Annotated in this window: 757 protein-coding genes, 5 tRNA genes and 4 pseudogenes (2 of these 766 running past the window's edge); 368 read left to right on the top strand and 398 right to left on the bottom strand. The window is 40.2% G+C overall.

Translation table 11 applies throughout. The features are described 5' to 3' along the window. Positions 1 to 333: the start of an outer membrane beta-barrel protein gene (locus AL038_RS07225; protein WP_062151067.1), read on the bottom strand. The gene continues 822 nt to the left of window position 1, outside the view; only the first 333 of its 1155 coding nucleotides appear in the window; it begins with the start codon at positions 331 to 333; its stop codon lies off the left edge, out of view. A gap of 370 nt (positions 334 to 703) precedes the next feature. Between AL038_RS07225 and AL038_RS07220 the strand changes: the two genes are divergently transcribed. From AL038_RS07220 to AL038_RS07200, 5 genes are all read left to right on the top strand, one after another. Continuing rightward, on the top strand, positions 704 to 2113 hold the full coding sequence (locus tag AL038_RS07220) for an O-antigen ligase family protein (protein WP_161575448.1): 1410 nt from the start codon (positions 704 to 706) through the stop codon (positions 2111 to 2113). Beyond that, a complete protein-coding gene (locus AL038_RS07215) occupies positions 2094 to 2906 on the top strand; it encodes an ABC transporter permease (protein WP_062151059.1) in 813 nt (270 codons plus the stop codon). The genes AL038_RS07220 and AL038_RS07215 overlap by 20 nt, the downstream gene beginning before the upstream one ends. A 4-nt stretch (positions 2907 to 2910) precedes the next feature. Continuing rightward, positions 2911 to 4089, top strand: a complete 1179-nt coding sequence (locus AL038_RS07210) for a glycosyltransferase (protein ID WP_062151056.1) — start codon at positions 2911 to 2913, stop codon at positions 4087 to 4089. Continuing rightward, complete coding sequence (locus AL038_RS07205) at positions 4079 to 5200, top strand: nucleotidyltransferase domain-containing protein (RefSeq protein WP_161575447.1); 1122 nt, start codon at positions 4079 to 4081, stop codon at positions 5198 to 5200. Before AL038_RS07210 ends, AL038_RS07205 begins: the two co-directional genes overlap by 11 nt. A 268-nt stretch (positions 5201 to 5468) precedes the next feature. Beyond that, positions 5469 to 5654, top strand: coding sequence for a hypothetical protein (locus AL038_RS07200; RefSeq protein WP_062151051.1), 186 nt, complete (start codon positions 5469 to 5471; stop codon positions 5652 to 5654). A 58-nt stretch (positions 5655 to 5712) separates the two neighbouring features. Here AL038_RS07200 and AL038_RS07195 read toward each other — a convergent pair whose 3' ends face one another. Together AL038_RS07195 and thiS are read right to left on the bottom strand one after the other, a co-directional pair. Further along, positions 5713 to 6519: a thiazole synthase gene (locus tag AL038_RS07195; protein WP_062151048.1), complete on the bottom strand. Its 807-nt coding sequence runs from the start codon at positions 6517 to 6519 to the stop codon at positions 5713 to 5715. A 40-nt stretch (positions 6520 to 6559) separates the two neighbouring features. Then, positions 6560 to 6802 carry a sulfur carrier protein ThiS gene (gene thiS, locus AL038_RS07190; protein ID WP_236839489.1) on the bottom strand — a complete coding sequence of 81 codons (243 nt, stop codon included), beginning with the start codon at positions 6800 to 6802 and terminating at the stop codon, positions 6560 to 6562. 30 nt (positions 6803 to 6832) lie between these two features. Between thiS and thiE the strand changes: the two genes are divergently transcribed. Beyond that, positions 6833 to 7462, top strand: a complete 630-nt coding sequence (thiE, locus tag AL038_RS07185; protein WP_062151045.1) for a thiamine phosphate synthase — start codon at positions 6833 to 6835, stop codon at positions 7460 to 7462. Between the two features lie 94 nt (positions 7463 to 7556). On the opposite strand, the gene pdsS is transcribed toward thiE, so the two are convergent. After that, positions 7557 to 9677: a proteobacterial dedicated sortase system histidine kinase gene (gene pdsS / locus AL038_RS07180; RefSeq protein WP_062151043.1), complete on the bottom strand. Its 2121-nt coding sequence runs from the start codon at positions 9675 to 9677 to the stop codon at positions 7557 to 7559. 159 nt (positions 9678 to 9836) lie between these two features. After that, positions 9837 to 10559, bottom strand: coding sequence for a proteobacterial dedicated sortase system response regulator (gene pdsR, locus AL038_RS07175; RefSeq protein ID WP_062151040.1), 723 nt, complete (start codon positions 10557 to 10559; stop codon positions 9837 to 9839). 351 nt (positions 10560 to 10910) lie between these two features. Between pdsR and AL038_RS07170 the strand changes: the two genes are divergently transcribed. Further along, positions 10911 to 11051 carry a hypothetical protein gene (locus AL038_RS07170; protein ID WP_161575446.1) on the top strand — a complete coding sequence of 47 codons (141 nt, stop codon included), beginning with the start codon at positions 10911 to 10913 and terminating at the stop codon, positions 11049 to 11051. A gap of 82 nt (positions 11052 to 11133) precedes the next feature. Then, positions 11134 to 11724 (top strand): sortase domain-containing protein, encoded by a 591-nt coding sequence (locus AL038_RS07165; RefSeq protein ID WP_062151036.1) that lies wholly within the window; start codon positions 11134 to 11136, stop codon positions 11722 to 11724. A gap of 63 nt (positions 11725 to 11787) precedes the next feature. On the opposite strand, the gene AL038_RS07160 is transcribed toward AL038_RS07165, so the two are convergent. The 11 genes from AL038_RS07160 to AL038_RS07110 all read right to left on the bottom strand — a co-directional run bounded on the left by AL038_RS07160 (position 11788) and on the right by AL038_RS07110 (position 23851). Further along, on the bottom strand, positions 11788 to 13422 hold the full coding sequence (locus AL038_RS07160) for an electron transfer flavoprotein-ubiquinone oxidoreductase (protein WP_062151032.1): 1635 nt from the start codon (positions 13420 to 13422) through the stop codon (positions 11788 to 11790). Positions 13423 to 13620: 198 nt separating this feature from the next. Further along, positions 13621 to 14382, bottom strand: coding sequence for a metallophosphoesterase (locus AL038_RS07155; RefSeq protein ID WP_062151029.1), 762 nt, complete (start codon positions 14380 to 14382; stop codon positions 13621 to 13623). 13 nt (positions 14383 to 14395) lie between these two features. Further along, positions 14396 to 15094 (bottom strand): 2-C-methyl-D-erythritol 4-phosphate cytidylyltransferase, encoded by a 699-nt coding sequence (gene ispD / locus AL038_RS07150; protein WP_062151027.1) that lies wholly within the window; start codon positions 15092 to 15094, stop codon positions 14396 to 14398. Continuing rightward, a complete protein-coding gene (ftsB, locus tag AL038_RS07145) occupies positions 15084 to 15392 on the bottom strand; it encodes a cell division protein FtsB (protein WP_062151024.1) in 309 nt (102 codons plus the stop codon). The genes ispD and ftsB overlap by 11 nt, the downstream gene beginning before the upstream one ends. Positions 15393 to 15405: 13 nt before the next feature. Further along, positions 15406 to 15801, bottom strand: coding sequence for a MerR family transcriptional regulator (locus AL038_RS07140; RefSeq protein WP_062151021.1), 396 nt, complete (start codon positions 15799 to 15801; stop codon positions 15406 to 15408). A gap of 824 nt (positions 15802 to 16625) precedes the next feature. Beyond that, on the bottom strand, positions 16626 to 18113 hold the full coding sequence (gene malQ, locus AL038_RS07135) for a 4-alpha-glucanotransferase (RefSeq protein WP_062151018.1): 1488 nt from the start codon (positions 18111 to 18113) through the stop codon (positions 16626 to 16628). Then, positions 18113 to 19789 (bottom strand): glycoside hydrolase family 57 protein, encoded by a 1677-nt coding sequence (locus AL038_RS07130; RefSeq protein WP_062151015.1) that lies wholly within the window; start codon positions 19787 to 19789, stop codon positions 18113 to 18115. Before AL038_RS07130 ends, malQ begins: the two co-directional genes overlap by 1 nt. A 2-nt stretch (positions 19790 to 19791) precedes the next feature. Continuing rightward, positions 19792 to 20565: a (Fe-S)-binding protein gene (locus AL038_RS07125; RefSeq protein WP_062151012.1), complete on the bottom strand. Its 774-nt coding sequence runs from the start codon at positions 20563 to 20565 to the stop codon at positions 19792 to 19794. Between the two features lie 432 nt (positions 20566 to 20997). Then, complete coding sequence (locus tag AL038_RS07120) at positions 20998 to 21357, bottom strand: rhodanese-like domain-containing protein (RefSeq protein ID WP_062151009.1); 360 nt, start codon at positions 21355 to 21357, stop codon at positions 20998 to 21000. A gap of 47 nt (positions 21358 to 21404) precedes the next feature. Next, on the bottom strand, positions 21405 to 22040 hold the full coding sequence (gene lolB, locus AL038_RS07115) for a lipoprotein insertase outer membrane protein LolB (RefSeq protein ID WP_062151006.1): 636 nt from the start codon (positions 22038 to 22040) through the stop codon (positions 21405 to 21407). Continuing rightward, the gene (locus tag AL038_RS07110; RefSeq protein ID WP_062151003.1) at positions 22037 to 23851 is read right to left on the bottom strand and encodes a tetratricopeptide repeat protein; all 1815 of its coding nucleotides are present in this window, start codon (positions 23849 to 23851) and stop codon (positions 22037 to 22039) included. Before AL038_RS07110 ends, lolB begins: the two co-directional genes overlap by 4 nt. A gap of 323 nt (positions 23852 to 24174) precedes the next feature. On the opposite strand from AL038_RS07110, the gene AL038_RS07105 reads away from it, so the two are divergent. Together AL038_RS07105 and AL038_RS07100 are read left to right on the top strand one after the other, a co-directional pair. Next, a complete protein-coding gene (locus AL038_RS07105) occupies positions 24175 to 24654 on the top strand; it encodes a hypothetical protein (protein WP_062151000.1) in 480 nt (159 codons plus the stop codon). 24 nt (positions 24655 to 24678) lie between these two features. Further along, the gene (locus AL038_RS07100; RefSeq protein WP_062150996.1) at positions 24679 to 25392 is read left to right on the top strand and encodes a hypothetical protein; all 714 of its coding nucleotides are present in this window, start codon (positions 24679 to 24681) and stop codon (positions 25390 to 25392) included. 115 nt (positions 25393 to 25507) lie between these two features. Here AL038_RS07100 and AL038_RS07095 read toward each other — a convergent pair whose 3' ends face one another. Next, on the bottom strand, positions 25508 to 25636 hold the full coding sequence (locus AL038_RS07095; protein ID WP_062150993.1) for an entericidin A/B family lipoprotein: 129 nt from the start codon (positions 25634 to 25636) through the stop codon (positions 25508 to 25510). A gap of 794 nt (positions 25637 to 26430) precedes the next feature. On the opposite strand from AL038_RS07095, the gene AL038_RS07090 reads away from it, so the two are divergent. Continuing rightward, complete coding sequence (locus AL038_RS07090) at positions 26431 to 29085, top strand: methyl-accepting chemotaxis protein (protein WP_062150990.1); 2655 nt, start codon at positions 26431 to 26433, stop codon at positions 29083 to 29085. 247 nt (positions 29086 to 29332) lie between these two features. Continuing rightward, positions 29333 to 29896 carry a type III toxin-antitoxin system ToxN/AbiQ family toxin gene (locus tag AL038_RS07085; RefSeq protein ID WP_145917070.1) on the top strand — a complete coding sequence of 188 codons (564 nt, stop codon included), beginning with the start codon at positions 29333 to 29335 and terminating at the stop codon, positions 29894 to 29896. Here the strand turns inward: AL038_RS07085 and AL038_RS07080 are convergent. From AL038_RS07080 to rsmB, 6 genes are all read right to left on the bottom strand, one after another. Next, entirely contained in the window at positions 29893 to 32904 is a 3012-nt protein-coding gene (locus AL038_RS07080) for a type ISP restriction/modification enzyme (RefSeq protein WP_062150985.1), read from the bottom strand. The genes AL038_RS07085 and AL038_RS07080 overlap by 4 nt on opposite strands. Before the next feature lie 160 nt (positions 32905 to 33064). Further along, the gene (trkA, locus tag AL038_RS07075; protein ID WP_062150982.1) at positions 33065 to 34438 is read right to left on the bottom strand and encodes a Trk system potassium transporter TrkA; all 1374 of its coding nucleotides are present in this window, start codon (positions 34436 to 34438) and stop codon (positions 33065 to 33067) included. 77 nt (positions 34439 to 34515) lie between these two features. Then, positions 34516 to 35889 carry a sigma-54-dependent transcriptional regulator gene (locus AL038_RS07070; protein WP_062150979.1) on the bottom strand — a complete coding sequence of 458 codons (1374 nt, stop codon included), beginning with the start codon at positions 35887 to 35889 and terminating at the stop codon, positions 34516 to 34518. Then, positions 35886 to 38093 (bottom strand): sensor histidine kinase, encoded by a 2208-nt coding sequence (locus AL038_RS07065; protein WP_062150976.1) that lies wholly within the window; start codon positions 38091 to 38093, stop codon positions 35886 to 35888. Before AL038_RS07065 ends, AL038_RS07070 begins: the two co-directional genes overlap by 4 nt. Next, positions 38075 to 38710, bottom strand: a complete 636-nt coding sequence (locus tag AL038_RS07060; RefSeq protein WP_161575445.1) for a DUF4390 domain-containing protein — start codon at positions 38708 to 38710, stop codon at positions 38075 to 38077. Before AL038_RS07060 ends, AL038_RS07065 begins: the two co-directional genes overlap by 19 nt. Continuing rightward, complete coding sequence (gene rsmB, locus AL038_RS07055; protein ID WP_062150970.1) at positions 38667 to 40001, bottom strand: 16S rRNA (cytosine(967)-C(5))-methyltransferase RsmB; 1335 nt, start codon at positions 39999 to 40001, stop codon at positions 38667 to 38669. Before rsmB ends, AL038_RS07060 begins: the two co-directional genes overlap by 44 nt. A 311-nt stretch (positions 40002 to 40312) precedes the next feature. Between rsmB and AL038_RS07050 the strand changes: the two genes are divergently transcribed. Both AL038_RS07050 and mraY read left to right on the top strand, forming a co-directional pair. Then, entirely contained in the window at positions 40313 to 41728 is a 1416-nt protein-coding gene (locus tag AL038_RS07050) for a UDP-N-acetylmuramoyl-tripeptide--D-alanyl-D-alanine ligase (protein ID WP_201800138.1), read from the top strand. 6 nt (positions 41729 to 41734) lie between these two features. Continuing rightward, positions 41735 to 42820 (top strand): phospho-N-acetylmuramoyl-pentapeptide-transferase, encoded by a 1086-nt coding sequence (gene mraY / locus AL038_RS07045; RefSeq protein ID WP_062150965.1) that lies wholly within the window; start codon positions 41735 to 41737, stop codon positions 42818 to 42820. A 35-nt stretch (positions 42821 to 42855) separates the two neighbouring features. Here the strand turns inward: mraY and AL038_RS07040 are convergent, their stop codons facing one another. Next, the gene (locus AL038_RS07040) at positions 42856 to 44379 is read right to left on the bottom strand and encodes a CHAT domain-containing protein (protein ID WP_062150962.1); all 1524 of its coding nucleotides are present in this window, start codon (positions 44377 to 44379) and stop codon (positions 42856 to 42858) included. 198 nt (positions 44380 to 44577) lie between these two features. On the opposite strand from AL038_RS07040, the gene AL038_RS07035 reads away from it, so the two are divergent. Together AL038_RS07035 and AL038_RS07030 are read left to right on the top strand one after the other, a co-directional pair. Next, complete coding sequence (locus AL038_RS07035; protein ID WP_062150958.1) at positions 44578 to 45312, top strand: hypothetical protein; 735 nt, start codon at positions 44578 to 44580, stop codon at positions 45310 to 45312. Next, the gene (locus AL038_RS07030) at positions 45309 to 45881 is read left to right on the top strand and encodes a FlgO family outer membrane protein (RefSeq protein ID WP_066246107.1); all 573 of its coding nucleotides are present in this window, start codon (positions 45309 to 45311) and stop codon (positions 45879 to 45881) included. Before AL038_RS07035 ends, AL038_RS07030 begins: the two co-directional genes overlap by 4 nt. 141 nt (positions 45882 to 46022) lie before the next feature. Here AL038_RS07030 and AL038_RS07025 read toward each other — a convergent pair whose 3' ends face one another. Further along, positions 46023 to 47450 carry an AAA family ATPase gene (locus AL038_RS07025; RefSeq protein ID WP_062150954.1) on the bottom strand — a complete coding sequence of 476 codons (1428 nt, stop codon included), beginning with the start codon at positions 47448 to 47450 and terminating at the stop codon, positions 46023 to 46025. A gap of 123 nt (positions 47451 to 47573) precedes the next feature. On the opposite strand from AL038_RS07025, the gene AL038_RS07020 reads away from it, so the two are divergent. Together AL038_RS07020 and nhaA are read left to right on the top strand one after the other, a co-directional pair. After that, a complete protein-coding gene (locus AL038_RS07020) occupies positions 47574 to 47966 on the top strand; it encodes an HIT family protein (RefSeq protein WP_062150951.1) in 393 nt (130 codons plus the stop codon). 202 nt (positions 47967 to 48168) lie between these two features. Beyond that, a complete protein-coding gene (gene nhaA, locus AL038_RS07015; protein WP_062150948.1) occupies positions 48169 to 49374 on the top strand; it encodes a Na+/H+ antiporter NhaA in 1206 nt (401 codons plus the stop codon). Between the two features lie 72 nt (positions 49375 to 49446). Here nhaA and AL038_RS07010 read toward each other — a convergent pair whose 3' ends face one another. Both AL038_RS07010 and AL038_RS07005 read right to left on the bottom strand, forming a co-directional pair. Further along, positions 49447 to 50070: a response regulator transcription factor gene (locus AL038_RS07010; RefSeq protein ID WP_062150945.1), complete on the bottom strand. Its 624-nt coding sequence runs from the start codon at positions 50068 to 50070 to the stop codon at positions 49447 to 49449. Continuing rightward, the gene (locus AL038_RS07005) at positions 50067 to 51605 is read right to left on the bottom strand and encodes a response regulator (protein ID WP_062150942.1); all 1539 of its coding nucleotides are present in this window, start codon (positions 51603 to 51605) and stop codon (positions 50067 to 50069) included. The genes AL038_RS07010 and AL038_RS07005 overlap by 4 nt, the downstream gene beginning before the upstream one ends. Before the next feature lie 292 nt (positions 51606 to 51897). On the opposite strand from AL038_RS07005, the gene AL038_RS07000 reads away from it, so the two are divergent. Then, on the top strand, positions 51898 to 52278 hold the full coding sequence (locus AL038_RS07000) for a hypothetical protein (protein WP_145917069.1): 381 nt from the start codon (positions 51898 to 51900) through the stop codon (positions 52276 to 52278). A 219-nt stretch (positions 52279 to 52497) separates the two neighbouring features. Here AL038_RS07000 and AL038_RS06995 read toward each other — a convergent pair whose 3' ends face one another. Then, positions 52498 to 54594, bottom strand: a complete 2097-nt coding sequence (locus AL038_RS06995) for an ATP-binding protein (RefSeq protein ID WP_062150935.1) — start codon at positions 54592 to 54594, stop codon at positions 52498 to 52500. A gap of 352 nt (positions 54595 to 54946) precedes the next feature. Between AL038_RS06995 and AL038_RS06990 the strand changes: the two genes are divergently transcribed. From AL038_RS06990 to AL038_RS06975, 4 genes are all read left to right on the top strand, one after another. After that, positions 54947 to 55687 carry a YciK family oxidoreductase gene (locus AL038_RS06990; protein ID WP_062150932.1) on the top strand — a complete coding sequence of 247 codons (741 nt, stop codon included), beginning with the start codon at positions 54947 to 54949 and terminating at the stop codon, positions 55685 to 55687. Between the two features lie 199 nt (positions 55688 to 55886). Beyond that, positions 55887 to 56294 (top strand): roadblock/LC7 domain-containing protein, encoded by a 408-nt coding sequence (locus tag AL038_RS06985; protein ID WP_062150929.1) that lies wholly within the window; start codon positions 55887 to 55889, stop codon positions 56292 to 56294. 113 nt (positions 56295 to 56407) lie between these two features. After that, the gene (locus AL038_RS06980) at positions 56408 to 57304 is read left to right on the top strand and encodes a DMT family transporter (RefSeq protein WP_236839486.1); all 897 of its coding nucleotides are present in this window, start codon (positions 56408 to 56410) and stop codon (positions 57302 to 57304) included. A gap of 162 nt (positions 57305 to 57466) precedes the next feature. Beyond that, the gene (locus AL038_RS06975; RefSeq protein ID WP_062150926.1) at positions 57467 to 57898 is read left to right on the top strand and encodes a Fur family transcriptional regulator; all 432 of its coding nucleotides are present in this window, start codon (positions 57467 to 57469) and stop codon (positions 57896 to 57898) included. Positions 57899 to 58089: 191 nt separating this feature from the next. On the opposite strand, the gene AL038_RS06970 is transcribed toward AL038_RS06975, so the two are convergent. The 7 genes from AL038_RS06970 to AL038_RS06940 form a co-directional block, all read right to left on the bottom strand. Then, positions 58090 to 58905: a c-type cytochrome gene (locus AL038_RS06970; protein ID WP_062150923.1), complete on the bottom strand. Its 816-nt coding sequence runs from the start codon at positions 58903 to 58905 to the stop codon at positions 58090 to 58092. Between the two features lie 123 nt (positions 58906 to 59028). Continuing rightward, positions 59029 to 59889 (bottom strand): substrate-binding periplasmic protein, encoded by an 861-nt coding sequence (locus AL038_RS06965; RefSeq protein ID WP_062150920.1) that lies wholly within the window; start codon positions 59887 to 59889, stop codon positions 59029 to 59031. 7 nt (positions 59890 to 59896) lie between these two features. Then, a complete protein-coding gene (pedF, locus tag AL038_RS06960; protein ID WP_083991609.1) occupies positions 59897 to 60376 on the bottom strand; it encodes a cytochrome c-550 PedF in 480 nt (159 codons plus the stop codon). 102 nt (positions 60377 to 60478) lie between these two features. Further along, positions 60479 to 62281, bottom strand: a complete 1803-nt coding sequence (locus tag AL038_RS06955; RefSeq protein ID WP_201800137.1) for a methanol/ethanol family PQQ-dependent dehydrogenase — start codon at positions 62279 to 62281, stop codon at positions 60479 to 60481. Between the two features lie 341 nt (positions 62282 to 62622). Then, complete coding sequence (locus AL038_RS06950; protein ID WP_062150917.1) at positions 62623 to 65700, bottom strand: type I restriction endonuclease subunit R; 3078 nt, start codon at positions 65698 to 65700, stop codon at positions 62623 to 62625. 17 nt (positions 65701 to 65717) lie between these two features. After that, entirely contained in the window at positions 65718 to 66980 is a 1263-nt protein-coding gene (locus tag AL038_RS06945) for a restriction endonuclease subunit S (protein WP_062150914.1), read from the bottom strand. A gap of 74 nt (positions 66981 to 67054) precedes the next feature. After that, positions 67055 to 68593, bottom strand: coding sequence for a type I restriction-modification system subunit M (locus AL038_RS06940; protein ID WP_062150911.1), 1539 nt, complete (start codon positions 68591 to 68593; stop codon positions 67055 to 67057). 267 nt (positions 68594 to 68860) lie between these two features. Between AL038_RS06940 and AL038_RS06935 the strand changes: the two genes are divergently transcribed. After that, on the top strand, positions 68861 to 69286 hold the full coding sequence (locus AL038_RS06935; RefSeq protein WP_062150909.1) for a PaaI family thioesterase: 426 nt from the start codon (positions 68861 to 68863) through the stop codon (positions 69284 to 69286). Between the two features lie 37 nt (positions 69287 to 69323). Here AL038_RS06935 and AL038_RS06930 read toward each other — a convergent pair whose 3' ends face one another. The 3 genes from AL038_RS06930 to AL038_RS06920 all read right to left on the bottom strand — a co-directional run bounded on the left by AL038_RS06930 (position 69324) and on the right by AL038_RS06920 (position 72263). Next, positions 69324 to 70514: an acyl-CoA dehydrogenase gene (locus AL038_RS06930; RefSeq protein ID WP_062150906.1), complete on the bottom strand. Its 1191-nt coding sequence runs from the start codon at positions 70512 to 70514 to the stop codon at positions 69324 to 69326. A gap of 13 nt (positions 70515 to 70527) precedes the next feature. Beyond that, positions 70528 to 71157, bottom strand: coding sequence for a nucleotide-binding protein (locus tag AL038_RS06925; protein WP_062150903.1), 630 nt, complete (start codon positions 71155 to 71157; stop codon positions 70528 to 70530). Between the two features lie 65 nt (positions 71158 to 71222). Then, on the bottom strand, positions 71223 to 72263 hold the full coding sequence (locus AL038_RS06920; protein WP_083991456.1) for a DUF2333 family protein: 1041 nt from the start codon (positions 72261 to 72263) through the stop codon (positions 71223 to 71225). A gap of 315 nt (positions 72264 to 72578) precedes the next feature. On the opposite strand from AL038_RS06920, the gene icd reads away from it, so the two are divergent. From icd to AL038_RS06905, 3 genes are all read left to right on the top strand, one after another. Further along, positions 72579 to 74342 (top strand): isocitrate dehydrogenase (NADP(+)), encoded by a 1764-nt coding sequence (gene icd, locus AL038_RS06915; protein WP_062150900.1) that lies wholly within the window; start codon positions 72579 to 72581, stop codon positions 74340 to 74342. 675 nt (positions 74343 to 75017) lie between these two features. Beyond that, complete coding sequence (gene der / locus AL038_RS06910) at positions 75018 to 76412, top strand: ribosome biogenesis GTPase Der (RefSeq protein WP_062150897.1); 1395 nt, start codon at positions 75018 to 75020, stop codon at positions 76410 to 76412. A 392-nt stretch (positions 76413 to 76804) separates the two neighbouring features. Then, positions 76805 to 79057, top strand: coding sequence for a patatin-like phospholipase family protein (locus tag AL038_RS06905; RefSeq protein ID WP_062150894.1), 2253 nt, complete (start codon positions 76805 to 76807; stop codon positions 79055 to 79057). 71 nt (positions 79058 to 79128) lie between these two features. Here AL038_RS06905 and AL038_RS06900 read toward each other — a convergent pair whose 3' ends face one another. The 4 genes from AL038_RS06900 to AL038_RS06885 all read right to left on the bottom strand — a co-directional run bounded on the left by AL038_RS06900 (position 79129) and on the right by AL038_RS06885 (position 81848). Then, positions 79129 to 79890, bottom strand: a complete 762-nt coding sequence (locus tag AL038_RS06900; RefSeq protein ID WP_062150892.1) for a ferritin-like domain-containing protein — start codon at positions 79888 to 79890, stop codon at positions 79129 to 79131. Positions 79891 to 79901: 11 nt separating this feature from the next. Further along, entirely contained in the window at positions 79902 to 80684 is a 783-nt protein-coding gene (locus tag AL038_RS06895; protein WP_062150889.1) for an oxygenase MpaB family protein, read from the bottom strand. 179 nt (positions 80685 to 80863) lie between these two features. After that, the gene (locus tag AL038_RS06890) at positions 80864 to 81235 is read right to left on the bottom strand and encodes a transcriptional regulator (protein ID WP_062150886.1); all 372 of its coding nucleotides are present in this window, start codon (positions 81233 to 81235) and stop codon (positions 80864 to 80866) included. Positions 81236 to 81251: 16 nt separating this feature from the next. Continuing rightward, entirely contained in the window at positions 81252 to 81848 is a 597-nt protein-coding gene (locus AL038_RS06885; RefSeq protein ID WP_145917068.1) for a hypothetical protein, read from the bottom strand. Between the two features lie 208 nt (positions 81849 to 82056). On the opposite strand from AL038_RS06885, the gene AL038_RS06880 reads away from it, so the two are divergent. Genes AL038_RS06880 through AL038_RS06870 form a run of 3 tightly spaced genes read left to right on the top strand, consistent with a single transcriptional unit; the run spans position 82057 to position 86269 of the window. Beyond that, on the top strand, positions 82057 to 83364 hold the full coding sequence (locus AL038_RS06880) for a DUF3131 domain-containing protein (RefSeq protein ID WP_062150881.1): 1308 nt from the start codon (positions 82057 to 82059) through the stop codon (positions 83362 to 83364). Positions 83365 to 83401: 37 nt separating this feature from the next. Then, positions 83402 to 84829 carry a DUF3131 domain-containing protein gene (locus AL038_RS06875; protein ID WP_062150878.1) on the top strand — a complete coding sequence of 476 codons (1428 nt, stop codon included), beginning with the start codon at positions 83402 to 83404 and terminating at the stop codon, positions 84827 to 84829. 42 nt (positions 84830 to 84871) lie between these two features. Continuing rightward, the gene (locus AL038_RS06870; protein ID WP_062150875.1) at positions 84872 to 86269 is read left to right on the top strand and encodes a DUF3131 domain-containing protein; all 1398 of its coding nucleotides are present in this window, start codon (positions 84872 to 84874) and stop codon (positions 86267 to 86269) included. A gap of 85 nt (positions 86270 to 86354) precedes the next feature. On the opposite strand, the gene AL038_RS06865 is transcribed toward AL038_RS06870, so the two are convergent. The 3 genes from AL038_RS06865 to AL038_RS06855 form a co-directional block, all read right to left on the bottom strand. Further along, a complete protein-coding gene (locus AL038_RS06865; protein ID WP_201800136.1) occupies positions 86355 to 87047 on the bottom strand; it encodes an MBL fold metallo-hydrolase in 693 nt (230 codons plus the stop codon). Between the two features lie 46 nt (positions 87048 to 87093). Continuing rightward, positions 87094 to 87723 carry a carbonic anhydrase gene (locus AL038_RS06860; protein ID WP_062150872.1) on the bottom strand — a complete coding sequence of 210 codons (630 nt, stop codon included), beginning with the start codon at positions 87721 to 87723 and terminating at the stop codon, positions 87094 to 87096. A gap of 98 nt (positions 87724 to 87821) precedes the next feature. Beyond that, positions 87822 to 91289, bottom strand: a complete 3468-nt coding sequence (locus AL038_RS06855; RefSeq protein WP_062150869.1) for a YhaN family protein — start codon at positions 91287 to 91289, stop codon at positions 87822 to 87824. A gap of 134 nt (positions 91290 to 91423) precedes the next feature. On the opposite strand from AL038_RS06855, the gene AL038_RS06850 reads away from it, so the two are divergent. Then, the gene (locus AL038_RS06850; protein WP_062150867.1) at positions 91424 to 91936 is read left to right on the top strand and encodes an NUDIX hydrolase; all 513 of its coding nucleotides are present in this window, start codon (positions 91424 to 91426) and stop codon (positions 91934 to 91936) included. A 68-nt stretch (positions 91937 to 92004) separates the two neighbouring features. Here AL038_RS06850 and AL038_RS06845 read toward each other — a convergent pair whose 3' ends face one another. Then, entirely contained in the window at positions 92005 to 92325 is a 321-nt protein-coding gene (locus tag AL038_RS06845) for an MGMT family protein (RefSeq protein ID WP_062150864.1), read from the bottom strand. 99 nt (positions 92326 to 92424) lie between these two features. Beyond that, positions 92425 to 95424 carry a beta-propeller domain-containing protein gene (locus AL038_RS06840; protein WP_062150861.1) on the bottom strand — a complete coding sequence of 1000 codons (3000 nt, stop codon included), beginning with the start codon at positions 95422 to 95424 and terminating at the stop codon, positions 92425 to 92427. 288 nt (positions 95425 to 95712) lie between these two features. Here AL038_RS06840 and AL038_RS06835 point away from each other — a divergent pair, with 288 nt between their 5' ends. The 4 genes from AL038_RS06835 to AL038_RS06820 all read left to right on the top strand — a co-directional run bounded on the left by AL038_RS06835 (position 95713) and on the right by AL038_RS06820 (position 101530). Beyond that, entirely contained in the window at positions 95713 to 97347 is a 1635-nt protein-coding gene (locus AL038_RS06835) for a GGDEF domain-containing response regulator (protein ID WP_062150858.1), read from the top strand. Positions 97348 to 97639: 292 nt separating this feature from the next. After that, positions 97640 to 99070 carry a sigma-54-dependent transcriptional regulator gene (locus AL038_RS06830; RefSeq protein WP_062150855.1) on the top strand — a complete coding sequence of 477 codons (1431 nt, stop codon included), beginning with the start codon at positions 97640 to 97642 and terminating at the stop codon, positions 99068 to 99070. 99 nt (positions 99071 to 99169) lie between these two features. After that, the gene (locus AL038_RS06825; RefSeq protein ID WP_062150852.1) at positions 99170 to 100492 is read left to right on the top strand and encodes an AAA family ATPase; all 1323 of its coding nucleotides are present in this window, start codon (positions 99170 to 99172) and stop codon (positions 100490 to 100492) included. Next, positions 100493 to 101530 carry a ParB N-terminal domain-containing protein gene (locus tag AL038_RS06820; protein ID WP_062150849.1) on the top strand — a complete coding sequence of 346 codons (1038 nt, stop codon included), beginning with the start codon at positions 100493 to 100495 and terminating at the stop codon, positions 101528 to 101530. Between the two features lie 63 nt (positions 101531 to 101593). Here the strand turns inward: AL038_RS06820 and ftsH are convergent, their stop codons facing one another. Beyond that, complete coding sequence (gene ftsH / locus AL038_RS06815; RefSeq protein ID WP_062150846.1) at positions 101594 to 103537, bottom strand: ATP-dependent zinc metalloprotease FtsH; 1944 nt, start codon at positions 103535 to 103537, stop codon at positions 101594 to 101596. A gap of 42 nt (positions 103538 to 103579) precedes the next feature. Beyond that, complete coding sequence (gene rlmE / locus AL038_RS06810) at positions 103580 to 104200, bottom strand: 23S rRNA (uridine(2552)-2'-O)-methyltransferase RlmE (protein WP_062150843.1); 621 nt, start codon at positions 104198 to 104200, stop codon at positions 103580 to 103582. 297 nt (positions 104201 to 104497) lie between these two features. Here rlmE and dapA point away from each other — a divergent pair, with 297 nt between their 5' ends. The 6 genes from dapA to AL038_RS06780 all read left to right on the top strand — a co-directional run bounded on the left by dapA (position 104498) and on the right by AL038_RS06780 (position 109922). After that, complete coding sequence (dapA, locus tag AL038_RS06805) at positions 104498 to 105373, top strand: 4-hydroxy-tetrahydrodipicolinate synthase (protein ID WP_062150840.1); 876 nt, start codon at positions 104498 to 104500, stop codon at positions 105371 to 105373. Positions 105374 to 105473: 100 nt separating this feature from the next. Continuing rightward, positions 105474 to 105905, top strand: a complete 432-nt coding sequence (locus AL038_RS06800; protein WP_145917067.1) for a hypothetical protein — start codon at positions 105474 to 105476, stop codon at positions 105903 to 105905. Between the two features lie 71 nt (positions 105906 to 105976). After that, entirely contained in the window at positions 105977 to 107149 is a 1173-nt protein-coding gene (gene bamC, locus AL038_RS06795) for an outer membrane protein assembly factor BamC (protein WP_062150834.1), read from the top strand. Between the two features lie 123 nt (positions 107150 to 107272). Continuing rightward, positions 107273 to 108034, top strand: coding sequence for an NAD-dependent deacylase (locus AL038_RS06790; protein WP_062150830.1), 762 nt, complete (start codon positions 107273 to 107275; stop codon positions 108032 to 108034). Positions 108035 to 108431: 397 nt separating this feature from the next. Further along, positions 108432 to 108998: a hypothetical protein gene (locus AL038_RS06785; RefSeq protein WP_062150827.1), complete on the top strand. Its 567-nt coding sequence runs from the start codon at positions 108432 to 108434 to the stop codon at positions 108996 to 108998. 60 nt (positions 108999 to 109058) lie between these two features. Further along, positions 109059 to 109922 carry a hypothetical protein gene (locus AL038_RS06780; protein ID WP_062150824.1) on the top strand — a complete coding sequence of 288 codons (864 nt, stop codon included), beginning with the start codon at positions 109059 to 109061 and terminating at the stop codon, positions 109920 to 109922. A 106-nt stretch (positions 109923 to 110028) separates the two neighbouring features. Here the strand turns inward: AL038_RS06780 and rsxC (AL038_RS06775) are convergent, their stop codons facing one another. The 3 genes from rsxC (AL038_RS06775) to tsaC all read right to left on the bottom strand — a co-directional run bounded on the left by rsxC (AL038_RS06775) (position 110029) and on the right by tsaC (position 113187). Further along, positions 110029 to 111492 (bottom strand): electron transport complex subunit RsxC, encoded by a 1464-nt coding sequence (rsxC, locus tag AL038_RS06775; protein ID WP_062150820.1) that lies wholly within the window; start codon positions 111490 to 111492, stop codon positions 110029 to 110031. Positions 111493 to 111707: 215 nt separating this feature from the next. Next, the gene (gene hemF / locus AL038_RS06770) at positions 111708 to 112616 is read right to left on the bottom strand and encodes an oxygen-dependent coproporphyrinogen oxidase (protein ID WP_062150819.1); all 909 of its coding nucleotides are present in this window, start codon (positions 112614 to 112616) and stop codon (positions 111708 to 111710) included. A gap of 7 nt (positions 112617 to 112623) precedes the next feature. Continuing rightward, complete coding sequence (gene tsaC, locus AL038_RS06765) at positions 112624 to 113187, bottom strand: L-threonylcarbamoyladenylate synthase type 1 TsaC (protein ID WP_062150818.1); 564 nt, start codon at positions 113185 to 113187, stop codon at positions 112624 to 112626. Positions 113188 to 113419: 232 nt separating this feature from the next. Here tsaC and AL038_RS06760 point away from each other — a divergent pair, with 232 nt between their 5' ends. After that, positions 113420 to 114802: a PhoH family protein gene (locus AL038_RS06760; RefSeq protein WP_062150817.1), complete on the top strand. Its 1383-nt coding sequence runs from the start codon at positions 113420 to 113422 to the stop codon at positions 114800 to 114802. 341 nt (positions 114803 to 115143) lie between these two features. Here the strand turns inward: AL038_RS06760 and AL038_RS06755 are convergent, their stop codons facing one another. The 6 genes from AL038_RS06755 to ppdK form a co-directional block, all read right to left on the bottom strand. Then, positions 115144 to 116475, bottom strand: coding sequence for a type ISP restriction/modification enzyme (locus tag AL038_RS06755; RefSeq protein ID WP_062150816.1), 1332 nt, complete (start codon positions 116473 to 116475; stop codon positions 115144 to 115146). Next, the gene (locus AL038_RS06750; RefSeq protein WP_062150815.1) at positions 116472 to 116849 is read right to left on the bottom strand and encodes a type II toxin-antitoxin system VapC family toxin; all 378 of its coding nucleotides are present in this window, start codon (positions 116847 to 116849) and stop codon (positions 116472 to 116474) included. Before AL038_RS06750 ends, AL038_RS06755 begins: the two co-directional genes overlap by 4 nt. Next, complete coding sequence (locus AL038_RS06745; RefSeq protein WP_062150814.1) at positions 116849 to 117079, bottom strand: hypothetical protein; 231 nt, start codon at positions 117077 to 117079, stop codon at positions 116849 to 116851. The genes AL038_RS06750 and AL038_RS06745 overlap by 1 nt, the downstream gene beginning before the upstream one ends. Positions 117080 to 117081: 2 nt before the next feature. Further along, on the bottom strand, positions 117082 to 118830 hold the full coding sequence (locus AL038_RS06740; RefSeq protein WP_083991455.1) for an N-6 DNA methylase: 1749 nt from the start codon (positions 118828 to 118830) through the stop codon (positions 117082 to 117084). 118 nt (positions 118831 to 118948) lie between these two features. Further along, positions 118949 to 119311, bottom strand: coding sequence for a transposase (locus AL038_RS18505; protein ID WP_236839484.1), 363 nt, complete (start codon positions 119309 to 119311; stop codon positions 118949 to 118951). Positions 119312 to 119606: 295 nt separating this feature from the next. Beyond that, entirely contained in the window at positions 119607 to 122384 is a 2778-nt protein-coding gene (gene ppdK, locus AL038_RS06730) for a pyruvate, phosphate dikinase (RefSeq protein ID WP_062150813.1), read from the bottom strand. Positions 122385 to 122745: 361 nt separating this feature from the next. On the opposite strand from ppdK, the gene ampD reads away from it, so the two are divergent. Then, a complete protein-coding gene (gene ampD, locus AL038_RS06725; RefSeq protein WP_062150810.1) occupies positions 122746 to 123312 on the top strand; it encodes a 1,6-anhydro-N-acetylmuramyl-L-alanine amidase AmpD in 567 nt (188 codons plus the stop codon). Between the two features lie 18 nt (positions 123313 to 123330). On the opposite strand, the gene AL038_RS06720 is transcribed toward ampD, so the two are convergent. The 3 genes from AL038_RS06720 to AL038_RS06710 form a co-directional block, all read right to left on the bottom strand. Next, positions 123331 to 124332, bottom strand: coding sequence for an esterase-like activity of phytase family protein (locus AL038_RS06720; RefSeq protein ID WP_083991454.1), 1002 nt, complete (start codon positions 124330 to 124332; stop codon positions 123331 to 123333). Between the two features lie 205 nt (positions 124333 to 124537). Then, positions 124538 to 125437 (bottom strand): DMT family transporter, encoded by a 900-nt coding sequence (locus tag AL038_RS06715; protein WP_066246105.1) that lies wholly within the window; start codon positions 125435 to 125437, stop codon positions 124538 to 124540. 311 nt (positions 125438 to 125748) lie between these two features. Further along, positions 125749 to 126459 carry a class I SAM-dependent methyltransferase gene (locus tag AL038_RS06710; protein ID WP_201800135.1) on the bottom strand — a complete coding sequence of 237 codons (711 nt, stop codon included), beginning with the start codon at positions 126457 to 126459 and terminating at the stop codon, positions 125749 to 125751. Between the two features lie 334 nt (positions 126460 to 126793). On the opposite strand from AL038_RS06710, the gene AL038_RS06705 reads away from it, so the two are divergent. After that, complete coding sequence (locus AL038_RS06705; protein WP_062150802.1) at positions 126794 to 129793, top strand: mechanosensitive ion channel domain-containing protein; 3000 nt, start codon at positions 126794 to 126796, stop codon at positions 129791 to 129793. Positions 129794 to 129795: 2 nt separating this feature from the next. Here the strand turns inward: AL038_RS06705 and AL038_RS06700 are convergent, their stop codons facing one another. The 4 genes from AL038_RS06700 to AL038_RS06685 form a co-directional block, all read right to left on the bottom strand. Further along, positions 129796 to 130374, bottom strand: coding sequence for a DUF2889 domain-containing protein (locus tag AL038_RS06700; RefSeq protein WP_062150783.1), 579 nt, complete (start codon positions 130372 to 130374; stop codon positions 129796 to 129798). 66 nt (positions 130375 to 130440) lie between these two features. Continuing rightward, on the bottom strand, positions 130441 to 131850 hold the full coding sequence (locus tag AL038_RS06695) for a sigma-54-dependent transcriptional regulator (RefSeq protein ID WP_062150780.1): 1410 nt from the start codon (positions 131848 to 131850) through the stop codon (positions 130441 to 130443). Further along, positions 131843 to 132478, bottom strand: coding sequence for a HyaD/HybD family hydrogenase maturation endopeptidase (locus AL038_RS06690; protein WP_062150777.1), 636 nt, complete (start codon positions 132476 to 132478; stop codon positions 131843 to 131845). Before AL038_RS06690 ends, AL038_RS06695 begins: the two co-directional genes overlap by 8 nt. Positions 132479 to 132552: 74 nt before the next feature. Further along, positions 132553 to 133506 (bottom strand): Ig-like domain-containing protein, encoded by a 954-nt coding sequence (locus tag AL038_RS06685; protein ID WP_062150774.1) that lies wholly within the window; start codon positions 133504 to 133506, stop codon positions 132553 to 132555. Positions 133507 to 133776: 270 nt separating this feature from the next. On the opposite strand from AL038_RS06685, the gene AL038_RS06680 reads away from it, so the two are divergent. Beyond that, entirely contained in the window at positions 133777 to 134766 is a 990-nt protein-coding gene (locus AL038_RS06680) for a zinc ABC transporter substrate-binding protein (RefSeq protein ID WP_062150770.1), read from the top strand. 47 nt (positions 134767 to 134813) lie between these two features. Here AL038_RS06680 and AL038_RS06675 read toward each other — a convergent pair whose 3' ends face one another. Further along, the gene (locus tag AL038_RS06675; RefSeq protein ID WP_062150767.1) at positions 134814 to 136106 is read right to left on the bottom strand and encodes a DUF3422 family protein; all 1293 of its coding nucleotides are present in this window, start codon (positions 136104 to 136106) and stop codon (positions 134814 to 134816) included. A gap of 330 nt (positions 136107 to 136436) precedes the next feature. Here AL038_RS06675 and AL038_RS06670 point away from each other — a divergent pair, with 330 nt between their 5' ends. After that, positions 136437 to 137474 (top strand): NADP(H)-dependent aldo-keto reductase, encoded by a 1038-nt coding sequence (locus AL038_RS06670; protein ID WP_062150765.1) that lies wholly within the window; start codon positions 136437 to 136439, stop codon positions 137472 to 137474. 363 nt (positions 137475 to 137837) lie between these two features. Here AL038_RS06670 and AL038_RS06665 read toward each other — a convergent pair whose 3' ends face one another. The 3 genes from AL038_RS06665 to ppx all read right to left on the bottom strand — a co-directional run bounded on the left by AL038_RS06665 (position 137838) and on the right by ppx (position 141098). Continuing rightward, on the bottom strand, positions 137838 to 138008 hold the full coding sequence (locus tag AL038_RS06665; protein WP_161575444.1) for a hypothetical protein: 171 nt from the start codon (positions 138006 to 138008) through the stop codon (positions 137838 to 137840). 26 nt (positions 138009 to 138034) lie between these two features. Continuing rightward, the gene (locus tag AL038_RS06660; RefSeq protein WP_062150762.1) at positions 138035 to 139237 is read right to left on the bottom strand and encodes a porin; all 1203 of its coding nucleotides are present in this window, start codon (positions 139235 to 139237) and stop codon (positions 138035 to 138037) included. A gap of 340 nt (positions 139238 to 139577) precedes the next feature. Continuing rightward, a complete protein-coding gene (gene ppx, locus AL038_RS06655; protein WP_062150759.1) occupies positions 139578 to 141098 on the bottom strand; it encodes an exopolyphosphatase in 1521 nt (506 codons plus the stop codon). Positions 141099 to 141316: 218 nt separating this feature from the next. Between ppx and AL038_RS06650 the strand changes: the two genes are divergently transcribed. Next, a complete protein-coding gene (locus AL038_RS06650; RefSeq protein WP_062150756.1) occupies positions 141317 to 143383 on the top strand; it encodes a PAS domain-containing sensor histidine kinase in 2067 nt (688 codons plus the stop codon). Between the two features lie 295 nt (positions 143384 to 143678). Here AL038_RS06650 and AL038_RS06645 read toward each other — a convergent pair whose 3' ends face one another. Beyond that, the gene (locus AL038_RS06645) at positions 143679 to 144377 is read right to left on the bottom strand and encodes an OmpW/AlkL family protein (RefSeq protein ID WP_062150753.1); all 699 of its coding nucleotides are present in this window, start codon (positions 144375 to 144377) and stop codon (positions 143679 to 143681) included. 350 nt (positions 144378 to 144727) lie between these two features. On the opposite strand from AL038_RS06645, the gene AL038_RS06640 reads away from it, so the two are divergent. Then, positions 144728 to 145486, top strand: a complete 759-nt coding sequence (locus AL038_RS06640; protein WP_062150750.1) for a Crp/Fnr family transcriptional regulator — start codon at positions 144728 to 144730, stop codon at positions 145484 to 145486. Between the two features lie 216 nt (positions 145487 to 145702). Here AL038_RS06640 and AL038_RS06635 read toward each other — a convergent pair whose 3' ends face one another. The 5 genes from AL038_RS06635 to AL038_RS06615 all read right to left on the bottom strand — a co-directional run bounded on the left by AL038_RS06635 (position 145703) and on the right by AL038_RS06615 (position 150185). Next, on the bottom strand, positions 145703 to 146374 hold the full coding sequence (locus AL038_RS06635) for a hypothetical protein (protein WP_145917066.1): 672 nt from the start codon (positions 146372 to 146374) through the stop codon (positions 145703 to 145705). A gap of 47 nt (positions 146375 to 146421) precedes the next feature. Further along, positions 146422 to 146982 carry a hypothetical protein gene (locus AL038_RS06630; RefSeq protein WP_062150745.1) on the bottom strand — a complete coding sequence of 187 codons (561 nt, stop codon included), beginning with the start codon at positions 146980 to 146982 and terminating at the stop codon, positions 146422 to 146424. Between the two features lie 135 nt (positions 146983 to 147117). Continuing rightward, positions 147118 to 147936 (bottom strand): esterase/lipase family protein, encoded by an 819-nt coding sequence (locus AL038_RS06625; protein WP_062150741.1) that lies wholly within the window; start codon positions 147934 to 147936, stop codon positions 147118 to 147120. A gap of 82 nt (positions 147937 to 148018) precedes the next feature. Continuing rightward, a complete protein-coding gene (locus AL038_RS06620; RefSeq protein WP_062150738.1) occupies positions 148019 to 148951 on the bottom strand; it encodes a DHH family phosphoesterase in 933 nt (310 codons plus the stop codon). Between the two features lie 436 nt (positions 148952 to 149387). Then, positions 149388 to 150185: a ferritin-like domain-containing protein gene (locus AL038_RS06615; protein ID WP_062155392.1), complete on the bottom strand. Its 798-nt coding sequence runs from the start codon at positions 150183 to 150185 to the stop codon at positions 149388 to 149390. 275 nt (positions 150186 to 150460) lie between these two features. Between AL038_RS06615 and AL038_RS06610 the strand changes: the two genes are divergently transcribed. From AL038_RS06610 to tatC, 14 genes are all read left to right on the top strand, one after another. Further along, complete coding sequence (locus AL038_RS06610) at positions 150461 to 150949, top strand: GNAT family N-acetyltransferase (RefSeq protein WP_062150736.1); 489 nt, start codon at positions 150461 to 150463, stop codon at positions 150947 to 150949. Between the two features lie 2 nt (positions 150950 to 150951). Next, positions 150952 to 151950, top strand: a complete 999-nt coding sequence (locus tag AL038_RS06605) for a glycosyltransferase family 2 protein (RefSeq protein WP_062150733.1) — start codon at positions 150952 to 150954, stop codon at positions 151948 to 151950. Between the two features lie 18 nt (positions 151951 to 151968). Next, entirely contained in the window at positions 151969 to 152736 is a 768-nt protein-coding gene (locus AL038_RS06600) for a PstS family phosphate ABC transporter substrate-binding protein (RefSeq protein ID WP_062150730.1), read from the top strand. Between the two features lie 163 nt (positions 152737 to 152899). Next, the gene (locus AL038_RS06595) at positions 152900 to 155038 is read left to right on the top strand and encodes a methyl-accepting chemotaxis protein (protein WP_161575443.1); all 2139 of its coding nucleotides are present in this window, start codon (positions 152900 to 152902) and stop codon (positions 155036 to 155038) included. A 193-nt stretch (positions 155039 to 155231) separates the two neighbouring features. Continuing rightward, positions 155232 to 155972 carry a 1-(5-phosphoribosyl)-5-[(5-phosphoribosylamino)methylideneamino]imidazole-4-carboxamide isomerase gene (gene hisA / locus AL038_RS06590; protein ID WP_062150723.1) on the top strand — a complete coding sequence of 247 codons (741 nt, stop codon included), beginning with the start codon at positions 155232 to 155234 and terminating at the stop codon, positions 155970 to 155972. A gap of 39 nt (positions 155973 to 156011) precedes the next feature. Next, complete coding sequence (gene hisF, locus AL038_RS06585; protein WP_062150719.1) at positions 156012 to 156785, top strand: imidazole glycerol phosphate synthase subunit HisF; 774 nt, start codon at positions 156012 to 156014, stop codon at positions 156783 to 156785. Positions 156786 to 156809: 24 nt separating this feature from the next. Further along, positions 156810 to 157610, top strand: coding sequence for a hypothetical protein (locus AL038_RS06580; RefSeq protein WP_062150716.1), 801 nt, complete (start codon positions 156810 to 156812; stop codon positions 157608 to 157610). Further along, on the top strand, positions 157607 to 157999 hold the full coding sequence (gene hisI, locus AL038_RS06575; protein WP_062150713.1) for a phosphoribosyl-AMP cyclohydrolase: 393 nt from the start codon (positions 157607 to 157609) through the stop codon (positions 157997 to 157999). Before AL038_RS06580 ends, hisI begins: the two co-directional genes overlap by 4 nt. A 9-nt stretch (positions 158000 to 158008) precedes the next feature. Next, positions 158009 to 158725: a lipid-binding SYLF domain-containing protein gene (locus AL038_RS06570; RefSeq protein ID WP_083991453.1), complete on the top strand. Its 717-nt coding sequence runs from the start codon at positions 158009 to 158011 to the stop codon at positions 158723 to 158725. Between the two features lie 50 nt (positions 158726 to 158775). Further along, complete coding sequence (locus tag AL038_RS06565; RefSeq protein WP_201800134.1) at positions 158776 to 159099, top strand: phosphoribosyl-ATP diphosphatase; 324 nt, start codon at positions 158776 to 158778, stop codon at positions 159097 to 159099. A gap of 7 nt (positions 159100 to 159106) precedes the next feature. After that, on the top strand, positions 159107 to 159454 hold the full coding sequence (locus AL038_RS06560; RefSeq protein ID WP_062150703.1) for a histidine triad nucleotide-binding protein: 348 nt from the start codon (positions 159107 to 159109) through the stop codon (positions 159452 to 159454). A gap of 33 nt (positions 159455 to 159487) precedes the next feature. Next, a complete protein-coding gene (gene tatA, locus AL038_RS06555) occupies positions 159488 to 159730 on the top strand; it encodes a twin-arginine translocase TatA/TatE family subunit (RefSeq protein WP_062150700.1) in 243 nt (80 codons plus the stop codon). 6 nt (positions 159731 to 159736) lie between these two features. Then, a complete protein-coding gene (gene tatB, locus AL038_RS06550) occupies positions 159737 to 160123 on the top strand; it encodes a Sec-independent protein translocase protein TatB (RefSeq protein WP_062150697.1) in 387 nt (128 codons plus the stop codon). Continuing rightward, complete coding sequence (gene tatC / locus AL038_RS06545; protein WP_062150694.1) at positions 160120 to 160974, top strand: twin-arginine translocase subunit TatC; 855 nt, start codon at positions 160120 to 160122, stop codon at positions 160972 to 160974. Before tatB ends, tatC begins: the two co-directional genes overlap by 4 nt. A 118-nt stretch (positions 160975 to 161092) precedes the next feature. On the opposite strand, the gene AL038_RS06540 is transcribed toward tatC, so the two are convergent. The 4 genes from AL038_RS06540 to AL038_RS06525 are packed head-to-tail and all read right to left on the bottom strand — an operon-like array spanning position 161093 to position 163288. Continuing rightward, on the bottom strand, positions 161093 to 161485 hold the full coding sequence (locus AL038_RS06540) for a bacteriohemerythrin (protein WP_062150691.1): 393 nt from the start codon (positions 161483 to 161485) through the stop codon (positions 161093 to 161095). Further along, positions 161476 to 162702, bottom strand: a complete 1227-nt coding sequence (locus tag AL038_RS06535; protein WP_083991452.1) for an MFS transporter — start codon at positions 162700 to 162702, stop codon at positions 161476 to 161478. Before AL038_RS06535 ends, AL038_RS06540 begins: the two co-directional genes overlap by 10 nt. 59 nt (positions 162703 to 162761) lie before the next feature. After that, entirely contained in the window at positions 162762 to 163004 is a 243-nt protein-coding gene (locus AL038_RS06530) for a hypothetical protein (RefSeq protein ID WP_062150685.1), read from the bottom strand. A gap of 5 nt (positions 163005 to 163009) precedes the next feature. Next, on the bottom strand, positions 163010 to 163288 hold the full coding sequence (locus tag AL038_RS06525; RefSeq protein WP_062150682.1) for a nitrogen fixation protein NifZ: 279 nt from the start codon (positions 163286 to 163288) through the stop codon (positions 163010 to 163012). A gap of 265 nt (positions 163289 to 163553) precedes the next feature. Between AL038_RS06525 and AL038_RS06520 the strand changes: the two genes are divergently transcribed. The 4 genes from AL038_RS06520 (at position 163554) to AL038_RS06505 (ending at position 167472) form a co-directional block, all read left to right on the top strand. Then, a complete protein-coding gene (locus tag AL038_RS06520) occupies positions 163554 to 163886 on the top strand; it encodes a HesB/IscA family protein (protein ID WP_062150680.1) in 333 nt (110 codons plus the stop codon). 187 nt (positions 163887 to 164073) lie between these two features. Continuing rightward, positions 164074 to 164967, top strand: a complete 894-nt coding sequence (nifU, locus tag AL038_RS06515) for a Fe-S cluster assembly protein NifU (RefSeq protein WP_062150677.1) — start codon at positions 164074 to 164076, stop codon at positions 164965 to 164967. A 13-nt stretch (positions 164968 to 164980) separates the two neighbouring features. Further along, positions 164981 to 166192, top strand: a complete 1212-nt coding sequence (gene nifS, locus AL038_RS06510) for a cysteine desulfurase NifS (RefSeq protein WP_062150674.1) — start codon at positions 164981 to 164983, stop codon at positions 166190 to 166192. Positions 166193 to 166416: 224 nt separating this feature from the next. Continuing rightward, on the top strand, positions 166417 to 167472 hold the full coding sequence (locus tag AL038_RS06505; protein ID WP_062150671.1) for a hypothetical protein: 1056 nt from the start codon (positions 166417 to 166419) through the stop codon (positions 167470 to 167472). A gap of 108 nt (positions 167473 to 167580) precedes the next feature. Here AL038_RS06505 and AL038_RS06500 read toward each other — a convergent pair whose 3' ends face one another. The 4 genes from AL038_RS06500 to msrB form a co-directional block, all read right to left on the bottom strand. Further along, on the bottom strand, positions 167581 to 168051 hold the full coding sequence (locus AL038_RS06500; RefSeq protein WP_101539221.1) for a transposase: 471 nt from the start codon (positions 168049 to 168051) through the stop codon (positions 167581 to 167583). 448 nt (positions 168052 to 168499) lie between these two features. Continuing rightward, positions 168500 to 168577: transfer RNA gene (locus AL038_RS06495), tRNA-Arg, on the bottom strand. 72 nt (positions 168578 to 168649) lie between these two features. Beyond that, positions 168650 to 168744, bottom strand: a tRNA-Ser gene (locus AL038_RS06490). Between the two features lie 50 nt (positions 168745 to 168794). Further along, positions 168795 to 169214 (bottom strand): peptide-methionine (R)-S-oxide reductase MsrB, encoded by a 420-nt coding sequence (gene msrB / locus AL038_RS06485; RefSeq protein WP_062150668.1) that lies wholly within the window; start codon positions 169212 to 169214, stop codon positions 168795 to 168797. A gap of 137 nt (positions 169215 to 169351) precedes the next feature. Here msrB and AL038_RS06480 point away from each other — a divergent pair, with 137 nt between their 5' ends. Together AL038_RS06480 and AL038_RS06475 are read left to right on the top strand one after the other, a co-directional pair. After that, positions 169352 to 169792, top strand: coding sequence for a DUF4426 domain-containing protein (locus AL038_RS06480; RefSeq protein ID WP_062150666.1), 441 nt, complete (start codon positions 169352 to 169354; stop codon positions 169790 to 169792). 45 nt (positions 169793 to 169837) lie between these two features. Next, on the top strand, positions 169838 to 170269 hold the full coding sequence (locus AL038_RS06475) for a DsrE family protein (RefSeq protein ID WP_062150663.1): 432 nt from the start codon (positions 169838 to 169840) through the stop codon (positions 170267 to 170269). A 7-nt stretch (positions 170270 to 170276) separates the two neighbouring features. On the opposite strand, the gene AL038_RS18265 is transcribed toward AL038_RS06475, so the two are convergent. From AL038_RS18265 to uvrA, 14 genes are all read right to left on the bottom strand, one after another. Next, positions 170277 to 170993, bottom strand: coding sequence for a lytic transglycosylase domain-containing protein (locus AL038_RS18265; RefSeq protein ID WP_062150660.1), 717 nt, complete (start codon positions 170991 to 170993; stop codon positions 170277 to 170279). Between the two features lie 103 nt (positions 170994 to 171096). Then, positions 171097 to 171936 carry a carboxylating nicotinate-nucleotide diphosphorylase gene (gene nadC / locus AL038_RS06465; protein WP_062150657.1) on the bottom strand — a complete coding sequence of 280 codons (840 nt, stop codon included), beginning with the start codon at positions 171934 to 171936 and terminating at the stop codon, positions 171097 to 171099. Continuing rightward, entirely contained in the window at positions 171936 to 172463 is a 528-nt protein-coding gene (locus AL038_RS06460) for a retropepsin-like aspartic protease family protein (RefSeq protein WP_062150654.1), read from the bottom strand. Before AL038_RS06460 ends, nadC begins: the two co-directional genes overlap by 1 nt. 69 nt (positions 172464 to 172532) lie before the next feature. After that, positions 172533 to 172850, bottom strand: a complete 318-nt coding sequence (locus AL038_RS06455) for a hypothetical protein (RefSeq protein WP_062150652.1) — start codon at positions 172848 to 172850, stop codon at positions 172533 to 172535. Between the two features lie 24 nt (positions 172851 to 172874). After that, positions 172875 to 173561: a 7-cyano-7-deazaguanine synthase QueC gene (queC, locus tag AL038_RS06450; protein ID WP_062150649.1), complete on the bottom strand. Its 687-nt coding sequence runs from the start codon at positions 173559 to 173561 to the stop codon at positions 172875 to 172877. 3 nt (positions 173562 to 173564) lie between these two features. Beyond that, on the bottom strand, positions 173565 to 174362 hold the full coding sequence (gene ybgF, locus AL038_RS06445; protein WP_062150647.1) for a tol-pal system protein YbgF: 798 nt from the start codon (positions 174360 to 174362) through the stop codon (positions 173565 to 173567). Between the two features lie 83 nt (positions 174363 to 174445). Further along, positions 174446 to 174970 carry a peptidoglycan-associated lipoprotein Pal gene (pal, locus tag AL038_RS06440; RefSeq protein WP_062150646.1) on the bottom strand — a complete coding sequence of 175 codons (525 nt, stop codon included), beginning with the start codon at positions 174968 to 174970 and terminating at the stop codon, positions 174446 to 174448. Between the two features lie 139 nt (positions 174971 to 175109). Then, positions 175110 to 176387: a Tol-Pal system beta propeller repeat protein TolB gene (tolB, locus tag AL038_RS06435; RefSeq protein ID WP_062150643.1), complete on the bottom strand. Its 1278-nt coding sequence runs from the start codon at positions 176385 to 176387 to the stop codon at positions 175110 to 175112. Between the two features lie 11 nt (positions 176388 to 176398). Next, complete coding sequence (tolA, locus tag AL038_RS06430; RefSeq protein ID WP_062150641.1) at positions 176399 to 177547, bottom strand: cell envelope integrity protein TolA; 1149 nt, start codon at positions 177545 to 177547, stop codon at positions 176399 to 176401. Between the two features lie 6 nt (positions 177548 to 177553). Further along, positions 177554 to 177985 carry a protein TolR gene (gene tolR / locus AL038_RS06425; RefSeq protein WP_062150640.1) on the bottom strand — a complete coding sequence of 144 codons (432 nt, stop codon included), beginning with the start codon at positions 177983 to 177985 and terminating at the stop codon, positions 177554 to 177556. 3 nt (positions 177986 to 177988) lie between these two features. Beyond that, positions 177989 to 178759, bottom strand: a complete 771-nt coding sequence (gene tolQ / locus AL038_RS06420) for a protein TolQ (protein WP_062150637.1) — start codon at positions 178757 to 178759, stop codon at positions 177989 to 177991. Next, a complete protein-coding gene (ybgC, locus tag AL038_RS06415) occupies positions 178752 to 179159 on the bottom strand; it encodes a tol-pal system-associated acyl-CoA thioesterase (RefSeq protein WP_062150635.1) in 408 nt (135 codons plus the stop codon). Before ybgC ends, tolQ begins: the two co-directional genes overlap by 8 nt. A 14-nt stretch (positions 179160 to 179173) precedes the next feature. Next, entirely contained in the window at positions 179174 to 180244 is a 1071-nt protein-coding gene (gene ruvB, locus AL038_RS06410) for a Holliday junction branch migration DNA helicase RuvB (protein WP_062150632.1), read from the bottom strand. Positions 180245 to 180443: 199 nt separating this feature from the next. Further along, positions 180444 to 183314: an excinuclease ABC subunit UvrA gene (gene uvrA / locus AL038_RS06405; RefSeq protein ID WP_062150629.1), complete on the bottom strand. Its 2871-nt coding sequence runs from the start codon at positions 183312 to 183314 to the stop codon at positions 180444 to 180446. 347 nt (positions 183315 to 183661) lie between these two features. Here uvrA and AL038_RS06400 point away from each other — a divergent pair, with 347 nt between their 5' ends. The 5 genes from AL038_RS06400 to adk all read left to right on the top strand — a co-directional run bounded on the left by AL038_RS06400 (position 183662) and on the right by adk (position 187583). Next, the gene (locus AL038_RS06400) at positions 183662 to 184333 is read left to right on the top strand and encodes a TetR/AcrR family transcriptional regulator (protein WP_062150626.1); all 672 of its coding nucleotides are present in this window, start codon (positions 183662 to 183664) and stop codon (positions 184331 to 184333) included. A 26-nt stretch (positions 184334 to 184359) separates the two neighbouring features. Next, positions 184360 to 184893: a carboxymuconolactone decarboxylase family protein gene (locus tag AL038_RS06395; protein ID WP_062150622.1), complete on the top strand. Its 534-nt coding sequence runs from the start codon at positions 184360 to 184362 to the stop codon at positions 184891 to 184893. 241 nt (positions 184894 to 185134) lie between these two features. Further along, positions 185135 to 185914, top strand: coding sequence for an SAM hydrolase/SAM-dependent halogenase family protein (locus tag AL038_RS06390; RefSeq protein ID WP_062150619.1), 780 nt, complete (start codon positions 185135 to 185137; stop codon positions 185912 to 185914). A 17-nt stretch (positions 185915 to 185931) separates the two neighbouring features. Then, positions 185932 to 186627 carry a VC0807 family protein gene (locus AL038_RS06385; protein ID WP_062150617.1) on the top strand — a complete coding sequence of 232 codons (696 nt, stop codon included), beginning with the start codon at positions 185932 to 185934 and terminating at the stop codon, positions 186625 to 186627. 302 nt (positions 186628 to 186929) lie between these two features. Next, entirely contained in the window at positions 186930 to 187583 is a 654-nt protein-coding gene (gene adk / locus AL038_RS06380; protein WP_062150612.1) for an adenylate kinase, read from the top strand. Between the two features lie 73 nt (positions 187584 to 187656). Here the strand turns inward: adk and AL038_RS06375 are convergent, their stop codons facing one another. Beyond that, entirely contained in the window at positions 187657 to 188859 is a 1203-nt protein-coding gene (locus tag AL038_RS06375; RefSeq protein WP_062150610.1) for an ATP-binding response regulator, read from the bottom strand. 330 nt (positions 188860 to 189189) lie between these two features. Between AL038_RS06375 and AL038_RS06370 the strand changes: the two genes are divergently transcribed. Further along, on the top strand, positions 189190 to 189681 hold the full coding sequence (locus tag AL038_RS06370) for a GNAT family N-acetyltransferase (protein WP_062150608.1): 492 nt from the start codon (positions 189190 to 189192) through the stop codon (positions 189679 to 189681). 94 nt (positions 189682 to 189775) lie between these two features. On the opposite strand, the gene AL038_RS06365 is transcribed toward AL038_RS06370, so the two are convergent. Then, on the bottom strand, positions 189776 to 191275 hold the full coding sequence (locus AL038_RS06365; RefSeq protein WP_062150605.1) for an aldehyde dehydrogenase: 1500 nt from the start codon (positions 191273 to 191275) through the stop codon (positions 189776 to 189778). 23 nt (positions 191276 to 191298) lie between these two features. Then, positions 191299 to 192486: a class I SAM-dependent methyltransferase gene (locus AL038_RS06360; RefSeq protein WP_062150602.1), complete on the bottom strand. Its 1188-nt coding sequence runs from the start codon at positions 192484 to 192486 to the stop codon at positions 191299 to 191301. 308 nt (positions 192487 to 192794) lie between these two features. On the opposite strand from AL038_RS06360, the gene AL038_RS06355 reads away from it, so the two are divergent. After that, positions 192795 to 193268 (top strand): FxsA family protein, encoded by a 474-nt coding sequence (locus AL038_RS06355; protein WP_066246103.1) that lies wholly within the window; start codon positions 192795 to 192797, stop codon positions 193266 to 193268. A gap of 105 nt (positions 193269 to 193373) precedes the next feature. Here the strand turns inward: AL038_RS06355 and AL038_RS06350 are convergent, their stop codons facing one another. The 5 genes from AL038_RS06350 to AL038_RS06330 all read right to left on the bottom strand — a co-directional run bounded on the left by AL038_RS06350 (position 193374) and on the right by AL038_RS06330 (position 197998). Next, positions 193374 to 193904, bottom strand: coding sequence for a protein-tyrosine phosphatase family protein (locus tag AL038_RS06350; RefSeq protein ID WP_062150599.1), 531 nt, complete (start codon positions 193902 to 193904; stop codon positions 193374 to 193376). A gap of 175 nt (positions 193905 to 194079) precedes the next feature. Beyond that, positions 194080 to 195972 carry an ATP-binding cassette domain-containing protein gene (locus AL038_RS06345; protein WP_062150596.1) on the bottom strand — a complete coding sequence of 631 codons (1893 nt, stop codon included), beginning with the start codon at positions 195970 to 195972 and terminating at the stop codon, positions 194080 to 194082. A gap of 69 nt (positions 195973 to 196041) precedes the next feature. Beyond that, complete coding sequence (locus AL038_RS06340; RefSeq protein WP_062150594.1) at positions 196042 to 196386, bottom strand: hypothetical protein; 345 nt, start codon at positions 196384 to 196386, stop codon at positions 196042 to 196044. A gap of 173 nt (positions 196387 to 196559) precedes the next feature. After that, positions 196560 to 197375 (bottom strand): CbbQ/NirQ/NorQ/GpvN family protein, encoded by an 816-nt coding sequence (locus AL038_RS06335; RefSeq protein ID WP_062150592.1) that lies wholly within the window; start codon positions 197373 to 197375, stop codon positions 196560 to 196562. A gap of 2 nt (positions 197376 to 197377) precedes the next feature. Further along, entirely contained in the window at positions 197378 to 197998 is a 621-nt protein-coding gene (locus AL038_RS06330; RefSeq protein WP_062150588.1) for a DedA family protein, read from the bottom strand. A gap of 363 nt (positions 197999 to 198361) precedes the next feature. Between AL038_RS06330 and AL038_RS06325 the strand changes: the two genes are divergently transcribed. The 4 genes from AL038_RS06325 (at position 198362) to AL038_RS06310 (ending at position 201715) form a co-directional block, all read left to right on the top strand. After that, positions 198362 to 198553, top strand: coding sequence for a hypothetical protein (locus AL038_RS06325; protein ID WP_062150586.1), 192 nt, complete (start codon positions 198362 to 198364; stop codon positions 198551 to 198553). 233 nt (positions 198554 to 198786) lie between these two features. Next, the gene (locus AL038_RS06320) at positions 198787 to 200235 is read left to right on the top strand and encodes an FAD-linked oxidase C-terminal domain-containing protein (protein ID WP_062150583.1); all 1449 of its coding nucleotides are present in this window, start codon (positions 198787 to 198789) and stop codon (positions 200233 to 200235) included. A gap of 28 nt (positions 200236 to 200263) precedes the next feature. After that, positions 200264 to 200956: a retropepsin-like aspartic protease family protein gene (locus AL038_RS06315; protein WP_062150581.1), complete on the top strand. Its 693-nt coding sequence runs from the start codon at positions 200264 to 200266 to the stop codon at positions 200954 to 200956. A 165-nt stretch (positions 200957 to 201121) separates the two neighbouring features. After that, positions 201122 to 201715: a hypothetical protein gene (locus tag AL038_RS06310; RefSeq protein WP_062150578.1), complete on the top strand. Its 594-nt coding sequence runs from the start codon at positions 201122 to 201124 to the stop codon at positions 201713 to 201715. 116 nt (positions 201716 to 201831) lie between these two features. Here the strand turns inward: AL038_RS06310 and AL038_RS06305 are convergent, their stop codons facing one another. Further along, positions 201832 to 202845: an agmatine deiminase family protein gene (locus tag AL038_RS06305; RefSeq protein WP_062150575.1), complete on the bottom strand. Its 1014-nt coding sequence runs from the start codon at positions 202843 to 202845 to the stop codon at positions 201832 to 201834. A gap of 283 nt (positions 202846 to 203128) precedes the next feature. Here AL038_RS06305 and bioF point away from each other — a divergent pair, with 283 nt between their 5' ends. The 5 genes from bioF to AL038_RS18500 all read left to right on the top strand — a co-directional run bounded on the left by bioF (position 203129) and on the right by AL038_RS18500 (position 209981). Beyond that, positions 203129 to 204283 (top strand): 8-amino-7-oxononanoate synthase, encoded by a 1155-nt coding sequence (gene bioF / locus AL038_RS06300; protein WP_062150571.1) that lies wholly within the window; start codon positions 203129 to 203131, stop codon positions 204281 to 204283. Positions 204284 to 204533: 250 nt separating this feature from the next. After that, a complete protein-coding gene (locus AL038_RS06295) occupies positions 204534 to 205604 on the top strand; it encodes a HindVP family restriction endonuclease (protein ID WP_062155389.1) in 1071 nt (356 codons plus the stop codon). Position 205605: 1 nt separating this feature from the next. Further along, the gene (locus tag AL038_RS06290) at positions 205606 to 206562 is read left to right on the top strand and encodes a DNA cytosine methyltransferase (RefSeq protein ID WP_062150566.1); all 957 of its coding nucleotides are present in this window, start codon (positions 205606 to 205608) and stop codon (positions 206560 to 206562) included. A gap of 102 nt (positions 206563 to 206664) precedes the next feature. Then, positions 206665 to 207561 carry an isocitrate lyase/PEP mutase family protein gene (locus tag AL038_RS06285; protein ID WP_236839482.1) on the top strand — a complete coding sequence of 299 codons (897 nt, stop codon included), beginning with the start codon at positions 206665 to 206667 and terminating at the stop codon, positions 207559 to 207561. A 251-nt stretch (positions 207562 to 207812) separates the two neighbouring features. Further along, positions 207813 to 209981 (top strand): sensor histidine kinase, encoded by a 2169-nt coding sequence (locus AL038_RS18500; protein WP_062150563.1) that lies wholly within the window; start codon positions 207813 to 207815, stop codon positions 209979 to 209981. A gap of 219 nt (positions 209982 to 210200) precedes the next feature. On the opposite strand, the gene AL038_RS06275 is transcribed toward AL038_RS18500, so the two are convergent. The 4 genes from AL038_RS06275 to AL038_RS06260 all read right to left on the bottom strand — a co-directional run bounded on the left by AL038_RS06275 (position 210201) and on the right by AL038_RS06260 (position 215742). After that, positions 210201 to 213416 (bottom strand): ATP-binding protein, encoded by a 3216-nt coding sequence (locus tag AL038_RS06275; protein ID WP_161575442.1) that lies wholly within the window; start codon positions 213414 to 213416, stop codon positions 210201 to 210203. A 166-nt stretch (positions 213417 to 213582) separates the two neighbouring features. Next, complete coding sequence (locus tag AL038_RS06270; RefSeq protein WP_062150556.1) at positions 213583 to 214335, bottom strand: tRNA threonylcarbamoyladenosine dehydratase; 753 nt, start codon at positions 214333 to 214335, stop codon at positions 213583 to 213585. Continuing rightward, positions 214332 to 215114 carry a TatD family hydrolase gene (locus AL038_RS06265; RefSeq protein ID WP_062150553.1) on the bottom strand — a complete coding sequence of 261 codons (783 nt, stop codon included), beginning with the start codon at positions 215112 to 215114 and terminating at the stop codon, positions 214332 to 214334. Before AL038_RS06265 ends, AL038_RS06270 begins: the two co-directional genes overlap by 4 nt. Before the next feature lie 31 nt (positions 215115 to 215145). Further along, positions 215146 to 215742: a LemA family protein gene (locus tag AL038_RS06260; RefSeq protein WP_236839480.1), complete on the bottom strand. Its 597-nt coding sequence runs from the start codon at positions 215740 to 215742 to the stop codon at positions 215146 to 215148. A 200-nt stretch (positions 215743 to 215942) separates the two neighbouring features. On the opposite strand from AL038_RS06260, the gene AL038_RS06255 reads away from it, so the two are divergent. Both AL038_RS06255 and ybaK read left to right on the top strand, forming a co-directional pair. Continuing rightward, positions 215943 to 217772, top strand: coding sequence for an ABC transporter ATP-binding protein (locus AL038_RS06255; RefSeq protein ID WP_062150547.1), 1830 nt, complete (start codon positions 215943 to 215945; stop codon positions 217770 to 217772). A gap of 5 nt (positions 217773 to 217777) precedes the next feature. Then, on the top strand, positions 217778 to 218263 hold the full coding sequence (gene ybaK, locus AL038_RS06250) for a Cys-tRNA(Pro) deacylase (RefSeq protein ID WP_062150544.1): 486 nt from the start codon (positions 217778 to 217780) through the stop codon (positions 218261 to 218263). A 259-nt stretch (positions 218264 to 218522) separates the two neighbouring features. Here ybaK and AL038_RS06245 read toward each other — a convergent pair whose 3' ends face one another. Further along, positions 218523 to 220568, bottom strand: a complete 2046-nt coding sequence (locus AL038_RS06245; protein ID WP_062150540.1) for an ATP-binding protein — start codon at positions 220566 to 220568, stop codon at positions 218523 to 218525. A gap of 183 nt (positions 220569 to 220751) precedes the next feature. Between AL038_RS06245 and AL038_RS06240 the strand changes: the two genes are divergently transcribed. Together AL038_RS06240 and AL038_RS06235 are read left to right on the top strand one after the other, a co-directional pair. Continuing rightward, on the top strand, positions 220752 to 221933 hold the full coding sequence (locus AL038_RS06240; RefSeq protein WP_062150535.1) for an anaerobic sulfatase maturase: 1182 nt from the start codon (positions 220752 to 220754) through the stop codon (positions 221931 to 221933). Positions 221934 to 221964: 31 nt separating this feature from the next. Next, entirely contained in the window at positions 221965 to 222453 is a 489-nt protein-coding gene (locus tag AL038_RS06235; protein ID WP_062150532.1) for a GNAT family N-acetyltransferase, read from the top strand. Between the two features lie 3 nt (positions 222454 to 222456). Here AL038_RS06235 and AL038_RS06230 read toward each other — a convergent pair whose 3' ends face one another. The 3 genes from AL038_RS06230 to AL038_RS06220 all read right to left on the bottom strand — a co-directional run bounded on the left by AL038_RS06230 (position 222457) and on the right by AL038_RS06220 (position 226253). Further along, positions 222457 to 224652, bottom strand: coding sequence for a PAS domain-containing hybrid sensor histidine kinase/response regulator (locus tag AL038_RS06230; protein ID WP_062150530.1), 2196 nt, complete (start codon positions 224650 to 224652; stop codon positions 222457 to 222459). Positions 224653 to 224913: 261 nt separating this feature from the next. Beyond that, positions 224914 to 225492 carry a DNA-J related domain-containing protein gene (locus AL038_RS06225; protein ID WP_062150527.1) on the bottom strand — a complete coding sequence of 193 codons (579 nt, stop codon included), beginning with the start codon at positions 225490 to 225492 and terminating at the stop codon, positions 224914 to 224916. Positions 225493 to 225506: 14 nt separating this feature from the next. After that, complete coding sequence (locus tag AL038_RS06220; protein ID WP_062150524.1) at positions 225507 to 226253, bottom strand: SIR2 family NAD-dependent protein deacylase; 747 nt, start codon at positions 226251 to 226253, stop codon at positions 225507 to 225509. Between the two features lie 301 nt (positions 226254 to 226554). On the opposite strand from AL038_RS06220, the gene AL038_RS06215 reads away from it, so the two are divergent. Next, entirely contained in the window at positions 226555 to 227214 is a 660-nt protein-coding gene (locus tag AL038_RS06215; RefSeq protein WP_062150521.1) for a protein-L-isoaspartate(D-aspartate) O-methyltransferase, read from the top strand. 126 nt (positions 227215 to 227340) lie between these two features. On the opposite strand, the gene typA is transcribed toward AL038_RS06215, so the two are convergent. After that, a complete protein-coding gene (gene typA / locus AL038_RS06210; RefSeq protein WP_062150517.1) occupies positions 227341 to 229164 on the bottom strand; it encodes a translational GTPase TypA in 1824 nt (607 codons plus the stop codon). Between the two features lie 242 nt (positions 229165 to 229406). Here typA and purT point away from each other — a divergent pair, with 242 nt between their 5' ends. Together purT and AL038_RS06200 are read left to right on the top strand one after the other, a co-directional pair. After that, positions 229407 to 230606 (top strand): formate-dependent phosphoribosylglycinamide formyltransferase, encoded by a 1200-nt coding sequence (purT, locus tag AL038_RS06205; protein WP_062150514.1) that lies wholly within the window; start codon positions 229407 to 229409, stop codon positions 230604 to 230606. Positions 230607 to 230749: 143 nt separating this feature from the next. Beyond that, entirely contained in the window at positions 230750 to 230974 is a 225-nt protein-coding gene (locus AL038_RS06200; protein ID WP_062150511.1) for a hypothetical protein, read from the top strand. A gap of 218 nt (positions 230975 to 231192) precedes the next feature. Here AL038_RS06200 and AL038_RS06195 read toward each other — a convergent pair whose 3' ends face one another. After that, the gene (locus AL038_RS06195) at positions 231193 to 231444 is read right to left on the bottom strand and encodes a phage tail protein (RefSeq protein WP_201800133.1); all 252 of its coding nucleotides are present in this window, start codon (positions 231442 to 231444) and stop codon (positions 231193 to 231195) included. Between the two features lie 271 nt (positions 231445 to 231715). Between AL038_RS06195 and tyrS the strand changes: the two genes are divergently transcribed. From tyrS to truA, 6 genes are all read left to right on the top strand, one after another. Next, positions 231716 to 232921: a tyrosine--tRNA ligase gene (gene tyrS / locus AL038_RS06190; RefSeq protein WP_062150504.1), complete on the top strand. Its 1206-nt coding sequence runs from the start codon at positions 231716 to 231718 to the stop codon at positions 232919 to 232921. 83 nt (positions 232922 to 233004) lie between these two features. Then, complete coding sequence (gene leuD, locus AL038_RS06185) at positions 233005 to 233640, top strand: 3-isopropylmalate dehydratase small subunit (protein WP_062150501.1); 636 nt, start codon at positions 233005 to 233007, stop codon at positions 233638 to 233640. A 206-nt stretch (positions 233641 to 233846) separates the two neighbouring features. After that, the gene (gene leuB / locus AL038_RS06180) at positions 233847 to 234938 is read left to right on the top strand and encodes a 3-isopropylmalate dehydrogenase (protein ID WP_062150498.1); all 1092 of its coding nucleotides are present in this window, start codon (positions 233847 to 233849) and stop codon (positions 234936 to 234938) included. A 174-nt stretch (positions 234939 to 235112) separates the two neighbouring features. After that, positions 235113 to 236138: an aspartate-semialdehyde dehydrogenase gene (locus AL038_RS06175; protein ID WP_062150495.1), complete on the top strand. Its 1026-nt coding sequence runs from the start codon at positions 235113 to 235115 to the stop codon at positions 236136 to 236138. A gap of 308 nt (positions 236139 to 236446) precedes the next feature. Then, a complete protein-coding gene (locus AL038_RS06170) occupies positions 236447 to 240148 on the top strand; it encodes a FimV/HubP family polar landmark protein (RefSeq protein ID WP_062150492.1) in 3702 nt (1233 codons plus the stop codon). 133 nt (positions 240149 to 240281) lie between these two features. Continuing rightward, the gene (gene truA, locus AL038_RS06165) at positions 240282 to 241058 is read left to right on the top strand and encodes a tRNA pseudouridine(38-40) synthase TruA (RefSeq protein WP_062150489.1); all 777 of its coding nucleotides are present in this window, start codon (positions 240282 to 240284) and stop codon (positions 241056 to 241058) included. Between the two features lie 115 nt (positions 241059 to 241173). Here truA and AL038_RS06160 read toward each other — a convergent pair whose 3' ends face one another. Further along, entirely contained in the window at positions 241174 to 242355 is a 1182-nt protein-coding gene (locus AL038_RS06160; protein WP_062150484.1) for a tyrosine-type recombinase/integrase, read from the bottom strand. Positions 242356 to 242396: 41 nt separating this feature from the next. Continuing rightward, a complete protein-coding gene (sthA, locus tag AL038_RS06155; protein ID WP_062150481.1) occupies positions 242397 to 243791 on the bottom strand; it encodes a Si-specific NAD(P)(+) transhydrogenase in 1395 nt (464 codons plus the stop codon). Between the two features lie 255 nt (positions 243792 to 244046). Here sthA and AL038_RS06150 point away from each other — a divergent pair, with 255 nt between their 5' ends. The 9 genes from AL038_RS06150 to AL038_RS06110 all read left to right on the top strand — a co-directional run bounded on the left by AL038_RS06150 (position 244047) and on the right by AL038_RS06110 (position 251452). After that, positions 244047 to 245129: a hybrid sensor histidine kinase/response regulator gene (locus AL038_RS06150; RefSeq protein WP_062150478.1), complete on the top strand. Its 1083-nt coding sequence runs from the start codon at positions 244047 to 244049 to the stop codon at positions 245127 to 245129. A gap of 29 nt (positions 245130 to 245158) precedes the next feature. Continuing rightward, a complete protein-coding gene (prmB, locus tag AL038_RS06145; protein ID WP_201800132.1) occupies positions 245159 to 246076 on the top strand; it encodes a 50S ribosomal protein L3 N(5)-glutamine methyltransferase in 918 nt (305 codons plus the stop codon). Between the two features lie 80 nt (positions 246077 to 246156). Beyond that, a complete protein-coding gene (locus AL038_RS06140; RefSeq protein WP_062150475.1) occupies positions 246157 to 247095 on the top strand; it encodes a carbohydrate kinase family protein in 939 nt (312 codons plus the stop codon). 105 nt (positions 247096 to 247200) lie between these two features. After that, a complete protein-coding gene (locus AL038_RS06135) occupies positions 247201 to 248139 on the top strand; it encodes a carbohydrate kinase family protein (RefSeq protein WP_062150473.1) in 939 nt (312 codons plus the stop codon). A gap of 248 nt (positions 248140 to 248387) precedes the next feature. Continuing rightward, positions 248388 to 248753: an IS630 transposase-related protein gene (locus tag AL038_RS18495; protein WP_062150062.1), complete on the top strand. Its 366-nt coding sequence runs from the start codon at positions 248388 to 248390 to the stop codon at positions 248751 to 248753. Next, positions 248740 to 249210, top strand: coding sequence for an IS630 family transposase (locus tag AL038_RS18490; protein WP_106405021.1), 471 nt, complete (start codon positions 248740 to 248742; stop codon positions 249208 to 249210). The genes AL038_RS18495 and AL038_RS18490 overlap by 14 nt, the downstream gene beginning before the upstream one ends. Positions 249211 to 249639: 429 nt before the next feature. Continuing rightward, a protein-coding gene (locus AL038_RS06120) for an IS5 family transposase (protein ID WP_101539186.1) occupies positions 249640 to 250388 on the top strand; the annotation gives its coding sequence in 2 pieces (ribosomal slippage) (positions 249640 to 250054 and positions 250054 to 250388; 750 coding nt in all). Between the two features lie 373 nt (positions 250389 to 250761). Continuing rightward, the gene (locus tag AL038_RS06115; protein WP_062150467.1) at positions 250762 to 251310 is read left to right on the top strand and encodes a cold shock domain-containing protein; all 549 of its coding nucleotides are present in this window, start codon (positions 250762 to 250764) and stop codon (positions 251308 to 251310) included. Continuing rightward, the gene (locus tag AL038_RS06110) at positions 251285 to 251452 is read left to right on the top strand and encodes a hypothetical protein (RefSeq protein WP_161575441.1); all 168 of its coding nucleotides are present in this window, start codon (positions 251285 to 251287) and stop codon (positions 251450 to 251452) included. The genes AL038_RS06115 and AL038_RS06110 overlap by 26 nt, the downstream gene beginning before the upstream one ends. Positions 251453 to 251470: 18 nt before the next feature. Here AL038_RS06110 and AL038_RS06105 read toward each other — a convergent pair whose 3' ends face one another. The 7 genes from AL038_RS06105 to AL038_RS06075 form a co-directional block, all read right to left on the bottom strand. Next, positions 251471 to 252505 (bottom strand): CobW family GTP-binding protein, encoded by a 1035-nt coding sequence (locus AL038_RS06105; RefSeq protein WP_062150464.1) that lies wholly within the window; start codon positions 252503 to 252505, stop codon positions 251471 to 251473. 18 nt (positions 252506 to 252523) lie between these two features. Further along, complete coding sequence (gene urtE, locus AL038_RS06100) at positions 252524 to 253219, bottom strand: urea ABC transporter ATP-binding subunit UrtE (protein ID WP_062150461.1); 696 nt, start codon at positions 253217 to 253219, stop codon at positions 252524 to 252526. A gap of 251 nt (positions 253220 to 253470) precedes the next feature. Continuing rightward, positions 253471 to 253917 carry a DsrE family protein gene (locus AL038_RS06095; RefSeq protein WP_062150458.1) on the bottom strand — a complete coding sequence of 149 codons (447 nt, stop codon included), beginning with the start codon at positions 253915 to 253917 and terminating at the stop codon, positions 253471 to 253473. Positions 253918 to 254220: 303 nt separating this feature from the next. Continuing rightward, positions 254221 to 254442: a hypothetical protein gene (locus AL038_RS06090; protein WP_062150455.1), complete on the bottom strand. Its 222-nt coding sequence runs from the start codon at positions 254440 to 254442 to the stop codon at positions 254221 to 254223. A 56-nt stretch (positions 254443 to 254498) separates the two neighbouring features. Then, positions 254499 to 254822, bottom strand: a complete 324-nt coding sequence (locus tag AL038_RS06085; protein WP_236839478.1) for a tetratricopeptide repeat protein — start codon at positions 254820 to 254822, stop codon at positions 254499 to 254501. Then, complete coding sequence (locus AL038_RS06080; RefSeq protein ID WP_062150448.1) at positions 254819 to 255310, bottom strand: L,D-transpeptidase family protein; 492 nt, start codon at positions 255308 to 255310, stop codon at positions 254819 to 254821. Before AL038_RS06080 ends, AL038_RS06085 begins: the two co-directional genes overlap by 4 nt. A 3-nt stretch (positions 255311 to 255313) precedes the next feature. Continuing rightward, positions 255314 to 255952: a histidine phosphatase family protein gene (locus AL038_RS06075; protein WP_083991448.1), complete on the bottom strand. Its 639-nt coding sequence runs from the start codon at positions 255950 to 255952 to the stop codon at positions 255314 to 255316. A 204-nt stretch (positions 255953 to 256156) separates the two neighbouring features. Here AL038_RS06075 and rlmB point away from each other — a divergent pair, with 204 nt between their 5' ends. Next, complete coding sequence (gene rlmB, locus AL038_RS06070; RefSeq protein WP_062150442.1) at positions 256157 to 256909, top strand: 23S rRNA (guanosine(2251)-2'-O)-methyltransferase RlmB; 753 nt, start codon at positions 256157 to 256159, stop codon at positions 256907 to 256909. On the opposite strand, the gene AL038_RS06065 is transcribed toward rlmB, so the two are convergent. After that, entirely contained in the window at positions 256906 to 257292 is a 387-nt protein-coding gene (locus tag AL038_RS06065) for a hypothetical protein (RefSeq protein ID WP_062150439.1), read from the bottom strand. The two genes, rlmB and AL038_RS06065, sit on opposite strands and share 4 nt — an antisense overlap. A gap of 262 nt (positions 257293 to 257554) precedes the next feature. On the opposite strand from AL038_RS06065, the gene rimO reads away from it, so the two are divergent. After that, a complete protein-coding gene (gene rimO / locus AL038_RS06060; protein WP_062150436.1) occupies positions 257555 to 258898 on the top strand; it encodes a 30S ribosomal protein S12 methylthiotransferase RimO in 1344 nt (447 codons plus the stop codon). Between the two features lie 589 nt (positions 258899 to 259487). Here the strand turns inward: rimO and AL038_RS06055 are convergent. After that, positions 259488 to 261764 carry a heavy metal translocating P-type ATPase gene (locus tag AL038_RS06055; RefSeq protein WP_101539222.1) on the bottom strand — a complete coding sequence of 759 codons (2277 nt, stop codon included), beginning with the start codon at positions 261762 to 261764 and terminating at the stop codon, positions 259488 to 259490. Between the two features lie 289 nt (positions 261765 to 262053). After that, positions 262054 to 262194: a DUF3096 domain-containing protein gene (locus AL038_RS06050; RefSeq protein WP_083991447.1), complete on the bottom strand. Its 141-nt coding sequence runs from the start codon at positions 262192 to 262194 to the stop codon at positions 262054 to 262056. An 883-nt stretch (positions 262195 to 263077) separates the two neighbouring features. Between AL038_RS06050 and ccoN the strand changes: the two genes are divergently transcribed. From ccoN to ccoP, 4 genes are read left to right on the top strand one after another with little or no spacing between them, the layout of a single operon-like run. Continuing rightward, on the top strand, positions 263078 to 264550 hold the full coding sequence (gene ccoN, locus AL038_RS06045) for a cytochrome-c oxidase, cbb3-type subunit I (protein WP_062150429.1): 1473 nt from the start codon (positions 263078 to 263080) through the stop codon (positions 264548 to 264550). Between the two features lie 13 nt (positions 264551 to 264563). Continuing rightward, positions 264564 to 265181: a cytochrome-c oxidase, cbb3-type subunit II gene (gene ccoO, locus AL038_RS06040; RefSeq protein WP_062150426.1), complete on the top strand. Its 618-nt coding sequence runs from the start codon at positions 264564 to 264566 to the stop codon at positions 265179 to 265181. Between the two features lie 3 nt (positions 265182 to 265184). Further along, positions 265185 to 265364: a cbb3-type cytochrome oxidase subunit 3 gene (locus tag AL038_RS06035; RefSeq protein ID WP_062150423.1), complete on the top strand. Its 180-nt coding sequence runs from the start codon at positions 265185 to 265187 to the stop codon at positions 265362 to 265364. Continuing rightward, the gene (gene ccoP / locus AL038_RS06030; protein WP_062150420.1) at positions 265357 to 266286 is read left to right on the top strand and encodes a cytochrome-c oxidase, cbb3-type subunit III; all 930 of its coding nucleotides are present in this window, start codon (positions 265357 to 265359) and stop codon (positions 266284 to 266286) included. Before AL038_RS06035 ends, ccoP begins: the two co-directional genes overlap by 8 nt. 59 nt (positions 266287 to 266345) lie before the next feature. Here the strand turns inward: ccoP and AL038_RS06025 are convergent, their stop codons facing one another. Beyond that, complete coding sequence (locus tag AL038_RS06025) at positions 266346 to 266732, bottom strand: RidA family protein (RefSeq protein ID WP_062150417.1); 387 nt, start codon at positions 266730 to 266732, stop codon at positions 266346 to 266348. A gap of 45 nt (positions 266733 to 266777) precedes the next feature. Here AL038_RS06025 and AL038_RS06020 point away from each other — a divergent pair, with 45 nt between their 5' ends. The 10 genes from AL038_RS06020 (at position 266778) to AL038_RS05975 (ending at position 280837) form a co-directional block, all read left to right on the top strand. Then, positions 266778 to 268550: an ABC transporter substrate-binding protein gene (locus AL038_RS06020; protein WP_236839477.1), complete on the top strand. Its 1773-nt coding sequence runs from the start codon at positions 266778 to 266780 to the stop codon at positions 268548 to 268550. A 294-nt stretch (positions 268551 to 268844) separates the two neighbouring features. Further along, positions 268845 to 270509 carry an HD domain-containing phosphohydrolase gene (locus AL038_RS06015; protein ID WP_236839475.1) on the top strand — a complete coding sequence of 555 codons (1665 nt, stop codon included), beginning with the start codon at positions 268845 to 268847 and terminating at the stop codon, positions 270507 to 270509. After that, positions 270506 to 270958 (top strand): hypothetical protein, encoded by a 453-nt coding sequence (locus AL038_RS06010; RefSeq protein ID WP_062150414.1) that lies wholly within the window; start codon positions 270506 to 270508, stop codon positions 270956 to 270958. Before AL038_RS06015 ends, AL038_RS06010 begins: the two co-directional genes overlap by 4 nt. A 79-nt stretch (positions 270959 to 271037) precedes the next feature. Then, a complete protein-coding gene (locus tag AL038_RS06005; protein ID WP_062150411.1) occupies positions 271038 to 271577 on the top strand; it encodes a hypothetical protein in 540 nt (179 codons plus the stop codon). A 100-nt stretch (positions 271578 to 271677) separates the two neighbouring features. Continuing rightward, entirely contained in the window at positions 271678 to 275130 is a 3453-nt protein-coding gene (gene mfd, locus AL038_RS06000; RefSeq protein ID WP_062150409.1) for a transcription-repair coupling factor, read from the top strand. 94 nt (positions 275131 to 275224) lie between these two features. Beyond that, a complete protein-coding gene (locus AL038_RS05995) occupies positions 275225 to 275974 on the top strand; it encodes a HipA family kinase (RefSeq protein ID WP_062150407.1) in 750 nt (249 codons plus the stop codon). After that, positions 275974 to 276435 carry a DUF3037 domain-containing protein gene (locus AL038_RS05990; protein ID WP_062150404.1) on the top strand — a complete coding sequence of 154 codons (462 nt, stop codon included), beginning with the start codon at positions 275974 to 275976 and terminating at the stop codon, positions 276433 to 276435. The genes AL038_RS05995 and AL038_RS05990 overlap by 1 nt, the downstream gene beginning before the upstream one ends. 53 nt (positions 276436 to 276488) lie before the next feature. After that, positions 276489 to 277433: a hypothetical protein gene (locus AL038_RS05985; protein WP_062150401.1), complete on the top strand. Its 945-nt coding sequence runs from the start codon at positions 276489 to 276491 to the stop codon at positions 277431 to 277433. Positions 277434 to 277494: 61 nt separating this feature from the next. Continuing rightward, positions 277495 to 277845, top strand: a complete 351-nt coding sequence (locus AL038_RS05980) for a FliH/SctL family protein (protein ID WP_062150398.1) — start codon at positions 277495 to 277497, stop codon at positions 277843 to 277845. Between the two features lie 94 nt (positions 277846 to 277939). Further along, positions 277940 to 280837, top strand: a complete 2898-nt coding sequence (locus AL038_RS05975; protein WP_062150396.1) for a DEAD/DEAH box helicase — start codon at positions 277940 to 277942, stop codon at positions 280835 to 280837. A gap of 300 nt (positions 280838 to 281137) precedes the next feature. Here the strand turns inward: AL038_RS05975 and AL038_RS05970 are convergent, their stop codons facing one another. The 10 genes from AL038_RS05970 to AL038_RS05925 form a co-directional block, all read right to left on the bottom strand. After that, a complete protein-coding gene (locus tag AL038_RS05970) occupies positions 281138 to 282259 on the bottom strand; it encodes a DUF1513 domain-containing protein (protein WP_062150395.1) in 1122 nt (373 codons plus the stop codon). After that, positions 282260 to 283297 carry an imelysin family protein gene (locus AL038_RS05965; RefSeq protein WP_062150393.1) on the bottom strand — a complete coding sequence of 346 codons (1038 nt, stop codon included), beginning with the start codon at positions 283295 to 283297 and terminating at the stop codon, positions 282260 to 282262. A 71-nt stretch (positions 283298 to 283368) separates the two neighbouring features. Continuing rightward, positions 283369 to 284784, bottom strand: a complete 1416-nt coding sequence (locus AL038_RS05960) for a di-heme oxidoreductase family protein (protein WP_062150392.1) — start codon at positions 284782 to 284784, stop codon at positions 283369 to 283371. 135 nt (positions 284785 to 284919) lie between these two features. Then, positions 284920 to 286164 (bottom strand): imelysin family protein, encoded by a 1245-nt coding sequence (locus AL038_RS05955; protein WP_236839473.1) that lies wholly within the window; start codon positions 286162 to 286164, stop codon positions 284920 to 284922. A gap of 222 nt (positions 286165 to 286386) precedes the next feature. Then, positions 286387 to 286629 (bottom strand): DUF4351 domain-containing protein, encoded by a 243-nt coding sequence (locus AL038_RS05950; RefSeq protein ID WP_062150389.1) that lies wholly within the window; start codon positions 286627 to 286629, stop codon positions 286387 to 286389. 54 nt (positions 286630 to 286683) lie between these two features. Next, a complete protein-coding gene (locus AL038_RS05945) occupies positions 286684 to 286926 on the bottom strand; it encodes a DUF4351 domain-containing protein (protein ID WP_062150385.1) in 243 nt (80 codons plus the stop codon). Positions 286927 to 286980: 54 nt separating this feature from the next. Next, positions 286981 to 287967 (bottom strand): Rpn family recombination-promoting nuclease/putative transposase, encoded by a 987-nt coding sequence (locus AL038_RS05940; RefSeq protein WP_062150382.1) that lies wholly within the window; start codon positions 287965 to 287967, stop codon positions 286981 to 286983. A gap of 126 nt (positions 287968 to 288093) precedes the next feature. Continuing rightward, on the bottom strand, positions 288094 to 291501 hold the full coding sequence (locus tag AL038_RS05935; protein WP_062150379.1) for a transglutaminase family protein: 3408 nt from the start codon (positions 291499 to 291501) through the stop codon (positions 288094 to 288096). A 251-nt stretch (positions 291502 to 291752) separates the two neighbouring features. Next, positions 291753 to 293867: a SpoIIE family protein phosphatase gene (locus AL038_RS05930; RefSeq protein ID WP_062150376.1), complete on the bottom strand. Its 2115-nt coding sequence runs from the start codon at positions 293865 to 293867 to the stop codon at positions 291753 to 291755. A 206-nt stretch (positions 293868 to 294073) separates the two neighbouring features. After that, a complete protein-coding gene (locus tag AL038_RS05925; RefSeq protein WP_062150373.1) occupies positions 294074 to 296656 on the bottom strand; it encodes a response regulator in 2583 nt (860 codons plus the stop codon). Positions 296657 to 296881: 225 nt separating this feature from the next. Here AL038_RS05925 and purH point away from each other — a divergent pair, with 225 nt between their 5' ends. Both purH and purD read left to right on the top strand, forming a co-directional pair. Next, positions 296882 to 298441 (top strand): bifunctional phosphoribosylaminoimidazolecarboxamide formyltransferase/IMP cyclohydrolase, encoded by a 1560-nt coding sequence (purH, locus tag AL038_RS05920; protein ID WP_062150371.1) that lies wholly within the window; start codon positions 296882 to 296884, stop codon positions 298439 to 298441. Positions 298442 to 298483: 42 nt separating this feature from the next. Then, on the top strand, positions 298484 to 299767 hold the full coding sequence (gene purD, locus AL038_RS05915) for a phosphoribosylamine--glycine ligase (protein WP_062150367.1): 1284 nt from the start codon (positions 298484 to 298486) through the stop codon (positions 299765 to 299767). Between the two features lie 131 nt (positions 299768 to 299898). Here purD and AL038_RS05910 read toward each other — a convergent pair whose 3' ends face one another. From AL038_RS05910 to AL038_RS05870, 9 genes are all read right to left on the bottom strand, one after another. Then, positions 299899 to 300468: a DUF3782 domain-containing protein gene (locus AL038_RS05910; RefSeq protein ID WP_062150364.1), complete on the bottom strand. Its 570-nt coding sequence runs from the start codon at positions 300466 to 300468 to the stop codon at positions 299899 to 299901. Positions 300469 to 300591: 123 nt separating this feature from the next. Continuing rightward, positions 300592 to 301329 (bottom strand): SDR family oxidoreductase, encoded by a 738-nt coding sequence (locus AL038_RS05905; RefSeq protein WP_062150361.1) that lies wholly within the window; start codon positions 301327 to 301329, stop codon positions 300592 to 300594. Between the two features lie 4 nt (positions 301330 to 301333). Continuing rightward, positions 301334 to 302653 (bottom strand): FAD-binding oxidoreductase, encoded by a 1320-nt coding sequence (locus tag AL038_RS05900; protein ID WP_062150358.1) that lies wholly within the window; start codon positions 302651 to 302653, stop codon positions 301334 to 301336. A 4-nt stretch (positions 302654 to 302657) separates the two neighbouring features. Further along, a complete protein-coding gene (locus AL038_RS05895) occupies positions 302658 to 304088 on the bottom strand; it encodes a UbiA family prenyltransferase (RefSeq protein ID WP_066246101.1) in 1431 nt (476 codons plus the stop codon). A gap of 30 nt (positions 304089 to 304118) precedes the next feature. Next, positions 304119 to 304811, bottom strand: a complete 693-nt coding sequence (locus AL038_RS05890) for a sulfotransferase family 2 domain-containing protein (protein WP_161575440.1) — start codon at positions 304809 to 304811, stop codon at positions 304119 to 304121. Further along, positions 304805 to 306553 carry a sulfotransferase gene (locus AL038_RS05885; protein ID WP_062150354.1) on the bottom strand — a complete coding sequence of 583 codons (1749 nt, stop codon included), beginning with the start codon at positions 306551 to 306553 and terminating at the stop codon, positions 304805 to 304807. The genes AL038_RS05890 and AL038_RS05885 overlap by 7 nt, the downstream gene beginning before the upstream one ends. Before the next feature lie 220 nt (positions 306554 to 306773). Then, positions 306774 to 308231: a hypothetical protein gene (locus AL038_RS05880; RefSeq protein WP_062150351.1), complete on the bottom strand. Its 1458-nt coding sequence runs from the start codon at positions 308229 to 308231 to the stop codon at positions 306774 to 306776. A 266-nt stretch (positions 308232 to 308497) separates the two neighbouring features. Next, positions 308498 to 311338 carry an AAA family ATPase gene (locus AL038_RS05875; RefSeq protein ID WP_062150348.1) on the bottom strand — a complete coding sequence of 947 codons (2841 nt, stop codon included), beginning with the start codon at positions 311336 to 311338 and terminating at the stop codon, positions 308498 to 308500. 118 nt (positions 311339 to 311456) lie between these two features. Then, positions 311457 to 312629, bottom strand: a complete 1173-nt coding sequence (locus AL038_RS05870; protein ID WP_062150345.1) for a helix-turn-helix domain-containing protein — start codon at positions 312627 to 312629, stop codon at positions 311457 to 311459. 180 nt (positions 312630 to 312809) lie between these two features. On the opposite strand from AL038_RS05870, the gene AL038_RS05865 reads away from it, so the two are divergent. The 7 genes from AL038_RS05865 to AL038_RS05835 all read left to right on the top strand — a co-directional run bounded on the left by AL038_RS05865 (position 312810) and on the right by AL038_RS05835 (position 319173). Beyond that, positions 312810 to 313568, top strand: a complete 759-nt coding sequence (locus tag AL038_RS05865) for a hypothetical protein (protein ID WP_062150343.1) — start codon at positions 312810 to 312812, stop codon at positions 313566 to 313568. A gap of 219 nt (positions 313569 to 313787) precedes the next feature. Beyond that, entirely contained in the window at positions 313788 to 314315 is a 528-nt protein-coding gene (locus AL038_RS05860; protein ID WP_062150340.1) for a GTP-binding protein, read from the top strand. A 155-nt stretch (positions 314316 to 314470) separates the two neighbouring features. Next, a complete protein-coding gene (locus AL038_RS05855; RefSeq protein ID WP_145917064.1) occupies positions 314471 to 315526 on the top strand; it encodes a hypothetical protein in 1056 nt (351 codons plus the stop codon). Then, positions 315523 to 316053 (top strand): GTP-binding protein, encoded by a 531-nt coding sequence (locus AL038_RS05850; protein ID WP_062150334.1) that lies wholly within the window; start codon positions 315523 to 315525, stop codon positions 316051 to 316053. Before AL038_RS05855 ends, AL038_RS05850 begins: the two co-directional genes overlap by 4 nt. A gap of 52 nt (positions 316054 to 316105) precedes the next feature. Then, on the top strand, positions 316106 to 316498 hold the full coding sequence (locus AL038_RS05845; protein WP_062150331.1) for a roadblock/LC7 domain-containing protein: 393 nt from the start codon (positions 316106 to 316108) through the stop codon (positions 316496 to 316498). Beyond that, entirely contained in the window at positions 316473 to 317711 is a 1239-nt protein-coding gene (locus tag AL038_RS05840; RefSeq protein WP_083991446.1) for a murein hydrolase activator EnvC family protein, read from the top strand. Before AL038_RS05845 ends, AL038_RS05840 begins: the two co-directional genes overlap by 26 nt. Before the next feature lie 85 nt (positions 317712 to 317796). Then, a complete protein-coding gene (locus AL038_RS05835) occupies positions 317797 to 319173 on the top strand; it encodes a S41 family peptidase (protein WP_062150328.1) in 1377 nt (458 codons plus the stop codon). Between the two features lie 74 nt (positions 319174 to 319247). Here the strand turns inward: AL038_RS05835 and AL038_RS05830 are convergent, their stop codons facing one another. Continuing rightward, positions 319248 to 319403 carry a hypothetical protein gene (locus AL038_RS05830; protein WP_161575439.1) on the bottom strand — a complete coding sequence of 52 codons (156 nt, stop codon included), beginning with the start codon at positions 319401 to 319403 and terminating at the stop codon, positions 319248 to 319250. A gap of 201 nt (positions 319404 to 319604) precedes the next feature. On the opposite strand from AL038_RS05830, the gene AL038_RS05825 reads away from it, so the two are divergent. Continuing rightward, the gene (locus AL038_RS05825; protein ID WP_062150325.1) at positions 319605 to 320093 is read left to right on the top strand and encodes a hypothetical protein; all 489 of its coding nucleotides are present in this window, start codon (positions 319605 to 319607) and stop codon (positions 320091 to 320093) included. A 67-nt stretch (positions 320094 to 320160) separates the two neighbouring features. Here AL038_RS05825 and AL038_RS18765 read toward each other — a convergent pair whose 3' ends face one another. Then, a complete protein-coding gene (locus AL038_RS18765; RefSeq protein ID WP_272898041.1) occupies positions 320161 to 320292 on the bottom strand; it encodes a hypothetical protein in 132 nt (43 codons plus the stop codon). Positions 320293 to 320422: 130 nt separating this feature from the next. On the opposite strand from AL038_RS18765, the gene lgt reads away from it, so the two are divergent. The 6 genes from lgt to AL038_RS05795 all read left to right on the top strand — a co-directional run bounded on the left by lgt (position 320423) and on the right by AL038_RS05795 (position 329894). Then, positions 320423 to 321262 carry a prolipoprotein diacylglyceryl transferase gene (gene lgt, locus AL038_RS05820; protein WP_062150323.1) on the top strand — a complete coding sequence of 280 codons (840 nt, stop codon included), beginning with the start codon at positions 320423 to 320425 and terminating at the stop codon, positions 321260 to 321262. A 214-nt stretch (positions 321263 to 321476) separates the two neighbouring features. After that, positions 321477 to 323306: a putative nucleotidyltransferase substrate binding domain-containing protein gene (locus tag AL038_RS05815; protein WP_062150322.1), complete on the top strand. Its 1830-nt coding sequence runs from the start codon at positions 321477 to 321479 to the stop codon at positions 323304 to 323306. Then, positions 323306 to 323881, top strand: coding sequence for a 3'-5' exonuclease family protein (locus AL038_RS05810; protein WP_062150319.1), 576 nt, complete (start codon positions 323306 to 323308; stop codon positions 323879 to 323881). The genes AL038_RS05815 and AL038_RS05810 overlap by 1 nt, the downstream gene beginning before the upstream one ends. 273 nt (positions 323882 to 324154) lie before the next feature. Next, positions 324155 to 325279: an ImmA/IrrE family metallo-endopeptidase gene (locus tag AL038_RS05805; RefSeq protein WP_066246100.1), complete on the top strand. Its 1125-nt coding sequence runs from the start codon at positions 324155 to 324157 to the stop codon at positions 325277 to 325279. Further along, the gene (locus AL038_RS05800) at positions 325279 to 325809 is read left to right on the top strand and encodes a DUF4411 family protein (RefSeq protein WP_062150315.1); all 531 of its coding nucleotides are present in this window, start codon (positions 325279 to 325281) and stop codon (positions 325807 to 325809) included. Before AL038_RS05805 ends, AL038_RS05800 begins: the two co-directional genes overlap by 1 nt. A gap of 467 nt (positions 325810 to 326276) precedes the next feature. After that, positions 326277 to 329894, top strand: coding sequence for a hydantoinase B/oxoprolinase family protein (locus AL038_RS05795; protein WP_062150312.1), 3618 nt, complete (start codon positions 326277 to 326279; stop codon positions 329892 to 329894). A 76-nt stretch (positions 329895 to 329970) separates the two neighbouring features. Here AL038_RS05795 and AL038_RS05790 read toward each other — a convergent pair whose 3' ends face one another. Further along, positions 329971 to 331860 carry an ATP-binding cassette domain-containing protein gene (locus AL038_RS05790; RefSeq protein WP_062150310.1) on the bottom strand — a complete coding sequence of 630 codons (1890 nt, stop codon included), beginning with the start codon at positions 331858 to 331860 and terminating at the stop codon, positions 329971 to 329973. A 165-nt stretch (positions 331861 to 332025) separates the two neighbouring features. On the opposite strand from AL038_RS05790, the gene AL038_RS05785 reads away from it, so the two are divergent. Further along, complete coding sequence (locus tag AL038_RS05785; RefSeq protein WP_062150309.1) at positions 332026 to 333027, top strand: hypothetical protein; 1002 nt, start codon at positions 332026 to 332028, stop codon at positions 333025 to 333027. A gap of 67 nt (positions 333028 to 333094) precedes the next feature. Here the strand turns inward: AL038_RS05785 and AL038_RS05780 are convergent, their stop codons facing one another. The 8 genes from AL038_RS05780 to AL038_RS05745 form a co-directional block, all read right to left on the bottom strand. Beyond that, positions 333095 to 333373, bottom strand: coding sequence for an HPr-rel-A system PqqD family peptide chaperone (locus AL038_RS05780; RefSeq protein WP_062150306.1), 279 nt, complete (start codon positions 333371 to 333373; stop codon positions 333095 to 333097). Continuing rightward, positions 333321 to 334424 carry a hypothetical protein gene (locus AL038_RS05775; RefSeq protein ID WP_062150304.1) on the bottom strand — a complete coding sequence of 368 codons (1104 nt, stop codon included), beginning with the start codon at positions 334422 to 334424 and terminating at the stop codon, positions 333321 to 333323. Before AL038_RS05775 ends, AL038_RS05780 begins: the two co-directional genes overlap by 53 nt. Before the next feature lie 9 nt (positions 334425 to 334433). Next, a complete protein-coding gene (arsN2, locus tag AL038_RS05770) occupies positions 334434 to 334868 on the bottom strand; it encodes an arsenic resistance N-acetyltransferase ArsN2 (protein WP_062150303.1) in 435 nt (144 codons plus the stop codon). Between the two features lie 38 nt (positions 334869 to 334906). Further along, positions 334907 to 335881 carry an NAD-dependent epimerase/dehydratase family protein gene (locus tag AL038_RS05765; protein ID WP_062150300.1) on the bottom strand — a complete coding sequence of 325 codons (975 nt, stop codon included), beginning with the start codon at positions 335879 to 335881 and terminating at the stop codon, positions 334907 to 334909. A gap of 9 nt (positions 335882 to 335890) precedes the next feature. Next, entirely contained in the window at positions 335891 to 337072 is a 1182-nt protein-coding gene (locus tag AL038_RS05760) for a glycosyltransferase family 4 protein (protein WP_062150298.1), read from the bottom strand. A 222-nt stretch (positions 337073 to 337294) separates the two neighbouring features. Further along, positions 337295 to 337456, bottom strand: a complete 162-nt coding sequence (locus AL038_RS05755) for a hypothetical protein (protein WP_161575438.1) — start codon at positions 337454 to 337456, stop codon at positions 337295 to 337297. Between the two features lie 23 nt (positions 337457 to 337479). Beyond that, positions 337480 to 338151, bottom strand: a complete 672-nt coding sequence (locus AL038_RS05750) for a class I SAM-dependent methyltransferase (protein ID WP_062150296.1) — start codon at positions 338149 to 338151, stop codon at positions 337480 to 337482. 88 nt (positions 338152 to 338239) lie between these two features. Continuing rightward, entirely contained in the window at positions 338240 to 338992 is a 753-nt protein-coding gene (locus AL038_RS05745; RefSeq protein WP_062150293.1) for a carbamoyltransferase C-terminal domain-containing protein, read from the bottom strand. Between the two features lie 68 nt (positions 338993 to 339060). Between AL038_RS05745 and AL038_RS05740 the strand changes: the two genes are divergently transcribed. Beyond that, positions 339061 to 339764, top strand: a protein-coding gene (locus AL038_RS05740; protein ID WP_414635091.1) for an IS1 family transposase whose coding sequence is annotated in 2 segments (ribosomal slippage) — positions 339061 to 339340 and positions 339340 to 339764 — 705 coding nt in all. Because the reading frame shifts where the segments join, the coding sequence is not laid out codon by codon here. On the opposite strand, the gene AL038_RS05735 is transcribed toward AL038_RS05740, so the two are convergent. The 3 genes from AL038_RS05735 to AL038_RS05725 are packed head-to-tail and all read right to left on the bottom strand — an operon-like array spanning position 339733 to position 342103. Then, positions 339733 to 340773: a carbamoyltransferase N-terminal domain-containing protein gene (locus tag AL038_RS05735; protein WP_062150290.1), complete on the bottom strand. Its 1041-nt coding sequence runs from the start codon at positions 340771 to 340773 to the stop codon at positions 339733 to 339735. The two genes, AL038_RS05740 and AL038_RS05735, sit on opposite strands and share 32 nt — an antisense overlap. 4 nt (positions 340774 to 340777) lie before the next feature. Further along, complete coding sequence (locus AL038_RS05730) at positions 340778 to 341686, bottom strand: glycosyltransferase family 2 protein (RefSeq protein ID WP_062150287.1); 909 nt, start codon at positions 341684 to 341686, stop codon at positions 340778 to 340780. A 9-nt stretch (positions 341687 to 341695) separates the two neighbouring features. Further along, positions 341696 to 342103, bottom strand: a complete 408-nt coding sequence (locus tag AL038_RS05725; RefSeq protein ID WP_272898040.1) for a VanZ family protein — start codon at positions 342101 to 342103, stop codon at positions 341696 to 341698. 175 nt (positions 342104 to 342278) lie between these two features. Between AL038_RS05725 and AL038_RS05720 the strand changes: the two genes are divergently transcribed. The 3 genes from AL038_RS05720 to AL038_RS05710 all read left to right on the top strand — a co-directional run bounded on the left by AL038_RS05720 (position 342279) and on the right by AL038_RS05710 (position 348352). Then, the gene (locus AL038_RS05720) at positions 342279 to 343466 is read left to right on the top strand and encodes a FecR family protein (RefSeq protein WP_062150281.1); all 1188 of its coding nucleotides are present in this window, start codon (positions 342279 to 342281) and stop codon (positions 343464 to 343466) included. Positions 343467 to 343598: 132 nt separating this feature from the next. Then, the gene (locus AL038_RS05715; RefSeq protein ID WP_145917063.1) at positions 343599 to 344741 is read left to right on the top strand and encodes a hypothetical protein; all 1143 of its coding nucleotides are present in this window, start codon (positions 343599 to 343601) and stop codon (positions 344739 to 344741) included. A 77-nt stretch (positions 344742 to 344818) separates the two neighbouring features. After that, entirely contained in the window at positions 344819 to 348352 is a 3534-nt protein-coding gene (locus tag AL038_RS05710) for a choice-of-anchor D domain-containing protein (RefSeq protein WP_062150277.1), read from the top strand. 73 nt (positions 348353 to 348425) lie between these two features. On the opposite strand, the gene nagZ is transcribed toward AL038_RS05710, so the two are convergent. Continuing rightward, on the bottom strand, positions 348426 to 349487 hold the full coding sequence (nagZ, locus tag AL038_RS05705) for a beta-N-acetylhexosaminidase (RefSeq protein ID WP_062150273.1): 1062 nt from the start codon (positions 349485 to 349487) through the stop codon (positions 348426 to 348428). A 592-nt stretch (positions 349488 to 350079) separates the two neighbouring features. Between nagZ and AL038_RS05700 the strand changes: the two genes are divergently transcribed. Next, on the top strand, positions 350080 to 355344 hold the full coding sequence (locus AL038_RS05700) for an AAA family ATPase (RefSeq protein WP_062150271.1): 5265 nt from the start codon (positions 350080 to 350082) through the stop codon (positions 355342 to 355344). A 20-nt stretch (positions 355345 to 355364) separates the two neighbouring features. Further along, positions 355365 to 356291: a tetratricopeptide repeat protein gene (locus AL038_RS05695; protein ID WP_062150268.1), complete on the top strand. Its 927-nt coding sequence runs from the start codon at positions 355365 to 355367 to the stop codon at positions 356289 to 356291. A 33-nt stretch (positions 356292 to 356324) separates the two neighbouring features. Here AL038_RS05695 and AL038_RS05690 read toward each other — a convergent pair whose 3' ends face one another. Both AL038_RS05690 and AL038_RS05685 read right to left on the bottom strand, forming a co-directional pair. Continuing rightward, positions 356325 to 357092, bottom strand: a complete 768-nt coding sequence (locus AL038_RS05690; protein ID WP_062150265.1) for a MipA/OmpV family protein — start codon at positions 357090 to 357092, stop codon at positions 356325 to 356327. Between the two features lie 29 nt (positions 357093 to 357121). Continuing rightward, positions 357122 to 357361 (bottom strand): FAD assembly factor SdhE, encoded by a 240-nt coding sequence (locus AL038_RS05685; RefSeq protein ID WP_062150263.1) that lies wholly within the window; start codon positions 357359 to 357361, stop codon positions 357122 to 357124. Positions 357362 to 357497: 136 nt separating this feature from the next. On the opposite strand from AL038_RS05685, the gene AL038_RS05680 reads away from it, so the two are divergent. Further along, a complete protein-coding gene (locus AL038_RS05680) occupies positions 357498 to 358379 on the top strand; it encodes a class I SAM-dependent methyltransferase (protein WP_062150261.1) in 882 nt (293 codons plus the stop codon). Positions 358380 to 358492: 113 nt separating this feature from the next. Here AL038_RS05680 and AL038_RS05675 read toward each other — a convergent pair whose 3' ends face one another. The 4 genes from AL038_RS05675 to AL038_RS05660 all read right to left on the bottom strand — a co-directional run bounded on the left by AL038_RS05675 (position 358493) and on the right by AL038_RS05660 (position 361613). Continuing rightward, positions 358493 to 358705, bottom strand: a complete 213-nt coding sequence (locus tag AL038_RS05675; RefSeq protein WP_062150260.1) for a FeoC-like transcriptional regulator — start codon at positions 358703 to 358705, stop codon at positions 358493 to 358495. A gap of 74 nt (positions 358706 to 358779) precedes the next feature. Further along, entirely contained in the window at positions 358780 to 361095 is a 2316-nt protein-coding gene (gene feoB, locus AL038_RS05670) for a Fe(2+) transporter permease subunit FeoB (protein WP_062150258.1), read from the bottom strand. Then, complete coding sequence (locus AL038_RS05665; protein WP_062150256.1) at positions 361095 to 361328, bottom strand: FeoA family protein; 234 nt, start codon at positions 361326 to 361328, stop codon at positions 361095 to 361097. Before AL038_RS05665 ends, feoB begins: the two co-directional genes overlap by 1 nt. A gap of 15 nt (positions 361329 to 361343) precedes the next feature. Further along, entirely contained in the window at positions 361344 to 361613 is a 270-nt protein-coding gene (locus AL038_RS05660) for a FeoA family protein (protein ID WP_062150255.1), read from the bottom strand. Positions 361614 to 361763: 150 nt separating this feature from the next. On the opposite strand from AL038_RS05660, the gene AL038_RS05655 reads away from it, so the two are divergent. From AL038_RS05655 to AL038_RS05635, 5 genes are all read left to right on the top strand, one after another. After that, complete coding sequence (locus AL038_RS05655) at positions 361764 to 362129, top strand: HMA2 domain-containing protein (RefSeq protein ID WP_062150253.1); 366 nt, start codon at positions 361764 to 361766, stop codon at positions 362127 to 362129. A 10-nt stretch (positions 362130 to 362139) separates the two neighbouring features. After that, entirely contained in the window at positions 362140 to 362517 is a 378-nt protein-coding gene (locus AL038_RS05650) for a hypothetical protein (RefSeq protein ID WP_145917062.1), read from the top strand. Beyond that, a complete protein-coding gene (locus tag AL038_RS05645; protein WP_062150247.1) occupies positions 362517 to 362837 on the top strand; it encodes a hypothetical protein in 321 nt (106 codons plus the stop codon). Before AL038_RS05650 ends, AL038_RS05645 begins: the two co-directional genes overlap by 1 nt. A 2-nt stretch (positions 362838 to 362839) precedes the next feature. Beyond that, positions 362840 to 363442 (top strand): YtxH domain-containing protein, encoded by a 603-nt coding sequence (locus AL038_RS05640; RefSeq protein WP_062150245.1) that lies wholly within the window; start codon positions 362840 to 362842, stop codon positions 363440 to 363442. A gap of 256 nt (positions 363443 to 363698) precedes the next feature. Continuing rightward, positions 363699 to 365786, top strand: a complete 2088-nt coding sequence (locus tag AL038_RS05635; RefSeq protein WP_062150242.1) for a heavy metal translocating P-type ATPase — start codon at positions 363699 to 363701, stop codon at positions 365784 to 365786. Positions 365787 to 365994: 208 nt separating this feature from the next. Here AL038_RS05635 and AL038_RS05630 read toward each other — a convergent pair whose 3' ends face one another. From AL038_RS05630 to nikR, 4 genes are all read right to left on the bottom strand, one after another. Continuing rightward, positions 365995 to 366480: an asparaginase domain-containing protein gene (locus AL038_RS05630; RefSeq protein ID WP_062150239.1), complete on the bottom strand. Its 486-nt coding sequence runs from the start codon at positions 366478 to 366480 to the stop codon at positions 365995 to 365997. A gap of 35 nt (positions 366481 to 366515) precedes the next feature. Next, the gene (locus AL038_RS05625) at positions 366516 to 369002 is read right to left on the bottom strand and encodes a response regulator (protein WP_062150237.1); all 2487 of its coding nucleotides are present in this window, start codon (positions 369000 to 369002) and stop codon (positions 366516 to 366518) included. 383 nt (positions 369003 to 369385) lie between these two features. Beyond that, positions 369386 to 370543 (bottom strand): radical SAM protein, encoded by a 1158-nt coding sequence (locus tag AL038_RS05620; RefSeq protein WP_062150233.1) that lies wholly within the window; start codon positions 370541 to 370543, stop codon positions 369386 to 369388. 126 nt (positions 370544 to 370669) lie between these two features. Next, the gene (gene nikR / locus AL038_RS05615; protein WP_062150230.1) at positions 370670 to 371086 is read right to left on the bottom strand and encodes a nickel-responsive transcriptional regulator NikR; all 417 of its coding nucleotides are present in this window, start codon (positions 371084 to 371086) and stop codon (positions 370670 to 370672) included. A 91-nt stretch (positions 371087 to 371177) separates the two neighbouring features. On the opposite strand from nikR, the gene AL038_RS05610 reads away from it, so the two are divergent. Together AL038_RS05610 and hrpB are read left to right on the top strand one after the other, a co-directional pair. Further along, positions 371178 to 372611, top strand: a complete 1434-nt coding sequence (locus tag AL038_RS05610; protein WP_066246099.1) for a GAF domain-containing protein — start codon at positions 371178 to 371180, stop codon at positions 372609 to 372611. Between the two features lie 155 nt (positions 372612 to 372766). Beyond that, on the top strand, positions 372767 to 375274 hold the full coding sequence (gene hrpB / locus AL038_RS05605; RefSeq protein ID WP_062150224.1) for an ATP-dependent helicase HrpB: 2508 nt from the start codon (positions 372767 to 372769) through the stop codon (positions 375272 to 375274). Positions 375275 to 375965: 691 nt separating this feature from the next. On the opposite strand, the gene AL038_RS05600 is transcribed toward hrpB, so the two are convergent. From AL038_RS05600 to AL038_RS05585, 4 genes are read right to left on the bottom strand one after another with little or no spacing between them, the layout of a single operon-like run. After that, entirely contained in the window at positions 375966 to 377801 is a 1836-nt protein-coding gene (locus AL038_RS05600) for a peptidoglycan D,D-transpeptidase FtsI family protein (protein WP_236839470.1), read from the bottom strand. Positions 377802 to 377808: 7 nt separating this feature from the next. Next, a complete protein-coding gene (gene ftsL / locus AL038_RS05595; RefSeq protein WP_062150218.1) occupies positions 377809 to 378072 on the bottom strand; it encodes a cell division protein FtsL in 264 nt (87 codons plus the stop codon). Positions 378073 to 378112: 40 nt separating this feature from the next. Next, complete coding sequence (gene xth / locus AL038_RS05590) at positions 378113 to 378886, bottom strand: exodeoxyribonuclease III (RefSeq protein ID WP_062150215.1); 774 nt, start codon at positions 378884 to 378886, stop codon at positions 378113 to 378115. Between the two features lie 4 nt (positions 378887 to 378890). After that, positions 378891 to 379463, bottom strand: a complete 573-nt coding sequence (locus tag AL038_RS05585) for a DNA-3-methyladenine glycosylase I (protein ID WP_062150212.1) — start codon at positions 379461 to 379463, stop codon at positions 378891 to 378893. A 197-nt stretch (positions 379464 to 379660) separates the two neighbouring features. Between AL038_RS05585 and coaBC the strand changes: the two genes are divergently transcribed. After that, positions 379661 to 380878: a bifunctional phosphopantothenoylcysteine decarboxylase/phosphopantothenate--cysteine ligase CoaBC gene (gene coaBC / locus AL038_RS05580; RefSeq protein WP_062150200.1), complete on the top strand. Its 1218-nt coding sequence runs from the start codon at positions 379661 to 379663 to the stop codon at positions 380876 to 380878. Positions 380879 to 381057: 179 nt separating this feature from the next. Here the strand turns inward: coaBC and AL038_RS05575 are convergent, their stop codons facing one another. From AL038_RS05575 to AL038_RS05565, 3 genes are all read right to left on the bottom strand, one after another. Continuing rightward, a complete protein-coding gene (locus tag AL038_RS05575) occupies positions 381058 to 382776 on the bottom strand; it encodes a GspE/PulE family protein (protein WP_062150197.1) in 1719 nt (572 codons plus the stop codon). A gap of 48 nt (positions 382777 to 382824) precedes the next feature. Further along, a complete protein-coding gene (locus AL038_RS05570) occupies positions 382825 to 383781 on the bottom strand; it encodes a Nudix family hydrolase (protein ID WP_062150194.1) in 957 nt (318 codons plus the stop codon). A 400-nt stretch (positions 383782 to 384181) separates the two neighbouring features. Continuing rightward, the gene (locus AL038_RS05565; RefSeq protein WP_062150191.1) at positions 384182 to 385024 is read right to left on the bottom strand and encodes a DUF3011 domain-containing protein; all 843 of its coding nucleotides are present in this window, start codon (positions 385022 to 385024) and stop codon (positions 384182 to 384184) included. Between the two features lie 398 nt (positions 385025 to 385422). Between AL038_RS05565 and mdoH the strand changes: the two genes are divergently transcribed. From mdoH to AL038_RS05525, 8 genes are all read left to right on the top strand, one after another. Further along, the gene (mdoH, locus tag AL038_RS05560) at positions 385423 to 387507 is read left to right on the top strand and encodes a glucans biosynthesis glucosyltransferase MdoH (protein WP_062150188.1); all 2085 of its coding nucleotides are present in this window, start codon (positions 385423 to 385425) and stop codon (positions 387505 to 387507) included. Positions 387508 to 387626: 119 nt separating this feature from the next. Further along, positions 387627 to 389993: an exonuclease domain-containing protein gene (locus AL038_RS05555; protein ID WP_062150185.1), complete on the top strand. Its 2367-nt coding sequence runs from the start codon at positions 387627 to 387629 to the stop codon at positions 389991 to 389993. Between the two features lie 211 nt (positions 389994 to 390204). Further along, positions 390205 to 391914, top strand: coding sequence for an SEL1-like repeat protein (locus AL038_RS05550; protein WP_062150182.1), 1710 nt, complete (start codon positions 390205 to 390207; stop codon positions 391912 to 391914). Beyond that, positions 391911 to 393287, top strand: coding sequence for a hypothetical protein (locus tag AL038_RS05545; RefSeq protein WP_062150179.1), 1377 nt, complete (start codon positions 391911 to 391913; stop codon positions 393285 to 393287). Before AL038_RS05550 ends, AL038_RS05545 begins: the two co-directional genes overlap by 4 nt. A gap of 162 nt (positions 393288 to 393449) precedes the next feature. Then, positions 393450 to 393833, top strand: coding sequence for a succinate dehydrogenase, cytochrome b556 subunit (gene sdhC, locus AL038_RS05540; protein WP_062150176.1), 384 nt, complete (start codon positions 393450 to 393452; stop codon positions 393831 to 393833). A gap of 13 nt (positions 393834 to 393846) precedes the next feature. Next, positions 393847 to 394227, top strand: a complete 381-nt coding sequence (sdhD, locus tag AL038_RS05535; RefSeq protein WP_062150173.1) for a succinate dehydrogenase, hydrophobic membrane anchor protein — start codon at positions 393847 to 393849, stop codon at positions 394225 to 394227. Between the two features lies 1 nt (position 394228). Then, entirely contained in the window at positions 394229 to 396022 is a 1794-nt protein-coding gene (gene sdhA / locus AL038_RS05530; RefSeq protein ID WP_062150170.1) for a succinate dehydrogenase flavoprotein subunit, read from the top strand. A gap of 91 nt (positions 396023 to 396113) precedes the next feature. Then, a complete protein-coding gene (locus AL038_RS05525) occupies positions 396114 to 396923 on the top strand; it encodes a succinate dehydrogenase iron-sulfur subunit (RefSeq protein WP_062150167.1) in 810 nt (269 codons plus the stop codon). A 200-nt stretch (positions 396924 to 397123) separates the two neighbouring features. Here the strand turns inward: AL038_RS05525 and AL038_RS18935 are convergent. Beyond that, positions 397124 to 397204: pseudogene (locus tag AL038_RS18935) on the bottom strand (IS1/IS1595 family N-terminal zinc-binding domain-containing protein); the annotation flags it as partial. A gap of 95 nt (positions 397205 to 397299) precedes the next feature. On the opposite strand from AL038_RS18935, the gene AL038_RS18485 reads away from it, so the two are divergent. The 3 genes from AL038_RS18485 to AL038_RS05505 all read left to right on the top strand — a co-directional run bounded on the left by AL038_RS18485 (position 397300) and on the right by AL038_RS05505 (position 398931). After that, the gene (locus tag AL038_RS18485; RefSeq protein ID WP_062149567.1) at positions 397300 to 397665 is read left to right on the top strand and encodes an IS630 transposase-related protein; all 366 of its coding nucleotides are present in this window, start codon (positions 397300 to 397302) and stop codon (positions 397663 to 397665) included. Further along, on the top strand, positions 397652 to 398122 hold the full coding sequence (locus AL038_RS18480; protein ID WP_106405024.1) for an IS630 family transposase: 471 nt from the start codon (positions 397652 to 397654) through the stop codon (positions 398120 to 398122). The genes AL038_RS18485 and AL038_RS18480 overlap by 14 nt, the downstream gene beginning before the upstream one ends. Before the next feature lie 206 nt (positions 398123 to 398328). Next, the gene (locus AL038_RS05505; RefSeq protein WP_062150165.1) at positions 398329 to 398931 is read left to right on the top strand and encodes a hypothetical protein; all 603 of its coding nucleotides are present in this window, start codon (positions 398329 to 398331) and stop codon (positions 398929 to 398931) included. Here AL038_RS05505 and AL038_RS05500 read toward each other — a convergent pair. The 6 genes from AL038_RS05500 to AL038_RS05475 all read right to left on the bottom strand — a co-directional run bounded on the left by AL038_RS05500 (position 398900) and on the right by AL038_RS05475 (position 407706). After that, positions 398900 to 399603 (bottom strand): IS1 family transposase gene (locus AL038_RS05500; protein WP_414635095.1). Its coding sequence is split into 2 segments (ribosomal slippage): positions 398900 to 399324 and positions 399324 to 399603, totalling 705 coding nucleotides; the frame shifts between segments, so codons are not numbered across the junction. The two genes, AL038_RS05505 and AL038_RS05500, sit on opposite strands and share 32 nt — an antisense overlap. Positions 399604 to 399918: 315 nt before the next feature. Next, positions 399919 to 402339 (bottom strand): DNA topoisomerase (ATP-hydrolyzing) subunit B, encoded by a 2421-nt coding sequence (gyrB, locus tag AL038_RS05495; protein ID WP_062150162.1) that lies wholly within the window; start codon positions 402337 to 402339, stop codon positions 399919 to 399921. Positions 402340 to 402809: 470 nt separating this feature from the next. Next, positions 402810 to 403982, bottom strand: coding sequence for a DUF4340 domain-containing protein (locus tag AL038_RS05490; RefSeq protein WP_062150159.1), 1173 nt, complete (start codon positions 403980 to 403982; stop codon positions 402810 to 402812). 84 nt (positions 403983 to 404066) lie between these two features. Further along, entirely contained in the window at positions 404067 to 405989 is a 1923-nt protein-coding gene (locus AL038_RS05485) for a Gldg family protein (RefSeq protein WP_062150149.1), read from the bottom strand. Positions 405990 to 406002: 13 nt separating this feature from the next. Beyond that, a complete protein-coding gene (locus tag AL038_RS05480) occupies positions 406003 to 406740 on the bottom strand; it encodes an ABC transporter permease subunit (RefSeq protein WP_062150146.1) in 738 nt (245 codons plus the stop codon). 9 nt (positions 406741 to 406749) lie between these two features. Next, complete coding sequence (locus AL038_RS05475) at positions 406750 to 407706, bottom strand: ABC transporter ATP-binding protein (RefSeq protein WP_201800131.1); 957 nt, start codon at positions 407704 to 407706, stop codon at positions 406750 to 406752. Positions 407707 to 407999: 293 nt separating this feature from the next. Here AL038_RS05475 and AL038_RS05470 point away from each other — a divergent pair, with 293 nt between their 5' ends. Next, complete coding sequence (locus tag AL038_RS05470; protein ID WP_062150143.1) at positions 408000 to 408560, top strand: tellurite resistance TerB family protein; 561 nt, start codon at positions 408000 to 408002, stop codon at positions 408558 to 408560. Positions 408561 to 408756: 196 nt separating this feature from the next. Here AL038_RS05470 and prlC read toward each other — a convergent pair whose 3' ends face one another. Both prlC and AL038_RS05460 read right to left on the bottom strand, forming a co-directional pair. Further along, positions 408757 to 410796: an oligopeptidase A gene (gene prlC, locus AL038_RS05465; protein ID WP_062155367.1), complete on the bottom strand. Its 2040-nt coding sequence runs from the start codon at positions 410794 to 410796 to the stop codon at positions 408757 to 408759. A 277-nt stretch (positions 410797 to 411073) separates the two neighbouring features. Beyond that, complete coding sequence (locus AL038_RS05460) at positions 411074 to 412021, bottom strand: glycosyltransferase family 2 protein (protein WP_062150141.1); 948 nt, start codon at positions 412019 to 412021, stop codon at positions 411074 to 411076. A gap of 389 nt (positions 412022 to 412410) precedes the next feature. Between AL038_RS05460 and AL038_RS05455 the strand changes: the two genes are divergently transcribed. After that, positions 412411 to 413298, top strand: a complete 888-nt coding sequence (locus tag AL038_RS05455) for a DMT family transporter (protein ID WP_062150139.1) — start codon at positions 412411 to 412413, stop codon at positions 413296 to 413298. Positions 413299 to 413470: 172 nt separating this feature from the next. On the opposite strand, the gene AL038_RS05450 is transcribed toward AL038_RS05455, so the two are convergent. The 4 genes from AL038_RS05450 to AL038_RS05435 all read right to left on the bottom strand — a co-directional run bounded on the left by AL038_RS05450 (position 413471) and on the right by AL038_RS05435 (position 416859). Further along, positions 413471 to 413749 (bottom strand): hypothetical protein, encoded by a 279-nt coding sequence (locus tag AL038_RS05450; RefSeq protein ID WP_062150137.1) that lies wholly within the window; start codon positions 413747 to 413749, stop codon positions 413471 to 413473. Beyond that, positions 413749 to 415320, bottom strand: a complete 1572-nt coding sequence (gene rluB, locus AL038_RS05445) for a 23S rRNA pseudouridine(2605) synthase RluB (protein WP_066246098.1) — start codon at positions 415318 to 415320, stop codon at positions 413749 to 413751. The genes AL038_RS05450 and rluB overlap by 1 nt, the downstream gene beginning before the upstream one ends. 116 nt (positions 415321 to 415436) lie before the next feature. Then, the gene (gene cbbX / locus AL038_RS05440; RefSeq protein ID WP_062150135.1) at positions 415437 to 416345 is read right to left on the bottom strand and encodes a CbbX protein; all 909 of its coding nucleotides are present in this window, start codon (positions 416343 to 416345) and stop codon (positions 415437 to 415439) included. 124 nt (positions 416346 to 416469) lie between these two features. After that, positions 416470 to 416859, bottom strand: coding sequence for a tautomerase family protein (locus AL038_RS05435; protein ID WP_062150133.1), 390 nt, complete (start codon positions 416857 to 416859; stop codon positions 416470 to 416472). Between the two features lie 465 nt (positions 416860 to 417324). On the opposite strand from AL038_RS05435, the gene AL038_RS05430 reads away from it, so the two are divergent. After that, entirely contained in the window at positions 417325 to 421041 is a 3717-nt protein-coding gene (locus AL038_RS05430) for an ATP-binding protein (RefSeq protein ID WP_062150131.1), read from the top strand. 71 nt (positions 421042 to 421112) lie between these two features. Here AL038_RS05430 and AL038_RS05425 read toward each other — a convergent pair whose 3' ends face one another. Continuing rightward, positions 421113 to 421640: a hypothetical protein gene (locus AL038_RS05425; RefSeq protein ID WP_062150128.1), complete on the bottom strand. Its 528-nt coding sequence runs from the start codon at positions 421638 to 421640 to the stop codon at positions 421113 to 421115. Positions 421641 to 422138: 498 nt separating this feature from the next. Here AL038_RS05425 and AL038_RS05420 point away from each other — a divergent pair, with 498 nt between their 5' ends. Both AL038_RS05420 and AL038_RS05415 read left to right on the top strand, forming a co-directional pair. Then, complete coding sequence (locus tag AL038_RS05420; protein WP_062150125.1) at positions 422139 to 426941, top strand: AAA domain-containing protein; 4803 nt, start codon at positions 422139 to 422141, stop codon at positions 426939 to 426941. Further along, positions 426928 to 428364, top strand: coding sequence for a hypothetical protein (locus AL038_RS05415; protein WP_062150122.1), 1437 nt, complete (start codon positions 426928 to 426930; stop codon positions 428362 to 428364). Before AL038_RS05420 ends, AL038_RS05415 begins: the two co-directional genes overlap by 14 nt. Positions 428365 to 428562: 198 nt before the next feature. Here the strand turns inward: AL038_RS05415 and AL038_RS18930 are convergent, their stop codons facing one another. The 6 genes from AL038_RS18930 to AL038_RS05385 form a co-directional block, all read right to left on the bottom strand. Then, on the bottom strand, positions 428563 to 428718 hold the full coding sequence (locus tag AL038_RS18930) for a transposase (RefSeq protein WP_414635101.1): 156 nt from the start codon (positions 428716 to 428718) through the stop codon (positions 428563 to 428565). Between the two features lie 90 nt (positions 428719 to 428808). Further along, positions 428809 to 429090, bottom strand: a complete 282-nt coding sequence (locus tag AL038_RS18925) for an IS630 transposase-related protein (RefSeq protein ID WP_414635104.1) — start codon at positions 429088 to 429090, stop codon at positions 428809 to 428811. Next, entirely contained in the window at positions 429072 to 429239 is a 168-nt protein-coding gene (locus AL038_RS18475; RefSeq protein ID WP_161575437.1) for a hypothetical protein, read from the bottom strand. The genes AL038_RS18925 and AL038_RS18475 overlap by 19 nt, the downstream gene beginning before the upstream one ends. A gap of 198 nt (positions 429240 to 429437) precedes the next feature. Continuing rightward, the gene (locus tag AL038_RS05395) at positions 429438 to 433346 is read right to left on the bottom strand and encodes an efflux RND transporter permease subunit (protein WP_101539083.1); all 3909 of its coding nucleotides are present in this window, start codon (positions 433344 to 433346) and stop codon (positions 429438 to 429440) included. A 241-nt stretch (positions 433347 to 433587) separates the two neighbouring features. Continuing rightward, positions 433588 to 434730, bottom strand: a complete 1143-nt coding sequence (locus tag AL038_RS05390; RefSeq protein ID WP_236839468.1) for an efflux RND transporter periplasmic adaptor subunit — start codon at positions 434728 to 434730, stop codon at positions 433588 to 433590. Positions 434731 to 434867: 137 nt separating this feature from the next. Then, complete coding sequence (locus AL038_RS05385; RefSeq protein WP_062150117.1) at positions 434868 to 435269, bottom strand: hypothetical protein; 402 nt, start codon at positions 435267 to 435269, stop codon at positions 434868 to 434870. A gap of 730 nt (positions 435270 to 435999) precedes the next feature. On the opposite strand from AL038_RS05385, the gene AL038_RS05380 reads away from it, so the two are divergent. Together AL038_RS05380 and metF are read left to right on the top strand one after the other, a co-directional pair. After that, positions 436000 to 437793 (top strand): McrB family protein, encoded by a 1794-nt coding sequence (locus tag AL038_RS05380; protein ID WP_062150116.1) that lies wholly within the window; start codon positions 436000 to 436002, stop codon positions 437791 to 437793. A gap of 222 nt (positions 437794 to 438015) precedes the next feature. Beyond that, the gene (gene metF, locus AL038_RS05375) at positions 438016 to 438867 is read left to right on the top strand and encodes a methylenetetrahydrofolate reductase [NAD(P)H] (RefSeq protein WP_062150113.1); all 852 of its coding nucleotides are present in this window, start codon (positions 438016 to 438018) and stop codon (positions 438865 to 438867) included. Positions 438868 to 438925: 58 nt separating this feature from the next. Here the strand turns inward: metF and AL038_RS05370 are convergent, their stop codons facing one another. After that, positions 438926 to 439849 (bottom strand): quinoprotein relay system zinc metallohydrolase 2, encoded by a 924-nt coding sequence (locus AL038_RS05370; protein ID WP_066246097.1) that lies wholly within the window; start codon positions 439847 to 439849, stop codon positions 438926 to 438928. A gap of 164 nt (positions 439850 to 440013) precedes the next feature. On the opposite strand from AL038_RS05370, the gene AL038_RS05365 reads away from it, so the two are divergent. After that, positions 440014 to 441123, top strand: a complete 1110-nt coding sequence (locus AL038_RS05365; RefSeq protein WP_062150107.1) for an ATP-binding response regulator — start codon at positions 440014 to 440016, stop codon at positions 441121 to 441123. Positions 441124 to 441164: 41 nt separating this feature from the next. Next, entirely contained in the window at positions 441165 to 444365 is a 3201-nt protein-coding gene (locus AL038_RS05360) for an ATP-binding protein (protein WP_062150104.1), read from the top strand. Positions 444366 to 444397: 32 nt separating this feature from the next. On the opposite strand, the gene AL038_RS05355 is transcribed toward AL038_RS05360, so the two are convergent. Then, positions 444398 to 445642: a metallophosphoesterase family protein gene (locus tag AL038_RS05355; RefSeq protein WP_062150086.1), complete on the bottom strand. Its 1245-nt coding sequence runs from the start codon at positions 445640 to 445642 to the stop codon at positions 444398 to 444400. Between the two features lie 506 nt (positions 445643 to 446148). Between AL038_RS05355 and AL038_RS05350 the strand changes: the two genes are divergently transcribed. Continuing rightward, on the top strand, positions 446149 to 448953 hold the full coding sequence (locus AL038_RS05350) for a two-partner secretion domain-containing protein (RefSeq protein ID WP_062150083.1): 2805 nt from the start codon (positions 446149 to 446151) through the stop codon (positions 448951 to 448953). Between the two features lie 77 nt (positions 448954 to 449030). Here the strand turns inward: AL038_RS05350 and AL038_RS05345 are convergent. Then, positions 449031 to 449107: transfer RNA gene (locus tag AL038_RS05345), tRNA-Pro, on the bottom strand. Positions 449108 to 449233: 126 nt separating this feature from the next. Further along, on the bottom strand, positions 449234 to 449389 hold the full coding sequence (locus tag AL038_RS05340; protein ID WP_161575436.1) for a hypothetical protein: 156 nt from the start codon (positions 449387 to 449389) through the stop codon (positions 449234 to 449236). A 169-nt stretch (positions 449390 to 449558) separates the two neighbouring features. Here AL038_RS05340 and gspH point away from each other — a divergent pair, with 169 nt between their 5' ends. The 4 genes from gspH to AL038_RS05320 are packed head-to-tail and all read left to right on the top strand — an operon-like array spanning position 449559 to position 452561. Beyond that, on the top strand, positions 449559 to 450125 hold the full coding sequence (gspH, locus tag AL038_RS05335; RefSeq protein ID WP_062150071.1) for a type II secretion system minor pseudopilin GspH: 567 nt from the start codon (positions 449559 to 449561) through the stop codon (positions 450123 to 450125). Continuing rightward, the gene (gene gspI, locus AL038_RS05330) at positions 450115 to 450540 is read left to right on the top strand and encodes a type II secretion system minor pseudopilin GspI (protein ID WP_062150068.1); all 426 of its coding nucleotides are present in this window, start codon (positions 450115 to 450117) and stop codon (positions 450538 to 450540) included. The genes gspH and gspI overlap by 11 nt, the downstream gene beginning before the upstream one ends. After that, the gene (locus AL038_RS05325) at positions 450530 to 451144 is read left to right on the top strand and encodes a paraquat-inducible protein A (RefSeq protein WP_161575435.1); all 615 of its coding nucleotides are present in this window, start codon (positions 450530 to 450532) and stop codon (positions 451142 to 451144) included. Before gspI ends, AL038_RS05325 begins: the two co-directional genes overlap by 11 nt. Beyond that, positions 451137 to 452561 (top strand): MlaD family protein, encoded by a 1425-nt coding sequence (locus AL038_RS05320; protein WP_062150065.1) that lies wholly within the window; start codon positions 451137 to 451139, stop codon positions 452559 to 452561. The genes AL038_RS05325 and AL038_RS05320 overlap by 8 nt, the downstream gene beginning before the upstream one ends. Before the next feature lie 76 nt (positions 452562 to 452637). Here the strand turns inward: AL038_RS05320 and AL038_RS05315 are convergent. After that, positions 452638 to 453098 (bottom strand): annotated as a pseudogene (locus AL038_RS05315) (IS5 family transposase); the annotation flags it as partial. Positions 453099 to 453125: 27 nt separating this feature from the next. On the opposite strand from AL038_RS05315, the gene AL038_RS18470 reads away from it, so the two are divergent. Together AL038_RS18470 and AL038_RS18465 are read left to right on the top strand one after the other, a co-directional pair. Next, positions 453126 to 453491 (top strand): IS630 transposase-related protein, encoded by a 366-nt coding sequence (locus AL038_RS18470; protein WP_062150062.1) that lies wholly within the window; start codon positions 453126 to 453128, stop codon positions 453489 to 453491. After that, on the top strand, positions 453478 to 453948 hold the full coding sequence (locus AL038_RS18465) for an IS630 family transposase (protein ID WP_106405023.1): 471 nt from the start codon (positions 453478 to 453480) through the stop codon (positions 453946 to 453948). The genes AL038_RS18470 and AL038_RS18465 overlap by 14 nt, the downstream gene beginning before the upstream one ends. A 22-nt stretch (positions 453949 to 453970) precedes the next feature. On the opposite strand, the pseudogene AL038_RS05300 reads toward AL038_RS18465, so the two are convergent. The 3 genes and pseudogenes from AL038_RS05300 to glcE all read right to left on the bottom strand — a co-directional run. Continuing rightward, a pseudogene (locus tag AL038_RS05300) lies at positions 453971 to 454264 on the bottom strand (IS5 family transposase); the annotation flags it as partial. 743 nt (positions 454265 to 455007) lie between these two features. After that, positions 455008 to 456234 (bottom strand): glycolate oxidase subunit GlcF, encoded by a 1227-nt coding sequence (glcF, locus tag AL038_RS05295; RefSeq protein WP_062150058.1) that lies wholly within the window; start codon positions 456232 to 456234, stop codon positions 455008 to 455010. A gap of 47 nt (positions 456235 to 456281) precedes the next feature. After that, positions 456282 to 457334 carry a glycolate oxidase subunit GlcE gene (glcE, locus tag AL038_RS05290; RefSeq protein ID WP_062150056.1) on the bottom strand — a complete coding sequence of 351 codons (1053 nt, stop codon included), beginning with the start codon at positions 457332 to 457334 and terminating at the stop codon, positions 456282 to 456284. Between the two features lie 399 nt (positions 457335 to 457733). Between glcE and lolA the strand changes: the two genes are divergently transcribed. Beyond that, on the top strand, positions 457734 to 458345 hold the full coding sequence (lolA, locus tag AL038_RS05285; RefSeq protein WP_062150053.1) for an outer membrane lipoprotein periplasmic chaperone LolA: 612 nt from the start codon (positions 457734 to 457736) through the stop codon (positions 458343 to 458345). A 90-nt stretch (positions 458346 to 458435) separates the two neighbouring features. Next, the gene (locus AL038_RS05280) at positions 458436 to 459470 is read left to right on the top strand and encodes a hypothetical protein (protein ID WP_062150050.1); all 1035 of its coding nucleotides are present in this window, start codon (positions 458436 to 458438) and stop codon (positions 459468 to 459470) included. On the opposite strand, the gene AL038_RS18760 is transcribed toward AL038_RS05280, so the two are convergent. The 5 genes from AL038_RS18760 to AL038_RS05260 form a co-directional block, all read right to left on the bottom strand. Beyond that, positions 459462 to 459596: a hypothetical protein gene (locus AL038_RS18760; RefSeq protein WP_272898039.1), complete on the bottom strand. Its 135-nt coding sequence runs from the start codon at positions 459594 to 459596 to the stop codon at positions 459462 to 459464. The genes AL038_RS05280 and AL038_RS18760 overlap by 9 nt on opposite strands. An 83-nt stretch (positions 459597 to 459679) precedes the next feature. Next, entirely contained in the window at positions 459680 to 461662 is a 1983-nt protein-coding gene (locus AL038_RS05275; protein ID WP_062150047.1) for a transglutaminase TgpA family protein, read from the bottom strand. Next, entirely contained in the window at positions 461655 to 462656 is a 1002-nt protein-coding gene (locus AL038_RS05270) for a DUF58 domain-containing protein (RefSeq protein WP_062150044.1), read from the bottom strand. Before AL038_RS05270 ends, AL038_RS05275 begins: the two co-directional genes overlap by 8 nt. Positions 462657 to 462676: 20 nt before the next feature. Next, positions 462677 to 463657: a tetratricopeptide repeat protein gene (locus AL038_RS05265; protein ID WP_161575434.1), complete on the bottom strand. Its 981-nt coding sequence runs from the start codon at positions 463655 to 463657 to the stop codon at positions 462677 to 462679. A 364-nt stretch (positions 463658 to 464021) separates the two neighbouring features. Next, a complete protein-coding gene (locus tag AL038_RS05260; protein ID WP_062150038.1) occupies positions 464022 to 466784 on the bottom strand; it encodes an Hsp70 family protein in 2763 nt (920 codons plus the stop codon). Between the two features lie 164 nt (positions 466785 to 466948). Between AL038_RS05260 and AL038_RS05255 the strand changes: the two genes are divergently transcribed. Further along, on the top strand, positions 466949 to 467308 hold the full coding sequence (locus AL038_RS05255; RefSeq protein ID WP_062150035.1) for a hypothetical protein: 360 nt from the start codon (positions 466949 to 466951) through the stop codon (positions 467306 to 467308). After that, the gene (locus AL038_RS05250; RefSeq protein WP_145917061.1) at positions 467274 to 469295 is read left to right on the top strand and encodes a tetratricopeptide repeat protein; all 2022 of its coding nucleotides are present in this window, start codon (positions 467274 to 467276) and stop codon (positions 469293 to 469295) included. Before AL038_RS05255 ends, AL038_RS05250 begins: the two co-directional genes overlap by 35 nt. 72 nt (positions 469296 to 469367) lie before the next feature. On the opposite strand, the gene AL038_RS05245 is transcribed toward AL038_RS05250, so the two are convergent. From AL038_RS05245 to dmeF, 4 genes are all read right to left on the bottom strand, one after another. Further along, on the bottom strand, positions 469368 to 469589 hold the full coding sequence (locus tag AL038_RS05245) for a type II toxin-antitoxin system VapB family antitoxin (protein WP_062150029.1): 222 nt from the start codon (positions 469587 to 469589) through the stop codon (positions 469368 to 469370). Between the two features lie 71 nt (positions 469590 to 469660). Next, a complete protein-coding gene (gene soxB / locus AL038_RS05240) occupies positions 469661 to 471427 on the bottom strand; it encodes a thiosulfohydrolase SoxB (protein ID WP_062150026.1) in 1767 nt (588 codons plus the stop codon). Positions 471428 to 471894: 467 nt separating this feature from the next. After that, entirely contained in the window at positions 471895 to 472614 is a 720-nt protein-coding gene (locus AL038_RS05235) for a hypothetical protein (RefSeq protein WP_062150023.1), read from the bottom strand. Positions 472615 to 472814: 200 nt separating this feature from the next. Beyond that, positions 472815 to 473726 (bottom strand): CDF family Co(II)/Ni(II) efflux transporter DmeF, encoded by a 912-nt coding sequence (gene dmeF, locus AL038_RS05230; protein WP_062150019.1) that lies wholly within the window; start codon positions 473724 to 473726, stop codon positions 472815 to 472817. Positions 473727 to 473908: 182 nt separating this feature from the next. On the opposite strand from dmeF, the gene grxD reads away from it, so the two are divergent. From grxD to AL038_RS05215, 3 genes are all read left to right on the top strand, one after another. Further along, on the top strand, positions 473909 to 474238 hold the full coding sequence (grxD, locus tag AL038_RS05225; protein ID WP_062150016.1) for a Grx4 family monothiol glutaredoxin: 330 nt from the start codon (positions 473909 to 473911) through the stop codon (positions 474236 to 474238). A 101-nt stretch (positions 474239 to 474339) separates the two neighbouring features. Continuing rightward, positions 474340 to 474831 (top strand): hypothetical protein, encoded by a 492-nt coding sequence (locus tag AL038_RS05220; RefSeq protein ID WP_062150013.1) that lies wholly within the window; start codon positions 474340 to 474342, stop codon positions 474829 to 474831. Positions 474832 to 474922: 91 nt separating this feature from the next. After that, complete coding sequence (locus AL038_RS05215; RefSeq protein WP_062150010.1) at positions 474923 to 476362, top strand: GGDEF domain-containing protein; 1440 nt, start codon at positions 474923 to 474925, stop codon at positions 476360 to 476362. A 25-nt stretch (positions 476363 to 476387) separates the two neighbouring features. Here AL038_RS05215 and AL038_RS05210 read toward each other — a convergent pair whose 3' ends face one another. After that, the gene (locus AL038_RS05210; RefSeq protein WP_161575433.1) at positions 476388 to 479216 is read right to left on the bottom strand and encodes a response regulator; all 2829 of its coding nucleotides are present in this window, start codon (positions 479214 to 479216) and stop codon (positions 476388 to 476390) included. A gap of 214 nt (positions 479217 to 479430) precedes the next feature. On the opposite strand from AL038_RS05210, the gene AL038_RS05205 reads away from it, so the two are divergent. Next, the gene (locus AL038_RS05205; RefSeq protein ID WP_062150004.1) at positions 479431 to 479904 is read left to right on the top strand and encodes a thioesterase family protein; all 474 of its coding nucleotides are present in this window, start codon (positions 479431 to 479433) and stop codon (positions 479902 to 479904) included. Between the two features lie 390 nt (positions 479905 to 480294). On the opposite strand, the gene AL038_RS05200 is transcribed toward AL038_RS05205, so the two are convergent. Continuing rightward, a complete protein-coding gene (locus AL038_RS05200) occupies positions 480295 to 481350 on the bottom strand; it encodes a class 1 fructose-bisphosphatase (RefSeq protein ID WP_062150001.1) in 1056 nt (351 codons plus the stop codon). 233 nt (positions 481351 to 481583) lie between these two features. Here AL038_RS05200 and AL038_RS05195 point away from each other — a divergent pair, with 233 nt between their 5' ends. Continuing rightward, positions 481584 to 483365, top strand: coding sequence for a putative bifunctional diguanylate cyclase/phosphodiesterase (locus AL038_RS05195; protein ID WP_161575432.1), 1782 nt, complete (start codon positions 481584 to 481586; stop codon positions 483363 to 483365). Positions 483366 to 483505: 140 nt separating this feature from the next. Here AL038_RS05195 and AL038_RS05190 read toward each other — a convergent pair whose 3' ends face one another. Continuing rightward, positions 483506 to 484144: an arylesterase gene (locus tag AL038_RS05190; RefSeq protein ID WP_062149995.1), complete on the bottom strand. Its 639-nt coding sequence runs from the start codon at positions 484142 to 484144 to the stop codon at positions 483506 to 483508. A 29-nt stretch (positions 484145 to 484173) separates the two neighbouring features. After that, positions 484174 to 485415 (bottom strand): HD domain-containing phosphohydrolase, encoded by a 1242-nt coding sequence (locus AL038_RS05185; protein WP_062149992.1) that lies wholly within the window; start codon positions 485413 to 485415, stop codon positions 484174 to 484176. A gap of 371 nt (positions 485416 to 485786) precedes the next feature. Between AL038_RS05185 and AL038_RS05180 the strand changes: the two genes are divergently transcribed. The 5 genes from AL038_RS05180 to AL038_RS05160 all read left to right on the top strand — a co-directional run bounded on the left by AL038_RS05180 (position 485787) and on the right by AL038_RS05160 (position 490769). Beyond that, positions 485787 to 487373, top strand: coding sequence for a right-handed parallel beta-helix repeat-containing protein (locus AL038_RS05180; protein ID WP_062149989.1), 1587 nt, complete (start codon positions 485787 to 485789; stop codon positions 487371 to 487373). Positions 487374 to 487512: 139 nt separating this feature from the next. After that, positions 487513 to 488088 carry a slr1658 family protein gene (locus AL038_RS05175; protein ID WP_062149986.1) on the top strand — a complete coding sequence of 192 codons (576 nt, stop codon included), beginning with the start codon at positions 487513 to 487515 and terminating at the stop codon, positions 488086 to 488088. Positions 488089 to 488116: 28 nt separating this feature from the next. Next, a complete protein-coding gene (locus AL038_RS05170; protein ID WP_062149983.1) occupies positions 488117 to 488461 on the top strand; it encodes a slr1659 superfamily regulator in 345 nt (114 codons plus the stop codon). A gap of 78 nt (positions 488462 to 488539) precedes the next feature. Beyond that, on the top strand, positions 488540 to 490321 hold the full coding sequence (locus tag AL038_RS05165; protein WP_062149980.1) for a response regulator: 1782 nt from the start codon (positions 488540 to 488542) through the stop codon (positions 490319 to 490321). A 31-nt stretch (positions 490322 to 490352) separates the two neighbouring features. After that, a complete protein-coding gene (locus tag AL038_RS05160) occupies positions 490353 to 490769 on the top strand; it encodes a response regulator (RefSeq protein ID WP_062149977.1) in 417 nt (138 codons plus the stop codon). Here AL038_RS05160 and AL038_RS05155 read toward each other — a convergent pair. From AL038_RS05155 to AL038_RS18870, 6 genes and pseudogenes are all read right to left on the bottom strand, one after another. Then, positions 490766 to 491389 (bottom strand): type II secretion system protein, encoded by a 624-nt coding sequence (locus tag AL038_RS05155; RefSeq protein WP_062149974.1) that lies wholly within the window; start codon positions 491387 to 491389, stop codon positions 490766 to 490768. The genes AL038_RS05160 and AL038_RS05155 overlap by 4 nt on opposite strands. Then, entirely contained in the window at positions 491376 to 492083 is a 708-nt protein-coding gene (locus AL038_RS05150) for a type II secretion system protein (RefSeq protein WP_145917059.1), read from the bottom strand. The genes AL038_RS05155 and AL038_RS05150 overlap by 14 nt, the downstream gene beginning before the upstream one ends. Further along, positions 492071 to 493441, bottom strand: a complete 1371-nt coding sequence (locus AL038_RS05145) for a hypothetical protein (protein ID WP_062149968.1) — start codon at positions 493439 to 493441, stop codon at positions 492071 to 492073. The genes AL038_RS05150 and AL038_RS05145 overlap by 13 nt, the downstream gene beginning before the upstream one ends. Positions 493442 to 493449: 8 nt before the next feature. Then, positions 493450 to 494022, bottom strand: coding sequence for a hypothetical protein (locus AL038_RS05140; protein WP_145917058.1), 573 nt, complete (start codon positions 494020 to 494022; stop codon positions 493450 to 493452). Then, on the bottom strand, positions 494019 to 494711 hold the full coding sequence (locus AL038_RS05135) for a hypothetical protein (protein WP_062149961.1): 693 nt from the start codon (positions 494709 to 494711) through the stop codon (positions 494019 to 494021). Before AL038_RS05135 ends, AL038_RS05140 begins: the two co-directional genes overlap by 4 nt. 61 nt (positions 494712 to 494772) lie before the next feature. Then, positions 494773 to 496059 (bottom strand): annotated as a pseudogene (locus AL038_RS18870) (EAL domain-containing protein); the annotation flags it as partial. A gap of 78 nt (positions 496060 to 496137) precedes the next feature. On the opposite strand from AL038_RS18870, the gene AL038_RS05125 reads away from it, so the two are divergent. Further along, a protein-coding gene (locus AL038_RS05125; protein WP_201800099.1) for an IS5 family transposase occupies positions 496138 to 496886 on the top strand; the annotation gives its coding sequence in 2 pieces (ribosomal slippage) (positions 496138 to 496552 and positions 496552 to 496886; 750 coding nt in all). A gap of 14 nt (positions 496887 to 496900) precedes the next feature. Here the strand turns inward: AL038_RS05125 and AL038_RS05120 are convergent. Beyond that, positions 496901 to 498307 carry an MASE1 domain-containing protein gene (locus tag AL038_RS05120; protein WP_161575431.1) on the bottom strand — a complete coding sequence of 469 codons (1407 nt, stop codon included), beginning with the start codon at positions 498305 to 498307 and terminating at the stop codon, positions 496901 to 496903. Between the two features lie 332 nt (positions 498308 to 498639). Here AL038_RS05120 and AL038_RS05115 point away from each other — a divergent pair, with 332 nt between their 5' ends. The 4 genes from AL038_RS05115 (at position 498640) to nadD (ending at position 502145) form a co-directional block, all read left to right on the top strand. Continuing rightward, positions 498640 to 498894 carry a DUF6489 family protein gene (locus AL038_RS05115; RefSeq protein ID WP_062149952.1) on the top strand — a complete coding sequence of 85 codons (255 nt, stop codon included), beginning with the start codon at positions 498640 to 498642 and terminating at the stop codon, positions 498892 to 498894. 45 nt (positions 498895 to 498939) lie between these two features. After that, the gene (gene holA / locus AL038_RS05110) at positions 498940 to 499956 is read left to right on the top strand and encodes a DNA polymerase III subunit delta (protein WP_062149949.1); all 1017 of its coding nucleotides are present in this window, start codon (positions 498940 to 498942) and stop codon (positions 499954 to 499956) included. 272 nt (positions 499957 to 500228) lie between these two features. Next, positions 500229 to 501485 (top strand): glutamate-5-semialdehyde dehydrogenase, encoded by a 1257-nt coding sequence (locus tag AL038_RS05105; protein ID WP_062149946.1) that lies wholly within the window; start codon positions 500229 to 500231, stop codon positions 501483 to 501485. Between the two features lie 21 nt (positions 501486 to 501506). After that, positions 501507 to 502145, top strand: a complete 639-nt coding sequence (nadD, locus tag AL038_RS05100; protein WP_062149943.1) for a nicotinate-nucleotide adenylyltransferase — start codon at positions 501507 to 501509, stop codon at positions 502143 to 502145. A 320-nt stretch (positions 502146 to 502465) separates the two neighbouring features. On the opposite strand, the gene AL038_RS05095 is transcribed toward nadD, so the two are convergent. From AL038_RS05095 to AL038_RS05085, 3 genes are all read right to left on the bottom strand, one after another. Continuing rightward, positions 502466 to 502813, bottom strand: a complete 348-nt coding sequence (locus AL038_RS05095; protein ID WP_062149940.1) for a hypothetical protein — start codon at positions 502811 to 502813, stop codon at positions 502466 to 502468. A 265-nt stretch (positions 502814 to 503078) separates the two neighbouring features. Beyond that, entirely contained in the window at positions 503079 to 504374 is a 1296-nt protein-coding gene (locus AL038_RS05090; RefSeq protein WP_062149937.1) for a ribonucleotide-diphosphate reductase subunit beta, read from the bottom strand. Positions 504375 to 504774: 400 nt separating this feature from the next. Next, a complete protein-coding gene (locus AL038_RS05085) occupies positions 504775 to 505728 on the bottom strand; it encodes an AAA family ATPase (protein WP_062149934.1) in 954 nt (317 codons plus the stop codon). A 664-nt stretch (positions 505729 to 506392) separates the two neighbouring features. Here AL038_RS05085 and AL038_RS05080 point away from each other — a divergent pair. From AL038_RS05080 to pqqB, 4 genes are all read left to right on the top strand, one after another. Further along, a complete protein-coding gene (locus AL038_RS05080; RefSeq protein WP_062149931.1) occupies positions 506393 to 506926 on the top strand; it encodes a YfiR family protein in 534 nt (177 codons plus the stop codon). Positions 506927 to 507077: 151 nt separating this feature from the next. Continuing rightward, a tRNA-Ser gene (locus AL038_RS05075) sits at positions 507078 to 507169 on the top strand. A gap of 313 nt (positions 507170 to 507482) precedes the next feature. After that, positions 507483 to 507554 carry a pyrroloquinoline quinone precursor peptide PqqA gene (gene pqqA, locus AL038_RS18750; protein ID WP_083991600.1) on the top strand — a complete coding sequence of 24 codons (72 nt, stop codon included), beginning with the start codon at positions 507483 to 507485 and terminating at the stop codon, positions 507552 to 507554. A 104-nt stretch (positions 507555 to 507658) separates the two neighbouring features. Further along, positions 507659 to 508573, top strand: coding sequence for a pyrroloquinoline quinone biosynthesis protein PqqB (gene pqqB, locus AL038_RS05065; protein ID WP_062149928.1), 915 nt, complete (start codon positions 507659 to 507661; stop codon positions 508571 to 508573). A gap of 76 nt (positions 508574 to 508649) precedes the next feature. Here pqqB and AL038_RS05060 read toward each other — a convergent pair whose 3' ends face one another. From AL038_RS05060 to AL038_RS05025, 8 genes are all read right to left on the bottom strand, one after another. Continuing rightward, entirely contained in the window at positions 508650 to 509636 is a 987-nt protein-coding gene (locus AL038_RS05060; RefSeq protein WP_062149925.1) for a thioredoxin family protein, read from the bottom strand. A gap of 13 nt (positions 509637 to 509649) precedes the next feature. After that, entirely contained in the window at positions 509650 to 511740 is a 2091-nt protein-coding gene (locus AL038_RS05055; protein WP_062149922.1) for an exonuclease domain-containing protein, read from the bottom strand. Further along, positions 511737 to 512108 carry a response regulator transcription factor gene (locus AL038_RS05050; RefSeq protein ID WP_062149919.1) on the bottom strand — a complete coding sequence of 124 codons (372 nt, stop codon included), beginning with the start codon at positions 512106 to 512108 and terminating at the stop codon, positions 511737 to 511739. Before AL038_RS05050 ends, AL038_RS05055 begins: the two co-directional genes overlap by 4 nt. Positions 512109 to 512541: 433 nt before the next feature. Next, positions 512542 to 513192, bottom strand: a complete 651-nt coding sequence (locus AL038_RS05045; protein WP_062149916.1) for a LutC/YkgG family protein — start codon at positions 513190 to 513192, stop codon at positions 512542 to 512544. Further along, positions 513189 to 514616, bottom strand: a complete 1428-nt coding sequence (locus AL038_RS05040) for a LutB/LldF family L-lactate oxidation iron-sulfur protein (protein ID WP_062149914.1) — start codon at positions 514614 to 514616, stop codon at positions 513189 to 513191. The genes AL038_RS05045 and AL038_RS05040 overlap by 4 nt, the downstream gene beginning before the upstream one ends. A gap of 78 nt (positions 514617 to 514694) precedes the next feature. After that, positions 514695 to 517205, bottom strand: a complete 2511-nt coding sequence (locus AL038_RS05035; protein WP_062149911.1) for a PAS domain S-box protein — start codon at positions 517203 to 517205, stop codon at positions 514695 to 514697. 148 nt (positions 517206 to 517353) lie between these two features. After that, positions 517354 to 519381 carry an NAD-dependent DNA ligase LigA gene (gene ligA, locus AL038_RS05030; RefSeq protein WP_062149908.1) on the bottom strand — a complete coding sequence of 676 codons (2028 nt, stop codon included), beginning with the start codon at positions 519379 to 519381 and terminating at the stop codon, positions 517354 to 517356. 90 nt (positions 519382 to 519471) lie between these two features. Then, positions 519472 to 519693: a hypothetical protein gene (locus tag AL038_RS05025; RefSeq protein ID WP_062149905.1), complete on the bottom strand. Its 222-nt coding sequence runs from the start codon at positions 519691 to 519693 to the stop codon at positions 519472 to 519474. A gap of 130 nt (positions 519694 to 519823) precedes the next feature. On the opposite strand from AL038_RS05025, the gene AL038_RS05020 reads away from it, so the two are divergent. The 3 genes from AL038_RS05020 (at position 519824) to AL038_RS05015 (ending at position 522279) form a co-directional block, all read left to right on the top strand. Continuing rightward, the gene (locus AL038_RS05020; protein WP_101539090.1) at positions 519824 to 520936 is read left to right on the top strand and encodes a microcin C ABC transporter permease YejB; all 1113 of its coding nucleotides are present in this window, start codon (positions 519824 to 519826) and stop codon (positions 520934 to 520936) included. Positions 520937 to 521079: 143 nt separating this feature from the next. Continuing rightward, a complete protein-coding gene (locus AL038_RS18745) occupies positions 521080 to 521211 on the top strand; it encodes a hypothetical protein (protein WP_272898038.1) in 132 nt (43 codons plus the stop codon). A 48-nt stretch (positions 521212 to 521259) separates the two neighbouring features. Beyond that, the gene (locus AL038_RS05015; RefSeq protein WP_062149902.1) at positions 521260 to 522279 is read left to right on the top strand and encodes a catalase family peroxidase; all 1020 of its coding nucleotides are present in this window, start codon (positions 521260 to 521262) and stop codon (positions 522277 to 522279) included. 98 nt (positions 522280 to 522377) lie between these two features. On the opposite strand, the gene AL038_RS05010 is transcribed toward AL038_RS05015, so the two are convergent. From AL038_RS05010 to AL038_RS05000, 3 genes are all read right to left on the bottom strand, one after another. Beyond that, entirely contained in the window at positions 522378 to 523133 is a 756-nt protein-coding gene (locus AL038_RS05010; RefSeq protein WP_062149899.1) for a hypothetical protein, read from the bottom strand. A gap of 10 nt (positions 523134 to 523143) precedes the next feature. Then, the gene (locus AL038_RS05005) at positions 523144 to 523866 is read right to left on the bottom strand and encodes a sulfite exporter TauE/SafE family protein (RefSeq protein ID WP_062149896.1); all 723 of its coding nucleotides are present in this window, start codon (positions 523864 to 523866) and stop codon (positions 523144 to 523146) included. 153 nt (positions 523867 to 524019) lie between these two features. Continuing rightward, positions 524020 to 524643, bottom strand: a complete 624-nt coding sequence (locus AL038_RS05000; protein WP_062149893.1) for an arylesterase — start codon at positions 524641 to 524643, stop codon at positions 524020 to 524022. Between AL038_RS05000 and AL038_RS04995 the strand changes: the two genes are divergently transcribed. Both AL038_RS04995 and AL038_RS04990 read left to right on the top strand, forming a co-directional pair. Next, positions 524642 to 525343, top strand: a complete 702-nt coding sequence (locus AL038_RS04995) for an ABC transporter ATP-binding protein (protein WP_062149890.1) — start codon at positions 524642 to 524644, stop codon at positions 525341 to 525343. The two genes, AL038_RS05000 and AL038_RS04995, sit on opposite strands and share 2 nt — an antisense overlap. Positions 525344 to 525353: 10 nt before the next feature. After that, positions 525354 to 527843, top strand: coding sequence for an ABC transporter permease (locus tag AL038_RS04990; protein ID WP_062149887.1), 2490 nt, complete (start codon positions 525354 to 525356; stop codon positions 527841 to 527843). A gap of 581 nt (positions 527844 to 528424) precedes the next feature. Here AL038_RS04990 and AL038_RS04985 read toward each other — a convergent pair. The 4 genes from AL038_RS04985 to AL038_RS04970 all read right to left on the bottom strand — a co-directional run bounded on the left by AL038_RS04985 (position 528425) and on the right by AL038_RS04970 (position 532358). Continuing rightward, entirely contained in the window at positions 528425 to 529162 is a 738-nt protein-coding gene (locus tag AL038_RS04985) for an HAD-IA family hydrolase (RefSeq protein WP_236839466.1), read from the bottom strand. Between the two features lie 18 nt (positions 529163 to 529180). Further along, positions 529181 to 529894, bottom strand: a complete 714-nt coding sequence (locus AL038_RS04980) for a copper resistance protein B (RefSeq protein ID WP_066246096.1) — start codon at positions 529892 to 529894, stop codon at positions 529181 to 529183. Beyond that, positions 529884 to 531911, bottom strand: coding sequence for a copper resistance system multicopper oxidase (locus tag AL038_RS04975; protein WP_062149882.1), 2028 nt, complete (start codon positions 531909 to 531911; stop codon positions 529884 to 529886). Before AL038_RS04975 ends, AL038_RS04980 begins: the two co-directional genes overlap by 11 nt. A gap of 84 nt (positions 531912 to 531995) precedes the next feature. Next, positions 531996 to 532358, bottom strand: a complete 363-nt coding sequence (locus AL038_RS04970; protein WP_145917057.1) for a hypothetical protein — start codon at positions 532356 to 532358, stop codon at positions 531996 to 531998. Between the two features lie 379 nt (positions 532359 to 532737). On the opposite strand from AL038_RS04970, the gene acnB reads away from it, so the two are divergent. Continuing rightward, positions 532738 to 535317 carry a bifunctional aconitate hydratase 2/2-methylisocitrate dehydratase gene (gene acnB, locus AL038_RS04965; protein ID WP_062149874.1) on the top strand — a complete coding sequence of 860 codons (2580 nt, stop codon included), beginning with the start codon at positions 532738 to 532740 and terminating at the stop codon, positions 535315 to 535317. A gap of 336 nt (positions 535318 to 535653) precedes the next feature. On the opposite strand, the gene AL038_RS04960 is transcribed toward acnB, so the two are convergent. Both AL038_RS04960 and AL038_RS04955 read right to left on the bottom strand, forming a co-directional pair. Further along, complete coding sequence (locus tag AL038_RS04960; RefSeq protein WP_062149871.1) at positions 535654 to 536895, bottom strand: MFS transporter; 1242 nt, start codon at positions 536893 to 536895, stop codon at positions 535654 to 535656. Positions 536896 to 537195: 300 nt separating this feature from the next. After that, positions 537196 to 539544, bottom strand: coding sequence for a PAS domain S-box protein (locus AL038_RS04955; protein ID WP_161575430.1), 2349 nt, complete (start codon positions 539542 to 539544; stop codon positions 537196 to 537198). A 195-nt stretch (positions 539545 to 539739) separates the two neighbouring features. Between AL038_RS04955 and AL038_RS04950 the strand changes: the two genes are divergently transcribed. Continuing rightward, on the top strand, positions 539740 to 540090 hold the full coding sequence (locus AL038_RS04950) for a slr1659 superfamily regulator (protein WP_062149865.1): 351 nt from the start codon (positions 539740 to 539742) through the stop codon (positions 540088 to 540090). Positions 540091 to 540144: 54 nt separating this feature from the next. Here AL038_RS04950 and AL038_RS04945 read toward each other — a convergent pair whose 3' ends face one another. The 6 genes from AL038_RS04945 to AL038_RS04920 form a co-directional block, all read right to left on the bottom strand. Further along, positions 540145 to 541407 carry an SEL1-like repeat protein gene (locus tag AL038_RS04945; protein ID WP_062149863.1) on the bottom strand — a complete coding sequence of 421 codons (1263 nt, stop codon included), beginning with the start codon at positions 541405 to 541407 and terminating at the stop codon, positions 540145 to 540147. A 268-nt stretch (positions 541408 to 541675) separates the two neighbouring features. Further along, positions 541676 to 543046, bottom strand: coding sequence for a sigma-54-dependent transcriptional regulator (locus AL038_RS04940; RefSeq protein WP_062149860.1), 1371 nt, complete (start codon positions 543044 to 543046; stop codon positions 541676 to 541678). A 64-nt stretch (positions 543047 to 543110) separates the two neighbouring features. Further along, positions 543111 to 544736 (bottom strand): sensor histidine kinase, encoded by a 1626-nt coding sequence (locus tag AL038_RS04935; RefSeq protein ID WP_062149856.1) that lies wholly within the window; start codon positions 544734 to 544736, stop codon positions 543111 to 543113. 339 nt (positions 544737 to 545075) lie between these two features. Continuing rightward, complete coding sequence (locus tag AL038_RS04930; RefSeq protein ID WP_062149853.1) at positions 545076 to 545564, bottom strand: chemotaxis protein CheW; 489 nt, start codon at positions 545562 to 545564, stop codon at positions 545076 to 545078. Next, the gene (locus AL038_RS04925; protein WP_062149850.1) at positions 545561 to 547723 is read right to left on the bottom strand and encodes a chemotaxis protein CheA; all 2163 of its coding nucleotides are present in this window, start codon (positions 547721 to 547723) and stop codon (positions 545561 to 545563) included. Before AL038_RS04925 ends, AL038_RS04930 begins: the two co-directional genes overlap by 4 nt. A 4-nt stretch (positions 547724 to 547727) precedes the next feature. Then, a complete protein-coding gene (locus AL038_RS04920) occupies positions 547728 to 548096 on the bottom strand; it encodes a response regulator (RefSeq protein WP_062149846.1) in 369 nt (122 codons plus the stop codon). A gap of 192 nt (positions 548097 to 548288) precedes the next feature. On the opposite strand from AL038_RS04920, the gene AL038_RS04915 reads away from it, so the two are divergent. The 4 genes from AL038_RS04915 (at position 548289) to AL038_RS04900 (ending at position 555995) form a co-directional block, all read left to right on the top strand. After that, positions 548289 to 548849, top strand: a complete 561-nt coding sequence (locus AL038_RS04915; RefSeq protein ID WP_062149843.1) for a DUF805 domain-containing protein — start codon at positions 548289 to 548291, stop codon at positions 548847 to 548849. Between the two features lie 36 nt (positions 548850 to 548885). Next, entirely contained in the window at positions 548886 to 549734 is an 849-nt protein-coding gene (locus AL038_RS04910; RefSeq protein WP_062149840.1) for a 23S rRNA (adenine(2030)-N(6))-methyltransferase RlmJ, read from the top strand. 111 nt (positions 549735 to 549845) lie between these two features. Then, positions 549846 to 550941 (top strand): peptide chain release factor 2 gene (gene prfB / locus AL038_RS04905; RefSeq protein WP_101539091.1). Its coding sequence is split into 2 segments (ribosomal slippage): positions 549846 to 549917 and positions 549919 to 550941, totalling 1095 coding nucleotides; the frame shifts between segments, so codons are not numbered across the junction. Between the two features lie 680 nt (positions 550942 to 551621). After that, positions 551622 to 555995, top strand: coding sequence for a leucine-rich repeat domain-containing protein (locus AL038_RS04900; protein ID WP_161575429.1), 4374 nt, complete (start codon positions 551622 to 551624; stop codon positions 555993 to 555995). Positions 555996 to 556425: 430 nt separating this feature from the next. Here AL038_RS04900 and AL038_RS04895 read toward each other — a convergent pair whose 3' ends face one another. The 5 genes from AL038_RS04895 to AL038_RS04875 all read right to left on the bottom strand — a co-directional run bounded on the left by AL038_RS04895 (position 556426) and on the right by AL038_RS04875 (position 561999). Then, on the bottom strand, positions 556426 to 558141 hold the full coding sequence (locus AL038_RS04895; protein WP_062149829.1) for a proline--tRNA ligase: 1716 nt from the start codon (positions 558139 to 558141) through the stop codon (positions 556426 to 556428). A 283-nt stretch (positions 558142 to 558424) separates the two neighbouring features. After that, positions 558425 to 559411, bottom strand: coding sequence for a KpsF/GutQ family sugar-phosphate isomerase (locus AL038_RS04890; protein WP_062149826.1), 987 nt, complete (start codon positions 559409 to 559411; stop codon positions 558425 to 558427). A 124-nt stretch (positions 559412 to 559535) separates the two neighbouring features. Next, positions 559536 to 560009: a globin domain-containing protein gene (locus tag AL038_RS04885; protein WP_062149823.1), complete on the bottom strand. Its 474-nt coding sequence runs from the start codon at positions 560007 to 560009 to the stop codon at positions 559536 to 559538. Positions 560010 to 560243: 234 nt separating this feature from the next. Further along, positions 560244 to 560759 (bottom strand): HNH endonuclease, encoded by a 516-nt coding sequence (locus tag AL038_RS04880; RefSeq protein ID WP_062149820.1) that lies wholly within the window; start codon positions 560757 to 560759, stop codon positions 560244 to 560246. 478 nt (positions 560760 to 561237) lie between these two features. After that, entirely contained in the window at positions 561238 to 561999 is a 762-nt protein-coding gene (locus AL038_RS04875) for a uroporphyrinogen-III synthase (RefSeq protein ID WP_101539092.1), read from the bottom strand. Positions 562000 to 562478: 479 nt separating this feature from the next. On the opposite strand from AL038_RS04875, the gene AL038_RS04870 reads away from it, so the two are divergent. The 3 genes from AL038_RS04870 (at position 562479) to AL038_RS04860 (ending at position 565423) form a co-directional block, all read left to right on the top strand. Further along, a complete protein-coding gene (locus tag AL038_RS04870; protein ID WP_062149814.1) occupies positions 562479 to 563468 on the top strand; it encodes a TRAP transporter substrate-binding protein in 990 nt (329 codons plus the stop codon). 96 nt (positions 563469 to 563564) lie between these two features. After that, positions 563565 to 564137: a TRAP transporter small permease gene (locus tag AL038_RS04865; RefSeq protein WP_062149811.1), complete on the top strand. Its 573-nt coding sequence runs from the start codon at positions 563565 to 563567 to the stop codon at positions 564135 to 564137. A 2-nt stretch (positions 564138 to 564139) separates the two neighbouring features. Further along, positions 564140 to 565423 carry a TRAP transporter large permease gene (locus AL038_RS04860; protein WP_062149808.1) on the top strand — a complete coding sequence of 428 codons (1284 nt, stop codon included), beginning with the start codon at positions 564140 to 564142 and terminating at the stop codon, positions 565421 to 565423. Between the two features lie 173 nt (positions 565424 to 565596). Here AL038_RS04860 and eno read toward each other — a convergent pair whose 3' ends face one another. From eno to AL038_RS04815, 9 genes are all read right to left on the bottom strand, one after another. After that, positions 565597 to 566880: a phosphopyruvate hydratase gene (gene eno, locus AL038_RS04855; RefSeq protein ID WP_062149806.1), complete on the bottom strand. Its 1284-nt coding sequence runs from the start codon at positions 566878 to 566880 to the stop codon at positions 565597 to 565599. Between the two features lie 281 nt (positions 566881 to 567161). Next, positions 567162 to 568430: a bifunctional tetrahydrofolate synthase/dihydrofolate synthase gene (gene folC / locus AL038_RS04850; protein ID WP_062149803.1), complete on the bottom strand. Its 1269-nt coding sequence runs from the start codon at positions 568428 to 568430 to the stop codon at positions 567162 to 567164. A 27-nt stretch (positions 568431 to 568457) separates the two neighbouring features. Continuing rightward, positions 568458 to 569063, bottom strand: coding sequence for a dihydroneopterin aldolase (gene folB / locus AL038_RS18460; protein WP_236839464.1), 606 nt, complete (start codon positions 569061 to 569063; stop codon positions 568458 to 568460). Further along, a complete protein-coding gene (locus AL038_RS04840; protein WP_062149800.1) occupies positions 568978 to 570402 on the bottom strand; it encodes a glycosyltransferase family 2 protein in 1425 nt (474 codons plus the stop codon). The genes folB and AL038_RS04840 overlap by 86 nt, the downstream gene beginning before the upstream one ends. Then, positions 570399 to 571304, bottom strand: a complete 906-nt coding sequence (locus AL038_RS04835; protein ID WP_062149799.1) for a glycosyltransferase family 2 protein — start codon at positions 571302 to 571304, stop codon at positions 570399 to 570401. The genes AL038_RS04840 and AL038_RS04835 overlap by 4 nt, the downstream gene beginning before the upstream one ends. Before the next feature lie 398 nt (positions 571305 to 571702). Continuing rightward, positions 571703 to 573406 carry a PAS domain S-box protein gene (locus tag AL038_RS04830; RefSeq protein WP_062149796.1) on the bottom strand — a complete coding sequence of 568 codons (1704 nt, stop codon included), beginning with the start codon at positions 573404 to 573406 and terminating at the stop codon, positions 571703 to 571705. Positions 573407 to 573441: 35 nt separating this feature from the next. After that, positions 573442 to 574059: a Holliday junction branch migration protein RuvA gene (gene ruvA / locus AL038_RS04825; RefSeq protein WP_062149793.1), complete on the bottom strand. Its 618-nt coding sequence runs from the start codon at positions 574057 to 574059 to the stop codon at positions 573442 to 573444. Positions 574060 to 574097: 38 nt separating this feature from the next. After that, positions 574098 to 574601, bottom strand: coding sequence for a crossover junction endodeoxyribonuclease RuvC (ruvC, locus tag AL038_RS04820; RefSeq protein ID WP_062149790.1), 504 nt, complete (start codon positions 574599 to 574601; stop codon positions 574098 to 574100). 7 nt (positions 574602 to 574608) lie between these two features. After that, positions 574609 to 575355 carry a YebC/PmpR family DNA-binding transcriptional regulator gene (locus tag AL038_RS04815; RefSeq protein WP_062149787.1) on the bottom strand — a complete coding sequence of 249 codons (747 nt, stop codon included), beginning with the start codon at positions 575353 to 575355 and terminating at the stop codon, positions 574609 to 574611. Between the two features lie 520 nt (positions 575356 to 575875). Here AL038_RS04815 and AL038_RS04810 point away from each other — a divergent pair. Together AL038_RS04810 and AL038_RS04805 are read left to right on the top strand one after the other, a co-directional pair. Then, positions 575876 to 576913, top strand: coding sequence for a glycosyl transferase family protein (locus AL038_RS04810; RefSeq protein WP_062149784.1), 1038 nt, complete (start codon positions 575876 to 575878; stop codon positions 576911 to 576913). Positions 576914 to 577250: 337 nt separating this feature from the next. Beyond that, positions 577251 to 578324: a 3-deoxy-7-phosphoheptulonate synthase gene (locus AL038_RS04805; RefSeq protein ID WP_062149781.1), complete on the top strand. Its 1074-nt coding sequence runs from the start codon at positions 577251 to 577253 to the stop codon at positions 578322 to 578324. A gap of 52 nt (positions 578325 to 578376) precedes the next feature. On the opposite strand, the gene rph is transcribed toward AL038_RS04805, so the two are convergent. Further along, the gene (gene rph / locus AL038_RS04800) at positions 578377 to 579090 is read right to left on the bottom strand and encodes a ribonuclease PH (protein ID WP_062149778.1); all 714 of its coding nucleotides are present in this window, start codon (positions 579088 to 579090) and stop codon (positions 578377 to 578379) included. A gap of 369 nt (positions 579091 to 579459) precedes the next feature. Between rph and AL038_RS04795 the strand changes: the two genes are divergently transcribed. From AL038_RS04795 to hybE, 3 genes are read left to right on the top strand one after another with little or no spacing between them, the layout of a single operon-like run. Next, positions 579460 to 580536: an ABC transporter substrate-binding protein gene (locus AL038_RS04795; RefSeq protein ID WP_062149776.1), complete on the top strand. Its 1077-nt coding sequence runs from the start codon at positions 579460 to 579462 to the stop codon at positions 580534 to 580536. After that, on the top strand, positions 580512 to 582059 hold the full coding sequence (locus AL038_RS04790) for a PP2C family protein-serine/threonine phosphatase (RefSeq protein ID WP_236839462.1): 1548 nt from the start codon (positions 580512 to 580514) through the stop codon (positions 582057 to 582059). Before AL038_RS04795 ends, AL038_RS04790 begins: the two co-directional genes overlap by 25 nt. Positions 582060 to 582086: 27 nt before the next feature. Beyond that, positions 582087 to 582560, top strand: coding sequence for a [NiFe]-hydrogenase assembly chaperone HybE (gene hybE / locus AL038_RS04785; protein ID WP_062149769.1), 474 nt, complete (start codon positions 582087 to 582089; stop codon positions 582558 to 582560). A gap of 113 nt (positions 582561 to 582673) precedes the next feature. Here hybE and AL038_RS04780 read toward each other — a convergent pair whose 3' ends face one another. Both AL038_RS04780 and AL038_RS04775 read right to left on the bottom strand, forming a co-directional pair. After that, complete coding sequence (locus tag AL038_RS04780) at positions 582674 to 583435, bottom strand: TetR/AcrR family transcriptional regulator (RefSeq protein ID WP_062149766.1); 762 nt, start codon at positions 583433 to 583435, stop codon at positions 582674 to 582676. A gap of 417 nt (positions 583436 to 583852) precedes the next feature. Continuing rightward, the gene (locus AL038_RS04775) at positions 583853 to 584563 is read right to left on the bottom strand and encodes an SDR family oxidoreductase (protein WP_062149763.1); all 711 of its coding nucleotides are present in this window, start codon (positions 584561 to 584563) and stop codon (positions 583853 to 583855) included. Positions 584564 to 584883: 320 nt separating this feature from the next. On the opposite strand from AL038_RS04775, the gene AL038_RS04770 reads away from it, so the two are divergent. The 5 genes from AL038_RS04770 to AL038_RS04750 all read left to right on the top strand — a co-directional run bounded on the left by AL038_RS04770 (position 584884) and on the right by AL038_RS04750 (position 594749). Beyond that, positions 584884 to 586341 carry a homospermidine synthase gene (locus AL038_RS04770; RefSeq protein ID WP_062149760.1) on the top strand — a complete coding sequence of 486 codons (1458 nt, stop codon included), beginning with the start codon at positions 584884 to 584886 and terminating at the stop codon, positions 586339 to 586341. Between the two features lie 742 nt (positions 586342 to 587083). Further along, entirely contained in the window at positions 587084 to 589144 is a 2061-nt protein-coding gene (gene recG / locus AL038_RS04765; RefSeq protein WP_062149757.1) for an ATP-dependent DNA helicase RecG, read from the top strand. A 183-nt stretch (positions 589145 to 589327) separates the two neighbouring features. Beyond that, positions 589328 to 590473 (top strand): HipA domain-containing protein, encoded by a 1146-nt coding sequence (locus AL038_RS04760; protein ID WP_062149754.1) that lies wholly within the window; start codon positions 589328 to 589330, stop codon positions 590471 to 590473. A 157-nt stretch (positions 590474 to 590630) separates the two neighbouring features. Further along, entirely contained in the window at positions 590631 to 590816 is a 186-nt protein-coding gene (locus AL038_RS18455) for a helix-turn-helix domain-containing protein (RefSeq protein WP_272898048.1), read from the top strand. Positions 590817 to 590993: 177 nt separating this feature from the next. Then, positions 590994 to 594749: a hypothetical protein gene (locus AL038_RS04750; protein ID WP_062149751.1), complete on the top strand. Its 3756-nt coding sequence runs from the start codon at positions 590994 to 590996 to the stop codon at positions 594747 to 594749. A gap of 81 nt (positions 594750 to 594830) precedes the next feature. On the opposite strand, the gene AL038_RS04745 is transcribed toward AL038_RS04750, so the two are convergent. The 6 genes from AL038_RS04745 to AL038_RS04720 form a co-directional block, all read right to left on the bottom strand. Continuing rightward, a complete protein-coding gene (locus AL038_RS04745) occupies positions 594831 to 596552 on the bottom strand; it encodes a nickel-dependent hydrogenase large subunit (protein ID WP_062149748.1) in 1722 nt (573 codons plus the stop codon). Then, positions 596549 to 597826 carry a (Fe-S)-binding protein gene (locus tag AL038_RS04740; protein ID WP_062149745.1) on the bottom strand — a complete coding sequence of 426 codons (1278 nt, stop codon included), beginning with the start codon at positions 597824 to 597826 and terminating at the stop codon, positions 596549 to 596551. The genes AL038_RS04745 and AL038_RS04740 overlap by 4 nt, the downstream gene beginning before the upstream one ends. Then, positions 597823 to 598485 carry a hypothetical protein gene (locus AL038_RS04735; RefSeq protein ID WP_066246095.1) on the bottom strand — a complete coding sequence of 221 codons (663 nt, stop codon included), beginning with the start codon at positions 598483 to 598485 and terminating at the stop codon, positions 597823 to 597825. The genes AL038_RS04740 and AL038_RS04735 overlap by 4 nt, the downstream gene beginning before the upstream one ends. Before the next feature lie 12 nt (positions 598486 to 598497). Beyond that, positions 598498 to 599598, bottom strand: coding sequence for a hydrogenase small subunit (locus AL038_RS04730; RefSeq protein WP_062149738.1), 1101 nt, complete (start codon positions 599596 to 599598; stop codon positions 598498 to 598500). 254 nt (positions 599599 to 599852) lie between these two features. Then, positions 599853 to 600767 (bottom strand): Rpn family recombination-promoting nuclease/putative transposase, encoded by a 915-nt coding sequence (locus AL038_RS04725; protein ID WP_062149735.1) that lies wholly within the window; start codon positions 600765 to 600767, stop codon positions 599853 to 599855. Positions 600768 to 600901: 134 nt separating this feature from the next. After that, entirely contained in the window at positions 600902 to 601387 is a 486-nt protein-coding gene (locus AL038_RS04720; protein WP_236839460.1) for a HyaD/HybD family hydrogenase maturation endopeptidase, read from the bottom strand. A 113-nt stretch (positions 601388 to 601500) separates the two neighbouring features. On the opposite strand from AL038_RS04720, the gene AL038_RS04715 reads away from it, so the two are divergent. Both AL038_RS04715 and AL038_RS04710 read left to right on the top strand, forming a co-directional pair. Next, positions 601501 to 601884 carry a DUF6394 family protein gene (locus tag AL038_RS04715; RefSeq protein ID WP_062149727.1) on the top strand — a complete coding sequence of 128 codons (384 nt, stop codon included), beginning with the start codon at positions 601501 to 601503 and terminating at the stop codon, positions 601882 to 601884. Beyond that, on the top strand, positions 601884 to 603581 hold the full coding sequence (locus tag AL038_RS04710) for a potassium channel family protein (RefSeq protein WP_062149724.1): 1698 nt from the start codon (positions 601884 to 601886) through the stop codon (positions 603579 to 603581). The genes AL038_RS04715 and AL038_RS04710 overlap by 1 nt, the downstream gene beginning before the upstream one ends. A 124-nt stretch (positions 603582 to 603705) precedes the next feature. Here AL038_RS04710 and AL038_RS04705 read toward each other — a convergent pair whose 3' ends face one another. Then, a complete protein-coding gene (locus AL038_RS04705; RefSeq protein WP_062149721.1) occupies positions 603706 to 605502 on the bottom strand; it encodes an ABCB family ABC transporter ATP-binding protein/permease in 1797 nt (598 codons plus the stop codon). Between the two features lie 408 nt (positions 605503 to 605910). Between AL038_RS04705 and AL038_RS04700 the strand changes: the two genes are divergently transcribed. Further along, the gene (locus tag AL038_RS04700) at positions 605911 to 606345 is read left to right on the top strand and encodes a pilin (protein ID WP_062149718.1); all 435 of its coding nucleotides are present in this window, start codon (positions 605911 to 605913) and stop codon (positions 606343 to 606345) included. Positions 606346 to 606399: 54 nt separating this feature from the next. Here the strand turns inward: AL038_RS04700 and serC are convergent, their stop codons facing one another. Next, positions 606400 to 607482: a 3-phosphoserine/phosphohydroxythreonine transaminase gene (gene serC, locus AL038_RS04695; protein ID WP_062155353.1), complete on the bottom strand. Its 1083-nt coding sequence runs from the start codon at positions 607480 to 607482 to the stop codon at positions 606400 to 606402. Positions 607483 to 607589: 107 nt separating this feature from the next. Here serC and AL038_RS04690 point away from each other — a divergent pair, with 107 nt between their 5' ends. Next, the gene (locus tag AL038_RS04690) at positions 607590 to 608150 is read left to right on the top strand and encodes a glutathione peroxidase (protein WP_062149715.1); all 561 of its coding nucleotides are present in this window, start codon (positions 607590 to 607592) and stop codon (positions 608148 to 608150) included. Between the two features lie 148 nt (positions 608151 to 608298). Here AL038_RS04690 and AL038_RS04685 read toward each other — a convergent pair whose 3' ends face one another. Together AL038_RS04685 and dnaE are read right to left on the bottom strand one after the other, a co-directional pair. Next, complete coding sequence (locus tag AL038_RS04685) at positions 608299 to 609495, bottom strand: class I SAM-dependent rRNA methyltransferase (RefSeq protein ID WP_062149712.1); 1197 nt, start codon at positions 609493 to 609495, stop codon at positions 608299 to 608301. Between the two features lie 254 nt (positions 609496 to 609749). Further along, positions 609750 to 613961, bottom strand: a complete 4212-nt coding sequence (gene dnaE / locus AL038_RS04680) for a DNA polymerase III subunit alpha (protein ID WP_062149709.1) — start codon at positions 613959 to 613961, stop codon at positions 609750 to 609752. Positions 613962 to 614516: 555 nt separating this feature from the next. Between dnaE and AL038_RS04675 the strand changes: the two genes are divergently transcribed. Beyond that, positions 614517 to 614957, top strand: coding sequence for a type II toxin-antitoxin system RatA family toxin (locus AL038_RS04675; protein ID WP_066246094.1), 441 nt, complete (start codon positions 614517 to 614519; stop codon positions 614955 to 614957). 17 nt (positions 614958 to 614974) lie between these two features. After that, entirely contained in the window at positions 614975 to 615286 is a 312-nt protein-coding gene (locus AL038_RS04670) for an RnfH family protein (RefSeq protein ID WP_062149703.1), read from the top strand. Positions 615287 to 615343: 57 nt separating this feature from the next. Here the strand turns inward: AL038_RS04670 and AL038_RS04665 are convergent, their stop codons facing one another. Beyond that, positions 615344 to 616090, bottom strand: coding sequence for a thiol:disulfide interchange protein DsbA/DsbL (locus AL038_RS04665; RefSeq protein WP_062149700.1), 747 nt, complete (start codon positions 616088 to 616090; stop codon positions 615344 to 615346). A gap of 105 nt (positions 616091 to 616195) precedes the next feature. After that, a complete protein-coding gene (locus AL038_RS04660; RefSeq protein ID WP_062149697.1) occupies positions 616196 to 616435 on the bottom strand; it encodes a hypothetical protein in 240 nt (79 codons plus the stop codon). Between the two features lie 343 nt (positions 616436 to 616778). Between AL038_RS04660 and AL038_RS04655 the strand changes: the two genes are divergently transcribed. From AL038_RS04655 to AL038_RS04645, 3 genes are all read left to right on the top strand, one after another. Further along, entirely contained in the window at positions 616779 to 617213 is a 435-nt protein-coding gene (locus tag AL038_RS04655; protein ID WP_062149694.1) for a cyclic nucleotide-binding domain-containing protein, read from the top strand. A gap of 11 nt (positions 617214 to 617224) precedes the next feature. Then, positions 617225 to 620275, top strand: coding sequence for an MFS transporter (locus tag AL038_RS04650; protein WP_062149692.1), 3051 nt, complete (start codon positions 617225 to 617227; stop codon positions 620273 to 620275). Positions 620276 to 620407: 132 nt separating this feature from the next. Next, on the top strand, positions 620408 to 620836 hold the full coding sequence (locus AL038_RS04645) for a globin domain-containing protein (protein ID WP_062149688.1): 429 nt from the start codon (positions 620408 to 620410) through the stop codon (positions 620834 to 620836). Between the two features lie 57 nt (positions 620837 to 620893). On the opposite strand, the gene AL038_RS04640 is transcribed toward AL038_RS04645, so the two are convergent. After that, a complete protein-coding gene (locus AL038_RS04640; protein ID WP_062149685.1) occupies positions 620894 to 623086 on the bottom strand; it encodes a hybrid sensor histidine kinase/response regulator in 2193 nt (730 codons plus the stop codon). A gap of 288 nt (positions 623087 to 623374) precedes the next feature. Between AL038_RS04640 and AL038_RS04635 the strand changes: the two genes are divergently transcribed. Continuing rightward, complete coding sequence (locus AL038_RS04635; protein ID WP_062149682.1) at positions 623375 to 624439, top strand: class III poly(R)-hydroxyalkanoic acid synthase subunit PhaC; 1065 nt, start codon at positions 623375 to 623377, stop codon at positions 624437 to 624439. A 145-nt stretch (positions 624440 to 624584) separates the two neighbouring features. After that, positions 624585 to 625079 carry an RICIN domain-containing protein gene (locus AL038_RS04630; protein ID WP_062149680.1) on the top strand — a complete coding sequence of 165 codons (495 nt, stop codon included), beginning with the start codon at positions 624585 to 624587 and terminating at the stop codon, positions 625077 to 625079. Between the two features lie 186 nt (positions 625080 to 625265). On the opposite strand, the gene AL038_RS04625 is transcribed toward AL038_RS04630, so the two are convergent. The 4 genes from AL038_RS04625 to AL038_RS04610 all read right to left on the bottom strand — a co-directional run bounded on the left by AL038_RS04625 (position 625266) and on the right by AL038_RS04610 (position 630044). Beyond that, positions 625266 to 626957, bottom strand: a complete 1692-nt coding sequence (locus AL038_RS04625; protein WP_062149677.1) for a hypothetical protein — start codon at positions 626955 to 626957, stop codon at positions 625266 to 625268. A 189-nt stretch (positions 626958 to 627146) separates the two neighbouring features. After that, positions 627147 to 627850, bottom strand: a protein-coding gene (locus AL038_RS04620) for an IS1 family transposase (RefSeq protein WP_414635091.1) whose coding sequence is annotated in 2 segments (ribosomal slippage) — positions 627147 to 627571 and positions 627571 to 627850 — 705 coding nt in all. Because the reading frame shifts where the segments join, the coding sequence is not laid out codon by codon here. A 509-nt stretch (positions 627851 to 628359) separates the two neighbouring features. After that, positions 628360 to 628734 (bottom strand): hypothetical protein, encoded by a 375-nt coding sequence (locus tag AL038_RS04615; protein ID WP_062149671.1) that lies wholly within the window; start codon positions 628732 to 628734, stop codon positions 628360 to 628362. A 77-nt stretch (positions 628735 to 628811) separates the two neighbouring features. Continuing rightward, the gene (locus AL038_RS04610) at positions 628812 to 630044 is read right to left on the bottom strand and encodes a hypothetical protein (protein ID WP_062149669.1); all 1233 of its coding nucleotides are present in this window, start codon (positions 630042 to 630044) and stop codon (positions 628812 to 628814) included. A gap of 613 nt (positions 630045 to 630657) precedes the next feature. On the opposite strand from AL038_RS04610, the gene AL038_RS04605 reads away from it, so the two are divergent. Continuing rightward, the gene (locus AL038_RS04605) at positions 630658 to 633441 is read left to right on the top strand and encodes a ribonucleoside-diphosphate reductase subunit alpha (RefSeq protein ID WP_201800162.1); all 2784 of its coding nucleotides are present in this window, start codon (positions 630658 to 630660) and stop codon (positions 633439 to 633441) included. Between the two features lie 355 nt (positions 633442 to 633796). Here the strand turns inward: AL038_RS04605 and AL038_RS04600 are convergent, their stop codons facing one another. Continuing rightward, on the bottom strand, positions 633797 to 635539 hold the full coding sequence (locus tag AL038_RS04600; protein WP_083991429.1) for a glutamine--tRNA ligase/YqeY domain fusion protein: 1743 nt from the start codon (positions 635537 to 635539) through the stop codon (positions 633797 to 633799). 299 nt (positions 635540 to 635838) lie between these two features. Here AL038_RS04600 and AL038_RS04595 point away from each other — a divergent pair, with 299 nt between their 5' ends. From AL038_RS04595 to AL038_RS04585, 3 genes are all read left to right on the top strand, one after another. Then, positions 635839 to 636474: a YdbL family probable chaperone protein gene (locus AL038_RS04595; RefSeq protein WP_062149663.1), complete on the top strand. Its 636-nt coding sequence runs from the start codon at positions 635839 to 635841 to the stop codon at positions 636472 to 636474. Between the two features lie 150 nt (positions 636475 to 636624). Next, entirely contained in the window at positions 636625 to 637326 is a 702-nt protein-coding gene (locus tag AL038_RS04590; protein WP_201800130.1) for a Bax inhibitor-1/YccA family protein, read from the top strand. Positions 637327 to 637474: 148 nt separating this feature from the next. Next, positions 637475 to 639019 carry a hypothetical protein gene (locus tag AL038_RS04585; protein ID WP_145917056.1) on the top strand — a complete coding sequence of 515 codons (1545 nt, stop codon included), beginning with the start codon at positions 637475 to 637477 and terminating at the stop codon, positions 639017 to 639019. Here the strand turns inward: AL038_RS04585 and AL038_RS04580 are convergent. Together AL038_RS04580 and AL038_RS04575 are read right to left on the bottom strand one after the other, a co-directional pair. After that, positions 639011 to 639759, bottom strand: a protein-coding gene (locus tag AL038_RS04580) for an IS5 family transposase (RefSeq protein ID WP_101539186.1) whose coding sequence is annotated in 2 segments (ribosomal slippage) — positions 639011 to 639345 and positions 639345 to 639759 — 750 coding nt in all. Because the reading frame shifts where the segments join, the coding sequence is not laid out codon by codon here. The two genes, AL038_RS04585 and AL038_RS04580, sit on opposite strands and share 9 nt — an antisense overlap. 92 nt (positions 639760 to 639851) lie before the next feature. Beyond that, positions 639852 to 641150, bottom strand: a complete 1299-nt coding sequence (locus AL038_RS04575) for an AAA family ATPase (protein WP_062149658.1) — start codon at positions 641148 to 641150, stop codon at positions 639852 to 639854. Positions 641151 to 641466: 316 nt separating this feature from the next. Here AL038_RS04575 and AL038_RS04570 point away from each other — a divergent pair, with 316 nt between their 5' ends. After that, positions 641467 to 643422 (top strand): PLL family lectin, encoded by a 1956-nt coding sequence (locus AL038_RS04570; protein ID WP_145917055.1) that lies wholly within the window; start codon positions 641467 to 641469, stop codon positions 643420 to 643422. 63 nt (positions 643423 to 643485) lie between these two features. Here AL038_RS04570 and AL038_RS04565 read toward each other — a convergent pair whose 3' ends face one another. Both AL038_RS04565 and AL038_RS04560 read right to left on the bottom strand, forming a co-directional pair. Next, complete coding sequence (locus AL038_RS04565; protein ID WP_062149651.1) at positions 643486 to 644274, bottom strand: sulfite exporter TauE/SafE family protein; 789 nt, start codon at positions 644272 to 644274, stop codon at positions 643486 to 643488. An 87-nt stretch (positions 644275 to 644361) separates the two neighbouring features. Beyond that, positions 644362 to 645579 (bottom strand): UbiH/UbiF/VisC/COQ6 family ubiquinone biosynthesis hydroxylase, encoded by a 1218-nt coding sequence (locus tag AL038_RS04560; RefSeq protein WP_062149648.1) that lies wholly within the window; start codon positions 645577 to 645579, stop codon positions 644362 to 644364. 229 nt (positions 645580 to 645808) lie between these two features. On the opposite strand from AL038_RS04560, the gene AL038_RS04555 reads away from it, so the two are divergent. Together AL038_RS04555 and AL038_RS04550 are read left to right on the top strand one after the other, a co-directional pair. Next, positions 645809 to 647245 carry a sigma-54 interaction domain-containing protein gene (locus AL038_RS04555; RefSeq protein ID WP_062149645.1) on the top strand — a complete coding sequence of 479 codons (1437 nt, stop codon included), beginning with the start codon at positions 645809 to 645811 and terminating at the stop codon, positions 647243 to 647245. A gap of 240 nt (positions 647246 to 647485) precedes the next feature. Next, entirely contained in the window at positions 647486 to 648400 is a 915-nt protein-coding gene (locus AL038_RS04550; RefSeq protein ID WP_062149642.1) for a cation diffusion facilitator family transporter, read from the top strand. Positions 648401 to 648509: 109 nt separating this feature from the next. Here AL038_RS04550 and AL038_RS04545 read toward each other — a convergent pair whose 3' ends face one another. Beyond that, positions 648510 to 649133 (bottom strand): hypothetical protein, encoded by a 624-nt coding sequence (locus tag AL038_RS04545; RefSeq protein ID WP_145917054.1) that lies wholly within the window; start codon positions 649131 to 649133, stop codon positions 648510 to 648512. A 15-nt stretch (positions 649134 to 649148) separates the two neighbouring features. Further along, positions 649149 to 650477, bottom strand: a complete 1329-nt coding sequence (locus AL038_RS04540; RefSeq protein WP_083991428.1) for a sulfotransferase family protein — start codon at positions 650475 to 650477, stop codon at positions 649149 to 649151. A gap of 12 nt (positions 650478 to 650489) precedes the next feature. Between AL038_RS04540 and AL038_RS04535 the strand changes: the two genes are divergently transcribed. Beyond that, positions 650490 to 651686, top strand: coding sequence for an SDR family oxidoreductase (locus tag AL038_RS04535; RefSeq protein ID WP_062149634.1), 1197 nt, complete (start codon positions 650490 to 650492; stop codon positions 651684 to 651686). Positions 651687 to 651700: 14 nt separating this feature from the next. Here the strand turns inward: AL038_RS04535 and AL038_RS04530 are convergent, their stop codons facing one another. Next, positions 651701 to 652537, bottom strand: coding sequence for a queuosine precursor transporter (locus AL038_RS04530; protein WP_083991427.1), 837 nt, complete (start codon positions 652535 to 652537; stop codon positions 651701 to 651703). Between the two features lie 147 nt (positions 652538 to 652684). Here AL038_RS04530 and AL038_RS04525 point away from each other — a divergent pair, with 147 nt between their 5' ends. Next, entirely contained in the window at positions 652685 to 653605 is a 921-nt protein-coding gene (locus AL038_RS04525; protein ID WP_083991426.1) for an alpha/beta fold hydrolase, read from the top strand. 83 nt (positions 653606 to 653688) lie between these two features. Here AL038_RS04525 and AL038_RS04520 read toward each other — a convergent pair whose 3' ends face one another. After that, positions 653689 to 654162 carry a peptidylprolyl isomerase gene (locus AL038_RS04520; protein ID WP_062149628.1) on the bottom strand — a complete coding sequence of 158 codons (474 nt, stop codon included), beginning with the start codon at positions 654160 to 654162 and terminating at the stop codon, positions 653689 to 653691. 313 nt (positions 654163 to 654475) lie between these two features. Between AL038_RS04520 and AL038_RS04515 the strand changes: the two genes are divergently transcribed. Both AL038_RS04515 and hemL read left to right on the top strand, forming a co-directional pair. Further along, a complete protein-coding gene (locus AL038_RS04515; RefSeq protein ID WP_062149625.1) occupies positions 654476 to 656716 on the top strand; it encodes an ATP-binding protein in 2241 nt (746 codons plus the stop codon). 68 nt (positions 656717 to 656784) lie between these two features. Then, complete coding sequence (gene hemL, locus AL038_RS04510; protein ID WP_062149622.1) at positions 656785 to 658068, top strand: glutamate-1-semialdehyde 2,1-aminomutase; 1284 nt, start codon at positions 656785 to 656787, stop codon at positions 658066 to 658068. 67 nt (positions 658069 to 658135) lie between these two features. On the opposite strand, the gene fdxA is transcribed toward hemL, so the two are convergent. Next, positions 658136 to 658459, bottom strand: coding sequence for a ferredoxin FdxA (gene fdxA / locus AL038_RS04505; RefSeq protein WP_062149620.1), 324 nt, complete (start codon positions 658457 to 658459; stop codon positions 658136 to 658138). Positions 658460 to 658743: 284 nt separating this feature from the next. Between fdxA and AL038_RS04500 the strand changes: the two genes are divergently transcribed. The 5 genes from AL038_RS04500 to AL038_RS04480 all read left to right on the top strand — a co-directional run bounded on the left by AL038_RS04500 (position 658744) and on the right by AL038_RS04480 (position 662053). Then, complete coding sequence (locus AL038_RS04500; RefSeq protein ID WP_145917053.1) at positions 658744 to 659286, top strand: hypothetical protein; 543 nt, start codon at positions 658744 to 658746, stop codon at positions 659284 to 659286. A gap of 136 nt (positions 659287 to 659422) precedes the next feature. After that, positions 659423 to 660265 carry a D-amino-acid transaminase gene (gene dat, locus AL038_RS04495; RefSeq protein WP_062155347.1) on the top strand — a complete coding sequence of 281 codons (843 nt, stop codon included), beginning with the start codon at positions 659423 to 659425 and terminating at the stop codon, positions 660263 to 660265. A gap of 9 nt (positions 660266 to 660274) precedes the next feature. Continuing rightward, positions 660275 to 660565, top strand: coding sequence for an HP0495 family protein (locus AL038_RS04490; protein ID WP_062149614.1), 291 nt, complete (start codon positions 660275 to 660277; stop codon positions 660563 to 660565). A gap of 92 nt (positions 660566 to 660657) precedes the next feature. Beyond that, entirely contained in the window at positions 660658 to 661278 is a 621-nt protein-coding gene (gene rsmG, locus AL038_RS04485) for a 16S rRNA (guanine(527)-N(7))-methyltransferase RsmG (protein ID WP_062149610.1), read from the top strand. Beyond that, on the top strand, positions 661271 to 662053 hold the full coding sequence (locus AL038_RS04480; RefSeq protein WP_062149606.1) for a TIGR01458 family HAD-type hydrolase: 783 nt from the start codon (positions 661271 to 661273) through the stop codon (positions 662051 to 662053). The genes rsmG and AL038_RS04480 overlap by 8 nt, the downstream gene beginning before the upstream one ends. Positions 662054 to 662161: 108 nt before the next feature. Here the strand turns inward: AL038_RS04480 and AL038_RS04475 are convergent, their stop codons facing one another. The 3 genes from AL038_RS04475 to mutY all read right to left on the bottom strand — a co-directional run bounded on the left by AL038_RS04475 (position 662162) and on the right by mutY (position 664151). Further along, positions 662162 to 662641, bottom strand: coding sequence for a cyclic nucleotide-binding domain-containing protein (locus AL038_RS04475; protein WP_062149603.1), 480 nt, complete (start codon positions 662639 to 662641; stop codon positions 662162 to 662164). 155 nt (positions 662642 to 662796) lie between these two features. Next, a complete protein-coding gene (locus tag AL038_RS04470) occupies positions 662797 to 663081 on the bottom strand; it encodes an oxidative damage protection protein (RefSeq protein WP_062149600.1) in 285 nt (94 codons plus the stop codon). Beyond that, the gene (mutY, locus tag AL038_RS04465) at positions 663078 to 664151 is read right to left on the bottom strand and encodes an A/G-specific adenine glycosylase (protein WP_062149597.1); all 1074 of its coding nucleotides are present in this window, start codon (positions 664149 to 664151) and stop codon (positions 663078 to 663080) included. Before mutY ends, AL038_RS04470 begins: the two co-directional genes overlap by 4 nt. A 182-nt stretch (positions 664152 to 664333) precedes the next feature. Here mutY and AL038_RS04460 point away from each other — a divergent pair, with 182 nt between their 5' ends. Then, positions 664334 to 664480 (top strand): hypothetical protein, encoded by a 147-nt coding sequence (locus tag AL038_RS04460; RefSeq protein ID WP_161575428.1) that lies wholly within the window; start codon positions 664334 to 664336, stop codon positions 664478 to 664480. 188 nt (positions 664481 to 664668) lie between these two features. Here the strand turns inward: AL038_RS04460 and AL038_RS04455 are convergent, their stop codons facing one another. Continuing rightward, complete coding sequence (locus tag AL038_RS04455) at positions 664669 to 666528, bottom strand: hypothetical protein (protein ID WP_062149594.1); 1860 nt, start codon at positions 666526 to 666528, stop codon at positions 664669 to 664671. Between the two features lie 239 nt (positions 666529 to 666767). Here AL038_RS04455 and rpoH point away from each other — a divergent pair, with 239 nt between their 5' ends. Beyond that, positions 666768 to 667637, top strand: a complete 870-nt coding sequence (gene rpoH, locus AL038_RS04450) for an RNA polymerase sigma factor RpoH (RefSeq protein WP_062149593.1) — start codon at positions 666768 to 666770, stop codon at positions 667635 to 667637. Between the two features lie 48 nt (positions 667638 to 667685). Here rpoH and AL038_RS04445 read toward each other — a convergent pair whose 3' ends face one another. Beyond that, positions 667686 to 669260 carry a class I SAM-dependent methyltransferase gene (locus AL038_RS04445; RefSeq protein WP_062149590.1) on the bottom strand — a complete coding sequence of 525 codons (1575 nt, stop codon included), beginning with the start codon at positions 669258 to 669260 and terminating at the stop codon, positions 667686 to 667688. Positions 669261 to 669408: 148 nt separating this feature from the next. Next, the gene (pmbA, locus tag AL038_RS04440) at positions 669409 to 670731 is read right to left on the bottom strand and encodes a metalloprotease PmbA (protein ID WP_062149587.1); all 1323 of its coding nucleotides are present in this window, start codon (positions 670729 to 670731) and stop codon (positions 669409 to 669411) included. 271 nt (positions 670732 to 671002) lie between these two features. On the opposite strand from pmbA, the gene AL038_RS04435 reads away from it, so the two are divergent. The 5 genes from AL038_RS04435 (at position 671003) to AL038_RS04415 (ending at position 677015) form a co-directional block, all read left to right on the top strand. Then, complete coding sequence (locus tag AL038_RS04435) at positions 671003 to 672490, top strand: PP2C family protein-serine/threonine phosphatase (RefSeq protein WP_062149584.1); 1488 nt, start codon at positions 671003 to 671005, stop codon at positions 672488 to 672490. A 153-nt stretch (positions 672491 to 672643) separates the two neighbouring features. Next, positions 672644 to 673936: an OmpP1/FadL family transporter gene (locus AL038_RS04430; RefSeq protein WP_062149581.1), complete on the top strand. Its 1293-nt coding sequence runs from the start codon at positions 672644 to 672646 to the stop codon at positions 673934 to 673936. Positions 673937 to 674065: 129 nt separating this feature from the next. Beyond that, positions 674066 to 674965 (top strand): PD-(D/E)XK nuclease family transposase, encoded by a 900-nt coding sequence (locus AL038_RS04425; RefSeq protein ID WP_062149578.1) that lies wholly within the window; start codon positions 674066 to 674068, stop codon positions 674963 to 674965. Positions 674966 to 675048: 83 nt separating this feature from the next. Next, positions 675049 to 675924: a PD-(D/E)XK nuclease family transposase gene (locus tag AL038_RS04420; protein ID WP_062149576.1), complete on the top strand. Its 876-nt coding sequence runs from the start codon at positions 675049 to 675051 to the stop codon at positions 675922 to 675924. An 83-nt stretch (positions 675925 to 676007) separates the two neighbouring features. After that, positions 676008 to 677015, top strand: a complete 1008-nt coding sequence (locus AL038_RS04415; protein ID WP_062149573.1) for a PD-(D/E)XK nuclease family transposase — start codon at positions 676008 to 676010, stop codon at positions 677013 to 677015. A gap of 88 nt (positions 677016 to 677103) precedes the next feature. Here AL038_RS04415 and AL038_RS04410 read toward each other — a convergent pair whose 3' ends face one another. Continuing rightward, a complete protein-coding gene (locus AL038_RS04410) occupies positions 677104 to 677835 on the bottom strand; it encodes a hypothetical protein (protein ID WP_062149570.1) in 732 nt (243 codons plus the stop codon). Between the two features lie 65 nt (positions 677836 to 677900). On the opposite strand from AL038_RS04410, the gene AL038_RS18445 reads away from it, so the two are divergent. Then, on the top strand, positions 677901 to 678266 hold the full coding sequence (locus tag AL038_RS18445; protein WP_062149567.1) for an IS630 transposase-related protein: 366 nt from the start codon (positions 677901 to 677903) through the stop codon (positions 678264 to 678266). Beyond that, positions 678253 to 678723: an IS630 family transposase gene (locus tag AL038_RS18440; RefSeq protein WP_106405022.1), complete on the top strand. Its 471-nt coding sequence runs from the start codon at positions 678253 to 678255 to the stop codon at positions 678721 to 678723. Before AL038_RS18445 ends, AL038_RS18440 begins: the two co-directional genes overlap by 14 nt. Before the next feature lie 5 nt (positions 678724 to 678728). Here the strand turns inward: AL038_RS18440 and AL038_RS04395 are convergent, their stop codons facing one another. The 3 genes from AL038_RS04395 to AL038_RS04385 all read right to left on the bottom strand — a co-directional run bounded on the left by AL038_RS04395 (position 678729) and on the right by AL038_RS04385 (position 683263). Then, positions 678729 to 681341: an Eco57I restriction-modification methylase domain-containing protein gene (locus AL038_RS04395; protein WP_201800129.1), complete on the bottom strand. Its 2613-nt coding sequence runs from the start codon at positions 681339 to 681341 to the stop codon at positions 678729 to 678731. A 348-nt stretch (positions 681342 to 681689) separates the two neighbouring features. Next, entirely contained in the window at positions 681690 to 681827 is a 138-nt protein-coding gene (locus AL038_RS04390; protein ID WP_161575427.1) for a hypothetical protein, read from the bottom strand. A gap of 113 nt (positions 681828 to 681940) precedes the next feature. Continuing rightward, the gene (locus AL038_RS04385; RefSeq protein WP_062155344.1) at positions 681941 to 683263 is read right to left on the bottom strand and encodes an N-acetylmuramoyl-L-alanine amidase; all 1323 of its coding nucleotides are present in this window, start codon (positions 683261 to 683263) and stop codon (positions 681941 to 681943) included. Positions 683264 to 683395: 132 nt separating this feature from the next. On the opposite strand from AL038_RS04385, the gene AL038_RS04380 reads away from it, so the two are divergent. The 5 genes from AL038_RS04380 to AL038_RS04360 all read left to right on the top strand — a co-directional run bounded on the left by AL038_RS04380 (position 683396) and on the right by AL038_RS04360 (position 687173). After that, positions 683396 to 683773, top strand: a complete 378-nt coding sequence (locus AL038_RS04380; protein WP_062149564.1) for a lysozyme inhibitor LprI family protein — start codon at positions 683396 to 683398, stop codon at positions 683771 to 683773. A 46-nt stretch (positions 683774 to 683819) separates the two neighbouring features. After that, a complete protein-coding gene (locus tag AL038_RS04375; protein WP_062149561.1) occupies positions 683820 to 684386 on the top strand; it encodes a hypothetical protein in 567 nt (188 codons plus the stop codon). A gap of 289 nt (positions 684387 to 684675) precedes the next feature. Beyond that, positions 684676 to 685476, top strand: a complete 801-nt coding sequence (locus tag AL038_RS04370; protein WP_062149558.1) for an adenosylcobinamide-GDP ribazoletransferase — start codon at positions 684676 to 684678, stop codon at positions 685474 to 685476. Next, positions 685434 to 685997: an alpha-ribazole phosphatase gene (gene cobC, locus AL038_RS04365; RefSeq protein WP_062149555.1), complete on the top strand. Its 564-nt coding sequence runs from the start codon at positions 685434 to 685436 to the stop codon at positions 685995 to 685997. The genes AL038_RS04370 and cobC overlap by 43 nt, the downstream gene beginning before the upstream one ends. Positions 685998 to 686201: 204 nt before the next feature. Beyond that, the gene (locus AL038_RS04360; RefSeq protein WP_062149551.1) at positions 686202 to 687173 is read left to right on the top strand and encodes a diacylglycerol kinase catalytic domain-containing protein; all 972 of its coding nucleotides are present in this window, start codon (positions 686202 to 686204) and stop codon (positions 687171 to 687173) included. Positions 687174 to 687257: 84 nt separating this feature from the next. Here AL038_RS04360 and AL038_RS04355 read toward each other — a convergent pair whose 3' ends face one another. From AL038_RS04355 to AL038_RS04340, 4 genes are all read right to left on the bottom strand, one after another. Continuing rightward, positions 687258 to 687857 (bottom strand): pentapeptide repeat-containing protein, encoded by a 600-nt coding sequence (locus tag AL038_RS04355; RefSeq protein WP_062149549.1) that lies wholly within the window; start codon positions 687855 to 687857, stop codon positions 687258 to 687260. Positions 687858 to 688005: 148 nt separating this feature from the next. Further along, a complete protein-coding gene (locus tag AL038_RS04350; protein WP_062149546.1) occupies positions 688006 to 689883 on the bottom strand; it encodes a methanol/ethanol family PQQ-dependent dehydrogenase in 1878 nt (625 codons plus the stop codon). A gap of 296 nt (positions 689884 to 690179) precedes the next feature. Further along, positions 690180 to 691502: a LapD/MoxY N-terminal periplasmic domain-containing protein gene (locus tag AL038_RS04345; protein WP_062149543.1), complete on the bottom strand. Its 1323-nt coding sequence runs from the start codon at positions 691500 to 691502 to the stop codon at positions 690180 to 690182. 9 nt (positions 691503 to 691511) lie between these two features. Beyond that, complete coding sequence (locus AL038_RS04340) at positions 691512 to 692165, bottom strand: response regulator (RefSeq protein ID WP_062149539.1); 654 nt, start codon at positions 692163 to 692165, stop codon at positions 691512 to 691514. Positions 692166 to 692320: 155 nt separating this feature from the next. Here AL038_RS04340 and AL038_RS04335 point away from each other — a divergent pair, with 155 nt between their 5' ends. Both AL038_RS04335 and AL038_RS04330 read left to right on the top strand, forming a co-directional pair. Beyond that, positions 692321 to 693472: an ABC transporter substrate-binding protein gene (locus AL038_RS04335; RefSeq protein ID WP_062149537.1), complete on the top strand. Its 1152-nt coding sequence runs from the start codon at positions 692321 to 692323 to the stop codon at positions 693470 to 693472. 14 nt (positions 693473 to 693486) lie between these two features. Further along, positions 693487 to 695349 (top strand): sensor histidine kinase, encoded by a 1863-nt coding sequence (locus tag AL038_RS04330; protein WP_062149533.1) that lies wholly within the window; start codon positions 693487 to 693489, stop codon positions 695347 to 695349. Between the two features lie 356 nt (positions 695350 to 695705). On the opposite strand, the gene AL038_RS04325 is transcribed toward AL038_RS04330, so the two are convergent. Both AL038_RS04325 and AL038_RS04320 read right to left on the bottom strand, forming a co-directional pair. Next, on the bottom strand, positions 695706 to 697088 hold the full coding sequence (locus AL038_RS04325) for a hypothetical protein (RefSeq protein WP_062149530.1): 1383 nt from the start codon (positions 697086 to 697088) through the stop codon (positions 695706 to 695708). A 90-nt stretch (positions 697089 to 697178) separates the two neighbouring features. Continuing rightward, positions 697179 to 698084: a fructosamine kinase family protein gene (locus tag AL038_RS04320; protein ID WP_062149528.1), complete on the bottom strand. Its 906-nt coding sequence runs from the start codon at positions 698082 to 698084 to the stop codon at positions 697179 to 697181. Between the two features lie 767 nt (positions 698085 to 698851). Between AL038_RS04320 and AL038_RS04315 the strand changes: the two genes are divergently transcribed. After that, a complete protein-coding gene (locus AL038_RS04315) occupies positions 698852 to 700924 on the top strand; it encodes a TonB-dependent receptor plug domain-containing protein (protein ID WP_161575426.1) in 2073 nt (690 codons plus the stop codon). 310 nt (positions 700925 to 701234) lie between these two features. Beyond that, positions 701235 to 701495, top strand: a complete 261-nt coding sequence (locus tag AL038_RS04310; protein ID WP_062149524.1) for a hypothetical protein — start codon at positions 701235 to 701237, stop codon at positions 701493 to 701495. 76 nt (positions 701496 to 701571) lie between these two features. On the opposite strand, the gene prfA is transcribed toward AL038_RS04310, so the two are convergent. Further along, positions 701572 to 702648, bottom strand: coding sequence for a peptide chain release factor 1 (gene prfA / locus AL038_RS04305; RefSeq protein ID WP_062149522.1), 1077 nt, complete (start codon positions 702646 to 702648; stop codon positions 701572 to 701574). A gap of 97 nt (positions 702649 to 702745) precedes the next feature. Beyond that, the gene (locus AL038_RS04300) at positions 702746 to 704155 is read right to left on the bottom strand and encodes a mannose-1-phosphate guanylyltransferase/mannose-6-phosphate isomerase (RefSeq protein ID WP_062149521.1); all 1410 of its coding nucleotides are present in this window, start codon (positions 704153 to 704155) and stop codon (positions 702746 to 702748) included. Positions 704156 to 704500: 345 nt separating this feature from the next. Between AL038_RS04300 and AL038_RS04295 the strand changes: the two genes are divergently transcribed. From AL038_RS04295 to AL038_RS04280, 4 genes are all read left to right on the top strand, one after another. Continuing rightward, the gene (locus AL038_RS04295) at positions 704501 to 705154 is read left to right on the top strand and encodes a 3'-5' exonuclease (protein WP_145917052.1); all 654 of its coding nucleotides are present in this window, start codon (positions 704501 to 704503) and stop codon (positions 705152 to 705154) included. A gap of 579 nt (positions 705155 to 705733) precedes the next feature. Beyond that, on the top strand, positions 705734 to 706882 hold the full coding sequence (locus tag AL038_RS04290) for a PilT/PilU family type 4a pilus ATPase (RefSeq protein ID WP_062149516.1): 1149 nt from the start codon (positions 705734 to 705736) through the stop codon (positions 706880 to 706882). A 45-nt stretch (positions 706883 to 706927) separates the two neighbouring features. After that, the gene (locus AL038_RS04285) at positions 706928 to 708415 is read left to right on the top strand and encodes a PilT/PilU family type 4a pilus ATPase (protein WP_083991424.1); all 1488 of its coding nucleotides are present in this window, start codon (positions 706928 to 706930) and stop codon (positions 708413 to 708415) included. Positions 708416 to 708554: 139 nt separating this feature from the next. Beyond that, positions 708555 to 710024 (top strand): PP2C family protein-serine/threonine phosphatase, encoded by a 1470-nt coding sequence (locus AL038_RS04280; RefSeq protein ID WP_062149513.1) that lies wholly within the window; start codon positions 708555 to 708557, stop codon positions 710022 to 710024. A 1-nt stretch (position 710025) separates the two neighbouring features. Here AL038_RS04280 and gcvA read toward each other — a convergent pair whose 3' ends face one another. The 3 genes from gcvA to AL038_RS04265 form a co-directional block, all read right to left on the bottom strand. Further along, the gene (gcvA, locus tag AL038_RS04275; protein ID WP_062149510.1) at positions 710026 to 711012 is read right to left on the bottom strand and encodes a transcriptional regulator GcvA; all 987 of its coding nucleotides are present in this window, start codon (positions 711010 to 711012) and stop codon (positions 710026 to 710028) included. A 338-nt stretch (positions 711013 to 711350) separates the two neighbouring features. Next, a complete protein-coding gene (locus AL038_RS04270) occupies positions 711351 to 712052 on the bottom strand; it encodes a cytochrome b/b6 domain-containing protein (RefSeq protein WP_066246091.1) in 702 nt (233 codons plus the stop codon). Between the two features lie 101 nt (positions 712053 to 712153). Next, positions 712154 to 713668, bottom strand: coding sequence for a CYTH and CHAD domain-containing protein (locus AL038_RS04265; protein ID WP_062149504.1), 1515 nt, complete (start codon positions 713666 to 713668; stop codon positions 712154 to 712156). Positions 713669 to 713988: 320 nt separating this feature from the next. Between AL038_RS04265 and AL038_RS18740 the strand changes: the two genes are divergently transcribed. The 13 genes from AL038_RS18740 to scpB all read left to right on the top strand — a co-directional run bounded on the left by AL038_RS18740 (position 713989) and on the right by scpB (position 729496). Beyond that, on the top strand, positions 713989 to 714393 hold the full coding sequence (locus tag AL038_RS18740) for a pilin (RefSeq protein WP_062149501.1): 405 nt from the start codon (positions 713989 to 713991) through the stop codon (positions 714391 to 714393). A gap of 81 nt (positions 714394 to 714474) precedes the next feature. After that, the gene (locus AL038_RS04255; RefSeq protein ID WP_062149498.1) at positions 714475 to 716391 is read left to right on the top strand and encodes a hypothetical protein; all 1917 of its coding nucleotides are present in this window, start codon (positions 714475 to 714477) and stop codon (positions 716389 to 716391) included. A 37-nt stretch (positions 716392 to 716428) separates the two neighbouring features. After that, a complete protein-coding gene (locus AL038_RS04250) occupies positions 716429 to 718363 on the top strand; it encodes a hypothetical protein (protein ID WP_062149495.1) in 1935 nt (644 codons plus the stop codon). After that, positions 718350 to 719204, top strand: a complete 855-nt coding sequence (locus AL038_RS04245; RefSeq protein WP_062149493.1) for a glycosyltransferase family 2 protein — start codon at positions 718350 to 718352, stop codon at positions 719202 to 719204. The genes AL038_RS04250 and AL038_RS04245 overlap by 14 nt, the downstream gene beginning before the upstream one ends. A 239-nt stretch (positions 719205 to 719443) precedes the next feature. Then, positions 719444 to 721429, top strand: coding sequence for an NAD(+) synthase (gene nadE / locus AL038_RS04240; RefSeq protein WP_062149490.1), 1986 nt, complete (start codon positions 719444 to 719446; stop codon positions 721427 to 721429). Between the two features lie 35 nt (positions 721430 to 721464). Next, on the top strand, positions 721465 to 722508 hold the full coding sequence (locus AL038_RS04235; RefSeq protein ID WP_083991423.1) for an MlaD family protein: 1044 nt from the start codon (positions 721465 to 721467) through the stop codon (positions 722506 to 722508). Next, a complete protein-coding gene (locus AL038_RS04230; RefSeq protein WP_062149484.1) occupies positions 722505 to 723104 on the top strand; it encodes an ABC-type transport auxiliary lipoprotein family protein in 600 nt (199 codons plus the stop codon). The genes AL038_RS04235 and AL038_RS04230 overlap by 4 nt, the downstream gene beginning before the upstream one ends. A gap of 24 nt (positions 723105 to 723128) precedes the next feature. Further along, positions 723129 to 723935, top strand: a complete 807-nt coding sequence (locus AL038_RS04225; protein ID WP_062149481.1) for an inositol monophosphatase family protein — start codon at positions 723129 to 723131, stop codon at positions 723933 to 723935. Positions 723936 to 724045: 110 nt separating this feature from the next. Then, on the top strand, positions 724046 to 724966 hold the full coding sequence (locus tag AL038_RS04220; RefSeq protein WP_062149478.1) for a lysylphosphatidylglycerol synthase domain-containing protein: 921 nt from the start codon (positions 724046 to 724048) through the stop codon (positions 724964 to 724966). Continuing rightward, complete coding sequence (locus tag AL038_RS04215) at positions 724959 to 726038, top strand: glycosyltransferase (RefSeq protein WP_062149475.1); 1080 nt, start codon at positions 724959 to 724961, stop codon at positions 726036 to 726038. The genes AL038_RS04220 and AL038_RS04215 overlap by 8 nt, the downstream gene beginning before the upstream one ends. Then, positions 726032 to 726793, top strand: a complete 762-nt coding sequence (locus AL038_RS04210) for a class I SAM-dependent methyltransferase (protein ID WP_062149472.1) — start codon at positions 726032 to 726034, stop codon at positions 726791 to 726793. Before AL038_RS04215 ends, AL038_RS04210 begins: the two co-directional genes overlap by 7 nt. 21 nt (positions 726794 to 726814) lie before the next feature. Beyond that, complete coding sequence (locus AL038_RS04205) at positions 726815 to 728746, top strand: hypothetical protein (protein ID WP_062149469.1); 1932 nt, start codon at positions 726815 to 726817, stop codon at positions 728744 to 728746. Between the two features lie 81 nt (positions 728747 to 728827). Then, positions 728828 to 729496, top strand: a complete 669-nt coding sequence (gene scpB / locus AL038_RS04200; protein ID WP_083991422.1) for an SMC-Scp complex subunit ScpB — start codon at positions 728828 to 728830, stop codon at positions 729494 to 729496. A gap of 48 nt (positions 729497 to 729544) precedes the next feature. Here the strand turns inward: scpB and AL038_RS04195 are convergent, their stop codons facing one another. From AL038_RS04195 to ilvA, 4 genes are all read right to left on the bottom strand, one after another. Continuing rightward, on the bottom strand, positions 729545 to 730582 hold the full coding sequence (locus AL038_RS04195; protein ID WP_062149466.1) for a DUF475 domain-containing protein: 1038 nt from the start codon (positions 730580 to 730582) through the stop codon (positions 729545 to 729547). A gap of 106 nt (positions 730583 to 730688) precedes the next feature. Further along, on the bottom strand, positions 730689 to 731564 hold the full coding sequence (gene aguB, locus AL038_RS04190; protein WP_101539097.1) for an N-carbamoylputrescine amidase: 876 nt from the start codon (positions 731562 to 731564) through the stop codon (positions 730689 to 730691). Positions 731565 to 731648: 84 nt separating this feature from the next. Continuing rightward, on the bottom strand, positions 731649 to 732164 hold the full coding sequence (locus tag AL038_RS04185; protein ID WP_062149463.1) for a DUF2919 family protein: 516 nt from the start codon (positions 732162 to 732164) through the stop codon (positions 731649 to 731651). A gap of 11 nt (positions 732165 to 732175) precedes the next feature. Next, entirely contained in the window at positions 732176 to 733690 is a 1515-nt protein-coding gene (ilvA, locus tag AL038_RS04180) for a threonine ammonia-lyase, biosynthetic (protein ID WP_062149460.1), read from the bottom strand. Positions 733691 to 733930: 240 nt separating this feature from the next. Here ilvA and AL038_RS04175 point away from each other — a divergent pair, with 240 nt between their 5' ends. The 12 genes from AL038_RS04175 to AL038_RS04120 all read left to right on the top strand — a co-directional run bounded on the left by AL038_RS04175 (position 733931) and on the right by AL038_RS04120 (position 749232). Continuing rightward, on the top strand, positions 733931 to 734449 hold the full coding sequence (locus AL038_RS04175; RefSeq protein ID WP_062149457.1) for a methanogen output domain 1-containing protein: 519 nt from the start codon (positions 733931 to 733933) through the stop codon (positions 734447 to 734449). Continuing rightward, positions 734430 to 734777 carry a hypothetical protein gene (locus AL038_RS04170; RefSeq protein ID WP_062149454.1) on the top strand — a complete coding sequence of 116 codons (348 nt, stop codon included), beginning with the start codon at positions 734430 to 734432 and terminating at the stop codon, positions 734775 to 734777. Before AL038_RS04175 ends, AL038_RS04170 begins: the two co-directional genes overlap by 20 nt. Then, a complete protein-coding gene (locus AL038_RS04165; protein ID WP_336603613.1) occupies positions 734777 to 736372 on the top strand; it encodes an ATP-binding protein in 1596 nt (531 codons plus the stop codon). The genes AL038_RS04170 and AL038_RS04165 overlap by 1 nt, the downstream gene beginning before the upstream one ends. A 167-nt stretch (positions 736373 to 736539) precedes the next feature. Continuing rightward, positions 736540 to 740772, top strand: coding sequence for a response regulator (locus AL038_RS04160; RefSeq protein ID WP_062149449.1), 4233 nt, complete (start codon positions 736540 to 736542; stop codon positions 740770 to 740772). A gap of 401 nt (positions 740773 to 741173) precedes the next feature. After that, complete coding sequence (locus tag AL038_RS04155) at positions 741174 to 741809, top strand: class I SAM-dependent methyltransferase (RefSeq protein ID WP_161575425.1); 636 nt, start codon at positions 741174 to 741176, stop codon at positions 741807 to 741809. 28 nt (positions 741810 to 741837) lie between these two features. Next, positions 741838 to 742536 carry a bifunctional 2-polyprenyl-6-hydroxyphenol methylase/3-demethylubiquinol 3-O-methyltransferase UbiG gene (ubiG, locus tag AL038_RS04150; RefSeq protein WP_101539098.1) on the top strand — a complete coding sequence of 233 codons (699 nt, stop codon included), beginning with the start codon at positions 741838 to 741840 and terminating at the stop codon, positions 742534 to 742536. Continuing rightward, a complete protein-coding gene (gene gph / locus AL038_RS04145) occupies positions 742517 to 743221 on the top strand; it encodes a phosphoglycolate phosphatase (RefSeq protein WP_062149439.1) in 705 nt (234 codons plus the stop codon). Before ubiG ends, gph begins: the two co-directional genes overlap by 20 nt. Continuing rightward, positions 743218 to 744042: a squalene/phytoene synthase family protein gene (locus AL038_RS04140; protein ID WP_062149436.1), complete on the top strand. Its 825-nt coding sequence runs from the start codon at positions 743218 to 743220 to the stop codon at positions 744040 to 744042. The genes gph and AL038_RS04140 overlap by 4 nt, the downstream gene beginning before the upstream one ends. A gap of 300 nt (positions 744043 to 744342) precedes the next feature. Beyond that, positions 744343 to 745731 carry a cysteine--tRNA ligase gene (gene cysS / locus AL038_RS04135; protein WP_062149434.1) on the top strand — a complete coding sequence of 463 codons (1389 nt, stop codon included), beginning with the start codon at positions 744343 to 744345 and terminating at the stop codon, positions 745729 to 745731. A gap of 66 nt (positions 745732 to 745797) precedes the next feature. Continuing rightward, positions 745798 to 747726, top strand: coding sequence for an adenylate/guanylate cyclase domain-containing protein (locus AL038_RS04130; protein ID WP_062149431.1), 1929 nt, complete (start codon positions 745798 to 745800; stop codon positions 747724 to 747726). A gap of 140 nt (positions 747727 to 747866) precedes the next feature. Further along, positions 747867 to 748562, top strand: coding sequence for an isoprenoid biosynthesis glyoxalase ElbB (gene elbB / locus AL038_RS04125; protein ID WP_062149428.1), 696 nt, complete (start codon positions 747867 to 747869; stop codon positions 748560 to 748562). A gap of 43 nt (positions 748563 to 748605) precedes the next feature. Next, complete coding sequence (locus AL038_RS04120) at positions 748606 to 749232, top strand: hypothetical protein (RefSeq protein ID WP_062149425.1); 627 nt, start codon at positions 748606 to 748608, stop codon at positions 749230 to 749232. 500 nt (positions 749233 to 749732) lie between these two features. On the opposite strand, the gene AL038_RS04115 is transcribed toward AL038_RS04120, so the two are convergent. The 7 genes from AL038_RS04115 to AL038_RS04085 all read right to left on the bottom strand — a co-directional run bounded on the left by AL038_RS04115 (position 749733) and on the right by AL038_RS04085 (position 761249). Continuing rightward, positions 749733 to 753782, bottom strand: a complete 4050-nt coding sequence (locus AL038_RS04115; protein WP_083991421.1) for a response regulator — start codon at positions 753780 to 753782, stop codon at positions 749733 to 749735. A 61-nt stretch (positions 753783 to 753843) separates the two neighbouring features. Beyond that, a complete protein-coding gene (locus AL038_RS04110; protein ID WP_161575424.1) occupies positions 753844 to 754011 on the bottom strand; it encodes a hypothetical protein in 168 nt (55 codons plus the stop codon). A 220-nt stretch (positions 754012 to 754231) separates the two neighbouring features. After that, positions 754232 to 757900: a YhdP family phospholipid transporter gene (locus AL038_RS04105; RefSeq protein ID WP_062149419.1), complete on the bottom strand. Its 3669-nt coding sequence runs from the start codon at positions 757898 to 757900 to the stop codon at positions 754232 to 754234. A gap of 62 nt (positions 757901 to 757962) precedes the next feature. Further along, a complete protein-coding gene (locus tag AL038_RS04100; protein ID WP_062149416.1) occupies positions 757963 to 758724 on the bottom strand; it encodes an ABC transporter ATP-binding protein in 762 nt (253 codons plus the stop codon). A 13-nt stretch (positions 758725 to 758737) separates the two neighbouring features. Next, on the bottom strand, positions 758738 to 759487 hold the full coding sequence (locus AL038_RS04095) for an ABC transporter ATP-binding protein (RefSeq protein WP_062149413.1): 750 nt from the start codon (positions 759485 to 759487) through the stop codon (positions 758738 to 758740). Continuing rightward, positions 759487 to 760242 (bottom strand): ABC transporter permease, encoded by a 756-nt coding sequence (locus tag AL038_RS04090; RefSeq protein ID WP_062149410.1) that lies wholly within the window; start codon positions 760240 to 760242, stop codon positions 759487 to 759489. Before AL038_RS04090 ends, AL038_RS04095 begins: the two co-directional genes overlap by 1 nt. Before the next feature lie 2 nt (positions 760243 to 760244). Beyond that, positions 760245 to 761249 (bottom strand): ABC transporter substrate-binding protein, encoded by a 1005-nt coding sequence (locus tag AL038_RS04085; protein ID WP_062149407.1) that lies wholly within the window; start codon positions 761247 to 761249, stop codon positions 760245 to 760247. 305 nt (positions 761250 to 761554) lie between these two features. Between AL038_RS04085 and AL038_RS04080 the strand changes: the two genes are divergently transcribed. Then, the gene (locus tag AL038_RS04080) at positions 761555 to 762043 is read left to right on the top strand and encodes a YfiR family protein (RefSeq protein WP_161575423.1); all 489 of its coding nucleotides are present in this window, start codon (positions 761555 to 761557) and stop codon (positions 762041 to 762043) included. Between the two features lie 223 nt (positions 762044 to 762266). Further along, the gene (locus AL038_RS04075) at positions 762267 to 764591 is read left to right on the top strand and encodes a sensor histidine kinase, YfiR-like protein-associated (protein WP_062149400.1); all 2325 of its coding nucleotides are present in this window, start codon (positions 762267 to 762269) and stop codon (positions 764589 to 764591) included. A gap of 19 nt (positions 764592 to 764610) precedes the next feature. On the opposite strand, the gene AL038_RS04070 is transcribed toward AL038_RS04075, so the two are convergent. Then, complete coding sequence (locus tag AL038_RS04070) at positions 764611 to 765549, bottom strand: nucleoside recognition domain-containing protein (RefSeq protein WP_062149397.1); 939 nt, start codon at positions 765547 to 765549, stop codon at positions 764611 to 764613. Positions 765550 to 766014: 465 nt separating this feature from the next. On the opposite strand from AL038_RS04070, the gene AL038_RS04065 reads away from it, so the two are divergent. Both AL038_RS04065 and AL038_RS04060 read left to right on the top strand, forming a co-directional pair. After that, the gene (locus tag AL038_RS04065; protein ID WP_062149394.1) at positions 766015 to 766689 is read left to right on the top strand and encodes a PspA/IM30 family protein; all 675 of its coding nucleotides are present in this window, start codon (positions 766015 to 766017) and stop codon (positions 766687 to 766689) included. 209 nt (positions 766690 to 766898) lie between these two features. Next, positions 766899 to 771965: a hypothetical protein gene (locus AL038_RS04060; RefSeq protein WP_062149391.1), complete on the top strand. Its 5067-nt coding sequence runs from the start codon at positions 766899 to 766901 to the stop codon at positions 771963 to 771965. Positions 771966 to 772151: 186 nt separating this feature from the next. Here AL038_RS04060 and murD read toward each other — a convergent pair whose 3' ends face one another. From murD to AL038_RS04040, 4 genes are all read right to left on the bottom strand, one after another. Beyond that, complete coding sequence (gene murD, locus AL038_RS04055) at positions 772152 to 773519, bottom strand: UDP-N-acetylmuramoyl-L-alanine--D-glutamate ligase (protein WP_062155338.1); 1368 nt, start codon at positions 773517 to 773519, stop codon at positions 772152 to 772154. A gap of 213 nt (positions 773520 to 773732) precedes the next feature. Then, a complete protein-coding gene (locus tag AL038_RS04050; RefSeq protein ID WP_062149388.1) occupies positions 773733 to 774506 on the bottom strand; it encodes an ABC transporter substrate-binding protein in 774 nt (257 codons plus the stop codon). A 24-nt stretch (positions 774507 to 774530) separates the two neighbouring features. Continuing rightward, positions 774531 to 775619, bottom strand: coding sequence for an AI-2E family transporter (locus tag AL038_RS04045; protein WP_062149386.1), 1089 nt, complete (start codon positions 775617 to 775619; stop codon positions 774531 to 774533). A 4-nt stretch (positions 775620 to 775623) separates the two neighbouring features. Then, a complete protein-coding gene (locus AL038_RS04040; protein WP_062149384.1) occupies positions 775624 to 775989 on the bottom strand; it encodes a hypothetical protein in 366 nt (121 codons plus the stop codon). A gap of 291 nt (positions 775990 to 776280) precedes the next feature. Here AL038_RS04040 and AL038_RS04035 point away from each other — a divergent pair, with 291 nt between their 5' ends. Then, the gene (locus AL038_RS04035) at positions 776281 to 777663 is read left to right on the top strand and encodes a glutamine synthetase family protein (RefSeq protein WP_101539099.1); all 1383 of its coding nucleotides are present in this window, start codon (positions 776281 to 776283) and stop codon (positions 777661 to 777663) included. 135 nt (positions 777664 to 777798) lie between these two features. Here AL038_RS04035 and nadN read toward each other — a convergent pair whose 3' ends face one another. The 5 genes from nadN to AL038_RS04010 form a co-directional block, all read right to left on the bottom strand. Then, complete coding sequence (gene nadN, locus AL038_RS04030; RefSeq protein WP_062149378.1) at positions 777799 to 782793, bottom strand: NAD nucleotidase; 4995 nt, start codon at positions 782791 to 782793, stop codon at positions 777799 to 777801. A 306-nt stretch (positions 782794 to 783099) separates the two neighbouring features. Further along, positions 783100 to 784047 carry a 4-hydroxy-3-methylbut-2-enyl diphosphate reductase gene (ispH, locus tag AL038_RS04025; protein WP_062149375.1) on the bottom strand — a complete coding sequence of 316 codons (948 nt, stop codon included), beginning with the start codon at positions 784045 to 784047 and terminating at the stop codon, positions 783100 to 783102. A gap of 1 nt (position 784048) precedes the next feature. Beyond that, positions 784049 to 785176 (bottom strand): MORN repeat-containing protein, encoded by a 1128-nt coding sequence (locus AL038_RS04020; RefSeq protein WP_062149372.1) that lies wholly within the window; start codon positions 785174 to 785176, stop codon positions 784049 to 784051. A gap of 103 nt (positions 785177 to 785279) precedes the next feature. Then, positions 785280 to 785900 carry a phosphoserine phosphatase SerB gene (gene serB / locus AL038_RS04015; RefSeq protein WP_062149369.1) on the bottom strand — a complete coding sequence of 207 codons (621 nt, stop codon included), beginning with the start codon at positions 785898 to 785900 and terminating at the stop codon, positions 785280 to 785282. An 84-nt stretch (positions 785901 to 785984) separates the two neighbouring features. Beyond that, the gene (locus AL038_RS04010) at positions 785985 to 786746 is read right to left on the bottom strand and encodes a PP-loop family protein (RefSeq protein WP_062149366.1); all 762 of its coding nucleotides are present in this window, start codon (positions 786744 to 786746) and stop codon (positions 785985 to 785987) included. 307 nt (positions 786747 to 787053) lie between these two features. Here AL038_RS04010 and AL038_RS04005 point away from each other — a divergent pair, with 307 nt between their 5' ends. From AL038_RS04005 to AL038_RS03985, 5 genes are all read left to right on the top strand, one after another. Continuing rightward, positions 787054 to 787950 carry an SPFH domain-containing protein gene (locus AL038_RS04005; protein WP_062155336.1) on the top strand — a complete coding sequence of 299 codons (897 nt, stop codon included), beginning with the start codon at positions 787054 to 787056 and terminating at the stop codon, positions 787948 to 787950. 6 nt (positions 787951 to 787956) lie between these two features. Next, on the top strand, positions 787957 to 788409 hold the full coding sequence (locus AL038_RS04000) for an NfeD family protein (protein WP_066246090.1): 453 nt from the start codon (positions 787957 to 787959) through the stop codon (positions 788407 to 788409). A gap of 184 nt (positions 788410 to 788593) precedes the next feature. Beyond that, positions 788594 to 789034, top strand: a complete 441-nt coding sequence (locus AL038_RS03995; RefSeq protein WP_062149360.1) for a rhodanese-like domain-containing protein — start codon at positions 788594 to 788596, stop codon at positions 789032 to 789034. A 288-nt stretch (positions 789035 to 789322) separates the two neighbouring features. Beyond that, positions 789323 to 790330 (top strand): porphobilinogen synthase, encoded by a 1008-nt coding sequence (gene hemB / locus AL038_RS03990; protein WP_062149357.1) that lies wholly within the window; start codon positions 789323 to 789325, stop codon positions 790328 to 790330. 123 nt (positions 790331 to 790453) lie between these two features. After that, entirely contained in the window at positions 790454 to 791152 is a 699-nt protein-coding gene (locus tag AL038_RS03985; protein ID WP_062149354.1) for a Crp/Fnr family transcriptional regulator, read from the top strand. A gap of 75 nt (positions 791153 to 791227) precedes the next feature. Here the strand turns inward: AL038_RS03985 and AL038_RS03980 are convergent. Both AL038_RS03980 and AL038_RS03975 read right to left on the bottom strand, forming a co-directional pair. Further along, positions 791228 to 791303: transfer RNA gene (locus tag AL038_RS03980), tRNA-Phe, on the bottom strand. Between the two features lie 149 nt (positions 791304 to 791452). Beyond that, entirely contained in the window at positions 791453 to 792679 is a 1227-nt protein-coding gene (locus tag AL038_RS03975) for a sialidase family protein (RefSeq protein ID WP_062149351.1), read from the bottom strand. 268 nt (positions 792680 to 792947) lie between these two features. Between AL038_RS03975 and AL038_RS03970 the strand changes: the two genes are divergently transcribed. Together AL038_RS03970 and AL038_RS03965 are read left to right on the top strand one after the other, a co-directional pair. After that, a complete protein-coding gene (locus tag AL038_RS03970; protein WP_062149348.1) occupies positions 792948 to 793433 on the top strand; it encodes a DUF7004 family protein in 486 nt (161 codons plus the stop codon). A 1-nt stretch (position 793434) separates the two neighbouring features. Further along, positions 793435 to 794373 (top strand): hypothetical protein, encoded by a 939-nt coding sequence (locus AL038_RS03965; protein WP_062149345.1) that lies wholly within the window; start codon positions 793435 to 793437, stop codon positions 794371 to 794373. Between the two features lie 140 nt (positions 794374 to 794513). Here AL038_RS03965 and mnmC read toward each other — a convergent pair whose 3' ends face one another. Beyond that, positions 794514 to 796532, bottom strand: a complete 2019-nt coding sequence (mnmC, locus tag AL038_RS03960; protein ID WP_161575422.1) for a bifunctional tRNA (5-methylaminomethyl-2-thiouridine)(34)-methyltransferase MnmC2/FAD-dependent 5-carboxymethylaminomethyl-2-thiouridine(34) oxidoreductase MnmC1 — start codon at positions 796530 to 796532, stop codon at positions 794514 to 794516. A gap of 57 nt (positions 796533 to 796589) precedes the next feature. Between mnmC and AL038_RS03955 the strand changes: the two genes are divergently transcribed. Continuing rightward, positions 796590 to 797687 (top strand): hybrid sensor histidine kinase/response regulator, encoded by a 1098-nt coding sequence (locus AL038_RS03955; protein WP_062149339.1) that lies wholly within the window; start codon positions 796590 to 796592, stop codon positions 797685 to 797687. Positions 797688 to 797734: 47 nt separating this feature from the next. Here the strand turns inward: AL038_RS03955 and AL038_RS03950 are convergent, their stop codons facing one another. From AL038_RS03950 to AL038_RS03940, 3 genes are all read right to left on the bottom strand, one after another. Beyond that, complete coding sequence (locus AL038_RS03950) at positions 797735 to 797977, bottom strand: hypothetical protein (protein WP_062149336.1); 243 nt, start codon at positions 797975 to 797977, stop codon at positions 797735 to 797737. 21 nt (positions 797978 to 797998) lie between these two features. Beyond that, positions 797999 to 798094, bottom strand: a complete 96-nt coding sequence (locus tag AL038_RS18920) for a hypothetical protein (RefSeq protein WP_414635103.1) — start codon at positions 798092 to 798094, stop codon at positions 797999 to 798001. 133 nt (positions 798095 to 798227) lie between these two features. After that, complete coding sequence (locus AL038_RS03940) at positions 798228 to 801164, bottom strand: DUF349 domain-containing protein (protein WP_083991418.1); 2937 nt, start codon at positions 801162 to 801164, stop codon at positions 798228 to 798230. A gap of 416 nt (positions 801165 to 801580) precedes the next feature. Between AL038_RS03940 and AL038_RS03935 the strand changes: the two genes are divergently transcribed. From AL038_RS03935 to AL038_RS03915, 5 genes are all read left to right on the top strand, one after another. Next, positions 801581 to 801739, top strand: a complete 159-nt coding sequence (locus AL038_RS03935) for an Rpo12/RPC10 RNA polymerase subunit family protein (RefSeq protein WP_161575421.1) — start codon at positions 801581 to 801583, stop codon at positions 801737 to 801739. Positions 801740 to 802060: 321 nt separating this feature from the next. Continuing rightward, positions 802061 to 803980 (top strand): 1-deoxy-D-xylulose-5-phosphate synthase, encoded by a 1920-nt coding sequence (gene dxs, locus AL038_RS03930; RefSeq protein ID WP_101539100.1) that lies wholly within the window; start codon positions 802061 to 802063, stop codon positions 803978 to 803980. 112 nt (positions 803981 to 804092) lie between these two features. Continuing rightward, positions 804093 to 804905 carry a GTP cyclohydrolase FolE2 gene (gene folE2, locus AL038_RS03925; RefSeq protein ID WP_062149330.1) on the top strand — a complete coding sequence of 271 codons (813 nt, stop codon included), beginning with the start codon at positions 804093 to 804095 and terminating at the stop codon, positions 804903 to 804905. A gap of 241 nt (positions 804906 to 805146) precedes the next feature. Beyond that, positions 805147 to 807141 carry a DUF262 domain-containing protein gene (locus tag AL038_RS03920; RefSeq protein ID WP_062149327.1) on the top strand — a complete coding sequence of 665 codons (1995 nt, stop codon included), beginning with the start codon at positions 805147 to 805149 and terminating at the stop codon, positions 807139 to 807141. A 65-nt stretch (positions 807142 to 807206) separates the two neighbouring features. Next, complete coding sequence (locus AL038_RS03915) at positions 807207 to 807575, top strand: hypothetical protein (RefSeq protein WP_062149324.1); 369 nt, start codon at positions 807207 to 807209, stop codon at positions 807573 to 807575. A 155-nt stretch (positions 807576 to 807730) separates the two neighbouring features. Here the strand turns inward: AL038_RS03915 and AL038_RS03910 are convergent, their stop codons facing one another. Both AL038_RS03910 and AL038_RS03905 read right to left on the bottom strand, forming a co-directional pair. Next, on the bottom strand, positions 807731 to 809365 hold the full coding sequence (locus tag AL038_RS03910) for a DNA methyltransferase (RefSeq protein ID WP_062149321.1): 1635 nt from the start codon (positions 809363 to 809365) through the stop codon (positions 807731 to 807733). A 95-nt stretch (positions 809366 to 809460) separates the two neighbouring features. Beyond that, on the bottom strand, positions 809461 to 810612 hold the full coding sequence (locus AL038_RS03905; protein WP_062149318.1) for a peptidase associated/transthyretin-like domain-containing protein: 1152 nt from the start codon (positions 810610 to 810612) through the stop codon (positions 809461 to 809463). A gap of 159 nt (positions 810613 to 810771) precedes the next feature. Here AL038_RS03905 and AL038_RS03900 point away from each other — a divergent pair, with 159 nt between their 5' ends. From AL038_RS03900 to AL038_RS03885, 4 genes are all read left to right on the top strand, one after another. Continuing rightward, positions 810772 to 812205 (top strand): TldD/PmbA family protein, encoded by a 1434-nt coding sequence (locus AL038_RS03900; RefSeq protein ID WP_062149315.1) that lies wholly within the window; start codon positions 810772 to 810774, stop codon positions 812203 to 812205. Continuing rightward, entirely contained in the window at positions 812205 to 813533 is a 1329-nt protein-coding gene (locus tag AL038_RS03895; protein WP_062149312.1) for a TldD/PmbA family protein, read from the top strand. The genes AL038_RS03900 and AL038_RS03895 overlap by 1 nt, the downstream gene beginning before the upstream one ends. A gap of 240 nt (positions 813534 to 813773) precedes the next feature. Then, positions 813774 to 814862: an efflux RND transporter periplasmic adaptor subunit gene (locus AL038_RS03890; RefSeq protein ID WP_062149310.1), complete on the top strand. Its 1089-nt coding sequence runs from the start codon at positions 813774 to 813776 to the stop codon at positions 814860 to 814862. A 12-nt stretch (positions 814863 to 814874) separates the two neighbouring features. Next, positions 814875 to 818114 (top strand): efflux RND transporter permease subunit, encoded by a 3240-nt coding sequence (locus AL038_RS03885; protein ID WP_062149307.1) that lies wholly within the window; start codon positions 814875 to 814877, stop codon positions 818112 to 818114. A gap of 35 nt (positions 818115 to 818149) precedes the next feature. On the opposite strand, the gene AL038_RS03880 is transcribed toward AL038_RS03885, so the two are convergent. Together AL038_RS03880 and AL038_RS03875 are read right to left on the bottom strand one after the other, a co-directional pair. After that, the gene (locus tag AL038_RS03880) at positions 818150 to 819292 is read right to left on the bottom strand and encodes a sensor histidine kinase (RefSeq protein ID WP_062149304.1); all 1143 of its coding nucleotides are present in this window, start codon (positions 819290 to 819292) and stop codon (positions 818150 to 818152) included. 35 nt (positions 819293 to 819327) lie between these two features. Further along, a complete protein-coding gene (locus tag AL038_RS03875) occupies positions 819328 to 820317 on the bottom strand; it encodes a diguanylate cyclase domain-containing protein (protein WP_062149301.1) in 990 nt (329 codons plus the stop codon). A gap of 271 nt (positions 820318 to 820588) precedes the next feature. On the opposite strand from AL038_RS03875, the gene AL038_RS03870 reads away from it, so the two are divergent. The 3 genes from AL038_RS03870 to rnt all read left to right on the top strand — a co-directional run bounded on the left by AL038_RS03870 (position 820589) and on the right by rnt (position 823106). After that, positions 820589 to 821152: a thermonuclease family protein gene (locus AL038_RS03870; protein ID WP_101539101.1), complete on the top strand. Its 564-nt coding sequence runs from the start codon at positions 820589 to 820591 to the stop codon at positions 821150 to 821152. 280 nt (positions 821153 to 821432) lie between these two features. Then, a complete protein-coding gene (gene pyrC / locus AL038_RS03865) occupies positions 821433 to 822470 on the top strand; it encodes a dihydroorotase (RefSeq protein ID WP_062149298.1) in 1038 nt (345 codons plus the stop codon). A 6-nt stretch (positions 822471 to 822476) separates the two neighbouring features. Continuing rightward, on the top strand, positions 822477 to 823106 hold the full coding sequence (gene rnt, locus AL038_RS03860; protein ID WP_062149295.1) for a ribonuclease T: 630 nt from the start codon (positions 822477 to 822479) through the stop codon (positions 823104 to 823106). A 59-nt stretch (positions 823107 to 823165) separates the two neighbouring features. Here the strand turns inward: rnt and AL038_RS03855 are convergent, their stop codons facing one another. Then, a complete protein-coding gene (locus AL038_RS03855) occupies positions 823166 to 823561 on the bottom strand; it encodes a DUF7682 family zinc-binding protein (protein WP_062149292.1) in 396 nt (131 codons plus the stop codon). A 305-nt stretch (positions 823562 to 823866) separates the two neighbouring features. Between AL038_RS03855 and AL038_RS03850 the strand changes: the two genes are divergently transcribed. The 7 genes from AL038_RS03850 (at position 823867) to AL038_RS18735 (ending at position 831807) form a co-directional block, all read left to right on the top strand. Continuing rightward, complete coding sequence (locus AL038_RS03850; RefSeq protein WP_201800128.1) at positions 823867 to 824628, top strand: LytR/AlgR family response regulator transcription factor; 762 nt, start codon at positions 823867 to 823869, stop codon at positions 824626 to 824628. 60 nt (positions 824629 to 824688) lie between these two features. Further along, positions 824689 to 825912 (top strand): hypothetical protein, encoded by a 1224-nt coding sequence (locus tag AL038_RS03845; RefSeq protein ID WP_145917050.1) that lies wholly within the window; start codon positions 824689 to 824691, stop codon positions 825910 to 825912. Positions 825913 to 826013: 101 nt separating this feature from the next. Then, the gene (gene ubiD, locus AL038_RS03840; RefSeq protein WP_062149287.1) at positions 826014 to 827477 is read left to right on the top strand and encodes a 4-hydroxy-3-polyprenylbenzoate decarboxylase; all 1464 of its coding nucleotides are present in this window, start codon (positions 826014 to 826016) and stop codon (positions 827475 to 827477) included. A 465-nt stretch (positions 827478 to 827942) separates the two neighbouring features. After that, a complete protein-coding gene (gltX, locus tag AL038_RS03835) occupies positions 827943 to 829340 on the top strand; it encodes a glutamate--tRNA ligase (protein WP_062149284.1) in 1398 nt (465 codons plus the stop codon). A 57-nt stretch (positions 829341 to 829397) separates the two neighbouring features. Continuing rightward, complete coding sequence (locus AL038_RS03830; RefSeq protein ID WP_062149281.1) at positions 829398 to 829619, top strand: DUF6812 domain-containing protein; 222 nt, start codon at positions 829398 to 829400, stop codon at positions 829617 to 829619. Positions 829620 to 829886: 267 nt separating this feature from the next. Continuing rightward, a complete protein-coding gene (locus AL038_RS03825; protein WP_201800127.1) occupies positions 829887 to 831290 on the top strand; it encodes an AMP-dependent synthetase/ligase in 1404 nt (467 codons plus the stop codon). A gap of 40 nt (positions 831291 to 831330) precedes the next feature. Further along, positions 831331 to 831807 (top strand): hypothetical protein, encoded by a 477-nt coding sequence (locus AL038_RS18735; RefSeq protein ID WP_272898036.1) that lies wholly within the window; start codon positions 831331 to 831333, stop codon positions 831805 to 831807. A gap of 148 nt (positions 831808 to 831955) precedes the next feature. Here AL038_RS18735 and pepP read toward each other — a convergent pair whose 3' ends face one another. The 4 genes from pepP to rpoZ all read right to left on the bottom strand — a co-directional run bounded on the left by pepP (position 831956) and on the right by rpoZ (position 836536). Beyond that, complete coding sequence (gene pepP, locus AL038_RS03820; RefSeq protein ID WP_062149278.1) at positions 831956 to 833266, bottom strand: Xaa-Pro aminopeptidase; 1311 nt, start codon at positions 833264 to 833266, stop codon at positions 831956 to 831958. A gap of 234 nt (positions 833267 to 833500) precedes the next feature. Continuing rightward, the gene (locus AL038_RS03815; RefSeq protein WP_062149275.1) at positions 833501 to 834046 is read right to left on the bottom strand and encodes a UPF0149 family protein; all 546 of its coding nucleotides are present in this window, start codon (positions 834044 to 834046) and stop codon (positions 833501 to 833503) included. 6 nt (positions 834047 to 834052) lie between these two features. Continuing rightward, complete coding sequence (locus AL038_RS03810) at positions 834053 to 836272, bottom strand: RelA/SpoT family protein (RefSeq protein WP_062149272.1); 2220 nt, start codon at positions 836270 to 836272, stop codon at positions 834053 to 834055. A gap of 24 nt (positions 836273 to 836296) precedes the next feature. Beyond that, positions 836297 to 836536, bottom strand: coding sequence for a DNA-directed RNA polymerase subunit omega (gene rpoZ / locus AL038_RS03805; RefSeq protein ID WP_062149269.1), 240 nt, complete (start codon positions 836534 to 836536; stop codon positions 836297 to 836299). A gap of 309 nt (positions 836537 to 836845) precedes the next feature. On the opposite strand from rpoZ, the gene AL038_RS03800 reads away from it, so the two are divergent. From AL038_RS03800 to AL038_RS03790, 3 genes are all read left to right on the top strand, one after another. Further along, positions 836846 to 837814: an MBL fold metallo-hydrolase gene (locus AL038_RS03800; protein WP_066246181.1), complete on the top strand. Its 969-nt coding sequence runs from the start codon at positions 836846 to 836848 to the stop codon at positions 837812 to 837814. Between the two features lie 61 nt (positions 837815 to 837875). Beyond that, entirely contained in the window at positions 837876 to 838706 is an 831-nt protein-coding gene (locus tag AL038_RS03795; protein ID WP_062149263.1) for a DUF2259 domain-containing protein, read from the top strand. A 78-nt stretch (positions 838707 to 838784) separates the two neighbouring features. Continuing rightward, on the top strand, positions 838785 to 839252 hold the full coding sequence (locus AL038_RS03790) for a DUF4124 domain-containing protein (RefSeq protein WP_062149261.1): 468 nt from the start codon (positions 838785 to 838787) through the stop codon (positions 839250 to 839252). 81 nt (positions 839253 to 839333) lie between these two features. Here the strand turns inward: AL038_RS03790 and AL038_RS03785 are convergent, their stop codons facing one another. The 11 genes from AL038_RS03785 to AL038_RS03735 all read right to left on the bottom strand — a co-directional run bounded on the left by AL038_RS03785 (position 839334) and on the right by AL038_RS03735 (position 850990). Further along, positions 839334 to 839921 (bottom strand): YqeG family HAD IIIA-type phosphatase, encoded by a 588-nt coding sequence (locus tag AL038_RS03785; RefSeq protein ID WP_066246089.1) that lies wholly within the window; start codon positions 839919 to 839921, stop codon positions 839334 to 839336. Positions 839922 to 840127: 206 nt separating this feature from the next. Continuing rightward, positions 840128 to 840886: a 4Fe4S-binding leucine-rich repeat protein gene (locus AL038_RS03780; protein ID WP_062149255.1), complete on the bottom strand. Its 759-nt coding sequence runs from the start codon at positions 840884 to 840886 to the stop codon at positions 840128 to 840130. 62 nt (positions 840887 to 840948) lie between these two features. Next, complete coding sequence (locus AL038_RS03775) at positions 840949 to 841458, bottom strand: flavodoxin (protein WP_062149252.1); 510 nt, start codon at positions 841456 to 841458, stop codon at positions 840949 to 840951. Between the two features lie 119 nt (positions 841459 to 841577). Continuing rightward, positions 841578 to 841850 carry a DUF6129 family protein gene (locus AL038_RS03770; RefSeq protein ID WP_062149249.1) on the bottom strand — a complete coding sequence of 91 codons (273 nt, stop codon included), beginning with the start codon at positions 841848 to 841850 and terminating at the stop codon, positions 841578 to 841580. Between the two features lie 3 nt (positions 841851 to 841853). Beyond that, entirely contained in the window at positions 841854 to 842573 is a 720-nt protein-coding gene (locus tag AL038_RS03765; RefSeq protein ID WP_062149245.1) for a dinitrogenase iron-molybdenum cofactor biosynthesis protein, read from the bottom strand. 204 nt (positions 842574 to 842777) lie between these two features. Then, positions 842778 to 843002, bottom strand: coding sequence for a putative nitrogen fixation protein NifT (gene nifT, locus AL038_RS03760; RefSeq protein ID WP_062149242.1), 225 nt, complete (start codon positions 843000 to 843002; stop codon positions 842778 to 842780). A gap of 132 nt (positions 843003 to 843134) precedes the next feature. Continuing rightward, positions 843135 to 844700, bottom strand: coding sequence for a nitrogenase molybdenum-iron protein subunit beta (nifK, locus tag AL038_RS03755; protein ID WP_201800126.1), 1566 nt, complete (start codon positions 844698 to 844700; stop codon positions 843135 to 843137). 143 nt (positions 844701 to 844843) lie between these two features. Continuing rightward, complete coding sequence (gene nifD, locus AL038_RS03750; protein WP_062149237.1) at positions 844844 to 846325, bottom strand: nitrogenase molybdenum-iron protein alpha chain; 1482 nt, start codon at positions 846323 to 846325, stop codon at positions 844844 to 844846. A gap of 170 nt (positions 846326 to 846495) precedes the next feature. Then, positions 846496 to 847386: a nitrogenase iron protein gene (nifH, locus tag AL038_RS03745; protein ID WP_062149234.1), complete on the bottom strand. Its 891-nt coding sequence runs from the start codon at positions 847384 to 847386 to the stop codon at positions 846496 to 846498. Positions 847387 to 847677: 291 nt separating this feature from the next. Further along, on the bottom strand, positions 847678 to 848691 hold the full coding sequence (locus AL038_RS03740; protein WP_201800125.1) for a beta-ribofuranosylaminobenzene 5'-phosphate synthase family protein: 1014 nt from the start codon (positions 848689 to 848691) through the stop codon (positions 847678 to 847680). Between the two features lie 211 nt (positions 848692 to 848902). Beyond that, positions 848903 to 850990 carry a hypothetical protein gene (locus tag AL038_RS03735; RefSeq protein WP_062149231.1) on the bottom strand — a complete coding sequence of 696 codons (2088 nt, stop codon included), beginning with the start codon at positions 850988 to 850990 and terminating at the stop codon, positions 848903 to 848905. A gap of 207 nt (positions 850991 to 851197) precedes the next feature. Between AL038_RS03735 and AL038_RS03730 the strand changes: the two genes are divergently transcribed. Further along, positions 851198 to 852409 carry a type II secretion system F family protein gene (locus tag AL038_RS03730; RefSeq protein ID WP_062149228.1) on the top strand — a complete coding sequence of 404 codons (1212 nt, stop codon included), beginning with the start codon at positions 851198 to 851200 and terminating at the stop codon, positions 852407 to 852409. Between the two features lie 6 nt (positions 852410 to 852415). Then, positions 852416 to 854017, top strand: coding sequence for a hypothetical protein (locus tag AL038_RS03725; RefSeq protein WP_062149225.1), 1602 nt, complete (start codon positions 852416 to 852418; stop codon positions 854015 to 854017). Positions 854018 to 854167: 150 nt separating this feature from the next. On the opposite strand, the gene AL038_RS03720 is transcribed toward AL038_RS03725, so the two are convergent. After that, entirely contained in the window at positions 854168 to 854695 is a 528-nt protein-coding gene (locus tag AL038_RS03720; protein WP_062155331.1) for a TIGR00645 family protein, read from the bottom strand. A 210-nt stretch (positions 854696 to 854905) separates the two neighbouring features. Here AL038_RS03720 and AL038_RS03715 point away from each other — a divergent pair, with 210 nt between their 5' ends. Further along, positions 854906 to 855334, top strand: a complete 429-nt coding sequence (locus tag AL038_RS03715; protein WP_062149222.1) for a hypothetical protein — start codon at positions 854906 to 854908, stop codon at positions 855332 to 855334. On the opposite strand, the gene AL038_RS03710 is transcribed toward AL038_RS03715, so the two are convergent. Beyond that, positions 855324 to 856748 (bottom strand): EH signature domain-containing protein, encoded by a 1425-nt coding sequence (locus tag AL038_RS03710; RefSeq protein WP_062149219.1) that lies wholly within the window; start codon positions 856746 to 856748, stop codon positions 855324 to 855326. The genes AL038_RS03715 and AL038_RS03710 overlap by 11 nt on opposite strands. A 102-nt stretch (positions 856749 to 856850) precedes the next feature. On the opposite strand from AL038_RS03710, the gene AL038_RS03705 reads away from it, so the two are divergent. From AL038_RS03705 to gspG, 4 genes are all read left to right on the top strand, one after another. After that, on the top strand, positions 856851 to 857765 hold the full coding sequence (locus AL038_RS03705; protein WP_062149216.1) for a diacylglycerol/lipid kinase family protein: 915 nt from the start codon (positions 856851 to 856853) through the stop codon (positions 857763 to 857765). Continuing rightward, the gene (locus tag AL038_RS03700; RefSeq protein WP_083991417.1) at positions 857762 to 858241 is read left to right on the top strand and encodes a DUF4381 domain-containing protein; all 480 of its coding nucleotides are present in this window, start codon (positions 857762 to 857764) and stop codon (positions 858239 to 858241) included. The genes AL038_RS03705 and AL038_RS03700 overlap by 4 nt, the downstream gene beginning before the upstream one ends. A gap of 1 nt (position 858242) precedes the next feature. Beyond that, the gene (locus AL038_RS03695) at positions 858243 to 859214 is read left to right on the top strand and encodes a vWA domain-containing protein (RefSeq protein WP_062149210.1); all 972 of its coding nucleotides are present in this window, start codon (positions 858243 to 858245) and stop codon (positions 859212 to 859214) included. A gap of 86 nt (positions 859215 to 859300) precedes the next feature. Further along, positions 859301 to 859732: a type II secretion system major pseudopilin GspG gene (gene gspG / locus AL038_RS03690; RefSeq protein WP_062149207.1), complete on the top strand. Its 432-nt coding sequence runs from the start codon at positions 859301 to 859303 to the stop codon at positions 859730 to 859732. 182 nt (positions 859733 to 859914) lie between these two features. Here the strand turns inward: gspG and AL038_RS03685 are convergent, their stop codons facing one another. From AL038_RS03685 to AL038_RS03670, 4 genes are all read right to left on the bottom strand, one after another. Further along, positions 859915 to 860607, bottom strand: a complete 693-nt coding sequence (locus tag AL038_RS03685; protein WP_062149204.1) for an electron transport complex subunit E — start codon at positions 860605 to 860607, stop codon at positions 859915 to 859917. A gap of 107 nt (positions 860608 to 860714) precedes the next feature. Then, positions 860715 to 860969 (bottom strand): YfhL family 4Fe-4S dicluster ferredoxin, encoded by a 255-nt coding sequence (locus AL038_RS03680; RefSeq protein ID WP_062149202.1) that lies wholly within the window; start codon positions 860967 to 860969, stop codon positions 860715 to 860717. A gap of 40 nt (positions 860970 to 861009) precedes the next feature. Further along, complete coding sequence (coaD, locus tag AL038_RS03675; protein ID WP_062149199.1) at positions 861010 to 861489, bottom strand: pantetheine-phosphate adenylyltransferase; 480 nt, start codon at positions 861487 to 861489, stop codon at positions 861010 to 861012. A 295-nt stretch (positions 861490 to 861784) separates the two neighbouring features. Next, the gene (locus tag AL038_RS03670; RefSeq protein WP_062149196.1) at positions 861785 to 862177 is read right to left on the bottom strand and encodes an oxidoreductase; all 393 of its coding nucleotides are present in this window, start codon (positions 862175 to 862177) and stop codon (positions 861785 to 861787) included. Positions 862178 to 862558: 381 nt separating this feature from the next. Between AL038_RS03670 and rsxA the strand changes: the two genes are divergently transcribed. From rsxA to nifA, 9 genes are all read left to right on the top strand, one after another. Then, positions 862559 to 863140: an electron transport complex subunit RsxA gene (gene rsxA / locus AL038_RS03665; protein ID WP_062149194.1), complete on the top strand. Its 582-nt coding sequence runs from the start codon at positions 862559 to 862561 to the stop codon at positions 863138 to 863140. Positions 863141 to 863161: 21 nt separating this feature from the next. Further along, entirely contained in the window at positions 863162 to 863707 is a 546-nt protein-coding gene (gene rsxB / locus AL038_RS03660) for an electron transport complex subunit RsxB (protein WP_062149191.1), read from the top strand. A 116-nt stretch (positions 863708 to 863823) separates the two neighbouring features. After that, on the top strand, positions 863824 to 865293 hold the full coding sequence (rsxC, locus tag AL038_RS03655) for an electron transport complex subunit RsxC (protein WP_062149187.1): 1470 nt from the start codon (positions 863824 to 863826) through the stop codon (positions 865291 to 865293). 22 nt (positions 865294 to 865315) lie between these two features. Beyond that, positions 865316 to 866392 (top strand): RnfABCDGE type electron transport complex subunit D, encoded by a 1077-nt coding sequence (locus AL038_RS03650; RefSeq protein ID WP_062149184.1) that lies wholly within the window; start codon positions 865316 to 865318, stop codon positions 866390 to 866392. An 11-nt stretch (positions 866393 to 866403) separates the two neighbouring features. Then, positions 866404 to 867084, top strand: coding sequence for an electron transport complex subunit RsxG (rsxG, locus tag AL038_RS03645; RefSeq protein ID WP_062149181.1), 681 nt, complete (start codon positions 866404 to 866406; stop codon positions 867082 to 867084). Continuing rightward, entirely contained in the window at positions 867074 to 867757 is a 684-nt protein-coding gene (locus AL038_RS03640) for an electron transport complex subunit E (RefSeq protein ID WP_062149179.1), read from the top strand. Before rsxG ends, AL038_RS03640 begins: the two co-directional genes overlap by 11 nt. A 24-nt stretch (positions 867758 to 867781) precedes the next feature. After that, positions 867782 to 868066, top strand: coding sequence for an RnfH family protein (locus AL038_RS03635; RefSeq protein WP_062149176.1), 285 nt, complete (start codon positions 867782 to 867784; stop codon positions 868064 to 868066). A gap of 214 nt (positions 868067 to 868280) precedes the next feature. Continuing rightward, positions 868281 to 869951: a nitrogen fixation negative regulator NifL gene (nifL, locus tag AL038_RS03630; protein WP_062149173.1), complete on the top strand. Its 1671-nt coding sequence runs from the start codon at positions 868281 to 868283 to the stop codon at positions 869949 to 869951. Beyond that, complete coding sequence (gene nifA / locus AL038_RS03625; RefSeq protein ID WP_062149170.1) at positions 869952 to 871526, top strand: nif-specific transcriptional activator NifA; 1575 nt, start codon at positions 869952 to 869954, stop codon at positions 871524 to 871526. It abuts the gene before it with no gap. A gap of 65 nt (positions 871527 to 871591) precedes the next feature. On the opposite strand, the gene znuC is transcribed toward nifA, so the two are convergent. The 4 genes from znuC to AL038_RS03605 all read right to left on the bottom strand — a co-directional run bounded on the left by znuC (position 871592) and on the right by AL038_RS03605 (position 874971). After that, positions 871592 to 872419, bottom strand: a complete 828-nt coding sequence (gene znuC, locus AL038_RS03620; protein WP_062149167.1) for a zinc ABC transporter ATP-binding protein ZnuC — start codon at positions 872417 to 872419, stop codon at positions 871592 to 871594. Then, a complete protein-coding gene (locus AL038_RS03615) occupies positions 872416 to 872919 on the bottom strand; it encodes a Fur family transcriptional regulator (protein ID WP_201800124.1) in 504 nt (167 codons plus the stop codon). The genes znuC and AL038_RS03615 overlap by 4 nt, the downstream gene beginning before the upstream one ends. A 207-nt stretch (positions 872920 to 873126) precedes the next feature. Beyond that, entirely contained in the window at positions 873127 to 873978 is an 852-nt protein-coding gene (locus AL038_RS03610) for a LabA-like NYN domain-containing protein (protein WP_062149164.1), read from the bottom strand. Between the two features lie 441 nt (positions 873979 to 874419). Beyond that, on the bottom strand, positions 874420 to 874971 hold the full coding sequence (locus AL038_RS03605) for an AAA family ATPase (RefSeq protein ID WP_062149161.1): 552 nt from the start codon (positions 874969 to 874971) through the stop codon (positions 874420 to 874422). A gap of 32 nt (positions 874972 to 875003) precedes the next feature. On the opposite strand from AL038_RS03605, the gene AL038_RS03600 reads away from it, so the two are divergent. From AL038_RS03600 to AL038_RS03585, 4 genes are all read left to right on the top strand, one after another. Beyond that, complete coding sequence (locus AL038_RS03600) at positions 875004 to 875990, top strand: DNA polymerase III subunit delta' (RefSeq protein WP_062149158.1); 987 nt, start codon at positions 875004 to 875006, stop codon at positions 875988 to 875990. Positions 875991 to 876187: 197 nt separating this feature from the next. Next, positions 876188 to 877765, top strand: a complete 1578-nt coding sequence (gene gshA / locus AL038_RS03595; RefSeq protein WP_062155329.1) for a glutamate--cysteine ligase — start codon at positions 876188 to 876190, stop codon at positions 877763 to 877765. Between the two features lie 662 nt (positions 877766 to 878427). Beyond that, positions 878428 to 882891, top strand: a complete 4464-nt coding sequence (gene gltB / locus AL038_RS03590) for a glutamate synthase large subunit (protein WP_083991416.1) — start codon at positions 878428 to 878430, stop codon at positions 882889 to 882891. A 69-nt stretch (positions 882892 to 882960) separates the two neighbouring features. Then, positions 882961 to 884394 carry an FAD-dependent oxidoreductase gene (locus AL038_RS03585; protein ID WP_062149152.1) on the top strand — a complete coding sequence of 478 codons (1434 nt, stop codon included), beginning with the start codon at positions 882961 to 882963 and terminating at the stop codon, positions 884392 to 884394. Positions 884395 to 884528: 134 nt separating this feature from the next. Here the strand turns inward: AL038_RS03585 and AL038_RS03580 are convergent, their stop codons facing one another. Next, positions 884529 to 884774: a hypothetical protein gene (locus tag AL038_RS03580; protein ID WP_062149149.1), complete on the bottom strand. Its 246-nt coding sequence runs from the start codon at positions 884772 to 884774 to the stop codon at positions 884529 to 884531. A gap of 306 nt (positions 884775 to 885080) precedes the next feature. Here AL038_RS03580 and AL038_RS03575 point away from each other — a divergent pair, with 306 nt between their 5' ends. The 5 genes from AL038_RS03575 to AL038_RS03555 all read left to right on the top strand — a co-directional run bounded on the left by AL038_RS03575 (position 885081) and on the right by AL038_RS03555 (position 890722). Then, complete coding sequence (locus AL038_RS03575; RefSeq protein WP_062149145.1) at positions 885081 to 885323, top strand: HypC/HybG/HupF family hydrogenase formation chaperone; 243 nt, start codon at positions 885081 to 885083, stop codon at positions 885321 to 885323. 1 nt (position 885324) lies between these two features. After that, entirely contained in the window at positions 885325 to 885669 is a 345-nt protein-coding gene (gene hypA / locus AL038_RS03570; RefSeq protein WP_062149142.1) for a hydrogenase maturation nickel metallochaperone HypA, read from the top strand. Positions 885670 to 885743: 74 nt separating this feature from the next. Next, on the top strand, positions 885744 to 888656 hold the full coding sequence (locus AL038_RS03565; RefSeq protein WP_062149140.1) for an ATP-binding protein: 2913 nt from the start codon (positions 885744 to 885746) through the stop codon (positions 888654 to 888656). A gap of 151 nt (positions 888657 to 888807) precedes the next feature. Further along, a complete protein-coding gene (locus AL038_RS03560) occupies positions 888808 to 889887 on the top strand; it encodes a hypothetical protein (protein WP_062149137.1) in 1080 nt (359 codons plus the stop codon). Positions 889888 to 889945: 58 nt separating this feature from the next. Next, the gene (locus AL038_RS03555; protein WP_062149134.1) at positions 889946 to 890722 is read left to right on the top strand and encodes a ferredoxin--NADP reductase; all 777 of its coding nucleotides are present in this window, start codon (positions 889946 to 889948) and stop codon (positions 890720 to 890722) included. 222 nt (positions 890723 to 890944) lie between these two features. Here the strand turns inward: AL038_RS03555 and AL038_RS03550 are convergent, their stop codons facing one another. From AL038_RS03550 to gntF, 5 genes are all read right to left on the bottom strand, one after another. Then, positions 890945 to 891577 carry a response regulator transcription factor gene (locus AL038_RS03550; RefSeq protein WP_062149131.1) on the bottom strand — a complete coding sequence of 211 codons (633 nt, stop codon included), beginning with the start codon at positions 891575 to 891577 and terminating at the stop codon, positions 890945 to 890947. An 89-nt stretch (positions 891578 to 891666) separates the two neighbouring features. Further along, positions 891667 to 892317 (bottom strand): glutathione S-transferase family protein, encoded by a 651-nt coding sequence (locus AL038_RS03545; protein ID WP_062149128.1) that lies wholly within the window; start codon positions 892315 to 892317, stop codon positions 891667 to 891669. Further along, entirely contained in the window at positions 892317 to 893435 is a 1119-nt protein-coding gene (gene aroC / locus AL038_RS03540; RefSeq protein WP_062149126.1) for a chorismate synthase, read from the bottom strand. Before aroC ends, AL038_RS03545 begins: the two co-directional genes overlap by 1 nt. Beyond that, positions 893417 to 894094, bottom strand: a complete 678-nt coding sequence (gene lipB / locus AL038_RS03535; RefSeq protein WP_062149122.1) for a lipoyl(octanoyl) transferase LipB — start codon at positions 894092 to 894094, stop codon at positions 893417 to 893419. Before lipB ends, aroC begins: the two co-directional genes overlap by 19 nt. 736 nt (positions 894095 to 894830) lie before the next feature. Beyond that, positions 894831 to 895631, bottom strand: coding sequence for a guanitoxin biosynthesis pre-guanitoxin forming N-methyltransferase GntF (gene gntF, locus AL038_RS03530; protein WP_062149119.1), 801 nt, complete (start codon positions 895629 to 895631; stop codon positions 894831 to 894833). A gap of 141 nt (positions 895632 to 895772) precedes the next feature. Here gntF and gyrA point away from each other — a divergent pair, with 141 nt between their 5' ends. After that, entirely contained in the window at positions 895773 to 898412 is a 2640-nt protein-coding gene (gene gyrA / locus AL038_RS03525) for a DNA gyrase subunit A (protein WP_062149116.1), read from the top strand. 203 nt (positions 898413 to 898615) lie between these two features. On the opposite strand, the gene AL038_RS03520 is transcribed toward gyrA, so the two are convergent. The 7 genes from AL038_RS03520 to AL038_RS03490 all read right to left on the bottom strand — a co-directional run bounded on the left by AL038_RS03520 (position 898616) and on the right by AL038_RS03490 (position 906658). Further along, positions 898616 to 899977: a C1 family peptidase gene (locus tag AL038_RS03520; protein WP_062149113.1), complete on the bottom strand. Its 1362-nt coding sequence runs from the start codon at positions 899975 to 899977 to the stop codon at positions 898616 to 898618. A gap of 42 nt (positions 899978 to 900019) precedes the next feature. Next, entirely contained in the window at positions 900020 to 901309 is a 1290-nt protein-coding gene (locus AL038_RS03515; protein WP_062149110.1) for an HlyD family type I secretion periplasmic adaptor subunit, read from the bottom strand. Between the two features lie 333 nt (positions 901310 to 901642). After that, the gene (locus AL038_RS03510; RefSeq protein ID WP_161575420.1) at positions 901643 to 901813 is read right to left on the bottom strand and encodes a hypothetical protein; all 171 of its coding nucleotides are present in this window, start codon (positions 901811 to 901813) and stop codon (positions 901643 to 901645) included. A 152-nt stretch (positions 901814 to 901965) separates the two neighbouring features. Beyond that, positions 901966 to 902838, bottom strand: coding sequence for an urea ABC transporter ATP-binding protein UrtD (urtD, locus tag AL038_RS03505; protein ID WP_414635100.1), 873 nt, complete (start codon positions 902836 to 902838; stop codon positions 901966 to 901968). Beyond that, a complete protein-coding gene (gene urtC, locus AL038_RS03500; RefSeq protein ID WP_062149107.1) occupies positions 902835 to 903923 on the bottom strand; it encodes an urea ABC transporter permease subunit UrtC in 1089 nt (362 codons plus the stop codon). Before urtC ends, urtD begins: the two co-directional genes overlap by 4 nt. Before the next feature lie 21 nt (positions 903924 to 903944). Continuing rightward, positions 903945 to 905558 (bottom strand): urea ABC transporter permease subunit UrtB, encoded by a 1614-nt coding sequence (urtB, locus tag AL038_RS03495; protein WP_062149104.1) that lies wholly within the window; start codon positions 905556 to 905558, stop codon positions 903945 to 903947. Positions 905559 to 905623: 65 nt separating this feature from the next. After that, on the bottom strand, positions 905624 to 906658 hold the full coding sequence (locus AL038_RS03490) for a type IV pilus twitching motility protein PilT (RefSeq protein WP_062149101.1): 1035 nt from the start codon (positions 906656 to 906658) through the stop codon (positions 905624 to 905626). A gap of 153 nt (positions 906659 to 906811) precedes the next feature. Here AL038_RS03490 and ccmA point away from each other — a divergent pair, with 153 nt between their 5' ends. The 5 genes from ccmA to phoR all read left to right on the top strand — a co-directional run bounded on the left by ccmA (position 906812) and on the right by phoR (position 913250). Continuing rightward, positions 906812 to 907465: a cytochrome c biogenesis heme-transporting ATPase CcmA gene (gene ccmA, locus AL038_RS03485; protein ID WP_062149097.1), complete on the top strand. Its 654-nt coding sequence runs from the start codon at positions 906812 to 906814 to the stop codon at positions 907463 to 907465. Between the two features lie 151 nt (positions 907466 to 907616). Beyond that, complete coding sequence (locus AL038_RS03480; RefSeq protein WP_062149092.1) at positions 907617 to 909389, top strand: dynamin family protein; 1773 nt, start codon at positions 907617 to 907619, stop codon at positions 909387 to 909389. A gap of 108 nt (positions 909390 to 909497) precedes the next feature. Next, positions 909498 to 911246 carry a dihydrolipoyl dehydrogenase gene (lpdA, locus tag AL038_RS03475; protein WP_062149089.1) on the top strand — a complete coding sequence of 583 codons (1749 nt, stop codon included), beginning with the start codon at positions 909498 to 909500 and terminating at the stop codon, positions 911244 to 911246. Positions 911247 to 911428: 182 nt separating this feature from the next. Continuing rightward, positions 911429 to 911641, top strand: coding sequence for a KTSC domain-containing protein (locus AL038_RS03470; RefSeq protein ID WP_236839451.1), 213 nt, complete (start codon positions 911429 to 911431; stop codon positions 911639 to 911641). Between the two features lie 286 nt (positions 911642 to 911927). After that, positions 911928 to 913250: a phosphate regulon sensor histidine kinase PhoR gene (gene phoR / locus AL038_RS03465; protein ID WP_101539103.1), complete on the top strand. Its 1323-nt coding sequence runs from the start codon at positions 911928 to 911930 to the stop codon at positions 913248 to 913250. 94 nt (positions 913251 to 913344) lie between these two features. Here the strand turns inward: phoR and AL038_RS03460 are convergent, their stop codons facing one another. The 9 genes from AL038_RS03460 to AL038_RS03420 form a co-directional block, all read right to left on the bottom strand. Further along, on the bottom strand, positions 913345 to 914706 hold the full coding sequence (locus tag AL038_RS03460; protein WP_062149083.1) for a hypothetical protein: 1362 nt from the start codon (positions 914704 to 914706) through the stop codon (positions 913345 to 913347). Positions 914707 to 914719: 13 nt separating this feature from the next. Next, a complete protein-coding gene (locus tag AL038_RS03455) occupies positions 914720 to 915679 on the bottom strand; it encodes a hypothetical protein (RefSeq protein ID WP_062149080.1) in 960 nt (319 codons plus the stop codon). 162 nt (positions 915680 to 915841) lie between these two features. Beyond that, positions 915842 to 916639 (bottom strand): hypothetical protein, encoded by a 798-nt coding sequence (locus tag AL038_RS03450; protein ID WP_062149077.1) that lies wholly within the window; start codon positions 916637 to 916639, stop codon positions 915842 to 915844. Continuing rightward, entirely contained in the window at positions 916629 to 917528 is a 900-nt protein-coding gene (locus AL038_RS03445) for a hypothetical protein (RefSeq protein WP_145917049.1), read from the bottom strand. Before AL038_RS03445 ends, AL038_RS03450 begins: the two co-directional genes overlap by 11 nt. After that, complete coding sequence (locus AL038_RS03440) at positions 917519 to 918718, bottom strand: methanobactin export MATE transporter MbnM (RefSeq protein WP_062149071.1); 1200 nt, start codon at positions 918716 to 918718, stop codon at positions 917519 to 917521. The genes AL038_RS03445 and AL038_RS03440 overlap by 10 nt, the downstream gene beginning before the upstream one ends. 6 nt (positions 918719 to 918724) lie before the next feature. Next, positions 918725 to 919642, bottom strand: coding sequence for an MbnP family copper-binding protein (locus AL038_RS03435; RefSeq protein WP_062149068.1), 918 nt, complete (start codon positions 919640 to 919642; stop codon positions 918725 to 918727). A gap of 156 nt (positions 919643 to 919798) precedes the next feature. Next, entirely contained in the window at positions 919799 to 921997 is a 2199-nt protein-coding gene (recQ, locus tag AL038_RS03430) for a DNA helicase RecQ (RefSeq protein WP_062149065.1), read from the bottom strand. A 49-nt stretch (positions 921998 to 922046) separates the two neighbouring features. Then, a complete protein-coding gene (gene iscX / locus AL038_RS03425) occupies positions 922047 to 922247 on the bottom strand; it encodes a Fe-S cluster assembly protein IscX (RefSeq protein WP_062149062.1) in 201 nt (66 codons plus the stop codon). Positions 922248 to 922557: 310 nt separating this feature from the next. Continuing rightward, positions 922558 to 922746 carry the final stretch of a PHA/PHB synthase family protein gene (locus AL038_RS03420; RefSeq protein WP_083991413.1) on the bottom strand. It continues 1641 nt past the right edge of the window, so the window shows 189 of its 1830 coding nt (coding positions 1642–1830); the start codon falls outside the window, past its right edge; its stop codon occupies positions 922558 to 922560.

The raw sequence follows: 922746 nt of genomic DNA, 5'->3' as shown, positions 1-922746 counted from the left end.
ATCAGGTAAATCTAAATCGGTAGAACCCGTTATGCCATAATTTTCTGCATTGTCTGCGGAACTACCAAAATAGCGAATAACATTAGCATCAAAACCAATTATATATTTATCACTTAAGCGTTCTAACTCCCACTTGACGGAGGGTGTGAGACGCATATAACTTGAGCCAATTTCATCCGTGCTAGATTGTATGACATTATCGTTATAGCCTAAATCAATACCTAAAGAAGGATAAACTGTTGTAGGACCTACGGGAAAACCACCTTCAGCGAGAGTTAAAGGGGTGTAAAGACATAAAAGACAGCCTAGAAAAGTGTTTATTGATGGTTTCATAGAATTATCCATGTTAAGCGTTTGCTCAAATAGTAAAAACACCTACATGTAGTATTGTGTTTTTTATCGGCATTTATTGTACCAATTTAAAACGAGTTTACTACTTTGATAAAAAGAGTCGATTTAATGCGATATGTATCACGGCGGCATTTTATATTAAAAACTATTTGAATTTATTAATATAAACCGAGTGCTTTGTTAGCTGTATTTTTACTAATACATGGTGAACTTTTGGTAAAAGCAAGTAAAATAAACCGCTTGAATGCTAATACTTAAAACATCCTGATTTTGAGTATATTATGCCATGATCTCGCTACTTAAAAAAGTTTACAACAAAGCGTTGTATATTTACAACATTAAATCAACTCTTATGCTAACACCACCCTTATCTGACCGTTTTATTTTTATTGGATTACTTGTGCTGATTATTTGGCTTCCCATCCCTTTTGCGAGCAATCATGGATGGGCATGGGCATTGATGGAAATTGGTATTTTTTGTTCATGGATTGCGTGGCTTACTCTATTTTTGCGCCAAAAAATTAAGCTCCCCCCGTTGTTATCTCAAACCTTGCCCGTTTTATTATTGTGGGGGATTTGGCTTGTTTATATTACTTTACAGTGTTTTCCTCTACCCTATTATTGGGTTGATACCCTATCTCCAGCGACTGCTCAGCTATATCGCCTCGCAAATTTTGGCACTCCCCCCCCCGCTATTTCCTTATCGATAGACCCCTACATAACTCGAGTAGAACTTCTAAAGAGTATTAGTTATGCACTCCTTTTTACACTCACACTGGTTCTTGTTAATCGCCATTCACGGCTGCGTTGGGTTGCTTATTGCCTATTAATGAGTGGGGTAGTGCAAGCGGTTTATGGCAGTGTTATGACACTGACGGGTTGGGAATATGGTTTTTTTCGCTCGAAAACAGCTTATGAGGGTTTTGCGACAGGAACATTTGTTAATCGTAATCATTTTGCTAACTATCTGATTTTATCTTTTTCTATGGGATTAGGGTTGTTAATCAGTCAATTACGCGATACTCATTATGAAACATGGCGACAACGCTTACGTGCATGGTTAACCTTCATTTTCAGTCATAAAATGCGCTTACGTTTATACCTGATTGTGCTCGTGATTGCCTTAATTTTGACCCGTTCCCGTATGGGAAACATTGCTTTTTTCAGTAGCCTTCTTTTAACAGGCTTTATCGGCTTGCTCTTTGCCCGTCATACTGCTCGCTCGGTTATTATTCTGCTGCTGAGTCTAATCATTATTGACTTACTGATTATGGGAACTTTTTTTGGCATAGAACAACTGAGTCAACGTTTAAATACGACCCATATTCTTGGGGAAGAACGCGGTGATGTCTATCTCTACGCGCTCAACTACTGGCGTGATTATTTCTGGTTAGGCTCAGGTTTAGGCAGTTTCTACGTCGCTTTTCCACAGTATTGGGAAGCGGGTTTAGGCGGATATTATGACCATGCCCACAATGATTATTTAGAGTTTGCAACAGGAACAGGCTTGATAGGCTTAGGATTACTCGCCTGTATTGTTTTATCTTCATTGAGTATCGCGTTATTGACACTGTATCGTCGACGTGACCCCTTATGTCGTGGCATCGCGCTTGCGGTTATCATGGGGATTACGACTATGCTCATACACAGCCTTGCGGATTTTAATTTACAAATTCCTGCTAATGCTGCCACCTTTGTCATCTTCCTAGCCCTCGCTTGGGTCAGTTATTTTATGCCACGTCATGCCCCAAGAACTGCATAAAATCTGGGCGTTTATCGTCCGCGACTGGCAAAATGAACAAAGTTATAAACTGGTTTTTCTGCCTGCTTTTTTTAGCTTATTCACCTTACTATTCACTTTCTTTTTTCTCGCTCGCCTATTTAATCACGCACAACTCCCTGCATTACAACCCTATGGCGGGGATTATTTTGCTTTCGTCTTAATCGGCTTGGCTTTTTTTAACTACTTGGAAGTATTACTTAAAGGCTTGCCACAACATATCCGCGAAGGACAACTACTCGGTACATTAGAAGCGTTATTAGTCACCCCCACTGCCTTACCTACCTTAATCATCGCCAGCATTGTTTATGATTTACTCTGGGCAACCGTGCGTGTGGGGGTTTATCTAGGATTAGCCGTATGGGTTTTTCATCTGTCACTTCATGCCAATTTAATCGCCGTAAGCCTATTACTTTTCCTAACCCTAATCACTTTCAGTAGCTTGGGTATTTTTACGGCTAGCATCGTTATTTTGCTAAAAAAAGGTGAAGCGATTAGCAGTTTATTTGTAAGCCTATCGCGTTTACTCTGTGGTTTATACTATCCTATCAGCGTATTACCCGACAGCTTACAAACCCTTGCAGGCTTATTTCCTGTCACTTACGCGCTAGAAGGTTTACGTCTCGCCCTGCTACAAGGTTACTCACTGTCCATGCTAACCCCAATCCTGACACCCTTATTTCTATTTGCCCTCTGTTTACTACCGACTAGCCTATTCGCTTTTCACCATGCGATTCAACGGGCAAAACGCGACGGAACACTGACACAATACTAATAATATGAACATACTACATGTTATCGCTAATCTAGCCCCCCGCTATGGTGGCCCTGCTAAAGCCTGTTTTGAAATTGCCCGCGCTGTTGCACAACGTGGACACAACGTTACCATTTATACCACCAATCAAGACGGTGATACCGAACTCGATGAACCGCTCAATCAACTTTTACAACGTGATGGGGTTAATTTACGCTTTTTTCCCATTCAATCCCCGCGTTTTTGGGGAACATCGCTCCCTATGGCGACAGCCCTTGCTCATATCATCCCTAATATGGATATTGTGCATGTTCATTCCCTCTATTTATTTCACAACTTAGTCGCGCCTTGGCTGTGTCGTTGGTACAAAAAACCCTATTTAATGCTTCCACATGGCACGTTAGACCCTTTTTTATATCACCGTCACCGCCAGCGTAAACAACTCATGGAATGGGCATTTGAAAATCGTAATATTCGCCACACCACCGCAATGCACTTTATTACCCCAGAAGAACAAACATTAGCGAATCCCTATATTTTCAACGCGCCGAGCGTTGTCGTTCCGCTAGGATTAAACCTAGAAGAATACGACCAACCCAGCCCGCCGAATTGGTTAGCCCGTTACTATCCTGAAACCAAAGATAAAAAAATTATCCTGTTTTTTGGACGCATCCACTTTAAAAAAGGCTTAGATTTACTCATTCCTGCCTTTATCACCCTTGCCCAACAACAAGCTGATATTCATCTTGTTATTGCAGGCCCTGATGATGAAAACTATGCCGATAGCCTTAAATTATTACTGCAAACAAGCGACATGCTACATCGCGTCACTTTTACAGGCATGGTACAGGGTGAAGAAAAACTTGCCGTATTACGTGAATCTTACGTTTTCGCGTTGCCTTCATATTCAGAAAACTTTGGTATTGCCGTTTTAGAAGCAATGGCCTGTCGTTGTCCTGTCTTGATTTCTGATAAAGTTAATCTTCATCATGACATTCAAGCCGCACAAGCAGGCGTTATCGTACCGTGCGAACAACACGCGCTACAACAAGCCCTTGCAGAATTACTCGCGAATCCACAACAAGCGCAAGATTATGGTAAAAAAGGTAGGCAACTGGTAGAAAATCGTTTTCAATGGCAACGTATTGGCGAATTAATGGCGCAAACCTACCAACAACTAATTGATAAACACCGTGTCCGCTGAATTTCAGTTGCTTTGCCACGTAAAGCATCCTGATGTCCTATCTAACCTACTTACACAACCGATAGACTGGAAAACGGTTTTATCATTGGTTGACCGTCACCGCGTCGCGCCCTTACTTCATCAAGCACTAAAAAATCAGCCTTTAGTGCCTGATGAAATTCGCCAAGCCCTTCATCAACGGGTTGAAAAAAATACCCTGCGCGCTATGCGGAATTTAGCCGCATTACAAACCCTATTAAGTGAATTAAATCGATTAGCCATTAAAACCCTCGTCTTAAAAGGTGTAGGACTTGCCTTACAAACCTATGGGAATATAGGGTTACGTCATGCGGGGGATATAGATTTACTCATAGATGTAAAGGATTTACCTCACGCTGAGGCTCTATTGCAACAACTGGGCTATCAACGTATTCAACCTGCATTTCCCTTGAAAACGTGGCAATATGAAAAAATTCAACAGCTTTGGAATCAGTTTGAATATTACCATCCACAAGGACAACGCTACGTTGATTTGCACTGGCGACTCTCTTACAACCAAGCCTTATGTGATTTCTCTTTTGCGGAATTATATGAGCAACATCAAATAATTAATATTCAACCACAAGCAATTCCCATCCTTGCACCCTTGCATAATCTGCTTTATCTAACGGCGCACGGCAGTCAACACGTGTGGGGATGTCTATTTTGGTTATGGGATATTAACTTGTTATTACAGAAAAATACGTTTGACTGGACACACATCATCACCACTGCTCAACGGGTAGGTTGTTTGCGTCCCCTGTTGCAAGGCATAGTCTTAGCCCAGCATTTACTGAATAGTCCATTACCTACGGATATTCAAGTTTATTTATCTAAAGATTCCATGATTACTAAACTGGTTAATGCAGGCGAACAGTATTTGCAATTGCCCATTCCTTTGCCTTTACATCATGTGTTATGGCAGAAACTCTACTATGACGTACACCTAAATCCGCGCTGGACATATCGTCGCCAATTGTTGCGCCATGCGTTTCTACACCCGCATGATTGGCAAACCATGCCATTACCTAAACAGCTATTTTTACTATATTATCTGTTTGGTTCAGTTTTATGGCTAAAACGACAGTTATAAATCCCCATCAAGCAACAATAAACAAAGAAAAACAACGGATACTACCGCTTAACGCGATATTATCCGTACTATAGCTAACGCACTTTAAAATGATTATTGTAGGGTGGAATAGGCGCAAGCCGTATTCCACAACAGTGCAAGCTTTCTGCATAAACTCAGCTATTTTTGGCGTTTTATGGTGGAATACGCTACGCTATTCCACTCTACATTAAGCTGCTTTTTAAGTTGCGTTAGCTATAGTAACCGTATTTTAAAAAGAGAATAAGAAATGACCTATTCAACAGATTGCCGTAAAAAAGTATTGCTCGTTACCAAGTTTCACTTGGTAATGCCTATTCGCCAAGCGCTGCTTGGCGGGTACTTGAACGCCCCACGCTTAAGTCCGCTTGTACTCGGCAAGCGGAGCTTGCAAGGCAGGCATTACCAAGCAGAGCTTGGTAACGAGCAAATTTGATGCGCTCTTTTTACTGATATTCTGTTTAATCTTTTTATAGTACTGTTGCTATAGTCTATTAGAAAAATAAACCATCTAATGGGGAAGAGGCTGATGCAAAACGTTTAGACGGAATCCGCCCTGCTAAATAAGCCGCACGCCCTGCTTCAATCGCTTGACGCATGGCATAACCCATTAATACAGGGTTTTTTGCGCCCGCAATCGCCGTATTCATCAGTACACCATTACAACCTAACTCCATTGCTTGCGCCGCGTGTGAGGCTGTCCCTACGCCAGCATCCACTAAAATCGGCACTTGAGCATTTTCAACTATTGTTAATATATTTAATGGATTACGAATTCCTAAACCGCTCCCAATCGGTGCTGCTAAGGGCATAACGGCAACACAACCCATTAATTCCAACTGTTTAGCGACAATCGGGTCATCATTGGTATAAACCATGATTTTAAAACCATCTTTCACTAAAATTTCAACCGCTTTCAACGTATCAATGATATTAGGAAATAAGGTTTTTTCGTCGCCCAATACTTCCAATTTTACTAAATTATGCCCATCCAATAACTCCCGTGCTAAACGGCAAGTCCGCACCGCATCCTCTACGGTATAACAACCTGCGGTATTGGGTAAAATCGTGTATTTGTCCAGTGGCAATACATCTAATAAGTTGGGTTCATTAGGATTTTGTCCAATATTGGTACGTCGAATCGCAACGGTAATAATTTCTGCACCGCTGGCTTCAATCGCTTGGCGGGTTTGTTCTAAATCTCGATATTTGCCTGTACCGACTAATAAACGAGATTGATAGGTAACACCATCAATGACCAAAGGATCAGCAGGTGGTGTATAAGAAGAAGTAGAAAGCATTATTAATGATTTTCCTTACAGAATGTAAAAAAGCGGGCAATTAACCGCCACCAATTGCATGAACAATTTCAATTTTATCTTGTGCTTGTAAACGATACAGCCCAAACTGACTACGCGGAACAATTGCCTGATTAACCTCTATTGCTAAACGCCGACCCGTTAAAGCCAATTGTTCAATCAATTCTTGAACCGTTAACGTCTCATTCACGGTTTTTATTTCGCCATTGACAACGATTTGCATATCGGTTTCACTCAGTGAGTTATTAAAAACACCGTTTATCATAACATTCTCGTTACAGGACAAAAACAGAGCATGGCTTTCAAACTACGTGGGCTTTATGTCATTACGGATAGTCTCTTAATGCCAACAACAGCCGAATTAGTCGCAGGCGTTATTGCGGCCATTCAAGGCGGGGCGCGGGTTGTGCAATATCGGGATAAAAGTACCGATAATGAAAAACGTTTACAACAAGCATTAGCCTTAAAAAAGCTGTGTCAGCAACAAGCGGTTTTATTTATTATTAATGATGATGTGGGATTGGCAAAACAGATTAATGCGGATGGTGTACATATAGGAGAAACGGACAGCACTATTGCACAAGCCCGAGCAGTTTTAGGGCAATCCGCAATAATCGGTGCATCGTGTTATGCCAGCATAGAAATGGCGCAACAGGCAATAACAGCAGGGGCTGATTATGTGGCTTTTGGGAGTTTTTTCCCCTCCCCAACTAAACCCGATGCGCACCTTGTAAGCCTTGCCGTTTTGCAAGCAGCGCGTCGACAATTAGTTTGTCCCATCATTGCGATAGGTGGAATTACCCTTGAAAATGGGGGCGCGTTAATCACTGCTGGGGCGGATATGTTATCTGTCGTGAGCGGTGTGTTTGCAGCAAAAGATATTGCAGCCGCCGCCCGCAGTTATACACAGTTGTTTTTGGGGTAGTATTTAGCGTGTGTTATCAAACAGAAGAATATCAAGGTTTAAGCCAAAAGCATCAGCGTAGAAATTAAATAAATCCCACTGATTCAGATAGGTTTTAATTAACCAGTAGTTCTGTAACTTTAGTGGGTAAATGCACGGTAAAAATCACCCCTTTTTCATCGGCATTATTATCAGCTTTCACATTTCCGCCGTGATACCACACAATTAAACGAACCATGTATAAACCCAATCCTAAGTGGGGTTCTTTTTTATGCCCATGATTACGTAAGGAAACCATGGATTCAAAGATACGTTCTTGCATGTCGGTAGGAAGGGGAATGCCTTGATTTGTAACGCGCAGGCGTGCCATACCCCGTTCTTGCTGTAGTTCAATACGTATGGGGGCATCAGGTTCAGAAAAATCTACGGCGTTTGAAACTAGTTTATCGAGCATTTGTGCAATTAAATCAGGCGCGCCATCAATAAAAATTGGTAAGTTAGTTAGTTCTGCCCAAAAACGTTGTTGTGGATAGGCTAGGCGATAACCTGAGATACAGCTATTCACTAATTCGCTTAAGTCAAAAATTTCTCTGTCAACATTTTGTAAGGCTTGTTCTAAACGGGTCGCTTCACTAAGGCGTGTGATAAGCGTGCTAAGTCTGTCTATGCCTTGTTTTGCGCGTTCAATGTAAATGGAGGCTTCTGCGTCTAAGACTTCTTGTTCTAAATTTTCTAATGAGGAGCGAACTACTGCAATTGGTGTACGGAGTTCGTGGGATAAACGGCTGGACATGCCTTCTAAGTAGGTGTTGTATTGTTGGAGTTTTTCTAAAATGGCAGAGAAACTACGGGATAAATCGCCAATTTCATCTTTTGCAGTTGAGCCGATTTTAGTGGTGGTAACACGCCCATTATTGTCTATTGCAGCTTCTGCTTGGTTGCGTAAACGGCGGAGACGGAAGGATAAACGGGTGGCGAAAAACACGAGAAGTAGGGAAACAAAGAAGAACATTAATAAGGTTTTGGTGAATAAATTGGCAATGGCTTGGCGTTGTAATGTTTGAATTCGGTTGCTGGTTTCTTCAACCACCACTACACCCGCAACTTGTTTATTAACCCAAATAGGATGTGCAAAGGAAACAATCACGACTTGTTCGTCTTTTGTACCGCGCCAGCGTTTTTCGGGTTCGCCCTGTAGGGCTTTATTAACTTCCATCCCTTCTTCAATGCGTTCTGGGTCACCATGTGCATCGTTAAATTCTTCTAAATTAGGGGGTAATAACAGGCTGAAAAAAGCATTTAGGGGATTTTCTCCCAGTTCGCGTTGTAAATCGCCCCGTTTTGCAAGAACGCGCCGTTGTTGGTCCAGTACCCACACGCGCCGTCCTGCGGTTTCTCCTAATGCGGTCAGAATGTTTTCTGCTTCGGGTTCATAGACAAAAATGCTTTTGTTTTCATCTTGGTTACGAATGGCTGATGTGCCAATAAGGCTACGTAATGTCCGCTCTTCAGTGTCATCTACATCGGCAACAGCAAAACCCATGCGGTCGCTACCAATAATTTGTAAGGGAATACGGACTTCAACAACATAGCCTTTTTTGGTAATAGACCAGTGGGCTTGAATGCGGGAGTCTGTATCGGGTATGTAGTAGGTGTTGCGACTGGAGATTTTATAGCCTGTTACCCAGCCTTCATTCGTTGGCGGAATGAGGTGACGATATAAACGCCCGTCGGGTTCTTGAAGAATAATTTCAATGTGGTCACCTTGTTCTACGTTTAGACCACTGGAGGGACGATAGATAACTTTATCATCTTGTACAATGAATAAGGCAAAAAGATGGGTTTTGCTTTTACTCATGACAAATTGAAAACGGGAGGAGTTTGGGGTATAAGTGCCATTGTTATATAGTAAATGTTCCTCCCCATAATCTTTAACATTATCAATAATATCTCGCCAGTCTTCAATATTACCATCAAGTTGTATAGCGTTACGAAGTGGGTAGTCGGGTAGTTTGGTAAAAGGGTCTGCTTGAACGGTATCGAGTAGGCTACGGTTGAAGAGGTCGGATTTATTATTGAGTATGCTGGCAATGGCTTTCGCGCTGTCTTTTAGGGATGTTTCTAAGTTTTCGCGTAGATAAATTTCCATTTCACGGACATATTCGTAGCCAACATAGGGAACAGATAAAAGGGTGAGCGAGAGGAGTAAGACTTTACTACGGATGCTTAATATCATTATTCATACTCACGCTTAACGGTGTGTCCTTGTTGTGCGTGTTAAACACCATTGTCATTATTTAAACATTACGGATATTAAGTGCGATTATCTGTATTTTGTGGTGTGTAACACAGGGTCTAAACCTCTTTAGAAAGAGATGTGGTTGCGTTAAATTAATCAGTTTTGTTGGCGTTCTGCGGTCAGTTCTTTGTCAATATTCCAACGGTAGCCCATGCCATAAACTGTTTCTATCGCAACGAATTTGACATCAACGGCGGAAAATTTTTTGCGAATCCGTTTGATGTGTGAAGTAATGGTGCTGTCATCCACATTTACATTGGCTTCTTGCATGAGTTGTTCACGTTGGCGAACATAGCCAGGAAAACGGGCTAAAGCATGAACAATCCAGAATTCTGTTAGTGTTAAATCTACAGGTACATTGCGCCACATCACGGTTAAACGGTGCGGGTCTATGCGTAGTGAACCCCGTTCGATAACATTTTCTGAGGAGGGCGGGGTTGCTAAGGCTTCAACACGCCGAAACAGTGCCGCAATCCGTGCGAGTAGGTGTGGCATACTAATATCTTTGGTTAAATAATCATCAGCCCCTAATCGTAGTCCAGACACCATGTCGAATTCACTGTCTCGAGCAGTTAAAAAAATGATGGGTAAATAATGGGATAACGCACGGAGTTCTCGACATAAATCAAATCCCCCTTCTACCTCATCTTCTAACATAATATCTAACAAAACTAATTCTGGCAGACGCATCCGAAAGGCTTGCAGGGCTTCTCGTCGTGTGCAGTAAGTATTTACTTCATAACCTTGTCGCCGTAAAACCGCCGCATAATTCTCGCGAATTGCGGGTTCATCTTCGACAATAGAAATACGCCGACCCATTAGAAACCTCATGTATTGATAAAACAGCCAAGTTTATTACGTAAACAAACAATTTAACTGGATTGTGGTTTAACTTATCATAATAACAAGTTGTGTTAAACAGTTGGCTGGCAAGTCGTGAATTCCATTTTTTCGCCACATTTTGCCCGTATTTTGTCATAAGCTATCCTTAGCTTTGCCGTATTGATAGGGTTTAATACCTATGCGGTGTGAGATAAAAACTGACAGAAAAGGAATGCACCGTAGATGTTAATGTACAAGTATGACTGGCAGGACTGTTGCTTAATGATTATTGGACAATTTTTTATTATTACTACGTATTTCTCTTTAACTTAGGTCTTGGAGTGTTTCATGGAAAGTATCAAAGCACAAAATACACAAACGGCAGGATTGACCGATTTATTAAACTTTTTTGCAACCAGTTTATTGGCTGGTTTTGCATCTGCCATCGTGTTAGCAGGGATTGTCTTATTGATTTCATCAGCAGGTTAATCATACTGAAAATTAATACATAAGGTTTACAGAATTAAGGTATTTTAAATAAACAGCTTTTTTGTAAAAAACTAATGGTGCTATGAAAATCTATTTAGGGTGGGGCAGTACGCTCATGGGGTTGTTGATAGGATTTAGTGTATGGCAGGTAAGCCAGCAATACATTACTTATCCACAAGCATGGCTGACTCAAGGACTAATGCAAACAGCGTGGGCGCGTACCCAAGCTAGCGGACGTTATGTCAAGCCTTGGCCTTGGGCTGAAACATGGCCACTTGCACGGTTGTCCATTCCACATTTAAATTTTGAACAAATCGTTCTTGCTAAGGCTTCGGATGACACTTTAGCATTAGGACATTTGAGTAGCACAGTGTTGCCGGGTGAAGCAGGAAACAGTGTTATTAGTGTTTATCACCGTAATTATGCGCGTTATATGCAAGCATTAAAAAACAGTGATGAATTAATATTAGAAGCCCCACAAAATGGGCAATGGCGTTATCGGGTTTCTGCGATTTATGTGGTGGATAAAACAGATACCCGTTTTCTTGCACCGAGTATGCATCGCCGTTTAACCATTATCAGTTGTTATGCCTGTGGTAATGGACAAGATAATTTACGTCACGTCATTGTTGCTGACGAAATTGAAAAACGCATGACAGCCAGTGCATTTTAAACGACATTCCTTATCCTTCTAGGTTTTCAATAACCTAGAAGGTTTACGTGCTAAACTCCCCGCTTACATATTTGGATAATTAGGTCCACCGCCACCTTCTGGCACTGTCCAATTAATATTTTGACTAGGGTCTTTAATATCACAGGTTTTACAGTGTACGCAGTTTTGCGCATTGATTTGCAGGCGTGGAGAACTCTCATTTTCCTGCACAATTTCATAAACCCCCGCAGGACAATAGCGTTGCTCAGGCGCATCATACAAGGCTAAATTCGTTTCTATAGGAATACGCGGGTCTTTTAACTGTAAATGACAGGGCTGATTTTCTTCATGATTAGTATTAGAAATAAAGACGGATGACAGACGGTCAAAACTGATTTTACCATCAGGCTTAGGATAAATAATTTTTCGGCATTCACTGGCTTTACGTAGTGCAGCATAATCTTCATGGTGATGAAATGTCCACGGTGCGCGCCCACGTAATAAATAGGTGTCAACGGCTGAATAGCATAATCCACTCCATAAACCCCATTGGAACGAAGGACGAATATTTCGCACAGAATGCAACTCTTCCCACAACCAACTTTGTTCTAAACGGTTACGATAATCACTCGCTTCTTTGCCCGCTTTCGCTTGATGTAAATGCGCAAAGACTGCCTCGGCAGCAATCATGCCCGATTTCATCGCAGTATGTGTGCCTTTCACTTTTGGTACGTTTAAAAAGCCTGCTGTATCACCGATTAACAATCCTCCTTGAAAGGTTAATTTCGGAATCGATTGCAACCCACCCTCACTTAATGCCCGCGCACCATAAGCCAAACGTCTGCCCCCTTCAAATAACGGACGAATAGCAGGATGTGTTTTATACCGTTGAAATTCTTCATAAGGACTTAAATACGGGTTTTGATAATCCAAACCGACCACAAAACCAATCGCAACCTGATTATTCTCTAAATGATATAAAAAAGAACCGCCATAAGTCTGTGTATCTAAAGGCCAGCCGATGGTATGCATGATAGTGCCTGCTTTATGTTTCGCAGGTTCAACTTCCCATAACTCTTTAATCCCAATACCATAAGTTTGTGGGTCAACCCCTTGACGTAAATTAAATCGTTCAAATAAGGTTTTGGTTAAAGACCCACGACAGCCTTCGGCAAAAATGGTTTGTTGGGCGTGAATTTCTGTTCCTGCGGTAAAGTGGCTGGTTGGTTCACCCTCTTTATTTACCCCCATATCCCCTGTTACAACCCCTTTCACACTTCCATCATCATGGTATAAAACCTGTGCTGCCGCAAAACCGGGAATAATATCCACGCCTAAACTTTCCGCTTCCTGCGCTAACCAACGGCATAAATTCCCCAAACTAATAATATAATTACCTTTATTGTGCATTTGTGGCGGGGTAATAGGGAATTTAAAAGACTTATTTTCGGTTAAAAATAAAAAACTATCCTCTGTTGCAGGCGTATTTAAAGGGGCATTTTTTTCTCGCCAATCGGGGATTAACTCATTCAAACTACGTGGTTCTAACACTGCGCCAGACAAAATATGCGCGCCCACTTCAGACCCTTTTTCAATCACACACACACTTAAAGAACTATTATTCTCTTTATTCAATTGCATCAAACGAATAGCAGCAGACAAACCAGATGCACCAGCACCGACGATAACGACATCGTACTCCATCACATCGCGTTCCATCAGGGGGTCTCCTTTCATCGATTAAAATAATGGGATTAAATTTAAAGGCAGTGATAAAAAAATACAGGATAAAGAAGATTCCTTCTTTTCCAACAGGGGGACGGTATTCTTTTTATCCTCACTTACCACGCCCCATTTAAAATCTATCATGACGAATTTATCTAAATGATAAACATGCTAAATTACACTAATAAAACATTATAAAAATATAACTTGTGTCTTCACTTGTTCCCCATCCCATTCAATTTCTCGCCAACCTGCACGAGTATGGGCAATTTGAAAATCAGGATTATCACGGTCAATTTGCAACATTGCTGAAGGGGTTAAATAAATCTGTTTTCCTTCATAACTGAGCGTTTTATCTGTGTGGTAATGTCCACAAAAGATATGCTGAATCTGCGCTTGTTGCCGTAATATGTGCCATGTTTCGGGGATATTTTTGAGTGAGTAGCGATTGTCCATAAAAGAACAGCCACACAATACAGGCGGATGGTGCATAAATAACAAAGCTTGCTGCGATTTATCCATACGAGCCAATGTTGCGGCTAACCATGCCTGCTGTTGTTGTGGCAAGTGATACGAAGACGTATCCAAGAAAAACAAAGAATGTCCGTTAACAACACGCGAAAAATATAACTGCTGGTCATGAATATCTGCTTGAATTGCAAAATAATCATTCATTGTTGTTACAACATCATGATTACCCGCCATCACCACATAAGGAATCGGGAAATTGGCTAATGTATCCGCTAGCCATTGATAAGCCTCTGGTTCACCATGACTTAACGCTAAATCACCAGAAAGCACCAATAAATCCAACGGCTTTTTTTCTAAAACAGCCAAAACACTTAACACCTGTTGATACACATCCACCCCTTGTAACAGAGATTTATCTGTACCAATATGTAAATCAGTCAGTTGTGCAATACGCAATACAGAACGAGCGGTGGATATAGTCATGGAAAAACCATTTTTACAAGGCTAATGCCTGCAAATAGAGTGTTGCTAATGCTAAATCTTGCGGACGGGTAATTTTAATATTATCGGCATGACCTTCAATAAAAACAGGGGTATAACCCAATTTTTCCATCGCTTGAGCATCATCTGTAATCATCTCATGGGTTGCAATAATCACTGATAATGCCTTATATAATAAGTCATAACGAAACATTTGTGGTGTAAGCGCGTGCCATAACCCTTCACGATTGACCGTTTCCGTTACATGATTGTGCGCGTTGGTGCGTTTTAAGGTGTCACGCACAGGAATGCCCAACAGCCCCCCAACAGGATGAATAGATAATTGTTGCATTAAATTTTGCACATCACTTTGACGCACGCACGGACGCGCCGCATCATGCACCAAAACCCAATCATCAGGACGCGCCCGATTTTTTAATGCTAACAAACTATTAAAAACCGAGTGGTAGCGTTCTTTTCCCCCTTCGGCGATGAACAAAGGCACATTGATATTTAACGTCAATTTTTCCCAGTAAGTATCTTGTTTTGCCAATGAAACAACAATGCCTGCAATCATTGGAAAATCAAAGCGTTCTATCGTATGTTGTAAAATCGGTTTTGCGTGAATGGTTAGATACTGTTTAGGGCAATCCGCTTCCATTCGCGTACCAATACCCGCAGCCGGTATCACAACCCAATATTGATTATTTAACAATTTGAAAAAAAACCTCACCCGATTTAATCATACCTAATTCGGCTCGCGCCCGTTCTTCAATGGCTTCTGAACCATTTTTTAAATCTTCCACCTCAGCAGCCAAACTTTCATTACGGCTTTTTAGCTGAATATTTTCTTGTTTTTGTGCCGTAATTTTCTCTTGCAACTGCGCATATTCTCGATAACTGCCTTTACCAAACCACAAGTGAATTTGTATCCAACTCAATAACACCACCACAATAGCCAGTGCAATCATTAAACCATGTGTTTGTAATGCTTTAACTTGTTCTGTAAACATGATAACTTTATGATTAATCAGCGGTAATATGTGGATTATTGGCTAGTGCGGTTAAGCATTGCTTTTCAACTTTATCCAATTCGGATAATAAAATTTCAATATCATGGCGTTGTTGCTCTAAAATCGCCCGCCGATTACGGATTTTATCAACAAAAGCATGTAATTGCTTAACCTCATCTTTTTCTAAATCATAAATCTGTAACACTTCACGAATCTCACGCAAACTCAAGCCTAAGCGTTTGCCACGTAAGATTAATTTTAGTCGTACCCGTTCCCGCGTGGAATAAACCCGTGTTTGTCCCTGACGACGGGGTGCTAATAAGCCTTCTGCTTCATAAAAACGAATGGTGCGTGTTGTCACGTTAAATTCATTAGCAAGTTGGCTAATAGAAAAATGTTGTGTACTCATGAATGTGGGTATCTTAAAAAATAAGAAAGGTTGCCTTTACGTAAAGGTAATTTAAAAGTCAGTGACTCGCAAGCGAAAATAGTTTTATATAAATATATTGTATTTAATACAATATATTACATTTTTTCCTCGTTCCCACGCTCTAGCGTGGGAATGCCTACCGCGTCGCTCCAGCGGCGTGGATTGTTGAACTAGTCGATACAAATCGATTACTGACACAAATTATTGCTTTTCATGATTTATCACAACGCGCTGAGGAATAAAATTCATTTGAGAATTCTTTTGCTTGGTAACGAGCAAAACTCAGGTTATAGTACTGTTGCTATAGTTTGATATAAATATATTGTATTTAATACAATATATTACATTTTTTATTCTATAGCTAACGCACTTTAAAATGATTATTGTAGGGTGGAATAGGCGCAAGCCGTATTCCACAACAGTGCAAGCTTTCTGCATAAACTCAGCTATTTTTGGCGTTTTATGGTGGAATACGCTACGCTATTCCACCCTACATTAAGCTGCTTTTTAAGTTGCGTTAGTTTTATGGTGGAATACGCTACGCTATTCCACCCTACATTAAGCTGCTTTTTAAGTTGCGTTAGCTATACTATTTTCATAGATGATTAAATAACATTTTTCCCAAAATGTCCTCTATTGCATCAGACAATTAGTATTTTATTAGGAAAAGTGTTCTTTCGGAGATTAAAACGAGCCTGCGTTTTTCTATTGATGGTGGTCTTCTGCTATATTAAAGACCCACTATATTCAGAAAATCTGTAAGAGTAAATTACTTTTAAAACATAATAATAAGCAATTTTCTTCTATGTTGTAGAATCCCTACCTTCACGCGCATAAAAACTGACTAAATGGGCTAATTTTTCTATAATATCAGGGCTTAACCATTGCCATTCAAATCGCCATCGCCAATTTCCTTGTGTCACACTAGGCGTATTCATGCGGTGTTCTGTGTCTAAACTCAACATATCTTGTAGTGGAATAATCGCTGTTTTTGCCACAGAGGCAAAGGCAATAGTGATTAAATCCCATGGCATATCAGGCTGTTTATGCAGATAACGACTGAGAAAATCCCGTTGTGCGGGTAATAGTTTATTAAACCAGCCTAACGTTGTGTCGTTGTCGTGTGTACCTGTGTAAACAACGCTATTTACTTCATAGTTATGTGGTAAATAGGGATTATATGCGTCACTGTCAAATGCGAATTGTAGAATCTTCATTCCCGGAAACTGATATGTTTCTCGTAATGCAATAACATCTTCAGTAATAACGCCTAAATCTTCAGCAATGAGTGGTAATGAACAGGTTGGTAAAATAGTTCGAAAAAAGGTATCCCCCGGTACGGTGAGCCATTCACCATTAACCGCCGTTGTTTCGGTCGCAGGGATTGCCCAACACGCGGCAAATCCCCGAAAGTGGTCGATGCGGGCAACATCAAATAAGTCATGCAGGGTTTTTAAACGTGCTGACCACCAGCGAAAACCATCTTGTTGCATAAAATCCCAGTCGTACAAGGGATTTCCCCAGCGTTGCCCTGTTGCAGAAAAATAATCAGGTGGCACACCCGCGACAAGATGGGGTCTTCCTGTTTCGTCTAATAAAAAATTTTGGCGTTGCGCCCAAACGTCTGCACTGTCTTCAGCAACAAAAATCGGAATGTCGCCCAGTAAATACACGCCTTTGTGGTTAGCATAGTTTTTTAAACGATGCCATTGTTGGAAAAAAATAAATTGTTCAAAACAACAGCGTTTAATTGCTATTGCATGTTGTTGACGGGCGAGGGCTAGGGCTTGTGGGTCTCTGTCGCGGAGGGCGGGCGACCAATCCCACCACGCATGATTTTGATGAGCAAGCCGTAGCGCGCGAAAGAGGGCGAAATCGGCCAGCCATTCGTAGTGCATTGCGCAAAATTCGCTAAATGCGTTCTGCTCGAGAGGTGTCGCTTGTTGTTTAAATCCTTCATAAGCTAAGGCTAAACAGTGTTCACGATAAGCACGCGCGTGGGGGAAGTCCTCAACAGGGGGTAAAGTTGTTAACCAGCCTTGCTCTTGTAAATCTTGTAAATTAATTAGTAAATGATTTCCCGCATGAACAGATTGGCATTGATAAGGTGATAAATCATCATGTGTTATGCCTATGGGTAGCATCTGCCATAAGGTGATATGACAGTCGGCTAAAAAGTCAATAAAACGATACGCATCTGCACCAATATCTCCATTGCCAACCCCTGTTGGTAAGGCGGTGGGGTGTAACAAAACGCCTGCTCGCCGTTGGGTTAAAGGGGATATTTTCATTATGTATTTTCCTGTGCAGGGCGCATAGTGCCTCCCATTGCGGGGTCTCCTGTTCCTGTACTGAAAGCGTGTTGTAAATAACTGGGGGGCGTTATCCCTAAATAAACATATAAATTAGAGAGATGTGTTCTATAAAGCTGGTCAAAATCGCGTACAGCTTCGCTGGGGTTGTAATCGCCAAACCACCAAAACCAATCGGAACCTTCACAAATAGCCAGTTGTTTTTCAGCCAATGCCCGTTGTGTAAACGGTATTTGGTTAATTCGTTGGTCAAAAGCCATTTTTGCCTCGCCTAACATATCCCATGCGCGGTTTTTATCTTTATCGCCAATCCATGTAGAAAATGTGCCGTAAACCCAACTACCTGCAACAAGATGCGGTAACGCGACAGCTTTATCCATGAGACAGGTATTAAACGTGGTTAGGTTTAAACGGGGATGTTTTGCAAGTTCCCGATATAACGCTGACAAGAAATGATAGCCATTTTCTGGGTAATATTCCCATGCGTTTTCCCCATCTAAAATAATTGAGACAGTACGCGCTTCAGGCTGTGTATTAGCAATATTTTCCAATTGGTGGATTAAATGCGCAACAGCATCATCACTGTGCCAATTAGAAAATTGAAATCCAATTAAATCTGAAAGTTGGTCATCACGGAAAAAACATTGGGTTTGGCTATTAGGGAGTTGATAAGAACGATACATTGTTTGTTGCACCATTTCAGCCTGTCGTAGGCTATTATGCAAAACGACCCCACCGCTAGCAACCCATTGAATATTATGCTTTTCTAACATATATACCGTTTCATCACTAATGCCACCTTCAGCAACCCAACAACCCACTGGCAATGTTCCAAAATAATATTGTAAGGTTTTTAAACCCTCTTCAATATGCCAATGCGCACGCTTTGCGCCATCAGGATATTGTGAGAGTTGTGGTAATGCACTGTCGACAAGGGTTTCTCGCGCACTATTCAGGTCTAGCAAAAGGGGAATAATAGGGTGTGCATAAGGTGTAAACGATAATTCAATTTGTCCTTGCTCAGCTAACGCACGATAACGCGGAATAATACTGGCTAATAACTCCCCAATAATGGTTAATAAATCCCGACTATCTGCAACACTATAATTGCGTTCTTTTGCAATCAAGGCTTGAACAAGAGGATTTTGACGGCGTACCGTTTCCCCTAACCACGCAAGATGATACCAAATAATCAAATCTTGATAAAATTGTGCGTTTAGATAATCGACAGCAGGTGGATGCTCACGCACCCATTCAGCAATATCAACCAGTTGTTGATAAGGTGCAAACCGTTGAATTAAACGTTCCCGATTTGCACGCAAACACTGTTCAATAAGTTGCAATCGGGCTTCCGTATCTTTTGGCTGGATTTGACCAGCCAATGTTGCTAATAACGGGTCAATAAGCGGGGTATTTTCTTGTAAAAAAGCCTGTATTGTTTTTGCGTAGTCATCTAACTGCTCTAACAAAATAGGCGCGAAATTAATCACCGCTTTTGCGGCTGGATTTTCTTCTAAATGGGCGACCATATCCACATAATCTTTAATACCATGTAGATACGTCCAAGGGAGTTGATACGTTTGTTTTAACAAGTTGTAATAATACGGCTGATGCAAATGCCAACATAAAACAACATTGAGTGTCGGATGGGACATATTTACCCCTGTTTTTTGCCTATTGCGGGCGTTATTTGTGTCATATCAGCCAATACTTCAGCAACATGATAAGCCTTTACAGGCACATTTAGGCGACTTAACCGCCCCGCCATGTTTAACAAACAACCTAAATCACCCGCTAATAACGTTTGCGCGCCTGTGTTTTGAATATCAAGCACTTTATCCGATACCATGCGTGTAGAAATATCAGGATATTTAATGCAAAACGTTCCCCCAAAGCCGCAACAAACTTCGCAATCGGGCATTTCTAACAACTGTAAGCCGTTGACACTTTGCAGTAATTGACGTGGTTGTTGTTTTACATTCAGCTCGCGTAAACCCGAACAGGAATCATGATAAGTTACTGATTGTGCAAATTCTGCATGAACTGTCGTTAGTTTACACACATCGACTAAAAAGCTGATTAATTCGTGGCATTTAGCCGAAAATTGTCGGGCTTTTTCCTGCCAAACGGGGTCTGTTTGAAACAATTCGGTGTAATGGTGGCGTAACATGCCCGCACAAGAACCAGAAGGTGCAACAACATAATCGTAATCTTGAAAAGCCGTGATAACATTTTTTGCAATCGCTTCTGTATCGGCAACATCACCATTGTTGTACGCGGGTTGTCCGCAACAAGTTTGGGCAGTAGGGACATCAACGTGACAGCCTGCTTGGGTTAATAATTTTAGTGCGGCAAAACCAACAGAAGGACGGAACATGTCAACTAAACAGGTGACAAACAAGGCAACACGGGGAGAGTTTGTTGTATTCATGGTGGTGGATTCTTTAATTTATTATGAGAATTGGGTAATTTTTAAATGAAGAAATAACGGTTTTATGTTGACACAGAAAAATATCGTTTTCAAAAACCAATTTTACTGCTTTTGTTAATTCCGTTATGGGTAAAGTAATTTTAATTAATTTAATCTGTTACAGAGATTTATTTGTTAGTGGTTGGATTAAATTAAAGATGAAAAAGAATGATTAATTCACCATCAGCAAAATAGTTGGATGTATAGCCTTCTATAAGGGCTAAAATTTGTTTTTCATAGCTGGGTGGGAAATGTTTTTGCAAAGGGAATTATCATGCAATAACGTTGGATGAGCCATGCTAATTTGGAAAAAAGAAGGCAAGAAGATTTTTCAAGTCGTTATATCCTTTCTTTATACGTTAAGATAGCACATAACCACTTGAAAAATTCTGTTTATATTTGTTTTTGCAGAACATCTGCGGTTTCATTTAAATTCATGGGTTCAACGGGTAAGCCCATTTGCGCCCATGTGACAATGCCACCTTTTAAATTAAAAACACGCTGATAACCTTTCTGCATCATAAACATGCAGGCTTGCCATGAGCGATTACCCGTCCGACAATAAAAAACAACATCTTCATCTTGTGGAACATCATTTACACGTAAGGGTAAAACGGTTAGTGGCATTGGTTCTGCTTTATTAATAGCCGCTTGCATCATTTCTTGTGGTGTACGCACATCAATCAAACGCGGCGGGTTATCTGAGGCTAACCAGTCGGATAATTCACGAGAATCAATTTCTTTTACTAGCATATTGGTCAGTATTTCCTTGTTATCGTCCTACAACATCATTTAAAAAATTACAGAGAAAACGCAGTTGTCGTTTGTGCTTTCTGTAATACCCATTGAGAAATCACAATTTTTACAGTGAATTGATTATTGGTTAAGGTCATTTTACTGGGTAGTGTAACGCCTTCAAATACTTCATACCGTTCATATCGAATTGTCCAATCGGTTTGACGCAATTGATATAAACGACCGGCTTCATCTAGTTCATATTCATTGGCTACCAGTGCGGTGCTGGGTAAACCACGAATCCAATCATGCAAACTGGTGACGGGAATTGGTAAATGGGTAACTTCTTCCATCAATTCATCAGGGTTTTGGGCAGTATAGGTTTCATTTTCTGCCGTTCTTAAGGTAACTTGTTGCGCATCACCTTGTAATAACAGCGCACCTTGTCCTGTTGGCGTGTTGAAACGTAATTGATACTCCGCTTTGTTTTGATGCCAGTAGGTGTTAGCTGTCCAGTTATCATTGTCGGTTTGAATCGCAATACGCCCTGTAATCCGCCAGCTATTGATGGGGGTAAGCGTTGCTTGGTGTGTTTGCCATAAAGCCAACTGTGTTGCATTTGGCGGTTTTAGTGAGGGAGCAGCACAGTTTGCTAATAGGCTAAGACTCAGCAAAATAAATAGGTAACGAAATTGAATCATGGTAGGAAGCGTTTAATAACATCTTTGAGTAATTTGTCATCAGGAAACGTTTTAGTTGCCTGTTCCCAAACAATTTTCGCACCTTCTTTGTCACCGCTAACCCATAGAACTTCACCAAGATGAGCAGCAATTTCAGGGTCGTCTTTTGTTTGTTTGGCTTTGCGTAGCACAGTAATGGCTTCTTCATAGCGTCCTAAACGGTATAAAACCCAACCTTGACTGTCTAAAATGTAGTGGCTATCGGGGGATAGGCTTAAGGCTTTATTGACCAGTTCATAAGCCTCTGCATAGCGGGTTGTATGGTCGGCAAGTGTGTAGCCTAACGAGTTGTAAGCATGGGCATTATTAGGGTCAAGCTCGATAACACGGCGGAAATCCTTTTCCATTTGAACTAAATCATTCATTTTAATAGCGAGCATCCCGCGCATATAAAGGGTTTCGGTATTATTGGGTGCTAAGGTAACAGCTTGATTATAGACGGTCATTGCTTCTTTGTAGCGTTCTTTTTCAGCATATAGTTCAGCTTCAAAGCGCAATAATTGGAGTGAATCCTCTTCATGGTCTGTCGGGACGTTATGCAAGTGGGCAATGGCTGCATCAAAATTGCCTTGGTCGGCTAATATCAGGGCAATATGTGCTTGCGCGCTGAGAAAATTATCTTCTTTCTCAACCTTTTTATACCATTGCAAGGCAGCATCAAGATTTTTCGCTTTTTCTTCTAGTTGTCCTAAATAAAAGCGTGCAACATCTGCTTGTTCTTCACTTTTCAACAGGTCTGTAAAATATTGGCGAGCTTCATCGATTTTGTTCAGTTGTAACGCTAACACGCCAAGTGGAAACAGAATATCTTCTGAACGTGGGAATGTTGTTTGAATACGTTTAAATGCGTCGAACGCCTTTTCATATTGTTCTGCACTGGCTAACATGCGTGCGTAAACATAGCCAAAATCTGTTCGGTCAGGATAGGTAGTAACCGCTTTTTCCATCCAATCTAGTGCTTCTTTTTGGCGATTTTGTCGTTGTAATATATGCGCATAGAGAGGGATTGCTTGCTCATTGGTCGGGTCGGTTTGTAAGATTTGATTAAGCACTTGTAAGGCTTTATCAAATTTATCCCCTGTCATTAACAAGTTAGCATAACTTAGCAATATTTGGGTATTCGTAGGACGACGTTCAACCAGTTTTTCAATCAGTGCTAACGCACTTTCTCGCCCTTTGCGTTGCTCCACCATTGCTAAAATCATTTCTAAACGGTGTTGTTGATTGCCTTGCGCATTATCAAACATCGCTTCCAGATAACCTAAGGCTTCATCTGTCCGCTCTTGCTGTAATAAAATTGTGCCTAACGCTTGATAAGCATCAGGATTATTTGGCGAGAGTTTTAGCCATACGTTAGCCGCTTGCACAGCCATTTCATATTCGCGTGCGAGTAAGGCAATTTGGGTTGCACGGGCGGCATAGTCGGGGTCTTTATTTTTTTCTGCTACATCTAAATAGCTTTGTGCCGATAAGTTGTATTCTCCCCGCTGACGTGCTACTTCACCCACTAGAATGTCATACATTGTTTCTTCTTGTGTGGATGAAAAATTAGGCATAGGAGGAAGCACTAATGCCGTTGTTTCTGGCGCATCATTTTGTCGTGCAGCAACCCCTTGTAATGTTAGCTGGTTTGCACAGCCAACCATTAAAAACGCGAGTCCTAGCACTTTTACATTTTTATACATTTTCATCACAACCAATACTCCAAAACAGTAATCAATGCTGTTTAATTTGCGGATGCTTAATAGATTAATACTTTGTTTAATAAGCATAAAACAGAGGTGTAACCTGATTTAGCGCGCACTTTCACTTATCAGCAATATTACACAAGACCTCGCTAATATGCGATAAATAAACACTTCTATAAAAAAGCGTCGTATAGACAATATATTACTATTATCAGCTAGCTAATACTAAAAATCCAAGCATAGGTAAAGACTGAAACGATTCTTGCTTTTCATACGAGCATCAGGCATAACCATAATGCGTTATATATACGTTTTCCCCTTAATAAAAGTAATGGCTATAGACTGAGCGTTTAACGCTATTTGAATTTGAATATAACCACATCTTAAATTTTACAACGAGGTAATTTATGCGATTTTATATCTTCTGGTTTTTACTTTTAACAACGCAACCCATTTTCGCAGAACCAATGCCAGAAGATGCTGGTGTATTGTATATATATCAAGTTAAAGCAGAGATAGCCGACGTAAAGCAAGCCCTAGAAATGGCGATTACTAATCAGGGATTATTAATTAGTAATACCTTGCATATCAGCGAAATGCTTAATCGTACAGGGACAGAGCTAGGCTTTCCTACCCCTATTTATCAACAAGCAGAAGCGTTTGAATTTTGTAGCGCGTTACTCGCCCATAAAATGGCACAACTGCACCCCGCCAATATTGCAATTTGTCCACTGACCATCAGTTTTTATCGTCCAACAACCAACACAGATACGGTTTACATTGCGTTTCGTAAAATAAACCTGATTGGTACAACCGCTAAAGACCTCAGCAAAACCATAGAAACTTTGTTGCAAAACATCATTACAGAAGCAATTGACTCGTTATAACGCGGTTACTTAGGAATTATATAAATGACATCCCCCCAAACAACAGAAGCCCATGTTGAACCATTTGACCCAAACACTTGTTTAAAAACTTTATTGGAAAGTTTACAGCCTATTATAGAATCACTGCGTCATGATTTTAATTCACGTAATCAACGCTATATATTTTTTCAAGAGATTCTTTATATTGTTGCAACGATTACCGCTTTTCTCATTGCTTACCTGTTTTATCTGATTTATATGGTAACTATAGACATGCACAAGCTGACGGATTATATGGAAAAAGTATCAACACATTTTGTTGTTATGTCCGATAGCATTAATGAAATGCGGGCTGAAATTCGCACGATAAACCAAACGACCATGCAAATTGCGCAAGTGATGACGACGATGAATACGTCAATGGCGGAAATACAGCAAAATATGGGGGCAATGCAATCAACGATGCAGGCAATGTCAACGAATATCAACAATATAGACCAGAATATTAATAGCAATCTCAATAGTATGCGAACAGACTTGCATGATATTAATAAAAATATGGCAATCCTGACAACTAGCACGGGTCAAATTCGCCTAGAAATGCAAGAAATTCGCAATCACACTAATATGATTAGTTATAATTTTCAAAATGTTGCGCGTGACATGAGTACCCTAACAAGTAATCTCACGCCCTTACTACAACGTTTTAATAATCTGCCTTGGTCTATGATGCCAAATATGCCAATGCTACCGTTTTAATCGGATAAGTGTGGCAAGAGAGAGGAAAAGGACGGCGGGGATAATAATAGAAAAGAGAACAAAGAAACCAATCTTTGTTCTCTCAAAGCAAAACTACAAAACTGTTTAAAATAGCCTACTTTGCAGCTTTTTCTACAGCTTTACCACCTTCCTGCACATCTTTACCTGCACCCGCAATCGTGTTGCAAGCAGCTAAAGAACTGACCATCAATAACATAGCAATAGCGGCAATAATTTTTTTCATAGAATGCTCCTACAATTTAGTGATGATTAACAATAATTCACGGTCTAGCTAGAGATACTACCCAAATTTACATAAATTAACAACCTATGGGATAAAAAATCCATGTTATCTCATAAAACCCATATCACGTAATGATTGATATATAACATAAATCCATTCACCTCTCGCTTTACCCCCACAACAGACTTCTTACAAAAATAATATAGATAACATGCTTTCAAGTCCTGTTATTCACAATTACTTTTGTAAAGGGTCTATTTATGCGAAGAATTAAGTAAAATCTACAGACTGACTTGCTTACAATCATGCTTGTTCAGCGTAAAATGCAAAAACGTTACTTATTTAACCTGAGTTCGGGATAAGAAATTCTCGTTCCCACGCTCCAGCGTGGGAATGCCTACCGCGTCGCTCCAGCGGCGAGGACTTTAATCACTTATTTAAGATAAAAATCATTGAGTTAAATCCGCCTCAATGTTTAACCAGCCTAAGCAAACGCGCCGCTAGAGCGACGCAATCTGCATTCCCACGCTGGAGCGTGGGAACGAGATAAACCAATTAAATTATCCCGAACTCAGGTTATTTAACATGTCAATAAATTGAGGACTCACACCATAAAAAAACAAGCGTGAATAAAGAAGAAACACGAAGACAGCCTGAACCCGCATTAGCAACGCTTTAGTTAAGAATTTATAATAAAATTAATCAGTTATTAAAATAATGTCGGTGCGAGTTCCTTCATACAATATGCTGAATCGCGCCAAATCGTGTAAATAAACTTAGCGAGTACTTCTATTATGAAATGGTTTAAAAATCTTTCCATTAGTACAAAGTTAATTTTTTCCGTTATTTTATTGGTAATTGTTTGTATTATAACGCTCTCTCTTGTAATTGGTTATCAGATAAAAAAACTCTCAGAAGACAGTGTTGCGTCAATCGCACGCGAAACTGCTTATCATTATGCAGGCATGGTTGAGGCAGTGCTAGAACACGACTTAGATAACGTTAGATCTCTTGCACGTATAGTTGAACTCATGATGCAATCCAGTGAACTATCGTTAACCCGTGCGCAAACCAATATTTTATTAAAAAATTTACTAGAAAAAGAACCTAGTTTACTGGGTGTTTATGCGGCTTTTGAACCTAATGCGTTTGACGGCAAAGATGATGCCTTTATGAATGCTGTAGGACATGATGCAACAGGGCGTTTTATTCCGCATTGGCATCGCAATGCAGACGGGGACATATTCACAGAACCGCTTAAAAACTATACAGAAATTGGATTAGGTGATTATTATTTAATTCCTAAACAAACCCAACGTGAAGCGATTACAGAACCTTATCTTTATACCCAATCCGATAAAAAACAAGTTTTAATAACATCCCTATCAGTGCCTATTTTTAATGCAAAACAAGTTTTTATTGGGGTTATTGGAATACATTTTGCGGTGGAAAATCTGCAAAAAATGTCAGAAAAACTTACAGTTAATGAATTTAAAGATGCTTACACAACGGTTTATTCTTCGCGTGGACTATTAGTAGCCAGTAAAAATGCTGAAAACTTTGGGAAAAAGATTCGAGAAGTAACACAAAGCGATGAATATATTAATGCAGTTTTAAAAAATGAACCTTTTTTACTCAATCGATATTCCAAAATTTTGCAGACAATGGTGTTGAGTTACGGAGCGGAATTCGATATTGGCAATACAAACACTCGTTGGATAGTCAGCATCAATATTCCCTTGTTTGAACTAGAAAAATCTTTTGAACAAGCCGTGTTTCACATTCTACTGATTGGCATTGTCACGCTGATTGTCGCCATTCTAATGGTGTACTGGTTAGCGAAAAAAATCGCTACACCGCTACATGAAGCCGTTGCCATTTCCCAAGCTATCGCTACAGGACAATTAGACAACCATATCGTACCCGATAGTCAAGACGAAACGGGGCAATTATTACAAGCCTTTAGCCTAATGCAAGCCAAGCTACACCAACAAATCTTAAAAGATAAACAGATTGCTGATGAAGCATTACGTATCAATGAAGCCTTAAACAATGTATCAACGGGCGTTTTGATTGCGGATAACAACTATCGTGTTATCTACATTAATAAAGCGGCGCAACAATTTTTTACCAAACATGAATATTCTATTCGCCAACACATTCCCTCGTTTCAAGCAAACATTGTTTTAGGACAGTTCATTGACAGTTATCATGCTAATCCTGCTTATCAACGCCAAATTTTATCAGAGATGACAGCCAGTTATGCGCGAGATATACACATAGGACAACTAACAGCATCCCTCAATATTAATATGGTTATCAATGTCGCAGGGGAAAAATTGGGTTGGGTACTAGAATGGCGTGACCGTAGCTTAGAAGTCGTGATGGAAGAAGAATTAAAAAGTGTTGTGTTTGCCGCATCAGCAGGTCGTTTTGACCAACGGATGAGCTTAGAAAATAAAACGGGATTTTTCCGTAATATAGGCGAAACGCTAAACCAAACGCTACAGTACAACCAGCAAATGACCAGCGACCTAATGCGCGTATTTTCCGCTGTTTCTCAAGGGGATTTAACCCAATCCATTCGTAACGAATATGCGGGCGACTTACAAATACTTAAAACAGATGTTAATACTACTATAAATCAACTAATTAAAGTTATACATAATATTCAACAATCTGTTGAAACGGTCAGTGCTGCCAGCAATGACATTTCACAAGGCAACATAAATCTAAGCCAACGCACAGAAGAACAAGCCGCCGCACTAGAACAAACAGCAGCCAGTATTGAAGAAATTACCAGCACCATTCAACAAAATGCAGAAAATGCCCGCCGAGCCAAACAATTGGCATTAGATGCGCAAAATCGGGCGCAACAAGGGGGTGCGGTTATCAATTCAGCTATAGCAACCATGACCATGATAAATCAAAGCAGTAAACGAATTGCTGACATTATCAGCGTTATTGATGAAATTGCATTTCAAACCAATTTACTCGCGTTAAATGCGGCGGTTGAAGCTGCCAGAGCGGGCGAACAAGGACGAGGATTTGCTGTTGTTGCTAATGAAGTACGCAACTTAGCACAACGCAGTGCTATTGCGGCTAAAGAAATTAAAAATCTAATACAAAACAGTGTAGAACAGGTAGAAGAAGGCTCAACACGGGTTAATGAATCAGGAAAAACGCTAGAAAGCATTCTAGTTGCCGTACAAAACGTGAGCAACATTGTCGCAGAAATCACCACCGCCAGTATTGAACAAGCAGCGGGCATTCAACAAGTTAATAAAGCCATTAGCCAAATGGATGAAATGACTCAACAAAATGCTTCATTAGTAGAGGAAGCAGCAGCCGCAAGTACAGCGATGCGAGAGCAAGCCGTAGAACTAAAAACCGCGATTGCTTTTTTTAAAACAAACAGCGGTGCTAGTGGTTTCAACCCAAAGTTGTAGGGCTTTGCTTTCGTGTAACACCATGTTAAGCTTTTATTTTTTGCACTATTGAAACACAAAACACCTTGACGGTATAGCACCTTTGAACCATAATTAGACCGTAGATGGCGGTATTAAATCTCTATCAAAAGAGAAACAGATAGCGTTATCAGTTAAAAGTAGGTGATTCCATACCTTGAGTTGGAGCTTTAAAAGTAGGTGATTCCATACCTTGAGTTGGAGCTTTAAAAGTAGGTGATTCCATACCTTGAGTTGGAGCTTTAGAAGTTTTTTAAAAGCGGCTTTTATAATAAAGCCGCTTTTTTGTTTTTGTGGGGTTAGCTTTATGATGCGCTTATATCAAGTTGAAACGCTTTATGTAGAGTATTTAAAAAAATTCGATGGAAAAATTCTGAATAATGAGAAAAATAATAATACAAGACCTTATATTGGCGTGGTTTTTGAGATAAATAATTTTAAATATTATGTCCCTTTAAGTTCTCCTAAGAATAAGCATCATTCGTGGAAGGATCGGCTGGACTTTGTTCGCTTGGAAGATGGTAACATTTTAATAGCCGTATTAAATATTAATAATATGATTCCTGTTCCACCATCTGAAATAACTGAATTAGATATTAATAATGAATCTGAGCCTTATAGAAGTTTGCTTAATAAAGAGTATCTCCTTATAAAGAAGAAAGAAGCAAAAATAATTAAAAATTCGCAGAATATTTATGAAAAAGTAGTCGTTAAACAAGATTCACACTATGCAAAAATTTGCTGTAACTTTAGTCTATTAGAACAAAAATGTCTGGAGTTTTCAAAAAACTAAAGCATCTCTCCCACAATCCCCATCGTTTCCACGCTCACTGTGCAGACTTTTCCTAATAAATCAATAACCGTTTCTTTGTAATCGGCGAAATGGTAGTTGTTGAATTTTTCCCGAATTGTTGGGTCTTTTGGGGTTTTTTCTTTGTATTGGTCTAATACCCATTCTAATGCGGAACGATTCCCTAGTTGATATTGCCATGCTATTTCTGGAATGTTTTTTAATTGGGTTTCGCTGTCGATTTCTATTAGATGACTTGTTTTATCCGCTTTTAAGCGGACTTTGTTGGTTTTTGTTTCGGAATCAACGCGTGTGAAAGCATAAGGCGTGATGGTTTCAAAATTAACGTGTAGTTGTATTAAGCGCGCTCCCCAATTTTTCCATTTAAAAAAGTCGTTATAAAACGGAATGCGCGGGAATTCTTGTTTTAAGTTTAAGGCAAATTTTTCTCGATACGCGGGATTGTGCAACACCGCATAAACATAGTGAAATATATCAGTTTTTTCTATTTCAGTGGTTTGGTAATGTTCACGAAATTGTGTTAATGCCCAGTCGGTGATGTTGTCTTGGCGGGTGTTGTCTTTGGCGTAAGTGTATAACGCAATAGCAACTGTATCTCCTGTTAAGTGTAAATCAGGAATAACGTTGGTTGCTATCATGAAAAATTGTTTATTTGTCGTGACATTGGAAAAGCAAATCACCACATTTTCAAAATTTGAATTGGGATATACACCAAATATATCTCTTAATTTATACTGCATTTCATTAAGTTTTTGGTTAAAATAAAGTTTCTTAATGATAAATGGTCGATAAACTGAGTCAATTACGCATTTCTCATCGTAAGAATAAGCGACATTTTTAGCCAAATCATTTTTGACCGCTCTTGTCCATTTTATTTCTGTATCAATAAGCTCAGAATTAAGTCGTTTTTGCTCATAATTATCAATTAAAAAATTGACTTTTTGATTTACTTCTTTTTCTGAAAAGTCATAAACCCATTCATCACGATTGGTTACAACTCCCAAAGAATGCAATTTAAAAATTGCTTCCTGACTTCTCCCCGCTTTGGCTTCTTTACTGGCAATTGGCAAATAATCTGCCCAATCTTCGGTAGGTTGATTTAACCATAAACCTTGTGGATTCGGACGAATTAAATCAAATTGTCCTGTTTTGGCTAATTTTTGCAAAGAATGGCTTTTTAACCAGCGACGTTTTTCTATTGCAGGCAAAAAATCATCTAACGCTAAATGATGAATTTTACAGCCATTTAAAGCAGGATTTCGCACTAAGAAAACAATCGCAACGCCTGCTTGAATGCCAAAAATATTATGTTTTGTGCCAGAAATTTTAGGATTTTTCCGTACATCACTCATTAAATCAACAATCCAAACTTCTTGAAATTCTTTGGCTATGGTTTTGCGAAAACCATCAAAACTGCGTGAATCCAAATAAGACCGATTAGTAACAAATCCTAAAATGCCTTTTTCTCCCAATCTATCGGAAGCCCAACGAAAGAAACGCACATAAGGGTCATATAATTTAGTTTTTTGCGCGGTGCTTTCTGATAAGTAAGTGTCTTTAATACGCTTATCAATGGCAATGGCAACATCATTTTTATTGTTGTCATTCTCATTTTGCTGATTAGCGTTATAAGGTGGATTGCCTAAAATAATGGGAATTTTACGTTTATTCTGGGCTTGAATGCGCAAATGGTTTTCATCGGTCAAACTGCCGAATATATCACTGATTGCGCCTGAGTGGGTTTGTTCAAAACCGACATTGTCTAACGTATTAACAAGACATAAACCTTTAAATTCCTGCCATTCATGCGTAATTTCATAAAAAGTTTGTTCGATATTCAAACAAGCAATGTAATAAGACAAAATAGATACTTCATTAGCATGAACTTCCTGCATAAATTTACGCACTAATTCTTTATTTTGTCCGCGCCAAAAATCCAACAAATCAACAATAAATGTTCCCGTTCCCGTGCAAGGGTCTAAAATATCTAAATCTTTATCAATCAGTGATTTATTAAAATGCTCCTGTGCTAACCAATCGCAACCAGAAATAATAAAACGCACGGCTTCTTGTGGTGTATAAACAATGCCTAATTTATCGGCATCTTTTGGGTTGTAAGCGGTGTAAAAATCTTCATAAACTTGTTTCAAAAAAGTTTGTTTTTCATGCGATGTAACCGTGCTGGCGGCGGCCTGACGAATCGCAGCAAAATAGGGTTCTAAACGCTTTAACAAATTAATCCGTGTTTCACCAAGAAAAAAAGACCGTTCTAATTCACCAATGGCAACGGCTAAGTGATTTTCTCGATGAAAATTAGAATCGGGAAAGACGGCACGAAAAACTTGGTCAGTTAAAATATGTTGAATCAACATTTCATCTACATGATTCCGCGTCACATTTTGACCAATAGAACGTTGACACAAGGCCAAAAATTGTTGTGCTTGTTGATGAAACTTTAAATTATCTGTGTGGGCTTTTTCTAATAATTGAATTAAAGCTTTTGAAACATCAGGCAATTCGCTTAGAAATTTATCGCGTGCTAACCGAAAATTCTGTACTTGTGGCAATTCATAGTCAAAAAATCGGGTGAGTAATTTTTCAAACTGTTTTGCATTTTCAATGGGTGTGCGAAACGCTTCTTCATGATGTTGATATAAAACAGCGGTGCGCGTGTCTTCAAAAATAATATTATCTGATGGATAGCCTTTCGCTAATTTAAGGCTGATTTCGGTATCTAAATCATCTTTTTCATCTTTCGCTTCCCACCAGCCATGCACCAAACGTAAGCGGTCAATCACCGCGCCATCAACACGCAAATTGCCTGTTGTTTTTTTAATTGGGTATTCGGCTAACACAATTAATTGATGTTCTTCAGCAATTTCTTTTAATAAATTTTCAAAAGCACGGCGTAAATTACCTTCATTCACACCCCCACCAATGCGGCGTAAATCATCTAATTCGCGATAATAGGATTGGATGGAAGTAGTCATAAAAGAGTCGTCTGTGTTTTTAGGGGTTTAGTGTGAGAAGGGGCAGATTTCTCCTCCCTTTTGGGAAGGAGGAGAACAACTTATTGTATCAAATCAGGTTTAAAACGAAACAGAACAGCTTTGTCGGTATTGCCAAGTTGAACTTAAAAATAAAAAACGGTTATAAAAATGTAATTCCTACCTGAAACAACCGTTCTACTGCATCAATCCGTTTTTTATCCATCAGGAATAAAATCACGTGGTCTTCTGCCTCAATAACCGTATCATGATGCGCCATAATAACTTGTTCATCACGCACAATTGCGCCAATGGTTGTACCGGGTGGGAGTTTGATTTGGTCTATTCGTTTTCCCACCACTTTAGAGGCTTTTGCATCACCATGTGCAATCGCTTCTATTGCTTCAGCCGCACCACGTCGCAAAGAGTGAACCACTACGACATCCCCACGACGCACATGGGCGAGTAGTGTTCCAATCGTGGCTTGTTGTGGAGAAATCGCTATGTCTATCGTACTACTTTGTACAAGGTCAACATAAGCCGCACGATTTATCAATGCCATTACTTTACGCGCGCCCATACTTTTTGCGAGCATGGCGGACAGGATGTTAATTTGGTCGTCATTAGTGACAGCGCAGAATATATCTGTTTCGTTGATATTTTCTTGGCGCAATAAATCTTCGTCTGCCGCTTCTCCATGTAACACGATGGTGTTATTCAAAATCTCAGAAATCTCTTCTGTACGCGCGGCATTGCGTTCAATCAGTTTTACTTGATAACGGTTTTCTAGGGCGGACGCAAGGCGTGTTCCAATATTTCCACCGCCTGCAATCATAATGCGTTTACTGGGGCGATCGAGTTCTCGCAAACAGCCCATCACACTGCGTATATGTTTGGTCGCGGCAAGAAAAAATACTTCGTCATCTGCTTCGATAACCGTATCACCTTCAGGCAAAATTGCCCGTCCGCGTCGAAAAATGGCAGCAATGCGGGTTTCTACATCGGGCATGTAATCTTCTAGCGTGCGGATGGCTTGCCCAACCAAAGGGCCGCCATAAAAGGCTTTTACAGCAACAAGTTGCACTTTACCCGCAGAAAAGTCTAAAACTTGTAGTGCATCAGGATAGTCTATAAGCCTTTGAATATAGTGTGTTACTAGTTGTTCTGGACTGATACGAACATCAACAGCTAACGCACCCGGTGCGAATAAATCTTTGTGTTTTATATAGTCGGCTTCTCGAACTCGGGCAATTTTCGTGGGGGTGTGAAAAAGCGTATGTGCGATTTGACAGGCTATCATGTTGGTTTCATCGCTGTTGGTCACGGCGATTAGCATATCGGCATCTTCCGCACCTGCTTTGAGTAATACGCTAGGATGGGCAGCATGTCCGTGAATAGTGCGCAAGTCTAAATGGTCTTGTAAATTTTGTAATAGGCTGGCGTTTTGGTCGACAACCGTAATGTCATTGGCTTCTACGGATAAATTATTGGCAAGTGATGTACCGACTTGTCCTGCACCGAGAATGATGATTTTCATAATATTAATTCAGTTAGAAAACAAAGAGTAGCCATGTTTTAGATTAGTAAGGACAAACAGGATGAATAGCATCTGTTTTATTTTTTATTTTGTTTAGGGTCTATATCTAACGCTCTGAGTTTACGATATAAATGGGTTCTTTCTAACCCTACACGGCTTGCAACTTTACTGACATTACCGCCAACTTCTTGCAGTTGATGCTCTAAATAGGCACGTTCAAATTGTTCGCGGGCTTCACGCAGGGGTAAATCATACATCGTATGGTTACTTGTATTTGCAGTGTTACTTTGGCGTTGATGACTGCTGAGTATGGGTTCTACTTCAGTGAGTTCTATACTGAGGCCATTACCTAAAATCAGTAGGCGTTGCACTAAGTTTTTTAATTCACGAATATTCCCCGGCCAGTTGTAGTGGCGTAAACGGTTTTGGGCGGCAACGGTGAAACGACGGTAGGGTAGATTTTCTTGATTCACAAATAAATTTGTGTAAAATTCAAGTAGTTGTGGGACATCTTCGTAATGGTCGCGGAGGGGGGGAACGTGTAGCGGGACGATGTTTAGGTAGTAATATAAATCTTCTCGCAGATGTCCATTGTGAACAACTTCGTCTAGGTCGTAATCTGTTGCCGCAATCACACGTACATCAATAGGGACGGGTTCAGCCCCGCCATTACGGAAGAAAAATTGACTTTCTAAGCTGTTGAGTAAGCGCGCTTGTATGGCGACATCTAAATCGACGATGTCTTTAATAAATAATGTGCCACCATTTGCCTGTTCTAGGCGCGATGGGGTGCTACTGTTTTGATTTCCAAATAATTCTAGGGCTTGACTTTCAGGGTTCATGCCCGCAACCCGCACATTAACGAAGGGGGCGGGTTGACGGCGGCTATTTTGATGAATGTAACGGGCAAATAAGGTGCGTCCACATCCCGGCTCGCCGGTGATTAGGACGGCGGTATCGTGTTGATTAATCCGTTTTACTTGTTCGCGCAATGCGCCCATGACATCACTGTTTCCAACAGGTTCAGTTACTGTTAGGGCGTGTTTGCGTAAGCCGTAATTCTCACGCCGTAGAATGGCCATTTCTAACGCGCGTTTCATCGTAATGAGTAGTTTAGAGATGGAAACGGGTTTTTCTATGTAGTCATAAGCCCCTAAACGTGTTGCTTCGACAGCGGTTTCAACAGAGCCGTGTCCAGACATCATGATAACGGGGGCACTGTCCATTAATCCGCTATCGTGCCATTCTTTTAAGAGCGTCACGCCATCAGTGTCTGGCATCCAAATATCGAGTAAGATTAAATCGGGATGGGCTTCGCGACGGAGTCGGCGAGCCGTATCAGCATTTTCAGCAACACTGACGCGAAAGCCTTCATCCTCAAGGATTTCTTTCATCAGGTTACGAATGTCTGGTTCATCATCAACAACTAAGATATGCGCTGTAGTATTCATAGGGATTCTAGGTGATAAACGGATGTTTCAGAACGACTGATATTGACTAAAGGTAGGCGTATGATGACGCAAGCCCCTTGTGCATTTTCAATCCAAACCATGCCATTGTGTTCATCAATAATTTTTTTTACGATGGCTAAGCCTAAACCTGTTCCTTTGGGTTTAGTGCTGACATAAGGTTCAAAAATTTGGTCAAGCATTTGTGCAGGCACGCCGGGCCCTTCATCTTGAATGCGCAATTCTACACAATTCAACTGTGGTTCTGATAAATAATGTGTATTAATTAAGACCTGTGCATCTGTAGGACTGGCTTCAATGGCATTTTTTATGAGATTGTGTAATACCTGCCGTAATCGTCCTCTATCTGCTTCAATAATGGGTAGGTCTTCGTCTAATAAAAAGGTGAGATGAATTTTTTCACTTTGGTAAAGGTCTAATACTTCTTGAATAAGATTGTTAAGGTTGACTCTTTGCCATTTCATTTGTGGTGTGCGGGCGTATTCAGAAAACGCATTGACCATTTCTTTCATTGCTTCAACTTGTTGAATAATGGTATGTGTCATGCGGTCTAGGGTTTCTAATTGTTTATCGGGTTTCTCGTCACGCAGATATTTTTGGCGTAACCGTTCTGCGGATAATTGGATAGGGGTTAATGGGTTTTTAATTTCATGTGCAAGCCGTCGTGCAACCTCGCTCCATGCGGCTTCACGCTGGGCTTGTAATAGCGTGGTGATGTCATCAAAGAGTAAGACGTAACCCCCATCTAAGGGCATATCTTCGTTAGTTGGTTTTAGGCGTGTGCCACGACACATTAATATTTTGCGTCCCCCTGTGCCAAATAGGGTAATTTCTTCGCGCCAATCAGCTATTTCTTTGTCGTATAAGTATTTTTGAATCACTACGTATAAAGATTGTAGGGGGGGATTTGCTTCTTGTAATGTCCATAAAGATTGTCCTAATAGTTCACTTAATGGCACGCCTAAAATATGTTCGGCAGCGGCATTGGTTGTGCGTAGATGCAGTTGATTATCCAGAGAAATAACCCCTGAAGATAAACGCCCTAAAACGGTTTCTAAGTAAATCCGTTGTGCGTCGGTTGTTTCTTGGCTGCGTTTAACGGCTTCTTGTGCTAACGCAATGCGGCGTGTCATTTCATTAAATGATTGTACTAAGAAACCAAGTTCATTGAGTTGATTAACAGGGAGTTGTTTATCATAATTTCCGCGTGCAACCGCGCGAGTTCCTTCAGCGAGGTCACTTAAGGGCGCGACGAACCGCCGAGCGAGAAAGTAGGCTACCCAAATCGAGCCGAAAATGGTGATGAGTAGTAGGAGTGATAGAACCAGCGTAAAACTAATTTTTAATGGGTCGTGTAAATAGGCCCGTTCTTGATAATCTGCATAGGTGGCTTGGACAGTGCTGGCTAAGTCTTTAATATTTTGGGCAACAGGGAATAAGGCTTGGAGTAAGCGAACTTCATTGCCTTGCATGATTCTGACAATCACGCGAATGGTCCAACCTTGTGATGATGTTTGGTCAAGCCCGATGTAACTTTGTGATTGTTTTAGGTAAAGTAATAGACTATCGTTTAATTGGGTTGGCAGTAGTTGCCCTGTTTCGGCAATGTTAGAGGCAATTAGGCGACCGCTGGTCGTTAATAAAATAATTTCTGAAGCCCCACTACGCACGCGCAATTCATCTAGTTCTAGGGGAATAGTTTGCTGGTCATCAGACAGGCTTAGGGCTTCTGCAATCGCTTCTGTTTGGCGCAAGGCTTCGCGACGACGGGAATCTAGCGAGGCTTGGCTTAAACTTAAGGAATTTGAGAGGGCTTGTTCAATATTGACATCAAACCAACTGTCAAGCCGTTGATTAATAAATTGCAGCGCGAAGTAATAAACAATACAAACGGGTGTAACGGATAAAATAACCAGTAGGATAAATAACCGTACAGTTAGCCGTGCGCCCGTCCGTTGTTTACGCACTTGACGGGCTAGTTGTCCAACATTTAACACGGTTAAGGCTAATAATGCGACGACAGCAATAATATTGCCGACTAATAATAATGTGTAGAGGCGGTCAAAGCGGGTGGAGCTTTGTAAAGCATCAGAAGTCATTAACATCGAAAACAACAAGGCCAGTGTTAAAACAGTGGCTGTTCCAATGTTTAACCATTTTTTGACGGCTACGGCGTTAAATCGCATATAAACCACTCACTATCAAGTCGCCAACCAGAAGAAAAATAAGCGATTGGACGCAAAGGCGCGGGTAAGGCTTCTATATCTAAGCGCAATTGTAGATACACTTGATAATGGTTACTACTTTGCACTAACGTTTTATCTAATAAGGGAAATTCTTTTAAATTGCCCAGTGCATTTAAGGCGGCTGTTAGGGTTAGAAACGTTTCTTGAATGCCTGTATTTAAATATAACACGACATATTGTTGACTTAAGGGGTAATAACGCAGTTGATAACGCTGGCGTAAACTGGCAACCGTGTTATCCCACCAGAATGACCGCACCCGCTGTACATCGATGGCTAATTCTAGGGTAATCACTACCCCATTATTGAGGGCTTCTATCACTTCAGGTGTCAGTGCGTAGCTTAATTGTGCATTTAGCTGATAGACATCATTATTTAATTGTGTATCCGCATGTTTAATAGCAAATTCAGCATATACGTGTGGGCTAAATAGTAAGCATAGTAAACTGCTAAGTCGTAAAACATGTCGCAAATAAGCAATATGATGCGGTCTGTGGTGAGACGGGAAATCCCTATCACGCAGAAACAGGTGAAACATTTTGTTTAACAAGGCAGGCATAATAAAAACCATCAAAATTAAATTCGCCCGATAAAATCTGTCGACCCACAGGCGAGGCATGTCCCCATTCAACCATCAGCGGAACAGCCCGCGCATCTGGGTGAGATTGCAAAAATGATTGCAATTGTAAATGATTTTCCTGAGAAAAAACTGAACAAGTTGCATACAATAATTTCCCATTTGGTTTTAACAAAGACCAGATGGTCTCCAATAAACGGGCTTGCTGTTCAAGTAGAGATACAATATCACTTGCTTGGCGTAAATGTTTAATATCTGGATGACGGCGAATAACACCACTCGCAGAACAGGGGACATCTAATAAAATACGGTCAAACAGTTGTCCATCCCACCATGAAGCGGGTTCACTGGCATCTGCACAGATTAATGTTGCCGTTAAATTTAAGCGTTGTAATCCTTGTCGCATGGTTTCTACCCGCGCGGCTTGATTGTCTATAGCAACCAATTCACTCGGGTTTGAACTTTCTAATAAATGTGCAGTTTTTCCACCCGGTGCGGCACACGCATCTAATACGCGCATTCCCGCTTGTACTTCTAATAATGGAGCGGCTAACTGTGCAGCCCCATCTTGTACAGAAACCCAGCCACTCTGGAAATAAGGCAATTGCTGTACATCCATCGCTTGTTCTAAAAAAATACCGGTGTTGGTAAAGGGTACAATCGTCGCGTTAATCCCTTGTTCTTGTAGCAATGTAAGGTAGTTTTCACGGCTTGTTTGTCGTTGATTAACCCGTAAGGTCAAGGGGGGATGGAGATTATTTGCATTGGCAATGGTTTGCCAATCATCTGCCCAATCTTGTTGAAATTGGGCTAACCACCATGCTGGATGTGCAAAATGGCTAATGGGGTCTTGTTCTATCGCTGTTAATAAAGCAGTTTGTTTGCGTACACATTCGCGTAATATCGCATTTGCTAATCCTGTTGCCCATGTTTTGTTTACAAAACGGGTTAATTCTACGGTTGCGGTTGTCGCGGCATGTGCAGGAACACGCATAAACAGTAATTGGTATAACCCAATTAATAAAATAATTTGTATATCAATATCTTTTTCTTTTAATCCTTTGCTTAATAAAGTCTGCAAAATAAATTGTAAGCGTGGTAAATAGCGCATGACACCATAAGCAATTGCCTGTGCAAGTCCGCGCTCGCGTCCATCAGACAGTTGTGGTAATTGTTTATCTAAACAATCGGATAAAGAGTGACGTTGTTGAATAACGGCTAATAAAACAGTCAAGGCTATTTGACGGGCTTGTAACGGTTTGGGTTTGTACATGATGAAAGGCAATATAGTGAGTACAGCAATACGAAAAAGGGTTGTTATTTTATAGTAATTATTGAAGTAGGTGCGAATTCATTCACTCGAGACAATGCTAATGGATTTCTTGCAACAGTATGTTGGGAATGGTGAATAACGGATAACCGCATTAAAAGCCGTAGAACCCGTGCTATTTTTAAACAGCATTCTTTAATTACCGTTAAATCTTGAAAATGCTGTGTGTCTAAAAAAATGGATGCTGACAGTCTTTAAAAATAGGCAACATCGCTAAAAACAATGGTATCCATACTATTTTTACAAGGGGTCTATTGTTATCATGGCACGCGATAAAAATTGCCATCCATTTCTTAACTTACTATTTACTGGTTACTGCCATGATTCAGTTGTCATTAGGAGAAATTGCCCGCGTTCTACAAGGACGGCTTATTGGGTCAGATATTCCTTTTACGGGATGTTATACCGACACGCGCAAGCCATTAGCAGGGGGTTTGTATGTGGCCTTAAAAGGGCAACAGTTTGATGGACATGAATTTTTACCCCAAGTTCAGGCGCAGGGGGCTTGTGCTGCGTTGGTAGAGCAGGATAATGTAAAGATTGATTTACCAATGGTTTGTGTTGCTAACACATGGCAGGCAGTGGGACAACTGGCGCATTATTGGCGAGAACGTTTTAACCCGCCTGTTGTTGCTGTCACAGGGAGTAATGGTAAAACCACGGTTAAGGAAATGACACGCCAGATTTTAGCGCAAGCGGGACAAGTCTTGGCAACACAGGGGAATTTAAATAACGAAATTGGTTTACCCCTAACCTTATTTCAGCTAGAAGCAAATCATGATTTTGCCGTGTTAGAAATGGGGGCGAGTAAACGCGGGGATATTGCTTATTTAAGCCAGATTGCGCAACCAAGCATTGCGGTTGTTACACTTTGCGCGCCATCTCATTTAGATGGATTTAAAAGCGTGGAAGGGGTTGCACGAACAAAAGGGGAGATTTTTGAACACCTGCCCATGAGCGGCATTGCTGTCATTAACCAAGATGATTTTTACAGTGGTTTATGGCAAGAACTTGCGGGTCAGCGTAAAATAATTACTTTCGGTTTACATAAACTCGCGACCATTACCGCTTATGATATAAATCTAGCGGTTGACCATACCCAATTTATCCTTGTTACGCCACTCGGTGAAATTTCTATTTTTCTCCCCCTTGCAGGACAACATAATGTAATGAATGCCCTTGCTGCCAGTGCTTGTGCGTTGGCGAGCGGTTGCACGCTAAGCCATATTCAGCAAGGTCTAAACAGCTTTTCTGCGGTAAAGGGGCGATTACAGTGTTATCAAGGGGTAAAACACTGTACCGTTATTGATGACACCTATAATGCCAATCCACAGTCATTTCAGGCGGCTTTAGCGGTTTTGAGTCGCTATAATAGCCCGCGTTGGTTAGTGATGGGGGATATGAAAGAGTTAGGCGAACAAAGTGCAATGTTTCACCAACAACTGGGGGAATCTGCACGTCAATTAGGAATAGCACGTTTGTGGGCTGTTGGCGATATGAGTCGTTTTGCCGTTACTGCCTTTGGGCAGGGTGCTAGCCATTGGACAAATCAAGCAGCAATGATTAGCGCGTTATTAACTGAATTAAGCGAAAATACAACCTTATTAATTAAAGGGTCACGCAGTATGCAAATGGAAAAAGTTGTCCAAGCACTCACACAAGGAGAATAACAAACTATGTTGCTATGGATTAGCGAGATACTCGCCCACTATTATAGCCCGTTTAATGTGTTTCAGTATCTTACCTTACGTGCCATTCTCAGCGCATTAACTGCATTGTTAGTTGCGTTATTGGTAGGGCCAAATATGATTCAACATTTAACCCGTTATCAAATTGGGCAAAGTGTTCGAAATGATGGACCTAAATCCCATTTTAGCAAGTCGGGTACACCGACGATGGGAGGCGTGTTAATTTTAGTGGCTATCTCATCTAGTACGCTGTTGTGGGCGGATTTAACCAATCGTTTTACTTGGATAGTTTTAATAGTCACTTTACTGTTTGGTTGTATTGGTTGGATTGATGATTATCGGAAAGTGATACAAAAAAACTCAAAAGGATTGAGTGCAAAAGAAAAATATATGATGCAATCTATCGTCGGTTTTTGCGCAGCAATCGTTATTTTTCTAACCGCACACTCACCCGCAGAAACACAATTGCTTTTACCTTTTGTTAAAAATATCGTTATCCCTTTATCCCCGCTGATGTTTATTTTTCTAGCCTATTTGGTTATTGTGGGGACAAGCAATGCGGTTAATCTAACGGATGGTTTGGATGGATTAGCTATTATGCCAACGGTGTTAGTTGTTGGTGCATTAGGTATTTTCGCATACGTCACAGGACATTTTAAATTTGCCAGCTATTTGGGGATTCCATACATTGCAGGGGTTGGCGAAGTCGTGGTTTTTTGTGGGGCAATGGTTGGCGCAGGGCTTGGATTTTTATGGTTTAATACTTATCCCGCACAGGTTTTTATGGGGGATGTTGGTGCATTAGCGTTGGGTGCTGCATTAGGTGTCATTGCGGTTGTTGTCCGTCAAGAATTGGTGTTATTTGTCATGGGTGGCGTGTTTGTAATGGAAACTATCTCCGTTATTTTGCAAGTTGCTTCCTATAAATTAACAGGACGGCGTATTTTCCGCATGGCTCCTTTGCATCATCATTTTGAATTAAAAGGTTGGCCTGAACCACGGGTTATTGTCCGCTTTTGGATTATTACCGTTGTCCTTGTGTTAATCGGTTTAGCTAGCCTAAAAATTCGCTAACTGTTTTAGTAGAGAAGTGATTTTAAGAGGCTTCTCTACTCGCCCATTTTTCCCCGTAAAAATCGCTTTGCTATTGCGAGCTGTTGATGAAATAAGGCTTTATCTGTCGTAAAAGGCAGGTTCTGAAACAACTGTACGACTGTAAAATTACCTTTAAAAAGATGATATATCAATCGTAACTGCACCTGAGTATGGGGTAATTTTAAATAACGGCTATAACGTAAAAAATCGGTGAAATGGGGCGCGGGCAGGGCATATTTAACCATAGGTAATTCACTGTCAAAAAATTGACGACTGACGAATAAACAAGCACCGTTTAGGTTTACTAAACATTGTTGAATATTTGGCAATGTTTCCGTCGTAATGACCTCTAAATAAAGTAAATAAGGGCGTGTTGATGTCAGCGGTAAAGCATCAAAACTATAAAAAATATCATATCCCTGTTGTTGTAACTGCCAACAAATTCGCCGGGCTATCGTCGTTTTACCCGTGCCTGCCTCGCCTGTTAGCCACACCATCGCCTTTGTTTGCTGTAACAATGTCATTAATTGACGCAATACCAATCGTTGTCCAATTAAAAAAGGCGGCGGCGTTGCTTGCACTGGGGTTAAATCGGTAGCAGACACAGTGGCTGTTAGTGTGCGTAAGGGGTTTTGACTGTATAAAGTGGGTAAACTCCATTGTCCCTGACTGGGGTCAACAATGGTTTTTAATTGCGCATTGCTCCATGTTTCTTCTGGGGCTAATAATTGTGTCATGGCAATTCGTGCTTGTTGCACAGCAATATCAACACGTTGTTGTTGTAATAAATGTTGACAGAAATGTTGAATAAATACATGACTAGCGCGGTCTAACACTTTATCGCGCATTCCAACCACATGTGGAATATAGGGGTGTAAATCGGCTGCAAGTTGGGCAGAATGACAAACGGCTAACACTAAACATTCAATCCTTGCATTTTGTAAATAACGCATTAATTGCGTTGTAGGAATAACGGTGGTTTGCCCTTCTGTTGTTTCAAATAAAAAGTGAATGTCTGCTTGTTCAGATAATACCGCATGTCCACTAAGAATCACTAAATGCCATGCCTGTTCTAATAGCTGTGTAAACGTGCTAAACCGTCCATCGTCGGGCATTTGTAACGTGACTAATCCTTGCTGAATAAAAGGCTGCAACACGGTATAAAGAACTTGTTGTTCTGTTTCTATTTCTAACGTAGTTTGTAACTCTTTTTCTGACTGAATCGTAAAGAGTAAAATACGTAAAGGAAAAGGTTGTTTAGAGGATATTTGTGTATTAACCCATTGATGATAGAAAGTATAATCAGGGTGTTTTGCTAAAAAATGTAATACGGGATGCCAAAGAGATTCCCAATATAAATTAGGATAAGCCTGCGTATTTAGGCAAATTATCCGTTGCATTGGCGTATGACTTGCTAAAAGAAGTGGGCGGCAAATAGGCCAAAGCGATGTACCCACTTGTTGTAATTGTAATTCTGTAACGGTCTGTTGTTGAAATGCCTTGTGTAACAACGCGATTGCGGTAACAAGATTTGTCATTACAGTTATTTTTATATCCTGTTAGGCAGAAAAAATGCGGGCAAGGGCTACTTTGAGGGCTATTGAATAAGTGATAAATAACATTAAGAATGCGTTATTACCTATTGCTAATGTTAAAAAAATACTCGCTTCTTACGCGAAAATATGTTTGAATAAAACAGTCTATACAAGACTGTTTATCCACGTCTGGGGGACTATATGAAAGGATACTTAATTGTAGCGTTTCTCGCTACTGTAGTTGTGTTATCAGGCTGTAGCAGAAGACCCGTACCGTTAGCAACATCTTACCCCTTAACAACCCAACAAAAAATGCAAGCAGCGCATCATTGGGATGTTTTAGCGGATGATGTCGCGGCACGTTTAAAAGCAACATTGGAAGCAGGGTTTGGCGCGCCTGAACAATTCCCTGATATTTATATTCCAGAACCCGATAAAAAGCGTTCACAATTTAGCCAAACTTTTTATCATTTACTGACAACACAATTAGTAAGGCGTGGGGTGTCAGTCATTACGAATCGGGCAAGACCTTCGCAGGGTGGCTCGGGTTATGTAGATGCGATTGCATTTGACAATAACGTAATGGTTATTGATTATGATATACAAGTTATTCAGCATAATGACAGAAGGTTGAGCTATCCACCACCCGGCATTTATACCGCCTTAGCGGGTGGCGTTTGGTTAGTTGCACAAGCTGTGGATACATGGGAAAAAGCAGCACTGGCTGTTTTCCCCATTACGGTTGGAATGGATATTAATGCCGCTGCCGATATGTATTTACCCGGAGAAACCAATACAGAAGTTGTGATTACGTTAACAGCGACACGCGGTCAACAACACTTCTTTGCGGATACTGGCATTTACTACATTAATACAGGTGATTCTGACCAGTATGATGATACGATGGGTAAATCAATGCGGGTGGTAAATGAATGATGAATAAAACACTTCGTTCCTTTTGCATACTGGCATTATGTACTTATTTTCTAACAGCATGTTCTTCTCAATCGAAAAAAGAAGAAATTCCTGATGTTAATTTAGTTGAAGCCAGCTATGTTGTGGCAGATGCCTTGTTAGTGAATGCAGAAAAACTCAATCTCAATCGCACGAAACCCTTATTAGTAGCTAGTTTTGTTAATGTGGATGATGTGCAACAATCTTCCACTTTAGGACGGATGATTGCAGAACAAATCGGCTCGCGGATTTCACAAAGTGGTTTAAAAGTGGTAGAAGTTAAACTCCGTAGCGACAGCATTTTTGTGAAGGGCAATCAATATCCTAATGAAGGGGAATTTTTACTATCTCGTGAACTCAAAGATTTAAGCTCAGAACATGATGCCGTTGCAGTCGTTGTTGGAACGTATGCAGAAAGTAAAAGTCGGGTTTATGTCACTGCTAAAATGTTAAATACACATGATAATAGCATTATGGCTTCATTTGATTATAGTTTACCCATTGGTGCAGATATTAAACAAATGCTACGAAATGATAAACGTCGACGTTAAATAGGATTTTTTAACCCTGTTTGTAAAACCGCAACCTGTTTGTTGCGGTTTTTTTATGTCTGATAAAACTGATTGTAGGGTGATGACTGACTGAAATTTGATGCGTCAATAAAAAATGGAGGCTTTGCGTTTTACACTAATTTATTTAGCAAGACGTGTTTGAATACTTGCAAGGGTACGAATCCAAGGTTGTGTTTGTTCACGTAATTCGCTGGGTAAACTCGCAAGGGCTTGTTCTGCTGCTTTGCGTGAAGGATAAATACCTGTTGTTACAACATACCATTCTTTATCACGATAAAGCGTTTTAAAAACAGCCACTTCACTCAATTGATGTGTTTGCAAAAAAGGTTGTAACGTCGTGTAATCGTGCGCACCTAAAATTTGCAGGGTATAAGCATTTGGGTTTTGCACCCGTAACCAGCTTGCATCATTGATATTTTTTACGCCCAACAAGATAGTGTCAAAATCATTTGCTTGTTTTTGCGGTAATGGCTGTTCGGGGTTAGCGGGGTTTTCTGTGCTTTTTTCTGCTGTTGCAACAAGCAAGACGGTGGTTAAAGGAATAATAGTTTGTGCTTTTACTTGTAATTCAGCATCATAACCCAGTTGTTTGGCAATAGGGTCTGTAGGGGCAATTGTGGCGTTAGTTGGGGTGGGTTGTGTTGGCAGGCTTAGGGGCGTTGCGGGGTCAGTCATCCGCAAATGATTGTCGTTACCGATGAGTAATTCTGGATATTCTACCCATAAAAATGCACCTATGCCCAACAAGATTAATACAATAAATGTTCCCCAGAGGAATTTATGTTGATGGGCATTGACTAATCGTTCTCGTTCTAAAAGCGCATTATGCAACACTTGTTCAGCCAATAGATTAACTTCACCGGGAATGCCTTCTGATAAATGGTAAATTTTGCGAATGACTTCCGCAGAGAAAAGTTTTTGGGTTTGATAAGGTGTATCTACTAAGTAAGCATCAATGTAGTAAAACATTTGTTCTATGGATAAAGGGGGAATATCCAAGGTATGAATCAGTGTATTGTGTACCACTTCAAATTCAGGTGCGGCAAGAATACTGGTAATTTGGGGTTCACATAGCAATAGCACACGTAAATGTGTTTGTGGTTCGCCAAGAATGGCAAGTTCTATGATTAATTCTAAGGTTTTTAACGGTAATTTATGCGCGTCGTCCACCATTAAAATGGGAAGTTGTCCATTATAACGAGCGGTTGCGATTTGGACGCGCAATAATTCTTGTAATGTCGCAAGACTTTTTCCCTCCTGACGGATATTAAACGCTTGTAGTAATGCTGTTGCGAGAGTATCAGGTGCAAGTGCAGGGCTACTACTTGGGCTATAAATCCACCAGTTTTCTTGTGATTTCTCTTTAAGCTGTTGTAATAAAGTGGTCTTGCCACATCCTTCTTCAGCAAGAATCAGGAGTAATTGTTCACTGTTTTGGAGTAGATGCAAAATAAGATTTAACCGCTGTGTTAATTCAGGGGTTGTGAAATATTTCGCGGTTTTAAATGGGTTGACCATTAGGCTATCGGTTATTTCTAATGTCGCCATAACTTTGTAATACAATTGGTTAGGTATGTGATAACTGATTATGTGGGCTAAATCGTGCTTAAACGATAACACAGATAATGCAGATTAATTCATAATAAATGCTGGTTATGCGAGGAAATATATATGTCTTTTCAATGTCCCTTTTGTGCATTAATGCTTAATCCTACATCACAACGGGTTTATGATGATGAATTAGTCTTTGTTATTAGGGATAAATTCCCTGTTTCACAAGGACATACATTAATTATTCCGCGTCGACATTATGCCTCATGGTTTGAGGCAACTGAAACAGAGCAATTAGCCTTATTCAGTGCGTTAGCAATCGCAAAAGTAAATATTCAGACACAATATCAACCTGATGCGTACAATATTGGGATTAATGATGGTGCAGTTGCAGGACAAACTGTTCCGCATTTACATATTCATTTAATTCCACGTTATCAAAGTGATACTGTAGAACCCCGAGGCGGCATACGGTGGATATTGCCTGATAAGGCTGTTTACTGGGATAAATAAGCCCAATTAAAAAATATTGTTTTAGTTTATTGATAATTAATGGGAATTATATAAAAACTTGATAAGCCTCTTTAAAATACCACCTATTGCCAAGATTTTCTATCAGTAACTTTTTTAGTTTTTGGCGCATTAGGCGTGGATTTATCGCGTTTAAGGGCATATTGCATTGTTTAATCTTTCAATAAATCTCATGAGGTATCCGATGGCAAGAGTACAGTTCCAAAGTGCGTTACAGGACTTTTTCAAGTTAGAATCCGCAAGTAGTATTCTGTTACTTGGTGCGGCGGTGTTAGCATTATTAATGAATAACACGCCAATTTTAAGTGATATTTATCAAGGGTTTTTGCACCTACCATTAGGTATTCGCTTAGGGGAAATTAATCTTGATAAATATGTTTTATTATGGATTAACGATGGATTAATGGCGGTTTTCTTTTTTCTCATCGGCTTGGAATTAAAACGGGAATTATTAGAAGGGCAATTAGCTTCTTTGCAACAAGCCATTTTACCGTTACTGGCGGCAATTGGCGGGATGTTAGTACCTGCCATTATTTATACAGCAGTCAATTGGGGACAGGCAGATTCGTTGCAAGGTTGGGCAATTCCTGCGGCAACAGATATTGCTTTTTCTTTGGGCGTTTTAGTGTTACTCAAGGGAATTATTCCTGATTCCTTACGGATTTTTTTGTTAGCACTAGCCATTATTGATGATATGGGGGCGATTATTATTATCGCTGCCTTTTATTCTGCACATGGTTTAGAACTGACCCCCTTGTACTACGCGGGCGGGGCAATTATTGCCCTCGCAGTGCTTAATATGCTACGTGTAACCCGTATTACACCTTATATTATTCTTGGGGTTATTTTATGGGTTTGTGTTTTAAAATCAGGTATTCACGCAACCTTAGCAGGGGTCGCATTGGCGATATTTATCCCTTTACGTACCAAAGGTGATGATACAGGACACTCTCCCCTCCGTCATTTAGAACATGTTTTACATCCTTGGGTTGCCTTCGCTATTATGCCGATTTTTGCCTTTGCTAATGCAGGTGTTTCGTTTGTAGGCGTTTCATTAGCAACGTTAACAGGCGCGGTACCGTTAGGCATTATGCTGGGTTTGTTTTTAGGCAAACAGGTGGGTGTGCTTGGTTTTACATGGTTAGCCATTAAATTTAAAATTGCCAAATTACCCGAACACGCAACTTGGATGCAAGTTTATGGTGTTGCTGTTTTATGTGGAATAGGCTTTACCATGAGCTTATTTATTGGTGGGCTCGCATTTGGAAACGAAGGTGATTATGCCAATCAAGTCAAATTAGGCGTTATTGCAGGGTCTTTACTATCTGCCGTATTTGGTTATGTGATTTTGCGTTATATGGGTAACCAAGCGTTTATTAAGACAAGCTAATAACCTATTTACTGGTTGATAAAGAGAGGGACGAATTTATTTCGTTCCTTTTCTAATAAAAAATAGGGTTTATCACTCTTTGATTTTTTCCACCACCGCAACAACCCGCATTAATGCAGGAAAAGTATCTGCCATTAGTTTTTCCATCACCCTCGCACGGTGAATTTCTACTGTTCGCACACTAATATTTAAATCCATTCCAATGAGTTTGTTAGACTTACCCTCGACAACCAGCCACATCACTTCTTTTTCGCGTGCTGTTAATGTGTTGTAACGACCCGTGATTTCTGTCTCTTCTGCATAACGTTGATAGGCACTGACACCAGATTGTAAGGCTTCTTGTACACAATCTAGTAAATGTTGGTCACTAAAGGGTTTTTGAATAAAATCTATTGCGCCCGCCTTCACTGCTTTTACGGCCATTTCCACCTCACCATGTCCCGAAATGACTAACAGGGCTAAAGGTGAACGCATTTCATGCAACTTTGCTTGTAATTCTAAACCGCTCATACCGGGCATTCGGACATCAACAATTAAACAACCTGCCCATTCCATTTGATATTTTTGTAAAAACTCAATGGCTGACTCGAAGATTTCAACTTTCAAGCCGACGGTTTTCAATAATAAACGAATTGCTGCCCTGACATCGGGTTCATCATCGACAACAAAGACGCGTGGTTCAATAGTTTTTATCATTGTTCAGTCTCATTAATGGGCAGGGTAAAAAGAAAAATGCTTCCCCCTTGTGGATTATCCATAAATTGTAATTGTCCACCATGTTCTTCAATAATCGAGCGACAAATCGATAAACCGATACCAATCCCATGGGCTTTTGTGGTAATAAATGGTTCAAAAAGCGTCTGTTTAATCTGTGGGTCTATACCAATACCTGTATCAAAGACAGCAACTTCTAAATAGTTTTTAGCAACTATTTGCGTTTTAATAATGATTTCGCGTAATACCGTTGTTGCTGACAAAATAGCATCCATCGCATTACGAATTAAGTTTAATATAACCTGTTGAATTTGTATATTATCTACAATCGTCATGAATGGTATTGGTAAAAGATGCAGGCTTAAATTCACCTGATTACGACGTAATTCAGGACGCACTAAATATTCAACTTCTTTAATTAACTGGTTAATATCTAAAGGTTGTTTATGTAGTTGTTTATCTTTGCGGGCAAAAAAACGAATCCGTTTAATAATTTCACTGGATAATTTACCATTTCGTTCAATGCCTTCTAAAGCAAGCCGCAAATCTTCTAACTCAAGATGAGGGCTGTCTAATAAGCGTAATCCCGCCTGAGCAAAACTTAAAATTGCTGTTAATGGCTGATTTATTTCGTGGGCTAGCGCGGTCGTCATTTCTCCCATAGAGTTGAGGCGGGAAATGTGCGCCAGTTCATGCAAGGTTTGGCGGGCTTTTTCTTCCGCTTGACGGCGAGCCGTTACATCGCGTCCTACACTGATAATTTCTGTTAACTGTCCTTGTGGATTTAAAATTGCTTTGCATGACCATGCAATCCAATGAATAGCATCAGGTTGTAAAAGTTGTAGTTCTACGCTGTAAATATGCGGTGCTTGTTGTAAAACGGTACAAATATGATGAAATACTTCTTGTTCTTCAGTAAGTAAGTGTTGGCTAAAAAATGTGTTTAATAATTGTTCTTCCGTTTTTTGCAGTTTTTCGCAATAGGAGGGACTGGCGAATAAAAATCGCCCTTGTGCGTCTAGTTTTATAACAAAATCGGTTTGATTTTCTACAAGAAAGCGATATTTTTCTTGGCTAATTTGCAGGGCGGTTTTAATTTCTTGCTGTTGTTGTTCTAATTGTTGCGTTTTTTGGCGTAATGCTAAGTGCGTTGCAACCCGTGCGAGCAAAACGGATGAGTTAAATGGTTTAGTAACATAATCCGCAGCACCCAGTTGAAACCCTTTAATAATATCTTCTGCATCATCTTTTGCAGTTAGAAAAATAATCGGGACGCTATTAGTGTGTGGTTTTTTTTTGAGTTGTAAACAGGTTTCAAAACCATCTATACCGGGCATCATAATATCGAGCAGAATTAAATCGGGCGTAATTTTGTCGACAATCCGAATGGCTTGATAGCCGTCTTGCGCAACACTGATAAGATATTCTTGTTGTCGCAGCACCATACCCAAAAATTGGATATTTGCAGGTTTATCATCAACGATAAGAATGTGCGGGTGCGAGGGCTTGTCTGTCATGGTGGTGTAGTCGTTGTAAACTGCATAATAAATTGTTTTTATTTATAGTAATTGGTTTATGAATAAGTGCCTGTGTTATTCGTATAAGGGAATTAAGGGTATCAAATCTGCCACCGTTTAGGGCATTATATTTCCGTAAGTAAAAACCGATCAGCGATTAAGTGTTAATACGAATTTTTCCTTTTTTTATACCCTTGTACACTGTTGTTAGATGATTAGGGATAGTTTTGTAACATCTTAACAGTTAACTTGTTCAATTATTTTAATAAAAATGGATAAAAAAGGATAAACAGTGGGTAAGCTAGCTACAATGATGACAACCGAAAAAACTTATACGTTAGATTATAGTGTTTTAACCGAGCTGTATCGATTAATGGGTAAAGAAGCTTTAGCCTGTTTAATTGATGAGTTTTTAAGTAGCCATTGGCAACAGGTTAATACGTTAGAAGCAACGTTAAAGGCACAGAATATTAAACAAATTCATTTAACTGCTCATGAGTTTAAGCTGACCTGTGAGCAACTAGGGGCAAGTAAATTAAGTGTTTTATATGAGGAATTAGCGGGGTTTGATGAGAGTGCTGAACTTGGACAGGCAAATAAATGTTTACATCGTATTCAATGTGAGTTGGCGCAGTTAAATGTTGCTTTTCGTCAAATTGGATTTACTCAGTAAATCTATTGTAAAAGGCTTCTAAGTTGTTAAACACGCAGTATCTGCCGCTTTAAGCTGTGTTATCCGTTTCTTTGCGCGGTTGCAAAAAATTTAAGGCGTTTATATCGCATCAAAAATCTTCGCGTCTATCTAATCCGAATATTCAAAAAGAAAACCTAGCAAATGTTGATTTCTGCTAGGTTTATTATCCATATAGGCAAAAGTACGTTTATATCTTATTTAGGGTTCGGTGTCGTCTATTCTATCCGCTAATTGTGTTGGTAATTCAATGGTAAAGGTTGAACCTTTGCCAAATTCGCTTTCTACTAACACATCACCGCCCATCATTTGGCAGAATTGGCGCGTAATAACTAAACCTAAGCCTGTACCACCATATTTACGGGTAGTTGATGTGTCTGCTTGCATGAAAGCACGGAACAGTTTAGAGGTTTGTTCGGGTGTCATGCCGATACCTGTATCTGTGACACGGAAGCGTACCCAATTGATTGCATCTCGTTGGTGACAATCTACATTTAAGCGTATTTTGCCATTTTCGGTAAATTTACTGGCATTACTTAACAGATTAAATAGGCATTGACGAACTTTTGTTACATCAGAATGCATCATACCCAGTTCTTCAAATGCGCCAACATCTAGGCTATTTTGATTTTTTTCAATCAGCGGTTGTATGGTAAAGATAACATCTTGAACCATCATGTTGATGGAGAATGTCTCTAAATAAAGCTCCATTTTACCTGCTTCTACTTTGGAAAAGTCTAATACATCGTTAATCAAAGCAAGTAAGTGTCGTCCTGCGCTGTCAATTTTCTTGAGGTCGGGAATAAAATCTTCCATTTCCATATCGGCAGCTTCTTCTTGTAACATTTCGCTATACCCAATAATCGCATTTAAGGGGGTGCGTAATTCGTGCGTCATGTTAGCAACAAACATGCTTTTTACTTTGTTTGCTTCTTCTGCGGCTTCTCGCGCTTTTTGTGCTTCTTCACGTTTTGCATCCAAAATGGAGAAGGAGACGCGCAGTTGTTTTGCCATCTGGTTAAATGTGCTAGATAAAATACCAATTTCGTCGTTACTTTTTACATCAACACTTTGTTGCCAATCTCCATCAGCTAGTTTTGTAGCGGCTTTTGTCAGTCCTGTGATGGGTTTTAGTAAGCGATTGGCTAATAACCAAGTGAATGTGCAAACAATTAGCACGGCAATAATGGCAACAATCATGGACAACCGCCAGAAAAATTGTTCTCGCTCTAATACTTCTGCTTCTTGTTGTAAGGCAATCACGCTCCAACCGTTGGCTAAACGAATGCCATGTGATAACCAACTGACATTTTCTGCATCAGTAAAGGAATATAAACCACTATGTCCTTCTATAATGTGTTGTACCGCAGGATGTTGGCTAAAATCGGTTAGTTCATCCCCTGTGACATATTTTGCTTCAGGGTGGGCTAGAACGTGTCCTTTTTCATCCACCATAAAGGCATAGCCTGTTTTTCCCAAACGAACCGCACCAACAGCCTTGCCTAATTCGGTTAGAAAGGTAAGCACAACAGCAACACCAATAACAGGACGTGTAGGCGGGGTGGTATTTTTTTCGTCCCATTGTTTTACTAGCCCTAGTAGTTCTAGGGTAAGGGGGTCTGCAATGCCTGTTGCAATCAGTCCTGTGTAGTCCATTTGATAGGTGCGTACGGTATCTTCTGTCGCTTTGTCATAAACACCTGTGATATTTATTTGGTTTTTGTAAAAGCTGATTTCCTTTAATTTGGTTTGTAGCTGATTAACCAGTTCCCCAGTGTCTCCGCGTTTTAGGGTTGGAATAGCACGGACAGGGGAAGAAAAGGTAACGGCTGGTTGTTCATAGGTACGAGAAATTTGCGCGCTACGGGTGATGTTATTGCCTTCTAACGCGCCTTGAAACCATTCTCGATGACTTAAGTTAATGGGGTTACGGTGGACGATACCTGTTCCACTTGTAAAATTTAACCCATTACTTTTAACGACAGCAGTCCCATAAATTTCAGGATAGACTCGAAAGACCGCAGAAAGGCTGGAAATTTGTTTTTCTGCTTCCATCGTGGTAAACGCGGCATTTTGACTTAAAGTCATGAGTGATTTGACATTCATCTCATCCCAACGTGTAACGCTATCCGCTAAAGAGGTGGCGCGTAACATCAGGTTTTCTTTAGCTTCCTGCCGAATAATTTGTGCCGCTTGCGAACTGGCAAAGAGTATGGCTATCAGCATAGGAGGAACTACGCCGAGCAATATCATCGCTATCATACGGAAGCGTAAACTGATGAAAAATTTATTTTCCATATAGGTTTGTGTCAGACCGTGTTTGAGCTAAACAAGGTATTTGAGAAAGTGGCTAGCGTAGCGTAAATCGGGGGAAATTGACTAGCCAATTGTATTAAAGTTTCAGTAAGCAGTGGCATTATACTGAGTGCATTGTAACAGTAGGCAGGTATATTTTAACGAGTTTTCAGCAGGATTTTGTTTTTTTATTAGAAATGAACCCCAAAAAGATGATAATAAGTGATGCTATAGGCATTTAGCGAATGCAGAGAGACTGGTAAACTATCACACCATACGTGCTGAAAGCGAGTTGTTTATATAGCACATCAGTTATTTTGTATGCAAATGTCATCAATAATAAAGGACAGTTTATATGATGGATTACAAACCTGCTCCCGATTTACTTAAAAATCGCATTGTGTTGGTCACAGGTGCGGGGGATGGAATTGGGCGAGCGAGTGCGCGCACGTTTGCACAGTATGGCGCGACAGTGATTTTATTAGGGCGTACCACACGCAAGCTAGAAGCGGTTTATGATGAAATTGAACAAGCAGGTTATCCACAACCTGCTATTTATCCGATGAATTTAGAAGGTGCTAGCCCTAAAGATTATACCGATTTGGTCGCTACACTGAATAATGAGTTTGGACAGTTAGATGGGATTTTACACAATGCAGGTTTGTTAGGCGCATTAGCACCCATAGAACATTATGATATTAATCTATGGTATAACGTCATACAGGTTAATATAAACGCGCCCTTTTTATTAACACGTGCTTGTTTGGGCTTGTTAAGAAAATCATCTGATGCGTCTATTATTTTTACATCGTCTAGTGTTGGGCGTAAAGGGCGGGCTTATTGGGGGGCTTATGCGGTTTCTAAATTTGCGACTGAGGGATTAATGCAAATATTAGCTGATGAGTTGGTGGAAAATACGGCTATTCGAGTTAATAGTATTAATCCCGGTGCGACCCGTACAGGAATGCGGGCGGCGGCTTTTCCTGCTGAAGACCCCAATACGTTAAAAACGCCAGAAGAAATCATGCTGACTTATTTGTATTTGATGGGTGCTGATAGTCGTGGCATAACAGGGCAAGCCCTTAATGCACAGTAATTTTGTAATGAGATAAGTATTTTATTTTTACATGCAAACTGAGGTCATTACACACAAAAGATATGTAAGCATAGACACTTCTGTAGAAATTAATAAAATTGGTCAGTGTTTTGCTTGTGAGTTCTTTTGTATGAGAAGAGTTATCTGCAAATAATGCAGGTATGGATTAAAACAACATTGCTACTAGGAGAATTAAAAAATGGCAGATATCAATGATATTTGTAGTGAGATTGTCAGAAATGTGGATGGCGCATTAGGCTGTGCAGTGGTAGATTTGAATAGTGGTTTATTGTTGGGCGTATCTCATAATGTGCCTTATTTTACGCAATCCTACTTAGATGCTGTTGCGGCGGCTGCCGTTGATATGTTTCGGGGAAGAACAGTAACCGCCGTTGAAGACATGATTTCTAATATGCGTGGTAGCCCCAAAAAACACATGATTAAGGAAGTACAAATGACAACAGATAACACAATGCACTTTATGATTGTGATACCTGACAAACCTAATTCCCTAGTCGTTCTGGTAACCAGCAAGAAAGTAAACTTAGGGATGGGATGGTCATCATTGCGGATGGCAATTCCTAAATTAAATCCATTATGCCCATAAGTCTTTAATATAAAATGACTTGTGTATTTCTTTCAATGATATGAAATACGCAAGTTTTTCCCGTCATATTCGCCATATTTCTTTATTCCCTCTTTCCTAATTGAGTATCACTCGTGAATTTATCAAATAACAAAACCTTTTGGTTGATGCTGATGCCGAGTGTGTTTGTTCTACTCTGGAGTACAGGTTTTATTGGGGCAAAATATGGCTTGCCTTACGCAGAGCCTTTTACTTTTCTATTCTATCGGCTGATTACTGTTAGCTTTTTGCTTTATCTTATTTTGCAAATAATGGGGCAATCTTTTCCAACGGATAAACAACTAATTGGGCATGTTGCTGTTTCGGGGTTACTGGTTCATGCGGGTTATTTAGGCGGTGTTTTTGCGGCAATAAAAATAGGAATGCCTTCAGGTCTAGCAGCATTGATTGTTGGGTTACAGCCACTACTAACCGCTGTTGCTGCCTCTTTTTTCCTGCGAGAAATCATCACCCGCTTACAATGGATAGGATTATTTTTAGGTTTATTAGGGGTTGCGTTCGTACTCAGCGAGCGATTTACGCCGAATACAGCTCATTTTGATATAACCGCGATTTTTTGGGCAACACTGGCGTTATTCTCCATTTCACTGGGTACGGTATATCACAAACGCTTTTGTACAGGGATGGAACTGATTAGTGGAACACTTATCCAATATCTTGCCGCTACGGTTGTTTTAGGGGCTATTGCCTTTACGACAGAAACAATGGTCGTAACATGGAATTTATCATTTATTTTGGCATTGGCTTGGTTAGTCTTAGGGCTATCATTGGGTGCAATCAGTCTGTTGATGCTACTGATTAAACAAGGAGCAGCGGCGCGTGTTGCCAGTTTATTCTATCTTGTGCCACCTGTAACGGCATTAGAAGCCTTTATTCTCTTTGACGAAAAATTAGGTGTATTCGCATTATGTGGAATGGCATTAACCGTTATTGGTGTTGCTTTAGTTGTGGTTAAAAAACGTCCTTTATAAACCCATTTATAGTCGTTATAAAGATAGCTAAATGGTTACTTCAGCCATGAGATTTGAGGCTTCATCACATCAACACTTGCCATTATTGCATGTTGGCTATAATGTAAGCATAAAGCAAAATAAAATACTCCTTGAATAACTGTTTTAGCTAGATGAAAAGCCATGAAAACTTATGTTGGTCATACTGTTATAAATAAAGAACAAACCATTGAATTATTGCGTCAATACCATATCACACCGACACAACAACGGGTGGATATTGCGTTGCTGATTTTGGCGCGCCATCAACATTTTGCAGCCGATGACCTGTTGCAAACATTAAATAAAGATAATCCTGTCGTATCTAAAGCGACTATTTATAACACATTGAGTTTATTTGTAGAAAAAGGACTCATTCGTCAAGTTATTGTTGACCCAACGAAAGTGTTTTATGATTCTAACACACTGCCACATCAACATTTTTATAATATTGATTCAGGGGAACTAACCGATATAGAAAATGATGATTTAAGTCTGGCATATTTTCCAAATCTGCCTAAAGGCACTTGTTCAGCAGGATTAGATATTATTATCAAAGTACGTAATGCACTTTGAACTTGTAGAATACATCATTCATAAAAACCATTGTATTATTATGGGTTAATATAAAATGATATATTGGGATGACCGCTAAAAATCAGCGTTTTTTGAGAAATTGAACGTTAGAACAGTAACACAATATACTTTTTCAATACCAAGTTATTAAGATGCAGTGTTTATGCTCACTGCATCTTAAACTCAACGGCTTAAGGCTTTTCCTTTCCTGCTAATACCATTTCTGCATGGCTCGCCTTTTCATCATCTAATGATAAAATCCAAGTCAGCAAGCGTTTTGCATTTTCTTCTGTCACAGTTACCATGGGTGGCATTGCAATACCGCTCACTTTATCTTTCCAATGGCTCTTATACGGATTACTGCCATTTTTTACCGTATTTAACAGCATTTCAAAGGCTTTAGGGTCATCTTTATAGCGTTTAGCAACTTCTACATAAGGAGGGCCAAACGGCATAGGATTACTTTCTTTAGCAGCCGTTTGCCGTGTTAAATCATGACAATTTAAACAGCCACTGTGACTAATGAGCAGTAAAATTTCTTTCTCATCTTCTGTTTTATTGGTTATCGTGGGGATTTTCTGCCCTGCTAGTTGTGCTTCTGCTGCTGCCGCTGATTTCTCATCCAACGATAAAATCCAAGTTAGCAAGCGTTTTGCGTTTTCTTCAGTCACCGTAACCATTGGAGGCATGGCGATGCCACTGACTTTATCTTTCCAATGACTTTTATACGGATTGCTACCATTTTTAACCGTCGTTAATAACATGTCAAAGGCTTTAGGGTCATCTTTGTAGCGTTTGGCAACTTCTACATAGGGAGGACCAAACGGCATTGAACCTGTTGCTTTTGCTGCTTGTGGGGTTAAGTCGTGACAGTTTAGGCAACCACTACGGCTAATCAGTAATAAAATATCTGTTTGTTCATCCGTTTCAGCCGCCATACTCGTTCCTGTGAATAAACAGGTGCTTGCCGCGACTAAACCAATCAACAAAGAATGTGAAAGTTTCATGGTTTCTTTATCCTTAGAAATAAAAAGAAGGTGCGCGAGGTCACGCACCCTATAAGTTGAGTTGAGAAAATAATTCTCATCGGAGAACTCAAATGTAAATCAGATTGTAGGAGGCTTGATGCGTTAAGGTTTTAAAGAAACCTGTTTGTCATCGGGTTCTACATAAGCGACGTGATATTTCGCAGATAAGGTTTTTAATAAACCATCCTTGATTAACACTTGTAGTGTGTCAGTCACTACTTTAGCCAGTTCAGTATTGTCCGCTTTTACCGCAAATCCAACATCCCACGCGCTATTCATTCCACGCATTGGAATAGATTCTACTTTAAAATCAGTGATTTTATCGGCTAACCGATTCTCAATTTGGCTACGCATTCCCATCACCGCAGACAATTTTCCTGCTTTAAGGTCATCGACACTATCCATAAAATTCAGATAATGGGTAACACTTTTATTTAATACGCCACCCATAATGCCTGTGAGAAAAAAAGAAGCAACACTATCTGTTTCTACACCAACTTTATGATTAACTAGAATTTGCAAGTTAAACAATGCAGGGATTTTAACAGGGTCGTAGGCGACGACAATTTCTTCATGGGCATAAGGTGAAAAAATGGTTACTTTATCATTTTTTTCTGCATAGGCCTTATCATAAGGCACGCGCAGCATAACATCTGCTGTTCCACCGCCCAAATAATGCCCTTTCCAAATCGCGTTGCGTAAATCATCATCCATGTTTTCATCGGCAACAACGAGCATGTAATCAACACTTAACCCCAATTTATCCGCAATTGCACGCCCCAGTTCTACATCAAAACCCGTCAATTGTCCGCTGTCTGTATAGGAATAAGGGGGGAAATCTTTGTACACGGCAAGACGCAATGTACCTTTTTCTCTAATGCGTTCTAAGGTGTCTGCATGTAATGGCAAACTGCATAAGACTAGGTACATGACGCTCAAAAACAGCCAGAAACGCTTTAACATGATTAAGTTACTTCACACAATCAGCACGGTCGGGTTCTTGGCAAACGCTTTCAATGTATGTCCAAATCGCCCATAAACCTTCTTGGCTTAATTTTTCTGCCATTTTAGGCATGTACACGCGACCATCACGCACAGAACCCTCACGAACACGGTAAACAAACCATTCGTTACCTTCATCATCATGGCTTAAGCGACGTAAGTCAGGCGCAATCCCACCAGAAACAACTTCTAAACCATGACACATTGCGCAGTTTTGTCCATAAGCGAGCTTACCAATGTTCACTGCTCTTTCGGTAGAAGCGGTATCTTTGTAAGGATTACTGGTCAGCCACTCACCTTCTGGTAAATCAGGTTTGATTTCTTTGATAGTCGGTAAACCCGTAATATCAATCTTTTGTGGGGTAACATCGCCATGTGCAAAACTCAGGGTGGGTACAAATAAGCAAATAGACAAGGCTAATTTTAAGGGTTTAACAAACTTCTTCATGACAAATAATAACTCCATCAATAAACGATTTTAGCAAGGCGGAAACCCAAGGTTTCCGCCTATTTCTGCTACTGAAAAATAACCTACATTATTCGTAACAGATTATTTTTGTGCCGTCTTTGCACTTGCAGGTTTATGGATTTTAAACACCCATAAACTGCCTCCTTGGTTGAAATCTTTGATTTTCTTCGCTACTTCACCGCCCCATAAAGGCACAGCACCACCCCAACCAGAGTTCACAGCAATATATTGTTCGCCATTTGTTTCCCATGTAACAGGCATACCAATAACCCCTGAACCTGTTTGGAATGACCACAATTCTTGTCCATTATCGGCATCAAAGGCTTTTAAATACCCTTCAGGCGTGCCTGTAAAGACCAATCCACCAGCGGTTGTCAACACACCTCCCCACATAGGCGCGGTGTTCTTGTATTCCCACTTAATCTTACCCGTTTGTGGATCAATTGCGCGTAATGCACCGATATAATCGTCATGCAATAACTTAACCGTAAAACCCGCCCCTAAATACGCAGAACCTTTTTTATAGGTAATGGGTTCATTCCATAAATCCATGCTCCACTCGTTAGCAGGCACATAGAATAATTTGGTGATAGGGCTATATGCCATGGGCATCCAGTTTTTACCGCCTAAGAAAGAAGGTGCTGCAAAAACAGCTTCCCCTTTTTTACTATCGCCTTTGGCATCGGCTGGATTACCGGGACGATTGCCTGTTTCTACAGGTTTACCCGTTTCTAAATTAATACTTTTTGCCCAACCGATTTGTGTAACAAACGGGGTTGCATTAATCAACTTACCATTCGTGCGGTCTAACACATAGAAGAAGCCATTACGGTCGGCTTTTGCCCCTGCTTTGATGATTTTGCCATCTTTTTCAAGGTCAAAAGGAATAAACTCATTTACGCCATCATAATCCCAACCATCATGCGGTGTGGTTTGATAAAACCATTTAATAACCCCTGTGTCAGGGTCAATCGCAAGGGTAGAAGCACTGAATAAATTATCCCCCGGGCGGGTATGTGCATTCCAAGGAGAGGGATTGCCTGTGCCGTAAAATAACAAGTTGGTTTCAGGGTCGTATGTCCCACCTAACCAAGGTGCGCCGCCACCTGTTTTCCACATGTCGCCTTCCCAAGACATGGGCAAATCGCCGCCTGTTATCCCATTTTCCTTACCATTTAAATAACCCATGTGTCCTTGAATCGTAGGACGGGTCCAAATCAGCTTTCCTGTTTTCGCATCACGGGCTTCTACTTTACCCACAACACCAAATTCACCGCCCGAAATCCCTGTGATAATCATATTTTTCACAATGGTTGGTGCGGCTGTAAAAGAATAACCTGCTTTATAATCCCCTAAAACTTCTTTCCAAACACGCTTACCTGTATCTTTATCTAAAGCAACTAATTCAGCGTTTAACGTACCGAAAATAACCAAGTTATCATAAAGTGCCGCGCCACGATTAATCACATCGCAACAGGGCATAATTCCATCGGGTAAACGATGTTCATATTCCCATAGCTCTCTACCAGTTGCCTCATCAATAGCAAATAAACGTGAATAAGAAGCGGTCACAAAAATCTTACCGTCATGTATCAGCGGTTGCGCTTGTTGACCGCGTTGTTTTTCCCCACCATAGGAGAAAGACCATGCAGGAACTAAGTCGCCAACCGTTTCTTTATTTACGGTCGTTAAAGGGCTAAACCGTTGTCCTTGTGTCCCTAAACCATAAGTGACAACTTGATTGACTGTTTTTGCATCATTGGCAATATCTTCTTCCGTCACAGGCTTTGCAAAGACGGCGGACGTACCAACAGCCATCGTGCCTGTAAGCAATATTCCGTTGATACAATAGCGAAGGGTTTTATTAATGGCAGACTGTTTCACTCTATACTCCTTTTAACAACATAGTTGTAACTTTATATTGTCCAACGGCTTCAGACCTTAATGTTGAACAAGCCGTAGGGGGAAGAGCAATATGAATGCCAAACGATATAACTATAAGAAAAAATTTGGGTTTAAATTAAATTTTATAATCAATCAGTAAAAACCAATTAGGTAAACCTTGAAAGTCGTCACGCAGGTGTGACAATGAAAAGACAGTGTGTAACATTCCCGTTACAATGATTTACATCACAAACACATGTCTAAAAAACAGGAAAAAATAGGAAATTTTATGGAATTGTCCATTTTTAAAAGACGTACATAAAACCTAGAAAGTCTGGTTGCTACCAAACACTATAAACATGTTGATAAGTCTGTTCGCATTTTGTACGAAATAGAGCGCGGGTGTAAGTTGGTTCAGGTAGGTAGTTATCTAAAACTTCTTCAATCGTTACTTTTATTTCAGCGCGCACGCTTTGTTTTGTCTGCCAATCTAATATTAATTTTTCCCGTTTTAACCTTGCTAATAACGCTTTCGCGCCTTTTTTGATTTGTGCTTGTTCTTGTGGGGTTAGATTGGGTTCTTGCAGAATATCAAATAAAGCTAATTCCTCTTCGGTTAAGCCCTCGCGAATATGGCGTTTTTCTTCTTCTGATAACGTTTTTGCAAAGGTTAATAACAGCTCAAAAAATTGCGTTAAATTTTGACTGCCTGCGTTATAGTCATCAATCAAGCGTTCAAAATGCGTTTGATAGTCGCGTCTAGCGTGATTTTGATTTAATAAGGTGGTTAATTTTTGCTGTAATTGCGTCCGTAAGCTTTCTATGTTTGTGCGTTGATGCGGAGAAGATTTGAATTGCTGGGCAAGCGCATCGAAATCTAATTCGCTTAAATTTAAAAGATTTTTTTCAGGTTTTATTTGATATTCTTCAACACGCACCGATTTATCCAATAAATGATTAATTTCTTGTAAAACCCCATCAACCGAGATGCTAGGGGTTAAAGATTGGATTTTCTGCGCTAAAACCACTAATACGCTGGTATCTGGTTGTATGGCACTGGCGAGTTTATCGGGTAAAATGGCTTTAAAAATACGGCTAATTTCTTGTGTTTTTAAGATAAATAGCTTTTTCTCTTCCTCATTTTTTAATAAGCATTCGACCGCATCATCAATTAATCGCACTTTATCCAACCGTTGCGCTTGTTGAATGGCTTGAATATTTACGCCTCGCGTTTGGCAAAAGTTTTTTGCGTCAGTTAATAAGCTTTGTAATTCAGTAACTAAGGCTTGTTTATCTTCTATCGGATTATCGATAAAGCCGTTAATCATGTCCGCTGATGGCGCGGCATAAATGGCAAGGGCTTGTTGTAAGTTTTTAAATACGCCGACATAATCCACAATTAGGCCCGCGACTTTACCCTGCGTCACTCGATTAGCGCGGGCGATGGTTTGCATGAGCGTATGATTACGCATGGGTTTGTCTAAATAAATCGTTGAACAACTGGGCACATCAAAGCCCGTTATCCACATCGCGCAGACAAAGACAAAGCGCAGATTATCCGCTGGATTTTTAAAGCGTTCATCTAAATTTTCCGTTGTCATACGTTTGCGGTGTGGGATTATATCCACGCCTTTCTGTTTTAGCTCTTCAATTTCACTTTGCGATTGCGAAACAATCACCGCCATTTCTACCGTTTGCATCTCAGCAGTTTGTTGTTTATCCGCAGTTTTAAGGCGTTGTTGCCAATATTTTTGTACTTTATCGTACATTTTCACGGCGGTTGCTTTGTCGATGCAAATCATCATTGCTTTGCCTTGATAGCCACGTCCGCAGAAATGTTCGACCACGTCTTTTGCAATCACTTCTAGGCGTGCATCGCGGGTTATCAAGTGATAAGTTTGTGAAAGTTCTTTTTCTAAGCATTTTTCTTGATTTTCGTCTAATATCGCCGCTTCTAAAATATTCTCTATTTCTGCGTTAAAGTTTTCATTGCTCAGTTGTAGCTCTGGAATACGGTTTTCATAGTAAAGCGGGACGGTGGCTTTATCATGGATAGATTGGCGAAAATTATAAATAGAGACATAGTCGCCAAAGACTTCGCGGGTGCGTTGTTCTTCATCTTGAATTAACGGCGTGCCTGTAAAGCCAATAAATGCGGCGTTAGGCAATGCGTTTCGCATGTTTAACGCTAGCGTGTCGTATTGGCTACGGTGTGCTTCGTCGGTAATGACAATAATGTCGTGGCGGTCGGAGAGTTTGGGATAAGTCGCGCCTGTTTCGGTTCTAAATTTTTGAATTAATGAGAATATATAGCGGTGATCTTCTTGGAGTAATTGTTTTAAATGTTCGCCGCTGTTGGCTTGGGTTTTGGCTTCTTTGGTGATTGCGTTGGTGTGGACAAAGGTTTTATAAATTTGTTCGTCTAATTCTTGGCGGTCGGTGATGATTAAAAATGTCCAATTGCCTTTGAGTTTTCGTAAAACTTTTTGGGTAAAAAATACCATGGATAAACTTTTGCCACTGCCTTGTGTGTGCCAAAAAACGCCGAGTTTGCCTTGATTGTCTTCGCTGTTTGCCACTGCTTGCACGGCTTCATTAACGCCTAAATATTGGTGATTTTTGGCTATTTTTTTGATTAATCCGTTATGTCCTGTTTCAAAAACGGTAAAATTTTCAATAATATCTAATATATTTTCAGGGGTGCAGATGCCATGCAGGGCGGTTTCTAAAGAGGTTTTATAGGGGCTTGGGGCTTCGCTGATTTTTTCCCAGTTAAAAAATTGTTCCCATGACGCGCTGAGTGTGCCGATGCGGGTTTGGCTACCGTTGGATAGTAGAATGATGGCGTTGGGGATAAATAGTTGTGGAATTGCGGTTTTGTAATCGCGTAGGTTGTCTTTGTAAGCGTTTTCTAGGGGTTGGGTAACTGATTTGAGTTCGATAAATAATAGTGGGAGACCGTTGATAAAGCCGATAAGGTCAGGACGGCGGGTGTAGAGTTCGCCTTTTATCCAGAGTTGGGAGACGAGGAAGAAATCATTATTGCGGGGGTTGTTCCAATCGATGATTTTTAGGGTTTCGTGGGTGTCTTGTCCTTGTGGATTTTTGAAGCTGACTTTTACGCCGTTTTTTAGGCATTCATAAAAATTTTGGTTGGCGTTGATGGGTATCATCAAGGAACGGTCGCGGGTGAGTTCTTCGATGGCTTGGGTGTAGGCGATGTCGGGTAGATTGGGGTTAAGTTTTTGTAGGCTGGCGCGGAGGCGTGGGGTAAGGATGACTTCGCGCTGGTGTTTGCGTTCTTTGGGGTTGTTGGGGTCTTCTTTGAATAAATTGGCAGTTTTCCAGCCTAATTGCTGGAAAATTTGGATAGCAGGTTGTTCTATCAGGGTGTTTTCGGAATAGTCGTTGTTACGCATGGTGGTTTTACGCGGGGTTAAGGGTCGGGAAACTCGCTTACGTCGATTTCGCCTGATATGAGTTTAGGCAGGAGGAGGTCGCGGATTTTGCGGAGTATATTGTTTTTTTTCTGTAAAATACGCACTTGTTTTAAAATTGGGTTTGCAATTTCATTAAATAACGATAGTGTAGTTAAATTAGGTTTTAACATCCTAAAGTTTTTGACAGTAATCTGATTTATATTTTGTTGAGCTGCCCCAGCTCTTAACTCAATAAGTTCTGTTCTCCTTACCAGAAGAGTCAAAAATGCATACTCGAAACCGAAGAACTTTTTACTCGAAATAATCGCACAACATGCCTGATTAGTTGTGCTAGGAAAATCAAGGATTCCTAATGCTCCAATGGTTGCTCCATACATTGCAACGAGCACGGTTTCCTTTTGAAAAAGTTTTGCTGATGAACTTTTCAATCCTTCTTCAGTTATCTTTTCATTGGTTTCAAAAATGAATCCATCATTAAGCTCTTGTGTTTTTACCCAGTTTATATTGCCATCAAAAAAAGCAGGATTTTTTCTACTTGGAGTTCCACCTGATGCGGTTTCATACAAAGATTGAAGAGCAACAACCTCCCACCCTTCAGGAATCAACCCCAGCTCACTTTCAACCAATTTGATATTTTCATGATTAGGAAAGCGAAAGTGTACAAACCACTCTTCATAAATCCGCCGTGCCATCTCTTCTAAAATCTGAATCCGCCGTGTGTTGTTTTCGATAAGGTCATCATAAGCAGAGAGAATCGAGGCGATTTTTTGTTGTGTGGGAATACTAGGAGTTTTTATCGTAAAATTACGAATAGTTTTTGCGTTAAGATTTCGCTGAGAGCCACCTAATGCAAGACTAATTAATTTTTCTCGATTAAACATCAATGAATAAAACAAAAATAGGGGAATACATTTAGTTTCATCAAGTATCATGGCACAACATGCTTGGTTAGTAGCAGCAGAATGTTTAAGTATTCCTAAACTACCTATTGTTCTACCATCTCCATACATAGCTAATAAAACTGTTTTTGAAGGAAAAATTTTAGCTGATGATTTATCAATAGCTTCAAGGGTAATCTTCTCAGAGCTTGAGTTAATGTACCAATCTTTTAACTCCCCTGTTTTTATCCAATTAATCGTACCATTTTCATAAAAGCTTGGATTCTTTCTACTTGGTGTTCCTCCGCTCGTTATTTTCAGACAAAGTTCTTCGATCTTATTTGATTGCCATTCTTTTTGCATTTCTTGTTTATCTAACATAAGTTGCTTTTATTATCAGTTTTTAATTAAGTATAAAGCAGGTTAAGGCAATGCCCACCCTACGATTTTTTGAACTATCCCAACAACCCCGCAATATTCAACGCTATTTTCCCCTCTAACTCCCGCGCCTCCGCATTCAACACTTCCAACTCCTCGTTTAATTCCTCCAACCGCTCCTTAAAATCAAACTCATCCGCGACCCGTTCCGCAACGCCCACATACCGCCCTGCATTCAAACTCCAGCCCTGCGCCTCAATCTCCGCAACCGTCGCCACCTTACACAAACCCGCCACATCCTGATACTCACGCGTGGGGAATTGCTCCAACAATAACGCCTCACTGCCCGCCACGGTTTCCACCGCCTCGCCCCGATACAAACGGACAATATTCGCTAAATACTCAATTTGCGCATCCGTAAAATCCCGATGCGCGCGGTCAATCTGGCGGAAAATATGCCGAGCATCAATAAACAACACCGAATCCTTACGCGCCGTTTTCACTTTACCTTTATCAAAAAACCACAAAGTGCTTGGCAAGGTCACGGTATAAAACATATTTGAACTGGTCGCCACCATCACATCAACAACACCCGAATTAATCAAAGTCTTGCGAATCTCCAATTCAGAACCCCGCGCATCACTCGCCGAGTTTGCCATCACAAAACCCGCCCGCCCTGTTTCATTCAAAGTTGTTGCAAATAACTGAATCCATAAATAATTAGCATTATCTGTGGTTGGCACACCAAACCCAAACCGCGAATTTTTAACCCGTTCCCTATCAACCCCGCTTTGATTAAACGGTGGGTTTGCCATCACAAAATCAAACCGTCCCAATGAATCATGCGGGTCATCATAATAAGTGTTTGCTTCGCGAATATCGCCTGATAAGCCATGAATTGCCAGATTCAACTTCGCCATGCGCAAGGTTTCCGCGACTTTCTCCACTCCAAAAATGCTTAACTCATTCGTTGGATTTTTCTGATGATTACGCACAAAATTTGCGCTATGTACAAACATACCCCCAGAACCACACGCAGGGTCAAAAATCCGTCCATGATAAGGCTCTATAATTTCAACAATTAAGCGCACCAAACTTGCAGGCGTGTAGAACTCTCCGCCCTTCTGCATGGTTTTCATGGCAAAACTGCCCATGAAATATTCATAAATCCGCCCGAATGCGTCCCCATCAATATTTAAAGGCGACAAGAGCTTTAACATTTCTATTAAAACAGTGTTGGGAATCCGTTGATAATTATGCGGTAATGCGCCTGCTAACTCGTCGTTTTCCGCTTCAATCGACAACATTGCCTCATCAAGGGCTTTACCGATATTTTCCCCTTCTGGCAAATTTAAGAGATGAGAAAAGCGCGCGGTTTCTGTTAAATAAATAACGCCTAACCGCTGATAAGATTCTTTAGAAATCCCCCGCCGTGCGCTAACAATGGTTGTTTCTAATTGTTGATGTGCATCATTAAAGCGTTTTTCGGCATAGCGTAAAAAAATCATTCCTAAAACGGGCGCGGCGTATTCATTCGGTCTTAACCCCGTATTTGCCCACATTTGGTCAGCGGTTGCCCACAGTTTTTTTTCAATTTCGTTTAAATCGGTTGGCATAATATCGAGCTATGGTTATTTAAAATCTTGCTAGTGCTTAAGGAGGCCAATGATAAATCATTTTCCTGATGAAAGATTGTCTAAATCAGAATTTAAAAGCACGATTTAAAAATAGTATGGATACCCGCACTTCAAGCGAGGTTATCTGTTTTCATTGTGAAAGTGGTCTTTTCGCTATCTACGGGTTTGTCTTTTAAGTTGTTAAGATTCTGTTTGAACATTTCAATCGAGCTTGCGTCATCACGCATAAATAGAGAGGACTTAATCATGACACATACACCGCTTTCTGGATTAAATAAAGAAGAATTACAGCGGATTATCGACGAAAAACCATTTTTACATGTCTATGGATTTCAAGTTGATTCGGTTAGTGAAGGTGTTTGTGTTCTGCGCGTGCCTTTTAATCATGCGTTTGAAAGACCGGGCGGTGTTGTCAGTGGTCCTTTATACATGGCGGCGGCAGATGCCGCCATGTGGTTTGCAATTTTAACTAAACTGCGAGATGCCGAAATGTCGGTTACATCTGAGATGACGACCGCTTTTTTAAAAGGGGCGAAAGAAGAGGATTTTCTCTGTAAGGCCAAATTAATCAAGGTTGGCGGACGAATTATTTTTGGAACAGCAAAATGTATGAATTTGCACGGAGAATTATTAACGCATCATACATTAAGCTATATTCGTCGTGGTGGATAAAAGCCAAAAGAGGCAATTGCATTATTTTCAGCCTTGCTTAGGCAAAGGCTTGAATGCCCGTTTGAGCGCGTCCTAGTATAAGTGCATGTATATCATGCGTTCCTTCATAAGTATTCACGGCTTCTAAGTTCATAACATGGCGAATAACATGATATTCGTCCGAAACACCATTGCCGCCGTGCATGTCGCGTGCAACGCGGGCAATGTCTAAGGCTTTACCGCTGTTATTGCGCTTTAGTAATGAGACAATTTCGGGGGCGCATTGCCCCATTTCCATCAATTGTCCCATGCGTAAACAGGCTTGTAATCCAAGCGTAATTTCTGTTTGCATATCGACTAATTTTTTCTGAATAAGCTGATTAGCCGCCAGCGGACGATTGAATTGTTGACGGTCTAAAACGTATTGTCTAGCAGCGTGCCAGCAAAATTCTGCTGCCCCCATCGTTCCCCATGCAATCCCATAACGGGCTAGGTTAAGACAGGTAAACGGGGCTTTTAATCCTGTTGCGTCAACTAATACATTTTCTGTCGGAACAAATACATCATTCATGACGACTTCGCCCGTTGGTGAAGCACGTAGGGAGAATTTACCCGCAATCGTTGGTGTGGATAAGCCTTGCATATTGCGTTCTAAGATAAATCCGCGTAACACACCCGTTTCATCTTTTGCCCAGACAAGCAATATATCGGCAATGGGCGCGCTGGTAATCCATGTTTTTGCACCATTTAACAAGTAACCACCAGAAACTGCTCGCGCTCGACTGTTTATACTGGCAGGGTCTGAGCCACTATCGGGTTCGGTCAGGGCGAAACAACCAACCCATTCACCACTGGCTAACGCAGGTAAATAGCGGGTGCGTTGCGCTTCTGTGCCATAAGCATAAATGGGATACATGACTAAACTGGATTGCACGCTCATCACTGAACGATAGCCAGAATCAACCCGTTCAACTTCACGGGCTATCAAACCATAGCTAATATAATTCAGTCCAGCACAGCCATATTGTGGGGGTAATGTGCAACCTAACAGACCTAACGCGCCCATTTCGCGCAGAATTTCACGGTCAAATTGTTCATGACGGTTGGCAAGTAAGACGCGAGGCATTAAGGCACGTTGGCAATAATCCTGTGTCGTATCACGGATTAAACGCTCTTCAGTGCTGAGTTGTGCGTCTAATAATAACGGGTCTATCCATTGGAATTGCGCTTTGGTGGCGTTTGTGTTCATTATTGTTATTAAATCAATGTGTTTTAGTAATGGTTTGTGCGAAGGCTTCAAATTCTTGCGCACCTTTGGAATGGGGTTCTAATTCATAAACGGCTAAACCTTCGCTAAAAGAACGACGATAAACCGTGCGTTGACATAAGCGTTTTTTTAAAACACTAATCCCTTGCAAAGTACACAATGCACTTTCTGTTTCTTCTGTTTCACGAATAGCTGTATTTGTATCTGCCCGATTAATAAAGGCAATAACGGCAGGTGGGGGGCGGTTAGTATTGATAAGGCTTGCAATAATGAGGAGAAATCGTTGTGTTGACCATAAATCTGCTTGACTTGGACAAACAGGAATAATGATGCGATTAGCCATCGATAACGCTTTTTTCATGCCGACCATGTTGGCCGCGCTAACATCCACAAGAATTTCTGCGTTATGGTCTTCTTTTTCGAGTTTGGCATAACGTGTGCTGACAGTCAGTGCAGGTTCATGTGCTTCTTCTCTACGCACTTGTATCGCATCACTCAAAGTACATTGTGGGTCTAAATCGTAAGTAATCACCGAGTTACCCGCTTGTAATAACCACAATGCAAGATTAAACGTAATCGTGCTTTTTCCTGAACCACCTTTTAAGTTGCCGATGACGGTTATCATGGCATTTCCTCCGCTTTTTGACAGCAAAATACCCCATTTATTTGCATAAACAGGGTATTAAATATTTAACCTTGGGGCATTAATTCCCGCAGTTCGCTGATAATCGCTTGCGCTCTGGAAATATAAGAAGACATGACCAGAGAATGATTCGCAAACAAGCCAAACTCAGAACCATTTAAAATCATAGGACTCCAAACAGATTTTTGAGTGGCTTCTAGCTCTTTTATTGCTTGACGCAACAGAGGCGTTGCATTTTTTGATTCTAAAATATCTTTAAAATCAAATTCTATGGCTTTTAACAAATGAATCAATGCCCAACTTGTGCCACGTGCTTCAAAGAATACATCGTCAATTTCCACCCAAGGCGTTTTTTCTTTTGAACTAGCAAGTTGTGGTGCTGTGCTTTGTCCTTTTGGGTCGCCTGCGAGTTCAATATTTAAGCGGGACTCGCCCACACTAGAGCTTAGGCGTTGCGATAAATTACCCAAGCGTAATGTCACTGTATCTAACCATAGTCGCAAACTATCCGCCCGTGCAGAGAATTGCTCGGATTTTTTTGCATCGGTGAGTTTGTGCAGATATTTATCTAATGCGTTAATTCCTGAGCGATATTCACTCTCTGCTGCTGGAAACATCCACGACATATTATCGACGTTAAACTTTGGTTGTGCAGTGGCTAATTCTGCATTTTCTTGCCCACCTGTGCGTGAGCGACTAAAATTATTTCGCATAACTTGGCTAAAATCACGAACTTGTTGTAATACACCAAATTCCCAATTAGGGATATTATCCATGAACACGCTAGGCGGTAATTTGTCGTTACTTAAATAACCCCCTGCCTTGTCTAATAGCCCACGCCGTGCAATTTCCATTAGGGTATAAGTGCTAATATAGCCCGTTACAATCGTTTCCTTATGATTAGTTGCGTATTCTTTTGCAACGGCTTCTACATCAAAAGGCGCAGGTTCTGTACTCCAAAAAATACTCAGGATAAAAAGCAAAATGATAATAAAGCATAAAACCCCTATACCCCGCCCAATATATCCCCAGTTTAAAAACCACTGAAACCACCCTATTTTCTCTGTAGTAGGCACTGAATCCGTCATTTTTGTTCTCCAATTAGGTTATCTAACTACACTATTAATAAGTTCAATTAGTTGGTTTATCTAGTGTTTTATAAAAATAAATGCTAACTACTTTATTTTAAGTCTAATAATAATGAATATATTCATTACACATGGGGTAAAAATACCGCATAATAAATATAACCAATTAAAAAATAGAATATAGTTGTATAATCAATATGCCATTGCAAAATAAATATTATTTATGGATACGATTTTATAAGGTTATATATTAAACTATTAGGCTTCAAAAATGTTTTCTCACCCTGTCTATGCCTTAACCCTAACGGAGGAACTATGCCAGCTCCAACGCTGACCTTACCTGTAAACGGTCAAAAAATTACAATTAAAGACAATAAAATGGTAGTACCCGATAATCCAATTCTGGGTTACATTGAAGGGGATGGTATCGGTCCTGATATTACAAAGGCTTGCTTACGTGTTTGGGATGCTGCTGTAGAAAAAGCCTACGGTGGAAAACGTAAGATTCATTGGATGGAATTATTCATGGGGGAAAAAGCCGCCCAGATGTATGACGGCAATATTTTTCCAAATGCAACCCGTGATTTATTACAAGATTTAGTTGTTTCCATCAAAGGACCCTTGACTACCCCTGTTGGCGGTGGTTTCCGTTCTTTGAACGTTGCCTTACGTCAAGATTTAGACTTATATTCTTGCGTGCGCCCTGTTCGCTATTATGAAGGCGTTCCCTCTCCTTTACGTCATCCTGAATTGGTTGATGTCATCATTTTCCGCGAAAATACTGAAGACGTTTACGCAGGGATTGAATACCAATCAGGTTCACCTGAAATGCGTAAAGTGGAAAAATTCCTCAGAGAAGAAATGAAAGCAAAATTCTTCGATGATTGCGGTCTGGGAATTAAACCCATTAGTCCTTTTGCTAGCAAACGCTTAGTCCGTAAAGCCATTCAATATGCCATTGATAACCATCGTGAAAGTGTCACGCTGGTACACAAAGGCAATATTATGAAATACACCGAAGGTGCATTCCGTAACTGGGGTTATGAAGTCGCGCGTGAAGAGTTTAGCGATTACACCATTACTGAAGAAGAGTTATACAGCAAATTTGGTGGCAAACAGCCAGAAGGCAAAATCGTCATTAAAGACCGTATTGCCGACATTATTTTCCAATTAATGCTGTTACGTCCTGACGAGTTCGATGTGCTTGCCACCATGAACTTAAATGGTGACTACTTATCTGACGCAATCGCTGCTGAAGTGGGTGGTGTTGGTATCGCCCCCGGTGCGAATATCAGCGACCACGTTGCTGTTTTTGAAGCGACACATGGCACTGCGCCTAAATACGCTAATTTGGATAAAGTGAATCCCGGTTCATTATTATTCAGTGGCGTGATGATGTTGGAATACTTGGGCTGGAAAGAAGCGGCTGATTTAATCACCCTTGCCTACCCACAAGTTATTGAACAAAAAGTAGTAACTTATGACTTTGCCCGTCAGATGGATGGTGCGGTTGAAGTATCTACCAGCGGTTTTGGTGATGCCTTAATTGCGCAAATTCAAGGCACTGCCAACTTTGAAGAATTACGTCATCAACGTCGTCAAGCCGTTGAGCAAGAACGTAAAGAACGCGAAGACAAACGGGTTGCTGACCCGCAAGCGGCAATGGTTGCTTCTGGACGCACACCCCATACCGTTGGCGACATCATGATTGCTAACTTAGTGTCTATTGACGGTAGCACGGTTGTTGAAGAAGCGATGCACTTAATGCGTAAACATCACATCAGTAGCTTAATTGTTAAGCCTGATGCGAATGGCAACTGGGGCATTATGACGCAAAAAGACGTGTTGACAAAAATCATTCACGCCAATCGTTCCCCTGCCAGCGTTAAAGTGTCTGAAGTCACCACCAAGCCGTTGCAAATGGTGCCTGTAGATACGTCTTTACATGATTGTGTTAGCATCATGACTGACAATAATATTCGTCGCGTTGTGGTTGAAAAAGACGGCGCGCCGATTGGGATTGTTAGCGATACTGATGTATTCCGCACCGTTGAAGAATTCGGTTGGATTCCAGAATAAAGCCGTTGATTCTTCAGATTTAACACAAGCCTTTAAAAACGTGTGATTGAAAAATAAAGCCCTCATACCTGTTGTAAAGTATGAGGGCTTTTTTTATCTGCATCATCAGCATTTGCGGGATTAGCAAGACTTTTGTATCTTAATATAGCTAACGCAACTTAAAAAGCAGCTTAATGTAACCTGAGTTCGGGATAAGAAATTCTCGTTCCCACGCTGGAGCGTGGGAACGAGATAAACCAATTAAATTTATTAATTTTTCCCTATTTCTTATCCCGAACTCAGGTTAATGTAGGGTGGAATAGCGTAGCGTATTCCACCATAAAACGCCAAAAATAGCTGAGTTTATGCAGAAAGCTTGCACTGTTGTGGAATACGGCTTGCGCCTATTCCACCCTACAATAATCATTTTAAAGTGCGTTAGCTATATAGATTAATGTTTTTTCAGCAATATTTACACTCGTTTCTCAGCGAATAAATTATCCAGCAATTTGGTTCTACCTATAAATTGCTACCGTAGGAAGAATGCAGAGATTGATAGAAGAAAAATGTAAAATCGGGTATAATGCTCGGTTAAAGTATTATTTTTATACCACACCACGCTAATCAATTAGCTATCTAAAAATTTCCCCGTGCTTTCCCATTATTAAATTACCTTACGTTTTTTAGAGAGTTTTCATGCTACCAACCATTGCCATTGTGGGTCGTCCTAATGTCGGTAAATCCACGTTGTTCAACGTCTTAACCAAAAGCCGTGATGCGCTTGTGGCTGAACAAGCGGGCTTGACCCGTGACCGTAAAATAGGACGCGGTAAAATCGGTAGTATGCCGTATTTACTGGTTGATACGGGTGGTTTGACAGATGCCAGTGATGGCATTGCGACACGCATTACACAACAGGCGTTGCAAGCAATCCAAGAAGCAGACAGGGTATTATTTGTAGTGGATGGGCGAGAGGGTTTAACCGCTATTGATGAGATGATTGCACAAAAATTGCGCGGTTTTAATACGCCAATTCATCTCGTTATTAATAAAACTGAGGGGATGCAATCTGAACTTGTTAATGTCGATTTTCATCGCTTAGGGTTTAATCCTGTTCATAGCATTTCAGCCAGTCATCAGCGCGGCGTAGAGGCTCTGATGGAGTCAGTGTTGGAGGATTTTTCCCCAGATGAGGAAGCGGATGAGGATGCGGAAGCGGCGGGTATTAAAATTGCGATTGTTGGTCGTCCTAATGTAGGAAAATCAACACTGGTTAATCGGATTTTAGGGTATGAGCGCGTTATTGCTTATGACCAACCGGGAACAACTCGTGATAGCATTTTTATTCCATTTGAACGGGATGGGCAAAAATATACGTTGATTGACACAGCAGGTGTCAGAAGACGCGCAAAAATTGCAGATGTTATTGAAAAGTATAGCGTATTAAAAGCATTGCAAGCCGTAGAAGCCGCGCACGTTGTCATTATGATTATCGATGCACGTGAGGGAATGACCGACCAAGACGCGAACTTATTAGGAAACGTGTTAGACAGCGGGCGAGCATTGATTATTGCCGTGAATAAATGGGATGGTTTAACGCAATCTGAACGTGAGCAAGTGCGTTATAATCTGAGTCGCAAATTACATTTTATTGATTTTGCAGAAATTCATTTTATTTCCGCTTTGCATGGTACGGGTGTTGGGCATTTGTATAAATCGGTCGATATTGCATGGACGGCTGCTCATAAACATGTAAGTACGCCTTTGCTAAATGACGTTTTAAAAGATGCGCTTACACGTAATCCCCCGCCTTTATCTCACGGCAGACGGATTAAAATGCGTTATATTCATCAAGGGGGACAACATCCGCCTTTGTTCGTCATTCATGGTTCGCAAGTAGAATCCGTTCCTGATGCATATAGACGGTATTTAATTCATTTCTTTCGGGATACCTTTGATTTACAAGGAACACCTATTAAGATTGAATTTAAACAAGGTGAAAATCCGTATCAAGGACGCAAGAATCCATTAACGGCACATCAAGCGAAAAAAAGACAGCGATTAATGCGTTTTGTCCGTCGGAGTAAGTAGTCGTACAAATTTAGATTTAAGATGAATGCGAAACTTATCTGATTTAGGATTGACAGAAAGTCAGGGTTTTTTAATCCTGTTTATTCTCAATAGCCTGATTCAGATAATGATTTTTATATATCCTTTCTTATTGTAAGAATTTCTATTTAGAAATAAATAGTGCCTCTCTCGCCCTGAATATCTGTCGTGATATAGTAATCACTCTTTAGTAACTACTTCCTTTACTATCAATACCATTTATCAGTTGCCTCTCTTGAATTTATCAATCAGGTAGAATCATAAAGTTAATTTGTGTTATGTCATCACGCAATGGCATCTTTGGTGAATGAGAGAATTACCCCTTAATTTAAAATGTTGTCTTATTCACTCGTGAGTGTTTGAAGGATATTGAAATGACAGTAATTCGTGTCTGCAACCGTATTATTTACCTCTGTTTGTTGTGTGCGGGGTTAGGACAAACAACGCTTGCGGCAGAATCCTCTGCCTCTGTTGCATCGTCAACAGCACCACCCCACCCCAAAATAGGCATTGCTTTATCAGGTGGAGGAGCGCGTGGTATGGCACATATTGGTGTATTAAAGGCACTAGAAGAACTTCATGTTCCTATTGATTATATTGCAGGTACGAGCATGGGGAGTGTTGTCGGTGGTTTATATGCAAGCGGTTTAACCACAAATGATTTAGATAAGGCGGCTTATGAAATCAATTGGGCAGGCATGTTTCGCAGTGAACCAGACCGAGAGCAATTAACCTATAGAGAAAAACAAAATCAACGCCGTTTATTTAACTTAGAAGCAGGTGTTGGGGCGCATGGGCTTTCTGTACCCAGTGGTTTTATTGGTGCGCAAGATTTATTTTTAAACTTACGTTATATGACACAGGGTATTAACGTTGATCATTTTGACCAATTACCCATTCCTTTTAAGGCGGTTGCAACCGATTTAAACTCAGGTGAGGCCGTTTTATTAGAAAAAGGTGATTTAGCCCTTGCACTACGCGCTTCTATGGCCGTACCGTTTGCCTTTTCACCCGTTGAAATTGATGGCAGAGTGCTAGTAGATGGCGGAATTTTAGATAATATTCCAACGGATGTTGTTAGACAAATGGGGGCAAATATTGTTATTGCCGTTAATATTGAAACCCCATTGGAACAAATAGAAGCAAATAGTTCTTTTTTAACTGTTGCAAAACAATCGCTTTATGTTTCTTTAATTCAAAATAGTCGTAAAGCCATGAAAGATGCAGATATGGTTATTATTCCTGACATTGCTGAATATGGCGCGACTGATTTTGCTAAAGCCGCAGGGTTAATCGCAAAAGGCTATGAAGCAACGATGAAAAAGAAAACCATGTTATCCTCTCTTGCCTTAAGCCCTGAAGAATATGAAAAATATAAATCAGCACTGCGTGTGCGGGCAACAAAATTTATCCCTTTTAAAGATGTGATTAAACCTGTTGCTATTCATTTTACGGGCAATAAACGCACAGATAGCCATATTCTGATGGCAAAGGCGGAAGGCTTGGTAGGACAAGCGGTTACTAAAGAACAGATAGAACATGTTACCCGCCGCATCATGTCACTCAATGAATTTGAACAAGTTTTTTATAAAGTGGAAAAAAATGCGCAAGGGGAAGATGAAATTTCTTTTGAGGTAAAAGAAAAAAGTTGGGGGGCGGATTATGTACGTTTTGGAATTAATGCCTCCACAACCTTTGATGCAAAAACGGATTTTAATCTTTTAATTCGTCATGAACGCTTAAATATAAATGCGTTAGGTGGCGAATGGATTAATGAATTAGCAGTGGGTACGAGCTATAGTTTTTTAACCCAGTTCTATCAACCCCTAGATTATAAACAACGTTTCTTTGTTGAACCTTATGCCAGTTGGATTAGAACCTTTCCCTCTATCTTCAAACAACAACAAGGGATTGGTGAGTACGACATCAGTGGTTTAAGACTGGGTGGCAATGTTGGGATGAATTTTGGCAACGTCGCCGTTGCAAAACTTGGATTGCAACACGATGATTTATCTTATAAATTGCGTATAGGAAATTCTGAGGAACTGCCTGTTGGACATTTTCAACGGACAGGCATTGTGGTTGATGTGGGTTATGACAGTTTGGACGATCGTGTTTTTTCCCTAAAAGGTACGAAAATTCGCTTGATAGGATACGCCTTTGAGGAATCTTTAGGGTCAGATGAAGATTATCAAAAAGTATCCTTGTATTTCCGCCAACATTTACCGATTGGCGACCAAGCAACACTTATGACCGATATTAATTTTGATTCTACCCTACGTTCAGAAGCACCTTCTTATGATAGTTTTAGCGCGGGTGGGATTAACTTATTAGCAGGTTATCCTGAAGGTGATATTGGTGGACAGCACGCATTAGTGCTTAAAGTGGGTGGATTATTTAAAACAGCGGCTTTACAACAATATTTACCGGGTGATGTACGCTTATTAACCTCACTCCATGCGGGGAATGCGTGGGATAAACTTGAAGATGTCAAATTAAATGATTTACTCTTTGGCGGACTAGGCGCGGTTGTTTGGGATAGCCCATTAGGCATGGTGTTATTTGGGACGGGCTACACAGAGGGGGGAAGTGTACGCTTCTTAATTTCGCTGGGTAATTTGTTTTAAGTCTGATATAACGCGGATACCACTGTTGCAAACGGGTGGTATCCGTGCGCGTTTTGCGAGAGAGATATGCATTAAAAAGCCAATTTTTCTAATGGCTTATCTAATTGTGCATAATACGCATTCATATAATTTAAGCCTTGATACAAAACCCACTGGCAATGCGCGATATAACGTGAAAAATCATACCCACCCGCCCGAAAAGTATCTGCATAGCCAAGCCAAATGACTAATATCGTGGGATAAAACAATAGTTTTTGCAATAAATTTCCACTGAGCCGACCTAATACGCCTTTTTCCCAATCCATTATCACTAACTGCTCCGCATGAAACCGTAAATGCGCGCGTTCATCCTGCAAAATATCGGCACAAATTGTTTTTAATAAAACAGAAGAAGTGCTTCGAGATAATGCGGTGTAATACACTTCGGCAGTCATCTCTGCGGCTTGTAACACCCTAATAGAAAAACGTAAATTAAACCGACGACGTAACCCCCGAAATGCGTTGTCTAAAAAATGATGTTTAACCGTTGGGATGCCCCATTTTTTCATATAGGTTGCCAATAAGTGTGCATGGCGTTGCTCTTCACGAATAAATAAGACTATTGCAGAAACATAATCCTCATCTTGTTGTTCTGCTGCATATTGTTTTGCAAAGTGTAATAGATTTTTTCCTTCAGAATATTCTACTCGTTGAAAGGCTTGAAGCGATTGTTGAATCACTGCTTGCTGTTCTGCGGATAGATTATCAGGTAGATACCAATCAATTTGTTGTGGGGTTTTTTGGTTGCTGATGAAATATTTTAACCAAGTTTGTGAATGTATTTTATTGAACATAATAAATATCCTCAAAAACGATGCTTTGGTTGAGCCATGTGTTTAAACGCGGTTAAAGCGGTAACAACATCGGGTTTTACCAATAATCGCAAAATTAGCCCTAATAACCACGCACAGCGAAGATAGGGATAAGCCCAATAACCAAGGTAAAAAAGTGGATGACGATGTAATTCAAGCCGTTGACTAATTGCTGGGGCAACAAAATAGGCTTGAAATTGGCACAATATCCAATAACGCCATTTTCCTAAATCTTGTTGATAAATATTATAAAATTTAGTGGTATAGAGGTTTTTGGTTAGTTGTGTTTGTATGTGTTGTGCGCGATATTCACAAAATGTTGCATAAGTTGGCGGAAAATCTTTAATTTGCATTCCCTGAGCAATAACGTGTATATCTTGATAATACGCTTCTATTTCACTTGAATTTAAGGTAGTTCTATGTAAATACTGATAACCTTGAATACCATATTCAACTAACATGCTTAAGACTTCGATAAAAGCATGATTAGAAATACTGGTTTCTTGCCTAGCTTCTAAACGCTGATGAATAGCACGAATAGCAATCAGCATTTGGGGGACTTGTTGTTTAGGAGAAAAAAACAGGGTTTGGTTGTATAAAAAGGTATTTACAAAGCGTTGTTGGGGATTTTGGGTAAAGGTTAAATTTTTGAACAACCAGTGATTTTCATGAATCAATGGGAATTCAGCCGCTGTACCAACATAAATCAAGAGAATATTCTCTATATCTCCCCAAATCTTACGGGTTATATCACTGCCAAAATAGTCGTTTTGCATAGTAGATAACTTTATATTGCAAAGTAAATAATTAAAATAAAAGACGATAATAGGGAGACTTATTGCATATAGTCTGATTGACACATTTATTGCTTAATAAACTAAAATGTGCGCATTATTTAACCTTTGTATAACAAAGTTATTAAGGGTTAAAAAAACCGCGATAAGTACAAGCGGTTTTAGGCGACAATGCTATCCCCATTTTCATTTGTGAGCTGTTTTGCAGCTAATTCAGTATCTTTAATAACACGTTCTAATTCTTGAATATAGGCTAAAAACCGTTGTCGTCCTGTTGGTGTTAAATAACAGAGGGTTTGAGGTCGGTTGTTTTGAAAACTTTTATCAAGATTAACCAAGCCTTCTTCTTCTAGGGCTTTAAGATGGCGGCTTAAATTGCCATCCGTTAGCGTACATAATACTTTTAAATCATTAAATAAAATCCCCTCTTTTTGGGTTAAAAGTGAGGTTAAAATTCCCAAACGGGCTTTTTCGTGCATGATGCGGTCTAAGCCATCATAGGCATAACGACCTGTTTGTTTATCTGCTGTCATAACGGAATAACCTGTGTTAGCTGTGACGCTCTAAATCCCAATAGAGAATCCCTGCAATACATAATTGCCCAATACCAAATGCTAAACCCATGCTAAATGGCTGTAAACTATCGCCTGTTGTTGCTTGCATAAAAAGAAGCGTTGCTGCAAACAAGTAGTATGTACCCGCCCAAAAAATTTTAAACGGTAGGTAAGGACGACACGCAAATACACCGAGTCCAAAAATTAAACACCACAGGGCCGGTAAGTAGCGGATTAGCTCTTCCCCCACCTGCCCAGCAACTAAACTGACTAAGCCACCCGCAAAGAGAGTCGGGGCAAATTGTAAAAACATTGCATGGTCTTTTTCACGGGCTAATACGGTTTGATGATGGTAGTAACGGTGCGCAAGCAACCCCAGCGTGAGCAAGATATTGACAATCGCCACACTAACCCAAAGCATAAGAAAATAATAAGGATTTTTGTCTAACCAAATTGATTGTAATGCGGCTGCAAATAATGCGCTAAAGGCGGTGAGTGCAACAGGCAACGCCCGCAATCCACGATAAAATTCTGTGCGGGATAGATGGGCGTGAATTTCTGCCAATTGGTTTAGGGCTTTGTCAATTTCCATGAAAATAACGATAACGTAATTACTTTGCATTGTAAAGTTAAATTGAAAAATGATTATTTAAACACCGAGTTGATGCAATTAAGCATATTATATTGAATATGTTTTAGAAGTAGCGTTGAATATACGCTATATAAAAATACTGTTGATTTTCTTTATTATTTAAAAATGGCATAGTTCAATCTCGTTGTACTGATTTAGGGAAGCACAAATGACTTTTAAAGAAGGCTTAGTTCGAGCGCGTAGCCACATTGTTTTTATCATTGCTTTATTGGTTTCTTTTTTTATCGTGGAGCGTCTTAATATGTTAGATAGTACCCTGCATAATCCCTTGAATATTCCTAAAGAAGCTAATTATCCTTTACGTGTATCACAGGCATTAAGCACGGTTCAGATTGAGCAAGCACAAATTGCTTGGCAGTATTTTGAGAAAAACTATCAGGCACAGACAGGATTGGTTAATTCTGCGGATAAATACCCTTCAACCACAATGTGGGATACTGCTTCCTATCTAATGGCATTAATCAGTGCGCGTCAATTGGAAATTATTTCCCCCTTTAGTTTTGACCAGCGGGTTTCCCTTTTATTAACCAGTTTGGCAAGAATGCCCTTATTTGATAATAAACTACCTAATAAATCATATAATACGCTAACATTGGAAATGACGGATTACAATAATCATCCCATTGCTCGCGGCATCGGTTGGTCAGCAATTGATATCGCCCGTTTATTAGTCCCGTTTAATATCTTAGTATGGCAATATCCACAACATACTATTGCTATTCAATCTGTTATGCGACGCTTTGATTTTTCTGCACTGGTACACAATGGGCAAATGATGGGGGCTATCGTGAATAGCGCAGGCGATACTCATTATGTGCAAGAAGGACGATTAGGCTACGAACAATATGCAGCTAAATCATTATTATTATTAGGTTTAGATGTGGGTACTGCTGCGAATTATGTTAATTTTCTTAAGTTTTTATCAGTTTATCATATAGATATTCCAACCGATAATCGCACACCCGACCAATATGATGCGCATAATTATGTTGTTAGTGAATCCTATATCTTAGACGGGTTAGAGTTCGGTTGGGACCAAACATCGGCTGAATTCGCATATCGTGTTTATCAGGCACAGGCAGAACGCTTTAAAAATACTAATATTTTAACTGCCGTGAGCGAAGACCACATCGATGAACCCCCTTACTTTGTATATAACACAATTTTTAGTAGCGGAAAGTTTTGGAACACCTTGACAGATAAGGGAGAAGATGCAAGTCAATTTAAATCCCTCAGTGTTAAAGCCGTTTTTGGTTGGAATGCCTTATATGAAACAGATTACACCGCACGTTTAATGGCAACAGTGACCGGCTTATATGATAAAGAACGCGGCTGGTATGCAGGATTATACGAACACAGTCAACAACCGAATAAAGCCCTTACGGCTAATACAAATGCCATTATTTTAGAAAGTTTAAATTATCAACGTGCAGGAAAGTTGGTAAAACTTCGATAGTTTTTCATTTCTCTTTTCTCCGACTGAATAAATTACTATGCGTTATTTTCTTTTGATATTTAACAGTTTATTTTTAGTGGCTTGTAACAATATTTATTCTCCTAGCGAGCCTGTACCAAGTCCATTACCAACCCATAGCAGTAGCATTACGCAAGACGCACTACAACATGCAACTGAATTTCGTAAGCCCGCGCCCTTAACCGCAAAAGAACGGCAAATGGCACAAATTGCATGGCGATATTTTGAAAATAATTACCAAGCAAAAACAGGGTTTGTCAATGCTGTACAAGATTATCCTTCAGTGACGATGTGGGACGCAGGGTCTTATTTAGGCGGATTAATGGCAGCACAGATGCTGGATTTAATAGACGCGACAGAATTTGATGACCGTCTAACCACGTTATTAACAACCTTGAGTAAACTCGACTTATTTCGTGGCGAATTGCCTAACAAGGTATATCACACACAAACCACCGAAAAAGTAAATTATGCCAATCAACCGGGAGAAATTGGATTTTCTGCGTTAGATTTGGGTAGAATGCTAATTCTTTTTAAAATTATTAAATTACGCTATCCCGCTCCCAAATACGCCGACCTTATCGATAGTTTTGTCTTACGTTGGAATTTCTGCAATATGATAGACAAAAACGGCATGATGTTTGGTGCGCACTTAAATGACCAACAACAAACGGTGTATGTACAGGAAGGTCGCTTAGGCTACGAAGAATATGCCGCAAAGGGTTTTCAACTATGGGGATTTAAAACCCCACAAGCCAGCAAAGTAGAACCCTATAAAACGGTTAGTATATATGATATTGATATTCCTTATGATAGCCGAGACCCGCGCGAGTTAGTGGCTCATAATTATGTGGTGACAGAAAGTTATGTATTAGATGCACTAGAACTTAACTGGAATACCATTATTCCAAAATCACCCGTAAATGCCCAACATACGGATACTTTCATGCTTGATTTTGCTAAACGGGTTTATGCTGTACAAGAAGCCCGCTATCGGCAGACAGGCATTTTCACCGCACGCACAGAACACCAACTAGACAGCGACCCCTATTTTGTGTACGACACTATCTACACGGATGGATTCCCTTGGAACACGATTACAGAAACAGGAAAAAACGTTCCGCAATTTTCCGCCGTAGCATTAAAGGGCGCGCTGGGATTATGGGCTGTTTGGGATACCCCTTATACCAATAGTCTCTTTAATTTTATTGCAGAAAAACATGACCCAACCAAAGGTTTTTATGAAGGGGTTTATGAAGATGGCAGAGGCGTTATTCAAACATTTACCTCAAATAATAACGGCATCATGCTAGAAGGATTACTTTATAAAACAATGGGGCATTTATTAGCATTTGATGCACTGCAAAATCCGCCAGAAGGACTGTGGGAAAAAACCTTAAAAACGGATGCAGAAAAAGTTGGAAAACAATGTTTAACAGGACATTAACAACCCACTCCGCCACCAAGCATAATAGGATTGTGACCACCTATGAAACGGGTTTTTCTCTTTTTAAGTTGTTTTTGCCTGCTCAATAGTTGTGGTGTTCTTGTGCGTAGCTTACACCGTGGCGCGGAAAATCTATCAACCTCGCCTATTTTTTATCAAGGGCGACACGGCGATTTAACCGAAGAAGAACAACAATGGGCAAAAATTGCATGGTTATACTTTGAAAATAACTATAACCCTGCAACGGGCATGGTCAATACTAAAGATGGTTATCCCTCCGCAAGTTTATGGGATATTGCCGATACCATTGCCGCTACCCTTGCCGCAAAAGAATTAAAGCTTATCAATGACTACGTGTTTGACCAGCGCATTTCAACGCTACTCAATTTTCTCAATCGCCTAGACCTTGCTTTTGGAAAACTGCCCAACAAGTTATATCATGCCAGTCAAGGTAATATGACCAACTACGCCAATGAACCCGACAATATTGGCTGGTCAGCCGTAGATATTGGGCGTTTACTCATTTGGTTACACATCCTAAAAACCCGTTTACCCCAATATAGCGAATATGTTGACAAAGCCGTGCTGCGCTGGCATTTCTGCGAAATTGTTGATGATTGTGGAAATATCTCAGGCGCATACAAAGATGAACAACAAGCGGCAAAACTGTACGATGATACCCGCATTGGCTATACCGAATATGCACAAACGGGCTACCAAATTTGGGGATTTGAAACTTATAAAACCCAAGTTCCCTATGCAGTAAAAAATATTTTAGGCATTGATATTATTTATGATTCACGCGACCCAAGACGAGTTGGTAATTACTCGCCCGTTGTGAGTATGCCTTATTTACTTCATGGATTAGAGCTTAATTGGGACAAAACCGACGACACACAAAGCACACCAACGTATTACACCGATAGCTTTATGGCAGATAGCGCACGCAATATTTATGCAGTACAAGCAGAACGTTATGCAAAAGACAAAATTTTTACTGCACGTACTGACCATGCCATTGGTTTCGCACCCTATTTTGTACAAGACAGCATTTTTGCAGGTGGCTTTGCATGGAATACCTTGGATACAGAAGGCAATTACCTGCCACACCTCGCGCTCGTATCAACCCGTGCAACTTTTGGTCTATGGGCTTTGTGGAAAACACCTTATACCGATGCACTCATGAATCTTATTAAGACGATGTATCAAGGTGATAAAGGTTGGTACGAAGGACGCTATGAACAAACAGGCGGGCATGAACGAACATTTACCAGCGCAACCAACGCAACCGTTTTAGAATCGCTATTTTATAAAAAAGTAGGGAAATTATATAAACCCGTTGGAAAACAAACTTATATTGATGTATTGCTTGCCGATGAATTTAAACGTCCTCCCTACTGCTTTCCGCAAACCCGTGATGTCTGTACAAAAAAACCATAAAAATGTGTTGAATCAGAATTCATCAGCTTTTCAGAATATTAAATAATGCTGAAAATCCTGATTCAGCCCCTTTTTATAACAATACTTATCGACGCACGGCTTCATAAGGTATATCTCTGATTTTATCGTGAATATTCATTCTATAATCAACAAAATCATTAACACGGTCAAAGTGCATAAAAGGATTCCCCACTAATTGCTCGGCGATGGTTGAGGTTGGATTTTGTGCATAATTATGTCCCGGATGGATAATCGTATCAGCCGATAACGCAGTCCCTATATGCTTTAATGTATTAAACATTTCTTCAGGATTTCCGCCTTTTAAATCACATCGCCCACAGCCAAACACAAATAAGGTGTCACCCGTCAGCACATTACCCGCCAAATGAAAACAAGCAGAACCCGGTGTATGTCCCGGTGTGTGCCAAATATCAATCTCGGTTTTCCCCACCTTCACAACATCACCACCGTGATGCAATGTTGGTAAATCCAGATATTTTCCCCAAAACTGCGCTTCAGATTTCAATAAATGAATTTGTGCATCATAAACCTTTAATAACTCAGTCAATCCATTAATATGGTCAATATGACTATGGGTTAATAACACATCCGTAATTTGTACGTCTTGTGCTTCAGCCGCTGCAATAATGGCAGGCACATCCCATGCGGGGTCAACGACAGCAGCACGATTTGTTGCATGGTCATGGATTAAATAAATAAAATTTTCCATCGGTCCAAGTTCAAGTGCAGTAATTGAAAAAGGTTTTTCCGCTATCACAAAAAATACTCCTGTTAGTATTAGATAAAAGGTTGCATTGCAAACACTACATCCCTAAATCATAAATTTCCATAATATCTTTTAAAATTCTATCAAAATCAATTTTTAAATCAATGAGTTTACCCGTGTAAATATCAAAAACCCATCCATGCACTTTTAAGCCTCTTTCTTTATGGGCTTGTTGCACGGCAGCCGTTTTAATTAAATTAATACATTGTTCCTGCACATTTAATTCAATCAAACGGTTATAACGATTATCCTCATTTAAAATGGCATTTAATTCTTTTTTATGTAACCGATACACATCGCGAACATTGCGTAACCAAGGATTTAAAATGCCCAAATCTTTTGACTGCATTGCAGCCTTAACCCCACCACAACAATAATGTCCACAAACAACAACATGATTTACTTTTAGATGTTTAATCGCATAATTTAAAACCGACATGACATTAACATCGATACTAATCACCATATTAGCGATATTTCTATGAATAAAAACCTCACCCGGTTGCACGCCCATTAACTCTTCAGCCGTCACACGACTGTCAGAACAGCCAATATAAAGAATGTCAGGATTTTGACCTTGTGAGAGTTTATTAAAATAATCTGGGTCGGCTGCTAATTTATCAGCTATCCATTTTTCATTGTTTTTAAAAACATCTTTAAGTTCCATAAGATAAATAACCTAAGAAAAAAACAAAAAGCTTAAAATAGAACACACTAAACAAGTGTTGTCTAACTTGGTCTATTCAATACAGTTACTAACAAACACTACGCCACATCCTTCATTTCATGCACCATTACGCCTTCTACAGCCGTTTGTGCCAATTCTACCAAGCGTCGATGATGAGTGAAAAATAATACTTGGGTGTGTTTGGCAACTTCATTTAATACGCTTAAAGTTGCTAATGAGCGGTCATCATCAAAATTTAATAAAATATCGTCAACTATTAATGGCATGATGGATTGTTTAGTTAAATATCGTTCAATACTGGCTAAGCGCAAAGCTAAATAAAGTTGGTCACGTGTGCCATCGCTCATTCCTGTGGTGGCGATGCCTTCACGGTTTAACTGGCGCAAGCCTAATAAAATTGGTTGGTCAGTTTGCCCATGAAAACCAACTTGTAAGCCTTGAAAATTACCCAGCGTTAAACGCTCGAATAATTCGCTAGCCCGTTGTAATAAAGGGGCTTGATGTTGTTCACGATAGCGTTCTATTGATTTGCGTAACACACTGGCGGCTAAATAAATGTGTGTGTAACGCTCGCTTAATTCTTGCATTTCTGCTAGGGCTAATTGTGCCTCATCTGCCGCACGTGCTGCGTCGGCGTTGCCATCCATTTGTTTTAGTAATAAACGCAATTCACCAATTTTCTGGTCCCATTCTGAACGTTCTTTTTCTAAGGTTTGAATCTGAGCGGTGCAATTTTCCAGTTGTTCTGTCAGTTGTTCAACTTCCACTGCATCTGCGGCACGCGCTAAATCTAATAAAGATAAGCCTTCTCCTTGTTCTGTAAGCTGTTGTTCTACTTCGTGTAGTTGCCGTTGTAACATTTGTTTTTTCGCTGAGGCTTGTTCGGCAATTTCTAAGGATTTTAAATCGTGGCAATGGGCCTGCGTCAATAAGGCTTGCAATTGGGCTTGTGTGGTTTGGACAGAATCGACAATTTTGTGCAGTCGTTCATTTTCGCTGTGTAATCGCTGTTGTAGTTGTTCAAAACGAGTGAGTTCACGTTCTGCTTGGCTGACACGGTTGGATAACATCGGCACGCTTTGTTCTACAGGTTCATTAAATAATTCAGGGGTTAAGTTCTGTACCACGCGCTCGACATCATGACGGAAAACATCCGCATCTTCATCCATACGTTCTATACGTCTGCGTAAACTGCTGATTTTATCAATTTTATTTAATATTTGTTCTAAACTATCCAACACATTACGGGCTGTATCAGGTGCGGTGTCGAAAGGTAATTGCAAGGGCAAAAGGGCTTTTGTCCAATCGGCTTGCCATGTTTTTAGTGCGTCTGTCGCTTGATAATGGCTGGATTCTAAGCGTTGTTGTTCTGCGGTTTGATTACGAATTTGTCTTTCTAAATCATCACGATGGTGTTGTAAATCCGTTATTTCGGCAATGCAGGCTTGCGCTTGTTCGATTAAATCGGCTAAACGGCTTAGTGGTAAGCTATTTTGTGGTAATTTAACTAAGGCTTGGGTCAAGGATTGACATAAATTGGCAATTAGCTCTTGTTTTACTTCTAAATGTTGGCGACGTTCACGCAGTAACTCAGCTTGTTGGCGCAATTGCTGACAATCATTTAACCAGCTCCGCATTTCAGCGGGTAAATATGGTTTAATGCCTAACGCTTGCCACACGGTTTCCCATTCGGTTGTTAAAGCTGCAAGCTGGTCATTTAATCCGTGCCATTTTTTGGCTTGTTGTTCTTGTTCGCGCTGGGCATTTTGTTGTTCTGCCATGAGGGCGGCGAGTTCGGCAACGCGGTGCGCTTCGCGGCGTAAACGGTCAGCAATATCATCGGCTTGTTGTACTGTATCCTCAAAGGTGTGATACATCTCAGCAGTGGCTTGTGCGTGTTTTAATGATTGCCAACGTTGTTGGCGTACATCTCGAGCTTTGTGTAAATCGGCTTCGGTTGGAATTTCACCTGCCCATTGTAATGCGTTGATTTTTTGGGTTGCAGAGCTGACCCGTTGCCGAGTTTCTAGCAGTTTTTCTTTTACCCGTTGCCGGTCGTTTTCTACTTCTTTAAATCGGCGGTCAAATTGTTCGACCCGTTCTGTGGGGGGGAGTGCAACTTGTTCTAATAGGGCTAAATTGCCTGTCCATAATCCTAGTTGTTTCAAGCCAATATCGGCTTTAACCGTTAATAAACGTACTTCTTTATCTTCTTTCGCTAAACTTTCTTCTAAATCGCCTTGTTTTAACGCACGTCCTAACGCCGCTTTTAATTCACTTAAATCGGGGGGGAGGGCTAAACCGTCTAATACATTTTTTTGTTGAATTAACTGTTGTTGAATTTTTTCTAGTCGGTCTTGCAAACTGGCCTGTTTTTCACGCAAGGCGGGGTAAGCATCAGCGAGTTGTTTTAGGCGTTCCCGTTGTGGATTGCTGATAAATAGGGTTGGCACATCGCTTAATGTCAGTTGTGGGTAAATCCGCCGTAATAACATTTGTGCTTCTGCTTCTATTGTGCGCATTTCAGTGCGCACACCGGGTAAATCGCGGGCGGCTTTTTGATGACTTCCTAATCGTTCACGTAAGTTGTAAATCGTGTCTTTATGTGTGAGTAGCGCGTCGGGAATAATTAGGCTTTCCGCTTGTGCTTGTAATTCTGCAATGGTTTGACGCACTTGTTTTTCTTGGGCGAGTGCGGTATTGAGGGTTAAGTTGGCTTGAATCCGTCGCGTTGCTGCGTCATCTGCGAGGGTAATAACCGCTCGTAACGGGTCTAGTTGTTGAGTCACGTCTTGATGACGATGTAATAAGGGGCGAGTGCGTTGGATGCGGGTGAGGCGGTGTTGCTCGGCGCGTAGGGCGCGTAACTTTTCACTTAAAAGCTGATGTTGAATATAGGCTTCGTCTAGGGATTTGGCTTGTTCTGCCCAGCGGGTTGCGGATAATGAGCAGTCTTTCATGCGTGAGCAGGCTTCTTTGTAGGCTTTAATCGTTTGGTTCAAGCGGGGCTTGCTTGCACGGGCTTTGAATAATTCGTCAGCTTCACGGTCTAATTCGGTTAGTAATTCGCGTAGTTTTAAACTGCCTGTTCCTGCTTCAAATAAACTTTCGCCAACATCACCACCGCCCTGTAGTAAATCTTCTCCACCTTGACGTAAACATTCATGGTCAAAACAAAATAAGGCGGTAAAACGGGCTTCTGTCATGCCGTTTAAAAAAGGCAATAAACTGTCTTCGGCTAAGGGGTTCATCTGCCAGTCGAGCAGGGTATTTTTGCGTCCTTTGCGCCGATAAAATAATAATTCTTCTCCTGACATATTCCGCAACTTGCCGCCAATCCGCAATTGGTCGGGGGCGTGTAGATAGGCATCGCCCGTGCGTTCAGGAATGCCAAATAGCCAATGTGTCAAGGCGCGACGTGTGGTACTTTTACCCGCCTCATTCGTGCCATAGATGACATGAAAATTTGTATCTGTCGCAGAGAAATCTAAGGATTTATTGGTAAAACGTCCAAAAGCAGCAAGATTAAGATGCAAAAGTTTCATGATTATCGTGATATTTGGTAAGTGCAAATAGATTTTCGCACGGGTTCTATTGCAAAATACAGCATACTTTTTACAAATTAGCAATAATTTTGCAGGTTTTTCGCTTAGAAAAAGCAAAATGAGGTCAAAATATAATGATTTCTCCCTCGCTTCCCCCTGAGTATTTGGATGTTGTGGATGCACAAGACAAGGTTATCGATTGTCAGTTACGCACGGATGTGCATCGTTTAGGGTTATGTCATCGGGCAGTGCATATTTTAGTGTTTAATCTGCAAGGTGATATTTATTTACAGCAACGCAGTTCACAAAAAAGTAGTTTTCCCAATTGTTGGGATTCTTCAGCCGCTGGCCATGTGGATGCAGGGGAAGATTATTTGCAGGCGGCCCAACGGGAGTTAGGGGAGGAATTGCAGGTTGTAGAACCGTTAGAGGCTTTATTTAAGTTGGATGCAAGCCCTATAACAACTAATGAATTTTGTTTTGTTTATAAGTGTATTACAACACAAATACCTGTGCCAGACCGTGTAGAAATTGCTCAAGCGGGATGGTTTACACCTGCGTTTGTGGCGGAATGGATACAGCGGGAAAGTCTGGCATTTACGCCTATTTTTAGAATAATTTGGAGTAAGTTATCTAAATCATCATAAAGCTAAAGGGCGCGTTATATTAATCAGGATTGAACAGTAAAAAATACTTAATTCTCAGGGTGTCATGTCTATTCGGTTTGCCAAGTAAATTGTTGTAAATTGACTTTTTCTTGCCAAAAAATAATGCCTTCTGCCTCTAAACAGTGTTTCTGCCATAAATACAAATCGCTCTCGGGGGGAAAAGAGATTTTTCCTTGTGCATTTAAAACACGAAACCAAGGGATTTCACTGTGTGGCGGGAGATGGTGTAACGCATAGCCGACTAGGCGTGCTTGGCGTGGAAACCCTGCTAATCGGGCAATTTGTCCGTAGGTAGCTATTTTTCCTATGGGAATTTGTTGAACAACCGACCAAATGCGGGTATATGTGGGGGATTTAGTGGGGGGCATGGGGAACTCGATTTTATATTTTTTAAATCTATCTGCCTCTAAATCATAGAATTTAGAGGCAGGATTTTAATGCTGTTTTAGGGAAAGAATAATATTTTTTTAGTCTAATTTAACTTCAACCAAGCCTTCAAACCCTTTTGCAAACCAGAGGCTATTATTGGTCATGCTAACAGCATCACCACTAATGCACTCGGTTTCTTTTAGGGCTGTGGGTTTGTTGTTGGCGGTGAGTTGGTACACGGTGCAAACGGCGGATTGATAAAATGGCATCGAGCTGCTTGACATAATGTCTGTATAGGCATAGTTCCATATGTCGCCAATTAGCACTTTGTCAGCGTAAGCGGCTTGCAGTTTTTGATAGCCTTCAAATATCCATGAACCTTCGTCAGCAAAATTCGCTTGTAAGCTGACTTTTAAAATTTGTGTTTGGGGGGGCGATTCTTCTGTTACGGGCGTGCTACTACCTTCACTGCTGGCGGTGTCTGCCATTGTGGTAGTCATCGGATAATAAATTTCCGCATTGTATGGCGTTTCGCATTTGATATATAACGATTCTGTCGTTACAAGGATTTGTGAATAGGGGGCGCAAGCTAATTCTCGACTGCTGATGAGTTTCGCGCTGTCAGCCGATAAACGAACTTGGTTGAGTAATAGGCGATTGTTGGTTGTGGATTCTTGTGTAATGAGCAGTTGAGTACCTGCAAAAGTAATCGGGCGACCGGGAATGGAAAATGTTGTTGCTTCAGTCGGTTTTTCGCCGGTAAGTTGCCATGTGTGTAATTGCCATTGCATCGCTTCAGTTGTTGTATTGTCAGGCTTTATCGTTGTATCAGCAAGAGAAACAGGTGAATAGGTACGTTTTTCTGCAAGGTAGAAGCGACCGTCTTGGGTGAATGGTGTGCTGCGTTCTATCCAATACGGGGTATCGTCTTGAACAAGGTTTTGTTCTAGTGTCCATGCGGGGCTAATCACGTTGTTTTCTGTGTTGACCGTTTGCACCGTGAGTGGGCTGTAGTTAAAGAAAACGGCGGTTTTTCCATCTAGGCTTATGTTGTTATAGCCGTGTGGTAATGACCAGCGTTGTGTGGGTTTGTTCAGGTCAGTGGGGGAAAATTGGTAGAAACGGCTGTAGCCATTCTTGCCATATCCACCTGCAAAGAGCTGTCCTGTGCTTGCCTTTATCCATTGAATATTGGTTGCTAATTCTAACTCACCTAATACTTTGGGTTTATCTGTTCCCCATTGGATGGTTAGTAAGGCTTGGTCGCCTAAAGCAACTAATTTGTCGGTATCTATGGGTGTGCTGCGTAATAGTTGTACAGGGCTAGAAACAAGACCTTTATCAGTGAGTTGTTTATTAGCTAGGGAGGCGATTTGTAAGTAACTGCCTACAGCATTACCCCATGATTCAATTGGTAAGGCAGTCAGTGCGCCATCCCAGTTTAGCAATAATGCCTGTTCGTCTTGTAAGGCTTGGGAATAGCTCCATGCGGCTTGGTTAACCAGTGGAACAAGGCGATTAATCAGTTGTGGTTTTGTGGGGTTGCTGACATCAAATAGACTTAATGCAGCACGTCTAACAGCTTGACTTGTTTCCCCTATTTCAGGTACATCATGGATGCCAATACTTAGTAGTAAGTTGTCATGGAAAAAAAGTTTTTCTGACCAACCGGGAATTTCTAGTTTTCCTAAAATACTCGGATTACTTGGGTCACTTAAATCTATAACCCATAAAGGGTCTTGTTGTTTATAGGTGACAATGTAGGCGCGATCACTGGTGAAACGGGTTGCAAATAGTGATTCATTAGGTGCAATTTTATCAATTTTACCAAGCAGTTGTAGGCTGGGTAATGCGTAAATTGCCAATGTACTGCCTGCTTCGCTCAGGTTAAATGGACTACCAAAAACAACACGGAGCTGTTGATTAGTAACATCAACATGAAATTCTGAGGGAATTCTTCCTGCAATAGTGAGGGCTGGCAAGGCTTTTAATGGGTTGACAGCATCATCTAATTCATAGACTTGAATCAGTGATTCTTGCCAATTGTCGGAGTTGAAATTGGTTACAACTAAGTGATCGGCGAAAATAGCCACATTGGGAGAATTGCCCACTAATTCTGTGCGTTTGACGATTTCTAATGTGCCATTTGTAAAGCGCAAGGCCATCAGTTGTAAGCCCACAGGACTGCCACAATCCGCACACGTTGTTAGACTGGTTAAACTTTTGGGTATTTGTGTGATTGCGTAAATAGTGTCATTACGACGGCGCGATTTAAGAAAACTACCATCTAATTCCAAACGGGTGTTTATTTCTAATCCGCCACTGCTGTTTTGTTGGGCAACAAGAACTTGTGTTCTTCCTGTTTCAGTTGTTACCGTTTGTAAGAGGACAATTTTATCATCAAAGAGATAGATTTCACGCGGTGTTCCTGCCAGTTCTAATTCACCTGTTAAACGGGGTTGTGCTGGGTCGCTGATGTCTATCAGTTGCAGTTTGTGTGCTTGAGCATTGGCGTAAAGTACTTTTTTTCCAATAACTTTGAAAATATCAGGTTTTTCCGTGCTGCTTGTGCCTAATCCTTCACTGGCTGGCAGGCTGGTGGTTGTGCCAGCAGTATCCGTGTTAGCGATAGCGATATTGGGTGATAAAAAAAAGCGTTGCCCCGGTAAGCGGAGATAGCCTGCTTGTGTTGTAAGGGGGAGAATCGATGTTGCATCCCATTGGGTATTATCTAATGGATTTGCATTGGGTTTAGTTGCAACAAGGGCGACAAAACAGCGGTGATTGTCAGGACAAATTGCATCTAAATCAGTTAAGGCTTGGGTTGTAAAGGGTTCAATATCCATAGGCGTATCCGCAATAGGGAAGAGTCCTTTTTTCCAACCATCGCTCACTGTCCAAGATAAAAACATGTCTGTGGCTGTCGTATCTACATCCACCCATGTTAGATAAACCGTTTTATTTTTGAATTTTTCGGTATTGCTAACGGTAACTTGTGAATGGTCATCTTGTTTTTCAACGCTAACTTGCCATGCTAGGCTTGGCATACTCACCACAAGAGAGAGTGCGCCAAATAGTAAAGTACGAGTAAAACGCATAAAATTGCTCCTAAAAATAGGTCTTAAGGATTAATAGCGAAAGTGTAGCTTAAGATTAGTAAGCTATCCATAGGGATATAAGCCATTGTGTTTGTCCTGATTTGTTTGGCACAACGGGGGGCAACAATATGAGCGCAATTTATATAAATGCAGATAACTGTTTTGTGATAAATAAAGATAAATATTCTATATTTAAAACATTCTTTGCTTATTTACTACCATTATGACCAGAATAACAATATAAAGCGCGTCGTCAGTTTGACGGTGAAACATCACAAGGTAGAATTTATGTCTCATGTTCCAGTGCAACAAAGCCAATTGCAACAGTTATTCTTACTTTCAGTAACAGATAAACGAACTGATTTAATTAATAATATGCTATTAGCGGAGCAACAAGGTTGGCAAGGAGAGGCAGTAGAAAAGTTGCAACAGATTGTATTGCGTTTGATGGGGGCAAGTGTTTATGGTTTTGCCGACATTAGTGCAATTGCACATGCCGTTGAACAGCATTTACAAGCAGACATTATTGAGGATAAAGCAGATTTATATTCAAGTTTAAAACGGTTATGTGATTTATTAACAATTTATGCAGAACAACAGAATACAGATTCTTTGCCCTCATCAACATCACTTATTTCCCCGCCCGCGCTTAAGCATATTCTGTACATAGATAATAAAAGTATAGAGAATGAAACCTTTGTAAAACAAATAGAAAATATGGGATATCATATTATTTGGTGTCAAGATATGAACGGGTTAATTCAACATATCCACCTTATAAAACCAGATGTTATCTTAATGGACGAACTGACAACCGCATCGCTTGCGCAAATTGGCACGTTGCTTAAAACCCATTTTTTAACAAAAATACCCTGTTTTTTCATCTCTTATCAAGATAGTGTGAGCAGTCGCCTCCATGCGATTGCGGCGGGTGCAATACATTATTTGCCCAAACCCATTACACCCATTAATGTGCAAACAACCTTTGAGCAGTTATCAATAGCCCACTCCATCAACTATCGTGTTCTTTTACTTGAAGAACCCGAAGATACACAACAACCCTATCATCTTGCTCTGCGTGCGGCTTATTTACATCTGCAAATCACCAATACCGCAAGCGAAATGATAGATATGCTAATTACATTTAAGCCACATTTACTATTGATTAACCTGCATAATGACATAGAACAAGGGATACATCTTGCTACACTGATTCGCCAAGAAGAAGTTTATTTAACCATACCGATTGTGTTCCTAACGGATGAAGAAATGCCTGAAGCCGATTTGCATTCTCTGCTTATTAATGGCGATGGCTGTTTACGGCTTTCTATTGACCCTGATTATTTAGTCAACTATCTCTTGACCCGTATTCAACATGCTCACCGTCTGGAAACATTGTTAGCCTATGATGGGTTAACCCATTTGTTTAACGCGGATATGTTTCGCAATCGGTTACTCTCCAATATTGCCAATGCAGAACGTTCAGGCAGCCCTATTGCACTTGCTATGCTAGACATAGATAATTTTAAACAAATTATTCAAAAATATGGTCATTGGACGGGTAATAATATAATCAAGCAAGTTGCTAAACTCTTACGACAACGGTTTCGTCGTGGCGATTTATTAGGACACTATCAAGGCGACCGCTTTGTTATCGCCTTAAACGATGCGGATATGCTTTCTGCACAACAAGTGCTTGAACATTTAGTAGAAGAAATTGCCAATAGCAATGTTAAAATTAACGGTGTCTCACTACCGCTCACGCTCAGTGTTGGTATTGCCTATTATCCCGGACACTTACACTGCGAGGATGGAAATAGTGAACGAGATATATTGCAAGCGGCTGAAAAATCAGTACAAGAAGCGAAGCGACGCGGGCATAATCAAGTCGTTGCGACCTCATTAGAAGCGATTATTGATTGATTCAAATTTGACGTAATATCGATAGGCATGAATAGATTGGCTGATTATCCAAATAAACCGCTAAAATAAAGCATTTGGATGCTTACCAATTCTACGTATTCTATAACACCTTTGAATAAAGACTAAAGCAACACATCCATACAGTAAAAAGCTATCTTAAAATAGTATAAGACCATGATAATTTTTACTAAACAATTTGCTCAAACCTTTGAACTTTCTAAAAAGAAAGTTCACTATCTGCAAATCATAAGTCCGAATAATTATTGCACGAACGCTAAGGAATCCGTTAAGCATGTCAGATAACCCCACTCCACTTGCAGAAGAAGAAGCTCGTCCACTGCGTATTTTATTAGTTGATGACGACGCTTTCATTTTAACCCTCATGTCCGCTTGGCTAGAAGATGCAGGTTATGAAGTTGCCACCGTTGAAAGTGGTGAAAAAGCCGTGTTAGAACTCCCCCTTTTCCGTCCCCATTTAGTCGTCACCGATTTACGCATGGATGGCATGGACGGCATTGCTTTATTAAAACAAATTCAAGATTATAACACCATATTACCCGTTATCATGTTAAGTGGTAGCGCGCAAATTTCTGATGCTGTCCGTGCAACGCATCAAGGTGTTTTCGAGTTTTTAACTAAACCTGTGGACCCTGAAGACCTTTTCCGCTGTGTACAAGCTGCATTAACCCATGTAGGCACTGCAAACAGAGAAGAAGCGTCAGAATTTGCCCCAGAAATTATTCACCGCAGTGCCATTATGTCCAATATGCTTAAGCAAGCGCATCGAGTGGCAAAAACCCGAAGCAATGTTTTTATTGGTGGAGCAACTGGTACGGGTAAAGAACTGCTCGCCCGTGCAATTCACCGCGCAAGCCCTCGTAAAGACCAAGTATTTTTAGCGATTAATTGTGGTGCCTTGTCCGAACAGCTCTTAGAATCCGAACTCTTTGGACATGAAAAAGGTGCATTTACAGGCGCAGTACGTAAAAACTTAGGACTGTTTCAAGCGGCAAATGGCGGTACTTTATTTTTAGATGAAATCGGTGATATGCCTGCTAATTTACAAGTAAAGTTATTACGTACGCTACAAGATGGACAAGTTAAATCCGTGGGAGCTGTCAACAGTGTTACGGTTGATGTACGAATTATTTCCGCAACTCACCACGATTTAGAAGCCTCTGTAAGACGAGGCGAATTCCGTGAAGATTTATTTTACCGCTTAAATGTCATTCCGCTCTATTTACCGCCTTTATCGCAACGACGCGAAGATATTTCCCTGCTAATCGACTATTTCCTGACCAAACAAGCCCAGCGTGAAGCCGTTGAACAAGTGCCACGTTTTTCCCCTGAAGCAATGGAATATATTATCGACCTATCATGGCCGGGTAATGTTCGCCAACTACAGAACGTGGTTGAACAATGTAGTGTTCTCTGCGCATCCCCCATTATCCCCCTTTCGCTGGTAAAACAAGCCTTACGTGACAGTGAAACTAAATTTCAAACCCTTACTCAAGCCCGTAAAGAATTTGATAAAAACTATTTGCAACGCGTGATGAATATGGTGGCAGGAGACACACTTCATGCAGCACACATTGCAGGATGTGAACCTGATGATTTTAAAAACTTGCTACGTGAATATGCTATAGACCCATTACGCTATTTAAAAAATCAGGAAGAAGAAAAGGAAAACAGTAAAAGAGGCGAAAATATCCATTTACAATAAAAAAACCTTACTTTCAGCTAAATCAAACAAGGGCGTACTCGCCACGCCACGCCCTTTCTTTAATTATGACATTCCCCCTTTCAATAAGGTCAATAAAAATTGAATGACCGAGCCAACCTCATTTTTAACCCCCTCTATTGCCAAAATGAACGCGAAGTAGAAAGTAAACTGATTGTCAGCTATTTACTCCCCGCATTAGGTTATCAAATAGATATGTGGCGACAAGAAAAAACGGTTAATCGCTTTCGTTTAGACTTTCTCGCCATTGCAAATCAGCAAACAGATTTGACAAACAGCGTCATTATTGAGGCAAAACACCCCCAAAAAAACCTAAACGACCATATCGAACAACTAAAGCAATATATGCTTGAGATTAATACAAAATATGGCTTGCTAACTAACGGTAGAGAACTTAGAATCTATGAAAAAACAGCCACTACCATTAATCTCGTTTTTTGCTGTCTTGGACGCGATATTGAAAACCACATTGAACAAATAAAAGCCCTAATCGGGAAAGAAAATCTTACTCCGCAATTTAATCCACACAAGGACAAACAACCGATGAAAGTGATTGCCGTTTATCACAATAAAGGTGGGGTTGGTAAAACCACGACTGTTATTAACCTCGCTGCAACGCTAAGTAAACAAGGGAAAAGAGTGCTAGTTATTGATTTAGATAGCCAAGCCAATACTACCTTTGCAACAGGTTTAGTCAATTGGGGTGATGAAGAAAAAGACACGCTAAAAGACTGTAATATCTATCATGTTCTTCGTCATAGCGATTTATTTTCCATTCCCGAAGCAGTTAGACAATCGCGTTTTACCAGTCATCAGATCGGTGTGATTCCTTCCCACATTCATTTAATGAAATACGAAAACGAATTAAATCAACTGGATTACAGCAAAATAATCCTGATTAAAAAATTAGCAGCCGTTCAAAATGACTACGATGTCGTTATCATCGATACCCCGCCATCACTCAATTTATACGCTCGAGTTGCGTTGATTACGACAGATTATTTACTGATTCCCTCTGACTTAAAACCGTTTGCTAACGAAGGCTTAGAAAATGTAAAAACCTTTGTTAAAGAAATTAATGATTTTCGTGCATTCATGAACCGTCAACCCATTCAAATTCTTGGCGTATTGCCCAGTAAAATTTCTCCCCATGCCAAATTTGGACAAAGTACCCTGCAAAACCGCATGAAAACGGTAGAAAGTCGTTATAACATTAACGTATTGAAAGACCTTGTTATTTATGAACGGGATGACCTTGCCAAATGTGTAGAACAAGTCTTAGAAATTGGCAACATGGAAGTTGCTGACCCACGCTCAGTATTTGATTTCAATCCAAAATCCAAATCAGTGGAGGAATTTGAAAAACTCGCTGCTTTCGTTTGTCAACAAATAGGCTTAGCGTAAATGAGCAAATTATCACCCGCCATTGTGTTAGTAAAAAATATTCACTGCACCCTACCACGCGATACCTTTTCTGCGGCGGACATAGAAGCGGGCGCGCACTTAATTCTACACATTGAAGGAGTTATTAACCCTCTAATATTACGCAGAGAAGGGATGGAACATTACACTATCGTTGAAGGGCATTTAGAATATTATGCCGCCCTGAGAAGTCGAGAATTAGACTTAAGTCGTGGGGAAACGATTAATGCTTATATTATTGAAGCAGAAACAGAAGAAACTATTTTGCAACAAATAAGCCTGTTTAGAAAAAAATCTATGACCACGCCAGCCACATCTGTTAATGCAGAAAGATTTGCACAAGCAACGCAACACCTTGCACAGTTAGACAAACTGGCTCACCTGTTTACCGTTGAAATTCAACAATTACAAACAACATTAGCAATGTTAGCACCGCCCATAGCGACATTCCCAACACCTAACCCTGAAATAACACCCTTACAAGCAGAAATACCCGTTGTTAGCACCACACCCGAACCTATTCAGCCAACAACTGAACTAATTGCTACCACACCACCGCCAAAAAAACCAAAAACAACCAGAAAAACAGTACAAACATTGCCCGTAAAAACCGATTCTACACCCGTAACAGTAGAAAAAACGGGTAAAAAATCAGAACGCACGGTAAAAACAACCCCCGCAATCACACCAAAATCGGTAGAAATCCCCGTTGTTAGCGAAATTATTCCCACAATACCCGTTAAAGCAGAAAAAACACCCAAAAAACCTGCTAAATCCACAAAAGCAAGTATTGCATTAGACCCTGAAGAAGAAGCCTTTCTGAATAAGCTGAATGCACTGCCTGACAAAGACTTACAGATTTATTTAGCACGGTTAAAAATACAAGGGGATATGATAGACGCGCTATTAAAAGCACGTCCCTTTCAAACGGTTGCAGATATACAAACCATTAAAAGTGAAACAACACACAAAGGGATGGGAAAAGCGCAGTTGAACAAACTCAAGGCAGAATTAAAGTAGGCTTACAGCAAAACGGATAACACCGATGCGATGTTATCCGTTAAATCAATATATAACTAAGGTTTAATGCAAGCTAGCAGGGCCACCAATAGGACTATCAGGTTCTTTTGGGTGTAAAGAAACATTAGAGCCTGCTTCTCCATCAGATGAACCCGGTTTTTGTCTATTATTACGGCTACCACGGTCGTCCCAATCTTTGGGGGGATTAGGTTCTTGTCCTATCATCAACGCGTCGATTTGTTCTGCATCAATAGTTTCATACTTTATCAATGCCTCTGCCATCTTATGCAGAATCACGGTGTTATCCGTCAGAATTTTCTTTGCCCGTTCATAATTACGATCAATGAAAGAGCGAATTTCTTCATCAATAATATGTGCGGTTTCATCCGACATCATTTTATGTTGTGTCACTGTGTGACCTAAGAAAACCTCTCCACTTTCATCACCATAGGTTAAAGGCCCCATCCGTTCGGATAAACCCCATTTGGTAACCATCTTGCGTGATAATTCCGTTGCACGGTGAATATCATTAGATGCGCCTGTTGTTACATAATCAGACCCAAATACTAACTCTTCGGCAATCCGTCCACCAAATAAACTAGAAATTTGGCTTTCTAAACGTTGTTTACTCGCACTATAACGGTCAGCTTCGGGTAAAAAGAAAGTAACACCCAACGCACGACCACGCGGAATAATCGACACTTTGTACACAGGGTCATGTTCAGGCACTAGTCGCCCAACAATGGCGTGTCCTGCCTCATGATAAGCAGTTAAGCGTTTTTCATCTTCACTCATGACCATAGAGCGACGTTCTGCCCCCATCATGACTTTATCTTTCGCTTTTTCAAAGTCATCCATTTCAACTAATCGCTTATTAGCACGTGCAGCAAACAGTGCCGCTTCATTCACGAGATTAGCCAAATCCGCCCCCGAAAAACCGGGCGTGCCACGGGCGATTAAACTAGGCACAACATCTTCAGAAATAGGCACTTTGCGCATGTGAACTTTAAGAATTTGCTCACGTCCACGAATATCAGGTAAAGGAACAACCACTTGACGGTCAAAACGTCCCGGACGTAATAACGCGGGGTCTAATACATCAGGGCGGTTCGTTGCAGCAATCACGATAACGCCTTCAGTCCCTTCAAAACCATCCATTTCAACTAGCAATTGGTTTAAAGTTTGTTCCCGTTCATCATGCCCACCGCCTAAACCTGCACCACGATGTCGACCAACCGCATCAATTTCATCAATAAAGATGATACATGGCGCATGTTTTTTCGCTTGCTCGAACATGTCGCGTACCCGTGACGCACCAACCCCGACAAACATTTCTACGAAATCAGAACCCGAAATCGTGAAGAAAGGGACTTTTGCCTCGCCTGCAATAGCGCGGGCTAATAGTGTTTTTCCTGTACCGGGTGAGCCGACCATTAAAACACCGCGTGGAATTTTACCGCCTAAGTTTTGAAACTTGCCCGGATCACGGAGAAAATCGACCAGTTCAGAAACTTCTTCTTTCGCTTCTTCCACCCCTGCAACATCTGCAAAGGTTACTTTAATTTGGTCTTCTTCAATCAAACGTGCGCGACTTTTGCCAAAAGACAATGCCCCACGTCCACCACCACCTTGCATTTGACGCATGAAGAAAATAAGAATGCCAAATAACAACAACATGGGAAACCATGAGATGAATATTTGCATCAGCAGTGATTGTTGTTCGGGCGCACGAGAGTCGATTTGCACTTGGTGTTTAAGCAAGTCATTGATTAAACCATCATCACCGGGATTATAGGTCGTGAAACTTTGCCCATCAGCACTTGAGCCTTTAATCGTCCGTCCTTCTATAACGACTCTTGTTACTTGGTTTTGTTGGACTTTCCTAATAAACTCTGAATATTCCATTGCCTGTGCGCTGACGGTGCGTGGACCAAAATTATTAAACACCATCATCAACACTAGGGCTATAACAACCCAGAGTAGGAGGTTTTTTGCCATGTCGTTCATTGACTTGCCTCTTTTAGACTACAAACAAATAAAAAATAATAATTAAGCAGTATAACACTTTGCGAGTACGTAAATTTCTGGGGAACGGGCGCGTGATGCGTCAGGTTTACGAATGACTACTTGTTTAAAATGTTGGCGTAAATCTTTCACAAATGCATCAAAGCCTTCGCCTTGAAATATTTTAGCGAGAAAATGTCCGTTCTTGGCTAAGACTTGCAATGCTAAATCCCGCGCTAATTCGGCGAGCAACATAGTACTGGGTTGATCTACCGCCTTAATGCCTGTGATATTGGGTGACATATCAGACATTACAAGATCAGCCTTGTGATCGCCAAGTTGGACAAGTAGGGCATCCAGCACGGATTGTTCTCGAAAATCGCCTTGAATAAAGTTAACGCCAGATAAGGGTTCCATATCAAGAATATCGAGGGCAAAAACCCTAACTTGATCACCAAAACGTAATTTAAGCCATTGTGACCAGCCACCGGGGGCTGCACCTAAATCGATAACAGTCATCCCATGACGAAAGAGTTTATCTTTTTCATCTAACTGGGCAAGTTTATAAACCGCACGGGAACGATAGCCTTCCACTTGAGCGCGCTTTACATACATATCAGCATGGTGTTCTTGCAACCATGTACTACTACTTTTGCTTCTAGACATCGGGAATAAGGGTTGAAAACCAAATAAACTTGAATTGAAGCCTTATTGTAACAGTAGAAAAACCGCTAGGCTATGTTAAAGACATCCATGATTAAGATAAGTAAGTACCTCTTTTGATAAGCAGGCTTACCTGCTAATTTACCTATTATTTATTCATATCCCTTATGTACTACTATTTCTTACCCCATCTTGAAAGAATTGCCAGAAAATATTACCCCACTACTTGTGATCACTTTACAACATACGTACTATGAATCGTTTATTCCGTGATTGAATTTTGACTGAGGGAGTCATCTCATGTTTCAAGGCAGTATGGTGGCACTTGTCACCCCTATGCACACTGATGGCACGCTAGATATTGAAGCCTTACGCCGTTTAGTGGAATTCCACATTGAAAACCAAACTGATGCGATTGTTGCAGCAGGTACAACGGGTGAATCTGCCACTTTATCTCATGCAGAAAATTGTGAAGTAATCCGTCATGTTGTAGAAATGGCTAAAGGACGTATTCCCGTTATTGGGGGAACAGGGTCTAATTCTACGGCAGAAGCGATAGAACTAACGGAATGTGCGAAAAAAGCGGGCGCGGACGCTTGTTTGTTGGTGACACCCTACTACAACAAACCCACACAAGAAGGTTTATATCGTCACTACCGTAAAATTGCCGAGAGTGTCGATATTCCACAAATTCTTTACAATGTCCCCGGACGCACAGCATGTGACATGTTACCCGAGACGGTAAAACGCCTATCTGTGATTGATAACATCATCGGCATTAAAGAAGCCTTAGGCGATTTAAAGCGTGTTGATGAACTGATTGCGTTTGCGAGTGATCAATTTGTTATCTACAGTGGTGATGACAATACCGTCATGGAAGCGATTTTACGCGGCATGAAAGGCACAATTTCCGTAACCGCAAATGTCGCCCCTAAACTGATGCACGACATGTGCATGAAAGCCCTTAATGGCGATAGAGCAGGTGCTGATGCAATCAACCAACGCCTACAAAAATTACACACCGATTTATTTGTTGAAGCCAATCCAATCCCCGTAAAATGGGCAGTCCAACAAATGGGCTTGATTGGTGATGGTATTCGTTTACCCCTCACACCGCTTTCCGAAAAATACCACACCGTGCTAAAACAAGCGATGCAGGCGGCAGGCGTACAATAAACCCTGTTAAAATAAAAAGGGTGATTAATAACCGATTAACCACCCTTCTAAACACCATACACGCAACTCTTTACCACCTTAAATTAATGGGTCAAAACACATGAAGCGGTTGATAAACATTATCACGCTATCAGTAACGGTTGGATTCTCAGCAGGCTGTAGCATCGTCGTGCCTTTTCTTGATAAATCATGGGTTGATAATCCCAGTTTTGAAGGTGGCAAAACGATGCAACCGTTGACTGTTTCTAGCAACTTAGCCAACAACAACGCAAATACACAACAAGCAACACCCAAAAAATCCACGGCTGCAGTTACAACAGCACCTGTTACTGATTTACACCTATCCTCCCCCGCAAAGGCAATGCCTACGCCAAAGTCGACAACCTCGCCTGAGGCAGCAGTGGATGACAGCACAACAGAATCAACCGATGAAAATCTAACAGAAACTCCACTAGACAAACCGATTTCCCTAGAACCGTTAGGAACACCTAAAAAAGGAACTCTCGGCACAGGTGGATTTAAAACTCAATGACGATGATATATTACCGCCGTCCTTCAACACGCCATTGCATCACCCAAATCTCCATTGCTTAAGGTCTGACTATGTCATATCAGTTCACTAAAGTTAGCTGGCTATTACTCTGCGGTACGCTAACAGGATGCGGTATATTTGAAAAAATTGACCGCTCCTTGCCTGACAACCGCGACCAATACAAAGAAAGTGCAACCATTCCAGCGTTAGAATATCCCCCCACCATCACCGACCCCAGTATTACTGATGAGCTGTTGATTCCTAACGTCACCCCCAAAACCACCACCCGTTCTGACTATGACAGCGGCAAACCGCCCGTACCAACAGGACAACTCAACAGCAGTGCAGTAACACACACAACAGCAATGCCCGCACCACGCGACAAACCACCCGTTGTTGACCTAGATAAAACGGTTAAACAATCCAATGTGGTTGTATTGCCTGAACTGAATGAAATTGAAGTAAAACGCGATGGTAACAGCCAATGGCTGGCTATTCATGCCACACCCGAACAAATTTGGACAGTTGCACGACAATTCTGGCTAAAAAATAACTTTGAATTAGAACTAGATGCACCTGCATTAGGCGTGTTACAAACCAAATGGATAGAAGACAGCAGCACCTCCACCCGCAACCGCTACAGAATGCGCTTAGAACGCAATGCTGACATGACCGAACTCTATGTAAGCCATCAAGGCACAAAACGAGTACGCGTTGGTGATGACTATGTTTGGCAACCCTTAATTTGGCTATCCGAACCCTCCAACAAAGAGCTAGAAAATGAAATTCTTAAACGGATGCTCGTTTACTTTGGTGTGCAAGACAAATTCGCAACAACCTTTACAGCACAACAAACCACCTCGACAACGCCAACAACAAAAGCAGAACTGCAACAACAAGCAGACGGTTTAAACTTACTGGTTAAATCCGACTTTGACACCACATGGCGAGACACAGGCATCGCATTAGACCGCATTGGATTTAGTGTAGATAAACGCGACAAAACCAACCGTGTTTACCTCATTCGTTATGCTGATGCAACCCAAGTTGCGCAAGATAAGAGCTTATTAGATACCATCTTTGGTTGGGGCAGCAGCACCCAAACACCCACCCAAGAATACCTAATTTTCCTCATGTCTGACAAAGATAACACCCGTATAGCCGTGTTAAACAAAAAAGGCAGCTTAGAAAACAGCAAAACGGCAGAACAAATTCTGTCCCTATTGCGTGACCAACTGCGCTAATCTTTAAAATAAGGGGCGATTCTATGCGCCCCTTTACCCCTGATTTACAGATAAATACCCATTCCATCTACTGATAGAATAAAAACTCTATTCAATCAGCTAATCATCTAAAAATACTCAATTATGGATGCACTTTTAAAAGAAGTTACCCAACATCTCAAACAAGCACAACGCATTCTCTTCATTACAGGTGCGGGGATGTCGGCAGATTCTGGTTTACCGACCTATCGCGGGATTGGTGGCTTATACGATGGCAAATTAACCCACGATAACATGCCCATAGAAGTCGCCCTATCTGGTGATATGCTACTGCGTAAACCCGAAATTACATGGAAGTATCTACTAGAAATAGAAAAATCCTGTCGTGGTGCATCATTCAATCGCGGACACGCCGTTATTGCCGAAATAGAACGCGCTAAACCCGAAACATGGGTATTAACCCAAAATATTGATGGTTTTCACCGCCTAGCGGGTAATAAACAAGTTATTGAAATACACGGACGCGTATATGATTTACACTGCATAAAATGTATGCACAAACTTATCGTTACTGACTACACAGAATTAAGCGGGTTTCCACCCAGTTGTCCAAAATGCGGCGGTTTGATTCGTCCTGATGTCGTTCTTTTTGGTGAAATGCTTCCAGAATCCGCACTACACCGACTATACCAAATATTAGAAAATGGCATTGATTTAGTCTTTAGCATTGGCACAACCAGCGTTTTCCCCTACATTGCCCAACCCGTTTTAGCCGCTCGTTCTTTAGGCATTCCCACCGTAGAAATAAATCCCGGACGCACAGAAGTCTCTCATGCAGTCCGCTACAAAATCGCCCGTGGAGCAGCGGATACACTAGATGAAATTTGGCGGGCGATAAGCCCGTAAATACAAAATTTTTCCATCCATTTGTTTTAAAACTAAAAATAAAAACCTGTCTCAATCAGAATGCACAAAACCATCTATTGCTTAAAAATGATTACAACTCATGCAATTGTATCGATAGGCTCTGACTGAGACACCCCTCATTAAAAGACAATAGACCTCTTTTTTACAACCATCTTAATTATTACCACGTTTCCCCCGCTAAAAATTATCCAAACGGATTATATTCACTTTCCTTTCTTACTGAGCCTTACCCCTTACTACTCAGCCAAATACCTACACACGCATATTTTTCAACACATAAGAGACATTCTGTGCGGTATGATACGAAAAGATAAGCAAAAAAGGTATATTATTTGCTGTATGGTTCATTTAGAAAATATCTTAGGACGCACAAACAATGCTATTAAAAAAATTATTGATAATCAGCATTATATTTTGGTTGGCGGGATGTAGCGGATTACTTCCCGAAGTAAACACGACCATTCAAACGCCTTGGCAATCATTTGATGAAGTTAAAATCAGCTTTGATAATGTAGAACCCATGGTAACGACTGTCGATAAGCTAAAAAAACTAGGCATAGAGCCTTTTGTTACGCCAAACGTCAAGTTACTTAACTATTTGGATTTAGTTCAACGCTTTATTCCCAATTCCTCCATTACGCTTGCAGACTTACCCGACGCAATTCGGTCTTGCCTAGCAATGAAAGAAAAATGTCAAGGCTATGAAATGATTCCGATAGAACGCAATAGCAAACGTTATGGCAACGTGATATTAGACGTACTAAATTTTCGTCGTCAAACCAAAATTACAGGCTGGCGATTTCAAGCACTCCTTGTATTACAAGAAGATTTAGTCGTTTATAAACTCTGGAGTGGCGAACCACACATTTTAGAATACGAAGATCGCAAAAACCCATTAGGACCATTACAAGATGTTGGACGGGTACTTTCCGTATTTGATTAAACCGATGCATAAAGACACTTCAATGTCTTTATGCCTTTTTTAGAAAGGGAAAAATTATTTATGAAACAATTTTTTACACTCATTATTTTGTCTTTTTTCATTACGCCTATTGCAAATGCAGCTTATGTTAATAAAGACCACCAACAGTGTCGAGATACAAGCAGTGATGTATTTGAACCCATTTACACAGGAACACAACTTGTTAAAGAACAAACTTTTTCTTTAACCTTACCATTATTGGGTGATACCTGCTTTTTAACTGTTCGTGAACCGAAAAAAGAAAAAACCTACTTTTTACTAACAACCAGCGAAGGCAAGCTATTACATCGCTTTGATATTTCCAATACAGATGCGTTTAATGCAGGTTGTAATTTACTAGCCGTAGGATTTGAAGAGGTAAATAATGATGGGCAAACCGATATTATTATGGTGAGTCAATGCCGTACCAAAGTTGGAAATACCAACTATAACAACGTATTATTTACCAGTCAGGCAACAGGTTGGCAATTAGACAGCGTTAGCAGCAAAGCCATTAGCCGTTATAAAACCTTTGCGGATATTCGCAACTACCTACGCGACTACCCACCGAATAAAACTGCCAATTCCTCATCTGATGGCAACGAAAAACCGTCGAACAATTCTAAAAAAGAGACCGATACGAAAACATCCGCCGATAAATCTACAGAGAATAAAGGCTTAACCATTAGGGGCGAATTAGAATTCGATACCGACGGCTTTTCACTGATTCCAACAACCGAAGCAAACACCATTTACCTGTTTAAACAATACCCCAAACGCCTAGATGAACAAAAGGATGATTTTTTAGGAAAACCCCTAATCATAACGGGGAAGTTGTTAAACACCGAGCAACGTGGTGTATTGACATATAAAACCTTGAATGTTTCCGATGTTAAAGCAGAATAAATTCTAGGCAGTCCTAAAAAGTGTTTGCTGTTAATGCCAGAAATTCAGCTAGTTTTAATTCAGACAAACATCAATCGGGTGCGAATAAAATTCGCACCCGTAGCCGTTAGGCTTCTGTTACGACTTTCTTTTTCTTCTCTGCATCTGCTTTACGTTTAGCAGCCGCAGCGGCTTTTGCGGCAATTTCTCTGTCTAAACGCTCTTTACGCTGATCAACTAAACGACGATGTTCTTGCGCCTTGTGCTTTTGCAATTCGCGGGCTAATAATTCGCCTTTTGCATAATTAAAATAATGCACTAAGGGAATATGTGACGGGCAAACATAAGAGCAACTACCGCAACTAATACAATCAACTAAGCCCAACTCATCAACCTTATCAAAATTGCCTGCTTTAGAAAATGCAGCCATCTGTAAAGGCAGTAAACCACAAGGACATGCGGTTACACAACTACCACAACGGATACAAGGCATGGTTTGTTCTTGGGTAATTTCTTCAGCCGTTAATGCCACAATGCCATTAGTGCCTTTAACAACAGGCGTTGCGGTTGTTGGTAAAATCTGCCCCATCATCGGGCCACCTACCAATAAACGCGCAGGTGATTGTTTTAAACCACCACAAAATGCTAATACATCAGATACTAACGCACCGATAGGGACTTCTACATTGATAGGTTCTGTTACCGCGCCACCGCCAACGGTAATAACCCGCGAAATCAAGGGTTCTCCATGACGCAAGGCGCGATGAATGGCATAAACTGTACCGACGTTATGCACCAGTAAGCCAATGTCTGAACTGCGCCCATCTGCGGGAACTTCTTGTCCTGTAACGGTTTTAATTAAATGCTGTGCTGACCCCATTGGATACAATGACGGCACGGCAACGACTTTAATCGTTGTAATATGACGACATGCTTTTGTTAATGCCTCAATCGCGGCAGGCTTATTGTCTTCAACCGCTATATAGGCTTGTGCAACTTGTGCTGCATGTAGCACAATTCTTGTGCCATCAATCAGTTGTTCTGCTCGCTCCTGCATTAGACGGTCGTCACAAGTCAGATAAGGCTCACACTCGCTTCCATTCACAATAAAAGTATGTACTTTATTTTTCAGGCTTTGTTTGAGCTTAACTGATGCGGGGAAGGTCGCCCCTCCCATTCCAACAATGCCCGCCATTCCAACACGTGCGGCCACTTCATCAGGCGGCATTCGTAAAGGGTCTTCTGCTGGGTGTAAATCTGTCATCCAACGGTCTTCACCATCCGATTCGATAATGATAGTTCTAACAGGTAATCCTGATGGATGAGGTGCGGTAAAATCGCCAATTTCTACGATAATTCCAGAGGTTGGAGAATGTACAGGGGCTGAAATCATCCCTTGACTATGTGCCAGCAGTTGTCCTTTTAGGACATGTTCGCCGACTTTTACCTGTGGTTCTGCGGGTGCGCCAACATGTTGTTGTAAGGGGACATAAAGCCGATGAGGCATGGGCATTTTTTGAATTGGTTTATCCGTGGTGGCGTGTTTACGTCCCTCTGGATGAATACCACCACTAAAACGAAATAACTTCATGTTATAACCCCTTACAATTATTGTTGCTGCGAAATAACTTAATTAGATATTTCTAGTGCAGTGCATCAATAATACCAACCCTAAAATAGGTTATTTTTAATTAAATAATCAATTATTTAGTTTTTTACCTTTTAAGTGTGAAGACAGACAATTTGTATTAAAACACGCTATTTTGTTAATAAACTAACAGAATAAAGCAAATAACTTAACTTAGGTTAAATCCAATCGCGCGCAATGAGAAATTTTTCATATAATTCAGCCTCTGCCGACCCTGCTTCTGGTTGCCAGTTGTATCGCCATTTTACTAAAGGGGGAAGAGACATCAAAATTGATTCTGTTCGTCCGCCAGATTGCAGACCAAAAAGCGTTCCACGATCATAAACTAAATTAAACTCTACATACCTTCCACGTCTATAGAGTTGAAAATCCCGTTCTTTTTCAGAATAGGCTTGAAATTGATGTGCTTCAACAATAGGTAAATAAGCGGGTAAATAATGGTCGCCTATGGACTGCATAAACGCAAAACAGGTGGAAAAATCCCATTCGTTTAAATCGTCAAAAAATAATCCCCCCACACCGCGCGGTTCATGACGATGTTTAAGGAAAAAATAGCTATCACACCAACGTTTAAAGCGGGGATAAACGCTAGCCCCAAAAGGGTCACAAGCCGACTTTGCTGTTGTATGCCAATGAATAACATCTTGTAATACAGGATAATATGGCGTTAAATCAAATCCCCCCCCAAACCACCAAATCGGCGGATGGTCGGGTTTTTCTGCTATAAAAAAACGCACATTTGCATGAGACGTTGGAATATGTGGATTACGTGGATGAATTACCAACGACACACCCATTGCTTGAAAATGACAACCTGCTAATTCTGGACGGTGTGCTGTTGCTGAGGCAGGCAATTGCGCACCATAAACATGGGAAAAATTAATCCCTGCTTGTTCAAATAATCTGCCTTCCGTTAAAACCCGTGAACGTCCTCCCCCGCCCTCATCACGTTGCCACACTTCCTCACAGAATGTTTTTTCACCGTCTAATTGCGCCAATGTGTGGCTGATTTTTTCTTGTAAAGTGAGTAAATAACGTTTAACGCCTTCATGATTAATGGTTGACATAAGTTTATTAATATCGAATAGTTTGCAAAGTAGTTGCGTCGCGGATTTCGCTTGGGCGTGCCTGTCCACCCGTTGCACCAACGAGCAAATAATCAAGTTCGTACCCCAATAAATAACGAGTGCGGGATGCAGTTTTAGCGGCTGGGTGTTTGCTACGATTGGCACTGGTTGAGACTAATGCCCCGCCCCAATGCTGACAAAGTGCCGCCGCTACAGGATGTTTTGTTACACGCACAGCCAGTTTATCTGATGTACCCCGTAAATAAGTAGGCACATCTGGCAATGCAGGTAATAACCAAGTGACGGCATGAGATTGTTGCCATGCGGTGAAAACCACGTGTTGCATCTCGGCGGAAAGCGGGTGAAGAAACGGTTGCAACTGCGAAAAATCACTTGCGATAAGAATAAGCCCTTTACGCCAATCTCGCTGTTTTAATCGTAATAAACGCTCAACTGCCTGTGCATTTAGCGGGTCACAGCCCAAGCCATAAACCGCTTCTGTAGGATAAGCAACAATACCACCACGTGTAATATGGCGTACTGTTTGGGTTAAATGCCAACGTAAAGACACAATATTAACTCACCTAAATAAAAATAGACTAAATATCTGAATAAATTCAACCCATTAAAAACATAATATCCTGCTATTTATGACACATTACTATAACAAACTTGCACAAACTGAGGGATAACTTCTGGCGTATAATACCCCATGCTTTTCTCTCAGAACTATTTGAGACATAAATTCGCCCTTATCTAATGGGCATCACCCCCGCATTTAAGCGTCAAAAATTATAATTCCTATGAAAAAACGCCTTTTTATTTTAGATACAAATGTTTTAATGCACGACCCAACCGCCATTTTTCGCTTTGAAGAACACGCAGTTTACTTGCCGATGGTCGTTTTAGAAGAGCTAGATGCAGGAAAAAAGGGCATGTCCGAAGTTGCCCGCAACGTGCGCCAAGTAAGCCGTTTTTTAGATGAATTGATGCAAAATATTGACGGGAATATTGAAGAAGGCATTCCACTACCCACAACCAATAAAGCCACAAAAGCAGGACGTTTGTTTTTTCAAACCCAACTGCTACCTAACGAACCGCTCCCCTCAACACTACCGGGAAATACCCCTGATAACAGCATTTTAAGTCTTGCGATGGCATTACAAAAAGCAGATTTACAATGCGAAGTCACCTTAGTTTCTAAAGACATTAATTTACGCATTAAAGCCCATGTATTAGCCATTAAAACCGAAGACTACACCAACGATAAAGTGTTAGATGATGTAGATTTACTCTACACAGGAGAACTCGCCTTAGCGGATAATTTTTGGGAAACCCACAGCAAATCATTAGCTTCATGGCAAGAACAAGGACGCACCTATTACAAAGTCACGGGTGATGACGTTCCTGATTGGTATCCAAACCAATTTATTTATAACCCTGCGGAACATGATAAGTTTGAAGCGATTGTGCGTAAAGTGGATGATAACCAAGCGACTATTGAACTAGTCCGTGATTTTACTGAAGCCCGTCACAATGTATGGGGAATTAATGCCCGTAATCGCGAACAAAATTTTGCACTAAATTTACTAATGGATAGCGAAGTTGATTTTGTTTCCCTGCTAGGCACAGCAGGCACGGGCAAAACCCTACTTGCACTTGCAGCAGGACTTGCTCAAACCCTAGACCAACAACGCTACAGAGAAATAATCATCACCCGCGTTACTATTCCTGTCGGTGAAGACATAGGCTTTTTACCCGGTACGGAAGAGGAAAAAATGACCCCATGGATGGGCGCATTAATGGATAATTTAGAAGTGCTTAACCCAACACAAGGTGGCGAATGGGGACGGGCAGCAACAGAAGATCTACTTAACACACGGATTAAAATTCGCTCTTTAAATTTTATGCGCGGTCGTACCTTTTTAAACCGCTTTATCATTTTAGACGAGGCGCAAAATCTAACCTCAAAACAAATGAAAACCTTCATTACCCGTGCAGGGCCCGGTACAAAAATCGTTTGTTTAGGCAATATTGCCCAAATTGATACCCCTTACTTATCCGAAACGACATCAGGGCTAACTTATGTCGTTGACCGCTTTAAACCATGGCAACATGGCGGACACATCACCCTCCAACGCGGTGAACGCTCACGGCTCGCCGATTTTGCCTCACAAGTTTTGTAAAAGATTGTCTGACTTAGAAAATGTTGTGATAATTTACTGCCTAAATCGATGAATTGCTCGTTACCAAGCTCTGCTTGCCGAATACAAGCAGACTTAAGATTGATGCGTTCAAGTACAAGCCAAGCAGAACTTGGTGAGTAGGTATTACCAAGTGAAACTTGGTAACGAGCATACTAATCTCAGTGTTTTTTAACTTGTACCACGCGCCGCTGGAGCGACGCAATCTGCATTCCCACGCTGGAGCGTGGGAACGAGGAAAGTTTTGGAACTTTTGGCAAATTCTTAACCTCTAGCTTAAATCCCCCCAGCCTCCTTTTTCAAAGGGGGAGTAAGCGCGCAACCTATAACTCACACGCACTAATTTCCTTCACCATCCCAACCGTTTCCACACTCACCGTCACGATTCTGCGGATTAATTTCACGATATATTGCGGCTCGTCGAGGTTGTTCGGGTCGTTGCTGATGCCGCTGCGCTTGTCGGTGCTGATTTGATACTGGTCAATAATCCAATCTAAGGCAGAACGGTTGCCCAATTTATATTCCAATGCTTCGGGCGGAATGCCGCTTAATGTCAGGCTGTCGTTGTATTTAATCGCGGTTTTTTCTTTATTAAAACGCATTTTCTCAACCCGCCAATCCAGAACATCATGGGTTTCAATCTTGAGCGGGAATTCTTTTTGGGTTTCGTAGTTTAAATGCAGTTCTGCAAGCTGTTTGCCTGCGTGGCTGAGTTTCCAGAAGTCTTTGAGTTTGGGAATTCTGGGGAGTTCGCGCTTTAAGTTGGCGGCGTATTTGTCGCGATAGCCTTGATGATGCAGTACGCCATACACATAATAGAATATATCCCATTTACCAATATTTTCATCAGCATAGTGGGCTTGATAGTCTTTTAATGCCCAGTCGGTGATATTTTCTTGGCGATGGTTGCCTGCTTCGTCGTAAATGTAGAAGGGGAAACATTGTGTACCGCCTGCGCCGGGGCTAATCATATTTAAATCAGGAATTATTTTAAACATCAAAACAGAAAAAGGTTTTTCTAAACCTAATCCATTCATTCCAATCACTCGATTTTCTTGTTCAGTTTCAGAAGTTGGGAAAATGCTGGGGAATTGATAAACTTCTTCATTCATAATACGGTCGAAAAATAAGACTCTTTTTGTGAAAGGGCGATATAAAGAAGTTCTCATTTTTTCAGGTAAAAACTCAGCAAATTTACCGCGTTTCAAGTCTAATTTTAAATCTCGACTCCAACTCAGTTTTTGATCATCATAAGTCACAAAACTATCAATTTCAGGCTTTTCAACTAAGCGAGAATATCTAAAAACATGCTCATTATAGTTTTCTATCGTTAAACGCATATTTTTAGCAAGTTCGTCACGATTGAAATTATACGCCCACACATCACGACTGGTTGCAATGCCTCGCCCATACAGTTTAAAAATAACCCCTTCTGTTTGTTTACTGACTTTGCCTTCTTTTGAGCCGATGGGCGCAAAAGTATCAAAATCATTTTCTAAGCCCGCAGTAAGCCAATTGTTTTTAGCATCAGGAATAATCCGTTCTAAGCCCACATTAAAGATATGCTTCTTTTCTTCCAGAAACTGTAATTTTTGTGCTTTATTCAAGCCCATTGGAATACGGGAATAATAGATTTTAGCTTTTTTAGTATTCATGGGCGAAAAACTTCTAATTTCAAATCCGAAAGCACAGAATAATGTTTATCGTTAGCACTCAACAAGATAAGCCCATAATATACCGCCGTTGCTGCAATCAACGCATCGGCTAAACGCATAGCATGACTTAGACTATAATTTTCCACATAACGCACCGCAAGCTGACAAATGGCATCATCCACAGGCAAAATCTGCCATTGAAATAACTGCACTGTTTTTTGCAAAGCCTGTAATTCCTGTTTATTTCTCATACCTTGCACCAATTCCATATAACTAATCACCGATAATCTAAGTTTATGGATTTGATTTAAACGCGCTTCTGCAAGCTGATTGCCCCGCAAAAACCAAATAATCACATCAGTATCAACCAACATTAAAAACGCCCTGTTCGTAAATTATCTACAAAAGCCTGCACATCCTCACATTCAGGGCGGTCACGCCACAAACCAAATAATGGCGACTCGCTTAATTTAGCCGCATTTTGCGCTATTTTAGGTTGAATCGTTAATACAATTTCAACATCCTGATTTGCCAAATCCGCAGGCAGTTGAATCTGCAAAAGCCCTTCAGGACTGACATGTGAAGTTAATTGAAAAGCTTGCATAATTACCCCTTTTTCACCAAAATTGTGACTGCAACCCCGACACGAATGCCGAAGACATTCCCTAAATCATCATCGCTTTTTCTCGAGTTTCCACCCAAATCGAAAATATGAATATCATCAAAATGTTCTTCGAGATACTGACGCATTCCATCCGCCGCAATTCCATCCAAAAAGCCGCTATTCGTCACAAACGCAATAATGCCACTTTTCTGATTTTGCAAGCGTTCTGTCGCCCACATAAAAGCTTTCACATACGCATCCGATAAAGAGTTTTTATTAGTTGCTTTTGAAAACTTTGCATAATTATCAGTAATTAAACTATCAAGATGTGGATATTTCCGATTCTTATTATTATCATTTTCATCCGATTGCCCCACGTTATACGGCGGATTGCCCATAATCACGAAAATAGGCGCAGCCTTCTGAGCATTCACCCGCTCCGTGTTTTCAGGGACAAAGAAATTAAAACCCTGTTGTTTTGGCTCAGACAACTCAAAAGTATCCACCAAACAAATGCCAGAAAACGGCTCATATTGCTGACTGCGCTCATAATACGCATGTTCAATATTCATGCTCGCGATGTAATACGGCAACAGCATAATTTCATTGCAATGCAATTCTTTACGATATTTACGCTCTAAATTCAGCGCGTCCACTTCCTGCATTACCCGCAGAATAAAATTCCCCGTCCCCGTAAACGGGTCAAGCACATGCACACCTTCGCTAGACAAATCTTGATTAAACTCCTGTTTCAAGATTTCTTGCACCGAATTCACCATAAAATCCACAATCGGCTGCGGGGTGTACACAATGCCATGCGTGTCTGCCACTTTAACCGCAAAACCTTGGAAAAAGTTCTCATACACCGCATTCAAAAAGTCCTGTTTACGCCCATACGCATGAATCGTACTTGCAGTTTCTTCAATTGCGATGTAAAAACGGTCTAAACTCTTCAAAAAGTCATGCCGACTGAACGAGCGAGAAGTCAACGCTAAAATGACCTTTTCAATCTCTTTCGCAATCACATTTTTATTAACAAAGTCCGAATTATTAAAAATCGTTCTAAACAGCCGTTCAGTCAATAAATGCTGCACCAACATTTCAATCACCGCAGACTCAGCAAGATTAGGATTAATCGCCACCCTGCACAAATTGCTAAAATCTTCAAACGCCTGCTTAAAAGGCTTATTCAATTTTAATTCTTTCAGAATAATTTCGACCAAAGCCCCGCCCAACTCTCCGACTTTATCCTTAAACGCAACAATCGCCTCTTCCCATTGTGCATAAACAGGCGGTTTATAACTAAAAAAATCTTCTAAGCCCGTAATTAAGTTTTCAGGCTGGTCAATAATCGAAGCCTTAAAAACCTCTTCATTATGTTGATATAACACAATTTGTTCAGGACTTTGAAACAATATATTGTCTGAAGGATAGCCATCCTTAAATTTCTTTTTGATTTCTTGCTCAAGTTTATCTTTGGAATCTTTGGCTTCCCAAATCCCATACAGCAATACATTGGTTTGCTTATCAACCAGCGCACCATCCGCACGCAGCGGCTTACGCCCATCGCGTTTAATCGAATACTGTTCGACCAGCGTTAATTGTTCATATTGATTGGCACAATGCCGCAACACATTGGCAAAATACGGCGCAACCGCCCCTTCATGGGTTTGCTGGTTGCGGCTTAAGGCTTCAATCGCGTTGTAATATTCAGTAATAACTTTACTGGAAGATTTAAGTTGCAGTTGCATGGTGATGGTTCTTTGGGGTTAGTGGTTTTCTATTCTGTGCTAAATTAACTTTTATTACTGTATGATAAATCAGATAGTTTAGTGATTCACTAAATATAGCAACAGTACTATAAAAAGATTAAATAGAATTCAGTAAAAAGAGCTTATCAATAGAACAATGTTGTTGTTTACGGAGAGTCTTAGCCTGAGCCCATTCATGCTCAATAGGATTTAAATCAGGCGAATAAGGCGGTAAATATTCCAAGAGATGCCCAACGTCTAAAATAGCCTGCTGAATGTCGCTACGTTTATGAAAAGTGGCGTTATCCATCACAATGACAGAGTTCTGAGGGAGTTTAGGAAGTAAGTCTTGGGTTATCCAAGCGAAAAAGACATCGGAATTAATCGCCCCAGAAATTAAAGAGACGGTTAATAAACAAAAATTAAGCAAAGCCTCAATGATAGCCGATAGGCACATAACCAAAACGGCGTGGCATATCATGAGCAAAACCACTTTCATCGATGAAAACGATTTGCCTATCAGATTGTTTATAACAGTTCATTTTGTCTTGGAAGACTTGCCGTGCTTCGCTCTACCTGATGACGCTTGCGATGGCTATTTGAATTTGAAAGCGTTTCGCTACCGCTCTATGGTGAGATTTTCTTCTTGTTTCACTTTTAATACTTTTTTACGGAAATTTGTTGAATAGGTCATTTCTTATTCTCTTTTTAAAATACGGTTACTATATTAACCCCGCTTTTAAAAAAAAGTGGGGTTAATATTTTATTGCTGTTACTTATTCAACTTGATAGGTTTTTTCTAGTAGCTTTGCTTGGGCGGCGGCTAAACGGGCAATCGGGACGCGGGGCGCAGAGCAAGAGACGTAATCTAAACCAACGTAGTGACAAAAACGAATAGATTCAGGATGTCCGCCTTGTTCGCCACAAATGCCGATTTTCATATTTGGGCGGGTTTTACGTCCACGTTCTACAGTCATTTCCATGAGTTGTCCTACGCCTTTAACGTCTAGGACTTCAAAGGGGTTGTCTTTTAAAACGCCTAATGTGGTGTAGTCGGGTAAAAATTTATTTTCTGCATCTTCCCGCGAGAATGAGAAAGTTGCTTGGGTTAGGTCGTTTGTGCCAAATGAGAAAAACTCGGCTAATTCTGCCAAACTGCCCGCGCGCATACATGCCCGTACTACTTCTATCATCGTCCCGAATTTAAATTGTAGCGTAACATTTTGTTCTGCTTCTACTTGGGTGCGAATGTCATCAATGAGTTTTTTCACGTGACTTAATTCTTGTGCGGTGGCAACTTGTGGCACCATGATTTCGACGTTTATCGCAACGTTGTCTTTTTGGCAGGCGGCGATGGCTTCAAAAATCGCGCGAATTTGCATCGTATAAATTTCAGGGTAGGTAATGCCTAGGCGCACGCCACGATGTCCAAGCATGGGATTAACTTCGTGTAGTTCTCGTGCTTTACGGAGCATTTGTTCTTTTTTGCTGATGGCATCGCTGACGAGGTTGGCGTTGATGCTGTCGAAGGGTGAGGGTGTGGTTTTTAACGCGCCGCCTTCGCGGTCGCGCATAAAGCGGGATGCGCTAACGAGGTGTTCTACGCCTTTGGAGATTGCATAGAGTTCGCGTAGGTGTGCAATTTCGTCTAGTAATTCGCGTTCTGTGGGTAGAAATTCGTGCATGGGTGGGTCTAGTAAGCGCACGGTAACGGGACGCGGGGCAAGCACTTTGAAAATTTCGGTAAAGTCGGCGCGTTGTATGGGTAGCAGTTGGTCTAGCGCGGTTTTTCGTTCTTGCGGGGTTTGCGCGAGTATCATTTCTACTACGATGGGTAGGCGGTCAGCGGCATTAAACATTCGTTCAGTGCGACATAGGCCTATTCCCATCGCGCCGTATTCTACGGCTTTGTTCGCGGCTTCTGGGGTGTCTGCATTTGCCATGACTTTAAGGCGGGCGATGTCGTCTGCCCAACTGAGTAGGGTTTGTAATTCGTGGGAGAATTTGGGCGGAATGGTCGGCACTGCCCCTAGATAGACTTTGCCTGTTGAGCCGTCAATGGTGATGGTATCGCCTTCTTGTATGACGCTATCGCCGACAATCGCTTGGCGTAATTTGCTGTCAACATGGATATTTTCCGCGCCCGCAACGCAGGCTTTGCCCATACTGCGGGCAACAACGGCAGCGTGTGAGGTTTTTCCGCCACGACTGGTTAGAATGCCTTGTGCGGCAAAAAAGCCGTGTATGTCTTCGGGTTTGGTTTCTTCTCGGACGAGTATGATTTTTTCGCCCGTTTTGCCTAGTAGTTCAGCTTGGTCGGCATCAAAAACGCATTTGCCAACGGCGGCACCGGGGGAGGCGGAGATGCCTTGCGCAATGGCGTGTGTGGTGTTGTCGGGGTCTAAACGGGGATGTAGGAGTTGTTCTAGGTGTTCGGGATTGACGCGGAGTAGGGCTTGTTCTTTGGTTAGAAGACCTTCTTTTTCCATTTCTATGGAGGTTCGCACTAGTGCGGTGGCGTTCATTTTGCCATTGCGTGTTTGGAGGCAGTAAAGTACGCCTTTTTCAATGGTGTATTCGTAATCTTGTACTTCGTGGTAGTGGCTTTCAAGTTTGTGGCTGAGTGCAACCAGTTGTGTGTAGAGTTCGGGCATTTCGCTTGCCATGTCTTGCACGGGTTTGGGGGTGCGGATGCCTGCTACTACGTCTTCTCCTTGTGCGTTGACAAGGTATTCGCCATACATTTGGTTTTCACCAGTCCCGGGGTTGCGGGTAAAGCCAACACCTGTCGCGCTGTCGTTGCCCATATTGCCAAAAACCATAGCAACAACGTTGACGGCGGTACCGTTGGCTTGTTCGGGGGTGATGTTAAATTGTCGGCGATAATCAATCGCTCGTTTGCCTAGCCATGAGTTAAATACGGCTTTGATGGCGATTTCTAGTTGTTCAAAAACGTCTTCGGGAAAAGGTCTGCCGGTTTTTTCTTGGACGACTTGGAGGAAGAGGGTGCAAACTTCTTTGAGTTCTTTCGCGCCTAAGCTGACATCATCTTTAACCGCCGCACGACGTTTGACTGCATCTAGGTGTTTGTCAAAGTGTTCATCGGCAACACCTAACGCGACTTTACCAAAGAGTTGGATAAAACGGCGGTAAGCATCGTAGCTGAAACGTTCATTGTCGGTTTGTTTAATAAGTCCTTGTAGGGTTTTGAAGTTTAGTCCTAAGTTTAATATGGTGTCCATCATGCCGGGCATGGAGATGGCAGAGCCAGAGCGGACGGAGACGAGTAGCGGGCTGTCAGGATTGCCAAAGCCTTTACCGGTGGTTTTTTCTAGGGCTTGAATGTGTTGTTTGACTTCGGCAATGACATCGTCAGGTAGGGTGCGTTGTGGGTTGGTTAAATAGGTTAAGCAGGTTTCGGTGGTAATCACAAAACCGGGGGGAACATTTAGCCCAATTTGCGTCATTTCGCAGAGATTCGCGCCTTTACCACCGAGTAGTTTTTTATTTTTGCCATCACCTTCGGTAAACGCATAAACGTATTTTGTTGTCATACGAGAGAGCCTTTCGTTATTGTTGTTTAAGATGTCTGCATGAGCTTGTTAAGATTTAGTTGTGTTTAAAAAATCTTGTTAGTTCTGATGCAGATAGTGGATTAAATAGATTTTAATGCGATATGAGTTCCGTATAGGATAAGTTGTTTTACCTTTACAGTGTAACGCAACTCTAAATATTAGACTTCTTAACTAAAAGATAAAGAAAGAGGATAGTCGGTAATGTTGTTGCTTGTCTGGCTCGGTATTTTCAGGGTTATCCACGTTAACAGGATTGAAAGATAAGGTAGTTAGTGTTTTTTGTATCTGATATTCCTGAGAATTTTAATTTAGGTAGTTACGTTAATTGATGGTAAGTAATATGTTGCAACTAGATATAACGGGTGCGTGGCTTTTAAATACACGTTTGTGTTTGTCGCCTAATTTTAACGATCGTCCCGTTGATACGGCAATTGAATTGTTAGTTATTCATGGGATTAGTTTGCCACCGCGTCAATTTGGTGGTGGGTTTATTGATGATTTATTTATGAATAAGTTGGATATAAGCGCGGACCCTTATTTTGTGCCATTAGCCACGTTGCGGGTTTCTGCACATTTTTTGATTAATCGCGCTGGAGAGGTGACGCAGTATGTTTCGTTACAAAAACGGGCATGGCATGCGGGTATTTCTCAGTTTGCAGGGCGTGCGGGTTGTAATGATTTTTCTGTTGGAATTGAATTAGAGGGCTGTGAGGGGGTGTTGTATAGTGATGCTCAGTATGCCACGTTGATTATGCTAACCCATGTTTTACAGCAGGCTTTTCCTGCTTTGCAACGGTTGGATAATATTGTTGGTCATTGTGATATTGCGCCCGAGCGGAAAACAGACCCGTGGGATACGTTTGATTGGTATCGGTTTAAATCGGCATTAGACCCTTTGCAAAAGTAGTGCGACTGTTGTCGTTTTTTAGTGGCATGGCAGGGGTGGCTGGTTGATAATTTCTATGTAACTTAATAGGGTTGTTTGGAAGCTTCGATAGTTATCATCGCTAACCATGAGAAAAAATGCGCTGTGGTGATGGGTGAGTCCTTCAAAATTATCAATAGACCATCCTTTGCTGCTGTCAAAAACAGCCAGTTCTTGCACGTTTGTTGTGTTGCCCGTTTTTTGGGTGCATAGCTGTACACGGCGCAAACTGATAATGAGTGGCGAAAAAATCGAGGTGAAGGCGCGTTCTAGTAAAAGTAGTGTGCCATCGTCCATCACGGCTAAATCGGTTACTGCGCTGTTTGGCGCGGTGTGTGAGGGTAATGTCCATGATTGCCCTTGTAAATTAAAAATACGAATTTGTTGTGCTGTCTCGCTTTTTAATGGGTGTTCAGGCGCGGTTAGGATGCCATATTGTGGGTGTAGGGTAACGGATTCTAGGGAGTCGTTGATAGATAAGTAGTTGTCAATATTTTTTAATGGGTTAGGTAGAGAATATGCTCCTAGCCATTCTCCCGTGGGTTGGTAGCGTTCAATACGGGGGTTACGTTCAAATGCAATGATTAATTCACTGTCGCCCTGAATGCCGTTGTTTCCATTGCGAATGCTCAACCCTTCAGCATCGCGTTGTCGGCGAAGGGTATTTAATGCAATCCCTTGTTTATTTTTGAGTAAAACTGCTTTTATGGGGGTTGCTTCTCGTAGTTGTTGGTGTTCAAAAGTTAGTCGTAGGTGAAATAAACGCCCTGTATCAGAAACCGCGTAAAGCAGTTGTTCATCTTCATCCCATGCTAATCCTGATAATCCCCCAAGCGTTAAATTATCTACTTCTTGTGTGGGGATTTGTACTGTCCCGCGCAGGCGAATTTGCATGTAGTCTGTATTAACTGCGTATGTGCGTGAGAGAGGATAGGGCTGACTATGCACGCTAGTGCAGGCTGTGAGTAAAAACAGGAGTAAAAATATTAGGTTATATGGCATATACAGTGATGGGTAGCAATAAACATCGTAGGGTAGTGGTGATTGTTTACTTTAGAATTTTAGGCTTGAGCAGGATACAAAATAGCGGTATTGATACCGTTAGAAATCTTGATTCAGACAGTTTTTAATCAGAAGAGATAAACAACGGATAACACTGTTTGTAAGGGGTATCCGCGTTATTTTCACAATCTGTAAAATCGGAATGTTAGGCTTTACGCCAAAACAAAGCGAGATAAATCCCAATAACAACTAGAATAATGCCTATTAAATGATAGAAATGGAGCTTTTCGCCTAAAAATATCAGTGATAGGAGAGTGCCAAAAACGGGAATGAGGTGAATAAATTGTCCTGCTTTTTGCGCCCCCAGTTCATAAATAGCCTGATTCCAACAGATATAAGCAACAATTAAAGGGAAAATGCCAACGTAGATAATGCTACCCATTGTTGCGGGCGTGAGCGACCATGTTGGGGCATGATATATTTCCCATAGGTAAAAGGGCAACATTACTAAAACACCTAGTAAAACAATAGACCCCATAAAACCAAGCCAGTGTAATTCCATCGGTCGCCACTGTAGCAGTAATGAGTAAACTGCCCAAATTAACACTGCACCTAATACCCATACATCCCCTTGATTAAAACTAAAAGTAATAAACATTTGCCAGCTACCTTGGCAAATAATTACTAATACTCCAAGTGTAGAAATTAAAATACCTAGAAATTGGTAACGCGCCACCCGCTGACGAAACCAAAAATAACCTAATACGATAATAACAATCGGCATATTTGATTGCAAAATAGCGGCATTCGTTGCGGTTGTAGTTTGCAATCCAACATATAAAAAGCTGTTAAATCCCCCAACACTTAATGCGCCTAAAAAAAGCAAAATATGCCAAGATTGTCGGATTAACGCACGCTGTGCATACATAGTCCGCCATGCAAAAGGCAATAGTATTAATAAGCCAACAATTCCACGCCAGAAAGCCAATGCCATTGGTGGCATGTCCATCATAACAGCACGCCCAATAACCATGTTGCTACCCCAAAAAAAAGTGGATAGCGTGAGTAGCACATAAGGGGATATGTGAAAATGAGAAATACGCATGAGAATAAGAGTTAAGTGGTCGTTAGAAAGTCGTATAGTACGATAGATGAGGGTAGATTTTTAACCCTAAATAGACTGCTCGCAAAAATAGGTTAAGAGAAAAGCGGTGTTATCCATACTACTTTTGCGGAAGGTCTATGATTTTTGAAAGGCATTTTTTTGTCTTTAAGTTTTGGTAATGCGGAATATCCTGATTTAGATAATCTTTAGAAACTTTGTTATTTATGCTATTTTCGCAAGCCGTCTATGGTTTTTATAGGTAAGTGCTGATTAATTCGCACTTACCTTTAATGGATTTGATAGGTGTAAAGCTAGTTTTGTTTCGTATGCGCTGGTTGATACGCATCTACACGAGCGGGCGGTAAATTATTCCAAACGACTTTTGCATTAACCCGTTTAAAATGGTGGGGTAAATGGGTTGTACGTCCTGTTAAATCATAAGTGAATTGCACGAATACCCCATTGTTTTGCAAGCAAATATCAATTTGCTTTAAAATAACGTGTACGACATGTTGAGGTAAAGAACGTAATGGTAATCCTGAAACAATGGCATCAACCACTTGTTCTGTTCCTAACAACGCATGTAAGTGCATCGCATCGCCCTCAATAATCCGCAGCTCGGGAAAGCGATTGCGTAAATAATTGGCTAAAACGGGAGAACGTTCAACAACCACTAAACGGGAAGGATGAATACCACGCTTTAATAATGCTTCGGTTACTTTACCTGTTCCACCGCCTAATTCGACAATTAATCCTTGCCCTTGTAAGGGTGTCATACTGGCTAACGCACGGGATAAATGCCGCGAACTAGGACAAGCAGCACCCATTGCACGTGGATTGTGTAAAATCTCGCGGGCAAATAAAAAAAAGGGGGATTGCAATAAAGTAGTGGATTTTGAGGGAATCGTTTTAGAGGACTTAGTCATTTTTTTGCGCGCAAAGTTCGCCCGTCCCGCGTCAATCACTTTACTAACAGATTGATGAACGAGTGCTTGTGCTTGTGTTATTTTTCGTTGAATCACGGAGAATATTTCCTTTTGAATAAAAAGCCTGTTTACATACGATGCAAACGGAAGAGGGTATGTGATACAACAGGCGGGACAAACCACGACAAAAGAATTGTAGTCATGAAATCGTCATTTTTTCGATTCATACTAGATTCATCTGTAATTCGTAATATGATGCTGATAAACAGCTATCGAAATTGATCGTATAGCCTACTCCTCCCCCCCCTTATCTTCAATCCCTTCCTTGCTATCCTTGCTAAGTTGCCATATAGACTGTTTATGTCTATTCAATACGGATGGTCACCAGCGATAATGTGGCATCCACATAAATTCACAAGAACATTACAAAATGTTATTTTTTAAAAATATCTTTCTTATTCTCAGTCTTTGGATTATCTGCACACTTGGTTTTGCAGAATCCCCCCCACCCGCAAGTACCCTTCCACCGCATTCGATAGAACAGCTTTTAGAAGAGCGTAAAAGAGCGGTTCAACTTGAACAAGAAGCGTTGCAAGTAACAACCCAACAGTTTAATGAACAAGAAAGCCTCTGGGCGACTGTTAAAGTCACAATAGAAACCACCGTTATTACAGAAAAATATTTACAAGAAGCTGATTTAGCTCAACAAGAAGCTAAACTAGCATGGGAAAAGCGCAATATAGCAATACAAAATTTGAGTGATACTTTAAAAAAGAAAGAGTTAGAACAACAAACCCAACAAACAAAACTAGATTCATTGAATCAGCAAGTGGTGGATACAGAACTACGGGTTATTAAAAACCAACAAATCAGTGAATTAACAGATGACATCCAATTGCAAGCCCAGATAATTGACTTGATTAAACAGCAATTGGATATTGCACAAAAACATTTGGAAGTTGCCGAACAGTTTTCCAAATTAATGACGCAACGCTTTTCTGTTTTAATGGATGTTTATAACCAACAAAGTCGGCAACAACTTTCTGTACAAATTGAACAGCAACAACAATATTACGTCACTAAATCTGAAGAATTGCAAAAACAGCTAGATACATTACAAGATGAAGGTAAATCATGGCAACGTGAGCTGTTGAATGGACAATTACAAGATGTAGATGAGCAAACACAAAAGGTTGCTAGAACACTGCGTTTAGAACAGATTGCCGTTTTATTAAATCATTGGTCGGAATTAAATCAGCAGAAATCATTAAATATTAATGATTTATCGGATATAGAAACAGTTTATACAGAATTGAGTAACATGCAAACATTATTGAAGAATAAACATCTTGTTATTCAACAGCAACAAGCATTATTACAAAAACGGGGCGAAGCCTTAGCAGGAAAAGACCAACAGTTATATCAACAAACTTTAAGCACCTTACAAACCATAGAAACACGTTTACAGTCTGAAATTATGGCATTACCGCCACTTTTGACCCAAATAAAACAAGTTTATGAACATTCAGAAACCCTTTACAAACAAATTGTAAAAGAAACTTTATTAAAACGGCGCATCATACCGTCAACAATGACGGGCTGGGAAAAATTAGGCAATGATTTTGCGGATGTACCCATTATTTTTTGGAAACAATTAAAACTAACTTTATTAAATTTCAAACATACGGCGGAATCTATTCCTGAAAATCGTTGGAGTATGATAAGTATTGGAATTTTAGCTTGGTTATTATTTTTTATTGGCTTGCGTCGTTACTTAACGCACTTATTCCAACAATTAGAAAGCATGGCAGAACATAGTTTTGCCATTGATACCTTCTTAACCCTTTTACGGTTACTTAATAAAAATGCGTATAGTATTGCTTTTAGTGGATTATTTACTCTATTTATTTGGATTGCCCAGCCCAATTTAACCAGCACGCTTTTTGCGTTTATTCTGATTTTTCCATGGCTAGTCGTCAAAATACCGTTAAATTTAGCGTGGTTACTCCTCGCAGAAAAAGAGGTTATTCCCCCAGAAAATCAAAGACTTTACCGTAATTTACGTTGGGTTATTATGGTAACAGGTTTATTTGTAGTTATCACTGCATTAGCGCATCTCATTGATATTGATAGCGGTATTACGGCATGGATAGATACATTATTCATGTTGTTTTTATCGCTAACGGTTATTCCTATCATGATGATTCGTCGGCAAACACTTCATTTTTTGGAGGAAAAAGCAGCTTTAAAAAATCATTGGCTATTCGTAATCCGTTTTATTAGTTTGTTGATTCCTTTAACAATTATTACCGTTAGTTTATTAGGGCTTGTTGGTTATATTAATTTAGGCTGGTATGTTGCCGCGAGTTTAAGTGTATTGGGCTTAGTGTTGACGGGTTGGCTTATTTTACAAGGTGGACTTGAAGATATTATTTATCTGTGGAAAAACTATGCACTTAAATACAGCCAAAATGGTTTGTTGTGGACACAAGATATTATTCCACTGTTTCATCGCTTGTTAGGAATCGCTCTCGCAATTAGCACTGTCACCAGCTTTTTTTGGTTAAATGGATGGTTAAATGATGTTGCTATGGAGGATGGAATACAGCGATTAGCAAATTATACGCTGAACATTTTTGGCATTACTTTTACTTTAAAAAACTTATTACTCGCAGGTGTAACGCTTTGGTTTGTTTTCTGGTTTGGCGGGTGGATACGGCGCGTTACTTATCGCTGGATTTACGTCAATATTATCGATTTAGGGGTTCGCAATAGTCTGTCAGTTTTTACCCAATATGTTGTATTAATTGTTGGTTTATTATTGGGTTTGCAGGTCATGGGCATAGACTTAACTACTTTTGCCGTCTTTGCAGGGGCATTAGGGGTTGGGGTTGGGTTGGGTTTACAAAATATCGCCAACAATTTTTTTAGCGGTATTTTATTGTTGATAGAAAGACCTTTGCGTACAGGGGACATTGTCAACATTGGGGATAATTATGAGGGGACAGTCACTAAGTTAGGCATTCGGTCTATTACGATTAAAACTTGGAATAAACAAGATGTTATCGTACCTAATTCGCAGTTAATTTCCAGTGCATTTATTAATTGGACACATAGCGACCATCTACTACGGATTACGCTCTATATTGGTGTGAGTTATGACGATAATCCGCATCAGGCAAAAGAAATTATTCTGAGTACATTAAGTAATATTCCGAATATTTTAGCAGACCCCGCACCTATCGTTACATTATGGGAATTTTCGGATTATTTCGTAAACTTTCGGATTGATTATCATATTAATTTGCAAACAGGCTCATCGTTTACGACACGCGATTTGTTGTTATTTGCTTTATGGGATAACTTTAAAGCGGCAGGTATAACCTTTCCTTATCCGCAACAAGATATTCATGTTAAAGAACTTACTTGATATTAATCCTGATATTTATCTGTCGCACCTGTATAAAAGCGAGGAAAAAATGTTTTCACCACAACGCCGTTGCAGTCTAGTGCATGACAAGAATCTAATAATGCAGGCTTTTTATCAGGATGTTCTGCCATTTCTTGTTCTCGTTTTTCTTTTGTCGCGCCGTAAATGGTTTGATAGGCGGTTGTTGCTAATGGTGCGAGTAATTCGACTAGGTGCGTACAGCCTTTTATATCACCTAATAAATTTTTTACCTTTCTATTCCAGCCAGTTGCAATCTGTAAACCTTTTAGTAAGGCAAAACGGGGGGTTATTTCTGGACAAACGGCAAATGGTGAGGCATCAATGATAGCTGTTGCTTCATGAATCAATAAGTTATCATCTAATGTGAGCCGCAAACCCAATGCGTGTAAGGGTTCACCAGCTTGAATGCTATCACGAAATTTATTCGGAAAAGAATAGCTTTTTGTATCAATTAAATAGGCTTCAATATCCCATAGACCATCTTCACGATGATAACCACAACATTCAATTCTACGGGTGTGTAATAGTTGGCGAGTAACAGGCGGTTTAGGAAGTGACATGATAGTAATAGTAAAATTTCGTAGCGGTAAATAAAAAAAGGTCAAAAAATTAGTTTTTTGCCTATATCAATCGGTATCTGTGGGTAGTTCATCGTTATCTTGTGCTTTTAGTCCATGTTTTTGTAGTCGATAACGTAATGCCATACGGGTAATCCCCAGTAAACGTGCGGCTTGTGAGACATTACCAGCCGTTTTTGCTAAGGCTTGTTCTATTAATAGTCGTTCGGCTTGCTCTAAGGTTAGGGAATGACTGGTTATTGTTAGTGGTTCTGTAACGGTTGGCATCATAGCGTCTATGCGTGTTTGTAATCCATGTAGCGCAAGCGAACCATTTTCGCTGAGTAATACCGCACGTTCTATATAATGTCGTAATTCTCGCACATTGCCACGCCATTCTGCTTGTTGAATTTGCTCACATAGTTCAGGAGAGAACGACGGGGATGGTAAGCCGTAACGTTGTGCTGTCTGTTGGGCGAAATGTTGGGCGAGTACTAAACTGTCGTTATCACAAGTGCGTAAGGGCGGTAATTCTATGGTTAATGTGTTAAGACGGTAATATAAATCTGCCCGAAATTTGCCTTCTTCTACCCATTGCATTAGAGGGCGATGCGTTGCTGTGATGAACCATGCGCCTGTGTAGCGTTCTTGTGTACTGCCTAAACGACGTACCATTCGCCGCCCTAACACAGCGAGCAGTTTTGTTTGTAGTTCTAAGGGGAGTTCTCCTACTTCATCTAAAAATAAAGTTCCATCTTCTGCGGTTTCAATCAAGCCTTTGCGTGTTGTATGGGCGTGGGTGTACGCGCCTTTTTCGTGTCCGAATAATTCAGCTTCAATTAAATCAGCGGGTAATGTTGCACAATCAACATGCACAAAAGGACGGGTTGCCCGTTGGCTGGCATGATGAAGGAGATGGGCGCAAACGTCTTTTCCAGTGCCTGTTTCACCTAAAATTAGGATATTCGGTGGGTTATTTTCTGTTTGCGAGGTAAGGGTGCTAATACGGGCAATTTGTTGGCGTACTTTGTGTAGTGCGAGGCTGTTACCTAAGAGTTGCACTACTTCAGTAGAAGCCGTTGATGAATATTGTAGTTGTTTGGTCAGGACTGTTTTATCTAAAAACTTGTTGATTGTTGTAACTAATGTATCTAAATCAATAGGTTTTTTTAAATAGTCTAGGGCGTGTAATTTCATTGCAGTCACTGCATCTTCTAACTCCCCAAAGGCGGTTAGCACAATAACAGTGGTATCTAGGTGATACTCTTCGCGTAAATCACGTAAAAAATCTAAACCTGAACCATCAGGCAAACGCATATCTAGTAAAATTAAGTGGATAGGCTGAGATAAACAATAGGCAGTTGCCGCGCTAAGGGTATCAACCACATGACAGTGAAACCCTTCTCTTTCTAGGCGTTTACGGACAGCTTTAGCAAATAAGTGTTCATCTTCAATCAGTAAGATTTGTATATCAGTCATTGCTATCAGGCAAGTGTTGATTCAATATGCGTGCATCGCCAATGCGACAGGCGAAATGCGCGGCGGGGCGTTCAGCTTCATAACGTTCAATGGCTAATGCACCTTCACTAAGCCCTGCTTGGGCGGTAAGCGGTGGAATACGGGGGGCTGTAGCGATACCCCAGCGGTTTAAATGGTGCAAAGCTAGGTCAATAATCGTGGGCATTTGTGCCTTAATTAAGGGGGTTAAACTCCCGCCGTAATCATCTAGTTGTAAGGGTTGTACGCCTAATAATACAACTTCCTTTGGGTATTGATTGGTAAATTGGGCTGCTGCTAACACTTCTTGAAAGCCTGTTTGGTGCAAACTCATTTTCTTCGCGCCCATAAAGCGAGGCACATCATCGTTTAAAACTTCTTTAATTGTGCCTGCGGGTAACCCATAATCAATCGCATCAAAAATCAGCAATTTCTCTACTGCTTGAATATAGCTGAGTAAATATAAACCTTGTGTACCACCATCCATTAGCTGCACGTGGGGCGGAAATTGATAATGTCGGTATAAAAAATCAACGGTGCGTACACCAAAACCTTCATCTGCCCAAAGTAAATTACCAATCCCTAAGATTAAAATTGTTGGTGTTGTCATGATGTACTGTCGTTTGTGATAAAAAAACCCCAAGCATATTGTTTATGCTTAGGGTTGGAGAAACCGCTAAAAAACTAAGGATCGATAGTAATGTCTAACACTTGTTCTGCATTAAACACGACTTTACCATTGGGCAGACGATAGCCGTAGAACACTAGCAATTGTCCTGTTGCCACAAATTGACCATCATAAATGGTAACAATTTGTTTATCTTCTAATGTTTCATCTGATTTAAAGGCGGTTAATGTTGCCATGTCTAAATCCCATGCAACAACACCTTTTACTTCATCTAACACGAAAAACGCGCTGAAATTCAATTCAGGGATGACATAAGCAGCGACAACGATTAAATCGACTTGTTTACCAACATCAGCACTGTCAGTTGTGATGATACCTTGAACTAAGCAGCTATCACTAAGCTTTTGTTTGCCTTTTTTCACAAACTCGCCGTCATTGACAGAGAAACCACCACCAAACAAGCTGCCTGTCTGTTCAGATTTACCATCTCTGCCAACACCTGCACCATTCCCTAAGCTGGGTAAGGAGGCAGTAACTTTGAGTGTGGCACTTGCTGTTAAACTCAGGTTATCGGAGACAATCGCGGTAACTGTGTATGCTCCTGTCACTGTCGTGGGTTGCACACGGGTTGATACAACCCCACCTGCATTACTCACACCTGTTGTACTGCTTAAACCAGTGCTTGCAACAGGGCTACCATTACGTTGTAAAGCGAAATTAACATGAACACCTGAAACAGGATTTCCATGTTCATCAGTTACTTTAAAAATAACAGGTTGTGATTTCACACTAAGGGGAACAGATTGTTTTCCGCCTCTTAACACGACGATAGTTGTTGGTGTGCCAACGGTTGTGCCACTTGCCATTTCATCTTCTACTGTAGGAGATGTTCCTTCAGCAGTAGCAGTAATAACACCTTCTTCAGATGCAATGGTTGCAGCAAAAACACTGTTGAGACAGAAAGCGAGGAAAAAGCCTATAACTAGGCGAAAAATAGCGGTTTTGGACATGAATTTTCCTTGTCATTAAAAGCGGTAAAAAAACACGAGAGTTAAGTATTAAAGTAGCATGAGGGTACGTATTTGTCAGGCTAAATTTAGTCAGTCATATGTAAACCATGAATACACATTATTGACATACTTATTATTGTAATAGAAAACAATTTTTTTGGTAAATATGTACAGAAAGTGTTTTTTCAGAGAAAAACTATCAACTTTTTAGCGTGTTTATGGTAGAGTAAGCTACGTTATATTATAACGTTTATAATTAAAGAGGTTGATATGATTAGAAAAATTATTTTTTTAATAATTAGTTTAAGTTTGCCTTGCATAACACAGGCGAATGATGTGGTCGTGAGTATTAAACCAATTTACGCGCTAGTAACGCAGATTATGGCGGGTGTGGATAAACCAACATTGTTATTAACAGGAAAAGAATCGCCACATACTTACACGTTAAAACCTTCACAAGTACAAGAATTACATCAAGCGAAATTAGTGATTTGGGTAAGTCCTTTTGTTGAAGGCTTTTTAGCAAAAACCCTTAGCACTTTAGAAAATACACGGGTATTGCAATTATCAACGCTACCTGATTTAACCCTGTTACCCATACGGGTCGGGGGCGCGTGGGAAAAACATGTGCATCATCATGACGAAGATGAGCATGAACACAAGGATGATGTGGGGGAGGCGCAGGAAAAACATGTACATCATGATGAGGATGCGCATGAACACGAGAACGATTTTGAAATGCAAGTGGATGGACACATCTGGTTAGACCCTCACAATGCCATGTTGATAGTCCGAGCGATTACACAAGCACTCAGTGTAATGGATACAAGTCACGCGATGCTTTATCAGGCGAATGCAGAAAAAGTCTTACAGCGTTTGGATGAGCTGGATAAACAGTTAAAAACCACTCTTGCGCCCGTACAAGACGTTCCTTATGTGGTTTTTCATGATGCTTATCAATATTTTGAACGGCATTATAATTTAAATGCTGTGGGTTCAATTACCCTTTCACCTGAAAACCCACCCAGTGCAAAACGATTGAGCGAATTGCGCGAGCGGATGAGAACCTTACAAGTACATTGTGTGTTTAGCGAACCGCAATTTGAACCAAAGTTAGTCAATACGCTTATTGAAGGCACAAGCATAAAACAAGACGTACTTGACCCTGAAGGTGCAAATTTAAACGCTGATGAAAATGCTTATTCCATCTTACTCACGAATTTAGCCCAAACATTGCAGGGTTGTTTACAAGATAAATAATGTTGCGAAACAGGGGGAACGCATTCCCCCTCTTTAAATTACGTGACTTATTCTTCAGTAACACTTTTGCGAATGTGCCTAACGCCAGACGCAATTAGCAACGCAATAATGGGAATCGATATGCCCATCACAATTTCAGGATTAACATGTAATAACTCTGCGGATTTTAACGCTTTTGCAATATAACCGACCAAACTTACGGCATAATAAGTAATTGCTGCAACAGATAAGCCTTCTACCGTTTCTTGTAAGCGCAACTGTAAATGTGCGCGATTATCCATTGAGGCTAACAATGCTCGATTTTGTTCCTCATGCTTAATTTCTACGCGTGTACGTAACAACTGGCTGGCATTATTAATCCGTTTAGACAGAACATCTTGACGACTAGCTACCGATTCACAGGTTCTGATGGCAGGCGCAAGTCGTCTGTCCATAAATTCTTGAAAAGTTTGCACCCCTTGAATACGAACCTCACGCAATTCTATGATACGACGTGCAACCAATTCATAATAAGCCTCTGTCGCGCTAAACCGATAAGCTGTTGAGGAAACAATATTTTCTATCATTGTCGCTAACTGGCTCAATTCTTCTAATAATTCCTCATCCTTTTTGTCCTGCGCTTGCGTCATTGCCGTTGTGAGTGTTACCAATTTTTTATCCGCTTCTGCAAGTACGGGGATTAAATCCCGTGCTAATGGCAACGCCATAAATGCCATCATGCGATACGTTTCAATCTCTAATAAACGCAACATCATGCGTCCGCATTGGCGAGAATACATGCTCTTGTCGACAATTAAAAAACGACTAAATCCATCCGCATGGATGGTAAAATCGGTAAAGGCTAACCCTGCTCCGTCACTAATATGTGCGCCAACAATGTGATTCCCTTCAAAAAAAGAAACAATATCATCGACGGTTGTCGGCAAATGCTGCACCGAATCCGCTTTTAAAATAGCTAGATGTGCTGCAACCATTAATTGTCCGGGAATGGCTTTTACCCATTCATCAGGTAACAAATTAATGACAGGGTCGGCAAAAGGGTTGGTAAAATCAGCTTTGACAATAAATTGATAACGCGTAAATTCCGTATGCCTTTCTAAATGCAGACGGAAAGCACCAAAATTGCCACTAAAATGCTTCGTTTCCACGCTGGGTGGTGGATAACCAAATTGTTCACATAGCGCAATCAGATGTGACCATTCCCGCTGGCGTTCTTGCTCATTGACCAGCAGTGCAAGGTAAGAAGCGCGTTCTGGCGGATGTAGGGCTTCAAACGGACGCGCATGAACTTCATTATGCAATATCGACCGTTGTGGATATTCTGGGGGCAAACTAGGCATAAGATTTATCTCGACGATTAAACCATAAAATTACTAATGGTGTTAATAAAAATTTTATATATCAAGTTATTATCTATTTTAATTATAAAATGAGGGAACTCATTATAAAAGGTAAATATGCATCTGTAGAATTCCCTCTCTACGTGTAAAGTCGTCATAAAATCACTCGCGCATTAGCATGTATAATTAAATACATGTTTAAATTGCATTGTGGCAGATAATGAATGTTTTTATGTATGTAGTGGATTATTCATGCGATAAAATTTGTACTATGCTGAACTAGATACAAATTTACGCGCAAGCACTTCGTGTAAAATACAAAGGAATTATATGAAATATAACGCTTTAGGATATACCGACATACAAGTGAGTCGTCTTTGTTTAGGAACGATGACGTGGGGAGAACAAAACACAGAGGAAGAAGCGCATGAACAGTTAGACTACGCGCTTGCACAAGGAATTAACTTCATTGACACCGCCGAATTATACCCTGTTCCTCCACGCGCAGAAACACAAGGTTTAACCGAAACTTATTTAGGGACATGGCTACACAAACGACAAAATCGCGATAAAGTTATTCTCGCAACTAAAATCGCAGGTCCGGGTGATTGGGTGCAATATATTCGGCAAGGTCCGCGTTTAACCCGCACACATATCAATCAAGCGGTTGAGGACAGTCTTAAACGCTTACAAACTGATTACATTGATTTATATCAAGTCCATTGGCCTGACAGAAACACTAATTTTTTTGGCAAGTTAGGCTACACTCATCAAGAAAACGAACAATATACGGCGATAGAAGAAACCCTAAGCGCGCTTGCAGGATTAGTGCAAGCAGGCAAAATCCGTTACATAGGCATTTCTAACGAAACGCCTTGGGGTGTCATGACATACTTAAGACTTGCCGAACAGCAGGGCTATCCTCGTTTAGTCAGTATTCAAAACCCTTATAATTTACTCAACCGTTCGTTTGAAGTAGGACTTGCAGAAATTGCACACCGTGAACAAGTTGGCTTACTCGCTTATTCACCAATGGCATTTGGCATGTTATCAGGTAAGTATTTAAATAATGCTCACCCCATTGGCGCGCGCGTCACGTTGTTTGAACGTTTCAGCCGTTACAAAAATGATAATGGTGTTAAAGCGACTCAAGCCTATGTGCAACTTGCAAAAAAATTTGATATAGACCCCGCTCAAATGGCATTAGCTTATGTCAACAGTCGCCCTTTTCTAACAGCAACATTGATTGGTGCAACTTCGCTAGAGCAATTACGAAGCAATATTCAAAGCATTGATTTAATGCTTAGTGCAGAAGTATTAGAAGGCATCGAGACAATTCATAAAGAACACCCAAACCCTTGTCCTTAAATGATTAGTCTATTGGTTTGCTATACTTTTTATATAGTAACCGTATTTTAAAAAGAGAATAAGAAATGACCTATTCAACAGATTTCCGTAAAAAAGTATTGCTCGTTACCAAGTTTCACTTGGTAATGCCTATTCGCTAAGCGCTGCTTGGCGGGTACTTGAACGCCCCCCGCTTGTGGAGCCTGCAAGGCAGGCATTACCAAGTAGAGCTTGGTAACGAGCAAATTTGATGAGCTCTTTTTACTGATATTCTCTTTAATCTTTTTATAGTACTGTTGCTATATCTATGAGTCTAACAAAAGAAAAAACCCTATCAACATTGCTGTGATAGGGTTTTATAGAGATTGAATGGGCAGTTATTACTTAGTCGCAGTTACCAACACAAATCGCGCCTTTTTCACCTGTAAATAAACCAGGTCCTTCGGGCGGTGCACCTGCGGTATGATTACCATACAGCGGTTCGCCACCGATTGCACAGCCTGATAACACAGCAACAACAGCCAACAGGCTCAGGAAATAAATTCCTTTGCTCATATCATTAACCCCTTAAACTAATCAAATTAAAACTTGACGCGCGCGCCGCCCATGAGGACATAAATGTCTTCTAGGTTGGCATTTGTGCGATCTAAAGTAAAGCCTTGGTATTGGAAGTAAACTTCGGTCGCGGCTTTATCAATATTTTGGACTAAACCTAAGCCCCAGCTGTCTAACTCATCATCGACTTGTGCATAATCTTCGGTGACACCGTAAGATAATGCAATTGCGGTTTTGCCCACATCAGAGCCTTTGAATTGGTAACCTAATTTTGCATAGTAGGAGGTTGCTTCATCATCACGTGTGGATTTGCTTAAGTCATAGCTTTCTTGACCATACGCCAATGTCAAGCTAACACCAACGGGTTCGTATAAGAAAGAAGCAGAACCACCATAACGGCTTTCGTAGGTTTTTAAATCTTGAGGATCAGCATAAAAACCAGCGGCAGCAACTTTTACAGGACCGAAAGAACGTGCTAAATAAGCGGCTGCATCCCATGCACCACCCGTGGTTGCACTGGCAGACAACATTAAGCCACCAAGGCTAGGTGTGTCATAACGTACGCGGTCATCACGACTTAAACCATCAAAGTTAGTGGTGACTTTGTTAATGGTAACAACGGCAGGATTATTGACCGCATCAGAATCACGGAAGGATAATCCACCACCAACACCATTCAGCAAGGAATAACCGGCAACGGATGTGCCAGATAAATCTTGTTCGGTGGTGGTGTTAGAAGCCATGTCACCTTGACCTAACCATAAACGACCTAAGGTTTTGCTGTCAAAGTACAGTTCAATCTTACGTTCTTTGAAGAAGTCTTGTGAGCTATTGCTGGCAGTTTGCTTCATGGTAACGTTGTTGCTGGCATTAGATTGATATTCTAATTCCCAAGCAACACCAACGGTTACGTCATCGCTCACGGCGGCTTTGCCGTCGATGTTTAAACGGCTAGATGAGTTATCATTGTCAACAAAGAAGGTATCGCCATCAATGCCGTCATCTGCATACATAACTGCACGGTTGACATGACCCTTTAAGGTCAAACCATATTTTGGTTTTGGCGCAGTGATGATTGCACCTGAACCACCAGAGGATTCCAGTGTGTTGATGCGTTTTTGCAACTGATCAATCTGTACTTTCATGTCACTCATATCATCAGCTAACACGAAAGGAGAAACAGCTAAGAGAGCGGCTGTTACGCTAGATACTAAAGTCTTTTGCTTCATTAAATTTCTCCACTTGCTTAGTTTACTTTACAAAACTTAATCTCTATTTTATCGAGCCAAACAAAATAGAGGAGGTATATTCTTTTAATACGCGGTGTTACAAAAACAACAGAACATAATTCGGTTACAGATACTGAATTAAATCAGCAGACATGAGAACCTTAACGCAGATGACGAAAAAATGCAACAGATTTTTTGTAAAAAAACCACACTTAAACAATTGTTGTTAAAATACGACAAATGGTACTTTTATCTGTTTATCTTGTGTTTGTTATTTGGTTAGGAGGACAGCATTGAAATTTATTATTAATTATAATATTACGTATATTTTATGTGTGTTTTATTCAAAAACAAGTCGTATATTAATATCTCGTAAATACTCGTGTTCTTGTTCTAAATCGGTTTGTGTCAGCGGATGTTGTTCTAACCAGTTGTTAGGAAAGGTTAATGTTAGCATGTTATCAGCAGGACAAAGTATAATCGGCGGTAATACGCTTGTGCTACGCCCACGATGTAGCAGAATAGATAGGCGTAATAAAACACCTAATCGTGCTAATTTTATCCCTTCAATATGACTACAGCGTTGACTGATGTCACTGGGAAATTTGCGACGGTGTACACGCACTAATGTTGCTAATAATGCTTGTTCTTGTTTAGAAAAACCAGATAAATCGGAATGGCTGAGAATATAATCGCCATGTTTATGACCGTTTTCGTGTTCAATGCTTAAACCAATTTCATGCAACCGTGCTGCCCAACTGAGCATTTGCGCATATTCTTCGTGTGCTAAATCCCAAACACGAGCCACATCTGATAGGAATTGTAAGGTTGTCGCTTCCACCCGTTCGGCTTGTTGTAAATCTACGCCATAACGTCGACTCAGGGTACGAATGGTGCGTTCTCGCACATCTTCATGAACAATGCGTCCTAACAGATCATAGACTAAACCTTCACGCAACGCGCCATCAGAAATCTGCATCCGTTTTAGACCAAACCCTTCAAAAATCCCCAGTAAAATCGCCACACCACCAGGAAAAACAGCAGTGCGTTTGAGGTTTAGACCTTTTAACGCGCTTAGGCGTTCTGTATGACCAATATCTAACAAGGCTTGACGTAATTTTTGTAAACTGTCGGCCGTGATTTCTGTTCCCCAGCCCATTTCGATAATGACACGTTCAATATTGCGCAATGTCCCTGATGAGCCAATGACTTCTGCCCATCCTGTTGTTCTGAACATTGCTTCTATGGGTTGTAATTCTAGTAAGGCGGCAATTTCCGCACGGCGTAGATTCTTTTGGCGAATGTTACCATCTTCAAAATAGTGTTCACTCATGTCAACACAACCCATACGCAAACTTTCACGGCGCAAGGGTTCAAAACCTTCACCAATAATAAATTCGGTACTTCCCCCACCAATATCAATAACAAGACGTTTTTCTTTACTACTAGATAGGGTGTGTGCAACACCTAAATAAATGAGGCGAGCTTCTTCCCGACCTGCAATAATTTCTATCGGATGACCCACTGCCTTTTCTGCTTTTAGTAAAAACGTGTCCGCATTTTTGGCAACTCGCAAGGCATTTGTTCCAACAATACGTACATTATCAATGGGCATATCACGCAAACGTTGTCCGAACCGTGCAAGACAGTCTAATGCGCGTTGTTGTGCTTCAGGTGAGATAGTTTGCGTCGCATCCAATCCTGTTGCAAGACGTACCATTTCACGTAATCTATCTAGGACACGTACTTGTCCATCACTAATACGAGCAACTATCATGTGAAAACTGTTAGAGCCTAAGTCAACAGCAGCAACAACTTCAGGTGTGGGATGTTCTGTAAAGAAAGCAGGTAGCTTCAACATTCTTAAGTGCGTTAAGTGATGGCTGATTTAAGAGGTGTACATGGTAACAGAGGATAGTGAATGGCTGTAGTCATTTTTATAGCAATTTAGCTTAATATGCTGATTTAAATTAATTTAATTAAAACAAGAAAAGCAAGCTGTTATTTATACTAAAAAAATATAATTTATTGTTATTTAACATTATTTATTGCAATTTACTTTCAGGATACATTAGGCAAATGGTTTATAGTGCATTTCAGTTTTGGTTATCGACGCTACCGCTTGGGTTACTTTGGCTCTTAATGGCGGGCGGGATTTATTGGAGATTTGTCGATGACTCTTTCCTCACATGGGTATTTTTTATCACCAGTGGTATGGGAGGGCTTTGGTTATATTACATAAGACAAAAGTTTTTACAACCCTGTATATTACAACAGAAAAACCATCAGCTTATTAATCAATTATTGGACAATATGCCACATGTTTTTTTCCAATATCAAATTGATAGTAAAGGATTTGGTAAGATTCGGTATATTAATAAACAAGCGATTAATTTTTATGGATTGACTAGCGTTAAAATCCCACCCGCAGAAATACTTGCTTTGATTGCAGAAGAAGATAAAGAACGAATTCAACTTTTATTAGATGATATTCATAACTGTTCACAAAATTTAAACGAGGTGTTTAGGACAGGAAAAGAGGGTTCGTACAACTATTTAAGACTAAGTGCCACGACTTACCATGATATAGATAAAAATACGATAATCACAGGATATATAGAGGATATTTCTGAACAGAAAAAATTAGAAAATGCGTTGCGTAAAAGTAAAGAACGTTTTGAATTAGCCGTATTAGGGTCTAGTAGTGGTTTATGGGATTGGGGTAATACATTTGAAGATCGAGCATGGTGGTCATCACGTTTTTTTGCCTTATTGGGTTATGTTGAAAATGAAGTTGAACCCAGTTTGTCGCGATTGACGACGTTTCTTCACCCTGATGACCGTTTGCCCGTTATGAATGCGCTCAGTAAACACTTGCAAGAGCGAATTCCTTTTGATGTAGATTGTCGATTACAAAAGAAAAATGAGGAATACCATTGGTTTCGTTTATTAGGTCAAGCTGTTTGGGATGAGATGGGCAAGGCTACCCGCATGGCAGGCTCACTTAATGATATTACTGAACGAAAATTAGCTGAATTAGCCCTACGTAAAAGTGCTGAACAATTCCGTACATTAGTAGAAAACGGCAGTGATTGGGTATGGGAATGTGATAAACATCTTATTATTAAAGTGATTAGTGAAAATATTAAAACAGTTTTAGGGTACGATGCTACCGAACTAATTGGACATCACTTATTCACCCTTATCCCCCAAACAGAACTCAACGATATTCAAAATGCATTCAATACAGATCAAAATGATCGCTCTCCCATACAACATCAAGAAATACAACTGAAAAGAAAAGATGGTGTCCCCCTACTTGTGGATATTACAGCGATTCCTCTTTTTGACACAGATAAACGTTTTCTGGGTTATTTTGGGATGGGACGTGACATTACACTACAGCATCAAAATCATCAGCTTAGTATAGAAAATAAAGAATTAGCAAAAATGACCCGTCTAAAAGACGAATTTTTAGCCACCATGAGTCATGAACTGCGCACGCCTTTAAACGCTGTTTTAGGGATGGCAGAAGCCCTTCAAGAAGGCGTTTATGGACACTTGGATGTTCGTCAATTGCGTTCCGTACAAATTATAGAAAATAGTGGAAAACATTTATTAATGCTCATTAACGATATTTTAGATTTATCAAAAATTGAAGCAGGAAAAATGCACCTTACACTGGGTGATGTTGCCTTAGATAGCTTATCTCAACAATGTATTGAATTTATTCGCCCACAAGCCGCCAAGAAAAACTTAAAACTCACCATCCAAACAGATACTGCCATTACAACCATTCAAGCAGACAGGCAGCGTTTACGCCAAATACTCATCAATTTACTCAATAATGCAGTTAAATTTACGCCTGATAATGGTGAAATTGGATTAGAACTTAAAAACGACCCAGCGACAAAAAAAATACACATTACCGTATGGGATAAAGGCATTGGTATTGCTGAAGCGGATAAAGAAAAGCTCTTTAAACCGTTCAGTCAAATAGATGCTCGTTTATCACGACATTATGAAGGAACAGGCTTAGGGCTAGCACTTATTTATCGCCTAACCTTGCTTCATGGTGGACAAGTGAGTGTAGAAAGCGAAATAGGTAAAGGTAGCCGCTTTACCATCAGCCTAAATAACGAATAATTATGATTGTAATAGCTAACAAGATAATTTAAAAGAAAATATGCTTGCATGAGGAGGTCAATTCTGAAAATTCAGTGGCTAAATAAATCAGGATTTGTTGTAGAAAACATAATTAAGCAAGGCGATTGATAAAGCAGAGAAAGGATAAATCTGGCTCTAAATTTCAATTCAGATAAAAACCAAAAAAACCAAGCCCCGTTGCAGGACTTGGTTTTGAGGAACAAATATGTCAACTATTGTCTTTAGAAGAAAGGACAATCCATTGCGAGTATAAATCCTTAACTAAATTTAAAGCTTAAAACTTTGTACCAATACCAAAACCAATAACCCAAGGGTTAATATCCACATCAGTTGTCACATGTCCTAACGCGCCAGAATTGAACTCAGCGGTTGTGCCGATGTCCATGTATTTCACGTCAGCATTGAGGAATATTTTATCATTGATGTCATAATCAACACCCATTTGGGCGACCCAACCGAAAGAAGAATCTAACGACACATCGGAAACACCACCTAAACCTGCGTCTAAAGAATTCGTGGCTTTCTCATTAAAGAAGTAAGTGTAGTTAAATCCAAAACCTGCATAAGGACGGATAGGACCATCAGGCAACAAATGGTATTGTAAAATCAATGCGGGGGGTAAAACGCGGGTTTCGATAATATTACCGGGTGCGAGCGTATTTAATGTTTCACCTTTAGAAGAAACATCATGTTGAGAACTCAAATCTAACAACAACTCAACGCCAACAAACTTAGTCATCATATAGGTAAAATCGATGTCTAATGTCCAAGCATCTTCTACATCAACCGTTGTACCGGGGACATTTGTACCTGTTGCGCTGGAATAAACATCACCACTGTCAGAATCGGGATTGATGTTGATAATACGACCACGGACTAAAATATCACCTTGGTCAATAGCGAAAACGGGCGCGCTAACAATACCTAAACTGCTGACAATGAGTAAGGGTAAAACCTGTTTTTTAAGATTCATCTAACTTTATCTCCTAATGGTTTTTCGGGAAAAATACTTTGATAATTGCAACCTTAAACAGTACTACTATTTTATTTATTTAAAACAGTGCCACGGGATGTCTCATTAATTTTTATAAAAATCTTAAGGTTTAGTAAAATACTCTGAAATATAAAATAATAATTATTTCAACGCTTTTTTAAAACTAACGTCCAAAAAAGAAACAATTCTACCACAATTACAGCCAAATTTACATCACTTAACAGATTGTTTTAAAAAAATAAATTTAAATAGGTAAAAAACTTTTTTTCCATCAAAATAAATCATAAACTATGGATTGACATTAACCTAAGTTAATTTGTGTCTGTACCATGACAAACCGTTCCAAAAGAAGCGAACAAACTGTTCCTTGTCACGCCTGCCCTGTTCGTAAGCTCACCCGCTTTCAACCGCTGCCTGAGTCCCAACAAGCTGTTGTACAACAATATCGTGCGGGACAAACGCTCTTGCCTGCAAAACACCATTTATACCGTGAAGGGGAGCTACACGGCAATATTTACACCTTATTCAGTGGTTGGGTTATGTTATATAAGACATTGAGTAATGGTGGTCGACAAATTTTACGCTACGCACTGCCCGGTGATTTCATCAGCTTTCAAGCTGATTTACAAGCACCAATGAATCATTCTGCCCAAACATTGACCGAATGTACTTTATGCGTATTTCCGCGCCAAAATCTTATTCAGATGTTACAAACGCATCCAGAATTAGGGTTGCAAATCGCATGGATAACTGCTCGAGATATGACATTAGGACAAGAATATTTGGTGAATATTGGACGAAAAAATGCTAAAGAGCGTTTAGCATTTTTATTTACAGAGCTGTTTCAACGAATGGGAATGCATGATCCTAAAATTGGCAATAGTATTCCCTTTCCTATGACACAAGAAGATATTGCCGACACGCTTGGACTAACCCTTGTACATGTCAATCGTACTTTACGTAATCTACGGGAAGAAGGGTTGATTAATTTATCTCATCACACACTAACTATTTTAGATTACGCACAATTAGCTGAATTGGCAGGATTTAATAATGACACGTTAGCAACTGATCAGCCGCTGCTATAAGTATGTGTGAAGGGAGTTTGTACCATCAGGTTGCTTAATGGTGGTCTTAAATAAAGTTAAAAGAACGGACAAAACAAATAAAGCAAGTGTAAAGCACAGTTAAATATATGTTTTCGTACTGTAATGCACTTTGCGCTTGATATACTACAATTGGATAGCACTGTTCAAAACTGTGCTATCCGTGATTTATTTTCAAGCAGGATTAAACAACCTTCATCACTGTTTTAAGCGGTTTGATTGGTTGCTGCGGTCAATAATAAATTCATCAAGTTCTGAGGCTTGGGAATCAGCAAAATCCAATGAGTCCGATTTGACCGCTAAAGCTTGAAAAAACAGCTCGTTGCCTTGTAACTGAGGAAGCCGCAAATCTGAGAGGTTGACAGAAATGACGGTGGATTGTGTTGTTATTACTGCATTACCAAGCGGGGTTGTGCGTTCGTAGAAACGTATTGCTGGTTGCAATCTGACAACTGCAACAATCTCCAATGTCAGTGGGTCTAGTTCCATTCTACCCGCAACACTGCTTATCCATAAGTCAGTACTCCCCGGACGGGTGCTATAGGCAAGGTAAACGTCCATTGCCATATCGTTGCGAATACCGCTGATAAGAAAGTCAATACGCCCTGTTATGTCATTGTTGGCGTAAATAGTACCTACTTCTGTTAAATCCGCTTTACCCCATAACGCATTGTCAGTGGATATACGATAAGGGGGGCGTATTAGGTCGGCAGGAACACTCAATTGATTGAGCGATAAACTGGGAATAGGGCTGGTATCATCTCCACCAAAACCGCCATTTGCTAACACTGTGTGCGATAGCCATAGTAAAAGTAGGCTGGCGGTAAATCGCAATCCCCGCCAGTACCAAGTGCTTAACCGTTTCATCATTAGTCCTTAAAAATTTGAATAATGCTATTAACGGTAAGCATAGCAAATTACTGACCACTCTTCTCTTCGTCTTTAACCACAAACTCACCAAAAGGTGTTGCTACCTTATGATGTCCTTCAGGAACGGGTTCATTTGAACGTGGAACAGGTGGGACGGTATTTTGTGCTGGTTGCGAGGTGTCTTGTGGTTTTGGCAGTTTGTCTAAGGGTTCATCTTTAACTATCACATCGCCAAAAGGTGTTCTAATTTTGCGATGTCCTGCGGGTACTTTATCGTCGGGGATAACGGTTAAATTGGGATTTACGGGCGGATTTTGTGCGGGTGTTGGGGTGGCGGTTGGGGTCTCTATACTCATTTGTGTATGGAGTGGTAATTCTTTTACTTCCCCATTAGTTGCTGAAAGAGAAACTGCTCGACTATCAATTTTTGTGACTGTCCACGTACCCAGTGCATCACCTTCGTTAACGGTGACTTGTCCCCCATTGAAGGAGATATAGGCATTTTTTTTACTGCCTAAAATGCTTACACCTTCTAAATAAAGATTATCCGCTGCTAAAACAGGCAGGGTGATAAAGCAAGCAAGAATACTGTTATAAACCCATTTCATTATGAATCCTCAGTGAAGTTGTTATCTATCATTGACGCAGTATATTGCATTCTGATTGTAAATTGCGTGTGGATGCTTGGGTTGTAACAGGGAATTCTCTAGGCATCAGGTAATTATTCTTTAATTACATTTCAGTTATCTTGCAGGGTTAGCATTTGGCATGGGTAGGTTGAATAAAATAGCAACTAGCATAAGTCCATCACTGGGTTGTAATGCGTGCGTGCCAACACTTTGCAATGTGGTTGCTTGTCCTTGTAATGAAACGACATTATTCAAATCTTGGCTATATGCTGGAACAACAGTGTCTGTTATACCCTGTGGGTTGTCCGCACGAACGATGGAAATATAACGTGCAGGGGGGTGCGGATGGCGGTTGAGCCAGAATAAGAGGGTGTCAGGTGCTTCACGGACGAGGTCATAATACAAGGCTTGTGAGCGGTTAATCGTATCCATACCGAAAAAGGGTGCAAAAAATCCAAATGGACTGTCGCCTAACATTAACCCCCATTCAGCTTTATCTGTGCCTAGATGTGGACTTGCTATCGTGATGAGGGTATTTGCAGATAATCCCATTTGTACCATGCTAAAACGGGCGACCACACCACCTGCGGAGTGTCCAACTAAAATCAATTCATTTTGTGGGTGTCGTGTCTGTAGTGCTTGCATGTAGCGTGCGAGCCATTGTGCTTGTACAAGAATTGGTGCTTCTGATGGTAAGGTAAGCGTATAAACATAACGTGGATTTGCATTAACTGTTTGATGAGCAGGATAAAAACCTTGTGGAGCGAGATGCCCAAGATAATTAAAACCCGCCCGATTTAGAATTGGCACAACACCACTTTTAAACCACTCACTGCCATCTTCTAAATAACCATGAATAAGTACAACCGTTTGTCCTGCATGACATGACAAACTGATGAATAAACAACAACCGAGTAGTAGTGTGCGTAACATAATGTTTCGCCCATGAAAAATAACAGGAAGTTAAAGACAGGAAAGAGGGAGAAAAATACTCTCCCGCCCATGACATTATTAATTAACCATCAGCATTGATTTTACTTATAATTTCCTGCAATAGCCGTTCAGCATCATCATTAGGAACTTGGCATGTTCCTGCATTTTCATGTCCGCCACCACCGTATTGCAACATAAGCTCGCCAATGTTGGTTTTAGAAGAGCGGTCTAAAATGGATTTACCAACAGCGAACACTGTATTCTGTTTTTGTAAACCCCATAACACATGAATAGAAATATTACATTCAGGATACATCGCATAAATGATGAAACGATTCGCAGCGTAAATTTCCCCTTCATGACGTAAGTCAGCAACAACTAAGTTTTTATGTGTTCTGACACACTTTTCAATTTGGTGCATGGATTCTTTTTGATGTTCTTTATATAACTCAATCCGTTCTTGCACATCGGGTAATGCTAAAATGTCGGCGATGGTATGTGATTTACAATAATCAATCAAATTCATCATCAGTTCATAATTAGACACACGAAACTCTTTAAAACGGCCTAAACCTGTTCGCGGATCCATCAGATAATTCAACAATACCCAATCTTTAGGGAATAAAATTTCTTCCCGCGTAAACTGTGCCGAATCTGCTTTGTCCACAGCCATTAACATTTCTTCACTGATGTGTGGGAATGTTGCCTTTCCACCATAATAATTATAGACAACCCGAGCCGCAGACGGGGCATGAGGGTCAATAATATAATTAGCAGGGCGATTCTTATTCCGTAAGGTCTCACTCAGATGGTGGTCAAACACAAGATGTGCGCCAGTGACATAAGGCAGATTTGTCGTAATATCTTGGTCGGTAATCTCAATTTTACCGTCTTGCATATCTTTTGGATGAACAAACTTAATTTCACCAATTAACTCTTTTTCTTTCAGCAAAACAGCACAAATAAGCCCGTCAAAATCGCTACGGGTTACCAGACGATATTTTTGTTGTGACATTGTTTATTCTCCAGACTGGACAATGTGAAATAGTGATTCTAACCGACAATAAGAAGGGCTAACAGCCTATCGTAATTAGTCCCTATTGGTAAAGAATGGGTTTTTCTCTATTGTTATTTTGGTATTAAATAAATTGGCATCGATATAAGCATTATCCACAGCAATATTCTTAAGACTAACAAGGATTAGAGAAGGCTAAAATGAATTAAACTATCTACAAAAGTGGCAACTATAGAGTGCGCTAACATCGTGTAATGCACTATGACACAATCCTGTTTGAAGTAAAGCATATCACACTGTAAAAACATATAGTTAACGCACTTTATGCGGACTGTCAAAATTCCCGCAAATGTTGTCTAATCAACAGTAGATTACTTGCAATAGTAGTTTGGATGCTATCGCATTGAGCAATATTATCTATTATTCATTTTTTTATTCACAATTGTTCTAAAAGGGATAATTCTTCCGTACTAAAACCTGCGGCTAAACGCGCTACTGTATTAAAAGGGGCATGTATTTTTCCCGTGTAGTGTTTTTTTAGCAGTTGCAGAAAGGTTTCTGTTGGTAAAAGCCCACGTTCAGCACAAAAATGTTGAAACCAACGTGTACCAATTGCGACATGTCCAATTTCATCATGCAATATAATCTGCAAGATTGTCACCAAGTCAGCACTTCCCGCCTGTTGCAACCGCTGAATGATGTAAGGGCTTGCATCTAAACCTCTTGCTTCTAACACCCGTGGCACTAATGCCATACGAACCAAAACATCCTCTGCCGTTTCCACTGCCATGTCCCACAATCCCGAATGGGCAGGTAAATCGCCATAACAACAACCCCGTTTTGCAAGTTCTATACTGAGCAATTCGTAATGGTAGGCTTCTTCTACAGCAACTTTTATCCAATCAGCATAAAATGCACAGGGCAACTGGCGAAAACGATAAACCGCATCCCATGCTAAATTAATCGCATTAAATTCAATGTGAGCAATTGCATGAAGTAGCGCAATTTGTCCTTCTGGCGTTTGCATTTTTCGTTTAGGCACAGCCCGAGGATGAACTAATTTTAATTGTGGCGGATGTCCTGCCATTGTAATGGGGAGAACAGGTGTATCATCAAGCAAGGACAATTGCCCTGTGTGCCATTGTTCGGCTGTTACACGACTTAATTGAATTTTAACAGCTGGGTCAGTCGCTTGTAAGCAATTATAAGCAGCAGAAAATAATGTATGATTCATGCGTTTGAGAGTAAAAATAGACCGATTGTAAAAATTAAAATAAATTGGCGCAGACTGCGTTAATGTTGTGTAACGCATCACTCGTATTAATGAGCTATTTTAATGTGCGCGCCCAACAAAGATTATGTTATTTTTCCATCAAAAAGTGATGAATAACTTTTCTTAACATTATTGAACATCCCCTTATATGCTGGTATGAACTAGCAAAATAATCAGATTAACAGTTATTTTCTTACCTCTTCTATAGGTATCATCATGACAATTTTTTATAAATTATGATAATAATCCGAGAAATTATAGCGTGTGATTGGCAAGCAATTTTGCACATACAAGCCGAATCGTATTCAGAGATTGAACCAGAATCTGTGCATGTTCTACAAAGCAAATGGCTTGTATCTACAGAAACTTGCATCGTTGCTGAAGAAAACCAACAAATCATTGCTTATTGTCTAGCCCATCCTTGGGACAAAAATAGCGCACCGCCTCTGTTTACCGCATTAACGCACTGCCCAACAGCCACAGGACTTTTTATTCATGATTTAGCCATTAGCCCAATCGCAAGGGGGCGTGGTATTGGACGCATGATTTTTGACTACTTATCAGATTATGCAGTAAAAAATAACATGCATTTCTTCAGCTTAGTAGCCATTCAAAATGCAACCCACTTTTGGAAAAAATTAGGATTTCAACCTGCAACACTGAATAAATCATTACACAGTTACGGTAAAAACCCCGTTTATATGCAATTGATTCTTCAGGCATAAATATGCACGCTGATATTTCCCCGCCACATACCAGCATCATCATTTTAAATTGGAACAATTGGCGCGACACACTAGCCTGTTTAACATCACTACGTCATCTTTCTACAACCCATGTTTCCCTGATTATTTGTGATAATGCCTCAAATGATGATTCCATTACACAACTCACTACATGGCTTAAAACCAATTTTTCACCCGATGAATGGCTCGTTTTACAAGCACCCATCAGTATTTTTCCAACACATTTACCCCCTATAACACTACTGCAAACAGGTAAAAATTTAGGGTTTGCGGGCGGAAATAACGTTGGTATTCGTTATGTACTCACAGTAGGGCATAGCTCTTTTATCTGGTTGCTCAATAATGACACTCAAATAGAAGCACAAGCACTAAATGCCTTGCTAACTTGTGCAACAGCACGCCCAGACATTGCGTTATGGGGAAGTACAATTATTGATTACACCCAGAGGCAACAAGTGCAATGTGCAGGTGGATGTCAATATTATCCTTGGCTTAGCCATGTTGTTCCCTTCTATTCACGCATGGATGTGCAACAACTCATGCAACTTAATCCTGTCCTTAAACTCGATTATATTTTTGGAGCATCCCTATTTTTTCGGGCGGATATTCTACGAACAGTTGGTTTATTGAATGAAGATTATTTTTTATTTTATGAAGAATTAGACTATAGCCAACGCCTAAAAAAGGCAGGATATCAAATAGATTGGTGCAAAAATAGCTGGGTTTACCACAAAGGCAGTGCCACAATTGGCGCGGGACAAAAAATTGACCGTCAAAAATTACAACGTGCGAATTACTACGAGAATTTAAGCACTTTAAAATATACCGCTCGTTTTCATCCGTATCATCTACTTTTTGTCAGTCTTCTGCGTTTCACGCTAAAATCCATACTACTGTTAAAACGACGTGATTTCGATTTGTTCCCTTCATTATGGCGTGCTTATCGAGACTTTTGGCAGTGGTGGTGTAATAACATATAACAACCGAGGATAAATACGATGAATCAGCGTAACTTCGTTTTAGGTTTACTACTCACAGTTCCTTTAGTAACCCACGCAGGCGTGATTAACTATGAAGGCTCATCCACCATTGGCAAGTTTTTAGAAGATGCCAGCAAAGTTTATGCTATTAGTTCATTTAAAATCAATACGATACCAGAAAGTGCGGGCGGAGAACAATGCGCTGTACGGAACACTTGCGATTTAGGCGGTGTTGCCCGTGCGGTAGAACAACGTTTTTTAGACAATGGTGTTGTTGCGACACTGATTGCAAAAGATGCAATTGCCGCGTTAGTCAATGCAGATAATCCCGTTAAATCCCTCACAAAGGCACAGCTTAAAGGGATTTTTACAGGGCAAATCAAAAACTGGTCAGAAGTAGGCGGTGAAAACTTACCGATTAAACCCTATGTCGTTAAAGAAACCTCAGCTACTTACTCTGTTTTTGCTAAATCTATCTTAGATAATTCGAGTTATCAATCTGTTGAAGTCGTTACGCCTGATGGACGAATGGCTCCCGTTGTAGCACGAGAACGGGGTGCGATTGGACAAATTAGTTTTAGCTTTCTGCTAGATGCAAAAGGGGTTAAACCACTGGAGATTGATGGACAAATTGCAACCGTTGAAAATCCTAACTACCCCATCTCACGACCGTTATATTTCACCACAAAAGGCGAAGCGCAAGGGGAAGTAAAAGCCTTTTTAGAGTGGACCTTATCTGACGACGGGCAAAAAGTTATTAAACAACGGTTTGTTGGTATTCGTTAAATCAATATTATGCTATTTAACTGAAAATGGGGTGCGAATTTATTCGCCCCTATCCAAGGCCTTAGCATAAACAACTTACTCAGGAGCATTACAAACAATGCGTTTCATCTCTAACAGTATGCAAAACAAGTTCATTCTAGTTGTGAGCTGTTTCGTTTTGTTTATGCTAACAACCGTTGTTAGCACGCTTTATGTGGTTGATAGCCAATCAACCGATGCAGAACAACTCAATATTGCCAGTCGTCAGCTAGTGCTAATTGTTAAAATTCAAAATGAAACCAATGCGATGGTCTTAGCATTAGAAAGCTCCTCCTCTGTCACAGAACGTCGTCAACGATTAAATGACATGCGGACTTTATTTCAACAAAGCCTTTTCGCCTTACAAATGGGGGGCGGTGTACCAGACAATGATGGTAATACCATCTTTTTACCGCCTGCTGATACTTATAGCATGGGAAAACTCAATGAAGTTAAACAACTATGGGAACATGTACAACAAAATTTAACTATTTTGTTAGACCCTAAAGTTGATATTCTTGCTGATAGTTTTTACGATTCAATTTCAGTACTTAGCGGTAGTTGGCAAACTATTTTTAACGCGGCAGAACATGCTGGTGAAGCACTAGAAATAGCGTCAAAAGAAAAAATACACTATTTAAAAATCATCCTATTAAGCGCACTGGTTTTATGTCTTGTCGTTGCAATCATTGCCATTTGGTTTGGTAAAAAAACCATTGTTAATCCCACCCGTTTAATGCTCAAAGCACTGAATACGCTCCTCTCGCAAGCAGTCAACTTTACCGAACGATTGCCCGCATTTGGTGAAGATGAAATTGGAAAAATTGCTTTTTCTATTAATGCAATGCGCGATAACTTATACACAACTTATGAATCGATACGCCTCAGTAACGAAGCTGCACAACGGATTAACCAAGCCTTAGACAAAGCGGCTGTTAATATTCTCATTACCGATAATACACACCGTATCATCTACTTTAATGAATCTGCACAACATCTTTTTAACAATTTAGAAAATGTTTTGCGGGAACGCATCCCCAACTTCACCAGTAAAACCTTACTCAATAATACCAGTGATTTATTCCCTACCCATGAGCGGGAACGATTAGAAGCCCTAGAAAACACCCATCACACAACACTGATTATTGGACGAATTCACCTAGAAGTAATTATCAGCCCTGTTTTTACAACGGCAGGCGACAGACTTGGTTGGGTAACAGAATGGCGCGATAGAACGGCTGATATTGCCATAGAACAAGAAGTGAATCGTGTTATGCGTGCCGCAGAATCTGGCGATTTTAGCCAACGTGTAGATTTAACGAGCAAAGATGGCTTTTATAAAACACTGGGCATTGCTGTTAATCAAACGTTAAATTATATTCAACAAATAATTGAAGAATTACACAGTGTTTTTAACGCGTTAGCCGCTGGCGATTTAAATAAAACCATAGAAAAAGATTATCAAGGCTCACTTGCAAAACTCAAAACCGATTTAAACCGTACAGTTAACACGCTAACAAATATTATTCTGCTCATCCAACAAACGGCGGACACCGTTAATAATGCCGCAGGAGAAATTGGCGAATCCAACGAAATTTTAAGCCAGCGGACGGAACAACAAGCAGCAGCACTACAACAAACAGCCGCTAGCATGGGTCAAATGACCAGTTCTGTCCAAAAAAATGCACAAAATGCCAAAACCGCTAATCAGATGGTGATGGATACCCGTGAATTAGCAAATGAAAGTAAAACCGTGTTGAACACGGCAATTGATGCCATGCAGAACATTAGTCAAAGCAGTCAAAAGATTACAGAAATTATTACAGTGATTGATGATATTGCCTTTCAAACAAATTTATTGGCATTGAATGCGGCGATTGAAGCCGCACGCGCGGGGGAACAAGGACGTGGTTTTAGTGTGGTTGCAGCCGAAGTCCGTTATTTAGCCCAACGTAGTGCAACAGCCGCCAAAGAAATAAAAATACTTATAAAGGACAGTGTAGAACAAATTGAAGAAGGCAAAACAATCGTTAATGCGTCGGGGGTAACGTTGCAACATATTACAACAGCCGTGCAAACCGTGAGTGAATTAATCAACACTATTACGATTGCGAGCCAAGAACAAGCCGAAGGTATTCAACAAGTGAATAAAGCGGTTAATCAAATGGAAGAAATCACACAATACAATGCTAGTTTAGTAGAAGAAGCTAACAGCATAAGCCAAGCAATGCGTCAACAAGCCCAACATTTACAACAACAAGTTACTTTCTTTAACGTGCGATAACCAGAAACGCACTCGTTTACCACCGACTAGCGCGTCAAATAGACATTCTCGCCAACCATTGCTGAATTTTAAAATTACATCGTGCTTAAGGTATAATCACGCACTTTCTCGCAGGTTGAAACACAATATCGGCAATTGCGCCATCAACCATCATCTAAAACCAACAAGTTATCGCGTTGTTGAGGAATTTATTATGTTAATCATACCAGCCATTGACTTAAAAGATGGTCAATGTGTGCGTTTACGACAAGGACGCATGGAAGATGATACCGTATTTTCTAATGACCCCGTTGAAGTTGCGGGACGTTGGGTTGCCGCAGGCGCACGGCGACTACACATTGTCGACTTAAATGGCGCATTTGCAGGTCGTCCTGTTAATGCTGATGTTGTACATCAAATTGTTAAAGCCTATCCTGAAGTCCCTGTGCAAGTTGGCGGTGGCATTCGTGATGCGGAAACGATTCAAACCTATTTAGATGTTGGTGTGAAATACGTGATTATCGGCACAAAAGCCGTAACAACACCACATTTTGTTACTGAAATGTGTCTTGCATATCCTAATCATATAATTGTCGGCTTAGATGCAAAAGATGGTAAGGTAGCAACCGAAGGATGGTCAAAACTCTCCCATCACGATGTGATTGATTTAGCTAAACAGTTTGAACAAGATGGCGTGAGCGCGATTGTTTACACGGATATTAACCGCGATGGTATGTTACAAGGGGTTAATATCCCCGCAACAGTTGCTCTTGCGCGCGCAATGACCATTCCTGTTATTGCCTCTGGTGGCATTACCAGCCTTACCGATATTCACACGCTTTGTGCTGTGGAAAAAGAAGGCATTATGGGGGCGATTACAGGGCGAGCAATTTATGAAGGCACATTAGATTTTGCTGAAGGACAACGGGTTGCTGACAGTTATGCCCGCCTTTAATGTGTGTACCAACACACACTACTAACGAGTAATATTATCATGGGTTTAGCAAAACGCATTATCCCCTGTTTAGATGTGGACGCGGGGCGCGTTGTCAAAGGAGTTAATTTCGTCAACATTCGTGATGCAGGCGACCCTGTAGAAATTGCCCGCCGATATGATGAACAAGGCGCAGACGAAATCACTTTTTTAGATATTACCGCAAGTTCCGACGCACGCGATACGATAGAACATGTCGTTTCTGCCGTTGCTAGTCAAGTATTTATTCCGCTAACCGTTGGGGGCGGAATTCGCAAGCTAGAAGATATCCGCCGTATGCTTAACGCCGGTGCGGATAAAGTCAGCATTAACACCGCCGCTGTTACCCATCCAGAATTTGTACAAGAAGCCAGTGAACATTTTGGCTCACAATGTATCGTTGTTGCTATCGACGCTCGTCAAGTTAGTCAAATAGGCGAAAGCCCGCGCTGGGAAGTATTTACCCATGGTGGACGCAAAGCGACAGGTTTAGACGTATTGGCATGGGCAAAAAAAATGGCTGCTTTTGGGGCTGGCGAAATCCTACTGACCAGTATGGACAGAGATGGCACAAAAAACGGCTTTGATTTAGCACTCACTCGCGCACTCAGTGACGCAGTGAGTGTGCCTGTTATTGCCTCTGGTGGGGTTGGCAATTTGCAACATTTAGTTGAAGGTGTCACCTTAGGTAAAGCCGATGCTGTATTGGCAGCCAGTATTTTTCATTTTGGGGAATACAGCATTATCCAAGCTAAACAAGCCATGCAAGCAGAAGGAATTGAAGTTAGACTTTAAGCGATGTCACACAACGAGTGAATCATGAAACAAGTCGCCTCCTTACGCTATGGCGTAATATTCAAAAAAGCTTTTTGCGATATAGAAATCTTTAAAGCCTTTGTCAAGGATTTTCTTGATATAGACTTAGAAATTGACAAAGTCGAAACTGAAAAGTCGTTTACTCCACTGATAGGCAACGTCGATTCACGGTTTGATTTATATGCAGAAGATAAAAAAAATCGAGTGATTGTGGATATACAACACCGTTATTACAACGACCACTATGACCAATTTTTACACCATCACTGCGCAGCAATGCTAGAACAAATCAGCAATGCAAAAAGTTACACGCCAGAATTGCAGGTTTTCACAATTGTTGTCTTAACCAGCAATAATGCACACAAATCTGCATTTTCTACCATTTACTTTGACCCAATTGACTATGTAACAGGAAAAGGCTTGGGAGAAATAGCACATAAAATTGTATATTTATCGCCTAAACATATTTCTGAGAAAATACCTGCGCCTTATCAAGAATGGCTAATGGCAATCGAAGACAGTTTAGATGAAAAAGTCGATGAGCATATCTATCACAAGCCTGAGATTCTAAAGGTTTTAAAACTCATAGAAAAAGAGGGACTCACTCCACAAGATCGCGCACAAATTAAAGATGAATATGCGTTAGAAAGTGCCTTGCAGAAAGAAAAAGAGGCAGAATATCAAAAAGGAAGGCACGAAGAAAAGCTAGAAATTGCGCGTAATATGCAGGCTCAAGGACTTTCTTTAGAGCTAATCGCCCATGTCACTGGGCTAGATATAGAAACCCTACCCTATTTAAAATGAATGTATTAACAGATTGGTTAGAACAAATTGCATGGGATAAACAAGGTTTAGTCCCTGTTATTACTCAAGAAGCAAGCACAGGACAAGTGTTAATGTTTGCATGGATGAATCGTGAAGCCTTGCAATTAACGGTAACAGAAAAACGTGCAGTGTACTGGTCACGCTCACGGAACAAACTTTGGTTTAAGGGCGAAGAATCAGGACATGTACAACAATTAAAAGATATACGTCTGGATTGTGATAATGACGTAATTTTGTTGAAAGTTGAGCAGTTAGGGGGAATTGCATGTCACACAGGGCGGCATCATTGCTTCTTTCAGCAACTACAAGATAATCAGTGGGTAACAGTTGAACCTGTGAAAAAAGACCCACAAACGATTTATCGTTAAGGTCAACTTATGAACCTTTATTCTATTTTAGGTCTTTTCTTCAGCATAATTATGCTGATTAATCAAGCACAAGCTGATGATTTTAATCGTAACTTCTATGAGCGTTCTGTCAGTGCTATAGAAGCGAATAGCATTGTTTTAAAATCAGCGGTCATTATGGAAGAATCCTACAAACAAATAGAAATTAACCTACCATCTGCACTGTTACGCGAAGCCGAAGCGATTGTGATTATTCCGAATCTATTACGTGTTGCTTTTATTATAGGTGGTAGTGGTGGAACAGGGGTTATGCTAATACGGGATAAAAATGGCATCTGGACAAATCCTTCTTTTATCACGCTTGCCAGTGGCAGCATTGGCTTACAAATCGGGGCAAATGCGAGCGATATTGTTATCGTTTTTATGCAACGTGATAGCATTCGCCAAATTGAACAGGGCAAATTTAAACTAGGTGCAGATATTGGCATGTCGGTTGGCATTGTGGGTGCGGGTATTAATGCATCAACTGATTTTCGGGCGGCTAGTTATGCCTATTCTCGCAGTCAAGGCGTGTTTGCAGGTGTCTCTTTAGAAGGGGCTCTTTTAGACATAGACCCCGCAGGTAATCAAGGTTTATATGGTTTGCCTTATACCGCACAGGATATTTTTTCAGGAAAGGTAAAAACTAATTCAAAAACGGTTCAACGCTTGCAAAATATTTTATCGCATTATGAACGACATCCATAAGTATCTTTATTTACAAAATTTCACACTTCCATCACGTTGATTCTTGTATCATGACAGACAATTTATTAAACCGTTTAGCCATTATTTTAGACGAGCGCAAACAAGCAGACCCAAAAAGTTCTTATGTTGCTAGTTTATATGCTAAAGGGTTAGACAGCATATTAAAAAAAGTTGGTGAAGAAGCTACCGAAACGGTGATTGCAGCAAAAAATGGCGAGCCAACACAACTTATTTATGAAGTCGCCGATTTATGGTTTCATACACTGGTGTTGCTTTCACACCAAGAGCTACACCCACAAGCCGTATTAGACGAACTTGACCGCCGTTTTGGACTGTCAGGGATTGAAGAAAAAGCCAATCGTAACCAACATTGAGGACAATATGAATACTGAACCCACTTGTCTTTTTTGCAAAATCGTTGCAGGACAAATTCCTGCTGATTTAGTGCATACAGATGAACATGTTGTCGTTTTTAAAGATATAAACCCGAAAGCACCGATTCATTTGCTTGTTGTGCCACGTGAACATATAGAAAATTTGTTCACAATAGAAAACCAGCACGATCAATTGATGGCACACCTCATGAAGTTATTACCCATACTCGCAAAGAAAATGGGATTAGACGGCTTTCGTACAATTATCAACACAGGTAAATCGGGCGGACAGGAAGTATTTCACTTACATGTTCATTTACTGGGTGGTTGGAACACAAGCCCCCAACTTTTTTAACAAAATTATTTTACTAAACATTGAGGCATTACAATGGGTGTTAGCATTTGGCAATTATTAATTATCCTCGCCATTATCATTGTTTTATTTGGAACAAAAAAACTACGCAATATCGGTGGTGATTTAGGCGCGGCAATTAAAAACTTCCGTAGCTCCATGCAAGAAGGTGAAAAAGAAACCAACATTGCACCAACGATTGACGATAAGGGACGCGTAATTGAAGGACAAGTGACAGAAAAAGAAACCAGCAATACTAAAGAACAAAACAAGGTCTAACCCATTATGTTCGAAATCGGTTTTGGGGAACTGGTGCTTATTGGTGTCATCGCGCTTATCGTGATTGGTCCAGATAAACTACCGGGTGCAGCAAGAACGGCAGGGCTATGGATTGGAAAAATGCGCCGCTTTGTTAGTTCTATTAAAGATGAGGTAGATAAAGAACTAAAATTGCAGGAATTGCAACAAACGCTCAAAGAGGTAGAAAAGAACAGCATACAACAATTTGTTGAAGAAACAAGAAAAACAACGTCTGACTTACAAAATGCACTCAATGCCTCCGCGATGCCCGCCCCTGCTACACCTATCAAAACGGATACCGTTGCCGCTGTCTCTGACACACTTTCACCAACGGCTGATAAACCTGCTGAACAACGTACTAACACACCATGAGTCAAACGCCACCGCCTAGCGGAGAAATGCCATTTATCGAGCATTTGGTTGAATTACGCGACCGCTTGCTAAAAATAATCTTGGGTGTTGGGATTATTGTCGCAATACTTCTGCCCTTCTCCAATAATATTTACGCCTATTTTGCGAAACCGCTCATTAGCCTATTGCCAATGGGAACGCAAATGATAGCCATAGATGTCGCATCGCCCTTCTTTACACCCATGAAGCTGATATTGGTACTGGCTATTTTTCTCGCCATTCCTCTTATTCTCTATCATTTTTGGGCATTTGTGACACCCGGTTTATACAAACATGAGCAAGAACTCATTTTCCCCTTACTGGTTTCTAGCACACTGTTGTTTTATATTGGGGCTGTATTTGCGTATTATGTTGTCTTTCCAATGATTTTTAGCTTTATGGTATCAACAACACCTGATGGTGTTGCCATGATGACAGACATTGGACGTTATTTAGATTTTATTCTAACCGTCTTTTTTGCCTTCGGCATTGCTTTTCAAGTCCCTGTTATAACAGTTGTATTAGTTTGGTTAGAAGTTATTACCCCCGAACATTTAACCGAAAAACGTGCTTATATCATCGTTGGTGCATTTATTATTGGTGCTATTCTCACGCCGCCTGATGTTATCTCACAAACTTTACTCGCAGTGCCTATGTTGGTTTTGTTTGAAATTGGATTATTTATTTCTCGGTTAGTGTTAAAGAAAAAACGCCAACGGCAAGAAGCAGAAGAAATGTATGACAATGATTATCATCCATTAACAACCACAGAAATGGATGACGCGCTGAAAAAAGCAGAAGAAGAGGATAAACGCTTACGCGGAGAAAAATAGCAGGAACTTAACTATAACTAACTTTATAAACAGTAGGTTATAGAATTAAAGTAACACCCTTTTAAACCCTTATGAATAATGAGGGGATTAAAAGGGCTAAATACATCTCATTGTTTAATTAAACATTTCTCTTCTGTAAATACATTGCCAATGCGCTATCCATGGTTTTTGTATGCAATGCAAACCAATCTGGCAATCTATCCTTAATATAAGCCCGTCCAAAGCTAATCATGCCCTTATCAACCCGTTGTTGAAACTGCTTTAACTCATTTAACACCCGCTGATGTTCTGCATTATGTTCGCCCAGTTGTGAAAATTTACTTTCAATCATCAGCGCATTTTCTTTATCAAAATGAGCCTGCGTATGCTGCAATAGCTCAGCAAATAAAGCTTTAAATTCAGCATTACTGGCATCATGCACCTTATTCACAAGGGCAACAAATTCTTGATGTGTCTCATCTAATAAAGGCAAGTCGAGAAAATAACTGTCATTCCAATCCATTAAGGGCATATTCTTTCCTGTGAGGGTAAATAAGGCAAGGTAACAAGACGCTGTGCATCACGGTAGCAACTGAGCCAGATAAGAATTGGCAATGTGCTAGCGGTTAGCATGGCTATACTCGCAACGATAGGCATACCAACGAGTTCTCCCGTTGGTAACGGATGGAGTAAATAACCAGAAAATAAACTGCCGAGCGCGCTAGCAATATGCTGAATGGCTGCATTAAGTGCGATAAATCCGCTACAGCGTGTCGTTGCACTGTGTTGGGCTACCCAATTAGTTGTTGCAACATTACGCAGTGCAAGCGCAACCATAAAACCCACAAACAAGGGTAAAATATGACTGGAATGCGGACTATTTAAAAAGCCTTGATACAGCACAAATAGTAATAATAATGAACCACAGAACGCTAACAACGGAAAACCAACACGATTTACCAAATAACCACTGCTTTGTACTGCAAGAAAACTAGCAATACCACCACATAAATATAAGAAACCCAAAGACTCTCGGGGATAAGCAAGATTATATTGTAAGTAAATTGATAAATGTGGAATGAGCAAAAACCCTGTGAACATTGTTAAGGCAGTAGTGAGATATAGTAACCCTGACTTTTGGCGAAATTGAGTATATAACAAGGAAAATGTCATATTCACCCTAAAAATATCACATTGACGAGGTAGATAACGATAAGCAACTAAAAGTACAAATAACCCCATCGCAAATAAAATAAAAAATGGCAATCGCCAATATTCCAGTTGGGCAAGCTCTAAGCTCGCGGGAATACCTACAATCGTGACTAAAGAAAACGCTGTCATCACCACGCTTAACGCATATCCCCGTCGTTGCGCAGGAATATGATAGATAACTAGCGCGATAGCCAGTGCTGTTACGGGCGCGCTGAATAAGCCCGCAATTAATCGTCCCAATAACAGGCTATATAAATTCTCTGCACAAGCGGTTATTGCAATACCACTTAACAAACCCGCTAAAGAACAAAGCATTGCTTGTCGACGGGAAAACCTATCTAACACAAAAATACAAAACAACGCCGAAAAAGCCGCCGCACCTTTATGAACACTACCAATCAAGCCCATTTGTGCTGTCGCAATATTTAATCCTGTTACAATATCCGCACCTAATGGCATAATCATCATGAAATCCATGATGTTAATAAATTGGATAGCCGTAATCGTTAGTACAATGACAAACATTAGCCCAGACATACACAATTAGCATCAAGTTCGGTTAAATGGTGCGAAACAAATTCGCACCCATATATTTTTCAAGCTTTTTTCTGATTCACAATAAAATCAATTAACTCTTGCACTGTATCAATATCAATCCAACCCTGTGTTCTGATTTGATACTGCTGTAGTACCTGTCCTACAAACTCATCACCATTATCATGCTCTTCAAATAAATCCCCAACAATTTGAAGATGTAATTGGTTACTTGTGACAGACAAACCCTCAGAATGCAACAAAGTATTAATGGTTTCTAACACATCATCGGCGGTCAAAGACATGATTATTATTCCCTACTACCAAATACGGGTTTTTCTGTCGCAATTTCTTCGGGCAAACAGCCAGTTGGCGCGCCCAAACTACTATCAGGTAATTCAAAACGGACAAGCAGTAACTTTTGTTTTGGGTCTTCTTCGGCATGACCTATATTCACCACAACCCCACGAGTTCCCGCTGTAGCAATCAACTCACCTGCTTCTAATACAGGAATTCCGCCCTCATCATCGTTATGAATATCCACAGCCGCATACACAATATCGCCCATTTGCAAATAACTTAAACTCATAATTAAGGTTTCCTTTTCTGAGAGAGAGGGAGAATACAATACAAGGGATTAAATTAATTAAAAACCTTGTTTTTATTAAGGGTTTGTGGCATTTGCTACAAAATACCTGACAAGTACGCTTTGCTACATTCAATACACCCAAAAAACATCCTATAAAATATAATAAAAACAAGCAGTAAAATGATATTTTTTTGAGTGGCACAACGCTTGCTAATTCAAAGACAGCAATTTTAACGCAAGCTATATGCCAAACGGAGAAAAACACATGATTACATTGACAGACAGCGCAGTTCAAGCCATCGGGCGTTTCATCAAAGGTTCTGATACCAGTGTTGCAGGACTGCGGGTAATGATTACAGGGGGCGGTTGCTCTGGGTTTCAATACGGTTTGCGTTTAGAAGAAAATGCAGGTGCTGACGACACCGTTATTGATTGCGGTAACGACGTTAAAGTATTGATTGACCCCATCAGCGTTCCTTTATTAGCGGGCGTGAAGATTGATTTCGTCGACAGTATTGATGGTTCAGGCTTTAAATTTGAAAACCCGAATGCAACTTCATCTTGCGCCTGTGGTAGCTCTTTTTCAGCTGGACACTAATAGACTTACGAAAGGCAGGTTACCTGCCTATTTTAAAAAAACGAATAATAAAACTCTCGTCTTTTAAACGGTTGCAGGCGTAGAGAATATTTCAGAGATTGCCGTTTTTACTCCAAACCAATGACATATTAATAAAAATGTTGGTTTATTGATTAAGCACTTGAATTTTTAAGCAGGAGATTTATCCATGTGGGACTATTCTGAAACAGTCAAAGAACATTTTTTTAATCCGCGCAACGCTGGGGCAGTCCAAGACGCGAATGCTATTGGCGAGGTGGGTTCCATCTCCTGTGGCGATGCGTTACGTTTAAGTTTAAAAGTTGACCCCGCAACCGAAGTTATTTTAGATGCAGGTTTCCAAACCTTTGGTTGTGGCTCAGCCATTGCCTCTTCCTCCGCCTTAACTGAAATTATCAAAGGCAAAACCTTAGATGAAGCTGTTAAAGTCAGCAACCAAGATATTGCCGACTTTTTAGAAGGTTTACCCCCCGAAAAAATGCACTGCTCCGTCATGGGTCGTGAAGCCTTACAAGCCGCTGTTGCTAACTATCGTGGTATTGAATGGAAAGATGACCATGAAGAAGGCGCGTTAGTCTGCAAATGCTTTGCTATTGATGCGGTGTTGATTGAAGAAACCGTGCGTGCCAATGGCTTACGTACTGTGCCTGATGTCACCAACTACACCAAAGCGGGCGGCGGTTGCTCTGCTTGCCATGAAAAGATTGAAGAAATTATCGCTCAAGTTTGGGCAGAAAAAGGCGAGACCATCGACTTTAACGCACGTCCTCTTGTTGCTGAACCTGTTAGCGGTAAAAAATTGACCAATGTACAACGGATGCGTCGTATTGAAACCGTCTTAGAAGCCATACGCCCACAACTACAACGCGACCGTGGCGACATTGAATTAGTCGATGTTGAAGGCAATACTGTTTATGTCAACATGATTGGTGCTTGTTCAGGTTGCCAATTAGAAGCCCAAACCTTACAAGGCGTACAACAACGTTTAATGGAAGATTTAGGCGAATTTATCAAAGTCGTGCCAGCGAAAGTGCGCGAACAATTAGTTCAATTAGCGAAATAACGCGGGGTGGGTCATGACAACGGGTATTTATTTAGATAACAATGCTACAACAATGGTTGACCCCAAAGTTGTGGAAACGATGTTGCCCTTCTTTACCGAACAATTTGGCAACCCCTCATCGATGCACAACTTCGGCAACAAAGTTGGCTTGGCAATTAAAAAAGCCCGTCAACAAGTACAAGCCTTGTTAGGTGCAGAACATGATTCCGAAATCATCTTTACCTCTTGTGGCACAGAATCTGATTCCACAGCCATTTTGTCCGCGCTGAAAGTGCAACCTGAACGTAAAGAAATCATTACTACCGTTGTCGAACACCCTGCGATTTTAAGTCTGTGCGAACAACTGGCAAAAGAAGGCTACAAAGTTCATAAACTCCATGTTGACGAAAAAGGTCGCTTGGATATGGATGAGTATAAAGAATTACTGGATGAAAAAGTTGCAGTTGTCTCTGTAATGTGGGCAAACAACGAAACTGGTACATTCTTCCCCGTAGAAGAAATGGCAGCAATGGCACATGAAAAAGGTGTGTTATTTCATACGGATGCGGTGCAAGCAGTGGGTAAAATCCCCATGAGTTTGAAAGATACCAAAATTGATATGCTGTCTATCTCTGGTCACAAACTACACGCGCCTAAAGGCGTAGGCGTACTGTACTTACGTCGCGGTGTGCGTTTTCGTCCCTTACTTCGCGGTGGACATCAAGAACGGGGTCGTCGTGCAGGGACAGAAAACACCGCATCTATTGTTGCTTTAGGCAAAGCGGCTGAAATGGCAATGGAAGCGATGGCATTTGAAAACAAAGAAGTGAAAGCCATGCGTGACCGTTTAGAAGCGGGAATTTTAGCGGCTGTGCCTAACTGCTTCGTCACGGGTAATCCTGACGACCGTTTACCCAACACCGCTAATATTGCCTTCGAATACATTGAAGGCGAAGCCATTCTTATGCTTCTGAACAAATCAGGCATTGCCGCCTCTAGTGGTTCAGCATGTACCTCTGGTTCATTAGAACCCTCCCATGTTATGCGTGCAATGGGGATTCCCTACACAGCGGCTCATGGCACGGTTCGCTTTTCCTTCTCCCGCTATAACACTATGGAAGAAGTAGAAAAAGTTATTGCTGCTGTGCCTCCTATCGTTGCACAACTGCGCAAATTATCACCCTACTGGTCTGGCGATGCACCTGTTAAAGACCCTGACAAGGCATTTGCACCAGTCTATGCTTAATAATAACTACAATTGACTATGCTTTGTTCTTAAAACAGGTCAATAACCGATAATGTAGTATTATTGTAAGCAACTAAGGGGGAAGAGAAATAGCTTGTTAATTTCTCTTCCCCCTTAGTCATTGTAGGAAGTATGTAAGGTGTTAAGGACAACTGGAAAGAAAATTGCAAAGGGTCATTATGTGCATTTTGTTTTAACCCTTTAATGTTACAGGTTGAAAAATCATGAGTACAAAAACGGATTTAACAGTTACATCAGTTGGTTTGGATAACACTGGATTGTCAGTGTTGAACGTTGCAGTCAACCTGTTAAAAAAACATCAAATTCAAGCAACGTTATTACAACCAGAAGATACAAATGGACAAATCATTATTGTTGACCTAGATAATCCCGTTGGTAAAACATTCTATCAACAATTTCAATCTGCTGGAAAAAGACAACTTATTATTCTTTCTGATAAAATAGTGAACGACACACGGCATTTAGTCTTAAGAAAACCTGTGCTTGTCCAAACACTCAAAGACTTACTCATTGAAACGGTAAAACAACCTTCAAATAGGACATTTACCAGCCCGCCATTGACGGTTACATCAGCTACAAGTAGTCCGACAAACTGTGTTACAAGTATGGAAACATCCAATTTGTCGACACAACAACGTCCTGTTGCAGCGGTTGACAGTCTCTTTCATGTTTTGCGTAAAGCGCGTACTGAAGGGCAGATTATTCAGGTATTTTACTCACCACACCCGCCATTGTTTATCAATAGCAAACAGGGTGTCATTGCGACCTCCTGTAATCGGGAAGTCTTATATAAAATCATTTTTAATCAATATAATTCAGTACGATATCAAATATTGACAGATGCCGACTTTCAAATTTTATCCAGTGGTAAACAAATCTTGGCGTTAGAGCGGGTATTATGGTGTGCAACGTTATACGGTTCACAAGCCGAATTGATAGGCGATATTTCACCAACAACCCCTGTACGTTTAAAAGCTTGGCCGAATTTGTCACGTTTAGAATGTGAACCCGTTCATATTCAACTTTCTGCGCTACTAGCCAGTCAAACACTTAGTTTAAAACAGGTAGAAGAAAAAACGGGTTTAGAATGGGGGATTATCGTTGGCTTCTATAATGCGGTTGCATTAGCGGGCTTAATTGATGTTCATGCAACCACAGTAGGCAATACCAACGTTGCCTACAAAACGCAACCTAAAAAACGCTTGTTTAATCGTATTTTACAACGCTTGAAATTACAACCAACCATTCCCGCCATTTAATGGCTTACTTCCCTCATTGTCATATCAATTCAAGATAGGGCAAATATGCCCTATCTATTGTTTAAATAGAGTAAAACTAAAAAATATAGCAACAGTACTATAAAAAGATTAAATAGAATTCAGTAAAAAGAGCTCATCGATAGAACAATGTTGTTGTTTACGGAGAGTCTTAGCTTGAGCCCATTTATGCTCAATAGGATTTAAATCAGGCGAATAAGGTGGTAAATATTCCAAGAGATGCCCAGCGTCTAAAATAGCCTGCTGAATGTCGCTACGTTTATGAAAAGTGGCGTTATCCATCACAATGACAGAATTCTGAGGGAGTTTAGGAAGTAAGTCTTGGGTTATCCAAGCGAAAAAGACATCGGAATTAATCGCCCCAGAAACTAAAGAGACGGTTAATAAACAAAAATTGAGCAAAGCCCCGATGACATTAGTACGTCCCTTTGCATTCCAGTCTTGCGTGCCAGAGTAACGTTTGCCGATAGGGGCATAACCAAAACGGCGTGGCATATCATGAGCAAAACCACTTTCATCGATAAAAACAATTTGCCTATCAGATTGTTTATAACGGTTCATTTTGTTTTGAAAGACTTGCCGTGCTTCGGGGTTGGCTTTGGGATGTTTGAGGGTTTTTTTTACGGTTAATCCCTAGACGTTTTAACGCATGGCGAATCCCGCCTTCACTTTTAATACTTTTTTACGGAAATCTGTTGAATAGGTCATTTCTTATCCTCTTTTTAAAATACGGTTACTATAGCGGATGACGGTTTAATAAATTATTTGCAAATTGCAACCGTTGTTAAAGGGAAGAGCGTTTATGTTGTGATGAATGGTAGATTGAACTTCGAAATACAAAACAGGTCGCCAGTATAGATGCGCTAGTTTTCAATACTTAGTTTTTCTGTGGGGTAATTAAAGGATGTTTCTTTGTTTCTTAGATAAATCAGGATAAGTGTGTTGTGGTGTTGTAACTTTCTGATAAAGTTTACTAATTAAACGCACTAGATATGACAGGACTTTAAAATGGCGCGCCCGGAGAGATTCGAACTCCCGACCGCCTGGTTCGTAGCCAGGTACTCTAATCCAACTGAGCTACGGGCGCGTACTTTGTGAAGCCGACTATTATATTACAGTTTTTGTATTTGTCAAATACACTTTTACAGTCTTACTGTGATGGCGGAGAGGAAGGGATTCGAACCCTTGATAGAAGTTTTTGCCCCTATACTCCCTTAGCAGGGGAGCGCCTTCGACCAGCTCGGCCACCTCTCCATCTCTGTAAAGAATGCAAATTCTATTTGATGTTCCCTAAAAAAGCAAGTTTATTTTTGTGTTTTTTCCAATTTAAGGGCAACCGAATTCATACAATAACGTAATCCTGTGGGTTTTGGGCCATCATCAAAGACATGTCCTAAGTGGGCATTACATGTCGCACATAATACTTCTGTGCGGTGCATGAATAGACTGTGGTCTTGTTTTTCTGTTACAGCATCTGTTGTCATGGGTTGCCAAAAACTGGGCCATCCTGAGCCAGAATCGTATTTTGTATCTGAGGTAAATAAGGGTGTGCCACAACAAACACAGTGATAAATGCCTTCATCTTTGGTGGTGTAATATTCCCCTGTAAAAGCGTGTTCTGTGCCTTTCTGGCGACAAACAGCAAACTGTGTAGGGGTTAATTGTGATTGCCACTCTGCGTCGGTTTTATCTTTCCAATTGGAGGGGGATTTAGAATTTGTCATGATAATAATTCCCGTAAAGTATGGATGCGAGCATGAATCGTATTGTTCTATTCAAATAGAGGGTAAAAGCAGTATTATTTGGGGGTAATATCCGTTATTTGGTTGTCATCATAGTATAAACTGACTAGGGAATAATAATGCGTTTAATCACTTTTTTTGCAATGGGTCTTTTTCTTGTTGCTCCTTGGGTTTTTGCGGAGCAGGTCGTCTTTGGTGCTTATGTTGTGCATTATTCTGCGGTTAACACAACAGCTATTCCTGAAACAATGGCAAAGAAATATCAAATTATGCAGGATAAGCATTATGCAATGTTAAATGTATCTGTTTTTCAACAGGTAGAAGGTCAAGCAGATAAGTCGGTTGTTGCAAATATCAGTGCTAAAGTGCGTGACAGCAGTGGAAAAGAACAGGAAATTACATTACGGTTGTTAAAAGATGAGGGGGTGGAAGGTGCTTCTTATGTGGGTATCTTTGTTTTTCAAGATAAAATTCCTCTGGAATTTGTACTAGCGGTTGATCCTAATTTACAAGGGGCTATGCACCCAATTACATTCTCCCAGACTTTTTTCAGCGATTAGTCAATCACCTTTCCGTTAGTTTATTCTTTAGGAGGATAACTTGTAATGTTAAAACGTTATAGCTTGATAATACTTGGTTTAATCAGTTTATGTTGGGTGTTCACAGCACAGGCAGAATCCCCATCTGTACATAAGGTTGTTATACAAGTGAGTTCGCCAGACCCTCAGACTCAGCAATTGGCTTTGAATACGGTTGCTAATTTGTTAAGCGACGTAGGGATAGATAAAATTAAAATTGAAGTGGTTGCATTTGGACCGGGTTTGTCGTTATTAACGCCGATGAGTCCAGAATCTGTCCGTATTCCGAGTTTAGCCATGCAAAATGTTACTTTTTCTGCTTGTGGTAATACTATCAATGGGATTACTCGTGCGACAGGACAACCGCCTGTATTGGTGCAAGGCGTGCAGGTTGTTGCGGGTGGCGTAGAGCATATTATTAAGTTGCAGGAACAAGGATATAGTTATATTAGACCTTAGTACTTGTTTATAAGTTGGCTAGCAGATATTGACGGTATAAATTGGTTACTTTGGTTACATAATCTTGTGTTTCGGGATAAGGGGGAATCGTGTTGCCGTATTTCATGACAGCCCCTTCTCCCGCGTTGTAGGCAGCTAAGGCAAGATTTAAATCGTTATTAAATAAATCCAACAGGTAACGTAGATAACGCGAACCTGCTTGTATGTTTTCTTGCGGGTTTGTACTGTCAGCCACTCCAAAACGTGTTGCTGTGTCAGGCATTAATTGCATTAAACCTGTTGCTCCTTTTGGTGAAACCGCCAGCGCGTTGTAATTGGACTCTACTTTAATAACGGCATGAAGCAAGGCTTTTTCTAGTCGACTACTTTCTGCCGCGCTTTGAATCAGTGGGTCATAGTCCATTTTTCGGACAGTGCCAGCAGGTGAGGAAGCGGGTAAGCGAGCGGTTTTTGCAGGGATAAAGCGTTCAGGTAATAATAAAACTTGTGGAATGGGCAAATAAACCGAACTGGCTAATGGAGGCTCAACTTTATAGCTTCTTGAATATAAAACATTATCATCTGTCGTTGCAGGTGGTTTATTACTGAGATGTAACACGCCTTTTTCGTCAAGATACTTATAAATTGTAATGCTCTTGTTAGCTACCTCAGCCGATACATTTGTTAATGGCGTTAAACAGCTCAACAGTGCAAGCCAATAGTGCTTTTTATACCGACGCATCATGATTTAATCAAAGAACCTATTGAAAAATTTAGTTATTTATCTTTATTAACAATAACGCATTGTAACGAAATCATTAACGCTTCGCTATGTTTATAACTAAATCTTAATTTACCATCCGCATGGATAAATCAACGGCTTGAACATGCTTAGTTAATCCACCAATAGAAATAAAATCAACCCCTGTTTCTGCAATGGTTTTTAGGGTTTCTAAAGAAATACCACCAGAGGCTTCTAAACTGGCTAATCCTTGCGTTATCTGCACTGCTTCGCGGAACATCGGTAGGCTAAAGTTATCTAATAAAATCCGTGTTGCTCCTGCGTCTAATGCGATTCGTAGTTCTTGCAAACTTTCCACTTCAATTTCAATGGGTAAATGCTTGCCTAATTGTCGGGCATTTTCTAAGGCTTGCGGAATAGAACCTGCGGCTAATATATGGTTTTCTTTAATGAGAAACGCATCATACAACCCCATACGGTGATTTGTTCCCCCCCCACATCGCACTGCATATTTTTGTGCGGTTCGTAAACAAGGAATCGTTTTGCGCGTGTCTAAAATCTGGGCTTTTGTATGACGGATAGAGGCAACATATAATGCCGTTTGTGTGGCTGTGCCTGACAATAATTGTAAAAAATTTAAAGCAGTGCGTTCACCTGTCAATAATGCACGGGTTGTACCTGTTAAACGACATAAAACTTGGTCGGGTTCAACATGCTCCCCATCTTGGACTAGCCATTCAATCGCAACCTGAGCATCTATCTGATGAAAAACCTCGGTAAACCAAGCAACGCCACAGATAACAGCGGATTCTCGAGTAATGACTTGCGCGCGAGCTTGGGCATGTACATCGATTAGATGTGCAGTAACATCGCCACTGCCAACATCTTCAGCAAGTGCAATACGAACCGTTGAAACAATATCAGGGGGAAGCGTTAATTGGGTCATCACTTTTCTACCGTTTTATGTTGGCGTAAAATCAATTGGTTACCACGTTGTGTAAATTCTATTTGGCGTAAAAAACTCATTCCCAGCAAAACATCGCCTTCTAATTGTGGATTAATACTCGCGTTAATATTTTCTAACACAATGTCACCAATGGCAATTTGTTCTAAATGGCTTGCATAAGCGGTCGTATTGCCATTCGCAGTATTAACTTGTATTTGTACACCACGTTTTAGCTCCAATTCATTTGCTATATTCTCAGGAATAGCAACCATTGTTGCCCCTGTATCTAAAAGAAAAGTAACGGGTTTGTGATTGATTGAACCTGTTGTAACGTAATGTCCACTTTGATTGCGTGTCAACACAACTTCAGTTGTACCATCCTGATAATGATTAACTTGCGCGGACTGATTGGGATTATGCTGTTTTTCTAAAACGTGATTAAAAAAAAGAGTGAGTAACCCTAGACTAAGCAGGCATGCAACAGCAATCATGCCCGTGCCAATACGATTAGGTGTTTCATTTGACATAATAAACGCTTCGTGAATTTCTACTTGAGAGATAGGAACACGTTTTACCGCGCTATAACGGGCGGATTATTACACAGGAGTAGGTACTATTCGCAATGATTCAACACGATACAAATGTTCATTGGGTAACAACTTAATATATAAAGCTTCATCTAAGAAAACTTCTATAATCAGATTATCAAACAAATCTAATTTTTCTTGTTTAACTGTCGTAGCCTGCGCGAGTTTCTCCGCTACACTGGCATAGGCAAGAGACCCATCTTGATAGAAAAAGGGGATTTGATTGTTATATTTGAAATAGCCAAAATCATCCAAATTTTGCAACGCAGAAAACTCGATTAATTCGGCATGACTGCTAAATAAATAAGCAAATTTATAATTATCCATTCTTATCCTTGCACAATGGTTGCGCTATGTTTGATAAAGGGTTGGGTCAGAAACGCCCGCTTGTTTAAACCCTTCAGCCCGCAAACGACAAGCATCACAAACGCCACAAGCCTCACCAGCAGCAGCGGGTTGATAACAAGAAATTGTCCGCCCATAATCCACGCCTAATGCTAAACCTGTTTGAATAATTTGTGCTTTCGTTAAATCAATCAATGGTGTATGAATTGTCATTCGTTGCCCTTCTACACCTGCTTTCGTCGCTAGATTTGCTAAATTCTCAAATGCAGCAATAAATTCAGGACGACAATCAGGATACCCAGAATAATCAACGGCGTTTACGCCAATAAAAATATGGTGTGCTTGTAGAACTTCTGCCCAACCCAAGGCTAATGAAAGAAAAACTGTATTTCTAGCAGGAACATACGTGACGGGGATTTGTTCTGTCACACCCGTAATGGGGACAGCAATATGCACATCGGTTAACGCTGACCCGCCAATGCTATCCATGTTTAAACAAATGGTTTTATGCGCAGATGCTCCTAGACATTGTGCAATTTCTTGGGCTGCGGTTAATTCTACCCGATGCCGTTGTCCATAATCAAAACTCAGCGCGTAACATTGAAAACCTTGCGATTTTGCAATAGCGAGTGTGGTTGCAGAATCTAATCCGCCAGAGACCAACACCACTGCTTTTTCGGTAGCATATCCCATTCGTTATAACCCTTCCCGCCGTATTTTTTGCAACCGTTCTTGTGCCAGTTTTGCTGTTGATGTTCCGGGATAATTATCTAACACTTTTTCTAAAAAGGCTTTTGCCGCTTCTTTATCATGTAATTCATGATAAATATATCCAATTTTTAACAAGGCTTGAGGGCGTTTTGTGCTGTTTGGATAATTCTCAAGTAGTGCATTAAATGCTGTTAACGCAATATTAAAGTTTTTTTGTGCATAATAGGATTCTGCCATCCAATATTGACCATTATCGGCATTGCGGCTTTGTGGGTATTGTTTTAAAAAGTTTTCAAAGGCTTTTGCGGCTTGGTCGTAGTGTGCTTCTTGTATGAAATTAAATGCTTGTTGGTAGGCTTGACTTTCACTGGTAGTGCTAGCTGGGGTTTCGGCTGCACTATTATTACTGGTTGGTATTGATGATGTGCTGGCATCACTACTGATAGGAGGTGGGGGTGGTGTTTGTGCCAAGCTGATTTGTCGTTGCTGAATCTCTTTTAACCGTTTATCCGTATCAACATAAGCATCTTGTTGTTGTTTACGTAATTGCTCAATCTGATAAGTTAAAACTTCATTATCCCCACGTAATCGTTGTAAGTCTGTTTGTTGTTGGGAAATTTTTGTATCTTGTTCTAAAACTGTTTTACGCAACTGTTCAACTTGTTGCATGAGCTGATATTGTTGCTCATATAATGGATTGCCAATAGTCGTGCCTTCTTGTGCGATGAGCGGAAAAGCGCACGCGCTTAGACACAAAAACGCGGCGAGTTTATGTAATGACATGATGGACTCCAAGAAGGGATATAGGAAAAAAGGTTTGTACATGGAATATCCACATACAAACCTGTGATAATACTATTTAAAATTTAAGGATAAACTAATTCTACACGGCGGTTACGTTGCCAAGAGGATTCGCCATTACCTAAATCTAAAGGTCTTTCTTCACCATAACTTAATGTGGTTAAACGGTCGGCGGAAATGCCCAGAATGGTCATCATCCGTTTGACGGATTCTGCACGACGTTCACCTAATGCTAAGTTATATTCACGTGAACCACGTTCATCAGCATGACCTTCTAAACGAATGGTCATTGTAGGATTAGCGCTTAAGAAACGTGCATGTTCTTCTAACAGGTTACGACCTTCAGGACGGATATCGCTACGGTCATAGTCAAAAAATACAATACGGTCAGCGGGGGCTGCTACGCCAGACATATTGTTACCATCGACAGAACCTTGCTCAACACCTGTTGTCATGGGGTCACGAACTGGTGGTGGGGTTACGGTTTCTTCGGGTTTCATTTCAGCGGGTTTTTCGCCCCCTTTAGAACTACAACCTGCAAAAGCTAAAACAGCCATTAATACAGCTAAATAACGCAAATATTTTTTCATACTAAACTCCTCATAATAACAGGGCAATAATTGACAGGGATTTTAAAGCAAAAACACGAACAACACCTATTTGTAAAATGGGGTATTCATGGTAAATATTTATTACTACCAATAAATTGGCAGTAATATAAATCAAAAACTAATCTAAAAAGGGTGACCACGCAGGCTCTCGCACTTCATCTCCTGCTTGCACCGCTAACCGTTGATGAACCCGTCCGTCAATAGAGACGGCTGCCAGTTGTCGTCCTGTGCCATAAATCACCATACTCCCATTGGGTGCAAAACTGGGCGATTCATCTAATGAGCTATCACTTAAAACCGTCATTTGCCCACCCGTTAAATCCATCACAGCAATTTGATAGCCATGTCCCCCATTATGTAACGTGAGCAATTTTGTTCCATCTGGCGACACTCGCGGGCGTGCATTGTAATTGCCTGAAAAAGTTAAGCGTTGCGCACCACCACCACCCGCTGACATACGATAAATCTGCGGACCACCTGTTCTATCAGAGGTAAAAATTAATGCACTGCCATCTGGTGTCCATTCAGGTTCAGTATCAATGGCGGGGTCATTTGTCATCCGTGTGAAAGAACGACTAGACAAATTAAAAACATAAATTTCAGGATTACCATCTCGTGATAATGTCATGGCTAACCGCGTACCATCAGGCGACCATGATGGCGCGCTATTGATACCTTTAAACGCCGCTACACGGCTACGTCGTCCAGAGCTTACCTCTTGAATATAAACACCTGCTTGTTTACCTTCTAACGATACGTAGGCAATACGTTGTCCATCAGGCGACCATGCGGGTGAGAATACAGGCTCGTTAGAATCCAACATCATTTGTGGATTCGCACCGTCCGCATCAGCAACATATAATTTATATTGACTGGTATTAATCCCGCGTCGTACCGTCACATAGGCAATCCGCGTGCTAAAAATTCCACGTTCTCCAAGCAATGTTTGATAAATTACATCGCTGATTTTATGGGCAACTTGGCGCAAGGTGCTGCTGGTCGCGTTATAGCTTAAACCAACCATTTGCCCGCCTTTAAAAATATCCACCAGTTGAAACTCAATGGTATAACCACCCGTAGCACTGCCAGAGACACGTCCAATAACTAAATGGGGCGTACCTGTCGCTTGCCAACTGGGTAAATTTACTTGTGATAATTCTATGGGTTGTTGAGGCATCCCCGCAGCGGCTAAGGGGTCAAATTTACCCGTGCGTTGCAAATCGTTAGTAATAATACTAGCAATATCTATAGGAACAGAGCCTTGAACGCCAAAAGGGACAATTGCAATGGGTTGTCCACCTTGTCGTCCGCCAACAACATCAATCACTAAATCCGCCCGAACAACCTGCGTCCAAGCTAACATTCCTAAACAAAGGGTTAAGAGTAGGTTACGCATATTTGTTTGCTTCATTGTGGTTTGAATTTAAATGTAAAGGTTCTAAATTCATCAAATAAATCATCGGGTATTGGTAAAGGTGAGGCTCTACGGGTTGCAAGCTCAGCAGAGTTATCAAATGCAATATTACCGCTACTCCGTGTTACGGATGCATCAGCAACCGCACCACCGGGCATTAATGTAACGTACACATCACAAGATAAATCCCCCACGCTATCACCAGCGGGTCTTATCCATAAACTGCGGACTTTTTGTGCAAGAAGTGCAATAACTTGTTGTTTCCTATTATCTAATATCCTTTTCGCTTCAGCATCTTGTCCCGCACGCGCTTCTTCAGCCCGTTGTTGTGCTAATTCTTCCTGAATTTCTCGTCTGCGTTGTTCTTCTATCTCTTTAGCAATGCGTTTTTTCTCTGCGTCTTTCCGTTCAGCCAATTCTTTTTCTTTTCGTTTCTTTTCTTCTTTGGCTAACTTTTCCTGCTCTTCTTTTAAAAATTGTTCTTTGGCTTCTTTTGCCAAGCGTTCGCGCTCTTTTTTCTCTGCTAACTGCCGTTCTTCCGCTTCTGCTTTCAGGCGAGCCGCTTCTTTTATTTTTTCTGCTCTCAGCCGTTTTTCATCTTCGACCGCTTTGCGTAATTCTTGCAGGCGTTGCTGTTCTATGGCTTCTATTTTCTGCTTTTCTGTTAATGCTGCTTCTCGTGCTTGGCGGGCTTGTTCTTCAGCTTCTTGTTTCTTTTCTAATTCTTCTTGCGCGAGTTTTTGCTGTTCTAGCTCGGCTTGGACTTTAGCTTGTTCCGCTTTAGTCTGGGCTAATTTTTCCGCCTCAGCCTGTTGTGCCGCTTTAATAGCCTCTAAACGCTCTTGCTCTTTGGTTTGTGCTTGAGCAAGGGCTTCTGCCTCGGCTTGTTTAGCTCTTTCGGCTAATAGGGTTTGTTGTTGCTCTATTTTTTCTTGTATTTCTTTTTGTCTTTCAGCTTGTTTTATCTGTTTTAACGTTGTTTCAAAAACTGCTTCATCGACCATTGTTGCTTGTGGTAAAACAATTTCAAGTGTAGGTTGACTGAAGAAATTTGCTCCAAAAAATATCACATAAAATAATAAGATATGCGCCAGAATTGAGAAGAAAGATGCAATTGTAATGTCAGCCGTTTTATTTGCCATAATGGGTCATTGCTTTTGGGTTACTAAACTAACTTCTTCAATACCATTAGCTTTTAACATTGCCATGACATCAATAATCTTTCCGTATTGCGTATTTGCATCACCACGCACATAGACTTTTGCCTTTTCACCTTTTTGCCGAATCGAATCAACTAATGATTCTACACGACTTTCTAAGATTTCTTGGCTGATAACCGCGTCTTCTTGTTGTAAATGTAATTGTCCAAGCGGGTCAATTGACACGATAACCATACTACCTAACTGACTGGTCTCTAAAGTTTGTGTCCCTTTATTTACCTTGGGTAAATTAACATTGACTCCTTGCGTTAATAACGGCGAGGTAATCATAAAAATAATCAGCAAAACCAACATGACATCGATGTAGGGTACAACATTCATTTCTGCCATGCGATGTTTGCGACGACGTAAGCGTGACATAAATTAATCCTCTGCCATTAAAGGATTACTCGCCGCATAAGTTGCCATCGGCGCAGACACGACAGGGGCAGGTGCTACGATGGGATTGACAACTGAAACGGGGGCGGCATGAGCTTGGCGTTGTAGCAGGCTAGTGAACTCTTCTGAAAAAGTGTCATACCGATTATTTAAGCGGTCAACTTCATTTGCATAATGGTTATATGCCATAACGGCAGGAATAGCCGCAAATAAACCTGTGGCTGTTGCAATCAGAGCTTCAGAAATACCGGGAGCAACCATGGCAAGTGTCACTTGTTCCATACCGCCTAAAGCATGAAAAGAGTGCATAATGCCCCAAACTGTTCCAAATAAACCAATATAAGGGCTTACAGAACCAATGGTGGCTAGTGGGGTTAAATAGGCATCCAAGTTATCGGCTTCTTTATTTATCGCAACACGCATAGCACGCTCTGAACCTTCTACTAACGCACTTGGCGTAATCGCAGGTTGTTTACGTAAACGGAAAAATTCCCGATAGCCATACACAAAAATGCTCGCCATCCCTTCTGCGGGTGTTTGGCTACTGGTGACACGGTTGTATAAGCTGACATAGTCTTTTTCACGCCAAAAATTATCTTCAAATTCATTTGCTAATCGGCGGTATGTGCTTAATTGCCGTGCTTTACCCAGAATTAATGTCCAAGAATATAAAGAGGTTAGTAACAATAATGCCATAACCAGTTGAACCAATAAACTGGCTTGTAATACTAAATTTAAAATCGATAAGTCAGCCATGCTTTTGCAACTCTTCGAGTAAAGGAATAGGAAAGGGACAAGGACGTAAAGTAATACTATGTACACAGGCTAATTTTACGGTTGCAGTACAGAGTAACTCATTATTACGCATAATAGTTTGTGTCAGCACTAAGCTGGCTTTACCACATTTCGCTAATTGCACGCTTACGGTCAACCAATCATCAAAAACGGCGGGTTTTAAATAATCAATGGTTAATTGACGTACTGCAAAAACCATTTGCTGTTGTGTTTTTAATTCGCTTTGTTCAAACCCTGCGGTGCGTAACCATTCAGTACGGGCGCGCTCCATAAATTTCAAGTAATTAGCGTAATAGACGATACCTGCAAGGTCGGTATCCTCGTAATAAACCCGTAAGGAAAAGTGAAAGTCACTAGACATAAATATTCAGTGAATCAAGGCGTATTCGTCTTGAGTTGAGAGGAATCAGCACTGTTATCAATTAAATCCAGTGCGATAGGGTTTTGTGGTGTTAGCCCAAAATGTTGCCATGTTAAACGGGTTACAACGCGCCCACGTGGCGTGCGCATAATAAATCCTTGTTGCAATAAATAAGGTTCAATGACTTCTTCAACCGTTCCGCGTTCGTCACCAATTGCTGCTGCAAGGGTGTCAACGCCTACAGGACCGCCATCGAATTTTTGCATGATGGAAAGGAGCAATTTTCGATCCATCATGTCTAAACCATAAATATCTACATTGAGTAAATCGAGTGCTTTATAGGCGACAGCTTGGTTAATTTTGCCATCGGCTTTTACTTGCACGTAATCACGCACGCGACGTAATAAACGGTTGGCGATGCGGGGAGTTCCACGGGCGCGCTTAGCGATTTCCATCGCGCCAGCATCATCAATCGTAACGTTTAAAATATGTGCTGCACGGGTTACTATCGCAGCTAAATCAACGTTATTGTAAAACTCTAGGCGTTGGCTAATGCCAAAACGGTCGCGCAACGGTGAGGTTAGTAAACCTGCTCGTGTTGTCGCACCGATAAGGGTAAACGGGGGCAAGTCTAATTTAATCGAGCGGGCTGAAGGGCCTTCGCCAATAATAATATCTAGCTGAAAATCTTCCATCGCAGGATATAAAATTTCTTCCACAACAGGACTTAAACGATGAATTTCATCAATAAATAAGACATCGTTGGGTTCGAGATTAGTCAGTAATGCGGCTAAATCTCCCGCTTTTTCTAATACAGGTCCTGACGTTTGGCGCAGATTGACACCCATTTCATTGGCAATAATGTGTGACAAGGTGGTTTTGCCAAGTCCGGGCGGGCCAAAAATGAGGACGTGGTCTAAGGCTTCACCGCGTGCTTTTGCAGCAGGAATAAAGATTTCCATTTGCTCACGCACTCGAGGTTGACCTGTATAATCAGCAAGACGTTGCGGGCGAATGGCTTTGTCAACAGCGCGGTCGTCAGTGCTACTGAGGGGGCTAATAATACGGTCAGTTTCAATACTCACGGGGATGATTTAGATAGTCTTGGTGACGGGAAAATGCAACGGTTTATTATACAGATTTTCACTGTAATATAGAATCAGTTGTGCGGTTTAATAGGGGTAAAATAGCAAGATTCTCTTGTTTAATTATTTAATTTATTTAAAGTTAATTTTTTGTGCTATGCAAGAAATGGATTAGGGGCGAATAAATTCGCCCTGCTTGCTATTTTTTCCGCTGTCTCGTTTTTTTCTCGGGTGATTTTTTTATTTGTACGCCTAGCAACGAACGCAAAAATTGTCCTGTGTAAGAATGTGCTTGGCTGGCGATGTCTTCGGGTGTGCCTGTTGCAATGATTTCTCCGCCTTTATCTCCGCCTTCAGGGCCTAAATCAATAATCCAATCAGCGGTTTTTATCACGTCTAAATTGTGTTCAATAATAACAATCGTGTTGCCGTGTTCGCGCAAACGGTGAAGGACGGTTAAGAGTTGGGCGATGTCGTGAAAATGTAAGCCTGTGGTCGGTTCGTCCAGTAAATATAAAGTTTTGCCTGTATCGCGTTTGGATAATTCTTTTGCTAATTTCACTCGTTGCGCCTCACCACCCGATAAAGTGACCGCATTTTGTCCTAAACGAATATAGGATAAGCCAACATCCATCAAGGTTTGTAGTTTACGCGCTAACATTGGCACGGCAGAGAAAAAATCTAGCGCATCTTCTACTGTTATATTCAGTACATCGTCAATGGTTTTACCTTTGTAATGAATATCTAAGGTTTCACGATTGTAGCGTTTACTTTTGCATACATCACAGGTTACGTAAATATCAGGTAAAAAATGCATTTCTACTTTGATAACCCCATCACCTTGGCAGGCTTCGCACCGACCGCCTTTAACGTTAAAGCTAAAACGTCCTGCTTGATAACCGCGTGAGCGCGATTCTGGTGTAGCAGCGAATAATTCTCGAATAGTTGTGAAAATCCCTGTGTATGTTGCGGGGTTTGAACGAGGGGTGCGTCCAATAGGGCTTTGGTCTATGTCGATAACTTTATCGATGTGTTCTAAGCCTGTTATCGTTGCATACTCGGCGGGTTCTACATTGGCATTGTTTAACCGTTGCGCGGTCAATGGGTATAAGGTGTCGTTGATTAAGGTTGATTTGCCAGAGCCTGAGACACCTGTGATACAGGTCATTAAACCGATAGGCACTTCTATCGTGACGTTTTTTAGATTATTGCCTTTTGCACCCGTTAGTCGAATGATTTTTTGCTTGTCTATCGTTTGGCGTTGGCTGGGAATGGGAATATTGCGTTGTCCTGATAAGTATTGACCTGTTAAAGAATCAACGGCTTGAGTGATTTCTTGTGGCGTGCCTTGTGCAACAACATATCCGCCGTGTACCCCGGCCCCCGGCCCCATGTCAACAACATGGTCAGCGGCGCGTATCGCGTCTTCATCATGTTCTACTACAATGACGGTGTTGCCTAAGTCGCGCAAGCGTATCAGTGTATCAAGTAGGCGTTGATTATCACGTTGATGCAGTCCGATAGAAGGCTCATCTAAAATGTACATCACACCAACTAACCCCGCACCGATTTGACTGGCAAGGCGGATGCGTTGCGCTTCTCCACCAGAAAGGGTATCCGCGCTGCGGTCTAGGCTTAAGTAGTCTAAACCGACATTGATTAAAAATTGTAAGCGTTCCGCAACTTCTTTCAGAATTTTGTCAGCAATTTCGCCCTGTTGCCCACTTAGTTGTAAGTGTTGAAAAAAATCTTGTGCGCGATTAATGGGTAATGTGGTTAATTCAGGAAGTGTTTTATCTGCGACAAAGACATTTCGCGCCGCTTCGCACAAACGTGAACCGTGACAAACGGGACAATCCCGTTTACTGATATATTTATTCATCTCTTCACGAACAGCGTTTGAATCGGTTTCTCGATAACGACGTTCTAAATTATTTAAGATACCTTCAAAGGGTTTTTTACGGGCAAAGGTTGTTCCTTTATCACTTTGATAAACCAGATTAATCGCCGTTTCTCCTGTGCCATATAAAATTAAGTGGCGTTGTTTGTCAGTCAACAGGTTAAAAGGCGTATCCAGCTTGAATTGGTAATGTTGGGCAACCGCTGTGAGCATTTGAAAATAAAAAGCATTGCGATTATCCCAACCCGCAATTGCACCGTCTTTAAGGCTTAAATGTGCTTGGCTTACCACTTTTGCAGGGTCAAAATATTGTTTAATTCCTAAGCCATCGCATTCAGGACATGCACCAACAGGATTATTAAAGGAAAATAAACGCGGTTCTAGCTCACTAATGCTATAACCACAAATAGGACAGGCAAATTTATCGGAAAACAATAACGGTGCTTGTTCGGGTTTATCCATAAAATGAATTTCTACCCGTCCATTGCCTAATTTTAATGCTGTTTCTAGCGATTCCGCTAAGCGTAAACGCATATCTTCCCGAATTTTAAAGCGGTCAATAACGGCATCAATTGTATGTTTTTTATGTAATTCTAAAGTAGGCGGATTGTCTAACTCAATAATTTCACCATTGACACGGGCGCGGATATAACCTTGGGCTTGTAGTTCAGAAAAAATATGGACGTGTTCACCTTTGCGTTCTTTAACAATCGGCGCAAGTAGCATTAACGCGCTACCTTGTGGCAAGGCTAATAATTGGTCAACCATTTGGCTAATCGTTTGTGCGATTAGGCTTGTGTGGTGAGTAGGACAACGAGGATCACCCACACGCGCGAATAATAATCGTAAATAATCATAGATTTCCGTCACTGTACCGACGGTTGAGCGTGGATTGTGCGAAGTGGATTTTTGTTCAATAGAAATTGCAGGGGATAAACCTTCAATATGTTCTAGCTCAGGTTTTTCCATCATGGATAAAAACTGGCGAGCATAAGCAGACAAGGATTCAACATAACGTCGTTGTCCTTCCGCATAAATCGTGTCAAACGCCAGCGAAGATTTACCAGAACCAGAAAGCCCTGTAATGACGATAAGTTTATCGCGTGGTAATTCTAAAGAAATATTTTTTAAATTGTGGGTGCGTACACCCCGTAAACGAATGGTATCCATGATTTATTGAAAAGACAAAATAGAATGATGTAGCGATTATAAGCCAATTTATGGGTAATGTTTATTTTAACAATGGAAATATAAACAGCATGAATACATAGCCAGAATTAAATCGGGTTTGAAAATGCTGAGAGGTGAATTTTAAAAGTTTTAAATCAGCTAATTAATGTATAAATAAAGCATTTTATAAGAAACAATCCCTACGTAAAAACCGAAGTCATGTTACGTATCCACCCGAATTTTTTCGTTGCTATTCCCCGCTTACACTATTTAACAAGAGAAAAAAATAATTCCTCGCACAGTTGAATAACACATCATACTTAACATGATTAACGGGTGGTCACATTATGAAAACCAAGCAACCTGATATTACACGGACTAAAATCCTGACTGCGGCATTTCAAGAAATTCATCGTTGTGGATTTCAGGCGGCCAGTATTAATAATATCCTTGCGGACACAGGCCTAACAAAAGGGGCGTTGTACCACCATTTCCCAAATAAGCACGCATTAGGATTGGCTGTTATCGATGAGGTCATTCGTGAACAACTGGAAAATGATATTTGTCTGCCATTGGAAAATAGCAATAATGCCATAGATACATTACTGCAAGTTTTACAACAGCTCATTATAAAGTTTGATGAGGAACAGACAAAATTAGGCTGTCCTTTTAACAATTTAATGCAAGAAATGAGTCCGTTAGATGAAACTTTTCGCATTCATTTAACGTCGATTCTGATGCGTTTACAGCGCGTGATAGCAACCAGTTTGAGCAGTGCAAAACAATGTGGGCAATTAAAACACGATGTTAATCCTGATGCGATTGCAATGTTTGTCGTTGCCACCTATACAGGTTGTGTAGGAACAGCAAAAAGTTTACAGTCAGTAAAAACCTTTCAAACCTCCATTCAACAACTGATGGAGTATGTGCGCAGTTTAAAATGTTCTGTCCAAACTGAGCATTTATATGGGCAGATTTTTAATTATCCTTCACGAGTCCCTGTCCCTTTACATTTATGATAAAGGGCATTTAGCGAGGAGTTGTTATGCCACTTGTTAGCATCGTATCCCCAGAAGAAGCAACTGGTAAAACCGCCGAGATTTATGCGGATATTCAAAAAGTATTGGGACGTGTGCCGAATGCGTTGCAGATGTGGAGCGCAAGCCCTACGATGCTGGAGCTGGCTTGGGCAGAAACCGGTTATTTTATGCGTCATCCACGCTTAAGCCCGCAATTATTAACCGTCGTAAGAATGTTAGTTTCTCAAGAAAATGAATGTGCTTATTGCATTGGTTTTAATGCAGGTTTATTAATTGGCGTGTATGGCTTCACCCCTGAACAAGTGGCAATGACAAAAAAAGCCCCTTCTCAAGCACCACTGGATGAGAAAGATAAAGCCTTATTATTGTTTATTCTTAAGGCAGTCAAAACGCCTTTACAAGTTGTTGCTGATGATGTGCAAAAATTGCAGGAATTGGGCTGGTCAGAAATGGATATTTTTGAAGCCGTGACGCATGGCTCAAGAAATGTTGCTGCTGATTTGATATTTAACACATTTAAACTAGAAAACGACTTCTAAACCGATAGTTAAGGACTGACAGGTTTTTCAGACTGTCAGTCCTTCATTTTTTGGTAACGCCAACGTAACTATTGAGTTTCTCACAAAAAACAACGGATAACATCGTTTAAAGTGATAGTATCAGTTAAAACCTGTCTGACACTGATTCAACCAGACTTTGTTCATAAAAAGATGGATAACACCGCTTGAAACAGCAATATCCATTCTACTGCACTCAACACACGAGGATAATTATCACGCAATGCTTAACCCATTAATTACGCTAATTACTGATTTTGGTACGCAAGACGGTTATGTTGGCGCGATGAAGGGCTATTTATTACAAGCCTGTCCAACTGTCCGTTTAGTCGATATTAGCCATGATATTGAACCACAAAATATTTATCAGGCAGCATGGTGTTTGACACGTAGCGCGCCCCATTTCCCACCCGAAACAATCCATATTATTGTTGTTGACCCCAGTGTTGGTTCAAGTCGTCCACCACTGTTATTAAGAGCATTAAATCAATGGTTTGTTGCACCCGATAACGGCATTTTCACCGAATTAGTTAACCGTTACCCCCCTGAAACGATTTACCAACTACACCGTAAAACGGCATGGTGGCAAGCACACCGCAGTTTTGATGGACTGGCATTATTTGCACCAGCCGCTGCCTGTTTAGCGAATGGCGTTACCTTAGACAAATTAGGTATTAAAACACATGCGATTACAGAACTACTCAAAAGCCGACCACAACGTGTTGCCCATCAATTATTAGGCAAAATCATCTTATTTGACCGTTTTGGCAACGCGCTAACCAATATCAGCGCGGAAGATTTAGCAAGCTTGCCCGCAGGTACGCGCCAAGTCAGTTGTCAAGAACAACTATTTCCACTTCTAAACCACTACGCAGAAGGGGAAAATACACAGTTATTAGCCCTGATTAACAGTGATGGTATGTTAGAATTATCTGTTTATTGCCAATCAGCACAACAGCAGTGCCATTTGCACACAGGTGATTCCGTCACAGTTCAATATTAAGTAAGTGGTTAAAAAAAATGACAACACAAAATCCCGAAAGAGAAAATGTTTTTGTTAGTTTGCTCATTAATATCGTCATTCCATCCGTTATTTTAATGAAATTCACCAGTGACGCTTATTTAGGTACGGTCTATGGTTTATTGGTTGCTTTGACTTTTCCGTTAATTTACGGTTTATGGGACTTAGTAATCCATAAAAAGTTTAATATTGTCTCAATCTTAGGTTTAGTTAGTATCTTACTAACGGGTGGAATTGGTTTATTAGAACTAGACCCCGAATGGATTGCTATTAAAGAAGCCAGTATTCCATTGATGATTGGGCTTGCAGTGCTGATTTCTTTAAAAACGCCTTATCCACTTGTTAAAACCTTTATTTATAATGAAAAAATCATTAACGTAGAAAAAGTCGAACAAGCACTACAACAACAAGGAACACAAGCTATTTTTGAAAAACGGCTGGTTTACTCAACTTACTTTGTTGCAAGCTCCTTTTTATTGTCCGCCATTTTAAATTATGGCTTAGCAAAAATGGTAGTGACCAGTCCGTCTGGAACTGTTGCGTTTAATGAAGAGTTAGGCAAGATGATGGCATTAAGCTATCCTGTGATTGCCATCCCTTCTATGGTGGTTTTAATGTTCGCGCTATGGTTTTTAGTCAGTGGGATTAAAAAATTAACTCATCTTCCTTGGGAAGACATTTTTCAAATGAAATAATTATTTTAAGGTGATTTCTGATTTTTTAGCTAAACATTGCAAATAAAAATCGTTTTTTGCCTATCTGTATCATGTTACTATTACATTTTTTGTACCACCACCATTTAAATATTAGCAATCTGGCCTAGAACATGTCCTCAATTAAAACCCTACGTACCCAGATTTACCAAAGGGAATTTTAAAAACACTAAAAATAAGTGTTTAATGCCTCCCAAATGGGGTTAGGACTTATGTTTTTATACAATGGGTTCAATTAATTGATGACACGTCCTACGTATTAATCGAGAACCGAGGAGTTAAAAATGCGTTTAATCCTGTTGGGACCCCCTGGCGCAGGTAAAGGCACGCAAGCCAACTACATCAAAGAAAAATATGGCATCCCGCAAATTTCAACAGGCGATATGTTACGCGCTGCGGTTAAAGCAGGTACGCCATTAGGATTGGCAGCAAAGAAAATCATGGACGAAGGCGGATTAGTTTCTGACGATATTATCATCGGTCTCGTGCGTGACCGTTTAGCAGAAGCTGACTGTGCAAATGGGTTTCTGTTTGATGGTTTTCCACGCACGATTCCACAAGCAGACGCAATGAAAGCAGCGGGAATTAAATTAGATTACGTTGTAGAAATTGCCGTGGATGATGAAGAAATTGTAGGTCGCATGAGTGGTCGTCGGGTGCATGTTAATTCAGGACGCACTTATCATGTGATTTTTAATCCGCCTAAAGTTGCAGGTAAAGATGATGTAACAGGGGAAGAGTTGATTCAACGGGAAGATGACAAAGAAGAAACCGTCAGAAAACGGTTAGAAGTTTATCATTCTCAAACAAAGCCTTTAGTTAATTATTATTCAAGTTGGGCGAATGAAGGCGGTAGCAATGCGCCTAAATACGTATGTATTGCAGGGGTTGGTAAAGTAGAAGAAATCCGTGACGCAGTTTTTGCGGCAATGGTATAAATAAAAGAGGGGCGAAATAATTCGCCCCTTCTCCGCATAAAATCCTTTTTTACACAGTAATAAGATTCTAAAACTAATTACTTTTTCTTAATACCGCAGGCAACAACAGTGTAAATATCGTCCCCCTGCCCGCCTCACTTTCTAGCAAAATCGTTCCGCCCATCATTTCAGTAAACCGCTTGGTAATAGCCAGTCCTAAGCCTGTTCCACCATATTTACGTGTTGTAGAAGCATCTGCTTGTGTAAAAGGTTGAAAAAGCTTTTGTTGTTGTTCTGGGGTAATGCCAATGCCTGTATCTTCAACAGTGAATACAAACCATGCCTCGTTAATATCTTGTTTTCGCGTTATTTTAAGTGAAATTGTTCCTTTTTCAGTAAATTTTGCTGCATTACTTAACAAGTTTAAAAGCATTTGTTTTAGCTTGGTTTGATCAGATTTCATCTCGCCCAATTGTTCAACAAATTCATATCTAAAGGTATTTTTATTTTTTTCTACTAAGGGTTTTGCCGTACTGACAACATCTTCTAGTAACTTCTGCAAATCAAAGGTTTCCACATAAATTTCCATGTGTCCCGCTTCAATTTTTGACATATCCAAAATATCATTAATTAATCCAAGTAAATGTTTACCCGATGATTGAATACGGTCTAAATCCTGAGTACACGTATCGTATCCTGCATCAGCCGCTTCCTCTAACAATATTTCGCTATACCCAATAATGGCATTTAAAGGTGTACGCAGTTCGTGACTCATATTTGCGACAAAACGGCTTTTAGCAATATTGGCCGCCTCAGCCGCAGCTTGTGCTTCTTCTGCTAATTCTTTTGCCCTGATTAATTGTTGATTTGCAATGAATAACTCTGAAACATGTCGACGCTCTTGCAAAATGAAATGTCGATAAGACCTGATCCGACTGATTAACAAAGGTGCATCAATCGGTTTGGTTAAATAGTCAGCCGCGCCTAAATCAAAGCCTTTTTGCTTAAACGTTTCCGATTTGTAAGCCGCTGTTAAAAAAACAATGGGAATATGTCGTGTATGCTTACGCGCACGAATAAGTTCCGCTGTTTCAAAACCATCCATTTCTGGCATTTGTATATCTAAAATAATCAAATCGACTTTTTCTTTCAATAAAACACGCAGTGCCTCTACACCCGATTCTGCTTCCAGAATATGAACAGAGGGAATATATTCACCGATTAAATTACGCAGCGTGAACAAATTATTTTTGTTGTCATCAACAATCAGAATGTTGAGAGATTCAGGGGTTGACACAACCTCTCTCCTTGTTATTTGTGCTGCAAGTCCCATAATTCACCCGCTTTATCAATTTGGTTCTTATTTATAGTTATGTAATACATATTGATATATAAATAGTCCTAAAATATTGCAGTTGCACAATTGTTACATCACAACCATCTGTATTCATCAGATTTTTTACCATACTTGTACTTATAAAGTATAGTGTTTTATCCTCTAAACTTAAGCGAAATGTCAGCTAGAAATATAAAAAGAGCTGGTCAAGCTAATGTGTTTTTGTTTAAAACCACATTAAAAAAGCAATATTTATTCCGTATTTTTACACTTAGGGTATTTAATTATTACATGAGTACGATTTCTATTCGAAAAACAGTACAAAAGGACATTAATGCTATTTGGGAGATTATTCATGCTGTTATTCAAACAGCCGATACTTATAGTTTTCCACCCGACATGCCAAAAACAGCATTATTGGATTATTGGTTATCCACTAACGTCTGGACTTATACGGCATTAATAGCTGATGAAGTGGTTGGAACTTATATAATAAAAGCCAACCAGTTGGGGCAAGGGGCGCATGTCGCTAACGCATCTTTTATGGTGCATCCTACAAAACAAGGGCTACATATTGGTAGGACAATGGGGGAACATGCCTTACAAACAGCAAAGCAACTGGGATTTTTAGCAATGCAATTCAATCTTGTCGTTAGCACTAACAGCAGAGCCGTTGTTTTATGGCAAAAATTGGGGTTTAACATTGTAGGACAGTTACCCTGCGTTTTTAAACACCCGCAATTAGGACTCGTTGATGCGTTTGTCATGCACCGATTTTTATAATCCCTTATTGCAGTAGCACGGATACCACCACGTCAAGCGGTGTTATCCGTTGCACATCTTTCTGGTACTTTTTTCATGCCCTTCTATAAAAAATTTATGAATTTCCCAGTTTAATCCAAGTTGTTTTCAACTCTTCATATTTTTCTAGTGCATGTATGGATTTATCGCGTCCGTTGCCTGATTGTTTATAGCCACCAAAGGGAGATGTTAAATCGCCCTCATCATAACAATTTACCCACACAGTGCCTGCACGAATCGCCTTCGCTGTGTTATGCGCCTTGTTAATGTCGCGTGTCCACAAACCTGCGGCCAGTCCATAAATCGTATCGTTTGCAATGTTGATTGCTTCCTCAGCATTTTCAAACGTTAGCACCGATAAAACAGGACCAAAAATTTCTTCTTGGGCAATTTTCATACTTTGTTTAACGCTGTCAAAAATTGTTGGTTCAACAAAATATCCACCCGTTTCAGTTAAAACCTGCTTTCCTCCCATAAACACATTTGCCCCTGCTTCCTTGCCTGCCTCTATATAGCCTAAAACGGATTTTAATTGAATATCATCAACAATTGCACCCATTTTAGTTTCAGGGTCTAAGGGATTGCGTGGGAACATACTTTCCCCAATTTGCTGAATTTTTGCCAACAATTCTTCTTTAATCGAGGCTTCTACTAACAAGCGTGATCCTGCGGAACACATTTCCCCTTGATTATAAAAAATGGCAAATGCCGACGCAGCGGCGGCTTTATCCAAATCAGGACAATCGGCAAAGACGATATTTGGACTTTTACCCCCACATTCTAACCACACACGTTTTAAATTAGATTGTCCTGAATATTGCAGAATCTGTCGTCCTGTGCGGGTTGAACCTGTAAACGCTGCACAATCAACGTCCATGTGTAATGCCAAGGCTTTACCTACTGTATGTCCATAGCCAGATAAGACATTTAAAACCCCTTCAGGTATCCCCGCTTGTACGGCTAATTCAGCAATACGTAGCGCGGTTAACGGTGATTTTTCTGATGGTTTTAAAATCACACTGTTACCCGCTGCCAACGCGGGCGCGATTTTCCATGCCGTCATTAACAAGGGAAAGTTCCAAGGCACAATCGCAGCAACCACACCAACAGGCTCACGTGTCACCATTGCTAAAGAACCTCTTTCGGTTGGCAATAGTTCATCATGACGTTTATCAATCGCTTCCCCATACCACGCAATACAGCGCGCAGCCCCTCTAATATCCACCGCACAACTATCCGAAATTGGCTTGCCAACGTCTAAGGTTTCTAATAATGCCAATTCATCTAAATGTGCTTCAATCAATGCTGCAAATTTAATTAAGGCTTTTTTACGCTGAATAGGTGCAGCTTTTGACCATGTTCCTTTGTTAAATACTTGGCGCGCACTGGCAACCGCAAGGTCAGCATCTTCACTATCACACGCGGCAATTTGTGCTAATACCTGTCCTGTTGCAGGATTAACGGTTGCAAATGTTTTACCTGATAAGGCATTAACATAATTGCCATTAATAAATGACTGTGTAGGCAGTTGCACCTGAGAGGCGAGCTGTTGCCAATCGGCTAAAGTTTTTTGCATCGTTTTCTCCTGTCGTGGCGGATTTATTCGCCTTCATATTGCAATACATAAACATCTTGTGATTGTGCGATTTGAAATAACGTATTGTGTTGTCGGTCATTACCACAAGGAAAATAACCCACTATTTTAAAACCCGAAAATAATTTTTTTACAAATGCAGGGCTGTGATATGCACCATACTGGTTTGCCCCCTCTTCTGTTGGCTGTCCTGTTTTAACAAATCCCGTAGTTTCAAACTCATGAATTTTATCGGGTTGCTGATAAAAGGTATTACGGACATACATCTCACCATGCAAGGTAATCAAAATATGCCCGCCAATGCGTAAAATGCGTTTAAATTCATCAATCCATTGTTTTTGTGTTCCTAATGATAAATGGGTAAAAACGGAGATTAAATATAAACAATCAAATTGACGGTCATGATAGGGTAATGGCGGATGTAATCCATTTAATTGACAATGAATTTCAGTAGGCAAATTTGTCTGCGCCCATTGAATTAACTGTGTATTCAAATCACAACCGTATAATCGAATCGTCGGGGCGATAACATGCCATCCGACCAACAAACGCGCTGAACCACAGCCAAAATCGAGCAAGGTTTGAATTTTTTGAATGGCTACCCCTGATTTTTCCAAATACATCCGCATGTTTAATACGGCGGGAATAATTGTATTTTGATATTCCTCAACCTGAGTATGTCCTTGGGTTAAATAAACTAATTCTCCCGTTGGCATGGCAATTTGTTGGATTTTTTCCTGATAACGGACAAAGTTTGTTTTTTGCAGCACTAAATAGCTAATATCATAAGTAAAAAATGGCGCACTGGTTTTGTCAGTAAAAACGACATCTACTTGAATTTTTTTAGTATTTGTAGGTAAAACAGGTAAGGTAAATGCAAAACCACAAGTTTGGGCAGCGGGAATAGAAGGCACATACGTGGCGATGTCAGGGCGGGGTAAATTGACAGGAAAATGGTTAATTGGCGTATTGCCGATAGAAACAGCTAATTGTGCAATCACTTTTTCCCCAAAATAAAACACCCAGCCTGTAAATAGGTTTTCACCATCCATCGTAAATAACTGATATTTTGGCGATTCTAAACTATAAATCAGGGGTGCGTGTGGTGATGGTGTTGCTGTTTGAATGGGTGCAGAAATGGATTTTTTAGAAAAAATTTGTTTAAAAAACTGTTTGATAGACGCGGGCGACATAGTTTTTATTGAGGCATGATATAAGAAAAAGTTATCTACATTTTAACATAAGGAAAGGTATGATAGTTTTTTGTCAAGTAATGCGTTGCGTTGCTAATTTTATGCAACTATTTAGAAGCACTTAAGAAAAAAAACTTGAACCTGTGTTATTGCGTACCTAGATTAAGGCTTAAAGAAAAGACGGTTTGAATCAGGGTTCTCAGCGTTCATGCGGTTTTCCAGCCATGCTAATCAAATGATTTTCGCGTTTGGGCTGTCCTGTTTAGTATTACCCCCTCATTTATAGGTTACGATAAGAACATTCTAAGATGCTAAAACCACAACATTTATTATTGCTATTTATCATTATTCCCATCGTTGAGATTTATCTTTTGGTTACGGTTGGACAGGTGATTGGCATTCTACCCACTATTTTTTTAGTCATTTCTATGGCTGTGACGGGGGTTTATTTATTGCGTGTGCAAGGGTTGGTGACATTGCGAAAGTTACGCATGACGCTCGCGCAAGGACAAGAACCAACCGAGCCATTACTGGATGGTTTGTTTATTATGTTCGGTGGTATTTTATTGCTAACACCAGGTTTTTTTACTGATTTTATTGCGTTATTTTGTCTTATTCCGCTGACTCGTCGTCTGCTTATTCAGTATTTTGTTCGTCATTTACAAAATACCAGTTATGTCACTGCAAGCTACACCGTTCATACGCAACAAGCCGCAGAAAATCCGCATAAACCTACTGTTATAGAAGGAAATTTTAAGCGAGAAAAAGATAGCGAGATGTAGCAGTATTAATACAGGTAAGAATAAACGTAATAATTGTCTGAATCAGCGCGCGCGAAAAGTAATAACCAACTGATTCAGAAAGTTAAAGAGCGCATTTAAATTTACTCACGCGCCAATTTTCCAATCTAACACCATTTGTTTTTGTTGAACGGTGATTGGCGAGTCCATACGTGCAAAAATAGAGTTTTGTTTACGTTGTTTAATTTCAGCTAAGGCTTCTTCACCTGTCATTCCATGACGCACTAAATAACAGCCTGCAACGGTGCCTGTTCTGCCTAAACCGGCCATACAATGAATGTAAACTTTATGTTTTACCGCAATGGCTGCATCGATACAATCTAAAATATGTTTCATTCTATCCACAACGGGTATATCAAAATCGGTAATGGCAAACCGTTGATGTACCACTTGAATATTTTGCTTTTCTGCTTCTTCCTGCAATAAAAGATGATAGGGTTTTCTTCCATATTCCCCTTCATTTGTCATATTTGCGTAGTACGTCACGCCCATTTTTAATAAGTTACGAACCTTGAGTTTAAGCGGTTCAACATCATCAGCTAAGTAACTGCCTAATAAAACTTTATTAGGGCATAGCCAATAAGCATTATAAATCGGTGCGGGTAAATTTGTGTTCATGATTAATCCTGTCTGTGCAATGTTATTTGTGAGTAGATAAATTGGTAGTATGGGCAGTAAAAAACCTAAGTACTTCCTGAACGTTAGAATAAAGTTTCCCCCATTTGTGGGGGATTAAGGAGGCACTTTTTATTCATCAGCACAAAAAACCAGAATATAGATAATTAATGGCTATTTAATTGTCTAAACTATCTAAGGTTTCCGTAATGGTTAGCCATTCTTCTTCTACTTGTTGTAATTGCGTAATAAGGGTTGCTTGTTGGCGGATATAGTCTTGTACTTTTTGCTTATCGCCATAAATCGCGGGGTCGGCTAATAAGGTTTCTACGGTTGTTTTCTCTGTTGTTAATTTATCCAACTGTTTTTCTATCTGTTTTAACTTATTTTGTAGGGGGCGACGCTGTTCACGTTGTTGCGCTTCTAAGCGTTTTTTTTCTGCCCGTTGTTGTGCATTTTCGCTAGGACTTTTCACATCGCGTTGTTGGCTACGTTCATTTGCGCGGTGGTCTAATAACCATTGACGATAATCATCTAAATCCCCTTCAAAAGGTTTCACTTGCCCTTGTGCGACTAGAATCAAATCATCCGTTGTGCTTCGAATGAGGTGTCTATCATGCGAGACAATCACCAATGCACCGGTATAGTCTTGTAGTGCCATGGTTAATGCGTCTCGCATATCTAAATCAAGATGGTTAGTGGGTTCGTCTAATAATAGTAAATTTGGCTTTTGCCACACTAACAGCGCAAGGGCTAAACGGGCTTTTTCTCCCCCCGAAAATGGTTCGATGGCAGCGACTGCCATATCGCCTAAAAAGCCAAAACCACCGAGAAAATTTCGAATAACTTGTTCAGAAACCAAAGGGTCTAAACGCTGAATGTGTTGTAATGATGATTCTTGTGGGCGTAATTGTTCTAGTTGATGTTGGGCAAAATAACCAATGCGTAAGCCGTCGCCTGTCATGGTTTCCCCGGTTAACACGGATAATTCACCCGCTAGCAGTTTAATAAATGTCGATTTTCCCGCACCATTAGGACCTAATAAGCCTATCCGCGAACCGGGCGAAATGCGCAGAGTCACTTGATTTAGAATAGGTTGCTCGCCATAACCAATGCTGATTTTATCCAGATTTATTAAGGTATGTGGCATTTGTGGCGGGGGGAGGAATTCAAAATGAAAGGGGGAGTCAACATGCGCTGCACCTATCACTTCCATGCGTTCTAAGGCTTTTAAACGGCTTTGTGCTTGTTTGGCTTTACTGGCTTTATACCGAAAACGCTCTACAAAAGAGTGTATATGTGAAATTTCGCGCTGTTGTTTTTGATACGCGGCTTGTTGTAAGGCTAATTTTGCCGCTCGTTGCCGTTCAAATGATTCATAATTCCCTGTATAAAGGGTAATTTGTTGTTGATAAAAATGGGCGATGGTATTGACAACATTATCTAAAAAATCGCGGTCATGCGAAATTAATAGCAATGTTCCTTCATAACGTTTTAACCACTGTTCAAACCATAGCACCGCATCTAAATCTAAATGGTTTGTCGGTTCATCTAGTAACAATAAATCGGAACGACACATTAAGGCTTGGGCTAAATTCAAACGCATTCGCCAACCACCAGAAAAGGCTCTAACGGATTTTTCTTCGTCACTGGTTGCAAAACCTAATCCGCTGAGTAGTTGCGCGGCGCGGGCGCGGGCGGTGTATCCACCAATCGCATCAAACCGAGCATGTAATTCTGCTTCGTGCATACCGTCATGATTTTGCTGGGCAATTACTAAGGCTTGTTCAATAGTTTTTAATTCTGCATCCCCTTCTAATACATAATCAATAGCAGACATATCTAAAGCGGGAGTTTCTTGTGCGACATGGGCAATGCTGACCGTGGGGGGGAAATCTATGTCGCCTTGGTCTGCATGTAATTCTCCTAATAACAAGGCGAATAAACTGGATTTTCCACAGCCATTTGCGCCAACAATCCCGACTTTTTGCCCCCGAAATAGGGTGATATCGACATTGCTCAATAAGGGTTTTGTACCGCGCTGTAGGGATAAATTGCGTAACGTAATCATGTTTTATTATAAGCAGATGGGCAACAAAACGGTTGCCCAAAAAGAAGGGGAAAGTCTGTCAGAGATGGCTTAGGCTTGGCTGTCTTTAAGGTCTTTCGCGTGAATTTTCAAAAATTTTTGCGTTAACGTACTGTAACGTGGTGTTAAGCCTGCGTCCTCATAAATGGGGTCGCCACATTCGTCTTCGCCAATGATTTTAGTCCCTTGAATGTAGGGCATTGCTTCGCCTAACTCATCTAGGACAACGGTTAATAATTCGGTAATAATCTGTTGTTCTGTGCGACCGGGAAACATTTCGGCTAAAGCAGAAAGTCTAGCGGCATCATACAAAGGCAACCGTAATACATATTCCTTTAAGGTCATTGCATCAGCGGCTTGCGCTTCCCATTCTTTTAAAAGCTGAGTAATTTTCATGAAATTATCCTTTTCATTGCAACAGGGAACGGTCTTGTTTATCGAGGTTATTGTGGCTTATTGTCAGTGCAATAGTCAAAAACGTGGGGTTGTTAATTATGGAGAATGATGCCTACAAAAAACCCAGTGAAAAACAGACTATTTACCAGATTTAAGTAGGGTTTTTGATATATTTAAAATAACGCGCTACTTAATTCAACAATGGCTTTTAACATTTCTGTATCATCTGTTAATGCTTGTGCTATCGCGCTACGACAGGCAATCATTGGTTCTATGCCTGCAACAATCAAAATGGCGCAATGCACTAGTAAACGGGTGCTTGCGCCTTCATCCAATCCATTACCTTTTAAATTTCTAGTCATTTGCGCAAATTTTACTAATTTGTCCGCAATTGTTGCAGAAATACCTGTTTCAGCAAGCAGAATTTTCCGCTCTACGTCAGGATTAGGATAGTCAAATTCTAAGGCAACAAACCGTTGTCGAGTGCTTTGTTTTAATTCTTTTAAAACACTTTGATAACCGGGATTATAGGATAGGGCTAAACAAAATTCAGGCGGGCAGGTTAATAGTTCCCCTAATTTATCCATAGGTAACACCCGTCTATCATCGGCTAAGGGATGAATGACTACGGTTGTGTCTTTGCGAGCCTCGACAATTTCGTCTAAATAACAAATTGCACCATGTCTAACCGCACGGGCTAACGCACCATCTACCCATACGGTATTCCCCCCATGAATTAAAAAGCGTCCGACTAAATCCGACGCAGTTAAATCGTCATGACAGGAGACGGTAATTAATGGGCGTTTTAGTCGCCACGCCATATATTCAATAAAGCGGGTTTTACCACAACCTGTTGGCCCTTTTAATAACACTGGTAATTGATGCTGATAGGCAGCCTCGAACAATTCAATTTCTTTACCTATCGGTTCGTAATAGGGTTCTTGTTCGATATAGTATTCTTCAGGTTTAAAAGCGCGTGCTTGCGTCATAATTAGTGAGGTTTGTTGTCGTCTGTGTTATCGTGGTGGTCTGTATGATGATGTTCCATTTCAATTTTATGGATAATTTTCTTTTTAGTCTGTCGTTTAATGATGTATAAGATAAACGCCAAAACAAGAACGATAATCATAATGGCAGGTAATTGATATTTTTCTAAAAATACTTCAAATGCCTGACCAAATAAATAACCCAGTGAGCTTAAAATAATTGCCCAGATGATTGCGCCGATAAAGTTTAGCGTAAAGAATTGCTTAAACGATACAGTCATCGTGCCTAACGCAAATGGAATAATATTGCGTAAGCCATAATAAAAACGAAAGGTTAAAATCAACCATGAACGATAATGATGCAAAAGTTCATCAATATAATCAATTCGTTCTTGCCATACGGGGCGGGTTGCTAACAGATGTTTACCGCCAATACGACCAATTTGAAAAAATAATTGGTCTCCCATGAAAGACCCTAAAAAAGCGGTTAGTGCGACGAAAGGTAAATCTAATAACCCCATGTGAGCGGCAATTCCACCTAAAACAACTATTGTTTCTCCTTCCAAAAAAGTACCAATAAAAATGGCAAGATAGCCATACTCTATAATCAGATGTTCTAAATCCAAAATTATCCCCTTTCAGGACAGTGGTAATCGAAAGAACCTTATTGTAATCAACCAGACTTTAGGCTAAAAAATGGAAGTTGCATATTATGGGATGTGAATATGACTATTCTTCTATGAGAATTAGTTGTAACGAAAGGCAAGAAATAGTCCAAATGCGCTATTAGTACCATTACAAACTTTTTAATAGCCGCGCATTTTATCAAAAAAGAACTGCTAAAATGAGAGCATTCTCGTATGACTCGTCGGTAATATACGCTTTGTTACTCGGCATAAGTTAAATAACCTGACAGGTTTTTATACACTACAAGTATTGGTGAGTGTTTAAAGTGGTAGGAAACAAATTAAATTCAATGGTAAATTTTTATGAACCCACAATATACTTATCTGCGCTGGATTGATGAGATTTGTACGTATTTAGAGCGCGAAAATATCGCAATGAATGCACAACAAATAGAAACGCTCTTTCGTCCTCAATATGAAAATAAATTAACGCCTAAACAAGCTATTGTAACTTGCTGGTCGGCAATTAATCAGCGGCGATTGACCAAGTATTAATCGTAAAAATGGCCGCGTATAGCGCAATTGAATGGTGTTGAATACAAGCATTATCCAAATCAGGTTTTTTAGTGTTGCGTAAAATAAACCATGATAATTCTGGAAATTCTGATTCGGATGGTCATTTAATCAAACGATAGATATAGTTAATCTTCTATTTACCGCTACTTAATTCTATCAATAATAATAGCCTGTTAAAAAATCCCCTCTTTCCACCCTTAAAGAGCTTTCTCATGATAGCGTTACTCCAGCAATTAACCCAATTTCTCCCTAAAGATTCTGTATTGCTTACTGATGAAGCGGTGCGTCCTTATGAATGTGATGGTTTGAGCGCGTATCGAGAACGGCCCGCTGCTGTCGTGTTGCCTAACACGCTGGATGAGGTGCAACAAGTTTTAAAGTTTTGTTATCAACATAAAATTCCTGTTGTGGCGCGTGGTGCAGGCACGGGTTTATCGGGTGGCGCGTTGCCACATAAGGCGGGTGTGCTGTTGAGTTTGGCAAAATTTAAACGCATTTTGGCCATAGACCCAAAAAGCCGCACTGCACGGGTAGAAACAGGGGTGCGAAATTTAGCAATTTCGCAAGCCGTTGCGCCATTTGGTTTGTATTACGCCCCCGACCCATCTTCGCAGGTTGCCTGCACGATTGGTGGAAATGTCGCGGAAAACTCGGGCGGGGTGCATTGTTTAAAATATGGGCTTACGGTACATAATATTCTTGAAGTTAAAATGTTTACGATGGCAGGGGAGTTACTCACCATCGGCAGTGCCGCATATGATAGTGCAGGTTATGATTTACTTGCTTTAATCACGGGGTCTGAGGGATTGCTTGGCGTGGTGGTTGAAGTGACAGTGCGTTTATTGCCAAAACCTGAACAAGCACAGGTATTAATGGCGGCGTTTGATGATGTGATTAAAGCAGGTAGTGCTGTTGCGGAGATTATTGCACAGGGAATTATTCCTGCAGGTCTTGAGATGATGGATAACGCGGCAATTCGAGCGGCAGAGGATTTTGTGAAGGCAGGTTATCCCGTAGAAGCAGCAACGATTTTACTGTGTGAATTGGATGGGAATGCTGAAGAGGTAGAACACCAAATTGGACAGGTTAATCAGATTTTAAGGCAGGCAGGGGCCACAGAAATTCGTCAGGCAGTGGATGAGCAGCAACGGTTGCAATTTTGGGCAGGACGAAAAGCGGCATTTCCTGCGGTAGGACGGATTTCACCTGATTATTATTGTATGGACGGTACTATTCCCCGCAAGCATTTGGCAACCGTGTTGGGACGAATTGCTGAATTAAGTCAGCAGTATGGTTTGGTGGTTGCAAATGTCTTTCATGCGGGTGATGGCAATTTACATCCGTTGATTTTATTTGATGCTAATAAAGCAGGGCAGTTGGAGAAGGCGGAAGCGTTAGGCGGGGAAATTTTGGAGTTGTGTGTCGCTGTTGGTGGGACGATTACAGGGGAACATGGGGTAGGGATGGAGAAAATAAATCAGATGTGTGTGCAGTTTAATTCATTGGAATTAACACAATTTCATGCGTTAAAAAAAGCCTTTGACCCTGATGGATTGTTAAACCCTGATAAAGCAATTCCTACATTACATCGTTGTGCGGAGTTTGGTAAGTTGCATGTGCATCATGGGGAGTTGCCTTTCCCTGAACTAGAACGCTTTTAGAAAGCTTCAATTTTATGTGAGTAACACAATGAAATATAGTTATTATATTTTTTGCCTGTTTGTATTCAGTCATAGTATTCAACCGTGTGTTGCTGAATCAGCGGATACATTGGCTACATCTTCTGCACCACCACTGGCAATTAGTGTTATTGGTTTAATGCCGAATAAGGCTATTTTGTTTATTGCAGGACAACAGCGTTCATTAAAGGTAGGACAAACCAGTCCTGAAGGGGTGACGTTAATCAGTGCCGATAGTGAACAAGCAATATTGGAAGTGAACGGACAACAAGCCGCGTATGGCGTGGGTGGATATATGTTTGCGGTTGTTGAATCTGTCGCAGCGACTGAGCAAATTGTCCGTATTCCACCAGATTCACAGGGGATGTATAAAACCATTGGGCAAATCAACGGTATCACGGTCAATTTTTTAATTGATACGGGGGCAAATACGATAGCAATCAATTCTGTATTAGCACAACGTTTAGGATTGAAGTATCTTGATCCAGCCGTAGAACCCTCTTCTGCAACCACCGCGTCGGGAGTAGTTCGCTCTTATCCCATTGAGTTAAAAAGGGTACAATTAGGTGGTATTGTAGTAGAAAATCTACAAGCCAGTGTCATTGAAGGAAAATATCCTGTGGATGTTTTATTAGGAACTAATTTTCTTAATAAATTAAAGTTAGAACATGCAGGCAGTTTTTTAGAATTACGCCAGCAATAATAATTTGTTTTAAAAGCGTTATTTTCTAAGTATCTTAATTCTGAGTAGCTACTTATATATTTCATTATTCGTTAATATACTAATATAGTATGCTGTCTGTTCAAACAGAACAGTAATGCTGTATTTAGGTCTTAACATAACTATTTGTTAAATTAGGTGAGAATAATGGTAGATAATAACGAAACAATGCAGTTGGCCGAATATATGGAAAAAACATCGCATGAATTTCGGGCGGCGATGAAAGAGTTTAATGATGCAATGCAGATGCGTGAGCAGTTGAGTATTCGCATTGGCAGACGGACAACGCAAATTATCCGTTTTAGTATGATAGGAATGAGCTTGTTATCACTTGCATTGATTGCGTTGCTTTATACCTTAACAACTAATATGAATGATATTACCCAGCGCATGATTGTCATGGCGACGAGTATGAATGAGATGGTTAAAAGTATTAATACGATGCAAATAACAATGCAGGAAATGGATAAAAGCATCGCCTTAATGCCTGCAATGAGTGCGTCTATGGGTAATATGAATTTGGCAATGCAGGGGATGAGCGCGAATATTGACCAGATGAATACCAATATTGCAAATATGACGGTAAACATTGGTGAAATGAATCACAGTATGCAAACGATTAACACGAATATGAATAATATGAGTGAACAATTTTCGCTAGTGAATCGACAACTAAGTTTAATGGGATATAACATCCATCGCATGTCCAGCCCGATGCAATTTTTCCCCTTTTCGCAGTGACAAATTTCCGTCCATTTTAGTGTTCCTGCCACTCCATTTTTTGCATTAGGCAAAGAGTAACCACGGATAACACCGTTTAAGGCGGTAGTATCCGTGTGGTTTTCCACGATAATAAACTAGGGTTTTGGTTGTTGTTGTGTAATGCAGTGAATTCCACCGCCACCTTTAAAAATTTCTAAGGCGGGTACTTGTACAACTTGATGCATCGGAAAGGCTTTACTAATAACATCAAAGGCGAGCGCGTCATATTTTGCGTCATTAAATGCCGCCATCACAATACCGCCATTAGCAATATAAAAATTGATGTATGACAAGGTTAAGCGAATTCCCTTGTAATATTGAGGACTCGGTTGTTCAATCTCTATAACTTCTAAGGGACGACCCTGCGCATCTGTTTCACTGCGTAATTTACGCAAATTCGCCTGTAAAATGGCATAATTTTCATCATTGGGGTCATTAGTCGTAATCGCTAAAACAACACCGGGACGCACAAAGCAGGCGATTTCATCAATATGCCCATCTGTTTCATCATCTTTCAAGCCTTTTTCTAACCAAATAACTTTGGTTACACCCAAATAATCACACAATAACGACTCAATTTCTGCCTTGCTTAATTGAGGATTACGATTAGGATTTAATAAACATTCTTCCGTTGTTAAAACCGTCCCTTCACCATCCACATGAATAGAACCGCCTTCTAAAATAAACGGGGCTGCAAAACGACGAATATTTGATTGGGCTAATAATGTCTCTGCAACCAAAGCATCCCTATCACACGGCAGATGTTTTCCACCCCATGCGTTAAACTCCCAATCAACCCCTGCCACGCTACCATCAGGATGAATAACAAATGTGGGTGCCATGTCACGTGTCCATGAATCGTCTAATAGCATGGGTTCAACATCAACATTTGCACCACACACTTGACGCGCCTCAGCCAATAATTCTGGAGGAGTCAACATAGTAACAGGTTCAAAACGAGCAATTGCTTGGGCAATTTGAGCATAAGCTTGTCGTGCAATAGCAAAATCTTCCCACACACTAGCGCGATAAGGATATGCCATCCAACAACGGCTGTGCGGATGCCATTCTGCGGGCATGAAAAAACCTTCTTTTTTTGGGGTGGTCATGCTGACTCCTCTGAAATAAGCCTGAAAGGGAGAAATTATGACATACTTATGTGAATTTCAACTGACAAGGCGCATGTATCCAAACAGAAGAAATGTTTTCCCATAATCTTGATTCACATACTTGTATATCATTGTTGAAAATAAAAAAATTTCTCTTAATCTTTCTATTAAGTAGAAAAGCCAGCGTTTTTCACGTTTAAATTTAGCGAATTCTCAAGTAAACAAACAAGATAAAATTAGCCTATAACATTATCGTTTACACACCGTTATCAATGTTATTATCATGCAAAACTTTCTAAAACAACGTCTTGAACAAAGACAACAAGCTCATTTATATCGCCAACGTCTGATTCACGAAGGTGCGCAAACGCCTGTTTTACAAATGGCAGGACGAACGTATTTAGCATTCTGTAGCAATGATTATTTAGGATTAGCCAGCCACCCTATCTTGATTAATACCCTACAACATGCAGCAACAACGTATGCTGTTGGGGCGGGCGCATCACACCTTGTTAATGGACATGCACGCGCTCACCACGCACTAGAAGAAGAATTAGCAAGCTTTACAGGGCGAGAACGAGCCTTATTATTCTCCACAGGTTACATGGCAAATATTGGCGCAGTTACCGCATTAGTTGAACGTCAAGATGCTGTCTTTTCAGATAAACTTAACCATGCCTCTTTAGTTGATGCCGTACAATTATCTCGTGCGCACAGCCATCGCTATACCCATAACGACATGGAAATGCTTGCGCGACTACTCACACAATCAACGGCAAACCATAAACTTATCGTTACTGATGGCGTGTTTAGTATGGACGGAGATATTGCAAATTTACCCGATATTGTCACCCTCGCAAAACAACAACAAGCATGGGTAATGGTGGATGATGCACATGGCTTAGGGGTTTTAGGCGCGACAGGACGAGGAATTATCGAACATTATCACTTATCCGCTACAGACGTTCCCATTCTCATGGGAACCTTAGGGAAGGCTTTTGGTGTCACAGGGGCATTTGTTGCAGGAAGTACATTACTGATTGAAAATCTTATCCAATATGCTCGCAGCTATATTTATACCACCGCCTTACCTGCGGCGATTGCAGAAACCTTACGCGCTAGTTTACGCTTGGTACAAACTGAAACATGGCGACGGGAAAAACTGCAAATTCTCATCAAACACTTTCGCCAAGGTGCAACACAACTGGCATTGCCTTTGTTGGTTTCAGACACACCGATACAAGGCATCTTACTCGGTTCAGCAGAGAAAGCCTTAATGTTAAGTCAAGCCCTATTACAACAAGGTATTATTGTGACGGCTATTCGTCCCCCCACTGTGCCACAAAATACAGCGCGATTACGCATTACCTTCTCAGCCTTACATGAGATTGAACACGTTGACAGATTATTAGGTGCGCTAGAACATTATTCATTATAGACATCAAGTTAGCAGTGCTAAACAAAAAAATAAATATAATAATTGGTTAAATTAGACTTTTTAGATTTAGATGCGATAAAAATTAACCGACTTGATTATTCTGTCAATTCTAAAAACCCTAATTCAGACCATCAGGCATTAAGAAAAGGACTTATCCTTACTACGTCAGCACTACTACAAATTTAATTCGTTTATCAAAACAAGGCTGCAAAGCATTATTTAATAATGTTAAATGATTAAATCAAAATTTATGAAAAATACACCCGCATTATTTGGATTGAAAAATTCAAATCGAGATTTTTCTCAAAAAGATTCATGGGGAAAAAATCAATTTAATTCCTCATTTCCAGCAGCATTAGCCTGCTATATGCACAGCAAAAATGTAGAACCCGTTTATTTAAAACTTAATAGCCAGCTTCAAGTTGAACATTCAAAAATAAGTGTCTCTGAACTATTTGGACTGAATCCGCTCTCAGAAAAGCTATTCTTTGCTTTTGAAAGTGACTATTTACCCTATCGTCCATTTGTTGTGGGTAATTTACCGAGAATCGATTTAGTCACACAGGATTTACAACAGCATACTTGTTTGCGTGGCTTAGAAATTAAACTCACTGCATTGCCTGATAACACCACATGTGCGTTATCTGAGGATGAATTTGGCAGTGAATTGGTGATTCGACCAGACAGTATTGTTTATTTAGCTTTGAGTATTGTCACTAGCTACCACAACAATAGAGATGTTTTAAAAAATATTGTGGGTAATCAATTTAATAACATTCGAGATTGGAGTGAGGTTGAAAACGTATTTGCGTTGATTCCTGATATGGTCAAAACACTCAATACAATCTTATTGAATACAATGGAGCGACAAACGCCCTTGATTATTCAACCTGTGTGGAAAACACTGGGCAAATCACCTCAGTTAGCTCAACAGTGTTTAGATGTTTTTGTATGGAGCAATTTTGCATTCACCCGTTTATTTTTAGACCTCAGTCATCAAGAAATCACGACCACAAATAAAATTACTCGGCAATTACGTTCTATTATTTGGCTTTTTAAAATGGTTTTTGATTTTTGTCGTGACGGCAAAATCGATTATGCGAAAATCATCGATAGCCTTTCGTATAATACTAAAAACGATAAAGCATTTGCTGTAAGCGGTAAAACTACTAATGTTTATATGCGTAGTGCAGAACTGGCTTCTCCTAGAATAACTCAAAATGAGATTAAACAGATTATCTTAGGCGATGGGCATTTGCTGTTAAGCCCTGAAAGACGTTTCGATGCTATTATCTTCAATTCTCCTTACTTGTTTGAATAATATGTTAAGAACCCTTGATTTATTTTCAGGATGTGGTGGTTTGTCGTTAGGTTTTCAAAATGCAGGTTTTGAAATCTTGGCGGCTGTTGATAATTGGCTACCCGCTATAAAAACCTATCAAGCCAATTTTTCCCACGACATTATCCAACTAGATTTATCTGAAGAAAATAACATTGAAAAATTAAGTACCTATCATCCTGAGATGATTATTGGAGGGCCTCCTTGTCAAGATTTTTCCAGTGCAGGAAAACGCAATGAAGAAACCTCTCGTGCAGACTTAACCGTAAAATTTGCTGAGATTGTCGCCACGCTGAAACCAAAAATCTTTGTGATGGAAAATGTAGCGCGAATAAACGTGACCCATACCTTGCGGAAATCAAAAGCTATTTTTCAACACAGTGGTTATGGTCTTTCGGAAGTTATACTGAATGCAAGTTTATGTGGTGTTCCTCAAATACGGAAACGCTTTTTTTTAATAGGGCTGTTACATGAACAAGATCATGTGGTAATACCCTATTTAACCCAGCATTTAGCAGAAAAACCTTTGAGTGTTTTTGAATATCTGGGTCATGATTTAGAGATAGAGCATTATTATCGTCATCCTCGAAGTTATGCACGACGGGCTATTTTTAGTATTTATGAACCAAGTCCGACGGTTCGAGGTGTGAATCGACCGATTCCTAAAACCTATCAATTTCATGAAAACGATACCAGCACGGATTTAAGAAATATCAGGGTGTTGACTGCCATTGAAAGAAGTTACTTACAAACTTTTCCTAAAAACTTCATTTTTCCTCTAAAAAATAAATCAGAATTAGAGCAAATTATTGGAAATGCAGTTCCCGTAAAGTTGGCAGAGTATGTGGCTAATGCGATTAGTTCCTATTTACAACATGGTCAACGTATTAAAAAAAATACTTATCAGAATTTAATAACCCAGCAATTATCTATTTTTTAACATTATTTTAAAATTTACCTACACTATCTAACTAAAGATACTGCAATTGCTAACTAATTAGAGGCTAGGTATTAATAACAAGTTTTCAAACTGTCTATTTTATTGACATTACAACTCACCTGTTATTTTGCAACCATGTCAACAACACCCGCCCAACAGCTACGCGATTTACTGCAACGTACCCCTTTACTACTAATGCCCGCCTGTTTTGACGCGCTATCTGCAAAACTCATTGAACAAGCAGGATTTCCAGCCGTTTTTATGAGTGGTTTTGGCGTTTCCGCAAGTCGCCTAGGTCTGCCAGATACAGGATTGATTTCTTACGGAGAAATGCTTAATCAAGGGCAAAACATTTGTGCAGCCGTCAAAATACCCGTACTCGGTGATGGCGATACAGGCTATGGTAACGCAATTAATGTAAAACGGACTGTTAAAGGCTATGCTCAAGCAGGATTTGCTTGTGTCATGTTAGAAGACCAAGTTGCCCCTAAACGCTGTGGGCATACACAAGGAAAACAAGTTGTTGGACGAGAAGAAGCCTTTACCCGCATTCAAGCAGCGGTTGAAGCACGCAAAGAAGGACAAGATATTTTAATCATGGCACGAACTGACGCACGCGCAACCGAAGGCTTAGATGAAGCCATTTTTCGGGCGCAAACATTTGCAACACTCGGGGCAGACATTACTTTCTTAGAAGCCCCACAATCAATAGAAGAAATGCAGGCGTATTGCCAACAAGTACAGGGTTACAAAATGGCAAACATGGTAGAACAAGGTAAAACGCCTTATCTTACACCTGCTGAACTACAAGCCATAGGCTATCATCTAGTTGCCTATCCGCTAACCCTGCTAAATGTTTCTATTTTAGCAATGCAACAAGCCCTACAACACCTCAAAAATGGTCAACAACCTGAACAATTACTCAGTTTTACAACCCTAAAAGAGGTCGTTGGTTTTACAGCTTACTATCAAGAAGAAGAACGCTATCCGCAAAAATAGCGATGTAACGATATGGACTAACTCTTGCTATGATTGACTCAAACACACAAAATCACCGCTATAGTGATGGTTATCCCGTTTATGTATTGCGACCAACTGATACGCACAAACACATTTAGAATAAAATCCCAAGATAGTTTAGAATTTGGGACTCAGAATAAAGCATTAAACACTACTGTTGTTATGTACCTACCCACCCGCCCCTCTGGCTTATTGCATCACATAAAGCCATGCTATTGAGGAAACCGTGCATGACTTATAGTGCATTGAGTATTAGAACTATCATCATCGTTTTTTTAACGACTGTCGTGCTTATTTTAGCTTCAGCAATGAGCCTAGCAGTCTATCGACATCATCTATTACAGCAACAATTGGTGTATGTTGATTTAAAAACAGCCGTCACAACCGTTGCTAATCGATTAGACCAACACATCGAAACGGCTAAAAATAGCGTTGGTCGATTACGTGGTTATTTGTCTATTTTGACCAAAACTACCCCTGTAAATGCCGATAGTTTTGACATTTTGAAACAAATAATGATGGAAAATTTACAGTTTGAATCCAACCAGTACAGCAATTTTTTTGCGCTAGAACCTGATAAAGCGCAAGAACGGTTTCAACAAGCAGGACAACTACTGGTTATTCATAAAGACGCATCACAAACCAACACACCACGCTATAACCGCCCCCAAAACATGATTATCGAAGCATGGTCAGATACTAATTACGCCAATGACAGCCGTCGTACGTGGTATCACATTGCAAAACGGACACAAGATATACAAATTGTACCTGTTTTTACTGATAAAGACTATATGAACCAACAACTTATTGGAGTAGTTCAAGGTCTCTATACCCATCGAATTTTTGAAGGTATGGTCGGTGTAGGTTTACTGGTAGATACCTTCTTTCAAGAAGTTGAAAGTGAAATGTTGGGACGCACGGGTGGATTATTTCTAGTTGACTATCAATCAGGGACTTTACTAACGCTCATTGGTTCGCGCAATCGCGCCCAACTTGACTTTTTAAACATTATTGAGCGCAACAAATACAATTTTTATGGTAGCAATCCACAACAAGAATTCTGGCGCACCGCATTTAATCAAGATATTGCCTATCAAGAAATTGCAGTTGACGGCAAACCCCCTTATGTTATCTCCTCCAAACGCTTTAGCAATCTACCTTGGACACTTGTCGGCTACCAACAAACCAACGAATTCAAAAATGATGATATTTTTGAACTCAATGACAGCTTACTACTCATAGGGTTACTCATCTGTCTGCTAATACTTTTTGGTATTGCGGTTTATTTTTTCTTTTTACACCCACTAAACCGACTCACAAAATCCGCCCAACAACTACTTATCAGCACAGATACACAATTAGCAGTACCTACACAAGGTTTTCACCTACAAGAACTACTTAATTTACGCCAACTCTTTTCCCAATATAGCTTACGCTTACGTGAACTCATGCAAGCCAAAGCAGACAGCACTAAACGTCTGCAAGAATTGAATGCTGAACAAATTAAACAACGTGCTGAGACAGAAAAGTATCAAGCAGAAATTGATAAAGCCAATACCCAAACGCAGAGCGTCCGTAACGAAGCCCAAAAAGCTCGCCTACAAATTCAAAAAGCCCGTGTAGAAATTCAAAAATACAAACTCGCCTCACAACGTGCCAAAGTACAAGCAGAAGCCGCCAACCAAGCTAAAGCCCAATTCTTAGCCAATATGAGCCATGAATTACGCACGCCAATGAATGCCATTATCGGCTATACCGAAATTTTACAAGAAGATGCGCGTGACCATGGACAAGAAGACTTTATTCCCGACTTACAAAAAATTCATGGTGCAAGTTATCACCTGCTTGACCTTATCAACAACTTATTTGATATGTCAAAAATTGAATCCAGTCGGATGGATTTATATATAGAAACATTTGATTTAACGCCTGTTATTCAAGATGTCGCCACCACCATTGCCCCCCTACTGGAAAAACAACAAAACATCCTTAAAGTAGATTGTGATAGCGCACTAGGCACAATGTCGGCTGATTTAACAAAAATTCGTCAAAACCTAATGAATTTACTCAGCAATGCTAATAAATTCTCCAAACAAAGCACCATTACACTCAGCGTAAGTCGTGAGACACATGACGATGATATTGATTGGATAATCTTTAAAGTAATTGACCAAGGGATAGGCATGACCCCTGAACAAATACAACGGCTTTTCCAAGCCTTTATGCAAGGTGACAGCTCCCCAACCCGTCGCTATGGTGGCAGCGGATTAGGTTTAGCGATAACCAAGCAATTCTGTCAACTCATGGGAGGGGATGTAACGGCAGAAAGTGAATTTGGTAAAGGCAGCTTATTTGTGATGCGATTACCCGCAGAAGTTAATACTGGGGAAACCTAAACGATGTTACTCAACCGCTAGAACTATCTGAATCTGCAATATTTACGTTAGGCATTATAAAGTGAGCATTGCCTACTAACGCTTGATAAATCAACTGATACAGGCGGTTTTATTCGGGTCTCACCCTATCGGTCAACTAAAAACGCTTATAAAAATACGATGGATAACACCGCTTCAAGCCGTGTTATCCGTGTTTAAAGCGTGTCTAAATCAAGAAAATTACTTCTCCGTCAATGCCTCAACTCCTTGCCACTCAACAGGTGTACCCATTTCTGCATAATAAATACACCGATTCATATAAAAATCTGAGGCTTTATCCTCTGGAATTTCCTCTAAAACCTGCTGAAATGCTTTAATCGCTAAACGGAACTGCTTCGTGTAATAAAAGTCCATCGCTTGGCTAAAAACCTTTTCTAAAGCAATCTTTTTATTGCGTAAAACGACGGGTTCAGCATCCAATATCTCAAAAATATACACAGGAGCATTTTTACCTTTTACCCGCACTTTACCCAAAAAACGATAATAATAACGTGAAGGGTCTTCCAACTCGCCCAAAATCTCGCCACTGATAAGAATCGAAGCACCATATAATTTAGTCAATCCTTCCAAACGTGAAGCAAGATTCACCGCATCAGAAATTACCGTTCCTTCCATGCGTTTTTCCTCCCCAATCGTCCCCAACATTAACGAACCTATATGTAGTCCGATACCTACTTTAATGGGAATTAATTGTTGTGCCTCACGTTCTGCGTTAAATTTGGCTAATTCACGATGAATTCCAATAGCTGCCTGAATCGCATCATCCGCTTTTTCTGGAAACAATGCCATTAACGCATCACCAATGTATTTATCAATAAACCCATGATGAACCCGAATCACAGGACTAACACGCTGTAAGTAAGTATTAATAAAATCAAAGTTTTCTTTTGGAGTCATGCTCTCTGATAATGTTGTGAAAGAGCGAATATCTGCAAATAAAACAGCCATATATTTTTGCACGTGATCACCCAAACGGACATCTATAATGCTTTCTTTTTCCAAAAGTTTTAGAAACTCTAATGGCACAAAATTACTATATGCAATACTAACGCGGGAAAGTTGAATATGTATTTTTATACGGGTTAATAGCTCACTTTTAGAAAATGGCTTACTTAAATAATCATTAGCACCTGCTTGTAAACCCTCAACTAAATCAGCAACCTGATTTTTAGCCGTTAGCATAATAATAGGCAATTCATTAGCAGAATACGTTTGGCGAATAATTCGACAGACTTCAAACCCTGACATTTTTGGCATCATAATATCCAATAAAACCAAGGTGAAATGTGTCCCATTATTAATAGCATCTAATGCTGCCATTCCGTTGGTTGCGCGGGTAATCGCATAATTTTCTAGGTTTAATTGATTTTCTAATACTTGTAAATTAATAGGATCATCATCAACAACAAGAATGGCGGGGGTTTGTGCATCTATCGCAGATTTGGATTGATAATTATCCATTGTCGTATTGAGCAGTTCGGCGGGCAATTCTGATAAGTTTTGGGCGACAGAGGCTTGAATAAATTGGGTTAAATTGCCACCCATTGCATTTTCTGCGGGTTTATCTGAGAGTGGTAAGGTAAAACTAACCCGTGTGCCAATCTTTGGCGTGGATTCTAATTTTATTACACCGCCATGCAATTCAACCAGTTGTTTTGTAATTGATAACCCTAATCCCGTTCCACCAAAATCGCGCGAAATAGTACCATCTGCTTGTTCAAAAGGATTAAAAACATTTTGTAGTTTTTCTTTTGGAATACCAATGCCTGTATCAGACACAATGATTTTAAGAAATTTACCTTCTGGACGACAATTAATTTCAATAATGCCCATTTCTGTAAATTTAATCGCATTACCGATTAAATTATATAAAATTTGTTGCAAGCGATTTTCATCTGCTAAAACAGGGGGGTCATTTTGAATATGATTGATTAATTCAATTTTCTTTTGCCCAATCAATGGGCGTGAAATAGCAACAACAATATCAATCAGTACCTTTATTTCAATCGGTTTTATTTGTAATTCTAAATGTTGATGCTTGAGTTTAGAAAAATCTAAAATGTCATTGACCAAATTACCTAAGCGTCGTCCACTAAAAACAATCATGCCTAAATTATCTTTTACTTTAGTAGGTAATACTCCTGTTGCACCATCAATCATTGATTCTGCAATGCCAATAATGCCATTAATTGGTGTACGTAATTCGTGCGATGTATTGGATAAGAAATCATCTTTTAGTTTGTCTAATTTGAGTAATTCTGCGTTTTGCCACTTAATTTGTTTAATATAGGTCAACATACTATTAACCATGATTGTAATACTTTGTTTTAACAATTCTAATTCATTATTGGTTTTTACATTAATGGGGTGTTCTAAATCGCCTTGAGCAATCATATCAACACTGTGAACTAAATCTTGAATAGGGCGGCTTAACCGTGCGGAAATCATAAAAGTGAGTACAAAACAGAGTAATACGGCTATTGCATCTAACCATAAATGAAAAACGGTAATGCGGTTTAAGCCTTCGTCTATCATCCGTGTGTTATAAATTAACTCAATAACTTTACTGGGGTCAGAAGATGCGTCGCCTTTTTCATTTTTTAAATCAACGAATAAGTAGCGAATAATCCGCCCTTTGTTTCGTTCATCAATTTGATAGGTTTCTTTGCTGGTATAAACATGCCGAATTAACGCAATTTTTTCCTCGTTGACTTTGTAGGATGGGTCGCTGATTAAATGTCCATGTTGACTATATATATTGACTTCATTGAGTGAGGGATTCAGGCTTTTTAAGCGGTCGGCAATTTTTAGTAAATCCAGTCCGCCCATTAACTCTTCAAATTCATTAGATTGAATACCCATTTCTAAAATATAGCGGTGGTCTGGTGTAGGCATATAAGAGAATTTTCGTAATACCCCTGTTCGTGCTTCAACCGCAATGCGTCCGTGTTTAATTTTTCCATTACGGCGTATATTGGTTAAAAATTCAAAAAACTCAGGGAATTTTTTAAAATCAAGTCCTATATCTTTAATATATGTTGTATATTTTACTTCACCTTGATGATTTATAATGTATAAATCCATTTTTCCGCCCAATTGTTTCTTTAATTCGGACAGATTGATATTAAAAGGGTTGTGGTCGGCGGCTTCATACGCAGCTAAAAATTGTGGAAACTGGTGTTCAATTTCTTTTTCTAAAAAATTTTCTAGTACTTTATGTCCTGCATCTACTAGATTGATTGCATTTATAATATTATTTTCTGTTTGTTGTTGAAGTAGTGAATAGGCCTTTTCTAAATCGTGCTTTGCATTGAGATAATCAAAGACAGACAAGGCTATTAAAATAGGGATTATTAGCAGGAGAAAAGACCCCATTAATGTATATTTTAATGGCACATATCTTGGTTGCTTATCGGGTGGCATAGAAGTGGCAGGTATTTTGGGAAAGGTGCAGGGGAGTCGGTGGCAAGGGTAGAAGAGGTCAGCACGAATTTATTCGTGCCTATTATTTCTAATAGTTTGCTATGAATAAATGCACACTGACCGTTATATCGTATAAATTTTATGGTATGCGTTGTTTTTCTTCGATTTGTTTCAATAAGGCTTGTACCACAACACCTGATAACATCATGCCAAATAAAGCAGGCATGTAGGATATTGTTCCATTAACGGCGCGGGGTCTGCCTTCTGTGCCACTAACGGGTTGATGGGGTAATGGTTGACGTGGAATTTCTTGTGAGTAAATAACAGGATAATTAGTGCGTACCCCTTCTTTGCGCAATAATGCCCGCAATTCTCTAGCCAGTCCACATCCCTCAGTTTGATTGAGTTTAGCCACTTTAACCTTGCTCACATCTAAGCGATTGCCAGCCCCCATACTGGAGGCGACGGGTATGTTTAAACGCATACAAGCGGCAATTAATGCGGCTTTGGAGGCGATGGAGTCAATACAATCAATGACAAAATCATAGTGTCCTGTTTGCACGAATGTTTCTGCTTGTTCTTTGTATAAAAATTCGCCGTATTTAACCAGTTGTAAATCGGGATTAATATCTAATAAACGTTCTGCCATGATGTCCACTTTTGGACGACCAATTGTAGAGCGCAAGGCAACCAGTTGGCGATTGAGATTAGAGGGGGCAACAATATCATGGTCTAATATACTCAAGCGTTTAATGCCAAGTCGTCCTAACGATTCTGCAACAAAACTGCCCACCCCACCTAAGCCTGCAATCAGGATATGATGTTCTGTTAACGCGCTTAAGGTTGCTTCGCCCAATAAGATTTCTGTACGGGTATAAATAGATTCTGTCATTGTTTTAAACCAAATAATTCAAGGGTGTTACAGGTGGTGATGTGTGCAATTTCTGCGGGCGATTGTTGGCGCAATATTGCCATTGTTTGTAAAACTTCAGTTAAATAAGCGGGTTCATTCCGTTCTCCTCGATGTGTTGCTAGGGGTTGGTCTGGAGAATCGGTTTCTAACAAGATACCGTCTAGCGGTAAAACTTGCACTAATTTTCGTAATTTATGCGCGTTTGGATAGGTAATGGGCCCGCCAAAACTCAGGTAAAATCCTAAATCTAGCAATTGTCGCGCTTGTTGCTCACTGCCTGCAAAACTGTGTATAACGCCGCGACTACGCGGAAAGCGGCGCAAGTGTTGAATAACCGCTTCAACTGCACGACGGGCATGAATGATAACAGGTAATTGTAAATCGACTGCTATTTGTAATTGTGTTGTGAAAAAATAGGCTTGTTTTTCAGCGTCTAATCCTGCTACATAATAGTCTAAACCACATTCGCCCACCGCAACGGCAGATTCTTGGGTTAGCCATGTTGGCAGGGCAGTTAAATGACGGGGGTCATGCTCTGCCAGATACAGTGGATGTAAGCCATAAGCAGGATATAATCCCGTGTAAGTTTGGCAAACATTACGTAATTGTTCCCACCAACGAAAGCAGACAGCGGGTACAATTTGTAGCGTGACATTTGCCATTTGCGCACGTGTAAAGACGGCCATACGATCAGAGGCGAATTCGTCTGCGTCAAAGTGAGAATGACTATCAATAAGTTGGGGTAGTGTGGGATTCATCCGTATTGCCTATATGAGGCGTTTGACCCGTTTAATTAAACGCCACTCGTACCGTTTCGCGCTCTTTGGGGGATTCTATTTCGAACAATTGTGCTTCAGTAAATTGGGTTGCACTGGCGACAAATACATTGGGGAATTGTTCACGATAAGTGTTATAAAACATAACTGCATCGTTATATGCCTGCCGCGCAAACGCAACGCGATTTTCTGTACTGGTTAATTCTTCTGTCAGTTGCGCCATCGTCAAATCAGCTTTTAAATCAGGATAATTTTCTGATAAGGCGAATAAATGGCTTAATGACCCTGTCAACAAGGCTTCTGCTCCCATTAATCCTTTAATCGCTTGTGCATTTTCGGGATGTTCTGTGGCTATCTTTGCCGCACTCGCTGCCTGATTACGGGCTTTAATCACCGCTTCTAAGGTTTCGCGCTCGTGTTTCATATAGGCTTTTGCCGTTTCAACCAGATTCGGGATTAAGTCATAACGCCGTTTTAACTGCACATCAATTTGTGAAAACGCATTTTTAAATCGGTTACGTAGCGTAACTAATTTATTATAAATTACAATAATATATAAACAAATAATAGCCAGCACAACCAATGCAATTATTGCTTCTATGGACATCATTTCATCCTCCTGCTGTTAAATACCCTGTATAGAACCCATTTATAAGACACTATTGATAGTGATATAAAGCTCACGTTTCTTCAAGAATTATAACGATTCAACAACACCAATTTATAGTGTGAGAATAGAATCCTCATATCAATTTAAGGAATGTTTTATACTATTTCCCTTTAGCTCCATTCGTAGTTGAGAATTCAGGTATGGCACTTTTAAAACGACAACAGTATCCACATGCTGATTTACCTAAACGTCCTTTAGATAAATCAGGGGTAAGACATTTACTTGGTCTTTATCAATTTACCCGTCCTTATCGCGGCTATTTTCTCGCAGCGATGGTCAGTTTATTTTTTTCTAGTACCGTCTTACTAGCATTTCCCTTTTTAGCAGGTCGATTAATCGATACGGCAATGGGGAAAAGTTATGGATTTGTTAATGATATAAATGAACTGGCTTTATTATTAATTGCAGTACTTGCAATCCAAAGTATTTTTTCCTTTTTCCGTATTTTCTTCATGTCTAAAGTGACAGAATCCACCATTGCAGACATTCGTAAAAGTTTATACGAAAAATTTATGACACTACCCATGCACTTCTATGATAATCAACGGGCAGGTGAATTAATTAGTCGCCTTACCGCAGACGTAGGGTTATTACAAGATACTTTTTCCGTTACCCTCTCCGAACTGATACGCCAAACCCTCATTCTAGTCATTGGTGTCGGTATCCTTTTTATTATTACACCAGAATTAACTATTTTTATGCTGTTGGTGTTTCCTGTATTAGTTCTCGCGGCGATTATTTTCGGTAAATTTATTCGTCGTTTATCGCGTAAGACACAAGATGAATTAGCCAAAGCCAATATCGTTGTAGAAGAAACCTTACAATCGATTAGCATGGTAAAAGCCTTTACCAATGAAGCCTTTGAAGTCAATCGCTATGCGCAATCATTAAATCAAGTCGTACAAATTGCATTATCTAATGCTAAATATCGTGGTGCGTTTATCTCCTTCATTATTTTCGCGTTATTTGGCAGTATCGTTTTAGTTTTATGGTACGGCGCGAGTTTGGTAAAAGCGGGGACAATTTCTATAGGCGACCTGAGTTCCTTCATTATCTATACCATGTTTATTGGCGGTTCAATTGGCGGACTTGGCGATATTTACAGCACCTTGCAAAAAGCGGTCGGTGCAACTGAACGTATAGTAGAACTCCTTGATGAACCTAGTGAATTAAGCCTTTCTGCCATACCAACAACACCCTTAAAATTTCAAGGCGCAATTGAATATCAAAATGTTAGCTTTGCCTATCCAACACGCAAAGATACCCCTGTTTTAAAAGGGATAAATATTAAGATTCAATCGGGTGAAAAAGTTGCTTTGGTTGGATACAGTGGCGCGGGTAAATCTACCCTTATCCAACTGTTACTCCGTTTTTACAACGTAGATACAGGCAAAATCCTACTGGATGGAAAACCCATTGAAGACTACAACTTAACCTTATATCGCCATAATATCGGCATCGTGCCGCAAGAAGTGATTCTGTTTGGCGGAACGATTCGGGAAAATATTTTATATGGCAACCCTAACGCAAGCGAAGCAGAGATTACCAACGCTGCTAATCAAGCAAATGCCTTAGAATTTATCAATAATTTCCCTGAAGGACTTGATACCCTTGTTGGTGAACGGGGCGTAAAACTCTCGGGTGGACAGCGTCAACGCATCGCCATTGCGCGTGCGATACTCAAAGACCCAACCATTCTAATTTTAGACGAAGCAACCAGCTCGCTAGATGCAGAATCAGAACGGCTCGTGCAACAAGCCCTAGAAAAACTAATGGAAGGGCGAACCACCATTGTTATTGCCCATCGTTTAGCAACGATTCGTAAAGTTGACCGCATCTATGTTATTGATGAAGGAAATATTGCTGAGTCAGGTGCACATGAAGAACTGGCGAACTTAAGCACAGGTATCTACAATAATTTACTGAAACTGCAATTTGCAGAAGATAAAAAAATCCCAGTCGAGGCATAAAACGCATGTCCACTGCCAAATATCCTGTTACCCCCGCCATTCGCGCATTGCGAGAGGCGCATGTTGATATTGAACATCATCTCTATGAATATGTAGAAAAAGGGGGAACAACTGTTTCTGCACAAGCCCTAGGCGTGCCAGAAAACAGCGTTATAAAAACCTTGATAATGGAAGATGAACAGAAAAATCCGTTGATTGTGCTGATGCACGGTGATAAAGAAGTTTCTACGAAACAACTTGCGCGCCTGCTTAACGTCAAACAGATAAAACCCTGTACACCCGAGATTGCAAACAAACATTCAGGATATTTGGTGGGTGGCACATCACCTTTTGGCACACGTAAACCCATGCCTATTTATATGGAAGAAAGTATTTTACAACTGCCCACGATTTATCTAAATGGCGGTAAACGTGGCTATCTTATTAGCCTTTCTCCACAAGAAGCCCAGCGCGTGTTAAAACCAATATTAGTGACTGTCGCCGTTGAATAAATAGGACAAAAAAACCCTCGTCTGTAAATAGGCGAGGGTTTTTCTTTTAATACTCTCAATGTTAGCAATTCTGAGAATGCTGACTTGGATAAAAAAGCCAGTCATGATAAAACAGTATCAAAATAAATTAATTGTCTCAATAATGAGAAACCAAGAATATTATTCTCTCTCACCTTATTAACTCGGTTATTCAACGATTTTTCCCATAATAAATAACTATTTATCACTATAAAAAAGATAAAATCTACGTATGACGCTATTACTGGGTTTTCTGATAATTCTGCAATAGCTGACAAATAACATCTGTTTCAAAATCATGTGCTAACTCACGAATTTTTTGTGTAAACTCATGCTCTTCAGTTGTTGCCTCAATCGCATCTAACGCGAGAAAAATGCCATGAATATCACCCATCTTGGCTAATTCTATTAAACGGGTTACCTGTTCCATGCTCAATGTAATTTTTCCAACCCATCTATCTGAAAAAGAAAGCGATTCATCCAATGGCAATGCAGGTCTTTCACCTTTTTCATACAACCAAGACAGCCTTAAATGCAGTTCTAATTGCACCAATAACAACTCTACACGAATTGGTTTTGCAATAAATGAATCACAGCCTGCTAACATGCTTTCTTCTTGTGGATGTTCAAAAACACTGGCAGAAGTAGCGATAATGGGAATTAACCGCAAATCTGGATTTTTCCGCAATCGCCGTGCAAACTCAAAACCATCCATAACAGGCATAACTAAATCGGTAATGATTAAATCAGGTTTTTGCTGCATTGCCTTATCTAAACCCTCTTTACCATTAATTGCTTCTATGAGCATAAACCCCAGTGGTTTTAATAAATTAACCAATACGGAGCGATTTTCCCAACGGTCGTCAATGACTAAAATTGTTTTTTTCTCACCCTGATAACCACTAATAATTAACGGATTATTTGTATGTGTTTTAATAATTGTTGACCGCTCGGGCAAGGCTATTTCAACCCAAAAATGACTTCCCTTATGTAGCTGACTGCTAACCCCTATATTCCCTTGCATCAACGCAACTAACCTTTTCGTGATTGATAACCCTAAACCAGCCCCTTCTATTTTATTAGTAATACTACAAACTTGATGAAAAGGAAGGAAAATAGTATCAAGTTCCTCTTCAGAAATACCCATACCTGTATCTTCAATATCAAATCGTACTTTACCTGCTCGATAAGCAACTTTAAAATTTACCCCACCCTGCTCGGTAAACTTCACGGCATTCCCTAATAAATTAATTAAAATCTGCCGCAATCGCCTATCATCACCATAAATTCCTGCGGGTAGTGCGGTTACACGTTCAAAAATAAACATAATCCCTTTCTGCTCTGCTCGAATGCAGAAAAGTTCGACAATATCATCTAAAAACTCTGTAAAATTAATATCTAAACAATATAGCTCCATCCTATCCGCTTCAATTTTAGATAAATCCAAAATATCATTGATTAAAGTCAATAAATAATTTCCACATCGATGAATAATATTTACCCCTGTTTTTTGTTGTGCGGATAAAGACTCATCTCGTTGTAATATCTGTGTATAACCTAAAATGCCATTCAGCGGTGTACGCAATTCATGACTCATATTGGCAAGAAAAATACTTTTTGCTTGATTGGCAATTTCGGCTCGTGCGGCTGCTTCTTCTGCCTCAACAGCGGCAGCCTCAGCATTATATTGTGCGTCTTCAGCGGTTTGCTTTGCTACATGTAATGCCTGATTCATCTCACGCAATGCTTGTGTGCGCCGCTCGATTTCTTGTTCCATTGGAATCAAAGCGATTTTCTTCAATACAATCCATATTGCAATGCCTAACACCATGACAATTAGCAAGGCAATACTCAATAATTGCTTATTTAAGGTGAAAATAATCTGCTGGATATTATCTAAATCACTGACTATTTCTATGGTTAATGCGTTTGTCGCAGAAAAGCTAATATTTTTATAAACCATAAAGGTTTCTGTTGCTGTTGTTGCGCGTTGGTAATGAGCCAATGCAAAATTATTCTTTAACGTTGCGTTGATGCTAACAATATATTTTCGTTGTTGTCCCCAATCTGATAAAAACAAGCTAACCGCGTTATAATCCCGTTTTAAAAAAGATTCTTTAATAAAACCACTGATTAAATCCAATTCCAGCGCAATCCGATTTTTTTCGTTCTCCATTAGTAAACTTTTTTGATGTGATGTAATCAAAAAACCAGCAATACCTAAGAAAACAAATAAGATAAGTAAAAAACAAATCAGTAGGCGACTTTGACGAAAATAATGTGACAATGTCGTATCCTCCTAAAATATAATGTATTAGAGAAATTTATTTGCTATAGGTTAATCAACAGCTAAATAAGTGTTTACTTATTCATAGTAGCTTATTTGAATGCTATCGTAAAAATACCGCCTTTATGCTATCAAGCAACGTATTTAGACTATTTTTTTATTTTTCTAACAGGCTTTATCATAATGACAACACATACATTTCCTAATATTCCAATTAAAACAATTAGTACTGCAAAATCGTTACGTAGTATCTTAATTAAACCGATGGGTTCATTTTGTAATTTACGCTGTGAATACTGTTTTTACCTAGACAAGCATCATCTTTATGCAGGACATCCCTCAGCACACCGCATGAATGACGAGACCTTAGAAAAACTGATTATAGAAATGTTCTCCTGTGCAGATAATCCAAGCTTTATTTGGCAAGGGGGAGAACCAACCGTTTTGGGGGTGGATTTTTTCCGTAAAGTGGTTGCCCTACAAAAAAAATGGGCACAGGGACGACATTTTGCTAATGCCTTACAAACTAGCGGTTTTTTACTCGATGAAGAATGGGCAGACTTTCTACAGCAAGAACAATTTTTAGTCGGTATTTCCTTAGATGGTACAGAACATATACATGACCATTATCGTAAAGACCGTCAGGGACAAGGCACATTTAAACGGGTTTTTGCTAATGCCCAGCTATTATTACAAAAAGGGGTTGCTGTTAATGTATTAGCGACGGTTAATGATTATTCAGTACAATATGCTAAAGAAATCTATGATTTTTTTGTAAAAAATGGTTTTATTTTTATGCAGTTTAGTCCTATTGTTGAACGTCATCCCACTAACCCTAAAATTGCTGCTCCCTTTTCTGTGAGTGCGCGAAATTATGGACGTTTTTTAAACCAATTATTTGACGTATGGTTAAAAGATTTTGATTTTAATCGGTTGCAACAAAAAACCTCCATTCGCTTTTTTGATGGTATTTTACAAACGTATATAGGCATTGAGCCAGACCATTGTGTCTTACATGAACGATGCAATGACTATTTAGTCGTTGAGTATAATGGCGATTTATTTTCCTGTGATTTTCTTGTATCACAAAATACGCGCGTTGGTAATCTGCATGAAACCCCGCTAAAAATGGCTTTTGACTCTGCTGCACATACTGCTTTTGGTGAACGTAAGGCACAATTAGACGCAGAATGTCGTCAATGTGAATGGTTGACACATTGTTATGGTGGATGTGTAAAAGACCGTATTCGTGACCCTAACGATAAAGGACACAATCATTTTTGTGAGTCATATAAATTGTTTTTTAAGCATACAAATGAAAAACTGAAGCAATTAGCAAAATTATATCAACAACATTACTCATAGACTTTTAAGTTTAAGGGGTTAGAAAACCAATATGACCAATTATAGTGTACGAAAAGGCGTTGCTGATGATATTCCTGTCGTCTTTGCATTAGTAAAGACTTTAGCAATTTATGAAAATGCATTGAGTGAAGTTATTAATACACCTGAACAATTATTACAAGATGGGTTTGGTGAGCGGGCTTATTTTGAGTTTTTTGTCGCAGAAACGGCTAAAAAAGAAGTTGTCGGGATGATTTTGTATTATTACAGTTATTCAACATGGAAAGGGAAATCTTTATATGTTGATGATTTAGTTGTTAATGAAGCTCATCGTGGGCAAGGTGTAGGTTATTTGCTATTTGATGCCTTAATCAGGGAAGCAGTGACGCAAAATGTGGGGAAATTACATTGGCAAGTTTTAGATTGGAACGAGCCTGCGATTCGTTTTTATAAACGCTTAGGGGCGGTTTTTGACCCTGAATGGGTAAATTGTAAATTGAGTCGTGAGCAATTACAGGCGTATGTTAAACAGAAAGTGTAATGATTAAGTTGATGCTTGAATCATTAATTCTCGAATTTCATCAATTTGGAAATTACGCGCCATTTCTTGTAAATATTGTGTTATTTCATGTAGATGGGGGTGCTCTTGTTCTATTATTTGGAGTTTGCGTAAAATGCCATTAATATCACCTCGTGTGCTTAACTCACGCAATTCGTTAGTATCTATATTAGATAACCCGGCTAAAACAATTTTTGTTCGCCGATGTGGTGATTCTGCCATAACGATATTTTCTACTGGTTTTGGTTTTGCGTATTGCCATTGAATATTTAGAAAAACGCGCAGTTTATCGAGTAAATCCTCTACTTGAATAGGTTTGGGTAAAAAACTATTACAACCTGCTTCTATACTTGCTTCAAGTGGTAATTCAAAAATACTGGCAGATATTGCAATAATAGGCGTTTGTTTGAGGGCATCAATTTTACGCATACGCCTAACCGCTTCAAAACCATCCATGGTTGGCATTACTAAATCAATGAGAATTAAATCAGGTCTCAGCTTGTCAGCTTTTTCTATACATTCTAGTCCGTTACTGGCTTCAATGATAATAAACCCTAATGGTTTTAGTAATCCTTGTAAAACAGCTCTATTTTCCCAATAGTCGTCCACGACTAGAATAGATAGAGAATTACCTTGATAACCAGTAATAATTTGGGGAGATACGATGGTTGATGATTGTAAATAGGTAGCATTTTTTAAGGGGATGGAGAACCAAAAAAGACTACCTTTGCCTAGTGTGCTACGAACATGAATTTTACCGCCCATCAGTTCTATCAGTTGATGTGTGATTGATAAACCTAATCCCATTCCATCCGCGCGATAACGCTGGTCTCCTCCTTGTTGAAAGGGAAGGAAAATTTTTTCTAGCTCTTCAGGGGCAATACCGATTCCTGTGTCTTCTATTTGAAAACACATCATTTGTTGTTCATCATAGCCTACGGTAAAGGTAACGCCGCCTTGTTTGGTAAATTTAATCGCATTGTTCAGTAAGTTTACTAATATTTGTCTAAGCCGTTTTTCATCTGCTTTAATCCCTGTTGGTAAGTAAGTCAATGGGTTAAATGTAAAAGAAAGTCCTTTTTGTGTGGCATGTAGTTGGTATAGTTTTGTAATTTCTGTTAAAAAAAGCTGAAATTGAAAATCTGTTTCGTATAGCTGAACGTGTTCAGCCTCAATTTTTGCTAAATCAAGGACATCATTAATTAAATTGAGTAAGTATTCTCCACTACGATAAATAATATCAATCCCATCATGTTGTTGAGTCGAGAGGGTTTTATCCCGTTGTAAAATTTGGGCATAGCCTAAAATGCCATTGAGAGGTGTACGTAATTCATGACTCATATTGGCTAAAAAAGTTGTTTTTGCGCGATTTGCCGCTTCAGCAATCTCTTTTGCATGTTGTAGGTCTTTTTCTGCTCGTCGTCGTTCGGTAATATCATGAACAATTGAATAAAGTAGGTATTTACCATTTACTAAAATAGGCCCTGAATATACTTCTACATCACGAATGTCACCCGATGCAAGGCGGTGTTGAAAATTAAAATATAGACGTTGTTCTGTAATGGCTAAAGTCATTTCTTCTTTTATTTGTTCAGGCGTAAATACGTTTATATCACTGATTTTTTTAGTTAAAATCTGTTTTTTGCTGTAGCCATAAAAATCACAAGCAGCTTGATTCGCATCTTCAATAATGCCTGTTGCTGGGGAAATGATGAGTTTGATGGCGCGATTGGTTTCAAAAAATTGGTGATAACGTTCTTCTTTTTCTCGAAGTTGTCGTTCTGTGGTATAGCGTTCAGAAATATCTCGAATAATGCTGACGATGTACGGTTTTTCGCTATTTTGTTGTATATATTGTAGATATATTTCAACAGGAAATTGTTGTTGGTCTTTACATTGGGCGGTTGTTTCAAAGCGAATAAACGTTTTTTGTTTTTCTATGAGTAAAATGAGATTTTTTTCTAGTTGTGTGTTTGTTAATGACGGAATCAAAGAGAGTATATTCATTTGCATGAATTCAGTTTGACTATACCCAAACCGTTGCACACCTTCACGATTCACGTAAAAAAAACGATATGTATCAGGGGTAAACATGAAAACACTGTCCAAGATAGTGTCTAGTATCGTTTTAAATTGTTCTAGTTCTAGCAAGGCGTTTGCTAACTCCATTTTTGTGGACATAGATTAGGTTATGATAAGGCGAATAGGGATGTTTATAGATAGGGTACAGTTTATTTTTTCTTTGAATAGGAAATAAATTTTTTATTTGGTTTATACAATAAACTATCAAAAAAGTTAAAATTCCATGACGTTTTAAGTATCCCGTATGGTTTAGGCGGTTATCATCATATCTTGAACCTGTTATTGAGTTATAGTTTTATATACTCGCTATTTATATTGGTAATATTCCGTATCTTGGTAAAGGGTAATTTATTAGTTGAATTAAGTGGATTTTTCTAAAACGGCCATTGCTGCATTTAAGGTTTGTAAGGTGGTTGTGTTGCCACCACGGTCAGGATGGTGTTGCATAACTAGCTGACGATAACGATATTTTATTGTTTCATTGTCCACAGGGTCTTGTAGTCCTAAGGTATTTAGTGCGGATTGGCGTTTGTCTATTGCATGAAACCGTGTCCAAAACTTGGCGAGTAGTGTTGTTACATCTTCTGCTGTTGTTTTTTCTAACTGGCTTAAATCCATATAAAAATCACGTAGTGGGTCGTTTTCGGTTAGGGCATTTTGTCCTACTTGATAAGGCATTATTTGAATTTTTAATGGATTAATTTGAAGTTCACCTGTTTTCTCTTGATATAGCTGTTCTCGTAGATGATATAAAACATGGAATAACAGAAAGTGCATTTGAAATAGGGGTAAGGGTTCTGTTAGTGCAACGCTGGGGAAGCCTGTTTGATTTGTCCGTTGTAATTGTTTGAGCAGTTCATATTCTCCTATGCCTTGTGGATGTGTTTGTAGTTGGTGTAAAACAACTTGTGCTAATGGTTGTAGTTGTTCGGTAATCATAATTTTCTCGTTGTTTATGTTTGAGTATCGCCCCAAACTGATTTTAGGAGTTTGGGTAAAATATCGCCTGATTTGCCACGTAGTGAGAAGTGTACGCAAGGGGTTAATGGCGTGGTTTCTGGGTTGATTTCAATCACCGTTGCGCCCTGTTGGAGTGCTTTTAAGGGGAGTGTAGCCGCAGGTTGAACCAGTGCGGATGTCCCGATGGTGAGTAAAACATCGCTGCGTTCTATGGCTTGTAGGGCTTGTTCTAGTGCAAATACGGGTAAACTCTCACCAAACCAGACGACATCAGGACGTATTAAGCCGTTGCAATAGGGGCAATGGGGTGGGATAGCGGTTTGTTTTTCCCATTGTTCAAGAATGCGATTTTCCGTCGCGCATTTGAATCGATTAATATTTCCATGTAGTTCAATCACTCGGTTACTGCCTGCACGTTGGTGTAAACCGTCTATATTTTGTGTCACAATCGTTAAGCTGGGTTGATGATGTTCTAATTCAACTAGGGCTAAATGTCCCGCGTTGGGTTCTGCTTTAGCAACCAGTTGTTGTCGCCATGCGTACCATTCCCAAACGAGTTTGGGATTTTGTTGAAAGGCTTCTGGTGTGGCTAGTTCAGTGGGGTTATATTGCGCCCATAATCCTGTTTGCGCGTCACGAAAGGTGGGTACGCCACTTTCTGCCGAGATGCCTGCACCTGTTAAGATAGCTAATCGTTTGCTGTGTTTTAAACATTGTGTAAGTTCGGCAGGAATAATCATTTGTTATCTTTTTTCCATTATATGAGAGAAAGTTAGTACAATAATTGTTTATTGGTTATAAGTCTATTTAAAGAATTAACTTTTTCTTAGAAAAATAGAAATTATCCCATTTAGGATGAGTCATCAAATAGTCGGTAATGGGGAACGAGTAGGGGATAAAATTCCTCTCGTTTTATTTGATGATGTACCCAAGTCTATCGGGGCGGATAAATACGGTATGCTTTGAGTGTCAGTTCAAGTAATATCCGTGTTATGCCGTTTTTTCATCTTTATAAATCCCTGTTATTTTGCATAACGTTTTATGTCTTCTATTTCCGCACATCGTATTGAAACTTCTCCCCAACAACGACGAGAAGCAGATCGTTTAATCGAATTATTGCAACGACAGGGGATAAGTAATCCTGCTGTTTTGGAGGCAATTCGTCGTACACCGCGTCATTTTTTTATTGACGAGGCGTTAGCCAGTCATGCTTATGCTAATAATGCGTTGCCTATTGGACAGGGACAGACCATTTCTCAGCCGTATATTGTGGCACGAATGACAGAAATCTTGCTAAGTCGTGGCAAATTAGATGCGGTGTTGGAGGTTGGAACAGGTTGTGGTTATCAAACCGCAATTCTTGCACAGTTGGTTCGGCGGGTTTATAGCGTTGAATTATTGGCTAGTTTGTCGGAGCAAGCACAAACACGATTGGGTTTATTGGGTTTTACAAATGTTAAATTTAAACATAGTGATGGGAAATGGGGGTGGAGTGAGAACGCGCCATACGATGCGATTCTTGTGACTGCCGCGCCACAAACTGTGCCAGAACCGTTGTTGGAGCAGTTGGCGTTGAATGCGTCATTGATTATTCCTGTTGGTCCGCAACGTTCAGGACAAGTGCTTTATAAAATCACGCGGTTTCGAAATCGTTATGAGCAAGAGCCATTGGAAGCGGTAAGCTTTGTACCATTGCGTTGAATTAATTGTGTTTTTTAAATGCGGTTGATATTGCTTGAAGCGGTGGTATCTGCGTTGTTTGAGTAAAAAACCCGTCAATTTTTAGTAAGTTGACGGGTTTTTATTAGCAATTAGAACAATTATGTTTTAATCGTTATTTGAGGAACGGGATGCACGTTTGCGGTCGTTTTCTAGCAGGAAGATTTTGCGAATACGTACTGCTTTGGGTGTGACTTCAACGAGTTCGTCATCATCAATAAATTCTAAGGCTTGTTCTAAAGAGTAACGAATCGGTGGTGTCAGTAGGATATTTTCATCAGACCCCGCAGCGCGAATGTTCGTGAGTTGTTTTGCCTTTAAGGGGTTGACAACTAAGTCATTATTGCGGGAGTGTATGCCGATAACCATGCCTTCATAGACTGCGTCGCCGTGTCCTATAAATAAACGGCCCCGTTCTTGTAGGGTAAACAGTGCGTAAGCAACGGCTTTGCCTGCACCGTTGGCAATCAACACGCCGTTATTTCGTTGTCCGATGTTACCCGCTTTCATGGGGGCGTAATGGTCAAAAATGTGGTACATCATGCCTGTACCAGAGGTTGCAGTTAGAAATTCGGTGCGAAAGCCAATTAGGCCGCGCGAAGGAATTTCAAAGTCTAGGCGCACACGTCCTTTACCATCAGGTGTCATGTTTAGCAAATCCGCTTTACGGTTGCCAAGTAATTCCATGATAGTCCCTTGATGAATGTCTTCTACGTCAATGGTTAAACTTTCAAAGGGTTCGTTGCGCACGCCATCAATGATTTTGGTAATGACTTGTGGACGAGAAACACCCAGTTCGTACCCTTCACGACGCATATTTTCAATGAGAATTCCTAAATGCAGTTCTCCGCGACCAGAGACCATAAATTTATCAGGGTCGTCTGTCTCAGCAACACGTAACGCGACGTTATGCAGTAATTCCCGTTGCAGGCGTTCCCGAATTTGGCGGGATGTAACATATTTGCCGTCTTGTCCTGATAGGGGGGAGGTGTTGACTTGGAAGGTCATGCTGACAGTGGGTTCATCCACTGTTAATGGGGGCAGTGCAACGATATGCGCAGGGTCGCAAATGGTATCGGAAATATATAGGGGGTCTAAGCCTGTGAAGGCAATAATGTCACCCGCCATTGCTTCAGGTTTTTCTATGCGGTCTAAGCCGTGAAAGCCTAGGACTTGTAAAATACGCCCTTGCCGTTTTTCGCCTTTTACGTCAATTACGGAAACAGCCGTGTTGGTTTTAATCCGTCCGCTACTAATGCGTCCAATCCCGATAATACCGACATAGCTGGAGTAATCTAGCGCACTGACTTGTAATTGAAAAGGTTCATCTGGATCAACGTCAGGAATTGGCACATGTTCAATAATGGCTTCAAACAGAATTTGCATGTCACCACTACGAACATCCGGCGTTAAGCCCGCATATCCTTGTAGTCCTGAGGCATAAATCACGGGGAAATCAAGTTGTGATTCATCTGCGCCTAAGCGGTCAAATAAATCAAATGTTTGGTCTAAAACCCAACTTGGACGTGCGCCATCGCGGTCAACTTTGTTGATGACTACAATGGGACGTAAGCCACGTTGTAGGGCTTTTTGTGTCACAAAACGGGTTTGTGGCATAGGACCATCAACGGCATCAACCAGTAATAACACGGAATCAACCATAGACAATACCCGTTCTACTTCACCGCCGAAGTCGGCGTGTCCTGGGGTATCGACAATATTAATACGGTAGTCATTCCAACGAATGGCGGTATTTTTGGCGAGAATGGTAATCCCGCGCTCTTTTTCAATCGCGTTGGAATCCATAATCCGTTCGCCTAAATTTGCACGCTCATCAAGCGTTCCAGATTGGCGTAACAATTTGTCAACTAAGGTGGTTTTTCCATGGTCAACGTGGGCAATAATGGCAATATTACGTAATTTACTAATCACAAACGATTCTCACTGAGGGATGATAACTGGGCTAATTATACTGGAAATATGAAGTAGATAGGGAAATAACGCGGAGTGAATTTTTTATGACCGTTGGCATAAAGCGTTTTTTCTCATTTTTAATCTATGAATCTGTCGGAATAGGAGTGCTACTTTTGAGATTCTTTATTCACTATTCTACCGTATAGATGACCTGCCTTGTTAGAATGATGTTTATTTCATTTTAAGTATAGGTACTCAGTATGAAGCTAGGCACACCGCTCACCGCAACCGCGCTCAAAGTTATGTTATTAGGCAGTGGTGAATTGGGCAAAGAAGTTATTATTGCTTTACAACGGTTAGGCGTGGAAGTGATTGCGGTTGATCGTTATCCTAATGCACCGGGACATCAAGTTGCACACCGTTTTCATGTGATTGATATGACGAATCCACATGCGCTACATGCGTTAGTCGTGTTGGAAAAGCCTGATATTATTGTGCCTGAAATTGAAGCAATTGCTACGGATATGTTGCTAGAAATTGAACAGGCAGGACTTGCGCAAGTTGTCCCTACCGCCCGTGCTGCTCAAATAACGATGAATCGGGAGCGTATTCGTAGTTTAGCCGCTGACGTTTTAAAAATTCCAACATCTCGTTATGCTTATGCTAATTCTGAAGCGGAATTACGTAGCCATATTGAAACAATTGGTTTTCCTTGTTTTGTAAAACCTGTTATGTCTTCTTCAGGTAAAGGACAATCTATGTTACATAATGCCGAAGACATCCATTCTGCTTGGCAACATGCAATGAGTGCAGGACGGGTTAGCGGTGGTACGGTGATTGTTGAAGAGTTTATTGATTTTGATTTTGAAATTACTTTGTTGACAGTTCGTGCATTGAATAGCAAAGGTGAGATTGAAACCTATTTTTGTGAACCTATCGGACATATTCAAAAACAAGGGGATTATGTCGAAAGTTGGCAACCACAGGCAATGACCCCCACCGCCTTAAAAATAGCGCAGGAAATGGCAAGAAAAGTGACGGATAATCTTGGCGGACGCGGTATTTTTGGGGTGGAATTATTTGTTAAGGGTGATCAGGTGTGGTTTAGCGAGGTGAGTCCCCGCCCGCATGATACAGGCATGGTTACGATGGTGACACAAATGCAAAATGAATTTGAATTACATGCTCGTGCTTTATTAGGGTTACCCGTTTCTACCGCTTTACGTAATGAGGGGGCAAGTGCCGTTATTTATGGGGGTTATGACAGTGAAAACGGCTTAATTTATGAGGGGATTGATGAGGCATTACAAATTCCGCAAACAGACTTACGTTTATTTGGTAAGCCTGAAGCCTTTATAAAACGGCGTATGGGCGTTGCTTTAGCGATGGGGAAAACGGTAGAAGAGGCTCGGGAACACGCGAAATTGGCAGCAAGCAAAGTACGAACGGTAAAACCATAAACGCATCATGTGGGGTGAACAAATTCGCCCCGCTATTTCTTGCATCTATAGCCATAAATAAATCATCTTAAGTATCACCAGTCTATTTTGTTACACTCGTATCATCTTTTTATCTAACTCAAATAGTGGTGATAGGAGGGAACTTGATTAGTTTACGATTTAATACATTGTATGAAAGCACGGAAAATCAGGCGTATGTCTGGCGGGTTATTGTTGATGGACATGAACATCTTGCAACAGATATAGAATGCCTAGTTCCAACTTATGGAACTAAAGATGAAATTGCTGAAGGGGTTTACAAATGGCATTTATCTTGTAATGGCGTATTAACATGGGAAGGTACAAAAGCCATCATTCGGGCAGTCTGAAAGCAACATCAAACAATCACGAAACAAGATTATAATCTTTTTGATTAAACTGGCTAAAAATTAAGATGCTAATGACTCAGGCATAATTAACTTTTGCATATTTTCTAATGTCGTCAGACAGTATTGGAAACGTAGGGTGGATAATTAATCTACCCTACTTAGTCGATACCCCATTGTTGATTGATTCATTGTCAATTCAACTTATTAATCTATAAACTTCATTCCCGATAAGGATAGACACCTTGAGTCGCAATATAGTAGTCAACATCACCACCATTAGCTGTTTTAATCGCTGGGATACTAGGTAGCGCAAAAGTCTGCCCCGGTGTTCCACCGAACTCGTTGCCTAATAGAGAATAAAGTGCTGGGTTTTGAGAAATTTGTAACAAACGTCCGTTACATTTTGCCCAACCCGCTGTATCCCAATTCCAAGGGAACAAACAAACCATACCAAGAATAGGATCCATCATTAACATCCTTCATCATCACGTTGAATGGGAGAATTAGCCTACATCGACGCTAAATGACTGTCAATTTCTATCGTATGATCCATCTAATCTTAAAATAAAGCGGGTCTCTGTACGCCTATTCATGATAATAAAATTATACTTTACAAATTGTTATAAAGTAACTGAAATGAATACACATCAAAACGAGATTTTCGTTCTATTTAATCACAACAGTCCAACCAGTTTATGTTAAGCTAATCAAGATAATCTGTTCGTTGTTTTTGAGGTTTTCATGGCTACCGCAGCGGAAGCATTAGCACAAATTAAACAAGGCGTTCACGAATTACTGCTCGAACCTGAATTAATCACCAAGTTAGCGCGGGGTAAACCCTTGCGCGTTAAAGCAGGATTTGACCCAACCGCACCCGATTTACATTTAGGACATACCGTACTAATTAATAAATTACGTCATTTCCAAATGTTAGGTCATCAGGTTATTTTCTTAATTGGTGATTTTACAGGTATGATAGGCGACCCAACAGGAAAAAATGTTACTCGTCAGCCACTTACTCGTGAACAAGTTTTAGAAAATGCTAAAACCTATCAGGCACAAATTTTTAAGATTTTAGACCCTGAAAAAACCGAAACACGTTTTAATTCCGAATGGATGAATGAACTAGGCACAGTTGGCATGATTCAACTAGCCGCAAAATATAACGTTGCCCGTATGTTAGAACGGGATGATTTTCACAAACGTTATACAACAGGTCAATCCATTGCGATTCACGAATTTCTATACCCATTAGTTCAAGGCTATGATTCTGTTGCATTAAAATCCGATATAGAACTGGGTGGCACAGACCAAACATTTAATTTACTGGTAGGACGTGAATTACAAAAACAGTATGGACAAGAACCACAAGTCGTCTTAACCATGCCTATTTTAGAAGGCTTAGACGGTGTACAAAAAATGTCCAAATCGCTGGGTAATTACATTGGTATTCAAGAACCTGCTAGCGAAATTTTTGGCAAACTCATGTCCATTTCTGACAATTTGATGTGGCGATATATTGATCTGTTGAGTTTTAAAACACCTGCGGAAATTCAGCAATGGAAATCATGTGTTAAACAAGGGGGAAATCCCCGTGATGTGAAAGTAGCATTTTCGCAAGAAATTGTAACCCGTTTTCACAACGCACCTGCCGCAGAACAAGCCTATACTGATTTTGTAGCACGCTTTAAACAAAAAGAAATCCCTGATGATTTACCAGAAACAACCTTAACATTAGCAGGAAAGCCTTCATTGCCCATTGCTAATTTGTTAAAAGAAGCGGGATTAACCGCTAGTACTTCCGATGCCTTGCGAATGATTGCTGCGGGCGCGGTAAAAATTGATGGTGAAAAAATCAGTGATAAGGGCTTACAAATTGCGGCGAACACCCAACATGTTTATCAAGTTGGAAAACGTCACTTTGCGAAAGTAAGCGTAGTAGAATAAAGCGTTTGTTGGTATGGGGGACGCATTACTCTTGCAAACCCCGTTAGTTTTTTAGTCGTTATTCACTTGTTAGACACATAATTATGCAAGCATTTACAACACTTGATGGTTTAGTTGCCCCGTTAGATCGTGTTAATGTAGATACGGACGCGATTATTCCAAAACAATTTTTAAAATCCATCCATCGCACGGGTTTTGGTCCTTATTTATTCGACGAATGGCGGTATTTAGACCATGGCGAACCCGGTCAAGACTGCACAAACCGCCCACTGAATAAAGAGTTTGTGTTAAATCAACCTCGCTATGCGGGCGCGGAAGTCTTACTAACACGACAAAATTTTGGATGTGGTTCAAGTCGTGAACACGCGCCTTGGGCATTACTGGATTATGGTTTTCGTACCCTTATCGCTCCCAGTTACGCAGATATTTTTTATAATAACTGCTTCAAAAACGGTGTATTGCCTATTATTTTAGATGAGGCAACTATCGACAAACTGTTTAAAGAAGTGACCAGCTCAGAAGGCTATCGTTTGTTAATTGACCTTTCTGCGCAAACCATCACAACACCCAGTAAAACAACTATTCCATTTACAGTGGATGCCTTTAGAAAATACTGCTTGTTAAATGGTTTAGATGATATCGGTTTAACATTGCAACATGCGGCTGAAATCAGCACGTATGAAAACCAACGCAAGCAAAAAGCGGCGTGGCTGTTCTAAGCCAAGACGTTTTCCACTGAGGAGCGATTTTATTCGCTCCCTGTCTGAATCAGGATTGTTAGGATTCATAAAACGCTCAAACTGAGGGTTTAATATCTTGCCAGTCCTGCGTGTTTGTCAATTCTGATTCTGACAAAATAGCTAATAAACTTGCTCCACCTAGCAGTTAAAATACATAATTAAATTAATATATTGAGAGAGCTGGAATGACAAAGACCATAGCGATTTTAGCCGGTGATGGGATTGGACCTGAAATCATGGCGGAGGCTGTAAAAGTCCTTAACTTCTTAAAAACTTCTCATGGTTTAGATATTGCATTAGAAGAAGGATTGGTTGGCGGTATTGCTTATGATGTAAAAGGTCATCCGCTTCCCCCAGAAACCCTAGAACTGGCAAAACGGGCGGATGCCGTGATGTTAGGCGCGGTTGGGGGTGTAAAGTGGGAACCTTTAGATATTTCTTTGCGTCCTGAAAAGGGATTATTGGGTTTACGTTCTGCCCTGAATTTATTTGCAAACTTACGCCCAGCCTCTATTTATCCTGAATTAGCTGATGCGTCCCCCTTAAAGCCTGAAATTGTTTCAGGGTTAGATATTTTAATTGTGCGTGAATTAACAGGGGATATTTACTTTGGTCAACCACGTGGTATTCGCACCCTAGAAAATGGTGAGAGACAAGGTTTTAACACGATGGTGTATAGCGAAAGTGAAATCGAACGGATTGCTCACGTTGGTTTCCAAAGTGCGCAAAAACGCCAAAAGAAATTATGCTCTGTTGATAAAGCTAATGTTTTAGAATGTACTGAATTCTGGCGTGAAGTCGTTATTCGTGTTGGTAAACAATACCCTGACGTAGAACTGAGCCACTTATACGTGGACAATGCAGCCATGCAATTGGTTCGTTACCCAAAACAATTTGATGTGATTGTTACAACAAATATTTTCGGGGATATTCTATCTGACCTCGCCTCGCAATTAACGGGTTCTATCGGCATGTTACCATCTGCCTCATTAGACGCGAATAATAAAGGCATGTATGAACCTATTCATGGTTCTGCACCAGATATTGCGGGCAAAGGGATTGCAAACCCATTAGCCACTATTTTATCCGTTGCGATGATGTTGCGGTTTAGTTTAAACCGTGCAGATTTAGCGGATAAAATTGAAACCGCAGTGAAAAAAGTATTGAGTGATGGGTTACGCACGCGCGATATTTTAGGCAGTGCAACAACAACGCAATACAAACTGGTTAATACCCAAGAAATGGGCGCGGCCGTGTTAAACGCCTTACAAGCCTAATAAATAATAATGCAAATGCGGATTTATTCGCATAACACCTGCATAAAGACACGAGAAATCGTGTCTTTATCATGTTAAGTAAGATAACTATCAGACTTTGCAAAGCAGATAGACTTGACATAAAGTTAATGCAATTAACTATAAATCAAACTGTTTTTTGGAGAATAAAGCGAAATGAGTCGTCGTTTGTTTGATGTTGCCGTTGTTGGTGCAACGGGTGCGGTGGGCGAAACCATGATGTCCATTTTAGAAGAACGGAATTTTCCCATTGGGAATTTATATCCTGTTGCTAGCAATCGTTCAGCGGGGACTCGCTTGCAGTTTAAAGGTAAAAGTGTAGTCGTTGAAGATTTAGAGCAATTCGACTTCAGTAAAGTGCAAATTGGCTTATTCTCCCCCGGTGCCTCAGTTTCTAAGATTTACGCACCAAAAGCGGGTGCTGCGGGCTGTGTGGTGGTGGATAATACGTCACAATTTCGTCAAGATGCCGATATTCCTCTGATTGTGCCTGAGGTAAATGCCCATGCTATTGCGCAGTATAAGAAACACAATATTATTGCCAATCCAAACTGTTCTACCATTCAAATGCTGGTTGCCTTAAAACCCATTTATGATGCTGTTGGTATTGAACGTATTAACGTTGCAACCTATCAATCTGTATCGGGTACAGGCAAAGAAGCCATTGAAGAGCTTGCAAATCAAACCGCAGCACTACTCAATGGTAAGCCCATTACGGCTGACGTTTACCCCAAACAAATCGCCTTTAATGTTTTACCTCATATTGATGTGTTTATGGATAACGGCTACACCAAAGAAGAAATGAAAATGGTGTGGGAAACACATAAAATCATGGAAGATGACAAGATTCTTGTCAATCCAACCGCAGTACGAGTACCTGTTTTTTACGGACATTCTGAAGCTGTCCATATTGAAACCCGCGATAAAATCACGGCTGAACAAGCACGTGCCTTACTCAGCAAAGCACCCGGTATTGTTGTATTAGATGAGCGTGTTGCTGGTGGTTATCCTACCGCAGTGACCGAGGCCGCTGGTAAAGACCCTGTGTTTGTGGGACGTATTCGTGAAGACCTTTCCCACCCTCGAGGCTTGAATCTATGGGTTGTTTCAGACAATATCCGTAAAGGTGCTGCCTTAAATAGTATTCAAATTGCAGAAATTTTAATAAAAGACTATATATAATTTATAGTTAGTGGTAAATTATAAAGTATATTCGAGATATGGCTTGGAACTTGGTATATTGACATACAATTTTTAATCTGTAGTCTTTTAGCAGGTTTATTTTAAACTACATTTATTAATTTCACTGTTCATATACCAGTTCTAAATACCAAAGTTGAGAGAGGTATGTCGTGCTGATCTATCAAGGCTTACCGGGATTGCTACATAGCCCCAATTCCCATCGTGCATGCGGCGACCCAGTAACAAAGACTGCCTCCCGCTACCTGCACGGGCATACTCACCGGTATAGGTAAAAGAAGGAGATCGTGATGACGCGCAAACTACCGTTAGCCTTAGCTTTATCAAGCATACTATTCAGCACTAACGCAAACGCTTTGGGATTGAGCAATATAGAAGTAACTTCTCATCTCAATGAACCGTTTAAAGCAAAGATTAACGTATTGTCTATTCCAAAATTGGATAACAATAAAGATAGTCTTGTAGCTACTTTAGCCTCTGCGGAAGCCTTCCGTCGTGCAGGTATAGAACGCCCTTATGTGTTGAATGAGTTACGCTTTGAAATAGAATCAACTGATGCAACGCAAGCAGTGATTCATGTCAAGACAAATCAACCAATTAAAGAGCCATTTTTAAATTTTCTGGTTGAAGTAAAATGGCCAAGTGGACGTATTCTCCGCGAATATACTGCATTGCTTGACCCTCCATTATACGAACCTAAAATTGCGAGTGCACAACCGCCCGCAACAGTCAGTACGATGGGTGCAAACAAAACAACATTGTTGCGCCCTGCGGGTAAAGCGCGTGGTACGGGTGGCAATGTCAGCGGTGGAGAATATCGCACAGCAAGTGGTGATAGCTTATCACTGGTTGCAAGTCGTACGCTTCCTAGCGATACTTCCCTGCGTCAGCACATGAATAGTATTTTTGACGCGAATCCCGATGCTTTTATTGGTGGTAATATGAACCGTTTAAAAGCTGGGCAAGTGTTACGTGTGCCAGATTTTGACGGAACAATAAAACCTCAAGAAGTCAATCGTGCTGTTGCCTCAGCAGCAAGTACCCCTCGTCCAAAAAATACACAGAAAAAACCTGCAAAAGCACCAGAATCCGCGCTTAAAGCAGCATCGGCACAAACGGGACCCAAATTGGCGGATGAACCCGCCGTCCGTATTGCAGGTTTAGAGCAAGGAAACAATGCACAAGCGGGTGATGCAGGTAAAAGTGTCGAGCTAAACCAATTAAAATCATCACTCTCCCGTGTAGAAGAAGAAAACCTTCGTTTAAGCAATGAAAATAAAACGCTTAAAGAAGACTTACAGAAAAATAATGACCTAATTGTTACCATGAAAAAACAGTTGGATGAGTTGAACACACTCATTAAACTGCAAAATGAACAGTTGGCTACATTACAAGTACAATTGGGTAAACCTGCAACAACACCGCCAGCAGAGAAAACAACAACTGCAACCGTTGAACCCAGTGCTACGGTGAGTCCTGCTGAGGTAAAACCTGTTAATCCGACAGAAACACCTCCTGTTGTTACAACAACCACCAACACAGCAAAACCGACTGTTGCAACCCCTGTAGAAACAACAGCAACAAGCGCAACGCCTGCAACCAACACAACAACCCCCAGTAATCCAAATGTTGTCGATCTTAGTACAACACCATCTGTTGAACCAACAGCAATAACCCCTGTAGAAAATACAACTACAACCACTGCTACAACGGCTACCGAACCGACCGCAACGACTGAACCAACTGCTACGGCTGCTGAAAATGTAGAAAAACCAGCAGAAACAGAACAATCTATTGAACCAACTAGTTTATTAGATATTGTTGAAGACACAGTTCCCGGTGGCATTATGACATTGGGCGGGATTGGTGGTGGCTTGTTACTCTTAGGCGGGGGCGCATTCTTCCTTTCTCGTCGGCGTAAACGTCAAGAACAAGAAGAAGAGGATGTTCGAGCTGAATTAGAGCGATTAGAAGCTGAAGAAAAACTGCAATCAACAGATACTGATGATACAACTCTTGAAGAAGATACACCTGTTGATGATGATATTACCGCGCTGATGGAAAAAATCTCAGAAGAAGATAATTCAACTGGGGTTGTTAATGATGAATTGTTTGAAGAAGTTGAAGTTTACATGGCGTATGAACGCTATGACCAAGCTGAAGACTTGCTTCGTAATGCGCTTGCAGAAAATCCAAATCAACAAGAATACCGCATGAAATTGCTAGAAGTATTGGCTGCGGCAAAGAAAACTAATGAGTTTGAAGCAGAAGCAAAAATATTACATGATGCAACGGGTGGTGACGGGGCATTGTGGGACAGAACACAGGCATTATGGCAAGATTTGGACAGTGGTCGACAACTCGGTGAAACTTCTACAACCAAGGCAGGATTAGCCGCTGCGGCTGTTGGTGGTGCAGCAATAGGTGCTGGTTTATTAGCGGCTAGTAGCGACGCTGAAGCAGACGAACTAGATTTTAATTTAGATGAGGATACCACTGCTAGCTCTAGTTTAGACATGGGTGATGATGACCTCGGTTTAGATATGGATATGGGTAGTGACGATACTGCCAGCTCTAGTTTAGACATGGGTGATGATGACCTCGGTTTAGATATGGATATGGGCAGTGACGATACTGCCAATTCTAGTTTGGACATGGGTGATGATGACTTAAGTTTAGATATGGATATGGGTAGTGACGATACCGCCAGTTCTAGTTTAGACATGGGTGATGATGGTCTCGGTTTAGATATGGATATGGGTGGTGACGATACCGCTAGTTCTGGTTTAGACATGGGTGATGATGACCTTGGTTTAGATATGGATATGGGTGGTGACGATACTGCTAGTTCTAGTTTAGACATGGGTGATGATGACTTAAGTTTAGATATGGATATGGGTGGTGACGATACTGCCAGCTCTAGTTTAGACATGGGTGATGGTGACCTTGGTTTAGATATGGATATGGGTGGTGACGATACCGCCAGTTCTAGTTTAGACATGGGGGATGATGACTTAAGTTTAGATATGGATATGGGCAGTGACGATACCGCCAGTTCTAGTTTAGACATGGGTGATGATGACCTGAGTTTAGATATGGATATGGGCAGTGACGATACCGCCAGTTCTAGTTTAGACATGGGTGATGATGACCTCGGTTTAGATATGGATATGGGTAGTGACGATACTGCCAGTTCTAGTTTAGACATGGGTGATGATGACCTCGGTTTAGATATGGATATGGGTAGTGACGATACCGCCAGTTCTAGTTTAGACATGGGTGATGATGACCTCGGTTTAGATATGGATATGGGTGGTGACGATACTGCCAGTTCTAGTTTAGACATGGGTGATGGTGACCTTGGTTTAGATATGGATATGGGTGGTGACGATACTGCTAGCTCTGGTTTAGACATGGGGGATGGTGACCTCAGTTTAGATATGGATATGGGTGGTGACGATACTGCCAGTTCTAGTTTAGACATGGGTGATGATGACCTCAGTTTAGATATGGATATGGGTGGTGACGATACTGCTAGCTCTAGTTTAGACATGGGGGATGGTGACCTCGGTTTAGATATGGGTGATGACCTTGGTTTAGGGCTAGATGATGATAGCGGTCTTTCATTAACAGATGATAATGACTTAGAAACAGGCGATGAACTATCTCTAGGGTTAGACAATGACGACTTATCCAGTTTAGAAGACATGAATAGCCTAGACATGGATACAGGTGGTCTCAGCCTTGATGATGATTTATCAGGTGCTGACATGGGCTTAGGCTTAGACGATTCAGGCTTAACAAGTGGTTTACAAGAGAGTGATTTAGGGTTTGATACAGGCGATGACATCAGCGATAAATTTGATCTAGCCCAAATGTATCGTGATATGGAAGATAATGATACTGCACGTAATTTACTGGCGGAAATCATCAGTGAAGGAAATGCCGAACAAAAACAAAAAGCAGAAGCTATCATGTCAGAAATCAGCTAACACCTTATCCTGATACCCGCTACTGTTTAGGCGATTTTCTTCGTGCTAAATAATGTAAAATCAATAATTTATTAAAAACCTTCAGGATGCTTTATCTTGAAGGTTTTTTGTTTTTAATAGGTTAATGTGAAACATGAGAATTGCATTAGGCGTTGAATACAATGGGGCTGAATTTTGCGGCTGGCAAATTCAAGAAGCTGGCGTGCGTACCGTACAAGGTTGTGTCGAACATGCTTTGTCTATCGTTGCTAACCATCCCGTGACGGCAATCTGTGCAGGACGCACCGATAAAGGGGTACACGCATTATCCCAAGTCATTCATATTAATGTGACCGCTGAACGTACAATGCGTTCTTGGATACTAGGCACGAATGTGAATATGCCCAACGATATAGGTATATTATGGGCGCAACCTGTTGATGACCACTTTCACGCACGTTTTTCAGCACTCGGACGCTATTATCGCTATGTTATTCTTAACCGTACGGTACGCCCCGCACTCTTAATTAATAAAGTTGCATGGGATTATCGCCCTTTGGATATAGAACGCATGCAAGCGGGCGGTGATTACCTATTGGGAACACATGATTTTACTTCGTATCGAGCAGTAGGATGTCAGGCAAAAAATCCTGTGAGAACCATAAAATACTTAACCATCAAGCGACAACAAGATTATGTTATTATTGAAATATGCGCTAATGCATTTTTACATCACATGGTTAGAAATATTGCGGGTGTTTTAATCGCTATAGGCTGTAGTGAGCAATCCCCCGAATGGGCAAAACAAGTATTAGATGCCTGTGACCGCACCGCTGGTGGCGTAACAGCCCCTGCAAGTGGACTTTATTTTCAAGGCGTGATTTATCCAGAGGCGTATCAATTTCCGCAAGCAACCCTGCCTGTATTATAAAAATAAGGCATGGTCTGAAACTATCTGAACCAGAATTATTCATAAACGAATCGCACTAACAACAGATATTCAGACAACTCCCGTATCCATTGCTTTCATTTAGGAATATCACTAACTACTTCTCTCTCCCCGCCAAAACCGCCTGTAATATCACCGCCGTAATTTTTTCCATGGGTTCGCGCAGGCGTTCTACATCAACTACAATATATCCTGCTGTGACATCTTGATTTTGTTTGTGATTCAACAAGCGTTTTATCGCGTAGCTGGAAATATCCAAACCTTCCGCAAGGGTTGCAAACGTGCGACGCAAATCATGGCAGTTGAAAGTAATGCCTGAGTATTCAGTAATAATTTTAAGTTGTTGACGAAGTTCTACAAAAGGTTTTTGTGTGTTGGGATTGGGAAATACCCAAATATTTTTGGCCTGTTGTTGGCGTTGCTGAAGTAACGTGTATAAGTAGCTACTTAAAGGAAGCGTGTGCGGCTGAGAGTTCTTAGTGTCTAAAACAGTTAGGGTTTTTTCATTAAGGTCAACCGATGACCATTGCAATGTTGCGGCTTCTTGCTTTCGTAAACCTGTTAAAAGTAACAGTTGGAAATAGTCTCGTAATGTTGTGTTATTTAGTTGTTCAACGGCTTGCCACCAGTTGGATAATTGATGCGTTTTGATAAAGCGATTACGCCTACTAATGGTTTTCCATTGGTGTTTATCGCTTAGTACGTTGACGGGATTAATCGGGAGTAAATCATCATAGCTGGCATTGGCGAAATTAAGCACGGAACGCAGAAGACGGAAACAGAGGTTAGCATACGCATCTCCATGTTGTTGGCAGGTGTGCTGATAGTGTTCAGCAATCAGTGTTTTGCTGAGGTCAGTAATTTGTTTGTGATGCCATGATTTAAAAATGTGTTCAAAACACTGTCTATAGGTGTAACAGGTTTTTGGTTTAAGTGTGCGAACAGTAATAAATTCTTGAAAAACCGTGTTTAAGGTAATATTTTTTACCCGTTCCAGAACTTTTTGCGCATTGGGATTGATGCCAACCGCGATATCCGCCAGTAGTTTTTTGGCGATGATGCGCGCTTGTTCGGCAGTAAAAACCGTTTGTTTACCAATAGTCACGCGACAGGCTCTGCCCCTGATGCTGTTTTCGACAATATAGGTTTTTGAGCCTTTGGTAACGCGCAATCCAAAGCCCTTAAGTTCGGTATCGCGATAAAAAACTTGTCCTACATCAGGATAGGGCAGTTTTTCTACGCTGGTTTTAGTGAGTTTGAGAAGGTTTTGAGCGCGCATAAAGAAGGGGGGTGCGAATATAATTCGCACCAATTCACTGTTTATAAACGATTTAAGCCGTTTAAGGCAGCAACGCGATAGGCTTCTGCCATGGTGGGATAATTGAAGGTGGTATTGGCGAAATAGAGTACGGTATTGGCCTCACCTTTTTGTGCCATGATGGCTTGACCGATATGTATAATTTCTGAGGCTTCTGCACCAAAACAGTGTATGCCTAAAATGGCAAGTGTTTCTCGGTGAAAGAGTATTTTTAACATGCCTACGGTTTGCCCTGTGATTTGAGCGCGTGCAAGGCTACGGAAAAAAGAGTGTCCGACTTCGTAAGGTATTTTTTCTTCAGTCAATTCTTTTTCAGTTTTGCCTACAGAGCTAATTTCAGGTGCAGTGTAGATGCCAGTGGGAATGTTGGCAACGAGATGATATTCACAGAAACCATCAACCAGTTCTGTGCCTGCAAAACGGCCTTGATCATAGGCAGCACTGGCAAGACTTGGGTGTCCAACGATGTCGCCAACGGCATAAACATGGGGTAAGTTGGTTTGGTATTTTTCATTAACATCGAGTTGTCCGCGACGATTAAGTGTGATACCCACATCTTCCAATCCCATGTTTTGGGAGTTCCCTGTGCGTCCGTTTGCCCAAAGTAGCAACTCGCTTCTAATCGCTTTACCTGATTGTAAGTGTAGTGTGACTGACTCGTTAGTCGCTTCTACGGAGGAATATTCTTCATTGTGGCGAATGATAATGCCACGTTCCCGTAGGTGATAGGCTAAAGCATCAATAATTTCATCATCTAAGAAGGCGAGTAGTTTGTCGCGTGTATTGATTAAATTGACTTTTACACCTAATCCACGGAAGATAGAGGCATATTCACAACCGATAACACCAGCCCCATAAATAGTAATTGAATCAGGTGTTTGCTTTAGTTGTAAAATGGTATCGCTGTCGCAAACTCGTGGATGGGTAAAATCGACATCGCGCGGACGATAGGGGCGTGAACCTGTTGCAATAACAAAACCATCTCCTTCGTATTGTTTGCCAATACTACCGTCATCTTCAATAACTTCTATGGTATTAGAATTGATAAAGCGTGCATGTCCATAAATAACATCGACGTGATTACGGTCATAAAAGTCTTGACGCATCCGAACTTGGCGGTCAATAACACCTGCAGCACTTTTTAATAGGTCAGGATATTGAATATTTAGGCGGTGAGAAACGTGTTCGAATAAAGGATTAGACTTAAATTCAACCAAGCGTTGCATGGCATGGCGTAGGGACTTACTAGGGATTGTTCCCCAATGGGTACAGTTGCCACCGATTTTGTGTTTTTCAATCAGTGCAACAGATTTACCCGCTTTTGCGGCTTTAATAGCAGCTCCTTCGCCACCAGGACCGCTCCCGATTACAATGACATCATAATGTTTTAAGACCATAACCATCCTTATCAGAGCTATTCAATCAAAATTACAGTATAATTAACGCCCATTTATGTATTTACAATCACTTCAGACAGTTTCAAGCTATTTTTCTGGTGAAGGTGTATGAATAGGCTTATATAAAGTTATCAGATTTTTTTATTATTGAGTTGCCTATTTTACCACTTGCGTTGAGAAAAATATTTGTTAAATAAGCCTTGTGAACCAAACTTTTTCCTTAACATACTGCCCTAACAGAAGGATAGATTCCCAATGATCCAGTCCAGCAAAATCTTGATTGTTGACGATGAATCCGTCATCCGTGAGCAATTAGAAAGTACGCTTAACGGTGAAAAATATGAAATTCAACAATTAGTCACTGGAAAAGCCTTGTTGGATTGGTTGTCTGCGCATACTGCTGATTTAATTTTGTTGGATGTGATGTTACCCGATATTGATGGTTTTTCTGTTTGCCAACGGATTCGCGAGCAGGCGGAATTACAACACATTCCTATTATTTTAATTTCTTCTTTAGAACGAAAAGAGATTCTTGCGCAGGGCTTAGAAGCTGGTGCAGATGATTTTCTCTCCAAACCGATTAATCGGATGGAACTTCGCGCGCGTGTGCGTTCTATGTTACGGATTAAACATCAGTATGATGAGTTAGCAACGATGTTAAAACTCCGTCAAGAATTGTCAAATATGGTGATTCATGACATGTCGAGTTCTATAACGTCTATTTTGTTGCACGCAACCTTAATTGGTGAGACAGCCACCGATGAAACGACGCAAACACATGTAGAGCGTATTTTAATGGCGGCGGATAGGCTGGATTCTTTTGTAAATGATATGTTGATGATGGCAAAAATGGAGGAAAACAAGCTCCTTATTCATCCAACAAGTACGAATGTCAATGAACTCGCCTTAGAAACGCAGCAGCATTTTAGTATTATTGCTGAGTCGCGTAATGTCCAATTATCTTTAGCATTGCCTGATAAACCCATAAAGTTCTTTTTAGATAGCCATTTATTCCGTCGTGTTATGGATAACTTAATGGCAAATGCCATTCAATATTCGCCTGCACATTCAACGGTTACTTTGCGCATAACAACCTTTATGGATGAAAATACTTGTGACCATTTACGCATGGAAATCATAGATGAGGGAACGGGCATTCCTGAAGAATACCGAGAACGCGTATTTGAAAAATTTGAAGTAGTTGATTTAAAGAAAAAAGGTATCTCACAAATTGGCTTAGGGCTGGCTTTTTGTAAAATGGTGATTACTGCCCATCAAGGTAAAATTTTTGTTACCCCAAATCAGCCACAAGGCTCTATTTTCACAGTGGAAATTTAATTTCCCCCTGCATACGTATAAACTAAATCATGGAATACCCCATTGATGAACTGCACACCCCTGCTGATTTTATCCGCTGGAGTGCTAGCCGTTTTAATGAAGCACAGCTCTATTTTGGGCATGGCACAGACAACGCGATTGATGAAGCCGTTTGGCTGGTCATGCACACCCTCCATTTACCGAATAATGTTCCCGCCTTTTTATGGGAGTCGCGCCTGACTTACGCAGAGAAACAGGCGTTGTTTACCATCATAGAAAAACGCATAGGGCAACGTATTCCCGCTGCTTATCTAACGGGGATTGCATGGTTTGCAGGTTTACAATTTAAAGTAAATCCGCATGTTTTAATTCCGCGTTCTCCCATTGCGGAGTTGATACTAAAGCATTATGAACCATGGGTTAATCCCGAGAAGATTTATCGCGTATTAGATTTATGCACAGGCAGTGGTTGTATTGCCATTGCAACCGCATTACTAGCGTTCCCTGATGCAGAAGTTGATGCTGTAGATATTTCTCCTGAGGCGTTAGCTATTGCGCAAGCGAATATAGATGGTTATGACATACAAGACCGTGTTTATACGGTGCAATCAGATTTATTTAGCAGTTTAAAAGGTATTCGTTATAACCTCATCGTCTCTAATCCGCCCTATGTAGATAGGGATGAACTCGCTACTATGCCCGCCGAATATCACCATGAGCCACGTTTAGGCTTAGAAGCGGGTGCGGACGGGCTGCTATTTGCAAAACGTATTTTGCGGGAAGCCTTAGATTATCTAACGCCTGATGGTGTGTTGATTGTCGAAGTCGGTGTGAGCCAATATGCACTGATGGAAGCCTACCCCAGTGTGCCATTTATGTGGTTAGCTTTTGAAGCGGGAGAAGATGGCGTTTTTCTGCTTACCGCAGAGCAATTACATGAATATGCAAATATCTTTGCGCAAGGATAAACAACTGCTTACTGCTGGACTAAACAACTAAACTCGTGCAAACTTTGCGCTTTTTGCATGACTAAAAGGAAAAATAACGCATGTCAGCCTTAATTTGTGGTTCATTTGCTTTTGATACTATTATGGTTTTTAAAGACCAATTTAAAAATCACATCCTGCCTGAAAAAGTACACATTCTAAATGTTTCCTTTTTAGTGCCTGATATGCGCCGCGAGTTTGGCGGTTGTGCAGGAAATATTGCTTATAATTTAAAGCTATTAGGCGGTGACCCGTTACCAATGGCTACTGTTGGTACAGACTTTTCTACCTATAGCCAATGGATGGATACCTGCAAGATTGCGCGTACTCATGTTAAAACCATTGAAAACAGCTACACAGGACAAGCCTTTATTACAACTGATATGGATGATAACCAAATTACTGCGTTTCATCCCGGTGCAATGAGCTATTCCCATCAAAATAAAGTCAGTGATGCGCAAGGTGTAACCATTGGGATTATCTCCCCTGATGGACGTGATGGCATGATTGAACACGCAAAACAATTTGCTGAAGCGGATATCCCTTTTATTTTTGACCCCGGTCAAGGGATGCCGATGTTTAATGGTGATGACTTGAAAAACTTCATTGAACAAGCCACATGGGTCACTGTTAATGATTATGAATGGGAACTAATGCGTGACCGTACAGGGTTAAGCCCGCAACAAGTTGCAGAACGTACCAAAGGCTTAATTGTTACCAAAGGCGGGGAAGGCTCCACTATTTACACCCAAGAAAAAACTTATCAAATTCCATGTGTTAAAGCCTCATCACTTGTTGACCCAACAGGTTGCGGCGATGCATTTCGTGGTGGATTACTTTACGGCTTAATGAACGGTATGGATTGGGAAACCACAGGGCGGATTGCTTCTTTAATTGGCACGATTAAAATTGAAAGCAATGGTACACAAAATCATCGTTTCACCCTTGATGAATTTAAACAACGATTTGCTAGTAGTTTTGGATATGAATTAGCGTTATAACTCATTGAGTCCTTAACTGTTTAAAATCCACTTGCCTCTCTATTTTAGACAGTTAGGGCATTACCCCATTATTATTTCTGTTTTATACACTTAGGAAGAGTTTGCATGAATGCACTGATTTGCGGCTTTTTTGCTTACGACACAGTGATGGTGTTCAACGAAAAATTTAAACATCACATATTGCTTAATGACATGCAGACTCTTGACGCACATTTTACTCTCCCTGATTTGCGTCGTGAGTTTAGTGGTTGCGCGGGAAATATTGCCTACAACCTGAAATTATTGGGTGAAAACCCACTTCCAATGGCAACGGTTGGCACTGATTTCGCCCCTTATGCAGAACGCCTAGACCATTTTGGCATTCAACGTGACTACATTACCGCCGTTGAACACAGCTATACGGCTCAAAGTTTTATCAGTATTGATATGGATGACAACCGCATCACTGCCTTTCATCCGGGTTCTATGACGTTTTCCAATACCAATCGGGTTTCTAAAGCTAAAGATGTCAAATTAGGCACTATCTCTTTAGACAACACGGAAGCAATGCGCATTCACGCGCTGCAATATAGTGAGGCAAACATACCATTTATTTTTGACCCCAGCACTTATATATTTGAATTTGATGGGGATGAATTACTCAAATTTATTGAACAGGCGAAATGGATTTTATTAGACGAAAAAGAATGCAAGTACATGGAGCAACAAACAGGCTTAAACCCACAACAAGTTGCACAACGGGTTGATGCGCTAATTATTATGCAAGGTTCCAACGGTGCGACAATTTATGCAGAAGGCGCGCGTTATCAAATTCCTAATCCACCTGTTAGAGCAATTAATGATGCAAATACCTGTCGTGACGCATTTTGTGCAGGGGTTTTGTACGGATTACTAAAAGAAGCCGATTGGGAAACAACGGGCAGAATTGCAGCCTTATTGTGGGCAATCAAAGTAGAACATCATGGTGCGCAAAATCATACTTTTACACCCGAAATATTTAAAGCACGCTTTAAAAAGAGTTTTGGATATGCGTTAATTATTTAACGCCTGAATAGTGTAAACCCTCCTGCATCCCGCCATCCTATCCCCACATAAATGACCCAAATTAGGATTTTATTTGTGCTAAAAATCCTAATTTAGACAATCTATTACACTATTTAATATTTTTTATAAATCGTTTATCCTTCGAATAACCTCAATCCTCGTGATGAGGAGGACAGCCAAATTATCCCGCTTGACCAACAAGAGACGGTATTTTATATAGTAACCGTATTTTAAAAAGAGGATAAGAAATGACCTATTCAATAGATTTCCGTAGAAAAGTATTAAAAGTGAAACAAGAAGAAAATCTCACCCTAGCAGCGGTAGCGAAACGCTTTCAAATAGCCATCGCAAGCGTCGTCAGGTGGAGCAAAGTATTGGAAGCCAAAGGGACACGTAACAGACCAACTAAAATAGACATGGAGGCCCTAAAACAAGATGTGGCGTTATATCCCGATGCTTACCATTATGAACGCGCGGCCCGTTTTGGGATTACGGAAGGCGGGATTCGCCATGCGTTAAAACGTCTAGGGATTAGCCGTAAAAAAAACACTCAAACATCCCAAAGCCAACCCCGAAGCACGGCAAGTCTTTCAAAACAAAATGAACCGTTATAAACAATCCGATAGGCAAATTGTTTTCATCGATGAAAGTGGTTTTGCTCATGATATGCCACGCCGTTTTGGTTATGCACCTATCGGCAAACGTTGCTCTGGCACGCAAGACTGGAATGCAAAGGGACGCACTAATGTCATCGGGGCTTTGCTCAATTTTTGTTTATTAACCGTCTCTTTAGTTTCTGGGGCGATTAATTCCGATGTCTTTTTCGCTTGGATAACCCAAGACTTACTTCCTAAACTCCCTCAGAATTCTGTGATTGTGATGGATAACGCCACTTTTCATAAACGTAGCGACATTCAGCAGGCTATTTTAGACGCTGGGCATCTCTTGGAATATTTACCCCCTTATTCGCCTGATTTAAATCCTATTGAGCATAAATGGGCTCAGGCTAAGACTCTCCGTAAACAACAACATTGTTCTATTGATGAGCTCTTTTTACTGAATTCCATTTAATCTTTTTATAGTACTGTTGCTATAGTTTTGACCATTGTTCATCGGTTAAGGCATAGCGACGACTCATTGTTTTATCCTTGTCGATATCTGGGTATATACTTATAATGTAATATTTTTTACTATTTGATGACACGCCCTAATAATTGACAAAAACATCTATTTTTCCAGCGGCGAAAATTTGAAAGTTTTGTTGGGTGTTTTTGGGTTTATTTTGTCGCGCTGAACATTAAGCTGTGCCAAACTCTTAACACAAACCCGATTGCTAAACGGCAGTCGGGATTTTTATGCAAAAATATAATTCAATTAACCGCTTAAATACCCACTTTATTATTCTTTTAGCATCAGACAAGGAAACCATAGGGCGTGTCATCAAATAGTAAAAAGTGTTATATTATAGGTATATACCCAGATATCGCCAAGGATAAAACAATGAGTCGTCGCTATGCCTTAACCGATGAACAATGGTCAAAACTAGAACCGCTACTCCCTGGGCGTAAAGGACATGTCGGGATGACGGCTAAAGATAACCGCTTGTTTATTGATGCTGTTCTATTCCGTTATCGCAGTGGCATTCCTTGGCGCGACCTCCCCGAACGCTTTGGTGATTTCCGTGTCGTCCATACCCGCTTCAGTCGTTGGTCTAAGAAAGGTGTCTGGGAACGTGTTTTCAAGATACTAAGTGCCGATGCCGATAATGAATATGCCATGATAGACAGCACAATAGTTAGAGCGCATCAACATAGTAGTGGTGGTGGCGCAGATGAAGCCATTGGACGTAGCGCAGGGGGTTTAAGTACCAAGATTAACTCCGTTGTTGACGCACTGGGCAATCCGACCCTTTTTTTTTGACTGCGGGACAGGCAAGCGACCTTGAAGGGGCTGATGCTCTTATTCCTCAGATAAAGGCAAACGCTTTATTGGCTGATAAGGCTTATGATGCTGATGAACGGGTTAGAGATGTTTTAAAACAGAAAAGCATAGAACCTGTGATTCCGTTCAGGAAAAATCGTTTAAATCCACCTGATTATGATAAAGCTCTTTATAAGGCACGTTATTTAATCGAGCATTTCTTTGGTAAATTAAAGCAATATCGTGCAATAGCTACACGATATGATAAACGCGCTAGGAATTTCTTAAGTGGGGTTTATTTGGCTTCTACCTTGATTCTTTTAGCTTGAACCTTTAACCCTTCTTATTTGATGACAGGCTCTAAGTTTAATAGAACGAGGCATTGAAAAAGGCTTGATTCGTTTTGACGAAGAGCGCGTAAATATTTTTAAAATTGGTGTTCATGTGTCCACTAGATTAAATTGCCCCGATGTCGGCTAGTATCAAATCCGCAATGCCTTGAAAAAACGCAATGAAAGCGGCGATTTCATACCCGTCAGCTTTGCCGAATTTGAAACCGCATATAAAATCCTCACTGAAAAATTGCAGCCTTTGGTGTTTGAATTGGGATTTTTGCGCGAGTAGAATCGATAAAAATGGTTTAATCTCATAAACTTTAATGGCTACTTGTTTCCACACAGGTACTTGGAATAAGGAAAAAACATGGAAAATTTAGTTAAAGGAAAATTGCAACGTTGGGATGATGAAAAAGGTTTTGGTTTTATCTTGCCTGAAGTGGGTAGCAAATTGGTTTTTATGCATGTTTCCGCTATGAAAAATAGCAGTCGTCGCCCAAAGGTGGGGGATATTGTTTCCTATGAGTTGTTTACCACACGTGATGGCAAACTACGTGCAATTAATGCGCGTATTGAAGGTGTTACCCTAAAAAATCGTAGTAAATCGTCTTGGAAAAAAACCTTTTTAATGCTACTTAAAACTGCAATTTATATTGGCTTGGCGGTTATTTTCGTAAAAATGCTACTTAATAACTTCGATCACCGTAAACAAGAAGCGATAGCGATAGATGATATGGGGTTTCAAACAGGGGCTAAGCCTAAATCAAATAATACTTATAGTTGTGATGGGAGAATCCATTGTTCTCAAATGAAATCTTGTGAAGAAGCAGTATTTTTTCTGCGAAATTGCCCTAATACACAAATGGATGGCAATAATGATGGCGTTCCTTGTGAACGGCAATTATGTGGACGATAAACGGTATGGCATGTATGGATATCGCGTTTTTTGCGTTTTAAATAATCACAACTTTGTAGAAAAAGGCGGACAAAGAGATGCAGAAGCAGATGAATTTCCTAGTGTTTTTATTACAGAAGTAACAAGATTTCTCATTTTTTAAAATCGCTATAAAACCGTTTTATTTTTTTAACCCCCGCAAAATCTCCTCAATCACTAACCAGTCAGGTTTTTCTCCTTCTTGGGCGATTAATTCAATACGGCTGTCGTGTTGCATGGTTAATAAACGCATTTCTAGCCCTGTATTTGCACGATTGAATAATTGCCATTCTGCTTCAGTAATCCGAAAAATGCCTTTTGCACGTTCAATCATAGAAAAAGCAGGGTGTTTAGATAATTGGCTGAAGAGTTTTGTTAGTTTTTCTTCAGAAAAATAGTCGTTTATAGGAAATATCCAGCCACAGGCGACGCGGTTAAAGCCTTCGCTTTCATAACGGCGTAACGTATCGGTTGGCGGTAGTTCTTTGGGAAATAAAGTGATAATAGGCGTTGTTGTCTGAGGTGGTATGTGATTGTGTGTATCGTGAGGAGTGAGCGGAATATCGCGGTGATGGGGGCGTATGAGCCAATCTAGGGTTAATTGGGCTTGTTCGGTTTTAACGATGAGGCTTTTGGGGGGGTGTAGGGTTTGTGCAAATTGGTTGAATCGGTCTATGTCGGCAGGGCTGGCTAAGTCGCATTTATTGATGACTAGTACGTCGGCAAATTGGAGTTGGTCCCAGTAAACAGGGGAGCGGTCGAGTAGGGTTTCGTTGAATTGGCGCGGGTCAATTAGGCAGACGACGGCTTGTACTGCTAAATAGGGTTCTAACCATTCATTTTGTAAAATTTTTAGTATATTAACAGGGTTGCCAATGCCTGTGGGTTCAATGAATAGGCGTTGGGGACGAACTTCTCTTATGAGTTGTGTTAGGGCAACTTGCATGTTTACGCCAACCGTGCAGCAAACGCATCCGCCCGTCACTTCACGCACCGCAACGCCTCCATTTTGTAATATCGCGCCATCTATGCCGACTTCTCCAAATTCGTTGACTAAGACCGCCCATTTTTCTCCTGTTGTTTGGTTGGCAAGGAGGTTTAGGATGGCGGTGGTTTTGCCTGCGCCAAGAAAGCCTGTGATGAGGTGGGTAGGAATGCGAGCGGTGGTGGCGGTCATTTGTGTATGTGTGGCGGTTTAAACGGTTAAGTAGGTTTGTATGAGTTTGTCGTCTAGTTCGTCCATTTTGCCTGTGCTGACACTTTTGCCTTTGTCTAGCAGGGTGAAGTAGTGGGCGATACGACGGGCGAAAGGGAGTTTTTGTTCAACAAGGAGAACGGTGAGTTTTTCGGTTTGGTTGAGGTGTTGGATGATGTCGCCAATTTCACGAACAACGTTGGGTTGTATGCCTTCGGTTGGTTCGTCTAATACGAGTAGTTTGGGGTTTAAGGCAAGGGCACGACCAATGGCGAGTTGTTGTTGTTGTCCGCCTGATAGGTCTCCCCCTCGGCGTTTGAGCATTTGTTTAAGGACGGGAAAGAGTTCGAAAATGCGGTCGGGAATGATGCCTTGTGTTTCGGGGCGGGTGAGTAGGCCTATTTTAAGGTTTTCTTCGACGGTGAGTTGGGGGAATATTTCGCGTCCTTGTGGGACGTAGCCAATCCCTGAGAGGGCGCGCGTTTCGGGGGATTTTTTGCGTAATTCGTTGCCTTCAAAAAGTATTTCGCCTGATTTTGCGGGGAGGAGTCCCATCATGGTTTTGAGTAGGGTGGTTTTTCCCATGCCGTTGCGTCCCATTAAGCAGGTGCATGAGCCTGTTGGAACAGTTAGGGATACATCCCAAAGGGTGTGGCTTTCGCCATAAAATTGGTTTAGGTTGCGGATGTCGAGCATGAATGCGTTCCTATGATGTATTGCTTAAAGTAGGTACAAATGGATTTGCACCGTGAGCTTGCAACGACGCTAAATCAGGTGAGGAAATTCGCGTTTGTATAATTGGCTATATAGTGTTGATAATAAATAGTTTATGTTGTGAGAAAGAGTGGTTAGAGAGGATTTTATCTTTTATCAAGATGAATCTCTCTCTATCCCTCTTTAAGTGGGTAACATCAAGAAATTATTATGTTTGCCCACTTGTTGGTTATTTAGGGTCTCAGATAGACGTAACCCATTTGTTCTAAACGCGCAATTTCTGCGACTCCGCTAGGAACAATATCTTCTTTTTGTACGTCAAATAAGTCTCGTTGGTAATCTAATTTATGTCCTTCTAAGGTTTTTTGACAAATTTGGAATTTCACCTGATTGGCTTTCAAACCGAGTATGCGATTTTGTAAGTCAAGATTTTTTACCGCATCTTGTACAACTGCAATGCCATCACCATGTATTACAACAATAATGTCGGCATTTTCAACGCCTACGGCATCTAGGTGGTTTTGGATATTCCGCAATGCAGCAAGATATACTTTAGAATCAGCAACATTAAAGTGATATACTACTTTTTGTTTACCATAACGTTCTGTTTCCGCTGCGTGAGCAAAGGATGTGCCGAATAGTAAACAGGCGAGTGTCAACCAAGTAAGCATTGTTTGCATGTTTTTACCTCCAGTAGAGTGGGTTGTTGAAAAAACTTGTATAAATTTTATAGCGTAAAAATTAAATATGGTGTAATATATTGATACTAATAGATTATTAATGGTATAATACTTGCATAAAATCAGTCGTCAAAATGAGGGTTCAATTCAGGGTAACGGAAACCTTCACGTTCTCGCCAATAATAATATTGAGAACACATTTATAACTAAAAGTAACACAAAAATAAGGTTCAATTCAGGGTAACTATAACACCTTACGGCATTCCCACCCTTGTTGGATGGGAATTGCTCGTTTTTATTAGGTTATTCTTTTACGTATTGTCGCAAAATGGTTTCTGCTGTTTGTCGGTCTGGAACGAGTGTTTTTTGTCCCATAAAGCTCGCGAGAGTTTCTTTTGTATCGGTATTCTTTACGGTTAAAAACCAGTTTTCTAGTAAACTTTCCCGTTCCATCTGCACTTCAAACCGTTGTCCTTGTAAGTTGAAATGAAAAAAGAAAACCTCGTTCATGAATTTGAGCGTCATATTTCTACCTTAAAAAATGGTTTAGGGTTGTGGATGAAAAGCAAGACGGCAAAAGTTTATAGTTTTTGTAGGCGTTTTAGAAATACTTGCATTTCTTTCATGGTTTGTTTGTCGCCTTTTTGTTCTGCAACGGTAATACCTGTTGTGTAAGCTTGTATGGCTTCTTCAATTTGTTGGTTTTCCGCAAGTGCTTTGCCGTATCCTTTCCACGCTGCTGAATAGCTTGGGTCTAGCTGTGTTGCTTGGGCATAGTGTATTAATGCAATTTCTACTTGTTGTTTTTGTAGATAGGCATTACCCAAACTAAGACGTAATAAGGCGTTATCTTGCCCTTTTGCTAAGAGGGCTTCTAATCCTGCAATGGCTTTGTCGTCCATCATTCTGCTTCCACAAAAACACGTGTGCCAACATTCACTTGGTCAAATAGTGTGATAATGTCATGATTTCGCATTCGAATACAACCACAGGAATCGGCGATGCCCATTGGTTTATCATCGGGTGTGCCATGAATATAAATGAAGCGTCTTAGGGTATCTACTTGACCATAACGATTTTTATTGGGTTCTAACCCCCCTAACCAGAGTATGCGGCTTAAAATCCAATCGCGTTGTGGATATAACTGTGCTAATTCAGGGGTATAAATTTCTCCTGTAAAGCGTCGCCCGATAAAAACGCTGTTTATTGCACAGTTAGCCCCCACTTTTGCTTTAATCACCAGCCAACCACGCGGTGTACAGCCGCTGTTACGCACTTCACCCGCCCCATTGCGCGCACTGGAAATTGAGGTTGAAAAACAACTTTCTCCTGTGTCGGTGAGGTGGTGTAGTGATTGGGTTGGTAGGTGAATATGAAGATAGCGATTAGCCATTATTTAGATATTATCGTCTAAAGATTGCAAATGTTGCAGGTGCTGAATATCACCCCAACGTTCTAGCATCCAGTGATTCTCTTTATACATGAAAATGTTCATGCTGGTATTAACGACTTCAAAACGGCGTGGCACATTGAAAGGAATGCCCAAGGTGTAGCGTAATAAGTTACTGACAACACCACCATGTGTCACAATCAATACTTTTTGTCCCAAATGACGGAGTGCTATGTCATTAAAAATAGCAGCACAACGGTTGTAAAATTGTCGTGTACTCTCCCCTTCGGTGATTAAAAAATCGGGGTCGTTACGGTACTCCTGTAACTCACGAGGGTATTTTGCTTCTAATTCACGCCATGTAAGACCCTGAAAAATTCCGAAATTTCTTTCTTGTAATCCACTATCAATAACAACTTCTAAGCCTTTAGGGTCAGCAATGTACTTTGCTGTTTGATAAGCGCGACTTAAATCACTGCTATAAATTGTTTGGAAAGGATGCTTTAAAAGATGGGTTGCTAAAGCATTCGCTTGGGCAATACCTATATCCGTTAGCCCGCTTTCTAACGTGCCTTGAATTCTGCCTGCGATATTCCAAAATGTTTCACCGTGTCGGATGACATAGAGTTGAGTTGTTTGCATCATTAAATTCGTGTTCAATTTTTTTAAGGGAATGGAATATTACTAGAATGATTGCTTAATGTATCTATATTCGTGACGGAATGCATTCACTCAATAGGCTATCACTAGATAGTTGTGAATGCGTTCTTAGCATTTTACACAAAGCAACTTTGAATTTTACTTTTGATGCTTTATGCTTAAAATCCATTTTTCACACTGCCTCTTTTTATGCAAAAATCCCGACACGAAATTATTTTTGGTATTCATGCGGTACAAGCTGTTTTACAAACAGATGCAAGCCGTATTTTAGAAGTTTGGATACAAGAAGGCAGACATGATGCCCGCATGGAGGCTTTGTTGACGCAAGTACGGCAACAAGGATTAACCTTGCAAACGGTTTCTAAAAAGACATTAGATAAGCAAGTTGATGAAGGAAGTAATCATCAGGGCATCATTGCACGTTGCAAAGCACAAGCTATGCAAACCCAAGATAATTTAGAAGAATTACTCGCACAATTAGACACACCACCTTTTTTACTGATTTTAGATACAGTACAAGACCCACATAATTTAGGTGCGTGTTTACGCACGGCTGATGCGGCAGGTGTACATGCGGTTATTGTCCCTAAAGATAAAGCCTGCGGCTTATCGCCCGTTGTACGTAAAGTTGCATCGGGCGGGGCAGAAAATGTGCCGTTGATTCAAGTAACAAACCTTGCAACAACCGTGCGTTGGTTAAAAGAACAAGGCGTGTGGATTATTGGCACGGCTGGAGAAAGCAAACAATCTCTATTTGCGACAGAACTAACAGGTGCATTAGCCATTGTGCTGGGTGCAGAAGGGACAGGATTACGGCGTTTAACCCAAGAACTTTGCGACACACTAGTCAACATCCCCATGTTTGGGCATGTTGAAAGTTTGAATGTTTCCGTTGCGACGGGGGTCTGTCTCTATGAAGCCGTGCGCCAACGGACACGCTAAGTTTTCGCACCTGCTTTCGTATCTAGGGTTAAAATCTCAATCGAAACACCTGCATCTTTATCAGATAAAACTTTCGTTTTCTTTACATTCAGTGACATCACACAAGAATGTCCACCTGCAACCTCACTGAATACGGTACTATTCAACGAATCCATCACCCGTCCGATTAAACCTTCTAAATCAGGCCCATAAGGAAAGCGGGTTGGAAATTTATCAGCGGGCAAAAGAAAATTGAGTTTTAAAACACAGACACCCTTAATTTTTGGTAAGTTTTTGGTTTGTTCAATAATGGCATTTTGCCAGTTTCTCAACAGTAACTGTCCAATTTCGTCTTTTGTTTTACCGTAAGGAACACCAATCACTCTTTGTGAAATACGTTGCATTGTTGTTTATCTTTGTCGTTTAAACATGACATGATGTGACTAATAATTATGATTAAATACTAGCAGTATATGCAGCAATCTTGCCATACATAACGAATATTATGCTACCTATTCTCAATAAGCGAATATTTATTTAGTAACTTAATTAAGACGTTCTGGCAAGATTTAAAAAGCAGAATATCGTTATGTGTTTAAGCGGTATGCGCGAATATCACGCGCTATTTTGATTCTATAAAAAATGCACAACAGGTTATAGTCTTTTATGTCTAATAGCATTCCTAAAGTTGGTTTTATTTCCTTAGGCTGTCCTAAAGCTACCGTCGATTCAGAACGCATTCTGACGCAACTTCGCGCCGAAGGGTATTTAATCACACCTAGCTATGAAGATGCGGATGTTGTTGTTGTCAATACCTGTGGTTTTATTGACGAAGCGGTACAAGAATCGCTAGAGGTGATTGGTGAAGCACTGAGTGAAAATGGGCACGTGATAGTCACAGGGTGTTTAGGTGCAAAAGGAGACATTGTTAAACAAGTGCATCCCGCTGTGTTAGCCGTTACAGGACCAAATTCACTGCCTGAAGTTATCAGCTCGATTCACGCCATTTTACCGCCCCAACATGACCCATACATGGATTTAGTTCCCCCCGGTGGAATTAAATTAACCCCCCGTCACTACGCCTACATCAAAATTGCCGAAGGTTGCAATCAACACTGTAGCTTCTGCATCATCCCCAGTATGCGCGGTAAATTAGTCAGCCGTCCGATTGGCGATATTCTGGACGAAGCCGAAAAATTGGTCAGTGCAGGCGTACAAGAACTGCTAATCGTCTCACAAGACACAGCGGCTTATGGGGTAGATACCAAATATAAACTGGATTTTTGGCAAGGGAGACCCCTTAAAACCCAAATTCACGAACTGACCAAAGCACTCAGCACACTAGGTGTCTGGGTACGATTACATTATATTTATCCCTACCCTCATATTGACACCCTTGTAGAACAAATGGCAGAAGGGCTAGTGCTACCCTATTTAGACGTGCCACTGCAACACGGTAATCCACGAATTCTTAAAGCCATGCGCCGTCCAGCCGATGCCGAAAATATGTTACAACGGATTGAAAAATGGCGAAACATCTGTCCAGATATTACATTACGTAGCACTTTTATTGTCGGTTTTCCGGGGGAAACAGAAGCCGAATTTGAACAACTTTTAGACTTTATCCGTGAGGCTCGTTTAGACCGCGTAGGCGCATTTACCTATTCCCCTGTGGAAGGGGCAAGCGCAAACAACCTGCCCAATCCTGTACCTGATGAAGTTAAAGAAGAGCGTATCGCCCGTTTTATGGCAATGCAAAGTGAAATCAGCGCGGATAAACTGCAAGACAAAATCGGACAAACCCTTACCGTTATGATTGACGAAGTCACCTCAGAAGGCATTTATGCGCGCACCAGTGCAGATGCGCCCGAGATTGACGGAATGGTCATACTCTCACCCGATGAGGACGACGAATTAAGCATTATTCCGGGTGATTTATGGGAAGTGACCATCATAGATGCAGATGAGCATGATTTATATGCAGAATTTGTACTTAATGAAAATGATTAATAAATACTTTTCCTAATTGCAAATTATCTAAGTCAGAATGTCCAGACCTACAAAGATTAACCTTATGATAGTTTTGTATTTGTAAAAGTAACACGGATACCATCGCATAGAGCGGTGGTATCCACTATTCATCTTTATTTTTGAGCAAGTTATTAAAAACTATCTGAATCAGGATTTTCAGAATTAACCGAATTGAAAAGCATCATTTTTCTTGTCGTCTAAGAAGAGATATTCCAAATTATCCTAATTAACCTGAGTTCGGGATAAGAAATAGGGAAAAATTAATAAATTTAATTGGTTTATCTCGTTCCCACGCTCCAGCGTGGGAATGCAGATTGCGTAGCTCTAGCGGCGCGTTTGCTTAGGCTGGTTAAACATTGAGGCGGATTTAACTCAATGGTTTTTATCTTAAATAAGTGATTAAAGTCCTCGCCGCTGGAGCGACGCGGTAGGCATTCCCACGCTGGAGCGTGGGAACGAGAATTTCTTATCCCGAACTCAGGTTAATTAGACTTTTTACCCCAAAAAAAATACACAATCCACGCAATAACCGCACATCCTAACGCAATAACTAACCAGCGGTCGCCCGTCATACCGCACCTCCCGTAGGTTTAAAGTAGCGCAAGCGGTTTGCATTTGTTACCACCGTAACAGAACTCGCTGCCATGGCTGCTCCCGCTAGCATCGGTGACAGCAAAACACCAAACAGCGGATATAAAACCCCCATCGCAATAGGAATACCTAACACATTGTAAAAAAATGCACCCACAAGATTCTGTTTAATGTTTTGCAAAGTTGCGCGACTGATTTGCATCGCAGTTGCTACGCTCGTGAGTTTGCCTTGAATGAGCGTAATATCGCTAGATTCTATCGCCACATCAGTTCCTGTTCCTATCGCAATGCCAACATCTGCTTGTGCTAAAGCGGGCGCGTCGTTGATTCCATCACCAACCATCGCAACAATACGCCCTTGTGCTTGTAATTGCTTTACTTTATTTGCTTTATCCGCAGGTAAAACGTCAGCCAGTACTTCATGAATACCAATTTGTTCTGCAATCGTCTGTGCAGTGCGTTGATTATCACCCGTCATCATAACCACACTTAAACCCATTTGTTGTAAGGTTTGAATTGCGTGGGCAGAATCGGGTTTGAGTGGGTCGGCAATTGCAATAATTCCTAACAGTTGTCCCGCAACGGCAAGAAATACAGGAGTTTTACCTGCTTGAGCCAGTTGTGTCGCTTGTGTGCTGAGTGCAGTAATGTCAATTTGTTGGTCTTGTAGTAATTTTGCATTTCCTAACAACACGGCATTATTTGCAATTTTGCCTTGTACTCCATGCCCTGCCAACGCGAGAAAATCTGTTGCTTCTTCAAAGTTTATACCCTGTGCCGCTTGTACAATGGCTGTTCCTAAAGGATGTTCGGAATGGCGTTCTAAACTTGCCGCGTAAAATAATATTTTTTCTTTGTTTGTGGTGGGTAGGGGAATCACATCCGTGACGGTTGGCTTGCCTGCGGTAATCGTACCTGTTTTATCAAAGACGATGGTATTGATTTTCTGGACTTGTTGTAGGGCATCGCTGGCACGTATGAGAATGCCATATTCTGCTGCTTTGCCAATACCAACAGTGATAGAGGTTGGCGTAGCCAAGCCTAATGCGCAAGGGCAGGCAATAACAAGGGTTGTGATTAAGGCTATTGTGGCATACACCACTCGTGGTTCAGGCCCTATAACGTACCAAACCATAAATGCCAATACAGCTAAAATCATTACCGTTGGCACAAAATAGCTGGCAACTTTATCAACTAAACGTTGTATCGGTGCTTTAGAACTTTGTGCAGTTTGTACCATGCGAATAATATTTGCTAATACAGTATCTTGTCCTACTTTACGCGCTCGTAAGCGAAAGCTGCCGGTTTTATTTAAGGTCGCGCCAATCACTTCGTCCCCATTTTGTTTTTCAACAGGCATCGCTTCCCCTGTGAGCATGGATTCATCAATGGTGCTATTGCCTGAGATAATTACGCCATCTACAGGAATTTTTTCACCGGGGCGCACCAGAACGATGTCTCCTACTTGTACGGCTTCAATGGGAATATCTATTTCTTGTTCATCGCGCAACACTCGTGCTGTTTTTGCTTGTAGCCCTATGAGTTTGCGAATGGCTTCTGATGTTTTGCCTTTTGCCTTAATTTCTAGGGCATTTCCTAATAAAACCAGTGTGACAACAACCGCGATAACTTCCCAAAATACTTCTGCTGCATGGTGAGGAAACCATGTCGGAAATAATACGGCTATGCTGGAGTAGAGAAAAGCGGCTGTAATACCTAAAGAAACCAGTGTGTTCATGTTCGCCGTGCGGTGTTTAAAACTGGCCCATGCACTGGTGTAGAAATGCGCGCCCGACCAAAACATGACGGGTAAACAGAGTAAGCCTAGAAAGCCCCATAACCACCGCCGTTCTTCCGTTCCCATTGCGGGTATCCAATCTAGTTGTCCAAACAACATTTCGGGATAACTAAAAAACATGACAGGAATCGCAATAATTGCAGAAAACCAGAATTTCCGCATTAAGGCTTGGTATTCAAGTGTATGTTCTTGTAGCTGTTGTTCTGTACGTATGGCTTGCGATTCAGCTTTAATAATTTTTGCTTCATAGCCATGTGATTGTATAGCTAAGCGTAATTTTTCAAGGTCAAGTTGTGGGACATAGCTGATTTCTGCCTCTCCTGCTAGTAAATTAACATTTGTAGATACAATACCTTGCTGTTGTGAAATGATGCTTTCAACCGTTGCAACGCAAGAGGCGCACATCATACCCTTGATAGCAAGGCGGGAGGTGAGGGGGGGGCTATCTGTAGTCATAATAGTTATCTTTGTATGTTTTAGCGTAATTTTTGTTTTTAGCAGGGATAGTTGCTTGTCTTTGCTAAAAAATGGGGCGAGTCAATTATTTCAGGAATTATTGGGGTAGTTAGACTGATCAGATTAAACACGGATGAAGGATTTAAAATGCTGATACATAGAGTATTCGCGTTTTAAAAAAGGCAGCTTTTTGTATAAACTATTAATTAGTTGTGGAAAATCTTATTTTTAACAATGATGTTGAATAAAATGGTAAAGAGATAATTTTTTCTCTTTACCTACCTATTATTTATCTAAGTCCTACCAGTCCAATAACACCTACAATAATCAGGTAAATAGCCACTACATAATTGAGTAGCTTTGGTTGCAATAAAATTAAAATACCTGCAACCAATGAGACAATCGCATTAATATCAACATGAAGATTCATCAGATTATTCCTTCCAGTCATTGTTTATTTTATCTGCCATGTGATTTCTACTCACAGCAGAGCCTACCCGTACCAACATAATAAAACGATATTTGTAACGTTAGCAGTTATTGCATTAATAGATAAAAATATCAATATTTACCGAAAAATTAAAATATCCCTCATGGTAACGCAGATTAAACACTCTTTGATGAGATAAATTGGAGAGCTTGCTTTTTATTTCCTAGTAATTTTATCAGTTAATTAATTATTAACATGGATTAATTGTCACTGGATTTTTTTACCGATACCAAAAAAGTTTTATACTTAAAAACACGTAAAAAGTATAAAATACATTGTGAGAAACAAAGGGGGATAGGTCTTGTGGTATCGCAACAGATTTGTGGACGATTTGTTTATCCTCAATAATTGAGCAAACACCTGCAATAATCATTTGGTTAATATAATTAACGCTGTTTTCATGACCTGATAGAATTTATGAGTATGCTTGTGTATGCGTATGCCGTAAAATTATCATGTACTCACTTATTTGTTTTGATGGATATCCTAAACAATGGGTGAAGAAGTCTTGATTTTTTAATGTTGTACTTGTTAGCACGATTTTGCGGGGAGATGGATTTCGAGTCGAGTATCGCAGACTAATAAAACCTTTATTTCAAGTCTTTTGCCTATCTTTAAGAAATAAGCAGACAGCCAGTAATGGTTTTTTGTAGGTGACTTGTTCTAGTTGCTTAAATCAAAGTTTTTTCAGTTAAAAACCACAGATAATTCTAATCATTTATTTTTTAGTTGGTAGCGTTCTTCATCAAGTTGAGGACTAAATCAAATAAAAAAAGGTTTGGTATTATCATTATTTTTTATTTTGCTACATAGGGAGACATTTATGGCGGAAGCTACTCTTTCTGCTAATGTGGCTGTGGGTCAAGAAGAGACCTACAACTACAAAGTCATCAAGCAGTTCGCTATTATGACGGTGGTTTGGGGGATTGTGGGCTTTTCCGTGGGTGTGTTGATTGCAGCGCAATTAGCATGGCCTTGGTTAAACTTTGACATTCCTTATCTCACGTTCAGTCGTTTACGTCCATTACATACCAATGCAGTTATTTTTGCTTTTGGTGGATGTGCATTGTTTGCAACCTCTTACTATGTTGTTCAACGCACCTGTCATGCACGTTTATTCTCAGATAAGTTAGCCGCATTTACCTTCTGGGGTTGGCAAGCGGTTATCGTCTTAGCAGCCATTACTTTACCGCTTGGTATCACGCAAAGTAAGGAATATGCTGAATTAGAATGGCCTATTGATATTTTAATTGCCGTCGTGTGGGTTTCTTATGCAGTCGTGTTTTTTGGTACGATTATAAAACGGAAAGTCCCTCATATTTACGTTGCAAACTGGTTCTATGCCTCCTTTATTATTACCGTTGCAATGTTACATATTATCAACAGTGCTGCCGTCCCTGTTAATTTCTTGGGCTGGAAATCTTATTCAGCTTACGCGGGTGTACAAGATGCGATGGTGCAATGGTGGTATGGTCATAATGCTGTCGGCTTCTTCTTAACCGCTGGCTTTTTGGGCATGATGTATTATTTTGTGCCTAAGCAAGCAGGTCGTCCTGTTTATTCCTATCGTTTATCCATTGTCCACTTTTGGGCATTGATTTTCGTTTATATTTGGGCAGGTCCTCACCATTTACACTACACCGCTTTACCTGATTGGACACAGTCATTAGGAATGGTAATGTCCTTAATCTTATTAGCACCTTCTTGGGGCGGTATGATTAACGGTATCATGACCTTATCAGGTGCATGGCATAAATTACGAACGGACCCTATTTTACGTTTCCTCGTCGTTTCTCTGTCTTTCTATGGCATGTCCACTTTTGAAGGTCCTATGATGGCTATCAAGACAGTAAACGCACTGTCTCACTATACCGATTGGACAATTGGTCACGTGCATTCTGGTGCATTGGGCTGGGTTGCGTTTGTCAGTATGGGTAGCTTGTATTACATGATTCCTCGCTTATTTGGTCGTCCTTTATACAGCCTGAAACTGGTTGAAGTGCATTTCTGGATATCTACCATTGGTATCGTGTTATACATTTCTGCAATGTGGGTTGCGGGTATTATGCAAGGTCTGATGTGGCGTGCTACAAATGCTGATGGCACATTAACTTATAGCTTTGTTGAGTCTGTTGCTGCTATGCACCCCTTCTATATAACTCGTTTTGTTGGCGGTGTCTTCTTCCTGTTAGGTGCCTTAGTGATGGCATTCAACGTTTACAAAACCGTCACGAGTAAAAGCACTGAAAATGTGGAAGCCAATGATATGATTCCCGCCCCAGTGTTGGCTCATTAAGGAGAATGCCAAAATGTCAACAGCACATGGAAAAGTTGAGAAAAACATTGGCTTTATGATTATCCTCATCATCCTCTTTGTCAGTGTGGGTGGTTTAGTCCAGATCGTACCGTTGTTTTACATGCAATCAACAACACAACCTGTTGAAGGATTAAAGCCTTATGACGCTTTATCCTTAGCAGGACGAGATGTTTATGTTCGTGAAGGATGCTATTTGTGCCACTCACAAATGATTCGTCCTTTCCGTGCAGAAACAGAGCGTTATGGACATTACTCTGTAGCTGGCGAGTTTGTTTATGACCGTCCTTTCCAATGGGGTTCTAAACGCACAGGTCCTGATTTACACCGTGTGGGTGGACGTTACAGTGACGATTGGCATCGTTTACATCTGCTTAATCCTCGTATGGTTGTCCCTGAATCCATCATGCCCGGATATCCTTGGTTAGCAGAAAATACAGTGGACGGTGCAACGGTACAAGAACGGATGCAAATGCTAAAAAATACCTATGGTCATCCATATACAGACGAAGAAATTGCCAAAGCACCTGAAACGGTAGCAGGCAAAACTGAAATGGATGCCGTCATTTCCTATTTGCAAGGGTTGGGCAAAACAATCCAAACCCGGAGGTAGGTCGTGAACTTATTAGCATTAGTTCAATCTATTTGGACTGTTGTTGTCATGGTGGTTTTTTTAAGCATTGTGGCATGGGCGTACAGCAAGCGGCGTAAACAAGAATTTGACGAGATTGCACGCCAACTTATCGAGGATGATGATTCCGTAGCAGCGATGGTGAAGGAGAAACGGCATGTTTGATAATAAAATGTTTTTTAGTGATTTTTGGGAATGGTTTATTATTGTTCCCACCGTAGGGGGCATTTTAATGCTGTTTGCCCTCATTATTTGGATGTCGCTGGGTATCAAACGTCCTCAAAAAGGTGAAGATGTAAAAACCATGGGACACGTGTGGGATGGGGATTTAGAAGAATTTAATAATCCTTTGCCCATGTGGTGGTTAAACATGTTTTATATCACCCTATTCTTCGGCATTATTTACTTAATTCTCTTTCCCGGTTTAGGCTCTTTTAAAGGCTACTTAGGCTGGACAGAAGTTAAGCAATATGAACAAGAAGTTGATGCGGCAAATACCCGTTTTGGTCCGTTATATGAGCAGTTTAAAACACAACCTATTCCAGAATTAATCGCCAATAAAGATGCTTTACAAATTGGTCAACGCCTATTTATTACCTACTGCACAGCCTGTCATGGGTCTGATGCGGGCGGTGGTCCGGGCTTCCCCAACTTGCGCGATACGGATTGGTTATGGGGCGGTACACCCGAAGCCATTCAAGCGACTATTACCAATGGTCGCCAAGCAATGATGCCTGATGCTAAAACCAACGGATTAAATGAACAAGACATTAAAAACGTCGTGCAATACGTCCGTAGCTTAAGTGGTTTACCGCATAATGCAGACGTTGCGACTGAAGGCAAAAAGAAATTTGATACCATTTGCATGGCGTGTCATGGTATGGAAGGTAAAGGCACACAGGCAATGGGCGCACCTAACTTAACCGACAATGTTTGGTTGTACGGACGTGATGAACAAACGATTGAAGAAACCGTTCGTTATGGTCGTCGTGGTAAAATGCCCGCACAATTAGACTTCTTAGGTGAGGCAAAAGTTCATTTACTCGCAACTTACATTTATAGTTTGAGTAATACGCCCAGTAAATAAGTTATTGTGTTTGTAAAACAAATTAAGGGTATGAATCCTATCAGATTCATACCCTTTTTTTATTCCGTTAAAACCATAATAGCATCCATTTCAACGCCAACACCTTTCGGAAGTGCTGAAACGCCAACAACCGCACGGGCAGGATAAGGCGTTTGAAAATATTCCGCCATCACCTCGTTAACATGAGGAAAATTATTTAAATCGGTTAAAAAAACCGTTAATTTGACAAGATTAGATAAATCTCCCCCTGCCGCTTGGGCAACTGCGCGCAAGTTTTTAAAGACCTGATGAATATGTTCCCGAATATCACCGCCGTGTATCAACATCGTTTCTGGAACAAGTGGTATTTGTCCTGATAAATACACCATATTACCGACTTTAATTGCTTGAGAATAAGTGCCTATCGCTTGTGGCGCGTGAGTGGTACTAACAACGTTATAATGCATAAAAATTCACTTCCTTTAATTAAATAGGCGAGAAAATAATGAATAATGACAACCGTGTTATTCAGGCACTACCAACGAGAAAAATACACCTACATGGAGCGCAAAATCGTGTTTTATCATAAAACCCTCTACCTACTTTTTATCTTATTATTGAGTATCAACTGCCATGCTACTGATGAACCTGAGATAAACACAGAAAATAAAATACCGCATTACGCGCCCTTGTCCATGCGTACTGATGACAGCAGTCAACGTGTCGCGCCGCAACTTGCCAAAGGCTCACATCTACAAGTTTATCTACCTAGCCTGCCTTATCTATATGTATCCCATGCTATTAACAGTGCATTATTTCGTCCTGCAAACAATGATAAAGGTTGGGAACTTGATTTAGCAACGGCTTATCATCAATTAAGCGACACGGTTTACGAATTTACCCTACGTCAAGGTGTTGTTTTTCAAGATGGTACACCATTTAATGCAGATGCGGTCCTGTTAAACATGCAATATTTCAAACAAAAACCCTTTACCTACAGCAAAATTCATAAAGTATTTGATTATGCAGAGAAGATTGACGACTATACAGTCCGATTTCATCTAACAGAAAAATATGGCGTTTTTCTGAATGATGTTATCTGGATTCAATTTTACACCCGCACTTATTTAGAAAAGTTTGGTTGGAACGGTAAACCTACTTGTCCCAATTTAGCCGAAGCAGGTGCTTACGGTTTAGGCCCTTACGTTCTCACCAAAGGCTACATCGAAGGCGACAGAAAAACACCCGTTGCTGAACTGGTTGCCAATCCACTCTATTGGGATAAACGCTATCCAAAAATTGAGAAAGTAACCATTTATACCGAATTGAATAGCCAAGCAGCAAAAGACAATGTGTTATATAAAGAAAACGCCCTAGATATTACCCCCATTGATTTTGCTCAGAAAGTGGAAACAATCCTTTCACCCTATGGCAAACTGGTTATTTCACCCGCCACCGATAACTATGCCATTCATATCAACATGCGAACAGGCAATGCTAAATTACGTGAAACGGCTGTACGTCTAGCACTCAACCAAGCCCTACACCAATACAACCTGCTGTATTTTACCTATGAAGGTGAAGGTGAATTATCACCCGTTGGTATTTCCCCCTCCTTTCCCGGTGTGCGCGAAGCCATGCAAACCATAAAACCTTTTTCCAGCCTACAAGACCCCTATGACCCAGAAAAACAAGAACAACTCAAAAAGGTTCTCAATGGACTGACCTTAAAAGTGCTAACACAAGAACGTTTTATGTTTCTCTGGCGCGGTATTGAATATCAACTTAAAAAAGTGGGCGTTACCCTAGAATTTACCACCACAAAAACCGAAACAACGATTTTTGAACAACTCCTCACAACACATGACGAAAAAAATACACAAGCATGGGATTTACTTATTTGGGGAAATGACGACTGGTTTTTCTACCACCCATGGACAGCATTTTTCACCCTACGTACCAATGATATTTGGAGTACGGTGTATGATGACCCCACCATGAACGCCCTAATAGAAGACATGTTCAAACAAACAGTTGGCGAAGCAGGTTACAACGAAAATGTTTTAAAAATCATGCAACGCGCTTACGATAACGCCTACATGCTCTTTGTACCAACGCCCAACAAAGTATTTGCTGTCAATAAAGAAGTCATTTTTACACCTTACAAAATGGCATCACTACCCTTATGGGAAATACAACTAACTACCTTACATCCCTCTATTCGTCAAGGAGAATATCCAGAGGAATTAAAAAAACCCGTAGAAATTGTGCGAAAAAACTTCTAAGCCACGATATAACAGTTATCTACTTCTATCACAGGTTCAAGACTTCTACAAAACTAGCGTAGAGATACGATTAATCGCACCTCTACTGCTATTCTTAAAAAAGAACGTATATAAAGCATAATCTACATTCATCTTAAAAATCTTTAATAAAATTTATTATGTTATGTATTTTTACCGAATACAATTTGCTAATTATTGCACCTTCACTAATAATTGTTCTATGTTCGATGTTATAAACACGGATTCACCTTTCAGCGCAACAAATACTGAAAGCTATCAACCAAGGTATCCATCATGATGCAACCCTTATCCACCACACCAGTTGAAAATATTCTCGATCCATTAGCACGTTTAAAAGCCCTTAATGCGATTGGAATAGCCTTGTCTGCTGAGAAAAATGGAACACGCTTACTAGAACGCATTCTCAAAGAAGCGAAACGGATAACTTTTGCTGATGGTGGAACACTCTATACCCGTAATGAAAATAATGGATTAGATTTTGAAATCCTACTGAATAACAGCCTAAAAGTACAAAAAGGAGGAACGAGTGGCGACCCCATCACCTTTCCACCACTTCCCATGTACAACGAACACGGTGAACCCAACCTACACACCGTTGCTGTCTGTGCAGCATTGCGAGGGCAAACCATTAATATTGCTGACGCTTACAGCAATCCTGACTTTGATTTTTCAGGCACACGCGCTTTTGACCAAAAAACAGGTTATCGCTCAAAATCCTTTCTAACCGTCCCAATGAAAAATAATGAAGACGAAGTGATAGGCGTACTCCAACTAATCAACGCAATTAACCCCATCAGCAAAGATATTCAAGAATTTAGTCAATTTGACCAAGAACTCGTCGAATCGCTCGCCTCACAAGCCGCTGTTGCAATGGTTAATCAACAACTCATAGAAGAACAACGCAAACTATTTGAATCTTTTATTCAACTCATTGCATCCGCAATTGACAACAAATCCCCCTACACAGGCGGACACTGTCGCCGTGTGCCTGAATTGACCATGATGTTAGCGGATGCTGTTGCAAACACGGAGACAGGCACACTAAAACACTTTCAAATGACAGAAGAAGACCGTTATGAACTCTACGTTGCAGGCTGGTTGCACGACTGTGGCAAAGTCACAACACCTGAATATGTCGTAGATAAAGCAACAAAACTACAAACTATTTTTGACCGTATTCACCTTATTGATGCACGATTTGAAGTATTAAAACGCGACGCAGAAATTAAATTACTACGCGACCATATTGCCAATCAAACCACCGATATATCCCAACTAGATAAAAAATTAGACGAACAAAAACAGCAGCTTAATCAAGAAAAAACTTTTATACAACAATGCAATATTGGTGGCGAATTTATGGACGATGCCCATAAAAACCGTGTACGACAAATTGCGGAACACCACTGGATTAATCCTGATGGACAAACACAACCGCTATTAACGGAAGAAGAAATCTATAATTTAATGATTAGTCGGGGAACGTTGACAACCGAAGAAAGGCAAGTTATTAATAACCATATCGTTGCAACCATTAGCATGTTAGAACAACTCCCCTATCCCAAACATTTACGCCGTGTTCCCGAATTTGCAGGTGGACATCATGAACGGATGGACGGCAAAGGCTACCCAAAAGGGCTTACCCGCGAACAAATGTCAATACAAGCCCGTATTATGGGCATTGCGGATATTTTTGAAGCCCTAACAGCCGGTGATAGACCTTACAAAAAAGCCATGCCTTTATCTAAAGCCCTCACAATCTTAGGAAATATGAAACTAGATAACCATATAGACCCTGATTTATTTGACATATTCATGCACAACAAAATTTACATGCAATATGCCGAAAAATTTTTACCGCCCGAACAAATAGACACCATTGATTTAAATAAAATTCCGGGTTATGTCCCCCAACCAGAACACAGCCTAACCAAATGATACCCCTCCAAAACTGGCTATTTCCAAAACAACATCGACGTTTTAACGGTTTACGGTGGGCAAGAATTATCTTACGAACATTACATATTATTGGCGTGGTTGGACTGGGGGGCGGTATTTTATTTCACCTACCAGAAAATACATGGTATCCCTATTTACTGCTCACCAGTTTTACAGGTATCTGCCTTATTCTACTAGAACTTTGGACAAATGCTGTCTGGTTATTTCAATTAGGCGGCTTGGCTATTTTGAGTAAATTAGGTCTCTTTTTCCTACTGCTACACTTTCACTATTACGAACAATTTTTACTCATTAGCATATTAATAATATCTGGGATTATCTCCCACGCACCCGCTATTGTTCGCCACTATTCCCTCTGGCACGGTAAACCCATAGATTACTTACCCATCCATGATGAAAAATCACTCGTACCAGATAAGAAAGGATAAACCCGCATAAAGTGCCTATTTTCACACGGTTACACACGCCATACCTGCTCAAAAAATATAATGAATGAGATAAAATATTATGTTACGCACGCTACTTATAACCATGCTTCTCCTCGCACAACCCCTATTTGCAGAAACGAATTGTCACTGCCCACAAGGAGAAAATGTTGCACTAGACCAACAATGTCCAAATCCATTCACAACAGAACAAGCACTCACAGAACTCAACCACCTTTTACCCAGTCGCGGAACGGGCAGCATAGCTGACGAATTTTACCAAGCAGAACAACAGCGCGTACAAAACGGAGTATTACAACAACTCTCCTGTGGTGAACTAGAAATACGTCGCCAACTGCTGCCTGATATTGCCAATCAAAATCACAATCGAGCAAACGTAGCCATCAAATCCCTTGAATCTTTATATCAAAGCCATAACGCACTCAGTGAAAGCGCGCAAACCACTTACCGACGCAAACATACACCCGACGTAATGATGCTTGACCGATATAACCATTTTTACGACGATTACGAGCCAACTTACGCATCACCCTATTACAACCATCACCTTGTTCCCCACCTTTACTACCGACATAAAAATATTTACTGGTCTGACAGATAACTAACCCATCTAAAATCATCACATTAATATCGTCTGTGGGTCAGGGCTAATTCTCGTTATAATATGCGTTCACACACCGCTAACGAAATAACCTGCCCTTATGTCTCGTCTATCCCCTTTACATCCCGCGCTTACAGTTAAAACAGGTCAACGTCAAGATTGGAGTGGTTTACAAGGTAGCAGCATCGGTTTAGCCATTAGCCAAGTGGCCACCGCCCACGCTCAACCGTTCATTGTTATTACCCCCGATACCCTTACCATGCAACGGCTGGTGGAAGAAATCCAATTTTACGCCCCCGCCCACCTACATCTGTTAAGCTTTCCCGATTGGGAAACCTTACCCTATGACCTATTCTCTCCCCATCAAGATATTGTTTCAGAACGACTATTAACCCTCTATCAATTGCCTGACATAGAACAAGGTGTACTAGTGTTGCCAATGACAACCCTACTCCACCGTTTACCCCCAAAAACCTATGTCCGTGCAAACAGTTTCTTACTCAAACAAGGACAACACCTCAATCAAGAAAAACTCCGCCAACAACTAGAACAAAGTGGCTATCACTATGTTTCTCAAGTTGCTGAACATGGAGAATTTACCGTGCGCGGGGGACTATGCGATTTTTTCCCCATGGGTAGCGATGAACCCTACAGACTAGAATTCTTTGGTGATGAAATTGAAACCATTCGCACTTTTGACCCCGAGACCCAACGCACGCAAAACACATTAACTGAAGTTCGCCTATTGCCCGCCCGCGAATTTCCACTAGACGATGAAGCCATCACCCGCTTCCGCACCCAATGGCGCACCCAATTTGGTGGTGACCCCACCCGCTGCCCTGTTTATAAAGACATCAGCAACCACATTGCACCTGCGGGAATAGAATACTATTTACCCTTATTTTTTAATGAAGTACATACACTGTTTGATTACTTACCCACTAATAGCATAATAATGACATTAGAAGGTGTTTTAGACACCATTAACCAATTCTGGACAGATGCACAAGGACGCTATGAACAACTCCGTCATGACATAGAACGCCCACAGCTTGCGCCTTCCCACCTATTTCTACAACTGAATGAAGTTTTTGCACACATCAAAGATTACCCATCTATTCACCTCAGCGCGACCGAACAAAATAAAGGCCTACAATTCGCCACCCAAGCCCCCCCTGCCTTACCAATAGATGCCCGTGCGCATGACCCATTGACTCCCCTCAAAAATTTCCTGCAAACATTTCATGGTAAAACCCTCATTACCGCAGAAACCACAGGGCGACGGGAATCAATGCTAGAATTATTCCGTCGTTATGCCGTAAAACCACAATTAGTAGAAAATTGGCAAGATTTCCTAAATAGTCCACACCCCCTAAACCTAACCATTGCCCCCCTCACACAAGGGCTACTACTCGCTGAAGAATCACAACCGCTCACCGTCATCAGCGAAACCCAACTATTTGGCGAGCGTGTCGCACAACGACGATTACGCAAAAAAGCCGCAACCCAACGCGATACAGATGCGATTGTCCGCAACCTCACCGAACTCACCATCGGCGCACCTGTTGTACATGAACAATACGGCGTAGGACGTTATCAAGGCTTAGTTACTTTAGACATCAGTGACATGCCTGCGGAATTTCTACATTTAGAATACGACAAACAAGAAAAACTCTACGTTCCCGTTGCACAACTACATCTAATCAGTCGATTTACAGGCACAGACCCCGAACACGCCCCCCTACACCGACTAGGCTCAGGACAATGGGAAAAAGCCCGTCGTAAAGCCGCACAACAAGTGCGTGATGTTGCCGTAGAACTCCTCGATATTTACGCAAAACGCGCAATCCGTTCAGGTCATGCCTGTAAACAAGATTTAGTTGCCTATCAAGGTTTTGCAGAAGGCTTTCCCTTTGAAGAAACGCCCGACCAGCAAGAAGCCATTGATGCTGTTTTAGCCGATATGTACGCACCAAAAGCGATGGATAGACTTGTATGTGGCGATGTCGGTTTTGGTAAAACTGAAGTAGCGATGCGAGCCGCGTTTATTGCGGTACAAGATGGATTACAAGTGGCGGTACTAGTCCCAACAACCCTACTCGCCCAACAACATTATCAAAACTTTCAAGACCGTTTTGCCGATTGGGCAGTACAAGTTGAACAACTTTCTCGCTTTCGCAACAAAAAACAACAAGAAGAAACCTTGCTAGCAGTTGCAGATGGCAAAGTCGATATCGTCATTGGCACACATAAACTACTACAAGAAAATATTAAATTCAAACAGTTAGGATTGGTTATTATCGACGAAGAACACCGTTTTGGTGTACGTCAAAAGGAAAAATTTAAAGCCCTACGTGCAGAAGTTGACGTGCTGACCCTCACCGCCACGCCAATTCCACGTTCATTAAACATGGCATTATCCAATCTGCGCGACTTATCCATTATTGCTACCCCCCCCTCACGTCGACTAACGATTAAAACCTTTGTAAAAGAATGGCATATTCCGACTTTGATTGAAGCAATTCAACGCGAATTGCGTCGTGGTGGACAAGTCTATTTTTTACACAATGACATTGATAGCATTGAAAATATGGCAAATGATATCGTCAATCTCGTGCCAGAAGCACAAGTCCGTGTTGCACACGGCAAAATGCGCGAACGGGAATTAGAACGGGTAATGCAAGACTTTTATCATCGACGCTTCAATGTATTAGTCTGTACGACAATTATTGAAACAGGTATAGACGTACCGACAGCAAACACCATCATTATCAACCGTGCAGATAAATTAGGACTTGCTCAACTGTATCAACTGCGTGGACGCGTTGGACGCTCACACCATCGCGCTTATGCGTATCTAATCGCCCCGCCCAAAAAATCCATGACACCCGATGCAGTAAAACGCTTAGATGCTATTAGCGCGTTAGAAGAGCTGGGCATGGGTTTTACCTTAGCAACCCACGATTTAGAAATTCGTGGAGCAGGAGAATTACTTGGCGATGAACAAAGCGGGCATATTCAAGAAATTGGCTATAGTCTTTATACCGAATTATTGGAGCGCGCGATTGAAGCCCTCAAAGCAGGAAAACAACCAGAATTAGAACGTCCATTAAATACAGGGACAGAAATTAATTTACACGTTTCTGCCTTGATTCCCAATGATTATTTACCCGATGTACATAGTCGTTTAATTCTGTATAAACGCATTGCCAATGCACCCAGCGCAGAAGCATTAGACGAAATTCAAGTAGAAATGATAGACCGTTTCGGATTATTGCCCGACCCCGCAAAAGCACTGTTACAAATCACAGAATTAAAACTAAAAGCGACCCCATTGGGGATTCGTAAAATCGATATAGGAACAGAAGGCGGATATTTACAATTTATCGAAAATCCACCGATAGAACCTTTACAAGTTATTCAATTAGTGCAGAAAAACCCGAAGCAATACCGAATTGATGGACAAGATAAATTACGCCTACTATGGTCTAGCCCCGATTTTATCAGCCGTTGGACTTTACTAGATAAAGTATTAACTCAATTGATAGCGTAATGGATTAATAAAAGGGGCGTTTTTAAAGGTAATTAATCCTGAAAATTTAGTAAATTCTGATTCAGTCCATTCTTTGTAATGTCGTGAGGTGGTTATGTCAGTTGAAATTATCGAGATACTCGGACGTGCTAATGAAGGAACAACAGCCCCTTTTATTTGTCGTGGCAATGATAAGCAGATTTATTTCGTAAAAGGTATGCGTGCAGGAAGACGTAGCCAAATTTGCGAGTGGATTGCAGGATGTTTGGCGCAAAAACTACAACTACCCATTGCACCATTTAACGTGGTTCATGTGCCTAGCGCGTTCTTAGAAAAAAATACATATAGAGATGTTACACAGTTAGGTATTGGTTTAGCGTTTGGATCGTTACGGCAGGAATATACTATTGAAGTTGAACCTAATCATCTTCATGAAATACCTGACACCTTACAACAAGCGATATTTGCATACGATTGGTGGATTCAAAATATGGATCGCACCTTGACCGAACAAGGAGGAAACCCCAATCTTTTATGGCGGTTAAAAGCGATAGATCCGTCTTCCACTAGATTAGTTGTAATTGATCATAACTTGGCGTTTGATAAAAATTTCTGTAAACAGGATTTTATTGAATTACATATTTTCAGAAAACAATGGGTTATATTATCTACTGATAAAGCCATACAAAAACATTATAACAGATTGTTTTTAGAGGCATTAAAAGATTGGGATGCGATTTGTAATAGTGTTCCTAATGAATGGTGGTTTATTGATATTGAACAAACTATTCCTGTCGATTTTGATTTAAACGCAATTTATGACCAACTAATACATTGTAAAAATACAGCATTTTGGGATAAATAATGGAAAAAATTCTGTGTCAATACGCCATTGTGCGTTTTATGCCCACTATAGAAACAGAAGAGTTTATTAATGTTGGTATCGTGTTATTAGCAACACAACATCATTTTTTCGGTTTTAAACTCACTAATAAACGTTATGGACGAATTACGCATTTTTTTCACAAAGAAGCACGTGATGCCTATCTTTTTGCAAAAGAAAATATCTTAGAAAAAGAATTAATTAGGATTCAAAAACTACTAGACAAGTATCAATTAGAGAACCACTCTAAAAAAGAATATAGTGATTTTGCACGAACTATCTTTAATGAATTAATTCGCCCCCGAGAAACCGCAATTCGCTTTAGTGAACAAAAAGTATTACTTAGCAATAATGTAGAGAACACACTAGAAGACTTATTTGCCTCCTACGTAAATCGCTATTTTGTGTCAAAACCCATTGCGAAGCGCATTAGTGAAAAGTGACCGTTTTTATCATTACCCTGCTAAAGCAATCAATAAGGATATAAATAAACACCATGCACTACGACATCACCCTAAAAGACTTATTTCAACAATTGCCAAAACAACTTTTTCAAACTTTATGGGGTGCATTACCTGTAGAATTATTAAACCTAGAATTTTCTCAAACAAAACAACGTCGCCCTGATATTATTGCAAAATTAGCCAATGGACAAATCCACCATTTAGAATTACAAAGTGATAATGATGCAGACATGCAATGGCGTGAATTGGAATATTACAGCTTGATATATCAGGCTTATCAAATAGAACCGATACAACAAGTATTATATGTCGGCAACAAACCCAGCCGTTTTACCACCACTATCCAACATAAACAGCTAAACTTTTCTTATCAATTAATTGATATTCGCGAGTTAGATTGTCTTAGCTTATTAGAAAGTGAAGAAATCAGCGATAACATCTTAAGTTTACTAGGTCGTTTACCAGACCGTCGTGAAGCGGTTAGACGGGTTTTAAACAAAGTTGCGGGGCTAGCAGAAAATCATCGGAATGATGTCATAACACGTCTAGCCGTTTTATCAGGACTTAGACCATTAGAACTGCCCAGTTTATTAAAAGAAGAGGTTCGTACCATGAGTATTCGCGTTAATTTAATGGAAAATCCCTTATTTAAAGAAAGCTACGAAAAGCATTTTGGAGAAGGCGTACAGCAAGGCATGGAAAAGGGCATACAACTAGGCATGGAAAAAGGCGTACAGCTAGGTATGGAAAAAGGCGTACAGCAAGGCATGGAAAAGGGCGTACAGCTAGGCATGGAACAGGGCGTACAGCTAGGCATGGAACAGGGCGTACAGCTAGGCATGGAAAAAGGCGAGCAACAAGGTATCAATAAAACAACCCAACAGATTGCTCGGCAAATGCTAGCAGAAGGGCTACCCATCACGTTAATTACCAAATTAACCCAATTGACTGCGGAAGAGATTCAGCGGTTGCATTAATTTTTCGGCATGAACAAAGTAATACGGATACCACCGCATCAACGGTGTTATCCATCTGGGTATGTCATCAAACAATAAACTAGAACTATCCCGTTTACTAAAAAAAGAGGTTCGTACCATGGGTATTCGCGTTAATTTAATGGAAAATCCCTTATTTAAAGAAATCTACGAAAAGCATTTTGAAGAGAACGTACAGCAAGGCATGGAACAGGGCATACAGCAAGGCATGGAACAGGGCATACAGCAAGGCATGGAACAGGGCATACGGCAAGGCATGGAACGGGGCATACAGCAAGGTATCAATAAAGCAACTCAACAGATTGTTCGGCAAATGCTAGCAGAAGGGCTACCCATCGCGTTAATTACCAAAGTAACCCAGTTATCGGCGGAAGAGATTCAACGGTTACATTGATAATGCCTTTTAATCCTTTTCCTATCCCATCTTTACTGTAATTTTATACAGTATTATAATAAGCTCTTCTAACTTTTTCTGACGAGCAATCTCAATGTTTTTCCGTAAACCGAAAAAGAAAATTCTACCAACTAACTTTAAATGGGTTTTAGACGGCACAGAAATTTGCTTGCAACTCCTACAAGGAGAAACCCTAATTCCCTTAGATACATGGATGCAAAAGACAGGGCAACAAACCTTTGCAGGCGTGTCATTTTTATTGGGTGAATTAGAAATTCAAGCAGATTGGGAAGATTCACAACATACTTTATTTCCATTAGATATTAATACATTAAAAACCCAAGCGGCATGGGTTGCACGTCTATCATCCTATCAAGCCACTTGGTTACAACTGCCACCACCCGCGCCGTTTATTCTGGACATAGACCATGAAGGCACATTAGACCAAGAAAAATTCCGCTTTCAATACCAATGGTTACGCGACAACGGACAACCTTTGTTAATGCCACAACAAATTGGGGCATTATTACAAGTTGGTTCAAATGTTTATCGTTTAGCTGAACCGCATTTCTCGCTAATCAATGGTATGGAAACATTTAATGCAACCCCGCCACAAGCAATGGATGAACGGTTTTTAGCATGGGGAAAACTCAGCGAATTATTGCCCGAAGATAGTGTGCAAGCAATTCAAACACAAGGCTATTTACAAAAAACCAAAATTGCTCATGCGTGCAGTTTTACCCTTGATGTTCAAGAAGAAAATGGCGAGTTTATTTTCGACCCTATCTTTGTTAAAGCCAAACCTGTAAATGACCCCAACGCGATTGATTTCAGCATTGAACCTGAAATGCTGTTACCTGAAAATTATAAAGCCACTTTTAAACAACGCTTTAGAGAAGCAATACAAGCCCGCTCACGTTATGTACTACAAGAAGGTTGGTACGTGGTGGTCGATGAACCTTTGCGCCAAGCCTTAGACGTGGTGCATCGTTTCCAAAAAACTGACCCCGCTACCCGTCGAGAATTCGCTAAAAATCCGCGTGCTTATCTACGAGGTGTTTTAGGGGACAATGTAAATGAGGATATTTTAGAAAGTTTATTTGTCGAAACCCGCGAATATTCTCAACGAGTGACCGAAATAGGCTTATGGGAAGCTAAAGTATTGCCATTAGCACAACTCGCTTCAGAAACATGGCTTCCTCCGCAAGCACAGAATGCCCGCCGTGCGCGTCCATTGTCCGAAGCGGAAACCTTAGCCCTTGAGGAATTAGCCGAAACGGAAGAAACGGATAAAAACCGCCGTATTACTTTGAAAATTGATGATAATTTACAAACACTAAATTATATCAAACAACATTGGCAAGCCCGTGAACCCGCCTTACCCTTACAAACGCCTAGCGCGCTAAAATCAACCTTAAAAGCGCATCAAGAATCAGGTTTGCAATGGATGCAAGAACATTGGAATAGTGGTAGTCCCGGTTGTTTATTAGCTGATGACATGGGGCTTGGAAAAACCTTACAATCCCTAACCTTTATGGTATGGCTGAAAGAATCCATGCGGGCAGGCTTGGCAGAAAACTTGCCGATTTTAATCGTTGCCCCCACAGGCTTATTAAAAAACTGGGAACAGGAACACCAAATTCATTTTAATATGCCTGCTTTGGGGCAATTATTGCGGGCGTATGGGCAAGATTTACGCGATTTACGCACGACTCAAGGAAGTGAATTAACCCACGGATTGCCTTTATTAGATAAAGAACGCTTGCAACAAGCTGATTGGTTATTAACCACTTACGAGACGTTACGCGATTATCAACACAGTTTTGCAGGCTTGCATTTTAGTGCGATTATTTTCGACGAAGTGCAGAAAATTAAAACGCCCGGCACATTAATGACCGAGGCGGCAAAAGCAATGCACACCGAGTTTATTCTCGCAATGACAGGTACACCGATTGAAAACCGTCTATCTGATTTGTGGTGCATTATCGATACCGTTTGCCCCGGTTATTTGGGCGATTTAAAACAATTTAGCGCGTATTATGAAAAAGACCGCGATAATATGTTTGAATTAAAAGCCTTTTTAACCCAAGACTCCAGCGAAAATACGCCGCCAATTATGTTACGACGGATGAAAGAAGACCATTTAACAGGTTTTCCCGCCTTGGAAGTGCATTTACTCCCAGAACATCAAAGTATTGGCAGTATGCCCCCACTACAGGCGGAAAGTTATGCAGGGGTTATTCGCCAACAGGTTGAAGGTGAAGCAAAAGCGGGGGCTGTGTTAGAAGCCTTGCAACAACTGCGAGGGATTTCCTTGCATCCTTATTCACCTGCGGAATGGATAAGCCTGCATGAAACAGAAAGCGTACCCGCGCCCGAAACCATTCCCGTTGAAATACCCGTTGTGGACAGTGCGGAAGTTTTACTACAACAAGATAATATGTATATTCAACAATCTGCACGATTGACAACCACGTTTACATTGTTAGATGAGATTCAAGCGCAACAAGAAAAAGTCTTAATTTTCTTAGAATCACAATACATGCAACGCTATTTAATGGGCTTGATTTATCGCCGTTATGGGATTAATCCTATGTTAATCAATGGTTCAGTGAATGGACAAAAACGTCAAGAACGGGTCAATCAATTTCAAAAAGCGCAGGGGTTTGATGTCTTTATTATTTCCCCACTGGCGGGTGGGGTGGGGTTGACTCTGACAGCGGCAAATCATGTGATTCATTTGACCCGTTGGTGGAATCCTGCGGTAGAAGACCAATGTACTTGTCGGGCGTATCGAATTGGGCAAACTAAAACGGTACATGTGTATTATCCGCTGGCAATTCATCCTGAATTTAAAGAACATAGTTTTGACTGGCGATTGCATAATTTATTGGATAATAAACGGGCATTAAGTCGGGATATGCTCTTACCACCTATCGCACAAGAAGAAGATATTCAACAACTTTATGAAGATATTGTACATGTTGTGTAATTTGTGTGGGATTTTCACAAGATTATTCTTGGGGCAATGCCAAACAAGTAAAGATTTACTGTAGGGCGCATCATTAAATAACGCGATGGGCAAGAGAAGATAGCAATATAGCGTGGTGGGCGTTGCCCACCAAAACTTGAGCGTTTACTTGGTCAAGAGGAATTTATCTTGATAATGGGTTTACCTAGCTGCCTTTTTAAAAGACGGGAATTGCTTTATCACCGCCTCTTTTTTAACCTGCTTTAGCGGGTAACGCCAAACGCCACTTGTCGCGCTGATATTTGTGTAATGACGAAAATATCAAACCACCAACAGATGGTTATCCCAATGTATTCCCTCTAATTTAACTTGTTGCTGAGTGGTTAAATCTACGGCATTTATCCATATTATCTCCCCTGTGCCTGCGGTAATTACAAATTGCTGCGTGTTCGCGTCAAATGTAATGCCCGCCGTATCAATCAAGGGAATGGTTTTTAAAAAGGTTTTATCGACCAATGACCAAAACGCAACAAAATTACCGCGTGGGCAGGTAATACCTAATATTTGACTAGGCGTTGCAATCGCAGCACTTGCGGTATAAGCCTTCATTTGTAACAAAACTTCATCAGGAATTGGCAATAAATCTAACGGACTGGCTTGCATTTGTTGGTTAAAGCCTGTCGCTGTAACACGGCTTTGATGTAATGCAACCAGTGGTAATCCATCTTCACCTTCTTCCTGTAATGCAATCGCAACTTGATGACCATTAATGGCTAAATGACGAATACTTAAAGTGGAATGCGCAAGGATTTGTTTTTCTAATAACTCGCCTGTTTGACTGTTTATATACGTTAACGACGGTGACATTGTGGGCAAGTTGAGTTTTTGCCGTCCAGATTCAGGGCGGGTTTCTATACCACCATTCGCAATGACAAGGGTTTTACCATCAGACATTAAGCATAATTCATGGGAATCTATGCCGTAAGTTTGCATCTCACTCAAGCGGTTAAATGTGAGAGCATCATAAACACCGATAATCCCCACCCCTTTTTCAAAATCATTTTCTGTTGTAAAAAAGGTTTGTCCATCGTTAGAAAAACAACCATGTCCAAAAAAGTGTCGCCTAGCTGTGCTTTGTAATATTTGAATTTTTTCGCCAGTCCGATAATTAAAAATGGTTGCTTCTGTACCGGGTCGGCGAGCGAGTAAAACCGCGATATCCGCACGTGTAGGATGAACAGCCAAGCCATGACCGCGTTGATTAACCACTAAACTAAACGTTTTTTCACCCGCTGTATTAAAACCTGCAACGCAGTGTTGTCCTGCACTATCGTCATACGCAGACAAAAATAAACCCGATGGTTTCACGGCTGCATGAACAAGAAGCGTATAGCTGGCGATAAATCCCGCAGAAAACTGTAAAAAATGCCGACGTGATAACATTTAATCCCCATCTAAACTATTGAATCCTGTTGTAATATGCAGGGCTTCTGTTAAATTCGTTTTAAATAATCTGGTTAGAATATCCAGTTCAAAAAATAAGCGTTCTACTTTTGCGCGTTCTTCACCTTTCGCGCTGAGTGCTTCAGTTAATGGCACACTAAAGGCTTGAATAGCCTGTATGGTTGCTTGAATTTCTTGTTGAATCTCAGTATCTAATTCATCTTGTTTGACTGCTTTAAGATAATCATCTAACCCATAGCCTTGTCCTGCACTATAAACTTGTTGTAAGCCTTCTAAATTGGCTTGTAAATTGGTTAATGAGGCGTGACTGCGCCAGCTTTCAGCAAAAAAGGGTTTAATCATATTGCCATTTTTTCTCCCCAATGGCGCACCTAACTTGCTGTCTTTCATGATTTCTGTCAGTTCAATCAAACTAGCAACTATATGGGTTATTGTGGGTTTTTCTGCACTTTTTGCCTGCGTTAATAAATCGTTAGCATCTTGAGCAAGGGCTGTACTGGCAATGTTGATATAGGCACACCGTTTTCCATCAGCAAACGTATTAAGCGTTTGTTCTGCGGGTTCAAATAACAAAATTTCTAGTGCCGATAAACCTAAAGCAGTACTGCCTTGTTTTTCTACTTGTGCCAAAGTGAGCGGTGTATCCGCATTGAGTAGGGTGGTTACTTTGAGTTTAACGGTATCTTTACGGTCAGGAAAAAACAGAATTTTGCTATCCATATTGTGCAATTTAACCGCACCAAATCGAATCGCTTGCGTGCGCATCCAAGCAGTTAGGGTGGCATGAAAAGCTTGTTGTGTTGCGCTGAATTGTGCGGTGTCGTTAGGCGTTGCGCAAAAGGTGGCAACTTGTTTCTGTAATAATGTCGCTTGCTCCACAAACTGCTGATAAATGGGAATAACTGCATATTGCAGTGTATCATCAATGAGTTGTGTCGGTGGTGGTGGGATTTCTGCCGCAAACGTTACGCAAGAGGACAGGCAAAGACTGAGTAAAGCAACCGTTTTTTTTAACATGCAAGTGTCCTAAATAATTATCAATATTGGTGCGAACCCAATCGCACCAACCGTAATTCTGAAATGGTTATTTACAAGGATTCTAAGAATTTAATTAAGGCTTCCCGCTCTGGTTTTGCCAGTTTTAACACGGCTTGTTTTGCCTGTTCTGCTTCGCCACCATGCCATAGAACGGCTTCCATCAAATTGCGCGCTCTACCATCGTGTAAAAATTGTGTGTGTCCATTCACCGTTTCTGTTAAGCCAATGCCCCACAAAGGTTGTGTTCGCCATTCATTGCCTGTGGCTTCAAAATCAGGACGCGCATCAGCTAAACCATCGCCCATATCATGTAAGAGAAAATCACTATACGGACGAATTGCTTGCTTAGACACTTCAGGCAACCCTGCGAATTCACCCGTTTGGAAGGTAGGCGTATGACAGCCTGTACAATTTGCGGTGTAAAACACAGCTTTCCCTTTTAATACAATGGGGTCATCAACATTACGTCGTGCAGGAACGGCTAATGTACGGGCATAAAAAGTGACAAAATCGAGTAATTCGGTACTAATTTCAGGCTCACCACCATTAGGTGCGTTTTTGCAGGCGGTTTGGCTGTCTGTGCAACTGCTGGTCGGGAATAAAACCGACGTAATGCCAATATCGCCATTAAATGCGCCTGCGGTTTGTTGGCGAATGTGTGGCATGTTCGCCTTCCAGCCAATACGCCCCATAACCGTTTGTTTTTTTTCTACATCCCAAACATGATTTGGACGACCAGAAATACCATCGCCATTTTTATCTTCGGGGTCAGCATTTGCTAAGATGCTTGCTTCAGGAATCGCATCAACTAAACCGAGACCTATCATTGGTTGAGCAACACGGGGGGAAATTAAAACTTCTTTATGTAACTCACCATATTGTAGATTTTTAATTTCATACTTAGGTTGACGTAGTGTCAGCACTTCACCATCGGCAAAAGTAATTGGTATTTCTGTATAAGTCACAGTGGGTTTTCCCTCAGCAGGAACACCTTGCACACTAAAGTTTTGTAATTGGTCGCCATACGTAGGCTCTGCAATAACACCACTTTGTTTTATCTGCGCTTTTTGCGCATCCGTTATTGCAGGCAAACTTAAACGCAATAAAATAGAGACGAAATCATCATCCGCTTTAGCAGGCGGGCTGCCACGCCCATCTTTGATATGACAGTTTTGACAGGCATTGGTAATAAATAACGCGCCTAAACCATCGCGTGCCGTTGTTGTTGACGGTGCAGTGACCCAAGGTTGACGAAAAAAAGCGTTACCAATAGAAAAATTATCCCGACGACTAATCGGCATATTTGCTGCGGGTAAGGAAAAAGCATTCACTGTTGCATTAAAAACCGTTGTCGCCCCCCCAGAAAGTGCTTCATTAGGTTCAGATTTGCTAAAATCAATTGTTGTTGCCAACGTAAAAGCAGGATTGAGTAATAGGGTTAGAAAAATCAGTTTGTTTGGAGTCATGATAGAAAGAGTAGTGTTTAATTTAAAAAACCTGACGAATTTAGATAAACACGTCAGGTTTAGGAAAACTAATGCAAATGTGCAGTACAATGATTTTTACTAAAAAACACGGTACAAATATATTTGCATAAATAATTAGAAAGTATGGTCTGCTGTATCAGGATTTAAATCTTTAATTCCTAATGCTTCTGCGACTTTTTCTAGGCTATGTGTTTGGGCGACTAAACCGTCAATTGCTGCTTTTACCAATGCGTTACCTTGAGGGTTATCTGCGGCAATCAATTGGTCAAAAGCAATTCCTTTTTTCTCCGCAGAATCAACAAGTGCTTGTAATTTAGCCTGTGTTTCTTTGAATTTTGTACTCATTTCCTTATCAAGTTTGGCATCTTTTGCAGCAACTAAATCCGCCAAACTTGCACCTGTAAGGGTTTTTCCTGTAGTGGTTTTATAAGTACCAAAATAAACATTTTGAATACCTAATCCATTATAAAAATGGGAATTATGTGTATTGTCGCTAAAACAATCGTGTTCATCTTCTGTGGAGTTAGCAATAAGCGCAACTTTCATCCGTTCCCCTGCCAATTCACCCAAAGACAAACTACCCATGCCAAACAACATGGTGCGTAATCCTGTAGTAGGGTCCGCGCTCAGTAAGGCTTTACGCGCTGCGCCATCTTTTGCCCATTGGGCAGTCATATCAGTCAATTGGCTAACTAATAATTGAGAAAGTGCAGTTAAATACGCGGCACGTCGTTGACAAGTCAGTTTTGTACCTGCTTTTGCTTTACCATTAGTGCAGGCTTCATCGGTTTGTATGTAATCGGTAAAGGGACGTTCTCCCGCGCCTTTGTCCGTCCCGTGTAAATCTTGTCCCCACAACAAAAATTCAATTGCATGGTAGCCAGTTGCAACATTGGCTTCTGAGCCACCAATTTCATTTAAACTCATGAGTAATTCAGGTGTGATTTTGCTGGTATCTATAGTTTCCGTACCAATTGTGATGGATTGGGTTGCAATAATATTTGCATTTGCGCCGACATTGCCTTGTTCAAACTGGTAGTGGGAAGTATCGACATAGTCGATTAAGCCTTCGTCTAAAGGCCATGAGTTTAAACTACCTTCCCAATCATCAATTACTTTGTTACCAAAGCGGAAAGTTTCACTTTGTTGATAAGGAACACGTGCGGCTTTCCATGCTAATTTGGCTTCGTTTAAAGTTTTTTCTGAGGGGGCTTTTAAATAGGCTGCAATTTTTTCATCTAAGATTTTCGCTGTGGTCAGCGCATCATCATAAACGGCATGAATCATATCAGTATAATGCTCGACAACCGCTTGAGGTGTGGCTTTTGCGGCAAATACCGTAGATGTTGTGAACATCATTCCTACACATAAACCAATGAAATATCTATTATCGAACATAAGACTTATCCAATTAGAGTAATAGTGATAATACTAAATGATAAGCATTCTCATTAATAATGTAAAGAAATAATGCATATTCGCTCTTTATCGCGTGGAGATAAAAAAAGACCTATTTAGGTGTATAAATTTTGATAGGTCTTGGGAATTAGGAGATTAATGAGGTGAAATATTTTATGCAAATTAATGTACTTCCACTTCCTGCCAAAATTCCGTTAGAGAGGTTGTCTGAAACAATTTTAGTGATAAGTAGGTTAATCTTTCATCACTGAGCTGTAACAATCTGGCTCTTTGCATATCTGTTAATTGACCATAATGTGCTTCTAATAGAGTTATTAACAGTTCTGCTTTGCCTTCCATCTTGCCCTCTATTTTTCCCAACACAAAAGCCTGTTGTCGTTCTTTATCCATTGCGTGTTCTAACATGGTTTTTGCCTCTAACTTGTCATGATAGATGGTTTCTAACTAAATAATCAGTAATTAATGTACTTCCACTTCCTGCCAAAATTCCGCTAGAGAGGTTGTCTGAAACAATTTTAGTGATAAGTAGGTTAATCTTTCATCACTGAGCTGTAACAATCTGGCTCTTTGCATATCTGTTAATTGACCATAATGTGCTTCTAATAGAGTTATTAACAGTTCTGCTTTGCCTTCCATCTTGCCCTCTATTTTTCCCAACACAAAAGCCTGTTGTCGTTCTTTATCCATTGCGTGTTCTAACATGGTTTTTGCCTCTAACTTGTCATGATAGATGGTTTCTAACTAAATAATCAGTAATTAATGTACTTCCACTTCCTGCCAAAATTCCGCTAGAGAGGTTGTCTGAAACAATTTTAGTGATAAGTAGGTTAATCTTTCATCACTGAGCTGTAACAATCTGGCTCTTTGCATATCTGTTAATTGACCATAATGTGCTTCTAATAAAGTTATTAACAGTTCTGCTTTGCCTTCCATTTTACCTTCCATTTTACCTTCCATCTTGCCCTCTATTTTTCCCAACACAAAAGCCTGTTGTCGTTCTTTATCCATTGCGTGTTCTAACATGGTTTTTGCCTCTAACTTGTCATGATAGATAGTTTCTAATACTTGATAATCTTCTAAATTACGTCGGTTGTGTACAACTAATTGTACAAACCAGTTGAGAAATAATGAAGCCGCTTCTTTGTCTGTTTTCTCCTCAAATAAGTTTAGAACTTGTTCTTTGAGTAGTGCCATATCTGTCGGATAGGTTTCTGCGAGAAATAGGGTTGAAACTAAGTTGCGAATTTCTAACAGCCGTTGTTGCGAATATTCATTTTCAGCAATTTTAAAATAGCGGAATTCAGGGGTATAGGCTTTTAATAAGTGCGGATGTTCCAGAATATCATGCAGATTCTCGGCGGCAGTCCAGCGTTTATCGCCACTGTAAAGGACGATAGGAAAAATGGGCGGGAGTTTTTTCTGTTTAGGGCGAGTTTCTGCGAAATCTAACCAGAAGCTACAGACGTAGTGTAGAACACGGAGAGCCATAAACCAAACGACGGAGGATTGGAATTCTAACAGGACATAAATATAGGCTTCTTGTTGTTTGAATTTAACTTTATAAATTAAGTCACTTTCAGTTTCTTTATAGTGGTCAGTAATAAAGGATTTTTCAAGGCGTTCACAGGTGTCGAAATCAATGTGTTGTACCCAAGGTTCAGGGACGAAGGATTCTAGGAGTTGGCGAAAGAAGACTTTATTGGAGAAGAGTCTTTTATAACCTTTATCGTGTAGTGTTGGCATTTTAATATAGCCATGTTGAATTGTTGTCTTGTCGTAAAAAAACCTGTCAGGTTTAGTAAACTTGACAGGTTCTAATCAGTCTTAATTAGTTGGATTTATAGATAATATCTAATTAAATCTCATTATTTAACACCCTGCTTGTCGCCGTAGGTCTAGGGTGTAAGGATAATCACTGTTTACTTCTTCTAGGGGTGGACTCATCACTTGTGGAGGGTTGCCTTCAGGATAGAAGCCTGTTAGTCCTTTAAACCATTCAGGGGCTTTAACAGGTCCTGGTGTGTGTCCAAAATCGAAGAAGCGGGCAATGCGTCTGGATTCTGCTGCGTAAGCATTAACAGGGAAATCCGTGCTGTTATTGCCACCGGGATGGGAGACGTGATAGGTACATCCACCAATTGACCGTCCTGTCCATGTATCAATGAGGTCAAAAACTAAGGGTACATGTACGGGAATCGTGGGATGTAGTGCAGAAGGTGGTTGCCATGCGCGATAGCGCACACCCGCGACATATTCGCCATGTGTTCCCGTATTGCGCAGTGGCACGCGTCGCCCATTACATGCAATGACATAGCGGGTATCGGTTAGACCAGTGACTTTGATTTGTATCCGTTCAACAGAGGAATCAACATAGCGGGCAGTACCTGTGCTGGTGGTTTCTTCTCCCAATACATGCCAAGGTTCTATCCCCATGTGTAAATCTAAACGAATGCCCTCTAATTGTACCGTACCGTAATGTGGGAAACGGAATTCAAAGAAGGGGTCAAACCAGTCAAGTTGGAAAGGATAGCCTGCCCGTTGTAAGGTGCATATAACATCTTTGAAATCTTCACGGACAAAATGGGGGAGTAAGAAACGGTCATGTAGTTCTGTTCCCCAACGTACCAGCGGTTTTTTGTAGGGCGTTTTCCAGAAGTGAGCGATTAATCCACGTAGCAGGAGCATTTGCATTAAGCTCATGCGGGCATGAGGTGGCATTTCAAAAGCGCGTAGTTCAACTAAGCCTTGCCGTCCTGTGGAGCTGTCGGGTGAATAGAGTTTGTCAATGCAGAATTCAGCGCGATGGGTATTACCTGTTAAATCAACTAATAGGTGACGTAACAAGCGATCAACCAGCCAAGGGGCAGCAACTTCACCTTCGGGCATTCGTTGGAATGCAATTTCTAGTTCGTACAGGCTTTCATTACGGGCTTCATCCACGCGCGGGGCTTGGCTGGTAGGACCTATAAACATGCCTGAGAATAAATAAGAAAGGCTGGGATGGTGTTGCCAGAAGGTAATTAGGCTACGCAGTAAATCTGGACGGCGTAACATGGGGCTATCTGCGGGGGTTTCGCCACCTAAGGTGACGTGGTTGCCACCGCCTGTGCCTGTATGTCGCCCATCTTGCATGAATTTTTCTGTCCCTAAACGGGAGTAGTAGGCCTCTTCATATAAGATACTGGTATTATTGACTAACTCATCCCAGTTACGGGCGGGATGAATATTAACTTCTATAACACCGGGGTCGGGGGTGATGTGCATTCGTAATAAACGCGAATCACGTGGTGGTTCATAACCTTCCAATGCCACAGGCATGTTTAAGTCTGTCGCAACGGCTTCAATAGAGGCAAGTAAATCTAAGTAATGCTCTAAATGGGTTAGTGGCGGTAGGAAGATGCAGAGGAAGCCATTCCGTGCTTCTACGCATAAAGCAGTTCGTACGACATCTACGTATTCTTCTGCATAACGGGTGCGAGCTTCGGGTAATTCATCGGATTCTGCATGTTGTTCATGAATACTGTCGTGAATAGGTTTTGGCTCTACCCATTGGCTGTAACGCTTGGCAACTGCACCATGAATGTCTTCTAGTGGTGAGTGTGTTTCGAATTGGCTTTTCTCTTCTTGAATTTCACGTTTATCTAGTGCAAGCCAAGGGAGAGAATCCAATGGGAGTCGTAAACCAACGGGTGAATCACCGGGTGTTAAATACAGTTGTCCACGTCGTAATTCCCAAGGACAACTGCGCCATTCACCACCAACAAGATGATAGTGCCAACGAATGGGTAAAACATAACCTGCTGGTTTGTTTAAATCTTCGCTGAGTAACCGAGCAAGACGCTTGCGTTCTACGTCATCTTTTAAATTGGCTTTTTTGGGGTCAAGATTGGCGGGAACATTGCCTTCTTTCCATAAATAATAAAGTGCGTCTTCATACACAGGAACAATATAACGGTTTTCAAGCCCCAAACGTTTTGCCAGTTGTTGCATAAAACGGTCGGCATCAACATGGGTATAACCATATTGTTTAGACTCGTCAGCAATCAACGCATCGTTTTTCCACACAGGTAAGCCGTCTTTACGCCAGAAACAGCCAAAGGCCCAACGGGGAAATGGCTCTCCGGGATACCATTTACCTTGTCCGTAATGAATGGAAGCACCGGGGGAAAAGCGTTTCCGCAAGCGTTTTAAAAGGGTATCTGCCAATTTACGTTTTGCAGGGCCTAGTGCGGCAGTATTCCATTCTGCACTTTCCATGTCATCAACAGAAACGAATGTAGGTTCGCCCCCCATGGTCAAGCGCACATCATTATCGTCTAAGACTTTATCAATCTTATAACCTAATGCGTTAATGGATTGCCACTGTTCTTCGGTATAGGGTTTGGTGACGCGCGGGTCTTCATGCACGCGGGTAACTTGATTGTGATAGTAAAACTCGGTTTCACATTTATCAATCGCGCCTGTAATTGGGGCAGCGTTACCCGGTTCTGGCGTGCAAGCCAGCGGAATATGCCCTTCCCCTGCGAATAAACCAGAGGTTGCATCTAAACCGACCCAGCCTGCACCCGGTAAAAAGACTTCTGTCCATGCGTGTAAATCGGTGAAATCAGCCTCAGGACCCGAAGGACCATCAAGGGCTTTTACATCAGGGGCAAGTTGGACTAAATAACCAGAGACGAAACGGGCAGCGAGTCCTAAATGACGAAGAATTTGTACCAATAACCATGCGGTATCTCGACATGAACCACGTGCTAGCGTTAGCGTTTCTTCGCAACTTTGCACACCGGGTTCCATGCGGATATTGTAACCAATATCTTTTTGTAACCGTTGATTTAACGCCACTAAAAAATCAATCGTGCGTTGTTTAGTCAGGTCAACTTTACTAACCCATTCGGTTAATAATGTTCCACTTTCTGTTACTTCTAAGTAAGGCGTTAATTCTTTTGCTAATTTCTCTTCATAGACGAAAGGGGATTCTTCTGCATATTCTTCCATGAAAAAGTCAAAGGGATTAATCACGGTCATTTCCGCGACAACATCCACTTCAACAGAAAATTCCTTAACCTTATTCGGGAACACAATTCGTGCTAAATAATTGCCAAACGGGTCTTGTTGCCAATTTATATAATGTTCTTTTGGCTCAATGTTTAGCGAGTAAGCATGAATAGGTGTGCGAGAATGAGGGGCGGGGCGCAATCGGATAACGTGTGGTGACATCGACACTGACCGATCATAGCGGTAACGTGTGAAATGATTAAGAGCAACTCGAATAGCCATGCGTCCATCCTAAATTGTAACAAGGTGAGAAAACACTATTTCAACATGCCTGAGTAAAATTGTTAAGTATTAAATTATAATGTTGCTATATGGGGTGCAAACTGATTTGCACCCATTAAGTTAAACCGCTTACAACCATAACACGAACACTATTGCTTTAAGCAGTGCTATCCGTTTTTATACTTTTATAAGAAGTCCATTTATACATTAACTAGGCATATTTTTAGAGATAAACTAATTTGTACTTATCATTATGCCTCAATTTCCGCCATCAGGTTTTTTTTTAAGATAAGCAAAGTAATATCATCACAAACTTTCTGTTTACCCACATGTTGGCGTACGTCAGCAATCACTTCGATTTGAATCTCTAACGCAGATAAATGCCAATGTTCACCAACGATTCTACATAACCGTTCTACACTATAAACCCGACCTTGTGCATTGCGTGCTTCGGTTAAACCATCGGTATAAAGCACAACACCATCCCCTTCAGCTAAATTAATTTCTTTATGACCCAAAAAGGTTTCAATATCGCTTTCTAATCCCACCATAAAGCCTAAATCTATCGTATCAATCCGTTCCACCGTTCCATTACGACGCACAACCAACACTTCCTCATGCTGTCCGCTCAATCGCAGAACACCATGCTCATAATCTAACAAGGATAATGTCAGGTTTTTATCAGAATTCATGCGCTTAACATTATCGTATAATGTATGATTTAACACTTTTAAACAGGTTTCTACATCAGGAATATTGCTATTTAACAGGGTGCGAACCGCCATTTGTACCATTAGCATTAACACACCACTTTCTAAACCATGTCCTGTTACATCCCCAATGCCACAAATTACCCGCCCATCTTTTTGTAACACATCATAATAATCCCCGCCAACTTCCGTCGCAGGCTCCATATAACCCGCAATATCTAACTCTTTTATTTGTAACAACTCTTTTGCTTTAGGTAAAACCATTTGTTGTAAATGGCGCGTAATATCTAATTCTGCCCCCATACGCAAATTTTCACTTTGTAATTGCGCGTTTAAACAGGTGATTTCACTATTGGCTTGTGCCAGTTGCACCGTGCGTTCTTCTACTTTTGCCTCTAACAACAAAAAAGAATCTTGTAGTTGCGTTGCCATAAAGTGAAATGAACGTGCTAATTCACCAATTTCATCTTGGCGTTGCAAGGGGAGCTGATGATTCCATTCACCTTTTGCTATTTGCCACGATGCTGTCATCAATTCTGCAATAGGACGTGTTACCCGATTAGCTGACCATATCCCAATAATAATGGCAATTAACAAAGCACCTGCGCATAGTAACATGATAGTATAAGCATTTTTATCAATAGCACTCATAAAGTCGCTAGCAGGCACAACAATAACGACCAACCAATCTAGTCCTTTATTATCTTGATAAGGTGATACTTTCATGAAAAGCTTTTCGCCTACTAACGTGGGCGTTAAAAATTGTGAAGCATTTATTTGATGTAAATCATCAAAATTCTTTTGTAAATAGCTGGCAACACTCGCCGTCATACCATTATTACTATCGATGGCACTCAACCGTTGCTGTTTGTCAGCAATCTTGCGTAATGGCAATTCTCCTGAAGATGTTGCAACCAACATAGCAGAACGTTCTATGATGAAAACTTGCCCCGTTTTTCCTACTTGTAGCTGTTGTAAAAAATCGCCAATTTGTGACAAACGTAATGCACTATTAATCACGCCTAATAATTTTCTTTCTTTATCATAAGCAGGTTGATTTAAGCTAATCATCAACGTTGGTGCGCCAAAATGCGGGAAAATTTCGCTCCATACGGGTTTACCTGCACTAACAGCGGACTGATACCAAGGACGCAGACTTGGGTCATAATTTGGCATACTTGCGGTTGCTACTTGACGTTGTCCTTGTTCATTCAGCGGGTAAGTTGTGTAGTTATAACCTGTACTTTTACCTGACTCGCGGGCAACTAATTGGTTATTATCTAAACGCTCTACCCCAGTAAATTCACGTTCTGTATTACCAAAAGAAATATGATTAACCGTTGGATGTACCATAATTTGTCGCCACAAATACGTTTCCCACGTCATTAAATTATCTGTTTTTAACAATCCCAACTCTATCGAATTCTGGTTTGTAAAATTAACTTCTAACAACTCATCTAAATAACGGCGTAAATTCTCATGTACTCTTACATTTACTTCATTTAACAACTGCGTAGCCAAATCTTGAATCGCTAATTGCCCATGATGAAAGGATAAATAACCTGTAATAGTTACCGTTACAATCAATAAAATAATAAAAGGCGTAACCAGAACAAAACGTAATGGTAATCGTTGGATAGGTGTTAGAATGTGCATACTTGCTCTCTCTTAAAATGCAGCCTTTAATTTTTAAAAATGTATATTTTGACAAAAAAACTTAAAAAACGTTTCTTTGGCTTAAAAAACACTTTGCTGCTTTATGTATAGATATAAAAACGCAATAAACTACTGAAATGCCTTAATTTATGCAAAATAAGTACCAAAAAAATGTGGGAATTAATGATATATAAATCATTTGGTTGTTAGGTATAAAGCCACATTTTTAACAAGGCCAATAAGGTCATTGTGTTGATTGGTTTAGCAAGATATTCATTTGCACCAGAGAGCAAACACTGTTCTCTATCTGAGGGAAGGCTTTTAGCCGTTATGGCAATAATGGGTAATTTATGGTGGTTTTCTTGGGCGCGAATGCGGCGAATCGTTTCATAACCATCCATATCTGGCATCATAATATCCATCAAAACAACCGCAATATCCATATTTTTTGCCAATAGTTGCAGTGCTTCTGTGCCATTTTTAGCAAGAATAACCTGCATTTTTTTACTTTCTAACAATAACTGTAATGCAAAAAGATTACGCTCATCATCATCTACAACCAAGACTTTTTTATCGGCTAATGCGTATTCTTTATCATGATTAAACTGTAAGGGTAAATCTGTCTCATCAGGTGATAAAACCTGATCGGTTAGTGCGGTATTATTTGTTTGTACAAGCGGCAATGTTGCATCAGGCGTAGCTGATATCGTAGGAATGCTTTCATCAACTTGTTCGGGTAAATAAACGGTAAAACAACTGCCTTTGTCCACCTCACTGTGCAAGTGAATGACACCATTCAACAACTGAATTAACTGTTTTGAAATAGATAAACCTAACCCTGTTCCACCATATCGTCGATTAGTCGTGCCATCCGCTTGTTGAAACGGTTCAAAAATAATCTCTTGTTTATCTAAGGGAATACCGATTCCTGTATCTTGCACTCGCAACGCGATAATTCCTACTGTGGGTAACTGCATCCGCAATAACTCGTCCCTATCAGGGCGATAAATCGCTAAACATACCTGACCCTGATGCGTAAACTTTAATGCGTTAGACAGTAAATTATTCATCACCTGAATAATGCGTCGTTGGTCACTGAATACTATTTGTGGCAGGTCTTTTCCTTGTTCTAGTAATAATGCGAGCCCTTTTTTCTCCGCAATCGGTAAGAATTTTTGATAAGTTATCTTTGCTAAATCTTCTAATACAAAGGGTTCTGCTTGAATTTTTAACTTACCTGCCTCTATTCTTGCTAAATCAAGAATATCGTTAATTAAGACTAATAAATCATTTCCTGCGTTATAAATAGTTTTTGCCTGCTCAATTTGCTTTGTATTAAGGTTGCCATAAATATTTTCCTCAAAAATTTCCGCAAGCATTAATATACTATTCAATGGATTACGTAACTCATGTGACATATTCGCCAAAAATGCCGATTTATAATGACTCGCTAACTCAACTGCTTTTTTATCTGCTTCAATGGCTTGATTAACCTCTTGTAACTTAATATTTTGTGTGTTAATACGATTAATTTCAATATATTGCTTTTCCAAAGTAGAATATTGTTCTTCCAGCTCCTCATTCGCACTACTTAACTCTTCCTGTTGTGTATGTAATTCATTGGTTTGTGCTTGTGTTTCTTCTAACAATTTTTGAATATGTTGATGGGTTTCTGCGCCATGCAATGCAGCCCCAATGGTCAAAAGTGACTGCTGTAAAAAATCTATTTTTAAGGGAGTTGCTGCCCGAAAAAATGCGAATTCTATAATCCCTTTTAACTTATCTTGATAATAAATAGGAAAAAATAACAATTCGCGCGGTAATGCCTTACCTAATCCCGAATGAACAGACAAATAATTGCGTGGAACATCTGTTATACGTAATAATTGCGAACCAAGTGCCGCTTGCCCCAGTAAACCATCACCCAGCAACACTATTTTTGGTGACTTTTCCGCATGGCAAGCATAAGTTGCAATTAAAGACAGTTTTGTCGTATTTTTATCCAAAGTATGCAAAATTGGAACATACATAACCGCCTTTTGTGCATCCAAATATCGACTCAGAAACCACAATATTTTTTCGGCTAATGGTTGTGTTTGTTGCTCCCCTATCATCTGTTCTTGCAAGTGCGAACGTCCATCTGTAAGCCATGTATAACGGATAAGTGAAGAAATTAAAGGAAAACTACACAAAATAATAAAAATATTACCCAATAAAATAAGAATAATAGTTTGATTAACCAGTGTATTATTTTCTTGAATTCGTTGCTTTAAAAGTGTCTCCTCCATTTCTACAAATAGCTTAATATTAAAGAAAATATTATCTATTAATTCACGATAAGCATTAGATTGTATTAATTTGAATATTTCTAAAATATCGGGATTATTTTCTGCAACTAAACGTTGTTTATTTTCTATGATTTTGGTTGCAAATTCCTCCGCCCATGATACTGTAAATAAAGATATTTTTTCTAACTGCTGCACCTGCATTGAATTGTCTTGTACATGTTGTTTAATTTCACTAATTGTTTGTATAAATTGGATTTCTGTTTCTTTGTAGTTGTCAATAAATTGCGTATTTCCCGTTATCACAAAATTACGAATACTTTTTTCTAAATTAAGAACGGTTGTTTTTAACTGATTTCCATAATTAATAGAACGATAGCTATGCTCTATCCACTGAGAACTCCCTAATACCGTTGTAAAGCTGTAATAAACTAAAAATGTTACTGCAACAATTAAAAAGACAATAAACGCATATAAAGATTTTATCGTGAGATATTTAGACATAACATTATCTACCTTAAGTTAATCATCAGAACACAACAAGGACGCATTAAATTACCATTGTTTTATCTCGTTTTATTAGAAATCACTATTTTACATTCAAATAGTTACAACCATTAGATAAAGTCCATCATCCTTAAGTCGTAATTTTGGTGTAATAAGTTCATTGCAGGTTATAATTCAAACTTTACATCTTTCTCTAAAAACTTTTTCATTGTAAGGAATAAAATGTCAAAAATTCAACGCGCTCTTATCAGTGTTTCTGATAAAACGGGTATCATCGATTTTGCTCGCGCTCTGCACCAACGGGGAATTGAAATTCTCTCCACAGGAGGCACAGCAAAATTACTTGCTGAACAACAAATTCCAGTCATTGAAGTTGCTGACTATACAGGTTTTCCTGAAATGATGGATGGACGTGTTAAAACCCTGCATCCAAAAATTCATGGTGGATTATTAGGTCGACGGGGAATTGATGAAGCCGTCATGGAAGCGCATGGCATTAATCCGATTGATTTATTAGTTGTTAATTTATATCCCTTTGAAAAAACAATTGCAAATCCTGCTTGTGACCTAGCAACAGCGATTGAAAATATTGATATTGGTGGGCCTGCAATGTTACGTTCTGCGGCCAAAAACCATGTAGCCGTTACCGTTGTTGTAGATGCGCAAGATTACATAATTATCCTACATGAACTTGATGAAAATAAAGGAAATATTGGCGCAGTAACACGGCTAAAATTAGCCCGCAAAGTCTTTGCGCATACAGCACGTTATGACGGTGCAATTGCCAACTATTTAGGACAAATTGACAATCCAGAACCCGCATTCCCGCCAACCTTAACGTTGCAATATGAAAAAGTGCAAAACATGCGTTATGGTGAAAATCCACATCAAAAAGCAGCTTTTTATCGAGAAGCCAGTTCAACCGATGCGAGCGTTTCCACCGCAACTCAACTGCAAGGCAAGGAACTTTCCTATAATAATGTAGCAGATACTGATGCTGCATTAGAATGTGTGCGTACTTTTGTAGCCCCCGCTTGTGTGATTGTTAAACACGCAAATCCTTGCGGCGTTGCCGTGGGTGCAACCATTTTAGAAGCCTATGACCGTGCTTATCGTACCGACCCTACCTCTGCTTTTGGCGGTATTATTGCGTTCAATCGTCCTTTAGATGTCGTAACTGCAAAAGCAATTATTGAACGGCAATTTGTAGAAGTTATCATCGCACCTAGCGTGATTGAAGACGCTAAACCCATTTTAGCGACGAAAACCAATGTACGGGTTTTAGTTTGCGGTCAATGGTCAGATACAACAGCAACCCGTCTGGACTTTAAACGGGTCAATGGCGGTTTATTAGTCCAAGACTATGATTTAGGAACAGTCACACAAACCGATTTGCAACTGGTTACAGAACGTAAACCCAGTGATGCTGAATTGAATGATTTACTATTTGCGTGGAAAGTGGCTAAATTCGTTAAATCTAACGCGATTGTCTATTGTAAAGATAATATGACTATTGGTATTGGTGCAGGACAAATGAGCCGTGTGTATAGCGCGAAAATTGCGGCGATTAAAGCGAATGACGAACACTTACAAGTTGCAGGTTCTGTGATGGCATCTGATGCGTTTTTCCCCTTCCGCGATGGTATTGATGCAGCCGCTGCGGTGGGAATTACTGCTGTTATTCAACCGGGTGGCTCTATGCGGGATAAAGAAGTGATTCAGGCAGCAAATGAACACGGCATAGCAATGGTATTCACAGGAATGCGCCATTTTAGACACTAATCATCTGCTGTTTAAAGCGATAACAACATCTATTGAAAAACTATGAAAATACTGATTATTGGTAATGGCGGACGAGAACATGCTTTGGCATGGAAAGTTGCCCAAACGGCAGGTGTGGCTAAAGTATTTGTTGCACCGGGTAATGCAGGTACAGCACGCGAAGCAAAAGTAGAAAACGTTCCCATCAAAAGCGACGATATTCATACGCTAGTAACTTTTGCCTTACAACAACGAATTGACCTAACCATCGTAGGGCCCGAAGCCCCCTTAGTTGCGGGCGTGGTAGATAAATTTCGTGTTGCGGGTTTACGCTGTTTTGGTCCTACAAGTGGTTCAGCACAACTGGAAGGTTCAAAAGCCTTCACAAAAGATTTTTTGGCACGTCATGCCATTCCAACAGCCGATTACAGCCACTTTACTGAAGTGCAACCTGCCATCGACTACATTCGCGCAAAAGGTGCGCCTATCGTCGTTAAAGCGGATGGACTGGCTGCGGGAAAAGGCGTGATACTCGCACAAACAGAAGCTGAAGCCATTGCTGCTGTAGAAGACATGTTAGCAGGCAACGCATTTGGTGATGCTGGCAATCGTGTAGTCATTGAAGCGTTTTTAGTCGGTGAAGAAGCCAGCTTTATCTGCATGGTCGACGGCGAACACATTCTCCCAATGGCAACTTCACAAGACCATAAAGCCCGCGATGATGGCGATAAAGGACCCAATACAGGCGGCATGGGTGCATACTCCCCCGCGCCTGTTGTCACGCCAGATATACATGAAAAAATCATGCGCTTAGTCATAGAGCCAACCGTTAAAGGCATGGCAGCCGAAGGCTTGCCTTACACAGGTTTTCTCTACGCAGGGGTTATGATTGACCAACAAGGCAATCCCAAAGTATTAGAATACAACTGTCGTTTTGGTGACCCCGAAACCCAGCCAATCATGATGCGCTTACAATCAGACTTAGTTGCTTTATGCAATGCAGCATTAGATAAACGCTTGCACGAAGTGACTGCCCAATGGGACAACCGCGCTGCATTAGGTGTGGTACTAGCCGCTGGTGGTTATCCAAATGACTACGCAAAAGGCGATGTGATTCAAGGCTTAGAAATCGCAACTGCTGAAAACGTCAAAGTGTTCCACGCAGGCACAAGTGAACATAATGGACAAGTTATTACCAATGGCGGGCGCGTGCTTTGTGTCTGCGCACTAGGGGATAGCGTAAAAACGGCACAAACTGCAGCTTATGCGCATATTCAAAAAATTACTTGGCAAAAAATGTACTGTCGACATGACATAGGCTATCGAGCAATCGCACGAGAAAGCTAGTTTTTTAAGCCCTTTCGGAATTTTTAACTTTGAAAGGGCTATTTCATGAGCATTAATTTATTAGGGCGTGTCATTAAACAGAAGCGTTTGCAAGACTCTAAATAAGTTCTATCGTTTGCTCGCATCAAACTTTATGCAACATCAAAATTCTTAGGTTCAAAGCCTTTAGGTTTCATTAATTTAAATTGTTCATCGTGAATAATGCCCAAATACAAACCTGCTTCTGCCACTTTTTGTTTGATTTCTTTACTCGCCGCGACGGTAGCAATCATGCCATAACGCTTTTTATGCGCAAGCTCTGGAAAAAAGAAAGGAAATTCCTGAAGCATTTTTAACACCTGTTCAATCCCTTTTTCGTTTAAATGACTTTTCACTTCTACAATCACGACTTTATTACTATCTCCATTGCTATAACCCAATACATCCAATTCTAATTCACGGTTGCCCTTAAATGATTTGGTATTTGTTGAAATGGTTTCTAAACCAAATTGTTTGCGAAGGATTTTTTCCATTGAAGGAAAAGCCATGCCTTCGGTAAAACTGCCAAATTTATTACCAATTCCACCAATTTGAATACCCAATTCTTTTAACTGGCGGTCAGTCTGTTTTTGCTGACGGCTGGTTTCCTGAAATTGCCGAGCAGTTTCTTGTTGTGCAATCGCAAGACTTGCTACTAATTCTTTTAGTTCTTCATCAGTCATTTGTGTTGTCCTTTTGTCAAATATATTCGTTATTAATTATAGTTTGTTTGTTTGAATCAGAATTACCAGCGTTTTAAAAGCATTTTTAATTCTGTTAATCCTGATTCAGACCACCATCATTCCTTATAACTTCAATTTCACAAAAATTGCTTCAGGAATGGATTTAATAATTAACATAATCCATTGCCAAAACCATGGGGTATAAAGTACCTTTTTACCCTTACTAATTGCATTATCAATATCTTGTGCAACTTTATCAGGGCTTGCAAATAAGAAGTTCTTTTTAATTCCTGCTGTCATCGGTGTATCGACAAAACCGGGTTTTACGGTCAATACTTGCACACCCGATTTAAATAAACGATTGCGTAAGCCTTGGAGAAATAGGCTTAATGCGCCTTTGGCTGCACCATAGACATAATTGCTTTGTCGTCCTCTATCGCCTGCTACGGAGGAAATCACCACAATACTGCCTTGTTTGCGTTTTTCGAAATAATTGCCTAGTTCTGTGAGTAATGAGGCGACGCTTAAAAAGTTGGTGACTAACTCTTTTTCCGCAACTTTAAAATCTTGTTCGGCTGCTTGTTGGTCGCCTAGCGTGCCATAAGCAATTATAACAATATCAATTTCTTGTAGCGACTTTTCAGCCGTTGCGAATAGGCTTTTATGTTGAGCTATATCGGTTAAATCAACGGCTAAATACTCGCTAGATGACGCACCACGGGTTTTTAAATCTTGCTGAATAACTTGTAGTTTCTGTGCATCACGCCCGACTAAAAAAAGTCGTTCTCCGCGTTGAGCAAAGCGTTTAGCAAGGGATTGGGCAATCATGGCGGTCGCGCCAAGAATTAAAATTCGTTTCATCGTGTTATCCGTTCTTTGGATGTCGTTGGGTTACTCTGCGCCAAAAACTAGACGAAAAGTGAGGGTCAATAAATGGTTGAAATTTTTCCCATTCAGGGTAGAACTGTTTGAAATCTGTACCATTCATGCGAGCGTCTTTTGCTGGATATAGCCGTCCGCCATCTTCGCGCACAATGGCATCAAGTCGTGTCAGTAGTTGGTGTGTGACCTCGCCTTGATTCGCGAAATCTAGGGCTAGTGTGATACCTGCACGCGGGAATGATAAAAGTCCGGGAGAGGGAATCTTGCCAAAAATTTTAATGACGGAGAGGAATGAGCCTTGTCCACTTTTAGCAATTTCTGCCAAGATATTTTTAATGACGTGTGGGTCATTTTCTGAAACAACACATTGATATTGAAAAAATCCTCGTTTGCCGTAAATCCGATTCCATTGTTGAATACTGTCTAAGGGATAGAAAAAGGGGAGATAGTGGCTAACGCTGCGGGTGATTTCAGGCAGTTGTTTATTAAAATACAGGAAGTTAAAGGCTTTAATGCTGGCATGATTCAGCATAAAATTGGGCATATCTACTGGTACGGTGAGCCATTTAGCGCGTTTTTTTAGTGGCTTGTCTTCAAACAGCGGGGGGGCGTGATTGCCTTGCATAAATAGTCCGCGACTGCTTTGTTTTTGTAAGCAGTCTAGCCAAGCAACGGTATAGGTATAATTTTTTTCTGAGGCTTTGGATAGGGTAAGAAATTCTTCAATGCTATGGAATTTAATACTTTCCATTTGAATAAAGGGGTTATTCATTGGAATGAGTTGAATTTCTGCCCAGGTGATTAAACCCGTTAGTCCTAATCCGCCAATTGTCGCGCCGAACCAGTCAGCGTTGTTATTTGCCGAACATAATAAGCGTTGTCCGTCAGAGCGTAGCAGTTCAAATTGTCGTACATGACAGCCAAAAGTGCCTGCAACATGGTGGTTTTTGCCGTGTACGTCGTTAGCAATTGCCCCGCCAAGGGTGACAAATTGTGTGCCGGGTGTGACGGGTAAAAACCAACCCATTGGCACAATGAGCTGTAAGATTTCTTGTAAGGAAACCCCTGATTCACAAAGTAATATACCTGTCGTGCGGTCAAATTGAATAAAGTGATTGAGATAGCGTGTATCGAGTAAAATACCTTTATCATTCAAGCAGACATCGCCATAACTTCGCCCTTTGCCGTAAGCTAATACGGGTTTACGGGCTGAAATGGGAATTGCGTCGTTTGCCCATTGCACAGGGTAAACAGTTTGTTCTACAAGGGGATAGCGTCCCCATGATTGATAAGTGGTTGCCATAGTTTTAGAGAAATTTTGCTAGTAGAACAATGATAAGAATCATTAACGCGACAATGTGGCTCACGCGGTCACGGAGTGCGAACACTATCGGGTCGTCGTGCATCGTGCCACGATGGGAAATCAGCCAGACGCGACTAATCCAATAGAGCATGATGAGGCATACTAGCCATAAAATGTCGGGTGAGCTGTACATGTCGCGAATGTTGTGTATGTATAAAGCGAGGACTAATACTGAGATAAATCCGCTAGATACGCCGATAGACGCTAAGATTTCTAGGTCATCAGCTACGTAGCCCCGTCCTTTCGCACTGGATTGGTTATTGCGCCGTAAGGCGAGCATTTCGGAATGGCGTTTAACAACGGCTAAGCATAGGAAAATAAATAGGGAAAATGCGAGCAACCAGTGGGAAACGGTTGCATCTATCATGGCGGCAGAGCCTGCGATAACCCGTAGGGTGTAGAGCGTTGCTAAACAAAATACGTCAATGAGGACTACGCTTTTTAGGGCGAAAGAGTAGGCTAGGGTTAATGTGTAGTAAATACTTAATACTAGCCAGAAGTTTAGGGGTAATACAATGGTGAATAGCAGGCTAATCAATAGGCAAATGGGAAAAAGTAGTAAGCCAATTTGAATGGGAATTGCACCTGAGGCGAAAGGACGTTTACGCTTGCGGTGATGATGGCGGTCAGCTTCTAAATCCAGTAAATCGTTAAGAATATAAGCACTAGATGCGGCAAAACTAAACGCGAAAAATGCCAGAACAGCATCACTGAGCAATTCCATATTCATGATTTGCTGGGATGCCAGTAATGGGATGAAAATAAGGGTATTTTTTACCCATTGATGCACTCGTAAGGCAGCAGGTAATGATTTAAACCAGTTGGTTTTATTGGGGAATTCTTCTGTAATGATGGTTAGGGTTTTTGCTTGTTGGGTAACGCTTGCCGATGCATTAACGAGTATGCCTTCTTGTGCGTATTGCCAAACATTTAAATCAGCACGACTATCACCCGCATAAGCAAAGGGTTTTTCGCCAAAATAGTCGCGTAAAAATTGGGCTTTTGTCGCACCTTTTAAATTGCGCTCGGTATTGCTGGCTAAAACCGTGTTGAAAATGCCTAAGTGGTCAGCGATTTTTTGGGCGATGGATTCATGCGAGGCGGTAACGAGAAGTAGTTGTCTGCCTGCTTGTTGTTGCGCTTGTAAGAAGGTTAAAAATACTTGGTTATAAGGCAAGCAGGTAACATCAAAATCAACATGTTGGTTGAGCTTGGTCTTTAAATAGGCTTTCCCTTTTAATAGCCAAAAAGGGAGAAGTAATAGCAATAAAGGCTTTTTTTTCAGTAATTTAACAAAGCCTTCATATAGCATGTCGGTTTTGATTAATGTGTCGTCGAGGTCGACGCAAAGCGGGAGTAAAGTATTCACGGTCATTATTGTTAGTGTGGGGGAGAAATACCGTCGTTAGTATTCTTGACGGTTAAAGTGGGTGGTGCATAAGTGTTCAAAATGGCGGCACGCATCGGAATAATAACGTTGATTTTCTTGTTGAATTGTCTGAATGTCAATATAAGCCCCTCTGTCTTTGAGCCATTGTTGATAATCTTGCCCTTCCCCTTCATTTTCTACTAACACGGGCAATTGCAGATTAAATAGCTTATTAAATAATGCAATACTGTCTGTATAGGCCTCTGTCAAACCAACAAAATGAAAATGTTCTACAGGTATTGTGCCACAGAATAACCGATAGAAATGACGTTGTTTGGTGAGTTTGGCAAATGCTGTTATGGATAGTTGTTGCGTAATAAGTTGACGACACATGCTATTTTTTAAGTCGGGGTTGCGTTGCCAGTGTTGATAATGGGAAACCAAACGGGCTAATGGTTCGCGGAAAAATGTGCAAAATTGGGCTTTTTCGCCCAACACGGCGTATTTATCCGCAATAAAATGTCCGTGTACAGCGTGATAATTGTTTGTTATTACTTGCGGTTTATACTTCAGTTGCAGACGGTGTTGTAATCGGGTGTAGCGATGTATCAAGGTATCGGATAGGGGTTTATCTGCATAATCTAGCAGTAATTTATCACCAAAAACTTGCGTTAATGCAGTGCCTAAACTGGTTCCTGCGGTTTTGGGAATGTGAACGGAAATTAGCATGATATTTTCCATTCGTCATAGCCCAGTTGTACAGCGTATTCTCCGCATAAATCATTGATTAGCTGTCTATCACGTATATCGAGTATGTCGCGTTTTTGACGTATTTGGGAGGGTTGAATCGCAGGGTTTAATCGTAAAGGGGGGGCGTGAGGAATTTGTTGAAAAATATTTTTTAAACAATGAATTGGATTGGTAACGAGGTTTTCATAATGGACAATGTGCAACACAGTTTGTGCCGTTAGAACACATTCAGCAAGATAACACCATAGTAAAACTCGTTTGAGTGCTACTTCATCAGCTTCGGCAATCCGTTGTAAACGTTGCTGTTGCCAACCTGTTAAAGCGGTATCGTGTAGTTGTCCTACAGGAAAGGTTTCAACACGGGCATTTTTTAAATGGTCAAACGTACTTTTCCATGAAGCAATGGTATCAGCGGGATGGCGCACGCATGTAATCAGTGGGGCATGGGGCATAACGTAACGTAGTTGCTGGATTCGAGCCAAATAGGCCAGTGTGTTTTTGGTGAAGAGGACAAAATCAGGGCGGTAAACTGTAGGCAAATAGGATTCGCGCTTGTCAAGAATCGCTGTATCTTCAATTATTTCCCCATCTTTAATTTTATTTTCTATGGCTTGTCCATTGAGAACATCTCGGCGGATTTCTTGATAATAGATAGCGAGTTGATAAGGGGGAAAGGTTTGTTGTAGGGGGGGAAAGATTTGTGTGGGTTCGTTAATGACGACGCAATCGTCAATTTTATGCAGTAATCGGCATAGATAGCTTGTGCCACTGCGGGGAATACCTGTAATAAAGGCTTCTGGACGTGCTTGTTGCGCAGTGGGTTTTATAGTCGGTTTTGCCTGAAATAATCCTTTTTTCTTAGTTATTTTATAAGGTTGTGTCAATTCTTGCCAGTCGGCATAGGTCGCTATTACCTGTTGTAATTTAGGATATTGTGTTATTAGGTCAAGAATAAGTTGATTTAATGCGGGTTCGCGACGAATAACACTGGGTTTATGGTAATGACAGAGTATCGTTTGTGGATTTAAAGGCTTTAAGTGGGCGGGGTAGTTAACGTATTCATTTAGACAGTTAAAATCCATGCCTATTTTAGCCAGCGTGATGGGCAGTGCGAGTTGGTCTAACCAGCGGGGGCGTTGTGCAATGATGCCGCTGTGTAAAATTCGTTGGCAACTGTCCGCCCAAATTTGGGCAAAAGGGGTGTTGCTGGGAATGCCGAGCATGCCTGCATTGAAATAGGGTAGTAGTAGCTCGTGGCTAACGCTGCTAAATACGCGGCGTGTGGGTAAGGGGAGGTCAAATAGGGTGTAAACGGATTGCCAAAAATGGGGGTCGGCAGTGAATGCACCTAAGTCCACAGGTTTAGCATGAAAAATAGGTTGCAACCAGTCGTTTGGTGGGATAAAGGGTTGTAAACAAAGCATATCACTGTCTAAGAAAAAAATTTTCTCTGCAAGGGTTTCTATGCCTAAACAAGCTACTTTATTGCCGATGGGGTATTGTTTATCAACCCAGTTGGTAATGGGTACAATGCGCACTCCTAATTCAGCAAGCAGTGTGAGGGTTATTTCACGGGGATTGCCCCAATCTGTTGCAGGGCTAGGAATGGCTGCGACAAGTTCGTAGTCACAGTGGAGAAATTTTTTAAGTGAAGCGGCAAGGAATAATGCTTTGATTTCTAACTCGCCTTGTTGACAAACAAAGGTGAAACAGTAGTGCATAAGAAATGACAGCCAAGTAAATCAAGATTGTCGTTAATTATGACTGAAAGTCTGTTATCTCTGCACTTAATTTTCTGTCAGGGAAAGTGTTTTGTCTTTTTATTTCGTTGGTGTCTGGGCGTTTTATAAATTTTGATGCAGACAAAAAACAACTATGCACCGCCAAAAAAACCTAATCCATTTGTACAATGGACTAGGTTTTTAGAATGATATTTATTTCTTAATCGCTGGCTTCTGAACTGAGATTTGTTAAAACCCCGCTACGGCTGCGAATAGTTGCTTGTACGGAAAAGTCTTCTGCTTCAACGTCTATTACTAAACGGGCGCGACCTTCCCATAAACCGAATAAATTACGAAGTGTGTTGCCGTCAAGTACAACAACTTCTTTGGGGTTTAGTGTGCCAAGAATTTGTGTTTCTCCAACTTGCGTGCCTGTTGAGGCGTACATAACACCCCGAACAACGGTGACAAAAGTATTGGTGTTGTACAAGCGGACATAGGCTTTGTCTTGTGGCACATTGTCATCTGTAAATAAAATGGCAGGAATATTTAAAACCCTAAAACTAATGCCATTTTTCTTAACCTCGTGAATATTAAGCGCGGTGTCACCAAAAACGGGTGTCCAATCATTCGCTGCGACACCACTCATTGTAACCGTGAGTTGCCCCGGTTCAATGGCGGTTGTTCCATTCACTTGTAGGCAAATCCCTACACCTGCTGAGACCGCTGCTGGGGTTATTTTAAAAGTAACACTCCCTCCCGTAGGAACCGCTTCGGCAACGGTTGTACCAACGGAACACTTATTAACACTACCTGCTGTGACTAGACGGACTTTTTCTGCATTATTAAGGGGGTTACCTTGTATTGTTATTAGAGCGGTTTGTAACATATCGCTAACAACCAAGGGGCTTGCGGTATTTCTGCGCAGCGCAGCGGCTGTTGCACCTTCATTTTTATTGTTAAAAGAAACCTGACCAACGAAAGCATTTTGTTGGCTAACCAGTGTATTAGTAGTGAATTTTTTGGAACTTTCTTTAACATCAATGATTGCATTAGCTGCAACATTTGCGGTGTCCAGACGAGAGGCCGCAATGGCAGCAGCTTGTTGGAAAGTCAGATAAGTACCTGCATAGCTGGTTTTTTGCACATTAAAGGCATTTTTGAATTCGATGGACGCAGAAAAAATTTTATCTTCTTTAACAGAGCCGATATTGTAATAAGCCGTTTGAGAGGCAACCGTACCACTTAGCACCACTAGACGACAATATCCGCTGGTTGGGTGCATTCTATAGCCTGTTTTCATAGAAAAAGTGGCTCTTGCGGTGTTTGGTGTTCCTAAAGAAACTTTAGTCGCGGCAGTTATACCTGCTGTGGTGTTACATAACAGCGTTGGTGCTTTGGTGAAGCGTACGCCATTGCGCAGAGCAACTTTGATGAAGAGTGGTGTGCTAGCAGTAGCCGTATAGCCGGGTATGGTTAAAAATCGGACAACCAACGTGTTGCCTGTGACATTCCAATAATTATTTGCTGCTTCTACAGGTTGTTCAATCGCATAGATTGGAAAGCCTGTGGATTTTGGACTATCCGGTGTGCCGTAAATGAATGTCTCGGCTGTTGCGACGGTTGGGGTTAATTTTAAAAGTGTTGCAACAGCAAGAGAAAGTGTTAGTTTTTTCATGTTATGAAACCTTATGTTATAAGTTGTCTCTGTTTTAGACAGGGTAGATTATTTTTTAAAATTAGCAAATAATCCCTTTATGCAGCTAAAATTTTTAGTATCAAACACTTGAATCTAACCCATGCACACAAACAAATAAATTATTTTGAGAAAAAATCCTTTTTTAACAAAGAATTATATTTATTTACTCATGCTATCTCTTTATATTAATTGATAATTCTTTGTATTATAGATAGATAATGCATCATAGCATAGATAGGTTCTGGCTATCCACAAAACCACCGTCTGACCATTTCTACTTGGAAACGATAGCCTTTACCCAAAGGTTCAACTAATTCACGCTGTAATAAATTTTGTACTATGGACTCAATTTGTTGTGAATATTGTTGTATCAGTTCTTCATGACTAACTATCGCGCCTTCTCCATGATTAGCAAGGCTGTGCAATAAATGTGCACCTTCTGGTGTTACTTGATTATTTTCTATATCCGCAAAAAAGAATCGTCCGTGTTGTAAGGCAGCGGGAATGGCGGCATCTACATCGCTTATTGTTGCAAGCCGCCGTTCATGGACATGTTGCCGATTCTTTAATGTGACGATTTCCGCACATAAGAGTTGAATCAGGGCAGGATGACAACGAGTCACTTCCATCACGCGCTGACTGGCTGCATATTCGTAGCGTAATGCAAAGGCTTTAACGGGTTGTTCTATTAGTTTTAGGGCTTCGCCTGCTTGTAAATAACTCAGGTGTACAATGCGAACATTAATCAAATAGCTCGCCCAGCGTTCAAATTCGTCAATGGTATGCGAGCCTGAGAGTAGTAATTTAAATCGTGGGCGGTGTTGGATGATATGGCGAAACATGCCAAGTACGGAGGCTTCATCTAACAGTCCTTTTGCAAAAACGTGTTCTAATGCACTGAATTCATCTAGGGTTAGCAGTATAGTTTGTTGTGGTTCTAGGTGTTGTTCTATTGCATCTAACCATTCATCAAAGGCAGTAAAAGGGTCGTCGCGTAGAATTTCACGATTTAATATAGGTAGTTGTATCTCACGATGTCGTTTTGCGGAACTTAGCATGGCACGGCTGATATTGTATAAAAAACCTTCGTAGTTTTTCGCAAGCGAGGCAGGTCCTTGTAAGTCCACGAAGAGAGGAATAATTGTGCTGGGTAGCAATCGTCCTAAATTGTTTAATAGGGATGTTTTGCCTGTGCGCCGTTGTCCATAGAGCAGGAGTGGGGGACAACGATTGTCTAGGAGTAAACGTTCAATTTGTTCACTGACATCACTGCGTCCAACAAATATTTCTTGGTGTTCTGTTAGGGGAATACCAATGATATATGGATTGTTAATTTCTTGACGACTTTCAACCGCTTCACTCAATGCCTTACCATAATCAGCCAGTTGTTGTCGCCATTGTTCGGCAATTGGACGGAAACGCAGGGCATAGGGTTCTGTTGAGCGCGTCAGTTCACGGAGTAAACCATCTAGTCGTTCTTCTACCGCATCTAATGCAAGCCGTTGGTTATAATTACTTTCTTGTGAAAGTGCGGCTTCTACATCGCGGCTAATACGGCTTAAACTACGGAGTAACGCACTAATTGGGCTGGATAATTCGCCAGCAGCCAAGTGGCGGTGTGCTTTACTAATGGTGGCAACCGTTTGGCAATTTTCTAATCGACGGGCATCAAGTTCTATTTGTGCTTCTTGTGCTGCCCATTTTTGTCGGGTACGGCTTAGTGCATGAATGGCTTGCTCTGCTTCTGCTGGGCTTCGTTCAGCGAGCATAACGAGATAGCTTTCTAAGCCATAAAGCGGAAAGCGTTGATGTTCATCCCAAAATGCTGAGTGTAATGACAGAAGGCTGGGTGACTGTGGGCGCAATTCGTCTAGGCGGTACAAAATTAAATTCCATGCAGATACAAATGGATAAGTTATTAATGAAACCCACCATGAAAAACTAATCCCCATGAGAAATGCTATCAGGATGAAACGTAGGGTTAATTCTAAGGATTGGGTAGCGAGTATTATGACGAAGGCAATATACATGCCTGTACTACCAAATATGCCCGCGACCAGCCCAGCCCATGGGTTAGCGATACGTTTTGCCAGTGAATAGGGGAAAGCAAACAAGAGGGTATAAAGCAAGCCGTTTTCTATACCATCGTGAATGCCTTTAATCAAAATGGTAAGGTTGTTTTGATCTTGAAATTGATTGAGGGGGAGGGTGCTGAAAATCAGCAATATGCTGATAATCAACCCCAAGAACAAACCTTGCCAAATACGCAGGGTTTGTAAGACCCAAATAAGCATAATCGCAAGCCCAAACATTAGGCTAATTAAGCTGTCGTAAATAAAACTAAAGACAACGCCATTTTCTAATAGAGCTGCCGCACCTTGCGCTAAGGTGCTGATAAATTGAATAATAAAGTAAATTGCTAGGCTGCTGGTTGCAATACCAATAACGATACTACCAAGTTGACGATGTTGGGAGTGACGATAGGGCGTAATTGTTACGCTTTGCATAACATTGCTTGCAAGGCTTGCTGTAAAAACCGCAATAAGAATAGTTACCCATGCTTGGTCTGTTCCACTGGGGATGCTGATGCTTTCTTCTGTCACATTGAGCATGACAACAATGGCAATATTTTCTGCCATGCTGAAGACAACTTCATTGTATAAACCAACGGTAATGCTCAGAGCAATGCCACCAACAATGCTAATTGTTATCCCAAACGCGACGGAAACACTTAAACTGCCGACGATACCCCCCATTAAACTCAGCATGAGTGCATAGATACCACTGAGCAACAGAGCATCAGTAGGTGCATCTAAAAAGATAATGGTGCAAATGGTGATTAAGCTCACCCAGATTGCCCATAAACCATGTCCTGCAAGTAAGAGTTGCCAAAGAATGGGGGAACGCCATTGGGCGGGTTGAACATCAGTTAAGGCAAAATCGGGGGGAAGGGTAGGCGCAATTTCTGTGATATACCGTTGCCATCCTGATGGTTTAAAGAGTAACCAGCCCAATAGCTTAAAACTCAAAAGGCATAGTTGTAGAAATGTTTTATGGCGTGTAGGGATAGGAACAGAATCATTCATGAAAGTTAAAGGGCTGTTGCTTCATATAATTGAGAAGTTTCAACCCACGACATGCAGCTTTTTAACCCGTAGTATGTATTATATTTTCAGCCTGTTACATGCTACGGGTCTCACAACATTAACTGATGTCTTGGGTTAATAAGTAGCGGTAGGGTGTCATCCGTTTTAACCCTTCGGTTTGCCATGCAGAATTGGTTTGATTTTCTTGCAAAGCGGTTAGACGGGCATGACAGAGGATTTGTAGCAACGCAGGCCATAATCCACTTTGTGCCATAATCCATGCAACATCATCCTCAGGAAATGGCAGTGGAGAACTGTGAATCAATGCCAGTGCTTCCGTTTCTGTCAACGCACCTAAACTGAGGACATGCCCAAAAATATTAAAAAAAGGTGATGGTTTATTATTATCCATCGCCATTTCCTCAGGGGCTTGATGTGCTGTTAGTAAAAACCCCAATTTGCCATTGGTATGATTACTGCCTAAAGAACGTAATCCCCACCAAAATTGCTCATCTAAATCTGTCGCAGCCAATCCTGCACTGATTTCATCTAATAAAATCAAAGTTGGCGTGGTTAAGTATTGGTCAATAATCTCCATAAAGCTGACCAAATCACAAGGTTCTGGCACAGGCATATTCATTTCGACCAACAAATGCCGTAATAAACTCTCTTGATAGCACATGCGAGGGTCTTGAAAATCTACAAATATCCATTGATAACCGGGGACTAACCAATCATTGCGCTGCCCTGCTCGCAACTCCTCACTGGGTGTATCAATAATTTGTCGTAAATAGTGCAGAAGCGACGTTTTACCGCTCCTTTTTAATCCAACAATAGCAATATGCTGCAAAGGGGTGCATTTCCAAACATCAAAGATACGTTTTAGCACATAATCCCGCCCAAAAAACTGGCGTGGTTCAGTAATCGGTGGACCAATAATAAAGGGACTTCGTTGAATTGCCCCCAAGTTTAAAGAAAGTGATGGTGTTGCCATGCGATAGCTTGTCCCATGCTCAAGCGGAAAACCAGCCGCGGTTAAGAGGGTATTGCGTTCTTCAGCGTTTAAATTCAAATAAGTAGCACAACGCATAACATCTTCACGTTGACGCGGACGACTCACCTCACCGCTCAACCAACGTGCAAGGGTTTCTCGCCGAATATTAAGCGTCTCCGCGAACGCTATTTCACTCGTGCCATGCCGTTCCAAATAAGTCCTTAATAAGACAGAAAAGGCTTGCGAGTGCATGGTTTTTATCTTGGTTTTTTTGACCGCTGAAAGTAAATTTGTCATATAGATTTTCATTCCTTGCGACGGCTAGCCGTACAGTGAATGCGTAAAAAACACCTCTTTCAGGTAGATATTTTGCTAAACTTGAGGGTAAAACAAGGCGTTTCACTCTTGTTTAAACACCTGACATTAAATGAGAGTTAATTGAATCCTTCAAGTACTTTATTAAGGAGTTGAGATGTTATGAAAAAATTTATCTGGTTATTTTTTGGGCTTAGTATTTGGTTTCACAATGCTTTTGCTAATGAAGAGATGGTCGTCATACGTTCAAATACCGCCCTTTTCAGTGTAGGACAATTATTGTCCGTTGCGACACCACTAACACTACCTCAAGATACCGAAATAACATTAGTTTTTGCTGACGGTCAAGCACTAACATTGCATGGCGAATATCAAGGACAAGTGCAAAAACCACACCCTTTAGCTGTTGAAACGACAAGTTCATTTCAACCTGTTGCCGTAGAAAATGCAAAATCGGATAGTGTAGCCGTTGCATTGGCGGGAATTTTGCAAAGTAACGTGTTATCCACGCCATTAACACGCAGTCCGCAAGAATCACCAACAGACTTATGGTTAGTCGATATTAGCACGAAAAAACGTCATTATTGTGTTGCTGACCCCGAACAATTGACATTATGGCGACCAGAAAATGACAGCCGACTTGCAGGTGATTTATTGATAAAACATAAATCTACAGGACAACAATCGGAAGTTGTTTGGCCTGCAAACCGTTCAACCATCCAGTGGCCACACAATTTGCCTGTTGTGTATGGCGATACTTACACGGTGGAGTTAAATAGTCGACATGGCAGTTCGACATTTAAGATGTTGGTATTGTATCAACTTCCTGAAAATTTACCCACTGTCTCACATAAAGTGGTGTGGATGGTTGGTAAAGGATGTATTCTACAGGCAAATATGTTGATGGCAGGATTGCGCTAAAAGTAAAATAGATTGTAAGTCATTTTAATGACTCGTCATGCAATCCCCTAAGCGTCACTGCATCAACATTACTGCGGGTTGGGCGGTAATATTACCCAACAATACCATTCCAACCCCCAGTTTTTCACTTAATTTAACATCACTAGCCACTCATTATTAACAATACAATAATATTTATTTCTGACTCTTCTCTTAACGACATAGTGACTATAACGTTATATGGAAAAAATTATTTTTACTGGACCTATGGGCGCAGGCAAAACAACTGCCATCAGTTCGATTAGTGAAGTCCCCCCCATTTCGACCGATGTGCGCTGTTCTGATGACGAAGGACAAGCTCGTAAAGAAACAACAACCGTTGCGATGGATTATGGCTACTTTACACTTGACGACGGTCAGCGCGTGCATTTGTACGGTACACCGGGACAGCAACGCTTTGATTACATGTGGACAATCTTAGCTAAGGGAGGAATTGGTCTGGTACTGCTCTTAGATAATGCCCGTCCAGACCCACTGGCTGACATGGATTTTTACCTAGATTCATTCAAAGATTTCATTGAACAAACCGGTGCGGTCGTTGGGATTACCCGTATGGATGTTTCTAATCGTGTCAGCTTAGACGATTACAGAAACAAACTTATGAGTCGCAATCAAATTTTCCCCCTCTTTGAAATTGATGCTCGTCAAGCGAATGACGTAAAAATTCTAGTTCATGCTTTATTGGCTATATTACAAGCACAAATGTGATAAAAGCAGTATGATAAATGCACTTGACTACACAGGGATAAAAAATATAAGTGTGGATTCAATGGCATAAATTATGCTAGATTGGCAAAAAAGCATTTTAACGCACGTAGTTTTTACGTGGTTCGTCATTGGTGCGATTAGTCGTTTACTGTTATATGCCCTATAAAATTTCCATCAAAGCGTTGGAGAAAAACGACAGCGTCTTCTTCAAATCCATGTTGCATCTGGTGCAAAGACAGCTCAGTGCAGAATGGGAGTTTGCAGAAGTTGCTGATATTACTGTGGTTGATGTTGAACAAACCGATGGCAAACGCTTTTGGGAACAAGCAATCAACGACAAAAAATGCGTTATCGCCTACGCGAGACATAATATCTATGACGCTCAATGGTTTTTACCCAAACCCATTCGCGTCCAACCGCTCATTACATTGTTAAACACCTTGCTTGAATGTCAAAATCACGCAAGTCAAATCCCCTTAAATAACACCACAGCTTCTCAACAACCCCTTATTGTTAAAACTATTATTGAAAGTTTGCCACCACTTGTTCCACAAATACCTGAAACATCTCTTAATAATGCAAATAACAACTTTGACCCAACACAATACTTACTAGGGCTATTACAAAAAGCAATACAAACTAAAAAAATCCAAAGATTTAGCTGTGCAGGATTACCCCCTGTTTATATATCCCCCACAGACCGACGTTGCTTTACCAACAAATTAGGTATGAGTTTAAGCCAACTGAGTTCTGCCCAAAAAATGATGTATGGGGCTTATGCTGAACATATTGACAGTACAGAACTATCCATAGATATGCTACTAACCGAAGTGGATAAAAATAATCTAGTTCTCTATCCAATAGAAACCCTACTTTGGATAACAACACTATCAGCCTCACATGGGCGACTCATCGTCTCCTACCCCTCTCGATGTTCTGTCCGTTTGAAACAATGGCCTAATTTTGCGGTTCTGCCACACCAACCTAGTCATATGAACCTTGCTGCGTTTATGCTCAAAAATGGGGTTGACCTACCCACCGTTGCTGCAAAAACGCAAGTAGAACTGAATGTTGTCATCGATTTCTTCAATGCCTGTCAAGTATTAGGCTTGACACAGACAGAAGAAAAACATAATCCACAACAGGAAAAATCTGTGTCAGGCGCAAAACGGCACTTGTTCAGAGGTATCCTGAAACGCTTAATGTCATGAGTGAAATCAAAATTGTATTTACTGGCAGTATGGGAGCAGGAAAAAGCACTGCAATCGCCACCATTAGTGAAATTCCAGTGATTAATACAGACGTGCGAGCAACTGATATTGAAACCGCACAACGGAAAGAAACAACAACTATCGCCATGGATTATGGTGAACTTACCTTAGACGATGGACAAAAACTCCGACTGTATGGTACACCGGGACAACAACGGTTTGATTACATGTGGAAAATCCTTACAAAAGGCGCACTAGGTCTCATTATCCTCATAGACAATGCAGGCTCAGACCCAATTGGCGATTTAGCCCGTTACCTAGATAATTTTCACGAATTTATCACCGAAACAACCGCCGTTATCGGCATTACGCGCACAGACATCAGCAATGAACCCAGTATTGAGGCATACTATGCGTTTTTACAAAATCGCAGCATTCAACTCCCCCTCTTCCCTGTTGATGCACGTTCAAAAGAAAGTGTCGTAATGCTCATACAAGCATTAGTGGCAATGTTAGAGTTTGGTTAACGTGTTAGTACATGCCCAACATGACAACTAACATAGGATATGGATTTCAATTATGGCAATGTTCTCAACAATACAACTGAAACAAATTGAACAAAGACTTGGTAAACTACTAGAAGATTGTAACGCAATGGATGCATGTGTAGTTGCAACCCTAGACGGACACTTGATAGCCATGCGACAAAAAGCCAATCAATACTCCCTAGACCGACTTGCAACCATGGGTAGTACCCTCATGTCCCTAGGCGACACCATTACAGCCGAACTACGCATGGGCGGATGTGAAAATGTCATCTCTGAAAACAAAGGCGGCATTATTGCCTTTATGCACGTCAACCAAGACCTCGTCTTAGTATCCCTCACAACCCATAAAAACGCGCTTGGAATGCTACTGAGCCATTCCCGACGCTGTGCAGAAGAACTTGCCAAAATGGTTACAGGGGCATAATTGCATTAAACAACATATTCATGTCAAAACCGCACAAGGTGGATGCGCATCCACCTCACTAGCGGTCTTACCTAACCCTTTCTTCATGCTACGCTACCGCTTATTTACCTACTTACTCATTCTTCTTCCTGCAACAAGTCTCGCAGAATCCACGGCTGACCAACTTCACCAACTCACCACCCGCATTCAAACCCTGCAAGACAAAATGCAAGACACCCGTACCGAATACGGACGCTTACAAAGACAACTCCAACGAAGTGAAGAAGACATCGGCGAAACCGCAGAACGCCTAGACGGACTTAACGAAGAACTCACCGACAAACGCAACAGCCTTGCCAACCTAGAACAACAACAACAACAACAAACCCAAAAACTAGAAGAACAACGACTAGCCCTTGCCAAACAAGTTCGAGCCGCCTACCTGACAGGACAACAAGACTACCTCAAACTCTGGCTCAACCAACAAGACCCCTTCACCGTCGGACGAGTTCTAACCTACTACGACTACATTAACCGCGCACGGATTCAAAAAATTGAAACCATCAACGCAACCCTACAACACATCCAAACCCTAAGCCAACAAATAAAAGACGAAACAAACACCATTAACACCCTCATAGACGAACACCACAACAAAAAAGCACACCTAGAAACAGGCTACCAAGACCGCCAAGGAATCCTTGAAGAACTCGCACGCACCATAGAAAGCACAGACAAAGAAATAAAACGCCTACAAGACGACAAAAAACAACTGGAACAACTACTAGGCATCGTCGACAAAACCTTTGAAACCCTCCCCCCCCCTGTAGAACCCAACACCGCCTTTACTGCACTCAAAGGCAACCTTCCCCTACCCGTAACAGGCAACATCACAAAAAAATTTGGCGATGAACTCATAGGCTCATTAAAATACCAAGGACTACTCATCAATGCACCACAAGGTGAAAAAGTAAAAAGTGTTGCCGCAGGACGCATCGCCTTTGCTGACTGGTTTCGCAACATGGGACAACTCATCATCATAGACCACGGCAAAGGCTACATGAGCCTATACGGACACAACCAAAGCCTCTACGTAAAAACAGGCGACTGGGTAGAAACAGGCAACCCCATTGCCAGTGTTGGCAACAGTGGCGGACGCAACATAACAGGACTCTACTTCGAAATCCGCTACCAAGGTGCACCCATAGACCCTTTAACGTGGTTACATAATTAAATATACTTGTAACAAATGGGTAACGTACCCAAATACAGCCTTATAGTTTCAGCTAAGTACCATAAAAATATGGTCGGAGAATTTAATGAACATCTTTTCCCGTCAACTACCTACACTTGTTGCTGGCACAGTGCTAGGCTCTTTCGTTGCCTTCACCTTTCTAGGAACAAACGTATTTGCCGAACGCGACGCAAGCACCAAAAGCATCCCGTTTGAAGACCTACGCGCATTTACCGAAGTTTTTCACCGCATTAAAAGCAGCTATGTAGAATCCGTGGATGACAAAACCCTACTACAAAATGCCATACAAGGCATGTTATCAGGACTAGACCCCCACTCAAGCTACCTCACAGAAGATGCCTACCAAGAACTACAAGTGGGTACAACAGGCGAATTTGGCGGATTAGGCATAGAAGTCGGTATGGAAGACGGCTTTGTCAAAGTCATCTCCCCCATAGACGACACCCCCGCACAAAAAGCAGGTGTTCAAGCGGGAGACATGATTATTCGCCTAGATGAAACCCCCGTTAAAGGCCTAAGCCTAACCGAAGCTGTCAAACTCATGCGCGGCAAACCCGGTAGCAACATCAAACTAACCGTTGCCCGAGAAAACGAAGACAAACCCATAACTATCAACATAGTTCGCGACATCATTCAAGTTAAAAGCATCCGTAGCAACACCCTAGAACCCGGCTATGTTTACCTAAGAATCAGCCAATTCCAAGCCCATACGGGAGATGACCTAGAAAAAGCCATAGACACACTGAAACAAGAAAATAAAGACGGCATCAAAGGACTCATCCTAGACCTACGCAACAACCCTGGTGGCGTACTCAATGCAGCGGTTGCCATTTCCGACGCATTCATTACTGACGGACTCATCGTTTACACCGAAGGACGGACAAACGACGCACACCTACAATTCAAAGCCCGTCCTGACGACCTATTAAACGGCGCACCCATTGTTGTACTCGTCAATGGTGGCTCAGCCTCAGCCTCCGAAATTGTCGCAGGCGCATTACAAGACCACAAACGCGCCATCATCATGGGTGAAAAAACCTTTGGAAAAGGCTCAGTCCAAACCATCCTACCAATGGGCAACAACGCCGCCTTAAAACTCACGACCGCCCGTTACTACACCCCATCAGGTCGCTCGATTCAAGCAGAAGGCATTATTCCTGACATCCCACTAAAACGCCTAGAACTTGCTGAAACAAAAACCGACGACTTAAGTTTACGAGAAGCCGATTTAGCCCGTCACCTAAACAAAACGAATAAAGCAGAAGAAGTTACCAAAGCCTTAGAAGCGGAAGACCTCAAAAACGGCAAACAACCTGCCAAAACCACAGAAAAGTCAAAGGAAGAAGAAAAACCTTTAGCACAACGTGATTACGCTGTTCATGAAGCCTTAAACCTGCTCAAAGGACTGATAATTTTAGAAGCCCGTAAATCTGCCTCTTAACATCAACAAAGCACAAAATAAAAACGCCCTCCATGAAAATGAAGGGCGTTTTTTATTATCTGAAACTGAGATGGCTATGAATAATCTAAATCAATATTTTTACTCAATAACAACGCATCCCAATAACGCTTAAACCCAATTTTACGTGGTTGCTCAAATAAACCTGCTTGCTCCAGCATACAAGTAACCATTTGCCATTCAGTAATTTGTGGGTAATGAAGCGGAAGCAATAACTCCTTACGGTGTAGAATGGGAGGGTTCTCTACGTTATAATGCCTTGATTGACCTTTCCCTGTATTCAAATCAATTTTATAACTACTTGTTAGAGTTGGAAAAGGATTAACAAAAAATCTAGGTAGCAACTCCCATTGAAACTCTACTAACTGATTATGTCTGCTCATATTTATTAGAAAAGCCCGCTTTTAAAAATCATGTCTAATCCAGATTTAGCGTTTTATTTAAATAAATTTACAAAACTTAGAGTTGATAAAACTAAACAAGGAACAATGAGCGGCAATGCGCCACATAAGCCTGTTTTACTAATTTCAGTTATTGAATTAATAGAAAAAAGAGTTATCAAAGACAATCGAATTTATTTGACACCAGATTTACAACAATTGTTTGAAGAGAATTGGCGATTATTAGTTACTACAGAAAATATATGTCAACTGATTAATCCATTTTTTCATTTAAAAAATGAAGGTTTTTGGTACTTAGTTGCACAAGAAGACCACCAAGCTACCTTAAACACTTTAAAAACAATTTCTAGTTTTAAGAAACTAACAACTTTAGTTGCTTATGCAAAGTTAAAAGAAAATCTGTTCAATCTTTTATTACAAACATTTGCTTGCCAAGAATTAAAATATCTTCTATTACAACACTATTTTCCAGAAACAATGCAAAATTACTTATACAAATAAGTTATGATTTTTTACGCCATCTTTCCATCACGCCCCTCTTTACTATTTGTTCCCAGCCATTAGTGCATCAGCAAAGTCCTCGCCATGAACCAAATGCTTTTTTTAGCTGTTCTGCATTTTCAGTTTCTTTGATATCAAGAAAACGTACTAGGTCTAAAGATTGCGCCCAGAATGTTTGTAAGTAAGCAATGAAGGACAAAAGTATTTCTATTAAAATAGCCTTTATCTAAATTTATATCGATTTCTAAAATAAACAACAGTGACGAACTTAAACAGCAGATAGGATAAAATACCCCCTATTTTCACTACCGTTAAAAACACGCACTGTTATGTTGACTTATCCAACGATTGACCCTGTTTTAGTTCAAATTGGTCCTTTTCCCATTCATTGGTACGGGTTAATGTACCTCATCGGTTTACTCATTGCGTGGGGATTAGGACATAGTCGCGCAAAACGCCCCGATTCCCCCGTTACGCCAGAACAACTTAGTGATTTAGTTTTTTATTCTGCATTAGGCGTTGTACTTGGTGGACGCTTGGGCTACATCCTTTTTTATGGTTTTCCGACCTATTTACAACATCCATTAGCAATGTTTGAGGTTTGGCGAGGTGGAATGTCTTTTCATGGTGGTTTGATTGGCGTGTTGATTGCAATGGCTATTTTTGCCCATAAAAATAATCGCACTTTTTTTCAGATGACAGATTTTATCGCGCCACTGGTTCCGCCGGGACTGGCTGCAGGACGTTTGGGAAATTTTATTAATGGCGAACTTTGGGGGCATCCAACCCAATCTATTTGGGGAATGCAAATCACGCAAGAATCAGTGATTACACGCTTACCCCAAAATTTGCAAGAAGCTGTTTTAAATGGAATGGGGCTTTATCCTACGCAGTTGTTTCAAGCCGCTTTAGAAGGGGTCGCGCTTTTTGTTATTCTGTGGATTTTCTCTAAAAAACCCCGTCCAACGATGGCAGTTTCTGGCTTGTTTTTAATTGGTTATGGCGTATTCCGTTTTATTGTTGAGTTTGTTCGTATGCCTGATGCACATATTGGTTATCTTGCGTTTGATTGGCTCACGATGGGACAGTTATTATCTTTTCCTATGATAATTATTGGGATAGGCTTAATGTTGTTTGCTTATCGTCGCCATTCTGTTCAGCAAGTATGAGCGCATTATTTTTCTGATGGTAAAGCTGCTGAGTTTCTCTCTAACCCTCTCTGTTTGTGGAGAGGGCGTAGCGTCAAAAAAACTTTCCCATTTAGGGGGAGTTAAAAGGAGAATTCTGCAAATTTTGATGTAGATAATTTCTAAATTTACCTAAAATACAGATTAACCCTATAATAAACCTTTAATAATAATCCCACCAAAGACAGATAATAAGATGACAAATTATCAAGAACAAACGCCGTTGATTCATATTCCGCCGTTTAATCAACTCTCTGCCGAAGAGTTGGATGTAGTTATGCAAGCGGTTGATATTGCCTATTTTAAAAAAGATGACTTTTTGATTAAACAGGGAGAATCTCCTGAATATCTTTATATTTTGCTAAAGGGGTTAGTGCATGAAATTAATGAGAATGAGGAACTAATTTCTTTTTATACTGCTCAAGATTGTATCGATGCGGTTGGATTACTTGAAGGCGAGAGTAAAAATAGTTTTCTGGCTAATCAGGAAGTTGTTTGTTATTTACTGCCAAAATCGACCTTTTTAACCACAATAGGCAGTAATAGTGCTTTTAAAAATACGTTTCATCAAAATTTAACCACGCGCTTAAATAATTTGTTAGAACAACGCCAAAATAAAGAAATGGCCTCTTTTATGTTGGCGAAAATCAGTGATATTTATATGCAACCCCCTGTATTTGTAAATGCGGATGCGTCAATTTATGAAGCTGTACAGAAAATGCAAGCGCATAAAGTCAGTGCGGTATTAGTGCAACGCGGTGATGAAGTTGGCATTTTTACGGATACAGATATTCGTAAACATGTTGTATTAGGTCGTGTTTCTGTAGATGCTGAGTTAGGGCAATTTTCAACTTATAATCTTATTAGTTTACAGGTAGATGACTTTTTATTTAACGCACGTTTAACCATGACGAAACATTCAGTTAAACGGTTGTTGGTTTATGAGAATGACAACATTATTGGTTTGCTTGACCAATTGGATTTATTTAGTTATTTCTCTAATGATTCACGCTTGATTGCTGTGCAAATTGAGCGGGCAACGACTAAGGAGCAGTTGAAAAAAGCCTGCGATACGGTTTTAACGATGATTCAATCTTTGTACGATAAAGGGGTGAAGATTCGTTATGTTTCCCAATTAGTGACGGAATTAAATCGGCGTATTTTCCACAAACTCTATGAATTCATTGCACCACCCGATTTATTGTTGAATTCTTGCTTGTTGGTAATGGGAAGCGAAGGACGCGAAGAACAAATTTTACGCACCGACCAAGATAACGCGATTATTTTACGTGATGGCTATACTTGCGAGAATTTGGACGCAATCACTCAAGAATTTACGGAAACACTTGTACAATTTGGTTATCCACCCTGCAATGGTAAAATTATGGTGAATAATCCGTATTGGTGCAGACCGTTAAAAGGGTTTCAAGACCAAATTTATGGGTGGATAGACCATCCGAATGAAGAAGCGTTGATGAATTTGGCGATTTTTTACGATGCGCATTGTGTCGCAGGCGATGCAGAACTGCTCAAAACAGCAAAAAACTATCTGTTTAAATTATTAATAGACAACAAGATATTTTATGCGCATTTTGCCCGTCCAACCTTGGCTTTTGAAACACCGTTAAATTGGTTTGAAAACTTTATTGTCGAAAAAAATCACAATCGCAAGCAGTTGAATATCAAAAAAGGCGGGATTTTTCCAATTGTGCATGGTGTACGGAGTTTAGCCATAGAAAATCGGTTGACGACGACGAATACGATTGAGCGGATTAGACTGTTGCAGAAAAACGGCGTATTACAACCTAAATTTGCCATTGAGCTGATTGAAGCTTTTTCTTTTATGAGTTGGGTACGGCTTCATGCGGAGTTGTTAGAAATCAACAATGGTGAGGATTATAACAATTACGTTGACCCTGATACATTGAACAAATTGGAACGAGATTTGTTGAAAGACTCATTTAAAATTGTTAATGAGTTTAAGAAGTTAATTACACATCACTTTAAATTAAATTTGGTAAGCTAATGTTTAACAAGAAACCCAGCCGCGAAAGCCTATTAGACGCGCAATTTGCCTTTTTATTTGACCCTGCACCTGCGAATGAATATGTTTGTATTGAGTGTGAAACCTCTACCTTAGCTTTAGAAACGGCCGAAGTGCAGGCAATTCATCTGGTTTTGATTCGAGATAATCGTATTTTAAGCAGTCAGAAATTATCGTTATTCGTCAAATCTTCCGCTCATCCAATGGAAGACAACCCTGATTATCTTGAACCATTGGATGCAGTGCGCCAATTGCTTTATTACATTGGTTCTCGCCCCGTGCTGGGTTACTATTTGGATTTTGATTTAAATTTATTAAATCAACAGATTGAGCAGTTATTAGGTTTTGCATTGCCTAATGAACAGATTGAAGTCTCTGGCATTTATTACAATAAACGTCAAAGTAAATCGCAACCCATCAATGTCGATTTACGGTTTGATACAATTGTTCGCAAATTAGACTTACCCATATTAGGTAATGCTAACAATGCCTTAACACATGTTATCACAACGGCTTTAATGTATATAAAGTTGCAACATTTGGTGAAAGTGGATTGAAGAAATAGGCTTAAGGCGTGTTATCAAAAGCGTTTTCTTCTCAATCGGGAGGGATTTTATCTCTCCATTGAGGGGGAGAGGTTAAATCCTGCCTTTGTCTTTAATCATTTTCGGGGTGTTGCTTGTTTAACCCCAGTTCGATGAGGTAAAGCGGTTTTAAGTCTTTTCAAGGGGATTTGGATACGCAGTTCGAACAAAACTAAAAAATCATCCAGTACTAGACTTACACTTAATAGAGTAAACGTTTATAGCATTTAAAATGGTGTGAACCCAGTGAATACCCTACAAATTTCTCCAGATATACTCCAATGGGCTGCCGAACAAAACGCACTCAGTATGGACGCACTTATCGATTTGTTGGGGCGTGCTGAATCTAAACGTCAAGACTATCTAGCTGGAAAACTCACTCTTAAGCAAATAGAAACACTTGCTCAAAAAACCCATATTCCCTTTGGCTACTTTTTTCTTGATACGCCACCCAAAATAGTTCGCAATAATAGCCTGCCTGACCTGCGGCAATTGCCTGAGTTTGTCCCATTGAGTGCCGATTTTTTCGACACCCTAGACGATGTCCTACGCAAGCAACAATGGTTTATAGCGTATCTAAAAGCACAGACTTATAACAATCTGGATTTTGTCGCTCGCTTCAAAAACACTTCTGTTTCTGCTCAGAAAATTGCAGAAGACATTCGAAACACCTTAAATTTTACCCACCAAGAACAAGCAGAATGTGCCAATGCACAGGCTTTTTTCAACTTATTGAGTACCAAAGCAGAAGCAGCGGGTGTTTTAGTCTTTAAAAATGGCATTGTGAAAAATAACACACATCGAAGTTTATCGGTGGCGGAATTCCGAGGCTTTGCCATTGTCGATAAGCTCGCCCCTGTGATTTTCATCAACGGCAAGGACAGCGAAGCCGCATGGGTGTTTACCTTAGCTCATGAATTGGCGCATATTTGGCTGGGTGAAAGTGGTATATTCAATCTTCCCTACGAACAGCCTTACCATGCCCAGCAACTTGAAAAAGACTGCAATCAAATAGCTGCCGAATTATTAGTGCCTGAGACCCTGTTTTTGAATGCGTGGGAACAACAACCTGACATCGTCGCACTCAGCAAAGTATTCAACGTTAGCGTGTGGGTTATTGCAAGACGTGCTTATGACTTCAATAAGATAACGCGGGAACAGTATAAGGCTGTTTTGAATACTTCCAAGAAAACGGCTAAATCGGGAGGCGGAGATTTTTACAAAATACTGCCGACTAGAAATAGTAAACGTATTACACAAGCTATTGTGAGTTCTGCATTGAGTGGCAACATGATGCTGCGTGAGGCAGCAAGCCTATTAAATGTACAACCCCATACCATTATGGAACTGAGCAAAAGGCACTTAAGTTAATGGGTTCAACGTCTAAATTTTTACTGGATGCTAACGTCTTTATTCAAGCTAAAAACTTACACTATTGTTTTGATTTTTGCCAAGTCTTTTGGGATTGGATTATTCAAGCCCATCAAGCAGGCATTGTGTTCAGTATTGACAAAGTAAAACAGGAACTCGAAAACGGCAAAGAAGATGATCCTGTGCGCCAGTGGATAGATGATGAACGCTTGAGCAAATTTTTCTTAGCTGACCTGAACGATACCCAAGTTGTAAACGTTTATCGCGAAATCGTAAACTGGATTAGTCGTGATACGCACTATACTGAACTCGCTAAAGCAGAATTTCTTCGTGCTGATATTGCAGATGCTTCTCTCATTGCCGTTGCCATGACTCACAATTACACCATCGTGACCCATGAAAGAAGTGATCCAAACGCAAAACGCCGCGTGCTTATTCCAGATGCAGCAAAAGAATTTCGGGTTGAGTGTGTTTTAATTTATGACTTGTTAAGTAAATATGCAGCACATTCATTTCAGCTAAAACAATAAAATCTGTGCAGTATCCCTCATAAAAAAAGCGATTCGGTTTTCTCCGTTGTTTTTTTATGTCCCTTCCTTTAGCAAAAGCTTTTTAGAATTTGAATTGTCCCATTCTCCATTCATGTTTCAAATTTCATGGCATATATTAGGATTCTCCTTTAAATAACGCTTGTAATACTCACTAAGCCAAAAGTCATCAACCGAACAGAGTAAATAGGTTATTTTTATTATATTATACATTGCTGTACCTTTGGGAGTGGATATGATGCACCATCACCATTATTCCCTATTTTCCTCGAGGTACAACTTTTTTATGAGTTTCTTTTCTTTCTCTACATTTTCTCAGCTATTTTTAATTCTACTGCTTGTTTTATATATATAATATGTCTAGTTGAAGTTTCCTAGTAAGCAATCTACCCTCTCTGTCCTATCTATGCGAAAATGCTAATAATCTCCCTACAACAGTGCAGATAGTGATGAATACAACGCCCGCTTGGCATTTTTGGATAGACCGGGGTGGCACATTTACGGATATTGTCGCCCGCTCCCCCGATGGCCGTTTACATACACATAAATTGCTTTCAGAAAATCCTGAGCAATATCAAAATTCTGCCATTTATGGCATTCGTCATTTATTAAAACTACAAGCTGATGAAGCTATTCCGCCCGTGATTGCTGAAGTGCGTATGGGAACGACTATAGGCACGAATGCCCTGCTGGAACGCAAAGGGGATGCCATTGCATTGTTGACAACGCAAGGGTTTGCCGACGCGCTCCGCATTGGCTACCAAAATCGTCCGCATATTTTTGCGCGAGAAATCATTTTACCAACGCAACTCTATAAAACAGTTGTAGAAATAGAAGAGCGTTTAGACGCGAAGGGAACAGTTTTAACCCCTTTAAACGAGGCAAAAACCCAGCAAACGTTACAACAATTGTATGCTCAAGGTTATCGAGCAATTGCTATCGTTTTAATGCACGCTTATCGTTTTCCTCAGCATGAACAACGGATTATAGAATTAGCGCGGGCAGTCGGTTTTAGCCAAATATCTAGCTCACACGCAACTAGCCCACTGATTAAATTTGTCGCACGCGGGGATACAACGGTTGTTGATGCTTATTTATCGCCTGTTTTGCGCCGTTATGTGGATACTGTTGCACAAGAATTAGGCGAAACACGGGTTTTTTTAATGCAATCTAATGGTGGATTGGCAACAGCACAGGTTTTTCAGGGTAAAGATAGTATTCTGTCAGGGCCTGCGGGGGGCGTTGTTGGTGCCGTAGAAACCAGTCAACAGGCTGGGTTTGCGAAAATTATCGGCTTTGATATGGGTGGCACTTCCACTGATGTTTCTCACTTTGACGGCGTATATGAACGGGCATTTGATACCCATGTTGCGGGGGTACGTTTGCGGGTACCGATGTTATCCATTCATACCGTTGCAGCGGGGGGCGGGTCTTTATGCACGTTTGACGGAATGCGTTTTCGCGTAGGCCCTGAATCAGCGGGGGCAAATCCCGGTCCTGCGTGTTATCGGCGAGGGGGAGCGTTGACGGTAACGGATTGCAACGTGTTATTGGGTAAAATTCAACCCACATTGTTTCCTGCGGTGTTTGGCGAGCATCATAACCAACCGTTAGATGTTGATGCGGTTAGACAAAAATTTCAACAGCTTGCTGATGAAGTCACGCAGACAATGGGTCAACATACCAGCCCTGAAGCGATAGCAGAGGGTTTTTTACAGATTGCGGTGGATAATATGGCGAATGCTATCAAATATATCTCCACGCAACGCGGTTATAACGTCACGGAATATGCTTTGTGCTGTTTTGGGGGGGCGGGTGGGCAACATGCTTGCGCAGTTGCGGATGCGTTGGGAATGCAAACGATTGTAATTCATCCCTATGCAGGCGTGTTATCCGCGTATGGCATGGGCTTGGCGGATATTCGTGTGTTACGCGAACAAAGCGTCGAACAAAGTTTAAATGCAGCGATATTGCCAATAATAGCCGTTATTTTACAACAATTAAGCGATACCGCTCGCGCACAAGTGCAAAGCCAACAAACGGCACAAGGTGCAATTAGCGTTTTACAACAAGTCTATTTACGCTATCAAGGGACAGATACCGCTTTAATTGTGCCTTATAACAGCATAGAAAATATGTGCTTAGCTTTTCAACAAGCGCATCAACAACGTTATGGTTTTATCATGCCCGATTGTGCATTATTGGTGGAAGCAGTGGCGGTAGAAGCGATAGGACATACTGCATTTCCAAGCGTTGCGTTAGTAACAACAACGGATAAAACCCCCAGTACACCTGTCATGAGCCAGTTTTACAGTAATGGGCGATATTATCCCGCGCCTATTTATTACCGCGAACAATTAGCGGTTGGTACGGTGATTCAAGGAACGGCGATTATTGTTGAAAGTATAGGTACAAATATTATTGAAGAAGGATGGCAAGCAGAAATCCATGCGCAAGGACATTTAATCGTTAAACGGGTGCAACCCTTAGCGCGTAACAAAGCGATAGGCACACATGTTGACCCTGTGATGCTGGAAATTTTTAATAATCTATTTATGTCTATTGCTGAACAAATGGGGCTTACGCTGGCAAATACGGCGTATTCGGTAAATATTAAAGAACGCTTGGATTTTTCCTGCGCATTATTCACTGCGGAAGGCAATTTGATTGCAAACGCGCCACATATTCCCGTACATTTGGGTTCAATGGGCGAAAGTGTGCGCACAGTAATTCGCAATCAATCTATTCAATATGGTGATGTTTTTCTCATCAACTCGCCTTATCACGGTGGAACGCATTTACCCGATTTAACGGTGATTACCCCCGTTTTTCTGACGGAATCTGCGGAAAAACCACATTTTTATGTTGCCTCACGCGGACATCATGCCGATATTGGCGGTATTACTCCCGGTTCTGTACCGCCACACAGTCGCACAATAACCGAAGAAGGTGTTTTAATTGCCTGTTTTAAATTGGTTGCTCAAGGGATTTTTCAAGAGTCCGCGCTTCGGGCATTATTAGCTGATAGCCCTTATCCTGCCCGCAATCCCGCTCATAATATTGCCGACTTGCGCGCTCAAATTGCGGCAAATGCACAGGGTGTGCAAGCCTTACGGGCTAAAGTTGCCCAATTTGGTTTAGATATTGTTTTAGCCTATATGCAACATGTACAAGATAACGCTGAAGAATGTGTGCGACGCGTCATAGACCGTTTAGTCTTAGCAGATGGTGATACAGCAAGATTTACCTATCCAATGGATAGCGGGGCAGTTATTCAAGTTAGCCTGCATTTAGACCGTGTAAATCGTCAAGCAACGATTGATTTTACAGGCACATCGGCACAACAAGCGAATAATTGGAACGCGCCTAAAGCCGTTTGTATCGCTGCTGTTTTGTATGTCTTTCGCACGCTGGTTGACCAAGCAATTCCCTTGAATGAAGGTTGTTTAAAACCGCTGACTATTCATATTCCAGAAGGTTGTTTACTCAATCCGCATCCACCCGCAGCCGTTGTAGCGGGCAACGTGGAAACCTCGCAAGTTGTCACGGATGCACTTTATGGTGCGTTAGGCGTGATGGGTGCGGCGCAAGGAACAATGAATAATTTCACCTTTGGTAATGCACGTTATCAATATTATGAAACGATTTGTGGTGGTGCGGGAGCAGGTGATGGTTTTGCGGGGGCAAGTGCTGTGCAGACACACATGACTAATTCACGTTTAACTGACCCTGAAGTCTTAGAGTGGCGTTTTCCTGTATTATTAGAGGCTTTTACGATTCGTCAAGGCAGTGGTGGGGCGGGACGTTGGCGCGGTGGTGAGGGTGTAACACGCCGTTTGCGTTTTCTTGAACCCATGACAGCGGGGATTTTATCAGGACATCGACAAGTTCCACCCTATGGGATGCACGGGGGTGAGGCGGGACAAGTAGGGAAAAATTACATCGTGCGTGCAACAGGGGAACAAGAAGTGTTAGCAGGTATTGCAACGGCCGACATGCAGATAGGCGATGTTTTTGTGATTGAAACCCCCAGCGGTGGCGGATATGGGAAAGTAACAGCAGATTAATATTGCGAAATCTCTCAAGGTAACGCGGATAGCACCGCACCATGCTATCCGTTTATCCAAAGTCTATGGGGGTTAGCTATTGTTCTAATGCTTCCCAACGGGCATAAACTGTTTTTAACTCAGCTTCCACTTTTTGCAATTTTGCAGTAGTCGCACTTGTTTCAGCGGCAGGTTTACGATAGAACTCAGGGGCACTCATTAATAATTGTAAATCATGCAATTGTTTTTCTAACTGTTCAATTTTAAGAGGTAATTCTGTGAGTTCTTTTTGCTCTTTGTAGCTGAGTTTGCGTCCTTTGTTTGCGACAGGGGGCGGTGTGGTTTTTTCTGCTTTTTTAACAACCGTTGTGGGTTTTCCGCTATCTATGGTTGCAGGGCGTTGATAAAGCCAATCTTCATAACCACCAACGTATTCAGCAATGTTTCCTTCCCCTTCAAAAACAATGGTAGAAGTAACAACATTATCTAAAAAACGGCGGTCATGACTGACTAACAATAATGTACCTGTGTATTCTGAAAGCAATTCTTCTAATAATTCCAACGATTCTACATCTAAATCATTGGTAGGTTCGTCTAACACTAATACATTAGCGGGCTTTGTGAATAAACGTGCCAATAATAAGCGATTCCGTTCTCCCCCTGATAATGATTTGACGGGTGAACGCGCCCGCGCAGGCGGAAAGAGAAAATCAGCAAGATAAGACATAACGTGTTTTCGTTGTCCATTTAATTCAATAAAATCTTGCCCTTCACTAATCACATCGAACACACTTTGTTCTGGGTCAAGTTGCGCCCGTAATTGGTCAAAATAGACCACGTTCAATTTTGTCCCGTGTTTGATTGAGCCACTGTCTGGGGCTAATTCACCCAGTAAAATTTTTAATAAGGTGGTTTTACCCGCCCCATTTGTGCCGATTAGTCCGATGCGGTCGCCTCGAAAAATAACGGTAGAAAAATCACGAATAACGGCTTTATCACTGTAAAACTTATTAATTTTTTCTGCTTCAATAACAATCCGTCCTGATGTATCGCCTTGTTCCACTGTAAGGCGTATCGTCCCCATTTTTTCCCGCCGTTGTTTGCGTTCTTCGCGTAATTTTTTTAACGCACGCACTCGTCCTTCATTACGGGTACGACGGGCTTTAATTCCCTGACGAATCCACACTTCTTCTTGCGCTAATACTTTGTCAAACTTGGCGTTATGTGTGGCTTCTGCGGCTAAATTCGCTTCTTTTAGCTGTAAGTAAGTTTCGTAATCGGAGGGATAGCTGACTAATTTGCCACGGTCTAATTCGATAATCCGATTTGCTACGCGTTGCATAAAACGGCGGTCATGGCTAACAAATAGTAAACCACCTTTGAAGTTAATCAGTATTTCTTCAAGCCAGTCTATCGCTTCAATGTCCAAATGGTTAGTCGGTTCGTCTAACAGCAATAAATCGGGTTCTTGAATAAGGATTTGTGCCAATGCGACGCGACGCTTCCAACCACCTGATAACTCACTTATTTTTTTATCAGCAGGCAGTTCAAGACGTGATAAAACTGTTTCTACTTTTTGCTCTAACATCCAGCCATCTTGCGCTTCTAATTGGTGTTGAATTTTTTCTAATTGTGCAAGCAATTCATCGGTAACCGTGTGGGTTAATTCTTGTGTCAGTGCATGATAAGATTCCATCAGTGTGCCAACCGTCCCTAAGCCTTTGGCAACCGCATGAAAGATGGTATCAGTCGCTTCAAATTCAGGTTCTTGCGCAAGATAGGCGATGCGGGTACTGGCTTGACGTTCAACTCGCCCATGGTCGGGCTTAATCTCACTGCTGATGATTTTTAATAGTGTGGATTTTCCTTCACCATTGCGCCCAATCAAACAAATTCTTTCCCCACTTTCTACCCGTAATTCAACATTATCTAACAAGGCAACATGCCCATAAGCAATACCAACTTTATCCAAACTGATTAATAACATAAATAATTTGCCTGTAAAGAGTTATATGAATACTGAGTTTTTTAGTCTTGTACTAATGGAGAGTTTTTAATTGACTTCGTGCTATTCTATCACTTAGAATTTTATATTAAATTGAATTTATAGGTTTTTTAAGATTAACTGTTCACTTTTATAAGGATTTTTATTATGCGTGTTGTAAAAAGTCTATTGGCTTTTGCAGTCGTCATCATTGTTAGCGGTATCACGACTGTGACACATGCAGAGAACAGTCAAATTGAGGAGGCAATAACCGCTGTTGAGGGGCAATTAGTCGATAGTTGGCAAGATGAAAATTATCCTTCAGTCGTAGATTTTCGCAGTCCTAATTTGGTGAATCCAAGTCTTTTTGAATTGGTTAATCAGTGTGAAAGCCTTATTGATACAGCGGGACTTCCACAAAATATGAAGGATTTACTCGGTGAACCTGCCCTTTTTACGGTCAGTCAGTCTGAAGAGGGTATTAAACATCGTGTCTTAGCAAAATATGATTTATCACGCAGTGAGACTGAATATCTTTATATTTTACAAAGTACCCGTGAATTAGTTTATCTGCTTTTTTATGACTACTATATGATATTTGCGAATGAACAGATTAAGGCAACAAATGCGCAGGTTGCACAGGCAATAACGGCAATACTGCAAGATTCTGCAAAGCCTTCTATCAGCAATCTGCTTGAACTAAGTATTCTTGAGAGTCTTAGTGTGTCAATTTTTATGGCGATACGCAATCTTGCCATTATTCTTATGAAGGAACAGCTTCGCACTGCATCTGAACGGCTTGAAGCAGCAGCAATAGCCGCATCAGAAGAACAAAATTCTTTAAAACAATTATCTGTAGCAGACAACCACCTTTCAAAACGCACTGTTTGGTCTTCTTGCATAGATAATCATGACGTTCCACGCTTTACAGCCATTCAACTTACAGATAGGGATAAAGAATTTTCGGTTGTGCATATTATTCCTTCACAAACCACAGGGGTTGAGGTTTATTTGGGTTATAACACGGGTGACAAGCCTACATTTGCGACCATTAATAAACTAAGTCAATTGATGATAAATGGTCATAATCCCACATTAGAACAAGCGTTTAAATTTATATCTGTGTGGATAGATTATATGCCAGATTACGATTTGTCAGTCATCGAATAATCTGTATTCAGCGCGTAAAAAGACGGATAGCATCGCTTGTTGCTTGCAACAATGCTATTGGTTTTCTTTATTCTTTCGCAAGCAGTTTAATAAGCCCATATTCTTTCAATTCTGCCACTGTTTTTTCCACAGTTGTTAAAATTGTTTCAGGCGTTAAACGAAAACGGTTTTGAATTTCTTTGGCAATCTCTGCCGTGCTGTGCATTCCATCACATAGTGACCAAATCAACGAGGCGGTCGGATTAAGCATGTAAACCTTGCCCGTGCGTGGGTCATGCAGCACAATTTCTTGGTCAATTTGTTGGGAGAGGACGGCGAGTTGTTGCGGATAAGTTGGGTAAATCATGAATTATTTCCACCATATTATCGAGTTGCCCGACTTGTAATTGATAACAATGTGTATCAGTTAAAAATTGACTTAATGGCATGAGTAGTTGAATGGGATGGTTTTGTACTAATACGGAATGCTGTCCACCCAGAAAGGCACGGAGTAATGCCATTGCACCCGTGAGTTTAGACAGTTTTTGCAATACAGGTGATTGTTGGTAACAGGTTGGCGCAACGCCTTCTTGTTCTACATTTAATATTAACACATTATAATGGTCACAATAGTCATAAATCGTTTGTAAACAAGACTCTTCAACTTGTAAAACAGGTAATTGTGTGGTGTCTTTATAAGTAACGGCTATAAAACCTGTCACACACTGTAATGCCTTAAATAATAAGGGAGGTAGGTCTAGCAATGTGACATAACAACAACGGGGTTTATCCGCTATGTCTGCTTGTAAAACAATTAAATAGCTAGGAAAACAAGCATGTCCCAAGAGTTCAGCAGATAATTGCAATGCCTGACGTTTTCGGCTGTCGCTCACAATTCGATGGGGTGGATATTCCCATTGATATTGTTGAAAAATCGCTTTTGTTCCTGTACGCACCCATAAACAACGTGGATAAGGACTTAATTCGCCTGTGTGTAAAGATAATGCGGCCATTTCGTCTGATAATAGTTTAAATCCTTGTTTTACCAGTGCAAGGCTTAGTGTCGTTTTACCACAGCCAGAATCCGCAACTATAATATACCCTTGATTATTAAAAGATAAAGCCGCAGCATGACACAGTAAATGGCTACGAATTTGTGCAAGCGTCTGGCGCAAAATCACCCCATGAGCGATTGCAGGCAATAAATCAGTATGTTTAACCACATATCGGTGTGTAGGCGTAATTAAGCAGGGTTCAGGATAAGATTGAATTTGATAAATATGTAGTGGCTTATCAATGGGTATTGCCACTTGAAAATGTTGATACATCGCATCAAACAATTGCAAACTGGGCTGATGCGTCGTTTGTAGTTGAATAATCTGGTCAAAAAATTGATAAGTGGGAAAAACATTGGACATAAAAGTGGATTATAGCGTTTTCCACATGCAAATGGCGGTCGCAGGACATAAACTATGAAATTCAGGTGTTTGTCGTAAGATAGCAGGAAATTCTTCACGCTTTAATAATTGATAACCGCGTTTAGTAAAAAAAGCAACGGCAGTTGTGGTGAGCAAATAGAGTGCGGTTAATTTTTGCTCTTTAGCATATAACTCAGCCATATCAACTAGTTCACTGGCTAAATTGCTATCTCTATAAGGGGATAATACGGCTAATGAACGCAATAGCCCTATATTGCCCCATTCTTCCATACCAATGGAAGCAATACAGGTTAAGCGTTGTTTTACAAGCCAAAAGCGGGGTAAATGTGTAGGCGTTAAGTCTTCAAAGGGAAGGTGGCAATCAGTCAGCAGTTGTTGAATAGCCGATAAATCACTTGCTTCGGCAATAGTAATAAACGCCATGCAATCCCTCGTTTGTCTTATATCTTAGTGATAAAAAATTATTTTTTCTTAAAGGCTTCGACTTGCGCTTTAATCCACGGATAGGTTTTTGCTAATCCATCTTTTAGGGGTTCAGTCGGTTTCCAGCCTAGTTTCTGCATAATCAAGTGATTATCAGAGTTGCGCCCACGCACACCTAATGGACCGGGAATATGGTTTAAGTTTACCTGTTTTCCTGCAATTTCCATAATAATCTGTGCGAGTTGATTAATGGAAACCATTTCCTCAGAACCAATATTGACAGGGCCTGTCCAATCAGAGCGCATTAAACGTAAAGTACCTTCTAAACACTCGTCAACGTATAAAAACGAACGGGTTTGTTTTCCATCGCCCCAAACGTCAATTGTACCACCATCAGCGACTTCTGCGATTTTACGGCACAAGGCAGCGGGTGCTTTTTCGCGTCCATCACGCCATGAACCTTCAGGGCCAAAAATATTATGGTAGCGGGCAACCCGCACAGTTAGGCCATGATTACGTTGATAAGTTAAATATAGGCGTTCACTGAATAACTTTTCCCAACCATATTCACTATCAGGTGCGGCAGGATAGGCTGATTCTTCTGACGTTTTTGGGTCATCAGGATTTAACTGATTATATTCAGGATAAATACATGCTGAAGATGAATAAAAAATCCGTTTTATATTGCGTTTATAGCACACATCCAACATGTTTAAATTAATTAAGGCGGAGTTGTGCATAATATCGGCATCGTTTTCACCCGTAAAAACAAAGCCCGCCCCGCCCATATCCGCTGCCAATTGATAAACTTCATCAAAACAACGGTCAACAACCGCGCGACAATTAGCGGGGTCACGTAAATCAGCAACTAGAAAATCATCCGCTTGAGTGGGCGCGAATTGTGGAAATTTTAAATCGACACCACGTACCCAAAAACCCTCACGTTTTAAGCGATTAACTAAATGACTGCCAATAAATCCTCCTGCCCCACAAACTAAAGCTGTTTTTTGCATAACTATCTCCTAAGAATTGAAAATTTTTAAAAATTGTTCGCTGATTGTATCAATCGCAAAATGTTGTTGTGCATAGTAACGTGCATTGTCGCCCATACTTTGCCGTTCAGTTGGATTTTCTAATAGGGCTTGTGCATGGCGAATAAATCCTTGTTCATCAGATGGATGCACAGTTTTGCCACAATGTGATTGATTAACAATTTTTGCCCCTAAATTATTATCAGGTACAGCAACTAACAGCGGTTTACCGATACAAACATAACTCAGTATTTTTGACGGTACGGAATAAATGGCAGCATCAGGCTCTAAAATCGCCATTAATACATCCGCACTGGATAAAACGGCTGACATTTGTTCAAAAGGTTGAAATGGTAAGATTTTTAAATTTTGTAGGTCTGCCCCTTGTGTTTTTAGCCAGTCCGCACCGATGCCTTGCGAAATGACGACAATGACAACGTCGGGATGAGATTGAAAATGTCGTGCTAAAGCAAGCAATAATTGTGGATTGTGTTTAAAACCCAACATACCCGCATATAAAAACACGGTTTTATCGGCTAATCCTTGGGCGATTGACCATGTATTGCGTTTTGTGGTGGGAGTTAATTCATTGAGTGGTGCCCAGTTAGGAATGACATGAGCATTCGGGTGTTGTCCTGCGTAGTCAGCAAGGGCGGGCAGAAAATCTTCGCTGATAACTACAACTGCATCACTGCGTTGTAACAAGCGTTTTTCCAACCACATGTAATATTTGCCAATAAGACCACCAACAATCGGTAGTTTCTGCTTTAAAATCTTATACGTGGCAAAACCATTTAAATCTTGTACCCAAAACATAAAACGGCTGTTAATTTGTTTTGCGCAGCGTTGGGCGATGGCTTGGGCTTCTAGGGGCGTATTTGCGGATAAAACGATAGTGGGTCGTTCATCACGAATTAATTGCGCAAGGACGCGCCCATATTCCCGTTCTTGTTGCCAACGTTTCACAAAATTATATTTTTGAATTTCTTGTGAGGTTCGCAGGGGAATAATGCGCAGAGTTGCGGGGTCATCCGTTTGTTGTTGTAAATTGCCTTTTGCACCTTCAACGGTTGCACAATAAGCGTGGATAACGGTATAGCCACGTTGTGCTAAAGCGCGGCTGAGTTGTACTTGAAAAGGATGTCCTGCGTAGTCGTGGATGAGGATTTTCATTTAGCGCGAATAGCCTTAATAATTCTATTTAAACCATCTTTGGTTGTTGAGATAACGATATTTGGTTGCGTACCTTTATTCTGATGTGCAACCTAATTTCTATAGCTTTCGCAGAAACTTGATAAATCTTCCAAATATCTGGTATTGGATTTGTTAATGTAGTGTACATAGTGATTTAATCTTAACATTTAATAAGAGCAATCATGAAATATACCTATAAAATTAATAGCTTTTTTTGTTAGAAGCATTATTGCTGTCGTTTTGTTCTACAACAGACCAAAATTCATTCTCACCAAGCGGGGTGTTTAAAAGCTTTAATTTCTTTGATGAAATCCACGGTTCAATATCCCTATATGGTTCATTTTCCTTTTGATTTCTTGGCATATTTTTCTCAGTTTAATAAAAAATTACAACGGCTTCCGCGCTTCCATCGTCAATGTATGCGGTGTCACGAAATCCGATTCGAATTCTTTCGCAAAGACATTTTCGCCCACACCTAAGTCTTGCAAGCTTGTAGTGCGGGTAGGCATACAAATTTGAATATCAATAAATCCTGCCTGTCTCATCAGTTCACATAAATACGTTTCATCAAAAGCGGTTAAATGTTCACTGCGACAGAAAATAAAGTTGATAAAACGCCCGCCTAAACTGTCGCGTTTATCAGGGTAGTCAATAAACCACGCACTATCGCCTTCTACATATTTGCGGCAGGCATTGCCTAAATGAGGAACGCCGATGCGAATACCGCCGCCTGCCCGCACAACGCGAAATAAATCCGCAAAATGCGTGGGAATATGTGGGTCAGGTAGATGTTCTATTACATGGTTAGAAAACAAAACATCAACAGACTTATCTTTGAATGGTAAAGGGTCGCGCAAATCTGCCCATACGTCTAATTTGGCACTGATTAGATTTGCGTCTAAATTCAGCCAACCATCTAAATATTTGCCACGTCCCGGCCCTAGTTGGACTTTTAAGCCTTGTGTAGGACAGCGGAAATGTTTGTAAATTAGCCCATTTATCTTCATGGGATAGCGGGCTAGTGTGTAATAAAGTTGGCGTAGTGTGCGAGAAATCATTGTTTTTTATTGGATGTGGTTTATTGAGTATCAATATTATTATCTAAATCTATCAATAGGATATAGAGATAGATTTAGGTGGAAAATCTTATTCTTGTCGGGTAATCAAATAATCACCTAACACTAATACGTCCATTTTTGTCCTTAAGAAGCAATCAAGGGCTTCTTCTGGACGACAAACAACGGGTTCATTTTCATTAAACGAGGTGTTTAAAACGATGGGAACGCCAGTTTGTTGTTGGAACTGTTGAATAAGTTGGTAGTAAAGTGGGTTGGTTTGTTGTTCTACGGTTTGTAGCCGTCCTGAACCGTCAACATGGGTGACTGCGGGTATTTCTGCACGTTTTTGAGGATGAATGGTAAAAACTTTCATCATAAACGGTACATCATCATCTGTTTCAAACCAGTCGAGTACTGACTCGCGCAAAATAGCAGGTGCGAAAGGGCGGAAAGACTCACGGCGTTTAATCTTATGATTTAAAATATCTTTCATGTCAGGACGGCGAGGGTCTCCGAGAATGGAGCGGTTGCCTAACGCGCGTGGACCCCATTCCATCCGTCCTTGAAACCAGCCTATTACTTTACCTTCTGCAATGGCTTGTGCGGTTTTTTCGCATAATATTGTATGGTCTGTGAGGTGTTGAATGGTGCAGTCAGCCGTTTGTAATTCCGTCTGTTTGGTATCCAAAAGGGTTTTAAAGTCAGTATCGGTAAATTCAGGCCCCCAGTAGGCATGATTCATCACAAATTGAGGGGGCAGCGTACTGTTTTGTTGAAACCATGCGACGTAAGCCGCACCAATTGCACCACCTGCGTCTCCCGGTGCTGCTTGGGCATACATTTTTTGGTAGTGCTAAAGAGAAAGTGATATTAAAATAAGAAAACAGAAGAAAGAGAAGAGTCCCTAAAATGCTAACCTGCCCAAGCTGTAAAGCGACACACATCGTGAAATACGGAAAAACCCGCACAGGGACACAAAACTACAAATGTCGCGAATGCGGACGGAGATTTGTAGAACAACCCACCAAGAAATACATAAGCCAAGAGACGTGGGCACAGGTGGACAAGCTATTAAAAGAAAAACTCTCGTTAAGAGGAATAGCCCGTGTTACGGGAATCTCAGGCACATGGCTACAACATTATGTCAATGGTTTGTATGCGCAACAAAGACTAGAACAAGCGGTTAAAAAAAAGGACAGTTGCGCTTAGAATGCGATGAGATGTGGTCATTTGTTGGGCAGCGTCGCCAGAAAGTGTGGGTATGGTTAGCGTTAGATAGAGACTCACGAGAGGTTGTCGGGATTGCCTTTGGAAAGCGAGATGCGGAGGGAGCGCAAGCACTCTGGGACTCACTCCCAGCGGTATATCGGCAATGTGCAGTCTGTTACACCGACTTCTGGGAAGCGTACCAGAAAGTTCTACCGAGTAAACGGCATAAAGCGGTAGGGAAGGAGACGGGGCTGACCAATCATATAGAGCGATTTAATAATACGTTAAGACAGCGTGTCAGTCGTTTAGTGAGGAAAACCTTATCTTTCTCCAAGAAGATAGAAAATCACATCGGGGCTACTATTTTTTTCATTAATGATTATAACAAATCACTGCTTCTTTAGCACTACCCATTTTTTTAAACGGGGTTTGTTGGTAAATTTTGCCATTAGCGACGGAGTTCATTGCACATCCACCCGCTAAACACAGTTTGTCGCGTTGATAACGAGTATGTAGGTTGTTGAGGAGGTGAAATAATACTTCTTCGTAAATGGCTTGCGTTGAGCGGGCAAGGTCTTTGTGTTGCTGACTTAAAGGTTCTGAGGATTGGCGAGCTTTACCAAGTAATTCTTCTAGTGCTGGTGTGTAAAGTGTGCCAACTTTGGGTGAGCAGTTAAGCCATTCATATTCAACTTTTTCTGTCGCATGTCGAAAATATGTCAGATCTAATTTAAAACGCCCATCTGCTTGGCATTGAACCAGTTGGCGCAGTTCTTTTAGATAGCGTGGCTCACCATAGGGGGCAAGCCCCATTACTTTGTATTCATCACCATAGTTAGGGAAGCCTAAATATTGGGTCATGGCTTGGTAAAACATGCCCAATGAGTGGGGAAAATAAACTTTTCCATCAATGGCGATGTTTGTGCCTTCACCCAACCCCCATGCAGCACTGGCGAAATCGCCAAAGCCGTCAACAGACACTAAAACCGCATCGTTGTAGCCTGATACAAAAAAGGCGGAGGCGAGGTGCGAAAGATGATGTTCGATGTAGTGAATTTTTGCGTGAATATTTTGTTCAGGAAAGGTTTGTTGTAGTGCAGTTTCAATCCCTTGCCATTGTTTGGCGTTTTTTAAACGGTCAACCACAAGGCGTAGCTCTGGGCGTTTTTTCAGGGTGTATAGTACTTTACGCCAGAAGTTGGCTTTGGGGTCGCGGTTAATGGCGATGTGTTCTACTTGTTCTAGGGTGATACCCGCGACTTGTAGGCAGTAGCGTATGGATTCATTTGGAAAACCTGCCCAGTGTTTGATGCGTAAAAAACGTTCTTCTTCAGCAGCAGCGAGGAGTTGTCCATCATGAAGTAGGCACGCTGAGGCATCTCCGTGATAGGCATTAATCCCTAATACATACATGGTATTAACCTTTTTTTGTGGGTTGTTGGGTGGTCGGCTGTAAATAGGCTTGATATTTTTTGGCAATCGGTGAGTCTGGGTCTTGTAGTTCTTCTAGTTTTAAACTCACTTGATATTCATAAAACATTTGTAACACACTGTAGCGGAATCCAATTTTCCCATCTAAAAAACCTAGCTTTATAAAGTACATCCAAATAAATTTAATCAGTGGTCTAAAGGGGAGATAACGATAGGCGATATTTTTTAAAAAACGGTTTCGTTCAGGCCCTTTTGCAAACAGGGAGGGTTTAATTTGTTGGGCATTTACTGTGCCGTAAAGCATGTTAAAAACTTCGACGGCTTCCATACTGGAATAAGTATTTTGACGGTCAAAATAACGGTCTATCCCTTTGTAATCATAGTTAATTAAAGCGTGTTTTAAAAAGCCTGCTTTACCTTGTAATAGCATGTGTTCATGGACTATCCGTTGTTCATAGTGTCCATAGCCTACTTTGAGCAAACGTAATTGCCAATCAGGGAAACGTCCGCCACGTTTAACCCATGTATTCCAAAAATAATTTTTCCGTGCAATATAATAGCCATCACATTCAGGTTGTTGCTCAAATAGTGTTTGAATTTCAATGCGTAGTTCTTCGGTAATACGTTCATCAGCATCAACGATTAACAGCCATTTGTGTTTGAAATTAATATTTTCCATTGCCCAGTTTTTATGCGTGGAAAAATTGTCGAAACGACGTTGAACGATTTTTGCATCTAGTGATTCAGCAAGTGGAATAGTTTGGTCGTCACTGTAAGAGTCGAATACAACGATTTCGTCAGCCCATGCAACGCTGTTGATGCAAGCAACTATATTACGTTCTTCATTTTTGGTGGGAATTAAAACAGAAAGCGGTATGAGATTTGACTCAGCCATTAGGGAATCCTATAAAATCGATGATTCGTGTTGTCGCTGATAGAGTAGCCAAATCAGTCCATAACTAACACAGCCTAATGATGCACCAAATGCATTTGCTATTGCATCATCCCAAGAACCACTGCGATTAGTTGTTAAGGTACTTTGCGCAATTTCTAATAAGCCGCCAATACTAATCGTTGCAAACAAAACGGTAAATAAGACGGTGATGGAAAAACGAATGTTATATGATAGTAAGGTTAGGAAAAATAGCAGTGATAGTATTACATAAGCCATCGAGTGCTCCAGTTTGTCCCACGATAAACCGATAACTGCTTCAGTAGCCGCGGGTCTTATCCATGGATTTAAACTCAGGAAAATTAATAACAGTACGTAAAATATAATAAATGTTAGGTATAAGAAACGGTAGTTGTACATATAGTCGCTCACAAAAAACAAAGCAATGGGTGAAAAGACCGCTACTATTATGCTGTATTTATATTAAAATAGACAAATAAGTAACTCATATAACTTGTTTATCATATATTACTTTCGTTGTGTAGATTGTTGATGACAGGTATTGGGAAAAACGGTTTTCATAGAGGCTTCGTGTATGTTTACTATAAGAAATACCCTGTTTGTTTTATTGAGTTTATGCTGGTTGCACACCAGTGCTATGGCTAGTGTTGTTGGTAAAGTGGAAGCATTGCGCGGGCAAGCCTCTATCGTTGTACCTATTGATAAACAACAACCCTTGAAGATTGGTACTGCATTTGATGTAGGCGATACTATCCGTACTGGTAAAGATGGTGTCGCGCGTTTAATGATGATTGATAAAGGAAAATTTGCTATTTATGAGGAAAGTGAATTGCAGATTCGAGAGTATGATTATCAACAAACGCAAGTTAAATCTGATAAAAGTGCTGTGCATTTAACGGAAGGTAGTTTCCGTTTTTTAACGGGTTTAATGGGAAAACGCTCTCCTGAGAATATTGCGTATGAAACAGAAATAGCAACCTTGGGAATACGGGGGACAGAATGTTTAGTGCGTTATCATTCTGCAACACACCGTTTAGACATTATTGTTATCAAGGGGACTGTCATTGTCTGGTATAAGGGTTACCCTAAAGATAAAAACAAACCTAATTTAGTATTAAACGAGAAAACACACACTGTTATTACCGAAAAAAATGGCGTTTTTGAGGCAGGCTACGAAGTTTATGCAGAGCCAGCAATTGATAGGGGTTGGTATTCTTATGGCAGTGTGCCTAAGGATATTGCAAATGGTTTATCTGTTGCACAAGCAATAGAAAACGCCTTAGATAGGAACGAATCGCCTGCTTTTATTGCGCAACAATTGATTGATTCTGGCGTTGATGCGGTAACCGCCGCAGAAGTGCTGGTGAGCATGTTAATTCAACGGGGTTCAGACAGCGACCGCGAAACAATTAAACGTGATGTGATTAATGCAGTCATTGCTATTATTATCAACGACCCTCAATCAACACCTGAAGTTGCAGCGGCTGTCGCGCGAATAGTGCCTTCTTTTATGGCGTATGAATTAGCGTTAGCCATGGCGATTATTTCCCCGCAGTTTGCAGTACAAATTGTACGAGAAGTCACACTTGTATTTCCTCAAATCGCTTTTTCAATTGCATTATCTGTCATTTTAGCGTTAGAAAATGGGTTAAGTTTGGATGATGGTTTTAGTCTGATTGCATCAATTAAAGCGGCTGTTCTTCCCCTATTGACACCAATAACAACGGATAGAGTAGAAGAGGCTGTTAGTCCTAATCAATAGTTCTAATCATCAATGCTCATCGTTAGTTATTTACTAACGATGGGCTAATTATGCAAACTTGGAATAATGTTCAATACCACTTCTTTTCGTCAGAATCACTATACTTTTTTATTGTTTTTTTGTTTTGTTTTAATGGCTTATCGCAGCCCATTATTGCAGGGTGTATTTGTTTTATTGTTTGTGATGTATGGGATGTTATTGCTCTGGGCAAAAAAAGGATTGGTTATTTCCAGCCATTTTATTTATGCCTGTCTGTTTGTCAGTTTTACTTTTTTTATAACAGAAATATTCTCTGCATTTGAACGAAATTATTATTTTGTTTTGCAAGAATTGAAGTTTTTACCATTATTCCTACTCCCTAAGTTTTTTGAGTCCTTTTTAGATCGTTCAACACTGACTGTTTGGCAACGTAAAAAAATTATTACCGATGCGTGTAAGGGATTTATTATATTAGTTTTATTAATTAATATCGTATATGGTCCGATTCTTGGTGCGTTTCGAGGTACAGGTCCTTTTGAATACAGTATTTCTTTATCGTATGCGATGGTATTTATATTTATTATTTTATTTCATGAACTGTCGCTTAAATGGAAACTCCTACTAACGACCAATATTTTTATGTTAGGTAGTACGATGGGATTCGCGTTATTAGCACTCAGTTGGTTGATTAAGGTTCGCCGTTTATTGTTAGTCAAGGTTAGATTATCTATTTTTTCTAAAGTGGTTTTTGCGATTCCTGTTGTGTTGATTGCACTTTGGTATATCACTGTTTTTCGTGGAAGAGCTGTTTTTGGCGAAGATTTTTGGAGTCTTGACCGTGTGCAGGTTGTGCAAGCCTCATTAGATTATGCAGCCGCTTATTTCACGACAATAGACTATTTATTTGGATTTGGTATAGGTCGTTTGTTAGAAAATTTAGATTTAATTACTTCCACAGATTATCCTGTGGTGTATCACTGGATTATTAAAGATTTTACAGGGGATGGCGAGGTTTTATACTCATTTGTTTTTCATAATGAATATATTCGATTATTCTATAACTTTGGTATTTTTGCGCCCCTAATTTTATTTGCCTTACTCTATAAAGAAATTAATAATAAAACCTTATTTTTAATAATTATTTTAGCTAGCTTAACCAATTCTACGATTTATTCATACATAACCATGTTTGTGATTGCATTAGCCGCTTATGTGAGTAAGTTAGACAAAACGTTGAAAGTCACATCTCAACTATCTGCCCCAATAGTTCTATCAAGACGGTATTCGCTTGTTTAATGGCATTTACCCTTTTTAGTATCTATACTACGGATTAATCAACATAATTAGCTGTTTTATTTGCAGAGAGAATTATTATGCGTAAGCAATATCGATTACTATTTTATTGGTTGTTTATTGTTTGGTTTTGGAGTGGGCAAGTTTATGCTGCTTCTCCAACTTGTACGACAGGTTCAAAGATTTCGAGTGGTGATTTAGCCATTTCAGGTAACTTCACAATTCAAGATGATTTGGGTAAGTATATAAATTTAGGGACAAATAAGGTTACTACACCCTATGTATTTTACGCACCAAATACACATATTGCTATTTCTCGTAAATTTACAGTCAGTAATATTGGGGTTTATGATGCGAGTGTTAATCCGCTATCAGTATCGCTGAGCAATTTTACAACACCAACTTATTTTTCAGCCTCTCCTAATCCGCTAACTGTTCAATTTACAAAGCAGGGTGAATTGATAATTACATGGCTACCATTGGTGGTTGGCGGAATAACGGGAAATGTAGAGTTTTGTGTAGATGACCCGCTTTTTGGTGGACGCTTTGTTATCCCTGTTGAAGGGGTTGTCGAAGTACCTGATTCAACACCCGCTACGCCTATAATGAATGTGTTTAATGGCACGACCCAATTTACGGATGGTCAAACAACACCCTTTGATTTTGGCACAACTGTTGTCGGGACTCCGATTCAAAAAGTATTTAAAATTACCAACACAGGTCCTGGTATTTTACATGTTGGGGCACTCAACTTGCCACAAGGGTTTAGTCAAGTAGGCACATCACCTAGCAGTACGAATCCACTCACTATTCTCCCCGGACTTTCTGAAAACTTCACGGTTCGTTTTGATGCACTAAACGCAGGTACGGTCACAACCCAGTTGTTTTTAAGCAATGATGACCCTGTACGAGATCCTTTTAACTTTGCGATTCGTGCAACGGCTAATATTTATCCTGAAATTGTGGTTTTAATTGATGGGGTTGATACTGCTAATAACAGTCCAACGGCTATCAATTTCGGAACCGTTGCACTGAATAAAGTTGTTCAGAAAAATATTGTGATTAGGAATGCGGGTTCAGTACACATGACGCTGAGCAATCTAACCTTACCATCGGGATTTACTGCCAGTACACCATTACCCACCACCGTTTATGCAGGAACAGATAGCTACTTTACTATCCAAATGGATACGACAACGGGCGGGAGTTTTGGTGGTGCGGTCAGTTTTGTGAACAATGACCCTGACGAAAACCCGTTTAGTTTCACGATTGCAGGCACAGTTGACCCATCACTGCCTACTGATCCAGTCATACCACCACCAACGGGTGTTAGTCCTGAAATAAATGTATTGTTGGGTGCAACAAGTCTTGTGAGTGGTATGACAAGCCCTGTGGACTTAGGCACAGCAATGGTTGGCGATAGCTTTACAAAGAGTTTTATTGTTCAAAACCTTGGTAGTGTTGAAATGCACTTAAGTAATTTGACGCTACCTGCGGGCTTTAGTTTACAAGGAACTTTCCCTACAACCATTTACGCAGGTCTATCTAATACGTTTAGTATCAATGTGGATACTGCTGCAGTTGGTACATTAACGGGTACTATCAGTTTTGAAAACAATGATACGGATGAAAATCCCTTTAGCTTTCCTGTTACTGCAACGGTTAGTGCTGTTCCTGTACCTGTTGATGTTCCCGAAATAGCTGTGTCATATAACAACAACGACATTGTGAATGGAACAATGACCGCTACTAACTTAGGTTCTGCAACGGTAGGTACATCGTTAATCAAAAGTTTTACCATTCAAAATACAGGTACGCTTGCTATTAACCTGAGTAATCTCAGTTTACCAACGGGCTTTACACTTGAAGGCAGTTTTCCTAGTGTGGTTGGTGCGGGGCTTTCTGCAACATTTAGTATTAAAGTGGATACAACAAGTGTTGCCACTCTCATAGGAACACTCAGCTTTAATAACGATGATGCAGATGAAAATCCGTTCAACTTCCCCATTACTGCTACTGTAACGGCTGTTCCGACAACAGGGGGAGGCGGTACGGGTACACCCTCTATACCTGTGGTTTATCCTACAATAGCCTTGTTTGAAGGGGAAACCGCCTTACCCTCTGCACAAACAACCATCGTTGATTTTGGTGCTATCGAGATAGGAACAACGGTTACAAAAACCTTTACATTGAAAAATACAGGTAGCATACCTGTCAATTTGGGTAATTTGATATTACCAAATGCTTTCAGTCTGGTAGGTACATTCCCTAACCAAATTTTGGCGGGTTTTTCAAGCACGATTAATATTCAACTTAACTCGACAACCGCTGGTGGATTTACAGGTTCATTTAGCTTTACAACCAATGATCCTAATAATTCTACCTATCGGATTACATTGACAGCTCAAGTTGATGCGCCTTTTATTAGCGTAACCAGTGGTGACGTAACGATACAAAATGGCGCGACAACAGCACTACTGTTTGGTACAAATACTAAAAAAACTTTTGTTGTTCGTAATATAACGGATGCACCTGTCAGCGTCAGCGATTTAGTATTACCAACGGGTTTTAGTCTCAGTGGTCGTTTTTTAGCAACCACCACCAGCTTAGCCGCAGGTAGTGCAGATATTTTTATTATTCAAAAGGATAGTGAAACTGCTAGCGGTGTTATGCGCTTTAAATTCAATCGTAGTGGGGGGATTAACAAAACCTTTAGCTTTCCCATTGCGGTTACGAATACGGGTGGTGAAACACCTTCCACCTCGCCTGCTAAAATACAACTATTTGATGGTTCTGTAGAAATTACAGATGGTAGCAGTAATGCGACGGATTTTGGCATTGCCAGTGTTGGAACACCTGTGCGTAAAACATTTACCATTGTTAGTGCGGGTAATGCACAACTTAATCTAGGCACATTGAGTTTACCAACGGGTTTTAGTCTGATAGGTAATTTCCCCGCTGTTGTTTATGCAGGACTTTCTAGTAGTTTCACTGTTCAACTGGATGCTTTAACAACAGGAACTTATCAAGGAACGCTTTCGTTTAGCACCAACGATACAAGCAAAACAACCTTTAATTTTCCTATAACAGGTACGGCTGAGTTTTGTCGGGCATTTGCGACTATCCTCCTCAATAGTACTTGCTTTACTTTGCCCGTTATCCAATCCATTGGGATAGTTGAAAAAACAGCGAGTAACACGGTGGATTCGGTTAAGTTTGCAGGGGGGATTTCTGTTAATAGTGGCGCATTTACGCAAACAACCACAATGAATGGCTTTGTGGGTAATCCTGTTGTTGTCGCAGGCAGTGTGCAAGTAAATCCCAGTCATATTGGGCAACAAGCGGATATTATCACAGTGGGAATCTATCGTCCCTTACCCAATTTGGCCGATGCGTGGTATATGATGGATGCTAGCAACCCTGTGTTGTGGGATGCTGATTTTGCAACGCTTACAGCACGACAAACAGGGCTTACCTTGCAAGCAACACAATCTGTTGTGTTATATCAGGGTGAGTTTTTAGCACCCGGACAGCTCTTTATATTCTTTGGTTATCGTTTAAGCGATGGGCAAATTATTTATACGGCTGATAGTATCAATGTGACTATTCAATAATAGTTGTAAAGACGCAAACATCACTGCGTTTTTATAATGTTTGAGAGGGGCGATTATTATCGCCCTTTTTTTATTATGCCAATTGTTCCCCATTGTCTAAATCGATTTCAGGTTGTTTTTCTAGTGCGATACAAATTTCTTGAGCCTTTATCCACTGGGGTTGCTGAGCTAATTGTTGCCATTGCAAGGCTTTTTGTCCGTGCATTCGAATCAAACGGGCTTGTGAAACAGGTGAATGATATGTGCCTAAATGATCAATCACCTGTATAGCTGCCTCTCTGTCTTGACAAATTAATACCATATCGCAACCCGCGTGTAAGGCTTGCTGTGCGCGCGCCGTCACATCCCCCATCACCGCAGCCCCTGCCATACTGATATCATCACTAAAAATAACGCCTTGAAATCCTAGTTGCGTGCGTAAAATATTTTGTAACCAACGTGCAGAAAATCCCGCAGGAATACTATCCACTTTAGGGTAAATCACATGTGCAGGCATGATAGCAGCGAGGTCATTTTTAATCAGACGGGCAAAAGGTACAAGGTCGGTAAATTGAATATCGGTAAAATCGCGCTCATCAACAGGAACCGCATGATGCGAATCTGCAACGACAGAACCATGACCGGGAAAATGTTTGCCTACGGCTGCCATGCCAGCTTGGCGCATTCCTAATAATAATGCTTGCGCTAAATGTGTTATAACATCAGGGTTTTGGTGTAATGCCCTATCCCCAATAACACTGCTAATTCCTTTCCCTAAATCGATGACGGGTGCAAAACTAAAATCGACACCAACAGCTCGTAATTCTATCGCCATTAACCAACCCACTTGTTCAGCATAATGTATCGCTAAACGGGGTTGTTGGTCGTAAAGCTGACCCAGTCGCGCACTGGCAGGTAAACGGGTAAAACCTTGGCGAAAACGTTGCACCCGTCCACCTTCATGATCAACCGCAATTAATAAAGGCGGCGTTCGCAGTGCATGAATGTCGGCTGTTAATGCAGCAACTTGTTCAGGAGATTCATAATTACGGCTGAATAAAATAACGCCACCAACGAGAGGATGTTTTAATAACTCACGTTCTTCTATCGTTAAATACAGACCTTCTAGGTCTATCATTAAATGCCCAAGTGCCATAGTAGATTCCAATTTTTAAGAAATAAGAGAATAAATTATATTTTAAGTTTTGATATGAGATTTATCATATAAAGTTCTGTTTTAGAATGTATCAAAATAAGTCAGGATAAATTGTTTTTTAATTAAATCTTTTTAAATCAAAGTTATCTATGTGATGATTTTGTGTAGCCGTTCACACAAGATGTTTTATTAATCTCGATTTATTTAGTACGATGCTTTAATTATAAATAACTATTGAATTTTTGTGCTAAAACACAAATTGAATCAATATGTCCAAAATTATAACCAGCTAAAATTAAGTGCAAATAATCTAAAGCTGTCTAATCAGTATTAAACGTATAAATTGCCCGCTCTAACACATTTAAAGCTATTGTAAGGTTATACTTATAACTGTTGATTCGATATTGATAATGCTTTGCACGACTAATAATAATGGCTTATCGTTTGCATAAAACACGTATATTCCCTATAAAAAACAATTAACACTAAAATAATGTGGGAAAAATAATTTTGGCTTTTCATTATCTTATTTAGTAAAGATATTTCTCCTGAATCTCGAATACTAATAACAACATCAAAGGAGTTTGACCCCATGTTGAATTTACCGAATTATCAAGTACAAACACAAATCTATGAAAGTGCTAACTCTGTTATTTATCGTGGTGCAAGAAACAAGGATAATTTGAAGGTTATCCTCAAGGTGTTAAAAGAAGATTACCCTTCACCTGAAGAATTGATGCGCTATCGGCAAGAATATGAAATAACACGCTGTCTTGATCAAGTTGATGGTGTGGTTAAAGCCTATAGCTTGGAAAAACTCCAGAATACATTGGTGATTGTGTTAGAAGATTTTGGTGGAGAGTCGTTAAAACACCTCATTGTAAAACGCCGTTTAACCGTGCAAGAATTCTTACCGCTGGCAATTCAAATTGCAGATAGCCTAGACCATTTGTATGCCGACCACATTATTCATAAAGATATTAATCCTGCGAATATCGTTTGGAATCCAGAAACTAATCAGTTAAAAATTATAGATTTTGGAATTGCCAGCCGTCTGCCACGCGAAAACCCAACCCTTAAAAGCCCCGAGCAGCTAGAAGGGACATTGGCTTATTTGTCTCCTGAACAGACAGGGCGAATGAATCGTGTACTAGATTATCGGACAGATTTGTATTCTCTAGGGATTACCTTTTATGAATTATTAACAGGACAATTGCCTTTTACTTCAACGGATTTATTAGAAGTGATTCATGGACATATTGCTAAACGTCCTGAACCTGTTTGTCAGATAAATGCAGATGTTCCACCCATTTTATCTGATATTATCATAAAGTTAATGGCAAAAAATGCAGAAGACCGCTATCAATCTGCTTTTGGTGTGAAGCATGATTTACAAGTTTGTTTAGCCCACATTGAGCATTTAACCCATTTTTCTTTTGGATTAGCGCAACAAGATATTTCAGGCAGTTTTCATTTACCGCAAAAACTCTATGGACGTGAAGCAGAAATTCATACGCTGTGGCAGGCTTTTGAGCGCGTAAGTCAGGGAACGGCCGAGTTGTTGCTGATTGCGGGTTATTCAGGGATTGGTAAAACCGCGCTAGTACAGGAAATCTATAAACCCATCACGGCAAAACGGGGTTATTTTTGTGCAGGTAAATTTGACCAGCTACAACGTAATATTCCTTATTCCGCGTTAATTCAGTCTTTTAGACAACTTATTCAACAACTACTAACTGAGTCTAGCGTGCCACTAGAATGTTGGCAACAACGCTTATTAGCCGCTGTTGGTTGTAATGGACAAGTTATCAGTGATGTGATTCCTGAAATAGAACTATTGTTAGGAAAACTCCCCCCTGTGTCGCCGTTGCCACCTACAGAGGCACAGAATAGATTTAATTTTGTTTTTCAAAATTTTATTCGTGCTTGCTGTCAAGTAGAGCATCCCCTCGTTATATTCCTAGATGATTTACAGTGGGCTGATTCTGCAAGCCTTAAGTTAATGAGCTTGATGATGAGCGATATTCCCTATTTATTTTTAATCGGGGCTTATCGAGATAATGAAGTTAATGCAACACATCCCTTGCTGACCACTTTAAACGAATTACAAAAAACGTCAGTGACCATACAAACGGTAACGCTTACCCCATTGGGTTTACCACATATCGTACAGTTTCTTGCAGATACGCTAAATCTGAAAAAAGAGTTGTCCACATTGGCTAAATTGCAGGGATTGGCTGAATTACTGTTGGAAAAAACGGGCGGAAACCCTTTCTTTTTAGGCGAGTTTATCAAAACGTTATATACAGAAAGTCTATTACAATTTGATTGTCAAAAACGGGCTTGGGTATGGGATTTAACGCAAATTCAAGCACGGAATATCACCGATAACGTAGTAGAATTAATGGGGAATAAAGTTAAGCAATTACAGCCAACAACCCAACATATTTTGAAACTAGCCGCCTGTTTAGGTAATACCTTTGAGCTGGTGACATTGGCTAAAATTGCTAAAAAGTCTATTTCAGAAGTACAAATCCAACTGTGGCAAGCCTTAACAGAAGGTATGATTATAACCGTTGGCAATACCTATAAATTTATTCATGACCGTGTACAACAATCTATTTACGCACTGATTCCAGAGGCAGAAAAACCTGCCTTACATTGGACTATTGGGCAATTGTTATTGCAAGATTCAACCGCAACAGAAAATCGTCTATTTGAAGTAGTTGACCATCTTAATATCGGGTTACATCTGCTTACAGAGAAAGATAAATCTAAAATAGCGCAATTAAATTTGTTAGCAGGTAAACGGGCAAAGATGTCTGCCGCGTTTGATGCCGCATTAAAATATTGTGTCTTTGGATTGCAATTATTAGAGCAAGACACATGGAAGACGCACTATAACTTCACGTTAGAACTCCATTCATTAGCCGCAGAAATGGCCAGTTTAATAGGCGATTTTAAACAACTAGATGTATTATTTACGCTTATCACTAAACATGCTAAAACACCTGTGGACATGGCAAGTGCGTATGAAAGCAAAATTCATGGCTATATGTCCGAAGGGAAACTACAAGAAACCCTAGATACGGCACTAGAAATTTTAAACCGTTTAGGTTTGGCACTTCCTAGTTATCCAGACGATGAGGCATTTCAAACCGCATTAAGAGAATTGCAGGCTCGTTATACGACAACAACGATTGAGGACTTGGTCAATTTGCCCGAAATGCTAGATAAAACCAAATTAGCTATCATGCGTGTTGTCGCAAAATCTACAGCGGCTGCCTACATTGGCAGACCCAAATTATTCTTATTGCTTATCTTGCGTCAGGTTGATTTATCCATTACGCATGGTAACACCAGCGAATCCGCCTATGTGTATGCGTGTTACGCGCTGTTACTTTGTGGGGTTACTAACGATTTAGACACAGGTTATCGTTTTGGACAACTAGCGACCAAACTGCTAGAAAAATCAGGGGATACCAAATTTAAATCCAAAACCCTTGAAGTGGTTAATGGTCATGTTTGGCATTTTAAGCAAGCACTAAAAGACACACTGCCTAATCTAGAAATCGGCTATCAAAGTGGTTTAGAAACAGGGGATTTAGAATACGCAGGATATAACGCCTTTTTCTACTCCTGCAACGCTTATTTTGCAGGCACAGAACTGCAAGAATTAGCGCGACAAATGACCTGTTACAATGATGGTATGCAACGCATACGAGCAGAAACAGGGATTCGTTGGCAAAGTTCGTTTCGACAAGCCGTATTTAACCTGTTAGGGCAGGCAGAATCTTTGCCACAATACTTGGATGGACAAGCATTCAATCAATCACAGATGTTGCCCCTCCTGCAAAACACAAATAATCAATCCGCATTAGCAGCTTTCTATGTTAATACACTAATACTCTGCTATCTATTTGATGACTACGAGAAAGCCCTAGAAAATGCAACACTTGCAGAACAGCATAAAGGCGGCATGTTCGCCATGGTGTCTGTTCCCGTAGCAAATTTCTATGAATCACTCACTTGCCTACAAGTGTACACACTCCGTGATGCAAAACACCAAACAGTTCTTCTCAATAAAGTAATAGCGAATCAACAACAACTAAAACATTTCGCAGACCACGCACCCATGAACCATCTACACAAATTTTTGTTAGTAGAGGCTGAGTTAGCACGGGTATTGGGTAACCGTTGGAAAGCAATGCAAGATTATGAAAATGCGATTCAAAACGCGCGAGAAAATGATTATATTCAAGAACAAGCCCTTGCCTACGAACTTGCTGCACGTTTCTACCTCATGCAAGGCATGGATAAATTCGCCCAAACCTATTTACAAGAAGCACGATACCACTATCAACAATGGGGTGCATTAGCCAAAGTCAGCCAGCTAGAAGCCAAATATCCACAATGGCTTACTGCTAAAACAGCACCTGTCATTCCAACTATTGACAGCTTAACCAGCACGGCTACCGTGATGATGAGTACGCGAACACGCATCCGTACATCAAATTGGTTAGACCTAGAAAGCGTTATGAAAGCCACGCAAGCCCTGTCTGGTGAAATGGTACTCAGCCAATTACTAGAAAAAATGATGCACATTGTCATTGAAAATGCGGGTGCAGAGCGCGGACTGCTGATTTTAAAACAAGATGGACAATGGTTAATTGAGGCAGAAGGCGCGTTTAAAAGTGAAGAAGTAACCGTTTTACAATCGTTACCCATAGAAGGACGCACACCTACCGCGATTATCAACTACGTCATGCGGACGCGCGAAGCCGTTGTTCTAGCCAACGCACGCCAAGAAGGCATGTATGTACAAAACAGCTACGTTCAACAACAACAACTCAAATCTGTTTTATGTAACCCCATTATTCATCAGGGAAAAATGATGGGGATTTTATACTTAGAAAACAATGTAACAGAAGGCGCGTTTACCCCAGCCCGTTTAAAACTCTTAGAAATGCTTTCTTCGCAAGCCGCTATTTCACTAGAAAATGCACTGCTATACCGCACTTTAGAACAAAAAGTTGAAATCCGGACGGCACAGCTAGCAGCGGCCAACCAACAAATCACCGCCTTAAATGAACAACTAAAAGCTGAAAATTTACGCATGGGTGCTGAATTAAGCGTTGCGCGCCAACTACAACAAATGGTTTTACCCCGCGAAGAAGAACTACGACAGATTGAAGCACTAGATATTGCCTGCTTTATGGAACCTGCTGTAGAAGTTGGTGGTGATTACTACGAAATACTCAACCATGACGGACGAGTAAAAATCGGGATTGGCGATGTCACAGGACACGGGCTAGAAAGCGGCGTGTTAATGCTCATGGTACAAACCACCGTGCGGGCATTATTGCTAGCGGGTATCAATAATCCAAAAGAATTCCTAAATATTGTCAATCAAACGATTTACCAAAATGCCCAACGGATGCAAACCGACAAAAATCTTACTTTGTCACTGTTAGATTACCACGACGGCAAATTGCAACTGACAGGACAACATGAAGAAGTGCTACTGGTGCGGAAAAATGGGCATATTGAACGCATTGATACGCTAGGCTTAGGATTTATGGTGGGCATGGAGGCAGATATTTCCCCTTGGATTGCACAACGAGAAATTCAACTAGAATCAGGGGACGGCATCGTATTATATACGGATGGGATTACCGAAGCCCGCAATGTAACAAAGACCAACTATGACATTCAACGCCTATGCACAATTGTCAGCCGTTATTGGCATCAAAGTGCTGCCGAGATACAACAAGCTGTCATTGCTGATGTACGACAACACATTGGCAAACAAAATATTGCCGATGACATCACCCTGCTGGTATTAAAACAACGTTAAGATTAATCGGCTAAAACATAATGTTAAAAAAGCAAATACGCCTTATTTGCGTCATATCTGCCGTGGGTTTTGCACAAACCGCCTCGGCTTGGCAACTGCATTTTCACAATGCCGACCAACAAGCCTTGGATGCGTTTGCGCAAGGTCATTATGCGGTTGCCGCTTCGCTGTTTACTGACCCTTATAATCAAGGCATTGCCTTATATCGGGCGGGGAATTTTGAACAAGCCGTTAAAGCCTTTGCAACGGTAGAAACCCCGACCCGTTTAATCGATGCAGAATACAATTTAGGCAATACCTATTATCAACTGGGTGAATACGATAAAGCCCTACTATCCTATCAAAAAGTGTTAAGTGCAGACCCAACCCATACGGATGCACAACACAATCTCGCCCTCACCCAAAAACGCCTAGAAAAACCGCAACAGCCCAACAATGGCGGTGCCGATAAAAGTCAACAACCGCAACCAGAAACAGGCGATAAAAAAGGCGGCGAACTTGATAAAGGACAAAAAAGCCAAGACACACAAAAACAGGATAATGCAAAAGGGGGCAGCGATAACATCGGCGACAAGCAAGGCGGACAACAAGGCGAGCTAGAAGCCAAACAACAAGGACAAAAATCCGCAACACCGCCCGACGTAAACCGTGATAAACAACGTCAAGGTGGAGAGACACCGCTAACCCAACCCGTGACACCGCCAGACAATCCCCCCATTGATGACAGTAAAAACCAACAAGCGGAGCAGGGCGAAGAGACCAATAATCCCGCGCAAAAAGCAGCACTCTCTTCTTTTGCAACCCCCGCAAATCATGCCAACGAAGCAGAAATGCTGGCAGATATTTTGTTAAATCGCGTAACAGACAACCCTGCTAAATTGTTACAACAACAGTTTCAGTTAGACGCGGAAAAAACCTCATTGCCACCACCACACCAACCTTGGTAAAAAATATATTAATAAAATAATCAAGCGATTAGGCTAAAACCGCCAAGCATATCCTGCAAAAATGCTGACCGTATAATCTTTTTCTAACAAAGGACTATCCGCAATCTCACTGCCCAATAACTCGTAATTAATGCCCGCCGTAATTCCCGAATTTGCCATAAAAAAATAATTCGCGCTTAATCCTGCCGTTAAATTAAAGCTAGATTCTCCAACATAGGACGGACGGTCTAAACGCGCTTCTTCTGCACGAACACCATAATAATAATCAACCATATCTGCACTTAACCACATGACCCCAACCGTAGGCGTGAGCCGTAAAACAGACTGTCCTACACCGCCAAATACAAGGTTATATCCAATTTTCGCGCTCAACTCTTGCCCGTTGCTCTTCCCTAACACGTCAGACACAGCCGTTGTATTTAAAATAATCCGCCCAAACTGCATATTGACGGCTAACCCCATATCTAACGACTTATCACGGTCTTCCATACCCGCTAGATAATCACTATCACCTGCGTCATAGCCTTCTAACCGTGGTTTGGCAATCAAGTCGACACTCCCCTGTAAATCATCGATTAGCTTATAACCCGTTGTTAAACCCTGAATATAAAAACGCTCGTACTTTAAATTTATCAAGGGAATAGGTAAAACAGTATCATCCGTTTCTTTATAGGGTTCTGCTTTCCACAACACACCAAGCCCAATACTGCCTTTCCAGCCTGTTCCTGTTGGTGAGGCAGCATAAACGGGGTTTAGCAGCAGTAAAAATCCGCATAAACCCAGTATTTTGTGTCGTATCATATTTTTTACCTTATGAATAACGCAGCGCGTTATATACTGAATTGGCGTAATTTATTAAAAAAATTAACAACTTGATGGTCAGTCGGTGTAGCACGTTCCAACAAATAATTATAAATTTCCATGTCTTGCCAGTCTAATATAGCCTCAAATAAGGCTTTTTCCTCAGTAGAAGCTGAAGGATAGGCATTATCTAAATACCGAGTAAAAACAATGTCGAGTTCCTTCATCCCACGTCGACAATGCCATTTGAGTTTTGAGAGATTGCTCATAAAAAATCCTATTTGTAAATTGCAAATATCAATAATAAAATCAAATATAAACCCGTTATTCTTATCCTGAAGCAGGATATTGCTAATTTTATAGCAAAGTGATAGCTTTTAAAAAACTAATACAATGATAAATAATATGAAAAACTTATTTAAATTCTTAAAAAAGTCAATCTCCACAAAAAAGGAAAATTCTTTTTTTAAGGTAGAAACATTTCAGGCGTTTAATTTTCTGTCGACGATGGATTTAGAACAACAAATCGTTGCTAATAATATATCTTCTGTTAATGGATGGTGTAGTGTTTGTAACAAGATGACCGCAATGATTTTCTCCCATTCACTTCATCATGCAATAAAAAATGGCATGTTTATTAACTGGCGAGAAGATGCTATTTGCCAAGAATGCCATTTCAATGCTAGAACACGTGCAACGGTTGACTTAGTCGATAGGCTTATTTTAACAGGTATAAAATCGGCGTATGCCACAGAAGCGGTTACACCCTTGTATTTCGCTTTAAAAGAGAAGATTCCAGCCTTAATAGGCAGTGAATATTTGGGTGAAGATAAAATCGGTGGTCATCTTTATCCTTACCAAGAAAAAAGAGTATCTCATGAGGATATAACCAAATTATCTTTTTCAGACAATAGTTTGGGGTTAATTCTATCATTTGATGTACTTGAACACGTAAATGACTATAAACTTGCCCTTACAGAGATTTATAGAACGCTTAAACAAGGCGGACATACCCTTTTATCAACGCCGATTAATCCAAGATTAAAATCTACAGTAACAAGAGCTTATATTGATAATACAGAGGGTCAAGTCAAGCATTTATTAGAACCTGCTTATCACCATAATTTTATTGGTAATGAGGGAATTTTATGCTTCCATGATTTCGGAGCTGACCTTGTTGATTTACTTTATGCGATTGGTTTTAGCGGGGTTGATATTTTTATTGCACAATCTGCAACTCGTCATTATTACGGTGATTTTATTATATTTCTGTATGCTACAAAATAATGCTTTCATTATAAAGTAAACATCAAGGCGTTAGAGATGGTTTTTTTCAAATCGCGCGACTAACACCGCTAGGATAACATCGCTCAAGGCGATGTTATCCCTTTAATTACGTATTATCCCAACCATTCATAAATATCCATCCCATTATTTTTACAACAGCTTTTTTGGCAGGCTTCAGCAATATTGTGTTTGACTTTGCCTTTTTGTATCCAATGGCTTAATGCTGCTTTTACCGTTTCTGGGTCACGATTAAAATGATTGGCTAAATCAGTAAGTGTTACTTGGTTACGTTGAATTAAATAGAGTTTTAGTGTTGTTAGTGTCATAGTTTCTCCTAAACAACAATGTCGCACACTGTATCAGATACAAGATAAATCAGGGGTGCAGACATAAATGGTTTTTAGCCCGTTTGTTCCGAGTTGGCAAGTACGAGCGGTTGCCCCCGTTTTTGTCCTAGCAGGTATAAGATAAAAATGGTAAAAGCAAGAAAGCTGAACAATAAACCAACCCAAAATAGTGTTTGCAGAGGATGTGCTGCATAACTGGCTATTTGATAAAATAAAGTTGCGGAGAAATAAGCCACTCCTGTTGTCCAGCTAGCAACAAAAACCGCATAGCCCGCGCTGGTTTCTCGATAAATGGTTGCGGTTGCCGCTGTACAAGGAAAATACATCAGAATAAATAGTAAGAAAGCAAATGCACCAATTTGTCCATCAAAGTGTTGACGCATTTCTGCAAATGTTCCACTACTGGTTTCTTGGGAATCAGATTCTGCTGCTTGAAAACCTAATGGGTCAAGTAAATTACTGAAAACAGATATTAAATTATCTGGAATGGTAGCAAATGCGCTTTGAATACCCGCCAATAAATCAAAAGGTTTCACTTCTTTAATGGTCTCGCCTTGGGCTTCTTGGGAATAAATCGCATCTAATGTGCCAACAACAACTTCTTTTGCCAAAACACCTGTAAAAATGCCAACAACCGCTGGCCAGTTATCTTCACGAATGCCCATAGGTTCAAAAGCAGGGGTGAGAGTACGCCCGATTGTGCTTAAAACGGATTGGTCTGTGTTGTCTTTACCAAATGAGCCGTCTATACCCCATGAGTTGAGAAAGTTAATCACAATAACCATCGGTACAATCACTTTACCCGCCCGCACGACAAAGCCTTTTAGTCGTTCCCATGTGTGCAGGAGAATATTTTTTGCCGTTGGTAAATGATAAGCGGGTAATTCCATGACGAAGTAGCCCGCTTCTCCTTTGAATAAGGTATGTTTCATTAATAAACCCGTGAGTACCGCAACGAGAATACCGATTAGATATAAGCCGAAAACAATATTTTGTCCGCCAACGGGAAAAAATGCTGCTGCAAAGAGTGCATAAACGGGCAAGCGCGCACCGCATGACATGAAGGGATTCATTAGGATAGTTAAATAACGGTCACGACGGTGTTCTAGTGTGCGTGCAGACATGATGGCAGGGACATTGCAGCCAAAGCCAACAATCATGGGTACAAAGGATTTTCCTGGTAAGCCGATAAAGCGCATAAATCTATCCATAACAAACGCTGCCCGTGCCATATAGCCAGAGTCTTCAAGCATGGAGAGAAAGAGGAAGAGAAATGCAATGACAGGGATAAAAGTCGCAACCACTTGCACACCTCCCCCTATACCATTGGCAAATAAAGTGACTATCCAATCACTTACACCGTAATAGCTGAGTAAGTGACTAAAGCCTTCAACAAACAGCGTGCCAAAGAGAATATCGAAGAAATCAATAAACGCACCGCCAATATTCACCGTAAATAAAAACATTAAGTACATGACAGTTAAAAAAATCGGTATTCCCAAAAGACGATTGAGGACGATGTTATCGATTTTGTCAGACAGCGAGCGGTGTAATTGTCGGTTTTTCTTAACCGCGATGTCGTTAATTGTGTTGATAAAGCTATAACGTGCATCCGCGATGATAATATCAATATCTTCATCTAAATTGTCTTTGACAATGATTTGCTGTTGTTTAACCAGCTCATGCAAGCTAGAGGGTAAGGGTTGCTGAATGATATTGATGTCTTCTAAGAGTTTTAGACTAAACCAATGGTGATAAGGTTGATGTTCCGCAGGGAGAATGGTTTTAACATGGGGAATTAATGTTTGTAATGCATCTTCTAAAACAGCAGGATAGCTGGGTTTATGAAGGGGTAATTCTTTTCGCGCACAATGTTCATTAATTTTTTGTTTAAGGTATTCTAAACCTTCTGTTTTCGCGGCAACGATAGGAATAACAGGTGTGCCTAATTGTTCTGAAAGTTTGGCAATATCGATGGTTGTGCCACGTTCTGCCAGCATGTCCATCATGTTTAACACAACCAACAAGGGGACGTGCATTTCTAATAATTGCGTTGTGAGATATAAATTCCGTTCTAAATTAGAGGCATCAATAATATTAATGATTAAATCCGCTTCGCCAGAAAGCGTATATTCTTGAGCAACAGCTTCATCTAATGAAGTATGTCCGGGCGTGGTATCTATAGAGTAAATACCAGGTAAATCAACTAATTCAATATTTTGATCTGCATAACGGTAGTAACCCGTTTTGCGTTCTACGGTAACACCAGGCCAGTTACCAACCCGCTGTTTAGAGCCTGTTAAAGCATTAAAAAGTGTGGTCTTACCACAGTTTGGGTTACCAATCACCCCGACAGTCCATTTAGCCATTATGCCCTCTTTTCTACTAAAATTGCGTTTGCTTCATCTTTACGTAGGCTGAGTGCAAAATCGCGCACTCGAATTTCTATTGGGTCACCGATAGGGGCATAACGGGTAATGGTAAAAGCGGTTCCGGGTGTTAAGCCCATGGCTAATAATTTTTGACGATATCCCGGAACACTTTTATCAAACCCTTTCACCACGCCATCTTCACCAATCTTTAACTCATTTAAACGCATCATATTAAATGGTAACTCCTATGATTTAGCAGGGGCTGTGGTAACAAAAATCCGATAGGCGATACCTTTATCAATGGCCCAACGCGTTTCTCCACAACGCACGACAAAACCACCATTTGTTGCTTGTCGATTAAGCACTTGTAGCTCACAGCCTTCAACAATTCCCATCGCAGCTAAACGTGCATGAATTTGTTTATCCGCTTTAATCGCACTCACAATCAGCCATTCCCCTTCTGGTGCTAAGTTGAGCGGGTAACTGTGCAGCGATGTTTGTGTGTTCATCAGCATGACGATGTCCTGTATAGATTATATGGTTAGATAATTATCTTGTAATAATAATGATTCTCACTTGCGTTTGCAAATAATCCCCTTTAGAATCTATATTAAAGCCAGATGAATTGTTTTTACGTGATTATTTTTTGTAAGAGGAGAACAGTTATGAGTGCCTATATTCACCATATTCCCGGACGGTTGCGAGTGCGGACAGACAAATTGCGGTATGCAACGTGTCAATTTGCCGAATTAGAAGTATTGCTAATGCAATTAAACGGAATAGAAAGTTGTCAAATGAATCAAAAAACAGGAAGTTTATTAGTCCATTATGACCCTAGCTGTTTGACGGGGGACGATATTCTATATCAACTTCACAAAGTAGGTTGTTTAGAAAGCGGGTTGACGACCGCCTTGTCACAACGCAGTGCTGCTAACCACACGGGCGCATTATTGGGCAATGCATTATTTGGTGCTGTTGTTAAAAAGAGTTTAGAAACATCCATGCTTTCATTTGCAAAAGCCTTTTTATAAATAACGCACGATGTCCTTTTACACAAATATGTCCACGCCAATACAGCCCATAGACTGGCAATGGTTGCCAGAAGTGTTGCCCCATTTACAGGTAGTTCATCATATTCACGGACGATTGCGCTTACGCTTACTACCGGGCATATTGGCAATTTTGCCAAATTTATCCGACAACTTCCTAAAAACCAAGCTCGCAACTTTACCAGGCATTCTCGAATTACGTATCAATAAACCCGCCGCTTCACTGCTCATTGTTTATGACCCACAACGCATCCAAGCAACATGGTGGGAACGTTTGTTATCGGCTTCTTCCTCAGAAATTCCCCACATACTCACAGAAATAGACTTACTTTACGCACTACCACTTATGCCTCTAAAGGATAAAAAATAATGAGTTATCCAGAACACTACTATCCAACCTTCTACCCCCTTGCACCACAAACAACCTCATTACTTCACAATGTGTTTCTTGGCGCAATGATAGGCAGTACGGTAGCGACTGCAACACAACTGCGCAAATCCCCAGAAGACCGCAAAAATCCTGTTGGCGAAGTATTAAAAGCAGGGGTAGCAACTGGGCTTGCAACCGCCGTTGTAACCGCAATAGGACAAAATATTAGCCCGCATCATTCCAATCTTGCAACGGTTGCAACCATGTTTGTTGCAGGAACTGCATTAATTTATACGCTTAATCAAGAAAAAGGTGCTTAATTATGGATAATCAACAAATACCACAAAACCCTCAAACCAATATTCAAGCAGGCGCGCCTGTACCACCTGTTGCACAACAAACCGCACAAATGCCCCCTGCTTATCCGCCCCCACCAAACTATGGACAACAACAGACCGCCCCACAAGGTGGTTATGCACCACCCGTTGGCTATCCTCAACAATACAATCCATATCAAGGATGCGACCCTCATCACGCCCATCTACACGCTCAATATGCACAAGCCTACTATTCACCCGTTCCTCCACCCTACTATGCACAACAAGGCGTGATGCCTCAAGGACAAGTACCCGCACACTATTATGGCTATCCACCCGTTTATAATGCGCCACTTCCAGCCCCTGCACCTGTAACGGGCGCACATGACCAAAGTTTTGCGAGTTTTTTTAATTTCCGTGATGAACGGTTTTTAAAGGGTGCAATTACAGGTGCGGCACTAACCTTCTTACTCACCAACGAATCACTACAAAAAAATACAATAAAATCATTAGTTAAAGTTTGGAATACCTTACAAGGTGGCATTGAAGAAGTAAAAGAACGCTTCCAAGATGCAGAGGCAGAAATTAAATCAGAATCACAAAAATAGCCTCATCTTTGTCGGCAAAAATACAGATACTACTGCACAGAGCAGTGGTATCCAGATATATAACATCCGCTTTGAATCCTTATAGTTAGATACTTAAATAACGAGAAATAAAAATTGGGCGGAACTGAACAGAAAAAGATAAGCATATATAGTTTTCTAACTGACTTATTTAGCACGACCCTATTTTATTGTTTTATCCGATATCTTAAATGTAGAGTTTTAATAAAAAATATACAGCTAATTTTAGAGATTTCAAATGTCTATCGAACTTGTCCACGAACTACCACGACGCTTACGCTTTAAATCCATACGACTCGCCAACCGCAAGCTAGACCATCTCCATTTAGAAGCCAGTTTATCGAGTTTAAGTGGTGTGCGGAGCGTACGCCTAAATCCCATCGCGGGAAGTGTGGTCGTTAATTATGATGGACAAGCCTCACATCGCATGGCTATTTTCCGCTGGTTTAAAGAACGCTTTGCTGATGCAATTACCATTACCCTGCCTGATGGTGAATATAACGAGGTTACACCTAGTCCTGCGGGTATTTTTGTAGCAGGGCTTAGTTTACTTAGTTTGCCCCTGCTCAAACCCACCGCCCGTCGTTTACTGACTTATGCCGTTGTTGCCCCAACAATATGGCATGGCACGACTGTATTATTCACCCGTGGCATTAAAGTAGAAGTTTTAGACAGTTTAGCTATCGGGCTGGCTGCTAGCCGTGGAGAATACTTCACCGCCGTTGCAACGCAAGGTTTACTTAATCTAGGTGAATATTTAGAACACAAAACCGAACGACACAGCGATGCACTACTGCGCTATCTCCTCAAACCCCTGCCAACTCAAGCATGGGTAGAACGCGATGGCGCGCTACTACAAATCGACTGTAGTGAACTTATTGCAGGTGACTGCATAGAAGTTGGCACAGGCGATATGATAGCCATTGACGGCAAAGTCATTGGTGGAAATGCCGCTGTCAATCAAGCCTCTGTCACGGGCGAATCGCTTGCTGTGCGTAAGGAAATGGGTGATAAAGTCTTATCTGGAACGGTAATTGAAGAAGGACGGCTTAGAATTCACGTCACCCGTGTTGGCTCAGAAACCACGACCGCCCGCATTGCCCATTTCATTGAAAATTCACTCCAACAACAATCAAAAACCCAATGTTTAGCGGAAGACCTTGCCAATAAACGGGTTTACATCACATTAGGATTAGGAACAGCAGTTTACCTGCTGACCCGCGATATAGACCGTCTTGCCTCAGTTTTCCTTGTGGATTATGCCTGCGCTCTCAAACTGGGTACACCTGTTGCCATTAAATCCGCTATGTATCATGGCGCGAAACAAGGCCTACTATTTCGTGGTGGACAAGCCATTGAAAACCTAGCTGAAGCAGACACCTTTGTTTTTGACAAAACAGGCACACTAACCAGTGGTTTATTAGAAGTTACTGATATAAAGACTTTTTTCCCAAAAGATTGGCAACCTGACCGTTTACTTGCACTGGTTGCCTCCATTGAAGAACATGCAACCCATCCCATTGCAAATGCAATTGTTCAATTTGCCCGCCAAGAAAAAATAGGACATATAGAACACGAAGAAGTTGATTATTTAATTGCGCACGGACTCACAACCCATGTCAACGGACAACGGGTAGCAATTGGTAGCCGTCACTTTTTAGAAGAACACGAAAAAGTATCTTTCAAACGCTTTAACCGCACCATTAGTAACCTGCTCAAACAAGGTAAAACGCTGCTGTACATCGCAATGGATAACCATCCGCTAGGTGTGGTTGCCCTACGTGACCACCTCCGCCCTGAAGCAAAAACGGTTATCCACCACCTCCGCCAACTGGGCATACAACAAATTGTCATGCTAACAGGTGACCAACATGACAAAGCGATGGCGTTAGGAACAGAACTGGGTATCGACCATGTTTACGCAGATTGTCAACCCGAAGATAAAGCCAAGGTTGTCAAACAACTGACAGCACAAGGATATAAAGTTGCTTTTGTGGGGGATGGGGTAAATGATGCACCTGCACTGATTTCGGCAATGGTGGGTATTGCAATGCCCAAAGGCGCAGATTTAGCACGTGCAACGGCTGACGTGGTTTTACTCAATGATGACCTTGCAACAATAGTGGAAGCTAAAGCCCTGAGTAAAGCAACGATGCAACTGATTCATTGGCATTTTAACTTATCCACTGCGATTAATACGGGTTTAACCATCGGTGCGGTGTCGGGTGTAGTTTCGCCCATACTCTCTGCCCTTCTACATAATGGGACAACAATAGGAATACTCTTAAATGCAATGGCAGGCGCACGGTATAAACAGTTCCGCTAAGTCACCTGAATTCGGTAACATACTGTAATATAATCTTAAATTACCACTCCAGTTTTTTGGGTTTCCAGCCCTGATAATTATGATTCTGATTTAATATCAACTGGATAATTGAAAGACGCGATTACTTTATGCTCAACATACTAACAGCACAATCCAAGTCAGTATTATTTAGCAAAGTTACAAAAACTATTTGTAAACCTAAAATATTTTATCCCCGCTCAAATACGCCTTTTAGCTTATTTTTTACAACATTATCCCATGTAAAAACCTGTCCATTCATTGCGACATAAACGCCATGCGGTAAACATTGCACACTAGCGAGTGCGAATCCCAGATTAAACAAACTATCAGACTGTTTAAAACAATAAGGTATCATCGCCCCTAATAACACGATGGTTTTTTGTAAATGACGTTCACCTAAGTATCGGGCGGTTTCGCCCATGGTGTCCGTACCGTGTGTGATGAGAATCTTATCTTCTTGTGCAAGATTTGCTTGAATATACAAGGCTTGTCGGTCTTCAAGCGTCATATCCAAACTGTCTTTAAGAAACACTGTTTCTATGGTAACAGGCGCAGTACAACGCGCTTGGGTTAATAATTCGGGAATATGTGTTTGTGCAAAAATAACATTACCTGTTAATTCATCATATTGCTTATCTATCGTACCACCTGCTACGAGTAATTTAATGCTCACGTAGAAAATTCCTTTTTAATCAGTGAAAAATCAAGTTATCTATAAGCGGATAACAAGGGTAATAGGGGTTCTGTTGGAGGAACACGCAATTTATTTACGTCTTGAAGCAATCGTCGCACCTGTTGCATGAGTGCGTTTTCAGATAAATGATTTTTCTCATAAATAGTTTCTACATAACCATATAAACGCGCTAATTGTTCAGCGGTTAAATTTTCAGCGGTTAATACAATCACAGGGGTTGTACGCCATTTTTCTATAATTCGTAAACGGGTAACAAATTCAAAACCATTCATAATAGGCATATTTAAATCTAGTAAAATCAAGGATGGATTAACATCATCAATATGTTCTAATGCGATACGCCCGTTTTCTGCGCCAAAAACTTGCCAGCCATCGGTTTCTAATAAAATACTCACCCCTTCTCGCATGGATTCATCATCATCAATAACCATTACTGATTTGGTTTTGCCATGTTGACGACTATATTTTTCCAGCAATTCAGAAAGTTGTTTACGCTCTATGGGTTTTACTAAATACTCTGTTGCACCTAGCGCAAAACCCTTTTGTTTATCCTCCGTATTAGAGCTGATAATAATGGGAATATTGGCTAGTTCGACATCGGCTTTTAAGCGAGCGATAACGTCCCAACCGTTCACTTTAGGCATGAGAATATCCAAAATAATGGTGTCAGGACGAAGTTTTTTTGCCAGTTTAATACCCATTTCGCCATCAACCGCTGTTGCAACCGCGTAGCCTAATTCGCAAAGGTAGTGCCGTAACATTTCGCGACTGGTATTGTCGTCATCTATGACTAATACCACACCATCCCCCTCTGTCAGTAAAACGTTATCGGGCGCGGTTTCTGGGGTTGTCAACAGCATCTCAGCCGTTGCCATAACGGGTAATTGCACAGTAAATTCACTACCTTGCCCAAATTCGCTACTGATGCTGATATTTCCCCCCAACATTTCGGCAAATTGTTTAGTAATCGCTAACCCAAGTCCTGTACCGCCATATTTACGGGTGGTTGACGCATCTGCTTGGGTAAATGGTTGAAATAATTTAGTTTGTTGTTCTGTGGTTATGCCTATGCCATTATCGGCTATTTTAAAACTAATCCAATCGGTTGTTGCTTGATGATAACGGTGAACAGTAAGGCGAATTTTTCCATTTTCGGTGAATTTCGCTGCATTACTGAGTAAATTAAGCAGCATTTGCCGTAATTTAGTTGCATCTGTGTACATTGTTCCTAGCACATCATCGCACTCAAGAATTAGCACATTGTCTTTCTTTTCTACCAGCGGTTTTACGGTACTTTCTACTTCGGCAATCAGCGTGTTTATTTCTAAATCTTCTAGGGTAAATTGCATTTTTCCTGCTTCTATTTTGGATAAATCTAGGACATCATTGATTAATCCTAATAGATGTTTACCTGCCATTTGAATTTTATTTAAATCTTCTAAGTAATTCGTATGTCCTTCATCCGCCGCCTCTTCATATAAGATTTCGCTATAGCCGATAATGGCATTTAAAGGGGTGCGTAGTTCATGCGACATATTAGCCAGAAATTGGCTTTTTGTGAGATTTGCGGCTTCTGCGGCTAATTGTGCTTTTTCTGCGGTTTCTTTGGCTGTTTTTAATGTTTTTTCAGTTTGTTTACGCTCGGTAATATCCCGAAAAAGTACAACAACGCCAGTGATTTTTTGAGCTTCAATAATGGGCGTAACCGTGTATTCCACAGGAAAAAAAGTGGCATTTTTGCGCCAAAAAACATCATCAGTCACTTGATAGGTGTTTCCTGTTTGTAAGGCTGTATAAATAGGTGATTCTTCAAAGAGGTAGGGAGAGCCATCTGCACGCGCATAATGAATGACTTCGTGCTGATGTAAGCCATTTAATTCGTCTGCACTGTAGCCAAGCATTTGTGCAGCAGCGGGATTAATAAACGTGGTACGTCCTGTTAAATCTAAACCATAGATACCTTCTCCCGCCGCTTCTAAAATGAGCCGATTTTGCCGACTGAGTTGTTCGATCTCGGCAGTGCGTTCTTTAACCCGTTGTTCTAATTCATCGCGTGCAGCTTGTAGTTCTGTGGTGCGTTCGCGCACTCTATTTTCTAATTCGTAATTATGTTGGTGTTCTTGTTCAATAAAGCGTAGATAGGAGCGAATACGGCTGATAAGTTGTGGCGCGTCTATGGGTTTGGTGAGGTAGTCTGCGGCACCAACTTCAAATCCTTGGCGTTGAAAGTCTTCTGATTTATAAGCGGCGGTTAGAAAGACGATGGGGATATGCTGGGTTTTTTTCAGCGAGCGAATTAAACGGGCCGTTTCAAAACCGTCCATTTCAGGCATTTGCACATCCATAATAATCAAATCGATGTGTTGTTCTGTCAGAATTTCTAAGGCAAGCAGACCAGAATCAGCTTCTATAATCAGTGCTTCATTAATATGTTCGCTGATGAGTGTCCGTAGCGTAAACAAGTTATTTTTATTATCATCGACGATTAAAATATTCATCATATTGTTTAGCCTAACGTTTTTTCGCGTTTATTGTGCGTAACAGGCATTGTTACTGTGATTAGTCTCTGTTAAAGAAGGTTACACAGAAATAGATGAATTGGAAATATGGGATAATGGCTATAAGCACAATAGATTGATTTAAATAAAATTTGTAGCATTAAGATTATGGTGTGTCAAGTAAAATTTAGTGAGGGAACATCCTATAAAAAAAATAAATGCAAATCGTGTCTAAATGAGAATTTTTAGTATCGTTTAGGGGGATTATTTTTTGTACTTGCTCACGACTAACAGGGGAGAACTGAATGAGGAATAAACAGGCTTGCTCACTTAAGCGCAATACGTTATGACGCAAAAATACGCGCCTAACGTACCTTACCAACTACTTATTTTTCTAGCTGTTTTAATGCGTCGCCAATTAGCAGGTTATTGCCATTAACCCAGTCGGTTAAAATGAGTTCTTCAAGCGTTTCTCGGGCAGGATGTAGTGAAATGGGTTGTACCCCTTCTGTGCAAAGTTCAGTTTCTAGTTGTTCGTACAGTGCCATCCAAACGGCACAATCACGGCTACGGTTACGCCAATCGCCTTCTACGGCTGTTCCCGGACATTGTCCTTTGCAGGCGAGGAAAAAGCGGCAGTTTTGACAACCATTGTATTGTTGGGGGGTGTGATACAGTGCGAGATAGCGTTCAAAGCCCTCTATATTAGCTTTAACGAAATCAATGCCTTCTTTATTCGTGCGCCCACAGTTACGCCGTTGTCCGTAGCCTTCTACACTGCGAACCGCGCGGGTGGTGTAAGCGTCACAGGCTTTCCATACGCAGGTGACTTGTGCATCTTGCCCCTGTAGCATTAAACGCATGTCATGAAAAATATCAAACCGTAAGGTGTTTAAGGTTTTTTCTAACGCTCGAAAACTTTGTAATGCCACAAGGTTTTCCGCATCGGTTAGAGCGTATTGTTGCGCGATAATGGGGCTGTCAATTTCTAAGAGATGTAGGCGCACTGCATTGATGCCTAATTTTTCTTGTTGGCGCAGCCATTCATGCAATAAGGGGAGTTTATCCGCACTGGCATTGCCTTGGTGTAGCGTAATAATTAATCCCGGTGGAATGTCTGCAAGACAGAGTTTTTCTATGGCTTGTTGGGTTTTTGCGGTTGCTTCGCGGGTGCTGCGCTGTGTACCTGCCCAACGGGTATCGTTTAGCTCGCCACCGCCATCCATAGAAATGCCAACATGGACATTGTATTGTTTAAAAAGGCGAATATGTTCATCATTGATTAATGTGCCATTGGTTTGCACATTATTTTGTCCGTAGCGTTCAAATCCCCATGCCCATAAGGTTTCTAAATCTGCCAATGGAATAAGCAGGGCTTCTCCGCCAAATAAACTAAATGGCTCGCCTTCTTTTTCAAGGCTCGCCAGCATTTTATCAATATCATAGTGATGTAAAATATTATCAGCATCACGCTGTGGGTTTTGATAGCAATATTGACACTGAATATTGCATTTCACCCCAAGAGGACGGAGTTCGACAGACATAATTTGGCTACTTATATGGATGGCAAGACAGGCATTATAAACCGTCAATACGCAGTCTTGGCGTGGACAATCTATTGTGTAAGGTTCTATAAGTGTAGTTGTGAACCATCAGGGTAGTGGAAAGATTCATAATAATTGCTTGCCTGTAGAAGTCATGGACAGGGTGGCGTGTAATACCCCTTTGGGTTGTTGTAATAAATTGGCTAGTTGGCGAATATCGCTTGCATGTCCACGTACCATAATCATTTCAGCGCATAAATGGGCATCTAAATGCACATGGGTTGTTGCGAGAATCATTTGATGGTAGTCATGTTGCAAATCGGTTAATTTCTCGTTTAATAAACGGGAATGGTGATTATAAACAAGGGTAATCGTGCCTATAGCTTCTTCATCCGCTTCCCATGCGTGTTCTACTATTTTGGCACGAATCATGTCGCGAATAAATTCAGAACGGTTGTCGTAATCGCTACGCGCTACTAATTGTTCTAATTTATCGACTAATGGCTGTTCAATGGAAAAACTTAATCTTACAAGGTCGGACATATTTTTTTAATAGAATAATTGGGTTGTTAGTAATGTGTTAGCAAAATTGTGTTTTATAAAAATAGCTTTTTTACTCTAACGGATGAAAATAATGACTATCAAACTGTCCACCCTGAATTTAAGCACGCTTCTTTTGTTAGGAATGATGACGGTATTATTGACAGGTAGCGTGATTTATATGCAACAAACCCTGCAAGAAAAAGATGATATCTTAGAAGAACAAGCACGTATTAGACAGTTAGGTATAGACTTTATTAACGCAATGGAATATTTGACCGATGAAGCACGTAAATTTGTGATGACATACGATGAACGACATATACAACGTTATGCAGAAGAAGTCTATTTTATTCAAACGCGCGAAAAAGTATTGAATATAGTTAATACGCTACGCGCAACAAAGGAGGAAATAGATTTATTAGCAACAATAAAACAAACTTCTGATTTATTGAAAGAAAAAGACATTCACGCCATGCGTTTAGTTTTAACCAGTTTAAATATGCCCGTCATCGGTATTCCTGAAGAAATCAGCAATTATCCATTAACAGACATAGAAAGATTGGCAGAAGCAGGGGATAAATTAAATATTGCCCGAACACTCTTGTTTGACCGTCAATATGACACGCTTAAACAACAAATTATTCAACCGATTAAACGCTTTCAACTACTTGTTAATCAACGCATTACCCAAGAAATTAACTTGGCTCATGCTAAAGTTAAAAAAGCAATTATCATCCTCATCAGTATCGCTATTTTAATTCCGTTTAGCGTACTTATCTTATTGTTTATATTTTGGAAACAAGTTAGTTTACCTATTAGTAATTATATACACGCTTTAAAAAAACATACGGATAAAACCACAGAATTCACCTTACATCCACAAGGCATTCGTGAATTACATTTATTAGCCGATGCCTTTAACCAACAATTGCAAGATAACCATGAACAATTACAAAAAAATCGCCAACTAATGCAAGAATCGCAACAAAATAATCGTATGTTAATAAAACAAGATTGGTTAAAAACGGGACAAACACAGTTAAATAATCTATTGGTTGGTGAACAAGATGAAGTGAGATTAGCCCGACATATTTTACAATTTTTATTAAATTATTTAGATTTGCAATCAGGATTATTCTATCTCAGTGATATGCAAACCGTTCCCCAGTTTAAATTAATTGCCAGTGAAGGCGGTTTATTACGGCATCAATTGGATAATCTTATCCCACTCGGTCAAGGCTTGGTTGGACAAGCCGCGTTAGAGCAGAAAATCATTTTTTTAACCCACTCTTTTATAGATAATCCATTTATTACGAAAGAGTTACAAGAAATAACACCCGCACATTTTCTTGCTGTCCCTTTTATGTATGAAAATCAGTTAAAAGGCGTTGTCTCATTGGGGGCAATGGTAGAGTTTAATGAATTACAAGTAGAATTTTTAGAACAAATCATGCCAAATATGGGCATCATCTTTCACACCATACAAACCAATTTACGCTTAAAAGTAGCAATGCATAACCATTAACACGCTAAATCAATACGTTTAGATTTAAGCAAGATAAAAAACAATTGCATTGATAACCCTGAGAATTCTGATGCAGACAGTTTCACGTCAACAAAAGGGCTTATCCTGACTACTTTATTATTCACCCCCCTTTTAGCTTAGTACCTACGCCCTCTATGTTCACACCGTTACCAATTGACACCGTTCTCCCCAATTTACAAAGCGCGTTGCAACACCATCCTGCTGTCGTTTTACAAGCCCCACCGGGTGCAGGAAAAACCACCCGCGTGCCACTTGCTTTATTAAACGCAACATGGCTACAACAACAAACGATAATTTTATTAGAACCGCGTCGCCTTGCCACACGCGCCGCCGCGCAACGAATGGCGGATGAATTGGGGGAAGCTGTTGGAAAAACCGTTGGTTATAGAACCCGTTTTGAAAGCCAGTTATCTGCGCAAACACGAATAGAAGTCGTTACTGAAGGCATTTTAACCCGTCGTTTACAACGTGACCCCGAATTAACAGGCGTAGGGTTGGTTATTTTTGACGAATTTCACGAGCGCAGTTTACATGCCGATACAGGATTAGCTTTTTGTTTAGAAACGCAACAAGCCTTACGTGATGATTTAAAACTATTAGTCATGTCAGCAACTTTAGACGGGCAAGCTGTCGCCAAATTACTGGGTAACGCGCCTATTATTAGCAGTGCGGGGCGCAGTTATCCTGTGAGCTTGCAATATATCCCAACCGATAATAACGCCCCCATTGCAGAAAGCATGGCGAATGCGTTACGCAACCTTATCACGGAAACAACGGGTGACATTTTGGCATTTTTACCGGGAGGTGGGGAAATTCGACGTACACAACAATTATTAAACGCGACTTTTCCGCCACAGATACAAATTTATCCTTTATACGGTGATTTATCCCGCGAGGCACAAGACCAAGCCATTCGCCCTGCTGCGAATGGACAGCGAAAAATTGTGCTTGCGACTCCCATTGCAGAAACCAGTTTAACCATTGAAGGCATTACCACCGTTGTCGACAGCGGCTGGCGACGTGCGCCGCGATTTGACCCAAGCAGTGGTTTAAGTCATTTAGCATTGCAACGTGTATCTAAAGCCGCCGCAGAACAACGGGCAGGACGGGCAGGACGCTTGCAAGCAGGCACTTGTTACCGTTTATGGAGTAAAGAACAACAAGAACGGCTCATTGCTCAAACCCCCGCAGAAATCCTCGAGGCTGACTTAGCTCCTCTCGCCTTAGAATTGGCACAATGGGGCGTACAAGATGCCAATACCTTGCGTTGGTTAGACCCGCCACCCGTTGCAGCCCTTGCTCAAGCCCGTGAATTATTAGCCGATTTAGAAGCCTTAGACACACAAGGACGTTTAACCCATATTGGTAAAACCATGTTGACATGGTCAACACATCCGCGTTTAGCCCATTTACTTTGTCGCGCACAAGAATTGGGATGGGGAAATTTAGCATGTGATATTGCGGCATTATTAACAGAACGCGATATTCTCCGCGATAGTCGTAACCCCGAATTGTCCGCCCGATTACACGCATTACAAACCTATAGACAACAAGGAAAACAAGCCGCACGGACACAAGGCATAGACAGCAATGCTTGCCAACTTGTTGAACAACTTGCACAACAATGGCGTAAGCAATTACGTGAAACACCACAAAGCGTAGAAGCCGACAGTGCAGGCATTTTGCTTGCTTTTGCCTATCCTGACCGCATCGCCCAACGACGAGCAAACAGCCATCAACGTTATCGCTTAGCAAATGGACGGGGCGCATTACTCCCCGCAGGGGTGACTGCACCAGATTATTTAGCCGTTGCTCATTTAGATGGTGGGCAAGGAGCTGAAGCGAAAATTTTTCTTGCCGAACCCGTTAGCCAAACCGCTTTACTGCATTATCTTTCTGCGCGGGTGGTTACACAGGAACGCATAAACTGGGACTATACCCAAGCGTGTGTCGTTGCCCAACGGGAACAGCGTTTAGGTGAATTAATTTTTACTCGCACGCCTTTAACCAATCTAACGGACCATGCACGTATTCCCATTTTAATTCAAGGTATTCAACAAACAGGTATCAGTGCATTACCATTTACAGAGGCACTGCGTGAATGGCAAGCGCGTATTCTCGCTTTGCGTACATGGATGCCTGAGTTAGGATTACCTGACATCAGCGATGACTATTTGCTTGCTCAGTTAGATACGTGGTTAGCCGCTTATTTAACAGGGATGAGTCGTTTAAGTCATTTACAAAAATTGAATTTAACCGAAATTTTACACGCCTGTTTAACATGGACAATGCAACAACACATTGATAAACATGCACCAACTCACCTACTCGTTCCCAGTGGTTCACACATTCGCCTGCAATATTTTCCTGATGGACAGCCCCCCATTTTAGCGGTGCGTTTACAAGAGCTTTTCGGACTGCATACCACACCAACCATTGCTCAAGGGCGAATAAAAATCATGCTGCACTTGCTATCGCCTGCACGCCAACCGATACAAGTTACACAAGATTTAAGTAGTTTTTGGGAGAGAACCTACGCAGACGTGAAAAAAGAATTAAAAGGACGTTATCCGAAACATTATTGGCCTGATGACCCTTATCAAGCGGTAGCGACACGACGGGTAAAACCGAGAGGGGAATAAATAATGGGTGATGACGTACAAAAACCTTTTAGACGGTTGAAATCTAAAAGGTCTTTGATAAATATTAAGTAAATCCTAACGGATACACCTTTCTTTAATGATCATCATGTTTACGTCTTTCAACGTATGGATTATACCGAGGAGCATCATCTCTTCTGTAATCAGGTCTTTCTACCTGAGGACGATGAGGATTGTACCAACGTTTATCCTTTTTATACTCGTGTGAGCGATTGGGATACTCGTATCGCTTTGGGTTATAATGATGTTTTTTCTTATTATCCTTGTGATAATGACGATGTGATGAATCATCACGGCCATCATCCACATACCGATTATGCGCGTAACCATCAAATTGTGAGGAATCAACCGCCATCACATTGAATGCTAAACTATTCAACAATAGGATAAGTAAAAAACTGCTACATTTAGTGAAAGATATCATAAATACCATCCATTATTCGGTTTATATCAGCATTATTACGGAATAACATTGTTTAACTTCAACGTAATAAATCTACTGCTTGCTAAACAATGTACAGCTACTTTCCTTGCTGAGATAAATATTTCCATGTTATAACTATAAGACTAATAAATGCTATTTCAAGTAAAATAGCTATAAATTAAAATATAATTACCTTATTTTTAAAAATACTTTATAACCTTAATATCCTCAAAATAAGCCAGATTTTGCTTATAAACTCTCTACATCGTCAGGTGGAATATTTAATAAACGCAACGCGCCTGTCATAACTTTACTGAAAACAGGGGCAGCGACTTGTCCACCATAATATCCCCCTGTGCGTGGTTCTTCTATCAAGATGGCCATCACTAAACGCGGTGTACTAATCGGGGCGATGCCAACAAATAAGGCGTAATAATTACCTGCGGAATAGCCTTTTCCTGTTGATTTTAAAGCTGTTCCTGTTTTACCACCCACACGGTAACCGGGTACTTTGGCAAGCGTACCTGTTCCCCCCGGTTTTACAACCAGTTCTAGCATATCTAAGATTTCACGAGCAGTTTTAGGGCTAATAACCCGTGTCAAGGTATTAATCGGCTGAGTTGTTTGTGCCGTATCAACAGGGGTGAATGAAATTGCAGGCAGTATGCCACCATTACCTAAAACGGTATAAGCGCGGGCAAGTTGTAAGAGGGTTGTATTAATACTATAACCGTATGAAATACTGGCTTGTTGAATGGGTTTCCACGTTTTGTAGTTAGACAAACGCCCCGCGATTTCACCGGGAAAACCGCTGGCACTCATGCCACCAAATCCCAACTGGTCTAATAGTCTCCAATGCTGTTCTGCGGGAATAGAGAGTGCTATTTTACTCGCGCCGACATTACTGGATTTTTGAATAATTTTAGCAAGGCTCAATGTGCCGTAATTATGCGTATCATGAATAAGATATTTACCAAAGCGCATACTACCGGGAGAGGTATTTATCAGCGTGTCAGGGGTGAATTTACCACTTTGTAATGCGGCAGCAATGGTGAAGGGTTTCATCGTTGAACCCGGTTCAAATAGGTCAACAACAGCACGATTGCGATAGTCATCTGCTTTTAACCCACTGCGGTCATTAGGATTATAGGTTGGTTGATTGACCATGGCTAACACTTCACCTGTGCGCACGTCTAAAATAACCGCAGCACCCGCAACGGCATTGTGACGACGAACAGCGTTTCTAAGCTCACGATAAGCAAGGTATTGTAAGCGGCGGTCGATACTCAGACGAATATCTTTTCCGTGTTGCGGTAGGCTTATGTTTTCTACGTCTGCAATAATTTGTCCGCGATTATCTTGCATAACTTGTTTTGCACCCGCAACCCCGCGCAGAATGTTATTAAACGCAAGTTCCATCCCTTCTTGTCCACTGTCATCAACATTCGTAAATCCGAGTAAATGAGCTGTTACCTCGCCTGACGGATAGAAACGGCGATATTCTCTTTGTAAATAAACACCTGATAAATCTAGGCTCTTAACTTGTTGCGTCATTTCAGGTGAAATATGGCGTTTAAGATAGACAAAGCCACGACTCATGCGGGTAGTCAGAATATCATCTATTTCTTTACGGTTAATATTGAGCGTGGTGGCTAATTTATCCCAATTGGCTTGTTCCGTTTTAAATTGACTCGGATTTACCCATACAGAATCAACAGGACTACTAATCGCCAATGGCTCGCCATTTCTATCCATCAGCATTCCGCGATGTGCGGTCATTGTTACGGTACGAATATGGCGTGCATCGCCTTGGTCTTGTAAAAATTCGCTATCCATTACTTGTAGATAGATAGCACGACAAACGAGAACCCCTGCCAATATAGAAAAGAGTGAGAGCATCCATTGACGGCGTACCCAAAAAACTTCAATTTTGGCTTTACGACGGGCAAAACGCACGGCAGCACGTGGAGAGAATCGGTTAGACGTGCGTCGTGGATGACGGCGAGTAGATTTGGTCAGCAGTAACATGGTCGTGTTTAACAGCATGGGTGAGGTGAAGATAAACGTGGTGTGTTTTATCTTCATCTTTATATTAAGGTGTTACAAGAATAGTATCTTTAACGGTGGGTGCGAACATCCGTAACTTTTCGCGTGCAAGGGATTCTATCCGCTCATGTTGTTCATAAGTGGTTTGTTCAATTTGTAACCGTCCCCAATGAACATCAAGTTCATCGCGTTGTTTTTCCAATCGCTGTAATTCAGCAAACAGCATACGGGTTTGATAACGCATGACAATCAATTGAACGGAGGAGATGAATAACCAAGCAATCAGCGCAGTTAGCAAGACTTTAGTCATGAAGGAGGACATAAATACAAGGACTACCAATAATGCAATGTTATAGTGCAAAGGTGGCGACAACGGGCGTGTGGTCGGAAGGTCTTTCTAATCTGCGCGGTTCTTTGTCTATGTGGCACGCCTGACAGCATTGTGCGAGTGCGGCATTTGCCAAAATCAAGTCTATACGTACCCCGTGATTACGTCTAAAGCCAGCCGCGCGATAATCCCACCAGCTAAAGCTCTCAGGACTTTGTTCAAAAAGACGAAACGTATCCTGCAAACCTAGTGCCATAAGGTTTTGTAATGCCAGACGTTCTGCGGGACTGACTAATACACCACCTTCCCATGCCTGCGGGTCGTGAACGTCTGCATCTGTTGGGGCAATATTAAAATCGCCTAAAACACAAAAAGATGAATAACGTTGCAAACTGTCTGCAACGTATGCTTGCAACGCATTTAACCAAGCTAGTTTGTAGTGATATTTGTCTGAATCGACACTTGAACCGTTGGGAACATATAGATTTAATACCCGTAACCCGTTGGGATAAGTCACGGCAAGCACCCGCCGTTGCGAGTCGGGATAATTGGGCAATTCGGTAACAATTTCTGTGCCTGTCATGCGACTGAGTAGCGCGACACCATTGTATGTTTTTTGCCCTGCAAAAATAGCGTGATAACCTGCTTGTTGTATCTCAGTCAGTGGAAAGGTTGCATCGACGGTTTTGGTCTCTTGCAGCGCAACAATATCAGGTTGCACGCGGGCGAGCCAATCCAATAGCTGCGGCAAACGTACCCGTAACGAATTCACATTCCATGTTGCAATCGTAAACATTAACTTATCTCATTGACAGTACTTCAGCATGACGAAAACAGGTTACTAAATGGTCATTCACCAACCCCACTGCTTGCATATACGCATAGCAAATGGTTGAACCAACGAATTTAAAACCTCTTTTTTTCAAATCCTTACTAATTTTATCAGATAAAGCCGTTTGTGCGGGAATATCTGCCATCTGTTGCCAATTATTTTGAATGGTTTGTCCATTTACAAAACCCCACAGATAATCTGCGAATTGTCCATATTCCGCCTGAATTTGTAAAAAAGCGCGTGCATTAAGAGGAATTGCTGCAATTTTAGCACGATTGCGGATTAAGCCTGTATTGCTTAATAATAGTGCTTGTTGTGTTTCATCCAACACGGCTAATTTAACAGGGTCAAATTGTGCTAATGCCAAACGGTAGTTTTCTCGTTTTTGCAATACTGTTCGCCAACTCAAGCCTGCTTGCATCCCTTCTAATAGCAGAAACTCAAATAAAACAAGGTCATCATGTATAGGACAACCCCATTCTTGGTCATGATAAAGCATTTCTAGCGGGGTCGCTTCTGCCCACGCACAGCGTATTTGCATGATAAATCCTGAATAATGTTGTTTACTGTTCGTTTTTATTATAAGCAACTTCGTTATGAGATACGTTGTTATCAATAGGGTAAATAGATAATCTTTTAACGTTGCTAATGATACAGATTTAACGGAATCTTTAAATTACAAAAACATTTTATTCATTTAATTCGCATTAATAACCTCTACCACAAAGTGACCACACAATGAATTTTTTACAAAATAAACATGTTTTACTGGGTGTAACGGGTGGGATTGCTGTTTATAAATGTCCAGACCTTGTGCGACGTTTACGGGAACAAGGCGCGGTGGTAAAAGTGGTAATGACGGATGCTGCACAAGCCTTTGTGACACCGCTGACCTTTCAAGCGGTATCAGGGCAACGTGTTCATACACATCTACTAGATTCTGAAGCAGAATCAGCCATGGGACATATAGAATTAGCCCGTTGGGCGGATGTTATCCTCATTGCACCCGCAACAGCCGATTTTTTAGCGCGCCTAACCGTTGGTATGGCAAATGATTTATTAACAACGCTTTGTTTAGCCAGTACGGCACCGATTATTGTCGCACCCACAATGAATCAACAAATGTGGAATGCCAGCATTACACAAGAAAATTGTCAACGTCTGATACAGCGTGGCATTACCCTTTTAAAACCCGCTGAGGGTGCGCAAGCTTGCGGGGAAGTCGGTATGGGACGTATGCCCGAACCCTTAGCAATAGTGGCGCAACTACAGACTTTTCTCAGTCCTCACCGTTTAAAAGGCTATAAAGTTCTCATTACCGCAGGTGCAACCCGTGAAGATATAGACCCTGTCCGTTTTATCAGCAATCGGAGTTCGGGAAAAATGGGTTACGCACTGGCAAATGCGGTTTTAGCCGAAGGGGGGGAGGTTATTTTAATTAGTGGTAATAGTGTGTTACCGCCGCCAATAGGTGCGCAACTGATGCCTGTTTATAGTGCGCAAGATATGTATGAAGCCGTGATGTTTAATATAGAAAACGTTGATATTTTCATTTCAACGGCAGCGGTTGCCGATTATCGTCCTGCGCAAGTTGCAACGCAAAAAATGAAGAAAACGGTGCAAAGTGAATTAAGCCTGCCATTGGAAAGAACAACGGATATTCTCGGCGAAATAGCCAAATTACCACAACGCCCGTTTACCGTTGGTTTTGCAGCGGAAACACATGATGTTGCTAATTATGCGTGGGAAAAACTGCATCGGAAAAAATTAAATATGATTGCAGCAAACCCTGTGGGGAAAAATCAGGGGTTTGATAGTGATGAAAACACTTTATTAGTGCTATGGGATGGTGGAGAGCAAGATTTAGGGTATGGATTAAAACAAGATTTAGCTATAGATTTATTAGAGTTGGTTATTAAACGGTTTTTGTTAGAAAAAAATCCCGATAAAGCCTAGTTAAAAAAATAGACCATTTGTCCAAAGCAAAATGTAGCACGTTTTTATTTAATGGATATTATCGTTTGACGCGATACTATCCATTTGTATTACTTCAGAGTTTTGCGTTTAAAAGTAAGTCAATTAGTTTTTTGAATGCTGACCATTCTGAACAGCCTGATTTGAACCGTTTTTAATGATTAAACCATTCCTTCTTCAGTAACACGTAAGACTTCTTCAATACTGGTCATGCCTTGATAGGCTTTTAACCAGCCATCTTCGCGTAAATTGCGGAAACCTTGGCGCGAGGCTAAACGACGTAATTCACTGACGGGCGCGCGGTTTAAAACTAAGGTTTGTAATTCTGGCGTGATGTAAACCAGTTCATAAATCCCAACACGTCCTTGATAGCCTGTGCCTTGGCAATGGGTGCAACCAACGGCTTCTAACCAATTAGCGGATTGCGTGGCTAAATAAGGGGGTATAATCTCATTTAACCGTTCAAGAACAGCCATTAAGGGCTTAGTTGGTTTGGCACAGTGGCTACATAAACGACGAACAAGCCGTTGTGCTTGTACGGCACGTAATGAGGTAGCCACTAAAAAAGGTTCAACACCCATATCAACTAAACGGGTAAACGCGCTAACCGCATCATTTGTGTGGAGTGTAGAAAGTACCATGTGTCCTGTGAGGGAGGCTTGAATGGCAATTTCTGCTGTTTCACGGTCGCGGATTTCACCTATCATAATAATATCAGGGTCTTGACGCAGAATGGCGCGTAATGCGCTCGCAAAGGTGTAGCCTATATCGCTATGGGCTTGAACTTGTGTCACCCCTTTTAATTGATATTCTACAGGGTCTTCAACGGTGATAATTTTTTGTGAACGGTCATTAACTTCATCTAACGCAGCATATAACGTTGTTGATTTTCCTGAGCCTGTTGGACCTGTTACCAAAATAATACCGTGCGGTTCACCAATCCATTGTTTAAAAAGTTGTAGGTGGTCAGTTGCAAAACCTAAGCGGTCTAGTCGACTGGTTTGACGTTCTTTAGGCAATAAGCGCATGACTATTGATTCACCATGTACTCCCGGCAAACAAGACACACGAATATCTAACTCTTGTCCACTGACGCGCGTGTTAAGTCGCCCATCTTGTGGTAAACGCCGTTCCGCAATATCTAAGCCTGAAATCAATTTAATGCGTGAAGCAATGGCGTTAAAACGCTCTTTAGGTAAATTGAGATGCTCATATAACACCCCATCTACGCGATAACGAACAAAAAAAGTGTGTTCTTCTGGTTCTACGTGTACATCAGAGGCGCGGCGGTCTATCGCCTGAGAAAACATATTGCTAACAAATTCAACAACGGGCGCACCTTCGGCAAGCTCACGCAATAAATGAACATCGTCTGTATTCACATCGTCTGCATTTAGGCGCGCTTTTGCCAACATATCCAATAATCTATCTAAATCTTGGTTACGGGCTAAATACCATACTATCTGTGAAGTAAAACGATTATCCAGAACTTCGTGCAAGGTATCGTCTAAAGGGTCACGCGCAATACAATAAATTTTTTCCGATTCGACTTGCGTCCAGATAACTAATTCCTGATCTAAACACCATTCTTTTTCTAACCCTGTTTTTTCTAAGCCATTGAGTAATAAATTAACATCTGTTGGTAGTTGTGCGGTAGGAATCACTGCAATATTCAATTGTTGGGCTAGGGTGATTAATAACCCGTCCTCAGAAATTGCGCCCATACGAATTAACACCGCCCCAAGTCGCCCCCCAAAACGGTTTTGAAATTCGAGCGCACGTTGAATGTCGGTAGAGGTTGCAAGTGCCGTTGCTACTAACATTTCTCCTAAACGAGCGGGTGTTGGTGTGGTAATCGCTTCAACTAGAGCAGTGGACATAAAGATAAAAAATCGGTGATATTGAAAAGTAATAAAATGGTTTGGTTATTAATTAATAGGGTGCATCGTGCTATCCCATATTTTTTTTTGTCCTGCAATGCCCTGTCCGCCATGCGCCCACGCAAAGCCTATATCTTGATATTGCAATCCACCACTGGCAAAAACAGGTATTTTCGCTTGTTCTGTCTGGGTAAAAAAAGTGAGCCAACCTAATGCATTACTTGTTGCACGGATAGGGCTTAAGGTAACAAAATCTAAATCTATTGTTTGAGCTTGTTTAATATCATCCGGTGTATGACAAGAAGCGGCAACCCATAAGTCTTTTTTTAAAGGACGTTCAACCAGTTGTAATAAATCAGCTTGTTGTAAATGCACACCATGCACACCAACCGATAGCGCAATCGCTGGTGTTGTATAAGCTAAAACTTGGACTTTATAAGGCTCACAAATCGTAAGAATTTTTTCTGCACAATAACAATATTCATGCGCATCTAAAAAAGAAGAACGAAATTGTAATAATTGAATACCTTGCTCCAAATTACGTTCTAATTGATAAAAAAATTTAGGATCATTCCGTTTTAAAGGTTCAGCCGTAATCAGATAAACAGCGGGCAATAATGCTGCGGTAATAACGGGATAATTAGCAGCGGGAAATGTTTTCGTTCGCAACAAATGCGGCGCGCACCATTCGATAGGTTGCCCCTCACGTCCCCACGCTTTTCCGCTAAATTGTTCTACTGACCAAACATCAAGCAAAACTTCGCGGTGCGTATAAGTATGCCGAATACGGATTAATGGATGAGCGCGTTGAATCGTTATATCTACTTCTTCTTTAAATTCACGAACTAAAGTTTCTTCGGGCTGTTCACCAACTTCACGTTTCCCCCCCGGAAATTCCCACAAATCGCCATGTTCTTTTGTTGGATGACGGCGGGCTAATAAAATATCGCCTTGTGCATTACGCACCACCCCCGCAACCACATGTAACGGTGCTAAATTCGTCATTCTTAGACTACTCCACTTAAAATCATTTCATGATACATACGCCATTATTAAAAATAACGGTGCTGGTTATCGCTTCTTTCGCGCATAAATTTTAGTAAAAGAGATAAAAGAAAAATTTATACTGAAAGGCATATATAACAAGTTTACCTGTTTTTTTAAAAAACAAGGCATGATTTATGCCGTCCATCTATACATCAAATTAAAATCTGTCTGCATTAGAATGACCAAAACTAACAAAATTTTCAGGCATAAAAGTATTGTTTTTTAATCTTTAATCCCGCCTAATATTCTGATAATACCGTAAATTATGATTAGCTATAAACTAAAAAACCCAGCAGACTTTTAAAATCTACTGGGTTTTTTCAAAATCAACCAATAACTAACTTGCTACACGATAGGATTAATACACAACAAATTCAGCTCGACAACCCGCATCAACCCAAACACCGCGTTTATCATATCCCCACGTATCGCCAAGTTCGCAGGCGGAATCGCTCAGTTGACGATAAAGTTTAACCCCACGTCGGGTATTCACTTCACAATACGTGTAATTATGGTTTTCCGAATTACAAACAATAGTCTTGCCTGATGAGGTATCATCCCGATTGTTACGACCTTTATTTTCAATAGAAAACTCCGCTCGACAACCGTTAGTTACCCAAATCCCCCCATTATCATACCCCCATGAATCGTTATAACGACACTCAGCATTGCTGATTTGTTTGTATATCTGCACACGTCCACGAACATTCGTTTTACAGTAAACATACCCATTTTTGTAAGAATTGCAGGTAATCCGATTGTCTGAGGAAGAACCTGATGTGTTATCTTCTTCATAATTCGGATAATAACGCCGCATATTGCCGTCGGAATTACGGTTATCATCGTAACGCGGAGAATCCCGCTCATGCCACTCGCGCCGCTTAGTCCAGTCTTTATCATCCCGACTCCGATCATAATTTCGCCCCTGATCATAATTCCGACCCTGATCATAATTATCCCCGTTGAACTTATTCGCTGAACGAGAGGGGGTATCATAATCTTTCCATGTTGATTTATTTTCGGGAGTAACAACCGCTCCCTGTCCTCTTTTTGGGGGTGGGGCTTCAGGCGGTGGTGTTTGTTCGCTCCCTACACCAGAATCAAAACGATCCCATTTGCTGTCTGCCATAACAGGACTCATACCACAACCCACAGTTGCAAACAACGTGTATATCAAAAGGTTACGTGTTAAAGTAAGCATATTTTTTTCCTTATATCAATTATGTAAATAATTGGCTTGTTATGATTAATTAAGTCTATCGGAGTTTTTAATAGATGAGGCATAATTTATGCCATAATATTGAAAGTACATGACTTTATTTTTATTTTTGTAAAAATACCGACTATCAAACGACTCTTTTTTTAGACAATGAGTTACACCAAGACAAGTATAATGTTGTACACGAAAAATCCTATAAGGGTGAATCGGTAAACGTGTGGGTAATTTATATTGGTTATAGCGAGAAGCGAACGATACGGATATATCGTACTAAAAAATATGTTTTTCTGACTTTGTTCTTTCTTTCCTGAAACTCAGGTTAAAATAGCAACTTTTATTGTGGATATTCCTAAAAATAACTTTGTTATCGAGGTTACGTTATGAACACTTTTGAAGCGGTTACACAATCCGAAGGATTCCGCCGCTTTTTGCTCTTTTCGCTCGTAGGGATTACAACCCTATTTGCATTGGGCTTATTAACCATGGTTTTTCAAAAAGATGGTATTACCGTTTTAGAATTAACCATGCTAATCCTGTACGCGATTTTATTTACGTGGATATGCTTTTCTTTCTGGACAGCCATGTTCGGTTTTATCATCTGTCTATTTCGACGCGACCGCTTCGCCATTTCAGCCAGCTTACCTGCGGATGATAATATTGCGCCTAGTAGTAAAACCGCGATTATTATGCCTATTTACAATGAAGACCCGCGCCGTGTCTTTGCAGGGCTGACCTCCATTTGTGAATCTTTACTAACGACTAATAAATACGACTGTTTTGAAGTATTTATTATCAGTGACACCCGCGACCCTGACATTTGGATAGAAGAAGAAATGCGCTGGCAAATTCTGCAACAAGCCATGCAGGGAAAAATCAATGTTTATTACCGCAATCGAGAAAAAAATAGCGAGCGTAAAGTCGGTAATATTAAAGACTTTTGCCAACGTTGGGGCGCACACTATCCCTTTATGATTATTCTCGATGCTGACAGCATCATGTCGGGGGAAACACTGGTAAAAATGGTGCGCTTGATGGAGAAAAATCAACATGTTGCCCTGTTACAAGTTTCACCGTTACCGATTAATAAAGAATCTTTATTCGCGCGGATTCAACAATTTGCCAGCAATGTTTACAATCCTATATTCACCGCAGGGTTAAATTTTTGGCAACTCAATGAAGGTAACTACTGGGGACACAACTCAATTTTACGGGTTAAAGCCTTCATGGACCATTGCGGACTCCCCCGATTACCGGGGAAAGAACCCTTTGGAGGCGATATTTTTAGCCATGATTTTATTGAAGCAGCGATGCTACGACGTGCAGGTTGGGATGTATGGTTAGCCTATGATATTGGTGGAAGTTATGAAGAAATTCCGCCTACATTAATTGATTATGCCAAACGTGACCGCCGTTGGTGTCAGGGTAATTTACAACACACCCGCATTTTATTTGCCAAAGGCTTACACCCCATTAACCGCTTGCATTTACTGATGGGAATTATGTCCTATCTTGCTTCGCCACTGTGGTTACTCTTCCTAATTGTCACAGCGATTGATGCCTACTTCCGTGCGCAAACAGAGCCTATTTATTTTTTTGGTGATACCCTATTTCCTGTATGGCCCGTGTCTTACACCATAGAAATGGCAACAGTGTTAGCCTTTACGCTGACATTTCTCTTTTTACCTAAAATTCTCAGTTTACTAATCATTACTACAAGAAAAGGCTTGTTAAAACAATACGGAGGGCTGGCAAAATTAAGCCTAAGCGTGGTGATAGAAACCCTATTTTCCACCCTACTTGCGCCCATTATGATGCTCTTTCAATCACGTTTTGTGCTTGCCATCTTATTACGTAGTAATATCACATGGATGACACAAAAACGTGACGACCACCACACCAACTTTTTAGAAGCCCTCTCTGCCCATACCAGCCATACCATCATCGGTGTGGTCGCGGGCTGGCTGTCTTATAACTATATGGAAACTTTTTTCTGGTGGTTTACGCCCGTTTTAGCGGGGTTAGTTCTCTCTATTCCGCTTTCCATGCTCCTCAGCCACGTATCATTAGGACGATTAGCACGTCGCTACGGCTTATTTCTCACGCCAGAAGAAACCGACCCGACGTATGTTGTGCAACGCCTCAAAGTCAATGAAACACTGCCAGACCCGTTAGTAACAACTTACCCCAGCCGTTTTGTGCAAGTTTTGGTTGACCCTTATGTCAACGCGCTACATACCGCCTTATTGCCCGAAACACAAACTTATGAAACAGGTAAACGTTATCAACACGAGTTACAAGGCTTAATTTATAAACTGTTAGAAGATGGTATTCATAGCCTAACGCAAGACGAAAAGCGCAAGTTATTAACTAGCCGTAACACCTTGTTAAAATTACATACAATGGTGTGGAGTTTGCCAAATATTGCAGATAGTTTAGGCAACACACGGGTTGCGGATATGCCTTAGTTTTATCTGAATAAAGTTTTTGCTGAAAATTCTGCAAGATAAATAAATGAGGATGCGTTGCTACGGCTAACGCATCCCACATTTATAACGGCTCTAGTCCTTTAAAATCAATCACTACAATGACAATACCCGACAATTTTCTCGTTATCGACACCGAAGGCAAAAACACATTAAATGAAATTGCCGTGCTAGATGCACAGGGACAACTTGTTTATGAAGCCTTTACACAAGAATATCAAACAACTACACACTTTAATGCCAAGCCATTAGCAACCATTTTGCACGATTTTATAAAGCTGAGTGCCGATAAAACGCTGGTTTTTCACTATGCAGAACATGATATAAAACTCTTGAAAAAGAGCTTTAAATCCGTTAAGTTAGCCTTTCCAACGCGACAAATCGCTTGTACTTATTTACTTGCAAAACAATGCTTTCCAACTATCTGTTCTTTCTCTTTAGAATATTTAAGTAAACGGTTTGGCTTAAAAGTAGGTAAGCATTATTTTAATAATAATGCGGCTCATTCAGCGCGTTATGATGCAGCTTTTACCTATCAACTCTATTGTAAAATTTTAGATAATCAGGACGATTCTATTAAAATGCCGTTAATCAATCCTTTTAGTGATAGTCGTGTTGACAATCCATTTCAACAACATATTGACTTAAAAAGTGTTTATCAATATGAATTTGCAACATTAAAATCTATTCTCAGTGAAATAAAGCAAGACCCAAATCACCAAAGTAAGGGAGCGATTATTATTGGTGAGGCGGGCAGTGGAAAAACACATTTAATGATGCGTTTAGCGCAAGAACTATTAAAAAATAATCGGTTATTATTTATTCGTCAGCCGAATAATTCTAATGCTGTTTTGCATCATGTTTATAGTCGGATTTTAGAGTCTTTTATAGAAAAAGTGCCTAATACCGATTTTTCACAATTAGAATATTTATTGGCGCATAGCTTTTCTAAGATTGCGATTGATTTTTATCAGAAAAAAGCATCAAAAAGCGATGAATCTATTTTAAATGCGCTATCTGCTGACCACTTAAATATTTATGCTAAGTTAGGTGGGGAAGGAACTGATATAAAAAGAAAAAACTGGTCTCATTTAGAAAAAAATACGATTAGCTGGTGGGAAAGTCAATATAGTTTTGCGGGCATTGCAACCGCCATTATCAAAGGCTTGATTAAATATTGTTCTTATAAGGATACTAACCGTCGTGAGTTGGTAAAACGCTGGTTAGCGGGCGCGACCTTAGAAGAGGAAGAATTAAAATTAATTGGCTTACCTAATTGGGATAATGAATTAAATTTAGAAGATTTTTCCTTGCAAGCCATGATAGTTTTTGGACGGTTGTCCATTATTGATGAACCCTTGATTATCGTTTTTGACCAGTTAGAAGGCTTGCGCGAGAATGAAACACTACTCGCACAGTTTGGCAATGGATTAAAAGAAATTTTTACGGCAGTTCCTAATAGTTTAATTATCCTAAATTTATTTCCAGACCGTTGGGCAACTTTTCAAAACATTTTTGACAGTTCTATTATTGACCGTGTATCACAATATCGAATCACCCTGAATCGCCCAAATGCAGAAACGTTGCAAGAAATCCTTTTTTTAAAAGCACGGGCGCAGGATATTGATTTAAAAAAGTTACTTCACGATAGCGATTTTACTGAAATTTTAAGTTTTTATTCAATTCGCACGGTATTAAATCGAGCGGCGGAATATTTTCGTTATCGTGCTGAAGGGATTGCATTACCACCATTAGATAATGAAAAACTCACGTTTGAAGCGAGTATTCGGCAAGTTATCACTCAATTAAAAGCAGAAATTAGTTTATTAAAACAGAAGGTTGGTATTGTAGAGTTGCCCGTTAGCACTCCCCCGCCCACAGCATCGACAACGATGTCGGAGGCAGATTTATTGTCGTATCTCACAGCAACTAAACAACAGTTAGTTGCTGATTATGAGAAAAAACAAATTATTTCTGAATCTGATGATATGGGCAAGTTGCGAACTATTTTTGATGCTTTTCATGCAACTAAGTACAACACGCTTGGGATAGATTGTCTGTATTATGGTAAAAAGGTTATTCCCGAAAATATCACTATCACGACAGAAAAAAATGTTTTTGTTGTTGGGTTTTTATACGCAGTGGGAACGTCTTTTACCGCCCGTTTAAAAAATTTTAATGATTTAGTGCTACAACATAAAGAATACCGTTTTCGTATCTGTCGTGATAGTCGTGAACCAACGATTAAGGGAAAAGTAGGGCTAGATGAAATTGAAAAATTTACAAATGCAGCAAATGGTAATTATTACCTGATGGAACAGGCTGATAGAATTAATTATGAGTTGTTATATAAATTAATAACGGATATTCAAAATAAAGATTTAGACATTGATTTAAGCAATGCCTTAAATTTCGTAGAAACACAATATTTGCGCGATTTTTGGGTGTTAGCATTGTTACGACATTGAGATAAATTGTTTACATCAGAATTTATACAATTTTAAGGATTATCAGAATATTATAATTTATTTTCATGATTGAAATACAGCCTAAAATTGACTATTTAAGCTAGTGAGTGAGATTGTATTTAAAGTGATTAAAGCACAATAAAATCTACAGCCCTAACCATAAAAAACGCTGATAATTAATGTCTAATAATCCACCCTACAGGATAAATAAATGGAAACTCCTCCTAGTCGTAAAAAACCGAAAGAAGAACAAACACAGGAAATTAAAGTAACGCCAAAACTATTTAAACAATGGGAAAGAGAGGCTAAAAAGGGAAATGCTCAAGCACAATTTATGTTAGGCTTTTGTTATTTAAAGGGAAAAAGCGTAAGCCAAAATCATAAAAAAGCGGTTGAATGGTTTGAAAAAGCGGCTAATCAAGAGCACGCTCAAGCTCAATTTATTTTAAGTATTCATTATTTAGAAGGGAAAGGGGTTGCCAAAAGTTATGAAAAGGCTTTTGAATGGCTTCAAAAAGCGGCTAATCAAGGGGACGCTCAAGCTCAATATAATTTAGGCGTTTATTATGAAGAAGGAAAAGGCGTAGCACAAAGCTATGAAAAGGCTTTTGAATGGTTTCAAAAAGCGGCTAATCAAGGGGACGCTCAAGCTCAACGAGCTTTAGGCAGTTGTTATAACCAAGGAAAAGACGTAGCACAAAGCTATGAAAAGGCTTTTGAATGGTTTCAAAAAGCGGCTAATCAAGGGGACGCTCAAGCTCAATATAATTTAGGTATTCATTATTTAGAAGGGAAAGGGGTTGCCAAAAGTTATGAAAAGGCTTTTGAATGGTTTCAAAAAGCCGCTCAGCAAACAAATGATAAAAATATCGCTACCCTTGCACAATATCGTCTAGCACGGGCTTATAAACAAGGTGAATGGGGTTCTGTTGATTTCGCTAAAGCTAAAGAATATCTACGTGAGATTACAGATGATAAAGAAGTTAATTCAAATCTTTTAGAGGAAATACAAGGTATAAATGAGGAAAATCAAGAAGCAGTTATGCGTTTTATTCGCCAAACTGCAATGAATGAATTAATCGATATCGAAAGACAAGAAGCAAAAGAAAAAGCAGATAAAGAAATGTTGTCGTTTTTAACCCATACATTAAATAATAGTTTGGGGACGGTGAATGAAAGTATGCGTCTTATCATCAAAGATTTAGGGACAAACTATGAGCAAGACCCTCAAAAATTTGAGGCGGTATTGCGTATTTTGTCACTTTCTACAACTTTCTCGATTACTAGCAATTTAATTAATACATTTAAACAATATATTACTGACCCCAATGATTTTATAACGAGTTGGCAAGAAGATAATACGGGACAAGGAAACATCCAACAAGTCTTAGCATTTTCATTGCAACAAACATTAAACCGCCTTTTCTTTCAACATTCTAATGATTATTTAAATAAATTTTTTCCACACTTAACCGAATCAGAATGCGATACACTACGTCAATCTTTTATTAAAGAAATCGTGATTATGTCTGATAAATCCGCAGAAAAACGGTTTGAATGGATTAAGAAAAACTTTGATATTTTTGAAATAAGTCTTGAAACTGATACGTTGATTTTCAAAGAAAAGGGTAAACGGTTTACTTTTTTCTTTTCTATTTTCTCAGAGCTAATTTATAACGCAATCAGATATTCAGCAGATAAACCCATTAAAATTTATTGGACAAAAGAAAACGAGTTTTATTGTTTTTCTTGTCAAAATACTTTTGTGAGCGCAACACGTTACACTGAAGAACATAGTAAAAAAGGCTTATCTTTTATTGAGCAATTACTAACGTTATTAAAACAATCAACACTTATTAAAAAAGAAGAAAACGAAATTTTTACCGTCACAATGCAAATGCATCAGGATAACTTAATATGAAGATTTTATGGGTTGAAGATTTTGGCGGTGTTGACGATATTGAAGCAATGTGTACTAGCATTTTTCAAGAGTTAGTCCCTGATTTAAGAATAAGTTCACGCACAACAGACTTTAGAAAAAATCCCGAGAAACTATCAAAGTTAATTAAAAATACTCAATCTGCTCATGAAGTAATGTTATGTCGGCATTATCATGATTTTGAGAAAATTTCTGAGGCGGATATTTTAGCGTCTATTGATACGGTGTTACTTGATTTAAATTTAAGTGAACTAGTTGACCCTAATGCAGAAATCCCTAAAAACTACCAGCATAATAAAGGTGGATTATATCTATACAATTTTCTCATTTATGCAGGTTTTCCACGTGAAAACATTCGATTTCTCACAGGTGTAAACATTAAATTAAGTGAGCTTAAAGAAAAATATAGAAAAATACATATTCCCCATGCGCCAGAGTCTTTTGAAAAAAATGATGTTGGTTACGAAAAACTACGCGCTTGGTTAAAAGCACAAGAACAACGCCCTTATTTAACCTTAAGACGAGGTATTATTAACGCCTGCCAATTTATTAAAAAATTAATTGGGACTGATGCTAAAAAAATTCGATTTAAAGAATTTCTCAGAAATAAGCCTGAAATTAATGATTTAAAAACCAGCATGGTGGATTATTTAGACACTTTAGAAAAGTTTTTTTCTTTAGCAGAACCTGCTGATAAAGCTAAAGATTATAAGTTGTTTGTTCGTACATTGGCGCATGAGTGGGAGGATAATGCTAATGTGTCGAATTTAGGTGAAAAATCTAAAATTGCTCTGTATATAAAGGCTTGTGGTATTATCATGAAAGAAGCTAGAAATGCACTAGCTCATAATTCTATCAACGGTAATTTTGATGAGTCTAGCGTTGCATTTTTATTCATTATTGCAATGCGTTGTATGTTCGAGTTACCTGACAAGCCAACACCTTTTGAACGTCTTCTTTTTAGTTTGTTTCTCGAAGAAAAAGAAATAGCGACAATTTACAACGAGAAAAAAATAGACCTAACGAAGTTTTACACAACGGTTAAAAAGACTTTTTGGGATAGCGTTGTGCTAGATAAAGTGATAAAAAAACAAACAGATTCAGTAAGTTTTAAAAGAGATTGTAATATAAGTACAAAACTTACAAAGGAGGATTTTTATAAGTTTTTTTGGTTACATCTTTTAACAGTTAAAATTACCAACAAAGATTTAATGCCTACTAATACTATCGGGAATAATGAAGTTTCTTTAACCGTAGTACATGAGATAGATGTAAACGCATTTTACGACCAATTTAATAACTCCAATTCTTTCCTCTTCCACTTCTCCCGCCATATCTACCCTTATAGCTTTTAAAACCTGCAAAAAGTAATTTTTATCATGAAATAATTAAATCAATTGATGATGACTATTTATATTCCCTTATCTTTATCATAAAATGCTCGACTTTACTCGTAGTCTATTTTTTCCGTACTGCAACATTTTTTGTTTAACCCTGTCTAAGAGGTAAGTTTTGTTATGCCCGTGCATCAGCGTCCTCTGTCGCCTCACCTGCAAATTTATAAACCCCAATTCACGTCTTTTACTTCTATCGTGCATCGCGCAACGGGAGTATTTCTCTCTATTGGAACTATCGCTTTGGTCTATTGGTTGTCTGCTATTGCAGGCGGGCAAGAATCCTACGCAACTGCGCAGGGGTTAATCGGTTCATGGATCGGTTTGCTCTTGTTGTTCGCTTGGTCAGTCTCTCTGTTTTATCACTTAGCAAATGGCATTCGTCATCTGTTTTGGGATATGGGACACGGTTTAGACATTAAAACGGCTGAAGCAAATGGTAAGCTGGTTTTAGTGATGACTGTGGTTTTAACTGGCTTGGCTTGGCTGTTAGCTTTTATTCTGTAGGAGAATGTGAAGAATGCGTTTACAGACACCGTTAGGGCGAGTACGCGGCTTAGGGTCAGCAAAAGAAGGCACAGGACATTTTATCGCACAACGGGTTTCCGCTTTAGCGTTGATTCCTTTATTGTTGTGGTTTGTGGCTTCTATTATTTCATTGGCAGGCAAAGATTACGTTGCAGTCAGTACATGGGTTAAAACCCCTTTTGTCACTGTCACGTTAATTTTATTGATTCTGGCAACGGTTTATCATGCGGTATTGGGCTTACAAATTGTCATTGAGGATTATTTCCACATTGATTTCAGTAAGTTCGTTATGCTTATTTTTATTAAATTGCTTGCAGTCGTGATTGCGGTTGCGGGAATTGTTGCCGTTTTACGGATTGCGTTGGGAGGCTAACTTGACTACGACAGCTTATAAAATTATTGATCATACCTACGATGTCGTGGTGGTCGGTGCGGGTGGTGCAGGGTTACGTGCTACTTTTGGGATGGCAGAAAAAGGCTTAAAAACAGCCTGTTTAACCAAAGTTTTCCCAACCCGTAGCCATACCGTTGCCGCTCAAGGGGGCATCAGTGCTTCTTTAGGCAATATGGGTGCGGATGATTGGCGTTGGCACATGTACGACACCGTTAAAGGCTCTGACTGGTTAGGCGACCAAGATGCCATCGAGTATATGTGTCGTGAAGCCGTGCCTGCAATTATTGAATTAGAACATTATGGCGTACCGTTTTCGCGGACAGAAGAAGGTAAGATTTATCAACGTCCTTTCGGTGGAATGACGACAAATTTTGGTGAAGGCACTGCACAACGGACTTGCGCCGCCGCTGACCGTACAGGTCATGCCATGTTGCACACACTTTACCAACAATCCTTAAAGCATCAGGCTGAATTCTTTATTGAATTTTTCGCCCTTGATTTAATCATGGATGCCGATGGTGCATGTCGTGGCGTAATGGCATTAGACATGGCAGAAGGGGTTATTCATCGCTTTCGGGCGCAAATGACCGTACTCGCTACCGGTGGTTATGGTCGCGCTTACTTCTCCGCAACTTCTGCCCATACCTGTACAGGTGATGGCGGCGGTATGGCACTGCGTGCAGGTATTGCCCTACAAGATATGGAGTTCGTACAATTCCATCCAACAGGCATTTACGGTGCGGGTTGCCTGATTACTGAAGGCGTGCGTGGTGAAGGTGGTTTCTTAACCAATTCATCAGGTGAACGCTTTATGGAACGTTACGCCCCGAATGCAAAAGATTTAGCATCACGTGATGTGGTTAGCCGTTCTATGACCATTGAAATCCGTGAAGGTCGCGGTGTGGGTGCAGGTCATGACCATATCCATCTACATTTAGAGCATTTAGGTGCAGAAGTCATTCATGAACGGTTACCCGGTATTGCTGAAACCGCGCGGATTTTCGCAGGCGTAGATGTCAGCAAAGAACCCATTCCTGTATTGCCAACCGTGCATTACAACATGGGCGGTATTCCAACTAACTATCATGGTGAAGTAGTTACCCTTAAAGATGGTAATCCTGATAGCGTTGTTCCCGGTTTGATGGCCATTGGCGAGGCCGCTTGCGTATCCGTACATGGTGCAAACCGTTTAGGTTCTAACTCCTTGTTAGACTTGGTTGTCTTTGGTCGTGCTGCTTCATTACGTTGTGCAGAATTAAGCAAAGATTGGAAAACACAAAAAGCCTTAGCAAAAGATGCGGGTGAGAATGCGTTAGCCCACTTAGATAAATTGCGCCATGCAAAAGGCTCATCCTCAACGGCTGAAATCCGTTTAGCCATGCAAAAAGTCATGCAAAATGATGCAGCCGTGTTCCGTACAGGGGAATCTCTCAAAGAAGGTTCTCAAAAGATTACTGATGTTTACAAATCTTTTGACAATGTTGGCGTGTCTGACCGCTCTTTAGTGTGGAACTCTGATTTAATTGAAACCTTAGAGTTAGACAATTTACGGGGTCAAGCCGTCGTCACCATGAATGCCGCCTTAAATCGGAAAGAAAGTCGTGGCGCACATGCGCGTGAAGATTATCCTGATCGTAACGATGACGAATGGATGAAACACACATTGATTTGGTTAGATGAACAAGGCAATACAAAAATCGACTATCGCCCCGTTCATGCTTACACCTTAACTGACGAGATGCACTACGTTGCACCGAAGAAACGGGTGTATTAATCCAATCGCTTCACCCATGTTGTGTGATGTATTTTAGTATCTACCTGTTTTATAAATAGGTATTGATTGAAGAACCGAAACGAGGTATGCAATGGCTGAGTTTAAACTTCCAGCGAATTCTGTAGTGAAAAAAGGCAAAAAACCTTTTAATACGGTGACGGACGCAAAGCAGGTTAAACGTTTTGTAATTTACCGTTGGAATCCAGACACAGGCGAAAACCCACATCTGGAAACCTATGAAATTGATTTAGATAAATGCGGCCCGATGATTCTGGATGCATTGATTAAAATCAAAAACGAAATAGACCCTTCCGTAACTTTCCGCCGTTCTTGCCGTGAAGGAATTTGTGGTTCTTGTGCCATGAATATTGGCGATAGCGCGGAGTTTGGCGGTAAAGGTTCAAATACATTAGCGTGTACGAAAGCCATCAGTGAGATTAAAGGCGATGTCGTTATTCATCCTTTGCCTCACATGCCAGTGATTAAAGACTTAGTGCCAGACTTAACCCATTTCTACGCACAATACGCCTCTATCAAACCTTGGATGCAAACCCAAACGCCCCCACCGCCAGACCGTGAGCGTTTACAATCCAAAGAAGAACGTGCAAAGTTAGATGGTTTATACGAATGTATTTTATGCGCATGTTGTTCAACCAGTTGCCCCAGCTACTGGTGGAATGGCGAACAATATTTAGGTCCTGCAATTTTATTACAAGCCTATCGCTGGATTATTGACAGCCGTGATGAAGCCACTGGTGAGCGTTTAGACGATTTAGAAGACCCATTCCGTTTATACCGCTGCCACACCATCATGAACTGCGCAAAAACCTGTCCTAAAGGTCTAAATCCTGCTAAAGCAATTGCATCAATTAAACAAAAATTGGTGGAAAGAAAGGTTTAAGCAGTACCGCGTTTAGTATAAAAAAGCCACTCATGATGAGTGGCTTTTTTGTTAGTGCTAAAAAAGCAGTGATTTGTTGTAATTGTTGTTGTCATCATTAATGAAAAAAATGATAACCCCGATGTGATTTTCTATCTTCTTGGAGAAAGATGAAGAACTTTTAAGTCTCTTGGCTTATGTATTTCTGCGTGGGCTGCTAATCATCGTTCGCATTCCCGACATTTATAGTTTTGTGTCCCTGCACGGGTTTTTCCGTATTTCACGATGTGTGTGGTCTTACAGCTAGGACAATTTAGTACCTTAAAACGCTTCTATTTCTTCAGTCTTCTTATTTTAATATCACTATAGTAACCGTATTTTAAAAAGAGAATAAGAAATGACCTATTCAATAGATTTCCGTAAAAAAGTATTAAAAGTGAAACAAGAAGAAAATCTCACCCTAGCAGCGGTAGCGAAACGCTTTCAAATAGCCATCGCAAGCGTCGTCAGGTGGAGCAAAGTATTGGAAGCCAAAGGGACACGTAACAGACCAACTAAAATAGATATGGAAGCCTTAAGACAAGATGTGGCGTTATATCCCGATGCTTACCATTATGAACGCGCAGCCCGTTTTGGGATTACGGAAGGCGGGATTCGCCATGCGTTAAAACGTCTAGGGATTAGCCGTAAAAAAAACACTCAAACACCCCAAAGCCAACCCCGAAGCACGGCAAATCTTCCAAGACAATATGAACCGTTATAAACAATCTGATAGGCAAATTGTTTTCATCGATGAAAGTGGTTTTGCTCATGATATGCCACGCCGTTTTGGTTATGCACCTATCGGCGAACGTTGCTTTGGCACGCAAGATTGGAATGCAAAGGGACGTACTAATGTCATCGGGGCTTTGCTCAATTTTTGTTTATTAACCATCTCTTTAGTTTCTGGGGCGATTAATTCCGATGTCTTTTTCGCTTGGATAACCCAAGACTTACTTCCTAAACTCCCTCAGAATTCTGTGATTGTGATGGATAACGCCACTTTTCATAAACGTAGTGACATTCAGCAGGCTATTTTAGACGCTGGGCATCTCTTGGAATATTTACCCCCTTATTCGCCTGATTTAAATCCTATTGAGCATAAATGGGCTCAGGCTAAGACTCTCCGTAAACAACAACATTGTTCTATTGATGAGCTCTTTTTACTGAGTTCTATTTAATCTTTTTATAGTACTGTTCCTATACAATACATTCTGTAACATAAATATTAAATTTTAACACATTGTTACACAACAATATTTATGCATCATTTTATCGTAAAAACTGTCATGTAGGTAGAACTACGCTTTTGACAAATAACCTATAAGTAGTGTTAAATCCAAATCTTATTAAATAATTTATCTGATAAATCACTCAGGAGTATCTCATGCCCGTTGTTTACACTTTTGAAGCAAAATCAATTCAATCTTATATTCTTGACAGTAGCAAATTAAAAGACATGATTGGTGCGAGCGAACAAATTGAACAACTCTGTGGTTATTCAGAAGATGATTTAGTTCAATCGGTTTTAAAAGCATTGGAACTCGATAAAAAAGTTAAATTTTCTCGTCGTGCAGGAGGCGCATTTACAGCGATTTTTCAAGATAAAACAGACGCAAAACGGTTTCAGTCAGTTTGGACTTTTTGTGTACAACAAGCCTTACCCAATTTAGCTTTTGCACAGGGAATGGGTGAAAGTGAGAGTATTGTTAAAGAAGCCATTCAATTAGCTAAGGAAAATGCTGGGTACTATCGTACAGAGACTACGCTACCGTTGGCAGGTCCTTTAGTGACACGTAGCCCTAGAACGGGTGGTGCGGCTGTGGATACGAAAAATAACGAACGCTTGGATGCTGGCACTAAGCAGAAACGCGAATTTAAAGGTAGTAAATTGATTGATAAGCTAAAACTTGATGAGGCATTAAAACGTCCTAATAGAGATGAAAAATTAGGTAGTGCTAAAGAAGCAGTGATTTGTTATAATCATTAATGAAAAAAATAGTAGCCCCAATGTGATTTTCTATTTTCTTGGAGAAAGATAAGGTTTTCCTCACTAAACGACTGACACGCTGTCTTAACGTATTATTAAATCGCTCTATATGATTGGTCAGCCCCGTCTCCTTCCCTACTGCTTGATGCCGTTTACTCGGAAGAACTTTCTGGTACGCTTCCCAGAAGTCGGTGTAACAGACTGCACATTGCCGATATACCGCTGGGAGTGAATTCCAGAGTGCTTGCGCTCCCTCAACATCTCGCTTCCCAAAGGCAATCCCGACAACCTCTCGTGAGTCTCTATCCAACGCTAACCATACCCACACTTTCTGGCGACGCTGCCCAACAAATGACCACATCTCATCGCATTCTAAGCGCAACTGTCCTTTTTTTTAACGGCTTGTTCTAGTCTTTGTTGCGCATACAAACCATTGACATAATGTTGTAGCCATGTGCCTGAGATTCCTGTAACACGGGCTATTCCTCTCAGTGAAAGTTTTTCTTTTAATAGCTTGTCCACCTGTGCCCACGTCTCTTGGCTTATGTATTTCTTGGTGGGTTGTTCTACAAATCGTCGTCCGCATTCGCGACATTTGTAGTTTTGTGTCCCTGTGCGGGTTTTTCCGTATTTCACGATGTGTGTCGCTTTACAGCTTGGGCAGGTTAGCATTTTAGGGACTCTTCTTCTTTCTTCTGTTTTCTTATTTTAATATCACTTTCTCTTTAGCACTACCCACTATTCGTAATGCACTTGCGCATGGTAGTTTTTTCAAAGAATATGTTGGTAATAAAGAGGAAGAACGCATTCGTTCTGTAAAAGAACTACTGAAAAGTGAAGACGGACTCGCACGTCGCTTAAAAACATTAATGGATAACTTGCTAATAGATATGTAATATTACTCATTGTTTAATAAGTTATTTTTCTATCTTCCTTAAAATTAATCAGATTATCCCCCATTTAAGGGGGAAAGACCGACAGTAAAATCTATGCGTCCAAATTCATAACATACAACGCATTTTTCTCAATAAAGTCACGACGCGGTTCTACTTGCTCACCCATCAAAATACTAAAGATTTCATCACACTTTACAGCATCTTCAATACCAACTTGCAATAAATGACGAGTGTCAACGCTCATTGTCGTTTCGCTAAGTTGTTCTGGGTTCATCTCGCCTAAGCCTTTATAACGCTGGATGTGCAAGCCACGGCGGGCTTCATTCATTAACCATTCAATGACTTGTTTAAAATGGCTTACTTCCTGCTTTTTCTCGCCCCGTTGAATAAATGCGTCAGCTTGTAACAATCCATCCAATTTCGCCTGCAAACTGGCAATTGCCTGATACTCACTAGAGAGGAAAAAGTTTTTATTCAACAGATTAATCGTATCCACGCCATGTGCGGTCATAATGATTTGCACACTAAAACTCTGTTCATCAACAGGTGGTTGCACTAGAATTTGATAATGATGTTCTGCGGTATCCAGTAACGCATTTAACTGCTTAAACCAATCCGTAATATAAGCAATATCATTGAGTTTATCCGCTGTCATCACAGGTAAATCAAGCATTGCTGCGGATACATCAGGGGGGACACGACGGGCGATACGTTTAATCATGTCCATAACGCGCAAATAATGTTTACACAAATCTTCTAACGCATTGCCTGTTAGAGCCTCGGCTGTCGCATGTGTAAATAACTCCGCATTTTGCAAGGCTAAACGGATTAAATAATCGTTTAACACACTGTCATCTTTCACATATTGCTCTTGCTTACCTTTGCTGACTTTATACAAAGGTGGTTGCGCGATGTAAATATGTCCCCGTTCAATTAATTCGGGCATTTGCCGATAAAAAAACGTTAATAACAAGGTGCGAATATGCGCGCCGTCCACATCCGCATCACTCATGATAATAATACGGTGATAACGCAATTTTGCAGGGTCATATTCATCTTTACCAATGCCACACCCCAGCGCGGTGATTAATGTCCCCACTTCAACCGATGATAACATCTTGTCAAAACGTGCTTTTTCTACGTTTAAAATCTTACCTTTTAACGGTAAAATTGCCTGAAAACGTCTATCTCGTCCCTGCTTTGCTGAACCGCCTGCGGAATCCCCTTCGACGATGAACAATTCTGATTTTGCAGGGTCTTTTTCCTGACAATCGGCTAGTTTACCGGGTAAGCCTGCAATATCTAACACACTTTTGCGTCGTGTGATTTCGCGTGCTTTACGGGCAGCTTCGCGCGCACGGGCAGCTTCTATGGTTTTATTACAAATAGTTTTTGCTTCAGCAGGATTTTCCAGCAAAAACTCTGCAAGTTTTTCCGCAACAACGGATTCAACCACTGCTTTCACTTCGCTAGAAACCAATTTATCTTTGGTTTGTGAAGAGAATTTCGGGTCATGTATTTTAACGGATAAAACCGCCATCAAGCCTTCACGCACATCATCGCCAGTGGGTACTAACAATTTATCTTTCTTTAAAAAACCGCTCTGTTCCAGATAATTATTAAATGTGCGGGTTAATGCTGCTTTTAAGCCCGCTAAATGTGTGCCACCATCGCGTTGTGGAATATTATTTGTGAAGCAAAAAAGGTTTTCTTGGTACGATTCATTCCATTGTAACGCGATTTCTACGCCAACATTATCTCGCTCGGTATTGATATAGATAATCGTTGGATGCGAAGGGGTTTTTGTGTTGTTTAAATGCTCAACAAAAGACCGAATTCCCCCTGCGTATTCAAAGCAATCTTCGCGTCCTGTGGTTTCTTCAGATAAACGGATTTTTACGCCTGAATTTAAAAAAGACAATTCACGCAGACGTTTTGCCAAAATATCATAGTGAAACTCAATGTTTGTAAAGGTTTGCGCACTGGGTTTAAAATGAATTTTCGTCCCTGTTTTCTGCGTTTCACCCATTTCAACTAAATCTTTATCGGGAACACCATGCCGATAAATTTGAAAGTAAATCTTATGATTACGATAAATCGTCAATTCTAAGATTTCTGATAACGCATTGACCACAGACACACCAACACCGTGCAACCCGCCCGATACTTTGTAGGTGTTGTCGTCAAATTTACCGCCCGCATGTAACACGGTCATGATGACCTGAGCCGCAGAGCAACCTTCTTCTTCATGTAAATCAACGGGAATACCGCGCCCATTATCAATAACCGTAATTGATTGGTCGCTATGAATTTCAACGCTGATTTCTGAACAATATCCCGCTAAGGCTTCATCAATGGAATTGTCCACAACTTCAAAAACAAGATGATGCAAGCCTGTACCATCATCTGTATCCCCGATGTACATGCCCGGACGCTTTCTAACAGCATCTAAGCCTTTTAATACTTTAATATTATGTGCATCGTAAGTCGGTTCAGTAATAATGTCGTTCATGCTCTCATCCTAATACTTTATTAATGGTATTATTTTAGCATTTTTGTCGTATTTTGAATATTTATCATTTCCATTGTTTGTTTAATAGATAGATATCTTTAACTTTTTAAAAAAATTAACTTTTGCTTATTCTGTTAAGCAGTGCTTTATCGTGATAAAAAATCTTTTTTGGGGAGTCATTTTCATAGAACAGACACGAAAAATAAGGTTTATCGTTATATATCATGATAAATGATGAATAGGGATAAAAAATAAGCTAATTTGTTAAACAATTGAATATTTATTTTTGTAAAATTAATGGGTTGTTAAGTAAATGTACTGTAGTGGATAAAGCAGTTTTATCTTTCTGGATTGATAATACGCAACAACACAACCGACAAAAAAAAATCTCCCTCGTAAACGGGGGAGATTTTACTAAGCTCACGATGTTGTGGAGACCACCGTTTAAAAGGGTCGTCTTGGTTGTTTTGTTACTTTAACAGAGGCAATAACGGTGTAGTTACCGTGCTAGGTTCGCCGATTGCGTCTGTTGCGGCTGCTTGCGGGGGTTCTGTGGTAATAAAATCCGCTTGCGGTTTTAACAATGCTTCCATTTTGGAGGCTGGAATGACGTATGCCCATCCTGTGAGCGTTTGTTGCAGTTTTTCTGCTTCTGCCTGTGTCACTTTTATGGGGTCAGGTTTATCCGCCGCTTTTTCTGCATTCTCTCCTTTATCTTCTACTTTTTCAGCCACTTGTGGTGCAGTAAAAGCAATGGTGAATTGTCCGTATTGTTTGCTGTCTTTTTCTACCGTTTTTAGCGTAACGGTTAAACCATCAAACGTTTTAAAAACAGCGGTTACGCCTGCTTTTTCATCGCCTTTTAATTCGCTACTTGCGATAACATCTTCTAATGTTAAATTAGATAAAGTTGTGGCGATTTGATTAACGGCATCGGGTTGGCTAACTTTTGCATTTTCAGGTAAGTCAGCAACTTTATAGGTTTCGTCGGTTGCACTGGTTTTGCTAATTTGAATGGTTTTTCCACTGGGCTGAGTCACGTCAACTGCTTGAATTCGTTGCATAGCAATGTCGGTTAATTCGTTAGAAATCCATGCTAATGCCGTTTTTTCCACAGGTAATGAGCCTTGCACTAACCAACTTTGTTTATCTTCAGGTTTGCGGACAAAAATTTCTTGTTGGCTGCTATCCGCTTTCGCCCGTTGGTTATTGCCAATAATCAGGCTCGCAACGCCAGTACCGTCGGGTTTTTTTAAGGTAATCAAGGTTGATTTCGCTGATGGTGTACTAACATCTTCTACCCCAATTTTTTCGTACCATTCAGGATTACTGGTTTTAGCTTCCAACACTTTTAAGTTGCTAAATCCCATTAATATATTACGAACTTTTGTTAAATCAGCGGGATAATTACTTTTCTCTTTTAAGCCCCATAAGCCGTCAGTGGAGCGACTGAGGGTTGTGGTTTGGTCAGCCGCTTTTACATCAATTTCACTAACTTCGTTAATAACAGACATTAAGTTAGGAAAAATAGTGATGGGATTTGTCGCTGTTGTGGGCGATTGCGGTTTTTGTGTCAGTTGTACCGCGAAAAAAATTGCCAGAATGGTCAGTATTGCTAGAATACTTAAACTTTTTATATTCATTGAAAAAATCCTTAAAAAGAGGGTGAAGCGTTTCTCTTTAACAGTGATATGAATCAGGATTTTTGCAAATCCTGATACTATCCATTACCGTTTAAGCTGTTGCCGACGGCGTAAGCGATACGCGCCAAAGAAAATCCCTGCAAAACCAACAAAGAAAGGCACTAAGGCGATATTGATAAACTTGATACCTGCTTCTAAGCCTTCAATGTTTTTCTGCAATTCGTGTTGTACATCACGTAATTCTTTACGAATTTTTACTTTTTCCGCACGGAAACGTTCCACTTCTTGCTGTTGTTCCGTCGTCAAGACTAATTTATTCCCATCTTGGCGTTGGTTTTGTAACTTTCGCAATTGTCCTTCTGTATCCTCTAATTGCGCTTGTAATTCCTTCGCTTTTTGTGAGAATTGTGCTTCTGCTTCTTGTTTTAGGGCTTCTACACGGGTGAATGGGCGGGCAAAGCTGCCGCGATTGCGAACGCTGATTAAGTCGTTACTGCCAGATAAATTATCCAGTGCGTTTGTAACCAGTGAGCCATTTGCAGCAAGTGGCATAGCAACTTTTTGACCTAAAAAGCTTTGTATTTGTACCCACATTCTGTCGTCTAATAAATCGGTGTCTGCGACAACAATAACATTAATCGACTCTTTTGATTCGGTTAGCTGTTCTGTGGGTTTTTCTTCAGGTTTTGCGGTTTCTTCGTGCGTGTCCTCTGTAGGGTTTTTTTCTACTTTAGGCTTGCCATCGGGGAAAGCGGTTTTTACTTTGCCTGTAATGCGGGCTGCAAGGGTAAATTGTCCTTCAGGTTTAAAGTTTTGTACCAAGCTAGTCGGGTCGGACATAAACATTAATTGTGTCGCCTCAATTTGCATGGCTTTATCACTGGTTTCAATCAGGGGAATAAATTGGGTTTCTGCCCCTTCTTTTTTCTTTAAAATCCCTGCCGAGGCGAAGGTAATCATATCCGATTTTGCTGTAATGACATCGTCTTTATTGAAATTAGGGGTGTTTAAGTCAATCCACACAGGGTAGTCGATGACAATCGGACGACCGCCACGTGAGGCTTGTACTTTTTTCGCAAGATTTAAATCGCCCACGACTTTGCCGTCAACCAGTTCCACGCCCCATTTATCAAATAAGCGGGGTAAATTGGAGCTACGTGATTGTTGCATCGCAGCCATTGGGTTATTTGGGTCATTTTGGGGAGCTTCGACTTCTGAGTAGGGGTCGACAAACGCTAATAACCGCCCGCCACGTAAGACAAATTGGTCTAATGCGTATAAGGTTGCATCACTTAATGCTTTAGGATGCACGAGCATTAACACGTCAACATCCGCAGGAATGCTGTCGACATCCATTGCTAATGAACGGACTTCGAATAATTTACTTAATTGTTCATAAACTGCCCATGGTTCAGCCCCGCCGCGTTGTAAAAATGCGGGCATCCGACTGCCTTGCATGGGTAAACTGCTCATAAATCCGACTACTTTCTGTTTTGGATTGGCTAATCGATAAACCAATTGGGTTAAATCATATTCTAATAATTCCGCCCGATTGGGTTGGAAAAAGCTGATAAGCTCTTCTGTTCCAATGGAATTCGTTCCCACTAATCCGAAGTAAAATAAGGATTCTTCAGAAACAGGAACGCCTTGTAAACCATAGCCAACAGCGCGGTCTTCTTCTTCAGTAAACGGCTCTGGGTCTATGACTTGTAGGTTAATTTTGCCCAAGGATAAGCGTTGGTATTCTTCTAGCAACTCTTTTACCCGTATGGTGTAGCTGTTTAAACTGGGTAAATTTGTGGCTAACTTTTGCGAAATATAAAAACGTAATGTAATCGGTTCTTGCAAACTATTAATAATGTTTTTAGAGCCTTGTGACAGTGTATATAGCTGATTTGCGGTTAAATCTAAACGGGCAGATTTTAAAGCGGTATTGCTGGTGATATTTACCGCAATTAATAGGGCGACACCCAGCAATAAACCCGTCGTGGTTAAGAGTTTGTTCATTGTGTATAGACTCCTAGTCTGCTTTTTTCATTTCAATTAAGGTTGCGGTAGCAAACAACCAAAACACGATTAAAGAACTGAAATAAATCAAGCCTCTAATATCAACGATGCCTTTACTAATTGTGTCAAAATGGGTGAGAAAGCTAAACGCGCTAATGGTTTCAACAATAATCTGTGGTGCCCAACCATTAAAGAAATCTAATACCATTGGAAAACCACTGAGTATGAAGGCTAAGCAGACAACAGCGGTTAGAATAAACGCAACCACTTGATTTTTAGTTAAAGCAGACATACAAGAGCCAATGGCTAAAAATGCCCCTGCCATTAAAAAACTGCCGAAATAACTGGCGAGAATTACACCATTATCGGGGCTACCTAAGTAATTAACCGTCAGCCAAAATGGAAAAGTTAAGCACAGGGTAATTCCCGTAAATGCCCATGCTGCAAAGAATTTTCCTAACACTGCTTCGGTAATTGTGATTGGTAATGTTAGCAATAATTCAATATTGCCACTTTTGCGTTCTTCTGCCCATAAACGCATGGCAAGTGCTGGAATAAGAAATAAATACAACCAAGGATGAAACATGAAAAAGGGTTGTAAATCGGCTTGTCCACGTGCAAAAAAATTGCCCAGATAGAAGGTGAAAACACCACTTAAAAATAAGAATATGATGATAAAAATATACGCAATGGGTGTCGCAAAATAGCTGTTAAATTCGCGTTTAAAGACCACCTGCAAAGTAGATAACATGCAAGCCTCCTATTGATTCGTAACGGTGGTGATTTGGCGGAATACTTCGTCTAATCGCCCTTTTTCTGCGTGCATTTCTTCCACAATCCATTGTTGTTCACGGACTTTATGGCTTACATCGGCAAGAATAGTTTGATTGTCTTTAGGAAACAGTTGGTAGCTTAAAACGCTGTCGGTTTCCGCAAGGGGTTCTAGGGTTTTTACGGTGGCGATGCTCAATAATAGATTGCGCACAGTGTCCGCTTGTAATTGATTTTTTTGCAAAGTTAGGGTTATTGCATTGTGATAACGGGATTTCGCTTCTAATGCTTCAGGCACGCCATCAGCCAGAATTTTACCGCGTGCAATAATCACCGCTCGACTGCACACGGCATCCACTTCTTCTAAAATATGGGTGGAAAGAATAATGACTTTTTCTTGTGCCATCGCTTTAATTAGCCCCCGTACTTCATGTTTCTGATTGGGGTCTAATCCGTCAGTGGGTTCGTCTAAAATCAAGACTTCTGGGTCATGTAAAATCGCTTGGGCTAATCCAACACGACGTTTAAACCCTTTAGAAAGGGTATCGATGGTTTGATGTAACACGCCGTCTAAATTTACCCGTGCAATGGTTTCATCAATCCGATTGCGTTTCTTTTCGCCTTTAAGCCCGCGAATATCTGCAATAAAATTGAGAAAATCTAGGGGAGTCATATCGGGATAAGCGGGCGCACCTTCAGGTAGATAACCAATTCGCCGTTTAACTGCGAGGGGCTTTTTTAAAATATCGTCGCCCGCAACTAGCACTGTGCCTGCACTTGGGGTTAAAAAACCTGTAATCATTTTCATCGTGGTGGATTTACCCGCACCATTAGGACCTAAAAACCCTAATACCTCCCCACGCTTCACTTGAAACGAAATATCATCGACGGCGGTAAACGTGCCGAAATGTTTCGTTAGATGTTGAATATCTACGATTGTTTCCATTGTGTAGTTATCTCTTTGAATTTTTTATAAAACTAAAGGGAAAAAACGACCAAAACAACAACTAAGTCGCGTTGTTTAGTAGGGGTAGGCTATATGAATTCAAGCAACTAACGTATAGCGGGAAATTACATGGAAAAGAATAGAGGTTTAGTTTTAAGGTCTTAGATTCGCTATTAAATTTTCTTAATCTGTAAATTATGGTATTTCATACAACAACAAAAGATAAAAATCGTATATGATATTGCCTTTAATTAAGAAATCAGTGTTTTAATTGTGAATTAGGGGGTACGAGTATGTTTGGTTTTTTAGGATTTGGTAACCTTATATCAGGTCTTGGTGGTCTTGCTGTTGGGGCAGCGGTCATGGCATTGATATATAAATATACAACGGCTAGAACGTTAGATAAGTTAGAAGAACGTTTAGGCGGGGCAGACCTTGCGACACAAGACCGTATTATCAGAAAAATAGCCATTTTAAAAGTGTTGGCTTGTCGTGATGGTAATTTTTCGGATGTGGAACGGGTTTTTATTTATCGTTATATTATGAATTGTAAAGAGTTAGCGGCTGATGTAAAAGTTGCTCTTGCGTTAGATTTGGATGAACCGCCACCCGCTTCGTTTTCAGTGGTTTTAGAGCGATTACGTGCATTGGTTTCATTTTCTGATTTATTTATTTCTCAGGAAGAAGCCATTGGTTTTGCTTGGCTAATGAAAAATTTAGCAAATGCAGATGGTTCTTTTGATAAGGAAGAAGCGGAATACATTCAAAAAATTTGTAAAGATTGCAAAATCCCTTCAAATGTCATTCCTAATGAAAATGAGTTACTTTTATTAAGCCCTGAATTTGCTGGATAAAAATGGTGTTAATAATGCGAGGATAAGGTATTTTGTAACGTTTTAAAACGCAAAAGCGTTATTGTCGCCCTCACTTTTGTCTTCAAATTCTGTGAATTTTGCGTATTCTGACAGTTTTGATTCAAACTGGCTTGAAAACGGATATCATCATTCAACGTGATGGTATCCGTGTTGTTTTTGTTAGCTATCTAAGGGCTTAAGCAGCTAATAATCCACACTGTTTTAATAGTGGCTCAATTTTTGGCTGTCTGCCACGAAATTCGACAAATAATGTCATCGCGTCTTGAGAACCACCACGTTCTAACACACTGTGTAAAAAGGCTTCGCCTGTTTTACGGTCAAAAATGCCGTTTTCTTCAAATTTAGAAAATACATCGGCTGATAACACTTCTGCCCATTTATAACTGTAATAACCCGCTGCATAACCGCCCGCGAAAATATGTGAAAAACTATTTTGAAAGCGGTTAAAAGCAGGCGGAACTAAGACGGCAATTTGTTGACGTACTGCGTCTAAGGTTGCTTGTACATTCATTTCTGCGGTGTAATCCGTATGAATACGCAAGTCAAATAAAGAAAATTCTAGTTGACGTAGCATAAATAAACCCGCTTGAAAATTCTTCGCAGCGAGCATTTTATCCAACAAATCACTGGGCAATTTTTCTCCTGTTTGGTAATGCGACGCAAATAAATCCAATGCCTCACGTTCCCAACACCAGTTTTCTAATAATTGGCTGGGTAGTTCTACTGCATCCCATGACACCCCATTAATGCCTGACACGGGCGAGTAATCTACTTTGGTAAGCATGTGATGCAAACCATGTCCAAACTCGTGAAATAGCGTTAAAACATCGTTATGGGTTAATAAAGAAGGATTATCTCCAACAGGGGGTGGAAAGTTGCAAACTAAATGTGCAACGGGGGTTTGTACACCAGAAACTAGGCGTTTCCGCGCAATACATTCATCCATCCATGCACCACCGCGTTTACCTTGACGGGCGTAGGGGTCTAAATAGAATTGTCCACGCAGTTCATTGGCACTGTCAAAAATTTCAAAAAACTGTACGTTAGGATGCCATGTATCTACGTCCGCTTTTGTTTGAATATCTAATCCAAATAGCCGTTTTACGACTTGAAACAAGCCTTGTAACACGTTGGGTAGGGGAAAATAGGGGCGTAAGGTTTCTTGTGACAGTTCATAACGCAAATGACGCAATTTTTCTGAGTAATAGGGGATATCCCACATTTCTAGCGTAGGCATTTTGTATTGTGCGGCAGTAAACGCACGTAATTCAGCCAGTTCACCTTCGGCTAAAGGGCGTGAGCGGTAGGCTAAATCATAAATAAAGTCAATAACCTGCTTTGGCGTTTTAGCCATACGATTGTTAAATAAAGATTGTTCTGTATAGGTATGAAAGCCTAATAACTGCGCTAATTCGTGACGTAAGGCTAAAATTTCGTCGATTAATGTCGTATTATCAAATTGTGCGGAAAATTCACTGTTAGCAGAAGCTCGGGTTACGTAAGCAACATACATTTCATGGCGCAATTCACGGTTATCCGCATAATTCATTACGGGCATATAGCAGGGTAAATCTAGGGTTAATAGCCAACCGTCTAAATTTGCTTGTTCCGCATTTTGGCGCGCAAGGGATTTTAACGAATCGGGTAAACCAGCCAATACGTTTTCATCGGTAATCTGTTTTTTCCACGCATGGGTTGCATCAAGTAAATTTTGGGAAAACTTGGCGTTTAGTTGCGATAGTTGTTGACGTATGTCTTTACAACGGGCTTGTTGTTCTGGCGGTAAGTGAATACCAGATAAGCGAAAATCACGTAATTCGTTGGTGATGACTTTTTGTTGTGCGGGTTCTAGTTTGGCGAATTCGGCACTGTCTGCAATGGATTTATACGCTTCGTATAAGGTCTTATTTTGTCCAATTTCAGAGCTATACAATGAAAGTTTTGGTAGGCATTCATTATAAACTTTGCGCAAGGCTTCGGAATCTAACACGCTGTTTAAATGTCCTACGGGCGACCATGTTTTATTTAAGCGGTCGTTTAATTCATTCAAGGGGGCAATTAAACTGTCCCATGTGTAAGGCTTGGCGGTATCTAATAGGTGTTGAATGTCTGCCAGATTGCGGTTTAACACGTTGGTTAATGCGGGTTCAACATGTTCTGGTTTTATCTGGGAAAATTTTGGTAATGTTTCGTAGTTTAATAAAGGATTATCCATACAATCTCCGTGTAAATATGTTTGTTTTTGTCTTGTTGTCATTGTTTCATACATATTGCTTGTCACGCAAAATATCTATGCCTGTTTAGCTAAAGGCTAAAGATAAAATATTTGAATCAGAATGATACGGGTATTTAAAATGATAATAACGAGAATATTAATACTATTATGCCTAAAAATGTTGATTCAAATAGGATTTAGTTTTTAGTGGAGACAGACAATACCTTGCTGTGGCATCCGTGCAACGGTTGCAAGTGGTTTATTTAATTTTTATGTTTTACTCGTCTATTTTCTCTTTTATCGTGCTTTTTTGCCAATTGATAAAATAATTGGGACGACGTTTTACTTCATCGTAAATATTAGCGACGTAAATACCGATTAACCCTAATGCTATCATTAAGATACTGCTCATAAAAAATATGAGTAGAATGACGGTTGTAAATCCACCAATAGCACTGCCCATAAATTTTTTATACAGTGCGATACAACTAATAAGTAAACCGACACAAAAGGTTAATACACCTAAAAAAGTAACGATTTGTAATAGGGTGGAGGAAAACGCCATGATAGCGGTGAATGAATATTTTAATAATTTCAGATGTGACCACGTTGTTTCCCCGTGTTGACGTGGTGGGACATTAAAAGGAAGTTGAGCCGTAGAAAACCCCATCCATTGCACCATGCCACGAAAAAACCGATTGCGTTCAGGTAACTCACAATAGGCAGTAACAACCGTTTTATCGAGTAATTTAAAATCGCAGTGATTTTTTAAATCTAAGTCAGATAATAAACTGAAAATAAAATAAAAACTTTTTGCTAACCAGCGACTAGACCATGATTCTTTACCGCGCTCCGTTTTATACCCCTCAATCACTTGCAAGCCCTGTGTCCATAAACGCACCATTTCGGGAATCAGTGCAGGGGGATGTTGTAAATCACTGTCCATTACGATAACGGCATCGGCGGTTCGGCTTTGTTGTAACCCCGCATAAATAGCCGCTTCTTTTCCAAAATTGCGGTTTAAGCATAAAACAGAGAGTTGTGGGTAACTCTCGCGCAAGCTGTGCAGTTTAGCAACGGTTGTGTCGGTTGAACCATCATCAACGATTAGAATATGCCATGTGATGTTTGGTTGTGTAATGAGTACGTCGACAATCGCAGGGAGATGTTTATCAATGGCTTGTGCTTCATTAAAGACGGGAATAACAAGATTTATTGTTTTCATGAAAAATTGCGTTGTGGACGTGATTATATTGGGTGAGTGTCTATTTAATAGAATTTAGTGGTGTTGTCTAGCATCAAAGCGATAAAAGGAATGGCTGAATTTTCCGACTTTGTTTAGCACTGTCCTTATGTTAAGTCGTACAAAAAAATGATACGCACTCCTACTTGACAATCCCTCATATTTGCAGGCATTATCCCCTCTCATGAATACTTTTGCATTAAAACACAGCTCATGTCGTTGGCTTACTCTCCGAGTAGGACTGACGCTGCTTGTCTGTGTGCAAAACGAGAGTATCTCATTTTGATGTAAGCTCATAAAGTTAAAACATCTGCAAAAGCCACAGACTCACAAGGTCTGTGGCTTTTTTGCTTTTTGGGAGTTTAGAAATTATGTTATTTCCTTCTATACCACTTGCTTATCTTAGCATCATCATTATTTGGTCAACGACACCACTGGCGGTTAAGTGGAGCAATGAAGCAAGTGGCGTTTTATTTGGTGTTAGCAGTCGTATATTATTCGGCTTTCTTGTTTGTTGTGCATTGATTGTCGCATTACGCCAACCCTTCGCATGGGATAAAGCCGCTCGTCGTGTTTATCTAATGGTTAGTATGGGCTTGTATGGGTCTTTGATGGTAACTTATTGGGGCGCGCAATTTATCCCTTCGGGATTAATTTCGGTTTTATTTGGTTTATCACCGATTACAACCAGTTTGCTTGCCATGAAGCTATTGGGTGAGCGTCAGCTAAACGTCATGAAATGGTTTGGTATGTTATTGGGTGTGTTGGGTTTATGGATTATTTTTCGTACCGAGTTAGGGGCAAGCACTGAGGGATTAAAAGGGTTATTTGCCATTTTACTCGCCATGTTTTTGCACTGCCTTAGCGCGGTATCCATAAAACGTTTGCAGGTGACTTTATCACCGTTAATGATGACAACAGGCGGTTTATTATATGCCTTGCCTATGTATGGATTAACCTGTTTAATCATTGGGGTAGAGTTTCCAACAACTATCCATTTAAAAGCTTTCTTATCTATTTTGTATTTGGGTGTATTCGGCTCGGTCATTGGATTTATCTTGTATTACTACTTGTTAAAAAATATTGATGCAGGACGGGTTGCATTGATTACGCTGATAACACCGTTAAGCGCATTATTTTTGGGACAAGTCTTAAATAATGAAAAAATTCATTTAAGTATGTGGTTAGGTGCAGTTATCGTCTTGATTGGTTTAAGTGTTTACCAATGGGGCGATAAACAGCAACAGGTAAAACATTAAAAAAACAGGCGGCGAATGAATTCGCCGCTTTTACTTGGTTAATGCGGCAACGACCAAAAAATAGCCCGTCAATACAGACTAAACTTTGCGGATAGTACTGAAAAATCCCTGTAGCGTGCGTTGGCTGCGTGTTTTCGCACCATAATGCACCCTACATTTTTTATTATTTCTTCTACGCGATTTTCAACAGTTGTAAAACCTGTTCGGCTAAAACAGGCTGGGTGCGTAAGTGACGCGCTAAAAAATCGGCTAATGATTCACGTGCTAAAGAATACTGAAACTCATCCGTTGCACAACAATCGGTTAATAATAAAATTTCCGTATCTGCCTCATCTGCCTGACGTACACCTACCAACCACTGCAATATAATTGCCGTATCCAGCGGTGGCAAATACGCCGTTGCCCCTGTGCGCCGAAATGCCATCCCTGTTGCACACCAATCAGTAATCATTACCGTTTTTTCGTCGGCGCGCGTTTTTTAAAAGAACTGGCTGATTTTACAGTTTTATTTCCCATAGGTGCAGTTCTTCCACGACTCGCAGGCGACTGACTTGGTTGTTGGCTAAATTTTGTTGTGTGTGGTCTGCTGGTTTTAACGGCACCATCGCTTGCATCCGCACGACGTGGGCGAGCGGTTTGTGTGCTTGCAGAAGACTGACTCGGTTGTTGGCTAAATTTTGTTGTGTGTGGTTTGCTGGTTTTAACGGCACCATCGCTTGCATCCGCACGACGCGGGCGAGCGGTTTGTGTGCTTGCAGAAGACTGACTCGGTTGTTGGCTGAATTTTGTTGTGTGTGGTCTGCTGGTTTTAACTGCACCATCGCTTGCATCTGCACGACGCGGGCGGGCGGTTTGTGTGCTTGCAGAAGACTGACTCGGTTGTTGGCTGAATTTTGTCGTGTGTGGTCTGCTGGTTTTAACGGCACCATCGCTTGCATCTGCACGACGCGGGCGAGCGGTTTGTGTGCTTGCAGAAGACTGACTCGGTTGTTGGCTGAATTTTGCCGTGTGTGGTCTGCTGGTTTTAACGGCACCATCGCTTGCATCCGCACGACGCGGGCGCGCGGTTTGCACAAACTCGGTTTTGTCCCCCGCTTTTGCAAAACGACGCTTAGGTGTGGTGCTATCGCTATCTATGGGTTCATCCCACCAATCAGGTCTTGGTTTAGCACGTCTTACGGGGGATTTAGCGGGTGCATGTGGTTTTATCGTTAATGTGGGTAAGGCTCTATTCTTTTTCGTGTCGGGTATAACTTCATGTGCTTCTTCGGCGAGGTCGACTTGCTGTAATAGCAGTTGGCGAACTCTTCCTTCTAATTCCATGGATTGTCCCATGCGTAAGCTCGGCGGTAGGGTCACTACACCATAACGTATCCGCATTAAACGACTCACAACGACACCTTGCGCTTCCCATAAACGTCGAACTTCTCGTTTAATCCCTTCTTTTAAAATAACATGATACCAATGATTAGCCCCTTCACCACCCGCATCAACGACACTTTCAAAATGTGCCATGCCCTCTTCCAGTTGTACCCCTGTGGTTAGTCGTTGAATCATTGCATCGTCCACTTTCCCCAAGACACGCACCGCATATTCCCGCTCAATTTCTGTGGAGGGGTGCATTAAGCGGTTGGCCAGTTCACCATCGGTGGTTAAGAGGAGTAACCCTGTCGTATTAACATCTAAACGACCAACGCTAACCCATCGTCCTTGTTTGGGTTTGGGTAATTTATCAAAAATCAGGGGGCGATTTTCTTCATCGTCACGACTACAAACCTCGCCAATTGGCTTGTTATAAATCAAAATTTGTCGAGGCGGGGGCAGGAGCTGGCGAACACTTAATTTGCGTCCATCCAGTTGAATTTCATCTTGCGCGCTGACACGTGCGCCAACATGCGCAACTTGTTGATTGACTTTAATGCGCCCTTCTTGAATCCATGTTTCTATGGCACGTCGTGAACCTAGCCCAGCACGGGCGAGGACTTTTTGGAGTTTTTCGGTTGTTTCGGGGTTAAAACGCATGGTTGAGTAAACTATAAAATGAAAACAACATGGTAACGGTTCAGTCAGCATTGAACAACTGCCGTGTAGATGAGCCTGTCAATTTGCCCCAGTTATGAGGCAATTTTTTTGCGACATTATGGCTTTTGCGTCGCAAAAACGCGACTGCTTAAGAAATCGTCCGCTTGTAAAGTGATTAAATCTTTTTTCGTCAACGAAGCCCCTTGACGTGCAAAAAGTCGATTGGCTTGACGCAATCGAGCGCGGTCTAAGGCATTGCGGACACTTCGCGCATTAGCAAAATGGGGTTGTGACATGCGTAATTTTAGGTAATCTGCAAAGACTTTTTCTGCTTCTTCGCTAAATTCATATTGCTGTTGTTCGAGCATGAGTTTTGCGATTTTCACCAGTTCATCAATACTATAATCAGGAAAATCAATATGATGTGCAATGCGTGAGGACATACCGGGATTGCTATGAAAAAACTGCTCCATACGGTCTTTATAGCCCGCTAAGACGACAACTAAGTCATCCCGCTGATTTTCCATGATTTGTAACAATATTTCTATGGTTTCTTGTCCATAATCACGTTCATTTTCAGGACGGTAGAGATAATAAGCTTCATCGATAAACAGAACGCCCCCCATTGCTTTTTTTAGCACTTCTTTAGTTTTTGGGGCGGTATGTCCGATATATTGCCCAACTAAATCATCTCGTGTGACAGCGACAAGATGTCCTTTGCGCACATAACCCAAACGATGCAAAATTTCTGCAATCCGCATGGCAACCGTTGTTTTACCTGTTCCGGGATTGCCTGTAAATGACATGTGTAAACTGGGCGAGCTAGCTTGTAAATCCAGACTACGGCGAACTCTATCCACTAATAACAATGATGCTGTTTCACGAATACGGGTTTTTACGGGTTTTAAGCCGATTAATTCGCGATCCAATTTATCTAAAACTTCTTGAACATTGGAATCTCGGAAAGCCGCTTGTAAATCGACAGGGGTATCATTTGGAAAAATATTAGGTATCGACTCTGTCATGGTGTATCCTCTTGGTGGGTCTGGTTATTATTGTGTTTTTTGCTAGATTTATTTGAACCCGTACTTAGCAATATTTAAGTTAAAAATATGATTCATTCTGGTTCAAACAATGCGTATTTTTATCCTAAATGTTGACAGGATAATTCAGCATTAATTCATCGCCTGTTTTTCCACGAATTCCCCAATGGCTAGGTGGCGTTTCAAACAGGGTAATTTCTATGTCTTGTTTAGAAATACCAATTTCTGCCGATATTTTTTCCATGAGCTGATAGAGCAAGTATTTTTTCGTTTCATCCGTGCGTCCAGCAAACATTGAAATTTCAATCACCGTATAGAATTCTGTTCTATCAGCAGGATAAAAAAAATTGTCGGGCGCGAGGGGGATAAATCGATGAAACCGTTTATCAGCAGTGATTTTTAAGGCATCTATCATGCAGGCATGAATCGTGGCGGATAATTTTTCTCTGTATGTTGGTAACACACTATCACGTCCATAAATAGTCACTTGTGCCATATCTCTCTTAATTCCTTTTGTTTTATAACGGATATAATCATTTGTAAATACGGACTCATGCACACAATATATTCAACAGTATTGAATCAGATGAATGAGCGGGTTTTTATACGGTTTTTTAGTGCTAACGGGATAAGAATAAACACAAAAATTGTCAAAACCCTCGTGTTAGCATTATTAGACTTTTTGCAAAAATAAAAGTAAAAACAATGGACAATATCACTTAAGGCAAGAATATCTGCACTATTTTTGCAGGTGGTCTATGACTGTTATTTGATACATTTAGTTTGAGGTTGGTTAAAAACATTTATTGCTATAACGATAGTCGTAACAGTTTACCGTAAAATTATCTATTTTCCTGCCTATTGTATCAGCTTGTGAGAATTTAATTCATTCTGCAAAATAACAATTTATTGTATTTACTTTTATTTATTTAAACGATTAATGAAAGGATAGGTAAAAATCATGAATAATAGTTATATCAATAATAATAAAGAAATTTATACTATTTCTGGTCTTCAATCCTATGGTGTCTTATTTGTTTTAAACCACACAAATACAGCAGAATCTCTGAAAATTGTACAAATTAGTCAGAATATAGCCGAGCATTTGGCATTTACCCCAGATGAATTATTAAATCAACCCTTAAGTCGCTGTATTCCATTGACACAACTTATATTATTAGATGCTGTTTTATGTTTACCTGAGCAGTTAGTATTGAATAATCCTTGGACTTTTACCCTTCCTGTAAATGGGCAACAATCTATTTTTAATGGTATTTTTGAATATAAAACACAAAGTATTTTGCTATTAAGTTTAGAGCCTGTTTTACCGCGAATTTCTTCCGACTTTTGGTATTTAGGTAAAGCGCAAGCAATCATTACGCAATTATCACATCTTCATGATTTAAAAAATTATTATCAAACATTAGTAACCGTTTTCCGCGAATTTACAGGCTATGACCATGTGATGTTATATTACTGTTGTTCTGAAACAACAGATGCTGTTTTAGCTGAATCGACTGTTAGTCCACAAATCGCTTTTTCACGTTATCAATTAATTCCTTCCATAGAAGTTTTACACGCCCAGCCACGCTTATGGATGGTGGTGGATAAATCAAAAGCAGTCACAACTTTAACGCCTTATATTTGTCCAGTAACGGGCGAATTGTTAGATATTCAATGCCTCACATTAGCCTGTCACGAACCTTTTAGCGTTGCGTATGAAAATCCAATGATTAAGGCAAGATTAACATTAACCTTAATAATCAATGGAAAATTGTGGGGGATGTTGGTGTGTCAGCACACAACGCCTTATCGATTGTCATACGCACAGCGCACCGTGTGTGAAACATTAGGGCAGGCAGTGTCTTATCACATAACACATTTACAGCAGATGGTTCAGCATCAGGAGGCATTAGTTGCTTTGCAACGTAGTGAAGCACGATTGCTTGATTCTCAAGAGGTTGCACAAATCTGTAATTGGGATTACAACCCACTAACGCGAGAAATATCTTGGTCAACAGGCATTTTTCAATTACTCAATCGTCCACCTGAATTAGGTATTCCTTCGCTCAAACAGTTAATTGCTTATTATCTGCCTGAAGACAGAAAGCAGTTTAAAAAGGTCTTAAAAACAGTTTTTACAACGGGTAAACAGTTAGCACTTGATGTAAAAGTAAATCTACCATCAGGACAACATTATCATTCAGTGACTATTAAATCAGTCAAAGATGCATCAGGCACTACCACCCGCTTATTTGGAACGCTACAGAACATCACCACCCGTAAAAAAATTGAACAGGCATCCTATGAAAATCGTGATCACTATCAAGCGGTATTAGAATCTTTAGAAGAAGGCTTAGTTATTCATAATCAAGCGGGTAATGTTATTGAAGCAAATCGAAGCGCGTGCCAAATTTTAGAAATGTCTTTTGCGGAGATTAGAAATCATCATAACGCCTTTGCGCTAAATTTGTTTCATGAGGATGGCTCACCTTACACACAGGGTGAATATCCTATTTTATATTCGTTACATACAGAGAAAGCACAACGGGGTTTAGTGTTAGGAATTACTAAAACGACGGGAGCAACGATTAAATGGCTACGAGTGAACACACAACCGCTTTATTATGAAAATAATTCAAAGCCTTATGCTGTTTTTGCTTCATTTACTGATATTAGTGACCGTAAACGAACAGAAGAAGCCTTGCGCAAAAGTGAAGCCCGATTATTAAAAACGCAACAACTCGCCCGTTTAGGTTATTGGGAATGGGATATTAAGACACAACTCGTTGAAGCTTCGCATGATTTATTTAGTCTTTTTGATTTACCTGACACGTCACACGCGATTCCGTTTAAAACCTTATTGGCTGTCGTTCACCCAACCGACCGAGGCTACTTACAATCTTGTATTGAACGCCCGTTGTGGCATGAGGATACCTACACAATTGAATTTCGGATTTTTCATCGCAATGGTAAGTTACATTATTTACAAAGTTATCTGCATCTTATACGCGACAAACAAGGTGAAGTTATTGCCATACAAGGCGCGACGCAAGATATTACATCGCATAAAGAAGCCGAAGAACGCTTGAAAAAAGCGATTAGAGAAGCGGAACGCGCCAAATCAGAGGCAGAACAAGCCAATTATGCTAAGGGCGCATTTCTTGCCAATATGAGCCATGAAATTCGTACCCCCATGAATGGCGTGTTGGGCATGGTCGAATTACTCCTGTCAACCTCGCTTGATAGTCAACAACGCCATTATTTAGAACGACTCCGCACTTCAGGAGAAACCTTACTAACGGTTATTAATGACATCTTAGATTTTTCTAAAATTGAGGCGGGAATGCTTGTATTAGAAAATATCGATTTTGATTTATATCAACTGATAGATGAAACCATAGATTTATTTTTATTAGCTATCAAAAATAAAGGCTTGAAGTTTACAAAAATATTACCGCCCCCCTTTACTACCCAGCTTAAAGGCGACCCTGTGCGTTTGCGTCAAATATTAAATAATTTACTCAGTAATGCCGTTAAATTTACAGAACATGGTGAAATAACCCTCAATGTGATGCTACTAGAAGAAGATGAACATCATGTATTGTTACACATGGAAGTTAAAGACACAGGCGTTGGAATTAGTAATGAAGCAGGCACACGTTTATTTAAACCTTTCTCACAAGCCGACAGCACCACCACCCGAAAATATGGCGGAACAGGATTAGGTTTAGCCATCACCCGACGACTATTACAAATGATGAATGGCGAAATTAGTTTGACCAGCGAAGTGGGTAAAGGAAGTACCGTTTGGTTTAATCTACGTTTCAATAAATCGACTAAACCATTAACCGTTTCTAACGTTAGCCTACCGCTTGTACCGCCACAAGTTATTGTACCCAATGATAATCCTATCCACGTGCTGTTAGCAGAGGATAACAAAATTAATCAAGAAGTTGCTAGTAACTTTCTAATGAATTTAGGTTGTTATGTAACGGTTGTAGAAAATGGTGCAGAAGCACTTAGTTACTTAGAAAAACAACCCGCTGATATTGTTTTTATGGATTGTTACATGCCCGTTATGGATGGATTTACGGCAACACAGCGTCGGCGTGAATATGAAAAAGCCACACAACAAACACGTTTACCCATTATCGCGCTAACAGCAAATGCGATGTTGGGCGACAGAGAACATTGTTTAGCGGTGGGAATGGATGATTATTTGAGCAAACCATTTAATACAGCACAACTTAAAACCGTTTTACAACGGTGGTTACCCACACATTTCACCGTATCCCCCCCAGCAAACAAACTGACAACGGCTGACAACACCACTAATCTGCTCAATCAAACCACACTAGCAAACCTGCGCGAAGACATGCAGGAACGTGGTATTGACTGGTTAATTGATATTTACCTCAACGATGTTCCCGTTTCATTACAACAACTAGAACGGGCATTGAACACACAAGCGCATGAAGCCTTACGGAGTTATGCCCACAAACTCAAAGGGTCAAGCCAAACCATTGGCGCACAAAAGGCTGCAACACTCTGTCAAGCAATAGAGGCGGCTGTTAAACAAAATAATTTTACGGAGGTTCGCTACTTGCTAACAGAATTAACGGCGGTTGCACAACAAACTAAGCAAGCCCTAGAACAAGAAAAGCAGCAGATATAAAAATTGATGGGGGATTTATGATGGCGAATTTATTTATCATTTTAAATACATAAATATTAAAACACGTTCTTTTAATTACCATTAAAATTCTTAGGTTCAAAGCCTTTAGGTTTCATTAATTTAAATTGTTCATCGTGAATAATACCCAAATATAAACCTGCTTCTGCCACTTTCTGTTTGATTTCTTTGCTCGCCGCGACGGTAGCAATCATGCCATAACGCTTTTTATGCGCAAGCTCTGGAAAAAAGAAAGGAAACTCCTGAAGTATTTTTAACACCTGCTCAATCCCTTTTTCATTTAAATGACTTTTCACTTCCACAATCACGACTTTATTACTATCGCCATTGCTATAACCCAATACATCCAATTCTAATTCACGGTTGCCTTTAAACGATTTGGTATTTGTTGAAATGGTTTCTAAACCAAATTGTTTACGAAGGATTTTTTCCATTGAAGGAAAAGCCATGCCTTCGGTAAAACTGCCAAATTTATTACCAATTCCACCGATTTGAATACCCAATTCTTTTAATTGGCGGTCAGTTTTCCGTTGTGCAACCGCAAGACTTGCTACTAATTCTTTTAGTTCTTCATCGGTCATTTCTTTTGTCCTTTTGTCAAACGTATTTATTATTAATTATAGAACCCATTTGAAATCACTGAAGAGGCAAGCTGGATAACCATAGCCATCAGTCTGATAAAACACCGTTTACGTTTTGCATCGAAGTTTTTAAGATTATGCTCAAAATTCTTGACCAACAACTCGTATCACTCCGCTAGCTTGCTCTGAATAAATTTCGCCATTAGACTTCAAGCCTTACGACCATTAAAATTAGCTACGGTAATAAAAAAGAGACTAGCTTTCCTATAGCATTACTGGCTAAATGTACCCAAGCCTTGCAAAATTTATTTTTAATAACAATATATTACCTTAACAAAAATTAATAGTCTAAACCCTAAATAATCCTGTTAATTTTGTGAATTCTGAAAGTTCTGATATTATTTGCTTGAGAATTAAATTCTTGCCAAATTAAGGTTAGAATTATGACATGATACCTGTGGCTAGAGTATGTTGCTTAAACTGGAGCATGAGGAATAAATGAAAATAACCTGTTTAAATCCTGAAGGCATCAATAAATATGAAAAAGATGCTAATGCTAAAATGGAAAAAGAATTTAGTTCAAAATGGCGTGGATATTCAGCGTTAGAATTGATAAGCATAAACGATGGAACAAAGGAAATTGATTTTATTCTAGTGACTGACGATAGAGTTATATTATTAGAGTTAAAAAACTGGAATGGGACAATTAGATTTGAGAATAATAAATGGATTCAAAATGGTGAGGATAGAGGAAGTTCACCTGTCAAAATTACTGCAAATAAAGCGAGAATATTAAGAACTCATATTGAAAAATCTGGAATCAAACCGTCTCCATATATAGAACACAGAGTTATTTTGTGTGGCACTGCTAAATTAGAAAATTTTCCAAAAGAAGAGTCAGAGTATATTGTAAAGTTAGATGATTTCCTAAAAATAAATAATAAGTCTGATTATCAAAGAATATTCCCGAAACCAACTCATACAAAGCTACCTGAATTAACAAGATTTGATAGCTTTTTTAATTTAAAAAATAATTTTAGACCTAGAGAATTTAGCTATCAAAATTATAAAATTGAGGGTGATTTTACTTTTAAACATCCTCAAGATTATTATAAGGAATATCGCGCTGTAAAAAAGGATGATAAAAATTATCAAGCCTTATTACGGCGTTGGGATTTAACACGATTGGGTCAAGATGCCGCTACTCAAGAAGAAAGAGCCGATATTGTATTAAGAGAAAATAAAATACTGGGCTATATCAAATCACAGAAAGACGAATACAAGGATTATTACTTACAACCGCTTTCTAGTGCCACAAAAGAACAAGTCACTGCTGATTTTTGCGAGTTATATGATTTGCCGCATAAACAACTGCGGTTGAATGAATTTATTGCTAAATATCAGGATAAATTAACACAACAAGACCGAATAGATTTTATTAAAATTCTGTTATCGCATTTTGCTGATTTGCATGATATAGAAGTTGCTCATCGTGATATTAGCCAACATTGTTTATGGTTAGAACGTCCTGCAAAAATAACTATTTCTGGTTTTATTACGGCTTATTTTAGAGAAGTAAAAACTATTGCGGTATTAAGAGATGTTGTTAAAGCTGGATTAACCAAATTACCAGAAGATGAGTTAGGCGATGATTCAGACCCATTTCGCCGTGATGTATTTCTCTTAGGTGTGACTTCGTATTATATTGCTTATAATAAATATCCTCTGCAAGATACTGAATTGCATCAGTGGCAAGCAATTGATAATGATAGTTTTGAAGGTAAGCTAAATCATTGGTTTGAAACTTGTTTAAATTGGACGGCACAAGAGCGTTTTAAAAATGCAAGGGATATGCTAGATGCTTTTAATCAAGTTAAATTTAATGATAATAAAAATATTGATTTAAGGAATTTTGAAGTATTTAGAACTGACAATATACCTATGGTTATATATCCTTGTGTTGATAATATTAAGCAAGGTAGATGTCACATTTACCAATCAAAATACATTCAGGATAATGTTATAGTTAAAATTTGGTATGGAATAGAACCAAAAAATACTCAGGATAATATAAATTTCTCCCTTTTTAATTTTTTAAAATCATTACTAGGCTTGAGAAATAATTCAACTCTTGAGTTCATGCCAAAAATTATAGATTTTGGTATTTCTCCTGCGGGTACATTTTTTGTACAAAATTATATTGAAGGTCAAACATTTGATAATTATTTGCAAAATAGCACCTTATCATTAGATGAAAAAATAAGATTAGCTCTTCAATTAATTGATGCTATCTTTTATTTGCATTCGCTAGATTTATATCATGGAGATTTACATCCTAAAAATATTTTGATTTCTGTTGTTGAGGAGAAACCTAAAATATATTTAATTGATGTTGTTTCTTATTATGAAGGAAATAAAAAACCTTGTAATACAGCTTATGCACCACCTAACTATGAAACAGCACAGCCTTGTGAAATAGATTATTACGCAGTGGCTTTATTAATCTGTGATATTTTTCAGTTAGATAGAAATAATTTAATTAATGATGGTATCCCACAAATAATAAAGACTTTAAAACATTTTTTTGAAAATTCTCCTTTTTTGACCCTGCAAAATATTCAATTGTCTTTACAGGATTACTTTAATCCACCAAAACAACAAAATATATTTGAAGTATCTTCTCTAAAATCGATTAATAAGTCAGAAGAGCTTTTGTCTGATAATGGTTCGTATTATGTTGATGCTAAGTTATCTGATAGAAATGCTAATGAAGTTCGTATCTGGATAACTGGTGTCAGAAAAAAACTAACGTTATTTGTTAAAAAAGATGATTTAACATTAACCTATGCTAAATTAGATAAAATCGAACATCAAGAATTACAAAGGAATATTAGAAACGCATCTGTCATTGAAAACGCTGTAATTACTATAAGTAATAATGGTGCTAATGATGCCAGTGAGTTAATAGATTTCTTGCAAAAACAAGAGTTTATTAAGTCAATTATTGATACTGAAACTGATAAAGAGGCTTCAATAGATTCTGCTTATTCATCATCAGAAATACAGCAAACTGTTAGTACAGCAAGAATTTGGCAAACCATTTTAACAATGGAAGAAGAAATGCTTCCAGAAGTCGAAATATCAGGTAGTTCTGAAGTAGTAAAAAATCAGCTACATATTCCTCATAGTTCTAGCACTTTTGATTTTGATTCAGAGGATAAAATAGATGTATTTTACTTTTATGATGCAGATAAAAGAGGAAAAGTAGGTATTTTAAATACAAAAAACACAGACACTAATTATTTAGTGATTGATGAATTTAAAAACAAAGACAGATTAACAGTTGGTATGAAATTAAAACTAGAAAGCCAACAAACCAAATCCTCTTATCAACGCCGTAAAAGTGCATTGGAAAGGATTTTAAATGGAAAATCTGTTATTCATAACTTGGTTAATTATTTTGATAGTAATCAAACACAAAATCCTATTTTTATTGAAGATGAAATTAGCGATGGTGAATTAGATGATTACAATACCTATGATAACAATGGTCAACTTAAATTTACGCTAAATCCTCAGCAGCGTTCAGCCTTTCGCCAGTTATATCAAGCCTCGCCATTAAGTTTATTGCAAGGTCCACCAGGAACAGGCAAGACTGCTTTTATCGCTTCATTTATTCATTATCTGATTAAAAAAGGACAGGCAAGACACATTCTATTAGTCAGTCAATCGCACGAAGCGGTTAATAATGCGATTGAAGGAATTAATGATTTATCTGAAAGAACAAAGCTTGATTTAGATATTGTTCGTTTTGGCGCAGAAGGTATGTTATCTGATGCCATTAAGCATCTTCATGTGTCCGCTATTCAGCAAAAATATCGAGAAACTTTTAAGGCAAGTATTAAAGCTAGAGTCAGTTCTTTAAGTAGTCATTTAAGATTGTCGAAAGAATTTGTAGAAAGCTATTTTGATATAGTATTTCATTTAGACAGATTGAGCGATGAGCTTCAAAAATTAGAAAATAATCCTGATAAAAAGCAACAATATCAACAAAAATTAGAAACTTTTAATTCTCATGCCAGAAATAATTCTGGTTATGATTACGACACCAATAACTATATTAATGTTGTTGAAAAAATTAAAAGTGACTTGTGCCATAAACACAAAGTATTTTCTCAAGATTCAATTAAAAAGTTAGATGATATTATGGCTCTTTCATTTGAATGGATAGAGGTATTAGCCATTCAGAAAGGCGGGAATTTTGAAGAGTTTTTAGCTAAAACTAGAACTCTAGTTTGCGGTACTTGTGTTGGTATTGGTACATGGCATATAGGCGTTGCCAATAATCAATATGACTGGGTTATTATTGATGAAGCGGCTCGCGCAACTGCCAGTGAATTAGCAATTGCTATGCAAGCAGGAAAAAGAATTCTTTTAGTGGGTGACCATTTGCAATTACCTCCTCAATATAATCCCACAGATTTAATGAAGTATGTTGCTAAAAGACTTAATTTAAAAGAAGAATTATTAGAACGTACCAGTGATTTTGAACGCGCATTTCAATCAAATTATGGAAAACAAGTTGGCGCAACATTAACAACACAATATCGTATGGCTTCTGCAATTGGTAACTTAGTTTCAGAATGTTTTTATAAAGAAAAAGAAATTGAATTAAAAACAGGTCGAAATGCGCCGCAACCATTTTATGCTGATTTACCAAATCCGTTAAATAGCGCACAAGTTATTTGGTTAGATACAGGTAAACAAAGAGAAAAATCTTACGATAAAAAAGTTGGGGATAAAATCAGCAATGATTATGAAGCCAATGTTATTTTAAATTTATTGAAAGAAATAGCCAATTCTGAAAATTTTTTAAATTGTATAAAAGATGAATTGCATGAGGCAGAAAAAATGATTGGTATCATTTGTATGTATGCTGAACAGAGAAAATTAATTAACAAAAAATTGACCGAATTAGAAGGACTAAGTAGTGAATTTAAAAAACTAATTAAAGTTGATACGGTAGATAGTTATCAAGGTAAAGAAAATCATATTATTATTTTATCTTTAACCCGCCACAATTCGCATTATGAACAGGGATTTTTAAAAGATGCCCAACGCATTAATGTGGCTTTATCCAGAGCAAAGGATAGATTGATTATCATTGGTGCAACTAATATGTGGGAAGGCGAAACTAAAACATCACAACATGAAAAAAATAAAAATGCTGCACTAGGGCGCGTTTTAAAATTCATTCGAGAACAAGATTCAAAGGACTATTTAGTTTATGACACAAAATAATACAGTAGATTCGGAAGAAATTAAGATTTTATTGAATCAAATTAGTTTTGCATTGCCATGTAAAAGTTTTAATATTCAGTATTCTTATACTAAACAAGAAAGACTGCCTATAGTAACAGAGTTTATTGTTAGGCTTATTCATACTTGTCAAAGTATTGCTGTTTCTAATATTCAAGAGTATTTTGGATTTTCATCTAAAGAAACAGAAGTTATTGTTAATAGTTTAATTAATGAAAGGTTGGTTGTTTTTAATCAAGATGACGAACTTGAATTGACGGAATATGCTAAATCTAAATTTGAAGAAAGTTCTGATAACTTGCCTAGATTTTTTAAAATAGAAGAGGATAATAAATCTGTTAAGTTCAATTTAATTAGTTTCAAGCCTTTATTTAAAGATGACAACGAAAAGTGTCGGTTTTGTATTAATTTAAACGAAAGTGACGAACATATTTCTAAAAGCATACATCACGCAGAAATGTCATTTGAACATCATTTTCATGACATTGTACAAAATGATGATAAAAAACAGCTTTATAAAATAAAAGAAGTTACAGCTAAAAAACATTTTAGTGCCTCCATTCCTCTTGATTTTCATCTAAAAATAGATGCTGAGTCTGCCAGTATAATTAACTCTAAGGAAAATGAAGAACTTATTAAGCGAGATGAAGCCATTTATAAGGCTATTATCGACACATTTTCATCCAATGTTTTTAGAGAATACGATAAACAAGAAGGATATTTGCTAGATTTTATTAAAATTTTTAAAGATAACCTGATAGGGAATAAAATTGATAGTAGAGATAAATTAAATTTACTTAATTATGTTAAAGAAGTTCATTTGCAAAAAAATGTAAAGTATGAAGATGAAACAGATGCTTTATTAGGAAATGTATATGTAGATGGTGAGTTTCATAATTTTGACTCAGTAAAAAATGTTTTGAAAAAATATGAAGGCAAAAAATTTCATAAATCAGTATGCTGGCTTTTACCACAAAATAGTTTCTTTGGTAGAACTAGACTTTTTAATAACTTTATTAGTCATTTTTCAGAAAAAAAGATTGAGCTAAAAATACTGCTTCCAATAGAAGAAGAACAAAAAAATTATTTGATTGATACAAATGGGTTTGAAACTTATGGCTATGTTCAGCCAATTATGGGTGGGCATTTAGAAGTTTTTTTGTATGCCCCCTATTTTGTTTGTGTGCTTTTCCATTATTATCAAGTGTCAGGCTCTTTTTCTTCAGTTTCAATACCTATCGGTTTTATATCTGAAAATCCTGAAAAAGTAGAAAAAGCAAGAAAATTAATTTTTGAGTATTTGCAGAGCGATCAAAATTATCGGGGCAAAGAAAAAAATAAAAATGAACAACCTAATTTTAAAGAGGATTTTTATTTTTTAGACTTTCAACTAATACTAACTTAACCTGTTTAAGAAAATGCCTACCCGATTTGATGCGGCACATGTTACGTATAAAACTCCTTGAAACGATGCTTATTTGATTGATGAAACAACACTAGCAAGGTCACCTCCGACGGAGACATTGTTCCCGTTGGCTTTTCTTGGTATCCCCATCCCCTAACAGCTTTTGTTCCCATAAAGGCATAAAGCAGAACAGATTTGTTATGAAAAAAGCACATCGATAGAACAATGTTGTCGTTTACGAAGAGCTTTCACCTGAGCCCATTTATGTTCAATGGGATTTAAATCGGGCGAATAAGGGGGTAGCTCAGCCGTGTGAATGTCGCTTCGTTTATGAGAAGTCGCATTATCTATCACGATGACAGAATTCTGGGGGAGTTTAGGGAGTAACTCTTAGGTTATCCAAGCAAACATCGGAATTAATCACCCCAGAAACTAAAGAGACCGTTAATAAACAAAATTTGAGCAAAGCCCAGATGACATTAGTGCATCCTTTAGCATTCCAATGATGTGAACCCCAACAAGGTTTGCCGATAAAAAGTCATTTTGTCTTGGAAGACTTGCTTCGGGGTTAGCTTTGGGATGTTTGAGTGTTTTTTTACGGCTAATCCCTAAACGTTTTAACACATGGCGAATCCCGCCTTCCGTCATTCCAAAACGGGCTGCGCGTTCATAATGATAAACATCGGGATATAACTCAACATCTTGTCTTAAGGCTTCACTGTCAATTTTACAGGGTCTGTTACTTCCAATACCTTACTCCACCTGACGACGCTTGCTATGGCTATTTTAAAGCATTTGGTAACGGCGGTTAGGGTAAGATTTTCTTCTTCTTTAGTCGCTAACACTTTACGATGGAAGTCTGGTGAATAGGTCATTTCTTATTCTCTTTTTAGAGTACTGTTACTATAAAACACCGTTTACGTTTTGCATTCTTAAGATTCGTAACCAATGAGCTATATAAAACAACGGGTAACACCATTTTTAGTAGTGTTACCCGTGTTGCTTTTGCAAGATTTTTTGAGTAAGAACTGATAATTGCCCTGAAAAGGTATATCAATCCTTATTTCATCGCATTACGATTCCTCAGAATCTTTTGGTTTTTGCGGTAAATCTGTTTTTAAACGGATACCGCGTCTAGTCGCTTTTCTTGTCTTTGATAGTTTATTGGTAGGCGGTATTTCACCTGTTGATGGGGTTATTGGCGTTTCCGCTTTTGTGATATTTACTTGGTCATCTTGTGGGTTGTTGTTTGGTTCTATCGCAGATGGTGGTGTTTCTTTAGGCGTGGGTTGGGCGATTTCAACCACAGGCGTAGATATTTCTGCCGTAATAATGGGTTGATTATCGTCACTTGATTCTGTTGTGGCGGGTTTTGTTGCTACAGATGTGTTTGTTTCAACCACTGGTGCAATTGCTTCTCCAGCAGTTGGTAAAGGTGCGGGCGGAGTAGGCGGAGAAAATTTCGCCTTTAATGCTTGCACTGCCATCGTTAGCATAATCACGATAGCGCGTACTATATAAAACGCCATAATTAAGATATTCATCATCCACGCCCAAATAACCAGCCAGAGCGGTTGACGATAAGCAGTTGATAATTTATCAGTTTCAGGCGTTGAAGGAGGGAGCATTGCCGTTTGACAAACACCACCAGAGCCTGAACAAAGTCTTGTTGCGCCAATACTTAAACAACCCAAGGGGATAACGATAAGGCTTAGAATAGTAGAAACCATTACGCCAAAGAGTAATGAAATCGCCATGCCTTGAAAAATGGGGTCAAACAGAATAACAAATGAGCCTGCAACAAGGGCTAAGGCCGTTATCATAATAGGACGGGTTCGCGTTTTACATGCCAGTATTACAGCATCTTGGAGTGGCGTGCCTTTTTGTACTTCATGAATGGTGTAATCCACTAATAAAATAGAATTCCGCACGATAATACCCGCCAGCGCAATCCAACCTATCATGGACGTTGCTGTAAATTTCGCATCCAGTAGCCAATGTCCCGGAATAATGCCTAATAGGGTTAGAGGAATGGGAGCCATAATTATTGCAGGTACGATAAAATTGCCAAACTGCCAGACAACAAGGATATAAATCAATATCATGGCAACACAAAATGCCAGCCCCATGTCGCGGAAAGTTTCATAAGTCACTGTCCATTCGCCAGTCCATTCAAATGCAGAACGCCCATCTGCAGGCGGTGCGCCAAAATAATAGCCACCTGTCAGCGCGACTTTATCGGGTGTTTGATAGTCTTTGAGCAGAGATTCTATTTCAAACATGCCATAAATCGGCGCAGTTAGCTGATATTTATTATTTTTAGCATCGTATATTCCAACAGAATCGCCAACGACATATTCTATGCGACGTAAATCTTTTTGAAAAATGAGTGGCTCTTGTTCTTCTTTCACAAACCGCCCTAATTCTGCTAACGGTATTGTATTGCCTGTTTGGCTGGGAATTGGCAAATCGTACAAACGGGTTAGTTGAGAACGCATCGCTAGGGGGACTTGCAAGATGATATAGGTTGGTTCTAGCACCGTACCTACTTTAATATCACCCACTTTGTATTCACCTAATGCCATGGTTAGATTGCGATTAATCGTATCCACTGAAATACCACGCCTTACAGCTTTTTCTATATCCACGACAAACCGCCAAATACTATAAGGCGTTGCCATATAGTTATCGACATCGTCAACAATCTTGGTTTGCATAAAGGTGTCGGTTAGTTTTTGGGCGATGGCATGTCGGGTTGCATCATCAGGGGCATAAACTTCAGCAACGATTGTTTGTAATACAGGCGGCCCCGGAGGCATTTCAACAACTGTAAAATGTATCGCGCTATTTTTTACTAATTCTTTTAATAAACGTCGGGTTTCTGTCGCAATCTCGTGGCTACTACGATGACGGTCTTTTTTATCTTGTAATTGAATATGAATGTCTGCCTGCCATGGACGATTACGTAAGTAGTAATGGCGAACCATACCATTAAAATCAAATGGTTGAGATGTACCTGTGTACGTTACTAAAGAAACTACTTCGGGAATTTCGCGGATTTTTTCTGCCATGGCGTAACTCATATTTATCGTGTCAGGTAGTGCTGTCCCTTCAGGCATGTCGATAAATACTGAGAATTCGGGCTTATTATCTAAAGGTAACATTTTGACTTCTACCCATTGATAATAAAAGAGAGAGCAGGCTAATCCAAACAATAACAATAAACTGCCAAGAAATGTCCAGCCTTTCCAACGTTCTTGATATAACGGTGGAATAGTCGCTTTAAACAGGCGGTTCATGCGTTCGTTAAAGCGGTGTTCTACTTGTTCGGCTTTCTGTAATGCTTGCATAGAAGGCTTGAGCCAACGGGCGAGCCAAGGTGTGAACACGAAGGCGGCAAAAAGGGAAAATAACATTGCCACAGAGCCTAATGCGGGAATCGGTGCCATATAGGGTCCCATCATGCCAGAGACAAAACCCATTGGTAGTAATGCGGCAACAACGGTAAATGTGGCTAAAATAGTCGGATTACCAACTTCACGCACTGCATCAACCGCAATTTCATTGGAAGTGGATTCTTCTAATAACCAGCGTCGATAAATGTTTTCAACAACAACAATCGCATCATCAACCAAAATGCCAATAGAAAAAATTAGCGCGAATAAACTAACGCGGTCTATGGTAAAACCTAGTATCCATGCGGAAAAAACGGTGATTAATATGACAACAGGAATCACTAAAGTTACAACGATTGCAGGACGAAAACCTAACCAAACCAAGACTAAAATAGTGACTGCACCTGTTGCGATAAAAAGTTTAATAATCAAGCTATTTACTTTGTCATTTGCCGTTTTACCATAGTTGCGAGTCACTTCGACATGCACATTATCTGGGATTAATTGCCCTTTCAATCTGTCAATTTGTGCTAATACGGCATTCGCAACACTTACTCCATTGGTATTAATTTTTTTCGCAATGGCAATGGTAACTGCGGACGCGCCGTCAATATTTGGCACTGTACGCGGTGTATTTGCTGCACTGCTTGCTGTCATGTAGTTATAGGCTTTGCCCGAAAAAAAGTTGACCATTTGTTGTGGTTCAGCGGGTTCTTGCGTCACGGTTGCAATGTCACGGACATAAACAGGTACATCTAAATGTGTACCGACAACTAAACGGGCAACGTCTTCCGCATTACGTAAAAAACTACCGGTGTAAACCGTGAAAAATCCGTTTTCGGTTTCAATATGTCCCGCTTGTGTTTGGCTGTTAGCGGTTTGAATCGTATTTGCAACTTGTTCTAAACTGATGGAAAAACCAGAAAGTCGTTCAGGAATCACTTCTACCCGCACTTGCTCTGCTCTCCCGCCTACAACAAAACTTTGTCCTGTATTGGGGATTTCTTTCAAGTTTTGCATGACATCTAGGGCTAAAGTACGTAATACGCCATCATCCACTGCTTCTGACCACAGTGTTAATGCCACAACGGGAACATCATCAATGCCTTTGGGTTTAACCAATGGTGGCGAGACACCGGGCGGCATTTTTTCCATGTTGCTTTGGAGTTTGTCATGCACTTTAAAAACGGAGTTTTCCATTTTTTCGCCCACGTCAAATTCTATTGTGACCACACCTTGTCCATGGTCTGACATGGAATAAACATGTTTAACACCGGGTATTTCGCTCATAATCCGTTGTAAGGGGTCTATGGCAAGGCTTGCAACTTGTTCGGCAGATGCACCGTTATACTGGATAAAAATATCCACCATAGGGACAGATATTTGTGGGTCTTCTTGACGCGGTGTAAAAAATATTCCCAGTAAGCCCATAAAAAACATTGCGATAAAAAGCAGTGGTGATAGGGGCGATTCAATAAAAGCGTGTGCCATTTGTCCTGCAATCCCAAGGTGGGGTTTGGGCGCAGTTGCAGACAATTGGGGGCTGTCGGGGGAAGGTTGTTGGGAATTATGTTCAGTCATTGCCATGAATAATCTGTTATTAGTAGGTAGGTGAACAGAACTATCTGTAGGGTGTGGGTGGTCAGTTAAGATGATTCCGCACGGCTTTAACAGTCATTTAAATATCGGGTAGTGCCGAATAAACAAAGATGTTGAGTTAAAACATTCAGCTTTATCAAACTGATAACTTTTATAGTTGCTAACACAGGAAATCTTGATGCAGACAATTCTGGTGTTTAGCCTTGCTTAATTTATTCTTGAATGGGTGCTATTGGTGCGTTTCGGTTGGTGCAGAAACCCAGCCTGAAGTTGTCCCCGGAATAGGACTTAACTCAATCGTATCACCTGCTTTTAAACCACTTAAAATGCTCACATTTTGTGCATCCATTTCCCGTCCTATGCGCACAAGGCGCAATGCTCGACGTTCTCGTTCAAGAACATAGACACCGGGTAAACTACCTCGCCATACCAATGCTGTTTTAGGAATAATGGCTAGTGTTTGTGGGGGTATTGTCAGGTCTTGAATTTCTACTTGTGCATATTGTCCTGGACCTGTGCGGGTGCTAATGGGTAAGTCAAATTTAACGGTAACGGTGTGGCGTTGTGGGTCTGCGGTGGGAAAGATTTGGGCAACTCGTGCTTCAATCACTTGGTTAGCAACATCTAAACGGGCGGGAACACGCACACCAACGCTTAAACTGGCAACTAAGCGGGCAGGAACATCAACAACGATTTGTAGGTATTTGGTATCTGCAAATTGGAGTAAGGCTTGACCGGGTTGAACTGTATCGCCAACTTCAATAAATTTTTTGGTAATAACCCCTTCAAAGGGTGCTTTACTCACGGTATCACGCAGTTTTGCATCAATTTGTTCGATTTGTGACTGCGCTTGTAATAGGGCGTTACGTGCTTGTTCTGTTTGTGTGCCGTAACGATGTAAATCCGCTTGGCGATCTAAAAAACTACTACTTTGCCCGAAAAAATCGCTTGCGGGTTTGGTAAAAAATTGGTCAAACATATTGGGCATTCCCATGCCACCGGGTGCTTGTGTGGGGGAGTTAGGCGACCATAGTTCTCGATTGTATTGCACGTTGGCATTGCGTAACGTGGCATCTGCATTCATCATTTGTGCAATGGCTGAGCGGCGTTGTGCAAGCAATTCATTGTTATTTAATGCAACTAAAACCGTGTCTTTGGCAAAGCCTGCGCCTTCTTCTCCTGCAAGTCGTTCTACACGCCCCGATAATTGCGCGGAAAAAGTAACTTCTTTATAAGGAACAACTGTGCCGCCGAGTGTTACTGTGGTGGGAATAGAATATTCTCGCACGGTGTAAGGTTCAGCCGCGAGCGCGATACAAGCACCCATAGATAGACCAAGCAATGTTATTGTATTAAGGAATTGTTTAAACATGCTGAATGTATTGCCCCTTTTGCGGTAATGCTTGTTACAGCAATAGATACACATCTCCTGTTATGGACTTGAGGCGTGCAAATTATCGCTGTTTTTTGACGAATACGGGTGAAAATGGGTATAAATATACCGTTATATTAGATTTTTACCCGTCCCATCACGCTAAAGCTCTTAATAAAAGGACCTGCCATTCGAGGGTCTTTAATCATTGCGGTATAGTCACCGATTTTAAATTTTAATTTCCCCCCCAGATATGCCATGCTTAACCCCGTCATTCCAATGCCTTTATCCATCCATTTTTGCCAGCTTTCTTCAGTTGCCCGTAAATCCCAATTCAGTGATTCATCTTTATAAACATCAGCCGAGACAACTTTACCCTCTTTAACGACGATAACCCCGATGGGTTTTTCTTGTTCAGGAAAACCGTAGGCAATTGTTGAGCTAAAATTAATTTTTGCCAGTGCGTCGGATAAATCGGGTTCTTTATTCCATTCTGCCATATAAGCCTGCATCCACACACTTGTAAATAGTCCAGCCATTTTTATTCTCCCAGAATATGTTTATTGTTATTAAACCATTAAAATTGAGGTGAAGTATTATGTTATATAATGATATAGCGATAACCCAATTAAAAAATTTTCACCCTGTATTGTCCGATTTTTTGGTAAGCTAACAAAAGGCTTGTGAGTCTGTTATTTCACCCCAAAATCAGCTTACTTAGTCACTTTAGTCAAGATAAAAAGCTTTTAAATCCGTGAAAGACTATTAAATCTCTTAGGGTAGATAATATTAGCATTTTCTTATTAATACCCACAATAACACTTTTGCATAAGAAACTGCGTGATTATAGCCGTTGTGTTGATTTTCTTTAGCAAGCATTTCAATATATACACGACAGAAAAAGTCGGTTTTTTAGCTTTCCAACTTAGAATCATGACCTAACCGTATAACATTGATATTTGGTCTGCATCCCTTCATCTTTGTTCTCTTGTGAGCAACAGGCGCATAATTGGTACATTGAACCATATCTCTGCTATGTTGCTAACACACTGTTAATAAACAAATAGTTAAAATGTTTAACCCTGTTTAACTAAATATTTTAGAGGTGAAGGAGTACACTTAGCCTCATGATGGCATAAGCAGTAAAGACGTTACCATATATATGTAATAACCTATCTAAATTGATTCACGCGCCTCACAACAACGTAAAAATAGAGTCATTATTTAGATGTTTTAATAATTATTTTGTTCATAGGACAATTGTGCTTTATGAGTTATATCAGTCCCGGCAGTGCTTTAGGGTGTACTATCAACTCTCATCGTAAAGGGTGGGATGGTAGTATATGTAAAAATGCAGAAACATGGAATTGTTCTGCAAAACAACAATTTAGAACGGACTATTGTCAGCAAGGAGACCCGCGTTGTTACCATATTCATGTTTTCGAAGAAGCAACTCCCTATTGTTTGGTAGATGATTTAGGAATTGGCTGGCTACTAGAACCTCATCCTGAAGCATTAAACGATCAAATTTTGCTATTTTGGGGAAAACGCTTTCAAGAACCGCGTGGAATTAGTGAAATCAATACTCGCCCAAAAGATTATGTTTTTGGGGCTTATCGGGTGCGGACAGTTTCTCAGCAAAAAATCAACGAATTTAAAACAATATGGAAAATAGAACCCTATACCGATGGTTGGGTACGTTTTCAACAACCTTATGATTTAACAGTTTATTATAGAAGTATCATGGGGGGCGTATATTTAAAAGAAGTTAATCGAGTTGCTGTAGAAAACATGTTCGAAAAAGCCGCAGAAAAAGCCAACATGGCGAACCCAAATTGGCACGAGGCGGAAGATGCAACCCGTTTTGAACAGTTTCACTCTCAACTATCTGAATGGTTTGAAGTCGCACGTGAAACCGCAGAACGCCATAATATTACCTACAGCAGTAAAACCTTCTTACCAACCCCGCCTGTTGCTAGCCCACTTATTGTTAGTAGTAATCCTTCTAAAAACCCTTTTGAAGAGCAATTGAAAGGAATAGAAGTTAAAAAAGCAAGTAACATCATGCCAATCGCAAGAAAGGTTGATTTTGTTGCCTATCATTTAATTGAAAAAGACCTAGTCAAAGAAAAAGTTAAAACAGTTTATGGGAAAGAAGTGCTTGATGCGGTGATGGCGGTTTCTTTAACAAAGAATATTTTAATCTTGACAGGACACCCGGGGGTTGGGAAAAGTACCTTAGCAATGGAGCTTATCGATGATCCAGAACGTAAACTCATTGTTCCTGTGGGTTCAACGTGGCGTGGGCGCGAGGATTTATTAGGCTATGTAAACCCTGTTAGTAATGAATTTGAACCCACAGAATTCACCCGCTTTCTTTTTAAAGCAGAAGCCGCATGGCGAAAAAATTTACGTCATACCTATCTTATTATTTTTGAAGAATTCAATCTTAGCCAACCCGAATATTGGTTCTCGGATATTTTAGTTCGCTCGCAATACCCAGAAGACCAAGAAAAATTACGTACATTGGATTTAGGTGGAAAGAAAATTCGGGGTGTTGACAGTAACTCTAGTAAAGTTTTTATCAGCCCCGCCCTGCGTTTTGTCGCAACCATTAATAACGACCATACAACCCTGTCATTATCACCGCGCGTGTTAGACCGTGCCTCGATTATTGAACTCACGCTAGAACCACGTATTACCCTAGAACGTTCTAAATTGGAGCTAGAAGAAAAGCAAATCATGGCCATTGAGGAGTTGGATGCGTTACTAAAGTATAAAAATGCAATGTTCTCCATGCGTGCAGCAGAATCTTTAAAACGTTGTAGCGAAAGTTTACAGTTGCTAGACATGTATAGCGTGTGGGATGCCTTAGATATCGTCCTTTTACAACAAGTATTAACCAAAGTACGCCTCATGGTGGGCGACCCATCTAATGACAGCTTAATGCAAGGCTTAGAAGATTGGAGTGAAAACTATGGTAAACATTTACGTAAATGTGCGAGTTTAATCAATAACTGGACAGAAGCCTTAAAAGATGGGCGCGATGTCATTCAAGCCTAAAACAGGTCATCAATTCGCTAAACTTCAGCCGTTAAACTAGACCCTTTACAAAAGTAGCATGGATATCATCGCGCCAAACGGTGTTATCCGCTGTTGGTCTTTTTTATACTTTTGCAAAAAAACTGGTAAATTGACAACCTACGCTCAGGTTTTTACATTTTAACTATTCTGTGGTTTGATTTGACACTTTAATACATAGCATTCAAGGATTGGTTTCGCATAATGACTGCCATTAATACATTGACCGTAAGTTGTGAGTTTTTCCCCCCAAGAACTGAAGATGGGATTATTAAATTACGACAAGTACAAGAACGATTAAAAGCATTAAACCCTGCTTATTATTCAGTAACATTTGGTGCAGGCGGTTCAACCCAAGAAAAAACCTATGAGACGGTTGTAGATATTCAAATACAATCAAATATTCCTGCCGCTCCACATTTATCTTGCATTGGCAGTACCCGCGATAATATTCGCCAGCTTTTACAAGCGTATCAGGCAAAAAATATCAATCGGATTGTTGCGTTACGTGGTGACCAACCATCAGGTTGGGCAGGGCGTTTGGGAGATTTTAATTATGCAAATGAATTAGTTGAATTTATTCGTGCAGAAACAGGCGATTATTTTCACATTGAAGTCGCTGCTTATCCCGAAGTTCACCCCCAATCTAAAACCCCACAAGCGGATTTAAATTATTTTGCACAAAAAGTGCGGGCAGGGGCAAATAGTGCAATTACCCAATATTTTTACAATGTTGATGCCTATTTATACTTTGTTGACGCATGTCAAAAGCAAGGGATTGATATACCTATTATTCCAGGCATTATGCCTATTAGCAATTATGAGCAACTCTCACGTTTTTCTGATATTTGCGGGGCAGAAATCCCACGCTGGTTGCGTAAACGTTTAGAGCCTATGCACGAAGATAAAACGGCACTACAAGCCTTTGGCGTGGATGTTGTCACACATTTATGTCAGCAGTTGATAAATAACGGTGTCTCTGGATTACATTTTTATGCATTAAATCAATCCGATTTAACCTTACGCATTGCCAATAATTTGGGTTTAGTGACCTAATTCAAGCCGCAAAAATAGCACGGATACCACTACATCAAGCAGTGTTATCCGTTTTTTATCACTCCCATTCTAATTCTGCAAATGCTGCCGTTACATTGCGTTTATGATAATCATCAAACAGTAACCAACGCGCCTGTTCTGTATGTCCTACTTGCGCAACAGCATCTTCTATTGGCTTCATTTGTTTGATATATTCCCGCACTTCATCCCGTATTGTCGTTAAATAACGCAATTCTGTTGCCATCGCTGGATGCCAATCTATTTGTTTAATCTCACCATGTCCTGCAATCACATGTTTAAAGTTCTGCTGTTGCAATTTTTCTAACACGCTTACCCATCCAAGCAAACTACCGTCTATAACGGGAATACGCTCAACAAATAGTAAATCTGCAAGCCATAAGGTATCTGTATTAACATCGTACACGCTCAAATCATTATCTGTATGTGCGGTTGGATAGGTTTGTAAACGAATAATCCGCTCGCCTAAATCCAGTTCTAAAGCATCATCAACGGTTTTATCAGGGTAAACAAGGATGTTTTCTGCCAACGATTCAGCTAATAATAGTGAAAAAGCGGTTAGATAATTGGTTGCACGACTGGCTAGCGCACGCGGGAAATGAACATGAGCAAGATAGACGGGTTTATCTGCTAAGAATGCCCGATTACCAAAAATATGGTCAGGATGAATATGTGTATTAATAACATAGCAAATGGGTATAGTTGTTGTCTGTTGAATCGTGTGGCGCAATGCATTACCAACGGTCAATGAACCACCTGTATCAATAACAGCAACGCATTTCTTTCCCACGATAAAGCCAATATTAGCAATGTCGCCTTTGTTAGCAACGCTGGTTTCTGCTTGTAAGCCATAATGCACATAAAGACCTTTTGCAATTTCAGTCACGGTAAAATCGGCATATACTTCAGTCTGAAAAACTAGAATAAACAAACTTATAGAAAAATATTTTAATAAATAAAACATTATTTTTTCCTCCTTAAGGGATTTTTCATCAGGTTATTGTATATACATTATTTTATACCCATTAATAACCAGATCACTTTGAGCCAAGTAAGATTAGTTCCTGAACAACTCTAAGGACTAAACCCTATTATCTGTTCACGTCCTCTCATCGAGTGCCTTTATATATGAACACAACAAGCACAAAAAAGACGGTTTTAGTGATTGATGATACGCCAGACAATGTTCGGCTGTTATTAAAATTATTGACAGAAGCAAACTTGAAAGTTTTAGTTGCGAGAGATGGACGCGAAGGGCTTGCTCGCACGGAATATATCCAACCTGATTTAATTTTATTAGATATGATGATGCCAAACATGAATGGCTTTGAAACCTGCCAAGCATTAAAAGAAAAAGAAAAAACCCGACATATTCCCATTATTTTTATGACGGCAATTGCTGATGTCGCCAGTAAAGTAAAGGGGTTTGAATTAGGTGCGGTGGATTACATCACAAAACCATTTCAAAATGCGGAAGTGCTTGCCCGTGTCAATACGCAATTACAAATACATCACCTACAAAATATTTTACGAAAACAAGCCGCTGTTCTTGAAGAGCGCAATAGAGATTTAGAAGCCTTTTCAAGAATGGTTGCCCATAACCTAAAAGGCCCACTTTCTTCATTAATTAATGTGTTAGATATTGTTGCTGAAGAAATCCATGCAAATACAAATAGTTGTGAAAAAATCCGCTGGTCGATTCAGGTGGGTTGGGATATGAATCAATGTATTGAATCTTTATTATTACTTGCTCGAGCAGGAGGAAATGAAGTAAACCCTAATTTAGAACCGTTAGATATGGTTGGAATTATTAATACTATTATTAAACAAAGGCTTGAATACACAATTAAAAAGAAAAAAGCCGTTATTCATATTCCTCAAGAGCTACCAATTGCACAAGGTAATAGCCTATGGGTACTAGAAATATGGAGTAATTATTTGAGTAACGCTCTAAAATACGGTGGAATCCCACCCGAATTAACCATCGGTGCGGATGAGCAAACGGATAAAATGATTCGTTTTTGGGTTAAAGACAATGGACACGGTCTTAACACAGAACAACAAAGCAAACTATTTATCCCTTTTAGTCGTTTGCAAAACCATGCAGAAGGCTATGGTTTGGGCTTATCCATTGTGCGTCAAATTGTAGAAAAATTAGGCGGACAAGTTGGAATAGAAAGTCGAGCAGGGCAAGGTAGCTTATTTTATTTTACATTACCAGCTTATCCGCTTGATTAAAAACACTATATCCCCATTCTTAATTCTAAAAAGTAACTACTGTGAACTTTTTCGCCACGTTATCACGCTATCCCAACAACATTATCGGTATTGCACTTGTTTATTTCCTAACAGGAAAAATATCGCTACTGCTTGCTATTCCGCCCAGTTATGCAGTCGCCATCTGGTTACCTGCAGGAATTGCATTAGCCAGTGTTTTACTATTAGGAACACGATTATGGATGGGAATATTCTTAGGCTCGTTTAGTGTCAATATCGCTAACTTTTTAGATATTAGTAGTGTACAAACACTACTAACCTCATTAATAAGCACAGGATTTATTGCTGGTGGTGCAGCACTACAAGCTTTAGTTGGTGCGTGGTTAATTCAGCGTTTTGTCGGTTTTCCCTGTGCATTAAAACAAGAAAAAGAAATTATTATTTTTCTCCTGCTCGCCTCACCCATTAGCTGCTTAATCAGTGCCAACGTTAGCATAACAACACAATATTATTTTGGTATTTTATCGTTAGACAACGCACTGTTTAATTGGATGACTTGGTGGGTTGGCGATAGCATCGGCGTACTGATTGCCACCCCACTATTATTTAGTTTTTTTGCCAATCCCAAAGCAGTTTGGCAACGACGACGCATTTTTTTAGCACTACCACTGGGCATTACACTACTCATTGTATTAATTGCTTATATTTATATTAGCCATATAGAACAAGATAGAGTAATTAAAACCCATCAAGAACATGCGACATCGCTCGCTAAAACCTTACAAACTGAATTAAATACGCAAATTACTACATTACGTGCTATCAGCGTTTTTTTTGGTGATACACCAACGGCGGGGCGCGACGAATTTCATGCCATTACACAACCACTACTGGCAACAACGCCTTTTATTAAAAACATTATTTGGGGCATATACCTGCCTATAACAGAACGGGCGCGTTATGAAACAGATAACCAACGTTTTCTACCACTTGCCAAAATCAGCGAACAAATAACAACAGATTTTACCGTTGCAACTGAACGGACGCTTTATTTTCCCATTCACGCCATTGAACCGCAAAACGATGTTAATCGCCCATTATTAGGCTTTGATTTAGCCACAACCCTGCCACAACTTTTGCAAAATACACATGATATGCAAGGGGAAATACGTATTTATTATGGCGATTCGCTCCATAAAATCAGCTCATCAATCGACCCCATTATCGTTTTACCCGTCTATCGCAGTGCTACACATAACAATACCATACACAGTTTTATTATCGTTCAATATCAATTAGATAAATTATTAAGTGTTGCACTTAGACAACAAAAAGAAAATCCTTTTTTCATTCAAGTAAATAATATTACACCCTACAAAAAACTATCTGTTTTATATAACAATCAAGACGCAAACCAAGCCATAGATAAGACGACGGACAGTATTTTATTTAAAATCCCAATTTACATAGCTAAACAACAATGGCTACTCCAATTTACCTTACCTATAAAACAGTTACATAATAACCCTTCATTACAATCATGGGGCGTGTTACTGGTTGGCTTATTTTTTAGTAGCCTACTTGGCGCATTTTTACTGGTTGCGACAGGACGCACTTCATTGGTAGAGCAATTAGTAAACGATAGAACCGCCGAACTCGCTCAAGTCAATATGACGTTACTTGCCAATATTAACGAGCGTAAACAAATAGAATCCATTTTACAACAACGGGTTGTAGAACTAGCGGAAGCCCGTAAAAGCATGTTTAATTTACTGTCTGAAGCCATTGCTTCGCGTAAACGTGCAGAATTACTAACAACAGAATTACAAGATACACTCCGTTTTTCAGAAAAAATGCGCGCAGAAGTCAGTTTTGCAAAAGAAACCGCTGAAGCAGCAAACCGCTATAAAAGTATCTTCCTTGCCAACATGAGCCACGAATTACGCACACCGTTAAATGGCATTTTGGGATATACCCAAATTTTGCGTCGTGATAAAAGTTTAAACAAAAATCACCAAGAAAAACTGGCCAGTATTCAACGTAGTGGTGAACATTTATTAACACTAATCAATGATGTATTAGATTTATCTAAAATTGAAGCAGGAAAATTAGAGCTGCATCACACTAATTTTCGTTTTCCACCGTTTTTTAAAGATATCGCCGATTTATTTACCTTACGCAGTAGCCAAAAAGGCTTACAATTCATTACACAACCGTTATCCTCTCTACCTAAAATGGTTTATGGCGATGAAAAACGGCTACGTCAAGTGTTACTAAATTTACTCAGTAACGCCGTAAAATTTACCGCACAAGGACAAGTTAGCTTTCGTTTAATTTATAGCGATAATCGGGCGCGGTTTGAAGTAGAAGATACAGGCATTGGTATTGCGCCAGAGCAACATGAAACTGTATTTCAACCATTTAAACAGGTTGGCGAATTAAGCCATCAAATAGAAGGAACAGGTTTAGGCTTGAGTATCAGCAAAAAATTGGTGGAACTGATGGATGGGGAGCTTTACGTAGAAAGTGTTTTAGGAGAAGGATCAATTTTTTGGTTTGATATTGAATTAATTGAAATTACCGATGCAAGTAGTGAAAAAATCGTAGAGGAAATACCGCAACATCTGGTGCAAATACAAGGGAATAAACAGCGAATTTTAGTCGTAGATGATATTGCAGAAAATCGCCAAGTATTGAGCCATCTACTAAAAGAATTTGGTTTTGATGTGCAAACCGCAGACAATGGCGAAAATGGTTTAAAACAAGCAATCCAATTTTTACCTGAAGTAATTATTACCGATTTACGAATGCCAGTGATGGATGGCATCGCGTTAACCCACAAACTGCGTCAACAAGAAGTGTTTAAAGATACACTAATCATCATGTTATCTGCACATGTATTTGAAACAGATAAACAGGCCAGTTTAGAAGCGGGTTGTAACGAATTTTTGACCAAGCCATTAAATATTGAAAGCCTATTAAAAATGTTACAAACCTATTTCAAAATAGAATGGATTTACACAGAAGAATTACAAACCCCTATTTATCACACCACAACAAATCCTAACTGCCAACAAGCTGAAACATTAATGCGTTTTGTCAAAATGGGAAGTATTCGTAAAATTATCGAATACGCCAAGCAACTACACGCCATAAACCCAGAATTACAATGGTTTACTGACGATGTACAACAACTCGCTAAAGAGTTTGAGATAGATAAACTAACAACGCTGATTAATCCCTATATAGAAAAAAATCATTAGTTCGTTTTAATTCATCTTGTTATTCCTAAAGATTAAGCTTGTGCTAATAAGCGTCCCATTAAAAAACCTTCTACCCGATTTAACATTTGCCGAAGCGTATCAGGGTCTTCAGGGTCAAATCCATATTCACTAAAACGCGCTTCCATGGGTAAGGCTTGTTTTAAATGACGTAATTCCGAACCTAACGCTAATAAACTATCACCATCTTGTGGCAAAGTGCGTAGGGTTTGTAAAAGCTCATCAAAAGGGCTGTCATCCTGAAAACGGGTGCTATTAATGGGGTGTGTATGCAAATGGATTTTTTCTACCCACACATTGCCTAAACCGACATCGGTTGCAACTGCCCGAATATCATTACTCCAGCGTTCAGGATTGCTATGTAATTCAGCATGAGCAGGACATGCGCCGTCAATGACAACCCGCAATGCGAGTGGACGACCATCCGCCGTTTGCAAAGTGTCTAACACCGCTTCTCGCGCTTTATCCACGATTTCATCAGCCGTTGTAACATTACTCACATCTAAAGAACATACTGCCCAACGCAACACGTCAACCGCACAATGGCTTAAGGTTGTTTTATGGTCGGTGACTGTGACTAATGTGCAGCCTTTCGCGCCCGTTTCCCGTACATGTCGCCCTTGTAAATTGCCAGAAAAGACAACAAACGGTTCTTCATGTAATACTTCACGGTTATGCACATGCCCTAATGCCCAATAATCATAGCCATGCGCTAATAAGCCTTGCAGACTACATGGTGCATAATTCGCGTGACCTTCGCGTCCATTAACGGCGGTATGGAGTAACCCAATATTATAATAACCTGCGATTGCTGTAGGATAATCAGCACTTAAATCTTCTGTTACGGCTTTTGTCGCAAAACTTTGTCCATGAATCGCAACCCCTATCTTCTCTAATATCACTGTTTCAGGATGGGTAGTGCTAAATTCTTTCACATTATCAGGCAAGCGTAATTGTTTAGTGATGCTATTTCCCGCATCATGATTACCCAAAACAATAAATACAGGAATATTCGCCTCACGTAAGCGACTCATTTGCTGATTAAAAAATAATCCTGTGTTGTAATCTTTCCAATCTACATCATATAAATCTCCTGCAATCAGCAGAAAATCAACCGCCTCAGTACAAGCCAAATCGACCAGATTGATAAATGCTCGACGGGTCGCACTTTGCATCTGTTCTGCGGGTACACCTTCATACCGTGCTAACCCACATAAGGGACTGTCTAAATGAATATCCGCAGCATGGATAAATTTCATTGTATTTACTCCTATAAAACGATTCTCATGATTAAGACTATCTTAAATTTTAGTTTTAATCAATAACTCCATGTATGTATTTTATTATTTAAATGTCAAGTATGAGTTTGTAAGCATGATAAATGGATGTAGCCCTGAAAAATAATGATTGATTTAACAAAATATATCAAACGATAAAAGAAAAAACAGGGAAGGGTTTATTCCAAAACTTTCCGATAAAAAGAGGATGGAAAATCGCCACGCTTGAAAATGTCAAGTTACAAAATTCAATAAAATAAATATAATATACTGTAAATAAAGATATTTTATCTTTTGATTGACTATAAAAATAATAAACAACGGATATTACTGCGAGTGTTATCCATCTTACAAAACTATCTGCATCAAAATTCTCAGGATTAGTAAGCTTTTCAGAATTTAAAAACGGAAAAATAATCTACTCATGTCTGAAAATTCCGATTTAAACCGTCTATCAATCAAAAAAATGGCTTAATAATGGATGTCTTATGAAATCAATCATATTATCTAGTTTATTCACTTGTTTACCCTGTTTTGCTTGGGCCGATGTTGTTCTTGACGGTTCTTTGGGGAAACAGACGGCATTATCTGCCCCTGATTACCAAATCGAGGCGAGTTTAGGACAGCAGCAGGGAAACAATTTATTTCATAGTTTTAGCGAATTTAGCCTAAAACAAGGCGAAAGTGCGACCTTTACAGGGGTTGATACCCTTGAGCGGGTTATTAGTCGTGTAACAGGAAATCAAGTTTCTGTTTTAGATGGAACGCTACGGAGCACAATTCCCCATGCCGATTTTTATTTTATTAATCCAAATGGGGTTATTGTCGGACAACATGCAGAAATTGACGTGCGGGGCGGGTTTTATCTTTCTACTGCTGACAGCCTTATCTTTCAAGATGGAAAAGAATTTAACGCACACCAAACATCAGCCTTATTAAGTAGCGCGCCGATTCATGCTTTTGGCTTTTTACATGAAAATCCTGCCGCTATCAGCCTAAATAATAGTCATTTAAGTGTTGACGAAGGGCAATCATTCGCCTTAATCGGTGGAGAAATACATATTCAAGGGGAAAATTTTTATTTATCACCAGAGGAAGAAGGATTTATTCCTGCTGTTGATGCTGCCGCCGTTATTAGCGCGAAAAATGGGCGCATTGATTTAGTCGGCTTAAAAAGCGCGGCTACAGTTGAACTCAATGCACAAGGAATTATTACAAAAAATAATAGCTTATTTAATACCGTCCATTTACAAAATACCTATCTGGATGTGAGCGGTGATGGCGGCGGGAGTATTTTTATTCGAGCAGGTGATTTTATTTTACAACGTAGTCATTTACGTAGTTATAGCCAAGACCAAGCGGGTGGATTGATATATATCAAAGCAGAAAATATAGCCTTTCAAGACGGTAGTGAATTATTTACACATACATTTGGACGTGGCGATGCAACCGATATTATTTTAGAAGCGCAAGAAAATATTTGGTTGCATGGAAATAATTCAGCGGGAGAAGAACAACGTGCTAGCTCTATCGCCGCTTATACCTACAGTAAAGACCCCAATGGCGGACAATCTAGTGATGTCACGCTCAAGGCTAACAATATTTTTTTTGAAGAAGGCGGACATTTTATTGGCAGTGTTGAAGGAACAGGGAGTGGTGGATTTGTGACTTTTCACGCAGGTGAAACCATTCTTTTTCAAGGTGAATCACCAACACATTGGCGTGCGGGTATCACGGTTGATAATGTCAGCCGTACCGCTACAAGTGGCAATGCAAATAGTGTATTACTGGAGGCAAAAAATATTTTTATTGAAGCGGGTGCGGGTATAGAAGGCGGAACACGTGGACAGGGTGATTTAGGCGATTACACCATTAAAGCCAGTGATACCTTAGTGTTAAGGGGAGTACAAGCCAGTAATGGCACAGGTAGCCGTATTCTTGCACGGGTATTAGGCGGAAGTTTAGGTGGGGGCGGTGGAGAAATTCTGATTGAAGCGGGAGAACTCCAATTAAATGATGGTGCATTAATATTGGCAACCACAACGGGTAAGGGCAACGGTGGCAACATTACCATCAATGTACAAAATACCTTACAGCTACAGGGAACAAGTGCTAACGGCAGTAGTAGCGGTATTATTGCCAATTCAGAAGGGGCACGAACAATTCTTAATGTGGGTGAAGGGGGGAAAATTACTATAACGGCAGGGACATTACAGATGCAAGATGGTGCGAAAATATCCAGCAATTCACTCGCCTCGACAAATAGCATTGCGAACCATGCAGGCGAAATTCATATTACGGTTGCGGGTGACATGATACTGAGTGGCGTAAATCCTTATGGTGAAACTGACGAAGGCTTAGGAACAGGTATTTACGCACGTTCTAACGCTTCACAGGTGGAAACAGGACAAGCAGGTAATGCGGGTAAAATTAACATTAAAAGTCAGCGTTTAGTTTTAGAAAATGGTGCAATTTTGAGTAGCAGTACAAATAACAGCAGACAAGGCGGTGATATTGATGTGACAGCAACAGAAATCATCATTCGTGGTGATTCGCAACACATCGCGTTATTACCAGCGAATAAGGCACAAAAAAGTTTTGAAGAGGATATGAATAAAAGTGCTGCGAGTATTTCCCAAAGCGGGATTTATGCACGCACAGAAAGCCCCTATAGCAACGGTGGTGATGGTGGCACGATTCGCCTTTATGCCGATTCATTCACCCTCACGGATAATGCCAACATCTCCACAGCAAGCGCAGGTAGCGGACATGCAGGCTCAATTTATCTCTTTACGCAACGCGCAAATCTGCAAACACAGGGTAAAATCAGTACTGAAGCAGTTAATGCAGGGGGCGGGGAGATTACGCTAAAAATTGGGACTCTTTTACATTTACAAGATTGTAAAATAACAACCAGTGTACAAGATGGTGCTGGTAATGGTGGCAACGTTACCGTTGATTCTCCCATTTTTATTGTGTTAGAAAACAGCGACATTATCGCTCAAGCCAGTGGGGGAAATGGTGGAAATATTTATTTAAACACCAAAGAATTTATTGCATCAAATAGTATTGTAGATGCGTCTTCAGATTTAGGGATTGATGGCGACATTATCATCACATCACCCATTGCTGATTTAAACGGCTCACTGATAGTTTTACCGTCTGGTTTTGCGAGTGTCAGCGAAATGATTCAAAACGGCTGCAAAATTGATGACGTAAAAGAATTAAGTCGTTTTCATCACAAAACACAACGCGATGGTGTACCAAAAACCCCAGAACATTGGTTAGAATGATAGAAAAAACGTGCTAATAATTTGAAATTAATGGAGAAAAATAAAAGCGGAGATAAAAAACTGAGAAAGGAAAAACCTGGTCGGGGCGAGAGGATTCGAACCTCCGACCACTTGAACCCCATTCAAGTGCGCTACCAGGCTGCGCTACGCCCCGTTTAAAGAGCAAGCATTATATAGCCATTCTTCTTCCCTGTATAGCCTTTTTATGCTTTTTTTGTCGCGATAAATATCTATTTTAAGCATACCACAGGCGTGTTATATGGTTTTAAACCCTGTTTGATTAACTACCAGAATTTTTGACAGCGGGTATTTTATCCGCAGACTGAATGAGTTGAGTGGGCGGAACACGGGATGGAATTTGTTCCTCATACCAACTTAAAATAGCGAAAAAAACCAGTAATGTAATGACTGGTATCAATAATTTTTCGACTTTCATAGAATATTTCCTCTACACTGCGTTTGTGCCATAACCTACCTGATGAAAGGATGATGCGCGATGATTGCGCTTAGGGCATATCGTGAGCCACATCTGTAGGTCTAGGTTTTTTTTCATACAGAGGAAACAACGGCTTGTTAGTTTCATAGTTTTACTGAGAGCATTAACTATGCCATGTTATATTTTTCCTGCACCACGATTGCTGACGACTCAAACAGTTAGCTGTAAAACCTCAAGTAATATGCGTGGTTTTACACTGATTGAATTGTTAGTAACGGCGATTATTATCGGTATTATTCTTAGCGTGGCGAGTTTGGCTATCAATGACGGGGGATTAGACAGGCAGCTACAAAATGAAGCAGAACGGATTGTTGCATTATTGACCTTAACAAGTCAGGAAGCCATTTTACAGTCAGAAGAACAAGGGCTTTATATAGAAACAGAAGGGTATTATTTTTATCATTTAAACGAAGAAAATCAATGGAAATTACTAGAAAATGATGAATTACGTCGCCCCCGTCAATTTACTGCCAATATACAGGCAGAATTGCAAGTAGAGGGTAAAAAAGTATTATCTGAGGACACAACAACACATACACCACAAATTGTTATTTTTAGCAGTGGTGAATTTACCCCGTTTACGTTACGACTCCGTAGCGCAATCAACACCCGCTTAAGCTATGTTATCAAAAGTAATAATTTGGGTAATCTAACGGTGACACGCGATGATTGGTAAAGCGGCAAACCGTGGTTTTACACTATTAGAAGTTATGGTCGCCCTCGCTATTCTTGCAATTGCTTTAGCCGCGATTATTAAAGCAGCAGGGGAAAATGCTAGCAATGCTGGCTATTTACGCGACCAAACCCTTGCACATTGGGTTGCAATGAATGTTATTGCTGAAATACAACTGACAAATGAATTTCCATCCGTAGGCAAACGCGAAGGCAGTAGCCTAATGGGTGAGCATGAATGGTTTTGGACTGTTGCCATTTCTAACACCATAGATAACGATTTAAGACGTTTAGATGTAAAAGTGCGCCCAGATAAAACGGACACAGAAGCCATTGCCGTATTAACAGGTTTTATCGGCAAAAATGCAGGGGCTAGCCAATCCATCACATCTCAATCAGCGACATTGCATGATGACTGAAACAGACACCTTTTTACCACTAGCAAGTTGTCACTGTTGCGGATTAATTCAACATATTCCCGCACATACTGCCAAAGAAAAACCCGTATGCGCCCGTTGCGCCACCCCTTTGCCACGGCAACAAAACGCGCGGAATCAATGGACGATTATTTTTTCCCTCACAGCCTTAATTTTTTATTTACCCGCACTATTCCTACCACTTTTACGCATTGAACAACTAGGACATCGACATGAAGATAGCTTATTCATGGGGTTAATAACTTTATTAGGACAAGGCTATTGGTTCGTAGGGGGTATCGTTTTATTATTCTCGGTTCTTCTCCCACCGCTCAAATTACTCAGCTTATTAATTCTTTCCAGTACAAATGTGATTCACCATGCACATCATCGTGCATTAACCTATCGTGCTGTTGAACTCTTAGGACGCTGGGGCATGTTAGATGTCATGCTCGTTGCCATCCTAGTAGCATTCGTCAAATTAGGTGGCTTAGTCAGCATCAGCGCAGGGACAGGATTGCTTGCATTTACACTGCTGGTTTTATGCAGTTTATTCGCAAGTTTGAGTTTTAATCCACATGTTTTATGGGATATCCCTAATGAGTAAAATGACAAACGATTTCCCAACCGCAACCTTAAAACCTCACTATCGTTGGACAGGACCATTTTTAATCCCATTAATAGCGGTTTTGATTGTCGGTGGGTTACTTTATCAAACCAATCAGCAACAAGGTGTTCCATTAAACCTCGTATTTCAACAAGGTTATGGCATTAAAGTCGGTGATACACTCCGCTATCGCGGCATAGAAATCGGACAGGTTTATCACGTGCGCTTAAGTGATGATTTACAAAAAGTCCTTGTCGATATTCATCTAGCCCCCACTGCGGAATCCATCGCACGTGAAGGCAGTCGTTTTTGGATTGTACGCCCACAACTGGATATTACAGGCACAAGCGGTTTAGAAACCGTTATCGGGGCAAATTATATCAGTGTATTACCCAGCAACGCGGAGACAAAGCAAACCCACTTTGTCGGGCTAGATATGCCCTTATCCATCACAGAATTAGAAACGGGTGGTTTAGAAATTTTCTTACAAACCAAAGGCAAAGGGATATTAAAACGGGGTGCGCCGATTATGTATCGCCAAGTTGCCATAGGCACAATACTAGCCGTTGATTTAGCACAAGATGGTAGCACCGTTGTTGTACAAGCGTATATCAAACCAGAATACACACACTTAATTCGGGAAAATACCCGTTTTTGGAAAACTAGCGGTATGCGTTTAACGGCTGGTTGGACAGGAGTGGATTTTCAAATGGATTCTGTTTACAGCGTGATTGCTGGCGGTATTAGCCTTGCCGTTCCTAGCAACTATGGCATAGCGGCTAAAATGAATGAACGCTTTACCCTCTTTGATGAACCCGAAACAGAATGGCTACAATGGACAGCATATATAGCCCCTGATAAAACCCTACCCAATCATTTACCGAAACCACTATGGGCGCAGTTGACATGGGAGAATACAGGCATGACACGTTACACATTTTGGCACGAGACACAACAAGAAGGCTGGATACTCCCCATTACACAAGGTTTTTTAGCACCACGTAACCTACTAATTCCTCCTGAAAATAGCCAAGCGGTTCAATTGACAATTAACGATTTAAAGATTGATTTAAGCAAATCTACCGTGATTCCTTACGCGGATGGTTTAGCCATTTTACCCTATACCCATACGTATGAAGCCCTAACACTCCCGACAGAAAATACTCATAAAACACCTGAAGATAGCTTAGTCATTAGCAGCCCTACCACACCACCACACCCGTTAAATGCAGCACGTTACACAGCGCGTGAAACCACATGGATAATTCAAGATAAACAAGCCTTTTCTGCTAGTTGGCACGGCGCGCCCGTTGTTGCGATGAATAATGGCGAACTATTGGGTATTTTAATTGTGGAAGAAAAACAGGCACACGTGGTGTTATTGACAAACAACCCTACGATTGAAAAAGGGATTTAGGGAATTAAAACACGTTCTGAACCACAATTTACACAATTAGCTTAGAGCCTGTCATCAAATAAGAAGGGTTAAAGGTTCAAGCTAAAAGAATCAAGGTAGAAGCCAAATAAACCCCACTTAAGAAATTCCTAGCGCGTTTATCATATCGTGTAGCTATTGCACGATATTGCTTTAATTTACCAAAGAAATGCTCGATTAAATAACGTGCCTTATAAAGAGCTTTATCATAATCAGGTGGATTTAAACGATTTTTCCTGAACGGAATCACAGGTTCTATGCTTTTCTGTTTTAAAACATCTCTAACCCGTTCATCAGCATCATAAGCCTTATCAGCCAATAAAGCGTTTGCCTTTATCTGAGGAATAAGAGCATCAGCCCCTTCAAGGTCGCTTGCCTGTCCCGCAGTCAAAAAAAAAGGGTCGGATTGCCCAGTGCGTCAACAACGGAGTTAATCTTGGTACTTAAACCCCCTGCGCTACGTCCAATGGCTTCATCCGCGCCACCACCACTACTATGTTGATGCGCTCTAACTATAGTAACCGTATTTTAAAAAGAGGATAAGAAATGACCTATTCAATAGATTTCCGTAGAAAAGTATTAAAAGTGAAACAAGAAGAAAATCTCACCCTAGCAGCGGTAGCGAAACGCTTTCAAATAGCCATCGCAAGCGTCGTCAGGTGGAGCAAAGTATTGGAAGCCAAAGGGACACGTAACAGACCAACTAAAATAGACATGGAGGCCCTAAAACAAGATGTGGCGTTATATCCCGATGCTTACCATTATGAACGCGCGGCCCGTTTTGGGATTACGGAAGGCGGGATTCGCCATGCGTTAAAACGTCTAGGGATTAGCCGTAAAAAAAACACTCAAACATCCCAAAGCCAACCCCGAAGCACGGCAAGTCTTTCAAAACAAAATGAACCGTTATAAACAATCCGATAGGCAAATTGTTTTCATCGATGAAAGTGGTTTTGCTCATGATATGCCACGCCGTTTTGGTTATGCACCTATCGGCAAACGTTGCTTTGGCGCGCAAGACTGGAATGCAAAAGGACGTACTAATGTCATCGGGGCTTTGCTCAATTTTTGTTTATTAACGGTCTCTTTAGTTTCTGGCGCGATTAATTCCGATGTCTTTTTCGCTTGGATAACCCAAGACTTACTTCCTAAACTCCCTCAGAATTCTGTCATTGTGATGGATAACGCCACTTTTCATAAACGTAGCGACATTCAGCAGGCTATTTTAGACGCTGGGCATCTCTTGGAATATTTACCGCCTTATTCGCCTGATTTAAATCCTATTGAGCATAAATGGGCTCAGGCTAAGACTCTCCGTAAACAACAACATTGTTCTATTGATGAGCTCTTTTTACTGAATTCCATTTAATCTTTTTATAGTACTGTTGCTATATAGTGCTGTCTATCATGGCATATTCGTTATCAGCATCGGCACTTAGTATCTTGAAAACACGTTCCCAGACACCTTTCTGAGACCAACGACTGAAGCGGGTATGGACAACACGGAAATCACCAAAGCGTTCGGGAAGGTCGCGCCAAGGAATGCCACTGCGATAACGGAATAGAACAGCATCAATAAACAAGCGGTTATCTTTAGCCGTCATCCCGACATGTCCTTTACGCCCAGGGAGTAGCGGTTCTAGTTTTGACCATTGTTCATCGGTTAAGGCATAGCGACGACTCATTGTTTTATCCTTGGCGATATCTGGGTATATACCTATAATATAACACTTTTTACTATTTGATGACACGCTCTAATTATCATAATTAACACATTAAAAATTATGTGAATTGCGTAAATTAGGTTAATTGTGGTTCAAACATCTGTTAATCAGGAATACTTAACTTTCAAGGGAAGATACTTTATCAAATCACCCAATAAAATTTGGTCGCGTTCCGCCTCATCGCGTAAATACAAAGTTTGCACAGTAGTCTTACCGTTGAAAAAATCTATCCACACTGAGCTATCAACCAGCAGCATTACTATCATTCCGCATTACTTCTAAATCACCATCCCAACAGTATTGCCCAAAGGCTTGACTTAATTTATCCGTTTTTCTCCGTATTACCAGCTCTTTCAAAGCCATTTCAACGACTAAATTGTGGATTATGCAAACCTGTCAATTGCAAAGCCTGTTGCATCAGTTGCTCATCTATATTCAAAAGTGTATTCATTGCTATTCTGCCATTTATTTCCTAGTTCGACTCAATTTTAGCATAATGCCAAGTCTATGCTGGAAAAAGTAATTTTTTAAAATTGGCGAATTAACATGTTCCAAATCAGCGCAATCCGCCGCCATAAACACCATCACCCCAACAGGAAATTAATTATTTAACGCAATGTAAAAACAATATTTTTTGTAACTAATTGAATTAAATAGATTAACAGGATTAATACAACTAATCCTGCTAATCTTGATTTTAACAACTACAATCTTTCTGCAACTAATTCAATCCAATGCTTTACAGGTACTTGGCTTTTACTTTGTAAATGTGCCTGACAACCAATATTTGCCGTGACGATAACACTGGGTTGTCCAGACTGTAACGCATTAATTTTATTATCTAACAATTGATTAGCAACGGCTTTGTTAAATAAAGAATACGTGCCTGCTGAACCACAACATAAATGCCCATCAGGCACAATGGTTAGTTTAAACCCGAGTTTTTTCAGCAGATTTGGTAGTATGAACGGTTGCCGTTGGGCATGTTGCAAAGAACACGGAACATGCACAGCAACCATTTCGGGGCTAGGTGGTAAATCAGGTGCGGGTTTTAATTTATCCAAACCTTCTTGCAATATCACTTCGGTTAAATCCCGACAAATTGCAGAAATACGCGCAGCTTTGCTCGCGTATTGTGGGTCATCTTTAAGATAATAACCGTATTCTTTTACCATGTTGCCACAACCGCTTGCCGTCATTACGATGGCTTCTGCTCCCTGTTCAACAAATGTCCACCACGCATCAATATTTTGGCGCATCCGTGTTAAACCTTCTTCATGGGCAGCAAGGTGATAATCCACCGCACCACAACAGCCTGCTTGAGGTGCGCTAATTAACCGTATGCCCAATTTATCTAAGACTTTCATTGCATCTGCATTCGTTTTTGGGGCGAGTGCTGGTTGTACGCATCCATCCAAAACCAGCATGATGCGAGCGTGTGCTGTTGGCGTGTAAGGCGTAAATGCTATTTTTGGCGGAATATGGTTTTTTAGTGATTGTGGCAACAAAGGACGCAGGGTTTGCCCAATTTGCAGTAGGGGATTGAATAAAATGGAATTGGGTAAGACTTGACGAATTCCCCAGCGTTTTAAACGTTCGGAAAGGGGACGAGCAACCGCTTGTTCTAATAAATCACGACCAATATCGATTAAACGGCCATATTTAACCCCTGATGGACAAGCAGCTTCACAGGCGCGACAGGTTAGACATAAGTCTAAATGGTGTTGAGTTTCTTCAGTCACGGGGTTGCCTTCTAAAAAGGCTTTAATCAGATAAATGCGTCCGCGTGGACTGTCTAATTCATTACCCAGTAATTGATAGGTTGGACAGGTGGCAGTACAAAAACCACAATGGACACAAGTCCGTAAAATTGCGTCGGCTTCTTGTCCTTGGGGGGTTTGTTGAACAGATGGAGTTAAATTGGTTTGCATAATTTAGAAATAACAACGAGAAACAGATAAAAGAAAAAACGCGATAGTTACCACGCTTGTGCCATCCGCTGAGGATTTAAAATGCCTTTTGGGTCAAACTGTTGCTTTAGTCGTTGATGTAACGCATCTAGTGGGGTCGGTAAGGGATGAAAGATAGCACTGTGACGGTCGCCACCTTTAAATAGGGTCGCGTGTCCACCGACAGCCGCAACACTTGCTCGTATTTCTTTTGCGGTCGCATTGCTTTTAAGCCAGCGCAATCCTCCTCCCCATTCGATAAGACTTTCTCCCGCTAAAGATAGTGGTGGCGTTGTGGGGGGAACGGAAAGCCGCCACAGTGGGCTGGTGGTTTGGAAAAAAGCTAAACGTTGCTCGCGTAAGTCTGCCCAGAATGTGTCTGCGTCAGCCAGCGTTTCTCCGCCGATTTTTTGTTTTGCTGACTGAATACTCACCCCATTTAAGCGCAAATAGAGTTTACCATCAATATAACAACTGGCGGTGAGCGGAATTGTTTGATTTCCCCAGAATGTCATGTGTTCAAGGGCTTCAGTAAGGGAGCAGGATAAAATACGTGTGGTTTGTTCGGGTAAAATAGGCATGACTTTACAGGATATTTCTAGTAATACACCCAGCGTACCGAGTGCGCCCACCATTAAGCGGGATACGTCATAGCCCGCGACATTTTTCATAACCTGTCCGCCAAATTGTAAAATATCACCTTGACCGTTTAGGCATTTCACGCCCAAAACAAAATCACGCATCGCGCCGTGATAAGGGCGTGCTGCACCTGATAATCCACAGGCAATTGTTCCACCAAAGGTCGCACTCTCACCAAAAGCAGGGGGTTCAAAAGCAAGCCATTGTCCACGTTCTGCCAATATTTGTTGAATGGTTGCGAGGGGCGTTCCTGCCCGTGCAGTAATCACCAATTCGGTGGGTTCATAATCAATAATACCTTGATGTGCTGCTGTATTTAGCACTTGTCCTGTGCTGGCGCGTCCATAAAAAGTTTTACTCTGACCGCCAACAATTTGTAGTGGTGTGTGTTGTGCATAAGCTGTTTGTACGCTTGTTTGTAGAGAATGAGTGATATCAGTCATGCGTTGCTCTGCGAGTCAATGGGGGGAAAATGTCACAAGTGATGAGGGCATAACATAACAAACCTGAATATAGGTTGGCTATTTTGTGGAATATGAATTTATTCGTTCCCATTATGTTTAGTGTAAATTCGGTTTAAGTTTTGCGTTAAGCTGTACAGTTTAATCTGCTTGTTCAGATGATTATTTTCAGGTTGTAAAAAGTGTTATATTCCTATTTAATTGATTATAAATTATTAATTTCATATCCCCCAGTTTTCTATGGTGTGGATATTGCATAGACGAAATACAATAGTTAAATTATATAGTTTACTTTAGTGTCCTTATAAAAATTGTGCTTTTGTCTATCAAAGCAGTGTATAGTTTCAACCCCTTATCGTTTTAACAGGTCGCATTCAACACATGAGAACGAATTATTATTGGTTTGTAATTTTATTATTACTTTCCCAATCCTTAAAAGCAGACGACGCACTAGACGCATTTTTAAATAACTTTAAGACATTACACGCAGAATTTACCCAAGTCCTTTATGCTGAAAATGGTGAATTATTACAAAGTTCCAGCGGTGAAATGTATATTAAACGCCCTGGTAAATTTCGCTGGTTTTATAAATCCCCTTATGAACAACTTATTATTGCTGATGGGGAACGTGTTTGGATTCATGATGCTGATTTAGAGCAAGTCACGGTTAAAGCCTTAGATAAAGCCTTAGGTCAAACCCCTGCGCTGTTGTTGACCAGCGAAACCAATGTAAATGAAAATTTCACTGTAAAACGGTTATCTGCAACAAGTGGTATCATTGTGTTAGAAATCCGCCCAAAAGGGGAACAACCACAGTTTGAAAAATTGATACTAACCCTCGAAAATGACACGTTACAGAAATTGGAATTACAGGATAATTTAGGACAAAAAAGCCTAATTAGCTTTAGTAAAATGCAAAAAAACCTGACTGTTGATGAAGATTTATTTATTTTCACGCCACCCGCAGGGACTGATATTATTAAAGATATGTAAATCCTACAGGTCTAACTGGGATCGCAATGCTCGCCAATATCGCACAACCAAATAATGCCGCTAACAAAACCAATGACACAGGAAACGATAATGCCTGAAGCCAATTTGACAATTTCTTATGTTGATTTGGGAGCAACCGATCAGGCTGTGCTCAAGGTAGCGACGGGTCTATTAGCAAAACATAATGACCTCCACGCCAATATTTTAAATAAAGAAGATGTAAGCGGTCATATTGTGATTGTTGATGTGGATAATCCCGATGGGCAAACGTTTTATAATCAATTTAATGGACGCAGCGGACGTGGCATGTTGATTTTATCGAACAATGCATTGAATGAACATCGCTATCCCGTTTTAAGAAAACCTGTGCGCGTGCAAACCTTGCGTGATGTCATTTTTGATTTACATAACGAGTTGCAAAATTCAACTAAAGTACCTGCTCGTCAAGCACCCACATCAACGGCTGAGGCTGATGATGCTGATAAAAAAATCAAACCCTTCGTTATTCCTCCGCCTGTTAAACTGGCTGAGTTAGACAACAACTTGTTTTTTGTTTTATTAAAAGCGCAAACAGAAAAACAATGTATGCAAATTTTTTGTCCGCCCCATTCGCCTTTATTTGTTGACCCAGAGAAAGGCATTGTTGCAACGTCTGCCTCGCGTGAAACCTTGCGCAAAATGACACATGGAGAAGCCCCTGTCATCAGTAGCACAAGGTTATCTGACACTGATGTTGATATTTTAGCAAAAGGACAGTTGATTATTCCCTTTGCTAGTGTCTTATGGAGTGCGGCTGTTTATGGTTCAAAAGGACAATTAATTGCTACACATAAAAGTGATGTTCCTGTCCGTTTAAAAGCATGGCCTAATTTGTCTCGTTTAGACTTTCAGCCCATCCACATGAAATTAACAACCATTATGACAGGGCAAACATTAACCCTACAAGAAATTGCACAGCGTTTTCAAATAGAATGGGATGTTGTTGCAGGCTTTTATAATGCTTGTTTTGCAACAGGATTATTATTAATTAATCCCACAAAAGCTGCCGCTGTCGTCGCGCCAAAAGTGGTTACGGAAAAAAACAGTTTATTTAGCAAAATTGCAAAGCGGTTAAAATTAGGGTAGGACAAGATAGGGAACATGAAGACTGTCAACATCAGAATTCGCTAATAACCAGACATAAAAATATTGTTTTCTCCCGCCTTTAAATTCTAAACCTTCGGCTAATCCTAAAAATTCTGATTCAGACAATTTCTAAAACGGATAACACCACTTGAAACGGGTGATATCCGTATTATTTTTTAGCAATAACTCCTTGTATTAAATAAGATTATCTAAGAGTGAAATTGTCTAATGGCTTTTTGTAAAGCGGGTAATAGGTCTATTTGACTGCGATAACGTACTGCAATGTAGAGAGTGATGATTTTTTGAATGGGTTGTGCTAAATCAGGTCGTAATGTCGTTGCACGCTGGCTTAATTTTAAAGGTGGTTCACTGGCGTGATGTGTAATACCTGCACGAGCAAGTTGCTGACAAAAACGGTAGTATAATTGTTGTACAGGGTCACGATAACGTTGCGCACGTTTGAGTAGCCATAAACTAATACCCAATAATAGCGTTGCCACTAACACGACCAGTGCAATAGTCATGTTTTGCCATGTCGCATCTTTAATCCCTACATTGCTAAAAAACTCTTTTTGTCGACTGTTATCATAACCAAGTACCCATTGATTCCAGTCATTATTGAGTGCATCCCAATTTTCTTGCAGTTGTCGCCAGAATGTTCCTAACTGGGAATTATTATCCATTTCGAACCCTGCAAAAGTATCAAAATTACTTGCAAACGTTGCGGTTGCACCGCGTTCAATACGCTCTGGAGCGACTGCACCTGTTGGTTCTATTCGTACCCAGCCTGTTCCTGCTATCCAAATTTCACTCCATGCGTGTGCATCGCGTTGTCGTACAACCAAGTAATTACCAACCGAATTGAATTCTCCGCCTTGATAACCTGTCACAATACGTGCGGGTATGCCTGCTGCGCGCATTAAAACGGTAAAAGCCGCCGCATAATGTTCGCAAAATCCTTCGCGGGTCTCAAATAAAAACTCATCAACAGGGTCTTTATTAATAGTGAGAGGCGTTAGGGTGTAATGAAAGGGTTCTTGATTAAAGTATTGTAACGCCCGTTGTGCAATAGCGAGTGGGTCGGGGTTTTCTTGTTGCCACTGTTTTGCAAGTGCCTTCGCGCGCGGGTGCATATTGGCAGGTAATGTTAAATTGAGTTTAAGTAGCTGTTCATCCGCTAATTCAGCGCGATAGTGTGTATATGAAGTTACTTGATAACGCATCCGTTGGCGAACAGGGTAAAACGTTGTTATTTCATATTTTTGATTGCTGAATGTACTGTCAGGGGTTTTTGTGGGCATGTCTAGGGCAAATACCCAGCGTTGATTATGTGGCTCTAGTGTGACGGTATAAGTGTAAGGGGTATCTAAAAAGGTAAGTTGGCGATTTTGTACAATCATATTTTTTTCTACATCACTTTTCCATTCTTTCCCATCGGTATAAGAAAAGACGGGACCGCGCCAATATCGTTCTTGATGACTGGGAATCTTGTCATTTTCAAATTTAGCCCGAAATGCAATTTCATCAGAAACCGTTAATTCACTGATATTTCCCAGCAACATATTGTTTGTTAAGCCCGTGACACCACTAAAAGCATCTTTTGGTATTCCCCATAAAGGACCTGCAACACGTGGAAAGAAGATAAATAGCACAAGCATTAAGGGGATAGCTTGGAAGAGTAAAAGCCCACCTAAACGTAATCGTTTCCAAAGGGTTAACCGTTCATTGTAATCACTTAAACCGATGAGTGTTGCCGTCATCACCAACATCACAATAAACATGTATAACGCCGTTAGAATCGTTTGTGAATAGAGAAAGTTGGTAATAATCAGAAAGTAACCTAAAAAGCAGATAAGCAGTGCATCCCGTTGATTGTGCATTTCAATCATTTTTAGGCTGCACAAGGCAACCAATAAGGCAACCCCCGGATCTCGTCCAAATAGCGTGCGATAAGTATAAAGAATGCCCACGACCACAAGGCATGCAAAAAGCGTTTTAAGCAGTTGGCTAGGAAGCCCATACTGTTTAGCCGTGCCTAAAAATCGCCATAATAGAAAGAGGATAAAAAATAGGCTAGTCCATAATGGTAAACGGCTAACATGGGGTAGTATCACCATGATTAAGGATACTAATAACCAGTTAAGTGTTGCTATACGTGGAAAAATGGGGGCGGGGGTGAAAAAATTAATCATGCTGGGGCAGTCCAAAAAGTGCGAGGGCTTTTAAACAGTTATCTCGATGTTGCGCGCCATTATTAGGGGGAATTTTTACATGCGGAAGGTCTAAACCATAAACAGCCCCTTCACTGTCCGCAATGAGTACCCACAAGCATAATTGTGATAATTTTTTTTCTAACGCATTAATCTGGATGACATCTGTCCAACGTAGCCAATGATGAGTATAACCCGAGCCACCATATTGTTTTATCAGCCAACCCTTTTCACGGGCAACGGCTTTCCAATCTATATGTCGTGGAGAATCGCCCATTCTATAATCGCGATAACCCACAAAATCATCACCTTGACCAACCTCTAATCCTGCTTCCCCTTTTTGATTCGCCTCGCCACCAATCGGGAGCAAGCGTTGCCCTGTTGGTGCGGGATAAACAATCGTGGACATATCCACGTAAATATATGACCACGCATAAAATAAGCCTAGCGGAAAACAAGTTGAAATAGTGATTTTATCTAAGAATAAACGCCCGCGTTGTTGTGCTATAACAGGTGTAGTAATTGCGATGCGCTCATTTGCAGAAATATCAATAATCATGGGTTTACCAACTTCTTCACCAATCTGCTCAGGCGTGCGTTGCCAACATAAAGCATAACGTTCAGGACGTTGGCGATTATCTATCCATAATTGAAACTGTGCCGTTTCGCCAACAAATACAGGCTCGACCTTACCCAGTGTTATCGCCAAATTCAATAAATTATGTTGTGTGTAAAGGGTTGAAATTAAAGCCATACTAAACAATAGAAAGGTAAGAACATAGCCCATACTATTGCTATAGTTAATTGAGCCTACCAACATGACAAATAAAACCAAACCAAATAAAAACCCTGAGCGGTTTGGCACGATATAAATGCGCCGTCTTGTAAGCGAGACAGGCAGCGTTTGAAAAGTGCGTTTTGGTGTCAGTTTTAGTTTTAGTCTCAGTCGTTGTAGAAAACGGGTTTTATTTGTCATAAGCTATTGTCAACTATGAATTAAGGTTTATCGAGTGCTAAACTTTTGCGGCGTGCTTCGTTGGATTCTTCCGTTCTGCCTTGCGTTTCATACAAACTGCTTAAACGGCGATATTGCACAGCACTATTTGCTTTATCACCAATAGATTGGTATGACTCGATGCTTTTAAGCAACATAGACTCCGCCGTGAATAAATCGCCTAAGTGCATATAGGCCATGCCTAAATCGCCATATTGCTCCGCCACTTCTTGTTGATGATCATTATCCCGATAATAATCTAACAACTTATTATACAAAGGAATTGCTTTTTGCCATGCTTGTTGTTTTGCATACAAAGTGCTGAGATTTTTGTACTGTAACAATACGCCTTGTTGGCGATTTAACGCCTCATTAATTTGCAGACTGCGCGAAAACATCTCTTCTGCTTTGTCCAACTTATCTTGTTGCCAATACAAATGCCCTAAGTTACCCGTTGCAACGGCAAGCGCGTCTTGTTCAACCGTATTTTCTGGTAACGCTAACACTTGATTAAATGCCGTTTCCGCTTTATCAAATTGTGCTTGTGCTAGCCACAAACTCCCCAAATCATTCCACCAACGGGCATTATTGCCCAAATAAGCAGCTTGCTCATAGCGTTGTAACGCAGCAGTGATATCGGTTAGCAGTAATAAACTACTCAAATGTTTTGCCATCATCGCCGCTTCTTGACGGCTGTTTTCACCCTCATCACGGTGTTGTTCAAACAAATGTTGATAAATCGTAACTGCCGCGCTGGTATCACCTTGACGTAATTTTTCAATCGCCTCTACACGTTGGTTTTCCGCTGGAAAGGGTAAATTGCTCAACTCGTCAATTGCCATGACCAAGTTATTGAATTGCAAGGCATGAATAGCTGGGTTTTTTAACAATTCATCTGCATCTTGCGCTAATAAATTCTCAGTAATAGCTTGTACATCTTGACGGTCTAACGCATAGAGATTGGTTGCAGAAAAAATGGACAAATAACATATTAAAAAATAAAGTGAATATTTATTCACCATATTGACCTCTGATAAAAATGTTGGAAAAAGGAGCATTGATAACGATAACATCAGAAATAGAGGTGAATGGCTTCACAAACAATAGGGATAAGAATACTTAAAATGGATTTTTCTGTTACTTTATGTTGTAACAGGAAATAGATATATAGGAATTTGTGTTTACCGACCTGTCAATTTTGCCAAATCAGCATTCACTGGATTATCAGCCCCCAGAATTTAGAAATCCTATTTGTTACCTTCATAAGGCTGAAAGTTCCCATTCAGACAATTCAAATGCTTGCGTTTTAGCCAACAAGTGTTGGCATCGCCCATACCTTATTTAACGCTACAACAATCGTAATCCCAACGGTAAAGATTCCCCAAATACTTTCTGTGCATCACCTTCGTCTAATACACTCACGGTTTGAACCAAGGCTATCCATGTCGCAGGGGCTTTATTTGCCTGTAAAGTTGATATAACTGTTTGACGCAATGTCGGATTAATATCGCGTTCTCTATCACCGCTCATACGCGCCAATAAAGTTGTTGCAAAACCTGCCAAGGAATGTGTTTTCCAATTAAATTGCAATAAAATTTGTAACCAGTTTTCTATCACCGCAACAGGAACGACATAATGCACACTGCCATAACTCGGCACGCGCGCGCCGATGCGTCCAATTGCCCAAAACGCATGATTGGATTCTTCCCCCTGTTGTAAGCGGGTAAGCAAATAATTGCCAATATCGATTTTATCCGCACTGTCTAATTGCTCTAAACTCGCTACTAAACGGATAACTTCTTCATAACCTTTTTTCTTTAAATCGACAATATGTTGTTTATAAAATCGTTTTGGTACGGTGGCGAAATAAGGTTTAATCGATTGATAAATTGTCTGTTGTGCCTCGTGTGACAAGCCCCCCGCAACCCGTCGCCATATCGTCCACCACTCCGCCCAATTTTGCGCATTTTCTTTATATTGAATCCCTTGTGGATAGATTGCCCATAATTGTTGCACACGCCACTCATCCAACGGATAGCCCATTCCGGGACGTAAGCAAAAACCTGTTAAATTTAGCCATAACCGTTCATGGTCAGCGGAACGACGACGACGATTTAAAGCCTCAGCCAGCCAAACATCTGCTTGTTGCCGTAATAATACGGTATCCCAACTATCACGTTGACCCAACACTTTTTCTAATTCATTACGTAAATTTTTAACCGATTGTTGTGCAGTCGCTTTATCACGGGTGCCATAAAAATTTTCTATTCCTACAATGGCCTCTGCAAAGCGTGGATGTATCACATTGGATAATAAAGTATTTGCTTGTCCACGTAGTTGAAACTCTAATTGCCAATGTTGGGCGGGATTGTCTAACGCGCTACATTGCACAGCAACCGTGCCAACTTCGCTAAGTGCGGCAGAGAGTAACACAGGAATGCTCGCTTTTTGCTGTTGCGTATCTATCACGGCAATTAAAGGCGGTAACACACTAAAAATTTCGGGATTAATGTTTGCTAACTCACCTGCTTGATAAGGAATGTCATGTGTCGTAGCGTATAGATGAAACTGCACGGGCTGCCCAATATTCAACGCAAATGTATTATTTTCAAGACGAATTTCAGTGCTTTCTTCTGTGCCTTTCGGCAGTAAACAAATACCTTGCGGTGCTGTCGTTTCCGTTTCTAAAGCAAGAAAATAACTCCGTGCGGAACCACCGCCAATTTTTAGCTGTTGTCCGCGTCGCGCAAGGGAATACGCCACCGCCCCATAAGCAACGGCTAAATCAGGATGTGGATTATCTAACTGATGTAAGGCTTGCCCGTGCCATTCGCCCAATGTATTTAACAACTTTTTTTGTAGCAAGGGACTATTGAATACCCCCCCATTACATAAAACAGTGTCAGGCAACGCGGGCGTGTTATCGGTAATACCTAAAGCTTCTTGAGCAGTGAGTGCGTGTTGTGCAAGAAAGTGGGCAATGTGGCGGGTAATTGCAGGGTCTTGTGCGAAGGGTAAACCAAACTCGACCAATCCTGCACGGCGTTTTTGAGGCTGTACGTTATAACTAACGGAAGGAAAAAAGCCTTCTAGTAAAGCATTGCGCACTTCTTCACGACGCAACGTTGTTGTTTTAGCATTACCGATTAAACGTGAACCTGTTCCCAACAAGGTGATATTACATTGCTCAGGGGCAGCCTCTGCAAGCAACTGCTCTTTTGCCCAACGGGTTTGAAGCATCAATTGCGCTAAACTCGCACTATTTAAAGGATTTCCCGCTTGCATTAAACGACTTTCTGCCAAATGTGCAAGGGCTAAATCCATGTTATCCCCGCCGAGCATCAAATGCTCACCTACACCGATTCGGGTTAATTTTGGTAATTCATCTGCTTGTTGCTGAATTTTTATAAGGGTTAAATCGGTTGTGCCACCGCCTACGTCGCAAACCAATAATAAACGGCTATTTCGTAACGCATTATGTAAATCCGTTTGATGACGATGTAACCAATCATAGCAAGCGGCTTGTGGCTCTTCTAACAAGTGAACCGTCGGCAAACCTGCCAACTGTGCAGCAGTCACTGTTAAGCGTCGCGCGCCCTCATCAAACGAGGCGGGAACGGTTAAGACAATGTCTTGTTGTTCCAATAAATCGTGGGGAAATTGTTGATTCCACGCCGTGCGAATATAAGCCAAATAGCTAGCACTGGCATGAAGTGGGGAAATTTTCGCCACCCCCTCCGCTCCTCCCCACGGCAAAATTGGTGCGGTACGGTCAACTTGGGTATGTGACAACCAACTTTTTGCACTATGAATTAATCGCCCTTGCGATTTCGCGCCGAGTTGCTGAGCAAATTCGCCAAAAATCGCCACAGGATTCTCAACCGTAAAGGCAAGATTTCCACTGCCCTGTTGTAATGTTTCAGGTTGTAACTCACCGTCAGCAGGATGATAGCGCACGGAAGGCAACAAGGGACGCGATGCAACTTCCCCCACATTCACGAGTTGTTCAATAGGAAATAATTGAATTATTTTAGTATGTTGTTGTGTATCATGATAAGCGACAACGGTGTGAGTCGTGCCTAAATCAATACCGACGAGATAGCGGGACATAGTATTCTTTTGGATGACAAGGGTATGTCATTTATACCGATTAGGGGAGATTTTTCAAGGAAGAAATTAAATCGCTTGAGAATATATAGAGATTGTAGATAGTTTTCGTTAAAATAATAACTTACTTCAGGCGATTCATTTTTAATAGTTTATTTGGAGAAATTATGTTTCCTTTGTTAATACCACTCATTTTACCCTTCATCGAAGGGGGTTTAAGCGTGGCTGGTGAGTCTTTAGTAGGTAAAGTATTGGTTAATATAGGTTTCAACCCTGATGTGGAAGCAGGAACACAGCTATTACAAAAGGGTATCAATACATTGCAGGCTTCCGTTGATACAATCAGTAATGGCATTACAAACCAAACGGCGATGCTTTCTGTTATTCAATCTTCTATTGGTGCAATTGGTGCGGTTTCTGTGGTTGGATGTGCTTTATCTGCGGTTAATGTATATCAACTAGTCAAAGTGCAAAAATCCATTCGTGCGTTAGATGCAAAGGTTTCTGACGGTTTCATCGACTTATAAAGTACATTTTGATAGAAAACTGGATAATCTTTTAGAGTACCAACAAAGACAGCGACTGGCATTAGCTTACACGGCTTATCGTCAAGGCATAGAACAGATAAAAACTTCTTTGTTGATTAAAAACAAACAAAATCGTAATAATCACTTAACACATTGTATATCCACTTTTAATCAGTCTCTCGCCATTTATGACACACCAGATGAGTATCAGGCAAGCAATTTACCCGCTAAATTGAGACGGCTCGAGTGTTGTTGGTCTATTCAATCCACAGTTGCAGAAACTTATGCATTACAAGAAGAATATGCTGCGAGTTTACATAGTTATAAGTCGTTGCAGCATCGTATATTCCGTGAAATTGACAGCTTCAAACCCGAATTAAATGAGGATAATTGTCAGTTTATTACGGCTGATTTACATTGGTTATTTGAAAACGATTTAAAATTGATTGACACTAAAATCAAGCTACTAGATGACTATGAAAGGACACAAGTATTTTTACCTGTAACCATTGAAGTTAGAAAGACAGAAGAAGATTTGGCTATTGTAGAAAAAACATCGCTGATGTCTGCAAAAGAATATATGAGTTGTGTTGTTTCTGGTAAGCGACAAGAATACGTTAAAAACTTTTTGCAGAATAAAAACAGATGGCAAGCGATTTCCCCAGAATTTAATTCTTTAGAAACTAAAGATTTTTCTCTTATTCAATACTGTAATGTTTACAGTCAACTGTTATCTATTCTCGACGAGAAAACGCTTACAAAAGAAATCAATAGTGTTGTTGAGAAGTATTTGGTAATGCCATCTAAAGGCTCAATTTTTTTCAAATCGACCATTCCTGCGAAAAAATTAACCAGTGTCTTAGGAACGTATGCAAAGGATGCACAAAAAGAAGAGCAATCACTTGTTTTAATTGATAATACTTTATTTGGTAGTGCGACAGACGGCATTTTCTTAACTGATAAAGCTATTTATTCTGATGAGTTTGGTGGTATTCCTTTGGATACGATTCACTCGGTGGAGTTGCGTCATGATGGTTGTTTGTTACTCAATAATAATAAAGCAATTACTATCAATGGAATATCCAAGGAAATAGCCTTTCGCTTTGTTCAATTGCTTGAAGACTGTAGAGAAGCACTATACAACCTGTGGTTTAAACGCGGATTACTTTTAAGAGCTTTAAAGGATGGAAATCGAGCTGAATTTGCGTTTAGAAAAACGATTGCTTTAAAACCTGATGATATTAAAGGTTTTGAACATCTTGTTTATTTGGGGGTTGATGATCCCAGTATTGTGCAAAACTACTTACAAAAGTTATTAGCAACGAAGAATTTGGAGAAGCTAGAAAGGCTTGTTCAATTGAAACCAACCAATGAACAGGTGTTATTTGGTTATTGTAGGCATTTGTTCACGTTAGATGCTCACGTCAAAATTCACAATTTGATTCGTCAAACCAATAATCAGCAAATGTTATTGATTTATGCCGATTATTTAGCTAGCCAATTTAATGCTGAAGTATTCAAAATACTGGTTGATTCATTCCCCGATAATCCAGATTTATTATGGAAATATGCGGTATTTTTAAATAAAACACAGCAATATGAATCTGCTGTAGGCATTTTAAACAAACTACGTAAAATCGCACCAGATTATGAGTGTGAATCGGTATGTCGTGAACGGGCGATTGCCTTGGTTTACTTAGGATACTATCAAGAAGCATTGATGGCTTATCAACAGCTTGCTAAGTTAAAACCACAAGATGTAGAAATTAGTTGGAATCAAGTGCAACTGTTAATGCAGTTACAACGCTATATGGATGCATTGACGATTTTAAATCAGTTAGAATCTTCCGAAGAGGCGTTGCTCTGCCGTTTATTACTCGCCGTCAAGTTAAATCAGTATGCAGAAGTAAAAGCTGTCAGTGCATGTATGTTTAATACGCATGAACACAAGCATTTATTGCAGTTTTTAGACTCGTTAGAAATATAGAAAACGCAGGCTATGATGTTACACAACACGATTTAGCATAGCCTGCGTGTTATAACACATTAAATTATCAACTCACATTTGGTTTCTTACTAATTGAGTTTTTTCTAGCTTTGTCAAAAGGATAAAGTGTTCTTTAAGAAGTTTTTTACGTTTGAAATAACAGATGTCTTGTTGAGCATTATGTGTAATATTTTCAACGAGCAAACGCAAAGCAATGTCAACGGCTGATTCACCCGCTAAACCACTTTTTTCAATCACTTGTTGTATTAAATCGTCATCTACTTCAATTTGCATTCCCTGCTCCTAGAAAACAGATATCCATGTTGCTTAAGATACTTGATTTAGATGACAATTTAATAACAGTTTTAGCTAGGTTGTTCTGCAATCCCCAAATTATTATCGACATTACGCAGTATCGGTGTATTGAGCGTTTCGATTTTAATAACTTTCTGTTCACGTAAGTAGTCAGCCACAATTTCCCAAATAGGGCTACCTTCTGCTTGGCTGCCCACTGTTGCCCATCCTGCAACGGGGTAGCGTTTTTGCATGTCTATGGGTGTACCATCGTCTAGTGTCATGTTGCTAATCCGTTGATTCATATTAGCTGTTGGGTCACAAACGTAGTTTAAACCACCCACACGTACCATATCGCCGCCTTGTTGTAAGTAGGGGTCTGCGTTGAATAAATTATCACAGACATCTTCTAGGATGAGTTTAATTTCTGTTCCTGTCATGTCTCGTCGATAAGTTTCTGGGTAGGTGATGCAGGTTTGGTCTAGGACGTTTTCCATTGTAATGGCTTGTCCCGGTAAAATGCTGGTTCCCCAACGAAATCCGGGGGAGAGGGCGATTTGTGCATCGTGTTGTTGACGAAGTGCGTTGCAAATGAGTTGGTCAAACGTGCCGTTAAAATTACCGCGTCGATAAAGTAGGGTGTCGGTTGTGGCCAGTTTTTCAGTAAGTTTATTGAGGAATGGGGCGCGGACTTGGTCAATGTAGGCTTGCATGTCTTTGTCTGCGGGGAGGAGGTTGGCAAAAATGGGGAGTAGATGGTATTGGTAATCTTTGACTTTGCCATCGCTAACGGTGAAATCTAGTACACCTAGAAATTTGCCGTTTGAGCCTGCATTGCAAACAAGGGTCATGCCTTGGTTGTTTTTAACTTCAACGGGTTTGGGTACGCCATCGTGCGTATGTCCGCCAAGGATAACGTCAATACCTGTGAGTTGTGCCGCCATTTTTAAGTCAACATCCATGCCGTTGTGGGAGAGGACAACGACAACAGCGGGTTTTTCTTTGGCACGAATCTCGTTGATTAGCGTTTGCATCGCTTTATCTTGAATGCCAAATGTCCAATCGGGAATAAAGCGTGAGGGGTTGGCAATCGGGGTATAAGGAAAGGCTTGTCCTATGATGGCAACGCGCACGCCGTTAAGTTCGCGGATGGTATAGGGTTTGAAGGCATGTCCTGTTTTTTCGTCGTAAACAGGTTTATCTTCAAAGAGGTAGGCTTCTTCACGGACGGTGATATTTTGTGCAATGAATTCGCCTTTAAAGCGTTGGATGTTTTTGAGGATTTCATCTGCTAAGTAGGTAAATTCCCAGTGTCCTGTCATGATATCTACGCCGAGTAGGTTGCACGCGCCGACCATGTCTTGTCCACGTGTCCAGTAGGCTGTGCCTGAACCTTGCCATGTGTCACCGCCGTCTAGGAGTAGGGTTTTTTCTTTGCCGTAGCCGTCGCGTAGGCGTTTGATGAGGGTGGCTAGGTGGGCAAATCCGCCGATTTTGCCGTATTGTTCGGCCGCCGCGCTGAAGTTGAGATAGGTAAAGGCGTGTGCTTCAGGGGTATTGTCGGCAATACCTGCTTGTTGTAGAAGGGCTTTACCAACAATATGGGGTATTTTCCCTTGCATTGTGCCTATACCTAGATTGATATGGGGTTCACGGAAGTAGAGGGGTTGAAGCTGGGCATGGCTATCGGTGATGTGGAGTAGGCGAATTTGTCCAGCATTGGGTATGTCGTATAGGTCGGCGGATTGTTGGGCGCGGGCATGAATGGATTTGGGGAGTAATCCTGCCGCGCTGGCAATGGCCATAATTTGCATGAATTGGCGACGATTAATAGACATAGAACAAGCTCCTGCATTGGATTAGTTAGTATATAACTAAATACTAACATGCTTTTGGTGAGTTTTTTTGTTTTGGAATATCTATAAAAAGGGTGTTGGTTAGATTTTTGGGGTGTGATAAAGCCATTGAGGATAAAAAAGATTATTCTCTTTTGAAAAGAGTGGCGGGGATTTGATTCGTTATCAAGGTAGGTCTTTCGCAAGCTCTCTTTTTTAAAGGCGGAAGCCTCTGTCAAATATTCAAGAGTTGATGAGGAATTTCCTGTTTTCTCTCACTTTATTAATGGTCTTATTTTATGTTCCCTACAAAAAATCTTTACTTGTTCGGCATTGCCGATTTTTTAGTCTGTGATTGGTTTGTATCGATTATTTGTAGGGTTTTGTTGGGTGATGCAATAACGTTGGTGCAGACCTTCTGTATTTTAAAACAGGGAAGCTCTTAATTTATTGATTGTTAATTTGTAGTATTACCAGCCTTTAATATTTTTGAGGATGTGGTCTAGCATGGGGGTAACAAAGATGATGGTAATGGAGATAATCATCCCACTCAGTACGCCTAGGCCAATGCCAACTGCCATCAGTGATTTTACGCGCAAATATTTTGCGTTAAGGGTGATTTGTAACGAGGTTAGTTTTTCTTTTTCTAGGCGTTGTTGTTCTTCAATTTGGGCGCGTGCGGTATCGCGTTGTGAGCGTAGTAATTCAGTGTCCTTTTGGGCTTGATGACGTATAACTTCAATTTCTTGTTTTAAACGAAATTGTTCGGCTTCAGTCTTTTTCAATAATTCGGTTAGTTGCTTTTGTAAATTGTCGTCTTTGTGTTGTCGTTCGGAGGCGATTCTGTCAACTTCGCTTTTTAGACGAACCATTTCCATTTTGGCTTGTGATAGTTGGTCTATTTGATCGCGGGTTTTTTCTTGGCTTTGTTCAAGATAGGCGATTCTGGCTTCAAATTCTATTTTTTCTGCTTCAGCGCGTTTGAATGTTTCTGAAGTATCATCTGCGACCGCTTGTAATTTTGCAATGGCACTTTGTAAGGAGCGAATTTGTAACGCAAGTTTTTCCGCTTCGGCTGATTTGCGTGAGGAGGCTTCGGCTGAATCCGCTTCTTGCGCTTCGCTTTTTAATTGGTTGTAACGCCTAATAAGTTTTTGAACTTCTGCTTTAGCCTGTACGATAGAAGACATGTTTTCACTCTCAATAATATACTGAATACGGTGCTGTTGTAGTAAACGAGTTGGGATTTAGGTTTAAACAATAGGGCAAGGAGGTGCTATCGTTAATAAATCCTGTGATTAATGTGTGTAAAAAGTCGCACTTAATGTAGTGTTTAATATTACCTTTCCGTAGCGACTTGCTAAAAAACAGGCACCGTTGTTAAAAGCTGTTACGCCATATTAATTTCTATAGTAACATGCACAAACTCGCTTCTATGTGCTAGGAGTTTTTTGTAATACGCTGGTTCATGTGGGTTTTTAGCTACAATAGAAATGATGATAGCAGATTGATTAGCATTAATGCGCCATACATGCAAATCTTGTACACGATGTTGTTGTTCCGCTTCTATTGTTGTTCTAACATTGGCTAATATTTCAGGTTTTATGCCACTATCTAGCAATATATTGCTGGTATCGCAGAGGAGTCCATAAGACCATTTGAGTATTACCACAGTACCAATCAATCCCATGAATGCGTCAACCCAAACCCAACCAAAGAATTTGCCTAGTAACAGTGCTACAATCGCCAATACAGAGGTTAGCGCGTCAGCCAGTACATGCAAGTAGGCGGCTCTGAGGTTGTGGTCATGGTGTGTGTGTTCGTCATGCTCATGCGTATCATCATGGTGGTCATGACCTTCATCTAACCAAACAGCACTGATTAAGTTAATGATTAATCCGAGAATGGCGACGATAATTGCTTCATTAAATTGGATGGTTTGTGGGAAAAATAGACGGTTGACGGATTCTATCCCTATCATTAGCGCGACAATAGCGAGAATCAATGCGCTGGTAAATCCGCCCAGTACACCAACTTTTCCTGTGCCGAAGCTATATTGTGGGTCGTTGTGATGATGGCGCGCATAACGATATGCAAACATGGTAATGCCAATTGCGAGCGCGTGTGTTCCCATGTGCAGTCCATCGGCGAGTAATGCCATAGAACCATAAAGTAGGCCTGCGGTAATTTCTACTACCATCATAAGCAGTGTTAAGAGTGTAACACGTTGAGTATTGCGTTCATGTTCTTGATTGTGTATATCAAACTGATGTACGTACTGACAATAATGTTGAGCATTCATAATATTTTTACAGGAAGTAGAAGGATAATAACCTAGTTAATTTATCAGAGTTATAGGTAAAATAAACCGTTTGATTGATTTATCTCTGTCTTGCCACAATCAATAAAACGACGCATGGGTGACGGGGTTGCGCCGTCAAGTGGCAAACATTATGTTATCTTTAATTTTTGGAGACTGTTTGTATGGATGTTTTAGAGCGTATTAAACAACAAGTTGAGAGTAATGCTGTCGTTATTTATATGAAGGGCACACCTGAATTGCCACAGTGTGGTTTTTCTAGCCGTGCGTCTCAAGCCTTACATGCTTGTGGCGTTGATTTTGCCTATGTCAACGTATTAGCAGACCCTGAAGTTTTTCAAAATTTACCGCGTTTTGCAAATTGGCCCACATTTCCACAAATTTATGTTAGTGGGGAATTGATTGGTGGCTGTGATATTACCTTAGAATTGTATCAAAAAGGTGAATTGAAACCCATGTTAGAAGATGCAGTTGCTAAGAAAAAAACAGCATAACCTTCAGTTTGTTAGTACAGTTAAAAAGTAACGATGGACAATGTGTACAGGTGGCATGTTGTCCATTCTGTTTTTATTAACTTATCTTGTTTATAGCGAAAATGCCACTCATTAAGGATTTGCTTAAGAAAAAAACCGTTTTTTACTCTATTGTATTATTGGTAGTGAGCGTTTTAGTCCTACGCTTTCGTGCATCAGAACCCAATTTACCGACTATTTTTATTGTCATGCTGATTATCTTTAGCATTGGTTTTTTGGTGGCTCGCAGCATCGTCAGTAAGCGTTTAACCGTTATTACCACAACAACACGAACAGCAATACAAACAGCAATCAAGGGAACACTTGCAACAGGCTTGTGTGTTTCTCCCGACCAGAGTCGTTTAAGTAAGTTTGAATTAGAGGCATTAGATAAAGCCCTAGATGCAACTTTAAAAAAAGAAATTAATATGAATAAATATAATTTTCTTGCTATGCATTTATTTTATTTTTTCATATTTGGTATTGCGTTGTTTGTCTTTATGATGCTGTTTTTTTTCAGTAATCCCAATATTGTCGCCTTTTTTATATCATTAATACGTAATGAATGTACTTAAGGATGGAATTAACTATCTGTTTTTATAAATAAACGCAAGGATTTTTAATCCTTCACTTGTTTTTTTGTAACACCGCCGAAGTAACCATATTATGCCTGTTGTAATGCCTCATGATGATAAAAAAACGGTTTTAAGAGAAATAGAACAAGAACGCCTTGTTGAAATCTATCAGCATTCACAAGCATTGATTCGTCGTGTTGAAGCGATTATTACCCCAAGCGTTGAGCGTATTGCAGACCTTTTCTATACAGAAATGCTTACTATTGTGGGCGCACAACCTTTTTTGAATCATGCCTTGGTTGACACACGCTTGCGTTTATCTTTAGCAGAGTGGATTAAACAACTGTTTCTGCCACAAACGAAAGAAGAAGTTTATCTGCATATTCAAAGACAACGCGAAGTCGGTAATATTCACGCGCGGATTAATATTCCTATCTATCTTGTACATCATGGTATTCGTGTTCTCAAGCGCGAGTGTCGACAATTACTAATAGACTCAAACTTAGAACGTAATGAGATGGCAACCGCATTAAGTTTGGTTGAGGAATTACTGGATTACTCCTCATTTTTGATTAATGAAAGCTATTTTAACGACATTATTATTAATGAACGTAGTGCGCAAGCTTTACGAATGAATACTATTAATCAAGGTCTTGCAATGGATTGTGAGCGGTTGCGCTCTTTATTATTTGACTGGCTAAGACGCATTCTAACGAGTTTATATCAAACACCTGCGCCAACCTTGCAACAATTACCGACCATTTTTAGCTCGGACTTTGGTTTGTGGGTAACATATAAGGCAGAATTACTTTTTATTGATCATCAGCAAGAAGTTGATCATCTTAAAGCACAATTAATAAAAATCAATGAATTGGTAAAGCAGGCGATTACATTGCGAGATACAAACTCGATAATTGAATTAGGTGCAACCATTAATAATTTGAATGATGCTGTCACGCATTCATCATGGTTTCTTTCCTCTTTTATCAATCACGCATTAGAGATGGAAAGTGGGCGCGACCCGCTGACGCATTTATTCAATCGACGTTATATTCCAACCATTATGCAACGGGCTATCCGCATCAGTGCGACGCAAAATGCACCATTTTGTATTTTATTGTTGGATATAGATTTTTTTAAGAAAGTTAATGATGGATGGGGACATGACAATGGGGATGCAATTCTCATCCAAGTTGGCGAATTATTAGTAACGCATGTTCGCGCGGGTGATTTTGTGTTTCGTTATGGCGGAGAAGAGTTTTTAGTGTTGCTAAACGATATTAATTTGGATACAGCAACGCATATAGCAGAAAAATTACGCCTATTAATTGAAAAGCACACCTTTTACATTAATAAAACCATTCCTTTTACGATTACAACCAGTATAGGCATTGCGTTACATGAAGGGCATCCTGATTACTCGGTTGTTATTTCCCAAGCGGATGGGGCATTGTATCAAGCAAAAGAAAAAGGACGTAACAGAATTGAGGTTGCAAACAATCTGCTAAGCAACCCTCCAACAACGGCTTAATCTAAAAATTAAAGCAAAGAATAGGTTATTTTCCTTTCTTTTTTTCCTCTTCTAATGCCATCTCTAAAAGAGAGCATTCTATCGCCAGATATTTTTCTACCTGTTCAGCCGCTTCGTCCAAGTTATCACATTTACTCAACTCTTCTAATTGCTTACAAAAATTAACTAAACTGATTGAACCCACACTTGCAGCCCCGCCTTTTAATTTATGTACCGCTTGATAAAACATATCTTTATCAAGCAAGAGGATTGCCTCATGTACGACAGCTTGATAACGAGGAAATTCAGTTAAAAATAAATCAATTAACCAGTTAATACCCCGTTTTTGCATGTCTTGTCGCATGGTTTCTATCATACTCAGAGAAATAATTTCTTCTTGTGTATTGATAGAAAGTAAGTGTGGAGAATACGCCTCGTTACTACTTGCCATTAACTTATCATCAATAACATCATTGATTACTAAAGGCGATGTTTTCTCTGTAAAAAAATAACTCAGTCCACAATAGCGGGTTAACATGCGCTCTAAATCATGAGAATTAATTGGTTTACTCAAATAATCATCCATTCCTGAGATAAAACAACGTTCCCGTGCGCCATTAATCGCATTCGCGGTAACTGCAATAATTGGAATATGCGAATCGGTTTTGAGTTTTTTCTCCTGTTGCCGAATAGATTCCGTTGCTTGATAACCATCCATTTTTGGCATTTGGCAATCCATAAAAATCAAATCATAATTTTGTGCGTTCAATGCAACCAATACTTCCTCACCATTATTAACCACTGTTACTTGACAATGTAGTTGCAACAACATGTCCTTCATAACCTCTTGATTAATAATGTTATCTTCTGCCAATAAAACATGTTTTTCATGGGCTGAAAGAAATGCTGTGCCTGTATTCATAGTATCCGCCTTATTAAGAATTGACGTGAACAAATGCTGTAACAATTTTGAAGGCATAACAGGTTTTTGTAAGTTATATTCATTTGGAATAGATAGCTGTGGGTAATCCTGCTTGGCGGGATGAAGTATTATCAAGGGTATCTGATTAACTTGCGTATTTGCATGAATAATCTGTGACAAACTCATGCCTTGCAAGTAAGGTAAACAACTATCGATGATGACCACGTCATACGCTTGGCGTAAAGCCACAGCATCTAACAAACTATCCAAACACTCTGTTGCACTGCTTACACAGTCAACCTGCAAATGCCACAAACGCAATTGTTCAGTGATAAATTGACGATAAAGCGGATGAGGTTCTGCAACCAATACACGACGATTATGCAAATTTGCGCGTTGTTCTGCCGTCCCTAATGTCGTATTCGGACAATTCATTTTTTGTAACACAATATCAAACCATAAAGTGCTTTGGTCTTCTGTTTGATGATAAAAACTGAATGTCCCCCCCATCACATCAATTAAATGGCGCGCTACGATAATACTAATATTTTCAATGCTATATTGTGTTGCATCATCCGCAGTCGCAACCGATTTAAATAAATTATCCAAAACAGACGTATTAATAACACCGTGACTATTAAGTTCTATATGTAATTTAACCGCTTGTTCTGTCTCCTCTAACAAACCAACCTGTAAGAGAATACAGCCCTGCTCTGTTGATTTAATTGCATAATTCAATAAATTATTGACTACCTGTCGTAACCGATCAATATCCCCTTTTAATAAATAGGTTGCAAAAAAACTAAATTGACAGATAAAAATCAAATCTTTACGTTGTGTTGCAAGGGCTGCCTGCCCTAATAAATCCTCGATTAACGCATGAACATCTATAGCACTGAGTTCTAGGTTTAATTGTCCTGTTTCAATGCGGGAAAATGCTAAAATATCATTAAAAAAATTTAATAAATTTTCACTGGACTCTCGAATTGTTTCAATCGAATAACGCTGTTGACGTGGCTCAATGGGCGATTTTAACAATAACTCTGTTGTTCCAATAATATTATTTAATGGCGTGCGAATCCCTTGATTAATAGCATTTAAAAAAGTGCTTTTTGTTCGTTGTGTTGTTTCTAGCGTTTCACGTACCTGATGCAAATCTGCTTCAATTTGTTTATAAGCCGTTAAATCTTTTATAAAGTTTACTATTAAAGATTCTTGCGAAGAATCTTCATAATTTTTAAACAAAAAATGATTAATCAAAACGGATACTAAATGCCCTTGTTTATGGCGTATTTTTCCAACCCACTGACTAGGAAATTGCTCACTATTCATTTCTACATCTATAAATAAATGGATTGAATTTCCTTGTAATTCATCCTTTGTATATCCAATTAATTGGCAAAAAGTGGGATTAACACTATAAATTATCCCATTAGTTTTAATAATACAAAATCCCTCTGTCGCATGACGAAATAATGTCTCGTGATATTTCAACTGTTGAACATATACTTGTTCTTTTTTCAACGATTGCGTTACGTTATAAGCGATTACTAACAAATCGGTATCCGTTATAAACTGATAATAAACATCATAATATTCCTGATTTTTAGCAATAGTTAATGGCTTATGGTTTATCCGTCTTGCCAATGCTTCTTGAATATCTTGCAAAAAATCGGGTAAGGCTTGATAAAGTGTAAAAATAGATGAGCCTGTCAACGGATAAGCCGTATTACCAAAAGAATGTAACTGTCCAAACGCGATTTGAACAATCCCTTGTTGATTCAACTGCCAAACAGTAACGGGTAAATGATTTAAAACTGTTTGTAACGTCTGCAACTGCGTTTGTAATAACACGGTTTGATGTCGTTCTTTATGTCCTAAAAAAGTCGCCATTGCAGATAACAACAAACTCAAGGTTAGAAACACGCTAAAAATAAAGAAATTATTCGTCACATCTTGCGCGTTAGTTAGCCACAACAGCACTGCAAGACAACATGACAATAGGACAGAAAAAATAAATGGTTTCGTAATCAAATAGCTTTTCATAACTAACAATAAATTGTCCTTGAATAGTGAGATTGAACCCTTGAATATTTGTTGCTATGCAACAACACAACAAGATTCGCTCATCATAAGATGAAATGCGTTTTATGAATAGGACTGTAACATGCAAGAAACAGACGAAGAATTAGATGCCTTATTAAATAAAATGTTACCTACATTTGAAGAAAAAATGCCTTTTAATAAACTGTTAGGTATTCAAATTGTTTCACTGCATTTAGACGAGGTAAAAATTCGTTTTGACATGCGTGAAGCATTAATCGGGAATTTTGTACATGGTATTTTACATGGTGGCGTTATTGCCTCGGTTTTAGATGTCGCTGGTGGCATGATTGCGATTGCTAATTCATTTAAACAACGACGCGAAAACCTAACCGAAGCTGAACGGATGCAAGGTATTGATAAAACAGGAACGATAGATATGCGCATCGACTATTTACGTCCGGGGAGAGGCGTTTATTTTATTGCAACATCAACCATTTTACGTAGTGGTCGCAAAGTTACCGTTACCCGAATGGAATTACATAATGACGAAGATTTATTAATTGCTGTCGGTACAGGTTGTTATCTGGTTGGTTAAAGTTAAGTCATCGCTTGAATACACATTCTTAGACACAAATAATTCACATTGCAAGTATAGATAATATCTTGAGATAAAAGTAAAGATTGTGTGTCCGAATCAGAATTTACTGAATTTTCGGCGTTAGAAAACATCAATTTTTTTGTCTTTGCGTCTGAAAGTGCCGATATGTTGACTTATCAAATTTAGGTGGGCAATACTCAGCCTACCATCATTTTTAGTAACTATTTTGTAGAACAATAACATACAATGGATGCCATCGCTTCAAGTAGTATTGTCCGCACAGTTTTTACATAACTAAACTTATTTAAAAAAAAACCTGTCAATATTTTAAATGTTGACAGGTTTAGGTTCTAAAAATAAGTATTTCAAAACAGGTTTACAACTGCGCTAACATGCGTATAACGCATTTTTAATCGCGTCTGCATCCTCTTTTAAACTGTCTTGATGATACGCAATAATATGTGCAACCTCATTTTTCGAGCCTAAAATCACGGGAATCCGTTGATGCAATTGTGTGGGGGTAACTTCCATAATGCGTTCTCGTCCTGTTGAACTTAAACCGCCCGCTTGTTCAACGATAAACGACATGGGATTAGCCTCGTATAACAGCCTTAACCGTCCGCCTTTCTTGGCTAATTTACTATCCAATGGATACAAATACACGCCACCGCGCATCAAAATGCGATGTACATCAGCGACCATAGACGCTATCCAACGCATATTATAATCCTTGCCACGCACGCCTGATTTACCAGCCAAACACTCGTCAATATAACGTTTTACAGGGCTTTCCCAAAAACGCATATTTGACATGTTAATCGCAAACTCTTGTGTCTCTACAGGAATCATAATGTGCGGATGCGTTAAAACAAATTCACCGACATTTTTATCTAAGGTAAACCCGTTCACACCATTTCCTGTGGTTAGAACCAACATGGTTGCGGGTCCATAAATAGCGTAACCTGCGCAAACTTGGCGTGTTCCCGCTTGCAGAAAATCAGTCAGTGTTGGATTTGTAACACCATCAGGGCAACGCAAAATTGAAAAAATTGTTCCAATCGACACATTATTTTCAATATTCGAAGAACCATCCAACGGGTCAAAAACTAACAGATACTTACCGCGCGGATATTTAGATGGAATAGGATAAACTTCTTCCATTTCTTCCGACACCATCGCCGCTAAATGTCCTGCCCATTCGTTAGACTGAATAAAGATGTCATTAGAGATAACATCCAGTTTTTTCTGGACTTCACCTTGTATATTGACTGTATCCATCGCGCCCATAATATCCATCAATGCACCATGATTGACGGCATTGGAGATAAATTTGCAAGCGGTAACAATATCATTCAATAAAGCGGTAAATTCGCCTGTCGCACCTTTTGTGTGGCGTTGTTCTTCAATAATAAATTGGGTAATGGTCATGCGATTATTGTGCATGATGCTGCCGTCCTTTGTGTGGGGGTAATTGTCGTTATATAATTTTTCTTTCTTGATTCTACATAAACCATAAAGATTTTTTTAATTATAATTCTTTATCGTTTTTATAAAGCGTTATCGTGTTTAAAGGGAAGTGGTATATTGTGAAAGAAATATCTGTGAAAAGTAGATTTTATTGCGGCGATATTTTTTAATTGATTATGTTTGTATTTGCATGAAAAGGAATGTTTTTCTTGAAACAAGATGTAGGACTATTCGATCCAAGTGCGTTGCTAAGCTTGCTGGATACAAACAAGCAACAACACGTAGAGAGGCAGTTAAGAATTGCAACGACTATTTTTGATGCAGCCGCTGAAGCAATTGTTATTACTGATAAAAACAATTATATCTATGCGGTAAATCCTGCTTTTTCACAAATTACAGGTTATAGCAAAGCAGAAATTTTAGGTAAAAATCCGCAATTTTTAAGTTCAGGTCGTCACGATGCCAGTTTTTATAAAGCCATGTGGGTGGTGTTAAGCCAAAAAGGGCAGTGGCAAGGTGAGATTTGGAATCGGCGGAAAAGTGGCGAAATTTATCCTGAATGGTTGACGATTACAAAAATTGAGGATGAAAATGGTGAGATTTTCGCTTTTGTCGCTATTTTTACGGATATTAGCAAAATCAAGCATGATGAAGAACAGTTATGGCGACAAACAAACTATGATTTTTTAACAGGGTTGCCTAATAATACCTTGCTTATTGACCGGTTATCGAATGCGCTTATTGTCGCTAACCGCGAGAATTTATTAGTTGCATTGCTGTTTATTGATTTAGACCATTTTAAAGTTATTAATAATACCTTGGGTCATGCTGTTGGTGATTTGTTATTGCAAAAAGTTGCACAACGCCTTTTAACATGCGTTAGAGATACAGACACTGTGGCGCGGTTTAGCGGAGATAAATTTACCATTGTATTGGGTAATTTGCTTAAAGAAGATGAAATCGCAGTTATCGCTGAAAATATTATTAGTAAATTAACAGAGCCATTTGAATTAAATGGACAAACTGTTTTCGTAGGCACAAGTATTGGGGTAACCGTTTATCCTGCAGATGCTAACGATGCCGATATTTTATTACGCAATGCAGACATGGCAATGTATCGCGCAAAAGCGATAGGACCTAATGTTTATCAGTTTTTTACCTCTAAAATGAATGAACAAATTCATACACGGATGGGCTTAGAACACGATTTACGCCATGCGATTGAACGAGAAGAGCTAGAAATCTACTATCAGCCGATTGTCGATTTAGAAACAGGATTAGTCAGTAAAGCTGAAGCTTTATTGCGTTGGGAACATCCAACACGTGGAAAAGTACCGCCTTATGAATTTATCCCGCTGGCGGAAGAAACAGGGTTAATTGCGAAATTGGGCGAATGGGTGCTTTATACCGCAGCACAGCAAACCAGTATATGGCAAACGCGCACCAACTTACCGATAGGTGTGTCTGTCAACGTATCAACGCATCAACTCAAACGGGGTTTAAGTACGGCTACGATTGCCGATGTTTTGCAGACTACCCAGTTATCGCCTGAATTATTGAGTTTGGAAATCACTGAAAGCTTATTAATGGAAGATACGGTTGCAAATATTCAGTGGTTTCATAAAATCAAAGAGCTAGGCGTAAAATTGTCTATAGATGATTTTGGAACGGGTTATTCCTCACTGAGTTATTTAAAACGGTTTCCGCTGGATTTTTTAAAAATTGACCGTTCATTTATTCGTGATTCTATTGGCAAACAAGAGGATGCTTCGCTTGTAAAAGCCATTATTGCGATGGCAAACGGTTTAAAGCTTAAAGTGATTGCGGAAGGCGTAGAAACGCAAGAACAGTTGATTTTCTTGCATCAATTGCGTTGCCAATATGTACAAGGATTTTATTTTTTTAAGCCAATGTCAGTAAAGGATTTTGAAAGAAATATATTGGCAAAACACGGTGTGCCTTTATTAAAAAAAGGATTGTTAAGGGGTTAATTATCATCTTTTTTGAAAATGGTTGATGAGCCGTCAGAAATACTGTGCTAATTAAATTCTTAAGCCGCCATTATTTTTGTGACTGCATTTCAATCATCTGATTATTTGATGGCAAAGCTTAATTTATTTGCGCTTTATTATCATTTAGCATCAATGGCTTTTGCTTTTATAAGCAGGGTTTCAATGGCGTTAGCCATTTGTTGGTAGCCTTGCGCATTAGGATGTACGGTATCACTTTTTAAGGCGTTATCTGAGAGTACTTCACTGATAATATTACCTTCATAAGGAATGTTAAATTCTTTTGCCAACTCGCCGTAAAAGTCGGCAGCCGATAAGAAAATACCGGGCTGGGGGACACCCAGTAAAACTACATCTATCTGTTGGTCTTTTGCCATTTTTATCATCTGGCGCAGATTATCTTGTGCAATACGAGTACTCATGTTGCGAAGAAAATCATTCCCACCTAAGCATAAAATCAATAAATTGGGCTGGTATTCTTGTAATGCTTGCGGCAATCGTTCTAGTCCGCCTGCTGTTGTTTCTCCTGGTACGCCCGCATTAATCACTTGTCTTCTTATTTCTTCTGATAAAACAGATGGATAACTTTCTGTTTCACTATTTGCACCCGTTCCATAAGTTAGGCTATCGCCAAATGCGAGAATAACGGCATCTGTAGAAAGATGAGAAACAGGCGGAACGGTTTCGCTACAAGCACTTAATAGCAGAAATATAGCAAGCCATTGTATATTTTTATAAAAAAGCGTAATTAATTTATACATGGAACAACCATTGAATGAGAATTAGAGGATTAGGATGAGAGCTTGGTTCTATCATAGCAGAGAGCGGCTTGCCAACATTCTTCTAAATTATTTTCTACTAAGTGAATAAGATTGCCATCTAAGCGATTTTCTCTAGCAAACTCTTTCAGCATTCGCATAATTTGTGCGATTGGCATGGGGTCACGGTAAGGACGTTTTTGTGCGAGGGCTTGAAAAACATCAGCAACACCGATAATTCTGGCTTCTAAACGGAGTTCTTGGTCTTTCAGTTGAAAAGGATAACCGTGTCCGCCGGGGGTTTCATGATGAAAACCTGCCCATTCAGCAATGTCTTCTATACCTGAAATTTTTTTTAAAATTTGGTAAGTTTCAAAGCTATGACGACTAATAACGGTTCGCTCTTCGGCGGTTAATATGCCGGGTTTTTCTAAAATAGTATCGGGTACTTGTAATTTACCTAAATCGTGCAGTAATCCAGCAACTTCTAATTTTTCACAAGTTGCGAAACTAAGGTTGCATTTTTGGGCAAGTAAATGGGCTAAATTAGAGACACCAAGCGAATGTTCATGTGTGTAAGCACTTTTTGCATCGACAATATTGGCAAAAATACCCGCAATCTGTTTCAGTTCTTGAAAATCTATGATAATTGCGTCTTTAACCTCTTCTTTTTCACGTAGATAATGGCATAAATGGCGAGTTTCTAGGGTAATCCAAAAGGCTTCTTTAGCAGACACGCTTAAAAATAACTCGATTAATTCGGGTGAAAAGAGCGAGCCACCGTATTGTGTGATGGTTTTTTGAATAAATGCCCTTTTTGATAGAATATCTTTACCTTCTTGTGAAGCAGCCAGTGCATCAACTCTGTCCATGAGAAAAATAAGGTTACTCAGTTGGGCATTGTTTGCTGTAATATTAACATCCTGTAACATATCCCAATGCGTGTGGTGGTGACGAATAACAGGGGTGAGATGGGCAAAGGGTTCAACACTCAGCAACAATTCACTGCCTCGTCGGCAGTGTTCATCAACATTATTCCACTCCATTTCTTTAATGAGATGTTGTAACGAGTTACTGGATGATACGCCGCAATCATGCAGGAGTGCCGCATGAAATAGTATGTCTAACGTTTCTTGTTTTAAACCCAGTTGTTTACCACATTCAACGCTCATGTAGCCAACCCGTTTCCCATGCTCAACTTCATCAATGCCAACTAAATCTAAGGCATCCGCAAGTGCATAAATTACTTCTCTTAATTTTATTTTAATAGTCATTGGTTTCTCCAGCATCTATGGAGAGTATTACATAGTGTAATTTTAGGGTGTAGTGACGGGTTATTGTGGTTGCGGATGACTTAATTTATGTCATTAAATCAAAGTTATCTGATTTTAAAGCCTTATTTAAAACAAGAACTGCTTTTATGTTCACGCTTGCCTATTTTAAATATATAAATGTTGAAACGGATTAAGTATCACGTATTGCATCATAAATTGCGTTAAAATGCGCGCCTACAATTTATAAGTGCGTATATATTGGGTTATTTATTGATTTCGGTATTCTTTTGTTAATCGGCAGAGAAAATGAAATCGCGTAACATTCGGTTTCTGAAAAGCTTACCTTCCACTTTATTTTTAGTGCTATGACTATGCAACTGATTAAAATATTTTTACTGTTTCTATTGCTGGGTTTTTACACGGAAATGGTGACTGCGGAAAGTTTTTTAAAAACTTATCATCTTCCGCCCTTATCCCGTGTTCCATCCACTGATTCATTACAAAAACAGTTGAACAATTCAAAGGTATTGCAACGCGCTGAAGCAGTCTCTATTCCATTGACGATGATAGAAACACATACCATTTATGAGCAACGTTTACGCCAGTCTCTCACAGAAAATGTGCCGCAGTGGGCAGTGGATGTGCCTGTTATCGTTTTTTCTGATGCAGAAAGTAGTCGGCTGAATGCCGTTCTTGCTCAATTGCAAGGTAGTCATAAGATTATATTGACCGCACAAACTATCGTGATGGATGAGCCATTGCGATTGCCATCAGATACTTGGCTAGTTGGAAATCAAACCGTGTTTCTAGCTATGAATAATGATATTACCGATACAGTTATCATCAATGCGGCAAAAAATGTGCAATTGAGTAATATAAACATCAAAACACAGGGAACTGGTGTTAGAATTGTAAATTCACAACTAATTATTTTAAATAATCTATCTTTTACTGCACCTGCGCGCGGTGTTGTTATTCAAGACAGTGCAATGATTGAATTGGCACAATTAATAGTTACACATCCGCAACAAGGCGGAATTGTATTGCAAGGGGATACGCATCATGTTTGGCTACATAATAGTCAAATTTCTGACGGTCAAAATCCTGATAATAACGGTGCTGGGGTTTTACTGACTGATATGCAAGTGTTACCCACAACGATTAATTTCCCTACAAATGGGCTTGCACAAGCTATTTTCCCACTAATGCCCGCGCCACATGCGCTATTGATTGAAGAAAATCGTATTACAGGACACTTTGCACAAGGTATTTATAGCGATGGCGGTTATGGCAACCTCATTTTACGTAACTATATTGCTGATAATGATAAAGAAGGTCTATGTTTAGACTTTGGCAGTGTCAATAATGTTATTCAAGAAAATACTTTTATCCATAATGGTTTTCGGTCGCATCAAACTGACGAAAGTTTGAAACAAGATTTAGTTTTTAAGTTTGGTAAACTGGCAGATGGCTCTTCTGTTGCTAAATTACCAGCTATTTCTTTAGATAACGCCGCACAGAATTTGCTTATATGGAATACTGTACGTGATGGTGCGGGAGATGGTATAAAACTTGTCCGTTCTGGGTTACGTAACCTTATATTATTTAATACTTTAATGAATAATAATCAAGGTGAAAATAGTCGTTTCCATTTTTTTGGTATTTTATTGGGAAATGCGGGGTTAGAACCTGAATTAACACATAACACGCCAGATGAGCAGTCTTTAGATTTTTTGCCTGCAATTGAGAATATTGTTGCGGCTAATGTTATTTATAATAATCATTACTCAGGTATTTTATTAGACAAAGACAGTGCTTTTAATGACATATATGACAATATGGTGCGTCATTACCAAAATATGCCATTAGAAAGTGCGAGTTCTCGTTTTAATAGCATTGTGGGTAACAGTTGGCAAATCACCGAAGAAAAATCGGGGTGGTTTGATTGGTTTCACTAATTGATTTACTTAGTGATAGAGAATCAGGCAAAATGCCCTTTAAGTAATGTTGTTAATAAAATTCGGTCAATTTTAGAATACTTAGGTGATAACTATATTCAGGCAAGACCATCATCATCATGAAAGGGGATTCGTGGATATGAGGCAAGTATTTGGTAATTTTATAGAAAATCAAAGCAGTGAGGAGTATTTGATACTGGGTTTTTCACCCAGTTCAATACCTTTAAAACAACGTTGGCGGAACAATGGTTTATCTGCGGATTTTCTGGCGGACTATCTAACAACTTTTTTTCCAATTAGTGATGATGACCCAACGACATTTGACCGACAAACGGATATTCGTGGCGCAGTGGGTTATATTGCCAATGAGTTATTGGAAAATGCCATGAAATTCAATAATGATAGTACAAATCACCCAATTAGTATTAAATTACAACTGCATAGCGAGCGAATATTATTCTATGTAACTAATAGTATTCATCCAGAAACACAAACAGCCTTTCAACACCGTATTCAGGAAATGCTCAGTGCTGACCCGCAAGAATTGTATATTTACCGCTTAGAAAAAAACGCGGAAAGTGACACTGATGCATCAGGGCTAGGGCTACTGACCATGATGAATGATTATGGAGCAACGTTGGGATGGAAGTTTGAGACCGCCACAGAAAACCCGCGTGTCGTAACAGTTACCACAATGGCTGAATTAGCGGTTTGAATGACGTGTTTGAGGAGTTTATAGGTTCATGGATATTAAAACAGGTGATTATAGTGTTGAATATGACAGTGTTAATTCCACTGTTGTTTGTCAAGGGTCTTTCCGTTTAAGTGGAATGGAAGAGTATGCCCCTGTTGTACAATTACTAGATGCAGTTGCGGCACAAAATCCACCGAGTATTACGTTAAATCTTCGGCAGTTAGAATTTTTAAATAGCTCTGGTATTAACGTACTTTCTAAATTTATGATTAAAATGCGACAAAAACCAGATATTCAAGTTGTATTGCTCGGCTCTAAAAAGATTCCGTGGCAAGGTAAATCATTAAAAAATTTGCAACGCTTGATGCCTAGCCTCTTAATGGAGTGGGAATAAATACTTTATTTACTCCATGATTGCATCATCCATAATCAATGCTATTGATCAAATAACCTAACAGTACGAGTTGATAGAATGTCAACAACAGTGGAAGAGTGGACTAAAGAAGCCTTATTAGCAGAAGTACAGCGGCTACAAGATAGTATTGCCGACTTATTAATGCAAAAGGTGGATTTAGAAATTCTGCTTGAGACAACGACAGAACATGCTGATGCAATAGAAAACGAACTGCTTGCCGCCCGAGAAGTTGCCGAAGAAGCAACTCGAGCCAAGTCTGAGTTTCTTGCTAATATGAGTCATGAAATCCGCACGCCTTTAAATGCGGTGATAGGCATGTCTGCCATTCTGCAAGATACCGCTTTAAATGCAGAACAACTGGACTATCTCAATACCATTCGTACCAGTGGGGAAACGCTTTTAACGCTGATTAATGATATTTTAGACTTTTCTAAGATTGAAGCAGGACGCTTGGAATTAGAATGTCGTCCTTTAGATTTGCGGTTATGTGTAGAAAACGCGCTCGGGTTAGTCTCAAGCGTTGCGGTTACTAAAAATCTTAACCTTGTTTATCAAATTAGTGATGATGTCCCCGTTATTGTGGTTGGCGATGTGACACGTATTCGTCAAATCTTATTGAATATGCTTAGTAATTCTGTAAAGTTTACTGAAACAGGGGAAGTAAAAGTTATTGTTGATAAAGAGATTCCAGATTTTCCGCCTTATTTTCCAAATAATGAATTTCCCATAAAAACAACAGAAGAACACCTAACACCACCTGAAACAATTCATTTTGCTATTAAAGATACAGGCATTGGCATTCCTTCATCACGCTTGCATCGTTTGTTTCAACCCTTTACTCAAATTGACAGTTCCACAACCCGCAAACATGGCGGTACAGGATTGGGCTTAACCATTAGTAAAAGTTTAAGTTTATTGATGGGGGGGAATGTGTGGGTAGAAAGCGTAGAAAATAATGGCTCTACTTTTCATTTTACTATTCAAGTACAAACCAGCTTAGATAATCCTTATCCTTATTTATATACCACGCACCCCACGCTGATTAACAAACGATTGCTTGTTTGTAGCCAATATCCCAGTAATCGAGAAGTGTTAAGAAAGCAAGTGAAATACTGGGGGATGGAAACAGTTGAAATAGAAGAACTTTCAAAATTCCATGATTTATTGAGAAGTAATACAGAATGGCACGCGATTTTATTAGATGTACATCTGCCTAATGAAGAAGATATTTCTCGTCTTACAAAATTAAGTAGTATTTATCAACGTGCGACATGCCCCATTATTGTTTTAGCAACCGCTTATTTACCCAGTAGAGAGGGGCAGACTTATTCTACATTGACCAAACCATTAAAACCCGCTCGTTTATATTCTGTTTTGTTACAAGCACTTTTACCTAAAGTTGACATTGTAGCATCATCGGTTAATACCATTATTGAAATGCCACAGCCTACATCCACATCTATTAATGAGTTACGGATTTTATTGGCTGAAGATAATTTAACCAATCAGAAAGTCGCTAGTATCATGCTGAAAAAACTGGGTTACGATGTAGATATTGCCAATAATGGGATAGAAGTGCTGACTTTCTTAAAAAGACAACCTTATGATGTCGTTTTTATGGATGTGCAAATGCCAGAAATGGATGGTTTAACCGCAACCAAACACATTATGGGTACTTTCCCCCCAGAAGAACGCCCTTGGGTGATTGCAATGACGGCAAATGCTATGCAAGGTGACCGTGAAATGTGTTTGGCCGCAGGAATGAACGACTACATCAGCAAACCTATTCGCAGAGAAACCTTAGAAGCGGTTTTACAAAATATCCCAAGCAAAAAGTAATGCTCCGTTTATTAGAAACAGGCAAACGAGAATGAATGAGTCAACAGCAAAAAATGCTACTGCATTACGCATTTTATTAGTGGAAGATAACCCAACTAATCAAAAGGTAGCCTTGTTATTGTTGAAAAAATTGGGTTATGAAGCGGATGTTGTTAATAATGGTTTAGAAGCCCTAACGACATTGCGGCAGCATTTTTATAATATTGTTTTAATGGATATTCAAATGCCAGAAATGGATGGTTTGACGGCAACCCGCCAAATTCGCACAGAATTTTTACCGCCACAATCACCATGGATTATTGCTATGACCGCAAACGCTATGAAAGGCGATAGAGAAGCCTGTTTAGAAGCAGGGATGAATGATTATATTGCTAAACCTGTGCGCAAAGAATTGTTAATTCAAGCATTAGAGCTTGCAACAGCACGTTGTCATGATTTACATGCTTAATCTGTAATGGTGCGCCCACTCATCACCCAGCGACTGGCTAACATACTGTTAGAAATCCAAATAAGCATATCGTCAAAGTTTTGTGCAGAATTTTGAGTATCTTGCGTATAATTCGTGTTGCTACCCCCGATTAGATTCGTGTTGTCAGCCTTACCATTTTTTCCTGTTGAAAATAAAATGGCAACAATCACGTCACTGCTTGCAAGACTTGAATTATCTATTGTTTTAATAGTGAATCCGCTAGTGCCTTTCATTTGTTTATCTTTTATTTCAGCTTCATCAATCATAAACGTTTTATCTACACGATAACGTAACGTTTTACCCCACCCATCATAACGCCCCACACCCAATTCAACCCAAGGGATAAACCCTTCGCTATTACACAATGTACTATTGGCTTTTCCATCGGCTAATGCAGGACAAGGGAAACGTCCATTAATCACCGCATAACCTAATAAAGCCTCTTTTGCTTCTTCTAGGGATTTTTGGGTATTTTGAATATATTGCTGATTAATTCTTGTACTTAAGGGGATTAATAAACTGCCTGCTAACAGTGCGATAATAAATACAACCATTGCAAGTTCGAGAATGCTGAAGCCTCGTTCTTTATTTTGCACCATATTTTCCCGCCTGTGTAAGACGATAAATCATTGTTTCCTTTGAAATCCAGATAACAATATCATCAAATTCTGTGTTAAAACTATCTGCAATATAGTTTTCTTCATTATTGCCGTTATTTTTGCAGGTCATACTTGCTTCAGTGATACCATCAGCATCGTTGGTTTTTTCTAAATCACTTTCAGGTGTAGGATCGGGTCTGCCGTTTTTACCACATGAATAAATAATGGCTAATACGTTAGAATCCGTTGTGTTCGTTAGTTGTTCGTTATTTAATCGCCTAATCACTAAATCACTGGGCGAACTAAAATCAATACCGCTATTTTGTGCGTAACGATTACGGGTGCGAAAACGGATAGGATTATTCCATGCATCTTTTCCCTCAACACCCAGTTGTGCATAGGGAATATAACCCTCTATTTTTGTACAGGTTAAACCTGTTGAACTTCTATTCTCCATGCCGTTAAAATCGGTATCAGGACAAGGAAAATAGCCATTTATCAATACAAAACCGATTAAGGCTTCTTGAATGGTTTCTAACCGATTTTGTGTTTCACGGATACGTTGTTGTTGTATCTGTACCGTCAAGGGCATTAAAACACCTGATAATAAAAAAGATAATGCCACGATGAAAATAGCTAACTCCAACAGCGTAAATCCTCGTTGACACGGTGATGAATTTCTTAAGGAGAACATTTTTCAACAGTTAAATCTTCTTTTATACAAAAACTGACATCATTTGTTCCCTCTATGTAATTAGTCACATCTTTTTTTGTATCTATCGCGTCTAATAATGCGGTTGTACGTGTTTGTCCTGTTAAAGATTGACCTGCAAAAGTGATTTTCGCGGCATAAAGACTGTTAATACAATTTGTAGCATCACAGGGAGGAATAGGCAGCGTTGCGGTTGGTTTATAATTTTCGGCAACCATATAAAATATATGGTCTTTCCAATTTTGCCATAAAGTGATAAAAATAGTTTTTGCAGGGTCTTGGTTTAAAACCAAATTGCTGGGCTTTATCGCCGTATTATCACAACTATCCACCGTAGAAAGTGAAATTTGTTCTAATGGACAAGTTTTAATTAATTCCTGTATGCTGGTTGTATTGGGTAATCGTCCCTTTAATAATTCATTTTGAGCAAGATAGGCTGCATCATCAGCATATAAATTAGATAAATCAATAGGAGTAGCAAAGGGTAGGCGTTTATCATCAGGTGTAGCTGACATATTATTTCTGCCATAAATGGCGATACATTGCGTTACTATTTGTGTTAAACATTCCATTGTTTTACTAAAATCACGTCTTTTATGAATTAAATTAAATAATTCCTGTCGGGTAATATAGATAATCCTATCATTGCCTGCTTCATTAAATTTTTCTATTTTATTGGCTGTTTTTGCAAAGTTAGCCACATCCACGATGGATTCTATATATTTTGTAACCTCATAATTTCCACCACAAATAGCTGTACTAGCCACAGGTGTTCTTTGTTGTCCTGTCAATGCACGGTGTGGTGCAATAATGACGGCAACTGCACGGTCGGTCGCAATTGTTCCCGTTGTAGCATTTGGCGTTATGACTTCAAAAAAACCATTGCTATCTTCATTTAACATTGCCGTTCTAATACCCTCTTTTGCGTTTTTATAAGTACCAGACACGGCATACCAAAGACATTCCCCATCACCATCTCTTAGCGGAGAAATCCCTAACGTGCGCCAAGGAAACCTACCTATTTCTGAGCTATCTTTTTGTATGCCCGAATAATTACCACAGTCTGTTCCTTCACCACTAATTGCATTTGTATCAGGACAAGGCAAAAACCCAAACCGTCCTAATCCTTCGGGTTTATCTTTACTATCATAATAACTAAGTGCATACCCCAATAATGCTTCTTTTGCCTGTGCTAGGGCTTTAACCGTTTGTGCTTGTCGTGCAATTCGTACATCAACCGCATTAAATTTGGCGAGAAAAAAAGATGTTCCAATCACAATCATTAACAATAAGGTAAGCAATAACACAACACCAGTTTGGGTATGACGGGATTTATTCATAACACCTGCTATTTTTTGGCTTTTATGGAATGGCTATTTGAGGGGGGATTCGTGTTAGCTTGTATATTGTTCGTAGGCGGTGGTGTATTTGATGTATGGTTTTTAAGCGTAGCAGCCGCATCGCTTACAGATGCAGACGATTTATCTGTGAGCAAATAACGTTCTGTTGCCATGTTTTTCTGTGTATTTAATACTTGCCCAACTTTCAAGTTAAATATTTGTTTTTCATTATTTTCTTTTGGTAACGCAACCAATAAATCAGGCTGTTTTTGTGTTGTGGATAGTTGTGCAGTAAATCCTACCTGTGGCAAGACTTTTAGCGTCATACCATTCACCCATGTTGTGGTAATCACGCCATGCCGTTTAACAAAACCATTAAAAGTAATCTCAGGCGGGGGCAATTCGGTCTGCTCTTTATCATCAATAATCTTTTGTTGTAAAAAGGGTTCTGGATGTTCACGAACATGATTTAATGCCTGTCGTTCCTCAGCCGTAGTAAATAAACGCAATAGTTTTTCTGTGGCAAAAACAGGGGAAGTAAAAAAAATAGCCAAAATAGCTAATGAGAAATAACGCATCATAAATCCCCTTTTTCCCGTTCAATATACAGGGTGTACCAATACATAACACAAGTTGCGGTAAAATTTGCTTTTAAAGGGTAATCAATCTGTGGATTTGTAACCAGCCGATTTATTTGACAACCCGCTAAATTAAATAATCCTGTAGGAACATCTTGTTGTATCTGCTCTAATAAGTCTAGCAGATCAAGCTCATGGATTATGTTTATATTGAGGGTATAACGGGTTTTAAAGAGAAAAAAATCTTTTTTATCTTTTGGTGGTTTTAAAAAAAGAGGGGAATAAGGAACCGCTTCTGTATTTTTAATTGTTCCTTGAACATCTTGGATTTTACCGATTAAACCTTGAATATGTTCATTAAACTGGGAGTTTAATAACAATGATTGAATTTGAATCTCTTCACTATTGGCTTGTGCTTTTATCTCGTAAAATTTTGCAGTCGTGAGCTGATTAAAAAATTGATAATCTTCAGGTTGAAGCTGATTAAGGGTATTGGCTAGTGTGTCACGAGTTTCTTTTGTTACAGCAAGCCCATGCTTTTCCTTGTTAAGTTGTACTGTTACTGACTGTAAATACCAATAACAACTGAGTAACATGGCAACACTGATACATAAACCGATTCCAAATACAATCAAGGCAACATGTAATATTGACCAATCACGACGAGACGAAGCAGAAAAAGAGAAAGCCATATTATAAGTTGAATTGATTACGAATCATAAAATATAAAGCAAAAAATGCTTGCTTGCGTTTTTACATAATTTTACTGGTTATATTAGAAATCGCATATATTTTCAACGGCTCAGGTTTAGCGATGGCGAACCCTTGAAGATAGTCGACACTGGTCGCGCTAATCAGTTGTAATAAAACATCATTTTCTACATAAGGGGCGATAGTTTTAATCCCCATTGTTTGGGCAATTTGGGCAATGGCTTTAATAATATGCCGTGCCAACATATCAGACTCCATATTTTTGATTAATCTGCCATCTAATTTTAGATATTGTACAGGGAGTTGTCGCTTTAAATAGTCAAATGAGGCAATACCACTGCCAAAACGGTCTAGGGCAAAACTAAATCCCATTTCATGCAAGGTTTGAATAAAATAGCTGGATTTATCCAGTGTTGTCAAAATCTCCATTTCATTCAATTCGAAACAGATGGTTGCAGGTGCAACAGTTAAATGGGTTAATTGTTCCTGCATAAAATGTATAAAACTATTGTCATTCAATGTCATAATCGACAAGTTAATGCCTATATATTCATCATCTACTCTATCTAAAGGACGTTCTGCTAAATGGGCAAAAACTTGGCTAATCACCCAACGGTCAACATGTCCCATAAAACTATAGCGTTCTGCAACGGGTAAAAATTGTTGGGGTAATATCAATTCATTCTTGTCTGTGCGTAACCGTACTAATATTTCATAGCAAGAGCCGTTACTGATGGAATGGTCAATCGGTGTAATTTGTTGGCTATATAGTTGTAATTGATTTTCAGCAATCGCCCGTCGTACCTGATTTGACCATTGTGTTTCATGTTGGCGTAAGCTGCGCAATTTTTGGTCACTGCCAATATGTACATACACACGGTTTGAGCCTTCTTCTTTTGCCGCGTAGCAAGCAAGTTCTGCGCGCTCAATCAATGCAGTAGGATTTTTTTCCGTTTGCGCATTAATAGTAATCGCGCCAATGCTGGCCGTAAGACTTAATGGCTTATCATCTAAAATAAAACGACATTCACGAATTTCTTTTAAAAACGAATCGGCAACATTTTCAGCCCATTCAATCGGACAATTTTTCAATAAGATAGCAAATTGGTCACGGGTTATCCGTGCAAAAATATCACCGTTGCGAATTCGTTTTTGTAATGCCGTTGCAAATTGTTGCAGTAATATATCAGCCGCAGGTTGCCCATATATTTCAATTAATTGTGTGAACTGATCTATATCTAAGTATAAGAAAGTATGTGAAGTGCTTTCAGTTTTTGCTTGTGTAACAAGCGCACTCAAGCGATATTCAAATTCTTGACGGTTAAAAAGTCCTGTTAGGGCGTGTCATCAAATAGTAAAAAATGTTATATTATAATCATATACCCAGATATCGCCAAGGATAAAACAATGAGTCGTCGCTATGCCTTAACCGATGAACAATGGTCAAAACTAGAACCGCTACTCCCTGGGCGTAAAGGACATGTCGGGATGACGGCTAAAGATAACCGCTTGTTTATTGATGCTGTTCTATTCCGTTATCGCAGTGGCATTCCTTGGCGCGACCTCCCCGAACGCTTTGGTGATTTCCGTGTCGTCCATACCCGCTTCAGTCGTTGGTCTAAGAAAGGTGTCTGGGAACGTGTTTTCAAGATACTAAGTGCCGATGCCGATAATGAATATGCCATGATAGACAGCACAATAGTTAGAGCGCATCAACATAGTAGTGGTGGTGGCGCAGATGAAGCCATTGGACGTAGCGCAGGGGGTTTAAGTACCAAGATTAACTCCGTTGTTGACGCACTGGGCAATCCGACCCTTTTTTTTTGACTGCGGGACAGGCAAGCGACCTTGAGGGGGCTGATGCTCTTATTCCTCAGATAAAGGCAAACGCTTTATTGGCTGATAAGGCTTATGATGCAGATGAACGGGTTAGAGATGTTTTAAAACAGCAAGGCATAGAACCTGTGATTCCGTTCAGGAAAAATCGTTTAAATCCACCTTATTATGATAAAGTCCTTTATAAGGCACGTTATTTAATCGAGCATTTCTTTGGTAAATTAAAGCAATACCGCGCTATAGCTACACGATATGATAAACGCGCTAGGAATTTCTTAAGTGGGGTTTATTTGGCTTCTACCTTGATTCTTTTAGCTTGAACCTTTAACCCTTCTTATTTGATGACAGGCTCTAAGGTATCTTGATTACTTTGTACAGAAGACAATTCGCGTAAATGTCGCTCTTTAGAAACATCATGAAAAACAATGACAACACCTTCAACATGTCGTCCATATTGATCACGAATAGGGGAAACGGAATTTTCAATAATAATTTCTTCATTGAGCCGATTCGTTAAAAAACTCCGATGGGGGGGGGTATGCACACCGCGTAAACAGCGTTCTACAGGATTTTCTTGTTTTCCACCCAACTCGTCTAAGGCACGTACTTGAAATACTTCTGAAATATGCCGATTAATAATTTGTTTATGCGCCCAGCTTAACAGCTCTTCAGCTTGCGGATTAATAAATGTTACGCGTGCATGTTGGTCAGTTGTGATAACCGCATCCCCAATAGAATGTAGGGTTGTAATAGCCCAATCACGTTCTCGTTGTGCATTTTCAATGGCTAATCGTCGCTCACTAAATGCAACAGCCACAATAAATCCTGTAAATGCTGTGATTCCAATAAAGCTGATTTCTGAGAATAAATACACCATGTCGCGGTATCCAGGGGCTTTTTCTAACTCTAAGCTACCCACAAGTAACATAGATGCGACAAGTGATGCGGCAAGGGTTGCACCGTGTTGTTCAAAACGGGTTGCCGCCCAAATCACAAAGGGCAAAATCATGTATAAAAATAATTGACGTTGTTGTGCTTGTTCAACATCTAAACTTAACACACAGACGCTAACGAGAATGCTTAAAAGTAAAAGGGCTTCAAAACAACGTTGGGGAGTTAAATAACTAGATAAATTATCAGGTAATTGTCGCCATACCAGCAGCGTTGCTGTCATAACAAACATTCCAATACCATCGTTTAGAACGGTTGTTATGACGATTTGGTCACGATAACTTAAAAATTGGGAGGGGTTTTGAAATAACCCACCAATAAAGGGAAATTCTTGAATATAAAAGGCAATTGCATAAATAGCAGAGCCAATCAGCGGCGCGATAAAAAAAGTAACTGTGCCGAAACTGAACACATCACGGACACGATTAAACTTATCATGAAAATCAAAATATTTCAGTAGCCAAACACTTAAAACGGCTTGGATTGTTGCACCAATTGCTTGAAAAAAGAGGATAGAAAAAATCGACAGTTCGTATGCACGCAATCCATCAAATTTGGTTAGAAATAACCCTAAAATAATGCCAGGCCACAAACGAATTCCAAACAACCACAATGCTGCTAATGCAATACCTGCGGGTAAAAAGACAGGCATTACTCCTTTTAATATGCCAAGAAAAAAGCCTACATGTGCCGCTGCAAAATAAACCGCTGCGAGTAAAATAATTTGGAACAAGTAAGCAAGCCCACTATTCCATTTTTCATGTAAGGCAGTTGAGGAGTATTTATGCATCTTTTTAATTTTATTAAGTTAAATTAAGCGTATCGTCTGCACTTAAGCATAAAGCGATAGCTGTTAATAAGCAAGAAGCTAAGTATATTACTCGCATCTCCACCCGTTTTGATATGTTGTCACTATATTACGTTCAGATGTGTAGATTGATACAGTTCCGAATTTGTCCAAGAATAGCGCAATTTTTATACCAAAATGCACCACTTTTGAGCTTTTTTGGGTGATTGTTGCCCATCAACCCATTACATATTTTTCCTTAAAACGGTACACTGCTCATTAGTTTTTATGCCCATTACTAGCAAATAAAATACAACTAACCAGAGTCAATAATCATGAAAATTAAAGTAGATGTTGAAGCGACCCCTCAAGAATTAAGAAGTTTTTTTGGCTTGCCTGATCTTGAACCTTTGCAAAATGAAATGTTGGAAATTATTCGTAAAAATATGTCTGCAGGAATGGATGGTTTTGACCCCGCAACGTTAATGAAACCTTTTTTACCAGAACATTTACAATCATTAAGTACGCTACAAAAAACCTTTTGGCAAGCTATGATGGGTGTGTCTTCCAGTCATGATAAAAAAGACTAGATTAAGCAAGTGTTTAGCCATTATTTTCTATAGTCTGTAAACTGTATGCGTATTAAACCCTCCCAGCTTACCAATCATTTGCAAAAACAAGGTCTTTCTGCCGTTTATTTAATTACAGGGGATGAACCCTTGCAGTTAATGGAATGTAGCGATTTATTGCGTCAATTTGCCCGCCAGCAAGGATTTAGTGAACGGGTTGTGATGGTTGTAGATACAGGGTTTGATTGGAAAAATCTTGAACAAGAAGCCAGCAGTTTATCTTTATTTGCAACACGGCGATTGTTAGAAGTGCAAATGGGCAGTAAAACGCCAAATGATGCAGGCACAAAAGCCTTAAGCAGCTATTTAGCTAATCTTCCACCAGATACCGTTTTACTGATGACCGCGGACAAATTGGATAGTCAAAAGCAAAAAACGAAGTGGTTTACAGCCGTTGAGGAAAAAAGCGTTATTGTGCAAGTTTTCCCCTTAGAATTAGCAGAGTTACCCGCTTGGATAAATCAACGCTTAAGTGCTTGTGGATTGCAAGCAACAAGTGATGCCATTCAAATGATTGCGGAACGTTCAGAAGGACATTTATTAGCTTGTGCGCAAGAAATCGAAAAATTAAAGCTATTACATGGACAAGGGCAGATTATTGATGTTGAACAAGTAATGGATGCCGTTGCTGACAGTGCGCGGTTTGAAATCTTTGACTGGGTCGATACGGTACTGAATGGGGAAACAGCCCGTTGTGTGCGACAGTTACAAGGGTTGAAAGCAGAAGGTTATGACCCTGTGTTGATTTTATGGGCGTTGAATAAAGATATTCGTCTTTTATGTCAAGTTAGTTACGCGCTACAAAGTGGACAACGGGCAGACCAAGTTTTTCGCACCTTTCGTGTTTGGCAACAACGACAAGCAATAATACAAAAAGCAACAAAACGCTATTCAGTAAAGAAATGGCAACGTTTTTTGCAACAGAGTGTCATGATAGACCGTATGATTAAAGGGGCAGCCGTGGGTAATGTGTGGGATGAATTATTGCGTTTAAGCGTGCAAATATCAGGTGTTACGTTATAAAAAAGTTATCTGAAGCAGAATTTCCAGAATAAACGCAAGAGCAGAATGGATACCATCACTTTAAGCGGTGGTATCCGTCTTCTTGTTGTTCTGCGGGTTCTAATTTAACCTGAGTTCGGGATAAGAAATAGGGAAAAATTAATAAATTTAATTGGTTTATCTCGTTCCCACGCCAGAGCGTGGGAACGAGAATTTCTTATCCCGAACTCAGGTTAATTTAGGCAATCTTTTACATCATAGATTAGTTTTATAGGGTTGTTTGAGGAAATTGTATGAGCTTACAAGCGGATATGTTACGCATTGGTGAACAAGCACGCGATGCTTCAGTTTTTTTGGCAAAAGCCAGCACTGCGATGAAAAATCAAGCGTTAGCGATGATTGCAGAACAAATAGAAAAACGGCAAGACCAATTGCTTTCTGCTAATGAAAAAGACGTAGCGAATGGGCAAGAAAAAGGGTTAGACAGTGCATTATTAGAACGTTTAACCATTAATCCCGCTCGTATTGCGTCCATGATTGAAGGCGTACAACAAATCATTGCCCTGCCTGACCCCATTGGGGAAATCAGCAATATGCACTATCGTCCTACGGGCATACAAGTTGGCAAAATGCGTGTGCCATTGGGAGTCGTTGGGATGATTTATGAATCCCGTCCCAATGTGACGCTTGATGCTGCTTCTCTTTGTTTAAAATCGGGCAATGCAACCATTTTACGCGGTGGTTCTGAGGCGGCGCATTCTAATCAGGCTATTGCACAGTGTATTCATGCGGGGTTGGTCGTGGCGAATTTACCCCGCACGGCTGTGCAAGTCATAGAAACAACAGATCGTGCAGCCGTTGGCGAGTTGATTAAAATGACGCAATATGTGGATGTGATTATTCCACGTGGCGGAAAAAGCCTTATTGAACGGATTAGTCAAGAAGCCCGTGTGCCTGTTATCAAACATTTAGATGGTATTTGCCATGTGTATATTGATGATGAAGCGGATATAGATAAAGCTGTTGCTATTGCATATAACGCAAAAACGCATCGTTATGGAACTTGTAACACGATGGAAACCTTGCTGGTTGCAGAACGGATTGCACAACGGGTTTTGCCATTATTGGCAGAAAAATATTTGGCATCAGGTGTCGAATTGCGCGGTTGCCCTGCGACACAAGCCTTAATAACGGGTATCACTCCCGCAACGGAAGAAGATTGGCATACGGAATATCTCGCGCCTATTTTATCAATCCGTATTGTGCCTAATATTGATAGCGCGCTGGCGCATATTCGCCAATATAGTTCGCAACATACCGATGCCATCGTGACGGAAAACTGGACAAAAGCACAGCGTTTTCTCCGTGAGGTTGATTCTAGTTCCGTGATAATTAACGCATCTACCCGTTTTGCGGATGGCTTTGAATATGGATTAGGTGCAGAAATTGGTATCAGCACAGATAAATTTCATGCACGTGGTCCTGTTGGACTAGAGGGCTTAACCTCACAAAAATATATTGTTTTCGGCGATGGGCATATTCGTCTATAACAGATTAATGAGTTGATTTGTATGACAGCACGACCAGTTGGCATGTTAGGGGGAACATTTAACCCTATTCATCATGGACATTTGCGTTTAGCGTTAGAATTGTATGAACGATTGTCTTTTGCGCAAGTACATCTAGTACCTGCGGCGAATCCACCGCACCGAGAAAAACCAACGGTTGGTGCTGAATTACGTTTTGCGATGGTACAAGCAGCCGTTGCGGGTGTTAGCGGGTTAATTGCGGATGATAGAGAGTTAAAACGACAAGGCTTCTCTTATACAGTAGATACATTACGTAGCTTACGTAATGAATATCCGAATAATCCTTTGTGTTTGATTCTTGGGATGGATGCGTTTATTGGATTGCCGACTTGGCAGGCATGGGAATCAATAATTGAATTGGCTCACTTGGTTGTCGTGCGCCGTCCCGGTACGTTATTGCCCATGTCACACCGTATGCACGATTTTCTTGTAACCCATCAGGTTAATAATACGGTAGATATTCATACGCGTTTGGCGGGTAAAATTTTGGTAGAAGAAATTCCTGCATTAACCATTTCGGCAACACAAATACGCACCTTAGTTGCTCAAGGACGTGACCCTAGTTATTTAATCCCCTTACCAGTGTTAGAAATTATTCAGCAATATCAACTTTATCGTTAAGTAACTTACATTCAGTAGCGCATTATTTAACGGTTCACTAATGCGTTTCACCGTGTTGGAATTTGCTCGTTACCAAGCTCTGCTTGGTAATGCCTGCCTTGCAAGCTCCGCTTGGCGAATAGGCATTACCAAGTGAAACTTGGTAACGAGCAATACTTTTTTACGGAAATCTGTTGAATAGGTCATTTCTTATCCTCTTTTTAAAATATGGTTACTATATTTAACGGCTCACCGATGCGTTTCACCGTGTTAGCATCATCTGGACAATAAAAAACCTCGCCATTTGCATGACGAGGTTTTTTACTAGAACACGAACTAAATTACTCGTAACTAGCGACACCATCGGGTTTTAACGTCAACTTACTGTATTTACATAAATCAAAGTTGTACCACATAATTTGATTGCCAGCAGTATCTTTAATGGCTAAATCCCACATGCAACGATCATCATCGTGATCAAATAAAATTTCCACCGTTGCACCGTTATCCAATGTATCTTGTCCTAAAATATCATGCCCCCAATCTTTGGTTTCGCTGGCAGCAAGATACAATTCGTCAATAACCACACCTGAATCATTCGTGATTGTGTATTGTACGGCAAAGGCAAGTTGTGCAGATAATGCAAGCGGTAATAAACAAACAAGTGCAGCTAATTTTTTGATATTCATGTTAATTACTCAAAAAAGAAACGTAATAACTTAAGGGGGCGTTATTACTAAGCCTGTGCTAGAGAATCCTGCTCTTACACTGGTTCTAATAATAGAGTAATGATGATTTTTAAGATATGCGTGCAACACAGTATTGCTTTTTTATTTTTTAAAATAGCTGATGAACACGGGCTAGTGGAGTAGGTAAGTAAAAAGTACCTGTTAGATGGTAAACACTAACAGGTACTTTTATAGTGAAAAGGGATTATTTTAGGTTAATTACATATTATTCCCACTTTAAATCACTGCCAACTCTATAATCGCGTACCCGCCCCTCAAAAAAATTGACTTCCTGTTTCATTTCATACTCAGACAACCACGCCATAGGATGTTCTTTAATATCAAAGAGCAATTCTAATCCCAGTGCTTGGCAAATATTGTTTGCCATTAGGCGGGCGTAGTCGGTATAGGACTTTAAGGATAATCCGGGAATACCGCCATTTGGCATGGTTGCTTTGCCAAAGTTCGTTTCTAATATCACCGCTTCATTGATAATAGCACGGGCGCGCTCACGCATAGACTTATCCCATAATGCTGGGTTTTCTTTGATGATTTGTCGGATTAACCAGCGTCCGTTAATGGCATGTAGGTTTTCATCACGCCAAATATATTGGTATTGTTGCGCGGTGTTTCTGAGTTTACCTTGACGGGCTAAGGCGAATACTTGTGAGAAGCCTAACGGGAAAAATAAGTATTCAAAAATGTAGTAACTGATTAAATCTTCTAATAATGCGCGGTTCGCTTCAGGTGAACCAAAGGGTGCGCCACAACTAACCACGTTATTCGTAAAGGTTAAATTCCAATTCAACTTAGCTGTTAATTCAGGTACTTGTTGGTATAAATTGAATATTTGCCCTTGTCCTTCTACATCTAAACCGAATGACTCTAATATAAAGAAATAGGATTCAATGTGATTCGCTTCTTCTGCCATCTGCCAACGCAAGTATTGCCGCATTTCATTCGCTGTAATTTGCGCAAGAATCGCATTGTCTAAATTATCGGGTACTAGATTATCTGAGGCGGTCAAATAGGAGATGTTGCACTTGAACATCCACGTTTCTTCTTCCGTCAATTTTCCCGTATTCCATTGCATTTTATCGTCACCCATTGCAATGTCGTTAGGTGTCCAAAAATTATTACGGGCATTTAGAAAGTGCTGTCTGATATTGGGGTATTTTAACGGTACGGGTTGACGCACGTCATAACCTTGACCGCCTATGATTTTCACGCTGTCCGCATCAGGGCGGCGCGCTCCTATACTCACGGGTGCAAGGCTTGCAGACATAGGGAAAATAACCCGATGTTTTTCGGTAGTGGGTGTTATTTCTTCAATGGCAGATTCTTTGCCCATAGATTTACTCGCCGTCATCACGGGTTTAGTCGCTTTGTAATCCGCCGTCTGGCGGGATTCTGCTATGCCAGAAAAGCTATTATTTTTGTAGGCCGTTTTGCTGTGAGCAACACTTAATTTGCGTAACAGTGGGGATTCGTCACCGTTGCTGGGTTCGTCAAAATCTAACATTTGCTTAAAATTCTCCTGCTGAATGGTTTACACAATAGCGACATAGCAGAGGTTATGCCAATGCCTTTAATCCACTTTATATGTATAAATTATCAGTATTATAACGGTTTGATACATTTCTAAAACTTGTTTTTTTCAATGGTGGGGATACCTAGATAAACAGGCGAATTGTCACGATTCTGTCATTTTAGCGGTTCTGTAGAAGGGCTAAATTAGAGGGGAAATGAGACATGCTAAAAAAGCAATTAGGTTTGATAAATACAATGTTTACTAAATTGATAGATGGGCATTGCGCGGATAGCACCGCTTAAACTGGTGCTATCCATTGTCTTTCTTTATTTTTTGCACGCAGTTTATTGGCGGAAGGGATGGGGGAATTTGCCAAAAATAGTCATTTTATTTATGGAATGGGAACAGATTCAATAAGATGTTCAATTAACCCTTGCATCCCTTGTTCTTCCGATCCACTCATTAGGCGATGCCCAATAACGCCCCCTAAAACCGCTTGTACATCATCGGGTAATACATGATCACGCCCATGCATTAATGCCCATGCTTGCGCACTATGAACAAGGGTAAGTCCCGCACGGGGTGATAGTCCTAAACGATAACGGGCAGATTGGCGAGTGAATTCTAAAATAGCTTGTATGTAATCAATCAGTGCGTCAGAAATGTGTACCTGTGGCACGGCTTTTTGAAGGTCTAAAATATCTTGTATATCCAGTGCTGCGGGTAAATCGTCAATCATCTCACGGCGGTCACGCCCTTTTAATAATGCCCGTTCAGCCTCTTTATCAGGATAACCTAATTCTAAACGCATCATAAAACGGTCAAGCTGTGATTCAGGGAGGGGAAATGTACCGATTTGATGTAAGGGATTTTGAGTAGCGAGTACAAAAAAGGGAATCGGCAACGGATGTGTTTCCCCTTCTACGGTAACTTGTTGTTCTTCCATTGCTTCAAGTAAAGCACTTTGTGTTTTAGGGGTAGCACGGTTGACTTCATCTGCTAATAACATCTGGGTAAAAACAGGGCCAATATGAAATTGAAATTGTTCTGATTCTTTGTTGTAAATGGATACGCCAATAATATCGGCTGGTAATAAATCACTTGTAAATTGAATGCGTTGAAAATTTAATCCTAAACTTTTCGCCAAGACATGTGCCAGTGTGGTTTTACCAACACCCGGCACATCTTCTAATAAGACATGTCCTTTAGCCATTAAACAGGTTAGTACTAAGCGAATTTGTTGTTCTTTTCCTAAAATAATTTGGTTAATTTGTTGAATAACTTTGTCTAATAAAGATTGATAGTGTGCAACGGGTAAAGCAGTTTTCGGTGAGTTTGAAGTCATACAAGAAGCTCGTAGCAGTAATATGTGAAAAAACACGTTTTATGCAAAGATTTTTAAAGCATCATATAGAGTAAATAGGAATGAGAGGGGAAAATTAAAACACTTGTGTTGCGTTTTAGCCGATTATTTTTTGGGTTGTCTATACCGAACCCGTGTGGAATTTTCTAAAGCATTATCGTTTTAACTGGCACAAAATTTGTCTTCCCTTAGTTCATCAATAATACCGGTGAAAAATAGAAAGTCTTTTAGGAAGGTCAGCCCAGTTATCGCTATTTTTGAATTGATAACGCATGGCATCAAAGCAATATGACAATTGCTCACGCTGCATCGTTCAGACTATTTGAATAAGGACTCATTTTCTCTAATGCTGTTACTGTACCATTCATCTTTTATTTTTTACAAAATAATGACTTTGGTTATATTTCATTGCGTAACCTATACGGATACATTATTAAATGTCAATAATAAGGCTGCTCAACTAATGCGCCAAACAAATGGTTGCAATTTTTTATGTTCTATATCCAGTTATGAATAGAATTTAGAGAAAGAGTATTCCATCATTGTTTAGCACCACTAATAAAATATTGTTATTCTGCATAAAAATAGAATACCGTAATAAAACCACTTACTTTCCTATCCCCTGCTTTTAAAGAGGATGCTCTTAGTGTTACATAAGCATTATTTTTCTATCCTGCTATTGTGTTTGAGCTATACAAATATGCTTTACGCGGGTGACCTCAGTCTAAGTGAATCACAGCTAAAAGCCATGTACCTCTTCCGTTACAGTAGCTTTATAGAGTGGACAACTGAGGCACTGACGACAAACACCTTTAAAATCTGTGTTTTTGGTGAAAATCCATTTGGAAAATCGCTAGACTTAGCGGTTGCCAATGAAACAGTCAACGGATTACCCATTGAAGCCTTATATATCAATCAACAAAAAAATATACTCGGTTGTCATATTCTTTTTATTGCTAAATCAGAATCAGCCGAACTGGACAGTATTTTAACCCTTATTCAACATTCCCCCATTCTTACCGTTAGTGATATTAAAGATTTTATTCATTTAGGTGGTATGATTGAATTTTATATCCGCGATAACAAGGTCCGTTTTTTTATTAACCCCGACCTCTCAAAAGGGGTCGGTTTACGTATTGACGCAAATCTTTTACGCGTTGGGGATATAGTGACACCATAAGAAAAAACTAAATAATTCCCCTGTTTACAAATGCAATTGTAAAGATAAACCTATACTGAATACAGGGTTTTAGCGTATTTATCTGAAAATTTGGAGCGGGTCTTGAACTCTCGCTATAATTACGCGATAATGCGCGTTCAATATCGTTTTTGGAAAGGTGGCAGAGCGGTTGAATGCGACGGTCTTGAAAACCGTTGAAGGACTTAAAGCCTTCCGTGGGTTCGAATCCCACCCTTTCCGCCATTTGTTTCATCATTAAATCTCCTCACTTAGCACTTTTATCTATACCCCTCCTTTTTTAATACTTGGCTAATAACAACCTATCCCTTATACTTTTGACACAGTTTGTTTACGTCATTTGTTTCTTTACAGCCACATTTTGTGAATTCATCCGCAAAAAACGCTGAAAAAAGCATCATACTTAAAACTGTAGCAGATAAATCAATGTATTATAAGTCAGCAAAAGACTGGCATATATTCTGCTAATAATGACACACGGGAATAATGCTTATTTCCGAAAACGTTAATTTTGTAAACCCTACTGGAGGAATTTACTATGTGGACAAAACCTGCTTATACCGAAATGCGTTTTGGCTTTGAAGTAACCATGTATATTGCCAACCGTTAATAATCGTCTGTAACCGTGTATATCACCTGATATGCACGGATTCCCCGCTAGAAACACCCTTCTTTTTGCTGCAAGCAGCTCTCACAACATAGCAAACTCAACTTATGCGCATACACATTCTAGGCTCTGCTGCGGGTGGTGGTTTTCCACAATGGAATTGTAACTATAAGAATTCTAAAGGTGTACGAGAAGGAACACTACACGCAAAACCACGTACTCAATCCTCTATTGCGGTGAGTACCGATAATGAACACTGGGTATTATTCAATACCTCGCCTGATATTCGCGCACAACTCCTAAGCTTTCCTGACATTCAGCCAGCAAGAACATTAAGAGATACAGGGATTAGCGCGATTATTTTTGTTGACAGCCAAATAGACCACACAACGGGTTTATTAATGTTGCGCGAGGGAATGCCGTTAAACGTTTATTGTACCGATATGGTTTATCAGGATTTAACGACAGGATTTCCTATTTTTAATATGCTAACGCATTGGAATGGCGGCGTTAATCGCCATACTGTTCCGATTGATGAACAATCCTTTACTATTCCTGAGATTAACCATTTACGCTTTACCGCGATTGCCTTATCCAGTAAAGCTCCGCCTTACTCACCCCACCGTGACCAACCACATCTTGGTGATAATATTGGGGTTTATATTGAAGACTTGCAAACCCAGAAAAGCGTGTTTTATGCACCGGGACTGGGTGCGATTGAGGCGCATGTACTGCCTTATTTGCAAAAAACAGATTGTGTCTTGGTTGATGGAACATTTTGGCACGAAGACGAATTAATCCATACAGGGGTTGCTACAAAACGCGCGCGGGAAATTGGACATTTACCCCAATCGGGTGAAGATGGCATGATAGCCTTTTTAGATACCCTATCAAAACCCCGTAAGATTTTAATTCACATCAATAATACCAATCCAATTTTAATCGAAGACTCAGCAGAACGGGCGGAACTAACCGCACATCATATTGAAGTTGCTGAAGATGGGATGGATATTATTTTATAAGGCTAAGGCAAACTAACGGATACCACTGCTAATAAGGGGTGTTATCCGTACTGCTTTTATAATTGGTTTAACCCTATTATTCAGAAGACATTTTACGTCTAACTTGTTGATAAGCTTTAAAGGGTTGACGTTGATACTCACCCGACAATACATAATCGGCTAGCCATAAAAACGTTTGTGCATCTTCTGTTATGCCCATAAATCGATATAACGGCTCACCCTCTACGCTATAAAAAATGATAACAGGTGTACTGCGAACTCGATTTGTTGTTTGGCTAAACACCTTACTGCTGACAAGATTACCTTGAAAATCGGTTAGTTCTATATCGCCCAAAATATCAATCGGGAAAATTAAAAAGTGTTTTTTATAAAAAGCCTGTACGGTGGCTTGAGTAAAAATCGTTTCACGCATTCGCTTACAAAAAGGACAGCCATCCATCTCAAAAAACAGCATAATCCCTTGCTTTCCCTGTTTTTTAGCTGTTTCTAACTCTGCTTGCAAATCGCCAAAAGTCACATCAAAAAAGGCTTGGCTATCTACTTTTTTTGGTGGATTGCTCGCATAGCGGGCTTGTTTATAATCGGTGAAAGAATACTGTTGATACGCTTCCGTACTGATATATTCCCCTAACCAAAGAAATTCCTCAGGTTGTTGACTGATACCTTGAAAAGTATAAAGTAAATCCCCTTGTGGATTAAAAAATAGCGCAAGGGGTAACGGTTTATTTTCTATATTTAATTGTTTAGTAAGGATTTGTTGAGTGCTGGATTTTCCTGAAAAGTCAATTATTGCTGTTTGACTATCCGCATTCAGTAATACGCTCACGAAATGTTGCTGATAAAAATCAGTAACAGTTTTTTCTGGAAAAACAATAGCCTGCATATAGTTACACAGCGGACAATGGGCAGCAGATTCAATAAAGAGAAATACCCCTTTTTTCTGAGTGGTTTGTACCGTTTTTAAGGCATTTACCAATGAAGGCTCATCCTGAAAAAACAGGGATTCAGCCATACTTGCTGCACTACATAACCATAAAAACACACTCAGAAAAATGATTTTCACAATATGTTCCTTATTAAAATTTCGCCTGTTGTTTTTTTACCGCAACTAACTCTTCCGACGCACTAACGGCTTGCCCTAACGTGGTTATTCCACGCGCGATAAGTAAGTCTAACAGGCGCAAAAAAACTTCAGCGGTTGCCAACGCATCACCAATGGCAGTGTGCCGCCCGCTAATATCCACACCTAAGCGTTCCGCAATACTGTCTAAGTAATGATTTTCTGTATGTGGATGGAGATAGCCCGAAATTAATAAAGTATCCAACACGGGATTAGTAAACCGAATGCCTGTCGAGCTTTCTTTCATACTCAAAAATTTCATATCAAACGCGACATTATGTCCGACCAAAACGGCATCACCCGCAAACGTTTTAAACTTAGGTAACACACTTTGAATTGTGGGTTTATCTTTAACCATTTCATCGGTGATACCATGAAAACGAATGGAGGCTTTAGGAATGGATTTATTGGGATTGACTAGATATTGAAAGGCTTCTCCGCTCAAAATCCGTCCGTTAACCACACGCACGCCTGCAATTGAAATAATTTCGTCCCCTTCAGAAGGTCTTAAACCGGTTGTTTCTGTATCAAAAACAACAAATTCTAATGAAGATAATGGACGGTCTGCCATATCGCCCAGTAAATTTTCAGGCAATTGAAAGTCATAAAACTCAGGGCGAGGCGCAAGGGTTTCTCGCGGTTGTTCCCATTGACGACGAGAAGCTGGTAATGGCAACCGTAACAGTGCGGCTTGTTGAAGACGATGCGGTTGACTCCACAAATCGCTATCATGAATATTAAGAATTTCGCGTACCGTTTTCGCACCCATTGCATTCGGAAGGGTTTCTCGCGTCCATACATCCAATACGGTGTCAGAAACGGGTTGTCCTTGCCAAATAATATCCAGATACACGCGTCGATTACCCATTAGCGGTTCTATCGTGATTTCTTTAACATCCAGATAATCAACAATTTTATTCACTAAGTGTGTGAGTAATAGAATTAAGGCATAACCATCTACATGTAACCATAGTGGTGTGCCAATCGGTGTTAAGATAATCCGTTTACTTTTATCTAATTTATTGATAATACAGTTTATTATATCGTCAGAATAGACATCGGCCATAGACCATTGATTACTGGCAAGTACTTGAGATTCTTTAGCGATATTTTCTAAATAATGGCTAAGTCGAGTACTTTCTTGAACAATGATATTGTAAAACGCATGGCGGGTGATTTGCTCCATGTTGGTATGGTTCGTTAGTGTTTCCGCCGCTGCGCGTAAATTGGCGAGGGGACTACGGTAGTCATCAATCAGGTGTTGTAATTGGTGTTCGCGTTGTTGTAATGACTCTAAACGGTGCGTAACGTCGTTAAAAGCCAAGACAAAGCCTGTTTCTGTTCCTTGTTCAATAGAACGGGCTAGGCGACAATGATATAGGCTATTCGTATCTTGTGCGCTACAGACAAATTCACCTTCTTGTTTTGTGTGTTTATCACGACTGGTGCGTAACCGTAACATTTCTAAGGTATGTTCTACAGGCGCGCGGGCGAACAGTTCATAAATAGAACGCCCCAAACCAAGGGCTGCATGATTGCCTAAAATATGCAGTGCAGCAGGATTATAAAGCACGACACGTCCTTGATTATCACAGACAATGACACCGCTGTCTAAATCGCGCAAAATAGTTTCTAAACGCAATTTTTGCGTTTCCATTTTGATAGCACTGCTTGCAACCGTTTGTGCTAGTTCCATGCGGGTTTTGTGATGCCTATCTCCTAATGCTTGCACGACTTTAGCAAGGTCAGTCAGCAGGTGAAAACGATTTAATTCCAGTTTATGCGAAGGGTTACTATGTAGCATAATTTCTATGCCACGAATAATCCATTGCAAGGGAAAAAAAAGTTTATTATCCAAAGACATCCACACAATTGCCAACACTGAAAAACTGGCAAATCCACCAACGGCTAAAAAGCCTTCAAAGGCATTACGTTGGTCAGTATCAACAATTTTATCGAGCAATAAGAACCAGCCACCCACAAAAATTGCTAGATTAACGCTGATAGCGGCGAAAAAACCTAACCAAAATTGAGTTCTCGCGCTCATACTACCGCCAATAGTTCTTTAACTTTATCAACAACTTCTTGGGTGGCGAATGGTTTTGTAATATATTCGTCTGCCCCTAATGCAAGTCCTTTTTCTCGTTCAATATCACGCCCTTTTGCGGTCAACATGACGATACGAATTGTTTTCCAAGCAGGATTTGCGCGAATAATTTCACAGACTTGATAGCCACTTTTTTTTGGCATGTTGACATCAAGGAGGATTAAATCAGGTGGGGCGGTTTCTACCGCTTTTAAGGCTTCGTCACCATCTCTTGCAGTACGAACGCTGTAATTCGCCTGTTTCATGAGAAATTCTAGTGACAATAAAATATTAGGTTCATCATCAACAACTAACACGGTTTTGCTCATTGTTCCATTCTCCTTTGGATGGGGGGCATGAAGTGTGGTTTTTTAGAAATATCCATGCGATTTTCATTGCTATAATAGCGAATCGTCATGGCTCATGCTACCAATGTACAGTGTAATCCTCAGTCTAAAATCATGCGACTCAATTTGTAGGCAAGTAGGAATTTGGGTAATGACGTAGTAAGGATAAGTCTTTTTTAAACAAAGATAGTGCTAAATCAATCAGAATTTGTCGTAGGAAACATGCAATAAAGCGGTTGATAATGTGAGAAAAGATAGGACATTGCGCATTAATGTTTGGGCGTTTGCTATGTCATGAGCATAAAAAAGCAGAATTGAGGGAATTTGTCTTGATAATGGATTAAATCCTCCTCAACTCGCCTTTTTCAAACGGCTTTTTTCTATAGGTGTTATTCCACCCCAGAATTATTTATCGCTATTCGTGAACTAGGATGATATGTAATCGTCTTGGACCATGCGCCCCAAGCTGGATAGTTTGTTCAATATCGGCTGTACGAGAAGGGCCTGTAATAAAGTTGACCGTGCGCGGTATTGCTTTATTTGTGTGACGTAATTTTTCCCAAACAGATTCAATATGGGGAAGTAAATCGGCACGAGATAAAATAACAATATGGACATCGGGTAAGAAATTTAGGGTTGTTGGACTTTCAGGACTTGATAACATCACTATGCTGCCTGTTTCCGCAACACCTGCAAAAGCATGGGTTACACTGACTAAATCGTCAATTTGGGCTGAACGATACGCAACAGTCAACGCAGATGACCACGCTAATTCTTTTAAATGGCGGTCCATCACAACGCTTGTTGGTAGTTGTTGCGTGTGTAAATAGCGCATAAGACAAGCAGGTACATCGCTCAACTGTTCTACCTGTTCACACGTTCCCGCTACTTTTTCTACTTGGTAAATAAACTTATCTAACAAAGACAAATTTAATGCAGGTTGTTCATGTATCGTATGCTGTTGTAATCGCGCTTCTAAATGTTGACGGGTTAGCTCGTTAACGGATTCTTGCCGTCCTAGTGATTGGCGAATTTGATTAAAAATAGTCTGGCGTGTGTCTGTCATTTGTTTAACCCCTTATTTAAGCGTTTCCACTGTGCCATAAATGTTTCCCCTTGTGGGGCGGGCATATCGCGTGTCGCTGTCCATGCAGAGGCAAAAGGTAAATGGCTAAAATAACCGCGTTTTTTGCCTAACCATCCTAATAACCGTGCTTTTGTTGCCGTGCTTAGTTGATACAAAACGGGATGTTTGGCAAAAAATACCCACAGTTGCAATGCCCAGCGGGTGCGACCATGAACTAATCCTTGTTTAAACTGACGAATGCGGTGGTGGCGTAACATAGTGGGTAAAGGAATGCTCATTGGGCAGACTTGTTGACAGCGTCCATTCAGCGTGCAGGCATTGGGTAAATCCCCCGCTTCTTGCAAACCCAGCATAATGGGGGTTAAAACCGACCCCATAGGTCCGGGATAAACCCAACCATAAGCATGACCGCCAATAGAACCATAAACAGGACAATGGTTTAAACACGCACCACATCGAATACAGCGCAACATGTCATGAAATTCATTGCCCAACATGCGTGAGCGTCCGTTGTCTAATAACACTACATGAAATTCAGAAACACCACTTAAATCACCCGTTTGTTTTATACCCGTTGTCAAGGTGGTGTAGGCCGTCATTTCTTGCCCTGTAGCACTACGACCTAGCAAACGAATGATAGTTGTCATGTCTTCTAGGGTTGGGATAACCTTATCAATACTAGCAGTGACAATATGCACACGCGGTAAGCAATTGGTTAAATCCCCATTCCCCTCATTCGTTACAATGACCGTAGAGCCTGTTTCTGCGACAAGAAAATTTGCACCAGTAATACCCACATCTGCCGCAAGGTATTTTTTCCGCAAGACTTGACGGGCTTCATTTACTAACGCAGCACGCTCAGTTTGCTTTTCAGTTAAACCATACTGTTGGTGATGTTGATGAAATAACTCGGTAATTTGTTCACGGGTTTTATGCACGGCAGGCGCGATGATATGGCTAGGCGGTTCTTTGGCAAGTTGAATAATATATTCACCCAAATCCGTTTCTACGACTTCAAAATGATTCGCTTCTAGGGCTTCATTAATGGCGATTTCTTCACCAATCATGGATTTACCCTTAGTAATCACTTTGGCATTGGCTTGTTGACAGAGCTTAACAATGATAGTGCGTGCTGTTTCGGCGGTATCTGCCCAATGCACTTGTCCACCACTGGCAATAACTTGTTTTTCAAACTGTTCTAGGTAAAAATCTAAATGGCTTAAGGTATGCTCCTTAATCTCTTTTGCCCGTGTGCGCAAGGCTTCAAATTCTGGTAGGGCTTGCACGGCATTACGCCGTTTATCGATAAATCCTGTTTTGGCGTTTGCCATTGCCTTTTGCAATTGAACATCTTGTAAGGCAACGGTAGCTCGCTGTTTAAAATCATGAGATTGGGATTGCATTGTAGAAGGACTCCTCGATCCAATCTAGTTGCTTGTCTAAATCAATGACGGACACTAGAAGCGGTTATTCTAACTAGGTTAATTATCTGATGAACTGTACAAACGGACCAATGCGGCTAATTTATCCATATCGAACTGTTGGGCTAATAGCTTAACTTTATCCCTAAAATCGCTAAACTGCGTATCTTGTTTGGCTAACTCGTCCACATAAGTTAAAACCGCACGCACTTTGCCACATTTGACATAGTCCAACAAACGATTTATTTGCTCTGTTTGTAAGATGCACGTAATCGGGGCTTGTTGTCGGGGCTTTTCTGCATAAATCCACTGTACACCCAGATGTTCTTGTAACAACCTAAATAAGCTATCTAATTGAATTGGCTTGGCAAGAAAGGCAGAGCAACCAAGCGTGAGATAATCAGACTGCTGTTTAGCAATACTGGCAGACATGGCGATAATAACCATACTGTGTAATAATGGCTCTTGACGAATATTCTTTATTAATTCAACACCATTCATAATAGGCATACGTAAATCGGTTAATAATGCATCAGGTGTCTGTGTTGCTAACAAAGACAGTGCTGCTTGCCCATTATCTGCCTCCAAAACAGTAAAACCGATATCGCGTAATATCATGGTTAGAAACGACCGATTTTCAAGGACATTATCAACAACTAATAAGGTAGGTGGCTGTCCTACGATACCAATAATCGTTGTTGATTCGGTCGCTGTTTCCGTGCGTATGGTTTGTTGCTGCACAATAGGTAAGGGAATATCAAACCAAAAACGGCTACCACTCATTAACGTACTGATAACTTTTAATTGTCCGCCCATTTTTTCTACTAAGCGGTAGCTAATCGCGAGTCCTAACCCCGTTCCTTCTACCTCTACCAATAAATCACCAACTTGTTGAAATGGCTTGAATAGTGTTGCTAAATCCTTTTCTGCAATTCCACGTCCTGTATCCTGTACAGCAAATTGAACACCTATATCTGATTGAATAACGCTAAAAACAACCTCACCTCGTTGGGTAAACTTTACCGCGTTACTCAGTAAATTTAAGATGATTTGGCGGAGGCGTTTTTCATCGACGTAAACAACATCAGGCAAATTTGTTCCCAATTCAATCCGTAAAATAATATTTTTCTGTTGCGCCTGCATCTGTAATAATTCAACGGTTTCATACAAAAAAGGTAATAAAATTACATTTTTTGGTATTAACTCCAGCCTATCCGCTTCAATTTTTGATAAATCAAGAACATCATTGATAAGGTTTAATAAATGTTGACCACTTCGGTTAATAATACCTATGCTTTCTCTTTGCTTATCGGTTAGTGATTTATCCCGATTTAATAACTGTGTATAACCTAAAATGCCATTTAGGGGAGTACGTAATTCATGACTCATATTTGCTAAAAAGGCACTCTTTGCTAAATTTGCACGTTCTGCCTGCTCTTTGCTTTGTTTTAATTCTAGCTCAATATGCTTTGCTTCAGTAATATCTTGTACAATCCCAATAAATATTTTCTCACCATTAATTTCAACAACACTGAGACCCAAATGTAAAGGAAACGTTGAACCATCTTTGCGCCTACCAAAAACATCCCGTCCTATGCCAATGATACGGGCTTCATTTGTTTGTAAATATCGACGTAAATATCCATCATGTGCTTCTTTATAAGGTTCAGGCATAAGACAATTAATATTTTTCCCTAAAACATCTGCTTCAGAATAGGCAAAGATTTTTTCGGCAGATTTATTAAAGGAATCAATAATACCTGCTGTATTGATGGTAATAATGCCATTTAAAACGTTATCCATAATGGCTTTTTGTCGTACCGCTAATGCAGAAAAGTGTATTTCAGATTGTTCAAGCGATTCAGCAATTTCTTTATAACATTGTTCACTATATTGTAAAGCAATAAGTGTTTGTTCAACTTTGCGTAATGTTGGGTAAAATAAATACTTTGCTAACCAAATTAAAATACTCAAATTGATAAAAATTAATAAACTATTAATTAATTGTAATTGGTGTGATTGCTTGACTAAATTATCTGAATATGTTCTTGTAATTAAATCCATTTTATCTATAAACTTGGGTGTATTATCTAATATTGTCCACATTAATACATCTGCTCTTGGTGGAAATGCTCCCTCAACACTATTTTGCCTAAATAAAGCTAAAAAAGTTAAACTAGACTGATAAATTAATTGATAACTATCCTCTATTTCAATAAAGTATTGTTGAATTTCTGGACTATTTAAACTAGAAAACAACTCTTTAATATCATCGCCATATTTAAGCCTTTTATGTACTTCTGACCATTCTTTCAGCGAATAACGCAATTGAGCCAAATAATATTGACGTTTCTCATCAGTAGGAGAAACTTTCACCGCCAACATAGATTTATTAATTTTTTCTACTAACATGCGTTGTCGTCCAGCAATATTAATGAGTTGTAGACGGTTAAAGTGATAATCTACCCGATAAATAAGAAATTGTTCTAGCATGAATAATAAGGTAACAAAACTCAGTGCAATAAGATAAATCCTATATAAACGACGAGTATTGAAAGTTGTAATTGTCATGCAACAATCTCCAGTGAACATTTTTCCATACAGCTATCATAAAACAAATATATTCAATATATTATATTGCAAGTGGTCTGAATCAAGCATCACGAATTTTTCAAATATTTGTGAGTCCTAATTCAGACACTTTTGGTATTTATCCTGTTTATTTTAGCAGTTCCAAAAAAGCTGTTTCATCAATAACCATAACACCTAATGCTTGGGCTTTATCCAATTTACTGCCTGCATTATCACCTGCAACAACATAATCGGTTTTTTTCGATACGCTACCGCTCACTTTTGCACCCAATTTTAACAATGTTTCACTGGCTTCTTCCCGACTCATTTGAGTTAAAGTCCCTGTTAAAACAAATGTTTTTCCTGCTAACCCATGAGTAACTGTTGGCGGGCTAGTTGTTGCAAGGGGGGGCGTAACCGTCCAGTGAATACCTGCTTGTAATAATTGGGTAATAACTTGTTGATTATGTGGTTGACGAAAAAAATGGTAAATGTGTTGTGCGACTACTTCGCCAACATCTGGCACTTTTTGTAATTCGGCTTCGCTTGCTTGTTGAATAGGCAATAAATCCCCAAAAAAACTAGACAAAGTTCGTGCCGTATTTTCGCCTGCGTTGCGAATCCCTAATGCATACAGAAAACGGGCTAAGGTGGTCTGCTTACTCTCTGTTAAAGCATTGATAATATTATCCGCAGATTTTTTTCCCATCCGTTCTAATGTTGCCAGTTGTTCGCTGGTAAGACTGTATAAATCCGCAGGACTTTTTATTAAATTGGCATCAACAAGCTGTTCTACTAATTTTTCTCCCAATCCATCAATATTCATGGCTTTACGCGATGCAAAGTGTTGAATAGCTTGCTTACGTTGCGCAGGACAATTTAAGCTGCCTTCACAACGCGCAACAGCTTCATCCGCCAGTCGCACAACGGCTGACCCACACACAGGGCATTGTGTAGGTAATATAAATGCTTGTGTGTTAGCAGGTCGTTTTTCTAGCACGGTTGCAACAACTTCAGGAATCACATCCCCCGCACGGCGAACAATTACGGTGTCACCAACACGAATATCTTTACGGTCGATTTCATCTTGGTTGTGCAAGGTTGCATTTGTCACTGTAACACCGCCAACAGCAACGGGTGCAAGCCGTGCAACGGGCGTGAGTGAGCCTGTGCGCCCGACTTGTACATCGATGGCTAACACTTCGGTCATCACTTCTTGCGCAGGCATTTTATGTGCTAACGCCCAACGGGGTGCGCGGGATACAAAACCCATAATTTCCCGTAGTTTAGTGCTATTAACTTTATAAACCACGCCGTCAATATCAAAAGGCATTTTCGCGCGCTGTTTATGCAAGTTTTCGTAATAATTCCAACATCCTTTTGCTGTTTGTACCACTTGAAAATAGGCAGAGGTAGGCAAGCCCCAGCGTTTTAAGCAGTCAACTATATCGCTATAGTTATCAGGGAGTTCTCCCCCTTCCACAATACCCGTGCCATAACAGGTCATGCTTAGTGGACGGCTGGCAGTTATACGGGGGTCTAATTGGCGCAAACTTCCCGCAGCGGCATTACGCGGATTGGCAAATACCCGTTCACCTTTTTGTTGTTGCTGTTGGTTGTAAGCATGAAACTGGGCAAGCGGCATATAAACTTCGCCACGTACTTCTAAATAGTCGGGATAGTCATTACCTTGTAAGCGTAAGGGAATAATTTTAATGGTGCGTATGTTGTGGGTAACATCTTCTCCTTGTGTGCCATCGCCGCGAGTGGCAGCGGCAACTAATGAACCTTTTTCATAATGTAAACTGATAGCGAGCCCGTCTATTTTTGGCTCTGCGGTATATTCAATCTCATTGAGGTTTAATTTTTCCCGAATACGACGGTCAAAATCGTTTAATTCTTCTTCACTAAATGCGTTATTCAACGATAACATGGGTTGACGATGAATAAATTCAGCAAACTCACTTAAGGCTTGCCCGCCAACCCGTTGGGTGGGGGAATCGGGGGTGATTAATTCAGGATATTGGGTTTCTAAGCCTTCTAGTTCACGCATCAAGCGGTCATATTCGCTATCGGGAATGGTTGGTGCGTCTAAAACATAATAGTTATAACTATGTTTATCTAATTGTTGGCGTAAATCAGTGGCTTGCTTTTGAATCGTGGACGGAACGCTCATGATATTAGCGACCCTAGTTTGAGAGTAATTGGATAAAATGATGAAAAGTGGCAGTTTTATTGCCACTCTATGGGACATCCAAACGGTGTATTATTTGCTTGCTGGTGGGGTAGGGGCGCGTAAAATCATCGGTTGGAAAAAACTAGGATTACCGTCATCATCGGCAACGGCCACCAAATTACCATGTGGAATATAGCCTTCTGTAATTTTGGTATTGATTTGATTGACCATTAAATTAACCGATTTCGTAATCCCCACGCTACTGCTATCCATGATTACGATATATCTTTGTTTTGGCGTTTTTTCTGCCATCGTTGCAACCTCTTTTTTCATCAGGGGAAATAAAGCAAAACAAACTGTATTATAGATGATTTCACTTTGCAGACACTACTTTGGGGATACTCCCATTAGATTAAATAACTTATTCAGTGAGCATTGAATTATGACGGCTTATATTATTCGTCGTTTATTATTAATAATCCCGACGTTACTGGGAATTATGGTGATTAATTTTTTTATCATTCAAACCGCTCCGGGTGGGCCTGTTGAGCGAACGATTTCACAATTAGAAGGCACATTGCGCAGTTCTACCGCCCGATTTGGGGGGGGGGTACAAAGCGATACGATACAAAACAGTTCTATTACTGTGAGTACCTCAGAAACGACAAATAGTAAGTATCGAGGTGCACAAGGTTTACCGCCTTATATTATTAAAGAAATTGAACAGATGTATCATTTTGATCAGCCCATTTATACGCGCTTTTTTCAAATGTTGGGTAGTTATTTAGTGTTTGATTTCGGAAGTAGTTTTTATCGAGACCAGTCTGTCATTAGTTTAATTTTAGAAAAAATGCCCGTTTCAATTTCTTTGGGATTATGGACGACTTTATTGGTTTATTTGATTTCCATTCCTTTGGGGATTGCAAAAGCTGTGCGCGATGGAACTGCATTTGATGTGTGGACAAGTGGCGTAATCATCTTAGGTTATGCAATTCCGAGTTTTTTATTTGCGGTGTTATTAATTGTCTTGTTTGCTGGGGGTTCATTTTTTGACTGGTTTCCGTTAAAGGGCTTAACTTCAGAAAATTGGTCTGAATTGGGTGTTTTTGACAAAATAACGGATTATTTGTGGCATATTACTTTGCCTGTATTAGCCATGTTAATCGGTGGATTCGCAGGGTTGACGATGCTCACAAAAAATTCGTTTTTAGATGAAATTAACAAACAATATGTGATGACTGCACGGGCAAAAGGTTTAACGGAATGGCGCGTGTTATATGGGCATGTGTTTCGTAATGCGATGTTAATTGTCATCGCAGGCTTTCCGAGTGCTTTTATTGGAATTTTGTTTACAGGGTCTTTGTTGATTGAAATGGTTTTTTCATTGGATGGCTTGGGTTTATTGGGTTATGAAGCAACGATAAATCGTGATTATCCAATTATGTTTGGTTCATTGTATATGTTTACTTTATTGGGTTTATTGTTAAATTTAATCGGCGATTTGATGTATATCTTGATAGACCCGCGAATTGATTTTGAAAAGCGGGAAAATTAGCGTCTAGTATCATAATGATATTATTGTGAAATTAGTGATAATGCTTACAACATCGCTTGGCGTTTAATGCTAATAATGGTTAGGATGATTGGTTGTTTAAGGTAATATAGGGATTTATCTTTTAACCTTGTAGTGCTACGTACATGATTAACTTTGTAGTCAATGATTTAGCTAAGGCTAATATTACAGATGCCCGCTTTTTTAGCATTGGCGGTGGTGAGTCTCCAAGTTTAACCATCGCTACCCTAGCATTGCGATGCAATGTCCACCTTTAAACATGCTACAATTAACGCACATCACTACATTATATTAGGAAAAATAAGATGTTAATCAAACAATCTTTAATGCCTTCCCTATTCATTAGTGTTTTATTTGTTAGCCCTTTCTCTGTCTGTATTGCCGATGAGGCAAAAACCAGCACCGTTACACCTGAACAAGTTGTACAAGCGATAGAAAAAACATTCGGGGTTACTCAAGGGGAACGCCGTAATCATACAAAAGGGGTTTGTGCTGTGGGGGAGTTTGTGGGAATCCCTGCTGTTGCCGAGCCTTATTCGCGTTCTGCGCTGTTTTCAGGCGAGAAAATTCCTGTTGTTGCTCGCTTTTCTTTAGCAGGGGGTAATCCTCATGCACCCGATACTGCAAAAAGCCCTCGCGGAATGGCGTTGGAATTTAAATTGCCAGCGGGTGGCTTACAACACATGACCATGTTAAATACGCCCATTTTTGGCGCAGCACAACCGCAAACTTTTTTTGATGCTATTCAAGCGGCTCAACCTGACCCTACTACGGGCAAACCTGATCCTGAAAAAATCAAGGCGTTTAAAGCCAGTCATCCTGATAGTGCCGCTCAAGGGGCTTTTTTAGCCAGCCATAACCCGCCAAGCAGTTATGCAAATAGCTCTTTTTGGGGAATTCATACCTTTAAATTTATCAACAAAGCCGATAAAACAACGCTAGTCCGTTGGCAATTTGTTCCCAAAGCAGGGGAAAAACCTTTGTCGGATGATATGTTAAAGTCCGCACCGACAGATTTTTTAGAACAAACCTTAATTGAGCAGGTCAAACAAGCACCTGCACACTGGAATATGATTGTTACCATAGGTGTAGCGGGTGATGTTGAAGACAACCCGAGTATTGCATGGCCTGATGAACGGGAAAAAATCAATGTAGGGACATTGACCATTACCAACGCGATGCCACAAAAAGGCGCGGATTGTGAAAAAGTCAATTATGACCCCTTAGTTATGAGCGATGGTATTGCCGCCAGTAATGACCCCATTTTGCGCTTCCGCTCACCTGCCTATGCTATTTCTTTTGCTAAACGGCTCAGTAATCAGTAAATCTTTTCTTATATAAGTAACAAATCATAGAGATAAGGGTAAGGCTATCTCTATGATAAAAATAGGAGAACCCGTTTATCTTCAAGCTGAAAAACGCATCAAACATGCCTTTCTTGAATAAATGCACGCATTTTGTCATGCACGCTTAAACCCACTTGCAAGGCAATATCCAATAATTTGCCATATTCGCTGGTTTCCTTATTCACTTGTAACGCATGTAAAGTGCTTAAATCACAGTGAAACTGTTCTGGATTAAACGTAGGATTTTCACGGAGAATTTTTTCTGTCGTTAATGCACGGACTAATTCAACGCGAATAATAGTCAAGGCTTCTAAAATGGCATCACGTTCACTTAAATTAACAGGATTACCCGCTGCTTGTAATTGGTCTAATACGTAGATATTTTTGATAGTATTATTAAAGTTATCCACTTCTTGTAATAAAGCGAATAAATGTCTATACCGTTTTTGGCGATGTTGTTGTCGATAAAAAAATATCGCTCCAATCCCAATCAGTGTCAGAATTACCATTATAAAAGTGGCTAAAGCCACATTATTATCCAGCACTACAAAACAGCTACTGGTTAAAACGAGGCTTATCCCCGCGAAAACACCAAAAAATGTTAATTCTTTATTTTGCTGAAGGTAATGTAAGGATTTAACCCCTGTTAATTCTTGTAACATATTATCGTTTAACGATAAATTTTGTAAATTTCCTGATGATTCAATTTGGGGTGGTGGTGATGATGAGGTAGTAACACTAAAAAGATAACGAAAAAAACCAAGCGCGAAGAAAACCGCTAAACTCACCGCCCCAAAAAATAAAACGAATTCTAAAAAAACACGCCAAAACATAATATTTCTTCTATTCGTTGTAGTAGCACATATTCGTCCCATGAATACCATATCGTATAGGATGGGCGAAACCAGACAGCGTATAAACTCCAAATATTATAACCAATAAGCCTATCCCTCGTCTGACGGCAATGTGACGGGTTAGCCGATTTAACCATGCAGTTGTCGCGCCCATCGTGAGTAACATCGGCAATGTGCCAAGTCCAAAAGCGAGCATCAATAAACTGCCTTCCCACGCGCTACCAGAGGCTAAGGCTATCATTAACGCCGTGTAAACCAATCCACAGGGCAACCATCCCCAAATAATGCCTAATCCTAATGCTTGTAGCGGGTTTTTAACAGGTAGGAAATAGCGACTAAAGGGTTGTATTTTTCGCCACAGTTTCGCTCCTTGTTTTTCTAACAGGCTTAAAAATTGCCACCAACCCCCCAGATACAAACCTAAAATAATCATGAAAATACCAGAAATTGCCATACCTATTAAATGCGGTTGTGGCAAAATTTCGGTAAATTGTCCCCCTAAGAAACCAACCAACGCGCCCGATAACATGTAACTACTTAAACGACCTAAATTATAGGTGAGTAAATAGGGAAAAAGACGTAATGGAGATTGATGTGTTGTTGCGGGTAAACCCATGGTTAGCGCGCCAACAATACCGCCACACATGCCAACACAATGCACAGAGCCAAGTAAACCAGTTAAAAAAGCAGATAAACCATAAAGTTCTAACATAACATCGTAATCCGTTAGGCGGGATAAATTTATGACAGGATGTACAAAATAGGGGATTTTGTAAACGGGTGTTCTCAAGACAGTCTGAATCAGGATTAACAGAATTATTGGCGTTAAATTCGGTCAATTTTATACGGTTTAATTCAGTCCATTTTACTCTGTTGTTAATACGGGTTTAATCGTATCCCATACATTATCTAACAATTTTCCCTGCACGTCGGCAATAGGATGAATGCCATCCGCTTGTATCATCTCAGGATTACCCGCAACACCTTCTAAGAAAAAAGGCACAAATACTAATTTATAAGTTGTTGCTAAGGTTTGAAAAACCGCTTCAAAGCGTTGTGTATAAGCTTCGCCATAATTAGGCGGGATTTTCATGCCAAATAAGATAACGCTTGCACCTGCCGCTTGGCTTTTTTCTATCATTATGCGTAAATTTTCGCGCATTTCTTTTAAATTTAAGCCTCGTAATCCGTCATTTCCGCCTAACTCCAGAATGATCACACGGGGTTTATGCGTGTCTAACAAGGCGGATAATCGCGCCCGTCCACCGCTGGTTGTGTCACCGCTAATACTTGCATTAATAACTTGCCATTGTTGGTATTTATCACTGGTTTCTAGCCGATTTTTTAATAAATAAACCCAGCCCTGTTCAGGGTTAATGCCATAGCCCGCGCTTAAACTATCGCCGACAACCAATAATACGGGGGTTTTTGCCTGTACAAATCCCCCCCATAATAGGAGTACGAGACAAAACAATAGGTTTTTTAACATGATGATAGATTCCTCAAATATAGTTGTGAAAGCAGAACAAGTGAGTAAACAAGTCAATGCACCCGAGGGGATTTTGACCTTGTTAAGTGCGGTTGATTTACACATTCAACAAGGGGAAGCCGTTGCCATTGTGGGCGCGTCAGGGTCTGGTAAATCAACCCTGTTGGGATTATTGGCTGGTTTAGACAACCCCAGCACGGGGGAAGTGGTTTTATTAGGAACACCTTTAAATCAAATGGATGAAGACGGACGCGCCCAATTGCGTGCGGGTAAAGTGGGTTTTGTATTTCAGTCTTTCCATTTGTTGCAAGGATTAACGGCTTTAGAAAACGTAATGTTGCCTTTAGAGTTAGCAGGTGATACCCGCGCTAAAACCAGTGCGATAAATTTACTAGAACAAGTGGGGTTAACGCATCGTTTACACCATACCCCGCAACAGCTATCGGGGGGAGAGCAACAGCGCGTTGCTGTCGCGCGGGCATTTGCAGGACAACCGCAAATCTTATTTGCTGATGAACCCACGGGTAATCTTGACCAAGCAACAGGGCAACGCATTATTGAATTGTTGTTTAAATTGCGTGCAGAACAAGGCACTGCATTGGTATTAGTCACCCATGATACTGAACTCGCAAACCAATGTGACCGCCGTTATACCTTAGATAGCGGTAAAATTGTGCAAGATGCGCCCCGCCAACATTAGGAGTTTTTATATGCAAGCCTTGAAATTGGCACTCCGCAGCCTGCCCCGTGATTGGCGCACGACTGAATTACGCATTCTTGCCCTCGCGCTATTAGTTGCCGTGACTGCCGTTACTTCCGTTGGCTTTTTTACTGACCGTGTTTATCAAGTGATGGCAAACCAAGCAGCGGACATGTTAGGCGCGGATGTGCGCGTTAATTCTGAGTCTGCCTTACCTGATACTTATCAAGACGCTGCCCATCAGCAACAGTTAAAAACGGCAACTGTCCTTAGTTTTCCCACGGTTATTGTTCAAGAAGAAGATACTGTGCTGGTCTCACTGAAAGCGGTGAGTGCGGGCTACCCTTTGCGCGGAGAATTACGTATTGCAGATAACGCATTTGATACCGATAGAGTTGCTCAGGATATACCTGCACGTGGCAAAGTTTGGATTGATGCGCGTTTACTGGCGCAATTAAACCTAAAAATGGGCGACAGTCTGCCTTTAGGGCATTCAAGCTTTAGTATTGAAAAAGTGGTGACTTATGAACCCGACCGCTCAGGTTTATTTCTCCAACTTGCGCCACGTGTTTTACTGAATATTGCCGATGTTGCTGATACAGGGCTTATTGGTGTTGGCAGTCGGGTTAATTATCAATTATTGATAGCGGGTGAGGCGAATGCTGTTGCAAACTATCGCGCATGGCTTACACCACAATTAAAAGACAACCAGATGATAAAAGGGGTTGAAGATAATAACCCACAATTTAACATTGCCTTACGTCGTTCTGAACAGTTTTTAGGATTAGCTGCGTTGGTTGCCGTTATTTTAGCAGGGGCAGCAATAGCCGTTGCGGCGCGTCATTTTGCAGATAAACAAGCAGATACCAGTGCTATTATGCGTTGTTTGGGTGCGTCACAACGGTTGATTATGCATATTTATTTATGGCGAATGTTCAGTTTAGGCTTACTTGCCAGTGGTTTAGGCTGTTTAATGGGGTGGTTAGCTCAAACAGTACTAGCCACATTATTGGCAAGTTTTGTACCCAGTAGTGCAGGCTTACCCACTGCCAGCTTAAACCCGCTATTTATGGGGGTTGCCGTTGGATTTATTACCCTTTTTGGTTTCGCCCTTCCGCCGATTTTACGCATTCACGCCGTTCCGCCGTTGCGCGTGTTACGTCACGAACTTAACGCGACACCGCCACGTGTTCGCCAAGTATTAGGATTAGCCAGTGTCGCTATGATTAGTCTGTTACTTTGGCAAGCAGGGGATATAAAAATGGCAGGTTGGCTAATTGCAGGTGTCTTGCTGACCCTCGTGTTACTGAGTGGTGTTGCTTACGGTTTAGTCTATAGCTTGCGTGGATTGCGGGATAATGTTGGGATGACATGGCGATTTGGACTGAGCAATTTAACCCGCCGTTTGCAAGCCAGTAGTATTCAATTAACTGCTTTTGGCTTGGGAATTATGGCATTGCTCTTACTAGCCGTCGTTCGGGTAGATTTGCTTAATGCTTGGCAACAGAATTTACCTGAAGGTACGCCAAATTATTTCATCGTCAATATTCAACCTGACCAAGTTGAACCGCTAAAAGCCCATTTAGATGCACAACATCTTAGTACTAGCGGTATTTATCCAATGGCTGTTGGACGCTTTGTAGCGATTAATGGGAATCCTGTGGTTGCTGAAAATTATGAAAGTGACCGCGCCCGCCGTTTTGCAGAACGTACATTTAACTTATCCAGCGCGGCAACCTTGCCTAAAGATAATGAAATCATCGACGGGGTTTTCAAACACGATAGTGCGACTAAAGAATTATCTGTCGAGGAAGATTTTGCCAAAGATATGGGCGTAAAGTTGGGTGATGTTTTGCGTTTTAGTGTTGGGGGGCAAGAGATAGAGGCAACAGTTACCAGTTTACGACGGGTAAAATGGGATACCTTTAATGTTAATTTTTTTGTGTTGGGCAGTCCTGACACGACAGAAACGTTAGCACACACTTATGTGACCAGTTTTTATTTATCGTCTGAACGAAGCCACTTAATCCCTGAATTAGCAAAATTATTTAATGGCGTAACGGTATTTGATTTAAACGTCATTATGCAACAAGTACGTATCTTAATGGACAGGGCTGTATTGGGCATTCAATACGTATTTCTCTTTACGTTATTGTCAGGCATTATGGTTTTATATGCTGCTTTGTCAGCAACTTATGAAGAGCGTTTATATGAAAGTGCGATATTGCGAACATTGGGTGCAACGCGCCGTCAAATTTTAATGGGTTTACTCTCTGAATTCAGTATATTAGGGGGATTAGCAGGATTATTAGCGGCTAGTGTTGCAAGCCTTATCGGTTGGATTTTAGCGGTACAAATTTTTGAGCTACCTTACAGTTTTAATCCTATTTTATGGTTAATTGGGATTATTGGCGGGGCGTTAGGCGTGGGACTTGCGGGATTATTGGGAACACGAACTGTATTGCATAAACCACCATTGATGACGTTGCGACAAGTTTGATTGTCTGAACCGCAATTCGCATAATTAACATAATTATCTTAATTAATACAAAAAGATAAAAATAATTGTCTTTAAATTGTGTTAATTGCGGAAATTGAGTAAATTGCGGTTCAGACAGTCTGAACCGCAATTCGCATAATTAACACAGTTACCCAAATTAATACGAAAAGATAAAAATAATTATCTTTAAATTATGTTAATTGCGGAAATTGAGTGAATTGTGGTTCAGACAGTCTGAACCACAATTCGCATAATTAACATAATTATCTTAATTAATACAAAAAGATAAAAATAATTGTCTTTAAATTGTGTTAATTGCGGAAATTGAGTGAATTGTAGTTCAGACAGTCTGAACCGCAATTCGCATAATTAACATAATTACCTTAATTAATACAAAAAGATAAAAATAATTGTCTTTAAATTATGTTAATTGCGGAAATTGAGTGAATTGCGGTTCAGACAGTCTGAACCGCAATTCGCATAATTAACATAATTACCTTAATTAATACAAAAAGATAAAAATAATTATCTTTAAATTGTGTTAATTGCGGAAATTGAGTGAATTGCGGTTCAGATAATTATTAAAAAGCAGGTAATCCCCATAATTCAGGGCGAAATTCACCCATTTGATTTAAAACCGCATCAGCGGTGGCAAATAGGGTTTTGTCTAAAGCAAGCGCGGGAATGGCGACAACGTGCATACCTGCGGCTTTTGCGGCTTCTACACCGACTAAAGCATCTTCAAAAACCAGACAGTGGGCGGGGTCTGCTTGTAGCGCGTTGGCAGCGGCTAGAAAAATATCAGGTGCAGGTTTACCCTGTTTAACCGCAATATTATCGCCCGTAATAATCGTGTTAAAAACGGTAAACCATGTTTGATGTGCATGAGTTTTTAATAAAAATTTGGCGTGTGGTGTACTGGTTGCTACGGCTTGGGGAATTCCTTGTTGATGTAAATGGCGTGTTAAGGTTTGCGCACCTTGTAGCGGTTGCGCAGTCAGAAAGAGTGCATCAAGCAAGGGTTCACGCGAGATTAGGTATTCTTCAGCCGTAATGGGTAGTTCTAACGCATCTACTAAAATTTTTGCTGCATCAAGTGGTTTACGCCCCATCATTTGGGATTTTAACGCCCATGTGAAGGTTTTACCGTGTTGTTGCACTATTTGTTGGGTAACTTCGGTATAAAAGGGTTCGGTATCTAGCAGCACGCCATCCATATCATAGATAACATGGGTAATATGTCGTTGTTTAGCGGTCACTGTAATTTCTCTGCCATCAGCTTGGTGGGGAAAATAGGATAGGTGCGTATGAATTTGCACCTATCTTCAAATGAGGGTTTAAAACATCAAGCGCAACCCAAGCGTGCCAATAACCGCATCGGTTTGTTCACCGTGACGTTCAGCAAAGTTGGCAGTGTCGCCAAACTTGCGTTCATATTTTACCTCAATATAAGGGGCAAATTTGCGGGTGATTTCATAGCGCAGTTGTCCCCCTATTTCGGCTGTGGATAGTCCTGAACCTTTGTGTTGTGCGTGAACATCTTGGGCGAATAGATTTGCTTCCCAATAGGGTTGAGCGATAAGGCGTTGTGTGAGGAGAAAATCTGTTTCTTGCCCTAAACGCGCGCTTATATCCCCATCTTCACTCGCAAATAGATGTGCTGTCGTTTCCAGAAAATAAGGGGCTAAGCCTTTAAATCCGAGTGTTGCATAGGTGAGTGGGTTGGGTTGTGTGTCATAGCGCACGCCTGCTTGTATATCCCAGAATGTACTGAGGTTATAGCTATACAGGGCGTAAAACTCGGATTTTTCAGTTTTACTGTTGGTATATTCGCCTTCACTTTTTAGCCAGAGCTTGTGTTCGTCTGTACCTATCCAGCCGTCAAAATCCCAATTTGCCGTGCCATCATTACGACTTAAACCACCCCCAACATCTAGGTTAAACGCATGAAAAATCTGTGCGCCATGTTCCATGCTATGCGTTTCGTCAGCAATGCAGGGGGTGGAGAAGGCGAATGATAAGAGGAATAACATAGAAAGATTAGTGCGCATGTTTTTCCGCCTTGGTTGTAGGTTTGGTGGATTTATCTTGAGCATGTTCCATATTACTCATGTCATGTTGCATAGGTGCTGAGGTTGACTTCATTTCATGGTCGGCATGTTCCATGTTGCTCATGTCATGTTGCATGGGTGCTGAAGTTGACTTCATTTCATGGTCGGCATGTTCCATATTGCTCATGTCATGTTGCATGGGTGCTGAGGTTGACTTCATTTCATGGTCGGCATGTTCCATGTTGCTCATGTCATGTTGCATGGGTGCTGAGGTTGACTTCATTTCATGGTCAGCGTGTTCCATATTGCTCATGTTATGGTGCATGGGAGGAACGTTGGAAGGGTCTAATTTTGCGACCACGATTTCATTCATCATGCCTGTTGCCATGTGATAGAGTAAATGGCAGTGAAACGCCCATTCACCTGCTTCATCGGCTGTTAATAGGACAGAATAACTATCACCGGGAGCAACAATTACCGTATGTTTATTCGGCAATTTTTCCGCAGGTTGTCCATTTTCTAATTGCACAAACATGCCGTGCAAATGCATCGGATGCGCCATCATGGTGTCATTGATAAATTTTAGGCGGACACGTTCACCATAAGCTAATTGAATAGGTTCAGCTTTTTCATATTTCTTTCCATTCATTGTCCATATATAGCGTTCCATGTTCCCGCCTAAACGGACTTCAATTTCACGTTCTGGACTACGGGTATCTGTTTGTGTCCCTAAATAACGCAAATCTTTATAACTAAGTGCTTTATCACCTTCAGGTGTTCCCGCCTGCGCCCAACCACTGCCTTTAACGCCTGTTTCATAGTCCGTTGCTGAATCCATTGACATGCCATCCATTGGCATGGAATGCCCCATTGCAGCATGATCCATTGCCATACCTGCATGGTCTTCTGTGGATGTGGTGCTATTGGTTTGATGACCTTCATGTGCTGACGATTCGCCATGACTCATGCCCATATCAGCCATTGTCAATAAAGCCCGTGGGCGATGGGTTGGCGTTTCACCGCGCATTCCTTCACGCGGGGCAAGTGTTCCTAGTGCAAACCCTGTGCGGTCTAGGGCTTCTGCAACAATTGTGTAAGCAATATCTTCTGTGGGTGAGACAATGACATCGTATGTTTCTGCAATGCCAAAACGAAACTCATTAACAGTAACAGGCTCAACAGGTTGCCCATCAGCCGCTACGACTGTCATGGTTAAATGTGGAATACGCACATCATAAAACGACATAGCAGACGCATTAATAAACCGTAAGCGTACCCGCTCGCCCGCTTTAAATAACCCTGTCCAGTTTTGTTCGATATTTTTACCATTCACTAAAAACATATAGCCAGAAACATCTGATAAATCCGTCGGTAACATCCGCATTTCTGCCCACATTTTCGCTTCATTAAAGGCTTTACTTGCACCTTGCTTGCTCGCATCTGCCCAAAAATCGCCTACTGTCCGTCGGGCATATTGGTAGTAGTCTGATGACATTTTTAAATTTGCCAAAATACTGCTGGATTCTTCATCGCTATAATCAGAAAACATCACCACATAATCGCGGTCTGCTTGAATAGGTTCAGCTTCTTTAGGACTGATAACAATTGCACCATAATGTCCGTCTTGCTCTTGTCCCATACTGTGCGAGTGATACCAATATGTTCCGCTTTGGCGAATTTTAAACCGATAAGTAAAGGTTTCATTAGGCTTAATGCCCGAGAAACCATTTAAACCGGGAACACCATCCATTGCACCGGGTAATAGCAAACCATGCCAATGCACAGAGGTTTCTTCTTGCATTTTATTAGTGACATGAATAACGGCATCATCGCCCTCAGTAAAATGCAGAGTAGGCCCCGGAATTGAGCCATTAATCGTAATTTTATCAACGGTATTCCCTGTAAAATTAACAGGAAGGCGCGCAATACTTAGCGTATATTCGGTTGTGTTGGCAATAGCGAATGGCGTGAACAAGCAAAGACTTGTCAGCATCGCCATGAGAAGTAATTTTTTCATGCGTTTGAACCCTAATTACAAAATGGTTGGGAAAACACTTTATATAATAAAAGTATTTCACTAAATTTTATAAAAACTAATGGGTTAAACTTTAGGAGGGCGTTCTATTTGTGCAATCAGTTTAGCGGGGAATTTCGCTAATGCGAGATAATCATATTTCGCAGCAGAAAAAGCAGAAAATGAAGGAATTGTATGGAAATTCAAAAATTGTACGGTATGACAAAGACCCGCAGCACATTGACAGTTTTTTTCACAACAAGGGGGTTTTATGGAACACGTCGTTTTTTCTGCTACAGCCGCATGATGTGCGTGATGTGTACCGTGCATTACCTGCATTTCTACAGCAGAACAAGCATGAACATTATGTTTTATAGGCATAGCAAACGCGGGCATTGTCACAACGACTAACGCCAACATCAGCAAATAGCTAACCTGCTTTTTTAACATAATGAATAAAAGAAGTTTTTAGCAAAAAATAAAATAACATTGTTTTCAGTTTACTTGGCAGTTAAGAAAAAGTCAAAATCCATGCTTGGCGATTTTTGAAGCAAAGACTTTTTTAATTGTAGATTTATTCATCTTGATTTATCTAGCGTTTAACTTTCGACAAAATACCGTGTGGACAAATTTACACTGACAAACAGTTAACCGTATTTTTTAAATGGTTTAAAACGCTGTTAATACCCCCATTTCTATATACGTGTCCTTAATCTGGACGTACTCATATAAATATATCTTATACTCAATATAAAGCGTATAATATGTCAGTTTTAGCATTGTCGCTAAATCCGTATATTACTTGTTGATAGCAGTGAGGATAAATAACGTGTTAGAAGCCTATAGACAACATGTCGCAGAACGTGCCAGCCAAGGTTTACCGCCTTTACCCCTGAATGCCGAGCAAGTAGCGGCATTGGTGGAACTGTTAAAGAATCCCCCAAAAGGTGAAGAAAGTAACTTAGTTGACTTATTGACCAATCGTGTTCCCCCCGGTGTTGACCAAGCCGCTTATGTTAAAGCTGGTTTTTTAGCAGATATCGCCAAAGGAACGGCTAAAAGTCCCCTGATTTCCCGTGAACGCGCAACTGAATTGTTAGGCACGATGTTAGGTGGTTATAACGTCCAACCTTTAATCGGTTTATTAGATGATGCCACGTTAGCCCCGCTCGCTGTTCAAGCCTTATCTCATACTTTATTGATGTTTGATGCTTATCACGATGTCGTTGAGAAAGCCAAAACTAACGCCGCTGCAAAACAAGTCTTAGCCGCTTGGGCAGAAGGCGAATGGTTCAAAGTCAAGTCCGAATTACCCAAAAGCTGGACCGTTACCGTTCTCAAAGTCCCCGGTGAAACCAATACCGATGACTTATCCCCCGCTGGTGCTGCATGGAGTCGCCCTGACATCCCATTACATGCCACCGAAATGTTAAAAATTAAAATGCCTAATGCCTTCGAAATCATCACAGATTTGAAGAAAAAAGGTCATGACATTGCTTATGTAGGCGACGTGGTTGGTACAGGTTCATCCCGTAAATCCGCTATTAACTCCGTGTTATGGCACTTAGGCAAAGATATTCCCTTCGTTCCTAATAAACGTCAAGGTGGCGTGATTTTAGGCGGTAAAATTGCCCCTATTTTCTTTAACACCGCAGAAGATTCAGGCGCATTGCCTATTGAATGCGATGTTTCCAAATTAGAAAACGGCGACGTTATCACGATTTATCCTTATGAAGGCAAAATTACCAACGAAAAAGGCGAAGTGGTCAGCACTTTCGACTTACGTCCTAGCAGTATGCCAGACGAAGTCCGTGCAGGTGGTCGTATTCCCTTAATCATTGGTCGTGGTTTAACCGATAATGCCCGTAAAACTTTAGGCTTAAGTGCGTCTGATTTATTCATTCGCCCTGTTGCTCCTCAAGACACAGGTAAAGGCTACTCTTTAGCACAAAAAATGGTTGGTCAAGCCTGTGGTGTGACTGGTGTTCGCCCCGGTACATATTGCGAGCCTAAGACAACCACCGTTGGTTCACAAGATACCACTGGTGGGATGACCCGCGACGAGCTGAAAGAACTCGCCTGCTTAGGCTTTTCAGCCGATTTGGTCATGCAGAGCTTCTGCCACACGGCCGCCTATCCCAAGCCTGTTGATGTTAGATTACAACATGAATTACCTGACTTTATGCAAACCCGTGGTGGTGTTGCCTTACGTCCCGGTGATGGCATTATTCACTCATGGTTAAATCGCATGATTATGCCTGATACTGTTGGTACAGGGGGTGATTCTCACACCCGTTTCCCCATTGGTATCAGCTTCCCCGCAGGTTCTGGCTTGGTTGCCTTTGCCGCCGCCATTGGTGTAATGCCCTTAGAAATGCCTGAATCGGTTTTAGTGCGTTTCAAAGGTGAAATGCAACCCGGTATTACTTTGCGCGACTTAGTCAATGCGATTCCTTACGCAGCGATTCAAAAAGGCTTATTAACCGTCGCCAAACAAGGTAAGAAAAACATTTTCTCAGGTCGTATCTTAGAAATTGAAGGTTTGCCCAACCTGAAGGTTGAACAAGCATTTGAATTAGCAGATGCCTCTGCTGAACGTTCTGCCAGTGCATGTACTGTGCATTTAAACAAAGAACCCATTATCGAATATCTGACTTCTAACATCACCCTGTTACGTTGGATGATTGCTAATGGTTACGGCGACCCACGCACTTTAGAACGTCGTATTAAGAATATGGAAGGTTGGTTAGCTAACCCAAGCTTATTACAACCTGATGCCGATGCTGAATACGCAGCGGTCATTGAAATCGACTTAAACGAAGTTAAAGAACCTTTATTAGCCTGCCCCAATGACCCTGATGATGTAAAAACCTTATCCGCTGTCGCGGGTACAAAGATTGATGAAGTCTTTATCGGTTCTTGCATGACCAATATTGGACATTATCGCGCTGCGGGTAAAGTCTTTGAAGAAGCCAATGGACAAGTACCTGTTCGTTTGTGGATTTCTCCGCCTACTCGCATGGATCAACATCAATTAACCGAAGAAGGTTATTATTCCATTTTCGGTAAAGCGGGCGCGCGGATGGAAATGCCCGGTTGTTCATTGTGCATGGGTAATCAAGCACGGGTTGCGGACAACTCTACCGTCGTTTCTACCTCTACTCGTAACTTCCCTGACCGTTTAGGTAAAGGGGCAAATGTGTACTTAGCTTCTGCGGAATTAGCCGCTGTTGCGGCGCGTTTAGGGAAATTACCCAGCGTAGAAGAGTACATGACTTACACTAACAAGATTAAACCCTTAGCCGATAATATTTATCGCTACTTGAATTTCCATCAAATCGCGGAATATCAAGCAGCAGCAAATAATGTTATTGCTGCGGGTAAAGTCATTCCTATCGCTGCGGCGTAAGGATGGAAAGACACAATACATCGTGTCTGGCTGAATAAAAAAAGGACGGTTGCAAAACCGTCCTTTTTTATTTTGTCTGAACCAAAATTTCCAGTGGCAGAAAGAACTATAGCTAACGCACTTTAAAATGATTATTGCAGGGTGGAATAGGCGCAAGCCGTATTCCACAACAGTGCAAGCTTTCTGCATAAACTCAGCTATTTTTGGCGTTTTATGGTGGAATACGCTACGCTATTCCACCCTACATTAAGCTGCTTTTTAAGTTGCGTTAGCTATACTTGCAATAAAATCGGTCAATTTTGAAAGGTCTCATTCAAACCGTTTTTACATTTATTTTTAACGTTCATTTAACGCTAATTCTGTTGGAATAACAATAGATTGTCTATTTAGCCGACTTTCTAAAATCCAAAATAATATGGGTAATATTAAGGTCGTTATAATGGATAAAAGACCAACTTGCCACATACCTATTAACATACCATTCGCTTGTGATTGTAAGAGTACCGCAGAGAGCATTCCGCCTATTGCACTGGCTAAATGTTGTACAGCCGCATTGACCGCCATAAATCCCGCCCGTTCAGACCCATCTGGCACTTTCGCGATGATGACGGTAATAGCAACGCTACGTAAGGACATGGCAAGCATAAAACCTGCAAAAATAATGGTAACCGGTAAAAACACGGTTTCTACCGTAAATCCAAATAGTAAAACGAATGTCAACAGTAAACTTGCCCCCAAGATAACCATAAAACTGCCGTAACGGTCTGTCCAACGCCCAGCTAGTTGCATTGCAATAAAGCTAACAGTACCACCTGCTAAATATAAAAGACTTAATGCTTCTCGTGGATAATGCAAATTAAACTGTACGTATGCGGAAATATTGGGAATGATTAAAAATCCGCCCAACATAGAAAGTGCTGTTAATGAGTAAGCCAGCAGTGCATCAGGGCGGGTAAAAAAACGTAACATTCGGGTTTTTTGTGAGGTGTGTTGTACGGCTGAAAAATGGTCACGCATGGGTGGTAAAAACCATAATGTTGCGATGACAACAAGCAAACTCACCATTGCAATGGCTAAAAAAGGAGCTTGCCAGCCACCAATTCGCGCCAACTCTAAACCTAGTGGAACACCTAACACGGCTGAAATAGAAAAAGAACTAATCACTAAGCCCATTGCTTGCCCTCGCCGTTCTGCGGGAATGACATCAATGACCATTGCAATAACGAGAGAAGACAAAGGACCTGCAAAAATACCAGCAATAACACGCATCGTAACCAATTCAATTAAATTAGTTGCCAATGTACAAAAGGCTGTCGCCATGATTAACCCTATCATGGCGTAAAAAACAGCGGTACGTCGGTCAAAACGGTCAAGAAAAAATGCGCTGATAATGGCAGAAATTGCCGCACCAATCGTATAACTACCGCCAATAATCCCAATGTGTGCTGTATCAATGGCTAAATCTTTGGCAAAATCTGCCCCTAATGGCATAACCATCATAAAATCAACAATATTGACAAATTGAATTGCAAAAACAATTATTATCAATGCCCTTTCTGAAATGGAAGGCGTTTGCATTTGTAAATAACTCTATTTTAAGAAAAAATTAAGATGAAAACCGATTTGATAATTTGATAAATCGATTTATTGCACTAAGTCGTATAACAGTATAGTTGGTATTTTGTGGATAAAATTGTTTTTTCAATAGTAATGCTGTACGAATACCACCGCTTGAAGCGGTGTTATACGTTGTTCATCTTGCTTGCACACGGCTGCAAGAAGTCTAATGACATTAGCTTATTTTGACGTGGCGAGTTTTGAAAACACAGTGATTTTTTTATTTAACTCATCAGCATTTCCAGTCTAAAACTGCGGTTTTTAGGCTTTATGTAGTGCCTGTAAATCTAGGTTGTAAAATAGACATTGGTCACCACCAACCTGTCGCGCTTGTTGGGTAGCCAGTTCAACCATTGTCAATAATTCTTCAATCTCTCCTGTATCTTGTGGATAAACAACAATGCCAATACTGGCTTTGGTTTGTAGCGTGCAATCTTCAAAGACCATGGGTTGTGTTGCTTTAAATAGTAACATTTCACCCACCAAACCCGCATGTTGTGGTTCAGATATTTCTCCAAGTGCAACAATAAATTGCGCACCATCATAACGAGCAACCAAATCACTGTGGCGTAAGGTTTCTGCAAAGCTATTGCCTAAATATTGCAAAAATTTATCGCCTAATACATGACCATATTGTTGATTAATATCTGCCATCATATCGAGATTAATGAGTAATAAGGCAAAGTGTTTGTTGTTTCTTTTAGCTAAAGTCAGTATTTTTGTTAAGTTATGACAAAACAAACGGCGATTTGCCAGTTGTGTTAAAGGGTCATGTAGCGCGGCGTTTTGATTATGTAGTTGATTAAGTAACACCACATAACGGCGTTCTGGTAATGAAGACGGTTGATAGGGTTGAATTGTTAAACGACATTGATAAACACCGCCGTGCTTATGTCGTTGCCAGACCATCCCCTGCCAATATTTGGCTTGTTGTAACGCGCTGGTTATTTGTTCGTTAATTTGCGTATCTAACCATTCCACTTGTAAATCTTGTAGGAAAAGCTCTTGTAATTCGGCTTCAAAATAACCCGTAAAATAGCGGGTAGCAGGATTAGCCCGCAATATTCTAAATTCCGCATCTAGGAGTAAAAAGGCATCATCGCTATTTGCCCAAATAATTTCACTAACGGCTAAGGCTTCTTGGGTTTGTTGTTGCCGTGTCAGGTCTTCTATTAACCATAATACTTTTTGAGATTGAACAGGTTGCAGATGAATATGGCCATAAAATACGGAGTCATCTTTACGGCGTAGCCATTGGCGGGGCTGATATTCAAAGTTTTTTTCGGCAATCAGATGTTTTATGTATTCATAATCATGTTTATTTACAAAAAGTTGTGTAACAGGAAAGGTCAGTAGTTCAACTTGGCTATAACCAAACAGGTTTTCACAACGCGGATTCACCCGTGTAATTTGGTTTTCTTGCGTTGTTAATAACGCCAGTTCTGTGTGTGCAGTTAATAAATGGGTTTCTTGGCTAAGGGTTTTTACCCGGGTTGAAAGGCGATGTTGTTCTGTAACCTCTTGTAATAAAATTAATAAACCCACACAAAAATCTAAATCCATCAGCGGCAAAAAGTGCAGGGTAAAAACCCGATTATCTTGTTGAAAAGTTTCTTGTAGCTGCTCGCCTGATAAGGTTTGTTTAATTTGTGGTGCGAAGCGTGCGATTTGTTTGCTGGTTTTAAAAATCGGTTGTTCTACTTGTTCGGGACTAATGCCCAAAATATCTAAATGTTGACCTTGTGCAAAAGCTAAAATTCCCCGTTTATCTATGCTAAGTAGGGTTGTCGATAAAGACAGCAATAAATGCGGTAACCATATAGAATAATGAGATAAATCAGGTAAAATCAATGTATTGTGTTGATAATAATGTTGTAAATTGGTAATTGTAGTGACTTTAAATAAATGCCCTTTATCATCAACTAGTTGACTTTCTCCAATGTGATGACGTAAGAGGTGTTTATCCCGATGTTGTAAAGGCCAGTGTCCGCTATTACTAGCCGCATTTGTCAGAAATCTGACATGCCATTGCATGGCTTTGGTGTGTAATTCAGGCGTTAGCAATTGGGTAAACGGTTGGTGAATAAGTTCTTCAAAACGATAGCCAAATAACTCGCAAAAAGTCGTATTGAGATAGACAAAGTGTCCTTGGATATCAGTAACTGCAATACCAACATTAGTATTATCAAAGAGTAAAGAGAAAAAATGTAATTTCGTGGATAACATTTCTCCTTGTTGAATGTATGTTGTAATATCTGTAAATGTACAGATAACACCTTGTTCTGCAAATAACTGTGCATTAACCAATACCCAAACGAGTTGGTCATCAGGGCGATAAATGCCCATTACTTTGTGATGACACGCCTGTTGGGTTTGTAAAGCAATCATTGCAGGAAAATCCGCCATGCTAACTTCCGCGCCATTTTCCCAAATACACGTTAAGGGAAATATAGACTGGTCTAACAAATCTTCTGCTTTTACTGCTAATAATGTGGTTATTTGTGAATTGCAGGCGACAATCATACCTGTCTGGTCATAGACTAAAAGCCCTTCATATAGTGTGTTGATTATATTCTGTAAAGGCTGTTGATGGTCATGTAACGCGCTCATTAACCGTTCTACCATTATTTAGTAAGAAAAAAAGTTACCGTTATATAGCCTTAGTCATCAATTAAACATAATAAAGAGAAATAATTAATCAGCCGAAATAACGATAAACGTTGGGTTAGCCTTATCGTGGCACACTTCCTGCTATATTGGAAAACAATAATGTGTTTAATTCATTACATCACAGGAGAACACAACATGTTTAGAAAAATAAGAGCTGAAGATTACCGCGTTGAAAGTAATGTGTTTACAGGCACAATCACCTTTCAAGGCAAGTTACAGTTGCAAGATAGCAAAGCCTATATGCCCATTTTAGAGATGCTCAACGAACTTGCGGAAAAAGATTTACCAAAAATTACGATTGATTTACGCGCTTTAGAGTTATTAAATAGCTCTGGGATTAATACCTTATCTAAGTTTTTAATGCAGATGGAACGCAAAAATCAGACCCACGTTATTGTTCATGGCTTACGCGAAGTAACATGGCAAGACAGAATGCTGACCAATATCAAACGGGTATTGCCCGGTTTTCAGCTCTCTTTACAATAAGATGGTGCGGGTTACTGGAATATTAAGACTTATAAACTGTCATAAAAATGACAGCTATACATAAGGTAATAACCATTTTAACCACTGTATCCACCATAAGTTGATTTTTGCCTCACCGTGTCCCTGTGCGCTGGCTTTTTGATACCACTGTTTAGCTAATTTATAATCTTTTGCAACAGAGCTATTCCCATACTCATAAATTAAGCCCAATTTAAACTGGGCTTCTTTATGTCCTCGCTCTGCTGCCAAGGTATAATAATGTAAAGACTGCTCATAATCTTGTGCAACATTACCACTTCCCGTTGCATACAAATTAGCTAGGCACAACTGTGCTTCTACAATATCCTGCGCTGCCGCTTTCAGTAACCACTTTTCTGCTTCTTCAGGATGTTTTCGTAATCCCCCGCGTCCATTCAGATAAAACACGCCTAAATGATATTGTGCATCACGGTCTTCTGCATTAGCGGCTTTACGATACCACTCCATCGCATTTTTATCGTCAGCCTCTACACCACCTAAACCAAATTCATACACCGCCGCTAAATTATACTGTCCACGAATATGCCCTTGTTCAGCCGCCTTACGATACCACTCTACAGCACGTGCTTTATTAACGGCAACACCAATGCCGTAGCTATAACCCACACCAACTTGATTTTGGGCTTCTGCAATTCCTAATTCGCCTGCACGCAGAAAATTATTAAACGCATGTGCTTCATCTGCCGATGTAAAGCCAAAACCATTTTTATACATCATAGCCAAATTGAAACGCCCATATTTATGCCCTTGCTGTGCCGCTTTTTCAAAACACTCAACGGCTTGTCGGCTATCAACAGCAACACCACGTCCTAAGCAAGAAAAAATCCCTAATAAATTATGGGCTTCAGGAGTATCTTGAGCAGCTGATTTGCGCAACCAATATAAAGCTTGTTCATCATCTTTTGGCAAACCGCGACCCCGATAACAAAGCACCGCCAGATTATACTGTCCGCGATAATGTCCTCGTTGTGCGGCCTCCCGAAACCAATAAACTGCTTTTTTTTCATCTAAGTCAACCCCTTTTCCCAAGGCATACATCAAGGCTAACTGATGTTGTGCTTCTAACGTGCCTAACCCCGCATTTTTATAATAATAAGCAAATGAATCTGCTTGAATATCTATTAATAAGCCGATTAAATCTTCACCATATAATTCAAATTTTTCGGAAACTAAGCCTTTAATAAAATAAATATTTTTAACGGGAGATTCATAGACGGCGGCGGTAAACGCCTTAATGGCGGGAGGTGGGGCGGGGGGTGTTTCAGTCGGTGTTGTCATCGCATTACAAATCCTATTGGACTTGTGGTTTTAAAAGGAGACCACTTGCAAAAGTAATATGGATAGCATCATTTAAAGCCTTGTTATTCATTTTCTTACATACAAAATCAAAGCCCATCTGCATCAGCATAGTCCAAGAATACTAATTCGGACAAAAAAACGGTGTATGACATGATTACTCATACACCTTACGTTTATTTGCGTTTGACCATACGACTGTTATCTTAAAAAAGCTTTAAATTCAAAAGCTGGCTATTATTTACGGTATTTAGTCAGAATTGAACCGCAAATTGAATTTTGTTAAGCGATAACGCAACGCACCAAAACTAATTCCTAACAACTTTGCAGCATGGGTTTTATTCCCTCTGGTCTTTTCCAATGCCTTCATAATGCGTTCTTTTTCTACATCTTCTAATAAAGGGTCTAGTCCTTCGGCGTGGGCTTCTGTCGATGACACATTTACCCATGTGCCATAATCTTCTTCCGTCATTTCGATATCATCTTTTATCGTCGGTAATTGTAAATCATCAAGTTGAATGATATTACCTTCGCATAAGGTCATGGCACGCTCTAAAATATTTTCCAATTCACGGACATTTCCCGGAAAATGATAGCTTTGCAAAAAGGTCATTGCCTCAGATGATAGACGTAAATCCGTTTTTCCCCCATTATCCGTGAGCTTTTGCAAAATCCGCTCAACTAATAAGGGAATGTCTTCTATACGTTCCCGCAACGGTGGAACATTAATTTCAATTACATTAATCCGATAAAACAAATCTTGGCGAAATTTGCCTTGCTTAACTAAATCCGCTAAATCGCGATGGGTTGCGCTAAGAATTCGCACATCAACAGAAATTTCTTTCGCCGCACCCACAGGACGCATTTGTTTTTCTTGAATAACACGCAATAATTTGACCTGCATGTGCAGCGGTAAATCAGCAACCTCATCAAGAAACAATGTTCCGCCCTGTGCTGTTTGAAATAAACCGGGTTTATCGGTGTTCGCACCTGTAAAACTGCCCTTTTTATGCCCGAAAAACTCGCTTTCCATCAATTCGGTTGGAATTGCGCCGCAATTAACAGGGACAAAAGACTTACTTGCTCTTGCACCTTGCGTATGTATCAAACGGGCGACCACTTCTTTACCCACGCCAGATTCTCCACGAATATAAACAGGTGCTTGACTGCGGGCAAGTTTGGCAATTTTTACGCGCAAAGATTGAATCGCGCAAGATTCTCCAACGAGAGAAGAAAAACTATCTTCATGTTTTTCTGATAATTTAAGCGCGGTACTGACTAAAACCCGCAAGGCTTTAATATCCACAGGTTTGGTTACAAAATCAAACGCGCCTGCTTTTAATGCCTGTACCGCAGATTCTACACTACCAAAAGCAGTGATCATGGCGACAGGTGTATTACTATATTCTTGCTGAATCAGTGTTACCAAATCAATGCCATTACCATCAGGTAAGTGCATGTCTGTCAAACATAAATCAAACATCTGTGTTTTTAAATATTCACATGCTTCAGCAAATGAACCAGCACCGACACAATCAATATTCATAGAGCTTAGCGTCTGTGCTGAGAGTTCAAGAATAATTGGCTCATCGTCAACAACAAGACATTTCGGACATGACATAGTTTTTCTCAATGTTTAGTTATTACAGGGACTAGACAACTTTAAGGCATCTATGTTGAGGATTTCATGTGATAAGATGGGGATTGTCTGCGTGATTGGTCAATAAAATACGAAAACAACAGCCTGTTAGGCTGTTACTTACTACCTGTAAAGAAGCCTGATTCGCCTCACAAATTTCCCGTGCTAAATAAAGTCCTAATCCTGTCCCTTTAATTTCAGTGGTAAAAAAAGGTTCAAAAATCTGTGTGGCAATCTCTTCAGGCATTCCTTTACCTGTGTCGATGATTTCTAAATAGGGACGTTTGGAGTCTTCCGTAAATCCTAAATGTAAGGTTAATAAGGGGTCATGTTGGCTATAACGCAAGCCGTTGTCACATAAATTACTCACAACTTGATACAGTTGTGTGGGGTCAAAATAGACAAACAAGGGTTGTTTATCAATCAGCAATGCGAGTTTACTTTCTGTTAATCCATGCTGTCCGCGATATTCTTCTATGAATTCTAACACCCAGACATCCAGCGCGAATTGTTGCGTATTGGTTTCGCGTCGACTGAGTTGTAAGATATTTTCAATAATGGTATTTACCCGTTGGGCTTGTGAAACAACGATTTGTACTAAGCGGGTATCGCTGGCGTTTAAATGCACGGATTCTGCCAACAGTTGCCCCGCTTGGCTAATTGCCCCTAGTGGATTGCGAATTTCATGTGCAATACTGGCGGTAAGCCGTCCTAATGCAGCCAGTTTTAATTGTTGTGCCCGACGGGTGGTCAAGGTTGCATCATCTAATACGATTAAAACACTGTAGGATTCGCCGCGATTTAAATAGGTAAAGGTTGCGATGATTTCAGCCTCTCCCCGTAAGGGACGAAAAACCTGTGAGGTGTTTACTCTTTTGATTTGCCAGTGATTAAATTGTTTTGCCAATTCTGGTGCGACTGCTGCGAGTGTTCGCCCGAACGGGTCTTCTGACAATGATAATAAGCGCATGGTTGCTTCGTTAAATAAACGAATGCGTTCAACGACATCAACAACAAGAATGCCTGATTGTATGTGTTGGACAATTTCAGCGTTTAGCTGCGCCAAATATTGCACATGTAGCCCCCGTTGACGGGCTAGTGCTTCGCTAATTTTAACACGTTTAGCCAGTGTATAAGCTGAAAAAGCAGTGGCAAAAAAAGTTATCCCTAGCATACTTGCGTGTGTGTAGCTGGTGGTTTGAAACCAGTTAAATGTATCGGCATAAACCACGTGTCCTAATACGGACAGGCTTGCAATGGCGGCAAAGAAAAAAGCGGTGCGCCCTTCGGAGAGTAAACTCCCCCCTGCAACGGCAACGACTAATAACATTCCCATACCACTGCTAACCCCACCACTGGTATGCATAAGAAGGGTAATCAGTAAAATATCAAGTGGAATTTGTCCCAGCACTTGCAGGTTAAAGGAAGGATAGCGGTAGTCTGTCATGAACAGGCAAGCGAGGGAAAACCCTAAATATAGCCATGCGGCAATTAGAAACAGGGCTTCGTTATAACGACCTAAAAAGCTGGGTGCAACATCGGTTATGAAGGTAATGACAAATAGGGTTGCAAGTGTTAGGCGATAAAAATTAAAGAGATATAAAGCACTCCAATCAGGGGAACTTTCAGTCTCTAGGATGTCTGTGTTTACATCTAACGTGTTTGTCAACATGTTCTCAACGGGTATAAAAGCAGATTAATATATAATGTTGTTTTATATAAATATTGCTGGGTTAAAATAGATTCTTTTATTTTTAGAATTAGTTTGAAAAAATTGGCTTGTTAGACGCTTGCGATAAGCAGTAAAAATGATGGTGTCGTATTTAATAGTGGAAATCATTGGACTTTAAGAATTAAGATTGAGTTTAGCATTTATATCACTATGAATACTAAAAAGATTGCGTCTTGGGTGTTGCGTTGATATTAGGAAATGCTGACGCATGAGAGAGAACTGACACAACACGCGGCAGGGAGCAGTTTGCGCACCAACCGCGACAGACAGGCTTATGTGTTAAGCATGATTAATATTTTCAACAACCGCTAATTCTTGGGAATTTAAGAGCTTATCTATATCTAACATAATCACCATTTTTTCCCCAACGGTTGCAAGCCCTTTAATAAATTCAATGCTAATAACACTGCCAAAATCGGGTGGTGGCTTAATATCTTCGTCAGAAATATCATAGACATCAGACACGGCATCAACAACAATGCCCATGGTTCGTTCTCGTCCTGCAGAAAGCACTTTAAGCACAACAACTACCGTCATTAAGCCATATTCTAAACGCGCTAAACCAAAACGTAAGCGCAAGTCAATGATAGGAACAATCAACCCACGTAAATTAATGACTCCACAAATATAATCTGGTGTATTTGGAATGGTGGTGACTTTTGTCCAGCCTTTAATTTCTTGCACACGAAGAATGTCCACTGCATATTCTTCAGTGGCTAGAACGAAGGTAAGATATTTATTGACAAGTTGTTTTTTATCTTCATTCATGTTACAAGCTCCTGCACGATGCGCGGGCGAATACGGGGTAACGCTGTTTGTTGGTGGAAAAGGCGAATGAGTCCAGCAATATCAATAATAAGTGCAACACTCCCATTGCCTAAAATCGTCGCGCCTGAAATGCCTTCTATTTGTTTATAGTTACTTTCTAAACTTTTAATGACGATTTGTTGTTGTGAGAGTAATTCATCTACAAATAAGCCTATCTTTTGTCCTTCTCCTTCCACTATTACTAATAAACCTTTGTCCAGCTCTGTTATATCAGTTTGAATTTTAAAAAGATTATGCAATCTAACAACAGGAATATACTCATCACGCAGTTTATAAACATCGGCTTGTCCTGCCAAACTGCTGACTAGTTTTTTATTAATATGTAGTGATTCTACGATGGAGAGTAGGGATAGGATGTAAATTTCTTGTCCTACTTTAACCAGTTGTCCATCTAAAATAGCAAGGGTTAGCGGGAGGCGAATAGTAAAAATTGTTCCTTTGTTGTGTTCGGAACGAATATCAATAGTTCCCCCCAAGGTGCGTATATTACGCCTCACAACATCCATTCCTACGCCTCGCCCCGACACGTCATTAATTTGGTCGTTAGTGGATAAGCCGGGATGAAAAATATATTCGTAAAGTTCTTCCGCGTTAGGGATGTCTTGTGCGTCAAGTAAACCTAGTTTAACCGCTTTAAGACGAATTTTTTCTAAATTAAACCCCGCACCATCATCACTGATTTGGATAACAATATTACCGCTTTGATGATAGGCATGAAGATGGAGCAGACCTGTTTCAGGTTTGCCCGTCGCAAGGCGTTGCGCGGGGGATTCTATGCCGTGGTCTAGCGCGTTACGCACTAAATGCACTAGCGGGTCATTCATTTTTTCTAAAACGGTTTTATCTAGCTCGGTGTTTTCACCCGTCAGTTTTAATTCAACTTTTTTGTTGAGTTGTACGCTTAAATCATGGACTAAACGAGGAAAACGGTTAAATGAATAACTAATGGGTAACATGCGAATGCGCATGACACTTTCTTGTAATTCTCGGGTGTTGCGTTCTAACTGTGCAAGCCCATCACGGAGTTGTGCAAGTTTTGATATATCAAAGTTATCACCCACTTGGTCGAGCATGGATTGGGTAATCACTAACTCACCAACCATATTAATCAATGCGTCAACTTTATCGATGCTGACACGGATAGAATTATCATTGGTTTGCGCATTATTCCGTCCATTGTCTCCCCAGCGGTTTTTCTTGGCTTTTTCAGGTTCGGGCGAATCTTCATTTTCTTCCGATTCTAGGCTCGTAGGCAGTGTTGATGCTTGTGTATCAGCGGGGTAAGCTGACGCTGCAATAATTGGGGAACTTGCGATTATAGGGGGGGATTCCGTTGCTTGAATAGGAAAAGGGGTAATTTCTAAACTGCAATCACCTTCTACCCATTCAAATATTTCATCAATGGCTTGGCGCGGAATATCTCCATACAATGTTAATGTCCAACTGAGGTAACATAGTTGTGGTTCAATTTCTTTAAAGTCTGGGAGTTCTGTGGTATTGACTTTAATATCTAACTGCCCGAGCGTTGCTAATTCCCGAAATAAATTAATCGGGTCGTTGCCTGTTTTTAACAGTTCAGGACTTGGTTTAAACAGAATAAGCCATCCCTTATTTAAATCTGGGGGCGTAACTTCTGTAATTTCGGGGGGTTCAGTATTGGGCGTTTTAGCGGGGGAATTGGTTTTTTCTGAGGCAGGTAAAGGCACTTTTAACATGTTTTCTAAGCCAAGCTGTGCCTCTTGAATGGCTTGTAAATCTGTTTCGTTACAAGGTACATTTTCTTTCAAGCGCGTCAACATCATGCGCAATATATCAACGGCTTGTAATAATATATCTATTGTTTCTTGTGTTACCCAATGTTGATTATTTCGCATACTATCTAGCAAGGTTTCTGCGATATGGGCAAAATGGACAACCTGTTCAAACTTAAAAATACCCGCACCCCCTTTAATAGAATGGGCAACGCGGAAAATACTGTTAATGAGTTCGTGGTCAACAACACCAATATCTAAATCAAGTAAGTTCGCCTCCATTGTGTCGAGGCTTTCAAAACTCTCCTCGAAAAACAATTGACGCACTTCAGTCATGTCTATTGTCATGATATTACCCTAACACCCGACGGATAGCCGCGAGAAGTTTATCAGGGTCGAAGGGTTTATTAATCCAACCCGTAGCCCCACTTGTTTTTGCTAAAAGTTTTTTCTCGGGGTCAGTTTCTGTGGTTAATAATAAAATAGGTTTAAACTGATAAGTTGGTAAAAGACGCAATTCACGTACCAATGCCAAGCCGTCTAATTTAGGCATATTAATGTCAGTAATCACCAAATCAAAGGGATGCGTTTTCGCAAGACTTAACGCCTGCTCACCGTCATCTGCTTCGGTCACACTATAATTTGCTTGTGTTAAAGTGAATGCTAACATTTGTCGCATGGATGTAGAGTCATCACTGATTAATATATGCGTTATTTTCATGTAACTGAATAAGCTATGATTGACTGAAAATAATAAGCTGTCTGGTTAGGTTAAAGGCATATCATACAGACTATTTGTATGAAATGCCCTCCTTCTATAATAGGACATAAGAACTGAAGCTAAGTATTTATTAAAAAACTACTTTTATCTAAACCCCCAACAACTCACAGTATATTCAACATATTGGTTATCATGACACACATAGACCCTTATAAAGCCCCACAAGCCAGTTTAGAAACACCCTTTGCTGAAGAATACGGAAAACTGCAACTATTTAACTCTGCAACACGTTTAAATCGTCTGCGTTATATTGCATATACACACATGCTTATTCTTATCAGTTCTGTATTGATTTTTGTTTTTGCCGTCATTTTATCGCCTTATTTATCTGAGACAAAACCTATTTTTCTTCTCATCATATTGGTTGTAGGTGCGATGGGTATCAATTTTATTTGGGTAATACAACGCTTACATGATATGAACTTATCAGGGTGGTGGCTAGTTGGTCTTTTAGTCCTGAGTTTTCTCTTAACATACTTCAAGCTTGAAATATTCAATAGCTTACTATCCACCGTCTTCTGGGTTGTATTAACTCTTGTACCCGGTACAGCGACAAATAATCAATATGGCAATCCCCCACCCCCCAATACACTCAGTGTTTACCTTGCTTTTATCCTTCCCCTACTACTCCTTGTCGCTATAGCGGGTTTGCTCGTCTATACGGGATATTATCACAACAATTTGAATTACTAACGCCAAACAATTGCGTTTAACAGGATTACCATTTGCATGAATTACCGTCATAGCTACCACGCAGGCAATTTCGCCGACGTATTTAAACATATCACCCTAATTGCACTGCTCCAACACCTACAACAAAAAACCAACCCTTTTTGCTATTTAGAAACCCATGCAGGCATTGGCGGATATGATTTAAACGCAGAAGAAGCGCGAAAAACCCTAGAGTATCAAAATGGAATAGAAAAACTATTACAAAACCCCATTGACCACCCACTACTACAAGTCTATCAAGAGCTTATAAAAAGTTATAATGAAGAGACGGCAAGCATACGTTACTACCCCGGTTCGCCCCTCATCGCCTACCACTTTCTCCGCGAACAAGACAGAGCTGTCTATATAGAATTACACGAAGAAGCAGCAAACGCCCTAAAACAACTTTTTAAATCTTACAAACACGTCGCTGTGCATAATATGGATGGTTATCAAGCCTTAAAAGCCTTTTTACCGCCAAAAGAAAAACGTGGATTAGTGCTGATAGACCCCCCTTTTGAATCCCCTGATGAATTTACCCACCTCATCAAACACATCAAAATCGCTTATAAACGCTGGGCAACAGGGACTTATGCCATTTGGTATCCCATTAAACAATATACGGATATTCTCCCCTTTCACCGACAAATTCGTGAATTAGGGATTCCTAAAATATTATCCACAGAATTCTGCATCTATCCTGACGACACCAACCTACGTTTAAATGGCTGTGGTCTTATCATCATCAACCCGCCATGGCAACTAGACGATAAACTAAAAACCATCCTCCCACACCTTTGTAACGCACTCACCCAAGACCCGCATCGACGCTACCGTGTCGAATGGTTAAGCCCTGAAACACCCTAAAAGCGTTTAAACAAAAAATGGGCAAACTAACACGCCTATTGCAGACTATTAACCCACACTATTTTTTAGTAGAATCACGGCTTTTTTATAAAATATACCTAAAGGTAAAAAATGGAACTCAACGCAATTTACAACCAGTTAGCAGATATGCAAGCACGCTTAAATGCGTTAAGGGGGTATCTTTGACTATGAATACAAACATGAACGCCTAATCGAAGTTTGTCTTGAACTAGAACAGCCTGAAATTTGGAATAATCATGATAAATCCCAATCACTTGGACGTGAGCGTGTTGCCCTAGAAAATGTTGTCCACACCATAGACCACCTCACTGAAGCCATTGCTGACAACACAGAACTGCTAGAACTCGCCGATGCAGAAGATGACATCAACACCGCAAATGCCGTGCAAAAAGATGTAGAAAATATTGAAGCCCAAATTGCAAAACTAGAATTTAACCGCATGTTTGCAGGCGAGATGGATGCACATAACGCCTTTTTAGACATACAATCAGGCTCTGGTGGCACAGAAGCCCAAGACTGGGCAGAAATGCTATTACGTATGTACCTGCGTTGGGCAGAAAAACGCGGTTTTAAAGCAGAATTAATGGAATGTTCCGCAGGCGAAGTTGCAGGCATTAAGAGTGCGACGGTTGAAATTATTGGCGAATACGCCTACGGTTGGCTACGCACAGAAACAGGCGTACACCGCTTAGTTAGAAAATCTCCTTTTGACTCAGGTAATCGTCGCCATACCTCTTTTGCTGCTGTATTCGTTTCCCCCGAAATTGACGATGATATTGATATAGAAATCAATCCCGCCGATTTACGCATTGATGTCTATCGTGCCAGCGGCGCGGGGGGACAACACGTCAACCGTACCGAATCCGCCGTGCGCATTACCCACTTACCCACGAATTCCGTCGTACAGTGTCAAAATAACCGCTCACAACATCAAAACAAAGATTCTGCCATGAAACAGCTCAAAGCCAAATTATATGAGCTAGAAATGCAGAAAAAACGCTCGACACAACAAGCCCTAGAAGACAGCAAAGCCGATATAGGTTGGGGAAGTCAAATTCGGTCGTATGTACTAGACCAATCACGGATTAAAGACTTGCGCACCAATGTAGAAGTTGCCAATACACAAGCCGTGTTAGACGGGGACTTAGACAAGTTTATTGAAGCGAGCTTAAAAAGTGGTTTATAAACAAAAAATAGCACTGACAACGTATTGAGAAATTTGTTCAACCGAGCAAGCCTAAAATCCAAAAAAGGCTAAATAAAAAGCCTGTCTGCAACAGAATTTTTTAAATTCACCAAAAATTTAAATTTTAAAATAGAAAAATATTATTTTTCCTATTCTTAAATACTAAAAAAATTTGGTAATTCTAAAAATACTGCTGCAGACAGGCTTTAAAATGGACAACACCGCCAAACGCCCAAGACTGCTTTCCAAACGAGTCAGTGATGATACCGCTCAGTGCCTACTTGCACAGTCGGCGGGTAAACTCTCGCGGGGTTGCTTTCATTGACTCTACCCTGTTAAAGGTCTGCCACAATCGGTGAATTTCACGGCATAAAACCTTTGCTAACATTTTTAATTAGCTGGTATTTTGGCTTTAGTCCTTAACTCGACAAAACTTCACAAAGAAAATAAGGCATTACAGAAGCGTTAATATTTTTATCTAATTGTTTGTTTTTTATTGATCTTCTTTTTGCATAATGCTGCTGTGTATAATATAATTTAAAACAACAAGTTAATTACTATACACAGGTGTGTTTATGCAATTTATCTTTACTAAAAAGTTAAAGTGGCTTTTATTTATTTGTCAAATAATTGTCTTGCTTATCCCAATATCTACATGGGCAGCAACGGATTGTAGTACAGTGACTGAAATTCCACCCGCTGAGTGTGAGTCTTTACTACAGTTATACAACAGCACAAATGGCGATAATTGGGAAAATAATAACGGCTGGAATGAAACGAATACGCCTTGCAGTTGGGTGGGAGTAAGTTGTGATTCGGGACATGTAACAACAATTTATCTTAAGAAAAATCAACTAACAGGAAGCATCCCTGATCTTTCTCATTTGCCAAATTTGACGGTACTTTGGCTTTATGCCAATCAGCTAACGGGAAGCATCCCTGATTTTTCTCATTTGCCAAATTTGACAACCCTTAGTCTTGGGGCAAATCAGCTAACGGGAAGCATTCCTGATTTTTCTCATTTGCCAAATTTGACATACCTTAGTCTTTATTCCAATCAGCTAACGGGAGGCATCCCTGATTTTTCTCATTTGCCAAATTTGACAGACCTTTGGCTTGATTCCAATCAGCTAACGGGAAGCATCCCTGATTTTTCTCATTTGCCAAATTTGACGGTACTTTGGCTTAATACCAATCAGCTAACGGGAAGCATCCCTGATTTTTCTCATTTGCCAAATTTGACGGAACTTAATCTTGGGTTAAATCAGCTAACGGGAAGCATCCCTGATTTTTCTCATTTGCCAAATTTGACGGAACTTAATCTTGGGTTAAATCAGCTAACGGGAAGCATCCCTGATTTTTCTCATTTGCCAAATTTGACGGAACTTTGGCTTGATTCCAATCAGCTAACGGGAAGCATCCCTGATTTTTCTCATTTGCCAAATTTGACGGCACTTAGGCTTAATACCAATCGGCTAACGGGAAGCATCCCTGATTTTTCTCATTTGCCAAATTTGACGGAACTTTGGCTTGATTCCAATCAGCTAACGGGAAGCATCCCTGATTTTTCTCATTTGCCAAATTTGACGGCACTTTGGTTTGATTCCAATCAGCTAACAGGAAGCATCCCTGATTTTTCTCATTTGCCAAATTTGACGGAACTTAGGTTTTATTCCAATCAGCTAACAGGAAGCATCCCTGATTTTTCTCATTTGCCAAATTTGACGAAACTTTGGCTTTCTTTTAATCAGCTAACGGGAAGCATCCCTGATTTTTCTCATTTACCAAATTTGACAAGACTTTATCTTAATTCCAATCAGCTAACGGGAAGTATCCCTAATTTTTCTCACTTGCCAAATTTGATAGACCTTTGGCTTGATTCCAATCAGCTAACGGGAAGCATTCCTGATTTTTCTCATTTGCCAAATTTGATAGAACTTGGGCTTGGTGGCAATAAGCTAACGGGAAGCATCCCTGATTTTTCTCATTTGCCAAATTTGATGGAACTTGGGCTTTCTTTCAATCAGCTAACGGGAAGCATCCCTGATTTTTCTCATTTGCCAAAGTTGACATACCTTAATCTTGCTTACAATCAGCTAACGGGAACTATTCCAAACCTAGCCTTTTCAAGTTTTTATGTAATTTATTTACATTATAACTGCGGTTTAATCGCTTTTGATAGCAATCAACAAACCGTATTAACTGGTAGAAACGCAGAATGGCAACAACAAAACGATAATTGCCCTATTGTTACACCAACATCTATTGTTGTCGGCAATGTGTCGATTACAGCAACTTCTCCTATTCAATCTAATGTCCCTATTCAAGGCAATGTTATTCTGGCAAAAACAGGCGGAAATGACATCTTAAAAGTGGTGAATGGTCAAGTTACCGTTGACATAGCGACCAGTAAAATTACGGGACAAGGCAAAATTATCGCATTAGGTATTAAATCGAACCCTTATGACTTTCAAACCAAGGATATTCCTATTTATTCAGGGGCATTTACAATTGATGCTGTGGAAAATCCTCCCGTATTAATCCTAGACCCAAACGGTTTGCCGCTACTCAGAATGGTACAAGACGTGTTGCCTGCAACATTAGCACCCAATAGAATTATCATGGAAAATGATAAGGTTACTCTGAAGGATGCACTAACAAATCTGACAACGGGATATTTAAATCTTGGGCTTATACTAAATAATATTGTTCTATCACAAGATCAAGATTCATCTCAAGAGGCTAAGTTTTCTGCCACAGACTATTTAAAATTTAAACCAGTGAAGCTTGGTAACTTCTTTACATTAACCGATTTTGAAGCTTCTTATAACTTCCTAACAGGTGCGGCGGGCGGAAAAGCTGAAGTTACATTTTATGCGGATAGAAAAATCTCTGCTGAAGCAACTATTAATACTAAGCCATTACTTTGTATTGATAAGTTAGGTCTAGGCTTTGGCGTTGGAGAGTCACTCTTTACTCTGCCTCCTGCTCCTCCATATCCTTTTGGTGCTGCATTTGATGGCTTTTTCATGTCTGTAGATAAATTGTGTAGTTTTTCTTATTCACAATTGAAATATCAAGGAACTGGTAAATTTTATTTGACAGATGCGCTTGGTGTCATAAGCGGAGTTGAAAAGTCCCTCCTCAGAGGGTACTTCATATTAAACGGTGAAGTTTCTATTGTGATAGACATGTCAGGCAAAATTGAATTGGCTGGTAATCTAAAACTCCTTGAGCATGTTCCTTTGGGTAATGCCAAAATTGTCATCGGCAATCCAACGTCTATAGAAGGAAATACGAGCTTATTGGATGTAATGACAGGACGAGTTTATTTATCTGTAGGGCAAGACAGCAATACGGGCGTTATCGAAGGTACTGGTATGAATAGATTAAGTATTAATCTTCCTGAACTATGTTTTGACTACACTGGTTGTTTTGGTCCATATAGTGTTGATGCGTCTGCTGTTGACATAACAATACGGGTATCACCAGAAGGGGTTTATTATATTGCTCGTATTCCACTCAATAGATGGATATCAACCCGTATAGATTGTAATCCTACAGACCCCACTGGATGTCATTTGTTTGCCAAGGTTAGAGGGTTTGATGAAGTACAATTACGCAACTTACGAGCAGCAACAAGCACAAACGCAAACTTTACGTTTACAATAGATAAGCCAAGTGAATATGTGGCTATTCAATTGGCTGGTCAGAATGCGATGCCCTTGTTTAAGGTAACTTTACCTAATGGTGATGTATTAACACCTGAAACAACACCAACATTGATGCAATTGGTCAATGGAGAAAGCGAGCTGGCTTTTGGCAAAGACGTGGCGGCTAAAAAATCTACCTATACACTGATGACCCCATCTGTAGGCACTTATACGATTGAAGTCACTAATATCAATGATGTAGGGGAATATACCTTTAATTTAGCAATCCCTACTGCTCAACCAACCATTCAGCTTACCTCATTAACAACTGATGAAATTTGGGATAAAGCATCTCCTGTCAATATTACATGGCAAGCAGATAACCTTGATATTAAATCAAAAATCAGTTTGTATTATGCTGACAATAAAGAAGGCAAAAATGCAAACATCATTGCTTTAGACCTATCCTCAACAACAAACAGTTATTTATGGCAAGTACCTAACACTGTACAACCCAGTAAATACTATATTTACGCAAAAATAGATAATTTAGTAGATATGCCTATCTATGGTTACAGTGCTGGAATGCTTGAGATTGGTAATACTGAAGCTCCTGCAACGCCACAAGATGTGATTGCAACGGCTGTAGATGGTGGTATCAACATACAATGGACACCGTCAACAAATACTGACATAGCAGGCTATCGAATTTTCGTGTCTGATAAGTTAGACAGTCAAGCATTTGACCATGAATTCGGTATTGGTATGGCAAACAGCTATGAACTCAGAGGGCTAACTAATGGTAGAACCTATCAAGTTGCCATTGCTGCTGTTAACGCAACTAACTTACTGAAAAGTGCATCCAGCCAAGTTTTACAAGTGACACCAACAGGTCAAGCACAAGGAAATACAACAGCAACGAATGCAACAGGTCAAACAAACCCTAGTCTTTCGGTGTTTGGCGTAACCACTGTTACTGATGGCGAGTTTGTAGAAAGCGTGCAACAAGAAATATCAGATAAAATTAACTTACGAGCTGAAATGACTGTAGATTTCGCTGATGTAGGTAAAGTAGCTGATTTAGTTGTGTTTGCTGCTTATAAAGCAACACCTGATGCACAAGAGCAATATTATTCACTGTCTCAACCTAACGAGTTAGGTATTGCAAGCTGGAATACGTCACCCACCGTAATAAGTTGGAACGGCAATCCATCAACATTACCTGCATTGAGTAAAAGTATTATTTTACAACCTCAAACCTCTTTAGAGATGTACACAGGTCATTTTGTCGCTACAGGAGAGCTAAAAGTTTATGTTGGCTATCGTTTATCTGATGGTACGTTGGTAACTAACACAAAACCTGTTGATATCAGTGTAATAAGTATAACATTTGATAATTAACGGTAGCCTTGTTTAATAAGCATTAATGGATGTAAAGGTAGGGGCGTTGATGTAACGTAACGCCCCTCAAAAAGAGCAGGAAAAAAACTTAGTTTTTTAGGACTGCCAGTCCCTAGCGGGCTGGTAGTCCTTTTTTTTGTTCGTGTGCAAAGAAAAAGACCTGCTATAACCCCAATATTGCGAATCTGTTCTTTTCAGATTTCATCGCCAATAGTCTGTTTTATATCATTTATCTTACAGTAATCGGGCTAAATAAAAAGCCTGTCTGCAACAGAATTTTTTAAATTCACCAAAAATTTAAATTTTAAAATAGAAAAATGTTATTTTTCCTATTCTTAAATACTAAAAAATTGGTAATTCTAAAAATACTGATGCAGACAGGCTTTAAAATGGATAACACTGCTTCAAAGCGATACTTATTGAATACTATTTACGCGGCTTTGATTTTTTCACAAATAAAATTAATTGCATCACTGAGTGGGATAATCTGCACGTCATTGTCACGCCGTCCTTTATACTCCACCGTACCTTCATCTAAGCCTCTATCACTTAACACTAAACGATGAGGAATACCGATTAATTCCATTTCCGCAAACATCACGCCGGGGCGTTCTTTACGGTCATCAAGCAACACATCAACACCCGCATCTAATAACTGCTGATACATTTTTTCTACAACTTCTCGTAAACGCTCAGATTTTGCCATGTTCATCGGTAATAATGCGACACTAAACGGTGCAATCGCATTTGACCAAATAATTCCTTTTTCATCATGGTTTTGTTCAATAGCAGCGGCAATCACACGGGTCACACCTAAACCATAACAGCCCATTAACATGGTAATGGCTCTACCCGTTTCATCTAACACGGTTGCATTCATTGCACCGCTATATTTATCACCCAGTTGAAAAATATGCCCAACTTCAATGCCACGTGCAATGTCTAATACGCCATTTCCATCAGGGCTAGGGTCGCCAACTTCCACATTTCGAATATCCATCATCTCAGGTTCTGGTAAATCTCGTTTCCAATTTACCCCGACAAGGTGTTGTCCATCCTTATTCGCGCCACACACAAAATCACTTAGCTGTGCCGCACTGCGGTCGACAATAATTTTTACCGTTAAACCGACAGGGCCAATAGAGCCAATACTGCACCCAATCGTTTCTTTAATTTTTTCAGGGCTTGCAAAGGTTAGCGGACTTGCAACATCAGGATGTTTTGCTGCTTTAATCGCATTTAAGGTATGGTCGCCACGTAAGACAAACGCGACCAAGCCCCCATTTTCACCATTAACTAACAAGGTTTTAACGCACTGTGTTGGTTTAACATTTAAAAATTGGCTAACGGCTTCAATCGTATGTTGGTCGGGTGTATTAACAACGGCCAAACTATCCATTTTTGGTGCAGGACGCTCACCAGCAGGGGCTAGGGCTTCGGCTTTTTCCACATTTGCGGCATACGTTCCTGTCGTGCTATATGCAATAGCATCTTCTCCAGAATCGGCTAATACATGGAATTCATGAGAGGAATTACCGCCAATACTCCCTGTGTCGGCTAATACAGGACGATACTTTAAGCCTAAGCGGTCAAAAATGCGGCAATAGGTTGCGTGCATCACGTCATAGGTTTCTTGTAATGAGGGTTGCCCAACGTGAAAAGAATAAGCATCTTTCATAATGAATTCACGCGCACGCATCACGCCAAAACGTGGACGGATTTCATCACGGAATTTCGTTTGAATTTGATAAAAATTAGCAGGTAGTTGTTTATAACTGCGAATTTCACGGCGGATTAAATCGGTAATTACTTCTTCATGGGTAGGGCCAAAACAAAAACGGCGGTCATGACGGTCATTTAAACGTAATAACTCTGGTCCATACTGTTCCCAGCGTTTTGATTCTTCCCATAATTCAGCAGGTTGTACCGCAGGCATGAGAACTTCTAACGCGCCTGATTTATTCATTTCTGCGCGTACAATCTCTTCAACTTTGCGCAATACCCGCACGCCTAATGGTAACCATGTATATAAGCCCGCCGCCAATTTACGAATAAACCCCGCTCTAAGCATCAATTGATGGCTGATAACTTCTGCATCGGCTGGGGTTTCCTTGAGTGTTGCGAGTAAAAAACGCGATGTACGCATATCTGTAAAAGCCTTGTGTGAAATACGGATGATTTAAGGGCTTAATAGTATCTAAAAATGCTGGGGAATGTGCAATGTGTTGCGAGAATGTGCGGGTTGATTCGTACTAAAATAGGTTGGTAATAAATGACTAATAGGATTAGGCAAGCACTGACCTATAACTTTAGGATAATAAAAGGTGTTACGTTCTGGTGTTCATCACATATTCAATTAATGATAATGCCACTCAGTGCTTATTTAGTCATTTAATCCGTCAATTTATTAAAATTTAACTGTTTTTTTATTAAACAACCCCTGCCCGTAGTAAATCATGCAGATGCAACACACCGACCAACGCCCCTGTATCATTCAAAACTAAAAGTGTCGTAATTTTATGTTGTTGCATAAGGTTGAGCGCGTCCACTGCCAAACAGTCAGCATGAACCGTTTTTCCCCCTTGTGTCATGACATCACAGACGCAGGTGGTATGAACATTCATTTGTTTGTCTAGGGCGCGACGTAAATCGCCATCGGTAAAAATGCCTAAGATGTGTTCTGTTGCATCTAAAATAGCGGTCATACCTAGACCTTTACGGCTCATTTCCACTAAGGCATCACGGATGTTTGCATGATGTGCGGTGCGAGGAATTGCATCCCCTGTGTGCATTACATCGCTGACTAGTAATAATAAACGTCGCCCTAAACGTCCCGCAGGATGAGAGCGGGCAAAATCTTCAGCAGTAAACCCTTTCGCTTCTAATAAGGCGATAGCTAACGCATCGCCCATAACTAAGGCAGCGGTTGTGCTGGCGGTTGGTGCAAGTCCTAGCGGACAGGCTTCTTTTTCTACGCTTACGTCAAGATTAACCGTCGCATTTTTTGCAATGGTAGATTGAGAATTACCTGTTAGTGTAATTAATGGCACGCCTAACCGCTTAATTAATGGCAAAATAGTTAAAATTTCATCTGTTTCCCCAGAGTTTGATAGGGCTAAAACGACATCTTTAGCGGTAATCATGCCTAAATCGCCATGACTGGCTTCACCGGGATGTACAAAAAAAGCAGGACTGCCTGTGCTAGCGAGCGTTGCGGCAATCTTATTGCCGATATGTCCTGATTTACCCATACCAATAACAACAATACGTCCTTGACATAAAAGTAAATATTCGCAGGCTTGTACAAATAAGTGGTCAATACGTGCTGTTAATTTAGCAACGGCTTGCATTTCGGTTTGAATAACCGCTAAGCCTAATTGACGGAGTTTTTCAGTTTCTGAAAGGGAGAGAGACATGAGGGAATAATCAGTGTTAGAAGCGGGTCATTCGGATAAAGATATGTGGAAAACGACAGCCCTGTTTTCCACAACGTACGCGAATAATTAGTTAATTTAAATAAAATTAGAAAAAATACGTTGATTATGCAGTGGCAACATCGGTGCGTTCTTTAGCAGCACAATTTGTGGATAATTCCCGCTCACGCTCGATTAATATATCAGCAAAGAAAAAATAAGCATCTTTCCATGCGCAGATAATTTCTTCACTGGCTTGTTTACCTAAAATTTCTTGCACGGCTTGTAATAAGGATTGTCCAAACATGGTGTAATGCCCCGGATGCACATCAGCCGCAACATGTCGTTGGCTGATGATTTCTAAATCTTTCATAATAGAGTCTAAATTATCAACATTTTCACAAAATGCCATAATTGAACGTGCGAGTAGGTGGGGTTGGTTAGATGGGGCTTTAGCAAATAAGGGTTTAACTTGAGGATACTTCTCAAATAAGATGTCATACGTCCGTTTAGCAATTGACTCTCCATATTCGCGGAGTAAAGGCGTGCTGGTTTTGATAACCGCTTTGGCTTTTGTTGACAACGTATCTTGAATTATCATGGCGTTCTGACCTCTCTTTCATGATTTAACGCTAACTATTCGCGGAGGGTTAGGGTATGCGGATTTTTATCCCTCTGCAACCATTAAATCTGCTCTCAATGGGGGTGACATCCATGTTCTGTTGAGTTTAGTTGTAAAACGAAGGATTTGCTATGCAGCTTTTTGGTAACAAGTGGTGTTGGCGGGGAGTAAAGGGGCGAATAAATTCGCCCGTGTGTGTAAAGCGTGTATTCATTAATTCTCTAATTGGTGTTCACGCCAAAAATGGGCGGCAAAGCTGACTGAGGGGTGTGTTGGTGCTTGTGGAATGGTGTGTAATACCATATCCGCTTGTAAAGGGGTTCTGTCACCTTTGCGATTGTTACAACGTCCGCAAGCGGTAACGACATTATCCCATACATGTTTACCTCCCTTTGAACGGGGAATAACATGGTCAATCGTTAAGTTTTTGGTACTACCGCAATACTGACAAGTGTGTTTATCTCGCCTTAATATTTCCCTACGGTTCAATGTCGGCATACGCCATGCGCGTTCTGTCTGCAGCATGGTTAAACGGATTTGGTAAGGCACAACCAGCACAGTTGTAGGTGAATGCACGGCGATTCCCTTACCTTGATTAAAATCCAATGGCTCTGCTTTTCCTGTAATCAGCAACGCAATAGCGCGTTTAATATTAATTTGACTGATAGGCAGATAATTTTTAGAAAACACTACAATAGACTGGCTTAATATTTCAGTAGAACTTGTCACGGTTCACATTCGATTTATCACTAAACCGACTCCTTTAGGTTATTGAGGATAAATAACAAGTAAATGCCTTACCATCGCTAACTATAAAAAACAGGTAGTGCTAAACAGGTGTTTAAGGATAAACGCAAGAATTCTCTAAGTCAGGACTTTTAGAAATGATTTATCCTTATTCTATTTAGCACTACTAAAAAATTTATAGTGCGATTACATTACATAGCACGCTTATTAAATGTGGTCAAGCAAGAAGAAAGCCAATCAGCGATTGATATAAAAAGAATTATGGATAGAAAAATGAAAAACAGTCTTTTTTCAATCCATCATAAACTCGATAAATTTTCAAAAAGTTATGGTCAATGCTCGGTCGGGTAGGATGTATTAAGGGCTGCGGACACAAAAGCATTATTTTCCTGTCGTTAAACGCTAAAAATATTAATTGTTCAGTAAACGATGGTTTAAATAATGTTGACATTGCTCATATCTACCTATTTGCAAAACGTTCTTTTGTCTGCCAATAAACTAACATGGTTAATAAGCCTTCATCATTAGCGGCCGTCGCCACCAAAACAGGGGCTTGAAAACCCAAACTCAGAGCTTCTACGCGTGTGCGTTCACTCATGACAATCAAAGGTGTTTGTTTTACCCATGATTGATTAGCTAATAAACTCAATAAATTATGCAAGCCTTCGCTACTGGTAACTATCATAATATCAGGGCGTATCGTTGGCAGTGAGGATGTTAGAGGACGTTCACGGCGATAAACATTTAAATAATCCACTTGCGCCCCACGTGCATATAGTTGTTCAGCTAATACCTCGCGTCCGCCCTCGCCACGCACAATCACAATTCGCTGACCTGTGAGATGTTGCATCATTGGTAAGCTTAAAAGTGCTTCTGTGTTGTAAGGCGCAGGTGCGCAAAGGGCATCAATCCCCCATGCTTGTAATGCTTCAGCCGTTTTTTTTCCAATTGCTACAACAGATAGTTGTTTTGAAAATGTTTTTTCGTTATTCAATAAATTAGGCAAACCATATTCCACAGCGTTTACGCTAATAAATATCAGCATATTAATGTGGTCTAACTGCGCTTGGCACGCAAACAATGCTTCTCTATCAATTAGTGGCACAATTTCTAATACAGGCAAGCGAATGGCAACCCCCCCCATCGCTTCAATACGCTGACACAATGGCTCTGCTTGATGAGCAGGGCGTGTTACTAACACATGGATATTATTTAAATGCATTTTTGCCTTATCGATGATTTATCTAAAATGATGAAATAGCCTTATTTTATAACTGTAAGATAATCCATAATTAAATATCAATTTAATTACAAATTGTAGGTTTTTGATAAGAAAATTAAGATTTATATAAATATATTGTACTTTTTCATAAAACAGTATTAATAAATACTTATATACTTATTCATTTATGAGGACTAATAAAATTACATTACTGATTATTTAGTTTGTAATATAATGATTTTTAATAAAAATTAAAATAATTTACTTGCTATTTACAATAAATACAGTTAGCCTCTAAAAAGGACTTTATCGTGAGGAAACTCGCTACAAAAAGCCCGAATTCTTCTTCTACTGTCTTAATCCTTATTCAAAGTGGCATAACAACACACTATCGGATTAAGTCATAAGCCTTTTACGCAAAACTAAACAGTAGAAAAGACGTGTTACTTTATATCAACCATTAGGTTTAGGAGGAATACATGCGTGTTTTTATACACGGTCTTATGTTGTTGTGTTTAGCACTCAATATCAGCTACGTTCAAGCAGACCCCATTAAAATTAAATTTGCCCATGTTGTGGCTGAAAGTACCCCTAAGGGCATGGGGGCGAACTTGTTTAAAAAACTGGTAGAAGAACGTCTTGCGGGCAAAGTTGTTGTCGAAGTTTATCCTAACTCCCAACTCTACGGTGATGAAAAAGAGATGGAAGCCTTATTGTTAGGTGACGTACAAATGCTCGCGCCTTCATTGGCTAAGTTTGGTAAATATACTGATAAGATTCAATTATTTGACCTACCATTTTTATTTGATGATTTAGCCGCTGTCGACCGTTTTCAAGCCAGTGCGAAAGGGCAAGAGTTACTCCACTCTGTAGAGAAAAAAGGCTATTACGGGTTAGCTTTTTGGCACAATGGGATGAAACAATTCTCCGCAAACAAGGCACTCCGTGTGCCAGCCGATGCAAAAGGGCTAAAATTCCGTATTCAACAATCTAAAGTGCTAGAAGCACAATTTAAAGCACTGGGTGCAAGCCCTGAAAAATTAGCATTTTCAGAAGTTTATAATGCATTAGCCACAGGAATTGTAGATGGCGCAGAAAATCCTTGGGCAAATATTTATTCTAAAAAATTCCATGAAGTTCAGAAATTTTTCTCCGAAACCAATCATGGCGTTTTAGATTACATGGTGGTGACGAATACCGCTTTTTGGAAAAAATTGCCTGATGACATACGTGCTGAATTAGAAAAAATCTTGGCAGAAGTAACGGTTGAAGTGAACAAAGCCGCATTCGCTCAAGAAATGGCAGACCGTCAACTGGTGATTGATTCAGGTAAAACCCAAGTATTACAACTAACGCCCGAAGAATTACAACAATGGCGGACAACAATGATGCCCGTATGGAAACAATTTGAAGATTCCATCGGTAAAGATTTAATTGAAGCAGCACTCGCGGCAAATAAAAAACCCTAAGATTTTCCATCATTCTCAAACACAAGCTTTTAAGTGGTGAACCTGTCATCGTCGCTTAAAGGCTTGTTTGCTTTTGTATTTTATTAGGAGAGCATTATGTGGTTTTTATCTAATATTTATAACCGATTAGAAGAATGGTTTCTTGCGCTGTTATTGGCTTCAATGACGTTGGTTACATTTGCTAATGTTGTAGCACGCTATGTTTTTAGTAGTGGGTTTGTTTGGGCATTAGAATTAACAACGGCGTTATTTGCTTGGCTGGTTTTATTCGGTATGTCTTATGCCGTGCGGGTTAACGCACATATAGGCATTGATGCTGTGGTCAAATTATTTCCGCCATTAGGACAACGGATTATCGGTTTAATTGCTATTTTGTGTTGTCTGGTTTACTGCGTGATTTTAGGAATTGGCGCGTGGCGCTATTTAGACATTATGTACACCTTGGGAAACGAATCAGAAGATTTACCCATTCAACAATGGATTATTTATCTTATTCTGCCTGTGGGTTTTGCCTTATTGTTCGCCCGATTTTTACAAGTAGGTGTAAAACTGTTAATTGGGTCACAAATACAAATGCTTGCGGACGAAGCGGCTGATGCACTAAAACAATTTCAACAAGATGAACCGCAATCTACATCCAACAACTCACCTAAAGAGGATGGACGCTAAAAATGGCTACTGCCTCACTGTTTATTCTGCTATTTATCTTCATGATTATTGGGATGCCAATTGCTGTCGCGCTAGGCTTATCCAGTGTGTTAACGATTTTATTTTTCTCTACTGATTCATTAGCATCACTCGCGCTGAAAACCTTTGAAGCAACTCAACATTATTCATTATTAGCCATTCCGTTTTTTATCCTCTCCTCCGCTTTTCTCTCCACAGGTGGTGTTGCTAAAAGATTGATTCGTTTTGCAATTGCATGTGTGGGTTCTATTCAAGGCGGCTTAGGCATTGCCTCTATTCTAGCGTGTACCCTGTTTGCTGCCGTTTCAGGCTCATCCCCTGCAACTGTGGTTGCAATCGGTTCTATCGTCATTAGTGCAATGGTTTCTACAGGTTATCCACAACGATTGGCTTCTGGCATGGTATGCACAGCAGGGACATTAGGCATCTTAATTCCCCCCTCAATTGTTATGATTGTTTACGCTGCGGTAACAGAAGTATCAGTTGGACGCTTATTCATGGCAGGTGTGATACCCGGTATTTTATTAGCAAGCCTTTTAATCTTGGGGATGTATTTTATGGCGCGCAAACATAACTTGCCCAAGTTGCCGCGTGCATCCCTAAAAGAACTGATTACAGCAACAATTGATGCAGGTTGGGGATTATTATTGATTGTGATTGTTATCGGGGGGATTTATGGCGGGGTATTTACACCAACAGAAGCCGCTGCTGTTGCTGCGGTTTATGCCTTTGTTATCGCTTTATTTGTTTACTCTGATTTAAAAATGCGCGACATTCCGCATGTGCTGATAGATTCTGCCAAAGTCAGTATTATGCTTATGTTTATCATTGTTAATGCAATGTTATTTTCTCACGTATTAACAACAGAACGCATTCCGCAAATGATTACAGAATCAATTGTTGGTTGGGGATTATCTCCTTGGATGTTTTTGTTAGTTGTCAACATCTTATTGTTGATAGGCGGTAATTTTATGGAGCCAACAGGTTTATTATTAATCACTGCACCGATTCTCTACCCTATTTCTCAAACCTTAGGGATAGACCCCATTCACTTGGGTATCATTATGGTTGTGAATATGGAAATCGGCATGATTACGCCACCAGTGGGCTTAAATCTATTTGTAACAGCGGGCATTACGAAAATGAGTATTATCGAAGTTGTGCAAGCAACTTTACCTTGGTTAATGATTTTATTGGCTTTCTTAATGCTGATTACTTATGTCCCGATTATCTCTACTTTCTTACCCGATTTGTTATTCGGTGCTTAACTTCTGTCCCATAAACGGGGAATATTTTGGGGTTGTAAAAATCTATTTGGCTGAATTAAAAGTATTATCTTTAATTCTAAGCATTTAGTAAATTCTGATATGGACAGGCTTTAACTTTTAGTACGAAAAAACGGATAACACCGCTTAGAACGGTGCTATCCGTGTTAAAAATATTAGAATAAGTTATAAAATGCAGCTTTACCCGCATAAGTTGCTTGTGAGCCTAACTCTTCTTCAATCCGAATTAATTGGTTGTATTTTGCAACGCGGTCAGAGCGAGATAATGAACCCGTTTTGATTTGTCCTGATGAGGTTGCAACCGCTAAATCAGCAATCGTACTATCTTCTGTTTCACCAGACCGATGAGAAATAACGGCGGTATATCTTGCTCGCTTTGCCATTTCAATCGCCGCTAAGGTTTCGGTCACAGTTCCAATTTGATTAAGCTTGATGAGAATGGAATTCGCAATATTTTTTTGAATACCTTCTTGTAAAATAGCGGTATTAGTTACAAACAAATCATCGCCAACTAACTGCACTTTTTTGCCTAACCGTTCGGTCAGAATTTTCCAGCCCGCCCAGTCGCTTTCGTCCATGCCATCTTCAATGGTTAAAATCGGATATTGATCAACCCAGTTAGCTAAATAGTCCGTAAACTGTGCAGAATCCAATTGTTTCTTTTCTGAGGCGAGATCGTATTTACCATTTTTGTAAAATTCAGAGCTTGCGACATCTAAACCCAGCCAAATGTCTTCGCCTGCTTTAAATCCTGCGGTACTAATCGCTTCTAAAATCACTTCAATTGCGGATTCGTTAGATGGTAAATCAGGTGCAAAACCGCCTTCATCACCAACCGCTGTATTCAAACCACGTTTTTTTAATACGCTTTTTAACGCATGAAACACTTCTGCCCCATAACGCACCGCTTCCCGCAAAGAACTTGCACCCGTTGGCAGAATCATAAACTCCTGCATATCAACGTTATTATCTGCATGTGCGCCGCCATTGATAATATTCATCATAGGAACAGGCATTTGCATTGCGCCACTGCCCCCTAAATAACGATAAAGCGGGAGTTTGTAATCTAATGCGGCTGCTTTAGCAACGGCCATAGATACTCCTAGCAGGGCGTTTGCGCCTAAACGTCCTTTATTTGCAGTACCATCTAAAGCCAGCATTGTATGGTCTATCGCGGTTTGTTTATCCACCGCCATGCCAACCAGTGCATTATTTATTTCGGTATTAATGTGTGCAACGGCTTTTAAAACGCCCTTGCCTAAATAACGGCTTTTATCACCGTCGCGTAATTCCAGTGCTTCGCGCGAGCCTGTTGATGCGCCAGAAGGCACAGCCGCCCGCCCGATAACCCCTGATGTAGTCATCACATCACATTCAACGGTTGGATTCCCTCGTGAATCAAGAATTTCGCGTGCATGAATTTTTGTAATAAGTGACATTTATTTTCCTTAGGATAATGACTAAAAACTTTTAAAAACGAACGGTCTATTTTATGCGCTTAAGAATAATCACTCCAGTTTAAACAAGGTGAAATTCACACAAGCGATATAATTAATTGTTCTAATAAGTAAATTATCAATATTTTGTTTGCCTGAAACAGCGTTTGCAGACACACAAAATTTCTGGCGTTGAAAGACAAAAAAGCCTTCTGCATTCTTAATTAGTGGGTTTTACGCTATTTAAACTGTTTTTTTCAAAAAAGCGGATTTTTAGACAATTCTTATTGTAAACACTGTTCAACCATTAACGCATCGGCCACCGTATAAAAAGAGCCGAACACAATAATACGGTCGTTTATCGTTGCAAGGGCTAGCACATGACGATACGCATCGCTGATGCTGGTATGGCATTGAATACAATCGGCACCAACGGCTTGTAAGTGTTCTTGTAATTCTTCAATCGGTGTTGCGCGTGGGGCGATTAAGGGGGCAATGTGCCATTCTGTTATTTCAGGCAACATGCAACGCATAATTCCTTCAATATCTTTGTCTTTTAAGACGCTCATGACAGCGTAACTTTTCCCTTGTACGGGATAGCTTTGGAGTAATTGTTTTAGGGCTTGTGCGGCTTGTAGATTGTGGGCAACGTCTAAAATGCGTGTGCAGTTGTTCGTAAAAACTTGAAACCGCCCCGGATTTTTAACGGTTTGTAATCCTTGTTGATAGTGCAATAATTGTAGTGGTAAACGGGTTTGTAACAGGTTAAGAACCATTAATACCCCTGCTGCGTTTTGCAGTTGAAAATCCCCTTTTAAGGCAGGGAGTGGCAGTTGATAATCTTGTTGATTATTTTTCCACCGCCATGTTGTTACTGTATCTTTTTCGTAAAAATAATCACGTCCTAATAAATACAGGGGGGTATTTAGCGTTTGTGCATAATTTACTAAACGGGCAGGTGGGTGTGGGTCGCTACACACAGCAGGGCAATTTGCACGAAAAATGCCTGCTTTTTCAAAACCAATGCTTTCACGGTCTGAACCCAACCAATCAACATGGTCTATATCGATTGCGGTGACTAGGGCAACGGTCGGGTCTATGATATTAACTGCATCTAAGCGTCCGCCTAAACCAACTTCTAAAATAGCAACATCTAATTGTGCCTGTTGAAACACATAGAGGGCAGCAAGGGTGGAAAATTCAAAAAAAGTGAGGGAAATATCTCCTCGTACCGATTCTATCGCGTTAAAAGCGGCACATAAATCAGTGTCGCTAACCTCTTGTCCATGAATACAAATGCGTTCGTTATAGCGCAGTAAATGCGGTGACATATAACGCCCCGTGCGATAACCACCTGCTTGCAAAAGGGTATCTAAAAGCATAACGCTAGAGCCTTTGCCATTTGTTCCCCCCACGGTAATAACTGTAAATTCAGGGGTTAATAATTGCAGACGTTGAGCAACTTCACGACAGCGATGTAGCCCCAGTTCAATTTGGCGGGGGTGTAACGCTGTCTGCCAATCCAGCCATTCATCAAGGGTTGTAAAACGCATTTGGCTCATCTTCTGAAAAGATTGTTATTAATAGGAGTGTGGGAATCGTTCAAGACGAACATAAGGATATGTTGCTGCTGGCAGTGCATTGGGCTTCTTAATGTCTAACCTAAGCCGTTGTATATGTGGATAGGTTTTGAATAATAACTGTGCCGCGTGTTCTGCAAGGGTTTCAATCAGTTGATAGCGTCCTGTTACTGCAAGCTCGGTTAATTGTTCGGCTACTTTTGCATAATCAATTGTTTGTGTTATATCTTCTGACATAACAGCGGTGCTGAAAGGATAGTCTATTTCAATATCTAACAGTAGCGTTTGTGTTGTGGTTCTTTCAGCAGGATAAATGCCAATAATACAAGTAATTTTTAGGTCTTTAATGCCAATTGTGCCAATCATAACGGTTTTAGCGGTAGTTAGTGGTGCTATGCAACGATAGACAGCATTAATTTTAAATGTCTGTCTGTTTAATCGCATAGTGTCTGCGGCTGGATAGCCATGAAGAAAGAGAATAATAGGCGAATGGGGTGGACAACTTCCACCCATCATACCGTTAAAACAGCGATTTAAACCAGCGTAATCCTGCTTGCCAAACCGTTGAGAAATTAGGCGGCGGTGAAAGCGCGAAGCCTTCATCATTGATAAAAATAATCTTGGCTTTTAGCCACGACAAACCAATCACCCGCTGATAATCTGACTGAATGACTAAATCGTATTGTCCTCGTAATCGCCAATAAAATAACCAACGACGCAAGAAGAAGCGCGGAATGGGGGGCGTAAAGCGTGAACGTGGCAATTGATAAACGCTAATGCCATTAATTAATGGCATGAAAACAACTTGTAAATCGGAACGTTGCTTAAGAATGCTAGCAATAATTTCTTGTGTATCAGTTGCTTGTAAATTGACGGCAAAAGAAATAAGTACCCGTTTAATAGTGGGGTCAGTTAAAACACTAGCAATACTATGATTGGGTTTGTATTGGCTTACGGTGAGTTGAATGGCTTTCTTACCAAATTGATTTTGTTGAAAGTCGTCAACGGCATCGTAGTGTAATTGGGCTAAATCTGGCTTACCCAGCAGATGATAGTAAACTGCTTTTTTTAAACTATATTGTATCATCCGCCGCAGAGTCGCATCGTCCGCACCGTGTGTTTTAAGCATGTCTAGGACATTACGATTGTCGTAGTATAAAACCCATGTGGGTACTTTAGCCGCAGCAGATAGATGCCAAATCAATGACTTGGCAGATACAACGACGCGATGCCCCATTTGTCCAAGTCGTAAACACCATTCCACATCGTCAAAATGGATAAAGTAATCGCGCCATAATCCTGCTTGTTTGGCAATGGGGGCGCGAATCAGCAGTGAGGCTGCCGCGACATAATCCACATCCATATAAGGATGGCAGTGTAATAGGCGTTTGCTTAAATCATAATCTTGTTGTAAAAGGACTTTAATATCTTGTCCTTGCCATGCTTGGACTTCTTCTAAGTGGCGATTTAGCTTTAATTGTCCACTGCCAAAATCAACAAACGCGCCCATTTCGTTAATGCGCCAAGGATAATCTAATTGCATCATCGTTGAGCCAACAACGGCAATATCTGCATGACTTTCTAAGATATTTACCAGTTCAACCAGTGCGTTTTGATGGACTAAGACATCATTATCTAGTAACCATAAGTAGTCATAATGTCCATCAGGTTGTTCATACGCCCAACGCAATCCTGTGTTAAACCCGCCCGTGCCGCCCACATTTTCACTATTACAAATGAGATGTACTTGTGGATAAGTGGCTTTAATTTCGGCAACGGTGTTATCTTGGCTCGCATTGTCAACCACAACAATATCAATAAATACTGTTGGATAGTTTTGTTGAGTTAGCGAGGCCAGTAAATCTAATACGTATTGTTGTTTATTCCAAGTGACAATAATAACCAGAATACGCGGCGCGATGGCTGAATCCTTATTGATGCTCATAAACGTCCAAGTAATTGATGAAATACGCTATTTTGTCGCCGAAAAGTGGTTAGTTGTTTGTACAATGGCGCGGGTAAGCGTTGTAATTTGATGGGGGTGGCAAAAGCTTCTTTAACCGCTTGGTAATACGAGCGAATTTCCCATGATTGTAATGCACGAAAAAATCCCATAAATAAACGGGAAGCGATTAAATAGGCGGCAATTGGGAAGGGATAATAACGGCGAATGAGCCAAATGGTGTTACGGGTGGGGTAAAAAACTCGTCGCCAGTTAGTGCGCCCAATAGGGGCTTGACGGTGTACAACTCGACAATTAGGGTCGTAATGAATGCGATAACCAGCTCGCATAACTTGAATAGCAACTTCAATTTCGTTTTGATATAAAAAGAATTCGCTAGGATACCAGCCTATGGCTTCAAATAATTCACGGCGGATGGCAAAACCACAACCAACAAAGGCCATTGATGTTCCCGGCTCATCATTAGTGGGTAAATGCCAAGTGCGGGCGGGTTTACCTTCTATATCTTCAATTCTACAGGCAACGACACCGACTTCTTTACGGGTATCTAAACATTGAATTAAGCGGTCTAGGGTTTGATTATCACTTGGGTGTGAATCATCATCCAAAACAAGGATATATTCGCCACGTGCTATTTTAAATCCTTCATTGTAGCCTGCAATACCTGTGTTGCTGTCCATAAGTAACACAGTAACCCAATCTAGTTGCGTTTGTAAAAAGGCTTGTGTGCCATCGGTAGAGGCATTATCAACGGCAATTACCTCAATATCTTGGCGATTTTCTAGCAGGCGTTGGAGAATAGCGAGGGTATAGCGGGTTTCAGATAAGCGATTGTAATTTAAAAAAACAATACTTAACTTAGGGGTTTGTGTTTTAGTATTCATAGTTTTTACCAGGTCGCACTCATTCACGAGGTTATGTGAGGTTAAATTAAGGTATAACCACCCCAGCCTACAATTAACAATCGTAATGATCGGCGTATTGTAGCGTGAAAAACGAATAATGAAAAACATTCAAGAAATAAGCCAAGTTTTCAATAAAATGAGTGATTTTTATCGCATAACTTAATTAAAATCAATTAATAACTATATTAGTTTCTAGTAATAATGGTTTAATAACACGTGCCATGATACGTATAAATGCTTTGTTATTACTAATAATATTTAGGCATTCAGCGGCTTTGTTTTTAAAGCGAAGTGAACAGGGCGGGGCTTGGGTGGGTAAGTGCGAATTCATTCGCACTTATTTTTAACCGATTGTTTGTGCAAAATTTATTGCAAAATCATGCAACATGACTGTCAAAGGAATGCTCGTCAAAAATGTAATAGGTATTTTTACCCGCTTCTTTAGCCAAATACATTGCCATATCAGCTTGTTGAATCAATTTTTCAACCGTGCTGATGCTATCCTCATCCGCTTTATTATCGGTCGGCTGATAAAAGCTAATACCAATATTACAATCCACTTTAATTTCATTGCCATCTAGCATTAGCGGCTTTGTGACGGTTTCGAATAGTTTTTCTGCTAAAAGACGGACATCATAATCTTGATGAATAGGTGTCAGAATAAACGCGAATTCATCGCCTTCTAGCCGTGCAATCATGTCACCATCACGAATAGCTTTGCGCAAGCGTTTTGTGGTGATTTTCAAAAATTCATCACCAATTGCATAATTGAAATGCTCGTTAATCCGTTTGAAATTATCTAAATCTAAATATAACAAGGCGAGACGTTCTTCTTGACGACAGGCGCGGACTAATTGTTCATGAAACAATAAACGATTGGGGAGTTCGGTGAGTGAATCGTAATGGGTTAATAACCGCATCCGTTCAGCATTGGCTTTTAGTGCAACAATATCGGAATAAACAGCAACATAATGTGTAACTTCGTTATGCTCACCGCGAATAGCACTGATAGATAACCAGACGGCATGTATATCACCCGATTTTCTACGATTAATAATTTCGCCGCGCCACCGTCCTGTTTCACGTAAACTCGCCCATAAGGTTTCATAAAAAAATAAATCGTGTTTACCCGATTGAAGAAAACGTGGATTTTTATCTAAAACTTCATCATAGCCGTAACCTGTTGTGAGCAAAAATGCTTGGTTTACGTCAATAATCGCGCCATTAGCATCAGTAATTAATACACTATCCGTTGTTGTTTCAAATACTTTAGTTGCTAGGCGTTGTCTGGTTTGGGCGCGTTTGCGTTCAGTGATATTCTCCACCATTTGGATTAAATACTGTGGTTTATCATTGGCATCACGCACTAATGAGGTCGTTAAACGTCCCCAAAACATAAGGCTGTTATGATGATGAAAAAAATACTTTTCCATCTGATAAAACGGACGTTCTTCTGTTAATAATTGCTGATAAAACTCTTTTTCAACGGCAGTATCGGCGGGATAAAATAGCTTATTGAAATTTTTACCGTCAAGGGTTTCCTCGCTTTCTTCAACATGTCCTAGCATTTTTTGTAACGCTGGATTGTGATGAACAATTTTGCCATCCACATCTACCAACGCAATGCCCATTGCGGCTTGTTCAAAAACCCCCCGAAACCGATTTTCACTTTTACGCAGGGCAGCTTGAGCGCGTTTACCTTCCAAAATAACTTTTACACGATGCCGCAAAACCGCCCAATGCACAGGTTTAGTAATATATTCAACCGCACCCGCTGTAAACGCCTTATCTACAGAAGCTTCATCATCTAAAGAGGTGATCATAATGACGGGAACATCTGAACTAATATCCATTTGTTTTAATTGATGACAGGCCGTAAAGCCATCCATCACAGGCATTGCCGCGTCCATCAACACCAAATCGGGTAAGCATTGCTTAAAGGTATCAATGGCTTTTACACCATTATCCGCTTGTGTAACTGTATATCCCTGTTCCTCCAATAGATTTTGCAACATACCCCGCATAAAGAGGTCGTCGTCAACGACTAATACTAAGAATTTTTGTTCGTCCTCTTTAAACATTATTTGCCTCTCTTAGACGCGAGTTCTATCCTTCGCTACTGTTTTAATGCAGCCTGTAACGCCCGTTTAATCAACATTTCACTACTGATTTTTTCTGTCTCCTCTCCTTTGACAGTACGAACCCAGTGAGTAGCTTCTTGTGGCTTATATCCGAGTGCAATCAAAGCACTAATTGCATCATCAACAGGACTGATAACACCCTGTACTAGTGATGAGATGACATGAGGGTTATTTTGTGCATTAACCGTGAATCCTTCTAGTCTATCACGCATTTCAATGACTAATCTTTCAGCCGTTTTTTTACCAACACCCGGTATTTTGATGAGTCGCGTTGTGTCTGCCTGCTGAATACTGGTCGCAAATAATGTTAAATCCATTGCTGACAAGATACTTAATGCGAGTTTTGCACCAACTCCATTCACTCTTATCAATTCTCGAAACATACGCCGTTCAGCATCGCTGATAAAACCGACTAAATGGTGTGCATCTTCACGGATGAGCAAATGGGTAAATAAATTAACAGGTTGGTTTAATTCAGGTAGCTTATAAAAAGTGGACATTGGGGCTTCAACTTCATAGCCAACCCCTTGCACATCAATAACAAGCATAGGAGGAGATTTTTCGAGTAATAATCCGCATAAGCGCGAAATCATGAAATAACCTCATTATTTAAAATGTGATATCAGTGACATTAGCGAGTTATGCTGGATTTAGCAATTTGTTGCTGATGTTGGTAAGTGTGCAGATGACAAATCGCAACGGCTAACGCATCAGCAGCATCCGCTTGCGGTATTGCTGACAAGCATAATAATATCTTAACCATTTGTTGCACCTGCTCTTTTTGCGCATGTCCTTGTCCTACAACGGCTTGCTTAATTTGGGTGGGTGCGTATTCAAACACCGCCAACCCTTGCACAACCGCTGCAACAATCGCTACGCCGCGCGCTTGTCCTAATTTTAACGCAGAACTCACATTACGCGAGACAAACACTTGTTCAATTGCCAAAACGGTGGGTTGATACTCACCAATCAGTGTTTGTAAACCCGTATAAATTTCATGCAACCGCTCAGGCATTTCAGCCGTGTGAGTGCGTATGCACCCACAGGTAATAAAAACCGCTTTTTGTTGACGCGCTTCAATAATACCAAAGCCTGTCACCCGTGAACCGGGGTCAATTCCAAGGATTCGTGTCATGCAAGATTTATGCAAGTGCCGCCATAACTTCATCACTGAAATCGGCGTTAGAATAAACTTTCTGCACATCATCTAAATCTTCTAGCATGTCTAATAATTTAACTATTTTCTCAGCCGTGTCTAAATCAACGCTAGTACTTGTGCCTGCACGCATGGTAATTTCTGCGGATTCAGGCACTAATTTCGCCTTTTCCATTGCAACTTTTACGCTGTGCAAATCGCTTGGGTCGGTGATAACATCAATCGAGTTATCCTCGTTTTTCACCACATCCTGCGCGCCTGCTTCTAAAGCAGCTTCCATGATTTTATCTTCATTACTGCCCGTCGGATAGGTTAATAATCCAATTTTTTCAAACATATAGGCAACAGAGCCATCTGTTCCCAAATTGCCACCACATTTGCTAAACGCATGACGGACTTCAGAAACGGTACGGTTACGATTATCGGTCATGCAATCAACGATAACGGCAATTCCCCCTGCACCATATCCCTCATAACGCACTTCTTCATAATTCTCACCATCAGCCGCCCCCGCACCCCGTTTAATCGCCCGTTCAATCGTATCTTTTGGCATATTAGCGGTTAAGGCTTTATCAACGGCTAAACGCAAGCGTGGATTCGCATTTGCGTCCCCGCCGCCCATCCGCGCAGAAACCGTAATTTCACGAATAAATTTGGTGAAAACCTTTGCTTTTTTAGCATCTTGCGCACCTTTACGGTGCTGAATATTTGCCCACTTGCTATGTCCAGCCATGAATGAAAACCCTACATTTTGTTATTAATTAAGCGGTAGTAACGAATGCGTTCATTACTACGCGGTTTTTTAAATCATGCAAATTCTAAATACACTTTTTTAAACGCTAAATAACATCAGATATTTATACGATATGTTTGATAAATAGATGTAATAGTAGGCTATTGTATCACCAACTAGTCAATCTCAGATAGCAGGAGGAATGTCGTTTCTTATATCACTCAAGATGCAATTCATGATGCTTCTCTCCAGATTGAAATTATTTTAATCCTAAGAATTTTGAGTGAGACAGCCTCTTAATGAGAAATCGGGAAAATGATTTATTCTGACTCGTTTAATGCGCTCAATATATTGAGTGAGACATTTGCAATGAGAAATAAAAATTGATTGTTTTATATAATGTTAGCAATTTCAACCGTATCCTATAAACCAGTATTAGGAAAATCGCTTATGATATGAAAGGAACACGCCAACATTTTGTTTAATACGATGCCTATTATCTACATCAGGGAAATATCAGATGCGCGCAGAACATGATGATTTATTTAACCATTATACAGAACACCCTTTTGCACAATACATTCGTGCATTGGGTAAAGGCAAAAATGGTGCAAGACCGCTAACTCGAGAAGAATCCTATCATGCTATGCAAATGATCGTATCGGATGCCATAGAACCCGTACAACTTGGCGCATTTATGATGCTCATGCGTGTAAAAGAAGAAACCCGCGAAGAACTTGCAGGTTTTGTGCAAGCCGTGCGCGATTCTTTTCCATCCCCAACCAAAACAACAACCGTTGATTTAGATTGGTCATCCTATGCGGGCAAACGTCGCCATCTTCCTTGGTTTCTGCTGGCTACATTACTCTTAGCAAACAATGGTGTAAAAGTCTTCATGCACGGTGCAGGCGGACATACAAACGGACGGATTTATACCAAAGATGTTTTACAGTTTTTAGGCTTGCCTTATGCGACAACGTTTGCAGAAGCCGAGACACAATTGCAACAGTATAACTTTAGCTATTTTCCCCTAGAATACCTCTGTCCAACACTACAAAAAATAATGGATTTACGTCCACTCATGGGGTTACGCTCTCCCATTCATACCATTGTTCGCATGATAAATCCTTTTAATGCCCCTTATATGATGCAAGGGATTTTTCACCCAAGTTTCCGTGATGTTCACCAAGAGGCAGGGCAATTGCTCAATCAACCCCATTTAGCGGTTATTAAAGGGGAAGGGGGAGAAATTGAACGTAATCCAGATATTGAATGCTTAGTAAAAAGTTTACATAACGGTGAATTGTCTGAGGAACTCTGGCAACCACTCTTTAAACAACGGCATGTAAAAGAAGCAGAAATGAACCCTGAACGTCTTGTTGCATTATGGCGTGGTGATATTGAAGATGAATTTGCAGTTGCAAGTATTACAGGCACTGTTGCAATTAGTCTTAAATTAATGGGTAAAGCCAGTACACAAACCGATGCACAAGCCTTAGCAGAAGAATATTGGGCAACACGGCAAAAACAACAATATAATTTAAAATTAAATGGTTAGACAGATTCGGCAGATATAGCACAACACACAAATTAAATTAAGCGCGAAAAATATTATTTTATAACAGATAGTTCTTTGATTAACCTTAATTTAATAACAAAAGCCCGACACGAAAGAATCCCTCTTTAGGAAAGGAGGGAATTTTTCTCATCCTGAACACCTTACCCAAGTCGCACTCAAAATTCCAAACAAACTCTATAATTTTTACCAGAAATCCGTTAGCTAGAAACCGCAGACTCATAAAGATACCTAGTTAGAAAAGCCCAACTAAACAACTTATGTTACACTTAAGCGTTTCAGCAACATCAATCAGTCGAGCATACTGAGGATAGTCTAAGTGAGTGATGATATAAACAACGTCAATGTCGTTTCTGAGAAACTACTAATTACCCCTGACGCGCTCAAACAAAAATTACCTTGTACTGAGAAAAGCACAGAAACAGTACGCAATGGGCGCAAAACCTTACAAGCCATTTTAGACCGACAAGACCATCGGATAATGGTCGTTACAGGTCCTTGTTCAATTCATGATATGCAATCGGCAAAAGAATATGCCGAGCGGTTAAAAAAACTGCATGATGAATTACAAGACTCGTTGTTTATTGTCATGCGGGTCTATTTTGAAAAACCAAGAACAACTGTTGGTTGGAAAGGTTTTATTAACGACCCTCGTTTAGATGATTCTTTTCATATTGAAGAAGGGTTAGCGAAAGCCCGCGAATTGCTATTGTGGGTTGCCGAATTAGGATTGCCCGCAGGAACTGAGGCATTAGACCCAATAACCCCCCAATATTTAGCAGATTTATTCTCATGGTCGGCAATTGGTGCAAGAACAACCGAATCACAAACGCACAGAGAACTTGCCAGCGGTTTATCCATGCCTGTCGGTTTTAAAAACGGCACAGATGGCAATTTAGACGTTGCTATTAATGCCCTACACTCCGCTTCTGCCCCTCATCATTTTTTAGGGATAGACCAAAGAGGACAAGCCGCCGTCATAAAAACCTGCGGCAATAAATACGGACATGTGATTTTACGCGGTGGTAAACAAGTCAATTATGATTCAGTGAATATCGCCTTATGCGAAGCGAGCTTATTAAAAGCGAAATTGCCGCCCAATATCGTCGTTGATTGTAGTCATGGAAACTCCAATAAAAAACCTGAGTTACAACCACTGGTTGCAGATAACATTACCAACCAAATTATAGAAGGTAATACCTCTATTGTTGGTTTAATGCTAGAAAGTCATTTACAAGCGGGCAATCAACCCATTGCAAAAAACTTGGCTGATTTAAAATACGGCATGTCTGTGACAGATGCGTGTATTGATTGGGAAACAACCGAACAATTGCTCCGTCACATGCACCAAAAACTACAAACAGTTTTACCGGCACGGCTACAAAAAAAGTAACCAGTTAAGGCATTGCAGCAGGGGCGATGATGCTATTCGCCCCAACAACCGCTTACGCTAAAGCCGCTTGTTGTGCTGCTAATAACGTTTTAACCCCTTCGCCCGCCAAATTTAACAAACTTTGTAACTCATCCGCACGAAAAGCATGACCTTCAGCCGTCCCTTGAATTTCAATGTACGCGCCCGCGTCATTCATAACAATATTCATATCCGTTTCTGCTTCAGAATCTTCCAGATACTCCAAATCTAAAATCGGTGTACCCTGATAAATTCCCACAGACACCGCAGCCACTGCACCGTGAATAGGATTTTTCTTCAACGTACCCTTTTTAATCAGTGAATTCACTGCATCCACTAAAGCAACATAACTTCCCGTAATTGCCGCTGTTCTTGTACCACCATCCGCCTGAATGACATCACAATCTAACGTAATTGTGCGTTCACCTAATGCGTGTAAATCCACGACTGCCCGTAACGCCCGACCAATAAGCCGTTGAATTTCCTGAGTTCTACCACCTTGTCTGCCAGAGCTGGCTTCACGTTGCATCCGTTGATGTGTAGAACGGGGCAACATGCCATATTCTGCCGTAATCCAACCCTTTCCTTGGTCTTTTAAAAAACGGGGAGTACGTTCTTCAATACTGGCATTACAAATAACTTTTGTATGACCAAATTCAATTAAAACAGAGCCTTCAGGATGTCTAATATAATTGCGAGTGATTTTAATCGGGCGGAGTTGTTGCGGGGTTCTACCACTGGGGCGCATTGTTTTTCCTTAATTTAATAAAAAATAATTAGTCTATTCAAGCAATAAAATAAAAAAAATTCTAACTGAGAATAAAACATTCTAACGCGAAACCCCGTATTCACCAAAACCACTTCAAACCCTAATGGGTAAAAACAATGCCTAAAAATATATTATTTAACCATGCTTGCGCTGTAACTACATACAAATAATATAGTTTTTATTTTAAATTTGATTAATTCTGATTTGGACAATCTTTCTAACAAGAGTGAATTTTTTGCGCGAAAATTGCATCAATAAACATCATAAATTGGGTTGTTATAACTGTTATAATTAAGAAAACTTTTTGGGTTAAGATTGCTAAATCGCCTCTATCTGTTTCATTAAAAAATGAATATAAATCAATCATATAAAGCAGTATTGTTATTTATTTACTTTTATTGTCATCTAACAGCGGCTGCGGCGACACCGCTTACGCTAAAAGTACAGGCATGGGCAGGTTATGCTGAACCCTCTTATGTTCAGGCTTTTCAAGAACAGCTTAAAAAAAAATCTGGATTAGATGTTGAAGTAATTGTAACGCCTACAACGGGTTTAGCCTCTTTCGAGTCTGCCATTCAAACACAAGAAGCTGACTTAATCACGCCTTCTAATGACTTGCTTGAAATATTATGGCAAAAAAAATTAATTCGCCCCTTAGATACAAAAAAAATCCCTAATTTTCACCAAATTAATCCGCTCATTTTACAACGCCGATTTCATCTTTTAGCGGGTGAAGTTTATGCCGTACCTTTTACATTTGGTCCTTATGCATTGGTTTATAACAAGAGTAAAATGGAAAAACCAAACTCTTACAAAGTGTTATGGGATGAACGTTATCGCAAACGAGTATCCATTAGCCGTAATTTTGAGGTTGCCAATATTTATATGACCGCGTTGTTTTTAAAAATTCCTGTTCGTCATTTATTTAACCTCAGTGATACGGAACTCTCGCGTATTGAGGAACGGCTGCGTCAACTACATGATTTACAAATATATGATTATTGGAAAGAATATTTAAACCCTGATGACATTGATAATGTTGATGTTGGTACTGATTGGGGGTTTGGAGTACATGAGATTAATACAAAAAAAAATGGCGAGTGGGGAATTGTTATTCCTGATGAAGGCGCAACGGCATGGGTGGATAGTTGGTCAATTGCCGCGAATATTCCACCAGAAAAATTAGAACTTGCTTATGCATTCATTAACTTCATGCTCAGCGCACCAATTCAAGCACAAGTCGCTCGACAAACCACTTATGGCACCAGTAACTTTTATACAACCCGTTATATGACGGTGAAAGAGCGTATTAACTATCATGTTACCGACCCAGAATATTTGCGTAGATTTATTTTATGGCAACCACTTGCACCCAGTGTATTAGAAAAGTATCAAGCAACATGGAAAAAAGCAACTCAGGAATGAGTTTTTTAATCAATAATATGATAAATAAGAAATTACCTCATCTACATCAACGTATTTTTTGGTTAGTGATTAGCGCGGTTATTATTGCTGTTGTTGTTCTAAGTTCTTTTTATTTAGTCGCTGTCTATACGGCATTACGCGGACATATCAAAGATAACAATCAGTTGGTCTTGGCTTATTTAACCGCGAATGTTGCTTTGTATATAGAAGAAGAAAACTATCCGATGATAGTGGACTTATTTGATGGTGTTGCAAAAACCAGTGATTTAACCAATATTTGGTTACTGAATGCAGATAATCGTGTCATCGTTTCTGTGGATGAAACGATGACGGATTTGCCCTTGCCTGAAGAAATTGAAAAGGAATCCGCTTTTTCATCATTAGAATTAGATAGTGGGTACCGTATTGCTATTTTGGCACATGATAATGTGATTTATCAGGTTGGTAATGTATTGTTATTGGGAATTATTATTGCGTTTGCTTCTTTGTTTTTATTATTACCTATCTGGATTAACCGTTTAACACATAGTTTAACGGACCCGATTCATAAAGCGAGTCGGGCTGCAGTACAAATGGCTTATGGGAATTTTGATATTCATCTTAAACATTCTTCCATTCGTGAAATCGATATTTTTGTCGAATCTTTAATGAATATGTCCCTACAACTGCGTGAGTTGACAAATAATTTAGAAAACAAAGTTAATGAACGCACGACACAGTTGGCTCTCGCAAATCAAGAAATATTAACGTTAAATAATAAATTACAAACAGAAAATGTGCGGATGAGTGCTGAATTAGATGTAACTCGTCGCCTACAAATGATGCTCCTGCCAACGGAGGCAGAGTTACAACGCATCCCTAACCTTGATATTGCTGGTTTTATGGAACCTGCTTCAGAAGTCGGTGGTGACTACTATGACGTGTTGTATCATCACGGACGAGTTAAAATTGGCATTGGCGATGTGACAGGACATGGTTTAGAAAGCAGCGTGCTGATGTTGATGGTACAAACCGCCGTACATACTTTGCTGACAAACGAAGAAAAAGACCCTGTAAAGTTTTTAAATACCTTAAATCGTACAATTTATCACAACGTCCAGCGGATGAATTCGGATAAAAATTTAACGCTTTTATTATTGGATTATGAAGATGGCTGGTTATGGCTCAGTGGACAACATGAGGAAATATTAATTGTACGTCATGATGGACAGACTGAAGTAATTGATACAATGGACTTGGGATTTCCTATTGGTTTAGAAAAAGAAATCAGCCATTACATTGCTCAAGTTCGTTTCAAATTAGACGCGGGTGATGTGGTTGTGTTATATACCGACGGGATTACTGAAGCGGAAAATTTATCACACGAACATTATGGTTTAGAACGCTTAACCAGCGTTGTCCGTCAATATCACCACCGTACACCCAAAGAAATTCGGCAAGAGGTTATTACGGATGTACACGCATATATTGGACAACAAAAAGTCTTTGATGACATTACCTTATTAGTGATAAAACAACAATAACCCACTACCTTATCCGACGTAAATACGATGATGCAGTCCTTTTCCTGTGACAAACAGGTGCAAGCCTTAGAATCCACCTTTATCGCCATTCAACAAGAACGGATGCAAGGAATCCCTATTCTTAATCCCGCGCTACACGTTGAAGCGGTGGGGTTTCAAACATGGGAAAATGCTTGTCTAGGCATATTAATTACCCCTTGGTTTATGAATTTACTAATTTTACCCCTTGTCGCAGACAAGCCCGCACAACTGCCCAGCACGGACGAAAAAAAGAGTTATCAATTTCCATCTGGTATTTATGAGTTTTTAGTGAGTTACGAAGCAAACCTAGGGATTTATCAAAGCTGTTCCCTGTTTTCACCCATGTTTGATTTTGCCGACCAAGCGATGGCACGAGAAACAGCACAAGCTATTTTAACGCTACTGATGACAGCACCCGAGCCAAAAACCAATGTAAAAAAGGGAATTTCAAGACGTGAATTACTGCGCGGAAAAGCATGAAGATTAAGAGATTACGCTGTTAAATAATAGGTTGAATCAAAACAGATAGAACATCCAGAATTACCAATATTATTTTTCTTTATGTCGGCTAATTCTGGAATATTTAATACAGATTACGCGACTGTGAAAGCCATTAATCGCTCATACTGTTCTGTGGTTAATAATGCTAATTCAGGCGCAAATAATTTTTCTAAGATTTCGCGCTGACTTTTTGGATAATCCCATTCAGAAGATAAGGGCTTCCAGTTCATATTATCTAAGTACATTAAAAACGTATTCTGTAATACAAAATGCGGACGTATTCCCATGCTACTAAAAGGAAAATCGCCAGATAAAATCAATAATCCGCCATAAGACATCGCCCAAAAAGAAAAGGTTAATTCTTCAGGTGTCAAACGGCTATCAATAATTAAATCCCCTTTGGCAATGGCTTCGCGCGGAATGCTGGCAACCGCGCCTAAAGTGCGCAATTCGCTTTCCATTAGCAACTGTTTTTTCTCAGCCGATAATTTATCTTTAAACGATGTCGTTTTAATAACTTGAAAATTATGAAATTCTAATGGATGCAAATAAACATGTAAGGTATAAGCCAACATCAACCCGCTCATCCTAACGCGCGTTGGCGCAGTACAGTTTACAACCCGTTCAAACATATCCAACATACTGCTATGTGTGCGAATACAAAGCGTTGCTAACACCTCCTCTTTACAAGTAAAGTGCTGATAAACCGTTCCTTTAGAATACTCTATCGCTTCGGCTATTTTGTCCATCGTCAATCCTAAATAGCCATGCGTCTGCATTAAACGACTTGCCGTTTCCAAAATAAGCTCTTCACGTTGGAGTAATTCACGTTGCTTACGGGTAAGTTTTATCATCTCGCTTAAATTTTACCTTATGTCAAAAAAATACGTGCCGTCAATAAATTCTGATTATAGTCTATATTGGCATTAATTTAAACTTTCGTTCTCTCTAATGAACTGCTTACAAAAATAGTACGGATAGCACTCCTGTTAGCGGTGCTATCGATGGTTCATCTTTCCTAACATACTTTTGCAAAAAACCTTATTAATTTTAAAAATACGACTCGTCGGGCTAACGGTTTTTCAGGTAGTCGTCCACTATATTTTTTACAGCCTATCAAACTTAATGCTATACTTTTCGGCGAGATGACGCACCTTGCTTGCTATTGAGGCGTTTTATATCTATTTTCTCGCAAAATAACTGCTGAGTGCCGCTAACACTTAGCAGTTTTCTTATGAATTAAGTTAGCTTTACCTGCCTATAAAAAACATCTACCACTCAATTACCTGCTTATCGCGGAAAAATTTTCCTGTCTCGCTCCCATCAATTAAAGTCGCCAGCCAAACGATAGTTTCCACTCCTTGGCTAACATCTCGTTCAGCTTCTGCTCCCCCCATATCTGTTCGCACCCAGCCGGGGCAAACAGAATTAACAAGAATATTATGCTCTTGCGTTTCATTGGCAAAAATGCGCGTTACTGCATTTAAAGCTGTTTTCGACAACCGATAGCTGGGAAATCCACCACTCATTGCTGACAACTGCCCCATCCCGCTGGACACATTAACAACCCGTCCATACCCCTTTTTTTGCATTAGCGGGATAAAAGCCTGACATAAACGAAATGCGCCGTAGGTATTTGTTTCCATTCCCGTGCGTAGCGATTCTACGGTACTATCAAACGCATTAGCCGTGCGCGAATCAGGAAAAATGCCTGCATTATTCACTAAAATATCCAGCTTCCCGTATTGGTTTTCAACAAACTGCTTTAATGTTGCAACACTGTCATCGCTGGTTACATCCAATGGATGAAAAACAATATCTAAGCCTTGCAAACATAATTGTTTAACAACAGCTTCCCCTTTTACTGCATCCCGACACGTCAAAATAACCTGTATTCCTAATGCAGCTAGTTGCTTACATGTTTCTAATCCTAAACCACGATTAGCACCCGTGACTAACGCATTACGTTTAACGATTTGCATATACACCGCCTTATGTGTTAGAAAAGCATGAATTTCGTGTTATTACAATTAACCTTTTTTAAAAAATAGGAAAAACCGTTTATTTAAGATAAAAAAACACATTATATAAGTTTTTTACACAACTTTATACGAAGATAAAACAAGAATTATTCAATATAATTCATTACATTAATAATGATTATTTTTATTTTCAGCAAAACATAGAAAATGTCATATTTTAACGACTTTTTACTATTATAGATACACGACACGGATAACAGACCAGACTTAACTGACTGAAAGATAAAATAACATGAAAGCATAACAAAAGGGGTCACCTCATGCTGGATTTTAATAAGAAAATACTATTTATTGGCTTTGGCTCAGTTGCACAATGCACATTACCACTCATCATTTGTCATCTAAAAATACCACTCACACAAATCACGGTTTTAGACTTTGAAGACCAGCGCGATATATTACAGACATGGTTAGCACAAGGCGTGCGCTTTGTACAAGAAAGGATTAGCGCGGACAATTTAGGTACGGTCTTAACACAACAGGTAGGCTTAGGGGATGTGTTAATTGATTTAGGTTGGAATATCGACGCAATTGAGATTTTACAATGGTGTCATGAACATGGCGTGTTATACATTAATACTTCTGTAGAAGTCTGGGACCCTTACACGGATGCAGCCACCAAACATCCTACAGAAAATACACTTTATGCCAGACACTTAGCCATTCAGCGTTTACAATCAACATGGAAATCGACAGGCACAACAGCAGTTTTAGAACATGGGGCAAACCCCGGTTTAGTCTCACATTGGACAAAACAAGCCTTATTAGACATTGCAAAAGCCCAACTTGCCGATGGCACAGTAAGCGGTCAAGCGGCTGAAAAACTACAAGATTTAATTACAGCGCAAACGTTTAATTATCTGGCAAAAACGTTGGGTGTAAAAGTTATTCATTGCAGTGAACGAGATACACAAATCAGTGATAAACCCAGACAAGTGGATGAATTTGTTAATACATGGAGTATAGAAGGCTTTTTTGAAGAAGGCTCGACCACTGCCGAATTAGGCTGGGGAACACACGAAAAAGAACTGCCTGCATTGGCGTATCAACAGACCGAAGGGATTAAAAACCAGATTTGTTTAGCCCGCATGGGGATGAATGTCTGGGTGCGTTCATGGGTACCACACTATCCAATTCAAGGAATGGTGGTGCGACACGGCGAAGCATTTACCCTCTCAGACTACCTAAGCGTATGGGAAGGTGGAAAAGTAACGTATCGTCCTACCGTTCACTACGCCTATTGTCCTTGTGATAACGCCCTTGCTTCTCTCCAAGAACTACGTGGATATGATTATCAATTGCAAGCTCAAAAACGCATTATGAATGATGAAATCATTGCAGGGGGTGACATTCTTGGCGCGTTTCTCATGGGACATGCTTACAAAGGCTGGTGGACAGGTAGCCATTTGAGCATAGAACGCAGTCGGCAACTTGTCCCGCATCAAAACGCAACGACCATGCAAGTTGCCATCGCTGTCGTAGCGGCTGTTATCTGGATGATTGAAAATCCACAACAAGGTATTTGCACCGCAGAACAATTACCCCACGAATACATTTTAAACATCGCCCGCCCTTATTTAGGCGACAACCTATCTATGCCTGTAGATTGGACACCACGTCAACACTACAAAAGTGCTTTTCAAGGCTACAACCAGCCTAATATAGATACAGAAGATGTTTGGCAATTTAAAAATTTTTTGATTACCGATGGTGATTAATCAATAAACAGCGTTGCCATGCACCAAGAATAAAAATACTCACCTCTCTTTCAACACCTGCCAATGAAAAAATAAAAGCAAATGTAGAGTACATTACACTGCAAAAACAGGCTACTAATGCACTCTACATAGTCTTTTAGACTCGAATGAGATACAAAATATAGCTAACGCACTTTAAAATGATTATTGTAGGGTGGAATAGGCGCAAGCCGTATTTCACAACAGTGCAAGCTTTCTGCATAAACTCAGCTATTTTTGGCGTTTTATGGTGGAATACGCTACGCTATTCCACCCTACATTAAGCTGCTTTTTAAGTTGCGTTAGCTATAACGGCATTGAAACCGCTATCAATCCCCAAAACTTTGATTCAGACAGCCGCCCATCAGGAAAAAAACTTGCCCTAAGAGTCTCTCATGCCACATCCACATAACCACTATCGAACTCAAATAGCTCATTATGCCCTCATAAAGCACTATAATGGTGCATTGCAAAAAATCTATTATTTTATAAGGAAATTGATAAAACCAATATATTACAGCCTATTAAATAAATTTAAAAACTTGGCACAAGCCTTGTAATGTAACTAACCAATCATGCTTGTCTTTTAACCAAAAGTACCTGCATAACGAATTTTCCCTCCCTCGGTTAGAACGCAGTCGCACCCATTACGTGACGCGTTCTTTTTTTTACCCGTAAAAATGATTAAACTGAAAAAAATCACCTAAGTTAAATCATACCCACAATGTCCCAACCCGTTACCAATCTGCAAGGTGTCGGCAAACAAACCGCCGCACAACTGTCCGTGTTAGGGATTACCACCGATGAAGATGTTCTCTTTCATCTCCCCGCACGTTATGAAGACCGCACCCGCTTAACCGCCATTCACGACCTAAGCGTTGGCGAACACGCACTGGTTGAAGGCATTATTACCGCTGCTGAAATCAAAGTGAGTAAACGACGCACACTAGTTTGCATGTTAAATGACAACACAGGCTCGATACTCCTCCGTTTTTTTCACTTCAGCCATGCCCAACAACAACAGCTCCATGTCGGAACACGTGTTCGCTGCTTTGCCGAAGCACGCCAAGGCTATCACTGCTTAGAATTTATCCACCCTGAATGCCAATTTATCCACGACGACAAACCACCACCAGAGATTCACACCCATTTAACCCCCATTTACCCCAGCAGTGGCACACTCCACCAACACCTATTACGCGCCATTGCCCGTCAAGCCCTACAAAATACGGCACTAATTGACTACTTTCCCCCCGCGATTCAACAACAATTTCAACTCATTCCCCTTGCACAAGCCCTGCAAACCCTACATCAACCCCCCGTCACCATTTCAACTGCCGACCTACAAACAGGACAACATCCTGCACAACAACGCTTAATTATTGAAGAACTACTAGCCCACTACCTAAGCCTGCGCCGTTTACGTCAACACGCCCAAACCTACCAAGCCGTTACCTTACCACCAGAAAACCAACTCAAACAAACCTTCTTAGCCAACTTACCCTTTAAACTCACCCAAGCACAACAACGAGTTACCGCTGAAATTTTACACGACCTACACCAAGCCCACCCCATGCAACGACTAATACAAGGCGATGTCGGCTCAGGTAAAACCGTGGTTGCCGCCCTAAGCGTATTATCTGCGGTTGCTGCAGGCTATCAAATTGCGGTGATGTCACCAACCGAACTTCTTGCCGAACAACACTATCGCAACTTCAGCCACTGGCTTACCCCCCTAAACATCAATGTTGCATGGCTTACAGGCAGTTTAAGCAAAAAACAAAAAGAACAAACACTAGAAGCCCTCGCAACAGGACAAAGTGCCGTTGCCATTGGCACACATGCCCTATTTCAAGAAGCCGTTACTTTTAAACAACTCGCACTAATCATTATCGACGAACAACACCGCTTTGGTGTACACCAACGGATGGCATTGCGTGACAAAGGTGCGCAAGGAAATTTCCATCCACATCAGCTTATTATGACGGCAACCCCCATACCGCGCACACTCGCAATGACCCTCTATGCTGACTTAGACATATCCGTGATTGACGAACTCCCCGCAGGACGTTTACCCATAAAAACCGTTGTAATTCCCAACACCCGCCGTGCAGAAATTATTGAACGCATTCGCCAAGTTTGCCAAGCAGGACGACAAGCCTATTGGGTTTGCACCCTAATTGATGAATCCGACGTTTTACAATACCAAGCAGCCGAAGAAACAGCGCGCCAACTAACCGAAAACCTAGCCGAATTACGAATTGGCCTAGTACATGGACGCTTAAAAGCCAAAGCCAAAGAAAAAGTTATGAATGCCTTTAAGCAAGGCGAACTAGATTTACTCGTAGCAACCACCGTGATTGAAGTCGGTGTCGACGTACCCAATGCAAGCCTAATGATTATTGAAAACGCCGAACGCCTAGGATTAGCACAATTACACCAATTACGCGGACGAGTAGGACGAGGCGCAGTAGATAGCCACTGCGTTTTGTTATATCAAAGCCCACTATCTGACATTGCCCGCACTCGCTTAGGCATCTTGCGTGACACACACGACGGTTTTGTCATTGCACAACAAGACCTAAGTTTACGCGGATTTGGCGATGTATTAGGCACTCGTCAAACAGGCACAATGAACTTACGCATTGCTGATTTTCAACGCGACGAAGCACTATTACCAACCATTATTGCAATTGCCGATATTTTATTACGCGATTATCCCGACAACGTACAACCATTAATTGACCGCTGGGTAACAGTGCGCGGAGAAAACTTAGTGAGTTAAAAAGAGGAGTTAATTTAATAAATAGCTAGTATTTTCAGTGTAATATGAAATAGGCATAGCCTAATTTGAAGAACAAAAAGTTTTGATTTAGATAGTACCTTCTTTTGCCATTTGCCAAACGCTAGTCAAACAAACCATGTTCAAAATATCCCATGTATTTATACCAACTCAAAACGACATCAGATGAGTTACCTCCTCAAACACATCGATAAACCGCTCCTACGTTTTAAAATGACGATAGACCCTATACAAGGCTTATCAATCACGATTCAAGATAACTACCTAGAATATAAACAATTCCTACCACTTGATTTAGAAGTAAGCTCAACAGGAATATTACAATGGCTAAAACGGCGAGTGATTCCAAAAAATCGCGCTTTTGTACAACAATTTCTCAGTAAACAAGGGTTAAGTATTCAAGACACCAAAGGCATTATCGATACTTGCAAAGGCTTATCTCTTAACGACTGTTATTGGGTTATTGACGATAACTTTAAAAAGACTTTTGACGAATACAATCTATATGAGCATCACTTTAGTCAAATTCTTGCCCTCATTGCCTATACAGGCTATGGAGAAAGTATTCACCGTAGATTTGTTTCCAGCCCCGAACTAACAACAGACGGCATGTTAGCAAAATGCTGGCGACGCATTAACGGCAAAATTGTTTTATATAAAGCAGGTTCTACAGGTGCAGCGAATACAGGCAATGAACCCTACTCAGAATATTACGCCGCACAAATTGCACAAACAATGGGATTAGATGCCATTACTTACAATTTAAGCCATTGGAAAGGAAAGCTTTGTTCAACCTGTCAACTCTTCACCAATAAAGAACAAGGGTACATCCCTATAGGACGACTCATCACAACAGGCGGATGGGCTACCGTATTAAATTATTACCAACAATTAGGAACAGATTACTATCAATCTCTACTAGATATGCTGATATTTGATGCTGTTATTTGTAATGAAGACCGACATTTCGGCAATTTTGGTTTACTGATAAACAATCACACCAATCAAATTATCAAACCCGCGCCTATTTTTGATAATGGCTTATCACTCTTCAATTACGCAATGGATGACGACTTAGAAAACATAGACACTTACGCAAAAACCCGTTCAATGGCAACTGGACAAGACTTTATAACTTTTGCACAAGCCATTATAACGAAGCAACAAAAAGAGAAATTACGCGCACTGATTAACTTCAAATTTAAAAAACATACGCGCTATAATTTATCATCTAACAGATTGAAAATTTTGGAAAGCTTTATTCAGCAACGAGTAAAAATGCTTTTAGCATTACACATTAACAAGCTATAACTTGTATTTTATGAATACAGCCTATAATCTGTATTTAATGATTTTTGTAAAAAACCAAGGTTAGTGACTTATTATGGAGTTCTCTATCAAAATTTTGAATCAATTGCGTCCTATCTTACGAGGCTTTCGTAAAGCACAAAAACTAACGTAAACAGATATTGCGAAGCGGTTAGGCATCACTCAACAAAGTTATGCACAATTAGAAGCAAATCCTGCAACAGCAAGCTTAGAAAGACTCTTCAAAGTGCTGACAATTTTACAAGTAGAAGTGATTTTGAGAGAAAGAGAAATAGCACATCCAAAAGCAACCCCCGATGAAATAAATTCAACGCCAACGAATTAGATATATTTAAATAATTTAACTACTTTTTATAATATTATCAACGAATTAACCATTGCATTCTCAAGCCTAAAGAGAAAGTGATGAGACATGGGACGACATTTACAATTGCTGAATGTTTGGGCAAAATAAAAACTTATATAGTTATTTCCTCTGTATCTCCTTTATGGATAAAGTATTATGCCAAAAATAAACCAAATCCAAAATGCAATTTCAGAATTGGAAGGTGGCGCATTTCAGAAACTAATGGATGATTTTTTATTTAAAAAAGGTTATTCGCAAATTAATTCTATTGGTTCTGTTATTGGAAGTAATAAAACCCGCATAGGAACGCCAGATACACTAATTCCATTAGATAATGGGAAATATGTGTTTGTCGAATATACGACTAAAGAAAACGATATATTTAATAAGTTTAGTGACGATATAGATAAATGTCTTAATAAGTTAAAGACGGGCATAACCACTGATAAAATTGAAAAAATTATTTTATGTTATACATCCCAGTTATCACCAGAAGAAATAGAAAAGCTATCTCAAAAATGCCAAAAGGTTAATGTGAAGTTAAAGAGCTATGACATACATGAAATTGCTTTTAAACTTAGGCACTATTACCCAAGCCTTGTAAAAGACCATCTTAATATTGAAGTTGATACAGGGCAAATCATAGCACTTGATGATTTCATTTCTTTGTATGAAAAAGCTAGGTTAGCAACGACACTGAAGACATCTTTTCATTTTAGAGAATTTGAAAAAGATAGACTTTTAAAATCGTTACTTGAAAATAATCTGGTTGTTATTTCAGGACAAGCAGGTGTTGGTAAAACTCGCTTGGCTATTGAGGGTTTCAGAAACTTTATAGCCATAAATAGTTCTTATAAAGCGTATTGTATTTTTAATAGAGGTGTTGATTTTTTTGAAGATACTCGGTGTTATTTTGCTGAAGCGGGTGATTATCTTATCTTTGTTGATGATGCCAACCGTATCAGTGGATTTCAATATCTCACTCAATTATTTCAAACTAAGCGCACTGATCAAAACTTTAAAATTTTGGTGACTGTTCGAGATTACGCACTCGAAAAAGTGCAAAAGATTTGTGATAACTTTGAAGTTGCTGATGTCATCAAGTTAAGCTCACTAGAAAATAATGAAATCAAAGAGCTTATAAAGGCTGAATCTAATATAACTGATTACGTTCACTTAGAAAAAATCGTGAACATTTCTTATGGAAACCCACGTATGGCAATGATGGCTACTATAGTTGCCAAAAATAATCCTACCTTTGAATTCACAGATACTACTGAATTATATGATAAGTATTATTCCTCAATAAAAAATGATTTAGACAATTTGAAGAATGAAAATGTACTAAAAGTCATCGGAGTCATTTCGTTTTTTAGAAGCATCGATCAATCTGATACAGAATTAATGACATTGATTAAATCGTTGGTCAATATTTCGACTGAAGATTTTCGAGAAATTGCTAGGCAACTTCATAAGTTAGAACTTGTTGATTTGTTTGAAAACGATGTTGTAAAGATTTCAGATCAAATCCTTGCTACTTACATTCTTTATCTTGTTTTCTTTAAAGAGAAAGTACTTAATTTTTCAGTGCTTTTAAGTCGTCCATTTTTTCCAAGGTTTAAACAACGTTTAATTGAAACTATTAATCCAATATTGAATAACTTTGATTTTGAAAATAGCAAAAAAACAATGTCATCAGCGGTAGATTCAACTTATAAATCTTTACAACAAGATGCTCCAGATACACCTTTTCAACTTTTAGATGTTTTTTGGTTTCTTAAATTTACGGAAATATTATCTCTTTCCAAGAGGATCATTGATGAGATGCCAACAGATAATGAACAAGTTGATATTAATGAACTTGGGACTAAAACTTCCTATTTTGAGTTGAACTCCTATCTTTCACTATTGAATAAGTCGCAATATCTAGGCATAAATGAAATCCGTATGTCTGTAGAGTTACTCTTAAAATATATTGAGAAACAACCTAAACAGTTATTTCATATTGCTAATTTATTAGCTAATGATTACTCATTTAAATACAATAACGGAAAGCCTAACTATGTTGTGCAACAAACAGTTATCGATGAAGTGATAAAATATTGCAACTCTGGAAAAAATGATTGTTTTTTTAGACTATTTATAGTACTAGCAGAAAAATATCTTAATACCTATTGTAATATTGTTAAGCCTACTAGGGATGATGCAGTAAATTTTCTTACGATTATTTTACCAAAAACAAAAAAACTTATTGAGTTGAGAACCACGATATGGAGTCATTTATTTTTTTTCTATAAAAATGAAGAGTTACAGAAAGATATTTCTCTTTTACTATTTCGTTACTCACAATCTCGCATTGAAACCACTGCTAACAACATCATTGAAGAAGATCAAAATAGTGTATTGACTTTTTTTCAGAAAAACTTCTCCCCATCTAATCTTTGGCATTGTGTTGTTGTTCAAAACTATTTAAATTTTTTAAAAGAACTAAATATTTCACATTCCAATTTTGAGGGTTTATCACAATTTAATTCTAATGATTATAAATACTATGAAGTGATTAAACGGGAAGAATATAAGAGTAATAGAATAACTCAAAAGAAAAAAATAACTACGTTCTTTCAAGCTTTTACAATTGAAGATTACAAACGCTTTTTAAAGGCGTTTTCAGACACCGCTCTATATCAGGCAGGGGAACGCTATCCATATAAAATTAAGCAAGGATTTTCTATTGTTTTAGAAGAACTTTATGAACGTAATTTTTCCTTATATATTTGTGTACTAAAGGAACTTTCACAGACTGATTGGGGTATTCTTAATATTGATGCAAACTCATCAGTTAATCAATTGGTTAGCTCAGATTGCGCAATGACTACATTTGAAGTAATTCAAACTATAAAATCACCACAAAAAGACAACTGGCTTGCATGTTACTATATTCATCTTCCGCAAAAAGACATCAAACCTAATGATTTAAATAATTTGATAACACTTTATACAACAGCAGAATATAAATATCTAACTGTATTTAGCGATTATTTATTAAAATATGAATCTATTGAAAAAGGATTTATTATTAGAATTACTGAAGCTGTATCAAAGAAGTTAGAAGTAGAACCTATCGCAGGTTTATTACTATCTCTTCTATTTAATGAGCATACAGAGATAAATAAAACGTTAATCCCTTTATTTGTTGATCATATAGAATTTATTGAGGATATTTATATTAAAGTTGATATGATTGATCAAAACATGGATTATGGGGGTATTACATTTTCTAAATTCATTGATAATGATAAATTTTTTATAGATAAATACTTAAAGAATCAGTTGACAACAAATTCTTTTTCGAGAAATAACCGTGATTATTCATTTATCTGGAAACGTAATGATTACATTGATGTTATGAAAGAAATTACTATTAATCTTTTTGAACATTATCAACAGGGGAAACATCTATCTTATACCTCTGTTCAATGTTACAAATACTTTTTTACTTTAAAACAAGATGCTAACTCACAAACAAGCAAAGAAATAATAGATTATCAAAAAAAATTCTTAGAAGAAGAAATCAGGTCAGGAATTAATAATGATGACTACATGAATTTTCTGTTTTCAGTTATCCCTACTTTTGATTCTAAGCATCAACTATTATTCTATCAGCAAGTCTTACAACTTAACTGTAACGCTAGACTTTTCGAAGCTTTATTAACACCTCTCTTTCTAACTAAAAGTTGGTCTGGAAGTGAAGTACCACTACTGCAAGAGGAAAAGAGCTTTTATGAGTCCTTGCTACCATCTTGCAACTCTATAGCTTTGTTGGAGCACAAGCAATTTATTGAAAACAAAATAGAAAAAATCAATAAAGACATACAAATCGAGAAAAAGAGGGATTTTACAGAGGATTATTAATATCTATTACACTATGAGTTATTTACTTTGTAGTTTATAGGTGCGTTAGTATAATAACGCACCTTCACTTTAATTCCTCCCCTACCCCACCTTAATCTGTAACATCTCCTCCCCATCCTCACCGCTTAAATGCACTGCACAAGCAATACACGGGTCAAAGCTGTGAATCGTGCGTAGGATTTCTATTGGTTGTTGCGGGTTATGGAGTTTTTGCCCTTGTAAAGCCGCTTCGTATGCGCCTGTTTGTCCTTGCGCATCACGTGGGCCTGCGTTCCATGTAGTCGGGACAACAGCTTGATAATTAGCAATTTTACCGTCTTCTATCACTATCCAATGCGCTAATGCGCCACGTGGGGCTTCCATATAACCAACGCCTTGGGCTTTGTTTGCCCATGTGTTGGGATGCCATTGGGTGTCATTAAAGGTTTTCGTGTCGCCTTGACGGATATTGTTTAATAAGTTGTCGTACCATATTTGCATTTGGTCGGCGACGATTTTACTTTCTAAACTACGCGCGGCAGTGCGTCCAAGGGTGGAGTATAACGCGCTTATCGGGAGGTCTAATTGGCGCAAGCTACTGTCAACCAGTTCTTTGGTTTGGGCGTGTCCTGTGGCGTAGAGCATTAAAACACGGGCTAAAGGCCCAACTTCTACCGCTTTTCCGCGCCAACGGGGAGACTTTAACCATGAATAGCTTTTTTCGACATCTAGCTGTTTATACGGTGGGGTTGGGCCATCGTAGTGTAGTTTGGTTTCGCCGTGATAGGGGTGTAAGCCTTTGTCTTTGCCGCCTTGATAGTCGTACCATGCGTGACTGACAAACTCTTGAATCTGTTCAGGGTCATTTAAATCGACGGGTTGTATTTCTTGTAAATTGCGGTTGAGAATTACGCCCGCAGGAATGAGATTGTTAGCTGGATTTTGTAGCCCATTTTGAGGGAGATCGCCATAAGTCATGAAATTGCCTAAGCCTTCGCCTTGTTGCGCCCAGTCTTTGTAAAAGCTGGCGATGGCGAGTGTATCGGGTAAATAGACTTGTTCGACAAAAAGCCGCATTTGTTGAATGATGTCATTCACTTGAGCGAGGCGTTTGGCATTCAGTGCGGAATCTGAATTTAAGTCAATCGCACAGGGAACACCGCCAACAACAAAATTGGGATGGGGATTTTTTCCGCCGAAAATGGCGTGTAATTTAGCAACGTCGCGTTGCCATGCGAGGGCTTCTAAATAGTGTGAAACCGCCATTAAATTGGCTTCGGGTGGTAGTTTGTACGCAGGGTGTCCCCAGTAGCCGTTGGCAAAAATCCCCAGTTGTCCGCCTTCGACAAAACCTTTGAGCTTTTTCTGCATATCGCTGAAGTAGCCTGCTGAGGATTTAGGGTAGTGGCTGATAGATTGGGCAAGGTCGGCGGTGGCTTTGGGGTCGGCTTGTAGGGCTGAGACGACATCGACCCAGTCTAGGGCGTGTAGATGATAGAAGTGCATGACGTGGTCATGTATGTATTGTGCGCCTATCATTAGGTTACGGATTAATTGGGCGTTGGCAGGAATGGGGTAATTTAAGGCGTTTTCTACGGCGCGAATTGATGCCATGCCATGCACGAGGGTACAGACCCCGCAAATCCGTTGCGCAAATGCCCACGCATCACGCGGGTCGCGCCCTTGTAAAATAATTTCTATACCACGCACGGAAGTCCCTGATGAGTAAGCGGATTGAATCACTTGATTGTCATCGACTTGGGCTTCTATGCGTAAATGTCCCTCGATGCGCGTAATGGGGTCAACAACAAGGCGTTCGTTCATGCGGGTTCTCCTGCGCTCTCATCTAAATGCTCGGCTATCATTTCGGTTAAACCGACAATCGGCATGTTCATTTCATACTCTTCCATGCCTTCTTCCATCACGGTGCGACAGTTAGCGCAGGCAGTGACGAGTTTGTCGACGTGCGCATTTTTTAATTGGATTACTTTGCGATTAAAGACTTTGGTGCGTAATTCTGCTGCGTCTTCTATCGCGCCAACCCCGCCACCACCGCCACAACACCAGTTCATTTTCCCCGAATCTTCCATTTCGACGAAGTCTTTAACGACTAAGTGCATGAGTCGACGCGGTTGTTCTATCACGCCGCCACGGCGCACGAGTTGACAGGGGTCATGAAACGTCATGCGTTCAGTTTCCATACCTGTCAGTTTTAATTTGCCTTGCGCGTAGAGGTCGTCGAGGACTTCGAGGATGTGACGGACACGAAAATGGAACGGTCTGCCCATTAAATTCGCGCCTTCCCAACGAATGGCAGTATAGGCATGACCACATTCGGGACTGATGACCGTTTGCACTTGTAACTGTTCAGCAGCGTGAACGATACGGCTTACCAGTTGTTTTGCAATGTCAGATGAGCCAATTTGAATCCCGCTGTTAGTCGCTTCATAGGCTTCGGTGGCTAATGTCCACGTTTTGCCTGCATGTTTCATAATTTTGGCAATCGCTTCTAAGTATTCGGGGAAGTTGATAATTTCCATCGAAGAAAGCAATACCATGTATTCCGCACCGAGTTGGTCGAAGGGAATCGTTAAGCCTGTGGCTTTTTCGATATGTTTGACTTGGGCTTGTAACGCGGGGAGTTTTAAGCCCATGGGGCTACCTATCGTTACGGCTCGCTGTGAAGCCCCAATTAAGCCCTCGGGCGCGTGACCTGCGGCAACCATCCCCTCTCGCGTTTTGCGCACCATTGAGACAATATCATTGCCAACAGGACAGACCAGCGAACACCGTCCGCAAAGGGTGCAACTGTTGTAAACCAGAGCTTGCCAGTCGGCGAGTTCAGCATCAGTGAGCTTTTTTGTGATGCCTAATATAACTTTTAAGCGTCCGAGTAAGGTATATTCTTGCTCCCAGACTTTACGCAACGGTTCAACTTTATAAATTGGCGTATATTTTGGGTCTTGGGTTTCTGTATAAAATAAACAGGCTTCTGCACACATGCCACAATGGACACAGCTTTGTAAATAAGCCGCTGTCGCTGCATCAATTTGGTTTTTTAAGGCGTTATAACCGCGTTCAAAAGTAGCTGTGCTCATGCTTCAACTCCTTTACGGGCGGCATCCGCGCCGTTGTAAAAGCGGGCAATAAATAGGCTAAAAGCGTGCATTAATTTGGTAAATGGGAATAAAATCATTAACAATTGCACGCTAAGCAAGTGTAAAGCGAGTATTAATTGATAAGAGAAAAATAGATGATGGTAAGCCAAATATCCTGTTAAAACAGGTAAAAAGGTCACTAGCCATACAATATAATCCATGCGGGTAGAGAGAAACCGCAAGACCTTGTCTTGTAAGCGATGAATCAACACACCGAGCAACGCGAGCAAGGTTAAAACACTGATAAAATCAATGAGTGGGGAAGGCAAGCCTGCCCATGAAAAACCTAGAATTTCCGCAAAAAAGGCAATGTGTGGAATAAAGAGCAATAAAATAAAAAAAATCCCTAAATGAAAAACATAGCCTAATAAAATCGTGAGTTTCGAGCGGGCAAATGTGCCTTGATACACCCAAGAGCGAGAAACAATTGTGCGTAATCCACCTTCTACGGGATTGCCTCGCGCTTCCGCATAATTTGGCTTCCGCCCTAACAGTAAAATTTCAACCAGCCGTAGTACAATCCCCACACAGAAAATAAAAAAAGCAATCTGGAAACCTGTACCACGCGCCCAAAGTAATAACGCGCCTTCGTCCATCATTATCCCCCTTGTTTAGCTTTTACCGTTTTCGCGGGTTAAATCGTGAATGGTCACAACTTCCCGTTGCATATCGGCTTGTGATTTTTTATTAAGGTTTAAAACAGTTGCTGCCATCCCTGCCCCAACCCCGACAATGCTGGCATAAGCAACGGTTTTGCTTAAACAGGCTGTTGGAACAGAAACCGCTTTATAAAAACTGCCAGCATCCCAAAAATTTGGCTCAGAACAGCCTAAACAGCCGTGACCGCTTTCAATCGGAAAGCTAACGCCATCATTCCATTTTAAAGTGGCGCAAGCGTTATACGTCGTAGGCCCTTTACAGCCTAATTTATATAAACACCAACCCTGTTTAGCCCCTTCATCATCAAACGTATCGGCAAACAAGCCTTTGTCATAAAACGGGCGACGATAGCAACGGTCATGAATGGTTTGCCCGAAAAAGGCTTTCGGACGTTTTAAAGAGTCTAAAGCGGGTAAAGTGCCAAAAGTGACGAGATGAGCAATAACGCCTGTGATAACAACGGGAATCGGCGGACAACCTGAAATATTAATAATGGGTTTATCGGTAATGACTTTATCGACTGCGACTGCGCCTGTCGGGTTCGGATTGGCTTGCGGAATACCGCCAAAAGCGGCACAACTGCCGACAGCAATAATGGCTTTTGCATCTTTTGCGACCTGTTTCAAAATGTCCAGATTGCTTTCGCCTGCAATGGTGGAATAGCCCATATTGCCAAGTGGAACTGAACCATCAACGACCAATAAATATTCGCCTTTATGTGCATTCATTGCCTCGATACGTGCTTGTTCTGCTGCTTCGCCTGAGGCGGCTTGTAGGGTGTGGTGATAATCGAGTGAGATATAATCAAAAATCAGACTTTCCACACTGGGCGAATGGGCGCGCGTGAGTGATTCACTACAGCCCGTACATTCTTGAAAGGAAAGCCAAATAACCGATGGACGTTGCGCTTTTTCCAAAGCACGCGCAACTTGTGGAATCAGACTGGCGGATAAACCCATCATGCCTGTTGCAACGGTACAGAATTGTAAAAAACTGCGTCGACTCATGCCTTGCGCACGGAGGGATTCACCTATCGTTAGCTTGTTGTGCATTTTCTCCTCCTCATTTTTTGAACAGATTAACGTAGAAGCTAATTATTATTTAATAATATACTAATGAAAAATAGTATAGCTTTTGTTAAAAATTTATTATTTATGAAAGATACGAAATGTGTGAAAGAAATAATATTATTGTTCTTCAAGATATAAGCAGATTATTTTTGTAATACAAACGGGTAAAATAAAAAACCCGCTAGATTTTCGAAACCTAGCAGGTTTGATTTATACCGATTTTTGATTTTTAAAAATTACAACTGATGAAGTTCTTCAAGACTTAAGCCTGTTACTTTTGCAATGACCTCTAGGGGAATTCCTTCTTGTTTTAGTTGTCGCGCAGTTAGACGGATGCCTTCCATTAAGCCTTCTACTTTACCTTCAGCTTTGCCTTTTTCTATCCCCTCTGTTAAACCTTCCGCTTTGCCTTCAGCCTTACCCTCGTCGAATGCGGTATCGATGACATTTTTTAAATCGCGGTAAACTTTCAGGCTCTCTTCATATTCTGCATATTCTTGGTCTGTGTAACCTGCTATTTCCGCTTGTTCGAAGAGTTTGCTAAAAATTCGCTCTTGAAGTTTTGGTGGTCTGTTGGTGAGCTTTTCTAAATTGCGGATGATGTATAACCATTTGTCAAAATGTGTTTCTAGTTCTGCCTCCGTTTTGGTGAATTTTGGCATTTCTAGGTAAATATACGTTAATTTGTCATAAAAAACTTTTTGGGTGTTTTTGTCAAAAAGTTGTACTTCATGATGAAAGACTTCTTCGTCTTGTTTATCTTCGTCAAAAATGAAATCTAAAATACCGATGGTATAAATTGCTTTGAGTTTAAAACTCCATTCACCTTTTTCTGCTTGTTGTTGGATAGGAAAGGTCGAGTAGTAAATACTTCTGTCTTTGAAGTAGTTTTGTTTGGCTTTTTGTAATTCAACAATGAATTTTTCACCGTGTTCATTTTCGCAGTAGATATCAAATATCGCTTTGCGGTTGTTGATGTTTTGTCCGAGTTGTTCAAGTGGGAGATAGGTTAAATCGATAATTTGTCCTGTCTCTTTTTTGAGTAACTCGTTAAGAAAATCAATTAATAAGTCTTTATTTGGCTCGTTTCCAAAGAGTTTTTTAAATCCAAAATCGGTAAACAGGTTGATGTATTTTTCTTTCACGCGCATGGTGGTTTCCTGATGTTTTTTAAAAATTATGGCTGATGTAGCAAGCCTATCGTTGATATGTTTGCATCCCTCAGTTGCGTAATTTCTAAGGAAAAAAACTTAACCTAAGTGAATTTATAAATAGACGAGTTATGCTAGTCTGCGAGTGCAGTCTCTGAAATGCTCCACGCCTCAATGAGCTGAATGACTAGCGCGGCGATTTGAGGAATAGCTGAAGCAAGTTCTGGGCTGGGAATCATTCCCCAGTCCAGTTTTTTAGGCTGTACTGCCACTAATGCCCGCCGTTTTGGCAAGCGTTCTGTCAAACTTGCCACTGTTAATAAATCAATCAAACTCACTTCATGCGCACTGCTTTGGCGTTTATTTAAAAATCGTTCCATCTCTTCGTTGATAAAATAGTGAATAGTTCCAACGGGGGCGTGTAGTTGTGCGGCATCGATGACAATGAGTTGTTGCGCGTCTTCAATTAATGGGGCAAGGCTAAAGCTTAGTGTACCGCCATCAATGTATTCTACGGACGCGCTTGTTGCTTGGGTTTGTAAGTAATTTAGAACGTGAATACCTATCCCTTCATCAGATAATAAGCTGTTGCCAATACCTAACACTAGTGTTTGCATCATATTTTCTCCGTTGGTTATTTAAATTCTGATTTTTCGGTTTTACTATATCTATCATAAACATCATTCAGTAAAATTTTACCTTTCTTTTTTCCTTCAGCTCCAGCACGTTTGTTATGAATCCAGAAAAAGTTGTTTTTGCATTTTTTATTGTTCTTGCCCTCACGCTTAATTTTGGGTTTTTCATTGGCGACATTGATAATCCTGAGCATCATCACGTTTATGAATTAGCTTTTGCGATTGTGGTCAATTTTATTGCAACGGTTCTTAAGTTTGGTGACCGTTCACAAATGGGCGCGGTTTTATTAGCGACAAGCTTTGTCGCTGATTTACAATTAATTGCGGCTGCGATTGTTTGGACAATGGTCGTACATGTTCAACAGATAGCCATGACCCCTACGGATATGGCGAGCATTGTTTCTTTATCGGGCGGTGCGTTATTGGCAAATATTATTTCTGTTTTACTCTTGGTCATTGAAACAGTGATGTTGCCACGCTAATGAATAATGTGATTTTTCTCATTATGCGCCGTATGCGCGCGCCGTTACTTGTATTAATCAGTGTTTATGCTGTTTCTGTGATTGGCATGACTTTAATGCTGGGAATAGATAGCAATGGTAATGTATGGTATATGAATTTTTACCAAGCCTTTTATTTTGTTTCTTATACAGCAACAACGATAGGCTTTGGCGAAGTTCCCTATGCGTTTTCTGATGCACAACGCTTGTGGGCGATGATAGTAATTTATTTAACGGTTATCGGCTGGCTCTATGCTATTGGTGCATTGCTCTCGTTGTTACAAGATGAATCTTTGCGCCGTGTGTTAATAGAACACCGTTTTTCTAAAACTATTAGGCGTTTACGCGAACCGTTTTATTTAGTTTGTGGCTACGGTGATACAGGCAAGGCACTTGTTCATGCGTTAGAAACGCGCTCGATTCGTTCTGTCGTGATTGAATTGGAGCAAAGTCATTTAGATGAGTTATCTTTAGAAAATTTCGCCGTTTACGTGCCTCACCTCTGCGCAGATGCTAGTAAACCTTATTATCTGCAAGAAGCAGGGATTAAGCATCCTTATTGTGCGGGTGTGGTCGCAATTACGAATAATAATCTGGTTAATCTCCATATTGCGATTACTGCAAAGTTATTAAACCCAGCAATTACCGTGATTTGTCGCGTAGAAGACCAAAAAGTTGCAGCAAATATGACCTCATTTGGCACTGATTATGTGATTAATCCTTTTGAAGTTTTTGCCCGTCAATTGCAAACTACGCTCCACGCACCCACTTTACACATTTTACAACAATGGTTTACAGGTAAATGGCAAAAAAACTTAATGACCGATTTAAAACTTCCCCGTCAAGGACTTTGGGTTTTATGCGGTTATGGTCGCTTCGGTAAAGCGGTTTATCAAGAGTTGAAAGATGAGCCAATTCAACTGGTAACGGTAGAAGCGACCCCTTCTGAAATGGGCGCACCGAAAGGTGAGTATGTGATTGGACGCGGTACTGAAGCCGACACATTAAAAGAAGCGAATATTGAACAAGCCGTTGGACTGGTTGCAGGCACTAATGACGATGTTGATAACCTATCGATAGTGATGACAGCGCGGGAACTTAATCCAAATTTATTTATTGTGTTACGACAAAATCTTGCTGATAACGCGATTATTTTTGAAGCCGCTCATGCCGACATTGTTATGCAACCCAGTAAAATTATTGCGGATTATATCTGGATATTATTGACAACGCCGTTATTAGAACTGTTTATGACACTGGCTGAACAAGAGGACGAAACATGGTTAATCGCTCTGCTTGAACGCCTACAACAGACCGTTGCGACATCACAGCCCATTTTATGGGAAGTCACTATAAATGCGAAAGCGACTCCCGCAATCATCAATGCCATTCAGGCAGGACGCACACCAACCTTGCAACATCTTATCAGTCGTCCCCGCGAACGTAGCGAACGTCTTAAGACGGTCGCGCTCTTGTGCCAACGCGAGACAGAAACATTGCTGTTACCGACTGATAATTTACCTCTGCAACTCAATGACCGCTTACTATTTTGTGGAACACAATCCGCTGTTAAATGGATGAGTTGGAACTTAAAAGATGATTTTGTTCTGTATTATCTGCTAACAGGCAACATTCCATCGCGTAGTTATCTGGGACGCTGGTGGCAAAAAGGGGTATAAATGCCTTTCAAAATTAAATCTGCTGTGTTTCTATGGCCTGAATCAGGATTTTCAAACATCTAGCGTTTTTAGCATAACTAGCATAAAGAGACAAAACACAGAAATTTCTTGCTATTTAAACCGTTTATTCCCGCTGTTCTTCCTGTTGTAATCGCCATAAATTGGCATATACGCTGTTATTTTCTAATAAGATACTGTGTGTTCCACGTTCAATAATATGTCCTTGCTCCATCACTAGAATTTCATTGGCATCTATGATTGTTGATAAGCGATGAGCGATGACTAAAGTCGTGTGCTGACTGGCGACATTGATTAACGCGCTTTGAATAGTTTGTTCTGATTTTGAATCTAAAGAAGAGGTTGCTTCATCAAAAATAAGAATTTTTGGACGCTTTAACACGGCTCGCGCAATCGCAACCCGTTGTTTTTCGCCACCCGATAGCTTTAGTCCACGTTCGCCCACCAGCGTATTATAGCCTTGCGGAAGTTGCAGGATAAAATCATGAATATTAGCGATTTTAGCCGCGTTTTGTACGGTTATTTCATCTGCTTGTGGGTTAGCATAGGCAATGTTGTAATAGATGCTATCGTTAAATAAAACCGTGTCTTGTGGAACAATTCCCATCGCTGCTCGTAGGCTTGCCATACTAACTGTGCGGATGTCGTGTCCATTAATACGAATAGAACCGCCTGTTACATCGTAAAAACGAAAAAGTAAGCGTGCTAATGTGGATTTTCCCGCACCACTCGCACCGACAACAGCAACTTTATGTCCTTGCGGAATAGTAAAACTAATATTGTGCAAAATAGGTCGGTCGGGTTGATAGTGAAAACTAACATTGTCAAAGTGTATGCTTGCATCTTCAATCAGGAGTGTTTTTGCGTCGGGTGCATTTTGTATTTCTGGGGTTTGCTCAAGTAGGCGAAATAACATATCCATGTCAACCAACGCATATTTAATCGAGCGATATAAAATCCCTAAAAAATTGAGTGGAATAAATAGTTGTAATAAAAAGGTATTGACTAAAACTAAATCCCCCAAGCTCATTGTTCCGTCAACCACGCTTTGACTGGCTGAGAACATAATCAGTATCACACCAACGGCAATAATTGCGGATTGTCCAAAATTAAGTACAGACATAGACGTTTGACTTTTTACAGCGGCTTCTTCCCACGCATGAAGTGTTTCACCATAGCGTTTTACTTCAAATGCTTCATTACCAAAATATTTAACGGTTTCATAATTAACAAGACTATCAATCGCTTGATAATTTGCTTCTGATTCTTTCGCGTTCATCAAATGGCGAAATTCCATCCGCCATTCAGTAATTGCAAGCGTGAAAAAAATGTAAACGGTAACTGTTGCAAAAGTGATGAGTGTAAACTTGATTTCGTATTGTATTAACAAAATAAGCGCGATGAGAAAAAACTCGGCAAACGTGGGTATTATGTTAAATACCATATAGTTTAATATGTTACTGATACTCCGCGTACCACGTTCCATATCACGAGAAATAGCCCCTGTCTGGCGGTCTAAATGAAAGCGTAAGGAAAGTTTATGCAGGTGTTGCAAGGTTTTACAGGATAAATGGCGCATGGTGTGATAGCGCACCCGTGCAAAAATGGTATCTCGTAGTTCATTAAAAAACGCGCTAGATAAGCGTAACAGTCCATAAATACTGAGCAATAACACGGGTAAAACCAGTATTGTCTGTTGCGATTTATCCAAATTGTCAACGATATTTTTTAAAACCAGTGGCGCACCTACGTTAGTCATTTTGGCACACAATAAGGCAATCAGTGCAAACAACACACGTCCACGATAATCCCAAAGGTAAGGGAGCATATCTTGTAAATTTTGTTTATCACTGCGTTGGGTCGTAGAAAGGTGGGTACGGCGATAAGCATTAGGAACTTGCATAGGTTTTGCTTTGGTTCATGAGAGTAAAAAAAGAGGAAATAAACTGGTGGAGGTAAGTGGATATCTTATGGCGCGATACCCTATTATCTACAAACTATAAAAAATAAAAACTTCAATTAATTATCATTAAGCAGATGATATAGCCACCCATGGGTGGTCGTGTGCGCCTGTGTAACAGACTTGTTGTTTTTCAACAAAAACTGTTGATTTCCAGCATACACTCGTCTTGCAGTTAAGTGCTTAGTGGTTTTCCCTTATGTAACCTGTATAAAATTACATATAAAACAGAAGATAAGAAAAAAATAACAAGGAATATCCATTGGCACAATATGTGCGGTAAATGGGAAGCGGGATTGTAATTAAGTACATGAAAGTCAACCCGTTTAATGTAAGACTCAGGAGATAATTATGAAAACGCAACAAGGTTTTAGTATTATTGAGTTAATGATTGTTGTTGCCATTATTGGAGTATTAGCCTCTATTGCATATCCAATTTATCGAGATTATACAACACGGGCAAAAGTGGCCGATGCAATCCAACTGATGGCGGGGTTAAAAACGCCATTGGTGGAATATCATGGAACATGGAGTGTTTGGCCTGCTTTATCGATGTTACCAGGGGTTAAAACAATGGGGATTTATACCAGTTATGTGGAAACAGGTGTCATCGATGATACGCATTATTACATCCAAGCAACAATGAAGTCTGGCAGTGCAGAATTGGGTGGGAAAAAACTCAGGAATGTTTACAATGTCAGTCAGAGCGAGTGGGATTGTACTACTGATGGAATCCCTGCCGCTGAGGCGATTGATGGAAATTATTTACCCAGTAATTGTCGTTAAAACCTATTCTTAAAAAACCGCTCCCATGCGTTAATCAGCATGGGAAACGTGTTTCTAACCGTGACTTTTTTCAAAAGCCTGCATAAAGCTAATTAAGGCACATACCCCAGCCTCGGGCATTGCATTGTAAATACTCGCACGCAATCCGCCCACCGTTCTATGTCCCGCTAAGGCTAATAAGCCTGCCTGTTTTGCCGCTGCTAAAAAGGGTTTTTCTAAGGCTTCATCTGCTAAAGTAAACGGGATGTTCATCCATGAACGATAACGATGGTCTATCGCATTATTATAGAAATCAGAGCCATCAATTGCTTGATATAATAATTGGGATTTGTGCTGGTTCTGTTTTCCCATCGCTACCAATCCACCCTGTTCTTTCAACCATTTAAATACCAACCCTGCTAAATACCATGTATAAGTAGGCGGGGTGTTATACATAGAGTTCTCATCCGCCATCACTTTGTAATTAAACATTGTTGGCGTAAAGGGTAAGGCTTGCCCTAGTAAATCCTCTCGCACAATCACCACAGTTAAGCCCGCAGGACCAATATTTTTTTGTGCGCCCGCATAAATCGCCGCAAAACGGCTGACATCTATCGGACGTGACAAAATGGTCGATGACATATCTGTGATTAAAGGCACATTGCCAACATCGGGCGGCGTATGCATTTCTAAACCGTTAATGGTTTCATTAGCCGCATAATGCACATAAGCTGCATCAGGATTTAATAACCATGTCGTGGGGTCAGCAATAGTTGTAAATTTATTAGCTGTTGAATCTGTTACAATATTAACACTGCAATAACGTTTTGCTTCTGCAATGGCTTTTTGTGACCAAATGCCCGTATTAAAATAATCCGCTTGGGTTTTACCACACAATAAATTCAATGGAATCATAGAAAACTGGCTGGATGCACCGCCCTGTAAAAACATCACTCGATAATTTGTGGGAATGGCGAGCAACTCGCGTAAATCAGCATCCGCCTCTTCGGCAATTTGGGTAAATTCTTTTCCTCGATGGCTCATTTCCATCACTGACATGCCCGTACCGCGCCAATCTAACAACTCCGCTTGCGCTTGTTCTAATACCGCCATCGGTATCATCGCAGGACCTGCACTAAAATTATAAGGGCGTGACATCATGAAACTATCCTTAAAAAAACAAATGAATGAAATCCTATTGAAAAACCGCCTTACTTGGCTATATCAATGGTGAACAAAAACCAGTTACACAAACGAGGTTAGATATGAACAAGTTTTTATTCCCCACATTATTTATGCTTTATGCCCTGCCTTCAAGCACTCTAGCGGCATGCCCAAAAACTTTAGATTTTGATGTACGTCCCTTAACAGGTGATAAAACCATTAATCTGTGCGAAGCCTATCAAGGAAAAGTTGTGTTGATTGTCAATACTGCCAGCAAATGCGGTTTTACCCCACAATATGAGGGCTTAGAAGCACTCTATCGTCAATATCGAGAACAAGGGCTTGTTGTATTGGGCTTTCCTTCCAATGATTTTGGTGGACAAGAACCGGGCAGTGAACAAGAAATTCAGAGTTTTTGCCGTTTAACCTACGGTGTAGAATTTCCTATGTTTGAAAAAATGAGCGTTAGCGAAAAAAATCCACATCCATTTTACCAACTGTTAGCCAGTTTGGCAGAAGAATATCCACGCTGGAATTTCCATAAATATCTTTTAGATAGACAAGGAAAATTAGTTGGCAGCTATTCTAGCCGTGTTAAACCAGATGACCCACAATTGATTACAACGATTGATGCTTTGTTAAAACAGCAATTATCCGAATAACTTAATAGGTTTTAACCCTAAAATTTGTCGGATTTCGAATTTTGCGCTGTTTCAAAAAAACCCGTTACACAAACGGATAACGCCGCGTTAAACGGTGGTATCCGTATTAATTCCGTGCGTATTTTAGTCTAACTCAAACAATGCCGATTTACCCGCTCGGTAAAATCCGACAAAATAAGGCCTTTAAATAATCCGTTTCAGGAATCGCAGGATGAATGGGATGGTCAGCCGCTTGATGTCCTTGCCCTAAGATTTGTACGTGACGGTCTATGTGTCGCCCTGTTGACCGCACCACTTCCATTAACGTTTCCCGTGCAAGATGCAGTGAACAAGAAGCAGAAACTAAAATTCCTTCGCGACTTAATAATTGGGTCGCCATTTGATTAATGCGATGATAAGCCTGCTCTCCTGCTTTTTGGTCCTTACGCCGTTTGATAAACGCTGGAGGGTCTAAGACAATCACATCAAACTTTTCCCCTTCTTGCCGTAAATGGCGCAATAGCTCAAATGCGTCGCCTTGAGCCGTTTTGACACGGTCAGCGACACCATTCAATTCAGCATTATTTTTTAGCCACGTTAATGCTCTTTCCGAACTATCCACACACAACACATCACTTGCACCAGCAACAGCAGCCTGAATGCCCCACGCGCCGCAGTAGCTAAACACATCTAACACCCGCAAACCTTGCACATAACGTGTAAATTCCGCACGGTTTTGCCGATGGTCATAAAACCAACCTGTTTTCTGCCCTTCTAATACAGGCACGTGAAATTTAACGCCATTTTCTTCTATAAAAACATTTTTGGGCAATGTTCCCTTTACCACTTCTACGTAATTTTCCAACCCTTCTAACAAGCGTGAACCTGTATCATTGCGTAATACAATCGCACGTGGTTGTAAAACTTTATCTAATGCCTCGATAACCTCTTGTTTTACTAATTCCATGCCTGCCGTTGTAATTTGCACAACCAACACGTCATCAAAACGGTCAACAATTAAACCCGATAAATAATCCCCTTCTCCAAAAACGAGGCGGTAAAAAGGTTTTTTAAATAAACGTTCTCGTAGAGATAGCGCGATGTTCAACCGATGCACTAGTAAAGAACGGCTTAAGGTTATTTGTGGGTCACGACTGACAATACGGACGCAAATCAGCGAATGGGGATTGATATAACCTGTACCGATAGGTTTTTCATCTGCTGTATGAATAATAACAGCTTGTCCCGCGCTAAAACTGGTGAGTGGCGATTTAACGGTATCAACTTCGTTGCTATAAATCCATAAATGACCTGCTCGTAAGCGGCGGTCGGCATGTTTTCTTAAAAAAATAGGGGTTAATGACATAGTATAAATCAGGCGGGAAAAGTAGCAGAAAGGAATGGAATTATAACAGGTGACGTAAAATAGCTTTAGCTATTTTATTTTTATACATAATTTTTAAAAAGTTAAGTGATAATTACCCATTAAATATTAAAACCTGTCTAAAGCAGAATTTACCGAGTGATGAAAATCGTTAAATTATTTAATAATCAATAGATTATAATTATCAAAGTGTCATCCGTCCTGAGCATTCTGATTCAGACAATTTTTTATTAATCTCAATAAATTATTCGCACATTCTTTTCGCCAATCAACGCCTTTAGCTGCGTAACCAGCGCGTCACTCGGTTTGATTTTCCACGCTTGTCCCAGTTGAATATCAACTTTTGCATCGGTGCGCATGTATTCAATCCAAACAGGAACTTGTCCTTGTCTATGGGGGTTTAAAATATCTATCAGCGATTGGACTAACGCATTATTTTTAGCCTGTTCAGGATAAATACTCATCGTTAAATGGCGAGCATAGGTTTCACGGGCTTCTGCTAACGTTAAAACCGTTGTCGCCGTCATACTATAACCACCTGTAAAATCATCGTCGCGAATTTCACCCTCAGCAATCAGCAAACAATCTTTTGCCAATTTATCTTTAGCGGCGTTATAAATCTCTGAATAAACTAAAACATCTAAACGAGCCGTATTGTCATCTAAGGTTAAAGAGGCCATGCGCCCCCGTCGGCTATTTATCGTGCGGACACCAATGATTAAACCTGCAACTTTTGCCGTTTGATATTTATCTGTTGGGCGAACTGCGGATAAACGTGTTGGAACTAATTGACTAATTTCAGCAAGATATTGATTAATAGGATGTCCGCTTAAATACAAACCTAAACTGTCTTTTTCCCCTTCTAAGCGTTCAATCTCTGACCAATCAGCAACATCAATAAAGGGTGGATTATCAGGTTCATCCGTCGTTTTAGGCGCGCCACTCATACCAAAAATATCATTTTGTCCGATACTACTATTTGCAACATGGCGTTCTGCCAGTTTTATCGCTGTGTCCAATGACGCGCTCATAACAGCACGATTTGGTGCAAGTTTATCCAATGCACCTGCTTTGGTTAAGGCTTCTAAAACCCGCCGATTGGCTTTGCGTAAATCCACACGCCGACAAAACTCAAATAAATCCTTAAATTTTCCGTTTTTATTACGTTCATTAATAATGCCTTCTAACGCGCCCTCACCAACGCCTTTAATCGCGCCCAACCCATAACAAATAGCTCGATTTTGGTCATCAGTAACCGTAAATTTATATTCAGATTCATTAACATGCGGCGGTAAAACCTTTAACCCCATTTCACGGCACGCATCAATCAACATTACAACTTTATCAGTGTTATCCATGTCGGAGGATAACACCGCCGCCATAAAGGCCGCAGGATGATGGGCTTTTAGCCACGCAGTTTGATAGGAAATCAGTGCGTAAGCAGCAGAGTGGGAGTTGTGAACAATTAAATCATTGGCAATAAAATTATGCGTGTCGTCCACTTCTAAATCATAAGTCATTGCATTACCAACAGGTATGATGCTGATAATTTCTTCCCAAAAAATATCGGGCGTGAATGTATTATTTCGCGTTTGTGTGCTGTTAAGTTGTGCAAGCGACGGTTGCCCTAAACATTGCACGCGATAACTTTCTAAATCTGTTGTAATTTGGCTAACGATGGCAAAGCGCAGGAGTAAATGTTGTAGTTGATGGGCTAGTATTAACGATTTAACGATAAAAAAAGACTGATTATTACCAAATTTTATGCTGTATTTACCCAGTAAAAGGGCTAAACAGGGTTGATTTAGACGGAAAACGGTGGATGGAAATGCAGTTGTTTCATTGGCAAGGTCGTTTAACTGGGATTCGTCAGCGGTTTCTTGTCCTGCAAGGGGTAAGTAGCTGGGGGCGGCGATATGTTGCCCTGCCTGTAGCTGTTCTAGGGCTTGCCAGCCATTAGCGGTTAAAAAAGGATGATTAGCCGTTGCTGTAACCTGTTTGCCCGTGCTGGTCGTGAGGGTGAAAACAGGTTTTATACCGTTTTCCATTACTTGCACTACATGGCTTTTGCCAATTTTCTTATCGGTTTGTAGGCTTAGAACGTGGCTTAAACCGTGTTGATAAAGCTGTTCTATGCGGTGCAATTCACCGGTGTTGGGGTCAGCAATGAGGGTTTCACCCGTGAGACATTTATTAAATCCATAGCCTGCAAATTTTTCCACTAAGTCAAATACATAACCTGCTGTATCTGCTTTAATTTGATTAGTTACCGCACCATCGATGAAACCTGTGCGTTGTTTTGCCATTTCTTCAGGCTTTTTCTTCCCCATTGCGCGGCGTAATAAGTCCGCACCGCCTAGTGTGTAGCCTGACAAAACCTGTGCAATTTGCATTACTTGCTCTTGATAAACAATAACCCCATACGTTGGCTTAAGAATCCCGACAAGCCCTTGGTTATTATCTAAATCTGCATGTAAGTATTCTATTTTTTCCCGTCCATGCTTCCGATTAATAAAATCATCTACCATGCCTGATTGTAAAGGGCCTGGGCGAAATAGCGCGACTAACGCAACAATATCTTCAAAACAATCGGGTTGTAGGCGTTTGATTAATTCTTTCATACCGCGCGATTCCAATTGAAACACGGCGGTTGTATTGGCTTTTTTTAATAAATCATAAGTGGGGGCATCATCTAGCGGGATTTGTATGATGTCTAATGGGGTATCGATGTAGGAATTAATAATTTCTAATGCCCATTTAATAATCGTTAGCGTCCGCAAGCCTAAAAAGTCGAACTTGACCAAACCCGCTTCTTCCACATCACTTTTATCAAATTGGGTGACTAAACCGCCTTCTTTTTCTTCACAATATAGTGGGGAAAAATCGGTTAAAACGGAGGGAGAGATAACGACCCCCCCCGCATGTTTACCTACGTTACGGGTTAATCCTTCTAATTTCCTACCCATATCAATGAGTTCACGGACTTCTTCTTCTTGTTCATAGCGAGTGCGTAAGGTTTCTTCTACTTCTAAGGCTTTTTCTAGTGTAATTCCGATTTCAAAGGGAATTAGTTTGGCAATTTTATCCACAAATCCATAGGGATGGTCGAGTACACGTCCTACGTCGCGCACGACGGCTTTTGCTGCCATTGTGCCATAGGTAATAATTTGGGAAACTTTATCATGTCCATATTTATCTGCGACATAGCGAATAACGGTATCTCGTCCTTCCATGCAAAAATCAATATCAAAGTCGGGCATGGATACCCGTTCAGGATTTAAAAATCGTTCAAACAGTAAATCGTAGGGTAATGGGTCTAAATCTGTTATTTTTAAGGCGTATGCAACCAGTGAGCCTGCACCTGAACCGCGCCCCGGTCCAACGGGAATGTTGTTATCTTTTGCCCATTGAATAAAGTCAGCAACGATTAAAAAATAGCCGGGAAACCCCATGTTGATAATAACGTCTAGCTCGATTTGTAAGCGTTCATCGTAGGGTTTGCGCTGTTTGGCGAAATCAGCTGAATGGCTATCAAATTGTTTTAACATGCGTTCTTCTAATCCACGCGCGGCTTGCTCACGGAAAAATTCATCCATGTTTTTGCCTTCGGGAATAGGGAACAGGGGTAAAAAAGGTTTACCGAGAGAGAGTTCTATATTGCAGCGTTGTGCAAGTTGCCATGTATTTTCAATTGCTTCTGGAATATCTGAGAATAATTCCGCCATTTCTTCGGGCGTGCGTAAGTATTGTTCGGGGCTGTAATTTTTGGGACGGTTGGGGTCGGTAATGGTGCGCCCTTCATGTATGCACACGCGGATTTCATGCGCATCAAAATCGCTTTTGTCTAAAAAGCATACGTCATTGGTCGCAACAACGGGCGTTTGTGTTGCTAAGGCTAGTTCAACCGCAGCATGTAGATAAGTTTCTTCGTTAACGCGCCCTGTACGCATGAGTTCTATATAAAATCTGTCAGGAAACAGTGTTTTCCATGCGTTTAGATGTTGTTGGGCAACGTTGGTATTTCCATTGATTAAGGCTTGTCCAATATTGCCATATAGTCCACCCGATAGGGCGATTAATCCTTCTGTTGCACCGACTAACCAATCCCAATGAATATAGGGAACACCTTTTTGTTGTCCTTTGATGTAGGCATCGGAAACAAGGCGAGTGATATTTTTATAGCCTTGTTTATCTTGGCAAAGTAGTAAAATACGGGAGCTTTCACCGCTGGGATGTAGGATGAACGCATCAACGCCTGCAATGGGTTTTATGCCTGCGGATTGTGCGGTTTTAACGAATTTGACGAGTCCGAATAAATTATTCAGGTCGGTCATTGCAACGGCGGGCATTTCTGCCTTTTCTACCGCTTTAATCAAGCCCTTAAGACGAATAAGGCTATCGACAAGAGAGTATTCTGTGTGGCAACGAAGGTGAATAAAACGGGACATGGTAGCAAATGGGCGTGCAGGAAAAATGGGGCTTAGTGTAGCCTTTTTAGGTTGAAAAATGTAAGGGTGAATTTATTTATTCATTGATATTCTTATATTTCTAAAAATTTCCCCGTGCTTGCTTGCCAAGCTGCTATGGGTACTATCGCTGGAAATGGTGTTATCCATCTTTTTCATTCGCCATCCTACACGGGTTATCATTTCTTTCATTAACCATTGTAATCAATCCTTAAAAGTTATAAAGTGTTTTATAATGCTGAATTATATGATAAATAAATAGAAAGCTGTTCATAATCTATAAAAAACGCTATAAACTAGGGTAGAGAAAAAGTAGTGTTAAAGATAAAAAAGATAAATGTAATCATGTCCTCAATCAGGATTTTCAACATTGACAGCTATAAAAAACTGTTGCATTGATAATTCTGTTTCAGACCGTCTCTCATTAAGAAAATGACTTATGCTTACTAGGCACTACCCAGTTATCAAATAATCGGCTTATGTTAGCCAACGAATCGCCTTCGCTATTCTTGCCCTCATTTTAAATATATACGCATTATGACAACTCATATTCATAAAACCGCGCTAGTCCCTTATTTAGTTCATGATATGTACGCACTGGTTAGTCGGATAGAAGATTATCCCGATTTTTTGCCATGGTGTAAGTCAACCCGTGTGCTTTCTACTCAGGGGACAGAAGTTAATGCAAGTATTACGATGGGGCGCATAGGATTGGATAAGTCGTTTACTACACGTAACGTATTAATCCCTAATACATCTATTGAAATGCACTTGATGGAAGGCCCTTTTAGTCATTTATATGGTAAATGGCTGTTTGAGCCTTTGGGTAATGAGGGGTGTAAAATTACATTAGATATGCAATTTGAGATTTCTAATCCTTTGCTACGTATTAGTTTAAAACCTATTTTTACTAAAATAGTAGATACATTAATGGATTCGTTTATTCAACAAGCCTATGAACGGTTTAATACGGTCTAGCGTTATAGGAGTTTGCAATGGATACCCTCATTCACATTGAAGTGGCATACGCGAAACAGGCAGAACAGGCAATTATTCCATTGACCGTGCCAAATAATACAACTGCCGAACAAGCAATTGAATTATCTAATATTAAAACTCGTTTTCAGGAAATTGATTTAACACAACAAAAAATTGGTATTTTTAGTAAAATCTGTGCATTAGATACAGTATTACAAGAAGGTGATAGGGTAGAAATTTATCGTCCTCTGATTGCTGATCCTAAACTTGTTCGCAAACAGCGGGCAGATGAGGGGAAAAAAATGAAAAAAGGAGGCGGGGATATCTAACGCAGTAGGTGCGACAACTGTCGCACCATTACATATTCCAACGGTCACAAAATATATTTATTTCTGTTCTGCTGGTTTAGTGGGTTCAATAGCCGATGGTGTAGGCGTAGGTGTTGTTTCTGGAACAGTCTTAGGCGTGGTTTCTGTTGTTGGTTTTGCCGTTGCCTTCATTGCTTTGTATTCTTTTTCTGCTAAATAATCCACGACTTTTAGTAGATTGTCATATCCGCCCGCTTTATCGCTAGATAATAAATACTTACCATTCACCACGATAGCAGGAACACCAGTCGCGCCATAGCCGACACTTAACACATTTGCCCGTCGCATTTTGCTATCTACGCTAAAAGAACTGAACGTCTTTTTAAAGTCGTCCTCGCTCACTCCATTTTCCGTAAATACCGCCATAATAGAAGCTTCATCAGACAATTTACGCTTTTGCACGTGAATGGCGTTAAATAATGCTGTGTGTAATTTACTCACAACGCCTAATGTCTCGGCGGTATAAAAAGCCTTTGCGTGTAACGCCCAATTATTGTTAAAGACTGCAGGCACATGCACATAGTCGATATAATCTGCCTTCTTGGCTGACCATGCTTGTAAATACGGTTCAAACGCAAAACAATGTGGGCAACCGTACCAAAACAGCTCTGCAACTTCTACTTTGTCACTATTTGCAGTAGGTTGAGGGGGATTGATTAACGTGTAAGCATCCTTGTATAGCTCTTCTTCTGCATGAGCAACAGGTAACACGGCATTTATACCAATAAAACCAATGGTAAATAATTGTAATAACCAACGTTTCATAAATTTTTCCTATCCTAATGATGAACAATATCAGTTTATCGCTAAATCTCAGTTTACCATACTCATGTTTAAGAAAATGCGGGTTACAAAATTGTAATACAGTCATCAGTTTGCCTGTTTTACTGCGGTTACATAATGTGGATTTTCATCAGCGAGGACAATGCCTTTTTCTGAACTAACCATCGGGATAACATGATATTCCAATGCCTCATCATCCGTAGAGTAAATGTGCCAAATCAATGCAAAACAAACAATAGGCTCAAAACTATCCGCCCCATTTTGATCTCGAAAAACCGCCTGCCAACCGTCCGCAGGCATGATTTGCATAATTTTACGTTTACGCATGTTTTTTCCTCATAAATAATTTAGAAAAAATGAGTTCATTTCTAAAATAGATAAATAATCCTACGCGCATGACAAAAAATCGTTATTAAGAATGATTTGTTATAACAAACAGCGTAGATAGAGCCTGTTTAGAATCTTTCGTTACCTGCTTACAACAAGAAACAAAAAAGGTAAGATACTTAAGTGTTTTTCCGTATTGTTTAAAGTATAAATATATTGCCGTCAGAGATACATCACTATGCGTTCATTTTAAAAGTACGTAGAATAAGTTTTTTTCAAACCGTATAATCAAGCTAATCCTTATTTTTTAATCAGTAATCTTGCGAACCATTCAACATCCCTGATGATCCCTTTAGAGAAAATTATTGTTCTCAGTAAAGTACCTTTGTTTTCTACGCTAAAAACGGAAGATATTCATAGAATATCGACCATTGCGAGCGAAGAAGCATACGAAGATGGTCACACTTTATTTTATGAAGGGGACGTAGGCGATAGACTGTACATTGTGGTTACAGGACAGGTGACAATTTTAAAAAATAAAGGGGGAATGGAAATACCTATTGCAACCTTAAAAGAAAACGACTTTTTGGGTGAGCTCGCATTGTTTGATGCAGAAACACGCACAGCAACAGCTCGTTGTAGTGGGTCTAGTACATTTTTAGTGATAGACCGTAATGATATGGAGCAGTTAGCACACGAATATCCTGCCATTGCGTTTGGTTTTATTAAAGTATTGATTAGTCGTATGCGTGGTATGCTAAACAATACCAAAAATTAGAGTCTTAAGTCATGCCAGTTAAACTCACGCGTTTATTAAGTAGCTTATTCTCGATTAAACCCAACGAGTGGGATGGTGTTGTTTATTTTTTTCTCGTTTTTCTCGTCTTTTCTTTTGGAGCAAGTTTTGCCCGCAGTATTGGTATGGCATTGCTCATTCAAAACCTGCCCGGTCAACTGCCTTTAATGTTCATTTTAATCGACCTTTCTGTCATGGTCGGTTCTATTACTTATGCAAAATACACTAAAAAAATCAGTGGATTATATATTTTAAAGTTTTTCTTTGTCGCAATGGCAATCTTTGCGTTTATTATTCAATGCTTACTCATAATCGTTCTAAACTGGCTGCCCTCATTTACATGGATTTATGGACTCTTTTTTGTCGGATTTTTCTTTTTCTATGTATTGATTTTTATTCATATTGGTAGCGTTGTTGCCTCTTATTTTAATGCCGTGCAGGTTAAGCGCGTTACAACCGTGATTAATGCAGGTATTCCGATTGGCGGTACACTGGGCGGTTTAGTGCTAGTCACCTGTTTAAACATATTTCATCTCCCGCCAAACTATCTTATTTTAGTCTTAGGATTATCTTGTTTAGGCGTTATAGGCTTACTTAAAATTATTAGTACGCGTTTAAGCCCTGTCCGCTCTAGTGTTTCAGAAACACGAGGTAATAATAAAACCCCTTTCCGTGAGCTAGTCAGTGCTTTTAAATATATTATAAACTCGCGTCTTATGATTTTTATGTCATTAGGGCTTATATTCTTTGTTATTGCTAATAAATTACTAGAATATCAATATCAAGTTATTATATATCCATCTATTTATCCTGATACCACATCACGCGCTTCTTTTTTCGCCTTTTACGAAATTTTTGCCAATTTAACCTGGCTATTTATTCAACTCTTTGTAACATCACGCCTGATTGTTGGCTTGGGTGTTGGCGTTACCAATCTCATCTATCCCGTTCTTGCTGCAACAGTGAGTGTCGGCTTATTAATGTATTTCTATTGGAATCCCTACACCCCGAATGCTGTAGATAATAATTTGTTTTTAATGTTATTACTTGCTGTAACCACACAATTTGTTAATCAAGAAATGCGCGGGGCATTACGTACACCTGCAAATAATTTATTGTTTAATGCAATTCCCCCCAATCAATGGGGAGTTAATAAGGCCTTTTTAAATGGCATTATTTTTCCCTTTTCTACCACGATTGCGGGTGGCTTTTTAATCTTTATGACGGGAGATAGCCATTTTTTAAGCATAACGCAACTAAGTTACGTTTTACCCGCTATTGCCTTAATCGCTTCCGTACTGGGTATTTTCATTGCTTTCCCCCAATGGTCGGCTTATAACGATGGTGTGTTTGGTTTACTCAATCGTGAGTTATTTGACCGTAATATTGAAATCGGTTCTGGTAAAAATAGTGACTTACGTTCTGTTATTGATGAAAAACTCAATAGCCACGATTCACATCATGTTATTGCTGCATTAGAAATGATACGCCTTTTACAATTGAGTCAATTTAGTAACCAAGTTGGTAATTTAATGCTCAAAGTGCAGCGCATGGAAATTGAAGAAACAAAACCGTTAGAATTAGAAGCCAAACACTTTGAAATAGATTCAAAACGATTGAAAAATGAGGCAAAACATTTACCCGCAGGTTCAACAGAACGGATTGAAATAGAAGAACAAGTAACGATTAGTCGGAATAAATTAAATCAAACACGCAATTTATTAGCGTCGATAAAAAGTAGTCATTTTGATATTAAAAAACATTGCCTTGATACGCTTGCAGTTTTGCCACAATCGCATACGAATGCAAGCTATTTTGCCGAAATGTTACACGTTGAAACAGATCCCGTTATTTTGGCAATCGCTTTAAAGCATCTCTCTCTTTTTAATAATGTTAATTTAAACGCTCAAGTAGAAAAATTTTTATCCCACAGTACATCACAGGTATTTATAGAAGCGGCGTTATGTTTACATAAACATCCTGATTATCGAGGAAAAAAAGGGGTTGCCGATAAAATTTTACACCGCCTGCAAGAAAATCGAAATTCATCAGAATTACCCTTATATTTGTACGCATTAGGTGAACTAAAACAACAGCAATATATTTTCTATTTGTTGCCTTATTTAGATAGTAATCCGCGCCCTGATGTTCAGCTAGCGGCGTTGATGGCTTATATGCGTATGTTAGAAGGACAATTAGACCCTTATAAAGATCGATTAATCACTGCGTTATCCTCTGAAGATAATCGTATGCGAATCACGGCATTACAAGCCTTAAAAGAGTGTCAACCGCTGACTGATTGGACAACCGTTATTGAGTTGTTGGGTGCAAAAGACCATGCCGTTGTGAATGAGAGTAAAGAGTTATTACGCTTAAGTTTAGGGGTTTGTCGTAATGCTTTAGTAAAACAACTCTTTACAGAGGATATATCCGTTCAACAACGCTTTGAAATTTTGTCTTTGGTTTATTCCCGTCTGAATGAGTTACAAAAAGAACGGTTGCGACAAATGGCGGATAAAGCCTTACAGACATTTATTTGTTTAAATTGTTTGATTCGCTTACATCGCCAAGCAGAAAAAAACGGTAAAGCACATGATTTAATTACTAAATTGTTAGAAGAAATGGCGGAAAACCAGATTTTACATATCCTAACGGTTATTACTTACGAAACAGAAGGGAATTTAGAATTTTTTCAACGGGTAACGCGCGGTTTATTATCTGGCAGTCGGGCAAATCAAGGCAATGCATTAGAAGTTTTATTAAATGCAGGTGAAAAGTTTTTAACTGAGCGTATTGTAAAGTATTTTGATGAGCGATTTACCGATATTCAGGCTTATCATCGGGTGCATCTTTTATTGTATGGTGAACCGTTAGAAATTACTGTGGATAATTATGAAATACACATGTTTGCATTAAAAAATGATTTGCTTAAAGCATGTTTGTTTTATAACTATAAAGATCAGGCAAAAATGCCACGTTTGGTATTGACAAAAAAATCCCGCGAATTGTTGATTGATAAACCACGTAAAGCCGTTGCAGCTTAGTCATGTGGGTTAGTTTGTGTCTGTTTGTTTAATTTTACTATTTTGTGAGTTCTGATTCGGGTAACGCATATCCTCAACATTATTTTCATGCGTTATATTTGATTTAATAAACTATTTTGCAGGGAATTGTACATGTTATCAGAAAATGCTAAAGCGATTGTTAAGGCAACAACGCCCGTTTTAAGAGAGAAAGCGGTAGAAATCGCAACCAGAATGTATGACATACTCTTTACACAACATCCTGAACTCAAATTATTATTTGTGAATGCACCACAAGCCCAGCCAACGGTATTAGCACAGGCGATTATCGCTTATTGTAACAATATTGATAATTTGGGGGCTTTAACGGGTGCAATCGGAAAAATTACTGATAAACACGTGGTAACGCAGGTAAAAGCTGAGCATTATCCGCTCGTAGGGGCAGCATTACTGCAAGCGATTCGTGATGTATTGGGGAGTGCAGCAACCCCCGAGATTATTAACGGTTGGGCTGAGGCTTATCAGTTTTTAGCGGATGTGCTGATTAAAATAGAACAAGAAAAGTATGCAAAACTGGGATAGTTTGTATTGCTTATAGCTGTTAACTCAGTGGCGAATTTAATTCGCCCTTTGTTTTATTTATGTTTGGCATAGTCGTTCGATCATCGTTATTAGATGTTTTAAGGTAATGGGTTTGCTTAAGTAGTCGGTCGCGCCAATGGCAAGACATTTTTCACGGTCACCCGGCATTGCCATTGCGGTTAGAATAACAATGGGAATATGTGCAGTTTTCACATTTGCACGGATTTGTTGGGTAACAGACAAACCATCTAACTCAGGTAGTTGAATATCTAGTAAAATTAAATGTGGTGCTTGTGTTTGCGCCCACTGTAGAGCCTGTGTACCTGTTTCTGCTAGGGTTACGTTGTAGCCAATGTTTTCTAAATAGTCGCAAAGTCCTTGCGCAGTAATGATGTTATCTTCAACCAGTAAAATGTTTATTTGGGTTGCTGGGCGAATAACAGTATGTTTTTGTTCTATAAGTGCTGTATTAGTTTGTTGTTTTTCTAAGTCTGTTTGCCAAGGTAAGCCAACAATAAAATGGCTACCAAAGAGCGGTTCGCTAGCGACATTAATGCTACCACCGTGTAATTTCACCAGATGATAGACCAGATTTAACCCCAAGCCTGTCCCTTCATATTCTTTATTTTCCTTTTTATTCAGTTGGACAAACGCGGTAAATAGGCGTTTTTGATCCTCAAGGGAAATGCCAATTCCTGTATCCCAAACAGTAAAAAATATTTGTTTTTGTGCGGCATTAGTGTGTACTTTTAACCCAATTGTGCCTTTAACAGGGGTGAATTTAATGGCGTTATTTAAAAGATTGACGAGTATTTGCTTGAGTCGTCGTTCATCGCTGTAGAGCATTAAGCCAATTTCAGCAATGTCAAAATGTAGTTGTTGTTTTTTCTGATGCGCCATTTGTCGAACAAGACGTAAACTGGCTTGGCAAACGGGTTCAACAGCAAGAAGTTGTAAATTGAGTTCTACTTTATCGGCTTCAATTTTGGCGAGGTCTAAAATATCGTTGATGAGTGAAAGTAGATGTCGTCCACTTTCTTCAATGACATGTAGAAAATGTTGCTGTCGGCTATTGAGTTCGCCATACGTGCCTTCTTGCAACCCTTCAGCAAGAATGAGGAGTGAATTAAGTGGGGTACGGAGTTCATGGCTCATATTTGCAATAAATTCCGTTTTGGCACGACTGGCAATTTCCGCGCTTAATTTACGGCGGTTAGCATCTTCCGCGCTCAGATGCGCAATAACACCATGTATTTTATTGGCAATGGTTTCTATTGCATGGCGACTATTGGGGGAAATATGTTGGTAGATATGGGAGGCGAGTTGCATTGCACCAATAATTTTGCCTTCATTTTGTATAGGTAGAATAGCCGTTGCTTGCAACCCTTCGCTGGCTAAACAGGCGATACGTGCGAGGGGTAAATCCTTAAAGTGGGCATAGAGTGAATGTCCTGCCTGTGTTAGCTGTGCTTCTACGCTGTTTGCAGGGTAGTAGTGCGTTTTAGCAACAAAGGTGTCGGTTAGCCCTGTATGTGCAATAAGGGATAAATCACCTGATTCGGGGTGTGAAAGATAGACACCACCGCAGTCAATTTCGCGAATTTGACAGCAGGCTTCTAAAATTTGTTGGCTCGCGCTGCTTAAATCGGTTGCCGTGATAAGATTAAAACTAAGATCGCGTTGAATACGTAATAAATTTTCCGCGTGTTTACAGTCACTTATATCAGTAAAACTTGTAAAAATTTTATCTACCTGTGTGTTATCACCGCTTAAAATCGGTAAACTTTCCACTCGTACATAAAGTAATTCTTTATTGACGGCACAAATAATTTCTAGCTCACAGAGTTGGCGGTTTTTCTGCTGGCATAAGGTTTGTATGTGTTGATGAAAAACGGATTGTGATGGCTTGGTTAAATAAGAAAAAAGCGATTCATTTTTAGTAAAATATGGCTTTATCCCCAATAGTTGTGTAGCTCTTAAATTGGTTTCTAAAATATCACCCTGTATATTAAGAGTGAAATAGGCAACAGGGGTGAAATTATATAAGTCAAAATATCTGTTTTTCAGTGCTGCAAAAGCATCCTGTGTTTGACGTAATACTTCGTTTTGCGTTTCTAATTTAATTTTATTCGTACTAAGTGCTTGAAGTAGAGCGGTCATTTCATCTGCATGAATCATAACTTCTGTTTGTCCGTTAGTCCGCTGTTGAAGCGATAACTCAGCTCTTGCGTAAATATCATCTATGGACATAGTTTATTATCCCTCAGTTAAAGAGAAGTCGTAAAAACGCATAACCCATAGTTGTTAAAATCGCTTGATAGTTATATGCCCATCCACAAAACGAGGACACAATAAATCGGGCATTTGCATAATGAATAATAGCAATGACAGATGAATACCTGATTATTTTTCACAATGATAATACATTAACGCAATGATGTAGATTAAAAACGTGATTCATTAACCTAATTTTTATAAGGTAATCACACCTTCAGTTTAGTATGTTAAACCGTTTTCTGTTTTTTTAGGAAATTAACAATGTCACCACTCAATATTCGTATGGAACATGCTGTTCAAGAAATGTTGGAGTTTAATAAAAAACTGGGAGAAGGGTTAAAAACGCTTGCAGACATTACCGACATAGATATAGGCTCAACCCCTAAAGAAGCGGTTTATAAAGAAGATAACTTAGTGTTATACCGCTACAAACCGATTGTTGACAATCCAAACCCTATCCCTCTACTAATTATCTACGCGCTCGTAAATCGCCCTTATATGTTAGATTTACAAGCCAATCGCTCCACAATTCGTGGCTTACTAGAAACAGGACAAGATGTTTACCTAATTGATTGGGGCTATCCTGACGAGGCAGACCGCTATTTAACCTTAGAAGATTATATTCATGGTTACATACACCGTTGTGTTAAAACACTTTGTAAACGACATGGAATTAATAAAGTTAATGTCTTAGGCGTGTGTCAAGGCGGAACACTAAGCGTTTGTTACAGCGCGTTATATCCGCAAAAAGTTAAAAACTTGATTACGATGGTAACACCTATTGATTTTCATACCCCTGATAACCTACTCAGCCACTGGTTAGAAAAAATTGATGTTGATTTGTTAGTGGATACAATGGGAAATATTCCCGGCGAACTATTAAACTGGACGTTTTTGTCCATGAAACCCTTCCGTCTAACAGGACAAAAATATTTAGAAATGGTGGACAGCTTACATAACACCGAAGCCGCTAAAAACTTTTTACGCATGGAAAAATGGATTTTTGATAGCCCCGACCAAGCAGGTGAAGCATTTCGCCAATTTACCAAATGGTTCTTTCAACAAAACGCCTTGATAAATAACAAACTTATCATAGGTGAAAAACGCGTTGATTTACAAAATATTACAATGCCCATACTCAATATTTATGCAACAGAAGATCATATCGTTCCACCCAAAGCCGCCATTGCCTTAAAAAAACTGGTTAAAAGCACAGATTATCAAGAACTCGCACTCAAAGCAGGACACATTGGCATTTATGTCAGTGAACGCGTACAAAAAACCATGCCCAACACGATAGGAAGCTGGCTAGACACACATGATTAAATTCTCAATAAAATGAATAATAATGAAAACTCGGCTACATTTTCCACACAATTTACTATTATCATTAGTATCTGATTGCTAGCAATCCTGCCAGCTATATAAAGAGATTACTTCCATCCACTGGTTTACAAAAGGAGTTTATATCGTGTTTAAGCGTGTTTTAGGGCTACTACCTTTTATTCTTTTCAGTCTGCCAAGCTACGCGGATAACTTGGACAAAGTACAACAAGCCCTTGAAAAAAAATTACAAGCTGCACGTGAGGCAACCTCAAACAAGCGTTTTTATAACGAAGGGGGTAAATGTCTGGACATAGGCGGAAACCCAAATGAAGCAGGCACAAACGTGCAAATATGGGATTGTAATGATGCCCCCAATCAAAAATGGCGACTAGAAGGTGGAAAGCTCATTAACGAAGCGGGTAAATGCCTAGATGCGGGGGGTGATGTGAAAAAAGCAGGCACAAACGCCCAAATCTGGGGATGCAATGACGCACCCAATCAACAATGGCGATTAGAAGGCGGACGCTTGGTTAATGCGGGTGGAAAATGCCTAGATGTGGGTGGTGATATTAATAAAGTGGGTACAAATGTCCAAATTTGGGATTGCAATGACGCACCCAACCAGAAATGGCATTGGTAACAAATTATCGTAACGTATTTTAGAACAGGGATGAATTCATTCATTCCTGTTTGTTAAGATTAATGAAATTAAGAGCTTACTTATTGAAAAATGCTGACTTAATTAAACAGCACGTTGTGGCGTATAGCTTATTTAGGCAACTGCGCGAGTAGTTAAAACAAGTACGGTACTTATTTTAGAGAGGATTTAAGCGGAGAATTTTTTCTCTAGCAACTGTTTTATTTCTAATAATTGCTCTTTAACTAATGGGTAATCATTGGTAAGTTTAGCTACACTGTTTTGAAGCTGTTGTATATCTTCTTTTAATTTATTGTCTGAGGAGATGTTTTCCTCAACCATACGGGTAGTGATAGAAAAACACAACTTTCTTAGCCTCAACTCAAGGTTTTGACTAAGCGTTAAATTAGATACTCTTATTTTATTTAAGGAGTTTTTAGCTAATTTATAATAATATTTACTATCTTCTATACTCATTCCTAATCCATTGTTTATTTCGAGTTTACGCACAAAAAACTCGAACGCATGAATGTAAAAGCGTTCACTTGACTTCAATAATTTAAATGTATTGTTCCACCAAAACAAAGCTTCTGGATACTTTTTTTGTTTGCAAAAAACATCAATTACTCCAAAGGCTAATACATATTTATATTTTGAACAATTAGGTAATTGTTGAACTATATCGATAAGCGAGAAGTCAACTTGTTCTAATCCTTCTAATAATATTTTTTCTGCTTCGAAATAACTTTTTTGTAATATGTAACCATATACCAGCTTATAGAGCTTTTGTGTGAGAGAAACTAGAAGTTCTTTTGCATCTATGCTGATACTATTTGTTTTTTTGCATATTAGATTTAATTGTCCAAAAAAATACGTATCATTTAATAAGTAAGTCTCCATGCGTGAATAGTTTTTAACTTGAAAGTAAAACTCAGCAAGCTCGCAAGATACTGTGATTTTTTTCTCAATTATATGTATCTCAATGTTATCTGGGTCTTGATGTTCATATAATCTTAAAAGTTCTAAATAATTATCTTCTATTGAAATCTCATTGTTTTCTGTTTTACTGTTAATTCGTAAGTTTTTAGCAATTAAAAAGAATACTTTGTAATCTGGAGCATATTTAATTGCTTGTGCAAAATTAAAGCTCGCTCTTCTATTGTCTTTTTGCTTGTGGCAAACAATACCACGATGTAAATATAAATCTGCAAGTATTTTCTGTTGTTTATAAAGATTTTTCTGATATTCTCTTAACTTATCATTTTTTCTATTTTTTATAGACTGATAACCGTCATTTTCACTGATTTTTTGTATTTCTTCTGAGTTTTTTAAAATCTCTAATGCTGCATCTAAATCAAACCTTTCAAAATCAACCCCTGTAATTTCTCCCTCATATATTTCTTTTACTGGAATTGGTGGATATTCTTTAGTCTTTAACACTTCGTTAACAATGGAGATAGCTCTCCTTAAATCAATACATTTTAAGTTAAAGGGCTTTCTTACTTCTTTTTGAATACCAACTAAATAAATTGTATTTTTTTGTTGTGTAAAAACACCACTACCAGATAATCCCCTAATATTTTTTGATTCTTTACAACCATAAGATGATAGTGATTTATCAGATGAAATAACTTCATATTGCGGATTTATCTCATCTGCAACTTCATGAGTTATATCATAAGAACAGCGATAAGATTCCAATTCTCCTCTATGATTCAGACGGTTAGCAGGATAGCCAAGAATGAAACACTCTTGAAAATCACTGTCTAAAATATTGAGTAACTCAATACTCTGTGACTGTAAATATGCGTTAACGCTTTCTTGATCAAGAACAAATATAGCAATATCATATTCATCGATAAATATACAATCGGTAAACAATAAGTTAGTAGATTTGTTTTGGATGAAATATTCAAGAGAAACATTATCACTATTTGGTTCTATATTAAAATTTTCAGTTTTAAATATGTGTTTTACAGTTAAAACATAATAAGTTTGTTTTCCTGATAATTCTTCAAAAACTTTTACGATAAAACCACTACCTGATGACGACTGTGCATTAAGGTAGTGCTAAAGAAGCAGTGATTTGTTATAATCATTAATGAAAAAAATAGTAGCCCCGATGTGATTTTCTATCTTCTTGGAGAAAGATAAGGTTTTCCTCACTAAACGACTGACACGCTGTCTTAACGTATTATTAAATCGCTCTATATGATTGGTCAGCCCCGTCTCCTTCCCTACCGCTTTATGCCGTTTACTCGGTAGAACTTTCTGGTACGCTTCCCAGAAGTCGGTGTAACAGACTGCACATTGCCGATATACCGCTGGGAGTGAGTCCCAGAGTGCTTGCGCTCCCTCCGCATCTCGCTTTCCAAAGGCAATCCCGACAACCTCTCGTGAGTCTCTATCTAACGCTAACCATACCCACACTTTCTGGCGACGCTGCCCAACAAATGACCACATCTCATCGCATTCTAAGCGCAACTGTCCTTTTTTTTAACCGCTTGTTCTAGTCTTTGTTGCGCATACAAACCATTGACATAATGTTGTAGCCATGTGCCTGAGATTCCCGTAACACGGGCTATTCCTCTTAACGAGAGTTTTTCTTTTAATAGCTTGTCCACCTGTGCCCACGTCTCTTGGCTTATGTATTTCTTGGTGGGTTGTTCTACAAATCTCCGTCCGCATTCGCGACATTTGTAGTTTTGTGTCCCTGTGCGGGTTTTTCCGTATTTCACGATGTGTGTCGCTTTACAGCTTGGGCAGGTTAGCATTTTAGGGACTCTTCTCTTTCTTCTGTTTTCTTATTTTAATATCACTTTCTCTTTAGCACTACCTATTTTTATTTAAATCAAGACATCTAATATCTATACGCCTGCTAAATAACTTATAGCCACTCGTTTTTTATATCTCTCCCTCAAACGAGTTATCAAAAAAATGAAGTTTTAAAAGTCTTAAATTTAATTAAAACAGATGAATCGACTCCACAAGACCGCGCATGGATGAAAGACGAATTTGCAGAGGCTGAGCTTTTGAAACAAGAGAAGGTGGGGTAAAGGTTGGGTTAGAAATTAACAAGCGACGGATATTGAGCGTTAAGATTGATTAAATTCTAACTTGAATTTATTGAAAAATATCCCCCATTTTGGGGGACAAGGGAGTTTCTTTTATCCTACGTTATTTGCGCAACGCTAGATTTGCCTCATAGTCATCTGTTAAGACATGCGAGGGTTTCGCAAAATAATAGTTTTTAAAAACAATTTATTAACGTTTATTTTGGTTTTTATTGTCCGTTCATAACAAATTCTCGTTCTAAACGGCGAAATTCTAAGCGAGCGAGCGGTAAACTGCCTGTATCACGATGTAAAACGGCATACATGAATAAAGCAGGTTGATGTTGAAAAACTCGAATAACATGATACTGTTTATCTACTGTAATCAAAATATCTTCAACAGGATTAGCTAATTGTAATAACTCTTTCAATTGTAACTCTGCTTTAACTACTTCTGTCGTTCCCGCAGCGGCTAATTCCATATCAAATTCCGTTTGCGTCGTTGCCATTCCCAAACACATACCAGATTCAATATCAACGATGGCAACTCCGATAATGCCTTTTAATTGCATGGCTTGTTGAATAGATTCTGTAATATTTGCCATTGTATTTCCCTTTTTTTGTTAATGCGTTATATCTATATTTATGATATTCAAAAATGCTTAAAAAAATTATTTAATTATCACAAAATTAATAAGGTAAATGCTTTATCAGGCATGTAGTAGCCTTTTTTGTCCGCCGTAATAATTTTTAACCGTATTTGATGCTCGCCTTTAGAAAGTTTTTGTATATCAACAACGGCTGAGAAACCTGAATATTGATAGTCCACATTATTCCAATTGCGGACAACATCTGCACGTTCTTTGCCATATAAGGCTAAGGTGTCAACGTTATCAATGCAAACCAGCACCCCCGCTGCGGCTCTTTTCGCAACCTCATCTACTGCCCAACCTTGAATAGATAATTGCGGGTATTTCTCACGACTGACGCTTGCATGTTGCGACATTAACCGTTTTCCATTTAATATTTCTAGTGAATATAATGTGTTACTACCAACACATCTTAATTCGGTTATCCATAATAATATCCAATAACTCGCCCCAACAATGAACACTGCCCCAACGACACCGCCTAATAATGCGCTGCTTAATGTTCCTATCCATTGAATAGTTGCCATCGTCCCGACAGTTGTCCCGATAATAGCTAATGTCAGGTGTAAGGCAATGGTTTTTATTTCTGCGCGTTTTGTTTCTAATTGTTTGTGTTTTAGCCGTTTTTTGGCATCAAGATAATGTGTTTTTAATGTTTGGCTGTTTAAATATTGTTGATAGGCTTCAGCACTGTCATATTGTTGTGTCCATGTCCAAACTTGGTCATCTTCTTCTTGATGAATTAAGTAACTATTTGTTTCACATTGCACATTTAATTTAGTAATAACGACCAATCCTTCTTTAACTGTTAATTGTATATAAATGGCATGTTCCGAATTTTGTTCATATAACTGTTTTGCGGATAGTCTATCCACTTTAACATATAAGCCGCGACTAGCTGGGCTTAGCCATGATTGCCATTGCACGGTTAGTGGGAAAATTTCTTTTTGTGCATCATATTGTTCACGCAACAATGTTGCTGTACCCGCAAAATAGGGATTTTGTTTTTCAATGCGTTGTTTAAACTCTTCTTCACTTTCAAAAACATCTTGTGTTAAATCAGGCACTGCTATGGGTGTGGTAGGTGCGGGTTTTGCGGGATTTTGAATTGCTTGCCATTTTGCTTGTGCTTGAGTCAGTTGCGTTTTATAGGTAATTTCATCCTCTGGTGTGAGATTTAAATAATAAGTAAACGCCCAGCCACATTGTTGGCAAGCCGTGGCTTCTTCAGCGTTTTCAAATTGGCAAACAGGACATTGCAGCATTGTGACACGTAAACAGGAAAAAGAATAAAACTATGTTAATTAAACTATTAGCAGGACAAAAGCTGATAAATTTGCACTTATGACATAGGCGAATCATCAAACTCACCCTATTTTAACCTGAGTTAGCAGGAATACATACAATCATATATTTACAAACTTAATCGTGGGCAATCAGTGTATATATTTAACCGATAACTATATAATATTATGGTTTATTTTAAATTAAACCCTTTTCATAACCTCACAGCCTTCCGTAAAAACCATTTAAAGCAAAGTGGTTATTTTTCTCTATAGTTTTTTAAAGCGAGTTGTCCATTTTAAGGTAATATAGAAAGACAAACGTTGGATAACTTCCCTTTTTTTTTCTAACTATCATATTGTAAATAAAACAATAATTTTCACCTATTTTACAGGGGAAAAGTACTATAGAAAAAGAAAATCTAACCACAAGATTCATGCCAGTGGCTGTATTTTCTCGTTTGAATCCTTATTAACCGACAAGGTGTCTATGACACCTTTTTTTATCTAAACCGATTCAGCTTAAACAATATGTTAGCGCAAGATAACCATGACAATTGATACTCACATCGCACCTCAAACCGCAAACCTGTTGATGGATAGCATCCTCACTGAATGGGATAACGCGGAATTAAACCAATACCAAGTTATTCGCCGACAAGGACAGTTGACCAGTTTCGACGCGAACAAAATAGCCATTGCGATTACCAAAGCATTTTTAGAAGTGGAAGGACACTCCGCCTCTAGCTCTAATCGCATAAAAACCCTTGTACAACAACTTACTAAGCAAGTTCTTAAAGGTATTGAACGCCGATTAGAAGAAACAGGCAAAGTCCACATTGAAGAAATTCAAGACCAAGTAGAACTTGCATTAATGCGTGAAGGAGAACATAAAATTGCCCGTGAATATGTTTTATATCGCGAGCGACATGCAGCCCTTCGTGCGGAACGGAAAAAAACAGCTGTGTTACACGTCAAAGACTTAGATAATAATCTCATGCCATTAAATGAAGACCGCTTACACAGAATCGTTGCCGAAGCCTGTGAAAACTTAGACTATGTTAATCCTGAAAAGATTGTTGAAGAAAGCCTAAAAAACCTCTACGACGGCATTTCTGAAAAAGATGTCAGTCATGTATTAGTCATGAGTGCGCGCGCGTTGGTTGAAAAAGAGCCGAATTACACTTATGTCGCCTCACGGTTGCTGCTCGACAATTTACGCACGGAAGCCTTAACCCTGCTCAAGTTTGAACCGCATACAGTTACTGCGACAGAAATGAAACACTACTATGCGGAATACTTTAAACACTATATTCATAAAGGTATCGCATTAGAATTATTAAATCCCATTTTAGCGGAGTTCGATTTAGACAAACTCGGTGCGGCATTAAATGCCCATTGCGATTTACAATTTACCTATTTAGGCTTACAAACCCTTTACGACCGCTACTTTTTACACAGCCAAGATACCCGTTTTGAACTCCCACAAGCGTTTTTTATGCGCGTTGCAATGGGGCTTGCAATTAATGAAATTCAACGCGAAGAACGCGCCATTGAATTTTATAATCTCCTATCCCGTTTCGATTTTATGAGCAGTACCCCGACCCTCTTCAACTCGGGTACGCTACGCTCACAACTCTCAAGCTGTTTTGTTAGCACTGTTCCTGATGATTTAGACGGCATTTTCGGCGCGATAAAAGACAACGCCATGATGCAAAAATGGGCAGGTGGAATTGGCAACGACTGGACACCTGTGCGCGGAATGGGCGCGAGAATCAAAGGCACTAACGGCAAATCGCAAGGCGTTGTGCCTTTTCTCAAAGTGGCGAATGATACCCTAGTCAGCGTTAATCAGGGTGGCAAGCGCAAAGGCTCAGGATGTGCCTACTTAGAAACATGGCATATTGACATAGAAGAATTTCTCGAATTACGCAAAAACACGGGTGATGAACGCCGTCGCACGCATGACATGAATACCGCAAACTGGATTCCTGATTTATTCATGCAACGAGTGATGGAAAATGGGCATTGGTCGTTATTCTCACCCAATGAAACCCCAGATTTGCATGATTTATGTGGTGATACATTCAAAACAGCCTATGAAAGCTACGAAGCGATTGCCGAACAAGGCAAATTAAAGATTTACAAACGAGTGTCTGCCGTAGAACTCTGGCGCAAAATGCTCACCATGCTATTTGAAACAGGGCATCCATGGATTTGCTTTAAAGACCCCTGCAATGTGCGTTCACCACAACAACATGTTGGCGTTGTGCATTCATCTAATTTGTGCACAGAAATAGTTTTAAATACATCTCGTTATGAAATAGCGGTTTGCAATTTAGGGAGTATTAATCTCGCGCAACATATCACAAACGACCGTTTAGATGTTGCAAAACTACAACGTACCGTCAAAACCGCCATGCGGATGCTTGATAATGTTATCGACATCAATTATTACGCCGTTCCACAAGCACGTACCGCCAACTTAAGACACCGCCCCATCGGACTTGGCATCATGGGTTTTCAAGATGCACTCTATCAATTACGTATTCCCTACAGTACCGATAAAGCCGTTGCTTTTGCTGATGAATCAATGGAATATATAAGCTATTTTGCGATTGAAGGCTCTAATGAATTAGCCGTTGAACGCGGGAAATATTCCACTTTTGCGGGGTCATTGTGGAGTCAGGGCATTTTACCCATTGATAGTGTTAATTTACTGCATGAAACACGCGGGCAATATTTGGAAATGTCCAACAGTTTCACCCTAGATTGGGAAACACTACGCGAAAAAGTAAAACGTGATGGAATGCGAAATTCCAACTGCATGGCAATTGCACCAACTGCAACGATTTCCAATATTGTGGGTGTTACGCAATCCATTGAGCCGACTTATCAAAACTTATTTGTAAAATCAAATTTATCGGGTGAGTTTACCGTTGTTAATCCCTATTTAGTCCGTGACTTAAAAAGTCTGAATTTGTGGGATGAAGTCATGGTCAACGATTTAAAATATTTTGATGGTAGTGTGCAGAATATTGATAGAGTTCCCAATGAGTTAAAATCATTATATGCGACTGCATTTGAAGTTGACCCATCATGGCTAATTGAAGCGGGGTCACGTCGGCAAAAATGGATAGACCAATCGCAATCGCTCAATCTTTATCTCTTAGAACCATCGGGGCGTAAATTAGATTTGTTATACAAATTAGCGTGGTTACGGGGTTTAAAAACCACGTATTACTTACGTTCTATGGGGGCAACCCATGTTGAGAAAAACACGGTTCGCAGTAACAAAGCAGCCGTTATAGAAGATGAGGAAAACGAAATCCCTAAAGTCTGCTTGATTGACGACCCTGATTGTGAGGCTTGTCAATAGAAAGTAGCGTTTTTGTCTGAATCAGAATTGATGGTATTTTAAGGATAAAAATATGTGGATAAGCGTTATTTTATCTAAAAACGCTGTATATCTGCGAATTCTGGTTCAGACGGTTTTTAATTGAATAAAGGGCAGTGCAAATAAATAAGGTTAATAAAATAAATCACATTAAATAAATGTGTTACCTGCAATGCAAAAAGTGACTTTATAATGCTGGTTTACTGGTTTTTAATGGTGAACAACCCATTTTAGCACGGATTCGGCGGTAAATTTTTACTTGTAACGAACGATGCTACTTGTTTATTTCCATGTAGTTATGCGGCGAATAAATAAATTCGCCGCTGTTCTCTTTATCTTATTTGCCTTTCTTTTCTACCTTTGCCCATGTGTCGCGTAGTGTGACAGTGCGGTTAAAGACTAGATGTTCTGCGTTGTTATCAAATTCATCTGCACAAAAATATCCTAAACGTTCAAATTGATAGTGGTCTTCGGGTTTTGCGGTTGCTAAATCGGGTTCGACACGGCTGTCTTTTAAAACAATCATCGAATCGGCGTTTAAATGGTCTTTGTAATCTCCCCCCGCGCTGTCAGGATTGGCGACGGTGAATAATCGGTCGTATAAACGGACTTCCGCAGGGATGGAATGGTTGGCAGATAACCAGTGGATTGTGCCTTTTACTTTTCGGTTGCTTTGTGGCATTCCATGGCGGGTTTCTAGGTCGTATGTGCAGTGAACTGCAAGGATTTCATCCGTTATGGGGTCTTTTTCTACGCTTATGCATTTTATGATGTAGCCGTAGCGCAGGCGGACTTCTCCATTGGGTTGTAGGCGGAAGTAGCCTTTGGGCGGGGTTTCCATGAAGTCTTCTTGCTCAATGAATAATTCACGGGTAAATGGGATTTTCCGCACGCCTAATTCGGGCTTTTCTGTTAGCCATGGGGCTTCCATGTATTCCACTTGGTCGGCAGGATAGTTGTCGATGATGAGTTTTAAGGGGCGTTGTACGCAGAAAGCCCGTGGCGCGCTGGTGTTTAGGTCTTCGCGTACACAGGTTTCTAGTAATGCCATATCTATGCAAGTATCGGATTTTGTTACGCCTATCCGTTCACAAAAATCACGGATGGCGTTGGGTGTGTAGCCGCGACGACGTAAACCGCTGATGGTGGGTAAGCGTGGGTCAGTCCAGCCATTGACGTAGCGATTTATGACTAGTTCGTTGAGTTTTCGCTTACTCATTACTGTGTAATTTAGGGATAGTCGCGCGAATTCAATTTGTTGTGGATGACAGGGGGTTTGTAGTTCGTCTAATACCCAGTCATACAAGGGGCGATGGTCTTCAAATTCTAGGGTGCAAATGGAGTGGGTGATGCCTTCTAGCATGTCGGATAGGCAGTGGGTGTAGTCATACATGGGGTAAATACACCATTTGTCACCCGTCATGTGGTGCGTCATTTTTTTTATGCGGTAGATAACAGGGTCGCGCAGGTTTATGTTGGGCGATTGCATGTTGATTTTTGCCCGTAATACTTGTTCGCCTTCGTTAAATTCGCCAAGTCGCATCCGTTCAAACAGGTCTAAATTTTCTTCAATAGAGCGGTTACGATAGGGGCTGTCTTTGCCTGTTTCGGTTAGTGTACCGCGATAGGTGCGAATTTCTTCGGGACTTAAACTGCAAACGTAGGCTTTATTTCGTTTTATCAGTTGTATGGCATAGTCATATAGTTGGTCGAAGTAGTCTGAGGAATGGCGTAAATTCCCTTCTCCCCATTCAAAGCCTAGCCAGCGAACATCGCGCATGATACTTTCAACGTATTCAATGTCTTCTTTGCTGGGGTTGGTATCGTCGAAGCGCATGTAACATACGCCGTTATATTCCAACGCTAAGCCAAAATTAAGGCAGATAGATTTCGCGTGTCCGATGTGTAAGTAGCCGTTAGGCTCGGGGGGAAAGCGGGTAGCAACGTTGCCACCGTGTTTATTGGTTTGAATATCCTCATTAATGATATGACGAATAAAATTTGGAGCAGGTTTTTTTTCTGGATTATTAACGCTATCTGGGGATATTTTTTCTTGAGTCATTGTGGCTTCTTCAGTCATATCGTAACCTTAAAAACAAATATAGGATAATGTTGCTATTGTAGGAGTTTTGCACTCAATTGGGCAATCTTCCATTTTATAGTGTGTATGAGCTATTTTGTTAAAAATAGTAAAAAATTGGGTTGTTATATGGGTGTAAATGGGGTTATTAATGTTTTTTTGATGGACTTGCTGATAATACCACTCATAAAGTGTTGGCAGAGAATCCCCTGAAGTATGATTGATTTCTGTCATAATGAACGGCATTTACCAGTATTATTTAAACATAGGCAGTTGATAGCAGATACAAGGAGCTTTGCATGTTTATACGACCAATCCATTTTGTAACCGCATTATTGGGACTTTTCTTAACAGCATGTGTCACCATTAACGTGTATTTTCCTGCTGCCGCCGCAGAAAAAGCAGCAGATCAAATTATTGACCAAGTATGGGGTGAAAAATCAGGGGCAACAGACAAACCAGCAACAGAGAAGCCTGTAACCGAGGTAAAACCTGCGACAGATAAGCAATCCGCATTACCTCAATCAAGCAATTGGTTTGCCAGTGTGTTCGAATTATTGATTCCTAGCGCGCAGGCTGAGGCAAATATTGATGTGTCTAGCCCAACGATTCAAGTCTTACAAAACGGGATGGCAACCCGTTTTAAGGATTTAAAGGCTTATTATGAGAGTGGCGCGGTGGGTTTAACGGCTGATGCATTGGTTACTTTACGTGATCCTAGTCTTGTTCCCTTAAAAAACCGTAATAATGTTAATCGTTGGGTTGTGGAAGAAAATAATGACCGTTTAGCTCTTTATCGTGAATTAGCGTTGGCAAATGGACATCCTGAGTGGGAAACTGAAATTCGCTCGACATTTGCTAGCCGTTGGATTGAACGGGCAGCAAAAGGATGGTGGTATCAGGATACACGCGGGCAATGGCAACGTAAGCCATAATTTAGGTGATGATAGAAACTTGCAAATCTGCATTTCTCCCCCCATAATATGTCTTGTATTGCTTTTAGTGAATAATAATGCGGGGTTAGCAAACCATCTGCATTTGAGTAAGCAGAATTATATGCAACGGTTTTCTTGAGGAGGTTAATTATGAGTGATAAAAGCCTGTTTAATCGAGTACCCACCGCGCAAGTAATTGATATGGATTCTGTACAGCCCTTATCAACAACAGAAGCGAATAAGCTGATTCGTAATACTTATACTTTGTTATCCATGACTTTATTGTTCAGTGCGATAACAGCGGGTATTGCATTGGCAATGGATATGCCTCCTTTACATTGGGTTATTGTATTGGTTGGCTATTTTGGCTTATTTTTTACTGTTTCTGCCTTGCGTAACAGTGTTTGGGGAATTTTGGCTGTATTTGCCCTGACGGGTTTTATGGGGATGACATTAGGGCCTGTTGTTGGCATGTACATGAAAGCCTTTGGGAATGGTCACGAGTTAGTGATGATGGCTTTTGGTTCAACTGCGGTGATTTTCTTAGGGTTATCAGGATACGCGCTGACTTCGCGGAAAGATTTTAGTTTTCTGAGCGGTTTTGTTGTGACAGGCGTATTAATTGCCTTTTTAGCGGGTATTGGTGCGCTGGTTTTTAATTTACCCGGACTGCATTTAGCGGTTTCTGCCATGTTTGTATTGCTTATGTCAGGCATGATTTTATGGCAGACGAGTGACATGGTGCATGGTTACGAAACCAATTACATCATGGCAACCGTAACGTTATATATCAGTATTTATAACTTATTTGTCAGTTTATTAAACATTTTAGGTATTTTCGGCGACGAATAGTTTTTCTCTCCGTCCTGTCAGGAAGGTCAATAGACCTTCCGACACCTGCCTGTATTTTTCCCTGCATTAAAATCAATTATCACTAAAGAATTACGCATTAAAAAACGCTACTATACGCGCCTATGTTATTTCACTAGCGACCATGATTATGCGTTCTCTACCGATTGCCCGATTTTTCCCACTTTTCCTTGTATTCATTATCTTAATCACTTATTGGCAAGTATTATTCATGCCTTTTATTCAAGATGATTGGGGATTGCTTTGGGATTTTCAGAATAATTCAGCAGCAACATTACTAACGGCCTTTTTCAGTGTTACAGGAAAATTATTTTATCGTCCGTTAGGACAAACCTATATGTGGTTAATGTACGAATTATTTGGTACAAATGCCTTATTTTTCCATCTTATCACGCTATTACTACACTTTTTTAATGCGTTACTGATTAGTTATATTATCCGTTTTCTAACACAATCTGCCCCTATCGCTTATCTCACGGCATTTATTTATGCCACTGCTATTGCAATTAACCTTGACCCATTGTTGTGGGCGGTGGGTATTTATGATTTAGGGGGAGCGTTTTGTTTTTTACTGGCTTTCTGGCTTTTTTTACAAAAAAGAACGATGCTTAGTGTCATCATTTTTTTTATTGCCACGTCGTTTAAAGAATCAACTGTTACATTACCACTGATTTTATTTAGTTATCTTTTTATTTTTGAATTAAAGGAATATACATGGCATGGGGTTAAATCACTGCTGCCGCGTGTAGTGCCGTTTATCATTGTTATGTTGTGGGTTATCGGCCTAAAAAGTTTTGCGGTATCGCCATTAAGTCTGCCACCCAGTCATCCTTATTTTATTGACCCTTATGGGTTTCATATCATTGCGAATGGTTCATTTTATAGTAAATGGCTCACACAAGTCTTTTTTCCATTTTGGCAGACAGAAAGCGAGTTTATTCGGCTTGCACGTAACATAGGCGTTGTCAGTTTATTCGTCCTCAATATTCTCTATTTATTTATCGACCGTCAGCAGGCAAAGATATTTTTATTATTTGCTATTTGGCTGATTGTCGCGTTGTTGCCCGTGTTATTCCTACCGCATCACACCTACCGTTATTATGCAATTTATTCGCTGCCCGCATTTATTAGCTTGGTTTTATTAGCCATTCAATTTTTATTACAACAGGTTAGAGGGGAAAAGTTATTATTTGGGCTTGGGGCTTTGGTTGTCGTGTCAGGCATTTATCAAGCTAATGTGCTTTTTAATGAGAAACTAGCGCAACAAACGCTTGCCGATGGAACAAATATTTTAATCAGACGGGCGGAAATGGTGAATTTGGTTAAAACCCAGTTACAAGGACAATATCCTGTATTACCTAATGAAACAACGTTAATTTTTGCAGAAGTTGATATTTGGGCCTTTAATAAAGACAGTGGGGTAAAAGTTTGGTATGGCAATAATCAACTGGCGGTTTATTCAATAGAAGATGTAAAACGTGATGCGACCGGTGTTTATATACAAGCGCCTGTAGAAAATCAGAGCGAAATTTATACGGGTTCTCAACGTCCAACAAAATATCTTGTTCCTGAAAAAACCTTGTTATTTCGTCTGATTGATGGGCGTTTAGAACAACATCCGTTAGAGGAAATTAGAGCCTGTCATCAAATAAGAAGGGTTAAAGGTTCAAGCTAAAAGAATCAAGGTAGAAGCCAAATAAACCCCACTTAAGAAATTCCTAGCGCGTTTATCATATCGTGTAGCTATTGCACGATATTGCTTTAATTTACCAAAGAAATGCTCGATTAAATAACGTGCCTTATAAAGAGCTTTATCATAATCAGGTGGATTTAAACGATTTTTCCTGAACGGAATCACAGGTTCTATGCTTTTCTGTTTTAAAACATCTCTAACCCGTTCATCAGCATCATAAGCCTTATCAGCCAATAAAGCGTTTGCCTTTATCTGAGGAATAAGAGCATCAGCCCCTTCAAGGTCGCTTGCCTGTCCCGCAGTCAAAAAAAAAGGGTCGGATTGCCCAGTGCGTCAACAACGGAGTTAATCTTGGTACTTAAACCCCCTGCGCTACGTCCAATGGCTTCATCTGCGCCACCACCACTACTATGTTGATGCGCTCTAACTATTGTGCTGTCTATCATGGCATATTCATTATCGGCATCGGCACTTAGTATCTTGAAAACACGTTCCCAGACACCTTTCTTAGACCAACGACTGAAGCGGGTATGGACGACACGGAAATCACCAAAGCGTTCGGGGAGGTCGCGCCAAGGAATGCCACTGCGATAACGGAATAGAACAGCATCAATAAACAAGCGGTTATCTTTAGCCGTCATCCCGACATGTCCTTTACGCCCAGGGAGTAGCGGTTCTAGTTTTGACCATTGTTCATCGGTTAAGGCATAGCGACGACTCATTGTTTTATCCTTGGCGATATCTGGGTATATGATTATAATATAACATTTTTTACTATTTGATGACACGCCCTAAGGTTAATTAAAATTAAATTTTATTCGTGTGGTTTAAGGTTTTCCATGCGTCGAATAAATGGTTTATTACGTTGTAGTCGCTCAGGCAGGGTTTTTAGTTGCGCGCTGGCTTGAGCTTCGTCGGTAAATTCGCCATAAGTGAGTATCCAGCCCAGTGTCGTTTTGATAATAAATAGCGGTTGTTGTAAGGCTTGTACTTCTGGCAAATATAAAAAACGTGCTACGGCTTCAAGTTTATCCGCATTTATTTGCAAAAGTTGTATTGTGTAATGCTGTGAATTAACTTGTTGTAGCCACGTTTGTGTTGCAGCAAGACGTTGTTGTATAAAGGTGTTATTGATGGGCTGTGGGTTTGTAACGGGTAGGTGGATTGTTTTTGTTTGGTTTTCTATTAAAAGGTGTTGCAATTGTGTGTTTAACCATTGATTTTGTGGCGACAAGATAATTGCCATGAATAATGCAAATAGGAAAAAAATCAGTAATTTGGCGGGTAAATGACAGGTGTAAGGAATTGTAAAATGGCTATCTTGTGCGGCATGGAGAATGTGTTTTTTATGCACAAAATGGGTGTTATCCATAAAAGCGATGAGTAAGGCCTTATCCGCCAAAATATTAACGCGTCGTATCAGTCCTTGTGAAATTAGATGTAATGTTTTGATTGCAGGTTTATCAAAAACGGGTAGCCCGCGATACCCAACGGCTTGCATTCTAAAATATAAATAGTTTTCAATATCTTGTTTTGTAAACGGTTCAAGATGAAAATTGTGTGTAATCCGTTCTTTTAATTGTCTAACATGCGATTTAGCTAGGTTAATATCTAACTCGGGTTGTCCAAATAACACCATTTGCAAGAGTTTATCGCGGTTGGTTTCTAAGTTTGTTAGCAGGCGAATTTCTTCTAATGTGTCTAAAGGCATTGCTTGCGCCTCTTCAATAAAAACGACAACTTGCCGATGATTTGCGTGTTTTTCTAATAGTGCGGCATGTAAGGCGTGCATGACGTGTAGGCGGTTGTCGTCTGTACTGACGGCTAGACGCATTTCAAACGCAATCGCGTGTAATACCATCTCGGGTGAAATATGTGGATTCGCAAGATAAACAACGTCGATATGCGGGGGCAATTTAGTTTCTAACATACGGCAAAGCATGGTTTTTCCGCTACCAACTTCACCCACGACTTTAACAATCCCTTCTCCTGTTTTTATCGCGTATATCAAGGCTTCTAAGACCAATCCGCGTTTACTGCCTGCATAAAATAAGTGTATATCAGGGGTGATTTTAAAAGGAGGCGCGTGTAAACCAAAATGTTCGTAATACATAAATAGGGAATCTATAGGGGAATTAATGTATCGTTTTTTTCTAGCAATTTACGTGTAATGCTTATTTTAACGATGACGTATGGTTGATAATTAAAAACGAGCGTAGTAATAAAAAAGAAAAGGGGAAAGGGAAAGGGAACGCATTGCCCTTACTTGTTTAATACTATCAAAAATAGGAACAAGAAATGTCAAACGCGCGTTAGTTATATCAAATATAATAACTATTTTTCAATATATTATGCTTGAATTCTTAGGTTGCCTATCGCAGTAGGCTGAGTGATTTCCTTATTAAACCACTAAAGTTTGAAGAAAGAGTATGAAATATTTATCATTATCTGTAACAGTAGGGTTGTTTTTCTTGGGTATCTCTGTAATGACTTATGCAGTTGATACAACGGATTGGATAGATTTAGAACAGGGTACGCTTGTATCAGCAGAGGGGCAGTTGTCTAGTGCAACTGACCATTTTTGGGGGCGTATTGTTGTCAACGAACAGGTTATTACTCAAAATACAATTACGGTTAGCCTCGCTGATAGTATTGAAATTAAAGGAAAAGTAGCAGTTGATACTGCACAACTTGGCAATATAGTAGAAGGGCTTGTTTTTGCAGAATATCAATCAGAGACAGATTTCGAAACAGGGTTTGTAATTAATCAGGCAGGGCATGTTGAAGAATGGGATAAAAAAATACCCACGTTAATACCACAAACCATTGATAAAAAATTGGAAAGTGAATGGTTATTTTCTATTTATCAAGATAAATTTTTCGCAACAGGGACATTAAATATCTTTTTTGGTTATCGTTTATCCGATGGAACCGTGATTTTTAATGGGAATCATCCTTTGCAAATTAAGATTAAAGCCTATCCTACGTTGGAAAATGTGGAATATTTGTATATTGGTGATTTTGACGGGGATAAACAGGACGATTTACTGCAATTTGATAAAACAACCCTGAGTTTATGGCGATTTACTGCGGGTAATTGGTCGCCTTATTGGGTTCAAACAGGGGAAGATAGCAGTTTGTTATGGCAATATCGCGCACAGTTGACGGTTAGCGATACAAATGCAGATGGGCAGGATGACATTACTTTTTATAATGCAAATAATCAATTGCAACAGTTGGTTTTTATGGGCGTGGATTGGCAATTGCTTGATACAACCGTAGAACCAGACCCCACACAACCCGATGCATTAATAACGACATGTAGCACTTGTCCACCGATGTCCTTAGCAGCACAAGACAGTGGTTTATTTGCGATTACCAGCGCAGGCGGATTATTACACGCAAAATATACCGATGGTTGGCAGTTGACCCCTGTTACAGGTGTTATTGGACGGGTCATTGCGATTACGCAGGCAGAGCCAAATAGTTATGCAAAAGTGTATGCCATTAATCAGCAAGGACAATTATTAAATACGTGGATAGATGGGCAAAGCATACAAGCAGGGTTGGTCAGTGAACGACAAGATTTACAAGCACCTTCATTAGCAGCTAATGAGAATGGTGGATTTGCGATTACAACGGCAGGGGAATTGTTTCATGCTTATTATGATATACAGCAAAATAAATGGCTTACGGAAACAGTTGCCAGTCCTGATGGTAAATTACGCAGTCCTTTAGTTAGCGATAGAAAACAAGGTTTATTTGCCATAACTGAGCAAGGCAGTTTGTTCTCTATTACGGGAACAACAACCCATATTAGTCTGCAAAAAATCCATAATATTCCATTGCTTAAAGTGGGTTTGTTGGCGTTAGGGCGGTTAGATAGTGGTCTTTTTGCAGTGACACAGGCAGGGCAATTAATCTGGATTTATCAAACGGCAACCGGTTGGGCATTTACAATGTTAGCAACAGATGCGTTGGATATTGTCCGTCTGATTCAAGGTGAAGAAGATGTCAAAGGTAAGATTTATGGCGTGACTCGCGCAGGTGAAGTGTTTAATACGTGGTTAGACAGCGCGGGCATAATTCAGTTTGGCTTTTTAACCGAAATTGGCACTGTGCAAGCTGATTCTCTGGTTGCAAATGATAAAGGTTTGTTCGCGGTCAATTCTGACGGTCGGTTAGCCCATATTTTTTATCAAGAAAAATGGCAGGTTGAAAATATTCCTGATTGGGGTGTTGCGTTACAACCTTATTTAATTTCTAACGAAATACGGGGCGTTGAAGCCAATGTTTTTGGTATTACTGAAGATAATCAGTTATTCAATACATGGAATAATCAAGGGCAAGTCACATTTGCCTTAATTACTGAAAGCCCGTTGTAAAGCGATTGGAAACAGGATTAATGTGGGGACTATGCTCAACCTTGTTAATCCTGTTTTAATCACTCAACTAAATAATAGCTTAACTGACATAACCGCTAAAAAGAGGGCGAAAAAAATTTGCAGGGCGCGCATTGGTACGCTATGCGCAAGTTTTGCCCCTAAAGGTGCGAATAACATACTTGTAATGGCAATGGTTATAAAAATCGGCAGATATACATAGCCTATGCTCCCTGTTGGCAACCCTTCTGTATTCCAGCCCGTTATCATAAAGCCTATCGCTCCCGCAACGGCAATGGGGAAGCCACAGGCTGCCGAGCTTGCAACAGCATTACGAATACTAATATTGCACCACACCAGAAAAGGCACGGTTAATGACCCGCCACCAATGCCAACCAATGAGGAAACAACACCAATAACGCTACCAACAAGAGAACTCCCCAACCAACTGGGTAGTTTATGTGAAGGTGCTGGGCGTGCGCCAAAACCAAGTTGAATCGACACAAAAAGTAAGAAAACGGCAAATATCTTTTTTAACGTATCACTAGAGAGTGTATCCGCGATAAATGCACCAATTAACGCGCCAACGATAATACCGGGGGTCAGTTTAATCACTATCGCCCAAATGACTGCACCGCGTTTATGATGGGCATAAATAGAAGAGAGCGAGGTAATAACAATCGTCGCTAACGACGTGCCGACTGCAATGTGCATCAAGTGACTACTGGGTAATTCAGGATAGTAATGAAAAATCCACATTAATCCGGGGACAATCACCACACCGCCCCCAACCCCCAATAAGCCCGCCAGAATACCTGCAATAACGCCTAATGCGAGTAAACTAATAATTTCCAATGGCTTTATTCCTTATTGATTGTAATAACTATTTAAAAATAAAACTGAATAGGGACTGAAATCTTGATTAAACAATCATAAGCTGGTTCATGATACTTTCGCCAATTTAGGTAAATCACCTGTTAAACCCATTGCTTGACGCATTAATAACGCCTTCACAGGACTTAATGAATTGGTTAAATTTAATCCTTGACTGCGTAACCATTGCAAAGGACGTGTTTGTGTATTAAACAAGTGTTTAAAGCCATCCATTGCCAACATCATCGCAACATTATCCCCCTTACGCCAACGTTCATAATGACGCAACAGGGCATATTCTCCAATATCATGTCCTGCTCGATACGCATTGATAACCACTTCGGCGAGTGTCGCTGCGTCTAATAAACCTAAATTTACGCCTTGTCCTGCTAATGGATGAATGGTATGGGCTGCATCTCCAACCAGTGCAAGACGCGCTTGTACATAATGTTGTGCATGGCGACGTTGTAAAGGAAAAGCCAGCCGCTCACTACTGGCTTGTACATCACCTAAGCGATGCGAAAAAGCCTCCGATAAATGACTTATAAACTCATCGCTTGATAAAGCAAGTAGTTGATTTACTTTAGGTGTTGGTATGCTATAGACAATAGAGCAAGTATGTTCGTCTAACAAAGGTAAGAACGCTAACACACCATCCGTTAAAAATCGTTGCCATGCAGTGTGTTGATGTGAATGTTCGGTTTGAATATTTGCAACAATGGCTTGCTGCCCATACTCTTGAATATAATAAGGAATACCTGCAAAGGTACGGATTGAAGACTGTGAACCTTCAGCACTAACCAATAAACGAGCCTGTAAATAGGTTTTTGAATCTAATGTAATTTGTGCTGTATGTTGTGTAAAAGCCAAGTCCGTGACCTTTGCGGGACGAAACCATTGTAAATTTGTATAAGTCATCAACTGCTGATGCAATGCTGCGCGAATAACAGACTGTTCAACAATATGACCTAAAACAGGTTCAACAATTTGCGTGCAATCGAAATGAATTTTACCCGAGCCATTCGCATCCCAAACATACATGGATTGAAAAGGACTAACACGTAAGGCCTGCATTGTTCGCCACACACCCAATTGCTGAAAAATTCGCTCTGATGCACGTGTGATGGCAAATGTCCGCAAGTCTGGTGTGCTGGTATCTATTTCTGTTTCAGAATTAGCTTCTACCAACGCGATGGTTAAGCCAGCGTCTAACAAAGCACATGCCAGTGTTGAGCCAACAATGCCACTCCCAACGACAATAACATCAAAATCAGCTACTCGTTTCATAGAGAAATTCACTATTAAATTAATAAATTAAGTTTAGGCCTATTGATAAGACAGCGCAATAATCTTCCACGTTAGCCTTGCTACTTTTACAAGTGGTCTCATAATGCTTTCGTGTTTAGAAATTTGGTGGGTTTGGATTTAGACAAGCTGTTGAGTTTGACTATATCACTATAATTTCCCCCTCACCTTGTTAAAATAGCCTTCTATTTCTCTTAACCCAACAATAACTATGTCCAACCCTCGCCTAAAACAACTCCAACATGACAGCATCCTACTTGCCGCAGGAGAAGGTATTTTTGGTTTAGACAGTATTGGCAACGCAACCTTTATCAATCCTGCCGCATTAAAAATGATAGGTTGGTCATTAGAGGAAATTATTGGCAAGCCCATTCATGATATGCACCATCATAGCCATGCCGACGGTTCACCCTATTCACGCGAGGAATGTCCAATTTACATGGCGATTCGCGATGGCTTGATTCATCATGGCGATAATGAAGTTTTTTGGCGCAAAAACGGCACGTGTTTTCCTGTAGATTATACCAGCACCCCCGTTTATGATGGTGATAAAGTCATTGGTGCAGTTGTTGTTTTTCAAGATATTACAGAACGCCGTTGTGCGGAATTACGCCTACATCAAACCCTTGCTGAAGTACAACATCTTAAAGAACAATTACAAGCAGAAAATCATTATTTACGTGAAGAAATCAATACAGAACATAACTTTGAAGAAATTATTGGACACAGCGCACCTTTACAAAAAGTATTGCGTCAAGTGTCACAAGTCGCGCCAACAGATGCCAGTGTTTTAATTCAAGGTGAAAGCGGTACAGGCAAGGAACTGATTGCGCGTGCTATACATAATCGCAGTCAACGCAAAGATAAACCCCTCATTAAAGTCAATTGTGCCGCTATTGCCCACAGTTTAGTGGATAGCGAATTATTTGGACATGAAAAAGGGGCATTTACAGGGGCATTACATCAACGGATTGGACGTTTTGAACTAGCGGATGGAGGAACTTTATTTTTAGATGAAATAGCCGAGTTACCGCTAGAAACACAAGTAAAATTATTACGTGTTTTACAAGAACAAGAGTTTGAACGGGTTGGCAGTAGTCATACGCTAAAAGTGGATGTCCGCATTATTGCCGCAACCAATAGAGACGTGACACAACTCATTCATGCAGGCACATTTCGCCAAGACTTATTTTATCGGCTTACCGTTTTCCCCTTATATATCCCCCCATTACGGGAAAGACGCGATGATATTCCCTTATTAATCCGCTATTTTTTAGGCAAAGCCGCGAAAAAATTTGGTAAAAACAGTTGTGCGATTAACCAAGAAGCATTAACGACCTTACAACAAGCCTATTGGCACGGTAATATTCGAGAATTGCAAAATGCACTGGAACGGGCGGTAATTGTTGCGCAATCGACACTTTTAACGGTTGATGATTTTTTATTGCATCCTGCTCCACCTGTTGTAGAAAACCCAGCAGAAATTATTACCCTTGCAGAAGCAGAACGCCGTCATATCTTGCACGCTTTAACCGTCACACATGGCACAATCGCGGGCGAAAAAGGTGCTGCAGCACTGCTAGATATTCACCCTAATACATTACGTTCTCGAATGATAAAACTTGGCATTCATCGGGCAGTCGGTTAAGTCTATCTGTATCAAAGTTCGCAGAATTACCCGTATTTGAAAATTAACAAATAAGAAAATAAATGCTTTTATCTGCCAATGCGCGTTCAGACTTAAATCGTAAGCAGACAACAACACGGCATTGAATGGTAGCCTCCATTGTTTGTCTTCATTTTACACGCTTATAAACCATGTTAATTCACATTTAAGTCCTATCATATATGTTACAGTTCATTTTTTCTCCTAACTGAGCATATCATAATGACAAAAAACAATATTTCACCATTATCCGTTGCTTTTTTGAGCTTATTAGTTGGCTGTTTTGTCTTAGGATTTAAATGGCTGGCCTACTGGCTAACAGGTTCTATTGCTTTATATTCTGATGCGTTGGAATCTTTTGTAAACATTGCCGCTGCAACCGCCGCTTTATTAGCATTGCGTGTTGCTTATAATCCGCCTGATAAAAATCATCCTTATGGACATACAAAAGCGGAGTATTTCTCGGCTATTTTTGAAGGTTTATTAATCATCATCGCCGCTATTTTAATTATTTTAGAAGCATGGTCGCGTTTATTTTCCCCCATTGCATTGGAAGGATTAACCATTGGTTTAAGTGTTTCCTTATTCGCATCAGGCATTAATGCGCTATTGGCTTTTTATTTGATTTGGCAAAGTCGCCAACATTATTCGCCTGCATTAAAAGCAGATGGATTACATATATTTAGCGATGTTATTACTTCTATTGGTGTATTAGTTGGCATTGGTTTAGCGTGGCTTACAGGATGGTGGTGGTTAGACCCCTTATTAGCCATTTTAGTTGCTGTAAATATTTTATGGATGGGAAGTCATTTATTAAGAAATTCCATGAGTGGTTTGATGGATGAAAGTATGTCCGATAGAGAGTTACAACCCGTTTACGATATTATTCGTGCAGAAATGCAAGGTGCGATACAAGCACATCAGATTCGTACTCGTCGTGCAGGGCATTTATCGTTTGTGGAATTTCACTTAGTTGTATCAGCAGACATGCCCGTGCAGGAAGCACATTTAATCTGTGAGCGCATTGAAAAAGCCTTAGATAAGGCATTGCATCAGGCTATTGTTACGATACATGTCGAACCTGAATCAGAATTAGAACGGACAGGCTTTACACTCACCCATCTTATGACAAAATAATTATAAATTGGTTAAATTCCATCTGGTTATAGAGAGTGATGACCTCAACGATAACCAACCTTAAACGGAGAAGGATAAAACCTCCTCCGTTATGTCTTGATAAAAAGACTTACAGCGTATCATCATAAAAATCAACATAATAAAGATTATGATTAGCATCATAATCAATAATTAACGCGTTATCCTTTTTCTTTAAAAAAACACTGGGTTTTATAGTGCGAACCGTCAAGATTAAACCCGCACCACCATCGTTATATTCTGCTTGTCCTGCCGTTGTGGACACTTGCGCGGTTGTAACGACACATACTTTACCTATCAAGCCTCGTCCATTGAGAATATGGGCGGTTTCTGTTTTAGGTAAAAAGGACTGTAATGGGATAATCAGGTAAACCGCTATATAAGTAGCCAGCCAAATACTGAGTAATAACACCACAAATCCTACAAGAAATTGCCCAAAATGCCATTCAATACTCAAGAGAATATAACGGGTTGCTATTGCAGAAATTATCCACGCACAAAGCACTAGCAAACTAAATATAATGGTGAAAGGGATATTAGTGAAACCGCTATGAATGGTTTGTAAAAAACTATCCAACTCATCAATATCAATAAAGTCAATATCTAGCGTGCCTAAAATAACCAATAGCCAGTAAAGCAGAATTATTCCCAATAAGATTGTAAAAATAACGGTTGGGAACGTTAAAACGACGGCTAAAAAAGAAGTCTCCATCATTATCTCTTTGCGTAATTAGGGTTTTAAAGCATTAGAATGCTTAGCAATCGTTGCAATTTGTTCTCGCGTTGTTTGCAGACTGGGTAAGACGCGTAAAATTTCTTCTGCATTTTGTCGCCATTTATCAGGTGCGGGTGCAGACAAGGTCATTTTGGAGAGCGGTAAGCCTTTTTTTACATAATCATCAATCGATGTATTCCATTGTAACCCCATAAAATGACTAAGTTGTTGTATAATTGCCTGTGGGTGACGCAAGAGGTCTTGATAATAAATAAATCGCCAAGAATCGGGGGATAATTTAAGTAGCTCTTGAATAATATGGTCATTTGAGGCTTTCCATTGATAGGCAGCAATGTCGACCAACGCCCTACCCGCTAAATCGCGCCAATGCGGTGGGAGTAAGAAACTCCATTCTTGATAGGCCCAGTCAAGCGGTAGGTGGCGATAGGCTGTAAATCGACGCGAACGCCAGCCTTCCATAATGCTATTAATGTTTTCCTCAGGGTCACGATAGAGATAGATGAATAGCGCATCAGGGAAAGCTTGTTTGAGAAAGTTAATTCTCAGCGCGTTTTTTGGCGTTTTTTCTAAAAAACGAATAGTCAACGGGCGTTCTTCAATGGGTAATTCTAAGTAATATTGTCCGGCTGCATTTTGTAATTCTCGACTAAAGCCTTGTTGTAGCGCGTGAATAATTTCTGTTGTTGCGGCTTCTGCATATAGACAATTAGATTCATAGTGTTGATAGGAAGCATGTAATGTTGGAATACTTTCTATAATATCGTGACTTTCCCCATTAATTGTCCATAATTCTTTGAATTGGCTTAATGTCTCGTAAAGTAATGTACTGCCTGAACGTGGCGCAGAGACAATAAATATGGTGCGTTCAAAAACAGGATAAGGAATATCAGTAGGCATTTTTTTTAATTTTGCCTTCCAACGTTGTCTTTCCAAAAACTGTTTATTGATTTTGGGGATTTCTGTGATAGCCACAGGGCAAAGATGTTGTAGTTTATCTAAGACAGCAATGGCATCCGCATCCGTTTGTTCCGTAGCTAATAGCCATTGTTTTGCAAAAATGGCAATTTGTTCGTGAAAGCGTAAGACTAAATCCCGATAAGCTAATTCACCTTCTAGGCGTTGACCAAAAATATCGATGGTATTAATCCATCGTTCACGCAATGTTTGCAGATGATGTGTAAAGGTTAACCAATCATCTACTGGAATCGCTTTCTGGCTCAAAGTAGTCAGAAGGATATCGAAATCGTGCTGAATCATATCTGCCTGAAACAGCCTGCTGTCAAAAGTAGTGGGAAGTTTATAGAATGAAGGTTCGTTATTCATGGGTGGCTAAACATGTTAAAACAGGCAATTCCTTCAATAGATTTATTGGCAGAAGCCCAGTTAGATGAAATGATTCAATATCATCAGCCTATCGCCGATGATTATCACGCGCCCCGTGCAGTATTTCTGACAGGTGCAACGGGGTTTTTAGGCGCGTATCTGTTATACAGTTTGTTACAGTTTACCCGTGCTGAGGTTTATTGTTTAGTGCGTTGTGCTGATAGTGCGACGGGAATGAAGCGTGTAGAAACACATTTACAGACGCATGGTTTACTTTCTAGCACAGAATTGCAACGAGTGCATATTGTTCAAGGCGACCTTGCCCAACCTTTTCTGGGATTATCTGCAACGGATTATCAACAACTTGCACGAGAAATTAGTGTTATTTATCATAATGGTGCGCAAGTAAATGCGTTACGTCCCTATGATGCTTTAAAGGCAACTAATGTGTCGGGTACACAAACTATTTTACATCTCGCTAGTTTGTATCATACAAAACCTGTACATTTCATTTCTACAGTGGCGGTTTTTTTTAGCCCTGCACATCGGGGAAAAATTGCCGAAACGTTGTTGCCTGATGGACGACAGTTACAAGGCGGATATCGTCAAACAAAGTGGGTTGCGGAGGAATTAGTTAGAATTGCACAAGCACGTGGTTTACCTGCTTGTATTTATCGCCCGGGACGCATTACAGGGCATAGTCAAACGGGCGCACATAGTAATTTAAATGATTTATTTTGTTTGATTTTAAAGGCGTGTATTCAACTCGGTTATTATCCTGATGTAATAACACATTTAAATTTAACACCAATAGATTATGTAAGCCTTGCAGTCGTGCAGTTATCCCAACAACCTGAAGCGATAGGCAAGACATTTCACTTGTTAAATCCACAAAATGTAACGTGGCTTAAATTAATGGCGTTGGTTAAGCAACAAGGCTATTCATTAACGGCATTGAGTTATGCCGACTGGTCACAGGCAGTAACACAACAGGCAATAGCAACGCCAAAAGAAGAGGTTTTCACCCTACTACGCTTCTTATTACGTACAGCTGCTTTTTTTACAGATACCCCTATTTTTAAGGTGGATCAAACTATTGAACAGTTATCAGCAACATCTTTAACTTGCCCTGTGATAGATGAAGAACGTATGGCAATCTATCTAAGCTATTTCCAGAAAATTGGTTTTATTTGTGCATGTAAACCGTGACAGTCGACCATTTATTAGGGAATTGTTTCTTCCGTTATTTTTTTGGTAGGCGTTGTAGTAACAACGGGTAAAGCTGGAATACCTTCTATTTCCTCATAGTTATAAACTTTTCCGTGTCGGGTTTCGCTCCAATCACGATGACGCATATCCCATGAAGCTGCCCAATAAATAAAGGGCGTATCCATTAACGCAACAACGACTTTAAGAATGTATTTAGCAATCGCCAATTCTATGGCTTCACTCATGCCAACGATAGGTGCCCAAACAATGACTGCATATAGTGCCGTGTCTAGCGTTTGTGAGGCGATGGTTGAGACATTGTTGCGTAACCAAAGATGTCGCCCTTGTGTCCAGTGCATCAGTTTATGATAAACCCATACATCAAAACTTTGACTAACCAAATAAACAAATAACGAACCAAAAACAAATAAAGGCGTAAAGTTAAATAAAGTGAGAATTGCTTCATGCGTTGCTTTTGCAAATGGCACATTAGCGGGTTCATACAGCAAACTGATATAAATCATGAATACCATCATGATGCTGGCAACAAAACCAATCATAACAGCTCGTTGTCCCTCACGGCTGCCATATTTCTCACTTAAAATGTCCGTCGCAAAGTAAATGCCAGAATATAAAATTACCCCGACACTTGTTTGCATCCCAAATACGGTGATGAGCTTAGGACCTTGCAGATTACTGAGCATAACACTCATGACGACAACCCCATAAAGTCCCGCTTTACCAAACCAGCGGTACATAAGAATGGTTGTGGATAAGTCAAAAATGACGGTTAATAGCCACAGTATTTCAGCATGTTGCCAAAAAAAGGCCACAATGGGGTCGGGTAGCATAGCTCAACTTATGATTGTTTAATTGTTTTTCTTGATATAGCAAGTATTAAACCAGTTTAGGTTATGATTGCGTCAAATAGATAAAAAAAATCAAATGTACTTGTTTTCTTTCATAGAATTAATAACGCTGAATAGACCTTTATCATTATGCCATTCATAAAAATACCAGAATTATCAGTTCATTATGAACAGATGGGACAAGGAAAAGTCCCTATTGTTTTTGTTCACGGTAACTTTGCCTCGTGGCGTTGGTGGCGTTCCGTTTTTTCGCACTTACCTGAACATTACACCGCTTACCTACCTGATTTACGCGGCTGTGGTGATACCGACCATACAGCAAATGGGTATGATATAGAACAGCTTGCTACAGACTTACACCTGTTTATAACCGCATTAAATTTGCCTTCGCTACATCTGGTTGGACATTCTTTAGGGGGTGCGGTTGTTCAACAATTTACCCTAGACCATCCTGAGTGTGTCATTACCCTGACGCTGGTCGCGCCTGCTCCTGCTGAAGGAATGTCTCATTTAAAACAAGAACATAATAGCTTTATAACTGGATTATTAGAGTCTTTTGAATTTCATGCACTATTGCATTCTTTGCATCTCAATCGCTCAATTCTATTGAGAATTTTCAAGCAAATGACCCCTTCATTAAATCATCAAACTGCTGACTTTATCGCACTGGTGGATGATGCTGCACGGATGCCACCCGAAGCAATTGTTGGTTTTATGAATTCGTTGACAACATGGAATGTACAAAACAGATTAAACGAGTTGTCCCTGCCTGTTCTGATTATATGGGGGGAACACGACACGCTGGTTAAGCGCGATGCACTAGAACGAATGATATTGGCACTACAACACGCACAACTGGTGATTTTACCAATGGTGGGACATGTGCCACAACTGGAACAACCTGATTCTTTTAATCAAATTATTTTTGAGTTTATTAAAAGTAATGGAACTAGCTTACAAAATCAATATTCTTTTTCTACCTTACGTACAGCAACATTGCCAAAACCATCGTGGTGGCAATGGATAAAACAAAAGTTTTCTGCTTCTTAGAAATTTTATAAGCCTTTTTGAGCGGGCTTTAGGGGCTAACATTAAAACCAGCCCCACCCCATCAGAGGATTTGTTGCTTACGATTACTTACGTTGCGAAGGTCTTTTATCCGCTAACTTTATGATATGAAACCCACTTTCATTACGGATTAAATCGCTAACATCACCAACTTGCATTGTTTTTACCGTATCAGTAAATAACGAAGGAATTTCGCGCGCAGTCCGCCAACCTAAATCGCCACCTGTTTCGGCACTAGAACCACTAGAAACGGTTGCGGCAACGCCTTGAAAGTTTTCACCGCCTTTAACCATTTTTAACACCCTGTCAGCTTGTTCTTGTAAGGATGCACTGTCAGCGGCACTAATACCACGCGGTGTTGCAATCAGAATATGAAAAATATGATATTCGTAAGTCTCTTGTTGCGTTGTCGCTGTTTCTGGTGTTGCCGTTGTTGATGATTGTGTGGATGTTGTTTCTTCTTTTACCGCTTCGCCACCACCACAAGCACCCAACAATAACAACAAACTGAAACAACAGTAATAAGGTAATTTCAACATGGTTAGAACGCCTTAAAAGTAAATTATTTGTCTAAATACAACTATGAGAAGTTGGCATGGTCTTGGTGAAAATATTCTTGAAAATTTATTAAGTTATTTCAAGCAAGCACTGCGCACAACGGGGGTATTAACCGACAATGTGCCAGCGTTTTAACGTAGTTATATTTTTTACACCATTGACACCGTGAATTTATTGTACCTTGTCCCTCATGAGAATGCGAAATATAACACCCCGTTATACCCATACACGTAAGAAACACGAATGTGCTTACATACTATTGTAATTAAGATTTTTTCTTTTTAAACCGTCATTATGCCTTTTAACTCATCAATGCTACCACTACATAAACGTTTATCTTATCAACAAGCACGCTCAGTCATGCTTATCGCGCTCGCGTTAGGTATGTTATTTAGTTTCTTACAAATTTATCTTGATTACTTTTCTGCGCAAGCAGAATTAGATAACACCGTTAAACAAGTTGTTAATACGGTAAAAAAATCAGCCATACAAGCGGTTGATAATGAAGATAACAAATTAGCAGAGAGTTTGGCACAGGGGCTATTTCAGTACCAACCCATTTATAAAATTGAATTATTTGATAGCCGCCGAGAATATTTGATTAAGCGAGAACGTCCTCTGTTACCCACTCATTGGCGGTGGTTTTCTGAACTACTTTTTGGTAGCAATACGGTTTATGACAGCCCGCTCTATTTAAGTGATACCAACAATTTCGGTTTATTACGAGTAACTGTGGATAATCATTTACTTGCAACCCATTTTTTTGACCGTGCTTTTATTACCCTCATTTCTGGCGTGATACGCAATATTATATTAGCCCTTATTTTACTCTTTCTTTTTAATCGTTTATTAACAAATCCACTATTAAATATGGTGGCTGCATTACGTCAAATAGACCCAAAACAGCCAGAAAAACAACGGTTAATATGTCCATTACACCATGAACAAGATGAATTAGGACAATTGACACATTCAACAAATCAACTGCTGAATACGATTGAAGACAAACTGAAGGAACGCGACCGCTTGTTACAAGAAATGGAACAGGCAAAACAGCTTGTTGAACATGCTAGTCAAGCAAAAAGTGAATTTTTAGCGACCATGAGCCATGAACTACGCACCCCCTTAAATGCTGTGTTGGGAATGTTGTCGCTCACATTACACACCGCACTAGATGATACGCAGAACGAATATGTTGAAATTGCCAATCGTTCAGGGCATGAACTGTTAGAAATGATTAACGATATTTTAGATTTTGCAATGTTAGAAGCAGGGCAGCTTGTATTAACTGAAGAAACGTTTTACCTCCACCAAACAATAGAAAAACTCCTTAGCGAATTTGCTTTATCCGCACAAACCAAAGGGTTAGAAGTGTTAGTATGGATTGACACAGATATTCCTGAACGATTAGAGGGAGAACACGCCCGTTTTTGTCAGGTATTACACAACCTGATTAGTAACGCTATAAAATTTACAGAGAAAGGGGAAATTATCATCACCATTCGCCGTGCGGCTACACCATCGGCTATGGAAACGACAAAACTCTATTTGCATTGTGAAGTCAGTGATACAGGAGTTGGTATTCCCCTAGAGCATCAGGCTAAAATCTTTGATGTTTTTTCGCAGATAGATAATTCTAGCACTCGTCGCCATGAGGGAACGGGTTTAGGGCTTGCCTTGTCTAAACGCTTAGTTACCTGTATGCAAGGACAAATGGGATTAGTTTCTACGCCACAAGTAGGCAGTTGTTTCTGGTTTACCATCGGGTTTACTGCCAACACCCACACGGAACAATACGCACCATTCGAACATTTACATCTTCTCATTGCCCATCCCAGTGTAACAATTTGTCAATACTTACAAGATTATGTATCCCAATTTAATATTCAAACGATGACAACTACCCATTATTTAGAACTCCTAGATAAACAAACAGAAGCCGATATGCTCCTCCTAGATAGTTGCTTACTGCCCAGTAGGATTTTATCTGGTTTTACAAAACCCAATATTGTGCTTGTTCCCTGTAATCATTTGACAATCCTAGAATATCCACACTTTCTACAAAAACCAATATATTTACACCAGTTATATAAAAAAATTCAATGTATTATGCAAGGAAACCTATCGGTAAAAATTGATAATACGCAGGTTAATAATGCACCATCAGCAGATACAAAAAATATTTTATTGATAGAAGACGATATTTTTAATCAAAAAATCGCCTTACGTATGTTAAAAAAGCTGGGATTACACCCCGTTATTGTCAATACAGATGAAGAAGCCATCTGCTTACTGAAACAACAGCAGTACGCTTTGATTTTTATCAATTGTCATCCTAACTTATTAATGCACCAACCCCTATTAGACACACTACACCACACCATTCAAACAGTCCCCGTCGTCGCACTGTTAGCCATAACAGATACAATTCCGCCAGAATTTCCCCCAATTATCCAAGCGTATATTAGAAAACCCTTTAAACTAGAAGAGTTCACAACGCTAGTACAACGCTTATTAAACACAGAAACTGTTTAAAACAACTGTCTGTTAAGACTATTTTTAGCAATGCCTTTAAAAGAAAATGGCTTATTAAAAGGAATACCATGACAACATCACATCAACACTTTCTTAATGCACAACAAGTTATACCCGGCGGTGTCAATTCCCCTGTTCGTGCTTTTCGCGGTGTCGGCGGAGAACCCATTTTTATCGATCGCGCGGCGGGCGCATATCTTTATGATACAGACGGAAAAAAATATATAGATTATGTTGGCTCTTGGGGACCCATGATTGCAGGACATGCACACCCACATGTTATTAAAGCGGTACAAGAAACCGCTATAAAAGGCTTGAGCTTTGGCGCACCTAGCCCATTAGAAACCATGATGGCAGAACGTATTTGTAAGCTTATCCCATCCATTGAAATGGTGCGGATGGTAAGTTCTGGCACAGAAGCAACCATGAGTGCGATTCGTCTAGCACGTGGTTATACGGGACGAGACAAAATCGTCAAGTTTAGTGGTTGTTATCATGGACATGCGGATTCTTTGCTGGTAAAAGCAGGCTCTGGTGTCTTAACCCTTGGCTTACCAAATAGTCCCGGTGTGCCTGCTGATTTGGCTCAACACACGATTACCGCAGACTATAATGACCTTGAACAACTAAAAGCGATTTTTCAACAATGGGGTAAAGAAATTGCTTGCATTATTGTTGAACCGATTGCAGGTAATATGAATTTTGTTGCGCCTGTTACAGGGTTTTTACAAGGGTTGCGCCAATTATGCGATGACTATGGCAGTGTATTAATTTTTGACGAAGTGATGACAGGTTTTCGCGTTGCATTAGGCGGTGCGCAAGCTTACTACGGTATCAAACCTGATTTAACCACTTTGGGTAAAGTCATTGGTGGCGGAATGCCTGTTGGTGCATTTGGGGGAAAACGTGAAATTATGCACTGTATCGCGCCCTTAGGCACTGTATATCAAGCAGGTACATTATCAGGTAACCCTGTTGCGATGGCGGCTGGACTGGCGACATTAGACTTGATTTCTACCCCCGATTTCTACACGCAGTTAACGCAAAAAACAGCAAAATTAGTCAATGGACTTAAAGAACGCGCGATGGCTGCTAAGATTCCCTTGTTTGCTGATTATGCAGGCGGGATGTTTGGATTGTTTTTTAGTGATGCTACGGCTATTCATTCTTTTGCAGAAGTCAGTTTATGCAATGTAGAACGCTTTAAACACTTTTTTCATCACATGTTACAAGCTGGTATTTATCTTGCGCCTTCAGCGTTTGAAGCGGGCTTTGTTTCTGCCGCGCACACAGATGCAGACATTGAATTGACCTTAGCTACAGCAGAAAAGATTTTTGTTGACTTAACCTAACATAGACATAAAAAAACACAACGTCAGTCGCGTTTGCTAACGTTGTGTTTTATGAGTTATTAAATACTTAACGTTCTAAGTATTGCAATTTATCTTTCACACCATCCCATTCTGTTGCATCAGCAAGTGCCTCTTTTTGTTCTGCAATGACTGGCCATTGTTTTGCGAGTTCTGCATTAATCTCTACAAAAGGTATAAATTCGGGCGGCAAGTCATCTTCGGAAAAAATTGCCTGTGCGGGGCATTCTGGCTCACATAAAGTACAGTCAATACACTCCTCTGGATCGATCACGAGGAAGTTAGGACCTTCGTGAAAACAATCTACAGGACAGACCTCAACACAGTCGGTGTATTTACAACGAATACAGTTATCAGTCACCACAAAAGTCATGTTAAAATCACCGTTTTATAATTAAAAAAAGCGAGCTTATTTTAGACAGGAATGTAGTACAAGGTAAAGCAAAGAGTAAATATAAGTATTCATTACTCAAGTTGTCGATGCTTTATCATGAGCAGGCTACATTAAAACCGCCTAGAATGGACGGTACATGACGATGTGAAATATAGCTTATTTATAATAATATAGATAAAAAGGGTTGGCGTATTTTTTGCCTTGGGAAAATAGGGTTTTTACAAATTTTTCAATTCATCATGTTAAAAACAATCATTAAAATAATGTTTATCCCAGTGTTGTTATTAGGCAACATGGCACTGATTACAGGGATTGTTAATTATCTAAATCCACAACAACGGCTTGTTAAAGAGAAATCTTTAATCAGTAGCGTACAAGCTGAAATGGCCCCTGTGGTAAATCGTCCTGTTGGGTTGCAAACAGATAGCCGTTTATTACTGCCACCACAAACACCGATAACGCAACATGCCACCGCATTTCAGACTACACCTTTAGAACAACAAACTTATAACAAACACATTCTTTTACATTTTCAGCGCGATCAAGCCCTGCTAACCTCAACAGAAAGTTTACAACTAAAAACTGTTTTAAAGCAACTAATTATCCGTCCTGCTCAACGTATTCAGATTGTTTATGGAACTGATTATGCTGATGGAAGTCCTGTCGTTTTATCAACACAAACGCCGAAATTACGCGCACACTACATCGCCCGTTTTATCCATCCCTATACGGAAAAAGTCATGATGGTTTATCGTCCTTCCCTACCTGAAGGGACGGTTATTATCGAGTTTTTACCCGCTAGTTAATTAGCCAATCTTCCAATATTGGTTAAGTTTGCTTGCACTGTTATAAATATATCTCATTTTTATTGGCTTAATGATTTTTACAAAATCCATCGTTAATGATGGTTCTATACTATTCTTACGGATTTTTTTACAAACTATGATTGTTTATTTGAATGGTGAATTTCTGCCGTTGGCGGAAGCAAAAATTCCTGTGCTTGATCGAGGATTTATTTTTGGTGATGGCATTTATGAAGTTATCCCCGTTTATGACGGGCAATTATTTCGTATTCAGGAACATTTACAACGCTTAGAAAATAGTTTAGCTAAAATTCAATTAATTAACCCTTATACCCGTGCGGATTGGCTGCGGTTTATGAATGTGCTAATTGAACGAAATGGCGGTGGCAGTCAAACCATTTATCTTCAAGTTACCCGTGGTGTTGAAAAACGACAACATCATTTTCCTGATAGTGTAACCCCTACCGTTTTAATGACTAGCTCCCCATTTAGTGCGCCTGTCAAAGTAACACAAGGCTACACAGCCATCACTCGCCCAGATATCCGCTGGCTACGTTGTGATATTAAATCAACCGCATTATTAGGAAACGTGCTGCTTCGTCAAGAAGCCATTGCAAATGATGCAAAAGAAACCATCCTAATACGGGACGGTTATTTAACCGAAGGCGCGGCGACCAACGTTTTTATCGTTATAAAAGGCGTTGTCATGACACCGCCAAAGACCAATTTTATTTTACATGGGATTACTCGTGACGTATTAATTGAGTTTTTACAGCGCGCAGGGATTCCTTGTCAAGAAACGCCTGTTTCTGAATCACAATTGCGTACAGCAGACGAGATTTGGCTGACGAGTACGAGCCTAGAAGTTGCACCAGTTACGCGTTTAGATAATAAACCCGTCGGTTCTGGTCAAGTGGGTGCTGTTTGGTCACATGCGTGGGATGTATTTCAAACGTTTAAACAGCAAGCATTAAATCAATAGGAAGTAATCATGAACGGTTCTGATGTTCGTGCAGACAATAATGATGAATTATTTAATTTTCCCTGTGATTTTCCCATTAAAGTAATGGGATTAGCAGAGCAAGATTTTGATTTATTGGTGGTGGAAATTGTGCGACGACATTGTCGTGACGAATTGCGAGAAGGGGCTGTTAGTTTACGGAAAAGTAGCGGCGGTAAGTACATAGCAGTAACCGTTACCATCATCGCACATAACCGTGAGCAACTAGATGCCTTATACCAAGAATTAAGTAACCATCAACGAGTTACAATGGTATTATAAGATTTTCTACCCAATTTAGGCGGAATGTTCCGCCTTTCATCGCACTTAACTGCTATACTTTTCCCCCCTCTTTAATTGTTGATTATTTCATCGTGCTGAGTGATACGCTACAACAAGGCTTGCACGCCTTGTCATTAGAGATTCCATCTACTGTGCAAGTACAATTAATTCGTTACATAGAGTTATTACACAAATGGAATCAGGCTTATAACTTGACGGCTATTCGTCAGCCACAAGAAATGGTGGTGAAACACTTATTAGATAGTCTAGTCGTTTTGCCTTATATGCAGGGTGAACGTGTCTTGGATGTTGGTACTGGCGCGGGTTTACCGGGGTTGGTCATCGCATTGTGTATGCCTGAATGGTCTTATGTGTTATTGGACAGTAATGTAAAAAAAACACGCTTTGTGCAGCAAGTTATTGTCGAATTAAATTTGTCCAATGTAACGGTTATACACAGTCGGGTTGAACAGTATCAACCTGTTGAATTATTTGACTCAGTGATTTCTCGGGCTTACTCAAATTTAGCCTTGTTTTACCATCAAACACTACGATTGTGTAAACCAACAGGACAAATCATGGCGATGAAAGGTGCGTTACCAACCAACGAAATTGCAGAACTAACGGATGTCCCAATTAAAATTAAAACCATACCGTTGTCTGTTCCCTTATTAAATGCAGAACGTCATTTAGTGGTACTGTGTCATGACTGATTTAAGCAAAATTAAAGGTTATTTATTTGATTTAGACGGTGTTTTATATGTAGATAATGCACCCATTGATGGCGCAATAGAAACTGTTGCTTTGTTAAAAAAACGCAAAATTGCGTGCCGTTTTTTAACAAATACCTCAACCAAATCTACGACAACGCTATACCAAAAATTAAAACAAATGGGATTTGCCATAGAACAAGATGAAATTATTAGCACGCCTTACGCAACGGTTTTATATCTACGCCAAAAACCCCAAGCCCGCTGTTACTTATTGTTAGCAGAAGATGCAAAGCGCGATTTTCGAGAATTTCCGCAAACAGAAGACAAACCCAACTTTATTGTTATTGGCGATATTGGTGATGTATGGCGTTATTCCTTACTAAATCAGGTCTTTCAATACATGATGGCAGGCGCAGAATTAATTGCATTGCATAAAAACAAATTTTGGCAAACGGCAAACGGACTGCAATTAGATATTGGCGCGTTTATTACGGGTTTAGAATATGCGACGGGTAAAAGTGCCATTATTGTTGGCAAGCCATCGCCAACTTTTTTTGAGTTAGCTTTTAAAGACTTGCACTTACCACGCGAACAAATCGCAGTTATTGGCGATGACGTAGAAGCAGATGTTGGTGGTGGACAGGCTTGTGGATTAATGGGGATTTTAGTCCAGACAGGAAAGTTTAGAACGGAACAAGTGGTTAAATCTACGGTAAAGCCTGATTTAATTATTAATTCTATTAAGTCATTGGGGACAATGTTAGAGAGTTTGTAACATGTCATCATGTTGCAATACAAACTGCTGAAAATACCCTTAACACGCTATGTGTGCTTTTAGTAGGCGGAACAAACTATCCCTCGGTGTGTTCCGTCCTTTTTATTTTTAGAAATCAAACAAGTTTAGTAATTCTTTTTCTTCGTTTTGTTTGCGCAAGCGCGAAATTAAACCTAACAGTAAATTTTTATAAATAATTTTGCCTACCTGATTACTACTTTCAAGAATCCGTTCAAAATCTGGGCGATTAATCATTAATAATCCGCCCTTCTCTAAGGTGCGTACTGATGCAGAAGCAAAGTATTCATCAATAAAAGAATATTCACCAATTAACGCACCACATTCCAGCATACCCAAGCGTACTTCCTGTTCACGTGGTATATCTTGATTATCTTTAGGTAAAAAAACCTCCCATTTCCCATGGCTTACAATATATAACTGATCTACTTTTTGTCCTTCTTGCATCACAATAGCCCCTTTACTAAACAAGGCTTGTTTAAAAAAAGCTGTGATATAAAAGATTTGTTTCTTACTTAACCCATTAAATAATGGACAAACAGATAAAACAGCAAAATTCTCTTTAGACATGTTGTTTACACACCGTAAAATGATTTAGCGAGTAATACTAACATGATTTTTTCTTGAAACAGAATCAAAAAATTCGCCCAATAAAAAAGCCAATAAAATAACGTAACTAGCAGTTATCTCATTGACTTTTTGACAAATAATTACAAATCTACAAATTAAGGGTTCGTTTCTTCTTTGGGCGGTACATAGCCTGCTGGTTTTTGTATTTCATCACTAAATAAAAACTTTTCCATCTCTTCTTCCAGCAATTTACGTGCTTTCGGGTCGACGGGTGATAAACGATACTCATTAATCAACATTGTTTGGTGTCTTAACCACAATTGCCATGCTTCTTGGGACGTGTTATTAAAAATCCGCTTACCCAATTCCCCAGGATATGGAGGCACTTTTAAGCCTTCAGCTTCTTTGCCTAACTTTGCACAAAAAACGGTATGTGTCATAACAACATTTCTCCTACTGTCAATTTAGCTAACTGTTTCAATAATTTTACCACAGGTGCGGCAAGTCCTATAGCGGGGGGATGATGCGGGTCATACCAACAGGTATGCAACAACGGTATAGCAAGCGGTGTCGATTTAGATTGGATATATATGGGCGTAATGTCTAAATGAAAATGGGTAAAGGTATGTCTGAGTGATAAACCATTTTCTATATGGTAATCAGATAACTGTAAATTAGTTTCAATCCAAGGTACGACATCATTAAAACTGGCACATTCAGGAAAACTCCACAAGCCACCCCAAATACCCACAGCAGGTCGCTGTTGTAACAATACTTGTCCCATTGCTTGTTGCACAATAATAAAAAATGTTGTTTTCACAGGTAATATTTTACTGGGTTTAGGCACAGGATAAGCGGCCGTATTGCCTTGTTGATAAGCTAAACAATCCGCTTGTAATGGACATAATGTGCATTGTGGTTTACTGCGAGTACAAACAGTTGCACCTAAATCCATAATTGCTTGGGTATAAGCGGCAAGTTGCGTGTCTGGCGTGTGTTGTTCGGCAAAAAGCCATAATTGTGCCAATGTCTGCGGGTCTGTGGGCGGTTTAGTCAGGGCATGATAACGACACAATACCCGCTTCACATTACCATCTAAAATAGTTTGGCGTTGTCCTTGTGATAATGCCAAAATTGCCGCCGCTGTTGAGCGTCCGATACCTGCAAGTGCTTCCATTTCAAGCAATGTTGTTGGAAAAACACCATTATATTGATTGCACACCGTCTGCGCAGTTTTGTGTAAATGTCGCGCACGGGCGTAATAACCTAGACCTGTCCAATAGTGCAATACCTCATCTAACGGCGTAATTGCCAACTCTTGAACCGTAGGAAAGCGTTGCATGAAACGCTCGTAATAAGGAATCACTGTTGCAACTTGTGTTTGTTGCAACATAATTTCCGATACCCAGACACGGTAAGGGGTTGGATTTATTTGCCATGCGAGTTCTTTACGTCCATGTTTTTCAAACCATGCTAGTAACCGCACGCTAAAACTATCAGTCGACATCATTAATTAATAACTTATTTGTGATAAGCAGAAAAAAACTATTTGAATCAGTATTATCAATGCAAGCATTTTTTATACTGGTCAACCATATTGATTCAGGTGATAAGCGAAGTGTAAAACAGCTATCCTGAAAATTCCGTTAAGCCCAAATATAGCAACAGTACTATAAAAAGATTAAATAGAATATGAGTAAAAAGAGCGCATCAATAGAACAATTTGCTCGTTACCAAGCTCTGCTTGGTAATGCCTGTCTTGCAAGCTCCGCTTGCCGAGTACAAGCGGACTTAAGCGTAGGGCGTTCAAGTACCCGCCAAGCAGAGCTTAGCGAATAGGCATTACCAAGTGAAACTTGGTAACGAGCAATACTTTTTTACGGAAATCTGTTGAATAGGTCATTTCTTATCCTCTTTTTAAAATACGGTTACTATATTTTGCTAGAGATGACTAAAATAAAGTCTCATTCACCAAAAAAAAATCCCTCCCCCAACGAGCAGGGAGGGATTTAAGCGATTAATATAAATTATAAATCGCTAGGCTTACCAATCACACGCAGTTTAAAGAGTTGACGTTCACCCTCTTCGGTTACTAAATCCGCTTCTTCTGCCATTTTCACCAGATTAATAACAGGGCTTAAGCGTTTGACACTATAGCCAATTTTAATATCAAAAGTAGGGCTAGATTCAATCAATAAACCATTATAAACAAAGTTTATTTTGCCATTTGCTAGGAACTTATAATCCCCATAACGGAACGCATCAGGTAATAAATTCCGTGCTAAGACCATAATATCTCTGTCTATCACCATTGGTGATGCGGTTTGCATCATGCCATCTTCAAACACCACATATAATGTAGTGCCATCTTCGCTGAATGTTACGCCTTGCGCCATTCCTACGGGTGCTTTGACAATAAAGGGTGAGAATACCGCAGAAACAACCCGATTAAGCTTAGGTATTTCTAAACGCACTTCGCCTTTCTTCTTGACCCGAATTTTTAAACCGATATTGTTAAAATAAACCGTTTTACGAGGGGCAGGAATTAAGGTTAAGCGAATACCCTCAAGCGTCGTGAGTAAATACTTGCCTTCATCATCAATGGTAAGTCCAGCGGGTTCATTGTCATCAACTTGCTCAACGCCATCTTCATCAGGGAGTAAGGATAATTCTACGCCTTCTGCACTGCCTGTTCCCATCACACTGATTAAACCATCATCCTGTGCAACGGTGAAATTCGCATAATTCAGGCTGATTAATGTGCGGTTCACAACATTGATAATCGTATCTTGCAAACTTGTATCTTCATTCAGTGTTAAAGATACATTTAAGTCTGGAATACCTTCAGGTAAGGAAACAACAACGGATTCACTCTTTTTCAGCTTGAACTTAGGTAAAGTAATTTTGCCTTTCGGGAATTTAATTTTGCCGTTAAAAGGGTTAATTATCCAAGTTGTGGGTAAATATTTGTAAATTGTGGAAATTGTAACTTTAGTAAAATCCAAACTGAAAACAATGACTGTCAAGTCTTCTAACGCTAAAGAAGAAACAACGGTTGTTCCCAATAAGGTTAAAAGCTCGCTACCCATTTCACCATAAATTTCTTTATCTAATCCCGCAACATTACTGGTTGTTAAACCTGCTAAAGATTCTAAACTCAGGTTTTGGAATTGTGCGGTACTAAAACCACCAATAGCTGTATAAGTAATATAAGAGAGTTGCGTTGCGGTGATGCCTTTAACGGTTTCCTTATTAATGGCAGCAATTTGTGACTTACTTAACCCCATACAAGCGGCGGGTTTAATCTTAGCAATTTGAGTTGCGGACAAGCCTACAATGGTTTCAGGTTCAAAGCCTGCAACTTGTGATGCTGTTAAAACCGTAAAAATATTAATAGACAGTTTAACAACTTGTTTTACCGTAAAACCCGTAAATGCGATAGGACGTAAGAACTTAATTTGTTCAACTGTCAGCCCTTCTAAAGCATCTTCAGGAATTAAAGCGAGTTGGTCTGCTTTAAATAAAGCAAAAACAGCGGCAGGAATTTTGCTTATTGTCGTTGCAGTTAAGATAGAAAAGTTGATAGTAATGCTTGTTCCAACAGTGCTAGGATTGCCCGTTGCATCAACAATAACTACGATGACAGCTTGCGTTGTCGTCGGATTTCCCAAGTCATCATCTACATCTGTGCTGTCATCCTCATTGCCATCATCCTCACACGCACCAATGGTTGAGCCATTTTTTAGGTGGGCAGGCAGTGCAGATTCTGAAACGGTAATGGTGTGTTTGCCTTTATGACAAATAGTAACCTTTTCAGCTTTAGCAAAAGCACTGTTAATATTGAACATTAACAGTAGCGTACTCAATAAGAGAAAGTATTTTTTCATTATTAAACTCCATAAAACAACAGTAGTAATACGCATTGTAGCGATTCACATTTATTTAATAAATATGTATTTTACTTGAAATACGTGATGATACCTTTTATCTATGGATTTATACCACTGAGTATTTATTATCTGTCATTTAAATAGACTTGATTTTTTTCTAATAATCCTTATGCTATTAATCATTATTAGCACTCCATTCGAGAGAGTGCTAAAATGAAAGTGGGAGATAAGAATATATGTCAAATGCACTCGCTTTAAATATCGATAGTCAATTAGCTGTACTCAGTCACGATGTCGACCGTTATGCCAGAGCGGTAAAAACGGTGCCGATGTTAAGCGCGGAAGAAGAACGAGAACTTGCCGAACGCTTGCAAAAAGAAGGTGATTTAGAAGCAGCACGGATTTTAATTCTCTCCAATCTGCGATTCGTCTTACACATCGCTAGCGGATATCGGGGCTATGGTTTGCCTCAAGCCGATTTAATTCAAGAAGGCAATGTTGGCTTGATGAAAGCAGTCAAACGGTTTGACCCGACTATGGGTGTGCGTTTGGTTTCTTTCGCGGTTCATTGGATTCGTGCAGAAATTCACGAATATATTTTGCGAAATTGGCGCATCGTTAAAGTTGCGACAACAAAAGCACAACGAAAACTATTCTTTAATTTACGTAGCTCAAAAAAACGCTTGGGTTGGATGTCACATGCAGAAGTTGAAAAAGTGGCGACCGATTTAGGGGTTAGTATTAAAGACGTGTTAGAGATGGAAAAACGGATGGGGTTAAACGATATTTCTTTTGACCCACCCGAAGAAAGTGATGAAGCTGATGAAATGCTTGCCCCTGCGGCCTATTTAGAAGATGTTCGTTATGACCCCGCTGTATTGATTGAAGAAAATGAGTGGGAACAACATAACGATGGACAATTGCACACCGCTTTTGCCAGTTTAGATGCCCGCAGTAAAGATATTATTTGGCAACGCTGGATGAGTGACGAGAAAGCGACATTGCACGACTTAGCCGCAAAATATAATGTTTCTGCGGAACGCATTCGCCAGATTGAAAGTGAAGCGATGAAAAAACTAAAGAAAAATATTGTAATTGACGCATAATTAAGTCTTTCATAAAAGGCGGAGCAAGTCCGCCTTTCATCACGGTAATTAAGCAACTAACATTGCTGACCTTGCCAACAACTGCAAAGATTCCTCTAAGGCTTGTGCTAATACTGTTTGAGCTTGTGCAGCCGTCAATTCAACTTCATTGCCTTCTTTTTTCACATCAAATAACAATTCGCCACTGCTCACTTTTTCTTGTAACAACGCAATTAATGCCGCTCTATCTCGCGTGCCATCCAAATACGGCAAAATCAAACCGCCAACAGGATGTTCTATAGTCAATGTTTCAAAACGCAGATTAGAGGCTTTAATACCTTGTGTGATTCGCCATTGTGCCAACGTGCTGGCTTTAGGCTTATCACTAACAGTAATGACAAATGGCAAGGGACAAGCATGTAATTCAATCAGCCCCTTGGTATAAACCTGTAATAAAATATCGGCTAGATTGTGTTCTATCGTAGCACTATCAACGACTAAATCGCTGGGTAAGCGTAATTTAACCTGTGCGACTAAATCGGATAACTGCATAGACTGTGGGAATTGCTCACGTAAACAATGTAATCCCGCAATAATAATAGGATTATCTGTTACCAAATTGCCCAAACGATTGGCAAAGACGGTTTTACCTGCGGGTACTTGCGTATCTTGCACTTCTTCTAAGGTAGAAACAGCATATAAATTAATCAATCGTTCTGCTGAAATAGCACGTTGTAAAGGCGTATTTTTATGACATAGCAATGAATGGCGAAAATGCCGATTGCGTAAAAAATCCATATACTGCTCTTGATGTACTAAATCATCTTTAAACAAACTCAAGGTATTAGCAATCTCAGGCGGGAAATTGCTGGCTAACATTGTATGTAAATACGTATCCCCCACATAAACCAAATCATGCGCACTTGCTTGCTCAACAAACTCATGTAAATATAAAGGATTATTCTCAGCCTCTAAGAAATCATGAAATAAATAAGATTCATCAAATTCTGCAAATAATTTGAATTCCTCATTCAAAAATAGACTATAAGAATCTCGTCCTGCCTGTGTTGTTTCTGCTAAAAACTGCCATAACGCTCGCATTTGTACAACTTTTTCATGCGGGTCTTTAATAGACTTCGTATGGTACAACATCATATCCCGAATAGTGCCACGCATATTCCAACCGGGTTTAGTGTTATAACTGATATAAGCGATACCATTTGGATTTAAATGTTGCTGACAAATACGTAGAATTTTTTCCTGCACATCGGCTGTTACCCACGTGTAAATACCATGTGCAATAATATAATCAAACATGCCCTCTTGTTCGCTAAAGTCTAAAATATCCATTTGCTTAACAACAATATTTTTCAAATCTAAATGTTGAATAATACCGTTTGCCATAGCGACTTGACGGGCAGACAACTCAATACCAACACACGTAGCTTGCGGAAAAGCATGTGCTGTTGCCACAATATTTCCACCATTTGCACAACCTAGCTCCAAAATTCGCGCTGTTTCAGGACGCGGTGGATTCATACCAAACAACTGCGCAATTGCCGCAATATGATAAGGCTGGGTATAGTGCATTACATTAGACAAATAGGGTAATGCGTCATAACTATCTTGCTGTTCTGATGACATATATTTCTCATTAATTTAAAAGGAATGAAAGGGGTTTTATATACACTTAAATTAAAAAGGCGTATTAGCACATTTTTATAATCGCCACTGCATACGGTTTTTATCTAGCGTCTTTAAAAATCCTAAAAATAAGCAATTTTAAAAATTATCAATGTCCTGCAATCATCATCGTTGGTAACAACCACGAACCCGTTGCCACACTACCACGCTTTTCTACATCATTACCAATAGCTTGTATAGATTGAAACATCTCCACCAAATTGCCCGCAATAGTGATTTCTTGCACAGGAAACTGAATTTTACCGTTTTCCACCCAAAACCCACCCGCACCACGCGAATAATGCCCCGTGAGCAAATTAACCCCCATTCCCATTAAATCCGTTATATACAAACCTGTCCCCAATTGTTGTAACAAACTATCCAAATCACCCGCCGTACTATCCACTTGTAAATTATAAATACCACCTGCATTACCTGTGGTTTGTAACCCCAATTTACGCGCGGTATAACTATCTAAAACATAGCCCTGCAACACACCCGCCGTCACCAAATCCCGAGCTTGCGTTGCAACCCCCTCACCATCAAATGGCGCACTGCTTAAGCCCTTTAACAAATGAGGATTTTCTCGAATATGCATTATTGTAGGAAAAATTTGTTTCCCCACTGCATCCAATAAAAAAGAAGACTTACGATATAAACTCGTTCCACCAATGGCCCCAATAAAATGCCCTAACAAACTGACGGCGGCTGTCGCGCTGAATAAAACAGGGGCTTGTTGTGTTTTAACCTGTCGTGGATTTAAACGTTTTAATGCCCGCTCTGCGGCAGTACGTCCCACACTATCAGCAGACGCTAACAACTGCGGGTCACGACCAGCGGTGTACCAAGAATCACGCTGCATTTGCCCTTCGGCTTCCTGAGCGATGACTCGACAACTGATTGAATAACTGCTGCTTGTCCAACTCCCCATAAACCCATGAGAATTACCATATATCCGCGTGATTTGACCCTTATCAACACTACTGTTGTCCACCTGCTTAATACGACTATCAACCGCTAACGCAGCCTGTTCAGTCGTGAGAGCAAGTGCTATTGCCTGCTCGGTACTCAGTTCCCACGCATGATATAAATCCAAATCAGGAATATTGGTTGCCATTAAACGCGCATCCGCTAACCCTGCACACTCATCAGCTTGTGTATAGCTAGCAATATCACAAGCCGCGCTGACGGTTTCAACAATCGCGCTATCGCTCAAATCGGTACTACTCGCAGAACCTGTACGCTGTCCCTTATAAACAGTAATCGCAAACCCTTTACTTTGCTGATGTTCTATCGTATCCACATTACCATTGCGTACATTAATAGATTGCCCATGACTAAGGCGCAGACTCGCTTCAGCACTGCTTGCACCTTTTTGTTTAGCCTGAGAAAGAATAAAAGCGAGTCGTTGTTCTAGTTCTTGTTGTTGCATATCATTAATTATTAGGAAAAAAGCATAAACACCAACATAACCATCTTTTTTATAACAAGACAGTTACACACGAAAATTATTTCATTTACCGCCACATCATAACCCGAAATAACAGAAAAAACTGTTTGAAGCCACTCTCCATTTATTCAAGTTATAACCGAATGCTAAAGCTACTTATCTGAATATTCTTAGTAAAAAAAACTTATGCTGATTACAATCACCAATGACCAATAACGGAATGCAAGATAAAACACACTAGGTCATTACTTTTATGCAAAACCATACGACTCTTTCAAAAAGACAAGCCGTCTTAGTATTACTAGGATTTATCAGCATCTTGTCTGTATTGACACTTGCCGCCATCTTAGGCCTATCTAGCTTAACAACGGTTAATCAACAACTAGAAACCTTAGTAACAGAAAATAACGTAAAGTATAAATTAATTAATTATATGCGTGACTTAGTACGAGAACGCATTATCAGTGTTTACAATATTACAAACATGACAGACCCTTTCGAAATTGATGCTGAATGGGAAAAATTTAGCGAATACGCCAGAGAGTTTCTAAAATCACGCGAACAATTGTATCACCTGAACCTCAGTCCACATGAATATCAACTCCTAGAAAACCAAAAAGCCATCCTTGCTCAAGGACAAGCAACATTAGGAAAAGTAGTAGATTATGCACAATCAGGACAAATGAACACCGCAAAACAACTACTAGCACATGCTCAAATCATTAGTAATCAAATTATTAGCGAATTACAAGAAATTCGCCACGCCCGCGAAGTCGAAGCAGAAAAATCACTACAAGCCGCAACCATTGCTTACCAACAAACCGTAAAACAAGTAACTACCTTAGGCGGAATTGCGATTCTTTTATCCCTCTCCATTATCGGTTTTGTGGTTAAACGGATTAATCTACAAGAAAATGCGTTACGCTATGCTTTGCGCGAAATATCAATACTAAACAACCTACTAAAAGCCGATAACCAACGCATGGAAACCGAATTATCAGTTACCCGCCGTTTACAACAAATGGTTTTACCAAAAGAATACGAACTAGCAGGGATTGAAGAACTCGATATTGCCGTCTGCATGGAACCTGCGACAGAAGTTGGTGGCGATTATTATGATGTTTTACAAAGCAATGGCTCGATTAAAATTGGCATTGGCGACGTAACAGGACATGGCTTAGAAAGTGGCGTGTTAATGCTCATGGTACAAATGGCTGTGCGCACCCTACTGACCAATAATGTAACCGACCCCAAACTATTTTTATCCGTTTTAAATCGTGCGATTTACGACAACGTGCAACGCATGGATTCAGATAAAAACCTAACCCTCTCCCTCTTAGATTACGAACAAGGCAAAGTACGACTAAGCGGACAACATGAAGAAGTATTATTTATTGATAGTTATGGCATTGTTAAACGGATTGATACACGTGATTTAGGTTTTATCGTTGGGCTTGAACCTGATATAGAAAACTGGATTGCACACAAAGACATATATTTACAAGAAAATGAAGGGATTGTACTTTATACCGACGGCGTTACAGAAGCGTTAAATCACAAACGCGAATTGTACGGTATTAAACGCTTATGCGAAGTTATCAGCCAACATTGGGATTTATCTGCAAAACTGATTAAAAGAGCCGTGATTGCCGATGTGCATAACCATCTCGGCGCAATGCGCCCAATGGACGATATTACCTTGATTGTTATCAAACAACGGGCTTGTGTAATAACATCATGATGGTTTATCTTAAATTTTTCAGCTTTATATAAATAAAAATATATCATTTTAGAAATGATTGACAATTCTCCTTGTTTAGCAACCTAATAGACAAGTCATCCAAGATGACTATCACCTTTAGAAGAAATAAAGAACAACAAGGAGAATAATGCTATGCAATTAAAAAAAACTTATATTATCATCAGTCTATTGCTAACAACACAATCCCCTTGTCTATGGGCAACGAATGGCTATTTAGCACATGGATTCGGGACAAAAAGTAAAGCCCTTGCAGGGGCAGGTGTTGCCCTTCCCCTAGAAGGACTCAGTGCAGGGACAAATCCCGCGCTAATGGTTGGTGTAGGCAACCGTTTTGAAATGGGATTATCAATTTTTTCCCCTCGCCGTAGCTACACCGCAGACGATAACGGCTCATCCGTTCCCCCCCCACTCGGCCCTGCAACCATTACACCCGGCACCTATGACAGTGACAAAGAATACTTTCCAATTCCATATATTACCTACAACAAATTACTAAATGAATACAGCAGTATAGGTGTTGCGATTAGTGGCAACGGTGGCATGAATACCGAATACCCAACAACCGTTTTTGCCCCATTTAATAACCCCTATGGACAAGCCAGCTCACCAACAGGTGTCGATTTAGCCCAAATATTCATGGGCATACCCTACGCCTATAAAATCAATGCACAACATACCATCGGCATCATGCCCATTGTCGCCGTACAATGGTTTAAAGCCTACGGTTTAGCCCCTTTCAGCCCATTTTCCAATGCCCCCGAATCTTTAACCAATAACGGCTACGACTACTCTTATGGCGGTGGTTTACGGGTCGGTTGGTTTGGCGAATTAACCGAACAATTTTCTGTTGGTGCATCTTATCAAAGCCGTCTTTACATGAGCGCGTTTGACGACTACAAAGGTCTATTCGCAGAACAAGGAGATTTTGATACACCACCAACGTTTACCATCGGCACCGCTTTTAAAGCCACGCCCGAATTAACCTTTTTATTAGACTGGCAACGAATTGAATTTTCTGATGTCGCCGCCATTAGCAACGCCTCAGACTTAACCTTTACATTTGGAGATACGCTACTTGGCACAGATAACGGTTTAGGATTTGGCTGGAAAGATACCGACGTTATTAAATTTGGCGTGCAATGGGAATATAACGAAGACTGGACATTACGCGCAGGCTACAGCCATGCAACAAGCGTGATACCCTCAACCCAAGCCCTGTTTAATATTCTTGCCCCTGCAACAATCAGCCAACATATAACCTTTGGGTTCAGTCATTTACTGGATAAACAAAACGAATTAAATTTATCCTTTATGTATGCCCCAGAAAAAACCATCAATGGAACAAACCCAAATACAGGCACACAAACGGGGAGTATTCAACTACAAGAATACGAACTTGAATTAGGATGGAGTTTACGATTCTAATTTTCTGCTCGTCTGAATCAGAATTTACCCAATAATTAATTTTTTTAATTCTGATTCAGACAAATCCCTTTAGACAATGAACTACCTTAGTTCCAGCAAGAATTGATGTTATCTATTAACAGGTCAATCATGAGCAAAACCAACATAAAACAAGTCGTCCCACTACGTTACGGCGTAATATTTAAAAAAGCCTTCTGCGATGTTGAAATTTTCAACAGCTTTGTGCATGACATACTGGGTATAGACTTTCACTGTGAAATTGTTGAAACCGAAAAAGAATTTGACACAATCATAGGCAATGTCAAACCCCGCTTTGACCTCTACGCTGAAGACAAGAAAAAACGCATTATCGTCGACATCCAACACCGCAGAGACCATGACCACTATGACCGTTTTTTACACTACCACTGCGCGGCACTCCTAGAACAAATCAAAAATTCTTATGATTACCGACCTAACTTAGCGGTTTATACCATCGTTGTTTTAACCTCAGGCGACAAACATAAATCCCCACTATCAGTCATAGACTTCGACCCCAAAAACTGGCGTGGCGAACCACTGGGAGAAATTCCCCATAAAATTGTTTACCTCTGCCCTAAATACTTAAACGACGATACACCCACACTATACCGTGAATGGTTACAAGTCATAGATGACAGCCTAGACGGCGAAATTGACGAATCCCAATATGACCGCCCAGAAATTCAGAAAATAGTCCACCGCATTGAAAAAGATGATATATCCCCAGAAGAACGCTATTGGATGATTGAAGAATACAACGACGAAAAAGCCAAACGCGAAATGCGGGAACAAGCGATTAAGGAGGGCATGGAGAAGGGTATAGAACAGGGTATGGCGAAGGGTATCGAGAAAGGCATCGAGAAAGGCATTGAGAAGGGCTTAATGGAAGGACGAACCAGTACACAAACAGAAATTGCGAAAAAATTAATCTCACTGGGTTTAGATACCGCCGCCATTGAACAAGCCACAGGGCTAAATGCGGAAGAAATTCAACAGTTAAAAAATTAGATCAAGAAGCGATTAGACTCCTGTGACTGATTGCAGGCGTTCAATCGCTTTATTGGACATCAGAAACATTTAACAGGTCAATCATGAGCAAAACCAACATAAAACAAGTCGTCCCACTACGTTACGGCGTGATATTTAAAAAAGCCTTCTGCGATGTTGAAATTTTCAACAGCTTTGTGCATGACATACTGGGTATAGACTTTCACTGTGAAATTGTTGAAACCGAAAAAGAATTTGACACAATCATAGGCAATGTCAAACCCCGCTTTGACCTCTACGCTGAAGACAAGAAAAAACGCATTATCGTCGACATCCAACACCGCAGAGACCATGACCACTATGACCGTTTTTTACACTACCACTGCGCGGCACTCCTAGAACAAATCAAAAATTCTTATGATTACCGACCTAACTTAGCGGTTTATACCATCGTTGTTTTAACCTCAGGCGACAAACATAAATCCCCATTATCCGTCATAGACTTCGACCCCAAAAACTGGCGTGGCGAACCACTGGGAGAAATTCCCCATAAAATTGTTTACCTCTGCCCTAAATACCTTAACGACGATACACCCACGCTATACCGTGAATGGTTACAAGTCATAGATGACAGCCTAGACGGCGAAATTGACGAATCCCAATATGACCGCCCAGAAATTCAGAAAATAGTCCACCGCATTGAAAAAGATGATATATCCCCAGAAGAACGCTATTGGATGATTGAAGAATACAACGACGAAAAAGCCAAACGCGAAATGCGGGAACAAGCGGTTAAAGAGGGCATGGAGAAGGGTATCGAGAAAGGCATTGAGAAAGGCATGGAGAAAGGCTTAATGCAAGGACGAACCAGTACACAAACAGAGATTGCAAAAAAATTAATCTCACTGGGTTTAGATACCGCAGCCATTGAACAAGCAACGGGGCTAAATGCGGAAGAAATTCAACAGTTAAAAAATTAGATTAAGAAGCGATTAGACTCCTGTGACTGATTACAGGCGTTCAATCGCTTTATTGAACATCAGAAACATTTAACAGGTTAATCATGAGCAAAACCAACATAAAACAAGTCGCCCCACTACGTTACGGCGTGATATTTAAAAAAGCCTTTTGCGATGTTGAAATTTTCAACAGCTTTGTGCATGACATACTGGGTATAGACTTTCACTGTGAAATTGTTGAAACCGAAAAAGAATTTGACACAATCATAGGCAATGTCAAACCCCGCTTTGACCTCTACGCCGAAGACAAGAAAAAACGCATTATCGTCGACATCCAACATCGTCGTGACCATGACCACTATGACCGCTTTTTACACTACCACTGTGCGGCACTCCTAGAACAAATCAAAAATTCTTATGATTACCGACCTAACTTAGCGGTTTATACCATCGTTGTTTTAACCTCAGGCGACAAACATAAATCCCCACTATCAGTCATAGACTTTGACCCCAAAAACTGGCGTGGCGAACCACTGGGAGAAATTCCCCATAAAATCGTTTACCTCTGCCCTAAATACCTTAACGACGATACACCCACACTATACCGTGAATGGTTACAAGTCATAGATGACAGCCTAGACGGCGAAATTGACGAATCCCAATATGACCGCCCAGAAATTCAGAAAATAGTCCACCGCATTGAAAAAGATGATATATCCCCAGAAGAACGCTATTGGATGATTGAAGAGTACAACGACGAAAAAGCCAAACGCGAAATGCGGGAACAAGCGATTAAGGAGGGCATGGCGAAAGGTATCGAGAAAGGCATCGAACAAGGTATTGAGAAGGGCATCGAGAAAGGCATCGAACAAGGCATCGAGAAGGGTATAGAACAGGGTATAGAACAGGGTATGGCGAAGGGTATCGAGAAAGGCATCGAACAAGGTATTGAGAAAGGCATCGAACAAGGCATCGAGAAAGGCATGGAGAAGGGCTTAATGCAAGGACGAATAGAGATTGCGAAAAAATTAATCTCACTGGGTTTAGATACCGCAGCCATTGAACAAGCCACAGGACTAAATGCGGAAGAAATTCAACAGTTAAAAAATTAGATTAAGAAGCGATTAGACTCCTGTGACTGATTGCAGGCGTTCAATCGCTTCAGCTATTGGAGATTAGAAAACCATAAAATAGCGGTAGTTATTTTATTTTTTGAAACTCTCGCATAACCAATTGTTTTATTTCATCTGTCACCAATGGAAATGAATTTAATACGTGTTCAAATTCTGTTGGGGTTAGGCCGTATAAATGGGCGATGAGTGCGTCTAGTTCGGCGCGGAGTTGGGCGCGTTGTTTGGGGTCGGTTTCGCCTGTGAGGATTTTAAAACCTGATTGGTTTAATTCATCGCGTAAGTCGTCATAGTCGGGCGTGGTGCAGATAAGTTGCGCAGCGCGTTGGACTATTTCGTTAAATATCGGGTCGGTTGCGGTTAGGCGGGAAACGGGAAGTTGATAAATGTAAAACATGTTTAAAGTTGTTGTAACTTTTTGTCGTAGAAAATAATCTAAAACAAAACTGTTAGACACAGCACAAAAAAATAACATTTCTTGATGACTAATACCTGTTTCAGCAACTTTTAACGTGGTGCTATTTACTTCTGTAAATACGTTTTTTGGTGTTATTGTAGAAATGAAAGTTCTCTCATTCGTATTACCTGCAATTCTTCTATGTAACCAACGATAGCCTTGATAATCTAGTTTTTTCCCATTATCCACTTGTTTTCCTAAAAATTTTTTTCTACCATCAGATTCATCTATCCAATAACCTGAATGTTCTGTTGTTAAACTAAACTGATGAAACATTTTGCCCGTAAATAAGGGCAACCGCCCCGCACCCGCTTCGGTTTTAAACAAATGACTGTCGTTAGTCATGTCAAATTCACGACTTAATTTTAAATTCCACGTATAGTAACCGTATTTTAAAAAGAGGATAAGAAATGACCTATTCAATAGATTTCCGTAAAAAAGTATTAAAAGTGAAACAAGAAGAAAATCTCACCCTAGCAGCGGTAGCGAAACGCTTTCAAATAGCCATCGCAAGCGTCGTCAGGTGGAGCAAAGTATTGGAAGCCAAAGGGACACGTAACAGACCAACTAAAATAGATATGGAAGCCTTAAGACAAGATGTGGCGTTATATCCCGATGCTTACCATTATGAACGCGCAGCCCGTTTTGGGATTACGGAAGGCGGGATTCGCCATGCGTTAAAACGTCTAGGGATTAGCCGTAAAAAAAACACTCAAACACCCCAAAGCCAACCCCGAAGCACGGCAAATCTTCCAAGACAATATGAACCGTTATAAACAATCTGATAGGCAAATTGTTTTCATCGATGAAAGTGGTTTTGCTCATGATATGCCACGCCGTTTTGGTTATGCACCTATCGGCGAACGTTGCTTTGGCACGCAAGATTGGAATGCAAAGGGACGTACTAATGTCATCGGGGCTTTGCTCAATTTTTGTTTATTAACCATCTCTTTAGTTTCTGGGGCGATTAATTCCGATGTCTTTTTCGCTTGGATAACCCAAGACTTACTTCCTAAACTCCCTCAGAATTCTGTGATTGTGATGGATAACGCCACTTTTCATAAACGTAGTGACATTCAGCAGGCTATTTTAGACGCTGGGCATCTCTTGGAATATTTACCGCCTTATTCGCCTGATTTAAATCCTATTGAGCATAAATGGGCTCAGGCTAAGACTCTCCGTAAACAACAACATTGTTCTATTGATGAGCTCTTTTTACTGAATTCTATTTAATCTTTTTATAGTACTGTTGCTATATTTTCTAATTGTTCGCCTAACAGCGGAAATTGCAACATTTTCTCTGCAATTTGCACATCTAATGCGTTTTTAAACTCCATCACTGAACGTGAATCTGGCGAGAGTTTTTTAATTAAATCCGTCGATAACCATAACGCGCCTTGTGCGGGAAACGTTTCTAATTCTTGCAAGTCATGACGCATAAACGCGGTGGGGAATTTATCCGTTGTCCGTCCTTTTTCAAAACTCAATACGACAAATTTAAAACGACTATCCACGCCTTCAAAAATAGCTTTGCGGTTCTCAAAACAAAATAATCCCGTGATTTCTGTCTTTAAAAACAACAAATCCCGTAAACCCGTCGCGCCTAAATCGGTATAAATCCCGCTGGGAATCACGATGCCACACAGTCCGTTTTGTTGCAGCAGGTTAAAACTTTGTTCGGTAAATAGTTTATAAAGATTAACATCACTGCCCGTTTTTTTGCCATTGACAACAGCGGATTGATGTTTAAATTGGGGCGCAGACCGTAAAAACTGGCTCACATGCGGAAATTGGCTTAAATAATCAAGCCATGCGGTTTGTATTTCAGGTTCGGTTAATAATTTTTCTTGTTCTTTTTCAAATTCTTTAATCGTCATTTTGTTTTTGCTGACAATAGCGGAATAGTCGAGAAAAAACTCTTTACTGTTCGGTTTAAACGTATCCCAAGGCGGATTAGCAATAATCGCATCAAATCCCCCGCGCGCTAACACCTCATCAAACTCATAACCCCAATGAAATGGCTGTAACCGTTCTATATCCGCAATCGTCAACGCCCGTTTTAGCGGTTTACCTTCTTTATTTTTCACCTCGTCCCACGTTATTTGTTCAAACTGAATTTTTAAGCGGTGAAACTCTTCTAATAACAACTGGTTCAGCACCAATTGTGCTTCTTTCCGCGCTTGTTCAATCGCTTCACGTAAACCACGCAAATCTTTACTATAAGCCGTTGCTTCTCGATAATTGCTAATCATGCGGTTTTTATCCGCTAACAAAGTATGATAACGCACGGATTTTTCTTTCTTAAACAAATCAAACTGTTCAAACTTAGTGGCATCCACCGTTAATAAACCGACCAGTGAATTCCCCGCCATGACGTTAAAATCAATATTCGGTAAAGGTTCTAAATCCGCCGCTTTTTCCACTGACGCAACTAAGGCCAAAAACAGGCGTAACTTAGCAATTTCAGTGGCTTCTTCCATAATATCCACGCCAAATAAATTATGCGTGATGATATTTTTTTTAATCTCATACAAACCATGTGGTGTCGCTGATTTAGCACTAATTGCCTGATAAATATCTAACAAGGTTTTCATCGCCGCGACTAAAAACGCCCCTGAACCACAAGCGGGGTCTAACAATTTTAACGAGGGCAAAATCGTATTTAATAAGGTATGCGTGAGCTGTTCATCTAATTGGCTTAATAATTCGGTTAAACTGTCAAAACGCCGCGCTTCACAAACCCCTGTAATATCAGGCAACTGCACTTTATCCAAAATCAAACGATGAATCGTGCGTTCACATAAATATTCAGTAATTTCTTTACGGGTGTAATACGCACCAAAAGCCTTTTGATTAATATATTTTTCAAAAATGTAGCCTAAAACATCAGGATTAATTTCGCGGTCGTTACCCGTTGGCGAATCGTCCAAACTCCATGAATAACCCTGAAAAAGCAAAAACAACTGTTCAAAAGCTTTATCGGCAATTGTCAATTGCGCCCGATACTGCACTTCTAACTTATGCTCTAAAAACAGCCCGCCGTTTAAATAAGGAATATCACCCAACAGCGCGCTATTTTGTCGTTCATGCACTGGTTTAGCGAAACCTTCAAAAAACAAAACTTGCAAAAAATCTTTATAAAAACTATTTGCCTGACGTGTTTGGCTTTCTGCTAACTTATGGGTTAAATAATCTCGATTGCCCTTATCCAAAAAGCCTTTTTTCTGCAAAAACCAAATAAACATGATGCGATTCAACAGCACTGATGCGTACCACCGCCGCGAACGTTCATCAGGAATGCCATGAATTTCTAACACAAAAGACTCTAAAAACCCTGAAAACTCGGCATAAAACTTTTTGGTAATCGGTTCAATATCTAAGGCTTTTTTCAACCGTTGCAACACTTCAACCAGTGCCAAATCGCCTGAATCATCCAATTCGGAAAAATCCACCGACAAAGCGGCTAATTTACTGATTAACGCATCGCCCGACTGCCCGCGAAAATAAGCATGTTCACGCGGTAGGGTTTTATTGCCATCCCGTTTTGCCCAGAAAAAAACCGCTTGCGTTGATTTATCGGTAAAAATCAATAAATTCTCGACGCTATATTCTGCCGTTATCGCTTGCGCGACGGCTTGTCGTTGTTTCGCCTGTGGAAATGTATCGGCAGAAATCAGAAACACCAAGACTTTTCCCAACGTTGCAAACGGTAAACAGTCGTAATCAACTTCTGCGACCGACAAAGTAAAGGCTTTACGTTTCTCAGGTCGATTCCAGCCTAATTCACTGATAAAGAGCTGAGGAAAATCAAAATGCTGTATAGCGTGTCGTAAATTGGAAATATTGAGCATGGTTCTGATGTCGGTTGGTGGTGGGGTTAAGATTAAAAGATTGTCTGAATCAGGATTAAAAGATTGTCTGAATCAGAATTTTCAGAATTTCCAGAATTTCCAGAATTAAAAACAATTAAAGATAAAGATTGTCTGAATCAGGATTAACAGAATTAACAAAATTTCCAGAATTAAAAAGACAAGAAAATTAAAAGAATAAAAAAAATTATGTTTTTAATTGTTTTTAATTGTTTTTAATTCTGCTAATTCTGGAAATTCTGTTAATTCTGATTCAGACAATCTTTTAATCCTGAAAATCCTGATTCAGACAGTCTTTTAATCCTGATTCAGACCGATATTCAAGCAATTTTATCTTTTTCCCATGCCAACATGGCTTGTTTTCGGGTTACGCCCCAGCGGTAATCGCCCAGTTCGCCTGATGCTCGTTACCAAGCAGAGCTTGGTAACGAGCAATACTTTTTTACGGAAATCTGTTGAATAGGTCATTTCTTATTCTCTTTTTAAAATATGGTTACTATATCAAGCATGGTTCTGATATCGGTAGGCGGTGTGTGGTCTGAATCGGGATTTTCAGCGGGAAGTTGGGTAGTTTTTATCTTCTACCGTTGTACTAGCAAAGTACCAGGGGGGGCGTATTTTGCAAAATAACCCCGTATGCCTTGTAAAATGGCTTGGGCTAGTTGGCGTTGATAATTGGGGTCGTTTAATTTGCGTTCTTCTTCAAGGTTAGAAATAAACGCGGTTTCTATTAATACCGAAGGAATATCAGGGGAACGCAGCACTAAAAAGCCTGCACGTTGTACTTTAGATAGATGGGTTTTATTAATTTGACGCAAGCCGTTTAATATTTGTTCCGCTGCATGTGCGCTGGCTTCTAGTGTGCCTGTTTGGGATAAATCTAGTAAAACGGAGGCTAATAATTCATCTTTGTCGTTTAGGCTTACACCACCTAATAAATCTACGGCGTTTTCTTTTTCTGCCAGCCATAACGCGGCTTCACTGCTTGCCCCACGTTGCGAGAGCATGTAAACCGATGAACCCCGTGCATTGTTATTTCCTTCGGCGACTGCATCGGCGTGAATAGAAATAAATAAATCGGCTTGATATTGACGGGCTAAATCAATTCGTTCTCGTAGTTTTAAGAAGTAATCGCCATCTCGGATTAAGATGGGGCGCATACCATATTCTTTATCAACTAATAGGGCTAGTTGACGCGCAATTGCTAATACGACATTTTTTTCATAAGTGCCTTGATTACCAATTGCACCGGGGTCTATACCGCCATGTCCTGCATCAATTGCAACAATAATTTCTCGTCCTTTGCCGTCGCGGGTTGGCAGTGGCGAGATTGGGAGCGGGCGGGTATTGGTTTGTGGAATAGGCGTTGTGCGGGTGGCGGTTGTTTTGCGGGTAGATTGACTGGCAAGGGTGGAGGGTTGTGTTGGCGTAATAACCGCCGCTTGTGACAAATTGCGGTTCGGTGTGGGAGAAATGGGTGTTGCATTCACGCTTGCATTTGCGTTGTAAATATCAATTGTTAGGCGATGCCCAATCATGCCCGCAGGTTTTAGTAAAAAACTTTTGGTGCGGACGGGCATTCGTAAATCAAAGACAACCCGCAGGTCGTTTGCATTACGTGGTGCGCTACGAACACCTTGAATAATTGCGCTATTTTTTGAAATGCCTGCAAGGGTGGTTGCAAGGGTGGTGTTTTCTAGGTCAATAACTAGTCGTTCTGGGTTTGATAGGGTAAAGAGGGTGTAACGGACAGGGCTGTTAAGGTCTAGCGATACTTGGGCATTATTACTATTTTCAGCACTAAGGCGCATTCCTAAAAGCTGGTTGCTTTCTGCTTGTATGGTAAAAATGGGCGATAACAGTAAAAAAAATAAAAAAATGGGTGCTTTATGTAAATTCCACATTGTTTTGCTCGAATAAAAAATATTGAGAATGCATAAACTGTGCATAAGAGTATCTAGCTAGTTGTCAAATAACAACCTCTCCTCTATCTTGTATCGCACGGAAACACTCTTTATTCATCATAGGTAAAAATTATGCGTTCATTAATATTGTTTGGTTTTATTGTCTGTTCTATTAGTGCTTTTGCCAAAGATACGCCTGATGTTGACTGTGAAAACCCGCAAGGCACTTATGAGGAAAACTATTGTGTCGAGTTGTCGTATAAAGCGGCTGATGATGATTTGAACACGACTTACAAAAAAGTAATGAAAAACGACCTTACCGCAGAACAAAAAGCGTTACTCGTCACAGCGCAAAAGTCATGGATTAAATTTCGGGATGATCATTGTGAGTTTGCGACTTATAACGCGCGTGGCGGTACTGGATTTGCTGCTTTTTTAAGTGGTTGTTTACGTGATATAACGCTGGAAAGAACAGCCGAGTTAAATGCTATTTTAGATGCCCCTGAATAATGGGTTATTTTAGTGTATGGGCGTATTTTCTTTATAGAGAGATATTATGCGATATATTATATTGTTTTTACTGGGGTTAGCTTCGTACTCGGTAACGGCAGCAGAACCCGATACATTACGGCAAATTGTACAAAATACGTTGTTAGATGTGGGGGAAAATAATCAGCTATCTACCTTACAAAACTCAGCCGATGGCTTTACTTTTTTTGATAACAGTGGGCAGGAGTTATTTGCTGTTGCAACCATACGCACTGTTGAAGGCGAAACACAATCGCGTGAAATACGAACAGTATGGCGTAAAGGTGGGGAAGAGCAAACCAGTGGCGGAGATAGGGTTATTTGGGGGTTTTTTTATGCTAATCCTGAAGATGTTAGTTGGGGAAGTTTTAATAACCCTGATGTTTATTTGAAGGTATGGATTGATAGAAGTGGACGGGTTGATGTTAATTTCTTTCATGTCTCTGTTCCTGATATTTTTGTCGCAACGGGTTTTGCGAAAAATGGCGCGCCCACTTCTGCTTTTGGTGAGTTACAGAGTACGGTTACTTTAAATAGTCGTTATGTAAGACATTATTTGCCGAATGGTGGAGATAGGTTTTTTCGTTCTAATTAGGTTGTCTTAGTCCTTTCTTATGCCTTTCTTTGTTGAGGGGGGTTTATGCTTTTTTAATAAATTCCCCTCCGCTCTTCTTTTTAAAAAAGCGAGTGGCTGAATAGTTAAAAACTTTCTCGCACTTAAGCATTGATTGTTGTAAACGGTCTAATATAAATAAGAAAAAAATCCTTAGACGAGATGACAATTTATTTATTTTTTAACACCTTGTAATAAGCATTAATACCACTTAACATGCGCTTTTCATGTAGACATTTGGTCTCATGCCCAAAAACCCTAAGTTCTCCTCATGTCCTTCTTTAAAAAAGAATTACAACTATTTTTCATTGCGTTAATGTTTTATACCCGTTTACCGTGTCCTGCATGGGTTGGTTATTCTGATGCGTATTTAAGTCAGGCAACAAAATATTTCCCGCTAATGGGTTGGATAGTCGGTGGATTTGCCGCTTTAATTTTTCTCTTAGCAGATTTATTATTTAGCTTAAATATTGCGGTGTTACTGAGCATGATTGCGTCTATTTTACTTACTGGCGCATTTCATGAAGATGGGTTAGCTGATGTATGCGACGGTTTTGGCGGAGGTTGGACAAAAATACGTATCTTAGAAATTATGAAGGATTCGAGGGTCGGGTCTTATGGTACTATTGGCATGAATTTAACATTATTGTTAAAATTTTCCGCATTGACGGCAATGTCGCCTGAATTAATTCCCTATGCATTAATCGCAGGACATAGTATAAGCCGTTTCGCCACCAACACGATAATTGCCACAGCAACTTACGTGCGGGAAAATGATGATAGCAAAGCTAAACCAATTGCTAAGGGAACGTCATTAACCGCGCTGATTATTGCGGGTTTATTGGGTGTCGCACCGTTTATGCTTCTGCCAAGTTACGGCTGTTTATTGGCAATCGTTCCCGTTTTTTTCCTCACCTTTTATCTGAGACACTATTTTAATAAACAGATTGGGGGATATACCGGTGATTGCTTGGGCGCGACCCAACAACTGACAGAATTGCTTTTCTACCTCACGATAACGACAGAATTTTGGACATCTATCTCATTCGACATACTACACCAGCCGTCTTGAGTGGCGTTTGCTATGGGCAATCAGACATTGCACTTGCCGATAGTTTCGCAGAAGACGTGATGTTGGTTAAAAAGAAATTAACGGAACTAGACAAGGACGGTGTTATTATTAGCAGTCCGTCAGGACGTTGTATTCAACTTGCTGAAAACTTAGGAGGAAATGTAATAAGCGATTCGCGGATTATGGAGCTAAATTTTGGTGAGTGGGAAATGAAGAATTTTAACGACATTAATCCAGAGCAGTTGCAAAAGTGGACGGACGATTTTGTGCGTATCGCTCCGCCAAGAGGAGAGAGTTATCAAACGCTTTCTGCGCGTTGTCAGGATTTTTGGAATGAGTTAATTCAACAGGACTATCAACAGGTTTCTATTGTGACTCACGCGGGCGTGATTCGTGCCTTGATTGCTTTATTATTAGAAATTCCGCTACAGAAATCGTTTTGTTTTAAAGTAGATTATGGGTCTGTGCATAAGTTTGTTTATCAGAAAGATTGGCACGCCATCGAGTATTTAAATCGCTAAATGTGCTGAATACGCATTATAAATATAACCCGCTTAGGTTAGTGCCAAATAAATCAGAACTTATCGTATTAAAACCGATTAGTTGGTTGATTATTTTGGTTTATTTGGTGCTACAGGTGTTTTCTGCCTTGTGTTGTTTTCCACGCAATTCTCGCCCTTCATTAACCTCATTTTGCTTAAAATAATTATTGAGGTGATAAAGTAATGTTTCGCACAACTGAAAATAAAATTATTTTGGTCACTCGCCATACTCGTTTAGATGAGTTGAAAGCGCGGTTTAATACCCGTTCTCAAGCGAAATTTTATGTAGAACAATTTGGTGCGGATTTCTCTGAGTATTTGGAAGAGCATGAAACTTATCAACAGGCGATTGAGCAAGCTGTTTTATTATTAAATCAGTTAGGACGTGTGCAGTTATTAGACCGTCGTTATTTGTCGAATTTTATTTTTGCGGCTGAGGATACGGTTGTTGTGTTAGGTCAAGATGGTTTGGTTGCAAATACGTTAAAGTATCTTGATGGACAGGCGGTTATTGGCGTTAATCCAGATTCACGTCGTTATGATGGGGTTTTATTGCCCTTTACGGTTAAAGATTTAAAAATGATTGTGCCTGAGGTATTTACACATCGTCGCCCTTTAAAAACGGTGACAATGGCACAAGCCTTGTTAAATAATGGGTTACAGTTGTATGCGGTTAATGATTTGTTTATCGGTACACGGTCGCATAGTTCAGCGCGTTATCAAATCGCATCAGGTCATTTTAATGAAAATCAGTCTTCTAGTGGTGTGATTGTTTCTACGGGCTTGGGGTCAACTGGTTGGTTAAAAAGTTTGTTGATGGGTGCAACGGCGATTTCACAAGCGTTGTCAGAATCAGAAAAGAAAGCGGAGAAAAAAATCGCCACGTCAGTCGGCGCGTCTAAACCAGAAAGCGGTTTCGGATGGGATGCTGATTATTTGCGCTTTACTGTTCGTGAACCTTTTGTGAGTGCGATTTCTTCAGCAAATTGTGTTTTTGGTAAGGTCACTTCTTCAAACCCTTTGGTTATTGTGTCGCAAATGGCTGAGAATGGCATCATTTTTAGCGATGGAATAGAAAGTGATTTTTTAGAGTTTAATGCAGGAACACAAGCAACAGTTCAGGTAGCTGATAAACAAGGATTGTTAGTTGTGTAGTTTTGTGTGTGTTTAGGGTTGCGGTTTTATCCTCTCTCTGTTGGTGGAGAGGGTTAGAGAGAGGTTAAATGTTGTCTTTACTCTTTACCAATTGACAGGGCAAGCGGTGCATTTTTCCATTTGTGCATCTTGGAAAATGGTGTAACGTATTTTTGCCCCTGTTAAATCCGCGCCATAAAGGTCGGTATTATAAAATTTGGTTTCTTGTAGGTTGGTGTTGCGTAAATTGGCGTTGATGAGTTTTGCTTTTGGTAACATGGCCATTTCTAAATCCGCACCTTCTAAGTTGGCATTTTCTAGGTTTGTCGCACTTAAACGGGCAAATTCTAGGTTTGCTCCAATTAATGACGCATTTTGTAAGTTTGCCCCTTGTAAAAATCCCGCCCAAGCATCTACGGCTAGTAAATTAGCATCTTGTAGATTCGCCCCTGTTAAGTTGATATGTCGTAAATCTGCTCGTGCTAAATTTGCACCTTGTAGGTTTGCACCGCTTAAATCTGCTTGCATCAGTTGTGCGTGTCGTAAGTCTGCATTGCGCAAGTCTGCTTTTTGGCAAATGGTTTTCGGCTGAATCACGCAACCATTGATAACCAGCAGGGGTTCTGAGTTGTCCGTTGTGTCGTCTGCATAGCTATTAGTTATAAGTAGAATGGAGAGGAAAAATAGGGCGGAAAATGAACGCATCAAATAACATCCTTATGGGCTTGTTTTAAGAATGCCAAACGAGTAAACGTTAGGCATTCTTTTAATTAACAGTTTGTATCAGTATTTTCAGCATTATTGATATTTAATTCAATGTATTCTGAGCATTCTGATTCAGGTAATGTTTGTGTTATTTGTTGGCTTCTTTTACCAGTGATTTTGCCCATGTAGGTATTTTAAATACCCAGAATGAACCGCCTTGTTTAATCGGTTTGGTTAGTTCTGCCATGTCTCCGCCCCATAATGGCACTGCTCCGCCGTAACCAGAGGCAAGACCGATGTATTGTTCGCCGTCCATTTCCCATGTAATCGGGCTAGAAATTACCCCTGAACCTGTTTGAAATTGCCATAATTCTTCGCCCGTTTTGGCGTTAAAGGCTTTAACATAACCTTCTCCTGTCCCTGTAAAAATGAGATTACCCGCAGTGGCTAGTACCCCTGACCATAAGGGCATTTTTTCTTTATGTTCCCATTCTACTTTGCCCGTTTTGGGGTTAATCGCGCGCAGTGTGCCAACATGGTCATCAAACATGCGGGCAATACGGAAACCCATGCAGAGGAATGCAGAACCCGCACGATAAGTACAATTTTCTGTCCAATAGCTTTCTTTCCATTGGTTCGCGCCTAAGTAAAACCAGCCTGTATCTTGGCTATATGCCATTGGATTCCAGTTTTTACCGCCTAAAAATGGGGGGGAAACTTCAACGGCTTTGCCACGCTTTTCATCGCCTTCAGGCAACGGCGGACGATGTCCTTCTACTTCTACAGGTCGTCCTGTTTTTAAATCGATATGACTTGCCCAATTAACACCTTCGATAAAAGGGAAGGCGTTAATTAATGCAGTGGGTTTATTTGGTTCAGCTACGCCCCGTTCTGCCAATTTGGTACGGTCGGTAATGTAGAAAAAACCGTTGCGGTCTGCATGTGCGCCTGCTTTGATTTGCTTACCATTTTCATCTTGATATTCAAACAAAACAATTTCGTTATTTCCTGAAAAATCCCATGTATCGCTGGGGGTGTGTTGGTAGAAGCCGACTAAATCGCCTGTGGTTGGGTCAATATAGGCTTGACCAGAGGTAAATAAACTATCCCCCGGATGACGTACCCACGCATTCCATGGGGCAGGATTGCCCGCGCCGATAATAATTGTGTTGGATTCCACATCAAACGAGGCACTTTGCCAAGGTGCGCCACCGCCATGATTCCATGCTTCTACCAGTTTGCCTTCTTTATCACGTGGCCAAGAAGGGGCTTGTGGATTGCCTGTTGGCGTGCTTTCTTTGCCGTCTAATCTGCCTATATGTCCTTCAACGAGAGGACGCATCCAAATTTCTTTCCCTGTATCAGGGTCACGTGCGAACAGTTTTCCAACCACGCCAAATTCATCACCTGAAGAGCCATGAATGAGCATAACGCGCCCTGTTTTTTGGTCTTTGATAATCGTGGGTGCGCCTGTCATGGTGTAGCCAACTTTGTGGTCTTCAAACTTTTCTTTCCAAACCACTTTTCCTGTGTTTTTATTCAGGGCGACAATACTCGCGTCTAGTGTGCCAAAAAAGACTTTATCGCCATAAATCGCCGCGCCACGATTAATCACGTCGCAACATGGGCGAATATCGTCGGGTAAACGGTGGGAATATTCCCATAGTCGTTTCCCTGTGCGTGCATCTAGGGCAAAAATACGGGAGTAGGAGGCGGTGACGTATAACACGCCATCTTGCAGAATTGCTTGGGTTTCTTGTCCGCGTTGTTTTTCATCACCAAAAGAGAAGCTCCATGCGGGTTGTAACATTTTTACGCTATCGGTATTAATTTCTTTTAACGCGCTCCAGCGTTGCGCTTTCACACCCATGCCATACATCAGCACGTCTTCTGGCGTATCCGCGTCGTTTAAAATATCTTCCCAAGTAACGGGTTTTGTATCGGCATGTGCCAAATTGAGATTGCAAGTCAATAATGCGGCACTGAGTGCAATGCTCAGTGGATGACGGGTTAATGCAGATAACATCTTGTTTATCTCCCTTGATAGTTTTTTTACAGAAAGAACATTATTTTTAATAATTATGACGCGCCGTTGTTTATTTAGAATAAGATAATTACTTTGCAATATATTGCTAAGGCTTTATCAATCTTAAATAATAGTTGGCAGTATAGCGAGTGAGGAGATAAAGAGAGAAGGGAAAATAACAGGCATTTTTTCGGGAAAATTTCCCGATTTTTAGCAGGAAATTTACCTAAAAAATGGGGTTTATAACGATTTGTCTTTATTTTAAGACAATTCTATATTTTTTGATACAGAGTGTTTCAGTTTTGTAACGGTAACATGAGGCTTAAACGCATCCCCTGTCCTTTGTCACTATCAATATTTAATTGTCCTGCGAGTGCTTCAACCCGTTCACGTATTCCAATTAAGCCTAATCCTGCATGATAAATTTGTGTGTCAAAACCATTCCCATTGTCGTTAATTATTAATTGGATTGTGTTTTTTTCTGTGTGATAGACCAAATTAATTTGTAATACCGTTGCATTTGCGTGTTTTGCAACGTTGGTTAAGCCTTCTTGTACAATGCGATAAAGATGAATATTCGTTGTTGCATCTAGGTGGGAAAAATCGCCTGTGGTTTGGAAGTCGACTTGGGTTTGTGGGTAGCGGGTTTGCCAATCACTGAGGGTTTGTTGTAAGGCGGCAATTAAACCTAATTCGTCTAAAGCCGCAGGGCGTAAGCGACGAATCATGTCTTTAACTAGGTTGTAAACGTAACTGGCTGTATCGGCAATTGCTTGCGCACTGTCATGAATAGCGGGCTGTTGGTTATCACCCATGATAAAAAACGCATCGGCTTTAATCGCGTTTAAACATTGTCCTAATTCGTCATGGAGTTCTCGTGCAATGGTGCGCCGTTCTTCTTCTTGTAGGGTGAGTGAGTATTGGAGCAGGCGTTGGTTTTCTTGTTGGATGCGTTGTAGTTCTTGCGCCATTCCATTGAATTGTTGCGCTAATTTATTAAATTCAGATAGTTTAAATTGGGGTAAACGGGTTTGGTATTGGCGATGTTCAATGGCATCTAAGGCTTGTTGTAATTGGCTGAGTGGACGTAATGCAAGCCCTAATCCAATGTAAAGTAAAATAATAAGGCTGACAGCAAACCCTAAAATCAGCATTAATAAATCGGATGATTCTTGCCACGCTTCTTTTATTTCATCGCTTGGGTCAGTTTGTAACAGAATATGGGTAGTTTGGGTTAAAGCCGTTGAGGTAAGCGTGCGTTGGAAAAGATGGGTTTGTGGTGCAACTAGTGCAGTAAACCAGCGGGGTACAGTGGGTATGGTTTGCATAACAGGGTTGTCATGCAGGATTTCTGTGTTGTTCGCATTTTGTAGATGAATGGTGAGATGACGACGTTTTTCCATATTTTTAAGATGCTGAATAATGGTTTGGTAATGCGCGCTGTCATTTGGTAAGTCACTTAAAATGGTTTCAAGTAAATCAAGGGTTAGTTGCGCTGTTGAGTTGACTTCTTCTTCTACAGCACTGCGTGCATTCATCACGACAAGGAGGATGGCAAATAATAGAACAAGTAGTGTGCCACCACTGATAAATAAGCTAATTTTTAGGCGTAAACTCATTATAACTCTTTAGATTTTTACAATACCGTGACGAATTGCTAATCGAATTAATTCTGCGGTGTTGTTGACGTTTAGTTTTTGGCGGATTTGGCTGTAGTAGTTGGCAATTGTTTTGTGGCTAACTGCGAGTTGTGCAGCAATATCTGTTGTTGATAATCCTTCAGCTAACAAGCGAAATACTTCAAATTCGCGGGTAGATAAATTTTTTATGCCTGCGCTTGCGTTGTTCAGTACACTGTGTAAAGCCAGTTTTTGCGCAATATCGTTTCCCAGATACATTTCACCTTGTGCAACCCGCTCTATCGCTTCTACTAATACTTCAGGTGCGCTACTTTTAGTAATATAACCCGATGCCCCTGCTAATAGCGCGTGTTCTGCAAAAATGGGTTCTTCGTGCATAGAAAAAACTAACACGCGGGCTTTATTGGTTCGTGAGGATAAGCGTTGAATGGTTGTAATGCCACCTCTACCGGGCATGGATAAATCCATCACAATGACATCGGGTTGATGTTGTATATAAAGTTGATAACCAATCTCGCCATTGCTGGCTTCTGCCACAATTTGTAGGTGTGATTGACGTTCTATCAAGCGTCGATAACCCGCTCTAACCACGATGTGGTCATCAACGAGTAAAATACGGATAGGATAGTTTACTGGTGACATTTATGGATGTTTCCTTATTCTTAAACTTCGCAAAATGCGTTATTACAGAATAACGTGTTTTCTGATGCAATAAAGGTTGTATTATTATAATATTTAAAATCAATAAGTTGGTTTGTAATGGTCAAGCGTAATTTAATTTAAGTGGAGATTACATAATGCATTCACGCATAAAAAAACGGTTTATGTATTATTCACTGATGAGTGGTTGGTTAATCAGCTTATTGGGGTGTCAGCAGGTTGATAATCAGATTCCTGTTGGATTTATCGTAGAGTTGACGGGCGTTCATTCAGATTTAGGGGTGGAAGCACGTGATGGCGCACAGTTCGCGATAGAGATGTTAAATACACAAGGGGGGATTCAAGGTCGTCCACTAAAACTGTTGGTTGAGGATGATCAAGGCATACCTGCAAAAACGCAGCAGGCTTGTGAGCAATTGATAAAAAGTAAAGTCGTAGCAATTGTTGGTACAATGACCAGTACAACAACCCTTGCAGCCCTTGAAAGTGTCACCCTACAGCAGACTCTGTTGATTAGTCCTGCTGCTTCAAGTCGTTTGTTAGTCAAGAAAGAAGATAATTTAATTCGTTTAATGTCAAGCGGTTTAGATGAGGGTATTGCAATGGCTCGTTACGCTTATCAAAAAATGGGTGGACGGTCCGCGGTGGGTATTATTGATGTCAATAATAGTATTTATACTGAATCGGTATGGGAAACTATTCAGACAGAATTTAAACAGTTAGGTGGTGAGATTAAACAGACGTTATCATTTACATCAGGTAAAACAGATTTAGTCGGACTTATTAGTAACACGTCACTAAACATTGATAATAATGATGTGGTTTTTATATTAGCCTCTGCTACAGATACTGCTCTATTATTACAATATATGCACCAGCAAAACATACAGGCACAGTTTTTCGCGTCGGGTTGGGTTGATAGCCATGATTTGTTGAGAAAAGGAGGGCGTGTTACCGAAAATTTAAAATTAACCTTATATTATAATCCTTATAGTACTGCACCAGCCTTTACACAATTCACACATGACTTTTATACGCGCTTCCAAAAGAATCCAAGCTTTGGTTCAATTTATGCTTATGAATCCATTTTAATTCTTGCTGAGGGGCTTCGCCGAACCAATGGAGAAATGCAAGGGTTAGAAGAAGCTTTATTACAAATTGAAAACTTTCCTCTACTACAAGATACTGTTTCAATAAATAAATATGGTGATGTAGTACGTAATATTTACATTGCCACTATTCGTAATGGAAAAATAGAAATACTTGACAAAGTAATTACTAATCCATAATAGAGATGCGTCGTATGCCTGTCACAAAAACCTATTCGCTACAACGTTTTTTTTCAAGAATGTTGATAATCTTTGCCATACAAATTTTATTAGTGGGCATTGCTATTTTATTTGTCAGTGTTCATTTTATCCAAAGCGGTATTATTGAAAGACAAAGTTTATTGGTAAATGCGTTAGTTACACAAAGTAATCGCTATTTATCTGAAACTGAAGAAGTTATGCGTAGTTTAGCCTATGAACTGACCGCGTCAACTGTTTCTTATCAAACCCGATTGCTCACCCAAATTCGTACAGCGTACCCGCGATTTGCTAGTTTATACCTGCTTGATGCTAAAGGGTATGTGCAAGTTGAATCGACTGCCTCTAGCATCAGTATGTTAGGCTTAGACTTAATGAATACGGCTTACTATCAACAGGCTAAAACTTCCAATAAAACCTATTTTTCCGACCCTTTTATTTCCTTAGTCAGTGGGCGCACTGCGATTACTATTGCAATTCCCGTCATGCTCCATGACAAATTAAGGGGCATTTTGGTGGGGGAGTTAGATGTCAACTTATTACAAAATACGTTAGAGCAGTTTCAATTGGATAATCAAGTTGTTTCTTTTATTGTCGACCGTCAAGGAACATTACTTGCTCATCCTAATCGTCAATGGGTACAAGAACGGCAAAATTTTGGTGATTGGTTATTGGTTAAGCAAGGACGTGCAGGTGCTTCAGGGTTTCAAGTTTTTAATCAAAATGATACATGGATGATGGGTAGTGTTATGTTGATGGCAAACGGTTGGGTAGTCATTACTACTCAACCGTTGTTATTAGGCGCGCGTCCGTTGATTGTTACGTTGTGTGTTGCCCTGATTATTTTTGTTGTCAATCTTGTTATTTTCTTTTTAATTCAACGTCATCATCGTAGGCAAATTATTGAACCACTTTCTACGCTTGCAGAAAGAGCCAATCTTGTTGCTCAAGGACAGTATCATGAAGCCCTTTCTATGCAACAATTGATTTATGTTCAGGAAGTTGCCAGTTTAAGCGAAAGTTTTCGTTTGATGGTCAACTTTATTAAAGAACGGGATAAAGCACTAGAAAAGCAAATAGTTGTTTTGGAGACTGCAAAAAATGCAGCGGAGGCAGCAACACAGGCGAAAAGCGAATTTTTAGCCAATATGAGCCATGAGTTACGTACACCTTTAAACGCGATTATTGGTTATGCTGAAATTTTACAAATGGATGCAGAAGAAAAGTCGGAGGAAACTTTTGTGGAGTACACGCAAAATATTCTCAGTTCGGGAGAACATTTATTAACAATTATCAATGATGTTTTAGATATATCAAAAATTGAAGCAGGAAAAATGGAGCTACATTTAGACCGTTTTGAGGTGGGTGATATGCTTAATGAAATTCGTACAATGGTTGACCCATTGGTTAAGCATAATAAAAACACTTTAACGGTGAGCTATTTGACCATATTAGGCGAAATGCAGACAGATTTGGTTAAATTACGCCAATGTGTTTTAAATTTATTAAGTAATGCGGCAAAATTTACCCAACAAGGGCAAATCACTTTGGAAGTAAAACGGATTGTTGATCATAATAATGAAAGTTGGATAACGTTTCGGGTAATGGATACGGGTATTGGTATGACCACCGAACAAATTAATAAATTATTTGGTGCTTTTACACAGATGGATAGTTCTAGTACGCGCCGTTATGGCGGAACAGGGTTAGGACTTGCGCTTACTCGGCATTTTGCCCGCTTATTGGGTGGAGATGTCAATGTTATCAGTGAAAAAGGCAAAGGCAGTACGTTTACTTTATTTATCCCTGTAATGTTACCTAAAGTTGAGAATAATATGGATGAAATTGTTAGTATTTAAGCATCTTGTTTGCCTGATTTATCCGCAGTAATTCTAAAAAGGCTATTAGTTCTGTAATTTTTGATTCTGACAGACTTTTTTTACTTTTTTATTAGAATTTGCAGATAATTAACATGAATGGGATGACAAGATGCATAAATGTTGGGGTATGGTAAACAGCAGTAGCAAAAGATTCCCCCTTTATTTAAAGAGGGAAAATAGGTCAATATCATCCATCGTTGATATGTCAAACGCCTAAATGTTAGGCAATTTATCAATCGTCTTATTTAATCATATTTCCTAGAATAACCCCTACTTGTTTAGAAAATGCTTTGTATCTAGTAATATTTCTATGGTGTTGGCATTATCCATCAGTTTCAAAAGAAATAATCATTAAATACAACGTTTTGTCCATCTAGCATATCAATACACCACGGTTGTTGTACAGGGTCACCAAATAGCGTGCTGGGTTTACGGACAACGACTTGCCCTTCTGAGCCTGCTTGGTCACGATACGCATTTAATAATGCGAGGCATTGTTCACGAGTAATGTCTTTATTGTTGACATCAATTTGAACTTTCCAACCTGTCCGATAGTGTTCTGTCGTAATTTTGTGTTTGGGTAGGCTACTGTCTTTAACCGTAGTTACTTTATCACTGGCGGGACGGGGTTCTTTAGGCGGTTCTACAGAACTTGCTGTATCGTTGGAGGCGACTGTTTCTTTAGCGCTATCTGCCGTTATTGCCTGCGTAGGGGTTGGTTCTGTGGTTTTAGTTGATTCGGTGGTTTTCTCTGCATTTACAATGGGGGTTGTCGGTACAACGGGTGTTGCTTTTTCTGTGTTTTCTGTTTTTTCTGTGTTGGCGGTTATTGTTGTTTGTGGTGGTGTTGATTCTGTCGTTTTAGTGGGTTCAGTAGTTTTTTCTGCACTTGCAACAGTGGTTGTCGGTGCAACGGGTGCGGGTGTTGATTCTGTGGTTGGTGGTGTAATTGGTGTTGGTGTTAGTTCTTTATCGACTATTTTAACGGGGCTTGTCTCTAGCGTGCTGGTAACGGGAGTGCTTGTTTCTGTTGTAACAGGGGTTGTGGAAGGCGTGCTTGCAATGGTTGGCAGGGGTTGCGCTGGGGTTACAACATGGGGTTGTACTTCTATGGCTTTTGCAGGCATCGGGGCGGGTAGTGGTGTAATTCGGGTGGGTTGCTGGGGTTTGTGTGTTATGACGGTGGGTGCTGTAGCAACGATAACGGGTGATGGTAACGTGGTTTTTTCGCTATTAGGGCTTGCGGGTTGCATCACAAATGCGGTGTGCGTCATTGCTGCAAAGTCTGCAACAACTTGTGGACAGGAGTATTGATAGCGATTTTCTAGGCTGTTTAAAATGGTTTCGTTTTTAGGTGAGTTGGTGTAGGTTTGTGCAATTTTTTTGCAGCGGGTATCGCGTTCTGTCCAAACCCGTTGTACATACGCATATTTATCGCTGTTGTTCACATTGCGTTCTAAGTAGCGAGTAAGTGCATCAATGTCGTTTTGTCTGAATAGGGCTTGAATCGTTTGTTCTTCTTGCCAGTCAGTGGTTGTGTTGAGGGTGCGTGTATATGTAGATTGTGCAGTAAATCCAGTGCTTGCCATTGCGTAGGCGGGGGATTTGGATGGCACAAGGGCAATCATGGGTTTATCATTTACGGAAGGTAATCCGTCACATCCCGTTAATAATGTTAGAAAAGCCAAGAGGGAAAGGCTGTAATAATTTTTGTTCATGTAAGTTCCCATCGTTTAAATAGATGCTGTTTAACAATGCAGTAACTCTCCCTCTCCTACAGGAAGCCCACTACCACGCGCCATCAGCGATTAATGCAGTTCACTTAACAACTGGTGCATAATTCGTTCTGCTTGTGCCAAATAACTGCCACCAAACAAGTTGAGATGGTTTAAAACGTGATATAGGTTATATAAATTTTTCCGTACCGTATAGCCTTCATCTAATGCCCATGTCGCTTGATACGCATCGTAAAAGCTGGTGTGAAATCCACCAAATAATTCGGTGGTCGCAATGTCGGCTTCTCTATCACCATAGTACATGGCAGGGTCAAAAATAACGGGTTCTCCATGAATATCAATATCATAGTTGCCTGACCATAAATCGCCGTGTAGTAGTGAATTATAGGGTTTATATGTGGTAAAAAATAAGGCTACCTCTGTTAGCAATCGCGCGCCTAATTCTTGTATTTCCCCTATATAGCCATTGTCATGGGCGAGTTGTAATTGATAACCCAGTCGATTTTTGCACCAAAAATCTACCCAATCGTATGCCAATGTATTTGTTTGTGGGGTAGTGCCTATGTAGTTATTGCGATACCAACCAAAAGGAGCGGGCGCGCAAGAAACACGGTGCATAACGGCCAATTGTTGCCCAAATTTGGAGCTGGTTTGTTGTAAATTGTCGCGGCGCAGTGGTAAGTATTCTAAAACGAGATAGGCGTGTTCTGCCGTTTTCCCCCAACAAATGGGAACAGGCACTTTAATGACCGCAGGTTGTCCAAGTTCAGCAAGTCCCATAGCTTCTGCAACAAACATATCAAATTTATCAAAGGTATTTAATTTTACAAAGTAGTTTTGTCCCGCACCTTCAATACGGTAAGCATAATTAATATTGCCTCCTGCAATGGGATAATGCGTTTGTACTTCAAAATATTGTCCTGTGGTATTGCTGATGTGAGTCGAAATTGCTTGCCAATCTATCGTGTTATGTACCATGCAAAAATATTCCTGATAAGTGTGGCGTGAAAAATGAAGGGTTATTTCGAGTGCTATTATTAAACAGTGATAAAGTTGAGAAATTCATTAAACGACGGTTGATACATGTTATCTAAATCTTCTTTAATTTAAGAATGATAGATTATTCTATTTTTTCAAAATAGAACCATATTACTATTATTCAGCACTTTATCTATTTGGGGTTCATTTCTTATAAAATGTCACACTTGTTTTATTTTATAGAAACGATTTAAAACCACATAGAATTTACTGGAAAGGCAAGTAATCACTTATATAGCAGAAATAGTTTTTTAACAAAACTTTAGAATGTGTTTTTGTATTATTCTGAATCCATTCAATAAAAAATTTTCATAATATATTGTTTTAACTATAAAAAATTTATATGAATAATTTATTGTTTTTTATATTTATGTAAATAAAAGAAAGCAGAACAAACTAGTTCAACATGATAAAGAAGTTTAGCCAAACTTGTCGCTATCTCTTAGTTGTAATGATGTTTGTCTTAACATAATAATAGCCATGATAAAAATATGTAACTACCTGCTTTTTTATACTTAAAGTAGGAAAGTTATTTGTGAACAAAATAGGCATAAGAACTATTCAAACTATTTATTATGTTGAGTTTAACGTCTTTTATTCATAAGCCATTTAATATAAGGAGATTTAAACAGTGATGCAAAATATCTTTGATAAGAAGCCGATAGCCTGTCAACGGGAGGGCATCGCACATGTATAACGACCTAATAATGAGGTATATCACATCTTACTTTGTTGTTGTTTTATACCGTTTAAAGTTCGTACTATTATGTATGTTGTCTTTTTCACTCAGTTATACAGTTGTATATGCTGCTGAGAAAGACGACTTGCTTGATGTGCCATTAGAAAGTTTATTGGTAATGCAAGTCTCTGTTGCTTCTAAAACAGAAGAACAATTAGGAGAAGCACCTTCGTCAGTTACTGTTTTTACACGTCAACAACTCTCTCGTATGGGCGTTAAGTCTGTAGAAGCATTATTGAATTTTGTACCCGGATTCACGACCAGCCGCGAAACGGTTTTTGGGCAAGGCTATACGGTTAGTGCGAGAGGTAGCACCACACCACAAGCTTCTTATAACATATTATTTATGCTGGATGGTCAACGCTTAAATGGCGATTTAGGGGGTGGTGCGTTAGATTATAATCATCTCATATCATTATATAATGTCAAACAGGTGGAAATTATTCGCGGACCGGGTTCTGCTCTATATGGCACGGGTGCGTTTTCGGGTGTTGTCAATATCATCACCGAAACGGATGCTAATGAAGTGTTTGTTGGTGCAGGTGATATGGATAGTCGGGAAGCCTATTTTAATGTGTCAAAAAAAGGCAAGGATTGGCATGTTGCCGCTTCAGCGCGTTATTTTGAAGATGCAGGACAAACCTATACCCATTTAATTGACCCATACGTTGCTTCTACACAAGACCCACGTCAAGGCGATGATGGTAATTTATCTATAAATTATAAAGATTTGAAATTTACCTTACAGCATAGTTCACGTGACTTTACTGATTTTTACGTGGCTAGTAGCTTAGGTAATGGCAACAACTCGTTTGAATCTGATAGAAACGCCGCCTTTTTCCGTTATAACCTTGTGGATAATAAAGAATCTAGTTGGTCTTTAGAAGGTGGTTACACAGAAATGGGGCTGACAACCGTCGAAGAAGCGTATTCGCAACGCACAATGGAAGAGTTGTCCAGCACAGTAAATACTACAGGCAAGGCTGCCGTGTTGAAAATAACGGACTCAACAGAACATGCTTGGAATATCGGCATTAATGGGCGACAACAATGGAATAAAGAACATGGCTCTTCTATTGGTATACAGTGGTACAACCCTGTTATTGATGAATATCATCAATTGAGTAACTACAATTTACGAGAATTAAACAATGCATTATTTAGTATGCCCCCTTCAGGGACAGTCACCTATTATGACGGTATAGTGGAAGATGCACTGTATAATAAAGATGATGGACGCGATATTTTGGGTATTTATCTACAACATAAATACCAACCAATAGAAAGTTTAGATATTACTTTAGGCTCTCGTTATGACCGCTATTCTGATTTTGGCAACACCGTTAATCCACGTCTTGCTGTCGTTTATTCCCTTAGTGATACAACAAAATTAAAAGGCATGTATGGTGAAGCTTTTCGCGCTCCCTCAATTAGACAACTATCTACGCCACTATTGGGGAATCGTGATTTAAAACCAGAAAAAATAAAAACGTTAGAATTAGCTTGGTTGCAACAACATAATGGTTTCCAAACGGCACTGACTTATTTTCACAGTCGTTCCCAAGATAAGATAGATACTGTTTTAGTCGCTCCTAATAGTCGTAGATTTATGAATTTAGACGATAAACTAACAACAGATGGTTGGGAATTAGAAGCTTCAACCGATGTTTTTTATGGTATATCCTTGCGAGCAGCTTATTCCTTGCTGAACCACACAGAAGAAAATCCACGTCGTTTTCCGAAACAAACTTTCTCGTTTATTGCCAATTATCATCATGAGGATTGGAACATTAACATCAGTAGTTATTTTAATGATGAGGTTGAGCAGCAAGTGACCAGTGGCGAATTTATCACGTTGGATTCTTATTGGGTAACTGATATGAATGTTCGTTATGAATTTGCAAAAAACATGACGGCAATTGGAAAAGTTGACAATCTATTGGATGAGGAATATTACAGCTCTTCTAAAAATAGTGCGTTTAATGAAGGGCTTATTAATCGCGGACGTAGTTATTCGTTAGGCTTAGAAGTGACTTTTTAGCGTTATTTGAATTTTGAATCAGGATTCGCAAGTGTTTCAAGTGTTAGGGATAAAAACAACTTATTGATAATGCTATCAATCCTGATTCAGTTTATTTTTCTGTACTTGCCAAACTTTTGGTTCTATTTGAAGTAAAAACTATTCTTTTTTGGAATAAAAATTCTTTGCTAGAGTATGTTCCAAGACATAATTAATAGTGGACAAAAAAAATTTCCTGCTTCACTATAAAAACCATTGAGAAACACATTTTAGCCCACAGATAAATACCGATTAGTATCAATACATCTATCGTTTTGAGGAGAGTATTATTATGTCCCCGCAACCCCAGCCTGCTTTTTCAGCGCAACAGATTTCTGCCATTCGTTGGGACAACTTAACCCCTGCTGCCCGTCAGGTGTTACAGGTTACGGCTACAGCTTGGTTTTCCGCAGAAGCGGTTAGCACAACTGGAGACAGTCAAAATAGTGACAGCAGTGGTGCCGTTAGCTGGCAAGCCCAGCTAGTAAAATGTCGTCAATGGCTACGTGCCCATAAGTCGATGTTGCATTACCCTAAATCATTAATTTCCTAATGATTTTAACCTGTGATTCATTGGTTTATCGTGGTTTGTTCAACCTAATAATCAACGCAATCACAGTGTTTCTTGCCTACTCTACCAAATTCGCCAGTAAATCCATTTGATGCTCATGTGTCAATGGCGCAATTAGCAAATCTAAATCCCCTTCTAATACATAATCCAGTTGATACAACGTTAAATTGATTCGATGGTCAGTAATGCGCCCTTGTGGGAAATTGTAAGTACGAATCCGTTCTGAACGGTCGCCACTGCCAACTAAGCTACGCCGTGTAGCCGCTTGCTCTGCATTCTGTTTGTCACGTTCCATTTTTAACAGCCGTGACTGCAACCAAGCCATTGCTTTTGCTCTATTTTTATGTTGTGAGCGTTCTTCTTGACACTCGACAACCATTCCAGTCGGTAAATGGGTGATTCGAATGGCAGAATCGGTTTTATTAACATGTTGCCCCCCTGCCCCTGACGAGCGATAGGTATCAACTTTTAAATCGGCAGGATTGATTTGAAATTCATTAATTTCTGTCACTTCTGGCATTACTGCGACAGTACATGCTGATGTATGAATCCGTCCTTGTGCTTCGGTTTCTGGTACACGTTGCACACGATGTCCACCTGATTCGAACTTTAGTGCGGAATACGCATTTTGCCCCACAATACGCAAAATAACTTCTTTATAACCGCCATGTTCTCCCGCGTTTTCATTGATAATTTCTACCTGCCACCTGCGTTTTTCTGCATAGCGGGTGTACATCCGCGCTAAATCTCCTGCAAAAATCGCCGCTTCATCACCACCTGTGCCTGCACGTACTTCTAAAAAGGTATTGCTGTTGTCATCAGGGTCTTTTGGCAACAACAAAATTTGTAAGGATTCGTTGAGCTGTTCTTGTTCTGCATCAGCTTGTTTAAGCTCGTCTTCCGCTAAGTCTTTCATCTCAGGGTCTTTGAGCATTTCTTTAGCGGCTTCTATATTAGCTAATACTTTCTTGTATTGTTGAAAACAAGCAACAACAGGTTGAATATCAGAAAATTCTTTGGATAAATCACGGAAGCGGTTTTGATCAGAAATCGTATCAGAATCTGAAAGGAGCGCGTTTAGCTCATCTAAACGGTCTGATAAGTTTTCAAGTTTGTGTTGAATCGAAGGTTTCATTATGGCTCTATTAAGGCGGTTTCTGCACAGAAAATGTGTAGTTTAGGATTTTTTAGGGGCGAACAGCAAACGCTTTCATACAAGTCGTGTTAGGCAGTTATCGCCCATAAATATCTTCAAAACGGACAATATCATCTTCTCCTAAATAAGCACCCGATTGAATTTCAACAATTTCTAAGGGAATTTTCCCTGTGTTTTCTAGACGATGTTTTACACCCAAAGGAATATAGGTAGATTGATTTTCCGTGAGTAAAAAAGTTTCCTCACCACAGGTAACTTTTGCTGTGCCTTTGACCACAATCCAGTGTTCTGAACGATGATGGTGCATTTGTAGTGATAAACTTGAACCGGGTTTCACCATGATGCGTTTTACTTGAAAGCGGCTTTCTACATCGATATTCTCATAAGTTCCCCAAGGACGATGTACTTTACGATGTAAATCTGCTTCTTGACGCGCGCTCGCTTTTAAATGAGTGACGATTTTTTTCACATCTTGCACATGGTCTTTGTGTGCAACCAGTACAGCATCGGCTGTTTCAATTACAATGTGATTATCTAAACCAATTGCAGCAAGTAGGCGATGTTCTGCACGTAAGTAGCTATTTTGTACATTTTCAGCAATGACATCGCCTAAAAGAACATTTCCTTGTGCATCGTGTGAACTGACAGCCCATAAAGCTGACCACGCACCTACATCACTCCAACCTGCATCAAGCGGTAAGATTGCGGCAGATTCTGTGTGTTCCATCACCGCATAATCAATAGAATCACTCGGGCATTCACGAAAATATTCTGCATCTAAGCGCAGAAAATCTTTATCTTGCACAGCGTGGGTGAGTGCTTGTTGGCAGGCGGTGAAAATCGCGGGGGCGAATTTTTCTAATTCTTCTAAATAACGCTTTGCTTTAAATAGGAACATGCCACTATTCCAGTAATATTCCCCCGAGGCAACATAATCTTGTGCTATTGCCAAATTAGGTTTTTCAACAAATTTTTCTACAGTAAAACCTGCGGTTTGTGCAATTTGTTGCGCGGCTTTGATATAGCCATAACCTGTTTCAGGGCAATCAGGCACAATGCCAAAAGTTACTAAATAATTTGCTTCTGCTAAGGGAATCGCTTGTTTTAACGTCTCGCAAAAACGTTCAGTTGCATTGATTAAATGGTCGGCGGGTAAAACTAATAACAAAGCATCTGGATATTGTTGAATCGCTTGTAGTGCAGCAACTGCAACAGCGGGCGCGGTATTGCGTCCTATGGGTTCTAATAAAATATTATTGGCACATATTTCTATGGTGCGTAATTGTTCTGCGACTAAAAAACGGTGGCTTTCGTTGCATACCATTAGGGGGTGTAGTGGTTCTACTAATCCTTGTAACCGTAAAATAGTGTTTTGTAATAATGTTTTATCACCAACAAGGGCAAGCAGTTGTTTTGGGTAATGTTCGCGTGACAGCGGCCATAAACGGCTTCCAACACCACCTGAAAGAATAACGGGAATTAACATTGTTTGTTATCACCTTAATGTCATTATGTTCATGCTAAGCTAGCATTATAACGGGCTATATGTAGATTCGAAAATTTGAAAAGATAGACTATATTCATTTTTGGGTTATAAATTGAATTTATTTAATCCAGTAGCTTTTGTTAATCCTTTATGCTTTCACTATTGAAATTTTTTTATGGTGTTTATAATCGTTAATTTTCCTTACGTACACAAACAGTTTAATTTTTGCAATAAGGTAAAAATAATATATATCACGATATTGTCATATTCTCATTTAGCTTATGCGATATAATCCGCTTGTGCATTACAATTTGTTATAAGTTATAAAAAAGATGAGGAGGAGAAGTGTGTTCAGCAACCAATATGCGTCCTTTACAAATTGACGCAACTTATCTGGAGCGAATGGTCATCACGGAGAAAACCCGTTTTGTGGTCATTGATACAGAAACAACGGGGTTGTTGCCGTATTCAGGCGATGAAGTCGTGTCTATTAGTCTTATTGAAATGCGGGGTTTAGAATTTACGGGACGTGAGTATAAAACCTTAGTCAATCCCGGTCGTATGATTCCTATTATGTCCACCGCATTGCACCGAATTACGAATGAAGATGTTGCAAATAGCCCCTATCTTGATGATATTATGGATGATATTATTGAGTTCATTGGTGATGCCATTATAGTCGGACATCATGTTAATTTTGATTTATGCTTTTTAAATAAAGCGTTGCAAAAAAAACTGGTTTGGCAATTGCCCAATTTATGGATTGATACAATGTTGCTCTATGTTGCCTATAGCGGACATTTAGGACATTACAGTCTTGATGAGGTTGCAAAGTCGTTCCAGATTAAAAATCCCGCTCGCCACACGGCATGGGGTGACGCATTTGTAACAGGACAAATTTTCCAATGTATCACCAAACAATTACTGTCAAATACGAGTCTTGCATCAGAATTAATTGATTTACAATATAAAGTAATGACGAGTTTTTGGAAAGTATAAGATTTATGTGATTATTGGTAAGATAACGAAGACCTATCCTATTTAACAAAGTAGGATAGGTTTTTATTTATGTATTCTATGATGTTATCTCCCGCATTAACTAAAGTAATTCCTTTCCTATCGCTGTATTCCCCTAAACGCAGAATAAATTTTTTGCACGCCTTTTGCTCAGAGACGGATTAAACGCTTAAGTATCATCCTCTATCAAATGATAAAAACAATATAGACACGTAAGTCTTGTGTTTACCGTCAGTCGTTTGATAATTCATTTTTATCAGATTGTTAGTGCGTTTTACTCTATGGTGACTTATTATTTAGGAATGAGCCTTCATGGTAAAATGATCTGTGTTGTTATAAGGACGCATACAATTCATTAGTAATAAAAATAAATTAGGATACATAGAGAGCCCTTTGAATCAAAAAAACGGATGGCATTTTCAAATGGGAATAATCAAAACAAGTAAAAATCCTAACTTAGACCGTCTTTAAATCTATAAGTAATGAGTACTGCACAATAAAAACTTTACTATCAATAATACATAAATATTCACTTAACCTACAGATATAAGGAATAAGAAAATGGAAAGAGAAGAAGCCATGAGCTTAATGATTAAGCTCCTGAAATTAATGTTAAAAGAAGATGGTTCTGACTTATTTATTACAGCGGGTTTTCCACCTGCCATGAAAGTCAAGGGCAAAATGACCCCGATGATGAAACAACCGTTATCTGCGGCAGATTCTCGCGCACTAACTTTGTGCATCATGAATGATAAACAATTGAAAGAATTTGAATCAACGAAAGAATGTAATTTTGCTATTGCCCCCCCCGGACTTACCCGTTTTCGTTGCAATGCTTTTATTCAGCAGGGATATAGTGGTTTGATTATGCGGGTTATTCCTGTTGAAATTCCAAACTTTGATAAGCTGGGTCTGCCTCAAGTTTTAAAAGAAGTAATTATGGCAAAAAACGGCTTAATCATTATGGTTGGCGGGACAGGTTCTGGTAAATCCACAACGATGGCGGCGATGGTTGACCATCGCAATGCGAATACTTATGGACATATCATTACGATTGAAGACCCGATTGAATTTGTTCATCCACATAAAAATTGCGTCATCATGCAACGGGAAGTTGGTGTAGATACCTTTAGTTGGGAAGCCGCTTTGCATAATACCTTACGGCAAGCACCTGATGTGATTCTCTTAGGAGAAATTCGGGATGCGGAAATTATGAACTTTGGGCTGGAATTCGCACAAACAGGGCATTTAGCAATGGCAACCCTGCACGCAAATAATTCTAACCAAGCAATTGACCGTGTATTAGGTTTTTTCCCTGTAGAAAAACAGAAAAAATTGATGCAAGATATTTCACTGAATTTACGGGCAATTATTTCACAACGTTTGATTCGAACCATTAGCGGTGGACGGGCGGCAGCCATTGAAATTATGTTAAATACGCCGTTAATTCAGGAATTAATCGCGACGGGTAAAGTATCAGAAATGAAGCCCATTATGTCAAAATCGCGCGAATTGGGAATGCAAACCTTTGACCAAGCCTTATTTGATTTACATGAAGCGGACAAAATTACGTTAGAAGAAGCATTGCGTAACGCGGATTCTGCTAATGAGTTACGCTTGAAAATCAAGTTAGAAGGAAAAAATGCGAAGGGTGTGGATGCGTTAGCTGCTTCTGGTGGATTATCTATTAAGGAAGTCGAAGAAAAATAAATTTGCCGTTTACATTATTCCCAACTTGTTTTGTGGTGACCCTTTATGGATTTAGTGCCTTATTTCAAACTGCTCACAGAAAAAAATGGTTCAGAGTTGGTACTCATTGCAGGCTCCGTGGTCAAGATGAAAATTGATGGGGAAGAAAAACCCGTTGGTAAATCTCCACTAACGCCAGAAATGACGAAGGCCGCCGCCTTTAATATTCTCAGTGAAGCACAAAAAAAACAGCTTTCCCAAGCAAAAGAAATAGAATTTGAATACAAATCACCCAATACGGATAGTCAATATCAGGTGATGATAACGCTTAATGCAAAAGGCGTGGGATTGGTATTACGTCCCCTGAAAAAATCGGGGTCAAAAACACCTGAGGCAACAAAAGCACCGCCTGCCACGAATAGTAAAACACCAACGTTTTCTTTTGCCCATGATGAAGGTATTCGTGTATTGGGCGGGATTCCGACTAAAGGGCGATTGGATATTCTGCCGTACTTGGATGTATTGGTAAAACAGGATGGTTCGGACTTTTTCTTAACAACTAATTCACCACCTTGTTTTAAGAAATACGGCAAAATAGTGCCTATGGATGAGTATATGTTGACCCCAGAACTCACCAAATCCGCTGTTTATGGCATCATGACGGATGAACAAATAGAAGAGTTTGAAAAAACTAAAGATTTAGACTTTGCCATTGCATTGCCTGACGACAGCGCACGGTTTCGTGCTAATGCGTTTTATCAACGCCGCACGATTGGCTTAGTCATGCGCTTAATTCCGTCAAAAATCCCAACCATTGCTGACCTTAACTTACCTGAAATTTTGCAAGAATTAATCATGCAAAAACGTGGCTTGCTTATTATGGTTGGGGGAACAGGTTCAGGAAAATCCACCTCGTTAGCAGCGATGATTAATTATCGCAATCAAAATAATGCAGGACATATTTTAACCATTGAAGACCCTGTTGAATTTTCTCATCCGAATATTCTTTCGTTGGTCAACCAGCGTGAAGTGGGGACGGATACAGTTTCTTATGCACGTGCTTTAAAAGCCTCATTGCGTGAAGCCCCTGATGTTATTCTGGTTGGTGAAATTCGTGATAGGGAAACTATGGAAGCTGGACTAGAACTAGCCAATACAGGGCATTTATGTCTGGCAACGATGCACTCGAATAATGCCAACCAAGCCTTAGACCGTGTGGTGAATATGTTTCCACATGAAATGCATAATCAATTATTTATGGATTTATCATTGAATTTACGTGGGGTTGTTTCCCAACGTCTAATTCCTGATGTACGCGGTAAACGGGCGGCAGCTATCGAGGTGTTAATCAATACCCCCCACATTGCTAGCCTGATTTTAAAAGGGCAACTAAATGAGGTAAAAGATGCGATGCTAGGAAGTGGTGTAAAAGGAATGAAAGCCTTTGATGACGCGCTTTATGATTTGTACAAAGACGGCCGAATTAGCCTTGAAGAAGCCTTGAAAAATGCGGATTCACGAAATAATTTGGAAGCACGGATTAATTTTGGATAAGAATTAATTGGTACTCGAGGCGCATTGTTTATGCGCCTTATCGCCCATGTTACAGCTTATTTTTTTAAACCGTATAAACTTATTTCTAATGCAGAAAAACAATAACGAAAAATGATATTTCTCACCATTGCGTCCTCCTATGAACCATTACAACGCGCTTTCTCGCAGACAAGCTATTTTAGTTTTACTTGGCTTTATCAGTATTTTGTTTGTGTTGGGTTTAGCGGCTCTAATTGGTCTAACAAATTTAACCAGACTTAATCAACAGCTTGAAGAGTTAGTAACTGATAATAACGCGAAGGCACAACTCATTACACTTATGCGTGATATGGTAAGAGAGCGCATGTTAAGTGTGCATACCATGACTTATCTAACAGACCCCTTTGCAGTTGAAGCTGAATGGGAACGTTATAGTGAGTATGCAGGACGTTTTATTCACGCGCGCGAGCAGTTGTATGCTTTACATCTGACTGAATATGAACATCAATTATTAGAGTCGCAAAAAGTTATTTTAGCTGATGCACAAACCTTATTAGATAAAGTTGTCTCTCTTTCACGTTTGGGAAAAGCAGAAAACGCACGTTTATTAGTTCTACAAGCGCAGGCGATGAATGATCGCGTCATGGAAGAGTTGCAAACTATTCGTAAAACGCGAGAAGCTGAAGCAGAAAAATCCTTGCAAGAATCCCGTTTTGCCTATCGTTACACCTTAATACAAATGTTAGTGTTAGGCTGTATCGCAATCATATTATCTATATTAATCATTGTTTTTGTTGTTAAAAAAATTAATCACCAAGAACGTATTTTGCAACAAGCCTTGCGTGAGATTTCTGTATTAAACGAATTATTACAAGCAGATAATCAACGAATGGGAACGGAATTAGCCATTACCCGTCAGTTGCAACAAATGTTGTTGCCTAAAGAACAGGAGTTAAGCGAAGTCAATGGATTAGAAATTGCGGGTTTTATGGAACCTGCGGCGGAAGTTGGGGGGGATTATTATGATGTGTTGAAACATAATGAACGGGTAATTTGTGCCATTGGTGATGTTACAGGACATGGATTAGAAAGTAGCGTGTTAATGTTGATGGTACAAACGGCTGTTTGTACATTATTAAATCATCAAGAAAATGACCCCGTAAAATTTTTAGATACGCTTAATCGTACTATTTATCATAATATTCAACGGATGAACTCAGATAAAAATTTAACGCTTGCGTTGGTGAATTATCAAGCGGGAAAATTGTTTTTAAGCGGTCAGCATGAGGAGATGATAGTTGTGCGGGCGGGCGGAACAGTAGAACGAATTGATACGATGGATTTAGGTTTTCCGATTGGTTTAGAAGAAAATATTGCCCGTTACGTTGCACAAACACAGGTATCTCTACACGCGGGGGATATTGTGGTTTTATATACAGACGGCATTACTGAAGCAGAAAATCAGGTTAAAGAACAATACAGTGTCGAGCGGTTGTGTCAAATCATTAGCCGTTGTTGGCAATGTTCCGCAACTGAAATTCGTCGTGCTGTTATTGATGATGTTCGTCAACATATAGGAAATCATCGTGTTTTTGATGACATTACCTTGTTAGTCTTAAAGAAGTTGTAATTTAATTAATCGTTAATAAAGATTCTTCCTCTACTGCTGCAACTTCGGATAATAACCAATCTCTAAAGGCCATAATTTTTACATTGGCTTCATATTCCTTCGGATAAGCAATGTAATAGTAGTAAACGTTAGGCAATTGAATTTCAAACGGTACAACTAACTTTCCTGCTTTTAAATCTTGTGTGACTAATTTACGGTCAGTAATGGCAACGCCTAACCCTGCAATAGCCGCTTCTAAGGCTAATGAAATCGTATTAAATTTAGGCCCGCGTTGTGGATCACCCACATCCACTTGTGCCGCATTCAACCATAATCGCCAATCATCACTTCTAACAGATACTTGTAATAAGGTTGCCTGTTGTAAATCATTTAAATGACGCAAGGGAAAGTTTTGCTGATAATCAGGATTACACACGGGAACTAATTCCTCTGCCATTAATGGGTGGCAATAAAGATTTTCTTGGTCTGTCCCTTTTTCAAAATGAATCATCAAGTCAATATCAGAACGAGAAAAATCAACAAATTCTACGGATGTGACCAAACGCACCTCTATTTCAGGGTAAGCAATTTGAAAGCGTGTTAAACGAGGAACTAGCCAACGAATTGCAAAAGAAGGGGTAACGCTCATATTTAGCGGCCCTGTTGTGCGATTAGAGGCAATACGGTCTGTTGCAGTGTGTAATTGCTCAAATACGGCACTAACCGTAGGTAAATAGCTTTGTCCTTCAGGTGTTAATATAACTTGGCGATTTAAACGGCGAAATAATTTCACGCCTAGAAAATCCTCCAGCAAACGAATTTGATGACTGATTGCTGAGGGCGTTACGCTGAGTTCATCCGCTGCGACATTAAAGCTTAGGTGACGGGCAGCAGCTTCAAAAGCTCGAATGGAATTTAAAGGCGGTAAACGGCGCATAGGGGTCTTTAAGGATGAAAATAATTCAATTGGTAGTTGAGAAACAATCGTTTGTCGAGTATATCGTGACACTTTACTATTCTATTCGACAAAATAGTATTGAATGATGGAATGCGATATAAAGTCGTTAGTTAAGTAAAAAGCCTCAACGCTTTGTTTTTATGGCATCATGTCATTCAGGCAAGCCTATCATTGTAGTAAATATAAGCCTGTAGATGCAATCAATAGTTGTCATTGTCTTGTTGTTTAAAGCGAAATTAAGCACTGATTATGCCAAAATGTATAGAAAAAAACGGTGCTTTTCCCCGAATTCTGTCTTCTAATATCCACTAGAAACGTGTTTGTAATGCATGGAGATTTGCGCTAAATACAGCTAGTTATTGTATTTAGCGCGATTTTTTGTATTGTATTTACTTAGCCCAGATAAAAACAGCCAAATAGACCCCGCTTCCCGTTAGACCTAGTAAAAACAAGGCTAACCATGCACTGGCAAATTTTTTCGCTGTGAGTGCTTGTTCAGGGCTGACTTCTTTTGTTCCTACAATCATAGGTTTTACTAGGTTTACTCTTTTGTAAAAGCGGTAAAACAGAATAGCTGCTATGTGTAAGCCAACTAACAACATCAAAATATTAAAGTTGATTTCGTGAACTTCGGTTAGGAAATGGCTGGTATCTGAAGAAACAAATTTAGCAAATGCGCCCGTTGTAAAAATATCATCATCTGCAAATAAACCTGTTCCTGTTTGTACTAAGAGTGCTAACAAGAGAAAAATAACCGACCATCCGCCAACGGGATTATGTCCAATGTATGCACTGGGTTGGCGACTGGGCAAATGTTTTAAATACGCGAGTGTTGCAGGAATACCATAAATAAAATCGCTGAAACGGGCGTGTTTACTTCCAACAAATCCCCATAAAATACGAAATAAAACGAGGGCTAAAACGCTATAGCCTAAGTAGGTGTGTAGCGTCATGTCGTAATACACATCTTCCTCCGTTGTCGCCCATAATCCAACGATTAAAAGAACTAATATCCAATGAAATAAGCGTACTGGCAAATCCCAGACAGGGATTTTTTGTAAACGCGGGGGATTATTCTCTTCTTTCATCATGTTTACCTGTAATTAAGCAGTTATAAAGGGAATCAATAAACAACGGTGACATAATAACAACTTAATGAGGAAACAATATGAAGGCTGGCTTAAGAAAACCATTATTTCCAAAAAGCCCGTTGTTGTTGGAATGTGTGCCAATGTTCAGCCAAAAGTGTTATGTGTGCAATCTGTTGATGTGCATACCAACCTTTTAGAAAATGGCGAACGGGAGCATCCGCAGCGATACTCGCTTGTGTGAGCAATTCATCTGCAATATTGACATCATTCAACACGCCTAAATCATCTTGCAATGTAGCGAGTGACTTGCTGAACTCACGGGTTGTTTTACCTGAATACAGTGAGGCAAAAAAGCGTGTGCCATAGACCATCTTTTTAATAAGAATTCGTAGCTTGTGTTTTTTTTCTGGTGGGAGTTGGATTAGATTTTTCCCTTGCTTACTAATTCGCTTGTCATATTGCCCTAATATTTGACTCGCAAAATCACTCACAGGCTGTGTTAAGGCAAGCAATGCCTCTCCCGTTAAGGTATCGCGCCATGTTCGCTTCGTAATCCAATGACTAAACGACAATAATAAACGGCTATAACGCGGGAGGGTTAAACTGTGACGTACCAGCGTGTAAGCACGGGTTTTAAAGTCAAGTGCAATGGCTTGTAAATCAGCAAGGATTTTTGGATCATCAATCTGTTCTTCCATCTGTTGAAGATTTAAACTGAATACATCCCAATCACGAGCCATACCCAAGATACTTCCCAACCATTTAAACTCACCTTGTAATTCAGTGTAAGTACTTGCTGGAATTAGTGGTTTATACAGACTTAAACAAGAGCGTAACCGTCGTAAAGCAACACGCATTTGATGCACACCTTCGGGGTGCGTACCATACAACACCATTGCTTCGTTTGCCTGCAAATGTGCTAAACAATGCCATAACAACTGTGCAAACGCCTCTTCAGCCGTCGCCTCTGTGCTAAGCGTTATCTCATGGGCCTTATAAAACTGTGGTGGACAAGGATTGTATAAACCATAACCCCGTGCAGCTTTGCTTCTATTTTCAATAATAAGCGGGATTTTTTCTTGAAAATTGAGTGCCAGTTGATACAAATTATCCGCAGAACCGGCCTTTAGTTCTAATTCAATTTCGTGTAATGGAATACGATTTGTTAGTGTCGTGATTTCCCCTTGATCCAGCGCGACTTCGATACGACTCCCATTAAATTCAATAAGCCATGTTTGTCGAACAAAATCAGTCGTAAAAACGGGAAGAATATTTTTTAAGTTTTTTTTATGTAAAAATCGGCTGGGCAATAAATTTTTTGGCATCAACTTAAAATCGGGTATATCTCCGTGAATTTCCGTTTCCCATTCTTGTCGTTGATGTAAACCATTGATAACCGTTCCTGCCGTTTTAACGGTTTGAATCCGTTTATCGTTAATTCGTCGCACCCGTAAACCAATTCCGCGTTGTAATAAAGCACAATCTACTGTATCAAAATAAGTATTGTATAGTCGCTTAGGTTCGTCTTGTTGAACGGCTAACAAGAGAGGATGTTGCTTTATATATTCAGCATCATCAGGAGCAAAATGCAGTTTTAATTCTGTTTCAATAGACATTATTATTCCGCGCGTAAAATTTGAGAAAATCGCTACATCATAAAGGCAAACAAGGGATATAGGGAAGAATAAAACATAAACCCTAATAACTGTGCAAAAAGTGCTGTTGTTCAGCAATAAAAACTGTGGATTTTCAGCACATCCAAAAAATGCTTATCGATAAAAACGAATAACTTTATAAAATTAAACGAGTTAATATTTAGCAAAAAGATGGCACACTCCCTGCTTAATGTACAAGCGAACTTGCAAATATAAGCACGCAACTGCAAGGTTTAAGTTTAAATACAAAAACTTCCACAGAATTTTAGGAGTAATTGCTCATGAAAACCACACAAAAAGGTTTTACCTTAATCGAACTCATGATCGTTGTCGCGATTATCGGTATTTTAGCTGCTATCGCTATCCCTGCTTACACCGACTACATCAAGAGAGCCCAAGTCTCTGAAGCCGTCCAATTACTCGGTGGTTTGAAGACTCCTAGCGAAGAATGGTATAGCAGTAAAAATGTTTTCCCAAAACCAGCTTCTGTCAATGCTAAAACCCGTGGTAAATATGTTACCAGCCTTACACAACAAGCGGATACTGTTGGTGTTTACCTAGCAACAGTCACAAAAATCACTGGAGCCGTTGTATTCTCTTACAACAACGTTACCCAAACATGGACATGTAAGGTTGATAGCTCAGCGAATGACATTTACAAATACGTCCCTACAAACTGCAAATAGTCTAATCGTTTGAGTTGGTAGTTAAAACCCGCCCTTAAGGCGGGTTTTTTTCTGTGTAATTTTAAGAGAAAACTATTTACAATGAAATTACTACAAGCGTTTTCACTTAAAGCGTTACTTTTTGGATTATTGTTTTTCTCTCTCATCATTGGTTGCGCCCTCCTTTTTCTCCCTTATTTGAATGGCATCTTAATTTTTGATGATTATGCAAATTTGCATACATTGAAAGATTTTGATGAAAATAATTTTTGGTTAAAACTTGGACAATTTATCACTGAAGGTGCTGCAGGTGAGTTAGGTCGTCCACTTTCGCTCTTATCCTTTGCTTTGCAATATCACTCTTGGCCACAAGTAGAACCCTTTAAATATATTAATTTAATGCTTCACTTGTTAAATGGTTGTCTTGTTTTTTGGGTATTGGTTTTACTCTCGCGTTTTTTTGCATTAACGCCCGTTCGTTGTTCACTGCTCATTTTTTTAGTGACCGCTATTTGGTTATTGCACCCCATCCAAGTTTCAACCACGCTTTATATTGTGCAACGCATGGCACAACTTTCTACCCTGTTTATCTTGGTAGGCATCATATTCTATTTAAAAGGACGTTATTTACTCGCAGAGAACCGCCTAAAATTGGGGTTTTTCTTAGTAACGGCGGGGGTTATTGGAGGGGGGATTTTAGCTGCCTTCAGTAAGGAAAATGGTGTATTACTAGTATTTTATATATTTGTTTTAGAAGCAACTTTATTACAAAAACTAAAAACGCCGCTTTATTGGCGATATTGGAAAACCCTATTCATTGACTTGCCCTGTTTTGCTGTTGTTGGTTACTTATTTCTCAGTTTGGGACTAGGCAAATTTCAAGCAGGCTACGCTTCACTGGGTATTGACGTTTCTGAACGGTTATTAACACAAAGCCGTGTACTTGTTGATTATATGGGGCAAATATTATTAGTACGCCCCGACCAATACGGATTGGCTCATGATGATTATCTGCCTTCTCATGGGTTATTAACGCCGCCCATTACGCTTTTTACAACGATATTTATTCTCGCTTTATTTGGATTAGCCTGTTGGTTTAGAAAAATATATCCTCTGTTTGCGTTTAGTGTTTTATGGTTTTTTGCTGGACATGTATTAGAATCCAGTTTTGTTCCCCTGATGTTATATTTTGAACATCGCAACTACCTCCCGCTGGTAGGGGTTGGGGTGGGAATGGTCTATGGTCTTTTCTGGTTATATGACCGTTTAAAACAAGATAATTTACAATGGATAGTTGTTACGTCCAGTATTGCTTGGCTATTTTTCATGGTTTATTTGTGTTGGATACAAGCAACAATTTGGGCAGCCCCACTTTATCAGGCGGGTTTATTAGCAGAAAAACATCCTTACTCGCCAATGGCACAATCCCATGCGGCCTCTGTCTATTTTAATCAAGGTCTTTCCGAACAAGGGGAACAGGTATATCAAAATATGATTGAGCGGTTTCCTGATGAAACAGGCCCTATGATGTTGCTCTATGGTAAACGTTGTTTTGGCAATGGAAAACATCAAGTTGAACTTGAAGACCTTTATAAAAAACTTCAAACAGCCGTGGTTGACTCAGCAACAATTGCCGCATTAAATAGCATTATCCTTGAACAGGCGAATGGTGGCTGTGAGTTAATTCCTGTGCAATCTGTTGAAAACATGCTGACATATTTATTGGCTAATCCAAGAGTTGGGCAACAGAAACGCAATATTTATGTGTTACAAGCCTTGTCTTATGGCTATAACGAACAATATGAATCTGCGTTGAATAGTATTAGTCAAGCAATATTACTGAAGGATGTCACCCCTGTTTTCCATTTCTGGCGAGTGGCTTGGTTATTAAAATTAAATCGTGTTACTGAAGCACAACAAGTGTTCACGACCATTTTACAAACATTTACGCCATTACAACAAACACTGTATAAAGATGATATTGCCTTTTGGAAGAAACAATTGGCTGAACATAAATAAGCAGGTTTATTCTTATTAATTAACTAAATAGTTGGCAATGAACTCATCTACAGTGCAACTTCGCTATGCCCTATTATTTTTCTCCGCACTTGCTGGCTGTGGCTGGCTATATTGGGCTGGATTGCAAGGCGGATTGATTTTTGATGATTATAGTAATCTGGGCGATTTAGACAGTATAAAAACAGCACAGGATTGGTATAAATTTGTTGGACAAGGGATTGCGGGCGAATTAGGACGACCTATTTCCCTGTTGAGTTTTGCCTTACAAGTTGATGCGTGGCAAGCAGGTGATATATGGGCATTTAAATACGTTAATCTATTGCTGCACTTATTAACGGGTTGTTTGCTTTTCTTACTGCTATTGCAGCTTACAAAATATTTAGGCTTGACTGAAGAGCAATCTCTTTTATTTGCCTTCTTAACCAGTACATTATGGTTGATTCATCCCCTAAATGTTTCAACAACGTTGTACGTTGTACAAAGAATGACGCAACTCTCGGCGTTATTTACCGTATTAGGACTTGTCGTTTACTTATATGGCAGACAGTATCTTACTGTTGCTAAATATAAATCCTTAGTTTTAATGTCTATTGGTATTGGTGGCGGTGGCATCCTTGCATTGTTAAGTAAGGAAAATGGGATTTTAATTCTTTTTTACGTATTAGCCTTAGAATTTACCATTTTGTCCGCTACGCCACGTACACGTATGTGGCAAATATGGGCAAGTTTTTTTCTCTACCTGCCGATATTTCTGTTTTTAGGGTATATAGGCAGTAAATTTGGTAGTTTTTTAAATATTTATGCTATACGCGATTTTAATTTAACCGAGCGGTTGCTAACACAAAGCCACGTATTAGTTGATTATATTTCTAAAATTTTGCTAATCAATACCAATCCTTTCGGGTTGTTTCAGGATGATTTCCCCCTTTCTCGCTCGCTGCTTACGCCACCCTTAACACTGATAACCGTTGTTTTTATTCTGGGTTTATTGGGTACAGCACTTCTATTGCATAAACGATTTACTATTATAACGGGTGGAATACTTTGGTTTTTTAGTGGTCACTTACTAGAGTCCAGTATTATTCCGCTGGTTATTTATTTTGAACATCGTAACTATTTAGCAATGGTTGGTATTTTATGGGGGTTTGTTTATGGCATTGTGTGGGTTGTACAGCGCGTGCAAAAACCCTTATTCCGTTACTTAATAAGTGGGTTAGTTTTGCTTTGGATAGGCATTATGGGACTGAAAACGGCTGTAGAAGTGGATATATGGAGTAATACTGCGAAACAAGCCATTGTTTGGGCAAAAGAAAGACCACATTCCTATTATGCACAGTCACAAGCAGCCTCGGCATTAGCAACACTTGGTGAATTTGCAAAAGCGCAAACCTATCATCAGCAAATGATAAACAATAATCCCGATGATACATCGGCTTATTTGTTATGGTTAGCATTTCGCTGTTTTAGTGATCAGGTACAAGAACCTGATATGCCACTCCTATTAGAAAAAACCCGCACAGGGCGCGTCACAAATGGTTCACTAGAAGGAATTAATACCATTGCGGGATGGCATAAACAGAACAAGTGTTCTATCGTTCCGTTAGCAACAGTTAATCTTATTTTACAAAATTTGATTGATAACCCAAACAGCTATATTCATTTGAAAGATATTTATGCCATTTACAGTGATTTATTGGTATTTGAAAAAAATATACCTTTAGCCGTTGACTTGGCGAATAAATCACTGGCATTAGAATATGATGCACAACTACATCTTAATATGATTCGTTGGCTAGCAACAGCACAACGTTATCAGGATGTACTCACGCAAACCCAACTGATGCGCAATAAATTAACTTTTGCGAATCGCGCACTATTTATACAAGATTTGAATATATTAGAATCATTAGCTCATAAAGCACTTTTGGTGCAAAACCCTAACATAACTGGGAAAGAAGATGACAAGCCTTAGCATTATTTTACCTTGCTTAAACGAATCTCAAGCCTTACAAGGTACGTTGCAGAAATTAACCGCCTTATATGCCCATGCTGAAATCATTGTTGTTGATGACGGCTCGTCTGATAATTCAGCAGAAATAGCAACCCAACTGGGTGCAACTGTTGTTCGTCATCCTTACAGAAAAGGTAATGGTGCGGCAATTAAAACAGGTGCACGCAATGCAACAGGGGATGTTCTTATCTTTATGGATGCCGATGGACAACATGATCCTGCCGATATTGAACGTTTATTAGCCGAGATAGAGAAGGGACATGATATGGTTGTTGGGGCGCGGGGAATGGAATCTCAAGCCAGTACTGCCCGCCTATTCGCCAACACTTTTTATAATAAATTAGCCAGTTGGATGGTAGAACAACCCATTGCTGATTTAACTTCAGGTTTTCGTGCTGTACGTGCCAACAAATTTAAAGAGTTTTTATCTTTATTACCCAATACTTTTTCTTATCCCACAACGATTACAATGGCGTTTTTCCGTGCGGGTTATAGCGTTTGCTACATTCCAATCATTGCACATAAGCGAATAGGTAAAAGTCATATTAAAATTTTGCGGGATGGAATACGTTTTTTATTAATTATATTTAAAATCGGTACATTATACGCACCACTAAAACTATTTGGTTCTTTAAGCGTCGGTTTTTTTATTTTTGCACTATTTTACTATTTTTATACCTTCTTTACCGATGGACGATTCACCAATATGGGCGCGGTTTTATTTACCACCTCTATCCTCATTTTCCTGATTGGTTTAGTTTCCGAGCAAATCACACAGTTATTATATACCCGCAAAGAATGATAAAATGACCATGCGCGCTTATCCACCTTAATCATTATTAAGATTGATAGCGTGCTTGGTTAATTAACGGGTCGTTGGAAACAAATCATAAAATCTAATAGATTGATATTCATCAATTAAATCCAATATAAATTCACGGCTATTTGTTAATTTTATAAAAATTCCGTTCCATCAATATATTATGCTGTCATCAACAACACGCTTCATTTTTGGAGTCTAAAAAACTTAAGGATATCAGCATGAAGTATATTAAAGTAGGGGCTGCAACACTCAATCAAACTCCCCTAGATTGGATAGGTAATCAAAAAAATATTTTAGCCGCCATTGAAACCGCACGAATTCAAAAAGTTAGTATTCTATGTTTGCCTGAATTATGTATCAGTGGTTATGGGTGTGAAGATGCGTTTTTATCGCCCAATACCCTCATAGAATCACAACGAATGCTACAACGGATTTTACCCTACACAAAAGAGATGGTTGTTGCGGTAGGGTTGCCCATTAATTATCAAAATCGTGTTTATAACGCTGTTTGTTTACTGGCAAATGAACAAATTTGTGGATTTGTTGCAAAACGATTTTTAGCAGGTGATGGAATTCATTATGAACCCCGCTGGTTTAAACCTTGGGTATCTAATGCCTATGTAGAAATAGAAATCAGTGGCAAACGCTATCCGCTGGGAGATATTTATTTTAACTGTGGTGGTGTACGTATTGGTTTTGAGATTTGCGAAGAAGCATGGGTAGCCAATCGTCCGGGTATTCGCTTAGCCCAAAAAGGGGTGGATATTATTTTAAACCCCAGTGCCAGCCACTTTGCTTTTGATAAAAGACTCGTACGAGAACGCTTTGTTTTAGAAGGTTCACGCGCTTTTAGCGTGAGCTATGTTTATGCTAACTTATTGGGTAATGAAGCAGGACGGGCTATTTATGATGGCGATTGTTTAATCGCAACTGGTGGACAACTGCTTGCAACAGGTAAACGCTTTAGTTTTGCCAACTATCAAGTGGTGAGCGCGTTAGTTGACGTTGATTTAACCCGCATGTCCCAAGCTCGCACAGGGGATAGTGTGCCTAATTTAGACACGCGAGTGTATATCCCCTTTGATTATCCCGACTGTTTACCCATACAACCCAGTCATTCCAATCAGCCCTCGTGGGAATTTAGCCCCACATTAAAAGAAGAAGAATTTACCCGTGCCGTTAGTTTAGGACTGTTTGATTACCTGCGTAAAAGTCGCTCACACGGTTTTGTTATCTCCCTCAGTGGTGGTGCAGACTCCTCCGCCATAGCCTGTTTAGTGCGCCTCATGGTTGCCTTAGGTTTAGAAGAACTGGGTACACAAGGTTTTTGCGATAAACTTTCTTATATTAAAACATTACCACAAACCACCATCGGCGACATGGTAAAACAACTTTTAACCTGTGTTTACCAATCCACAGAAAATTCAACAAAAACAACACAACAAGCAGCGACAACATTGGCGCAAGCCCTAGGGGCGGACTATTTAGAACTGAATATCAATAAACTGGTCAAAGCCTACGTTGATATTGTTAGCAGCGCGACAAATGTCAAATTAACTTGGGAAAAAGACGATTTAGCCCTACAAAATATTCAAGCACGAACACGTGCCCCCAGTGTTTGGTTAATTGCTAATCTGCGTAACGCCCTACTGCTAGCAACCAGCAATCGTTCCGAAGTTGCGCTAGGCTATGCGACTATGGATGGCGATACGGCGGGCGGACTAAGTCCTTTAGCAGGCATAGACAAAGATTTTCTGCGTCATTGGTTACGCTGGTTAGAACAAGAAGGCTCGATGAATTTAGGCACAATCCCCGCGTTATCCTTGATTAATCAACAAGCCCCAACCGCAGAACTGCGCCCTACAACACACGGTAAACAACAAACAGACGAAGACGATTTAATGCCGTATAATCTGCTTAACGTTATAGAAAAAGCCGCAATTCGAGATCGACAAACGCCTCACGAAATTTACCACCTGCTCCATGCCCGCTTCCCTGATTATCAAGAAGCGCAATTACTGACATGGATAGAGCGTTTTTTTAGCCTGTGGAGTCGGAATCAATGGAAACGCGAACGCTACGCTCCCAGTTTTCATTTAGACGATGAAAACCTTGACCCACGTAGCTGGTGTCGTTTTCCGATTTTATCAGGTGGCTATCAGTTAGAACTAGCTGAAATGAAAACCCGTTTACAAAAAAAGTAAACCTACCTGTTTCCCTAACCCATCCCTAGCACACAATGGACAACAAAGCCAACTACGCCCTTGTCGGCTTATTCGTTATCATTCTCAGCATAGTGATGATAGCTTCTGTACTCTGGCTGACAATAGGAACAGAAGAAAAAGTTTATATCACCTATCAAATTCATATTCGCGAATCTGTCTCAGGCTTAAATGTAAAATCTCCCGTAAAATACAAAGGGGTAGAAGTTGGCTACGTCCACAATATTGCACTTGATGCAGAACGCCCAGATGAAGTTCAAGTGCTCTTAAAAATTGAATGGAATACGCCCATTCGCCAAGATACCGTAGCAACACTCTCCTCTCAAGGTTTAACAGGTCTTGCCTATATAGAGCTGACAGGCGGTGCGGGACAGTTAATATCCAAAGAACCAGATGTAGGACAACGCTACCCTGAGTTAAAAACGAAGCCTTCTTTACTGGTTCGTTTAGACAGTGCTATTTCAGAATTAATGAGTAATATCAATAAAGTATCAACTGTTACAGATGGGATGTTATTAGACATCAAAGAAGTTACAAAAGCGGTTGATGATTTATTATCTCCAGCTAACCGTTTACTGATTTCCAACACACTACAACACATAGAAACACTAACCAATACTGTAGCAAACCGTTCAGCCACTATAGATAATAGTATCGTTTCTGTTGCGACAACCCTAGAAAATAGCGCGAAAATCAGTCATGAACTTCCTCACTTTCTAACACGCCTAGAACAAACCCTGACAACCCTAGAACAAACTGCACAAAGTTTTTCTAAAACCTCGAACAGCGTAAATACCATTGTTGAAGAAAGTCGGACAAACATCAGCAAAACAACCCTTGCCATTGCTAAAGCGGCACAAGGGGTAGAAACAACCGTCAACCAAAGCAAACAAGGCATAGATGGCTTTACGCAACAAACCCTACCTGAAGTCAATAATACCTTAAGAGAACTCCGTGAACTCATTGCCAGTTTACGCGGACTCAGTCGAGAACTAGAACGCAACCCGAATATTATTTTATTTGGTAAATCCAAATCTGCACGAGGACCTGGAGAAAAATGAACCGATTAACTGGGATTATTTTGGCTAGTTTGCTACTCCTAACTGCTTGCAATCCCCTAAGAAAAGAAGAATTACCTGTACAAAACTACTTCTTTGACCTCCCCATTACGGCGACCACCATCAACAAAGCGGGTAAAACGCTCTTAGTCTCCATGCCACAAGCTGCATCAGGATTTGACCGTGTTGAACAAACCTATATCCGCATCCCCTCAGTACTTGAAACCTACAGCCGTAGCCAATGGATAGACACGCCCGCCCGCATGTTACTCCCATTACTGGTCAACCAACTAGAATCCACCGGTAAATTCGGTGCAATTCTCTCTGTAACAACAGCATCTGTACTGGGCGAATACCGACTAGACACAGAAATATTACGCATACAACAAGAATTTACCACACCAACCAACCAAGTGCGTTTTATCCTCCGTGCCCAACTCCTAGACATGCAAGCCCAACAAATTGTTGCCACTCGTATTTTTGAAGCCACTGCCCCTACCGACAGTGATGATGCAGCAGGCGGTGCAAAAGCCATAAACCATGCCGTTGCAACTGTCTTGCAAGACCTCACCGATTTTGTACTAGCTCACATTCAATAATGTTGTAAAAGGAAATTTGCTGTCATGCACCCAATGTTAAATATCGCTATCAAAGCCGCCCGTCTTGCAGGTGCATTGATGGTACGCGCTCGTGAACAAGGCTCAAACTACACCATTGACCGTAAAGGCAAAGGTGATTTTGTCAGCAACATAGACAAACAAGCTGAAGCCATCATCATAGAAACCTTACACCGCGCCTACCCAGAACATGCCATTCTTGCGGAGGAAAGTGGTTTACAAACAGGTTACAAAACCAGTGATTACGAATGGATTATTGACCCACTGGATGGAACAAGCAATTTCCTCCATGGCTATCCGCATTTTGCGGTTTCTATTGCCTTACGCTATCAAGGACGTGTAGAACAGGGCGTTGTCTATGACCCCTTACGGCAAGAGATTTTTACAGCCTCCCGAGGAGCAGGTGCATTTCTCAATGATCGACGTATTCGAGTATCACCACTCACAACCTTAGAAGATGCCTTAGTTGGCACAGGGTTTCCTTTTAAATATCCTTTATATATGGATAGTTATATGGCAACTTTTCGCGCACTTTTCCCGCTGGTTTCAGACGTGCGCCGTGCAGGGTCTGCGGCATTAGACCTTGCTTATGTTGCCTGTGGTCGACTGGATGGTTTTTGGGAAATCGGCTTACGTGAATGGGATATTGCAGCGGGTGTTTTGCTCATAGAAGAAGCGGGTGGATTACTAAGCGATTTCAATGGCGGCTTTGACTATTTTAAAACAGGCAACATTGTTACAGGCAACCCTAAAATTTTTAAAGGTATTTTACAAGCAATTCAGCCACATTTATTGCCAGAATTAAAGCGTTAACACCTACAATAATATTGATTGTAATAACATGATTTATATAGAGAGTAAGAATAGCATTTATTGTATTTTTACTCTTCAATATCAATAGGATATCTTTTCACCGAGTGTTTATGAAACATCTAAGACCAGTACTATTTATCTTTGGTTTATGTTTTTTAATGATTTTATTATGGCATAGTTGGGAAAAGATTAAAGGACTGCTGATAACTGTTCAATGGACGCTTTTTAGCTTATCTGTTTTAATTACAATGGCTTGGTATATTGTCACCAGTTTACTCTTTAAAGAACTTTTGCAGAAATATGGTGTTATCATCAATCACCGTTTAAATCACACCATTTTTTTTTATGGGCAAATAGCCAAATATGTACCCGGTAAAGTATTTGGCTTGTTATACCAAAGTTTACTTTTACAAACTAAGGGAGCAACCAGTGCTGTTGTATTTGCCAACTTAGATTTAATGGGATTATTGATTTTCTGCTGTAGTGCAATAGCCCTTACACTAACGATTGCAATTTATAACCTGTTTTTCGCAATACTACTATTTCTATTAAGTTTACTAATTTGTGTTTGGATAACTCGTACCTGTCTATTTTTTACCCTAACTAAACATATACTCTTTTACTTTCAATCTATTGCTAAACGATTAACGTTATGTTCTTGCGTGCCTCACTCATCCAACATAAAAGTAATGAGTTATTATATTCTATTTTGGTTTAGTTACTTAGGTGGACATTATTTTCTCTTACAAGCTGTTTTTGATTTTTCACTAACACAATCGACATATTATATAATTTGTCTCAGCGCGGGTTGGGTTGTTGGTGCTGTTTCACTCATCATACCTGCGGGTATGGGTGTTAAAGAACTGGTTTTTGTGTATCTTGCTCATTTAATTACACAAGATGTCACTTTAGACACGCTTACAGCCGTTGCAGTCGTTTCTCGTGTATGGCTCATGTTGCAAGAACTGCTTGGTATAACATGGGTATTTTGCTGGAATTTTTACCATCACAGGTTTGTCCCGCATGTCTAACTCTCATCTAAAACTGTGTTATGTTCTGGCTTATCGACAACCAACCTATATTAGGACAGTTTCACTACTAAAAGCATTACAACAAATTCAAGAAATTACTTTATTCACAGCCATCAATCGAAAAACAGGAATCCTGCGTTATATTGATACAATATGGCAACTGATACAAATTCGATGGAAACATAACCCCGATTATTATATTCTCGGGTTTCGTGGACATGAAATATTCTGGTTTATCAAGCTAATAACTGTTGGAAAACCATTAATATTTGACAGCCTGTTGTCACCCTCAGCAGCTCTCATTGGGGATAAAAAACAGGGCAACTTAGGTGTTTTTTTAGGGAAAATTCTCTTTTATTTTGAAAAATCTATTTTGCATCACGCAAACTATATTCTCACTGACACACAACTTCATGTTGATTTCTTATGTAAACAATTTTGTCTACCACCCAATAAAGTTTTTGCAATTCCTGTTGGTGCAGACGAAACGTTACCCTCTATCAGCCCCATACAAAAAACACATTTTGAAGTCTTATTTTACGGTTCTTTTTTACCATTACATGGGATGTCTATTATGTTGGAAGCAGCAAGCCATCTGAAAGACAAACCTATTCATTTTGTTTTTATCGGTGGTAACGGAAAAAATCTAAAGGAATTCAAAAAATTACAGGAAAAATTTTCTTTATATCATAATATTAGCCATATAGAATGGGTAGATTTTTCTACCCTCATTCACAAATATATCCCCAATGCAGATTTAGGCTTAGGTGGCGCGTTTGGCAATACACCACAAGCACAACGCGTTATTACAGGAAAAACTTCTCAATTTTTGGCTTTGGGTAAACCCACGATTGTTGGTAAAATAAAAGAAAATATTGATTTTATAGATAAAAAAAATTGTTTATTAGTGGAACAAGGTGATGTCTTTGCACTAGTGACAGCAATTGAGTGGGCATATCAGCATCAGGTAGAACTGCCCGCTATTGGTCAAGCAGGATTACAACTGTATCAAAAGCAACTCTCTATTAAACAAATATCACAAGTGCTTAAAAAGGTTTTAAAACTATGTTGAAATATTTTCCGCCACGCTATTTATTTCGTCGTTACGAGATATTAAGACATCTACGTCCAGCTAAGCGTTTTTTAGAAGTTGGTGCGGGCGGTTTAGCCTTATCTCAAGAACTATTGGCTTATTTTCAAGCGGGAAAAGCCGTTGATTTTTCACCAAATATAGAATCTTATTATATGGCACTGCCATTGCCAATCCGTCAACGGCTAACTTTCGAACAAGGTGATGTTGCACAACTACCTGTAGCAGATACTTATGATTGCATTGTTGCCTGTGAAGTAATGGAACATATTGAAGACGATAAACAATTTCTTACCACTTTATACGAAAGGTTAGTGCCACAAGGGCAACTATTAATTTCTGTTCCTGCCCACATGAAATTCTGGACAATTCATGACGACATTACAGGACATTTTCGACGCTATGAAAAACAAGCTATTATTGAACTTTTTCAACAAGTAGGTTTTGAAAATATTACCGTAATTGCTTACGGTTATCCCTTCATTAATATATTAAGATGGTTACGTGCGTTATATGCCAAAAAACAAGCAAAAGTAAAAGCTAGCTGGGATAAAAATCAACAAACACAATGCAGTGGAATAAATCATGTTCCTACTATTTTTAATTGGATTGGTCTTTTCGTAAATCCTTATACGGTATTACCTCTTAATTGGATAGCTCGTCTTTTCAATCAACTAGACCTTGCCGAAGGGTATATCATCGTCGCAGATAAACCACATCATCAACTTTATAATTAAACAAATTAAGAAGCCTTATTTATGACAAAGATTTCCTTTCTAGGTAAATTTATTTTATTCATTCTTCTCTTTCTTACCTATCTTAATTATGGCGGTTTGCCTGCCAGTATGGCGTTAGACCCTTCATGGAGTCAAGCATTGGGATTTGCACTAAAAAATGGATTCCAACAAGGTAAGGATATTATCTTTACCTATGGACTATTTGGTTATTTTTATCATCCTACTAGTTCTTATGATACTGATTTATATCATATATATATGTTATGGCAATTGACAATAGCGACAATTATCGCGTGGTTTTCCATTATTAGAGCAAGTCAGCTTACTAATTATTTAGATAAGATATTATATTTAATAATATTGTTAATAATTCCATTATTTATTTATGTATTAGATTCACTCTATTTTTTCTTGATATTATTATTAACCAGCCTAATTGCAAATCCATCATTATTTTACAAGCATAAACTTCATATTAGCCTAATTGGTTTTACATTATTATTTGCGGCTATTACAGCAACGGCAAAATTCACACAATTTGTTGCTGCTGGTTTTGCGGTCATCATGATCACTATTATTGTTGGGCAACAATATGGGTGGAAAAGATCCCCCTTAATACCATTAGTATTCATTAGCCTAAGCATTATGATGTGGTTGATGCTTGGGCAAGACATCACTAATATCAAAGACTTTATTGCAAACTCGTTTGATGTAGCTCATAACTATGATGATGCAATGTCCATTGAAGGACCACCACAAGAAACGATTTTGGCTTCTGTCATTCTATGGTTACTAATTGGTATAGGCATTATTAGTGCGTTTTTGCCAACGTTAAATATCAATCGGTTATGTACATTTTTAGCCATTGGGCTAGTCAGTTTTTTGGCATTTAAATTAGGGCTGGTTCGTCATGATCAGCACTCCATAATTTTTTTTAGTCTTGCGGCACTCGTACCATTTCTATTTGATTATAGTGAAAAACTACATGCTCGTTTAATCGTACTATTTTATCTATTTCGTTACACCTTGATTATACTTGCGATAGCGGGGCTATTTTTGGCAATAGTGCCTTTTAACGAAAAAAGAGGCATAGCACCCTTACAGGTAAATAATATTCTGATACGTTTGGGTGAACATATCACGCTTAATTTCCAACGACTTTTACTCGTTGGGGAAATCAAAAAATATTATGATAATCAAAATGTTTATTTAAGAAAAATGTTTGATTTGCCCAATACACGGCAAACGATTGGTAATGCAACGGTTGATATCTTTTCTTATGAACAAGGGGTTCTTTTACTCAATCAGTTCAATTGGCACCCACGTCCCGTATTTCAAAGTTACTCTACCTATACACCTAACTTACTTACCATAAATAGTAACTTTTATGCGAGCAACCAAGCACCCGCATTTATTTTGTTTAAATTACAAACAATTGATAATCGTCTGCCATTAATGGACGACATTGAAGCGATTAAAGTCATTTTGCGTGATTATCACCCACTGTTTACAGAAAATGGTTTTTTACTATTAAAACATGCACCACGTCCAGATAAAGGGGCGCGAGAAACTTTCTTATTACAGCAAGCAGTTAATCTTGGTGAGTTTATTGACATTTCAAGTTTAAATAATAAACAGCTTTTGCTAACGCTTGAAATATCAAAAACAATAACAGGGGAACTCTATTCGTTTTTTTACAAAACATCCACTGTGTATCTGGAAATAATAACAACCGATAACAACAAAATGCTCTACCGTATCATTCCACAAATGATGGAAACAGGTGTAATTATTAATCCATTGATTCTCAATGAAGAAGACCTGATGAAATGGTATTCAAATATGCCATTGGCACGAATAGCCCGTTTGCGTATTCTCACTACTGATAAAGGTATGGAACAGTTTAATGCAAAAATTGTTGTTAAATTTAGCGAATATAATGTTCTTCCATAATACTTATTGAATTTCATGTCATTAAATTACAATACTTAATAACAATTCACCATAAGCCTGTATAACTAAAAATCGCCCTTTATGTACGATTCTCCACCACTTAAACAAATCTTAGAAGCTGCACTCCTTGCGGCAAATCAGGCTTTAACAACTGACCAATTGCTGGCGTTGTTTCCTGAAGAAGCCCAGCCAGAACGGGGGGATATTCGTCTGGCACTGGCGGATATTCGTGAAGAATGTGGTCAGCGTGGTATCGAGTTAGTTCAAGTCGCGAGTGGTTATCGTTTTCAGGTAAAAACAACATTAACGCCTTGGATTAAAAAACTCTGGGCAAAACGCCCGCCGCGCTATTCACGGGCTTTATTAGAAACATTGGCATTAATTGCTTATCGTCAACCGATTACTCGCGCGGAAATTGAAAATATTCGCGGGGTTAGCGTTAGTTCATATATTATCCGTACTTTACTCGATTATCAGTGGATTCGAGTTTTAGCACATCGTGATACACCCGGTAAACCTGCGTTATATGGGACAACTAAGATGTTTTTGGATTATTTCGGCTTAAAAAGTTTAGACGATTTGCCGACATTATCGGAATTGAAATTAATGGAGAATTTTGGAGATGCTATTTTTGCAGAGGAGGAAGAAGAACCACTGACAGAAACTGTTGTAGCAACTGGGTTATATACAGAATTATTAGATAATGTAGAAGTAAACGGCTCTCTGCCGATAGACGAAGAAGAGAAGTAGAATAAGGGCAAATAAATTCGCCCTTAATAGACTAACCGACTATTCCACCTATTCCACCGCTTTTTTTCTATTCCACTGTATAGATGACCAAATCGCTAGGGCAATTAAAACAGCACCCGCTAAACCTGTAACAACTTCTGGAATATGAAATAATTCTTCTGTCAGCATGATAACCGCAAGCACGGCAATGGCATAAAATGCGCCGTGTTCCAAATAGCGATATTCTGCCAGTGTGCCTTTTTCAACTAACATAATAGTGAGTGAACGGACAAACATAGCACCAATACCTAAACCTATCATGATAACAAAGATATTATTGGTCAGCGCAAATGCACCAATAACACCATCAAAGCTAAAACTTGCATCTAACACTTCCAGATAGACAAACATGGCGGCACTGGCTTTGTGCATACTTTCTATGTCTTTTTCATCAATTTCCATCAATGCACCCACACCATCCACAAGAATGTAGGTGATTAAGCCAAAAATACCTGCAACAATAAATTCGTGTGCCTCATGAGCGGGCATTGATGTAGAAATCATATACATTAAAAACATCACTAAACCTAATTCAACCGCTTCAATCCGTCCAACTTTGGTCAGTGGTTCTTCAATAATTTTTACCCAATGAATTTCTTTTTCTTTATCAAAAAAATATTTTAAGGCAACCATTGCTAGAAATGCCCCCCCAAAACCAGAAATTTGAATGCGGGCAGCCGTTAAGATTTCTGCATATTTATCAGGGTCAAAAATAGCCAAGTGTAACGTTGCAAAAGGATTTAAATGGGCGGTAATACCAACAATTAATAAGGGAAATACTAAGCGCATTCCAAAAACAGCAATTAACATCCCCCATGTAATAAAACGATGTCTCCAAATATCTGTCATATTGTTTAAAACTTTAGCATTTACAACGGCATTATCAAAAGATAATGACACTTCCAATACGGCTAAAATGGCAACAATAAAGAGAGTTGAAAGCGCACCGGTTATTGTATTTGTGTAAAGATAACCCAACACTAGACCTAAGATTAAACCAATGCCCGTTACCCAAAACGAGCTATTAAAGTATTTTAAATTATCCATTGCACATTGCTTTCCTATAAAAGAATTAAAGAATAAAAAACCTGACATTTTTCCATGAAACTGTCAGGATTGCCTATCTTATCGTTTTTACTTAAAAAATAAAATCTTATTCTTTGGTTAGTCCATCTAATGTGTTTAACGCACTGTACAAATGTGGACGACGGTCGCGGAACAAACCCCATGCGGTACGAATTTCATTTAACTTATCCAAATCAAAAGTTGTCGTTAAAATTGTTTCATCGGTTCGATTTGCGGTTGCAATCATGCCACCATCTCCCCCCGTAATAAAGGAAGAACCATAGAAAGTAATCGCACATGTGTCGCCGTCTTCTTTACCGATACGGTTTGAGGCGATAACAGGAATACAATTAGCGGCAGAATGTCCTTGCATCGTCCGTTGCCAATGTCCTGAAGAGTCAATGCTTGCATCTTGAGGTTCTGAACCGATTGCGGTGGGGTAAAATAACAGTTCTGCCCCCATCAGTGCCATTGCCCGTGCGGCTTCAGGAAACCATTGGTCCCAACAAATACCCACGCCAATAACACCAAATTGTGTATTCCAGACTTTAAAACCCGTATCCCCAGGGGAAAAGTAATATTTTTCTTGATAGCCATGTCCATCAGGGATATGTGACTTACGGTATAAATCCATGATAGTTCCATCAGCATCGATGACGGCTAGCGAGTTAAAATAGGCGCGATTCGCCCGCTCAAAAAAACTCACGGGTAAAACAACCTTTAATTCTTTCGCCAACTGACTCATCCGCGCTAATAATGGATTATCTTTAAAGGGTTGGGCTAATTTGAAATGTTTAGGGTCTTGGTCTTTGCAAAAATAGGGTGCTTCGAATAGTTCTTGAATTAAAATGATGTTTGCCCCTTTTGCAGATGCTTGACGAACCAGATGCTCTGCACGAGCAACATTACTGTCTAAATCCCAAGTACAAGCCATTTGTGTCGCGGCAACGGTAACATTTCTCATAATTATCCTTTCATGATTAATAGGTAAATAGAACTTTACGGGATACAATAGGATATAACCCAATCGTGACGAGAAAGTGACGCTTTATTTAGCTTTTTTCTCGTAGGCAGGAAATTCTTCAAAAACATTGCGTACCCGCTTAGAGCGCATAACATAGAGCAGTAACATAGAATCTATATATAACACCGCCAACATAACCCCATCAAATTGTCTAACGCCAAGCAGTAAATAAATAATCATCAAGCTCATATCAATGATAAAACTGCTGAGTAATAAACCCCGTCCTTTTGTCCAGATTCTTCGTATCCACGATTGTTCTGGCGTGTTGGGTACACGTTTAAACATTGGAATAAAAATTAAAAAAGCAGGGATAGAAGACAAAATGAAGGCTAAATTTGCAGGTTTATGCGCAAACTGGGAGATATACGGAATAATCAGTTTACCTGCATCAGTTAATGCAGGGAGAAAATTCAGTAAAATCGGTAGAATAAACAAAACTACAATATATTTTAGTGCATAAACAGTTGTTACAACAAGATTAAATGGAATTTTTAAAACCTGATGCTCATTGTAATCATCAAAAGAATATTTTGTATCCATACAAACCTAAGTTAGTTTAAAAACAGATGATATGCGGGATTATTCGCCTCTTCCCAAGAGGGATAAGCCAATTTTTGTAAAAAGGCTTTAAATTCGTCTAATTCAGTATCTGCAACCTGAATACCCACTAAAACACGCCCTTCTGCTGCACCATGATTGCGATAATGAAATAAACTGATGTTCCAACGGTGTCCCATGAGTGTCAGAAAATGTAATAATGCACTGGGACGTTCAGGAAATTCAAAACGATATAAACGTTCATTTGCCACAGACTGTGCGCGACCACCGACCAAGTGCCGAATATGTAGTTTCGCCATCTCATTATCAGTCATATCAACCACAGCATAGCCTTGACTATTAAGAGTATTTAGCAAGTTTTGTTTTTCTTGCTGTCCTTGACTTAAACGCAACCCAACAAAAACATGTGCGTCACGTGCATCCGCATAGCGATAATTAAACTCTGTAATAGCACGCAAACCTATCGTATTACAAAATTCACGGAAACTACCGGGATGTTCAGGAATAGTGACGGCTAATAAGGCTTCACGTTTTTCACCAATCTCAGTGCGCTCAGTAACGTAGCCCAAACGGTCAAAATTCATATTTGCACCGCTTGCAATAGCAATTAATTGTTTTTCCGTACAATTTTCTTGTTGAATATACCGCTTTAAACCTGCTAAGGATAACGCACCAGCGGGTTCAGTTACTGTGCGAGTATCTTCAAAAATATCTTTAATTGCAGCGCAGATTTCATCCGTGCTGACCAGTAACACATCATCTACATAGTGACGAGCAAGTTCAAAAGGTAATTTTCCTGCTTGTTTAACCGCAACACCATCGGCAAACAACCCCACTTGCGCCAACGTCACACGCTCCCCTGCCCGCAAAGCTTCATACATGCAGGCGGATTCTTCAGGTTCTACGCCAATAATTTTAATCTCTGGACGACAATATTTTACATAAGCGGCAATGCCTGCAATCAGTCCACCTCCCCCAACAGGCACAAAAATCGCGTCTATAGGACTGCTATGCTGTTGCAAAATTTCCATGCCTATTGTGCCTTGTCCTGCAATCACATCAACATCATCATAAGGTGGAATAAAGGTTAATTGCCGTTCTGCGGTCAGTTGTTGCGTATGTTGATAGGCTTCGTCAAAAGTTGCGCCATGCAAAATCACTTCTACACCATAATGCTGCACAGAACGAACTTTAATATCGGGCGTGGTGGTTGGCATGACGATGACGGCGGGAATTTTTAGGCGCGTTGCGGATAATGCAACGCCTTGTGCATGATTGCCTGCGGAAACGGCAATAACACCTTTAGCGGATAATTCAGGCGGTAAATTCGCAATTTTGTTATATGCTCCCCGAATTTTGAAGGAAAACACGGGTTGCATGTCTTCCCGTTTAATCCAGATGTGATTATTTAAGCGTTTTGATAAATTTTTAGCCTCATCAAGACGGGTTTTTTCTGCTACGTCATAAACACGCGATTGCAAAATTTTTTTGATGTACGGAGTTAGCATGAAAGCGTAAAAATCCTTGTAAGTCTGTTATTGGGTTTAATACGAATAATCATTTTTTGGTCGTGCTAAACCCGTAAAACTTATTGTAGGGAACATAATTAAATGGGAATCCCTCTCATCCTTGTGGCATTATCACGACCAAAAAATGAGGATAATAGCTTACTTCCCTTTTTAATTGTTTTAATTGATGAGACACCCTATCTTTTAGTAAGATACTCAAAACACTTGGCGGAGAAGATAATGCACACCAACAATGCAGCACAATTAGACATTTCTTTAGCAAGGGATGTTTTCTTACGCAGTTTAATACGTGAACTATCTGGTGTACTAGAAGAAGTTGTCGGTATAGAACAAGCAAATGGTTTTATTAGTGTTGTTGGGCAAAATATCGGTGAAGTTATCAACCAAGAATATCGTACTGCGTTTAACGTATCACAACTAAGCCACGAACAGGTTGCACAAGTGTTAGTTGACTTGAAACGACGTATTCAAGGAGATTTTTATATCATCTCTCAAGATGCAGAGAAAATTATATTTGGTAATCACCGTTGTCCTTTTGAAGACAAAGTAATAGGACGTAATTCTTTATGTATGATGACTTCTAATGTTTTTGGTACAATTACGGCAGAAAATTTAGGTTATGCCAAAATCGAGTTAGTGGAAACAATCGCACGGGGACATGACGGCTGTCGTGTCGTGGTTTACTTAAAGCCAGAATCTGCAACTAAGGTAGAAGGAAATGAATACTTCCGCACCTAATACAATTTTAACACCTGCACACTTATCTTTATTAATTCAAGGATTTAATAAAGATGCGTTATTATTAATCGCAGGGGATACAGGGGAAATTTTAGCAAGCAACCGTAAAGGTGATGAACTACTTGCAACACATGAATGGCAGGGCAAAACAATAGCGGAGTTTGTTGAAAACTCATCTGCTCAAGTGCAACAATTTCTCCGTAGTTGGTCACGTAGTCGACAAAGTTTGCCGTTTGCATTGAGTTTTAAACAGATAGCCGAAGACGAAAAAAAAAAGTCTGTGAAGGTTTTCTCTTACAACCCCGCCAAGCCGATTTACCTGCTTTAATCGTTGTACATCATGACCCTGCCGAGGCAAAGCTCAATCAGTTTAATGCCCTCAACAAAGAAGTAGAAAAACAAAAACAAGCCTTAGAAAAACTACTTGCCAGCCAACAAGCCCTAGAACAATCTAAACGCGAGCTAGAAGCGCGAAATGAAGCGTTAATTCAAGCACGTGACGCAGCAGAAGCCGCCAATCGGACAAAAAGCAATTTTTTAGCCAACGTCAGCCACGAGTTACGTACACCACTCAATGGCATCTTAGGTTATACCCAAATCCTCCAGTATAATGAAGACCTTAATCAGGAACAAAAAGAAGGCATTAATATTATTCATAAAAGTGGAGAATACTTATTAACCTTAATCAATGATATTTTGGATTTATCGAGCGCGGAATCTGGCAATATACAACTGTATGTAACTAACTTGTATTTACATGACTTTTTTAAAAGTCTCACTGATTTGTTTAAATTACGTGCTGCTCAGAAAAATATCGCTTTTTTATATGAGCCTATCACCAGCTTACCTTTGGTTATTGAAGCAGATGAAAAACGGCTACGACAAATCATTATTAATTTATTAGGTAATGCGATTAAATTTACTAAACAAGGTGGAATTTGTTTAAAAGTGGGTTATCAACAGGGTTGTTTGCGCTTACAAGTAGAAGATACGGGTATTGGCATTGCTGAAACTGATTTTGAGCGTATTTTTAACCCTTTTCAACAAGTCAGCGATGCACATCATAAAGCAGAGGGGACAGGACTCGGCTTATCGATTACGCAACGGCTCGTTGCATTAATGGGCGGTACAATTCAAATACAAAGTCGGTTAGCTTATGGCACGACCTTCGATGTGCAATTACCACTACCCGCTGTATATGATTATGCCATTCAACAATCCGTTATTCCCCCTGCTACGATTACGGGCTACGTTGGTGAACCCCGTCACCTGTTAATTATCGATGATAAACGTGAAAATCGTTCTGTGTTACATAACTTATTAGCCCCTTTAGGTTTTAACATTGAAGAGGCGGAAGATGGCGTAATCGCATTAGAGAAAATTCAACAAACGATTCCTGATTTAATTCTAACGGATTTGGTCATGCCAAAATTAGACGGTTTTGAACTTACACGCCGTTTGCGTCAAGATGAGAATCAACAAATACGTACTTTACCTATTATTGCTGTGTCTGCCAGTGTATTTAGTGGCGACCAATATTTAAGCTCAGAAGCAGGCTGTAATGCGTTTTTACCCAAACCTGTACATTTAGAAGAATTATTAGCTTGTTTACAACACTACCTTAATTTAGTCTGGATTTATGAACAACATACAGAAATAACCCTGCAATCTTTCAACGTACAACCATTACAAGTTCCATTAGAAAGTTTATTGCAACAACTCACCCCAGAACAGGCAGACACTTTATTTAATTTAGCGATGTTGGGTGATGTACAGCATCTTATTAAATATGCAACAGATTTAGGTAAATATGATAACCATTTACTTCCATTTATGGAAAGAATTTGTGAATTAGCTCGTAACTTTGAAGTTGAGGAAATTTGCGCGTTAGTACATCCACATCCGACAGATTTACATAGTTAATATAATCTATTGTAAATAAAGTTAAATTTATACATTCTTTCTTATTTGTAATCATTTGGTGCATTATTTCCCTTAAGTTTGTCACACAATGCCGTATATAATGCCCTGCAATATAAAGGCACGCTCTTTGCCTTACCTAATGAAGCGTCGTGTTGAGGGGTTAAGTTATGCACTATTTCAGAATTTCATCTAAATTACTTTTTTTATCCCTAGTTTGCATTTTTGTGGTGTTAGGAATAGGTTTGTACAGCTTATTACAAGCCCATTCAATTTTTAAAGATGTAGATGAAGTTTATCAAACAACGGTTGTTGTCTCGCAAGTTGAGCGAGAAGCTATTAATCCCATTTATCAAATTCATCATAATTTCCTGTATTTAGTACAAGACCAATCCCCACAATCTCAGCAACTACGCCATTCTGCATTGTTTTCTTCGCTTAAGATGGTTGACAATGCTTTTCTTACTTGGCAATCGCAAACTTTCCATATTGAAGAAAAAGTTATTTTTCAAGAAGCTAGTACGGCTTGGCAATCTTATAAAGAAATTATTAGCCAATTAAATAATCAGAATAATCAATTGCAAGATGCGTCCTATCGTTCCACGCTAAAAGAATCGGGTGATAATGCATTTCAACTATTATCTTTAAAAATCAATGCTTGGCTTGCAGATAAATTAAAGGATGTTGTCCTTGTCGAACAAAACGCCCAACAGCACTATTACACGTTCTTTTCTATCACCTTTATTATTATTTTAATTGGGATACTTATTGTCAGTGTGGGAAATTGGTTTGTTGCACGCCAAATTGTCCAACCACTACACCTGATTCGTGATTATTTAGACCAATTAAAACAAGGCAAATTACCCGCACATGATATCCCCTATATCGGCACTGATGAGGTTGCTGATATTGCTCGCGCCTTACAACAGTTAAAACAAGGAATTCAATCGGCAATTCAACAAGCCCGCTTTATTGCTGCGGGAGAATGTAATAGAGAAATCAAGCTATTATCTGTTGATGATGAAATGGGTAATGCATTACAAGATATGACACTTACCCTGCGCGAAATGGTGCAATATGTTCAAAGTATCACCGCAGGCAATTATGAACACAAAATTGTTGCCGTGTCTGAACGCGACGAGTTACGCACCGCTTTAGCGCAAATGCGTCGCACCTTGCGCCAAGTTACGGATGAAAATGCCATTCAAAATTGGTTAAAAACAGGACAAACAGGACTTGCGAGCGTGGTACGTGGTGAACAAGATTTACTCATGCTCACACAAAATATTATCAATTACATAACGGGTTATGTTGAAATTCCTGTTTCAGTATTCTATGTTGCCGAACAAGAGCAACTTCGTTTATACAGCAGTTATGGCTATAAAGTCCGTCATCACAATTACACCACTTTTAAAGTGGGTGAAGGTCTGATTGGACAAGCGGCTTTAGAACGTAAAAATATTGTTTTCAGCCAATTAGCGAAAGAACATGTTTCCCTCTCCATTGTTTCAGGTTTAGGGGAATCACTGCCTATTCATGTATTTGCTGTGCCTTTATTGCATGAGGATAATTTATTAGGTGCGTTAGAGTTTGCAACGGCTCGTCCATTTACCAGCACAGAAATTAAATTTATTGAACTGGTTGCGCCAGATGTTGCTATTGCGTTGAACTCAGCAAAATCGCGCTTACGCATGAAAGAGTTACTTGATGAGTCGCAACAATTAACGCAAACCTTACAAGTTCAACAAGAAGAAGTCGCTGCCCGAGAAGAACGCATTCGCACCATTGTGGACACTGTGGTTGATGCAATTATTACCATTGATGAACGTGGTATGGTTGACTCGTTCAATAAAGCGGCAGAAAACATTTTTGGTTATCGTGCGGATGAGGTTGTTGGTCACAATATCAATATGTTAATGCCTAATCCGTATCATGATGAACATGACCGTTATTTGCACAGTTATGTCACTACCCAAAAATCTCGAATTATTGGCAGTATTCGAGAAGTTCGTGGCAAACGCAAAGATGGTTCAACCTTCCCGGCAGAATTATCTGTTAGCGAAATGTGGGTGCGCAAACAACGCTTGTTTACGGGGGTTATTCGTGACATTACCGAGCGGAAACAATCAGAAGAGGCGATAAAATTACAACAAGAAGAGCTACAAGCCAGTAATGAAGAATTGCAAACCCAACAAGAAGAACTGCGTCAAACCAATGATGAGTTGGAAAATCGTTCGAGGGAATTAGAAAGACAAAAACAGGTTATGCAAGAACAAAATACAAAACTTGCCGATAGCCAGCGCGATTTAGAACGACAAACGCGTGAACTGACCTTAGCCAGTCAATACAAATCCGAATTTCTCGCCAATATGTCACATGAACTACGCACGCCATTAAATAGTTTATTGATTTTAGCAGGATTATTGATTGAAAATAAAGACAGTAATCTTACTGAAAAACAAGTGAGTTATGCAAAAACGATTGAAAGCGCAGGACAAGATTTATTGAATTTAATCAATGAAATTTTAGACCTCGCAAAAGTAGAAGCAGGAAAATTAGAAACGAATATAGAAGAAGTGCCACTGGTGGATTTTTTGCACACGACAGAACAAAAATTTATCCATGTTGCAGAACAAAAAGGGCTGATACTGCAAACGCAACTGCTAGACCCATTGCCGCAAGTTATTCACAGCGATATACAAAGACTTAAGCAGATATTTAACAATTTGCTTTCCAATGCGTTTAAGTTTACTGCACAGGGGAGTATAACGACAAAAGCCTACCGCCCCAGTCAAGTTGAACTAGAACAAGCACAACTCTCCCAACTGTCCACAAACAGTAGCATTGCATTCAGTGTTATCGACACAGGAATTGGGGTTGCGCAAGAAAAACAAGCTATTATTTTTGAAGCTTTTCAACAGGCCGATGGTACAACTAGCCGTCGTTTTGGAGGAACGGGACTTGGTTTATCCATTTCGCGCCAATTAGCGCATTTACTGGGTGGAGAACTCACGTTACAAAGCGAAGAAAATAAAGGCAGTACCTTTACTTTATATTTACCAGAAAAGTTGACGTTACAAACAAATACGACAACGCCTTTATCTAAACCCAAACAGCTCCCACACTCAACGACTCCGACAGCCAGCTTAAATACAGAAGAGTTTTCCAATTTAGACGGTTTGCAACGTCCTCCCCAATTTCAAGATGACCGCCAACAGATTAAAGAAGGTGATAGGGTTTTATTAATCGTAGAAGATGACCGTAAATTTTCTACCATTCTCAAAGAGATTGCTGTCGAAAAGGGCTTTAAATGCTTATTAGCGGAAGATGGTAAAACCGCCCTACAACTGGCAGAAACCTATCTACCCAGCGCGATTATTTTAGATGTTGGTTTACCCTTGCTAGACGGCTGGACGGTCATGGAACGGCTAAAAGACAATGCCATCACTCGCCATATTCCTATTCACATTATGTCAGCAAGTGAACAGAGCAAAGATGCACGCAAATTAGGTGCTATTGGTTATCTGCTTAAACCTGTCAGCATGAATGAATTAAGCGACTCGTTCAAAAAAATTGAACACTTTGTTGATAAACAAATAAAAACCCTATTATTGGTAGAAGATAATCCGCAACATCAAACCAGAATTCTCGACTTGGTTGGGGAAAACAATGTCAATACAATCATTAGTCAAACGGTGGAAGAAGCCTACCAACTTCTACATCAGAAACAACCTGATTGCGTCATTATCGATGTTGATACAGATTCAGGTAATAGCTTGAAGTTATTAGAACAAATGGATAAAAATGATATTATTGTCCAAGTCCCATTAATTATTTATGCTGAACGGGAACTCACTGAAACAGAAGAATTAATAATACAAGAAGCCGCAGAATATCTCACCATAAAAGAAGTCCATTCGCCTGAACGGTTACTAGATGAAGCTACATTATTTTTGCACCAAGTAGAAACACAACTTGCACCTGAAAAACAACAAATGCTCCGTCTGGTGCATAACAAAGAGGCTATTTTAATCGGTAAAAAAGTATTGCTTGCCGATGATGATGTCCGCAATAGTTTCGCCCTAACGACTTTTTTAGAAAGTAAAGACATGGATGTTCTGATTGCTGAAAACGGCAAAGAAGCACTTGCTTTATTAGAAAAAAATCCAAATATATCATTAGTGTTAATGGATGTAATGATGCCAGAAATGGACGGCTATGAAGCCATGCAACGCATCCGCGCTCAAACCCGTTTCCGCAAACTGCCCATTATCGCGCTGACGGCCAAAGCGATGAAAGGTGATAAAGCCAAATGTATTAAGGCAGGGGCAAACGATTACCTAACCAAACCAGTGGATATGAACCGTTTATTATCATTATTGCGCGTGTGGTTGTATCAATAATTTTATAAAGCCTAGCACATTAAATTATTTAAAATCAATATAATAGGGTGGACGTTACCCAAGCAATGACTATGGGAAACTGTCGTTTTAGCAGGTGTTATGCCTTAAACACCCAAGATTAAACCCCGTTTGCGGCAAAATCTTGGGAATTATCCAATTTTTCAGAATTAACAATATGTTCGTATCTGGTCATTTAGTGAATTCTAATTTAGACCATTCTCACCCACAGAATACTGCTTTACAATTCATTTCCCTCATGGTTTCCCATAGAGCTTTCATAAAAAAAGTGCTTTAATAGCATCCATTCCCTTTTCAAAACTCAAACTAACATGCTCGAAAACACGCTAAACGCTTTAAAAAACTATATTCCTCCTGCTGATTGGAAAGGAGGAAACATTTTCTTGTTACCTGAAGATGCGATGCGTTACATTCACCAATTTATTATAGAAAACAAATTAGTGGATTGTGTTGAGCTTGGAACAGGCTTTGGCGCGACCAGTTGCGTTATTGTTGATGCCTTAGAAATTTTAAATGCGGGACACTTAACCACCATTGACCGATATTTTCACCAACCCGTCAATGTAAAAGTGTTGTTAGACCATGCAAATGTACCTGATAAACGCCTAGAAATCGTTGCCGATATACTGGGTTATAATTGGTATTTACCTGAAGTATTACGTCATCAAACCCAAGATGGAATATGTAAACCCCGATTTGATTTTTGTTTACTTGACGGTGCGCATGAATGGGAACCCGACGCGCTCGCATTTAATCTCATTGCACCGTTAATTAAGCCTAATGGTTGGGTTGCGATTGATGATTTGAATTTCTGCCTACGAATGATTCCAAATTGGCAAGAAAGTCATGGAAATCACTCTGATAAAGAATTAGATACTTACCAAATGCAGATGGTTTATGACCTTGTGGTTAAAACACACCCCGATTTTTGCGATTTTCATATTAGCCATGATGGGCGTATTGGCTGGGCGCGGAAGCGACCCACAGCGAAAAAAACCTTTTTTTCATTCTTGCGTTAAAATTTAGCCCATTGTAGAGGATTACATCATGAACGTTGATCAACAAGAACTGGCGAAATTTGGTAATCTTGCCGCTCGTTGGTGGGATGCAAACAGTGAATTCAAACCATTGCATGATATAAATCCGCTTCGCTTACAATATATTGAAGAAAAAATTGGCGGTTTTGCAGGCAAGCAAGTATTAGATGTTGGTTGTGGTGGCGGTATTCTCAGCGAGAGCATGGCAAAAAAAGGGGCGATAGTTACTGCTATTGATATGAGTGAAGCTGCATTAAGTGTTGCAAAGCTACATCTTTATGAATCTCAAGTACAAGTAACTTATCGCGCAATCACGGCTGAAGCACTTGCAGTAGAACAACCTGCACAGTTTGATGTCGTTACCTGCATGGAAATGTTAGAACATGTGCCAGCCCCTGCGTCTATCATTCAAGCCTGTCATCAGCTAGTGAAACCTAATGGCTATACTGTCTTTTCAACAATTAATCGCAATCCTAAAGCCTATCTGTTTGCGATTTTAGGGGCGGAATACCTTTTAAACTTGTTGCCTAAAGGAACGCATGATTATGCCAAGTTTATCCGTCCTGCGGAACTTGCTACTTGGGCGCGTGAAGCTGATTTAGATATACAAGGCTTTACAGGAATGAGCTATAACCCTTTGACAAAACACTATTGGCTAAACGCTGATATTTCGGTGAATTACCTTGCTTATGCCCAACGCCCTGCATAATCCTACAGGGTTATTGCCAACTGTTTTATTCGATTTAGATGGCACTGTTGTAGATACCGCGCCCGATTTAGCCTTTGCACTAAATACGGTGCTACAAGAACAAGGACATGCAACCTTGCCTTTTGAATCCGTGCGTCCATTGGTTTCACAAGGCGCGCGCGCCCTGATACAACACGGTTTTAATATGACCGTCGATAACCCCCATTTTGAACCCTTACGTCAACGATTTTTAACCCTTTACGCAGCTAACTTAGATACTTACAGTCGCTTATTTGACGGCATGGCGGAAGTGTTAAATACGCTTGAAAAATGGGATATAAAATGGGGAATTGTCACCAACAAACCCCATTTTTTAACCGTTCCCTTATTACAACGCTTAAATCTTTACAACAGGGCTGCCTGCGTGGTTAGTGGCGATACACTCCCTACCAAAAAGCCCCACCCCGCCCCTTTGCTTCATGCCTGCCAACACATGGATGTACTACCCACAACCTGCATTTATGTCGGTGATGCAGAAACGGATATACAAGCAGGACAATGTGCAGGTATGCGTACCCTACTAGCAAATTATGGGTATATTCAAGCACATGAAACCCCTGCAAATTGGGGCGCAACAGCAACACTAGATGAACCTTTAGATTTATTGGCATGGATGACTTATCAAACGGTTGAACAGGCTTTATGAATCCACAAACATACTGCAATGACAAAGTGTTACGCGCTGGGTCTAGTTTATACTACAGTTTACGCTTTATCCCCTCATCACAACGTGAAGCCTTGATTGCGCTGCACGCCTTATTCATTGAATTATCTGATGTTGTTGAGGAATGCCACGAACCACACCTTGCCCAATTAAAATTAGACTGGTGGCGCAACGAGTTAGCCGCATTAGCACAAGGCACGGCTAAACATCCTGTCTGCCTAGCCTTAAGTCAACCTATTGAACGCTATCAACTTCCTTTACATTATTTTGAAGAGTTATTAGACGGTATTGCTGATAATGTGCATCAACCTCGTTACGCGACCTTTGCTCAATTAGAAACTTACTGCAAACGCACCGCAGGTATTTTGCAATTATTATGCACCGCAACGCTAGGCTATCAACATGAAAGTACATTGAAATATGCTGAACAATTGGGTATTGCGTTACAACTAAGCTACTTTTTGCGTAATTTACACAAACATCTACAACAAGGACGGGTTTATATTCCACAAACAGAATTAGCCCAATTTGTGGTAAGCGAAGAAGCCTTATTTAACGGACAATTTTCTGACACCATGCAAGCCCTATTCGCGTTTCAAGCAACCCGTATTCGTGCTTATTTTCACAGTGCAAGTAAACATTTAGCAAAAGACGACTGCATCACCCAACGATTTGGACGAATTCGCACACGCTTGGCTTTAGCAACACTACAAGAACTTGAAACTGATGGCTATCAACTGCTGGCACATAGAATCACCTTGACACCCTTGCGAAAATTATGGTTGACATGGTGGATGCGGTAGTTTTGGGTCATTAGCGTAAAAATAAACCCGAAAATTACTTAAGTTACAGATATAAAAGAATTCCATTTCATTTTTTAAATAATGTGAATTCAACAAATCTCTACACTTTAAAACGGATAACATCGCTTACAACGTGAATATTCATGCTGTCTCTTTGTTTTTGCAAATAATTTACTAACTCGTCAATGCTGAAAATATGGCAAATACGCACGGATAATTTCTCACGATTCGCCTTTCCTAGTCTATCAATGCTAAAATTGTCTATATTAATAACCTTTTAATCTACTTAAGACAATCAATATGCTCACGATTTATAACACCCTCACCAAAGAAAAAGCCCCCTTTAAACCGATAGAAGCCAACAAAGTACGCATGTATGTCTGCGGAATGACCGTTTATGACTACTGTCATGTTGGACATGCACGGGTGATGGTAGTGTTTGACATGGTGGCGCGGTGGTTGCGGGCGTTAGAGTACGATGTTACTTATATTAGAAATATCACTGATATAGACGACAAAATTATCAATCGTGCTAATGAAAATGGTGAGGATATTTATAGCCTGACAGAACGCTTTATCCAAGCAATGTATGAAGATGCGGATGCGCTCGGTGTGTTGCGTCCTGACCATGAACCGCGTGCAACACAGTATATTGAGCATATTATTGATTTAACTCAACGGCTCATAACACAGGGTTATGCTTACACTGCTAATAACGGTGATGTGTATTATGCCGTTAATAAATTTGCTAATTATGGCAAGTTATCAGGCAAACGTATTGAAGATTTACGTGCGGGCGAGCGCGTGGATATTGATGAAGCTAAACAAGACCCTTTAGATTTTGTTTTGTGGAAAGCGGCAAAAGTTAATGAACCAAGTTGGGATTCTCCGTGGGGAAAAGGTCGCCCCGGTTGGCATATTGAATGCTCAGCAATGTCGACACACTGCTTAGGTAATCATTTTGATATTCATGGCGGTGGTATGGATTTACAGTTTCCGCATCATGAAAATGAAATTGCACAGTCAGAAGGGGCGACAGGTGAGCAATTCGTCAACGTCTGGATGCACAATGGATTTGTGCGTGTGAATGAAGAAAAAATGTCCAAATCGTTGGGCAATTTCTTCACCCTGCGAGACGTATTAAAAAAGTATCCTGCTGAAGTTATTCGCTATTTTATTTTAAACAGTCATTATCGAAGCCCATTAAATTATAGTGACCAGCAATTAGATGCAGCACATCAAGCCTTAACCCGTCTTTATACGGCTTTGCGGGGATTTAGTGGCACAGGTGCGATATTAGATAAAAACGATGCGTTTTATCACCGTTTTGCAACCGCAATGAATGATGACTTTAACACGGCGGAAGCGGTCGCGGTTTTATTTGAACTGACTCGTGAAATTAATCGTTTACGTACAGAGGATATGGAACAAGCCACACAACTTGCACAACAATTAAAACAGCTAGGTGGAGTTTTAGGTATTTTACAAGCTGACCCCGAAACATGGTTTAAAGGGGCTGTTAGTGATGGTTTAAGCAACGAAGCGGTGGAAAATTTGATTGCAGAACGTCAAGCCGTGCGTCAGGCAAAAAATTGGGCAGAATCTGACCGTATTCGAGATGTCTTGAAAGCAGAAGGAATTATTTTAGAAGATGCCGCAGGAATAACAACGTGGCGACGCGGGGCATAGGCAGCAGGAGTAGAACTCATCAGGGGCGGATTTATCCGCCCTTACGGTTTCAGAGGAGAGGCTTCAATGTTACGTTTTCGGCGATTTCGTAATCGCTTACTCACTTTTTTTGTGGGTTTATTGGTTTTAGTACAAGCCGCTTCTTTTATTGCCGTCAACGATGCCAGTATTGAAAATGCACGTTCAGTGATGAATCAATCGTTAAGCGTGGCTGCTAAGGTATTTAATCGTCTGATTGAAGAACGGGTAAAAATCCTTTTAGAAGCCGCGCGTTTACTCTCTGGCGATTTCGCCTTTAAAGCGGCTTATCACACCCACACCCACGGCACTATTTTATCCGCGACACAAAATCATCTTGCCCGTTTAGAAGGGGCTAACGTGATGATGTTAGTCTCTTTAGAGGGTAAAATCATCGCGGATACTATGCACCCTGATATAACGGATGCGCCTGTGAAATGGGGGTATTTGCTCCATGCGGCTGAAAATGACCCCTACGGTGAAGCCTCTTCTATCGTTGCGATTGATTCGCGCCCTTACCAAATGATGGTTGTGCCTTTACTAACACCCGAGTTAGAAGCATGGATTTTAATCGGCTTTGTTATTGATGATAATTTTGCAACAGATTTGAGCCGTTTACTATTAGCAGATGTTTCTATTTTACAACAAGATAGTAAGCAAGAATGGCAGACTGTTGCCAGTACATTACCTGAAACGGTTCGTAGCGTTTTGCCTAATACCTTAACTCAGCAGGTTTGGGAACAAAATCATAGTATTGTTTTAAACATGGCAGGTGCGGATTATTTTTCGTTAGCAACGCCTTTAATTAATAAGCAAAACATTTATGTTATTGCGGTTTTACAAGAATCTTTAGAAGAAGCCTTAAAACCTTATAAAACATTACGTAATGCTTTAATTATTTTATTTATTATTGGCTTATTTATTTCTATTACGGGGGTTGTATTAATTGCCCAATCCGTGACTAAACCTGTATTGACCTTGGCACAATTTGCAAGAGGTATTGAGAAAGGTGATTATAAACAACATATTTCATTACGACAAAAGGATGAAATCGGTGAACTTGCGCGCACGTTTAACAATATGGCGCGAGGTTTAGAAGAAAAAGAGAAAGTCCGCAACCTGTTGGGTAAAGTTGTTTCTACCGCGATTGCTGAAGAATTGTTAAACAGTAAAGAAATTGAATTAGGCGGTGAAGAGCGCGTTGTTACGATTTTATTTTCTGATATTCGGGGTTTTACAGCATTATGTGAAAATCGCGCGCCGAGAGATATTTTAGCACTATTAAATAAATGCTTAACTAAAATCACAGAAGCGATAGAAAGCAATCACGGGGTTGTGGATAAATATATTGGTGATGCGGTAATGGCATTGTTTGGCGCACCTGTAAAACGCACTGATTCTGCTAATTGCGCGGTACGCACGGCGTTAGCAATGTCTTCTGTTGTTAAAGAGTTAAATCAAGAGTTTGTTGCGCAAAAATTGCCAAAAATAGAGATTGGGATAGGGTTGCACACGGGGTTAGTTGTGGTAGGCAATATGGGGTCAGAAACGCGTTTGAATTATACGGCAATAGGTGATGGTGTTAATTTAGCCTCTCGTTTAGAAAGCCTGACAAAACAATATGGTGTGGCAACAATTGTTAGTGAGGCAACACGCAATCTTGTCCCTGAATTTGTTTATCGTGAATTAGACCGCGTGCGGGTAAAAGGTAAAACCGAATCCGTGAGTATTTATGAGTTAATCGGCACAACTGACAGTATAACGCCTGCTCAACGGGAAGAATTAACCCTATTTCACAACGCATTAAGTGTTTTTCGTACCCAAGAATGGGATAAATCAGTCGGTTTGTTTCTTGAGTTAACACAAATTAATCCGCAATCAAAGCTATATGCCATTTATTTACAACGGATTGAGGAATATAGACAATTACCGATAAATCCTACATGGGATGGGGTTCACACGTTTCACGAAAAATAAGATAAATAAGAAATAATAGCATTTAAAACAGGGTATTCATGTTACTTTTGCGGGTGGTCTTGTGCAGAAATAAACGTAAAAACTATCGACATTAAAAAAATTATCTTGTTGATTAAATATAATTTTAAGGAGGATATGTAATGAAAATTGGCGTTTTATTGTCAGGATGTGGCGTTTATGATGGTTCAGAAATCCATGAGGCTGTGCTAACGTTGTTAGCTTTAGACCGTTTAGGGGTAACTGTGCAATGTATCGCGCCTGATAGTGAACAATATCATGTTATTAACCACCTTAACGGCGCGGAAATGGTAGAAAAACGTAATGTGTTGGTGGAAGCCGCACGCATTGCACGCGGTCATATTCAGGCGTTGCAATTGGTGAATAGTACGGATTTAGATGGATTAATTTTAGCAGGGGGGTTTGGTGCAGCAAAAAACCTGAGTCAATGGGCATTTGCGGGTGCTGATGGTCATGTGTTGCCCGCTGTGCAACAGTTAATTGTGGAAATGGTTCAGGCGAAAAAACCGATTGCTGCCCTTTGTATCGCACCCGTTGTTGTTGCTAAAGCCTTACAAGGCAGTGGCATTACTACAACGTTGACGGTTGGAACAACGGAAGCAAGCTCTCCTTATGATATTGCTGGGATTAGTGCGGGGTTAAACAGTGCAGGGGCGGAGGCAGTCATGATGACAGTTGATGGTATTGTGATTGATAAAGTGAATAAAATTATTACGTCTCCGTGTTATATGATGGAGGCATCTATTGCCCAAGTCTTTATTGGCATTGAGAAAACATGCAAGGCATTGGTTGAAATGATTCGAGAAACCGCCACATAATGTTCGTCTAACACTTTTTTATTTTTAGCGGGAAAGAGTCATCATGCGTATTTTTATTGTTTTTATGAGCCTTTTGTCAGCATTATCGTATCGTGCCACGTGGGCGGATACCGTGACAGAACCGTTAGAACAACGTGTTGAGCAGTTAGAACAGCGTCTAACGGATGTAACAACACATGTAGAGCAGTTAAATCAAACAGTTAATACGCAAGTATTGGATGAGTTGCAACAGTTGAAATTGCAAGTAGAAGCGTTGTCTGCAACGTTAAAGACGGAAACCAGTAATCAGAAAACGGAGAGTTCTCCTGCTAATGAACCTTCTGGCGCGCCGTTATTGTTGGAAAATTGGTCTTATCGCCCTGAAAAAATAAAGTTTAATACGTATTATGCGATAGATGTCGCGTTAATAAATAATAGTGGTAAGGATATTGTAGAATTTGACGCGCGTTTAAATTTTCGGGATGCATTGGGTGGATATTTATATAGTATTAATTTATCAAGAAATCTTAGTATTCCCGCAGGAACAACACGTATAGACTTAGGCTCACGAGATAATAATCGCTTGGTTGGAGAGGAGCATGAGATGCGAAAAAAACAGGATAAGGATATTGTTGCGCAGTTGGTGATTCGGCGGGTTGTCTTTGCAGATGGAACGGTAGCGCGTTTTTAGGCAACACTAATGAATTTAAGATTAATCGTGTTATCCACCCGTTGGTTTATTCGGTGGTGTTATAGCTAACGCACTTTAAAATGATTATTGTAGGGTGGAATAGGCGCAAGCCGTATTCCACAACAGTGCAAGCTTTCTGCATAAACTCAGCTATTTTTGGCGTTTTATGGTGGAATACGCTACGCTATTCCACCCTACATTAACCTGAGTTCGGGATAAGAAATTCTCATTCCCACGCTGGAGCGTGGGAACGAGATAAACCAATTAAATTTATTAATTTTTCCCTATTTCTTATCCCGAACTCAGGTTACATTAAGCTGCTTTTTAAGTTGCGTTAGCTATATGAATGTGTCAGTGAATTTTAGGTGAAAGCAGTACGGATAACATCGCTTCGAGCGGTGGTATCTGTTGTTCATCTTTCTTTATCTGGTTGTAAGTAAAGCAAGTACTGAAAAAGTAAAACGGATACCACCGCTCGGAGCAGTCATATCCGTCATAATTTAAATTAAAAAACGTTGCCATTCTATGTTATCCCACGTGTTTTCTAAGTGGGTATATTCCTCTTGTAGGCGGATGTAGAGTTTTTCTACTTCGGCTAATTGTCCTTGTGCTGCCGTGCGTTCGGCATTAAAAGCAACTTCACCCAATCGTAGCGCGCCTATGCTTCTAGCACTGCCTTTGATGGAATGGGCGATGCGTTCTATATCTTTTTGTGCCTGTGCGTGTAAGGCATCTTGTAGTTTGTCCAGTTGTTTTGGTGTATCTGCACGAAAGGCTTGAACCAATTTTTCTAAAATAACGAGATTACCAATCGCGGCTCGTTTGAGTTGGTTTTCATCAAAAATAGGCAGAATATTATTTTCTACTGTTATTTTAATGGGTTTGGTAACAGATTCATCTTCGGTGGTTTTTTGTTCTAGCTGTCGTGGGGGGGCATTACTAACGGTTACTAAGGGTGTTTTAATTTTTTTGGTTGGTACGAGCGTTGTCGTATATCGTTTGAGGATTTGTTGTAACCCTTCTAGCGAAAAAGGTTTTCCTAAACAGTCATTCATACCGACTTCACGGTAGTGCATTACTTCATGCGGTTGGGTGTTAGCGGTGAGTGCAATAATGGGGGTATGTTGCGTATCGCCTTCTTGCAAGCGAATTTGTTTGGTAGCTTCTACACCGTCCATCACAGGCATTCTGATATCCATTAGAATGACATCATAATGTTTTTCTTTGCAAATTATCACGGCTTCCTTGCCATTGACAACAGATTCTACTTGATAACCTAGCTGTTCTAGCATGGTTGTTGCGACGAGGTTGTTGACTTCATTATCTTCTACAAGCAGAATTTTCCGTTGGTTTAACACAGGATTATCTCTGTTAGCCTGTGTAGAGGATGCCTGTGGTTGGGGGGGAATGGGGTGTAAGTGAATATATTTGCCGACTAAATCGGTGATACGTTCTAGGGTTATGGGTTTGGAAATATAGTCATCCATACCTGCTTTTAAACAACGTTCCGCGTCCCCTTTCATCGCGCTGGCTGTCATGGCGACAATGGTTAGGTGTTTATCTGCATATTCTAGTTCCCGAATCAAGCGAGTCGCTTCAATCCCATCCATTTCAGGCATTTGTACATCCATTAGTACAAGGTTGTAGTCGCAATCATTGTCTAATATTTTTTCTACGGCTATTTTGCCGTTAACCGCTTCAACCACTTGACAACCCAATTCTTGTAACATGTTAGTTGCAACTAGGCGATTAACATCATTATCTTCTACAAGTAATACAGTTGTTCCCATGGGAACACGAGGGGTTGATTTGTGTGGGGCTACGGTTGAATTATTTTGGGTAGAAATATTTTGAGAATTATCAATTCTAATAAAGGTTTGTGCATATTTATTTTGATAATCTGACCATAGCGCAATAAGTGTTTGTCTTAGATGTCGCATGGGAAGTGGTTTTAATAAATAAGCAGAAAAGCCTTTTTCTTGAAGAAGATGGCTGTCATATTGATAGCCCGCTGAGGAAAGTAATATCAATAAAGTGTTGTTATATTTTTCATCTTCTCTGATTTTTTCGCCGAGTAATTCACCATTCATGTCTGCCATTAAATAATCTAAAACAACCAACCAGTAGGGGTCATTTTCTAAATAGCTGTTTTCTAAGTAGGCGAGTGCGGTTTTTGCGTTATTGGTAACATCACAACGAATGGAAAAGCTTTCTAGTTGTTCTTGTAAAACTTGTTGATTAACCGCGTTATCATCCACAACTAACACGCGGGTATTTTTTAGGGAAACAGGCATTGCAATCTGTTGGCGTTGAGGTTGTTCAACAGCCGTTTTAACCAAGGGGAAGGGTATCGTTACCGTAAACATTGAGCCTTTGCCCATATCACTGATAACGCTTATTTTTCCATTCATCAGGGTTGTTAGCTGTTTTGTGATGGCAAGCCCTAAACCTGTACCACCAAATTTGCGCGTAGTAGATGTATCTGCTTGGGTGAATTTGTCAAAAATACTGTCTAATTTATCTGGTGCAATGCCTACGCCTGTGTCTTGAATTTGAAAGCGCATAATGGCTGTGTCAGCGGTTTGTTCAAGACAGTCGACATTGGCAAAAACATAGCCGCGTTGGGTAAACTTAACGGCATTACCTGTTAAATTTGTTAGGATTTGGCGTATGCGTCCTGCATCGCCAATCACATGGCGCGGTGCAGTTGGGGAGTAACGAACGATTAAATCAAAGCCTTTACTTGATGCGGTAATGGATAGTAAGCGCGCAATTTCTAGGGTTGCGGCTTCTAAGTCAAAGGGGATTGGTTCTAGGGTTAATTTGCCTGCTTCAATTTTAGAAAAGTCTAAAATATCATTAAGTAATGTTTGTAACGCATTGGTAGAATTGCGAATAATAGAGGCATATTCACGTTGTTGTACTGTTAAAGTCGTATTTAGGAGTAATTCCGTCATGCCCATTACGCCATTCATGGGGGTACGGATTTCATGGCTCATATTGGCAAGAAATTCGCTTTTTGCTCTTGTGGCTTCTTCGGCGGCTTCTTTTGCGCGGACTAGGGCTTTTTCTGTTTGTTTACGTTCGGTAATATCGCGTCCGACTGCTTGGTATTCAAAAACTTGATCGTTAGTATCATATAAAACGCGGTCTATCCAGTGTTGCCAACGAATTTCGCCATTGGGTAGAATCACGCGGTGTTCAATTTCGACGACGGGGTTTTCACGGCATAAATGATTTAAAATTTCTTCAGTTCTTGATTTATCTTCTTGAATAATCATGGGTACAAAACATTCACCCATGAGTTCATCCGCAGTTTTATCAAAATAACGACAATAGGCTTCATTCACAAAGTTAATCCGTCCGTCAGGGCGATAACGACAGATTAATTCTGTTTGGTCTTGAACAATAGCGCGATAGCGTTCTTCATTAATACGCAGGGCTTCTTCTGTGTGTTTTAAATCGCTGATGTCTGTTGCAATTTGTAAACGCACCCAGCGTCCATCAATCCAATGGATGGCACTGTCTTGTATTAAATACCATTTTTTTGTGATTGTATCTTGATACTCGGTATTGCAAACATTACCCGGTTTATCATCGTGCATCAGTAACTGATAATAATCCCGTCCTGTGTATTGGGTTTCTGTGAGTGGGAAAAAGTCTTGCCAATATAATTTGTTAAATGCATCTTGCCCGTGTTTATTGACATAAAGTAATTCATTTGTTTTTAAATCTGCAACATAAACTATTGATTGTAAACTATCTAAAACCGTTAATAATCTTTCATGAGCGGCTTTTAGGGCTTCTTCAGCACGTTTGCGCTCGGTAATATCTACAACAATGCCTATTAGTGATTCTAGCTCTCCCTGTTGATTGCGTAGGGCAGAGGCGGACAGTTCCCCCCATAAAATTTGTCCATTTTTATGAACAAATCGTTTTTCTACCCGATAATCTGTTGCCTCGCCATGTTTCATTTGTTCCAATCGATTTTCAACAGAATCACGGTCAGCAGGGGGGGATAAATCGGTGTTTTTCATCCGCCGTAATTCATCAACTGAATAGCCAAACATTTGTTCCCAGCGTTCATTACAGTCTAGGTAGTATCCGTTTTTATCGACGAGCGCGATGCCGACAGCCGCATTGCTAAAAATGGTTTGGTAGCGTTTTTCTGTGCGTTGGGCATTTTGTTTAATCGCTTGTTGGGCTAACAAGTGTTGTTGCATGAGTGGTGCTGCAATGACTTGCAACGTATCTTCTGTCTGGTAGCAAAGAATCCATGCAAATTCAATATATTTTTCGGTATTGATGTGACGCACACGGGCTTCAAAAGCAATAGAAGGCGCATGTAGGTGAACTTGTTGTAAGGCTTGTTGTATCAACAGGTAATCATCGGGATGAATACATGCAGATAGTGGCAGATTTACAACCGTTTTTCCCAATAAACGCTGTCCTATACTGTTAAGTTGAACCCATTGTCCTTGACGATTTAATGTACCCATTAATGAGTCTGGACATGTCACGATAGCCATATTATCGTTTGAGTCTGTCATGAGGTTTTGTCGTAATGGTTTTCACAAATTTTATGCAAGGGTTATGCTCAAATGCTGTTTTTTACATCTTTTCATATTGTTCAAAACATCTTGGGCAGAGTGACCATTCTTCAATTGAATCTGGCGGTGGCGGATTTTGTAATGACCGCGTAATCTTGACTGTATGTAATTGCTGGGTGTCGGTTGGCACGTCACACCATCGACAAGGTTGTGTGTGTGTTGATGTCATCTTGTTTGTCCTGTATTTTTGTGGCACACAGCATCCTACCTTAACACCATAGAACACACGCATGTATGGATGTTAAGTTCTTTTTTTGTGAGTAGAATTGTGGGTTATCAGCACCATTTTTGTGAGTGGTCTGTTGTCTTTATAAACGGTCTAATCAGACGGGTTTTAATTTTTAACGATAAGCAGATGGATAATGTCGCTTATAGTAGTAGCATGTGGTTTATGGTTCTGATTGTTTTTGATAAGCAGGTGATTCTTTCGTGATTGGTGTTATTTGTGGATTTTTCCAATCTCCTGAAATTATATATTGATAATTAATTGTTTTCTCTATTTCTGCCTCGAGTAATTTTTGCACTATCATCACCACCGCACCAACCCCTAAGCCACCAACTAATGTACCGGCAATAGGTAAGGTGTTGGAAATATGTGGCATTACTGTAACTTGCTGTTGATAGGTTTGTTTAAGTAAATCTGTTTCGCCTTTAATTTCCACTTGTGCCGCAGGTGCTTGAATCACCACTTTGTCTGTTTGTGCAATGCCCTTTTTAAAAGTAAATTCGCCAAAAATCTGATTAAAACCAAATCCTACGGCGAATACATCACTAAAATCCATGGCTAAACGGCGTGGTAATGTTTGTAAATCAAATAAGCCTAGCAATCGTCCAACACCGGGTTCCATATCCACTAAATGTCCGTCAACCAATAATAAACTGAGTTGTCCTTGCGCCGCCGCCAGCGTAAAACGCAGGGGGGTATCTTGCCATTCAGTGCGTAAATTTGCTTGTAATGTACCGCCACTGATGGGGGAATCGGTATAACCTAGCTGTTGCATTAATTGGCTAAAATCGGTGCTGTTTAAGTCAATTTGCAAGGCTGTTCGCTGTTGTTGCGCTTGGGCTTGCCATTCGCCTTCAACATGCAAACTAAAACCCGCATTCTTTGCTTCAAATAAATCTAGTATTAAACCTTGTGTGCTTGGGCGGGTAAAAAAATTAACATTACCTAAACGTACTTGTCCTAAGTGTAGATCATCTGCATGAAAAGCAATTGAAGGTAAGTCATGAGGATTTAAATGATAGTTAGGTTTTTTTGATAATTGCGGGTTTTTTGATGCGGTTGAATTGTCCGCTGTTAAATATAATTCATTAAAATCAATATTTAATTGTTTCTGGGTTTCATCCCATTTGATTTGTCCATCAATTTGTGAATTTTTGACCTGCATTTGTAATAAAGGTTTTTTATATTGTGCGTCCAATATTAACCCTGTTGTTTCATAGCCTAATCCTGATAATTGTTCAATGACTAAGTTTGTATCCAACGGTAGCGCACGTGCCATATTGCCTTGTGGGAGGGTATTTAGTAGTTCTTGCCATGCGAGTAAAGAAAATTCGGACAATTCTCCTTGTATTTGCAGTTTTTGTGTGGCGGGTAAAATTGCTTTTTCTGCACCAAAATAAATACTACCTTGTTCAATCCCTTGCTCATCTAGTTGTAGCAACGCATTAAAAATATCGCCATAACGAATCGTTAATTGATTACGTGTGGTATTAATATACAACGGCTGATTTTTACTGGCTTTTTTTGCTAATGGTGCAGGTAGTTGTACCGCTAAGCCTTTTAAATCCGATGTAATCGTAATTTGCTGTTCACTATTTGCTTTTGCCTGCACGGGTAAATCTAGGGCGGCTTGCCACGTTGTTTCCCCAGTAAACCATTGATGATAGGGTAAATCAGCAAGGCTTGAATTTAATGCACTTAGTTGTTGACGAATAAAATTGGCATCTGCTCGCCCTGACAATTGCGCTTGAATACGTTTAGGCACGGCTTGCCTATTTTCTTGAAAGGCAAGGCTAATGGGCATATCGTATAGAAACCCCTGCAATTTTTGCGCTAATAATGAATTATCATCAAAAAAAACGCTGCCTTGTAATTGTCGCAAGGTAATATTTAACCGTTTATGCGTAAAATCGGTATGCCGAAAACGCAACTCACCACGTGTGGTTGCAGGCACATTCGCAGCAAGTGGTAATTGCATATCTAGCTTAAGCCCTAACTCGCCCGCTAGCTGTAATTCATCACCTAACACTACCGTTTTATGGAGTGGGCTGTCTTGTAAAAACCGTAAACCATCTGCCACACTGCCTGACATTTCCCCCATAATTGTCAATACGGGTATTTTTGCCGCAATGTCGTCGATAATGACGGTTACTGCTTGCAATTGGCTGGTAAAAATAAGTCCTTTATTTGCAGTAATAACCATTTCGCGCCCGTGCATGGTTAATTCAGCAGAAATTTTTTCAATCGGTGGATACTGTTCACCATACTGTAAATAGGCGTTATCAATTTGCGCGCTGACGCGCCATAACGGATTTTTATCTGTAAATAGCGCGTCCCATCGTCCGCGAATATCAATCTGTGCGGACTCAATAACACCACTGACGAGGGCTTTTTTTAACCAAGCACTGGTGATGGGAACGAGTTTATCGGGAACATAACGATAGGCTTGATTAACTTGTCCTTTTTCTATCGTTAATTGTAAATCACTGCTGGGTATTTTGCTTTTTAAGGGCAAGGTAATATTGCCAATTAGCTTAACGCTTGTAAACGCATCAGCGACCCGAAAACCTGTTGTTGCCCACTGCCACGCTTCTGCCGTGCGATACCACGACCATTCCCCCTGTAATTGATTAACTACTAATCCTTGACTAAACCAATCAGTATTATGCAGAGCTAACCCTGCTTGTTGTAAGGCTAAATAACCTTGTGTTTCCGCCAGTTTAATCTGACCACGGGCATTAATTAGGCGCGGTAATGTGTTAAGCCATTGTATAGACAAATTTTTAAAATCAGTAAGCAGTACCCAGCCTAACGCAGGTGAATAATGTGCGTTGATGTCGTCTAATTCCCCTGAGAAATGGGCTTGTGCAATTGTTTGTCGTAATGGATTGTTTAATGGTAAGAAATCAAGTAATGGTGAAAGAATTGTGACGGAAAAGGGGCGAAGGTTGACATCTATTTTTTGTTGATGTTGATGTAAATAAATATTAGGTAATAACCATTTATGTTGTGTTGTTTGCAGTTGTAAGGCGTTTATTGTCAGCCGTTGTGAGGCATCGGGCGATTGGGTGAATTGCATCGCACCTTGTAAGCGAGTGCTTGTCTTTTGTGGTTGTAACGCAAAATGGACTTGAATATCGGGCAGGCGGGTTGTCTGCAATTGCATCATTCCAACAAGCGTTATATGCGTGGTGGCTAGCGGGAAACGGGGTTGTGATGGGATGGTTAATGCAAGTTGTATTTGTTGTTGCGTGTCTTGTGGGGTGAGCCGTAATGTCAGTGCGGAGAAGGTGACGGGAGGATTTGTTGCGGAGGATTCTGAAAAATTATCTACTTTTACCACGACAAATGCTTGCTGCCAAAGCCATTGCAACCAATGGGGTGAATAATCTGGGTCGTTTGTTGTGGTTGTCGCAGGTAAGGGAAATCCTGCTATAGAAAATTGCCCTGCTGTATCGCTTGTAACGGCTAGTTGTGGAATATGCAGGCGAATTTCAGCCGTGATGGCGGTTTTTTCTGTGATGGACGCCCACAGATTAAAAAACACATCAACCGATTGAATGATAAAACTTGCCTTGTTGTGGGTATTTTTTAACTGTACTTGTTCTAAATGTAAAACGGGCTGACCTTCAAGCCAGCGGGTTTCTAATTGTCCTATGGTTACAGATTGTTGTAATTGCTCAGATAACCATTGTTCTATGTCCGTTTTATAGTAAGTGCTATAGGGAAACAGTAAATAAACAATGAATATGCCAACAGCAAATAATCCGCTGATAACAAGGATGGTTTTTCTTAAAAAACAAATGAAAAATAAGCTATAGCGAAAAAACATTATGTTTTATAAAAAGGAAGGGACGATTCAGGCAATTCGCCCCTTGCAGCTTGATAGGATATTTAGGACGATTTTGGCGTTGCGGTTAATTCTAAGAATGCGTCAGCTAATCTTATTTTACCCGTTTGTTGCAATAAATCGGCAGGCGTACCCGTCGCTAACACTTTGCCTTTATGCAGGATAATAACCCGTTCTACGTCTTCTACTTCGTCAACTAAATGTGTTGCCCATAAAACGCCCATTCCGCGTTCACGACACAGTTGATGCACATAATCGACTAATCCCTTGCGTGAAGCAGGGTCTAATCCAACGGTTGCTTCATCCATCAGTAATAAACGGGGTTCGTGTAGTAAAGCGCGCGCTAATTCAACCTTACGCCGATTACCACCGCTGAGTTTAATGCAGGTAGTTTTTGTCTGTTCTGATAAGCCTAAACGATTTAATTCAGCTTGAATACGCGGTTTTGTTGCGCTACCCATACCGTGTAAGCGGGCATGAAAAATAAGATTTGCATACACGCTCATGCTTAAATCTAAGGTAGGCTGTTGAAACACAATACCCATGCCAGCTAATGCAGGAATAGCCGATTGGGAAATATCATGACCACTGATGACAATTTGTCCTGCATCAGCAGCAAATAAGCCACTCAACAACTGAAAAAGTGTACTTTTACCTGCACCGTTTAATCCCAATAAGGCAACAAACTCACCCGCTTTTAATGTAAGACTAACATCATCTAAGGCTTTGAGTGTGCCGTATGATTTTGCAACATTTTCCACCCGTAACACAGGGTCGGTGGAAACAGGCAAGGAAGCGAGTGACATCTAATTAATGCTCCTATCGGCAAATCCCTGACAGTAAGTCAGGATGAGTGGTTAGTAGTTGATTATAAATGGTTTGTAATGCGTCCATTTGCATTTCTCGCGGACGCGCAAGATTTATCGTTTGTTCTAAAATAACCCGTGCGGGGCTTGCTGATAAGAACAAAACACGGTCAGCAAGGCTTAAGGCTTCACGCAAATCATGGGTGACGAATAACACCATTGGACGCGACGTTTCCCACAATGCCAGTAACACGCTGCGTAACCGCTCTGCGGTTGGCGCATCAACAGAAATAAAGGGTTCATCCATTAACAGTAAACGCGGTTGTACAACAAAAGCACGGGCTAATGCAACTCGTCGCTGCATACCGCCTGATAATTGGGCGGGAAACTGTTGGGCATGGTCAGCTAACCCAACTGCGGCTAAATAATGTAAGGCTTGTTCACGAGATTGTTTAGATTTATCTAAAACTAACAGTAAATTGTCTAGCACAGTGAGCCAAGGCATTAACCGTGATTCTTGAAACATAAATCCCATATTTAAAGGGAAACGTTGTTGTACGGTTAGGTGTTGCTTGTCCAGTTGTAGGCTAAACGTTGCATTTTTATCTAGTCCACTAATTATATTTAATAACGTGCTTTTTCCACACCCTGATGGTCCTACTAATGCGACAAATTCGCCATCTGCAACGGATAAGTGTAAATCCGTTAAGGCGGGATGTGTCGCGTGAGGATAGGCTTTATGGGTAACGGTAACGGTAAGCATTAGGGTCGCCAGCGGGATAAATAGCGTTCTAAAGGACGCAATAGTAAGCCTTCTACCATTAGCATCACGCCGACAAAAGCAAGTGTATAAGCCAGAATACTTTGAATATCAAAAAATTGAAAATAGGTATGCAGTTGAAACCCCATGCCTTGACTACGTCCCAATAGTTCAACAACTAACACAATTTTCCAAATTAATGCCAAGCCAGAGCGCGCGGCTACTAATAAGTAGGGGTAAAGTTGTGGCAAATAGACATAGCGAAAGGTATGCACGCGAGAAACACGGAAAATATAGGCAACTTCCATTAGTTTTTTGTCAATTGCACGCGCGCCTTCCCGCACAGTAACGATAACATTAGGGACTTTATTTAATACAACTGCCATAATTGCTGCCGTTTCCGTTAATCCTAACCAAATATAACACAAGAGAATAATGACTAAGGCGGGAATATTAAGGGTTAGTACTAAGAGGTTGTCTAGTAAAGCATCTAGGCGCGGATAGTGTCCCATGAGTATGCCTAAAACCGTACCAAGTGTCATCGCAATGATAAAAATAACCATCACACGCAATAGGGTAATACTCAGATGATAAAGCAGTTCACCTTGCGTTAAGTGTGTCCAAAAACGCACCAATACTGCTAAAGGACTGGGAAATAAAGGGTCAGCTAACTGCATTGCTAGCAATTGCCAACCCAAGAGAAACCCTAATAGTGATAGTGTTCTTAACCAGTTATCTGATAACGAGATTTGCATCATCTTTAAGGTAAAGTGAACCCTTGCCAAAATGTACCCGCGCTGAGTTCATGGGTTTTACCAACGACTTCTTCCCCACCTTCTTCTGCTAATACCGCAAATGCCCGCGTTACTGCGGCTTGTTCTTCCGTGCCAAAATGGCGAGGAATACCAGCGCGATAACCTTGTTTTAAGGCTTGAAAGGTTGCATCATCTTCGGCTTGCATTAGGGGTCTAATCCGTTCCCATTCTTTGTCATCGGTTGCTAATTGCGTTTTTACTTGATAAGTCGCTGATAAAAAAGCCTTTATCGTTTCAGGTTGTTGATTTGCCCATTGTTCGTCAAAAATCCAGACTAAGAGGGGAATTGGTTTTTCAATCCCTAATGCGGGCAACACATCGGCAACATTCAACAAGGGTTGCATACCAGCCACTTCTAAACGGGTAGCAAAGTTCCAGAAATTAATAACCGCAGGCAGTTCACCCCGTAGCATGAGTTGGTTTAATAAAGGCGGCGCGCCAAAAACAGGTTCAACGACCGTATTTAAATCTTCCCCTAAGTTTTTACGGCTATAAGCACGCATCAATAACCAATTTTTATCAACCGCTCCGCCCGCAATCCCCAATTTTTTCCCACGCAAATCGGCCAATGTTTTGATATTGGCATCAGGACGGGTTAATAAATGCCCAATGGCTAAAGAGTAGGGAACTGCTGTATAAAGCCGTTGTTCTGCGCGTTGTCGAGAAACCCACAACCAGTCACCCACGACAACATCAACTGCATGACCTTGCAACGCAACCATTAATGCATTATTCGCTGCAAAAGGAACCACCTCAACGGTAACACCCGCTTGTTGTGTGAGTTGATGTGTTTGTAATACATCCATTTCCCAATTAACTGTTCCAAATTGTAAAACCCCCACACGGATGTGTGACTCAGCGGCAAATGAGGCGTAGGGAGAAATAAACAGCATAGGCAGTAAAACTGCAAGAAAACGGTATAAAAATCGCTTGGAAAAAGGAGAAAACATATATTTTAGGCTCTTTATGTGGTGGTTTAAGAAAGTAGGGTTATTATTCTCGCTTTATTGTATCCCTTATTTTCTATCTGTTCGTGATTTGTAATGTTATTAGCTGTTGGTAATTTGCATTTAATAAACCGATGAAGCCTCATAAAATAACGGCTGACCATCACGTGAATGATACAGGACAAACAAGTTTTTTTGTGTTGCACGTTCTTTTTTTCAGTGATTGTTATTTTTCTAAAAACAATGGAAACCACTTATTATAAGTCCGAGTTGATATGTATAACTTATTATTTTTAACAATACTCTATATGCTTCCCGCTCCGCGAGTTATGGCAAACTCCCCAGAAACAGAAGCAGATTATCTTATCAGGATAACCCAATTTGTAACGTGGTCACCGCAGTTTTTTTCTACTATGGCATCCCCGTTAGAAATCTGTATATTTGGCAATGCACAGTTTCAGAATCTTTTTGAAAAAATCGCTGTAGGGCGACAAGTTGAATCGCGTGCTATTGTTGTTAGGCAAGAGGCAAATATCTATAAATTAAATACTTGTCATGTTATTTATATTGATGAAAGTCAAGAACAACAGTTGACACGTATTCTGACTATTTTAAAAAACCGCAGTGTGCTAACAGTAAGCACTATTCCAAATTTCATTGATAGTGGAGGAACCATCGGTTTTACCTATCAAAATAACAAATTACTTTTTGAAATAAATCAGTTAGTTGCAAAAATGAAAGGGTTGCCTATTAGTTCTAAACTCTTAAGACAGTCTGTTCGTGTTATTGATAAATAATTTATAGTTTGGTTGTGCTAAACAGAAACGGATAACACCGCTCGAAGTGGTTATTAGGACGCATTAGTGATAGCGTAACGTACTGTTAAAAAAAGATAACTGAATGAGAAGTGAGGACTAAACGGGTACGCTAATTTTAAATTGGCTTATCCTCACTTTTCTAGCACTACCTTTTTTATTATTCAGCCAATTTTTAAAAAACATAAAAACGATAAGCCAAATAATGGCGTTGCTTGAGGTGGTGGGGATGGAGTTGCCTATGTTGTCTTTTTTACGATTTATTTCTATCAAAGAAAAATTGTTGTTAATTATCATGTTTACCAGTGGCGTTTCTTTACTGGTTGCATCAGGTTTTTTTCTTTATCGAGAAAACGAATCTGCAAAATTAGCAATGGTTCGTCATTTAACCAGTCTTGCGGATATCCTAGGGGCAAATTCCAACGCAGCAATTGTGTTTCGAAATGAAAAAGATGCTAACGAAATATTGAGTACGCTACATTCGCAAACAGACATTGTTTCTGCTTGTATTTATGATGTAGAACATAAAATTTTCGCCAAATATGACCCGCTTAATTATTGTACCCCGCAGCTAGAAATACATTTACGTCAACGTAGCTATGTTTTCTCCTCAACAGAATTAGTTCTCAGTCATCCTATTTTTATCAATAAAGAGCTTATCGGCTGGATTTATTTGCGTAATGAATTAAGTTCGATGACCAGTCAATTACATGAATATGCACTGTTTGCTTTTTTAGTATTTATTGCGGCAATGATAACCGCCTTCATTTTTTCAAGTTTATTACAAAGAATTATCTCGCGTCCTGTGTTGCACCTTGTGCGTGTCATGCAACAAGTTTCTAAAGAAAAAAACTATGCGTTACGGGCAGTACAACAAAAACCTGATGAGTTAGGCATATTAATTGACGGTTTTAACGATATGTTGGCGCAGATTCAAAAACGTGATGGTGAGTTAGAACAAGCAAAAGAGTTAGCAGAATCTGCAAGCCAAGCAAAATCGCAATTTCTGGCCACCATGAGCCACGAAATCCGTACACCCATGAATGGTGTATTAGGAATGACAGAATTATTGTTAGGTACAGGTCTCAATGAACGCCAACGCCACCTCGCAGAAACAGTACAAAATTCTGGGCAGACATTAATGAGTATTATTAATGACGTATTAGACTTTTCTAAAATAGAAGCGGGACACGTAGAACTGTACAAAAGTGAATTTAATTTACATGTCTTAGTAGAAGAAACCGTTGATTTATTTGCGGGCGCAATTTATCAGAAAAAAATTGCCCTGTGTAGCCAACTGACATGTGATGTTCCATTAATATTGTCAGGCGATGTGGTTCGATTACGGCAAATTTTATCTAATTTGGTGAATAATGCCGTTAAATTTACTGAATCTGGTGAAGTTGTTGTTATCGTGACGCAAATGGCAGAAATTGCCGAGCAAGTGTTAATTAAATTTACGGTACGTGATACAGGAATAGGCATTCCCGCACCTAAACAAACTATTTTATTTCAACCATTTACACAGGCAGATGGTTCAATGTCGCGTCGTTATGGTGGAACAGGGCTAGGCTTAGCTATCAGCAAACAACTGACGCATTTAATGAATGGTGAAATAGACGTTGAAAGCGAAGAGGGTAAAGGTTCACAATTTTGGTTTACCGCATGGCTAGACAAAGTCAATCCTACAACACCTATCCCTCCTGTAGAACCTTTACCCGCCATTAGAATTTTGATTTTAGACACAAATAGTTGTTATTGTAATATTATTTGTTATTATTTATCAGGTTGGGGTATTAAAGCGGATATTTGCACAGATGCCAGCGTCGTTTTAACGCAAATTCAAACCGCAATAGCGACAGGAAATCCTTATGCAGTGGTGATGTTAGGATTATTACCCGCAAAAACGGACAGTTTTTTACTGGCTAAACAGATTAAAAATCAATCACAAACGACACACATCATCATCATGGCAAGTATAGAGCAAATCCGCAAAGAGGATTTGCAACAAGCTAATATTTCTGCCATTTTGCATAAACCTATTCGGCAAGCCCGCTTACATCAATGTTTATTAATGGTCATTAATCAACCATTTCCCCCACAACTTGTTGAGTCAACAGAAAATACGGATAAGCAATTTAATCTGCATATTTTATTAGCCGAAGATAATTTAATAAATCAACAATATGCCCGCTTAGTGCTAGAAGATTTTGGCTGTTGTGTAGAGTTAGTTAGTGATGGCGTACAGGTATTACAACGCTTGATACATCAACACTATGATGTAATTCTGATGGATTGCCAAATGCCTAATATGGATGGCTTCGCCGCAACGAAAATCATTCGTCAACAAGGTTATATGAACACCAAAAAAACACGTGCTGTTCCAATTATTGCATTAACCGCACATGCAATGGAGGGAGACCGCGAATATTGCTTAAGTATCGGAATGGACGACTACTTAAGCAAACCTGTTAATAAACAACAATTAAAAGTTATTTTAGAACGCTGGGTAGATGATAAGTGCGAATAAATTCGCACCTAAAACCCTTTTAAAACAAAAGCCCATGCAAAATCATTTTTATCAACGTGCCTACAATTGCCCCATACGCCGCAGGTTTTAAGACGGAAGCAACGTGCGGTCCTGCAGATATTAAAATCGCAACCCCCGCAACATCAAAGGGACTGATTAGTAAACCTGCCATGCGGTTAAATTCTACAATGGTGATTGTGCCGTGTTGTAATGCGTCCGCACTAACCCCCATCATTGCCGTCCCACCTGCAATATACTTGGTAATAATCAATAAGACAGAAGCACTTGGATAGTTAAACCACGCAAAAACAGGTGCTAAAAGTGTTTCTAACCACCCCATAATTCCAATGGCTTGCAAACTATTTACCAATAATAATGCTAGAATTAACATAGGAATAGAAGCAATCGCAATTTCAAAGGCTTCTCGTCCAGCACGATTAATAACGTGTAAAACCCCTTTCACATTTGCCGCTTGTGGGTGGTTTAATGCAGGTTCTGGTGGTTCTGATTCATTGGGTAAATGACGTGCAAATACATGATACGTTACTGTGGCACTTAATAAACCTGCGATAAGTGATACGAGAATTGTTGTTCCAACATGTAAGCCTAAGGTTGCCATTGGAAAAGTGACATTCGCTTGGGCAACGGTAAACACCATTGCTAATGTTGCGGCAATATGGCGGCGCGATGTACCACTTTTATCCATCATCGCTAACGTGGCGAGTGGCGCGGCAAAACTCACAAATAGCGTTTGAATTAGCGCGAAAATACCCAATCCCGGAATACCTAATGGACGAAAAATTGGCGTAATCCAATTCACAATGCGGTCCAAAATATTTTCTGCTTCTAACAAACGCATAAGCGTCAACATAACAACCATAACGGGTAATAGAACAAATAATGCTAACTCTACGCCCGCCCTGCCTGATTTTAAAATTAATGCTGCAATTTCTTCCATAATCCACGTCTTTTGCGGTTAATTGGTGAATCTAATGAGTATCTTGATAGTTGCTTAAAACCTGTCTGAATCAGGAAAATGACGCATTCTTACTTTTTTAGTACCCCTTTATTGAAACATAACCAACATTATTTAACCTGAGTTCGGGATAAGAAATTCTCGTTCCCACGCTGGAGCGTGGGAACGAGATAAACCAATTAAATTTATTAATTTTTCCCTATTTCTTATCCCGAACTCAGGTTATTTAGAAAAATTTTATTAATGCTTAATAATCCACGCGCAAAAATAACATAAATACCGCCGCGTTGAGCAACGTTATCTGTTGCTTAATTAAAATATCAACGTACTAAATTTTTTTGAACACTGTTCAATTTTGTGCTATAGTTTGACTAAATGCGTTTTTTGTACATACTTAAATTGAACACTGTTTAATTAAAGCACAATACGTGCGATACGGAGGATATTATGTTTAGCATTTTTCGTCGGGTAAATGACATTTTAAACGCCAACGTCAACGATTTACTGGATAAAGTTGAAGACCCTGAGCGGATGATTAAACAACTGATTCGGGAAATGGAGGAGCAAATTGCCTCCGCTAAAGATGGCGTTGTTCATGCTATTGCAAGTGAAAAACAATTGTTGCGTGAACTAGAACAGCAGAAAGCCCAATCTGCCGAGTGGCAAAATAAAGCAGAAACCGCACTGCGCGCCTATAAAGAAGATTTAGCCCGTTCTGCATTACAACGGAAAACAGAAATTGATAATGTTATTCGTAATTTAGAACCCGCTTGGCAAACGGCAAAAACTACTAGTGAACGGTTAAAAAATCAACTGCGTCAATTAGAAAACAAGGTTGAAGAAACCAAACGTAAACAAGGCGCGTTAGTTGCACGCCAACGGGCAGCACAAGCCCGCCAACAAATGGGCAAAACCCTAGACCGTTTTCAACAAGGGTTAGACACACAAAGCCGTTTTGACCGCTTAGAAGACCGTATCGGCGAAATGGAAGCCTACAGCGAGGCAATGGCAGAGGTTGACGACACACAAAGCGAGTTAGATAAAGAATTCGCTAAGTTAGAATCTACTCAAGAAGTGGATACATTAATGGCAGAATTAAAAATTAAAATTCAACAAAAATAAGCCATTAAATACGTTATTCTCGCTATAAACCCTCTTCATCAATGAAGGGGGTTTATAACCAGTTTAGATTGCAACAGATAAACAACGGATAACACAGCTTTAAGCAGTGCTGTCCGTAGCAATACTAACGCACGCCATAATTGCTTTTTTTGCAAACCGTCTAATAAAAACCTTTCCCGATTGAACCGCATTCACAATGGTGAATCATCATGCAATGGCTTTGTAAATTTATCTTTATTTTCCTCTACTTTTCGCTATTACCCATACAAATTGCTATCCCATTAGGGCTGATTACCTTTTTTTGGCAATCAAGCACTAAATCAGGCGTTAATGAAAAACCGAAAACTGCGCCTGAACGACGAGAACTATTTGACTTATTAACGTTCTACTTTGAATTACGTAGCAATCATAAGCAATGGCGAGTAACGCCTGCTGAGTATCAAGACTTATTAACGAAGATTGAAGCACGTTGTAAAAGTCTTGTCCATTATCATTATATTGATGAAATAGAAAAAAATCGTCGTCTAACAGATGCTTGGCAATTATTAAGACCACAACAAACACCTTGTTGGGAGCAGCAAGCAACGCTTGAGACAGAGTCGCCCCAGACAAATACTCAGCATATTGATGATTTAATTAAGGAACTTGACAATACGCTTGCGCCTGTTACCTTACCGCCCGCCGTTACTTTGCCTGCATCGGTTGTTATTCCTAAACCCCGTGTTAATCCTGTTGTGATTAAACAAACCGTAGCAACTGTAAAACCGCGCATTGTAAAACCATTACCCTCTCCAAAAACAACTCCGACAACACCATCATTAATCAATCGGTTGCAGGTCTTTACACGTCAAATTTTATTGCCTTTCATTTGGCAAAATATCGGCTGGTTCGTTGGTGGTTTTTGTTTTGTGTCAGGTTCTGGTTTATTGGTTGCTTATACCGATGGATTTGCAAACGGGTTAGCCGTGTTGTTTTGTTTGGCATTATATACGCTCTTGATTTTATGGGGAGCTTATCAGATTCGTCGCCAGCGTCCTGAATTATTAATTTCCCATCAAGTTTTAAATTTTTTAGGGATTTTCTTAATTCCGCTAAATTTTGCCGCCGCTGTGCGTTTATTTATGACTAGTGATGGAAACTTTGCATTATTAGCCGTTGCAACACTCTGTGCTGTGGGTTTGTGGGGGGGATTTTTGTTTGCCCTAAAAATTGCAAGCGGTAGTTTAGAACGGCAGTCTTTAAAAGAATATCCACGTTTATTCTTATTTTTAGCGGGCTTACAATTTGCATTACCGTTAGTTAGTAGTATGAATTCTTGGTATTTCTTGGCAGTTTTACATATTTTGTTATTAGCGGGCTTAAGTTACGCTTTTTTACGCTTTACGCAGGGTTGGTTAAAAGCCTTATTTTTAGATGCCGATTTATTAACGTATTTTACTGTTGGCAGTTTGTTGTATGCGGCGTTGATTTCATTCGTTCATTTGACCGTTAGCAGTGGTTTAACCTTACCTGTGGGTTATGCAGGTGGTTTGTTGATGTTGGTTTGTGTGTTGTTATTTTATGTGGACAGTTGTGCGAATCGTGATGAATTTAAACAAACTATTATTAATTATTTTACGTTTTTGATTTATGCCCTGTCAGTCACTGCCATTGTGTTAAGTTACTCCAGCGCGTGGTTTATCCCGACTTTATCTTTAGCCATTGGGCTGTATGCGGCAATGGTTTGGCGGTATTTGACGTTATCGCCACTGTATTTACTGCTTGCTGCAAGCGTTGTTTGGTATTGGCAGGTGGTGTTAGTGCATTTCACCCCTGATGAACATTTTTTAGCCAGCGTACCGTTATTTGTCGCTTTGTGGCAGTTGTACCGTTTAGCCTGTCGCCGTGAGTCACCACGATTTATTGTTATCACGTATCGTACCTTATTAGTTTTATTATTCAGTGTATTGGCTTGGAGTTTGTACTACGCTCACCCTAGCGTTATCGGGTTAATCACCAGTTTGTCCGCATCGTTGTTAATTTTCTTGTTATCTAAAGGCAGAAACACTTCGCCTTATATGAAAACATTAGGGTTTATTGGTGCAGTGACTTTGAATGGCATTTATTTTCCATTATTACCCACCTTAACCGTATCTGTACAATTTACCTTACTTTTCTTGTTATTAAGCCTGATATGGACGGTTATTAGTCTTTCTAAGTGGCTTAAACCCGCTTATGCCCCCGTGTGGTTTATGCAGGCAGGCATACTTAGTGGTTTAATCAGTATTTTTATCAGCCTTAATACACACGATATTTTATTATCGTTAGCGGTTACTAGTGGATTTGCCAGTTTATTATTGAGTATTGGCTGGATTGTGCGGGTTAGGGCATTTTTTTACAGCGGGTTATTGTTTATCACGGGCGTTGTTGTGGTTAGTAAGTTGTTGTTCTTCCCACAGACGAATTTACTCGCTTTGTTGCTAGTAACATTGGTTTTGTGGTGGGTAACTTGGGGATTACAACGCTTGCAACAACGCTTGTTAGTGCATGATATTCATTTAGAGCCATTGTTATTCTTAGGGATGCCTTTAGCTCGCACAGCAGACCGTTTTACGTTATTAATTCCGCCTTGCCAAATCAGTACGATAATTTTATGGGGCGTTGGTATTTTTGGATTATTGCATTATTTGCTGTTGCCCCTTTCCATTTTATCTACAGGGAGTTTGTTACTGGTTTTAGAAGCGGTTATTACCTTATTAATGGCGGGGCAAACGCGCCAATTATGGCTTTTACCTGCGGTTTTGTTCTGGTTGGGATTAGTGCTTGTGCCGATTTTTAGTGATGTGCAACCGCTGGTTTTTTGTTTCTTCTTGGCTTGCTATGCCTTGGGCGCGTGGTTAACGGCACTCATTGGCTTACAATTTTTTCATCCACGCCTCACGCAGTTACTCTGTTGGCAAGGTGGGTACGGACAACGTGGTGGATACACACGAGCCATGCAATGGGTGTTTTATAGCACGCTGTTCTTATTGATTGGCGTGCAAGGGGCTTCTTTAAGTTACGCGCTCCTTTTTCCACACCTTGGGGATGGGGTACTAACCGCTATTTTTATACTGAGTACGCTTTATTTTGTGATTTTAGGTAGATATTATCGTTATATTGCATTGAGTTATGCTGCATTATTGACGATTACCATTAGTTTATTAAGTTTTATCGGCTTACCCACGCTATTTGCCTTAGACCTTGCGCAAGTTCTCACCATTCTGTTAGGCATTGCCGTCGCTTTAGTCGGCGTGACGTATCCATTACGCTTATCCCCTGTTTTTAGTGATTTGTATTATAAGCCTTTATATTATACAGCAACCTTATTATATGCTTATGTCTTGTTGCACGCGCTGAGTTTGTTAGTGTGGCAATTTCCAATGACTTCAATCTGGTTGGCGTATGTTTTTGGCGGTTTGGTTGTCGCGCAACTACCTATTTTTCAATGGTTAGCAAAAGATGCGCTACATTGGCGCGGTATTTTCTTACCGTTGCAATTATTGGCGATTGTGTTAGTTTTATTTCCACAAGGTAATGAATTTGCTTGGTTAATACTGCCTTTTGTTTTGTTGGGCTTGGCTTATTACGGTTTGCCTTGGTTTAACCGATTGTTTGCTTTATGGGCGATTGACCCAACCATCACATTTATGCTTAGTTTCTTTGTTCTCTTTGCATTACCTGTGGTGAATTTTTTACAAACAGGACAGATTGCATGGCAAATTATGTTGACTGTCGCCGCCTATTTTTGGTTACTGCAACAACAAAGTCATGCAGAGAATAATCGTTCTTTATTTACGCATCTTTTATTTCTTGCGTTGTTTGGTACGTTTTATAGTTTGAGTGTTACCTTGTTTGTCCTGACCGCGCCGAGTATTTTTGCCTTATGGGCATTGTTATTATTCGGATTATTACAGTTAGGCTATCGGATAAAAGAATGTGAAGTATGGTTATTTCTGACTTTAATCATGGCAATCATTAGTCTATTTTTATTGGCGGTCAGTTTGCCACAGCAATTAATTACATTTAGCATTATCAGTGGGATAGCCTTAACTATTGGTGGGCAGCAGCGTGATACAACGTGGTTTAATGTAGGGATTTTGGGGGGATTGGTCGCCTTACATCTGCTTTGGTTTTTCCTTCCTGCAACAACGTTGTGGGCAGTGTTGCCTTATTACGCGCTACAAAATGCCGTGCTGTTGTGTGTGCTACTTACACTATTTCCTATGCTAAAAGCGACGGAAGATAATTGGTTTAATCAGTTAAAACTGGAATGGTTAATTCCTTTTATAACCGCTAGCACGCTGGTTTTATGGGCTGTTGGGTTGGTTGCGAATTTACTGGTAAATCAGCCTCTTTTTGGAGTCGTTGACAGTGGAATATTATTTTTAACGGGGGGGATTTTTATCGCGCTTTGGCAAGCGTATAGGGTAGAACCAACAGAGAAGTTTATTGGCATTGTATTTTTAATAACAATTTTAGCCATTTATAGCCGTATGTCGCTTTTTGGATTTAGCTCATTAACGTTGTGGGACAGCGTTGCGTTGATGCTTGCCGCTTATGGTAGTTTATTTAGTCGTTATTTCATTCAGTTAAAAGTCTTGGATAGACTTAATCTGTTGTTGCCCTGTATTGCGCTTGTTCCCTTATTGACTGTGAGCGATTCAACCGCTATCACGTTATTATTATTTACGGGAGCAGTCTATTATTTTTTCTTGCAAAATCAGATGAAAACGGTTTTACCGCTTTATTTAGCGATGATTTTATTAAATATCGCACTTTATCTTTGGATACCTGCATTAGCACAGCAACAGCATTTAGTTCAACTATACGTACTCCCAGCGGCAATTACTGTGTTGATAATGACGTATATTCACACGCAAGAGTTAAGAACGACTATTAATCATAATTTGAGATTGCTTGCTTTAACTGTCCTTTATACCAGCGCAACAACGGATGTGTTTTTACGTCCTGAATTGAGTTTTTTTATATTGGCGTTAGGCTTAAGTATGGGCGGAATTATTTTAGGTATCGCTTTACGTACCCGTGCTTTTTTGTATGCAGGTATCGTATTTTTGATGATTAATGTGTTAGGACAACTCGTGCAGTTTTACCCAGAAGACCGTTTAAGCAAAGCCATTATTCTGATTTTATTAGGAGGTGGTATTACGGTGAGTATGATTTTCTTTAATCTGAAACGAGAAATGTTGTTGCAGAAAATTCGCATTATGCGTGCTGATTTGGCGGAGTGGCGGTAAACAGAAAGTATTTTTCTCGTCTTTAAGTGTTGAGAATCTTGATTTAGATAGTTTTTTAAAATAGATAGCACTGCTGAAAGCGGTGGTTTTTAGGGCGTGCTATAGAAATATTCCCCCGAATCCTTCCATAAATGGGGCGATTCGGGGGAATCTGCTTTGTCCTGTCTTGTTTATCACTACTGGGGCTTAAACTAAACCATGAACCGCATCAGTAAAGACTTGTCCACGGTGTTCGTAATTTTTAAACATATCTAAACTCGCACAGGCGGGCGATAACAATACAATATCCCCAGCGTCTGCTAGCTCGGCGCACTGTTTTACGGCGGCTTCTAAACTGTGTGCATGTGATAAGGGAATAATGCCTTGCAAGGCTATTTCAATTAATGGTGCATCACGTCCAATTAAAACGCAGGCTTTTAAGTGTTCATGGGCAACGGCTGCTAAGGGGCTAAAATCTGCACCCTTGCCATCGCCACCTGCAATCAAAATGATTTTTTTCGGGTTTTCTAACCCTTGAATAGCCGCAATAGACGCGCCTATATTTGTTCCCTTAGAGTCGTTAAACCATTCCACTTGATTGATTGTAGTGACTAATTCGCAACGATGATGTAAGCCTTTAAAGGTTTTTAGGATGAGTATCATTGAGTCGAGCGGTAATCCTAGGACTTCGCCTAACGCTAGTGCGGCTAGTGCATTTGCACGCATAAAGGCACTTTTTAAGGCTAGCTCTGCTGTGGCTATTAACGGGATAATTTGCCCTTGTTTAACACGGACTAAATGCGCTTGTCCTTGATAGGTGGCGACGCGAAAATCACCTTTATCTGCTTGTAAGCTAAAGGTAATAATTGGTTTATCTGTAGGAGCCATTGCCATCACAATGGGGTCATCTGCGTTTAAAACGCAAGTTTCTGCATATTGATAAATACGTTGTTTCGCAACAGCATAAGCCTGCATGTCTGCATAACGGTCTAAATGGTCTGCACACACATTGAGTACAACCGCGACTTTTGGACGTAATGAATGTGTTGTTTCTAATTGAAAACTGGATAATTCTAAAACATATAAATCGGCGGCGGTACTGAGTAAATCGAGGGCAGGTTGTCCCAAATTACCACCCACTTGCACAGCGCGTCCTGCTTGTTTTGCCATTTCGCCCAGCATGGTTGTGACGGTGCTTTTTCCATTAGAACCTGTAATCCCAACAACGGGGGCGGTTACATGGCGGGCAAATAATTCAATGTCGCCAATAATGGGAACTCCCGCTTGACGCGCTAGTTGTAATGCTTCGTTTTCTAGTGAAATACCGGGGCTTATGATAATTTCTTGTGCGTTAGCGAGAATATCAGGGTCAAAATGCCCTGTTAAATAGGTTAGTTGCGGATAGGTTTGTTGTAAGGTATTAAAATAAGGCGGTTCGGCGCGATTATCCATAATATACAGTTGGATGCCTTGTTTCACCAGAAAATGAACACAAGATACGCCCGTTTTACCCATGCCCATGATGGCGGTATAAGAATTAGTTTGTGTAGGGATACTTGAAGTCGGGTTTGACATATTTATATTGAGGTGAGTGGCTAGTGTAACGTTATTATTTTGAAACAACATAAGTTTTTGTACAGCAATAATCTTTATTCACAAAATAGGTAGTTCATACAGAACTGCCTTTACAAAAGGATTTATCAGACCACTTATTAAGATAGTCTGGATAGCACTGCTTCAAGCGGTACTATCCATGATGGATTTTAAACGTTCAGACGGTGCTATTGGTTATTCATCGCCATAAACATCAAACTGAAAATATTTATCTTGTATTGTCTTATAAGTGCCATCCGCCCGAATTTTTGCAATGGCTTGATTTAATTTCTCGCGTAATTCGTTGTCACCTTTTCGCACGGCAATGCCAACGCCTTCACCAAACCATTTTGGGTCGGTAATGGGTTCACCTGTAAATTCATACGCTTTACCATCAGGTTTGTTTAAAAATCCGTCCGCTAATGGGATAGAATCCGCAAGTAATAAGTCTATACGTCCCGCTTGCAAGTCTAAATAGGCATCGTCTAGCGTGACATAACGCTTGATGTCTATTGTCGTGTCGTAATTATCTGTTAGGTATTTGTCATGCGTGGTTGCTCTTTGTACACCAACCACTTTACCTTTTATCCCTTCAGCCGTTGCTTCAATGCCTGAGTCTTTTTTCCGCACGAAACGGGCGGGCGTGTTGTAATATTTTTTAGTAAAATCAACGGATTTTTTCCGTTCTTCGGTAATAGAAACTGATGCAATAATTGCATCAAATTTTTTCGCTAATAACGCAGGAATCAAACCGTCAAAATCATTTTGGACTAGCACACATTCAACATTAATGGCATGACATAAGGCTTTTGCAATATCAATGTCAAAACCTTGCAATTCCCCTTGAGTGTCTATCAGGCTAAACGGTGGATACGCGCCTTCTACGCCAAAACGTAGTTTTTCTGCATAACTCGCTTGTGTTCCCAATAAACATAAAATTAAACAAACTGCACTGAACACTTTTTTCATGCGTAATTCTCCTTAAAAGACTTATTAATAAAGTGAATCCATCTGCCGCTTTTCCATATCATGGTCAGGCATACGGGGCCAAGCAACTAATAATGCTTTAACTAAGGTAGCCAACGGAATGGCAAAAAATACGCCCCAAAATCCCCATAAGCCACCAAATACCAACACCGAAACAATAATTGCCACAGGGTGTAAATTAACCGCTTCAGAAAATAACAACGGAACAATAATATTACCGTCAATAAATTGTATTACGGTATAGGCAGACATCGCCCAAATAAAATCGCTGTTAAATCCCCATTGTATATAAGCAACCATTACCACAGGGATTGTCACAACAACAGCACCAATGTATGGCACAATGACCGATAGACCGACCAGTACCGCTAATAAAGAGGCGTAATTCATTCCTAAAATGGCTAATGGAATATAGGTTGCGATGCCGACAATAAAGATTTCATAGACTTTACCGCGCACATAATTACCAATTTGTGCATCCATTTCTACCCATAACTGGCTAGCGGCATGGCGATTTTGTGGTAAAAAACTTAATGCCCAACGAATAATAACTTCTTTATCTTTCAATAAGAAAAAGACTAAAAAAGGCACAAGGACAGAATAAACCATTAGCATGATAACCACGCCTAACGATGCAATGGAATAAGAGAGCGCGATTTGTCCTATGCTGCGTAAACCCACACGGATGGAATTTAATAAGCTGTCCACCTGTTCGTTAGAGATAAAACCGGGGTAGCGTTGTGGTAATGCCATTAATAATTCTTGCCATTTTGTGAGTTTATTAGGTAACTCTTGAAAAAGCTGGCTTAACTGATTAGATAACAAGGGCAATAAAATGACTAAGACAAAAATCAAAAATGCCAAAAAACATGAATAAACAATGATAACCGCAGGTAAGCGGGCAACTCGCCACTGCTGTAAATTTTTTACCAATCCTTCTAATAAATAAGCAATCACGATACTCGCTAGTAATGGTGCGAGAATTTCCCCCATGGTCATCAAAACCGTCAGACTACCAACCAGCAAAATCGCTAAAAAGACGGCTTGGGGGTCAGAAAAATAGCGGTGAAACCAACGACTAAGCACTTGAACCATCGGGTTATCCTATCTGCTTATTATAATGTTCGACAAATGATTGATAGTGTTGCATAAATAAGGTCTCCAGCAGTGGGATAATCTCTTCTGCCGTGCGACCATAAACAACGTGTTGTGTCATTAATTCTGCGGTTTGCCCTAACATTTTGGTTTTATCTAACATCGCGTAACTACGTGAAAGCCGTTTAATAGCGGCAACCACCGATTCTCCTTGAGGAGGCTCAAGTAATTCAGGCAGTGGCAGGGTTAAAGGATGTTCTGCACGAACACGCGCATGAAGAAACTCAGCAAAAGCAAGGACGTTTTTCTGTTCTGCTTCAGGAAGCGTTATCAGAATATCGCTAAGGCGTTGGGCGACAGATTGTGACATAGTAACATAACCACTTTGATAAACTGATATAAACCAATTTGCAACGAGTCTTTGACCTCATTTTAACATAACTTATCTAATCGCTTGTGTGATGACTGACAACCCCATTTTGCATAAATCAATTAAAAAAGATATGCACCCGCCCTGATGATAAGAATCCGCTATTATTCTAAATGGGACTTGTTGTATGGAAAATAGCTACGAATTTATTCGCACGTACTGCGCAACAGCTCAAAATACGCGAATAAATTCATACTTACCGTCCTAAAAATACAGAGCAACCCCTATTTTATGCCCACTTTTTTCCACCACACACCACATCAATTTATGAGTTTCGACTACTTAAAAGAATGGCTTGAAACACGTCACATTACCGAAGTAGAGTGTTTAGTGCCTGATATTTCTGGTGTCGCTCGCGGCAAAATTATTCCTGCTAGCAAATTTTGCAAAGAAGAAGGAATGCGCTTGCCAGAAATCATCTTTATTCAAACGATTACAGGTGATTATCCCGAAGATGAAAGTGCTATAGACCCTGCCGAGATTGACATGATTTTACAACCCGACCCAAGCACCATTCGTTTAGTGCCATGGGCGACAGAACCAACAGCCCAAGTCATTCATGACTGTTTTTATAGAGATGGTAGCGAGGTTGATTTAGCCCCGAGAACTGTATTAAAACGGGTATTAAAACGCTATGACGAACAAGGCTGGAAACCGATAATTGCACCCGAATTAGAATTTTTTTTGGTGAAGAAAAATATCGACCCCGATTATTCCCTAGAACCACCGATAGGACGCTCAGGCAGACCAGAACGGGCTAGACAAGCCTATGGTATTGATGCAGTCAATGAGTTTGACCCTTTATTCGAGGAGATTTACGATTTTTGTGAAGCACAAGAGTTAAACATCGACACGCTTATTCATGAAGCGGGTGCTGCACAAATGGAAATCAATTTTCTTCACGGCGACCCTTTAGAGTTAGCCGACCAAGTTTTTCTCTTTAAACGCACTGTGCGCGAAGCTGCTATGCGCCATGATATTTATGCCACATTTATGGCAAAACCCATGGAAAAAGAGGCAGGTAGTGCAATGCACATTCACCAAAGCCTTGTCGATAAGGAAACAGGGGTTAATTTATTCAGTAATGATAAACCCGAAATGACGGATTTATTTTTGTCGCATATCGCGGGTTTACAAACCTATTTGCCATCAGCTATGTCGTTTCTCGCGCCTAATGTCAATTCTTACCGACGGATTGCACGCTATAACTCTGCACCCATTAATGTTCAGTGGGGTTATGACAATCGTACGGTTGGTTTACGTGTTCCTTATTCTGACCCTAAATCTCGACGCATAGAAAATCGGGTTGCAGGTGCAGATACAAATCCTTACATTGTTTTTGCCGCATCGTTAGCGTGTGGTTATTTGGGGATGATGCAAGGACTCAAACCACGTCCTGCGATTGAAGGCAGTGCTTATGATATGCCTTATGAGTTACCTAGAAATTTAGAAGAATCGCTACGTTTTCTGAGTGAACCCGAATCCATTCCTTTGCGCGAGATATTAGGCGAACGGTTTGTAAAAGCCTATCGAGCTATTAAGCTCAAGGAGTATGAAACATTTCTTGCAGTCATTAGTTCATGGGAAAGGGATTTTTTGTTATTAAATGTTTAAATCTGCTGAATATTTCCGTTTGAAAGGATGGTATTTGTATAGCAAACGGACTTTTATTTTTAAAATCAGGTTGTAAAAAAGGAGCTATCTTATACAAGGTAGCTCCTTTGGGTTTAACTGGACTGAACTAACAGATTATTGTTTGGGAATATAGGTTAAATTATAGCTAGTTGGCGCACTGATTGTGCCAACAGCTTTCATATAATTCACAAATGATTCTGCATAATCAAAGTAGGTATCGGTACGACGGTCAGCCGCTACCTTTTTCAAGGTGGTATAACCATCTCCGCCTGTTGCCATAAATGAATTTACGCCAACCCGATATAAACTTTCTGGGTTTATTACGCTATATGTCCCATCCGTTTTACTCATCACTTCTAAACTGGTGACGCGCTCGCCGTTGGCTTTGTTCATGTCAACCGTGTAATGAATCCCATAAGCGTATGGAAATGAACCGCTTGAGCCTGCATTGTCAAAATAATTGCTCAAGCCGTCTTCTATCGCTTGTTTTACTTCCGCGCCTGTCATGTCTAAGACATAAATCGTATTGCCAAACGGTAAGAGCGTGTAAGCTGTTGCAACTGTAATGTCACCTTGTGGCAGGTCAACACGGACACCCCCTGCATTTTGGAGTATCAAATCAGGGTTATAGTTGCGGGTTTTCAGTTGTTGATAAAAACCTTCAGCAACCACAGGTGCAATCATGCTACCGTGTGACAGTTCTACGCCTGAAGTGTGTTTCCCCGGTATGCGAATGTGTAATAAACTATCCGTTGCCTTACCAATAACAGATTGTTTTAGAACATTAACTTGTTCGCTAAATAGGGATAAAACACCTGCCATATCGCTATTTTCTGGCACAATTTCAGCGGTGTACTGGGTATTAATCAGTTGACTTAATTGTGTTTTCATTGCGTCAGAAACCGCAACAAAAGTGCCTGCGGCATCCGCTTGTAAGAAATTATCTCCTAACAATAGGGTTGGATTACCATCGCAATACAGCACATTGCCCGCATCATCAAAATCAACCGTCATAAAACCCACAACATAAGCATATTGCCATGCTTGCCCAATACACACTTTTTCGCCTGCGGGTGTGCGTGCAATGGTGGGATACGCACCTTCGGAACTTAAGCCTATATTGCTAAAGTTACCAAGTAATGTATGGGAATCACCCCCCAAAATAACATCTATACCTGATACTTGTTTAGCCAGTTCAATATCTTGTGTGTAGCCATAATGGGTCATGAAGATAATTTTATTAATCCCCATGCCTTCTAGTTCAGCAACCACTTGTTTTGCAGCTTCTACTTCGTTACTGAAAGTAATATCTGCACCGGGTGAAGAACTGACGAGGGTTTTTAATGTGGTAATCCCTACTAAGGCAACTTTTTGTCCATTGATTTCTTTAATTAAATAAGGTTTAACCAAGTCTTTTAAGTCAGCACTTTGGGAGACATCGATATTGGCGGATAAGGCAGGAATATTGTCGAGTTGCTTGAGGAATTGGGCAAGATTAGCATTGCCATCATCAAATTCGTGATTTCCCAGTGTTAATGCGTCAAATTTGATGGTATTTAAAGCGGCTGCATCTGCTGCACCTTTGAATAAGGAGTAGTACAAAGTACCTACTACCGCATCGCCTATGTGCAACACTAGTGGATTTTCTGCTGTTTTCCGCAGGGCATTAATTTTAGTCGCTACCCGTGCGAAACCGCCCATGTTGACCCGTGTTGTTTTGCCATTCAGATTTAAATCGATGGTTTCTTCGGTTAAGTGGGAATGGGAATCGTTGATGTGAATCAAACTAGTCCGTAGTGCAACGACAGGTGTGTCGTTAATGGTTGTAGTAATGGGTGTGCCACTTAAAACTAATGTTCCATCTTGTAAACGGTAGCCGAATGATAGTTCTAAATAGCCTGAAACCAGCCAATTCGCATCGTAAAGTAAAACATCTTGTTGCGCACTCAGGGTGAGATTAGTTTGATACGCGCTTAATGTGCTGAGTTTGCCATCCCATGTCACAATTTGGTTTTGGGCATTTAGCATAAAATAGTTAGCGGGCACAGTGGGCGAATTAGCCGCTAAAATGGGTTTATAAGCTGCGTACACCACAATATCTGCAACTTTACCCACATCGGCGGGGTCGACATAAATCCGTCCACGCACGGTTGCTTTATCCGCTAATTTTTGTCCAACAGCCTTGTCAAACGCGGTTTGTTTAACGGAAATACCACCCGCAAAACTTGTCTGTTTATCAACATGTTGCCCTTGCGCATCTGTCGCAACACCCGTGTTTAAATTGGGTAATGTAACGGCTGTTGCACTGTCGCCCAATTGGTATAAAGTTGTTGAACCACTGATTTCATTACCAATAATTAATAGGGCTTGTCCTGTGGGACTTTGTGAGGCATGAACAAATGAAAAACCTTCAGGGCCTAAATCGCCTGTATCTGCACCTGCTTCAGGGGTAACTGCAAAGTGGCGGTTATTGACATAATCAACAAATTGGGGCGCGTGTGGATTGCTGAGGTTATACACAGCTACTCCACCTAAGCGTTCAAAGCCTATGAATGCGTAAGGTTGTCCGTTTACTTCTCCAACGGCAATGGCTTCAGGTTCTACACCTTTGTCGTCACTACGGTCATCAAATTTGTTGTTGTCATGGCTGGTATTAAAAAAGTCTGGCAGTAATTCGGCGGTAAAGCGTTCAAACTGGTCGCCACTGTCGTACACTAAATTGCCGCGATTGTCCCATACAGAAAATGAACGCGCACCAAAAGCATAGAGTTCATCATAATCGCCATCGCCGTCTATATCACCTTGTGTATTGGTGATTTTTAAGCGTCCCAGTTGTTCATCGGTTTTTAAATCACTGGCATTAGGAAAGACAATGGGGTCTAACACCACTTTACTGCTGCCGATACGAACCTCTTCGCTAAAACCTGCGTAATCACGCGAATCGCCTTCGTTTGCAGTGACAATATAGGTATTACCATTGATAACAATATTCGCTAAAGAGTCAGGCATATAGCTGCCTAACACTGGCCAATTACGGATATTAATCATCCCGTCTTTATCACTGGCATCTAATCCGTAATTTGTGCCAAAACTGATAAGACCCATTTGAATTTGTGCTGTTTCTGGGTTTGCAGCAAAATCGTTATCACTTAATACGGCTAATTTTCCATCGGGTAAAACAGTTAAGCCTTCGGATTTATCACTGGGTAAATAGCCTATAGAGGGTAAATTGAGTATTTTGCGTTTGTGTACTGCTTGAATACCCACGCTAGATAATTGGTCGGGCGTATGTTGTTCTAAAGTTAAATCAGGTAATAAATTGATATTACTGGTTAATAAATTTGTTGCCCCTTTTAAATCAATTTTATACACAGGTTTAATACTGTTGGCCGTTAAATCAGAATCGCGTTCTACCACATAAAATTGACCATTGCCTGCATAGGTTGCATCACCAATTTTGTCAACTACGCTTCCACGTACCACAGGTTTTTCTAATAAATACACATACTCTGCAACGGTTTCACCCGTATCAGGATTAATGCCTAACATGCGAATAACGGTAGAAGCATTCGACGCAGCCATGTTTGGATTGGCTAAAGGTGTTTGAATAAAGGCGTAAAGAATATTTTGTTCAGTATCTAACGCAACCGCTTCAAACCCGCGATTATTTACCCGTTTACGATAAACTGCAGGTAACGTTTCTGCACCATAACGCGCTTGTCCTTCAGGGTCTGTGCCTTGTGGTACAAAACGATTCGCTAATTTGCCATCTGCTAAAAAGTGATAAATGGCAGGACGTTGTTCGTCAACCATCCAGAATGAGTTATCTACGGGATTAATCACGATACCTTCCAAATCAGCACCAAAGATATCGTAGTCTAGTTTATTATACTGTTTGCCCTCAATGGTAAACTGTCCATTACTGGGTACTTGCTCGGCGGGGGATTCATCTGCGCCTGCAATATTGGGTAATCCTGTAATGGGGGTCGTGCCGTCTTGGCGAGTTAGGGGGATTTGTTGGGTGATTTGTACGACACCCGTTTGTGGATTAACTTCAAAACGCACGACGCGGATTTGATACTGCGGAATGGTAAAAATCCGCTCTTGTACACCATCACCATCTACATCAACTAAACCTGCATCAGGTCCTCTATCGGGAATGGTGACAAACTTATAATTGCCCGTCGCACTATCTACACCTTCAAAATGTAGGCCCGAAAAACCGCCTAATTTTACCGTTTCGCCCATTGCACTGGTATTTAAATCAGGCATTTCGGGAAAGTTGAACGTTTGTAAACTGGGCGCACCTTGATTATGGTCTTTATAACCTAATGGCACGACATCCAACACTTTTGCATTGGCGATGTCTATAATTGCTAGCGCGTTAGCTTCTTGTAAACTGACATACGCGGTTTTGCTATCGGCTGTTACGGTAATATATTCAGGTTCAAGGTCTTGAGCGACATTTGCACCTTTTCCAAAAATCCGCACGCCTTTGTTTAATAATCGCTGTTTTTGCGTATTAAAAGCAGAGAAATCCGCAATTTTGGCAACGGCATTTTCCACGCCATGACTAATATCGATGATACTAACAGAGCCTTCAGGGTCAACGGTATAATCGGCGTTTGGTTCGCCTTCATTGGCAACTAATACCGTTTTACCATCGGGGCTGAAAGTTACCATATCAGGCAACGCGCCAACGGTGACGGTTTTTAGCAGTTTTAAGGTAGTGCTGTCATAAAAAGCCACGAGACCATTCGCTTGTTTATCCACGTTTTCAATGGCAACTGCAACAATCCCATTTTTCACTGCCACGCTATTTGCGCCCGCGCCTAACGCTTTCGCATCAATCGTGCTAATTTTTTGTGGGGTTGCTATGGTGTTTAAACTCAATACGTCTATTTGAGCCAGACCAGAATTCACCACAAACACTTGTTTATTCACTGAATCAAACGCGACAATCTCCGCGCCGCCCTGCGCAAATAAATTGCTTTGATAACGTCCTACTTCTGTTATCGTCATCTCGGCAAGGCTTACAGGGGCAAACGCAAGCAAACCGCTTGTGATTAACCATTGCCAAGCCTGTTTTCTCATAATGCCTTGAGTCATAAATAAATCCTACTTGATAATTGGAAAAGTGTTAAATAAACAAACTTCACTTTTTACCAATTAAACATGACAAGGCAATGACGGCGGATGGTATCTGTTTTCAAAGATTGTCTGAATCAGGATTTTCAGAATTAACGGAATTTCCAGAATTAAAAGGCAAGGAATGTTGTTTTTAAAATTCTGATGGCTGGTAATTCAGTGAATTCTGGTTTAGACAGGCTTTTTAGAATTGAAGATTGTCTGAATCAGGATTCAGACAATCTTTAAAAATAGATAACACCGTTTAAAGCGGTGTTATCCGTCTGCTCAAACAACCTCTTTTTGTTTTACCTTTTCTAATAAAGCCAATGGCAATTTGAATGTGGTATTTTCTGGCTGACCATCCATAATGCTAATCGTTTGTACACCAAACGTTTTTAGTCGGTCTAATACGCCTTGTATTAATATTTCAGGGGCAGATGCACCTGCTGTAACACCAATTTGTTGGTCGCCTGTAAACCATTCGGGGTTTAAATCGTGCGCGTCTTGAATAAGATAAGATGTTACACCTGCTTGTTCACCCGCTTCACGTAACCGATTAGAATTTGAGCTGTTTTGTGCGCCAACCACCAGTAATAAATTCACTTTTGTTGCTAATTCACGGACGGCATTTTGGCGGTTTTGGGTGGCATAGCATATATCGCTTAGTTGCGGCCCTTGAATTGTGGGAAAACGTTGGCTTAAGACGGCAATTACATCTTTGGTATCATCTACACTAAGCGTTGTTTGTGTAACGTAGGCCAGTTTTTCAGGGTCACGCACTTGTAGGGCTTGTGCTTCAGCAACGGTAGAAAGGATGTGTACAATGCCATCAATGCGTCCACGTGTACCTTCTACTTCAGGGTGTCCTGCATGTCCAATAATCACTATTTCAGCACCTTGTTGCACATAACGTTGGGCTTGTTGGTGTACTTTAGTAACCAGTGGACAGGTTGCATCAATCACTTCTAACTGGCGCAGTTCAGCATTTTTAACCACAGCTTGTGCTACGCCATGCGCGCTGAAAATACACACAGCCCCTAATGGTACTTCGTCTAAGGTTTCAACAAATACCGCGCCGCGTTGTCGTAAGTCATCTACGACATAGCGGTTGTGGACAATTTCGTGTAGTACATAAACGGGGGATGGATAAACCATCAGTGCCTGTTCTACGATTTCAATCGCGCGGACAACGCCTGCACAAAAGCCTCGTGGTTGGGCAAGAATGACATTCATGTTATTTCTCAGCTTTTGCATGGTCAGTTAAAATACCATTTTTGTATTCTACGGCTTCTTCAACACCATCTGTAATGAGTTTGCCTTTGCCGTGTCGTTTTCCATCTACAAAACCCCCTTCATAACGGTCACCTGTTGATGAGGTGTAAATGCCTTGTCCTGTGCGCTTTCCTTTGGAAAATTCGCCTTCATAGCGGTCGCCATCTGCCCAAGTTAAAATGCCTTTGCCATGACGTGTGCCGTTAATAAAGTCGCCTTCGTAGCGGTCGCCGTTTGTCCACAGGTAAGTGCCTTTACCTTCGCGACGGTTAGCTGCAAAATCGCCTTCGTAGCGGTCGCCATTTTTCCAGAGGTAAATGCCTTCTCCTTCACGAATACCATTGGTGAAGTCGCCTTGATAGCTATCTCCGTTTTTCCATGTATAAATGCCTCTGCCTGTGCGTTGACCGTCAACTATTTCACCTTCGTAGCTGTCGCCATTGGGCCAGGTGAATTTGACGATGTTGTCGTTGGTGGTTTTCGCTTCGGTAATTGGTTTATTGGCAACTGGTGGCGTGACTTTAGCAACGACAGGGGGGGGCGTTGATTTGTTGGGTTCTATCGGTTTTGTGGAGGCACTGGGGTCTTTGGTCTCTTTGGTTTCGGGGGTTTCTTTGGCGGCTGTTGTAACAGGTGGGGTTGTTGCGGCGGGTTTTTCTGCAACGGGTGCGGGTTTTACAGGGGGAACGGCTGATTTGGTGAGTTTACCTTGTCCACGTTTGCCTTCGCTAAATTCGCCTTTAAACTGGTCGCCATTTGCCCATGTGTAAGTGCCTTCTCCATCGCGTTTATCTTCAGCATAGTCGCCTTCATATTTGTCGCCATTTGCCCATGTATAAACCCCTGAGCCATCACGCTTGCCTTCGTAGAAGTCGCCTTTAAATTTGTCGCCATTTGCCCAGATATAAACGCCTGAGCCAGAGCGTTCTTTACCTTCATATTCACCATCAAAATAGTCACCATTTGCCCAAGTCACGGCTTTTTTGACAATTTCTGGGTCTGCCTCGTCGTCATTTTTATCTGCATACAGGGGCATTGATAGTGGTAAGAGTAATATCGCCCATAAAGCCCAATATCCTTTTTTACTCATGCAGATACTCCTCATTATTCTGTGATGTGTGTGTTGCCATTAAGGCGTTAAAAAAAACGTTGTCTCATTAAGTCTAAGAGTTGAAACGGGGGATGTCATCATTTTATATGTGTTGCAGTAGTTCCCGTAAATCTTTATGGTCAATAATAATATTAGCTTGTTGTTTTAAAATTGGTTTAGCGCAGAAGGCTACTTTTTTGTCGGCATAGGGAAACATGGAGGCATCATTCGCACCATCTCCGACAACGATGGTGTTGGCTTTTTCTGCCCCTAGGAGTTTTTGTAATCGTGCAAGCATGTCACCTTTTGAGGTGCTTTGCATCATTTCGCCACCAACCTTGCCTGTTAAAACATTTTCTTTATGATGTAGGAAGTTGGCAAATTCGCCATCAACGCCTAGTTGTTTTCCTAAGTATGCCGTTGCTTCGTGAAATCCGCCAGAGAGAATCACAACTTTATAGCCTTGTTGTTGTAAGCCTTGTACGGTTTCTAGTGCGCCATTCATTAGGGGAAGGTGTTGGCAAACATCGATAACTTTTGTGTAGGATGTCCCTGCAAGCATGGCAACACGTTGGGTAAGGGCTTCAAAAAAATCTAGTTTTCCTTGCATGGCTTGTTCGGTAATGTGTGCAACTGCATTTTTTTTGCCACAGGCTGCCGCAATTTCATCAATGGTTTCCCCGTCCATAAGGGTTGAATCAAAATCAAAAACACAGAGTTTCATGGTTTTTCCTAAAGGCATTATGGTGTTGTTTCTGGGGTGTGCATAACAATATTATGCCATGTTTCAGTTGCTTTACGGGGTAGGTTACGAGTCGTCATCTGTTTCTTGTAGCGCGGGTTGGTTGCCTTGCATAAGCGGGCGCATCGCGTGGAGTAGGTTTCTAAAAATTTGTTTATAGGCAAGTTCTTCGGTTGCTAGGAGTTGTTTGATGTGATGCCGTTGGGTCGGTTTGCTAAAGCAGGCAGGGCAGTTATCAAAAATAACAGGAAGTTGTGTGGCTTTGGCAAAGTCTGCGGTTTGGCGTTCACGTGCATAGATTAGCGGACGGATGACGCGAATATCGCCTGCATCATTGGTGTAATGTGCTTTCATGGTTTGTAGCCGTCCACCGTGAAAGGCGGACATTAAAAAACTTTCGGCTAAGTCGTCCAGATGTTGTGCAAGGGCAAGTACGTTGTAGCCTTCTTTGCGAGCGGTGCTGTACATTATTCCGCGTTTCATGCGGGAGCAGTAGGCGCAAAAGGAGTCGCCGCGAATATGGCGTAAGGCTTCTTCCATAATCGGTTGTTGTTGGTAAAAATAAGGGATATTTAAGTCGGCTAAATAGGTTTTTAAGGGGGATGGGTCAAAACCAGAAATCAGCGGGTCAACTGTGATAACGCCTAGGTTGAAATGAATTGGCGCGTGACGTTTGAGGTGCGCCAGAATGTGGAGGAGAGAAAGGGAGTCTTTCCCGCCCGATAAGCCTAACAAAACCCTATCATTGGCTTTAATCATGGCATAATCGCCAATCGCACGCCCAACACAGCGTAGTAATGATTTAGGGGGTTTTATCAATTGATTCATGTTTTTTGTCACTAGAATTATAGTAATAATGGCGTAGTCTTAAACAGGTTTGGGTAAGTACGCAAGGTATTTGCATTGAAATTTAGTCCGTTTTAAATAAGGGGTTTGAAACGGGGTTAATCTTTAGGGCGAAAAATATGCATTTGGTGATTTTTTTGTACAGAATGTTCGTGCTGAAATCATTGTATTATGTAAGACTACTCGTTATCTAACTATGTAGATGTTGTTTTATTCAGGAGCATAAAAAGTGGGACAATTCTTTATTTTTGCCGCGCTATTTACAGGACTCGCGTTTACGCTGATTTTGATGAGTATTAAATCAGTGCCACAAGGGAGTAATTGGACGGTTGAACGGTTTGGTAAATACATCCGCACGCTTTCCCCTGGATTAAATTTTATCATTCCCATCATTGAGAATGTATCGAAAAAATTGAGCATGATGGAACAAGTCATGGACGTGCCTTCTCAAGAAATTATCACGAAAGATAATGCGATGGTACGGGTGGATGGCGTTGCCTTCTTTCAAATTATGAATGCTTCAGAAGCGGCTTATCAAGTGCAAAATTTGATGGACGCAATTTTGAATCTCACCATGACAAACATTCGTACTGTCATGGGGTCTATGGATTTAGATGAGTTGTTGTCGAAACGGGATGAAATCAATCATCAGTTGTTACGTGTTGTGGATGAGGCGACAACGCCTTGGGGAATAAAAATTCTCCGTATTGAAATTAAAGATATTGCGCCGCCAAAGGATTTGATTGATTCTATGGCGCGACAGATGAAAGCTGAGCGTGACAAACGGGCTTCTATTTTGGAAGCGGAAGGGGAACGTCAAGCGGATATTTTAAAAGCGGAAGGGGAAAAACAATCTATTATTCTCGCTGCTGAGGGACGTAAAGAAGCCGCTTTTCGTGATGCAGAGGCGCGGGAACGGGAAGCGGAAGCGGAAGCAAAAGCAACTATGATGCTTTCACAGGCAATATCAAAGGGTAATGTACAGGCAATTAATTATTTTATTGCGCAGGATTATGTAAAAGCGTTGGGACAAATTGCTAGCGCGGACAATCAAAAAGTGATCATGATGCCGTTAGAGGCCGCTAGCGTGATTGGTTCTATTGCAGGGATTGGTGAGCTTGCCAAAGAGGCGATTAGCAAGCGTAATCCCAGTCCGACTATACCACCAGCAGGGACAAGTAGTTAAAATATCATGAGTAGTTTATATGTTAATTTTTGGTATTGGTGGATTCTCGCTATTCTTTTAAGCATCATAGAGTTGGTCGTGCCTACAACGCTATTTATTTGGTCGGCAGCCGCAGCAGTTGTAACGGGTTTTGTGGTATTAGTCTTTCCTCAAATGGGGATTGAAATACAGCTTATCCTTTTTTCTCTGTTGTCTATTTTTATTGTTTGGCTGGGGCGTTCTTTGCAGGCTAAGTATCCGACTAAAACCGACCAGCCCTTGCTTAATCAACGGGGTAGTGAGTATATAGGGCGTATTTTTTCTGTCACAGAAGCTATTAATGATGGGGTTGGTAAGGTACGAATTGGCGATGGTTATTGGCGGGTAGAAGGCTCGGATTGTCCTGTTGGTACAAAAGTAAAGGTGATAAGTGTTGATGGTGTGCGTCTGAAAGTAGAACCGCTTGTTGAAGAAAATTAGCTGCTGAATTCAAAATACAATGATTCTACTTTGGTTAAGGTAGAATCATATCAACTACGCCTATTCAATAATCATTGAGTCAAGAATATAGATATTTGACTATAATGAACAAAAAACGGGGTAATAATGCAACCCGTTTTTTATTTCTCTGATACTTCACTTTATACGTAAATAACCCATAAAAATGACAGAAATAGTCCATTCTATCGCCCCTAGAGAAGCGTGGCGATTACTTGAAGAAAACCCAAAAGCCATTTTGATTGATGTTCGTGCAGAAATGGAATATTTATGGATAGGACATCCAAAAGGGGCAATTCATATTCCTTGGATTGATGAGCCTGATTGGACAGTAAATCCTCACTTTGCCGCTGAAGTTCGCAAACTGTTGTTAGGTGGAGTAATTACTGACCATGATGATGTAGAACATCCCATTGATAGCATTCCTATTTTATTAATTTGTCGTAGCGGAAATCGCTCTTTAGAGGCCGGTAAAGAATTGGTAAGAAAAGGGTTTTCAAATGTTTATAATGTGATAGAAGGATTTGAAGGACCATTAGACCATGAGCATCATCGCAGCACCATCAGCGGTTGGCGATTTCATGGCTTACCTTGGGAACAGATTTAGATTTTTTCTTTAACCTTTTAGTGTTACACACGGTTTTTGTCTTTTTTGTCTGAATCTGTATTAACAGGCGAAAAAGACAAAAAACGCGCCCTCATTTCTTATAATTAATGGGGTTTAATTTGGATAATATTTAATCAAGAAAAATGTTTTGTCCTTTCTTCTTCATTCAACATAACTTTTTTGAATGACATAAATTCCAGAAAATAAGTGCTCATCCCCCGCTGTTCAAAGTTCCCTCCAATTCAGCTACACTCTATTTTTTAACTATTTTTCGGTTTTAGCGATAATATGCCTCTTACTAATGCTCCTTTTCCCGCTTTGCGGATGCGTAGAATGCGTCGTGATGAATTTTCTCGTCGTTTAATGCGAGAACATCACTTAACAACGGATGATTTGATTTATCCCTTATTTATCATGGAAGGACAACAACAGCGGGTTGCGATTCCCTCCATGCCTGAGCAATATCGTTTAAGTATTGATGAACTTCTTAAAGAAGCCGAACAATTAGTCCAGCTCAATATTCCTGCAATCGCCTTATTCCCTGTTATTACGCCCGATAAAAAATCATTGAATGCCGCCGAATCTTATAACCCCGACGGTTTAGTTCCGCGTGCCGTCAGGTGTTTAAAACAAGCCTTTCCTCAATTAGGTATCATCACCGATATAGCCCTAGACCCTTACACAACACATGGGCAAGACGGCTTGATTGATGCGTCAGGGTATGTCATGAATGATGAAACCACCCACGTATTGATTCAACAAGCACTGTCACATGCAGAAGCTGGTGTAGATATTGTCGCGCCCTCTGACATGATGGATGGACGCATTGGTGAAATTCGTTATGCGTTTGAATCCTCAGAATTTAAACACACACGCATCATGGCTTATTCGGCAAAATATGCGTCTAGTTTTTATGGCCCTTTTCGTGATGCCGTTGGTTCATCGGGTGCATTAGGTAAAGGAAATAAACATACCTATCAAATGGATATTGCTAATAGTGATGAAGCCTTACGTGAAGTTGCTTTAGATATACAAGAAGGTGCTGATATGGTGATGGTAAAACCCGCAATGCCTTATTTAGATATTGTTCGTCGGGTTAAAACAGAGCTGCGTGTACCTACGTTTGCGTATCAAGTCAGTGGTGAATATGCCATGTTAAAAGCGGCAGCACAAAACGGCTGGCTAGATGAACAATCAGTGATGTTGGAATCACTCATTGCTTGTAAACGAGCGGGAGCAGACGGCATTTTGACCTATTTTGCAAAGCAAGCCGCCCTTTATTTGCAACAAAAGTAATATTTTTCAAGTTAGAGGTGTGTTAGCCACACACCTTACTGATGTTAGAACTTACAAACGCAATACGCTGGGTTTATTGCGTCAGCTCCAATTGTGACTTGATATTTTTAAAGTGAAAAAATTATGTTAGCAACACAAGAAATAATGCTAAGAGAACATGCGTTGTTCCGTCATTTAAACAAAAAATTAGTTGAACGGATTTTATCCATCAGTAGCATTCGTCATCTTAAAAAGGGCGAAGTTTTATTTGTAAAAGACGAAGCGGGTGATGCACTTTATGGCGTGTTAGCAGGACGTATTCGAATCAGTAATCGTTCTTTGGAAGGGCAAGAACTGATTTTAAAAATCATGGAGAAAAGTGATATCTTCGGAGAAATTGCCCTGTTAGACGGTAGCCCACGCACAGCCGATGCAGTCGCATCAGAAGACAGTCAATTACTGATGATTCGTCATCGTGATTTTACCTTGTTGTTACAACAAGAACCGATGTTAGCATTACAAATGATAAGATTACTCTGCGAACGTGTTAGACAAAGCAATGAATATATTGAAGACCTCACTTTTTTAGACATATCTCGTCGGCTTGCAAAACACCTACTTAATGCGTCTCGAGAAGGCGAGAAAATGGATGAAGGTATTCGTTTACCGCTACTTTCACACGATGAACTCGCACAACGCTTAGGTACAACCCGTACAGAAGTGACTAAACAATTACATTATTGGCGGGACAACGGTTGGCTATTACTGGAAAAAGGACAGATAACTTTGTGTGATGCGCGAGCGTTACAAAAGTTCATTAACAGCCGTGCAGATATGTGGTAATCCAAATAGATTAAAACACTAACAGAAGAAAACGACGAAGGGGATTAGGACAACAGAAGGTTTTGCAGATAAAGATGGTGGCCAGAGTCGGAATCGAACCAACGACACGGGGATTTTCAGTCCCCTGCTCTACCGACTGAGCTATCTGGCCACACGGTTTGAAGGCACGTATTAAACACCTAATCAGTCTCTTTGTCAAGCAGTCATCATAAATAAAGCAGATATTGCCAAACGAACCGCCAGACTAACAGGTGCAATAGCGTTTGCACCTGAGTAATTAAGCATACAATATACTAATTTTTAATAAAATCCTGCCTGCATACAACCCTCTTTATCGCCTGCTAAGATAATCTTACCGCTAATACTGTGTTGAAAACTACTTGCCCACCATGCGGACAGCGGTTCGGGTAAAGGGCCACGATAAAATTCAATCCCTTCTTTGGTTAAACCAATATAATAAGGGCTGACTTTTGCTGTGTTGCGGTCTGCATAAGTTGGAATATTCGCAACTTGAAAAATGAGTCCGATGGTATCGACACTACTATTTGGAAAACGCAAGAAGCGAACCACAGGCGCGCCCGAATAATTAATACTTTTACCCTCGTTATCCACATAGCCTAAACGGCTATCAAACATCATATAGCCACTATTCCACGAATGTCCCCCGTCCACCGACAATGCAGAACGAATTGACCATTTCCAAGCAGGGCGGGTTTTAAAATCCCACCACGAATAAACCCGCTCAGGGGTTAAATCAACCTGCTCATAAAAAACCGCCATTAAATTATCAACCGCAATAATCGCAGGCATACCAAATCGTTGATAAGGCTCATTTTCTGTAACAACAACGGGGGCTGACCATGACAAGCCTAAATCATCCGAGCGTTGTAATAAAATAACTTGTTCATTTTCATAAGCATGGTCAGCCGTTGCTGACACTTCTGACGCATACGTAATGAACAAAGTTTCATTACCGCTCGCGTTATAACCGTCGTGTGAAACCCACAAACTGGGTTCATAGACACCCACATCACTCACCGTACTCCCATCATCACTTTCCCCATTGGTCAAATTCCCCATATTTTCACCAAAGGCTTGTGAACGGAATTGCCATGTTTTGCCCTTATCCGTACTTTGAATAACATCAATATGAGAATTTATCCCTTCCCACGCACGCAATGCCAATAAAATGGTTTCAGGACGACTGCCTTTTGCCTTTAAAACGGTCAAGTAAGCATTACTAAAATTCGCAGGCGGGTTATAAGCAGCAATCACCACCTCCTCCCAAACTAACAAATTTTTGTCACCCCGAAAAATAACAATGGCCTGTCCGCCTTGTCCTTGTTCATTGACAATATAGCGGTCTGCAGACATCAACACACTCCCATCAGACAACTCCGCAAAACGCGGATAATGTCCATCTACAGTGACACCCGTTGTCGTTGTGAACAAACATTCAGCAGACACAATGAGCGAAAAACATAAGCAATAACTGCTAATTAAATATTTAACACCAAAACGTAACATTTTAATTCTCGATAAAAAATTAGTAACTAGTTAGTATATAAAGTAAATTACTGTCTGTATAATTTCAAGGGAAGATAGACTAGAAAAATAAATAGTCAACCAAATTACCAACCCATTTTAAGCTACCATGCTTAAACCACCCCGTTTTCTCATTCCTCAATTTCTACAATAAGATGTGAAATAAACCGTCAATAAATCATCTGAGTTATTGCATAACTTCAAAAAAAATACTACCTTACATGAAAAATAACCTGTTAGGCATAAAAATATGCAAAGATTGATTCAAACATTTAATGATGGCAGCACTGTTGCCTTTGACAGTGGACGCTTTGATGATTGGTGCGTTTATTTACACCGTCCTGCTCAACGGCGTTATGCACCATCAGATACATACTATTTTGCAAGATTGCAAATATTAGGAAAATTATATGGTTTTCAATCTTTATATGATGATTATATAGCGATTTATGAAAAAACAAATGCACAAATTAACCCTGATGTGCTATCCCTAATATTACAATTAACAGAAAAATATCAAGTAGATAGTTTAGAAATTGCGATTTGGTTTACCGTTATTTATGCGGGTATGGTTGCTGAAGAAAATAAACAGGGGGCTATTCTCAAGAAAAGAATTAAACGCTTAGGAATGCACCAAACACTTATAGAACAAATAGCACCAAACATTGCGGCTAATTATAGTCGGGGAAAAAAATGGCGAGAATTAGATGTACTATGCAAAGAAAAGGGGTTTTAGAATGATTGATATTACCCAATTGAGATTTTTTACCACTTGTCTATTACTGGCTATCTTATCCGTTGCAAAGGCTAGCGAAATCAGTATAGACGACACTTATACAGAAATTTATAATGTACAACAAGAATTAAACATTATAAAACAATATCTTAAAATAGATAAAGAAATTATACCACCACAAGTTACCCTACAAGTTGTTCCACGCCTCACGTGGCAAAAAACCTACCAAATACTTTTCAAACTAGATCATATCCATGAAAAATATAATTTACCACGATTGAATATTCCTTCTCGAGAACCTGAAAAGGACGTATCAACAGCGGTTATTTATGAACAAGTTTGTCGTATTCGGACAGAACTATTTTTGTTAAAGCGCGTTTTTGATATAAAAACAGAAATCCCCCCACCGCCTGTTTTTACCAAAAAAACCCAGTTGGATAATTACAACGCGCTGAATCAAATACTTTATGAATTAGACGCATTCACTGGCACAAGCTTCTTACCGTCTCACGTTTTCGGGCAAGCAATGCGTATTCATTACGATATTGATGCCCTGTTGTATGCCTTAGAATTAACGGATAGTACCTTGCCACCCCCTAAAAAAGATAACGTTCTTCCAGTCGATGTTTTCAATGCAGGATTAACACTCATTAAAGAAATGCAAGAAATTCAAACCCATTTGAACATAAACAAAATAAACCTTAATATCAATGTTTATCAAAGAAACTCTATTCAACAAATTACACCGACAGAAACCTTTGGAATGACAGGTTTTGTCCTTGCGGAATTACAAGTTATTAAAGCCTATTTAGGATTAACCAATGTCATTACACCTGTTGCACAGATTTATCAAGGAAAAATCCCAGCAGATACACTACAAATTTTAGAATGGAATATTGCACGAATACGATTGATAAGTAAGGCAATTAAACAGTTGTAAAGAAAAATTGTCCGAATTGGTATTTTCGGAATTAAACCATCCGCAAAAATCGTGCAATATCTTTTAAAACAGTAATATCTGGTTTATTTCTAACATTGATAGTGACAAAATCGTAAGCTTGATTTGGCACTATCATAAACTCAAGCCGATGAGCCGCGTTTTAACTGCCTTACCCAAAAACGTTGTGGCGCAAGGGCTTCTAAAACCCGCTGCGAAAGCGGTAACGGCTCATGGTTTAACAAACTCGCTATTATTTCTGCACCAAATAAAGCCGACAATAAACCGCGCGAACCATGCGCTAGATTTACATATAAACCTTGATGATACACAGGCGCGGTATAACAAGATGCTCGTTTACCCTGTTGTAAATCTGCGTAATTTTGCATAAATAGCGCATAATCAGGTAATGCTCCAATTAATGGCAAATGGTCAAGACTGCTACAACGGACAGCACTGCGTGCAGAAACAAACGAACCAATACTGGCTGCGACATCAGGTAATACCGCCCGCAACTTAGCCAAATTCGCTTGATTATCCGCAGCCGAAATAAACGCACGACTGGCGTTCACATCATAACTTGCTCCCACAACATGCTGTGCTTGCCATGCAGGCGTTATAAAACCGTCATAACAAACAGCGGTTGCTAATGTTTGGCTCGTCATTGTTGATGCTACATAGCTCACCTGTCCGCGTACTGTTTGTAAAGGCAACGCCTGAGCATACGGTAAGGCTTGAAAACCACTCGCATTAGTAAAAATAACCGTTGGCGCGTGTGCCAATAGCTGCCCTTCGGCATCCAGCACTTGCCACCCCTCTGTTGTCCGCTGTAAATTGGCAACATAACTATTTAATTTTAATTGGACATCTGCCTGTTGGCGGGCTTTGTTTAAAAGTTGCTGACAAACGGTCGCCGTTGCAACCCAACCCGCTTGCGGGAAAAATAAACCTGCTTGTGTCAGTTCTACACCCGCTAATAATCGTGCTTGTGTTGCTGATACACACTGAACAAATGCAGGCGGGAGTTGCAAGGTTTGTACAATTTTCTCAAAACGCATTTGTGCCGTTACATCACCTGCTAACTGTAAAACCCCACAGGCTTCAAAAACAAAGGCTTGTTTATTTAACTGCTGTAAAAGATACCTTGCGTATTGATAAGCGGTAAGATAAAACTGGGTTGGTAAATCATCCCAACTTGCAGAAAGTAAAGGATATAAAATTCCTTGCCGATTGCCTGAGCCACCCAAAGCAATTTCCGCTTGCGCCTCAAGCAAGGTGCAATGCCAACCCCGTTGACTCAGTGCTTGCGCGGTTGCTGTTCCTGCTAATCCCGCGCCGATGATAACGGCATGGTGTTTATCCGTCGTTAAAGCGGGGTAGCGAAACCATGCGGGCATGGTGGATTTTGTAGATAGTATTGGTTGTTTTGGATTAGGGGCATGACCGCAAAGCATTTCCCGTTTATCCGCAAAACCCGCAACTTTATTGACGCAAAACCCGACTGCTTGCAATCCACGCCGAACTGAACCCGCAGCGGTAAAGGTGCTAAAACTGGCATCTGCTCGGCTTAAGCGTTGCATTTGCTCAAACAAGCTGGCTTGCCACATACTTGGATTTTTTGCGGGGGAAAAACCATCTAAATACCACGCATCCACCAATCCTGTTTCCGTATTGGCATATAAACTAGGCAACAATTCGTTTACATCCCCTAAACCCAGCGTTAAAACGACCCGACCATTTGCAAAAGAAAAACGATGCCAGCCATAAATTGCCAGTGGGTAAACAGCTAATAATTCATCGCGATAAGTAGTAAGACTTGTCCATTTTGCCAATGAACGGGTTATGTCAACTTGCGATAAAGGAAATTGCTCTACAGAAATAAAATGTAAAATACCGTTTGTATCAGAACACTGTTGCAAAAAAGCTTGCCATGTAGCTAAAAAATTCAAGCCTGTTCCAAATCCTGTTTCTGCAATCACAAACGGGCGAGTGGTAAAATCATGGGTTAGCCAACGTTTATATAGTTGATTATGCAATAAAAAAATAAACTCAGTTTCTGCTAATCCCCCTTGTTGTGCGTAGTAGATATCTTGAAATTGAGGGGTATAAGGATTTTCGTCCGCATCCCATTGAATAATTGCGTTGTATAATTGTTTGTTCACAGAAAGATTTTTATAATGTCCCATATTTGCTGTACAACTATCCGACTTAGCTAACGAATGAAAACACCTGAACAGACTCATATTTTATTGATTAGCAATGATGAAATAACACGACAATCAATCACTACGCTGTTGCAAAATAATCATTATCAGATTCACGCGATAGAAAAAGACCAACCTATTTTAGAACAATTTATCCAGCAATTACCTGATTTAGTTCTATTAGATATTTTACCATCGAAAGAAAACGATATAACTATTTGTAATCACATAAAATCCACTCAGAAAACAGCACATATTCCCATTATTTTGCTCATGACAGATGATGAAAATAGTGCGTTTATTCAAACAGAAATAAATTTAAATGCAGATGATTTTGTTGTAAAACCAATTAAATCATGGGAGTTATTGGCTCGCTTACAAAAACAACTGGCATCAACAATGCCATACAGGTTGCTTCAACAAATTAATCATGACCGCAAAGCCTTATTACATTTATTATGTCATGACCTTTCTACACCATTAAGCGCAATTGTTTCATTATTAAGTGTAAATCTTTCTTATGACATGTTTATGCGTATGCAGCATGTTTTATTTACCGCCGCACAAAATGGATTGCAGTTAATTGATAATGTAAGAGAAATTCGTGAGTTGCAAGAAAGAGAAGTTCATCTATCGGCTGTTTCTGTAAAAGAAGCCATTAAAACCGCGATGTTTTTACAACAAGCTAATTTAAATCAGAAAAAAATTACTCTTGATTTACAGGTTGATGAGCATTTATATGTTATGGTTGAAAATTTTTCTTTTACAAAACAGGTTATAAATTACATATTAAACAATGCAATTAAATTTTCTTACCCTAATACGCAAATCGTGATTCAGGCCTATTCACTCAATGATTATATTGTTGCATTAAACATTCATGACTATGGGATGGGGATGTCAGAAAAACTTTGCCAACATCTTTTTGATTTGAGCAAAACCACTACACGAGCGGGAACAGCAGGAGAAGTTGGGGCAGGTTGCGCTTTGCCGTTGGTTGCACGACTGATTAATGCTTATGGGGGAACGGTTCATATTCAGTCGCAAGTGAATACACAACAAGACAAAAATGGTGGAACAACTGTCAGTTTACAACTTGTAAAAGCTGTATAGCATTGTTTAAAAAAGAATTAATCTATTTGGTGTTTTTAACTTTACATCTAAGTTTGCAAATCGTCTTGTTGCGTAATTGCCAATAACGCCTGCCAATCTTCTGCATGAACAATTTCAGTTTTATCGTCGTTAATAATAACGATGACTCCTTCCATTGTAGGTTCAGGCAACAAACGAATAAAATCTTGTGCCAATCCTAATGTATCAAATACAACGTGTTTATTACCCGCTTCGCATACAGGGCGAGCAACTTTGTCGGCTTGAGCAATGTGCCAGAGGGAAAAGGTCATTTTTGGGTTATAGCGCGAGGATTATGAGTATTTGAGCCTGAAATTTTCAGCTATTTCAACAATTTTTGTCACAACATTGTTATTTCTAGCTTGTTCATGCGCATCAGGCTGAAGCATCATGATTAATCATAGCCAGTCTTTATAATCCACTGATGATAAAAAATATAGAGATTATTTGTTCTATCATGCTATCTATGCAGTGTTTTTTATCACATGTTTTACGAGGGGCGAACTTGTCGCCCCGATAATCTTAGCTTGCGTAAAATGATTCTAACGCATGATAAAAACGTTGTTCTAATTTGAGCGCGTCATCGCCCGCCGTTGCACCGCTTAAGTGCCATGCGCGTTCAATTTCTTGCACTTCTGCGAATTTATCTGTACGTGCTTGTGCTTCACCACTCATTACTTGTGATAAACGTGCAACTTGATACGCCATACGTGCTTCTGCGGCTTCAGGTGGAGAAGGCACACCTGCCAAAATTTCTAGGCGCAAACATAAAACAGATTGCGCTTGCAAAACGGCTGGGTTATAAACTTGTTCACCTGTTTTAACCATGTCGTTAGCAGTTGCAAAACGAATCGTAATAGATTGCTCTAACTGCATATTTTCCAGTGTTGCTAATGCAGCCCATTGGTTTTGTGCATCGGCAATCTGGCTGTCTATATCAATAATTTCCGCACGTTCCAGTTGAATACACAAGGCAGCTTTTTGCCGTAACAGTTGTAATTGCGCCCGTTTTTCTAAGACTAAATGGGCTTGATATTTCTGTTCCAGTTGTTTGCAAACTTTTTTGTAGCGGTCATCTAGGGTATCTTTCTGTTTTTTCGGCACTTCACCAACATCATGCCATTCTTTTTGCAGTTTTTTCAGTTGTCCGACTGCGTCTTTAAATGCTTCCCCATCTAGTTGGGTGAGGGCTTCAATTTTTTCACAGACAGCTACTTTCGCGTCGTAATGGGTTTGTAGTTCTTTCTTAAACGCATCTTGTTTTTCTTTGCGTCGTTCAAACACTATATCGCAAGCACTGCGGAAAGCTTTCCATAGTTGTCGTTCTCTGCCACGCGAGCCGGGAACGCTTACATGCCATTCTGCTTGTAGGCCTTTGACTTCATTAATGGCTTTTTCCACATCATCATAAGTTTGTGTGGCTTTGACTTTCTCAATCAGTTGTTCACGTTGTTTTTGATTGTCTTTACGCTCTTCGTCGAGATATTTCTCGATATTACCCATCATTTTTTCATAGCGGGTAGAGATGATTTTGCGGGCTTTGCGATTCGTCGGCCCTAATTGTCGCCATGCTTTGTCTATGTCACGAATGGTGTTGTAAATCTGTTTCCAGTCGGGATTGTGCCAATCTATTTGGGCGGCAAATGTTTCTAACTGGTCGCATAAGGTTTGTTTCTGTTGATAATTCTTTTCTCGTTCTTTCGCTTGTACTTCAAAATGTTCTTGGCAAGGTTTATAAGCGGTATTGCAGGCTTTATTAAACCGTTCCCACAGGGCTTGTGGATAGCCATGTGTCCCTAAACTTTTCCATTTTGCTTGGGCTTCACGAATGAGACGCGCTGTTACTTCTGGGTCATCATCAGGATTAATTGCCAGTTCTTCCATTTCTGCGCATAACTGTTCTCGCTCAACATTGTCGCCCCAACGTTCCCAGCTGTGGAGTTCACGAATTTTGGCAGAAATACCATGTAGCCGCGCTTCTAAATTTTTGTTGCGATTGAGCAATCCGGGATGTTGTTGAGCAAGGTCTTTTGCTTGTTGCTCTAGGGGCATTGCGGTGTGCAATTCGCCTGTTTCTAAAGCGGTTTCAATATCTTTAAGAATTTGCTTCAGCGTTTTTACGGCTTGCTCACGGTGTTCGTTCTGTTCTTCCATAGAGGTTTTTAACGCTTTGACAGTGTCATTGAAACGAATGTTGAGGGTTTTCAACAATTCTGGCTTGTTTTCGGGTTGGGTAACAGCTTCCCACGCGCTTTCTAATTCTTTTGTATGTTGGGCTTTTTGTGTGTCTTGTTGGTTCTTTAACAAGTTTTCGGCGCGACGCAAAATGCGTTCAAGTGCTTGGGTAACGCTGTGGAATGTTTGTGCAGTTTGCTGATATTTTTGGGCGGTTGTCAAGGCTTGTTTAAAGCGATTTTGCCACTGTTCTTCTTCTGCTTGGGGTAAACTGGTGATAGCATCCCATTGCATTTGTAGGCTGTCTAACGTTTGTGTGACATCCGTTGTTGCTGGGTCGGCTTCTAGGCTTGTAAGCAGGGCAACCAGTTGGTCATACAGGGTTTGTTTGACCTCGCGTAGTGGAATAAAGGCGGCTTCGCGTTCACGCAGTTCGGCTTGAGTTTGTTGGTAACTTTGAAAATTTTTTGTAAAGAGTTGTTCGGCTTGTTGGTAGCGGTTTATGTATGTTGGTTCTGCTTCGGTTGCAATGGTTGTCCAATCTACTTGTAAGCGTTTAAATTCTGTGTCATTGGGTTGTTCCCACGCTTTCGCTTTGAGCAGGAGTTCTAAACGGCTACAAATACGCTCGGCTTCCGCTTTAATTTTGGCAGGGCGTTCGCTGGCTTCTATTAGGACATCCAGACGTTCTCGCATGAGTTGACTGATTTTTTTATCTTTATTTCGCAGTGCTTTAAAGACACGTTCTAAGGTGGATTTTTGTGTGATTTTTTCTGCGGCAGTTGTTCTGACTTGATTGTCTGGGTCTTCAATTGCGAGGTCTCCACAGAGGCTTTCGCGGGTAACTTTGTTTAAAGCAGCTAGCCGCAATTCGGCTTCTTTACCTGTGCGGGCAAGCTGTTCTAGTAGGTTACTATCATTGAGTTGTGTTACCCATTGTAGGCGTGTAGGTAGGTCTATGCCTTCTTTACGTCCGCTTAGAAAATCTTTAAACCGTTGGCTGACAAATTCTTTAACTTCTTTGTCGGTATCGGTTTGGGCTATTTCATTGAGTAGGGTTAGGTCTTTTAATTTGCGAACAGCGGTAAGACGCACAAGAGGGGATTCGTCTTTACGTGCGATGTCGCTAATCAGCGTCAAATCAGTTAGGTCTTCAACAGCTTGTTTTCGAACCTCTGGGTTACGATGCTGCCATTTGGGTTTGATAATCTTGTCAAGAATCATGATATCCCGCGATATGTCGTTTGAGAAACGAGTAGGGTAAGTCTGAATGTAGGTTGTCATGTTCAACACATGACGGTTGGTACTCACTGAGAAGTTACAGCAGATTATTGGCTAATCTTGGCTTATTCTACCTGAATAGTATTGTAAATTGCACATCTAAGCCACAAGAACGGATAATTCTTATTGCTAAGAAAATGATATAGTCAACACTGTGCTTGTACATTATTTTTGGGTGAAAATTTACTGCTTGTGTACTTTGTTTTTGCGAATTTCATACGCTATCTTATTCGAGAATCAGTGATGATTTACTGATGAATAATCACCTTATAAATGTTTATGTTGGTGTTTATTATGACGGTTGGCGTTTTTTGGCGTGTTTAGTCATGAAGTTTCTGGGTTTAATCTATGTAAATTAATGCAGTATAAAGTTGTTACATCGAATGCACATTATCTGAACAGAAGAGAGGCAAACATTTATGGGTCGTTATGATGACGATTATGAAGGTTATGAGGATGATTCCGATGAATACGGGTCTGGGTTATACGTTTGTGATGAATGTGGTTTTCGGTTAGAAGCAGAAGCAGGTGAAGATATTGAATGCCCTGAATGCGGTTATCCGATGACGGAACAATAGACCGTTTGTAAAAGATGGATTCCCTTGTTTCAAACGGTGTTATCTGTCGTCTTTCCTTGCTTTTATAGGCGGTCTCATAGACGTTACTGCGGTTTAAGTCCCTATTAATCGTATCGAAAAAGATGTTATCTCTATGATGGGGTAACATCTTTTGCGTTAATAATTGACATAAAAGTTAATAATACAACGAAAAAATATTATACAATTCAATCTCCGTTACTTTGCGTAACAAACCTGTAATAATTTCTTAGCGTGGCGTGAAAGTGCGTAATACATGACGCAATTTAATCAACAACCACCCACAGCCTGATTGACGACTGCATGATGATTATGAAAAACACAATTTCCTTATTAGAACAAATCGACACCCCCGCTCAGTTGCGCACGCTATCAGAGGAGCAACTCCCTTTGTTAGCAGATGAATTGCGTGAATTTTTGATTAATACTGTCAGTCGCATCGGCGGGCATTTTTCCTCTAATCTCGGCACAGTAGAACTCACGATAGCATTACATTATGTTTTTAATACCCCTGATGACCGTGTGGTTTGGGATGTAGGACATCAAAGTTATCCCCATAAAATTTTAACGGGACGACGCGATAAAATGCACACGATTCGCCAACTCAATGGTTTATCAGGATTCCCCAAACGAACAGAAAGCGAATACGATACATTTGGTGTAGGACATTCCAGCACGTCTATTAGTGCTGCTTTAGGAATGGCAATTGCCGCTAAATTAGCAGGCGTTAATCGTAAAGTAATGGCTATCATAGGCGATGGCGCACTGACTGCGGGGATGGCATTTGAAGCGTTAGAACATGCGGGCGATGTGGATGCCAATTTATTAGTTATTTTAAACGATAACGATATGTCGATTTCACCCAATGTGGGTGGCTTATCAAATTATTTGGCTAAAATATTGTCTAGCCGATTCTATACGTCTGTACGCGAAGGTAGTAAACAGTTATTACAGCGGATGCCTACTGTCCGTGAACTCGCTAGGCGTGCGGAGGAACACGTTAAGGGAATGGTTATTCCGGGTACTTTGTTTGAAGAACTGGGTTTTAACTATATAGGCCCAATTGATGGACATGATTTGTCTGCCTTAATCCCCACATTACGTAATATGAAAGCCTTAGATGGCCCTCAATTCCTTCATGTTGTTACTAAAAAAGGCAAAGGTTATCCCATTGCAGAAGATAATCCATGTACTTATCACGGTGTCACTGCGTTTGACCCGAAAACAGGGAAAATGGCGAAAAAATCCGCCAGCGCGCCCAGTTATACCCAAATTTTTGGGCAATGGCTGTGTGACATGGCAACACAAGATAACAAACTTGTTGGTATTACCCCCGCTATGCGTGAAGGCTCAGGTTTAGTCGACTTCTCAGAAAAATTTCCCGACCGTTACTTTGATGTCAGTATTGCAGAACAACATAGCGTTACCCTTGCAGCAGGGCTTGCGTGTGAAGGCTATAAACCTGTTGTGGCGATTTACTCCACCTTTTTACAACGGGCTTACGACCAACTATTACACGATGTCGCCTTACAAAAACTCCCCGTTCTTTTCGCCATAGACCGCGCAGGCCTAGTCGGTGCAGATGGTGCAACCCATGCAGGCACATTTGATATTGCCTTTATGCGCTGTATCCCCAACATGGTGATTATGACCCCTGCCGATGAAAATGAATGTCGACAAATGCTTACCACTGGTTTTTTACACCAAGAAGCGCCTTGTGCTGTTCGTTATCCGCGTGGTAACGGTATCGGTATCAGTGTTGACCAAGCACTCACTGCACTCCCTATCGGTAAAGCAGAATTACGTCGCCAAGGACACAAAGTTGCACTACTCGTCTTTGGTACACTACTGCAAGTCGCCGCCGAAGCCGCAGAACAACTAGATGCAACGGTTGTTAATATGCGCTTTGTAAAACCGCTAGATAACGACATGATTTTAAACATTGCCCAACAACACGATTTAATCGTCACCATTGAAGAAGGCTGTATTATGGGGGGGGCAGGCAGTGCCGTGAGTGAATATTTACATACGCAAGCCATTGTTATTCCAGTCTTACAACTAGGCTTACCCGACAGCTTCCTTGAACATGGCACACAAGCCCAAATGTTAGCTGATTGTGGACTGGATGTAGTGGGCATTGTGCGCTCTGTCACACGCCGTCTTAGCCTCATTCAACCCGCGAATTATTTAACCAATGTCAGTGTTGTTGGGAAAAGTAAATAACAGACCGGTGCGAAAGTATTCGCACCCCTCATTAAAATACACAAGATATTGAAACAGCCCGCCATGACAACAATAAAAATACCTTATTCCCTCCCTATATAAATTGACTTGCATGAACAAACCGCTTACTTCGATTCCCGACTTATCTATTCCTGACACACAACGCTATAAAGACACGCGCCAATTAGTCATCAACAAAGTCGGCATAAAATCCATTCGCCATCCCATTTGCATCAGCGACCGCGCAAAACGTAGCCAGCCGACAATTGCAACCTTTAATATGTACGTTATGCTGTCTGCGGATAACAAAGGCACGCACATGTCACGGTTTGTTAAACTACTTAACGAATTAGAAACGCCGCTCAGTGTGGAAACCTTCCCTACACTTTTGGCAGAAATGACAAAGCGCTTAGAGGCAGAACAAGGATTTATAGAAACCCAATTTACCTACTTTGTGAACAAAGCCGCACCCATCACAGGCGTGAAAAGTTTACTTGACTACACCGTGACACTCACCGGTGATTATCAAAACGGCATTACCACACAAACCACGCAAGTGCTTGTCCCTGTTACAAGTTTATGTCCTTGTTCTAAAGAGATTTCTGAATATGGCGCACACAATCAACGCGCCCATATTACGGTTGCTGTAAAAACACAAGCAACGGTATGGATAGAAGAAATCATTGAAATGGTTGAAGCAGAAGCCTCTTCTGAATTATTTGGTTTATTAAAACGTCCTGATGAAAAAGCCGTGACAGAACGGGCGTATGAAAACCCCAAATTTGTAGAAGATGTCGTGCGCGATGTTGCTGCACGTTTAAATGCAGAATCACGGATTCTAGCGTACACCGTAGAATCAGAAAATTTTGAATCTATTCATAATCACTCAGCCTATGCACTGATTGAGCGGGATAAACGCAAATAGATTGCGTACCATCAAACAATAAACCCCATCCGCTTCGCCGTATTTTGGGGTTTATAATCAATATCATCGCGGGGCTTATTGCCTACACTCAGCAAGTCAATAAGCCTTCTTTGAAGGCGAAGAGTAAATATCTGGCTGAACGCCTCCTAACACTTTTTTAATTAAGCCTTTTCCTCTCATACTTTGGATTATCATTATGTTATAATTACGAGATTTTTATCCATCTAATAATGAACATATTATGAAAGCACACGAAACCCATTTACAACAAATCATAGGTAGAGCAGAACAACAATTTATTGTCCCCCTTTTTCAACGGACATATAGCTGGGATAAAAAAGAATGGGGTGATTTATGGGATGACTTATCAGGTTTATTTGAAGTGGATGAAGAGGGTAAACACAAAACCCATTTTCTAGGCGCAATTGTAACGATTCCCGCCAACGTAATCCCTCATGGTGTTACGCAATACTTGCTTATTGATGGTCAACAGCGTTTAACAACCTTATTTCTTTTACTAACGGTTATTCGTGATAAAACAAACGATGCCCAACTTGCAAATAAAATTCATGAACAGCAATTAGTAAATAAATTTTCTAAAAACAGTGAATTCTATCGTTTACAACCTACACAGCAAGATTGTGCCGCATTCCGAACGCTGATTGATCGAGAACCCATAACGGAAGCATTAGAAAATAGCCGAATTGTAAGATGCTACCGCTTTTTCGAGAAAAAGCTGGCTACTGTAGAAAATTTAGAAAAATTAAGTCAAATCATCAGCCATCAGCTTATCGTTGTAAGCATTGTTTTAGACCCCAATGAAAACCCTCATCTTGTCTTTGAAAGCCTAAATGCACGCGGTAAACCATTGACACAAGCCGATTTAATCCGTAACTACTTTTTTATGCGTATTGCCGTAGAAAGACAAGAAACGGTTTTTGAACATTATTGGAAACCCATGCAAGATGCACTAGGCGAAGCACTCACCGAATATATTCGCCACTACCTCATCGCAATTAAAGCCAGTAATGTGCGAAAAACGGATGTCTATATGGCATTAAAAACATGGGTTGACGATAATAAAAAAGAAATTATCGAGAGTTTAAAAGAAATCGCCTGTTATGCCAGTTATTACCATAAGATTCTTTATCCTCAAGACGAGCCTATTACAAAGATAAGACAGGCACTCACACGCATTAAACGGATTGAAGTAACCGTTGCATATCCTTTTTTATTAAAGTGTTACCATGACTATGCGCAAAAAAAGTTAAATGAAGATGAATTCTGTCAAGTTTTACATCTCATAGAAAATATAATCATCCGCCGTTCTGTTTGTAGTATTGCGAGTAATTCGCTAAATAAAATTTTCCCCTCAGTCTATCGTGATGCCTGTCGTAACTTTCCGACTGATTTTATTAAAGGTGTTGCTGAAGTATTACGCACAAAAGACTACCCAGATGACGGAAAGTTCAAAGAAGAACTAATGACCGCTAATTTTTACAGTGCGAGCGAATCGCGTGAACGTAGCAAACTAATCCTAGAATCGTTAGAAGCAAGTTATGGACATAAAGAATCCATTGATTATGAAGGATTAACTATTGAACATGTGATGCCACAGACCATAAAAGGAAGCGCGTGGCAAAAAGAACTTGGTGAAAACTGGGAAGTAACACATAGTTTATATCTACATACATTGGGTAATTTAACCCTCACCGCCTATAACGGTGAATTATCCAATAACGCGTTTTTTGAAAAGAAAAAGCTATTTGCAGATAGCCACTTAGAGCTAAATCACTATTTTGCAAATATTTCTGAATGGAATGAAGAACAGATTAAACAACGTTCAGAAATGCTTGCGGTGCGTGCATTAACGATTTGGGCGTATATTGGTAATAAACCTGCCACCACTCGCAAAAACCAAGAAATTACGGGTAGCAAACCTGTATGTTTACTGATTAAAGGGGAAATATTGCCCGTAAAACAATGGCGTGATGTTTTAGTACAAACGTTCAATTTTATTGCTAAAGAGGAAGGCGAACGGTTTGAAGAATTAGCTAACCGTTTATCTCAACTTATTTGCAAGCAAGAAAATGCAGCACGACGCAGTGAAAAGCTAATAAATGGCTATTACATAGAAGTTAATTTAAGTGCGGAACATATATATCGTCTTTGTAAACAAGCCATTGCATACCTAGACTATCCATCAGATGATTGGCAAGTTGAATTTGTTTCCTAAAAGTTTTATGAGTCCTGCCTAGATAAAAATGGGTAATCTACTTTATATTGTTTTAGGACAGTTTTATGAGCATTTCTTTATTTCATGATAATGTAGTTCAATTACAAACAAGTAGAAGTCAGAGGATATGTATTTTGATTAAAACGCATGATCCTATCTACTTTACGGAACGGGTTGTCTGGAAAAAAGATACCTCTATTTATTTGTTCTCTTTGATACTTTTCGTTTTATTTCCTTTGCTAATAATCTTATTATTAGTGAATGTTTTTTTAATGATGTGGAAAACTTGTCTATTTTGGTTTTTTAAGGAAAAGCCGCTCATTTCTCCCGCAGAAGTAGAAAAACGGTTACATGAAAACGCTTTGATGATGAAGATGACGCTCGAAGAAAAAGAGAAGCTCTTCTCTAAAAAAAATTTGCCATTGGGCTTATAGTCAACCCAAACACGGCTGTTTTTATTGTAAAAGAGGTCGCGCCAAGAAAGCACCGCTACGATGACGGAATAAAACAGCTTCAATCTTAGAATCGCCGCACTCGGGTTAATTTAACTTGAGTTTGGCGAGGTTGAATTTATAAAATATTGCTGAGGTTAATTATCCAGTAAATCCATTTGCTCAGCATGTTGTTCCGCTTTCTTCAACACTTTATGTACGTTTGGCAAATTAATTAATTGACCCTCGAATATTTCTTGCACACAAATAACCTGTATTTTCGGATATTCATTGCCCGTAAACTGGTTACGATAAACCCCATATTTCTTGCTTTCTTTCACTAAATTTGGCATTGGATATAGCGTCAACAAAATGCCGCAAGCCGCTTTTTCCCGTTCTACTGTACCGAATAGTTCCCGAACCACCGCAGGCGTTAGCTTTTTATTAGATTTCACACTAAACAAAACTTTACTATTTTCTGTTGTACTTTCAGGAATATAAGCAACCCCATCGATTCCATCATCACCACCTTTCTGCTCCTTGATAATCGCCCTATTTTTCGAGTAAGTGAGTACAATCCACTTTTCAAACTCTTTGCGGGTGCGGTCATCTTTACGATTGGCCAAAGCCTCAGCAGCTTCAAAATCTTTAGGCACACCTGCGATAAGCACATTATCCAACGCGCCTGCATCTTGGTCTTCTAAACGTTTGAGAATAAGGGCAATACTCTGATAAGTAATATCAATCCCAATCCACTGACGTTTGAGTTTTTGAGCTACAGCTACGGTTGTTCCACAACCACAGTAAGCATCTAAAATAACATCACCTTCGTTAGAACTGGCTTTGATGATGCGTTCAAGCAGTGCTTCGGGTTTTTGGGTGGGATAACCCATACGTTCAGATGAAGTATTACCAATACGGTTAATATCAGTCCAATTACTTGTAACAGGTTTACCTTGCGTATCATCTAAATAAATTTTTAAGCCATCAAGTCTAGGAGTACCGTCTTTTTTCAATAGTATGCGACCTTCTTCATACCACTTTTCTAATTGTTCTAAAGACGCGCCCCAAGAACGGTGGGCTGGTGGTTTTGAGCCACGCCACTGGAATTGTCGACTAGGATTAGCACTTGAAAAGGTAAGATTTTCTGCTTTATAAAGCCTGCCTTTCTCATCAGCTTTAAAACGTTTTAACTGTTGTTCGCCATAATCTGTAAATTGTGTATTGAATAAAAAGTTACTAGATTTTGTATAGAAGAAAATAGTGTCATTTGAACGTACATAAGCCTTAGTTTTCATGTTGTGTGCATTTGTTCTTTCCCAAATAATTTCGTTTTGAAAATCCCCACCTTTAGCACAAAAAATTGCATCAATCACCAATTTCAAATAATGGCTAGCGGTTGGGTCACAATGCAGATAAAAACTTCCCGTTGGTTTTAATACGCGGTGAATCTCAGCAATTCGCAGTGTCATGCTTACTAAATACGCTAATAACGCCCCTTTTTTCAGAACCTTTTCAAGTCCCGTTATCAAGTCAATGCTTTGTTCGGTGAAAACGCCGTTATAATTACTTTGGATTTCAGCAAGCCCGATATTCGCGTTGTCGTCCCATGTCCAAGTGTCGATAAAGGCTTGTGCTTGGGCTGCGTCTTCTTTGCCAATGTTGTTATAGATTTGGTTGTAATTGCGTTTTGAATTAAAAGGCGGGTCGATATAACACAAGTCGACGCTTTCATCTTTGATGTAACGGCGTAAAACATCTAGGTTATCGCCGTAGTAAATTTGATTTTTCATTTATGAAGGCTCATTTTCTTTAGCCGATTTGCTCAAACGGATACCATCGCTTGAAGCAATGGTATCCGTGTCCAATTTAACCGTTATTCAGCAAACTATCCGCCAGCACTTCGTACCGAACTTGGATTAAATCCTGTGTCATAGTGTTGAATGGGAATAACCGTTACTGTTCCATCTTCTTTAACCAATAGTTCAAAAACAATCCATACATCCGTACTCGCATTAGCAAGGATATTCGCACCCTCTATTGTTGGTGTAAATAGCTGTTCTGCCTGATTACCTATCCATAAACGGACTTGTGCATCCGCTGTTGTGATGCTCCCCGCTCCTGCAAAATGATGTACCACAAAACGATAAGAACCTGCTCGCAGTTGATGCGCCCCAACAGCAGGAAAAATTGTAATAACTTCTGGTTTTGTATTACTAAATTCGCCAGTATCTAGTTTTGCAATGCTGGTTTCTTTATTTGCAAAGTACAAGTGAAAACGGTCTTGATCATTCCCATAAGAAGCGGCTAATCCCGGTTCTGGCCCTGTTAGATGTGCGTCTAAATCGCGCGGTGTTTCACCCCAATCTAGTTGAATGCGAATAAGTTGCGGAACATCTACAACGATGGGGGGAGGTTCAATAATGGGTGGCGTTGGCTCTTCTGTTGGTACACTCGGTTCAGGGGTATCAATAACGGGTTCTTCTCCACCTGTTGTAGGCGTTGATGCGGTAATGGGATGTAAAGAAGCGTCAACTTGTGGATTTGTCCCACATTGTACGGTAATTTCTTGATAGCTGTTTTCAAACCCTTCTGCACTCACAGTGACAATCTGTTGACCTGAAGTCACATTATCAAATTGAACAAAGCCATTTGTATCGACGATTTTATCCTCGCCATTAATAAGCACATGCGCGGTAAGTAATGGCGTTGCCGTTTGTGAGTTAAGCACCCGCACTAGAAAAGACGCGCAATTTGCACTCATACTCTCTAAAATTGGCACAAAATGCAGGGTAACAGGGTCAAAACGAAAGGTAATATTGTAATAAGAACTGACATTCTTGGAGATAGCGGGGTTGGCTGGGTCAGGAATGGTTAAATCAACACGCATATTTTTAATTTGCAAGGTATCTGCATTTATACCTGTGCCTTGCGCTTCCTGAAAGTTAATATTTGTTTGTGCATACGCGGGGGGCATAATCCCACTTAACAGCAATAAAAATACTGTCAGACAATTCACTAAAAAGTGTCTGGATAACATAATAATGTCCTAAAAAATAGTGTAATACGATTAAATTAACTATATGGAATCTTAAGAATAATAACAAGCTATATGGGTATTTACCTATTTAATAGATTGAATTAATTTGATATGTGGCTCACATTATTCAAACCATAAAAAGCACAAAAGGGCTGTCCTATGCGGGAACTATTGCAACACCGTTTTAACCAACTTTTGCCACCTGTGGACTTTTGCGCGTTGCGCTATGTCGCAGAACGCAGTGAAAAATTAATTGTTCGCCAAGATATTGCCGAACCACCACAACGGTGGATAGACGCGGGCGTGATGATAAGCGTCATGCACAATGGCGGGTTAGGTTACGCCGCAACCAGCGATTTGAGTGAAACAGGCTTGAAGCGCGCCATTCAACAAGCCTGCGATTGGGCAGAATGCACACGCGGACGTTTGGTTACAGGGTTGGATAGCGTCGTTATGTCGCATCAGCAAGGGGAATATCACAGCCCTGTCGGACAAGCATGGGAAACATTGAATTTGCAGGAAAAATATGCACTGCTTCAGGAGGAATCCCAACATTGTAAAATAGATGAACGGATTGTCGATTGGGAAGCTGAATTATGGTCGGTCAATACGGAACAACTTTATTTAACGAATCAAGGGGGACATGTCTATCAGACAACGCACCTGATTATTCCTAACATCAGTGTGACTGCCAACGCGGGCATGGATACCCAACGGCGCAGTTTTGGTGGACAAGTTTTTGCCCGCCAAGGTGGATTAGAAGTGCTGGCTGAGATGGGTTTTCATCGTAGCGGACATCGTTTAGCCGAAGAGGCCTTGCAACTCCTTACAGCACCTAATTGTCCTACGGATACCCGCGATGTTCTGCTGATGCCCGACCAAATGGTTTTACAAATCCATGAGTCAATAGGACATCCTTTAGAATTAGATAGAATTCTTGGTGATGAGCGTAACTATGCAGGCACAAGTTTTGTCACACAAGAGATGTTTGGACACTACCAATATGGCTCATCCTTACTCAATGTGACTTATAACCCAACGGTAAGGGGTGAATTTGCCAGTTTTTGCTACGATGATGAAGGGTTAGCGGCGGATAAAACCTATTTAATCCGTGAAGGCATACTTATCAATCCTCTGGGTAGTACCAGCTCACAAGCACGGGCGCAAATGTCGGGTGTTGCTAATGCCCGCGCGAGCAGTTGGAATCGTCCTCCCATAGACCGTATGGCAAATATTAATTTAGAAACAGGTGACAGTAGTCTTGCTGACATGATAGCGCGGACAGAACGCGGTATTCTTATGCAAAGTAATGTTTCATGGTCTATAGATGACTCGCGCAATAAATTTCAATTTGGTTGCGAATGGGGACAGCTTATAGATAATGGACAATTGACCGATGTCGTGAAAAACCCCAATTATCGAGGCATTTCCGCTACTTTTTGGCGTAATTTACAAGCGGTTGGCAATGCAGATACTTTTCAAGTGTTAGGCGTGCCTTATTGTGGCAAGGGAGAACCCAATCAACTGATTCGAGTTGGACATGCAACCCCTGCTTGTTTATTCAGTAATATCGACGTTTTTGGGGGCGCGTAATGCAAACGTATTTCTACGCTTTAGCAGACACCATAGAAAAGCAACTACAAACAGGTGAAACCTATCTTTGCACTTATGAAGGGGAAGACTCTGATTTTATTCGTTTCAATCAGGGAAAAATTCGCCAAGCGGGTAATGTTAAACAAGCCTATTTATCCCTGTCATTAGTACAAGGACAACGCACCAGCCAAACGAATATCACTTTAAGTAATGACTTAGCAATTGACAGTGCGCATCTTAGCGAGACGCTTGCCCAACTGCGCCAACAATTACCCCATACACCCGAAGACCCTTATCAACTCTACTCGACAACGGTTCATAACAGCGAACACCTTGCAAATAATACTTTACCGCGCACTAATGATGCACTCGATACCATTTTAAGCACAGTGCAAGGCTTAGATTTTGTTGGAATTTACGCATCAGGTGGGATTTTTCGTGGCTTTGCTAACAGTTTAGGACAACGCAATTGGCACAGTAGCTACAGCTTTAATACCGACTGGAGTTGTTACCATAACCAAGATAAAGCGGTTAAGTCTGCCTACGCGGGTTTCATCTGGGACAATGCCACGTTTGCCAAAAAAATGGAGACGGTCAAACAACAATTACATCGCCTAAGCTATCCCGCCCGCACCATTCCGCGCGGAGAATATCGGGTTTATCTCTCTCCAACTGCATTATCCAGCATTATGCAAGTGCTGTGCTGGGGTGGATTTGGCGCGAAATCGCAACGTACCAAACACAGCCCGCTACAACGTCTCATTGATAATCCTATGGAATATCGTTTACATGCGGGACTAACGCTTACTGAAAATACTGCCAGTGGCATTGCACCCGATTTTCAAAATGCAGGCTTTATTAAACCCGCGCAAGTGCCTTTAATCAAAGCGGGTAAATTTGCACAGAGCCTTGTATCCCCTCGCTCTGCCAAGCAATATCATCTGCCTGCTAATGGTGCAAATGATGAGGAAATGCCTTTATCCTTAGAGATGCAAGCGGGCAACTTTCCTCAAGCCTACGTATTAAAGGCTTTAGATACAGGAATTTATATTAATAATCTCTGGTATTTAAACTACTCTGATCGTCCCGCAGGCAGAATTACAGGCATGACCCGTTTTGCAACTTTTTGGGTAGAAAATGGTGAAATTGTCGCGCCATTAAATGTGATGCGTTTTGATGAAACAATTTATAATCTATTGGGAAAACAGTTGATTGCGCTGACAATAGAACGTGAATTAATCATCGATGCAGATACTTACGACAAACGGGCAAATAGCACGATGTGTTTAGCGGGGGCATTGGTGGAGGGAGTGCGGTTTACACTATAGTTGGATTAGCCCTCAAAATGTTGGGGGCTTATAAAAAATACTAAACCCTATAAATCTTCATACAACTAATTATTATAATTGTCTTTTTCCCTCAAGTACTGCTCTTTATCTAAAGGGCTGTGATTATTAAAATAGGCAAACGTGCGATAAAAAATCGCAATATTAGAAAATGCTAAAATACTTATGTTATTATTCTGCAAATAATAGCAGTTTTGGCAAGACGATAAGGAGCAACGAAAAATGTTAAATTCCCCCCTCATACAACGGTTATCTCTGTTGATATGTCTTGGATTAGGTGTAAATTCTGCAAGTTATGCAGAAAATAAGGATATTCATTTACAAACTTTACCCGTTGTCTATCAACAAATAGCAAAAGAAGTCGTTGTAGATGGTGTGATTGAAGCTGTTAATGAAGCAACTATTGCTGCGCAAACATCGGGACAAGTGCAAGAAGTGTATTTTGATGTCGATGATTTTGTGAAAAAAGATATGATTATCGCAAAGCTTAAATCGATTGAACAAAAAGCAAGCGTTGCACAAGGAGAAGCAGGTTTGCGGGAAGCGCAAGCCAATTTAAGAGTGGCACAAGATACATATAATCGCACAAAAAAGATTTTTGAAAAACAAGCCATTTCTGCATCAGAAATGGAAAAAGCCAGTGCTGAGTTAGATGCTGCAAAAGCGCGCGTCGCAACCGCACAAGCGGGTAATAAACGCACTTCTCAACAGGAGGAATATACCACGATTCGCGCCCCCTATAGCGGCATTGTGAAAGAACGCCATATTCAACCGGGAGAAATTGCGAATGTAGGTCAGGCCATTATGACGGGGTTTTCTTTAGATGAATTGCGTGTTATTGCCACGATTTCACAAAGCCAAGCGGCTGATATACGTCATAGTCAAACCGCAACAATCATTATTCACAGTTTGCCAAATAAACCGCGCTTAACCGTTAATAAAGTAACGGTTGTGCCTTATGCAGATGCACAATCGCATACTTTTCGAGTCCGTTTGCCATTAGCGGAAGCCGTAGATGGGATGTATCCCGGAATGTTAGTGAAAGTTGCATTTAATATAGGAACAGAACAACGCTTGATGATACCCATTAGCGCGGTTGCTTATCGTGGGGAAATTAGAGCGGTTTATGTTGTTGATGAAAAAGGACAAGTTTTTATGCGTCAAATCCGTTTAGGAAAAGAATCATTAAACATGATAGAAGTCCTTGCGGGTTTAGAAATTGGCGAACAAATTGCGACTAATTCAGTCGATGCTGCGATTAAATTAAAATCACAACGGGCTGTTTCTGCAACAACCCCCGCTCACCCGTAGGCAGGACATAAGATGAGTCAAGCACAAACGGATAAACCTCCAATGGGCATTTCTGGGCGCATCACCCAGCAGTTTTTAACGACACAAATCACACCATTATTGGCATTGGTTGGGTTGTTGTTGGGATTGTTTGCAATCGCCGTGACCCCGCGTGAAGAAGAACCACAGATTAACGTTACCTTTGCTAATGTTTTTATTCCCTTTCCCGGTGCTTCAGTCCGCGATGTAGAACAAATCGTGGCAACCCCCGCAGAACAAAAATTTAGTGAAATTGAAGGGATTGAACATATTTATTCAGTTTCCCGACCGGGTATGGCGGTTTTAACGGTGCAATTTAAAGTCGGCGAACCCCGTACCGATGCCATTGTCCGCTTATATAACACGATTTATTCCAATTCTGACTGGTTACCACAAAATTTAGGCGTAGGAACACCCTTATTAAAACCCAAAGGGATTGATGATGTGCCTATCGTTACCCTGACCTTATGGTCGGAAGAAGGGGGTAGTTACGATTTACAAGATGTTGCACATACCATTGAATCAGAACTAAAACGGGTGAATGGAACCCGTGATATTTATACGGTTGGCGGGGCTGACCGCATAGTGCATGTTACCTTAGACCCTAATAAATTGGCGGGTTATCAATTATCTATTACGGATTTAACGAATGCGTTAAGTGCCAGCAATAGCACCCGTAATGCGGGCAGTCTGGTACGGGATAATCAAGAAATCCTTGTGCAAGCAGGGGATTTTCTCTCTAAACCTGAAGAAATTGCTGATTTAGTGGTGGGCATGCAAAATGGAAAAGCAATTTATTTACATGATGTTGCGGATGTAAGATTGGGCGCGGCACAGCCTGAGCAATACGTTTGGTTTGGTACAGGCGCGGCTGCACACACACGTGGCATTACTCAACAGGGTGAATTCCCTGCCGTGACGATTGCCATTGCCAAACAACCGGGGACTAATGCAGTTGCAGTTGCCAATCAAGTAATTGAACGTTTTGAAGCCATGCGCGGTGTATTTGTGCCAGATGATGTGCATGTTACGGTTACACGTAATTATGGGGAAACGGCTGACGCAAAAGCGAAAAAACTGATTAGTAAATTGATTTTTGCCACCAGTTCCGTTGTGTTGCTGGTCTTGATTACATTGGGCTGGCGTGAGGCGTTTATCGTCGGAACGGCTGTTGTTATTACCTTGCTCATTACTTTATTTGCCTCGTGGGCATGGGGTTTTACCCTAAATCGGGTGTCATTATTCGCGCTGATTTTCTCTATCGGGATTTTGGTCGATGATGCCATTGTGGTGGTGGAAAATATTCACCGTCATATTCATTTAGGGGCGAAAAATCTATTAGAAGCGATTCCTGTCGCGGTGGATGAAGTGGGTGGGCCTACCATTTTAGCAACGTTTACCGTTATCGCTGCCTTATTGCCGATGGCGTTTGTGTCGGGGTTAATGGGTCCTTATATGAGTCCTATTCCAATCAACGCCAGTTTAGGGATGTTGATTTCTTTAGCCGTGGCTTATGTTTTTACCCCTTGGCTAACGTATAAGGTGTTGCGCAAGCAGTTTGAAAAATATCGCCAAACACATCAAGACGGACACCCTGTTGAAGATGAAAAACCAACGACAACTTATCGCTTATTTAATGGGGTTATGCGTCCTTTTTTACGTCGTGCAAGTTTACGCTGGCTCTTGTTATTGATTGTGTTAGCAATGATTGCAGGTGCGGTGTTATTGCCAATCACGCAACATGTTGTGCTTAAGATGTTACCATTTGATAATAAATCAGAATTTCAAGTGGTCTTGGATATGCCCGAGGGGACAAGTGTAGAACAGACAGCGCGGGTATTAGGTGAATTGGGGCGTTACTTGGCAAAAATTGAAGAAGTCAGTGATTATCAAGTTTATGCGGGAACTTCTGCACCCATTAGCTTTAATGGTTTGGTGCGTCAATATTATTTGCGTTCGGGCGCAAATGTTGGCGATATTCAGGTTAATTTAACCGATTCTCATCATCGGCAGCGAAAAAGTCATGAAATTGCGTTGTCCGCGCGTGAACCGTTGCAAGCCATTGGCGCGAAATATAACGCTAATGTAAAAATTGTCGAAGTCCCCCCCGGCCCTCCTGTACAATCGCCATTAGTTGTTGAAGTATATGGATTAGATTATAAGGGACAAATCAATATTGCAAAAGATATTCGAGCCGTTTTTGCAAAAACGCCCGACATTATCGACGTTGACGATACGATTGAAGCCCCACAAACAAAATTGATTGTTCGTGTTGACCAAAGCCGTGCTGCATTATTAGGTGTGAGCCAAGATGCTGCTGTTTCTGCCATTCAAACCGTGTTGCAAGGCGCGGACGTGAGTTTTTTACATAATGCTAATGTGAAATATCCTATTCCGATTCGTTTTGAATATAGCACAGCAGATAAAGCTGATATTGAACGCATTAAAGGATTACGAGTGCGGAGTAACACGGGAAATTTAGTTCCCCTGTCTGAGTTTACTGAGGTTGTTGTCTCACAGTTAGAAAATGCAATTTATCACAAAGACTTATTGCCTTTAACCATGGTGACGGGTGATATGGCGGGCAAGTTAGACAGTCCGTTATATGGGATGTATGCGATTTATGAGCAATTACAAGAACTAACGGTTGAGGAACAATATAAGTTAGACCAGTATTTTATTCAACAACCTGCAAATCCTTATCGTTACAGTATTAAATGGGATGGCGAGTGGCAAGTAACGTATGAAACCTTTCGTGATATGGGTATCGCGTATGCGGTAGGGATGATTATGATTTATCTGTTAGTTGTTGCACAGTTTCATTCTTATCTTGTGCCGTTGATTATCATGGCCCCTATTCCCCTGACGGTTATCGGCGTAATGCCCGGTCATGCGTTACTTGGTGCGCAATTTACGGCAACATCGATGATAGGCATGATTGCTTTAGCTGGGATTATTGTGCGGAACTCTATCTTGTTAGTTGATTTTATTAATCAACAGATTGATGAGGGAATGGCATTTCAAGAGGCAGTGATACGTTCTAGTGCAGTACGGGCGCAACCCATCGTATTGACAGGATTAGCTGCAATGGTTGGCGCGTTTTTCATTATTGATGACCCGATTTTTAGCGGGTTAGCCATTGCATTGATTTTTGGGTTGTTTGTCTCGACAGTGTTGACGCTGGTAGTCATTCCCATTTTATATTACGCATTTATGCACAAACGCTTCGCATAAATTTTAAGCACGTAAGGACATGTTTAAACATGTCTTTACGTATTGTTTCCTTGTGTTTTAGCATGGGCTTGAGTAGGTAAGGTAAAATAGAAGGTGCTACCTTTGTTTAACTCACTTTCTACGCCAATTTCCCCGCCTAATTTATTAATAATTCGTTGCACGATGGATAAACCTAAACCGTGTCCTTCTTCTGTCCCTGTCGTAACCCGCGAAAAAGCAGCGAATAATTTACTTTGGGCTTCTGCGGTTAAACCATTCCCATTATCTTTTACCCAAAAACGCACAAAATTCCCCTCACGTGTCGAACCTAGCTCTAAACAGGGTGGTTTTCCACCATATTTTAAAGCATTACTCATGTAATTTGCCCAGACTTCTTCAACCCATTGTGGATAGCCAACAGCGGTTTCCCATCGCTCGGGCAATATAATTTGTCCTTGATGACTGAGAAAAAGTTGCATTAGGCGATGTTGAACACTTTCTACAATTACCTGCATATTAAGGGGTTCTTGTTGTACTTGTTCTTTTGATATACGGGCTAATAGTAATAAACCGTTAATAATATCAACCATTTTTTCCCCTGTCTTAAACATGATTTTCAAATAATTTAAGGCTTGGGGGCTGAGTTGCGTGTTGGTATTTAAGAGTAAATCTGTTAGTCCAATTATTGCACTAAGCGGGTTTTTTAAATCATGGGCAACTGTATGTGCAAACGCATCTAACTCGCTATTTTTTTCGTGTAATGCACGGTTTTTCGCGGCTAACTCAGCATTATTTATTTCTAATTGTTGTTGTAGTTGGCGGATAGTTAAATGGGTATTAATACGTGCTAGCACTTCCTCTTGATGAAAAGGCTTGGTGACATAATCTACTGCGCCTAACTCCAAGCCTTTGATTTTATCAACAGTATCCGCTAAGGCCGTCATAAAAATAACGGGGATATCGGCTGTTTTTGGATTGGCTTTTAAATATTGACAGGTTTCAAAACCATCAATACCGGGCATCATGATGTCTAATAGAATGAGATTAGGATGAATAGATTCAGCAATTTGCAAGGCATTTTCGCCATTACGTGCAACTAATACTTCAAACCCATTTTCGCTGAGAAATTCAAACAAAATCCCTACGTTTGCGGGTACATCATCAACGATTAAAATATTAGGTAATTCTTTATTTAACATGATAGATTTTTCGCTAATAAACGTTTAGTAAACATTTATAAAGGGGGAGGTATTTCAAACGTCTGAAAAACAGTTTGGTTTCTGCCTTGTTCTTTTGCGCGATATAAGGCTTTATCTGCAACAGAAATTAACAAATGTGGATTGTTCTCTGTTGTTGGAATAACGCTGCTAATCCCAATACTTAGGGTGATAAAATTCGCAATTTTTGATTTTTTATGTGTTATCTGTCGTTGTGCTATGGCTTGGTGTATCATTTCAGCAATACGCATTGCACCTTCTTGATTTGTATTAGGAAGAATTAATGCAAACTCTTCTCCACCATACCGCGCGACTAGGTCAACAGAACGTTTGACACATTGCGTTAGTGCGGTTGCAATTTGTTTTAAACATTCGTCACCGGCTTGATGTCCATATTCATCATTGTAGTTTTTAAAAAAATCAACATCACACATCATTAATGTTAAAGGATAATTAACTCTTAACATTTGCGCCCATTGGAGTTGTAAATATTCGTCAAAACGTCGGCGGTTGGCGATTTGTGTGAGTCCATCTTGGCTAACTAAATCGGCTAATTCTTTATTTGCTTTTTGCAGAGCGGCTTCTTTTTCTTGTAATTCTTTATTTTTATCTTGTAGTTCTGTTTGTAAGTAGTGGATTTTTAGATGTGTACTCACCCTCGCAAGCACTTCTTCTTGGTGAAACGGTTTTGTGACATAATCAACAGCACCTAACTTAAAGCCTTTAACTTTATCCACAATATCCGTTAATGCAGTCATAAAAATAACAGGGATTTCATTGGTTGTTTTGTTGGCTTTAATCCGTCGACAAGTTTCAAACCCGTCAATGCCTGGCATCATTATATCTAGTAGAATCAAATGTGGACGTGCTGTTTCTATAATTTGTAACGCACTTTCACCATTGCGCGCAACCAGTACTTCAAAGCCGTTGCTAGATAGAAAATCAAATAAGACCCCTACATTAGCAGGGACATCGTCAACAATTAAAATAGTAGGAGTTTCTGACATTAGAACATCGTTAATGAAAAGAGTTAAGTGACCCTTACTAGCTTATCAAAGCCGTTTAATTAAAGAAACTATAGGTTTTCTATTGTAAACTTTCAGACGAGTTCCACTTATTTTAGGGTTATTTGGTTTACGATAGGTAAATTAAACCATTAACAAATAAAATTTTTCATTTCTGTTATTCACCCGTAGCTAATAAACGGAGGATGAAAAAGATTTCTTCTTTTTGTCCTTAATTTGTTTGGCACTACCCTTTTATCTACAGCAATCCGTTATGAATACAAAAAAAACATTAATAGAAGCAAAAGTCACTCATGTATCTGATGGCGATACTTTAAAAGCTGATTGTAATGGTTTATCTATTACTGTGCGTTTAGACAGCATTGATGCCCCAGAAAAAGCACAACCTTATGGCGAGGAAGCAAAACTTGCCTTAACTGCCTTAGTATTGCACAAAGACGTTAAGATTGAACAAACGGCAAAAGACCGTTATGGGCGTATTGTTGGCAAGGTATTTCGGGGGCGTACTTATGTAAATGAGGAAATGATTAAAAACGGTCATGCTTGGTTTTATGTGCAATATGCGAATGAACCCGAATTTCAAAAGTTATCGGAAAAAGCCCAACACGCTAAATTAGGATTGTGGGCATTGCCTAAGGCTAAACGTATTCCACCATGGGAATGGCGTAAGCAGAAGCAGGAAAAAAGCGAGGCTATTCAATCTGCTAAAGCATCTGGTACTAAGCGGACTTGGTTACCTTTAACACTAGCAATCATCGCTTTAGCAGCCGTAGCAGGGGTTGCTTATTTGTGGATAACGGGGAAATTGACGTTATAGCTAAACCCAAATAAAACGATGTATGTGATAAATGCAGCCAGACGGATACTGCCGCCCCAGAAGGTGTTATCCGTTTTAATGAATGCTATCTGTCCTATTAGGTTTTCAAGACTGAATACATGAAGGCTTGAGCAGGGACTACCCGCGCTATTTTAATGAGTTAAAGGCGTGATGATTCGTGGATAACCAGAAAGCGGGTAGTTTAATACGACCAGATATTGAAAAATGTTTGAACATGGCATAATAAGCCCCTTAAATTTTAATGGGTAACTTACTTTAGATGACACAGATTACTTTAACCCAACCGGATGACTGGCATTTACATGTCCGTGATGGTGTCGCAATGGCTTCTGTTATCTCTGCAACAGCACGGTGTTTCGCTCGGGCAGTTATTATGCCAAATTTAAAGCCACCAATTACAACCCTTGCACAAGCAGAAGCCTATCGACAACGCATTTGTAGTGCGTTACCTGAAGGGGCAACGTTCCAACCATTGATGGCTTTATATCTGACGGATAACACCAATCCCGATGAAATTGTACGGTTAAAAGCAAGCGAACAGGTTGTTGCTATTAAGTATTACCCAGCGGGTGCAACCACTAATTCGGAATCGGGCGTTACAGATTTGCGTAAGGTTTGGCATTTGTTAGAAACCATGCAACAGTATGATGTCCCTCTCTTAATTCATGGGGAAGTCACAACTGCCAGCGTTGACGTGTTTGATAGAGAAAAAATATTTATTGAACATATTCTTGACCCAATTATTCAAGCCTTTCCCGCTTTACGCATTGTGTTGGAACATATTACTACATTGGAAGCCGTCGAATATATTAGTGCGCAAGCTGACAATATCGCGGCAACCATTACGGCGCATCATTTATTGATGAATCGTAATGACTTATTCAATGGTGGCGTACGCCCACATCATTATTGCCTACCTATCCTAAAACGAGAACAACACCGTCAAGCCTTACTCCAAGCGGCAAGTAGTGGCACGCCTAAATTCTTTTTAGGGACTGATAGCGCGCCCCACGCCCGTCATACAAAAGAAACAACCTGTGGATGTGCCGGAATGTTTACCGCCCCCGCCGCGTTAGAATTGTATGCAGAAGCCTTTGAACAGGTGAATGCGCTGGATAAATTAGAGGGATTTGCCAGTTTTTATGGAGCAGATTTTTATCGGTTACCACGTAATAAACGCACAGTAACCTTAAAAAAACAGGCTTGGCAAATGCCTACCCATTGGGCATTTGGTAATGATGAAGTTGTTCCTTTGCGTGCCGGTGAAACTATTCAATGGCAGTTAATAACAGGTTGATTTTAAGTGTATAATCCATTAATTGCAAAAAGATTTCGTGGTTTTTTACCTATCGTTGTCGATGTGGAAACCGCAGGGTTTGACCCTAAACGAGACGCGCTATTAGAAATTGCGGCTGTCACATTAGATGTTGATGAAAAAGGTTTTTGGCAACGGGGGGAAACTCATGCGTGTCATGTACAACCGTTTGAAGGGGCTAATTTAGATGCTGCCGCGCTCGCTTTTACAGGTATAGATCCATATCATCCCTTTCGTTTAGCATTGTCTGAAGAGGATGCTTTACATAAAGTATTTAAGCCGATTCGTGAGGCCGTTAAAGCGCAAAAATGCTCCCGTGCGGTGTTAGTAGGGCATAATGCGGCGTTTGATTTAAGTTTTATTAATGCCGCAACGGAACGAACTAATACTAAACGCAATCCTTTTCACCCCTTTAGTGCCTTTGATACAGCAACACTAGGCGGTTTAGCATTTGGACAAACCGTATTAGCCCGCGCGGTGCAGATGGCAGGATTTGACTGGGACAACGACCAAGCCCATTCGGCAATTTATGACGCAGAACGAACAGCAGATTTATTTTGTGCTATCGTCAACTTGTGGGACATAAAAATTGGGGTTAGAACCCGCAATGAACAATGAAAGAGGGGACAGCATCCCCTCATCGCCTTACCTTATAAAAATAAAGGATAAATAACCAATTATATTTTTGATGCACCCGGTTTTTTCGTGTTGTACTCTTCATGAGAAAGTACAACAACAGGCACTAAACCATCTTTGTCATCCTTAAATAAAATACGATAATCATTATCAATAGGCACAGACACAATGTGTCTGTCATAGTTCATGCGCTTACCATTGAATACCTGATAGGCTTGACCTTCTTTAATCGCGACTAAAATAGCGCGTGCTTTAATAACTAAGTTCTTATGAGGTAATTTGCGTAAATCAATCGCATCTGTTTTGAATTGTTGTTCCCAAATTTGTTTTTCATGCCTGATTGCTTCTTGATTGTTGTGTTCTATTGAGGATTGTTGGCATTTATGACAGTACTGTCCTAAGCCTTTATGTCCACAAGGAAATGTCTTTTTTGCCATGCAAGTAGTTTGCTCCATTTGTTCTAAAATACTGTCCGTTTGTTATATGGGGATAATGCGCTGTTTCTCCAGCGAGTTGAATTTATTCTTTACCCTCATTTTTTTGATAAGGCTAAACAAATAAAGATAAACCCGTTGCGTTAAATAGCATTAATGGGTTTTGCAAATATAATGAATGGTATTTCCGCAAAAACGATGTTGATTGATTATTGAGTCATGTCTTTATTCAGATAACGTGCGTTAGCGGTAAAATGGCACTGAATTCGCAATAATTGCTGTCATCACCTTAATAACGGCATACACCCATGATAAAAATTCTCATTGTTGACGATGAACCGCTTGCACGGTTGCGGCTACGGGCATTGTTGGTAGAAATTGGGATAGGTGAGGTAGTCGGCGAAGCGAGCAATGGACGGGAAGCCGTTACCATTGTTAATTTATGTCATCCCGATATAGTCTTGCTTGATATTCGTATGCCCGGCATGGACGGCATGGAAGCGGCACGACAAATAAGTCACCTGTCTCCCATACCCGCGCTTATTTTTACTACCGCCTATGGTGACCATGCCCTAGAAGCGTTTGACCAGAAAGCCATTGATTATTTAATGAAGCCCATTCGACGCGACCGCTTAGAGCAAGCCTTAATTCGTGCCAAAACCTTATTAAATATTGAAGACGATGTGAATCAACCTTCTTTTTCACCGCTCAAAACCAAAGCACGTAGCCATATTAGCGTTAAAGTACGGGATGAATTACGGATGATTCCTGTGATTGAAATTCAATATTGCAGTGCTGACCAGAAATACGTTGTTTTACATTGGACGCAAGGAGAAGCCCTGATTGGGGAAACGCTAAAAGAGTTAGAACAAGAATTTAGCGGACAATTTCTACGAATTCATCGGGGTACTCTGGTTGCTATTGTACAAATTTCAGGTTTAGTCAAAGATCAGGAAGGAAGACACCTAATAAAATTACGCACATCCAATAAGTTATTAGAAGTAAGCCGACGACATCTTCCAACAGTCCGCAAAGTCTTAAAGGATATGCGATTACCTTGTGCAATCTAATTGATTAATAAAGGACTGATTACGCATGATTATCAAGTTATCAAGGGAGTTTTACACAGAATGACTTTAAAACGCGCTATTACCTTTTCACTATTAACAGCCGTTCCGCTCTTACATACCGCAACAAGCAACGCAACAGATCCCCTTGCAGTGGAAAAATTTAAAGCGGCATTAAGTACATGTGAACGTAGCTTGCAAATGGAAACCCCTAAAAGTCAAGGTTCATTACGCATTTTACAGAGTTTAGTCAACCGTTATGAACGTGACCGCGATTTTTCCCTAAAAATAGAGCCAACCTTAAAAGACTCTACAACAGAGCGTTATACGGGTAAATATTTTGTCGACCAGACATTTGCCCAAGCCTACAATCTATGCGAAGAACAACTGTCGAACAAAGTCGGTGAAGGTGAAGCCCTGATTGCAAAACAAGCAGAAGAGATTAAACAACGATCTCAACAGCAACAAGCCGTTTTAGCCGAGCTATTACAAAAACTAGACAACGCCAAGGCAGAAGTAACCAAAGCCGTTGACCAAGCATGTATGCAACATCAACATGACCCTAGTAATGTGACACTGGTAGAAACTTACAAAACCTCAAAACAAGCCGCTCTAACGCTATATCCGAACATCCTGAAATATACGCATGAAGCAACGATATTAGACCCCGATACCAACGAGGCAAGCAAAGCCACGCGCACAGTGAAAGCATGGTTTATTTATTGTGATACTTTGTTTAATATAGAAACGCCTACAAATGTTACTCCTACAACCCCTGTAAAAACGCCCCCACCTGCAACAACAGTTACACCAAGCGTTGAACCGCCAAAAACCCCAGTATCCACCACACCACCCAGCACCACACCGCCACCCGTCACACGTCATGAGGAAGAAGGACCTACGCCTCCCACGCCCGCAGTGACACCCACCACCACGAGCATTCCACCCGCACCAACGACGGCAATCCCCCCTGCAACAACGGTACGTCCAGAAATTGCACCGCCTACGCCAACGGCAACAGAAACAACAGGGGCAGATACAGAGGCAACAAGCAGTGATGATGATGAATACAATACATTGGTCAAAGCAACGACGGGAGACAAGCAAAAAGTGTTGAAAGATGAGAAACGCTTACCCGACTTTTTTGATAATGAAGATGGCGACATCGGTGCGGCAAAGATTTGGCAGTTTGAAAAAGAGGATAGTAGTCAATGTACGACTTACCAATTTAATGGCGACAAAATAGCGACAAGTAAGAAAAATAAAGGTGAATGTCCTTCTTTCTAACGATATTTAGCCAATGAAGTCCCATCATCACAGGACAGGTGATTTTGCAGAATAACCTGTCCTGATTATTACTTTTCGCACTATCAACTTAAATTTCCCTCATGCGTTATCAAGATTTGCGTGATTTTACTCGCCAATTAGAAAAACAAGGCGAACTAAAGCATATTCGCCTAGAAATAGACCCCTGTTTAGAAATGACAGAAATCTGTGACCGTACACTACGAGCCGCAGGAGCTGCACTGATTTTTGACAAGCCCAAAGGCTATAAAATTCCCGTGTTAGCCAATCTATTTGGCACACCTAAACGGGTTGCATTAGGCATGGGACAAGAATCTGTTAGCAATTTGCGCGAAGTTGGCAAACTCTTAGCCTTTCTTAAAGAACCAGACCCACCCAAAGGAGTACGTGATTTATTCAACAAACTGCCTTTATTTAAACAAGTGTTGAATATGCCCGCGAAAGTTATACAAAATCCTCCCTGCCAAGAAAATATAATAGCAGGGGATGCGGTAGATTTAAGCCAATTACCCATTCAAACCTGCTGGCCTTTAGATGCGGCTCCGCTCATTACATGGGGATTAGTCATTACCAAAGGGCCGCATAAAGTTCGTCAAAACTTAGGTATTTATCGCCAACAAGTGATTGGACGCAATAAAGTGATTATGCGCTGGCTATCTCATCGCGGCGGTGCGTTGGATTATTTAGAATGGAAAAATGCACATCCAACTGAACCGTTTCCCATTGCAGTCGCGCTAGGAGCAGACCCTGCGACAACATTAGGTGCAGTTACCCCTGTACCTGATAGCTTATCCGAATATGCTTTTGCAGGCTTATTGCGCGGTAAACGCACCATTGTTGCCCGCTGTATGACGCATGATTTACAAGTACCCGCCACCGCCGAATTTATCTTAGAAGGTTATATTTACCCGAATGAAACTGCCCCCGAAGGGCCTTTCGGTGACCACACGGGTTATTATAATGAGGTCGACCATTTTCCCGTATTTACTATAGAACGCATTACCCACCGCCATAATCCTATTTATCACAGCACTTACACAGGGCGACCACCCGATGAACCTGCGATTTTAGGCGTGGCTTTAAACGAAGTATTTGTGCCTATTCTGCAAAAACAATTTCCTGAAATTACTGATTTTTACCTTCCGCCAGAAGGGTGTTCTTACCGCATGGCGATTGTCAGTATAAGAAAGCAATATGCAGGACATGCTAAGCGCGTTATGTTTGGCGTATGGTCATTCTTGCGCCAATTTATGTACACCAAATTTGTGATTATTACCGATGATGATATTAATGTGCGAGATTGGCAGGATGTGATTTGGGCAATGACAACCCGCATGGACCCTGTGCGCGATACAACCTTAGTTGAAAATACGCCAATAGATTATTTAGATTTCGCCTCGCCCATCTCAGGCTTGGGTGGCAAAATAGGGTTTGATGCAACCAATAAATGGCAAGGTGAAACGCAACGAGAATGGGGTCGTCCTATTACCATGACGGACACGGTTAAACAACGGGTTGATGCTATATGGAAAGACTTGGGTATTTAATACGCTGAATTTGAGCAGCGTTTAATAATCATAGTTACTTAATTTTATTATGATTAAATTAAAGTTTCTAGCGGATAAAGAGAGAGAAAAATTTGATTTTATCCGTGAGGATGCCTATACTGAATCCGCAGTTTGCGGTGGTAAAATCACCCCGCGTTAAAAGCTAATATATTCAAACAGAAAAAACTGCTGCAAGGCCTCCGTAAGGAGGTTTTTTCGTTTCTAAGAACAATTAATGCGACTGACGTTTTTAAAATACTTCATGAAGAACATAAAAAAACGGCTTAATAAAGTGCATTATATAATAACCTAATTTGCAAAATGCTTTGAATATCATAGAAAAATGCTAAATACATTGGACAATAATATTTTGCAATGTGAAGAATATCAACATATAACCCTATAACGCTACGAAATAATGATGTAGTGTTGGGTATAACCGCAAAAAAACCAGTAGATACTATCATGACCGTTCGCACACGTTTTGCCCCCAGCCCCACCGGTTATTTACATGTCGGTGGTGTTCGCACTGCTTTATATTCTTGGCTTTATGCCCGTCAACATCACGGGGAGTTTATGCTAAGAATTGAAGACACTGACCGAGAACGCTCCACTGAAGAAGCCGTACAAGTCATTTTAGAAGGAATGGCATGGTGTGGTTTAAATCACGATGGCGATATTCCCTATCAAACACATCGTTTTGACCGTTATAAACAAGTGATTCAACAATTACTTGCTGATGGTAAAGCCTATTACTGCTACTGCTCTAAAGAAGAAGTAGAGCAAATGCGCATAGAACAAACCGCACGGAAAGAAAAACCACGTTATAACGGCTATTGGCGCGACCGTCAAGAAACGCCGCCTGCTGGTGTACAACCGGTTGTCCGTTTTAAAAATCCATTAACGGGCGATGTGGTATTCGAGGATATGATTAAAGGAAAAATCACCGTTAGCAATACTGAATTAGATGATTTAGTCATTGCGCGGGCGGATGGAACACCAACATATAATTTCTGTGTGGTGGTGGATGATTGGGATATGGGTATTACCCATGTGATTCGGGGTGATGACCATGTGAATAATACCCCGCGCCAAATTAATATTTTACAGTCATTAGGTGCGCAAATCCCGCATTATGCCCATGTCCCCATGATTCTTGGTAACGATGGACAACGCTTATCAAAACGTCATGGCGCGGTCAGCGTGATGAATTACAAAGATGAGGGTTATTTACCAGAAGCTTTGTTGAATTATCTTATCCGCTTAGGGTGGGCTAATGGTGATCAGGAAATATTTTCTATTGATGAGATGTTGGCATTATTTAAAATCGAGAATGTGAATGGCGCACCATCTGCCTTTAATACCGATAAATTGTTATGGCTAAATCAGCATTATATTAAAACAGGCAACCCTGAAAAAATTGCCGAACATTTAGTACATCAATTTCAGCTATTGGGCATAGACCCACAAAATGGGGTTGCTTTGCCGCGTGTCGTTACTGCGTTAGCCGAGCGGGCAAAAACCTTACGCGAAATGGCAGAAAGTAGCCGCATGTTCTATGTTGAGTTAGTAGAATATGACATGCCCGCCGTACAAAAACATTTAACGCCCGATACGAAAATCACCTTAAATACATTACATGACCAATTAGCCATGCTCACAACTTGGCAGGCAGAGCCAATACATGCAGCTATTCATCAGGTTGCGGAGCAACTGGGTTTAAAACTTGGTAAGGTGGCACAACCTTTGCGGGTTGCGGTAACAGGTAGCACTATGTCACCTTCTATTGATGTGACGGTGGAACTCATTGGACAAGAAAGAACGTTAAAACGGCTACAACAAGCCATTACTTTCATACCCTAGAACAAAAAACTGTAACATCATTCCTCTGTTACAGATTACACTGTAGGAACACGCATTATGGATACACTCACCCGTAGAACAATTCATGTACTCATCCAAATTCCAGATGGGACTTTGTTAAAAGGGATGTTGCTTATCGAACGGAATACACGCTTGTCAGACGTGTTAAATAATGCAAAAGATTTTATTGTTCTGACAGATTACGATGAGAAAGCCCATATCATTAACAAACGACATATCATCCAAGCAATAGAATTAGACGAGTTGAAAGTCGACTAGCATTATTACGTATTTGTAGGCGCAAATTTGTAGCCATAAAAGCTGATTATCTAAAGTTTTATGCCTAAAAACTCTGATGCAGACAGATTTTAATTTTGTGTGTAAAAGGACGGATAACATCACTTATAGCGGTGTTAGCCGTGCTACCTTCGCAAAGGGTTTATGCTCGTAAACATCAAATGATATTTTTTTACCCCTATACACATCATTGACATCCGCCCTTATTCTTATCTTTACATCCACTCCCTCACTTCTCCAAAAAAAACTATGCCACTTTTAAAAGCAGCCAATCTTGCCGAACTGTACCGCTCTGCGGCGCAACAATATGGTCATCGTCCTGCCTTTGTACACAAACAAAACAAAGTTTGGAACAGTGTGAGTTTTCAGGAAATGTATGAATCAGGGTTAAATCTTGCGACAGGTTTAATTAGTTTAGGCGTGCAACCCCGTAGTCATGTCGGTTTACTTGCGGATAATCGCCTTGAATGGATGCTGGCTGATTATGCCGTGCAACTATGTGGTGCTGCCGATGTTCCACGTGGTAGCGATGTTAGCGAGGCTGATATTGCTTACATTCTTACCCATGCCGAAGTAGAAGTTACGTTTATTGAAAATGTCGCGCTTCTTAAAAAAGTACAACAAGCTAATTTGCCTTTTTTAAAGACAATTATTCTGATGGATAATAAAGACTATACAGGAACAGATAGCCATATTTATTCCCTCTATGATTTGTTAGAACAAGGTAAACAATCCCGTTTAGCGGGTGACAAACAAGTAGAAGAACGTATTGCAGGCATTTTACCAACGGATTTATTTACTTTAATTTATACATCAGGCACAACAGGCACACCAAAAGGTGTCATGCTGCCTCATTCCAACATGATAGCTCAAATATCGCGGGTGCAAGATTTACCGATTAAAGTCAGCCCTGATGACCGTTTTCTCTCTATTCTCCCTGTTTGGCATATTTTTGAACGAGTGATTGAATTAGTTAGTGTTTATTATGGTGCGCCAACTTATTACACCAATGTTCGTCAATTAGCTGATGACCTAAAAACGGTTCGCCCCACGATAATGGCATCCGCACCGCGTTTATGGGAAAGTATTTATCAACGCATTTTAGCAACGGTCAAAACAGCCAGCCCTGTTCGTAAAACATTGTTTAATATGGCCTATGCTTGCGCACATCAATTTCATTTAGCCGATGATTTTTTAAAAGGTAATCAACTGGATATGACCGGTAGAACTTTTATAGAATCTGCGGGTTTAGCCCTCTTTAATCTGTTACGCTGGGCCGTTCTATTTTTACCTTATCATCTGTTAGATACCATCGTGCTTAAAAAATTACGTGCAGTAACAGGTGGTTGTCTTCGTGGCACAGTATCAGGTGGCGGGGCGTTACCGCGTCATATTGATGAGTTTTTTAATTTTATTGGCATTCCTATTTTGGAAGGTTATGGCTTAACTGAAGGAATGGTGCTGTCGGTTCGTACTTTTGAACAGCGCGTAATTGGTACGGTTGGAATTTTATTTCCCATTGCAAATATTCGTATTGTGGACATTAACACGAATGAAATTCTCTATCCAAACCCGCATAAAAAAGGTGAAGGACGCGGGCTACAAGGCGAAATTCATGTAAAAGGCAAGCAGGTAATGCCACTGTTACTATAAAAATGAGGAAGCAACGGCTAAAGCCTTTAACGATGGTTGGTTGAATACGGGCGATTTGGGCGTTTTTACCTTTAACGATTGTTTAAAAATCACCGGACGCTCTAAAGACACTATCGTTTTACTGGGTGGCGAAAATGTTGAACCTGTTCCTTTAGAAACCCGTTTATGTCAGTCTGAATTGATTGAACAATGTATGTTAGTTGGACAAGACCAGAAAGCGTTGGGTGTGTTGCTAGTCCCTGCAATAGAAGGGTTTAAAAAACTGGGTATTACTGCGGAAAGTGTTGCCGAATTAAGCCAATTAGACAATGTACGTGACCAACTAGAACAGGTGGTTAAGTCTATTATCTCTACTAAACAAGGCTTTAAAGCCTTTGAATTGATTCATGCTATTAAGGTGTTAAATAAACCTTTTGAAGTAGGCGACGAACTAACCAATTTATTTAAATTGAAACGACATGTCATTACGGCTAAATACCAAGCAGAGATTCAACAACTATTTGCAAAAGAAGAATAAACAACTTGCCGATGTAAATGATGCAAAGACCACCGCTTGAAGCGGTGTTATCCGTCTCAAAAATTATCCGAATCAGCGTTTTCAGGATTTAATCGTAGGCAAAATAATATGTTATAGCGAATAATCCTGAAAATTCTGACGCAGATAATTATGCGCCCGTTCCGACTAAGGCTTCAATTTCTGCCACTGTTTTGGGTGTTTTTGCGGTTAGGACGAGATGGCCCTCTGCTGTAATCAAGACATCATCCTCAATACGAATGCCGATATTCCACCATTTTGGGTCAACATCATCACTAACAGGGATATAAATACCGGGTTCAACGGTTAAGGTCATACCGGGTTCTAAGCGTCGCCACAGTTCATCTGTTTTATAATCACCAACATCGTGTACGTCCATGCCTATCCAATGTCCTGTACGGTGCATAAAAAAGCGTTTATAACCTTCGGATTTAATCTGCTCTTCGGCTGTCCCTTTCAGTAGGCCTAATTCAACTAATCCTGTCGCAATAACCTTAACGGCTGCCTCATGGGGGGCTTCCCAGTTATTATTTGGGCGGGCTTGTTCTATGGCGGCATATTGGGCTTTTAAAACCAATTCATAAATGGCTTTTTGTGCGTCGGTAAATTTGCCATTAACAGGAAAAGTACGAGTAATATCAGAGGCGTAATAATCATATTCAGCACCTGCATCGATAAGGAGTAAATCGCCTTCTTTTAAAATAGAGGTATTTTCTGTGTAGTGCAGAATGCAACTGTTTTCCCCAGTCCCAACAATTGACGGATAAGCAGGAGAACTGCTACCACTACGCCGAAACTCATGTTGTAATTCGGCTTCTATTTCATATTCATATAAACCTGCTCGAGTGCATTGCATCGCACGGATATGGGCGCGACTGGCAATATCAGCGGCGGTTTGCATGGCTTGCAATTCCACAGGGCTTTTGTATAAACGCATTTCGTGCAGAATATGGTCAAGCGCGACCATTTCACGCGGTGCATTTACTCCTGTACGGGATTTGTCACGAAGTTGGTTTATCCAACCAAGAACTTTTTCATCAAATTCAAGATAGCAACCCATTGGATAATAAACCCGTTTGCAACTTTCGAGCAGTCCGGGAATGATGTCATCTATATCGGTGATAGGAAACGCATCGTCTGCACCGTAGTGTTCGCACGCACCTTCAAGCCCTGCGCGTCGTCCGTTCCATGTTTCTTTTTCTGGGTCACGTTCACGACAAAAAAGGAGATATTGCCCTTGTTTACGTTCAGGAATTAGCACTAATAGTGCGTCAGGTTCGGTAAATCCAGTGAGGTAATAAAAGTTGCTGTCTGGGCGATAGGGAAAATGGACATCGCGGTTACGAATCTGCTCAAGGGCGGTAGGAAGTAGTGCAATACTGCCCTTGCTCATCAGATTCATAAGGGCTTGACGACGGCGAGCAAATTCTTGTTTATCCATATTGGGTTATATTATTAAATCGAGTGGACGGGATTACCTTCAAATCTTGTTGTCAGAATTTGAGAAGGGATTGATTCACCCTTTAAAATTTTAAAAAAGGGTTGGAAATATTTTTTAGCTTGCAGTAAAACACTTGTAAAGACAAGCGGGTGGATACCATTGCTTTATGCAATGGCATTCGTTGTTTATCTTTGCTTTATACGGTTGCAAAAAGTCTGCTATTAGCACAGAAAATCAGTTTTCTGTGGCGGTTGTTTCTTCAATGGCTTCATAGAATGTTGATACACCAACACGAATATATTCAATGAGTTCAGCATAAGCTACTTCATCTTCTTCGGTGTTTTCTGCAATGGGCGCAAGATGGGATATGTTGACAACGTCACGGATAAATTCTTGAATTTCTTCTGTTAGTTGTTGCATACTTTTAATGCCTGCCAGTCCTAATCCAAAAACAAAGCCTTCACACCAGCCGCCTAAAGATTGTGTCCGTAAGTACAGGGGTTCATCATCACTGGGTAATAAGGGGGTAAATTCAAAATGGTTGGAGGCTAGTTGATGTTGGGTGTATTCGTGTAGGGCTATCAGTTGTTGTCTTGATTCATCCGCTAAAAGGTCCCGTCCTGCGGTTTCCCCTAGGATATGTTTTAGCCAAATATCATGGCTTAAATGGGGGGCAGCACAGAGCATACTTGTGAGTATGCCATGTGCTTCAGCAATATCCATTAGTGCGCCAGCATGTTGTAGCGATTGATTTAATGGTTGATATAAGTTCTGTTTCATGGCTGGTTATCCGCGAATACGTTGTACACGAGTAACCACATCTAGGTGTCGAAGCTGACGCATGATGGAGGCGAGATGGTCACGGTTACGAACAAGTATGGTTAATTTCATGATGCTGCTCAAGCCGTCGCGGGGTTCGCTGGTCATTTGGTCTATATTGACATCTAGTTTGTAAAGGGTGTTAGAGATAGCCGCTAACACGCCGGGGCGGTTTGGTACATCAAGGCGGATATCAACGGAAAATATGCCTTCGGTTTCTGTATCCCATTCAACAGCTAACCATTTTTCGTATTGATGTTTATATTCGGCAATGTTTTTACAGGATTTTGTGTGAATGGTAATCCCTTTACCAACGCTGACAAAACCTGTAATTTCATCACCCGGTATCGGACGGCAGCAGCGGGCAAATGTCATGATAACGCCTTCTGTGCCTTTGATAATAAGTGGGCGGTTACTGCCTTCTACATGTTCTTCTTGACTGAGTGGTAACACTTTTGAAGAAGGTTCTTTAGTTGCTGCGGGGTCAAACTGACGGGCAACAATAAGGGACATGAGATTACCAAAACCAATTTCGGTTAATAATGTATCTATCGTGTCAAACTTAAATTTGCTGAGGAGATGTTGCTGTTGTTCGGGGTTAAGGGTATCAACACTGAGTTGGTAGCTTGCTAAGTCGGCATCTAGCATCCGTTTACCGATAAGTGTCGCTTCTTCATGTTGCATCTTTTTCAGATAGCGACGGATTCTAGCAATTGCACGTCCTGTTACTACAAAGTTAAGCCATGTCGGACTTGGACGCGCCCATTCTCCCGTCAAAATATCTACGGTTTGTCCACTGATAAGTGGGGCATAGAGGGAGGCATATTGTCCATCAACCTTCACAGCAATACATTTATCGCCAATATTACTATGAACGGCATAGGCAAAATCTATGGCCGTCGCGCCGCTAGGTAGTTGCAGAATTTTTCCTTTGGGCGTGAAGACGTAAACTTCATTTGGAAATAAATCCATTTTGAAGTGTTCTAAAAACTCCATAGAGTCGGTTGCATTTTTTTGCATGTCCACCAAACTGCGTAACCAGTTATTGGCTTGTTGGCGGACAACTTGACGACAGTCGTGAAGATGGTCAGGATTATCGCCCAATTTGTATAAACCAAAGGCACTGATTCCCCGCTCGCCAATTTCGTGCATATCAGTTGTACGAATTTGTACGCAGATGGGAATACCTTGCGGGCCCATTTGGGTTGTGTGAATGGATTGGTAACCGTTGATTTTAGGAACGGCGATATAATCCCGAAATTTTTCTTCTATCGGTTTATATAAACCATGTGTTACGCCTAATGCTCGATAGCAACTATCAACGTTGTCAGTGATAATACGAAAGGTTGCAACATTGGTGACTTGTAAAAAGGTTTTACGCCGATTATCTTTAATATCTGAGGCTTTACGTGCCTTCATTCGTTGATAGATACTGTAATAATGCCGTTCACGAATATAGGCTTTTGCGGGTAATTCTTGTCGACTAAATCCTTGTTCCATCGCTGTTTGAATGCTACGCATGAGTTCTCCGCGCTTTGTACAGAGTTTATCCAAGTGGTGCATTAGGGTACGATAGCGATAGGGATAGAGCGCGGAAAAACTTAAATCTTGTAACTCTCGGTAAAGGGAATCCATGCCCAAGCGACGAGCTATTGGTGCGTAAATTTCCAGTGTTTCTCTGGCAATGCGCATTTGTGATGTTCGTTTTTTCATCGCACTGATGGTGCGCATATTGTGCAAACGATCGGCGAGCTTGATGATAATTACCCGTAAATCATGATTCATGGCAATAATCATTTTTTGAAAACTAGCCGCTTGTGCTTGTTCTCGACTATCGACGGGCATACGGGTAAGTTTGGTTACACCGTCCACTAAGTCTGCAACCGTTTCACTAAACGTTTCCGTAATATCCGCTTTAGTGAGTGGTGTATCTTCAACAACATCATGTAAAAGGGCGGCGCAAAGCGTTTGGTAATCCATCCGCAATTTTGCCAAGATATAAGCGACTGCCAACGGGTGGAAAATATAGGCTTCTCCCGATTGGCGAATTTGACCTTCATGGGCTTCCGCAGCAAATAAGTAAGCGTGATAAACTTCTCTGACTTGTAGCGGGTCTAGGTAGGGTTCAATCAGTGTGCATATATCACTGATTAGAATGCGATTAATAAAACTACACGGCGCAGACATAGTATTGACATCCGACATATTGGCTTACGCCATATCATCCTTGCGAACGTCACGAATCCCTTTGTTCAGTTCTTCAACGTTATCCCGTGAGATTTTGCCTTCTGCAATTTCGCGTAACGCAACAACCGTTGGTTTATGCTTGCCTGCGGGAACAAGGGGGGTTGCACCCAATGCGATTTGACGCGAGCGTTTACTCGCTAATAGCACTAGGGAGAAGCGGTTATCTACAAGTTTTAAACAATCATCTACTGTTAAGCGAGCCATTATGAAAATTCCCTCTAAATTTAATTTATCATTATATTAAGATGTTGACAAAATGCTTTTATTGCAGTGCGATGTAAGCATTTTTATCAAGTCTAACTTAATAATCATACTTCTGCCAAGTATGTTATGTAGGGGGATTGTCATAAATACAACATATTTTTGTCATCTCGTGAGATGCGTTAATTTTTAACTCGTTATTAGCAAGGATAAACCATCTATCAGGAGCGTAAGGTGTTTACCATAAATACTATGCAAAAAAATCTATGTTTTTTCAAAAAAGTAATTATGTTAAGTTGCTTTTTATGGAGCATGAGCGGCCATGCTAACCCGCAGGAAACAAGTCAACCCCATTGGGTAACTATTCCGTTAGGCGTTGCAGGCGGGTTAGAGGAGGGAAATTTATCTGCTTATTTACTTGCCCCACAGGATTCAACGGACTTTATTTGTTTAGATGCGGGAACTGTTTATTCGGGTTTGTTAGTGGCTCAACAAGCGGGGAGTTTTGCCAAGATAGCACCTGAAAATAATCAAAATGTCGTAGGAGATGTTTTGCGTTCTCATATTAAAGCCTATCTTATTTCTCACGCTCACTTAGACCATGTTGCGGGTTTAGTGATTAATGCAACTGACGATATCAGTAAACCTATTATGGGGTTACCTGCTGTATTAGCGGATATACAAAATCATTTATTTAATTGGCGAATCTTTCCAAACTTTGGTGATGTAGGCGTTCAACCCTTGTTAAAAAAATATCACTATATTGATTTACCCACTCAAGAAGCGGTTACCATTCCACAAACAGGAATGCACGTTACTGCTTTCCCACTAAGTCATGGAAATAATTATGCTTCTACCGCATTTCTCATTGAGTCTGGTGGTTTTTACGCACTTTATTTAGGCGATACTGGCGCAGATAGTGTCGAAAACACGACAACATTGCAACAACTCTGGATAAAAATTGCGCCTCTGATTAAAAGCCAGCAACTCAAAGGATTATTTATTGAATCCGCTTATTCTAATGAACGTCCTAGCAAACAGCTTTATGGACATCTCACGCCACAATTGGTTATCGATACACTCACCAATTTAGCCCAACAGGTTGATAGCGAACATACTGAAAATGCCTTACGAGAGATAACCGTTATAATCACTCATATCAAACCTGTTTTAGAGGCACAAGTGAACATACGTGAAACAATACGCGCCCAATTAAGCGCGGCAAATCATTTAGGTATTAGATTTATTCTCGCTGAACAAGGACAAAAGATTGAATTTTAATCAATTCGCTAATATTTAACGCTAATTAAGCAATGTTACTAACAATTAAGAGAATATTCCTATGAAAAAATGTATCGCGCTCTTTCTATGTATTTTCCCCTTATCACTCTGGGCAGGGGATGCGGCAACCTTACACTTTTTAGGGTTCTCCAAAGATGGTAAATACTTAGCATTTGAACAATATGGCGTAACCGATGGTAATGGAGCCGCTTATTCATCCATCTATCCTGTTGATGTCGCAAAAAATGACTATGTTGCTAAACCCTTCGTGCAAGAAGGACAGCCCGACGCGACTGACCCCGCTGCACTCTCTCAACTACGAGCGGACAATTTAGCGAAAGCCAAAGCCAAGCTAAAAGAACTCTCCATTACTGAGGATAATCAAGGAACTCATGTGATTTCTCACCCGCTCAGTGATTTAGGCGTTGATCCACATAAAGTCACTTTTGCACTGGGTACGCCGTTGGCTGGCATGTTATATGAGTCTTTTTCCTTAACCTTAGAAGAGCAAGCAGGAAAAGCGGAGTGTTTTGGTTTTGGGGAGGCAAAACAGTTCAAGTTGACAATACAACCGACACCGTTACCAACGACCATAACGGAAATGAAACCTTTAGAATCGCTCGCAGAAGCTCCAACAATAAGTACAACACCAGAGACCACAACAAGCGATAAACCCGTTATAGAAAACAACGAGACAACAGTCACCACATTACAGGCAGACCAAAAAATTCCAGACACTCGTGGTTGCCCATTAGCGTATAGAATTCAAGATGTTTATATCTATAATGGTGAATATATTGCTGTTTTCTTAAATATATTTTCACCGGGGTTTGAAGGGCAAAACATGCGTTATATTGTTGTAACGGGTAAATTTCGTGATGTACAAGGTTAGAAACAGAATGACATAGGTCATTAAGTACAGAGAAAAAAGTGAGCAAGCTACTCACTATTTATTATCAAGGAGTTAAGTATGAAAAGTTTATGGGTTATTGGTTTGGTCAGCGTATTAAGTCTGCCCGTTTATGCAGGTAAGTTATATCAATGGGTGGATGCAGAAGGTAATACCCAATTTAGCCAAACCCCCCCGCCTGAAGGCACGGATGCAGAGACTAAAAATATTGCAACGCCACCCGCAACCGTTGCAGCACCGAAGCCTGAAGAGAAGCCCGCAGAACCACCTGTTGAAGAAGCCGCTAAACACCCTGCTGGTAATGACCCTGCCGCAAAAATTAAGGCTGAAAAAGAGGAAAAATGTCAGCAGGCCAATTCTATGTTGCAACAGTTGACGGCTAAGGGCAGCTTAGTGATTCCTAAAGCAGACAATCCTAAAGAGTTTGTTCCTATGAGCGACGATGCACGTAAGCAAAGAACGGCTGAAGCACAGGCTTTTATTGATGCGTATTGCAAGGACAGCGCGCCAGCAACGCAAAATAAATAATGGGATTTTAGTAGATAATGATAGAAAGAACGCACTTCGGTGCGTTTTTTTGGAGTCGTATAACAATAATAACGCATTGTTTTAAAATTGACTAAACCATTTAATCAACCGTCGTTCAGCCACTCGCAAGCTGAGGAAAAACAACTCTTGTACAGGACGTTTTGATAAATTAATGTAAGGCTTAGAAATATAAGTAACTTGTACTTGTGCAATACAGCCTGCTAAAGCCCCTGTTAGCAATCGGTCATCAACCAACATAATCTGTGTTGCAGGTTCACCCGTTAGCTTAATAATCGTTTCTAATCCATCAGGATAGGGTTTTTTTCGTACTTCCTTAATACAACGTACCCCCACATGATGCTGTTGAAAATAAGCAATTCTGCTCGGTAGTGGTTTATTGGATAAGATAAAAACCCGTTCTGCACCAAACACAGTAACGCATTCATCTAACCAATGTGTTAACTCTCGCAATGGGTGTTTCTCACCATGCGAGGCTAATACACCATCAAAATCCAATACTAAAACAGTAATCCCACTTTCACGTAATCCTACAGGGGATATATCCGTTACACGTTTAATACTATGTTGGGGGGTATTAATATGGGCGAGTGCGTGGCGGTAGTGACGCAACATCGCAAAACTGTAGTGAACTCGTTTTAAAAAGTGCATGGCAAATAACAGTGTTATAACGAAAATGGAGAGGCGAAACTCGCACGATGAGCATCTATCTTAACCGCTAGTTTTAGTTAAGTGTAGATAAAAATCTACATTCCATTTATATCGTATTAACGAAATTACCTGTTATCCAGTGAGAACAGAAAATCTATAATAAACCTTGTTTACCAATCAGTTATATCAAGAAACTCACGTAAAAACTATACATTATCTACTTGTTTTAAACGGGTTTTTGCCGCTTCAACAACATCAGGTTCTACATCATTTAACATTTTATGCACAACAGATAAGGGGGCGCGCTGTACCGCTAAATAACGCACGGTCCAATCAGGGTCAGTAAAAAGCAATTCTGCGGATTCTGTATCTATACGTTCTGCAACAATACGCCGGACTTCAACTTCAGGATCATCTGCCATTAGTTCTAATGTTACGGTTGGTAAACGCTCTACAACGGCTTGACGAACTAATCTATCTTTGTCGTACATCATGCGAAACAAGCGACCAACAGGCAAACGACGTACAACATACACCCGCACCATATAATCAGGGTCTGTTGCCAGTGCTTCAATTTTATCAGCAGGGAGGCGGTCAGCAACGGTAATACGAACTTCTCTATCGGGATCGTGCATCAGTTGTTCTAATCCATCTTCGATAGGAATACGCGCAGCAACTGCACGACGTACCGTTTCGTCCTTATCATTGATAAGTTCTTTTATACGGGCTTGGGGGATATAACGGACGATAATTGCGCGAGTTTCCCAAAAAGGGTCATTCATGTAATCAATGGCTAAATCAGGATTAGCCCGAAAGAAACGATCAATTTGGCGACCACTTTTCACTTTGACACAGGCATCACCTGCTTTGCATTTGCCTATTTCCAATCGTGTTTGATGATTACAGGATCGACAATCGGCGCGAGGAGTTTGATCTGGTTCAGGGAGACTATTAGATTGTGTCATTGTCATAAGGCTAAAGGTGCATAAGTCATTATCTTAAGCACCTTTATAAATCGCTAAAAAAATTAAGCACCTAAATCAGCACGGATTTTATCAACCCATTCTGTTATACGCTCATCACTCATATCCGCTTGATTGTCTTGGTCAAGGGCAAGTCCAACAAACTCATCATTAATAACGGATTTAGACTTGGTGAAATCGTAACCATCCGTTGACCAGCTACCAACCAATTTCGCGCCGCGTTCTTTTGCCTTTTTATACAGAACAATCATGGCATCAACGAATTCATGACCATAGCCATCTTGGTCGCCTAAACCATACACAGCAACAACTTTACCTGATAAATCCACATCATCTAATTTGGGTAAAAATTCTTCCCAAGTGGGTTCTAATTCGCCATCGCCCAGTGTTGGGGTGCCTAAAATAAGGGAATTGTATTTGGCAAGGTCTTCGGCAGTTGCTTTAGCAACGTTGTGAATATCAACAACCCCTTCACCAAATTTTTTGGCAATGATTTTTGCAACTTTCCGTGTATTACCTGTGTCAGTGCCGTAAAAAAGGCCAATTGTTCCCATTTGTTTTTCTCCATTGTAAATTAAGTATTGCTGTCAGTTTTTAACGGTTGCGCATCTCTGACGTTACGCCACTTTAGCTTGGGTTGATTTGTTTTTTACTTTTTGAAACCATTTGATAGCTACTTATCGTCTGCAACTACTTCCGCTAAGACCAGTCCTGTTGCCGTTTCAAAATGACTGGTTAGTTTTAAGCAATGCTCACGACCATCAATCAGATAAACATTAAAACCTTGCCGTTCTAAAACAGGCTTAGGTGTATTGATATCGTCGTCCATACAGTAAGTAAAGTGCAGGTGTGGATAGCTTTGACGTAATGTCGTGATGGTTGCCTCATCCAGTCCTTGTAATTCTACTTGGAGGGCAATTTGTTCTGCAATGTCGACGGTAAGCATGAATTATTCCTCTAACTCCAGCATAAAACGCTTACGTTCTTCTGGGGATACACCCATCACTTTGGCTAACCAAGGAGGGGGTGCGCTAGCAAGAACAACTTTGAGTTCATGCAGGGCGGTTAATATATCACCACCCTCAGGTGCTTTGATAGGATGAATACCCGCTTTCACAACTTTAGCTGCAGCAGGGCCGCCAATAGAGGCAACATACATAACGTGGCAATCACTGATTAACTCTGCACGAAACGCATTTTTGTCGTCAACTTCTTCTGTTGGGGTTGTTGAACGTAGGTCAACTAGACGGATTTCATCTTTAGAAACTTGGTAAATAAGGAAGCGGTTACAAGACCCAAAATGTCCGTCTAGTGTTTCACCTGTGTTGGAAGCACAGGCAACACGAATGGAATTAGGCATGTCACCTTCTTGGTAGGCTTGGACGGTGGGTAATTCGTTTTTAGGCTCACCTGTTTCACCTTTGAGAATCTGAACTGCATTTTTAAGTGCGTCTTGATTCATTTCACTCAATTCACCATCAGCCGCTGCTTTTAAGTCTTTGACTTTCAACGTGGCTAATTTTTCTTCGGTGATGGGTAAACCAATACAGGAAATAAGGACGGCCATTAAACGACGTGGGTCAGTATCAGGCAACGCACGTGCAGCCAGGCCAATTTTTAAGGCAATCTCACGCGTAATAGGAGAGGAATTATCGGTTTGAGTGTTCATATAGTCACCATTGGGCGAATACAGTTTCTATGGGACAGACACGCGAGCAATTAGATTCATCTTCACTCGCACAACATAAACTCTCGTGCGAATCACTAACGTCTAACCGCTTTTATATATTGCGTTGAGAGGACAGACAGGCGATGCAGGCATTAAATAACTATCTATCCCCATCTGTTGTTTAAACGGTAAATAAACTATTGGTTAGTCATCAGCCGCATCAATGCGTTTAGCTCTTACCGTGATAGGTAACTTCAACTCAGACATGGGTGGAATGTGATAGCGTGAACCGTCAGTTAGGCTGACATCACCGCCCCATTGTTCAGGACCATTAAATTCCATTTCTACAATGGTTTCTTCTAAGTCTTTCTTAGCAACATAAAAGCTAATTTTGCCATCTTGGTTTTTTCTGAGCATTACGCTGGGCATTGGATTTTCCTTATGAGCTTAGTCGGGTAGGTTTATTATTATATGAAAACGCCGTTTGTGTTGACGTTATAAGATGAAATTAAGGTGTGTTGATAGTGTATCAACACACCTTCCTTAAGCGCTACCTACAGATTAACGAACTAAGTCGTAGTTATAATCTGTTGTACCCATACCACGGGTTTCTTCATCAAGGCGGTGCATGATTTCGTTGACAATGGTTGTCAACATGTACATTGCGCCTTCATAACCCATGGTTGTCATACGATGTAAGTGATGACGATCAAAAATGGGGAAGCCAATACGGATTAGAGGAACTTCAAACTCTTTACCCTTGAAGAGGGTATCACGTTGAATGAACTTGCCGTAGGAGTTACCAATCATGAAGTCTGGTTTCTTGGTGAATACTAAGGAACGCATGTGCCATAAGTCTTTACCAATATGAACTTCACAGTCTTTACCGTATGGAGAATCATCCAACACTTTTTGGGTGGCTTTTGCCCAACGCTTGTTGGCGTTGTTGGAAAGAATATGGATAGGTTCAGCACCGAGTTCTAATAAGAATTTGGTCAAGCCTAAGGTGAAGTCTGGATCACCCCAAATGGCGAATTTTTTGCCGTGTAACCATGTATGGGAATCCATCATCATGTCAACTAAGCGACCACGTTCTTTAGTTAAAGAAGCAGGAACTGGCTTGCCTGTGACTTCAGAAATTTTCATCAAGAAATCATCTGTCCACTCTAAACCCATAGGAATATTGAATTTAGGAATATCATGATGCCAAGTGTTTTCTACATATTTCTTGGTTTTTTCTAACTGCCAAGGTTGTAATAACAGGGTATTGATGGCGTTAGGTGCATCTTTAATTTCTGCTTGGGTGGTACCGCCAGAATACATGCGGAATTGACCATCAGCAGGGGTATCTAACACTTCTGTTGGATCACATAACATGGTGTGTTTAACACCCATTTCGTCCAACATACGGTGAATAACACGGTAATTACCTAAGTAGGTTTCAAAACCGGGGACAACGTTTAATTTACCGTTGCTACCAACTACTTTACCTTCCATGTAATTTAAGGTGAAGTAACGAGCAATACCTTCAAACATGTTGTCCCAGCCAGTTACATGGCTGCCAACAAAGCTGGGGGTATGCGCAAAAGGAGTAGGGTATTCTTGAGGAACACGACCGTCTTTTTTCGCGTTGTTGATGAATGCGTTGAGGTCGTCACCGATGACTTCAGCCATACAGGTTGTGGACACTGCAATCATATCGGGTTTGTACAATGCTTTCGCGTTTTCTAAACCAGCAAACATATTCTTCTGACCACCGAACACAGCTGCATCTTCGGTCATGGAGTCAGAAACACAGGCAACAGGCTCTCTGAAATGACGGTTGAAGTAGGTACGGAAGTAAGCAACACATCCTTGAGAACCATGTACATAAGGCAGGGTTTTTTCAAAGCCTAACGCACATAAAACAGCACCTAAGGGTTGGCAGGCTTTGGCAGGGTTGACAGTCAAAGCTTCACGTTTGAAGTTGAGTTCTTTGTACTCTTCAGAAGTTGTCCATTCGAAAACTTCTTTAATTTTTTCGGGAGAGTAAACTTCTTCGTAGGTTTTTTTGCGCGTGAGGTTGTCTTTATACTCGTCGTCGCGGAACAAAGGATAGCTGGGCTGGATTTTTTCAACGTTCTGCATGATTAAAGCTCCACCGCACTACCAATCTGTAGATACGGTCTTGAATGATAACAGGTGGGTAAAACTGCCAAGGTAAAATAGTCTTACCCTTTACTTCTTTAAATGGGGTGCAGTAAGTACTGCACCACCCGTTTTCCAAACGATTAACCGTTTACTGCTACTTTTTGCTCAGCTTCAACAGCATTTGCCCAAGGCGCATGTAATTTGTTCCAACAAGGATTATTGAGAGTCATGTCCATATCGCGGGCGAAAATGGCAAAACCATCATAACCATGGTAAGGACCAGAGTAATCCCATGAGTGCATTTGACGGAAAGGAATACCCATTTTTTGGAAAATGAATTTCTCTTTAATCCCAGAACCGATTAAATCAGGTTTGATTTTCTTGACGAATTCTTCAAACTCGAAGCCTGTTACGTCATCATATAACAGGGTTGCATCGCCCATTTCCTTGATTGTGCGGTCATAGTCGTCATTGTGTGCGAATTCATACCCTGCACCAACCACTTCCATGCCTAAATCTTCATACGCACCGATGGTGTGACGAGGACGTAAACCACCGACATATAACATCACCCGTTTGCCTTCTAAACGGGGGCGGTATTTAGCGATGACTTCTTTCATCATGCCTTCATAGCGGGCGATAACACGCTCTGCACCTTGTTTGATCTTGTCATCAAAGAAGGACGCAATCTTACGTAAGGATTCAGCAATCTTGGTAGGACCGAAGAAGTTATACTCTACCCATGGAATCCCATACTTCTCTTCCATGTGGCGAGAAATGTAGTTCATGGAGCGGTAACAATGTAACAGATTGAGCTTAACCTTTGGGGTTAATTCCATTTCTGCTAAGGAGCCGTCACCAGACCATTGTGCGACAACCCGTAAGCCCATTTCTTCTAACAGGGTACGAGATGCCCAAGCATCACCACCGATGTTGTAGTCACCAATAACAGCGACATCATAAGGGGTGCTTTGGAAGGAGTTGTCTTCATCACGACGATGTAATACCCAATCACGCACTGCGTCGTTTGCAATGTGGTGTCCTAAGGATTGAGAAACACCGCGGAAGCCTTCGCAACGGACAGGGACAACAGGTTTGTTATACAGCTTGCCTTTCTTCTTGGAAACGGCTTCAATGTCGTCACCAATTAAACCGATAGGACATTCAGATTGAACACTGATGCCTTTGTTTAAAGGGAATAAAACTTCGATTTCGTCGATTAACTTGTCTAACTTTTTGTCACCACCGAAAACGATGTCTTTCTCTTGGAAGTCAGAAGTAAAGTTCATGGTCACGAAGGTATTAACACCTGTTGTACCAATGTAGTAGTTACGACGACCTGCACGAGAATATTGACCACAGCCGACGGGACCGTGAGAAATATGAATCATGTCCTTAATCGGACCCCACACCACCCCTTTAGAACCTGCGTAGGCACAGCCACGAATGGTCATGACACCAGGTAAAGATTTTTTATTGGAGGTGATACATTTATTGGATTTTTCCAATGAGGTGTCGTTAACGGCTAAGTGTTTGGCACGGTCTTTCTTAGCGTCTTCGGGATAAACTTCTAACACCTCTTGAATAAGGGCTTCAGTTTCTTCGCGTGTCATTACTGTCATGACTTTCTCCTGATTCCCGCCACCACCAATCTGTAGCACCGCGGGAGTGAATGGAATTCGATACTAAAATTTTTTATTAAAATTGTAGGATGAATCTTCCTGAAACAGCCCCCTACAAGTAGGGGGTGTTTGAATACATCAATCCATCCTACAAAACAAACTCAGATAAATTAACCAGCAGCTTCAGCGGCTAATTCAGCAGCGGTCTTACCAACAATACTGGTGTCTTCTACTTCCATAATACCGAAGTCCATCAGAATTTCTTCTAACTCGTCCATGGTTAATGGGGTAGGAATGACTAATTTCTTGTTGTGGATGATTTTTTGTGCTAAAGCACGGTATTCATCGGCTTGTTTTGCTTTGGGATCGAACTCGATCACAGTCATACGACGGATTTCAGCGTGTTGTACGACGTTGTCACGTGGAACGAAGTGAATCATGTGGCTGCCTAAACGAGCAGCTAAAGCTTCAATCAATTCGTCTTCACGGTCGGTGTTACGGCTGTTACAAATTAAACCAGCTAAACGCACGCCACCAGAGTTTGCATATTTAACGATACCTTTGCAGATATTGTTAGCAGCATACATCGCCATCATTTCGCCAGAGCAAACGACATAGATTTCTTGGGCTTTGTTTTCGCGAATGGGCATAGCGAAACCGCCACACACCACGTCACCTAACACGTCATAAAATACGAAGTCGAGTTCTTCATCATACGCGCCTTCTTCTTCTAAGAAGTTGATGGCGGTGATAACACCACGACCTGCACAACCAACACCCGGCTCAGGACCACCTGATTCAACGCATTTGATACCGGCATAACCGACAGATAATACGTCTTCTAATTCTAAATCTTCGACTGTACCCGCTTCGGCAGCCAATTGCATAACGGATGTTTGTGCTTTGGAGTGCAGAATTAAACGAGTGGAGTCAGCTTTGGGATCGCAACCGACGATCAGCACTTTTTTGCCTGCTTCTGCCAGCGCTGCTACTAAGTTTTGAGTAGTGGTGGATTTACCAATACCACCCTTACCGTAAATTGCACATTGACGTAACGCCATTTGTGGTTCTCCTTAAAATAATGAGAGAGGGACTTGATTGTCGCAACTTGTATATGGCAAGCAGTGTGCCAATTTTAAAAATAGCAATAATATATTGATTTATATTGTTTTTAGCGTTTGTTTGTGGCTGTTTTATTAGGTAGGATGTGCTACAAAGTAAAAAAGGCATTGTATGCTTGATTACAAAAGCTCCTTTTTTAGGTATGCCTATGGTTTTTGTCGGATTTAGAATCGTCTAAAGATGCTGTGCGACAGTTGTCGCACAAGTAAAGAAGGGGGATATCGACGGGATTATTGTAGTTCGGAGAGGCAGGTATTAAGGGTTGTGATATTCTCCTCTTGGATGCTACCGCCCTCATTTTTTCCTTTACATATCATGAATTTTAATGCGTTATTGTTGGGTAGAAACTGTTTTTGTAAGTGGTTTAACAATTGTTCTGCTTGTGTTTGACTTTCTACAATGGCAAAACCTGTGGGTCCCCAAGAGCTTTGTCCAACACCCGTGACTCCTTGTTGTTCTAAGTAATTGAGAATGCGTGCAACGGTTGGACTGGTAAATCGCCCGCCTTGTGCTTCAGCAAAGTGGTCTCCAACAACCCGTTGTAATTCGGCAATTGCTAATCCAAAGCGGTTTAATTCTGCTAAGGCTAATGCGGGCAAGGCTTGCATTAAGATTAAACGGCATAAATGCGCTGCGCGTTCGGGTGGAAAAGGGGGTAAATGACGAAAAGCAGAAACTTCTTGTTCACCATGCACGCCCTGCCGTTGTTCATCAAAAATCAATAAAATTCGCCAGTTAGTTGGAAACGGTAGGCGGGCAATGAGCGGAGGAGGGAGAATATCATGGTTTGAACGACCACCATCTAAAATAACGCCGCCTTGTTCAAAAGCTGCAACACCAATCCCTGAGCGCGCGCCACGTTCTAATAAACTGGCGATTTCTCGCACATTGAGCGGTAATTCAAAATAACGCGCAATACCAACACCAACCGCAAGGGATAATTGTGTTCCTGAACCTAAGCCTACGTGTTCGGGAATCGCCTGTTGTAGGTGTATTTTTAAGCTTGTTGGTAGGTTTAGGTGTTTACAAAAATGTTGGGTGTATGTCGCAACCCGTTGACTACCATAACCACTAACGCTTAATTCTGGCGCGTGACTTAACGTAATTTGTGTGTAAGGTTTATCTAGGGTTAAGCCTAGACTGCCAAAACGCCTGCCTAATCCTCCGTGTAAGTCTAAAAAACCTAAGTGTAAACGGGCAGGTGCTTTTATTTGAATGCAAGAGTGTAACTGCGTTGACATCATTGTTTTAAATCGCGTTTGGTGGTGTATAAGATTATTGTTGTATGTGTGATGCGTGTTGTTCGACAAGAAACAATATCATAATGCAAGAATAGGAAGCCTTGTCGAGAAAATCTAGCCAATGTTAAGGCAGAATCAGATTGCAGGCGGCAGAAAACGACAAAGCAAGAACAACTTATCTGTTCTTGCTTTGTTATGTTGTTACAAAGGCAGGTTATTTACTGATTGTTGTTATCTCAATTTTACCAATATTTTCAGAAAGTTGACGCGTTCTTGTGTTTTCACTTTCCCATGTAATAGCACGTAAGGTTGAACGTGCATTAGCAGGTAATGTTATCTGTTGTTGTTGAGCAATGGCTTGTCCTTCAGCATTGACTTTTTTCATTTTCAAGCTGTAAGCACTGCTGTCTAAACGTGCGACATTGTCACCATCTTTGGAAACACTCATGACTAATAAGCTGTTATCTTCGTTAAACAGCAGTGCAAATTCTTGTCCTTGTGCTAACTGGATATTGCTAATTTCATACTCATAACTGGCTTGTGTATTATCATCGTTGATGGTTAAAAAGACGGTGGGTAAGTTAGTGAGTTGGGTATTGCTACCAATATAAACAAAACGTCCTGATGGATGTACGCCAACATACAAATGTTCGCTAGCTGACAATTGAATATTTTCAAAACCCGCAAAACCTTCTTTTCCCTTAATACTAAATCCAAAAGGTGCTTGGGTTGCAAGGGCTGAGGTTTCTAATAAGCCTATTTCAACACTTAAAGATTGGTCTTGAATTACTTGTAAATATTGGTCTAACGCATCACTACTATTACTGGGTGGTGTAAATGCCATTAATGGAACTAAATAGGCAGGGGGCGTACCGTCATCTAAACTCAACCGAAATTCAGCACCTGCAATTTCATTAATAAAAACCCCTGTTGTAAAATCAAAACCAATCCGTTGTTCTGCTGCATTTGTTACCAGCATTCGCGCTTGTTTAGAATGTAACCGTAACTCTGCAACATCTAGCTGATAAATACCGGGATTATCGTGAGCAGATAGTGGAATAGCCCCTAACGTTTTAGTAACGGCATCTCCAAAATAGCTTGAAGCAGGTTCACTTGGATTAATGGTTGCTCCCTCATAAACCCATGTATTCATATCTCGATTAATCTTTACAATTCGTGAACTATCATCAGGATAATTGTTATCATAGACATAAATCCACACTTCACCATTGCCCTTATCCTGTACGGCATACGGTGTAATCGCGTGTCCACCTTCTTTCTGATTGTTGTAGATAGTGAGAATCGCAATAGGGTCGCCATTTTTCATGCCTGTTATGACTGCATCTAACACTTCATTAGGCGTTTTTGTTGCATTAATTAAGGCTTGAATATTGGTTAAACTCTGCATGACAAAATAACGAGCAATATCCTTACGAATACTGTTTTTCAACAATCGAATGGGTTGTGTTATATTCTCCTGATATTGTTCAGGCTTTATCTTTTTTGTAAATAAAGCAGTGCTTGCTAGTGCCATTCCATAACAATGCCCACCTGTCATACCTTCCAACCACTCCTGTTTTTGTCGTTGTGCCGTTGCTTTTAAAACACATGCACCATCAGCGGTTAAATGACAGGCTTGTGCGCGTCCCAAAAAATCAACAATGTCTTGGTCGTTTAAATCGGTTGCTTGCACATCGCCATAGTTTTCAAAACCAAAGCCATCAGGATTCGGTAAAAATCCCAGTTGTGCGATAAAATCCCCCGTTAAGGCGGTCGGTGTTTGGCTATTGACACGAATATTAATAGCTGGCGATGTTCCTACATAAGCATCCCAACGGTAACCCACATAAACCGTTACTCCCCCCTTTAACAAAGCCCCTTCATAGATAGGCACTTCTACGGGGGATAGAAAGGATTCTACAGACATAAAAGGTTTAATCTGTGTAATTCCTTGCCATGCTTCCAGTTTGATTGCACCCGTATCATTGTCATGGCTGATGACGAATGTAGCACCATTATATTCAGCTAAAACAAAAATATCCGCAGGGTTTTGCGCTATTTTAGAACTCACCGTTAAAATGGTTTTTAATGTTATCGCTTGTCCTTCAATCACATTTAATTCTGACTGAAATGGCAAACCATCCACACTCCCACCGCCACTAAACGATAGAAAATCGGGAAGAATATTAAAATTCACCAAGTTAATCAAAGGTGATTTACCCAACAAAGGCATTTCTATTGCGTTTGCAATCGGCACTAAACCCAATATCAGTAAGCCACTTAATATTATCTTTCTATACATATAATGATATTCCTTAAAAATACTATTTTTGATAAATAAATATAATTAACTAATTATAATATATACTATTAATTATCATTAACTACTAAAATAAGGGGTTCATTAGATGATATTTCAAACAATAGAACAATAGGGATAATTTTGTATAAAGACTACAATTTGTCTCATTGTAGAATACCCCACTAATTAAATTGAGTCGGATTCATCATGGTACAAAAATATGCTTACCGAGCAATGGATGGACGCGGGCGCGTAATGGAAGGAAGCATTGATGCGAACAATATCAATGAACTAGAGCATCGGCTAGAGAAAATGGGTTTAGATTTAATTCATTACCGTATAAAACAAACCTATAATCGCCATGCTCGCCGCAAAATTACTCGCCAAGACCTGATTACTTTTTGTTTTTATATGGAGCATTTAAGTCGTGCGGGTGTTCCTTTATTAGACGGACTCACTGATTTACGTGACAGTTTACCCCAGTCTTATATGCGCGAGGTATTGAGCGGATTGATAGAGGATATTCAAGGCGGAAAAACCCTTTCTGAAGCAATGCGAAGCTATCCAAGCATCTTTGACATGGTTTTTATCAACTTGATTTTTGCAGGCGAAGAAAGTGGTCAATTAGTTAGCGTTTTTCAACATTTAACCAATACCTTAAAATGGCATGATGAACTCATTGCAAAAACTAAAAAACTACTCATGTACCCCAGTTTTGTTGCTGTTGTTGTTATTGGCGTTTTTTTCTTTTTAATGACTTATCTTGTTCCACAACTAATTGCCTTTATTCAAAATATGTCCATGGGGTATCAACTACCATGGCATACACGCTTATTAATCGTGGTTTCTGACTTTTTAGTCAACTATTGGTATATTGTATTATTAACACCTATATTACTATTTTTTCTGCTTAAGTTTGCGATGCGTAGAAGCCAACGGCTTTGTTTTAAAATTGATTTATTGAAGCTGAGGGTTTGGCTGATAGGGCCTATTTTAGAAAAAATTATTTTGGCACGCTTCGCCAATTTCTTCGCACTGCTTTATGGTGCAGGGATTACCGTTTTAGATGGACTCAAAATTAGCAAAGCCTTAGCAGGAAACCTAGTTATAGAATCCGCCATTCAACAGGTGTATGACCATATTGCTGATGGGGTGAGCATTAGTGAAAGTTTTGAACGGGTAAGTTTATTTCCACCCTTAGTTTTGCGGATGGTAAAAGTTGGCGAAAGTACAGGCGAATTAGATGCCGCACTGGAAAACATCAGTTATTTTTATAATCGTGAAGTCGGTGAATCAATTGAAAAAATTCAAACGATGATAGAGCCTGTCATGACAATTATTTTAGGCACTTTATTAGGGTGGGTCATGCTGTCAGTATTAGGGCCTATTTACGACATGATTACACAATTCAAGTTTTAAATCCGCATGAAACGTATTCTATATCTATCTGATTATGAGTTGATTGCTTATCAAATAAAAACGCAATCACTCGATGAAGTGGGACGCTTTAATCTCACCAATCCCATCACACAACAAGCGGTGCAACATGCGTTTATCGACTATTTAATCGCAGACCCCAAAACACCTATTTATCTTCTGATAGACAGTACTCAAGAAGAATACAAACCAGAAACATTGCCCCATGTCTTTGGTAGTGACCGTAAAGCCCTCTTACAACGACGACGGGAACGTTTTTTTGAAAAACTGACTTATACCTATACCGTTATTCAAGGACGAGAAAAAAGCGGACGTAATGATGACCAAGTATTGTTTACAGCTATAAATAATAATGATTTTTTAAATCCTTGGTTAGACCTTATTCAAACACATAAAATGCCTCTCGCAGGTATTTACTCCCTCCCATTACTCAGTCAGTCGCTCCTGCGCTATATTTCGGATGACTCTTATGTGTTGCTCGCAGGATACGTCCCGCAACTCAGTAACCAGATTCCACAAGGATTACGCCAAAGTTTTTTTTATAAAAAATCGTTAAAATTTAGCCGTCTAATTCCATTACAAACCACAAATCCTGAAGAATATGCCCGTGCGCTAGTCGAACAAATGACACGCACTCACAAATACCTACAAAGTGCTAAATTACTCCCCTTTGATACCTCCTTATTAGTCCTGCTTCTTTGTCCACAAGGTCTATTAGAAACCGTAGAAGCCTATCTTGCTCGTGAGGATTTATCCGAGCTTGATATTTATCTAACGGATATTAATGACTTTGCAGAAAGAACGGGTTTAATAACCACCATAAAGCCGCTTTACTTGCACCATCTGGTTATTTACCAACTGAGCCAGAAAGTCCCTAAGAATCATTACGCACAAAAAAATGAAACACGTTATTATTTCTACCGTACCCTCTTACGCGCTGTTTATCTTGCAACCGTGCTACTTTGCGTCAGTGCAGTAGGAATGAGCATGTACTACCTACTTAATAGCATAGATATCCAAGCAGAAATATCTAAAACAACGGGGCAAATGGTTAAGTATCAACAAGAAATTAGGCAAATGCGTGCCAGTAAAGCACAATTACCTTTAGATGTTCTCCAAATTCAAAATGTTGTTCAAATTGGTCATTATTTACAAGCACAACATATTGATTCTATGCGCCCAATTCTCGTGCATATTAGTCAAATCTGGAGCCGTCACCCCGAATTAAACCTAGACAAACTAGAATGGCGTTTAGGCTTACGTGCAGACAATCTTTTTCTACAATCGTTAACTGATTACGATACGATAAACCCAACAATATTATTAGAGGACAAAAATGCACAAGATACGTTGATTGAAGGCGTTCGCTTACATGGTATTATCCGTATCAATAATCAACGGGAACTCGCAATTAACTTATTAAATATAAACAAGTTATTAAATGATTTTATTGATAAAAGTGAAGCCATGGGCTGGGAAGTGAGCTTGATTGACAAACCAAATACAGACAATCTCGGACGTGATGCCAATTTCACCATACAAATTAATCTAAAACATCCTTATTTAACAAAGACACAACCAACACATTAATCAATGAATCGTGACCTTTTTTAATTCTGCAAATCCTATAAATTTTAATGCGAAAACATAAAATAAGCATGAACAAACCACGGCTAGACATCTCATGGATAACACCGCTGTAAACGGTGGTATCCCGTATTTATCCCTTTTGTAAATCCCTTAATGTTCCTGATTAACCGCGCTAACAGGATGGGCTGGATGAGAAATTCTCTCCATTATCGCAAATAAAACCCCAGAAACGACAAAAGTGAGATGAACAATCACCAACCACATTAAGTTCTCTTTGTTGTAATGCTCAATCGCAAAAAAGGCTTTCAACAAATCAATAGAAGAAATTGCCACGATAGAACCAATCACCTTGATTTTTAAAGAACCATAATCAATATTGCCCATCCACTCAGGACGGTCTGTATGTTCTTTTGCCTCCTCAATTTTAGAAACAAAGTTCTCATAACCACTAAAAATAATAAGAATTAAAAGGTTGCTAACCAGCACTAAATCAACTAATCCCAAAATGGGCAACACCAATGCTGTCCCTTCCATAGACCAGATACTAAACAACATATCCGCGAATTTAAAAAAGAATTTAACCAATAACACTAATAGAGTAGCAACCAAACCCAAATAAAATGGCGCAAGTAACCAACGGCTAGCAAAAATTATGCGTTCAATTTTTTTTTCAATCATAATGTGCATTATTAAGTGATATGTGAGGAACAAAACAAGGGCTTTTCATCTAAAAGCCACTAAGTTAAAGAGACTGAATATAAAGACAAGTCTTTTCATTTTTATGTATTTCAACCTAAAAATGAGAACTATGATAATGTGTACAGATTAATAAATAAAAAGCGTTACTCCGCGAAAATCTGTTTTTGATTACTGAATCAAGAGAATATTATGACCGCTAATATACTGTTTTTACTGGCAACAATTGTTACTATACTCATGATAGACGGGATGTTGTTTGTTTTTCTCTCCAGCAAAATTGCTGACCTGCAAATGTTACAAAAAGAAGGTAAACGGGTTAATGGACGTGTAACTGTAAAAAACAGTAAAGCCTCTCTCCATCAAATCGCTTACGAGTTTGAAGAAAATCATCAGACTTATCAAAACGTCGTTTATTTATCCTCCACGCTATTTAACCAAATAAAAAGCACTGATACCGTTGTTATTGCCTATCAGGGCGAACAACCGAGTGAAAACTATCTACTGCTGGCTATAGAGAATAAAATAGAACAATATCATCATATTATGCGAATGATTGGGATTAGCCTGATTATTATCATTGTTGCGCTGGCAATTTATTGGTGGACACCTAAATTTTAGGCATATACGCTGCGGGAGACATATCAATGCGCGTTTGTTCATAAATGAAACGCTCTAAATCCGTTTGCCAACCGCCTGCCTCATTGCTGTAGTGACTGATACCCGCCTGCCGATTTTTTTCTTTCAATTTTAATGAATTTGCAGTTACCCTGTCGCGCAAATACGTTTCCTGATAAAACGGCGGCTTATCTTCACTATCCGTTAACCAAATATGACATTTTCCGCCATGACTCCATTCTGCAACGATAACCCCCCGAATTCGAAACAATAATACAGCCTGATTGCCTCTTACCCCCGCCCCTTCCAATGTCCCATAAGCATTTTGTAAGCTTTGCGCCAATTCTGGACGTTTTGCTAAAAATTTTTGAATGGTTTTCCCAACAGCTAACCATGCTTCATCAATATATTGACGCTCATAATATGCCCACCAAAATGCCCGTCGGTATCGCCACTGCGCATCCAATGCACACTGGTCTAAAATACTAAAAAAGGTTTCTAAGGTTGACCCTACCATCCACCGATAAAACACTTGTAATGCCTCTGTCTGCACACCCTGCCATAAAGCGGGTGAAACGCGAGGGTCTTGTAAATATTGTAATAAGAATATCTGAATCCGTTGCCTAATTAATGGGTTTGGTTCGTTTAACTGCCAAGGTAATAATAAAGCCTGTGCCAATTCACGCCGACAGCTCGCATAACGTAAACGCCCCCCATCATCACTCCATGCCAACAAACAAATTAACTCTTTTTCTGAACCGTCCAATAAATACGTTTCCAACATTTCCAATGCTTCGCGATAAGCCGCTCGTGCATAACCACTGCTTAACAATTCTCCTGTTAATCCCGCTGCTCCCAACGTTTGCACGGTATCCGCCCGTAAACAGGCTTGAGCCAGCTTATTCACTCCATTTCCTTGCGGGATAAATAATTGATATAACTGATTATACTGTTGCCAACGGGCTAACATAGAATCAGGCTTTGCTTTTAACACCTGTGCAAGAATAAACTGGGCAATGGCGGTTAAATTAGGAGGATTTTGGTCAAACTCACGTAGATAAACACGAATTAAACGTTTTACAGCCGCAGGATTACCACGTACTTGTCGCCAAAATTGCTTTAAAAAAAGCTCATTTTCTGCCAAGGTGCTGCCCTGTTTGCCATACCACAACACCCATGCCGCCCGTCGCCAATCACGCGGACTTATGTCCTGCCACTGTTTAGAAAGAATAACCTGCTGAAATTTTTCATATAATAATAACAACTCATTCGCTTTAGGGGTTTTACCTTCCATTGTAAAATCGGGTAAGGCTTTAACGGTTGCAACAAGACGAAAATCATCTAGTACACGTAAAGAATGTGTATTCAGTTTTTTAAAAGTATCCTGACACTCTTGTAAAGCACGGCGTAATTTCATCTCTCAACTCCAACACAAAGTATAATAAAGCACTAACCTTGATATTCCCCTCACACCACGCCCATAACAGTTATATATTATCTCCCTCACAAATTCACGAATATGAAAACTGCCATTATTATCAATCGTTATTCGGGTAGCATGTTGGGTAAATCTCCCATAGATCAAGCTAAAAAACTGCATCAATATGCACATGCTGCAGGACTAACTGCGCGAATTTTTGTGATTAAACCTAAATGGTTAAAAACGGTATTAACGCGATTAATTCATGCAGAATTTGAACGTATTATCGTAGGCGGTGGTGATGGCACATTAAATACAGCCGCTAATTTATTAGCAGGCACTCATATTATTTTTGGTGTATTACCAATGGGGACATTTAACCAATTTGCACGAGAATTAGGCATTCCCACAGATATTGAACAAGCCCTACACACACTCGCACAAGCAACAACGCAACTGATTGATGTTGGAGAAGTAAATGGACAATTATTTTTAAATAAATCTTCTATTGGTATTCATCCACATGCGATAGAAATACGGGAACAATATCGCCGTCGTTGGGGATGGAGTAAAGCCGTTGCTGTCAGTTTTGCACTCCTAAAAACAGTGTGGCGACCCCCTAAACTACGCTTAACTTTAACAATTGATAATCAACAACAAACAATTATTACGCCCTTTTTATTAGTTGGAAATAACCGTTATGAAACCGAGTTTTTTGCATTTCCCAAACGGGTTGCGCTCAATGATGGTTTACTCAATATTTTATACACCAATAACATCAGTCGCTTTTCCCTTTTTACGATGGCAATCCGCGCACTATTTGGCAAACCATTAAAACAAGTCCCTGAACTGATTAATATTGCACTACCGACATTACACGTAGAAAGCAAACGCAACGCTTTAAAAATAGCCATTGACGGTGAAGTCAGCAAAATAAAACCACCCCTAGAATTTAAAACTCACCACCAACAACTGTGTGTGTTAGTTCCAACACAACAACATAAGGAGGCATGATGGATGAGTTACGTGATATACACGGACTAAGCGACATTTCATGGCTACCATTGGCAGATGGCTGGTTAGTTCTGTTAGGGCTTAGTAGTTTACTCATGTTTTTTCTGATGTATCATTTTTTTCTCTATTATCAACGGCGCAGTCGTTGGCAATGGTCAGCCTACCAAGAATGGCAAGCCTTAGACCCCGCAACGGCAACCGACACCATTCAATTACAACAACGTTTGCAAGCCTTAGCAACCTTACTAAAACGCATTGCTATTCAACGTTATGGACGAGAAAAATGTGCGGGCTTGAATGGTAAAGCATGGCTTGAATGGCTCAATACATACGACCCGCAAGGCTTTAATTGGCAAATCCAAGGGCAAGGCTTACAAACCTATCTCTACAGCCCACCACAACAAATTGATTTAACAACCTATAAAGCAGAAGTAACTGTTATTTATCACGCAGTACGTGCTTGGATTGAGGTTTAACATGTTTGTTTTTCAATGGGTTTGGTTTATCGTTCTCTTACCTTTACCGCTATTATTACAACGCTTTTGGCGATATTCCCCAGAAAATACAACACAATATCCATACATAAAACTCATCACGCTAAAACGCGCCCAACAAGCCTTTAATCAATCAAATAAGCTATCTACGTCCACCAACCAACGCCTGCGAATGCGCTTATTATGGCTCTGTTGGCTGGGTTTAGTCCTTGCCTTAATGCAACCACAACTGATTGAAAAACATGTAACAATTCAACAAACGGGTTACGATTTACTATTGGCTGTCGACTTATCTGGCTCTATGGATAACGCCGATTTTTTTCTCCCAACAGGTGAACGTATCAATCGTTTACAAGCAGTAAAAACCGTTTTAAAACCCTTTATAGAAAAACGCACAGGCGACCGTATTGGTTTAATCCTCTTTGCGAATCAAGCCTATTTACAAGCACCGCTAACGCTAGATAACCTAGCCGTTGCGGATATGTTGGCCCGTGCAGAAATTGGTATGGCGGGGCGTGATACTGCCATTGGAGATGCCATAGGGCTTGCTGTAAAAAAACTACGTGAACGCCCCGCAGAATCACGGGTTTTAATTCTACTCACTGATGGTGATAACAATGCGGGAATATTAGAACCACAACAAGCGGCTACATTAGCCAAGCAATATGATATTCGCGTCTATACCGTTGGTGTTGGCAGTCAAGAAAATGCGACAAACAGCGGTTTTAATGCCAAGTCGTTGCAAGAGATTGCGAGCAGTACACAAGGAAAATACTATCCTGCCAGTGATTTACAAGCCTTAAGCAAAGTTTATACAGACATTGATACAACCCTGCACAAAACCACCGCTGAAAGCCGTCTCTATTTACAACGGACACTGTTATACCAATATCCCTTAGGATTAGCGATGTTAGCTTTATTCGGATTACAAGGATTACGCTTGCGCACTGAGTAAATGACATTACCATTTTTTCATCTCTGCTATAACGCAACATGCTATAATTATTAAATTAATTTAAATTATTTTCACAGGTCAAGAAAATGCAGAAACAAACAGGTTTTACCTTGCTAGAAATGTTAGTTGTACTGGTTATTATCGGTTTATTAGCAGGTTTAGTCGGTCCACGTTTAATGGGACAAGCCGAAACGGCAAAAATCAAAACGACAGATACACAGGTGAAAATGTTAAAGGGTTCATTAGATACCATGCGTTTAGACATTGGACGTTATCCAACGACTGAAGAAGGCTTAGCTTTACTCGCTGTCGCACCACAAGACCAAGTTATCAAAACGTTATGGAAAGGTCCTTACGTTGACGGGGCTGTTCCATTAGACCCTTGGAATCATGCGTATCAATATAGCAATGTAAAAAGTGCAAACGGCAATCCATTCACGCTCTATTCCTTTGGAGCGGATGGGCAAAAAGGTGGCACGGATGAGAACACAGATATTGGTTTTTTAGCGACAAACTAACTAAAAAGATAAACCACGGCGTTTTCTCTATTAATCCCCTGTAACGAGGGGATTTTTTAGTTAGAACTGTCGCAAGATGGAATAGCGCGGATGGGGGTTATTCATGTCGTTTCGAGTGGATAGCGTATTTTTTCTTAAACAAATAGTTAGCTATAAAAATGGTGTGTAATGCCCTTTGTGGACTAAGAAGCGGTTAAAACGGTTTTTTCCTGTGTTGTTGTCACCTTTACAACGCGCTTGTTTAAGCGTTGGTCTATCATATTTTTCAATACAACCAATAGTGCTAACCCAAAAAATGCACCCGGTGGCAGGATGGCGATTAAAAACCCTTTATAATTCTCAAAAATAGTTAAAGTCATGGTTTTTCCAAATTCGCCAAACATGATTTCAGCCTGCGCAAATAAAGTCCCATGCCCCAATAATTCCCGCAATCCGCCTAATAATACCAACGCAAAAGTAAAGCCTAACCCCATCATTAAACCATCTAACATGGCTTTATCCACAGAATGCCGTGAAGCAAATGCCTCAGCCCGTCCAATCACAAAGCAATTAGTAACAATCAAAGGGATAAAAATCCCCAACACTAAATATAAATCGTAGTAAAAGGCTTTAATCAACAATTCTACAGCCGTGACAAAAGCAGCAATAATTAACACAAAAATAGGAATACGTACTTCGTTCGGTACAATATGACGAATAAGGGAAACGGTTGCATTCGTTGCAATCAAAATTAACGTTGTTGCAATGCCTAATCCTAGCCCATTAATCAATGTACCTGTCGTTGCAAGTAACGGGCATAAACCCAACAGTTGCACAAGGCTTGTATTATTTTTCCACAAACCATCATAAATAATGTCACGGTATTCAGTGGTCATAAAAGTAATATCCGCTAAGTCAGTTGGGTTTGCCGTTTTTTATGCCTGCAATACAGATTTAAGAATTGGCAATGAACACTTTCTGCTGCCTGCCAGCATTCTGCTAGTTAAGCTGTTTGTTTCATTAACTGTTGATATTTTAATTGTAGCTCGTCTGTAGTTTCGACGTGGCTTGGATTAGTCATAATGCAATCAACAGGACAAACATCAACACATTGTGGTGTTTCATAGTGTCCAACACATTCCGTACAGAGTGTTGGGTTTATCACATAAATTTCGTCCCCTTGATTAATCGCGCCATTCGGACATTCAGGCTCGCATACATCACAGTTGATACATTCGTCAGTAATTAAAAGTGCCATAAAGTTAATTCCATACTAAAAAACTAAGGTATTTTCAATATTAGCGCATTTTCTTAGAAATCGCATCTAATACTTTTGGGTGAACAAAATCATTAATAGAACCGCCCAAGCGCGCAATCTCTTTAATTAAACTAGAAGAAATGTAAGTGTATTGCGTTGCTGGGGTTAAAAAAATGGTTTCTATATCAGGTATGAGTGTGCGATTCATGCCGGCTAGTTGAAATTCATATTCAAAATCAGAAACCGCACGCAATCCACGTACAATCACACGCGCCCCTGCTTCTGTTGCAAACTTTGCCAATAAATTACCAAATCCGCAGACTTCAATATTTTTTACATCGGCTAATGTCGTTTGTGCTAATTCAACCCGTTCTTCTAAGGAGAATAAGGGGGTTTTAGCAGGGTTAGCCGCAACGGCGATAATAACATGATCAAATAACTTCGCCGCTCGTCGTGCTATATCACTGTGTCCTAAGGTGATAGGGTCAAACGTTCCAGGATAGATTGCCTTAATTTTCATTAGGGAGTCCACTCAGTAAGGGGTAGGGGCGTTTATCATGTCAGGTGATTGTGTCTAGTTGAAGAAAACACAGGTAAGCACGATTGATGAGCCGTGTTGTAATTTAAATGGTGTCTAGTACTGGGTATTCAAAACAATCGATCTTTATTTGTTTGGTACGACCTCATTGTAATCAACATGCCGTTATTAGAATCGGGTTCATTGTAGAGGGCGCGAATTGTCTATAGCAAGTATTATTTATGAGGGGAGTGACGCACGGGGAGTGGTGCGTCGACATTTGTATCTTGCGGATAAATCAGGCGTAGGCGAGTCCTTCTTCATGCTTAATTTGGACTAATTGTCCTTGTGATAAGGACATCAGTAAAATAGCAATAATTTCGTGCATGATGACGGTGTGGTTATTGCCCGTTTTGTATAAGGCTTGTCGTAGTTGGTCGCGGACTTCGTTTTTACCCGTCACTTCAATAATGATGTCTATTGCCTCACCCATATTGGCAACCTCTATTAAATCATTCGTTGTTTTAATCCCTTTTTCGCGGGCGAAGCGCATTCCTGCAGCGTTATCATTAACATCTGCAACGGCAAGTATATTGATAAAATCGCTGGCAGACAGTTGTGTGAGTAGGGGAGTTCCTGTTTCGCCCGCGCCGATGATGGCAATACTAATTTGTGCTTTTTGCATGTTCATTTTCATTCCATCCATAATTGAGCAGTTTTTAATATTCTTCTTCTGTTTTTTGCACTAACTATATTAAGTTTTATGAATTAAAAGTGCTAGTGAAATGACACGTAATAAAGTCAAAACCTGAAGAGTCTGCAACAAATAATACTTTTTTTCTTTAACATAGTTTAATTTGTCGTTTTTCTCTAATTTCCTCATTTTGTAATATTTCTTACAAAACCACTTCCCCCCCTGCATGAATACCACAAATACGACATTTTTGCAGTGCAGTATTGCTGGTTATAGCGTTAATTTTATTTGCATTTTTTCATAAAAAAACCGTGTGGCATATTTGGTGCAACGTTATCAAAATAAGGTGGGTTTTTCTATTGGGGTAATTAAAATATCATGAGTGAATATTTACTAATTTTGATTGGTACAGTGTTAATTAACAATGTTCTTTTAAGTAAGTTTTTAGGACTTTGTCCCTTTATGGGTGTATCAAACAAAATTGATACGGCTGTCAGTATGGGCGTTGCGACTACATTTGTACTCACATTGGCAACCATTGCCAGTTGGCTGATGGAACATTTCATTCTTATCCCGCTTAATATCAGTTTCTTACGTATTATTTTCTTTATTTTGGTCATTGCAGCGGTTGTGCAGTTTACGGAAATGGTCATTCATAAAACCAGTCCTACTTTGTATCAGGTTTTAGGAATTTATCTGCCACTGATTACTACAAACTGTGCGGTGTTAGGCGTGGCATTGTTGGTTATTCAGGAAAAACTGGGGTTTTTACCCAGTGTTGTTTATGGCTTTGGCTCTGCGGCGGGATTTACGCTGGTGATGATTATTTTCGCAGGGATTCGGGAACGGATTGCGATTGCTAATGTCCCTGCTGCATTTGCAGGTTCACCCATCGCCTTTATTACGGCTGGTTTATTAGCAATGGCGTTTATGGGTTTTGGTGGTTTGTCTTTCAAGTAACTTTCATAAGGAGAACATGCAATGGTTGCTGCTGTTTTTTGCCTCACAATTTTAGGTTTTATATTGGGTGTTGGGTTGGGATATGCCGCTAGAGTTTTTAAAGTGGAAACCAATCCAATTGTTGAGGAAATTTTGGCTATTTTGCCAAACTCTAATTGTGGACAATGTGGTTTTCCTGGGTGTGCTGGGGCGGCGGACGCATTAGCAGCAGGACAAGCACCGATTACTTGTTGTCCTCCCGGTGGACGGGCATTAGCTGAAGAATTAGCTGTTAAGTTGAATGTTTCTTTTGATGCCTCGGCGGTAGAAGATAAAGTGCCTATGTTGGCATCTATTGATGAAACCAATTGCATTGGTTGCGCACGTTGCATTAAACATTGTCCAACAGATGCGATTGTTGGCGCGACAAAACAAATTCATGCGGTTATTAAAGATGCTTGTACGGGTTGTTCTGCTTGTGTGGACCATTGCCCAACAGAGTGTTTACAGATGAAGCCGATTGATATCACGTTAAAAACGTGGCGTTGGAATAAGCCTGTTGAATTGCCTGTTGCGGTTGCGGCTTAAGAATTATTAATGACACGTAGGGAATGTGTGTTGTTTCCATTCCCTATACGTTTTTTCCTTTAACCTAAGTTGATGGTAACAGATGGGTTACATGCTTAGCGTTTGTGAGAAAAGCAATGAAGTTGTTTAAGTTTCATGGTGGCGTTCATCCTGAAGAACATAAGCGAGTCACCAGTGTAAAACCCATTCGGGTGATGCCCATTCCCTCACATTTATATGTGCCGTTACAACAACACATAGGCGCACCTGCTGAGCCGTCAGTGAAAGTGGGCGATGTGGTTTTAAAAGGTCAGTTGTTGGCACATAGTCAGGGTGCGATTTCTGCGCCCATTCACGCGCCAACATCAGGAACTATTGTAGAGATTGGCGAATATCCCGCACCACATCCTTCTGGATTGCCTGTTAGAACCATTGTGTTAGCCGCTGATGGTGAAGATAAATGGTTAGAGAGTCCCATCAATGATGCAGACCCTTTGCAAGCAAGTAGTGCCGAAATCGCATTGCGTGTTGGAGCGGCGGGCATTGTGGGGATGGGGGGAGCAACCTTTCCTTCAGCGGTTAAGTTGCGTTTAGGGTCTAAACATAAAATTCATACGTTGGTTTTGAATGGGGGGGAATGCGAACCCTATTTAACGTGTGATGACCGACTCATGCAAGAACATGCTGATGGCATTGTGGATGGCGCACGGATTATTTTACATACCATTGGTGCTGAAAAAGCCTTGTTAGTGGTTGAGGATAATAAACCAGCCGCTATTGTCGCTTTGCAAAAAGCCTGTGGATTTATGGGGAATATGCAAGTTGTACAAGTCCCTGCGCAATATCCAATGGGGTCTGAAAAGCACATGATTAAAGCGGTCACGGGTTTGGAAGTGCCTGCAGGTGGATTGGGTGCTGATATTGGTGTGTTAGTGCATAACATGGGAACTGCTTATGCCGTTCATCAGGCCATTCGCCATAATCGTCCGTTGATTTCCCGCGTGATTACGGTTGGTGGGGGGGCGGTTAAAGAACCTCAAAATGTTGAAGTGCCAATTGGCGCATTGCTTTCAGATGTGATTGCGTTTTGTGGTGGATTAGTAGAAGCCCCCGCCCGTATTTTAATGGGTGGACCGATGATGGGGCAGATGATGCCCTCTTTAAATATTCCAGTTGTTAAAGGTTCTAGCGGCATTATTGCACTGACGGCTGAAGAAGTCGCCGCTAATACGACAATGCCCTGTATTCGCTGTGGTAGTTGTGTTAGTGCCTGTCCTTGCGGTTTGTTGCCACTCCAAATGGCTGCCCATGCGAAAGCAGGGAATTTAGAACAAGTGGTTGATTTTGGCTTGGTTGATTGTGTGAGCTGTGGTTGTTGTTCTTATGTTTGTCCTTCACATATTCCGCTAGTGCAGTATTTTAATTATGCAAAAGGCGAAATTGCTGCACGACAACAAGCGAAACATAAAGCCCAAGAAAACCGTCGATTAGTGGAACAGCGCAATCAGCGTTTAGAACGTGAAGTACAGGCAAAAGCAGAGGCTGCTGCTAAACGTAAGGCGGCTAAAGCGGCAAAGTCTATTAACGCTGAGTTGTCTTTAGATTAAGTATGCTTACTGGAGTAGAGTTATGAATCCTGAGATTATTGTGAGTGGTCCTCACACCCACGCGCCTACCACAGTAGCAATTGTGATGCGTCAAGTTATTTACGCACTCATTCCAGCGACGGTATTTGGCATTATTTTGTTTGGCTGGTCTGCCCTTTTATTATTGCTAGTTTCACTAGCAGCAGCATTAGCGACTGAAGCAGCCTGTTTGTACTTGATGGGCAAGCCTATCAAACCATTTTTAAATGATGGTTCTGCTGTGCTGACAGGTTGGCTTATTGCCTTGACTTTACCGCCTTGGGCCCCTTGGTGGATTGCTGTTGTTGGGGTGGTATTTGCGTTAGGTATCGGCAAGCATTTGTTTGGTGGTTTGGGACAAAATATTTTTAATCCTGCGATGTTAGCACGGGTTATGCTGTTGATAGCCTTTCCTGTAGAAATGACAACATGGATTCATCCAACCCCCTTATTTTCTGAGAACGCGCCCGGACTTTTAAGCAGTTTAGGCATTACTTTTGGCGGTAGTATTCCTAATATCGATGGTTTTAGCGGTGCAACACCTTTAGGACATGTTAAAACAGAATTGACGTTACATCAAACAGTTCCCCATGTTTTACAAGACTATAACCCGTTATATTCTTTTCTGGGTTGGACGAGTGGCAGTTTAGGAGAAACCTCCGCGCTGTTAATTTTATTGGGTGGTTTATACCTCATTTATAAACGAGTCATTACTTGGCATATTCCTGTTTCAATGCTCCTAACTTCATTGGTGTTGGCAACCTTATTTAGCTTTATAAATCCCGATAGATATACCGATGGTCTGTATCATGTTCTAAATGGTGGCGCAATGTTAGCCGCTTTCTTTATTGCAACGGATTATGTCACTTCGCCTTCCAGTAAAATGGGACAAATTCTCTTTGGGGTCGGTATTGGTGTGATTGAATATACCATTCGGACGTGGGGCGGTTTCCCTGAAGGAGTGGGTTTTGCTGTGCTATTGATGAATGCCCTCGCGCCTTTAATAGACCATTATGTTCGCCCCCGTATTTATGGTCGAACCTATCGCGGCAAACCCATTGACGTTAGCTCACGTTCTTAACGAGGGAAATCATGACAAAAGGTATTAAAAACCCCAGCTATCGTAATCGTATCGGCTACCACAGTGGTTTATTGGGTAGTGTTGGTTTGTTAGCCAGTGCTATTTTGGTGGTTGCTAACGTTGAAACCCACGAACCCATTGCAAAGGCAAAAGCCGCAGAGAAACAAGCGTCTATTGAGCAAGTTCTCCCCGCATCTATTCATGACAATGATTTTTTAAAAGATGCCGTTGAAATACCACTGGCTGATGGTTCTACACGTCAAATCTATGTTGCTAAAAAAGAAGGTGTGTTAACAGGTATTGCTTTTGAAACCGCAGGCAATGGCTATGCAGGTGCAATTAATATCATCATAGGCATAGATAAAGACGGCAATGTCTTAGGTGTGCGGACGTTAGCCCATAAAGAAACCCCCGGATTGGGTGACAAGATTGAAGCGAGTAAATCTGATTGGATTAATAGCTTTACAGGTAAATCGTTGAGTAGCCCTGATGAAAAGGGTTGGAAAGTCAAGAAAGATGGTGGCATTTTTGACCAATTCACAGGCGCGACCATTACCCCACGCGGTGTGGTTCATGCTGTGAAAGACTGTTTAGATTTTTATGCATTGAAGAAAGCCGACATTTTAGCGGCCGTTAATAAACCCGTTGCTGAGGGGACAGTACCCACAGGAGAAAGCAGTCATGGCAACTAACTACGGTAAAATTATGCGTGATGGTATTTGGGATAATAATCCTGTACTTGCGCAACAATTAGCCCTTTGTCCAACCCTTGCGGTTACAACAACGGCAACCAATGGATTGGGCATGGGCTTATCCACCTTATTAGTACTGATTCTAACCAATCTGGTGATTGCGTTAGTCCGTGATATTGTAACGCCTGAAGTACGCATTCCTGTTTTTATCGTACTCATTGCGGCTGTTGTTACGGTCATTGACATGGCGATTAATGCGTTTTTACATGACCTCTACAAAGTTTTGGGCTTGTTTATCCCTTTAATTGTAACCAACTGCGTGATTTTGGGACGAGCAGAATCATTCGCCTCCCGCAATACCATTTCGGCATCAATCGTTGACGGATTTGCAATGGGGTTAGGATTTACCATGATGTTGACTGTCATGGGGGCGATTCGTGAAGTAATTGGAAGCGGCACATTATTTTCCCAAGCCTCTTTGCTGTTAGGACAAAGTTTTTCCTTCTTAGAAATGACAATTATTCCTGATTACAAAGGTTATTTGCTCATGATATTGCCCCCCGGTGGTTTTTTAGTAATGGGGTTTTTAATCGCAGCAAAACGGGTTTGGGAAACACGTGCCAAAACGACCGTTGCACCAATCTTAGACTCCGTGGAAACATCCGCAACTTAATTTTATACAACAGGTGAACACTGTATGAATGTAGGAATTGCTTATGCAGATGCAAATCAACAAGTTTGGTTGCGCCTTGAAGTGCCTGATGGAAGTTCTGTTGAAGAAGCCATTAATTTATCGGGTATTCTAAAACGCTTTCCACACATCGATTTAGAAAAACAAAAAGTGGGTGTGTATGGAAAGATTGTTGGTTTAGACATGACGCTACAAGAAAGCGATCGTGTAGAAATTTATCGCCCTATCATTGCCGACCCTAAAACGGTTAAAAGACGAGATCGGGATGACGATGATGATGACGATGATTAATTAACTATTGGGCATTACAGAAGCTCTGTAATGCCCTGTTTTTTTGGCTAAAAAGATAGTTATTTTTTCTTGTTGTTGACAAGGTGTCCATTAAAACATCCCATTTGAATGATTTACAGTGTTAATCATTGCATTACAAATTTACATAAAAATCTAATAAGATAGATATGTTTCTGCAAGAAACAAATCACCCTGTTTAGGGATGGTGTTAATAATGAGTGAACCACAAGAAAAAATGACTAAGCAATTACTTTCTACCCGATTAAATACATTAACGGATGCAATAGAGGCCTTTTTAGCGAATCCGCCTGAAGGTGTTCCATTAGAAATCCTAGACCTGTTTAAAAGTGCCGTGACTAATAATGACACTGCATTACCACCGCGTCTGTTTTTTGAAGCCGTTGAACAAGCACAAGTGGCTATTTCAATTACTGACTTGGAAGCAAAAATTCTATATGCAAATCCAGCATTTGAACAAGTAACTGGTTATCAAATGGATCATATTATTGGCAAAAAGGAATCAGCCCTTTCTGACCATAAAACCCCTTCTCTTGTTTACAAAACGCTCTGGGGAAGATTGCAACAACATAAACCATGGACAGGTATGTTGGTCAATCGCCGAGAAAATGGCGAGCGTTATCTTGCGGAAGTCATTATAGCCCCTGTGCTGAATAAGCAGGGAGCAACGGCTTATTATCTGGGTATGCATCGCGATATGACCGATGTTTATCACCTTGAACAAAAGGTAAAAAGCCAGAAGGCCTTGATTGAATCCGTTGTCGATTCCGCGCCTGTCGTGATTGCCTTATTAAATGACCATGAAAAAGTGGTGTTGGATAATCATGAGTATAAAAAATTAGTCGGCGATTTACGCGGATTAGAACCTGCACAACTCTTTTTAACCGCTCTTAAAGGTGCGTTAGGCAATGATTGGAAAGATTTAGTGACTAACGATGGGAGTTTTGAAGACCAAGAAGTAAGCCTAGATATGGGCGGTAATCGCCAACCCCGCTGGTTTGTTTGTGCTGGCACATGGTTTAGAGAACGTGATAGCAGTGCTGATGCGTTTTTTGAAGTGAGGAAAGAAAGTTATTTTTTATTAGTGGCTAAGGAAATAACCGAGTTGAAACACCGCCAAGAAGAAGTTCGCATGAATGCCTTACGGGCATTATTGGCAGAGGGTGAAGTTATTGAAAATATGCGTGAAACCCTAACGGGTGCTATCCATCAATTTCAAGGTCCAATCAATATGATTGCGGCGGCAGTTGGTATGCTGGAACGACGTTCCGAAGCTAAAGGCTCTGCCGATCCTCTGTGTGACGCGCTGAAAAACGCCTTATCAGCCGCTGAGCAAGCGATTGATAACTTACGGCAAAGCACCCCCAGTTTAACAACAGAGGCTATTGTACCTGTTAATTTAAACGAACTGCTCCGCGATGTGTTAACCCTTTCTACCAGCCGTTTTCTAGCCAATGGTGTCGTTGTTGATTGGGATCCAACCCCAATATTACCCCCCATGCTCGGTCGGATAGGTCGCTTGAGAAGTTTATTTAAACATCTGATAGATAATGCTTTAGACGCTATGCAAGATAATCGTGGTAAACTATCCGAACTGCGCGTTCATACCGCAGTAACCGAAGAGGGAATGCTCAGGATTATCGTAGAAGATACAGGACCTGGTATTCCTGAACACCTTCGTTTGAAAGTCTTTGAACCGTTCTTTACCACTAAAGGTAAAGCACACCGCAGTGCAGGCTTAGGACTAACCGCTGTACAAGAAGTCGTCAACCTCCATGCGGGGACAATACGGATCGATCCAGACTATGAAACGGGATGTCGGTTTATTGTTCAGTTTCCAAGTGTGCGTTATCGGGAAGCGGTATAAGTGGATTCAAAAAACGATCAAGACGTAACCTTATTAAACAACCGTGCTAACCTAATCGAATCTGAGCTAGAAGCCTTGTTCCAAGTGGGCAAGGTGTTAAGCCGTTCCCTCAACCTAGAAGAAACGCTAGAAGAAGTACTCAAGCATCTACACCATTATGCAGGGATGCAGTATGGGGTAGTCACACTGCGTACTGATGACGGGGAGTTGTCTGTCAATGCCGTTTATGCGGGTGACAAACAACAACCCCCTAAATTCCGCTATCGCGTGGGGGAAGGGATTATTGGCTCAGTGATGCAACTCAACAAAACCATCGTTGTTGAACGAGCGGGCGACGATGCTCGTTTTTTAGACCGTTTGGGGTTGTATGAACGGCATCTCCCTTTTATAGGCATACCGATTCACATTAACCAAGAGCTAGTCGGTGTACTTGCCGCCCAGCCCTGTACGCACGACCGTCTCCTACATGAGCGCACGCGCTTTATGGAGATGGTCGCGCAGCTCATCGCTCAAAGTGTCCGTTTTGCCAATGAAATCGCCCGAGAACGTCGTGACCTCACTGACGAGCGCGACCGTTTGCGCCAGACTGTGCGTGGACAATATACCTTTGATAATGTAGTTGGACATTCGCCAACCATGCAACGGGTATTTGAAATGGTACGCCAAGTTGCTAAATGGAACACAACCGTTTTAATTCGTGGTGAATCGGGTACAGGGAAAGAGCTGATAGCCAACGCAATTCATTACAACTCCCCACGCCATACCGCTGCGTTTATTAAAGTCAACTGTGCCGCACTTCCAGAAAACCTTTTAGAATCTGAGTTATTTGGGCATGAAAAGGGGGCATTTAGTGGCGCGATTAACCAACATAAAGGGCGTTTTGAACGAGCAGATGGCGGAACACTGTTTTTAGACGAAATTGGCGAAATTTCCCCAACTTTTCAAGCAAAATTATTGCGGGTTTTACAAGAAGGTGAATTAGAACGCATCGGGGGGACACGCACGATAAAGGTTGATGTGCGGGTGATTGCGGCAACAAATGTTAATTTAGAAGATGCGGTAGAAAATAACGAGTTTCGCGAAGACTTATACTATCGTCTCAATGTCATGCCTATTCGCCTGCCACCTATGCGTGAGCGGATTGAAGACATTCCTGAATTGGCTCATTTTCTGATTGCCAAAATTGCCAAAATGCAAGGACGTAAGCTGGAGTTAACCGATAGTGCTATCCGTTTGCTCATGCGTCATGATTGGCCGGGTAATGTTCGTGAGTTGGAGAACTGTTTAGAACGAGCGGCAATTATGTGTGAAGGTGATTTAATCGACCGTTCAATTATCAGCATGACGGGTTTGGAAGAAAAGCTCACCATGCCCGTCGTGACTAACGATAATAATGCTAATGCTTTGACAAAGGTTGATTTAAATGATGAATCAATTGATGAGCGTGAACGGGTGATTGCTGCTTTAGAACAAGCTGGTTGGGTACAAGCAAAAGCTGCGCGTTTACTCAATATGACCCCGCGCCAAATTGCCTATCGTATTCAAACCTTAAATATTAAATTGCGTAATATTTAAATGCGAAAAGGTTGGGTTGTTCTAACCCAACCTTGTTTTCTAATTAATATTTAAGTTCTTATTATTTAGTCTTTTGTAATGACAACTGCGGAATGCAACGGATGAATAGATTGCTCATTAGCGGGCAAAACGCTCTCTTCTGTGATAGGAATATTCTCTTCATTAACCGTATGTTCTGCACAATGATGATGATGGGTATAAAAGGCTAAATCACGGGCAGGACGCGCCCCGAATAAGGATAAATAAGCAGGGTGACGGCTGACAATACCGGGATGTCCTGAACAACAAATGTGTTGATTCAGACAGACAACATGGTCAGTCGCTGCCATAACAATATGTAAATCATGCGAAACCATCAATACGCCACAACCACGTTGGGTGCGAATCCGACTAATCAAATCATATAACTCATACTGTCCACCGACATCCACACCTTGAATAGGTTCATCCAATACTAATAAATCGGGATAACGTAACAAGGCACGCGCTAAAAGTACCCGTTGTAATTCGCCCCCTGAAACATGTTGTAAAGGACGTTGTAAAACCGCAGATGCACCAACCTCAGCCAATACTGCTTGAATGGTGGCTAATTGCGTTATCCCACTAAGACGTAAAAAGCGTTCTACGGTGAGGGGTAGAGCCATATCCACACTTAAACGTTGTGGCATATAACCAATTTTAATACCCGCTTGGCGAAAAACCTGTCCTTTTTGAGGCGTTAATAACCCCAGAATAACTTTAACTAAGGTGGATTTACCCGCGCCATTAGGGCCAATTAACGTAACAATTTCGCCACGTTTTACTGCTAAAGAAACATCTTTTAACGCCGTATGGTAGTGAAAATCCATTTGGATATTTTGGACTTCTACTAAGGTGGAAGAAGGTATATTCATGATGATTTACGTTGCTGACAAACAGCACAATGCCCAATTATTTCAATTACTTGACTTTCAATAGAAAATCCTAATGTTTTCGCTTGTAACGCGATACCATCCGCAATGAGCGGCGTTTCTAATTCAGCAGCGTTTCCACATTCGGTACAAATAAGAAATTGTCCAACATGCGATTTATCAGGATGTATGCAACCGATAAAGGCATTTAAAGACGCAATTCTATGAATTAAGCCTTGTTGCAACAAAAAATCTAACGCTCGATATACCGTTGGTGGTGCTGCCCGCCTCCCTTCATCTACATGCAAACTCTCTAAAATGGTGTACGCCCCTAGGGGTTTATGACTACACCAGATCAATTCCAATACACGTCGACGCAAAGGGGTTAAGCGCACATCACGCTGTTGGCACAATTGTGTTGCTTGGCTTAATGCGTGTGCAACACATTGGTGATGGTCATGTAATGTACCTGAAAAGGCTAAAGGGGAAAGTGCTATAGACATGATAAATTCCTTAGTCAGAACACCTACCTGAAAAATAGGTTTTATGATTGTTACAATGTAACATCAGATAAGTGCAAAAAACCCATCATTTTTATGCTGCTTAATCTCAACACGAGTAATGCTGTTATTACAATAGTAAAAAACCTCTACAAAATAAAATATTGCAGAGGTGTTCAATGTAACTCATGTCGGCTAAATAGCGACGAATTATCCTAATAAACGAATATTCATAGCAACAGGGTCTTTATTATTATTTTTTGATTCTTCTAACCTAAACTCAAAAATAAAATCCCGATTAGGCAGTTGAGACGTATTAACTTCCTCAGGCAAGTTAGAACCGTGGAAAAAAGCCGCCCGATAAGGGGATTCATCATGGCGCGCATCCGTAATCCAAAGACCCGGTGCAATGCGATCTAAATACCGCATAAATCCAAACCCACGATCGTCATAATAATGTGAACAATAACCACGCACAACCGAACCGATTGCACCCCATTCGATATTATTTTCAATATTACGTTTAACAGGGAGTAAATTTGGAATCAAGTAACCCGATAAAAACATATCAGCTTCCCGTTTTAACTCATTAGATATATTTTCAAAAGCAACAACTTCTACACGACAACCATAATTTTGTAAAGCGCGAACAACTTGAATAAAATCACCATCCCCTGTGACTAATAACACTCGATCCAAATTTTGTGATTGCAACAAGGCATCGACAGCCATATCTAAATCGGCATTAGCCTTGCCATAACGATTGCCCTTATCATCTTCATACCATTTCACATTTTTTTGAATGACCTTAAAGCCATATTCACGCAAGACTGAGAAATAATTATTAATCCCTTTGCGATAAGTAATATCCTCTCTAGCGCGTTCCACGTCGAAACTAACATAGGCATTTAAACGCAGTGCTTCGGCAAAATCTCGGCAAGCAAATTCCCTTAACACGTCATACTGCATTCCGTAGCCGCCATTTCGGTTAACGTTAGCAACATCGACATATACACCTATTTTTGCGTTTGATTTAAATCCGTTCAAATGTTTATCTTCCATATTGCTATTTCATTTTTAATGAGGGGTAAGTATTTTTAAGCACTTTTTATGCCTATGATAAGTAGCATTAAGTTTTTATAAATCAATTAGATAAATAATAATACTAAAATTAAGCTATCGTCTATCACGCAACTATTCTGCTGTTTAACAAATAAGAGGCACTAATTAAATTAACTTAGGTTTCTATAAAAACGTCCTCGTTTCGCCTAGGTATCATACAAACAACGTCCACAAGCTAGACACATTCTAGCCATTAACATGCTGATAAACACCTGAAATTATTTACTACTTCGCCATGCTTTGCATAAAATCAACGATACCTTTCCAGTTATCTGCTGTTTTTATTAATCTTCATATAAAAATACGGCACAATGTTTATACACTCACTCGTATTCAAAAGCACATAAACATTGCATTATTTACTATTAATCGGCAATATTTTTACCGAATCACTAAATCAACCCGCGCCTCTAACGCCAATACAGCCCGTTTAATCACCGTGACAGGACAAAATAAGCGTTCATCATGACATAATCCCAAAATAACACTATTTAAATGCTCAATATAAGCCTTATTTAAAGCGGCTTTTCCCGCCTCATAGACTAAAGGGATAGCGGGTTGCAAAACAACAAGTTGATTAAAATATTGATTTGTAACGGTGAAACACTGGGTTAAATACGACTCTAAATCAGGAAAATCAACTTCTGTTATCCCTTGAATATCACTTAAGGTATAAGCCATAAAATCAATAGGGGTGCGGTCAGTGATAAAATCGGTAGGTGCATCGTGCCAAGACATTGTGGCACTGGTCAATACACGTTGTTGTATCCATAAACGGGTTCTAAAATCCATTGGTTTTGCAGGGTCTAAACCATATTCTCTAAAAACAGCACTGGTGCTAGTTGCTAAAAAAGCAAGCCCTGTTTTATCTGCAATTGCTTGTGCAAGCGTGGTTTTCCCTGTACGGTGACTTCCACATAACCCTATTTTCATCGTTGTTCCATTACCTTGTGGCTTAAAAAAAAATGATATCTGCTTTTCCTTGGCATGACACATTGTGGCATAAAATCCATACTGCTTATCAGCAAGATAGGTTGCCACACGCGATTTTATTTTGTGGCACACTGGGGATGGGAAAAGCGGCACTTGCGCAACGGTTGGCCGCATTACTGTTATGTGAAACACCGTTAGCAGATGGAAATCCTTGTGGACAGTGTAAAGCCTGTCATTTGCATCAGACACACAACCATCCTGATTTTTTAGACATATCCCCTGCTGAAGCAGGTAAACAGATTTTAATTGACCAAATTCGCCACCTGATTCAATTTTGCGCCTTAACTTCACATCATGGACGTTATCAAGTTGCACTTATCCATCCCGCAGAAGCAATGAATCATAATGCAGCGAATAGTTTATTAAAAATTTTAGAAGAACCCCCTGCTAAAACGGTTTTATTGCTGGTTAGTCACCAACCTAGCGCATTAATGGCAACCATTCGCAGTCGTTGTCAACGGGTTGACTTTACAAAAATTGATACAAAAATAACGCAACAATGGTTAAGCCACCAACTCCCTAATAATAACGACATTCCCCTGTTATTAAATTTATCCGCATACGCACCACTTACTGCGTTAGCCCTAGCACAAGGTGACGCATTAGCGCAACGCAACCAACTATTAGACAGCTTAGCTAAATTACCCGCTGGTAAAGATGACCCCGTAAAATTGGCAGAAGCATGGGGACAAATGGATGCACGACAAGTTTTAAGTTGGATGTTAAGTTGGACGATGGATTTAATCCGTTTACAAGTTGCAGGACAACAAAGCGACATCATAAATATAGATAAACGTAATATTTTACAAGGATTAACAAATAATTTACCCATTACAACTTTATTTGACCTATTAGACACGCAAAAAGAGATTTACCAATTAGTTAAAAGCTCGAGCAATGTCAAACCACAAGGCTTATTTGAATCACTTGCCATTGCATGGAGCAAAGCACGTCAGTAACACTGCACTGAACAAAAATTGCCAGATAATCAGGATATAAGGCGAAAAGAATAGGGCTTTTGTGTTTAGAAATGCAATCCATTTCAACTCAGGCAGGTCTTAACCAAAAGTTGTCCTTCCTACGGTTAATAGTTTGAATAATGCTGTTATCGTCATTACATTGCTATTTCACTTTTTCATTATTTTATAAAATTACCGTGTACGCACTCCTAGAAAATCATTTATCTGCTTTTACAAATCAACACCACCAACACCTATTTAACCAGAGTTCTGTTGGCTTAGAAAAAGAAAGTTTACGGGTTACAGCCGATGGTAGAATTGCGCAAACACCGCACCCATCAAGCCTTGGTGCTGCCCTGACCCATCCGTATATCACCACCGACTATTCCGAAGCCTTACTCGAATTCATCACACCACCTGATATAAACCTACAAACACCTTTAAACTTTCTTAATTATATTCAATCTTTTGTCTATCAACATTTACATCAAGAAATCTTATGGACAAATAGTATGCCCTGTGTGTTAGCGGGGGAGGCGAGCATTCCTATTGCACAATATGGCTCATCAAACGCGGGTAGGATGAAAACCGTTTATCGTAATGGCTTGGGCTATCGATACGGACGTGTTATGCAAGTTATTGCAGGTATTCACTTTAATTACTCTTTTTCTGAAAACATCTGGGGATTTTTACACACATTAGAAGGGGAAAAAAGAACGCGCCGTGCAGTACAAAATGACTATTATTTTCGTGTTATTCGTAACTTACAACGCTATGGCTGGTTAATCCCCTTTTTATTTGGCGCATCGCCTGCTGTATGCAAATCCTTTTTATCAGGACGCAAAACCACACTACCCGAATTCGATAAACACACTTATTACAAGCCTTTCGCGACCTCATTACGCATGAGTGATATAGGCTATCAAAATCGTAAAGAAGGCAAAACAGGGGTTAAAGTCGTTTATGACTCCCTAGATAGCTATGTTTGCAGTTTAAGCCGAGCCATTGAAACACCCAGCCCAGACTACGCAAAAATCGGTGTTGTTGTAGCAGGAGAATATCGACAACTTAACAGCAATATCCTACAAATTGAAAACGAATATTACAGTACCGTCCGCCCTAAACAACCGCCCACCTTTTTAGAAAAGCCAATACATGCCCTACAACGGCGTGGCGTGGACTATATTGAATTACGTTCATTAGACATCAATCCTTTTGAACCGTTAGGCATGACACAAGAACAAATTTATTTTCTCCATATTTTCATGTTGTTCTGTTTACTGCAAGACAGTCCAAATATAGATGAGCATGAAAAACAAGCCATTAATCTAAACTTCATGACGGTTACGCATCGTGGACGTGACCCGCAATTACTATTACGGCGTGGCGACGAAAACATTTTATTACGCGATTGGGCAACAGAAATTCTAGTGCAAATGCAACAGATTGCCTGCATTATAGATGCACAACAAACCGCGCCTATTTATAACCCCATACTTAACACTTATCGTGAAATGGTGCATCATCCCGACCTCACGCCCTCAGCACGTGTATTAGCAGAAATGCACGACCATAAAGAAGGATTTCATGAATTTGCCAAACGGTACTCCTTAAAACATGCCGATTACTACCGCCAACTTTCTATTGATGCAGAAAAAACGCAGTTTTTCCAACAACTCGCCGAAAAATCACTGACTGAACAAACGCGATTAGAAGCACAGCCACAAGCCCCCTTTGATACGTTTTTACAAACCTATTTCAATCAGTCTCTTTAAGAAATACCATTACAAATCAGGCAGCGTTATTAAAAATCATGATTGTCTAAATCAGCGTTTTCAAAATTAACAGACAAGAAAACGAATACTTTTGTGTCTAAAAGTTTTGTTAATTCTGAAAATTCTGATTCAGACCCGCTTTAATAAAACATAAAAATTACTTTATAATTCAACTCTATCAATTTCTAAAACAGCAGAGATTATCCTGACTGTTTCCAGCCATTTCCCATCCCCATTCAATAAAACTATTCTAGTTAAATCAAATAGAAAATAAAAATAATAATCTTATAAATAGCACATAACTTATGCACTATGACGCACAATATCCCGATAACATTTTTGTAAAAAAACCTTTTTTTTACTATTAATTAATCTAATAGGCTTTTTTATGAAACAATATTTTTGATTATCCATTTATAATCATTTATAATACATAGCCTTTTTTTATTTATAACCGCATAAAATTCCACACTAAAAAATAGTGAATTAAAAATGCCCGTGACATAGAAGTAGCGGAATACTATAATAAAAGTGTTTTGTCCCTATTAAAATATAGAGTAGCGTGGGTTTCGCTATTTTAGTTAAAAAAACAGATAAATAGTTAGTTTTTGGCTATCAGAGCCTACCCGTAAATTTTCCATTTTTTAATGCTTTCGGTGAAGATGAACATGTTGACAGGACTTTATCGCCCTTCGTTTGAAAAAGACAGTTGCGGCTTTGGGTTAATCGCCCAAATGGATGGCAAGGCGAGTCATTGGTTAGTGCAAACTGCCGTTACTTCGTTAAACAATCTCACCCACCGAGGAGCAGTCGCCGCAGATGGTAAAACTGGGGATGGCTGTGGTCTTTTATTCAAAAAACCAGATTCTTTTTTACGCGCCTTAGCCCAAGAGCAAGGCATGACGCTTGCGCCTTTATATGCGTCGGGTTTAGTGTTTTTACACACTGACACTCAAAAAGCCGAATTCGCTAAACAAATCTTAAATACGGAATTACAAAAAGAAGGCTTATTCGTTGCGGGTTGGCGACATGTACCAACCAATACAGATGCGTGCGGACAAGAGGCACTAAAAACCCTGCCGTATATTGCCCAAGTTTTTGTGAATGCCCCCGAAAATTGGGACGAAGTCAGTTTTGAACGGCATTTATTCATCGCACGGCGACGGGCAGAAAAAATAGTGTCCGCGCAAGATGACGATGTTTTTTATGTCCCTAGTTTGTCTTGTCGGACAATTTCATATAAAGGCTTAGTTATGCCTGCGAAATTGCCCGTATTTTATCCTGATTTAAACGACCCACGGTTTGAATCCGCATTGTGTGTCTATCACCAACGCTTTTCTACCAACACATGGCCACAATGGCGATTAGCCCAGCCTTTCCGCTATCTAGCCCACAATGGCGAAATCAATACGATTCAAGGGAATCGTAACTGGGCAGTTGCTCGCGGCTATAAATTATCCACGCCATTAATTGCGAATATGGATGACATTCGTCCGTTGGTGTCGCTCAGTGGTTCAGACTCTTCTAGCTTAGATAATATGTTAGAAGTGTTATTAGCAGGTGGCATGGATATTTTCCGCGCTATGCGCTTACTGATTCCACCCGCTTGGCAAAATGTGGAAAGCATAGACCCGAATTTACGTGCATTTTATGAGTACAATTCCATGCACATGGAATCATGGGATGGTCCCGCTGGTATTGTGTTGACTGATGGACGTTATGCCGCTTGTACTACGGATAGAAATGGTTTGCGTCCTGCGCGTTACGTCATCACCGAAGACCGCTATATTACTATAGCGTCAGAGGTTGGCGTTTATGAATATGATAATGCCAAGATTATTGCTAAAGGGCGATTAAAGCCGGGGCAGATGCTCGCCGTAGATACAGAAACAGGTACGTTATTATTACCTGAAAATATTGACGAACGCTTGCAACAACGTCAACCCTATCGGAAATGGTTGAAAAAATACGCAAAACGCTTGGATGAAAATCTCGCCATTCCTGAAGTGGTCAAAAATGAGCTAAATCTTGAAAAATTAGCTATTTATCAAAAGCAATTCCAAGTCAGTTTGGAAGAGCGTGACCAAGTTTTGCGCGTTTTAGCAGAAAGTTCTCAAGAAGCCGTTGGCTCTATGGGCGATGATACGCCTATGGCCGTGTTATCGAAAAAAGAACGCTCGGTATATGACTATTTTCGCCAACAATTTGCGCAAGTGACTAACCCACCGATTGACCCTTTACGGGAAAAAATCGTTATGTCCTTACGTACCTGTTTTGGACGGGAACGCAACTTATTTGAAGAAGTCGATGCCCATGCAGCACGGTTAGAAATTGCCTCGCCTATCATGTCAACCTCTAAATTTAACCGTTTATTGGCATTGACAGACCCCGATTATGCGCATGAAAAATTTGAATTAAGCTATTCCAAAGACCAAGATTTAAAATCTGCCTTACTCGCTCTCTGCGAAAAAGCGACGATTGCGGTTAAAGCGGGTAAAGTTCTATTAGTTTTATCTGACAAAGGCTTAGAAGCTGACCGCCTACCCATTCATGCGTTGTTAGCCGTCGGTGCAGTACATCACCATTTAATCACTCAAGGCGTGCGTTGTGATGCCAATATCGTGGTGGAAACAGCAACCGCCCGCGACCCGCACCATTTTGCAGTGCTGATTGGCTATGGCGCAACCGCCATTCATCCCTATTTAGCCTATGAATGTATCCTGAATTTACTCAGTACCGATGGGATGCAAAGCATGGATGCGGCGAAAGCCCTAGAAAATTACCGTAATGGAATTAATAAAGGCTTGTACAAAATTATTTCCAAAATGGGGATTTCGACGATTACCAGCTATCGGGGTGCGCAACTGTTTGAAGCGGTGGGCTTACATAGCGAAGTTGTGGACTTATGCTTTAAAGATACGACTTGTCGGATTCAAGGCGCGACTTTTAGCGATTTAGAAACTGACCAACGTAAACTGCATAAATCTGCATGGAATGCGCGTAAACCATTAGAACAAGGGGGATTACTCAAATTTGTTCACGATGGCGAATACCATGCGTATAACCCTGATGTCGTGCAAGCCTTACAATCCGCTGTAAAAACAGGTAATTATGCAGAATACAAACGCTTTAGCCAGTTAGTCAATGAACGCGACCCGATGACGTTTCGAGATTTATTAGCGATTCGTCAAGATGTTACACCAATTTCTATCGATGACGTAGAGCCAATTGAAGCCATTTTACCGCGCTTTGATAGTGCGGGTATGTCGCTTGGTGCATTATCACCTGAAGCACACGAAGCCTTAGCCATTGCGATGAACCGTTTAGGCGGACGTTCTAACTCAGGCGAAGGCGGCGAAGACCCCTCACGCTATGGCACCGAGCGGATGTCAAAAATTAAGCAAGTTGCATCGGGGCGATTTGGTGTAACTCCCGCTTATTTGGTTAACGCTGAAGTGCTACAGATTAAAGTCTCTCAAGGCGCAAAACCGGGAGAAGGTGGGCAATTACCGGGACATAAAGTTAATGAAATGATTGCGACATTGCGCTATTCCTCGGCGGGTGTCACGTTGATTTCTCCACCACCGCATCATGATATTTACTCGATTGAGGACTTAGCACAGCTAATTTTTGACTTAAAACAAGTGAATCCAAAAGCCTTAGTATCGGTAAAATTGGTTGCTGAAGCGGGGGTTGGTACTGTTGCCGCAGGGGTTGCAAAGGCCTATGCCGATTTAATTACCATTGCAGGCTATGATGGTGGTACAGGTGCAAGTCCTTTAACCTCCGTCAAATATGCGGGCAGTCCTTGGGAATTAGGCTTAACTGAAACCCATCAAATCATGCGGGCGAATGATTTACGCGATAAAGTGCGGATTCAAGCGGATGGTGGATTAAAAACGGGCTTAGACGTGATTAAAGCGGCAATTTTAGGTGCAGAAAGTTTTGGTTTTGGTACAGCACCAATGGTTGCTTTAGGGTGTAAATACCTACGAATTTGTCACTTAAACAACTGCGCAACAGGTGTTGCAACCCAAAATAAAGTGCTACGTCGTGAGCATTTTATCGGTTTGCCTGAAATGGTAATGAATTACTTCCGTTTTGTGGCGACGGAAACCCGCGAATGGCTGGCAAAACTCGGTATAAAACGCATGAGTGATTTAATCGGACGCACCGATTTACTCACCCGTTTAGAAGGCATTACGGATAAGCAAAGACATTTAGACTTAAGCCCAATTTTGAGCGATGCTAACGTATCTGCTGATAAACCACAGTTTTGCATCCACCCTGCAAATAAACCCTTTGATAAAGGGGAGTTAGCAGAGTTAATGGTTAACGACATGCTCGCAGCGATTGAACACAAACAAGGCGGTGAATTTCATTACACTGTTCGCAATATTAATCGCTCTATCGGCGCACGTCTGTCAGGCGAAATTGCTAAACGCCACGGCAATTTGGGGATGAGTGATAATCCTGTTACCGTGCGTTTACAAGGCTCTGCGGGGCAAAGTTTTGGGGTATGGAACGCGGGCGGTTTACATTTATATCTGGAAGGTGATGCCAATGATTATGTCGGCAAAGGCATGGCTGCAGGTAAAATTGTTATTTATCCGCCTGCAAATAGCCGTTTTGAATCGCATAAAACCGCAATTATTGGTAATACCTGCTTATACGGTGCAACAGGTGGCACACTCTACGCGGCAGGTATGGCAGGTGAACGCTTTGCCGTGCGTAATTCTGGCGCGCAAGCCATTGTTGAAGGTATTGGCGACCATGGTTGTGAATATATGACGGGCGGTATCGTTGTTGTGTTGGGCGAAACAGGGCTTAACTTTGGAGCGGGCATGACAGGCGGTTTTGCCTATGTCCTAGACCAAAATAATACTTTTGTTGACAAATACAATCATGAACTCATTGACGTGCATCGTCTCGCGCCCGAATTTATGCAAGCGCATAGTTCACATCTCTATGGCATGATTAGTGATTTTGTCCGCGAAACGGGTAGCCAATGGGGGCAAACCTTGTTAGATGACTACAGCAGTTTTGTGGGTAAATTCTGGCTCGTGAAACCCCGCGCCAACGAAATCAGCTCGCTATTAGATAGTTTGGTCAATAAAGCGGCGTAAGTGCATGAGGGGGAAGTTTTACTCCCCCACTCTCCCCTTTTGAACGTATCCTATTTGGTATTTGCAATAATGAGTGACAATTTTCAATTTATTAATTTACCCCGCCTTGACCCTGAAAAAACCGAAAGTCGAGTTCGGATTCATACATGGAATGAAATTTACGGACAGTTCGACAGTGCTGATGCTGGGAATCAAGCAGGGCGTTGTTTAGAATGTGGTAATCCCTATTGTGAATGGAAATGTCCTGTTCACAATTACATCCCCAATTGGTTAAAACTGGTAAGAGAAGGCAATTTATTTGAGGCGGCTGAGCTATCTCATAAAACCAACTCGCTGCCAGAAATTTGTGGGCGTGTCTGTCCGCAAGACCGTTTATGTGAAGGTTCTTGCACGCTTAATGATGGCTTTGGCGCAGTAACGATTGGCTCGGTTGAAAAATTTATTACGGATGAAGCCTATAAAAAAGGCTGGCGACCTGATTTATCCAACGTTGTTCAAACAGGAAAAAAGGTTGCCATTATCGGTGCTGGGCCTGCGGGTTTAGCGTGTGCTGATGTTTTGGTTCGTAATGGCGTGAAACCGATTGTTTATGACCGTTATCCCGAAATTGGCGGGTTACTCACTTTCGGTATTCCTTCGTTTAAATTGGAAAAAGAAGTGGTGCGTGTTCGTCGCCAAATCATGGAAGGTATGGGGGTAAAGTTTATCCTAAATACTGAAATTGGTAGAGATATAGGCTTTCAACAGTTGTTAAACGATTACGATGCGGTGTTTTTAGGCATGGGTACGTATAACTACATGGAAGGTGGATTTTCTGGCGAAAATTTAACAGGCGTGTATAAAGCCTTACCTTATTTGGTGGGTAATATTAGCCAAGTAGAAAACTGGGAAACGAAAGCCGATATCCGTGAAGGTTTAGGAATGCAAGACGGTTATATTAACCTGAAGGGTAAACATGTGGTTGTCTTAGGCGGGGGAGATACCGCAATGGACTGTAATCGCACGGCAATCCGTCAGGGGGCTGCCAGTGTAACGTGTGCTTATCGCCGCGATGAAGCGAATATGCCCGGTTCTAAACGTGAGGTTGCCAATGCAAAAGAGGAAGGCGTACAGTTTTTATGGAATCGCCAACCTGTTAGTATCGTTGGAGAATGTCAAGCAGAAGGGGTGAAAGTCGTTACGACTGAGTTAGGACAACCTGATGCACGCGGACGGCGGAGTCCGCAAGTAGTACAAGGCAGTGAAGAAATTATTCCTGCTGATGTGGTGTTAATTGCTTTTGGTTTTCGTCCTAGCCCAGCAGAATGGTTTAAAGACTTTAATATTACCGTAGAAAGTAATGGACGGGTTAAAGCCTCAGCGACTCAAGAATTCGCTTTTCAAACGACACATGAAAAAGTGTTTGCTGGTGGGGATATGGTACGTGGTTCAGACCTAGTCGTGACAGCGGTCTATGAAGGTCGGCAAGCGGCACAAGGAATTTTAGATTATTTACAAGTCTAATTAATGCAGTAATATCAGCGTACTGTTTTAGGGAAGCCATTCAGGAGGAGTGTAGCCTGAATGGCTTTTTTATCGGGTCGTTGCATGGCATTCCTACCTGTCAGAAAAATGACGGTTGAAAACTAAAGTTTGTTCTATGCGGGGTCTTTCGCTGTTTTTTTTACTTCAGCGACCACCACAAAGGCTTGGGGATGGCGACGAGTCCGTTCTTGAAAAGTTTGGAAATCAGGAATATCTGCACGCAATTCTTCTAATATATTGTTTTTTATGCTATAATCTACATTTAATGAGGGTGGGTCTATGGTTTGTGGGGTTTCTGCCCAACTCATCTGTGCAGTACATAAACCGATTGCGCCAACGAAAAAAGTTTTAAAAATCATTTTGTTAAATCTCCGTACTATGCTTTTTATGGGGTTATTTCCTATAACGCAAAAGACATACCAATGTACGAAAAATAATTCATTTTTCAATTTAATCATTTGTTAAATAAATAATTATTTGTTATTTTACACTTGAATAATGACGTAAATTGTTGGCGGCAGAACAGCTTTGTATTTTTCTAAACCCAGTGAATTCGCTGGTTTTACGCTATAGTCGATGACTATTTACGGTAAAACGAAATTATTGCGGGCGTGATAATTTCGACAGCATTGTTAATAATTCAATCAACACCGACGGGGTTAATTATGTGCTTAGGAATACCTATGCAAATTATGGAAATAAATGGATTTAATGCGCGTTGCCAAGCCAAAGGGATAGAGCGAGATGTGAATTTATTCATGCTACAGCATGAGTTACCGTTGGTTGGTGAATATGTGATGGTTCATGTGGGGTATGCGTTGCAAACAATGACTGAGCAGGATGCACAAACCACATGGGAATTGCTGGATGAAATTTTAAAGTCGGAACAGTTCAGCGAAGCTTTGTAAAATGCACGAGTTATCTATTTGTTATAGTTTGTTAAATCAAGTTGAAACCCTTGCACAACACCATCAGGCTCATCAGGTTGCCAGTATCACTATCCAAATTGGGCTGTTAAGTGGTGTAGAACCTGAGTTATTACGACAGGCTTTCACGATTGCACGCGCGGGTACTGTTGCAGCGCAAGCAGACTTAATTTGTTTGTCCTTGCCTGTAAAAGTACGCTGTCAGCAATGCCATGCAGAAAGCGAGGTTGAAGCCAATCGCCTGTTATGCAAAACCTGTGGCGCATGGCAAACGCAAGTCATCAGTGGTGATGAAATGTTACTTGCAAGTGTTGAGCTAATCACGTAACGTTTTAATAATTTTAATATAAAATGCAACGGATATGTGCTATCACTCATTAGATAGCAACGCTAGGGGGGCAAGTGAATCACTTTTTTCAACGCTACATTGGTCGTCATCAATTTGTGCTGACGGTGTTGCTCTTCATGCTAGTTCCCTTAGGGATTGCTCTGTTTTTTAGCTATCGGATTGCGCATGATAGCTTGCTCAACGCGGGGATTGCGAAAGCAAATAGCGATTCAACCCGTACTAATTATGAATTACATAAACAACTTGCACATGTGTCTAATGATTTACTTATTCTGACGTATCTAACACCATTACAAAACGCACTCGATACAACGGTTGATGCGCCTGAAAATCATGAGATTTATGAAGAACTCACACGAATTTTTCTTATTACCTTGAATAGCAAACAACATTATCAACAATTACGTTATATTGACGCGACAGGGCGCGAAAAAGTACGTGTTGCTTATCAGGCAGGGCAATTATTAACTTTTGATACAAGAACGCTATTAAACCAAATCACCGAAGATTTTTTCGTCCAAGCGAGCCAACTGCCCGCTGGAAATATCGCTTATTCACCCGTACATTTGCGTCGTGATTCAGGACGAATCAGCATACCAATAACCCCTATCATGCAACTGAGTACACCGCTCTATAATTCAAAACAACAGTTTAGCGGGGTTCTTGTGCTAGATGTGCTGGCAAATACTTTATTCAGTAATGAAATGGATAAAGACAGCCAGACATATATTGTCAACCAAGCAGGTTTTTACCTAACGCATCCCTCACAGATAAATACTTATGGGTTTGAATATGGTAAAACGCCAACGGCTAATATAGATTTTCCGCTGTTATCTCAATATATTGAAAATAAAAAATTACAAACTTTTACCCAATGGGATGAAAAACGTCACGATGTTGTGACATTTAACAAATTTTTTGTAGATACCGAACACAAGTATTATTGGTTAATGATTACAACGCTTGCAGGCGAAACGATTTTTGCCCCCCTTTATACGATGCAAGCTATTATTTCAGCCATTATTATTTCCATATTCTTCATATTAGCCATTCGTACTGTGCTGATTACCCAAATTTATAGTCGTTTTGAGAAACAACTTTTTGCCCAAGAACGGCTGTTACGCTTGGTTATTAACAGTATTCCACATCATATTGCGTGGAAAGATGTACATGGTCGATTTCTTGGATGCAATCAAAACTTTGTAGATTTTGTAGGATTACAACATCCTGAACAACTATTACAGAGAACAGATTATGACTTACCCATTAGTAAAACGGTTAATCCTGATATCGTGCGCTTATCTGACGAGCGCGTCATGCAAAGCAACTTACCCAGTTATCACCTAACAGACATCATTCATCTGCCTAATGGACAAGAAATTTGGGTAGAGAATAATAAAATTCCCCTACATGATGCGCGTGGTCGAGTGATTGGTATCTTAACCATGACTGAAGATATAACCCAGCGCAAACAAGCGGAAATGACTTTGCAAAATGCTAAAGAAGTCGCAGAGCGTGCTAACAAAGCAAAAAGCCAATTTCTTGCTAGCATGAGCCATGAATTACGCACCCCCTTAAATGGCATTTTAGGTTATGCACAATTATTGCGACAAAATAGAGAGTTAAGCCCGAAGCAAATCGAAGGACTCAGCGTTATTCAACGCAGTGGTGAACACTTATTAACCTTAATTAATGACATTTTAGACCTTGCAAAAGTAGAAGCAGGACGGTTTGAATTACAACTGGGTGAAATACGTCTAAACCAGTTTTTAAGCGATTTAAATGATTTATTCTCCATGCGTGCCGCCCAAAAAGGTATCGCCTTTTTTTATACCATGACAACTCACTTGCCAGAAATGGTGCGCGGTGATGAAAAACGCCTACGGCAAATTCTAATTAATTTATTAGGCAATGCCATTAAATTTACTGAGCAAGGAGAACGGGTTAATTTGAGCGTTGGCTATGTTGAGCGCGATGAAACCTCGACAGAACCTGCCGACGCTCTCCAAAAAATCCGCTTTCTGATTACAGATACAGGAATAGGCATTCCCCAGCCGTACTTAGAAAAAATATTCATTCCTTTTCAGCAGGTTGATAATGAAGTCCATCGTCGTATGAATGCCAATGAAGGCACAGGTTTAGGCTTAACCATCAGTCGCACCCTAGTAGAAATGATGGGGGGTTGTTTGCACGTCAACAGCATAGTTGGACAAGGGAGTCAATTTTGGTTTGACATTGCTTTACCAGCACTTACGCACGACAGCCTACAATCTTCTCCGCCTGTATCCTACCAACAAATTATTGGTTATCAGGAGCAAACATATAGCATTCTCATCATTGAAGATTCATTAGAAAGTAGCCAAATCCTTTTAAACTTACTTGCGCCTTTAGGGTTTATGATTAGTGAAGCAAGTAATGGCATAGATGGATTTGAAAAAGCGATGGAAATTCACCCCGATGTTATTCTCATAGATTTGCTCATGCCTGAAATGGATGGTTTCGCACTCACCCGCCGTTTACGTGCGTTTCCCCTGTTTAAGGACACGATAATTATTGCAATTTCTGCTAGCACATTTGATTATACCCAAACGGCAAGCCTCTCTGCGGGATGCAATGCCTTTATTAGCAAACCTATTTATATTGAAACACTCTTAGATATTTTACAGAAAAAACTTAATTTAACATGGGTTTATAACGAACAAACATCATCAAATACTGATGTACGCCCTTCAGAGATAATGCTGACCATTCCATTGGACATTGTGGAAAATTTGTATCAACTGGCATTAACGGGCAAAACTAAACGGGTATTAAACGAAATAGAAAAGCTCGCTAAAGAAAACCCTGAGTTAACACCTTTATTGGAAAAAATTCGCCCACTCGCCAAAGGCTTTCAAAATAAAAAGATATGTGATTTATTAGAGTTTTATCGCACGCTACAAAGTTCACATCAAGCAAATGTATAAAGAAGGTCTGAATCAGCATTTCCAGAATTGACGCTATTTATTTTACTTGATTATCCTGTTGTTATTTTTCTTAAAATGCTGATTCAGACTCTCTTTAAACGCCGTCATTCTCCATACAACATTAAAACGCATTTTACGAATCTCATCCCCAATGCCTGCAAGCTCTCATATCGCTTATTTTATTACGGGTCATGGTTATGGACATGGTGTAAGAAGTTGCGCCATTATCAACGCATTACCACTTAATACCCAAATCACGATTTTCAGCACCCTGCCTACAACTTTTTTTCAAGCAGAATTACACCGTCCATACCAACACATAACCCATGCCATTGATTGTGGCTGTGTGCAACAAGATACTGTCTATATTGATAAATTAGCAACGTTGCAAACTTATGCAGCACTCAATGCCCAGCGTGAGGCGTTAATTACAAACTTATCACAACAGTTAAAACACCTTGCGGTAACATTGGTTATCTCTGATATTGCCGCTTTAGCCTTTCCCATTGCAAAACAAGCAGATATTCCTGCTTTAGCGATTACAAATTTTAACTGGTTTGATATTTATCAACCCTTTGTCGACATCTATCCAGAATATAAACCCTTATTAAATCAAATAGCGGATGACTATGCGCAAGCAACACAAGCCTTGTGTTTATCCCCAAGTTTAGAAATGCGCGTTTTTCCACAACGGCAAACCGTTGGCGTTTTATATCGTCATGGTGTTGTCCAACGTGACCGCATCGCGCAATGCTTAGGCATGAATCCTGCGAAAAAATGGGTATTGGTTTACATCGGTAATTATGGATTGGCAGGGGTTGCATGGGAAAAATTGTTGGAATTTACCGAATATGAATTTTTTGGAATTGAACCGCTAGATAATGCACCTATAAACTACCATTTAATCCCCAATGATAAAGCAGGCATACCTTATGCGGATTTTACAGCCAGCGCGGATGTCATCGTGGGTAAACTGGGCTATGGCTTGGTTTCTGAGTGCTTAGGCTTGGGCAAAGCAGTTTTGTTTTTAAAGCGACATGATTTTGTTGAATATCAACTATTAAAGCAGGCTTTATTAGTACGCCAACAAGGGATAGAAATTGACGAAACACAACTGCGCGAACTTGCCATTTTACCGTATTTAGACAAGCTCACCGCACAGCATTATACCCCTGTTACTGAAAACGCTTTGCAGAAAATTATTGATTTTATTGGTCAAATAGATAAATAAAGTATCTATCTATATAGCATTTTGTTTATTAGGTAATTAAATAGGACTTGTGGGTAATATGACTAAATTTATAGAAGAACGTGTAACCAATGTACATCATTGGAATGATACGCTGTTCAGCTTTCAAACAACCCGTGACCGCACGTTACGTTTTCGTAATGGGCAATTTGTGATGATAGGCTTAGAAGTAGAGGGTAAGCCCTTATTGCGCGCGTATAGTATTGCCAGTGCAAATTATGAAGAGCATTTAGAGTTTTTTAGCATTAAAGTTCAAAATGGCCCTTTAACGTCACGCCTGCAACATCTGCAAGAAGGTGATACGTTATTAGTGAGTCGTAAACCGACGGGTACGTTAGTAATAGATGATTTATCCGCAGGAAAAAACTTGTATTTACTCAGCACAGGCACAGGGCTTGCGCCGTTTATGAGTTTAATCCGTGACCCAGAAATGTATGAACGGTTTGAAAAAGTGGTTTTATTTCATGGCGTGCGTTATACCAGCGAGCTAGCTTATGCACGGTTTATTACGGAAGAATTACCTAATAATGAGTTTTTAGGGGAAATGGTTCGGGAAAAGTTAATTTATTATCCAAGCGTTACACGTGAACCGTTTCGCAATCAGGGACGCTTAACGGATTTAGTCAATAGTGGAAAATTGTTTGCTGATATAGGATTACCCGCGTTTAATCCTGAACATGACCGCGCGATGATTTGTGGCAGTCCGCAGATGTTAAAAGACACGTGCCTATTGCTTAATGAACGAGGATTTCGTATTTCTCCCGGTATTGGTGAACCCAGTGATTATGTGATAGAACGCGCTTTTGTAGAGCGTTAATCTGTATCAGTAACCCTTCTTTGTTTTAAAACGAGGAGGGTTTTTATTTTCTCATTAGTCTAGCTACTTGATTAATAAATAATAATAAATTAACCCGATTAAAAATGGACTTGTCAGGAAAACCAGCCCGTTTTATTACTGTTTGAGTTACCGCTATTTTTCGGTATAACCCAGAATTTAGGGATTAGGGGGAATATGCCCCCTACTATTTTCAGATGATAATCATTGATTAATCGTTACAATACCCGTTCCAATAATCATCCGTACTAATTCCACAACGCTTGCTGCATCCATTTTTTCCATAATTCTACCGCGATGAATTTCAACGGTTTTATGGCTAATATCTAATTCACGCGCAATTACTTTACTGGATTTACCCTCGACTAGTTTCAGCATCACTTGATGTTCACGTGGTGTTAAGGTATTAACCTTTTTCATTACGCTATCGCGTTCATTTAATTCGCGTCGTATTTCTGTATCATAAGCAACCGCTTGTTTAACACGGTCTAGCAACAATTTTTCATTTAAGGGTTTTTCAATAAAGTCAAACGCACCTGATTTCATTGCATTCACTGCCGTTGCAATGTCGCCTTGTCCTGTCATCATAATAACGGGTAGCGCAAATGGTTTTTCACCTTGTTTGATTTGTTGCAGTAATTCTAAGCCCGATAATTCGGGCAGATTATTGTCTAAAACTAAACATCCTGCTTGTGTCGCTTGGTATTTTTCTAAAAAGGCTTCGGCTGATGAAAAACATTCTGTCGGTAAATGAATAGATTCCATTAACCAACGCACGGCTTCTCGAATCGCTTCCTCATCATCTATAACAAATACAGTAGATTTATTACTCGTCATTATTAAACCCGATGCTTTATTGTCGTTATTGTGAACGAGGTGCGGTAAAACGAACCCCTTGTGTTATCCATACCAAAAAGTATGGGTTTTTATTGTACTAAATAACTCCCCGATTTTTTCAGAAAGTTGGTATATAAATCAGCAAAGGTCGGCACAACCGATTTTTGCACAGCATCTAGGGCTAGTAATGTATTCGCCCAATCGTGTACTTTTGGCGTTTGTTGGTAAATATCAAACGGTAGGTATTTTGCCAGTAGCATTAACCGCATAAAAATAGGCGCGAAAGCCGCATCAACAAGGGAGAATTGTTCACCATTAAAAAAGGGTTTAGCTTGTAGCACACGTTCTACGGTTGCTAGCTTTTCTAACACTTCGGCTTGATATTTATCTTTATTTTCTAGTGTGTTGGCGGTTGCTAAATAGTATTGGCTAACAATAAGGCTAGAGCCAAATTCTATCCATGCACGATTATGGGCTTTGCGAATGGCGGTTGCAGGGTGCAGGCTTGGCGGGCTAATTTCATCAAGGTATTCATTAATCACCGCTGATTCAAAAATAATTTGTCCTTCTGCTGTTAAAACAGGGACTTTTCCTAATGGAGAAATGTCTAAAAACCATGCTGGGGGGGTATCAAGCTCGATATATTTTATGTTGACGGGAATGTGTTTATATAACGCGGTAATCACGGAGCGTTGTACAAAGGGGCAGAGGTTAAAGCTAATGAGTTCTATCGGTTGCATTATAACGACTCGTCAGGTGCTTGGGCAGGAATTTGAGGGGTAATGCTTTTTACATCGCTATTTTGGGCGCGATTACGTAGCGCATGATCCATTAAAACGATGGCTAACATGGCTTCTGCAATGGGGGTTGCGCGAATACCAACGCAGGGGTCATGCCGTCCTGTAGTGATAACTTCGGTAGGTTGTCCGTGAATATCGACGCTACGTCCTGCTAGGCGCAAACTGGAGGTAGGTTTTAAGGCGATGCTGACGGTGATGTCTTGTCCTGAAGAAATGCCGCCTAAAATACCACCTGCATGATTGCTTAAAAAGCCTTCAGGGGTAATTTCATCGCGGTTATCTGTGCCTTTCATGGTCACTGCGTCAAAGCCCGCGCCAATTTCTACCCCTTTCACGGCGTTAATACTCATCATGGCATGGGCAATGTCGGCATCTAAGCGGTCAAATACGGGTTCACCCCAGCCTGCAGGTACTCCACTGGCGATAATATTAACACGCGCTCCAATAGAATTACCTTCTTTAATAAGTGTTTGCATGTACTCTTCCATTTCCCCCACTTTAAACACATCGGGGCAGAAAAAGGCGTTGCGCTCTACTTCATTCCAATCAAAATTATTCATATCAGGCTTTAAAACGCCCAATTGTGATAGATAACCGCGAATTTTAACGCCATAGCGTTCAGCTAAATATTTTTTCGCAACCGCGCCCGCCGCGACACGCACAGCAGTTTCACGGGCGGACGAGCGTCCGCCACCGCGATAATCGCGAATACCATATTTTTGTTGGTAGGCATAATCAGCATGAGCAGGACGAAATTGGTCTTTAATTTTGCCGTAGTCTTTGGAGCGTTGGTCGGTGTTTTCTATGAGTAAGGCGATGGGGCAACCTGTCGTTTTTCCTTCAAAAACGCCTGAGAGAATTTTAACGGTGTCTTCTTCGCGCCGTTGGGTTGTGTAGCGGGATTGTCCCGGTTTACGGCGGTCTAAATCGGGTTGAATATCCGCTTCGCTTAAGGACATATTGGGCGGGCAACCGTCCACAATACATCCAATAGCAAGCCCATGACTTTCACCAAAGCTTGTAACGGTGAATGCCGTTCCTATTGTGTTGCCTGACATTCAAGCACCTCAGTTGTTGTAAAAGGGGAGGAAAGGGGGGATACGGGCGTGTAGTTAAGGGTGTGACAGAGGCATTGTGCAAATTGCATACTCACGTGAGCAATGTCGTCTGTGATGCCAAAATCGGCCAGTTGTGTTACTTGTAAGTCGGGATATCCACAGGGGTTAATGCCATTAAACGGGCTTAAATCCATGTTGATATTAAAGCTTAAACCGTGATAGCTACATCCATGTCGCACCCGTAAACCTAATGCGGCAATTTTGCGGTCATTAACATAAACACCGGGGGCTTTTTCGCGTCGGCTCGCGTGAATTGTGTGTAAGGCTAAATAGTCAATAACGGCTTGTTCTAGTGCCGTTACCAGTTGACGTATTCCCCAATCATGGCGTTTTAGGTCCATGAGTATATAAACAACCAGTTGTCCTAAGCCGTGATAGGTGACTTGCCCGCCTCTATCTATGGGCTGTACAGGAATCGTGCCTGTATCCAACAGGTGTTCGGTTTTCCCTGCTTGTCCTAGTGTGTAAATAGGATGGTGTTCTAAAAACCAAAGTTCATCAGGTGTTTGTGCTGTACGTTCATTGGTAAATGTTTGCATCGCCTGATAAATAGGAGCGTAGGGAACTTGTCCCAGATAACGAATGATAACGGTGTCCACGATAGACTGCTTGCAAAAAGTATAAGGATAGATGAACAACGGATAATATCACTTGAAGCGGTATGTGTCTTAATCAGTATTTACTGCGTTTGCAAAGATAAAACTTGTCATTGTTATAAGGGGAATATGTACAGGGTGGTGCAATAGGATTACCTTAACTAAAGGGTTTCATTGCATTCTGTATAGAACCAAAAAGAATAAAGATGATAAAAACAGAACCAAAATAAAATAAGTCCTTATTCAAGTAGCCTGACTGATGCAGAGTGGGCAGTGGTTGAACCACTATTAACTGCGTTATTACCCAAGAAAAAGCTCGCCTGTCCTCATAAATGGGGCTATCGCCTTCTGTTTGATGCGATGCTTTACTAGCTCAAAAATGGCTGTCATTGGGGCAACCTTTCTAAATATTTCCCACTGTATTCAACTATTTATTGGCATTACAAACAATGGAGGAGTTTCTGGGTCATCGATAAACTGATGACAGGCTTACATGAAAATGCTTAGCGGTGGATAGTTTAGGTTTTCCCTTGTTTACACACTGCACAAAAGCCAATATTAATGATGACCTAGGTTTAATTGAGATGTTCAAGGAGAATCTCGATTACTTTAGGAACAAGCCGATGCCTAAGACGACAATTCTCTTGGATAATGGCTATCAAACCCGCTAAGCCAAAAAAGTTAGCACAAGGTAAAACAGGCTTTGTACCCGTTAAAGCAAGATGGGTAGTAGAACGTTCTAATGCTTGGGTGTTGTGAGTTTTCGCGCACTGCATAATACCAGTACAGAATCGGATAAACTGCCATCTTCTCCAATGTGTTCAACGATAAATTCTAGTTTTTGATAGCGATTATCGCGGGTTAATTGTTGTTCAACAATGGTTGGTGATACAACCAGTGAATGATAGGTTAATTCGCCTACTTTATAATCTTTGCGTTGTGCTAAAACAAACCAAATCAATAATCCATTGGGTTTTAACAGTTCGAGTGTGTTGGTAAATATATTCTCGAATTCATCTACAGACTCGGCTATGTTTTCTAAACAAAAACTCATGATGAGAACATCATAACGTTTTTTAAAATCTATCCCGAGTGGGTATTTTTGTTTTCCATCACAATGAAGTAACTGTCCAATTTTTTGTCTCACAAGGGTGTTGCGTTGTGCAATTTCTTCTGCCGTTATGTCCGCATCGGGTATGCCTGCAAGGGCTTTTTCATCTTGTAATGCTTTAATAACAAAACTATCCCAATTAAACGCATCTGTATCTCCTGCCGTCCATGTGCGAATTTCTTCTAAATTAGCAGGGACAAAATCGCACATGTCAATTTCTTTACACACGGTCGCAATATGCAAAATAGAAGAAATAATTGGACCGCAAGCAAAATCTAATACTTGAGCATTAGATAAATCTTGTTCTTGAACACAGCGGGCTAAAAAACGACTGCATCTATCGTTTACACCATCGGTGGTTAGAAAATATTCGTTTAAATAATTGCGTACATCAAACTGTTGATAGTCTTTTAAAACAGCATCGGTCATTATTTCTACCCCATTAAATAATTAATTTACTTAAAAATTCAGCTAAAATATCCCACGCAATGTTACCCTAATTTATGTTACAATGTGGCATTTTTCTACAGCAGAAATCACCCTAATTTTACTAGGAACAGAGGCACTGTAATGGAACGGTTTGCTAAAGAAGTTCTTCCCATTAATATCGAAGATGAGATGAAACAATCTTATCTCGATTATGCAATGAGTGTCATTGTGGGGAGAGCATTACCCGATGTACGGGATGGTTTAAAACCTGTACATCGTCGCGCCTTATTTGCCATGCATGAGTTAGGCACGGACTGGAATAAACCTTATAAAAAATCAGCCCGTATTGTTGGGGATGTTATTGGTAAATATCACCCTCATGGCGACAGTGCAGTTTATGACACTATCGTCCGCATGGCACAAGATTTTTCTTTACGTTATTTGCTGGTTGATGGACAAGGTAACTTTGGTTCTATTGATGGTGATGCACCCGCCGCAATGCGTTATACCGAAGTACGGATGGCAAAAATTGCCCACGAATTATTAGCCGATTTAGAAAAAGAAACCGTCGATTTTGTCCCTAACTATGACGGTTCTGAACAAGAACCCAGTGTATTTCCTACCCGCATTCCTAATCTCTTAGTTAATGGTTCTAGTGGCATTGCCGTTGGGATGGCAACCAATATTCCGCCGCACAATTTGCGTGAAGTGGTTAGTGCCTGTATTGCTTTAATTGATGAGCCTGAATTAGATATTAATGCGCTGATGAAGTTTATTCCTGGCCCTGACTTTCCAACGGCTGCGATGATTAATGGCGCGAGTGGAATTGTTGAAGCCTATCACACAGGACGTGGACGCATTTATGTACGTTCTAAAACCACGATAGAGCAAGACGATAACACGGGCAAAGAAAAGATTGTTGTTAATGAATTGCCTTATCAAGTGAATAAAGCCCGCTTGCAGGAAAAAATTGCCGAACTCGTCAAAGAGAAAAAAATCGACGGCATTACTGAAATGCGTGACGAATCGGACAAGGACGGCATCCGCTTAGTGATTGAAGTCCGACGGGGCGAATCGGCAGAAGTAGTGCTGAATAATTTATACCAACAAACACAACTGCAAACGGTTTTCGGCATTAATATTGTTGCATTAGTTGATGGTCAGCCACGTATTTTAAACTTAAAGCAGTTATTAGAACTGTTCCTACGTCATCGCCGTGAAGTTGTCACCCGTCGTACCCTGTTTGAATTACGCAAAGCCCGAGAACGGGCGCATATTTTAGAAGGCTTAGCCGTTGCCTTAAATAATATTGATGACATGATAACCCTGATTAAGGCCGCTAAAACCTCTCAAGAAGCGCGTGAAGGTTTATTAGCCCGTCAATGGTCAGCGAGTTTAATTAAAACCATGATGCAAGGTGATGCCGCCTATGCGTCTCGCCCCACCACCTTACCCGCAGAACTGGGATTAGAGGGCGAATATTATCACCTGTCAGAAGTACAAGCCCAAGCCATTTTAGAATTACGCCTGCACCGTTTAACAGGCTTAGAACAAGATAAAATTCTTGAAGAATACAAAGGGCTATTAACCCAAATTCACGAACTGTTAGCCATTTTAAACAGCGGTGAACGCCTGATGCAAGTCATCCGCGAAGAATTGCAAGCCATTGTGACCGAATATGGCGATGAACGCCGTACAGAAATCGTCTTAGACCATCGTGACTTAAATATTGAAGATTTAATTCCTGATGAATCGGTTGTCGTCACGCTCTCCCACGAAGGGTATGTTAAATCACAAGTATTAAGCCTTTATCAAGCACAAAAACGGGGCGGGAAAGGCAAAGCCGCAACCCAGATGAAAGAAGAAGATTTCATCGATAAATTATTTATTGCTAGCACGCACGACAAGATTTTATGCTTTACCAGTGCGGGGAAAATTTACTGGCTAAAAGTCTATGAATTGCCGCAAGCAGGGCGGAATGCACGCGGTAAACCCATTGTTAATTTATTGCCATTAGAAGAAGGTGAACGGGTCAACGCCATTTTACCCGTGCGCGAATTTACCGAAAATCGCTACATTTTTATGGCAACCATATTTGGCACGGTCAAAAAAACCCCTTTAACCGAGTTTTCGCGTCCCCGTGCTAACGGCATCATTGCATTGGCATTAGACGAAGGCGACCAACTGGTCAACGTTGCTATTACAGATGGACAACAAGATGTAATGTTATTCAGCAATCATGGCAAAGCCGTGCGCTTTACTGAAGATGCCGTGCGCTCAGTTGGACGGACAGCACGCGGTGTGCGTGGTATCTCTTTGGATAAAGAAGATAAAGTTATTTCTCTGATTATTGCCGAAGCGGGCGGAACGATTCTAACCGCAACAGAGAATGGCTATGGCAAGCGCACACCCATTGCAGATTATCCAACGAAAGGACGTGGCACAAAAGGGGTTATTTCTATTAAAACCTCTGAACGTAACGGTTTAGTTGTGGGCGCGGTACAAGTGCAAGACAATGATGATTTAATGCTGATTAGTAATCGCGGCACATTGGTTCGCACCCCTGCTGCGGGTATTTCCGTCGTAAGTCGTAATACACAAGGGGTAGGCTTGATTCGACTGGTTGATGGAGAATTATTAGTTGGCGTAGAGAAAATAATGGAATTACAAGGGGATGAGATTATTGATGTAGCCGTAGATGACGACATCCTTAACGATACACTTGCTAATAACGGCGCGTCAGATGACCCATCACCCGATGATACCTCGCCATTAAGTTAAGCGGAATAACGCGGATACCACCGCTTTAAGCAGTGTTATCCGTTAGTTAGTAGTGCTAGATAGCAATGGATAAAAATGGTAATTGTCTAAATCGGGACTTTTAGAATTAAAAACAGTAATTGCATGGATAATTCTGCCAATCCTGATTTAGACAATCTCATATCAAGCAAAGAACTTAACTTCTTATCTAGGCTATTTTTTACTTACCGTCTTTTCTTTGGTGTTGGTTCTTCCTCCTCCTCCTCTTCTTCTTCTTCGTCTTCGTCCTCCTCATAGTCCTCGTCGTCGTCTTCTGATTCTTCCTCATTATCTTCAATTTGCCAACGACTGATTAATTCATTGAGGAATTCCTCCTCTTCTTCTGACATATCATCAACACCAATCAAGGTTTCAATGTCCTGAATAATCCGTGCTAACAACTCACCAGATAAATATTCGCCCAATAAATCAATGGATTCTTCAAGCAATTCTTCATCATCTAACTGCTTAAGTGCGTTGCGTAATAAGCGGGCCGTTTTCATTTTCACGCCCAACAATTCAAGCAGCGTATCCATGTAAGTCGTGATTTCGTCTATTTCTTCATCACTAACATCATCATCTGCCCCTGCCGCAGACATAATTATCATTGCAAGACGCAACTCTAAGGGATAATCTCCCATCGCCTCCAGCATCTCTTGATAATCCTCGTCGCTCATTTCAGCAAATTCGGTTTCCCAATCGCCTAATACAGATTCATCATCATCAGACCATGATTCTTCATCAATTTCAAAGTTATCCAGTTGTTTAATAATCCAGCAATCACCACTATTAAACTCAGGATTTACCAGATAACGATAAGGAATATAACAATATCCATTGTCGCCCCAGTCTGCTCCCCATGAGTTGCGCACGATAAACATTTGGTCATTGTCTGAATAACCCACGCATAACATCGCATGTCCACCATGTGACGCGCGAGCAGTTTCTTGTGGGGAAGGCATGGGAACTAAGCCTTTTTTTCTTTGAGAATCAAAAGATTTAAATAAGGAAATGCCAAAAATAATCGGATGTCCTTCTGCTAACGCTGATTTCCAAGCCGTTAAATCCACAGGCACTAATTCAACGCTTTCAACCAAAAATTGAGCGGCTTCATTATAAGATTCCTCATCAGGTTCACTGGTAACAGCCTTTACGTCAAACACCCATGTTTCTTCTGAACACGCACCATATTCACGTAAACCCTCAATTGCATCGGAAATAAAAGAACCACTGTCTTTCTCTTCCCAACTGCGATAAGAACGGGCGTTATAATAGATAAATAAACGGCTTACATTATAAGAATCTTCGCCTAAATGACGTTTTGCTAAGTATTCATACGCACCTGCAACCGCATTTGCAACGCAACTACTGGTATTTTCTTGGTCTTCTACTTCCGTCATATAAGGACGTAAATCGACTTTGGCGGGTAACTTTTTCTTGCCTAGTTGTGATGCAAACGGTTTGGCTTGCGCATCGGGTTTGGCGTAGTGATACCCTGAAAGTTGACGTTCTGTCCCGTCAGCGCGGGTAATTTTGATGTGAGACATGGTGCATAATCCTGATAATGCAAAAATTGCCTATGGTTGTGACTAACGTTCACGTAAAGCCTCATCGTGAACTTTTTTGAGCGGTTTTAATAAATAATTAAGCAGGGTTTTTTTGCCCGTGAGTATATCTACATTAACCGTCATGCCGGGAATAATTGGTAATGATTTATCCCCATTACTTAAAAAATTTTGCTCTGTACGCAGTTGTATTAAAAAGAAAGCTTCGTTGCGTTCATTTAAGATGGTATCCGCACTGATATGTTCTAAATGGGCTTGTAAACCGCCAAAAATAGAAAAATCATAAGCGGTAAATTTTATCATGGCGACTTGTCCGGGATGTAAAAAAGCAATATCAGAAGGACGTATTTGTGCTTCAATTAATAACGTATCTTCTAACGGTACAATTTCCACCAAATCCATTCCCGGTTGTACTACACCACCAACCGTTGTTACTTTAACGCGCTTAATCGTACCTTTTACAGGAGAACGCACCAGCGTGCGGGTTACGCGGTCTTCTAGTGCAAGCCCTGATTCTGCGTTTCTGGCTAATTCAGCTTTATTATCATTAAGTTCAGTTAATGCACTCGCTCGAAAAGTGGCGGCAATTTCTTTGCTTTTCCGTTCCGATTCATCAACAGCCGTTTCTGCACGCGGAATACTTAAGCGAATACCTTCTAAATTACCTTTTAAATCACTGGCTTCTCGTTGTAAGCGTAAAAGTTCAACTTCTGACATTACGCCTTTTTTTACCAATGGTTCGGTAATATCCAATTCTTTTTTTACCAAGTCATAACTACGTTGTAACTGGGTTAATTTTGATTTTAATTCATTAATTTCTTGGTTTTTTTGTCGTTTTTGTTGGGTTAAAATATCTAAATTTGCTTGTAAGGCTTGTTGGCGCGAGTTGGCTAAAGCGACTTCATTTTTAAAAAAACTGAGTTGTTCATTGGTTAATTTGGTGGGGAGTGTAAATAATTTTCCTTCAGATTCTGCGGTTAAGCGGGCAACTTTGGCTTGTAGTTCTACAATGTTCACCTTATTTTCCCGAAAGGAAGAGGAAAAACGGGTATCATCTATCCGCAGTAAAATCTGTCCTTTTTCAACAATATCACCCGCTTTCACGGATAATTCAGAAATAATTCCCCCTTCTAAGTTTTGGACAATTTGCACTTGACTGGATGGAATAACTTTACCGATACCACGTGTTACCTCATCTAACGTTGCATAATTTGCCCAAATGCCTGCCGTTAATAAAAAAAGGAGTGTTAACCAAGTGATAAGATGACTCCAAACACTTGGCGAAGGAGTCAGAAGAGGGGGATACTCACGCATAAGGATTATTCACTTTATTTTTAATCATCAGAGGGAATGAAGCGTAATAATTTATAGTCAATCAGGTCATATAGAACCCATTTGAAGTTTTAGATGGAAAATAGGCAAGATGAGGTAGTGTTAAAAAAACATAAAAGAATAAGCGTAGTCATTATCGCCGTTAGGATTTTTAACATAGACAGGTATAAAAAGTGACTGCATTGATAGTTCTGATTGTCTGTGTATCTGAATATCTTGATTTAGACAGTCTCTTATTGGGGAAATAACGGATTTTCCAGTATTACCAGAATGTTGAAGCACACGCTTAAGTAAAACTTGAATAATGATGTTTTATCACGCTTTATTTTCAAGCAGTTGTTTAATCTGTTGTTGTAAGAGTTTTTCTATACTTAAACCTTGAGCCGTTGCTAGCTTTTTTAAGGCAGCACGTTCTGCAAAACTTAATTTAATATGTAGTTGCACTTGTGGGTCAAATGGCGCATTTTTTACGTTTTCTGTCATCATGGTATAAATTTGTCCTGTATTGTTATGTTGCTTTGTGTCTGTTAATAGAAGAATGGTCTGAATCAGGGTTTTTAGCGTTGGCAGGGTTTACATATATTCATAATAATATCAACGCTGTTACGCTTAAGCATTCCCATTCAGACCATTTTGCATTACTCGCCTAAATACACTTCAATCACACGCGGATTTGCTTGAATGTCCGTCATATTTCCTTCTGCTAATACTTGCCCTTCGTGTAGCACTGTCACGGTTTTAGCAATCGAGCGTACAAAAGCCATATCGTGTTCAACCACCACAACCGCATGACGACCAGCAAGCGAGTTGAGTAGTTCAGCAGTGCGTTCTATCTCGTGTTGCGTCATTCCTGCAACGGGTTCATCTAGCAGGAGTAAATAAGGTTCTTGTACCAATAACATGCCGATTTCTAACCATTGTTTTTGTCCATGCGCGAGTAAGCCTGCACGTCGTTGTACGTGGTTGGTTAAGCCAATGAGGTTTAGAACTTCATCAATGCGGTCGCGCTGTTCTGGTGTTAAGCGCGCAAATAGGCTAGACCACACGCCCTTATGTGTGCGCAAAGCCAACTCTAAATTTTCTAACACGCTGTGGTTTTCAAATACAGTGGGTTTTTGAAATTTGCGCCCTATGCCTGCGGCTGCAATTTCTGGTTCTGAATATTGTGTTAAATCAATCCATTGTCCAAAAAAAGCTGAGCCGCTATCGGGGCGGGTTTTGCCTGTGATGACATCCATCATCGTGGTTTTACCCGCACCATTTGCGCCGACAACGCAACGTAATTCGCCACGTTTTACGTAGAAATTTAGGTTATTTAACGCTTTAAAACCATCAAAACTAACGGTGATGTTTTCTAAATATAAGACAGTATCGTGGGATAAATCCAAGTTAACGGAATGTATGGGTGGCATGACCATTTTAAACACGCGGTCACGTCGCCAAAATTGCCGACCACGCGCTAACCACGGCGGTGTATTATCTGTGTTGGGTGCGGAAGCGGTGAGTGTCATTTGTTTTCCTTTCCTTTAAAAAGACCGATTAAACCGCGTGGTAAAAAGAGCGTTACGATAATAAATAAACCCCCTAACACATATAGCCATAAGTCAGGATAAGCGACCGTAAACCAGCTTTTTGCACCGTTCACAACACCCGCCCCTATCATGCCACCAATAAGGGTGCTACGTCCGCCAACGGCAACCCAGATAACCATTTCAATGGAGTTTGCGGGGGCTAGTTCGCCGGGGTTAATAATGCCAACTTGTGGCACGTATAACGCGCCCGCAATGCCACAAATCATAGCGGAAACAACCCATATAAATAATTTATAATACAATGGATTGTATCCACAAAACATAACACGACTTTCTGCGTCACGAATCGCTGTTAGTACTCGTCCTAATTTGCTGGTAACAAGAAAACGACACAGTAAGTAAACTAATAACAGGGCGGTAGCCGTGATGATGTATAGCGCGAGGCGGGTGCTGTGTTCTTGAATCGAATAGCCCAGAATAAATTTAAAATCGGTTAAACCATTGTTGCCACCAAATCCTGTTTCATTACGGAAAAACAGGAGCATAAACGCAAAAGTCATGGCTTGAGTGATAATGGAAAAATACACGCCTTTAATACGAGAGCGAAACGCAAACCAGCCAAAAATAAACGCGAGTAGCGCGGGAATTAATAAAATCATCAACAGGGTAAAGGCAAAGCTGTCAAATCCGTACCAGTACCAAGGAAGCGATTGCCAGTTAAGAAATACCATAAAATCAGGGAGTTCACTACGATAAACACCCAGCCCCGCCATACTGCGCATGAGGTACATGCCCATTGCATAGCCACCTAGCGCGAAAAATACGCCATGTCCTAAGCTGAGAATACCCGCATAACCCCAAATTAAATCAATCGCTAGAGCAACCATTGCATAGCAGAGAAATTTGCCAAGTAAGGGAATAAGGTAGTCAGGAACGTATCCTGTACTGCTGGGGTCTAATTGGGTATTTAGTAGTGGAATGCCAACAATACCAACAAGGGCAACCAGCACTAGAGCAAGCCACGCAAGTGGGCTGTGTAGGGTATAAAAACGCTTTAATATCATTTGGCTTATGTCCTTGAGTCTTTAGTTTTCAACAAATCGCCCTTTGAGCGCGAATAAACCTTGTGGGCGTTTTTGAATAAATAGGATGATAAAGACCAACATTAATATTTTGGCCATCACCGCACCGACTTCAGGCTCTAAAAATTTGCTTAACATGCCTAAACCCAAAGCACCAAAGACTGCACCCGCAATGTTGCCAACACCACCTAACACAACGACCATAAAAGAATCAATGATATAACTTTGTCCTAATTCAGGGCCAACGTTGCCAATTTGTGACAGTGCAACCCCCCCTAAGCCTGCGACACCAGAACCTAGTCCAAACGTCCACATGTCCACATGAGCCGTGCGAATTCCCATACATGCTGCCATTTGCCGATTTTGGGTAACGGCACGCACTTTTAAACCTAATGGTGTATGACGCAAAATAAACCAAACGAGAAATACGACAAAAATCACAAAGCCAATAATGGCTAATCGGTTGTAAGGTAAAACTAAATTATTGGCAACTTCAATACCGCCTGATAACCAGCTAGGATTTGCAACTTGCACATTTTGCGCGCCAAAGAGTAACCGCACGGTTTGAATTAAAATTAAGCCAATCCCCCATGTTGCGAGTAACGTTTCTAATGGGCGGTTGTACAAAAAACGAATAATACTGCGCTCTAAGACCACACCAACGCTCGCACTGACTAGAAAAGCAACCGGTAAGGCTAGCAATAAGTACCAATCAAATAGACTGGCGGGTAAATAATCACGGAATAGATTCTGCACAACATAAGTGCTATACGCGCCGAGCATTAACATTTCCCCATGTGCCATGTTAATAACGCCCATCAGTCCAAATGTAATCGCTAATCCTAAGGCGGCAAGTAATAAAATACTGCCTAAACTCAAGCCATAAAAAAGATTTCCCCATTGAGCAATTCGCTGCTGTTGCGCTTCGAGGGCATTTAGCATGGTGCTGGCGGTAGCACGGATTTCTTCATCCGTTTCTACAAAACTGCCATCGGGATTTTTTGCTAATAAGGGGGTGAGTAATGCGGTAAATTCACTGGACTGTACATCTTGCATTAAGTGCAAAGCATTTAGGCGGGTTTGACGGTCGGTACTGCTTAATTCAATTTGAGCGAGGGCAATTTTTAACGTTTGGTTAATTTTGGGGTCTTGTTCACGGGCGATAGCGGTTTTTAGAAATGCTTCCGCCCCTTCGGGGGGACGTTTGCGCAATTCCTCTGCGGCTTGTAAGCGGATAACGGGGTCTTTAACATTCAGTTGTAATTGTCCGATAGCAGGTAATAAAGCCCGACGGAGTGCATTGTTAATACTGGGTAATTCTTTAAAAGTTAAGCCTGTAGTATCAATAGTTTCACCCGTTGACACGTCTTTTGCCTGTTGCCCTGTGATTATTAAAACCCGTTGATTATCGGTAATACGCAATTGTTCATCGCGCAATGCTTCCAAAATTTTTAAACCGCGTTCATCGCCAACCGTAGCAAACTGTTGAATTGCTGTGATTAATGTTGAGCGGTCTGTTGCTTGGCTTAATGTGCTAACAGCGGTTTCAAATGTTTCAGCCTGTAGCGGTTGTATTAGACATAAAAGCCAGATAAATCCAATCAAATAACGTGTCATGATAATAGGCTTATTAAGTAAGGGACAAAAATAAGGGCGAATAAATTCGCCCTTACACCAACCGCTTAGAAATTATCTTTAAACACGGCTTTTTCACGCGCTGCTTCGCGGGTGATTAGATTCTTTTTCAATAACTCCTGCAATTTTTGGTCTAAGGTCTGCATTCCTTCTTTACTCCCTGTTTGAATTGCAGAATACATTTGTGCCGCTTTATTTTCGCGGATTAAGTTACGAATCGCAGGATTACACACCATGATTTCATGCACAGCAATCCGTCCACCGCCTACTTTTTTCAACAAACTTTGTGAAATAACGGCTTGTAAAGATTCTGAAATCATTGTGCGGATGGTGTCTTTTTCTTCCGTAGGAAAGACTTCTACAATACGCGCAATCGTTTTAGCCGCAGAGGAGGTATGCAATGTGCCAAACACCGCGTGACCTGTTTCAGCAGCGGATAAGGCAAGGCGAATAGTTTCTAAATCGCGCATTTCCCCAACCAGAATAACGTCAGGGTCTTGGCGCAGGGCGGAGCGCAGGGCTTCAGTAAAGCCTAAGGTATCACGACGGACTTCACGTTGAGTAATTAAGCTATTTTTGGGTTCATGCACAAATTCGATGGGGTCTTCAATCGTTAAAATATGCCCATATTCTTCCTCATTCCGATAATTCATCATCGCCGCAAGGGTGGTTGATTTTCCTGACCCTGTCCCGCCCGTTACCAAGACAATTCCACGTGGTGCCATTGCAAATTGTTTAAAAATATTCGGTGCGTTTAACTGCTCAAGGCTTAAAATCTTGGATGGAATCGTGCGAATAACCGCACCCGCGCCCCGATTTTGATTGTAAGCATTGACCCGAAAACGGGCAAGATTTGGAATTTCAAAAGAAAAGTCGCATTCTAAATATTTCTCATACTCTTTACGCTGACTGTCGTTCATGATGTCATAAACCATGTCACGCACCGTGCTATGATCTAACACATCCACATTGAGGCGGCGCATGTCACCATTCACGCGAATCATGGGTTGTACCCCTGCGGATAAATGAAAGTCAGAAGCCCCATTCTTAACACCGAACGCTAAAATTTCGCCTATATCCATAATTAAACCCTCTTTTGCGTTAAAATCATTTGTTTTATAAGGTTTTAGATAACAATCTTTGTACAGTACTCGCGTTAAGTCACATAATAAGCATTATAGCGTCATTATTCTTTTCCTGAATAGCATATTTCCTTTTTATACAACCCTTTTTCCATGATAAATAACATACTACCAACAATCGCTTTACCAACAACGCCTACCTTATCTGTTGCAGGATTACAGTGCATTCGTGATGATAGAGTTCTATTTGATAATCTTAACTTTAGTGTTTCTGGGGGGGAGGTTTTACAAATTGAAGGACGTAACGGTAGCGGTAAAACCAGCTTATTACGCATTTTATGTGGGCTTGCACTACCAACAGAAGGCATTGTCTATTGGCAGGGTCAAGATATTTTAGACTTGCAAGGAGACTATTGGGAAAATTTATTGTATATCGGACACTTAGCGGGTATTAAAGTTGAATTAACCCCATTAGAAAATTTGCAAGTAACCCGCGCGTTAGCCAGCCAAACAACCGATATAGATTTAACGGACGCGCTTGCAATTATTGGATTGCGCGGATTTGAAGATGTCCCTGTGCGCACACTGTCAGCAGGACAACAACGTCGTGTTGCATTGGCTCGGCTGCTGGTTTGCAATGTGCCATTATGGATTTTAGACGAGCCATTTACCTCATTGGATAAAGCGGCTATTCAGATGATTGAAGGATTACTAGATGCACACGCGCAACGCGGCAACTTGGTTGTATTAACGTCACATCACACGGTTAATTGTCAACAAGCACGGTGTTTGGATTTGAATGATTAACCCGCTTTGCAAGATGGATAGAATCCCCGACTCTGCGACACAGTAGATATTTTGCCCTAAGCAGGGATAAACAAATATAATGACGACTTAAAACACTTAAAAACGCTGTATAAATCCTTATTCTGCCTTTTTTGCTTATGGACATTCCAGTATGAACGAACATATTTTTGACCAACAATTGCAACGTTATCGTAATGATTTAGCTGTTATTTTAAAGTCATTACAAGACGTTACATTAATGATAGGCAATAAAGAATTAACAGACTGGGTCAGCGAATTGCGCGTGCGTACCACAGACCCGTTTATGTTCGTGGTTGTTGGTGAGGTAAAAGCAGGAAAAAGTAGTTTTATTAATGCGTTGTTAAAACGAGAAGTCTGTAAAGTTGCACCTGACCCTTGTACGGATACTGTCCAACAAATTGTTTATGGCGAAAAAGAAAGTGTTCAAGTCATTAACGAGCATTTGAAAAAAATCATGTTACCTGTTGATATTTTGCAAGAATTAGCCATTGTCGACACGCCCGGTACAAACAATGTCACGATTAAAGAACATCAGGAAATTACAGAGCATTTTATTCCACATAGTGATTTAATTATTTTTGTTTTTCCTTGTATTAATCCCTATCAACAATCTGCATGGAAGTTTTTAAGTTATATTCATACAGAATGGCATAAAAAAGTTATTTTTATTTTACAACAAGCTGATTTACTGAAACTTAATCCTGAAGGATTAGACATTAATCGCAATAATGTTGTGCGGGAAGCACAAAAACGTGGAATTGAAAACCCGCAGACGTTTTGTGTTTCTGCAAAAGATGAGTTAGAACAACGTGTTGATGAAAGCGGATTCGATGATATTCGTTCATACATTCAAGAGAATATTACGGGCAGTAATGCCGTTATCCTCAAATTAAAAAATGGTATTGAAACCGCAAACCATATTATTGAACAAATCCAAAAGGGTTTACAGCTACGTGCGGCACAATTGGAAGTTGACCAAGCCTTTCGCTTAGAAGTTAAGCAGTTACTCGAACAACGAGAAATCCATTCGATTAATGAAGTTGACCGCGTGATTGAATATACTTTAGAAGGATATCATAAAGTTGCACTGACATTAGAGCAGGAAATGGATACGCAACTGGGGTTTTTTAGCTTACTGGGGCGTTCTGTGATGACGTTACCCTTGTTAAACAAATTAACCACGAAAAAATCATTTTCCGCATGGTTTGAGGATTTTAAGGACAGACTACAGCAAGAATTAACGAATGTTTTACAAGAACGGCTCAACAGTGGCATTTTTGATGTCGCGCATAATGTACAACAAATGGTTGCACAAATTGAGTTAAAAATTCAGGTGAATCAGAAAAACCCCTTAATCAATAACGATTCCGTTTTTACACATATTGCAGAGAGACGTGGCAATATACTCAATGACTTAAAAGAACATTTTGCAATTTTTGTTAAAAATGATAGTAATATGCAGCCTATCACTGATAATAATCCGTTATGGAATATGGTTGCTGTGTTGGCAACAGGTGGAGGAATTGCGGCAACAGGGGGATTGTTAGCCGCCTTAACACAAGGTATTTGGTTAGATATTACGGGGGGTTTGGTTGTCGCGGTGGGCTTGGTGCTGGTAGGCGGCGGGGCGCAATGGAGCAAGCATAAAGTGTTGGCGAATTACCGTGAGACTGTTAAAAAAACCAGCGAGCAGTTAAAACAACGGATTCAGGAACAGCTAAAACCCTACATCCATAATCTGAAGTTTGACGTGGAAAAACATTTTTTAAAATTTGATGCTTATTTAGCAAATGAAGCCAAAGATGTAGAACAACTCCGTATTCAACAACAACAATCTAAACAAGCGTTAAATAAGCTAAATGATGAGTTAAAAAAAGATTATCCCACTATCGTATTGGGATAATACGATGATGTTATTATTAATTAACGGGCCAAAAGCCCATCGCTACCCACTCGTTATCTATACCCATGATAATGCGTGGTTATACTCAAAACACCACAAGGAGTAATAATGAGCAATATCGTTGAAGTGAAAGTGCCTGATATTGGTGATTTTAAAAGTGTCGCTATTATTGAAGTTTTAGTTGCCGTTGGCGACACGGTACAAAAAGACCAATCACTCATCACCCTCGAAAGCGACAAGGCAACGATGGAAGTGCCTTCATCCGCAACAGGCATTGTTAAAGAACTAAAAGTAAAATTGGGGGATCAGGTTTCTGAAGGTTCATTGGTTTTACTGTTAGAAACCAGCGGGACAGTTGCCAGTAAGCCTGCTCCAACGCCTGTCCCTACTGCCCCCGTCTCTGCTCCTAAAGCTGCCAGCGCACCCAGTGATTCTGCTGAGATTCATGCGGAGGTGTTGGTTTTAGGTTCAGGCCCGGGGGGTTATACTGCCGCGTTTCGTGCCGCTGATTTGGGTAAAAAAGTTGTTTTAGTTGAGCGGTTTAGTAGTTTAGGTGGCGTTTGTCTTAATGTGGGATGTATTCCGTCTAAAGCCTTGTTGCATACTGCGGCGGTGGTTACTGAAACCCAAGAAATGGGTAAGCACGGTGTTAGTTTTGCCCAACCGATGATTGATTTGAAAAAACTGGCTGATTGGAAAGACAGCGTTATTAAACGATTAACCAGTGGATTAACGGGATTAGCCAAACAGCGTAAAGTGCAAGTCGTGACGGGGACAGGAAAATTTACTTCTGCCCATACGTTGCAGGTGGAAACGGCAGAAGGGGTAAAAACGATTTCTTTTGATACCGCTGTTATTGCTGCTGGTTCACAACCTACTAAAATCCCTAGTTTTCCTTACCATGACCGTCGTTTAATGGATTCTACCGACGCATTGCGTTTAACCGATGTGCCAAAAAAATTATTGGTGATTGGCGGGGGAATTATCGGCTTAGAAATGGCTACCGTTTATGATGCGTTGGGTTCAGAAATCAGCATTGTTGAATTATTGGGCGATTTAATCACAGGGTGTGACCGCGATATTGTAAAGCCCTTGCAAAAACGTATAGAAAAGCGTTATGCAGCTATTTATTTAAATACCAAAGTGACGAAAATTGAAGCGGTTAATGAAGGTTTAAAAGTCTTTTTTGAAGGTGCAAATGCACCCGCTTCTATGGTGTATGACAAGGTTTTAGTGGCTGTTGGCAGAAAACCAAATGGTAAATTAATTGATGCGGATAAAGCGGGCGTAATTGTCAACGATATGGGATTTATTCCTGTTGATAAACAAATGCGCACGAATATTCCACATATTTACGCTATTGGTGATGTGGTTGGTAATCCAATGTTAGCCCATAAAGCGGTGCATGAGGGCAAGATTGCTGCCGAAAATGCCGCTGGACATAAATCCTATTTTGATGCACGCACGATTCCTTCCGTTGCTTATACTGACCCTGAAGTTGCATGGATGGGCATGACGGAAACAGAAGCTAAAGCCAAAGGGGTGGAGTATGAAAAAGGGGTTTTCCCTTGGGCTGCAAGCGGGCGGGCATTGAGTTTAGGACGTGATGAGGGGATGACGAAATTATTGTTTGACCGTAAAACCAAACGCATCATCGGGGCAGGTATTGTAGGGGTTAATGCAGGGGATTTGCTTGCAGAAACCATGTTAGCGTATGAAATGGGTGCCGATGTGCATGATTTAGGGTTAACCATACATGCGCATCCAACATTGTCCGAAACCATTGCTTTCGCGTCTGAAGTTGCAACGGGTGAAATTACAGATTTGTATGCACCCCGTAAAACGCCTTGGGTATAAAATAACATCATTGATAGGACTAGGCGGTATTAATAAGTTGATGACATGCCCTAGCCCATGACAATGAAAAAAGGGAAGTGTTAAACAGGATGGAATAAATAGGTTTTTAAGCAAAAGAACTTTACATCTACTTGTTTAGCACTTCTTTTTTTCTAATATGTTGATAGATTAGCGGAGAAAAAATGATACACCGTCAAATAATATCTTCTTCTGCCATACTTGCCATTAGTTATGATGCAACGACTGAAATACTAGAAGTTGAGTTTCATGATGGCACTGTCTATGAATATCATAAAGTTTCTAAAGGAATTTATGATGACTTTATGCGCGCTTCTTCTAAAGGAACATTTTTTAACGACCGCATTAGAGATGCTTACACCAATACTAGATTGTAACCTTTTAAGAAACAGCGAATTTATTGGTTAACATTAAATATATCGTGGTTTCTGCGTCAATAAATTCATCCTGCCTTTCCCTATATTGCAGACTGTAAAATGAACGGTCAACAAAATACGTCACATCTATTTCATATTTTATTGTCATACTCATACGGACAGGTTATTTCCCAATTGTGATTCCTTTTGTGATTCCCTCTTTATAACGACCAATGGCTATAACCTTTGGCGTTTAAAATTTTCCTGACCCAATGATAACAATAACTTTATTACAGTATAGAATCCTATGATGCCACCCGGTTTACAAGAGTTTTGGCGCGTTACGAGCCTTATTGGGGTAATGTTGACGCTTGGTTTTATCTTTGACCACCCCTTATTTTTTCTTGTGGTGGCGTGTCTGCTTTATCTTAACTGGCATTTATATAACCTTTTTCGTCTGATGCACTGGTTTCGGGAAAAACGCAAAACGCCCTTACCCGATGCGTTTGGTTTATGGGGTGAGACGTTTTATCAATTTTATCGTTTGCAACAACGCAATCGTAAACGTAAGCGCAAACTCACAACCATGTTAAAGCGCATTCGCCGTTCCATTGCCGCTATGCCTGACGCAGCGGTTATTTTAAATGGTAATAATTTTGAAATTGAATGGTTTAATAAAATGGGTCAGGTGCTTTTAGGATTACAAGCACCGCAAGACCGACAACAACCCATTACAAATTTGATTCGCTACCCCAATTTTATGCAGTTTTTAAAAGAAGGGGATAAAGAAGATTCCATTGTTATCACCGCACCCAATGACCCCACGTTGATTTTACGGGTTAATGTTGTTCCTTATGCGGGTAATCGACATTTACTCATTGCGCGTGATATTACTCGCATTCAACGCTTAGAACAGATGCGCCGTGATTTTATTGCCAATGTGTCGCATGAATTACGCACGCCATTAACGGTTATTGCGGGTTTTTTAGAAACGATAAATGACCCTGATGACCCTTGTGCGCAACAATGGCAACGCCCTTTATTGTTAATGACGCAACAAACCGCACGAATGCGCAATATTGTTGATGATTTATTATTGTTATCGCGTTTAGAATCTGAAGTGCATTTAAGCTCGGTAGAGCGCATTGATATTATTGAAATGTTGCAAGATATTTGCGAAGAGGCACAAATTTTAAGCGGTGAGCAAAATCATCATATTACGTTAGAAACCGATGAAGACGCTATTTTATATGGACACGCAGAAGAAATTCGCAGCGCGTTTTCTAATTTAATTTTTAATGCTATTCGTTATACCCCAGCGGAAGGTGATATCAATGTTCGCTGGTATAGTGATACAAACGGCTTACATTTAGAAGTACACGACACAGGCGAGGGCATTCCGCCTGAACATATTCCGCGTTTAACCGAACGTTTTTATCGGGTTGACATTGCACGCTCGCGTAATCGTGGGGGAACAGGGCTAGGATTAGCCATTGTTAAACACGTATTAAATCGGCATAAAGGGCATTTACGGATTGCTAGCACCGTTGGAGAGGGAAGCACTTTTTGGTGTGAGTTTCCACATGATGCGAACAAGGCGCAATATGAGAGAATGCACGAAATGTTATAAGTATGAATAACCTTATATTTTATAACTTATCATGATAATACGGATACCATCGCTGGTATCCGTTGTTTGTTTTTAATCCTATTTACTTGATATTTCAGTGTTTACGCGGTGTTTCAGTACTGTTAGAAAACGCACCGATGACTTTATCCATCAACGCAAATAATAATTCCACGCTATATCCTGCTAAAAAAGCCAATGCTAACGGCGATAATGCACTAAAAGATGCAACATTTGGCTCGGTAAACCAACCAATGGCTAAACCTGATAACGCGCCTAGTTGTATTCGCAACCGATAGCTAATATTGGATTCTTTGACATACGTCAATTCTCTAATTTCCACCGTTAAAACACGCAATACGTATGCAGATGCTCCTAATAATCCATATAAAACAGGTAGTAAATACAATTGTAAGGCGCGTAAAATAAATTGTCTTTCCTGCAACAAAATATCCATACGCATTGCGGTTTCGGGTGTATAGGAACTGATTGTGGAGCTTGTCGCGGGTTGCAAAATAGTAGGCGACAAAAATAACTCCCCTTGGTCAGTTGTTTGCTGAAAAAGTGCGCGGGTATTTGTTTGTATAACGCTGTCTGTACTAGCCGTGCTGGCTGTGCTAGTGGTCGTGTCTGTTGTAGCAGTGGTTTCTGTTGTGTTGTTAGCCGTATCAGAGTTAAAAATAAATACCGACCATGAAGATGAATTTTTAAGAATCTCATAATTCGCCATCAAACGGTTGCGTAAATCTTCTAATTGCGCATTTAAGTTATTTATCTCACGATCAACTGACCATTGTTCAATCGGAACACGTTGTTTAATACTGTCTAATTCAGCAATAATGGCTTCAATCTGCGTGGACAGTTTCACAACTGGGCTTACACGCATAGATGCCATTAGCCAATAGACTTGTACAAACAATAAAATAAATAAAATAAATAGGCTACCTGCCTGATATACCTTTACGGTACGTTTTGCCTCAGAATCTTGTATGTTTACCAGCGATAATTTTGAGGATTTACTTTTAATCTGTTCTAACGCTTGTAGCTCTTCTTCATTAAACACACCACAGGCGCGTAAGCTGCTGACAGAAACAGGATAAACTGCTTTTGCAATGGCATTAAATGCGTGCCAAAACAGAACTTCTCGCTCGGCTGTCCATTCACGTTTTTTTAGCCAATATTTCGCGCTCACAACGGTAGAAATCACGTTTTCATCAATATCTAAGCCTTTTTTTGAGGCGTAGGTTATCAATAAGTTAGCTTCATCAATATAACGTATCATGTGGGCAGTCGCTTCAGAAGCTTCTTCAACTGACACCTTGTTAGGGGGGTTAGACTTTGTCGCAGTAACCGCCTGTGTATCAGGCGGAATATTGGGGGATTCAACGGTTTCAGGCAACACATTATCCGTTGCAAGAACAGCCGTTTCTGGTTTTATTTCGAGAGTTTCCGCATTCACGACGAATTACCTGCTATTTCACCAAAATTTGATAGGAGCAAGGGGTTTGTTCACACATTAACGGCGTATCGTCGGCAAATACAACATCTACACGCCATACCCCTGTTGGCACGCTTTCCCGACCGCTAGAAATTCGCAAATCAAAAACACCATTGCGCTTAATCTCATCTTGCAACTGGTCTTTTAAAACAGCAAGTTGTGCGGCATCTGAGGGGATGGCATCAACCGCCGTTTCAAAGCGAAAACCAACCACAGGATAAGCACGAAACCATTTGTGACGAATGGGTAGTTTAGCGGGTCTGTTCAATTCGCGTAAAAAATCGCTGCCGCCTTTAATGCTCATCCATAAGTACAAAGGTGAACCACTGGGCGCGGAATCGGAATAGGCGGTTAAAGGGTCTTTAGATTCGGTAATCATGTCTGTCCAGATAGCATTGACTGAAGGCAATACAGTACGAATCATATAACGACAAGGCTGATTTCTATCACAAGTAACGGGCGATTCATCGGCGAACAATATATCCAATCGCCAAACACCGGGGCGTGTGTTTTGCTCGGCTGTTAAATTAGTTGATAAACGATAAATATCTAAAACATCAGGTGGCGGTGGCGTTTGTTCGGTTCGTGAACGGGCTTGATTTGGATTAACACGTCTTTCTCGATTGGCATCAAACGTAGTGACATACGTGAGTGGTGACTCTCCTTCACTGGTCCAACGGGCTTTTAACGGTAATTTATTATCGTTTTGCAACCCACTAATAAAAGGGTCTTCTGCTTTTAAAATGAGTAGAAAATAGAGGGCTTCATGTGATGGTGCGGCACGCTGGTAAAGTTTGCGTGAATTAGCAGGACTATCCGCCCAACTACTGGCTAGTACATTTAAAGGGGGTTCAGCGAAGACCGATGGTGTTGTACATAACAGCAAGCCAATACACAACCCTGTTTTTATTAGTATAAGTAATGATTTATTCATCGGAGAATGCTCCATAATAAGGCATGAATGAAAACTATAACATGCTTTATTCAATCAACATACGCTTAAACCGTGACAATCTGCTATGTTTCTTCGCTGGTGCTAAATCAGTTAGGCGTTGTGGTGGGGAACATCATCAAATAACGTGATTGATAAGGTCGCCTACTCGGCTAATTTTATACTTTCCGTCACGTTGTTTAATATCCAATCAATCTGTGTATCTGTCTCTAACGCGCTAAAGTCTATACCATCAAACCAACGGTCATAATAAACCGCCGTTGCAACCTTTGCCGTTAATTGACTGCTGGATAAAACCAATGGGTTTGCAAAGCGCAGATTTTGTGGGCGTGGCGTTTTTGCAAGGTCTAGGGTAAAGGCAACCGTTGTTGTGGTGCCTCGTGGTAAATATTCCCCTTCTACATACAAGACGCGGTTAATCATATTAATTGTGGGGGGTAAATACTGTGTGTCTTCATCTGCTTTCATTAATTCCAGCGTAATACCGCAATAACTCGCAGGTGCTGGATAAATATCGCCTAAATATAAAGCTTGTTCATCAGCGTTTAAGACATTTAATACATTTGGCACGCCTAACTGTGTCGGTGTGGTTTGTGCGTGTGCGTCAGCCGTTGGCAATAATACATTAAGCAATGGAGTCCACAAACGCGCAAAATCTAATCCACTACAATCATTGGTTAAATGCACGCTCCAAATAACTAAGTAAGCCTTATTTAGCGTGATTTTAATCCCTTCACTATTATAAAATGTTTTAACGCCTGCTGATGCGCTGGGCGTTTTTCCTGTTGCATCGGGGCTTTGGTGTGGGCTTGCGGTCAATGTTACGGTAATGCCTTCTGCTAAACTTCCTTCGCTATTTCCCCCGCTTCCCCCACCACAGGCATTGAATAAGCCAAAGATACAACAAACAACGCTAATCTTCACAACTTGTTTAAAAATCATAAACGACTCCAACTTGCAAAATGCTTTCTTCTTCTTGCTCACCATTTAACTGTTTAATCACAGGAATCTGTACACCTGCGTTTAAAATCATATCGCTTGTTACGGTATAAATTAACTTGGGCGAAAAAAACGCGATAAATCCGCCCGAATCAGCATCAGATACATCAGCAAATTGATTTTTTTCACTCCAACGTGCATCAATGCCCATTTGTAACGCGAGCGAGTGATTAAGCGCGTATTGTCCTGCAAATGTTAGAACAAGGGCTTGTCCTGCGGAAAACTCGTTAAATCCTTTAAACGCATGATGTACAACGGCACTACCATAAAAAAAATATGGAAACGCATAATAGCCATACCACACGCCTAGCTGTGGTACGACTGCACCTGTGCCTGTTTGTACATCAATGTCTAAAGAATGCCCTGCATTATCCGTTTGCTCAGGTGCTGTGGGTAGCCGTAAACCTGCGATAAGTCCCCATAAAGTGCGGTGTGCGTTTGCATCGTCTGTGTTTAATGTCAGTTTTGCACTGATTTCTATATCCCCCAGTGCGTGACTTTCTTGCGTTGCTAAATTGGCATATTGCAATTGCTTATCGACCAGTGGCAACCGAATAGCCAGATTTAAAATCTCATTCCACGCATAACTAACGCCCAATGTCAGCCGTTGCTCGGTTAATTCTGTTTGATTAAAACCCGCAATGCCGATACGTTCTTGACGATATAAATAATCAGCCGATAGCCGCAAACGTCCCGTATAGGCTTTTTCTGTTCCCATCAGGCTCAAGGTTGGGTCGCCCGCCATACACGTCGAACACGCGAAAACAGGTGACGAACTCCATAAGCCAAGTAGTACGCATAACAACCCATAAAACCGTAAGATTAAGGACATTGGCTATTCCTCGCCACATTACCAAATGGGTCGCTAAATCGTGTATCACAAATGAATGTCCAATCGGTTAAGCTCTTTAAATAGCTAATTAAATCTTCCCGCTCACTATTCGATAACACAAAACCAACTAACAATTCACTACGGTATGGATTTAATGCGCCATCTCCCGCATATTCGCCTGTTTCAATCTTGCGTCCCCCTCGTGCGTAGTGGTCAATCACCTCGTTTAAACTGGCGATAGAGCCATCGTGCATATATGGCGCGGTCAATTCGATATTGCGTAATGTGGGGGCGCGAAACCGTCCCATGTCTTCGGCTTTAAAGGTCAACTCCCATAGTCCGCGCCCATTTTCAGGATACGCGCCCGTGCCACCAATATTGTATAATCCATTGTTATGAAACTCTAATTCTACAAAAACACTTTGGGTATGATTTGTCGATTGGGTAAAGTTAAATCCACCGTGACAATGAAAGCACTCTAAGCGTTCTGAAAAAAATAATTCCATCCCGCGCTTTGCAGCGTCGGACAAGGCAGTGGTTTGATTTTGATAAATTTGTTTATCGTATGGTGAATTACCAGAAATCAAGGTACTTACAAAACTCGCAATGGCTTTTGCGACATTGCCTGTGGTAAATGGTTCAGTCTCTTCAGGAAAGGCAGCGACAAATTTGCTTTTATACAAAGCATCCTCTTGTAAACGCGCTAAAATTTCGCCCTCTTTATCACTCCAACCCAATTCCACAGGAAATTCTGCAAACATTGGCACAAGGGCTTGTTGATGTAAGGTTGTTAATAGCGGATTTGCCCAATTAAATGCTGAGTTATAGGCGACATTAGTCAAACTCATACTGTTGCGCGGATGTGCTTCACCCAACGCACCAACATTGGTTTTTTTCCCGTCTGTAAAGGCTTTATTCTGTTCATGACAACTCGCACAACTAATCGTTTCATTAATCGACAAGCGACGGTCATAAAATAGATAACGTCCTAAATCCACTTTTGCGTTACTGATGGGATTATCAGCGGGTATTTTTGGCGTAGGAAAGCCTGTGGGCAGTTGCCAAACAAATGGCGTAACGGTGATAGGCTCGACGGTTGTTGTGTCCGTGCTGCTTGTGCCATCACTTCCACCGCCACAGGCGATTAAGGTGAATAACAAAAAAAGATAAAGCGTGAAATGTCGTAACATGACGCGCTACTTCACGCTAAAAAAGGCTTGTGTTTCTTTAGGATAAGTAATTGCAGGATTTGCGCCGTCGTTATAAATAAAATCTAAGCCTAACAAAGGGAAAATAGTTTGACACTCAGGGTCGTTATTGCCCGACATGCAGCCCGATGCTGTATTAGGTGTGTTATATGCCACATTAGAATTACGCAAAACTTTGCCAATATCCGCAACGATGGTTGTTTTATTTAATACAAAATTCGTTAAACAAATTTGCGGGGTATTGGTATAAGTACAGGGTGCATCTGGCTGTTTTCCTTGTTTATTAACATCTGAACAACCGGTGCTACCTAAATGTAAATGAAAACTTGTTTTTAAGCCGTCAGGGTCGCCAATACCATCTATGCGAATAAATTTCCGCCCTGTTGTCCATGACCATAACATCCCCGTGACATTTAATGGCGCGGGAATACTCGCAGGGTCTGAATGATTTTCATCAAAAGCTAAACCAACGGTAAAGCAAATATTTTCTTGAAAATTATTAATATTTTCTCCTGTTGGCAAGGTTGCAGTAATTTTTGTATTGGTTTCTGCCGTGCCATTCACACAACCGTTTTCAAAATCTAATAATGCCACATCGTTGTACTGCCACTTGCCATCTTGTTTTAAATCAAGGTTTAAAAATGTGCCATCTAATCGTTGTAATTGTATCGCTGACAGATAAAAACGGAAATCGTTAATTAAATAGCTGTCTGTAATGGCATTGCCCACGCCTTTATAGGTCGTGCCACAGGCAAAGGACTGACCATTAACCGCCGCAGAAAAAGGGATTTCAATGTCTGTTGTGCGAGTTGTGGTGGTGCTGTTGGTATCGTCATCGCTATTGCACGCTGTTAAAAACAGGGGTGAACAAGCAGATAAAAAAAGAGGGATTAAAGCCAAACGCATAAAATTCTCCGCAAAATGAGTGAATTGAGCGGATACTTTAGGCATGGCTTATGCCATGAATTTATTTTAATAAAATTAATTGGTTATTTATTTTTTAGTAAAAATTACTGTGTTATTTGACACAGTTTTAGGGGATTTGGCGGTATGGAAATATCATTAATGACTTATCTCGCGCAAAATACTTGCTCGCACGCATTTTAAAATTCCATAATGATACTTTCCTGAAAAATTATCAAAAACAGGGCGTAATAATTGTTGGTCTTCTGCTAGGGAGAGTAAAGCATCTTCAATGTCGTTTATGTCATCATCACTTAATTCATCAGGCGAAAATACTTGGCGTAAGTTGACTTTACCTTCTTCAATACCAATCGCGATGTGTTCATAAACGGTTGATAATTTTAAATCGCGTTGTTGTGCAATTTGTTCTGGGGTTTTTCCCTGCGTGAGCAGTGCGGTTAGGGTTTGTGTGACTGTTTCGGAAAACGTGTTGGTTACTTTTAATTCAGCGGTTTTTTTTGGCGGTGTTGGTGCGTCTTTATATTGTAAGGCGTGGTTATCTAGGATATTAAGAAACGGTTGTCCGTAACGTTCTAGTTTACGCACGCCAACCCCAGAAATACGGCTTAAAGCGTGTAAGCTATCAGGGCGATGTATTACCATATCACTTAAGGTACTGTCATGAAAAATGACGTAAGGCGGGACATTTTGTGCTTGAGAATATTCTAAACGCTTACTCCGTAAGGTTTCCCATAGAATTAAATCTGTGCCTGTAAACGCATTTTTGTGGTCGGTACGGGTTAGTTTTTTATCGGTTGGCGCGCGCGGGGTGTCTTTACGTAAACGAATGCTAATTTCACCACGTAAGAGGGGGCGGGCTTTTTCTGTCAGAAATAATCCGCCATGCCCTTCAATATCTACGCCTGCAAAGCCGCCCGCAACCAGTTGACGAAACACGGAACGCCATTGGTCGGTGTTTAAATCCGCGCCTATGCCGTAAGTGGTGAGATGATGGTGTCCGTTTTGCAGAATGCGTTCGATACTTTTGCCTTGTAAGACTTCTATCAGATAATTTACGCCAAAACGTTGCCCAGTGCGGTAAATGCAGGATAAGGCTTTTTGGGCGATTTGTAAGCCGTCGTAGGTTGCCGCAGGTTCTAAACAGGCATCACAATTGCCACAGGGTTCAGCCAGTTCATCGCCAAAGTAGGCAAGTAGCACTTGACGACGACAATTCGTTGTTTCGCAATAGCCTAATAAGGCTTCTAATTTTTGTTGTTCTAGGCGTTTGTGTTGTTCGTCAGCTTCGGAGCTGTTGAGTAATTTGCGCAGTAAAATCACATCTTCTAAACCATACGCTAGCCACGCATTCGCGGGTAGTCCATCTCGTCCTGCACGTCCTGTTTCTTGGTAATAGGCTTCTAAACTTTTGGGTAAATCCAGATGGGCAACAAAGCGTACATTGGGTTTATCAATCCCCATTCCGAAAGCGATGGTTGCGACAATAATAATGCCTTCTTCACGTAAAAAGCGGTTTTGATGGTGTTGGCGGATGTCATGGGATAGACCTGCATGATAGGGGAGGGCTGTCCGACCGTTGACCGTGAGAAATTCGGCAGTTTCTTCGACTTTTTTGCGGGATAAGCAGTAAACAATGCCCGCATCTCCTCGATGTTCTGTATTTAAAAAAGTTAATAGTTGTTTACGGGCAGGGGATTGTTTTTGGATGATGTGGTAGCGAATGTTGGGGCGGTCAAATCCCGTTACAAAAACGTGGGCGTTTTCTAGTCCTAAACGGCTGATAATTTCACGACGGGTGGGCATGTCTGCCGTTGCGGTTAAGGCAATGCGGGGAATGCTGGGAAAGCGTTCATGCAGAATCGAGAGCCTTGCGTAGTCGGGGCGAAAATCATGCCCCCATTGGGATACGCAGTGGGCCTCGTCAATGGCAAATAGGGCAAGGGGAAGCGTTTCTAAAAAGTCTAAAAAACGCGGGTTATTTAGGCGTTCAGGGGCAACATAGAGTAAATCTAGGGTATTTTGGCGAAGTTGTTGTACGATTGCACGGGTTTGAGCGGAATCTTGGGTTGAATTGAGAAATGCCGCCCGAATGCCGAGTTGTAGCAGGGCATCAACTTGGTCTTGCATCAGTGCAATCAGGGGCGATACGACAACACCAACACCTTTACGTAATAGCGAAGGTATTTGATAACAAATGGATTTCCCGCCACCTGTTGGCATGAGTACCAGTGCGTCCCCACCCGTTAATATGTGTTGAATCACCGTTGCTTGATGACCACGAAAATGTTCGTAGCCAAAAACACGATGTAGAATGCTGGAGGGGGTGTCATCAGACATGGGCGCGGAAAGTGGGTTTAAAAATGTTTTTAAGTGATTGTCAGTATAGCTATTGTATTTCTTCAATCCATAGGGCTTGAATCGCTTCTAAAATTTTTTCGTTGGATTTTTCTGGGTTATCTTCAAACTCGTCGAGTTGACAAACCCATTGGTGCAAATCGACGAAACTAATGTATTGCGGGTCTGTATCAGGATATTTTTCTGCCAATTGAATGGCAATTTCTTGGGTATCTGTCCATTTCAGGCTCATGATTAATCTCCTTGAATTTATTTAATGGTTATTAGTTCGGTCGTAAAGCTGTTGCAAACGCACTTAAGTTTTGACGGGATATTGCCGTTTTAAATAAATTAGTTAGGGGTTGAATGGTATCGTTTGCGTTGATTTTCAATGATAATGATGACTATATTGATTTAAGTCGTTGTTGTAAAACAGTGTTACATCAGTTAGTAAAGGGTTTCGTCTGTCATGTAGGATAGATTTGGTGGGTACTATTTTTAAAAATCATCAAAATAAACAAAAAAGTAGGTACGCATAAACACGTACCTACAGGTGTTAAATACTACTTTTCTAATACATACGTTCCCGGTGCGGGACAAAGGTCGGGGAATTGTTCACTGCCAATAGTTGGCGGTGCAACCATCTCACCACACTGTTGTCCTAACCATTTATCCCAATCTTCCCACCATGAACCTTGTACTTTAGGGGTTGCTGTAACCCACGCATCGGCATCTAGCTGCCCTGTTGCATC

The organism is Beggiatoa leptomitoformis, from assembly GCF_001305575.3.
Classification (GTDB): Bacteria; Pseudomonadota; Gammaproteobacteria; order Beggiatoales; family Beggiatoaceae; genus Beggiatoa; species Beggiatoa leptomitoformis.
The sequence above is the reverse complement of the archived record's forward strand: the minus strand, read 5'-3'. Positions and strand labels throughout refer to the sequence as shown.

What these genes read in the sequence shown, in the direction of transcription:
- AL038_RS07220 (WP_161575448.1), top strand. Translation starts at nt 704, where the DNA reads ATGCTAACACCACCCTTATCTGACCGTTTTATTTTTATTGGATTACTT.
- AL038_RS07215 (WP_062151059.1), top strand. Translation starts at nt 2,094, where the DNA reads ATGCCCCAAGAACTGCATAAAATCTGGGCGTTTATCGTCCGCGACTGG.
- AL038_RS07210 (WP_062151056.1), top strand. Translation starts at nt 2,911, where the DNA reads ATGAACATACTACATGTTATCGCTAATCTAGCCCCCCGCTATGGTGGC.
- AL038_RS07200 (WP_062151051.1), top strand. Translation starts at nt 5,469, where the DNA reads ATGACCTATTCAACAGATTGCCGTAAAAAAGTATTGCTCGTTACCAAG.
- AL038_RS07195 (WP_062151048.1), bottom strand. Translation starts at nt 6,519, where the DNA reads ATGCTTTCTACTTCTTCTTATACACCACCTGCTGATCCTTTGGTCATT.
- thiS (WP_236839489.1), bottom strand. Translation starts at nt 6,802, where the DNA reads ATGATAAACGGTGTTTTTAATAACTCACTGAGTGAAACCGATATGCAA.
- thiE (WP_062151045.1), top strand. Translation starts at nt 6,833, where the DNA reads ATGGCTTTCAAACTACGTGGGCTTTATGTCATTACGGATAGTCTCTTA.
- pdsS (WP_062151043.1), bottom strand. Translation starts at nt 9,677, where the DNA reads ATGATATTAAGCATCCGTAGTAAAGTCTTACTCCTCTCGCTCACCCTT.
- pdsR (WP_062151040.1), bottom strand. Translation starts at nt 10,559, where the DNA reads ATGGGTCGGCGTATTTCTATTGTCGAAGATGAACCCGCAATTCGCGAG.
- AL038_RS07170 (WP_161575446.1), top strand. Translation starts at nt 10,911, where the DNA reads ATGGAAAGTATCAAAGCACAAAATACACAAACGGCAGGATTGACCGAT.
- AL038_RS07165 (WP_062151036.1), top strand. Translation starts at nt 11,134, where the DNA reads ATGAAAATCTATTTAGGGTGGGGCAGTACGCTCATGGGGTTGTTGATA.
- AL038_RS07160 (WP_062151032.1), bottom strand. Translation starts at nt 13,422, where the DNA reads ATGGAACGCGATGTGATGGAGTACGATGTCGTTATCGTCGGTGCTGGT.
- AL038_RS07155 (WP_062151029.1), bottom strand. Translation starts at nt 14,382, where the DNA reads ATGACTATATCCACCGCTCGTTCTGTATTGCGTATTGCACAACTGACT.
- ftsB (WP_062151024.1), bottom strand. Translation starts at nt 15,392, where the DNA reads ATGTTTACAGAACAAGTTAAAGCATTACAAACACATGGTTTAATGATT.
- AL038_RS07140 (WP_062151021.1), bottom strand. Translation starts at nt 15,801, where the DNA reads ATGAGTACACAACATTTTTCTATTAGCCAACTTGCTAATGAATTTAAC.
- malQ (WP_062151018.1), bottom strand. Translation starts at nt 18,113, where the DNA reads ATGAAAATATCCCCTTTAACCCAACGGCGAGCAGGCGTTTTGTTACAC.
- AL038_RS07130 (WP_062151015.1), bottom strand. Translation starts at nt 19,789, where the DNA reads ATGTCCCATCCGACACTCAATGTTGTTTTATGTTGGCATTTGCATCAG.
- AL038_RS07125 (WP_062151012.1), bottom strand. Translation starts at nt 20,565, where the DNA reads ATGAATACAACAAACTCTCCCCGTGTTGCCTTGTTTGTCACCTGTTTA.
- AL038_RS07120 (WP_062151009.1), bottom strand. Translation starts at nt 21,357, where the DNA reads ATGCTAGTAAAAGAAATTGATTCTCGTGAATTATCCGACTGGTTAGCC.
- lolB (WP_062151006.1), bottom strand. Translation starts at nt 22,040, where the DNA reads ATGATTCAATTTCGTTACCTATTTATTTTGCTGAGTCTTAGCCTATTA.
- AL038_RS07110 (WP_062151003.1), bottom strand. Translation starts at nt 23,851, where the DNA reads ATGCTTATTAAACAAAGTATTAATCTATTAAGCATCCGCAAATTAAAC.
- AL038_RS07105 (WP_062151000.1), top strand. Translation starts at nt 24,175, where the DNA reads ATGCGATTTTATATCTTCTGGTTTTTACTTTTAACAACGCAACCCATT.
- AL038_RS07100 (WP_062150996.1), top strand. Translation starts at nt 24,679, where the DNA reads ATGACATCCCCCCAAACAACAGAAGCCCATGTTGAACCATTTGACCCA.
- AL038_RS07095 (WP_062150993.1), bottom strand. Translation starts at nt 25,636, where the DNA reads ATGAAAAAAATTATTGCCGCTATTGCTATGTTATTGATGGTCAGTTCT.
- AL038_RS07090 (WP_062150990.1), top strand. Translation starts at nt 26,431, where the DNA reads ATGAAATGGTTTAAAAATCTTTCCATTAGTACAAAGTTAATTTTTTCC.
- AL038_RS07080 (WP_062150985.1), bottom strand. Translation starts at nt 32,904, where the DNA reads ATGACTACTTCCATCCAATCCTATTATCGCGAATTAGATGATTTACGC.
- trkA (WP_062150982.1), bottom strand. Translation starts at nt 34,438, where the DNA reads ATGAAAATCATCATTCTCGGTGCAGGACAAGTCGGTACATCACTTGCC.
- AL038_RS07070 (WP_062150979.1), bottom strand. Translation starts at nt 35,889, where the DNA reads ATGAATACTACAGCGCATATCTTAGTTGTTGATGATGAACCAGACATT.
- AL038_RS07065 (WP_062150976.1), bottom strand. Translation starts at nt 38,093, where the DNA reads ATGCGATTTAACGCCGTAGCCGTCAAAAAATGGTTAAACATTGGAACA.
- AL038_RS07060 (WP_161575445.1), bottom strand. Translation starts at nt 38,710, where the DNA reads ATGCCTGCCTTGTTAAACAAAATGTTTCACCTGTTTCTGCGTGATAGG.
- rsmB (WP_062150970.1), bottom strand. Translation starts at nt 40,001, where the DNA reads ATGTACAAACCCAAACCGTTACAAGCCCGTCAAATAGCCTTGACTGTT.
- mraY (WP_062150965.1), top strand. Translation starts at nt 41,735, where the DNA reads ATGTTGCTATGGATTAGCGAGATACTCGCCCACTATTATAGCCCGTTT.
- AL038_RS07040 (WP_062150962.1), bottom strand. Translation starts at nt 44,379, where the DNA reads ATGACAAATCTTGTTACCGCAATCGCGTTGTTACACAAGGCATTTCAA.
- AL038_RS07035 (WP_062150958.1), top strand. Translation starts at nt 44,578, where the DNA reads ATGAAAGGATACTTAATTGTAGCGTTTCTCGCTACTGTAGTTGTGTTA.
- AL038_RS07030 (WP_066246107.1), top strand. Translation starts at nt 45,309, where the DNA reads ATGATGAATAAAACACTTCGTTCCTTTTGCATACTGGCATTATGTACT.
- AL038_RS07025 (WP_062150954.1), bottom strand. Translation starts at nt 47,450, where the DNA reads ATGGCGACATTAGAAATAACCGATAGCCTAATGGTCAACCCATTTAAA.
- AL038_RS07020 (WP_062150951.1), top strand. Translation starts at nt 47,574, where the DNA reads ATGTCTTTTCAATGTCCCTTTTGTGCATTAATGCTTAATCCTACATCA.
- nhaA (WP_062150948.1), top strand. Translation starts at nt 48,169, where the DNA reads ATGGCAAGAGTACAGTTCCAAAGTGCGTTACAGGACTTTTTCAAGTTA.
- AL038_RS07010 (WP_062150945.1), bottom strand. Translation starts at nt 50,070, where the DNA reads ATGATAAAAACTATTGAACCACGCGTCTTTGTTGTCGATGATGAACCC.
- AL038_RS07005 (WP_062150942.1), bottom strand. Translation starts at nt 51,605, where the DNA reads ATGACAGACAAGCCCTCGCACCCGCACATTCTTATCGTTGATGATAAA.
- AL038_RS06995 (WP_062150935.1), bottom strand. Translation starts at nt 54,594, where the DNA reads ATGGAAAATAAATTTTTCATCAGTTTACGCTTCCGTATGATAGCGATG.
- AL038_RS06990 (WP_062150932.1), top strand. Translation starts at nt 54,947, where the DNA reads ATGATGGATTACAAACCTGCTCCCGATTTACTTAAAAATCGCATTGTG.
- AL038_RS06985 (WP_062150929.1), top strand. Translation starts at nt 55,887, where the DNA reads ATGGCAGATATCAATGATATTTGTAGTGAGATTGTCAGAAATGTGGAT.
- AL038_RS06975 (WP_062150926.1), top strand. Translation starts at nt 57,467, where the DNA reads ATGAAAACTTATGTTGGTCATACTGTTATAAATAAAGAACAAACCATT.
- AL038_RS06970 (WP_062150923.1), bottom strand. Translation starts at nt 58,905, where the DNA reads ATGAAACTTTCACATTCTTTGTTGATTGGTTTAGTCGCGGCAAGCACC.
- AL038_RS06965 (WP_062150920.1), bottom strand. Translation starts at nt 59,889, where the DNA reads ATGTTAAAGCGTTTCTGGCTGTTTTTGAGCGTCATGTACCTAGTCTTA.
- pedF (WP_083991609.1), bottom strand. Translation starts at nt 60,376, where the DNA reads ATGAAGAAGTTTGTTAAACCCTTAAAATTAGCCTTGTCTATTTGCTTA.
- AL038_RS06950 (WP_062150917.1), bottom strand. Translation starts at nt 65,700, where the DNA reads ATGCGTAACAACGACTATTCCGAAAACACCCTGATAGAACAACCTGCT.
- AL038_RS06945 (WP_062150914.1), bottom strand. Translation starts at nt 66,980, where the DNA reads ATGTTAGATAAACAAGAAATGCAAAAAGAATGGCAATCAAATAAGATC.
- AL038_RS06940 (WP_062150911.1), bottom strand. Translation starts at nt 68,593, where the DNA reads ATGCCAACCGATTTAAACGAAATTGAAAAAAAACTGTGGGCAACCGCT.
- AL038_RS06935 (WP_062150909.1), top strand. Translation starts at nt 68,861, where the DNA reads ATGACACATACACCGCTTTCTGGATTAAATAAAGAAGAATTACAGCGG.
- AL038_RS06930 (WP_062150906.1), bottom strand. Translation starts at nt 70,514, where the DNA reads ATGAACACAAACGCCACCAAAGCGCAATTCCAATGGATAGACCCGTTA.
- AL038_RS06925 (WP_062150903.1), bottom strand. Translation starts at nt 71,157, where the DNA reads ATGATAACCGTCATCGGCAACTTAAAAGGTGGTTCAGGAAAAAGCACG.
- AL038_RS06920 (WP_083991456.1), bottom strand. Translation starts at nt 72,263, where the DNA reads ATGACGGATTCAGTGCCTACTACAGAGAAAATAGGGTGGTTTCAGTGG.
- icd (WP_062150900.1), top strand. Translation starts at nt 72,579, where the DNA reads ATGCCAGCTCCAACGCTGACCTTACCTGTAAACGGTCAAAAAATTACA.
- der (WP_062150897.1), top strand. Translation starts at nt 75,018, where the DNA reads ATGCTACCAACCATTGCCATTGTGGGTCGTCCTAATGTCGGTAAATCC.
- AL038_RS06905 (WP_062150894.1), top strand. Translation starts at nt 76,805, where the DNA reads ATGACAGTAATTCGTGTCTGCAACCGTATTATTTACCTCTGTTTGTTG.
- AL038_RS06900 (WP_062150892.1), bottom strand. Translation starts at nt 79,890, where the DNA reads ATGTTCAATAAAATACATTCACAAACTTGGTTAAAATATTTCATCAGC.
- AL038_RS06895 (WP_062150889.1), bottom strand. Translation starts at nt 80,684, where the DNA reads ATGCAAAACGACTATTTTGGCAGTGATATAACCCGTAAGATTTGGGGA.
- AL038_RS06890 (WP_062150886.1), bottom strand. Translation starts at nt 81,235, where the DNA reads ATGACAGCAGATAAACAAACAGGTCGTTATGCCTATGATGGCTTAGAC.
- AL038_RS06885 (WP_145917068.1), bottom strand. Translation starts at nt 81,848, where the DNA reads ATGGAAATTGACAAAGCCCTAAACCAATTGGCAGAAATTCACGCCCAT.
- AL038_RS06880 (WP_062150881.1), top strand. Translation starts at nt 82,057, where the DNA reads ATGACTTTTAAAGAAGGCTTAGTTCGAGCGCGTAGCCACATTGTTTTT.
- AL038_RS06875 (WP_062150878.1), top strand. Translation starts at nt 83,402, where the DNA reads ATGCGTTATTTTCTTTTGATATTTAACAGTTTATTTTTAGTGGCTTGT.
- AL038_RS06870 (WP_062150875.1), top strand. Translation starts at nt 84,872, where the DNA reads ATGAAACGGGTTTTTCTCTTTTTAAGTTGTTTTTGCCTGCTCAATAGT.
- AL038_RS06860 (WP_062150872.1), bottom strand. Translation starts at nt 87,723, where the DNA reads ATGGAACTTAAAGATGTTTTTAAAAACAATGAAAAATGGATAGCTGAT.
- AL038_RS06855 (WP_062150869.1), bottom strand. Translation starts at nt 91,289, where the DNA reads ATGAAACTTTTGCATCTTAATCTTGCTGCTTTTGGACGTTTTACCAAT.
- AL038_RS06850 (WP_062150867.1), top strand. Translation starts at nt 91,424, where the DNA reads ATGATTTCTCCCTCGCTTCCCCCTGAGTATTTGGATGTTGTGGATGCA.
- AL038_RS06845 (WP_062150864.1), bottom strand. Translation starts at nt 92,325, where the DNA reads ATGCCCCCCACTAAATCCCCCACATATACCCGCATTTGGTCGGTTGTT.
- AL038_RS06840 (WP_062150861.1), bottom strand. Translation starts at nt 95,424, where the DNA reads ATGCGTTTTACTCGTACTTTACTATTTGGCGCACTCTCTCTTGTGGTG.
- AL038_RS06835 (WP_062150858.1), top strand. Translation starts at nt 95,713, where the DNA reads ATGTCTCATGTTCCAGTGCAACAAAGCCAATTGCAACAGTTATTCTTA.
- AL038_RS06830 (WP_062150855.1), top strand. Translation starts at nt 97,640, where the DNA reads ATGTCAGATAACCCCACTCCACTTGCAGAAGAAGAAGCTCGTCCACTG.
- AL038_RS06820 (WP_062150849.1), top strand. Translation starts at nt 100,493, where the DNA reads ATGAGCAAATTATCACCCGCCATTGTGTTAGTAAAAAATATTCACTGC.
- ftsH (WP_062150846.1), bottom strand. Translation starts at nt 103,537, where the DNA reads ATGAACGACATGGCAAAAAACCTCCTACTCTGGGTTGTTATAGCCCTA.
- rlmE (WP_062150843.1), bottom strand. Translation starts at nt 104,200, where the DNA reads ATGTCTAGAAGCAAAAGTAGTAGTACATGGTTGCAAGAACACCATGCT.
- dapA (WP_062150840.1), top strand. Translation starts at nt 104,498, where the DNA reads ATGTTTCAAGGCAGTATGGTGGCACTTGTCACCCCTATGCACACTGAT.
- AL038_RS06800 (WP_145917067.1), top strand. Translation starts at nt 105,474, where the DNA reads ATGAAGCGGTTGATAAACATTATCACGCTATCAGTAACGGTTGGATTC.
- bamC (WP_062150834.1), top strand. Translation starts at nt 105,977, where the DNA reads ATGTCATATCAGTTCACTAAAGTTAGCTGGCTATTACTCTGCGGTACG.
- AL038_RS06790 (WP_062150830.1), top strand. Translation starts at nt 107,273, where the DNA reads ATGGATGCACTTTTAAAAGAAGTTACCCAACATCTCAAACAAGCACAA.
- AL038_RS06785 (WP_062150827.1), top strand. Translation starts at nt 108,432, where the DNA reads ATGCTATTAAAAAAATTATTGATAATCAGCATTATATTTTGGTTGGCG.
- AL038_RS06780 (WP_062150824.1), top strand. Translation starts at nt 109,059, where the DNA reads ATGAAACAATTTTTTACACTCATTATTTTGTCTTTTTTCATTACGCCT.
- rsxC (WP_062150820.1), bottom strand. Translation starts at nt 111,492, where the DNA reads ATGAAGTTATTTCGTTTTAGTGGTGGTATTCATCCAGAGGGACGTAAA.
- hemF (WP_062150819.1), bottom strand. Translation starts at nt 112,616, where the DNA reads ATGTCAACCATTAATCATGAAGGCGTTAAACGTTATTTACTCACTTTA.
- AL038_RS06760 (WP_062150817.1), top strand. Translation starts at nt 113,420, where the DNA reads ATGAAAAAACGCCTTTTTATTTTAGATACAAATGTTTTAATGCACGAC.
- AL038_RS06755 (WP_062150816.1), bottom strand. Translation starts at nt 116,475, where the DNA reads ATGAATACTAAAAAAGCTAAAATCTATTATTCCCGTATTCCAATGGGC.
- AL038_RS06750 (WP_062150815.1), bottom strand. Translation starts at nt 116,849, where the DNA reads ATGTTGGTTGATACTGATGTGATTATTTGGTTTTTGCGGGGCAATCAG.
- AL038_RS06745 (WP_062150814.1), bottom strand. Translation starts at nt 117,079, where the DNA reads ATGCAAGCTTTTCAATTAACTTCACATGTCAGTCCTGAAGGGCTTTTG.
- AL038_RS06740 (WP_083991455.1), bottom strand. Translation starts at nt 118,830, where the DNA reads ATGCAACTGCAACTTAAATCTTCCAGTAAAGTTATTACTGAATATTAC.
- AL038_RS18505 (WP_236839484.1), bottom strand. Translation starts at nt 119,311, where the DNA reads ATGATATGCCACGCCGTTTTGGTTATGTGCCTATCGGCTATCATTGAG.
- ppdK (WP_062150813.1), bottom strand. Translation starts at nt 122,384, where the DNA reads ATGACAACAAAATACGTTTATGCGTTTACCGAAGGTGATGGCAAAAAT.
- ampD (WP_062150810.1), top strand. Translation starts at nt 122,746, where the DNA reads ATGTTGCAACTAGATATAACGGGTGCGTGGCTTTTAAATACACGTTTG.
- AL038_RS06720 (WP_083991454.1), bottom strand. Translation starts at nt 124,332, where the DNA reads ATGCCATATAACCTAATATTTTTACTCCTGTTTTTACTCACAGCCTGC.
- AL038_RS06715 (WP_066246105.1), bottom strand. Translation starts at nt 125,437, where the DNA reads ATGCGTATTTCTCATTTTCACATATCCCCTTATGTGCTACTCACGCTA.
- AL038_RS06705 (WP_062150802.1), top strand. Translation starts at nt 126,794, where the DNA reads ATGTTATTTTTTAAAAATATCTTTCTTATTCTCAGTCTTTGGATTATC.
- AL038_RS06700 (WP_062150783.1), bottom strand. Translation starts at nt 130,374, where the DNA reads ATGTCACTTCCTAAACCGCCTGTTACTCGCCAACTATTACACACCCGT.
- AL038_RS06695 (WP_062150780.1), bottom strand. Translation starts at nt 131,850, where the DNA reads ATGACTGATATACAAATCTTACTGATTGAAGATGAACACTTATTTGCT.
- AL038_RS06690 (WP_062150777.1), bottom strand. Translation starts at nt 132,478, where the DNA reads ATGACAACACCAACAATTTTAATCTTAGGGATTGGTAATTTACTTTGG.
- AL038_RS06685 (WP_062150774.1), bottom strand. Translation starts at nt 133,506, where the DNA reads ATGTCCAAAACCGCTATTTTTCGCCTAGTTATAGGCTTTTTCCTCGCT.
- AL038_RS06680 (WP_062150770.1), top strand. Translation starts at nt 133,777, where the DNA reads ATGATTAGAAAAATTATTTTTTTAATAATTAGTTTAAGTTTGCCTTGC.
- AL038_RS06675 (WP_062150767.1), bottom strand. Translation starts at nt 136,106, where the DNA reads ATGCCTAGTTTGCCCCCAGAATATCCACAACGGTCGATATTGCATAAT.
- AL038_RS06670 (WP_062150765.1), top strand. Translation starts at nt 136,437, where the DNA reads ATGAAATATAACGCTTTAGGATATACCGACATACAAGTGAGTCGTCTT.
- AL038_RS06665 (WP_161575444.1), bottom strand. Translation starts at nt 138,008, where the DNA reads ATGAGCAAAGGAATTTATTTCCTGAGCCTGTTGGCTGTTGTTGCTGTG.
- AL038_RS06660 (WP_062150762.1), bottom strand. Translation starts at nt 139,237, where the DNA reads ATGAAGCAAAAGACTTTAGTATCTAGCGTAACAGCCGCTCTCTTAGCT.
- ppx (WP_062150759.1), bottom strand. Translation starts at nt 141,098, where the DNA reads ATGTTGAAGCTACCTGCTTTCTTTACAGAACATCCCACACCTGAAGTT.
- AL038_RS06650 (WP_062150756.1), top strand. Translation starts at nt 141,317, where the DNA reads ATGGTTTATAGTGCATTTCAGTTTTGGTTATCGACGCTACCGCTTGGG.
- AL038_RS06645 (WP_062150753.1), bottom strand. Translation starts at nt 144,377, where the DNA reads ATGAATCTTAAAAAACAGGTTTTACCCTTACTCATTGTCAGCAGTTTA.
- AL038_RS06640 (WP_062150750.1), top strand. Translation starts at nt 144,728, where the DNA reads ATGACAAACCGTTCCAAAAGAAGCGAACAAACTGTTCCTTGTCACGCC.
- AL038_RS06635 (WP_145917066.1), bottom strand. Translation starts at nt 146,374, where the DNA reads ATGATGAAACGGTTAAGCACTTGGTACTGGCGGGGATTGCGATTTACC.
- AL038_RS06630 (WP_062150745.1), bottom strand. Translation starts at nt 146,982, where the DNA reads ATGAAATGGGTTTATAACAGTATTCTTGCTTGCTTTATCACCCTGCCT.
- AL038_RS06625 (WP_062150741.1), bottom strand. Translation starts at nt 147,936, where the DNA reads ATGTTACGCACACTACTACTCGGTTGTTGTTTATTCATCAGTTTGTCA.
- AL038_RS06620 (WP_062150738.1), bottom strand. Translation starts at nt 148,951, where the DNA reads ATGTCACAACAAAAATATCGTCTGGTAACCCGTAGCGATTTTGACGGG.
- AL038_RS06615 (WP_062155392.1), bottom strand. Translation starts at nt 150,185, where the DNA reads ATGAATCATACATTATTTTCTGCTGCTTATAATTGCTTACAAGCGACT.
- AL038_RS06610 (WP_062150736.1), top strand. Translation starts at nt 150,461, where the DNA reads ATGATAATAATCCGAGAAATTATAGCGTGTGATTGGCAAGCAATTTTG.
- AL038_RS06605 (WP_062150733.1), top strand. Translation starts at nt 150,952, where the DNA reads ATGCACGCTGATATTTCCCCGCCACATACCAGCATCATCATTTTAAAT.
- AL038_RS06600 (WP_062150730.1), top strand. Translation starts at nt 151,969, where the DNA reads ATGAATCAGCGTAACTTCGTTTTAGGTTTACTACTCACAGTTCCTTTA.
- AL038_RS06595 (WP_161575443.1), top strand. Translation starts at nt 152,900, where the DNA reads ATGCTAACAACCGTTGTTAGCACGCTTTATGTGGTTGATAGCCAATCA.
- hisA (WP_062150723.1), top strand. Translation starts at nt 155,232, where the DNA reads ATGTTAATCATACCAGCCATTGACTTAAAAGATGGTCAATGTGTGCGT.
- hisF (WP_062150719.1), top strand. Translation starts at nt 156,012, where the DNA reads ATGGGTTTAGCAAAACGCATTATCCCCTGTTTAGATGTGGACGCGGGG.
- AL038_RS06580 (WP_062150716.1), top strand. Translation starts at nt 156,810, where the DNA reads ATGAAACAAGTCGCCTCCTTACGCTATGGCGTAATATTCAAAAAAGCT.
- hisI (WP_062150713.1), top strand. Translation starts at nt 157,607, where the DNA reads ATGAATGTATTAACAGATTGGTTAGAACAAATTGCATGGGATAAACAA.
- AL038_RS06570 (WP_083991453.1), top strand. Translation starts at nt 158,009, where the DNA reads ATGAACCTTTATTCTATTTTAGGTCTTTTCTTCAGCATAATTATGCTG.
- AL038_RS06565 (WP_201800134.1), top strand. Translation starts at nt 158,776, where the DNA reads ATGACAGACAATTTATTAAACCGTTTAGCCATTATTTTAGACGAGCGC.
- AL038_RS06560 (WP_062150703.1), top strand. Translation starts at nt 159,107, where the DNA reads ATGAATACTGAACCCACTTGTCTTTTTTGCAAAATCGTTGCAGGACAA.
- tatA (WP_062150700.1), top strand. Translation starts at nt 159,488, where the DNA reads ATGGGTGTTAGCATTTGGCAATTATTAATTATCCTCGCCATTATCATT.
- tatB (WP_062150697.1), top strand. Translation starts at nt 159,737, where the DNA reads ATGTTCGAAATCGGTTTTGGGGAACTGGTGCTTATTGGTGTCATCGCG.
- tatC (WP_062150694.1), top strand. Translation starts at nt 160,120, where the DNA reads ATGAGTCAAACGCCACCGCCTAGCGGAGAAATGCCATTTATCGAGCAT.
- AL038_RS06540 (WP_062150691.1), bottom strand. Translation starts at nt 161,485, where the DNA reads ATGCCCTTAATGGATTGGAATGACAGTTATTTTCTCGACTTGCCTTTA.
- AL038_RS06535 (WP_083991452.1), bottom strand. Translation starts at nt 162,702, where the DNA reads ATGTCTGGGCTAATGTTTGTCATTGTACTAACGATTACGGCTATCCAA.
- AL038_RS06530 (WP_062150685.1), bottom strand. Translation starts at nt 163,004, where the DNA reads ATGTCTTTGACCGCCGATGATGTGTTAGAAACCATTAATACTTTGTTG.
- AL038_RS06525 (WP_062150682.1), bottom strand. Translation starts at nt 163,288, where the DNA reads ATGAGTTTAAGTTATTTGCAAATGGGCGATATTGTGTATGCGGCTGTG.
- AL038_RS06520 (WP_062150680.1), top strand. Translation starts at nt 163,554, where the DNA reads ATGATTACATTGACAGACAGCGCAGTTCAAGCCATCGGGCGTTTCATC.
- nifU (WP_062150677.1), top strand. Translation starts at nt 164,074, where the DNA reads ATGTGGGACTATTCTGAAACAGTCAAAGAACATTTTTTTAATCCGCGC.
- nifS (WP_062150674.1), top strand. Translation starts at nt 164,981, where the DNA reads ATGACAACGGGTATTTATTTAGATAACAATGCTACAACAATGGTTGAC.
- AL038_RS06505 (WP_062150671.1), top strand. Translation starts at nt 166,417, where the DNA reads ATGAGTACAAAAACGGATTTAACAGTTACATCAGTTGGTTTGGATAAC.
- AL038_RS06500 (WP_101539221.1), bottom strand. Translation starts at nt 168,051, where the DNA reads ATGAACCGTTATAAACAATCTGATAGGCAAATTGTTTTTATCGATGAA.
- msrB (WP_062150668.1), bottom strand. Translation starts at nt 169,214, where the DNA reads ATGACAAATTCTAAATCCCCCTCCAATTGGAAAGATAAAACCGACGCA.
- AL038_RS06480 (WP_062150666.1), top strand. Translation starts at nt 169,352, where the DNA reads ATGCGTTTAATCACTTTTTTTGCAATGGGTCTTTTTCTTGTTGCTCCT.
- AL038_RS06475 (WP_062150663.1), top strand. Translation starts at nt 169,838, where the DNA reads ATGTTAAAACGTTATAGCTTGATAATACTTGGTTTAATCAGTTTATGT.
- AL038_RS18265 (WP_062150660.1), bottom strand. Translation starts at nt 170,993, where the DNA reads ATGATGCGTCGGTATAAAAAGCACTATTGGCTTGCACTGTTGAGCTGT.
- nadC (WP_062150657.1), bottom strand. Translation starts at nt 171,936, where the DNA reads ATGACCCAATTAACGCTTCCCCCTGATATTGTTTCAACGGTTCGTATT.
- AL038_RS06460 (WP_062150654.1), bottom strand. Translation starts at nt 172,463, where the DNA reads ATGTCAAATGAAACACCTAATCGTATTGGCACGGGCATGATTGCTGTT.
- AL038_RS06455 (WP_062150652.1), bottom strand. Translation starts at nt 172,850, where the DNA reads ATGGATAATTATAAATTTGCTTATTTATTTAGCAGTCATGCCGAATTA.
- queC (WP_062150649.1), bottom strand. Translation starts at nt 173,561, where the DNA reads ATGGGATATGCTACCGAAAAAGCAGTGGTGTTGGTCTCTGGCGGATTA.
- ybgF (WP_062150647.1), bottom strand. Translation starts at nt 174,362, where the DNA reads ATGTCATTACATAAACTCGCCGCGTTTTTGTGTCTAAGCGCGTGCGCT.
- pal (WP_062150646.1), bottom strand. Translation starts at nt 174,970, where the DNA reads ATGAAAAAATATTTGCGTTATTTAGCTGTATTAATGGCTGTTTTAGCT.
- tolB (WP_062150643.1), bottom strand. Translation starts at nt 176,387, where the DNA reads ATGCGTAACCTACTCTTAACCCTTTGTTTAGGAATGTTAGCTTGGACG.
- tolA (WP_062150641.1), bottom strand. Translation starts at nt 177,547, where the DNA reads ATGGCAAATAAAACGGCTGACATTACAATTGCATCTTTCTTCTCAATT.
- tolR (WP_062150640.1), bottom strand. Translation starts at nt 177,985, where the DNA reads ATGTCACGCTTACGTCGTCGCAAACATCGCATGGCAGAAATGAATGTT.
- tolQ (WP_062150637.1), bottom strand. Translation starts at nt 178,759, where the DNA reads ATGGCTGACTTATCGATTTTAAATTTAGTATTACAAGCCAGTTTATTG.
- ybgC (WP_062150635.1), bottom strand. Translation starts at nt 179,159, where the DNA reads ATGTCTAGTGACTTTCACTTTTCCTTACGGGTTTATTACGAGGATACC.
- uvrA (WP_062150629.1), bottom strand. Translation starts at nt 183,314, where the DNA reads ATGGATACCATTCGTTTACGGGGTGTACGCACCCACAATTTAAAAAAT.
- AL038_RS06400 (WP_062150626.1), top strand. Translation starts at nt 183,662, where the DNA reads ATGAAAACCAAGCAACCTGATATTACACGGACTAAAATCCTGACTGCG.
- AL038_RS06395 (WP_062150622.1), top strand. Translation starts at nt 184,360, where the DNA reads ATGCCACTTGTTAGCATCGTATCCCCAGAAGAAGCAACTGGTAAAACC.
- AL038_RS06390 (WP_062150619.1), top strand. Translation starts at nt 185,135, where the DNA reads ATGCTTAACCCATTAATTACGCTAATTACTGATTTTGGTACGCAAGAC.
- AL038_RS06385 (WP_062150617.1), top strand. Translation starts at nt 185,932, where the DNA reads ATGACAACACAAAATCCCGAAAGAGAAAATGTTTTTGTTAGTTTGCTC.
- adk (WP_062150612.1), top strand. Translation starts at nt 186,930, where the DNA reads ATGCGTTTAATCCTGTTGGGACCCCCTGGCGCAGGTAAAGGCACGCAA.
- AL038_RS06370 (WP_062150608.1), top strand. Translation starts at nt 189,190, where the DNA reads ATGAGTACGATTTCTATTCGAAAAACAGTACAAAAGGACATTAATGCT.
- AL038_RS06365 (WP_062150605.1), bottom strand. Translation starts at nt 191,275, where the DNA reads ATGCAAAAAACTTTAGCCGATTGGCAACAGCTCGCCTCTCAGGTGCAA.
- AL038_RS06360 (WP_062150602.1), bottom strand. Translation starts at nt 192,486, where the DNA reads ATGTCGCCCGCGTCTATCAAACAGTTTTTTAAACAAATTTTTTCTAAA.
- AL038_RS06355 (WP_066246103.1), top strand. Translation starts at nt 192,795, where the DNA reads ATGCTAAAACCACAACATTTATTATTGCTATTTATCATTATTCCCATC.
- AL038_RS06350 (WP_062150599.1), bottom strand. Translation starts at nt 193,904, where the DNA reads ATGAACACAAATTTACCCGCACCGATTTATAATGCTTATTGGCTATGC.
- AL038_RS06345 (WP_062150596.1), bottom strand. Translation starts at nt 195,972, where the DNA reads ATGATTACGTTACGCAATTTATCCCTACAGCGCGGTACAAAACCCTTA.
- AL038_RS06340 (WP_062150594.1), bottom strand. Translation starts at nt 196,386, where the DNA reads ATGAAAATTACTCAGCTTTTAAAAGAATGGGAAGCGCAAGCCGCTGAT.
- AL038_RS06335 (WP_062150592.1), bottom strand. Translation starts at nt 197,375, where the DNA reads ATGACGCAAGCACGCGCTTTTAAACCTGAAGAATACTATATCGAACAA.
- AL038_RS06325 (WP_062150586.1), top strand. Translation starts at nt 198,362, where the DNA reads ATGAACCCACAATATACTTATCTGCGCTGGATTGATGAGATTTGTACG.
- AL038_RS06320 (WP_062150583.1), top strand. Translation starts at nt 198,787, where the DNA reads ATGATAGCGTTACTCCAGCAATTAACCCAATTTCTCCCTAAAGATTCT.
- AL038_RS06315 (WP_062150581.1), top strand. Translation starts at nt 200,264, where the DNA reads ATGAAATATAGTTATTATATTTTTTGCCTGTTTGTATTCAGTCATAGT.
- AL038_RS06310 (WP_062150578.1), top strand. Translation starts at nt 201,122, where the DNA reads ATGGTAGATAATAACGAAACAATGCAGTTGGCCGAATATATGGAAAAA.
- AL038_RS06305 (WP_062150575.1), bottom strand. Translation starts at nt 202,845, where the DNA reads ATGACCACCCCAAAAAAAGAAGGTTTTTTCATGCCCGCAGAATGGCAT.
- bioF (WP_062150571.1), top strand. Translation starts at nt 203,129, where the DNA reads ATGCAAAACTTTCTAAAACAACGTCTTGAACAAAGACAACAAGCTCAT.
- AL038_RS06295 (WP_062155389.1), top strand. Translation starts at nt 204,534, where the DNA reads ATGAAAAATACACCCGCATTATTTGGATTGAAAAATTCAAATCGAGAT.
- AL038_RS06290 (WP_062150566.1), top strand. Translation starts at nt 205,606, where the DNA reads ATGTTAAGAACCCTTGATTTATTTTCAGGATGTGGTGGTTTGTCGTTA.
- AL038_RS18500 (WP_062150563.1), top strand. Translation starts at nt 207,813, where the DNA reads ATGACTTATAGTGCATTGAGTATTAGAACTATCATCATCGTTTTTTTA.
- AL038_RS06270 (WP_062150556.1), bottom strand. Translation starts at nt 214,335, where the DNA reads ATGACAGAATCTATTTATACCCGTACAGAAATCTTATTGGGCGAAGCA.
- AL038_RS06265 (WP_062150553.1), bottom strand. Translation starts at nt 215,114, where the DNA reads ATGAATCCCACACTACCCCAACTTATTGATAGTCATTCTCACTTTGAC.
- AL038_RS06260 (WP_236839480.1), bottom strand. Translation starts at nt 215,742, where the DNA reads ATGATGTCCATAGAAGCAATAATTGCATTGGTTGTGCTGGCTATTATT.
- AL038_RS06255 (WP_062150547.1), top strand. Translation starts at nt 215,943, where the DNA reads ATGGCACTTTTAAAACGACAACAGTATCCACATGCTGATTTACCTAAA.
- ybaK (WP_062150544.1), top strand. Translation starts at nt 217,778, where the DNA reads ATGTCCACTGCCAAATATCCTGTTACCCCCGCCATTCGCGCATTGCGA.
- AL038_RS06240 (WP_062150535.1), top strand. Translation starts at nt 220,752, where the DNA reads ATGACAACACATACATTTCCTAATATTCCAATTAAAACAATTAGTACT.
- AL038_RS06235 (WP_062150532.1), top strand. Translation starts at nt 221,965, where the DNA reads ATGACCAATTATAGTGTACGAAAAGGCGTTGCTGATGATATTCCTGTC.
- AL038_RS06230 (WP_062150530.1), bottom strand. Translation starts at nt 224,652, where the DNA reads ATGTCCACAAAAATGGAGTTAGCAAACGCCTTGCTAGAACTAGAACAA.
- AL038_RS06225 (WP_062150527.1), bottom strand. Translation starts at nt 225,492, where the DNA reads ATGATTACCGAACAACTACAACCATTAGCACAAGTTGTTTTACACCAA.
- AL038_RS06220 (WP_062150524.1), bottom strand. Translation starts at nt 226,253, where the DNA reads ATGATTATTCCTGCCGAACTTACACAATGTTTAAAACACAGCAAACGA.
- AL038_RS06215 (WP_062150521.1), top strand. Translation starts at nt 226,555, where the DNA reads ATGTCTTCTATTTCCGCACATCGTATTGAAACTTCTCCCCAACAACGA.
- purT (WP_062150514.1), top strand. Translation starts at nt 229,407, where the DNA reads ATGAAGCTAGGCACACCGCTCACCGCAACCGCGCTCAAAGTTATGTTA.
- AL038_RS06195 (WP_201800133.1), bottom strand. Translation starts at nt 231,444, where the DNA reads ATGATGGATCCTATTCTTGGTATGGTTTGTTTGTTCCCTTGGAATTGG.
- tyrS (WP_062150504.1), top strand. Translation starts at nt 231,716, where the DNA reads ATGGCTACCGCAGCGGAAGCATTAGCACAAATTAAACAAGGCGTTCAC.
- leuD (WP_062150501.1), top strand. Translation starts at nt 233,005, where the DNA reads ATGCAAGCATTTACAACACTTGATGGTTTAGTTGCCCCGTTAGATCGT.
- leuB (WP_062150498.1), top strand. Translation starts at nt 233,847, where the DNA reads ATGACAAAGACCATAGCGATTTTAGCCGGTGATGGGATTGGACCTGAA.
- AL038_RS06175 (WP_062150495.1), top strand. Translation starts at nt 235,113, where the DNA reads ATGAGTCGTCGTTTGTTTGATGTTGCCGTTGTTGGTGCAACGGGTGCG.
- AL038_RS06170 (WP_062150492.1), top strand. Translation starts at nt 236,447, where the DNA reads ATGACGCGCAAACTACCGTTAGCCTTAGCTTTATCAAGCATACTATTC.
- truA (WP_062150489.1), top strand. Translation starts at nt 240,282, where the DNA reads ATGAGAATTGCATTAGGCGTTGAATACAATGGGGCTGAATTTTGCGGC.
- AL038_RS06160 (WP_062150484.1), bottom strand. Translation starts at nt 242,355, where the DNA reads ATGCGCGCTCAAAACCTTCTCAAACTCACTAAAACCAGCGTAGAAAAA.
- sthA (WP_062150481.1), bottom strand. Translation starts at nt 243,791, where the DNA reads ATGGTCTTAAAACATTATGATGTCATTGTAATCGGGAGCGGTCCTGGT.
- AL038_RS06150 (WP_062150478.1), top strand. Translation starts at nt 244,047, where the DNA reads ATGATCCAGTCCAGCAAAATCTTGATTGTTGACGATGAATCCGTCATC.
- prmB (WP_201800132.1), top strand. Translation starts at nt 245,159, where the DNA reads ATGGAATACCCCATTGATGAACTGCACACCCCTGCTGATTTTATCCGC.
- AL038_RS06140 (WP_062150475.1), top strand. Translation starts at nt 246,157, where the DNA reads ATGTCAGCCTTAATTTGTGGTTCATTTGCTTTTGATACTATTATGGTT.
- AL038_RS06135 (WP_062150473.1), top strand. Translation starts at nt 247,201, where the DNA reads ATGAATGCACTGATTTGCGGCTTTTTTGCTTACGACACAGTGATGGTG.
- AL038_RS18495 (WP_062150062.1), top strand. Translation starts at nt 248,388, where the DNA reads ATGACCTATTCAATAGATTTCCGTAGAAAAGTATTAAAAGTGAAACAA.
- AL038_RS18490 (WP_106405021.1), top strand. Translation starts at nt 248,740, where the DNA reads ATGAACCGTTATAAACAATCCGATAGGCAAATTGTTTTCATCGATGAA.
- AL038_RS06115 (WP_062150467.1), top strand. Translation starts at nt 250,762, where the DNA reads ATGGAAAATTTAGTTAAAGGAAAATTGCAACGTTGGGATGATGAAAAA.
- AL038_RS06105 (WP_062150464.1), bottom strand. Translation starts at nt 252,505, where the DNA reads ATGACCGCCACCACCGCTCGCATTCCTACCCACCTCATCACAGGCTTT.
- urtE (WP_062150461.1), bottom strand. Translation starts at nt 253,219, where the DNA reads ATGCTCGACATCCGCAACCTAAACCAATTTTATGGCGAAAGCCACACC.
- AL038_RS06095 (WP_062150458.1), bottom strand. Translation starts at nt 253,917, where the DNA reads ATGCAAACAATGCTTACTTGGTTGACACTCGCCTGTTTACTATTCGGC.
- AL038_RS06090 (WP_062150455.1), bottom strand. Translation starts at nt 254,442, where the DNA reads ATGACGCTCAAATTCATGAACGAGGTTTTCTTTTTTCATTTCAACTTA.
- AL038_RS06085 (WP_236839478.1), bottom strand. Translation starts at nt 254,822, where the DNA reads ATGATGGACGACAAAGCCATTGCAGGATTAGAAGCCCTCTTAGCAAAA.
- AL038_RS06080 (WP_062150448.1), bottom strand. Translation starts at nt 255,310, where the DNA reads ATGGCTAATCGCTATCTTCATATTCACCTACCAACCCAATCACTACAC.
- AL038_RS06075 (WP_083991448.1), bottom strand. Translation starts at nt 255,952, where the DNA reads ATGATGCAAACAACTCAACTCTATGTCATCCGACACGGTGAAACATTT.
- rlmB (WP_062150442.1), top strand. Translation starts at nt 256,157, where the DNA reads ATGCAAAAATCCCGACACGAAATTATTTTTGGTATTCATGCGGTACAA.
- AL038_RS06065 (WP_062150439.1), bottom strand. Translation starts at nt 257,292, where the DNA reads ATGCAACGTATTTCACAAAGAGTGATTGGTGTTCCTTACGGTAAAACA.
- rimO (WP_062150436.1), top strand. Translation starts at nt 257,555, where the DNA reads ATGTCTAATAGCATTCCTAAAGTTGGTTTTATTTCCTTAGGCTGTCCT.
- AL038_RS06055 (WP_101539222.1), bottom strand. Translation starts at nt 261,764, where the DNA reads ATGACTACAGATAGCCCCCCCCTCACCTCCCGCCTTGCTATCAAGGGT.
- AL038_RS06050 (WP_083991447.1), bottom strand. Translation starts at nt 262,194, where the DNA reads ATGAATCTTCATGTTGATATTAATGCGATTGTCTCATTGGTTGCAGGT.
- ccoN (WP_062150429.1), top strand. Translation starts at nt 263,078, where the DNA reads ATGGCGGAAGCTACTCTTTCTGCTAATGTGGCTGTGGGTCAAGAAGAG.
- ccoO (WP_062150426.1), top strand. Translation starts at nt 264,564, where the DNA reads ATGTCAACAGCACATGGAAAAGTTGAGAAAAACATTGGCTTTATGATT.
- ccoP (WP_062150420.1), top strand. Translation starts at nt 265,357, where the DNA reads ATGTTTGATAATAAAATGTTTTTTAGTGATTTTTGGGAATGGTTTATT.
- AL038_RS06025 (WP_062150417.1), bottom strand. Translation starts at nt 266,732, where the DNA reads ATGCATTATAACGTTGTTAGTACCACTCACGCGCCACAAGCGATAGGC.
- AL038_RS06020 (WP_236839477.1), top strand. Translation starts at nt 266,778, where the DNA reads ATGACAACCGTGTTATTCAGGCACTACCAACGAGAAAAATACACCTAC.
- AL038_RS06015 (WP_236839475.1), top strand. Translation starts at nt 268,845, where the DNA reads ATGATGCAACCCTTATCCACCACACCAGTTGAAAATATTCTCGATCCA.
- AL038_RS06010 (WP_062150414.1), top strand. Translation starts at nt 270,506, where the DNA reads ATGATACCCCTCCAAAACTGGCTATTTCCAAAACAACATCGACGTTTT.
- AL038_RS06005 (WP_062150411.1), top strand. Translation starts at nt 271,038, where the DNA reads ATGTTACGCACGCTACTTATAACCATGCTTCTCCTCGCACAACCCCTA.
- mfd (WP_062150409.1), top strand. Translation starts at nt 271,678, where the DNA reads ATGTCTCGTCTATCCCCTTTACATCCCGCGCTTACAGTTAAAACAGGT.
- AL038_RS05995 (WP_062150407.1), top strand. Translation starts at nt 275,225, where the DNA reads ATGTCAGTTGAAATTATCGAGATACTCGGACGTGCTAATGAAGGAACA.
- AL038_RS05990 (WP_062150404.1), top strand. Translation starts at nt 275,974, where the DNA reads ATGGAAAAAATTCTGTGTCAATACGCCATTGTGCGTTTTATGCCCACT.
- AL038_RS05985 (WP_062150401.1), top strand. Translation starts at nt 276,489, where the DNA reads ATGCACTACGACATCACCCTAAAAGACTTATTTCAACAATTGCCAAAA.
- AL038_RS05980 (WP_062150398.1), top strand. Translation starts at nt 277,495, where the DNA reads ATGTCATCAAACAATAAACTAGAACTATCCCGTTTACTAAAAAAAGAG.
- AL038_RS05975 (WP_062150396.1), top strand. Translation starts at nt 277,940, where the DNA reads ATGTTTTTCCGTAAACCGAAAAAGAAAATTCTACCAACTAACTTTAAA.
- AL038_RS05970 (WP_062150395.1), bottom strand. Translation starts at nt 282,259, where the DNA reads ATGTTATCACGTCGGCATTTTTTACAGTTTTCTGCGGGATTTATCGCC.
- AL038_RS05965 (WP_062150393.1), bottom strand. Translation starts at nt 283,297, where the DNA reads ATGTTAAAAAAAACGGTTGCTTTACTCAGTCTTTGCCTGTCCTCTTGC.
- AL038_RS05960 (WP_062150392.1), bottom strand. Translation starts at nt 284,784, where the DNA reads ATGACTCCAAACAAACTGATTTTTCTAACCCTATTACTCAATCCTGCT.
- AL038_RS05955 (WP_236839473.1), bottom strand. Translation starts at nt 286,164, where the DNA reads ATGATGTTCACAACATCTACGGTATTTGCCGCAAAAGCCACACCTCAA.
- AL038_RS05950 (WP_062150389.1), bottom strand. Translation starts at nt 286,629, where the DNA reads ATGTTAGAACACGCAATGGATAAAGAACGACAACAGGCTTTTGTGTTG.
- AL038_RS05945 (WP_062150385.1), bottom strand. Translation starts at nt 286,926, where the DNA reads ATGTTAGAACACGCAATGGATAAAGAACGACAACAGGCTTTTGTGTTG.
- AL038_RS05940 (WP_062150382.1), bottom strand. Translation starts at nt 287,967, where the DNA reads ATGCCAACACTACACGATAAAGGTTATAAAAGACTCTTCTCCAATAAA.
- AL038_RS05935 (WP_062150379.1), bottom strand. Translation starts at nt 291,501, where the DNA reads ATGGCTATTCGAGTTGCTCTTAATCATTTCACACGTTACCGCTATGAT.
- AL038_RS05930 (WP_062150376.1), bottom strand. Translation starts at nt 293,867, where the DNA reads ATGCACATTCTAACACCTATCCAACGATTACCATTACGTTTTGTTCTG.
- AL038_RS05925 (WP_062150373.1), bottom strand. Translation starts at nt 296,656, where the DNA reads ATGTCTAAATATCTCACGATAAAATCTTTATATGCGTTTATTGTCTTT.
- purH (WP_062150371.1), top strand. Translation starts at nt 296,882, where the DNA reads ATGTCAAAAATTCAACGCGCTCTTATCAGTGTTTCTGATAAAACGGGT.
- purD (WP_062150367.1), top strand. Translation starts at nt 298,484, where the DNA reads ATGAAAATACTGATTATTGGTAATGGCGGACGAGAACATGCTTTGGCA.
- AL038_RS05910 (WP_062150364.1), bottom strand. Translation starts at nt 300,468, where the DNA reads ATGACTGATGAAGAACTAAAAGAATTAGTAGCAAGTCTTGCGATTGCA.
- AL038_RS05905 (WP_062150361.1), bottom strand. Translation starts at nt 301,329, where the DNA reads ATGAAACGAATTTTAATTCTTGGCGCGACCGCCATGATTGCCCAATCC.
- AL038_RS05900 (WP_062150358.1), bottom strand. Translation starts at nt 302,653, where the DNA reads ATGGCAACCACTTATCAATCATGGGGACGCTATCCCCTTGTAGAACAA.
- AL038_RS05895 (WP_066246101.1), bottom strand. Translation starts at nt 304,088, where the DNA reads ATGACCGTGAATACTTTACTCCCGCTTTGCGTCGACCTCGACGACACA.
- AL038_RS05890 (WP_161575440.1), bottom strand. Translation starts at nt 304,811, where the DNA reads ATGCTAATTTCCGTTCACATTCCCAAAACCGCAGGAACCAGTTTAGGC.
- AL038_RS05885 (WP_062150354.1), bottom strand. Translation starts at nt 306,553, where the DNA reads ATGCACTACTGTTTCACCTTTGTTTGTCAACAAGGCGAGTTAGAAATC.
- AL038_RS05880 (WP_062150351.1), bottom strand. Translation starts at nt 308,231, where the DNA reads ATGAAAAAACTAACACTTTCTCTTGCTGTTGCAACACTTTTAAAATTA.
- AL038_RS05875 (WP_062150348.1), bottom strand. Translation starts at nt 311,338, where the DNA reads ATGAATGATTCTGTTCCTATCCCTACACGCCATAAAACATTTCTACAA.
- AL038_RS05870 (WP_062150345.1), bottom strand. Translation starts at nt 312,629, where the DNA reads ATGACAAATTTACTTTCAGCGGTCAAAAAAACCAAGATAAAAACCATG.
- AL038_RS05865 (WP_062150343.1), top strand. Translation starts at nt 312,810, where the DNA reads ATGAAAAAATTTATCTGGTTATTTTTTGGGCTTAGTATTTGGTTTCAC.
- AL038_RS05860 (WP_062150340.1), top strand. Translation starts at nt 313,788, where the DNA reads ATGGAAAAAATTATTTTTACTGGACCTATGGGCGCAGGCAAAACAACT.
- AL038_RS05855 (WP_145917064.1), top strand. Translation starts at nt 314,471, where the DNA reads ATGCCCTATAAAATTTCCATCAAAGCGTTGGAGAAAAACGACAGCGTC.
- AL038_RS05850 (WP_062150334.1), top strand. Translation starts at nt 315,523, where the DNA reads ATGAGTGAAATCAAAATTGTATTTACTGGCAGTATGGGAGCAGGAAAA.
- AL038_RS05845 (WP_062150331.1), top strand. Translation starts at nt 316,106, where the DNA reads ATGGCAATGTTCTCAACAATACAACTGAAACAAATTGAACAAAGACTT.
- AL038_RS05835 (WP_062150328.1), top strand. Translation starts at nt 317,797, where the DNA reads ATGAACATCTTTTCCCGTCAACTACCTACACTTGTTGCTGGCACAGTG.
- AL038_RS05825 (WP_062150325.1), top strand. Translation starts at nt 319,605, where the DNA reads ATGTCTAATCCAGATTTAGCGTTTTATTTAAATAAATTTACAAAACTT.
- lgt (WP_062150323.1), top strand. Translation starts at nt 320,423, where the DNA reads ATGTTGACTTATCCAACGATTGACCCTGTTTTAGTTCAAATTGGTCCT.
- AL038_RS05815 (WP_062150322.1), top strand. Translation starts at nt 321,477, where the DNA reads ATGACAAATTATCAAGAACAAACGCCGTTGATTCATATTCCGCCGTTT.
- AL038_RS05810 (WP_062150319.1), top strand. Translation starts at nt 323,306, where the DNA reads ATGTTTAACAAGAAACCCAGCCGCGAAAGCCTATTAGACGCGCAATTT.
- AL038_RS05800 (WP_062150315.1), top strand. Translation starts at nt 325,279, where the DNA reads ATGGGTTCAACGTCTAAATTTTTACTGGATGCTAACGTCTTTATTCAA.
- AL038_RS05795 (WP_062150312.1), top strand. Translation starts at nt 326,277, where the DNA reads ATGAATACAACGCCCGCTTGGCATTTTTGGATAGACCGGGGTGGCACA.
- AL038_RS05790 (WP_062150310.1), bottom strand. Translation starts at nt 331,860, where the DNA reads ATGTTATTAATCAGTTTGGATAAAGTTGGTATTGCTTATGGGCATGTT.
- AL038_RS05785 (WP_062150309.1), top strand. Translation starts at nt 332,026, where the DNA reads ATGCGTGTTGTAAAAAGTCTATTGGCTTTTGCAGTCGTCATCATTGTT.
- AL038_RS05780 (WP_062150306.1), bottom strand. Translation starts at nt 333,373, where the DNA reads ATGATTTACCCAACTTATCCGCAACAACTCGCCGTCCTCTCCCAACAA.
- AL038_RS05775 (WP_062150304.1), bottom strand. Translation starts at nt 334,424, where the DNA reads ATGTCCAATGTTTTTCCCACTTATCAATTTTTTGACCAGATTATTCAA.
- arsN2 (WP_062150303.1), bottom strand. Translation starts at nt 334,868, where the DNA reads ATGGCGTTTATTACTATTGCCGAAGCAAGTGATTTATCGGCTATTCAA.
- AL038_RS05765 (WP_062150300.1), bottom strand. Translation starts at nt 335,881, where the DNA reads ATGCAAAAAACAGCTTTAGTTTGTGGGGCAGGAGGATTTATTGGCAGT.
- AL038_RS05760 (WP_062150298.1), bottom strand. Translation starts at nt 337,072, where the DNA reads ATGAAAATCCTCATCCACGACTACGCAGGACATCCTTTTCAAGTACAA.
- AL038_RS05755 (WP_161575438.1), bottom strand. Translation starts at nt 337,456, where the DNA reads ATGCCAAGAAATCAAAAGGAAAATGAACCATATAGGGATATTGAACCG.
- AL038_RS05750 (WP_062150296.1), bottom strand. Translation starts at nt 338,151, where the DNA reads ATGATTTCTCGCACACTACGCCAACTTTATTACACACTAGCCCGCTAT.
- AL038_RS05745 (WP_062150293.1), bottom strand. Translation starts at nt 338,992, where the DNA reads ATGTATGCCCAAGCAGCACCGGGAGACGCAGGTGGTGCAATTGGTGCG.
- AL038_RS05735 (WP_062150290.1), bottom strand. Translation starts at nt 340,773, where the DNA reads ATGTATGTATTAGGGATTAATGCCTATCACGGAGATGCCTCAGCGTGC.
- AL038_RS05730 (WP_062150287.1), bottom strand. Translation starts at nt 341,686, where the DNA reads ATGGCTGAGTCAAATCTCATACCGCTTTCTGTTTTAATTCCCACCAAA.
- AL038_RS05725 (WP_272898040.1), bottom strand. Translation starts at nt 342,103, where the DNA reads ATGTACAACTACCGTTTCTTATACCTAACATTTATTATATTTTACGTA.
- AL038_RS05720 (WP_062150281.1), top strand. Translation starts at nt 342,279, where the DNA reads ATGTTTACTATAAGAAATACCCTGTTTGTTTTATTGAGTTTATGCTGG.
- AL038_RS05715 (WP_145917063.1), top strand. Translation starts at nt 343,599, where the DNA reads ATGGCTTATCGCAGCCCATTATTGCAGGGTGTATTTGTTTTATTGTTT.
- AL038_RS05710 (WP_062150277.1), top strand. Translation starts at nt 344,819, where the DNA reads ATGCGTAAGCAATATCGATTACTATTTTATTGGTTGTTTATTGTTTGG.
- nagZ (WP_062150273.1), bottom strand. Translation starts at nt 349,487, where the DNA reads ATGGCACTTGGGCATTTAATGATAGACCTAGAAGGTCTGTATTTAACG.
- AL038_RS05700 (WP_062150271.1), top strand. Translation starts at nt 350,080, where the DNA reads ATGTTGAATTTACCGAATTATCAAGTACAAACACAAATCTATGAAAGT.
- AL038_RS05695 (WP_062150268.1), top strand. Translation starts at nt 355,365, where the DNA reads ATGTTAAAAAAGCAAATACGCCTTATTTGCGTCATATCTGCCGTGGGT.
- AL038_RS05690 (WP_062150265.1), bottom strand. Translation starts at nt 357,092, where the DNA reads ATGATACGACACAAAATACTGGGTTTATGCGGATTTTTACTGCTGCTA.
- AL038_RS05685 (WP_062150263.1), bottom strand. Translation starts at nt 357,361, where the DNA reads ATGAGCAATCTCTCAAAACTCAAATGGCATTGTCGACGTGGGATGAAG.
- AL038_RS05680 (WP_062150261.1), top strand. Translation starts at nt 357,498, where the DNA reads ATGAAAAACTTATTTAAATTCTTAAAAAAGTCAATCTCCACAAAAAAG.
- AL038_RS05675 (WP_062150260.1), bottom strand. Translation starts at nt 358,705, where the DNA reads ATGACACTAACAACACTAAAACTCTATTTAATTCAACGTAACCAAGTA.
- feoB (WP_062150258.1), bottom strand. Translation starts at nt 361,095, where the DNA reads ATGGCTAAATGGACTGTCGGGGTGATTGGTAACCCAAACTGTGGTAAG.
- AL038_RS05665 (WP_062150256.1), bottom strand. Translation starts at nt 361,328, where the DNA reads ATGATGCGTTTAAATGAGTTAAAGATTGGTGAAGATGGCGTGGTGAAA.
- AL038_RS05660 (WP_062150255.1), bottom strand. Translation starts at nt 361,613, where the DNA reads ATGCTGATGAACACACAAACATCGCTGCACAGTTACCCGCTCAACTTA.
- AL038_RS05655 (WP_062150253.1), top strand. Translation starts at nt 361,764, where the DNA reads ATGAGTGCCTATATTCACCATATTCCCGGACGGTTGCGAGTGCGGACA.
- AL038_RS05650 (WP_145917062.1), top strand. Translation starts at nt 362,140, where the DNA reads ATGTCCTTTTACACAAATATGTCCACGCCAATACAGCCCATAGACTGG.
- AL038_RS05645 (WP_062150247.1), top strand. Translation starts at nt 362,517, where the DNA reads ATGAGTTATCCAGAACACTACTATCCAACCTTCTACCCCCTTGCACCA.
- AL038_RS05640 (WP_062150245.1), top strand. Translation starts at nt 362,840, where the DNA reads ATGGATAATCAACAAATACCACAAAACCCTCAAACCAATATTCAAGCA.
- AL038_RS05635 (WP_062150242.1), top strand. Translation starts at nt 363,699, where the DNA reads ATGTCTATCGAACTTGTCCACGAACTACCACGACGCTTACGCTTTAAA.
- AL038_RS05625 (WP_062150237.1), bottom strand. Translation starts at nt 369,002, where the DNA reads ATGATGAATATTTTAATCGTCGATGATAATAAAAATAACTTGTTTACG.
- AL038_RS05620 (WP_062150233.1), bottom strand. Translation starts at nt 370,543, where the DNA reads ATGTCTGTCGAACTCCGTCCTCTTGGGGTGAAATGCAATATTCAGTGT.
- nikR (WP_062150230.1), bottom strand. Translation starts at nt 371,086, where the DNA reads ATGTCCGACCTTGTAAGATTAAGTTTTTCCATTGAACAGCCATTAGTC.
- AL038_RS05610 (WP_066246099.1), top strand. Translation starts at nt 371,178, where the DNA reads ATGACTATCAAACTGTCCACCCTGAATTTAAGCACGCTTCTTTTGTTA.
- hrpB (WP_062150224.1), top strand. Translation starts at nt 372,767, where the DNA reads ATGTTCACACCGTTACCAATTGACACCGTTCTCCCCAATTTACAAAGC.
- AL038_RS05600 (WP_236839470.1), bottom strand. Translation starts at nt 377,801, where the DNA reads ATGAAGATAAAACACACCACGTTTATCTTCACCTCACCCATGCTGTTA.
- ftsL (WP_062150218.1), bottom strand. Translation starts at nt 378,072, where the DNA reads ATGACTAAAGTCTTGCTAACTGCGCTGATTGCTTGGTTATTCATCTCC.
- xth (WP_062150215.1), bottom strand. Translation starts at nt 378,886, where the DNA reads ATGTTTACGATTGCAACATGGAATGTGAATTCGTTACGGGTACGTTTG.
- AL038_RS05585 (WP_062150212.1), bottom strand. Translation starts at nt 379,463, where the DNA reads ATGCAAATACGCTGTGCGTGGGCAGAAGCGACCCCGCTAGAAATGCTT.
- coaBC (WP_062150200.1), top strand. Translation starts at nt 379,661, where the DNA reads ATGAATTTTTTACAAAATAAACATGTTTTACTGGGTGTAACGGGTGGG.
- AL038_RS05575 (WP_062150197.1), bottom strand. Translation starts at nt 382,776, where the DNA reads ATGTCCACTGCTCTAGTTGAAGCGATTACCACACCAACACCCGCTCGT.
- AL038_RS05570 (WP_062150194.1), bottom strand. Translation starts at nt 383,781, where the DNA reads ATGACGAATTTAGCACCGTTACATGTGGTTGCGGGGGTGGTGCGTAAT.
- AL038_RS05565 (WP_062150191.1), bottom strand. Translation starts at nt 385,024, where the DNA reads ATGCTTACTTTAACACGTAACCTTTTGATATACACGTTGTTTGCAACT.
- mdoH (WP_062150188.1), top strand. Translation starts at nt 385,423, where the DNA reads ATGAACACTTTTGAAGCGGTTACACAATCCGAAGGATTCCGCCGCTTT.
- AL038_RS05555 (WP_062150185.1), top strand. Translation starts at nt 387,627, where the DNA reads ATGACAATACCCGACAATTTTCTCGTTATCGACACCGAAGGCAAAAAC.
- AL038_RS05550 (WP_062150182.1), top strand. Translation starts at nt 390,205, where the DNA reads ATGGAAACTCCTCCTAGTCGTAAAAAACCGAAAGAAGAACAAACACAG.
- AL038_RS05545 (WP_062150179.1), top strand. Translation starts at nt 391,911, where the DNA reads ATGAAGATTTTATGGGTTGAAGATTTTGGCGGTGTTGACGATATTGAA.
- sdhC (WP_062150176.1), top strand. Translation starts at nt 393,450, where the DNA reads ATGCCCGTGCATCAGCGTCCTCTGTCGCCTCACCTGCAAATTTATAAA.
- sdhD (WP_062150173.1), top strand. Translation starts at nt 393,847, where the DNA reads ATGCGTTTACAGACACCGTTAGGGCGAGTACGCGGCTTAGGGTCAGCA.
- AL038_RS05525 (WP_062150167.1), top strand. Translation starts at nt 396,114, where the DNA reads ATGGCTGAGTTTAAACTTCCAGCGAATTCTGTAGTGAAAAAAGGCAAA.
- AL038_RS18485 (WP_062149567.1), top strand. Translation starts at nt 397,300, where the DNA reads ATGACCTATTCAATAGATTTCCGTAAAAAAGTATTAAAAGTGAAACAA.
- AL038_RS18480 (WP_106405024.1), top strand. Translation starts at nt 397,652, where the DNA reads ATGAACCGTTATAAACAATCTGATAGGCAAATTGTTTTCATCGATGAA.
- AL038_RS05505 (WP_062150165.1), top strand. Translation starts at nt 398,329, where the DNA reads ATGCCCGTTGTTTACACTTTTGAAGCAAAATCAATTCAATCTTATATT.
- gyrB (WP_062150162.1), bottom strand. Translation starts at nt 402,339, where the DNA reads ATGAACGACATTATTACTGAACCGACTTACGATGCACATAATATTAAA.
- AL038_RS05490 (WP_062150159.1), bottom strand. Translation starts at nt 403,982, where the DNA reads ATGAATATAAAAAGTTTAAGTATTCTAGCAATACTGACCATTCTGGCA.
- AL038_RS05485 (WP_062150149.1), bottom strand. Translation starts at nt 405,989, where the DNA reads ATGAACAAACTCTTAACCACGACGGGTTTATTGCTGGGTGTCGCCCTA.
- AL038_RS05480 (WP_062150146.1), bottom strand. Translation starts at nt 406,740, where the DNA reads ATGTTATCTACTTTGCAGGTGGTCTTTAAACGCGAATTTAACAGCTAT.
- AL038_RS05475 (WP_201800131.1), bottom strand. Translation starts at nt 407,706, where the DNA reads ATGGAAACAATCGTAGATATTCAACATCTAACGAAACATTTCGGCACG.
- AL038_RS05470 (WP_062150143.1), top strand. Translation starts at nt 408,000, where the DNA reads ATGTTTGGTTTTTTAGGATTTGGTAACCTTATATCAGGTCTTGGTGGT.
- prlC (WP_062155367.1), bottom strand. Translation starts at nt 410,796, where the DNA reads ATGGATAATCCTTTATTAAACTACGAAACATTACCAAAATTTTCCCAG.
- AL038_RS05460 (WP_062150141.1), bottom strand. Translation starts at nt 412,021, where the DNA reads ATGAAAACAATAAATCTTGTTATTCCCGTCTTTAATGAAGCACAAGCC.
- AL038_RS05455 (WP_062150139.1), top strand. Translation starts at nt 412,411, where the DNA reads ATGTTATTTCCTTCTATACCACTTGCTTATCTTAGCATCATCATTATT.
- AL038_RS05450 (WP_062150137.1), bottom strand. Translation starts at nt 413,749, where the DNA reads ATGATTACTGATTGGTGTGCAACAGGGATGGCATTTCGGCGCACAGGG.
- rluB (WP_066246098.1), bottom strand. Translation starts at nt 415,320, where the DNA reads ATGCGTTTTAACCCCGAAACAACCGAAAAACTCCAAAAAGTCCTCGCC.
- cbbX (WP_062150135.1), bottom strand. Translation starts at nt 416,345, where the DNA reads ATGACAGAGTCGATACCTAATATTTTTCCAAATGATACCCCTGTCGAT.
- AL038_RS05435 (WP_062150133.1), bottom strand. Translation starts at nt 416,859, where the DNA reads ATGGCACAAGTGACTATTTATGGACGTGATAGTGTGTTACCAACATAC.
- AL038_RS05430 (WP_062150131.1), top strand. Translation starts at nt 417,325, where the DNA reads ATGAATAATAGTTATATCAATAATAATAAAGAAATTTATACTATTTCT.
- AL038_RS05425 (WP_062150128.1), bottom strand. Translation starts at nt 421,640, where the DNA reads ATGACCGATGAAGAACTAAAAGAATTAGTAGCAAGTCTTGCGGTTGCA.
- AL038_RS05420 (WP_062150125.1), top strand. Translation starts at nt 422,139, where the DNA reads ATGAAAATAACCTGTTTAAATCCTGAAGGCATCAATAAATATGAAAAA.
- AL038_RS05415 (WP_062150122.1), top strand. Translation starts at nt 426,928, where the DNA reads ATGACACAAAATAATACAGTAGATTCGGAAGAAATTAAGATTTTATTG.
- AL038_RS18475 (WP_161575437.1), bottom strand. Translation starts at nt 429,239, where the DNA reads ATGACCTATTCACCAGACTTCCATCGTAAAGTGTTAGCGACTAAAGAA.
- AL038_RS05395 (WP_101539083.1), bottom strand. Translation starts at nt 433,346, where the DNA reads ATGGCAATGACTGAACATAATTCCCAACAACCTTCCCCCGACAGCCCC.
- AL038_RS05390 (WP_236839468.1), bottom strand. Translation starts at nt 434,730, where the DNA reads ATGTTTAAACAATTCCTTAATACAATAACATTGCTTGGTCTATCTATG.
- AL038_RS05385 (WP_062150117.1), bottom strand. Translation starts at nt 435,269, where the DNA reads ATGGCTGGACTATTTACAAGTGTGTGGATGCAGGCTTATATGGCAGAA.
- AL038_RS05380 (WP_062150116.1), top strand. Translation starts at nt 436,000, where the DNA reads ATGAGTTATATCAGTCCCGGCAGTGCTTTAGGGTGTACTATCAACTCT.
- metF (WP_062150113.1), top strand. Translation starts at nt 438,016, where the DNA reads ATGACTGCCATTAATACATTGACCGTAAGTTGTGAGTTTTTCCCCCCA.
- AL038_RS05370 (WP_066246097.1), bottom strand. Translation starts at nt 439,849, where the DNA reads ATGTTTTATTTATTAAAATATTTTTCTATAAGTTTGTTTATTCTAGTT.
- AL038_RS05365 (WP_062150107.1), top strand. Translation starts at nt 440,014, where the DNA reads ATGAACACAACAAGCACAAAAAAGACGGTTTTAGTGATTGATGATACG.
- AL038_RS05355 (WP_062150086.1), bottom strand. Translation starts at nt 445,642, where the DNA reads ATGAAATTTATCCATGCTGCGGATATTCATTTAGACAGTCCCTTATGT.
- AL038_RS05350 (WP_062150083.1), top strand. Translation starts at nt 446,149, where the DNA reads ATGAAATCAATCATATTATCTAGTTTATTCACTTGTTTACCCTGTTTT.
- AL038_RS05340 (WP_161575436.1), bottom strand. Translation starts at nt 449,389, where the DNA reads ATGAAAGTCGAAAAATTATTGATACCAGTCATTACATTACTGGTTTTT.
- gspH (WP_062150071.1), top strand. Translation starts at nt 449,559, where the DNA reads ATGCCATGTTATATTTTTCCTGCACCACGATTGCTGACGACTCAAACA.
- gspI (WP_062150068.1), top strand. Translation starts at nt 450,115, where the DNA reads ATGATTGGTAAAGCGGCAAACCGTGGTTTTACACTATTAGAAGTTATG.
- AL038_RS05325 (WP_161575435.1), top strand. Translation starts at nt 450,530, where the DNA reads ATGATGACTGAAACAGACACCTTTTTACCACTAGCAAGTTGTCACTGT.
- AL038_RS05320 (WP_062150065.1), top strand. Translation starts at nt 451,137, where the DNA reads ATGAGTAAAATGACAAACGATTTCCCAACCGCAACCTTAAAACCTCAC.
- AL038_RS18470 (WP_062150062.1), top strand. Translation starts at nt 453,126, where the DNA reads ATGACCTATTCAATAGATTTCCGTAGAAAAGTATTAAAAGTGAAACAA.
- AL038_RS18465 (WP_106405023.1), top strand. Translation starts at nt 453,478, where the DNA reads ATGAACCGTTATAAACAATCCGATAGGCAAATTGTTTTCATCGATGAA.
- glcF (WP_062150058.1), bottom strand. Translation starts at nt 456,234, where the DNA reads ATGCAAACCAATTTAACTCCATCTGTTCAACAAACCCCCCAAGGACAA.
- glcE (WP_062150056.1), bottom strand. Translation starts at nt 457,334, where the DNA reads ATGACTGATATCACTCATTCTCTACAAACAAGCGTACAAACAGCTTAT.
- lolA (WP_062150053.1), top strand. Translation starts at nt 457,734, where the DNA reads ATGAGAACGAATTATTATTGGTTTGTAATTTTATTATTACTTTCCCAA.
- AL038_RS05280 (WP_062150050.1), top strand. Translation starts at nt 458,436, where the DNA reads ATGCCTGAAGCCAATTTGACAATTTCTTATGTTGATTTGGGAGCAACC.
- AL038_RS05275 (WP_062150047.1), bottom strand. Translation starts at nt 461,662, where the DNA reads ATGATTAATTTTTTCACCCCCGCCCCCATTTTTCCACGTATAGCAACA.
- AL038_RS05270 (WP_062150044.1), bottom strand. Translation starts at nt 462,656, where the DNA reads ATGACAAATAAAACCCGTTTTCTACAACGACTGAGACTAAAACTAAAA.
- AL038_RS05260 (WP_062150038.1), bottom strand. Translation starts at nt 466,784, where the DNA reads ATGTCCCGCTATCTCGTCGGTATTGATTTAGGCACGACTCACACCGTT.
- AL038_RS05255 (WP_062150035.1), top strand. Translation starts at nt 466,949, where the DNA reads ATGTTTCCTTTGTTAATACCACTCATTTTACCCTTCATCGAAGGGGGT.
- AL038_RS05250 (WP_145917061.1), top strand. Translation starts at nt 467,274, where the DNA reads ATGCAAAGGTTTCTGACGGTTTCATCGACTTATAAAGTACATTTTGAT.
- AL038_RS05245 (WP_062150029.1), bottom strand. Translation starts at nt 469,589, where the DNA reads ATGCAAATTGAAGTAGATGACGATTTAATACAACAAGTGATTGAAAAA.
- soxB (WP_062150026.1), bottom strand. Translation starts at nt 471,427, where the DNA reads ATGTCTATTAATCGTCGCCAATTCATGCAAATTATGGCCATTGCCAGC.
- AL038_RS05235 (WP_062150023.1), bottom strand. Translation starts at nt 472,614, where the DNA reads ATGTCTTCTATCGTACAGGCTAAAGCAGAAGTTCAAAAACTTATTAGG.
- dmeF (WP_062150019.1), bottom strand. Translation starts at nt 473,726, where the DNA reads ATGAATGCTCAACATTATTGTCAGTACGTACATCAGTTTGATATACAC.
- grxD (WP_062150016.1), top strand. Translation starts at nt 473,909, where the DNA reads ATGGATGTTTTAGAGCGTATTAAACAACAAGTTGAGAGTAATGCTGTC.
- AL038_RS05220 (WP_062150013.1), top strand. Translation starts at nt 474,340, where the DNA reads ATGCCACTCATTAAGGATTTGCTTAAGAAAAAAACCGTTTTTTACTCT.
- AL038_RS05215 (WP_062150010.1), top strand. Translation starts at nt 474,923, where the DNA reads ATGCCTGTTGTAATGCCTCATGATGATAAAAAAACGGTTTTAAGAGAA.
- AL038_RS05205 (WP_062150004.1), top strand. Translation starts at nt 479,431, where the DNA reads ATGCAAGAAACAGACGAAGAATTAGATGCCTTATTAAATAAAATGTTA.
- AL038_RS05200 (WP_062150001.1), bottom strand. Translation starts at nt 481,350, where the DNA reads ATGCACAATAATCGCATGACCATTACCCAATTTATTATTGAAGAACAA.
- AL038_RS05190 (WP_062149995.1), bottom strand. Translation starts at nt 484,144, where the DNA reads ATGTATAAATTAATTACGCTTTTTTATAAAAATATACAATGGCTTGCT.
- AL038_RS05185 (WP_062149992.1), bottom strand. Translation starts at nt 485,415, where the DNA reads ATGACTATTAAAATAAAATTAAGAGAAGTAATTTATGCACTTGCGGAT.
- AL038_RS05180 (WP_062149989.1), top strand. Translation starts at nt 485,787, where the DNA reads ATGCAACTGATTAAAATATTTTTACTGTTTCTATTGCTGGGTTTTTAC.
- AL038_RS05175 (WP_062149986.1), top strand. Translation starts at nt 487,513, where the DNA reads ATGAGGCAAGTATTTGGTAATTTTATAGAAAATCAAAGCAGTGAGGAG.
- AL038_RS05170 (WP_062149983.1), top strand. Translation starts at nt 488,117, where the DNA reads ATGGATATTAAAACAGGTGATTATAGTGTTGAATATGACAGTGTTAAT.
- AL038_RS05165 (WP_062149980.1), top strand. Translation starts at nt 488,540, where the DNA reads ATGTCAACAACAGTGGAAGAGTGGACTAAAGAAGCCTTATTAGCAGAA.
- AL038_RS05160 (WP_062149977.1), top strand. Translation starts at nt 490,353, where the DNA reads ATGAATGAGTCAACAGCAAAAAATGCTACTGCATTACGCATTTTATTA.
- AL038_RS05155 (WP_062149974.1), bottom strand. Translation starts at nt 491,389, where the DNA reads ATGGTGCAAAATAAAGAACGAGGCTTCAGCATTCTCGAACTTGCAATG.
- AL038_RS05150 (WP_145917059.1), bottom strand. Translation starts at nt 492,083, where the DNA reads ATGTTCTCCTTAAGAAATTCATCACCGTGTCAACGAGGATTTACGCTG.
- AL038_RS05145 (WP_062149968.1), bottom strand. Translation starts at nt 493,441, where the DNA reads ATGAATAAATCCCGTCATACCCAAACTGGTGTTGTGTTATTGCTTACC.
- AL038_RS05140 (WP_145917058.1), bottom strand. Translation starts at nt 494,022, where the DNA reads ATGATGCGTTATTTCTCATTAGCTATTTTGGCTATTTTTTTTACTTCC.
- AL038_RS05135 (WP_062149961.1), bottom strand. Translation starts at nt 494,711, where the DNA reads ATGGCTTTCTCTTTTTCTGCTTCGTCTCGTCGTGATTGGTCAATATTA.
- AL038_RS05120 (WP_161575431.1), bottom strand. Translation starts at nt 498,307, where the DNA reads ATGCATAAATACTCCTCAACTGCCTTACATGAAAAATGGAATAGTGGG.
- AL038_RS05115 (WP_062149952.1), top strand. Translation starts at nt 498,640, where the DNA reads ATGAAAATTAAAGTAGATGTTGAAGCGACCCCTCAAGAATTAAGAAGT.
- holA (WP_062149949.1), top strand. Translation starts at nt 498,940, where the DNA reads ATGCGTATTAAACCCTCCCAGCTTACCAATCATTTGCAAAAACAAGGT.
- AL038_RS05105 (WP_062149946.1), top strand. Translation starts at nt 500,229, where the DNA reads ATGAGCTTACAAGCGGATATGTTACGCATTGGTGAACAAGCACGCGAT.
- nadD (WP_062149943.1), top strand. Translation starts at nt 501,507, where the DNA reads ATGACAGCACGACCAGTTGGCATGTTAGGGGGAACATTTAACCCTATT.
- AL038_RS05095 (WP_062149940.1), bottom strand. Translation starts at nt 502,813, where the DNA reads ATGAATATCAAAAAATTAGCTGCACTTGTTTGTTTATTACCGCTTGCA.
- AL038_RS05090 (WP_062149937.1), bottom strand. Translation starts at nt 504,374, where the DNA reads ATGTTAGATTTTGACGAACCCAGCAACGGTGACGAATCCCCACTGTTA.
- AL038_RS05085 (WP_062149934.1), bottom strand. Translation starts at nt 505,728, where the DNA reads ATGACTTCAAACTCACCGAAAACTGCTTTACCCGTTGCACACTATCAA.
- pqqB (WP_062149928.1), top strand. Translation starts at nt 507,659, where the DNA reads ATGCGCATACACATTCTAGGCTCTGCTGCGGGTGGTGGTTTTCCACAA.
- AL038_RS05055 (WP_062149922.1), bottom strand. Translation starts at nt 511,740, where the DNA reads ATGAGCGCGAGAACTCAATTTTGGTTAGGTTTTTTCGCCGCTATCAGC.
- AL038_RS05050 (WP_062149919.1), bottom strand. Translation starts at nt 512,108, where the DNA reads ATGAGCAAAACCGTGTTAGTTGTTGATGATGAACCTAATATTTTATTG.
- AL038_RS05045 (WP_062149916.1), bottom strand. Translation starts at nt 513,192, where the DNA reads ATGACAGACACACGCCAGACTATTTTTAATCAAATTCGCCAATCACTA.
- AL038_RS05040 (WP_062149914.1), bottom strand. Translation starts at nt 514,616, where the DNA reads ATGCAATCCCAATCTCATGATTTTAAACAGCGAGCTACCGTTGCCTTA.
- AL038_RS05035 (WP_062149911.1), bottom strand. Translation starts at nt 517,205, where the DNA reads ATGACAATTACAACTTTCAATACTCGTCGTTTATATAGGATTTATCTT.
- ligA (WP_062149908.1), bottom strand. Translation starts at nt 519,381, where the DNA reads ATGAGCGTTCCGTCCACGATTCAAAAGCAAGCCACTGATTTACGCCAA.
- AL038_RS05025 (WP_062149905.1), bottom strand. Translation starts at nt 519,693, where the DNA reads ATGGCAGAAAAAACGCCAAAACAAAGATATATCGTAATCATGGATAGC.
- AL038_RS05020 (WP_101539090.1), top strand. Translation starts at nt 519,824, where the DNA reads ATGACGGCTTATATTATTCGTCGTTTATTATTAATAATCCCGACGTTA.
- AL038_RS18745 (WP_272898038.1), top strand. Translation starts at nt 521,080, where the DNA reads ATGATTAACTTTGTAGTCAATGATTTAGCTAAGGCTAATATTACAGAT.
- AL038_RS05015 (WP_062149902.1), top strand. Translation starts at nt 521,260, where the DNA reads ATGTTAATCAAACAATCTTTAATGCCTTCCCTATTCATTAGTGTTTTA.
- AL038_RS05010 (WP_062149899.1), bottom strand. Translation starts at nt 523,133, where the DNA reads ATGTTTTGGCGTGTTTTTTTAGAATTCGTTTTATTTTTTGGGGCGGTG.
- AL038_RS05005 (WP_062149896.1), bottom strand. Translation starts at nt 523,866, where the DNA reads ATGTTAGAACTTTATGGTTTATCTGCTTTTTTAACTGGTTTACTTGGC.
- AL038_RS04995 (WP_062149890.1), top strand. Translation starts at nt 524,642, where the DNA reads ATGATGATAGATTCCTCAAATATAGTTGTGAAAGCAGAACAAGTGAGT.
- AL038_RS05000 (WP_062149893.1), bottom strand. Translation starts at nt 524,643, where the DNA reads ATGTTAAAAAACCTATTGTTTTGTCTCGTACTCCTATTATGGGGGGGA.
- AL038_RS04990 (WP_062149887.1), top strand. Translation starts at nt 525,354, where the DNA reads ATGCAAGCCTTGAAATTGGCACTCCGCAGCCTGCCCCGTGATTGGCGC.
- AL038_RS04980 (WP_066246096.1), bottom strand. Translation starts at nt 529,894, where the DNA reads ATGCGCACTAATCTTTCTATGTTATTCCTCTTATCATTCGCCTTCTCC.
- AL038_RS04975 (WP_062149882.1), bottom strand. Translation starts at nt 531,911, where the DNA reads ATGAAAAAATTACTTCTCATGGCGATGCTGACAAGTCTTTGCTTGTTC.
- AL038_RS04970 (WP_145917057.1), bottom strand. Translation starts at nt 532,358, where the DNA reads ATGTTAAAAAAGCAGGTTAGCTATTTGCTGATGTTGGCGTTAGTCGTT.
- AL038_RS04960 (WP_062149871.1), bottom strand. Translation starts at nt 536,895, where the DNA reads ATGCAAACGCCTTCCATTTCAGAAAGGGCATTGATAATAATTGTTTTT.
- AL038_RS04955 (WP_161575430.1), bottom strand. Translation starts at nt 539,544, where the DNA reads ATGAGCGCGTTACATGACCATCAACAGCCTTTACAGAATATAATCAAC.
- AL038_RS04950 (WP_062149865.1), top strand. Translation starts at nt 539,740, where the DNA reads ATGTTTAGAAAAATAAGAGCTGAAGATTACCGCGTTGAAAGTAATGTG.
- AL038_RS04945 (WP_062149863.1), bottom strand. Translation starts at nt 541,407, where the DNA reads ATGACAACACCGACTGAAACACCCCCCGCCCCACCTCCCGCCATTAAG.
- AL038_RS04940 (WP_062149860.1), bottom strand. Translation starts at nt 543,046, where the DNA reads ATGTCATGTCCGAAATGTCTTGTTGTTGACGATGAGCCAATTATTCTT.
- AL038_RS04935 (WP_062149856.1), bottom strand. Translation starts at nt 544,736, where the DNA reads ATGTTGACAAACACGTTAGATGTAAACACAGACATCCTAGAGACTGAA.
- AL038_RS04930 (WP_062149853.1), bottom strand. Translation starts at nt 545,564, where the DNA reads ATGAATGAAGATAAAAAACAACTTGTCAATAAATATCTTACCTTCGTT.
- AL038_RS04925 (WP_062149850.1), bottom strand. Translation starts at nt 547,723, where the DNA reads ATGACAATAGACATGACTGAAGTGCGTCAATTGTTTTTCGAGGAGAGT.
- AL038_RS04920 (WP_062149846.1), bottom strand. Translation starts at nt 548,096, where the DNA reads ATGAAAATAACGCATATATTAATCAGTGATGACTCTACATCCATGCGA.
- AL038_RS04915 (WP_062149843.1), top strand. Translation starts at nt 548,289, where the DNA reads ATGACACACATAGACCCTTATAAAGCCCCACAAGCCAGTTTAGAAACA.
- AL038_RS04910 (WP_062149840.1), top strand. Translation starts at nt 548,886, where the DNA reads ATGAATTACCGTCATAGCTACCACGCAGGCAATTTCGCCGACGTATTT.
- AL038_RS04895 (WP_062149829.1), bottom strand. Translation starts at nt 558,141, where the DNA reads ATGCGTACATCGCGTTTTTTACTCGCAACACTCAAGGAAACCCCAGCC.
- AL038_RS04890 (WP_062149826.1), bottom strand. Translation starts at nt 559,411, where the DNA reads ATGTCTCTCTCCCTTTCAGAAACTGAAAAACTCCGTCAATTAGGCTTA.
- AL038_RS04885 (WP_062149823.1), bottom strand. Translation starts at nt 560,009, where the DNA reads ATGATAATTCAAGATACGTTGTCAACAAAAGCCAAAGCGGTTATCAAA.
- AL038_RS04875 (WP_101539092.1), bottom strand. Translation starts at nt 561,999, where the DNA reads ATGCATTTAAATAATATCCATGTGTTAGTAACACGCCCTGCTCATCAA.
- AL038_RS04870 (WP_062149814.1), top strand. Translation starts at nt 562,479, where the DNA reads ATGCGTGTTTTTATACACGGTCTTATGTTGTTGTGTTTAGCACTCAAT.
- AL038_RS04865 (WP_062149811.1), top strand. Translation starts at nt 563,565, where the DNA reads ATGTGGTTTTTATCTAATATTTATAACCGATTAGAAGAATGGTTTCTT.
- AL038_RS04860 (WP_062149808.1), top strand. Translation starts at nt 564,140, where the DNA reads ATGGCTACTGCCTCACTGTTTATTCTGCTATTTATCTTCATGATTATT.
- eno (WP_062149806.1), bottom strand. Translation starts at nt 566,880, where the DNA reads ATGTCACTTATTACAAAAATTCATGCACGCGAAATTCTTGATTCACGA.
- folC (WP_062149803.1), bottom strand. Translation starts at nt 568,430, where the DNA reads ATGCGTTTTACAACCCTTGATGAATGGCTGGATTGGCAGACAGCGTTA.
- folB (WP_236839464.1), bottom strand. Translation starts at nt 569,063, where the DNA reads ATGATGAAGGCTTCGCGCTTTCACCGCCGCCTAATTTCTCAACGGTTT.
- AL038_RS04840 (WP_062149800.1), bottom strand. Translation starts at nt 570,402, where the DNA reads ATGAGCATCAATAAGGATTCAGCCATCGCGCCGCGTATTCTGGTTATT.
- AL038_RS04835 (WP_062149799.1), bottom strand. Translation starts at nt 571,304, where the DNA reads ATGAATACTAAAACACAAACCCCTAAGTTAAGTATTGTTTTTTTAAAT.
- AL038_RS04830 (WP_062149796.1), bottom strand. Translation starts at nt 573,406, where the DNA reads ATGTTTAAAGAGGACGAACAAAAATTCTTAGTATTAGTCGTTGACGAC.
- ruvA (WP_062149793.1), bottom strand. Translation starts at nt 574,059, where the DNA reads ATGATTTCGCGCTTATGCGGATTATTACTCGAAAAATCTCCTCCTATG.
- ruvC (WP_062149790.1), bottom strand. Translation starts at nt 574,601, where the DNA reads ATGACACGAATCCTTGGAATTGACCCCGGTTCACGGGTGACAGGCTTT.
- AL038_RS04815 (WP_062149787.1), bottom strand. Translation starts at nt 575,355, where the DNA reads ATGGCTGGACATAGCAAGTGGGCAAATATTCAGCACCGTAAAGGTGCG.
- AL038_RS04810 (WP_062149784.1), top strand. Translation starts at nt 575,876, where the DNA reads ATGCGCGCAGAACATGATGATTTATTTAACCATTATACAGAACACCCT.
- rph (WP_062149778.1), bottom strand. Translation starts at nt 579,090, where the DNA reads ATGCGCCCCAGTGGTAGAACCCCGCAACAACTCCGCCCGATTAAAATC.
- AL038_RS04795 (WP_062149776.1), top strand. Translation starts at nt 579,460, where the DNA reads ATGAATATAAATCAATCATATAAAGCAGTATTGTTATTTATTTACTTT.
- AL038_RS04790 (WP_236839462.1), top strand. Translation starts at nt 580,512, where the DNA reads ATGGAAAAAAGCAACTCAGGAATGAGTTTTTTAATCAATAATATGATA.
- hybE (WP_062149769.1), top strand. Translation starts at nt 582,087, where the DNA reads ATGATGCAGTCCTTTTCCTGTGACAAACAGGTGCAAGCCTTAGAATCC.
- AL038_RS04780 (WP_062149766.1), bottom strand. Translation starts at nt 583,435, where the DNA reads ATGATAAAACTTACCCGTAAGCAACGTGAATTACTCCAACGTGAAGAG.
- AL038_RS04775 (WP_062149763.1), bottom strand. Translation starts at nt 584,563, where the DNA reads ATGCAAATCGTTAAACGTAATGCGTTAGTCACGGGTGCTAATCGTGGT.
- AL038_RS04770 (WP_062149760.1), top strand. Translation starts at nt 584,884, where the DNA reads ATGCTGGATTTTAATAAGAAAATACTATTTATTGGCTTTGGCTCAGTT.
- recG (WP_062149757.1), top strand. Translation starts at nt 587,084, where the DNA reads ATGTCCCAACCCGTTACCAATCTGCAAGGTGTCGGCAAACAAACCGCC.
- AL038_RS04760 (WP_062149754.1), top strand. Translation starts at nt 589,328, where the DNA reads ATGAGTTACCTCCTCAAACACATCGATAAACCGCTCCTACGTTTTAAA.
- AL038_RS04750 (WP_062149751.1), top strand. Translation starts at nt 590,994, where the DNA reads ATGCCAAAAATAAACCAAATCCAAAATGCAATTTCAGAATTGGAAGGT.
- AL038_RS04745 (WP_062149748.1), bottom strand. Translation starts at nt 596,552, where the DNA reads ATGAACGAACGCCTTGTTGTTGACCCCATTACGCGCATCGAGGGACAT.
- AL038_RS04740 (WP_062149745.1), bottom strand. Translation starts at nt 597,826, where the DNA reads ATGAGCACAGCTACTTTTGAACGCGGTTATAACGCCTTAAAAAACCAA.
- AL038_RS04735 (WP_066246095.1), bottom strand. Translation starts at nt 598,485, where the DNA reads ATGATGGACGAAGGCGCGTTATTACTTTGGGCGCGTGGTACAGGTTTC.
- AL038_RS04730 (WP_062149738.1), bottom strand. Translation starts at nt 599,598, where the DNA reads ATGCACAACAAGCTAACGATAGGTGAATCCCTCCGTGCGCAAGGCATG.
- AL038_RS04725 (WP_062149735.1), bottom strand. Translation starts at nt 600,767, where the DNA reads ATGCGCGTGAAAGAAAAATACATCAACCTGTTTACCGATTTTGGATTT.
- AL038_RS04720 (WP_236839460.1), bottom strand. Translation starts at nt 601,387, where the DNA reads ATGATGCAAACACTAGTGTTAGGTATTGGCAACAGCTTATTATCTGAT.
- AL038_RS04715 (WP_062149727.1), top strand. Translation starts at nt 601,501, where the DNA reads ATGAATCCAGAAAAAGTTGTTTTTGCATTTTTTATTGTTCTTGCCCTC.
- AL038_RS04710 (WP_062149724.1), top strand. Translation starts at nt 601,884, where the DNA reads ATGAATAATGTGATTTTTCTCATTATGCGCCGTATGCGCGCGCCGTTA.
- AL038_RS04705 (WP_062149721.1), bottom strand. Translation starts at nt 605,502, where the DNA reads ATGCAAGTTCCTAATGCTTATCGCCGTACCCACCTTTCTACGACCCAA.
- AL038_RS04700 (WP_062149718.1), top strand. Translation starts at nt 605,911, where the DNA reads ATGAAAACGCAACAAGGTTTTAGTATTATTGAGTTAATGATTGTTGTT.
- serC (WP_062155353.1), bottom strand. Translation starts at nt 607,482, where the DNA reads ATGTCACGCCCTTATAATTTTAGTGCAGGTCCTGCGATGATACCGATG.
- AL038_RS04690 (WP_062149715.1), top strand. Translation starts at nt 607,590, where the DNA reads ATGAACAAGTTTTTATTCCCCACATTATTTATGCTTTATGCCCTGCCT.
- AL038_RS04685 (WP_062149712.1), bottom strand. Translation starts at nt 609,495, where the DNA reads ATGTCATTAACCCCTATTTTTTTAAGAAAACATGCCGACCGCCGCTTA.
- dnaE (WP_062149709.1), bottom strand. Translation starts at nt 613,961, where the DNA reads ATGTCCCGTTTTATTCACCTTCGTTGCCACACAGAATACTCTCTTGTC.
- AL038_RS04675 (WP_066246094.1), top strand. Translation starts at nt 614,517, where the DNA reads ATGACAACTCATATTCATAAAACCGCGCTAGTCCCTTATTTAGTTCAT.
- AL038_RS04670 (WP_062149703.1), top strand. Translation starts at nt 614,975, where the DNA reads ATGGATACCCTCATTCACATTGAAGTGGCATACGCGAAACAGGCAGAA.
- AL038_RS04665 (WP_062149700.1), bottom strand. Translation starts at nt 616,090, where the DNA reads ATGAAACGTTGGTTATTACAATTATTTACCATTGGTTTTATTGGTATA.
- AL038_RS04660 (WP_062149697.1), bottom strand. Translation starts at nt 616,435, where the DNA reads ATGCGTAAACGTAAAATTATGCAAATCATGCCTGCGGACGGTTGGCAG.
- AL038_RS04655 (WP_062149694.1), top strand. Translation starts at nt 616,779, where the DNA reads ATGATCCCTTTAGAGAAAATTATTGTTCTCAGTAAAGTACCTTTGTTT.
- AL038_RS04650 (WP_062149692.1), top strand. Translation starts at nt 617,225, where the DNA reads ATGCCAGTTAAACTCACGCGTTTATTAAGTAGCTTATTCTCGATTAAA.
- AL038_RS04645 (WP_062149688.1), top strand. Translation starts at nt 620,408, where the DNA reads ATGTTATCAGAAAATGCTAAAGCGATTGTTAAGGCAACAACGCCCGTT.
- AL038_RS04640 (WP_062149685.1), bottom strand. Translation starts at nt 623,086, where the DNA reads ATGTCCATAGATGATATTTACGCAAGAGCTGAGTTATCGCTTCAACAG.
- AL038_RS04635 (WP_062149682.1), top strand. Translation starts at nt 623,375, where the DNA reads ATGTCACCACTCAATATTCGTATGGAACATGCTGTTCAAGAAATGTTG.
- AL038_RS04615 (WP_062149671.1), bottom strand. Translation starts at nt 628,734, where the DNA reads ATGGCAAATATTACAGAATCTATTCAACAAGCCATGCAATTAAAAGGC.
- AL038_RS04610 (WP_062149669.1), bottom strand. Translation starts at nt 630,044, where the DNA reads ATGCTGCAATGTCCTGTTTGCCAATTTGAAAACGCTGAAGAAGCCACG.
- AL038_RS04605 (WP_201800162.1), top strand. Translation starts at nt 630,658, where the DNA reads ATGGATAGCATCCTCACTGAATGGGATAACGCGGAATTAAACCAATAC.
- AL038_RS04600 (WP_083991429.1), bottom strand. Translation starts at nt 635,539, where the DNA reads ATGACTGAAGAAGCCACAATGACTCAAGAAAAAATATCCCCAGATAGC.
- AL038_RS04595 (WP_062149663.1), top strand. Translation starts at nt 635,839, where the DNA reads ATGTTTATACGACCAATCCATTTTGTAACCGCATTATTGGGACTTTTC.
- AL038_RS04590 (WP_201800130.1), top strand. Translation starts at nt 636,625, where the DNA reads ATGAGTGATAAAAGCCTGTTTAATCGAGTACCCACCGCGCAAGTAATT.
- AL038_RS04585 (WP_145917056.1), top strand. Translation starts at nt 637,475, where the DNA reads ATGCGTTCTCTACCGATTGCCCGATTTTTCCCACTTTTCCTTGTATTC.
- AL038_RS04575 (WP_062149658.1), bottom strand. Translation starts at nt 641,150, where the DNA reads ATGTATTACGAACATTTTGGTTTACACGCGCCTCCTTTTAAAATCACC.
- AL038_RS04570 (WP_145917055.1), top strand. Translation starts at nt 641,467, where the DNA reads ATGAAATATTTATCATTATCTGTAACAGTAGGGTTGTTTTTCTTGGGT.
- AL038_RS04560 (WP_062149648.1), bottom strand. Translation starts at nt 645,579, where the DNA reads ATGAAACGAGTAGCTGATTTTGATGTTATTGTCGTTGGGAGTGGCATT.
- AL038_RS04555 (WP_062149645.1), top strand. Translation starts at nt 645,809, where the DNA reads ATGTCCAACCCTCGCCTAAAACAACTCCAACATGACAGCATCCTACTT.
- AL038_RS04550 (WP_062149642.1), top strand. Translation starts at nt 647,486, where the DNA reads ATGACAAAAAACAATATTTCACCATTATCCGTTGCTTTTTTGAGCTTA.
- AL038_RS04545 (WP_145917054.1), bottom strand. Translation starts at nt 649,133, where the DNA reads ATGATGGAGACTTCTTTTTTAGCCGTCGTTTTAACGTTCCCAACCGTT.
- AL038_RS04540 (WP_083991428.1), bottom strand. Translation starts at nt 650,477, where the DNA reads ATGAATAACGAACCTTCATTCTATAAACTTCCCACTACTTTTGACAGC.
- AL038_RS04535 (WP_062149634.1), top strand. Translation starts at nt 650,490, where the DNA reads ATGTTAAAACAGGCAATTCCTTCAATAGATTTATTGGCAGAAGCCCAG.
- AL038_RS04530 (WP_083991427.1), bottom strand. Translation starts at nt 652,537, where the DNA reads ATGCTACCCGACCCCATTGTGGCCTTTTTTTGGCAACATGCTGAAATA.
- AL038_RS04525 (WP_083991426.1), top strand. Translation starts at nt 652,685, where the DNA reads ATGCCATTCATAAAAATACCAGAATTATCAGTTCATTATGAACAGATG.
- AL038_RS04520 (WP_062149628.1), bottom strand. Translation starts at nt 654,162, where the DNA reads ATGTTGAAATTACCTTATTACTGTTGTTTCAGTTTGTTGTTATTGTTG.
- AL038_RS04515 (WP_062149625.1), top strand. Translation starts at nt 654,476, where the DNA reads ATGCCTTTTAACTCATCAATGCTACCACTACATAAACGTTTATCTTAT.
- hemL (WP_062149622.1), top strand. Translation starts at nt 656,785, where the DNA reads ATGACAACATCACATCAACACTTTCTTAATGCACAACAAGTTATACCC.
- fdxA (WP_062149620.1), bottom strand. Translation starts at nt 658,459, where the DNA reads ATGACTTTTGTGGTGACTGATAACTGTATTCGTTGTAAATACACCGAC.
- AL038_RS04500 (WP_145917053.1), top strand. Translation starts at nt 658,744, where the DNA reads ATGTTTATCCCAGTGTTGTTATTAGGCAACATGGCACTGATTACAGGG.
- dat (WP_062155347.1), top strand. Translation starts at nt 659,423, where the DNA reads ATGATTGTTTATTTGAATGGTGAATTTCTGCCGTTGGCGGAAGCAAAA.
- AL038_RS04490 (WP_062149614.1), top strand. Translation starts at nt 660,275, where the DNA reads ATGAACGGTTCTGATGTTCGTGCAGACAATAATGATGAATTATTTAAT.
- AL038_RS04480 (WP_062149606.1), top strand. Translation starts at nt 661,271, where the DNA reads ATGACTGATTTAAGCAAAATTAAAGGTTATTTATTTGATTTAGACGGT.
- AL038_RS04475 (WP_062149603.1), bottom strand. Translation starts at nt 662,641, where the DNA reads ATGTCTAAAGAGAATTTTGCTGTTTTATCTGTTTGTCCATTATTTAAT.
- AL038_RS04470 (WP_062149600.1), bottom strand. Translation starts at nt 663,081, where the DNA reads ATGACACATACCGTTTTTTGTGCAAAGTTAGGCAAAGAAGCTGAAGGC.
- mutY (WP_062149597.1), bottom strand. Translation starts at nt 664,151, where the DNA reads ATGATGTCGACTGATAGTTTTAGCGTGCGGTTACTAGCATGGTTTGAA.
- AL038_RS04460 (WP_161575428.1), top strand. Translation starts at nt 664,334, where the DNA reads ATGAGTAAAAAGAGCGCATCAATAGAACAATTTGCTCGTTACCAAGCT.
- AL038_RS04455 (WP_062149594.1), bottom strand. Translation starts at nt 666,528, where the DNA reads ATGAAAAAATACTTTCTCTTATTGAGTACGCTACTGTTAATGTTCAAT.
- rpoH (WP_062149593.1), top strand. Translation starts at nt 666,768, where the DNA reads ATGTCAAATGCACTCGCTTTAAATATCGATAGTCAATTAGCTGTACTC.
- AL038_RS04445 (WP_062149590.1), bottom strand. Translation starts at nt 669,260, where the DNA reads ATGTCATCAGAACAGCAAGATAGTTATGACGCATTACCCTATTTGTCT.
- pmbA (WP_062149587.1), bottom strand. Translation starts at nt 670,731, where the DNA reads ATGCAACAACAAGAACTAGAACAACGACTCGCTTTTATTCTTTCTCAG.
- AL038_RS04435 (WP_062149584.1), top strand. Translation starts at nt 671,003, where the DNA reads ATGCAAAACCATACGACTCTTTCAAAAAGACAAGCCGTCTTAGTATTA.
- AL038_RS04430 (WP_062149581.1), top strand. Translation starts at nt 672,644, where the DNA reads ATGCAATTAAAAAAAACTTATATTATCATCAGTCTATTGCTAACAACA.
- AL038_RS04425 (WP_062149578.1), top strand. Translation starts at nt 674,066, where the DNA reads ATGAGCAAAACCAACATAAAACAAGTCGTCCCACTACGTTACGGCGTA.
- AL038_RS04420 (WP_062149576.1), top strand. Translation starts at nt 675,049, where the DNA reads ATGAGCAAAACCAACATAAAACAAGTCGTCCCACTACGTTACGGCGTG.
- AL038_RS04415 (WP_062149573.1), top strand. Translation starts at nt 676,008, where the DNA reads ATGAGCAAAACCAACATAAAACAAGTCGCCCCACTACGTTACGGCGTG.
- AL038_RS04410 (WP_062149570.1), bottom strand. Translation starts at nt 677,835, where the DNA reads ATGACTAACGACAGTCATTTGTTTAAAACCGAAGCGGGTGCGGGGCGG.
- AL038_RS18445 (WP_062149567.1), top strand. Translation starts at nt 677,901, where the DNA reads ATGACCTATTCAATAGATTTCCGTAAAAAAGTATTAAAAGTGAAACAA.
- AL038_RS18440 (WP_106405022.1), top strand. Translation starts at nt 678,253, where the DNA reads ATGAACCGTTATAAACAATCTGATAGGCAAATTGTTTTCATCGATGAA.
- AL038_RS04395 (WP_201800129.1), bottom strand. Translation starts at nt 681,341, where the DNA reads ATGCTCAATATTTCCAATTTACGACACGCTATACAGCATTTTGATTTT.
- AL038_RS04390 (WP_161575427.1), bottom strand. Translation starts at nt 681,827, where the DNA reads ATGACCTATTCAACAGATTTCCGTAAAAAAGTATTGCTCGTTACCAAG.
- AL038_RS04385 (WP_062155344.1), bottom strand. Translation starts at nt 683,263, where the DNA reads ATGTGGAATTTACATAAAGCACCCATTTTTTTATTTTTTTTACTGTTA.
- AL038_RS04380 (WP_062149564.1), top strand. Translation starts at nt 683,396, where the DNA reads ATGCGTTCATTAATATTGTTTGGTTTTATTGTCTGTTCTATTAGTGCT.
- AL038_RS04375 (WP_062149561.1), top strand. Translation starts at nt 683,820, where the DNA reads ATGCGATATATTATATTGTTTTTACTGGGGTTAGCTTCGTACTCGGTA.
- AL038_RS04370 (WP_062149558.1), top strand. Translation starts at nt 684,676, where the DNA reads ATGTCCTTCTTTAAAAAAGAATTACAACTATTTTTCATTGCGTTAATG.
- AL038_RS04360 (WP_062149551.1), top strand. Translation starts at nt 686,202, where the DNA reads ATGTTTCGCACAACTGAAAATAAAATTATTTTGGTCACTCGCCATACT.
- AL038_RS04355 (WP_062149549.1), bottom strand. Translation starts at nt 687,857, where the DNA reads ATGCGTTCATTTTCCGCCCTATTTTTCCTCTCCATTCTACTTATAACT.
- AL038_RS04350 (WP_062149546.1), bottom strand. Translation starts at nt 689,883, where the DNA reads ATGTTATCTGCATTAACCCGTCATCCACTGAGCATTGCACTCAGTGCC.
- AL038_RS04345 (WP_062149543.1), bottom strand. Translation starts at nt 691,502, where the DNA reads ATGAGTTTACGCCTAAAAATTAGCTTATTTATCAGTGGTGGCACACTA.
- AL038_RS04340 (WP_062149539.1), bottom strand. Translation starts at nt 692,165, where the DNA reads ATGTCACCAGTAAACTATCCTATCCGTATTTTACTCGTTGATGACCAC.
- AL038_RS04335 (WP_062149537.1), top strand. Translation starts at nt 692,321, where the DNA reads ATGCATTCACGCATAAAAAAACGGTTTATGTATTATTCACTGATGAGT.
- AL038_RS04330 (WP_062149533.1), top strand. Translation starts at nt 693,487, where the DNA reads ATGCCTGTCACAAAAACCTATTCGCTACAACGTTTTTTTTCAAGAATG.
- AL038_RS04325 (WP_062149530.1), bottom strand. Translation starts at nt 697,088, where the DNA reads ATGAACAAAAATTATTACAGCCTTTCCCTCTTGGCTTTTCTAACATTA.
- AL038_RS04320 (WP_062149528.1), bottom strand. Translation starts at nt 698,084, where the DNA reads ATGGTACATAACACGATAGATTGGCAAGCAATTTCGACTCACATCAGC.
- AL038_RS04315 (WP_161575426.1), top strand. Translation starts at nt 698,852, where the DNA reads ATGAGGTATATCACATCTTACTTTGTTGTTGTTTTATACCGTTTAAAG.
- AL038_RS04310 (WP_062149524.1), top strand. Translation starts at nt 701,235, where the DNA reads ATGTCCCCGCAACCCCAGCCTGCTTTTTCAGCGCAACAGATTTCTGCC.
- prfA (WP_062149522.1), bottom strand. Translation starts at nt 702,648, where the DNA reads ATGAAACCTTCGATTCAACACAAACTTGAAAACTTATCAGACCGTTTA.
- AL038_RS04300 (WP_062149521.1), bottom strand. Translation starts at nt 704,155, where the DNA reads ATGTTAATTCCCGTTATTCTTTCAGGTGGTGTTGGAAGCCGTTTATGG.
- AL038_RS04290 (WP_062149516.1), top strand. Translation starts at nt 705,734, where the DNA reads ATGGAAAGAGAAGAAGCCATGAGCTTAATGATTAAGCTCCTGAAATTA.
- AL038_RS04285 (WP_083991424.1), top strand. Translation starts at nt 706,928, where the DNA reads ATGGATTTAGTGCCTTATTTCAAACTGCTCACAGAAAAAAATGGTTCA.
- AL038_RS04280 (WP_062149513.1), top strand. Translation starts at nt 708,555, where the DNA reads ATGAACCATTACAACGCGCTTTCTCGCAGACAAGCTATTTTAGTTTTA.
- AL038_RS04270 (WP_066246091.1), bottom strand. Translation starts at nt 712,052, where the DNA reads ATGATGAAAGAAGAGAATAATCCCCCGCGTTTACAAAAAATCCCTGTC.
- AL038_RS04265 (WP_062149504.1), bottom strand. Translation starts at nt 713,668, where the DNA reads ATGTCTATTGAAACAGAATTAAAACTGCATTTTGCTCCTGATGATGCT.
- AL038_RS18740 (WP_062149501.1), top strand. Translation starts at nt 713,989, where the DNA reads ATGAAAACCACACAAAAAGGTTTTACCTTAATCGAACTCATGATCGTT.
- AL038_RS04255 (WP_062149498.1), top strand. Translation starts at nt 714,475, where the DNA reads ATGAAATTACTACAAGCGTTTTCACTTAAAGCGTTACTTTTTGGATTA.
- AL038_RS04250 (WP_062149495.1), top strand. Translation starts at nt 716,429, where the DNA reads ATGAACTCATCTACAGTGCAACTTCGCTATGCCCTATTATTTTTCTCC.
- AL038_RS04245 (WP_062149493.1), top strand. Translation starts at nt 718,350, where the DNA reads ATGACAAGCCTTAGCATTATTTTACCTTGCTTAAACGAATCTCAAGCC.
- nadE (WP_062149490.1), top strand. Translation starts at nt 719,444, where the DNA reads ATGAAGTATATTAAAGTAGGGGCTGCAACACTCAATCAAACTCCCCTA.
- AL038_RS04235 (WP_083991423.1), top strand. Translation starts at nt 721,465, where the DNA reads ATGGACAACAAAGCCAACTACGCCCTTGTCGGCTTATTCGTTATCATT.
- AL038_RS04230 (WP_062149484.1), top strand. Translation starts at nt 722,505, where the DNA reads ATGAACCGATTAACTGGGATTATTTTGGCTAGTTTGCTACTCCTAACT.
- AL038_RS04225 (WP_062149481.1), top strand. Translation starts at nt 723,129, where the DNA reads ATGCACCCAATGTTAAATATCGCTATCAAAGCCGCCCGTCTTGCAGGT.
- AL038_RS04220 (WP_062149478.1), top strand. Translation starts at nt 724,046, where the DNA reads ATGAAACATCTAAGACCAGTACTATTTATCTTTGGTTTATGTTTTTTA.
- AL038_RS04215 (WP_062149475.1), top strand. Translation starts at nt 724,959, where the DNA reads ATGTCTAACTCTCATCTAAAACTGTGTTATGTTCTGGCTTATCGACAA.
- AL038_RS04210 (WP_062149472.1), top strand. Translation starts at nt 726,032, where the DNA reads ATGTTGAAATATTTTCCGCCACGCTATTTATTTCGTCGTTACGAGATA.
- AL038_RS04205 (WP_062149469.1), top strand. Translation starts at nt 726,815, where the DNA reads ATGACAAAGATTTCCTTTCTAGGTAAATTTATTTTATTCATTCTTCTC.
- scpB (WP_083991422.1), top strand. Translation starts at nt 728,828, where the DNA reads ATGTACGATTCTCCACCACTTAAACAAATCTTAGAAGCTGCACTCCTT.
- AL038_RS04195 (WP_062149466.1), bottom strand. Translation starts at nt 730,582, where the DNA reads ATGGATAATTTAAAATACTTTAATAGCTCGTTTTGGGTAACGGGCATT.
- aguB (WP_101539097.1), bottom strand. Translation starts at nt 731,564, where the DNA reads ATGAGAAATGTTACCGTTGCCGCGACACAAATGGCTTGTACTTGGGAT.
- AL038_RS04185 (WP_062149463.1), bottom strand. Translation starts at nt 732,164, where the DNA reads ATGGATACAAAATATTCTTTTGATGATTACAATGAGCATCAGGTTTTA.
- ilvA (WP_062149460.1), bottom strand. Translation starts at nt 733,690, where the DNA reads ATGCTAACTCCGTACATCAAAAAAATTTTGCAATCGCGTGTTTATGAC.
- AL038_RS04175 (WP_062149457.1), top strand. Translation starts at nt 733,931, where the DNA reads ATGCACACCAACAATGCAGCACAATTAGACATTTCTTTAGCAAGGGAT.
- AL038_RS04170 (WP_062149454.1), top strand. Translation starts at nt 734,430, where the DNA reads ATGAATACTTCCGCACCTAATACAATTTTAACACCTGCACACTTATCT.
- AL038_RS04160 (WP_062149449.1), top strand. Translation starts at nt 736,540, where the DNA reads ATGCACTATTTCAGAATTTCATCTAAATTACTTTTTTTATCCCTAGTT.
- ubiG (WP_101539098.1), top strand. Translation starts at nt 741,838, where the DNA reads ATGAACGTTGATCAACAAGAACTGGCGAAATTTGGTAATCTTGCCGCT.
- gph (WP_062149439.1), top strand. Translation starts at nt 742,517, where the DNA reads ATGCCCAACGCCCTGCATAATCCTACAGGGTTATTGCCAACTGTTTTA.
- AL038_RS04140 (WP_062149436.1), top strand. Translation starts at nt 743,218, where the DNA reads ATGAATCCACAAACATACTGCAATGACAAAGTGTTACGCGCTGGGTCT.
- cysS (WP_062149434.1), top strand. Translation starts at nt 744,343, where the DNA reads ATGCTCACGATTTATAACACCCTCACCAAAGAAAAAGCCCCCTTTAAA.
- AL038_RS04130 (WP_062149431.1), top strand. Translation starts at nt 745,798, where the DNA reads ATGTTACGTTTTCGGCGATTTCGTAATCGCTTACTCACTTTTTTTGTG.
- elbB (WP_062149428.1), top strand. Translation starts at nt 747,867, where the DNA reads ATGAAAATTGGCGTTTTATTGTCAGGATGTGGCGTTTATGATGGTTCA.
- AL038_RS04120 (WP_062149425.1), top strand. Translation starts at nt 748,606, where the DNA reads ATGCGTATTTTTATTGTTTTTATGAGCCTTTTGTCAGCATTATCGTAT.
- AL038_RS04115 (WP_083991421.1), bottom strand. Translation starts at nt 753,782, where the DNA reads ATGACAGACTCAAACGATAATATGGCTATCGTGACATGTCCAGACTCA.
- AL038_RS04110 (WP_161575424.1), bottom strand. Translation starts at nt 754,011, where the DNA reads ATGACATCAACACACACACAACCTTGTCGATGGTGTGACGTGCCAACC.
- AL038_RS04105 (WP_062149419.1), bottom strand. Translation starts at nt 757,900, where the DNA reads ATGTTTTTTCGCTATAGCTTATTTTTCATTTGTTTTTTAAGAAAAACC.
- AL038_RS04100 (WP_062149416.1), bottom strand. Translation starts at nt 758,724, where the DNA reads ATGTCACTCGCTTCCTTGCCTGTTTCCACCGACCCTGTGTTACGGGTG.
- AL038_RS04095 (WP_062149413.1), bottom strand. Translation starts at nt 759,487, where the DNA reads ATGCTTACCGTTACCGTTACCCATAAAGCCTATCCTCACGCGACACAT.
- AL038_RS04090 (WP_062149410.1), bottom strand. Translation starts at nt 760,242, where the DNA reads ATGATGCAAATCTCGTTATCAGATAACTGGTTAAGAACACTATCACTA.
- AL038_RS04085 (WP_062149407.1), bottom strand. Translation starts at nt 761,249, where the DNA reads ATGTTTTCTCCTTTTTCCAAGCGATTTTTATACCGTTTTCTTGCAGTT.
- AL038_RS04080 (WP_161575423.1), top strand. Translation starts at nt 761,555, where the DNA reads ATGCTTCCCGCTCCGCGAGTTATGGCAAACTCCCCAGAAACAGAAGCA.
- AL038_RS04075 (WP_062149400.1), top strand. Translation starts at nt 762,267, where the DNA reads ATGGCGTTGCTTGAGGTGGTGGGGATGGAGTTGCCTATGTTGTCTTTT.
- AL038_RS04070 (WP_062149397.1), bottom strand. Translation starts at nt 765,549, where the DNA reads ATGGAAGAAATTGCAGCATTAATTTTAAAATCAGGCAGGGCGGGCGTA.
- AL038_RS04065 (WP_062149394.1), top strand. Translation starts at nt 766,015, where the DNA reads ATGTTTAGCATTTTTCGTCGGGTAAATGACATTTTAAACGCCAACGTC.
- AL038_RS04060 (WP_062149391.1), top strand. Translation starts at nt 766,899, where the DNA reads ATGCAATGGCTTTGTAAATTTATCTTTATTTTCCTCTACTTTTCGCTA.
- murD (WP_062155338.1), bottom strand. Translation starts at nt 773,519, where the DNA reads ATGTCAAACCCGACTTCAAGTATCCCTACACAAACTAATTCTTATACC.
- AL038_RS04050 (WP_062149388.1), bottom strand. Translation starts at nt 774,506, where the DNA reads ATGAAAAAAGTGTTCAGTGCAGTTTGTTTAATTTTATGTTTATTGGGA.
- AL038_RS04045 (WP_062149386.1), bottom strand. Translation starts at nt 775,619, where the DNA reads ATGGTTCAAGTGCTTAGTCGTTGGTTTCACCGCTATTTTTCTGACCCC.
- AL038_RS04040 (WP_062149384.1), bottom strand. Translation starts at nt 775,989, where the DNA reads ATGTCACAATCTGTCGCCCAACGCCTTAGCGATATTCTGATAACGCTT.
- AL038_RS04035 (WP_101539099.1), top strand. Translation starts at nt 776,281, where the DNA reads ATGCCCACTTTTTTCCACCACACACCACATCAATTTATGAGTTTCGAC.
- nadN (WP_062149378.1), bottom strand. Translation starts at nt 782,793, where the DNA reads ATGACTCAAGGCATTATGAGAAAACAGGCTTGGCAATGGTTAATCACA.
- ispH (WP_062149375.1), bottom strand. Translation starts at nt 784,047, where the DNA reads ATGAATGTCATTCTTGCCCAACCACGAGGCTTTTGTGCAGGCGTTGTC.
- AL038_RS04020 (WP_062149372.1), bottom strand. Translation starts at nt 785,176, where the DNA reads ATGAGTAAAAAAGGATATTGGGCTTTATGGGCGATATTACTCTTACCA.
- serB (WP_062149369.1), bottom strand. Translation starts at nt 785,900, where the DNA reads ATGAAACTCTGTGTTTTTGATTTTGATTCAACCCTTATGGACGGGGAA.
- AL038_RS04010 (WP_062149366.1), bottom strand. Translation starts at nt 786,746, where the DNA reads ATGAATCAATTGATAAAACCCCCTAAATCATTACTACGCTGTGTTGGG.
- AL038_RS04005 (WP_062155336.1), top strand. Translation starts at nt 787,054, where the DNA reads ATGAGTATTAAATCAGTGCCACAAGGGAGTAATTGGACGGTTGAACGG.
- AL038_RS04000 (WP_066246090.1), top strand. Translation starts at nt 787,957, where the DNA reads ATGAGTAGTTTATATGTTAATTTTTGGTATTGGTGGATTCTCGCTATT.
- AL038_RS03995 (WP_062149360.1), top strand. Translation starts at nt 788,594, where the DNA reads ATGACAGAAATAGTCCATTCTATCGCCCCTAGAGAAGCGTGGCGATTA.
- hemB (WP_062149357.1), top strand. Translation starts at nt 789,323, where the DNA reads ATGCCTCTTACTAATGCTCCTTTTCCCGCTTTGCGGATGCGTAGAATG.
- AL038_RS03985 (WP_062149354.1), top strand. Translation starts at nt 790,454, where the DNA reads ATGTTAGCAACACAAGAAATAATGCTAAGAGAACATGCGTTGTTCCGT.
- AL038_RS03975 (WP_062149351.1), bottom strand. Translation starts at nt 792,679, where the DNA reads ATGTTACGTTTTGGTGTTAAATATTTAATTAGCAGTTATTGCTTATGT.
- AL038_RS03970 (WP_062149348.1), top strand. Translation starts at nt 792,948, where the DNA reads ATGCAAAGATTGATTCAAACATTTAATGATGGCAGCACTGTTGCCTTT.
- AL038_RS03965 (WP_062149345.1), top strand. Translation starts at nt 793,435, where the DNA reads ATGATTGATATTACCCAATTGAGATTTTTTACCACTTGTCTATTACTG.
- AL038_RS03955 (WP_062149339.1), top strand. Translation starts at nt 796,590, where the DNA reads ATGAAAACACCTGAACAGACTCATATTTTATTGATTAGCAATGATGAA.
- AL038_RS03950 (WP_062149336.1), bottom strand. Translation starts at nt 797,977, where the DNA reads ATGACCTTTTCCCTCTGGCACATTGCTCAAGCCGACAAAGTTGCTCGC.
- AL038_RS18920 (WP_414635103.1), bottom strand. Translation starts at nt 798,094, where the DNA reads ATGCTTCAGCCTGATGCGCATGAACAAGCTAGAAATAACAATGTTGTG.
- AL038_RS03940 (WP_083991418.1), bottom strand. Translation starts at nt 801,164, where the DNA reads ATGACAACCTACATTCAGACTTACCCTACTCGTTTCTCAAACGACATA.
- AL038_RS03935 (WP_161575421.1), top strand. Translation starts at nt 801,581, where the DNA reads ATGGGTCGTTATGATGACGATTATGAAGGTTATGAGGATGATTCCGAT.
- dxs (WP_101539100.1), top strand. Translation starts at nt 802,061, where the DNA reads ATGATGATTATGAAAAACACAATTTCCTTATTAGAACAAATCGACACC.
- folE2 (WP_062149330.1), top strand. Translation starts at nt 804,093, where the DNA reads ATGAACAAACCGCTTACTTCGATTCCCGACTTATCTATTCCTGACACA.
- AL038_RS03920 (WP_062149327.1), top strand. Translation starts at nt 805,147, where the DNA reads ATGAAAGCACACGAAACCCATTTACAACAAATCATAGGTAGAGCAGAA.
- AL038_RS03915 (WP_062149324.1), top strand. Translation starts at nt 807,207, where the DNA reads ATGAGCATTTCTTTATTTCATGATAATGTAGTTCAATTACAAACAAGT.
- AL038_RS03910 (WP_062149321.1), bottom strand. Translation starts at nt 809,365, where the DNA reads ATGAAAAATCAAATTTACTACGGCGATAACCTAGATGTTTTACGCCGT.
- AL038_RS03905 (WP_062149318.1), bottom strand. Translation starts at nt 810,612, where the DNA reads ATGTTATCCAGACACTTTTTAGTGAATTGTCTGACAGTATTTTTATTG.
- AL038_RS03900 (WP_062149315.1), top strand. Translation starts at nt 810,772, where the DNA reads ATGCGGGAACTATTGCAACACCGTTTTAACCAACTTTTGCCACCTGTG.
- AL038_RS03895 (WP_062149312.1), top strand. Translation starts at nt 812,205, where the DNA reads ATGCAAACGTATTTCTACGCTTTAGCAGACACCATAGAAAAGCAACTA.
- AL038_RS03890 (WP_062149310.1), top strand. Translation starts at nt 813,774, where the DNA reads ATGTTAAATTCCCCCCTCATACAACGGTTATCTCTGTTGATATGTCTT.
- AL038_RS03885 (WP_062149307.1), top strand. Translation starts at nt 814,875, where the DNA reads ATGAGTCAAGCACAAACGGATAAACCTCCAATGGGCATTTCTGGGCGC.
- AL038_RS03880 (WP_062149304.1), bottom strand. Translation starts at nt 819,292, where the DNA reads ATGTTAAATAAAGAATTACCTAATATTTTAATCGTTGATGATGTACCC.
- AL038_RS03875 (WP_062149301.1), bottom strand. Translation starts at nt 820,317, where the DNA reads ATGTCAGAAACTCCTACTATTTTAATTGTTGACGATGTCCCTGCTAAT.
- AL038_RS03870 (WP_101539101.1), top strand. Translation starts at nt 820,589, where the DNA reads ATGAATACAAAAAAAACATTAATAGAAGCAAAAGTCACTCATGTATCT.
- pyrC (WP_062149298.1), top strand. Translation starts at nt 821,433, where the DNA reads ATGACACAGATTACTTTAACCCAACCGGATGACTGGCATTTACATGTC.
- AL038_RS03855 (WP_062149292.1), bottom strand. Translation starts at nt 823,561, where the DNA reads ATGGCAAAAAAGACATTTCCTTGTGGACATAAAGGCTTAGGACAGTAC.
- AL038_RS03850 (WP_201800128.1), top strand. Translation starts at nt 823,867, where the DNA reads ATGATAAAAATTCTCATTGTTGACGATGAACCGCTTGCACGGTTGCGG.
- AL038_RS03845 (WP_145917050.1), top strand. Translation starts at nt 824,689, where the DNA reads ATGACTTTAAAACGCGCTATTACCTTTTCACTATTAACAGCCGTTCCG.
- ubiD (WP_062149287.1), top strand. Translation starts at nt 826,014, where the DNA reads ATGCGTTATCAAGATTTGCGTGATTTTACTCGCCAATTAGAAAAACAA.
- gltX (WP_062149284.1), top strand. Translation starts at nt 827,943, where the DNA reads ATGACCGTTCGCACACGTTTTGCCCCCAGCCCCACCGGTTATTTACAT.
- AL038_RS03830 (WP_062149281.1), top strand. Translation starts at nt 829,398, where the DNA reads ATGGATACACTCACCCGTAGAACAATTCATGTACTCATCCAAATTCCA.
- AL038_RS03825 (WP_201800127.1), top strand. Translation starts at nt 829,887, where the DNA reads ATGCCACTTTTAAAAGCAGCCAATCTTGCCGAACTGTACCGCTCTGCG.
- pepP (WP_062149278.1), bottom strand. Translation starts at nt 833,266, where the DNA reads ATGGATAAACAAGAATTTGCTCGCCGTCGTCAAGCCCTTATGAATCTG.
- AL038_RS03815 (WP_062149275.1), bottom strand. Translation starts at nt 834,046, where the DNA reads ATGAAACAGAACTTATATCAACCATTAAATCAATCGCTACAACATGCT.
- AL038_RS03810 (WP_062149272.1), bottom strand. Translation starts at nt 836,272, where the DNA reads ATGTCTGCGCCGTGTAGTTTTATTAATCGCATTCTAATCAGTGATATA.
- rpoZ (WP_062149269.1), bottom strand. Translation starts at nt 836,536, where the DNA reads ATGGCTCGCTTAACAGTAGATGATTGTTTAAAACTTGTAGATAACCGC.
- AL038_RS03800 (WP_066246181.1), top strand. Translation starts at nt 836,846, where the DNA reads ATGAGCGGCCATGCTAACCCGCAGGAAACAAGTCAACCCCATTGGGTA.
- AL038_RS03795 (WP_062149263.1), top strand. Translation starts at nt 837,876, where the DNA reads ATGAAAAAATGTATCGCGCTCTTTCTATGTATTTTCCCCTTATCACTC.
- AL038_RS03790 (WP_062149261.1), top strand. Translation starts at nt 838,785, where the DNA reads ATGAAAAGTTTATGGGTTATTGGTTTGGTCAGCGTATTAAGTCTGCCC.
- AL038_RS03785 (WP_066246089.1), bottom strand. Translation starts at nt 839,921, where the DNA reads ATGCACTTTTTAAAACGAGTTCACTACAGTTTTGCGATGTTGCGTCAC.
- AL038_RS03780 (WP_062149255.1), bottom strand. Translation starts at nt 840,886, where the DNA reads ATGACACAATCTAATAGTCTCCCTGAACCAGATCAAACTCCTCGCGCC.
- AL038_RS03775 (WP_062149252.1), bottom strand. Translation starts at nt 841,458, where the DNA reads ATGGGAACAATTGGCCTTTTTTACGGCACTGACACAGGTAATACACGG.
- AL038_RS03770 (WP_062149249.1), bottom strand. Translation starts at nt 841,850, where the DNA reads ATGCTTACCGTCGACATTGCAGAACAAATTGCCCTCCAAGTAGAATTA.
- AL038_RS03765 (WP_062149245.1), bottom strand. Translation starts at nt 842,573, where the DNA reads ATGAACACTCAAACCGATAATTCCTCTCCTATTACGCGTGAGATTGCC.
- nifT (WP_062149242.1), bottom strand. Translation starts at nt 843,002, where the DNA reads ATGCCCAGCGTAATGCTCAGAAAAAACCAAGATGGCAAAATTAGCTTT.
- nifK (WP_201800126.1), bottom strand. Translation starts at nt 844,700, where the DNA reads ATGCAGAACGTTGAAAAAATCCAGCCCAGCTATCCTTTGTTCCGCGAC.
- nifD (WP_062149237.1), bottom strand. Translation starts at nt 846,325, where the DNA reads ATGACAGTAATGACACGCGAAGAAACTGAAGCCCTTATTCAAGAGGTG.
- nifH (WP_062149234.1), bottom strand. Translation starts at nt 847,386, where the DNA reads ATGGCGTTACGTCAATGTGCAATTTACGGTAAGGGTGGTATTGGTAAA.
- AL038_RS03740 (WP_201800125.1), bottom strand. Translation starts at nt 848,691, where the DNA reads ATGATGTCAACGCAGTTACACTCTTGCATTCAAATAAAAGCACCTGCC.
- AL038_RS03735 (WP_062149231.1), bottom strand. Translation starts at nt 850,990, where the DNA reads ATGTATAGAAAGATAATATTAAGTGGCTTACTGATATTGGGTTTAGTG.
- AL038_RS03730 (WP_062149228.1), top strand. Translation starts at nt 851,198, where the DNA reads ATGGTACAAAAATATGCTTACCGAGCAATGGATGGACGCGGGCGCGTA.
- AL038_RS03725 (WP_062149225.1), top strand. Translation starts at nt 852,416, where the DNA reads ATGAAACGTATTCTATATCTATCTGATTATGAGTTGATTGCTTATCAA.
- AL038_RS03720 (WP_062155331.1), bottom strand. Translation starts at nt 854,695, where the DNA reads ATGATTGAAAAAAAAATTGAACGCATAATTTTTGCTAGCCGTTGGTTA.
- AL038_RS03715 (WP_062149222.1), top strand. Translation starts at nt 854,906, where the DNA reads ATGACCGCTAATATACTGTTTTTACTGGCAACAATTGTTACTATACTC.
- AL038_RS03710 (WP_062149219.1), bottom strand. Translation starts at nt 856,748, where the DNA reads ATGAAATTACGCCGTGCTTTACAAGAGTGTCAGGATACTTTTAAAAAA.
- AL038_RS03705 (WP_062149216.1), top strand. Translation starts at nt 856,851, where the DNA reads ATGAAAACTGCCATTATTATCAATCGTTATTCGGGTAGCATGTTGGGT.
- AL038_RS03700 (WP_083991417.1), top strand. Translation starts at nt 857,762, where the DNA reads ATGATGGATGAGTTACGTGATATACACGGACTAAGCGACATTTCATGG.
- AL038_RS03695 (WP_062149210.1), top strand. Translation starts at nt 858,243, where the DNA reads ATGTTTGTTTTTCAATGGGTTTGGTTTATCGTTCTCTTACCTTTACCG.
- gspG (WP_062149207.1), top strand. Translation starts at nt 859,301, where the DNA reads ATGCAGAAACAAACAGGTTTTACCTTGCTAGAAATGTTAGTTGTACTG.
- AL038_RS03685 (WP_062149204.1), bottom strand. Translation starts at nt 860,607, where the DNA reads ATGACCACTGAATACCGTGACATTATTTATGATGGTTTGTGGAAAAAT.
- AL038_RS03680 (WP_062149202.1), bottom strand. Translation starts at nt 860,969, where the DNA reads ATGGCACTTTTAATTACTGACGAATGTATCAACTGTGATGTATGCGAG.
- coaD (WP_062149199.1), bottom strand. Translation starts at nt 861,489, where the DNA reads ATGAAAATTAAGGCAATCTATCCTGGAACGTTTGACCCTATCACCTTA.
- AL038_RS03670 (WP_062149196.1), bottom strand. Translation starts at nt 862,177, where the DNA reads ATGAACATGCAAAAAGCACAAATTAGTATTGCCATCATCGGCGCGGGC.
- rsxA (WP_062149194.1), top strand. Translation starts at nt 862,559, where the DNA reads ATGAGTGAATATTTACTAATTTTGATTGGTACAGTGTTAATTAACAAT.
- rsxB (WP_062149191.1), top strand. Translation starts at nt 863,162, where the DNA reads ATGGTTGCTGCTGTTTTTTGCCTCACAATTTTAGGTTTTATATTGGGT.
- rsxC (WP_062149187.1), top strand. Translation starts at nt 863,824, where the DNA reads ATGAAGTTGTTTAAGTTTCATGGTGGCGTTCATCCTGAAGAACATAAG.
- AL038_RS03650 (WP_062149184.1), top strand. Translation starts at nt 865,316, where the DNA reads ATGAATCCTGAGATTATTGTGAGTGGTCCTCACACCCACGCGCCTACC.
- rsxG (WP_062149181.1), top strand. Translation starts at nt 866,404, where the DNA reads ATGACAAAAGGTATTAAAAACCCCAGCTATCGTAATCGTATCGGCTAC.
- AL038_RS03640 (WP_062149179.1), top strand. Translation starts at nt 867,074, where the DNA reads ATGGCAACTAACTACGGTAAAATTATGCGTGATGGTATTTGGGATAAT.
- AL038_RS03635 (WP_062149176.1), top strand. Translation starts at nt 867,782, where the DNA reads ATGAATGTAGGAATTGCTTATGCAGATGCAAATCAACAAGTTTGGTTG.
- nifL (WP_062149173.1), top strand. Translation starts at nt 868,281, where the DNA reads ATGAGTGAACCACAAGAAAAAATGACTAAGCAATTACTTTCTACCCGA.
- znuC (WP_062149167.1), bottom strand. Translation starts at nt 872,419, where the DNA reads ATGAATATACCTTCTTCCACCTTAGTAGAAGTCCAAAATATCCAAATG.
- AL038_RS03615 (WP_201800124.1), bottom strand. Translation starts at nt 872,919, where the DNA reads ATGTCTATAGCACTTTCCCCTTTAGCCTTTTCAGGTACATTACATGAC.
- AL038_RS03610 (WP_062149164.1), bottom strand. Translation starts at nt 873,978, where the DNA reads ATGGAAGATAAACATTTGAACGGATTTAAATCAAACGCAAAAATAGGT.
- AL038_RS03605 (WP_062149161.1), bottom strand. Translation starts at nt 874,971, where the DNA reads ATGAAAATAGGGTTATGTGGAAGTCACCGTACAGGGAAAACCACGCTT.
- AL038_RS03600 (WP_062149158.1), top strand. Translation starts at nt 875,004, where the DNA reads ATGATATCTGCTTTTCCTTGGCATGACACATTGTGGCATAAAATCCAT.
- gltB (WP_083991416.1), top strand. Translation starts at nt 878,428, where the DNA reads ATGAACATGTTGACAGGACTTTATCGCCCTTCGTTTGAAAAAGACAGT.
- AL038_RS03585 (WP_062149152.1), top strand. Translation starts at nt 882,961, where the DNA reads ATGAGTGACAATTTTCAATTTATTAATTTACCCCGCCTTGACCCTGAA.
- AL038_RS03580 (WP_062149149.1), bottom strand. Translation starts at nt 884,774, where the DNA reads ATGATTTTTAAAACTTTTTTCGTTGGCGCAATCGGTTTATGTACTGCA.
- AL038_RS03575 (WP_062149145.1), top strand. Translation starts at nt 885,081, where the DNA reads ATGTGCTTAGGAATACCTATGCAAATTATGGAAATAAATGGATTTAAT.
- hypA (WP_062149142.1), top strand. Translation starts at nt 885,325, where the DNA reads ATGCACGAGTTATCTATTTGTTATAGTTTGTTAAATCAAGTTGAAACC.
- AL038_RS03560 (WP_062149137.1), top strand. Translation starts at nt 888,808, where the DNA reads ATGCCTGCAAGCTCTCATATCGCTTATTTTATTACGGGTCATGGTTAT.
- AL038_RS03555 (WP_062149134.1), top strand. Translation starts at nt 889,946, where the DNA reads ATGACTAAATTTATAGAAGAACGTGTAACCAATGTACATCATTGGAAT.
- AL038_RS03550 (WP_062149131.1), bottom strand. Translation starts at nt 891,577, where the DNA reads ATGACGAGTAATAAATCTACTGTATTTGTTATAGATGATGAGGAAGCG.
- AL038_RS03545 (WP_062149128.1), bottom strand. Translation starts at nt 892,317, where the DNA reads ATGCAACCGATAGAACTCATTAGCTTTAACCTCTGCCCCTTTGTACAA.
- aroC (WP_062149126.1), bottom strand. Translation starts at nt 893,435, where the DNA reads ATGTCAGGCAACACAATAGGAACGGCATTCACCGTTACAAGCTTTGGT.
- gntF (WP_062149119.1), bottom strand. Translation starts at nt 895,631, where the DNA reads ATGACCGATGCTGTTTTAAAAGACTATCAACAGTTTGATGTACGCAAT.
- gyrA (WP_062149116.1), top strand. Translation starts at nt 895,773, where the DNA reads ATGGAACGGTTTGCTAAAGAAGTTCTTCCCATTAATATCGAAGATGAG.
- AL038_RS03520 (WP_062149113.1), bottom strand. Translation starts at nt 899,977, where the DNA reads ATGTCTCACATCAAAATTACCCGCGCTGACGGGACAGAACGTCAACTT.
- AL038_RS03515 (WP_062149110.1), bottom strand. Translation starts at nt 901,309, where the DNA reads ATGCGTGAGTATCCCCCTCTTCTGACTCCTTCGCCAAGTGTTTGGAGT.
- AL038_RS03510 (WP_161575420.1), bottom strand. Translation starts at nt 901,813, where the DNA reads ATGATGACAGAAAACGTAAAAAATGCGCCATTTGACCCACAAGTGCAA.
- urtD (WP_414635100.1), bottom strand. Translation starts at nt 902,838, where the DNA reads ATGACACTCACCGCTTCCGCACCCAACACAGATAATACACCGCCGTGG.
- urtC (WP_062149107.1), bottom strand. Translation starts at nt 903,923, where the DNA reads ATGATATTAAAGCGTTTTTATACCCTACACAGCCCACTTGCGTGGCTT.
- urtB (WP_062149104.1), bottom strand. Translation starts at nt 905,558, where the DNA reads ATGACACGTTATTTGATTGGATTTATCTGGCTTTTATGTCTAATACAA.
- AL038_RS03490 (WP_062149101.1), bottom strand. Translation starts at nt 906,658, where the DNA reads ATGGATATAGGCGAAATTTTAGCGTTCGGTGTTAAGAATGGGGCTTCT.
- ccmA (WP_062149097.1), top strand. Translation starts at nt 906,812, where the DNA reads ATGATAAATAACATACTACCAACAATCGCTTTACCAACAACGCCTACC.
- AL038_RS03480 (WP_062149092.1), top strand. Translation starts at nt 907,617, where the DNA reads ATGAACGAACATATTTTTGACCAACAATTGCAACGTTATCGTAATGAT.
- lpdA (WP_062149089.1), top strand. Translation starts at nt 909,498, where the DNA reads ATGAGCAATATCGTTGAAGTGAAAGTGCCTGATATTGGTGATTTTAAA.
- AL038_RS03470 (WP_236839451.1), top strand. Translation starts at nt 911,429, where the DNA reads ATGATACACCGTCAAATAATATCTTCTTCTGCCATACTTGCCATTAGT.
- phoR (WP_101539103.1), top strand. Translation starts at nt 911,928, where the DNA reads ATGATGCCACCCGGTTTACAAGAGTTTTGGCGCGTTACGAGCCTTATT.
- AL038_RS03455 (WP_062149080.1), bottom strand. Translation starts at nt 915,679, where the DNA reads ATGAATAAATCATTACTTATACTAATAAAAACAGGGTTGTGTATTGGC.
- AL038_RS03450 (WP_062149077.1), bottom strand. Translation starts at nt 916,639, where the DNA reads ATGATTTTTAAACAAGTTGTGAAGATTAGCGTTGTTTGTTGTATCTTT.
- AL038_RS03445 (WP_145917049.1), bottom strand. Translation starts at nt 917,528, where the DNA reads ATGTCCTTAATCTTACGGTTTTATGGGTTGTTATGCGTACTACTTGGC.
- AL038_RS03440 (WP_062149071.1), bottom strand. Translation starts at nt 918,718, where the DNA reads ATGTTACGACATTTCACGCTTTATCTTTTTTTGTTATTCACCTTAATC.
- AL038_RS03435 (WP_062149068.1), bottom strand. Translation starts at nt 919,642, where the DNA reads ATGCGTTTGGCTTTAATCCCTCTTTTTTTATCTGCTTGTTCACCCCTG.
- recQ (WP_062149065.1), bottom strand. Translation starts at nt 921,997, where the DNA reads ATGTCTGATGACACCCCCTCCAGCATTCTACATCGTGTTTTTGGCTAC.
- iscX (WP_062149062.1), bottom strand. Translation starts at nt 922,247, where the DNA reads ATGAGCCTGAAATGGACAGATACCCAAGAAATTGCCATTCAATTGGCA.